The 922,746-nt window shown below is 72.6% G+C and carries 753 protein-coding genes, 8 tRNA genes, 3 rRNA genes, 1 other RNA gene, 4 pseudogenes and 2 riboswitches (1 of these 771 cut by a window edge); of the genes and pseudogenes, 485 read left to right on the top strand and 284 right to left on the bottom strand.

The window, feature by feature from the left end:
- Window positions 1-3 precede the first annotated feature (3 nt).
- From JOD48_RS17625 to JOD48_RS17615, 3 genes are all read right to left on the bottom strand, one after another.
- Window positions 4-1,398 (bottom strand): glycosyltransferase family protein, encoded by a 1,395-nt coding sequence (locus JOD48_RS17625; RefSeq protein ID WP_307824237.1) that lies wholly within the window; start codon window positions 1,396-1,398, stop codon window positions 4-6.
- A 164-nt stretch (window positions 1,399-1,562) separates the two neighbouring features.
- Complete coding sequence (locus JOD48_RS17620; protein WP_204809937.1) at window positions 1,563-2,753, bottom strand: acetyl-CoA C-acyltransferase; 1,191 nt, start codon at window positions 2,751-2,753, stop codon at window positions 1,563-1,565.
- Window positions 2,754-2,905: 152 nt separating this feature from the next.
- Entirely contained in the window at window positions 2,906-4,150 is a 1,245-nt protein-coding gene (locus JOD48_RS17615; RefSeq protein WP_191789679.1) for an acyl-CoA dehydrogenase family protein, read from the bottom strand.
- 205 nt (window positions 4,151-4,355) lie between these two features.
- Between JOD48_RS17615 and JOD48_RS17610 the strand changes: the two genes are divergently transcribed.
- From JOD48_RS17610 to JOD48_RS17595, 4 genes are all read left to right on the top strand, one after another.
- A complete protein-coding gene (locus JOD48_RS17610; RefSeq protein ID WP_307824236.1) occupies window positions 4,356-5,795 on the top strand; it encodes an MFS transporter in 1,440 nt (479 codons plus the stop codon).
- Between the two features lie 58 nt (window positions 5,796-5,853).
- A complete protein-coding gene (locus tag JOD48_RS17605) occupies window positions 5,854-6,828 on the top strand; it encodes a nucleoside hydrolase (RefSeq protein WP_204809935.1) in 975 nt (324 codons plus the stop codon).
- Window positions 6,829-6,942: 114 nt separating this feature from the next.
- On the top strand, window positions 6,943-7,734 hold the full coding sequence (locus tag JOD48_RS17600; RefSeq protein WP_191789676.1) for a GntR family transcriptional regulator: 792 nt from the start codon (window positions 6,943-6,945) through the stop codon (window positions 7,732-7,734).
- Window positions 7,735-7,756: 22 nt separating this feature from the next.
- Window positions 7,757-8,617 carry a ribokinase gene (locus tag JOD48_RS17595; protein ID WP_204809934.1) on the top strand — a complete coding sequence of 287 codons (861 nt, stop codon included), beginning with the start codon at window positions 7,757-7,759 and terminating at the stop codon, window positions 8,615-8,617.
- A gap of 55 nt (window positions 8,618-8,672) precedes the next feature.
- On the opposite strand, the gene JOD48_RS17590 is transcribed toward JOD48_RS17595, so the two are convergent.
- The 3 genes from JOD48_RS17590 to JOD48_RS17580 all read right to left on the bottom strand — a co-directional run bounded on the left by JOD48_RS17590 (window position 8,673) and on the right by JOD48_RS17580 (window position 11,081).
- Window positions 8,673-9,095 (bottom strand): VOC family protein, encoded by a 423-nt coding sequence (locus JOD48_RS17590; protein WP_204809933.1) that lies wholly within the window; start codon window positions 9,093-9,095, stop codon window positions 8,673-8,675.
- 100 nt (window positions 9,096-9,195) lie between these two features.
- Window positions 9,196-9,915 (bottom strand): nicotinamide riboside transporter PnuC, encoded by a 720-nt coding sequence (gene pnuC / locus JOD48_RS17585; RefSeq protein ID WP_204809932.1) that lies wholly within the window; start codon window positions 9,913-9,915, stop codon window positions 9,196-9,198.
- A gap of 174 nt (window positions 9,916-10,089) precedes the next feature.
- A riboswitch (FMN riboswitch) is annotated at window positions 10,090-10,215 on the bottom strand.
- 89 nt (window positions 10,216-10,304) lie between these two features.
- The gene (locus JOD48_RS17580; RefSeq protein WP_191789672.1) at window positions 10,305-11,081 is read right to left on the bottom strand and encodes a TetR/AcrR family transcriptional regulator; all 777 of its coding nucleotides are present in this window, start codon (window positions 11,079-11,081) and stop codon (window positions 10,305-10,307) included.
- A 168-nt stretch (window positions 11,082-11,249) separates the two neighbouring features.
- Here JOD48_RS17580 and JOD48_RS17575 point away from each other — a divergent pair, with 168 nt between their 5' ends.
- Complete coding sequence (locus JOD48_RS17575; RefSeq protein ID WP_191789671.1) at window positions 11,250-11,837, top strand: hypothetical protein; 588 nt, start codon at window positions 11,250-11,252, stop codon at window positions 11,835-11,837.
- Here JOD48_RS17575 and JOD48_RS17570 read toward each other — a convergent pair.
- The 4 genes from JOD48_RS17570 to JOD48_RS17555 form a co-directional block, all read right to left on the bottom strand.
- Complete coding sequence (locus JOD48_RS17570) at window positions 11,809-12,465, bottom strand: hypothetical protein (RefSeq protein ID WP_204809931.1); 657 nt, start codon at window positions 12,463-12,465, stop codon at window positions 11,809-11,811. The two genes, JOD48_RS17575 and JOD48_RS17570, sit on opposite strands and share 29 nt — an antisense overlap.
- Before the next feature lie 66 nt (window positions 12,466-12,531).
- On the bottom strand, window positions 12,532-13,179 hold the full coding sequence (locus tag JOD48_RS17565) for a DUF1684 domain-containing protein (protein WP_191789669.1): 648 nt from the start codon (window positions 13,177-13,179) through the stop codon (window positions 12,532-12,534).
- Window positions 13,180-13,218: 39 nt separating this feature from the next.
- Window positions 13,219-13,770, bottom strand: coding sequence for a GNAT family N-acetyltransferase (locus JOD48_RS17560; RefSeq protein WP_204809930.1), 552 nt, complete (start codon window positions 13,768-13,770; stop codon window positions 13,219-13,221).
- A 71-nt stretch (window positions 13,771-13,841) separates the two neighbouring features.
- The gene (locus tag JOD48_RS17555; RefSeq protein WP_204809929.1) at window positions 13,842-15,023 is read right to left on the bottom strand and encodes a class I SAM-dependent methyltransferase; all 1,182 of its coding nucleotides are present in this window, start codon (window positions 15,021-15,023) and stop codon (window positions 13,842-13,844) included.
- A gap of 108 nt (window positions 15,024-15,131) precedes the next feature.
- Between JOD48_RS17555 and JOD48_RS17550 the strand changes: the two genes are divergently transcribed.
- Together JOD48_RS17550 and JOD48_RS17545 are read left to right on the top strand one after the other, a co-directional pair.
- Window positions 15,132-16,625: a 3' terminal RNA ribose 2'-O-methyltransferase Hen1 gene (locus tag JOD48_RS17550; RefSeq protein ID WP_204809928.1), complete on the top strand. Its 1,494-nt coding sequence runs from the start codon at window positions 15,132-15,134 to the stop codon at window positions 16,623-16,625.
- The gene (locus tag JOD48_RS17545) at window positions 16,622-19,258 is read left to right on the top strand and encodes a polynucleotide kinase-phosphatase (RefSeq protein WP_204809927.1); all 2,637 of its coding nucleotides are present in this window, start codon (window positions 16,622-16,624) and stop codon (window positions 19,256-19,258) included. The genes JOD48_RS17550 and JOD48_RS17545 overlap by 4 nt, the downstream gene beginning before the upstream one ends.
- 54 nt (window positions 19,259-19,312) lie before the next feature.
- Here the strand turns inward: JOD48_RS17545 and JOD48_RS17540 are convergent, their stop codons facing one another.
- The 3 genes from JOD48_RS17540 to JOD48_RS17530 form a co-directional block, all read right to left on the bottom strand.
- Window positions 19,313-19,585, bottom strand: a complete 273-nt coding sequence (locus JOD48_RS17540; protein ID WP_191789665.1) for a hypothetical protein — start codon at window positions 19,583-19,585, stop codon at window positions 19,313-19,315.
- A gap of 191 nt (window positions 19,586-19,776) precedes the next feature.
- Complete coding sequence (locus JOD48_RS17535) at window positions 19,777-19,965, bottom strand: hypothetical protein (RefSeq protein ID WP_191789664.1); 189 nt, start codon at window positions 19,963-19,965, stop codon at window positions 19,777-19,779.
- The gene (locus JOD48_RS17530; protein WP_204809926.1) at window positions 19,962-20,645 is read right to left on the bottom strand and encodes a TetR/AcrR family transcriptional regulator; all 684 of its coding nucleotides are present in this window, start codon (window positions 20,643-20,645) and stop codon (window positions 19,962-19,964) included. Before JOD48_RS17530 ends, JOD48_RS17535 begins: the two co-directional genes overlap by 4 nt.
- 55 nt (window positions 20,646-20,700) lie before the next feature.
- Between JOD48_RS17530 and JOD48_RS17525 the strand changes: the two genes are divergently transcribed.
- Entirely contained in the window at window positions 20,701-22,650 is a 1,950-nt protein-coding gene (locus tag JOD48_RS17525; protein ID WP_307824234.1) for an ABC transporter ATP-binding protein, read from the top strand.
- A gap of 12 nt (window positions 22,651-22,662) precedes the next feature.
- Here JOD48_RS17525 and JOD48_RS17520 read toward each other — a convergent pair whose 3' ends face one another.
- On the bottom strand, window positions 22,663-23,550 hold the full coding sequence (locus JOD48_RS17520) for an LLM class flavin-dependent oxidoreductase (protein ID WP_191789663.1): 888 nt from the start codon (window positions 23,548-23,550) through the stop codon (window positions 22,663-22,665).
- A 115-nt stretch (window positions 23,551-23,665) separates the two neighbouring features.
- Between JOD48_RS17520 and JOD48_RS17515 the strand changes: the two genes are divergently transcribed.
- From JOD48_RS17515 to JOD48_RS17505, 3 genes are all read left to right on the top strand, one after another.
- Window positions 23,666-24,247, top strand: coding sequence for a hypothetical protein (locus JOD48_RS17515; protein WP_204809925.1), 582 nt, complete (start codon window positions 23,666-23,668; stop codon window positions 24,245-24,247).
- Between the two features lie 64 nt (window positions 24,248-24,311).
- Window positions 24,312-25,235 carry an LLM class F420-dependent oxidoreductase gene (locus JOD48_RS17510; protein ID WP_204810667.1) on the top strand — a complete coding sequence of 308 codons (924 nt, stop codon included), beginning with the start codon at window positions 24,312-24,314 and terminating at the stop codon, window positions 25,233-25,235.
- A gap of 186 nt (window positions 25,236-25,421) precedes the next feature.
- Entirely contained in the window at window positions 25,422-26,735 is a 1,314-nt protein-coding gene (locus JOD48_RS17505; protein ID WP_204809924.1) for a uracil-xanthine permease family protein, read from the top strand.
- A 69-nt stretch (window positions 26,736-26,804) separates the two neighbouring features.
- Here JOD48_RS17505 and JOD48_RS17500 read toward each other — a convergent pair whose 3' ends face one another.
- From JOD48_RS17500 to JOD48_RS17475, 6 genes are all read right to left on the bottom strand, one after another.
- Window positions 26,805-27,413, bottom strand: coding sequence for a GNAT family N-acetyltransferase (locus JOD48_RS17500; protein ID WP_204809923.1), 609 nt, complete (start codon window positions 27,411-27,413; stop codon window positions 26,805-26,807).
- Window positions 27,414-27,520: 107 nt separating this feature from the next.
- Window positions 27,521-28,225 (bottom strand): LytR C-terminal domain-containing protein, encoded by a 705-nt coding sequence (locus JOD48_RS17495; protein WP_191789659.1) that lies wholly within the window; start codon window positions 28,223-28,225, stop codon window positions 27,521-27,523.
- Window positions 28,226-28,234: 9 nt separating this feature from the next.
- Complete coding sequence (locus JOD48_RS17490) at window positions 28,235-28,546, bottom strand: type II toxin-antitoxin system VapB family antitoxin (protein ID WP_138822644.1); 312 nt, start codon at window positions 28,544-28,546, stop codon at window positions 28,235-28,237.
- A gap of 117 nt (window positions 28,547-28,663) precedes the next feature.
- Window positions 28,664-30,328, bottom strand: coding sequence for an ABC transporter permease (locus JOD48_RS17485; protein ID WP_204809922.1), 1,665 nt, complete (start codon window positions 30,326-30,328; stop codon window positions 28,664-28,666).
- Complete coding sequence (locus tag JOD48_RS17480; protein WP_204809921.1) at window positions 30,325-31,317, bottom strand: ABC transporter ATP-binding protein; 993 nt, start codon at window positions 31,315-31,317, stop codon at window positions 30,325-30,327. The genes JOD48_RS17485 and JOD48_RS17480 overlap by 4 nt, the downstream gene beginning before the upstream one ends.
- Before the next feature lie 139 nt (window positions 31,318-31,456).
- Entirely contained in the window at window positions 31,457-32,206 is a 750-nt protein-coding gene (locus tag JOD48_RS17475; protein WP_204809920.1) for a TetR/AcrR family transcriptional regulator, read from the bottom strand.
- A gap of 210 nt (window positions 32,207-32,416) precedes the next feature.
- On the opposite strand from JOD48_RS17475, the gene JOD48_RS17470 reads away from it, so the two are divergent.
- Window positions 32,417-32,605 carry a PspC domain-containing protein gene (locus JOD48_RS17470; protein ID WP_191789655.1) on the top strand — a complete coding sequence of 63 codons (189 nt, stop codon included), beginning with the start codon at window positions 32,417-32,419 and terminating at the stop codon, window positions 32,603-32,605.
- A gap of 25 nt (window positions 32,606-32,630) precedes the next feature.
- Here the strand turns inward: JOD48_RS17470 and JOD48_RS17465 are convergent, their stop codons facing one another.
- Window positions 32,631-33,167 (bottom strand): GNAT family N-acetyltransferase, encoded by a 537-nt coding sequence (locus JOD48_RS17465; protein ID WP_307824233.1) that lies wholly within the window; start codon window positions 33,165-33,167, stop codon window positions 32,631-32,633.
- 163 nt (window positions 33,168-33,330) lie between these two features.
- Between JOD48_RS17465 and JOD48_RS17460 the strand changes: the two genes are divergently transcribed.
- Complete coding sequence (locus JOD48_RS17460; protein ID WP_204809919.1) at window positions 33,331-33,819, top strand: hypothetical protein; 489 nt, start codon at window positions 33,331-33,333, stop codon at window positions 33,817-33,819.
- A 67-nt stretch (window positions 33,820-33,886) separates the two neighbouring features.
- On the opposite strand, the gene JOD48_RS17455 is transcribed toward JOD48_RS17460, so the two are convergent.
- Window positions 33,887-33,972: transfer RNA gene (locus tag JOD48_RS17455), tRNA-Ser, on the bottom strand.
- A 195-nt stretch (window positions 33,973-34,167) separates the two neighbouring features.
- Between JOD48_RS17455 and ffs the strand changes: the two genes are divergently transcribed.
- The 8 genes from ffs to JOD48_RS17415 all read left to right on the top strand — a co-directional run bounded on the left by ffs (window position 34,168) and on the right by JOD48_RS17415 (window position 42,338).
- Window positions 34,168-34,264: signal recognition particle sRNA small type (gene ffs, locus JOD48_RS17450), an RNA gene on the top strand.
- Window positions 34,265-34,778: 514 nt separating this feature from the next.
- Window positions 34,779-35,672, top strand: a complete 894-nt coding sequence (locus JOD48_RS17445; protein WP_204809918.1) for a MetQ/NlpA family ABC transporter substrate-binding protein — start codon at window positions 34,779-34,781, stop codon at window positions 35,670-35,672.
- Window positions 35,673-35,856: 184 nt separating this feature from the next.
- Window positions 35,857-37,140, top strand: a complete 1,284-nt coding sequence (locus tag JOD48_RS17440) for a methionine ABC transporter ATP-binding protein (RefSeq protein ID WP_372440781.1) — start codon at window positions 35,857-35,859, stop codon at window positions 37,138-37,140.
- A complete protein-coding gene (locus JOD48_RS17435) occupies window positions 37,137-37,799 on the top strand; it encodes a methionine ABC transporter permease (protein ID WP_191796336.1) in 663 nt (220 codons plus the stop codon). Before JOD48_RS17440 ends, JOD48_RS17435 begins: the two co-directional genes overlap by 4 nt.
- A gap of 79 nt (window positions 37,800-37,878) precedes the next feature.
- The gene (locus JOD48_RS17430; protein WP_204809917.1) at window positions 37,879-40,689 is read left to right on the top strand and encodes a DNA polymerase III subunit gamma and tau; all 2,811 of its coding nucleotides are present in this window, start codon (window positions 37,879-37,881) and stop codon (window positions 40,687-40,689) included.
- A gap of 2 nt (window positions 40,690-40,691) precedes the next feature.
- The gene (locus JOD48_RS17425; RefSeq protein ID WP_204809916.1) at window positions 40,692-41,093 is read left to right on the top strand and encodes a VOC family protein; all 402 of its coding nucleotides are present in this window, start codon (window positions 40,692-40,694) and stop codon (window positions 41,091-41,093) included.
- A gap of 77 nt (window positions 41,094-41,170) precedes the next feature.
- Complete coding sequence (gene recR / locus JOD48_RS17420; protein ID WP_138822666.1) at window positions 41,171-41,770, top strand: recombination mediator RecR; 600 nt, start codon at window positions 41,171-41,173, stop codon at window positions 41,768-41,770.
- Window positions 41,763-42,338: a DUF5063 domain-containing protein gene (locus JOD48_RS17415; RefSeq protein WP_191789650.1), complete on the top strand. Its 576-nt coding sequence runs from the start codon at window positions 41,763-41,765 to the stop codon at window positions 42,336-42,338. The genes recR and JOD48_RS17415 overlap by 8 nt, the downstream gene beginning before the upstream one ends.
- An 87-nt stretch (window positions 42,339-42,425) precedes the next feature.
- Here JOD48_RS17415 and JOD48_RS17410 read toward each other — a convergent pair whose 3' ends face one another.
- Both JOD48_RS17410 and JOD48_RS17405 read right to left on the bottom strand, forming a co-directional pair.
- A complete protein-coding gene (locus tag JOD48_RS17410) occupies window positions 42,426-43,589 on the bottom strand; it encodes an ABC transporter permease (protein WP_204809915.1) in 1,164 nt (387 codons plus the stop codon).
- Window positions 43,586-44,446: pseudogene (locus JOD48_RS17405) on the bottom strand (ABC transporter ATP-binding protein); the annotation flags it as partial. The gene JOD48_RS17410 and the pseudogene JOD48_RS17405, both read right to left, overlap by 4 nt.
- A 441-nt stretch (window positions 44,447-44,887) precedes the next feature.
- Here JOD48_RS17405 and JOD48_RS17400 point away from each other — a divergent pair.
- The 10 genes from JOD48_RS17400 to JOD48_RS17355 all read left to right on the top strand — a co-directional run bounded on the left by JOD48_RS17400 (window position 44,888) and on the right by JOD48_RS17355 (window position 54,036).
- Window positions 44,888-45,685, top strand: a complete 798-nt coding sequence (locus tag JOD48_RS17400; protein WP_191789764.1) for a TSUP family transporter — start codon at window positions 44,888-44,890, stop codon at window positions 45,683-45,685.
- Window positions 45,682-46,416 (top strand): HAD family hydrolase, encoded by a 735-nt coding sequence (locus JOD48_RS17395; RefSeq protein WP_307824232.1) that lies wholly within the window; start codon window positions 45,682-45,684, stop codon window positions 46,414-46,416. The genes JOD48_RS17400 and JOD48_RS17395 overlap by 4 nt, the downstream gene beginning before the upstream one ends.
- 38 nt (window positions 46,417-46,454) lie before the next feature.
- Window positions 46,455-46,946 (top strand): hypothetical protein, encoded by a 492-nt coding sequence (locus tag JOD48_RS17390; RefSeq protein WP_204809913.1) that lies wholly within the window; start codon window positions 46,455-46,457, stop codon window positions 46,944-46,946.
- Between the two features lie 244 nt (window positions 46,947-47,190).
- Window positions 47,191-48,510, top strand: coding sequence for an aspartate kinase (locus JOD48_RS17385; RefSeq protein ID WP_138822672.1), 1,320 nt, complete (start codon window positions 47,191-47,193; stop codon window positions 48,508-48,510).
- Window positions 48,511-48,524: 14 nt separating this feature from the next.
- The gene (locus JOD48_RS17380; RefSeq protein WP_204809912.1) at window positions 48,525-49,604 is read left to right on the top strand and encodes an aspartate-semialdehyde dehydrogenase; all 1,080 of its coding nucleotides are present in this window, start codon (window positions 48,525-48,527) and stop codon (window positions 49,602-49,604) included.
- A 274-nt stretch (window positions 49,605-49,878) separates the two neighbouring features.
- On the top strand, window positions 49,879-50,286 hold the full coding sequence (locus JOD48_RS17375) for a GntR family transcriptional regulator (protein WP_204809911.1): 408 nt from the start codon (window positions 49,879-49,881) through the stop codon (window positions 50,284-50,286).
- Entirely contained in the window at window positions 50,283-51,188 is a 906-nt protein-coding gene (locus tag JOD48_RS17370) for an ATP-binding cassette domain-containing protein (protein ID WP_204809910.1), read from the top strand. Before JOD48_RS17375 ends, JOD48_RS17370 begins: the two co-directional genes overlap by 4 nt.
- Window positions 51,185-51,982, top strand: a complete 798-nt coding sequence (locus tag JOD48_RS17365; protein ID WP_204809909.1) for a hypothetical protein — start codon at window positions 51,185-51,187, stop codon at window positions 51,980-51,982. The genes JOD48_RS17370 and JOD48_RS17365 overlap by 4 nt, the downstream gene beginning before the upstream one ends.
- Window positions 51,983-52,138: 156 nt before the next feature.
- The gene (locus tag JOD48_RS17360) at window positions 52,139-53,200 is read left to right on the top strand and encodes an ABC transporter ATP-binding protein (RefSeq protein ID WP_204809908.1); all 1,062 of its coding nucleotides are present in this window, start codon (window positions 52,139-52,141) and stop codon (window positions 53,198-53,200) included.
- Window positions 53,197-54,036 (top strand): ABC transporter permease, encoded by an 840-nt coding sequence (locus tag JOD48_RS17355; RefSeq protein ID WP_204809907.1) that lies wholly within the window; start codon window positions 53,197-53,199, stop codon window positions 54,034-54,036. The genes JOD48_RS17360 and JOD48_RS17355 overlap by 4 nt, the downstream gene beginning before the upstream one ends.
- 7 nt (window positions 54,037-54,043) lie before the next feature.
- Here the strand turns inward: JOD48_RS17355 and JOD48_RS17350 are convergent, their stop codons facing one another.
- A complete protein-coding gene (locus JOD48_RS17350) occupies window positions 54,044-54,541 on the bottom strand; it encodes an NUDIX hydrolase (RefSeq protein ID WP_191789640.1) in 498 nt (165 codons plus the stop codon).
- Between the two features lie 395 nt (window positions 54,542-54,936).
- Between JOD48_RS17350 and JOD48_RS17345 the strand changes: the two genes are divergently transcribed.
- Window positions 54,937-56,037, top strand: coding sequence for a 3-deoxy-7-phosphoheptulonate synthase (locus tag JOD48_RS17345; protein WP_204810663.1), 1,101 nt, complete (start codon window positions 54,937-54,939; stop codon window positions 56,035-56,037).
- Window positions 56,038-56,106: 69 nt separating this feature from the next.
- Here the strand turns inward: JOD48_RS17345 and JOD48_RS17340 are convergent, their stop codons facing one another.
- Window positions 56,107-57,522 (bottom strand): DUF4232 domain-containing protein, encoded by a 1,416-nt coding sequence (locus JOD48_RS17340; RefSeq protein ID WP_204809906.1) that lies wholly within the window; start codon window positions 57,520-57,522, stop codon window positions 56,107-56,109.
- 155 nt (window positions 57,523-57,677) lie between these two features.
- Between JOD48_RS17340 and sigK the strand changes: the two genes are divergently transcribed.
- From sigK to JOD48_RS17325, 3 genes are all read left to right on the top strand, one after another.
- The gene (gene sigK, locus JOD48_RS17335) at window positions 57,678-58,253 is read left to right on the top strand and encodes an ECF RNA polymerase sigma factor SigK (RefSeq protein ID WP_204809905.1); all 576 of its coding nucleotides are present in this window, start codon (window positions 57,678-57,680) and stop codon (window positions 58,251-58,253) included.
- Complete coding sequence (locus JOD48_RS17330; RefSeq protein WP_204809904.1) at window positions 58,246-59,034, top strand: anti-sigma factor; 789 nt, start codon at window positions 58,246-58,248, stop codon at window positions 59,032-59,034. The genes sigK and JOD48_RS17330 overlap by 8 nt, the downstream gene beginning before the upstream one ends.
- A gap of 192 nt (window positions 59,035-59,226) precedes the next feature.
- A complete protein-coding gene (locus JOD48_RS17325) occupies window positions 59,227-60,720 on the top strand; it encodes a hypothetical protein (RefSeq protein WP_204809903.1) in 1,494 nt (497 codons plus the stop codon).
- Between the two features lie 174 nt (window positions 60,721-60,894).
- Here the strand turns inward: JOD48_RS17325 and JOD48_RS17320 are convergent, their stop codons facing one another.
- Window positions 60,895-61,569, bottom strand: a complete 675-nt coding sequence (locus JOD48_RS17320) for a fasciclin domain-containing protein (protein WP_191789635.1) — start codon at window positions 61,567-61,569, stop codon at window positions 60,895-60,897.
- A 139-nt stretch (window positions 61,570-61,708) separates the two neighbouring features.
- Here JOD48_RS17320 and JOD48_RS17315 point away from each other — a divergent pair, with 139 nt between their 5' ends.
- The 3 genes from JOD48_RS17315 to JOD48_RS17305 all read left to right on the top strand — a co-directional run bounded on the left by JOD48_RS17315 (window position 61,709) and on the right by JOD48_RS17305 (window position 65,513).
- Window positions 61,709-63,688 (top strand): cytochrome c biogenesis protein DipZ, encoded by a 1,980-nt coding sequence (locus tag JOD48_RS17315; RefSeq protein WP_204809902.1) that lies wholly within the window; start codon window positions 61,709-61,711, stop codon window positions 63,686-63,688.
- Window positions 63,689-63,778: 90 nt separating this feature from the next.
- Complete coding sequence (locus JOD48_RS17310; RefSeq protein WP_204809901.1) at window positions 63,779-64,651, top strand: formate/nitrite transporter family protein; 873 nt, start codon at window positions 63,779-63,781, stop codon at window positions 64,649-64,651.
- 157 nt (window positions 64,652-64,808) lie between these two features.
- The gene (locus JOD48_RS17305; RefSeq protein WP_204809900.1) at window positions 64,809-65,513 is read left to right on the top strand and encodes a DUF2625 family protein; all 705 of its coding nucleotides are present in this window, start codon (window positions 64,809-64,811) and stop codon (window positions 65,511-65,513) included.
- A gap of 45 nt (window positions 65,514-65,558) precedes the next feature.
- Here the strand turns inward: JOD48_RS17305 and JOD48_RS17300 are convergent, their stop codons facing one another.
- The 5 genes from JOD48_RS17300 to JOD48_RS17280 are packed head-to-tail and all read right to left on the bottom strand — an operon-like array spanning window position 65,559 to window position 70,661.
- Window positions 65,559-66,638, bottom strand: coding sequence for a sulfite oxidase (locus JOD48_RS17300; RefSeq protein WP_191789630.1), 1,080 nt, complete (start codon window positions 66,636-66,638; stop codon window positions 65,559-65,561).
- Window positions 66,639-66,663: 25 nt separating this feature from the next.
- Window positions 66,664-67,530 carry an enoyl-CoA hydratase/isomerase family protein gene (locus tag JOD48_RS17295; protein ID WP_191789629.1) on the bottom strand — a complete coding sequence of 289 codons (867 nt, stop codon included), beginning with the start codon at window positions 67,528-67,530 and terminating at the stop codon, window positions 66,664-66,666.
- Entirely contained in the window at window positions 67,527-68,897 is a 1,371-nt protein-coding gene (locus JOD48_RS17290; RefSeq protein WP_191789628.1) for a Dyp-type peroxidase, read from the bottom strand. Before JOD48_RS17290 ends, JOD48_RS17295 begins: the two co-directional genes overlap by 4 nt.
- A gap of 2 nt (window positions 68,898-68,899) precedes the next feature.
- Window positions 68,900-70,039, bottom strand: a complete 1,140-nt coding sequence (locus tag JOD48_RS17285; RefSeq protein WP_204809899.1) for a DUF4331 family protein — start codon at window positions 70,037-70,039, stop codon at window positions 68,900-68,902.
- A gap of 1 nt (window position 70,040) precedes the next feature.
- Window positions 70,041-70,661, bottom strand: coding sequence for a hypothetical protein (locus JOD48_RS17280; protein WP_204809898.1), 621 nt, complete (start codon window positions 70,659-70,661; stop codon window positions 70,041-70,043).
- Window positions 70,662-70,713: 52 nt separating this feature from the next.
- On the opposite strand from JOD48_RS17280, the gene JOD48_RS17275 reads away from it, so the two are divergent.
- From JOD48_RS17275 to JOD48_RS17260, 4 genes and pseudogenes are all read left to right on the top strand, one after another.
- Window positions 70,714-71,424 (top strand): GntR family transcriptional regulator, encoded by a 711-nt coding sequence (locus JOD48_RS17275; protein ID WP_191789625.1) that lies wholly within the window; start codon window positions 70,714-70,716, stop codon window positions 71,422-71,424.
- Window positions 71,425-71,545: 121 nt separating this feature from the next.
- Window positions 71,546-73,060, top strand: a pseudogene (locus JOD48_RS17270) (MmgE/PrpD family protein); the annotation flags it as partial.
- Between the two features lie 203 nt (window positions 73,061-73,263).
- Entirely contained in the window at window positions 73,264-74,169 is a 906-nt protein-coding gene (gene prpB, locus JOD48_RS17265; protein WP_191789624.1) for a methylisocitrate lyase, read from the top strand.
- A 50-nt stretch (window positions 74,170-74,219) separates the two neighbouring features.
- Window positions 74,220-75,416, top strand: a complete 1,197-nt coding sequence (locus tag JOD48_RS17260; protein WP_191789623.1) for a bifunctional 2-methylcitrate synthase/citrate synthase — start codon at window positions 74,220-74,222, stop codon at window positions 75,414-75,416.
- Between the two features lie 48 nt (window positions 75,417-75,464).
- Here JOD48_RS17260 and JOD48_RS17255 read toward each other — a convergent pair whose 3' ends face one another.
- The 4 genes from JOD48_RS17255 to JOD48_RS17240 form a co-directional block, all read right to left on the bottom strand.
- A complete protein-coding gene (locus JOD48_RS17255; protein WP_191789622.1) occupies window positions 75,465-76,703 on the bottom strand; it encodes an NAD(P)/FAD-dependent oxidoreductase in 1,239 nt (412 codons plus the stop codon).
- Between the two features lie 210 nt (window positions 76,704-76,913).
- A tRNA-Pro gene (locus JOD48_RS17250) sits at window positions 76,914-76,990 on the bottom strand.
- A 123-nt stretch (window positions 76,991-77,113) separates the two neighbouring features.
- Window positions 77,114-78,049, bottom strand: a complete 936-nt coding sequence (locus JOD48_RS17245) for a metallophosphoesterase (RefSeq protein ID WP_307824230.1) — start codon at window positions 78,047-78,049, stop codon at window positions 77,114-77,116.
- Between the two features lie 20 nt (window positions 78,050-78,069).
- Window positions 78,070-80,433 (bottom strand): transglycosylase domain-containing protein, encoded by a 2,364-nt coding sequence (locus tag JOD48_RS17240; protein WP_204809896.1) that lies wholly within the window; start codon window positions 80,431-80,433, stop codon window positions 78,070-78,072.
- Window positions 80,434-80,576: 143 nt separating this feature from the next.
- On the opposite strand from JOD48_RS17240, the gene sp36 reads away from it, so the two are divergent.
- Complete coding sequence (gene sp36, locus JOD48_RS17235) at window positions 80,577-80,741, top strand: Sp36 family protein (RefSeq protein ID WP_021481786.1); 165 nt, start codon at window positions 80,577-80,579, stop codon at window positions 80,739-80,741.
- Complete coding sequence (locus tag JOD48_RS17230) at window positions 80,741-81,229, top strand: RidA family protein (RefSeq protein WP_191789619.1); 489 nt, start codon at window positions 80,741-80,743, stop codon at window positions 81,227-81,229. The genes sp36 and JOD48_RS17230 overlap by 1 nt, the downstream gene beginning before the upstream one ends.
- 91 nt (window positions 81,230-81,320) lie before the next feature.
- Here the strand turns inward: JOD48_RS17230 and JOD48_RS17225 are convergent, their stop codons facing one another.
- On the bottom strand, window positions 81,321-81,998 hold the full coding sequence (locus tag JOD48_RS17225; protein ID WP_030143997.1) for a Crp/Fnr family transcriptional regulator: 678 nt from the start codon (window positions 81,996-81,998) through the stop codon (window positions 81,321-81,323).
- A gap of 195 nt (window positions 81,999-82,193) precedes the next feature.
- Between JOD48_RS17225 and nth the strand changes: the two genes are divergently transcribed.
- Window positions 82,194-82,925 carry an endonuclease III gene (gene nth, locus JOD48_RS17220; protein WP_307824229.1) on the top strand — a complete coding sequence of 244 codons (732 nt, stop codon included), beginning with the start codon at window positions 82,194-82,196 and terminating at the stop codon, window positions 82,923-82,925.
- A gap of 30 nt (window positions 82,926-82,955) precedes the next feature.
- On the opposite strand, the gene JOD48_RS17215 is transcribed toward nth, so the two are convergent.
- Window positions 82,956-83,888, bottom strand: coding sequence for an alpha/beta fold hydrolase (locus JOD48_RS17215; RefSeq protein ID WP_204809895.1), 933 nt, complete (start codon window positions 83,886-83,888; stop codon window positions 82,956-82,958).
- Entirely contained in the window at window positions 83,885-84,673 is a 789-nt protein-coding gene (locus tag JOD48_RS17210; RefSeq protein WP_307824228.1) for a winged helix-turn-helix transcriptional regulator, read from the bottom strand. The genes JOD48_RS17215 and JOD48_RS17210 overlap by 4 nt, the downstream gene beginning before the upstream one ends.
- A gap of 218 nt (window positions 84,674-84,891) precedes the next feature.
- Between JOD48_RS17210 and JOD48_RS17205 the strand changes: the two genes are divergently transcribed.
- The 4 genes from JOD48_RS17205 to JOD48_RS17190 all read left to right on the top strand — a co-directional run bounded on the left by JOD48_RS17205 (window position 84,892) and on the right by JOD48_RS17190 (window position 87,354).
- Window positions 84,892-85,626, top strand: a complete 735-nt coding sequence (locus JOD48_RS17205) for a hypothetical protein (RefSeq protein ID WP_204809894.1) — start codon at window positions 84,892-84,894, stop codon at window positions 85,624-85,626.
- Window positions 85,627-85,688: 62 nt separating this feature from the next.
- Entirely contained in the window at window positions 85,689-86,120 is a 432-nt protein-coding gene (locus JOD48_RS17200) for a thioredoxin family protein (RefSeq protein ID WP_191789617.1), read from the top strand.
- A 39-nt stretch (window positions 86,121-86,159) separates the two neighbouring features.
- Window positions 86,160-86,621, top strand: coding sequence for a DUF4395 domain-containing protein (locus JOD48_RS17195; protein WP_191789616.1), 462 nt, complete (start codon window positions 86,160-86,162; stop codon window positions 86,619-86,621).
- A 61-nt stretch (window positions 86,622-86,682) separates the two neighbouring features.
- The gene (locus tag JOD48_RS17190; protein ID WP_204809893.1) at window positions 86,683-87,354 is read left to right on the top strand and encodes a pentapeptide repeat-containing protein; all 672 of its coding nucleotides are present in this window, start codon (window positions 86,683-86,685) and stop codon (window positions 87,352-87,354) included.
- A 28-nt stretch (window positions 87,355-87,382) separates the two neighbouring features.
- On the opposite strand, the gene JOD48_RS17185 is transcribed toward JOD48_RS17190, so the two are convergent.
- A complete protein-coding gene (locus tag JOD48_RS17185; protein WP_191789614.1) occupies window positions 87,383-87,793 on the bottom strand; it encodes a DsrE family protein in 411 nt (136 codons plus the stop codon).
- A gap of 250 nt (window positions 87,794-88,043) precedes the next feature.
- On the opposite strand from JOD48_RS17185, the gene JOD48_RS17180 reads away from it, so the two are divergent.
- The 9 genes from JOD48_RS17180 (at window position 88,044) to JOD48_RS17140 (ending at window position 95,639) form a co-directional block, all read left to right on the top strand.
- A complete protein-coding gene (locus JOD48_RS17180; RefSeq protein ID WP_191789613.1) occupies window positions 88,044-88,664 on the top strand; it encodes a heme-binding beta-barrel domain-containing protein in 621 nt (206 codons plus the stop codon).
- A 165-nt stretch (window positions 88,665-88,829) separates the two neighbouring features.
- Window positions 88,830-89,984 carry a CAF17-like 4Fe-4S cluster assembly/insertion protein YgfZ gene (gene ygfZ / locus JOD48_RS17175; RefSeq protein WP_239528168.1) on the top strand — a complete coding sequence of 385 codons (1,155 nt, stop codon included), beginning with the start codon at window positions 88,830-88,832 and terminating at the stop codon, window positions 89,982-89,984.
- Window positions 89,985-90,044: 60 nt separating this feature from the next.
- Complete coding sequence (locus JOD48_RS17170; protein ID WP_191789611.1) at window positions 90,045-91,196, top strand: FUSC family protein; 1,152 nt, start codon at window positions 90,045-90,047, stop codon at window positions 91,194-91,196.
- 122 nt (window positions 91,197-91,318) lie between these two features.
- Window positions 91,319-91,582 (top strand): type II toxin-antitoxin system Phd/YefM family antitoxin, encoded by a 264-nt coding sequence (locus tag JOD48_RS17165; RefSeq protein WP_191789610.1) that lies wholly within the window; start codon window positions 91,319-91,321, stop codon window positions 91,580-91,582.
- Between the two features lie 13 nt (window positions 91,583-91,595).
- Window positions 91,596-92,021: a type II toxin-antitoxin system VapC family toxin gene (locus JOD48_RS17160; protein ID WP_191789609.1), complete on the top strand. Its 426-nt coding sequence runs from the start codon at window positions 91,596-91,598 to the stop codon at window positions 92,019-92,021.
- 9 nt (window positions 92,022-92,030) lie between these two features.
- Window positions 92,031-92,375 carry a DUF2516 family protein gene (locus JOD48_RS17155; protein ID WP_307824225.1) on the top strand — a complete coding sequence of 115 codons (345 nt, stop codon included), beginning with the start codon at window positions 92,031-92,033 and terminating at the stop codon, window positions 92,373-92,375.
- Between the two features lie 5 nt (window positions 92,376-92,380).
- Entirely contained in the window at window positions 92,381-93,379 is a 999-nt protein-coding gene (locus tag JOD48_RS17150) for an asparaginase (protein WP_204809891.1), read from the top strand.
- Window positions 93,376-93,801, top strand: a complete 426-nt coding sequence (gene dtd / locus JOD48_RS17145) for a D-aminoacyl-tRNA deacylase (RefSeq protein ID WP_204809890.1) — start codon at window positions 93,376-93,378, stop codon at window positions 93,799-93,801. Before JOD48_RS17150 ends, dtd begins: the two co-directional genes overlap by 4 nt.
- 272 nt (window positions 93,802-94,073) lie before the next feature.
- A complete protein-coding gene (locus JOD48_RS17140) occupies window positions 94,074-95,639 on the top strand; it encodes a glycosyl hydrolase family 18 protein (protein ID WP_204809889.1) in 1,566 nt (521 codons plus the stop codon).
- A 115-nt stretch (window positions 95,640-95,754) separates the two neighbouring features.
- Here JOD48_RS17140 and JOD48_RS17135 read toward each other — a convergent pair whose 3' ends face one another.
- Together JOD48_RS17135 and JOD48_RS17130 are read right to left on the bottom strand one after the other, a co-directional pair.
- Window positions 95,755-96,756 carry a CorA family divalent cation transporter gene (locus JOD48_RS17135; RefSeq protein ID WP_204809888.1) on the bottom strand — a complete coding sequence of 334 codons (1,002 nt, stop codon included), beginning with the start codon at window positions 96,754-96,756 and terminating at the stop codon, window positions 95,755-95,757.
- Entirely contained in the window at window positions 96,753-97,058 is a 306-nt protein-coding gene (locus tag JOD48_RS17130; RefSeq protein WP_204809887.1) for a hypothetical protein, read from the bottom strand. Before JOD48_RS17130 ends, JOD48_RS17135 begins: the two co-directional genes overlap by 4 nt.
- A 469-nt stretch (window positions 97,059-97,527) precedes the next feature.
- On the opposite strand from JOD48_RS17130, the gene JOD48_RS17125 reads away from it, so the two are divergent.
- The 4 genes from JOD48_RS17125 to JOD48_RS17110 all read left to right on the top strand — a co-directional run bounded on the left by JOD48_RS17125 (window position 97,528) and on the right by JOD48_RS17110 (window position 106,710).
- On the top strand, window positions 97,528-100,545 hold the full coding sequence (locus JOD48_RS17125) for a helix-turn-helix transcriptional regulator (RefSeq protein WP_204809886.1): 3,018 nt from the start codon (window positions 97,528-97,530) through the stop codon (window positions 100,543-100,545).
- 248 nt (window positions 100,546-100,793) lie between these two features.
- On the top strand, window positions 100,794-102,770 hold the full coding sequence (locus JOD48_RS19970; RefSeq protein WP_275581477.1) for a glycosyl hydrolase family 18 protein: 1,977 nt from the start codon (window positions 100,794-100,796) through the stop codon (window positions 102,768-102,770).
- Window positions 102,771-103,068: 298 nt separating this feature from the next.
- Window positions 103,069-105,774, top strand: coding sequence for a glycosyl hydrolase family 18 protein (locus JOD48_RS17115; protein WP_204809885.1), 2,706 nt, complete (start codon window positions 103,069-103,071; stop codon window positions 105,772-105,774).
- Between the two features lie 234 nt (window positions 105,775-106,008).
- The gene (locus JOD48_RS17110; RefSeq protein ID WP_191789602.1) at window positions 106,009-106,710 is read left to right on the top strand and encodes a hypothetical protein; all 702 of its coding nucleotides are present in this window, start codon (window positions 106,009-106,011) and stop codon (window positions 106,708-106,710) included.
- 119 nt (window positions 106,711-106,829) lie between these two features.
- On the opposite strand, the gene JOD48_RS17105 is transcribed toward JOD48_RS17110, so the two are convergent.
- The gene (locus JOD48_RS17105; protein ID WP_191789601.1) at window positions 106,830-107,540 is read right to left on the bottom strand and encodes a peptidase; all 711 of its coding nucleotides are present in this window, start codon (window positions 107,538-107,540) and stop codon (window positions 106,830-106,832) included.
- 184 nt (window positions 107,541-107,724) lie between these two features.
- The gene (locus tag JOD48_RS17100; RefSeq protein WP_204809884.1) at window positions 107,725-109,554 is read right to left on the bottom strand and encodes a DUF4012 domain-containing protein; all 1,830 of its coding nucleotides are present in this window, start codon (window positions 109,552-109,554) and stop codon (window positions 107,725-107,727) included.
- 131 nt (window positions 109,555-109,685) lie between these two features.
- On the opposite strand from JOD48_RS17100, the gene JOD48_RS17095 reads away from it, so the two are divergent.
- The 9 genes from JOD48_RS17095 (at window position 109,686) to JOD48_RS17055 (ending at window position 119,628) form a co-directional block, all read left to right on the top strand.
- On the top strand, window positions 109,686-110,291 hold the full coding sequence (locus JOD48_RS17095) for an RNA polymerase sigma factor (protein ID WP_307824224.1): 606 nt from the start codon (window positions 109,686-109,688) through the stop codon (window positions 110,289-110,291).
- Window positions 110,292-110,347: 56 nt separating this feature from the next.
- Window positions 110,348-111,844 (top strand): hypothetical protein, encoded by a 1,497-nt coding sequence (locus JOD48_RS17090; RefSeq protein ID WP_204809883.1) that lies wholly within the window; start codon window positions 110,348-110,350, stop codon window positions 111,842-111,844.
- 317 nt (window positions 111,845-112,161) lie between these two features.
- Window positions 112,162-113,382, top strand: coding sequence for an inositol-3-phosphate synthase (locus JOD48_RS17085; protein WP_191789597.1), 1,221 nt, complete (start codon window positions 112,162-112,164; stop codon window positions 113,380-113,382).
- Window positions 113,379-114,401, top strand: coding sequence for an SCO3242 family prenyltransferase (locus tag JOD48_RS17080; RefSeq protein ID WP_204809882.1), 1,023 nt, complete (start codon window positions 113,379-113,381; stop codon window positions 114,399-114,401). Before JOD48_RS17085 ends, JOD48_RS17080 begins: the two co-directional genes overlap by 4 nt.
- A gap of 44 nt (window positions 114,402-114,445) precedes the next feature.
- A complete protein-coding gene (locus tag JOD48_RS17075) occupies window positions 114,446-115,339 on the top strand; it encodes a sugar phosphate isomerase/epimerase family protein (RefSeq protein ID WP_204809881.1) in 894 nt (297 codons plus the stop codon).
- Window positions 115,336-116,088 (top strand): EboA domain-containing protein, encoded by a 753-nt coding sequence (locus tag JOD48_RS17070; protein WP_204809880.1) that lies wholly within the window; start codon window positions 115,336-115,338, stop codon window positions 116,086-116,088. The genes JOD48_RS17075 and JOD48_RS17070 overlap by 4 nt, the downstream gene beginning before the upstream one ends.
- Window positions 116,088-116,966 (top strand): TatD family hydrolase, encoded by an 879-nt coding sequence (locus JOD48_RS17065; RefSeq protein ID WP_191789594.1) that lies wholly within the window; start codon window positions 116,088-116,090, stop codon window positions 116,964-116,966. The genes JOD48_RS17070 and JOD48_RS17065 overlap by 1 nt, the downstream gene beginning before the upstream one ends.
- Entirely contained in the window at window positions 116,966-118,225 is a 1,260-nt protein-coding gene (gene eboE, locus JOD48_RS17060) for a metabolite traffic protein EboE (RefSeq protein ID WP_204809879.1), read from the top strand. The genes JOD48_RS17065 and eboE overlap by 1 nt, the downstream gene beginning before the upstream one ends.
- Entirely contained in the window at window positions 118,222-119,628 is a 1,407-nt protein-coding gene (locus JOD48_RS17055; RefSeq protein WP_204809878.1) for an alkaline phosphatase family protein, read from the top strand. The genes eboE and JOD48_RS17055 overlap by 4 nt, the downstream gene beginning before the upstream one ends.
- A 222-nt stretch (window positions 119,629-119,850) precedes the next feature.
- On the opposite strand, the gene JOD48_RS17050 is transcribed toward JOD48_RS17055, so the two are convergent.
- Window positions 119,851-123,480 carry a S8 family peptidase gene (locus JOD48_RS17050; protein ID WP_191789591.1) on the bottom strand — a complete coding sequence of 1,210 codons (3,630 nt, stop codon included), beginning with the start codon at window positions 123,478-123,480 and terminating at the stop codon, window positions 119,851-119,853.
- Between the two features lie 296 nt (window positions 123,481-123,776).
- Here JOD48_RS17050 and JOD48_RS17045 point away from each other — a divergent pair, with 296 nt between their 5' ends.
- Complete coding sequence (locus JOD48_RS17045) at window positions 123,777-124,463, top strand: beta/gamma crystallin family protein (protein ID WP_191789590.1); 687 nt, start codon at window positions 123,777-123,779, stop codon at window positions 124,461-124,463.
- A 67-nt stretch (window positions 124,464-124,530) separates the two neighbouring features.
- Here JOD48_RS17045 and JOD48_RS17040 read toward each other — a convergent pair whose 3' ends face one another.
- Window positions 124,531-127,296 carry a cation-translocating P-type ATPase gene (locus JOD48_RS17040; protein ID WP_204809877.1) on the bottom strand — a complete coding sequence of 922 codons (2,766 nt, stop codon included), beginning with the start codon at window positions 127,294-127,296 and terminating at the stop codon, window positions 124,531-124,533.
- 167 nt (window positions 127,297-127,463) lie between these two features.
- On the opposite strand from JOD48_RS17040, the gene JOD48_RS17035 reads away from it, so the two are divergent.
- From JOD48_RS17035 to JOD48_RS17025, 3 genes are all read left to right on the top strand, one after another.
- Window positions 127,464-127,781 (top strand): YbjQ family protein, encoded by a 318-nt coding sequence (locus JOD48_RS17035; RefSeq protein WP_030144034.1) that lies wholly within the window; start codon window positions 127,464-127,466, stop codon window positions 127,779-127,781.
- Between the two features lie 126 nt (window positions 127,782-127,907).
- A complete protein-coding gene (locus JOD48_RS17030) occupies window positions 127,908-128,519 on the top strand; it encodes a hypothetical protein (protein ID WP_191789588.1) in 612 nt (203 codons plus the stop codon).
- Window positions 128,520-128,626: 107 nt separating this feature from the next.
- Window positions 128,627-129,067, top strand: coding sequence for an OsmC family peroxiredoxin (locus JOD48_RS17025; protein ID WP_191789587.1), 441 nt, complete (start codon window positions 128,627-128,629; stop codon window positions 129,065-129,067).
- A 14-nt stretch (window positions 129,068-129,081) separates the two neighbouring features.
- Here the strand turns inward: JOD48_RS17025 and JOD48_RS17020 are convergent, their stop codons facing one another.
- The gene (locus JOD48_RS17020; protein ID WP_204809876.1) at window positions 129,082-130,122 is read right to left on the bottom strand and encodes an NAD-dependent epimerase/dehydratase family protein; all 1,041 of its coding nucleotides are present in this window, start codon (window positions 130,120-130,122) and stop codon (window positions 129,082-129,084) included.
- Between the two features lie 229 nt (window positions 130,123-130,351).
- Between JOD48_RS17020 and JOD48_RS17015 the strand changes: the two genes are divergently transcribed.
- The 5 genes from JOD48_RS17015 to JOD48_RS16995 all read left to right on the top strand — a co-directional run bounded on the left by JOD48_RS17015 (window position 130,352) and on the right by JOD48_RS16995 (window position 137,987).
- Window positions 130,352-131,233: an ATP-binding cassette domain-containing protein gene (locus tag JOD48_RS17015; protein ID WP_191789585.1), complete on the top strand. Its 882-nt coding sequence runs from the start codon at window positions 130,352-130,354 to the stop codon at window positions 131,231-131,233.
- Entirely contained in the window at window positions 131,230-133,335 is a 2,106-nt protein-coding gene (locus tag JOD48_RS17010; RefSeq protein ID WP_191789584.1) for a YhgE/Pip domain-containing protein, read from the top strand. Before JOD48_RS17015 ends, JOD48_RS17010 begins: the two co-directional genes overlap by 4 nt.
- Window positions 133,336-133,426: 91 nt before the next feature.
- Window positions 133,427-133,897: a DIP1984 family protein gene (locus JOD48_RS17005; RefSeq protein WP_191789583.1), complete on the top strand. Its 471-nt coding sequence runs from the start codon at window positions 133,427-133,429 to the stop codon at window positions 133,895-133,897.
- Between the two features lie 98 nt (window positions 133,898-133,995).
- Entirely contained in the window at window positions 133,996-134,559 is a 564-nt protein-coding gene (locus JOD48_RS17000; protein WP_204809875.1) for a dihydrofolate reductase family protein, read from the top strand.
- A gap of 587 nt (window positions 134,560-135,146) precedes the next feature.
- Entirely contained in the window at window positions 135,147-137,987 is a 2,841-nt protein-coding gene (locus JOD48_RS16995; protein WP_191789756.1) for an FAD-binding and (Fe-S)-binding domain-containing protein, read from the top strand.
- Here the strand turns inward: JOD48_RS16995 and gadC are convergent.
- Window positions 137,984-139,501 (bottom strand): glutamine/gamma-aminobutyrate antiporter GadC, encoded by a 1,518-nt coding sequence (gene gadC / locus JOD48_RS16990; protein ID WP_204809873.1) that lies wholly within the window; start codon window positions 139,499-139,501, stop codon window positions 137,984-137,986. The two genes, JOD48_RS16995 and gadC, sit on opposite strands and share 4 nt — an antisense overlap.
- Window positions 139,502-139,655: 154 nt before the next feature.
- On the opposite strand from gadC, the gene JOD48_RS16985 reads away from it, so the two are divergent.
- Window positions 139,656-140,384, top strand: coding sequence for a nitroreductase family protein (locus JOD48_RS16985; protein WP_204809872.1), 729 nt, complete (start codon window positions 139,656-139,658; stop codon window positions 140,382-140,384).
- A gap of 17 nt (window positions 140,385-140,401) precedes the next feature.
- Here JOD48_RS16985 and JOD48_RS16980 read toward each other — a convergent pair whose 3' ends face one another.
- The 6 genes from JOD48_RS16980 to JOD48_RS16955 all read right to left on the bottom strand — a co-directional run bounded on the left by JOD48_RS16980 (window position 140,402) and on the right by JOD48_RS16955 (window position 146,456).
- Window positions 140,402-140,974, bottom strand: a complete 573-nt coding sequence (locus JOD48_RS16980) for a GNAT family N-acetyltransferase (RefSeq protein ID WP_204809871.1) — start codon at window positions 140,972-140,974, stop codon at window positions 140,402-140,404.
- Window positions 140,975-141,064: 90 nt separating this feature from the next.
- Entirely contained in the window at window positions 141,065-141,916 is an 852-nt protein-coding gene (gene cofC, locus JOD48_RS16975; protein WP_204809870.1) for a 2-phospho-L-lactate guanylyltransferase, read from the bottom strand.
- Window positions 141,913-142,845, bottom strand: coding sequence for a 2-phospho-L-lactate transferase (cofD, locus tag JOD48_RS16970; protein WP_307824223.1), 933 nt, complete (start codon window positions 142,843-142,845; stop codon window positions 141,913-141,915). Before cofD ends, cofC begins: the two co-directional genes overlap by 4 nt.
- A gap of 151 nt (window positions 142,846-142,996) precedes the next feature.
- Complete coding sequence (locus JOD48_RS16965) at window positions 142,997-143,710, bottom strand: maleylpyruvate isomerase N-terminal domain-containing protein (protein ID WP_191789578.1); 714 nt, start codon at window positions 143,708-143,710, stop codon at window positions 142,997-142,999.
- 96 nt (window positions 143,711-143,806) lie between these two features.
- Complete coding sequence (gene metX / locus JOD48_RS16960; protein ID WP_225226726.1) at window positions 143,807-145,018, bottom strand: homoserine O-acetyltransferase MetX; 1,212 nt, start codon at window positions 145,016-145,018, stop codon at window positions 143,807-143,809.
- A gap of 73 nt (window positions 145,019-145,091) precedes the next feature.
- Complete coding sequence (locus JOD48_RS16955) at window positions 145,092-146,456, bottom strand: bifunctional o-acetylhomoserine/o-acetylserine sulfhydrylase (RefSeq protein ID WP_204809869.1); 1,365 nt, start codon at window positions 146,454-146,456, stop codon at window positions 145,092-145,094.
- Window positions 146,457-146,906: 450 nt separating this feature from the next.
- Between JOD48_RS16955 and JOD48_RS16950 the strand changes: the two genes are divergently transcribed.
- On the top strand, window positions 146,907-148,328 hold the full coding sequence (locus JOD48_RS16950; RefSeq protein WP_204809868.1) for a C40 family peptidase: 1,422 nt from the start codon (window positions 146,907-146,909) through the stop codon (window positions 148,326-148,328).
- A gap of 155 nt (window positions 148,329-148,483) precedes the next feature.
- Here JOD48_RS16950 and JOD48_RS16945 read toward each other — a convergent pair whose 3' ends face one another.
- Window positions 148,484-148,987: an inorganic diphosphatase gene (locus JOD48_RS16945; protein WP_056645206.1), complete on the bottom strand. Its 504-nt coding sequence runs from the start codon at window positions 148,985-148,987 to the stop codon at window positions 148,484-148,486.
- A 225-nt stretch (window positions 148,988-149,212) separates the two neighbouring features.
- On the opposite strand from JOD48_RS16945, the gene dacB reads away from it, so the two are divergent.
- From dacB to mshA, 21 genes are all read left to right on the top strand, one after another.
- Window positions 149,213-150,667, top strand: a complete 1,455-nt coding sequence (dacB, locus tag JOD48_RS16940; protein WP_307824222.1) for a D-alanyl-D-alanine carboxypeptidase/D-alanyl-D-alanine endopeptidase — start codon at window positions 149,213-149,215, stop codon at window positions 150,665-150,667.
- Between the two features lie 80 nt (window positions 150,668-150,747).
- On the top strand, window positions 150,748-151,860 hold the full coding sequence (locus tag JOD48_RS16935; RefSeq protein WP_204809867.1) for an Rv3626c family coenzyme F420 biosynthesis-associated protein: 1,113 nt from the start codon (window positions 150,748-150,750) through the stop codon (window positions 151,858-151,860).
- A gap of 49 nt (window positions 151,861-151,909) precedes the next feature.
- Window positions 151,910-153,004 (top strand): tRNA lysidine(34) synthetase TilS, encoded by a 1,095-nt coding sequence (gene tilS / locus JOD48_RS16930; RefSeq protein ID WP_307824221.1) that lies wholly within the window; start codon window positions 151,910-151,912, stop codon window positions 153,002-153,004.
- A gap of 5 nt (window positions 153,005-153,009) precedes the next feature.
- The gene (gene hpt / locus JOD48_RS16925; protein ID WP_030144051.1) at window positions 153,010-153,564 is read left to right on the top strand and encodes a hypoxanthine phosphoribosyltransferase; all 555 of its coding nucleotides are present in this window, start codon (window positions 153,010-153,012) and stop codon (window positions 153,562-153,564) included.
- Between the two features lie 234 nt (window positions 153,565-153,798).
- Window positions 153,799-155,853 (top strand): ATP-dependent zinc metalloprotease FtsH, encoded by a 2,055-nt coding sequence (gene ftsH, locus JOD48_RS16920; RefSeq protein ID WP_191789572.1) that lies wholly within the window; start codon window positions 153,799-153,801, stop codon window positions 155,851-155,853.
- A gap of 1 nt (window position 155,854) precedes the next feature.
- Window positions 155,855-156,466: a GTP cyclohydrolase I FolE gene (folE, locus tag JOD48_RS16915; RefSeq protein WP_425564139.1), complete on the top strand. Its 612-nt coding sequence runs from the start codon at window positions 155,855-155,857 to the stop codon at window positions 156,464-156,466.
- A 79-nt stretch (window positions 156,467-156,545) separates the two neighbouring features.
- Entirely contained in the window at window positions 156,546-157,430 is an 885-nt protein-coding gene (gene folP, locus JOD48_RS16910) for a dihydropteroate synthase (protein WP_204810659.1), read from the top strand.
- Window positions 157,427-160,060, top strand: a complete 2,634-nt coding sequence (folK, locus tag JOD48_RS16900; RefSeq protein WP_307824220.1) for a 2-amino-4-hydroxy-6-hydroxymethyldihydropteridine diphosphokinase — start codon at window positions 157,427-157,429, stop codon at window positions 160,058-160,060. Before folP (JOD48_RS16910) ends, folK begins: the two co-directional genes overlap by 4 nt.
- Window positions 160,060-160,569 carry a DUF3180 domain-containing protein gene (locus JOD48_RS16895; protein WP_191789571.1) on the top strand — a complete coding sequence of 170 codons (510 nt, stop codon included), beginning with the start codon at window positions 160,060-160,062 and terminating at the stop codon, window positions 160,567-160,569. Before folK ends, JOD48_RS16895 begins: the two co-directional genes overlap by 1 nt.
- 57 nt (window positions 160,570-160,626) lie before the next feature.
- Window positions 160,627-161,166 (top strand): PH domain-containing protein, encoded by a 540-nt coding sequence (locus tag JOD48_RS16890; protein WP_191789570.1) that lies wholly within the window; start codon window positions 160,627-160,629, stop codon window positions 161,164-161,166.
- Window positions 161,163-162,806 (top strand): PH domain-containing protein, encoded by a 1,644-nt coding sequence (locus JOD48_RS16885; protein WP_204809865.1) that lies wholly within the window; start codon window positions 161,163-161,165, stop codon window positions 162,804-162,806. The genes JOD48_RS16890 and JOD48_RS16885 overlap by 4 nt, the downstream gene beginning before the upstream one ends.
- Complete coding sequence (locus tag JOD48_RS16880) at window positions 162,799-163,758, top strand: Rossmann-like and DUF2520 domain-containing protein (RefSeq protein ID WP_191789568.1); 960 nt, start codon at window positions 162,799-162,801, stop codon at window positions 163,756-163,758. The genes JOD48_RS16885 and JOD48_RS16880 overlap by 8 nt, the downstream gene beginning before the upstream one ends.
- Window positions 163,758-164,777, top strand: a complete 1,020-nt coding sequence (gene panC / locus JOD48_RS16875) for a pantoate--beta-alanine ligase (protein WP_204809864.1) — start codon at window positions 163,758-163,760, stop codon at window positions 164,775-164,777. Before JOD48_RS16880 ends, panC begins: the two co-directional genes overlap by 1 nt.
- Window positions 164,778-164,830: 53 nt before the next feature.
- A complete protein-coding gene (panD, locus tag JOD48_RS16870; RefSeq protein ID WP_239526437.1) occupies window positions 164,831-165,259 on the top strand; it encodes an aspartate 1-decarboxylase in 429 nt (142 codons plus the stop codon).
- Window positions 165,256-167,019, top strand: a complete 1,764-nt coding sequence (locus JOD48_RS16865; RefSeq protein ID WP_204809863.1) for an L-aspartate oxidase — start codon at window positions 165,256-165,258, stop codon at window positions 167,017-167,019. The genes panD and JOD48_RS16865 overlap by 4 nt, the downstream gene beginning before the upstream one ends.
- Window positions 167,020-167,075: 56 nt before the next feature.
- Window positions 167,076-167,996 carry a carboxylating nicotinate-nucleotide diphosphorylase gene (gene nadC / locus JOD48_RS16860; RefSeq protein ID WP_372440770.1) on the top strand — a complete coding sequence of 307 codons (921 nt, stop codon included), beginning with the start codon at window positions 167,076-167,078 and terminating at the stop codon, window positions 167,994-167,996.
- A gap of 145 nt (window positions 167,997-168,141) precedes the next feature.
- Window positions 168,142-169,653, top strand: coding sequence for a lysine--tRNA ligase (gene lysS / locus JOD48_RS16855; protein WP_191789748.1), 1,512 nt, complete (start codon window positions 168,142-168,144; stop codon window positions 169,651-169,653).
- A gap of 126 nt (window positions 169,654-169,779) precedes the next feature.
- A complete protein-coding gene (locus JOD48_RS16850; RefSeq protein ID WP_191789565.1) occupies window positions 169,780-169,959 on the top strand; it encodes a hypothetical protein in 180 nt (59 codons plus the stop codon).
- A gap of 106 nt (window positions 169,960-170,065) precedes the next feature.
- Window positions 170,066-170,401 carry a histone-like nucleoid-structuring protein Lsr2 gene (locus tag JOD48_RS16845; protein ID WP_191789564.1) on the top strand — a complete coding sequence of 112 codons (336 nt, stop codon included), beginning with the start codon at window positions 170,066-170,068 and terminating at the stop codon, window positions 170,399-170,401.
- A 106-nt stretch (window positions 170,402-170,507) separates the two neighbouring features.
- Window positions 170,508-171,662: a lactonase family protein gene (locus JOD48_RS16840; RefSeq protein WP_204809862.1), complete on the top strand. Its 1,155-nt coding sequence runs from the start codon at window positions 170,508-170,510 to the stop codon at window positions 171,660-171,662.
- 29 nt (window positions 171,663-171,691) lie between these two features.
- Complete coding sequence (gene mshA / locus JOD48_RS16835) at window positions 171,692-172,927, top strand: D-inositol-3-phosphate glycosyltransferase (RefSeq protein ID WP_204810656.1); 1,236 nt, start codon at window positions 171,692-171,694, stop codon at window positions 172,925-172,927.
- Window positions 172,928-172,973: 46 nt separating this feature from the next.
- Here the strand turns inward: mshA and JOD48_RS16830 are convergent, their stop codons facing one another.
- A complete protein-coding gene (locus tag JOD48_RS16830) occupies window positions 172,974-173,411 on the bottom strand; it encodes a nitroreductase family deazaflavin-dependent oxidoreductase (protein WP_191789562.1) in 438 nt (145 codons plus the stop codon).
- Between the two features lie 135 nt (window positions 173,412-173,546).
- On the opposite strand from JOD48_RS16830, the gene JOD48_RS16825 reads away from it, so the two are divergent.
- Window positions 173,547-174,284: a phosphoglyceromutase gene (locus JOD48_RS16825; protein WP_030144068.1), complete on the top strand. Its 738-nt coding sequence runs from the start codon at window positions 173,547-173,549 to the stop codon at window positions 174,282-174,284.
- A 100-nt stretch (window positions 174,285-174,384) separates the two neighbouring features.
- Here the strand turns inward: JOD48_RS16825 and phoU are convergent, their stop codons facing one another.
- Window positions 174,385-175,053 carry a phosphate signaling complex protein PhoU gene (gene phoU, locus JOD48_RS16820; RefSeq protein ID WP_191789746.1) on the bottom strand — a complete coding sequence of 223 codons (669 nt, stop codon included), beginning with the start codon at window positions 175,051-175,053 and terminating at the stop codon, window positions 174,385-174,387.
- 169 nt (window positions 175,054-175,222) lie between these two features.
- Between phoU and JOD48_RS16815 the strand changes: the two genes are divergently transcribed.
- Together JOD48_RS16815 and JOD48_RS16810 are read left to right on the top strand one after the other, a co-directional pair.
- Entirely contained in the window at window positions 175,223-176,662 is a 1,440-nt protein-coding gene (locus tag JOD48_RS16815; RefSeq protein ID WP_204809861.1) for a sensor histidine kinase, read from the top strand.
- Complete coding sequence (locus tag JOD48_RS16810) at window positions 176,659-177,360, top strand: response regulator transcription factor (protein ID WP_191789560.1); 702 nt, start codon at window positions 176,659-176,661, stop codon at window positions 177,358-177,360. The genes JOD48_RS16815 and JOD48_RS16810 overlap by 4 nt, the downstream gene beginning before the upstream one ends.
- 83 nt (window positions 177,361-177,443) lie before the next feature.
- Here the strand turns inward: JOD48_RS16810 and JOD48_RS16805 are convergent, their stop codons facing one another.
- Complete coding sequence (locus JOD48_RS16805; RefSeq protein ID WP_307824218.1) at window positions 177,444-179,327, bottom strand: BCCT family transporter; 1,884 nt, start codon at window positions 179,325-179,327, stop codon at window positions 177,444-177,446.
- Between the two features lie 326 nt (window positions 179,328-179,653).
- Here JOD48_RS16805 and pstS point away from each other — a divergent pair, with 326 nt between their 5' ends.
- From pstS to pstB, 4 genes are all read left to right on the top strand, one after another.
- Entirely contained in the window at window positions 179,654-180,790 is a 1,137-nt protein-coding gene (gene pstS / locus JOD48_RS16800) for a phosphate ABC transporter substrate-binding protein PstS (protein WP_204809860.1), read from the top strand.
- A 133-nt stretch (window positions 180,791-180,923) separates the two neighbouring features.
- Window positions 180,924-181,907 carry a phosphate ABC transporter permease subunit PstC gene (gene pstC / locus JOD48_RS16795; protein WP_204809859.1) on the top strand — a complete coding sequence of 328 codons (984 nt, stop codon included), beginning with the start codon at window positions 180,924-180,926 and terminating at the stop codon, window positions 181,905-181,907.
- The gene (gene pstA / locus JOD48_RS16790; protein WP_191789558.1) at window positions 181,907-182,995 is read left to right on the top strand and encodes a phosphate ABC transporter permease PstA; all 1,089 of its coding nucleotides are present in this window, start codon (window positions 181,907-181,909) and stop codon (window positions 182,993-182,995) included. Before pstC ends, pstA begins: the two co-directional genes overlap by 1 nt.
- 65 nt (window positions 182,996-183,060) lie before the next feature.
- Window positions 183,061-183,840, top strand: a complete 780-nt coding sequence (gene pstB, locus JOD48_RS16785) for a phosphate ABC transporter ATP-binding protein PstB (RefSeq protein ID WP_191789557.1) — start codon at window positions 183,061-183,063, stop codon at window positions 183,838-183,840.
- A gap of 79 nt (window positions 183,841-183,919) precedes the next feature.
- Here pstB and JOD48_RS16780 read toward each other — a convergent pair whose 3' ends face one another.
- Both JOD48_RS16780 and JOD48_RS16775 read right to left on the bottom strand, forming a co-directional pair.
- Window positions 183,920-184,459 carry a septum formation family protein gene (locus JOD48_RS16780; RefSeq protein ID WP_204809858.1) on the bottom strand — a complete coding sequence of 180 codons (540 nt, stop codon included), beginning with the start codon at window positions 184,457-184,459 and terminating at the stop codon, window positions 183,920-183,922.
- A 212-nt stretch (window positions 184,460-184,671) separates the two neighbouring features.
- Entirely contained in the window at window positions 184,672-185,157 is a 486-nt protein-coding gene (locus JOD48_RS16775) for a hypothetical protein (RefSeq protein WP_191789555.1), read from the bottom strand.
- Between the two features lie 351 nt (window positions 185,158-185,508).
- Here JOD48_RS16775 and JOD48_RS16770 point away from each other — a divergent pair, with 351 nt between their 5' ends.
- From JOD48_RS16770 to ispF, 3 genes are all read left to right on the top strand, one after another.
- Window positions 185,509-185,991, top strand: coding sequence for a CarD family transcriptional regulator (locus tag JOD48_RS16770; protein WP_030144079.1), 483 nt, complete (start codon window positions 185,509-185,511; stop codon window positions 185,989-185,991).
- Between the two features lie 171 nt (window positions 185,992-186,162).
- Window positions 186,163-186,912, top strand: a complete 750-nt coding sequence (gene ispD / locus JOD48_RS16765; RefSeq protein WP_204809857.1) for a 2-C-methyl-D-erythritol 4-phosphate cytidylyltransferase — start codon at window positions 186,163-186,165, stop codon at window positions 186,910-186,912.
- Window positions 186,909-187,394, top strand: a complete 486-nt coding sequence (gene ispF / locus JOD48_RS16760) for a 2-C-methyl-D-erythritol 2,4-cyclodiphosphate synthase (RefSeq protein WP_204809856.1) — start codon at window positions 186,909-186,911, stop codon at window positions 187,392-187,394. Before ispD ends, ispF begins: the two co-directional genes overlap by 4 nt.
- Window positions 187,395-187,449: 55 nt before the next feature.
- Here ispF and JOD48_RS16755 read toward each other — a convergent pair whose 3' ends face one another.
- Window positions 187,450-188,019, bottom strand: a complete 570-nt coding sequence (locus JOD48_RS16755; RefSeq protein WP_204809855.1) for a hypothetical protein — start codon at window positions 188,017-188,019, stop codon at window positions 187,450-187,452.
- A gap of 203 nt (window positions 188,020-188,222) precedes the next feature.
- On the opposite strand from JOD48_RS16755, the gene JOD48_RS16750 reads away from it, so the two are divergent.
- The gene (locus JOD48_RS16750) at window positions 188,223-188,906 is read left to right on the top strand and encodes a TetR/AcrR family transcriptional regulator (RefSeq protein WP_191789551.1); all 684 of its coding nucleotides are present in this window, start codon (window positions 188,223-188,225) and stop codon (window positions 188,904-188,906) included.
- A 7-nt stretch (window positions 188,907-188,913) separates the two neighbouring features.
- Here the strand turns inward: JOD48_RS16750 and JOD48_RS16745 are convergent, their stop codons facing one another.
- The gene (locus JOD48_RS16745) at window positions 188,914-190,317 is read right to left on the bottom strand and encodes a D-arabinono-1,4-lactone oxidase (RefSeq protein ID WP_204809854.1); all 1,404 of its coding nucleotides are present in this window, start codon (window positions 190,315-190,317) and stop codon (window positions 188,914-188,916) included.
- Window positions 190,318-190,353: 36 nt separating this feature from the next.
- Here JOD48_RS16745 and JOD48_RS16740 point away from each other — a divergent pair, with 36 nt between their 5' ends.
- The 5 genes from JOD48_RS16740 to JOD48_RS16720 all read left to right on the top strand — a co-directional run bounded on the left by JOD48_RS16740 (window position 190,354) and on the right by JOD48_RS16720 (window position 195,682).
- Window positions 190,354-191,682, top strand: a complete 1,329-nt coding sequence (locus tag JOD48_RS16740) for an alanine racemase (RefSeq protein WP_191789549.1) — start codon at window positions 190,354-190,356, stop codon at window positions 191,680-191,682.
- Between the two features lie 87 nt (window positions 191,683-191,769).
- Window positions 191,770-192,165, top strand: a complete 396-nt coding sequence (locus JOD48_RS16735) for a PPOX class F420-dependent oxidoreductase (protein ID WP_204809853.1) — start codon at window positions 191,770-191,772, stop codon at window positions 192,163-192,165.
- Window positions 192,166-192,269: 104 nt separating this feature from the next.
- Entirely contained in the window at window positions 192,270-193,709 is a 1,440-nt protein-coding gene (gene cysS / locus JOD48_RS16730) for a cysteine--tRNA ligase (RefSeq protein ID WP_204809852.1), read from the top strand.
- Between the two features lie 95 nt (window positions 193,710-193,804).
- Window positions 193,805-194,827: a 23S rRNA (guanosine(2251)-2'-O)-methyltransferase RlmB gene (gene rlmB, locus JOD48_RS16725; RefSeq protein WP_191789546.1), complete on the top strand. Its 1,023-nt coding sequence runs from the start codon at window positions 193,805-193,807 to the stop codon at window positions 194,825-194,827.
- Between the two features lie 138 nt (window positions 194,828-194,965).
- A complete protein-coding gene (locus JOD48_RS16720; protein WP_191789545.1) occupies window positions 194,966-195,682 on the top strand; it encodes a DUF1275 family protein in 717 nt (238 codons plus the stop codon).
- A gap of 33 nt (window positions 195,683-195,715) precedes the next feature.
- Here the strand turns inward: JOD48_RS16720 and JOD48_RS16715 are convergent, their stop codons facing one another.
- The 4 genes from JOD48_RS16715 to otsA all read right to left on the bottom strand — a co-directional run bounded on the left by JOD48_RS16715 (window position 195,716) and on the right by otsA (window position 200,843).
- Window positions 195,716-196,957 (bottom strand): DUF4032 domain-containing protein, encoded by a 1,242-nt coding sequence (locus JOD48_RS16715; protein ID WP_204809851.1) that lies wholly within the window; start codon window positions 196,955-196,957, stop codon window positions 195,716-195,718.
- Window positions 196,958-197,087: 130 nt separating this feature from the next.
- Window positions 197,088-198,212, bottom strand: coding sequence for an ABC transporter ATP-binding protein (locus JOD48_RS16710; protein ID WP_191789543.1), 1,125 nt, complete (start codon window positions 198,210-198,212; stop codon window positions 197,088-197,090).
- 247 nt (window positions 198,213-198,459) lie between these two features.
- Window positions 198,460-199,356: a trehalose-phosphatase gene (otsB, locus tag JOD48_RS16705; RefSeq protein ID WP_204809850.1), complete on the bottom strand. Its 897-nt coding sequence runs from the start codon at window positions 199,354-199,356 to the stop codon at window positions 198,460-198,462.
- Entirely contained in the window at window positions 199,353-200,843 is a 1,491-nt protein-coding gene (gene otsA / locus JOD48_RS16700; protein WP_225226723.1) for an alpha,alpha-trehalose-phosphate synthase (UDP-forming), read from the bottom strand. Before otsA ends, otsB begins: the two co-directional genes overlap by 4 nt.
- Before the next feature lie 120 nt (window positions 200,844-200,963).
- On the opposite strand from otsA, the gene JOD48_RS19710 reads away from it, so the two are divergent.
- From JOD48_RS19710 to JOD48_RS16680, 4 genes are all read left to right on the top strand, one after another.
- A complete protein-coding gene (locus JOD48_RS19710; protein WP_239527464.1) occupies window positions 200,964-203,174 on the top strand; it encodes a serine/threonine-protein kinase in 2,211 nt (736 codons plus the stop codon).
- A gap of 50 nt (window positions 203,175-203,224) precedes the next feature.
- Window positions 203,225-203,839 (top strand): hypothetical protein, encoded by a 615-nt coding sequence (locus JOD48_RS16690; RefSeq protein WP_204809849.1) that lies wholly within the window; start codon window positions 203,225-203,227, stop codon window positions 203,837-203,839.
- Between the two features lie 134 nt (window positions 203,840-203,973).
- On the top strand, window positions 203,974-204,816 hold the full coding sequence (locus JOD48_RS16685) for a DsbA family protein (protein WP_204809848.1): 843 nt from the start codon (window positions 203,974-203,976) through the stop codon (window positions 204,814-204,816).
- Window positions 204,817-204,945: 129 nt separating this feature from the next.
- Window positions 204,946-205,018 (top strand) — tRNA-Thr (locus JOD48_RS16680).
- A 121-nt stretch (window positions 205,019-205,139) separates the two neighbouring features.
- Here the strand turns inward: JOD48_RS16680 and JOD48_RS16675 are convergent.
- Both JOD48_RS16675 and JOD48_RS16670 read right to left on the bottom strand, forming a co-directional pair.
- Window positions 205,140-205,961, bottom strand: a complete 822-nt coding sequence (locus JOD48_RS16675) for an SGNH/GDSL hydrolase family protein (protein WP_307824216.1) — start codon at window positions 205,959-205,961, stop codon at window positions 205,140-205,142.
- Between the two features lie 102 nt (window positions 205,962-206,063).
- Window positions 206,064-206,720, bottom strand: a complete 657-nt coding sequence (locus tag JOD48_RS16670) for a uracil-DNA glycosylase (protein WP_225226752.1) — start codon at window positions 206,718-206,720, stop codon at window positions 206,064-206,066.
- Window positions 206,721-206,982: 262 nt separating this feature from the next.
- On the opposite strand from JOD48_RS16670, the gene JOD48_RS16665 reads away from it, so the two are divergent.
- The 4 genes from JOD48_RS16665 (at window position 206,983) to JOD48_RS16650 (ending at window position 209,825) form a co-directional block, all read left to right on the top strand.
- Window positions 206,983-207,303 (top strand): DUF3263 domain-containing protein, encoded by a 321-nt coding sequence (locus JOD48_RS16665; RefSeq protein WP_191789537.1) that lies wholly within the window; start codon window positions 206,983-206,985, stop codon window positions 207,301-207,303.
- Window positions 207,304-207,334: 31 nt separating this feature from the next.
- Window positions 207,335-208,003: a LytR C-terminal domain-containing protein gene (locus JOD48_RS20255; protein ID WP_204809846.1), complete on the top strand. Its 669-nt coding sequence runs from the start codon at window positions 207,335-207,337 to the stop codon at window positions 208,001-208,003.
- 122 nt (window positions 208,004-208,125) lie between these two features.
- Window positions 208,126-208,329: a cold-shock protein gene (locus JOD48_RS16655; RefSeq protein WP_191789535.1), complete on the top strand. Its 204-nt coding sequence runs from the start codon at window positions 208,126-208,128 to the stop codon at window positions 208,327-208,329.
- 5 nt (window positions 208,330-208,334) lie between these two features.
- Window positions 208,335-209,825 carry a phytoene desaturase family protein gene (locus tag JOD48_RS16650; protein WP_307824214.1) on the top strand — a complete coding sequence of 497 codons (1,491 nt, stop codon included), beginning with the start codon at window positions 208,335-208,337 and terminating at the stop codon, window positions 209,823-209,825.
- A gap of 10 nt (window positions 209,826-209,835) precedes the next feature.
- Here the strand turns inward: JOD48_RS16650 and JOD48_RS16645 are convergent, their stop codons facing one another.
- Complete coding sequence (locus JOD48_RS16645; RefSeq protein ID WP_204809845.1) at window positions 209,836-211,290, bottom strand: glycoside hydrolase family 15 protein; 1,455 nt, start codon at window positions 211,288-211,290, stop codon at window positions 209,836-209,838.
- A gap of 236 nt (window positions 211,291-211,526) precedes the next feature.
- Here JOD48_RS16645 and groL point away from each other — a divergent pair, with 236 nt between their 5' ends.
- From groL to JOD48_RS16555, 18 genes are all read left to right on the top strand, one after another.
- Window positions 211,527-213,161, top strand: coding sequence for a chaperonin GroEL (groL, locus tag JOD48_RS16640; RefSeq protein ID WP_056645303.1), 1,635 nt, complete (start codon window positions 211,527-211,529; stop codon window positions 213,159-213,161).
- A gap of 272 nt (window positions 213,162-213,433) precedes the next feature.
- Entirely contained in the window at window positions 213,434-214,093 is a 660-nt protein-coding gene (locus JOD48_RS16635) for an isochorismatase family protein (RefSeq protein ID WP_204809844.1), read from the top strand.
- The gene (locus tag JOD48_RS16630; protein WP_204809843.1) at window positions 214,090-214,884 is read left to right on the top strand and encodes a 2,3-dihydro-2,3-dihydroxybenzoate dehydrogenase; all 795 of its coding nucleotides are present in this window, start codon (window positions 214,090-214,092) and stop codon (window positions 214,882-214,884) included. The genes JOD48_RS16635 and JOD48_RS16630 overlap by 4 nt, the downstream gene beginning before the upstream one ends.
- A gap of 98 nt (window positions 214,885-214,982) precedes the next feature.
- A complete protein-coding gene (locus JOD48_RS16625; protein WP_204809842.1) occupies window positions 214,983-216,266 on the top strand; it encodes an isochorismate synthase in 1,284 nt (427 codons plus the stop codon).
- Window positions 216,263-217,996, top strand: a complete 1,734-nt coding sequence (locus JOD48_RS16620) for a (2,3-dihydroxybenzoyl)adenylate synthase (RefSeq protein ID WP_204809841.1) — start codon at window positions 216,263-216,265, stop codon at window positions 217,994-217,996. The genes JOD48_RS16625 and JOD48_RS16620 overlap by 4 nt, the downstream gene beginning before the upstream one ends.
- Entirely contained in the window at window positions 217,993-219,339 is a 1,347-nt protein-coding gene (locus JOD48_RS16615) for a lysine N(6)-hydroxylase/L-ornithine N(5)-oxygenase family protein (protein WP_204809840.1), read from the top strand. The genes JOD48_RS16620 and JOD48_RS16615 overlap by 4 nt, the downstream gene beginning before the upstream one ends.
- The gene (locus JOD48_RS16610) at window positions 219,336-220,169 is read left to right on the top strand and encodes an ABC transporter ATP-binding protein (protein ID WP_204809839.1); all 834 of its coding nucleotides are present in this window, start codon (window positions 219,336-219,338) and stop codon (window positions 220,167-220,169) included. The genes JOD48_RS16615 and JOD48_RS16610 overlap by 4 nt, the downstream gene beginning before the upstream one ends.
- Complete coding sequence (locus tag JOD48_RS16605; protein WP_191789528.1) at window positions 220,166-220,420, top strand: phosphopantetheine-binding protein; 255 nt, start codon at window positions 220,166-220,168, stop codon at window positions 220,418-220,420. The genes JOD48_RS16610 and JOD48_RS16605 overlap by 4 nt, the downstream gene beginning before the upstream one ends.
- 91 nt (window positions 220,421-220,511) lie before the next feature.
- A complete protein-coding gene (locus JOD48_RS16600; RefSeq protein WP_204809838.1) occupies window positions 220,512-221,540 on the top strand; it encodes an ABC transporter substrate-binding protein in 1,029 nt (342 codons plus the stop codon).
- The gene (locus JOD48_RS16595; protein ID WP_204809837.1) at window positions 221,540-224,962 is read left to right on the top strand and encodes a non-ribosomal peptide synthetase; all 3,423 of its coding nucleotides are present in this window, start codon (window positions 221,540-221,542) and stop codon (window positions 224,960-224,962) included. The genes JOD48_RS16600 and JOD48_RS16595 overlap by 1 nt, the downstream gene beginning before the upstream one ends.
- The gene (locus JOD48_RS16590) at window positions 224,959-233,307 is read left to right on the top strand and encodes a condensation domain-containing protein (RefSeq protein WP_204809836.1); all 8,349 of its coding nucleotides are present in this window, start codon (window positions 224,959-224,961) and stop codon (window positions 233,305-233,307) included. The genes JOD48_RS16595 and JOD48_RS16590 overlap by 4 nt, the downstream gene beginning before the upstream one ends.
- A complete protein-coding gene (locus JOD48_RS16585; RefSeq protein WP_204809835.1) occupies window positions 233,304-237,380 on the top strand; it encodes a non-ribosomal peptide synthetase in 4,077 nt (1,358 codons plus the stop codon). Before JOD48_RS16590 ends, JOD48_RS16585 begins: the two co-directional genes overlap by 4 nt.
- 3 nt (window positions 237,381-237,383) lie before the next feature.
- On the top strand, window positions 237,384-237,629 hold the full coding sequence (locus JOD48_RS16580) for an MbtH family protein (protein WP_191789523.1): 246 nt from the start codon (window positions 237,384-237,386) through the stop codon (window positions 237,627-237,629).
- Window positions 237,626-238,981: an enterobactin transporter EntS gene (entS, locus tag JOD48_RS16575; protein WP_204809834.1), complete on the top strand. Its 1,356-nt coding sequence runs from the start codon at window positions 237,626-237,628 to the stop codon at window positions 238,979-238,981. Before JOD48_RS16580 ends, entS begins: the two co-directional genes overlap by 4 nt.
- Entirely contained in the window at window positions 238,978-239,874 is an 897-nt protein-coding gene (locus JOD48_RS16570) for a siderophore-interacting protein (protein WP_204809833.1), read from the top strand. The genes entS and JOD48_RS16570 overlap by 4 nt, the downstream gene beginning before the upstream one ends.
- Window positions 239,867-240,862, top strand: coding sequence for a thioesterase II family protein (locus JOD48_RS16565; protein WP_204809832.1), 996 nt, complete (start codon window positions 239,867-239,869; stop codon window positions 240,860-240,862). The genes JOD48_RS16570 and JOD48_RS16565 overlap by 8 nt, the downstream gene beginning before the upstream one ends.
- Window positions 240,859-241,899, top strand: coding sequence for a FecCD family ABC transporter permease (locus JOD48_RS16560; RefSeq protein ID WP_204809831.1), 1,041 nt, complete (start codon window positions 240,859-240,861; stop codon window positions 241,897-241,899). The genes JOD48_RS16565 and JOD48_RS16560 overlap by 4 nt, the downstream gene beginning before the upstream one ends.
- Window positions 241,896-243,053 (top strand): FecCD family ABC transporter permease, encoded by a 1,158-nt coding sequence (locus JOD48_RS16555; protein WP_204809830.1) that lies wholly within the window; start codon window positions 241,896-241,898, stop codon window positions 243,051-243,053. The genes JOD48_RS16560 and JOD48_RS16555 overlap by 4 nt, the downstream gene beginning before the upstream one ends.
- Before the next feature lie 16 nt (window positions 243,054-243,069).
- Here the strand turns inward: JOD48_RS16555 and JOD48_RS16550 are convergent, their stop codons facing one another.
- The 6 genes from JOD48_RS16550 to JOD48_RS16525 form a co-directional block, all read right to left on the bottom strand.
- Window positions 243,070-244,047: a 4'-phosphopantetheinyl transferase family protein gene (locus JOD48_RS16550; RefSeq protein WP_204809829.1), complete on the bottom strand. Its 978-nt coding sequence runs from the start codon at window positions 244,045-244,047 to the stop codon at window positions 243,070-243,072.
- 20 nt (window positions 244,048-244,067) lie between these two features.
- Window positions 244,068-245,669: an outer membrane protein assembly factor BamB family protein gene (locus JOD48_RS16545; protein ID WP_204809828.1), complete on the bottom strand. Its 1,602-nt coding sequence runs from the start codon at window positions 245,667-245,669 to the stop codon at window positions 244,068-244,070.
- Window positions 245,670-245,741: 72 nt separating this feature from the next.
- Window positions 245,742-246,032, bottom strand: a complete 291-nt coding sequence (locus tag JOD48_RS16540) for a WXG100 family type VII secretion target (RefSeq protein WP_191789516.1) — start codon at window positions 246,030-246,032, stop codon at window positions 245,742-245,744.
- A gap of 209 nt (window positions 246,033-246,241) precedes the next feature.
- Complete coding sequence (locus JOD48_RS16535; protein ID WP_204809827.1) at window positions 246,242-246,979, bottom strand: HD domain-containing protein; 738 nt, start codon at window positions 246,977-246,979, stop codon at window positions 246,242-246,244.
- Between the two features lie 62 nt (window positions 246,980-247,041).
- Window positions 247,042-248,772 carry a sensor histidine kinase gene (locus JOD48_RS16530; protein WP_239527462.1) on the bottom strand — a complete coding sequence of 577 codons (1,731 nt, stop codon included), beginning with the start codon at window positions 248,770-248,772 and terminating at the stop codon, window positions 247,042-247,044.
- The gene (locus JOD48_RS16525; protein ID WP_204809826.1) at window positions 248,769-249,518 is read right to left on the bottom strand and encodes a response regulator transcription factor; all 750 of its coding nucleotides are present in this window, start codon (window positions 249,516-249,518) and stop codon (window positions 248,769-248,771) included. The genes JOD48_RS16530 and JOD48_RS16525 overlap by 4 nt, the downstream gene beginning before the upstream one ends.
- Window positions 249,519-249,686: 168 nt before the next feature.
- On the opposite strand from JOD48_RS16525, the gene JOD48_RS16520 reads away from it, so the two are divergent.
- Entirely contained in the window at window positions 249,687-250,886 is a 1,200-nt protein-coding gene (locus JOD48_RS16520; protein ID WP_204809825.1) for a winged helix DNA-binding domain-containing protein, read from the top strand.
- Between the two features lie 81 nt (window positions 250,887-250,967).
- Here JOD48_RS16520 and JOD48_RS16515 read toward each other — a convergent pair whose 3' ends face one another.
- Window positions 250,968-251,576, bottom strand: coding sequence for an NYN domain-containing protein (locus JOD48_RS16515; protein WP_204809824.1), 609 nt, complete (start codon window positions 251,574-251,576; stop codon window positions 250,968-250,970).
- A 147-nt stretch (window positions 251,577-251,723) separates the two neighbouring features.
- Between JOD48_RS16515 and JOD48_RS16510 the strand changes: the two genes are divergently transcribed.
- Window positions 251,724-252,482, top strand: coding sequence for a type 1 glutamine amidotransferase (locus tag JOD48_RS16510; protein WP_307824213.1), 759 nt, complete (start codon window positions 251,724-251,726; stop codon window positions 252,480-252,482).
- 87 nt (window positions 252,483-252,569) lie between these two features.
- Window positions 252,570-252,866, top strand: a complete 297-nt coding sequence (locus tag JOD48_RS16505; protein ID WP_191789511.1) for a Dabb family protein — start codon at window positions 252,570-252,572, stop codon at window positions 252,864-252,866.
- Window positions 252,867-252,940: 74 nt separating this feature from the next.
- Here JOD48_RS16505 and JOD48_RS16500 read toward each other — a convergent pair whose 3' ends face one another.
- Both JOD48_RS16500 and JOD48_RS19965 read right to left on the bottom strand, forming a co-directional pair.
- Entirely contained in the window at window positions 252,941-253,738 is a 798-nt protein-coding gene (locus JOD48_RS16500) for a PspA/IM30 family protein (protein ID WP_191789510.1), read from the bottom strand.
- An 85-nt stretch (window positions 253,739-253,823) separates the two neighbouring features.
- Window positions 253,824-255,947: a TPM domain-containing protein gene (locus tag JOD48_RS19965; RefSeq protein WP_307824211.1), complete on the bottom strand. Its 2,124-nt coding sequence runs from the start codon at window positions 255,945-255,947 to the stop codon at window positions 253,824-253,826.
- 169 nt (window positions 255,948-256,116) lie between these two features.
- Here JOD48_RS19965 and JOD48_RS16490 point away from each other — a divergent pair, with 169 nt between their 5' ends.
- Complete coding sequence (locus JOD48_RS16490) at window positions 256,117-256,821, top strand: DUF5701 family protein (protein WP_239527460.1); 705 nt, start codon at window positions 256,117-256,119, stop codon at window positions 256,819-256,821.
- Between the two features lie 76 nt (window positions 256,822-256,897).
- Here the strand turns inward: JOD48_RS16490 and JOD48_RS20310 are convergent.
- Window positions 256,898-256,981 (bottom strand): annotated as a pseudogene (locus tag JOD48_RS20310) (hypothetical protein); the annotation flags it as partial.
- Window positions 256,982-256,994: 13 nt separating this feature from the next.
- Window positions 256,995-257,402, bottom strand: a complete 408-nt coding sequence (locus JOD48_RS16480; protein WP_191789508.1) for a winged helix-turn-helix transcriptional regulator — start codon at window positions 257,400-257,402, stop codon at window positions 256,995-256,997.
- Window positions 257,403-257,510: 108 nt separating this feature from the next.
- Here JOD48_RS16480 and JOD48_RS16475 point away from each other — a divergent pair, with 108 nt between their 5' ends.
- From JOD48_RS16475 to JOD48_RS16460, 4 genes are all read left to right on the top strand, one after another.
- Window positions 257,511-258,536, top strand: coding sequence for an NADP-dependent oxidoreductase (locus JOD48_RS16475; protein ID WP_204809823.1), 1,026 nt, complete (start codon window positions 257,511-257,513; stop codon window positions 258,534-258,536).
- Window positions 258,529-259,434, top strand: a complete 906-nt coding sequence (locus tag JOD48_RS16470; protein ID WP_239527459.1) for an alpha/beta fold hydrolase — start codon at window positions 258,529-258,531, stop codon at window positions 259,432-259,434. Before JOD48_RS16475 ends, JOD48_RS16470 begins: the two co-directional genes overlap by 8 nt.
- 452 nt (window positions 259,435-259,886) lie before the next feature.
- The gene (locus tag JOD48_RS16465; RefSeq protein ID WP_307824209.1) at window positions 259,887-260,453 is read left to right on the top strand and encodes a SigE family RNA polymerase sigma factor; all 567 of its coding nucleotides are present in this window, start codon (window positions 259,887-259,889) and stop codon (window positions 260,451-260,453) included.
- A 215-nt stretch (window positions 260,454-260,668) separates the two neighbouring features.
- Entirely contained in the window at window positions 260,669-261,475 is an 807-nt protein-coding gene (locus JOD48_RS16460; RefSeq protein ID WP_204809822.1) for a hypothetical protein, read from the top strand.
- 556 nt (window positions 261,476-262,031) lie between these two features.
- Here JOD48_RS16460 and JOD48_RS16455 read toward each other — a convergent pair.
- Entirely contained in the window at window positions 262,032-262,985 is a 954-nt protein-coding gene (locus JOD48_RS16455) for an alpha/beta hydrolase family protein (RefSeq protein WP_204809821.1), read from the bottom strand.
- A 119-nt stretch (window positions 262,986-263,104) separates the two neighbouring features.
- On the opposite strand from JOD48_RS16455, the gene JOD48_RS16450 reads away from it, so the two are divergent.
- Complete coding sequence (locus JOD48_RS16450; RefSeq protein WP_307824208.1) at window positions 263,105-263,704, top strand: TetR/AcrR family transcriptional regulator; 600 nt, start codon at window positions 263,105-263,107, stop codon at window positions 263,702-263,704.
- Window positions 263,705-263,822: 118 nt separating this feature from the next.
- Here JOD48_RS16450 and JOD48_RS16445 read toward each other — a convergent pair whose 3' ends face one another.
- On the bottom strand, window positions 263,823-264,605 hold the full coding sequence (locus tag JOD48_RS16445) for an SAM-dependent methyltransferase (protein ID WP_204809820.1): 783 nt from the start codon (window positions 264,603-264,605) through the stop codon (window positions 263,823-263,825).
- A gap of 39 nt (window positions 264,606-264,644) precedes the next feature.
- On the opposite strand from JOD48_RS16445, the gene JOD48_RS19960 reads away from it, so the two are divergent.
- Window positions 264,645-264,776: a hypothetical protein gene (locus JOD48_RS19960; protein ID WP_275581473.1), complete on the top strand. Its 132-nt coding sequence runs from the start codon at window positions 264,645-264,647 to the stop codon at window positions 264,774-264,776.
- Window positions 264,777-264,939: 163 nt separating this feature from the next.
- Here JOD48_RS19960 and JOD48_RS16440 read toward each other — a convergent pair whose 3' ends face one another.
- Together JOD48_RS16440 and JOD48_RS16435 are read right to left on the bottom strand one after the other, a co-directional pair.
- Window positions 264,940-266,607, bottom strand: a complete 1,668-nt coding sequence (locus tag JOD48_RS16440) for a DNA repair helicase XPB (protein ID WP_191789502.1) — start codon at window positions 266,605-266,607, stop codon at window positions 264,940-264,942.
- A gap of 48 nt (window positions 266,608-266,655) precedes the next feature.
- On the bottom strand, window positions 266,656-269,238 hold the full coding sequence (locus JOD48_RS16435) for a helicase-associated domain-containing protein (RefSeq protein WP_204809819.1): 2,583 nt from the start codon (window positions 269,236-269,238) through the stop codon (window positions 266,656-266,658).
- Between the two features lie 81 nt (window positions 269,239-269,319).
- On the opposite strand from JOD48_RS16435, the gene JOD48_RS16430 reads away from it, so the two are divergent.
- A complete protein-coding gene (locus JOD48_RS16430) occupies window positions 269,320-270,126 on the top strand; it encodes an alpha/beta fold hydrolase (RefSeq protein ID WP_204809818.1) in 807 nt (268 codons plus the stop codon).
- Window positions 270,123-270,605 (top strand): GbsR/MarR family transcriptional regulator, encoded by a 483-nt coding sequence (locus JOD48_RS16425; RefSeq protein WP_204809817.1) that lies wholly within the window; start codon window positions 270,123-270,125, stop codon window positions 270,603-270,605. Before JOD48_RS16430 ends, JOD48_RS16425 begins: the two co-directional genes overlap by 4 nt.
- Window positions 270,606-270,641: 36 nt before the next feature.
- Here JOD48_RS16425 and JOD48_RS16420 read toward each other — a convergent pair whose 3' ends face one another.
- Window positions 270,642-272,618 (bottom strand): DUF3352 domain-containing protein, encoded by a 1,977-nt coding sequence (locus tag JOD48_RS16420; protein ID WP_204809816.1) that lies wholly within the window; start codon window positions 272,616-272,618, stop codon window positions 270,642-270,644.
- 268 nt (window positions 272,619-272,886) lie between these two features.
- On the opposite strand from JOD48_RS16420, the gene JOD48_RS19955 reads away from it, so the two are divergent.
- From JOD48_RS19955 to JOD48_RS16400, 4 genes are read left to right on the top strand one after another with little or no spacing between them, the layout of a single operon-like run.
- Window positions 272,887-273,267: a cold-shock protein gene (locus JOD48_RS19955; protein WP_030144143.1), complete on the top strand. Its 381-nt coding sequence runs from the start codon at window positions 272,887-272,889 to the stop codon at window positions 273,265-273,267.
- A gap of 1 nt (window position 273,268) precedes the next feature.
- Window positions 273,269-274,276, top strand: coding sequence for a DUF3027 domain-containing protein (locus JOD48_RS16410; RefSeq protein WP_204809815.1), 1,008 nt, complete (start codon window positions 273,269-273,271; stop codon window positions 274,274-274,276).
- Window positions 274,273-277,650, top strand: a complete 3,378-nt coding sequence (locus JOD48_RS20250; RefSeq protein ID WP_204809814.1) for an ATP-binding protein — start codon at window positions 274,273-274,275, stop codon at window positions 277,648-277,650. The genes JOD48_RS16410 and JOD48_RS20250 overlap by 4 nt, the downstream gene beginning before the upstream one ends.
- Entirely contained in the window at window positions 277,647-278,891 is a 1,245-nt protein-coding gene (locus tag JOD48_RS16400; RefSeq protein WP_307824206.1) for an MFS transporter, read from the top strand. The genes JOD48_RS20250 and JOD48_RS16400 overlap by 4 nt, the downstream gene beginning before the upstream one ends.
- Here the strand turns inward: JOD48_RS16400 and JOD48_RS16395 are convergent.
- Window positions 278,888-279,172 (bottom strand): DUF2530 domain-containing protein, encoded by a 285-nt coding sequence (locus JOD48_RS16395; protein WP_225226740.1) that lies wholly within the window; start codon window positions 279,170-279,172, stop codon window positions 278,888-278,890. The genes JOD48_RS16400 and JOD48_RS16395 overlap by 4 nt on opposite strands.
- 639 nt (window positions 279,173-279,811) lie before the next feature.
- Between JOD48_RS16395 and JOD48_RS16390 the strand changes: the two genes are divergently transcribed.
- The 5 genes from JOD48_RS16390 to JOD48_RS16370 all read left to right on the top strand — a co-directional run bounded on the left by JOD48_RS16390 (window position 279,812) and on the right by JOD48_RS16370 (window position 286,065).
- Window positions 279,812-281,329, top strand: coding sequence for a sugar transferase (locus JOD48_RS16390; protein ID WP_204809813.1), 1,518 nt, complete (start codon window positions 279,812-279,814; stop codon window positions 281,327-281,329).
- Window positions 281,330-281,427: 98 nt separating this feature from the next.
- A complete protein-coding gene (locus JOD48_RS16385) occupies window positions 281,428-282,900 on the top strand; it encodes an NCS2 family permease (protein ID WP_191789493.1) in 1,473 nt (490 codons plus the stop codon).
- A gap of 16 nt (window positions 282,901-282,916) precedes the next feature.
- Entirely contained in the window at window positions 282,917-284,203 is a 1,287-nt protein-coding gene (gene manA, locus JOD48_RS16380) for a mannose-6-phosphate isomerase, class I (RefSeq protein ID WP_204809812.1), read from the top strand.
- 51 nt (window positions 284,204-284,254) lie between these two features.
- Window positions 284,255-284,722: a MarR family winged helix-turn-helix transcriptional regulator gene (locus JOD48_RS16375; RefSeq protein ID WP_204809811.1), complete on the top strand. Its 468-nt coding sequence runs from the start codon at window positions 284,255-284,257 to the stop codon at window positions 284,720-284,722.
- The gene (locus JOD48_RS16370; RefSeq protein ID WP_191789490.1) at window positions 284,719-286,065 is read left to right on the top strand and encodes an MFS transporter; all 1,347 of its coding nucleotides are present in this window, start codon (window positions 284,719-284,721) and stop codon (window positions 286,063-286,065) included. Before JOD48_RS16375 ends, JOD48_RS16370 begins: the two co-directional genes overlap by 4 nt.
- A 123-nt stretch (window positions 286,066-286,188) precedes the next feature.
- Here the strand turns inward: JOD48_RS16370 and serC are convergent, their stop codons facing one another.
- Complete coding sequence (serC, locus tag JOD48_RS16365) at window positions 286,189-287,322, bottom strand: phosphoserine transaminase (RefSeq protein ID WP_307824205.1); 1,134 nt, start codon at window positions 287,320-287,322, stop codon at window positions 286,189-286,191.
- Window positions 287,323-287,455: 133 nt separating this feature from the next.
- Here serC and JOD48_RS16360 point away from each other — a divergent pair, with 133 nt between their 5' ends.
- From JOD48_RS16360 to JOD48_RS16350, 3 genes are all read left to right on the top strand, one after another.
- A complete protein-coding gene (locus JOD48_RS16360) occupies window positions 287,456-288,172 on the top strand; it encodes an iron-dependent transcriptional repressor DtxR (protein WP_204809810.1) in 717 nt (238 codons plus the stop codon).
- Between the two features lie 260 nt (window positions 288,173-288,432).
- A riboswitch (cyclic di-AMP (ydaO/yuaA leader) is annotated at window positions 288,433-288,595 on the top strand.
- 2 nt (window positions 288,596-288,597) lie between these two features.
- Entirely contained in the window at window positions 288,598-289,383 is a 786-nt protein-coding gene (locus JOD48_RS16355; protein ID WP_191791076.1) for a C40 family peptidase, read from the top strand.
- 188 nt (window positions 289,384-289,571) lie between these two features.
- A complete protein-coding gene (locus tag JOD48_RS16350; protein WP_191791075.1) occupies window positions 289,572-290,516 on the top strand; it encodes a universal stress protein in 945 nt (314 codons plus the stop codon).
- A gap of 74 nt (window positions 290,517-290,590) precedes the next feature.
- Here the strand turns inward: JOD48_RS16350 and JOD48_RS16345 are convergent, their stop codons facing one another.
- From JOD48_RS16345 to JOD48_RS16325, 5 genes are all read right to left on the bottom strand, one after another.
- A complete protein-coding gene (locus JOD48_RS16345; RefSeq protein ID WP_191791074.1) occupies window positions 290,591-291,433 on the bottom strand; it encodes an ABC transporter permease in 843 nt (280 codons plus the stop codon).
- Window positions 291,433-292,500, bottom strand: coding sequence for an ATP-binding cassette domain-containing protein (locus JOD48_RS16340; protein WP_204809809.1), 1,068 nt, complete (start codon window positions 292,498-292,500; stop codon window positions 291,433-291,435). Before JOD48_RS16340 ends, JOD48_RS16345 begins: the two co-directional genes overlap by 1 nt.
- A gap of 181 nt (window positions 292,501-292,681) precedes the next feature.
- Window positions 292,682-293,947, bottom strand: coding sequence for an aspartate aminotransferase type Ic (locus JOD48_RS16335; protein WP_307824204.1), 1,266 nt, complete (start codon window positions 293,945-293,947; stop codon window positions 292,682-292,684).
- Window positions 293,948-293,957: 10 nt separating this feature from the next.
- Window positions 293,958-295,220: an ornithine--oxo-acid transaminase gene (gene rocD / locus JOD48_RS16330; protein WP_204809808.1), complete on the bottom strand. Its 1,263-nt coding sequence runs from the start codon at window positions 295,218-295,220 to the stop codon at window positions 293,958-293,960.
- Window positions 295,217-296,167: a dimethylarginine dimethylaminohydrolase family protein gene (locus JOD48_RS16325; RefSeq protein WP_204809807.1), complete on the bottom strand. Its 951-nt coding sequence runs from the start codon at window positions 296,165-296,167 to the stop codon at window positions 295,217-295,219. The genes rocD and JOD48_RS16325 overlap by 4 nt, the downstream gene beginning before the upstream one ends.
- Window positions 296,168-296,556: 389 nt before the next feature.
- On the opposite strand from JOD48_RS16325, the gene JOD48_RS16320 reads away from it, so the two are divergent.
- Window positions 296,557-297,477: a PadR family transcriptional regulator gene (locus JOD48_RS16320; RefSeq protein WP_204809806.1), complete on the top strand. Its 921-nt coding sequence runs from the start codon at window positions 296,557-296,559 to the stop codon at window positions 297,475-297,477.
- Between the two features lie 141 nt (window positions 297,478-297,618).
- Here the strand turns inward: JOD48_RS16320 and JOD48_RS16315 are convergent, their stop codons facing one another.
- The 3 genes from JOD48_RS16315 to JOD48_RS16305 all read right to left on the bottom strand — a co-directional run bounded on the left by JOD48_RS16315 (window position 297,619) and on the right by JOD48_RS16305 (window position 299,745).
- Window positions 297,619-298,185, bottom strand: a complete 567-nt coding sequence (locus JOD48_RS16315) for an SRPBCC family protein (RefSeq protein ID WP_204809805.1) — start codon at window positions 298,183-298,185, stop codon at window positions 297,619-297,621.
- Window positions 298,182-299,204 carry a hypothetical protein gene (locus tag JOD48_RS16310; RefSeq protein WP_191791067.1) on the bottom strand — a complete coding sequence of 341 codons (1,023 nt, stop codon included), beginning with the start codon at window positions 299,202-299,204 and terminating at the stop codon, window positions 298,182-298,184. Before JOD48_RS16310 ends, JOD48_RS16315 begins: the two co-directional genes overlap by 4 nt.
- Window positions 299,205-299,268: 64 nt before the next feature.
- Window positions 299,269-299,745, bottom strand: a complete 477-nt coding sequence (locus JOD48_RS16305) for an OsmC family protein (RefSeq protein ID WP_191791066.1) — start codon at window positions 299,743-299,745, stop codon at window positions 299,269-299,271.
- 108 nt (window positions 299,746-299,853) lie between these two features.
- On the opposite strand from JOD48_RS16305, the gene JOD48_RS16300 reads away from it, so the two are divergent.
- From JOD48_RS16300 to JOD48_RS16290, 3 genes are all read left to right on the top strand, one after another.
- Window positions 299,854-300,666: a thymidylate synthase gene (locus JOD48_RS16300; protein ID WP_204809804.1), complete on the top strand. Its 813-nt coding sequence runs from the start codon at window positions 299,854-299,856 to the stop codon at window positions 300,664-300,666.
- Window positions 300,663-301,262: a dihydrofolate reductase gene (locus tag JOD48_RS16295; protein ID WP_204809803.1), complete on the top strand. Its 600-nt coding sequence runs from the start codon at window positions 300,663-300,665 to the stop codon at window positions 301,260-301,262. Before JOD48_RS16300 ends, JOD48_RS16295 begins: the two co-directional genes overlap by 4 nt.
- A gap of 108 nt (window positions 301,263-301,370) precedes the next feature.
- A complete protein-coding gene (locus JOD48_RS16290) occupies window positions 301,371-302,849 on the top strand; it encodes an ATP-binding protein (RefSeq protein WP_239527457.1) in 1,479 nt (492 codons plus the stop codon).
- Here the strand turns inward: JOD48_RS16290 and JOD48_RS16285 are convergent.
- Window positions 302,782-304,152, bottom strand: coding sequence for a sensor histidine kinase (locus JOD48_RS16285; RefSeq protein ID WP_204809802.1), 1,371 nt, complete (start codon window positions 304,150-304,152; stop codon window positions 302,782-302,784). The two genes, JOD48_RS16290 and JOD48_RS16285, sit on opposite strands and share 68 nt — an antisense overlap.
- On the bottom strand, window positions 304,149-304,805 hold the full coding sequence (locus JOD48_RS16280; protein WP_204809801.1) for a response regulator transcription factor: 657 nt from the start codon (window positions 304,803-304,805) through the stop codon (window positions 304,149-304,151). Before JOD48_RS16280 ends, JOD48_RS16285 begins: the two co-directional genes overlap by 4 nt.
- Window positions 304,806-304,918: 113 nt before the next feature.
- Here JOD48_RS16280 and JOD48_RS16275 point away from each other — a divergent pair, with 113 nt between their 5' ends.
- From JOD48_RS16275 to JOD48_RS16250, 6 genes are all read left to right on the top strand, one after another.
- Entirely contained in the window at window positions 304,919-305,533 is a 615-nt protein-coding gene (locus JOD48_RS16275) for a hypothetical protein (protein WP_204809800.1), read from the top strand.
- On the top strand, window positions 305,530-306,636 hold the full coding sequence (locus JOD48_RS20245; protein ID WP_204809799.1) for a peptidoglycan-binding protein: 1,107 nt from the start codon (window positions 305,530-305,532) through the stop codon (window positions 306,634-306,636). Before JOD48_RS16275 ends, JOD48_RS20245 begins: the two co-directional genes overlap by 4 nt.
- Entirely contained in the window at window positions 306,633-307,475 is an 843-nt protein-coding gene (locus tag JOD48_RS16265; protein ID WP_372440766.1) for an ABC transporter ATP-binding protein, read from the top strand. Before JOD48_RS20245 ends, JOD48_RS16265 begins: the two co-directional genes overlap by 4 nt.
- The gene (locus JOD48_RS16260; RefSeq protein ID WP_307824203.1) at window positions 307,469-308,668 is read left to right on the top strand and encodes an ABC transporter permease; all 1,200 of its coding nucleotides are present in this window, start codon (window positions 307,469-307,471) and stop codon (window positions 308,666-308,668) included. Before JOD48_RS16265 ends, JOD48_RS16260 begins: the two co-directional genes overlap by 7 nt.
- Window positions 308,669-308,874: 206 nt before the next feature.
- Complete coding sequence (locus JOD48_RS16255; RefSeq protein WP_204809798.1) at window positions 308,875-309,945, top strand: glycoside hydrolase family 6 protein; 1,071 nt, start codon at window positions 308,875-308,877, stop codon at window positions 309,943-309,945.
- Between the two features lie 46 nt (window positions 309,946-309,991).
- Window positions 309,992-310,067 (top strand) — tRNA-Arg (locus tag JOD48_RS16250).
- A gap of 35 nt (window positions 310,068-310,102) precedes the next feature.
- Here the strand turns inward: JOD48_RS16250 and JOD48_RS16245 are convergent.
- Window positions 310,103-311,338: an alpha/beta hydrolase gene (locus JOD48_RS16245; protein ID WP_204809797.1), complete on the bottom strand. Its 1,236-nt coding sequence runs from the start codon at window positions 311,336-311,338 to the stop codon at window positions 310,103-310,105.
- Window positions 311,339-312,047: 709 nt separating this feature from the next.
- On the opposite strand from JOD48_RS16245, the gene JOD48_RS16240 reads away from it, so the two are divergent.
- The 3 genes from JOD48_RS16240 to JOD48_RS16230 all read left to right on the top strand — a co-directional run bounded on the left by JOD48_RS16240 (window position 312,048) and on the right by JOD48_RS16230 (window position 317,493).
- The gene (locus tag JOD48_RS16240) at window positions 312,048-312,692 is read left to right on the top strand and encodes a vitamin K epoxide reductase family protein (protein WP_204809796.1); all 645 of its coding nucleotides are present in this window, start codon (window positions 312,048-312,050) and stop codon (window positions 312,690-312,692) included.
- 371 nt (window positions 312,693-313,063) lie between these two features.
- Window positions 313,064-317,173 carry a PDDEXK-like endonuclease domain-containing protein gene (locus JOD48_RS16235; protein WP_307824202.1) on the top strand — a complete coding sequence of 1,370 codons (4,110 nt, stop codon included), beginning with the start codon at window positions 313,064-313,066 and terminating at the stop codon, window positions 317,171-317,173.
- 89 nt (window positions 317,174-317,262) lie between these two features.
- Window positions 317,263-317,493 (top strand): hypothetical protein, encoded by a 231-nt coding sequence (locus JOD48_RS16230; RefSeq protein WP_191791056.1) that lies wholly within the window; start codon window positions 317,263-317,265, stop codon window positions 317,491-317,493.
- Between the two features lie 126 nt (window positions 317,494-317,619).
- On the opposite strand, the gene mscL is transcribed toward JOD48_RS16230, so the two are convergent.
- The 3 genes from mscL to JOD48_RS16215 form a co-directional block, all read right to left on the bottom strand.
- A complete protein-coding gene (mscL, locus tag JOD48_RS16225) occupies window positions 317,620-318,093 on the bottom strand; it encodes a large conductance mechanosensitive channel protein MscL (protein WP_204809795.1) in 474 nt (157 codons plus the stop codon).
- Between the two features lie 141 nt (window positions 318,094-318,234).
- A complete protein-coding gene (locus JOD48_RS16220) occupies window positions 318,235-318,921 on the bottom strand; it encodes an SAF domain-containing protein (RefSeq protein WP_204809794.1) in 687 nt (228 codons plus the stop codon).
- A gap of 99 nt (window positions 318,922-319,020) precedes the next feature.
- Window positions 319,021-319,353 carry an FmdB family zinc ribbon protein gene (locus tag JOD48_RS16215; protein WP_191791053.1) on the bottom strand — a complete coding sequence of 111 codons (333 nt, stop codon included), beginning with the start codon at window positions 319,351-319,353 and terminating at the stop codon, window positions 319,021-319,023.
- Window positions 319,354-319,524: 171 nt separating this feature from the next.
- Here JOD48_RS16215 and JOD48_RS16210 point away from each other — a divergent pair, with 171 nt between their 5' ends.
- Entirely contained in the window at window positions 319,525-322,221 is a 2,697-nt protein-coding gene (locus JOD48_RS16210) for a penicillin acylase family protein (protein WP_191791052.1), read from the top strand.
- A 157-nt stretch (window positions 322,222-322,378) separates the two neighbouring features.
- Here JOD48_RS16210 and JOD48_RS16205 read toward each other — a convergent pair whose 3' ends face one another.
- Complete coding sequence (locus tag JOD48_RS16205; RefSeq protein ID WP_138823037.1) at window positions 322,379-323,017, bottom strand: 5-formyltetrahydrofolate cyclo-ligase; 639 nt, start codon at window positions 323,015-323,017, stop codon at window positions 322,379-322,381.
- Between the two features lie 240 nt (window positions 323,018-323,257).
- Between JOD48_RS16205 and JOD48_RS16200 the strand changes: the two genes are divergently transcribed.
- The 5 genes from JOD48_RS16200 to JOD48_RS16180 all read left to right on the top strand — a co-directional run bounded on the left by JOD48_RS16200 (window position 323,258) and on the right by JOD48_RS16180 (window position 327,586).
- On the top strand, window positions 323,258-323,923 hold the full coding sequence (locus JOD48_RS16200; protein WP_225227134.1) for a GNAT family N-acetyltransferase: 666 nt from the start codon (window positions 323,258-323,260) through the stop codon (window positions 323,921-323,923).
- An 81-nt stretch (window positions 323,924-324,004) separates the two neighbouring features.
- Window positions 324,005-325,411, top strand: coding sequence for a SepX/GlpR family protein (locus tag JOD48_RS16195; RefSeq protein WP_204809793.1), 1,407 nt, complete (start codon window positions 324,005-324,007; stop codon window positions 325,409-325,411).
- A gap of 85 nt (window positions 325,412-325,496) precedes the next feature.
- Window positions 325,497-325,572 (top strand) — tRNA-Ala (locus JOD48_RS16190).
- Window positions 325,573-325,891: 319 nt separating this feature from the next.
- On the top strand, window positions 325,892-326,692 hold the full coding sequence (locus tag JOD48_RS16185) for a carbon-nitrogen hydrolase family protein (protein WP_307824200.1): 801 nt from the start codon (window positions 325,892-325,894) through the stop codon (window positions 326,690-326,692).
- Window positions 326,693-326,725: 33 nt separating this feature from the next.
- Window positions 326,726-327,586, top strand: coding sequence for a carbohydrate kinase family protein (locus JOD48_RS16180; protein WP_204809791.1), 861 nt, complete (start codon window positions 326,726-326,728; stop codon window positions 327,584-327,586).
- 67 nt (window positions 327,587-327,653) lie between these two features.
- Here JOD48_RS16180 and JOD48_RS16175 read toward each other — a convergent pair whose 3' ends face one another.
- Both JOD48_RS16175 and JOD48_RS16170 read right to left on the bottom strand, forming a co-directional pair.
- Window positions 327,654-327,956, bottom strand: a complete 303-nt coding sequence (locus tag JOD48_RS16175; RefSeq protein ID WP_204809790.1) for a hypothetical protein — start codon at window positions 327,954-327,956, stop codon at window positions 327,654-327,656.
- A gap of 151 nt (window positions 327,957-328,107) precedes the next feature.
- Window positions 328,108-328,608 (bottom strand): DUF4190 domain-containing protein, encoded by a 501-nt coding sequence (locus JOD48_RS16170; RefSeq protein WP_204809789.1) that lies wholly within the window; start codon window positions 328,606-328,608, stop codon window positions 328,108-328,110.
- Window positions 328,609-328,879: 271 nt separating this feature from the next.
- Here JOD48_RS16170 and JOD48_RS16165 point away from each other — a divergent pair, with 271 nt between their 5' ends.
- From JOD48_RS16165 to JOD48_RS16155, 3 genes are all read left to right on the top strand, one after another.
- Entirely contained in the window at window positions 328,880-329,968 is a 1,089-nt protein-coding gene (locus tag JOD48_RS16165; RefSeq protein ID WP_239527455.1) for a fatty acid desaturase family protein, read from the top strand.
- Between the two features lie 107 nt (window positions 329,969-330,075).
- Window positions 330,076-331,737, top strand: a complete 1,662-nt coding sequence (locus JOD48_RS16160) for a hypothetical protein (RefSeq protein WP_204809788.1) — start codon at window positions 330,076-330,078, stop codon at window positions 331,735-331,737.
- Between the two features lie 124 nt (window positions 331,738-331,861).
- Window positions 331,862-333,325 (top strand): beta-N-acetylhexosaminidase, encoded by a 1,464-nt coding sequence (locus tag JOD48_RS16155; protein WP_239527453.1) that lies wholly within the window; start codon window positions 331,862-331,864, stop codon window positions 333,323-333,325.
- Window positions 333,326-333,403: 78 nt separating this feature from the next.
- On the opposite strand, the gene JOD48_RS16150 is transcribed toward JOD48_RS16155, so the two are convergent.
- Window positions 333,404-335,101: a dolichyl-phosphate-mannose--protein mannosyltransferase gene (locus JOD48_RS16150; protein WP_372440764.1), complete on the bottom strand. Its 1,698-nt coding sequence runs from the start codon at window positions 335,099-335,101 to the stop codon at window positions 333,404-333,406.
- 25 nt (window positions 335,102-335,126) lie between these two features.
- Between JOD48_RS16150 and rsmI the strand changes: the two genes are divergently transcribed.
- Entirely contained in the window at window positions 335,127-336,191 is a 1,065-nt protein-coding gene (rsmI, locus tag JOD48_RS16145; RefSeq protein ID WP_239527450.1) for a 16S rRNA (cytidine(1402)-2'-O)-methyltransferase, read from the top strand.
- A 57-nt stretch (window positions 336,192-336,248) separates the two neighbouring features.
- Here the strand turns inward: rsmI and JOD48_RS16140 are convergent, their stop codons facing one another.
- Complete coding sequence (locus tag JOD48_RS16140; protein WP_204809786.1) at window positions 336,249-336,854, bottom strand: isochorismatase family protein; 606 nt, start codon at window positions 336,852-336,854, stop codon at window positions 336,249-336,251.
- Between the two features lie 109 nt (window positions 336,855-336,963).
- Here JOD48_RS16140 and JOD48_RS16135 point away from each other — a divergent pair, with 109 nt between their 5' ends.
- The 14 genes from JOD48_RS16135 (at window position 336,964) to JOD48_RS16070 (ending at window position 355,682) form a co-directional block, all read left to right on the top strand.
- The gene (locus JOD48_RS16135; protein ID WP_191791042.1) at window positions 336,964-337,491 is read left to right on the top strand and encodes a winged helix DNA-binding protein; all 528 of its coding nucleotides are present in this window, start codon (window positions 336,964-336,966) and stop codon (window positions 337,489-337,491) included.
- Window positions 337,492-337,692: 201 nt separating this feature from the next.
- Window positions 337,693-338,859, top strand: a complete 1,167-nt coding sequence (locus tag JOD48_RS16130) for a variant leucine-rich repeat-containing protein (RefSeq protein ID WP_204809785.1) — start codon at window positions 337,693-337,695, stop codon at window positions 338,857-338,859.
- 64 nt (window positions 338,860-338,923) lie between these two features.
- Complete coding sequence (locus JOD48_RS16125; RefSeq protein ID WP_204809784.1) at window positions 338,924-340,120, top strand: aminotransferase class I/II-fold pyridoxal phosphate-dependent enzyme; 1,197 nt, start codon at window positions 338,924-338,926, stop codon at window positions 340,118-340,120.
- A 126-nt stretch (window positions 340,121-340,246) separates the two neighbouring features.
- Window positions 340,247-341,479 (top strand): PQQ-dependent sugar dehydrogenase, encoded by a 1,233-nt coding sequence (locus tag JOD48_RS16120; protein ID WP_307824197.1) that lies wholly within the window; start codon window positions 340,247-340,249, stop codon window positions 341,477-341,479.
- Window positions 341,480-341,575: 96 nt separating this feature from the next.
- Window positions 341,576-343,213 (top strand): methionine--tRNA ligase, encoded by a 1,638-nt coding sequence (metG, locus tag JOD48_RS16115; RefSeq protein ID WP_204809782.1) that lies wholly within the window; start codon window positions 341,576-341,578, stop codon window positions 343,211-343,213.
- A 2-nt stretch (window positions 343,214-343,215) separates the two neighbouring features.
- Entirely contained in the window at window positions 343,216-344,145 is a 930-nt protein-coding gene (locus JOD48_RS16110; RefSeq protein WP_204809781.1) for a TatD family hydrolase, read from the top strand.
- A gap of 136 nt (window positions 344,146-344,281) precedes the next feature.
- Window positions 344,282-345,469: a resuscitation-promoting factor gene (locus JOD48_RS16105; RefSeq protein WP_225227129.1), complete on the top strand. Its 1,188-nt coding sequence runs from the start codon at window positions 344,282-344,284 to the stop codon at window positions 345,467-345,469.
- Window positions 345,470-345,870: 401 nt separating this feature from the next.
- Window positions 345,871-347,178: a resuscitation-promoting factor gene (locus tag JOD48_RS19950; protein WP_372440804.1), complete on the top strand. Its 1,308-nt coding sequence runs from the start codon at window positions 345,871-345,873 to the stop codon at window positions 347,176-347,178.
- Between the two features lie 409 nt (window positions 347,179-347,587).
- Entirely contained in the window at window positions 347,588-348,886 is a 1,299-nt protein-coding gene (locus JOD48_RS16095; RefSeq protein ID WP_372440763.1) for a resuscitation-promoting factor, read from the top strand.
- Between the two features lie 67 nt (window positions 348,887-348,953).
- A complete protein-coding gene (gene rsmA, locus JOD48_RS16090; protein WP_191791036.1) occupies window positions 348,954-349,874 on the top strand; it encodes a 16S rRNA (adenine(1518)-N(6)/adenine(1519)-N(6))-dimethyltransferase RsmA in 921 nt (306 codons plus the stop codon).
- Complete coding sequence (locus tag JOD48_RS16085) at window positions 349,871-350,809, top strand: 4-(cytidine 5'-diphospho)-2-C-methyl-D-erythritol kinase (RefSeq protein WP_191791035.1); 939 nt, start codon at window positions 349,871-349,873, stop codon at window positions 350,807-350,809. Before rsmA ends, JOD48_RS16085 begins: the two co-directional genes overlap by 4 nt.
- Window positions 350,810-351,022: 213 nt before the next feature.
- Window positions 351,023-352,324: a non-hydrolyzing UDP-N-acetylglucosamine 2-epimerase gene (wecB, locus tag JOD48_RS16080; protein WP_372440803.1), complete on the top strand. Its 1,302-nt coding sequence runs from the start codon at window positions 351,023-351,025 to the stop codon at window positions 352,322-352,324.
- On the top strand, window positions 352,321-353,703 hold the full coding sequence (locus JOD48_RS16075) for a glycosyltransferase family 2 protein (RefSeq protein ID WP_191791033.1): 1,383 nt from the start codon (window positions 352,321-352,323) through the stop codon (window positions 353,701-353,703). The genes wecB and JOD48_RS16075 overlap by 4 nt, the downstream gene beginning before the upstream one ends.
- Before the next feature lie 95 nt (window positions 353,704-353,798).
- Window positions 353,799-355,682 carry an ABC-F family ATP-binding cassette domain-containing protein gene (locus tag JOD48_RS16070; protein WP_191791032.1) on the top strand — a complete coding sequence of 628 codons (1,884 nt, stop codon included), beginning with the start codon at window positions 353,799-353,801 and terminating at the stop codon, window positions 355,680-355,682.
- 50 nt (window positions 355,683-355,732) lie between these two features.
- Here JOD48_RS16070 and JOD48_RS16065 read toward each other — a convergent pair whose 3' ends face one another.
- The 4 genes from JOD48_RS16065 to JOD48_RS16050 all read right to left on the bottom strand — a co-directional run bounded on the left by JOD48_RS16065 (window position 355,733) and on the right by JOD48_RS16050 (window position 359,185).
- Window positions 355,733-356,233: a MarR family winged helix-turn-helix transcriptional regulator gene (locus JOD48_RS16065; protein ID WP_191791031.1), complete on the bottom strand. Its 501-nt coding sequence runs from the start codon at window positions 356,231-356,233 to the stop codon at window positions 355,733-355,735.
- Between the two features lie 81 nt (window positions 356,234-356,314).
- The gene (locus JOD48_RS16060; protein WP_191791030.1) at window positions 356,315-357,541 is read right to left on the bottom strand and encodes an ABC transporter permease; all 1,227 of its coding nucleotides are present in this window, start codon (window positions 357,539-357,541) and stop codon (window positions 356,315-356,317) included.
- Complete coding sequence (locus JOD48_RS16055) at window positions 357,538-358,473, bottom strand: ABC transporter ATP-binding protein (protein ID WP_204809779.1); 936 nt, start codon at window positions 358,471-358,473, stop codon at window positions 357,538-357,540. The genes JOD48_RS16060 and JOD48_RS16055 overlap by 4 nt, the downstream gene beginning before the upstream one ends.
- 100 nt (window positions 358,474-358,573) lie before the next feature.
- Entirely contained in the window at window positions 358,574-359,185 is a 612-nt protein-coding gene (locus JOD48_RS16050) for a TetR/AcrR family transcriptional regulator (RefSeq protein ID WP_191791028.1), read from the bottom strand.
- A gap of 245 nt (window positions 359,186-359,430) precedes the next feature.
- On the opposite strand from JOD48_RS16050, the gene JOD48_RS16045 reads away from it, so the two are divergent.
- From JOD48_RS16045 to JOD48_RS16000, 10 genes are all read left to right on the top strand, one after another.
- Window positions 359,431-359,502 (top strand) — tRNA-Gln (locus JOD48_RS16045).
- Between the two features lie 17 nt (window positions 359,503-359,519).
- Window positions 359,520-361,220: a bifunctional UDP-N-acetylglucosamine diphosphorylase/glucosamine-1-phosphate N-acetyltransferase GlmU gene (gene glmU, locus JOD48_RS16040; RefSeq protein WP_204809778.1), complete on the top strand. Its 1,701-nt coding sequence runs from the start codon at window positions 359,520-359,522 to the stop codon at window positions 361,218-361,220.
- The gene (locus JOD48_RS16035) at window positions 361,217-362,200 is read left to right on the top strand and encodes a ribose-phosphate diphosphokinase (RefSeq protein WP_138823089.1); all 984 of its coding nucleotides are present in this window, start codon (window positions 361,217-361,219) and stop codon (window positions 362,198-362,200) included. Before glmU ends, JOD48_RS16035 begins: the two co-directional genes overlap by 4 nt.
- A gap of 165 nt (window positions 362,201-362,365) precedes the next feature.
- Entirely contained in the window at window positions 362,366-363,040 is a 675-nt protein-coding gene (locus JOD48_RS16030; RefSeq protein WP_204809777.1) for an SIMPL domain-containing protein, read from the top strand.
- A 62-nt stretch (window positions 363,041-363,102) separates the two neighbouring features.
- Window positions 363,103-363,798 (top strand): GOLPH3/VPS74 family protein, encoded by a 696-nt coding sequence (locus tag JOD48_RS16025; protein ID WP_204809776.1) that lies wholly within the window; start codon window positions 363,103-363,105, stop codon window positions 363,796-363,798.
- A gap of 289 nt (window positions 363,799-364,087) precedes the next feature.
- Window positions 364,088-364,690 (top strand): 50S ribosomal protein L25/general stress protein Ctc, encoded by a 603-nt coding sequence (locus JOD48_RS16020; protein ID WP_204809775.1) that lies wholly within the window; start codon window positions 364,088-364,090, stop codon window positions 364,688-364,690.
- 141 nt (window positions 364,691-364,831) lie between these two features.
- A complete protein-coding gene (gene pth / locus JOD48_RS16015; RefSeq protein ID WP_138823097.1) occupies window positions 364,832-365,431 on the top strand; it encodes an aminoacyl-tRNA hydrolase in 600 nt (199 codons plus the stop codon).
- A 184-nt stretch (window positions 365,432-365,615) separates the two neighbouring features.
- Window positions 365,616-366,818, top strand: a complete 1,203-nt coding sequence (locus tag JOD48_RS16010; RefSeq protein ID WP_204809774.1) for a glycosyltransferase — start codon at window positions 365,616-365,618, stop codon at window positions 366,816-366,818.
- The gene (locus JOD48_RS16005; protein ID WP_204809773.1) at window positions 366,815-368,653 is read left to right on the top strand and encodes a polysaccharide biosynthesis tyrosine autokinase; all 1,839 of its coding nucleotides are present in this window, start codon (window positions 366,815-366,817) and stop codon (window positions 368,651-368,653) included. Before JOD48_RS16010 ends, JOD48_RS16005 begins: the two co-directional genes overlap by 4 nt.
- Window positions 368,650-369,858 carry a glycosyltransferase gene (locus JOD48_RS16000; protein WP_204809772.1) on the top strand — a complete coding sequence of 403 codons (1,209 nt, stop codon included), beginning with the start codon at window positions 368,650-368,652 and terminating at the stop codon, window positions 369,856-369,858. Before JOD48_RS16005 ends, JOD48_RS16000 begins: the two co-directional genes overlap by 4 nt.
- Here the strand turns inward: JOD48_RS16000 and JOD48_RS20240 are convergent.
- From JOD48_RS20240 to JOD48_RS15980, 4 genes are read right to left on the bottom strand one after another with little or no spacing between them, the layout of a single operon-like run.
- The gene (locus tag JOD48_RS20240) at window positions 369,818-370,987 is read right to left on the bottom strand and encodes a glycosyltransferase (protein WP_307824194.1); all 1,170 of its coding nucleotides are present in this window, start codon (window positions 370,985-370,987) and stop codon (window positions 369,818-369,820) included. The genes JOD48_RS16000 and JOD48_RS20240 overlap by 41 nt on opposite strands.
- Window positions 370,984-372,057, bottom strand: coding sequence for a glycosyltransferase family 4 protein (locus tag JOD48_RS15990; RefSeq protein ID WP_204809771.1), 1,074 nt, complete (start codon window positions 372,055-372,057; stop codon window positions 370,984-370,986). Before JOD48_RS15990 ends, JOD48_RS20240 begins: the two co-directional genes overlap by 4 nt.
- The gene (locus tag JOD48_RS20235) at window positions 372,054-373,478 is read right to left on the bottom strand and encodes an O-antigen ligase family protein (RefSeq protein WP_204809770.1); all 1,425 of its coding nucleotides are present in this window, start codon (window positions 373,476-373,478) and stop codon (window positions 372,054-372,056) included. The genes JOD48_RS15990 and JOD48_RS20235 overlap by 4 nt, the downstream gene beginning before the upstream one ends.
- Window positions 373,475-375,622: a glycosyltransferase gene (locus JOD48_RS15980; protein WP_204809769.1), complete on the bottom strand. Its 2,148-nt coding sequence runs from the start codon at window positions 375,620-375,622 to the stop codon at window positions 373,475-373,477. Before JOD48_RS15980 ends, JOD48_RS20235 begins: the two co-directional genes overlap by 4 nt.
- A 78-nt stretch (window positions 375,623-375,700) precedes the next feature.
- Between JOD48_RS15980 and JOD48_RS15975 the strand changes: the two genes are divergently transcribed.
- Window positions 375,701-376,651 (top strand): glycosyltransferase family 2 protein, encoded by a 951-nt coding sequence (locus JOD48_RS15975; RefSeq protein WP_204809768.1) that lies wholly within the window; start codon window positions 375,701-375,703, stop codon window positions 376,649-376,651.
- A 40-nt stretch (window positions 376,652-376,691) separates the two neighbouring features.
- Here the strand turns inward: JOD48_RS15975 and JOD48_RS15970 are convergent, their stop codons facing one another.
- The 4 genes from JOD48_RS15970 to JOD48_RS15955 all read right to left on the bottom strand — a co-directional run bounded on the left by JOD48_RS15970 (window position 376,692) and on the right by JOD48_RS15955 (window position 380,909).
- Entirely contained in the window at window positions 376,692-377,738 is a 1,047-nt protein-coding gene (locus JOD48_RS15970; protein ID WP_191791016.1) for a glycosyltransferase family 2 protein, read from the bottom strand.
- Window positions 377,735-378,577, bottom strand: a complete 843-nt coding sequence (locus JOD48_RS15965; RefSeq protein ID WP_204809767.1) for a polysaccharide deacetylase family protein — start codon at window positions 378,575-378,577, stop codon at window positions 377,735-377,737. The genes JOD48_RS15970 and JOD48_RS15965 overlap by 4 nt, the downstream gene beginning before the upstream one ends.
- Window positions 378,578-378,682: 105 nt before the next feature.
- Window positions 378,683-379,420, bottom strand: a complete 738-nt coding sequence (locus JOD48_RS15960; RefSeq protein ID WP_191791014.1) for a protein kinase family protein — start codon at window positions 379,418-379,420, stop codon at window positions 378,683-378,685.
- A gap of 130 nt (window positions 379,421-379,550) precedes the next feature.
- Window positions 379,551-380,909 (bottom strand): hypothetical protein, encoded by a 1,359-nt coding sequence (locus tag JOD48_RS15955; RefSeq protein WP_204809766.1) that lies wholly within the window; start codon window positions 380,907-380,909, stop codon window positions 379,551-379,553.
- 208 nt (window positions 380,910-381,117) lie between these two features.
- Between JOD48_RS15955 and JOD48_RS15950 the strand changes: the two genes are divergently transcribed.
- Window positions 381,118-385,551, top strand: a complete 4,434-nt coding sequence (locus JOD48_RS15950) for a LamG-like jellyroll fold domain-containing protein (RefSeq protein WP_204809765.1) — start codon at window positions 381,118-381,120, stop codon at window positions 385,549-385,551.
- On the opposite strand, the gene JOD48_RS15945 is transcribed toward JOD48_RS15950, so the two are convergent.
- From JOD48_RS15945 to JOD48_RS15915, 7 genes are all read right to left on the bottom strand, one after another.
- The gene (locus JOD48_RS15945; RefSeq protein ID WP_204809764.1) at window positions 385,523-386,755 is read right to left on the bottom strand and encodes a GNAT family N-acetyltransferase; all 1,233 of its coding nucleotides are present in this window, start codon (window positions 386,753-386,755) and stop codon (window positions 385,523-385,525) included. The genes JOD48_RS15950 and JOD48_RS15945 overlap by 29 nt on opposite strands.
- Before the next feature lie 127 nt (window positions 386,756-386,882).
- Window positions 386,883-387,071, bottom strand: a complete 189-nt coding sequence (locus JOD48_RS15940; RefSeq protein ID WP_138823125.1) for a hypothetical protein — start codon at window positions 387,069-387,071, stop codon at window positions 386,883-386,885.
- 29 nt (window positions 387,072-387,100) lie between these two features.
- A complete protein-coding gene (locus JOD48_RS15935) occupies window positions 387,101-388,261 on the bottom strand; it encodes a GNAT family N-acetyltransferase (RefSeq protein ID WP_204809763.1) in 1,161 nt (386 codons plus the stop codon).
- Window positions 388,258-389,460, bottom strand: a complete 1,203-nt coding sequence (locus tag JOD48_RS15930) for a glycosyltransferase family 4 protein (RefSeq protein ID WP_204809762.1) — start codon at window positions 389,458-389,460, stop codon at window positions 388,258-388,260. The genes JOD48_RS15935 and JOD48_RS15930 overlap by 4 nt, the downstream gene beginning before the upstream one ends.
- A 20-nt stretch (window positions 389,461-389,480) precedes the next feature.
- Window positions 389,481-390,299: an ABC transporter permease gene (locus JOD48_RS15925; RefSeq protein ID WP_204809761.1), complete on the bottom strand. Its 819-nt coding sequence runs from the start codon at window positions 390,297-390,299 to the stop codon at window positions 389,481-389,483.
- A gap of 2 nt (window positions 390,300-390,301) precedes the next feature.
- On the bottom strand, window positions 390,302-391,510 hold the full coding sequence (locus JOD48_RS15920) for an ABC transporter ATP-binding protein (RefSeq protein WP_191791006.1): 1,209 nt from the start codon (window positions 391,508-391,510) through the stop codon (window positions 390,302-390,304).
- 119 nt (window positions 391,511-391,629) lie between these two features.
- On the bottom strand, window positions 391,630-392,754 hold the full coding sequence (locus JOD48_RS15915) for a glycosyltransferase family 4 protein (RefSeq protein WP_204809760.1): 1,125 nt from the start codon (window positions 392,752-392,754) through the stop codon (window positions 391,630-391,632).
- A 106-nt stretch (window positions 392,755-392,860) separates the two neighbouring features.
- Between JOD48_RS15915 and JOD48_RS15910 the strand changes: the two genes are divergently transcribed.
- Window positions 392,861-396,235: a hypothetical protein gene (locus JOD48_RS15910; protein WP_204809759.1), complete on the top strand. Its 3,375-nt coding sequence runs from the start codon at window positions 392,861-392,863 to the stop codon at window positions 396,233-396,235.
- 6 nt (window positions 396,236-396,241) lie between these two features.
- Here the strand turns inward: JOD48_RS15910 and JOD48_RS15905 are convergent, their stop codons facing one another.
- Complete coding sequence (locus JOD48_RS15905; RefSeq protein ID WP_204809758.1) at window positions 396,242-397,345, bottom strand: glycosyltransferase family 4 protein; 1,104 nt, start codon at window positions 397,343-397,345, stop codon at window positions 396,242-396,244.
- 84 nt (window positions 397,346-397,429) lie between these two features.
- Between JOD48_RS15905 and JOD48_RS15900 the strand changes: the two genes are divergently transcribed.
- Window positions 397,430-398,602 carry a glycosyltransferase family 4 protein gene (locus JOD48_RS15900; protein ID WP_204809757.1) on the top strand — a complete coding sequence of 391 codons (1,173 nt, stop codon included), beginning with the start codon at window positions 397,430-397,432 and terminating at the stop codon, window positions 398,600-398,602.
- 101 nt (window positions 398,603-398,703) lie between these two features.
- Window positions 398,704-399,519, top strand: a complete 816-nt coding sequence (locus JOD48_RS20230; RefSeq protein WP_204809756.1) for a CPBP family intramembrane glutamic endopeptidase — start codon at window positions 398,704-398,706, stop codon at window positions 399,517-399,519.
- Between the two features lie 55 nt (window positions 399,520-399,574).
- Here the strand turns inward: JOD48_RS20230 and JOD48_RS20225 are convergent, their stop codons facing one another.
- Entirely contained in the window at window positions 399,575-400,228 is a 654-nt protein-coding gene (locus JOD48_RS20225; RefSeq protein WP_204809755.1) for a phosphatase PAP2 family protein, read from the bottom strand.
- A gap of 227 nt (window positions 400,229-400,455) precedes the next feature.
- On the opposite strand from JOD48_RS20225, the gene JOD48_RS15885 reads away from it, so the two are divergent.
- The 6 genes from JOD48_RS15885 (at window position 400,456) to mfd (ending at window position 416,075) form a co-directional block, all read left to right on the top strand.
- Window positions 400,456-401,619: a GNAT family N-acetyltransferase gene (locus JOD48_RS15885; RefSeq protein WP_191790999.1), complete on the top strand. Its 1,164-nt coding sequence runs from the start codon at window positions 400,456-400,458 to the stop codon at window positions 401,617-401,619.
- The gene (locus JOD48_RS15880) at window positions 401,616-402,818 is read left to right on the top strand and encodes a GNAT family N-acetyltransferase (RefSeq protein ID WP_204809754.1); all 1,203 of its coding nucleotides are present in this window, start codon (window positions 401,616-401,618) and stop codon (window positions 402,816-402,818) included. The genes JOD48_RS15885 and JOD48_RS15880 overlap by 4 nt, the downstream gene beginning before the upstream one ends.
- A 230-nt stretch (window positions 402,819-403,048) precedes the next feature.
- On the top strand, window positions 403,049-410,881 hold the full coding sequence (locus tag JOD48_RS15875; protein ID WP_204809753.1) for a DNRLRE domain-containing protein: 7,833 nt from the start codon (window positions 403,049-403,051) through the stop codon (window positions 410,879-410,881).
- Window positions 410,882-410,991: 110 nt separating this feature from the next.
- Window positions 410,992-411,297, top strand: a complete 306-nt coding sequence (locus JOD48_RS15870) for a hypothetical protein (RefSeq protein WP_204809752.1) — start codon at window positions 410,992-410,994, stop codon at window positions 411,295-411,297.
- A gap of 298 nt (window positions 411,298-411,595) precedes the next feature.
- The gene (locus JOD48_RS15865) at window positions 411,596-412,093 is read left to right on the top strand and encodes a hypothetical protein (RefSeq protein ID WP_204809751.1); all 498 of its coding nucleotides are present in this window, start codon (window positions 411,596-411,598) and stop codon (window positions 412,091-412,093) included.
- A 283-nt stretch (window positions 412,094-412,376) separates the two neighbouring features.
- The gene (gene mfd, locus JOD48_RS15860; RefSeq protein ID WP_204809750.1) at window positions 412,377-416,075 is read left to right on the top strand and encodes a transcription-repair coupling factor; all 3,699 of its coding nucleotides are present in this window, start codon (window positions 412,377-412,379) and stop codon (window positions 416,073-416,075) included.
- On the opposite strand, the gene JOD48_RS15855 is transcribed toward mfd, so the two are convergent.
- Both JOD48_RS15855 and JOD48_RS15850 read right to left on the bottom strand, forming a co-directional pair.
- Window positions 416,038-417,129 carry an acyltransferase family protein gene (locus tag JOD48_RS15855; protein ID WP_204809749.1) on the bottom strand — a complete coding sequence of 364 codons (1,092 nt, stop codon included), beginning with the start codon at window positions 417,127-417,129 and terminating at the stop codon, window positions 416,038-416,040. The genes mfd and JOD48_RS15855 overlap by 38 nt on opposite strands.
- A gap of 75 nt (window positions 417,130-417,204) precedes the next feature.
- The gene (locus tag JOD48_RS15850) at window positions 417,205-417,951 is read right to left on the bottom strand and encodes a DUF8692 domain-containing protein (RefSeq protein ID WP_204809748.1); all 747 of its coding nucleotides are present in this window, start codon (window positions 417,949-417,951) and stop codon (window positions 417,205-417,207) included.
- A gap of 523 nt (window positions 417,952-418,474) precedes the next feature.
- Between JOD48_RS15850 and JOD48_RS15845 the strand changes: the two genes are divergently transcribed.
- From JOD48_RS15845 to JOD48_RS15795, 11 genes are all read left to right on the top strand, one after another.
- Complete coding sequence (locus tag JOD48_RS15845; RefSeq protein ID WP_204809747.1) at window positions 418,475-419,977, top strand: ABC transporter substrate-binding protein; 1,503 nt, start codon at window positions 418,475-418,477, stop codon at window positions 419,975-419,977.
- 10 nt (window positions 419,978-419,987) lie between these two features.
- Window positions 419,988-420,956 (top strand): ABC transporter permease, encoded by a 969-nt coding sequence (locus tag JOD48_RS15840; RefSeq protein WP_204809746.1) that lies wholly within the window; start codon window positions 419,988-419,990, stop codon window positions 420,954-420,956.
- Window positions 420,953-421,894 carry an ABC transporter permease gene (locus tag JOD48_RS15835; protein WP_239527441.1) on the top strand — a complete coding sequence of 314 codons (942 nt, stop codon included), beginning with the start codon at window positions 420,953-420,955 and terminating at the stop codon, window positions 421,892-421,894. The genes JOD48_RS15840 and JOD48_RS15835 overlap by 4 nt, the downstream gene beginning before the upstream one ends.
- On the top strand, window positions 421,891-422,748 hold the full coding sequence (locus JOD48_RS15830; protein WP_204809745.1) for an ATP-binding cassette domain-containing protein: 858 nt from the start codon (window positions 421,891-421,893) through the stop codon (window positions 422,746-422,748). The genes JOD48_RS15835 and JOD48_RS15830 overlap by 4 nt, the downstream gene beginning before the upstream one ends.
- Window positions 422,745-423,578 (top strand): ABC transporter ATP-binding protein, encoded by an 834-nt coding sequence (locus JOD48_RS15825; RefSeq protein ID WP_204809744.1) that lies wholly within the window; start codon window positions 422,745-422,747, stop codon window positions 423,576-423,578. The genes JOD48_RS15830 and JOD48_RS15825 overlap by 4 nt, the downstream gene beginning before the upstream one ends.
- Window positions 423,579-423,817: 239 nt before the next feature.
- Window positions 423,818-425,920, top strand: a complete 2,103-nt coding sequence (locus tag JOD48_RS15820; RefSeq protein WP_239527440.1) for a carbohydrate-binding module family 20 domain-containing protein — start codon at window positions 423,818-423,820, stop codon at window positions 425,918-425,920.
- A 111-nt stretch (window positions 425,921-426,031) separates the two neighbouring features.
- Entirely contained in the window at window positions 426,032-426,805 is a 774-nt protein-coding gene (locus JOD48_RS15815; RefSeq protein WP_191790983.1) for a nucleoside triphosphate pyrophosphohydrolase, read from the top strand.
- A gap of 280 nt (window positions 426,806-427,085) precedes the next feature.
- Window positions 427,086-428,366 carry a phosphopyruvate hydratase gene (gene eno, locus JOD48_RS15810; RefSeq protein WP_191790982.1) on the top strand — a complete coding sequence of 427 codons (1,281 nt, stop codon included), beginning with the start codon at window positions 427,086-427,088 and terminating at the stop codon, window positions 428,364-428,366.
- Window positions 428,367-428,587: 221 nt separating this feature from the next.
- On the top strand, window positions 428,588-429,526 hold the full coding sequence (locus JOD48_RS19655; RefSeq protein ID WP_239527435.1) for an FtsB family cell division protein: 939 nt from the start codon (window positions 428,588-428,590) through the stop codon (window positions 429,524-429,526).
- 369 nt (window positions 429,527-429,895) lie between these two features.
- On the top strand, window positions 429,896-430,360 hold the full coding sequence (locus JOD48_RS15800; RefSeq protein WP_225227157.1) for a DUF501 domain-containing protein: 465 nt from the start codon (window positions 429,896-429,898) through the stop codon (window positions 430,358-430,360).
- 114 nt (window positions 430,361-430,474) lie between these two features.
- Window positions 430,475-431,428: a Ppx/GppA phosphatase family protein gene (locus JOD48_RS15795; RefSeq protein WP_191790981.1), complete on the top strand. Its 954-nt coding sequence runs from the start codon at window positions 430,475-430,477 to the stop codon at window positions 431,426-431,428.
- Between the two features lie 58 nt (window positions 431,429-431,486).
- Here JOD48_RS15795 and JOD48_RS15790 read toward each other — a convergent pair whose 3' ends face one another.
- Entirely contained in the window at window positions 431,487-432,389 is a 903-nt protein-coding gene (locus tag JOD48_RS15790; protein WP_204809743.1) for an endonuclease domain-containing protein, read from the bottom strand.
- A 302-nt stretch (window positions 432,390-432,691) separates the two neighbouring features.
- On the opposite strand from JOD48_RS15790, the gene JOD48_RS15785 reads away from it, so the two are divergent.
- The 5 genes from JOD48_RS15785 (at window position 432,692) to JOD48_RS15765 (ending at window position 437,405) form a co-directional block, all read left to right on the top strand.
- A complete protein-coding gene (locus JOD48_RS15785; RefSeq protein ID WP_191790979.1) occupies window positions 432,692-433,024 on the top strand; it encodes a PadR family transcriptional regulator in 333 nt (110 codons plus the stop codon).
- Window positions 433,021-434,433 (top strand): hypothetical protein, encoded by a 1,413-nt coding sequence (locus tag JOD48_RS15780; protein WP_204809742.1) that lies wholly within the window; start codon window positions 433,021-433,023, stop codon window positions 434,431-434,433. The genes JOD48_RS15785 and JOD48_RS15780 overlap by 4 nt, the downstream gene beginning before the upstream one ends.
- Before the next feature lie 188 nt (window positions 434,434-434,621).
- A complete protein-coding gene (locus JOD48_RS15775; RefSeq protein WP_191790977.1) occupies window positions 434,622-436,178 on the top strand; it encodes an NAD(P)/FAD-dependent oxidoreductase in 1,557 nt (518 codons plus the stop codon).
- 202 nt (window positions 436,179-436,380) lie between these two features.
- Window positions 436,381-437,238, top strand: a complete 858-nt coding sequence (locus tag JOD48_RS15770; protein ID WP_191790975.1) for an oxygenase MpaB family protein — start codon at window positions 436,381-436,383, stop codon at window positions 437,236-437,238.
- 93 nt (window positions 437,239-437,331) lie between these two features.
- Window positions 437,332-437,405, top strand: a tRNA-Leu gene (locus JOD48_RS15765).
- Window positions 437,406-437,421: 16 nt separating this feature from the next.
- Here JOD48_RS15765 and JOD48_RS15760 read toward each other — a convergent pair.
- Window positions 437,422-437,817 carry a VOC family protein gene (locus JOD48_RS15760; protein WP_191790974.1) on the bottom strand — a complete coding sequence of 132 codons (396 nt, stop codon included), beginning with the start codon at window positions 437,815-437,817 and terminating at the stop codon, window positions 437,422-437,424.
- A gap of 155 nt (window positions 437,818-437,972) precedes the next feature.
- Between JOD48_RS15760 and JOD48_RS19940 the strand changes: the two genes are divergently transcribed.
- Together JOD48_RS19940 and JOD48_RS15750 are read left to right on the top strand one after the other, a co-directional pair.
- A complete protein-coding gene (locus JOD48_RS19940; RefSeq protein WP_191790973.1) occupies window positions 437,973-438,410 on the top strand; it encodes a helix-turn-helix domain-containing protein in 438 nt (145 codons plus the stop codon).
- A 107-nt stretch (window positions 438,411-438,517) separates the two neighbouring features.
- A complete protein-coding gene (locus JOD48_RS15750) occupies window positions 438,518-439,282 on the top strand; it encodes a DUF6882 domain-containing protein (protein WP_204809741.1) in 765 nt (254 codons plus the stop codon).
- 65 nt (window positions 439,283-439,347) lie between these two features.
- On the opposite strand, the gene JOD48_RS15745 is transcribed toward JOD48_RS15750, so the two are convergent.
- The 5 genes from JOD48_RS15745 to JOD48_RS15725 all read right to left on the bottom strand — a co-directional run bounded on the left by JOD48_RS15745 (window position 439,348) and on the right by JOD48_RS15725 (window position 442,124).
- Entirely contained in the window at window positions 439,348-439,953 is a 606-nt protein-coding gene (locus JOD48_RS15745) for an ATP-dependent Clp protease proteolytic subunit (RefSeq protein ID WP_204809740.1), read from the bottom strand.
- Window positions 439,953-440,585 carry a ClpP family protease gene (locus JOD48_RS15740; protein ID WP_204809739.1) on the bottom strand — a complete coding sequence of 211 codons (633 nt, stop codon included), beginning with the start codon at window positions 440,583-440,585 and terminating at the stop codon, window positions 439,953-439,955. The genes JOD48_RS15745 and JOD48_RS15740 overlap by 1 nt, the downstream gene beginning before the upstream one ends.
- Before the next feature lie 127 nt (window positions 440,586-440,712).
- Window positions 440,713-440,940, bottom strand: coding sequence for a hypothetical protein (locus JOD48_RS15735; protein WP_204809738.1), 228 nt, complete (start codon window positions 440,938-440,940; stop codon window positions 440,713-440,715).
- Window positions 440,937-441,566, bottom strand: a complete 630-nt coding sequence (locus JOD48_RS15730) for an ArsR/SmtB family transcription factor (protein ID WP_204809737.1) — start codon at window positions 441,564-441,566, stop codon at window positions 440,937-440,939. Before JOD48_RS15730 ends, JOD48_RS15735 begins: the two co-directional genes overlap by 4 nt.
- 87 nt (window positions 441,567-441,653) lie before the next feature.
- Window positions 441,654-442,124: a MarR family winged helix-turn-helix transcriptional regulator gene (locus JOD48_RS15725; protein WP_239527432.1), complete on the bottom strand. Its 471-nt coding sequence runs from the start codon at window positions 442,122-442,124 to the stop codon at window positions 441,654-441,656.
- Window positions 442,125-442,336: 212 nt separating this feature from the next.
- Here JOD48_RS15725 and JOD48_RS15720 point away from each other — a divergent pair, with 212 nt between their 5' ends.
- Window positions 442,337-443,575, top strand: coding sequence for an MFS transporter (locus tag JOD48_RS15720; RefSeq protein WP_204809736.1), 1,239 nt, complete (start codon window positions 442,337-442,339; stop codon window positions 443,573-443,575).
- Between the two features lie 66 nt (window positions 443,576-443,641).
- Here the strand turns inward: JOD48_RS15720 and JOD48_RS15715 are convergent, their stop codons facing one another.
- Window positions 443,642-444,160 (bottom strand): MarR family winged helix-turn-helix transcriptional regulator, encoded by a 519-nt coding sequence (locus JOD48_RS15715; RefSeq protein ID WP_191790964.1) that lies wholly within the window; start codon window positions 444,158-444,160, stop codon window positions 443,642-443,644.
- A gap of 157 nt (window positions 444,161-444,317) precedes the next feature.
- On the opposite strand from JOD48_RS15715, the gene JOD48_RS15710 reads away from it, so the two are divergent.
- Window positions 444,318-447,536, top strand: coding sequence for an efflux RND transporter permease subunit (locus JOD48_RS15710; protein ID WP_204809735.1), 3,219 nt, complete (start codon window positions 444,318-444,320; stop codon window positions 447,534-447,536).
- A gap of 72 nt (window positions 447,537-447,608) precedes the next feature.
- Here the strand turns inward: JOD48_RS15710 and JOD48_RS15705 are convergent, their stop codons facing one another.
- The 5 genes from JOD48_RS15705 to JOD48_RS15685 all read right to left on the bottom strand — a co-directional run bounded on the left by JOD48_RS15705 (window position 447,609) and on the right by JOD48_RS15685 (window position 453,082).
- Window positions 447,609-448,886, bottom strand: coding sequence for an alpha/beta hydrolase family protein (locus tag JOD48_RS15705; protein ID WP_204809734.1), 1,278 nt, complete (start codon window positions 448,884-448,886; stop codon window positions 447,609-447,611).
- Window positions 448,887-448,987: 101 nt separating this feature from the next.
- Complete coding sequence (locus tag JOD48_RS15700; protein WP_191791084.1) at window positions 448,988-449,632, bottom strand: response regulator; 645 nt, start codon at window positions 449,630-449,632, stop codon at window positions 448,988-448,990.
- Between the two features lie 113 nt (window positions 449,633-449,745).
- The gene (locus JOD48_RS19645; RefSeq protein WP_204809733.1) at window positions 449,746-451,197 is read right to left on the bottom strand and encodes a sensor histidine kinase; all 1,452 of its coding nucleotides are present in this window, start codon (window positions 451,195-451,197) and stop codon (window positions 449,746-449,748) included.
- A 65-nt stretch (window positions 451,198-451,262) separates the two neighbouring features.
- Entirely contained in the window at window positions 451,263-452,111 is an 849-nt protein-coding gene (locus JOD48_RS15690; protein ID WP_191790959.1) for an ABC transporter permease, read from the bottom strand.
- A complete protein-coding gene (locus JOD48_RS15685) occupies window positions 452,108-453,082 on the bottom strand; it encodes an ABC transporter ATP-binding protein (RefSeq protein WP_204809732.1) in 975 nt (324 codons plus the stop codon). The genes JOD48_RS15690 and JOD48_RS15685 overlap by 4 nt, the downstream gene beginning before the upstream one ends.
- Before the next feature lie 287 nt (window positions 453,083-453,369).
- Here JOD48_RS15685 and JOD48_RS15680 point away from each other — a divergent pair, with 287 nt between their 5' ends.
- The 3 genes from JOD48_RS15680 to JOD48_RS15670 are packed head-to-tail and all read left to right on the top strand — an operon-like array spanning window position 453,370 to window position 456,216.
- The gene (locus tag JOD48_RS15680) at window positions 453,370-454,257 is read left to right on the top strand and encodes a Bax inhibitor-1/YccA family protein (RefSeq protein ID WP_204809731.1); all 888 of its coding nucleotides are present in this window, start codon (window positions 453,370-453,372) and stop codon (window positions 454,255-454,257) included.
- A gap of 59 nt (window positions 454,258-454,316) precedes the next feature.
- Entirely contained in the window at window positions 454,317-454,808 is a 492-nt protein-coding gene (locus tag JOD48_RS15675; protein WP_204809730.1) for a hypothetical protein, read from the top strand.
- A gap of 7 nt (window positions 454,809-454,815) precedes the next feature.
- Window positions 454,816-456,216, top strand: coding sequence for a cystathionine beta-synthase (locus JOD48_RS15670; protein ID WP_191790955.1), 1,401 nt, complete (start codon window positions 454,816-454,818; stop codon window positions 456,214-456,216).
- A gap of 81 nt (window positions 456,217-456,297) precedes the next feature.
- Here JOD48_RS15670 and JOD48_RS15665 read toward each other — a convergent pair whose 3' ends face one another.
- From JOD48_RS15665 to JOD48_RS15650, 4 genes are all read right to left on the bottom strand, one after another.
- Window positions 456,298-456,996, bottom strand: coding sequence for a hypothetical protein (locus tag JOD48_RS15665; RefSeq protein WP_204809729.1), 699 nt, complete (start codon window positions 456,994-456,996; stop codon window positions 456,298-456,300).
- Window positions 456,997-457,055: 59 nt separating this feature from the next.
- Window positions 457,056-457,655 carry a TetR/AcrR family transcriptional regulator gene (locus JOD48_RS15660; protein WP_204809728.1) on the bottom strand — a complete coding sequence of 200 codons (600 nt, stop codon included), beginning with the start codon at window positions 457,653-457,655 and terminating at the stop codon, window positions 457,056-457,058.
- Window positions 457,648-458,502 (bottom strand): alpha/beta fold hydrolase, encoded by an 855-nt coding sequence (locus tag JOD48_RS15655; RefSeq protein WP_204809727.1) that lies wholly within the window; start codon window positions 458,500-458,502, stop codon window positions 457,648-457,650. The genes JOD48_RS15660 and JOD48_RS15655 overlap by 8 nt, the downstream gene beginning before the upstream one ends.
- Window positions 458,503-458,583: 81 nt before the next feature.
- Window positions 458,584-460,569, bottom strand: a complete 1,986-nt coding sequence (locus JOD48_RS15650) for a glycoside hydrolase family 15 protein (RefSeq protein WP_204809726.1) — start codon at window positions 460,567-460,569, stop codon at window positions 458,584-458,586.
- Between the two features lie 105 nt (window positions 460,570-460,674).
- On the opposite strand from JOD48_RS15650, the gene JOD48_RS15645 reads away from it, so the two are divergent.
- Window positions 460,675-461,079, top strand: a complete 405-nt coding sequence (locus JOD48_RS15645) for an FKBP-type peptidyl-prolyl cis-trans isomerase (protein ID WP_191790950.1) — start codon at window positions 460,675-460,677, stop codon at window positions 461,077-461,079.
- A 40-nt stretch (window positions 461,080-461,119) separates the two neighbouring features.
- Here the strand turns inward: JOD48_RS15645 and JOD48_RS15640 are convergent, their stop codons facing one another.
- Complete coding sequence (locus JOD48_RS15640) at window positions 461,120-462,295, bottom strand: class I SAM-dependent methyltransferase (protein WP_204810634.1); 1,176 nt, start codon at window positions 462,293-462,295, stop codon at window positions 461,120-461,122.
- 135 nt (window positions 462,296-462,430) lie between these two features.
- Complete coding sequence (locus JOD48_RS15635; protein WP_204809725.1) at window positions 462,431-463,300, bottom strand: LysR family transcriptional regulator ArgP; 870 nt, start codon at window positions 463,298-463,300, stop codon at window positions 462,431-462,433.
- Window positions 463,301-463,369: 69 nt separating this feature from the next.
- Between JOD48_RS15635 and JOD48_RS15630 the strand changes: the two genes are divergently transcribed.
- Entirely contained in the window at window positions 463,370-463,981 is a 612-nt protein-coding gene (locus JOD48_RS15630; protein ID WP_204809724.1) for a LysE/ArgO family amino acid transporter, read from the top strand.
- Window positions 463,982-464,016: 35 nt separating this feature from the next.
- The gene (locus JOD48_RS15625) at window positions 464,017-464,322 is read left to right on the top strand and encodes an Rdx family protein (RefSeq protein WP_307824192.1); all 306 of its coding nucleotides are present in this window, start codon (window positions 464,017-464,019) and stop codon (window positions 464,320-464,322) included.
- Between the two features lie 130 nt (window positions 464,323-464,452).
- On the opposite strand, the gene JOD48_RS15620 is transcribed toward JOD48_RS15625, so the two are convergent.
- Window positions 464,453-464,896 (bottom strand): DUF5997 family protein, encoded by a 444-nt coding sequence (locus JOD48_RS15620; protein ID WP_204809723.1) that lies wholly within the window; start codon window positions 464,894-464,896, stop codon window positions 464,453-464,455.
- Between the two features lie 59 nt (window positions 464,897-464,955).
- Between JOD48_RS15620 and JOD48_RS15615 the strand changes: the two genes are divergently transcribed.
- Genes JOD48_RS15615 through JOD48_RS15605 form a run of 3 tightly spaced genes read left to right on the top strand, consistent with a single transcriptional unit; the run spans window position 464,956 to window position 466,983 of the window.
- A complete protein-coding gene (locus JOD48_RS15615; protein WP_204809722.1) occupies window positions 464,956-465,897 on the top strand; it encodes a LysR family substrate-binding domain-containing protein in 942 nt (313 codons plus the stop codon).
- A gap of 46 nt (window positions 465,898-465,943) precedes the next feature.
- Window positions 465,944-466,351 carry an ArsR/SmtB family transcription factor gene (locus JOD48_RS15610; protein ID WP_204809721.1) on the top strand — a complete coding sequence of 136 codons (408 nt, stop codon included), beginning with the start codon at window positions 465,944-465,946 and terminating at the stop codon, window positions 466,349-466,351.
- Window positions 466,348-466,983, top strand: coding sequence for an SRPBCC family protein (locus JOD48_RS15605; protein ID WP_204809720.1), 636 nt, complete (start codon window positions 466,348-466,350; stop codon window positions 466,981-466,983). The genes JOD48_RS15610 and JOD48_RS15605 overlap by 4 nt, the downstream gene beginning before the upstream one ends.
- 31 nt (window positions 466,984-467,014) lie before the next feature.
- Here the strand turns inward: JOD48_RS15605 and JOD48_RS15600 are convergent, their stop codons facing one another.
- Window positions 467,015-467,800, bottom strand: coding sequence for a CPBP family intramembrane glutamic endopeptidase (locus JOD48_RS15600; RefSeq protein ID WP_225227146.1), 786 nt, complete (start codon window positions 467,798-467,800; stop codon window positions 467,015-467,017).
- 189 nt (window positions 467,801-467,989) lie between these two features.
- Between JOD48_RS15600 and JOD48_RS15595 the strand changes: the two genes are divergently transcribed.
- Window positions 467,990-468,763: a phosphatase PAP2 family protein gene (locus tag JOD48_RS15595; RefSeq protein WP_204809719.1), complete on the top strand. Its 774-nt coding sequence runs from the start codon at window positions 467,990-467,992 to the stop codon at window positions 468,761-468,763.
- 238 nt (window positions 468,764-469,001) lie between these two features.
- Window positions 469,002-469,913 carry a glycoside hydrolase family 19 protein gene (locus JOD48_RS15590; protein WP_239527430.1) on the top strand — a complete coding sequence of 304 codons (912 nt, stop codon included), beginning with the start codon at window positions 469,002-469,004 and terminating at the stop codon, window positions 469,911-469,913.
- A 223-nt stretch (window positions 469,914-470,136) separates the two neighbouring features.
- Here the strand turns inward: JOD48_RS15590 and msrA are convergent, their stop codons facing one another.
- On the bottom strand, window positions 470,137-470,799 hold the full coding sequence (gene msrA, locus JOD48_RS15585; protein ID WP_138823262.1) for a peptide-methionine (S)-S-oxide reductase MsrA: 663 nt from the start codon (window positions 470,797-470,799) through the stop codon (window positions 470,137-470,139).
- 174 nt (window positions 470,800-470,973) lie between these two features.
- Between msrA and JOD48_RS15580 the strand changes: the two genes are divergently transcribed.
- The 3 genes from JOD48_RS15580 to ilvA are packed head-to-tail and all read left to right on the top strand — an operon-like array spanning window position 470,974 to window position 474,811.
- Window positions 470,974-472,206, top strand: coding sequence for a cystathionine gamma-synthase (locus JOD48_RS15580; RefSeq protein ID WP_204809718.1), 1,233 nt, complete (start codon window positions 470,974-470,976; stop codon window positions 472,204-472,206).
- The gene (locus tag JOD48_RS15575; RefSeq protein WP_307824191.1) at window positions 472,203-473,594 is read left to right on the top strand and encodes an AI-2E family transporter; all 1,392 of its coding nucleotides are present in this window, start codon (window positions 472,203-472,205) and stop codon (window positions 473,592-473,594) included. The genes JOD48_RS15580 and JOD48_RS15575 overlap by 4 nt, the downstream gene beginning before the upstream one ends.
- 50 nt (window positions 473,595-473,644) lie before the next feature.
- On the top strand, window positions 473,645-474,811 hold the full coding sequence (ilvA, locus tag JOD48_RS15570) for a threonine ammonia-lyase (RefSeq protein ID WP_239528080.1): 1,167 nt from the start codon (window positions 473,645-473,647) through the stop codon (window positions 474,809-474,811).
- Between the two features lie 165 nt (window positions 474,812-474,976).
- On the opposite strand, the gene JOD48_RS20220 is transcribed toward ilvA, so the two are convergent.
- The 3 genes from JOD48_RS20220 to JOD48_RS15555 form a co-directional block, all read right to left on the bottom strand.
- Entirely contained in the window at window positions 474,977-475,960 is a 984-nt protein-coding gene (locus JOD48_RS20220; protein WP_204809716.1) for a DUF559 domain-containing protein, read from the bottom strand.
- Window positions 475,961-476,297: 337 nt separating this feature from the next.
- Complete coding sequence (gene greA, locus JOD48_RS15560; protein ID WP_191790938.1) at window positions 476,298-476,780, bottom strand: transcription elongation factor GreA; 483 nt, start codon at window positions 476,778-476,780, stop codon at window positions 476,298-476,300.
- Window positions 476,781-477,056: 276 nt separating this feature from the next.
- On the bottom strand, window positions 477,057-477,548 hold the full coding sequence (locus JOD48_RS15555; RefSeq protein WP_204809715.1) for a DUF4307 domain-containing protein: 492 nt from the start codon (window positions 477,546-477,548) through the stop codon (window positions 477,057-477,059).
- A 166-nt stretch (window positions 477,549-477,714) separates the two neighbouring features.
- Between JOD48_RS15555 and mca the strand changes: the two genes are divergently transcribed.
- The 3 genes from mca to JOD48_RS15540 are packed head-to-tail and all read left to right on the top strand — an operon-like array spanning window position 477,715 to window position 479,838.
- The gene (mca, locus tag JOD48_RS15550; RefSeq protein ID WP_191791079.1) at window positions 477,715-478,584 is read left to right on the top strand and encodes a mycothiol conjugate amidase Mca; all 870 of its coding nucleotides are present in this window, start codon (window positions 477,715-477,717) and stop codon (window positions 478,582-478,584) included.
- Window positions 478,581-478,988 (top strand): hypothetical protein, encoded by a 408-nt coding sequence (locus tag JOD48_RS15545; RefSeq protein ID WP_204809714.1) that lies wholly within the window; start codon window positions 478,581-478,583, stop codon window positions 478,986-478,988. The genes mca and JOD48_RS15545 overlap by 4 nt, the downstream gene beginning before the upstream one ends.
- Before the next feature lies 1 nt (window position 478,989).
- Entirely contained in the window at window positions 478,990-479,838 is an 849-nt protein-coding gene (locus tag JOD48_RS15540) for a carbon-nitrogen hydrolase family protein (protein ID WP_307824190.1), read from the top strand.
- 71 nt (window positions 479,839-479,909) lie between these two features.
- On the opposite strand, the gene trhA is transcribed toward JOD48_RS15540, so the two are convergent.
- Entirely contained in the window at window positions 479,910-480,647 is a 738-nt protein-coding gene (trhA, locus tag JOD48_RS15535; protein ID WP_204809713.1) for a PAQR family membrane homeostasis protein TrhA, read from the bottom strand.
- Window positions 480,648-480,984: 337 nt separating this feature from the next.
- Here trhA and JOD48_RS15530 point away from each other — a divergent pair, with 337 nt between their 5' ends.
- The 6 genes from JOD48_RS15530 (at window position 480,985) to JOD48_RS15505 (ending at window position 487,674) form a co-directional block, all read left to right on the top strand.
- On the top strand, window positions 480,985-481,746 hold the full coding sequence (locus JOD48_RS15530) for an isoprenyl transferase (protein ID WP_191790934.1): 762 nt from the start codon (window positions 480,985-480,987) through the stop codon (window positions 481,744-481,746).
- A 153-nt stretch (window positions 481,747-481,899) separates the two neighbouring features.
- A complete protein-coding gene (locus JOD48_RS15525; protein ID WP_204809712.1) occupies window positions 481,900-482,406 on the top strand; it encodes a MarR family winged helix-turn-helix transcriptional regulator in 507 nt (168 codons plus the stop codon).
- Window positions 482,403-483,002, top strand: a complete 600-nt coding sequence (locus JOD48_RS15520; protein ID WP_204809711.1) for a CE1759 family FMN reductase — start codon at window positions 482,403-482,405, stop codon at window positions 483,000-483,002. The genes JOD48_RS15525 and JOD48_RS15520 overlap by 4 nt, the downstream gene beginning before the upstream one ends.
- A 194-nt stretch (window positions 483,003-483,196) precedes the next feature.
- A complete protein-coding gene (locus tag JOD48_RS15515) occupies window positions 483,197-485,095 on the top strand; it encodes an alkaline phosphatase (protein ID WP_204809710.1) in 1,899 nt (632 codons plus the stop codon).
- 187 nt (window positions 485,096-485,282) lie between these two features.
- Window positions 485,283-486,380 carry a WxL protein peptidoglycan domain-containing protein gene (locus JOD48_RS19935; RefSeq protein WP_204809709.1) on the top strand — a complete coding sequence of 366 codons (1,098 nt, stop codon included), beginning with the start codon at window positions 485,283-485,285 and terminating at the stop codon, window positions 486,378-486,380.
- Window positions 486,381-486,441: 61 nt separating this feature from the next.
- Window positions 486,442-487,674: a glycerate kinase gene (locus JOD48_RS15505; protein ID WP_191791077.1), complete on the top strand. Its 1,233-nt coding sequence runs from the start codon at window positions 486,442-486,444 to the stop codon at window positions 487,672-487,674.
- A 15-nt stretch (window positions 487,675-487,689) separates the two neighbouring features.
- Here the strand turns inward: JOD48_RS15505 and JOD48_RS15500 are convergent, their stop codons facing one another.
- From JOD48_RS15500 to JOD48_RS15475, 6 genes are all read right to left on the bottom strand, one after another.
- Window positions 487,690-488,928 carry an AAA family ATPase gene (locus JOD48_RS15500; RefSeq protein WP_204809708.1) on the bottom strand — a complete coding sequence of 413 codons (1,239 nt, stop codon included), beginning with the start codon at window positions 488,926-488,928 and terminating at the stop codon, window positions 487,690-487,692.
- Between the two features lie 104 nt (window positions 488,929-489,032).
- On the bottom strand, window positions 489,033-489,440 hold the full coding sequence (locus JOD48_RS15495) for a RidA family protein (protein WP_138823291.1): 408 nt from the start codon (window positions 489,438-489,440) through the stop codon (window positions 489,033-489,035).
- Between the two features lie 46 nt (window positions 489,441-489,486).
- The gene (locus JOD48_RS15490) at window positions 489,487-490,887 is read right to left on the bottom strand and encodes a type III PLP-dependent enzyme domain-containing protein (protein ID WP_204809707.1); all 1,401 of its coding nucleotides are present in this window, start codon (window positions 490,885-490,887) and stop codon (window positions 489,487-489,489) included.
- Window positions 490,884-491,729, bottom strand: coding sequence for an IclR family transcriptional regulator (locus tag JOD48_RS15485; protein ID WP_191790927.1), 846 nt, complete (start codon window positions 491,727-491,729; stop codon window positions 490,884-490,886). Before JOD48_RS15485 ends, JOD48_RS15490 begins: the two co-directional genes overlap by 4 nt.
- Window positions 491,726-493,339, bottom strand: coding sequence for an N-acyl-D-amino-acid deacylase family protein (locus JOD48_RS15480; RefSeq protein ID WP_204809706.1), 1,614 nt, complete (start codon window positions 493,337-493,339; stop codon window positions 491,726-491,728). Before JOD48_RS15480 ends, JOD48_RS15485 begins: the two co-directional genes overlap by 4 nt.
- The gene (locus tag JOD48_RS15475) at window positions 493,336-495,093 is read right to left on the bottom strand and encodes a beta-N-acetylhexosaminidase (protein WP_204809705.1); all 1,758 of its coding nucleotides are present in this window, start codon (window positions 495,091-495,093) and stop codon (window positions 493,336-493,338) included. Before JOD48_RS15475 ends, JOD48_RS15480 begins: the two co-directional genes overlap by 4 nt.
- A gap of 119 nt (window positions 495,094-495,212) precedes the next feature.
- Here JOD48_RS15475 and JOD48_RS15470 point away from each other — a divergent pair, with 119 nt between their 5' ends.
- The 8 genes from JOD48_RS15470 to hemQ all read left to right on the top strand — a co-directional run bounded on the left by JOD48_RS15470 (window position 495,213) and on the right by hemQ (window position 504,686).
- Window positions 495,213-495,578, top strand: coding sequence for an ACT domain-containing protein (locus JOD48_RS15470; protein WP_204809704.1), 366 nt, complete (start codon window positions 495,213-495,215; stop codon window positions 495,576-495,578).
- A 137-nt stretch (window positions 495,579-495,715) separates the two neighbouring features.
- Window positions 495,716-496,735 (top strand): LacI family DNA-binding transcriptional regulator, encoded by a 1,020-nt coding sequence (locus tag JOD48_RS15465; RefSeq protein WP_239527429.1) that lies wholly within the window; start codon window positions 495,716-495,718, stop codon window positions 496,733-496,735.
- A 360-nt stretch (window positions 496,736-497,095) separates the two neighbouring features.
- A complete protein-coding gene (locus tag JOD48_RS15460; RefSeq protein WP_204809703.1) occupies window positions 497,096-498,808 on the top strand; it encodes a glycoside hydrolase family 13 protein in 1,713 nt (570 codons plus the stop codon).
- A gap of 43 nt (window positions 498,809-498,851) precedes the next feature.
- A complete protein-coding gene (locus JOD48_RS15455) occupies window positions 498,852-500,237 on the top strand; it encodes an ABC transporter substrate-binding protein (RefSeq protein WP_204809702.1) in 1,386 nt (461 codons plus the stop codon).
- A 379-nt stretch (window positions 500,238-500,616) separates the two neighbouring features.
- Entirely contained in the window at window positions 500,617-501,465 is an 849-nt protein-coding gene (locus JOD48_RS15450) for a carbohydrate ABC transporter permease (RefSeq protein ID WP_204810628.1), read from the top strand.
- Between the two features lie 206 nt (window positions 501,466-501,671).
- The gene (locus tag JOD48_RS15445; protein WP_239528069.1) at window positions 501,672-502,559 is read left to right on the top strand and encodes a carbohydrate ABC transporter permease; all 888 of its coding nucleotides are present in this window, start codon (window positions 501,672-501,674) and stop codon (window positions 502,557-502,559) included.
- Window positions 502,560-502,687: 128 nt separating this feature from the next.
- Entirely contained in the window at window positions 502,688-503,884 is a 1,197-nt protein-coding gene (locus JOD48_RS15440; RefSeq protein WP_191790900.1) for a ferrochelatase, read from the top strand.
- Window positions 503,885-503,951: 67 nt separating this feature from the next.
- Window positions 503,952-504,686 carry a hydrogen peroxide-dependent heme synthase gene (gene hemQ, locus JOD48_RS15435; RefSeq protein WP_191790899.1) on the top strand — a complete coding sequence of 245 codons (735 nt, stop codon included), beginning with the start codon at window positions 503,952-503,954 and terminating at the stop codon, window positions 504,684-504,686.
- Window positions 504,687-504,781: 95 nt separating this feature from the next.
- Here the strand turns inward: hemQ and JOD48_RS15430 are convergent, their stop codons facing one another.
- A complete protein-coding gene (locus JOD48_RS15430; protein ID WP_204809701.1) occupies window positions 504,782-506,644 on the bottom strand; it encodes a M48 family metallopeptidase in 1,863 nt (620 codons plus the stop codon).
- A 187-nt stretch (window positions 506,645-506,831) separates the two neighbouring features.
- Here JOD48_RS15430 and JOD48_RS15425 point away from each other — a divergent pair, with 187 nt between their 5' ends.
- Entirely contained in the window at window positions 506,832-507,668 is an 837-nt protein-coding gene (locus tag JOD48_RS15425) for a TspO-related membrane protein (protein WP_204809700.1), read from the top strand.
- 118 nt (window positions 507,669-507,786) lie between these two features.
- On the opposite strand, the gene JOD48_RS15420 is transcribed toward JOD48_RS15425, so the two are convergent.
- Together JOD48_RS15420 and JOD48_RS15415 are read right to left on the bottom strand one after the other, a co-directional pair.
- A complete protein-coding gene (locus JOD48_RS15420) occupies window positions 507,787-509,100 on the bottom strand; it encodes a Glu/Leu/Phe/Val family dehydrogenase (protein ID WP_191790896.1) in 1,314 nt (437 codons plus the stop codon).
- A 102-nt stretch (window positions 509,101-509,202) separates the two neighbouring features.
- Window positions 509,203-509,973, bottom strand: coding sequence for an aldo/keto reductase (locus tag JOD48_RS15415; RefSeq protein ID WP_191790895.1), 771 nt, complete (start codon window positions 509,971-509,973; stop codon window positions 509,203-509,205).
- A gap of 72 nt (window positions 509,974-510,045) precedes the next feature.
- Between JOD48_RS15415 and JOD48_RS15410 the strand changes: the two genes are divergently transcribed.
- A complete protein-coding gene (locus JOD48_RS15410) occupies window positions 510,046-510,561 on the top strand; it encodes a hypothetical protein (RefSeq protein ID WP_239527427.1) in 516 nt (171 codons plus the stop codon).
- Window positions 510,562-510,627: 66 nt separating this feature from the next.
- Here JOD48_RS15410 and JOD48_RS15405 read toward each other — a convergent pair whose 3' ends face one another.
- On the bottom strand, window positions 510,628-511,395 hold the full coding sequence (locus tag JOD48_RS15405; RefSeq protein ID WP_191790894.1) for an AraC family transcriptional regulator: 768 nt from the start codon (window positions 511,393-511,395) through the stop codon (window positions 510,628-510,630).
- 53 nt (window positions 511,396-511,448) lie between these two features.
- Between JOD48_RS15405 and JOD48_RS15400 the strand changes: the two genes are divergently transcribed.
- Window positions 511,449-514,985 (top strand): proline dehydrogenase family protein, encoded by a 3,537-nt coding sequence (locus JOD48_RS15400; protein WP_204809699.1) that lies wholly within the window; start codon window positions 511,449-511,451, stop codon window positions 514,983-514,985.
- Window positions 514,986-515,053: 68 nt separating this feature from the next.
- On the opposite strand, the gene JOD48_RS15395 is transcribed toward JOD48_RS15400, so the two are convergent.
- Window positions 515,054-515,782, bottom strand: coding sequence for an anaerobic ribonucleoside-triphosphate reductase activating protein (locus JOD48_RS15395; protein WP_204809698.1), 729 nt, complete (start codon window positions 515,780-515,782; stop codon window positions 515,054-515,056).
- Between the two features lie 277 nt (window positions 515,783-516,059).
- Between JOD48_RS15395 and JOD48_RS15390 the strand changes: the two genes are divergently transcribed.
- Window positions 516,060-516,434, top strand: coding sequence for an SdpI family protein (locus tag JOD48_RS15390; protein ID WP_204809697.1), 375 nt, complete (start codon window positions 516,060-516,062; stop codon window positions 516,432-516,434).
- Between the two features lie 10 nt (window positions 516,435-516,444).
- On the opposite strand, the gene JOD48_RS15385 is transcribed toward JOD48_RS15390, so the two are convergent.
- The 6 genes from JOD48_RS15385 to JOD48_RS15360 form a co-directional block, all read right to left on the bottom strand.
- A complete protein-coding gene (locus JOD48_RS15385; protein WP_204809696.1) occupies window positions 516,445-517,461 on the bottom strand; it encodes a LacI family DNA-binding transcriptional regulator in 1,017 nt (338 codons plus the stop codon).
- A 57-nt stretch (window positions 517,462-517,518) separates the two neighbouring features.
- Window positions 517,519-518,970: a GH1 family beta-glucosidase gene (locus JOD48_RS15380; protein ID WP_191790889.1), complete on the bottom strand. Its 1,452-nt coding sequence runs from the start codon at window positions 518,968-518,970 to the stop codon at window positions 517,519-517,521.
- Window positions 518,967-519,896, bottom strand: a complete 930-nt coding sequence (locus JOD48_RS15375) for a carbohydrate ABC transporter permease (protein WP_191790888.1) — start codon at window positions 519,894-519,896, stop codon at window positions 518,967-518,969. Before JOD48_RS15375 ends, JOD48_RS15380 begins: the two co-directional genes overlap by 4 nt.
- Window positions 519,893-521,023 (bottom strand): carbohydrate ABC transporter permease, encoded by a 1,131-nt coding sequence (locus tag JOD48_RS15370; protein WP_191790887.1) that lies wholly within the window; start codon window positions 521,021-521,023, stop codon window positions 519,893-519,895. The genes JOD48_RS15375 and JOD48_RS15370 overlap by 4 nt, the downstream gene beginning before the upstream one ends.
- A gap of 103 nt (window positions 521,024-521,126) precedes the next feature.
- Window positions 521,127-522,458: an ABC transporter substrate-binding protein gene (locus JOD48_RS15365; protein ID WP_191790886.1), complete on the bottom strand. Its 1,332-nt coding sequence runs from the start codon at window positions 522,456-522,458 to the stop codon at window positions 521,127-521,129.
- Between the two features lie 310 nt (window positions 522,459-522,768).
- Complete coding sequence (locus JOD48_RS15360) at window positions 522,769-523,275, bottom strand: DUF2505 domain-containing protein (protein ID WP_191790885.1); 507 nt, start codon at window positions 523,273-523,275, stop codon at window positions 522,769-522,771.
- A 123-nt stretch (window positions 523,276-523,398) separates the two neighbouring features.
- On the opposite strand from JOD48_RS15360, the gene JOD48_RS15355 reads away from it, so the two are divergent.
- Window positions 523,399-524,886 (top strand): sensor histidine kinase, encoded by a 1,488-nt coding sequence (locus tag JOD48_RS15355; protein WP_191790917.1) that lies wholly within the window; start codon window positions 523,399-523,401, stop codon window positions 524,884-524,886.
- A 109-nt stretch (window positions 524,887-524,995) separates the two neighbouring features.
- On the opposite strand, the gene JOD48_RS15350 is transcribed toward JOD48_RS15355, so the two are convergent.
- Window positions 524,996-525,244 (bottom strand): WhiB family transcriptional regulator, encoded by a 249-nt coding sequence (locus tag JOD48_RS15350; protein WP_030150075.1) that lies wholly within the window; start codon window positions 525,242-525,244, stop codon window positions 524,996-524,998.
- A gap of 221 nt (window positions 525,245-525,465) precedes the next feature.
- Between JOD48_RS15350 and JOD48_RS15345 the strand changes: the two genes are divergently transcribed.
- A complete protein-coding gene (locus JOD48_RS15345; protein ID WP_191790884.1) occupies window positions 525,466-525,939 on the top strand; it encodes a hypothetical protein in 474 nt (157 codons plus the stop codon).
- A 2-nt stretch (window positions 525,940-525,941) separates the two neighbouring features.
- Here the strand turns inward: JOD48_RS15345 and JOD48_RS20215 are convergent, their stop codons facing one another.
- The 5 genes from JOD48_RS20215 to JOD48_RS15320 all read right to left on the bottom strand — a co-directional run bounded on the left by JOD48_RS20215 (window position 525,942) and on the right by JOD48_RS15320 (window position 536,476).
- Window positions 525,942-530,264, bottom strand: coding sequence for an FtsK/SpoIIIE domain-containing protein (locus JOD48_RS20215; protein WP_204809694.1), 4,323 nt, complete (start codon window positions 530,262-530,264; stop codon window positions 525,942-525,944).
- A gap of 110 nt (window positions 530,265-530,374) precedes the next feature.
- Window positions 530,375-533,047, bottom strand: coding sequence for an FtsX-like permease family protein (locus JOD48_RS15335; RefSeq protein WP_239527426.1), 2,673 nt, complete (start codon window positions 533,045-533,047; stop codon window positions 530,375-530,377).
- A gap of 23 nt (window positions 533,048-533,070) precedes the next feature.
- Window positions 533,071-533,907, bottom strand: coding sequence for an ABC transporter ATP-binding protein (locus tag JOD48_RS15330; RefSeq protein ID WP_191790881.1), 837 nt, complete (start codon window positions 533,905-533,907; stop codon window positions 533,071-533,073).
- 287 nt (window positions 533,908-534,194) lie between these two features.
- A complete protein-coding gene (locus JOD48_RS15325; protein WP_204809692.1) occupies window positions 534,195-534,917 on the bottom strand; it encodes a response regulator in 723 nt (240 codons plus the stop codon).
- Entirely contained in the window at window positions 534,914-536,476 is a 1,563-nt protein-coding gene (locus tag JOD48_RS15320) for a sensor histidine kinase (RefSeq protein ID WP_239527424.1), read from the bottom strand. Before JOD48_RS15320 ends, JOD48_RS15325 begins: the two co-directional genes overlap by 4 nt.
- A gap of 330 nt (window positions 536,477-536,806) precedes the next feature.
- Between JOD48_RS15320 and JOD48_RS15315 the strand changes: the two genes are divergently transcribed.
- Together JOD48_RS15315 and JOD48_RS15310 are read left to right on the top strand one after the other, a co-directional pair.
- On the top strand, window positions 536,807-537,490 hold the full coding sequence (locus JOD48_RS15315) for a response regulator transcription factor (RefSeq protein ID WP_191790878.1): 684 nt from the start codon (window positions 536,807-536,809) through the stop codon (window positions 537,488-537,490).
- Between the two features lie 32 nt (window positions 537,491-537,522).
- Entirely contained in the window at window positions 537,523-538,875 is a 1,353-nt protein-coding gene (locus tag JOD48_RS15310) for a sensor histidine kinase (protein WP_191790877.1), read from the top strand.
- Here the strand turns inward: JOD48_RS15310 and JOD48_RS15305 are convergent.
- Window positions 538,872-539,486: a GtrA family protein gene (locus JOD48_RS15305; protein ID WP_204809688.1), complete on the bottom strand. Its 615-nt coding sequence runs from the start codon at window positions 539,484-539,486 to the stop codon at window positions 538,872-538,874. The two genes, JOD48_RS15310 and JOD48_RS15305, sit on opposite strands and share 4 nt — an antisense overlap.
- Window positions 539,487-539,587: 101 nt before the next feature.
- Here JOD48_RS15305 and JOD48_RS15300 point away from each other — a divergent pair, with 101 nt between their 5' ends.
- Window positions 539,588-540,868 (top strand): 5-(carboxyamino)imidazole ribonucleotide synthase, encoded by a 1,281-nt coding sequence (locus JOD48_RS15300; RefSeq protein WP_204809687.1) that lies wholly within the window; start codon window positions 539,588-539,590, stop codon window positions 540,866-540,868.
- Between the two features lie 3 nt (window positions 540,869-540,871).
- Complete coding sequence (purE, locus tag JOD48_RS15295) at window positions 540,872-541,414, top strand: 5-(carboxyamino)imidazole ribonucleotide mutase (RefSeq protein WP_191790874.1); 543 nt, start codon at window positions 540,872-540,874, stop codon at window positions 541,412-541,414.
- Between the two features lie 89 nt (window positions 541,415-541,503).
- On the opposite strand, the gene JOD48_RS19625 is transcribed toward purE, so the two are convergent.
- The 7 genes from JOD48_RS19625 to JOD48_RS15260 all read right to left on the bottom strand — a co-directional run bounded on the left by JOD48_RS19625 (window position 541,504) and on the right by JOD48_RS15260 (window position 550,850).
- Entirely contained in the window at window positions 541,504-542,619 is a 1,116-nt protein-coding gene (locus tag JOD48_RS19625) for an LCP family protein (RefSeq protein ID WP_307824187.1), read from the bottom strand.
- A gap of 857 nt (window positions 542,620-543,476) precedes the next feature.
- Window positions 543,477-544,472: a dTDP-glucose 4,6-dehydratase gene (gene rfbB, locus JOD48_RS15285; protein ID WP_191790872.1), complete on the bottom strand. Its 996-nt coding sequence runs from the start codon at window positions 544,470-544,472 to the stop codon at window positions 543,477-543,479.
- Window positions 544,473-544,607: 135 nt separating this feature from the next.
- Window positions 544,608-545,867, bottom strand: coding sequence for an ABC transporter ATP-binding protein (locus tag JOD48_RS15280; protein ID WP_191790871.1), 1,260 nt, complete (start codon window positions 545,865-545,867; stop codon window positions 544,608-544,610).
- The gene (locus JOD48_RS15275) at window positions 545,867-546,724 is read right to left on the bottom strand and encodes an ABC transporter permease (protein ID WP_225227074.1); all 858 of its coding nucleotides are present in this window, start codon (window positions 546,722-546,724) and stop codon (window positions 545,867-545,869) included. The genes JOD48_RS15280 and JOD48_RS15275 overlap by 1 nt, the downstream gene beginning before the upstream one ends.
- 117 nt (window positions 546,725-546,841) lie before the next feature.
- Complete coding sequence (locus JOD48_RS20210; protein WP_191790869.1) at window positions 546,842-548,356, bottom strand: glycosyltransferase family 4 protein; 1,515 nt, start codon at window positions 548,354-548,356, stop codon at window positions 546,842-546,844.
- Window positions 548,353-549,891 (bottom strand): glycosyltransferase, encoded by a 1,539-nt coding sequence (locus tag JOD48_RS15265; protein WP_191790868.1) that lies wholly within the window; start codon window positions 549,889-549,891, stop codon window positions 548,353-548,355. Before JOD48_RS15265 ends, JOD48_RS20210 begins: the two co-directional genes overlap by 4 nt.
- Complete coding sequence (locus tag JOD48_RS15260) at window positions 549,888-550,850, bottom strand: FkbM family methyltransferase (RefSeq protein ID WP_191790867.1); 963 nt, start codon at window positions 550,848-550,850, stop codon at window positions 549,888-549,890. Before JOD48_RS15260 ends, JOD48_RS15265 begins: the two co-directional genes overlap by 4 nt.
- Before the next feature lie 106 nt (window positions 550,851-550,956).
- Here JOD48_RS15260 and JOD48_RS15255 point away from each other — a divergent pair, with 106 nt between their 5' ends.
- The 3 genes from JOD48_RS15255 to JOD48_RS15245 are packed head-to-tail and all read left to right on the top strand — an operon-like array spanning window position 550,957 to window position 555,405.
- Window positions 550,957-551,943 carry a GDP-mannose 4,6-dehydratase gene (locus JOD48_RS15255; protein WP_191790866.1) on the top strand — a complete coding sequence of 329 codons (987 nt, stop codon included), beginning with the start codon at window positions 550,957-550,959 and terminating at the stop codon, window positions 551,941-551,943.
- 4 nt (window positions 551,944-551,947) lie between these two features.
- Entirely contained in the window at window positions 551,948-552,922 is a 975-nt protein-coding gene (locus JOD48_RS15250; protein WP_191790865.1) for a GDP-mannose 4,6-dehydratase, read from the top strand.
- Between the two features lie 26 nt (window positions 552,923-552,948).
- Window positions 552,949-555,405 (top strand): glycosyltransferase, encoded by a 2,457-nt coding sequence (locus JOD48_RS15245; protein ID WP_307824185.1) that lies wholly within the window; start codon window positions 552,949-552,951, stop codon window positions 555,403-555,405.
- Window positions 555,406-555,482: 77 nt separating this feature from the next.
- Here the strand turns inward: JOD48_RS15245 and JOD48_RS20205 are convergent, their stop codons facing one another.
- The 5 genes from JOD48_RS20205 to JOD48_RS15220 all read right to left on the bottom strand — a co-directional run bounded on the left by JOD48_RS20205 (window position 555,483) and on the right by JOD48_RS15220 (window position 562,504).
- Window positions 555,483-557,876 (bottom strand): glycosyltransferase, encoded by a 2,394-nt coding sequence (locus JOD48_RS20205; protein WP_204809685.1) that lies wholly within the window; start codon window positions 557,874-557,876, stop codon window positions 555,483-555,485.
- Between the two features lie 93 nt (window positions 557,877-557,969).
- The gene (locus tag JOD48_RS15235; protein ID WP_204809684.1) at window positions 557,970-558,944 is read right to left on the bottom strand and encodes a glycosyltransferase family 2 protein; all 975 of its coding nucleotides are present in this window, start codon (window positions 558,942-558,944) and stop codon (window positions 557,970-557,972) included.
- Window positions 558,941-560,068 carry a glycosyltransferase family 4 protein gene (locus JOD48_RS15230; RefSeq protein WP_307824183.1) on the bottom strand — a complete coding sequence of 376 codons (1,128 nt, stop codon included), beginning with the start codon at window positions 560,066-560,068 and terminating at the stop codon, window positions 558,941-558,943. The genes JOD48_RS15235 and JOD48_RS15230 overlap by 4 nt, the downstream gene beginning before the upstream one ends.
- Window positions 560,069-560,174: 106 nt before the next feature.
- Complete coding sequence (locus JOD48_RS15225) at window positions 560,175-561,449, bottom strand: lipopolysaccharide biosynthesis protein (RefSeq protein WP_204809683.1); 1,275 nt, start codon at window positions 561,447-561,449, stop codon at window positions 560,175-560,177.
- Entirely contained in the window at window positions 561,446-562,504 is a 1,059-nt protein-coding gene (locus tag JOD48_RS15220; protein ID WP_204809682.1) for a glycosyltransferase family 2 protein, read from the bottom strand. Before JOD48_RS15220 ends, JOD48_RS15225 begins: the two co-directional genes overlap by 4 nt.
- Window positions 562,505-562,570: 66 nt before the next feature.
- Between JOD48_RS15220 and JOD48_RS15215 the strand changes: the two genes are divergently transcribed.
- From JOD48_RS15215 to JOD48_RS15195, 5 genes are all read left to right on the top strand, one after another.
- A complete protein-coding gene (locus tag JOD48_RS15215) occupies window positions 562,571-563,662 on the top strand; it encodes a UDP-N-acetylglucosamine 2-epimerase (protein WP_204809681.1) in 1,092 nt (363 codons plus the stop codon).
- A 61-nt stretch (window positions 563,663-563,723) separates the two neighbouring features.
- A complete protein-coding gene (locus JOD48_RS15210) occupies window positions 563,724-564,461 on the top strand; it encodes a glycosyltransferase family 2 protein (protein WP_307824182.1) in 738 nt (245 codons plus the stop codon).
- On the top strand, window positions 564,458-564,853 hold the full coding sequence (locus JOD48_RS15205; RefSeq protein ID WP_204809679.1) for a DUF2304 domain-containing protein: 396 nt from the start codon (window positions 564,458-564,460) through the stop codon (window positions 564,851-564,853). Before JOD48_RS15210 ends, JOD48_RS15205 begins: the two co-directional genes overlap by 4 nt.
- A complete protein-coding gene (locus tag JOD48_RS15200) occupies window positions 564,850-566,448 on the top strand; it encodes a DUF2142 domain-containing protein (protein ID WP_204809678.1) in 1,599 nt (532 codons plus the stop codon). Before JOD48_RS15205 ends, JOD48_RS15200 begins: the two co-directional genes overlap by 4 nt.
- Before the next feature lie 25 nt (window positions 566,449-566,473).
- Window positions 566,474-567,604, top strand: coding sequence for a glycosyltransferase family 4 protein (locus tag JOD48_RS15195; RefSeq protein ID WP_204809677.1), 1,131 nt, complete (start codon window positions 566,474-566,476; stop codon window positions 567,602-567,604).
- Here JOD48_RS15195 and JOD48_RS15190 read toward each other — a convergent pair.
- Entirely contained in the window at window positions 567,585-568,202 is a 618-nt protein-coding gene (locus tag JOD48_RS15190) for a dTDP-4-dehydrorhamnose 3,5-epimerase family protein (protein WP_191790854.1), read from the bottom strand. The genes JOD48_RS15195 and JOD48_RS15190 overlap by 20 nt on opposite strands.
- 115 nt (window positions 568,203-568,317) lie before the next feature.
- Here JOD48_RS15190 and rfbD point away from each other — a divergent pair, with 115 nt between their 5' ends.
- Complete coding sequence (gene rfbD / locus JOD48_RS15185; protein ID WP_275581465.1) at window positions 568,318-569,205, top strand: dTDP-4-dehydrorhamnose reductase; 888 nt, start codon at window positions 568,318-568,320, stop codon at window positions 569,203-569,205.
- A 72-nt stretch (window positions 569,206-569,277) separates the two neighbouring features.
- Here rfbD and rfbA read toward each other — a convergent pair whose 3' ends face one another.
- The 3 genes from rfbA to JOD48_RS15170 form a co-directional block, all read right to left on the bottom strand.
- Window positions 569,278-570,144: a glucose-1-phosphate thymidylyltransferase RfbA gene (rfbA, locus tag JOD48_RS15180; protein ID WP_204809676.1), complete on the bottom strand. Its 867-nt coding sequence runs from the start codon at window positions 570,142-570,144 to the stop codon at window positions 569,278-569,280.
- Window positions 570,145-570,171: 27 nt separating this feature from the next.
- Complete coding sequence (locus JOD48_RS15175; RefSeq protein ID WP_204809675.1) at window positions 570,172-571,044, bottom strand: glycosyltransferase family 2 protein; 873 nt, start codon at window positions 571,042-571,044, stop codon at window positions 570,172-570,174.
- A 75-nt stretch (window positions 571,045-571,119) separates the two neighbouring features.
- Window positions 571,120-571,890, bottom strand: coding sequence for a TIGR03089 family protein (locus JOD48_RS15170; protein WP_239527420.1), 771 nt, complete (start codon window positions 571,888-571,890; stop codon window positions 571,120-571,122).
- Between the two features lie 150 nt (window positions 571,891-572,040).
- On the opposite strand from JOD48_RS15170, the gene JOD48_RS15165 reads away from it, so the two are divergent.
- The 3 genes from JOD48_RS15165 to JOD48_RS15155 all read left to right on the top strand — a co-directional run bounded on the left by JOD48_RS15165 (window position 572,041) and on the right by JOD48_RS15155 (window position 577,715).
- Window positions 572,041-572,370: a WhiB family transcriptional regulator gene (locus JOD48_RS15165; protein ID WP_036570549.1), complete on the top strand. Its 330-nt coding sequence runs from the start codon at window positions 572,041-572,043 to the stop codon at window positions 572,368-572,370.
- Window positions 572,371-572,478: 108 nt separating this feature from the next.
- Window positions 572,479-575,997, top strand: coding sequence for a glycosyltransferase (locus JOD48_RS15160; protein ID WP_204809674.1), 3,519 nt, complete (start codon window positions 572,479-572,481; stop codon window positions 575,995-575,997).
- 5 nt (window positions 575,998-576,002) lie between these two features.
- Window positions 576,003-577,715, top strand: a complete 1,713-nt coding sequence (locus tag JOD48_RS15155; protein ID WP_204809673.1) for a DUF5719 family protein — start codon at window positions 576,003-576,005, stop codon at window positions 577,713-577,715.
- Window position 577,716: 1 nt separating this feature from the next.
- Here the strand turns inward: JOD48_RS15155 and JOD48_RS15150 are convergent, their stop codons facing one another.
- A complete protein-coding gene (locus tag JOD48_RS15150; protein ID WP_307824181.1) occupies window positions 577,717-578,268 on the bottom strand; it encodes a metallopeptidase family protein in 552 nt (183 codons plus the stop codon).
- Window positions 578,269-578,377: 109 nt separating this feature from the next.
- Between JOD48_RS15150 and JOD48_RS15145 the strand changes: the two genes are divergently transcribed.
- Window positions 578,378-578,731, top strand: a complete 354-nt coding sequence (locus tag JOD48_RS15145; RefSeq protein WP_030150032.1) for a DUF3499 domain-containing protein — start codon at window positions 578,378-578,380, stop codon at window positions 578,729-578,731.
- Between the two features lie 21 nt (window positions 578,732-578,752).
- Here JOD48_RS15145 and manA (JOD48_RS15140) read toward each other — a convergent pair whose 3' ends face one another.
- Window positions 578,753-579,961 (bottom strand): mannose-6-phosphate isomerase, class I, encoded by a 1,209-nt coding sequence (gene manA, locus JOD48_RS15140; RefSeq protein ID WP_191790849.1) that lies wholly within the window; start codon window positions 579,959-579,961, stop codon window positions 578,753-578,755.
- Window positions 579,962-580,241: 280 nt separating this feature from the next.
- Here manA (JOD48_RS15140) and JOD48_RS15135 point away from each other — a divergent pair, with 280 nt between their 5' ends.
- The 3 genes from JOD48_RS15135 to JOD48_RS15125 all read left to right on the top strand — a co-directional run bounded on the left by JOD48_RS15135 (window position 580,242) and on the right by JOD48_RS15125 (window position 583,068).
- On the top strand, window positions 580,242-581,723 hold the full coding sequence (locus JOD48_RS15135) for a phosphomannomutase/phosphoglucomutase (protein ID WP_307824180.1): 1,482 nt from the start codon (window positions 580,242-580,244) through the stop codon (window positions 581,721-581,723).
- A 9-nt stretch (window positions 581,724-581,732) separates the two neighbouring features.
- Window positions 581,733-581,951, top strand: a complete 219-nt coding sequence (locus JOD48_RS15130; RefSeq protein WP_204809672.1) for a Trm112 family protein — start codon at window positions 581,733-581,735, stop codon at window positions 581,949-581,951.
- A gap of 172 nt (window positions 581,952-582,123) precedes the next feature.
- Window positions 582,124-583,068, top strand: coding sequence for a cation diffusion facilitator family transporter (locus tag JOD48_RS15125; protein WP_204809671.1), 945 nt, complete (start codon window positions 582,124-582,126; stop codon window positions 583,066-583,068).
- A gap of 132 nt (window positions 583,069-583,200) precedes the next feature.
- On the opposite strand, the gene JOD48_RS15120 is transcribed toward JOD48_RS15125, so the two are convergent.
- From JOD48_RS15120 to JOD48_RS15110, 3 genes are all read right to left on the bottom strand, one after another.
- On the bottom strand, window positions 583,201-584,118 hold the full coding sequence (locus JOD48_RS15120; RefSeq protein WP_204809670.1) for a glycine betaine ABC transporter substrate-binding protein: 918 nt from the start codon (window positions 584,116-584,118) through the stop codon (window positions 583,201-583,203).
- Between the two features lie 127 nt (window positions 584,119-584,245).
- Window positions 584,246-585,121 (bottom strand): ABC transporter permease, encoded by an 876-nt coding sequence (locus tag JOD48_RS15115; protein WP_191790844.1) that lies wholly within the window; start codon window positions 585,119-585,121, stop codon window positions 584,246-584,248.
- Window positions 585,118-586,539: a quaternary amine ABC transporter ATP-binding protein gene (locus tag JOD48_RS15110; RefSeq protein ID WP_204809669.1), complete on the bottom strand. Its 1,422-nt coding sequence runs from the start codon at window positions 586,537-586,539 to the stop codon at window positions 585,118-585,120. The genes JOD48_RS15115 and JOD48_RS15110 overlap by 4 nt, the downstream gene beginning before the upstream one ends.
- A 627-nt stretch (window positions 586,540-587,166) precedes the next feature.
- Between JOD48_RS15110 and ahcY the strand changes: the two genes are divergently transcribed.
- The 5 genes from ahcY to JOD48_RS15085 all read left to right on the top strand — a co-directional run bounded on the left by ahcY (window position 587,167) and on the right by JOD48_RS15085 (window position 594,223).
- Entirely contained in the window at window positions 587,167-588,699 is a 1,533-nt protein-coding gene (ahcY, locus tag JOD48_RS15105; protein WP_204809668.1) for an adenosylhomocysteinase, read from the top strand.
- 211 nt (window positions 588,700-588,910) lie between these two features.
- Entirely contained in the window at window positions 588,911-590,344 is a 1,434-nt protein-coding gene (locus JOD48_RS15100) for a hypothetical protein (protein WP_204809667.1), read from the top strand.
- A gap of 128 nt (window positions 590,345-590,472) precedes the next feature.
- The gene (locus JOD48_RS15095; RefSeq protein WP_307824179.1) at window positions 590,473-591,948 is read left to right on the top strand and encodes a sensor histidine kinase; all 1,476 of its coding nucleotides are present in this window, start codon (window positions 590,473-590,475) and stop codon (window positions 591,946-591,948) included.
- 79 nt (window positions 591,949-592,027) lie between these two features.
- Window positions 592,028-592,687, top strand: a complete 660-nt coding sequence (locus JOD48_RS15090) for a response regulator transcription factor (RefSeq protein WP_191790839.1) — start codon at window positions 592,028-592,030, stop codon at window positions 592,685-592,687.
- A gap of 147 nt (window positions 592,688-592,834) precedes the next feature.
- Window positions 592,835-594,223 carry an acyltransferase family protein gene (locus tag JOD48_RS15085; protein WP_204809665.1) on the top strand — a complete coding sequence of 463 codons (1,389 nt, stop codon included), beginning with the start codon at window positions 592,835-592,837 and terminating at the stop codon, window positions 594,221-594,223.
- On the opposite strand, the gene JOD48_RS15080 is transcribed toward JOD48_RS15085, so the two are convergent.
- Complete coding sequence (locus JOD48_RS15080; RefSeq protein WP_191790837.1) at window positions 594,135-594,956, bottom strand: RDD family protein; 822 nt, start codon at window positions 594,954-594,956, stop codon at window positions 594,135-594,137. The two genes, JOD48_RS15085 and JOD48_RS15080, sit on opposite strands and share 89 nt — an antisense overlap.
- 118 nt (window positions 594,957-595,074) lie before the next feature.
- Here JOD48_RS15080 and JOD48_RS15075 point away from each other — a divergent pair, with 118 nt between their 5' ends.
- Window positions 595,075-596,064, top strand: a complete 990-nt coding sequence (locus JOD48_RS15075; protein ID WP_204809664.1) for a stage II sporulation protein M — start codon at window positions 595,075-595,077, stop codon at window positions 596,062-596,064.
- 25 nt (window positions 596,065-596,089) lie between these two features.
- On the opposite strand, the gene JOD48_RS15070 is transcribed toward JOD48_RS15075, so the two are convergent.
- From JOD48_RS15070 to JOD48_RS15045, 6 genes are all read right to left on the bottom strand, one after another.
- The gene (locus tag JOD48_RS15070; protein WP_204809663.1) at window positions 596,090-597,271 is read right to left on the bottom strand and encodes a winged helix DNA-binding domain-containing protein; all 1,182 of its coding nucleotides are present in this window, start codon (window positions 597,269-597,271) and stop codon (window positions 596,090-596,092) included.
- Window positions 597,272-597,546: 275 nt separating this feature from the next.
- Entirely contained in the window at window positions 597,547-598,839 is a 1,293-nt protein-coding gene (locus JOD48_RS15065; protein WP_204809662.1) for a DUF58 domain-containing protein, read from the bottom strand.
- A gap of 24 nt (window positions 598,840-598,863) precedes the next feature.
- Window positions 598,864-599,967 (bottom strand): AAA family ATPase, encoded by a 1,104-nt coding sequence (locus tag JOD48_RS15060; protein WP_372440801.1) that lies wholly within the window; start codon window positions 599,965-599,967, stop codon window positions 598,864-598,866.
- Between the two features lie 83 nt (window positions 599,968-600,050).
- Entirely contained in the window at window positions 600,051-601,310 is a 1,260-nt protein-coding gene (locus tag JOD48_RS15055; protein WP_307824177.1) for a DUF4350 domain-containing protein, read from the bottom strand.
- Window positions 601,307-602,056 carry a DUF4129 domain-containing protein gene (locus JOD48_RS15050; RefSeq protein WP_307824176.1) on the bottom strand — a complete coding sequence of 250 codons (750 nt, stop codon included), beginning with the start codon at window positions 602,054-602,056 and terminating at the stop codon, window positions 601,307-601,309. Before JOD48_RS15050 ends, JOD48_RS15055 begins: the two co-directional genes overlap by 4 nt.
- Entirely contained in the window at window positions 602,053-603,384 is a 1,332-nt protein-coding gene (locus JOD48_RS15045; protein WP_204809661.1) for a DUF7847 domain-containing protein, read from the bottom strand. The genes JOD48_RS15050 and JOD48_RS15045 overlap by 4 nt, the downstream gene beginning before the upstream one ends.
- Window positions 603,385-603,591: 207 nt before the next feature.
- Between JOD48_RS15045 and mtrA the strand changes: the two genes are divergently transcribed.
- The 7 genes from mtrA to secA all read left to right on the top strand — a co-directional run bounded on the left by mtrA (window position 603,592) and on the right by secA (window position 614,288).
- Window positions 603,592-604,275 (top strand): MtrAB system response regulator MtrA, encoded by a 684-nt coding sequence (gene mtrA / locus JOD48_RS15040; RefSeq protein WP_030150009.1) that lies wholly within the window; start codon window positions 603,592-603,594, stop codon window positions 604,273-604,275.
- Between the two features lie 101 nt (window positions 604,276-604,376).
- Complete coding sequence (gene mtrB, locus JOD48_RS15035; protein ID WP_191790910.1) at window positions 604,377-606,065, top strand: MtrAB system histidine kinase MtrB; 1,689 nt, start codon at window positions 604,377-604,379, stop codon at window positions 606,063-606,065.
- Entirely contained in the window at window positions 606,062-607,792 is a 1,731-nt protein-coding gene (locus JOD48_RS15030) for an LpqB family beta-propeller domain-containing protein (RefSeq protein WP_204809660.1), read from the top strand. The genes mtrB and JOD48_RS15030 overlap by 4 nt, the downstream gene beginning before the upstream one ends.
- 424 nt (window positions 607,793-608,216) lie before the next feature.
- Entirely contained in the window at window positions 608,217-608,969 is a 753-nt protein-coding gene (locus JOD48_RS15025; protein WP_239528046.1) for a ComF family protein, read from the top strand.
- A gap of 97 nt (window positions 608,970-609,066) precedes the next feature.
- On the top strand, window positions 609,067-609,714 hold the full coding sequence (gene hpf, locus JOD48_RS15020; RefSeq protein ID WP_204809659.1) for a ribosome hibernation-promoting factor, HPF/YfiA family: 648 nt from the start codon (window positions 609,067-609,069) through the stop codon (window positions 609,712-609,714).
- A gap of 95 nt (window positions 609,715-609,809) precedes the next feature.
- The gene (locus JOD48_RS15015; RefSeq protein ID WP_204809658.1) at window positions 609,810-611,081 is read left to right on the top strand and encodes a winged helix-turn-helix domain-containing protein; all 1,272 of its coding nucleotides are present in this window, start codon (window positions 609,810-609,812) and stop codon (window positions 611,079-611,081) included.
- A gap of 186 nt (window positions 611,082-611,267) precedes the next feature.
- The gene (gene secA / locus JOD48_RS15010; protein ID WP_204809657.1) at window positions 611,268-614,288 is read left to right on the top strand and encodes a preprotein translocase subunit SecA; all 3,021 of its coding nucleotides are present in this window, start codon (window positions 611,268-611,270) and stop codon (window positions 614,286-614,288) included.
- A 31-nt stretch (window positions 614,289-614,319) separates the two neighbouring features.
- On the opposite strand, the gene JOD48_RS15005 is transcribed toward secA, so the two are convergent.
- Both JOD48_RS15005 and JOD48_RS15000 read right to left on the bottom strand, forming a co-directional pair.
- A complete protein-coding gene (locus JOD48_RS15005; RefSeq protein WP_191790828.1) occupies window positions 614,320-614,847 on the bottom strand; it encodes an Rv3235 family protein in 528 nt (175 codons plus the stop codon).
- Window positions 614,848-614,954: 107 nt separating this feature from the next.
- Complete coding sequence (locus JOD48_RS15000) at window positions 614,955-616,076, bottom strand: LysM peptidoglycan-binding domain-containing protein (RefSeq protein WP_204809656.1); 1,122 nt, start codon at window positions 616,074-616,076, stop codon at window positions 614,955-614,957.
- 172 nt (window positions 616,077-616,248) lie between these two features.
- On the opposite strand from JOD48_RS15000, the gene JOD48_RS14995 reads away from it, so the two are divergent.
- Window positions 616,249-616,773 carry a hypothetical protein gene (locus JOD48_RS14995; protein WP_191790827.1) on the top strand — a complete coding sequence of 175 codons (525 nt, stop codon included), beginning with the start codon at window positions 616,249-616,251 and terminating at the stop codon, window positions 616,771-616,773.
- A 106-nt stretch (window positions 616,774-616,879) separates the two neighbouring features.
- Here the strand turns inward: JOD48_RS14995 and JOD48_RS14990 are convergent, their stop codons facing one another.
- Entirely contained in the window at window positions 616,880-617,095 is a 216-nt protein-coding gene (locus tag JOD48_RS14990) for a helix-turn-helix domain-containing protein (protein WP_191790826.1), read from the bottom strand.
- A 177-nt stretch (window positions 617,096-617,272) separates the two neighbouring features.
- Between JOD48_RS14990 and JOD48_RS14985 the strand changes: the two genes are divergently transcribed.
- The 3 genes from JOD48_RS14985 to JOD48_RS14975 are packed head-to-tail and all read left to right on the top strand — an operon-like array spanning window position 617,273 to window position 619,894.
- A complete protein-coding gene (locus JOD48_RS14985; RefSeq protein ID WP_204809655.1) occupies window positions 617,273-617,962 on the top strand; it encodes a hypothetical protein in 690 nt (229 codons plus the stop codon).
- The gene (locus JOD48_RS14980; RefSeq protein WP_239527418.1) at window positions 617,959-619,365 is read left to right on the top strand and encodes a CpaE/TadZ family protein; all 1,407 of its coding nucleotides are present in this window, start codon (window positions 617,959-617,961) and stop codon (window positions 619,363-619,365) included. Before JOD48_RS14985 ends, JOD48_RS14980 begins: the two co-directional genes overlap by 4 nt.
- 4 nt (window positions 619,366-619,369) lie before the next feature.
- On the top strand, window positions 619,370-619,894 hold the full coding sequence (locus JOD48_RS14975; RefSeq protein ID WP_204809654.1) for a DUF6912 family protein: 525 nt from the start codon (window positions 619,370-619,372) through the stop codon (window positions 619,892-619,894).
- A gap of 155 nt (window positions 619,895-620,049) precedes the next feature.
- Here the strand turns inward: JOD48_RS14975 and hisN are convergent, their stop codons facing one another.
- The 5 genes from hisN to JOD48_RS14950 form a co-directional block, all read right to left on the bottom strand.
- Complete coding sequence (hisN, locus tag JOD48_RS14970) at window positions 620,050-620,829, bottom strand: histidinol-phosphatase (protein ID WP_204809653.1); 780 nt, start codon at window positions 620,827-620,829, stop codon at window positions 620,050-620,052.
- A 3-nt stretch (window positions 620,830-620,832) separates the two neighbouring features.
- Entirely contained in the window at window positions 620,833-622,008 is a 1,176-nt protein-coding gene (rsgA, locus tag JOD48_RS14965; RefSeq protein ID WP_204809652.1) for a ribosome small subunit-dependent GTPase A, read from the bottom strand.
- Window positions 622,008-623,351 carry a 3-phosphoshikimate 1-carboxyvinyltransferase gene (gene aroA, locus JOD48_RS14960; protein WP_191790821.1) on the bottom strand — a complete coding sequence of 448 codons (1,344 nt, stop codon included), beginning with the start codon at window positions 623,349-623,351 and terminating at the stop codon, window positions 622,008-622,010. The genes rsgA and aroA overlap by 1 nt, the downstream gene beginning before the upstream one ends.
- Before the next feature lie 167 nt (window positions 623,352-623,518).
- Window positions 623,519-624,133 carry a DoxX family membrane protein gene (locus tag JOD48_RS14955; protein ID WP_191790820.1) on the bottom strand — a complete coding sequence of 205 codons (615 nt, stop codon included), beginning with the start codon at window positions 624,131-624,133 and terminating at the stop codon, window positions 623,519-623,521.
- 200 nt (window positions 624,134-624,333) lie between these two features.
- The gene (locus JOD48_RS14950) at window positions 624,334-624,879 is read right to left on the bottom strand and encodes a ferritin (protein ID WP_191790819.1); all 546 of its coding nucleotides are present in this window, start codon (window positions 624,877-624,879) and stop codon (window positions 624,334-624,336) included.
- A 161-nt stretch (window positions 624,880-625,040) separates the two neighbouring features.
- Between JOD48_RS14950 and JOD48_RS14945 the strand changes: the two genes are divergently transcribed.
- Together JOD48_RS14945 and rsrA are read left to right on the top strand one after the other, a co-directional pair.
- Entirely contained in the window at window positions 625,041-625,847 is an 807-nt protein-coding gene (locus JOD48_RS14945) for a sigma-70 family RNA polymerase sigma factor (RefSeq protein WP_372440752.1), read from the top strand.
- Window positions 625,844-626,167, top strand: coding sequence for a mycothiol system anti-sigma-R factor (gene rsrA, locus JOD48_RS19610; protein WP_191790818.1), 324 nt, complete (start codon window positions 625,844-625,846; stop codon window positions 626,165-626,167). Before JOD48_RS14945 ends, rsrA begins: the two co-directional genes overlap by 4 nt.
- Before the next feature lie 190 nt (window positions 626,168-626,357).
- Here the strand turns inward: rsrA and JOD48_RS20305 are convergent, their stop codons facing one another.
- Window positions 626,358-626,432: a 50S ribosomal protein bL37 gene (locus JOD48_RS20305; protein WP_156968370.1), complete on the bottom strand. Its 75-nt coding sequence runs from the start codon at window positions 626,430-626,432 to the stop codon at window positions 626,358-626,360.
- Window positions 626,433-626,580: 148 nt separating this feature from the next.
- On the opposite strand from JOD48_RS20305, the gene JOD48_RS14935 reads away from it, so the two are divergent.
- Genes JOD48_RS14935 through JOD48_RS14925 form a run of 3 tightly spaced genes read left to right on the top strand, consistent with a single transcriptional unit; the run spans window position 626,581 to window position 629,077 of the window.
- Entirely contained in the window at window positions 626,581-627,558 is a 978-nt protein-coding gene (locus JOD48_RS14935; protein ID WP_204809651.1) for a DUF4097 family beta strand repeat-containing protein, read from the top strand.
- On the top strand, window positions 627,558-628,160 hold the full coding sequence (locus tag JOD48_RS14930) for a PadR family transcriptional regulator (protein WP_191790816.1): 603 nt from the start codon (window positions 627,558-627,560) through the stop codon (window positions 628,158-628,160). Before JOD48_RS14935 ends, JOD48_RS14930 begins: the two co-directional genes overlap by 1 nt.
- Complete coding sequence (locus JOD48_RS14925) at window positions 628,157-629,077, top strand: DUF4097 family beta strand repeat-containing protein (protein WP_204809650.1); 921 nt, start codon at window positions 628,157-628,159, stop codon at window positions 629,075-629,077. The genes JOD48_RS14930 and JOD48_RS14925 overlap by 4 nt, the downstream gene beginning before the upstream one ends.
- Before the next feature lie 148 nt (window positions 629,078-629,225).
- Here JOD48_RS14925 and JOD48_RS14920 read toward each other — a convergent pair whose 3' ends face one another.
- Window positions 629,226-629,831, bottom strand: a complete 606-nt coding sequence (locus JOD48_RS14920) for a GDSL-type esterase/lipase family protein (RefSeq protein WP_307824175.1) — start codon at window positions 629,829-629,831, stop codon at window positions 629,226-629,228.
- An 88-nt stretch (window positions 629,832-629,919) separates the two neighbouring features.
- Window positions 629,920-630,834: an aldose 1-epimerase family protein gene (locus tag JOD48_RS14915; protein WP_307824174.1), complete on the bottom strand. Its 915-nt coding sequence runs from the start codon at window positions 630,832-630,834 to the stop codon at window positions 629,920-629,922.
- Between the two features lie 148 nt (window positions 630,835-630,982).
- Between JOD48_RS14915 and JOD48_RS14910 the strand changes: the two genes are divergently transcribed.
- Window positions 630,983-631,978: an aldo/keto reductase gene (locus JOD48_RS14910; RefSeq protein WP_204809648.1), complete on the top strand. Its 996-nt coding sequence runs from the start codon at window positions 630,983-630,985 to the stop codon at window positions 631,976-631,978.
- An 87-nt stretch (window positions 631,979-632,065) separates the two neighbouring features.
- On the opposite strand, the gene JOD48_RS14905 is transcribed toward JOD48_RS14910, so the two are convergent.
- The 3 genes from JOD48_RS14905 to JOD48_RS14895 all read right to left on the bottom strand — a co-directional run bounded on the left by JOD48_RS14905 (window position 632,066) and on the right by JOD48_RS14895 (window position 638,094).
- Window positions 632,066-635,926, bottom strand: a complete 3,861-nt coding sequence (locus JOD48_RS14905; protein WP_191790811.1) for a multifunctional oxoglutarate decarboxylase/oxoglutarate dehydrogenase thiamine pyrophosphate-binding subunit/dihydrolipoyllysine-residue succinyltransferase subunit — start codon at window positions 635,924-635,926, stop codon at window positions 632,066-632,068.
- A 255-nt stretch (window positions 635,927-636,181) separates the two neighbouring features.
- A complete protein-coding gene (locus JOD48_RS14900) occupies window positions 636,182-637,336 on the bottom strand; it encodes a sensor histidine kinase (protein WP_204809647.1) in 1,155 nt (384 codons plus the stop codon).
- A complete protein-coding gene (locus tag JOD48_RS14895; protein ID WP_225227495.1) occupies window positions 637,333-638,094 on the bottom strand; it encodes a response regulator transcription factor in 762 nt (253 codons plus the stop codon). Before JOD48_RS14895 ends, JOD48_RS14900 begins: the two co-directional genes overlap by 4 nt.
- A gap of 221 nt (window positions 638,095-638,315) precedes the next feature.
- Here JOD48_RS14895 and JOD48_RS14890 point away from each other — a divergent pair, with 221 nt between their 5' ends.
- The 3 genes from JOD48_RS14890 (at window position 638,316) to JOD48_RS14880 (ending at window position 641,900) form a co-directional block, all read left to right on the top strand.
- Complete coding sequence (locus JOD48_RS14890) at window positions 638,316-639,779, top strand: hemolysin family protein (protein WP_204809646.1); 1,464 nt, start codon at window positions 638,316-638,318, stop codon at window positions 639,777-639,779.
- Window positions 639,776-640,897, top strand: a complete 1,122-nt coding sequence (locus JOD48_RS14885; RefSeq protein WP_191790809.1) for a hemolysin family protein — start codon at window positions 639,776-639,778, stop codon at window positions 640,895-640,897. Before JOD48_RS14890 ends, JOD48_RS14885 begins: the two co-directional genes overlap by 4 nt.
- A 211-nt stretch (window positions 640,898-641,108) precedes the next feature.
- Complete coding sequence (locus JOD48_RS14880; RefSeq protein ID WP_204809645.1) at window positions 641,109-641,900, top strand: M15 family metallopeptidase; 792 nt, start codon at window positions 641,109-641,111, stop codon at window positions 641,898-641,900.
- 9 nt (window positions 641,901-641,909) lie between these two features.
- Here JOD48_RS14880 and JOD48_RS14875 read toward each other — a convergent pair whose 3' ends face one another.
- On the bottom strand, window positions 641,910-643,610 hold the full coding sequence (locus JOD48_RS14875; RefSeq protein ID WP_204809644.1) for a cation:proton antiporter: 1,701 nt from the start codon (window positions 643,608-643,610) through the stop codon (window positions 641,910-641,912).
- Window positions 643,611-643,831: 221 nt separating this feature from the next.
- Between JOD48_RS14875 and JOD48_RS14870 the strand changes: the two genes are divergently transcribed.
- Complete coding sequence (locus tag JOD48_RS14870) at window positions 643,832-644,491, top strand: hypothetical protein (RefSeq protein ID WP_204809643.1); 660 nt, start codon at window positions 643,832-643,834, stop codon at window positions 644,489-644,491.
- A 41-nt stretch (window positions 644,492-644,532) separates the two neighbouring features.
- Here JOD48_RS14870 and JOD48_RS14865 read toward each other — a convergent pair whose 3' ends face one another.
- From JOD48_RS14865 to JOD48_RS14855, 3 genes are all read right to left on the bottom strand, one after another.
- Complete coding sequence (locus tag JOD48_RS14865; RefSeq protein ID WP_138823500.1) at window positions 644,533-645,159, bottom strand: CYTH domain-containing protein; 627 nt, start codon at window positions 645,157-645,159, stop codon at window positions 644,533-644,535.
- A 22-nt stretch (window positions 645,160-645,181) separates the two neighbouring features.
- Entirely contained in the window at window positions 645,182-646,345 is a 1,164-nt protein-coding gene (locus JOD48_RS14860; protein ID WP_204809642.1) for a N(5)-(carboxyethyl)ornithine synthase, read from the bottom strand.
- A 136-nt stretch (window positions 646,346-646,481) separates the two neighbouring features.
- Window positions 646,482-646,554, bottom strand: a tRNA-Arg gene (locus tag JOD48_RS14855).
- A 189-nt stretch (window positions 646,555-646,743) separates the two neighbouring features.
- Between JOD48_RS14855 and JOD48_RS14850 the strand changes: the two genes are divergently transcribed.
- The 37 genes from JOD48_RS14850 (at window position 646,744) to nrdF (ending at window position 688,295) form a co-directional block, all read left to right on the top strand.
- A complete protein-coding gene (locus JOD48_RS14850; protein ID WP_191790805.1) occupies window positions 646,744-648,078 on the top strand; it encodes a CynX/NimT family MFS transporter in 1,335 nt (444 codons plus the stop codon).
- A gap of 22 nt (window positions 648,079-648,100) precedes the next feature.
- Window positions 648,101-649,795, top strand: a complete 1,695-nt coding sequence (gene argS, locus JOD48_RS14845) for an arginine--tRNA ligase (protein WP_191790804.1) — start codon at window positions 648,101-648,103, stop codon at window positions 649,793-649,795.
- Window positions 649,792-651,225: a diaminopimelate decarboxylase gene (gene lysA, locus JOD48_RS14840; RefSeq protein WP_372440751.1), complete on the top strand. Its 1,434-nt coding sequence runs from the start codon at window positions 649,792-649,794 to the stop codon at window positions 651,223-651,225. Before argS ends, lysA begins: the two co-directional genes overlap by 4 nt.
- 279 nt (window positions 651,226-651,504) lie before the next feature.
- Window positions 651,505-652,869, top strand: a complete 1,365-nt coding sequence (locus JOD48_RS14835; protein ID WP_191790803.1) for a homoserine dehydrogenase — start codon at window positions 651,505-651,507, stop codon at window positions 652,867-652,869.
- Entirely contained in the window at window positions 652,869-653,972 is a 1,104-nt protein-coding gene (thrC, locus tag JOD48_RS14830) for a threonine synthase (RefSeq protein ID WP_204809641.1), read from the top strand. The genes JOD48_RS14835 and thrC overlap by 1 nt, the downstream gene beginning before the upstream one ends.
- A 139-nt stretch (window positions 653,973-654,111) precedes the next feature.
- The gene (gene thrB / locus JOD48_RS14825; RefSeq protein ID WP_191790801.1) at window positions 654,112-655,089 is read left to right on the top strand and encodes a homoserine kinase; all 978 of its coding nucleotides are present in this window, start codon (window positions 654,112-654,114) and stop codon (window positions 655,087-655,089) included.
- A 326-nt stretch (window positions 655,090-655,415) separates the two neighbouring features.
- Window positions 655,416-657,473, top strand: a complete 2,058-nt coding sequence (gene rho / locus JOD48_RS14820) for a transcription termination factor Rho (RefSeq protein ID WP_191790800.1) — start codon at window positions 655,416-655,418, stop codon at window positions 657,471-657,473.
- Between the two features lie 150 nt (window positions 657,474-657,623).
- Window positions 657,624-657,842 (top strand): 50S ribosomal protein L31, encoded by a 219-nt coding sequence (gene rpmE / locus JOD48_RS14815; RefSeq protein WP_191790799.1) that lies wholly within the window; start codon window positions 657,624-657,626, stop codon window positions 657,840-657,842.
- Window positions 657,843-657,998: 156 nt separating this feature from the next.
- Window positions 657,999-659,099: a peptide chain release factor 1 gene (gene prfA / locus JOD48_RS14810; protein ID WP_191790798.1), complete on the top strand. Its 1,101-nt coding sequence runs from the start codon at window positions 657,999-658,001 to the stop codon at window positions 659,097-659,099.
- A gap of 50 nt (window positions 659,100-659,149) precedes the next feature.
- Window positions 659,150-660,121: a peptide chain release factor N(5)-glutamine methyltransferase gene (gene prmC, locus JOD48_RS14805; protein WP_191790904.1), complete on the top strand. Its 972-nt coding sequence runs from the start codon at window positions 659,150-659,152 to the stop codon at window positions 660,119-660,121.
- Between the two features lie 5 nt (window positions 660,122-660,126).
- The gene (locus tag JOD48_RS14800) at window positions 660,127-660,882 is read left to right on the top strand and encodes an L-threonylcarbamoyladenylate synthase (RefSeq protein WP_372440750.1); all 756 of its coding nucleotides are present in this window, start codon (window positions 660,127-660,129) and stop codon (window positions 660,880-660,882) included.
- Entirely contained in the window at window positions 660,879-662,135 is a 1,257-nt protein-coding gene (locus tag JOD48_RS14795; protein WP_204809640.1) for an MraY family glycosyltransferase, read from the top strand. The genes JOD48_RS14800 and JOD48_RS14795 overlap by 4 nt, the downstream gene beginning before the upstream one ends.
- Window positions 662,135-662,650, top strand: coding sequence for a Cg1360 family ATP-synthase-associated protein (locus JOD48_RS14790; RefSeq protein WP_204809639.1), 516 nt, complete (start codon window positions 662,135-662,137; stop codon window positions 662,648-662,650). Before JOD48_RS14795 ends, JOD48_RS14790 begins: the two co-directional genes overlap by 1 nt.
- Window positions 662,651-662,837: 187 nt before the next feature.
- Entirely contained in the window at window positions 662,838-663,728 is an 891-nt protein-coding gene (gene atpB, locus JOD48_RS14785) for a F0F1 ATP synthase subunit A (protein WP_191790795.1), read from the top strand.
- A 116-nt stretch (window positions 663,729-663,844) separates the two neighbouring features.
- Window positions 663,845-664,072, top strand: a complete 228-nt coding sequence (gene atpE / locus JOD48_RS14780; RefSeq protein WP_030149959.1) for an ATP synthase F0 subunit C — start codon at window positions 663,845-663,847, stop codon at window positions 664,070-664,072.
- The gene (locus tag JOD48_RS14775; protein WP_191790794.1) at window positions 664,072-664,665 is read left to right on the top strand and encodes a F0F1 ATP synthase subunit B; all 594 of its coding nucleotides are present in this window, start codon (window positions 664,072-664,074) and stop codon (window positions 664,663-664,665) included. Before atpE ends, JOD48_RS14775 begins: the two co-directional genes overlap by 1 nt.
- Window positions 664,665-665,480 carry a F0F1 ATP synthase subunit delta gene (locus JOD48_RS14770; RefSeq protein WP_191790793.1) on the top strand — a complete coding sequence of 272 codons (816 nt, stop codon included), beginning with the start codon at window positions 664,665-664,667 and terminating at the stop codon, window positions 665,478-665,480. Before JOD48_RS14775 ends, JOD48_RS14770 begins: the two co-directional genes overlap by 1 nt.
- 134 nt (window positions 665,481-665,614) lie before the next feature.
- Window positions 665,615-667,246 carry a F0F1 ATP synthase subunit alpha gene (atpA, locus tag JOD48_RS14765; protein WP_191790792.1) on the top strand — a complete coding sequence of 544 codons (1,632 nt, stop codon included), beginning with the start codon at window positions 665,615-665,617 and terminating at the stop codon, window positions 667,244-667,246.
- A 1-nt stretch (window position 667,247) separates the two neighbouring features.
- Window positions 667,248-668,144: a F0F1 ATP synthase subunit gamma gene (locus JOD48_RS14760; protein ID WP_204809638.1), complete on the top strand. Its 897-nt coding sequence runs from the start codon at window positions 667,248-667,250 to the stop codon at window positions 668,142-668,144.
- Between the two features lie 85 nt (window positions 668,145-668,229).
- On the top strand, window positions 668,230-669,711 hold the full coding sequence (atpD, locus tag JOD48_RS14755; RefSeq protein ID WP_138823534.1) for a F0F1 ATP synthase subunit beta: 1,482 nt from the start codon (window positions 668,230-668,232) through the stop codon (window positions 669,709-669,711).
- An 88-nt stretch (window positions 669,712-669,799) separates the two neighbouring features.
- Window positions 669,800-670,084, top strand: a complete 285-nt coding sequence (locus tag JOD48_RS14750) for a F0F1 ATP synthase subunit epsilon (RefSeq protein ID WP_030149953.1) — start codon at window positions 669,800-669,802, stop codon at window positions 670,082-670,084.
- Window positions 670,085-670,102: 18 nt separating this feature from the next.
- Window positions 670,103-670,516, top strand: a complete 414-nt coding sequence (locus tag JOD48_RS14745) for a DUF2550 domain-containing protein (RefSeq protein WP_204809637.1) — start codon at window positions 670,103-670,105, stop codon at window positions 670,514-670,516.
- Window positions 670,517-670,582: 66 nt separating this feature from the next.
- Window positions 670,583-671,278, top strand: coding sequence for an endonuclease NucS (gene nucS / locus JOD48_RS14740; protein ID WP_191790789.1), 696 nt, complete (start codon window positions 670,583-670,585; stop codon window positions 671,276-671,278).
- A gap of 180 nt (window positions 671,279-671,458) precedes the next feature.
- Window positions 671,459-672,151, top strand: a complete 693-nt coding sequence (locus tag JOD48_RS14735) for a TetR/AcrR family transcriptional regulator (RefSeq protein ID WP_307824173.1) — start codon at window positions 671,459-671,461, stop codon at window positions 672,149-672,151.
- Window position 672,152: 1 nt separating this feature from the next.
- Window positions 672,153-673,085: a YndJ family protein gene (locus JOD48_RS14730; protein ID WP_204809636.1), complete on the top strand. Its 933-nt coding sequence runs from the start codon at window positions 672,153-672,155 to the stop codon at window positions 673,083-673,085.
- A complete protein-coding gene (locus JOD48_RS14725; protein WP_191790787.1) occupies window positions 673,082-673,606 on the top strand; it encodes a DUF1990 domain-containing protein in 525 nt (174 codons plus the stop codon). The genes JOD48_RS14730 and JOD48_RS14725 overlap by 4 nt, the downstream gene beginning before the upstream one ends.
- Before the next feature lie 85 nt (window positions 673,607-673,691).
- Entirely contained in the window at window positions 673,692-675,014 is a 1,323-nt protein-coding gene (locus JOD48_RS14720; protein WP_204809635.1) for an N-acetylglucosamine-6-phosphate deacetylase, read from the top strand.
- Window positions 675,015-675,233: 219 nt separating this feature from the next.
- The gene (locus JOD48_RS14715; protein WP_191790785.1) at window positions 675,234-676,259 is read left to right on the top strand and encodes a LacI family DNA-binding transcriptional regulator; all 1,026 of its coding nucleotides are present in this window, start codon (window positions 675,234-675,236) and stop codon (window positions 676,257-676,259) included.
- Window positions 676,260-676,406: 147 nt separating this feature from the next.
- Complete coding sequence (locus JOD48_RS14710) at window positions 676,407-677,708, top strand: ABC transporter substrate-binding protein (RefSeq protein ID WP_239527417.1); 1,302 nt, start codon at window positions 676,407-676,409, stop codon at window positions 677,706-677,708.
- 77 nt (window positions 677,709-677,785) lie between these two features.
- Window positions 677,786-678,751: a carbohydrate ABC transporter permease gene (locus JOD48_RS14705; RefSeq protein ID WP_191790783.1), complete on the top strand. Its 966-nt coding sequence runs from the start codon at window positions 677,786-677,788 to the stop codon at window positions 678,749-678,751.
- Window positions 678,751-679,656 carry a carbohydrate ABC transporter permease gene (locus JOD48_RS14700; protein WP_204809634.1) on the top strand — a complete coding sequence of 302 codons (906 nt, stop codon included), beginning with the start codon at window positions 678,751-678,753 and terminating at the stop codon, window positions 679,654-679,656. Before JOD48_RS14705 ends, JOD48_RS14700 begins: the two co-directional genes overlap by 1 nt.
- Before the next feature lie 30 nt (window positions 679,657-679,686).
- Window positions 679,687-681,966, top strand: a complete 2,280-nt coding sequence (gene yicI, locus JOD48_RS14695; RefSeq protein WP_191790781.1) for an alpha-xylosidase — start codon at window positions 679,687-679,689, stop codon at window positions 681,964-681,966.
- A gap of 203 nt (window positions 681,967-682,169) precedes the next feature.
- Entirely contained in the window at window positions 682,170-683,657 is a 1,488-nt protein-coding gene (locus JOD48_RS14690) for a GH1 family beta-glucosidase (RefSeq protein ID WP_191790780.1), read from the top strand.
- Window positions 683,658-684,300: 643 nt separating this feature from the next.
- Window positions 684,301-684,543, top strand: coding sequence for a glutaredoxin-like protein NrdH (nrdH, locus tag JOD48_RS14685; protein ID WP_030149940.1), 243 nt, complete (start codon window positions 684,301-684,303; stop codon window positions 684,541-684,543).
- 37 nt (window positions 684,544-684,580) lie between these two features.
- Window positions 684,581-685,012, top strand: coding sequence for a class Ib ribonucleoside-diphosphate reductase assembly flavoprotein NrdI (gene nrdI / locus JOD48_RS14680; protein ID WP_138823559.1), 432 nt, complete (start codon window positions 684,581-684,583; stop codon window positions 685,010-685,012).
- The gene (nrdE, locus tag JOD48_RS14675; protein WP_225227068.1) at window positions 684,982-687,141 is read left to right on the top strand and encodes a class 1b ribonucleoside-diphosphate reductase subunit alpha; all 2,160 of its coding nucleotides are present in this window, start codon (window positions 684,982-684,984) and stop codon (window positions 687,139-687,141) included. The genes nrdI and nrdE overlap by 31 nt, the downstream gene beginning before the upstream one ends.
- A 173-nt stretch (window positions 687,142-687,314) precedes the next feature.
- Window positions 687,315-688,295 (top strand): class 1b ribonucleoside-diphosphate reductase subunit beta, encoded by a 981-nt coding sequence (gene nrdF, locus JOD48_RS14670; protein WP_030149937.1) that lies wholly within the window; start codon window positions 687,315-687,317, stop codon window positions 688,293-688,295.
- 268 nt (window positions 688,296-688,563) lie between these two features.
- Here nrdF and JOD48_RS14665 read toward each other — a convergent pair whose 3' ends face one another.
- From JOD48_RS14665 to JOD48_RS14650, 4 genes are all read right to left on the bottom strand, one after another.
- Window positions 688,564-690,429 carry an anthranilate synthase family protein gene (locus JOD48_RS14665; protein WP_204809633.1) on the bottom strand — a complete coding sequence of 622 codons (1,866 nt, stop codon included), beginning with the start codon at window positions 690,427-690,429 and terminating at the stop codon, window positions 688,564-688,566.
- Window positions 690,419-691,087: an isochorismatase family protein gene (locus tag JOD48_RS14660; RefSeq protein WP_204809632.1), complete on the bottom strand. Its 669-nt coding sequence runs from the start codon at window positions 691,085-691,087 to the stop codon at window positions 690,419-690,421. The genes JOD48_RS14665 and JOD48_RS14660 overlap by 11 nt, the downstream gene beginning before the upstream one ends.
- Window positions 691,084-692,274: a 3-deoxy-7-phosphoheptulonate synthase gene (locus JOD48_RS14655; protein WP_204809631.1), complete on the bottom strand. Its 1,191-nt coding sequence runs from the start codon at window positions 692,272-692,274 to the stop codon at window positions 691,084-691,086. Before JOD48_RS14655 ends, JOD48_RS14660 begins: the two co-directional genes overlap by 4 nt.
- Before the next feature lie 184 nt (window positions 692,275-692,458).
- Window positions 692,459-693,928 (bottom strand): MFS transporter, encoded by a 1,470-nt coding sequence (locus JOD48_RS14650; protein ID WP_204809630.1) that lies wholly within the window; start codon window positions 693,926-693,928, stop codon window positions 692,459-692,461.
- 235 nt (window positions 693,929-694,163) lie between these two features.
- On the opposite strand from JOD48_RS14650, the gene JOD48_RS14645 reads away from it, so the two are divergent.
- Both JOD48_RS14645 and JOD48_RS14640 read left to right on the top strand, forming a co-directional pair.
- Entirely contained in the window at window positions 694,164-695,108 is a 945-nt protein-coding gene (locus JOD48_RS14645) for a helix-turn-helix transcriptional regulator (protein ID WP_191790775.1), read from the top strand.
- 84 nt (window positions 695,109-695,192) lie between these two features.
- The gene (locus tag JOD48_RS14640; RefSeq protein WP_204809629.1) at window positions 695,193-698,519 is read left to right on the top strand and encodes a thioester reductase domain-containing protein; all 3,327 of its coding nucleotides are present in this window, start codon (window positions 695,193-695,195) and stop codon (window positions 698,517-698,519) included.
- 105 nt (window positions 698,520-698,624) lie between these two features.
- Here the strand turns inward: JOD48_RS14640 and JOD48_RS14635 are convergent, their stop codons facing one another.
- On the bottom strand, window positions 698,625-699,119 hold the full coding sequence (locus JOD48_RS14635; protein WP_191790773.1) for a phosphoribosyltransferase: 495 nt from the start codon (window positions 699,117-699,119) through the stop codon (window positions 698,625-698,627).
- Window positions 699,120-699,269: 150 nt separating this feature from the next.
- The gene (locus JOD48_RS14630; RefSeq protein ID WP_191790772.1) at window positions 699,270-700,220 is read right to left on the bottom strand and encodes an FKBP-type peptidyl-prolyl cis-trans isomerase; all 951 of its coding nucleotides are present in this window, start codon (window positions 700,218-700,220) and stop codon (window positions 699,270-699,272) included.
- Between the two features lie 136 nt (window positions 700,221-700,356).
- Between JOD48_RS14630 and JOD48_RS14625 the strand changes: the two genes are divergently transcribed.
- From JOD48_RS14625 to JOD48_RS14615, 3 genes are all read left to right on the top strand, one after another.
- Window positions 700,357-700,656: an Rv1322 family protein gene (locus JOD48_RS14625; protein WP_191790771.1), complete on the top strand. Its 300-nt coding sequence runs from the start codon at window positions 700,357-700,359 to the stop codon at window positions 700,654-700,656.
- Window positions 700,657-700,813: 157 nt separating this feature from the next.
- Window positions 700,814-701,662: an alpha/beta hydrolase gene (locus tag JOD48_RS14620; protein ID WP_191790901.1), complete on the top strand. Its 849-nt coding sequence runs from the start codon at window positions 700,814-700,816 to the stop codon at window positions 701,660-701,662.
- Window positions 701,659-702,453, top strand: coding sequence for an alpha/beta fold hydrolase (locus JOD48_RS14615; RefSeq protein ID WP_191790770.1), 795 nt, complete (start codon window positions 701,659-701,661; stop codon window positions 702,451-702,453). Before JOD48_RS14620 ends, JOD48_RS14615 begins: the two co-directional genes overlap by 4 nt.
- A gap of 42 nt (window positions 702,454-702,495) precedes the next feature.
- Here the strand turns inward: JOD48_RS14615 and JOD48_RS14610 are convergent, their stop codons facing one another.
- Both JOD48_RS14610 and JOD48_RS14605 read right to left on the bottom strand, forming a co-directional pair.
- The gene (locus JOD48_RS14610; RefSeq protein WP_204809628.1) at window positions 702,496-703,032 is read right to left on the bottom strand and encodes a hypothetical protein; all 537 of its coding nucleotides are present in this window, start codon (window positions 703,030-703,032) and stop codon (window positions 702,496-702,498) included.
- 4 nt (window positions 703,033-703,036) lie between these two features.
- Window positions 703,037-704,434: a coiled-coil domain-containing protein gene (locus tag JOD48_RS14605; RefSeq protein WP_191790768.1), complete on the bottom strand. Its 1,398-nt coding sequence runs from the start codon at window positions 704,432-704,434 to the stop codon at window positions 703,037-703,039.
- A gap of 261 nt (window positions 704,435-704,695) precedes the next feature.
- On the opposite strand from JOD48_RS14605, the gene JOD48_RS14600 reads away from it, so the two are divergent.
- The 3 genes from JOD48_RS14600 (at window position 704,696) to JOD48_RS14590 (ending at window position 707,994) form a co-directional block, all read left to right on the top strand.
- A complete protein-coding gene (locus JOD48_RS14600) occupies window positions 704,696-705,910 on the top strand; it encodes a hypothetical protein (protein WP_191790767.1) in 1,215 nt (404 codons plus the stop codon).
- The gene (locus JOD48_RS14595; RefSeq protein WP_191790766.1) at window positions 705,907-706,926 is read left to right on the top strand and encodes a DUF8094 domain-containing protein; all 1,020 of its coding nucleotides are present in this window, start codon (window positions 705,907-705,909) and stop codon (window positions 706,924-706,926) included. Before JOD48_RS14600 ends, JOD48_RS14595 begins: the two co-directional genes overlap by 4 nt.
- Window positions 706,927-707,043: 117 nt before the next feature.
- Entirely contained in the window at window positions 707,044-707,994 is a 951-nt protein-coding gene (locus JOD48_RS14590) for a tetratricopeptide repeat protein (RefSeq protein WP_204809627.1), read from the top strand.
- Between the two features lie 84 nt (window positions 707,995-708,078).
- On the opposite strand, the gene glgB is transcribed toward JOD48_RS14590, so the two are convergent.
- The 5 genes from glgB to JOD48_RS14565 form a co-directional block, all read right to left on the bottom strand.
- Window positions 708,079-710,373 (bottom strand): 1,4-alpha-glucan branching protein GlgB, encoded by a 2,295-nt coding sequence (gene glgB, locus JOD48_RS14585; RefSeq protein ID WP_204809626.1) that lies wholly within the window; start codon window positions 710,371-710,373, stop codon window positions 708,079-708,081.
- A gap of 72 nt (window positions 710,374-710,445) precedes the next feature.
- Window positions 710,446-713,289, bottom strand: a complete 2,844-nt coding sequence (locus tag JOD48_RS14580; RefSeq protein WP_239527416.1) for a glycoside hydrolase family 2 protein — start codon at window positions 713,287-713,289, stop codon at window positions 710,446-710,448.
- A 67-nt stretch (window positions 713,290-713,356) separates the two neighbouring features.
- Entirely contained in the window at window positions 713,357-714,901 is a 1,545-nt protein-coding gene (locus JOD48_RS14575) for a phosphotransferase (RefSeq protein WP_204809625.1), read from the bottom strand.
- Window positions 714,902-714,934: 33 nt separating this feature from the next.
- Window positions 714,935-716,734 carry a maltose alpha-D-glucosyltransferase gene (gene treS / locus JOD48_RS14570; RefSeq protein ID WP_191792220.1) on the bottom strand — a complete coding sequence of 600 codons (1,800 nt, stop codon included), beginning with the start codon at window positions 716,732-716,734 and terminating at the stop codon, window positions 714,935-714,937.
- Window positions 716,731-718,842: an alpha-1,4-glucan--maltose-1-phosphate maltosyltransferase gene (locus JOD48_RS14565; RefSeq protein ID WP_372440748.1), complete on the bottom strand. Its 2,112-nt coding sequence runs from the start codon at window positions 718,840-718,842 to the stop codon at window positions 716,731-716,733. Before JOD48_RS14565 ends, treS begins: the two co-directional genes overlap by 4 nt.
- A 212-nt stretch (window positions 718,843-719,054) precedes the next feature.
- Between JOD48_RS14565 and glgP the strand changes: the two genes are divergently transcribed.
- Window positions 719,055-721,640, top strand: a complete 2,586-nt coding sequence (gene glgP, locus JOD48_RS14560; protein ID WP_191792218.1) for an alpha-glucan family phosphorylase — start codon at window positions 719,055-719,057, stop codon at window positions 721,638-721,640.
- Window positions 721,641-721,711: 71 nt separating this feature from the next.
- Here the strand turns inward: glgP and JOD48_RS14555 are convergent, their stop codons facing one another.
- The 4 genes from JOD48_RS14555 to JOD48_RS14540 all read right to left on the bottom strand — a co-directional run bounded on the left by JOD48_RS14555 (window position 721,712) and on the right by JOD48_RS14540 (window position 725,993).
- Complete coding sequence (locus tag JOD48_RS14555; protein ID WP_204809624.1) at window positions 721,712-722,542, bottom strand: hypothetical protein; 831 nt, start codon at window positions 722,540-722,542, stop codon at window positions 721,712-721,714.
- 224 nt (window positions 722,543-722,766) lie between these two features.
- A complete protein-coding gene (locus JOD48_RS14550; protein WP_204809623.1) occupies window positions 722,767-723,933 on the bottom strand; it encodes a hypothetical protein in 1,167 nt (388 codons plus the stop codon).
- 311 nt (window positions 723,934-724,244) lie between these two features.
- The gene (locus tag JOD48_RS14545) at window positions 724,245-725,372 is read right to left on the bottom strand and encodes an MFS transporter (RefSeq protein ID WP_204809622.1); all 1,128 of its coding nucleotides are present in this window, start codon (window positions 725,370-725,372) and stop codon (window positions 724,245-724,247) included.
- A 147-nt stretch (window positions 725,373-725,519) separates the two neighbouring features.
- A complete protein-coding gene (locus JOD48_RS14540) occupies window positions 725,520-725,993 on the bottom strand; it encodes an RrF2 family transcriptional regulator (RefSeq protein WP_204809621.1) in 474 nt (157 codons plus the stop codon).
- Between JOD48_RS14540 and JOD48_RS14535 the strand changes: the two genes are divergently transcribed.
- Window positions 725,953-726,333: a hypothetical protein gene (locus JOD48_RS14535; protein WP_204809620.1), complete on the top strand. Its 381-nt coding sequence runs from the start codon at window positions 725,953-725,955 to the stop codon at window positions 726,331-726,333. The two genes, JOD48_RS14540 and JOD48_RS14535, sit on opposite strands and share 41 nt — an antisense overlap.
- Window positions 726,334-726,375: 42 nt before the next feature.
- Here JOD48_RS14535 and JOD48_RS14530 read toward each other — a convergent pair whose 3' ends face one another.
- Window positions 726,376-728,148, bottom strand: coding sequence for an FAD-binding dehydrogenase (locus JOD48_RS14530; RefSeq protein WP_204809619.1), 1,773 nt, complete (start codon window positions 728,146-728,148; stop codon window positions 726,376-726,378).
- A gap of 86 nt (window positions 728,149-728,234) precedes the next feature.
- Window positions 728,235-730,553 carry a glycogen debranching protein GlgX gene (gene glgX / locus JOD48_RS14525; RefSeq protein ID WP_307824171.1) on the bottom strand — a complete coding sequence of 773 codons (2,319 nt, stop codon included), beginning with the start codon at window positions 730,551-730,553 and terminating at the stop codon, window positions 728,235-728,237.
- A 181-nt stretch (window positions 730,554-730,734) separates the two neighbouring features.
- On the opposite strand from glgX, the gene JOD48_RS14520 reads away from it, so the two are divergent.
- Window positions 730,735-731,544, top strand: a complete 810-nt coding sequence (locus JOD48_RS14520; protein WP_191792213.1) for an electron transfer flavoprotein subunit beta/FixA family protein — start codon at window positions 730,735-730,737, stop codon at window positions 731,542-731,544.
- An 11-nt stretch (window positions 731,545-731,555) separates the two neighbouring features.
- Complete coding sequence (locus tag JOD48_RS14515) at window positions 731,556-732,533, top strand: electron transfer flavoprotein subunit alpha/FixB family protein (protein WP_191792212.1); 978 nt, start codon at window positions 731,556-731,558, stop codon at window positions 732,531-732,533.
- Between the two features lie 88 nt (window positions 732,534-732,621).
- Here JOD48_RS14515 and JOD48_RS14510 read toward each other — a convergent pair whose 3' ends face one another.
- Window positions 732,622-733,695, bottom strand: coding sequence for a phosphotransferase family protein (locus tag JOD48_RS14510; protein ID WP_204809617.1), 1,074 nt, complete (start codon window positions 733,693-733,695; stop codon window positions 732,622-732,624).
- Window positions 733,696-733,952: 257 nt separating this feature from the next.
- Between JOD48_RS14510 and JOD48_RS14505 the strand changes: the two genes are divergently transcribed.
- On the top strand, window positions 733,953-735,221 hold the full coding sequence (locus tag JOD48_RS14505) for a cysteine desulfurase family protein (RefSeq protein WP_191792210.1): 1,269 nt from the start codon (window positions 733,953-733,955) through the stop codon (window positions 735,219-735,221).
- The gene (gene mnmA / locus JOD48_RS14500) at window positions 735,218-736,474 is read left to right on the top strand and encodes a tRNA 2-thiouridine(34) synthase MnmA (protein ID WP_191792209.1); all 1,257 of its coding nucleotides are present in this window, start codon (window positions 735,218-735,220) and stop codon (window positions 736,472-736,474) included. The genes JOD48_RS14505 and mnmA overlap by 4 nt, the downstream gene beginning before the upstream one ends.
- 22 nt (window positions 736,475-736,496) lie before the next feature.
- Here the strand turns inward: mnmA and JOD48_RS14495 are convergent, their stop codons facing one another.
- Window positions 736,497-737,054 carry an ester cyclase gene (locus tag JOD48_RS14495; RefSeq protein ID WP_191792208.1) on the bottom strand — a complete coding sequence of 186 codons (558 nt, stop codon included), beginning with the start codon at window positions 737,052-737,054 and terminating at the stop codon, window positions 736,497-736,499.
- Between the two features lie 244 nt (window positions 737,055-737,298).
- Here JOD48_RS14495 and JOD48_RS14490 point away from each other — a divergent pair, with 244 nt between their 5' ends.
- Window positions 737,299-738,363 (top strand): uroporphyrinogen decarboxylase/cobalamine-independent methonine synthase family protein, encoded by a 1,065-nt coding sequence (locus tag JOD48_RS14490; RefSeq protein WP_191792207.1) that lies wholly within the window; start codon window positions 737,299-737,301, stop codon window positions 738,361-738,363.
- A 98-nt stretch (window positions 738,364-738,461) separates the two neighbouring features.
- Here JOD48_RS14490 and JOD48_RS14485 read toward each other — a convergent pair whose 3' ends face one another.
- Together JOD48_RS14485 and JOD48_RS14480 are read right to left on the bottom strand one after the other, a co-directional pair.
- On the bottom strand, window positions 738,462-739,730 hold the full coding sequence (locus JOD48_RS14485) for a sensor histidine kinase (protein ID WP_204809616.1): 1,269 nt from the start codon (window positions 739,728-739,730) through the stop codon (window positions 738,462-738,464).
- Entirely contained in the window at window positions 739,723-740,385 is a 663-nt protein-coding gene (locus JOD48_RS14480) for a response regulator transcription factor (RefSeq protein WP_191792205.1), read from the bottom strand. The genes JOD48_RS14485 and JOD48_RS14480 overlap by 8 nt, the downstream gene beginning before the upstream one ends.
- 189 nt (window positions 740,386-740,574) lie before the next feature.
- On the opposite strand from JOD48_RS14480, the gene JOD48_RS14475 reads away from it, so the two are divergent.
- The 6 genes from JOD48_RS14475 to JOD48_RS14450 all read left to right on the top strand — a co-directional run bounded on the left by JOD48_RS14475 (window position 740,575) and on the right by JOD48_RS14450 (window position 747,443).
- Entirely contained in the window at window positions 740,575-741,057 is a 483-nt protein-coding gene (locus JOD48_RS14475; protein WP_204809615.1) for a hypothetical protein, read from the top strand.
- A complete protein-coding gene (locus tag JOD48_RS20200; protein WP_204809614.1) occupies window positions 741,054-742,157 on the top strand; it encodes an efflux RND transporter periplasmic adaptor subunit in 1,104 nt (367 codons plus the stop codon). Before JOD48_RS14475 ends, JOD48_RS20200 begins: the two co-directional genes overlap by 4 nt.
- Complete coding sequence (locus JOD48_RS14465) at window positions 742,154-742,843, top strand: ABC transporter ATP-binding protein (protein ID WP_204809613.1); 690 nt, start codon at window positions 742,154-742,156, stop codon at window positions 742,841-742,843. The genes JOD48_RS20200 and JOD48_RS14465 overlap by 4 nt, the downstream gene beginning before the upstream one ends.
- The gene (locus JOD48_RS14460) at window positions 742,840-744,030 is read left to right on the top strand and encodes an ABC transporter permease (RefSeq protein ID WP_204809612.1); all 1,191 of its coding nucleotides are present in this window, start codon (window positions 742,840-742,842) and stop codon (window positions 744,028-744,030) included. Before JOD48_RS14465 ends, JOD48_RS14460 begins: the two co-directional genes overlap by 4 nt.
- Window positions 744,031-744,225: 195 nt before the next feature.
- Entirely contained in the window at window positions 744,226-744,966 is a 741-nt protein-coding gene (locus JOD48_RS14455) for an HAD family hydrolase (RefSeq protein ID WP_204809611.1), read from the top strand.
- On the top strand, window positions 744,966-747,443 hold the full coding sequence (locus tag JOD48_RS14450; protein WP_191792200.1) for a glycoside hydrolase family 65 protein: 2,478 nt from the start codon (window positions 744,966-744,968) through the stop codon (window positions 747,441-747,443). The genes JOD48_RS14455 and JOD48_RS14450 overlap by 1 nt, the downstream gene beginning before the upstream one ends.
- A 107-nt stretch (window positions 747,444-747,550) precedes the next feature.
- Here JOD48_RS14450 and JOD48_RS14445 read toward each other — a convergent pair whose 3' ends face one another.
- Complete coding sequence (locus JOD48_RS14445) at window positions 747,551-749,722, bottom strand: prolyl oligopeptidase family serine peptidase (RefSeq protein WP_204809610.1); 2,172 nt, start codon at window positions 749,720-749,722, stop codon at window positions 747,551-747,553.
- A 189-nt stretch (window positions 749,723-749,911) separates the two neighbouring features.
- On the opposite strand from JOD48_RS14445, the gene adhE reads away from it, so the two are divergent.
- Together adhE and ligA are read left to right on the top strand one after the other, a co-directional pair.
- A complete protein-coding gene (gene adhE / locus JOD48_RS14440) occupies window positions 749,912-752,641 on the top strand; it encodes a bifunctional acetaldehyde-CoA/alcohol dehydrogenase (protein WP_204809609.1) in 2,730 nt (909 codons plus the stop codon).
- Window positions 752,642-752,984: 343 nt separating this feature from the next.
- Complete coding sequence (gene ligA, locus JOD48_RS14435; RefSeq protein ID WP_372440745.1) at window positions 752,985-755,480, top strand: NAD-dependent DNA ligase LigA; 2,496 nt, start codon at window positions 752,985-752,987, stop codon at window positions 755,478-755,480.
- A 25-nt stretch (window positions 755,481-755,505) separates the two neighbouring features.
- On the opposite strand, the gene JOD48_RS14430 is transcribed toward ligA, so the two are convergent.
- Window positions 755,506-756,495, bottom strand: a complete 990-nt coding sequence (locus JOD48_RS14430) for a dihydrodipicolinate synthase family protein (RefSeq protein ID WP_204809608.1) — start codon at window positions 756,493-756,495, stop codon at window positions 755,506-755,508.
- Between the two features lie 81 nt (window positions 756,496-756,576).
- Between JOD48_RS14430 and JOD48_RS14425 the strand changes: the two genes are divergently transcribed.
- Complete coding sequence (locus JOD48_RS14425; RefSeq protein WP_239527415.1) at window positions 756,577-757,698, top strand: hypothetical protein; 1,122 nt, start codon at window positions 756,577-756,579, stop codon at window positions 757,696-757,698.
- A 141-nt stretch (window positions 757,699-757,839) separates the two neighbouring features.
- On the opposite strand, the gene JOD48_RS14420 is transcribed toward JOD48_RS14425, so the two are convergent.
- Together JOD48_RS14420 and JOD48_RS14415 are read right to left on the bottom strand one after the other, a co-directional pair.
- Window positions 757,840-758,505: a ThuA domain-containing protein gene (locus JOD48_RS14420; RefSeq protein ID WP_204810606.1), complete on the bottom strand. Its 666-nt coding sequence runs from the start codon at window positions 758,503-758,505 to the stop codon at window positions 757,840-757,842.
- A gap of 17 nt (window positions 758,506-758,522) precedes the next feature.
- Window positions 758,523-759,656 carry an ROK family protein gene (locus JOD48_RS14415; protein ID WP_191792225.1) on the bottom strand — a complete coding sequence of 378 codons (1,134 nt, stop codon included), beginning with the start codon at window positions 759,654-759,656 and terminating at the stop codon, window positions 758,523-758,525.
- 429 nt (window positions 759,657-760,085) lie between these two features.
- Here JOD48_RS14415 and JOD48_RS14410 point away from each other — a divergent pair, with 429 nt between their 5' ends.
- The 15 genes from JOD48_RS14410 (at window position 760,086) to JOD48_RS14340 (ending at window position 787,882) form a co-directional block, all read left to right on the top strand.
- Window positions 760,086-761,612, top strand: coding sequence for a sugar ABC transporter ATP-binding protein (locus JOD48_RS14410; RefSeq protein WP_204809607.1), 1,527 nt, complete (start codon window positions 760,086-760,088; stop codon window positions 761,610-761,612).
- A complete protein-coding gene (locus tag JOD48_RS14405; protein WP_204809606.1) occupies window positions 761,609-762,664 on the top strand; it encodes an ABC transporter permease in 1,056 nt (351 codons plus the stop codon). Before JOD48_RS14410 ends, JOD48_RS14405 begins: the two co-directional genes overlap by 4 nt.
- Before the next feature lie 140 nt (window positions 762,665-762,804).
- Window positions 762,805-763,866: a substrate-binding domain-containing protein gene (locus JOD48_RS14400; RefSeq protein ID WP_191792194.1), complete on the top strand. Its 1,062-nt coding sequence runs from the start codon at window positions 762,805-762,807 to the stop codon at window positions 763,864-763,866.
- 90 nt (window positions 763,867-763,956) lie between these two features.
- Window positions 763,957-765,132 carry a Gfo/Idh/MocA family protein gene (locus JOD48_RS14395; protein WP_191792193.1) on the top strand — a complete coding sequence of 392 codons (1,176 nt, stop codon included), beginning with the start codon at window positions 763,957-763,959 and terminating at the stop codon, window positions 765,130-765,132.
- A gap of 161 nt (window positions 765,133-765,293) precedes the next feature.
- Window positions 765,294-770,822, top strand: a complete 5,529-nt coding sequence (locus JOD48_RS14390; RefSeq protein ID WP_307824170.1) for a ThuA domain-containing protein — start codon at window positions 765,294-765,296, stop codon at window positions 770,820-770,822.
- A gap of 396 nt (window positions 770,823-771,218) precedes the next feature.
- On the top strand, window positions 771,219-771,908 hold the full coding sequence (locus JOD48_RS14385; RefSeq protein ID WP_191792192.1) for a hypothetical protein: 690 nt from the start codon (window positions 771,219-771,221) through the stop codon (window positions 771,906-771,908).
- A gap of 77 nt (window positions 771,909-771,985) precedes the next feature.
- Window positions 771,986-772,990: a sugar phosphate isomerase/epimerase family protein gene (locus JOD48_RS14380; protein ID WP_191792191.1), complete on the top strand. Its 1,005-nt coding sequence runs from the start codon at window positions 771,986-771,988 to the stop codon at window positions 772,988-772,990.
- A gap of 186 nt (window positions 772,991-773,176) precedes the next feature.
- Complete coding sequence (locus JOD48_RS14375; protein WP_204809605.1) at window positions 773,177-774,439, top strand: Gfo/Idh/MocA family protein; 1,263 nt, start codon at window positions 773,177-773,179, stop codon at window positions 774,437-774,439.
- Entirely contained in the window at window positions 774,436-776,049 is a 1,614-nt protein-coding gene (locus JOD48_RS14370) for a sugar ABC transporter ATP-binding protein (RefSeq protein WP_204809604.1), read from the top strand. The genes JOD48_RS14375 and JOD48_RS14370 overlap by 4 nt, the downstream gene beginning before the upstream one ends.
- A complete protein-coding gene (locus JOD48_RS14365) occupies window positions 776,046-777,179 on the top strand; it encodes an ABC transporter permease (protein ID WP_191792188.1) in 1,134 nt (377 codons plus the stop codon). Before JOD48_RS14370 ends, JOD48_RS14365 begins: the two co-directional genes overlap by 4 nt.
- Window positions 777,176-778,294 (top strand): ABC transporter permease, encoded by a 1,119-nt coding sequence (locus JOD48_RS14360; RefSeq protein ID WP_204809603.1) that lies wholly within the window; start codon window positions 777,176-777,178, stop codon window positions 778,292-778,294. The genes JOD48_RS14365 and JOD48_RS14360 overlap by 4 nt, the downstream gene beginning before the upstream one ends.
- Before the next feature lie 105 nt (window positions 778,295-778,399).
- Window positions 778,400-779,620 carry a substrate-binding domain-containing protein gene (locus JOD48_RS14355; RefSeq protein WP_191792186.1) on the top strand — a complete coding sequence of 407 codons (1,221 nt, stop codon included), beginning with the start codon at window positions 778,400-778,402 and terminating at the stop codon, window positions 779,618-779,620.
- Between the two features lie 233 nt (window positions 779,621-779,853).
- A complete protein-coding gene (locus tag JOD48_RS14350; protein WP_204809602.1) occupies window positions 779,854-780,717 on the top strand; it encodes a sugar phosphate isomerase/epimerase family protein in 864 nt (287 codons plus the stop codon).
- A gap of 223 nt (window positions 780,718-780,940) precedes the next feature.
- Window positions 780,941-786,922, top strand: coding sequence for a ThuA domain-containing protein (locus JOD48_RS14345; protein ID WP_204809601.1), 5,982 nt, complete (start codon window positions 780,941-780,943; stop codon window positions 786,920-786,922).
- 153 nt (window positions 786,923-787,075) lie between these two features.
- A complete protein-coding gene (locus JOD48_RS14340) occupies window positions 787,076-787,882 on the top strand; it encodes a hypothetical protein (RefSeq protein WP_204809600.1) in 807 nt (268 codons plus the stop codon).
- A 113-nt stretch (window positions 787,883-787,995) separates the two neighbouring features.
- On the opposite strand, the gene JOD48_RS14335 is transcribed toward JOD48_RS14340, so the two are convergent.
- Window positions 787,996-788,544: a GNAT family N-acetyltransferase gene (locus JOD48_RS14335; RefSeq protein ID WP_204809599.1), complete on the bottom strand. Its 549-nt coding sequence runs from the start codon at window positions 788,542-788,544 to the stop codon at window positions 787,996-787,998.
- A 179-nt stretch (window positions 788,545-788,723) separates the two neighbouring features.
- Between JOD48_RS14335 and JOD48_RS14330 the strand changes: the two genes are divergently transcribed.
- The 12 genes from JOD48_RS14330 to JOD48_RS14275 all read left to right on the top strand — a co-directional run bounded on the left by JOD48_RS14330 (window position 788,724) and on the right by JOD48_RS14275 (window position 802,653).
- A complete protein-coding gene (locus tag JOD48_RS14330; RefSeq protein WP_030149881.1) occupies window positions 788,724-788,915 on the top strand; it encodes a DUF1059 domain-containing protein in 192 nt (63 codons plus the stop codon).
- Window positions 788,916-789,038: 123 nt separating this feature from the next.
- Window positions 789,039-789,824 carry a LamB/YcsF family protein gene (locus JOD48_RS14325; protein ID WP_191792181.1) on the top strand — a complete coding sequence of 262 codons (786 nt, stop codon included), beginning with the start codon at window positions 789,039-789,041 and terminating at the stop codon, window positions 789,822-789,824.
- Window positions 789,821-791,497 carry a 5-oxoprolinase subunit PxpB gene (gene pxpB / locus JOD48_RS14320; protein WP_204809598.1) on the top strand — a complete coding sequence of 559 codons (1,677 nt, stop codon included), beginning with the start codon at window positions 789,821-789,823 and terminating at the stop codon, window positions 791,495-791,497. The genes JOD48_RS14325 and pxpB overlap by 4 nt, the downstream gene beginning before the upstream one ends.
- A gap of 500 nt (window positions 791,498-791,997) precedes the next feature.
- A 16S ribosomal RNA gene (locus JOD48_RS14315) occupies window positions 791,998-793,518 on the top strand.
- A gap of 399 nt (window positions 793,519-793,917) precedes the next feature.
- A 23S ribosomal RNA gene (locus JOD48_RS14310) occupies window positions 793,918-797,025 on the top strand.
- A 91-nt stretch (window positions 797,026-797,116) separates the two neighbouring features.
- Window positions 797,117-797,233: ribosomal RNA gene (gene rrf, locus JOD48_RS14305) — 5S ribosomal RNA — on the top strand.
- The 16S, 23S and 5S rRNA genes sit together here, the layout of an rRNA operon.
- Before the next feature lie 135 nt (window positions 797,234-797,368).
- Window positions 797,369-797,992 (top strand): SRPBCC family protein, encoded by a 624-nt coding sequence (locus JOD48_RS14300; protein ID WP_204809597.1) that lies wholly within the window; start codon window positions 797,369-797,371, stop codon window positions 797,990-797,992.
- Window positions 797,989-798,657: a DUF4166 domain-containing protein gene (locus JOD48_RS14295; protein ID WP_204809596.1), complete on the top strand. Its 669-nt coding sequence runs from the start codon at window positions 797,989-797,991 to the stop codon at window positions 798,655-798,657. The genes JOD48_RS14300 and JOD48_RS14295 overlap by 4 nt, the downstream gene beginning before the upstream one ends.
- A 72-nt stretch (window positions 798,658-798,729) precedes the next feature.
- Entirely contained in the window at window positions 798,730-799,026 is a 297-nt protein-coding gene (gatC, locus tag JOD48_RS14290; protein ID WP_030152198.1) for an Asp-tRNA(Asn)/Glu-tRNA(Gln) amidotransferase subunit GatC, read from the top strand.
- Window positions 799,026-800,543: an Asp-tRNA(Asn)/Glu-tRNA(Gln) amidotransferase subunit GatA gene (gatA, locus tag JOD48_RS14285; RefSeq protein ID WP_191788718.1), complete on the top strand. Its 1,518-nt coding sequence runs from the start codon at window positions 799,026-799,028 to the stop codon at window positions 800,541-800,543. Before gatC ends, gatA begins: the two co-directional genes overlap by 1 nt.
- A complete protein-coding gene (gene gatB, locus JOD48_RS14280) occupies window positions 800,540-802,048 on the top strand; it encodes an Asp-tRNA(Asn)/Glu-tRNA(Gln) amidotransferase subunit GatB (protein WP_138823671.1) in 1,509 nt (502 codons plus the stop codon). Before gatA ends, gatB begins: the two co-directional genes overlap by 4 nt.
- Window positions 802,049-802,080: 32 nt before the next feature.
- The gene (locus JOD48_RS14275) at window positions 802,081-802,653 is read left to right on the top strand and encodes a GNAT family N-acetyltransferase (RefSeq protein WP_307824168.1); all 573 of its coding nucleotides are present in this window, start codon (window positions 802,081-802,083) and stop codon (window positions 802,651-802,653) included.
- 69 nt (window positions 802,654-802,722) lie between these two features.
- Here JOD48_RS14275 and JOD48_RS14270 read toward each other — a convergent pair whose 3' ends face one another.
- Window positions 802,723-804,180 carry a cryptochrome/photolyase family protein gene (locus tag JOD48_RS14270; RefSeq protein WP_204809595.1) on the bottom strand — a complete coding sequence of 486 codons (1,458 nt, stop codon included), beginning with the start codon at window positions 804,178-804,180 and terminating at the stop codon, window positions 802,723-802,725.
- A 97-nt stretch (window positions 804,181-804,277) separates the two neighbouring features.
- Between JOD48_RS14270 and JOD48_RS14265 the strand changes: the two genes are divergently transcribed.
- A complete protein-coding gene (locus JOD48_RS14265; RefSeq protein ID WP_191788720.1) occupies window positions 804,278-805,840 on the top strand; it encodes a peptide MFS transporter in 1,563 nt (520 codons plus the stop codon).
- A gap of 91 nt (window positions 805,841-805,931) precedes the next feature.
- On the opposite strand, the gene JOD48_RS14260 is transcribed toward JOD48_RS14265, so the two are convergent.
- Window positions 805,932-806,537 (bottom strand): DoxX family protein, encoded by a 606-nt coding sequence (locus JOD48_RS14260; RefSeq protein WP_225226503.1) that lies wholly within the window; start codon window positions 806,535-806,537, stop codon window positions 805,932-805,934.
- A gap of 408 nt (window positions 806,538-806,945) precedes the next feature.
- On the opposite strand from JOD48_RS14260, the gene ilvD (JOD48_RS14255) reads away from it, so the two are divergent.
- From ilvD (JOD48_RS14255) to JOD48_RS14245, 3 genes are all read left to right on the top strand, one after another.
- The gene (gene ilvD / locus JOD48_RS14255; protein WP_204809594.1) at window positions 806,946-808,808 is read left to right on the top strand and encodes a dihydroxy-acid dehydratase; all 1,863 of its coding nucleotides are present in this window, start codon (window positions 806,946-806,948) and stop codon (window positions 808,806-808,808) included.
- Between the two features lie 222 nt (window positions 808,809-809,030).
- Window positions 809,031-810,731, top strand: a complete 1,701-nt coding sequence (gene ilvD, locus JOD48_RS14250; protein WP_204809593.1) for a dihydroxy-acid dehydratase — start codon at window positions 809,031-809,033, stop codon at window positions 810,729-810,731.
- Window positions 810,732-810,899: 168 nt separating this feature from the next.
- On the top strand, window positions 810,900-811,562 hold the full coding sequence (locus JOD48_RS14245; RefSeq protein ID WP_191788723.1) for a 4a-hydroxytetrahydrobiopterin dehydratase: 663 nt from the start codon (window positions 810,900-810,902) through the stop codon (window positions 811,560-811,562).
- Window positions 811,563-811,650: 88 nt separating this feature from the next.
- Here JOD48_RS14245 and JOD48_RS14240 read toward each other — a convergent pair whose 3' ends face one another.
- On the bottom strand, window positions 811,651-812,946 hold the full coding sequence (locus tag JOD48_RS14240) for a cytochrome P450 (protein WP_307824165.1): 1,296 nt from the start codon (window positions 812,944-812,946) through the stop codon (window positions 811,651-811,653).
- Window positions 812,947-813,107: 161 nt separating this feature from the next.
- On the opposite strand from JOD48_RS14240, the gene JOD48_RS14235 reads away from it, so the two are divergent.
- The 5 genes from JOD48_RS14235 to JOD48_RS14215 are packed head-to-tail and all read left to right on the top strand — an operon-like array spanning window position 813,108 to window position 819,106.
- Window positions 813,108-814,235 carry a 3-oxoacyl-ACP synthase III family protein gene (locus tag JOD48_RS14235; RefSeq protein WP_307824164.1) on the top strand — a complete coding sequence of 376 codons (1,128 nt, stop codon included), beginning with the start codon at window positions 813,108-813,110 and terminating at the stop codon, window positions 814,233-814,235.
- Window positions 814,232-815,053, top strand: a complete 822-nt coding sequence (locus JOD48_RS14230; protein ID WP_191788724.1) for a glycosyltransferase family 2 protein — start codon at window positions 814,232-814,234, stop codon at window positions 815,051-815,053. Before JOD48_RS14235 ends, JOD48_RS14230 begins: the two co-directional genes overlap by 4 nt.
- A complete protein-coding gene (locus tag JOD48_RS14225; RefSeq protein ID WP_204809592.1) occupies window positions 815,050-816,330 on the top strand; it encodes a cytochrome P450 in 1,281 nt (426 codons plus the stop codon). Before JOD48_RS14230 ends, JOD48_RS14225 begins: the two co-directional genes overlap by 4 nt.
- Entirely contained in the window at window positions 816,327-818,156 is a 1,830-nt protein-coding gene (locus JOD48_RS14220) for a class I adenylate-forming enzyme family protein (RefSeq protein WP_204809591.1), read from the top strand. Before JOD48_RS14225 ends, JOD48_RS14220 begins: the two co-directional genes overlap by 4 nt.
- The gene (locus JOD48_RS14215; protein ID WP_204809590.1) at window positions 818,153-819,106 is read left to right on the top strand and encodes an NAD-dependent epimerase/dehydratase family protein; all 954 of its coding nucleotides are present in this window, start codon (window positions 818,153-818,155) and stop codon (window positions 819,104-819,106) included. Before JOD48_RS14220 ends, JOD48_RS14215 begins: the two co-directional genes overlap by 4 nt.
- A gap of 27 nt (window positions 819,107-819,133) precedes the next feature.
- Here the strand turns inward: JOD48_RS14215 and JOD48_RS14210 are convergent, their stop codons facing one another.
- A complete protein-coding gene (locus JOD48_RS14210) occupies window positions 819,134-819,598 on the bottom strand; it encodes a GatB/YqeY domain-containing protein (RefSeq protein ID WP_191788727.1) in 465 nt (154 codons plus the stop codon).
- A gap of 491 nt (window positions 819,599-820,089) precedes the next feature.
- Here JOD48_RS14210 and JOD48_RS14205 point away from each other — a divergent pair, with 491 nt between their 5' ends.
- The 4 genes from JOD48_RS14205 to JOD48_RS14190 all read left to right on the top strand — a co-directional run bounded on the left by JOD48_RS14205 (window position 820,090) and on the right by JOD48_RS14190 (window position 824,614).
- Entirely contained in the window at window positions 820,090-822,009 is a 1,920-nt protein-coding gene (locus JOD48_RS14205; RefSeq protein ID WP_191788728.1) for an acetolactate synthase large subunit, read from the top strand.
- 20 nt (window positions 822,010-822,029) lie between these two features.
- Window positions 822,030-822,554: an acetolactate synthase small subunit gene (gene ilvN, locus JOD48_RS14200; RefSeq protein ID WP_191788729.1), complete on the top strand. Its 525-nt coding sequence runs from the start codon at window positions 822,030-822,032 to the stop codon at window positions 822,552-822,554.
- A gap of 90 nt (window positions 822,555-822,644) precedes the next feature.
- Entirely contained in the window at window positions 822,645-823,673 is a 1,029-nt protein-coding gene (gene ilvC, locus JOD48_RS14195; RefSeq protein ID WP_191788730.1) for a ketol-acid reductoisomerase, read from the top strand.
- A gap of 335 nt (window positions 823,674-824,008) precedes the next feature.
- Window positions 824,009-824,614 (top strand): ASCH domain-containing protein, encoded by a 606-nt coding sequence (locus JOD48_RS14190; RefSeq protein ID WP_191788731.1) that lies wholly within the window; start codon window positions 824,009-824,011, stop codon window positions 824,612-824,614.
- Between the two features lie 167 nt (window positions 824,615-824,781).
- Here the strand turns inward: JOD48_RS14190 and JOD48_RS14185 are convergent, their stop codons facing one another.
- Window positions 824,782-826,047 (bottom strand): ROK family transcriptional regulator, encoded by a 1,266-nt coding sequence (locus JOD48_RS14185; RefSeq protein WP_191788732.1) that lies wholly within the window; start codon window positions 826,045-826,047, stop codon window positions 824,782-824,784.
- 256 nt (window positions 826,048-826,303) lie between these two features.
- Between JOD48_RS14185 and JOD48_RS14180 the strand changes: the two genes are divergently transcribed.
- Window positions 826,304-827,347 (top strand): 3-isopropylmalate dehydrogenase, encoded by a 1,044-nt coding sequence (locus JOD48_RS14180; RefSeq protein ID WP_204809589.1) that lies wholly within the window; start codon window positions 826,304-826,306, stop codon window positions 827,345-827,347.
- Between the two features lie 206 nt (window positions 827,348-827,553).
- Window positions 827,554-828,684 (top strand): branched-chain amino acid aminotransferase, encoded by a 1,131-nt coding sequence (locus tag JOD48_RS14175; RefSeq protein WP_191788734.1) that lies wholly within the window; start codon window positions 827,554-827,556, stop codon window positions 828,682-828,684.
- Between the two features lie 91 nt (window positions 828,685-828,775).
- On the opposite strand, the gene JOD48_RS14170 is transcribed toward JOD48_RS14175, so the two are convergent.
- The gene (locus JOD48_RS14170) at window positions 828,776-829,357 is read right to left on the bottom strand and encodes a DUF6069 family protein (protein ID WP_191788735.1); all 582 of its coding nucleotides are present in this window, start codon (window positions 829,355-829,357) and stop codon (window positions 828,776-828,778) included.
- A 385-nt stretch (window positions 829,358-829,742) separates the two neighbouring features.
- Here JOD48_RS14170 and cimA point away from each other — a divergent pair, with 385 nt between their 5' ends.
- Window positions 829,743-831,407: a citramalate synthase gene (gene cimA, locus JOD48_RS14165; RefSeq protein WP_191788736.1), complete on the top strand. Its 1,665-nt coding sequence runs from the start codon at window positions 829,743-829,745 to the stop codon at window positions 831,405-831,407.
- 89 nt (window positions 831,408-831,496) lie between these two features.
- On the opposite strand, the gene JOD48_RS14160 is transcribed toward cimA, so the two are convergent.
- Genes JOD48_RS14160 through JOD48_RS14150 form a run of 3 tightly spaced genes read right to left on the bottom strand, consistent with a single transcriptional unit; the run spans window position 831,497 to window position 836,408 of the window.
- Window positions 831,497-834,364: an FAD-binding and (Fe-S)-binding domain-containing protein gene (locus JOD48_RS14160; RefSeq protein WP_204809588.1), complete on the bottom strand. Its 2,868-nt coding sequence runs from the start codon at window positions 834,362-834,364 to the stop codon at window positions 831,497-831,499.
- Complete coding sequence (locus JOD48_RS19930; RefSeq protein ID WP_204809587.1) at window positions 834,361-835,248, bottom strand: MurR/RpiR family transcriptional regulator; 888 nt, start codon at window positions 835,246-835,248, stop codon at window positions 834,361-834,363. The genes JOD48_RS14160 and JOD48_RS19930 overlap by 4 nt, the downstream gene beginning before the upstream one ends.
- Window positions 835,245-836,408 (bottom strand): N-acetylglucosamine kinase, encoded by a 1,164-nt coding sequence (locus JOD48_RS14150; RefSeq protein ID WP_204809586.1) that lies wholly within the window; start codon window positions 836,406-836,408, stop codon window positions 835,245-835,247. Before JOD48_RS14150 ends, JOD48_RS19930 begins: the two co-directional genes overlap by 4 nt.
- A gap of 249 nt (window positions 836,409-836,657) precedes the next feature.
- Between JOD48_RS14150 and lplAB the strand changes: the two genes are divergently transcribed.
- From lplAB to JOD48_RS14115, 7 genes are all read left to right on the top strand, one after another.
- A complete protein-coding gene (gene lplAB, locus JOD48_RS14145; protein ID WP_191788741.1) occupies window positions 836,658-837,707 on the top strand; it encodes a lipoate-protein ligase LplAB in 1,050 nt (349 codons plus the stop codon).
- 241 nt (window positions 837,708-837,948) lie between these two features.
- Window positions 837,949-839,256 carry a sugar ABC transporter substrate-binding protein gene (locus JOD48_RS14140; protein WP_204809585.1) on the top strand — a complete coding sequence of 436 codons (1,308 nt, stop codon included), beginning with the start codon at window positions 837,949-837,951 and terminating at the stop codon, window positions 839,254-839,256.
- 7 nt (window positions 839,257-839,263) lie between these two features.
- Entirely contained in the window at window positions 839,264-840,280 is a 1,017-nt protein-coding gene (locus JOD48_RS14135) for a carbohydrate ABC transporter permease (RefSeq protein WP_372440744.1), read from the top strand.
- Between the two features lie 140 nt (window positions 840,281-840,420).
- Window positions 840,421-841,230: a carbohydrate ABC transporter permease gene (locus JOD48_RS14130; RefSeq protein WP_225226517.1), complete on the top strand. Its 810-nt coding sequence runs from the start codon at window positions 840,421-840,423 to the stop codon at window positions 841,228-841,230.
- Complete coding sequence (locus JOD48_RS14125) at window positions 841,227-842,789, top strand: glycoside hydrolase family 3 N-terminal domain-containing protein (protein WP_191788743.1); 1,563 nt, start codon at window positions 841,227-841,229, stop codon at window positions 842,787-842,789. Before JOD48_RS14130 ends, JOD48_RS14125 begins: the two co-directional genes overlap by 4 nt.
- Entirely contained in the window at window positions 842,786-844,096 is a 1,311-nt protein-coding gene (locus tag JOD48_RS14120) for an anhydro-N-acetylmuramic acid kinase (RefSeq protein ID WP_191788744.1), read from the top strand. The genes JOD48_RS14125 and JOD48_RS14120 overlap by 4 nt, the downstream gene beginning before the upstream one ends.
- Window positions 844,093-845,067 (top strand): N-acetylmuramic acid 6-phosphate etherase, encoded by a 975-nt coding sequence (locus JOD48_RS14115; RefSeq protein ID WP_191788745.1) that lies wholly within the window; start codon window positions 844,093-844,095, stop codon window positions 845,065-845,067. Before JOD48_RS14120 ends, JOD48_RS14115 begins: the two co-directional genes overlap by 4 nt.
- A gap of 41 nt (window positions 845,068-845,108) precedes the next feature.
- Here the strand turns inward: JOD48_RS14115 and JOD48_RS14110 are convergent, their stop codons facing one another.
- Window positions 845,109-845,495 carry a hypothetical protein gene (locus JOD48_RS14110; RefSeq protein ID WP_204809584.1) on the bottom strand — a complete coding sequence of 129 codons (387 nt, stop codon included), beginning with the start codon at window positions 845,493-845,495 and terminating at the stop codon, window positions 845,109-845,111.
- A 121-nt stretch (window positions 845,496-845,616) separates the two neighbouring features.
- On the bottom strand, window positions 845,617-846,366 hold the full coding sequence (locus JOD48_RS14105) for a YggS family pyridoxal phosphate-dependent enzyme (protein WP_204809583.1): 750 nt from the start codon (window positions 846,364-846,366) through the stop codon (window positions 845,617-845,619).
- Window positions 846,367-846,503: 137 nt separating this feature from the next.
- Here JOD48_RS14105 and JOD48_RS14100 point away from each other — a divergent pair, with 137 nt between their 5' ends.
- Window positions 846,504-846,893 (top strand): YccF domain-containing protein, encoded by a 390-nt coding sequence (locus tag JOD48_RS14100; protein ID WP_191788748.1) that lies wholly within the window; start codon window positions 846,504-846,506, stop codon window positions 846,891-846,893.
- Between the two features lie 104 nt (window positions 846,894-846,997).
- Window positions 846,998-847,720, top strand: coding sequence for an alpha/beta hydrolase family protein (locus tag JOD48_RS14095; protein ID WP_191788749.1), 723 nt, complete (start codon window positions 846,998-847,000; stop codon window positions 847,718-847,720).
- Window positions 847,721-847,777: 57 nt separating this feature from the next.
- Here the strand turns inward: JOD48_RS14095 and JOD48_RS14090 are convergent, their stop codons facing one another.
- Window positions 847,778-848,605, bottom strand: a complete 828-nt coding sequence (locus JOD48_RS14090; RefSeq protein WP_204809582.1) for an alpha/beta fold hydrolase — start codon at window positions 848,603-848,605, stop codon at window positions 847,778-847,780.
- A gap of 261 nt (window positions 848,606-848,866) precedes the next feature.
- Between JOD48_RS14090 and JOD48_RS14085 the strand changes: the two genes are divergently transcribed.
- The 4 genes from JOD48_RS14085 (at window position 848,867) to JOD48_RS14070 (ending at window position 853,476) form a co-directional block, all read left to right on the top strand.
- A complete protein-coding gene (locus JOD48_RS14085) occupies window positions 848,867-849,394 on the top strand; it encodes a hypothetical protein (RefSeq protein WP_204809581.1) in 528 nt (175 codons plus the stop codon).
- A gap of 49 nt (window positions 849,395-849,443) precedes the next feature.
- Window positions 849,444-850,559, top strand: a complete 1,116-nt coding sequence (locus JOD48_RS14080) for a 5'-nucleotidase (protein WP_204809580.1) — start codon at window positions 849,444-849,446, stop codon at window positions 850,557-850,559.
- 11 nt (window positions 850,560-850,570) lie between these two features.
- Entirely contained in the window at window positions 850,571-851,452 is an 882-nt protein-coding gene (locus tag JOD48_RS14075; RefSeq protein ID WP_204809579.1) for a DUF1353 domain-containing protein, read from the top strand.
- Between the two features lie 71 nt (window positions 851,453-851,523).
- Window positions 851,524-853,476, top strand: coding sequence for a glycerophosphodiester phosphodiesterase (locus JOD48_RS14070; protein WP_204809578.1), 1,953 nt, complete (start codon window positions 851,524-851,526; stop codon window positions 853,474-853,476).
- A 23-nt stretch (window positions 853,477-853,499) separates the two neighbouring features.
- Here the strand turns inward: JOD48_RS14070 and JOD48_RS14065 are convergent, their stop codons facing one another.
- The 3 genes from JOD48_RS14065 to aceA all read right to left on the bottom strand — a co-directional run bounded on the left by JOD48_RS14065 (window position 853,500) and on the right by aceA (window position 857,902).
- A complete protein-coding gene (locus JOD48_RS14065; RefSeq protein ID WP_204809577.1) occupies window positions 853,500-854,492 on the bottom strand; it encodes a hypothetical protein in 993 nt (330 codons plus the stop codon).
- Window positions 854,493-854,748: 256 nt separating this feature from the next.
- Window positions 854,749-856,533, bottom strand: a complete 1,785-nt coding sequence (gene aceB, locus JOD48_RS14060; RefSeq protein WP_204809576.1) for a malate synthase A — start codon at window positions 856,531-856,533, stop codon at window positions 854,749-854,751.
- Window positions 856,534-856,639: 106 nt separating this feature from the next.
- A complete protein-coding gene (gene aceA / locus JOD48_RS14055) occupies window positions 856,640-857,902 on the bottom strand; it encodes an isocitrate lyase (protein ID WP_225226523.1) in 1,263 nt (420 codons plus the stop codon).
- Between the two features lie 420 nt (window positions 857,903-858,322).
- Between aceA and JOD48_RS14050 the strand changes: the two genes are divergently transcribed.
- Window positions 858,323-859,774 (top strand): helix-turn-helix domain-containing protein, encoded by a 1,452-nt coding sequence (locus tag JOD48_RS14050; RefSeq protein ID WP_239528002.1) that lies wholly within the window; start codon window positions 858,323-858,325, stop codon window positions 859,772-859,774.
- Here the strand turns inward: JOD48_RS14050 and JOD48_RS14045 are convergent.
- Entirely contained in the window at window positions 859,771-861,366 is a 1,596-nt protein-coding gene (locus JOD48_RS14045) for a methionine--tRNA ligase (RefSeq protein WP_204809574.1), read from the bottom strand. The genes JOD48_RS14050 and JOD48_RS14045 overlap by 4 nt on opposite strands.
- 392 nt (window positions 861,367-861,758) lie before the next feature.
- Here JOD48_RS14045 and JOD48_RS14040 point away from each other — a divergent pair, with 392 nt between their 5' ends.
- Window positions 861,759-863,918, top strand: a complete 2,160-nt coding sequence (locus JOD48_RS14040) for a catalase (RefSeq protein WP_191788773.1) — start codon at window positions 861,759-861,761, stop codon at window positions 863,916-863,918.
- Window positions 863,919-863,999: 81 nt separating this feature from the next.
- On the opposite strand, the gene JOD48_RS14035 is transcribed toward JOD48_RS14040, so the two are convergent.
- From JOD48_RS14035 to nhaA, 3 genes are all read right to left on the bottom strand, one after another.
- Entirely contained in the window at window positions 864,000-865,883 is a 1,884-nt protein-coding gene (locus tag JOD48_RS14035) for an alpha/beta hydrolase (RefSeq protein WP_204809573.1), read from the bottom strand.
- 64 nt (window positions 865,884-865,947) lie between these two features.
- Window positions 865,948-867,093: a hypothetical protein gene (locus tag JOD48_RS14030; RefSeq protein WP_204809572.1), complete on the bottom strand. Its 1,146-nt coding sequence runs from the start codon at window positions 867,091-867,093 to the stop codon at window positions 865,948-865,950.
- A 71-nt stretch (window positions 867,094-867,164) separates the two neighbouring features.
- On the bottom strand, window positions 867,165-868,532 hold the full coding sequence (gene nhaA / locus JOD48_RS14025; RefSeq protein WP_307824162.1) for a Na+/H+ antiporter NhaA: 1,368 nt from the start codon (window positions 868,530-868,532) through the stop codon (window positions 867,165-867,167).
- Between the two features lie 196 nt (window positions 868,533-868,728).
- Between nhaA and JOD48_RS14020 the strand changes: the two genes are divergently transcribed.
- On the top strand, window positions 868,729-869,502 hold the full coding sequence (locus JOD48_RS14020; RefSeq protein WP_204809571.1) for a YqeB family protein: 774 nt from the start codon (window positions 868,729-868,731) through the stop codon (window positions 869,500-869,502).
- Window positions 869,503-869,511: 9 nt separating this feature from the next.
- Here the strand turns inward: JOD48_RS14020 and JOD48_RS14015 are convergent, their stop codons facing one another.
- Complete coding sequence (locus JOD48_RS14015; RefSeq protein ID WP_204809570.1) at window positions 869,512-870,072, bottom strand: DUF1697 domain-containing protein; 561 nt, start codon at window positions 870,070-870,072, stop codon at window positions 869,512-869,514.
- Window positions 870,073-870,075: 3 nt separating this feature from the next.
- Window positions 870,076-871,266, bottom strand: coding sequence for a formylglycine-generating enzyme family protein (locus JOD48_RS14010; protein ID WP_204809569.1), 1,191 nt, complete (start codon window positions 871,264-871,266; stop codon window positions 870,076-870,078).
- A 350-nt stretch (window positions 871,267-871,616) separates the two neighbouring features.
- On the opposite strand from JOD48_RS14010, the gene JOD48_RS14005 reads away from it, so the two are divergent.
- From JOD48_RS14005 to phoH2, 3 genes are all read left to right on the top strand, one after another.
- Window positions 871,617-872,252 (top strand): PadR family transcriptional regulator, encoded by a 636-nt coding sequence (locus JOD48_RS14005; protein WP_204809568.1) that lies wholly within the window; start codon window positions 871,617-871,619, stop codon window positions 872,250-872,252.
- 82 nt (window positions 872,253-872,334) lie between these two features.
- Entirely contained in the window at window positions 872,335-874,020 is a 1,686-nt protein-coding gene (locus JOD48_RS14000) for a DHA2 family efflux MFS transporter permease subunit (RefSeq protein ID WP_191788780.1), read from the top strand.
- 417 nt (window positions 874,021-874,437) lie between these two features.
- Window positions 874,438-875,697, top strand: a complete 1,260-nt coding sequence (gene phoH2, locus JOD48_RS13995; protein WP_239527992.1) for an RNA 5'-3' helicase PhoH2 — start codon at window positions 874,438-874,440, stop codon at window positions 875,695-875,697.
- 73 nt (window positions 875,698-875,770) lie between these two features.
- On the opposite strand, the gene JOD48_RS13990 is transcribed toward phoH2, so the two are convergent.
- Complete coding sequence (locus JOD48_RS13990; RefSeq protein WP_204809566.1) at window positions 875,771-877,147, bottom strand: FUSC family protein; 1,377 nt, start codon at window positions 877,145-877,147, stop codon at window positions 875,771-875,773.
- A gap of 73 nt (window positions 877,148-877,220) precedes the next feature.
- On the opposite strand from JOD48_RS13990, the gene JOD48_RS19590 reads away from it, so the two are divergent.
- Together JOD48_RS19590 and JOD48_RS20195 are read left to right on the top strand one after the other, a co-directional pair.
- On the top strand, window positions 877,221-877,709 hold the full coding sequence (locus tag JOD48_RS19590; RefSeq protein WP_191788783.1) for a MarR family winged helix-turn-helix transcriptional regulator: 489 nt from the start codon (window positions 877,221-877,223) through the stop codon (window positions 877,707-877,709).
- Between the two features lie 102 nt (window positions 877,710-877,811).
- Entirely contained in the window at window positions 877,812-878,321 is a 510-nt protein-coding gene (locus JOD48_RS20195) for a VanZ family protein (RefSeq protein ID WP_191788784.1), read from the top strand.
- 114 nt (window positions 878,322-878,435) lie between these two features.
- On the opposite strand, the gene JOD48_RS13975 is transcribed toward JOD48_RS20195, so the two are convergent.
- The gene (locus JOD48_RS13975; protein ID WP_204809565.1) at window positions 878,436-879,845 is read right to left on the bottom strand and encodes a class II fumarate hydratase; all 1,410 of its coding nucleotides are present in this window, start codon (window positions 879,843-879,845) and stop codon (window positions 878,436-878,438) included.
- Window positions 879,846-879,948: 103 nt separating this feature from the next.
- The gene (locus JOD48_RS13970) at window positions 879,949-880,626 is read right to left on the bottom strand and encodes a carbonic anhydrase (protein ID WP_275581462.1); all 678 of its coding nucleotides are present in this window, start codon (window positions 880,624-880,626) and stop codon (window positions 879,949-879,951) included.
- A 209-nt stretch (window positions 880,627-880,835) separates the two neighbouring features.
- Here JOD48_RS13970 and JOD48_RS13965 point away from each other — a divergent pair, with 209 nt between their 5' ends.
- The 4 genes from JOD48_RS13965 (at window position 880,836) to JOD48_RS13950 (ending at window position 885,388) form a co-directional block, all read left to right on the top strand.
- On the top strand, window positions 880,836-882,131 hold the full coding sequence (locus JOD48_RS13965) for an extracellular solute-binding protein (RefSeq protein WP_307824160.1): 1,296 nt from the start codon (window positions 880,836-880,838) through the stop codon (window positions 882,129-882,131).
- A gap of 65 nt (window positions 882,132-882,196) precedes the next feature.
- Entirely contained in the window at window positions 882,197-883,126 is a 930-nt protein-coding gene (locus JOD48_RS13960) for a carbohydrate ABC transporter permease (protein ID WP_225226531.1), read from the top strand.
- Window positions 883,123-883,977 carry a carbohydrate ABC transporter permease gene (locus tag JOD48_RS13955; protein ID WP_191788787.1) on the top strand — a complete coding sequence of 285 codons (855 nt, stop codon included), beginning with the start codon at window positions 883,123-883,125 and terminating at the stop codon, window positions 883,975-883,977. Before JOD48_RS13960 ends, JOD48_RS13955 begins: the two co-directional genes overlap by 4 nt.
- Window positions 883,978-884,119: 142 nt before the next feature.
- Window positions 884,120-885,388: an ABC transporter ATP-binding protein gene (locus JOD48_RS13950; RefSeq protein ID WP_191788788.1), complete on the top strand. Its 1,269-nt coding sequence runs from the start codon at window positions 884,120-884,122 to the stop codon at window positions 885,386-885,388.
- Between the two features lie 16 nt (window positions 885,389-885,404).
- Here JOD48_RS13950 and JOD48_RS13945 read toward each other — a convergent pair whose 3' ends face one another.
- A complete protein-coding gene (locus JOD48_RS13945; protein WP_191788789.1) occupies window positions 885,405-885,674 on the bottom strand; it encodes an exodeoxyribonuclease VII small subunit in 270 nt (89 codons plus the stop codon).
- Window positions 885,675-885,767: 93 nt separating this feature from the next.
- Window positions 885,768-887,054: an exodeoxyribonuclease VII large subunit gene (xseA, locus tag JOD48_RS13940; protein ID WP_204809563.1), complete on the bottom strand. Its 1,287-nt coding sequence runs from the start codon at window positions 887,052-887,054 to the stop codon at window positions 885,768-885,770.
- A 171-nt stretch (window positions 887,055-887,225) separates the two neighbouring features.
- Between xseA and JOD48_RS13935 the strand changes: the two genes are divergently transcribed.
- On the top strand, window positions 887,226-888,245 hold the full coding sequence (locus JOD48_RS13935; protein WP_204809562.1) for a 4-hydroxy-3-methylbut-2-enyl diphosphate reductase: 1,020 nt from the start codon (window positions 887,226-887,228) through the stop codon (window positions 888,243-888,245).
- Window positions 888,246-888,312: 67 nt separating this feature from the next.
- On the opposite strand, the gene JOD48_RS13930 is transcribed toward JOD48_RS13935, so the two are convergent.
- Window positions 888,313-889,914 (bottom strand): DNA recombination protein RmuC, encoded by a 1,602-nt coding sequence (locus tag JOD48_RS13930; RefSeq protein WP_191788792.1) that lies wholly within the window; start codon window positions 889,912-889,914, stop codon window positions 888,313-888,315.
- Window positions 889,915-890,078: 164 nt separating this feature from the next.
- Here JOD48_RS13930 and JOD48_RS13925 point away from each other — a divergent pair, with 164 nt between their 5' ends.
- The 6 genes from JOD48_RS13925 (at window position 890,079) to JOD48_RS13900 (ending at window position 898,824) form a co-directional block, all read left to right on the top strand.
- Window positions 890,079-890,975 carry an ABC transporter ATP-binding protein gene (locus tag JOD48_RS13925; RefSeq protein WP_191788793.1) on the top strand — a complete coding sequence of 299 codons (897 nt, stop codon included), beginning with the start codon at window positions 890,079-890,081 and terminating at the stop codon, window positions 890,973-890,975.
- A complete protein-coding gene (locus tag JOD48_RS13920; RefSeq protein WP_204809561.1) occupies window positions 890,957-892,543 on the top strand; it encodes a hypothetical protein in 1,587 nt (528 codons plus the stop codon). Before JOD48_RS13925 ends, JOD48_RS13920 begins: the two co-directional genes overlap by 19 nt.
- 162 nt (window positions 892,544-892,705) lie before the next feature.
- The gene (gene ychF, locus JOD48_RS13915) at window positions 892,706-893,791 is read left to right on the top strand and encodes a redox-regulated ATPase YchF (RefSeq protein ID WP_191788795.1); all 1,086 of its coding nucleotides are present in this window, start codon (window positions 892,706-892,708) and stop codon (window positions 893,789-893,791) included.
- Window positions 893,792-894,123: 332 nt separating this feature from the next.
- Window positions 894,124-895,971, top strand: a complete 1,848-nt coding sequence (locus tag JOD48_RS13910) for an ABC transporter family substrate-binding protein (protein ID WP_204809560.1) — start codon at window positions 894,124-894,126, stop codon at window positions 895,969-895,971.
- Between the two features lie 289 nt (window positions 895,972-896,260).
- The gene (locus JOD48_RS13905; RefSeq protein WP_307824159.1) at window positions 896,261-897,736 is read left to right on the top strand and encodes an ABC transporter permease; all 1,476 of its coding nucleotides are present in this window, start codon (window positions 896,261-896,263) and stop codon (window positions 897,734-897,736) included.
- On the top strand, window positions 897,733-898,824 hold the full coding sequence (locus JOD48_RS13900; RefSeq protein WP_191788798.1) for an ABC transporter permease: 1,092 nt from the start codon (window positions 897,733-897,735) through the stop codon (window positions 898,822-898,824). The genes JOD48_RS13905 and JOD48_RS13900 overlap by 4 nt, the downstream gene beginning before the upstream one ends.
- Window positions 898,825-898,891: 67 nt before the next feature.
- Here JOD48_RS13900 and JOD48_RS13895 read toward each other — a convergent pair whose 3' ends face one another.
- Window positions 898,892-899,482 carry a PH domain-containing protein gene (locus JOD48_RS13895; protein WP_191788799.1) on the bottom strand — a complete coding sequence of 197 codons (591 nt, stop codon included), beginning with the start codon at window positions 899,480-899,482 and terminating at the stop codon, window positions 898,892-898,894.
- Between the two features lie 86 nt (window positions 899,483-899,568).
- On the opposite strand from JOD48_RS13895, the gene JOD48_RS13890 reads away from it, so the two are divergent.
- The 9 genes from JOD48_RS13890 to JOD48_RS13850 all read left to right on the top strand — a co-directional run bounded on the left by JOD48_RS13890 (window position 899,569) and on the right by JOD48_RS13850 (window position 911,546).
- Window positions 899,569-901,374, top strand: a complete 1,806-nt coding sequence (locus JOD48_RS13890; protein ID WP_204809558.1) for an ABC transporter ATP-binding protein — start codon at window positions 899,569-899,571, stop codon at window positions 901,372-901,374.
- Window positions 901,375-901,614: 240 nt separating this feature from the next.
- On the top strand, window positions 901,615-903,525 hold the full coding sequence (gene typA / locus JOD48_RS13885) for a translational GTPase TypA (protein ID WP_191788801.1): 1,911 nt from the start codon (window positions 901,615-901,617) through the stop codon (window positions 903,523-903,525).
- 100 nt (window positions 903,526-903,625) lie between these two features.
- Window positions 903,626-904,726, top strand: a complete 1,101-nt coding sequence (locus JOD48_RS13880) for a PIG-L family deacetylase (protein WP_204809557.1) — start codon at window positions 903,626-903,628, stop codon at window positions 904,724-904,726.
- Window positions 904,723-905,184 (top strand): DUF6113 family protein, encoded by a 462-nt coding sequence (locus JOD48_RS13875; protein WP_191788803.1) that lies wholly within the window; start codon window positions 904,723-904,725, stop codon window positions 905,182-905,184. The genes JOD48_RS13880 and JOD48_RS13875 overlap by 4 nt, the downstream gene beginning before the upstream one ends.
- An 81-nt stretch (window positions 905,185-905,265) precedes the next feature.
- Window positions 905,266-907,866 (top strand): VanW family protein, encoded by a 2,601-nt coding sequence (locus tag JOD48_RS13870; protein ID WP_204809556.1) that lies wholly within the window; start codon window positions 905,266-905,268, stop codon window positions 907,864-907,866.
- 279 nt (window positions 907,867-908,145) lie between these two features.
- On the top strand, window positions 908,146-909,033 hold the full coding sequence (locus tag JOD48_RS13865) for an ACT domain-containing protein (RefSeq protein ID WP_191788804.1): 888 nt from the start codon (window positions 908,146-908,148) through the stop codon (window positions 909,031-909,033).
- Window positions 909,030-910,052 (top strand): prephenate dehydratase, encoded by a 1,023-nt coding sequence (locus tag JOD48_RS20190; RefSeq protein WP_204809555.1) that lies wholly within the window; start codon window positions 909,030-909,032, stop codon window positions 910,050-910,052. The genes JOD48_RS13865 and JOD48_RS20190 overlap by 4 nt, the downstream gene beginning before the upstream one ends.
- Complete coding sequence (locus JOD48_RS13855) at window positions 910,049-911,083, top strand: prephenate dehydrogenase (RefSeq protein WP_204809554.1); 1,035 nt, start codon at window positions 910,049-910,051, stop codon at window positions 911,081-911,083. Before JOD48_RS20190 ends, JOD48_RS13855 begins: the two co-directional genes overlap by 4 nt.
- Window positions 911,084-911,144: 61 nt before the next feature.
- The gene (locus JOD48_RS13850) at window positions 911,145-911,546 is read left to right on the top strand and encodes a RidA family protein (RefSeq protein WP_204809553.1); all 402 of its coding nucleotides are present in this window, start codon (window positions 911,145-911,147) and stop codon (window positions 911,544-911,546) included.
- 5 nt (window positions 911,547-911,551) lie between these two features.
- Here JOD48_RS13850 and JOD48_RS13845 read toward each other — a convergent pair whose 3' ends face one another.
- Entirely contained in the window at window positions 911,552-911,881 is a 330-nt protein-coding gene (locus JOD48_RS13845; RefSeq protein ID WP_307824158.1) for a hypothetical protein, read from the bottom strand.
- A 92-nt stretch (window positions 911,882-911,973) separates the two neighbouring features.
- Between JOD48_RS13845 and fdxA the strand changes: the two genes are divergently transcribed.
- From fdxA to JOD48_RS13830, 3 genes are all read left to right on the top strand, one after another.
- Window positions 911,974-912,291: a ferredoxin gene (gene fdxA / locus JOD48_RS13840; protein ID WP_056764260.1), complete on the top strand. Its 318-nt coding sequence runs from the start codon at window positions 911,974-911,976 to the stop codon at window positions 912,289-912,291.
- 17 nt (window positions 912,292-912,308) lie between these two features.
- Window positions 912,309-913,445 carry a succinyldiaminopimelate transaminase gene (dapC, locus tag JOD48_RS13835; protein WP_204809552.1) on the top strand — a complete coding sequence of 379 codons (1,137 nt, stop codon included), beginning with the start codon at window positions 912,309-912,311 and terminating at the stop codon, window positions 913,443-913,445.
- 296 nt (window positions 913,446-913,741) lie between these two features.
- Window positions 913,742-915,040 (top strand): citrate synthase, encoded by a 1,299-nt coding sequence (locus tag JOD48_RS13830; protein WP_191788809.1) that lies wholly within the window; start codon window positions 913,742-913,744, stop codon window positions 915,038-915,040.
- Between the two features lie 84 nt (window positions 915,041-915,124).
- On the opposite strand, the gene JOD48_RS13825 is transcribed toward JOD48_RS13830, so the two are convergent.
- Complete coding sequence (locus JOD48_RS13825) at window positions 915,125-915,985, bottom strand: hypothetical protein (protein WP_343903212.1); 861 nt, start codon at window positions 915,983-915,985, stop codon at window positions 915,125-915,127.
- Between the two features lie 139 nt (window positions 915,986-916,124).
- Window positions 916,125-917,108, bottom strand: a complete 984-nt coding sequence (gene dapD / locus JOD48_RS13820) for a 2,3,4,5-tetrahydropyridine-2,6-dicarboxylate N-succinyltransferase (RefSeq protein ID WP_191788811.1) — start codon at window positions 917,106-917,108, stop codon at window positions 916,125-916,127.
- A 122-nt stretch (window positions 917,109-917,230) separates the two neighbouring features.
- Between dapD and dapE the strand changes: the two genes are divergently transcribed.
- The 6 genes and pseudogenes from dapE to JOD48_RS13790 form a co-directional block, all read left to right on the top strand.
- Window positions 917,231-918,337 carry a succinyl-diaminopimelate desuccinylase gene (gene dapE / locus JOD48_RS13815; RefSeq protein WP_372440800.1) on the top strand — a complete coding sequence of 369 codons (1,107 nt, stop codon included), beginning with the start codon at window positions 917,231-917,233 and terminating at the stop codon, window positions 918,335-918,337.
- Window positions 918,338-918,379: 42 nt separating this feature from the next.
- The gene (locus JOD48_RS13810; RefSeq protein WP_191788812.1) at window positions 918,380-919,198 is read left to right on the top strand and encodes an LOG family protein; all 819 of its coding nucleotides are present in this window, start codon (window positions 918,380-918,382) and stop codon (window positions 919,196-919,198) included.
- A gap of 47 nt (window positions 919,199-919,245) precedes the next feature.
- Window positions 919,246-920,214 (top strand): annotated as a pseudogene (gene folP / locus JOD48_RS13805) (dihydropteroate synthase); the annotation flags it as partial.
- Window positions 920,214-921,560, top strand: coding sequence for a putative hexosyltransferase (locus JOD48_RS13800; RefSeq protein ID WP_204809550.1), 1,347 nt, complete (start codon window positions 920,214-920,216; stop codon window positions 921,558-921,560). The pseudogene folP (JOD48_RS13805) and the gene JOD48_RS13800, both read left to right, overlap by 1 nt.
- Before the next feature lie 202 nt (window positions 921,561-921,762).
- Window positions 921,763-921,930, top strand: coding sequence for a DUF3117 domain-containing protein (locus tag JOD48_RS13795; RefSeq protein ID WP_064506638.1), 168 nt, complete (start codon window positions 921,763-921,765; stop codon window positions 921,928-921,930).
- Between the two features lie 6 nt (window positions 921,931-921,936).
- Window positions 921,937-922,746, top strand: the start of a protein-coding gene (locus tag JOD48_RS13790; protein ID WP_239527413.1) for a leucyl aminopeptidase family protein. The gene runs 819 nt beyond the window's last position; the window shows 810 of its 1,629 coding nt (coding positions 1-810); the start codon lies at window positions 921,937-921,939; its stop codon lies off the right edge, out of view.

The raw sequence follows: 922,746 nt of genomic DNA, 5'->3' as shown, positions 1-922,746 counted from the left end.
TGGTCAGGGGCTCGCGACCGGGCCCGGGTCCGGACGGGACACGGGTGGCTCGGCCTGCGCGGGCGCTGCGGGCTCAATGGGCCCGGTGGGGCCAGCGGGCTCAGCGGGGTCGGTGGCCGCCCGCGCGCGGGCCGTCCCCGCGGGCATCCTGCGTCCCAGCCGGACGAGCTGGACCACGGCCCCGACGAACAGCACCACGAGCGCGACGTTGCGGACGGCCGCGAGCAGGACGATCCACGGCGTGCCGATCATGAACTCCCAGTACGCGACCGGGTAGAGCACCTGGGTCAGCGCCGCGGTGCCCAGGACAGCGAGCGCGGGCGGGGACCACACCGATCGTGCGCCGGGTCCTGCGAGCGCGATCGCCACGGCGACCGGCGGCCCGATCCACGCGACGAACTGCGGCGACCCCACCTTGTTGAACACGATGAGGCTCAGGAGCAGCGCCGTCACCGCGAGGAGGAACACGTCGGTGCGGACCTCGGGTCGGCGGCGGACGGCCCACCACGAGATCGCGGCGATCGACAGGACCGCCAGGGGCAGCAGCACGTCGAGGAGCCGCCCGGTGGTGCGGGCGCCCGGGCCGAGGATCTCGAGCGTGCGGATGTCCGGGTTCATCCAGACCCGCCACTGCGGGTCGATCAGCCGCAGGAGGCTGAACGGCGTCGCGAACACCGACTCCGACTGGAGGCCGCGCGCGTCCTGGGTGCCGAACACCCCGAGGACGCGTGACCCCGCGCCCCCGGCGAGCGCGAGCGCGACGACCACGAGGCTCACGACCGCGCCGGGCAGGATCACGGTGCGCCACGGGCGCTTCGCGGTCGTCAGGAGCGCCACGACCACGGCCCCGGGCGCGATCTTGACCCAGGCGCCGAACGTCGCGATCGCGGTCGCGACGGCGGGGCGCCGGATGGCGACCGCGAGTGCGACGACCAGCAGCGCCCCGGCCACGCCGTCGAGGCGCCCCAGGAAGATGGGGCCGAGGGCGACGAGGAACGCCAGCCACCACCAGGCCGCGATGCGGCCGCGGCCCGGCAGCCGGGCGAGGAACCAGAGCGCGACCGCGTCGAGCACGACGACCAGGGCCAGGAACTGCGCGTAGTACGCCTCGAACGACGTCCCGACGAACGCGGGGGCGGCCACCGGCAGCAGGGCCCCCACGGGGTAGACCCAGTCGTAGTCGAGCACGGGCCAGATCCCGCGGTCCCAGCCTGCGCGGGCCCAGTACCAGTAGAGCTGCACGTCGCCCGAGATCCGGTATCCCCAGGTCAGCGCGTCGACGACCAGCCAGGCGTGCACGAGCACGAAGCCCGCGACCAGGGCCCAGGGGGAGCGCAGCGTCCAGGCGAGGAACCGGCGTCCGGTCGACGTGGGCCGGGCGGCGGTGGTCTCGGGCACGGGCTCATCGTCGCACGACGGCGCCACGCACGGCGGGCGAACGACGCCCGGTGGACGCGTGCGCCGTCGGGCACGAAGAAGCGGCCCGCCCGGGCGGAGAGGAGGCCCGGGCGGGCCGCTGGTCGCGCGGTGAGGCAGCACCGCGCGACGCGAGGAGGAACGACTCAGGCGCGCAGGATCAGCGCGTCCCCCTGACCGCCGCCGCCGCACAGCGCGGCGGCGCCCACGCCGCCTCCGCGGCGCTGGAGGGCGAGGGCCAGGTGCAGGGCAAGGCGGGCGCCCGAGGCGCCGACGGGGTGGCCCAGGGCGATCGCGCCGCCGTCGGCGTTGACGACCGCAGGGTCGATCCCCAGGTCCTCGACCGACTGGAGCGCGACGGCCGCGAAGGCCTCGTTGATCTCGACGAGGTCGAGCTCGTCGGCCTTCATGCCCTCGCGCTCGAGCGCACGGGTGATCGCGCGGGCGGGCTGGGAGTGCAGCGAGTTGTCGGGGCCCGCGACCTGCCCGGCCGACCGGATCTCGGCGAGCCAGGTGAGGCCGCGGGAGGCCGCGAAGGCCTTGCTGACGACCACGACGGCCGCGGCGCCGTCGGACAGCGGGGACGACGAGCCCGCCGTGATGGTGCCGTCCCGCACGAACGCGGGACGCAGCCCGGCGAGCGCCTCGACCGTGGTGCCGGGGCGGATGCCCTCGTCCTCGGCGACGACGACCGGCTCGCCCTTGCGCTGCGGGACCGTGACGGGCGCGATCTCCTCGGCCAGCCGCCCCTCGGCGCGGGCCGCGGCGGCGAGGGCGTGAGAGCGGGCCGCGTACTCGTCCTGGACCTCGCGGCCGATGCCGCGCGTCGTGCAGCCGCGGTCGGTGGCCTCGCCCATGATCTGGCCGTCGAACGGGTCGCGCAGGCCGTCGTGCGTGAGCGAGTCCGCCATGGTCACGTCGCCGAACGCGAAGCCCTTGCGCGAGCCCAGCACGAGGTGCGGCGCGTTCGTCATGGACTCCTGGCCGCCCGCGACGACGACCGACGCCTCGCCCGTGCGGATCAGGCGCGCCGCGTCGATGATCGCGGTCAGGCCCGACAGGCACAGCTTGTTGATCGTGACCGTCGGGACGTCCCACCCGATGCCTGCCGCGATCGCGGCCTGGCGGGCCGGGCCCTGACCTCCGCCTGCCTGGATGACCTGGCCCATGATCACGGCGTCGACGTCGGTGGCCTCGACCCCGGCGGCGTCGAGCGCGCCGCGGATCGCGTGCGCGCCCAGCTCGTTCGCCGACAGGGACGCGAGCGCGCCCTGGAAGCGCGTGAAGGGCGTGCGCGCGCCGTGCAGGAGGACGGGGACGTGGGCGTCGTTGCTCATGGGGTGCTCCGAGGGGGAAGGGGACCCGGCGCCGTGCTTGTCAGGTGAACGAGGAGGTCCGGTACGGCGCCGGGTGGACGGTGGTGCCGGCCGACGACCGGCCGACGGAGGGTGCGGCGCTCCCGGTACGGGGGAGCGCCGCCGGTGAGGGGCTACACGAACGCGGAGACGCCCGTGATGTCGCGGCCCACGATGAGGGCCTGGACGCTCTCCGTGCCCTCGTACGTGTGCAGGGCCTCGACGTCCGCGAAGTGCCGCGCGACGCGGTTCGCGAGCAGGATGCCGTTGCCGCCGAGCATGTCGCGTGCGCTCGCGGCGATCTCGCGGGCACCGCGCGTGCACGTGTACTTGGCGATCGACGCCTGGGGGCCGCTCAGCGTGCCTGCCTCGTCGAGGCGCGTCATCTGCGCCACGAGGAGCTGCATCTGGGTGAGGGTCGAGAGCATGCGGGTCAGGCGCTCCTGGACCATCTGGTTCGCGGCGAGCGGGCGCCCGAACTGCACACGCTGCTTGGCGTAGGCGACGGCCGTCTCGTAGCAGGCGGTCGCGTGCCCGACGGCGGACCATGCCACCCCGAGGCGCGTCGCCTGGAGCACGCGGCCGGTGTCCTTGAACGACCGCCCGCCCGGGAGCACGGCCGAGGCCGGGACGAACACGTCGGTCAGGACGATGTGGGCCTGCCAGATCGCGCGCAGCGAGACCTTGCCCTCGATGGTCGTGGCCGCGTACCCCGGGGTGTCCTGGGGGACGAGGAAGCCGTGCACCTGGTTGTCGCCGTCGTCGCCGACCAGTCGCGCCCACAGCACCGTGATGTCACCGCACGACCCGAAGCCGATCCACTTCTTCTCGCCGTCGATCACGTAGCCCTCGACGCCGTCGCGGGTCTCGCGGCGGGCCGTGGTCTCGAGCGAGACGGAGTCCGAGCCGTGCGTGGGCTCGGTCAGCGCGAACGCGCCGAGCTTCTCACCGCGTGCGAGCGGGCCGAGCCACTGCGCCTTCTGCTCGTCCGACCCGAGGAGCTGGATCGAGCGCAGGGCGAGCCCGCCCTGGACGCCGCAGATGGTCGCGACCGACCCGTCGCCGCGCGACATCTCCATCTCGGCGAGGCCTGCGCCCATGAGGCTGATCGAGGGGGAGCCGGGGACGTCGACGCCGTCGCGCAGGAAGTCGAGCTCGCCCATGCGCTTGGCCAGGCCGAACGGCACCTCGGCGCGCTCCCAGTACCCGTCGATCACGGGCAGGACCTCGTCCTGGACGAACGCGCGGACCCGCTGCTGCAGCTCGCGGTCGGCGGGCGTCGCGTCCGCGAACGCGTCGGCGTAGTCGATGTCGAGGGGCTGCGAGAGGTCGTAGTCCGGCTCGGTCACGTTGCGGCGGACGGGGTTCTCGATCGTCATGGGTGTGCTCCCGGGCTCGGGCCGGACGTCGGTGTCGGGCGATGGTCCCATGGTGCGTGATATTGCGTCTCAGGTCAAGAGACGGGGTATCAGCACCGTGTTCTTGACCCGTCCAGCAGAGAGGTATAACGTCGGCGGCACTTGTTATACAACCTCTCGTCGTCGGCTACGGTGCCGACGACCGGTCGCAGACGAAGGAGTTCTCGTGACTGAAGTACGCACGGCCGGCGCGCAACGCAGCGCCCAGGACCTGACCCCCTCCGGGGGAGTCCCTATCACCGGACGCAAGGCGGTGGCGCTCGTGGCGGTCCTGCTGCTGGGCGTCCTGGCCTTCCAGCTCAACGCGAGCATGGTGACCCCGGCGCTCCCGCACATGGCGGTCGAGCTCGGTGTCTCGGCGAGCCAGATCGCCCAGGTGTCCTCGCTCTTCTTCCTCGCCGGCTCGGTCGCCGGGATGGTCCTCGCACGATGGGCCGACTTCATCGGTCGGCGACGGGTGCTCGTCATCGTCCTGTGTGTCCTGGCCCTGGGCACGCTGCTGTGCCTGTTCGCCTCGAGCCTTCCCGTCCTCCTCGTCGGACGCGTGCTCCAGGGCGCCTCGGCCGCCACGTTCCAGCTCGCCTACGTGATCCTCAGCGAGGCGATGGCCGTGAAGGTCTTCGGCGTCACCCTCGGCATCATCACGGCGGTCAACGGCGGCGTCGGAGGCATCGACGGCTGGGTCGGCGGGCTGCTCACCGACGCCTACGGCTACCGGTCGATCTTCCTCGTGGTGCTCGTCGTCGGACTCTTCGGCCTGGTCGGAGTCCTGGCCGTGGTGCCCAAGGTCGACCCACCCCGCTCCGAGAAGGGGTCGATGGACTGGGCCGGCGCCGCGGCGCTGTCCGTCGGCCTGATCGGCATGACGTACTTCGTCTCGCAGGGGTCGGCGCTCGGCTGGCTGTCACCCGTGGCGCTCACGTTCCTGGTCGTCACCGCGGTCGCGCTCGTCGTCTTCTGGCGTCTCGAGAAGCGCCATGCCTCTCCGCTCATCGCGGTCCAGCACCTGCGCTCGCGCCAGGTCTGGCCGCTGATCGCGACGACGACGCTCGCGCTCGCCGGGATCTTCGCGGTGATCAACTTCAGCGTCGTCCTCCTGAGCCAGGGTGGGGCGCCCGGCTTCGAGATGACCGCTTCCCGCTCGGCCCTCGTCTACCTCATGCCGGCAGCGCTCATCGGGGTCGTGACCGCGCCCTTGGCGGGCTGGCTCGCGGGCCGCTTCGGGTGGATCAAGGTGCTGCGCGTCGGGATGACCATCAGTCTCGTGGTGCTCGCGGTCGTCGCGACCCTGACCTTCAACCCGTGGGTCGTCGCCGCGATGGTGGCCATCCTGGGCGTCAGCTACAACGGCCTGGTCCTGACGACCGTCAACGGTCTGGGCGTCCTCCTCTCGCCGCGGGAGGCCCCGTCCGCGCTCCCCGGGCTGAACGGCGCCTCGTTCGGGCTCGGTGCGAGCATCGGCATCGGCGTCGTCGCCCCCTTCATCGCACGTGGCACCAGCGCCGGCTACACGACCGGCCTGTGGATCTCGGTCGGCATCACGGCTCTCGCGCTGGTGGCTTCGTGGTTCATCGCCCCGCGCCCCGAGGCGGACGCCCCCGCATGATCGTCCCCACCGCGTCCCGCCGCGTCCCCGCCCCATCGATCCCCCGACCGGAGAACTCATGAACCCCCCTCGCCACCCCCTCTACCTGGACTGCGACACGGGCGTCGACGACACTCTCGCCCTGGCCTACCTGCTGGCCTCGCCGGAGATCGACCTCGTCGGCGTCGGCACCGTGAGCGGGAACGTCGCCGCGGCCCAGGCCGCCCGCAACACGCTCGACCTCCTGGACCTCGCCGGTCGTCCGGACGTCCCCGTCGCGCTCGGCGCCCACGACCGGCTGACGAGCACCTACGGCGGAGGGGTCCCGCACATCCACGGGCACAACGGGGTCGGCGACGTCGAGCTCCCGCGAGCGCGGCGCCAGGTCGAGGAGCAGGACGCTGCCGCCTTCCTCGTGGAGCTGGCCCGGGCGCACGAGGGCCGTCTCCGGATCGTCGCCGTCGGCCCGCTGACCAACCTGGCGAAGGCGCTCGAGCTCGAGCCGGCGCTGCCCGCCATGGTGCGCGAGGTGACGATCATGGGCGGGGCCGCACTGGTCCCTGGAAACGTCAGTGCGGTGGCCGAGGCGAACGTCGCGGGGGACCCCGAGGCCGCGGCCCTCGTGCTCGCTGCCCTGTGGGACGTCACGCTCGTGCCGCTGGACGTCACCATGGAGAACACGTTCGAGGAGGAGCACCGGCAGGCTCTGCTCACGTCGGGGGACCCGTTCGTGGAGACCGTCGGACGCATCCTCGACGTCTACTTCGACTTCCACGTCCCCGAGCTCGGTCGGCGCGCGTCCGCCCTGCACGACCCGCTCGCGGCGGCCGTCGCCGTCGGGGGCGTCCTCCCGTCGTCGGCCCCTCGCGTGCCGGTCGTGGTCGACACGACCGCCGGGCCCGGGCGCGGGCAGACGCTCTGCGACCTGCGCGGACAGAGGCTCGGCCAGGTCGACCACCCGGGAGCACGGGTCCGCGTCGTGCTCTCGACGAGCGAGCCGCTCGCCCCGCACCTCGTCGACCGCCTGCTCCAGCACGCGAGCGTGTCCGCCTGAGCGCACGCCACCTGCGTGCGTGGCCCTGCAGGGCCACGCACGCACGAGCCCGTCGGCACGTCCGTGCACCACTAACCTGGCGAGGACGCCGACTCCTGCCGCTGGAAGGACACCATGACCACGACCGACACCCCCGAGGCCTTCGCGCGACCGGTCACGGCGGCTCCCGGACAACCTCTTCGCGTCGCGGTCTACTCACGGCTCGCGGACGCCATCCGGTCCTCCGAGTTCACGCTCGGCTCGCTGCTCCCGAGCGAGACCGAGCTCGGGACGATGCTCGGCGTGAGCCGGACCGTCGTCCGGGAGGCCCTCATGCTCCTCGAGGAGGACGGCCTGATCGTGACGCGCCGAGGTGTCGGACGGACGGTCGTCAACAGGTTGCCGAGCGTCGGCCTGGAGCGGCTGCGGACCTTCGAGCAGGTCCTGTCGACGGTCGACGAGCCCGTGCGCATCGCGACCCACGAGTTCGGCCTGCAGCCCACGACCGACTTCACGTCGAGAAAGCTGGACGTGGACGCCGCCGCGAACATGTGGTTCCGGGAGTCGGTCGCCTATCGAGGAACCGACCCGGTCGCGATCATCCAGGAGCACCTTCCTGCGGGCCGCTACCTCTCCGACGTGTCCAGAGAGCTCGCGGCGCGTGTCCAGGGCTACGCCGAGCAGGAGGGGACGTTGCTGCGGCTCATGGTCTCGGACCTCGGCCCCGTCTTCGAGGCCGCCGAGTGCGACGTCGCCGTCGGGACGGTCGGGGCCACCCGAGGGCAGCTCCTCGGACTCAAGGCCAAGGACCCCGTGCTCGTCCTGACCCAGACCGCCCAGCTCTCGGGCACCCCCGCCTACCTCGCCAAGGTCGTCGTGTCGCCGGCGGCGGGTCCGCTCGCGATCGTCCAGTCGTCCTCAGCCTGACCCACCCCTCGAAGGAGCTCTCGTGCCGACCCCACCCCCGTTGCCCAGGATCCTCGTCCTCGGCAGCATCAACCACGACGTCACGGCGCGGACCGCACGTCTCCCCGGGCCCGGAGAGACGGTCGGTGGCGGCGTGCTGTCCGCGCAGCCGGGAGGCAAGGGCGCGAACCAGGCCGTCGCGGCTGCCCGGCTCGGGGCGGACACCCGCATGGTCGGGGCGGTCGGCACGGACGAGGCCGGGCACGGACTCGTCGCGGCCCTCGCGGAGGCCGGGGTGGGGACCGACGCGGTCGCGCGCGTGAGCGCCCCCACGGGGACGGCGCTCATCGTGGTCGATGCCGCGGGCGAGAACCAGATCGCGGTCTGCGCGGGCGCCAACGACGACGTCCGGCTGCCGTCGGCGGGGTCCGGCGACTCCGACGTGCTCCTCGCTCAGCTCGAGATCCCGCTCGACGTCGTCGTCGCAGCGGCTCTGGCCTTCCCCGGTTACGTCGCGCTCAACGCCGCGCCTGCGCGCGCCCTGCCCCGTGAGCTGGTCGACCGTGCCGACCTCGTCGTCGTCAACGAGACCGAGTACGCGGCGATGCCTGAGGTGGCGTCGGCGCGGCGGGTCGTGGTCACCTACGGCGGCGACGGGGCGGCCCTGGTCGAGCACGGGGTGGAGACGCTCCGTGTGCCGGCCTACCGCACCGAGGTCGTGAACAGCGTCGGGGCGGGAGACGCCTTCTGCGCCGCCCTGACGCTCTCTCTCGCTGCCGGCCTGCCCGCGGACCACTCGTTGCGCCTCGCGTCGGCCGTCGGGTCCGACGCCGTCTCGCACGAGGCGTCGCAGCCGCCGTTGCGGTCGTGGGACCACTACCGCCGGCGCACGTCCGAGGAGTGAGTCGTCCGGTCGGCGACGGGCACCGGTGCTGGCTCAGCCCCGCACGGGCAGCACGTCAGCCCTGCGCGGCCGCGATGTTGACGAGCCAGCTCACACCGAACCGGTCGACGCACATGCCGAACGCGTCGCCCCACGGTGCGACCTCGAGCGGCACGGTCACGGTGCCGCTCGACGACAGCTTGGCCCAGTAGCCGCGGAGCTCGGCGTCGTCGGCCTGCTCGCCGCTGAGCGAGATCGCGACGCCGCCGCCGGGCGAGTACTCCATCGAGCTCGGGGTGTCGGCGGCCATGAGGACCAGGCCGTTCGGCGCCTCGAGCTGGGAGTGCATGACCTTGTCGGCGTCGGCGGGGTCGTCGGCCGCCTGGAAGTCGGCGAACGTGCTGATGGTCAGCTCGCCGCCGAACACGTCTCGGTAGAACTCGATCGCCGCACGGGCGTCGTCCCGGAAGTTCAGGTACGGGTTGAGTCGAGTCGTCATGGTGTCGCCTTCTCCGTCGCGGTCGGACGTGGTGCGCCCCGCGCGAGCAGGGGCGCACCTTCGAGTATCCGCCCGGCCCACCGGGGCGCAAGAGGTGGCGTCAGGCCTGCCCGGTGGTGGGCGCGGCGGGGGAGGCGCCCGCGAGGATCAGGGCCTTCGAGCGCCGGTCGATGCGCCACCACACGAAGAAGCCCACGAGCGTGAACGCCCCGTAGAACACGTACATGAACGCCGACGCGTAGAAGCCCGCGTCGACCAGCAGGGGCACGCCAACGATGTCCACGGCGACCCAGATCAGCCAGAACTCGACCCAGCCCTTGGCCATGCCGTACGTCGCGAGCAGCGAGCCCATGAAGATCCACGCGTCGGCCCACACGGGCTCGTACGACTCCAGCGCGCGGAAGATCGGGGTCAGGAGCGCTGTCCCGGCCACGAGCGCGACGACCAGGAAGGCGCGCTGCCGCCACGAGGCCCAGCGCGGCACGACCGCCACGCCGTGGCTGTCGGCGTCCGCCTCCCCGAGACGGTCGCGCGTCCGGCGCCACTGCACCCACCCGTACACCGACACGACGACGAACATGACCTGGCGCCCGGCCTGGCCGAGCAGGTTGACGGGGTTGGGCGTCGCGAACACGGCCCCGAGGAACACCGTGAGCAGCAGGAGGTTCCCGACGATCCCCACGGGCCACGCCCAGATCTTGCGGCGCATGCCGCCGAGCGCGGACGCGAGCCCGAACCCGTTGCCCACGATCTCGCGCCACAGCAGGTGCTGGTCGCCGATCGTGAGCTGCGCGTCGAAGAGCGCGTGGATCAGGTCCATGGGGTGTTTCCTCGTCGTCCCGGGCACGTCGGCTCCGGGGTGAGGGCGGGCGGCGGGTCGGTCCGCCCGTTCCCGGGCTGCCCGACGGCGTCGCTCACCACGGCCAGGCCGGTCCCGCTGGTCGGGGGCGGGCTCGACGGATCGTCTGCCCGGCCCGGCCGGGACGGCCGTGCCGCACGTGCTTCCTCCCATCCGGACTTTCACCGTCGGTCCTGGAGTTCCACCAGGTCAACCGCGCGTGGGCGCGGGTCGCGGACTGTCACCGCCGGCTCGGAATTGCACCGACCCCGGAGCACGTTCGTGCGTACTGCTTGCTGTGTGCTGCAACCTCTGATGCTACTCGCGCATTCCCGGGCCCGTCAGGGCGCCCAGGGCTCGTCCCGACGTGTTCAGGCGAGCGCGTCGCGGACCGCGCGGGCGACCTCGTCGGGGTCGGCGTCGCCGTCGAGCACGGTCACGACGACTCTGCGGCCCGATGCGTCACCCGACCGCGCGAGGGCGTCCCCCGAGCCGCGCGCAGGCGACGTGGGTGCGGGGGTGGGCTCCGTCGTCGGGCCGGCGGGGTTGCGGGCCGCGCGGCGCAGGTCCGCGAACGCCTCCTCGAGCTCGGGGCGCAGGTCCTGGTCCGGGTCGCGCAGCCAGCGCCGCAGGATCGCGTTGTGCACCGCGACGACCGACGCCGCGAACGCGACCGACGCGGTCGAGTTGCGGGTGTCCGCGGGCAGCGAGTCGCGCAGGTAGGACGTGAACGCGCGCTCGTAGCGGTGCGTCGTCACGAGCTCGCGGTCGCGCAGCGCGGGCACGTCCTGCAGCAGGCGGTGCCGCGCGACCGACGTCTCGCGCTGGCCCACGTGGTGGTCGAACACGAGCCGCGCGGCCTTGCACACCTCGACGTACGGGTCGACGTTCTCGAGCTCCTCGGGGGTCACCCCGCGCGCCGCGGGACGGGTCTCGCCGAGCAGGACCACGACGGCGTCGAGCAGCAGCTCGTGGTCCGCGAAGACCACGTCCTCCTTGGATCGGAAACGGCGGAAGAACGTGGCCCGGCTGATCTGTGCGGCGTCGGCGATGTCCTCGACGGTCGTCTGCTCGTAGCCCTTGCGGGTGAACAGCTCGATCGCCGCGTCCACCGCCTGCGCGTGCGTGTTGCTTCGTGCGGCACTCATGGACGGGACGCTACACGGCGTGCGCGGCCGGGGAGGAGCGACGAGGGACGGTGGGCGCGCTGCGTTCGTCAGGTGGTCCCCGGTCGGTCGCCGCGCGGGGGGCCCGACGGCGTCGCTACAGTGACGAGAGAGGCGGCGGCAGGCGGGGACGACCGGGAGGCGACGCGGATGACGGACGGCGACGAGGCCGGGACGGGCGACGAGGGACGCGCCCCGGGCGGAGACAGCGCGGCGCGCTCGTGGAAGAGCGTCGACCACCACGCCCAGCGGGACGCGTGGAGCGAGCGGTTCTCGCGCGGTGGCCCGGCGGACTTCCTCTACGGGGCCATCGTCGCGGGGTTCATGCTCGCGGTGTCGAGCACGCACGACGCATCGAGCGACTTCGTGGTCCTCGCGGTCGCGGGCGTCCTGATCATCTACTGGGCGGCGCACGTCTACGTGTCGGCGCTGGGGGGCCGGTTCCGCGACGCTGACCACTCGATCATTCAGCGTCTGAGGCTGGCGTCGTCGGAGGAGGTGTGGGTCCTGATCGGCGGGGTCCCGGCGCTCGTGGTCTTCCTCGTCGGGCGCGTGCTCCGGCTGGGGGTGGCCGACGCCGCCCTGGTCGCACTGTGGTTCACGGTGCTGATGCTGGGGGTGGTCGGGCACCTCGCGTCGCACCGGGCCGGTGTGCGGGGGTGGGCGTTGACGCTCGAGACGGTGATCGCGGGTGCGTTCGGGCTGCTGATCATCGGGTTGAAGTCGCTGCTCCACTGACGGTGACCGGGCCCGCGTGTCTCGAGGGGCCGACAGGGTGGTACGCCGTCTGATCCTCCACCGGTGCGCGGCGGAAGTCGCCCGCGCCGTTGACGACCTGACCTCGGCGCAGCGTGATGCCCGCCGCGCGCCCGGCCCCCTTGAGCAGGGCGCCGCGCGAGGCGACGTCGGGGGCGTCGCCCGGCTGACCGCCCTCGAGCGTGCAGGCGCGGGCCTCGATCGGTCCGAGGACCTGGCAGCCGTCGCCGTACGTGCCCGGCCCGAGCAGGAGCGCCATGCGGTACCGGCCGTCGGCACCGACGTGCAGCTCCTCGCCGTCGGCCACGAGGGTGCAGCCGCCCGGGCCGAGCGTCGTGCGGGCCCCGACCCGGACCGAGGCGCCGTTCGTCGCGCTGATCCGGGTGCCGGGGTGGAGCACGGCTCCCTCGCTCACGGTCACGCTCGACGTGCCGTCGCACTCCACGACGACCGTCGGGTGGAGCACGACCCCGGGAGCGAAACGGGCTCGCCCCGAGACCCACACGGCGTCCGGGGCGGGGACGACGACCCCGATCGCGGCGAGAGCCTCGACCCCCGCGCGGTCGAGGAAGGGGACACGGAGCGGACGCTCGTCCGGGATGCTGGTCACGACGAGGACCTTTCCACAGGTCGCGCCGTGGGTGTGCGTGACCCCGTCGAGCAGACAGGGTGGCAGCTAGCCCTTGGCCCGCACCAGCTCCCCGCACGCCAGCTCGACCGCGAGCGTGTTCCCGGGCGGCGCGAGCGGGCACGCCCAGGCCGGGTCGTACGCGCACGACGGGTTGTACGCGAAGTTGAGGTCGACGACCAGGGGAGCGTCGCCGTCGGGCCCCGGACGGGACGACGCGGACCCGAGGTCCGCGCCCTTGATCGTGTCCAGCAGGTAGCGACCGCCGCCGTACGTCGCGGTCGACCGGTCCTTGACCGGCACGAACAGCCCGCCGCCGTACGAGCGCAGCGCCCACACGTCGAGCGACCCCAGGCCCGGGAGGTCGAGGCGCCCGACGCGCTCGAACGGCACCACGCCGTCGGTGCCCGTGGGGACGTCGAGGCGGGCGGCGTCGGGGGTGCCGCGCGCGGGGTCGGGCACGAGCGGCACCTCGAAGCGCATCGCGGCGTCGTACGGGCCGACCGGAACCCCGGTGAAGGCGGGCCGGTCCGCGGGCAGGATCGGCGACGCCGGGTGCTCGGCCAGCAGGGCGTCGCGCGACGCGACCCAGTACTCGTGCGCCGCTGCGGGGTCCTCGACGGCCAGGTCGCGGACGTGCGCGTACAGGTGCTGGACGCGGCGGCGCCAGTCGACGACGTGCAGCTCGGTGATCATCTGGCCAGGGTGCCAGCCGGGACGTCCACCAGCACCTCGTCAGGCGCGGGGGCCTGTCGGGGTCGAGGCGTCCGCCCCGTCGTGATGGTCCGCTCGCGTCAGGTCACGCACGTAGGTCTGCGAGTCGCGTCGTAGCAGGGCGTGCTCGACCGGGTCTCCCCGAGGAACCCAGCCGTGCCGCTCGTAGAGGCTGACCGCGCCGACGTTGTCCGTCAGGACGTGAAGCACGGCGCGAGAGTAGCCCTGTCGAGCGAGCAGACCGGTGACGTCCCGGAGAAGCCGGCGGCCGAGGCCCGCACCCTGGGCGCGGGGATCGACCGCGAGCAGGCCGAGCACCGCGGACCCGGGTGGGTCGCTCGCCAGTCCGCTGCCCGGACGCGTCCCCACGGCGAACCCGACGACGTCGCCCACGCCGTCCGTCGCGACCGTCCACGCGACGCTCTGGTCGAACTTCCCGCGGGCGCGAGCACCGACGCCCTCGACACGGCGTCCGTCGCGGGCGGCACTCGCCTCGATCCACACCCCCAGGCACTGCTCGACGTCGTCCTGGCGCCCAGGACGCAGCTCGAAGAGGTCGGGTGCGGTGGTCACGGAACGAACATACTGGAGCCCGAGCGGACGAGCGCCGAGCCTGCGCCAGGGGGCGTGCTCTCGGTGGCCGCTCAGTGGTGCAGCCGGTAGAACCGGAAGAAGCTGAACCCCTCGACCGGCAGCACCTCGACGCGCTCGAACCCCGCGTCGAGCGCATACCGCTCGAGCGTCGCGGGTCGCATGACCGTGCCCGTGCCGACCGACGGGGACGACGACAGGCCGTCCGGCAGGCACACGAACTGGCTGAACCCGTACATGAGCCGTTCGACCTCGTCGCCCGGCGCGACGAACTCGTCGGCGACGGCCTCGTCCATGACCACCACGGCGCCGTCGGGCAGGACGGCCCGCCGGACCGCCGACAGGACCTCGACGGGGCGCGGCATGTCGTGCGTGCACTCGAACGCGAACGCCGCGTCGAGCAGCACGTCCGCGGGCAGGGTCGCCGCGTCCGCGACGTGGAAAGCCACCCGGTCCGCGACGCCCGCGGCCTGCGCGTTCGCGCGAGCCATGTCGACCGACGGGGCGTCGAGGTCGTACCCGTCGAGCCGCGCCTGCGGGTAGGCGCGGGCGAGCGCGACCGTCGACCACCCCGCCCCGCACCCCACGTCCGCGACCCGGGCATCCGGTCGGGACAGGATCGCGTGCAGGTCCGGGACGCGGCCGAGCGCGCCCGCGAGCTCGCGCTCGAACCACGGGCGGTTCAGGTCGGCCTGCGCCTCGCGCGCGTCGGCGCCGAGCCGACCCCACGACACCCCGCCGCCGTCGCGGTACGCGTCGAGGAGCTCGTCGAACGTGCGCCCCACGGCCGCGAACAGGCGGGGCAGCGGCGCCAGGTACGCGAGGCTGTGCTCGTCCGTCAGCACCTCGGCGGGCCCCGCCTGCAGGGCGTAGCGCCGTGCGGCGCCGTCCGGCGTGCCCGACGCCGGAGCGTCGTCCCCGGGTCCACGTGCGTCGGGCGCCGCGACCGTGAGGATCCCCGCGACCGCCTGTCCCTCCAGCCACTCGCGCGCGTAGCGCTCCTGCGTGCCCGTCCTGGCGGCCAGCTCGGCCGAGGTCGCGGGGCCGTCGGCCGCGAGCGCCCGGTACCAGCCCAGCCGGTCGCCGAGGTACACCGAGAAGACGTCGAGGGCGCCGAGGGACGACGCGAACAACCGCTCGGCAAACTCCTCGGCTCCCGGACCCTCGCCCGTCGGGCCACCGGGGCCACCGGGGCTGCCGGGACCGCCGACCGGGACCTGCGGTGTCGTGGACATGGATGCTCCGTCCGTCGAGGACGCGGCGCTCGCGGTCGTCGTCGACGCGCGGACGCACGGACCACCTCCAGCGTAAATCCGTTGTGCCCCCGTGGGACCATGCACAGCATGCTGGTCACCCTCACGACGACCGCCGGTGCACCGGCCGGGTCCGTCGAGCACGGAGCCCTTCTGGACGCGACCGACCTCGGGTACCTGCTGCACAAACACCCTGCGCGAGCCCAGTCGTTCGACCTCCCCGTCGGCACGGCGCACGTCTTCTACCCCGAGGCCGACGCCGCCCGCTGCACGGTCGCGCTGCTGCTCGAGGTCGACCCCGTGGGGATCGTGCGCAACAAGCGCTTCGGCGGCCGCGACGCCTTCTCCCTGGCCCAGTACGTCAACGACCGCCCCTACGCCGCGTCCTCGATGCTCGCGGTCGCGCTCGGTGCCGTGTTCCGTACCGCGATGACCGGACGCTGCGACTCGCGGCAGGCGCTCGCAGACGGCCCGATCCCGCTCGAGATCCACGTCCCCGCGCTGCCCTGCCGGGGCGGTGCGGGGCTCGCCGAGCGCCTGTTCGAACCCCTGGGCTGGACCGTCGAGGCGATGCCCGAGCCGCTCGACCCGACCGTGCCCGAGTGGGGCGACTCGCGCTACGTCGACCTGCGCCTGAGCGGCACGGTCCGCCTCGCCGACGCCCTGCACCACCTGTACGTCCTGCTGCCCGTGCTCGACGACGCCAAGCACTACTGGGTCACGGGCGACGAGGTCGACAAGCTGCTGCGCGCGGGCGAGGGATGGCTCGCCGAGCACCCCGAGCGGGACCAGATCATGCGCCGCTACCTCGCGCACCAGCGCCGGTACGTCGAGGACGCGACCGACCGGCTCGTGACGCTCGACGGCGGCCCGCTGCCCGCCGACGCCGAGGCCGTGGGGACCCCCGCCGAGGGCGACGTCCCCGCCGCGGGGAGCGACGCCGTCGGGACCACGACGCCCACGCTCGCCCGGCAGCGCGCCGAGGCCGTGGTCGCGGCCCTGCACGAGGTCGGGGCGCGCAGCGTCGTCGACCTCGGGTGCGGCGAGGGCGCCCTCCTGCGGCTGCTCGCCGCCGACCGCCGCTTCACGCGTGTGCTCGGCACCGACGTCGCCGCGCGCGAGCTCGAGAAGGCCGCGACCCGGCTGCGCCTGGAGGACGCGAGCGACGCCGAGCGTGAGCGCGTGCGGCTCGTGCAGTCCTCGCTCACGTACCGCGACGAGCGGATCGCGGGCTTCGACGCCGCGGTGCTCATGGAGGTGATCGAGCACGTCGACCCGCCGCGCCTGGGCGCGCTCGAACGGGTCGTGTTCGCCGAGGCGCGTCCAGGGGCGGTCGTCGTGACGACGCCCAACGTCGAGTACAACGCGCTGTACCCGTCCCTGGGGGAGCACGGGCACCGGCACGCGGACCACCGCTTCGAGTGGACGCGCGCCGAGCTCGGGGCGTGGGCCGACGGCGTCGCGCACCGCCACGGGTACGCCGTGACGTTCCGCGACGTCGGGCCGCAGGACGTGGGGCCGAGCGCGTTGGGCGCACCGACGCAGATGGCGCTGTTCGTACGATCGACGGAGGCACGGGCATGACCACCGAGCAGCACGTGACCAGCGGGGAACCCCGCGTCCTGACCGTGCCCGAGCTCTCGCTCGTGGTGCTCGTCGGCGTGTCCGGGTCCGGCAAGTCGACGTTCGCGCGCGAGCGCTTCGCGCCGTTCGAGGCCGTCTCGTCGGACTTCTGCCGGGGACTCGTCTCGGGGGACGTCAACGACCAGTCGGCCACGGCCGCGGCGTTCGAGGTGCTCGGGACGATCGTGAGCAAGCGCCTGGAGGCCGGGCACCTGACCGTCGTCGACGCGACCAACGTGCAGTCCGCAGCGCGCAAGAGCCTCGTCGCGCTCGCGCGGGCGCACGACGTCCTGCCCGTCGCGATCGTGCTTGACGTGCCCGAGTCCGTCGCGATCGAGCGCAACCGGTCCCGCCCCGACCGCGACTTCGGCGACCACGTCGTCAAGCGTCAGCGCCAGGCGCTGCGGTCGTCACTCAAGTCCTTGAGCCGCGAGGGCTTCCGCAAGGTCCACGTGCTGCGCGGCGTCGACGAGATCGCCCGCGCCACGATCTCCCGCGAGCCCCTGCTGAACGACCTCCGCGACCAGACCGGGCCGTTCGACGCGATCGGCGACGTGCACGGCTGCCGCGCCGAGCTCGAGACCCTGCTGGGCGAGCTCGGCTACGTGATCGGGCGCGACGACGCCGGCCGCCCGGTCGACGCCGCCCACCCCGAGGGTCGCCGTGCGCTGTTCCTGGGCGACCTCGTCGACCGCGGGCCCGACTCGCCGGGCGTGCTGCGCCTCGTGATGGGCATGGTTCGGGCGGGGCACGCGCTCGCCGTCCCCGGCAACCACGAGCACAAGCTCGTGCGCGCGCTCTCGGGGCGCAACGTGACCGTCAGCCACGGGCTGGAGACGACGCTCGCGCAGCTCGCCGACGAGCCCGAGGAGTTCCGCCAGGACGTCGAGACGTTCTGCCGCGAGCTCGTCTCGCACCTGGTGCTGGACGGCGGGCGGCTCGTGGTCGCGCACGCCGGGCTCAAGGAGTCGTACCACGGGCGCGCGTCGGGCCGGGTGCGCAGCTTCGCGCTCTACGGGGACACGACGGGGGAGACCGACGAGTTCGGGCTGCCCGTGCGCTACCCGTGGGCGAACGAGTACCGCGGCCGGGCGACGGTGCTCTACGGGCACACGCCCACGCCCGAGGCCGAGTGGGTCAACAACACGATGTGCCTCGACACGGGGTGCGTCTTCGGTGGGAAGCTCTCCGCGCTGCGGTACCCGGAGAAGGAGCTCGTGTCGGTGCCCGCGGCCCAGGTCTACTACGAGCCGGCGCGGCCGTTCCTGCCGGCGGAGGGCTCGGGGGAGGCCGAGGGGGCCGCTCGCCCGCAGCGCGACCCCGACGTCCTCGACGTGACCGACGTGCTCGGCCGCCGGTCGGTCGTCACGGGCACGCGGGGGCGCATCACGATCCCCGAGGAGAACGCAGCCGGGGCCCTGGAGGTCATGAGCAGGTTCGCGACCGACCCGCGCGCGCTGCTGTACCTGCCGCCGACCATGAGCCCCGTCGCGACGTCGCAGCGCCCCGGCTACCTCGAGCACCCCGAGGACGCGTTCGCGGCGTACGCGGGCGACGCCGTCGGGCAGGTCGTGTGCGAGGAGAAGCACATGGGCTCGCGCGCCGTGGTGCTCGTGTGCCGCGAGGCGTACGGGGCGTCGGCCCGGCGCTTCGGGGTCGACGTGCAGCCGGGCGGGCGCGGGGTCGCGCACACGCGCACGGGCCGTCCGCTCTTCTCCGGCCCGACGGCGGAGGCTCTTCTCGAGCACGTCGCGAAGGCCCTCGACGGGGCCGGGGTGTGGGACGAGCTGGGTGCCGACTGGCTCCTGCTCGACGCCGAGGTCCTGCCCTGGTCCGCGAAGGCCGACCAGCTCATCCGCGACCAGTACGCGAGCGTCGGGGCCGCGGCCCGGGCCGTCATGCCCGCGGCGCTCGCGGCGCTCGACGCGGCCGTGGCCCGCGGCGTGGACGTCGGGGACCTGCGGGCGCGCACGGCCTCGCGGGCCGAGGACACCGAGCGGTACACGCAGGCGTACCGGCGCTACCGCTGGCCCGTCGACGGCCTCGACGGCGTGCAGCTCGCGCCGTTCCAGGTGCTCGCGAGCGGGTCGGGCGTGGCGGGCGAGCCGACCGGTGCGACCTACGCGACCCGCGACCACCTGTGGCACCTGGGGATCGCCGACCGGCTCGTCGAGGCCGACCCCGTGCTCTTCCGCACGACGCGACGCCTCGTGGTCGACCCCGCGGACGACGCATCGCGTGCCGAGGGTGTCCGCTGGTGGGAGGAGTTGACCGGGGCCGGCGGGGAGGGGATGGTCGTCAAGCCGCTCGCGAACCTGGTGCGCGGGCCCAGGGGGCTCGTCCAGCCGGGGCTCAAGGTCCGCGGCCGCGAGTACCTGCGGATCATCTACGGCCCCGAGTACACCCGGGAGCAGCACCTGGAGCGGTTGCGCGTCCGTTCGCTGGGGCGCAAGCAGTCGCTCGCGCTGCGCGAGTACGCGCTGGGGCTCGAGGCGGTCGAGCGTGTGGTCGCGGGCGAGCCGCTGTGGCGCGTGCACGAGGCCGTCTTCGCGGTCCTCGCGCTCGAGTCGGAGCCGGTCGACCCACGGCTCTAGCGTCAGGACGGGCGTGACCTCGAGGTCACGCCCGTCCTGACGGGGTGTCGCCGGTCAGCCCAGCGTCGAGAACGAGCTCAGCGCGAGCGCCGAGAACAGCGCGATGGCCACGAGGACCGAGCCGGCGACGAGCCAGCCGTTCGCCCGCTCGGACGGGTCCGACGACGCACCGGGGCGACGTTCCTGCGGGCGGGGCGCTCCGCCGTCGGGCCGTGAGGTGGGGGAGGAGCCCGCAGGGCGAGCCGACGAGCGCGCGCGGCGGGCCGTCGTGTCGTGGCCGCGGAGTGCGACGCGGATCGGCGTCGAGGTCGTGACCTGTGTGGTCATGGCTTCCTCCCCAGGAAAAGTTGGCCGCCCTCGCTGTCGCGGGGCGTGCTACCAGTCTCTTCGGGGAGGAGGTGCGGGCACATCGGCCCTCCGACCCATCCTCGGCGGGGGCCTCGTCCTCCCGGAGGATGACGGGCGCCCGTCGGATGGGGGACATCCCTTCCGGGAGGCCCCTGAGCCGGGGCGCAGGGTCAGCGCGGGGCGTTGCGCTGGTGGTCGATGCGCTGCAGGTAGCGGATCTCGCGGAAGCCTACCGCGACGGCGACGAGCAGCGGGAACCAGGCCCACGTGCGGCCGCGGAGCAGCGAGAACAGGCTCACGAGCCCCACGACGACGCAACCGAGCACGGTCAGCAGGCTCGCCCAGCGGATGGTCTTCATGCGGTCCTCGGCTTCTCGGTGCGGCTCGCTGGGGCGGGGGGTGGGGCAGGGGAGGGCGAGGAGGGCGCGAGCACGACGCCCTCGATGCTGCGGACCGCCATGCGCAGCGCGTCGCTGCGCGACGTGCAGTCCTCGGTCATGACCGACCAGGCATTGAACAGGGTCCACCACAGCGTGCGCTGGTCCCACGAGATCGTGAGGGTCGGGTCGAACACGCCGTCTCGTTGCCCGCGCTCGAACAGGTCGCGGACGGGTGCCTCGGCGGTGTCGCTCTTGCGCCAGAACTCTGCGTCGTCGGCGAGCAGCGGGTCGGCGAACAGCAGCATGTACCAGGGACCGAGGTCGAAGTACTCGACGACGAGGCGGCGCAGGGCGGCTGCGGGGCCTCCGTCGTCGAGCCGCGCGGCGCGGATCGCGGCGCGTGTGCGGTCGAGGGCCTCGTCGCCGACGGCGCGCATGAGGTCGGCGCGCTCGGGGAAGTAGCGGTGCAGCGTGCTGCGACCGACCTGCGCGGCCTGGGCGACCTCCCCGAGGGAAGCCGCCGGGTTCGCGCTGACCACGGAGACCGCGGCGTCGAGGATCGCGCGCCGCGTCCGGGCGCGCGCGCCCGTGGCGGGGGCGTCGGGCGCAGCGCCGGTGCTCGCCTCGCCCCGTACGGCGGCGGTGTCGCTTGCTGTCACGTGCTCAGCGTAGCCGTGACCCGATGGGACGGCTCTTGTCTAAAATGGGACACCCGTGTTCCACTGGATCATGGCCGACACCGACCCCGCGCCGACGACCCCGCCGCACCCCCCGACAGCCCAGGCGACCGAACCCACGCACGACGAGCCGACGGAACCCAAGGGCCCGCTCCTGCCGCGTCTCAAGATCCTCTGGACGTTCGTCACCCCTCACCGCAGGACGCTCGCGGCGGGACTCGCGCTGGGGCTCGGCACCACGGCCGCGAGCCTCGCGACCCCCATGGTCACCAAGTCGGTCCTCGACACCCTGGGCACCGGCGCCTCGCTCGTCCCCGCGGTGAGCCTGCTGGTCGGTCTGCTCGTCGTGGGCCTGGTCCTGGGCATGTGGCAGTGGATCCTGCTGGGCGCGCTCGCCGAGCGCGTCGTGCTCGACGCCCGCACCTCGATGGTCCGCCGCTTCTTCCGGGCCAAGGTCGGTGCGCTCGGGTCACGGCCCACGGGCGAGCTCGTCACACGGGTCACGTCGGACACGGTCCTGCTGCGCGAGGCCGCGTCGTCGAGCATCGTGAGCCTCGTCAACGGTGTCGTGAGCCTGGTCGGCACGGTCGTCCTCATGGCCGTGCTCGACATGGTCCTCCTCGGGACGACGCTCGCCGCGATCGTCGTCATCGGCGTCCTCGTCGGGGTCCTCATGCCCCGGATCGCCAAGGCCCAGGAGCAGGCGCAGGAGTCGCTCGGCAGGCTCGGCGGCGTCCTCGAGGGTGGCCTGCGGGCCCTGCGGACCATCAAGGCGAGCCGCGCCGAGGAGCGGCAGATCGACCGCGTCGTGGCCGACGCCCAGGACTCCGCGCGCTACAACCTCAAGGCGGTGCGCACCGGGGCCGTCGCGTGGACCATCGCGGGCGGCGGCATCCAGCTCGCGATCATCGTGATCCTCGCGCTCGGGGCGTGGCGCGTCGACCAGGGGCTCCTCGCGGTCTCGAGCCTCGTCGCGTTCCTGCTCTACGCGTTCCAGATCGTCGACCCCGTCACGACCCTCACGCAGAACGTCACCGAGCTCCAGGCCGGCATCGCGGCCGCGGGCCGCATCCGCGAGGTCGAGGCCATCGAGACGGAGGAGCCCGAGCGCACCTCCGGTGCACCCGGGCGAGACGCCGCGGGGAGCCGCGCGCCGTCGTCGGGCACCGTGATCTCGCTGCCCGACGACGCCGCGCACCATCCCGCGCGCCTCGCCGACGCGGAGGGCGAGCCGCCCGTGCTCGCGTTCCGCGACGTCGCCGCGCGCTACCTGCCGGGCGGCGAGCCCGTCGTGCGCGACCTGACGTTCGAGGTGCCGCGACGGGGGCAGGTCGCGATCGTCGGGCCGTCGGGTGCCGGGAAGACCACGACCTTCTCGCTGCTCCTGCGCTTCCTCCAGCCCGAGTCCGGGGCCCTGCTGCTCGACGGCCGCCCGTACTCGGACTACACGTTCGACGAGGTGCGCTCGCGCATCGCGTACGTCGAGCAGGAGACGCCCGTCGTGCCCGGCACGATCCGCGAGAACCTCCGGCTCTCCGACCCCGACGCGACCGAGGACGCCATGTGGGACGCGCTCGCCAAGGTGCGCCTCGACGCCAAGGTGCGCTCGCTCGCCGACGGGCTCGACACGTCGCTCGTCGGGACCACGGTGTCCGGCGGGGAGCGACAGCGCGTCGCCCTCGCCCGGGCGGTGCTGCACGCGCCCGAGGTCCTGCTGCTCGACGAGGCCACGGCCCAGGTCGACGGTCTCACCGAGGCCGCGGTCCACGCCGTGATCGAGGACCTGTCGCGCGACCGAGCCGTCGTGACGATCGCGCACCGGCTCTCGACCGTGATCGACGCCGACCAGATCCTCGTCATGGAGGACGGGCGCGTGCGAGCGCGCGGCACGCACGCCGAGCTCCTCGCGGCGGACGACCTGTACCGCGACCTCGTGGCCGCGCTGCGGATCTCGACCGAGGCACCCGCGGGGGTCGAGGTGCGCTGAGGCCCGTCGCGCTCAGCCGAGCTGCGCGAGGCCCTCGGTCGCGATCTTCTCGAACGTCGCCTGGTCGGCCGCGAACTGCGAGTCGGCGATGGGCCAGTGCAGGACGACCTCCGTGATCCCCTGCTCACGGTAGGCGGCCGCGGTCTCGACGAACGCGTCGACCGAGTCGAGCGGCCGGTCCGGGGTGAAGCCCGTCAGGAGGATGCGCTCGATGCTGCGGGGGTCGCGCCCGGCCTCCGTGCACGTCGCCTCGAGGCGGGCCACCTGGGTACCTACGGCGGCGCGCGACGCGGCCGGCGTCCCGTCCTCGCCGACGGACGCGTCGCCCGTCGTGACCCACGCCTGCCCGTAGCGGGCGGCCAGCCGCAGCCCGCGGGGCCCGGTCGCGGCGATCGCGAACGGGATGCGCGGCTCCTGGACGGGGCCGGGGATCGTGCGCGCCTCGTGCGCGCGGTAGTGGCCCTCGTCGTGCGTGACGACGGGCTCGGTCAGCAGGCGGTCGAGCAGCGCGGTGAAGTCCCGCAGCCGGTCCGCCCGCTCGCGCGCCGACCATCCCTCGCCCCCCAGGACGGTCGCGTCGAAGCCCGTGGTCCCCGCGCCGAGCCCGAGCGTGACACGCCCGTCCGACAGGTCGTCGAGAGTCATGAGGTCCTTGGCGAGCGTCACGGGCTCGCGGAAGTTCGGCGAGGTGACGAGGGTCCCGAGCCGCAGGCGCTCGGTGACCCCGGCGGCCGCCGCGAGCGTGGGCAGCGCACCGAACCACGGGCCGTCGCGGAAGGTGCGCCACGACAGGTGGTCGTACGTGTAGGCCGCGTGGAACCCCAGGTCCTCCGCGCGGCGCCAGACGTCACGCCCCTCGGACCAGCGGTAGATCGGCAGGATCACGGTGCTCAGTCGCATGGTCCGACCCTACGTGCCCGTGGTCCGCCCGGCCCGGCCCGGCCCGGCTCGAACCGGACCGCGGACCTGTGATGTGCTGGTGGCAGTCCCGCTCACGCACCACCGGAGGTCCCCCATGGCTGTCGTCGTCAACGTCTCGCACCGCTACCCGCGCACCGGCTCGCGCGCCGAACAGCTCGCCGTCGTCCGGGGCGACTGGCCCGTGCCCGAGGTCGACAACCCGGAGGCGTTCGCCGACTCCGACGACGCGCAGGAGCTCCTGGACGCGGCGGACGTGCTGGTCGCCGCGGCGGGCAACGAGGTCGTCGACGTCCAGCGCATCACCGGGCTGCAGGTCGACGAGGGTGGGCACGTGCGGTTCGAGACGGTCGACGAGCCGGTGCTCGTGGGGATGATCGGGCAGCGCCTGCGGGCGGGGGCGGCGTGGGAGCCGGGAGAGAGCTGGCCCGTGAAGCTCGCCGACGCCGCAGGGGCCGTGAGCGAGTACCTCGAGCTCGTCGGCGAGCCGGCTCCGGGGGAGGGGGAACCACTGCCTGCCGACGCACCGGAGGTCGTCGGTGCGGGGGCTCCCGCGGGCGAGGTCTCCGCCGAGCTCGAGCTCGGCGGGTTCCGCCTGGCCCTGGGCGCCGACGGACACCTGGTCGTCACGGCTCCGGCGGGTCGTTCGGTGACCGTGCTCGCCGCGCACGAGGGCTGAGCCGGGGCGTGCGGGAGCGCGACCACGGCACCCCGGGGGACGTGGCAAGGTGGAGGCCATGACGATCGACCTCCGCATCTTCACCGAGCCCCAGCAGGGCGCCACCTATGACGACATCCTCGCGGTCGCGCGAGCGACGGAAGAGCTCGACTTCGACGCGTTCTTCCGCTCGGACCACTACCTCGTCATGGGGGACGGCGACGGGCTGCCCGGCCCGACCGACGCCTGGACCACGCTCGCAGGCCTGGCCCGCGAGACGAGCCGCATCAGGCTGGGCACGCTCGTGTCCTCGGCGACGTTCCGGCACCCGGGCGTCCTCGCGATCCAGGTCGCGCAGGTCGACCAGATGTCGGGCGGCCGCGTCGAGCTGGGCCTGGGCGCAGGCTGGTTCCCGCAGGAGCACTCGGCGTACGGCATCCCGTTCCCGGCCAAGCGGTTCGGGATCCTCGAGGAGCAGCTCGCCGTGATCACCGGGCTCTGGGAGACGCCCGTGGGGTCCACGTTCGACTTCGCGGGCGAGCACTACACGCTCACGGACTCCCCGGCGCTGCCCAAGCCCGCGCAGTCCCGCGTCCCGGTCATCGTGGGCGGTCACGGTCCCCGCCGCACCCCGGCGCTCGCTGCGCGCTACGCGACCGAGTTCAACGTCGCGTTCCCCGACCCGGGCGTGCTGGGCGACCGCATCGAGAACGTCCGCGTGGTCTGCCAGGACGCGGGCCGCGACCCCGACGACCTGATCTACTCGGCGGCGTTCGTGGTGTGCGTGGGCAAGGACGAGGCCGAGTTCCGGCGTCGCGCCGAGGCGATCGGCCGTGATCCCGAGGAGCTGCGCACGAACGGCATCGCGGGCACGCCGGCCGAGGCCGCGGACAAGCTCGCGGCCGCGAGCGAGCAGGGCGCGACGCGCTTCTACCTGCAGGTCCTGGACCTCGCGGACCTGGATCACCTCGAGCTGATCGCGCGCGAGGTCAAGCCGCAGCTGAGCTGACCCAGCCCTCCCGCCCGACGGCGGAGCGCATCTTCCTCCCGAGGGTGTGCTCCGCCGTCGGGCGTCCTGGGGGGCGGGGACGTGGGACGGGGGTGTCCACGACGTACCGGCCGGTAACGGGGGCTGCTTGCTCGGCAGTACCCTTCCCTTCGGCACTTCACCAAAACTTCACGAACGGAGCCCCCCATGGCAGCACTCGGCTGGAAGATCCACGGAGACGGGAAGCGCGTCGAACCCGGCGCCGTGGTCAGCACCGACGAGCGCCTGAGCTGGCCCCGCACGATCGGGATCGGCATGCAGCACGTCGTCGCGATGTTCGGCGCGACGTTCCTCGTCCCGCTCCTGACCGGCTTCTCGCCCGCGACGACGCTGTTCTTCTCCGCGATCGGGACCATCGGGTTCCTGCTCATCACGCGCAACCGGCTCCCCAGCTACCTCGGGTCGAGCTTCGCGTTCATCGCTCCCATCACCGCGGCGACCGCTTCCGGGGGGCAGTCGGTCGCCGTCGGCGGGATCCTGGTGACCGGCGTCGTGCTCGCGCTCATCGGCGTCGTCGTGCACTTCGCCGGGCCGCGCTGGATCGACCTCACGATGCCGCCCATCGTGACCGGCACGATCGTCGCGCTCATCGGCCTGAACCTCGCGCCCGCGGCGTGGAACAACTTCCAGCAGTTCCCCGTCACGGCCGTCATCACGCTGGCCTCGATCATCCTCATCACGGTCCTCTTCAAGGGCATCGTCGGGCGCCTCGCGATCCTGCTCGGCGTGATCGTCGGGTACGTCGTCGCGACGATCCGCAGCGAGGTCGACTTCGCACCCGTCGCCAAGGCGGCCTGGCTCGGCCTGCCCGAGTTCGTGACCCCCACGTTCGACGTCGCGGTGCTCGGCCTGTTCGTCCCGGTCGTGCTCGTGCTCGTCGCGGAGAACGTGGGCCACGTGAAGTCCGTCGCGGCCATGACGGGCAAGAACCTCGACGACCTCACGGGCCGCGCCCTGTTCGCCGACGGCCTCGCGACGACGTTCGCGGGCATCGGCGGTGGCTCGGGCACCACGACGTACGCCGAGAACATCGGCGTCATGGCCGCCACGCGCGTCTACTCGACCGCGGCCTACTGGGTCGCGGGCGCCACGGCCCTGGTGCTGAGCATGTCGCCCAAGTTCGGGGCGCTCATCGCGACCATCCCCGCGGGCGTCCTGGGCGGCGCGACGACCATGCTCTACGGCATGATCGGCATCCTCGGTGCGCGCATCTGGGTGCAGAACAAGGTCGACTTCTCCGACCCGGTCAACCTCACCACGGCCGCTGTCCCGCTCGTCGTCGGCATCGCGAACTTCACGTGGGTCATCGGCGACGTGACGTTCGAGGGCATCGCCCTGGGCACGGCGTCGGCGCTCGTGATCTACCACGTCATGCGCAACATCGCCCGGTGGCGCGGGACCTCGCAGGAGCCCGCGAGCCCGGCGTCGGTGCCGGGCGGCACGGAGATGGCGGAGCGCTGACCGTGCTGTCGGACCCGGGGTCGGTCAGGCAACCCCTGACCGGCCTCGGGTTCGGCCCGCGGGCCGGGTCTAGAGCTTGAGCCCCAGCACGTAGCCCTCGTCGGTCGGGACGCGTTCGAGGCCCAGGTGCTCGTAGAAGCCGATCGCCGCGGTGTTCGTCTCCGAGACACCCAGGTGGACCCCCTGGACACCGCGCTCCCGCAGGGCGTCGAAGAGCGCCTCGAGCAGGCGCCGCCCGTTGCCGCCGCCCTGGGCTGCGGGCAGCAGGTCGATGTGGAGATGTGCGGGGAAGAGGTCGACCACCGCACGGTCCGCCGTCGACGGGGCGTGCATGGCGCGCACCAGGCCGGCGTCGTCCGTGTCCGGGACAAGGGTGTCCAGCGGATAGCGGGCCCGCAGGGCCGGCCACCAGTCGCGCTCGCAGCGTTCCTCGAACGCCGCCGTGTCCCTGGTACCGACGACGTATCCGAGCGCGCCGGACCCGTCGTCGACCACGAACGCGAGGTCCGGCTCGAACGCCAGGTAGGCCCCGAGGTAGATCTCGCCGAGCAACCGGGGGTCGCGATACCTCTCCGTGGCGTCGCCGCCGTCGGCACCCGTCCGCAGGCAGATGTCGTACAGACGCTCGACCTCGCGAGGATCGGTGGTGCGAGCAGGGCGGATCGGGAGGGAGACCATCGTGTGCCGGACCGTTCGAGAGCAGGGAGGAGGAGACGCCGCGCCCAGACAGTAGCCGCGAACCCGGCTCAGGGCCACCGGGATGTGCGTGCTGTCGGGGGAGTGCGTCAGCCTCCTACGGCCGGCTCCCCCTCGGCGGGCACCTCGTCGGCCGGCGGCTCCTCTGCGGGTGGCGCCGGCGGGACGTAGGCCTCCCGCGGGGTGATGGTCTCGACCGCGACGCACTTCGCCGGGTTGGCCAGGGGCACCGCGGGGTCGATCTCCACGAGCTCCTCGTCCACCAGGTTCACGAAGTTCTCGCCGAGCACCAGGTCGACGCTCGCGTCCGCACGGTTGTCGAGCACCAGGACCGGGTCCTGGTAGTGCGCCGCGAGCGTGTACGCCTGCGCGACCCCGTTCACGCCGAACGAGATCTGCGTGCTGTGCTGGGTCGTGCCCTTGCCGGCGGGGGTCTGGAGATTGCCGACCAGGGCGATCGTGAAGCCGCGGTTGCGGAGGACCTGCTCGTTGGCGGCGCCCAGACCGCCCTTGCCCGTGGCGTTGAAGATCCGGACCTGGACGTCGCCGTAGGGGACCGGCAGGGTGCCCTCGGCGAGGCACGGGGTCTTCGCGTCGGCGATGACACCGTCCACCTTGGGAGAGCTGAACTGGCGGTCGAAGGGAGGCTCGACGGCACCCGTGTAGACCGCCAGGGCGCCGATGCCGGTGATCGCCAGGAACGCGACGAGCAGCCCGAAGACCACGGCCTGCCGCTCGTGCATGCGCCGTCGGCGGACGGTTCGAGAGGGATCGGAGCCAGGCTGCGTGGTCACGCCAGAAACCTACCCGACCGAGGGGGCGTTGAGCATGAGCACACGGGCGTGCAGGATGGCGCGCTGCTGCAGGGCTGCGCGGACCGCCCTGTGGAGGCCGTCCTCGAGGTAGAGGACCCCCTGGTACTCCACGACGTGCGCGAACAGGTCACCATAGAACGTCGAGTCCTCCGAGAGCAGGTTGTCGAGGTTCAAGGTCCGCTTGGTCGTCACGAGCTCGTCGAGCCGGACCTGACGGGGCGGGACGCTCGACCAGTCCTTGGGCGTGACCAACCCGTGATCCGGGTACGGGCGCCCGTCACCGACGGCCTTGAAGATCATGCGGGCCAGTCTAGGGGGAGCCCTCGGCGCGTTGCCGCGGATCGCGCCCCGTCGCCCCACAACTCCACAGGCCCCGCACATCCGGCCCTCACCGCCCGCTCGGGGACCGGGGGCACGTCACGCACCTCCCACGTCCCGGCGCCGGAACCCGGCGTAGGCGACCGCGACGAGGGCTCCGGCGATCGCGGTCAGCACGAGCACGGGGCCGAGCGAGAACGGGTCGAGCGGCACCTGGGGCACGTGCGTGAAGGGCGACAGGTCGCGGACCCACTGCGGCAGCCCGAACAGCTCGCCGAGCTGACCGACGACCAGGAAGACGGTGACGACGCCCCAGCCCAGGGCCACGAGCCGAGGCCGCCACGCGTACAGCACCAGGACGAGCCCGGCGACGACCAGGGCGGCCGGGACCTGCACGAGCCCGGCCCCGACGGCGTCGCCGAGGGCGTCGGCCCAGCCACCCGACACGAGCGCGTGCCCCAGACCCATCATGATCCCGGCCCACAGCGGGACGGCGACGACGCCCGCGACCAGCAGCACGACCGAGGCCGTCAGGTACCGCGTCCGGGAGGAGCCCGTCGCGAGCACCAGCTCGGCCCGACCAGAGGTCTCCTCGGCGTGGACCCGGGACACGAGCGTCACGGCGAACGCCGCCGCGGCGATCCCGACGAAGCCCATGATCGCGACCTGGAAGACCTGTGCGAGCGCCCCGGCCCCGCCGAGCTGCGCGATGATCTGCTGCATCTGCGGGGACGACCCGGCGATGTCGTCGACCGAGTCCAGCAGGAAACCGACGAGCAGGCAGTACGCCCCGACTCCCAGCGTCCACGACACGATGCCGGGGAGCTGGAGCCGCGTCGCGAGCGCGAGCGGGCTCACGAGCGACGCGGAACCGGCCGGCCCGGGGCGCGGCTGGACGAGGCCCGCGCCGAGGTCCCGCCCGAGCGAGAGCCGGGCTGCGACCGCCACGCACGCGATGAACAGTGCGAGGCACAGCAGTGCGGGACCCCAGGCGTTCGCGCCGAACGGGTCGATCTCCTGGACCCACCCGACGGGCGAGACCCAGTGCAGCCAGTCCGCGGAGTCGATGTCGGCCACGCCGCGCAGCGCATACCCCGCGACGAGCAGCAGGACGCCGATCGTGTTGGCGGTCCGCGACGACGTCGCGACCTGGGCGCACACGCCCCCGATGCCGGTCGCGGCCAGGCCGAGCGCCGCGAACTGGAGGCCGAACGCGACGGACGAGGCGCCGTCGGCCCCCTGCGCCACGAACATCGCGGCCATGGACGCGCCCGTGACCACGGACATCCCGGCCGCGACGAGGACCCCCGTCGCGAGCGGTGCGAGCGACCCCACGCGGGCCGCGCGCACGAGCTCGAGCCGGCCCGTCTCCTCCTCCTTGCGCGTGTGGCGCACCACGGTGAGCACGGCGAGGACGCCCAGCACCAGGATCATGAACAGGCCCACGCGCCAGGTGGCCGTCGAGGCGACGGACCCCGTGTGCTCGAGCGGCCCGAGCAGCGCGAGGAACGCGCTGTTGGTGCCCATGCTCGCGGCGAGCTCGTCGCGCTCGGCCTGCGTCCCGTAGACGGTGGCGACCGACGAGTACGTGACCACGACCATGAGCAGCACCACGACGACGTACACGGGCAGGACGATGCGGTCGCGGCGCAGCGCGAGGCGGGTCAGGGCGCCCGTGCCCGCGAACGCTCCGCGCAGGGACAGGGGAGGGGCCGACACCCGCGACGGGGCCGGGGCCGTCGCCGACGAGGCGAGCGTGGTCATCTCAGCGCCTCGCCGTCGAGCAGGGCGAGCTCGTCGCCGTACTGCCGCAGGAACAGCTCTTCGAGCGAGGGAGACTCGATCGTCAGGCCGTGGGGTTCGAGGTCGGCGAGCGCACGCGTGACCTGGGGCAGGGCGTCGTCGTCGACGTGGAAGGTCACGTGCGATCCGTCGACGACGAGGTCGTGGACCCCGGCCAGGCCCGCGAGACTGCCCGTGACGTCGGGGGAACCATCCGCGCCGGCTCTGCGCCCGGCCCCCGGCCCGACGGTCACGACGACCTTGGACCGCGTCAGGTGCCGCAGCTCGCGCAGGGTCCCGGACTGCACGGCGCGGCCGCCCCGGATGATCGTGACGGTGTCGCACAGCGCCTCGACCTCGGCGAGGATGTGGCTCGACAGCAGGACCGACGTGCCGCGCGAGGTCGCCTCGCGCACGCAGTCCTGGAACACGGCCTCCATGATCGGGTCGAGGCCCGACGTCGGTTCGTCCAGCACGAGCAGCTCGGCGTCGGCGCTCAGCGCGGCGACGAGCGCGACCTTCTGCCGGTTCCCCTTGGAGTAGGTGCCGGTCTTCTTGGTCGGGTCGAGCTCGAAGCGTTCGAGCATGCGGGCCTTGCGGCGCTCGTCGACGGCCGCGCCGCGCAGGCGCAGCAGCAGGTCGATCGTCTCGCCGCCCGAGAGCTGGGGCCAGAGCGTGACGTCGCCCGGGACGTAGGCGAGGCGCCGGTGCAGCGACACGGCGTCGCGGAACGGGTCGCCGCCCAGCAGGGTCGCGGTGCCGGCGTCGGGGCGCAGGAGGCCCAGCAGGACCCGGATGGTGGTGGACTTCCCGGCACCGTTGGGTCCGAGGAAGCCCGCGACCTCTCCGGCACGGACCGTGAGGTCGAGCCCGTCGAGGGCCTTGGTGGTGCCGAACGACTTGTGCAGGTCGTGGATCTCGACGGCGGGCCCGCGGGTGGTGGCGGGGTTCGTGCGTGCGGTCGTGGTCATGGTTCCTCGTCAGGGAGGCAGGGTGTGAAGGGGAGGGGGACGGTCGTGGGCCAGGGTCGGGCGGGAGCGGCGCCAAGGTGCCCGACGGCGCCGCTCGCCCCGGAGGGACCGGCTGCGGACCGCGTCCGCCGTGCTGGGGCTACCGGGCCGGCGCTGCGGCCTGTCCGCGGGGTGGCGGCTCGGCGTACCGGAGGTATGCGTCGAGGAGCGTGCGGTCGGTGAGGAACCCGTCGGTGAAGAGCTCGATCGACGGCAGGCCGTGCCGGTCGACGTACCCGCGGACGACGGCCCCGGTGTCGCCCGGGTCGGCGGGCGGGTTCAGCGTGAGGTCGAGGAGGATCGTGCCGAGAGACTGCGTCACGAGGTAGCGGGCGCGCGCCCTCTCGTCGAGCGAGGGCTTGATGGTCCCGGTGGCGACCCCGTCCGCGACGTAGGCCACGGCGTCGTCGATCATGCTCTCGACGAAGGAGCGGGCGAGGTCGCCGCCCTCCTGGAGGCTGCGGAGGACGTAGCCGAGCACGGGACCGTACTCCTCGATCGACGAGAGCTGCGCGAGGACGTCCATGGGGCTGCCCCGGGAGCCGTGCTCGTCGCCCAGGACGTTGCGCTTGTTCTCGCGGACGAGGACGAGGACGTGCTCGTCGCACGCACGGCGCAGCCCCTCCTTGGACCCGAAGTGGTGGATGACGAGTCCCGGGCTGACCCCGGCGTCGGCCGCGATGGTGCGGACCGGGACCCGGAATCCCTCGGACGCGAACCGGAGCAGGGCGGCGTCGCGGATCCGGGCGCGCCCGGTGAGGTCCGGGACGTCGGGCGTCTCCGGGACGTCCGACGTCTGCGGGCCCGTGCCGGTCGGGGCGTGACCGGCAGCCGGGGGTGCTGAACGCATGTTCAACACGCTAAACACTTGTTCAGCAGGGCACAAGGGGCTGCGCGTCAAGAAGGCGTCAAGGTTCGGGGCCGTCGCCGACGCGGCCGGAGTGGCCGAGAGTCCGCCGCGAGGATGACGGCCGACCCTCTCCGGACGGACCGGCGAATCAGGGACGGACCAGGGGAGTCCCCGATGTGCGCGCACCGGGCCCCGGCGTACCGTCGAAGCATGAGCCACATCCTCGCCAGACCGCGCCACGGCGCCGTGATCGCCGGTGTCTGCGCGGGCCTCGCCCGCCGCTTCGACATCAGCCCGACGCTCGTCCGCGTCATCGCGGTCGCCTCGTGCATCCTGCCGGGACCGCAGGTCCTGGCCTACGTCGTCCTGTGGATCATGCTGCCCCGCGACCCCGAGTGAGCCCTTGCCGCGCGGCTCGTGGCCGTCAGAGCCGCAGAGCGAGCCAGCGCTGCGCGTACCGGTCGTCGTTGAACGCCGGGACGTCCACGTACCCGCGTCCCGCGTAGAGCGCCAGGGCCTCGACCAGGTCGTGCCGGGTGTCGAGCCGCACCACCTCGGCGCCGAGGTCCCGTGCCGCGGACTCGGCCGCGTCGAGCAGAGCCGTGGCGATGCCGCGTCCGCGGAACGCAGGGTCGACGAAGACGCGCTTGAGCTCAGCGGTCGGCGCGGAGGCGTCGCGTGCGAGCACGACGCCCGCGCACCCCACGGCCACGGGGCCCTCGCGGCCGTCCGCCCAGGCGAGGTGGAACGAGCCTCCGGGAGCAGCCAGCCCCGAGGAGTCCTGGGCGGCGAAGCCCGAGACGAGGTCCTCCTGCGGGGTCGCGTGGCCGAAGAACCGGTCGCTCACCTCGGTGTAGTACCGGAACAGGATCGCCTGCGACTCCGGAGCGCGGACCGGGTGCTCCGCGACGCGCCAGGTCACCGCGAGGTCCGTGCGGAGGGGGCGGTCTGCAGGGGGCACGTCCGCCAGTATGCCTCGGGCGCACCGCGTTCCTGCACGGTCGCCCGGGGCTTTTGTCCGGCAAGGGTCGGCATGGCACCATCCGAGGGTGCGCTCCCACCCCACCCGAACCGCCCTGCTGCCACTCTGCCTCGCCGTCGCCGCCATGACGCTCGCAGGATGCGTGTCCACCGCCTCTCCCATGGCGACCGCGGAGCAGACCCCCGCCGCAGCGCCTCCCGCGACGCCGATCTCGCCGTTCGACGGGGCGACCAGGGCGGGCGCGCTCCTGCTGGCCGCGGCAGGCGAGCTCGACCCGGCGATCCTCCCGGCGGGCTTCCACTACGTCGAGACCGTCGACCTCGACCTCTCGGAGTCGACGAGCTCGGTCTACGCCCAGGGGCAGCCCGGGGAGCAGGGGCCGGGGCTGTACGTCCACGCGGTGCACGCGGGCGTCACGGTCGAGAGCCTCGGCGACGACTGGACCCCCGAAGCCGTGCCCGAGCTCTCGGGCGAGGAGACGGTGACCGTGGCCTCGGACCCGGTCGGGCAGGACCGGTCGGTCGTCACGATCGACGCGCCCCCCGCGGGCGTGGTGCGGCTCATCGGAGACGGCGTCTCGCGCGACGAGCTTCTCGCGACGGCAGAGCGTCTGCTCGACTCGGTGGGCTGACGTCTCGCCCACAGGTGCCCGCGAACGACGAAGGGCCCGCAGCGCACGCTGCGGGCCCTTCGGTCTGCGGAGGATGGGGGATTCGAACCCCCGAGGGCTTTTAACCCAACACGCTTTCCAAGCGTGCGCCATAGGCCACTAGGCGAATCCTCCGTGCTGCAGCGTCGACCCACGCGGGGCGTCAGGCAGCGTGTCGAGAATACCGGACGCCGGGCCTGCGACCGAATCGGCCCGTCCCGGGCGGTGTCCGGCACCGTCTTCCGGGACCGCGTCGGCTCGGGGGGACCGGTTTCGACCGGGGTCCGGGGGCCGGTTTCGGACGACCGGCCCTCCTGGGCTAGGCTGGGTCCAGACCCCTCGTGCGGCGCTATCTCACTGAACTCCCCCAGGGCCGGAAGGCAGCAAGGGCAGGTGGGCTCTGGTGGGTGCACGGGGGGTCCTTTCATGCCCCGGCCAGATGTGGCCTGCGTCATAGGCGACGCGGCGATATCGCCCTAAACCCGTACGTATCGCCCGCGACCGGCCACGATGTGGACGAAATTCCGTCCAGCATCTGGAATATCGACCATCGCAGTGGTTTTGAGGCGACGAGCGTGCGCATCATGGAGCCATGACCCGCCCCACGAGCACCGAGCTCACGACGCACCGCGCAGCCACCGGCTGCCGAATGTCGTGTCGCTCCGTCCTGCGTGGCGCCGGTCGAATGTGCTGTCAGCTCTGACCTGACCCCAGCACCGCACCGCCCGCTCCGCGAGCGCAGCCCGGAGACGACCGGAGCCCGCGCCGCAGCGCCCGCCTCATCCCTTCCTGAACCACCGACCACCGGTGACGTGTCCTCGCGACGCGCGCTCCGTCGTCGGGCAGGAGGACGTTCCACCTCCCACCCCCGTCACCACCGTGACGCTCCCTCACGGACGCCCTGCGACAACCGCCGGCGCCCGTCACCGGAAGGACAGACCATGCTCCGCAAGAACCTCACCCTCGCTGCGATCGCGGCCACCGCAGCCCTCACGCTCGGAGCGTGCGCCACGACCCCCACCGACAGCGGTGCCTCGGCAGGCAGCGCCGACGACGTCGTCAAGATCGGCGTGGTCGGCGCAGCCGACGACAAGTGGGCCGTGTTCGAGAAGGTCGCCAAGGAAGAGGGCCTCAACATCGAGATCGTCGACTTCGGCGACTACCAGCAGGCCAACCCGGCGCTCGCGCAGGACCAGATCGACCTCAACCAGTTCCAGCACCTGCAGTTCCTCGCGGGCTACAACGTCGAGGCCGGGGACGACCTCCAGCCCATCGGCGCCACCGCGGTCTACCCGCTCGCGCTCTACTCGACCAAGCACACGGCGCTCGAGGACATCCCCGCGGGCGGCGAGATCGCGGTCCCCAACGACGCGACCAACCTTGCCCGCGCGCTCCTGGTCCTCCAGGAGGCGGGGCTCATCGAGCTCAAGGACGGCGGCAGCTCGCTGTCGACCGAGGCCGACGTGCTCCCGTCCTCCAAGGTCAAGGTCACCCCCGTCGACGCCGCGCAGACCGCGATCTCGCTCCAGTCCGTCGACGGCGCGATCATCAACAACGACTTCCTCGAGGACGCCGGTCTCGCCCCCGAGGACGCCCTGTTCCAGGACGACCCCGACTCCTCGGCCTCCGAGCCCTACATCAACGTGTGGGTCGCCCGCGCCGCGGACAAGGACGACGAGACGCTCCTGAAGATCGCCGCCCTCTCGCAGAACGAAGAGGTCGTCGCCGCCGAGAAGAAGGCCTCGGGCGGCACCGCGGTCATCAAGGACAACTCCGCGGCCGACCTCCAGGAGATCCTCGCGGGGATCGAGGAGAACTACCGCGCCCAGGGCTGAGCCCTCGGCGTGAGCCACCGGTGCCCGACGACGTCACCCACCGTCGTCGGGCACCGGCGTCCCCTCGCCCGACGCACCACCAGCGTGTTCGACTGTCCGTACACGCGTCCCCCGCACACGGTGCGAGGTCACGCGGCCCTCACGAGGGGCCCGGCCACCGCACCCCCGCACGAGAGGTTCCTCCGTGAGCACCACCTCGGACACGATGGTCCGATTCCGCGACGTGACGAAGGTCTTCGGGACCGGCCCGTCCGCCGTGGCGGCCGTCGACGGCGTCACCCTGGACATCCGGGCAGGTGAGATCTTCGGCGTCATCGGCTACTCGGGCGCGGGCAAGAGCACGCTCGTCCGGCTCATCAACGCGCTCGAGCCCGTCACCACCGGGAGCGTCGTCGTCGACGGGGACGAGGTGAGCGCACTCTCCGAGCGCGAGCTGCGGCCCGTGCGCGCGAGCATCGGCATGATCTTCCAGCAGTTCAACCTGCTGTCCTCACGGACCGTCGCCGGGAACGTGGCCTACGCGCTCAAGGTCGCGGGCTGGGACAAGCCGCGCCGTGAGGCCCGCGTCGCCGAGCTCCTCGAGTTCGTGGGGCTCTCCGACAAGGCCAAGGCCTACCCGTCGCAGCTCTCGGGCGGGCAGAAGCAGCGCGTCGGGATCGCCCGTGCGCTCGCCACGTCGCCCAAGCTCCTGCTCGCCGACGAGGCGACGAGCGCCCTGGACCCCGAGACGACGCGCGACGTGCTCGCGCTCCTGCGCCGCGTCAACGCCGAGCTCGGTGTGACGATCGTCGTCATCACGCACGAGATGGACGTCGTGCGCTCGACCTGCCACCGGGTCGCGGTCATGGAGCACGGCAAGGTCGTCGAGGTCGGCGAGGTCTACGACGTGTTCTCCTCGCCGCAGGCCACCGCGACCAAGAAGTTCGTCGGGACGGCCCTGCGCGACCGGCCCGGCCCCGACGCCCTCGAACGCCTGCGCCGTCGGCACCCCGGACGGCTCGTGACCGTCGGGGTCCACGAGGACGGGACCTCGGGCGCGAGCCTGACCCGGCTCCTGCGCGAGCACGGGCTCGACGGCTCCGTGGTGTTCGGTGGGATCTCCGAGATCGGGGAGCGGCCCTTCGGCTCGCTCACGCTCGAGCTCGCAGGGGACGACGCGACCATCGCGAGCTTCCTCACCGAGCTGTCCGCGACCACCGACGTCGTGGACCTCGGGACCGCCGCCGACCCCCGCGACGACCCGCGCGTCGTGGCCGGGGCGAGCGACGAGTCGGGCGAGGCCGACGACGCGACCGGGGCTCCGCCGTCGGGCCGGGTCGACGAACCCGACCCGCGCGACGCGTGGCAGAGCGAGAGATGGCCCGGGACGGGCAGCACCGGCACCTCGGGACTCGGTCGCCCCGGCACGCAGGGCACCCAGCCCGGTGACTTCGGCACCGAGCCCGGCACGTTCGGAGGCAAGCGATGAACCGCGACTGGTCCACCCTGTGGCCGATCCTGCTGTCCTCGCTGGGCGAGACGCTCTACATGGTCTCGATAGCGCTCCTCGCGGGCGGCCTCGGCGGCCTGGTCCTGGGGCTCGCGCTCTACTGCACGCGCAAGGGCAACCTGCTGGCGAACAGCGTGGTGTTCAACGTCCTCAACGTGCTCGTCAACATCGTCCGACCCATCCCGTTCATCATCTTCCTGACGATGATCTACCCCGTGACGCTCGCGGTCGTCGGGACGACGATCGGCACCGAGGCGTTCATCCTGCCGCTGTCCGTCATGACCGCGTTCGGGACCTCGCGCATCGTCGAGCAGAACCTCGTGAGCATCGACCCGGGCGTGGTCGAGGCCGCGCGCGCCATGGGCGCCTCGCCCTGGCGGATCATCCGGACGGTCCTCATCCCCGAGGCGCTCGCGCCGCTCATCCTGGGCTACACGTTCATCTTCGTGGCCGTGATCGACATGTCCGCGATGGCCGGGTACATCGGCGGCGGCGGCCTGGGCGACTTCGCGATCCGGTACGGGTACCAGCGGTACAACTGGGCCGTCACGGCCGTGACGGTCGTGGTCATCATCGTGATCGTGCAGGTCGTCCAGTTCTTCGGCAACTGGCTCGCGCGCAAGGTCCTGCGGCGCTGAGGCGCGGCCGACGGCCCCGGGCAGCGCGGCCGTCGGCCCGCTGTGCGCGCTGTCAGCCACGCCGTCTAGAGTTGCCGGGGTGAGCACCGCCCTGTACCGCCGCTACCGGCCAGAGACCTTCGCCGAGGTCATCGGGCAGGACCACGTCACCGGACCACTGCGGCAGGCGCTGCGCAGCGGACGAGTGAACCACGCCTACCTCTTCTCCGGCCCTCGCGGCTGCGGCAAGACGACCTCGGCGCGCATCCTCGCGCGCACCCTGAACTGCGCACGCAACACCGAGGAGACGCCCATCGACACCCCCTGCGGGGAGTGCTCGTCGTGCGTCGAGCTCGCGCGCGGCGGATCCGGCAGCCTCGACGTCATCGAGATCGACGCGGCCTCGCACAACGGTGTCGACGACGCCCGCGAGCTGCGCGAGCGCGCGACCTTCGCGCCCGCCCGCGACCGGTACAAGATCTTCATCCTCGACGAGGCCCACATGGTCACGCCGCAGGGCTTCAACGCGCTCCTCAAGCTCGTCGAGGAGCCCCCGCCGCACGTGAAGTTCATCTTCGCGACGACCGAGCCGGACAAGGTCATCGGGACCATCCGCTCGCGCACGCACCACTACCCGTTCCGCCTCGTCCCTCCGGACGTCCTGGGTCCCTACCTCGAGCAGCTCTGCGCCGCGGAGGGCGTGACCATCGGCACCGGCGTCGTGCCGCTCGTCGTGCGCTCGGGCGGCGGCTCGGTGCGTGACTCGCTGTCCGTCATGGACCAGCTCATCGCGGGCGCCGAGGCCGGGAGCGTCGACTACGAGCGCGCCGTGGACCTGCTGGGTTTCACGCACGCCTCGCTGCTCGACGACGTCGTGGAGGCCCTCGCGGCCCGCGACGGCGCGAGCATCTTCCGGGTCGTCGAGCAGATCATCACCACGGGCCACGAGCCTCGCCGCTTCGTCGAGGACCTCCTCGAACGCCTGCGCGACCTCATCGTCATCTCCGTCTCGGGCGGCGCTGCGGACGCCGTGCTGCGCGACGTCCCGTCCGACCAGCTCGACCGCATGAAGACCCAGGCGCAGAACCTCGGCGCGGCCGAGCTCTCGCGCGCGGCGGACCTCGTCAACGCGGCGCTCACCGAGATGAGCGGCGCCACGTCGCCCCGCCTGCACCTCGAGCTCCTGTGCGCGCGCCTCCTGCTCCCCGGCGTGGACGACGGCGCCGCGGGGCTCGCGGCGCGCATCGACCGGCTGGAGCGAGGCGGCCTCGGCGTCGCGGGCATCGCGCCCGTCGCGGCCGCGCCGCGCCCGGGAGGACCCGAGGGCCTCGTCGCCCCCGCGCCGCGTGGCCCGCGGGTCGAGGACGACGCACCCGCAGCCCCCGTGAGCGGGCTCAGCGGGGCTGCTGCCGCCCGGGCGGCGCTCCAGGCCCGCAAGGCAGGGGAGGGGCCGGCTCCTGCGGCCGCCGAGCCGCAGGCCGCTGCGCTCACGAGCGACGTCGCCTCCGCGGGCGAGACCTCGGGCGCCGCGGGCGAGAGCGAGGGCTGGCCCGTCGTCGTGCCGGTCGGCACGGGCGAGCCCGCGACGAGCGAGGTGGCGACGGACGCACCCGTCGGGACGCCGGTCGTCGCCTCCCCGGTCGAGGGTGGTGCTGCCGCGTCCGTCGTGCCGGACGACGACGCCGCCCCTGCCGCGCACCTCGGTTCGGTGACGGCTCCCGAGGCCGCGCGGGTCGAGCCGGCTCCCGCACCTGCTGCGGCCACCCAGGCGCCCGTCGCGCCGGTGGCCGTGGTCCAGCCCCCGGCCGCCCCGGCGCCCGCGTCGAGCGATGTCGACGCACTCAGCACCGACGTCCTGCGTCGACGCTGGCCCGAGGTCCTCCAGACCCTGAGCTCGAGCCGCGTCACGTGGTCGCTCGTGAGCGGCAACGCGCAGGTCGGGGAGCTCACGCCGGACACCCTGTACCTCGCGTTCCAGACGCCGGCGCTCGCGCGGACCTTCTCCACGTCCCGGCACACGGGGGCCGTCCAGGAGGCCGTCTACCAGACCCTCGGCTTCCAGGTCCGGGTCGAGGCCCGCCTCGACGAGGGCGGCGGCTCGGCCCCGAGCGCTCCCGTCCCGGACGCGCCGCCCGCGCCGCGCCGGGACGAGCCGTCCGACGACGGCGCACCGGGCGCCCCTGCTGGTCCGGCCGCGGGAGGCCCAGCGCCGACCGCACCGCCGACCGCACCGCCGAGCGGCCCCGGCGGTTCCGGACCTGAGGCCGTCGTGCCGGTCGGCGAGCCCGTCGGCGTGGTCTCGGCACCCGGGGGACCTGGGATGCAGTCGGCCTCGTCAGCCCCGAACGGTCCGGGTACTGTCCGGCCCTCGGGCCCCGGTGCGCAGGGAACGGCCCCCGTGCAGCAGGGCGGCGTCGCGCTCCAGGAGCGCCCGGCAGCCCGGCCCGCCTCCGCTCCCCGCACCGCGCCGGAGGCCGAGCCGGTCGTCAACGCGGCCGACGAGGCCTGGCTCGCGGGTCTGCCCGTGACCGAGCCCCCCGTCGACTACGACGAGGGCCACGAACCGCCGCCCGCGGACCAGGGGCGAGCGGCGTCGTCGGGCAGCAGGCCTGCTCCCCGTCCCACCGCGCCTTCCCATGCCTCCGCGCCGTCGGCGCCCAGCGCCCCGACGCCCGCCGTCCCCACCGGGCCCGCGCCCGGCGTGCGCGAGTCGCGCCGTCAGACCCTCGAACGGCAGGCCGCCGAGCAGAGGGCCCGACAGTCGTCGGCGCGCGTCGCGGTCTCGATGGACGACGACTCGCCGTCCGACGACGACCCGGACCTCGCGTCGTCGGGCCTGGTCGGCGCGCCGCTCGTGGCTCAGCTGCTGGGCGGCGTCGTGATCGACGAGACCATCGACACCGGGCTCTGACCGTGAGCCCGCGCGGCGAGCTCCACCACGTCGAGCTGTGGGTCGAGGACCTCGACACCGCGGAGAGCTCGTGGGCGTGGCTGCTCGACGAGCTCGGCTACACGCGCTTCCAGACGTGGGCCTCGGGCCAGAGCTGGCTGCGCGGGGCGACGTACATCGTGCTCGAGGCGAGCCCCGCCGTCCGCGCCGAGAAGCACGACCGCCTGCGCCCCGGCCTCAACCACCTGGCGTTCTCGGGCGGTCGCCCGAGCGAGGTGGACGACCTGGCGGCGCGCGCGGCCGAGCACGGGTGGAGCTTGATGTTCGCGGACGCCCACCCCTACGCGGGCGGCCCCCAGCACTACGCGGCCTACCTCGAGAACGCCGACGGCTTCGAGGTGGAGATCGTCGCGGCGGACGACTGACACGACGCCTGACACACGGCCCGCGACGCCTGCGCGCGGCGGACTTCGGAGTCGGTGGCGCCACGTAGGCTGGGGGAGTGTATGAAGGCGCGGTCCAGGACCTGATCGACGAGCTCGGCCGACTCCCCGGAGTCGGCCCCAAGAGTGCCCAACGCATCGCGTTCCACCTCCTCGCGGCCGACGCCGCGGACGTGCGGCGGCTCGCCGACGCGCTCACCGAGGTCAAGCTGCGCGTGCGGTTCTGCGAGATCTGCGGCAACGTCGCGGAGTCGGAGCAGTGCCGCATCTGCCGTGACCCCCGACGCTCCGCAGAGGTGATCTGCGTCGTCGAGGAGCCCAAGGACGTCGTCGCGATCGAGCGCACGCGCGAGTTCCGCGGCAAGTACCACGTGCTCGGTGGGGCCATCAACCCCATCGACAACGTCGGCCCCGACGACCTGCGCATCCGCGAGCTCCTGACCCGGCTGGCCGACGGCGCGGTCCAGGAGGTCATCCTCGCGATGGACCCCAACGTCGAGGGCGAGGCCACGGCCACCTACCTCACGCGCATGCTCTCGCCCATGGGGTTGCGCGTGTCCCGCCTGGCGTCCGGGCTGCCGGTGGGTGGAGACTTGGAGTACGCCGACGAGGTGACGCTCGGGCGGGCGTTCGAGGGACGGAGGGTCGTCAGTGGTTGAGACCGAAGAGGCCGTGGGGTCGGACCTGAGGTCCGTCGCCGCCTCGGTGTCCGCGCAGGCGCGCACCTTCCTCACGACGACCGCCGAGGTCGCCTCGGGCGCCGCCCCGGAGGCCGCGATCCCGCTGCTGCTCCTGGCCACGTCGGACCTGCTGGCGGTCGGCGCACGGCTCGGCGCCATGATGGACGTCGTCCCGGACCAGCGCTTCGAGCCCGACGCCGGGCCCGAGACCGACCTCGACCCGTTGCGCGAAGGCCTGGCCCGGCTACTCGACGGCCTCGACGACTACCCGGAGATCGAGGACCCCGTGCTGGGCGCGGTCGTCGGGCAGGCGTCGGTGTCCGGGGACATCGCGTGCATCGCCGAGGCCCTGGCCAAGGGGCTCCAGCACTACGACTCGGGCCAGGAGCTCGAGGCCCTGTGGTGGTGGCAGTTCTCCTACCTGTCGTTGTGGGGCGAGCGGGCCGCGAGCGCGCTGCGCGTCCTGCAGCTCGTGCTCGCGCACCTGCGGCTCGACGTCGAGGACGACGTCGCCGCCGAGGCGGAGTACGACGCGCTGCACGCCTGATCCACGACCGCCCGCGTCAGCGGCGCAGTCTGAGAGACGCCGGACGGGCGCGACCACGCGGTCGCGCCCGTCCTGGTACGAGTCCGCTCAGGCCACGCGCGTACCGCGCGGCAGCTTCGCGGTCGGGATGCGCAGGCGCCGCACGGCCAGGACCACGCCGCCCGCGCCGAGGAGCAGGTTCGCGCCCAGCCCCCACGGCCAGACGGGGGAGTCGTCCGCCTCCGGGGCGTCGACCGGCGACTCGTAGTCGGCGCCGTTGCCGTAGCACCAGTCCTGGACGGGGGAGGGCCCGGTCCGGGCGGCGCGCACACCTGCTCGGATCAGCGACAGCGGGTCGGACGTCGAGAAGTACGCCTCGTCGCTGTCCGCGTACGTGGGTTGCGGCGCGGCGTCCGCGACGATGACGAACGGGTTCACCGCGAGGAGCCACCAGGTGAGCTCGGTGTGGCTCTGCGTGAGCTCGCGCGCCTGCCACTCGCACTCGGGGGCCGTCCCGTACTCCCCGTCGTAGTCGTCAGGGACGCTCCAGACCTGGGCCTCGCTCTCGTACGTCACCAGGGGGACCGTGAGCCCGAACGCGATGAGGCTGACCACCGTGAGCCCCGCGACGGTCAGGTAGGTCAGGACCGCGGAGCCCGACGTCTTGGTCGTGAGCGCCGAGAACCCGAGCCCGATCGCGCACACGACCGCGAGGAGCACCGCGAGCAGCAGGACCGTCGTGACCAGCGACAGGAACGAGACCCCGCCCGCGACGAGCGCCCACGCGATGAACGGGATGCTCACGACGAGGAACGCGAGCGCCGCGCTCCACGCCGCGACGAGCTTCCCGACGACGATCTCCGCCGCGGTCAGCAGCGTCACCTGGAGAGTCGCGAGGGTCCCGGCGTTCCGGTCGCCGTTGATCGCGGAGGCGCTGAGCGTCGGGGCCACGAGCAGGCCGAGGAAGAGGACGAAGAAGACCACGGCGCCGAAGATGATCGGGCCGTACTGCACGTCGGAGCCGTTGTCGTATCCCGTCGTGAAGGAGAGGGCACCCGACGTCAGGAGCGTGATGCCGCCGACGACCACGAACCACACGACGAGCGCGATCTTCCACCGGGTCGAGCGCACGCGCTGACGCAGCTCGAGGGTTGCGACGGTCCTGACGCCGTGCCACGACAGCGACCAGTCGCCGCGCTTGTCCGGCGTGCTCGCGCTGCCCGTCGGGGCCGTCCCGGTCGGCTGGGGGGAGAGGAACTGCTGGGTGCTCATCGACGCTCCTCCTCGAGGGCGAGGTAGGCCTGTTCGAGGATGCCCCCGGCGGGGGCGCTCGCGACGACGGGGACCCCGGCGACGACCGCGTCGCGCAGGAGCGCTGCGGCCGAGGCGTCGCTGTCCAGGTCGACCAGCGCGGCGCCGTCGGGCTCGGTGCCGAACACGACCCCCGCCCCGGTGAGCCAGGTGTGCAGCGCGACCGGGTCGAGCGCGCGCACGCGCCACGTGCGCCGCGTCGTCGCGGCCTCGCCCACCGTCTCCGACGCGACGGTACGCCCGCGCGAGAGGAAGACGGCGTCGTCGGCCATCTCGTCGAGCTCGGTCAGCACGTGGCTCGAGATGAGGACGGTCTTGCCACGGGCCGCGAGCTCGCGCACGAGGATGCGCAGGTCGACGCGCGAGCGCGGGTCGAGGCCGCTCGCGGGCTCGTCGAGCAGCAGGACGTCCGGGTCGTGGACCAGCGCGCGAGCCAGGCCCAGGCGCTGCTTCTGCCCGCGCGACAGGACGCTCGCGGGGCGGTCGGCGTACTCCTGGAGGTGCACCAGGGCCAGCAGCTCGGCCGCGCGCGCGGCTCCCACCGCGGCAGGGAGCCGGTAGGCGGCGGCGAACGTCGTGAGGACCTCGCGGGCCGTCAAGGAGTCCCAGGTGCCGAACGCGTCGGGCATCCACCCGGTGCGGGCGCGCGCCGCGAAGCTCTGCGTGACCGGGTCGAAGCCCGCGACGCGCACCGTGCCCGCGTCGGGGGTGAGGAGGCCCGCGAGGACGAGCAGGAGCGTCGTCTTGCCCGAGCCGTTGGGCCCCACCAGCGCCGTGACCCGGCCGGGGCGCGCCACGAGGTCCACACCGTCGACCGCGTGCACGGTCCCGAAGGCGCGCCGCACGCCCTGGGCGACGATCCCGCCGGGGACGGCGACGCCGTCGGGCGCGTGGTCCGGGCCGGGTGCCGCGGGCGCCTCGGGTGCCACGGGCACCTCCGGCCCGACGGCGTCGCTCCCCGACGGTGCGGTGGCGTCCGGGGCGGGTCGTGGTGCGGGAGGCGTCGCGGGCGGGTCGGCCTGTCCGGGTGGTCGGTGCTCTGCTGGATCCCCCTGGGGAGCCCCTGTGCTCGTCATGGCGCCGAGCGTAGCGGTGCACGCGCCGGCGCGGTGCAGCCAGGCCGGGTGACGTCCGGGCGGCTCGTGCGCCTCCTGAGTGACCTGTCCGCCGTCGTGCAAGACTTCCGTGTGACCTGGGACCTCGCCGCGACGCTTCCTCTCGTGGCGCACGCGCCTCTCGCTGCTGGCGACGGGATCGTGCTGCCCGGCTCGGGCGGGCTCGAGCTCGACCTCCTGACGATCGCTCTGCTGGTCCTCGCAGGCCTGACCGCGGGCTGGATCGACGCCGTGGTCGGTGGGGGAGGGCTCGTCCAGCTCCCTGCGCTGCTGCTCGTCCCCGGTATCAGCCCGGTCCAGGCCCTCGCGACGAACAAGCTCGCGAGCATCATGGGCACGTCCGTGAGCGCGACGACGTACTACCGGCGCGTGGGGCCGGACCTTCGGACCGCGGGCCCCATGGCGCTCGCGGCGCTCGTGGGGGCGGTGGGCGGTGCGGCGCTCGCGTCGAAGATCCCCGCCGAGCTGTTCAAGCCCATCATCCTGGTGGTCCTGATCGCCGTGGCGGCGTACACGATCGCCAGGCCGAAGCTCGGCCACACGACGAACCTGCGCTGGGAGGGCAACGGCCACCGGTGGGCCGCCGCGGGGATCGGGCTCGCGATCGGGTTCTACGACGGGCTGCTGGGCCCCGGGACGGGGACGTTCTTCGTGATCTCGCTCGTCAGCATCCTGGGGTACGCGTTCCTGCCCGCCTCGGCGCTCGCGAAGATCGCGAACTTCGCGACCAACGCCGGGGCGCTCATCTTCTTCGTCCCCTACGGCGCGGTGCTGTGGGGTCTGGGGCTCGCGATCGGGGCCGCGAACCTGCTCGGCGCGTACATCGGGGCGCGCATGGCCGTGGCCAAGGGCAGCGGGTTCGTGCGGGTCGTGTTCGTGGTCGTGGTGGGGGTGCTCATCTGCAAGCTGGGGTACGACGTCGTCACGAGCCTGGGGGAGTGACCGTGCGCGAGGAGGGGGTGCCGGGCGTGGCGGCGGTCGTCCTCGATCTCGACGGGACGCTCCTCGACCACGACGGGTCCGCGCGGGCGGCGCTCGCGGCCTGGCTGCCGAGCCTCGGCGTCGAGGCGACCGACGAGCTGGTCGCGGCGTGGTTCGCGGCCGAGGAGAGACATTTCTCCGCCTGGCGCTCGCGCGAGATCACCTTCGCGGAGCAGCGTCGGCGGCGCCTGCGCGACGTCCTGCCGCTCGCGGGCCTCGACCTGGACGTCGACCTGGGGAGCGAGGCCGAGCTCGACGAGGTCTTCGCCGGGTACGCCGCGCACTACGAGGCGTCGTGGACCGCGTACGACGACGTGGAGCCGATGCTCGCGGTGCTCCAGGACCTGCCCGTGCGGCTGGCCGTCCTGACGAACGGGACCGACGAGCAGCAGCACGCCAAGCTCGGCGCCGTGGGACTCGTGGGTCGCCTGGGGCCCGTGTTCACGGCCGAAGTGCTGGGCGTCGCCAAGCCGGACCCGCAGAGCTACCTGCTGGTCTGCGCCGCGCTGGGGGTCGATCCGCGCGACGTGCTGCACGTCGGGGACCGGTACGACCTCGACGTCGTCGCCGCTCGGGCTGCAGGGCTCCGGGCCGTGCACCTGGACCGCACCGGACAGGGGCCGTTCGAGGAGCCCGCGCGCATCACGTCGCTGGCCGGGCTGACCGAGCTGGTCTTGCGGGGAGGGGCGTGACGGCGCCGGAGGGCACCGGTCGCCCGGGGCCGAGACGGGTGGTCCGGTCCGAGACGGGTGGCTACGCACCTGACGGCGAGACCCGTCTCGTGCGCGAGCACCCGTCTCGCGGGCGGTCGCAGGTACGGCAGCCTGGTGCGACGAACCGTGACGGCGACCTCGTGCACGACCTGCGCGCGCGGCCCCGTTCGCGGGGGCCGGGGTGGGGGCAGTGGCGTCCTCTCGTCGGGGTGCTCGTCGCTGTCGTGGGGTACGTCCTGGTGGCGATCCCCGCTCTCATCGCCTACGACGTCGGGGTCGAGGGTTTCGGGTGCGACCCGAGCCCGCACGCCGAGGCCGACTTCGGGTGCTTCGGCGAACCGCGACCCGCCTCGGGGTTCTTCGCCTTCTTCACCGTGCTCGTCACCGTGCCTGCCGCGCTCGGTATCCTCGTCGCCCGGCCCCGCCGGCGGGGTCTCGTGCTCCTGGTCCTCGCATGCGTGGCGCTCGGGCTCTACACCTACCTGGTGCTGACCAACCCGCACACCTGACCGGCTGACCGGCTGCCCGCCCGCCGCCGAGAACGGGATGGAGGCCGCCAACGGCCCGGAAACGGCCCGAACCCCGTTCTCGGCACCCGCCGAGCACGGCGTCGGCGCTGGTCAGCGGTCGACCCCGGCCGCATCCTGAGCCCCCTCCCGGCGACCCCGGGCCCCGGGCTATCATCGACCGACTCGTAAAGCACCCGGCGGGCCGTTGAGAGAGACGGAGGCCGGCGACGTAACGGAGCAGCAAGTGGCACTTGTCGTGCAGAAATATGGTGGCTCGTCGGTAGCTGATGCGGAGAGCATCAAGCGGGTGGCGAAGCGCATCGCAGAGACCAAGCGGGCCGGACATGACGTGGTCGTCGTGGTCTCGGCCATGGGTGACACGACGGACGAGCTCATCGATCTCGCCCAGCAGGTCACCCCCCTCCCTCCCCAGCGCGAGATGGACATCCTGCTCACGGCAGGCGAGCGCATCTCGATGTCGCTGCTGGCGATGGCGATCAACAACCTCGGTGTGAAGGCGAAGTCGTTCACGGGCCAGCAGGCCGGCGTGATCACGGACGCCGTGCACGGCAAGGCGCACATCGTCGACGTCGTCCCGCACCGCATCCGCGAGACCGTCGAGAAGGGCTCGGTCGCGATCGTCGCCGGGTTCCAGGGCGTCACGCAGAGCACCAACGACGTCACGACGCTCGGCCGCGGCGGCTCGGACACCACGGCCGTGGCGCTCGCGGCGGGCCTGAGCGCCGACGTGTGCGAGATCTACACCGACGTCGACGGCGTGTTCACCGCGGACCCGCGCATCGTGCCGACGGCCCGCAAGATCGACCACATCTCCTACGAGGAGATGCTCGACATGGCGGCGAGCGGGGCCAAGGTCCTGGTGCTGCGCTGCGTCGAGTACGCGCGCCGCTACGGCGTGCCCATCCACGTCCGTTCGTCGTTCTCGACCAAGGCCGGGACGATCGTGTCGAACGACGCGCGCTCCGTGCCGAACGTCCCCCAGCAGGCTCCCGGCTCCCCGGCCGGCAACGAGGCAGAGGTCATCATGGAAGCTCCGATCATCTCCGGCGTCGCGCACGACCGCAGCGAGGCCAAGATCACCGTCGTCGGCGTCCCGGACGTGCCGGGCACGGCCGCACGCATCTTCGAGGTCGTGGCCGGTGCGGGCGCGAACATCGACATGATCGTCCAGAACGTCTCGGTCGCGGCCACGGGCCTGACGGACATCTCGTTCACGCTGCCCATGGACGACGGCGCCCTCGCGACCACGGCCCTGGACGCCGTGCGCGAGGAGATCGGCTTCGCGTCGCTCCAGTACGACGACCAGATCGGCAAGGTCTCGCTCATCGGGGCGGGCATGAAGTCGAGCCCGGGCGTCTCGGCGCAGCTCTTCGGTGCGCTGCGCGACGCGGGCATCAACATCGAGATGATCTCGACGTCGGAGATCCGTATCTCGGTCGTGACCCGCGCCGACAGCCTCGACGACGCGGTGCGGGCCATCCACACCGCGTTCGAGCTGGACGGCGAGAGCGAAGCAGTCGTCTACGCCGGCACCGGCCGTTGAGCGAGGAGAGAACCATGAGCAACCAGAACTCTGCAGGCCTCGTCGTCGGCGTCGTCGGGGCGACCGGTCAGGTCGGCGCCGTCATGCGTCGTCTGCTCGAGGAGCGCGACTTCCCGGTCGCGCAGATCCGCTACTTCGCGTCGGCGCGCTCCGCGGGCAGCACGCTGCCGTGGAAGGGCGAGGACGTCGTCGTGGAGGACGCGGCCACGGCCGACGTCTCGGGCCTCGACATCGCCCTGTTCTCCGCGGGCGGCGCGACCTCGAAGGCGCAGGCCGAGCGGTACGCCGCTGCGGGCGTCGTCGTGATCGACAACTCGTCCGCGTGGCGCATGGACCCGGACGTCCCGCTGGTCGTCTCGGAGGTCAACCCGGAGGCCATCCACGAGGCGCGCAAGGGCATCATCGCGAACCCGAACTGCACCACCATGGCGGCGATGCCGGTCCTCAAGCCGCTCGCGGACGAGGCCGGTCTGGAGCGCCTGATCGTGGCGACGTACCAGGCGGTCTCGGGTGCGGGGCTGGCCGGTGCGGCCGAGCTGCGCGACCAGGCGGTCGCCGGGGCAGAGCAGGACCTCACGGGTCTGGTGCACTCGGGCAGCGCGGTCTCGTTCCCCGCGCCGGACAAGTTCCCGCGCAACATCGCGTTCAACGTGGTGCCGCTCGCCGGTTCGATCGTGGACGACGGCGAGGAGGAGACCGACGAGGAGAAGAAGCTCCGCAACGAGTCGCGCAAGATCCTCGGCCTCCCGGACCTGCTGGTCGCGGGCACGTGCGTGCGCGTCCCGGTGTTCACGGGTCACTCGCTCGCGATCCACGCCGAGTTCGGGCAGGCCATCTCGCCGGACCGTGCGCGCGAGCTGCTCGCGGCGGCTCCGGGGGTCGCGCTCTCGGACGTCCCGAACCCGCTCGAGGCCGCAGGCGCCGACCCGTCGTTCGTGGGCCGCATCCGTACCGACCAGAGCGTGCCGGGCGGTCGCGGCCTGGTGCTGTTCGTGTCGAACGACAACCTCCGCAAGGGTGCCGCGCTCAACGCGGTGCAGGTCGCGGAGCTGGTCGCGGCGGACCTCGCGAGCAAGGCGTCGACCCCGGTGTGACCCGGCTGTCAGAACCAGCGTGACCCCGAGGTCGCGCTGGTTCTGACACGGACGACGCATCGCAGTGCCCGACGGCGCCCCTCACCTTCTGGTGGGCGGGCGCCGTCGTGCTGTGTGCCGTCCCCGAGAAGTGAGCTGTGGCCCCTGATCCGACGGGATCAGGGGCCACAGCTCACTTCTCGGCGAGGAAGACCCTTGCGCGCAGGCAGGGTTCTGTGGTTCATTACTCATGTAATGAACCACAGAACGTGCGATCGACGAGAGGATGGGCCCCATGTTCGACGGACCTGAACCCATCTACCTGCAGATCGCCCAGCAGATCCGCGCCCAGATCCTGAGCGGCGACCTCGCCGAGGAGGAGCAGGTCATGTCCACGACCCAGTACGCCACGACCTTCCGCATCAACCCCGCGACCGCCGCCAAGGCCTTCGCCGGGCTGGTCGACGAGGGAGTCCTCTACAAGCGGCGCGGGGTCGGCATGTTCGTCGCGACCGGAGCCCGCGAGAAGCTGCTCGCCGAGCACCGCGACCGCTACTTCGCCGAGGTCCTGCGCCCCGCCCTGGTCCAGGCCGACCTGCTGGGCATCACCCCCGCCGAGATCGTGGACCACGTCCTCGGTCGTGGCGCCGCGAGCTCCGCGGGCCCCGCCCCCACGCACCCCCCGACGGGAGAGACCTCATGACCGCCCCCACCCGCCCCGAGCCGTTCGGCGTCGAGCTGCGGGACGTGACCCTGAGCTTCGGCAAGGACGAGAAGCACCCTGCGCTCGACGGCCTGAGCCTCCAGGTCCGCCCTGGCACCATCACGGGCCTGCTCGGCCGCAACGGAGCGGGCAAGACCACCGCCCTCTCGCTGATCGCGGCCATGCGCCGCCCCGACGCCGGGACCGTGCTGGTCGACGGCGAGGACCCGTTCGAGAACGCCTGGGCCATGGCCGGCACCCAGCTCGTCCGCGAGAGCGGCGACACCATCGCCGCGACCAAGGTCAAGGACACCCTGGGGTACTACGCGGAGCTGCGCGAGCACTGGGACGCCGACCTCGCGACCGGCCTGGTCGACCTGTTCGAGATCGACCTGCGCAAGCCTCCCGAGAGCCTCTCGCGCGGCAAGCGCTCGGCGCTCGGCGCGGCCATCGGGCTCGCGTCGCGGGCACCGCTGACGATCTTCGACGAGGTGTACCTCGGGATGGACGCGCCCAGCCGGTACGCGTTCTACGACGCGCTCGTCGAGGACTACACCGAGCACCCGCGCACGATCGTCCTGTCGAGCCACCTGATCGACGAGGTCGAGCGGATCTTCGAGGACGTCGTGATCGTGGACAAGGGGCGTGTGCTCCTCGCGGAGAGCGTCGAGTCGGTCCGCGGCAGGGGAGTGAGCCTCACGGGGGCGGCTGCCGTGGTCGAGCAGTTCGTCGACGGTCGACGTGTCCTGGCCCGCCAGCGCCTGGGCGGCACCGCCCAGGTCACGCTCTTCGGCACGCTCGACGACGCCGAGCGCACCGCGGCGACCGAGGCGGGCCTCGAGCTCGGCGCGGTGCCCCTGCAGGACCTGTTCGTGCACCTGACCCGGGAGGAGCGGTCATGACCGAGAACCTGGCGGGCCCCACGGCCCTCACCGACCGCGAGGCACAGCGTGCCACGGTGCGTCGCGCGGCCGAGACGAGGTCGCTGCGTACCTCGGCGTGGTCGATGTGCGCCGGGACGTGGCAGATCGGCGTGTGGTTCTGGGCGATCGTGCTGATCATCGCGGGCATCATCGGCTACGTCGAGGTGCGCACCGACATCCTCGACGGCAGCGTGATCGACGGCGTCGTGAGCGGGTCGGCGAAGTTCTTCCTGTTCGTCATGGGCATCATCACGCCCCTCGCCATGATCGCGATGCACGTCGCGGCGGGAGGCACCCGGCGGTCGTTCATCCGTTCGGCCTGGTTCACGGCGGTCTTCCTCGGGCTCACGTTCGCGGTCGTGGCGGCGGTGCTCGGCTACGTGGAGTGGCTCGTCTTCCGGGCGCAGGGCTGGTCGCCCGAGCTCGACCGGGCCCAGCTCTACGTCGACGGCGGGCAGGTCGGCACGGCGTTCCTGGTGCAGCTCTTCTTCTGCAGCGTGTACTGGCTCGTGGGCGCCTCGGTCGGCATGGGCTACTACGCCTTCGGCGTGTGGCGCGGAACGTTCGCCATCGTGCCGTTCCTGGTCCCCCTGGTCCTCGTCGAGCTCGCGTTCCAGAGCGGGTACTTCGGCAAGCCGTTCGCGCAGGCGGTCGGTCTGGCCGACGCCCAGGTGCTCACCGCGGTGGCGGGCGGCCTCCTGAGCCTCGCCGCAGCGGCGTTCGCGTTCCACCTGGTCACGAGGTCGGTGGCCATCGCTCCCGTCACGACCTGACGGTCCTGACGGCACTGGCGTCCCCGACGCCTTAGCGCGGCGCGCCCCCTCCCCGGGGCCGGCGCACCCACCACGAACGTCCATCCCGTCCAGCGGACGGCGCCCGGTCCACCGGTTCGCCGCCCGGCGGACGAGCACACCCTCGAGGAGGTCACCATGACCACCGCACATCCTGCCCCGTCCGTCCCCCCGTCGTCGTCGGCCGTGCCGTCGCTCTCGGCACGCACCGTGCCCGACGGCGCCGCACCGGCCATCGAGGTCGTCGCCCTGCGCAAGGCGTACGGGAGCACCGTCGCCGTGCGCGACGTGAGCTTCGCCGTCGGGCCGGGGGAGATCTTCGGCATCCTCGGCCCCAACGGGGCCGGCAAGACGACCACGGTCGAGTGCCTCGCCGGGCTCCGGCAGGCCGATGCCGGGACCGTCCGGATCCTGGGCCGGGACCCGCAGTCGGACCCGGCCTCGGTGCGCGAGCTCCTGGGCGTCCAGCTCCAGGAGGCCGAGCTCAACGAGCGCATGACCGTGGCCGAGGCGCTGCGGCTCTACGCCTCGTTCTACGAGGACCCGGCCGACACGGCCGAGCTCATGGACCTGCTGGACCTCGCCCCGCACCGCGACCAGCAGTTCGCGAAGCTCTCGGGCGGGCAGAAGCAGCGGCTCTCGATCGCGCTCGCGCTCGTCGGGAACCCGCAGGTCGCGATCCTCGACGAGCTGACCACCGGGCTCGACCCGCAGGCCCGCCGAGCGACGTGGGAGCTCGTCGAACGCGTGCGGGACCGGGGCGTGACGATCCTGCTCGTGACGCACTTCATGGACGAGGCCGAGCGCCTGTGCGACCGCCTCGTCATCATCGACCAGGGCGTCGTCGTCGCGGCGGGGTCCCCGGCCGAGCTCATCGAGTCGGTCGACTCCTCGCGCGTCCTGCGGCTACGGGTCGAGCCCCACGAGGAGCCCGGCGTGCTCGAGGTCCTCGACGACCTCGCGGACGTCCGGGCCGTGGCACGAGCGGGCCGCGAGATCGAGGTGACGGGGACGCGGAGGGTGCTGCCCGCCGTCGTGCTGGCCCTCGCGGAGCGCGACGTGGTGCCCGACGTCCGGACCATGACCAGATCGCTCGAGGACGTGTTCGTGCACGTCACGGGCAGGACGTACGACCACACGGGGGAGAGTGCCGCCGCATCGACCGGCGACCGGTCCGACACCGAAGGAGCAGCGCGATGACCACGCAGACGGCACGGACGACGACACGGGGTGCCCGGCGCACGCCCGGCCCCCGACGCCGCAGGATCGCCGGCACCGGCTGGCACGGCCTGCGGACGCTGACCCTGACCGAGGCCCGCCTGCTGCTCCGCGACCCGGGCACGGTCTTCTTCGCGCTCTTCTTCCCGACGGTCCTGCTCGTGGGCGTGGGCTTCGCGTTCCCCGGCATGCGGGACGTCATCACCGACGCGCCGCCGCCGTGGGAGGGGCTGACGGCGGTCGCGGTCTACGTGCCCGTGGCGCTCGCGACCGCGGTCGCGACGGTCGCGCTCACGACCCTGCCCGTGTACTTCGCGACGTTCCGCGAGAAGGGCGTGCTGCGCCGGCTCTCGACGACCCCCATGAAGCCGCAGGGGCTCATCGGGGCACACCTGTTCATCAACCTGGTGATGGTCTGCGTCGCGGCGCTGCTCGCGGTGGTCGTGGGGAGCCAGGTGTTCGACCTCGCGGGCCCCACGAACCTCACGATCGTCCTGGCGAGCTTCCTGCTGGGGATCCTGTCGATGTTCTCGATCGGGATGCTCATCGCGTCGCGTGCCGGGAAGGCGAGCACGGCGTCGGCGGTCGGGATGACGCTGTACTTCCCGATGCTGTTCCTCGCGGGCATGTGGACGCCCGGGCCGGTCATGCCCGAGGTCGTGCGGACCATCGCCGGGTACACGCCGCTCGGCGCGGCGACGCAGGCCATGACGACGGGCTGGTTCGGGACCGGCGTCCCGGTGTCGCAGCTCGTGGTCATGGTGGTGTGGACCGTGGTGCTGCTGCCGCTCGCGGCGAGGCTGTTCCGCTGGTCGTGAGGACGGGCTACCGGACGAAGTGCGGGCCCGCGCTCGGGTCCGCGAGGTAGCCCAGCGTGTGGCCGAGGCGCTCGCTCGTCGACGCGGCCAGGTCGGCCGGCAGGTCGTCGGGCGCGAACCACGCGACGGCGAGCGACTCGTCGTCCGCGACGTGGGCCGCGGCCGCCGCGGCGGGGGAGACCGGTCGGCACAGGAAGCACAGGTCGAGGTACTGCGACCGGTCGCCGTTCGGGTACTCGACGGGCGGCGTCACGGTGACCCCTGTCAGGGCGTCGACGTAGACCGCGACGCCGGTCTCCTCCAGGACCTCGCGGGCGAGGCCCACGGCCGGGTCCTCGCCCGGTTCGAGGATGCCGCTGACGACCGCCCACTGTCCGGTGTCGGCGCGCCGGCCCAGGAGGAGGCGGCCCGCGTCGTCGATCACGACGCCCGACACCCCCGGCATCCACAGGAGGTCGGTCCCGACGCGGGACCGGAGAGCGGCGACGAACTCGGGGATCGGCATGAGGTCGAGCCTAGACCTGCGGTCCCGGGGCGTGTCAGACGTCGACCGCCCGGGGAGTGAGACAACCCGCTGGTGCCCCGAAACCCCTGTGCTACGGTCGTCGCGTGAACACGGTTCGTTGGTATCGGCGCTTTACGCTGGCTCCTGGAGGGGCCGAGCGGGCGTTCGCCTGACCAACCTTCCCCCCGGAGCCAGCACAGGGCCTTGGACGCAGACCGCGTCCGGGCCCTTCGTCATTCAGACGGGCCGACTCCGGACACAGAGCAGGCCGCGCGGCTCCGTCTGAGTCACCTTCAGATCAGGAGCCCCGCATGACCGCCACGACCTCGACCGCCGTCTCGCCGGACGAACGTCACCACGAGACGACCACGTCGCCCGCCGGTGCAGGTGACACCATGGAACGCGTGACCTCCCACCCCGAGTACGAGCTGCAGGCGCCCACGAGCGACCTGCGCATCCGCGCCCTCGACCCGCTGCCCGCTCCCGTCGACATGCTCGCCGAGCTTCCCCTCGGCACGGCCCGCGGCGACCTGGTCACCCAGTCGCGCCGCGAGATCCGGGACGTCCTGGCGGGGGAGGACGACCGACTGCTGGTCATCGTCGGCCCGTGCTCGGTCCACGACCCCGAGGCCGCGCTCGACTACGCGCACCGCCTCGCGGCCGTCGCGAAGGACCTGTCCGAGGACCTCGCGATCGTCATGCGCGTGTACTTCGAGAAGCCGCGCACGACGGTCGGCTGGAAGGGGCTCATCAACGACCCCGACCTCGACGGGTCCCACGACGTCAACCGTGGCCTGCACCTGGCGCGCGAGGTCCTGCTCGGCGTCCTCGACGCGGGCGTCCCCGCGGCGACCGAGTTCCTCGAGCCGACGAGCCCGCAGTACATCGCCGACACCGTGTCGTGGGGTGCGATCGGCGCGCGCAACGTCGAGAGCCAGGTGCACCGCCAGCTCGCGTCGGGCCTGTCGATGCCGGTCGGCTTCAAGAACGCGACCGACGGCGACATCCAGATCGCGGTCGACGGCTGCATCACCGCGGCGAGCGAGCACACCTTCTTCGGCACGGACGGTGCGGGCCGGGCGGCCGCGGTGGAGACCGCGGGCAACCCGGACTGCCACATCATCCTGCGCGGCGGCCGCAGCGGCCCCAACTACAGCCCCGACGACGTCGCGTCCGCCCTGCGCGTCGCCGCGTCCTCGGGCCTGGGCGGGGCCGTCGAGCACGGCCTGGTCATCGACGCGAGCCACGGCAACTCGGGCAAGGACCACGTGCGCCAGGCCGAGGTCGTGCGCGAGGTCGCGGCCAGGATCGCCGAGGGCGAGGCCGGCATCACGGGTCTCATGATGGAGAGCTTCCTCGTGGCGGGGGCGCAGGCGCCCGCTCCGAGCGGGCTCGTGTACGGGCAGTCCGTGACGGACAAGTGCATCGACTGGGACACGACGGCCGAGCTGCTCGGCGAGCTCGCCGAGTCGGTGCGGGCGCGCCGGGCGCTCTGAGCCCCCTCGCTCCAGGACGGCGGCCGCTCTCCCACGGGGAGGACGGCCGTCGTCGTCCTGGGACGGGGGTCAGGGGGCCGTGCTGCTCGGGGTGGCCCAGGAGCCGACCTCCACGGTCGCCCCGTCGAGGATGTCGACGCCCCCCTCCCCGCCCATGTGGGAGGTCACGGGCAGGCGGACGGCGTCTGCGCCGATCACGGTCTTGACGAGGAAGCTCGTGGTCACGTCCGGGTCGTTGGTCGTGGACATCGCACCCCACCGGACCAGCGACTCGACGGTCTGGCCGGGGAGGACGACGAGCCGGACGGAGCTGCCGCCGTCCATGTACGGCTCGAGGGTGACCTCGGGCTCGGTGCCCGAGGCGCGCAGGAAGGCCAGCTCGGGGCGACCGTCCACCGCGCACGCTGCGCCCGAGTCGTTCGTGGCGCGCAGGATCGCGAAGCGCGACCCCGCGGCGGCGTCGAACCCGGCGAGCTCCGGGGTGAGGTCCGTGCCGGTGCAGGCAGGGATCCCGTCGGCTGCGGCGGCCGCGGTGTCCACCGCGTCCTGCTCGGCGATCGCCGGGTCAGGTCCGGCCGGTTCGAGGTCGCTCACCCAGCCCGTCTGGGACGCCCCCTCGCCGTCGACCACGAACTGGACCGGGCGTCCGAGCAGCTCGGCCTGGCCCGAGGCGCGCAGCCATGCGGCCGTGGGGGCGGGGTCCCCGTCGACGCGGACCGTCAGGAGGGGCGCGTCGCCGGCGTCCGGGGAGGTCTCCTCGATCGCGGGTCCGGCGTCGTACGAGACCTCGGTGACCTCGTCGCGCGCGGAGGCCTCGGCGAGGAGTGCGACGGCGGGCAGGGGTGGGGGCGTGAGGTAGTGGCCGCCGAAGTACCGGGCGCGGGAGTCGTCGGTCGACAGCGAGACGATCCCGTGGCCGAGGTCCTGGGCCACCTGGGCGATCGTGGGGAGGTTCTCCGGGGCGCGGACGGTCACGGCCGTGGTCGTCGCGTCGGACAGGACCGAGGTGGCCCCGGCGTCGAGGAACCCGACGCCGGCGGCGACCGAGTACATCCCGGTGCCGTCCATCCCGACGCGCAGCGTCGCGTCGGTCCCGGGGATCTCGTCGACGACCCACGTCTCGTGGAAGCCCCGTATCCCCGCCTCGAGGAGAGCGGTGCGCGCCTTGTCCGCGGTGTCCTGCGAGGCCTGGGGGCCGGCGAAGCTCTCGAGGTCGATCGTCATGACGAGCCGCAGGACCGGGACGTCCATGCCCGGCTCGTCCGTCTCGGTCTTCTCGATCTCGACCGACTCGACACCGTCGAGCGCCCCGACCTCCTTCTCGAGGGCGGTGACGGCCTCCTCGTCGGAGAGCGGGGCGGGGGTGGTGGCGGCGTTGCCGGGACGGCTCACGGCCCAGACGGCGAGGGCGACCAGGACGACGAAGAGTCCTGCCACCACCAGGTACACGGGCTGGATCCGGGGGCTGCGCTGCGTCTCGGTCACCCCGCGAGGGTAGCGGCTCGCGAGCGACGACCGCCGGGACCCATCCGCCGGCTCGTCGGCGACGAACCACAGGTGCCTCGGTCGTCGCGGGAGGCCACGTGCCGCGGGTGGTCCGCCGGTGCGCCGCGTCGGCAGGCCTGGGGCAGACTGGGCGGGTGCCACCTGTGAGGACGAGCGAGCCCGACGCTCTCGATGCCGCGCTGGCCGCGTGCGCCGGGGGTGACCCGGACGCGTTCGCGCCGGTGTACGACGCGTTGGCCCCGGCAGTCTTCGGCACGGCTCTCGGCGTGCTGCGCGACGACGACCATGCGGCGGAAGTGACCCAGGAGGTGATGATCGAGGTGTGGCAGACGGCAGTGCGCTTCGACGCCTCCCGGGGGTCGGCGCGCACGTGGGTGGTCACGATGGCCCGACGGCGGGCGGTGGACCGGGTGCGGTCCGAGCAGTCGCGCCGGGTCCGGGACCAGAAGGACGTCGACGGCAGGTTCGCCGGGGGCGTGCGCGACGTCGTGGCGGAGGAGGTCGAGCAGCTGCTCGAGTCGGCAGCGGTGAGGCAGTGCCTGGGGAGCTTGACGCAGACCCAGCGCGACGCCGTCGTGCGGGCGTACTTCGGCGGGCTGACGTACCGGGAGGTGGCGGTGGAGCTGGGGGCGGCCGTGCCGACCGTGAAGTCGAGGATCCGTGACGGCCTCGTGCGGCTGCGTGACTGCCTGGGGGTGAGCCGTGGTTGACGACGGCCGCGTGCCCGCCGGTCCTGCGGGGCCGGACAGGTCTGACGCGCAGGGCGGGCCGGGAGACCCCCGTGACCTGCTCGCGGCCTACGCGCTCGACGCGGTCGACGACCTGGACCGGCGCGCCGTGGAGCGGCTGCTCTCGGCCGACCCGGATGCGCGTCGTGAGCTCGACGAGCACCGTGCGGTGGTCGCGGCGTTCACCGTGGACACCGCGCCGCCCGCCGCGCTGCGCGAGCGCGTGCTCGGGAGCATCGCCTCCGTGCCGCAGGTCGCCCAGACCCCCCGGGGTGCGGGCTCGGCCGGAGCGGCCGACGGTGCCCGCCAGGGGGCGGTGCGGCGCAGGCGGTGGGCGGTCGTCGCGGTGGCCGCGGCGGCGGTCGTGGCCGTCGCGGTCCCGACGACGATCGCGATCCAGGCGCGGCAGGAGCAGGTCCGGCTCCAGACGCAGGCCGACGCGGTCGCCTCGATGCTCGCCGACCCGGCCGCGGAGATCGTCCGGGGCGAGATGGTGGGCGGCGGGGACGCGAGCGCCCTCGTCTCGGGGGACCGCGTGCTCTTCTCCGTCACGGACCTGCCGCAGGCGGGCTCGGCGGAGGACTATCAGCTCTGGCTCGTCGAGGGGGAGGAGATGGTGTCCGCCGGGGTCTTCGACGCGCGCGACGGGTCGGCGGCCCTGCTCGTCGAGGCGTCGGGGAGCGCGGGGGTCGCCGTGACGCTCGAGCCCGCGGGTGGCTCTCCGCAGCCCACGAGCGACCCGCTCGTCGTGCTCGAGACGTGATACCCGACCTCGGATAGAGATTCCGCAGAAAAGGCCTGAGAAATACCCGCTCTCGGGTAATCCCTTGGTCCGATTCCGAGTATATGCCAGGGTTTGTAAAACTCTGGGTATTGGTGATGCAATACGACACGTTCCCACCTGTGTCGTCGTGCGAAGGCGCTCCGACATCACCCCGGAAGGAATCCACCACCCGTGAAGAAGCTCCTGGCGAGCGGCGCTGCCGCGCTGCTCGCACTCGGCGGACTGGTCGCCACCGCGGCCCCCGCCTCCGCCCACACCCCCCGCGTCACCGCGGACTGCGCCGGCCTCGAGGTCAGGCTCACCCAGTACTCCGACAAGGCCAACTCCGTCGTCGTGAAGGTCGACGGAAAGGTCGTGAAGGACGAGTCCTTCAAGCGTTCCTGGTCGACGTCCTACGCGTTCCCCGACACCTCGGTCGGTCACTCGTGGGAGCTCTCCGTCAAGGCCTCGGACGGTAAGCAGTTCGACTTCAGCGACGACGGGGCGACTCCGCCCTGCGCCGGCGCACCGACGCCGAAGCCCGGCAAGGAGGTCGGCCTCTACGTCTACAAGAAGAACGACGCCGCGAAGCCGGCCTCCTGGACGAACTCGGGGACGCAGACGCTCGTCGCCTCCAAGCCGGGGACCGAGTGGTACACGACCTTCCCGACGGTCCTGCCCGCAGAGGTCTGCGGCGAGGGCTGGGCGGTCCAGCAGGACAGGGTCAAGCAGAACGGCTCGTTCGAATGGCCCGCGACCATCACCCCGCCCACGTCGGCCCTGGGTGGCGTCCTGATCGACTCGAAGCACCACGACCTCGGCGACCTGATCGAGGTACCGGCATGTGCCGTGGAGCCCGCCCCGCTGACCCCGTCCCGCCCGACGAAGCCTGCCCCCGAGACGCCGGCGAAGCCCGTGACCCCGGTCGTGCCGACCGTCGGTGACGTGTGCACGCCGGCCGGGCGCACGGTCGACGCTCCGCAGGACACCTCGGAGATCACTTACGAGCGCGCGGGCGACACGATCGTCGCGCGCCCGGCGGCAGGGTACGAGCTCGCCGCGGCCGAGGGGTACGTCCTCGCCGAGGACGGCACGTCCGCGACCTTCGCGATCGACCAGGACGCCGCTGAGTGTGCCCTGATCCCGGGCGACATCGGCGCGGTCTGCGAGGCCGACACGCCCTACCTCGGCTACGAGGTCTTCCTGCCCGAGGGCTACGTCGCGGACAGCGACCGCCCGTTGACCATCACGTTCCTCCACCCCGGCGACGGTGAGGACTACACGGTCGAGGGCCTGCCGCTCGACGGCACGCTCCTGTGGCCGGGCGCCTCTGCGGGCGAGCCCCGGGCGTGGCCGGGCTGGGAGCGTCAGGCCGACGGTACGTACACCGAGACCGACGGCAACTACGCATGGACGCGAGCGGGCGTCGAGGTCCACTTCGAGGTCAACCCCGGCTACTCGACGACCGTGAGCTACCCCGCGGCGACGGCGGCGTGCGCGAACCCGCGCATCCTCGCCGCGACCGGTCCGCTGGACGGACCCGCGACCCCGGTCAGCGCCGAGGCGCAGGGCGGTCCGTCCCTCGCGGCGACCGGCGCGACCGCAGGCGCTGCCGCCTTCCTGGCAGTCCTGCTCGTCGGCGGCGGTGCGGGCATCGTCTGGGCTCGTCGTCGGGCGAACGCCTGACCGCTGAGGTGGTCCGCGCTCACCGTTGACCGGTGGGCGCGAAGAGGAGCCGGTCGCTCCGGGCATCCCGTCCGGTGCGACCGGCTCCTCGTCCGTCGTCCCCGTGGGCGGCCCGCAGACCGCTGAGGGCCGACCGCCGCGGCACGGGGACAACCGCGACGGCCGGCGTTCGGGTCACATGGTCGGCATGAGGACCGTGTCGACGAGGTAGACCGTGGCGTTCTGCGTCATGACGCCGCCGCAGATCACCTTGGCGTCGTTGACCATGAGGTCGTCGCCCGAGCCCGTGACGGTCACGGTCCCGCCCTCGACGGTCTCGTGCTCACCGACGACCTGGTCCGGGGTGAGCTGGCCGGGCACCACGTGGTAGGTGAGGATCTTGGTCAGCGTGTCGGAGTCGGTCTTGAGGCTCTCGATGGTCGCCGGGTCGATCTTGGCGAACGCGTCGTCGACCGGCGCGAACACCGTGAACTCGCCGCCGTTGAGCGTGTCGACCAGGTTCACGTCGGGGTTGAGCTGTCCGCTCACCGCGGCGGTGAGGGTCGTGAGCAGCGGGTTGTTGGAGGCGGCGACGGCGACCGGGTCGGTCGACATGCCGGTCACGGAGCCGGCGCCGTCGGGGACCTGCTCGGCGTAGGCGGCACAGCCGGGGCCGACGAGGTTCGCCGCGGGGTCGACCTCGGGGGTCATGGCCTCCTGCGACATGTCGTCGGAGGGCGTCGTCATCTCCGACGCGCTCGACGAGTCGCTCCCGGAGCCGGAGTCCGAGTCGGAGCTGCAGGCGGTCAGGCCCAGGATCGCCAGGGCGGCGACGCCGGCCACGGCGTACGAACGGGTTCGAACGTTCATCGGTCTCTCCTCGTTGTCGTCGCCCCGCCAGGTGCGGGACGTCTCGCAGGAGGTTCGGAGCGGGGGCCGGGGTGGATGGGTCGGACGTCCTGGAAGATCCGCGACCCATCCGCCGGGGCCGTCGCGCCGAACCTCGGCCATGGAAACCCTCGTGCTCATCGGCCTGCTCGGTGGCCTCATCACCGGCATCTCGCCGTGCATCCTCCCGATGCTCCCCGTGATCTTCTTCGCGGGCGGTGTGCAGGGTGCCCGCGACGGCGCGGTCGCCGCCCCGTCGCCCGTCTCCGTGCCCGACGGCGCACCGGCCACCGCGGACCCGTCGCCCTCGGCGGGGGCCGGCTCGGGTGCCCCGACCGCCTCGCTGTTCGCGGGCGTCCCCGGCGCGGTCCAGGTCGGTGCGCGTGGTCAGGTCGTCACGGCGGTCCGGCCGGCCGGCGAGGGCAGCGCCAGCGGGACGGGCACGGGCACGGGCAGCGGCACCGCGAGCGGCAAGCGCGAGGGCGCGCGCCGGTCGTGGCGGCCGTACCTCGTGATCGCCGGGCTCGTCGTGAGCTTCAGCGTGTTCACGCTGCTCGGCTCGTTGCTCCTCGGGGCGCTCGGGCTCCCGCAGGACCTGCTGCGCTGGGTGGGGCTGACGCTGCTCGCGGTCATCGGCGTGGGCATGATCGTGCCCCGGTTCGAGGAGGTGCTCGAGCGGCCGTTCCAGAGGATCGCGGCCCTGGGTTCACGTCGCGGGGCGCGCAGCCAGGACCGCGGGGCATTCGTGCTGGGCCTGGGCCTGGGGGTCCTGTACGTGCCGTGCGCGGGGCCGGTCCTCGCGGCGATCACGGTCGCAGGGGCGACGGGGAACATCGGGCCGGAGACGGTCGCGCTCACGGTGTCGTTCGCGGTCGGGGCCGCGGTCCCGCTGCTGGTCTTCGCGCTCGCGGGACGTCGGGTGGCCGAGCGGGTCAAGGCCTTCCAGCGTCACACGCGCGGGATCCGCGTGGCCGGTGGTGTGGTCATGATCGCGCTCGCCGTCGGGCTCGCGTTCAACCTGCCCGCGTACCTCCAGCGCGCGCTGCCCGACTACACGGGCAGCCTCCAGGAGCGCGTCGACGCGTCCGGGACGGTGCGCGAGGCGCTCGACCTCGGCGGGATCGTCACGGACGAGAACCGTGAGCTGTCGAACTGCTCGAACGGTGCGCCCGAGCTCGAGGACTGCGGGCCCGCTCCCGCGCTGCGCGGGATCGACACGTGGTTCAACACCCCTGGCGACCAGCCGCTCGCGCTCGACGGCCTGCGGGGCAAGGTCGTCCTCGTCGACTTCTGGGCCTACTCCTGCATCAACTGCCAGCGCGCGATCCCGCACGTGAACGCCTGGTACGAGCAGTACGAGGACGTGGGCGAGGGCTTCGAGGTGATCGGGGTGCACACGCCCGAGTTCGCGTTCGAGCGCGAGACGCGCAACGTCGTGGCGGGGGCCGACGACCTGGGCGTCACGTACCCGGTCGCGCAGGACAACTCCTACGCGACCTGGACCGCGTACCGGAACCGCTACTGGCCCGCGCAGTACCTGATCGACGCCGAGGGGACCGTGCGGCACATCCGTTTCGGCGAGGGCGGGTACGAGGCCACCGAGGGGCTGATCCGCGAGCTCCTCGCGGACGCGAACCCGGGCGTGAGCCTGCCGGGCGCGACCTCGGTCGAGGACGGGACGCCTGACGGGTCGACGACCCCCGAGACGTACCTCTCGGTGGGCAAGGTGGGCAACTACGCGGGCGAGCCGCGCTACGCCGCGGGCGAGCAGGCGTTCACGCTCACCCAGGAGCAGGCCACCGACACGTTCTCGCTGGGCGGGACGTGGGACGTCGACTTCCAGGGAGCCACCGCGGTGTCCGACGGCGCCCGCGTGCGACTCGCGTACCGCGGTACGGACGTGTTCAGCGTCCTGGGTGGCGAGGGGACGGTCACCGCGACGGTCCGGGACGCGGCGGGGAAGGTCGTCGAACGGCGCGAGATCGACGTCTCGGGGAACCCGACGCTCTACCCGGTGCTGGAGGGCGACGGGCCGAGCGAGGGGACCGTCGAGCTCGACGTGCCCGCGGGGATGCAGGTCTTCACGTTCACGTTCGGGTGACGGGGTCCTGACGGGGCACGGACTGAGACCCCGCGTTCCACCTGACGACCCCCTTCCATCCCTTAGATGGAAGGGGGTCATCATGAGAGGGTGCTGAGCCTCTCCGAGAACCTGACCGAGCAGTCCCGTGCGGCTCGCACCAAGGTGGCGGGCACCCGGCACCCGTGGCGCTATCTCGTGGCCGCGATGCTCGCAGGCGCGTACATCGGCGTCGGCGTGGTCCTCATGGTCACCACGGCCGGACCCTTCCTCGCGGCCGGGGCGCCCGCGGAACGGCTCGTGGCAGGCGGGGTGTTCGCCGTCGCCCTGACGCTCGTCGTGTTCGCCGGGGCCGAGCTCAGCACGTCGGCCATGATGATCCTGACCCAGGGAGCGGTGACCCGGACGATCCCGGTGCGCTCCGCCGTCGGGACGCTGCTGTTCTGCTTCGGCGGGAACCTGCTCGGCTCCATGCTGTTCGGCTGGATGGTCGTGCAGTCCGGCATCCTGCACACCAACGCCGCTGCGGGCGAGATGATCGCGTCGATGCTCGCGGGCAAGGGCCACGAGTCCGGCGGCCAGCTCTTCTTCCGCGGCGTCCTGTGCAACATCCTGGTGTGCGCCGCGATCTGGGCGTGCGGACGCCTGCGCTCGGAGGCGGGCAAGGCGATCATCATCTTCTGGGCGATCTTCGCGTTCATCTCCTCGGGGTTCGAGCACGTCGTCGCGAACATGACGACGTTCAGCATCGGCCTCTTCAGCCCCGAGGCCCTCACCACCTGGGGCGAGTTCGGGCGCAACCTGCTGTTCGTCGGGCTGGGCAACCTGGTGGGCGGAGCAGTCGTGGTGGGGCTGGGCTACGCGGTCGTCTCGGGGCGGCAGCGTGCCGGGACCTACGGCACCGCGGCAGCCGTCGACGGTGGGGCCACGCCCCGGGTGGACGTCGGAGCAGTGGTCGCGCAGGCAGGGAACGCCGAGCGCTAGTCTCGCCAGGCGGACCGTCCCGCGGGTGGTTTTCGGCGGAATTCCGGAGTTTGCACGCCAGGAAAGTCGGGAAAAGATGCACACATGGGGCGGATCAGGTAACGGATCCGCCGGAAGGTGTCGGAATTCACTGCCCGACGTGGCATGATCCCCGATCATGGGCATCAAGTCGGTCGCGGATCTCACGCAGGTCGCCGAACCTGCCTGGCCAACGCTCGCCCGGATGTTCCAACGGCCGGGAGTCGAGGTCCTTGCCCCCCCTGAGTGGGCCCCCGAGGTCCTCTACCGCCTCCAGATCACGACGCGCTCGACCCTGGGAGCCCTTGCGCTCCACACGGGCGGCGTGCTCGTCGACCACGGGTGGCTCCGACTCCTCGGTGGGGGCGCGTACGGACTCCCGGACCTCGCCACGATCAACGGGCTCGGCGACCCGGAGGAGGGGGCCGTCGCGCCCCAGAGGCTCGTCGTCGCGTTCGACGTGCTCGGCGGGACGTTCGCGGTCAACGGTGGCGGCCTGCCCGGCCCGCTCGGGGACGTGCACTACTTCGCGCCCGACACGCTCGAGTGGCACGTCCTGGGCTTCGGCCTCGGGGCCTTCGCGGAGTGGGCCGTGAGCGGCGGGCTGGCCGAGTACGTGGCCGACCTGCGCTGGCCAGGTTGGGTCGACGACCTGGAAGCGCTCCCGCCGAGCCAGGGTCTCAGCGTCTATCCGCCGTTGTGGTCGGACCAGGGGCGCGGATCGACCAAGCGCAGCCCGGTCCCGCTCGACGGCCTCGCCGCTTGGCACCAGGAGCTGGGAGAACGGATGACCCCCTTCGCCGACGCGGCGACCGAGGGCGAGACGGGCCCCGGATTCCGCTGACGGCAGTGGACGCCACCGTTGCGGCAGACACGTCGCTCGCCCTGGTCAGACCACGTCGACGTAGATGACCTCGATGGCGTTGTTGCCGTAGCCGAGTCGGTTCCACTGCGGCACCTCCGGTTGCACGTTCCCCGCCGCATCGGTCGCCCTGACACGGAGCGTGTGGCGCCCGACCGCGGCGTCCTCCCAGTCGAACGACCACGCCTGCCAGTGGTACGGGCCCGTCGGCGGAGCGAGGTGGGCCTCGCGCCACTCGCCGGCGCCCGTGAGGCTCACGTCGACACGTGCGATGGGGCCGGTACCCGACCAGGCCTTCCCGCGCACCTCGACGGTGCCCGCGGGCACGGTCGAGCCAGCAGCGGGAGCGGTGACGCGCGCCCTGACGCGCATGAGGTCGACGGGCTCCGGGGCCCGATCGGCCCACTCGTAGATGTAGTGCCCCGTCTGGAACTCGCCGACGTACGGCTCGGTCAAGACGTCGATGCGCTGGAGCCACTTGACCGACGCCACGGCATACCAGTGCGGCACGATGATCCGGAACGGCGCACCGTGGTCCTGGCCGAGGGGCTTGCCGTTCATCTCGTACGCGATGAGGATCTCGGAAGCGGGATCGGCGACGTGGTCCAGCGGCAGGGAGCGGACGAAGTGCATGTCCTCGGTGTCGGTGTCGGCGAGCACCGCGGCCAGGTGGTACGCGCCGTGATCGGCGCCCTCGAACCGCACGTCGACGCCGTCGTCGTGCGGCCGCGCCTGTGCCAGCACCTCGTGCAGCAGAGCGCCCTTCCAGCGGGCGGTCGAGACGGCGTAGTCGCCCCATGGCTCACCGGTGGGCAGTGGACGCATCTCGAGGCGTCCGTTGCCGGCGCACTCGAGCGTGACAGCGCGTTCGTGCGCAGGGAAGGCACGAAGGTCCTCGAGCGTGAGGGTCAGCGGGTGCTCCACCGCGCCGCCGATCTCGAGCGTGCCGTCGTGCTCGGGCAGCGGGAAGTTGCTGCGCACGTAGTGGAGCTCGGTCGGGGTGATCTCCTCGGTGAGCGCCGCGGGCGGCGCCTCCGCGTTGTACGGGGCTGGGTTGATCATCTGCAGCGCAGCGCGCGCACGGATGACCTCGTCGGGAATCGTCATCGCTCTGCCTCCTCGTAGGCCGGGTTCAGTAGTCGGCATCGCGGAAGACCGGGTCCCGGCCCTCGTTGAAGGCTCCGATGCCCTCGATGCGGTCCGGGTGCACGGCCGAGCGCCAGTGCGCCTCCATCATGATGGCGATGGCCTGCTCCACGGGCTGCCCCTCGCCGAGCTGCACGGCCCGCTTGACGGCCTGGACCGCCGTCGGGGAGTTGCCGGCGATCTTCTCCGCGATCCGAGCGGCCGCGGCCGCCAGGTCGTCCTGGTCGTGGACTTCGTTGACCATGCCGAGCCGGTGGGCTTCGGCCGCGGAGATCGGGTCGCCGGTCATGAGCATCTGCAGTGCTCTGCCCGGACCGAGCAGGCGTGGCAGGAACACCGGGGAGCCACCACCGGCGGAGAGGCCGAGCATCGCCTCCGGCTGCCCGAACGTGGCGTTCTCGGAGGCGATGATGAAGTCGCAGCTCTGGGCGAGCTCGCACCCGCCGCCATAGGCGATGCCGTTCACGGCGGCGAAGAGCGGCTTGCGCAGCTGCCGCACGGTGTACAGCGTTCGATCGAAGGCCTGGCGCTGGCGAAGCCAGTCCTCCTTCGTCATGCTCCTGCGCTGTCGGAGGTCGCTGCCGACGGAGAACGCGCGCTTGCCGGCGCCCGTGAGCACGACGACGCGGACGGCGGTGCGCACGGCGATCGTCTCGACGATCTCGGTCAGTCGAGCACCCATCTCGGTCGTGATCGCGTTGTCGGCGTGCGGCCGGTTGAGCGTGACCACGGCGATCTGGTCGTCGTGCTGGTACTCGACGAGGACGGAGGACTCGGGTTCGGGGGCGTCTGCGGCCGGCGGGGCGAAATCGAGCGCCTTCCAGCGGTCGGTGCCCTCGGGGGGCGTGCTCATGGCGTGCTCTCCTCGGTCGAGACGGAATGCGGCAGCTCCGCCAGCCAACGCATGGCCGAGAGGCTCGGGGCGAAGCAGTACTCGCCCCCACGCGTGATCACGAACGGCGGAAGGTCCTGCAGGCGGCGTCGGATCGGTCGCCGGGGGATCGTGAAGCTGTTCGTGTGGTGGGGGGAGCCGACGATCGGGTCTGCTTCGTCAGGGGCGCCGATGAAGATCCCGTCGTTGAGCCACTGGGTCTTGACGAACTCGAACTGCCGCTTGATGTGGGCGCCGGCGAACACGAAGATGATGCCGCGGTCCGCTCCGTCGTCCTCCAGCTCGCCGTCGGGGAGCATCGGGCCGTAGCTCGTACCGCGCCGGATCATGCGGTGCAGGCGGACGTCCGTGCTGCCGTCGTCGGCCAGCGCGTCGCGCGGGTTGGCACGTCGTGCGTGGGCGCCGACCGGGCACTTGAAGCCACGAGGGTCGTCGCCGTAGAGAAAGGCGTTGTTCCGCTGCGGATCGCCGCCGAGCTGGGCGTCGTCGACGTCGGGCGCCACGGCCAGCGGGGCTCCGCTCTGCCAGCGTCCGACCATCTTCGCCCCCAGCAGCGCCTCCTCTTCACGGTTCGCCGCTCGCGCGCGGAGGTACTGCCGGTAGGCCGCAACCTTGGTGTGCAGCTTCCGGAAGACGACGTAGGTGCCGTTGCGGCCCAGGATGTCGGGGCTCGGCATCGGCGGCAGCCCGCCGGTCTCGTCGGGATAGCCGAGGATGATCTCGCCGGCCTTGAGCGGCGGTTCGTGCGGGTTCGACGGCGCCCTGCCGCTGCCCTCGACGGCCGGCTGGCCGATGCCGTCCTTGAAGCCGAACGACGTGCGCCCGGTCGGGAGCTGGTAGCAGTCCTGACGCCAGACGACCGAGATGCCCGCCAGCTCCTGGTGGGCGAGGCGAGCCTTCTCGGTGACGGCCTCGAGACGGGCGATGTCGGGGGAGATGACCGCGATGGCGATGTGGACGTCGGGAGTGCCGAGCGGCTTCTCCCAGTTCTCAGGACTGCTCTCGCCGACGTCTCCCAGGTGCTCCGCCCGCGCGGCCATCCCTTCCCGGAACTCCGGCGTGAAGCTGTCCAGGGATTCCTGAGGAACTCCGAGCGCCTTCAGCCCGTGGTAGGTGAACGCGACGGTGAACCAGGCGTCGTTGGCGGGATCGAGCGACTGCGTCCCCGAGCTCACGAGGGCTGTCAGCCGCCGGACGAGCTCATGGCCGTCGGCGCGCTCGTCGATGCGCAGCATCAGGTAGGTGCCGACATAGGGGGAGGGGCGCTCGTGCAGGGCGCCACTCTGGATGTCATCGAGCTCGAGCGTGACGCTCCCCGTCTCAGCCATGCTCAGTGGTGCTCCGGCTTCTCTGGTGGACGGGGGTTGGGAGCCGAGAGGTACGGGAAGGTCTGCGAGGCCGGCCGGGACGAGCCGTCCACCCCGTCGCGGATGATCGGTCCGTTGCCGGCGTTGATCAGCGTCGTGAAGAACACGTCCATCACGTCGTCGTTGATCGTGCGCCCCCCGCAGGTCGCGTGGGCTCGTCCCCTGCGGGAAGCGAGTTCGATCTCGAGGAACGAACCCTTCTCCTGGTAGGGCTTGGAGAGATCGACGACCAGGTAGTCGGCAAGCACGAGCTCGGTCAGCGGATGGACGCCGTCGATCGTCGGCCAGTCGGTCTTGCCGTCGAGGCTGTCCCAGAACGCAAGGTTGGCGTCGAGCCGTGCCCGGTAGGCGCCCTCGTAGCCGTGCTGGATGTGGAACGCGTCCTCCATGTTGTAGAGGTCGCGGATCTCGAGGTCCTGGTTGACCCGATCGAACTGCATCGGCCCGAGCATCAGGTTCTTCACCTCGGGTCGCCCGACGCGCTCGATCCGGACGTTGAACACGCCGCGCGTCAGTGTCTCGGCGACGACGCCGACCAACGTGGCGCCGCCCAACAGCGCAGGGTCGATCTCGACGACCAGTCCCAGGACGTTCTTGCCATCCATGTAGATCGAGCCGCGTTCCGCGAAGGCGAGCTCGCCGATCGCGACGGTCTTCAGGGCGGCGGGGGCATCGAGGATGAACGGATCCCAGCGCGCACCGGCGAAGACCCGCACGCCGTGCGCGGAACCGCCGTCCTCGTCGTTGACGCGGAACGACACGGTCTCTCCGGAGGGGGTGGTGCAGGTGCCCTCCTGCTCGAACGGCTGGCCGTCGGCGCTGGTCGGCGGAGAGAAGACGCAGTCGAACACGAACTCCTCGGCGCCGTGCTCCGGGCCGGCGGAGAACGGGGCGTGGTCGCCGGGCACAGCTGCCGTGAGGGGCCGCACCCGGAACCGGTAGATCAGGCCTTCCGAGAGGGCGTCGGAGACCTTGGCGAACGGCAGGGTGTTCATCACGAGAACGAGGTGCTGCGGCCGGTCGGGGCTCGGGAACGCGAAGACGTCGGTGATGTCGGCGATCGAGTTGGCCAACGCCCGCGGGCCCGAGATGTGATCCGACACCTCAGTCCCCGGCCTCGTCGAGGAGCGGCTGGAGCGCCGGATGCTGCAGGGCGGCCGCGGCGTCGGGGTGATCGAGCACTTTCTGGAAGGCCGCGTTCACGCGCTGCGCCTTCAGGATCTCCTTCACCGTGCCGGGGTAGTTGCGTGCGTAGGCGGCGGCGCGCTCCTGCGCCCCGAGGATGAACGCCTTCTCGGTGGCGAGGTCCGGCAGGCCGACGTAGCCCTCGGTGTGCCTGAAGATCAGGTCGAAGAGCGCGAGCGTCGGGCCGGAGTTGAAGAAGTCGTCCATGTAGGCGTCCCACGGACCGTCGAAGCTCGTGATGAAGGCGAGTCGCGTGTCGTCGTCGAAGAGCACGAATCGTGCCTCGTGAATCGTCGTGATCGCCATGCCGTAGTCGCCGGGAAGATACCCCGGGGTGTGTTGCAGGTCGTCGAGCGCTGCCCGGAGCGACTCGCTCTGGCCGGGCTTGACGTGGAAGAACAGGCTGAACTCACTCGTGGGTCCGACGCTGCGGCCAGTAGTTGTACTCACCTCGAGCTCCTCCTTCGCTGAGACTTCTTCAGCGTTCCACGACTTCCTGGTGCCCACATCACGCAGATGGGGTGAGGCGACCTGAGGCACGCGGGCAGCAGTGTTGTATACAAGTACGCAGGTGCTGTGGCACGATGGTCGCATGGTCAGCGCCCCGACGACGTCGTCCCCGCCCCGCGACGAACCCCTTGCGGCCGTCCGCCGCCAGTCCGGGGCTCGCGCGGTCTACGACCTCCTGCGTCAGCGCATCATCGACGGCACGCTCGCGGCCGACGCCCGGCTCACCGAACCCGTCCTCTCGGCCCAGCTCGGCGTGAGCCGCACCCCCGTCCGCGAAGCCCTGCGCCTCCTGCAGGCCGAAGCCCTCGTGGTCGAGCAGCCGACCGGGGGAGTGCGCGTCGCGCCCCTGGCGGTCACCGACCTGCACCGCGTGTACGACGTCCGGGCACGCCTCGAAGGACTGCTCGCCCGGGACGCGTGCGAACGTGCGCGGCCTGCCGACGTCGAGCGCCTCTCCCGCCTCGTCGACCTCATGGACGCCGTGCGCGACCACGAGGACGAGGTCCTGCGCATCGGCGCCCAGTTCCACGGCGAGATCGCGGCCCTCGCCGACAACCGGTGGTGCTCCGAGCTGCTGCGTCAGATCCGCGGGCACGTCGACCGCTACCGTTCGCTGTCCGCGCGTGAGCGCGTCGGGACCACCGACCACGTCGACGAGCACCGTGAGGTCGCGTCCGCCATCGCGAGCGGCGACCCGGACGCGGCCGAGCGTGCCATGCGCGAGCACATCGAACGCAGCGGCGCCATGGCAGCCAAGGCCCTCGGCGAGCAGGAGAACCCGCCGCCCGGCTGACGACGCGCACCCCACCTGGCCCCCGCCGACCGCAACCGTCCCCTCGGCCCACGCGACGCCGTCGGGCAGGGAGCACGCCCGACGCACCCCGACGTACCGCACCCGACCACCGGAGGCACCGATGCCCACGACCCACCACCTGCGGACCCACCGTTCCGCGGAGAACCTCGCCCGCACCGACCAGCTCGCGTGGAAGCTCGCCGAGCTCGCGACCGACCCGGTCGAGGTGCCGGACGAGGTCGTCGAGATGATCGTCAACCGCGTGATCGACAACGCGGCCGTCGCGGCCGCGAGCCTCACGCGAGCCCCGGCCGTCGCTGCCCGGGGGCAGGCCCTCGCGCACCCGTACGAGCCGGGCGCGGCGGTCTTCGGGACGCCGCTGGCGACCCGCACGAGCCCCGAGTGGGCCGCCTGGGCCAACGGCGTCGCGGTCCGCGAGCTCGACTACCACGACACGTTCCTCGCGGCCGAGTACTCGCACCCGGGGGACAACATCCCGCCGATCCTCGCGGTCGCCCAGCACGCGGGCTGCGACGGGGCGGCGCTCGTGCGGGGCATCGCGACGGGCTACGAGATCCAGGTGGACCTGGTCCGGGCCGTCAGCCTGCACGCGCACAAGATCGACCACGTCGCGCACCTCGGCCCGTCGGCAGCGGCCGGGATCGGGACCCTGCTCGGGCTCGACACCACGACGATCTTCCAGGCGATCGGTCAGGCCTTGCACACCACGACCGCGACGCGGCAGTCCCGCAAGGGCCAGATCTCGACGTGGAAGGCGTACGCGCCCGCCCTCGCGGGCAAGGTCGCGGTCGAGGCCGTGGACCGGGCGATGCGCGGGCAGACGTCGCCCGAGCCGATCTACGAGGGCGAGGACGGCGTGATCGCGTGGCTGCTCGACGGGCCCGAGGGGCGCTACGACGTCGTGCTGCCGTCGCCCGGCGAGCCCAAGACCGCGATCCTCGACACGTACACCAAGGAGCACTCGGCGGAGTACCAGTCGCAGGCGCTCATCGACCTGGCGCGCGCGCTGCACGCCGAGCACCCGTGGCTCGCCGACCCTGACAACATCGCGAGCATCGTGATCCACACGAGCCACCACACGCACTACGTGATCGGCTCGGGCGCGAACGACCCGCAGAAGTACGACCCGACCGCCTCGCGCGAGACCCTCGACCACTCCATCCCGTACATCTTCGCGGTGGCGCTCCAGGACGGCGGGTGGCACCACGTCGACTCGTACACGCCCGGCCGCGCCGGGCGCGCCGACACGGTCGCGCTGTGGGGCAAGGTCACCACGGCCGAGGACCCCGAGTGGACGCGCCGCTACCACTCGGTCGACCCGGCCGAGAAGGCGTTCGGCGGTCGCGTCGAGATCGAGCTGGCCGACGGCGGGCGGATCGTCCGCGAGATCGCCGTCGCCGACGCGCACCCGCTCGGCGCGCGCCCGTTCGCCCGTGCGCAGTACGTCGCCAAGTTCCGGCTCCTCGCCGAGGGCGTGCTCGAGCCCGCCGAGATCGAGCGCTTCCTCGACCTCGCGCAGCGCCTCCCGTCGCTCACGCCCGCCGAGGTGCGCGAGCTCTCGATCGTCGCGCGGCCCGGGCTGCTGGACGCGGTCCCGGTACCCACGGGCATCTTCGAGCTGGGCCGCCCCTCCCAGGGCGCCACGAGCAGCACGCCCGACGACGCAGCGCACCCGGCGGCGTCCGGTGCCTCGGAGGGCCCGGACGAGGCGCACGCCGGGGCACCCGGCGAGACCGGTCCCGGCGAGGGAGCCGCAGGCTGGACCATGCACGAGGCGACCGACGACCCCACCGGCCCGACCACCGCAGGAGGCAACTGATGCTGTACTCGCACGCGACGCCGTCGGACAAGCGGGCCACGCTGCGCGCCCGGCTCGCGGCCGGCGAGCTGCTCCAGCTCCCCGGCGCGTTCAACCCGCTCTCCGCCCGCCTGATCGAGGACAAGGGCTTCGACGGGGTGTACATCTCGGGGGCCGTCGTCTCGGCGGACCTGGGCCTGCCGGACATCGGCCTCACGACCCTCACCGAGGTCGCAACCCGTGCGGGGCAGATCGCGCGCATGACGAACCTGCCCGCGATCGTCGATGCCGACACGGGCTTCGGTGAACCCATGAACGTCGCGCGCACCATCCAGACCCTCGAGGACGCGGGCGTCGCGGGCTGCCACATCGAGGACCAGGTCAACCCCAAGCGGTGCGGCCACCTCGACGGCAAGGCGACCGTCGACCTCGAGACCGCGACCAAGCGCATCCGTGCCGCGGTCGACGCCCGTCGCGACCCGAACTTCCTCGTCATGGCCCGCACCGACGTCCGGGCGAGCCTCGACGGCCCTGCGGGGCTGGCGACCGCGATCGACCGTGCGAAGGCGCTCGTCGACGCGGGCGCCGACGCGATCTTCCCCGAGGCCATGCGCGACCTCGCGGAGTTCGAGGCCGTGGCAGCCGCGGTCGACGTGCCGGTGCTCGCCAACATGACGGAGTTCGGCAAGTCCGAGCTGTTCACCCGTGACCAGCTCGCGGCGGCAGGCGTGCAGATCGTCATCTACCCCGTGACCCTCCTGCGTAGCGCGATGGGGGCCGCGGAGCGCACGCTGGACATGATCCGGGAGACCGGTACGCAGGACGGGGTGGTCGGCGAGATGCAGACGCGAGCGCGGCTGTACGAGCTGGTGGACTACGCCGGCTACAACCACTTCGACACCGAGATCTTCACCTACCGGCCGTAGGGCGCCCAGCACTGCCGCAGCACGACCCCGCATCACGAAGGAGTGAGCACATGACCACCAGCACCCCCAGCGTCGGGACACCCGCGACCACCCCGGGAGCCGCGGCCCCGGTCCCGGGCCCGGCCGCTCCCGCTCCCGAGATCCGCAAGGGCCTCGCGGGCGTCGTCGTCGACACGACGTCGGTCTCCAAGGTCAACCCGGACACGAACTCGCTGCTCTACCGGGGCTACCCCGTGCAGGAGCTCGCCGCGCGCAAGAGCTTCGAGGAGGTCGCCTACCTCCTGTGGCACGGCGAGCTGCCGACCCCCGAGCAGCTCGCCGAGCAGACCGCGGTCGAGCGCGCCCACCGCGCGCTGCCGGGCGCCGTGCGCAACGCGATCCTCGAGCTCCCCACGACCTGCCACCCCATGGACGTGTGCCGCACCGCGGTCTCGGTCATCGGCGCGCACGACCCCACGGCCGAGGACTCGTCCCCCGAGGCCGAGCACGCCAAGGCCCTGCGGCTGTGGGCCATGCTGCCCGCCGTGGTCGCCCTCGACCAGCGCCGACGCCGTGGTCAGCAGATCGTCGACCCCGACGAGGACCTGGGCTACGCCGAGAACTTCCTCCACATGACCTTCGGCGAGGTGCCCGACGAGTGCGTCGTGCGGGCCTTCGAGGTCTCGATGATCCTGTACGCCGAGCACTCGTTCAACGCCTCGACGTTCACGGCCCGCGTCATCACCTCGACGCTGTCCGACCTGCACTCGGCCGTCACGGGCGCGATCGGCGCCCTCAAGGGTGCCCTGCACGGCGGCGCGAACGAGGCCGTCATGGCGACCTTCGCGGAGATCGGGACGGCCGACCGGGCCGCAGCCTGGCTCGACGAGGCGCTGGTCGACAAGCGCAAGATCATGGGCTTCGGCCACCGCGTCTACAAGCACGGCGACTCGCGCGTCCCGACCATGAAGAAGACGCTCGACGACCTCGTCGCGCACCTGGGGACCGACGAGGCGACCGCGCTCGACGACCTGTACGACGCGCTCGAAGCGGCCATGACCGAGCGCAAGGGCATCCTGCCGAACCTCGACTACCCGACCGGCCCCGCCTACCACCTCATGGGCTTCGACACCCCGACGTTCACGCCCCTGTTCGTCGCGGCGCGCGTCGTGGGCTGGACCGCGCACGTCGTCGAGCAGCGGTCCGCGAACGCTCTCATCCGCCCCCTCAGCCAGTACGTGGGGCAGGCGCAGCGCGAGGTGCCGTAGGGGGCGGAGCGGGGCCGGCCGGGCCGGTCCCGGGCCTTGCCGGGCCGGTCAGGCGCGGAACGCCTCCAGGGCGTCCCGGTCGACCGGCCCGGTGGACCGGACGATCTCCTCGACGCGCTCCATCTGCTCCCACGTGTCGACCGCCATGCCCGCCTGGACCCGGTCGTCCGCGACCCAGAACGCGACCAGGGCGTGGTCCTCGAGGGACCCGCTCACGACCACCTCGGTCGCGGCCGGGTCCTCGACGAACCCCAGGTACTCCATGCCCACGTCGTACTGGTCGGAGAAGAAGTAGGGCAGCTTGTCGTACGGCTCGCGCGAGCCCAGCATGGCGCGCGCGGCGTGCGGGCCGGTCTCCAGGGCGACGGCCCAGTGCTCGACGCGCAGCGGGCGACCGTAGCGCGGGGAGGGCACGCTCGCGATGTCCCCTGCGGCCCAGACGTCGGGCGCCGAGGTCGCGAGCGTCGCGTCGACCGCGAGCCCGCCGCCCAGGCGGGCGTCCCGCAGCTCGATCCCCGCGGCCTCCGCGAAACCGACGTTGGGCGTCACGCCCACACCGACCACGACGACGTCGGCGGCCACGTGCGTCCCGTCCGCGACGTCGAGTCCCGTGACCCGCCCCTCGCTGCCCGTGATCCCCACGACCTGGGCGTTGCGGTGCAGGTGCACGTCGTGGTCCGCGTGGACCTTGCCGTACATCTCCCCGAGCAGGGGTCCGAGCACGCGGCCCAGCGGGTGGACAGCACGCCCGACGACGGTCACGTCCAGGCCGAGGCTGCGCGCCGAGGCCGCGACCTCCATCCCGATCCACCCGTCGCCCACGACGGCGAGCCGACCCGCGCCCTCGCGGGCCGAGGCCTCGAGCGTCGCGGCGAGCAGGTCGGCGTGCTCGATCGTGCGCAGGTAGTGCACGCCCTGGAGGTCCGCGCCGGGCACCGCGAACGAGCGCGGCGTCGATCCGGTCGCGAGGAGCAGGCGCGCGTACGGCAGCGACGTCCCGTCGATCAGCGTGAGGGAGTGTGCGGCGACGTCGATCCCCGCGGCCCGCGTCGCGGTGCGCAGGTCGACGTGGTGGTCGGCGTACCACTCCTCGGACAGGGGGAACAGGACGTCGCGCTCGGCCTCGCCGCGCAGGTAGTCCTTCGAGAGCGGCGGACGTTCGTAGGGGCGGTGCGGCTCGCTCGAGACGACCACGAGGTCGCCGTCGTACCCCTCGGTGCGCAGGGACTCGGCGGCCTTCGCGGCGGCCAGGCCGCCTCCGACGATGACGATCGGCTCCTCGGCCATGACGACGACCTCCGACGCTGGGGGTGCAGGACCCTCATCGTGACACCGGAAGGGGGGACCCGCATAGGGCGGTCGCGGTCGGGAGAGCTACGCCGTCACCCTCGGCGCCGCGGGGGTCGCCGTCGGTGGGCGGGGGCCTCGCCCTCGGCGAGCGCCGCGGGAGCGGGAACGACGAAGGCCCGGAGTCCAGTGGACTCCGGGCCTTCGTGCTGGTCGGGGTGACAGGATTTGAACCTGCGACCTCGTCGTCCCGAACGACGCGCGCTACCAAGCTGCGCCACACCCCGATTGCTCTCGTCGCTGCCGGTCTGCGGAGGGTCCTCGAGAGGTCCCGCCAAACCTGCGCGCTGGAGCCTGCCTAGAATAGCCGACGTTTGCCCCTGCGACGAAACCGGCCCCTCAGTGCGTGCTCACGGTGCCGTGAGCGTCACGATCGTGGCCTCTGGTCGGCACGCGAACCGGAAGGGTGCGTAGGGCGAGGTGCCCGCCCCGGCCGACACGTTGAGCCAGGTCGAGGCCTCGCCGCCGGGGGCGTCGGGGCGTGCGCCCGGCCAGCCGTGCAGACCCTTGGCCCGTCCGCGGTCCAGGTCGCAGTTGGTCACGAGCGCCCCGTAGAACGGGACGCAGAGCTGCCCGCCGTGGGTGTGGCCGGCGAGGATGACGTCGGCGCCGTCGTCGTGCATCTGGTCGAGCACGCGCGTGTAGGGCGCGTGCACCACGCCCATCCGCAGGCCCGACGGCGTCGCGTCGGTCCCGGCGTCCCGCACCGTGCGTGGTTGCGCGGGCGGGAAGACGTCCCGGTCGAGGTGCGGGTCGTCGACGCCCACCAGGTCGATGTGCACGCCGCCGACGTCGATCGCGTCGCGGCGGTTGGTGAGGTCGATCCACCCGGCGGCGCTGAACGCGGCGGCCAGCTTGTCCGCGGGGAGCCTCGGCGGGTCGACCGTGTGGGCGGTCCGCGCGTCGGGCAGCAGGTACCGGGCGGGGTTCTTGGGCGAGGGGGCGAAGTAGTCGTTCGACCCCATGACGAACGTCCCGGGCGTGCTGCTCAGGAGCGGCTCGAGGGCGTACAGGAGCGGCTCCAGCGAGTCCACGTGGGCCAGGTTGTCGCCCGTGTCGACCACGAAGTCCGGGCGCAGGGCCGCGAGGGACCTGATCCACTCGATCTTGCGCTCCTGCGTGGGGGTCAGGTGCAGGTCAGAGAAGTGCAGCACACGCACGTCGGCCGCCCCTCGGGGCAGCACCGGGACCGTGACCTCACGCAGCGTGAACAGCTTGGTCTCCAGGTGGGCGTAGGCGAGCGCCCCCGCTCCGGCGGCGGCGAGGACGCCGGCGCCGACGAGCACGGGGTGCACGCGGGCCCCGGTCAGTCCTGCTCCCCGCCCGGCGTGCCGGTCTCGCCGCCGCCGTTCCCGTTGCCGCCGCCGGTCTCGCCGCCGCCGCCGTTCCCGTTGCCGCCGCTCCCGTTGCCGTTGCCGTTGCCGCCGCCACCGTTGCCGTTGTTGCTGCCGCCACCGTTGCCGTTGCCGCCACCGGTCTCGCCGCCGCCGTCGTTGCCGCCACCCGGGGTCGTCGGGGTGGTGGTCGGAGGAGCCTGGACCTGGCCGAGCATCTTGGGGTCGGGCTCGGGGAAGCTCACCACGGGCATGCCCTCGAGGGCCGTGGTCATGTAGTTCTTCCACATGGGGGCCGCGAGGTCGGAGCCGAACCACCACTGCCTGCTCACACCGTTGATGGTGAACCGGCCGCGGCCGTTGCTGCGCATCTGGACGTCCGACTCGGCGTTCCCGATCCAGACCGCCGTCGCGAGCTGGGGCGTGTAGCCGACGAACCAGTTGTGGGTGTTGAGCTGGGCCGTGCCCGTCTTCCCGGCGCTCTCGCGCCCCTCGAGCTGCGACCTCTTGCCCGATCCATCCGTCATGACGTTCTTGAGGGCGTAGGTCACGGTGTTCGCCACCGCCGGGTCCAGGGCGTTCGGGTTGCAGTTGGCCGACGGCACCTCGAGCTCCTTGCCGTTCGGGTCGACGATGCGCGTGATGGCGATGGGCTCGCAGTAGGTGCCGCCGCTCGCGAAGGTCGCGAACGCTGCGGCCATCTGCAGCGGCGAGGAGTTCTGGGTACCGATGATCATGGAGGGGCGGATGTCCACCTCGCCCTTGTCCTTCGTGAGCGACGGCGCGAACCCGACGGACTTCGCGGTGCTGGCCACGGAGCAGAGGTCGAGCTTGCTCGCCATGTCGGCGTACGCGGTGTTGACCGAGTTGGTCGTCGCGGCCAGGGCCGTCATGCTGCCCTTGCCCTGGCCGTCGGAGTTGTTGGGGTTCCACTTCTCGCCGACGTTGAGCTTGGTGCAGGACGAGGTGAAGTCGCGCCCGACGTTCCACTCGCGACGGTTCGCGTTGACCGACTCGTTGAGCGTGTGCCCGGCCCGCAGCCACTCGGCGAGCAGGAAGGGCTTCCAGGTGGATCCCGGGGAGAACCCGCGGGACGAGCCGTGCGCCTGGTCCGCGCTGTAGTTCTGTGCCGTGGTCCCGGGGGCGGCCTCGAGCGAGGCGTCGTAGGGACGGTTCTGGGCCATCGCGAGGATCTTGCCCGTGCCGGGCTCGACGGTCACGAGGGCGTTCTCGATCCCGCTGGGGTCGGAGGCGGGGATCGCCGACGTGACCTCGGTCTCGGCGGCGGTCTGCATCCGGGGGTCGAGCGTCGTGGTGATGTCGAGGCCGCCGCGGTAGAGCAGACCCTGGCGGTCCTTGGGCGTCTCGCCGAAGATCGGGTTCGAGGTGATGACCTTGGTGACGTAGTCGCAGAAGAACGCCGCGCCGTTCGCGGCCTGGCAGCCCACGGACACGGGCTGGACGTCGAGAGTCTCGGCCAGCGGGGTCGCGACGGCCTCGTCGTGCTCCTGCTGCGTGATGTACCCCTGCTCGAGCATGCGACCGAGCACGAGGTTGCGGCGCTTCTCCGAGCTGGCCGGGTTGGACACGGGGTCGTACGCGCTCGGGGCGTTGGTCACGCCGGCGATCGTCGCGGCCTGGACGATGCTCAGGTCGGACGCCTTCGTGTTGAAGTAGTGGCGCGCCGCGGTCTCGACGCCGTAGACCCGGATACCGAACTGCGCGATGTTGAGGTATCCCTCGAGGATCTCGTCCTTGGTCATGCGCTGCTCGAGCGAGATCGCGAGCTTGGCCTCGCGAGCCTTGCGCTCGATGGTGCTCTCCTTGACCGCCTCGACGGCGATCGGGTCCTCGGCACGCACGGCCTGCTCGATCAGCACGTTCTTGACGTACTGCTGCGTCAGGCTCGAGCCGCCCTGCTTCGCGCCGCCCGAGGCGTTGTTGAACGCCGCGCGGAGGGTGCCCTCCGGGTCGATCCCGCCGTGCTCGTAGAAGCGCTTGTCCTCGGTCGCGACCACGGCGTTCTTCATGTGGTCCGAGACCTCGCCCAGGGGGACCACGATGCGGTTCTCCTGGTAGAAGGTCGCGAGCAGCGTGGTCCCGTCGTTCGCGTAGACGCGCGACTGCTCGGCCAGAGGTCCTGGCTCGAGCTCGTCCGGCAGCTCCTCGAAGATCTGGACGCTGCTGTCGGTGGCCTGGCTGGCGCCGGCGGCGAGGGGGATCAGGAGACCCGCACCGAGCACGCCGCCGACCCCGGAGACCAGGACGAACGCCAGCAGCAGGGCGATGAGCTGATAGGCGTTGACTTGTCGACGGGGACGCGCAGGGGAAGCCATAGGCGCAAGCCTACGGGAGGGCGCCCCTGCCCCTCCGGGGATTGCACCCCCCACCGGTGTGCGGGTTCTGTGAGCGTTCGAGGGCCGGTCCGAGGAGTCCGCGTGACCTGTGCGCCGGCTGGATGACGACTACGCTCGGGCGCATGGCAACCACCTGGGAGTACGCGACCATCCCCCTCATCATCCACAACACCAAGGCAGTCCTCGACCAGTGGGGCTCGGACGGCTGGGAGCTCGTCCAGGTCGTCACGGGACCGGACGGGAACGGCCTCGTGGCCTACCTCAAGCGCCCGACCGGCGAGAAGTAGTGGCAGGCGTCGTCGACGCCCGGCTCGCCGAGCTGGGCATCACCCTGCCCGACGTCGCAGCGCCCGTGGCGGCGTACGTCCCCGCGGTGCGCACGGGCCGGTACGTGTACACGTCGGGCCAGCTCCCGTTCGTGGCGGGGGCACTGTCGGCGACCGGCAAGGTCGGTGACGGCGAGGGGCTCGTCGCCCCGGCCGAGGCGGCGGGCCACGCCCGCACGAGCGCGCTCAACGCGCTCGCGGCGATCAAGGCGCTCGTGGGGGACCTCGACCAGGTCTCCCGGGTCGTCAAGGTCGTCGGGTTCGTGGCGAGCGACCCCTCGTTCACGGGTCAGCCGGCCGTGATCAACGGCGCCAGCACGGTCCTGGGCGAGATCTTCGGCGAGGCGGGCATCCATGCGCGCAGCGCGGTGGGCGTCTCGGTGCTCCCGCTCGACTCCCCGGTCGAGGTGGAGCTCGTCGTCGAGCTCGCCGAGCCGTCGGACGCCTGAGCGAGCGGATCGCTCCCCGAGACGGCGAGAGGCCGGTCGCGCGACCCTCGGGTCGTGCGACCGGCCTCTCGCCGATCTGGTGCGTCCGCGGTCAGCGCGCGCGGCGCTCGAGCCGGTCCACGTCGAGCAGGACGACGGCGCGTCCCTCGCGGCGGACCCACCCGCGGGTGGCGAAGTCGGCGAGGGCCTTGTTGACCGTCTCGCGCGAGGCGCCGACGAGCTGGGCGAGCTCCTCCTGCGTGAGGTCGTGCGCGACGCGCACACCCTCGTCCGTCTCCTCCCCGAAGCGGGTCGACAGGTCGAGGAGCGCCTTGGCGACACGGCCGGGGACGTCGGAGAACACGAGGTCCGCGAGCGTCTCGTTGGTGCGGCGCAGGCGGCGCGCCAACGCGTTGAGCAGGTGCTTCGCGACGCTGGGGTGCTTCTCGATCCACTCGATGAGCTGCTCGTGCCGCAGCTCGTAGAGCAGGGCGTCCGACACCGAGCTGGCGGTGGCCGTGCGGGGCCCCGGGTCGAAGAGCGAGAGCTCGCCGAACATCTCGCCCGGTCCGAGGATGGACAGGAGGTTCTCGCGGCCGTCGTTCGAGCGGCGGCCGAGCTTGATCTTGCCCTGTGCGATCACGTACAGCCGGTCACCGGGCTCACCCTCGCGGAAGAGCACGTCTCCACGGGTGAGCTCGATCTGCTGCATCGAGTCGAACAGCGTCCGGGTCTCTTCGCGGTCCATGGTGGCGAAGAGGGGGGCCGAGAGCACTACGTCGTCGTCCACGCGATGTCCTTCGAGTGTTGAGCGGACTTTCCCGGCATGAGCCCGTCTGCATCGGCGGAGTTCGAGCGAACCGGTACTCGTGATTCCTCCCACAAGTCTGCCTCATGTGCGCAACTCGGGTCGCCACCGCCCCGCGGGGGCCCGCACGGATCGCGGGGGAGAGGCGTGTGGGCGGGGCCGAGTAGGCTGCCGGACGTGACCACTTCGGGCGGTACCTCGAGTCCTGCACCAGCCCCGCACGTCGAGTCACGGCTCGCCCTGGTGCGGCGTGCACGGCGCACCAACCGTGAGCTGGCGCTGACCTATCCGGACGCGCACTGCGAGCTGGACTTCACCACGCCGCTCGAGCTGCTGATCGCGACGGTCCTGTCGGCGCAGACCACGGACAAGCGCGTCAACCTCACCACTCCGGAGCTCTTCGCCCGGTACCCGGACGCGGCGGCCTACGCGGCCGCGGACCGCGAGGACCTCGAGGACATCCTGCGTCCCACCGGGTTCTTCCGGGCCAAGGCGCAGTCGGTGATCGGGATCGGGCAGGCCCTCGTCGAGCGCTACGACGGACAGGTCCCCCGGAAGCTCGACGACCTGGTGACGCTGCCCGGGGTCGGTCGCAAGACCGCGAACGTCGTCCTGGGCAACGCGTTCGGCGTCCCCGGCCTGACGGTCGACACCCACTTCGGGCGCCTCGTGCGCCGCCTCGGGTGGACCGCCGAGGAGGATCCGGTCAAGGTCGAGACGGAGGTCGGGGAGCTCATCGAGAAGCGCGAGTGGACCATGCTCTCGCACCGGCTGATCTTCCACGGCCGCAGGGTCTGCTTCGCGCGCAAGCCTGCGTGCGGGGCATGCACCATCGCGCACCTGTGCCCGTCGTTCGGGGTCGGCGAGACGGACCCGGCGGTCGCTGCGGGCATGGTCAAGACGGACTGACGCGCGGAGCGCGGGAGGCCGGAGGCCCGCTCAGCCCTTCGTGGTGGGCAACCACTCCAGCAGGAGGCGCGTGACGTCGTCGGGCGCCTCCTCCGGGAGGAAGTGCCCCACCCCGTCGAGGACCTCGAACCGCAACGCGCGGGAGACCGCTGCCGCGTCCGCGTCGGTGAGGTCGCGGCGCAGGAATCCGTCGGACCCGCCGTGGACCTGGAGGGTCGGGACGGTGATCGGGCGGCGCAGCGCGCTGCGGAAGCGCCGGCCGTCGGGCCGGGGCGCCGAGCGCACGGACCAGCGGATGGCCTCCATCGCGGAGTGCGCCGCGAACGGGATGCGCATGACTGTGCGGTAGGTGTCCACGACCTCGGGGGCGAACGGCGTCGCCGCCCCGTCGGCGAGGACCCGACCGACCAGGTCGTCCTGCGTCAGGGCCCGCTCGGGGAACGTCGGGAGCTGGGCGAACGCGAGGTGGCGCTGCGCGAGCGGCGTGAGGAGCCTGCGCCCCGAGGTGTGGACGTGCGACGGGTGGGGTGCGGCGAACGCCGCGACGCCCGCGGTCACGGCGGGCTGGAGCGCGGCCATGGCCCATGCGAGCGCGCCGCCGGTCCCGTGCCCGACGAGGACGGCGCGGTCGGCGCCCAGCGACCGGACCACGCCCGCGACGTCGCGCGTGCGGGTCGGGGCGTCGTAGCCGATCGGTGGCTTGTCGGACGCGCCGGTGCCCCGGAGGTCCATCGCGGCGACGCGGTAGCCCGCCTCGGCGAGCGCCTCGAGCTGGTACCGCCAGGCCCACCAGAACTGCGGGAACGAGTGCAGCAGGAGCACGAGCGGTGCGCTCGAACCACCCCCGCGCGACTCGGGGCCCGCCAGGGCGAGGTGGAAGCGGGCGCCGTTGGCGGGCACGAACTCGTGCCGCCAGGGGCCGTCGACGAGGGCTGCGGAGAAGTCGCTCGAGTCGGTCGTCACCCGGACGAACCTACCTGCTCGCTCGAGGCCGTGGGCTCGGTCGCCTCGGTCCCCGGCGCGTCGTGCGCGCTCTGGCCCGTGCCGTCGTCCGTGGGGGCTGCGGCCCGCCGGTCCTTGGGCGGGTCGAACCGGTAGCCGACGTTGCGCACGGTCCCGATGAGCTGCTCGTGCTCGGGGCCCAGCTTGGCACGCAGGCGCCGCACGTGGACGTCGACCGTGCGGGTGCCCCCGTAGTAGTCGTAGCCCCAGACCTCCTGCAGGAGCTGTGCCCGCGTGAAGACACGGCCCGGGTGCTGCACCAGGTACTTGAGGAGCTCGAACTCCTTGTACGTCAGGTCGAGCGGGCGGCCACGCAGGCGGGCCGTGTACCCGCCCGCGTCGATCGCGAGCTCGCCCGCCGAGATCTCCTGCGGGGCGTCGTCGGCGCGACCGTGCGACGAGCGTTCGATCACGAGGCGCAACCGGGCCTCGACCTCGGCAGGGCTCGCATGCTCCAGGAGCAGGTCGTCCGCCCCCCACTCGGCGGTGACGACGGTCAGCCCGCCCTCGGTCAGGACGAGCACGAGCGGGACCGTCAGACCTGTCGCGTGGAGCAGGCGGCAGGTCGTGCGGGCGGCCGCGAGGTCGCGGCGCGCGTCGAGCAGCACGACGTCCGAGTCGGGCGCGTCGACCAGGGCCGACGGCTCCATGGGCAGCACCCGCAGACGGTGCGACAGCAGTCCCAGCGCAGGCAGGATCTCGACGGACCCACCTGTCGCCGGTGTCAGGATCAACAGCTCTGCCACCGACGCACCTCCTCCCAGTGACCCCCGAGGAGGCCGGAATCATTACCGTAGCGCGTGGAACAGGGGTCGACGGGGTGACCAAGGCCTTTGCGCTGTTACAACCTTGTTTCGTGTTCGCGTGCGGCGTCATCTGGGAGACTCATGTTCGTGCTCAGCCTCTCCGGACCCGGTGCCGTCCCCGTCCTCATGTCGTCCGTGTCGTCGGGGGAGTGTGCCTAGTGGGTCTCTCCTCCCGCGCCGTCGCCACGTCGGTGGTGGCCGTGGTGGTCGCCGCGGCCGCGTTCTTCGGCCTCCTTCCCCTGACGGTCGCCGCCGCCGCGCTCGCTGTCCTGGTCGCGGTCGGGTGGCCGGCGCTGCTGGGCCAGCCGGCCCCGGGTGGCTCCGGACTCGTGATCGGCCTCACCGGGGTCGGTGCGGTCGCGGCCGTGGCCGCGACCGACGGCGAGCCCGCGCTGCGCAACCTGCCGCTCGTGCTCGCGATGGGCATCGTGCTGGCGTTCGTCGCCGAGATGCTGCGCCGGGACGGGCGTCCGAGGCTCGTCGAGTCGCTCCTGGGCACGGTGAGCGGACTGGTCGTCGCGGTGTCGGCGGCGGGCTGGATCGCGACCGAGCGCACGGACGCAGGGGCGGAGCTCGTGGTGACGTGCGCCGCGGCGATCGCCGTGGCGTCCGCGGTCTCCGCGCTCCCGCTCGCAGGGTGGTGGAGCTCGGTCCTGACGGTCGTCGCCGCGGCTGCGGCCGGAGGGGGGCTCGGGTACGTGCTCCCCGAGGTCGCGATCAGCAACGGGCTGTGGACGGGCGTCGTCTCGGGGATGCTGGTCGCGGGGCTGCGCGCGTTGTTCGACCAGCTGCCGGCCCTCGAGCGCAGGCAGGCGGCCGTTGCTGCGATAGTGCTGCCCGTGACGGTCGGGGGGATCCTGGTCTTCGTGGTCGGGCGCGTGGTGGTGGGCTGAGCCCTCCCCGCGACACCCCGGCCGTGCTGCTGCACCGCCGTACGAGGGAGAGGTCGAGGCACATGGTCTGGCGCATCGTGGTCCTGGTCGTGCTGCTCGCCGCGAGCGTGCTGCTCGGGGTGTGGTGGCAACGCCGCCAGGGAGTGGTCCGTGCGGGTCGCCCACCTGCCGAGGACGCCGCGGTCGACTGGCCCGCCCTCGGCATCGTGCTGGGGGAGCACCGGACGTTCGTCCAGTTCTCGAGCGAGTTCTGCTCGCCCTGCCGGCACACGGCGCGCGTGCTCGACGAGCTCGTCGCGGCGCGGACCGACGTGACACATCGCGAGATGGACGTCGACGAGCACCACGATCTCGTGCGAACCTTCGGCATACTGCGCACTCCGACGGTGCTCGTCCTGGACCCGTCCGGCCGAGAGGTCGCTCGGATGAGCGGCAGCGTGAACCGGACCCAGGCGATCGAGGCGCTCGCCGTGCCTGCCGCGTCCGTCGCCTGACACCGCTCGCCCACCGGGCGGGCCGACCGAGGAGCCGCCATGTCGCACGAACCGCACCCTTCTCCGAGCTCGGCCCAGGGCATCGACCCGCGCGGCCCGCGCGTCGGTGCCGGGATCACCGCCCTCCTGCTCGCCGTGACGCTGCTCCTGGGGTCGTCCCAGGCGGCGTTGTGGTTGCTCACGTTCATCGCGCTGAGCTTCCTGCTGGGGGCGCTCCGCGGTGCCCAGGGCACGTGGCAGGGGTGGGTCTTCAAGACTCTCGTCCGGCCCAGGCTCGGCCCGACGGCGGAGCGCGAGGACCCGCGTCCGCCTCGCTTCGCGCAGGGGGTCGGGTTCGTCATCACCGGGGTCGGCGCGCTCCTGGGCTTCACCGTCTCGCTCGTGGCCGTACCGGTCGCGGCGGGCCTGGCCCTGGTCGCGGCCGTGCTCAACGCGGCGTTCGGGCTGTGCCTGGGGTGCGAGATGTACCTGCTGGTCCGGCGGTTCGCCCCGGCCCGCTGAGGTCCCGCATCGGGGCCGAGGTGCTGCGGGTGCCGTGGCAGGGAAGGCGTAGGGTCGTGCGGTGCCCGCGCAGACCGACTCCTCGACCACCCTCCCGCCTCGGTTCAAGCGCCTGCGCCCAGGGGTCCGGACAGCGGGGGACGCAGCGGACGTCGGTCCGGAGGACCGCCGCCACGACGAACGGTTCGAGGGTGGCGACCTGTCCCACGCGGACCTGTCCGACGTCACGTTCGAGCGGTGCGACCTCGTGGGCATCTCGTTGCACCAGGCCGACCTGCGGGCCGCGACGTTCAGCGAGGCCCGGCTCGAGCGGATCGACGCGCCCGTCCTGAGCGCCCCGCGGTCGGTGTGGCACGACGTGGTGCTGGCCGGTTCACGGATCGGCTCGGCGGAGCTCTACGAGTCCGCGTGGCGTTCGGTCGAGCTGGTCGACTGCAAGCTCGGGTACGTCAACCTCCGCGCTGCGACGGTGCGCGACCTGCGGCTCACGCGGTGCACCGTGGACGAGCTCGACCTGACGAACGCCCAGGCCACGCGCGTCGCGTTCGAGGAGACGTCGGTCGACCACCTCGTCCTGGCGGGCGCCCGTCTGGTGCACACCGACCTGCGCGGGGCCACGCTGCGACGGATCACGAGCATCGAGAGGCTCGCGGGGGCCACGCTCAGCCCGTCCCAGCTCGTCGCGATGGCGCCGCTGTTCGCGGCCGAGCTCGGTATCCGCGTCGAGGACTGAGGGCGAGGCCCGGCGCGCCCGGCCCGCGTCAGTAGACGAGGGCCTGGGCCCCCGGGCGCAGCGCCTCCTCGACGAACACCGACGCCCCCGCGATGCGCACTCCCGGCAGCAGGTCGGCCTCGGTGATGCCGCGGCGCACGGCGCACTGGGTGCAGACCGTGACGGTCCCGGCGGACAGGATCACGTCGAGCAGGTCCGGCAGGGCCGTCGCGTGCTCGAGCTCGAGCTCGCGCGCACGCCCGGGAAGCCCGAACCACGCCGACTCCCCGGTCAGCCACACGCTGACCTCGACCCCGGCGGCGACCGCGGCGGCAGCGACCGTGAAGGCCTGGTTGGTCGCCTCGGGGCGTTCGAGACCCGCGGTCGACTTGACCACGAGCGAGCGGGCGACGGCGGCCGGGGCGGCCGAGGACGGCGACGGAGCGGGCTGGGAGGTCACGTGCGCGAGCCTAGAGGCCGGAAGGTAGGATCGGCGACATGTCCACGCATGCACTCGAGCTCATCTTCCTGGGACTGCTGATCGCCGCGACCGTGACCATCACGTGGTTCGCCGGGTTCGTCGTCTACAAGCTGTACAAGGGTCAGCGCTGACCTGAGCGTCGCCCCGGGCGTCCGCGCCCGGTGGGACCACGGTCCCGCTCTCCCTTGTCGTCGTCACGGTCCGCTGGGACCGCCGGAGGTACCACCAGATGGCTTTCGCGTTCCCTGAGGGGCTCGCCCCCGAGGCCTACCCGCTCGCGTGGCTCGTGGGCTCCTGGCGAGGTGAAGGTGTCATCGCCTACCCCGGGATCCCCGAGACCCCGTTCGTCCAGGACGTCGTGTTCGACCACGACGGCGGCCCGTACCTGCGGTACGAGTCGACCATCCGCGTCCTCGAGGCCGAGGTCCCGGAAACCGTGCCGGAGGCCTGGACCGCTGACGACGCTGCCGAGCCGTCCGCTCGCCCGTCGAGCGACCAGGCCGAGCCGGGCACCGAGGGGCACCTCGCGCCGGGACGCATCTGGTCCACCGAGACGGGCTACTGGCGCGTCTCGCCCGAGCGTCCCGAGGGGCTGCCGGAGGACAGGTCGGCGATCGAGGTCATGATCGCGGACCCGTCGGGCCGCATGACCCTGTACCTGGGGGTCGTCGGCAACGGTCGGGTGGACCTGTCGAGCGACGCCGTGGTGCGCACCGCCACCTCGTCCGAGGTCACGGCGTCGAACCGGCTCTACGGCAACGTCCAGGGCCAGCTCCTGTGGGTCTGGGAATTGGCGGCCTTCGGTCAGCCGTTGCAGTCGTATGCGTCGGCGAAGCTGGACCGCCTCTAGCCCCTTCGACGTGCGAGGCACGGCCGACGCCACCGCGCGGCCGGACGGACGTGCGCCCACCGGCGCCGAGGAGGTTGTTGCACCGTGACCGCTGGACCTGACGACGCCACCCAGACCGAGCGTGCGGCCCGGACGGAGCCCGATTCCCCGGTCCGGACGAGCCCGCTGCTGTCGCGCCCCGGCGCGGTCGCGGGCTCCGGACCCGACGCGGGCGTGGCCTGGCACTACGGCGACCCGACGGGCGAGCAGCGCGCGCTCGAGTCGGGCGGCGCGGTCGTCGACCTCTCGCACCACGGCGTCGTGCGGGTCACCGGCCCCGACCGTCTGACGTGGCTCAACTCGATCACCTCGCAGAGCCTCCTGGGCCTGGTCCCCCGGACCTCGACCGAGCTGCTCGTCCTGAGCCCGCAGGGCCACGTCGAGCACGCGGCCGGGGTCGTCGACGACGGCGAGTCCACGTGGCTCGTGACCGAGGGCTCGCACGCTCCGACGCTCGCTGCCTGGCTCGACCGCATGAAGTTCTCGCTGCGCGTCGAGATCACCGACATGAGCGACGAGATCGCGGTCCTGGGCGAGCCTCGGGACGCCGAGGGCGCCGAGGGCGAGCCCGTCACGTGGCGCGACCCCTGGCCGCGCACCGCGCCCGGCGGCACCCGCTACGGCCCCGCGGACGACGAGCACCCGGGCGCCCACCGCCCGTGGCGCCTGGTCCTGGTCCCGCGCGCCGAGCTGTCCGACGCCGTCGCCGCCCGCGAGGCGGCCGGGTGGCGGCTCGCAGGGACCTGGGCGAGCGAGGCGCTGCGCGTCGAGGCCTGGCGCCCCCGCCTCGCGACGGAGGTCGACCACCGCTCGATCCCGCACGAGCTCGACTGGCTCCGGACCGCCGTCCACCTGCACAAGGGCTGCTACCGCGGCCAGGAGACCATCGCGCGCGTGCACAACATGGGCCGTCCGCCGCGCCGCCTCGTGATGCTCCACCTCGACGGCTCGGGGCACCTGCTCCCGGTCGCCGGGGCCGAGGTGCGCCTGCAGGGCGGGGAGACCGGTCCGGACGGGGTGGCTGCGCCGGGACGTGCGGTCGGCGTCGTGACGTCGGTCGCCCGGCACCACGAGCTGGGCCCCGTGGCGCTCGCGATCCTCAAGCGCAGCGCGCCCGAGGACGTCGAGCTGGTCGTCGACTGCGACGGGGGCGCCGTGGCCGCGGCCCAGGAGGTCGTGGTCCCGGGTGAGGGCGTGTCGGTCGACCGGCCCGCACCGCGCGGTCCGGTCGCACGAGGCGTCACCCCCAAGGGCGCGGGCGCACCCCAGAGCATGATCTAGAGCGGTATCCGAGGACCGTGCCGGGACCCCGGCACGGTGGGACGCGGTGAGCAGGAGCACATGACGCAGGCGCGGGAGTCGGCCGGAGGAGCCGCGACGCCGGAACCCGGGGCGGTCGAGTCGGCCCGCAAGGCGTTCCGTCGGTTGCTGCTCAGGGCACGCCTGCGACAGGGCAGCTCCCGGGTCCGGGTCGCGTTCTGGCCCGTCGTCCAGGCCTCGCTCGCGGCGGGCGTCGCGTACGGGATCGCGCACTACGTGCTCGGCCACCCGTACCCGTTCTTCGCACCGGTCTCCGTGTGGATCTGCCTCGGGTTCAGCCAGGACCGGCAGGTGCGCAAGGTCGGCGAGCTCGCGATCGGGGTCGCGGTGGGCGTGGGCCTCGGTGACCTGATCGTCCACTTCATCGGGTCGGGCTGGTGGCAGGTCGCCGTCGTGCTCGCGACGTCCGCCCTCGTGGCGCGCTTCATCGACCGCGGCGCGCTCCTGGCGACCCAGGCCGGGGTCCAGGCCATCGTCATCGTGGGTCTGCCCGCGACCCAGACGGGCGGCCCGGGCGGTCGCCTGGTCGACGCCCTGGTCGGTGGCGCGCTCGCGCTGCTCGTCGCGACCCTCACACCGGGCGACCCGCGCCGTCGGCCACGGATCCTGGGCGACGAGGCGACGACCGAGCTCGCCGAGACGCTCGAGCTGCTCGCCCGCGGCTTCCGCTCGGGGGACGTCGACGACCTGGACGCCGCGCTCGTGCGGGGGCGGGCGTCCGAGCCCGCCCTCGAGGAGTGGCAGGCGACCGCGACGAGCGCCCAGGAGCTGTCCCGGGTGAGCCCCGTGGGGCGCAAGCACCGCACCGAGCTGGGCGACATCGAGCGCAAGGCGGTCCTGGTGGACCGCGCCATGCGCAGCGTCCGTGTCCTGGCCCGGCGTGCCCGACCGGTCGCGGGGCCCGACCACGACCTCCTGCCCGTCGCGGCGATCGTCGACCGGTTCGCGGCCGGCACCCGGGTGCTGGCCGAGGCGATCGGGGCGGGACGCGACCCGTCGACCGCGCGCGAGATCCTGGCCGACACCGCGGCCGCGGCCGACCCACGGACCGTGGGCGCGGGGGACTGGCAGGTCCAGTCGCTCGTGATGCTGCTGCGCTCCCCGATCGTGGACACGCTCGAGGCCGCAGGGATGTCCCCGCAGGACGCACGGGCGGCTCTGCACGAGCTCTGAACCGGCCGCGCGGCCCGTGGCGAGCACGTCGCCCGCAGGACGGGGCGCATGTCCGGCGAACCCGCAGGATTGCCGCGCGTGGAGGTCTACGCAATCCGGGCGTTGGCCGGTACCTTCAGGGGATGGAGGTTTCCGTCAGCGCCCTGCGGGCCGAGCTGAAGTCGTGGATCGAGCGGGCGCGTGACGGGGAGGACGTGGTGATCACCGAGCGCGGCATCCCGGTCGCCCGCCTGAGCGCGATCGGCAGCGCGGACCTGATCACGTCGCTGACCCGGGACGGCCTGCTCACGCCGGCCACCGAGGAGCGGCCCGTGCACTCGCCGCCCGCACGCCCGGCTGCCAAGCAGTCGGCGATGTCGGGCCTCGTGCGCCGCATCCGACGCTGAGCCGGCGCGCCCCATGGCCCTGGTCTACTTCGACGCGAGCGCCCTCGTGAAGCTGTGCGTCGCCGAGCCTGGCTCGGAGCTCGCGAGCGCCCTGTGGAACCGGGCGGACGTGGTCACGACGAGCCGCCTGTCGGACACCGAGGTCCGTGCGGCGCTCGCCGCGGGCGAGCGTACGGGCGTCCTCGACGCCGCCGAGCGTGCGCAGGCGCTCGCCGCGTGGGAGCGGCTGTGGCCCGCGCTGCACCTGGTGGAGGTCTCGCCCGAGGTCCTGGACAGGGCGAGCGACCTCGCAGGGTCCGACGGTCACTCCTTGCGGGGCGCGGACGCCGTGCACCTCGCCTCCGCGCTGGTGCTGCGGCACGAGGACGCGATCTTCGCGGTGTGGGACGAGCGGGTCGCGAGCGCGGCGCGCGCGGAGGCGCTGCGCGTCCTGCCGTAGGCTCGACACGTGATCAGCTTCGGTGGAGCCCAGTGGCTCGTTCTCGTCATCCTCGCGGTCGTGGTGTTCGCCGCGCAGGCCTTCGCTCTCATCGATGCGCTGCGGCGTCCCGCGAACGGGTTCACCGCCGAGGGGAAGCTCACCAAGCCGATCTGGTCGGCGATCCTGGGGGTCGCCGCGGCGATCGGGTTCCTCGGCCTGCCGCCGTTGATGCTGACGAGCTCCAGCTTCTTGAACCTCCTGGCCCTCGTCCCGGCCTTCATCTACCTGGTCGACGTGCGTCCTCGGCTCAAGTCGTACGGGTTCGGTCGCGGGTCGGGCGGCAACCGTGGTGGCCGTCCGGGCGGGTGGTGAACCCCGTGCTGCGCTCCGCCGCTCCGCTCGCGGAGGTCGTCCGGGGCGACCTGGTCGAGTCCGTGCACCTGGGGCACCTGGTGACGCTCAACGCCTCGGGTGAGGCCGATCTGGTGGTGGGCGACGCGTCGACCGTGATCTGGCCTCGTTCGTCGGTCAAGCCGTTCCAGGCGGTCGCGATGCTCCGCAACGGCCTGACCCTGCCGCCTCGTCTGCTGGCGCTCGGTGCCGCGAGCCACAACGCCGAGGACTTCCACCTCGCGGGCGCGCGCGAGATCCTCGCGGGGGTCGGGCTCGACGAGTCGGCGCTGCGCAACACCCCGGACATGCCGGTCTACCCGCCGGCGGCGTTCGCGTGGCAGGAGCTCGGCAACGGCCCGGCGTCGATCACGCAGAACTGCTCGGGCAAGCATGCCGCGATGCTCGCGACGTGCGTCGTGGCCGGCTGGGACACCGCGACGTACCTGGATCCCGCGCACCCGCTCCAGGTCGCGATCCGCGAGACCCTGCTCGAGCTCACGGGCGACGACGCGGCGGACCTCCACGTGACGGTCGACGGCTGCGGTGCGCCGCTCTTCTCGACGACGCTGGTCGGCATGGCGCGGGGCTTCGGCCGGCTGGCCGGTGCGCCGGCGGCGGCGCCCGGGTCGCCCGAGGCCCTGGTGGCAGGCGCGATGTCCTCGTTCCCCGAGATGGTCGGCGGGACCGGTCGCGACGCGACCGAGGTCATGCAGGCGGTCCCGGGCCTCGTCGCCAAGGACGGCGCGGACGGCGTGTACGGCGCGGGCCTGCCGGACGGCCGCGCGCTCGCGTTCAAGGTCCTCGACGGCTCGCCGCGCCCGCGTCCCGCGGTGCTGGTCTCCGCGCTGGCGGCCTTGGGGGCGCGCGACCTGCCGGGGGCCGACGGCGCCGCGCTCGACCGTGTCTCCCGCACCCCGGTCCTGGGTGGGGGAGAGCCCGTGGGCGAGGTGCGGGCCGCGTTCGGACCGGGCTTCGCCGCATGAGGGCGGTCTTGCAGCGCGTGACGCGCGCGAGCGTGAGCGTGGGCGGCGAGGTCGTGGGGCGCGTCGACCGGCCGGGCCTGGTCGCGCTCGTGGGCGTGACGCACGACGACGGTCCCGCGCAGGTCGAGCTCGTCGCGCGCAAGATCGCCGAGCTGCGGATCCTGCGCGACGAGCGGTCGGTGCTCGACGAGGGCGCGCCCGTCCTGGTCGTCAGCCAGTTCACGCTCTACGCGGACACCAAGAAGGGGCGGCGCCCGTCGTGGAACGGTGCGGCGAAGGGGGACGTGGCGGAGCCGCTCGTCGCCGAGGTGGTCGCCGCGCTGCGTGCGAGGGGGGTCGAGGTCGCGACCGGCGTGTTCGGTGCGGACATGCAGGTCGAGCTCGTCAACGACGGCCCGGTGACGATCCTCGTCGAGGCATAGCGGCCCGTCGAGGCTCGAAAGGCTACCGTTCGTAACGTTTCGAGCGATTCGACGCGTTGGTAAGGGAAATCCCTTATGTGACCGCTGTGAACCATGTGGAAGCCCCGTACATCATTCGCGCGCGCGCCTGGTTAGGTTCGAGAGTGCCCAGCATCTGGGGCTCCGGAACGGACCGGAGTCAGCAGCACGGAAGACGAAGAGGCCTCCCTTTGCACGCATCTCGCAACACTCCCTCGCTACCACGCCGCACCCGCCGCGCTGCCGGTGCCGTGGTGACGGCGACGACCCTGGCCCTCGTGGCGTCCGGCCTGGTCGCGGCAGGCACGGCGACGGCCGCGCCGGCCACGCCCGCCGCGCCCGCCGCGGTCAGCCCCAACGGTGACAACGACATCAACGGGTACCGCAACGTCGGCTACTTCATGTCGTGGGCCCCGGAGAACTACGGCTACACGGTCAAGGACTTCCAGGAGTCCGGCCAGGCCGACCAGATCACGCACGTCAACTACGCGTTCGCGAACATCCACCCGACCGACCTGACGTGCTTCATCTCCGACAAGGACGGCTCGCCCGCACCCGGCGGCAACGACGGGGCAGGTGTCGCCGGCGCCGACTTCGTCGACGGTGTCAGTGCGGCGGACTCGATCGACGGGGTCGCGGACACGGCAGACCAGGCGCTCGCCGGGAACTTCAACCAGGTCCTCAAGCTCAAGGAGACGAACCCCGACACCAAGGTGCTGGTGTCGATCGGTGGGTGGACCTGGTCCAAGTTCTTCTCGAAGGCCGCCGCGACGCCCGAGTCCCGCGAGAAGTTCGTCTCGTCGTGCATCGACCTCTACCTCGAGGGCAACCTGCCGGAGATCGACGGCCGCGGTGGCCCGGGCGCAGCAGCCGGCCTCTTCGACGGCATCGACATCGACTGGGAGTGGCCTGGCGCGCCGGGCTGGTCGCAGCACCCCGAGAACTTCGTCGACCCCGTGAACGACAAGGCGAACTTCACGGCGCTGCTCGCGGAGTTCCGTGAGCAGCTCGACGAGTACGGCGCCTCGCAGGGCAAGGAGTACCTCCTGTCCTCGTACATCCCGGTGAACCCGACGGTCATCAACGCGGGCTGGGACGCGCCGAAGATCTTCGACTACCTCGACTACGGCAACATCCAGGGCTACGACCTGCACGGTGGTTGGTCGCCGAACCTGGCCGGGCACCAGTCCAACCTGCACGACGACCCGACCTACACGGGCGAGATCTCGGTCGAGCAGGGGATCGACCTGTACCTGAGCCGCGGCGTCGACCCGCAACAGATCACGCTGGGCATCCCCGCGTTCGGCCGCGGCTGGACCGGTGTCGAGGCAGGCGACTCGAACGGGGCGTGGCAGTCGGCCGCAGGCGTGGCCGAGGGCACGCACGAGCCCGGCTACAAGCAGTACTTCGAGCTGCGCGACCTGGGCACCGAGTACTTCGACGAGACGACCGGGTCGTCCTGGCGCTACGACGGCAACGAGTGGTGGACGGTCGACACCCCGCGCGCCGTCGAGTACAAGGCGAAGTGGGTCGCGGAGAAGGGCCTGGGCGGCTCGATGTGGTGGGACCTCGCGGGTGACTACGAGGACGAGCTGGTCGGTGCGGCCGCTGACGTCTACCGCGCGTCGCAGGCGGGTCCGGTCGACTCGGACGCTCCCGGTGGATGCTACGGCGACTGGACCAAGGCGGGCATCTACACTGCTGGCCAGGTGGCGTCCCACCAGGGCGTCAACTACCAGGCCAACTGGTGGGTCCACACCAACGCACCGGGCACCGAGAAGTACTGGAGCCCGTGGCGCGTGGTCGGTTCCTGCGTCTGACCTGACGCGGTAGCGGCCGCAGCCCTGCGCAACCCGACGCCGCCGGGACCACGACCTGCCTGTCGTGGCCCCGGCGGCGTCCGCGTGTCCAGGGTCCGCCCGGGGGGAGCGGGCCTCAGCGCAGCCAGCCGCGCCGCTTGATGTACACGAGCGGGATGACGGCGGCGACGAGCGTCACGAGCACGACCCACGGGAACCCGAGCTCCCACTCGAGCTCGGGCATGCGCGTGAAGTTCATGCCGTAGAACGACGTGATGAGCGTCGGGGGCAGGAACACCGCGGTGATGATCGTGAACACCTTGACGATCTGGTTCTGCTTGACGTCGAGCGAGGTCATGATGGCCTGCTGGAGGTAGCGGACCTTGTCGTGCTCGAAGCTCGCGTGCTCCTTGACTCCGTCGACGTCCGCGATGAGGGTCTCGACGAGTCCCGCGAGCACGGGGTCGGTGTCGGCGATCTCGCTGCGCAGGTGCCGGGCGGCGCGCGCGAGCGAGAGCTGGGACTCCTGGGTGCTCGAGACGATCTCCTCGGCCCGGTTCATGCGGGAGATGGTGCCCTGCATGTCGGTCACGCCGATCTCACGACCGCGCCGGTCGTAGCCGAGCGTGGCCTCCTCGATCTGGTCGGACATGTCCTCGAGCAGGTCGCTCGCGTGGTGGATGACGCGCTCGGCGGCCTCGTTGAGCGCGTACAGCAGCGCGTACATGACGCCGTACGACGTCTGGGTCAGGCGCGGGGTGCGCCGCATGCGGGCTATGGCCTTGTCGAAGATCGGGTAGTGCCGGGACGGCTGGAGGGTCACGACGCGGTCGGGGGACAGCGCGAACATCAGGACCTCGCGCTCGATCCGCTCGCCGCGCCGGTAGGTCGCCACGACGGGCAGGTAGACGTGCTCGTCGGTCTCCCAGACGCGCCCGGAGGCCAGGGAGAAGTCGACGCCCGCGTCCCGCGCGCGCTCGAGCGCGGCTGCGTCCTCGGAGGCGACCTGGAGCCAGCGGACACGCAGGGCCTGGGGGTCGAACCGTGGGGCGCCCGCCGGGGTCGCCGACGCGGGGCGGTGACCGTACGTCGTCGCGGGCCGGGTCGCCTCGACGACCGCGGGCGTCGTCGCGCTCACGGGTTCACCGCTGGCGCGCCGACCTGCGGGGAGCCCGTGCCCGACGGCGTCGCACCGGTCGGGGCGCTCGTCGTCACCCCGGTCGCCGGGACGTTGTCGTGCCCTGCGGCCAGCAGGTGCGTCCCGAGCAGGGCCGTGCAGATGAACAGGTACAGGCCGATCGTGAACGTGATCGACTGGCGCTCGAGGTCGGGGCGGCGGGGACCGGGCGTGGGGGTGGTGGCCCGATTCGTTCGGAGTGGTGCGGAGCCCTTGCGAGTGGGCGCGGGGCAGGGTGCACTGAGGTAGGTGCTCGTCGACATGGTGGTCCTTCCCGGCGCCGTGCTCTCGACGGTGCCGACCGGACGCCGGGCGATCCGCCTGCGTGCGGACACGGGGGCAGGACCTGGCGAGGGAGGTGACGGTGCATGGAGCGCACTGGCGACCGCCCCGAGGGCCGTGCCGGGAGGGCTGACCCGAGGGTCAGCGGGCAGGACGGAGGGGAGCGAGCGCGCAGTGCGGGGATCTATGACTGCTGCCGTCCGGCATCGCTCTCACCTCCTTCTCATCTGCTTCTGGTTCCGTGCTCGTCTGAGGTACCGAGATCTCTCGGCAGAACAGACGGAGGGACGAGGTCACCCTAGACCTGGTCGAAGGCCCCGGCAACCCGCCCCCAGCGGAAGCCGCCGAAGACACTGACGGGTAACAGAACAGGATGCCCGCTTTTACGTCGGGTTGTTAACATTCCTGAGAGTCGTCCGGCCATCGTTGCCCCGGACGGGAGGGTCTGACATGCCAGCCAGCCAGCAAGACGTCCTGACCTCAGATCAGGTGCGCACGTCCCGCACGTCCACCGAGCACCGGCCTGAGCGGCTCTCGTCCAGGCGGGCGGAGATCGACCTCGCTCTCTCGGCGGTCGCCGACGGGCGGGGCGCCTTCGTCTGGACCGGTGAGCCGGGCATGGGAGCGAGCACCACGCTCGAGCTCGTCCACGAGGCGCTGCACGGGGCGAGCGGTCCGCACCCGCCCCTGGTCCTGCGGGTCGCCCAGGCGATGGGACCGCAGCGGTCCGGCGGGGCGGTGCGCTCCCTCGTGTCCCAGGTCGCCCAGGTCACCGGGTGCGCGGTGCCGGACCGGCTCGTGCGCCCGCTCGACGTCGCCGACCCGGAGTACGGCTACCTGCCGGAGGTCGGCGCGGTCGCGCTCGCCGAGTACCTCGAGGAGGCGGTGCCCGACCGGACGGTCGTGCTGCTCGCCGACGACCTCCACCTGGTCGACGAGATCAGCCGCGCCGTGGTGGTCGGGCTCGTCGCCCAGCGGCGCGCGGCGCTCGTGCTCCTCGCGACCGCGGTCCCCGGTGGCTTCGACCGTCCGCTCCCGTACCCGATCGAGGTGCGGGAGCTCGCGCCCCTCGGTCCGTCGGAGGCGCTGCACCTGCTGCTCGTCGAGGAGCGCCTGGCCGTGGCCCCCCACGTCGCGGCGCGGCTCGCCCAGAACCTCGCGGGCAACGCGGCGGCGATCTCCCAGACGGCCCGGCTGCTGTCGACCGAACAGCTCGCGGGCACCGCGATCCTCCCGGACCCCCTCCCCCCGGTGCAGGCGGTCCGCACGCTGCTCGGCGACCGGCTCGACGAGCTCGCCCCCGAGGAGCGGCGGGCCCTGCTCGTCGCGGCGGTCGCGGTCGTCGAGCGCACGGACGTGCTGCTCGCGGCGTCGGGGCTGAGCATCGAGGAGGTGCTCGACGGTCCTCTCTCGGGGCAGCTCTCCCTGGTCTCGGGCCGTTTCGCGTTCACCGACCCGAGGGTGCGCTCGCTGGTCCACGGCGACGCCCGGCTCGCGGACCGCACGGCCGCGCACCTGCGGCTGGCGACGGTCCACACGGCGGCCGGCGAGGAGGACATCGCGACCTGGCACACGGCGCTCGCGACGCTCGCGGGGGACCCTGCGCTCGCGCCCGGGCTCGTGTCCCTGGCCCAGCGGCTCCTCGAGCGCGGGGACGTGGTGTGGGCTCACGAGGTCGCGCGAGAGGCCGCGAGCCAGGCGGCCGCGTCCGAGCGCGGAGAGGCGTACGTGGTCGCGGGGACGGCCGCGCTGCAGTCCGGTCACGTCCACGACGCGGCCGACTGGCTGCGCCGCGCCGCACGCTGCGAGGGCGGCGTGAGCTCGGCCCGCATCCTGGGCCCGCTCGTCACCGCGCTCACGCACGTCCAGGGCCAGGTGCCCGACGACGTGATCGCCCCGTTCATCGCGCTCGCGGACAACGACGACGCCTGCACCTGTTGCGTCGACCACGAGGGTCGCCCCCGGGACGCGGCCGGGGGGTGCGAGATCGGCGACGTGGTGAAGGGGCTCACGAGCGCCGCGACCCTTCACGCCGAGCGGGGTGACGGCGTCGCCGCGTCCCAGGCGTTCGACGCGGCGAAGCGTCTCGCTCGGCGATGCACCCAGGGCGTGGGAGGGCTCGACGTCGTCAGGTCGTGGCTCGCCAACTACGGCGTGGGGGAGCGCGGGAAGAGAGCGGACCTGCCCGGGTCGCGGCTCTCGCCCGAGCAGGAGGCGTACGCCCAGGTCAGCCGGGCGATCGCCCTGGCCGACGAGGACGCCCTCGACGTCGCGGGCCAGGCGCTCGCGAGCGCGGTCGCGAACCTCGCACCGGTCAGGAACGGCGGCCGGTGGTTCGACGCACCGTCAGGTGCCGTGACCCCGTACGTCGAGGCGCACCTTCGCCTGGCCCAGGTGCTGGTGCACTTCTGGTCGGGAAACATCACCAAGGCGCGCCGCGAGCTCGAGGAGGCGGCCTTCCGCCTGCCCGTCGGGCTGCCGTTCGCCGGGACGGGGGTCGCGGTCGCGCGGCGCCTCGACATGGCGGTCGACGGCAGCGTGGGGACGCTCGCCACCGCCCTCGAGGAGACGTGCTCGTGCCCGACGTCGCGGCCGGTCCGGCTCGGCCTCCTCGTGGACCGGGCCATCGGGGCGTCGTTCGCCCGCCACCACACCCAGGCGGCCACCCTGCTCGAGCTGGCAGCCGAGACCGACCGGCGCGACTGCGCCCACATGCTGCACCTGCCCGGGATGGACGACGTCGAGGCGTGGGTGCTCGCCGGCCGTCCCGACGCGGCGGAGAAGGCGCTCGCGCGGCGGCGGGTCGAGGCCAAGGACCTGTCCCCGGCGAACCGGGTCGCGACGCTCGCACGAGCAGAGATCGCACTCGCGAGGCCCGAGGACGCGGTCGCGCTGCGCGACGCGGTCGCCTCGGCGGGTCGCGGGATCGCGTCGCCCTTCGAGCACGGGCGCACCGAGCTCTGTCTCGGCCGGGCCCTGACGCGCTGGGGCGACCTCCCCGCGGCCCACGAGCACCTCCTCTCGGCGGTCGAGCTCCTGACCCAGTCCGGGGCGTGGGCGTGGGCCCGGCAGGCGCAGGGTGAGCTCGCGGGCGTCGTCGAGCACCTCGGCGCCCTGCAGGTCGCCGCGCGTCGCACCGAGACGTCGCCCGTCCCGACCACGACCCCTGGGGGAGGCGTCCCGCACGCCGTCGTCGCGTCGTCGGGCAGGGCGCGTCTCGCCGCACGCGAGAGCGACGTGTCCGACGACGCCCTCGACGAGCTGCGCGCCCGCTGGGCGGACGAGCTCACCGATCGAGAGCTCGACGTCGCGCTCCTGGTCGTCCAGGGGGGATCCAACCGCGAGGCCGCGGACCAGCTCTACCTCTCGGTCCGCACCGTCGAGGTCCACCTGGGGCGCGTCTTCCGCAAGCTCGGCGTGCGCTCGCGGGTCGAGCTCGCGGTCCTCGCGCACCGGGTCGGACGGTGACCGGTCGAGCGGTGCCGCGACGGGGGACCCGTAGGGCCTGACGGGGTACGTAGGGGGGAACACCTACACGCTCCCGTGTATGTACGCGAGGTGAACAATGTGGGAAACGCTGATTCCCGAGGGCGTGCTCGCTCCCTAGTGTCGGGGTGTTCCTGGGCAACGACGTCCGGGTGACCGGGCCCCCCCAGCCCCCAGCCAAGTGAGGCAGACACATGCGACTGAGAACTCCACGAGGACGCGCGAGGAAGATGGCCGCGGGACTGACCGCCGCGGCCATGCTCGCGACGTCCCTGGTCGCCGGCACCGTCGCCGCGACCGCTAGCCCCCTCCCCGCAGCCACGGCGACCGCCGCGACCGGCGACAGCGCGATCAACGGCTACCGCAACGTCGCCTACTTCACCCAGTGGGGTGTCTACGGGCGCGACTTCAAGATGAAGGAGCTCCAGGACTCCGGCGCCGCTGCCGACCTGACGCACCTCAACTACGCGTTCGGCAACATCCACCACCAGACGCTCACGTGCTTCGAGGCCAACAAGGCCCAGGGCACGGGCCCCAACGGGTCCGACGGCGCGGGCGACGCGTGGGCCGACTACGGCATGGGATACACCGCCGCCAACTCGGTCGCGGGCGTGGCCGACGCCTGGGACCAGCCGCTCGCCGGCTCGTTCAACCAGATCAAGCAGCTCAAGGCCAAGAACCCCCAGATCAAGGCCATGCTGTCGATCGGCGGCTGGACCTGGTCGAAGAACTTCTCCAAGGCCGCCGCGACCGACGCGAGCCGCAAGAAGCTCGTGTCGTCCTGCATCGACCTCTACCTCAAGGGCAACCTCCCCGTGGTCGACGGCCGCGGCGGGCCCGGCTCGGCGGCCGGCGTGTTCGACGGCTTCGACATCGACTGGGAGTGGCCCGGCTCTCTCAACGGCGAGGTCGGCAACATCGTCGACGTCGCGAACGACAAGGCGAACTTCAAGGCCCTCCTCAAGGAGTTCCGCACCCAGCTCGACGCCTACGGCGCGACCACGGGCAAGAAGTACCAGCTCAGCGCGTTCCTCCCCGCCAACCCGGACGACATCGCGTCGGGCGGCTGGAACGACCCCGAGAACTACCAGTACCTCGACTTCGGGAACATCCAGGGCTACGACCTGCACGGCGCCTGGAACAAGACCCTCACGGGGCACCAGGGCAACCTGTACGACGACCCCACCGACACCCGCCCCGCGAACCGCCGGTACAGCGTCGACAAGGCCGTCAAGGCCTATCTCGACGCCGGCGTGCCCGCGAAGCAGCTCACCCTGGGCCTCGCGATGTACGGCCGCGGCTGGAAGGGCGCGACGTCGTCGGCCCCCTGGGGCGTGGCGACGGACGCCGGACCCGGTACCTGGGAAGCCGGCAACGAGGACTACGACAAGCTCAAGAACCTCGGCACGGGGTACTTCGACCCGGTATCCGTGGCCTCGTGGCGTCACGACGGCAACCAGTGGTGGAGCTTCGACGACCCGAAGTCCGTCGCCGTCAAGGGCGACTACATCGCCGCCAAGAAGCTCGGCGGGGCCATGTGGTGGGACCTCACGGGCAACCAGGACGGCTCGCTCCTCAAGGGCCTCGCGACGAAGTTCCGCGCGGCACCGGCCGGGCCCGTGATCGGTGACCCGACGGGTGGCGGTGGCACGACCGGTGGGACGACTGGTGGGACAACTGGTGGGACGACTGGTGAGACGACTGGTGGGACGACCGGTGGGACGACCGGTGGGACCACGGGTGGGACCACGGGTGGGACCGGCACGGAGTGCGCCGCCGCCTGGACCGCGACGGGGACCTACAGCGGCGGCGCGACGGTTTCCTACAGCGGCAAGAACTACAAGGCCAAGTGGTGGACCCAGAACGAGACCCCCGGCACGGCTGGCGGCCCCTGGGAGCTCGTCGGCACGTGCGGCACCTCCGGTGGCACGACCGGCGGCACGACCGGTGGGACGACCGGCGGCACGACCGGTGGGACGACGGGTGGCACGACCGGCGGCACGACCGGTGGGACGACGGGTGGCACGACCGGTGGGACGACGGGCACCGGGACCTGCACCGCCCCCGCCTGGTCCGCCACGGCCGTGTACAACGGCGGGGCCCAGGTCTCGCACAACGGTCAGAAGTACACCGCCAAGTGGTGGACGCAGAACAACGTCCCCGGGGCCGAGCAGTACGGCCCGTGGCAGGCGCTCGGCGCCTGCTGAGAGTCGAGCCGGGGGGCGGGATCCCCGCCCCGTCCCCCGGCTCCCTCCCCACGACCCCCGCCGAGGACCGACGCCGAACGAGGCTCCGTCACCGGTGGGTACCACGTAGCGGTTCGCCGCTGCCGAACCCGAGGTTCCATCCGACCGGCCAGAGGGCCGGGCCGACCGGACCTCGGGTTCGGCGACCGTCCCCTGGGCTCGCCACGAGCCCTCCCAGATCTCCGCCGGGCCCCGCCCTGCGGTCCTTGGCGCTGCGCGCGCACCGCGCGTCGCGCTCCGCACAACGAAGGCAGATTCGATGCACGTGAAACTCTCCGGGCACCGCGCCCGGGTCGGCGCGGCCCTCGCGACCACGACGGCGCTGTTCGCGACGATGCTCGTCGCGGCCGCCAGCTCGTCGGCGGTGGCCGCCGACTGCGCCCCGGCCTGGTCGGCGACGGCGACCTACACCAACGGTGCGGCCGTCTCGAAGGACGGCGTGAACTACTCCGCGAAGTGGTGGACCCAGAACAACGTCCCCGGCGCCGAGGCGTCCGGCCCCTGGGCCTCCCAGGGAGCGTGCGGTGCGACCGGTGGCACCACGGGTGGCACGACCGGTGGCACGACGGGTGGCACGACGGGTGGCACGACGGGTGGCACGACCGGTGGCACGACCGGTGGCGCCACGGGTGGCACGACGGGTGGCACGACGGGTGGGACGACCGGTGGCACGACCGGTGGCACCACGGGTGGGACGACCGGCGGGACGACCGGCGGCACGACCACCCCTGGGACCCCTGCGACAGGCCACGAGGCGTGCCGTCCGGACGGCATGTACAAGACCCCGGGCGTTGACGTCCCGTACTGCGACGTCTACGACACCGCGGGCCGCGAGAAGCTGCCCAACGGGCTCGACCGCCGCGTGATCGGCTACTTCTCGAACTGGCGCACGGGGGCCAACGGCCAGCCGCGCTACCTCGCGAGCGACATCCCCTGGAACAAGCTGTCGCACATCAACTACGCGTTCGCGCACGTCGGTGCCGACAACAAGATCTCCGTCAACGCGCAGGCCGCGGGCAACGCGTCGACCGACATGACGTGGCCGGGCGTCGCGGGGGCCGAGATGGACCCCGCGCTGTCCTACAAGGGGCACTTCAACCTGCTCGCGAAGTACAAGAAGGCGAACCCGGGCGTGAAGGTGATCCCCGCCGTCGGGGGATGGGCCGAGACCGGTGGCTACTTCGACGCGAACGGCAACCGTGTCGCGTCCGGTGGGTTCTACACGATGACCGAGTCGCAGGCGAAGATCGACACGTTCGCCGACTCGACGGTCGCGTTCATCCGGCAGTACGGGTTCGACGGCATCGACATCGACTACGAGTACCCCACGTCCAACAAGGGGGCCGGGAACCCGGACGACTTCGCGTTCTCGGACGCCAAGCGTGACAAGCACTTCCAGGGGTACGTGAACCTCCTCAAGACGCTCCGCGAGAAGCTCGACAAGGCCGGGGCGGAGGACGGCGAGTACTACATGCTGACGACCGCGACGCCGTCGTCCGGGTGGCTGCTGCGTGGCATGGAGGCCTTCCAGGTCGTCCAGTACCTCGACTACGTCAACCTCATGTCGTACGACCTGCACGGCGCGTGGAACGAGCACGTCGGCGGCAACTCGCCCCTGTTCGACGACGGCAAGGACCCCGAGCTCACCGCTGCGGGCGTGTACACGGCGTACAAGGGCATGGGCTACCTCAACGGTGACTGGGCCGCGCACTACTTCCGCGGCGCCATGCCGGCGGGCCGCGTGAACCTCGGCGTCGGCTTCTACACGCGCGGTTTCCAGGGCGTCCAGGGTGGCACCGACGGCATGGGCGGCAAGGCCGTCCCGCCCGCGGGCTTCACGTGCCCGGCGGGCACCAACGGCAAGTGCGGCTACGGCGCCGAGGGCGTCGACAACCTCTGGTTCGACTCCGACCCCATGGGCAACGCGGTGCCGGCCGGCGTCAACCCGATCTGGCACGCGCTGAACCTGCAGAAGGGGATCGCGGGCGACTACGCGGCCTCCTACAAGGTCCCGACGGCCGTCACGGGTTCGTACGTGCACCACTTCGACCCGGTCACCAAGAACGAGTGGTGGTGGAACGCGAGCAAGAAGGTCTTCCTGTCCGGTGACACGACGCAGGCGATCGGCGCGAAGACGGACTACGTGGCCGACACGGGCCTCGGCGGCGTCATGATCTGGGAGCTCGCGGGCGACTACGGCTACAACCAGACCAAGGGCCAGTACGAGATCGGCCAGACCATGGTCGACCTCATGCACTCGAAGCTCAGCACGACGACGGCCTACGGGGCCACCAAGGCGAACGCGGACCGGGTCATGCCCAAGCAGGCGATCGACCTGGGCATCGACTACACGCAGTTCGCGCTCGGTGACAGCAACTACCCGATCAACCCCAAGGTCGTGTTCACCAACAGGTCGAAGACCGCCATCCCGGCGGGCGCGACCATCTCGTTCCAGTACGGCACCACGGACACGGGCGAGATGAGCGACTGGTCGGGCATGAAGACGACGACGACCAAGCAGGGCCACGTGGGCCCGAACGTCGGCGGACTCAAGGGCGACTTCCACACGGCCGAGTTCACGGTCCCCCTCGGCGGCATCCCCGCGGGCGGGAGCATCACGAACCAGCTCAAGTGGACCATGCCGATCGCGCAGTTCTCCAACGTGATCGTGACGATCGCCGGTACGTCCTACTCGACGACCTACGACTACCCGCGGGGCGTCACGGTCGTCGAGCCCACGGGCGGGACCGGCGGCACCACGGGCGGCACCACGGGCGGCACGACGGGTGGGACGACCGGCGGTACGGGCGTCTGCACCGCCGTCGCCTGGTCCGCCACGGCGACGTACGCGGGCGGTGTGCAGGTCAGCCACGGCGGCCGCACGTGGACCGCGAAGTACTGGAACCAGGGGGACACCCCGGGGGCCCAGCAGTGGGGGGCGTGGGCCGACGGCGGCTCCTGCTGACGTCCTCCCTCGACGAGTGACCTCCGTGGGGTGGGTGCGTGGGCGCCTCGGCCCGCCCGCCCGCCTCACGGACGTCGTCGCGTACGGGGTTTCCCGTACCTCACCGGCAAGGATGTGGGAACCCCTCATCACCCTTTCCGGCAGCCATCAGTAGCGTGAAATCGTCCGAGGCCCCGACGTGACTCTCCCCAGTGGGTCACGCCGGGGCCGACCTACATGAGTGAGGCAGTACCCGTGCACCAGGACCGTGTGATCCGTACTTCGGCCGCAGAAGCGGCAGCTTCCCCCCAGGCCCGACGGCGCGGCGGCGCCCGTGCGCACCTGCTCCCGTTCGTCGGGGTCGTCCTGGGAGCGGGACTCCTGGTCTCGGCGTGCTCCGGTGGCGGGGCGACGGACAAGGGCACCGCGAGCACCGACCCGTCCGGCTCCGGGCCGGCGGCAGCCGACACCCACGACGAGCACGAGGGCCAGCACACCAACACCGTCGACGTCGGGCCCCTCGCCCTCTTCGCGGCCGACTACTGGTCTGTCGTGCAGCCCTCCGAGGGACTGACCCAGGTGCGCGCGGGCGGGTGCCCCGAGTCCGAGGCGTGCCCGAGCTTCGACGTGCTCAACGGCGACCCGGTCGCCGACGTCGACACGGCCCAGGCCTACGTCCCGGAGGGCGCGTTCTGCCCCGGCACCGGGAAGCTCACGGTGGCCTCGTCCAAGGAGACGAGCAAGCTGGACGTCGAGATCGACGGCCAGCCCGCGACGCTCACGCGCTTCGAGCTGAGCTGCGTGGACGCCTCGGGGGCTGAGCAGATGACGGTCGAGCAGATGCAGTGGTTCGTGCCGGACTCGCCCAACGGGCCGACGCTCATCGCGGACCGCTGGTCGTTCGAGGGGCTCGAGCAGCGCCTCTACGCCGCGACATGGGCGACCGCACCGGCCTGACCCTTCCTTGGACGCGGCGCGGCTGCTGCGCCAGGAGCTCGACGCACATCGACGCACAGCACGAAGGCCCCCGGTGATCATCACCGGGGGCCTTCGTGCTGTGACGTGAGCGTCGGTCGTCAGGCGTTGCCCTTGCGGCCGCGCCGTGCGACCAGCACCAGACCGCCACCGACCAGCAGGAGCGCTGCCCCGACGCCGACGAACTTGCCGACCGTCGCGCCCGTCGCGGCGAGCCCGCTCTCCTGGGCGCCTGCCTTGTTGGAGACGGTCGTGACCTTGCCGCCGACGGTCGTCGTCCCCGGGGGAGTCGTCTTGCCCGGAGGGTTCGTGTTGCAGTTGGGGCTCGACGGCGGGTAGGCCACGGAGACCGTGGTCTCGGGGTTGACCTGGAAGAGGACGTTCACGGTCGGGCGCACCCAGCCGAACGTTCCACCTTCGACCCACTCGCCGTTCTCGAACACCCAGCCCGGCCAGCCCGTGGGGTTGCCGGCGGCGTCCACCGTGGCTCCGGGCCACAGGACGCGGCCGGAGAGGGGCAGCCCGGCCTGGACGACGTTCGCGCCCGAGGGGTTGAGCCACGTGATGGTCACGGTGTCGTTCGGGGTCCCGGTCACGTCGACGTCGTACTCGAGGTAGGGCACGTCGCCGTCGCACACGGGCTGGAGCACCGTGAGCTCGATCGTGGGTGGCGGCGTCGTCTCGACGTAGCCACCGGTCGGTTCGGGGTTCTCGACGGAGGCGTTCGCCGCAGGGCCGACGAGAGCCGTCGCACCCACGAGCCCTGCGACGAGGAGGCCCCGCGCCCAGAGTGTGGTCCTTGAAGTGCTCATGGCGTCTTCACCAGTCTTGGTCGTGGCGGTCGATGAATAGGAGGGGTCGAAGCCTCGGCGCGCCTTCCTACCGTCACTGGACCCTGAACTTTTGAGGGTAGCGACTATCGGTCACGAAGTGGACGGTTGTCCGGGTGAAAAGCAATTCCTGGGGAATCGTTGTCTCGCCGTGATTTTCCGGAGGTCACCCGCAGGCGGGGACCTCGATCGTCGCGAGCCCCGGCTGATCGACCGTCGGGGTCGACCAGAGGTCGAGCGACCGGGTGTCCGAGGAGCCGCCGCCGTCGGTGGTCGCGACCGTGAAGGTCACGCTCGTGCTCTGCCCGGGGGCGATCTCTCGCGGGAGCGTCGCGACGGCACGGCCCTGGTTCTCGACGACCGCGCTGCCGACCAGCGTCCCGTCGGCGGTCACGTTCAGGATGCTCCCCCCGCGCGGCGGGTAGAGGAACAGGTCGGTGCGGACGTTGCCCGGCGGGGTCCCGGAGATCCCACCACCGGTCACGTACCACGGCAGGTCGGTCGCGGCGTCGGCCGGGGCGGTGCTCGTGAGGTCCACGCGGAACGTGTCCGCGCGGCCGGACGCCGTGCACTCGCTCGTCACGTGCTGCACGCTCGAGTCGAGGTAATAGCTCATCTTCCCCGCGGTCGCGTCGTTGAAGAAGACGCCGACGGCGTCCGCCGCGCGCTCGGACGACGAGATGTCCCCCGAGACCACGGTGTCGGCGATCCGGGCCTGCTCGTCCTCGTGGCTCGACCACACGAGCGCCCGGTGCTCGCTCGTCGCGCGCTGGACCGCGCCGAGCAGGCTCTGCGGGTCCGTGTCGCCCGAGAGCGCCGTGGTGAGGACCTGCGCGGCCACCGCGGCGAAGAACATGTCCGTCTCGGGGCCGGGCTCGAGCTCCGCGTACGCGTCGGAGAGCAGGACGTCCACGGCGTTCCCGGCGTCGATGGTGGCGCCCGCGACGTCGATCGGACCGGTGGCCTCCAGCAGGTAGGAGAGCGCGACGGGGTCGAGGGTCAGGACCCCGTCGACGGTCTGCCCCTTCGAGGCCTCCCACATCGCTGCGGCCAGCGGGGCCGCCGTGGGGAAGTCGGGCGTGTAGACCGTGTCCTGGACGTAGACGGCCATGTTCGGTCCGAAGAGCTCCTCGTCGGCCGGGTCCAGGGGGCTGATGCCCTCCGGGAACGGGCCCACGTCCTGCGTCGAGGCCTGGTCGAGCAGCGTGATGCGCCCGGCGTCCGTGCCGATCACGGCGAACGACCCGGGGATGCCGCCGGGAGAGCGGAGCTCGGCGCTGTTGAGCGCCATGACCAGGTACGTCCGAGGCCCGTCGGCCCCGAGCATCGCGGGCAGGAGCGTCGTCGCGCGGTCCGCGGTCGCCACGAGCCCGTCGAGCGTCCAGACCTTGTCCTGGAGGTCGGCGACCGGACCCGCGAGCACGTCCTGCAGCGCGGACACGTCGATGTCGCCGACCCGCCCGACGACGGTCGACATGGTGTCGGCGGCCTCGGCGACCGCGGGGGCGGCAGCGGTGAGGGGGGCGAGGTCGACCACCCCGCCCTGGACCTGGATCCCGCCCTCCGAGACGAGCGCCGCGGCCTGCGTGAGGGGCGGCAGGACGTCCTGCGTGATCTCGTCGACCGCCCACGCCGCGGTCGAGAACGCGCTCACGTCGGCACCGACGAACGGCAGCCGGCCGGCGACCCACCACAGGGGGCCGTCGGTGTGGCTGCGGGCGTCGGCCGTGAGGGGCTGGACCTCGGCCAACGCGGCCTCTGCGGCGGCCCCGTCCCCCGCGCGCAGCGCCTCCTCGACCGCGGGCAGCCGGTCGATCGCGTCGGTCAACGACGAACGGGCGGCGAGCGCGTCGCGCACCAGGAGACCCGCGCACACGAGCAGCGCGACCAGGAGCAGGAACAGCACCAGGACGACCCACCCGGCCCGGCGCCCCTTGCGACGCGGGCGGCGAGAGGTCGTGGGCGTCGTCGGGCCTGCGTCGTCGGTGGCGCTCATGGCATCAGGGTAGAGGCATGATCGGAGCCGTACCCGCGGGCGACGAGAGCCGACCGTGGCGATGCTGCAAGGATCAGGACCGCCGCGACACAGGGAGGTTGACGATGCCGGCCATCCCACCTGGAGCCTCAGTGACGCCCCCGACTCGCGACGACGCCTGGTTCGAGGCGCTCTTCACCGCGCACACGACTGCCGTCTACCGCTACTTCCGGCGCAGGCTCCCCGCGGGCGCGGGAGGCGCGGCCCCCGACACCGAGGACCTCACCGCGGAGGTCTTCGCGACGGCCTGGCGGCGCCGGGAGGACGTCCCCGAGGGGGCCGAGCTGCCCTGGCTCTACCGCACGGCCGGCTTCGTCCTCGCCAACCACCGCCGCAAGATGCGCCCGGTCCTCGTGGCCGACGTCCCCGAGGAGGCCGACGACGTCGACCCGCAGTCGCTCGCGCTGAGCGACGACCACGTGCGCCGCGTGCTCGGGGTGCTCGCCCCGCGCGACCGGCGCATCCTGCTCCTCAACGCCTGGGACGGTGTCACGGGGGACCAGCTCGCACAGGTGCTGGGCGTGAGCCGCGGTGGCGCGGACGCGGCGCTGTCGCGTGCCCGCTCCCGACTGCGGGACGCCTGGGCCGCCCAGGCGCGTGCCGGCGACACGGGCGAGGTGCCCGTCGCCCAGGTCCGGGCCCGCGCCGCCGCACAGCCCGCACAGCCGTCGCGTCCCGTGCAAGACAGCGAGCGGTGACGACACAGACGGGGTAGAGGATCCGGGCCCCCGGATCGACGAGCTGGAGACTCACCATGAGCACCGACGACCAGGTCCCAGGAACTGCCCCAGGAGACGCGACAGGATCCCCCGACGGGCACCTGACGCCCGACGAGGCGTACGAGCGCGTCCGCGACGCGGACCCGGCAGCGGACGTGACGCCCGACCTCGCGGCGATCGCTGCCAAGGACGCGACCGTCCGCGCGCACCTCGGCGAGTCGTTCGGGCCGGTTCAGGCCGACGCCCCGGGTGAGCCGGACGGCCCGGCGGGAGCGACGCCGTCGGGCGGGGAGAGCGACGGGATCGACGAGCTGGCCGTCCACCGCGAGAAGAAGCGGCGCCGTGTGCCGCTGGTGGGCGCTGTCGCGGCAGGTGTCGCGGGCGTGCTCGCTTTCGGCGTCGGTGGGTATGCGCTCGGGAGCACAGGGAGCACGGGCGGCGGGGCGTCGGTCGCGACCGCGGACGCACCCATCACCCTCCAGGACCTCTCGGCGGGCAGCCGGGGGGCCGCGCCCGAGGCGGCGGCCATGGGCGCCGCCGACGCGAAGATGTCGAGCATGCCCGGCTTCGGGGGGCGGACCGTGTTCACGTCCGCCGGGCTCGGGACCGAGGGCACGTCGGCCCCGGCGTGGGCGTACGACGCCGCGGGCACCTTCTCGGCCGAGACCGCAGCGAAGGTCGCCGCTGCGCTGGGCGTCGCGGGCGAGCCGCGGCAGGAGTACGGGGCGTGGACGGTCGGACCGACGGACGGTCAGGGACCGGTCGTGAGCCTCCAGCCCGACGGGACCACGAGCGTCTCGTTCAACGATCCCGGCAAGGATCCGTGGGCGTGCGCGTTCGTCGCGATCCCCGGGAGCGGCGCGGCGACCACCGAGGAGAAGGAGGCCGACCCCCAGGCCGGGTGCGGTCAGCAGGACCTCGGCCCGGCGCCGTCGCCCGACGCTGCGATCTCGACGAGCAAGGACGTGCTCGGCTCGCTCGGTCTCGATCCGGCGGGCTACGAGTACGCGACCGAGTCGTACGACGCCGACGGCAAGATCCTTGCCGTGATCGCGTCCCAGGTGGTCGACGACCAGCGGACCGGGGTCGCGTGGAACCTGACGTACTCCGGTGCGGGGCTCTCCTCGCTCTACGGGTCGCTCGCACCCACCGTGTCGATCGGCGAGTACGCCGTGGTGAGTCCCACCGAGGCGGTCGAACGCCTCGGGGACCCCCGGTTCGGGAGCCCGGGGATCATCGCGTACGCGCGGCAGGGCGGCCCTCAGGGCGCACCCCACGCCGCCACGACGGACGTCGCTCCGGTCGAGCCCGAGGTGCCGACGGTCCCCCCGACGGCGGGCGAGGGGGCAGCCGTGTCGTGGCCCGTGGACGAGGTGACCATCACGTCGGCGCGCCTGGGCTGGGCCGTGCACTACCAGGCCGACGGTGGAGCGGTCCTGGTGCCGTCGTACGAGCTGAGCGATGCCGACGGCAGCACGTGGTCGGTCGTCGCGGTGGCGGACGACGAGCTGGACTTCTCCCCGGCCGGCTGACCGAGGCCCGACGAGGCTGACGGTCCCGGCCGCCCAGGGTGACGTACCGGGGGTGCCGAGGGTGACGCGTGAGCGTTGCCCTCGGCACCTTTCTTTTGTCGCCGATTCCGAGAGTCGACGACAGAGCCCTCCGGCTTTTGATTGACCATCGACAAAAGGGGGGTTAGGGTCGCTGCACGGCCACCGCCCCGGCAGGTCCGGGCACGCCTCGCTCGCGCGAACGTGCCCACCACGGGACGGAGCCCGTCGAGGGCGACGAGGCCCTCGACTCCGCACTTCGGTCCTGCCAGCGAGGACCGACGGGACCAGGAGCGACGATGCACCTTTCACCCCACCAGCCCACCTGGAACCACGGCCGCACCGGCATCTGGTTCGTCGGGGCACGAGGATCCGTCGCGACGACCGCCACGCTCGGCCTGGCCGCGATCGCCTCGGGGCTGAGCACCCCCACCGGGTGCGTCACCGCGCAGCCCCCGCTCGACGCCGTCGCCCTCCCGGCGTTCACGGACCTCGTCGTCGGCGGGCACGACATCAGCGACACCCCGCTCGGCAAGCGCGCCGAGATGCTCGTCGAGGCAGGCATGATCCCGTACCGCCTCCTGGAGGCGGTACGCCCCCAGCTCGACGCGGCCGACGCGGAGATCCGGCCCGGCTACGACCCCGCGCACCGCACGGGCTCCCAGGCGTCGGCGGCCGAGGGCCTCGCGGCGGACCTCACGTCCTTCCGCGAGCGCCACGGCCTGGCCCGCGTCGTCGTGATCGACCTCGCCTCGACCGAGCCCCTGCCCGCCCCGGCCCCCGAGCTCGACGACCTGGACCTGCTGCGCGCGGCGCTCGAGGACCCCGAGCGCGACGTCCTGCCCGCGAGCTCGGTCACCGCGTACGCGGCGCTCCTCGCCGGGGCGCCGTACGCGGGCTTCACGCCGTCGGCGAGCATGAACCTGCCCGCGCTGCACGCGCTCGCGGCCGAGCGCGGCGTCCCGTTCGCCGGGCAGGACGGCAAGACCGGCCAGACGTGGTTGCGCTCGGTCCTGGCGCCCGCGCTGGCGTCGCGCGGGCTGCGCGTCCTGTCCTGGGCCGGCTCGAACCTCCTGGGTGGCGGAGACGGTGCGACGCTCGCGGACCCCCATGCGGTCCAGAGCAAGCTCGTCTCGAAGAACCGCGGCCTGCAGGACCTGACAGGGACCACGGTGACCCCGCTCCACATCGACAACGTCCCCGACCTGGGCGACATCAAGGTCGCGTGGGACCACGTCCACGTCGAGGGATTCCTGGGGTCCCGCCTGACGCTGCAGACCACGTGGAGCGCGTACGACTCGATGCTCGCCGCCCCGCTCGTGCTGGACCTGGCCCGTCTGCTGGCGCTCGCGGACGCCGCTGGCCTGTCCGGGCCGGTCCCGGAGATGGGTTTCTTCTTCAAGGACCCGTGGGGTTCGGACGTGCACGCGTTCGCGGAGCAGTCGCGCGAGCTGGGGGTGTGGGCGCACCGGACGAGCGCTCAGGCGGACCAGGCGCGCGCGGAGGTCGGCGAGCCGTGACGTTGCGCGACTACCTCGACCTGGTCAGGGCGCCGGCGGTCCTGTCGGTCGTGGGGGACACCCTTGCGGGCGCGGCCGCGGGCGGCCGGCTCGGCTCGGCGCGCAGCTCCGCCGGGGCCGGGGCCGACGTGCGCCCGTGGCGCCTCGCGCTCCTGCCGCTCTCGTCGGCGTGCCTGTACGCGGGCGGCATGGCCCTCAACGACTACGCGGACCGTGAGCTCGACGCGGTCGAGCGGCCCGAGCGACCGCTGCCCTCGGGCCGGGTCTCGCCCGAGCGGGCCCTGGGTGTGGCGTCGGGCCTCACGGTCGCGGGTCTCGCGCTCGCGGGTGCTGGGGGAGGGCGACGCTCGTTCGTCCTCGCGGTGCCGCTCGCGGCGAGCGTGTGGACGTACGACCTGGTCGCGAAGAACCACGTGACCGGGCCCGTCGTCATGGCGGCGTGCCGCGGCCTCGACGTGCTCATGGGCGCGGGCCGGGGTCGCGTGCGTGCGGCGCTCCCGGCCGCGGCGGCCCTCACCGTGCACACGGCCGGGGTCACCGTGCTCTCGCGGGGCGAGGTCCACGGCACGACGCCGCTCGTCGCGGCCGCGGTCGCGACGGGCACGACGGGCGTCGCGGGGGCCGTGGCCGTGGGTGCGCTGCGCTCGCTGCGCAGTGGCCCGACGGCGCCGCTCACCTCTGCGCCGCCGTCGGTCCGGTCGTCGGGCGGGCAGGTCGACGCGCTCGGCCGGGCACGCGCCGTCGTCCCCGCGCTGGCCGCGCTCGCCTCTGCGGGGGTGTACGTGGCCTCGTGCCTGCCGCAGCAGGCCGCCACGGTCGGCTCTCCCGACGCGACGAACGCGTTCGCGGCGACCAAGGCCGGCATCCGGTCGATGGTCCCGCTCCAGGCCTCGCTCGCGGCACGCGGCGGGAGCCTGGGCTCGGTCGCGGTCCTCGCGGGAGTCGAGCTCGCCGGGCGCGTGCTGCGCGCCCGGGGGCGGCGTCGCGTGAGCCCGCACCCCGGTCTGAGCGAGTCATGAGCGTGCCCCCGGCACCGTCGCGGCCCGTGCCCCCCGTCCCTCGCATGCCGTTCACCCTCGGCTACGGCACCAACGGCTTCACCGACCACCCGCTCGACGTGACCCTCGACGTCCTCGCGCACGAGGGGTACGGCGCCGTGGCCCTGACGCTCGGGCACCCGCACCTGGACCCCTTCGCCGACGACACCGACGCGCAGGTCGCCCGCCTGCGCGGTCGTCTCGACGACCTGGGGATGCGCGTGGTCGTCGAGACGGGCACGCGCTTCCTGCTCGACCCGTTCCGCAAGCACCACCCGACGTTCCTCGACCCCGACGAGGCGCTCGCCGACCTGCGGGTCCGCTTCCTGTGCCGCGCGGTCGAGGTCGCGGCGGGCCTGCGTGCCGAGTGCGTGTCCTTCTTCTCAGGCGTCCTGCCCGCGGGCACGACGGCGGAGCAGGGGTGGGACCGTCTGCTCGCCCGGGTGCCGCGCGTCGTGGCTCACGCCCGGGACCACGGGGTCCGGCTCGCGCTCGAGCCCGAGCCGGGGATGCTCGTCGAGACGGTCGCCGACGCACTGCGGCTGCGTGCGGACGCCGGGTCGCCCGACGAGCTGGGTCTGACGGTGGACCTGGGGCACTGCGTGGTCGTCGAGCCCGGCGGGGTGCGCGGCGCGCTGCTCGCCGCGGCGCCGCACCTGCTGAACGTGCAGGTCGACGACATGCGGCACACCGCGCACGAGCACCTGCCGTTCGGGGAGGGCGAGCTCGACCTTCCCCTGGCCCTGGGCACGCTCGGCGAGATCGGCTACACGGGCGTCGCGGCGGTCGAGCTGCCCCGCCACTCGTACGACGCCCCCGGGCTCGCGCACCGCAGCATGGCCGCGATGACCGACGCCTGGGTCGTCCGGCACCACACCACGACAGGTTCCGCATCCACACCCCAGGAGGCACTCCGATGACCGTCCCCGACCTGACCGACGCACCGGGCCGCCCGACCACCGCGGGCGACCCCGACGCCCTCGTGGGCCTGCTCTCCGACGAGCAGGCCGCCTGGCTGGCCGCGGCGTGCGGCGAGGTGGCCGCGGACCCGGGCTCCGCCGTCGGGCACCTGGCGCGGGCCGGGCGGGCCGTGGGACGCACGCCCCTGGACCCGGGCGCGGACCCCGCCGGGGTCCTGCACGGGACGCTCGACGACGCCGCGCGCGCCCGCCTCGTCGTGGCGCTCGCGGGCGCCCTGCCCGCCGACGGCGAGTCCCTCGCGACGCGCCTGACCGAGACCTACCAGCGCGGGGACACGCCCGAGCGGCGGGGCGTACTGCGCGGGCTCGACGCGCTGACGCTCGCCGGGAAGCCCAGCGGCACCCTGCCGCCCGCCGTGGTCCGTGCCGGGACCACGCTCGCGGCCGACGCGCTGCGGGCCAACGACCAGAGCCTCGTGGCGGCGGCCGTCGGACCCTTCGCGGCTGCGCACCTCGACGACCACGCGTGGCGCCACGCCGTCCTCAAGCTCGTGTTCATGGGCGTGAGCCTCGACGCGGTCGCCGGGCTCGACGAGCGCGCCGACGACGAGCTCGCGCGCATGGCCCGCGACTTCGCGGCCGAGCGCCGGGCGGCGGGGCGCGTCGTGCCCGACGACGTCGCGCGCATCGTGCCCGAGCTCACCCCCGCACCCCCGACCTCTCTCGCGAACCACAGCAAGGACGCCTGATGCGCATCTTCGACCCCCACATCCACATGACCTCCCGCACGACCGACGACTACGAGGCCATGTACGCCGCGGGCGTGCGTGCGCTCGTGGAGCCCGCGTTCTGGCTCGGGCAGCCCCGCACGACCGTCGGGTCGTTCCTCGACTACTTCGACTCCCTGCTGGGCTGGGAGCGGTTCCGGGCCACGCAGTTCGGCATCCGTCACCACGCGACGATCGCTCTCAACCCCAAGGAGGCGAACGACCCGCGCTGCACCGAGGTGCTCGACGAGATCCCGCGCTACCTCGCCAAGGACGGCGTGGTCGCGGTCGGCGAGGTCGGCTACGACTCCATGACGCCCGCCGAGGACGAGGCGTTCACGCGCCAGCTCGCGATGGCGGTCGACGCGGCCCTCCCCGTCATGGTCCACACCCCGCACCGCGACAAGCTCGTCGGGACCCACCGCACGCTCGACGTGGTGCGCGAGTCGGGGATCGCCCCCGGGATGGTCGTGGTCGACCACCTCAACGAGACCAACGTCGCGCTCGTCAAGGACGCCGGGGCCTGGATGGGGTTCTCGGTCTACCCCGACACCAAGATGGACGAGCACCGCATGGTCGCGATCCTGCTCGAGCACGGCACCGAGCGCGTGCTCGTGAACTCGGCCGCGGACTGGGGACGCTCGGACCCGCTCAAGACGCTCAAGACCGGGCGGGCGATGCTCGCGGCCGGGTTCAGCGACGACGAGGTCGACAAGGTCCTGTGGCGCAACCCCGTCGAGTTCTACGGGCAGTCGGGGAACCTGCTGCTCGACCCCGTGCCCGGGTTCGTCGAGGGCGAGGCCCCCGCCGCGACCGCGAGCTACGAGGGCAGCTCGGTGCTGCGCGGGGCCCGGGTCTGATGCAGCTCTCGTACTGCACCAACGTCCACCCCGCCGAGGACCTCGACGGCGTGGTCGACCAGCTCGCGCGGTACGCCGGGCCCGTGCGCGAGGCCGCGGGGCTCGACGTGCTCGGGGTCGGGCTGTGGTTGCCGGCCGCGCTCGCGCACCGGCTCTCGGCGTCGCCGCGCGCGGCCGAGGACATGGCCCGGCTGCGGGCCGCGCTCGACGAGCACGGGCTGCAGGTGCACACGCTCAACGCGTTCCCCTACGGCGGGTTCCACGACGACGTCGTCAAGCTCGCGGTCTACTCGCCCACCTGGGCCGACGCCGAGCGGCTCGCGTACACGCTCGAGTGCGCCGAGGTCCTCGCGGCCCTCCTGCCCGACGGCGTGGACGGGTCGATCTCGACGCTCCCGCTCGCGTGGCGCGAGCCGGACGGGGTCGCGTGGTCGCCCGCCCAGGACGCCGCGGCGACGCGCGCGTTCGAGGACCTCTCGGCCGGGCTGCGCGACCTCGCCGCCCGCACGGGCAAGGTCGTGCGCGTCGCCGTCGAGCCCGAGCCCGGGTGCGTGCTCGACACGGTCGAGGACGTCGTGACGTGGCTCGAGGCGCGGCTCGCACCCGGCCCGGCAGGTCGGGCTCGTGAGCAGGCGGGAGGCATCGACCCCGCGTTCGTGGGCGTCTGCCTCGACACGTGCCACCTCGCGGTCTCGTTCGCCGCCCCGGCCGCGGCCGTCGAGCGCATCACGGGGGCCGGCCTGCGCGTGGTCAAGGTGCAGGCCTCGGCCGCGCTGCACCTCGCCGAGCCGTCCGCGCCGGGGGCTCGCGACGCCGTCGGGCAGTTCGTCGAGAAGCGCTACATCCACCAGGTGCGCGAGCTCGCCCCGGGCGGCGACGTGCTGCCCGTCGACGACCTGCCCGACGCCCTGGGCACCGGTGCGGCGCCCGGGCTGCCGGGGGAGGGGCCGTGGCGCGTGCACTTCCACGTGCCCCTGCACCACCAGCCCGCCCCGCCCCTGGCCGCGACGACCGACGTGCTGCGCGACGCCGTCGCTGCCGTGCGCGCCGCGCCGCACGGCCACGAGGCCCACCTCGACGTCGAGACGTACACGTGGGCCGTGCTGCCGCCCGGCTCGCCCGCGTTCCCGTCACCGTCGGCGGTCGAACCGCTCGTCGCCGGGATCGCCGCCGAGCTGCGGTGGGCCACCGAGCACCTGCTCGGGCCCGGGCCCGCGTCCTCCACCACCACCCCTCAGACCTCAGGAGTCCTCGCATGAAGCCCGTGCTGCTGCTCGACGTCGTCGGGCTCACCGAGAAGGCCCTCGCCCACATGCCGCGCCTGCGGCAGCTCGCCGCGGGCGGCTGGCAGACCCAGCTCGCGACCGTGCTCCCCGCCGTCACCTGCACCGTCCAGGCGACCATGACGACCGGCCTCGCCCCCGCCCAGCACGGCGCCGTGGGCAACGGCTGGTACTTCCGCGAGCTCGGCGAGGTGTTCCTCTGGCGCCAGCACAACAAGCTCGTCTCGGGCGAGAAGATCTGGGAGGCCGCCCGGGCCGCGAACCCCGACCACCGCACCGCGAACGTCTGCTGGTGGTACGCCATGGGCGCCACGACCGACGTCACCGTCACGCCCCGGCCGATCTACCACGCCGACGGGCGCAAGTCGCCCGACGCGTACATCCGCCCGCCCGCGCTGCACGACGAGCTCACCGGGCGGTTCGGCGAGTTCCCCCTGTTCACCTACTGGGGCCCGACCGCCGCGATCGCGTCCTCGGCCTGGATCGTCGACGCGACCCGGCACGTCCTGCGCACCCACTCGCCCGAGCTCACCATGGCCTACGTGCCGCACCTCGACTACGACCTCCAGCGGTTCGGCCCCGACGCCCCCGAGGCCGACGCCGCCGCGGCCGAGCTCGACGCGGTCCTCGCCCCGCTGCTCGACGACGCGGCCAACAACGGCGTCGCGGTCGTCGTGGTCTCCGAGTACGGCATCGCCGAGGCGAACCGTCCCGTGCACCTCAACCGCATCCTGCGCCGCGAGGGGCTGCTCGAGGTCTACGTGCAGGACGGCAAGGAACAGCTCGACCCGTGGACGTCCAAGGCGTTCGCGGTCGCCGACCACCAGGTCGCGCACGTGTACGTCGACGACCCGTCGCGCCTCGCGCGCGTGCAGGACCTGCTGCGCGCCGTGCCCGGCGTCGACGAGGTCCTCGACCGGGAGGCGCAGGCCCGCTACGGCCTCGACCACCAGCGCTCGGGCGACCTCGTCGTGGTCGCCGAGCCCGGCGCCTGGTTCACGTACTACTACTGGCTCGACGACGCCCGTGCCCCCGAGTACGCACGCGGCGTCGACATCCACCGCAAGCCCGGCTACGACCCCGCCGAGCTCTTCTTCGACCCGGCCGACCCGCTCGCCAAGGCCAAGGCCGGCATGAACCTCGTCAAGAAGAAGCTCGGGCTGCGCTACGCCATGAGCACCGTCCCGCTCGACGCCTCCTACGTGCGCGGCACGCACGGACGACTGCCCGACTCCGCGGCCGACACGCCCCTGATCCTGTGCTCGGAGGCCGAGATCCCGGCGTCGGTCGCCGCGCTCGTCGAGCGCGGGGGACAGGTGCCCGCCGCGGCGATCAAGGGCCTGGTGCTCGAGATGCAGAACCTCGGCGTGAAGGTCTGAGGAGCCGCGGCACGGACTTGTCAGGACGAGCGTGAGCATGGGGCCACGCTCGCTCTGACACGGTTCCCCGGCGCCCCTCGGGCACCCGGGGAAACCAGAAGGGCGCGACCCGTGGGTCGCGCCCTTCGTCGTCCCGTTCACCGGGTGCTGTCGCGTCCCCGGTCAGGACGGGAGCGGCCCCATGCACGCTCCCGTCCTGACGAGGCCCGGCTGGTCGAGGCGTCAGCCGCAGCTGATCGCCTCGTACCCGGCTTCGTAGGGCGTCGTCACCGTGACGCCCTCGACGACCGCGGTGCCCGTGACCGTCGCCGTACCGGCGTCGATCGCGGTCGACCGCGAGCTGAACGACTGCGAGGCCGACTTGCCCGGCGCGACGTCCTTGAACGTCTTGGTCCCGAACGGCGTCTCGACCACGACGTCGGCCTTCGCGGCGCCGTCGTTGACCGCCCGGACCGCGACCTGCGCCTTGCCCGCGACGCAGCGCGACTGCGCCGTGACCGTGAGCTCGACCGACGCGTCGAGGTTCCGGACCCCGACCGTCTGCCAGCGCTTGCCCGCACTCGCGTTGTGCAGGTGCAGCAGGAGCAGCTCGCCCGTCCCGGCCTCGGTGGCCGCCGCCGACCGGTTGACCGTGAGCGGTGCGTCGTCGGCGCCCACGAACAGGAGCTGGCCACCGCCGCTGAACCAGTACGCGGGGTCGTACGGGTCGCCCGTGAACGGACCGACCCGGTCGATCGACTGGTCGGGCTGCGTGCCGTAGTACGAGTACGTCGCGACCGTGAACGACGGCACCGTGCCCGGCTCGATGCCGAGCTCGGCGATCGCGATCGGCACCACGAGCACGTTGCTGTCGAAGACCGACGTGTCGACGTCCGCCCAGACCGAGTTGACCGGCTCGAGCAGCACGCCCTCGCCCGCCCCGTACTCCTCGCCGTCGGGACCGGTCCAGTCCTTGAGCGTGTACGTGGTCGCCAGGGTCAGGTCCGACTCGTTGTACTTGCGGACCACGGTCTCGAACTCGGCCGATCCGTCGCCGTCCACGTCGGTCTCGACCGACGGGAACATGACCGCGCCGAGCGAGGCCCAGTCGCCGTCCATGGCCACGCCGATGCCGATCCGGCCGTCGCCAGGCTCGGCGCCCGCGGCCGCGTACTGCGGTGCGCTCGACGTGAAGCCGACCGCGCGGATGTCGCCCGACGCGACCGCCGAGGCCGACGAGCCCTCGGCGGCGTCCGCCTCGAGCCGCGGGCTCGTCGCCTTGAGCTCGAACGGCGCCACGAGAGACGTCCAGCCGCCCGAGGCCACGCCGCGTCCGTCGAGGTCGAGCTCGGCCGACGTGTCCTGGTTCAGGAACGTGACGTCCTTGCCCGTCAGGTCGCTCACGAGCTTCGGCGCGGCCTGGACCGGGACGCGCAGCTCGCTGCCCGACTCCGGCGTCAGGACCAGGCGACCCGTGAGCATGCCGACGAAGTCGCGCGGCACGCCCGAGGTGGTCTCGGCCGACGTCGGGTCGAGCTGCTTCGCGAGCGTCGCCGGGTCGGCCGTCAGGGTCAGCGTGACCGTCCGGGTCTGCCCCGCGGGGATCGTGAGGTTCGCGGGCGAGACCGTGACGGTCGCGCCCCCCGCGGTGCTCGACGTCGTGAACGCCGCCGCGTACTTCACGGCCTGCGAACCCGTGTTCTGCACGTCGACCGTGCGTCGCTCCGTGACGGTCTTGTCAGCCACGGGCACGAGCCCGTACGACACCGAGACGAGCTCCTTGTCCTGCGCCGAGAACGCGAGGGTCGAGTTCTTCACCGCGTCGACCGCGTCCACGCGACCGGACCCGACCCGCTCGGGGCCGTACGCCGTGCCCGTGCCGCCCTGGCCCGTCCACACGTCGTGCGAGGCCGTGTTCATGACGGCCGTCTTGACCTGCTGCGCGCTCCAGCCCGGGTGGGCCTCCTTGACGAGCGCCGCGATGCCCGCGACGTGGGGGGTGGCCATGGACGTGCCCGACTTGATGCCGGGCTGCGTGAGACGACCCGAGGCCACGGAGGAGATCCCCGTGCCGGGTGCGGCGACGTCGGGCTTCACGACGCCCAGCGAGCCGTGCACCCCGCGCGACGACCCCGCGTTGAGCGTGTCCCCGATCGCGGGGATCTCGACGAACGACGAGTTCGCGAGCGACGGGCCGAGCGTCAGGACGACCCCGCCCGCCTCGATCGCCGGACGCAGCGCGTCGTGGCTCGGACCCGTGAGCTGCGCGCCCGGGATGCCGGCGTTGCCCGCGATCCCGGCCGCGAAGACCTCGAGCTCGGACGACAGCAGGACGCCGACCGCGCCCGCGGCCTGCGCGTTGTTGAACCGCGTCGCGCTCCCGCAGGCCCGGGTGGCGTCGTCGTCGTCCCAGTAGAGGAACGCGATCTTGCCCGCCGTGGCGGCGGCCTGGGCCGGCGTCAGGGGCGTGCACCCGCTGACCGTGGCGCCCAGGAACGCGACCTCCGCGGTCACGTCGACCGAACCCGTGTAGCTCTGCGAGTTCTGCGCGGGGTAGGAGCCCGCGACGCCCGCAGGGGCCGTGACCTCGACGCCGTCGAACGTCTGGGTGTTGCCCACCGAGTTCGCGACCGTGAGGGAGGTGCGGGCGTTGCCCGGCGAGCCGCCCACGTCGGTCACGTCGCCCGCGTTGCCCGACGCGACCACCGCGAGCGTGCCCAGGCGTGAGAGCTGGTCGATGAACAGGTTCTCCGGGTCGTCGGCCGGGCTGTTGTCCGAGCCGAGCGAGAGGTTGACGATGTCGAGCCGGTCGGACAGGTCACCGTCACCGTCGGGGTCGGCCGCGAACTCGAGCGCGTCGACCACGACGTTCGTCGAGCCGCCCAGGTCGCCGAAGACCTTGAGCGCGTACAGGCCCGACTCGGGGGCCGAGCCCGGCCCGACCGTCCAGTCGGAGATGTCCGTGAGGGTCGTGTAGTCGCCGTCGAACGTCGTCCCGTCGGCCAGGACGCCGTAGCCGCCCGTCGTGCCCGCGACGTGCGAGCCGTGACCCGAGCCGATCGAGTCGAGCGAGTCGATCGGGTTCTCGTCCGGCGTCGGGATCAGCGACGTGCCCGGCACGGTGCCCGACGCGTCGTAGTCGTACCCCGCGAAGTCGTACCCGCCGAGGTACTTGGCGTCGTCGAACGTCCCCGCGGGGACGGGGCCCTGCCCCTTGACGCCGTACGCCTCGTCGTACGCGGCCTGCGTGCCCGGGCCGCCGAAGCCCGCGTGCGTGTAGTCGATGCCCGTGTCGATGATCCCGATCCGGACGCCCTGCCCCGTGTAGCCCGTGCTCTGCCAGGCCTCGAGGGCGCGCGTGAACGCGTCGGTGCCCTTGTTCGAGGGCGTCTTGGGGATGATGCGGTAGACCGTGACGACCTTGTCGTCGGCGGCCAGTGCCCGGACCTGCTCGGCGTCACCCGTCACGACGACGCCGGGGACGAGCCTGCTCGTGACGGACACCTGCTGGGGTGCACCCGCGGCGCGGGCACTGCGGGCGTTCGTCTGCGCGGGGACGACGGTGTCCGCGAGGCGCTCGACGACGGCCTGGTTGTCCTCGACCTGCGCCGGGCTCGCGCCCTGGTCAGCGAGGTCCACACCGGACGGGGTGTCGAGCTGGACGAACGCGGTCACGGTCCCGGAGGAGTCGGCGAGCGAGGGGGCGACCTTGCCCGCCTCGCTCTCCGTGGGGGACAGCGAGCTCGCGGACTTCGACGTGAGGTCGGGGCCGGAGGGCCCGGCGGGATCGGACGGTAAGGACGCGGCGGGCAGCGTCGATGCTGCGACCACCGCCAGTCCTGAGAGAGCAGCTAACAACGAACGGTGCTTCATCGACACTCATTTCCCCGGTACGGACCGGTGGCGTTGAAGGTGCGTGGTGGTTCCCCCGTGGTGGTCGCCGACGGCTGTGTGCAGACGACCGTGCCTGCACGCTATAGGTGAAGTCCCGCTCCCGCGCGCCACGCGAACGTCGGGGCAGCTGGGACAAACCAGGACAGGACGCAGGGGACCCCCTACGATCGGTCCGGGGGCGCGGAACACCAAGGTTTCGCAGTCGGTCCTCACCCACGTGTCGACGTCGTCCGCGGGCAGCGGCCGGCTCGGCCCACGCTGTGAAGGAGCACACCATGTCACGTCGTTCGACCCGCATCGCAGCCGTCTCCGCGGCTCTCCTGGTCGTCGGGGCGCTGAGCGCGACCCCCGCGCTCGCCGACGGACCCGACCTCACGTCGAAGTCGTTCGCTGCCGAGGAGGACGTCTGCTCGGTCATCGCCCAGCCCACCCCGGCGGGGCAGGACATCGCCTTCACGCCCGCACCCACGGTCGAGTGCTTCGACTCGTTCGGCGAGGCCATCGAGGCCGCGACGGGCGTGCCCGTGACCGACCCCGCGATCGAGGCCGGCGAGCCCGCGGCCCTGCAGGCCTTCGCCCAGGAGCAGTCGGCCCAGGCGGCGCAGGCACAGTCCCGCGCCGCCGGCCCGAGCGCGACCGCCGCGGCACCGGGGGCGACCATGATGCTGGGCGTCGCGTACAAGGGGGCCAACCACACCGGGGGCAACAAGGTCTTCTGGAGCAACGGCGGCACCGGGTGCAGGACCGGCAACACGTACGGCTTCCCCCGGCTGTCGGACTACCTGTTCAACAACAACATCAGCTCGCTGAACGCGTACGCCGAGTGCTGGGCGACCCTCTACGACCTCGAGAACTACGTCAAGGGCACCTCGACGAACTGCGTCCCCTTCTGCGCCACGCTCGGGTCGATGAACGACCGCGCCTCGTCGATCGTCTTCCGTCCCGCGGGCAGCATCGACTGACGCCTGCTCGCTCGCGGCCGTCGGGCACGTCGCTCCTCGAGCGGCGTGCCCGACGGCGTGGGGGGCCTCAGCGCTGTCGGGCCCGGCCGAGCGCCTTGGCCGCCTCGACGAGCAGGAAGACCACGACCGCGAGCCCGAGCGTGATGCCCCACTCGCGCAGCCCGATGGGCGCGGAGCCGAACCACGAGTGCATGAACGGCGCGTAGACGAACACGGCCTGGAGCGCGAGCAGCGAGCCCGCCGAGTACCAGACCGCCCGGTTGCCCTTCAGGACCGCGGGCGTGATCGACGAGCGGTCCAGGAAGCGGCAGTTGAACAGGTAGGCGAGCTGGCCGAGCGCGAGCATCGTCACGGCCGTCGTCTGGGCCTCGGCCACGCCCATGCCCTGGTCGCGCTCGATGAAGTAGACGGCCATGGTCGCTCCACCGATGAGGACCGAGACGAGCAGGACGCGACGCAGGTAGGCAGCGGTGAGGATCGAGGCCTTGGCGTCGCGAGGCTTGCGCGACATGATGTCGGGCTCGGCGCGTTCGTTGGCCAGCGCGAGCGAGAGCGTCACGGCCGTGACCATGTTGATCCACAGCACCTGCACGGGCTGGAGCGGCAGAGCCCACCCCAGGAGCACCGCGACCAGGATCACGAGCGACTGCGCGCCGTTCGTCGGCAGCAGGAACAGGACGGACTTGCGCAGGTTGTCGTAGATGCGCCGGCCCTCCTCGACCGCGCGCTCGATGGTCGCGAAGTTGTCGTCCGCGAGGACGACCTCGGCGGCCTCCTTGGTCGCCTCGGTGCCTTTGATGCCCATCGCGACGCCCACGTCGGCCTGCGTCAGCGCGGGGGCGTCGTTGACGCCGTCGCCCGTCATCGCCACGACCTGCCCGTGCGACTGCAGCGCCGAGACGATCCGGATCTTGTGCTCGGGGCTGGTGCGCGCGTAGACGTCGACGTCCTGGACGACCGCGCGCAGCTCCTCGGTGCTCATGGCCTCGAGCTCGGCCCCCGTGAGGACCTTGGTGGCCGCGGCTGCGACTCCGGCGGCCCCGATCTGTCCGGGCCCGGCCCCGTCGCGGACGATCCCCATCTCCCGGGCGATCGCGAGCGCGGTGCCCGAGTGGTCGCCCGTGATCATCTTGACCGTGATCCCGGCGTCCTGGCACTGCGCTATGGCCTCGACGGCCTCGGGGCGCGGCGGGTCGACGATCCCGACCAGGCCGACCAGCTCGAGGCCCGCGTCGACGTCCTGCGGGTCCAGGGTCGAGCGTCCCGGGTCCGCCGCCGTGCGGGCCGCGGCCAGCACGCGCAGGCCCTGCGCGCCGATCTCGTCGATCTGGGCCGACCAGAAGTCGTGGTCGAGCGGCTCGGGACGCCCGTCGGGCCCGGTCTGGGTCGAGCAGCGGTCGAGCACCCGGTCCGGGGCTCCCTTGACGAGCACGTGGAGGCCACCGTCGGGGTCCTCGCTGAGCGTCGCCATGTACTTGTTCTCGGACTCGAACGGGACGAGCGCGACGCGCCGCCACCCGGCCGGGTCCAGGCCCGCCTTGAGGCCCAGGGTCCGCAGCGCGCCCTCGGTCGGCTCGCCCACGAGGCGCCAGCCGTCGCCCTCGCCGGTGGGCTCGTGGACGATGCGCGCGTCGTTGCACAGCGTCATCACCTCGGCAAGACGCCGCAGGTCGGGGTGCTCGGCGAGGGGGGCGGGCGCCCCGCCGAGGCTGACCTCGCCGTCGGGCGCGTAGCCGATCCCCGTCACCGCGTACTCGTGACCCGCCGTGCGGACCGTGCGGGCCGTCATCTCGTTCTTGGTCAGCGTCCCGGTCTTGTCCGAGCAGATCGTGGTCACCGAGCCGAGCGTCTCGACGGCGGGCAGGCGGCGCGTGATCGCCCGCCGTCGGGCCATCTGCTGCACGCCCAGGGCGAGCGTGATCGTCACGAGGGCCGGCAGACCCTCGGGGACGGCCGCGACCGCGAAGCCGATCGCCGCCGACACGAGCTCGGGGGTCTCGAACCCGTGGAACACGCGGCCGATCACGACCATGACCACGGCCATGACGAGGATGAGGACCGCGAGCTTCTTCCCGAACGCGTCGAGCGTGCGCGACAGCGGGGTCTCGAGCGAGGGGACCTCGGAGATGAGGGTCTGGATGCGGCCGATCTCGGTCGTCTCGCCCGTCTCGACCACGACGCCCGTCCCCGTGCCGGCGGAGATCAGGGTGCCCGAGAACAGCATGCTCGATCGGTCGCCGACCCCCGACTCGGCGGGCACCTCGTCGACCGACTTGGCCGCGGGCACGGACTCGCCCGTGAGAGCCGACTCGTCGACGCGCAGGTTGACCCCCGAGAGCAGGCGCAGGTCCGCGGGGACGCGGTCGCCCGAACGCACCCGCACGACGTCGCCCGGCACCAGGTCGTCGGCGTCGACCTGGGCCCACGCGCCGTCGCGGCGCACCTGCGCGTGGACCGAGAGCATGCCCCGGATCCCGTCGAGGGCCTTCTCGGCACGCCCCTCCTGGATCAGCCCGATCGCCGCGTTGATGACCGCGACCGCGAGGATCACGGTGAAGTCGATCCAGTCGCCCACGATCGCCTTGAGCACCGCGGACACGAGCAGGATGTAGATGAGGACGTCGTCGAACTGGGAGAGCACGCGACGCCACCACGGTGTGCGCGCGGGCGGGGCCAACCGGTTGGGGCCGACCTCGGCGAGCCGGGTCCGCGCCTGCTCGGCCGTGAGGCCCGCCTCGCTCGACCCCACCTCGGCGAGCACGGCCTGCGGCGGGAGCGCCCAGGGCGTCGGGTCGGCAGTCGCGGGGACCAGAGGGGTGTCCGAGGCTGTCATGCCTCCCATTCAACGCCCGCTCGCTGCCGAGCACCCGAGGAGCAGCCGGGATGGGACGAACCGTTCCATCCCGCCGGGTCGGCGCGTGCACGCCGGGCGCCGTCCCCCAGGTCCTCCTACCGTGAGGAGTGGCCGCGCACGGTGCGCTGCCGTGAGGAGGACGTACCGTGCTGGTCTCCACCATGAACGATGTCCCGGGCCGGACCGTGCAGCAGGTCGTCGGCGAGGTGACCGGCCTGACCGTCCGGTCGCGCAACGTCGGCGCGCAGATCGGCGCGGGGCTCAAGTCGATCGTCGGCGGCGAGCTCAAGGGGCTCACCAAGCAGCTCCAGCAGTCGCGCGACGAGGCCGTCGCCCGCATGGTCGAGGAGGCCACCGCGCAGGGAGCCAACGCGATCCTCGCGATGCGCTACGACAGCGACGAGGTCGGGAACGGTTACCAGGAGATCGTGGCGTACGGGACGGCCGTGGTGCTCGCACCCTGACGGGCACGCCGCTTCGGCGGGCACGCGCCCCGGCGGGCGGCCGGCACCCGGTGCGCGACGGCACCCGGACGCCCTCCCACCGGGCCCGGGGTCTTCGCTAGGGTGCGCGGCGAGGGGGGATGCGTGATGAGACGAGGATTCGCGGGCCTGGTGGCCGCCGGTGCGCTCGTGGCCGGGTGCACGGCGACGCCCGCGCCGCAGGAGACGCCGCTCGTGGAGGCGACCTTGACGATCGTCGGGCCCGAGGAAGGCGTCCCCCGGGCGCTGGACCCGCTCCGACCCGCCGGCCCGAGGGAGCCCGGAGTCCCGGTGGTTCCGCTCCCCGAGGCGTCGGTGGTCGCCGAGCGGCTCCCGGGGCCCGAGGGCGCGATGTCCTTGCTCGGCGGGCGCCTGGCGGACGACGAGCGTCTCGGCACGGTCCGGCTCGAGGGCAGCGGGACGGTCGTCCTCGCGTGGCACGGCGACCCGCCCCAGGAGGCGCTGGCCGCGGTCGCCGAGGCCTACCCCGACGTCGCGGTCCGGGTCGATCCGCTCCCCGTGCTGCCGGGAGAGCTCCAGGCGCTCGCGGAGTCGCTCCTCGGGAACGACCGCTGGCCACAGGTCCGCGCGGTCTACGTGCGCGACGACCTCTCGTCGATCGTCGTCCAGGTCGGCGCGGTGTCCAACCCGCTCACGCTCGCCGAGCGGCTGGCGACCGAGGTCGGGTTCCCGGTCGTGGTGGAGGTCGGCGCGTCCTAGCGCCGAGCGCCGTGGGACGCCGCTGCGGGCGCACGACCTCGGGGTTACGGTCGACGGGTAGTGAACGGCAATGGGTCTCGTACCCGCAACCCCGAAGGAGCCACATCATGGCAGTCCGCACCGCCCGCACCGCGTGGAACGGCACGCTCATGGAAGGCACCGGTCAGGTCGAGCTCACGAGCTCGGGGACCGGCACGTTCGACGTCAGCTTTCCGCGCCGCACGGCCGACGAGGCCGAGGGGATCACGAGCCCCGAGGAGCTCATCGGCGCAGCGCACTCCTCCTGCTACGCGATGCAGCTCTCGGGGGTGATCGGCGAGGCGGGTGGCACGCCGATCGCGCTCGAGGTCAAGGCCGACGTCACGCTGTCGCCGGACCCGGCAGGCGGCCTGCGCATCTCGGCGGTCGCGCTCACGGTCCGCGGCGAGGTCGACGGGCTCGACGAGGCCGGGTTCCTCGCGGCGGCCGAGAACGCCAAGGCCACGTGCCCGGTGTCCAAGGCCCTGACCGGCGCGACGATCACGCTGGACGCGGCCCTGGAGTCGTAGGAGTCCCGGCGACCCTAGGACGGCAGCAGCGGTGGGCTCTGCGTGCCCGCGCCCTCGACCAGGCCACCGACGACCTCGGTGACCGTGGCGTGGGCGTCGTGCACCGGCGCCCACCGCAGCAACCGTCGAGCGCGCGCCGTGTCGAGCACCGGTACGGCGAGCGCGACGTCGAACCAGCCCGGGTCGAGCGGGACCAACCGGGCCGTCCAGGCGACCGCGACCGCCCGCCGCAGGGACCCCGGCGACACCTCCCGGAGCCGTCCCTGCGCGACGATCGCGGCGACGTCGGGGCCCGTGAGGACGTCCTGCGAGGCGATGTTGAACGTCCCCGGGTGCCGACCCACGAGGATCTCGCGGTAGGCGTCCGCGAGGTCGTCGGCGTGGACCACCTGCAGGCGCATGCCGCGCGGCCACACGAGCGTGGGCAGGTGACCCTTGCGGCGCAGCGGCGCCGGCAGGAGCTTGCCGAAGAACAGGCGCGAGACCTCGCTCGCGGCGTCGCGCTGGAACGTGAAGGGCGCGCGCACGCGCGTCACCACGATCCCGGGGTGCTCGGCGTCGAAGCGGTCCAGGAACCCCTCGACCTCGGCCTTCTGCGCGCTCGAGACCGACCCGGCGATCCCCGCCGTGGGCCAGTACTCGTCGCGGGGCGCGTCGTCGAAGGCGGGCGAGTACGCGCTCGCGCACGACGCGACCACGAGGTGCCCCACGCCCGCCCGCGCCGCCGCGGCGGCGACCCGCCTCGTCCCCTCGACGTTGACGCGCGCGAGCTCGTCGCGGTCGTGCGCGGGGTCGATCGCCCACGCGAGGTGGACCACGGCGTCGGCACCGACGAACGCGCCCGCGAGACGCGAGGCCACGACCTGCTCCGGGTCCGTGAGGTCGCAGCGGACCCACTCGGCGGCGTCGAACGGCGGCACGACGGTGCTCGAACCGTCGGCGCGAGGCACCCGGCTCGCGACCCCGACGACCGAGGTGACCACCGGGTCACCCACGAGCCTGCGCAGCAGGGCCGAGCCGACGTTTCCGCTCGCCCCGACGATCACGACACGCATGAAATCTCCTCTCGACGCCCGTTTCCCCAGGCTACCGACCCGACGCTGACCCGGCCGGGGCAGCGAAGGACCTTCACCCTCCGGCCGAGCAGAACGAGCGGCCGGACGAGCGGGGCGCCGGGCTGCGCCCGACCCGGACAAGGTGCGCTCCTGCGGGGTCCAACGGAAGATCGACGGAGGCTCCGTCGCGGCCCATCCGCGCGGAGGCCCGCCACGAGAGGACACGACGGTGCAGATCGCGTTGGACGACGTCCAGGTCGAGGGTCGGCGGGCGCCGATGCTCGAAGCCACCACCCTGACCCTCGCCGCGGGGGAGTGCGTCCTCCTCGCGGGCGAGCCGGGCCACGGGCACACCGCGCTCGCGCTCGTCGCGACCGGTCGCCTCGCCCCGTACACCGGGACCGTCACGCTCGTGGGCGACGACGGCACCACCACGACCGCGACCGCGGACCTGCGCCGTGTCACGGCCGTGGTCGACGTCCCGGGGATCTCCGAGCCCGACGAGGCGCTCACGGTCGGGGACGTCGTCGCCGAGGAGCTCTCGCTCGCGGGCCAGTGGTCCCTGCCCGGTCGCGCCGCGAAGTGGCTCGACGCGCACGACCTGCTGGACCGCCGCGGCGACCGCGTCGACGAGCTGCACGGCACGCTGCGCACCGCCCTCCTGTCGTCCCTCGCGTCCGAGCGCAAGGACGTGCGGTTCCTCGTCCTGACCCTGCCCGACCGGCACCGGGGGGAACCCTCGGGCTGGTGGGCCGTCGCGGAGTCCCTCGCGGCGCTCGGCTACGGCGTGCTCGTCCAGTGCACGCGCTCCTCGGCCCGCGACCTCGGTGCCGACCTGCCGCCAGCGCGCGGCGACGACGCGCTCCGTGCGGCGCCGGTCGAGGCCCTGCGGACGCGGCCCGAGCCGGCGGCGGTACCGGACGCGCGGCAGGGCGACCAGGACGGGACCGTCGGACCGCCGGAGCCCGTCGAGACGACCGACCCGACCACGCTCTTCGACCGGGCAGAGCCGGGACGCCACCAGGCTGTGGCTCCCGAACCGGTCCCCGAACCACCTGACGCCCCACCCGCCGCACCGGACCCCGACACCGACGAGGAGGCCGACCGATGACCGCGATCCGCCTCGGGATCTCCGAGCTCCGGCGCATCAGCGCCGGGACCCTGCCCAAGCTCGCGATCCTCGCGATGATCGTGATCCCCACGCTGTACTCGGGGCTGTACCTGTTCGCGAACGAGAACCCCTACGACAAGCTCGCCGAGGTCCCGGCGGCGCTCGTCGTCCAGGACCGCGGCACGACCGTCGAGGACGCGGTCGACGGCACCTCGACCGAGAAGAACTTCGGCGACGAGGTCGCGAAGCAGCTCGTCGACGGTGACGGCGGGTTCGGCTGGGTCGAGACGACACAGGCGGACGCCGAGGCCGGGGTGCGGTCGGGACGCTTCGACGCCGCCCTCGTCATCGGTCCGACGTTCTCGGAGGACCTGGCTTCGTCGGGAAGGTTCGAGCCGCAGCAGGCGAGCCTGGTGCTCATCACCAACGACGCCAACAACTACCTCGCCGCGACCATCGCGGACACGATCGTGGGCAAGGTCCGTGACGCGATCGCCGAGCAGGTGGGCACCGAGGCCGCCGACACGTTCCTCAAGGGGTTCGCCTCGATCCACACCAACCTCGCGAGCGGGGTCGAGGGTGCGCAGAAGCTGGTCGACGGCGCCACGCAGCTCTCCGACGGGACCGGGCAGCTCGTGGACGGCACGGCCCGGCTCGCGGCGGGGGCGAGCGAGGCCGCGAGCGGTGCGGCCCGCCTCGCCGACGGGGCCGACGAGCTGTCGACCGCGAGCGGCACGCTCGCCTCGGGCGCGGGCACCCTGTCGGACGGCCTCGACACGCTGCGCAGCAGGACTGCGAACCTCCCGGCGCAGACCCAGGAGCTGGCCGACGGTGCGCAGCAGGTCGCGGACGGCAACGCCCAGGTCGCGGGCTACGGGCAGCAGGCGGCAACGGCGGCGAGAGACGTCGTCGGGCAGCTCGCGAACGCCGACGCCGACGTCCAGGCGCTGCTCGACCAGCTCGTCGCGGACGGGACGCTCACGCAGGCCCAGGCCGACCAGATCCAGCCCGTCGTCAGCCAGGCCATCACCGACATCACGCCCGCGGTCGAGGACGCCGCCGCCACCGTCGAGGGGGCCGCCGGGAAGCTGGGCGAGCTCAGCGCGGGCTCGGCGCAGGTCGCGGCCGGGGCGGCGACGCTCGCGGGAGCCACACCCGCCCTCACGCAGGGCATCGCGACCGCGGCGTCGGGCGGGGACCGGCTCGCGTCGGGCGCGGCAGAGCTCGAGGACGGGGCGGGCACGCTCGCGAGCGGCGCGGGCGCGCTCGCCTCGGGCACGGCGCAGGTGTCCGACGGCGCAGCCGAGCTCGCGTCGTCGAGCGTGACCCTGCGCGACGGGACGGCCCAGCTCCAGTCCGGCACGACCGAGCTCTACGACGGCCTCGCGGCGGGACTGGGGCGCATCCCCGACGTCGACGAGCAGACGCAGGAGGAGACGGCGAAGACGCTCGGCAACCCGGTCGCGGTGAAGAAGGACACGATCGCGAACGCGGGCACGTACGGGGCCGGGCTCGCGCCGTTCTTCATGTCGCTCGCGGCGTGGATCGGCGCGTACGTGCTGTTCCTGCTCGTGCGGCCCCTGTCGAACCGGTCGCTCGCGGCAGGGCGACCCGCGTGGCAGACCGCGCTCGGCGGCTGGCTCCCGCCGGCCGTGATCGGCGTGGCCCAGGTCGCGCTCATGTTCACGGTCGTGAAGTTCGCGCTCGACATCGACCCCGTGTACGCCGTGGGGACCGCGGTCCTGCTCGTGCTCGCGTCGGCGACGTTCGTCGCGATCCTCCAGGCGCTCAACGTGTACCTCGGGGCGGTGGGGCAGTTCCTGGGGCTCGTGCTCATGCTCGTCCAGCTCGTGACCGCGGGCGGGACGTTCCCGTGGCAGACGATCCCCGAGCCGTTGCGCGCGCTGCACCGCTTCCTGCCCATGTCCTACACGGTCGAGGGGCTCCGGCAGCTCCTCTACGGCGGGGACCTCGCGACCGTCGCGCGGGACGTGGGGGTGCTCCTCGTGGTCCTCGCGGTCGCGCTCGCGGCCACGACGTTCGCCGCGTACCGGCAGCGGGTGTGGAGCCCGACGAGGCTGCAGCCGGAGCTGGTGCTCTAGGCAGGTGCGGCGATCCTGCGACGGGTTCGTCGGACCGAGATAGGTTCGGACCGGAAGTCCGTCCCGTCCCAGCACCAGGAGTCGATCAACGATGAAGCTCGCCGAGGCCCTCGCGCAGCGCGCCGACCTCCAGCGCCGGCTCGCCCAGCTGGCGAGCAGGGCGATCGCGAACGCCCGCCACCAGGAGGGCGACCTCCCGGCCGAGGACCCGGTCGCGCTGCTCGCCGAGCACGAGCGCACCGCGGCGCAGCTCGAGTCCTTGATCGGGCGCATCAACGCGGCGAACCTCGCGACCGAGGTCGAGCCTGGCCTGACCATGACGGCCGCGCTCGCGCGTCGCGACGTGCTGCGCCTGCGGCACCGTCTGCGGAGCGACCTCGCCGACGCCGCATCGGCCTCCCAGGACCGTTTCACGCGCACCGAGCTGCGGTACGTGTCGGGTGTGGACGTGCCCGCGACGCGGGCCGAGGCCGACGACCTGGCGCGTGCGCTGCGTGAGCTCGACACCCGCATCCAGCAGGTCAACTGGACGGCTGACGTCGAGGGTGACGGCGTGGGCTGAGGCCCCGCGCGCGGGGTCGCACAGGTCCTCGTCGATGACTTCGCGCCACTGCGGCCGTCTGTAGTACACCGAACACCGGCAGCCGGGAGGACGACACCATGGGGAAGCTGACGTTTGCCATGAGCATGAGCCTGGACGGATACGTCGCCGCGCCCGGCGACGACCTCGGCTGGAGCGTGCCGAGCGACGAGCTGTTCCAGTGGTGGTCCGACCGGGTGGGGGCGACGGGCACGGCGTTGTACGGGCGCGGCCTGTGGGAGGCGATGAGCCCCCACTGGTCGACCGCCGACCAAGAGCCCGGCGTCACACCGGCGCACGCCGAGTTCGCCCGCCGCTGGCGGGACATGCCGAAGGTGGTGTTCTCCTCGACGATCAGCGCGGTCGACTGGAACGCCCGCCTGGTCACCGGCGACGCCGTCGCCGAGATCGCCCGGCTCAAGGCCGAGGACGACGGCCCGCTGGACGTCGGCGGCGCCGCCCTCGCCGCGTCGGTGATGCGGGCCGGGCTGATCGACGAGTACGTGATCGTCACCCACCCGGTCCTGGTGGGCGGCGGCACGCCGTTCTTCCCGTCCCTGGACACCTGGGTGAAGCTGGACCTGGTGGAGACCCGGACGTTCCCCGGCGGTGTGCTCCAGACCAGGTACGAGACGAGGCGCTAGGTCCCGCCGGTCGCCCGTGCTCCGCCCTCGGGCTCGGTGCGCGGGCCGACCCGCAGTACCGTTGCGACCGGAGCGGACGGAAGTCGGTAGCCACGAGCGGGAGCGAGCACGACCCGGCCCGGGCAGGGCAACTCCAGGAGCCGGTGGGCAGGCTCGTACAGGGTCACCCCTGGCACGGTGCAGCCCAGCACGGCGCACATGTGCACCGCGCACCCGGCACAGCGCACCACCGAGTGCTGGCCCGCACGTGGCGAGGGTGGGTCCGGGGACCTTCCGTCCGCTCCGCCGCCCGGCGCCGGGCAGTGAACCGCGCGCCGCCGTCGGGCACGGTGCCGACCCGTCCCCCGCGCAACCCCCGATCCGGGACACTCCCCGGACGCGCGTCCGCGGCCCCGGGGAGTGGTGGGAGAATCGCCGACGTGACTGCTGAACTCGACGCCGCAGGAGCCCCCGTCCCGCCCGAGCGCACGGAGGCGGACGCCCAGCACGCCGCGAAGGCGGCCGCCGCCGAGGAGGCCACGCGGTCCGCGGCCCTCAGCGAGGCCGAGCGTGCCGCGGACGCGGCGCGCGAGGCCGTCGCGGCCGCGCTGCGCACCACGACGCGCGGCATCGTCGACTCCTCGACGCGTCGCCGGGCCGAGTACTCGACCGACGCGTCGAACTATCGCGTCGTCCCCGAGATGGTGGTCTTCCCGGTCTCGACCGAGGACGTCGTGGCGACGCTCGAGGTGACGCGCGAGCTCGGCGTGCCGCTCACGGCGCGCGGCGCGGGCACGTCGGTCGCGGGCAACTCGATCGGCCCGGGCGTCGTGATCGACTTCTCGCGGCACGTCAACCGGGTCCTGTCGGTCGACCCGGCGGCGCGCACGGCCCGCATCGAGCCGGGTGTCGTCATGTCGACGCTGCAGAAGGCCGCGGCCTCGCACGGCCTGCGCTTCGGCCCCGACCCCTCGACGCAGAACCGCGCGACGCTCGGCGGCATGATCGGCAACAACGCGTGCGGTCCGCACGCGGTCGCCTACGGGCGCACCGCGGACAACGTGGTCGAGCTCGACGTGGTCGACGGCACGGGCCGGCGATTCACCGCGGGCAAGGGCGACCCGACGTTCGCGGCGGTCCCCGGCCTCGCGCAGCTCGTCAAGGACAACCTGGCGCTCATCCGCACCGAGTTCGGGCGGTTCGGGCGGCAGGTCTCCGGGTACTCGGTCGAGCACCTGCTGCCGGAGAACGGCTCGGACCTCGCGAAGTTCCTCGTGGGCTCCGAGGGCACCCTCGTCACGATCCTCGAGGCCACGGTCGCCCTGGTCCCGATGCCGAGCGCGCCCACGCTCGTCGTCCTCGCCTACGAGGACATGCCCACCGCGGCCGACGACGTCCCCGCCCTCCTCTCGCTGAGCCCGCTCGCGGTCGAGGGCCTCGACGCCCGCCTCGTCGACGTGGTGCGCCGCGCCAAGGGTGCGGGCTCGGTCCCCGAGCTGCCGCCGGGCGGTGGCTGGATGATGGTCGAGGTCGGGGGAGCGACTCCCGAGGAGGCGTACGCGAACGCCGAGGCGATCGTCGCGGCCTCCGCGTCGACGTCCACACGCATCCTGCCCGCAGGTCCTGACGCCACGGCCATGTGGCAGATCCGGGCCGACGGCGCCGGGCTGGCCGGGCGCACGCCGGCGGGGGAGCAGGCGTGGCCGGGCTGGGAGGACTCCGCCGTCCCGCCCGAGAAGCTGGGCGCCTACCTGCGCGACCTCGACGCGCTCATGGCGCGCTACGGCGTCGACGGCCTGCCGTACGGGCACTTCGGCGACGGGTGCGTGCACCTGCGCATCGACATCCCGCTCGAGACGTCGGGCTCGGTGCTGCGGACCTTCATGACCGAGGCCGCCGAGCTCGTGGCCAAGTACGGCGGCTCGCTGTCCGGTGAGCACGGCGACGGCCGCGCACGCTCGGAGCTGCTGCCCGTCATGTACTCGCCCGAGGCCATCTCGCTGTTCGAGCAGGTCAAGGCGCTGTTCGACCCGCAGGACGTCCTCAACCCCGGGGTGATCGTGCGACCCAACGCGGTCGACGCAGACCTGCGCCGGCCCAAGGCGCTGCCCGTGCTGCCGACCAAGGGCGGCTTCTCGTTCGGCCACGACCACGGTGACATGACCCAGGCCGTGCACCGCTGCGTCGGCGTCGGCAAGTGCCGCGCGGACTCGTCGGCGTCGGGCGGGTTCATGTGCCCGTCCTACCAGGCGACCAAGGACGAGAAGGACGTCACGCGCGGACGGGCGCGCGTGCTCCAGGACGCGATCAACGGCACGCTCGTGGGCGGCCTCACGTCGCCCGAGGTGCGCGACTCGCTCGACCTGTGCCTGTCGTGCAAGGCGTGCTCGGCCGACTGCCCGGCGGGCGTCGACATGGCCCAGTACAAGGCCGAGGTCCTGCACCGCACCTACCAGGGCAAGCTGCGCCCCATGAACCACTACGCGCTCGGCTGGCTGCCGCGCTGGTCGCGCCTCGCGGGCATGATGCCGCGGTTCATCAACACGGTCCTCGGCATCCGGCCGCTCGCGAAGCTCGTGCTCTCGCTCGGCGGCATGGACCCGCGCCGCGAGGTGCCGAAGTTCGCCGAGGTCCCGTTCCGCACCTGGTGGAAGCGCGGAGGTGCGACGAACGGGGTGCCAGGGCTCGCCGTCGGGCAGACGCCCGGTCGGCCCAAGGCGGGCAAGCGGCCGCAGGTCGTGCTGTGGACCGACTCGTTCAGCGACGCGCTCGCGCCCTCGGTGCCGCAGTCCGCGGTCACGGTGCTCGACGCCGCGGGCTACGACGTGATCGTGCCCGACCAGCAGGCCTGCTGCGGCCTGACCTGGATCAGCACGGGCCAGCTCGACGGGGCCCGCAAGCGGCTCGAGAACCTGCTCCAGGTCCTGGGACCGTTCGCGGTCAACGGGATCCCGATCGTCGGGCTCGAGCCCTCGTGCACCGCGGTGCTGCGCTCCGACCTGCTCGACCTCTTCCCCGACGACCCGCGCGCCAAGGCCGTCGCGGGCGCGACCCACACGGTCGCCGAGCTCCTCACGCGCCCCGAGACGCGCCCCGCACCCGAGACCTGGCAGGTGCCCGACCTGTCCGACGTCACGGCCGTCGTCCAGCCGCACTGCCACCAGCACTCCGTCATGGGCTTCGCGGCCGACGAGAAGCTGCTGCGCGGGGCCGGCGCCACGATCGACACGCTCGCCGGATGCTGCGGCCTCGCCGGGAACTTCGGCATGGAGAAGGGCCACTACGACGTGTCGGTGGCGGTCGCGGAGAACGCACTCCTGCCCGCGCTGCGCAAGGCCGGCCCGAACGACATCTTCCTCGCCGACGGGTTCTCGTGCCGCACCCAGGCCGACCAGCTCGGCGGCGTGCAGGGCAAGGCGCTCGTCGAGCTGCTCGCCGAGCGGCTCTAGGCCGGCGCCTCGGGGGGCGCGGCCTGCGCCCCCGCGCCCCGGATCTCCGACTCCTGGGCGCCGACCTGCCACGTGAACGGTGCGAAGTCGAGCGTCTCGTCGCGCCACGACGCCCGGCGCGCGGCGTACGCCCAGAACGGCAGCGCCACGAAGACCACGCTGAGGCCGACGAGCAGACCCACGTACGTCGTCGGGCTACCCACCTCGACCTGCGCGGGCGGCACGAAGCTCACCACGAGCGCGAGAGCCGCCGCGAGCAGGCCGCACCCGCCGATGACCCACACGCCCACGATGCCGCCGGGCACGTGGTAGCGGCGCGGTCGGGCGGGCTGGGAGTACCGCAGGGCGATGACCGCCGCGAACATGAGCACGTACGCGACCAGGTACAGGATCACCGTGAGCTGGCTCAGGAGCTGGTACGCGGCCTGGACCGACGGCAGGACCACGAACAGGACCGACAGGACCGTGACGACCGCGGCCTGGACCAGCAGGATGCGCGAGGGCATGCCCGCCCGGTTCGTCCGGTGCAACCAGCGTGGCAGGTAGCCCGCGCGCGCCACGGACAGCAGACCCGTCGCCGGGCCCGCGACCCAGGTCACGATGCCCGCGAGCACGCCCACGGCCAGCATCGCGGCCAGGTACGGCGCCGCCCACCCGACCCCCGCCCAGGAGAGCAGCAGGTGGTAGGCCGTGAGCAGGCTCTGCGTCAGGTCGATCTGCCCCGTCGGGATGACCACGGCGATGGCGAGCGTCCCCAGGACGAGCACGACGACGGCCCCCAGCGCGGCCACGAGGATCGCGATCGGGTAGTTGCGGATCGGGTTCTTGATCGACCGCACGTGCACCGCGTTCATCTCCATGCCCGCGTAGAACAGGAAGATGCTCGCCGCGAGCACGATGTTCGACACCTTCGACAGGTCCGGCACGAACGCGCCCCACGAGAGCTCGACCTGCGACGGGTTGCCCGCCGCGAGGTATGCGGCGGCCAGCCCGATGAGGATCGCGGCCGGCACGAGCGTCCCCACGATCCCACCCCACTTCGCGACCTGGGAGAACGACTTCACGCCCCGCAGCGCGATGAGCGTCGCGAGCCAGAACACCGCGAGCACGACCGCGAGCACGAACACCTTGTCGCCCGACAGCCGCGGGGCGCTCGCTGCGTCCCCCGTGTACGCGAGCGTCACGGCGGCGAACGTGAGGATCGTGGGGAACCAGATGCAGCCCTCGATGAACACCATGAAGATCGCGAGGAACCCCCACCGGCTGCCGAACGCCTCGCCGACCCAGCGGAACATGCCGCCCTCCTCGGGCCAGCCCGTCGCGAGCTCGGCAGCCACGAGCCCCACCGGGGCGAGGAAGAACAGCGCCGCGAACAGGTAGTAGAACGTCGAGGCGAGCCCGTACTCGGCCTCTGCGGGGAGCCCGCGCAGGCTCACGACCGCGACGATGTTCATGACGGCGAGCGCGGCGACCGTGATGGTCCCCGCGCCGGGCGTCCTGCGTTCTTCGCTCACGTGCGTGGCCTTCCTGCGACGGGGGGTGCCGGGTCGTGGCCGACGGCGCGACTCACGCATCGTGGCACCGGGCGAGCGGCGGCGCGCGGGGAGCGGGTGGTCCGGACGCTCGGCCGCGTGCTCGGTGTGGCCGCGGGCTGGCAGCATGGTCGGCATGGAGTTCCAGGACGTCGTCCGCCGCCGCCGCATGGTCCGACGCTTCACGGACGAGCCCGTCGATCCCCGGTCCGTGGACCGCCTGCTGCGCAACGCGGTCCGCGCACCCAACGCCGGCTTCACGCAGGGGTGGGCGTTCGTCGTCCTCGACACGCCCGACGGCGTCGCGCGCTTCTGGTCCGCGACCTCGCCCCGCGCGGTGGGGGAGCCGGGCGGGGGCGGTTCCGCCGGGGGTGCGGGCGGCGAGGGGGACGCGGCCCCTGGCGGCGCCGCGAAGGAGAGCCGGTGGCTCGCCGGGATGCGGACGGCCCCCGTGGTCGTCGTGGTCCTGACGTCGCGCGAGGCGTACCTACGGCGGTACGCCGAGGACGACAAGGCCCGTGCGGCGGCGCAGGCCACGGGCGAGGGCGACTCCCCGTGGGACGTCCCGTACTGGCACGTCGACGCGGGCATGGCGTCGCTGCTCATGCTCCAGACCGCGGTCGACGAGGGACTCGGCGCGTGCTTCTTCGGGGTGCCGCCGGGGCAGGTCGAGGCATTGCGGGAGGGGTTCGGGGTGCCGGACGAGTTCCTGGTGACCGGGGTGGTCGCCGTCGGGCATGCGGCGGACCCGGCCCCTCGGGAAGGCGCGAGGGGACCTGGGGTCGGCGCTACGGCGTCGGGGGGTTCCCCGACGCGACGCCCGCGCCGACCGCTCGAGGACGTGGTGCACCGCGGCGGGTGGTGAGACCGTGCCCCGCGGGGTCAGCGCAGGTCGAGCCGCATGAGCACGCGAGGGAACCCGTTGAGCACCGAGCCGGTCGTCGCGGCCTGCGTGAACCCGGCGTCCTCGAAGAGCTTCTTGGTGCCCGCGTAGGCCATGGTCAGGTCGATCTTCTTCCCCTGGTTGTCGAGCGGGTACCCCTCGACGGCCGGTGCGCCGTGCTCGCGGGCGAAGGCGACCGCGCCCTGCAGCAGGTGGTGCGAGACGCCCGCCCCGCGGTGGCCCGGGCGCACCCGCACGCACCACACCGACCACACGTCGAGGTCGTCGACGTGCGGGATCTTGCGGTTGCGGGCGAAGGCCGTGTCGGCGCGCGGGTGCACGGCAACCCAGCCGACGACCTCGTCCCCGTCGTACGCGAGCACGCCGGGGGGCGGGTCCTGGCGGCACAGCTCCTCGACGAGCGCGCCGCGGTCGGGACCGACGAGCGCGACGTTCTCCTTCGAGGGCAGGCGGTAGCTCAGGCACCAGCACACGTTCGCGTCGGGCCGCTTGGGCCCCACCATCGTGCGCACGTCGGCGAACTCCGTCGCGGGCCGCACCTCGATCACCATGCCGTCACGATGCCACCGGCCGCTCCCGCGTGCTCGTCAGAGCGAGCGTGACCTCCGGTGCTCGCGGGTTCTGACAGCCTGGCGGCGGTGTCAGCCCCGGCGGGCCCGGTCCATGGCGGCGTGCAGGTCCGCGAGGTCGTCGCGGGCTCGGACGTCGCTCGGCAGCTCGGACCAGTCGTCGAGCGTGTCGAGGTCCACCGCGGTCCCGGTCCGCTGCACGACGACGGCGCGCACGCCCCGCAGCTCGGCTTCGGCCAGGTGCGCCTCGAGGCTCCCGACGCCGAAGCGGAACGTGAACGGTGCCTCGGCGTCGAGCGCCAGGAGGTTGGTGCCCGAGCGCGTCCGGTCGGTCGCGACGACGACGGGCGCGTCCTCGGCGAGCAGGGCCTCGACGTCGTCGGTCGTGAGCGCCGGGAGGTCGGCGTGGGCGACGAGGAGCCGGACGGATCGCACGGCCGTGCCACCTGCGCCCTGGCCCGCCGGGTCGGCGAGGCTCGCGACGATCTCCCGGCCGACGTCGAGCGCGGCGTTCAGCCCCGGGCGGCTCGCGGGCTGCAGGACGATCTGGAGGCGGCCGGGGCCGTCGCCCTCGGCGCTGTCGCCGTCCCCCCCGGCGGGAGTGCCGGTCACCGTCGGCGGGGCGTCGTCCATCGGTGGCGGCACCGGCTCGACCAGGCTCCCCAGCGCACGCCACGTGAAACGAGGGTCCGACGTCACCACGAGCACCCGCTCCACGGACCCGCTCGCGAGCAGCGTGCGCACCACGTGCCGCGCGAGCGTCGCGATCAGGCGGCTGCGCTCGGCCGGGTCGAGCACGGTCGCGAGCCGCGACTTGCCCGACGAGCCGTCGCGCAGCGGCACCACGGCGACGACACGCTGCCGGCCCGGGGACGCTCCCGCCGCACCCGTGACCGCGGGGTGAGCGGCGCCGTCGGGCGTCATGCCGATGCCGCGAGCAACTCGCGCGCCAGGCGCTCGCGGCCCTGCGCCCCGCCCATGACCGTGTCCGTCACGAGGACCTCGAGGCCCAAGGCCTCGATCGCGGGCGCGAGGTCGCGGTCGGCCTCGTCGATGCACATGACGTCGACCAGCCCCACGTACAGGCGCGCGACGCCGAGCGCCGAGACGTCGTGCCCCAGGCTTGCGAGGACCGACGCCGCAGGGCCCTTGAGCGCGCGGCCGCCGACGATCGGGCTCACCGCGACGCGGCGGGCCGACGAGGACGCGAGGGTGTCACGCACGCCCGGCACGCTGAGGATCGGCTCGATCGACAGGAACGGGTTCGACGGGGCGACGACCAGCAGGTCGGCCCCCGAGACCGCGTCGAGCACGCCCGGGGCCGGGGACGCCTGCTCGGCGCCCACGAACGTCAGCCCCAGGACCTCGTCGCGGTGCTGGCGGGCGACGAAGTACTCCTGGAAGCCCAGCGGCCCGTCGGCGGTCTCGACGACGGTCGCCACGAGGTCGTCCGTCATGGGCAGCAGGCGCGAGCGGACCCCGAGCGAGCCGGTGATCTGCGCCGTGACCTCGGTCAGCGTGGCCCCCGCGCGCAGGCGGGCCGTGCGCGCGACGTGCGTCGCGAGGTCCTTGTCGCCCAGCGTGAACCACGTGTCCTCGCCCAGGCGGCGCAGGGCGTCGAGCGTCGCGTAGGTCTCCCCGGCGAGGCCCCAGCCGCGCACGTCGTCGGCGAGGCCCGCGAGCGTGTACGTCACGGTGTCCAGGTCCGGGCTGATCGCGAGGCCGTGCAGCTCGACGTCGTCGGCCGTGTTGACCACGACCGTGAGGTCGGCTCCCGCGAGCTCCATACCGTGGGCGAGCTTCGCGCCACCCACTCCGCCTGCCAGGACCGTCACCCGCACGTCGTTCACCACCGGTCGAGCATAGTTGGGTCGCCTGGGGCGGCGGACCCGCCCGTGTCCGGTGAGATGGGTCCTTCTGCGCGAGACGGGTGGTTGCGCGCCGGTCCCCGGGACCCGTCTCGCGCACGACCACCCGTCTCGCGCACGTGGCGCGGCGGCGTGCTCAGAGCAGCGGCAGCATGCGCCCCAGGTCCGGCACCGAGTCCGAGGTGTGGAGCGGCGCGAGCGCGCGGGCCAGGTCGTCGACGTCGTAGGGGATGCGGCCCGTCGCGAGGCGGACCCACAGGCGAGGGTCGACGACCTCGAGGCTCCAGCCGCCGCGCGTCACGACGATGCGCAGCAGCTCGGCCGCGACGAGGTCCAGAGCGCCCCGGTCGACGGCCTTCTCGGCGACGCCCGGCAGGCTGCGCTCCAGGTCGTCGGCGTGCACGACGAGCTCGATGAGGCGCGAGACCACCATGTCGCGCAGCGTGATGGGGCCGCGGCGGGCCTGGACCACGGTCTCGGTGGGGGCGAGCTCGTCGAGCCGTGCGAACGCGCGCCGGGCGTACCCGGAGACGGCCGCCAGGCGGTCCGCCGCGATCTCCTCGTCGAGGGCGCGGGTCACCTGGGCGATCTGCTCGGCGCGCTCGGGGTAGGTGCCGAGGTACTCGGCGAGCGTGAGCGGGTTGGTGCCGGGGGCGACCGGGCCTGCGGCCACGAGCGCGTCCATGGCCCGGCCCAGGTGGGACACGAGCTCACCCACGGTCCAGCCGTCCAGGACGCTGGGCTGGTCGACCGCGTCGTCCAGGGTGTCGTCGAGCGACCCGAGCCACCTCTCGAGGCGGTCCCACTGGGTACGGAGGGCTGCGGTGGCCTCGGCCAGGTCTGCGGTCATGGTGACATCGTGCCGGGTGCGGGCCGCGGCGTCACGCACGGCGCAAGGGATGGGACGGGTGTGGGCCCGGCGAACCAGCGACTGAGCTCCAGAGGCTCAGACCTGCGCGCGCTCCCCGAGGAACTGCGTGACCATGGGCCCGAGCTGGTCGAACTCGATGAGGAACCCGTCGTGCCCGAACTCCGAGTGCAGGAGCCGCAGCGGCTGCGCGCCCGGGATGCCCTGGGCGATCCGTGCCGAGTGCTCGGGGAGGAACAGGCGGTCGGTGTCGACGGCCACGACGAGCGCGCGGGCCGTGATCTGGCCCAGGGCCGCATCGACGCCGCCGCGGTCGCGGCCCAGGTCGTGCGTCAGCATGGACTCGGTGAGCACGACGTAGGAGTTCGCGTCGAAGCGGCGCGAGAGCTTGTCGCCGTGGTGGTCCAGGTAGGACTGGACGGCGTAGCGCCCGTCGGTGAACGGGTCCTCGCCGCCCTGCGGCAGGCGGCCGAAGCGTTCGTCGAGCTCGCGTGCGCTGCGGTAGGTCGCGTGCGCGATCTGCCGCGCGATGCCGAGGCCCACGTGCGGACCCTGGTCGTCGGGGACGTCGTAGTAGTCGCCGCCGCGGTACTGCGGGTCGGCGCGGATCGCACCGAGCTGCGGGTGCGCCCACGCGATCTGGTCGCCCGACGTCTGGGCACCGGACGCGATGACCGCGACCGACTCGACCGTGATGCCCGCCTCGGGGCCGAGGATCGCCCACTCGAGGACGCGTAGCCCGCCCATGGACGCGCCGATCACGAGCTCCCACGACGTGATGCCCAGGGCGCGCGCGAGCTCGATCTCGACGGCGACCTGGTCGCGGGTCGTCACGCGGGGGAAGCGCCCGCCCCACGGGCGGCCGTCCGGCGCGTCGGACGCGGGGCCCGTGGTGCCCTGGCAGCCGCCGAGCACGTTGGGCGCGACGACGAAGTACCGGTCGGTGTCGATGGGGGCGCCCGGCCCGACCATCGCCTCCCACCAGCCCGCGGACAGGTGACCGGGTCCGGTCGGACCGACGACGTGCGAGTCCCCGGTCAGCGCGTGCAGCACGAGCACGGCGTTGGAGCCGTCGGGCGCGAGCGTTCCCCAGGTCTCGTACGCCACGCGCACGTCCGGGAGCCTGCCCCCGGCCTCGAGGTCGAACGTGCCGACGTCGGCGAAGAGGCGGTCCCCGGCGTCGTCCCCCTCGCGCCACGCGGCCGAGGCCGGGACGGGCGCCTTGGCCCGTGCACGCGAGTCCGACCCGCGCAGCGGGCGCGGGGACGCGGAGGGAGCCGGAGAGGTCATCGCCGTCCACTGTACGGCCGGGGCACCGGGCGCGCCCCGGCCGTCCAGAATCGTCATCGCGTGTCCCGGCGCCCTACTCCGCCGCGACCGAGGCAGCGGCCGCGGCGTCGGACCCCAGTGCGGCCTTCGCGGCGGTGAACCCCGCCTCGAGGTCCGCGAGGATGTCGTCGACGTGCTCGATCCCGACGGACAGGCGGACGAGGCCCGGCGTGACGCCGGCCTTGACCTGCTCCTCGGGGCTGAGCTGGGCATGCGTCGTGGACGCCGGGTGGATGACGAGCGAGCGGACGTCGCCGATGTTGGCGACGTTCGAGTGGAGCGTGAGCGCGGACACGAACGCCTGCCCGGCGTCGGCGCCGCCGTCGAGCTCGAACGTGACGATCGCGCCCGCACCGCGCGGCGTGTACTTCTGCGCGTTGGCGTACCAGGGGCTCGACGGGAGGCCCGCGTACCCCACGGACACGACGTCGTCGCGCGACTCGAGCCAGGCCGCGACGGTCTTGGCGTTCTCGACGTGGCGCTCGACGCGCAGCGACAGGGTCTCGATGCCCTGGGCGATGAGGAACGCGTTGAACGGCGAGATGGCCGAGCCGAGGTCCCGCAGGAGCTGCACGCGCGCCTTGAGGATGTAGGCGAGGTTCGCGCCGAGGATGCCGTCCACGCCCAGGTCGCGGGCGTACACGATCCCGTTGTAGCTGGGGTCGGGGGTGTTGAAGCTCGCGAACCGCTCGGGGTCCTTGGAGAAGTCGAAGTTCCCGGAGTCGACGATCACGCCGCCGATCGCGGAGCCGTGCCCGCCGAGGTACTTGGTCGCGGAGTGGATGACGATGTCCGCGCCGAACTCGATGGGGCGCAGCAGGTAGGGCGTCGCGACCGTGTTGTCGACGATGAGCGGGACGCCGACCTCGTGCGCGGCGGCGGCCACGGCCTCGATGTCGAGGATGTCGGCCTTCGGGTTGGGGATGGTCTCGGCGAAGAACGCCTTGGTGTTCGGGCGGGCCGCGTCGCGCCAGGCCTGCGGGTCGTGCGGGTCGGTGACCCACGTGGTCTCGATGCCGAGCTTGGCGAGCGAGTACTGGAGCAGGTTGTACGTGCCGCCGTACAGCGACGGGCTGGCCACGATGTGGTCGCCTGCCTCGGCGACGTTGAGGATCGCGAAGGTGGTCGCGGCCTGGCCGGACGCGAGGAGGAGTGCGCCGACGCCGCCCTCGAGGTTGGCGATGCGGTTCTCGACGACCTCGGCGGTCGGGTTGCCGATGCGCGTGTAGATGGGGCCGAGGTCCTTGAGGGCGAATCGGTCGGCGGCGACGCCCGCGTCGGGGAAGACGAACGACGTGGTCTGGTAGATCGGCAGCGCGCGGGCCCCGGTGGTGGGGTCGGGCGTCTGGCCGGCGTGGATCTGGCGGGTCTCGAAGGACCAGCGGGGCTCGGTGCTCATGGTGGCTCCTTGGGGTGCGGGGGAGGGAGCCGCAGGTGCGTCCGGTGGCCTAGTTCCGGGGCGGTCCGCGGCGGGGCAGTGAGGGGACTGGTGCGCACGCGGTGGGCGGGTCCGGCCGGACGTCGGGGCTGCGGCTGACGGTCGTCGTCTAGGTCGCCGGTCCGAGGTGCGTCCGGGTGCCGCCCGCAGGGCAGGCGAACGTGCGCTGGGGGTCAGCTACACATTCGACGGCAGGTCATGTCCCGAGACTAGGTCGGCATCTCATCCGGCGATACCCCCGTCTCGCGATGCGAGACCCGTGGGGGTGATGTTCACCCCGGGGCGGGCCCCGTTCACCCGTGTGCCGGGTCGCCGCCCGGCGGACCGCCGGAGAGACTGGACGTCCGCCGCCCTCGCGGCGCGCGGCCGCAGGTGCGCGGCCGACCCGTCCCGACGACGCATAGGAGGAGCGTGACGATCTCGCAGCCTTCCCCCCAGCAGGCCACCCCCGCCCGACGACGTCGCGCGCCCCAGGACCCCGGGACGCCGCGCGGGGCGGGCCGGCTCGCGATCGTGGCCGCGCTGGCCGTGACTCTCACCGGCGGTGTCGTACCCGCCGCGGAGGCCGACCCCCCGAGCGACGACGACCTCCGCTCGGCGCAGCAGGACGAACGCGCGGTGGCCCAGCGCGTCGCCGACATCGAGGCGGACCTCGCCACCCTCGCGGACCAGCAGGACGACGCCTGGACGCGTGCGGGCCTCGCCGCCGAGGAGGCCGGTGAGGCGCAGAGCGCCCTCGAGGCCGCCGCAGCCGAGGTCGAGGCGGCGAAGGCCGCGCTCACCACGGCCGAGGCCGGTGAGGCGGCGGCTCGTTCCGCGATGGGCGCGACCTACCGTGCGTCCCGCCAGTCCGGCGGGTCGCTCGACACGCTCCGCGTCGTGCTCGACGCCGACGAGCTCGACCAGATCGTCCAGTCCGAGCAGGCGCAGCGGCTCACGGGTCGCAAGGTCCAGACGGTGGCCGACGGGCACCGCACCGCGCGGGCCCTGGCCGACTCGGCGCGCGCCCGGTCCGTCGCGGCCCAGGAGGCGCGGGCCGCGGCGAGCGAGCGGGCCGAGCAGGCCTACACGACCGCGCTCGAGGCGCAGCAGAACATCGACGGCGCCGTCAGCGCCGCCGCCGCCCGTCGCGACGAGCTCCTGGTGGACCTCGCCGCAGCCCGGTCCACGACCGTCGAGGTCGAGCGGCAGCGTCAGGACGCGATCGACGCCGAACGGCGGCGTGCAGCCGAGGAGCGGGCGCAGGCCGACCGTGGGGGCCAGAGCGTGCCCTCGCCCGGCGCGGGCAGCGGCTCGACGACCACGCCGCCACCCGTCACGCCGCCTGTCGCCCCGCCCGTGGCTCCGCCCGTGACCCCGCCGGTGACACCCCCGGTCACCCCTCCCGTGACGCCGCCGGTCACGCCCCCCGTGACCCCGCCCGTCACTCCTCCCGTGACGCCTCCGGTCACGCCTCCCGACTCCGGGGCGGCCAAGGGCGAGGCTGCCGTCGCCTGGGCACGCACGAAGATCGGCGCGCCCTACCTCTGGGGCGGCACCGGCCCTGCCTACGACTGCTCGGGCCTGACCTCGCAGGCCTGGGCCAGCGTCGGCGTGAACATCACCCGGACCTCACGCTCGCAGTACGCGCGGGTCGCCAAGATCGCCTACAGCCAGCTCCGCCCGGGCGACCTCATCTTCTACGGCACGAACCCGAACGACCCGAGCACCATCTGGCACGTGGCCATGTACATCGGTAACGGGCAGATGATCGAGGCCATCTACGAGGGGAAGCCGGTGCAGATCAGCTCCGTCCGCTGGTCGAGCACGATGCCCTACGCCGGACGCCCCTGACACGGCGCCTCTGGCGCGGCGGCCCGGGCGAGGCGCCCCGTCAGCCGGTAGGGGCACCCGCGCACGAAGGCCCGGCCTCCCTCAGGGGAGACCGGGCCTTCGTGGCGTCGGAGACCGGGCCTTCGTGGCGTCCGGGGCGTGCCGGCAGCGCAGGATCAGTGACCGGGGGTGTGGTACCCGCTGTCGATCGCGCGCTGGATGGAGCGCTCGATCTCGGCCTCGGCCTCGGTGCGTCCGGTCCAGTGGGCGCCCTCGACGGACTTGCCCGGCTCGAGGTCCTTGTAGACCTCGAAGAAGTGCTGGATCTCGAGACGGTGGAAGTCCGACACGTCGTCGATGTCCTGGCGCCATGCGGCGCGCTGGTCCCCCGTGGGCACGCACAGGACCTTGTCGTCGCCGCCGGCCTCGTCGCGCATGCGGAACATGCCGAGCGCGCGGCAACGGATCAGGCAGCCGGGGAACGTGGGCTCCTCGAGCAGGACGAGGGCGTCCAGCGGGTCGCCGTCCTCACCGAGGGTGCCCTCGATGAAGCCGTAGTCGTCCGGGTAGCGCGTCGAGGTGAACAGCATGCGGTCAAGGCGGATGCGACCGGTCGCGTGGTCGACCTCGTACTTGTTGCGCTGGCCCTTCGGGATCTCGATCGTGACGTCGAACTCCACTGTTCTCCTCCAGTTGAACCGGCTCACCCGCTCGGTCGCGGTGTGGCGGTCGTGAATCGGCTGTCGTGCGCACGCGGCCCCGGCCGTTCCGACCGGTGAACCCGGCCGGGTGGTGTGGACCACGAGGTATCAGGCCAGCATGCGCCCTCTAGTGTGACACGAACGGTCTGGGTCGGCGGTGGCCGGACCCCGGGGACTCCGCGGTTCCTGGGTGATAATGCGCACGTGAGCGGCGCGCTCCTGGGCGCCGACGGCAGGAGGGAAGAGGACGACATGGGTTGGGTGGCACGTACCGGGATCACTGCCGGGATCGTGGTGGTCCTCGCGGGCGGCTACCTGACGGCCGACGCGTACGACGTGGTTCCCGGCGTCCTGACGACCGCTCCCGCGGTGGCTCCTGCGGCCCCCTTCCCGACGCCTCCCGGTGCGGTGGACTCCGCCTCACCTGCGCAGACGCTGCCGGTCCTCGACGAGTCGGCGCCGTTGCCCGACGCCACGGCGATCGCCGCCTCGCTCGACGCGCTGGTCCAGGACGCGCGTCTGGGCGGCAGGGTGGGCGGCGTCGTGATGGACCGGATGACGGGCGAGGTGCTCGCGCAGAGCGGGGCGCAGACGCCCATGGTCCCGGCCTCGACCCAGAAGGTCCTCACCGCCGCCGCGGCCCTCGCGTCCCCGGGACCCGAGGTGACGCTCACCACGAAGGTCGTCGAGGTCGACGCCGGCACGATCGCCCTCGTCGGCGGCGGCGACATGATGCTCGCGGCCGAGGAGGGCGACCCGTTGGCCGTCAACGGTCGGGCAGGGATGGCCGACCTGGCGACGCAGGTTGCGGGCGAGCTCAAGCTCACCGGTCGTACGACGGTGCGCCTCGTGGTCGACGACCGCTACTTCTCCGGCCCCACGGTCAGCCCCGCGGTGTTCGCCGGGAACGTGACGGCGGGTTTCATCGCCCCCGTGACCTCGGTCGCGGTCGACATCGCCCGCCTGAGCGACGCCGAGTACGCCAAGCGCAGCGCCGACCCGTCGCTCGCGGCTGCCGAGATTCTCGCGACGCGCCTCACCGAGCTGGGCATCACGGTGGAGGGCCCTCCCGCACGGGGCGAGTCCGCCTCGACGGCCAAGGTTCTCGGGTCGGTCGAGTCAGCTCCGCTGAGCGAGGTCGTCGCGTACTTCCTCCAGCACTCGGACAACACCATCACCGAGGTCGTGGGACGTCTGGTCGCGATCGACGCAGGGCTGCCCGCGACGTTCGACGGAGCGAGGCAGGCCGTCACCGCGAGCGTCTCGCGCCTCGGGGTGGACCTGACGGGGGCCGTCCTCGCCGACTGCTCCGGCCTGGGCGACGGGTCGGCGCTGTCGGCGGCCCAGCTGGCCGCCGTCGTCGACCTCCTGGCGGACCCGGCGCAGCCCGGCCTGCGCGCAGGGGCCGTCGGGCTGCCCGTCGCCGGGCTGTCCGGCACGCTCGACGACCGCTTCCTCGCGTCGCCCGGCAGGGGAGTGGTCCGGGCCAAGACGGGGAGCCTGCCGAACGTGACGTCGCTCGCGGGTACGGTCGTCACCGCGCAGGACCGCCAGCTCGTGTTCGTCCTCCTCGCGGACGCCCTGCCCGACGGCGGCGCGTACGGTGCGCGTCTGCTGATGGACGGTTTCGTCGGGGGCCTGGTGGGTTCGGCGGACTGACGCCCCGCCCGCCGACGGCGACGGTGCTGCCCGCCGACGGTGACGGTCGCCCGGCCCCGCGTACCGGCTACGGTGGGGCGATGACGTCTTCCGTGGTCGGCGCGCCGCTCGTCGACTGGACCTCCGCCGCGCAGATCGCCGCCCGCGTCGCACCTCCGGGTCCGACGGCCTCGCGCGACGAGCTCGCGGCGCTCGTGGAAGGGCTGCGCGAGGCGGCGTCCGCAGCGGTGCCGCACGTCCTGCGCGTCACGCGCATGTCGCCGGCCGACCCGGGGCGACCCGGTGACGCGGGGGCGCCGGCGCTCTCGCAGGTGTACGTCGTCGACCGGTCGCGCTGGGCCCGGGCCAACACCGAGGTCATGGCGAGCCTGACCGACGGCGTCGCGGACTCCCTCACGGGCGCGGGGGACAAGCCGGTGTCGGCGACCACGGCGCTCGTCGGGGCGGCGCAGGTCGGGGCCGTCCTGGCCGCGCTCTCGAGCCGTGTGCTGGGCCAGTTCGACCCCTACAGCGCGCACGGCACGCCGGTCCCCGGACGTCTGCTCCTCGTCGCCCCGAACGTCCTGCAGCTCGAGCGCGACCTCGACCTGGTGCCGGCGGACTTCCGCCTGTGGGTGTGCCTGCACGAGCAGACCCACGCGCTCCAGTTCGCCGCGGCCCCGTGGCTCGCGGAGCATCTGCGGGCTTCGGCCCGCGAGCTCCTCGCGGGCCTCTCGGAGTCCTCCCGCCAGCTCGCCGAGGCGCGTCTGCGCGACAAGCTCGCGACCGCGGGCAAGGTGGTCCTGCGGGCCGTGCGCGGGCAGGAGGGCGGGGTCGCCCACGGGCTCCTCACGCCCGACCAGCGGCGCTCGCTCGAGGAGGTGTCGGCCGTCATGGCGCTCCTGGAGGGGCACGCCGACGTCATGATGGACGCGGTCGGGCGCGCGACGGTCCCCACGATCCGGCGCATCCGGGCGCAGTTCGAGGCGCGCCGCGACGGGCAGGGCAGCAGCACGCTCGACACGGTCCTGCGCAGGTTCCTGGGCATGGACGCCAAGCTCGCCCAGTACCGGGACGGCGCCGCGTTCGTGCGCGGGGTCGAGAAGCAGGTGGGGCGCGACGGGCTCAACGCGGTCTGGTCGAGCCCCGAGCACCTGCCCTCGGCCCACGAGATCGCCGACCCCGGTGCCTGGGTGCGCCGGGTCCACGGCTGACGCGCGCGTGGTAGGTCCGCGTCCCGCGGAGGCGGCGGCACGGCGCGCCGTGCGCAGCGTGGTCCGCGACCTCGCGCCCGGCTCGCTCGTGCTCGTGGCGTGCTCGGGCGGTGCGGACTCGCTCGCGCTCGCGGCTGCGACGGCCTTCGTCGCCTCGCGCGACGGGCTGCGGGCCGGGGCGGTCGTGGTCGACCACGGGCTCCAGGACGGCAGCTCCGAGGTGGCGGCCGTCGCGGCGGACCGGTGCCGTGCGCTCGGCCTCGACCCGGTCGAGGTCCGGCGGGTCGAGGTCGCGGGCCGGGGTGGTCTCGAGGCGGCGGCGCGCCACGCGCGCTACGCGGTGCTCGACGACGTCGCACACGTCGCGGGGGCGTCGGCAGTGCTCCTGGGGCACACCCTCGACGACCAGGCCGAGTCGGTGCTGCTGGGGCTCGCCCGTGGTTCGGGGGCACGGTCCCTCGCGGGCATGGCCGCCGTGCGGGGCGTCTATCGTCGCCCGTTCCTGGGTCTGCGGCGGAGCGACACCGAGGACGTGTGCACCGCGAACGGACTGGCCTGGTGGACCGACCCCACCAACGGGGTGCCCGGTACCGGACCGGGGGGGCCCGGGCAGGGCGCGACCGAACCGGACGTGCGGCTCGGCGCGCCCTTGCCCCTGCGCTCGCAGGTGCGTGCACGGGTGCTTCCCGTCCTCGAGGACGTGCTCGGTCCGGGCGTCGCGGAGGCTCTGGCCCGCACCGCAGACCTGCTCCGCGAGGACGCGGACCTGCTCGACGAGCTCGCGGACCGGCTGCTCGACGAGGCCCGTGTCGCGGAACCGGGCGGCGGCGAGGACCGTCGCACGGGCGGCGCCCCTGTGGTGCTCGACACCCAGGTGCTGTCGTCGGCCCCGGCCGCGCTGCGCCGTCGGGCGCTGCGACGCGCCGCGACCGAGGCCGGGAGTCCCGCCGGATCCCTCTTCGCGAGCCACGTCGCGACTCTCGACGCGATGATCACCGACTGGCGTGGTCAGGGGCCCGCGCACCTGCCGGGCGACCTCCGGGCACTGCGGACCCGTGGGAGACTCTTCCTACGGCCCGCGCGTCCCCCCTCGCCCGAGCGAACCGTGCCCGCCGAGACCCCAGCAGAACCAGCACAGGAGTGAAACCCGTGGACTCATCCGACGTCGGCAACGACCTCGAGAACATCCTCCTCACCGAGGACCAGCTCCGCGGGAGGCTGGTGGAGCTCGCCGAGCAGATCGACCGCGACTACGCGGGCAAGGACCTCCTGCTCGTCGGCGTGCTCAAGGGCGCCGTCATGGTCATGGCGGACCTCGCCCGCCTGCTGCACCACGACGTCGAGATGGACTGGATGGCCGTCTCGTCGTACGGGTCGGGCACCAAGTCGTCGGGCGTCGTGCGCATCCTCAAGGACCTCGACGCCGACCTCACGGGCCGCCACGTGCTCATCGTCGAGGACATCATCGACTCGGGCCTGACGCTGTCGTGGCTGCTGTCGAACCTGCGCAGCCGCGGCCCGGCCTCCGTCGAGGTCGCCGCGATGCTCCGCAAGCCCGACGCCGCGAAGACCGAGGTCGACGTGCGCTACATCGGCTTCGACATCCCCAACGAGTTCGTCGTGGGCTACGGCCTGGACTATGCGGAGAAGTACCGCAACCTGCCGTTCGTGGGCACGCTCGCCCCGCACGTCTACTCGTCCTGACGCGCTTCCCCGTGCCCGCGCGCTGACGGGAGGCAGGGCCGCGACCGAGCGTCGCGCGCCCTCCTCCCGTCACCCGCGGGCCGCCCGCGGCCCCGGCCGCCACCCGTTGCGGACGTCGCTCGTCGAAGCAACGCCCTGGGCGAACAGACCAGCCAACTGCCAGGTTGTGCGTGTAACTTCACTGGCGGAACCATTGCGCGAGTGGAGGGATACGGGGAATCGTCCCCGTCGCCGATGAACATCAAGAAGATTCTCAGCGGACCGATCATCTGGATCGTCGTGGGCCTGGCGATCCTCGGGATCGCCTTCATGGCGCTGTCCGGGCCCAGCGTCCACCGTGTCGACACCTCGACGGGGCTCGAGCTCCTCCAGGACGGCAAGGTCGAGCAGGCCCTCATCGTCGACGGCGACCAGCGGGTCCAGCTGACCCTCAAGGAGGACTACGAGGTCGACGGCAAGTCCCAGGGCAAGAGCGTGGAGTTCTTCTACGTCCAGCCCCAGGGTGAGGCCGTCGTGAACGCCGTCACGGAGGCGGACCCCCCGAAGGGCTACAACTCCGAGATCGCGCGTCCCTCGTTCCTCGCGTCGGCGCTCTCGCTCATCCTGCCGTTCCTCATCATCGGCCTCGTCTTCTGGTTCCTGCTGTCCCGCATGCAGGGCGGCGGCTCCAAGGTCATGGGCTTCGGCAAGTCCAAGGCGAAGCTCGCGTCCAAGGACACCCCGCAGGTGACGTTCGCCGACGTCGCCGGGGCGGACGAGGCCGTCGAGGAGCTCCACGAGATCAAGGAGTTCCTCGCCGAGCCCGACAAGTTCCAGGCCGTGGGCGCCAAGATCCCCAAGGGCGTGCTGCTGTACGGACCTCCCGGCACCGGCAAGACGCTCCTGGCCCGCGCCGTCGCGGGCGAGGCGGGCGTGCCGTTCTACACGATCTCCGGCTCGGACTTCGTCGAGATGTTCGTCGGCGTCGGCGCGAGCCGCGTGCGTGACCTGTTCCAGCAGGCCAAGGAGAACTCCCCGGCCATCATCTTCGTGGACGAGATCGACGCGGTGGGCCGTCACCGTGGTGCCGGCATGGGCGGCGGGCACGACGAGCGCGAGCAGACCCTGAACCAGCTCCTCGTCGAGATGGACGGGTTCGACGTCAAGACCAACGTCATCCTCATCGCGGCGACGAACCGTCCCGACATCCTGGACCCCGCGCTCCTGCGTCCGGGCCGTTTCGACCGGCAGATCGCGGTCGAGGCCCCCGACCTCAAGGGCCGCGAGGCGATCCTCGCGGTGCACGCGCAGGGCAAGCCGATCGTCCCCGAGATCGACCTGGCCGCTGTCGCGCGCCGGACCCCCGGCTTCACGGGTGCGGACCTCGCGAACGTCCTGAACGAGGCCGCGCTGCTCACCGCGCGCTCGGGCGCCCAGCTCATCGACGACCGGGCCCTCGACGAGGCCATCGACCGCGTCATCGCCGGGCCGCAGAAGCGGACCCGCGTGATGAACGTCAAGGAGCAGAAGATCACGGCGTACCACGAGGGCGGCCACGCCCTGGTCGCCGCGGCGATGCGCTACACGGACCCCGTCACCAAGGTGACGATCCTGCCGCGCGGACGTGCCCTGGGCTACACCATGGTCATGCCGCTCGAGGACAAGTACTCCACGACGCGCAACGAGCTGCTCGACCAGCTCGCCTACGCGATGGGTGGTCGTGTCGCCGAGGAGCTCGTGTTCCACGACCCGACCACGGGAGCCTCGAACGACATCGAGAAGGCGACCGCGATCGCCAAGAAGATGGTCACCGAGTACGGCATGAGCGAGCGCGTAGGGGCGATCAAGCTCGGCACGGGCTCTGGCGAGCCCTTCATGGGGCGCGACATGGGCCACACGCGTGACTACTCCGAGTCGGTCGCGGGCACCGTGGACCACGAGGTGCGCCGCTTCGTCGAGGCCGCGCACGACGAGGCGTGGGAGGTGCTCGTCCAGTACCGCGACGTGCTCGACCACCTGGTCCTGGAGCTCCTCGAGAAGGAGACCCTGAACCAGGCCGAGCTCGCGCAGATCTTCGCCCCGGTCGTCAAGCGCGACCCCCGCGAGGTCTGGCTCTCGAGCGAGCAGCGCGCCGTCTCGCACCGTCCTCCCGTGCTGACCGACGCAGAGAAGGCCACCATGCCCAAGGACCCGTTGGGCGAGCCCATCGTCGTCCCGCAGGACGAGGCCGCTGCCGCGAGCGACGAGCTCCCGCCCGAGCGCATCGGCGAGGTCCCTGCGGACCGCGTGGTCGACGACGGGCAGGTCTGACGTGACCGCACGGGCCGAGCAGGGCCTGCGCGCCGCTGCCGACGTCCCCGCGTACGACGAGGAGCGGGCGCGCGCCGCAGTGCGTGAGCTCCTCCTCGCCGTGGGGGAGGACCCGGACCGCGAGGGGCTCCAGGAGACCCCCGCCCGCGTGGCCCGCGCGTACCGCGAGATCTTCGCGGGCCTGCGCCAGGAGCCGGGCGACGTCCTGACCACCATGTTCGACCTCGGTCACGAGGAGATGGTGCTGGTCAAGGACATCGAGGTCTACTCGACGTGCGAGCACCACCTCGTGCCGTTCCACGGCGTCGCGCACGTGGGGTACATCCCCAACGCCGACGGCCGCATCACGGGCCTGTCCAAGCTGGCCCGGCTGGTCGACGTGTACGCGCGTCGCCCCCAGGTCCAGGAGCGGCTCACGACGCAGATCGCCGACGCCCTGGTCGAGCACCTCGAGCCGCGCGGCGCGATCGTCGTCGTCGAGTGCGAGCACCTGTGCATGTCCATGCGGGGCGTCCGCAAGCCGGGCTCGCGGACGGTGACGTCGGCGGTGCGCGGACAGATGCGCGACGGCGCCACGCGCGCCGAGGCCATGAGCCTGATCCTGGGACGGTAGGCACGCAGCAGTGCGGTACACACAGCACGACGGCGCGCTCCCCGCCCTGCCCTTCGACGGGATCGGCCGGACGCTCGTCATGGGAGTCGTCAACGTCACGCCCGACTCCTTCTCCGACGGCGGCGAGTGGTTCGAGCCGCGCGCGGCGATCGAGCACGGCCTGGAGCTCCTGGCCGAGGGCGCGGACGTCCTCGACGTCGGGGGCGAGTCCACGCGACCGGGGGCCGGACGCGTGCCCGTCGAGGAGGAGCTCGCGCGCGTCCTGCCCGTGATCTCGGCCCTCGCGGACCGCGGCGCCGTGGTGAGCGTCGACACGACGCGGGCCACGGTCGCCGAGCAGGCGGTCGCGGCGGGGGCGCAGATCATCAACGACGTCTCGGGGGGCCTCGCCGACCCGGAGATGGCCGCGGTCGCCGCCCGGACCGGAGCGGTCTTCGTCGCCATGCACTGGCGCGGTCACGCGGACGTCATGGACGACCTCGAGGTGTACGACGACGTCGTGACCGACGTGCGGGACGAGCTGGCCGCGCGCGTCGAGGCCTTGCGTGCCGCAGGCGTGCGCGACGAGCGGATCGTCCTGGACCCCGGGCTGGGCTTCTCCAAGGCGGGCTCCACGAACTGGCCTCTCCTGACGCACCTGGGCACGCTGCGCGAGCTCGGGTTCCCGGTGCTCGTGGGGGCGTCGCGCAAGCGCTTCCTCGGGCACCTGCTCGCCGGTCGGGACGGCACGCCCGCCCCGCCGCTCGAGCGGGACGCGGCGACCGCAGCGATCACGGCTCTCGCCGCGGCGGAGGGCGCCTGGTGCGTGCGCGTGCACGCCGTCCGAGCCTCGGCCGACGCGGTACGGGTCGCCGCCGCATGGACTCGGGCAGGTCGGACGGGGGAGGATGCCAGCGTGGGGCAGACGGGGCAGAGCACGGACGACCACGGAACGAACGACAGCGACGACAGGAGTACGACGTGAGCACAGCGTTCGCAGGGGCGGTGCAGGGGACCGACGGGCGCCCGTTCGACCAGATCCGGCTCACGGGGCTCAGTGCGACGGGCCACCACGGGGTGTTCGAGCACGAGCGCCTCGAGGGTCAGCTCTTCCGCGCCGACGTGGTGCTGCACCTCGACACGCGTCCGGCCGCGGCCGGTGACGACCTCGCGGACACCGTGAGCTACGCGGTCGTCGCGGAGGACGTCGTCGCGGTGCTCGCGGGCTCGCCCGCCGACCTCATCGAGACGGTCGCCGAGCGCGTCGCGGCGGTCGCGCTGCGCCACCCCGCCGTCGTCGCGGTCGACGTCGCGGTCCACAAGCCGCAGGCGCCCATCACCGTGCCCTTCGACGACGTCCAGGTCGTCGTCCGTCGCGACCGCGTCAAGGTGCCGGTCGTGGCCGACGAGGCCCCGCGCGTCGTGCCCATCCCGGTCGGGTCGATCACCCCGGCCGTGCTCGGGAACGTCGCGGTCACGGAGCCTGCCGCCCCGCAGGACCAGCACGTCGTCATGCCGCCGTCGATCCCGCCGGTGGCTCCCGCACCCGCGCCGGACCGATCGCCCGACCAGGGCGTCTTCGCGGACACGGCCGAGGACCTCGGTCCGGCCGCCGTCGACGCTCCGCACGCGGGCGGGGTGTCCGACCAGGAGTTCGTCGACGCCCTCGACTCGTTCTACAGCGCCCCCCAGGACGCCCTGAGCGCCCCTGCCGAGACCTTCGAGCCCGCCGCGGAGCACGAGCCGGTTCCTCAGCCCGACCGGTCGGCCCCCGAGGTCGGCGCCGAACCGACGCCCGTCGCGGCCGAGCCCTTCCGCGAGGCGGCTGCGGCGCCGTCGGAGGTCGCGGAGCCCGCCGAGGCCCCCGCAGCGGCGCTCCCCGTGCCCGCAGCCCAGCCCGCCGTGCCGGACGGGTCCACCGACCCGGCCGTGCTCGCGGTGCGCGAGGTCCCCGTGGCACCCGAGACCACTGCGGCTGACGGACCGGACCTGTCCGGCGGGCACGTCCTGCCCGACGACGTCGCCCCCGTGGCGTACCAGGTCGCCGCCGAGCCCTCGCCCGTCGAGCCCTCGCCCGCCGAGCACGTCCCCGCCGACGAGGCGGTGCTGCCGGTCGCCGCGCAGGCCCCGGCCGAGAGCCCTGCGGTGCCCGGGCCCGTGGTCGAGGCCCCCTCGACGGCCCCCTTCGCTGCCGAGGCCTCGAGCGTCGAGACGGGGCCCGTGGCACCGGCGCTCCCCGAGCACGAGCCGGTCGCCGCCCCCGTCCCGTTGCCCGTCCGTCCCGCTCCCGAGGACGCCGAGGCTCCGGTCGGGCAGACTGCCGCCGAGGCGCCGGTCGTGCCTGAGGCGGTGCCGGTGCCGGCCGTCGCGACCGATCGGCTCGACGAAGCCCCTGCGGGCTTCGTCCCCGTCGTGCTCGCGCTCGGCGCCAACCTGGGCGACGCCCAGCAGACGTTGCGCGACGCCGTGACGGACCTCGACCGGATCTCCGGGCTCGAGATCACCGACGTCTCGCCGCTCGCGCGGACCGCGGCGGTCGGTGGCCCCGAGCAGCCGGACTACCTCAACGCGATCCTGCTGGCCCGGACGACGCTCGCGCCGCGTGCGCTCCTTCGCGCGGTCCAGGCCGTGGAGAACGCCCACGGGCGGGTCCGTGCCGAGCGCAACGGCCCGCGCACCCTCGACGTGGACCTGGTCGTCTTCGGCACGGTCACCGAGTTCACCGAGGACCTCGAGCTGCCTCATCCGCGGGCGCACGAGCGTGCCTTCGTCCTGGAGCCGTGGGCGCAGATCGCGCCGGACGCCGTGCTGCCCGGCCTGGGTGGCGGTCCCGTCGCCGCCCTGGCGGCGACGGCGCCCGACCGTGGCGGCATCCGTTGGCTCGCGCTCGACTGGCTGACCGACGCCGAGCCCGAGGCGGCTCCGGCCGCGGCCCCCGTCGACGAGGCTCCCGCGACCGCCGGGCCCGCTCGACAGGTCCAGGCGGAGCCTGAGCCGGTGCCCCCGTCGGTCGAGGTGGCGGCTCCCGAGCCGACCACGGCGCCCACGACCCCGGCACGCCCCGGGGGAGAGCTCACCGCGACCCCGCAGGAGCAGCTCGACCCGGTCGGACACGCACCCGTCACGGCCGCGCCGCCGTTCGTCCAGGACCAGCCGACCGCGCCCTCCGCCCCCGGCCAGCCGTCGGCCCAGACGCCAGCCCAGACGCCTTCCCAGGCTGCGGGGGCGCAGGCCGCACCGGCTCAGCAGGGCTCGCCCGAGCGCGCCGTGGAGCAGCCCGGACCCTTCGTCCCGGCGTTCCACCCCGTGCACCCGCAGGACGGGCAGGAACCTCCGCACGCCCAGGTCCCGCCGTTGTGGGCGGACGTCTCGCAGGCCGCGTCGGCGACCGAGCCGCGGGCCCAGGTGCCACCGACGCCGGCCGGCCACGCGCAGGTCGCGCCCGAGGAACCGGTGACCCCGCAGTTCCACCCCGTGCACCAGGCGCCCGCCAACCCGTTCGAGCCGCAGCAGCCCGCGCCGGCCGTCGAGCAGCAGGGCGGGCCGTCGGCCCAGCCCCCCATCACGGGGGTGCCCATGTCGTTCCCGGCCGACCTGCGCGGCCCGTCGAGCTGATGCAGCGCACCAGGGTCACGACCCTCCTGCTCGTCACGGTCACCACGACCCTGGTGGGGTGGCTCGTCGTCGTCGGCCTGGAGCGTCGGGGTACGTACCTGCCGCACGTGCCGTGGATCGTGGACGCGGCCCTGGTCGCGCTCGCCGGAGCCGTCTTCTGGGCAGGCTGGGCCGTGCGGTCCTACCTCAAGGGTCGGCGCCCCTCGCTGGATCCCCTGCGGGCGGCGCGCACGCTCGTGCTCGCCAAGGCGGCGGCCCTCACCGGGTCGCTGCTCGCGGGTTGGTACCTCGCGCAGGTCGTCGCGGTGCTGGGCGACCTCGCGATCGAGGCCCGGCGCGACCGTGCGATCGCGGCGGGGGTCGCGGCGCTGTGCGCCGTGGTGCTCGCCGTGGTCGGGCTCGTGGTGGAGAAGTTCTGCCAGGTCCCGCCCGAGGACACCGACCCCGCGAACGGCGGACGGTCGCGAGCCGGCGGCGAGGCCGATCCCGAGGCCGGAGCCACGGCCTGACGCAGGTCGGTCTTCCGGCGGACGCGCAAGCCCGTGCCCTGATGGGAAGATGGGGACATGACGGACCACGCCTTCGACCTGGCCTCCGCACCGGACCAGGTCCCCACGGACCCCAGCGGCCCCTTCGACCCTCCGGGCGTGCAGTGGCAGGGCGTCTCGGCCCGGCTGATCACCGCGCGGCTGCTCACGGTGGGCATCTTCCTGCTCGTGCCGTTCGTGCTCGGGGCGGTGTTCGCGCTCGTGTTCAGCCTGGTCTGGTTGTGGATCGTCCCTGCCGTCGTGCTCGTGATCGGGATCTGGTGCGTCGTGGTGGTGCCGCGCCAGGTCCGGGCCATCGGCTACGCCGAGCGTGACGACGACCTGCTGATCCGCAAGGGCGTGATGTTCCGTTCGCTCGTCGTCGTGCCGTACGGCCGCATGCAGTACGTGGACGTGCAGGCGGGCCCGCTCGCCCGCAAGTTCCGCATCGCCCAGGTCCAGCTCCACACGGCGTCGCCCGCGACGGACGCGTCGATCGACGGCCTGGAGCCCGCCGAGGCCGAGCGCCTGCGCGACCGTCTCGCGTCGCGCGGAGAGGCACGGTTGGCCGGGCTATGAGCGAGAGCACCACGCAGCCCGACGCCCCACCGACAGACCTCATCTGGCACCGCGTCCACCCCGTGACCCCGGTGGTCCGGGGCTGGTCCGTCATCGCGGTCCTCCTCGTGATCGTCGGCAACCAGACCCTCGACGGCCTGCCCGCGGGGCAGAACATGCTGGCCGGGAACGGCTGGTGGCAGATCCTGGGCGGGATCGTCGTCGTCGGTCTCATCGGCCTCGGCTACTCCGCGCTCGCCTGGCGCATGACGACGTACGCGATCGACGACGAGTCGGTCCGCCTCCACACGGGGGTCCTGTTCCGTCAGCAGCGCAAGGCGCGGCTCGACCGGCTCCAGGCCGTGGACATCGTCCAGCCGCTCGTCGCCCGCCTGTTCGGGCTGGCCGAGCTCAAGCTCGAGGTCGCGGGCGGCTCGGACTCGGGCATCAAGCTGGGCTTCCTCAAGCTCGACGACGCCAACCACCTGCGTGCCGAGCTCCTGGCACGCGCGGCGGGGCTGCGCGTGGGCAGTGCCCCTGCTCGCGCGGCAGTCGCGGGTGCCGGACCTGTCGGTGCACCGGCGGGCCCGGGCGAGGCCCCCGCCGGCGAGGTGCCGGGAGACGGGGGCGCCGTCGTCGGGCAGGTCGCCCTGGACGCGCCCGAGGCACCCGAGCAGCCCGTCATGGAGGTCCCCCCGGGCCGCCTCGTCTGGTCGTTGATCCGCACGGCCGCGACGATCGTCCTGGTCCTCGCGGTGCTCGGCCTCGTCGGCGTCGCGGTCGGCACCCGCGAGATCGGCACGCTGTTCACGGCCCTGCCGCTGGTCCTGGGCGTCGGCGGCTACCTGTTCGGCCGGTTCACGCGCGAGTTCAACTTCCGCAGCGCGATCTCGCCCGACGGCATCCGGCTGCGCCACGGCCTGCTCGAGACGCGTTCGCAGACCATCCCACCGGGCCGCGTCCAGGCCATCCGGCTCACGCAGGGGCTCCTGTGGCGCAGCGCGGACTGGTGGCGCGTCGAGGTCAACGTCGCGGGCTACGGCCTGAGCGCGGACGGCACGACCAACAACAGCGTCCTGCTGCCCGTGGGGACGCGCGACGAGGCCCTGGGCGCGGTGTGGCTCGTGCTGCCGGACCTCGGCACGGACGACCCTCGCGCGCTGCTCGACGAGGCGCTGTCCGGGATCGACGCGGGGAACCACTTCACGACGGCACCGCGACGCGCCCGCATCCTCGACCCGATCGCGTGGCGCCGCAACGGCTTCACGGTCACGGGTCGTGCGCTGGTCCTGCGGCGCGGACGCCTCGTGCGCCGTGTCGAGATCGTGCCGCACGAGCGCACGCAGTCGCTCGGCGTCCAGCAGGGCCCGTGGCAGCGGCGCCTGGGCGTCGCGACGTTCGCCGCGCACTCGGTCCCCGGCCCCGTCACGCCGACCGTGCCGCACCTCGACCAGCACGTCGCGGGCGCGCTCATGGACGAGCAGGCGCGCAGGGCCCGCGAGGCCCGCGCGCACGCCGGGCCCGAGCTGTGGATGCGGCGGGACGAGGTGGCGGCCGTCGTCGAGACGATCGAGGACGACGACGCGCAGACCGCGCCGTACGTGGAGACCTCGTCCGCCGGGACGGCTGCCGACCAGAGGATCGAGGACGCACGTGAGTGACGGACGCCGGCGCCCGGGGCGCCTGGGCGTGGGCGTGGTCGGCGCGGGCCGCGTCGGCGCCGTCCTCGGCAGCGCGCTGCGCGCCACGGGCCACGCGGTCGTCGGCGCGAGCGGTATCTCCGAGGCGTCGCGCGAGCGGATCGAGACGCTCCTGCCCGGCATCCCCGTGCTCGAGGTCGAGGAGGTCGTGCGGCGTTCGGAGCTGGTCCTGCTCGCCGTGCCCGACGACGCCCTCCCGGGCCTGGTCTCGGGTCTCGCCGAGATCGGGGCGTGGCAGGGCGGGCAGATCGTCGTGCACACCTCGGGCCGCTACGGCGCGGGCGTGCTCGACCCGGCGCGCGCCCAGGGGGCGATCCCGCTCGCGATCCACCCCGCCATGACGTTCTCCGGCACGTCGCTCGACCTGTCACGCCTCGTGGGCACGACCTTCGCGGTCACCGCGCCGGGGCCCGTCCAGCCCATCGGGCAGGCGCTCGTCGTCGAGCTCGGGGGCGAACCTGTCATCGTCGAGGAAGAGGCCCGCGGGCTCTACCACGCGGCCCTCGCGCACGGCGCGAACCACCTCGTGGTGCTCGTCGCCCAGGCGGCGCAGGCCCTCGAGGCAGCGGGCGTCGAGCAGCCGGGGCGCGTGCTGGCCCCGCTGCTCTCGGCGGCGCTGGACGGGGCGACCCGGTCCGCCGACGCCGGGGACGGCGGCGGTCCCGGAGCGATCTCGGCCCTGACGGGCCCCGTGTCGCGCGGGGACGTCGGGACCGTCGCGGAGCACCTCGAGGTGCTGCAGGCCCTGGCCGTGACCTCGGCGCACGAGACCGCCCCGCGCGTCGCCGCGACCGACGTCCCCGCGTCGTACCGCGAGCTCAGCCGCGGAGCCACCAGCCGTGCCCTGGCCGCCGGGCGCATCGACGCCCGCCAGGCCCAGGAGCTGCTCGACGTCCTCGAGGAAGGTCAGTGATGTCCGTGCCCACGCCCCCCGCCGGTGCGCTCCCGCGCGTCGTGCGCACGCGCGACGCGCTGCGCGAGGCCCTGGCCGCCCCCGCCGGCGCGGCCGTCGACGCGCCTGCCGGTGCGGCGCCGTCGGGCAGCGAGCGCTCCGCCGCGGCGGGCAGCGCGGCGACCCGCGCCGTCGTCATGACCATGGGCGCGCTCCACGACGGCCACCTGCAGCTCGTGCGTGCGGCGCGCGAGCGCGTCGGCCCCACGGGGCAGGTCGTCGTGACCGTGTTCGTGAACCCCCTGCAGTTCGGGCCGGGCGAGGACCTCGACCGGTACCCGCGCGACCTCGACGCCGACCTGGCGCTCCTCGCAGGGCTCCCCGAGCCCGTGCCGGGGCGGTCGGCCGTGGACCTCGTGTTCGCCCCGTCGGTCGAGGAGATGTACCCCGGCGGCGACCCGATCGTACGCGTCACGTCCGGACGCATCGGCACCGTGCTCGAAGGTGCGTTCCGGCCCGGCCACTTCGACGGCGTCCTGACCGTCGTGCTCAAGCTCTTGCACCTCACCAGGCCCGACGTCGCGTTCTACGGCGAGAAGGACGCGCAGCAGCTCCTCGCGATCCGTCGCATGGTCGCCGACCTGGACGTCGACGTCGAGGTCGTCGGCGTCCCGATCGTGCGCGACGACGACGGGCTCGCGCTGTCCTCGCGCAACGCCTACCTCTCCGAGACCGAGCGGTCCGACGCGCTGACCCTGAGCCGCGCGCTGCGCGCCGGGGCGGCCGCCGCCGCGGCCGGACGGGGGGCCGCAGCGGCCATCGAGGTGGCCTCGGGAATGCTCAACGAGCACCCCGGCGTTGTGGTCGATTACCTCGCACTGGTCGACCCGACTACCGTGGACGACCTGGAACCGGAGTACGTGGGACCGGCGCTGCTGCTCGTGGCGGCACGCGTGGGCACCACCCGACTGATCGACAACCTGGCCGTGGACGTGGCAGACCCCGCCGCGAGCACGGCCCGCCCAGGAGGCACGCAGTGACCCAGACGGGACCGCAGGCCGGCACGCGCCGCCCCGCTTCCTTGCAACGACCCATGATGATCGGGAAGATCCACCGCGCCACCGTGACGCAGGCGGACCTCCACTACGTCGGGTCCGTGACCGTGGACGTGGACCTCCTCGAGGCCGCCGACATCATCTCCGGCCAGCAGGTCGACATCGTCGACGTCACCAACGGCTCACGCCTGACGACCTACGCGATCCCCGGCGAGCGCGGCTCGGGCAAGGTCTGCATCAACGGTGCCGCCGCGCACCTCGTGCACCCCGGCGACACCGTGATCCTCATCGCCTACGGCATGATCGCCGACCACGAGGCGCGCCACTTCCTGCCGAACGTCGTGTTCGTCGACGGGGACAACCGCATCGTCGAGGTCAGCGAGGAGCCCGGACTCGTCCCCGAAGGCTACGACCTCGAGCCGAGCGGCCTGCCCATCGCACCGTTCCAGTCCGCCACGGCCGAATGACCCAGGCCGCGGGGACGCGCGTCTCCACCGACGGGGCGCCCGCCGCGGCCCCCGGCACCGCTCCCGTCGAGGCAGGCGGCGGCTCGCGCGCGCGCCGCCGCCTGGCCCGACGCCTCGCCGCCCCGGCCCCCGGCTGGACGACCACGGTCGACGCGATCGTCGTCGGCTCCGGCATCGCCGGCCTGACAGCCGCGCTCGAGCTGCGCACCCAGGTGCCGCGCGTCCTGCTCGTGACCAAGGGCGAGCTGTCGTCCGGGTCCACGGTCTGGGCGCAGGGCGGCATCGCCGCGGCGCTCGACCCCTCCGACTCCCCGGCCGCGCACCTCGAGGACACGCTCGCCGCAGGCGGCGGGCTGTGCGACCCGGCCGCGGTCGAGGTCCTCGTGACCGAGGGACCCGAGCGGGTGCGAGAGCTCGTCTCGCGCGGCGCGAACTTCGACCTGGCCCCCGGCGGCGACATCGCCCTGACGCGCGAGGGCGGGCACCACGCCGACCGCATCGCGCACGCGGGCGGCGACGCCACGGGCGCCGAGATCTCCCGGGCGCTCGTCGCCCAGCTCGAGGCCGTCCTCGCCGACCCTGGTATCGAGGTCATCGAGAACGCGCTCGTGCTCGACGTGCTCACCACGTCCCCCGCCGAGCCCGGCGGTCCGCGGGCCTGCGGCGTGACGCTGCACGTGCGCGGCCAAGGGTCGCGAGACGGCGTCGGAGCCGTCCTCGGTCGGGCGGTCGTCCTCGCGACGGGCGGGATCGGGCAGGTCTTCCGGTCCTCGACCAACCCGCCCCAGGCCACGGGCGACGGCATGGCCGCCGCGCTGCGTGCCGGGGCGACGCTCGGGGACGTCGAGTTCGTCCAGTTCCACCCCACCGTGCTGTGGCTCGGCCTGGGCGCCAAGGGGCAGCTCCCGCTCATCTCCGAGGCGCTGCGCGGTGAGGGCGCGATCCTCCTCGACACCGACGGTCACCGCTTCATGCCCGCGGTCCACCCCATGGCCGAGCTCGCACCGCGCGACGTCGTCGCGCACGCGATCGTGCGGCAGATGGCCGCGACCGGCTCGGACCACGTGCTGCTCGACGCCCGCCACCTCGGCGCCGAGTTCCTGCGCAAGCGCTTCCCGACCATCACCCAACGGCTGCTCGACCAGGGGATCGACCTCACCGAGGAGCCGGTCCCCGTCGCGCCCGCCCAGCACTACCACTCGGGTGGCGTCGTGACCGACCTGCACGGCCGCTCGACGCTCGACGGCCTGTACGCCGTGGGGGAGGTCGCGTGCACGGGCGTGCACGGGGCGAACCGGCTCGCGTCGAACTCGCTCCTGGAGGGGCTGGTCTTCGCGTACCGGGCCGCTCAGGAGATCACGGCTCGGGTTGCTGCGGGCGAGCTCCCGCTCGGGACACCCGTCGAGCGCGACGGCGAGGCGGCCCTCGTGCCGGCTGCCGCACGGTCCCGGGTGCAGTCGGTCTCGTCGGCCGGACCGGGCGTGATCCGCAGCGGCGAAGGCCTGCGGGTCGCTGCCGACAAGCTCGCGGCGGTACGCACCGACGCGCACCGGTCCACGGACGTGGTCGCGGCCCCGCAGACCGCGGAGTGGGAGACGACCAACGTGCACCAGGTCGCCACGGTGCTCACCGAGGCCGCGCTCCTGCGCGAGGAGAGCCGCGGTGGCCACTTCCGCACGGACTTCCCCGAGGTCGAGCCCGCGTGGGCGCGGCGGATCGAGATCACGCTGGGGGCTGACGGCGAGCTGCGGGTCGTCTGAGGCGCTCGCCCCCGTCACCGTCGGCCGCCAGCACGGTCACCCTCGGCGGCGGTAGCGTGAGCGCCGTGAACTCTCCCTCTCTCATCGAGCCCGGTCTCGACCCTCGGTGGGTCGCCGACATCGTCACGCGCGCCCTCGACGAGGACCTCGGCCCCACGCCCGGTCGGGACGTGACCACCCAGGCCACCGTGGCGCCGTCGGGCACGGGGACGGCCCACCTCGTGGCACGCGCCGACGGCGTCGTGGCGGGTCTCGTCGTCGTCGAGGAGGTGACCCGGCAGGTGGCCGAGCGCTTCGGGCTGCCGCCCGTGACCGTGACGTTCACCGCGCAGGACGGTGACGCCGTGACCCGCGGGCGCGTCCTCGCGGCCCTCACGGGCCCCGTCCAGGTGCTCCTGACGGCCGAGCGCACCCTTCTCAACCTCGCGAGCCGTGCGAGCGGCGTCGCGACCGCGACGAGGGCCTGGGCACGCGAGCTCGACGGCACGGGCGCGCAGGTCCTCGACACCCGCAAGACCACCCCGGGCCTGCGCGCCCTGGAGAAGTACGCGGTCCGTGCGGGCGGCGGCACGAACAAGCGCATGGGGCTGTACGACGTGGCCATGGTCAAGGACAACCACGTCGTCGCCGCCGGGTCGGTGAGCGGCGCGATCGACGCCGTGCGCGCGATGTTCCCCGACGTCCTGATCCAGGTCGAGGCCGACACGACCGACCAGGCCCTGGAAGCCCTCGACGCGGGCGCGGACTTCCTCCTGCTCGACAACATGCCGACCCCGGTGCTGGCCGAGACGGTCCGGCTCGTGCGCGAGCGGGAGGGTGCCCCGGGCGGCCCGGCGAAGATCGAGCTCGAGGCGACGGGCAACCTGACCCTCGACCGTGCGCGGGAGGTCGCAGGGACCGGGGTGGACTACCTGTCGGTGGGGGCGCTCACGCACTCGGCGCCGATCCTCGACCTCGCGCTCGACCTGATCGGCTGAGGCGCCGGGCCGGGGGCCCGCAGCCCGGTCCGGCCCGGCCCAGGACGGGGCCGGAACCTGCCCTGCTCGGCCCCGGTAGAATCGTCGCGTGACTTCCCCCGATCCTGCTGCTGCCGCCGTGCCCGCCGCCGATGCCGCTCCCGTCGTGAACCCCGCCCCGGTCGAGGTCGACGAGACCGACGACCTTCCCGAGCAGCTCCGGGTCCGGCGCGAGAAGCGCGAGCGGCTGCTGGCGCAGGGTGAGGAGGCGTACCCGGTCTCGGTGCCTCGCACGCACACGATCGCCCAGGTCCGTGAGGCCTACGACCACCTGGAGAGCGGCCAGGAGACGGACGACGTCGTGGGCGTGGCGGGCCGTGTCGTGTACCTGCGCAACACGGGCAAGCTCTGCTTCGTGACGTTGCAGGACGGCGAGGGCAACCGCCTCCAGGTCATGCTGAGCCAGGCCGTGGTGGGCGAGGAGTCGCTCGCGGCGTTCAAGGCGGACGTGGACCTGGGGGACCACCTGTTCGCGCACGGCCGGGTCATCAGCTCGCGTCGTGGTGAGCTGAGCATCTTCGCGGACGAGTGGAAGATCGCGGCGAAGTCGCTGCGCCCGCTGCCCGTGCTGCACAAGGAGCTCTCGGAGGAGAGCCGCGTCCGTCAGCGCTACGTCGACCTGATCGCCCGCCCTGCGGCGCGCGACATGGTGCGGCTGCGCGCGGCCGTGGTGCGGTCGCTGCGCGAGAACTTCCACGAGCGTGGCTACCTCGAGGTCGAGACCCCGATGCTCCAGACCATTCATGGTGGTGCGGCGGCGCGTCCGTTCACGACGCACATGAATGCGTTCGACATGGAGCTGTACCTGCGGATCGCACCCGAGCTGTTCCTCAAGCGCGCGGTGGTCGGTGGCGTGGAGCGGGTGTTCGAGATCAACCGGAACTTCCGCAACGAGGGCGCCGACTCGACGCACTCGCCGGAATTCGCGATGCTCGAGGCGTACGAGGCCTACGGTGATTACAACACCATGGCCGAGCTGACCCAGAACCTCGTCCAGCGTGCCGCCCAGGATGCGCTGGGAACCACGACGATCGAGCTTCCGGACGGAGAGCAGTACGAGCTCGGCGGCGAATGGGCGCAGCTCAAGATGTACGACTCCTTGTCGGCGGCGCTGGGTGAGGAGATCACCCCGGAAACGTCTGTGGAACACCTGTCCAAGATCGCGGACCGCCTCGATATTTCCTACGACACGAAGCGTGCGGGGCACGGCAAGCTCGTCGAGGAGATCTGGGAGCACCAGGTGGGTGACCACCTGTATGCGCCGACATTCGTCCGCGACTTCCCGGTCGAGACCTCGCCGTTGACGCGTGACCACCGCACGGTCAAGGGGCAGGTCGAGAAGTGGGACCTCTACGTCCGAGGATTCGAGCTCGCGACTGCCTATTCCGAGCTCGTCGACCCCGTGATCCAGCGTCAGCGTTTCGAGGCCCAGGCGATCCTGGCAGCCGCGGGCGACGACGAGGCCATGCGTCTCGACGAGGACTTCCTCACAGCCATGGAGTATGCGATGCCTCCCTCCGGGGGCATGGGGATGGGCCTCGACCGCCTGCTCATGGCGCTGACGGGCCACGGGATCCGCGAGACCATCCTCTTCCCGCTGGTCAAGCCCGCGCAGTGATTCCCGCAGCGCCTCGGGGACGGGCAGCCGTCCGGGGTGCAGCGACGCGGACCGTCAGGGCCGCGTGCGGGGTGCCACCGACCGGTCGGCACCCCGCGCGCGTCCGGCGGTCGTAGACTTGCCCGCATGAGCGATTTCTGGCCGGCCGTCTATGCCTTGATCCCCTCGATCGGGGTCGGCATCCTCTTCTATTTCGCGATGCGCGCCATCATCCGCGCTGACCGCAACGAACGCCTCGCCATGGCCGAGCTGGACGCCCAGGCGGAGCAGGCGCAGGTGCGTGCGCGGGCGTCGGAGAATTCTTAGGTTCCTTACGAGTCGCCGCGACACGCGCTTTGACTTTGACGTCATTCCCTCGTAATGGCACACTTCGAGATACCAGCATCAATTCTCGAAGACGCGAGGTAGCACAGTGGCACAGAAGGTCCAGGTAATTCTCGTCGACGACGTCGACGGTGGAGTGGCGGACGAGTCCGTGACGTTCGCCCTCGACGGCGTCTCCTACGAGATCGACCTCAGCTCGGCTCACGCCCAGGAATTGCGTGACGCCTTTGCGTCATGGGTCGGTCACGCACGCAAGGTCACGCGCGGCGGCGCTCGCCCCGCAGCACGCAAGACGCGTTCTTCCGCAGCGGGTCCGTCGCGGGCGACGGAGATCCGTGAATGGGCTCGTTCGAACGGTTACACGGTCAGCGAGCGCGGCCGTATCTCTGCCGACGTCCAGCAGGCCTACGACGCGGCGCACTGATTTCTTTTCGCTGCTTCTCGCCAGGGGCGTCCTGACCGGTTCTCCGCACCCCGGAGGGCTGGTCTGGACGCCCCTGACGTATGCCCGGTGCTACTAGGCTCTGGTCATGACTTCTACCTCGTCGCCCGGGGCCGCAGGTGCGGACTCGCGGACCCTCTGGCTCGGCACGTACCCCGACGGCGCGGAGCCCGGGAGCGGTGAGGGGATCTGGCGGCTGTCGGTCGACGGGTCGACGGGTGAGCTCGGGGAGCCGGTGCTCGCGGCCGTGACGCCGTCGCCCTCGTTCGTCGCGCTCGCCCCGGGCGGCACGCGCCTGTATGCGGTGTCGGAGACCGAGCCGGGTGCGGTCAGCGGCTTCGAGATCGCACCGGACGGGGCCCTCGCGCCGTCGGGCACGGTCCCGAGCGGGGGCACGTTCCCGTGCCACCTGGTCGCGACGGACGACGCCGTGCAGGTCGCGAACTACGGCGACGGCACGTTCGCGGTCCTCCCGCTCGACGCGTCGGGCGCGCTGACAACCCCGCTGCGCCTGGGGCACCGGGGGACCGGGCCGGACACCGAGCGTCAGGAGGGGCCGCACGCCCACTTCGTGGCGGAGGTCGCGGGGGAGGCGGTCGTGGTGGACCTGGGTACGGACGAGCTGCGTGCGTACCCGCGTTCTGTCGCCGAGCTTCGCTCCCTCGCCGAGGGGCCCGACGGCGCAGGTCCGGCCCGGGTCGCCGCCACCTTCCCGGGTGGGGCAGGGCCGCGGCACCTCGCGGTCCTCGACGGCGAGCACGGCGCACCCGCCGCACTCTTCGTGGCGACCGAGCTCGACGCGCGCGTCTACGTCCTGGTCCCGGCGGGCGACGGTGCCTTCGAGGTGGCCTCGTCGGTCGAGGCCACGGCCGCCCCGCTTCCCGAGGGCGGTCGCAACTACCCGTCGCACGTCGCGCTGAGCGCGGACGGTACGCGCCTGTTCGTCGCGATCCGTGGTGCGGGCGTTCTGTCGACGTTCGCGGTCACCCGTGCGGTCTCGGGGCCCGACGACGCCGCTCCCGTCCTCGAGCACCTCGCCGACACCCCGCTCGGCGGTGCGTGGCCGCGTCACTTCGCGGTGCTGGCGCCTGCGGGCGAAGGCACCCCCGACGCCGACCTGGTCGTGGTGGCGAACCAGAACTCGTCGAACCTCACGGTCCTGCGGATCGACCGAGCCGACGGTGCGGGCACGCTCGTCGACGAGCTCGCGATCCCCGTCCCGGCCTGTGTCGTGGAGGCCTGAGCGCCGTGAAGGACTCGCCGCGCATCGCGATGCTCTCGGTGCACACCTCCCCGCTCGACCAGCCCGGCACGGGCGACGCGGGCGGCATGAACGTGTACATCACCGAGCTGTCGCGGGCGCTCGCGCGGCGCGGGGCGAAGGTCGAGATCTTCACGCGCGCGACGTCGTCGGCCCAGCCTCCCGTGGTCGAGGCCGAGGACGGCGTCCTGGTGCGCCACGTCGTCGCCGGTCCGTTCGAAGGGCTCGACAAGAACGACCTGCCCGGCCAGCTCTGCGCCTTCACAGCCGGGGTCCTGCGGGCCGAGGCACGGCGGGACGCGGGCTGGTACGACGTGGTGCACACGCACTACTGGTTGTCCGGCCAGGCGGGCTGGCTCGCGGCCGACCGGTGGGACGTGCCGCTCGTGAACTCGATGCACACCATGGCCCGCGTGAAGAACGCGGCACTCGCCCCGGGGGACGCCCCGGAGCCGCTCGGGCGGATCATCGGCGAGGAGCAGGTCGTCGCGGAGGCCGACGCGCTCGTGGCGAGCACGCCCGAGGAGTTCAAGGACCTCGTCGAGGAGTACGGGGCGGACCCCGCGAAGGTGCACGTCGTGCCGCCGGGTGTCGACCTGGAGCTGTTCTCGCCGCCCGCCCCGGGTGAGACCAAGGAGTCGCTGCGGGCTGCGCTCGGGCTGCCCACGAGCGGTCGGCTCGTGCTGTTCGCGGGGCGGGTCCAGCCGCTCAAGGCGCCTGACGTGCTGGTCCGGGCGCTGGGCGTCCTCGCGGACCACGACGAGCCGCTGCCGACGCTCGTGGTCCTCGGCGGTCCGAGCGGGCGCATGACGGCCGTGCGCGAGCTCGAGGCGCTGGCCTACCAGATGGGGGTCTCCGACCAGGTGATCGTGCGGCCTCCGGTGCCGCGCGACGAGCTCGTGCGCTACTACCGCGCGGCGGACCTCGTCGCGGTGCCGTCGCACAACGAGTCGTTCGGGCTGGTCGCGGCCGAGGCGCAGGCGTCCGGTACGCCCGTGGTCGCGGCGGCCGTGGGCGGCCTGCGGACGGTCGTCGAGGACGGCGTCTCCGGGATCCTGGTCCCCGACCACAACCCGTGGACCTGGTCGCGGACGCTGAGCGACCTCCTCGCCGACGACGCGCGCCGCGCGGCGCTGGCCTCGGGTGCCCGGCGGGTGAGCGAGCGCTACGGCTGGGACGCGACGGCAGAGGCCATGCTCGCGGTGTACGAGCAGGCGGCCGAGGTGCGGGCGCGCAGGCCGCGCTGAGCAGGGCGACGGTGCTGGGCCCGGCCCCGGCCTGGTCGGCCTGCGGTCAGTCCCGCCGCTCCAGCACGAACACCGGGATCTCGCGGTCGGTGCGTTCCTGGTAGCTCGCGTAGTCGGGGTAGGCCGCGACGGCGCGCTCCCACCACAGGGCCTTCTCCTCGCCCGTGACCTCGCGGGCCGTGTAGTCGTGGCGCTCGGGCCCGTCCTGGAGCTCGACGTGCGGGTTCGCGACGATGTTGTGGTACCAGACGGGGTGCTGCGGGGCCCCTCCGAGCGAGGCGACCACGGCGTACGCGCCGTCGTGCTCGACGCGCATGAGGGGTGTCTTGCGGATCTTGCCGCTCTTCGCGCCGAGGGTCCACAGGATCACGACGGGCATGCCGCGCAGGGTGGTGCCCTTCGTCCCTCCTGACGACTCGTACAGCTCGGCCTGCTTGCGTGCCCAGTCGCTCGTGCTGGGTGCGTACTCTCCGGTGATCGGCATACCTGGTGCAACGCGTGGCGCGCGTCACCATTCCCGGGCCGCGTGCCGACGAGAGATTCCCGTTCCGTAGATGTTCGGTGACCATTTCCCGGGACAGCGCGGTCGCCGGGTCCCTCGTGCGGCAGGATGGTCACCATGACCTACACCCTCGTGCTGCTCCGCCACGGCGAGAGCGAATGGAATGCCAAGAACCTGTTCACCGGCTGGGTGGACGTCGCACTCTCGGAGAAGGGCGTCGAGGAGGCGAAGCGCGGCGGGAGCCTGCTGACGGACGCGGGCGTGCTCCCGGACGTCGTGCACACGTCGCTGCTGCGTCGCGCGATCACCACGGCGAACCTCGCCCTGGACTCCGCGGACCGTCACTGGATCCCCGTGAAGCGCTCGTGGCGTCTCAACGAGCGCCACTACGGTGCGCTCCAGGGCAAGGACAAGAAGCAGACGCTCGCCGAGTTCGGCGAGGAGCAGTTCATGCTGTGGCGTCGTTCGTACGACGTGCCGCCGCCCGCGATCGAGCTGGGCTCGGAGTTCTCGCAGGACACGGACCCGCGCTACGCGGACGCCCCGGTCGTGCAGACCGAGTGCCTCAAGGACGTGCTCGAGCGCGCTCTTCCCTACTGGGAGGGTGAGGTCGTCCCCGACCTCAAGGCCGGCAAGACGGTCCTCGTCGCGGCGCACGGCAACTCGCTGCGCGCGATCATCAAGCACCTCGACGGCATCTCGGACGAGGACATCGCGGGCCTGAACGTGCCCACGGGCATCCCGCTCGTCTACGAGCTGGACGAGAACCTGGTCCCCGTCGTCAAGGGCGGCAAGTACCTCGACCCGGCTGCTGCGGCGGACGCGATCGCCGCGGTCGCGAACCAGGGTCGCTGATCGTCTCGTCGCTCTGACGCGAACGCCCGACGGCGCCGCTCCCCTCGCGAGGGGAGCGGCGCCGTCGGGCGTTGGTGGAGCGGGAGGGCTCGCGGGACGGCTACGCGCGCATGGCCTGGCCGCGACCGTCCACGAAGTCACCCGTGACGAGGAACGTCACGCGCTTGGCGATCGAGACCCCGTGGTCGCCGAACCGCTCGTAGTAGCGACCCACGAGGGTCACGTCGATCGTCTCCTGGGCGGTGCCGGTCCAGTCCGGTCCCAGGAGCGCGGCGAACGTGTCCTGGTGGAGGTGGTCCAGCAGGTCGTCGTCGCGCTCGACGTTGGCCGCGACCGTCAGGTCCCGCGTCGTGAGCAGCGTCGTGGTGCGGCGCGCGACCCGGGTCGCGGCGTCGTGCATCTGGGAGAACGTCCCCTCCAGCAGGGGGTGGATCGCGTGCGCCGGGTAGCGGCCCCGTGCGACCTGGGCGACGTGCCGGGCGAGGTCGCCCATGCGTTCCAGGGTCGCGCTCATGCGCAGGGCGCTCACGACGACGCGCAGGTCCGTCGCGACGGGCTGCTGCTGCGCGAGCAGCAGCACGCACCGCTCGTCGAGCTCACGCTCCAGGGCGTCGATCGCGTGGTCCGACGCGATGACGGACTGCGCGAGCTGGAGGTCCGCGGTGAGCAGCGCCGTCCCGGCTCGACTGATGGCCGATTCGACCAGCCGACTCATCTCGGCGAGGTCGTCGCCGACCTGCTTGAGCTCGGCCTCGAAGATTTCCCGCATCGCTTCCCTTTCCTGGTGACCAGCAGAGTCCACCATGACAGGCGCGGTGAACGGGAAGGTGAACGGCCAGGTGAACGGCTGGACGACGCCGCGTGAACTCTTGGACACGCGTCGTGCGAACCGCCCCGCGTGGTCGGGCGGCCTCATGGGTCGACCGTACGCTGGTGAGGTGGAAGGAATCCAGGAGGGCGTCGGGTTGCTCGTCGCAGGGGTCATCGGGCTCCTCGTCGGCGTCTTCGCGACGCTCGCGTTCCGGTTCAGCGAGCGGACCCTGCGGCGCATGCCGGACGAGGAGGCGCCCGAGCTCGACGAGGGGCTGGTCCGTGTCCTCGCGGTGCTGCGCTCCGCGGCCGTGGTGCTCGACGCCGAGGGCGAGGTCGTGCGGGCGAGCCCGCCGGCGTACGCGCTGGGCGTGGTCCGCGGTGACGCGATCGTGCACACCCCGATCCTCGACATGATCGAGGAGGTCCAGCGCGACGGCGTGATCCGCGACGAGGAGCTCGAGCTCCCGCGCGGACCGGTCGGGCGGGGCATGGTCATGCTGCAGGTCCGGGTCGCCCAGGTCGGCCCCCACCACATCCTGGTCCTCGCCGAGGACCGGACCGAGGCGCGTCGCGTCGACGCGATCCGCCGCGACTTCGTGGTCAACGTGTCCCATGAGCTCAAGACACCCGTGGGCGCGCTCGCCCTGCTGGCCGAGACGGTGCAGGACGCCGCGGACGACCCGGTCGCGGTCCGCCGCTTCACGGGCCGCATGCAGCAGGAGGCCACGCGCCTGTCCGCCCTGGTCCAGGAGATCATCGAGCTCTCGCGGCTGCAGGTGGCCGGAGCCCTCCAGGCCGTCACGACCGTGCCGGTGCGCGGTGTCGTGGAGGAAGCGGTCGACCGGGCACGCACCACCGCTCAGGGCAAGGGCATCGTGCTGACCGTCGGCGGCGACCTCGACGCCGTGGTCTACGGGGACCACGCGCTGCTCGTGACCGCGGTGCGCAACCTGCTCGACAACGCGGTCGCCTACTCGGGCGACAACACCCGTGTCGGGGTCGGCGTGAGCGTGGTCGGCGACCTCGTCGAGATCGCGGTCGTGGACCAGGGCATCGGCATCTCCGAGGGGCAGCAGCAGCGTGTGTTCGAGCGCTTCTACCGCGTGGACCCCGCGCGCTCGCGCGACACGGGCGGGACGGGCCTCGGGCTCAGCATCGTCAAGCACATCGCGGCCGACCACGGCGGCGAGGTGACCATGTGGTCCGAGCCGGGTCGGGGCTCGACGTTCACGCTGCGCATCCCGGCGGCGAACCTGACCGCCGAGGGGTTCGAGAGCAGCGCGGACCCCTCAGGCGACGGCGCGGCCGAGTCCTCCGACGCCTCCGACCCCTCCGAACCTTCCGACGTGGCCGCGACGACCACCTCGGGCGACTCAAGCGACTCGGGCGACTCGGGCGACGACCAGGCCGCCCAGGCCGCACTGCTCGACCCGGGCGCCGCAGCCGACGCAGCCGACGCCCCCACCGATCCCCCGCAGTCCGGCCGGACGCCCACCCGGGCGCAGGCCTCCCAGACAGCTCCCCATCAGGGCACGTCCCCCAGAACCAAGGAGGTGGGTGCGTGACGCGCATCCTGGTCGTCGAGGACGAGGAGTCGTACCGCGACCCTCTGACCTATCAGCTGGCCCGCGAGGGCTTCGACGTCGTCGAGGCGGCGACGGGGCCCGAGGCCCTGGCCGCGTACGACGCCGGGGGAGCGGACCTGGTGCTCCTCGACCTCATGCTCCCGGGCCTGAGCGGCACGGAGGTGTGCCGGGAGCTGCGACAGCGCGGCAACGTGCCCGTCATCATGCTCACGGCCAAGGACTCGGAGATCGACAAGGTCGTGGGCCTCGAGCTCGGGGCCGACGACTACGTGACCAAGCCCTACTCGTTCCGCGAGCTCCTCGCGCGGGTGCGTGCGGTGCTGCGGCGCCAGGGCGGCGCCGAGTCCCCTGCCGAACCCGAGGTCGACGGGGCGCTCGAGGTCGGGCCCGTGCGGATGGACGTCGACCGGCACGTCGTCACGGTGCACGGCGAGCTCGTGTCGTTCCCGCTCAAGGAGTTCGAGCTGCTCGAGCTCCTGCTGCGCAACGCCGGACGCGTGCTCACGCGTGGACAGCTCATCGACCGGGTCTGGGGCGCCGACTACGTGGGCGACACCAAGACGCTCGACGTGCACGTCAAGCGCATCCGCTCCAAGATCGAGCCCGACCCCGCGACCCCGCGGTACCTGCTCACGGTCCGCGGCCTGGGCTACAAGGTGGCCGACGGCGCCGCGTAGGCCGGGTGCGCGGGGTCGCCCCAGGGGGCGCCCCCGCGCCGCGTGCTCGGCCGGCCCGTGACCGCGTGCGGCGCGCGCCCTCGTCAGGCGGGCGGCTGCCCGCCGGGCGGTGCGTCCTCGTCCGCGCGGCGCCGGGGCCGTCCGATGAGCGCGGCTCGCCGCTCGGCAGGCGACCTCTGAGGCTTTGCGGGCTTGGGCGGCTTGCGCCCGTCGCTGCCGTACAGCTCGTCCCACTGCTCGGAGATGGACTCGGTGACGCGGCGCGTGACGTGCTGGGTGAGGGCCAGCCGGGCCTGTGCCCGTTCGGCGCGCAGGATCGCGCTGTGCTCCTCGCGCAGCGCGATCACGGTGGACAGAGCCATCCCGATCATGACGACCGAGAACGGCAGGGCGATGAGGATCGCAGCCGTCTGCAGCGCGGTGAGCCCACCCGAGATCAGGAGGGCGATCGCGAGGAGGCCGGACAGGACGGCCCACAGGATGCGGTTCCAGACCGCGGGGTGCGGGTCGCCACCCGAGGTCAGCATCCCCACGACGAACGAGCCCGAGTCGGCGGACGTCACGAAGAACACCCCGATGAGCACGATCGCGAGCACCGTGAGGACCGGGCCTCCCGGCAGGTCGCCCAGGAGCTGGAAGAGCACGGTGTCGGTGTCGACGCTCCCGTCGGCGCCTATGAGCCCGCCGTCGCCGAAGATCTGCCGGTACAGCGCGGAGCCGCCGAAGACCGAGAACCACAGGAACGTCACGAGCGTGGGGACCAGGAGCGTACCCATCACGAACTCGCGGATGGTGCGGCCCCGGGAGATGCGTGCGATGAAGACGCCCACGAACGGCGCCCAGGAGATCCACCAGCCCCAGTAGAAGATGGTCCACGACGACTGCCACTCGAGTCCCGCGTCGCCCTGGAAGGCCGTGGTGTCGAACGTGAGGCGGATGACGTTCTGCAGGTAGTACCCCATGGACTGCACGTAGTCGCGCAGGAGGAACAGGGTGGGTCCGACGACGAGCACGGTGAGGGCGAGGACGCCCGCGAGGACCATGTTCCCGTTGGAGAGCCACTTCATGCCGCGCCCCAGGCCCGAGGCGACCGAGAGGGTCGCGACGGCCGTGATCCCGATGATGAGCCCGATCTGGAGTCCGAGGCCCGGCTCGGCGACGTCCAGGAAGCCGAGCCCGGCCCCGATCTGCAGCACACCGAAGCCCAGCGAGGTCGCGACGCCGAACACGGTGCCGAGCACCGCGACCACGTCGACCACGTCGCCCAGGCGGCCCTTGACCCGGTCGCCGAGCAGGGGTTCGAGAGCCCACCGGATCGAGACGGGCCGCCCCTTGCGGTGGATCGCGTAGGCGAGAGCGAGGCCCGCGACGACGTAGATCGCCCAGGCGTGCACGCCCCAGTGGAGGTAGCTCTGCCCCATCGCGGCCTGCGCGAGCGCCGCCGGGTCGCCCGTGACGCCGGGCTTGGGCGACGCGAAGTGCGTCAGCGGCTCGGCCGCTCCCCAGTACACGAGCCCGATCCCCATGCCGGTCGCGAACAGCATCGCGAACCACACGGGCAGCCGGAACAGGGGGGTCTCGTCGTCCTTGCCGAGCACGATGTCGCCGAACCGGCTCAGCCCCATCCACAGCGCGAAGATGACGAACCCGGCCACGATCAGCACGTAGTACCAGCCGAACGCTCCGATGACGTCGGCCTGGAGCGTGCTCAGGACAGCGGTGGTCCCGTCGGTGAAGACCATCGCGAGGAGCACGAACAGCAGGATGAGCCCCGCGGCGGGGTAGAAGACACGGGGGTACATGCGTCCGGGCGGGGCAGGCAGGGCCGCCGTGCCCGACGCCGTCGCGTCCTCGGGCGGGGGAACGGTGCCGTCGGCGGCCCCGGCCTGGTCTGCGACCGGGGTCGCCGCCCGTTCCTCCGGCTCGCCCTCGGCCGGGTACGGACGGCTCGTGCCGTCGTCTGTCACAGGGGGTCCTCCTGACGTCCGTCGTGGTGCGGTCGTCGATCGACCTCGGATCACCGGGCCGTGGGTGACGGCAGGGTGACCTGTTCTCACCAGACTTCCCGACCCGTCCGGGCTGGGCAACCGGTGGGGCCCGTGGTGAGCGTGTTCTCGCTCACCGGGCCCTCGTAGGGCGCGCCGGCCCGGCTCTGTCCACAGGCCGCAAGAGTCTGTGCACTGTTCATCCGTCGTTCACCCGGAGCACCGGAGCGCGTCACCCGGGCTGCTTAGCGTCGTTGTTGTCACCGGCGCTCGCTGGTGCCTCCGCGTTGACAGGATGGAAGAAGAGAGTGAAGCTCAGCCGATTCACCCGCGCAGGTTCCGCAGCAGCCATCGGCGTGCTCGCGTTGACGTTGGCAGCGTGCGGCTCGAACAGCACCGACTCCGGTGGTGGCGCTGCCACCGACGGCGCAGAGAACGGCTCGACCGAGGACCTCACGGGAACGCTTGCCGGCGCGGGCGCCTCGTCGCAGGAGAAGGCCGTGGCCGGCTGGATCGCCGGCTTCGGCGACATCGCCCCCGGCGTGACCCTCAGCTACGACGCGGTGGGCTCTGGCGGTGGCCGCGAGCAGTTCCTCTCCGGCGCGACGCAGTTCGCCGGCTCCGACGCCGCCCTCAAGGACGACGAGCTCGCGACCGCGACCGACCGCTGCTTCGGCGGCGAGGCCATCGAGGTGCCGCTGTACATCAGCCCCATCGCCGTGATCTACAACCTGCCCGGCCTCGACGCCGAGCACCTCAACCTCTCGGCCGAGACCCTCGCGAAGATCTTCAACCGCGAGATCACGGCCTGGAACGACCCGGCCATCGCTGCGGAGAACGAGGGCGTCACGCTCCCCAGCACCGCGATCATCCCCGTCAACCGCTCGGACGAGTCGGGCACGACGGAGAACTTCACCGAGTACCTCGCGGACGCCTCGAACGGCGCCTGGCCGCACGAGGCCAGCGGTGACTGGCCGCTGTCGGGCGGACAGTCCGGCCAGGGCACCCAGGGCGTCGTCGACACGGTCACGGGCGCCGAGGGTGCCATCGGGTACGCCGACGCCTCGCGCGCAGGCGACCTGGGCACCGCCGCGATCAAGGTCGGCGAGGAGTACGTGCCGTTCTCGCCCGAGGCCGCGGCCAAGGTCGTCGACGCCTCGCCGCGCGCCGCGGACGCGACCGACAAGCGCCTGGTCGTCGAGATCGACCGCACCACGACCGAGGCCGGCGCCTACCCGCTGGTCCTCATCTCCTACTCGATCGCGTGCGACACCTACGACAAGGCGGAGGACGCCGCCAACGTCAAGGCGTACCTGACCTACGTCGCCAGCGAGGAGGGCCAGGCTCGCGCCGCCGAGTCGTCCGTCGCCGGCTCCGCCCCGATCTCGGACGCGCTGCGCACCGAGGTCCAGGCAGCGCTCGACTCGATCAGCGTCAAGAGCTGACCGAACAGCTGAACACGGTCACTCACCCAGGGGCGGGTCACGTCGAGGCACTGCGCCCGACGCGGCCCGCCACGGGTGCGTGACCACCGCAAGCCCGTCCCACCACCGCCGCACCTCAGTCATCGGAGCATCAGTGGCCGTCACCTCTCCTCCCTCCACCCGAGCCGGGCTCGGGTCCGAACCCACGGTCCCCGTGACCAAGGGCGGCCTGGCGGGCCGCCTGTTCGCGGGCCTGTCGACGGGCGCCGGGATCCTCATCCTGCTCGTCCTCGCCGCGGTGGCCGTGTTCCTCGTCATCGAGGCCTGGCCGGCCCTGACGGCGAGCCCTGAGGAGCTCCAGGAGATCTCCTGGTTCAAGGCGGACTCGCTGCTCGCCTACATCGGCCCGCTGGTGTTCGGCACGCTCCTGGCCTCGATCCTGGCGCTGCTGATCGCCGTGCCGGTCTCGGTGGGCATCGCGCTGTTCATCTCGCACTACGCGCCGCGGCGCCTGGCGCAGGGCCTCGGCTACCTGATCGACCTCCTCGCGGCCATCCCGAGCGTCGTGTACGGCCTGTGGGGCGCGCTGTGGCTGCTCCCGATCCTCAACCCGTTCTTCACGTGGCTGAGCGGCACGCTCGGTTTCGTCCCCTTGTTCGAGGGCTACCAGGCCCCCGCGAAGAACATCATGTCGGCCTCGATCGTCCTGGCCGTCATGATCCTGCCGATCATCACGGCGGTCTCGCGCGAGGTGTTCCTCCAGACCCCGGTCCTGCACGAGGAGGCCTCGCTCGCGCTGGGCGCGACGCGCTGGGAGATGGTGCGCATGGCGGTCCTGCCGTTCGGCCGCTCTGGCGTGATCAGCGCGTCGATGCTGGGCCTGGGCCGCGCGCTCGGCGAGACCATGGCCGTGCTCATGGTCATCTCGCCCGGGTTCCTCTACTCGCTGTTCCTGCTCAAGCCGGGGCAGCAGCAGACGATCGCCGCGAACATCGCCTCGAAGTTCCCTGAGGCGAGCGGCCTCGCGGTGAGCACCCTCATCGCGACGGGGCTCGCGCTGTTCGTCATCACGTTCGTCGTCAACATGATCGCGCGCTGGATCATCGCGCGCCGCAAGGACTTCTCGGGAGCGAACTGATGACGGCCACCGACCTCACCCCCACCACGCCCGCCGCCCCCGACGGCTCGGGCTCCCTCCAGCTCGTCCCGACGCAGAAGCGCCTGCCCCGCTGGGCCCCCTGGGCCTTCGCCCTGGGTGGTGTCCTCGTCGCGTTCGCGATCCTCGCGGTCGCCGGGAAGCCGACCGTCGCGGGGGTGCTGGGCCTCGGCGCGGTGCTCTACGCCGTCGGGCTGACGGTGACCTCGCGGTTCGTCGAGGGCGCCCGTTGGGCGACCGACCGCCTCGCGACCACGCTCGTGACGTTCGCGTTCCTGCTCGCCCTGATCCCGCTCGTCTCGCTCCTGTGGATCGTGGTCACGCGCGGAGCCAAGCTCTTCGGGGCGACGTTCCTGTCGACCGACATGGTCGGCGTCTACGGCGACATGACGAGCGGCGGGATCTGGCACGCGATCGTCGGCACGCTCCTCATCACGGGGGCCGCGACGCTCATCTCGGTGCCGATCGGCCTGCTCACCGCGATCTACCTCGTCGAGTACGGGCGCGGCGCCCTCGCCCGCTGGATCACGTTCCTCGTGGACGTCATGACGGGCATCCCGTCGATCGTCGCGGGCCTGTTCGCCTTCTCGCTGTTCACGCTCGTCTTCGGCCCCGCGTACCGGGCCGGGATCATGGGCGCGGTCGCGCTGTCGCTGCTCATGACCCCGGTCGTGATCCGCTCGGTCGAGGAGATGCTGCGCCTGGTCCCCAACGAGCTGCGCGAGGCGTCGCTCGCGCTGGGCGTGCCCAAGTGGCTGACGATCGTCAAGGTCGTGCTGCGCACGTCGATCGCCGGCATCGTCACGGGCGTCATGCTCTCGATCGCCCGCGTGATCGGTGAGACCGCACCCCTGCTGCTCACGGTCGGCCTCATCACACAGGTCAACTGGGACCTGTTCGACGGACGTATGGCGACCCTCCCGGTCTTCGCCTACCGCCAGTACGAGCAGGGCGGCGTCGGGATCGACCGGGCCTGGGCCGCGGCCCTGACCCTGATCCTCATCGTCATGCTGCTCAACCTGATCGCCCGGCTCATCAGCCGCCTGTTCTCGCCCAAGACCGCTCGCTGAGCCGAGCCCACCAGCCCGGCCGGGCAGCGCACCCCGCGCGACCGGCCGCCGGAAGGAAGCACATCATGTCGAAGCGAATCGACGTCTCCGACCTCAACGTCTACTACGGCGACTTCCTCGCCGTGGAAGGCGTGACCATGGCGATCGAGCCGCGCTCGGTCACGGCGCTGATCGGCCCGTCGGGCTGCGGCAAGTCGACGTTCCTGCGCACGCTCAACCGCATGCACGAGGTCATCCCGGGCGCGCACGTCCAGGGCAAGGCCGTCATGGACGGCCAGGACCTCTACGCGCCCGACGTCGACCCGGTCGCCGTCCGTCGCCAGGTGGGCATGGTCTTCCAGCGGCCCAACCCGTTCCCGACCATGTCGATCAAGGAGAACGTCCTCGCGGGCGTGCGCCTCAACAACAAGCGCATCTCCAAGTCCGACGCCGAGGAGCTGGTCGAGACCTCGCTCCAGGGCGCGAACCTGTGGAACGAGGTCAAGGACCGCCTCGACCGCCCCGGGTCGGGCCTGTCCGGCGGGCAGCAGCAGCGCCTGTGCATCGCGCGCGCGATCGCGGTGCGCCCGCAGGTGCTCCTCATGGACGAGCCGTGCTCGGCGCTCGACCCGATCTCGACGCTCGCGATCGAGGACCTCATGGCCGAGCTCAAGGACGAGTACACGATCGTGATCGTCACGCACAACATGCAGCAGGCAGCCCGCGTGAGCGACCGCACGGCGTTCTTCAACATCGCGGGCACGGGCAAGCCGGGCCGCCTGATCGAGATGGGGGACACGGCGACGATGTTCTCGTCGCCGTCGGAGCAGGCCACGGAGGACTACATCTCGGGCCGCTTCGGGTGACCTGACCACGACGAAGAACGACGCCCGACGGCGAGGCTCCCTCCCGGAGGGGCCTCGCCGTCGGACGTCACGGGGAGTGCTAGACGGCAGCGCCCTCGAGCGTGCCCGTCACGGTGTCCTCGACCGGACCCACGAAGCACTGGATCGTGCGGTCGTCCGCCATGTCCCAGCTCTCCTGCGAGGGGAACATGGCCCAGAAGTCGAGCGTCGACTCCTCGTAGCTGAGGCCGACGAACTCCTCGAAGACCGAGTAGCAGTGCTCCATGCCGGTGTCGGAGACGGCCTGGTCGCCGGGGAACTCGCCGGCCGGGAGCTCGTGCTCGGCGTAGACCTCGCCCGTGTGGGGGTCGGCGCACGGCACGACGGGGAGCGACTCGTACTCGACGGTCTCCTCCGTCTCCGCGGGGGCGGACTCGTTGATGCAGTCGCCGAGCTGGAGCGAGAAGACGTCGGCGTCGGACGCCGCGGTGACCTCACCGCCCGGCTCGTCGCGCTGGGCCTCGGACGGGCCGGTGATCGAGTCGATGATCGCGCCGCACCCGGAGAGCAGGAGAGCGGAGGTCAGGAGGCCTGCGGCGACCGCGACGGTGCGGACGGAGCGAGGACGGGCTGTTGCCATGGAAGGCCGCTTCTACGAAGGGGAGGCCACGTCGGCCGATCCCGATGACCGGGATGTTACTGGCAGTAGCCGACAGTCGTCGTCGTGTACGGCGCACGAGCCCTGGAAGCACGACGGCGAGGCTCCCTCCAGGAGGGAGCCTCGCCGTCGGGCACGGCTCGTCGTCCCTCGCAGCGCCGGTGCCGGCAGGGGGACGAACCGTCAGCCGCCGATCAGGGCAGGTAGTCCTTGTACTCCTCGAGGGCGCCGTTGACGACCGGGACCTGAGCGGTCTCGGACTCGCCCGTGCTCGCGGTGACCGTGACGGAGATCGTCGCACCGGGCGCGGCGTCGATGTTCCCGAACTGCGCCTCGAAGCCGTCGTCGACGCTGAAGTAGACCGTCTCGCCGGCCTCGAGGGGGACGTCGACCGGGTCGGTGCCCTCGGGGGCGATGGTGATCTCGACGGGCTCGTCGGAGTCGTTCGCGGCGCCGCCCAGCAGCGTCCCCGGCTCGCCCTCGGCCTCCGAGACGATGAGCAGGTTCAGCGCCCGGACCTCGTCGGTCAGGTTGACGCGGATGCCGTCGGACGGCGAGTAGGCGATGTCCGTCGTGATGGGTGAGCAGGCCGACACGGCGACGGCGCTCGCCACGATCACGGGGATCGCGAGCATGAGCGACCGGCGCGGCGTGGTCGGGCGGGACGGGGTGCGGGTCACGTGCGCTCCAATGTGCTGCGGTCAGTCTCGGTGGGCCCAGGAGGCGTTGCCGGGCGGGCTCGTGCGCCGCCGGCGCCCCCCGGGCGCAGATGACCACAGCCTAGTCGCTCGCCGGGGGATCCGGCTCGGCGGTCTGCGGAGGGTCTCTCGAGGGCGGCAGGGGGCCCCGCTCGCGCGCTGCGGGCGGTCCGCAGGCATGGCGGGCGGTAGGTATTCGTGCCGGGCTGCTGGCCGGACCGTGGCGTGACCAGGAAAAACGCTGGCACGGTGCGCCTGCGGGCCGGGGCAGGGGCTCGGAACGGAGGTACCCCCCGTGGTAAGATCGACCTCCGCGAAAGGGGACATCTGCAGATGACGTTCACAGTAGGCGAGACCGTTGTCTACCCACATCACGGTGCCGCAAAGATCGAAGAGATCAAGACCCGCACCATCCGCGGGGAGGACAAGATCTACCTGAAGCTCAAGGTGGCTCAGGGCGACCTGACGATCGAGGTCCCGGCGGACAACGTCGACCTGGTGGGCGTCCGCGACGTCGTCGGCCAGGAAGGCCTCGACAAGGTCTTCGAAGTTCTTCGCGCACCATACACCGAAGAGCCGACCAACTGGTCGCGCCGCTACAAGGCCAACCTCGAGAAGCTGGCCTCGGGCGACGTGATCAAGGTGGCGGAGGTCGTCCGCGACCTCTCCCGGCGTGACGCGGACCGCGGCCTCTCGGCCGGGGAGAAGCGCATGCTGGCGAAGGCTCGACAGATCCTGGTCTCGGAGCTGGCCCTGGCCGAGCACACCGAGGAGGACAAGGCCGAGGCCATCCTCGACGAGGTCCTGGCTTCCTGAGCAGAGCCTCACCCACGCACCACCGACGACGCACGGACCTACCCGGTCCGTGCGTCGTCGTCGTTCACGGACGCCCCGCGCGAGGGTGCGCGAGAGCGGCTCCGCGCGACCGGTCGTCTCGTCAGCGGGCCGAGGACGGTCCGCAGGCCGAGATCGTCTACCGTGATCGGTGTGACGACCCTCGCCATCCTGACCGCCGCCGGATCCGGCACCCGCCTCGGTTTCGACCTTCCCAAGGCTCTCGTCCCGCTGCGCGGCCTCCCGCTCGTCCTGCACGCGGCCCGACGCCTGACCGCCTCGGGAGTGGTCGACGCTCTCGTCGTCACGGCACCGAACGGGCTCGTCTCGGTCATGTCGGACGTCCTGGAGCACGACCCGCACGTGAGCGTGCCCGTGGTCGTCGTCGCCGGCGGGACCACACGCCAGTCCTCGGTCGCGGCCGGGCTGACGCGGGCACGCGCGGACATCGACACGGTCGTGGTGCACGATGCCGCGCGCCCCCTCGCGCCGGCCGCGATGATCCGTCGGGTCGTCGAGACCGTCAAGGCCGGCCACCAGGCCGTCATCCCCGGGCTCCCCGTGATGGACACCGTCAAGATCCTGGCCCCGCGCGGCCCGGTGGAGGACGCCCGCGGCGCGCTGCCCGCAGGGGTCGAGCGGGTCGCCTCGACCCCGGCCCGGACGCTGCTGCGCGCGGTCCAGACCCCCCAGGCGTTCGACCGGGCGCTCCTGGTGCGCGCGCACTCCGCAGGCGCCGCGCGCGCCCGTACGGAGGCCACGGCGGCGACGGACGACGCCTCGCTCGTCGAGGCCCTGGGTGAGGACGTGTTCGTGGTCGACGGCGACGAGCTCGCGATGAAGGTCACGACCGCGCGCGACTTCTACTACATCGAGAAGCTGCTGACGGAGGACGGGCGATGAACCTCCCGCGGACCGGCATCGGGACCGACGTCCACGCGTACGCCCCTGTGGGCGAGGAACGCGACCTCTGGCTGGCGGGACTCCACTGGCCCGGAGAACGGGGCCTGGCAGGCCACTCGGACGCCGACGTGGCCGCGCACGCGGCCGCCGACGCCCTCTTCTCCGCAGCAGGGCTCGGGGACCTCGGCTCGAACTTCGGCACGAGCGCCCCCGAGTGGTCCGGAGCCAGCGGTGCGTCGTTGCTCGCCGAGGCCGCCCGACGGGTGCGCGCGGCGGGGTACGAGATCGGCAACGTGGCGGTCCAGGTCGTCGGCAACCGGCCCCGGCTCGGGCCGCGCCGTGCCGAGGGCGAGGCGGCGCTGAGTGCTGCCGCCGGCGCCCCCGTGACCCTCACGGCGACCACGACGGACGGGCTGGGGCTGACGGGGCGCGGTGAGGGCGTCGCGGCGCTCGCGACCGCCCTGGTCGTGCGCGCCGACTGACCGACCGGCCGGACGGCCCACCCGTCCCGGCCGCACCGGGGGGCGGACCAGGACATCAGCCCGCGGGCGTGACGACCAGGCTGTCGGTGACCGCGCGGGCCTGGGCCGCGCCCTCGGCGTCGCCCGTCGCGTAGGTCTCGGTGACGTAGACGAACGCCGACCCTGCGGGCGTCGGGACCTCGACGACCGTCTCGACCTGGGTCACGGGGATGCCGTCGACCGTGCGCGTGGCCCCGAGCCGGTAGGCGGGCAGACCCACGACCGTGACCGGGCCCGGCTGGGTCGGGTCCATCTGCACGTCGTCGGACGTCTGGAGAGCCTCGGCCGCCTCGGCGGTCCGCTCCGCGAGCGTCGCGGTGCCGGGCTCGCTCGTCGTGACGACGACGTTGGCCGTGAAGCCGGGGTCCCCGAAGGGGGTCGTCGACCGGACGACGAGCGGGGCGCTCTGCCCGGCGCGGTCCCAGGTCTCGGGGGTCGTCACGCTCGCGCCCACCGCGCTGTCGGGGACCTCGAAGGTCTGGGCGGTCGGGGCGGCGGGGGGAGCGCTCGTCCCGCACGCGGTGAGCAGTGCGCTCACGGTGGCGACGACCACGGCGACGGCGAGCGGGCGGCTCGGGTGGTGCACGGGGATCCTCTCGGCGACGGTCGGGCCCCTTCAGGGCCCCGGTCACAGCCTGCCACGTCCCGTCCACCAGCTGGACGCGAGATGGCCGGGGAAACGTCCCCCACGTGCGAAAATACGACATTGAAGGCATGGTGGACAGCGACGACGACGGCGCGTTCCTGCACCGTCGTGCTGCCGCTGCGTGGTCATGAGGGAGGTCGACGATGAACCGCATGTCGATCGAGGAACGTCGGGCGCAGATCGTCGACGCCGCGATGTCCATCGCCGTCCGGGACGGCGTCGAGGCCGTGACGGTCCGAGGCGTCGCGGCCGAGGCCGGGATCTCGTTGGGCACGGTGCACTACTGCTTCGAGGACAAGGACGCGATGCTCCGCGCCATGGGGCACAGCCTCGCGGTCGTCGCCTCGGAACCGGTCCGCATGGCGATGGACCCCACGAAGGACGTGTACGAGATCGCCCACGCGGCGGCCGACGGGCTGTGGGAGGGCCTGACACCGCGACGGCACATGCGCCTGCTGACGTTCGAGTTCGCGACCGCGGGCTCGCGCAACCGCGCGCTGCGCCCCGTGGCGAAGGCGCACCTCGAGCAGACCTGGGCCATGACGCAGGGCATCCTCGACCAGCTCTCGCGGATCGCGGGGATCACCTACTCGATCGACACGCCCTTCCTGTCGCGCATCGTCGCGGGCTACATCGACGGCATCGAGATCGCCTGGCTCGTCCAGCAGGACGACGACGCCGCGATCCGCAGCTTCCACGCGCTCGCGGACTACGTCCTGTCGCTCGTGGTGCACCCCGACGGGGCGGCTCCCGGCGCACGCCCGGTCGCTGGGCCTGGAGCACCGCCTGACGCAGGGCCCGACGCCGCCGCTCCCGCCGCGCGGTAGGCGCGCCTCAGCGCGGCCCGAAGACCTGGTCCGTGTACGGGTTGGCGAAGACGCCCGCAGGGTCGGCCTGCGCGCGGACCCGACGGAAGTCCTCGAAGCGCGGGTAGCGCTCGGCGAGGTCCGCGGCGCCGAGCGTGTGGAGCTTGCCCCAGTGCGGCCGACCGCCGACGCCCGCGACGATCTTCTCGACGCCCTCGAAGTAGCGTTCGTGCGGGAGCCGTGCGTACTGGTGGACCGCGACGTAGGCGCTGTCGCGGCCGTTGGCCGTGGAGAGCCACACGTCGTCAGCGGCCGCGAAGCGGACCTCGACCGGGAACGGGACGTTCTCGCCCGACGCCCGGACCCAGGCGTCGATCTCCTCGAGCACGTTCACGAGCTCGGCACGCGGCACCGCGTACTCCATCTCGCGGAAGCGCACGCGGCGCGGCGACACGAACACCTCGTGCGAGGGCGCGACGTACGTGCGCGGGGCGAGCGCTCGCGCCGACAGGGCGTTGATCCGCGGGGTCGCCCGGGGCGCCACGGTCGCCACGCGGTTGACGACCTCGAACAGCCCGTTGGACAGCAGCTCCTCGTCGACCCACGAGCGGGCGCGCGTCACGGCGCCGGGCCGCTCGCCGCGGGCCGTGCGCAGGACGGCAGCGGCCTCGTCGTCGGGTGCGAGGCGGTCGTTGCGCTTGGTGAGCGCTCGGCGCGTGTGCGGGAACCAGTAGAACTCGAAGTGGTCGTGCGCGTTCTCGAGGCCCTCGGCGTCCGTCCCGCCGCCGCGCCCGCCCGACGCCGTGCTGAGCTCCTCGAGGACCCGGTCGAGCGGCCAGGGCTCCTCCTGGGCGCGCAGGTGGAACGCGGGCACCACGTCGAGCGTCACCGCGGCCAGCACGCCCGTGCTGCCGAGGCCCAGGCGGCTCGCCTCGAACAGGTCGGGGTCCTGCTCGGGCGTCGCCTCGGTCACCGAGCCGTCGGCACCGACCACGCGCACGCCGCGCACCTGCGTCGCGAGCCCGCCGAGCGAGGCGCCCGTGCCGTGCGTGCCGGTCGAGATCGCGCCCGCGACCGACTGCCGGTCGATGTCCCCGAGGTTGCGCATCGCGAGGCCCGCGGACGCGAGCACCGCGTTGAGGCGGTGCAGGCGGATGCCGGCCCCCACGGTCACGCGCGCGCCGGTATCGGTCCGGGTCACGTCCTCGACGGTCCCGAGCGCGTCGAGGCTCACGAGCACTCCGTCGGTCACGGCGGCGCCCGTGAACGAGTGCCCCGCGCCGACGGCCCGTACCCGGTGGCCGTCGGCCGCGGCTCGTCGCACGACCTGGGAGAGCTCGTCGGTGTCGCGCGGGGCGGCACGGTGCAGGGGAACGGCGGTCTGGTTTCGCGCCCAGTTCGTCCATGAACCGGGAGCCTGCTGGCTCGTCACACCACGCACTGTCTCACGAGGGGTAGGTTTCTTTCCATGACGACGACGCCCGTGCAGCGCAGCGCGCAGGACCCGTCCACCCCGTCCTGGTCCCGGGGGCGGTCGAGCCCCGGGGGACAGGGAGCGCACGACGCGTCGGCCGCGGCCGAGGCCCGAACGCTCGGCGACCGGCTGTCGGCCGCGACCGAGCGCGTCCCGGGCCCCGTCGCGGTCGTCGACCTCGACGTGTTCGACGCCAACGCGCGTGACCTCCTGGCCCGTGCGGGCGGCGTGCCCGTGCGGCTCGCGTCCAAGTCGGTGCGCGTGCGCTCGCTCGTCCGGCGCGCGGGCGAGCTGGGCTTCGCGGGGATCATGGCGTACTCGCTCGCGGAGGCCCTGTGGCTCGTCGAGGAGGGCGCGCGCGACGTCCTGGTCGCGTACCCGACGGTCGACCGCCGGGCGCTCGCCGAGCTCGCCGCGGACCCGGCGGCACGCCGCGAGATCACCCTCATGGTCGACGACGTCGCGCAGGTCGCGCTCGTCGCCGCCGCGCTCGCGGGCCACCACCCGGGCGAGGACCGCGGCGGGGCGCCGGACGGGCCGCCCGTCCTGCTCTGCCTCGACGTCGACGCGTCGCTGCGCCTGGGCATCGGTCCGTTCACCGTCCACCTCGGGACCCGCCGCTCGCCCGTCCACACGGCCGCCGAGGCGCGGGCCCTCGCGCGGGTCGTCGCCGACACCCCCGGCCTGCGCGTGCGTGGCCTGATGTTCTACGAGGCGCAGGTCGCGGGCCTGCCCGACACGAGCCCCGCGGTACGGCTCGTCAAGAAGGCCTCGGTCGCGGACCTGGCCACGCGCCGGGCCGATGTGCTCGCGGCCGTGAGCGACGCCGTCGGGTACGAGCTGGACCTCGTGAACTCGGGCGGCACGGGGTCGCTCGAGACGTCCGCCTCGGACCCGGTCGTGACCGAGGTGACCTCTGGCTCGGGGCTGTACGTCCCCGGGCTGTTCGACGGCTACCGGTCGTTCGCCCCGCACCCGTCCGCGTACTTCGGGCTCGACGTGGTGCGCGTGCCCGCGCCCGGCTACGCGACCGCGTTCGCGGGCGGCTACGTGGCCTCGGGCCCCGCCGGGGCGCTGCGTGTGCCGCGCGTCGTCGAGCCCGGGTGGCGGCTCACGTCCTCGGAGGGCGTGGGCGAGGTCCAGACCCCGCTGCGGGCCACGCGCGGGGCCGAGCGACGGCTCGCCGTGGGCGACCGGGTCTGGTTCCGGCACGCCAAGGCCGGCGAGCTCATGGAGCGCTTCGACCGCGTGCACCTCGTGCGCGGCGACCAGGTGGTCGAGGAGGTCCCCACCTACCGGGGCGAGGGCAGGAACTTCGGCTAGCGGCGCCGTCGGGCACGGTGCGTGTCCAGGTGGTGAGAAGTCCGGTGTTTCGGGAATAGGCGTGCGGGCCGGGCGATTGAGCACGTCATGACGAGCCTTCCCGACGCCGCCAAGGCGCTCCTCGACGCCCCCGAGTTCGCGACCGTGGCCACGATCGAGGCCGACGGCAGCCCGCAGACCTCGGTCGTGTGGGTCGCGCGCGACGGCGACGACGTCCTCTTCTCGACGATCCACGGCCGCCGCAAGACCGACAACCTGCAGCGCGACCCGCGCCTGAGCGTGCTCGTCTACCCCCGCGAAGCGCCCTACCGGTACCTCGAGGTCCGCGGCGAGGCCGCGATCGAGGAAGACCCGTCCGCCTCGCTCATCCACGCCCTCGCCCAGAAGTACACGGGCGCCGAGCGCTACACGGGCGACGACGGCACCGACAACCGCCGCGTGGTCGTGCGCGTGCGCCCGACGAAGGTCCACTGGCGCGACTGACAGGGCTGCCCGACCCGCTCCGTCGGGTGAGGACGCGCACCCGGACGCCGCCCACGGGAGGGCGGGTTCTGCCGGGAGGGGTGCGCCCCGGTAACCTTGCGGGCGTGAGCCTTCGACTGTTCGACACCGCGACGCGGGACGTGCGCGCCTTCATCCCTCAGACCCAGGGTGAGGTCGGCATCTACCTGTGCGGGGCGACGGTCCAGTCGGCGCCGCACATCGGGCACATGCGCTCGGCCGTGGCCTTCGACGTGCTCGTGCGCTGGCTGCGCCGCACGGGCTCGCGCGTGACCCTCATCCGCAACGTCACCGACATCGACGACAAGATCCTCGCCAAGTCCGCCGACGCCGGCGAGCCCTGGTGGGCGTGGGCCGCGACCTACGAGCGCGAGTTCACCGCGGCCTACGACGCCCTGGGCGTCGCGCCGCCCACCTACGAGCCGCGCGCCACGGGGCACGTCACGGACATGGTCGAGCTCATGCAGCGGCTCGTCGACTCCGGTCACGCCTACACGACCGGACCCGGCGACGTGTGGTTCGACGTGCGCTCGTGGGCCGACTACGGCTCGCTCACCAACCAGCGGCTCGAGGACCTCACGCCTGCTCCCGCGGACTCGGCCGAGGAGTCCCTCAAGCGCGACCCCCGCGACTTCGCGCTCTGGAAGGCCCCCAAGCCCGGTGAGCCGGCCACGGCCTCGTGGGACACCCCGTTCGGGCGCGGACGCCCCGGCTGGCACCTCGAGTGCTCGGCCATGGCCCACCGCTACCTCGGCAGCACGTTCGACATCCACGGGGGCGGCCTCGACCTGCGGTTCCCGCACCACGAGAACGAGCAGGCCCAGTCCCGTGCCGCCGGCGACGGGTTCGCCCAGTACTGGCTCCACTCCGCGTGGGTCACGCAGGGCGGCGCCAAGATGAGCAAGTCCCTCGGCAACGGGCTGCTCGTGCGCGAGGTGCTCAGCACGACCACCCCGGCCGTGCTGCGCTACGCGCTCGCCGCGGTCCAGTACCGCTCGATGCTCGAGTGGACCCAGGACACCGTGACCGAGGCCGAGGCCACGTGGGAGCGGCTCAGCGGGTTCGTGCAGCGCGCGGGCGAGCGCGTCGGGACGATCGACGCGGTCGACGTGCGCCAGGCCGAGCTCCCGGCGGCCTTCGTGTCCGCGATGGACGACGACCTCAACGTGCCCGCGGCCCTCGCGGTCGTGCACGAGCACCTGCGCGCCGGGAACTCGGCGCTCGCCGACCGCTCGCCGGCCGCGGACGCCGTCGCGCGGCACCACCTCGTCGCCCTCCGGGCGATGCTCGACGTCCTGGGGCTCGACCCCGCGGGCGAGCAGTGGGCCGACGCCGGGGACACCCGGTACCGGCAGGCGCTCGACGCGGTCGTCACCGCCGAGCTCGACGCCCGCGCGCAGGCACGGGCCGCGCGCGACTTCGCCACCTCCGACGCGATCCGGGACCGCCTCGCGGTCGCCGGGGTCGTCGTCGAGGACTCCAGCGACGGGGCCCGCTGGTCCCTCGCTGCACGCCAGGGCACCTGACCCGGAACCCTGGCCCCACGGCAGGACGGGCCCACCCGGGCCCAGGGTCCGCCACCACAACTTCACTCGCACACATCGACCGACGGGGCAGACCCATGGCTGGAAACTCACAACGACGCGGCGCGACCCGCAGCAGCAACAAGAAGGGCGCCGTCGCCGGCACGGGCGGCAAGAACCGCCGCTCCCTCGAGGGCCGCGGCCCGACGCCCAAGGCCGAGGACCGCACCTACCACAAGGCCCACAAGGCCAAGGTCGCCGCCGAACGCCGCGACGCCACCTCGACGGGGCCGCGCGCGCACGACGCCAAGAGCGCGGCTCGTGGCGGGCGCCCGAGCGGGCGCACGCCGTCGCGCACGACGCGATCGAGCAGCGCGAACGAGGTCGTCAACGGCCGCAACGCCGTGCTCGAGGCCCTCCGGGCGTACATCCCCGTCTCCGCGGTGTACATCGCCACGCGCCTCGAGGCCGACGACCGCACCAAGGAGATCCTGAACATCGCCTCCGGGCGCGGGTACAACCTCCTCGAGGTCACCAAGGCCGAGCTCGACCGCATGACCGACGGCTCGGTCCACCAGGGCGTCGCGATCCAGGTCCCGCCCTACGACTACGCCGACCCCGAGGACCTCCTCGACCGTGCGCACGAGGCCGGCGAGCCCCCGCTCATCGTCGCCCTCGACGGCGTGACCGACCCGCGCAACCTCGGCGCCGTGCTGCGCTCCGCGGGCGCGTTCGGGGCGCACGGCGTCCTGGTGCCCGAGCGTCGCGCGGCCGGCGTCACGGCGTCCGCGTGGAAGGTCTCCGCGGGAGCCGCGGCGCGCGTGCCCGTGGCCCGCGCGACCAACCTCGTGCGCACGCTCACCGAGTACAAGGCCGCGGGCTGCTTCATCGTGGGGCTCGACGGCGGCGGCCCGGTCGCCGTGGGCGAGCTCGCGTTCGGCAAGGACCCGCTCGTGCTCGTCGTCGGGTCCGAGGGCAAGGGCCTCTCGCGCCTCGTGCGCGAGACGTGCGACGTCGTCGCCTCGATCCCGATCCTCTCGGACGTCGAGTCGCTCAACGCCGGCGTCGCCGCCGGGATCTCGCTGTACGAGGTCGCGCGCCTGCGCTCCGCGGAGGACTGAGACACCGCGCCTCGTTCGTCCAGGGCGCCCCGTCGCACCACCATCCCGGTGGGGCGACGGGGCGCCCTGCGTCGTCGGGAGCCGGGCGGTGCCGGGCGTGCGGGTGCGCCCTGGGACGGCCCGGGGGATGCTCGCGGGATGGACCCTCAGCCCGTGCACCGGCACTACAGGGTGCTGCTCCTGGTGCTGACGTTCTCGACGGGCATCATCGACGGCATCTGCTACCTGGCCCTCGACCAGGTCTTCACGGCCAACATGACCGGCAACGTGCTGATCCTCGGGATGGGGCTCGCGGGCGGCCCGGACGTGCCCACCGCCGGGCCGCTCGTCGCGCTCGCGGCGTACGTCGCGGGGGCGGCAGTCGCGGGGTTCGCGTTCAGGAACCAGAGGGCAGGCTGGCACCGGACGACGACGGGCCTGTTCGCGGGCGTCGGCGTCGGGGTGCTCGCGGCATCCGCCGTGGCCGCGGCGGTGGGCACCCCGAGGGGCTGGCACCTGCTCGTGGTCGTGGCCGTGCTGGGAGTCTCGATGGGGGTCCAGGCGGCGACCGCCCGACACCTGTCCGTCAAGGACCTGACGACCACCGTGGTCACCTCGACGCTCACGGGACTGGCCGCGGACTCCTTCCAGGGCAGCCACGGGCGCGAGGCCTGGGTCAGGCGGGTCTCGGCGGTCGTCGCGCTCGGGAGCGGCGCCGCCGTGGGGGCGCTCGTGCTGCGCGCGGGAACCGGGGCAGCGCTGGTGGTGCCGGGCGCGATCGCGCTGGGCACGGCGATCGTGGGCGAGACCTACCGGCGCCGGGACCTCGCGGGGATGCGTTCGGCGCCCTCGCCAGGGCCGTCAGGACAGGAGTGAGGGGGCTGCCTGCCTCCCGACGCCCCGCCCCGATCACTCCTGGCGGTCGACCTCGCCCGGCGCGAGGCCCAGGATCGCCTTCTCGTCGGGTCGGTGCCGGAGCACGTTCTCGACGTAGGACGCCGTGGCCTCGGGCATGGGGATGTCCCGGCCGGCCTTCTCCGAGATGAACCAGCGGTGGTCGAGGATCTCGTGGAAGAGCTGGGCGGGCTGCAGCTTGCGCCGCAGGTCGCGCGGGACAGCCTGGATCGTGGGCTCGAAGACCCCGCTGAGCCAGTCGTGCGCGACGAACTCCTCGTCGTCGTTCTGGCGCTCGGCGGCCGCACGGTAGGAGTCGAGGTCGTTGAGCAGGCGGCGGGCCTGGTTCTCCTGGACGTCCAGGCCGGTGAGGCGCAGCAGGCGGCGCGCGTGGTGGCCCGCGTCGACGACCTTGGGCTGGATCTGGACGGTCGTGCCGTCGATGTCGGTCGTGATGGCGAGCTCGCCCACGTCGAAGCCCAGGTTGTTGAGCCGGTCGATGCGCGCGGCGACGCGCCAGCGCTCGTCCGAGGCGAAGGTCTCGGCGTTGGTCAGGGCGTCCCAGAGCTCGTTGTAGCGTGCGACGAGCGCGTCGCCCACGAGGATCTCGTCGATGTCCTCGTCGAGCAGCTCGCCCGCGGACAGGTCCATGAGCTCGCCGATGATGTTCGTCCGCGCGAGGTCCACGTCGTAGTTGCGCTGGCCGGGGCTCAGCTCGCGGTGCAGGTCACCCGTCTCGGCGTCCACGAGGTACGCGGCGAAGGTCTCGGCGTCGCGGCGGAAGAGCGTGTTGGACAGCGACACGTCGCCCCAGTAGAAGCCGACGAGGTGCAGCCGCACGAGCAGCACCGCGAGGGCGTCGATGAGGCGCGTCGCGGTGTCGGGCTGCAGGGCCTGGCTGAACAGCGCGCGGTAGGGCAGCGAGAACTGCAGGTGCTCGGTGATGAGCACGGCCTCGAGGCGTTCGCCGTGCGCGTCGCTCCGGCCTGTGATGACTCCCACGGGCACGACGCTGGGGACGTCGAGACGGCTGAGCTGGCGCAGCAGCTCGTACTCGCGGTACGCGACGGACTCGCCGATCTCCTTGATCGCGATGACGCGGCCCGACAGGCGCACGAAGCGCACGATGTGGCGCGAGATCCCGCGGGGGAGGGCGGCGAGGACGCTGTCCGGCCACTCCTCCAGGGGGATGTCCCAGGGGAGGTCGAGCAGTGCTGGGTCGGGGGCTGACGCGGTGATCTGCAGGTTCTGCACCATGACAGGTCCTTTCTCCGCGGTGGCCGTTCGCGTGCGGGGGCGTGGTGGCGCGGACGTTCCGCACCACCGGGAAGGATATGCGAAAGGGGCGGACCCGGCTGTCGCCGAGCCCGCCCCGTGTCGCTGTGGGTCAGCTGAGACGCAGGCCCGTCGCGGTCGAGAAGATGTGCGTGTTGCCCGGGCGGATCGCCACGTAGATGCGCTCGCCCTTGGCGGGCACGTTGCGCGGGTCGACGCGGACGATGATCTGGTTGTCGCCGGCACCCGAGTGGATGTCCGCGTTGGTCGCCAGGTCGCCCTTGAGGGTGCCGTAGACGAACGCGTCGGAGCCGAGCTCCTCGACGATGTTGACCTCGACCGGGAAGGCGCTCTCGTTGGCCTGCGAGGTGACCTCGAGCGCCTCGGGGCGGAAGCCGAGCGTGATCTTGCCCTTGTCGGCGTCGGTGAGCTTGGCGGCGACCTCGCGCTCGAGCGGGATGCGGGCCGGGCCGACCTCGGCCAGGCCGTTGTTCACGGCGAACGTGCCGAGGTTCATCGCGGGCGAGCCGATGAAGCCGGCGACGAAGACGTTGGCGGGGGTGTCGTACATGTCGCGCGGCGTGCCGACCTGCTGCAGGAGACCGTCCTTGAGGACCGCGATGCGGTCGCCCATGGTGAGGGCCTCGGTCTGGTCGTGCGTGACGTAGACGGTCGTGACACCGAGGCGACGCTGGAGCGACGCGATCTGCGTACGGGTCTGGACGCGGAGCTTGGCGTCGAGGTTCGACAGCGGCTCGTCCATGAGGAACACCTGGGGCTGACGGACGATCGCGCGGCCCATGGCGACACGCTGACGCTGACCACCGGAGAGAGCCTTGGGCTTGCGGTCCAGGTACTCGGTGAGGTCGAGGATCTTCGCGGCCTCCTCGACACGCTGGCGGATGTCCGCCTTGGGCGTGCCGGCGATCTTCAGCGCGAAGCCCATGTTGTCCGCGACGGACATGTGGGGGTACAGCGCGTAGTTCTGGAACACCATCGCGATGTCGCGGTCCTTGGGCTGCACGTCGGTGACGTCGCGGTCACCGATGAAGATGTGCCCGCCGTTGACGTCCTCGAGGCCCGCGAGCATGCGGAGCGACGTCGACTTGCCACAACCCGAGGGGCCGACGAGGACGAGGAACTCGCCGTCCTCGATGTGCAGGTTGAGCTGGTCCACCGCAGGGCGCTCGGTCCCCGGGTAGAGCCGCGTTGCGTGGTCGAAAGTGACCGTAGCCATGATGGGTACATCCCTCCACCGGCAGGTACGTGCCGGACGATCCGTTGTGTAGTGACGTGCCGCGCTTTCACGTGGTGCGTGTCTGCTGTGACACAGAAGAAGTCGAACCTCCAGGGCTTCCGGTCTCCCGGGGACCCGGTGGTCCGACGTCATCGTTGCTCGGCATCCTACCCCCGGTTCCTGAGTCCTCCGTCACACCCAGGTCACGTCCTGGTCACGGTCCTCGGGCGCCGGGGGAGGCGGATGCTCAGACGTCCAGCAGGTCGGCGAGCGTCGTCAGGACGGCCGCGGCCTCGGCGGGGTCGGCGACGCGGTACGCGGCGAGGGTCTCGCCCTCTCCCACCTTGACGCCCACGTCGGCCGGGCCGAGCACCGCGAAGGCTCGTTCGTCGGTCACGTCGTCGCCCAGGTAGAGCACCGCCGGGGAACCGAGCCGCTCGCGCAGCGCGTCGAGCGCGATGCCCTTGGAGGTGCTCGTGACCGCCATCTCGACGACGTTCTTCCCGGCCATGACGTGCGCGCCCAGTCGTTCGCCGAGCTCGACCGCCGCGGCCGTCGCGGCCTGGGCCGCGTCGGCGGGGGACAGCCGGGTGTGGAGCACCGCGGCCGAGGGCTTGTGCTCGACCCAGGCGCCCTCGACGGGGGACGCGATCTCCTCGAGGCCGGCGGTGACGTGGGCCAGGAGCTCGCTCTGCGCGTCGTCGAGGGTCACGGGGATGAGGCGGACCCGGGCCGCGGTGCCGTCGGCGCGCACGCGGCGCTCGTCGTCGGCCCCGTCGCGGAGCGGTGCGAGCACCTCGCCCGTCTCCGCGCCGTGGCTGCCGACGAGCAGCGCACCGGGCGGCGGCGAGGCGAGGTGCGCGAGGTCCTCGATCCGCCGTCCCGACACGAGCGCGACGCGCACCCGGTCGGGTCCGCACGCCGCGAGCCGGGCGAGCGCGAGGGCGGAGCCCGGGGTGGGACGGGACGCGAGGGGGTCGTCCCCGAGCGGGGCGAGGACCCCGTCGAAGTCGCTCGCCACGAGGACGGGGCCGGGCCGTGCGCCCGTGCGCGCCGTCCCGGCCGCGCTCGCGAAGGCCGCGAGGGCCGCGGTGAGGTCGGCGGCCCCGCCGGTCGTGGTGTGCTCGGTGCCCGACGGCGTCACGCGCCCTCCCCCTCGACGGGCACCTCGTCCGCGGCGCGGGACGGGGCGTGGGTGCGCGGCGTGTCGCGCGAGGGCATGGCCTGGAGCACGCCGAGGAACGACTCGGACCACTTCGAGACGTCGTCGGCCAGGACACGGCGACGCAGGCGGCGCATGCGCTTGCGCTGCTCGCGCACGTCCATGTTCGCGGCCGCGACGATGATGTCCTTCATGCCGTCGATGTCGTGGGGGTTGACGAGCAGGGCTCCGCCCGCGAGCTCGTCGGCGGCCCCGGTGAACTCGGAGAGGACCAGGACGCCGCGGTCGTCGGAGCGGGCCGCGATGTACTCCTTGGCGACGAGGTTCATGCCGTCGCGCAGCGACGTGACGAGCATGACGTCTGCTGCGAGGTAGAGCGCGGCCATCTCCTCGGGCGGGTAGGAGTGGTGCAGGTAGTGGATCGCGGCGTGACCGATCTCGGCGTACTCGCCGTTGATGCGGCCCACGAGGCCCTCGACCTGCTCGCGCAGCTCCTGGTACGCGCCGACGTTCTCGCGGCTCGGGCTCGCGACCTGGACGAGCGTGACGTGCTCGACGTCGATGCGCCCGTCCTGCAGGATCTCGCCGTAGGCCTTGATGCGGTGGCGGATGCCCTTGGTGTAGTCGAGGCGGTCGACGCCCAGCATCATGCACTCGGGGTCGCCCAGGTCGGCGCGGATCTCGCGCGAGCGGGCCTGGACCTCGGGGGTCCGGGCGAGCTCGTCGAAGGTCCGGGAGTCGATCGAGATGGGGAACGCGGCGGCGCGCACGTTGCGCGACGGGCGGTCCTCGGCACCGGGCACGGTCACGATGGGGCCGCGGGTCGTGTAGCCCGTGAGGCGCCGCACGGCGCGGATGAAGTTCGACGCGTCCCCGGCCCGCTGGAAGCCGATGAGGTCGGCGCCCAGGAGGCCGTCGATCACCTGGCGCCGCCACGGGAGCTGCTGGAAGAGCTCGAGCGGGGGGAAGGGGATGTGGTTGAAGAAGCCGATCTTCAGGTCGGGACGCTGTTCGCGCAGCATGCGCGGCACGAGCTGGAGCTGGTAGTCGTGGACCCAGACGGTCGCGCCCTGCTCGGCCTGCGCGGCGGCGGCGTCGGCGAAGCGCTGGTTGACGCGGCGGTACGCGTCCCACCACTGCCGGTGGAACGCCGGGGGCGCGATGACGTCGTGGTAGAGCGGCCAGAGCGTGTCGTTGGAGAAGCCCTCGTAGTAGCGCTCGATCTCGGTCGCGGACAGCGTCACGGGTACCAGGCGCATGTCGTCGGCGTCGAAGGGGTCGACCTCGAGGTCAGGGGCGCCCGACCAGCCGACCCAGGCACCGTCCGACTTCTGCATGACGGGTTCCAGCGCGGTGACGAGCCCCCCGGGGGAGCGCTTCCAGTCGACGTGGCCCTCGTCGTCGACCGTGAAGTCGACGGGAAGCCGGTTGGACACCACGACGAGGTCGTAGCCGTCTTTGCCAGTCAATGGAGATCTCCTTGGTATTCGGTTGAACTTTGGTGAAACTCCACCCAGGTTATCGGTGTCGCGTCCTGCTTGCTCCCGGGAGCGCAGGGCACGGCCTCGATTTGTCGATACCTTGACACCATGGAGGAGGCCAGCAGCAGACCAGCCGACCCGGCGCGGAGCAACGGGGCCGCGCGGCGTGGGGGGCTGCCCACGGGCAGCGAGGTCGGCGGCTACCGCATCCTCGCCCGCCTCGGTGCCGGTGCCATGGGAGCCGTCTACGAGGCCGAGGACGGCGGCGGAAACCTCGTCGCGATCAAGTTCCTGCACGCACACCTCGACGTCGACGCGCAGGGGCGCGAGCGCCTTCGCCGCGAGGCCGTCGCGCTCCAACGGCTGCGGCACCCCGCGGTCGCGCAGATCCTCGACGTCGAGCTCGACGGCTCCGAGGCCTTCATCGTGACCGAGCTCGTCGACGGCCCGAACCTCGAGGAGGAGATCGCGACGGGCGGCCCGCTCGACGCACGCGACCTCTTCGAGCTCGCGGACCAGCTCGCCGAGGCGCTCGAGGCGGTCCACGCGGCCGGGGTCGTCCACCGCGACCTCAAGCCCAGCAACGTCCTGGTGACCCAGAACGGCCCGGTCCTCATCGACTTCGGCATCGCGCACGGGCTCGACGAGGCGCGCGCCACGTCGACCGGTCTCGTCATGGGCACGCCCGGGTACCTGGCCCCCGAGCTGCTCGAGGGTGCGGCGCCGAGCGCCAACAGCGACTGGTGGGGCTGGGCCGCGCTGCTCGCGTTCGCCGCGACCGGGCGGCCGCCGTTCGGCATGCGCCCCGTCGAGGCCGTGCTCGCCCGGGCCCGGACAGGGGAGGCGGACCTCGACGGCCTGGGCCCCCGCACGGCCGAGGCGCTCGCGGCGGCGCTGCGGGCGGACCCGGCGACCCGCCTCGGCCCCTCGGAGGTCGCGGCGGTCCTGCACCGCGCGGCGCAGGGCGGCGACGGCCCGACGGCGTCGCTCGCCACGGGCGCGACGGCGGTCGTCCCGCAGCAGTTCGGCGGAGGCGGGACAGCCCGTGGTGGGGGCGGCGCGGCCGGTGGTGCGGCGCTCGCCGGTGCCGCCGCCGTGGCGGCCGTCGGCGGGACGCTCGCGGCGGCCGAGCGGGCTGCCGCCGTGGGGCCCGCGGGCGCTGCTGCCTCGAACGGGGCCGGCGGCGCGGCCGGGGCCGCGGCGACTGTCGTCCTGCCCGCCTCGGCCGGTGACGTCCAGCCGACGAGCGTCGTCCCGACCGTCCGCTCGGCCGTGCCCGTGCCGCGGCCGACCCCGCCTGCGCCGTCGATCCCGCCCCTCGCCGCGACCCAGGTCATCGCGAACGACGGCCGGACCTTCGCGGTGCCCACCGTGCCACCGGCACCACCCGTACCTCCTGCCGCGAAGCCCGCTGGCCTGCAGCCGACCGCGGTGCAGCCCGCCGTCCAGCAGCCCACCCTGCGGCAGCCTGCCGTACCTGTAGCGCCGCCCGGGGCGTACCCGCCGGCGCAGGGCCCGTACCCTCCGCCGACCCAGAACCCGTACGCGCCGCAGCCCGCGCCGCCCGCGAACGCTCCGCCGTCGGGCGGGAAGAAGGGGCGCGGCGCGCAGGCGGCCGAGCGCGAGGGCGGGGACCCGCTCGACGCGTTCGGCCGCCCCCTCGGCGTGATCTCCGCCCCCGGCTACGCGCGCCCCGCCCACCGCCGCCGGGCCGGGACCGTGGCTGCGCTCGGGCTGCCGCTCGTGCTGCTCGCGGGGTCGCACCCGGGCCTCGCGTTCGTGCTGCTCGCGCTGGTCGTGGTCGTGCTGCGCGTCGTCGGCGTGGGCGCGGACTCGCTCCACGGCCGCCGCGAGCGCAAGGGCGTGCAGCGCGGCGACGGGGCACGCACCGCGATCGCCGCGCCCTGGTACGCGCTGCGCGCCGTCGTGGGCGCGGTGCCGTCCCTGCTCGTGGCGCTGTGCGGGGGAGTGCTGCTCGTCGTGGGCTCGTGGTGGCTGCTCGCGCCGGGGATGCTCGTCCTCGCGCCCCAGCAGACGGTCGAGGCCCGCTCGGTCGGCGGTGCCAACGAGTCCTGGGTCTTCACCGTCGTGCTGTGCGCCGCGATGGCGGTCACGGTGCTGCTCGCCTGGTTCGGGCCGCTGTCCGGCCTCACCCGGTACGGGGCGCGCACCACGCTCGCGCACGTCGCGCCCGGTCGCGTCGGGGCGATCTTCCTGGTGCTCGCCGGGCTCGTGCTCGCGGCGATCGTGCTCTTCTCGCTCGGCGACGGCACGCCGATCGACTGGGCGCCCTTCCCCGGTCCGCCGCCGAGCCTGTGAGTCCACGTGCCTCACCGGAAACTCTCAGACAGCGCGGGTACCCTGACCCCGTGACCAGGACGTCCGCCCCGGGAGCGCCGACCGGCGCGACCTCCGGGACAGCCCCGAACGAGGCCGCGACCGCGGCCCGCTCGCGCGTGCGCACGGACGGCCCCGAGCGTCTGCTGACGCGGTCGCTGACCGCCGCGACCTCGCTCGTCGTCGCCGGCTTCCTCCTGGTCGTCGGGACCCTGACGCTCCTCGCGGACCGTGGTTTCAGCCTCGTCCACCAGTGCGTGCCCGCTCCGGGCGGCTGGGGCGTCGCGGGCGTGCACCTGGCCCTCCTGCGGGAGACCGCCGACTGCCCCGCCGGGACCGCCGCGCTCGGGGGAGACCCCGCCCGCGTCGTCACCGTCGTCGGCGTGCTCGCGCTGCCCGTGCTGCTCGCCCACCTCGCGCTGCTGCTCGCCGGGTGCGGGCTGGCCGCCGTGGCCCTGCGCGTGCGTGACCGCCTCACCGCGGTCCTGAGCCCGCGCCGCGCGGTCGCCCTGCTGCGGGCGCCGCTCGCACCCGTCGCCTTCTCCTGCCGGCAGGTCGTGCGGTCCGCGACCAAGGTGCTGCCCCATCTCGCGCTCGCCGCGGTGCGCTCGCTGCGCGGGCCACCTGCCGCGCTCGCGGCCGCCTGACGACTCGATCCCGACTCGTCGCCGCCACGCGACCCGGTGCCCCGCACCCTGGGCTCGCGTGGCACGGACCGCTACCCTCGCGACCAGTGCGGCCCTGAGCGGGACCGCGCCACCACACGACTCCAAGGACTCCCATGTCGAACGAACCCCGTCAGACCAAGGCCGACCGCCGCGACGCGGCCCGTGCCGAAGCCCTCGCGCTGCGCGAGGCGCAGGCCAAGCGCGACAAGCGCAACCGTGCGATCACCATCGGCGCCCTCGTCGGTGGCCTGGCCGTGCTCATCGGCGCCTTCCTCTGGGTCTTCATCCCCGCGATGAACCAGAAGGACGCCCAGAAGACCGAGCCGCTCACGGGCGTCACGGCGCCCGCCGCGGCCAACGACACGGGCGGCATCCCGGTCGGTACGGACGGCGTCGCGGGGACCAGCACCGAGGGTGCCGTCGAGCTCGGCGTGTACTTCGACTACATGTGCCCCATCTGCGGTGACTTCGAGTCCGTCAACGCCGCCTCGATCGACGAGATGCGCACGGCCGGGGACATCACCCTGGTGCAGCACCCGGTCGCGATCCTCGACCGCTTCTCGTCCGGCAGCCAGTTCTCGACGCGCTCCGCCTCCGCGGCCGCGTACGTCGCCGAGCACGCCCCGGAGCAGTTCAACGCGTTCAACGAGGCGATGTTCGCCAACCAGCCCGAGGAAAACACGGCCGGCCTGACCGACGCGCAGATCGCCGAGATCGCCACGACCGCAGGCGTCCCGGCCGACGTGGCGGACAAGATCGCCGCGGGCGACGCGACCAAGGAGTTCGGCAAGTGGGCCGAGGGGGCGACCAACCTCGCCACGCAGAACCCCGACCTCGCCAACCCGCAGACCGGTGGCTTCGGCACGCCGACCATCACGATCAACGGGGAGCGCTGGGACGGCAACTGGACCGACCCGGCCGAGCTCAAGAAGGCCGTCGAGGCAGCCAAGGGCTGACCCGCCCGGTCGGCGTCCGTCCCAGGTGAGGGACGGACGCCGACCGCCTGCTCGCCGCGCGTCCACCGCGCGCGCAGCACCCGGTAGGCTGTTCGCGCACCTCACGGTGCCGCTGCCCTCGGGTGGCGTGCCGCCTTAGCTCAGCTGGTAGAGCACTCGCCTTGTAAGCGAAAGGTCGTCGGTTCGAACCCGACAGGCGGCTCCGGTCCCACCACGAAGGCCGGCGTCGCGCAGCACGAGCTGCGCGACGCCGGCCTTCGTCGTCCGGGGACGTCGGCGGCCCGAGCCCGCAGGCCGGGCGCCGCGCTGTCCTGTCGGGCTGCCTACTGCGACTGCACCGGCGTCAGCACGGGGGCCTTGGGCTCGCGCAGGTCGCCCGACGAGTGGCCCCGCAGGCGCCGCGTCGCCCACGGGTACACGTGCACGCGCACCCACTCGGCGTTCTGCCGGGCACGGTCGAGGAGCGGGACGGGCGGCAGGGGAGACAACGGGTCGTCCCACGCGACGTCGTCGGGCGCCTGGCCCAGGCCCACGAGCGCGGCCTGCGCGACGCGCCGGTGCCCGTCAGGCGTGAGGTGGATCCGGTCGTCGGACCACATGCGCCAGTCGTGCAGCGACGCCATGCCCCACAGGTCCAGGACGTGGGCGCCGTGGCGGCGCGCGATCGACCAGATGTGGGCGTTGAACACGCCCACCCGTCCGCGCGTGAGGCCCACGAGGGGCGAGCCCGACGTGTCGAAGCCCGTGCCCAGCAGGACGTCGATGCCCTCGGCGCGCAGGCGTCCGACGGCGTGGTCCAGGTTGCGGGCCAGGCGGTCGATGTCGGCGGCGGGGCGCAGGATGTCGTTGCCCCCGCCGATGAGGCTCACCAGGTCGGGCTTGAGCGCGAGTGCGGCCGGTACCTGCTCCGAGAGGATCGAGCGCAGGAGCCGGCCGCGGATCGCGAGGTTGGCGTACTCGAGCGGGGCGTGGCCTGCGGCGCTGCGTCGCGTCGACAGGTGCCCTGCGAGGAGGTCGGCCCAGCCGCGCTGGCGGTCCGGGTCGTTCGGGTAGGGGTCCCAGAGACCTTCCGTGAACGAGTCGCCGATCGCGACGTAGCTGGCCCAGCGGGGCGCGTTGTCTCTGTCCGGGTGCGAGGTGGTCACCGTTCCATTGTGTGACACGGGCCGCGCTGCGTCCCGGGGATTCCCGACGGCGCAACGCGGCCGGTCCGACGACGTAGCGCTGCCGTGGCCCGGCGGGGTGCGTCAGGCCGTCGGCAGCGTCCAGTCGACGGGCGCCGACCCCTGGGCCACGAGCAGCTCGTTGACGCGCGAGAAGGGCCGCGACCCGAAGAACCCGCGCCGCGCGGACAGCGGGCTGGGGTGCGCGCTCTCGACGACCGGGGTGTCGCCCAGGAGGGGCTTGAGCGTCGCGGCGTCGCGGCCCCAGAGGATCGCGACGAGCGGCTGGTCGCGGGCCACGAGGGCGCGGATCGCGGCCTCGGTGACGACCTCCCAGCCCTTGCGGCGGTGCGAGCCGGTGTCGCCCGCGCCGACCGTCAGGACCCTGTTGAGCAGCATGACGCCCTGGTCGCTCCACGCGGACAGGTCGCCGTGCACGGGCGTGGGGGTGCCGAGGTCGGTCGCCATCTCGGCGTAGATGTTCTGGAGCGAGCGTGGGACCGGTCGCACGTGCGGTTGGACCGAGAAGGACAGTCCCATGGCGTGCCCGGGCGTCGGGTACGGGTCCTGGCCCACGATCAGGACGCGCACGTCGGCGAGCGGTCGCTGGAAGGCGCGCAGGATGTCCGACGGCGCCGGCTCGTACGGGCGTCCGGCCGCCGCTTCCGCGCGCAGGAAGTCGCCCACGGCCCGGAGCTGGGGCTCGACGGGGGCGAGCGCCTCGGCCCAGTCGGGGGCCATGATCTCGGCGAGCGGACGGTGGGGGGCGCCGGCACCGGCCGCGCCGAGCGGCGGGCCGGCCGGGTCGGCCTGGTCGGCCTGGTCAGAGGTGACGGACGGGGCCTGCTCGAGGGACCCCGAGGACGGTGGCGTCGCGAAGCTGTTCACGCGGCGAGGGTACGCGAGCGGGTGAATGACACGGGTGTCGTTCGCGCGTAGGCTGGTGCGGTCCAGGTATCCGCTCCGTGAGCGGGTCGCGTCCCGACGAGTGAGGATCCCGCCCATGAGCGAAGCGTTCGCCGCGACCGAGCACCTCGTCGCGCCCGCCGAGGCGGACGACGCGCCGGCCACGGACTCGGGGCTCTCGGCCCGCGACCAGGAGATCCTGGCCTTCGAGCGGCAGTGGTGGAAGTACGCCGGGGCCAAGGAGCAGGCGGTCCGTGAGCTCTTCGACATGACCGCGACGCGCTACTACCAGGCGCTCAACTCCCTGATCGACTCGCCGGCGGCCCTCGCGCACGACCCGATGCTCGTCAAGCGGCTGCGTCGGATGCGGTCCACCCGGCAGCGCGCACGCTCCGCACGTCGCCTCGGCGACATTTAGTCGCTGGGCCAAGTCGGGCTAACCTGTCGCCGTGAGCAAGAGCGATTACCCCTACGCGCCTGACGAGTTCGACGTCCCCGCGCCCGAGGGCGCGCCCGTGGGGGTCTATCGCGCTCCACGCAGCGGCTGGAGCAAGACCTGGCCCTTCCTCCTCGTCGCGGTGATCTTCGCTGGTCTCGCGGTCGGCGGGGTCGCTGCCATCTCCGGTGGGTTCAGCCAGAAGCCTTCGGCCGAGGCGGAGCAGCCCGCCGCGCAGCCCCCGGCCGACGACGCGGGTGCCGAGGAGCCTCCGACGGACGACGGAGCGGCCGAGGAGCCTCCGGCGGACGGCGAGGGTGCCGAGGAGCCCCCCACCACGGAGGAGACGCCGGCACCTCCCGCCACGGACGTCACGGCCCTGCTCGCGGCCGCGGACAAGGGCGCGTACGTCCGCGTCCTGAACGACGACGGTCCCGAGGGCGAGTCCCGCGTCGGCAAGGACGCGCTCCAGGCGAAGGGTTTCACCAAGGTCGAGTTCGCGCCCTACCCCGGTGACTCCGGGCTCGCGGCCAACACCGTCTGGTACACCGCGAACCGCAAGGAGACGGCGACGGCCGTCGCCGCGGTCCTCGGCATCCCCGCGGAGCAGATGACCCAGACGCAGGTGCGCGAGGGCGACGTGGTCGTGGTCGTGAAGACGGCGCTCACGCCCGCTCCCTGATCAGCCGCTCCAGGTCCTTCACGCTCGGCGGTCTGCTTTCCTCGTGTGACCCGGGCCACTAGGCTCGGTCTCGTCCCGGGGCACGACGTGTCTCGACGTCAGCACCGCACGAGGAGACGCAGATGGCACAGGGCACCGTCAAGTGGTTCAACGCCGAGAAGGGCTTCGGGTTCATCACGCCGGACTCGGGCGGGCAGGACCTCTTCGTCCACTACAGCTCGATCCAGAGCGACGGCTACCGCTCGCTCGACGAGGGTCAGCAGGTCGAGTACGAGCAGGGGCAGGGTCAGAAGGGCCCCCAGGCCGAGCAGGTGCGCGCGCTCTGAGTGCCGTGACCCCCGCCCGGCACCTGACCGAGGTGGACGTCGTCGTCGTGGGTTCGGGTCCCAACGGGCTCGCGGCGGCCGTGACGTGCGCCCGGGCCGGACTGTCCGTGCGCGTCCTGGAGGCGCAGCCCACGGTCGGCGGGGGCTCCCGCACGCTGGACCTCGGGCTGGCCGAGGGCATGGTCCACGACATCTGCTCGGCCGTGCACCCCATGGCGTGGGCGTCGCCGTTCTTCCGGGCGTTCGACCTGCCGTCGCGTGGCGTCGAGCTGCTCGTCCCGGAGGTCTCGTACGCCCAGCCGCTGCCGGGCGGCCGCGCGGGGATCGCCTACCGCGACCTCGACCGGACGGTCGACGGCCTGGGGCCCGACGGCGCCGCGTGGCGCTCGCTCCTCGGCTCGCTGTCCCGGAACCCCGGGCACGCGGTCGCGACGGCGCTCGGTGACAAGCGCAGCGTCCCCGCGGGCCTCGTTCCTCGTGGGATCCCGACCGCGGCGCGTTTCGGCCTCGGGGTCCTCGAGCAGGGCACGGGGCTGTGGGACCGGCGCTTCGTGGGCGACGTCGCACCGGCGCTCCTCACGGGGGTCGCCGCGCACGGGATCGCCCCCGTGCCGTCGCTCGCCTCGGCCGGGGTCGCGATGCTCCTCGCCTCGCTCGCGCACTCCGAGGGCGGCTGGCCGATCCCGCGCGGTGGTTCGGGAGCGATCGTGACCGCGCTCGTCGCGGACCTCGAGGCGCACGGTGGCCAGGTCGTGACCGACCACCCGGTCCGCTCGGAGTCGGACCTCCCGCCCGCGCGCGCGATCATCTTCGACACGACACCGCGCACGGTCGTCGAGGTCTTCGGGTCCCGCCTGACCGGCCGGGCCGCGCGCGCGCTCACGGCGTTCCCGTACGGCAACGCGGCGGCCAAGGTCGACTTCGTCCTGCGCGGCCCCGTGCCGTGGAAGCACGCCGACGTCGGACGGGCGGGCACCGTCCACGTCGGCGGCACGCGCGCCGAGATGGCCGCGGCAGAGGGCGCTGTCGCCGAGGGCAGGCACGCCGAGCGTCCCATGGTGCTCGTGAGCGACCCCAGCGTCGTCGACCCGTCGCGCAGGGCGGGAGACCTCCGCCCCCTGTGGGCCTACGCGCACGTCCCCGCCGGCTCGACCCTCGACGTCACCGAGGCGATCACCGCACAGATCGAGCGCTTCGCACCCGGCTTCCGCGACGTCGTCGTGACCTCGCGCTGCGTACCCGCAGCGCGCATGAGCGAGCACAACGCCAACTACGTGGGCGGGGACATCGCGGCGGGGGCCGTCAACCTGTGGAGGGTGATCGCCCGCCCGACGGCACGGCTCGACCCGTACGCGACCGGCCTCGACGGGGTCTACCTGTGCTCGGCCTCCACACCACCGGGACCGGGGGTGCACGGGCTCGGCGGCTGGTACGCGGCCCAGCGCGTGCTGCGGCGAGAGTTCGACGTGCCGCACCTGCCTCGCCTGGCTCCCTGAGGCTCCGGACTCAGGGCAGCGTCGCTGCTGCGGCGCGCTGGTCCTCGAGCTCGACCAGGGTCAGCACCACGAGCGCCGAGCTCCACGTGAGCGGGGCGACCGCCGCGGGCGAGCCGTCCGCGAGGACCTTCTCCGGGATCGCACCCGAGGCCGTCCGGTGGGTGGCGAGCCAGTCGAGCCAGCTCTCGGCGGCCTCGACCTCCCCGGTCGAGGCCCCGGCCAGCGCGAAGAGGGCCGTCTGGGGCGTCCACGAGATGCCGTCGGTGCGCCAGCCCGCCCCCGGTGCGACCCCGCCCGCGGGCCGGAGCATGGACATGACCGACGACCGCCACGCGTCCTGCGCCCCGGCAAGGGCCGTGGGCTGGAAGGGCGGCAGGGTGAACGTCGTCGCCGCGTCCTGCGGACCTCCCGACGCGTGGCGCGGGTATCCCTGGGGCCCGAACCGTTCCTCGACCGCCGTCCGCAGGCGGGCGGCGGCACGAGCGGCGTCGGCGGCCGGTGCCCACTGCTCGCCGTCGGCGTAGATCGAGCGAGCGGCCTCAAGGCCGGCGAGCAGGGGGGCCGCGGTGCCGAGCGTCAGCTCGGTCGGGTGGACCTCCCAGTAGTCGCTCGACGGCGGAGGGAGCGCCGTGTCCTCGTCGAGGACGCCCAGGACGTAGTCCGTCGACGCGTCGACGAGAGGTGCGAGCCGAACGCGCGCCGCCGCACGGTCCTGGGGGTCCTCGATCGCGTCGACCACGGTCCAGGCGGACCACAGGGCCCACCCGTTGCCGTCGGACTGGCTGCCGCGGTCGTCGGGCACGCCCGCGGCGTCGGGCCGGTAGCGCGCCTGGAACGACCCGTCGGCCTCCTGGACCGAGCGCAGGAAGTCGAGCACCCGCAGGGCGTCGTCGACGTGCCCGGTCCGCGCGTAGGCGGCCGCCGTGAAGGACGCGTCCCGCGGCCACACGAAGCGCCACCTCGGGGAGGGGGCGGCGAGCGAGGCGCCGTTCTCGAGCGTGAGGGCGTGCAGGTCGAGCAGCGCGTCCTGGCCGAGGGCCGCGAACCGGGTGCCTTCCCCGGGGACGTCGCCCGCGGCGAGCCACGCGCGCGAGGCCTCCGCGGCGCGGGTCGCGGCCTCGGCGTCCCGGAGCTGGTCCGTCGCGAGCGGAGGGCCGGCGATCACGGTCAGCCGGTCGACCTCGCCGTCGCGGGGGTCGAGACCGCCTGCGAGCCACCCAGGGTCGAGAGCGGCAGGGTCGAGGACCCTGCTGCCGTCGAGGTAGGTGGCCGCCATCCCGTCCGGGAGGCGCAGCAGCGAACCGTCCCCGGCCGTCGCGACACCGTCCTGGTAGAGGTCGACGTGCACGTCGGTCGGGCGGTGAGGCGGGGTCGCGCCCGCGGTCACGAGCACCACGACAGGGGCGATCGCTGCACCCAGCACCGCCAGTCGCCACCGCGTCGTCGCGAACCTCACAGTGCGCATCCTAGGACGAGCCGGACGCTCGTCGTTCCGCTACGGGCGATAGGGGGTGCCTGGTCTTGCACTCGCACCGGCCGAGTGCCAATAATGGCGTTAGCACTCTCGTCATGAGAGTGACAGTTTTCTCTGGTCGTCAGGTGAGGCCCGCGAGTCGGCGTGACATGAACGTCGGCGTGCGCGAGCCGTCCGTCGCGGGCGCCGACCGACCGTCACACGCCACCAGCGGAGGATCAATCCCCATGGCAAAGATCATCGCCTTCAACGAGGAGGCTCGTCGCGGGATGGAGCGCGGGCTCAACGTCCTCGCCGACACCGTGAAGGTCACGCTCGGCCCCAAGGGCCGCAACGTCGTCCTCGACAAGAAGTGGGGCGCGCCCACCATCACCAACGATGGTGTGAGCATCGCCAAGGAGATCGAGCTCGACGACCCGTACGAGAAGATCGGTGCGGAGCTCGTCAAGGAGGTCGCCAAGAAGACCGACGACGTCGCGGGTGACGGCACCACCACCGCGACCGTGCTCGCCCAGGCGCTCGTGCGCGAGGGCCTGCGCAACGTCGCGGCCGGGTCCAACCCGATCGCCCTCAAGCGCGGCATCGAGAAGGCTGTCGAGGCCGTGACGGCCCAGCTGCTCGTCGCCGCCAAGGACATCGAGACCAAGGAAGAGATCGCCGCCACGGCCGCGATCTCGGCCGGTGACCCCGCGATCGGCGAGCTCATCGCCGAGGCCCTCGACAAGGTGGGCAAGGAAGGCGTCATCACCGTCGAGGAGTCGAACACGTTCGGCCTCGAGCTCGAGCTCACCGAGGGCATGCGCTTCGACAAGGGCTTCCTGGCCCGCTACTTCGAGACCGACCCCGAGCGTCAGGAAGCGGTCCTCGAGGACCCGTACGTCCTGATCGTCGAGTCGAAGATCTCGAACGTCAAGGACCTGCTGCCGCTGCTCGACCAGGTCATGAAGGCCGGCCGCAGCCTCCTCATCATCGCCGAGGACGTCGAGGGCGAGGCCCTGGCCACCCTCGTGCTGAACAAGATCCGTGGCACCTTCAAGTCCGTCGCCGTCAAGGCTCCGGGCTTCGGCGACCGCCGCAAGGCCATGCTGCAGGACATCGCGATCCTGACCGGTGGCCAGGTCATCTCCGAGACGGTCGGCCTCAAGCTGGAGACCGCGACCCTCGACCTGCTCGGCCAGGCTCGCAAGGTCGTCGTCACCAAGGACGAGACCACGATCGTCGAGGGTGCCGGCGACGCCGACCTCATCGCGGGTCGCGTGAACCAGATCCGTTCCGAGATCGAGAAGTCGGACTCCGACTACGACCGCGAGAAGCTCCAGGAGCGCCTCGCCAAGCTCGCCGGCGGTGTCGCTGTCATCAAGGCCGGCGCCGCGACCGAGGTGGAGCTCAAGGAGCGCAAGCACCGCATCGAGGACGCCGTCCGCAACGCGAAGGCTGCCGTCGAGGAGGGCATCGTCGCCGGTGGTGGCGTGGCCCTCATCCAGGCCGGCGCCGTCGCGTTCGAGACCGCTGCGATCACCGACCTGGTCGGCGACGAGGCGACCGGCGCGCAGATCGTGCGTGCCGCGATCGACGCTCCGCTCAAGCAGATCGCGATCAACGCCGGTCTCGAGGGTGGCGTCGTGGCCGAGAAGGTCCGCAACCTCCCCTCGGGCCACGGCCTGAACGCCGCGACCGGCGTCTACGAGGACCTGCTCGCCGCAGGCGTCAACGACCCGGTCAAGGTCACGCGCTCCGCGCTGCAGAACGCTGCGTCCATCGCAGCGCTCTTCCTGACGACCGAGGCCGTCGTCGCGGACAAGCCGGAGAAGAACCAGCCGATGCCGGGTGGCGACGGCGGCATGGGCGGCATGGACTTCTGATCCGTCCGCTCACGCGGCCGGGCTCCTAGGAGCCCGCGCAGCTGACACGAAGGGCCGTCCGGCCAGGGAGACCTGGCCGGACGGCCTTTCGGCGTTCTCGGGGGGACGTCCACGTCAACCCGTGAACGAGATGGCAGATTGTCGGCATCTGTCCGTTCCGTGGACGGGTCTTCCCAGGCGGGTGAAGTCTGTGCTTAGGTCTACCTCAGTGAGGAAAGGTTTACCTAACCCACTCAACTAACCTGCTCGATACGCCCGGCTCTGGGGGGACCATGGGACTGCCGACGATCGCCGCCTACGACGGCCCGGCACCGCACGAGTACCCGAGCAACCGTGTGGCGTGGCAGGTCGACCCTGCCCGCGCGGTGCTCCTCGTGCACGACATGCAGCAGTACTTCGTGAACGCGTTCGACCCGGCGTCGCCCGTCCTGCGGGACGCCGTCCGCAACATCTCGCGCCTCGCCACGACGGCGCGCGAGCTCGGCGTACCGGTCGTCCTGACCGCCCAGCCGCCCGCGCAGCGCCCCGCCGACCGCGGCCTGCTCACCGACTTCTGGGGACCCGGCATCCCGGACGACGGCTCGGCCCTCGTGATCGACGAGCTCGCCCCGCAGCCGGGGGACGCCGTGCTGACCAAGTGGCGCTACGACGCGTTCGTCCGCACGGGCCTGCGCGACCTCCTGCGCGAGCAGGGGCGCGACCAGCTCGTCGTGACGGGCGTCTACGCCCACATCGGCTGCCTCGTCACGGCGTGCGACGCGTTCATGCACGACGTCCAGCCCTTCCTCGTCGGTGACGCCGTCGCGGACTTCTCGCTCGCCCACCACCGCCAGGCCCTCGCCTGGGCGGCGGACCGGTGCGCCGTCGTCGGGACGACGGACGACGTGCTGACCCACCTCGGGGCGCGCGTCCCCGCGGCGGCGGGGGCATGAGCGCTCGCGTCGCCCTCGTGACCGGCGCCGCGGGCGGCATCGGGACCGCGGTCGTGCAGGCGCTGGCGGCACAGGGGTACGTGGTCGTCGCGGGAGACCTCGACGGCACGGTCCCGACGGCGCCGCTCGGGAAGGCAGCGGCGGCCGGTCACGTCGTCCCGGTGCGCCTCGACGTGACCGACGAGGCGGACGTCGTGCGCCTCGTCGCCCGGGTCGAGGCCGAGATCGGTCCGCTCGAGGTGCTCGTGAACGCCGCGGGCGTCCTGAGTCCCGGTGTCGTGACCGAGTCCTCGCTCGCGGACTGGGAGCGCATGCTCGCGGTCAACGCGACGGGCGTCTACCTCGTCTCTCGCGAGGTCGCGCGATGTCTGTCCTCCCGTCGGCGGGGCGCGATCGTCACGGTCGCGTCGAACGCCGCGGGCGTCCCGCGCGTCGGGATGGCGGCGTACGCGGCCTCGAAGGCCGCGGCGTCGAGCCTGACCCGGTCGCTCGGTCTCGAGCTCGCGCCCTACGGGGTGCGCTGCAACGTGGTCTCGCCGGGCTCGACCCGCACGCCCATGCTCGCGGCGCTCGCCGGGTCGGGAGGCCCGGACGACCTGCGGGTCCTCGACGAGTCGGCCGAGGCGCGGGTCGTGGCCGGGGTGCCGGAGGACTTCCGGCTCGGCATCCCGCTGGGCCGCCTCGCCGAGGCCCGCGACGTGGCCGACGCGGTCGCCTTCCTCGCCTCCGACGCGGCCCGGCACATCACGGTGCACGAGCTCGTGGTCGACGGCGGCGCCACGCTCCGCTGACGGCGGGCACCCCCACCCTCCCCCCGCACGACCTCTCGCCCGTCCTCCTGCGGACGACCGCGCAGGCTCACGCACCCCATCGACACCGAGGACGCCTCATGACCGGCTTCACCGTGCTCGACGACCCGGCAGGTTCCGCGGTCGCGCTCGACCCGGCGCACGCGCGCCGCCACCACGTCTCGACCGCCTCGACCCGCAGCACCCTGCCCGACGACGGCGGTCCCCTCGGGCACGCCGAGTTCCGGCTCGCGTCGCCCGACGTGGGCCTCGTCGCGCACGGTGTGCGCGACCGTCTCGACGTGCGGTCGTGGGACGGCCCGACCGTCGCGGCCGCGGCACGGGACCTCCTCGCGCGGGCGGCCTCGGCCCGCTGGGCCGGAGAGCCCGCCCCTGTCCTCGTGGGCACCATCCCGTTCGACTCCTCGCGTCCCGCGCACCTCGTCGTCCCGGCGCACCAGTCGTGGCAGTCACGGCAGCCCGCCGGGGGCGGACGAAGCGCCCACGGCACCGAGGGCGAGCACGGCACCCCCGCGACCCGACCCGTGCCCGCGCTGCTCGGACGCGACGACGCGGTCTTCCGTGCCGCCGTCGGGCGGGCGGTGGCCCAGCTCGAGGACGGCGTCGCCGAGAAGGTCGTCCTGGCGCGCACCCTCGACGTGTCCGCGCAGGGGCCGCTCGACCGTGGCGCGGTGCGGGCGGCGATGCGGCGCGCGAACCCGGACGCGTACGTGTTCGACGTCGAGCTGCCGGGCGACCAGGGGCACCTGGTCGGGGCGAGCCCCGAGCTCCTGGTCTCGGTACGCGACGGCGTGCTGCACAGCCACCCGCTCGCGGGGTCGGCGCCGCGCTCTGCCGACCCCGCGGAGGACCGTGCGACGGCCCAGCGGCTCCTGACCTCGGAGAAGGACCTGCGCGAGCACGCGTTCGTGACCGACGCGATCCGCGACGTGCTGCGCGGGTTCGTCGCCCACGAGGACGACCTGGACGTGCCGGCGACCCCGGAGCTCGTCGCGACGTCGCACCTGTGGCACCTCGGCACGCCCGTCAGCGCTCGCCTGAAGCCGGGGGTCTCGGTGCTCGACGTCGTCTACGCGCTGCACCCCACGCCCGCGGTCTGCGGGCACCCGCAGGCCGCGGCGCGCGAGCTCATCGGCTCGCTCGAACCGTTCGACCGCGGCTTCTACACGGGCCTCGTCGGCTGGGCGGACCAGGCCGGGAACGGCGAGTGGGCGATCGTGCTGCGCTGCGGTCTGGTGCGCGGCGCGGACGTGCGGCTGTTCGCGGGGGCGGGCGTCGTCGTCGGGTCCACGCCCGAGGGCGAGCACGCCGAGACCGCCGTGAAGTTCTCGACGCTGCTGTCCGCGCTGGGGAGCGTGTCGTGACGGCCGCCCCACGGGTGCGTCCCGCGCCCCACGTGCTCGACGGCGCCGTCCCCTACCCGGCCGAGACCGCCGACCGCTACCGTGCGGCCGGGTTCTGGACCGACCAGACGCTCGGCTCGCTCGTGCGCGACGCCGCGGCCGCACGGCCCGACGCGACCGCGCTCGTCGACGCGGCCCGCAGCCTGACCTACGCGGACCTGGACCGCGCGGCCGACGACCTCGCGCACGGCTTCGCGGCCCTCGGGCTGCGCAGGGGAGACCGTGTCGTCGTGCAGCTCCCGAGCGCGAGCGAGCTGGTCGAGGTGCTGGTCGCGCTCGGCCGGTCGGGCGTCGTGCCGGTCCTCGCGCTGCCCGCGCACCGGCGCACCGAGGTCGAGTACTTCGCGGCGCACACGGGCGCCGTCGCGCTCGTGACGAGCGGTGTCGAGGTGGGCTTCGACCACGCGGCCCTCGCACGCGAGGTCGCCGGGGCCGTGGCCTCGGTGCGGCACGTCGTGGTCGTGGGGGTCGCTCCGGCAGGTCCCGACGGGCGGCCGGACCCGTCCGGCGCGTTCTCCGCGCATGCGCTCGACGACCTGCGCCGATCGGACCTGACCACGGTCCGTGGGCCCTTCGAGGACGCCGCGCACCCGTCCGACGTCGTGCTCCTGCAGCTCTCGGGTGGGACCACCGGCACGCCCAAGCTCATCCCGCGCACCCACGCCGACTACCTGTACTCGGTGCGCGAGAGCGCACGGATCTGCGGCCTGGGCCCCGGCTCCACCTACCTCGCGACGCTGCCGGTCGCGCACAACTACGCCCTGACGTCTCCCGGCGTGCTCGGGGTCCTGCACGCGGGCGGGACCGTGGTCCTGTCCCCGCACGGCGCCCCGGACACGGCGTTCGCGCTCGTCGAGCGGCACCGCGTCACGCACGTGGCCCTCGTGCCGCCGCTCGCACACGTCTGGGCCGCCTCGCCGCTCGTCGCCACGCACGACCTCTCCTCGCTCCAGGTCCTCCAGGTCGGGGGAGCCAAGCTCGGGACGAGTGCCGCCGAACGGCTGCTCGCGGTCTTCGGGGACACGCTCCAGCAGGTCTTCGGCATGGCCGAGGGGCTCGTCTGCTACACCCGGGCGGGCGATGCGCGTGAGGTCGTCGTCAGGACCCAGGGGCGCCCGATCTCGCCCGCCGACGAGGTCCGGGTCGTGGACGACCACGACGAGCCGGTCGCCGACGGGCAGCCGGGGCACCTGCTGACCCGCGGTCCCTACACGATCCGCGGCTACTACCGGGCGCCCGAGCACGACGCCCGCTCGTTCACGGCCGACGGCTTCTACCGCACGGGCGACCTCGTGACGCGCGACGCCGACGGCTACCTCACGGTCGTCGGGCGCGCCAAGGAGCAGATCAACCGCGGGGGAGAGAAGGTCGCCCCCGCCGAGGTCGAGAACCACCTGCGCGCGCACCCCGACGTGCTCGACGTGAGCGTCGTCGGCGAGCCCGACGAGTACCTGGGCGAGCGTGCGGTCGCGCGCGTCGTGGTGCGCCCCGGGGCGGTCGCGCCGACCGGCCCCGTGCTGCGCAGGTTCCTGCGCGAGCGCGGCATCGCCGCCTACAAGATCCCCGACCGGTTCGAGTCCGTCGAGGCGCTCGCCACCACCGCGGTCGGCAAGGTCGACCGTGCCCACCCGGCCCCCGCTCCCGCGGCCGCCGGCACCGAACCCCGCACCCAGCCGTGGAGCCCGCGATGAGCAACCCGTCCCGCACGCAGGACCCCCGCCGCCCCGGGCACGACGTCGACGTCGACCTCCTGGGACTCGGCTTCGGGCCGTCCAACATGGCGCTCGCGATCGCGATCGAGGAGCACAACGCGAGCGGCCGTGCACCGCTGCGCGCGGTCTTCCACGAGCGCCAGGCCACGTCGCGCTGGCACCACGGGATGCTCTTCGAGGACGCCCACATGCAGGTCGCGTTCGCCAAGGACCTCGTGACGCTGCGCAACCCCACGAGCGACTACTCGTTCCTCGCGTTCCTGCACGAGCAGGGCCGCCTCGTCGACTTTCTCAACCGGGGCAGCTTCGCGCCGTTGCGCGTCGAGTTCGCGGCGTACCTGCGCTGGGCAGCGGCCCGCCTGGCGGGGTTCACGCGCTACGGCTCGTCGGTCGAGTCCGTGACGCCCGTGCGCGACGGCGGGCGGGTCGTCGCGTTCGACGTCACGGTCGCGGGCGAGCACGGCCAGAGCAGGACCAGGGCCCGCGACGTCGTCGTGGCCGCGGGCCTGCAGCCCCGTCTCCCGGCGGGCGTCGTCGAGTCCGGTCGGGTCTGGCACAACCAGCGCTACCTCGACCGCATCGCGCTCGTCGACCACGACGTGCGGCGCGCCGTGGTCGTGGGCGCGGGGCAGAGCGCGGCCGAGATCATGCTCGACCTCTACGACCGGTTCCCCGGCGCCGAGGTCCGCTCGGTGGCGCGCCGCTACGGCTTCTCGCCCTCGGACTCGACGCCCTACGCCAACTCGGTGTTCGACCCGGGCACGGTCGACGTCTTCTACGACGCCCCGCCCGCCGGGCGCGCGCAGCTCATGGCGCACCACCGCAACACCAACTACTCGGTCGTCGCCGAGGACACCATCCGCGCGCTGCACGAGCACGAGTACCGCGACCGGTGGCTCGGCCGGGAGCGCCTGCACTGGCACCGGTGCGCCGAGGTGCTCGACGTGCGGGACGCATCGGACGGCCCGGTGGCCCTGACGCTCGCCGAGAACCTCACGGGGACGACGACCGTCCTCGACGCGGACCTGGTCGTGCTCGCCACGGGCTACCGGCCCCTGGACCCGGCGACCCTGCTCGGCGGCACGACCGACCTGCTCGGTCGCGACGCCGACGGGGCCCTGGACCTGCACCGCGACCACCGTGCACGGCTCACCGAGCCCGCTGACGCCGGGCTCTACCTCGTGGGGCAGTCCGAGCACTCGCACGGTCTCAGCTCGACCCTGCTGTCCACGCTGGGCGTCCGCGCCGGAGAGGTGCTCGCGTCGGTCCTGGCCCGCCGAGCTGCGCCCGCCGTCCGTGCCGACGCGGTGGCCGTCCGATGAGCCTCACGACGACCGACCTGCGCGTCGGCTACGGCAAGCGCGACGTGCTCCAGGGCGTCGACCTCGAGATCCTCCAGGGCGAGCTCACGGTCGTCGTCGGGCCCAACGGCTGCGGCAAGTCGACCCTGCTGCTGTCCCTCGCCCGCATCCTGCGCCCCACGGCCGGGACCGTCGAGCTCGACGGGCTGGCCGTGACGTCGATGCCCCCGCGCGAGGTCGCCAGGCGGCTCGCCTTCCTGCCGCAGTCGCCGATCGGCCCCGACGGCATCCGGGTGCGCGACCTCGTGGCCCGTGGCCGCCACCCGCATCAGGGCTTCCTGCGCGCGCTGTCCGCCGAGGACCACCGGGTGATCGACGAGGTGCTCCTCGCGACCGACACGCTCGACCTGTCGACCCGGCGCGTGAGCGAGCTGTCGGGCGGGCAGCGTCAGCGCGTGTGGATCGCCATGGCCCTCGCCCAGGAGACCTCGCTGCTGCTGCTCGACGAGCCCACGACGTTCCTCGACATCGCGCACCAGATCGACGTCCTCGACACGTGCGCGCGCCTGCACGACGAGGGCCGCACGGTCGTCGCGGTCCTGCACGACCTCAACCTCGCCGTCCGGTACGCGACCCAGCTCGTCCTCATGAAGGACGGCGCGGTCGTGGCCCAGGGACGCCCCGCGGAGGTCCTGGACGCCGACGTCGTCCGGCACGTGTTCGGGATCCGCGCCCACGTCATGACCGACCCCGAGGGCTGGCCGCTCGTGGTCCCCGTCCGCTCCGACGTCCTGGCCAGGCGTCCGCCCGCGCGCACCGGCGCGCTCCGCGCCACCGGAGGAACCGCATGACGCACCCGACCCCGACACCCATCACGCGCGAGCAGGCCCTCGCGGACGTCGTCGACGTCCTGGGCGCGGGCGGCTCGGCCGCCCACGAGATCGGGCTCGACGACGACCTGACCGACCACGGGCTGGACTCGGTGCGGCTCATGGCCCTGCTCGAGCGCTGGCGCGCCGCGGGGCGGCCCGTCGAGTTCGCCCAGGTCGCGGTCGAGCCCACGCTGCGCGGCTGCCTGCGCGCGCTGGGCGTCGCCGCCTGAGGCGGGCCGCCCACACTGCCCCCGCACCACGTCCGCACCACGGACGAACACCGCACGACCCCGCCAGACCCATCCCAAGGAGAACCCCAGCATGTCCAGCACCCGAACCCTCACCACCGCGCGTGGCACCCGGACCTCCCGCGCCACCGCCTGGCTGCTCGTCCCGGCCCTCGCCGCGGTCCTCGCCGTGGGCGGGTGCGCGGGCGGCACGTCGGTGGCCGACGAGCCGCCCGGGTCCTCGGCCGAGGCCGGCACCCGCACGGTCGAGACCGCGTTCGGGAAGGTCGACGTCCCCGCGGACCCGCAGCGCGTCGTCGCGCTCGAGGGCGGCACGGGGCCGCTCCTCGAGGCGGGCATCGTGCCCGTCGCGACCGCGGACGGCGACTACGCCGACTCGTACCTGCCCGAGGAGTTCGAGCAGGTCGCGGACCTGCCGATCGTCATGGGCGCGGACGGCTGGGACTACGAGAAGATCGCTTCGCTGAGACCCGACCTCATCGTCGGGTTCGTGCGCGGCGGCAAGGAGGAAGAGCTCAGCGCCGAGAAGAAGGCCGACTTCGACAAGCTCTCCCAGATCGCCCCGACGGTCCTCATCCGTGCGACGGGCTCGGCGACCGTCAAGGACGCGTCGGTCGAGATCGCGTCGGCGCTCGGCGCCGGTACGGAGGCCGAGGCGACCAAGGCCGAGTACGAGGCCCGCGTCGCGGAGATCAAGGAGACCTACGGCGACGTCATCGCCGCCAACACGTTCGCGGGGCTCGACTCGTTCGAGGAGATCACGGTCTACTCGCAGATCTCGTGGATCGGCGGCATCCTCACCGACATCGGTGCGCCGCTGCCGGAGGTCGTGGCCGAGGAGAAGACCGAGAACGGCGCGTTCCTGTCCTACGAGCAGCTCGGCCAGGTCGCGGACGCGACCGTCGTGCTGACCGAGCAGACGGTCGACGGCCAGCCCGGACCCGGCGCCGAGGAGCTCGCGGCCGCCTCGACCTACCAGTCGCTGCCGGCAGTGACCGCAGGGCACGCGTACGGCATCCGCTACTTCTTCGCGGACCGCTACAGCCTGGCGCTCGACGTCCTCGACCAGCTCGAGGTCGTGCTCAAGGACCTCCAGGGCTGATGACGACGTCCTCCGCCCCCGACCTCGCGCCCCTCGACGTGGCCCCCGCCGTGCTCGCCGTGCCCGCAGGCCTTCCGCTCACGACCGCGCAGCTCGGCGTGATCGGCGCGCAGCTCGTGCGTCCCGACACGTCCGCGTTCGCGGTGGGTGAGGTCGTCGAGATCACGGGCGAGCTCGACACGGGTGTGCTGGCCCTCGCGGTCGAGCTGGTGGTCGGGGAGACGGAGGCGTTGCGGACGGCGTTCGTGGTGTCCGACGACGTCGCGCAGGTCGTCCATCCGGCCGGCGGGCCAGCGCTCACGAGCGCGCGCGCGGACGCCGCGACGGGGGGCCTGCGGGTCCTGGACCTGTCGGGGGTGCCCGGCGCCCGGGCCCGTGCGGCCGCTCTCGTCGAGACGGACCGCGCGCTGCCCTTCACGCTCGACGTCCCGGGCCTGGCCCGCCAGGCGGTCGTGCGCCTCGACGCCACGACCGTGTGGTGGTCCCTCGTGGTGCACCACGCGATCCTCGACGCGTACGGGATCACGCTCGTCGTGCGCCGCGTCGCGGAGGTCTTCACCGCGCTCACGTCGGGGCGTGAGGTGGGCCCGAGCCCGTTCGGGAAGGTCGCGGACGTGGTGGCCGAGGAGGCCCGGTACGCGGCGTCCCCCGAGCGGGAGCGGGACAGGGAGCACTGGGCCTCCCGGGTGGCTGACCTCGACGGCGGGCCGGGCAGCTTCAGCGAGGGGCCCGTGGGCACGGTCGGTCCGGAACCCGTCCCGGCCGACGCCGTGGTCCGCGTCGCGCACGACGTGGGCTGCGCCGTCGGGCCGCTCGAGGAGGTCGCCGCGCGCTCCGGTGCCGGCTGGCCCGACGTCGTCGCGGCCACCTTCGCGGTGCACCTCGCCCTCGTCGCGGGGCGCCGCCGCGTGGCCGTCGCGATGCCCGCGATGAACCGCATGCGGTCGGTCGCGGCGGTCGTGCCGACCGTGCGCGTCAACGTCCTGCCGGTCGTGGTCGACGTCGCGCCCGGGCAGCGCGTCGACGAGCTCGTGACGCAGGTGCGCGACCGCGTGGGCGAGCTGCGCCGCCACGGGCGCTACCCCGCCGAGCAGATCGCGCGCGACGCGGGCTCGGCCGTGACCGCGGCCGAGCTCAACGTCAAGCTCTTCGACCACGACCTGCGCTTCGGGGCCGCCGTCGGCCGCCTGCGCAACGTGGCCGAGGGACCGGTCGACGACCTCGCGGTCTCGGTCGTGCGCGTCCCCGGGCCGGACGGCGACGAGCTGCGCCTGGCGGGCACCGCGCCCGCCCGGCTCTTCACCGCGCCCGACGTCGCCGCGCGCCTGCGCGAGCTGGCCCATCTCCTGGAGAGCGTGGGGCGGGTCGCGCCCGGCGCGCGCGTGGGGGCCCTCGGCCTCGCGCCCGCGGCGGACGAGGACGCGATCGTGACCGGCTCGACCGGCCCCGCACTGCCCGGGGACCCGCCGCCGACCGCCGGCGCGCTGTTCGACCAGGCCGTGGCCGCACGCGGCGACGCCGTGGCGCTCGTCGCGCGCGAGACCTCGACGTTCAGCGCGCTCGACGAGGCCGTCGCGCACCTCGCCGGACGCCTGGTCGCCGCCGGCGCCCGCTCCGACACGCTCGTCGCGATCGACCTGCCGCGCGGCACCGACTACGTCGTGACGCTGCTCGCGCTGCACCGCTGCGGGGCCGCCGCACTGCTGCTCGACGACCGGAACCCGCCCGCGCGACGCCTCGCCCTCGTCGACCGGCACGAGGCGCGGATCGTCGTCGCCGACGTCACGGCCGCCGCCCCGTCCCTCCACGGCGGCGACGGCTCCCTGTGGACGGGGCGCGTCGTCGTCGGGCCGCGCGGGGACGCGTCCGCCCACGGGGCCGCGCCGCTGTGGCACGCGCTCGACGTGCCCCGCGACGCGCTCGCCTACGTCCTGCACACCTCCGGCTCCACGGGCGAGCCCAAGGCTGTCGGGATCAGTCACGGCGCGCTCGCGCAGTTCCTCGCCCACCACCAGGAGCACGTCGTGCCGCGTGCGGGACGTCGCCCGGCCCCGGCGCAGCGCGTCGCGCAGACCATGCCGCTCGTGTTCGACGGCTCGTGGGACACCCTGCTCACGCTGCTGCTGGGGCACGAGCTGCACCTGCTCGACGTCGAGCAGTACCGCGACCCCGGGACCCTCGCGGACCTCGTGGTCGAGCGCGGCATCCACCGTATCGACCTCACGCCCACCGTCATGTCGGCCGTCGTCGAGGCCGGGCTGTTCGAGCGCGACCACGTGCTGCGGACGGTGTCCGTGGGCGGCGAGGCCTGCCCGCCCGCGCTGTGGACCACGCTGCGCGCGCAGCCGGGCCTCGACGTCCTCAACCTCTACGGACCCACCGAGTACACGGTCGACGCCGTGGGCGCGACGGGTGACGACGCGGACCGGCCCGTGATCGGGCGCCCGCTCAGCGCCACGGCCGCCCTGGTGCTCGACCAGCACCTGCGCCCCGTGCCCGACGGCGTGGTCGGCGAGCTCTACCTCGCCGGCCCCCAGCTCGCGCGCGGCTACCTGCGCCGCCCCGACCTCACGGCCGAACGGTTCGTCGCGAACCCCTTCGGGGCGCCCGGGACGCGCATGTACCGGACGGGCGACCTCGCGCGCCGCGACGACGACGGCTTGCTGCACTACGTCGGCCGACGCGACCACCAGGTCAAGATCCGTGGGTTCCGCGTCGAGCCCGGCGAGACCGAGGCCGCGCTGCTCGCGCTGCCCGGCGTCGCTCAGGCGACCGTGCAGGCGCGCAGGTCCACGCTCGGGGCGCGCCTGGTCGCGTACGTCGTGGCCCCTGGGCTGGCAGGGGACGCGCTGCGCGCGGCGCTCGCGGACGCGCTGCCCGAGCACCTGGTGCCGTCGGTGGTCGTGGTGCTCGACGCGCTGCCGCTGACGACCAACGGCAAGCTCGACGTCGCGGCCCTCCCCGAGCACGCGACTCTCCGGCCGAGGGCGACGGACCCGCCCGCCGACGGTGACGGGAGCCCCCGCCGAGGGCGACCGGACCTCCCGCCGAGGGCGACCGACGTGTCCCTCGCGTTCGCCTCGGCCCTCGACAGCGGCCCCGTCCCGCCCGACGCCGACTTCTTCGCGCTCGGCGGCGACAGCATCCGCGCGATCCACGTCGTGGCACGCCTGCGCGACCAGGGGTGGCGGTCGAGCGTGCAGGACGTGTTCGAGCAGCGCACCGTCGCGGGCGTCGCGGCCCGGCTGCGGCCCCTCGAACCGGTCGCGCCGCCCCCCGCCCAGCCCGCACGGACGGCGCACGCCGCGAGCACCACCCCCTCGGACGCGGCAACCCCGCTCCTCGACCTCGCACCCGGCGACCTCGACCGCCTCGGCGCACTCCTCGGCGACCGCCGACGCACACGGAAGGCACGACCATGAGCTCGACCGAGGCCATCGAGGCCGTCTGGCCCCTCACCGCGCTGCAGCGTGCGCTGACCGCGCACGCGGGGCTCACCGACGGGACGGACCCGTACGTGGGTCAGACCCTCGTCGAGCTGCGGGGCCCGCTCGACGGCCCCGCCCTCGAACGCAGCCTCGACGCGCTCCTCGTGGCCCACCCGAACCTGCGCGCGGGCTTCGCGGTCGACGACGACCTGGACCCGGTCCAGTTCGTCCCCAGCCAGGCCACGGCCGAGGTCGTCTGGTACGACGCGGACGTCCCGGGCTCCGCCGGGGCCGGCGCGGCGGGCGGTGCCGGTGCGGCTCGCGGAGCCGACCGGGCCTTGCAGGACGCGACCCGTGCCGCGGCCGCGTCCGAGCGGTCGCTGCCGTTCGACCCGGCCGACCCGCCGCTGGTGCGGTTCGGGGTCGTGGTGCTGGGTGCCGAGCACCACGTGCTGGTCGTCACGAGCCACCACCTGGTGCTCGACGGCTGGTCCATGCCGTTGCTCGTGCGCGAGGTCGCGCGGCTCTACGGGGCCGAGCTCTCCGCCGAGGGCGACGCCCTCGCCCCCGCCCGAGGCCGGTTCGTCGACCACCTCGTGTGGTTGGGACGGCAGGACGCCGAGGCAGCACGTGCCCACTGGCGCGATGCCCTCGCCGACGTGGAACCCTCCGGGTGGCCCGTGGCCGCCGCGTGGACGACGACGGACCGAACCCCCGTGGACGCGTCCACGACCCACCGGACCCTCGACCCGACCACCGTCGAGGCGATCCGCGCGGGAGCCCGCGCCCAGGGCGTCACCTCGGCCACGCTCGTGCGCACCGCCTGGGGCCTGACCGTCGCGGCCCACGCCGGGTCGACCTGCGCGACCTTCGCCGTCCCGGTCGCCCTGCGCAGCCCCGAGGTCTCGCACGCCGACGAGATCGTCGGGATGCTCACCGAGTCGGTCGTGGCCCGGGTCGACGCCGACGCCGCCGCGACCCTCGGTGAGGCCGTCGCCGACCACGCCCGCCGGTGGAACGCCTCGTGGGACCACCAGCACGTCGGGCTGCGCGGCATCCAGACGGCGGCCGGGACCGAGACGCCCGTCGCGACGACGCTCGTGTCGTTCGAGCAGGCGCCCGGCGCAGGAGTGGTCGCGCCGACGGTCGTCGGCCTCGCCCCCGTGCACCTGCGCGTGCTCGCGACCCACGACGCCACCCACTTCCCCCTCGCGCTCGCGGTCGACGCCGGACCCGACACATGGGACCTCGCGCTCGACGCGCACACGGCCGCCTTCACGACGTCGGCCGCCGACGCTCTCCTCGCGACGTTCGAGCGGATCCTGCTCGCGATCGCCACGAACCCGGGGGCACGGGTCGCGAGCCTCGACCTGGTCCCGCGGCGTGCCGACGCCGCGGGCACGGCGGGGACGGCCCCCGCGTCGACCCGCCGCCCCGCCCTCGTGACCGAGGTCCTCGCCGGCTCGATCGCCCGTCACCCGGACGCGGGCGCGCTCGTCGTCGGGGACCGACGGTGGACGTTCGCCGAGCTCGACCTGGCGGTCACGCGCGCCGAGCGTCGCCTCACGGCGTGCGGGGCCCGGCCGGGCGACGCGCTCGCGATCGACCTGCCGCGCGACGAACGGATCGTGCACGTGATCCTCGCGGCCCTCCGCCGCGGCCTGGCCGTGACCCCCTTGCCGCACGGGGCCCCCGAGCGCCGGGCGCACGTCCTGCGGATCAGCGGCGCACGGCTCCTGTGGGACGAGGCCGGCCCGCGCCCCCTCGACGACGCGCACGTTCCCGTGCCCGCCCGCAGCGCGGCGGACGCAGCCGGGGCGAGCGCCGCCGTCGGGCCCGAGCTGCCGCCCGCCCCCGACGACGCCACCCTGCGCGCGTGCGTCGGCAGCATCATCTTCACGTCGGGCTCGACGGGCGAGCCCAAGGGGGTGGCCGTGGGGCAGGACGCGCTCGCGCACCTGCTCGAGCGGCACCGCACCGAGCTCTACCCGCCGGGCGAGCGCCTGCGCGTCGCGCACACCGCGGCGTTCTCGTTCGACGCGCACTACGACGCGTTCCTCGCGCTCGCCGCGGGGCACGAGCTGCACGTGCTCGACGAGGACGTGTTCCTCGACCCGGTCGCGCTGCGCGACTACGCGACCGAGCACGGGATCGACTACCTCGACTTCACGCCGACGGTCTGGGGTGCGCTGCTCGCGGGCGCCGAGTGGGCGCGCCTGCCGAGGATATGCGTCGTGGGCGGCGAGGCGTTCGGACCGGCGCTGTGGACGCGGATGCGCGCGCTCGCGGCGCCCACGGGCGCGCGCGTCGTCAACCTGTACGGGCCGACTGAGGCGACCGTCGACGCCCTCGCGGCGGACGTCGCGGACACGGTCGAGCCGGTCGTCGGGCGGCCCGTGGGACGCACGCAGGCCGTGGTGCTCGACGCCGCGCTGCGCGAGGTCCCCGCAGGCACCGTGGGCGAGCTGTATCTCGCGGGGCCGCAGCTCGCCGAGGCGTACCTGGGGCGCGCCGGGCTGACCGCGAGCCGCTTCGTCGCCCGTCCCGGCGGGGACCCGGGGGAGCGCATGTACCGCACGGGCGACCTCGCGCGCCGCGCCGAGGACGGCACCCTGAGCCTGCTGGGGCGCAACGACGACCAGATCTCGCTGCACGGGTTCCGGATCGAGCCGGGCGAGGTGGAGCAGGCGCTCGTCGCGCTCGAGGGTGTGGCGGAGGCCGCGGTCGTGCTCGCCGAGCACCCGCGCTGGGGTGCTCGGCTGGTGGCGTACGTGACGGGAGCCGGGCTCGACCCGGACGTTCTGCGGGCCGCGGCGGCCGAGCGTCTCGCGCGGCACCTCGTCCCGACCGCGTTCGTCGTGCTCGACGCCCTTCCGCTGACGCGTCACGGCAAGCTCGACCGCCGTGCGCTGCCCGCGCCCGAGTGGCACGGGTCGCGGACGTCCGGTGGTGGGACCGGCGGCCCCGCGCCCGCCGGGCGCCCCGCTGCCGAGCCGACGCCCCTGGAGGCCCAGGTCCACGCGGCCGCCGCGCGCGTCCTGGGCGGGGACGGTGTGGGCCTCGACGAGAGCTTCTTCGCCGCGGGCGGCGACAGCATCGACGCGCTCCAGCTCATCGCCGCGCTGCGCCGCGAGCGGCTCGTCCTCTCGCCCGCGGACCTGTTCGCGGCGCGCACGCCGCGCGAGATGGCGCGGCGCGCCCGGCCCGACGACGCCGCGAGCGCGGGAGGGTCCGTCGCCTCGGGCGCCGGGGCGGGTGCGGGTGGCGCCGCCGACGTGCTCGTGGCACTGACCCGCGTGCAGTCCGCCGCGTTCGACGAGCACGTGCGCGCGGGGGTACCGGGCGCGACGCGCGTCGTCGACGTGCTGCCCCTGACCCCGACCCAGCTCGGCATGGTCGCCGAAGGCGCGCGCGACGCGGCCGACGCCTACCGCACCACGACCCGGTTCACCGTGACCGGGCTCGGCGACGACGGGACCGCGCGGGTCGCGGACGCCGTGCAGGCGCTCGTGCGCCGCCACCCGAACCTGCGCGGCGGGGTGCTCCAGCTCGACCTGCCCGCGCCGGTGTTCTTCGTGCCCGACGTCGTCGTGGTGCCGGTCTCCGCGCGCGACGCGCGGGGGCTCGACCGTGCGGCGCTGGCCGCACTGCTCGACGAGGTGGACCTCACCGAGCGTTCGCGGCTGGGCGACCTGTCGTCGGCACCGCTCGTGTCGGGCGCGGTCGTGCGGACGGGCGAGGACGAGCACGTGCTCGTCCTCGCGATGCACCACCTGCTGACCGACGGCTGGTCGGTGCCGCTCCTGGCGGCCGATCTGCGGAAGGCTCTCACGTCGGACGCTGCGTCGGACGGGACGGCGGCCGCCCGGGCGGGCCGCGCGGAGACGAGCGAGCCGACCTTCCGTGACTACCTGACGTGGCTGCGCGACGCGGAGTCCACCCGTGCCGAGGTCGAGGCCCTGTGGCGGGCGGAGCTCGACGGGTTCGAGGAGCCGTCGCTGCTGGGTGTGCTGCCCGCCCCCGCGCCGACGGCGACTGTCTCGCCCGCCGACGGTGACGCACGCGTCGTCACGACGCTCCCCACGGGAGGCGACGGACTGCGGGAGGCTGCTCGTCGCGCCGAGGTCACGCCCGCGACCGTCGTCCAGACGGCATGGGGCCTCGTCGTCGCAGCACTGACGGGGCGTTCCGAGGCCGTCGTGGGCTCGACGGTCGCCGGACGCCCGACCGCCCTGGACGGAGCGGACCGCATCATCGGGATGTTCGTGAGCTCGTCGCCCGTCCGTGTCCCGGCGGGGACGCACCTCACCGCCGACGCGCTGCTCCAGGACGTCCAGGCGCGTCAGGCTCGGCTGCTCGACGCCCATCACGTGGGCCTGCCGTCGATCGCGCGGATCGCCGGTCATGCGCTGTTCGACTCCCTCGTGGTCGTCGAGAGCTACCCGCGCGGGACCGCTGCGGTCACCGTCGGCGGGCAAGGGCGTCACCCTCGGCCCGTCGACCGGCCCGTCGACGTCGTCCCCACCGGTGGTCACGACGCGACGCACTACCCCGTGACCGTCACGGTCCTGCCCTCCGCGGACGGTGGTCTCGCGATCGAGATCGAGGAGCGTCCCGGCACGCTCGACCCGGCCGTGAGCGCCGTCCTTCCGGCGGCGCTCACCGCAGCGGTCGAGCACCTGGCCCGCGGCGGCACCCTCCCGAGCGCCCACGCCCTCGTCGGCGAGGTGCGGGTCCCGCGGCCGGCCCCCGCCGAGGCCCGCGCCGGGTCGCGTCCCGCACCCCGGGCCGAGCCCCGCACCCACGCCCAGTGGGACGCGAGCGCGCGGGTGAGCACCGCCGTCTGGCCGGGCGACCCCCTGGCGGACGAGCGCACCGAGCGTGTCCGTGCCGAGATCGCCCGCGTCCTGGGCCTCGACGTCGGACCGGCGACCGACTTCTTCGCCGCGGGCGGCGACAGCATCAGCGCGATGCAGCTCGTCGGGGCGCTGCGTGGTCGGGGGCTGGTCGTGACGGTCGGGGCGGTCTTCGCGGGCCGCGACGCGGCGGGGATCGCAGGCGCAGCGACCGAGGTCGCACCCGCGCCCGCGCGACCGACGGCCCGCACCGCAGCGGTCACCGAGTCGGGCGACCTGTCTCTCACCCCCGCGCTCGCGTGGCTCCTGGAGACCGGGGGCGATCACGGCGGGTTCGTCCAGGTGCGTGTCCTGCGGACTCCTCCAGACCTCACCGAGGGCGTGCTGCGGGCGGCGCTCGCGGCCCTGGTGGAGGCCCACGGCGCACTGCGACTCGTGGTGCACGACGGCGCCGCGCACGTCCTCGACGCGACCGCGCCCGCCGTCGTGGCCGGGACGGGCGACGTGCTGCGCGTGACCGACGACGGGCTCGACGAGGCGTTGCGCGCCGCAGCCGCCGAGATCGACCCGGCGACGGGCCGCGTGCTCCGCGCGGTCTGGGAGCGGGGGGCGCGCGAGCTCGCGCTCGTGGCGCACCACGTCGCGGTCGACGCGGTGTCGTGGCGCATCCTCGTGGACGACCTGCGGACGCTTGCGGCGGGCGGTGTCCTTCCTCCCGCGTCGGCGAGCCTGCGCGCCGCGGCGACGGCCATGCAGCACGAGGCCGCGGACCGTGCGGGCGAGCTGCCCGCGTGGGTCGACGTGCACTCGGGCGAGGCCGTCTTGCTGACGGCTCGACCGCTCGACCGGGCGCGCGACACGGTGTCCAGCGCTCGTGAGGTCGTCGTACGTCTCGGTGCGGACGACACCCGGCTCCTGCTCGGCCTGGCCCCCGAGCACCGCACGGACCACGTGCTGCTCGCGGCGCTGTCGCTCGCGGCGGCGGACGTGTCGGCTGTCGACGCGGCAGCCGCCGACGCGGCGGCGGGTTCGGCGCGAGGCGGCCGGGACCTCGTGGTCGAGACCGAGGGGCACGGGCGACGCCTCGACGGCGAGGGCCCGGACCTGTCGCGCACGCTCGGCTGGTTCACGACGACCTGGCCGCTGCGCCTGCACGCCGCGCCGGGCGTCACGCCGACCGCGCACCTGCGGGCCACGGCCCGTCAGGCCGCGGCGATCCCGGGAGACGGGCGGGCGTACGGCCTGCTGCGACACCTGGCGCCGGGCACGTCGGCGGCGTTGCGCGACGCGGCGGCGGCCTGCCCGCCGCAGGTCCTCGTGAACTACCTGGGGCGTGAGACGGAGAGCGCCGACGACTGGGGCGGTGCGGCCGACGCCGCGCACGTCGAGTCCGCGCTCGACCTGCACGCCGACCTGCCGCTGTCGCACCCGGTCGAGCTCAACGCGTACGTGGCCGACGGCGCTGACGGGCCCGAGCTCGTGGCGCGCTGGCTCCTGGCCCCCGCGGTGTCCGGGCGCGGTGCGGCGTCACCGTCGGCGGGCACGCCGGTCACCGTCGGCGAGAGCGCAGGCCCGGTGGGCGAGGTGCTGGTCGAGGCGTGGCTCGGGCGGCTGCGCGGGCTCGTCCGCGGGGCCGTCGCCGAGGCCGACCCCGCAGAGGGCGCGGCGACGACGCTCCCGACGGGGGCTCCCTGGCCGCTCACGCCCGTGCAGCGCGGCATGGTCCTGCACGCCCTGGAAGCACCGGTCGACCGGTACTCGAGCGCGATCGACGTGGGCCTCGACGGCCCGCTCGACGTCGCCGCGCTGCGCGTCGCCGCGGCCGACGTCCTCGCGGCCCACCCGCAGCTCCGCCTCGCGGTCGCGGCCCGCGGCCCGCAGGACGTGGGCCTGGTCGTCACGGACGTCACCGAGGTCCCGCTGCGCGAGGTCACGCTGCCCGACGACGTCGCTCACCCCGACGCCGTGCGCCGCGCGCTCGACGAGATCGTGGCCGACGAGCTCGACCGGCCCTTCGACCTCGCGCGCCCGCCGCTGCTGCGGCTCGTCGTCGTCCGGGTCGGTTCCCACGAGGGTGCCCGGCACCGGCTCGTCGTGACCAACCACCACGTGCTGCTCGACGGCTGGTCGGTGCCGTTCCTCGTCGACCTCCTGCTGGGGGCGTACGTGCGGCGCGTCGGTGCACCCGCGGGAGCGACGCCGTCGGGCAGCGGACCGACGACGCGCCCGACCGGGCTCGTCCCGCCGACGCCGAGCACCGCGTGGCAGCTCTCGCGGCGCCTCGCGCGGCGCGACGCCGGCGCGGTCGCGGTGTGGCGAGACGCCCTCGCCGGGGCACGGCCCGTCCGGGTGGCCGAGCCCGAGGACACGGGCGAGCGGCCGGCCGTGCTGCACGCGGCCCCCGAGGGCCTGGGCGCGCGGCTCGTCGCCGCCGCACGCGCCGCGCAGGTCACGACGGCCGACGTCGTGACCTCGGCCTGGGGGCTCGTGCTCGCGGCCCTCACGGGGGAGCGCGACGTCCTCACGGGGACGACCGTCGCCGGGCGGCCCGCGGAGATCGAGGGCGCGCACGAGGTGCTCGGGATGTTCGTCAACACGGTGCCCGTGCGGATCGCGGTCGGGGGGCCGGAGGACAGCACGACCGGGACCCTCGCGGACCTGGTCCGCTCGGTCCACGAGCGGCAGGCGCGCCTGCGCGACGTCGACCACGTCGCGCTCGCGGACGTGCAGCGCGCGCTCGCGGTCGGCGAGCTGTTCGACACGCTGCTCGTGGTCGAGAACTACCCGCGCGACGCCGACGCCCAGCCGGGCGCCGGGGCCGGGCTGCGGATCACCGACGTCCAGGGCGACGACCGCACGCAGTACCCGCTCGCGCTGACCGTCGACGCGTCCGAGGGGCTGGTCGTGCAGCTCGACCACCTGGCGTCGGTGCCCGCCGAGCGGGCGGGCGCGGCGCTCGCGGCCGTCGTCGAGGTGCTCGGGCTGCTGGCCGACGCCCCGTCGACGCCGGTCGAGGACGTGCTGGCCGGGCTCGCGGAGCGGTACCCGGCGTTGCGCGAGCGCGCGTCGGCGGGGCCGCTCGGGGCCGAGGGCTCCACGGTGGACGCGCCGGAGGGCGCGCCCGTCGCCCCACCGGTCCTCGTCGTGCGCGAGATCTTCGCCGAGGCCCTGGGCGTGCGGCGGGTGGCCGACGACGACAACTTCTTCGCGCTGGGCGGCGACTCGATCGTCGCGATGAAGGTCACGACGATGCTCCGCGCGCGGGGCTGGACGGTCGACCCGCGGTCGGTGTTCGCGGCGCCGACCCCGGCCGCGCTCGCGCTGCGGGCCCGCCCCGCCGCCGTCCCCACCGCCGACGTGTCAGGACCAGCGAGCCCTCGGGACCTCGCTGGTCCTGACAGCTCCCCGCACGTCTCCCCGCTCCTCGCGCTGTCCGCGGGCGAGCTCGGCGACCTCGACGACCTGATGAGGAACCTGACATGACCACGACCGACGAGCGCACGGCCCCCGCTCCCACGATCGCCGAGGTGCTGCCCCTGGCCCCGCTCCAGGAGGGCCTGCTCTTCCACGCGGTCTCGGAGGACACGGGCCTCGACGTCTACACCATGCAGTCGACCTACCGGTTCCCGGGCGGCGTCGACGAGCAGGCCATGCAGCGGGCGTGCGAGTCGCTCCTGCGGCGCCACGCGGTCCTGCGAGCGGGCTTCGCGCACGAGCGCTTCGCGCGCCCGGTGCAGTTCGTGCCGACCGCGGTCACGGTCCCGTGGCGTGTCCAGGACCTCTCCGACCTCGGGGTCGCCGCGCGCGCCGACGCCCTCGACCGGCTCCAGTACGACGAGCGCCAGCGCCGCTTCACGATGGACCGCCCGCCGCTCATCCGCTTCGTGCTCGTGCGGCTCGGCGAGCAGGGGGCCGCGCTCGTCGTGACGAACCATCACATCCTGCTCGACGGCTGGTCCGACGCGCTGCTCGTGACCGAGCTCCTGCGGCACTACGCCGCGGGCGGTGAGGACACGAGCCTGCCGCCCGCCCCGCAGTTCCGCGACTACCTCGCGTGGGTCGCGGCGCAGGACGACGACGCGGCGGCGGGCGCGTGGGACGTCTCGCTGTCGGGCCTCGCGGAGGGGACGCTCGTCGCGCCGCCGGACCCGCGCCGTCGGGCGTCGATGCCCGACGTCGTCGAACGGGACCTCGACCCGACCCTCTCCCTCGCCGTGCTCGCCCTCGCGCGCACGTGCGCGGTGTCGGTCAGCACGGTCTACTCGGCCGCGTGGGCGCTCGCGCTGCGATCGGTCACGGGGCGCGACGACATCGTGTTCGGCAGCACCGTCTCGGGTCGCCCGCCTGCGCTCGCGGGGGTCGAGGACATGGTCGGGCTGTTCCTCAACACCGTGCCCGTGCGCCTCGCGACGCGCCCCGGCGAGCCGTTCCGCGACCTGGTGCGCCGCTTCCAGTCCGAGCAGGCCGAGCTCATGGACCACCACCACGTGAGCCTGGGCGAGCTCCAGCGCCGGGCGGGCGTCGGGACGCTGTTCGACACGCTCTACGTCATGCGCAACACGCCCGAGGACGACGCCGAGCTCGACCGCCTCAGCGCGTCCGTGGGCCTCGAGGACGTCGAGGGCGGCGACGCCACGCACTACCCGCTGACGTTCGTGGTGCACCCCGGGCAGCCGTACCGGCTGATCCTGTCGCACCGTTCCGACGTCGTGGACGCCACCCGGGCGAGCGCCCTGCTCGACCAGGTCGAGGCGGTCCTGCGCCGCGCGGTGGGGGAGCCGGGCGCGCCGGTCGCCCGGGTCGCCGCGGTGCCCGACGACGTCGCGCCCCTCCTCCTGTCACGCGGGGTCCGCGCAGCGCAGGACGTGGGCGACGACTCGCTCCTCGACCTGCTCTACCGGGCCGTCGCGGCCCACCCGCGGCGCACCGCGCTTGTCCACGGCACCGACTCGGTGACGTTCGCCGCTCTGGGGTCGCGTGTCGACACGCTCGCGCGCGCGCTGGTCGCGGCCGGTACCGGGCCGGAGGACGTCGTGGCGCTCGCGGTGCCGCGCGGGATCGACTTCGTCGTCGCCCTGTTCGCGACGCTGCGGGCCGGGGCGGCGTACGTGCCGCTCGACGCCGCGCACCCGGCCGAGAGGTTGTGCGCGATCGTCGAGGCGGCCGGTGCCCGCGCCGTGGTGCTGGACGAGTCGTTCGGTGGGCTCGTGGGGCCGGCGCTCGCTGGCCGCGCGGTCGTGCCGACGGTGACGCACGCGTCCCCCGAGGGTGACGCGACCCCGGCCCGCGGTGACGACCCGTGGCCCGCCTACCGCCACGACCGCCTCGCGTACGTCATGTACACGTCCGGCTCGACGGGCGCGCCCAAGGGGGTGGCGATCGAGCACGGCGGGCTGGTCAACATGCTGCGCAACCACCGGGCGGAGATCTTCGAGCCGCTCGTCGCCTCCCGCCCGGCCGCGCTCCGCGAAGAGCCGGTCCGGGTCGCGCACACGGTCTCGTTCGCGTTCGACATGTCGTGGGAGGAGCTGCTGTGGCTCGTCGACGGCCACGAGGTGCACCTGCTCGACGAGGCCGTGCGACGCGACCCGCACGCCATGGCGACGTACTGCGCGGCGGAACGGATCGACGTCGTCAACGTGACGCCCTCGGTGTGCTCGGCGCTCCTCGCGGAGGGGCTGCTCGACGAGGGCCGGTACCGCCCGAGCCTCGTGCTGCTGGGAGGCGAGGCGGTGGGCGCGGAGGTGTGGGACGCGATCGTCGCCACCCCGGGGACGCGCGGCTACAACCTGTACGGCCCCACCGAGTACACGATCAACACGCTCGGCGGCGGCACCGACGAGAGCCGGCGCCCGACCGTCGGGCGTCCCATCGCCAACACGTCGGTGTACGTCCTGGACTCGGGGCTCGCGCCCGTGCCGGACGGCACGCCGGGCGAGCTGTACGTGAGCGGGATCGGGCTGGCCCGCGGGTACCACGGGGAGCCCGGTCTGAGCGCCGAGCGGTTCGTCGCGGACCCCTTCGGTACGCCGGGCGCGCGCATGTACCGCACGGGCGACGTGGTGCGCCGCAGGCCCGACGGGCAGCTCGACTTCCTGGGCCGCAGCGACGGCCAGGTCAAGATCCGCGGCTACCGCGTCGAGCCGGGGGAGTCGCAGGCCGTGCTGGCACGCGACCCGCGCGTCGCGCAGTGCGCGGTGGTCGCGCGCCGGGGCGCCGGGGGCGGGCACGTCCTCGTGGGCTACGTGGTGCTCGCCGCCGGTGCCGAGACCTCTGCCGGTGACACGATCCTGGCGGACGTCCTGCGGACCGTGCGCCGAACGGTTCCCGACCACCTGGTCCCCTCGGCCCTCGTCCCGCTCGACGAGCTGCCGCTGACGCCGCACGCCAAGCTCGACGTCCGGCGCCTGCCCGCTCCCGACCTCACGCGCGCGGGCGGGCGCGAGCCCCGGACCGACCTCGAGCGCGAGCTGTGCGCGATCTTCGCCGAGGTCCTGGGTGTGACGACCTTCGGCGCCGACGACGACTTCTACGCCGCGGGGGGCCACTCGCTCCTGGCGATGCGTGCGGTCTCGATGGTCCGCACGCGACTGGGGCGCCCGCTCGGCGTCGGCGTCCTCGTCACCGCCCCGACGGTCGAGGCGATCGTCGCGCACTGGGACGCCCCGGAGACCGCCCCGTTCGCCGGCACGCTCACGCTGCGCGCCCCCTCACCCGGCAGCGAGGCGGCACCCCTCTTCTGCCTCGCCCCGGCGGGCGGCCTCGGGTGGTCCTTCGCCTCGCTCGTCCCGCACGTCCCGGCCGGGACGGCGGTGCACGCGCTCCAGTCGCCGCGTCTCGCCGGGCCCGACGGTGCCCCCTCCTCGCTCGTCGACCTCGCCGAGCAGACGGTCCGGGCGGTGCGCGAGGTGGCGCCGCGCGGGCCTTACCACCTGCTCGGCTACTCGTTCGGTGCCCACCTGGCTCACCTCGTGGCGACCCGCCTGCAGGAGGCCGGGGACGTGGTCGAGAGCCTGACGATGCTCGACGCCGAGGCCGTCGGGCCGGGGGTGGGCGGCGCCGTCGGGCCGGACGGGGACCCTCGGCCGGGGAGCTCGTCGCCGTCGGCGGGGGACGCCGAGGTCGACGCCCTGCGGTCGCTGCTCGCCGCGGGCGGCGCCGACCCCGACCTGTTCTCCGCGCCCACGCGAGACGACGTCCTCGACGTCCTGGCCGACGCGCCCGGCGCGTGGGGCGACCTCGACGAGGACGGGCTCGCCGCCGTCGTCGACACGTACCTGTACTCGTGCGACCTCATGGTCCAGGCCCGCTACACGCCGTTCCGCGGAGACCTGCTGCTGTTCACGGCGCAGGAGGGTGCCGACCGCCACGACCTCACGGCCCAGCGCGACGCCTGGGCCCCGCACGTGACCGGCACCGTGACCCAGCACGCGGTCCTCGCGGGCCACCACGACATGGTGTCGCCCGCGGCGATCGGCCAGCTCGGCCCGGTCCTCGCCCGCCACCTCACCCAGGCCCCTGCGGCCACCCGACCCAGCACCGACGAGAGGCACTGACCCATGAACCCCTTCGACGACTCCGAGGGCACCTTCCTGGTGCTCGTCAACGACGAGCAGCAGCACTCCCTGTGGCCCGAGTTCGCGGCCGTGCCGCCCGGGTGGGACGTCGTGCTGGGAGCGTCGACGCGGGCGGTCGCGCTCGCGTACGTCGACGCGCACTGGACGGACCTGCGCCCCGCGAGCCTGCGTCGCGCGCTCGACGCCTCCGCTCCCTCGGGGCCCCGGACCTCGACGACGGCGACGTGAGCGCCCCGGCCTTCCTCTCCGCGCTCGCCCTGGACCTGACCCCGCTGCGCGCGAGCCGTAGCTTCCGCCTGCTCTTCGCCGGGCGCGTCGTGTCCCTGCTGGGGCTCGGCATGCTCGTCGTGGCGCTGCCTGTGCAGGTCTACGCCCTCACGGGTACGTCCCTGCACGTCGCGGGCGTCAACACGACCCTGGGCGTCGCGGCGTTCGCGGGGACCCTCGTCGCGGGCGTCGTCGCCGACCGCATTGACCGGCGCCGCGTCATCCTGTGGTCGCGCTCGGCCGCGATCGTGGGCTTCGTCGCGCTGCTCGTGAACTCGCTCGCGGAGTCGCCCTCGCTCACGGCGATCTACGTCGTCGCGGCGTGGGACGGCCTGGCGGGCGGCTTCAGCGTGGTCGCGCTCGCGGCCGCGGTGCCGTCGCTCGTGCCGCGCGGCCAGCTTCCCGCGGTCGCGGCGCTCCAGGCGATCTCGCTCGACCTGGGCGCGGTGGTGTCCCCGCTCGTCGCGGGGATCGCGATCGCGCACGGCGGGTCGAGCCTCGTGTTCGGGGTCGTGGTCGTGGCGAGCGTCGTGAGCCTGGGCTTCCTGGTGCGCCTCCCGTCCTTGCCGCCGGGCGGCGGGGAGGCAGAGCCCGGCGTGCCCGGCGTGCCCGACGGCCGAGCGCCGCGGCCGTGGGACGACCTGGTCGAGGGGCTGCGCTTCGTCGCGACCGACCGCGTGATCGGCGGCATCATCCTGCTGGGCTTCGTCCAGATCCTGTTCGCGTCCCCGCACGTCCTGATCCCCGAGCTGGTCGACAAGCAGCTCGGCGCCGGGTCGGAGGTCGTGGGACTGCTCTTCAGCGCGCCGGCCGTCGGCGCGCTCGTCGCGACGCTCACGAGCGGGTGGACCGGGCGCGTCCGGCGCACGGGCCGCGTCCTGCTGATCGTGTTCGCGGCCTCGGGTGCCGGGGTCGCGATGCTCGGCCTGTCGCAGTCGGTCGTGCTCGCGGTCGTCGCCATGACCCTGGTCGGCGCGGGCGACGTCCTGGGCGAGATCCTGCGGTTCACGCTGCTCTACGAGCGCACACCCGACCACCTGCGGGGCCGCGTGAGCGCGCTGTGGACCGCGCAGGGCACCGCGGGCGACGCGCTCGGCGGCCCGCTGCTGACCCTCGTCGCACGGGCCCTCGGCGCGGGCGGTGCGATCGCCGTGGGCGGGGCGCTCGCGGCCGTCGCCACGGGCCTCGTCGCGCTCGCGGTCCCCGGGCTGCGCCGCGCGGTCACCGAGCCCGACCCGGTCCTCGACCACCCCGAACCTTCCCCCCAGCCTGTCGACGCGATCGTCGGCACCACCCGAGGAGAGAACGCATGACCAGCACCACGAACAGGCTCGACACGACCGAGCAGGCCACGGCGGACCCCGTCGAGCAGGTGACCCTCCTGACCCACCCGCTCCGCCCCCGGCTGCTGACGGTCTCGGCCGTCGAGCAGATCGCGGCACGCATGGTCCGGGTTCGCCTCACGGGCGAGGACCTCGCGGACTTCGTGACCGCGGCCCCCGAGGACCACGTCAAGATCTTCCTGCCGACCGAGCCCGGCGGCACCCCGGAGATGCCGCAGGTGGTCGACGACCGCTGGGTCGGCGGCCGCCACCTCACGAGCCGCGACTACACGGTGCGGTCCTTCGACCGGGAGGCCCGCACGCTCGACATCGACCTCGTGGTGCACGAGCACGGGATCGCCGGGAGGTGGGCGGGGCGGGCCCAGGTCGGCGACCTGGTCGGTGTCCTGGGCCCGCGCGGCTCGTTCCTGGTGAACGACGTGTTCGACTGGTACGTCTTCGCGATCGACGAGACGGCCCTGCCCGCGGCTGCGCGCTGGCTCGAAGAGCTGCGCCCCGAGGTTCCCGTCACGGTCTTCGTCGAGGTCCAGGACGAGGGCGACGTGCTGCCGCTCGCGTCGGCCGCGGCCGTCGACGTCACGTGGCTCTTCCGCGAGGACCGCGCACCGGGCACGACGGCGCTGCTCGCCGACGCGGTGCGCGGCACCGAGCTGCCGCCCGGCAACGGGTTCGTGTGGGTCGCGGGGGAGTCGCTCTCGATCAAGCCGCTGCGCCGCTACCTCAAGAACGAGGTGGGGCTGGGCCGCGACAACTTCGACGTCGACGGGTACTGGCGCAAGGGCGTCGCGGACCACGACCACCACGACGACGACACCGACGAGACCGGCCCCGCGTCCGAGGTCGACGAGTCCCCTCGTGACTGACGTGGCGAATCCCGCACCGCGCCGCGACCACCCGGCGCTGCGCGTCCTGGCCTCGCCCCCGGGGGCGACGTGGCGCGTCGTGGTGTGCCCGCACGCGGGCGGTGCCGCGAGCTACTACCGGCGGCTCGTCCTCACCCTCGACCGGGTGGTCGGCGGGGACCCTGGGAGCCCCAGGGGGTCGTCGGCGCCGTTCGCCTCGGCCCCCGAGGTCGTCGCCGTGCAGTACCCGGGCCGCGAGACCCGGTTCGCAGAGCCTCCCGTGCAGACCATGACCGACCTCCTCGCGGACGTCGCAGGTCCCGTGCGGGCGCTCCTCGCCGACGACGTCCCGACGGTCCTGCTCGGGCACAGCCTCGGAGCGTCGGTCGCCGTACGCGTCGCGGCCGGCCTCGGGCCGGGGCGGGCCCCGGACCTGCTCGTGGTCTCGGGTCGCGCGGCACGTGCCGACCTGCCGCGGTCCGGCGGCCGGGACGGGGACGGGAGCGACGTCGTCGGGCCGGGGCGGCTCACCGCGCGCGACGACTCCGCGCTGCGGGCGTGGATCACCGCGCTGGGCGGCACGCCGCCCGAGCTGCTCGCCGACGCCGAGTTCTTCGCGCTGCACGCGCGGGTCCTGCGCGCGGACCTCGCGGTCCACGACTCGCTCGGGACCGCCGGGGCGGGGGAACCCGTGGAGATCACGGTGCCGCTCCTGCTGCTCGCCGGGTCCGACGACGTCGCGTCGCCCCCCGAGGCCGTCGCGCCGTGGGCGGAGCGCGCCCGGGCGGGCGTCCGACGGCGGGTCGTCGAGGGCGGGCACTTCTTCGTGGGCGACCGCGCCCCGGAGGTCGTCGAGGCGCTGCGGGTCGCGCTGACGGCCGTCGCGGCGGGCACGTACGCCGACCAGGTCGCACGTCCCACCGCCGAGGAACGGTGGGTGTGGTCGCGCGAGATCGTCGCCGCGGACCTGCGGCGGCTCGAGGGCGTCACGGCAGGAACCGCGTCGTGAGCGGCACGGACACCCCGGTCGTCGCGGTCCGCACGGTGCGACGGCTTGGGAGCCGGGTGCCCCTGGGGGGCGCCGCGCTCGCGCTCGCGCTGCTGGTCGCGGTGGCCGCGAGCATCGCGTTCGGGTCGCAGCCCGTGCCGTTGCCCGACGTGCTCGCGGTGCTGCGCGAGCCGGGCACGAGCGAGGCCTCGGCCGTCGTGTGGGACATGCGCGTGCCGCGCACGATCCTGGGGCTGCTCGTCGGGGTCGCGCTCGGCGTGGCCGGTGCGCTCACGCAGGCGCACACCCGCAACCCGCTGGCCGACCCCGGACTGCTCGGGGTGACGTCGGGCGCGGCGTGCGCCGTGGTGCTCGCGATCCACGCGGGTGTCACGAGCCCGTCGGGGGCAGTCGGCTTCGCGCTCGTCGGCGCGCTGTGCGCCGGGGGGATCGTCGTGGTGCTCTCGCAGCGCATCCGCGTGCTCGCGCCGGGCGTCACGCTCGTCCTGACGGGGTCGGTCGTCACGGCGCTGCTCGCGTCGATCACGTCGGGCGTCCTGCTGCTCGACCGCACGACCATGGACGTCTTCCGGTTCTGGAGCATCGGGTCGCTCGTGGGCCGCGGGCCCGAGGTCATCTGGACCGTCGCCCCGTTCCTCCTGCTCGGGCTGCTGCTCGCGGTCGTCAACGCGCCGACCCTCGGGGCGCTCGAGATGGGCGACCAGCTCGGTGTGGCCCTCGGACGGCACGTCGTGCGAGACCGGGCCGTGGGGCTGCTGGCCGTCACGCTGCTGGCCGGGGCCGCGACGGCCGCGTGCGGGTCGATCGCGTTCGTCGGCCTCGCGGCCGCGCACGCCGCGACGCGGCTCGGCCTCGGGGGACCCGCGTGGCGCGTCCCGGTCGCCGGGCTGTGCGGGGCCGTCCTGGTCCTGGGAGCCGACGTCGTCGGGCGCCTCGCCCCCGCGACCTCGGAGATCCAGGTCGGCATCGTCATCGCGCTCGTCGGTGCGCCGTTGTTCGTCGTCCTCGCCCGTGGCTACCTGGGAGACCGATCGTGACCACCACCCTGCCGGGGAACGCCCCGGGGAGCAGGCCGACCGACGAGCCGACAGAGCCGGCCCGGGGAGGCCACCGGCCCGGCACCGACGACCCGGCCCCCACGGGACGGCGCCTCACGCTCCGACGCGCCCTCCGGCCGCTGCGCCGCCACCCTGGCAGCCGTCGACAGGTGCTGGTCGGGGCAGGGCTCGTGGTCCTGCTGCTCGTCCTGCTCGTCGCGTCGATCATGGTCGGCGAGTACGTGCTGCCCGCGGGGGACGTGGTGCGGACCCTGCTCGGCGCCGGGGACCCGGCCGACAGGTTCGTGATCCTGGGCCTGCGTGCGCCACGGGCCGCGACCGCGATCGTCGTGGGCTTCGCGCTGGGCGCAGCCGGGGCGATCACGCAGTCCGTGGCCCGCAACCCGCTCGCGAGCCCCGACATCCTGGGGGTCACGGCGGGTGCGACGGCCGCAGCCGTCGCGGCGATCGTGCTGGCGGGCACCGGGACCGTGAGCGGCCTCCTCGTCACGGCCGGTCTGCCGGTCGTCGCGGTCGTCGGAGGGCTCGTCGCGACGTCTCTCGTGTGCCTGCTCGCGTGGCGCGGCGGGATCGAGGGGTACCGTCTGGTGCTCGTCGGGCTCGGGGTCAACGCCGGGGCGTCGGCGATCACGTCGTGGATGCTGGTGCGCGCCGAGCTGCCCGACCTCAACGCGGCCCTCATCTGGATGACCGGGAGCCTCAACCGCGCGAGCTTCGAGGTCGTGGGGCCCGTCGCGGCGGTCGTCGCGGTCACCGTCGTGGTCAGCGCGCTCTCGACCCGGTGGCTCGCGATCCTGCGCTTCGACTCGCGCGTGATCGTGGGGCTGGGCGTCCGGCGCGCGGCGGCTCAGCTGCTCCAGATCGCCCTGGCCGTGGTCCTGGCGGCTGCGGCGACGGCGGCGGCCGGGCCCGTCCCGTTCGTCGCGTTCGTCGCGCCCCAGATCGCGTGGCGGGCGCTCGCGGCACAGGGACCGCCGCCTCTCGGTGCAGGGCTCGTGGGGGCGTGCGTGGTGCTCGCTGCGGATCTCGGAGCACGTTCGCTGCCCGTCGACCTGCCGGTGGGGGTCGTGACCTCGGCGATCGGTGCGCCGTTCCTGCTGTGGCTGCTCGTGCGCGAGAGCAAGGAGCGCTGAGCGCTGAGCGCAGGGTTCAGGGCAGGTCGAGCACGGTCCGCGCGGTGACGCCGTGCCGGGCGAGGAGCGTGGCCCCGTCGGCCACCCGGACGCTCCCGAGCGCGGCGGGGCCACGCTCCGAGCGGAGCGCGACGGCGGCGAGGTAGGTCGCGCCCTCGCCGGCGCCTGCGCCCCGGTCCGCACCCGCACCTGCGCCCCGGTTCCCGTCCGCCGACGGTGACGTCCCGGACCGCCGAGGGTGACGCTCCCGACCGCCGAGGGTGACGTCCTGGTCTGCCGAGGGGGACGGCCTCGCCACCGGGAGCTCGAGGTCCTGCACGACGAGAAGGCCGGGAGCGGGGAGAAGCCCTCCGCTGCGCACGACTCCGGCCGGCCGGTCCGCGCGGGACAGGAGGAGGTCGTCGCGCGGTGCGAGGAGCCCTGTGCCGACCGCCTTGAGGACGGCCTCGCGGCGGACCCAGGACCGGGTGAACGACTCGGCGTCCCATCCGTGGGCCGGGCGCTCGCCCGGGGGGACGGCGTCGAGCAGCTCGGTGAGGTGGGCGCGCGCAGGGGCTGTGGACTCGACGTCCACGCCGACGTCCACCCCCGCCCCGACGTCCCGCCCGGCCCCCGGAACCGCCGTGGCAGCGGTCCCGGGCAGAGACGGCCCCGCCGCCGGATCGACGACGGCGACGAGCACCCAAGGTCCGGCGTGCGCGATCGAGAACGACGGCCCTGGGTCGACGTAAGGTCGGCCGGGCGTCGCGCCCTTGCGCGCCCCGAGCCGGATGTCGACGTCCTCGGGAGCCCGGTGGAGTCGCTCCCCGAGGACGGCCCGGATCAGGAGCCGTCCCGTGACGAACCGGTCGCGATCGACCGCCCGGCGGAACCTCGACGCCTTGGACGCCTCGTCGGCCGACAGCCAGGCCTCCTGGCCCGGCAGGCTCGAGGTCGGAGGGGCGCACCAGACCGTGACGCTCGCGGTGAGGTGGGACGTCGGCAGACCTGGCACCCCAGGTCGTCGGGGCGGGGTCACCCGACCCTGCCCACGGAGTCCTCGGAGAGGCGGAGCAGCGCACCGTGGTAGCCGATCAGGCCCTGGCCCGGCGATTCCTCGAGAGTCCACAGCACGTCACCCGTCGCCAGGTCGTGTCCCGAGGTCCGGGGCGCCCCTTCGGAACCGTGGGCGACGACGACCAGCTGGGACCCGTCGGTCGCGACACCGAACGGGTAGATCGAGTCCTCTCCGGGCACGGTCCACAGCCTGCGGCCCGTGCTCGGGTCGAGCGCGGTCAGGCCGTTCGCGCCGTCGTCGACGACGATGACGGCGTTCGTGTGCACGTACATCCTGCTCGCGTACGCCGAGACGTCCCAGAGCTCCTTGCCCTCGGGCGTGAAGGCCGCCAGGCCGCCCAGGACGTCGACGAAGACCGTGCTCTCACCTGTCCCGTCGGTCGTGGACGGGCGAAGGATCTGCCCGGTGACGTCCCACGCCGGGGAGCCCGTTCGGTCCAGCACGGTCGTGTGCGTGGTCGTCTGGTCGAACCTGTTCACGGCTGTCGCCGTCAACGGCTCGACCTGGTCTTCCGGGGCTGCCGGGTCGTCCAGGCGGGCACCGCCGGCGTCGAACGAGGCACTGATACCGCAGCCGTCGACCTGGACGACGTAGCCGGTCGTCCAGGTGGTCACCTGGTCGAGCGCCAGCACGGGCTCGGTCCCGCGCCCCTGGCACTCCCAGACCTCGTCCGGCGCGACGAACGGGACCCGGTTCTCCCAGAGCACGTCCCCGGAGAGCGCGTCCTCCAGGGTCACGACGACGCCTCGCCCTCCGGGCACGTCGACGAACGTCGGGGACCCGTTCTCGGTCCAGACCTCGCGCCGGCCGACCGGCGGGCCGACGGGGCCGTCGCGACGGACCGTCACGACCGTGCTGCCAGGCCCGACGGCGTAGCCCGACGCCTCGTCGACCGTGCCGAGGTCCCTGCGCCCCGTGACCCGCCCGTCCGGGTCCAGGGCCGTGACGGTCATGGCCTCCAGTGCGCCGGACAGGCACAGGAGGGGACCGTCGTCCACGGCGAACGGCTGCCAGAAGCTGCTCCGACCGCAGATCGCCTGGGGCCCGACCGTCGCCTCCCACACGTCCTGCCCGGTCAGGACGTCGACGGCGGTGACGGTCTCGTCGCTACCGCTGGCGTCGCGGCCGAGGAGCAGCCCGCCCCAGGGCGTCCAGACCTGATCGGCCACGTCCCTCGACCAGATCTCCTGCGGCGGTCCCGTGAAGGGCAGCACTCCGCCCTCGCTCACGACGAGGCGCGACTGCGTGCGCCGCTCCTCGATCTGGCCGCCGACCGCGAGCCCGCCGGCCACGAGGGCAAGGACACCGGCAGCAGCGGCCCACGGTCTCCAACGCTTCCTGCCCGACGGCGCGCCGCCCCCTGCCCCGGGGTCCCCGTCGCCCAGGTCGTCACGGGAGCCGTCAGCACCGGACGCGCCGCCCGTGGCGACGGCCGACTCGTCGGACCCGGCAGCCTCCGCACTCTCGGCCGGACCTGGCGGCGCCGAGAGAACGTCGTCCAGGTCCTCGACGACCTCGAAGGACACCGTGCGAGAGGCGGCGGACTGGCGGCGGCGCATGGAGCGGAGCCTAGCGGCCCCGGCAGCGCGCCACGAGCACCACCGCGGCCCGCCACCGAAGGAAGAGGCTCGTCAGCGCAGGAACAGCCGGGCGGCCTGGGCCTCGGCGTCCGCGTACGTCTGGGCCGCGGAGCCCAGCGCGGTCGTGATCGAGTCGAGCGCGGTCTCGACGTGCACCTGGGCGCCCTGCCACTCGGCCATGACGCCCGCGAACGCGGTCGCGGCACCGCCCTGCCAGCTCGCCTGGAGGTCCTGGAGGTTGCGCAGCATGGCCCCGACCTCGGCACGGATGGCCGTCACCGACCCTCCGACCGCGGCGCTCGCCTGCGCGACCCGCGCACTGTCGACCTCGTACCTGCTCATGCCGTCCTGCCTCTCACCGAGCCTGCGGGGCACCGGTCGCGCCCCGCCCCGGGCGCAGTGCGCGACCGGGTGAGCAGGACGCTAGAGCTGAACGGCGCCGTCGGGCAGGGGACGTCCCGTGGCCTGTGGGAGCGGAGTCAGGACGCGTGCCTGTGCACGGCTCGCCGCCCAGCAGCAGCGCGCGACCGCCGCTGACACCTCAGGGCAGCTCAGGACGGAGAGGGTGCGACCAGCGCGGGAGGGGCCGATGCCTCGAGCTTCTTCTGCTCCTTGCGCAGGCGCTGCAGCTCGGCGTCCAGGTTCTGGCGCGCGGGCTCCTCCCACGCGGCACCGAGCGGGCTCGAGAACAGCGAACGACGCTCGAGCAGCTTGGTGATGATCGCGGTGCGTGCCCGCAGGTAGTCCGCGAGCGGGATGTGCGCGTACTCGTCGCGCACGTCCTTCAGGTACTCCTTGTACCGCTGGGGCTCGGCCGCGAGCATCGCGAGGTCCGCGTCGCACAGCACGGCACAGTCGAAGTCCGCGGGGTCCGGCGCGTGGCGCACGAGGGCGTTGACGAGGAACTCGACGCGTCGGCACGCCTTCTCCGGCACGCCCAGGCCCGAGAGCTGCTCGAACGCGAGCGCCGCGCTCGCGCTCGTGTCCTCGCCCCCCTTGTTGGCGTAAGCGGCCTTGCGGGCCGCGTCGAAGATCGCGCCGTGGTACCAGGCCGCGAGGCGGACCACGTCGGCGTCGTGCGTCTCCTCCGCGAGCTCGTCGACACGTCCGAGGACGTCGGCGAGGTGACGCAGGTTGTGGAAGTGGCGGTCGGGCTGGTTCCAGCGCTCGAGGAGCCCTTCGCCGACGGCGAGGATCTCCTCGGTGGGGGCTGTCGCCCCGGCGCCCTTGCAGCTACGGGTCCAGGAGGTGAGCAACCACTGCGGTGCGTCAGAGGTGGTGACGCCCATGAGATCAGCCTTCTTCGATGCGGGAACAGGATGCGTCGTCGAGCGCGGATGCTCCTTCGAGCCTACGTCCGATCCGCCGACGACCCGCCATCGTAGCCCTGTGTCGGGAGTTCCACATGAACCGTGAGGCCACCGCCCTGCGTGGGGGCCACGGAGATGTGCCCGTGGTGCGCCCCGACGATGGCCGCGACGATCGCCATGCCCAGCCCGGAGCCCCCCGACGCACGGTTGCGCGACGAGTCGGCGCGGTAGAACCGCTCGAACACGTGGGCCGCCTGCTCGGGCGTGATGCCCGGCCCGTGGTCGCGGACCTCGAGGACGCCCACGGGAGCCCCACCCGCCGAGACCTGCGTCCCGAGCGCGATCTCCACGGGGGTGCCTGCCGGGGTGTGCTGCGAGACGTTCCCGATGAGGTTGGCGAGGACCTGCCGCAGCCGGTCCTCGTCGCCGATCACGGTGACGTCCGCGGGGGCGTCCACGGGCGCTCCGCCCAGCCCCACGAGGCGCACCTCGCGCGTGGGGTCCAGCGCGTGCAGGTCGCCCGCGGAGTCGCGGGCCAGGGCCGCGAGGTTCACGGGCTCGTGGCGGATGGGCCTGCCCTCGTCGAGGCGCGCGAGCGCGAGGAGGTCGTTCACGAGGGTGCCCATGCGGGTCGCGGAGTCCTCGATGCGGCGCATGGTGTCGTCCATCTGCTCGGGCGTCGTCAGGGCGCCCATGCGGTAGAGCTCGCCGTAGCCGCGCACGGTCGCGAGCGGGGTCCGCAGCTCGTGGCTCGCGTCCGAGACGAAGCGTCGCATGCGCGCCTCCGAGGCCTCGGAGGCCGCGAACGCCCGTTCGATGTGGTTGAGCATCGTGTTGAGCGAGTCCGCGAGCGAGCCGACCTCGGTCGTCGGCGGGGCGGGGCGCACACGGCGCGTCAGGTCGCCACCGGCGATGTCGGCGGCAGCCTCCTCGATCTCGCGCAGCGGGCGCAGCGCACGCTGGACCGCGAGGAACGCGAACGCGCCGCCGACCAAGGCGATCACGACCGCACTGATCGCCAGGGTCCACCCGAGGAACTTGACGGTCTCGTGGATCCCGCTCAGCGGGAGGGCGACGAACGCCGTCGACCCGTCGGGGCCGATGAGCGGCATGACGCGCCACTGCGTCGGCTCGGTCGGGGTGAGGACACCGCCCTGCTTGGGCGGTACCGTGAACGGGCCGTCGATCCGTCGCACCTCGTCGAGCGACAACGCCGGGATGTCCGGCACCCCGTACCTCAGGACGGTCTTCGCGAAGTACCGCGGCTCGTTCCGCCCGCTCGACCACCGGTAGAGGATGTAGTAGTCGCTGGGGAGGCCGACCGTGTTCTGGTTGAACTGGCTCTCCGGGTCGGCCGCGACGTCCACCGAGGTCGCCTTGAGCTGGTCGTCGACCTGCGTCACCAGGAAGTTCGACACGAACGCGCTGGTCGCGACCGCCGCGATCCCCAGCCCCGCTGCGAGCAGCAGCATGATGATCGCGACGAGCCGTGTGCGCAGCGGGATGCGTGCGAACCAGCCCCAGTTCTCGGTGGGCACGGACTTGCCGTAGGGGCGCGGCTCGTCGGGCGCGGGCAGCGGAGGAGCGGGCGGCGTCGCGCCGTCCCTCGCGCCCGACGCCGGATCCTGTGTCCCAGGACGTGCCTCGCCCGGGGCGGGGCGTGCCGAGGAAGGTCGCGACGTCGTCGGGCCGGGCGGCGGGGGGACCGGGGGCAGCGCGCCCGAGCGGCCCGGCGCTCCGGCCGGACCGCCGGGCGAGGAGGGCGTGCTCATGACCGGCGGGTGCCCCCGGACTCCGGGGGCGTGCGCAGCAGGTACCCGACGCCACGCTTGGTGTGGATGAGCGGCTGGACGGGCTGCTCGGTGCCGTCGGGGCCGGTCACCGTGAGGTTGTCGATCTTGCGGCGCAGGTACGAGATGTAGGACTCGACGATGTTCGCGTCGCCGCCCCAGTCGTACTGCCAGACGTGGTCGAGGATCTGCGCCTTCGACAGCACGCGGCCGGCGTTGAGCATGAGGTAGCGCAGGAGCTTGAACTCGGTGGGGGACAGGTCCACGACCTGGCCCGCGCGGCGCACCTCGTGCGAGTCCTCGTCGAGCTCGAGGTCCGCGAAGCGCAGCACCGCGGTGTCATCGGGCTCGGCGTGCGTACGGCGCAGCACCGCACGGATGCGGGCCACGACCTCCTCGAGGCTGAACGGCTTGGTCACGTAGTCGTCCCCGCCGACCGTGAGGCCCGTGACCTTGTCCTGCGTGTCGTCGCGTGCCGTGAGGAACAGCACGGGCGTGTGCTGGCCCGTGGCGCGCATGCGGCGCGTCACGGTGAACCCGTCCATGTCCGGGAGCATGACGTCGAGCACCACGAGGTCCGGCTCGACCTCGCGCACGAGCTTGAGCGCGCTCGTGCCGTCCGCGGCCGCGTAGACCTCGAATCCGGCGAAACGCAGGGACGTGGACAGCAGCTCGCGGATGTTGGGCTCGTCGTCGACCACGACCAGCCGTGCCTCGGGTTCGCTCATGGTTCCAGTGTGCGACCGAACCCTGGGAGTCGCCTGGGCGGCAGCGGTGCGACGCATGGCGCGCAGCATCGGCCACGTGGCGCGCGGCCCGTGTCGGCGGACGGTGGTTGCATGGGCCTGCACGCCCCGGGCCCGGGACGGGCGCGGACGACCAGGACGAGGACCAGGATGCGCATCAGCGACCACGACCGCAGGGCGCGCCTCGTCGCGCACCAGCTCGACCTCGGGGCTGCGGGCCCGCGACCCGAGACCACGGTCGAGGGCGTCGTCGACCGCCTCGTCGCGCTCCACGCGACGGATGCCCCCAGCGTCTACCTCTCGGTCCTCGCGCGCGTCCCCGCGCTGCGCGTCGAGGACGTGCAGGCCGCCCTGTACGAGCGGCGCTCCCTCGTGCGCGTCCTCGCGATGCGCCGCACCCTGTTCGTCGTGGCGCGCGACCTGGTGCCCGTCGTCCACGCGGGGGCGAGCGCCGCCGTGGGGCGACGGCTGCGGGCCAGACTCCTCAAGGAGCTCGCGACGATCCCCACCGACCCGCCCGTCGAGGACGCCGAGGCGTTCCTCGCGGGTGCCGAGGAGCAGGTCCACGACGCCCTCGCGCAGCACGGGCCCCTCACGGGCGCACAGCTCTCGGCGCGGGCCCCCGTGCTGCGGACCGCGTTCCTGCCGACCACCACCAAGTCGTGGGACGTGCGGCGCTCGCTGACGTCACCGCTGCTGTCGATGCTGTCGGCGGAGGGTCGCGTCGTCCGGGGCGAACCGACCGGCGGGTGGTCCTCCAACCGCTTCCTGTGGCGCCCCGTCGAGGACTGGCTGCCCGGTGGCATCCCCGAGATCGACGAGGCCGAGGCGCGGGTGCGGATCGCGTCCGCGTGGCTCGAGTCCTTCGGCCCCGCGACCGTCGCGGACCTCCAGTGGTGGACCGGCTGGAACCTGGGGCAGGCGCGGGCCGCGCTCGCGGCGCTCGACGTGCGTGAGGTCGAGCTCGACGGGCTCGGCGCCGGGGTGGCGCTCCGGACCACGGACCTGGCGCCCGCACCGGACGCCGCCGCCGGTCACGTGGCCCTGCTGCCCTCGCTCGACCCCACGGCCATGGGCTGGAAGCACCGCGACTGGTACCTCGGGCCGCACCGCGAACAGCTCTTCGACACGGCGGGGAACATCGGGGCGACCGTCTGGTGGGAGGGGCGCATCGTCGGGGCGTGGGCCGTGCGGGCCGACGGCTCGCCCGCGGTGCGCCTGCTCGAGGACGTCGGGACGGACGCTGCGGCGGCCGTCGACGCCGAGGCGGCGCGCATCACCGGGCTGCTCGACGGCGGGGGCGTGACGGCGTCGTTCCCCACACCGCTGTACCGCGAGCTGCGGGGCTGAGCGCTTCCCGCCGCCCGGGGACACGACGAGGGCGGGACCGCGCGACGTGCGCGGCCCCGCCCTCCCGGGCTCCGAGGAGGCTCAGAGGTAGCGCAGCGGGTCGAACTCGTCGAGCGGGATGATCCGGACGCGCGGCAGGACCGTGGTGAACGCGCCCACGTTGTCCTCGAGGTCGTGGAAGCTCAGGCCGCGCGACGCGAGCTCGGAGAAGCGCGAGTTGACGAACTCGCGGAAGCACAGCAGCCCGACGCGGCGGTCGCCGTCCTCGAGGAGGTCCTCGACCTGGGGGATGAAGTCGCCGTCGTGGCTCGCGAGGAGCACGTCGCCGGGGCGGCCCTGGAGCGCCTCGAGCGTGCGCTGGATACCGATGTCGACGACCTTCTCGGAGCTCGACCCGGCCAGCGGGATGGGGCGGTAGCCCATCGCGAGCAGCGCCTGGACGAACGCCATGGGCATCTGGCCGGACGACGCGTTCAGGAAGAACAGGGGCGTGACGTCCTGGCCCCACAGGTTCGCCGCGAAGTCGACGATGCGGTCCCAGCGGGGGCGCTCCTCGGGGTTGGGGCGGTGGCCCAGGACGCTCATGCCGAGCGTCGCGTCGATGTTCTCCCCGTCGACGATCAGGTAGGTGCGCCGCCTGGCCTCACCCTGCGTGCTGACGAGGCCGTTCGACGTGCTGGAGTCCGACATGGGGTCCAGCCTATCCGTCACGGCAGGTCGGGCCGGCCGTCCGGTCGCAGCCCGCGGCTCGCTGGGCGACCCGTCCTCTGACACGGATCCCGCCGAGGCGTGGGCACGGTTTGCATGTGAACCCCAGGTTACGAGTACCTTTCAGCGGTGAACCTCCAGCTTCTCGACCCGGTCCGGATCACGGTCGTCCAGAACTCCCCGGACGTCACCCTGGACACCTTCGCGGACCGGCTCGGGCCGGACGTCCGCCTCGTGCGCCCCTTCGCGGGGGACGCCCTGCCGGACGTCGCCGACCTCGGCGGCGGCCTCGTGGTCCTGGGCGGACGGATGTCCGCCTACGACGACGACGTGGCCCCTTGGCTCCCCGCGCTGCGCGACCTGCTGAGCGCCGCGGTGCTCGCCGCGGTGCCGACGCTCGGCGTGTGCCTCGGCGCCCAGCTCCTCGCGGTCGCGGGTGGCGGTCACGTGCAGGTCGCGGCCCCTCCCGGGCGCGAGGTCGGCCTGACGCGCGTGTTCTGGAGGTCGGGGGCGGAGGCGGACCCGGTGCTCGGGGCGTTGGCTCGGGCCGCGGCAGGGACCGGCAAGCGGGCCCGCTCGCTCACGCTCAGCATGCACGCCGACGCGATCATCGACCTGCCCGAGGACGCGACCTGGCTCGGCATGTCCGACATGTACCCGTACCAGGCGTTCCGCCACGGTTCCGCGCTGGGCGTCCAGTTCCACCCCGAGGCGACGCTCGACACGGTCCGCCGCTGGGCCGCGGACCACGGCGACGTGGACACCGAGAACGTCCTCGCCGAGGCCGCTCCGTTCGAGGGCGAGGTCCTGGAGACGGGACGTCTGCTCGCGGAGTCGTTCCTCGCCGTCGTGCACGACGACGTCGCTCGCCGGGGCGTGCGGGCGTAGGTCCTGCGGCGGGAGGCCGCACCGGGCTGCCCGCGCCTGCTGCGTGTCCGGCGATCGCCACCGGGTGGTCGGTGGCAGGGTGTCGGCATGATCCGACACACCGTCGCCTTCCGCCTGCGCCACCCCGAGGGGTCCGCCGCCGAAGCCGCCTTCCTGACCGACGCGCGCGTCCTGGCGCAGATCCCCGGCGTCGAGAGGTTCGAGCAGCTGCGCCAGACGAGCGCCAAGAACGCCTTCACGTTCGGCTTCTCGATGGAGTTCGCCGACGCCGACGCCTACGCGGCCTACGACCGGCACCCGGACCACCGGGCGTTCGTCGCGGACCGCTGGGTCCCCGAGGTCGAGGACTTCCTGGAGATCGACTACGAGCCGCTGCCGACCTGAGCGGCTGCTCGTGACACGACGGCGGCCGGCGCCCCACCAGGGCACCGGCCGCCGTCGTCCGTCGAGCGACGGGCCTACCAGCCCCCGGACGGCGCGTCCTCGGTACCGGCCTCGATCGACGTCACGGTCGTGGGCGTGATCTGCGGGGCGGGGGAGGACCCGCCGCTCTTGAGCGCCGCGAGCCGTGCCTCGACCTCGATGTTCGCTCCTGACGCCTCGAGCTCCTCGAACTGCGCGTCGAGCGAGGACGCGGCGACCTCGGCCTGCCCGAGCGCCTTGGCCTCCTCGCGGCGGACCTTCTCCTCGAAGCGTGAGACCTCGCTCGTGGGGTCGAGGACGTTGATCGAGCTGATCGCGCCCTGGACGGTCTGCTGCGCCTCGGCGGACTTCTGACGGGCGACGAGGGAGTCGCGCTTGGACTTGAGCTCGCCCAGCTTGCCCTTCATCTGCGCGAGGCCGGTCTTGAGCTTCTCGACGGTCTCGCGCTGGGACGCGATGAGCGGCTCGGCCTGACGGACCTCGCCCTCGGCGGAGATCTGTCGCTGGAGCGCGACCTTGGCGAGGTTGTCGAACTTGTCGGCGTTGGCGGCGTTCCCCTCGGCGCGGAACCGGTCGGCCTGTGCTGACGCGGCGGCGGCCTTGTCGCCCCACTCGCGCACGGCCGCGACGTCCTCGTTGTAGTCCTGCTCGGCGAGCCGGAGGTTGCCGATGGTCTGCGCGACGGCCTGCTCGGCGTCGGCGATGCTGTTCGTGTAGTCGCGGACGAGCTGGTCCAGCATCTTCTGCGGGTCCTCGGCGCCGTCGAGCAGCGAGTTGATGTTCGCCTTGGCCAGCTGGGTGATGCGTCCGAAGATGCTCTGCTTCTCTGCCATGGGTCGTGCCTTCCTGCTCGTGGATGCGGGTACGCGGTGCTGTCGTGCGTGGTTGCCGTTCGACCTGGGGACCGCGGTTCGGTCCCTAGAACCGTCCTCCTCTGCTGGACCGGCCGCCCGACGAACCCCGGGAGGACCGGCCGCCCGACGAGCCTCTCGACGACCCGCCGAAGCCGCCGCCGCCGAAACCTCCGCCGCCGTAGCCTCCGCCGAACCCGCCTCCGGAGCGGCGTCCGCCGCCACCGCCGCGCAGGATCTGGTCGAGGAGGATGCCGCCGAGGACCATGCCGCCGACGTTGTTCCCGCCGCCTCCCGTGCCGCCGCCGAACATCCCGGCGTCGTTCTGCTGGGACTCCCACGCGGACGCGTCGCGCTGGGCGAGCTGCGCCGCGGTCTGGGCGAGCGTGTCGGCCTGCTGGGCGGTGGCGAGCGCGCGCACGGGGTCGGAGGGCTGGAGGGCGCGGGCCTCGCCGAGGTAGCGGATCGCCTCGGAGAGCCGGGTGCGGGCTTCCGGCCCGACGGCGCCGCGTCGGGTCTCGATGAAGTCGTTCGTCGCGCGGATCTGGGAGTCGACGCGCCCGATCGTGTCGCGCAGGAGCGCCGCGGCGCGTGCTGCCTGCTCGGCGCTCTCGCGGAACGGAGCCAGTGCGGCGTCGATCGCGGCCTCGGCGTCGGTGAGCCGGCGCAGCGCCGCGATGGGGTCGCCGCCGTCGCGAGCGGTCCCGGCCTCGGCCACGGCGGCCTGGGCCTCGGCGGCGCGGGCCGTCACGGTCGGGTCGGCCGGTGCCAGGCGGGCTGCGTCGGCGAGGTCGGCGGTGATCGACGCGACCGCGACGTCGAGTCGCTGGCCGGCCTGCGCGAGGACGTCGCCGGCCGAGTCGATCGCGTCGAGGAGGGTCACGGCCTGGCCCACGGCGTTCTCCGCCGCGCGGGCGTGCGCGACGGCGGACGCCCGGTCCTTGCCCTCGAGAGCCGCACGGCCTGCGGCGACGGCCTCGCGTGCGCCTGCGACGAGCCGGAGGGCCTGGTCGGGGTTCGCGGACACCGACGCGAGCGCCGCCGCAGGGTAGGTCGTGGACAGGGCCGCGAGGGTGCTGCGGGCCGGGGCGACGCGAGCCTCGACCTCGCCCGCGCGGCGCTCGACCGTGTCGAGGACCTCCGGGGCGCGGGCCTGGAGGTCGCGCAGCTCGTCGAACTGGTCGGACTCGGCGTCGAGGGACTGGCTGACCTCGGTGCACAGCGCGATGATCTGCGCCATCATCGTGCGGGCCTGGGGCTCGGCCTCCGGGGTGTCGTCGTCGAGCTGCTGACGCAGCGCGAACGCCTGGGACACCTTCTGCTTGCCCGTCTCGAGCGCCACCTGGAACTCCTGCGTCGCTTCGAGGCCGAACTGGGCCTGTGCGAAGCCGAGCTCCTGCTCGGAGGTCTTGATGGCGTCGTCGATCGCGACGAGAGCCGAGCTCGCCCGGCGGTTCAGCTCGTCGGTGGGGAGCTGGGCGAGCTCGTCGGCCTCGTCCGCGCCGCCCGGCTTCGCGGCTGTCCCACGGCGCTTGTTCAGGATCGCGCGGACCACGAAGAAGCCCGCGATGGCGAGCAGGCCGACCACGAGCGCCACGAGCCAGCCCGAGCCGCCCGACGACGACGAGCCGGTCGCCTCGGCGCGCAGGGTGTCGGCCGCGGCGACCGCGGCACCTGCCCACTCGTCCTGGCTGAGCTGGTCCTCGATCGCTTCCTGCACCGTGTCGAGCGACGCCTCGGACAGCCCGATGTTGTGGTCGGCCGACAGGTCGTAGCGCCGGTCCTGGGTCGCGACGGCCAGCAGGACGTCGTCCCTGCCCATGCCCGACAGGTTGGCCGTCGCAGCGGCCCAGGACTGCGCGTCCTGCCCGTCGAAGGTGTCGACGTAGACGACGAAGAGCTGGTACGGGGTGTCCTCCTCCAGGCGGTCCATCGCGGCCTCGACCTCGTCGGTCTGGTCGCCGAGCACCCCCGCCGGGTCGGTGATGCGGCCCGGGAGGTCGAGGGGCTGCTCGGCGGGGAGCGAGGCAGTGGCCGGGGAGGCCACGGCCGGTGCGGTGAGCGAGGCGGCACCGAGGCCGGTGAGGGTCAGCGCAGCAGCGATGCCGAGCGACAGACCGCGTCGCAGGACGGGCCGGCGCCCAGGGCGGGACGGGCGATGGAGCGCGGGGGAGACGGACGACGAGGCCACTTCGTGATCCTTTCCCACCGGTGCGGGGGCCGCAATCGCGAAACGGGACAGCGGGGGGCATTTCACCCGACCTGGTCGCCCGACGTGCGCGGCAGGCGTCGAGAAGCCCGCGTGGGGAATGTTCGTACGGCGTACTGTGTTGCGGAGAGGACGTCGACGAGAGGAACCCATGACGACCACGACCACGACGACCACGACGACCACGCCCGCGCACCCGACGAGCCCGGGCGCGGCACTGCCGCCGCTGGCCGACCAGGCCGAGCGCCTGATCGCCCTCGGTGTCCACACCCTCGCCGGACTGGCCGTGGACGAGGTGCGTGACGCCGTCGGGCACCTTGCGCACGGCGCACCCGACGGCGGGCTGCTCACCGTGCACCCCCGCCTCGCCCCGCCGTCCGCCCTCGCACCCCTGCTGAGGCTCGGCGACAAGGAGGGGTTCGTGGTCGTCGACATGGACGACGTCGACCGCTTCGACCCCCTCGAGGGGCTCACCCTGCCGGGCGGTCCGCTGTACGTCGTGACCGACGTCGACCGCGGCGACGACATGGCGAACTGGTCGCCCGACGAGGCGCTGCCCGAGATCACCCGACGCGGCCGCACGCCGCTCGTCCTCAGCGAAGGGATCCACTGGGCGCTCCAGGCACCCGACGTCGTCGAGCGCAACCACTGCTACATGACGATCGGGTCGCGGCTCCGCAAGGACAAGGGACGCCTCGACTCCCGCACGCCCGCCGTATGGATCTCGAACGGCACCGGCCGCGACGGCAAGGAACGCCGCGGTGCGCCCAAGGTCGGCTGGTGCTGGGCCGGCAACCGGCACACGTGGCTCGGCTTCGCGTCGGGCGCGGGTCGTGTCGGGACGCCGCAGGGGTAGCTCGGGCGCCGCGCGCGAGCTCGACAACGAGGGTGTCTCCTTCGCGCAGGCCGGCGAGCACTCGGGTGAGCCCGGGGCGGTCCTCGCAGGTGCCGGACGCCTTCTCCGCGACGGCGTCGCGCTCGTCGAGGTTCTGCTGGTGCCTGCATGGCCGGCGCAGGCGCTGGCGCGCGTCAGGGGCCGATGTGCGCTGCGCGCAGGGCGGAGACGGCTGCTTCGATCGCGTCGGGGCCGTCGCCGATGTCGGGCGCGTAGGCGCGGGTGGAGGGGTCGAGCCGCCCTCCCAGGTGCGCGAGCTCGACCAGGAGCGGCATCGTCGCCAGTCCGAGTTCGGTGAGCGAGTACCTGCCCTGCTTGCCGCGGGCGGTCTCGGCCTTCGTCAGGAGGCCCTGATCGACGAGGTCGGCCAGGCGGCGCGACAAGACAGGCGCGCTGATGCCCTCCTGACTGCCGGTGAGCAGCTCGCGGAAGGACCGCCGGTCGTGCAAGGCAATATCACGCAGGATCAGCAGGCTCCACCGATCACCGAGCAGCTCCAGGCTGCGATTGATCGGGCACGACGATCGCGGTTCGGAGATCATCGCCCTCCATCCAGGTAGTTGCACTTCGTGATCACTCACTCTACGCTGAAACCAAGCAGTAACACAATGCAACTACTTGGCTGGTTTCGGCCGGCCCGAGGAGACACGATGAAGGCCTTCGTCCTGGAGACGTACGGAAAGCCGCTCCGGGCGGTCGAGATGCCCGAGCCGATGCCGGCCCCGCACGAGGTTCTCGTGCGGATGGTCGCGGCCGGGGTCAATCACGCCGACGAGCGCACCCGCATCGGCGAGTTCAAGGCCGTCTTCCACCTCGACCTGCCCAAGGTCATGGGTGGCGAGCTCTCCGGCGAGGTCATCGCCGTCGGTGAGGACGTGACCGGCTTCGGCCCCGGTGACCGGGTCTACGGCTACACGGGCGTCGTCGGCATGGGCTCCTGGGCCGAGGTCGTCGCCGTCGACGCCGCCGCCCTGGCACCCGCCCCGTCGAGCATCCCTCTCGTCGACGCTGCCGCCCTGCCCGTCGTCGCCCTGACCGCATGGCAGGCGCTCGTCACCCTCGGTCAGGTCCGGCCGGGGCAGACCGTCCTCGTGCACGGCGGGGCCGGCGGAGTCGGCTCGGCCGTGATCCAGCTCGCCAAGCACCTGGGTGCCACCGTCGCCACGACGGCATCGGCCGACAGCGCCGACCTCGTCAGAGCCTTGGGCGCCGATGTCGTCATCGACTACCGCAGCGAGGACTTCGTCGAGCGGCTCGCCGACGTCCCCGTCGACATCGTCGTCGACACCCAGGGCGGCGACATCACCACCCGCTCCCTCCGTGTCCTGCGTCGCGGCGGCCTCGTCGTCGGGATCGCCGGGACACCCGACCCGCACCTGGCCGACCAAGCCGGCGCGGGACGCGTCGTCAAGGCCGCGCTCGCCGTCCTCAGCCTCCGCCTGCGGCGGCAGGCCCGGCGCCTCGGCGTGCGCTACCGGTTCCTGTTCATCCAGCCCGACGGCGAAGCCCTGGCCGCGGCTGCCGGGCTCGTCGACGACGGTGTCCTGCGCCCGGTCGTCGACCGCGTCCTGCCGTTCGACGACACCCTGGTCGCACTCGATCAGCTCCTCGCTGGTCGAGCTCGCGGCAAGATCCTCGTCACCACGACCCCCGAGGAGGGCGTCAACCATGCCTGACGCACCCGCCACCCCGGCGAGCCATCGCATCCGCGAGACCGTCAGCGGCGCAGCACGAGCGATGACCTGGGTCACCGCCCCCACCCTCCATCTGGACGTCGCCGGTGACACCCTCGCCTACCGCGAGCTCGGCGCCGACGCAGGGACGCCGGTCCTGCTCCTCACCCACCTGGGCGCCACCCTCGACGAGTGGGACCCGCGCGTCGTCGACGCCCTGGCCGCCGGTCGTCGCGTCATCGCCCTAGACCTACCCGGAGTGGGCAGATCGACCGGCACCGTCCCCCTGGCCGTCGAGGGCATGGCCGACGCCGCGCGTGCGTTCGTCGCCGCGCTCGGCCTCACCAGGATCGACCTGCTCGGCTTCTCCCTCGGCGGGTTCGTCGCGCAGCAGGTCGCCCTCGATGATCCCGGACTCGTGCGGAGGCTCGTCCTCACCGGCACCGGGCCCGCGGGCGGCACCGGGATCGACCACCCCACCGGCGGCGCCTACATCTACGTCGACATGGTCCGCGCCGCGCTCGCCCGCACCGACGTCAAGGGGTTCCTCTTCTTCCCCCGCACGCCCGCAGGCAAGGCCGCTGCGAAGGACTACCTCATAAGGATCCGCGAACGCGTGATGGACCGCGACGACCCCATCACTCTGACCGCATTCCGGCGCCAGATCACCGGCATCAAGGCCTGGGGCCGCCAGCGGCAGCAGGACCTTACGGCGATCACGGCGCCGACGCTGATCGCCAACGGTGACCACGACCGCATGGTCCCCACCGCACTGTCCCGCGACATGCATGCCCGCATCCCCGACAGCACCCTCACCATCTACCCGGGATCAGGCCACGGCGGCGTCTTCCACCACCATCGCGACTTCATCCCCACGCTCCTGGCACACCTCGACGCCTGACCCCGGGCCCCTTACAGCAGGAGAACGTCTACGATCAGCCGCCGAGCGCCACCGTCGATCGGTCGAGACATCCTGGACCGCCAAGAGGCCGCGGGCTGGTCCCGGCGGACCTGCTCGACATGCGCTCGGTCGCTCAGATTCTCGTGGTGACGAGACCACTGGCTCGCCCAAGATGCTGGCGCGAGATCAGGGGTCTCCTCGTCGCCCACGCAGCGAAAGCCCGGGGTTCTACGACGTCGCAGAACCCATTCGTGCGACGCCTGCCAAACGGTCGGTTCTGCCTCGTCGAACAACTCGCACCCGTCAGTCATGCTCTGGAGAGTCCGAGGTATCGGGTTCGCTTTCATGACGCAGATCCCGATCGTGCGAACTCAGATGGCGTGGGTGGAACCGGATGGCCTGGTGCTGCGTGATGGGGGGTATGAAGGTGTGGCGTGATGGTCGGCGTTGAGGTGGACGTCGAGGAGGACTGGCAGGCCGAGAGTGCCGTCGTCGACGTGGTCGTCTCCGGACGGTCGCGCGACGCCGAGTTCGTGGCCTTCGTGGCTGAGCACGGTGCGACGCTGCGACGGATCGCGACGCTCCTCAGTGGCGATCCGCATCGCGCGGAGGAACTGCTCCAGGCGACGCTCGAGCGGACCTACCGCGCGTGGGGCCGCGCACGTGACGGCGACCCGATGGCCTACTCCCGGCGCATCCTGGCGAACCTGCGCATCGACACCTGGCGCCGCACCCGCCGTGAGCTGTTGCTCACCCAGGACCAACTGCCCGACCACGGCGAGAGCGACCGCAGCACCGAGATCGTCCTGCGCGACGAGCTCACCCGGGCGCTTCGCGCACTTCCGGTCAAGCAGCGGCGCGTGGTCGTGCTGCGCCACCTGCTCGACATGTCAGAGGCCGAGGTCGCCGCCGAGCTCGGGATCGCCCGCGGCACGGTGAAGTCCGCCGGCGCACGCGGGCTCACCGCACTACGCCGGGCCCTGTCAGACCCCATCGATGGAGCGGAGAGCACGCCGTGACCGACGACTTCTCAACACGTCTGCGGGAGCTCGTGGACGAGGCGCTGCCAGAAGCGCCGATCGATCCGCACCTCGCCCTCGACGTCGCACGCCGCCGGGCAGGCCGGACCCGGAGCCGCCGTGTCGCGGCGTCCTTGGCTGTCGCCGCCGTCGTGGCCGCGGCTGCGGTCACTGTCCCGGACCTCGTGGCACCACGACCCCGTGAGACTCTGCTCATGCCCGCAACGAGCATCGCGACGACGAGCCCGGAACCTGCGGAGAGCGCGACCGAGGAACCGGTTCGGGCGATCGTCGACGAGGACGCGGGGACGATCACGACTCCGCTCGACGGTTGGTTCGTCAGCGCCGAGGAGCGCGCCGAGATGGACACCGCACGGGACGTCTTCGTCGCGCGGTGCATGACCGCAGCGGGCTACGAGGATCTCGTGCAGCTCGTGGGCCCTGTCCCCGCAGAGAAGACCTTCGACGGAGCCGGCTTCGGCCTGTGGCGTCACGGCTTGCTCGCGACGGACGGCTACACCCAAGAACCCGTCGAGAGTCCCAACCGGTTTCGCGCTCGGGTCGAGGACGAGGCCGCCATCGAGCAGCAGCGCTCGTGCTTCGGTCAGGTCAACGAAGCGGGGCTCTCCTACGACCCAGGTCAGTTCGAGGCGGTGGCTCCGACCGGTGTCACCCCGGCGACTTCCACGCCGGAGGGGATCGGTGTCGTCGACGAGTGGAAGCAGTGTCTGGCAGGGCGAGGGGTCGAACCCCCTGGGCCAGACGAGGGAATGGTTCCTCCCGGGGTGCGTGACGCGTCCCCTGACGAGGTGATCCGGATCGGTGAGCTCGACCTTGCGTGCAAGGACGAGCTCGGTACCGTCCAGCGGCTCGCCGACATCCAGGCTGCCCGGGAGAGCGAGTACATCACCCGCGCCAGGGACTACCTCGAGCTGCGACGTCCCGTCGAGCAGGCTGCGCTCGAGGCCTCGCGGGCATACCTCCAGGAGCAAGGCCTGTCGATGGACCCGGCCACATGGTGAGCGACCCCACCATGAACCGGGCCCCTGCCGACTGGTACGCCGACGCCCAGCGCGACGGCCACGAACGGTGTTCTGTGCGGCGGGACGCTCGGCGTCGCCAACCTCGTCGCGTGAGCCAACCGCTGGTGCGTCACCACACATTTCGCCGCTCTCTCTCACCAGCGAAGACGCCGACTTTGTCCGAGGGGTCTACGAGCGCCTGGAGTACGTGCACGAGACACTGCTCACAGCTGCACTGTTGCTTCTCGCCACTGGCGCCGCCGCGACCCTCGGCTCATGCTTGGCGAACCGCACACGCCGCAGCGATGCGGCCGTGGCGGACACGACTGTGTGAGGACCGGCGTTTCTCCGACGTCGCACCACCTTCTTCCATGACGCCCGACTAGCGGTCGTCAATGACACGACCGCCGCACTCTCTGCCGACTCGACGACCCGCTCCGCCGCCGTCGACGCCGTGCTCGCGTCGAGCGTGCGGATTCGCCCGCAGGCGCGGTGCCGATCACGTGCTGCCGTCGGGCGCTCGCAGACGACCGCTGATGCGTGGCGACAGGCCCGACTACGCCTGTCGTTTGCTGTCGGCGCGTCCGATCGGATCGGTGCTGGTCGTGAGGGCGGCACGGGCGGCCGGCCAGCTGTTCTCGTCGACGTGCAGAGCGGTCCGAAGGTAGGCGGTGCTCATCCGCTGGACGACTGCGACCCGTTCCGGATTCTCGTCGGTGGTCTCGGCGACTTCGTATCCGACGATTCCACCGAGCGCGTGCTCTGCGCCGTAGAGGGTGAGGAGGTCTGTCGCGCCGGGGCTGTAGGTGTAGGCGTCGGTGAACCAGTCAGGTCCACGGCTGGACATCTTCGACTGGTCGTGGTCGCCCGCGACCACGAGGGTCGGAGTCGTCAGCTCCTGGAACGAGGGGCGCATGAAGGGGAAGTTCGCCTGCGCGAACGGGTGCAGGTCATCCCCGCCGACTCCGGTTGCGGCGAACAGGATGCCAGCGGTGACGCGCCCGTCGGTCATGTCCGCCCCGACGTGACCCGCTTCGTCGAAGACTCGGGCGCCGAGAAGCGACTGCGCCGTCTGGCCGCCCCAGGAGTGACCGGTCGCGGCGATGCGGCTGCGGTCGATGCGCCCGGCCAGTCCGGGGACCGCTGCCTCGACGGCGTCGAGCTGGTCGAGGATGCGGACGAGATCCGTGATTCGCTCCGTCCAGATCGTCGGGAAGACCGGGTGGTCAAACCCGAATCCGTTGCGGCGTGAGTCCAAGTGGGTGGGCTGGATCACGACGAACCCGCGGGAGGCCCAGAACGCTGTGAGCGGCGCGTACCCATCCAAGTTCCATCCGTTGCCATGGGAGAACACCACGACAGGGAGATTCGCGCCTGTGGCAGGGGCAGACACGCGCACTTCCAGCGGGACCGGTCGATCCGGGGCGAACAGCTGAATCGGAGCGACGGAGACGACCGGTGCGCCGGCACCGATGGTGCGGTCCAGGGAGTCGAGGAGTGATGAGGCCATGACGAGGTCCTTCCGAAGGGCGCGCTCTGCAGTACCCTCGAACGGAGCACCGTTCCGAAACTTTACGGAACGTTGCTCCGTAATGCAATCCACGGACGAAGAATTCGGTGAGGACAGGCGTGGCTGAGACCCAGGGCGACGAGTTGCGCAGTGCGGGGGCACCCCGAGCGGGCCGTCCGCGCCGGAGCGAGCAGGCGCTCCTCGACGCAGCGGCAGCGGTGTTCGTGACGTCCGGGGTCGATGCTCCAGTGCGGGAGATCGCAGCGAAGGCCGGCGTCGGCGTGGGGACGATCTACCGTCACTTCCCGACGCGCGCAGAGCTCGTGGTGGCGGTGTACCGGCACCAGGTCGAGGCATGTGCAGACGCCGGCCCGCGGCTGCTCGCGGAGAGCGAGACGCCCGAGGCAGCCCTGCGGGCATGGGTGGCACTGTTCGTGGAGTTCCTCGTCACCAAGCACGGGCTCGCTGCCGCACTGCAAGGAGACAGCGCAGGGTCCGACGCGTTGCACACCTACTTCGTCGGCCGTCTCGTGCCGGTAGCTGGCGCCCTCCTCGAGGCAGCGCTGGAGCCCATGGATACAGCTCCGCCGGTGGATGCGTACAACGTGCTCAAGGGCATCGGAAACCTCTGCATCGGTGCAGCGGTCGATGACCGGTACGACGCCGCCGTTCTCGTACAACTACTCGTCTCGGGCGTGCTGAGCCGACGAGTTCACTGACTCAGGCCCATCGCCTCCTCGCGCGGAGCACGACAGGATGCGCTGCGAGAATCACGCGACCTGCTGCTGCGATGCACGACGCCCGACGACCGGTCGGTCCAGCGGCGTCCAGACACCGCTACCGGTGGGCCGTTCCTCGAGGACTCGTGACGGACGCCCGGCCCGGGTGCAGGACCAGCGTGACGAACCCGAGACCACCGCGGTATCCCTGGAGCCAGCCGTCGCGGTGCTTCTCGACCGCGGCGAGCACCTCACGCGCCTCGGGGTGGTCCGGGTTCTCGACCGCCCAGCGAGCGGGTGCCCCCGTCCACGCCCACTCGTAGTCGTCCCACTCCTCCTGCGTGCTGACGTGCCCGTGCACCGTCGCCCACCCGTGCCGCGTCACGAGGTCGACGGTGCCGGGCAGGTCGAGGTACTCGTCCGCCGAGAGGCCGCCGAGGCCGTCGAGGACGGCCGCCGTCGGAGGCGCAGGCCAGAAGCAGTCACCGAGCAGGAGCAGGCCGTCGGCGGCGAGGTGGCCGCGCGCAGCCTCGAGCGTGGGTTCCAGGCCCCCGAACGCGTACGCCGCGCCCACGCTGAGCACCGCATCGAACGGCGCCTGGCTCACGTACTCCCGGACGTCGCCCTGAACCAGCGTCAGCCGGTCCACCACGCCCGCGGCAGCAGCCTTGGCCAGCGTCTCCTCGAACCCGACGTCGGACATGTCCACCCCCACCGCGGTGAGGCCCGGTTCGCGGCCCAACGCCCGCAGCAGCCATGTGCCGTCACCGCACCCGAGGTCCAGGACGCTCCGTCGGCCGCCCGTCGTCCGGTCGAGCAGGCCTTCGACGCGGGCATCGCTCAGCGGCGACGCGATCGGGTGCTCGGAGTGCGCCAGGCGAAAGAGGGTGGATCGTTCCATCCCCGGACCCTATGCGAGGAGCAACGGTCGGGACACGGGATGCGCGAGGCCGGGTGCGCCTACGCGAGCGTCTGGACCGGAGGCGACGACGGGCACGGGCCCGCCCGCGCGATGTACGAGGCGTGCGGGTTCACCGCGCTGCCGCTCGTGCACTACTACCGCGAGCTCTGAGACGCGGCACCCCGAGCGGCGCGGGCTTGACCGGCGGTCGGGGCGCAGGGGCGGGGGTGTCCTGCTGCGGAGCGGCAACAATTGTTGCCGCTCCGCCGCGAACACACCCACCACCCCGCGAGCCTCGCGCCCCTCTGCTGGACGACGCCCGGGGCCCCGCCGGTCACTGCACGACGCCCAGGTCCTCGGCGTCGACGATGCGGTAGGCGTAGCCCTGCTCCGCGAGGAAGCGCTGGCGGTGCGCAGCGAAGTCCTGGTCCACGGTGTCGCGCGAGACCACGGCGTAGAAGTGCGCGGTGCGGCCGTCCTGCTTGGGGCGCATGATGCGTCCCAGGCGCTGGGCCTCCTCCTGGCGCGACCCGAACGACCCGGACACCTGGATCGCGACCGACGCCTCGGGCAGGTCGATCGAGAAGTTCGCGACCTTGCTCACGACGAGCCGGGAGATCTCCCCGGACCGGAACGCCTCGAACAGCCGCTGGCGCTCGCGCACGGTCGTGGCCCCTGTGATGACGGGCGCGTCGAGGTGGTCGCCGAGCTCCTCGAGCTGGTCGAGGTACTGGCCGATCACGAGGACCTGGTCGTCGGGGTGCGCGGCCGCGATCTGCTCGACGACGCGGTTCTTGCCCGCTGCGGTGGCCGCGAGCCGGTACTTGTCCTCGGGCTCGGCGGTCGCGTACGCCATGCGGTCGCGGTCGGACAGGGTGAGGCGCACCTCGACGCAGTCCGCGGGCGCGATGTACCCCTGGGCCTCGATGTCCTTCCAGGGGGCGTCGTACCGCTTGGGCCCGATGAGGCTGAAGACCTCGTCCTCGCGTCCGTCCTCGCGCACGAGCGTCGCGGTCAGGCCCAGGCGGCGGCGCGCCTGGAGGTCGGCGGTCATGCGGAAGATCGGGGCGGGCAGCAGGTGGACCTCGTCGTAGACCACGAGTCCCCAGTCGCGGGCGTCGAGCAGCTCGAGGTGCGTGTAGACACCCTTCCGCTTGGTCGTGAGCACCTGGTAGGTGGCGATGGTGACGGGCTTGATCTCCTTGCGGGCGCCCGAGTACTCGCCGATCTCGTCCTCGGTGAGCGTGGTGCGTCGCACGAGCTCGTCGCGCCACTGGCGCGCGCTCACGGTGTTCGTCACGAGGATCAGGGTCGTCGTGCCGGACTTGGCCATGGCCCCGGCGCCGACGATCGTCTTGCCCGCGCCGCAGGGGAGCACGACGACGCCGCTGCCCCCGTGCCAGAAGCCCTCGACGGCCTGCTGCTGGTAGGGCCGCATGGCCCAGGGCTTGTCCTCGTGCGCCGGGTCGGTCGGGGAGAGGTCGATCGGGTGCTTCTCGCCGTCGACGTATCCCGCGAGGTCCTCGGCGGGCCAGCCGAGCTTGAGCAGGACCTGCTTGAGGTGGCCGCGCTCGGACGGGTGCACGATCACCGAGTCGTCCCCGAGCCGGTCGCCCACGAGGCCCGCGGTCCGCTTGGACTTCAGGACCTCGGCGAGCACGGCCTTGTCGGTCGCCTGGAGCACGAGCCCGTGCGTGGGGTGCGCGACGAGCTGGAGCCGCCCGTAGCGTGCCATGGTCTCCGCGACGTCGACCAGCAGCGCGTGCGGCACGGGGTAGCGGCTGTACTCGAGCAGCACGTTGACGACCTGCTCGGCGTCGTGCCCCGCGGCGCGCGCGTTCCACAGCCCGAGCGGCGTGAGCCGGTAGGTGTGGACGTGCTCGGGGGCGCGTTCGAGCTCGGCGAAGGGGGCGATCGCCCGTCGGGCGTCGCCCGAGCGCGGGTGGTCGACCTCGAGCAGCAAGGTCTTGTCGCTCTGCACGATCAGGGGGCCGTCGGCCATGGGCGTCCTTCCGGGTGGTGCGCCGTGTCGTGACGCGGGTGGTGCGGGCTAGTCGTTCGGCGCCCCCGCCGACGCGTTCGTGGTCGTGTCGGTCGACGCGTCCTGGGTGGGGGCGGGGGCGTCGGTGAAGACGCCCGCGATGCGGTGGACGGCGACGGTCAGCTCGGCGTCGCGCGCCGGGTCCAGGGCGCGCAGGCGGCCGCCTTCGAGGACGAGGGGCTTGACGCGGCGCCGGGTCGGCTGACCGGTGGGGTCGATCGTCTCGAGGACCACGTGGTCGCCCGCGTCGATCGCGTCGCGCAGGAGTCCCAACGCCGCGGGGGGTTCGGTTGTTCCGCGAGGTTCGGGCACGACGTCGTCACGGGTCGTCGCCGCAGGTGGTGCGGCGAGGGCCGCGTCGTCGGCCGCGCGCAGGCGCGGGACGAGCTCGGCGTACCGCTCGCGCCGGGCTGCGGCATCTTCCTGGTGCACCGCCGGCCCGACGGCGGAGCGCCCCCGGGTGGCAGTGTCCAGCGGGCGTCGCCCGCCCACGCGGGAACGGGCTGTGGTCCGGAGCCGCTCGGTGCGCACGACCCGCCCGTCAGGTCCTTCGACGGTCGAGGCGAGGCCGCGGTCGCGCAGCGCGGCCTGGAGCGTCGCCGCGGGGACGAGCGAGACCAGGACGGTGGGCGCGATGCGGAACAGCGAGAGGTGTCGCAGCGACGGGTCCTCGACGAGGCCGGTCAGGAGCGCGGCGTCCTCGGCACGCACGTAGCTCGACGCGCTCCCGACCCGCAGCCGCCCGTGGCGCCGGGCCGTGTCGCGGACCAGGTAGTCGAGAGGTTGGGGGAGCGTCGTCCGGGAGTGGCCTGCGAGGTCGGCCAGCAGGTCGTCCGCCGTGCGGCCCGCGTCGAACGCCCGGGTCAGGGACTCGGGCGTGAAGCGGACCGTGATCGCGGCCCCGCGCGACTCGACCTCGGCGGCGTCCTCCAGGAGCCGTTCGAGAGCCGTGCTGGGACGCCCCGGGACGATGCCCGTGAGGTCGCCCTGGAGCAGGAGCTCGTCGACCTCGGGCGGCAGGACCGACTCGAGGGCGGTCGCGAGCGTCGTCTCCGCGGACGTGAGCGCGGGCGCTCCCGACCTGCTCGCCGCCGCGGGTGCGCCGGGTTGCACGGCGGGCGTGGCGCCGTCGGGCAGCAGGAGCGCACGGCCCGTGGGGGCGAGCGCCCCGACCCCCGTGACCCCCAGGAGGTGGGCCTCGTGGAGCAGCCCCTCGATGGCCTGGACCGGTGGGACGGACCGGGGCGAACCCCAGCGCAGGACGGCCAGGAGGTCGGCCGAGGTCAGCGCCGTCCCGGGACGGTCGGCGAGCGCGGACAGCAGGTCGAAGCGCAGGCGCGGGACCCACGGGCGGCTGAGGTCGGGTTCGAGCGCCGCGCGCAGCGTGCCGCGCTCGTCGCGGCTGCCGACGGTCCACGGCGTGCGGCCAGAGCCTGCCCAGGCTGCGGCGAGCAGCGCCCAGCGTGGCGCGAGGGGGAGGTCGAGCCAGTCCTCGCCCGCGACCGTGACGGTGAACGTGGGAGGGTCCTCGCCGTCGTCGACCACGAGTCCCGCGGCGAGCGCGAGCTCGGCGACGAACGCGGCCGTCGGCTCCTCGACCTCGAGCGTCGTCGCGAGACGGCGCAGGTCGCGCACCCCGAGCCCGCCCGCGCGCAGGACGCTCGGCGGCGAGGCCTGCCACAGCGCGAGGAGGTGGGCGACGAGCCGGACCGCGTCCTGCGCCGCGCGCGCGGCCTCTGCGGCGATGGTGTCCTCGGCGAAGTGCGGGGCCTCGGGCTCGGGCGGGTGCGCGAGGGGCCGGGCGTGCGTGCGGCCCCCGCGCAGGGCGAGGCCGACCTCGCGGGGCAGGACGACGTGCCGCTCGTCCGAGGCGAGCAGGAGGCGCCGACGCAGGAGCCAGGTCGTCGCCTCACGGCCCGCCGGGTCGGCGCGCGGCGCGACGCCCACGGGCGGCCCCCACGTGAGGGCGTCGAGGATGTTGCGGGCTCCGGGCGGCGCGTCCGCGAGGAGGTCGCCGAGGGGCGTCGTCCCGGGCGGGCCGAACGCCGGGGCGCCGGTGGGTGGAGCGGCGAGCGGCGACGACGGGTCGGCGGGGCCGAGGCCCGCGGGGTAGGGGCCGAGCACCTCGGACAGGCCCGGCGCGACCGCGAGGTCGGTGCGCGGCGACGGGTCACGGTCCCACAGCAGCGCGGCCTCCTCGAGGTGCGCGACCGCGGCCCGGACGACCGGTGCGTCCCCGTCGCTCGCACCGAGCGCCGCGAGGACGCGGTCGACCGTCACGGCCGTGTCCTCGCCCGCGGGACGGGTGGCGGGGCGGGAGGGGGCGGGCCGGGACGTCGGCGTCCGCGGAGCGTGCTGGTCCCCGAGGACGAGGACGGACTCGAGGACCTGGAGCTCGAGGGCGTCGAGCCGGGCGATCGCCCGGTCCAGGCTGGTACGGCTGGTGGCACGTGCTGCGAGCGAGCGCAGCGTCGACGGCGAAGGAGTGGCCAGGTCAGGGCGCTGCAGCAGCAGCGCGACGAGGTGCTCGTCGCTGCGGGAGCGAAGAGCCTCGGGGAAGGTCCGGCGCGGAGCCGGAGGCGTTGAGGCCATCCGTCCGATGTTACGCGGGTCGGGGGTTCTCCCGTCTCGGGCACCCTTCGCGCGGACGGGAGCATGATCTATATTCGGAATATGCTGAATCTAGAGGGACGTCTGCGGCTCGACGGGGCCACCCTGGCGTTCCACGACTCCGGCGGGCCCGGTCCCGCCGTCGTGCTCTTCCACGGCGCGGGCGCGGACCACCAGACGTTCGCCGACCAGGCGACGGCGCTCGCCGCCCACGGCTGCCGAGTCGTCCTGCCGGACCTGCGCGGGCACGGTGCCTCCCGTCCGACCAGCACCCCGCTCACGGCCCCCCTGCTCGTCGCCGACGTCGAGGCCCTCGTCGCGGCGCTCGGGCTGGACAGGCCGGTGCTGGTCGGGCACTCGCTCGGAGGGAACCTGGCCCAGGAGCTCGTCCGGCGCACCCCCGAGAGGTACGCCGGGCTGGTCGTGCTGGGAGCGACCTGGAACACGGGGCCGCTGAGCCGGTGGGAGCGTCAGCTCCTGAGGCTCGCCGCGCCCGGCCTGTCCCTCGTCCCCGCGCGGCGGCTCCCGCGGCTCATGGCCACCGCGTCGGCGACGACCGAGGCCGCCCGCCGGGACGCGGAACGCGCGTTCGGCCAGGTGTCGAAGGCGCAGTTCCTGCAGATCTGGCGGGCGACGACGGCGTTCGTCGCTCCCGACCCGTCGTACCGGACCCCCGTGCCGTTGGCCCTGGTCCGCGGCGAGGAGGACCGCACCGGGAACATCAGGACGGCGATGCCCGCGTGGGCCCGGCACGAGAACGTGAGCGACGTCGTCGTGCCGCAGGCGGGTCACCTCGTGAGCCAGGACGCCCCCGAGGCCGTGACCGAGGAGCTCGTGCGCTTCCTCGACCTCCTCGGGGAGGCGCGATGACGACGTCCGACCAGCACGCGTTCCTGCACGCGGTGGGGGACCTGCTGGCGTCGTGGAACCTGTCGCGCGCGACCGGGCGCGTCTACGGCGCGCTCCTCCTGGAGGACCGACCCGTCTCGCTCGACCACCTCGGCGAGGTCGTGGGGCTCAGCAAGGGGCAGGTCAGCACGTCGACGCGCGAGCTCGCGGCCTGGGGGCTGGCCCGCACCCTCCCTCAGCCGGGCAGCCGTCGCCTTCTCGTGGAGGCGACGCAGGGCCTCGACACCCTGCTCGAGGCGTCGCACCGCCGGGTGCGGACGTTCGTCGACGCCCTCGAGGCGGGCCGGACGCTCGTCGACGGGCTGCCGGTCGCCCAGCAGCGGCTCGCGGACGTCATCGACCTGTTCGACGGCTACGTCGCCGCGGGCGAGCAGATCCTGCGACGCGGGGGCGGTGCTCGCTCCGCGCCGGGAAGGTCGGCGACCGGTCGCCCCGAGTGATCGCGACCGGCCGCCGGCTACCCGGACGGGCGGGTCTCAGTCGAAGCTGACGCGCAGGCTCGTGAGGCTGTGCCCGCCGTCGACACGGCTGGAGAGCCCGAGGGCGCGCAAGGGCTCGACGTACGCGATCCACGAGTCGTCGCCGCCCGTCGCGTCGATGTTCGCGCGGGCGGCCGACTCGAGCGCGTCGATGTCGAGGTACGCCGCGTTCGCCGCGCCCTTCGCGTCGGGCACGACGGTCCGGAAGGCGCCCACGGTGCCGAGCGTCCCGTCCTGGGCGAGGCGCGCGGCGTACGCCTCGTTCGAGGCGACGACGAGCCCGTCCTTCGTGGTCGCGCTCGTGAGCCTCTCCGCACCGGCGTCCACGAGGATCGCGTCGATCCGGCCGAGCAGGTCCTCGAGCGCGGCCTTGTCCCCGATCGTGCGAGCGCCGAGGTCGAGGTCGGCCAGGCCGGTCACGGCCGAGACGTCGTCGAGACCGGCGGAGTCGAGCGCGACGACGACCTGCTCGCCCAGGAGGGTCTTGAGGTCCTCGGGCAGCCGCAGGTCGTAGGTCTTCTCGAGCTCGTCCACCGTCTCCTGGAAGCCGAGGTCGCTCGACAGGAGGTCGTCGGTCGTCGTGCCCGCCTGCGGGTCGTCCCCGAAGAGGTCAGCCTCCTCGGTGCCCGGGGCGGTGTCGAGGCCCTGGTCGAGCGACGAGTAGTCCCCCGTGCAGCCCGCCATGAACGACTCGTCGTAGCTCTGGGTGACCTCGGCGAGCTCCTCGGGCGTCAAGCCCCAGCTCGACGCGTCCAACGCGTTCTCCGGCAGCGCGAGCAGCGCCGCGCACTCGGCCTCCGTGGCGGTGGGCAGCGTCCCTGCCGTGCGGACCTCGTGCGAGGACAGGGTCCAGTCGTCGCCGAGCAGGTCCTCTCCGGAGCCCAGGCTCCCCAGGCCGCTCGACCCGAACGTGTCGGCGAGGGTGCTCAGCTGCTCCCAGAGCTGGTCGACCGACGCGGGGTCGATCGTCGCGGACGACGCGAACAGGGTGCTGTCCGGCAGGCCGGTGAGGAGCGACGTCCCCGAGCCCTTCAAGGGTGCGAGGACCTTCTCGTCGGCGCCGACGGCGATCGCGATCTCCAGGTGGTCGGTGCCTGCCCGTGCCGCTCCGGAGACGGTGCGCAGACCGTCGCCGACGGCTGCGCCCAGCTCCTCGGCCCCCTCCTGTCCTTCGAGCGCGGTGATCGCGCCCTCGACGTCCGCCCAGTAGGAGACGAGCCCTGGGTCGCCCAGGGCCTTCATGTCCGCGGTGAACCGCAGGGCGTCGGCCAGCGGTGCCTTCTTCGCGGCTGCCGCCACGTCGGCGGCCGCGACCCGCTCGGAGGTGATCAGGGCGTACCCGCCCGTGAACGCGACCTGTGCGGCCTTCGCGCCGTCGCCGCAGCCCAGGCCCGACTCGATGGCGGTCCGGGCGGCGGCCTCGTCGGTCACCTGGAGGACGAGCACCGGTTCGGGTTCGGGTGCGGCTCCTGCGTCCCCGGTCGCTGCGCCCTCGACGGGCGGCAGCGCGGCGAGGGCCGCGCGCTGGCCGATCCACGGTTCGACGTCGGCGGCGTAGTCGATCTCGCACGTGCCGCTCTTCGAGATCGCGTCGACGACGAGCCGGCGCAGGTCGGCGTCCTCGCCGAGGTCCACGTCGAGGTCCGTGGCGAGATCGGGGAACCTGTTCGCGAGGCGCAGCAGGTTGACCTTCTGCGTGGCCGACGGGTCGAGGTCCACGCGCACGTAGGCGAACGCGGTGTCCGGGAGGGCGGCCTCGGGCTGCGCTCCGCCGCCGTCGAGCGCGCTGTAGGCGAAGACACCCCCGCCGACCAGGACGAGGGCCGCGGTCGCCGCGCCGCCGAGCACCAGGCCGGTGCGCAGCCGGGAGGGCCGGACGGTCACGACCGTGACCGGGGCGGGAGGCGTGTCACCGGCGGGTGGTCGCCACGCCCCCGAGGGATCGGCAGGAGGGAAGGTGGGCGGCGTGGTCATGGGGAACCCTCTGGGTCGGCGTCGGCTCGACCGGCGCGGTGCGTCGGCGGTCGAGCCGAAGGCTAGTGGAGGCCGCCGACGGCTCGCAGCCCCCATCCATGGGGAGAACTCCCCGCCGCGGGAACTCACCCGGACCATGGGGAGAACTCCCCGCCGCGGGAACTCACCCGGACGTGCTCGGCGGGGTGCGGCCCGGCGGATGCGACTGTGAGGGCTCTGTCCCGGTAACCTGGGAGTTCTGATTCCCACGAGCACAAACGAGGTTCACGTGCCCACCGGCAAGGTCAAGTGGTTCGACACCGAACGAGGGTTCGGCTTCATCGCGAGCGATGAGGGCGACGAGGTCTTCCTGCACGCTTCCGCCCTGCCTGACGGCGCGGCGCCCAAGCCCGGTGCCAGGGTGGAGTTCGGCGTGGCCGACGGGCGGCGCGGCCCGCAGGCGCTCGCGATCAAGCTGCTCGACCCGGCGCCCTCCGTGGCCAAGGCCCAGCGTCGCCCGGCCGAGGACCTGGGGGTCGTGATCGAGGACCTCATCAAGGTCATGGACAAGGTCGGGGGCTCGTTGCGCCGTGGCCGGTACCCGGATGCCGCGCAGGGAGCCCAGCTCGCCAAGGTGCTGCGCGCCGTCGCCGACGACCTGGAGGCATGACATGGCTGCCGTAGCCGCCGCTGAAGGATCGACCCGTCGTGTGAGCGCGCGCGCCGCCAAGGACGCCGTGCTCACGGGCGCGGTGGACCTCGCGCGTGCTGCGGCGGAACAGGTCGCCGAGCACGTGGGGGACGTGGGTGAGCACCTCGGGACGGTCGTCGAGGAGGACCGCCTGATCTCGCACCAGTTCGCGTGCACCATGCTCGGCTACCGGGGGTGGCGCTGGACCGTGACGGTGGCCCGCGTCCCGCGCGGTCGCACCGCGACGGTGTGCGAGGTCGAGCTCCTGCCGGGCGAGGGCTCCATCCTGGCGCCCGAGTGGTTGCCGTGGTCGGAGCGTCTGCAGCCGGGCGACATCGGTGTGGGCGACGTCCTGCCGTTCCAGGCGGACGACCCGCGCCTCGAGCCGGGCTACGTGCCCACGGGCGACGAGGAGCAGGACGCCGTCGCGATCGAGGAGCTCGCGCTCGCCCGGGTCCGGGTGCTGTCCCCCGAGGGCCGCGACGAGGCGGCCGAGCGCTGGTACCGCGGTACGCGCGGTCCTACGGCGCCGGGCGCGGTCGCCTCGGGCGCGGAGTGCGGGTCGTGCGGGTTCCTGGTGCCCCTGCAGGGGGCGCTCGGGCAGGTCTTCGGCGTGTGCGCGAACGCGTGGTCGCCCGACGACGGCAAGGTCGTGAGCCTCGACCACGGGTGCGGTGCGCACTCCGAGACGGACGTCGAGCCGCACCCGACGGACTGGCCGGCCGCCGACCCGTTGATCGACGAGATGGACGTCGAGATCGTCCAGCTCCTGGACGCCGCCCGTGATGCGGCGAGCGCCACGGCCGCCACGGCCGTGGCTCCCGCGAGCCCGGCGACCGAGCGGTCCGCGGAGGCTGCGGCGAGCATCGAGCTGGCGCTGTCGCGGATCGCCCTCCCGGAGCCCGGGAGGTCGTCGTCCGCGACGGACGCCTCGGAGACCGGACCGGACGCCTCGCCGGACGCGGACCCGGACGAGCCGGCACGGTGACGACGGACGCCTTCGGGACCTCGGCTCTTCGCCGGGCCGTCACGGAGGCGTGGCTCGCGTCCCCGACGCGCTTCCGGGAGGACGCGAACACCGAGGAGGACCACGCCCGCGGCTACTACCGCGACCGGGTGGTGGTGGAGCTCGCGCAGAACGCGGCCGACGCCGCGGCGCACGCAGGCTCCTCGGGCCACCTGGTGCTGCGTCTTGCCCGGGACGTGGGCGGCGCGTGGTGGCTGACGGCGGAGAACTCGGGCGCACCGCTGGACGCGGGGGGCGTCGCGTCGCTGGCGTCGATGCGCGCGTCGGCCAAGGTCGCGCGCCCGTCCGGCCCGACGGCGGAGCCTGGGTCCATAGACGGCCCACCCGGGCGGGTGGGCAGGTTCGGGGTGGGCTTCGCGGCCGTGCGCTCGGTCGCGGACGAGATCTCGGTGCGCTCGACGCTCGGGGGAGTGACGTTCTCCCTGGACCGGACGGTCGCAGCACTGTCCGACGCGGTCGCAGGTGCGCGGGAGGACGGGGGAGCGGCGGCGGCCGACCGGCTCGAGGCCGCGGTCCGCGAGCGGGGCGACGCCCTGCCCGTGCTGCGGCTCCCGTTCGCGGCGGACGCCCTGCCCGGCGACATCGCCACGGGTCTCGCGACGCCGGCCACGGTCGTGGCCCTGCGCCTGCGGGACCGGGTCGCGGTCGAGGCCGTCCGTGCCCAGCTCGACGAGGTGGACGACGCGCTGCTCCTGGCGCTGCCCGCCCTGGCGGAGGTCGGGGTCGAGATCGAGGACGACGCCGGGAACCGGCGGTCGCGTCGCCTGCACGACGTGGCCGCCCGCTGGACGGTCGTGCGCGAGCGCGGGGTTCTCGACGCGCTCGTCCTGGACTCGCTCCCGGTCGAGCAGCGCCACGGGGGCTGGAGCCTGCTGTGGGCGCTGCCGCGGTCGGCTGCCGCACCGAGCGAGGCCGTCGCGGGCGTGGTGCACGCTCCCACGCCGACCGACGAGCCGACGACCTTCCCGGCGCTGCTCGTCGCGTCGTTCCCCTTGGACCCGAGCCGTCGGCACGTCCTGCCCGGGCCTGTGACGGACGCGCTCGCCGCGTCTGCGGGGGAGGCCTTCGCCCGGCTCCTCGGTCTGGTCGCCGCTGAGCGGGGGGCCTCGGTCCTCGCTCTCGTGCCCACCGGGTTGCCGTCCGGGGCGCTCGACGCGCAGGTCCGGGACGCGGCGCTCGCCGCGTTGCGCGGCACGCCGCTGCTGTCGCCACCGCCTCCGGTGGCCGTCCCCACCGGCGATCACGACGCGCAGGACGCACCCGGCGGGCCCGCCGGCCCCGTCGACCTCGACGGTCCAGGACTCGACGAGGAACCCGTGCGCCCCGGCGGACGGCACCTGGTCGCGCCCCGCGACGCCCAGGTCCTCGCGGGCGAGGTCGGTCGTGACCCGGCCGTGGTGGCGGTGCTCGGTCGGGCGGTACCGGACCTGGTCGACGTGCCGTCGTCGCTGCACGCGGTCGCACGGTCGCTCGGGGTGCGGTCCCGCGAGCTCGCGGACCTGCTCGACGAGCTGCCCGCGGGGATGGGTCCTGCGGCGTGGCGCGAGGTCTACGCGACCCTCGCCCCGCACGTGGGGCAGCCGGGGGTGCGCGACGCGCTCGGTGCGGTGACGGTCCCGCTCGCCGACGGGCGGACCGCGCGGGGAGCCCGCGGGGTCCTGCTCCTGGGTGCCGAACCCGCAGCCGAGGAGGCGACGGCAGGTTCCGGCTTCCTCACCCTCGCGCGCTCGCTGGGCCTGCGCCTGGTGCACCCGGACGCCGTGCACCCGCTCCTGGAGCGTCTGGGCGCGACGCCGTCCTCGTTCCGGGGGCTGCTGACCGAGCCTGCGGTGAGGGAGCACGTGCTGCACCTCGCGGACCTGGCCGCGGACGACGACCTGCTCGACGGGACGGACCCCGGCCGGGACGACGGCGAGCCGTTCGACGACGGGGCGCACCCAGGGGCCTCCGCGCCCGGCACCACCGACTCGGACGGGGGCGTGACGGACCCGGTGCCCGCCGCCGTCGGGCAGGTGCTGGCCCTCGTGCGCTCCGCGCTCGCCGAGGGCGCGCAGCCCGAGGACGTGCCCTTCTGGTGGGGCGAGCTCCCGCTGCCCACGGCCGAGGGCGACCTGTCGGCGGCACGTGAGTGCGTCGTGCCGGGGTCGTGGGCGGACGGGGTCCTGGACGGTCTCGTGCCGCTCGCGGACGGCGTGGCCGAGCGCTGGGGCGAGGACGTCCTGCGTGCGGTCGGGGTCCCCGCGGACGTGACGGTCCACCGGGTCCGCGACGTCCTGACGCCGTGGGACGCCGACGCGGACCTGCCCGACGACCCGGACGACCCGCAGTCGTGGCTCGACGGGTGGGCCGACTACCTCGCCTTCCTGGGCGGCCACGTCGGGGGAGGCGCGTTCGTGGGCGACCTCGACGCGGTCGCGGACCTGGACGCCGTCGCCGGCGACGCGTGGCCCGTGTTCCTCGCACGGCTCGCCGGCGACCCCGACGCCCGCGCGGCCCTGCTCGCCCCGGTCCGGAGCCAGGGCGGCGCCCGGGCGGGGGACGCGCCGTCGTACACCGCCTGGTGGCTGCGCCGGCACCTGGGCGCGCCCTTCGCGGCCGTGCCGGGCGGCGCGCCCTTCCTGCCCGACCCGCCCGACGAGGCCCACGGCCTGGACGCGGAGGTCGTGCGCGCGCTGGGCGGGGTCGCGGACCTGGGAGACCTCGCCCCGGCGGACTGGCCGGACTACCTGGCCGCGCTGCCCGACGTCGGCACGCCCCTCGACCTGCCCGCCGCGCTCGCGGTCTGGCGCGGGTTGGGCGCGCTCGCGCGCACGGCGAACGGTCACGCGCTCGACGAGCTGCCCGACCGCCTGCCGGGCCTGCGCGGGTCGACCACGACGTGCGTCCCGGCCGAGGACCTGGCCGTGGCGACGAGCGCGATGTGGGCGCAGGTACGGACCGTGCTCCCGGTCGCGTCGGTCGCGGACGGGGGAGCCGTCCTGGCGGACCTCCTCGACCTGCCGTTGCTGCCGCCCCCGGGTGCGCCGGAGGTCCCCCTGCCCGACGACGCCGGCTCGCCCCAGGTGCTCGACGCCCGGGTCGCGCGGCTCGTCCCGGGCGTGCCCGGCAGCTGGTTCGAGCACGAGGCGCTGTCGGTGGACGGGGTCGAGGTCGACTGGTGGGTGAGCTCGGGCGGCGCAGGACCCGAGGTCCACGCCTCGACGACCGCCGGCCTGGCCCGCGGGCTGGCCGCGGCGGCCGGCCGGCCCGCGGCGCGGCACCTGCTGGAGTCCGCGTTGCTCGACCCGGCCTCCGCCGACGACCTGCTCGCCGAGACGGCGTGGGACGAGGCGTGAGCCGGGCGGCGGGACCCGCGCCCGGACCGCCCGGCATCTTCGACCGTCGCCTCGTGGGCGGCGTCTACGTCCCGACCTTCGTGTTCGAGGCCGGGGTGAGCGCGATCGTGCCCGTGGTCGCGCTGAGCGCGATCTCGATGGGGGCCGGGATCGCGCTGGCGGGGTTCGTCGTCGCGCTGCTGGGGCTCGGGCAGATCGCCGGGGACGTCCCGGCCGGGGCGTTCGCTGCGCGGTTCGGTGACAGGCGGGCCATGATGACGGCCGCGGCCGCCTCGATCGTCGGCCTCGTGGCGTGCGCGCTCGCCCCCAACCTGTGGGTGCTGGGCGCCGGGGTCTTCTGCGTCGGTATGACCAACGCCGTGTTCATGCTCGCCCGGCAGGCCTATCTGACCGAGGTCACGCCCGTCCTCAAACGGGCCAGGGCGCTGTCGACGCTCGCGGGCACGCACCGGATCGGTGCCTTCGTGGGGCCGTTCGCCGCGGCCGCGGTCCTGTGGCTCTGGGACCTGCCCGCGGTGTACTGGCTGGCCGTCTGCACGAGCGTCGTCGCCGGGCTGGTGACGGCCCTCGTGCCTGACGTCGCGGCGGGTTCGACGGCCCACCGGCGGTCCGTGGTGCCCGTCAGCTTCCGTACGGTGCTGGCCGCGAACTGGCGGGTGTTCGCGACGCTCGGGATCGCGGTCGTGATGGTCGGGGCCACGCGGGCCGCCCGGCAGGTGGTGCTGCCGCTGTGGTCCGAGCACCTGGGCTTCAGCCCCGCCACGACGAGCGTGATCTTCGGGCTCTCGGGAGCCGTCGACATGCTGCTGTTCTACCCCGCGGGCAAGGTCATGGACCGGTGGGGCAGGCTGTGGGTCGCGATCCCGTGCATGGTCGTGCTGGGCGGGGCGATCGTCGTGCTGCCGCTCACGAGCACCGTCGCCGGGGTGGCCGTGGTGGCGATGGTCATGGGCTTCGGCAACGGGATCGGGTCGGGCATCCTCATGACTCTCGGCGCCGACGTCGCGCCCCCGGACGTCCGCGCGCAGTTCCTCGGGATCTGGCGGCTCTTCCAGGACTCCGGGACCGCGCTCGGTCCGCTGGTGGTCTCGGCCGGTGCCGCGCTGGGAAGCCTCGCGGGCGGGATCGTCGCGTCCGGCACGGTCGGCCTGCTCGGTGCGGTCGCGCTCGCGCGGTGGGTCCCGCGGTGGTCGGTGCACGCGAACCGGACCACGCGCCGTCGGGCGGGGATCGAGAGCTAGGCGGGGGTCCCCTGGGCGTCGTCGCCCGACTCGTCGGGGTGCGTCCGGTACTCGCTCCGGTTGCGGCGTTCCCAACCGAGCCCGATGATGCCGAGCACGATCCCGGCCGCGCAGCTCGCGGGAAGCTCGAACGTCGCCCTGTCGAGGAGCAGCAGGACGACCGAGACCACGAGGGCGACGGCCCACAGGCTCATCCCGACCAGGATCACCGGCCGCAGGTCGACGCGCAGCGCCGGCGGGTTGGGGCGGCGCCGCTCCGGGTGGATCAGCAGGGAGAGCATCGAGGGCACGCTCGCAGTCTACGTCTCGTGAAGGTTCCGTCGGGTGAAAAAAACTGGTGGCGCTGCCCGGCGTGTCCGGGCCCTCACCCGAGGGGCTCCCGTGTTATCAGGCCTAGGTGCGGCAACGAGGGCATCGCGCGAACCTCGCTTATCGGGGTGAACCAGGCGCAACCGGCCTCGGCGACCCCGACCGGGACCGCGACCCGCTAGGAAGACTTGCCCCTTTTCACCCGTGACCGCTGTCACAGGACGGCCGAGGAGCTGTCTCTCCTGGGTGAGACGTGCAGCGGACAGGGTTCCGAGGCCGTATCGCCAGCCGCTACGATCCGAACTTCGCCTCCCCTGCTTCGTTGGACAGGTGTGCAAGAAGTTGGGGACGGTACTTGCTCGTCGCTCCGAGGAATGCGGTGCATTTCTCGTTCTGGACATGTGTCCATCTCTATTGTCTGACCACACCAGTCTCCAGGTAGGGGCTCAAGATCCGCAGGATCCAGGGCTCGGACTCGCCGAGAGGCGGGGTCTTCTCACCCGGGTGAAAAGGTTGGTCGTTCGTTCATTTCTTTGTGTGCCGACTCTTACGATGAGGCGTTCCGGCGGTCCAGAAGCGGCTGACGGATTGATCGAGAGGTAGCCGGGCCCATGGCCGGAAGCGTCATTCACGATTCGCGTCGTGGACTCCGCCACATCCTGACAGCAGCGCCGCCCGGTCCACTCCGGGCGGTCCGTGCAGCGTTCGCGTCGGTCACGTGGGAGCGGTCGTACAAGGTCCGCCTCGTCGCCACGGACACGCTGGCCATCACCATCGGTGTCACGGCCGCGTACTTCCTGCGATGGGACCAGTTCATCAGCCAGCCCGTCCGGGAGAACCTGTTCCTCCCGTACCTCGCGCTCAGCATCCTGATCGGGCTCGCCTGGGCGGGTTCCCTGGCGTTCGCCAAGACGCGGGACGTGCGGGTCGTGGGCAGCGGGCCCACCGAGTACCAGCGGGTCTTCGACGCGTCCTGGCGGCTCTTCGGGATCCTGGCGATCCTCGCCTTCCTGCTGCGCTTCCAGGAGGCCCGCGGCTACCTGATCTTCGCCTTCCCTCTCGGCCTCGCCGGGCTGCTCCTGGGACGCTACTTCTGGCGGCAGTGGCTGCACCGCAAGCGGGCCGCCGGTTCTCACCGGACCGCCGTCCTCGCGATCGGGCACCGCGACCAGGCCGAGCGCCTGATCCGCGACCTGAACGACCGGGACAGCTCCGGCTACCGGGTCGTCGCCGTGTGCACCCCGAGCGGGCGGGCCGGCGAGGGGGACGCCATCCTGGGCGTGCCCGTCCTCGGAGACCTCCGTTCGGCGGGCGAGATCGCAGCACGCGTCGGCGCAGGCTGCGTCGCGGTGAGCGGGTCGGACGCCGTGACGGCCGATGTGGTGCGCCACCTCAGCTGGGAGCTCGAGCCCTTCGGCGTCGACCTCATGCTGACGACCGAGCTGGTCGACGTCGCCGGTCCGCGCATCACGATCACCCCGGCCGAGTCGGTGTCGCTCCTGCACGTCGACGCGCCCCGGTTCAGCGGTCCCAAGTTCGTCGTCAAGTCGATCTCCGACTGGTTCGGCGCGGCGATCCTGACGTTCCTCCTGCTGCCCGTCCTGATCGCGGTCGGCCTCGCGGTGCGGCTCACGAGCCGTGGACCGGTCTTCTACTCCCAGCAGCGCGTGGGACGCAACGGCGAGACCTTCTCGATGCTCAAGTTCCGGTCCATGCGCGTCGGGTCCGACATCGACCTCACCGCGCTCGCCGCGGACAACGAGGGGTCCGGGCCGCTCTTCAAGATCCGCAACGACCCGCGCGTCACGACCGTGGGCCGCTTCATCCGTCGCTACTCGCTCGACGAGCTGCCGCAGATCTTCAACGTCCTGCGAGGCGACATGAGCCTCGTGGGGCCTCGTCCGCCGCTGCCGCGCGAGGTCAGCACGTACGAGAAGAAGGTGCGCAGGCGCCTGCTGGTCAAGCCCGGCCTGACGGGCCTGTGGCAGGTCGGGGGACGGTCCGACCTGTCGTGGGAGGAGAGCGTGCGGCTCGACGTCTACTACGTCGAGAACTGGACGCTGTTCGGCGACATCCTGATCCTGGCGCGCACGGCCAGGGCCGTGGTCTCCGGGCACGGGGCGTACTGAGCGTCGTCGGCCGGACGGGCGTGACGGGGGACACGTCCTCCTAGCACGTAACGTGGACGATTCTGAAGCGCAACACGGGATCTGGCACCATTCTCCCCATGACCACCACGACTGACGAGCGCGAAGCCCCCCCGCGTTCCAGCGGCATCGACCGCTTCTTCAAGATCACCGAGCGCGGCTCGACCATCGGCGCCGAGATCCGTGGCGGTCTCGTCACGTTCTTCGCGATGTCCTACATCATCATCCTCAACCCGATCATCCTGGGGACGGCTCCTGACGGCACGGGGCAGTTCTTGGGCGGCGGCACGGACGGCGCGAACTTCCCGATGATCGCCGCGACCACGGCGCTCGTCGCGGGCATCATGACGATCGCGATGGGCGTCTTCGCGAACTACCCGATGGCTCTCGCGGCCGGTCTGGGCCTGAACGCGGTCGTGGCCTTCACGATCGCCTCGATCCCCGAGGTCACGTGGGCCGACGCGATGGGCATCGTCGTGATCGAGGGCCTCATCATCCTCGTGCTCGTCCTCACGGGCTTCCGGGAGGCGGTCTTCCGCGCGGTCCCGGTCGAGCTCAAGACGGCGATCAGCGTCGGCATCGGCCTGTTCATCGCGCTCGTCGGTCTGGTCAACGCCGGGTTCGTCGCCGCGGGCGGTGGCACGCCGCTCCAGCTCGGCGCGACCGGCTCGCTCGCGGGCTGGCCCATCCTCGTCTTCGTGGTGGGCCTGGTCCTCATGATCGTCCTGTGGGTCCGCAAGGTCCGTGGAGCGATCCTCATCTCGATCCTCGCCGCGACCGTCGTCGCGGTGGTGATCCAGGCGATCGCCGGGGTCGCCACCAAGGGCAGCGGTGCGACGAACGGCTGGAGCCTGAACGCGCCCGAGCTCGACGGCAGCCCGGTCGCGGTACCGGACTTCGGCCTGCTCGGTCAGTTCTCCCTCCTGGGGTCGATCGAGAAGGTCGGCATCGTCACGGTCGTCCTGCTCGTCTTCTCGCTGCTGCTCGCGGACTTCTTCGACACCATGGGCACCATGGTCGCGGTCGGCGCCGAGGGCAAGCTGCTCGACGAGACGGGCAACCCGCCGAAGTCGCGCGCGATCCTCATCGTCGACTCGGTCGCCGCGGCCGCCGGTGGCGCCGCGAGCGTCTCCTCCAACACGAGCTACGTCGAGTCCACGACCGGCGTGGGCGAAGGGGCGCGCACTGGTCTCGCGGCGGTCGTGACGGGCATCGCGTTCCTGCTGGCGACGTTCCTGTCTCCCCTCGTCGCCCTGGTCCCGAGCGAGGCCGCCGCGCCCGCCCTGGTCCTGGTCGGCTTCCTCATGATGACGCAGATCACGGGCATCAAGTGGACCAACGTCGAGGTCGCGATCCCCGCGTTCCTCACGATCGCCCTCATGCCGTTCACGTACTCGATCACGGCCGGCATCGGCGCGGGCTTCCTGGCCTTCGTGGTCATCAAGCTGGCGCTCGGCAAGGTCAAGGCGATCCACCCGCTCATGTGGGTCTCGGCCGTCGCGTTCATCATCTACTTCACCCTCGACCCGATCAGCGACGCCCTGGGCGTCTGACGTACGCTCACAGGCGATGAGCACCCCGATCCTGCGCCTGACGCCGACGCTCCAGTCCTACGACTGGGGATCGAGGAGCGCGCTGCACGCGCTCCTCGGGCTGGCGCAGGACGGGGAGCCCCTCGCCGAGCTGTGGATGGGGGCGCACCCGAAGGGCCCGTCGTCGGCATCGGCCGACGGCGGGCCCTCGGCGTCTCTGGCGGACCTGATTCACGCGGACCCGCTCGCGATGCTCGGCCGACGTGTGCTCGACGACTACGGCCCGCGGCTGCCCTACCTGCTCAAGGTGCTCGCCGCGGACCGCGCGCTGTCGCTGCAGGTGCACCCGCAGCCGCACCGTGCGCGCGCAGGGTTCAACCGGGAGAACCGGCAGGGCGTCCCGCGGGAGTCGCCGGAGCGCAGCTTCCACGACGACCAGCACAAGCCCGAGATGGTCGTCGCGGTCTCGCGGTTCGAGGGCCTCTCCGGCTTCCGGCGACCGGAGCGGATCCTGGAGCTGCTGGACGGGCTGCGCGGGGACCTGGTGACCAGCATGAGAGCGGCGCTCGAGGCCCAGCCCGCCGCGGCCGGTCTGCGCGAGGCGTTCACGCTCGCACTGCGCGCGCGGACCTCTCCCGACGTCGCCGCGGACCTGGCGACGACCGTCGCCGACGTCGGGGCTCGCCTGGAGTCGGGAACGACGTCGCCCCGTGCCGACGCCACCGTGGTCTCGCTCGCGGAACAGCACCCCGGTGATCCCGGCGCCCTGGTGTCGATGATGCTCAACCGGGTCACGCTCGAGCCAGGGGAGTCGATGTTCGTCCCGGCCGGGCACGTGCACGCCTACCTGTCGGGGTGCGCGGTCGAGGTCATGTCGAGCTCGGACAACGTGCTGCGCGCCGGACTGACCACCAAGCACGTGGACGTCGAGTCGTTGCTGGCGTGCGTGAGCTATGCCCCGGGGCCTGCGGCTCGACCGCGGATCCGGCGGCTGGCCGACGCTGCGTCGAGGAGCCACGACCTGCCGGCGGTGGACGGCGGGCTGCGCGAGTACCGGGCGTCGATCGCGGAGTTCGCGCTGGTCATGGGGGCGGTGAGCACGGTGGACGCCGAGGCCGTGGCTCTGCCGACCGAGGGGCCGCGGATCGTCCTCGCCCTGGACGGTCTCCTCGAGCTGGGGCGGGCAGAGGCGGACGGAGGTTCGCCCCGTGGCGCGGACGGGCGGGTGTCCCTGAGGCCGGGCGAGTCGGTCTTCGTCCCGCACGACGCCGGTGCGCTGGACGTGCGAGGAGTGGGCGACCTGGTGGTCGCCTACGTGCCGTGATCTCGCTCACTCCCCATTTCATTACTTAAGGTAATGAGTTAAGGTAAAGAGATGCCTCCCGCGGAACAGACCACGCCCTCGTCCCCCACGAAGGCGCAGTGTCGGCCCGCGACCCTCGGCGGTGACCTCCGCGTGGCCCTCACGCGCGTCTCGCGCGCCCTGCGTTCCCAGCGCGGTGGTGCCGACCTGCCCGAGGGCCAGTTCGGCGTCCTGACGGTGCTCCACAAGCACGGCGCGATGACCCCCGGCGCACTCGCGACCCACGAGCGCATCCGCCCGCCGTCCATGACCCGCACCGTGAACGCGCTCGTCGAGCTGGGCCTCGTCCACAAGCTCGAGCACGACACCGACAAGCGGCTCGTCATGGTGGCCCTCACCGAGGCCGGCGTCCTCGAGGTCAAGGAGACCCGTCGGCGCCGCGACGCGTGGCTCACCCAGCAGCTGACCGACCTGACCCCCGACGAAAGAGAGACCTTGGCCCGCGCCAGTGACCTGTTGACCCGGATCGCCGCCCGATGAGCGCGACGTTCTCCTCCCTCAAGTACTTCAACTACCGCCTCTGGTTCGGGTCCGCGCTCGTCGCGAACATCGGCACCTGGATGCAGCGCATCGCGCAGGACTGGCTCGTCCTGACCGTCCTGACCGCGAACTCCGGCGTCGCCGTCGGCGTCATCACGGCGCTCCAGTTCGCGCCTGTCCTGGCGCTGTCCGCCTGGGCGGGCGTCCTCGCGGACCGGTTGCCCCGCCGCAAGATGCTCATGGCCACCCAGGGCGCCTCGGGCTTGCTCGCGCTCGGGCTCGGCGCGCTCGTGCTCTCGGGGCACGTCGAGCTGTGGCACGTCTACGGCTTCGCGCTCGCGCTCGGGTGCGTGTCCGCGCTCGACGGCCCGGTGCGCCAGACGTTCGTCGCGGAGATGGTGCCGAGCGACAAGCTGTCGAACGCCGTGGGCCTCAACAGCGCGTCGTTCAACGCGGCCCGGTTGATCGGCCCCGGCGTCGCCGGCCTGCTCATCGCCGCGGTGGGCACGGGCTGGGTCTTCATCATCAACGGCATCAGCTTCGGCGCGACCATCTTCGCGCTGTCGCGCATGCGGACCCGGGAGATGCACAAGCTGCCCAGCGCCTCGCGCGAGAAGGGGCAGATCCGTGAGGGCATCCGGTACGTGCGCGGCCGCTCCGACATCATCGTCATCATGGTCGTCCTGAGCGTCGTGTCGACCTTCGGGCTCAACTTCCAGCTCACGTCCGCGATGATGGCGCGCGTCGAGTTCGGGATGGGCGCGGGGGAGTACGGCATGCTCGGGTCGATCCTCGCGATCGGTTCGCTCACGGGAGCCCTGATGGCTGCCCGCCGGGAGCGGCCGCGCGTGCGGCTCGTGATCGGGTCGGCGTTCGGCTTCGCGATCGCGACCGGGGTCATGGCGCTCATGCCGAGCTATACGACGTTCGCGATCGCCTGCATCCCCGTCGGGTTCATGTCGCTGACCATGATGACCGCGGCCAACACGACCATCCAGATGACGACCGACCCCGTGATGCGCGGACGCGTCATGTCCCTGTACATGATCGTGTTCCTGGGTGCGACGCCCGTCGGTGCACCGATCGTCGGCTGGATCGCCGAGGCCTACGGGCCCCGCTGGGCGATCGGGATCGGCTCCATCACGGCACTGCTCGTCTCCGTGGGGGCCGCGATCTGGGCCATGCGGAACTGGAAGTTCACCGTCAGCTATCGCGTGACCCAGCGCCCGCACCTCCTGGTCACCTATCCCGAGGGCGGTGCGGCCCGCCGGGTGGGGGCTCGCGGCGAGACGCGCAGCCGGCTCGGCGTGGACGACGCGGAGGACGCCGCGACGGCGGCATGACGGCTCCCGGCCCGACGGCGCCGCTCGCCTGCAGACGTCACGTCCCCGACGACGTCGCTCGGCCCGGAACGCACGACGCCCGCCCCGCCGTTCGTCGGCAGGGCGGGCGTCGTGCGTCGACGGTCAGGCCAGGGCGTCGACGACGAAGTCGATGCTTCGGGTGAGCAGCTCGACGTCCGCCGGCTCGATCGCGGGGAACATCCCGATGCGGAGCTGGTTGCGCCCGAGCTTGCGGTAGGGGAACACGTCGAGGATCCCGTTGGCACGCAGGGCGGCGATGACCTGTGTCGCGTCGATCGACTCGTCGAGGTCGATCGTCCCGACGACCGTGGACCGGTCCTCGGGGCGCGTCACGAAGGGGGTGGCCCAGTCGCGGGAGTCGGCCCAGGAGTAGAGGGTCCGGGCCGACGACGCGGACCGGGCGCTCGCCCACGCGAGGCCGCCCTGCTCGTTGAGCCAGTCCACCTGCTCGGCGAACGTCACGAGCGTCGCGACCGCCGGGGTGTTGAGGGTCTGGTCCTGGCGGGAGTTCGTGATCGCCGCGCCGAGCGAGAGGAACTCGGGGACCCAGCGGTCACCGGACTCGATCTCCTGGGCGCGCGCGACGGCGTCGGGCGACATGATCGCGACCCACAGCCCGCCGTCGGACCCGAAGACCTTCTGCGGCGCGAAGTAGTAGACGTCCGTCTCCGCGAGGTCGACCGGGAGGGCGCCCGCGCCCGACGTCGCGTCGACCAGGGTGAGTGCCCCCTGCTCGCGGGAACCCGCGACACGGCGCACGGGGGCCATGGCCCCCGTCGAGGTCTCGTTGTGGGGCCAGGCGTAGACGTCGATCCCGTCCGCGGCCTCGGGGACGGCGACCGACCCCGGGGGAGCGGTGATGACCTGCGAGGCCTCGAGGAAGGGTGCACGCGTGGTCGCGGTCGCGAACTTGGCGCCGAACTCGCCGAACGCCGCGTGCTGGGCGCGCTCGCGCACCAGGCACAGCGTCGCGACGTCCCAGAACGCCGACGACCCGCCGTTGCCCAGGACGACCTCGTAGCCCTCCGGGGCGTCGAACAGGTCGGCGAGGCCCGACCGGATCCGACCGACCAGGGACTTGACCGGTGCCTGACGGTGGGAGGTCCCCAGCAGGGACGTGCCCGCCTTCGTGAGCGCGCGGACCTGCGCCTCGCGAACCTTGGACGGGCCGCAGCCGAAGCGGCCGTCGCTGGGCAGCAGGTGCGGGGGGACGGTGATCTGGGTGGGCTCAGGCACGGGGCAACGATAGTCCGGCCTGGCGCGAACACCGCTCGCCGTCCACAATGTCGGTGGCTCGGACCTAAACTAGTGGTCAGCGGCCCGCCGGTGCGGCAGGTGCCCCCAAGCCCCCAAGCGACAGGAGCGCGACGTGACCGACCTGATCGACACCACCGAGATGTATCTGAAGACGATCTATGAGCTGGACGAGGAGGGGATCGTCCCTCTGCGTGCGCGGATCGCGGAGCGGTTGGGTCATTCGGGTCCGACGGTCTCGCAGACGGTGGCGCGCATGGAGCGTGATGGTCTGGTCGTGGTGACCGGGGACCGTCATCTTGAGCTCACTCCTGAGGGTCATGCGAAGGCGCAGCGGGTGATGCGTAAGCACCGGTTGGCGGAGCGGTTGCTGACGGACGTGATCAAGCTCGACTGGGAGTTCGTGCACGTCGAGGCGTGCCGGTGGGAGCACGTGATGAGCGAGCTCGTGGAGAAGCGGTTGATCGGTCTGCTGGACCACCCGCACCACGACCCGTACGGCAACCCGATCCCGGGCCTGTCGGAGCTGGGCGAGGACATCGTGGAGATCGAGTACCTCGACGGGGTCGTGTCGCTGCCCGCGTACGTGGCCGCGGCCGACCGTGCCGGGCGCGCCCCCGGGGCGCTGCGCGTGGTCGTGCAGCGCATCGCCGAGCCCCTGCAGACCGACACGGACCTGCTCGCGCGCCTGGCGGCCGCGGGCATCCTGCCCCGCCAGGAGGTCACGATCACCCCCGAGGCCGGGTCGTACACGGTTTCCGCGCAGGGCGCCGAGACCGTCCTGGACCTGCCCGACGACGTCGCGCGCCACCTCTTCGTCACCGCACCCTGACCACCACCCACCCCAGCACACCCCCACCGCCCCGCACCCCCTCCCCGGGGCACGGGGCGTCGTGGATTCCGGCCGCATGAGGCGAGGGCGCCGCCGTGCCCGAGGCAACGGTCTTGTGCCGGTTCGTCCCGTCGTCCCGGGGGGCTCCGGGGCGTCGTGATGGGAACGTGACATTCACCCCAGGGTCGTGTACGTTCGGTTCTGCTTCACGGAAGACTCATTCGTCGAAGCCCTCGCGCGGAACGCCTAACCCTGTCACCGCGAGAGGAACACCACGACCCGCTGACAGGGACGGGGGACCCAAATTCGGGTACCGGCAACGGTGCCCTTGGGGTGAAGCCAGAAGGACCTCGGTCCGGACGGCCGGGTGATTCTCCCACCCGAACCCGACAGCTGACCTCGCAGGCGTCCAGGAGAGGTATCCAGTGAACGCAGTGACGAACGGCGCACGCCATCGTGCAGCACGGCGCCCGCTTTCCACCCTTGCTTCGGCGGCGACGGCTTCCTCCGTCGGCCGCCGCACCGCTGTCGTCGCTGCCTCGTCGGGACTCATCGTCTCGATGCTGGGCGGTACGGCTGCCAACGCAGCGCCGGTCGAGCAGGACTCGACCAAGCTCAACACGGTCGACCTGAACGCGCTCACGGCCCAGGCCCGCGCTGCGCTCGAGTCCGCCCCGGCCGTCACGGTCGCCGCCGAGGCCGGCTTCGCGATCGAGAGCGCGGCCGTCGCCGTGACCCCGGCGCCGGAGCCCGTCGTCGAGCGCGTCGTCCAGACGCGCGCCACGCAGACCCCGTCGCGCTCCAACGAGCGCACCTCCGTCGCCGCCACCACGGCGACCACCGAGACGGCTGCGGCCGTCCAGGTCCCCGCCTCGGCAGCCGGCTCGTCGATCGTCTCGATCGCCAGCCGCTACGTGGGCGTCCCCTACGTCTACGGCGGCACGTCGCCCGACGGCTTCGACTGCTCGGGCTTCACCCAGTACGTCTTCGCCCAGGCCGGCATCAGCCTGCCCCGCACCTCGAGCGGCCAGGGCAGTGTCGGCACCAAGGTCTCGCGCGCCGAGGCCCAGCCCGGCGACCTGATCTGGACCCCCGGTCACATCTCGATCTACGCCGGTGACGGCATGCAGATCGACGCGCCGCGCCCCGGCAAGACGATCCAGATCCGTCAGATCTGGCAGTCGAACCCGACGTTCATCCGCGTCGCCTGAGACCACCCTGGACGAGCGGAGAACCTGCCGCCACCCAGCTGAGAACCCCGTCCTTCCGCTTCGTGCGGGAGGGCGGGGTTTCTTGCGTCAGCCGTGCCTCGCGGCGTGCGCGTGCCGGTGTGACTTTGCCAGTTCTTTCGATAGGTTTGTCTCAGGATGGACGTTTGCCCTCGGAAGGAGACGGAACCATGACCCGTGCGGAGATCGTGCTCGTCGGAGTCGACGGATCGACCCCCAGCCTGCACGCGCTGGACTGGGCGGCCGCGTACGCCCGCCAGGTCGGTTGGCCACTGCACGTCGTGTGCTCGTACTCGCTCCCCTCCTTCACCGCGGCCTCGCTCGACGGCGGCTACGCGGCGCTGGACGACACCGCGATCCAGGAGGGGGCCAAGGCCGTCCTCGCCGAGGCCACCCAGCGTGCCGAGGCCGCGGGCGTGAGGACGACCGCCGCGATCGCCACGGGCGACGCCGCCGGGGTGCTCGTCGAGCTCTCGAAGGACTACGGCCTGGTCGTGGTCGGCACGAGGGGACGCGGAGGCTTCACGGAGCGTCTCCTGGGCACCGTGTCCTCGGCGCTCCCCGCCCACTCGAGGTGCCCCACGGTCGTGGTGCCGCTCAAGAACGGACCGGGCGACGACGACACGCTTCCTGCCGTCAATCCGCTCAAGCGGATCGTGGTGGGCGTCGACGGGTCGCCGTCGGCAGACATCGCGCTCCGGCACGCGATCAAGCAGGCCCGGGCATGGGGGGCCGAGCTCGTCGCGGTGGCGGGCGTCCCCGTGGGTGCGGGAGCGGGGCTCCTCGCGTGGCTGCCGGCCTCGATCGACCACCAGCAGGTGCTCGACGACATCACCGAGGGACTCAACGTCATCGTGGACAGGCACGAGGCCGAGAACCCCGACGTCACGATCAAGCGCATCGTGCTCGACGGCACCGGTGCTGAGCTGCTCACGGAGTTCTCGACGGCGTCGGACCTCATCGTGGTCGGCTCGCGCGGGCGCGGCGGCTTCACGGGACTTCTCCTGGGGTCGACGAGTCAGGCGGTGCTGCACCACTCGGCGTGCCCGGTGATGGTCGTGACCAAGCGCTGCGAGGACGACTCGGCACCGACGGTGGACGACCAGGCCCGCTGACCGTCGTCGAAGGACCCGTCCGAGCGGGCGTGACCTCGAGGTCGCGCCCGCTCCGGCACGCCGGGGCTCCTGGGTCAGTTGCGCGTCCGGTACAGGTGCATCGTGATCGGGGCGAAGATCGCCGTGAGCACGACCGAGGCCAGGAGCACCCAGCCGATCTGGTCGAACGTCGCCGTGCCGGCCATCAGGGCCCGCACCGCGGTGGCCAGGTGGCTCACGGGGTTGATCTCCGCCCAGGCCTTGAGCCCCGAGGGCATCGTGTCGGGGTTCACGAAGATGTTCGACGCGAACGTCAAGGGCATGAGGACGAGCATCGAGACGCCCATGACGGCGTTGGGCGTCCGCATGACGAGGCCGAGGATCGTGAAGATCCAGCTGATCGCGAACGCGAACACCAGCAGCAGGGCCACGGCCAGCAGGACGCCGACCACACCGCCGTCGGGCCGGAAACCGATCGCCAGCCCCAGCCCGACCGTGATCGCCGAGGCGATCGTGTAGCGGACCGTGTCGCCCAGGAGCGCCCCGACGATCGGGGCGGGGCGCCAGATGGGCAACGAGCGGAATCTGTCGAAGACGCCCTTGGTGATGTCGGTGTTGAGCGTGAAGCCCGTGTAGACCGTGATGATCAGGACGGTCTGGACCAGGATCCCGGGCAGCAGGTACTGCAGGTACGTCTCGGGGTCACCGGCGATCGCGCCGCCGAACAGGTACGTGAACATGAGCGTGAAGATGATCGGCGTGAGCGTGACGTCGAAGAGCTGCTCCGGTACGTGCTTGATCTTGAGCAGCGCCCGCCACGCGAACGTCAGGGTGTTCGCGAGCGGCGAGGGTCGCGTCGGGTGCTGGTCGATCGCGATCGCCGCGCGCAGGACCTGCGCCTCCGGCGTCGTGATCACCTCGGTCTGAGTCGCGGCCATCAGGCCACCTCCCCGTTGCTGGTGCTGTCGTTGCTGTGACGGAGGCCGTCCCGGGGGCTGCCGTCGGCGCCCGGGCCGTTGCCCTCGGCACCCGGGCGATCGTCGTCGTCCTCGTCGACGGGCTGCCCCGTGAGGGCCAGGAACACCTCGTCGAGGCTCGGCTGCCCCAGCGTGAACTCGGGCACCGCGATCCCGGCGTCCGCGAGCGCGGGCAGGAGCTGCGCCGCGAGGTCCGCGCCGTCGTCGGGCACGCGGGCGGAGAACGCGTACGGGTCCTGGGCGAGCGCGACCTCCGCGCCGAGCACCCGCTCGACGATCTCCGCTGCCCGGCCGCGGTCGCCCGACGAGGCCAGGCGCAGTGTCACCGAGCCCTCGCCGACCGAGCGCTTGAGCTCGGTCGCGGTGCCCTCCGCGATGACCTTGCCGTGGTCGATCACCGCGATCCGGTCCGCGAGCTGGTCGGCCTCCTCGAGGTACTGGGTCGTGAGCAGGACCGTGGCGCCGTCGGCCACGAGGACGCGGACGATGTCCCACACCTGGTTGCGGCTGCGGGGGTCCAGGCCGGTCGTGGGCTCGTCGAGGAACAGCACGCGCGGGCTCATGACGAGGCTCGCGGCGAGGTCGATGCGGCGGCGCATGCCGCCCGAGTACGTCTTGACGGGCCGGTTCGCCGCCTCGGCGATGCCGAAGGCCTCCATGAGGTCCAGGGCCCGGCGCTTCGCGGCGAGCGTCGTGAAGCCGTACAGGCGCGCGATGACGACGAGGTTCTCCGCGCCCGTGAGGTCCTCGTCGACCGAGGCGTACTGGCCGGTGAGCCCGACGAGCGAGCGGACGGCGTCGGGCTGGGCGAGGACGTCGTGGCCCAGGACGTGGGCCGTGCCCGCGTCGGGACGCAGGAGGGTCGTCAGCATGCGGACGGCCGTGGTCTTGCCCGCGCCGTTGGGGCCCAGGACGCCGTAGACGGTGCCGGTCGGGACGGCGAGGTCGATCCCGTCGACGGCCCGGGTCTCCTTGAAGTGCTTGACGAGGCCGCGGGCCTCGATCGCGAGATCTGGTGCGCTGGTCATGCGTGCTCCCTCGGTGGGTGGTGCACGGGTCTGTCCAGTGTTCGACCGCTCGGGGCGTGGGAACTCATCGGTGCCGTGGGCGGCCGGGCGAGACCTCCATCATGCGACGACGGGCGGCCGCGGACCAGGGGTCCGGGGCCGCCCGTCGGGAGCCATGCGGTGAGGACGTGTCAGACGAGCGTCAGGCCGCAGCCTTCTCAGCCGCTGCGAGCAGCACGCACGTCGCCACGCCGTCGATCGCGACCCGGACCTCGTCGAGCGGGGGCAGGGTCGGGGCGAGGCGGATGTTGGCGTCGTGGGGGTCCTTGCCGTACGGGAAGGTCGCGCCCGCGGGGGTCAGGGCGATCCCCGCCTTCTTGGCGAGCTGGACGACGCGCGCCGCGGTCCCGGGCACGACGTCGAGCGACACGAAGTAGCCGCCGAGCGGCGCGGTCCAGGACGCGCCGGAGCTCGTCCCCAGGCGCTCGCGCAGGATCGTGTCGACGGCCTCGAACTTGGGCGCGATCACGTCCCGGTGCTTGCGCATGTGGGCGCGCACGCCCTCGGCGTCGCCGAAGAACTGGGCGTGGCGGAGCTGGTTGATCTTGTCCGGGCCGATCGACTGGGCCGCGAGGTGCTTCTTGTACCAGGTGATGTTGGCCGGGGAGGCGCCCATGAACGCGACGCCCGCTCCGGGGAACGTGATCTTGGAGGTCGAGGCGTAGAGCAGCACGCGGTCCGGGTTCCCGGCCTCGGCGGCCAGGGCCAGGGCGGGCGCGGACTCGGTCTCGACGTCCGTGAGGTGGTGCACCGCGTAGGCGTTGTCCCACATGATGCGGAAGTCGGGGGCTGCGGCGGGCATCGAGACGAGGCGCTCGGCGACCTCGCGCGAGACCACGGACCCGTCCGGGTTCGCGTAGGTCGGCACGACCCACATGCCCTTGATGCTCGGGTCGTCCGCGACGAGCGCGGCGACGGCCTCGGCGTCGGGACCGTCGGCCGTCATGGGGACCGTGACCATCTCGATGCCGAACGCCTCGCACAGCGCGAAGTGGCGGTCGTAGCCCGGCACGGGGCACACGAAACGCACCTTCTCCTCGCGCGACCAGGGACGCGGCGAGCCGGGCAGGCCGAACAGCATCGCGAACGCGAGCGTGTCGTGCATGAGCGTGAGGCTCGCGTTGCCGCCCGCGAGGAGCTGGGCGACGGGCACGTCGAGGAGCTCGGCGAAGATCCGGCGGATCTGCGGCAGGCCGTCGAGCCCGCCGTAGTTGCGCACGTCGGTGCCGTCGGCGTCCGTGACCGTTCCTGCGCCCGGCAGTGCCAGGAGGGCGTCGGAGAGGTCGAGCTGCTCGGCGGAGGGCTTGCCGCGCGTCAGGTCGAGCTTCAGGCCGAGGGACTGCAGGTCGGTGTAGGCCTGCTGCCACTCGGCGAGGCGGGTGGAGGTGTCAGAGGCAGGAGTGGTCACCCTCCGGACTCTACCGATCTGCGGCGAGCTGCGTCAGTGCGTCACGCAGAGCGGCCATCCCGAGGTCGAGGTCTGGACGGTCGATCACGAGCGGGGGTGCGAGGCGGATGGTCGAGCCGTGCGTGTCCTTGGCCAGGACGCCCCGCGCGAGCAGTGCTTCGCACAGGTCCCGGCCCGTCCCACGGGCCGGGTCGAGGTCGATCCCCGCCCACAGCCCGACGCCTCGGACACCGGTCAGCAGCCCGTCGTCGACCAGGCTCGCGAGCCGAACGTGCAGGTGCGCCCCCAGGTCGCGGGCGCGCGCCTGGTGCTCGCCCGTCTCGAGGAGGCCGACGACCGCGAGGCCCACCGCGCACGCGAGCGGGTTGCCGCCGAACGTCGACCCGTGGGTCCCGGGTGTCAGGACGCCCAGGACGTCGCTGCTGCCGACGACCGCCGACACGGGCACGACGCCCCCGCCGAGCGCCTTGCCGAGCGTCACGAGGTCCGGTTTCACGTCCCAGAGCTCGCACGCGAGCGTGGTCCCGGTCCGGCCGAGCCCGGACTGGATCTCGTCCGCGATCAGCAGGACGCCACGCTCGTCGCACACGCGGCGCAGGGTCGGCCAGTAGTCGTCCGGGGGCACGACGACGCCGGACTCTCCCTGGATCGGCTCCATGAGGACGGCCACGGTGGTCTCGTCGATCGCGTCGGCCACGGCTTGCGCGTCGCCGTAGGGCACGAGGCGGAACCCGGGCGTGAACGGGTCGTAGCCGTCCCGCGCGTCGGGGTCGTCGGAGAATGACACGATCGTCGTGGTGCGCCCGTGGAAGTTCCCGTGCCCGACGACGATGCTCGCCCGCCCGGCCGGCACGCCCTTGACCTCGTAGCCCCACTTGCGGGCGATCTTGATCGCGGTCTCGACGGCCTCGGCGCCGGTGTTCATGGGGACCATCATCGGGGTCGCGCCCGGGCCGCCGCCCTTGACCAGCGGACCGACGAGTCGCGTCAGACGGTCCGCGAACGGGTGCAGCAGGTCGTGGTCGAAAGCACGCGAGGTCAGGGTCACGCGTCCGAGCTGCTCGGTCGCCGCCTCGATCAGCGCGGGGTGGCGGTGCCCGAAGTTCAGCGCCGAGTACCCGGCGAGCAGGTCGAGGTAGCGCCGACCGTCGACGTCGGTGACCCAGGCGCCCTCGCCCGTCGCGATCGTCACGGGCAACGGGTGGTAGTTGTGCGCGAGGTGGTCGGTCGCGCGGGACGAGGCCTCCACGTCGATCGGCTGGACCGTGCTCATGAGCGGATCTCCAGCGTGCAGCACTTGGCGCCGCCGCCGCCGCGCAGGAGCTCGGAGGTGTCCACGGCGATCGTCTCGTAGCCGCGCTCCGAGAGCGCTCCGGCGAAGTGGGTCGCGGCGGGGGTGTGGACCACGTGGAGACCGTCGCTCACGGCGTTGAGCCCGAGCACCAGCGCGTCGGCCTCGGTCGCGTGGTGCGCGTCGGGGAACCGCTCGGCCAGGAGCTCCTGGGACGCGGGCGAGAAGGCCGGCGGGTAGTACGCGAGGTCCACGGTCACGTCGGCTGCGGGGCGGGGCGCACCGGGGCGCGGTGGGTCGGCGGGGTGAGCGGCGCCGTCGGGCTGGGGCGCGAGGAACGGCGGCGGCGTACCGCCCGGCGCGACGCGTGGAGCGCCCTCGCTGCCGCGCAGGACGACGAGCGCGGTGTCGAGGTGGTAGAAGCGCGGGTCGACGAGCTCGAGCGTGACGACCTCGCGGTCCCAGAGGCTCGCGGCCTCCTGGTGCGCGCTGCGCTCGGTGCGGAACCCCGTACCGGCCAGGACGACGTCGCCCGCGACGAGGAGGTCGCCCTCGCCCTCGTTGACGTGGTCGGCCGAGTGGGTCACGTACCCGCGGTCGGCGAACCACTTGAGGTAGGCCGGCCCCTCGGGGGCGCGCTCGGGGTGGCGGAACAGCGCCGAGTAGACGAGGCCGTCGACGACGGTCGCGCCGTTGGCCGCGTAGACCATGTCGGGCAGGCCGGGCTCGGGGTCGATCTGCTCGACGCGGTGCCCGAGGTCGAGGAAGACGTCGCGCAGGCGCTCCCACTGGGAGACGGCGAGCGCGGTGTCGACCGGCAGCGCGCGGTCCATCCACGGGTTGATCTCGTAGCTGACCGTGAAGTACGTGGGGCGGCACATCAGGTAGTGCCGGGGGACCTGCGTGGGTCCCGGGGTGCTGGTCGTCATCTGCGCCTCTGTCTGGTCCGGTGCGGGCGTGGGACGTGCGACGGTGCGGGGTGTGCGTCGTTGCACGGTGACTGCTGAGCGACTGCCGGTCCCGGGGTGCGAGCGCCGCCGGGCCTTCCCGTCACTGTACGACCTGGACGGTATCTCGCGCGGGCTCCGCAACCTGATCGAGATCCGGGGTTGACTATCGATACGTCAACGATATATCTTTAACTCATCGACGCGGAGAGTGCGGACAGACCGCACGGCGTCGAGGACCCGGATGCCAGGCCGAGGGCCCGTCGGAGACACCGACGAGAACCCGCCCGCACCCGCCCCCGAGCCATCGCTCGGCACGCCCCTGCGGAGGGGCACCCACAGACACACACGGACTCGTCAGGAGACACCCCATGCGTACCCCCCACCAGCACCCAGATGCTTCCCGCCCGCCCCGCGACCGCTCCGGCCGCGCAGGCACCTTCGACCCCTCCGAGGGCCGACCCCGTCGCCGACGCGACGACTTCCCCCGGCCCGAGGGCTTCGGACCCGACGTCGGGGGCGACTTCCCCGGCGGCCCGCGCGGTCGTCGAGGCGGTCGTCCTGACGGCACCGGTCGTCCCGACGGTTCCGGTCGTCCCGACGGGCACCACGACGGTCATCACGACCACCCAGGTCACCACGGCCACGACGAGCGGTTCGACGACCGCTTCGAGGGCCGCGGCCCCCGCGGGCACCGCGGCGGTCCGGGAGGCGGCCCCGGTGGCGGCCCGCGCGGTCGCGGACACCGTGGCCCCGGCGGTCGTGGACCGGGCGGTCGTGCCGGACGCGGCGACATCCGTGCCGCTGTCCTGCTCCTCCTCGCTGAGCAGCCCATGCACGGCTACCAGGTCATCCAGGAGATCGGCGAGCGCACCTCGGGTGCGTGGCGGCCGAGCCCCGGGGCGATCTACCCGGCGCTGAGCCTGCTCGAGGACGAGGGCCTCGTGACCATCACGGCCGAGGGCGGGCGCAAGCTCGCGAGCCTCACCGACGACGGTCGCACCTACGTCACCGAGCACGCCGACGAGCTCGGCACGCCGTGGCAGGATGCCGCCGACGGCGGCGTCCGCCCGGCCCGTCAGCTCCGCGGCGCGCTCCAGCAGGTCGCCGAGGCGCTCCGGCAGGTCGCGCGGTCCGGTTCGGACGAGCAGACGGCCCAGGCCGTGGCGCTCCTCGAGCGCACGCGCCGCGAGCTCTACCTGATCCTCGCGGGCCCGGCCGAGACGCCCGAGCCGCAGGCACCGGCGGCCGAGACGCCGCCGACCCCGGAGTCCCCGACCCCGGAGGCCTGACCCCCACGGTGCCGAACATGCGGTTGGCGTCGGAATCCAGTCGGATTTCGACGCCAACCGCATGTTCGGCCGACGCCAACCGCATGCTGGGCACCGGCACCGGCACCGGCACCGGCACCGTGGAGGGGCTCGGCCTCAGCCTCAGCCCCGGGCCACGATCCGGTCCAGACGGCGCAGCGACAGCCGGATCATGAGGTCCAGCACGCGCGCGGCGAACGGGGCCGTCACGGCCTTGGGCAGCGGGCCGGCGAGGTACACGTCCTCCCACCAGGTCACGGCGCACCGGGCGACCGGCTCGTGCGGCGACGCGGCGGGCAGGTGATGGCCGGCGAGGGGCACGACGACGATCCCCGCCTCCCCGAGCAGCGCCGGCCCGAGCTTCAGGTAGGTCGCGCGACCTGCCTGTCCCTCGGCCCCTGGCGGCTCCCACCGCGTGATCCGCATCCGGTCGGGGAAGCCCGGCGCACCCTGCGGGGCGAACGGTCCCGAGACCATCGTGAACTCAGCCCCGACCCCGGGCCGCCAGGTCGTCGCAGGCACCGGTGAGCCACCGGCCCCGTGGAACACACCGCGGCTGAGCGGCACCCACCGCGGGTGCGTCCGTACGTCCGCGACGAGCGCGAACGCGCGCTCGGCGCTGATCGGGAGCACGTGCGTGAGCTCGACCCGTCCGGGCGTGCGAACCTCCGCCTGGTCCCCAGGTGTCACGAGGACTTCTTGGGGCGGCGCCACCGCACCGACCGGATGCCCCGTGGCGGGCCGTCCGCCCCGGTCCTGCCACCGGCCCGTCGTGCGGCGGCTCGCTCGGCGGCCTCGTCGACCACTCCCGGTCCCGCACCCGGCACCGGGGCGTCGACGACGCCGAGCCGGTCGGCAGGTGCGGGGACGAGCAGCGGGGGAGCGGAGCCGTCAGGCACCTCGACGACCTCCAGCACGGGCCGGAACCCCAGGGGCGGCGGACCGAAGGCCCGCCTCGTCTGGCTGATCACGGTCTTGCCGAGGGCCCGCGATCCCGCGACCCCCACGACCGCACCCACGCCGAACGGCACGAGCCGCCCGATCGCGAGGCCGCCGTGCTTGACCATCTGCGTGCGCAGGAACTTGTTCGTCAGGGCCTTGTTGACCTGCTTGATCGTGCTCGACGGCATGCTCGTCATGAGGACCTTGCCCCAGGCCATGGCGGACCCGCCCACAGCCTTCTCGACCTGCTGCGACCCCTTGTCCCCGAGGACCGACGCGAGGAGGAGGGCGCGGCGGCGCGCGGCGTCGTCGACCTCGAAGCCGTACACGTCCGCGACCGCGAGCGAGAACGCCGCCGAGGACCCGAAGTACGTCGCGACGTCGCTCGCGGTCAGCGCGATGCCCACGCCCGTGCCGACGGCCGGGAAGGCCGCGGCCGCCCCCACCGCGCCGCCGGCCGTCCCGATGACCATGAGGTACTCGCGCTCGAGGATGCCGATGATCTGCGCGGGGGTCGCGTGCGGGTTGCGGCGGCGCAGGCCGTCGACGTGCGCATGGATGGCCGACGACGGGATGGTGACCGCCTTGTCCAGGGCGGCGTCGAGCAGGGGCGTGCCGCGCAGGTCTCCCCAGTCGTCGGTCGGCGCCCCCTCGGGGACGTCCTGGACGGCCGTCAGGCGCGTGTGCGGCTGCGGCACGGGTCGTACGCTGTCCGACGTTCCCCAGACGGCCATCTGGGCGTCGGTGTCCTTCTTCTTGCGACCCATCGGACGACTCCCTCCTGTGGCTCCTGGTGACCCCACGACCCGTGGCCGCGGGGTCAGGCGGCGATCACTCGCCGACCGCACCCACGACCGGGCCGAAGGTGTGCTCCACTGTCGCACCGTTCTTGACCGTTCGCCCCACGGTGCACGTGGTCTCGATCGCGCGGTCCGCGACCTTGAGGAGACGCTCGCGCGCGTCGTCCTCGAGGCCCGTCAGGTCGATCTCGAAGTGCTCCGTGATGGCCGTGTAGCGGTCCTCGGCCATGTCCTTGGCGCCGTCGACGCGGATCGTCACCTCGTAGTCGTCACCGAGGCGGCGGGCGAAGGGAGCGTCGCTGCTCATGCCCGCACACGCGGCCAGCGCGATCTTGAGGAGCTCGCCCGGGGTGAAGACCGCGCCCGCGCTCGCGGGGCCGATCGACACGCTCGCGCCGCGCGCCGAGAAGCCGGTGTAGGTGCGGGTGCCGGTGCGCTCGACCCACAGGGCGTCCGTCGGTGACGGGGACGACGCGGGGATCTCTTCGGCGGCTGTGGGGTTCGTCATGCTGCTGATCTTCCCATCCTCGGGGCCGTGCCGATCCGGGTGCTCGGACCGCAGGACGCCCGGTGGTCCGGAGCGCGCTGCGGTGATCGGGTTGCCTACACTCGCAACATGCCTGAGCAGCAGCCGATTCCCACGCCCTACGAGGACCTCCTCCGGCTCGTCCTGGAGACCGGGACGCACAAGTCGGACCGCACGGGGACGGGGACGCGCAGCGTCTTCGGCCACCAGATGCGCTTCGACCTGTCGCAGGGCTTCCCGCTCGTGACGACCAAGCGCGTGCACCTGAAGTCGATCGTCTACGAGCTGCTGTGGTTCCTGCGCGGCGACTCGAACGTGCGCTGGCTCCAGGAGAACGGCGTGAAGATCTGGGACGAGTGGGCCGACGAGGACGGCGAGCTCGGCCCCGTCTACGGCGTCCAGTGGCGCTCGTGGCCCACGCCCGACGGCCAGCACGTCGACCAGGTCAGCCAGGTCCTCGAGACCCTGCGCACCAACCCGGACTCGCGCCGCATGATCGTCTCGGCGTGGAACGTGGGCGAGCTCGACAAGATGGCCCTGCCGGCCTGCCATGCGTTCTTCCAGTTCTACGTCGCCGACGGCAGGCTCTCGTGCCAGCTCTACCAGCGCAGCGCGGACCTGTTCCTGGGCGTCCCGTTCAACATCGCCTCCTACGCGCTGCTCACGCACATGGTCGCGGCGCAGTCAGGGCTCGAGGTCGGCGACTTCGTGTGGACGGGCGGCGACTGCCACATCTACGACAACCACGTCGAGCAGGTGCGCGAGCAGCTCAGCCGTGAGGCCTATCCGGCCCCGACGCTGCGCCTGGCTCCGCGCGACTCGTTGTTCGACTACACGTACGAGGACGTCGAGGTCGTGGGCTACCAGCACCACCCGACGATCAAGGCCCCGGTGGCGGTGTGAGCCGTCCGGCGCTCGGGCTGGTCTGGGCCCAGGCGCGCGACGCCGCGGGCCGTCCCGTGATCGGTGCCCGCGGCGGGATGCCGTGGCACCTGCCCGAGGACCTGGCGCACTTCCGCCGCGTCACCACGGGTCACCCGGTGGTCATGGGTCGCGTCACGTGGGACTCGCTCCCGCCGCGCTTCCGTCCCTTGCCGGGACGGCTCAACGTGGTCGTCACGCGCCAGGAGGGCTGGGTGCCCGACGGCGCCGCCCCCCCGGGCGGAACCGGCACCGGCGTCGTGGTCGCCCCGTCCGTCGAGGAGGGGCTGGCGCGCGCGTCGGCCGCCGCCGAGGAGTCGGGCTCGGGACAGGTCTGGGTCATGGGCGGCGCGCAGATCTACGCCGCGACCCTGCCCCTCGCGGACCGCTGCGTGGTCACGGAGATCGACCTCGTGGTGGACGGCGACGCCTTCGCGCCCGCGCTCGGGGCCGGTCCGGACGGTGACTGGGCGCTCGCGGGCGGCGCGGCGGGCGATCCCGGCACGGACGGGGACGGATGGCAGGCCTCGGCCGACGGCGTCAGGTTCCGGTTCCGCACGTACGAGCGACGGCCCTAGCCGGGCAGGGCCGGACCAACCCGGCCGCGTCCTCGTCTGCGGGTGCGCTTCCGGGCGTGCGGGTCGATCCTTGTCGTGCACCGCGACCTGCGACCCCGGAGGCCCCGCATGACGACCGAGACCACGCTCGCCGAGTCCTTCGACGGACGCCGGTTCACGTACCGCCTGCCGAGGGAGTCGAGCATCGGGCCGGGGGACTTCGTGACGATCGGCGTCACGTTCCCGGAGGCGGCCGAGCACCCCGGCGACGCCCTGGTGATGGGGCAGGTCCTGACGCGTGCGACCAAGGCGGGTGACGCCGTCGGGCACGGGCGGGTCCTCGGGGAGCTGCGCCCGGACGGCACGGTGGCCGGGTCCGGGGGCGACCCGTTCACGTCGCACGACCTCGCGCCTGCCGGCGCCGGGGTGCTCGAGGCGCTCCAGGCGCGCGAGCGCGCGACCCTGCGCATCGGCGAGCTGCACCACAGCCGCGGGAACGTCGACGCCCTGCTCCAGCCGCACCGCTTCAACCGGCACACGTTCCTGTGCGGGCAGTCGGGGTCGGGCAAGACGTACGCGCTCGGGGTGCTCCTCGAACAGCTCCTCATCGACACCGACCTGCCCATGGTCATACTCGACCCGAACTCCGACTTCGTGCGGATCGGCGAGCTGCTCGAGTCCGCGTCGCCCGACGACGCCGCGCGTCTTGGCGAGCTCGACGTGCGCGTCCTGCGCAACGACGGCGACCACCACCCCGTGACCGCCCGGCTGACCGCCATGGAGGCCGCGAGCCAGGCCGCCGTCCTGCAGCTCGACCCGCTGACCGACCGCGGCGAGTACAACACGTTCCTGCGGATGCTCGAGAGCGCCGAGGGGCCGGGGGACCTCGCGGGCGCGGTCGGCGCGGCCGCGGCAGGTCACCGGAGCATCGCGGCCGAGGGCATGCTCAACCCCCACTCGATCCCCTCGGCCCTGCGCGCGACGGGGGAGCCCGACGCGCTGCGCCTCGCCCAGCGGGTCGAGAACCTGGGGATCCTGGACTGGGACGTGTGGGCGGGCGTCGGGCAGTCGGTCAGCGAGGTGCTCGACGAGGGGCCGCGCGCGGTGGTGGTCGACCTCGGCAGCCTGCACACGCACGAGGAGCAGCTCGCGGTCTCGCTCGCGCTGCTCGACGACCTGTGGGCGGGCCGGGCCGAGCGCAAGCCGCGCCTCGTCGTGATCGACGAGGCGCACAACGTGGTCTCGGCCGAGCCCGCGACCCAGCTCCAGCGCCTCACGACCGAGCGCGTGATCCAGATCGCGGCCGAGGGGCGCAAGTTCGGGCTGTGGCTGCTGCTCTCGACCCAGCGGCCCTCCAAGATCCACCCCAACGTGCTCTCGCAGTGCGACAACGTGATCGTCATGCGCATGAGCTCGCCCGCCGACCTGGCTGAGCTCGAGGCCGTCTTCGGCTTCGCGCCGCCCGAGCTCCTCGCGGCCACGCCCTTCTTCCGGCAGGGCGAGGCGCTCGTCGCGGGAGGGTTCGTGCCCGCCCCGGCGATCATCCAGATGGGAGCGCGGCGAACGGTCGAGGGCGGCTCGGACGTGCCGGTGCCGATGCCGGGCTGACGGGTCCCCGCGTGCCCGGCAGGCGTGCGACCACCGTGAGGCCGCCACCCTCGCGCGGCTCGGCCGTGACCTGGCCGCCGTGGGCGGCCGCGACCGAGCGGACGATCGACAGCCCCAGCCCGACGCCGCCGCGCACGTAGCCCCCGCGGCGGTCGGCCACGGCGCCGTCGCGGCCGAGCCGCCGGAACGGCTCGAACAGTGCTTCGACCTCGTAGGACGGCACGACGGGGCCCGTGTTGGACACCGCGACCTCGACCGAGCCGGCCGGTCCGGGGCGCGTCGCGACGGCCACGCGGCCGCCCGGCTCGTTGTAGCGCACGGCGTTGTCGACGAGGTTCTGGACGAGGCGTTCGAGCAGGACCGCGTCGCCCTGCGTCGGGGTCGTCTCGGCGTCGAGGTGCAGGTCGACGCCGCCGTCCCGGGCCGCGGTCCCGGCGGTCGCGAGGGCCTGGGCGGCGACCTCGGCGAGGTCGACGGGCTCGGGGACGAGCGGCGCCTGGTCCACGGCGGCGAGCGTCAGGAGGCCTTCGATGAGGCGCTCCTGGCGTGCGTTCACGGCGAGCAGCGTCGTCCCCAGGTGGCGCGCGTCGTCGTGCGTGCCGGGGTCGTCGAGCGCGACCTCGAGGACGGTACGGGTGATCGTCAGCGGGGTGCGCAGCTCGTGCGACGCGTTCGAGACGAACCGTCGCTGGCCGTCGAACGCCCGGTCGAGGCGTTCGAGCATCTGGTCGAACGTGTCCGCGAGGTCCTTGAGCTCGTCGTCGGGGCCCGTGTGCGCGATGCGCTCGTGCAGGTTGTCGTCCGCGACGCGGCGGGCCGTGGCCGTGATCCGGTGCAGCGGGGCGAGCGCGCGCGACGACATGACCCACCCGAAGCCGACCGCGAGGACCCCGATCCCGAGCAGCGCGAGGATCGACCACGTGAGCACGTTGCGCAGCGTGGCGTCGCGGGCCTCCTGGTTGTTGAGCTCGACGACCCGGCGCAGGTCCGCGAACGGGTCGGCCGCGGACGTGAGGGGCATCGCGGGGTCGACCGTCTCCGCGGCGTGCAGCGGGAAGGTCTGCCCCGCGGTCAGCTCGGCAGTCAGCGACGGGTCGAGGGTCGAGTACGTACCGAGGTCGGACGCCTCGACCGCGCCCACCGCGAGGCCGACCGAGTCGACGGGCTGCCGGTCGATCGCCGTCGCGAGCAGGACGTACAGGACCGCGATGAGCACGGCACCCGCGACGACGAACGCCACGGCGTAGACGGCCGTGAGCCGGGCCCGCAGGGTCGGGCGAAGCGCGAGGCGGGGGAGCCTCACGGGACCCGGTACCCGACGCCCGTGACGGTCTCGACGAGCGACGCCTCCCCGAGCTTGCGGCGCAGCTGCTTGATGGTGAAGCGCACGACGCCCGTGAAGGGGTCGATGTTCTCGTCCCACACCTTCTCGAGGAGGTGCTCGGCCGACACCGGCCGTCCGTCGGCGCGCAGCAGCTCCTCGAGGACGCCGAACTCCTTGCGCGACAGGTGCACGAACGTGCCCTCGCGGTAGACCTCGTGCCGGCTCGTGTCGAGGCGCAGTCCCGAGCGTTCGAGCACGGGTGGGGCGGCCGGCCGGGCGCGGCGTCCCAGGGCGCGGACGCGGGCGCTCAGCTCGGCAAACGCGAACGGCTTGACGAGGTAGTCGTCGGCGCCGAGGTCGAGCCCGGTCACCCTGTCCAGCACGCCGCCCGACGCCGTGAGCATGAGGACGCGCGAGTCCCCGTCCGAGGCCACGATCGCCCGGCACACGTCGTCGCCGTGGACGCCCGGCAGGTCCCGGTCGAGCACGACGACGTCGTACGCGTTCGCGTCGATCCGGGCCAGGGCCTCGTGCCCGTCGAGCGCGACGTCGACCGCCATCGCGAGGCGTCGCAGGCCCGTCGCGACGGCCTGCGCGATGAGCTCCTCGTCCTCCACCACCAGTACTCGCACACCAGGAGCATGACGGTGAGCACTGTGAGATCTCTGTGAGGTCGCGGCTCACGAGGGCCTCACAGGGAGTCGGGTGGACTGCTCCTGAACCCGTTCCCGACGTGAGGATCATCATGAACAGCTCCCAGACCCGCCCTGGTGGGACGGCCCGCCCCGTGGCGCGCCGTCGCTCGGCCGCCGCGGCCTTCGTCGTCGCCCTGCTCACGGTCACGCTCTCGGCCTGCGCGCCCGACGACGCCCCGGACGTCGCGAGCGCCGGCGGCGGGAAGGGCGAGACCGGCCAGGCGGAGGACAAGAAGTCGTTCGAGGACATGACCGACGCCGAGCGCGACGACATGGCACGACAGTTCGCGAGCTGCATGCGCGACAACGGCATCGACATGCCCGACCCGGACACCGACGGGGGGCTGTCGGTCACGTCGGGCACCGCCGAGGCGGGCAGCATGGACGAGATGGACGCGGCCTTCGACGCCTGCAGGGAGTTCATGCCGAACGGCGGGGAGCCCCTGAAGATGACCCCCGAGGACCTCGAGGCCCAGCGTGAGTTCGCCAAGTGCATGCGCGAGCACGGCATGGACATGCCCGACCCGGACCCGAACGGCGGGATGACCGCGGCCGGCGAGGTGGGTGACGACATCGCGGCCTTCGAGGCCGCGCTCGAAGCGTGCAACGAGCCTGGGTCCGCCGGGCTCGGTGTCTTCGAGAGCGTGCCCGGAGGTGGCGAGTGAGCCGCCGGAGCGCGGTGCCCGGGGCGCCCGCTCCGAAGCGCCGCCGCGGGCTGGTGGTCGGTGGGATCGTGGGCACCGTGGTGATCGGCGCGGGCATCGTGCTGGCACTGACGGGGTTCGGCCGCGGGGACGTCCCGGCACCCGCCGCGACCGGTCCCGAGGAGACCGCGACCGTGACCCGGCAGACCCTCGTGCAGCGCTCGACGGTCAAGGGCACGCTCGGCCACGGCGAGGCCGTCGCTCGCGGGTACCAGGGGGCCGGCGGAGCCGACGGTGGGGGGACGGTGACGTGGCTGCCGGGCGTGGGCGACGTCGTCGACCGTGGGGGAGTGCTCTTCAAGGTCGACGAACGCCCGACCGTGCTCCTGCTCGGCACGCTGCCCGTGTACCGCGAGCTGGGCACGGGCGCCGAGGGCGAGGACGTGCGCCAGCTCGAGGAGAACCTCAAGGCCCTCGGCTACACGGGCTTCACCGTGGACACGAAGTTCACGGGCTCGACCGCCCAGGCGGTCACGAAGTGGCAGAAGGACCGCGGCGTCGAGAAGACGGGCACGGTCGGTCCGTCCGACGTCCTCGTGGCCGAGGGACCGGTGCGGGTCGACGCCCTGAAGGTGCGCGTCGGGGACGCCGCTGCCGCGGAGATCCTCACGACGACGGGTGTCGACCGGGCGATCTCGGTCGACCTCGACATCAGCGACCGCGACCGGGCCGTCGAGGGCGGCACCGTGACGGTCGAGCTGCCGGGAGGTGCGACGACGGAAGCGGTGGTCTCCGCCGTCGGGAGTCCCGAGGTCGTCGAGGACGAGAGCGGCATGCCCGGCGCCTCCGACAAGACCACGGTCCCCGTGACCGTGACGCTCCCCGACGGGACCGACGCCGACCCCGGCTCGGTCAAGGTCACGTTCGTCGCGGCCGAGCGCCCCGACGTCCTCACCGTGCCCGTCGCGGCGCTCCTCGCGCTCGCCGAGGGCGGGTACGGGGTCGAGGTCGTCGAGGACGGCACGAGCCGGATCGTGGCCGTGGAGACCGGGATGTTCGCCGACGGGAGCGTCGAGATCACGGGCGACGTGGTCGAGGGCGACGTCGTCGGGATGCCGTCGTGAGCGCGCTCGCCGTGGCGCGCGACGCCGTCGCCCACCCGCAGACCTGGGGCACCGCCACGGGCGCGGGCTCGCCGGGCACCGACCCCGGCGCGGGCGGCGGGCCCGTCGTGACCCTGCACGAGGTCTCCCGGGTCTTCCCGGGCGGGGTCGCCGCGCTGCGCGACGTCCACCTGGACGTCCACCGCGGCGAGCTGCTCGCGATCGTGGGGCCGTCGGGCTCGGGGAAGTCGACCATGCTCAACGTCATCGGGACGCTCGACCGGCCCACCTCGGGCCGGGTCCTGATCGACGACTTCCTCGTCGAGGACCTCGACGACCGCGAGGTGTCCGCGCTGCGCGCGAGCCGCATCGGGTTCGTCTTCCAGCAGTTCCACCTGGCGGTCGGGGTCTCGGCCCTCGACAACGTCGCCGACGGGCTGCTGTACCGGGGCGTCGGGCGACGCGAGCGACGCCGTCGGGCCGCCGAGGCGCTCGAGCGCGTGGGGCTCGGACACCGGTCGACGCACCGCCCGCACGAGCTGTCGGGCGGCGAGAAGCAGCGCGTCGCGATCGCGCGCGCCGTCGTCGGGGACCCGCCCCTGCTGCTCGCCGACGAACCCACGGGCGCGCTCGACACGGCCGCCGGGGCCGGCGTCATGGGCGTGCTGCAGGGTCTCAACGCGGCCGGGACGACGGTCGTCATCATCACGCACGACCGCGAGCTCGCAGCCTCCCTGCCCCGGCAGGTCGCGATGCGCGACGGCGAGATCGTCGCGGACGGCACCCTGCCCCCGAGCGGTGCGGGAACCGTCCTCGCGAACGTCCCGGCGACGGCGACCGACGAGGAGGCACCGTGCTGACCACGCTGCGCCCCGCGCGCCTCGGCCCGCCCGACGTCCTGCGCGTCGGCGCGACCGGGCTGCGCACCCGCCCGCTGCGGGCCGTGCTCTCGGCCCTGGGCATCGCGATCGGCATCGCGGCGATGGTCGCGGTCGTCGGGATCTCGAGCTCGTCGAGGGCAGAGCTCGACCGGACGCTCACGGCCCTCGGGACGAACCTCCTGCGCGTCGCGCCCGGGACCGACCTGTTCGGGGAGGCCGCGACCCTGCCGCCCGAGTCCGTCGAGATGGTGCGGCGGATCGCCCCGGTCGAGAACGCGACGTCGGTAGCCCAGCTCGACGCCAAGGCGTACCGCTCGGACCTGGTCCCGACGGGGGAGTCGGGAGGTATCGGCGTCTACGCGGCGGACCTCGACCTGCTCGAGTCCGTCGGTGGCACGGTCGCGGACGGCGCCTGGCTCTCGGAGGCGACGGCGCGGTACCCGGCCGTCGTCCTGGGGCACACGACCGCGAAGCGCCTGGGGATCACGACGCCGGACCCGGCCGTCAAGGTGTGGATCGGCGGCGAGTGGTTCACGGTCGTGGGCATCCTCGACCCCGTGCCGCTCGCCGCGGAGATGGACCTGGGTGCGCTCGTGGGTCGCGAGGCCGCGGTGACCTACCTGGACTGGGACGAGCTGCCGACCATGATCTACACGCGCACCCGCGAGGACGCCGTCGAGCAGGTCCGCGGTGTCCTCGGCGCCACGGCCAACCCGCAGGCGCCCAACGAGGTCGACGTCTCACGCCCGTCCGACGCGCTCGCGGCCCAGCAGGCCACCGACGAGGCGTTCACGGGACTGCTCGTCGGGCTCGGGGCGGTCGCGCTGCTCGTGGGCGGGATCGGGGTCGCGAACACCATGGTCATCTCGGTCCTCGAACGACGCGCCGAGATCGGCCTGCGCCGCTCGCTCGGCGCGACCCGGGGTCAGATCCGCGGGCAGTTCCTCGTGGAGTCGCTGGTGCTCTCGCTCATGGGCGGGGCCGCCGGGGTCCTGATCGGGATCGGTATCACGGCCGGGTACGCCACGTCCCAGGAGTGGCCGGTCTCCGTCCCGCCCGTGGTCGTGGTGGGCGGGCTCGTCGCGACGCTCGGGATCGGCGCGGTCGCGGGCCTCTACCCCGCGGTCAGGGCAGCACGGATGTCCCCCACGGAGGCGCTCACGGCGGTCTGACCCGCCCGGCGGGTCGTCAGAACGAGCGTGAGCCAGGGCTCACGCTCGTTCTGACGACCGGGCACCACGGTGGGACGACGGCGCAGCGTCGCCCCCGACGACGTAGCGTGCCTGCAGCCGGTGGCACCCGAAGGAGCAGGGTCGACCCCACCGACCGCGGCCTGCCTCGCCCGGCATGCCGCGCTCCGCACCACGACAGGGGACACATGCGCGCGCGAGCCGACCGGCACCTGACCGCGACCACGCTCGGGGCGGCGATCCTCGCCGTCGGGCTCGGGGCGTGCTCTCCCGGGGTGTCCGAGCCCGCCGAGACGCAGCCCGAGGCCACCGCGGTCGAGGCCCCCCCGGCGGACCCCGTCGAGCCCGTCGGCGCCGACGCGAACCCCTTCCTGGCAGGCGCGCCCTACGCCCACCCGGACATGCAGTCCGTGCGCGCCGCCGAGGCGCTCCGGACGAGCGACCCCGACGCCGCCGCGGCGCTCGACGTCATCAGCGAGGCGGGCGCGTCCCTGTGGGTCGGGGACTGGTTCGCGCCGGCGGAGGCCGAGACCCTCGTGCGCGACTACGCGACCGCCGCCAACCAGGCCGGACGCACCGGCATCGTCACGCTCTACGCGATCCCGGCCCGCGACTGCGGGTCCTTCTCCGCGGGCGGCCTGACCCCCGAGGAGTACCCGGCGTTCGTCCAGGCGGTCGCCGACGGGCTGCGCGGCACACGCACCGCCGTCGTGCTCGAACCCGACGCCCTGCCCGACCTCGGTGCGTGCCCTGAGCAGGGCGACCGCGCCGGGCTCCTGCGCCAGGCCACCGCCGCGCTCGCGGACGCGGGCGCGAGCGTGTACCTCGACGCCGGGAACTCGGCGTGGGTCGACGCACCGACCATGGCCGACCGGCTGCGGCAGGCCGGGATCGACGACGCCCGCGGCTTCGCGACCAACGTCTCCAACTACCGCACCACGGCCGACGAGCGCGCCTACGCCGACCGGCTCGCCGCGCTCCTCGGGACGCACTACGTCGTCGACACGTCGCGCAACGGGCTCGGGCCCCTGGGCGACGGGCCGCTCGACTGGTGCAACCCCGCAGGTCGGGCGCTCGGAGAGAAGCCCGGTGCGGTCGACGACGGCAGCGCCCTCGACGCGTACCTCTGGATCAAGGTCCCCGGCGAGTCCGACGGCGAGTGCGACCGCGGCGACCCGGCCGCCGGCACGTTCTGGCCCGAGTACGCGATCGGGCTCGTGGAGCGCGCGGGTTGGGACACTGCCGGGCCGGGACGCTAGGCTGTCGGGCGTCCCACCGGGCCCGATCCGCCGTGTTCGCGCCCACGCGCCTGTAGCTCAGGGGATAGAGCACCGCTCTCCTAAAGCGGGTGTCGCCAGTTCGAATCTGGCCAGGCGCACCACCACACCCCGCGGCATCAGGTCGGGATCGCCCGTCTCACCGCTCCTCGTGCCGCTCGACCGGCACCTCGGGCGCCCGGTCCCGCGCCGCCACCACCTGCTCCGCGAACTCCTCGACCGCCGTGACGACCGCGTCGAACCGCATCGAGTGGAACAGGTCGAACCCGTGCTGCGCCCCGGGTAGCTCGGCGTACACGACCGGGCTCGTCGAGGTTCCGCGCAGTCCCGCGACGAAGTGCCGCGCCCCCTCGACGGGGACCAGGGTGTCCTGGTCGCCGTGCACCACGAGGAACGGGGGCGCGTCGGGTCGCAGGTAGTCGCCCGGCGCCGACTCGACACCCGGGTCGCGGCCGCTGCCGTAGTACTCGCCGAAGTAGCCGTAGAGGCACACGGCCCCGACCACGGTGGTGTCGGCATCCTCGAAGCCGGGCTGGAACCGAGGGTCGCGGGGAGTGAGGGCCGCGAGGGACGCGAGGTGCGCGCCCGCGGAGCTGCCCGCGACGAGGACGCGGGAGGTGTCGGCCCCGTGCTCGGCGCCGTGGGCCCGGACCCAGGCGAGCACTCGCTTGGCGTCGATCAGGTGCCCGGGGAAGTTCGTCGTCGGGCGCAGGCCGTAGTTCGCGCTCACGCACACCCACCCGCGGCTCGCGAGCCGCGACAGCATCGCGCGGGCCTCGAGCTCCTTGCGTCCGCTCACGTAGCCGCCGCCGTGGAAGTAGACGAGAGTCGGGCCGTCGGCCGGACGCGACCGGGGGCGGTAGACGTCGAGCCGGCGCTCCCGGCGACCTGGCTCCCCGCCGTCCCCGACGTCGCTGCCCCCGCCGACCCCACCCTCGACTTCCTCGCCATAGGCGAGGTCGGCCAGCCGCTCGACGTCGCGCCGGCGCACCGCGAACGGCGCCAGGAGGATCTGCGTCCAGGGCAGGCGGCGGTTCGTGACCGTGCCCGGCCCCACGTGGAGGTCGTCGACCAGGGCGTGGTCGAGCACGGGTGCCGCCCGCAGGCCGCGTCGGGCGACCAGGAGCAGGCCGAGCGCCGTCAGCACGGCCAGGACGAGCGTGACGCGTCCTCCCGGCGCCCCGAGGTCGCCGTCGGCGACCGCGACCGCCGTGATCGCACCGAGGGCGAGGAGCAGGGCGAACGGCTGCTCGTTGACGAGGACGCTCATCCGGAAGGCGAGGCGTCCCAGCCGAGGAGGTCGGCGGGCGGGGGTGAGCGACGCCGTCGTGCAGCAGGCGACGAGCAGGACGGGCACGAGGTACCCGATGGGCATGGCGGCTCCTTCGCTGCCGGTGGGTGCGGCGCACCCCTGGTTCCCGGTCTACACCGGCGCGCACGGAGGTGCGCGCCGGGCCGTCCGGTCGCAGCGGCGGCCTGGTTTCAGCGCGGCGGGCGAATGCGGCTCGCGCCGCACCGGCTCAAAGTAGTTGAAAGGCGAACCGAATTCCTGGCGGGTGCCGGATCGGTAGGAGATCCGGGACGGCTCGGACCGGGTGCGAGTTTTCGGCAGCGCCCACTTTTGTGGGCGATTCCCCGAGCAGCCCCGGCGGGACGGGCAACGATCACCGGACCTCATGTCCCCGACCTGGGGGCGTGCCCGGGCCGACGTGTCACCAAGGTCGCCAGGGTGAGGCGTGGCTGGGGCGACGGATCCTCCACGATCGCGGGCAGACGATTCGTCGCACCTTTCCGGAATCGATGTCCACGGCGCCGTGCATCGGCCTCGCGGTTCCCCGGGTGCTATTTCTGGCTGTCGCCGCGCGCATTGATGAGCCGTTCTCCATGCACATTTACGGGGCCGATGACAAAGACCCGCTCGGTCGGACCGCACGTCCGCTCTCGGCCTTCGACAAACCTTCGTCCATCTGCTGATCGCGACCCGTCCGCGAGACGCCCCACCAGCGGGTTCAGCGCGGCGGCCCCCTCTAGGCTGGAGGGGCTTCCGGGGATGGCCGGGGGCCATCGCCGGAAGGGCATCACGCATGAGCGACGTTCTGCACGACGACCGTAGGACCGACCCGCCGGGCATCGAGGGGTTCCGGCACAGCAGGCAGTGGGTGTTCGGCACCATGCTGGTCTCCGCGCTGATCAGCCTGACCGCCTCGTTCGTCCTGTCCTACGACGCGGTCCTGCTCGCAGCGAACCCCGCGGCCGAGCTCTCGTGCAACGTCAACGAGGTCCTGTCCTGCGGTGCCGTCGGGGTCGCGTGGCAGTCGTCGCTGTTCGGCTTCCCCAACGCGTTCCTGGGGCTGATCGCGGAGCCCGTGGTGATCACGATCGCGGTCGCGAGCCTGGGAGGGGTGCGGTTCCCGCGCTGGTTCATGTTCTCCGCACAGGTCGTGTACGCGCTGGGCCTGATCTTCGCCTACTGGCTCTTCTACCAGTCGATGTTCGTGATCGGCGCGCTGTGCCCCTGGTGCCTGCTGGTCACGCTCTCGACGACGCTCGTCTTCATGACGCTGCTGCACTGGAACATCATCGAGGGCAACCTGTACCTGCCGGCCAGGGCGCAGGAGCGTGCGCTGTCCTTCGTCCGCTCGGACGCGGACGTGTTCCTGACGGCGACGTGGGTCGTCCTGATGATCGCGGGCGTCCTGCTCAAGCACGGGTCCAAGCTCTTCGGCTGAGCACCGCGAGCGGTCGGGCCGGGGGAGGTCCTCGGCCCGACGGCGCCGCTCGGTCGTCCAGGAACAATCCGCCGCATCTAACTGGACGCTTGTCCATCTCTGCGTCACCGTGGTCGTCCTCACATTTGACGAATGCGCGAAGACCTTGCAGAATCATCTCTGACGGTGCGTATCGCCTGCCCCCTGCGCGGTGCGCACCGTCCTCATACTCTTCCCGGCCCTCCCCCCGTGCGACGACGCACGCGAGGTAGCAGGCGCCGTCCCCCCTCAGAGCTCCCGGTCCGCGGCCCTCGGCCCCGTGACCGACCAGAAGTCACCGCCCACGGCGTGCCGGTCCCCGATCCTGCCGACCGGGCGGTTAGCGTGCGAGAGTGAACGCAGCCGCCCGCAACCCATCAGCCCGCGAGACCGTGGCCGATCCCGCCCGGCCGCTCACCGACCAGGACGCGCACGAGCGTGCCGCCCGCGGTGCGGCCCCGGACGTCGACGGCCCCACCACGCTCGCGAGGCCCACCCTCGTCGAGGCGCCGACCACGGCCGAGCTCGTCGAGGACGCCGTCCGGTCGTGGCGGGCCTCGCTCGTCGAGCTCGCGGGCGGGTCGTCGCTCGCCGACATCGGCCTGCTGGGCGACGCGGTCGTCGACCTCACGGCAGCCCACCCCTCGGGGGTGGCGCAGCTCTTCGCCGGGCGCCCGACCCGTCTGTCCAACCTGTTCCGCGAGGGCGCGTCGTTGCCTGCCGCCCGACGCCGGGCGCGCGCGGTCGTCGTCCGTTCGCAGGAGCACGCCCAGCGGTACGGCGTCGCGCCCACCTACCTCGCGATCGGCGTCACGACCTGGACCGAGGGCGAACCCTCGCGCCTCGCGACCGACGACGTCGCCGCCCTCGCGCACGTCGCGGGCACCACGTACAGCCGGACCATCGACGGCGCGACGGGCCTGCCCGCAGGACCCGCCGCCGAGGACCCGGCCGACCCGGCGCAGACCGCGACCACCCCGCCCACGGGGAGCGGCGCCGTCGGGCAGGGGGAAGGGCCCGCGCGCGACGGCGCCGAAGGACCCGACGCCGAGCCCACCCTCCCGCGGACCGTGCGCGCCCCCGTCCTCCTGCGCCCCCTCACGCTCACCCCGCGCGGCGACAGCGAGACCGACTACGACCTCACGCTCGAGCCGACCGTCGAGATCAACCCCGTCCTGGCCCGCACGCTGCGCGCCCACGGCGGCCTGATCGACCCCGTGACCCTCGCGCGCAGCGCGTTCACGCCCGCAGGCTTCGACCCCTCCGACGCGCTGGCCCGCATCACCGCCGTGGGCAAGGCCGTGCTGGGGGACTTCGAGCTCGCGCAGCGCGTCCTCGTCGGGACCTTCGTCCACCCCGGCCAGGTCCTCGTCGACGACCTCGACGAGCTGGCGTCGGGCCTCGAACGGCACGAGGTCGTCGCGGCCCTCGCCGGCTCCGAGGAGGCCGCGACCGCGCTCGCGCGCGAGCTCCCGGCCCCGCGCGTCGGCGACGCCGACCCGACCCAGGAGCGGGGCGTGGGCGACCTCGACCCCGCGCAGCGGCACGTCATCGACGCGCTCGCGACCGGCAGCCACCTGTTCGTCGACGCGCCCCCCGGGGCCGACACCGCAGGAACCATCGCAGCCGTCGTCGCCGAGGCCGCGGCGAGCGGCCGCAGCATCCTCTACGTCCCGGGCCACCGACGCTCCGCGGAGACCCTCTCGACCCGGCTCGCCGCGCTCGGCCTCGACGGGCTGCTGCTCGACATCGCCCCCGAACCCACGTGGCGGACCACGGCCTCGCAGCGCCTCCTGGGGGCCATGGCCGCCGAGGGGGAGACGGTCGACACCGACGCCGTCGCGCGCGTCCGCGACGGACTGCTGGGTGCGCGCGCACAGCTCTCGGGCTACATCGAGTCCCTGCACCTGGTCCGCGAGCCCTGGGGCGTGTCCGCCTACGCGGCACTGCAGGCCCTCGCCCGGCTCACCGCGCAGCGCCCCGCCCCCGGCACGACCGTCCGCCTGGGCCCCGAGGTCACGGTCCGCATCGGCGCCGAGCGCCGGGCCGAGCTCTCGGCCCGCCTCGTGCGCGCCGCCGAGGTCGGGGCCTTCACGCTCCGCTCGACGTCGACGCCCTGGTTCGGCGCGGACATCACGAGCGCCGAGAACGCGCAGGACGCCCTGCTGCGGGTCCAGCGGCTGTCGGGGCAGACGCTGCCCCAGCTCCGCGAGCAGGTGGCCTCCGTCGCGACGACGACGGGGCTGACCACCGCCACGACCGTCCGGCAGTGGGGCGACCAGCTCCGCATGCTCGGCGGGATGCGCGGGACGCTCGACGCGTTCCAACCCATGATCTTCGAGCGCACCGCGACCGACCTCGTCGAGGCGACGGGCACGCGCGAGTGGCGCGCGGAGAACGGCATCGACATGGGCTGGGGGCTTCGCCGACGCCTGCGCCGGCAGGCCAAGGACATGCTCCGCCCAGGCGTCCGCGTCCCCGACCTGCACGCCGCGCTCATCCAGGTCCAGGCGCAGCGCGCGGTCTGGCAGGCGCAGTGCCCGCGCGGCGGGTGGCCGACCCTCCCCGAGGGGCTCGCCGCGATCGAGGACACGTACGAAGCCGTCCGGATCGACCTCGAGTACCTCGACCCCGTCCTCGCCACGACCCCCGTCGGGTCCGACCTGCTCGACCTGCCCATCAGCGAGCTGGCCGTGCGCCTCGCGAGCCTCGGCGAGGACCAGGAGGCCCTCGACAACCTGCCCGCGCGGACCTCCGCGCTGCGGACCCTGCGCGACGAGGGCCTCGGCGACCTGCTCGACGACCTCTCGGCCCGCCGCGTCGAGCCCGAGCTCGTGGGACCCGAGCTCGACCTCGCCTGGTGGAGCTCGGTGTTCGAGCAGATCCTCGCGCAGGACCCGGCGCTCGCGGGCCAGGACGGCGCGGGCCTCGAAGCGCTGGCACGCCGGTTCCGCGACCTCGACCGCACGCACGTCGCCGCACTGTCCGCTCCGGTCCGGCTCGCGGTGCGCGAGCACCTCGGCGCCGCGATGCGCGACCACCGGGCCGAGGCCGAGGCGCTGTTCACCGAGCTCCTCGAAGGCCGGATGACGAGCCTGCGCGACGCCCACGAGCGCTACCCCGAGGTGCTGCGGCGCCTGCGGCCGTGCGTCGTCGCGTCCCCGACCCTGGTGCCGCACCTGTTCACCCCGACGCGCACCGTCGACCTCGTCATCCTCGACGCCGCGCAGCACATCCCGGTCGAGCTGGTCCTGTCCTCGCTCGCGCGCGGTCGTCAGGTCGTCGTGTTCGGCGACCCGCGGGCCGCCTCGGGCACGACCGTGGGCGAGCTCGCGGAGATCCTGCCGACCGTCGCCCTGTCCGCGGGCGGGACCCGCCGCGACCCCTACCTCACGGCCTTCCTCGCCGCGCACGGCTACGAGGGCGTCCTGCGCCCGAGCCCGCTGCCCCGGGCCGAGCCGCTCGTCCACCTCGACCTGGTCGACGGTGCCGGCATGCCGGACCCGGCGTCCGGGGCGGTCGAGAGCACGCAGGCCGAGGTCGACCGCGTCGTCGAGATCGCGATCGAGCACGCCATGACCCGACCCGAGGAGTCGCTCGCGATCGTCACGGTGAGCTCGGTGCACGCCGACCGGATCCGTGACGCGCTCCTCGGCGAGGTCCGGCAGAACCCGGCCCTGGCCGTGTTCTTCTCGGGCGCTCGCGCCGAGCCCGTCGTGGTCGCCGAGGTCTCGGGCGTCGCGGGGCTCACCCGGGACGCGATCGTCCTGTCCATCGGGTACGGGCGGACCCCGCACGGTCGCGTGCTGCACCGCTTCGGCGTGCTCAACGCACCGGGCGGCGACGCCATGCTCCTCGACACCCTGGGCTCGACCCGTCGGCGCCTGCACGTCGTCACGTGCTTCACGGCGTCCGACCTCGACCCCGAGCGTCTGCGCGGGCGCGGGGCCAAGCTCCTCGCGGAGGTCCTCGACCTCGCCGAGCAGCGCAGCGGCCGCGCCGACCAGGTCACGCTCGGCAACGGCGTGGACGTGGGCGGCAACCCCGACCGGCTCGTGATCGACCTCGCGGAGCGCCTGTGGCGTGCGGGGCTCGTGGTCGAGACGGACTACGGCGTGGTCGGCGGCGACCGGATCCCGCTGGTCGTCGGTCACCCCGACATCCCGGGCGAGCTGCTGGTCGCGGTCCTGACCGACGACGACGCCTACGTCGCCGAACGCAGCGTGCGGGTGCGCGACCGCCAGCTCGCCGAGCGTCTCGAGCGTACGGGCTGGGTCGTCGCGCAGGTGTGGTCCGCTGCGGCGTTCCTCGACCCCGCGAAGGAGGCCGAGCGTATCCGCCGGGTCGTCCAGGCGGTGCGCGACGCGCGGCTGCCGGAGATCGGCGGGATCGCGCAGACGGGTGGGCGCGACCGCATCGTCGTCGTGCCGACGGTCGCGGACGACGAGTTCGGGACGGACTGACGGGTCGGCCGGGGTCGGCCGTTCGCATCGTGGCTGGCGGGGGCCAGGGGACGCGTCGGGGCCGGCCGGGGCGCTGAGACAATGGGGTCGTGACCCCCGTCGATCCTGCCCCTGCCCCCGACGCCCCGGCCGACCCGGCAGCGCCCACCGCGCCGCGCCGTCGGTCGCGCCGCGTCGTGCGCCCGGGCACCGAGCAGGCGGGCGTCGCGGGCCTGGGGTCCGACGACGACGCCGCGGTCTGGGGCGACGTCCGACCGGGCGCGTCGACCGACAGCCACGACGCCGAGCTCTTGCGCGACGTGCCGCCGCACTGGTCCTGAGGGTCGCTCGGCCTGCTCTGCCTGCTCTGCCGGTCCCGCTCGACGCCCGCTGCAGGTGTGGCGTGGCCCGAGTACGAACGCCCCGCCGGAAGACCGGCGGGGCGTTCGTGGACGGCGCGTGAGCGGTCAGCGGCCGCCAGGACCGTCGGTCGGGCCGCCGAACGGGCCGGTGCCCGTCGCAGGACCGGCGGGACCAGCGCCGCGCGCGTTCTGCGCGGCCAGCAGGTCGCGGATCTCCTGGAGCACCAGGACGTCCTCTGCGGGGGCCGCGGGGGCGGCCTCCTCGCCCTTCTTGCGCCGGGCCGCCAGGTGGTTCATGGGCAGCACGATGACGAAGTAGAGCGCCGCTGCCACGCAGAGGAACTTGAAGAGCGCGTCGAGGACGAGGCCGAAGCTGAAGATCGCCTCGTTGACCTCGAACGTCCAGACCTTGCTCAGGTCCTGCTTGCCGAAGATCGCCGCGACGAGCGGGTTGATGAGGCCGTCGACGATCGCCGTGACGACCTGGGTGAAGGCCGCACCGATCACGACACCGACCGCGAGGTCGATCGCGTTGCCGCGGAGCACGAAGTCCTTGAAGCCGTTGAACACGTTCTGCATACGGGGTTCCTTTCGAGAGGGCGCGGACCGGGTGCGCGCGGCGGTCTCGCGGCGGCGCCCGTGGCACGAGCGAGGTCCGGACGTGATCCTTCCATGCTCGTTGCGGCGCGACTCCGCACGTCTCGGAGGGGACGGTCCGGCTCAGGGCACCAGGACCACCGACAGGCCGCCCCAGTCGCCGACCCCGGCGAGCGCGGCGGCCTCCTGCGGGAGCACGGCGACGAGCGTGACGCCGCCCTCGGGCGTCCCGCCACCGAGCAGACCACCGGGCGAGGCTGGCGCCGGGGTCCCCGCCACCACGAGGGCGCGCCGCGCGAGGTGGCTGCCGGTCCCGGTCTCGCCGCTGGCCGTGGCCGCGAGCAGGTCGACCCGGTCGCCGGGATGCAGGAGCGCCGCCACGTCGGGGTCGGAGAGCCGCACGGGCGCCACGACGGTCCCGGTGGGGGCCATGGCGGCGAGGTCGCCCGCGGCGACGAGCGAGGGGGAGAGCGTCTGGCCGGGCGGCAGGGCGACCGAGGTGGTTCGCCCGACGGCGTCGCTCACCCTGGTCAGCGAGGTCTGGGGGGCGAGCGCGGCCGCGACGTGCACGACCGTGACGTCCTCCTCGACGAGCACCGTGCCGGCCTCGACCGCACGTGCCGTCGCGACCACGGGCCGGGTGTCCGGCGGGGGAGGGCTCAGGCGGTCGACCACGACGGCGGCGACCAGTCCGCAGCCCAGGGCGAGCGCCACGAGACGTGCGCGCCAGACGAGGGCGCGCAGGCGCCGTCGGGCAGTGGATGCACGGCGGCCCGACGGGCCGGTCGCGGTCGATGCAGGAGGAGCCATGCGGCGACGCTAGGTGCCCGCCGGGGCGGCCCGCGGCGCGGCGCGGCGGCCTGTGGACAGGCGCCTCGGGGGCCTACCTGTGCACGGTCCGGAGTGCGGTCAGCTCGCGGACGGCGTCGAGGAGCCCGACGAGCTCGACGACGAACCGCTCGACGACGACCCGGTGCTCGACGACCCCGAGGACGAGCTGCTCGACGAGTCGGACGACTTCGCGGGCGTCGCGGGCGTGGTCGAGCCCGTGCTCGACGACTTCGAGGAGCGCGAGTCGGTGCGGTAGAAGCCCGAGCCCTTGAAGGTCACGCCGACCGACGAGAAGACCTTGCGCAGGCGACCGCCGCACTCGGGGCACACGGTGAGCGCGTCGTCGGTGAACGCCTGGTGGATGTCGAAGGCGTGGCCGCAGGCAGTGCACGTGTACGCGTAGGTGGGCACGGTCTCTCCTCAGAGGTCGCGGGGGTGGGTGCGGTCGTCACGGGGCGGGTGCGAGCCTGCTCCGCGGCGTCCGGCGTGCGCGTCGGGTCGACGGCAGGACACAGCCGGACTGGCACTCGGGTCTTCTGAGTGCTAATCATACGCCTGGCCCGCCCGGGGTAGTCTCGCACCGTGTCTGCTGATGTCCCCGCCGGAGTCCACGGCGACCCCCCGCCGCCCGTCCCTGCTGCCCGCCGGGGAGGTTCTCGCGCCCGTCGCGGCATCATCGCGATCGCCGCGCTCGTCGTCGTGCTCCTGGTCGCGGCGTCGGTGTTCACGGTCGTCACCGTCCGCCGACCGCTCCCGCAGACCGACGGCACCCTCACCCTGACGGGCCTCGACGCAGAGGTCAGCGTGCTCCGCGACGCGCAGGGCGTACCGCAGATCTACGCCGACACGCCCGAGGACCTCTTCCGCGCCCAGGGCTACGTCCAGGCGCAGGACCGCTTCTTCGAGATGGACTACCGCCGCCACGTGACCGCGGGTCGTCTGGCCGAGCTCGTGGGCGACTCCCAGGTCGCGATCGACGCGGACAAGGTCACGCGCACGTTCGGCTGGCGCCTGGTCGCCGAGGAGGAGTGGAAGATCCTCGCCCCCGAGACCAAGGCCTACCTCCAGGCCTACGCGGACGGCGTCAACGCCTACCTCGATGACCGCGACCCGAGCGAGATCGCGCTCGAGTACACGGTGCTCGGCACGAGCGTCTCGGTGCCGGACCCCGAGCCCTGGGACCCGATCGACTCGCTCGCGTGGCTCAAGGCCATGGCCTGGGACCTGCGCGGAAACTACGACGACGAGCTCGAGCGCGCCATCGCGTACGGCGGCTTCGCGGGAGCCTCGAGCGGAGCCCAGGACCCCGCCAAGGTCGCGCAGGACGTGGCCCGTGTGGGCACCCTCTTCCCCGCGTACCCGGCCCAGGCGAACCTCCCCATCCTCGACCCGTCCGAGGTGCCGACCACGAGCGAACCCGTCCAGGTCGAGGGCGCGGAACAGACCGCGTACGCGCCGACCCTCGCGGGCAGCGAGCTCCAGTCGGCCGTCGCCGCGGCCGACGCCGCGCTCGCGGCCGTGCCCGTGCTCGTCGGACGCGGCGAGGGCACCGGGTCCAACTCGTGGGTCGTCTCGGGCGAGCACACGGCCAGCGGCAAGCCGCTGCTCGCCAACGACCCCCACCTGTCCCTCCAGGCCCCCAGCGTGTGGGCCCAGGTCGGCCTCCACTGCAACGAGGTGAGCCCGGCCTGCGGGTTCGACGTCTCGGGGTTCTCGTTCGCGGGCTTCCCCGGCGTGATCATCGGGCACAACGCCGACCTGGCCTGGGGCCTGACGAACATGGGCGCCGACGTCACCGACTTCTTCATCGAGCGCGTGCGTGACGACACGTACCTGCGGGGCGACGACTGGGAGCCTCTCGAGACCCGCACCGAGACCATCAAGGTCAACGGCGGCGAGGACGTCGAGCTCAAGGTCGCCTCGACGGTCCACGGACCGATCGTCTCGACGGTCCTGCCCATGGACAAGGTCGCGGCCTCACCGACCGAGGGCACCCCTCTCGGCGACTACGAGGTCTCGCTCCGGTGGACCGCGCTCGAGCCCGGCCGCACCGCCGACGCCGTCTTCGCGTTCAACCTCGCGGCGGACGCCGAGGACATGAAGGCCGCCGCGGCCCTGTTCGAGGTCCCCGCCCAGAACATCGTCTTCGCGACCACGGACGGGCACATCGGCTACCAGGCGCCGGGCCGGATCCCGGTGCGCGCGAACGTCGAGGGGCCCGTGCCGTCGGACGGCACGTGGCCGCGACCCGGGTGGGACGAGCGCTACGACTGGACCGGCTACGTGCCCGCCGCGCAGATGCCGGGCGTGGTCGACCCCGAGGAGGGGTTCGTCGTCGCGGCGAACCAGGCGGTGCTCCCGGCAGGGACCACCCCGTTCCTCACGACGGACTGGGACTACGGCTACCGCTCGCAGCGCATCCGGACCCTCCTGCAGGAGGAGATCGACTCGGGCCGCAAGGTCGACGTCCAGACCATGAACGAGATCCAGAACGACGACTGGAGCCCGTACGCCGCGGCCCTCGTGCCCCTCCTGCTCGAGCAGGACATCGAGAACAGCAAGGGGGTGCGCAACGACTTCGCGGCCGAGGGGCAGGACCTCCTCGCCGACTGGGACCAGCACATGGACAAGGACTCGGCCGCGGCCGCGTACTTCGCCGCGGTGTGGCGCAACCTGCTCGAGATCACGTTCTGGGACGACCTGCCGGAGAGCATCCGTCCCGCGGGCGGCAGCCGCTGGCTCGCCGTCGTGCAGAACATGCTCGCCGACGAGACCAACGCGTTCTGGGACGACCGCCAGACCGTGAGCGTCGTCGAGACCCGCGACGAGGTCCTCAACCGGGCGATCACCTCGGCCCGCCTCGACCTGACGACCGAGCTGTCGAAGAAGACGACCGACTGGGAGTGGGGCAAGCTCCACACGCTCTCGCTCGGTCACGTGGTCCTCGACAACGACGCCGTCCCGGGCTTCGTCCGGGCCTACGTGAACCCCCGCACGGTGGCCATGCCGGGAGGCTCGTCGATCGTCAACGCGACGTCGTGGGACGCGGCCTCGGGCAGCTTCGAGGTCACGTCGGGTCCGTCGATGCGCATGGTCGTCGACCTCGCCGACCTGGACGCCTCGACCTGGGTCACCGTCACGGGCACCTCCGGGCACCCGGCGTCCAAGCACTACGAGGACCAGCTCGGCACGTGGGCCGCGGGCGAGACCTACGCGTGGCCGTTCACGGCCGAGGCCGTGCGCTCCGGCACCAAGGACACGCTCACGCTGGTCCCCTGACGGGTGCGGCGTCGTCGGGCATCGCCTGCCCGACGACGCCGCACACCCCGCCCGACCGGCCCACCCGCCTGGGTGGCCGGGGGAGAGCGACGAAGGGCCCGCCCGGGCGAGCTGCCCGGGCGGGCCCTTCGTCGTGCGCGAGGGACGGCGGAGCCGGTCAGTCCTGACCGATCCAGCGCCACCCGAGGGGCGTCGCGACAGCGTCCACGGTGCGGTCGTGCTTCTCGAGGGGCAGCGGACGGTCGGTCGCGTCGTAGACCTCCTCGGGGAAGACGACCGCGATCACCTTGGTGCCGGGGCGCACGTGCTCGAGAGCGCGGTCGTACCAGCCGCCGCCCTGCCCGAGGCGGACCCCGTTCGAGTCGACCGCGAGCGCGGGCGCGATGACGACGTCGGCGTCGGCGAGCGCGGCCGCCCCGAGCGTGGGGCCGCTCGGCTCGGGCGGCCTGCCCGGGGCGCGGACCTGGAGGTCGTGCGCCCCGTCGAACTCGGCCCAGTCACGCTGGAGGCCGGCGCCCAGGACGGGCAGGAGGACGCGGACGCCCCGGGCGGAGAGCCGCTCGAGCATCGCCGTGGTGCCGGGCTCGGTGGGGCGCGCCGCGTACGTCGCGACGCACCGCGCGGACAGGACTTCGGGGATGGTCTCGATCACGTCGGCGATCGCCTGGGCCGCTTCGTCGCGGCGGCGCTCGGTGCGTGCGGATCGAGCAGTGCGGATGGCTTTTCGGAGGATCTCCTTCGCGTCCTCGGGTTCGATGCTTCCATGCAGGGGATACGGCTGAACCGGGCCACTCATGCGCCTATTGTCGCAAAGGTTCGGGCAAGAAGTGTCCGTGGTGCCGTCGTCGGACGGAAAGGTCCGGATCGCGGAGGGTCGAGGGTGCGCAACGGATGCCGTGCCGTCCGCCCGGGTGCATGCTGCTGCTGGTGTCGGTGTGTCAGGTCGTGATACACCCTGTCCACCAGGCGTCGCGTCGGTGATCCTGGTGCTCGAAGGCACGACGTCTCGGGCTCTGCAGCCGAGGACGGACGATCGATGGGCACGGGAACTATGACGAGCAAGCTCGCGCGGACGTGGAGCGTGTCGAAGCCGTGGCCGGTGACGCTCCGCGAGGACGCCACCGACGGCAGCGTGGTGCTGCGACCGTTGCGCCGCAAGGACGGGCACGCGTGGATGACGTTGCGTGCCCGCAACGCGTCGTGGCTCGAACGCTGGGAGGCGACGTCGCCCCGGCCCGGCGCGGGCGGCGGACCGCCGACCTTCGGGGAGTACGTGCGCATCCTGTCCGCCCAGGCGCGCGCGGGCACGACGTTGCCGTTCGCGGTCGAGCTGGACGGCGAGCTCGTCGGGCAGCTCACGGTGTCGAGCATCACGTACGGGTCGTTGTGCTCGGCGAGCGTCGGGTACTGGGTGGGGGAGCACGTCGCAGGACGCGGTGTGACCCCCACCGCGGTCGCGATGTCGGTCGACTACTGCTTCCAGGTCCTGGGCCTGCACCGCATCGAGATCAACATCCGCCCGGAGAACGGTCCGAGCCTGCGCGTCGTGGAGAAGCTGGGCCTGCGGGACGAGGGCGTGCGCGAGCGCTACCTCCACATCCAGGGCCAGTGGTGCGACCACCGGACCTTCGCGATCACGACCGAGGAGGTCCCTGACGGCCTGCTGACCCGCTGGCAGGAGCGGCGCCGCGACGCCCCATAGTGCATGGTCCGGTCAGGGAAAAGGACCGACACGCCGTGCGGCGTCCGGGAGCCCACCTGGCGGCTCGCCTACGGTCGGCATGTGGAATCGACGACGGGCTCGGCAGGCGTGGCGGTCCTTGCCCTGTTCGTGATCTGGTTCGCCTACTACGTGCCGCACCGTGTCAAGCAGCGCCAGCAGTTCCTGGACTCGCGGGTCGAGGACCGGTTCTCCGGCTCGCTGCGGGTCCTGGGGGTCGCGTCGGGCAAGCGTGAGCGCCGTGCGTCCCCGGGCCACCTGGGGGCTGCCGAGGGGCGATCGCTGCTCCTGGGGCCGGCCCTCGCGACCGAACCCGACGTCGGGCTCCTGCTGCGGGTCTCGGACGCAGGCACGGACGCACCGAGAGAAGTCCAGCAGGTCACGACCGGTGGCACCGGCCACCGGCCGTCGTCGAAGGAGGGGCCGCAGACCATGGAGAACGACGTCCGCACGGGAGACCCTCGCCCGTCCATCGCGCCCGGGCGGCGCGCCGAGGGCGGCACCGCCGACACGTCCGTGCCCCGCAAGGCGCCCTCGTCGTCGCGCATCGCCCTGCTCGAGCGCCGCGCCAAGGCGGCGCGGCGCCGCCTGGCGCTGACGGTCCTGCTGCTGCTCGCGACCGCGGGCGCGTGGGTCGCCGTCGGCTTCGGCCTGGTGTCCTGGTACGCGGCCGCGGGCCCGACGGCGGCGCTGGTCCTGGTCCTCGTCCTGGGGCGTCAGGCGGTGCTCGCCGCGCGCCGGGCCGACGCCGCGTGGCTCGCGGACCGTCGAGCCGCCGCCAGGGAGGCCGCACGCGCCTCGCGAGGGCCCGTGCAGGGCAGCCCGGTGGCTCCGCGCAACGTCCACCCCTCGCGCGTCACGGGGCACGCCGTGCGGCCCTCGCAGACGAGCACCCAGATGATCCCGCGCGTCACGCCCGCCGACCTCGAACGTGGTGCCGCGCGCAGCCGGGACCGGCGTCCGGCGACCGGATCGACCGCACGCGTCGAACCGGAGCCCGACCTACCCCGACCCCGGACCGGGGCCAGCGGCGGCGAGCTGTTCGACGACCGGCAGCGCGAGAAGCCGGTCGTCGTCGTGGTCGAGGCGGAGGTCGCTGAGGTCGCGCCTGCCGAGGCACGCCACCAGGCGCCTCGCCCCGAGCGGACGGCACCGTCGACCGACGGCGAGGCCGGCGACGCCTGGGAGCCCGTGCCGGTCCCACGCCCGACGTACACCATGAAGCCCACGGCCTCCGAGACCGGCGTCGCACCGGTCCAGGTGGCCGTGCCCGTCGCACCGGCTGCCACGCCGCGTCCCGCCCCCGAGGGGCCGGGCGCGGGGGTGACCGGCTCGCCGGTGGTGCCGGCCGTGCCGGTGTCGACCCGTCCTGCCGTCCCCGCGGCGGGCGACGACAAGAAGCCCAAGACCGAGACGCTGGGCCTGGACCTCAACGAGATCCTGGCCCGCAGGCGCGTCTCGGGCGGGTAGGTCCCCCGCGCGGGGGCCTGGCGGGGCCGCGAGGGCGACGGATTGTCGAAGCACTCGAATCAGGTGCTAATGTTGACCTCGCTCTGGGGCTATGGCGCAGTTGGTAGCGCGTCTCGTTCGCAATGAGAAGGTCGGGGGTTCGAATCCCCCTAGCTCCACCAGGCACAAGGCCCGGAACCGTCAGGTTCCGGGCCTTCGTCGTTCCGTCACCCTGTACAGGCTGGGGGCCAAGTGGGGGGATCGTTCGTCATGCCCGGGCCAGGCGTTCAGGCGTGTCGTGAGGCCCTCGAGCACGGCCTGGGCGAAGTCGTCGGCGGCCGAGGGCACGAGGTCGGTGATGCGGTAGGCCATGACGGTGAGCCACTCGGCCGCGGGGTGGGTCTCGCTGGTCGTACCGCCGGCGCGCTGCCGGTCACCGGGGCCGTCCACACGCTGAGTCCGTCACCCGAACCGGCTTCTCGGAACCGCTACCGTGATCCCGTGAAGCTGAGAGTGGCCGCGGTACAGGCGGAGGCGATCCCGGGCGACACGGTCGCCAACGTCGAGAAGGCCGCACGTCTCACGGCCGAGGCGGCCGCGGCGGGTGCGCGCCTCGTCGTCCTCCCCGAGGCGTTCGTGACGGGTTACGACGACGCCGTCTTCGCGCGACCGCTGCCTCGTGCCGACGACCTGTCCTGGGCGTCGCCGCTGCAGCGTACGGTCGACGCCACCGGAGCCGTCGTCGTGCTGAACACGGCGCTCGACCACGGGGACCGTCGCGCGCTGACGAACCTGGTGCTCGCCCCGGGGCGCGCTCCATGGGTCGCCTACGACAAGCAGCACCTGCACGCGAGCGAGCGCGATACCTTCTCCGCGGGGCCCGGCGGCGCGAGCCTGACCGTCGACGGGGTCGAGGTCGCCCTCTCCGTCTGCTACGACGCGAACTTTCCCGAGCACGCCGCCGCCGCCGCAGCCGACGGGGCGAGCGTCTACGTCAACAGCGGCGCGTACTTCTCCGGCGGCGCCCACCGGCGGGACCTGCACTACGCGGCCAGGGCGCTCGACAACGGGATGTACGTCGTCTTCGCCGGTCTCGTCGGGGCCCCGAGCGACTTCATCGGCGGGTCGGCGGTCTTCGACCCGGTCGGGCGTCGTGTCGCGCACGTCGAGTCCCGCGAGGGGCTGGCGATCGCCGACGTCGATCCGGCGGTGCTCGCGGCGGCCCGCGACGCGCAGCGCATGTGGACGGACAGGCGCCCGGCGCTCGGCGAGCGAGCCCGCGAGACGGTCTTGCCGGGCTGACCCGCGCCTGGTGCGCGGGTAGCGTCGGCGTCCATGGACACCTCTGCGCCCGTCTTCGTCGCCGGCCCCGCCTCGTGGAACGAGCTCGTCTACCTCGACGCCCTGCCCGAGCCGCGTTCGCAGACGTTGTTCGCGGAGCGTCACCGGGCCACGGTCGGTGGCACGTCGGCGGGCAAGGCCCTCAACCTGCGCGCTGTGGGCCGCGAGGTCGTGCTGCGCACGGTCCTGGGGTCCGACGACGCCGCTCCCCGCGTGGAGGACGTCCTGCGGCGGGCGGGGGTCACGCTCCTCGTGGAGCCGTCGCCGGACGGCCGGACGGAGCGCCACCTCAACCTCATGGGTGGGGCGGGGGAACGGTTGTCCATCTACCTCCAGGCTCCCGGCGAGGTAGCCCCGGGGTCGACGTGGGACGCCGCCGTCGCGGCGCTGACCGCGGCCCCGGCCGTCGTGGTCGACCTCGCGCTGCCCGCCTTGCCGCTGCTGCGCGAGGCGCGCCGTCTGGGCAAGGACGTGTGGTGCGACGTGCACGACTACGACGGCGAGGCCGAGTTCCACCGCGAGTTCGTCGAGGCGGCGTCGTTCCTGTTCCTCAGCTCGGACCGGCTCCCGGGGTACCGGGCCTTCATGGAGGCCCGGGTGGCAGCCGGTGCGCGGCTCGTGGTGTGCACGCACGGCGCGCGGGGCGCGAGCGCCCTGACCGCCGACGGTGGGTGGGTCGAGGTGCCGGCCGTCGCCGTCGAGCGCGTCGTGGACACCAACGGCGCGGGCGACGCGTTCTTCGCGGGCTACCTCGACGCCCACCTGCGAGGCGCGGGGGTCGCCGAGGCGCTGGGCGAAGGTGCCCGTCGTGGCGCGCTGTGCGTGCAGAGCCCGGACCTGGCGCCGCTCGGCTGAGCGACGGCGCCGCGGGCGGGGCGCCGGGGGCCGGTGACGTCGCGGGCCGCTGCCCGCGAGGAGAAGGTCAGGCGCCGGACACGCACTCGATCGGGCGGCCGTTCACGTCGTGGACTCCCGGGCCGAGCTCGGCGCACTCGCCCATGAGCCACACGAGGGTCGCGGCCCAGATCACGATCGCCACGATCACGAGGAAGGAGATCGTGATCGCGGCCACGGCCCACCAGTTGTTGAGCCTGGCTCGGCGCGACTTCACGAGCCCGACGATGCCGAGGACGAGCCCGACCAGCGACAGGGGGATCGAGAGGACGAGCCCGACGATGCCGAGGGCCTTGCCGGGGTTGTGGACGACGGGCTCGGGGTGGGTCACGGTGCTTCCTCGGTGTCTGCGGTGCGGTTGTGCGGGTGCGGGTGCGGGTGCGGGTGCGGGTGCGGGTGCGGCGGGTGTTCGGCGCACGAGCGGCCGTGGGCCCCGACCGGAGATCGGTCGAGGCCCACGGGGTGCGGTGCGGTGACAGGTGTCACGGGCAGGGGACGGTCTCGCCCTGCCACACGATGGTCTCGCCCGAGGGGACGCCCTCGCAGGCCTCGAGGAGGGCGTTGCCCGCCACGAGGAAGAAGATCCCGACGACGATCGAGGCGATGAGCAGGACCGCGCCGACGATGATCCCGGCGAGGGCGAAGCCGTTCTTGTAGCCGGCCTTCTTCGACTTGACCAGCGCGACGATGCTCAGGACCACACCGATCAGCGACGTGCAGGTGAGGATGGACAGCACGAGGCCCACGATGCCCAGCGTCTTGCCGGGGTCGGTCGCGGGGGCGGTCGCGCCGTACCCCTGGGGGGCGGGTGCCTGCGGTGCACCGTACTGGGGCGCCTGCGGTGCACCGTACTGGGGCGCCTGCGGCGCGCCGGAAGCCGGTGCGCCGTACTGGGGCGCCTGGGGTGCCTGGCCGGCAGCCGGGTCCTGGGGGGCGCCGTAGGGGTCGGGCGTGCCGGACGGGTTCTGCTCGGGGTTGGACATGTCGCTCCTCGTGGTGCGGGCAGGGTTCGCGGCCCAGTATGGCGTGCCCGGTGACCCTGGACAACGGGTGCTCACGCCGTGTCGGGCGTGACGTCGTCGGGCCTGTGACGAGCCGACCGGATGTGAAGGTCTCGTGGCGTCGACGATCTCGTGGCGGACAAACCTACGCTTGCGTAGGTTGTGCGGGTACTGTCGGTCACGTTCGCGACGAAACCACCCGTCGGATGTGCTGCCTCCGGGCGCCGCGTCTGCGACCACGAGAGGCCATCCCTTGACGCTCGACGCCACCGCTCCTGGCCGTACGCAGTCTCCGCGTGAACGCCAGGTCAGCGAGTTCACCGCCCTCACCCGCACCGTCCAGGAGCTCGGCCTCATGCGCCGCCGCTACGGCTACTACTGGACCAAGTTCGCCGTCCTGCTCACGCTGCTCGCCGCGACCGGGGTCGCCTTCGTGCTCATCGGCGAGTCCTGGTGGCAGATGGGTATCGCCGCGCTGCTCGCGGTGCTCCTCACGCAGACCGCCTTCCTCGGCCACGACGCCGCGCACCGCCAGATCTTCCGGTCGGGCGGCTGGAACGACTGGGCGAGCCTGGTCGTCGCCAACCTGCTGGGCGGGCTGTCCTACGGCTGGTGGCAGCACAAGCACTCGCGTCACCACGCCAAGCCCAACACGCGTGGCGGCGACCCGGACATGATCAACGGCGTGCTCGTGTGGGAGACCGAGACGCTCACCGAGACCAAGAGCGGGCTGCGCGCCTGGTTCGCGGCACGCCAGGGGTACCTGTTCTTCCCCCTGCTGCTGCTCGAAGGCCTCAACCTGCACGTCGCGGGGATCAAGACCATCTTCGGCCGCGGGCCCGTCAAGCGCCGCACCGTGGAGATCGTCTTCGTCGTAGCCCGCCTCGGCGGGTACCTCGCGGCGGTGTTCCTGGTCCTGCCGGTGGGGATGGCCTTCGCGTTCCTCGGCGTCCAGCTCGGCCTGTTCGGGGTGCTCATGGGGGCGTCCTTCGCGCCCAATCACAAGGGCATGCCGACCGTCGCACCCGACGTCAAGATCGACTTCCTGCGTCGTCAGGTTCTCATGTCCCGCAACATCACGGGCGGGCGCTGGGTCGACGTCGCGATGGGCGGCCTGAACTTCCAGATCGAGCACCACCTCTTCCCGAGCATGCCGCGTCCCTCGCTGCGCAAGGTCCGTCCGATCGTCAAGGAGTTCTGCGCCGAGCGGGGCATCCTCTACACCGAGACGACCCTCGTGGACTCGTACCGGATCGTCGTCCGGTACCTGAACCGGGTGGGCCTCGCGGCCCGCGACCCGTTCCAGTGCCCCCTCACGGCTCAGTACCGTTCGGTACGCTGAGCCTGCGGGCTGTCGACTCCGGCTGGCTCGCGCGACATCGGGCGACGGAGCCCCACGGCGACGCGCCGCGACTCGGCGCGGCACACGCAGTAGGGGATGATAGAGACGTGAATTCACGGAAGGCCCGATTTGTCCTGGTCGCCTCGACCCTCGCCCTGACCACGTCCCTGCTGGCCGCCTGCGGCGACGGCGACGTGACGGGTGAGCGGCCCGAGGTCCAGACCGAGGACCTGCGTGCCGCGGCGGTCGACCAGATCGCGCCCGTGCTCGTCCTGACCTCGACCGACCCCGCCGAGCTGGCGCTCACGGCGAGCCAGTCGTTCTTCTCGCGGGCCCCCGTCGTGGTCCTGGCCGACGCGGACGACGAGACCGCGCAGGACGCGGCCGCAGCCGCTGCGCTCGAGCTGCACGCTCCGGTCCTGCTCATGGGCGGGGCGATCGCCGACAGCGGGCTCGCGAAGGAGATCGAGCGCCTCGGCGCCGTCACCGCTGTCGTCGTGACGCCGGACCGGGCGCCGAACGTGGATGCGGCCGGGGTCGTGACGGCGGGAGCGGCCGCCGTGCCCGTGGCGTCGAGCGAGGATCTCGAGCAGGACGCGAAGGGCTCGGTCAAGGCCATCGCCCCTTCCCTCGACGCGGTCGCGCTCGACGCAGGTGCTCTCGTCGAGACCGTGGACGGTGGGGCCGAGATCGACGAGAACGACCTGGCAGAGGTGCGCGCCCAGCTCCCCGACACCGCGTCACCCCGCCTCCTGACGGAGGTCCTCGCGCTCGTCGACGAGGCGCCGGGTCAGACGGCGGCCCTCGCGACCGCGCGGGCCGCCGGGGTGGTTCCGTTCGCGGTCGCCGGCGGGGACCCGCGGGCGACGAGCGCATCGGTCCAGGCCATGGCCAAGGCCAAGGCGCTGGCCGTCGTCGGGATCGGTGAGTCGTTCGGCACCGTCGAGGACCTCACGGCGCGCGTGCGCGCCGCGGAGACGGGCGTGGAGCTCGCCGGGGGCGGGCAGCTCGTGTCCGCGGGCAAGCGCTACGTGGTGCTGCCCTCGACCACGGTCCCGTCGACGCCTGCCAGGACCGCGGAGATGGTCGAGAAGGCGGCGGCCCGCGCTGAGCCGTACGTCGCGGTCGCGACCGCGGAGGGTGACCAGACGGTGACGGTCCCGACGGTCGAGCTCGTCGTGACGGAGTCGTCCGGGGCCGCGGGCAAGGACGGCAACTACTCGACCGAGCTCGCGGTCGAGGCGGTCCGTCCTGCGGTGCAGGCCGCGCTGGACGCGGGGCAGCAGGTGCTCCTCGAGATCCAGCCCGGCCGGGCGACGTTCGCCGACCAGGTCGAACGGTACGCCGACCTGCTCGCGCTGCCCGGCGTGGGCGTCTCGCTCGACCTCGACGCACGACGCGCGGGCGGGACCGTGAAGAAGGACGGCGAGGTTCCCGCCGAGGAGATCAACGAGGTCGTCTCCTCCCTGGAGAGCCTCGTGAAGGCCAAGGCGCTGCCGCAGAAGCTGCTGGTCGTGCACGCCTCGACGCCGAGGTCGGTGACGAACATGGGGGCTCTCGTCACGACGAGCGACTCGGTCGTCGTCGTGGTGCACTCCGACGTCGCGGGGTCCTACGCCGCCCGGACCAAGGCCTGGGACACGCTCACGGCCGGGGCGCCGGGAGCGTTGCGCTGGGGTCGGACCGACCTCGTGGGCGAGGTGACGCCCGAGCGGGCCGCGACCACGGAGCCCGTCACGCCGGATCCTCTCGTCGTCGTCGTCGAGTAGGTCGGGCTCGCCGCACCGTCGCGTTCTTGTCTCCCTCAGCCGGGCCGGTTACGGTATGTCGGCCAGTACAGACGAATCGATTCGATTCGGTCGCTTCGAGACAACCACGACGACGAGGTCCCCGATGGTCGCCATCATTCCCCAGCCCCTGCAGGTCGACTCCCGGGCGGGAGACGACGCGCTCCGGCTCGAAGGGGCCGTCGTCGTCGCCGGTCCCTCCGCGGCCGAGCAGCACGTCGCCGCGTACGCGGCCGAGCTCCTGACGCGTGCGGCAGGCACACCGGTCACCGTGGCGGACGCCCTGCCCGACGGCGCCCCCGCCGTCGAGCTGCGTCTCGCCGAGGACGCGGGCCCAGCGGGGTCGGTCAGCCCGGAGCGCCACACGATCGAGGTGAGCGGGTCGAGGGCCGTGCTGACGGCTGCCCTGCCGGTCGGTCTGTTCGACGCCGTGCAGACCCTCCGCCAGCTCGTGACCGAGGGGGAGCACGGCGCCGAGGTGGGCGCCGTCGTCGTGCGGGACGCCCCCCGCTACGCCTGGCGCGGCCTCTCGCTCGACATCGCCCGCAACTTCTTCCCGCTCGAGCAGCTCGAGCTCGTGATCGACGTCCTCGCGTCGTACAAGCTCAACGTCCTGCACCTGCACCTCACGGACGACCAGGGGTGGCGCATCGAGACGCCGTCGCGCCCCGAGCTCGCGAAGCTCTCGTCCGACACCTCGACGAGCGGCAAGGCCGGGGGCCACCTGAGCCTCGCGGACTTCCGCCGCCTGCAGGACTACGCCGCAGACCGCTTCGTGACCGTCGTCCCCGAGATCGACCTGCCCGGGCACACCAACGCCGCGACGGCGGTCTACGGCGAGCTGCGCGCCGACGGGCAGCGCACCGCCAGGTACGAGGGCATCGAGGTCGGGTTCTCGCAGCTCACCTACGACCTGCCCGCGACCGAGCCCTTCCTGCGCGACGTCCTCGGAGACATCGCCGCGATCACGGACGGCGACTACATCCACGTCGGTGGCGACGAGGCCCTGACGCTCGGGGCGGAGGAGTACGCGAAGTTCATCGCGCTGCTCGAGGAGATCGTGCTCGAGACCGGCAAGAAGGTCATCACCTGGCAGGAGGCCGCGCAGGCCGACACCCGGCCCGAGACCCTGGTCCAGTACTGGGACACCCGCACCGACGTCGCCCCCTTCCTGGCCGCTGCCGAGCGTGGCTCGCGCTTCATCATGTCCCCCGGCAACCACGCGTACCTCGACATGAAGTACACCGCCGAGTACCCCCTGGGGCAGGACTGGGCCGGGCTGATCGAGCTGCGCACCGCGTACGACTGGGACCCCGCCGAGATCATCCCGGGGCTGCCCGCCGACCAGGTCGAGGGGGTCGAGGCCGCGATCTGGACCGAGACGCTGTCGACCCAGGACGAGCTGTTCCACATGCTGCTGCCCAGGCTGTCCGCCGCCGCCGAGGTCGCCTGGACCGCTCCCGAGCGCAAGGACTGGGAGGACTACCGTCGCCGCGTCGTGAGCGAGGCCGCGACGTGGCGCCGTGAAGGGCTCCCGTTCCACGAGACCCCGCAGGTCGACTGGTCCTAGCGGACCGCTCGGTGCCGAGCATGCGGTCGACCGCATGCCCGGCCCCGGCCCCGGGTCCGCGTCCGGCCCCGGGGCCGGCTAGATCCAGCTCGGCAGCCACATGTGCAGGCGCCAGAACCACTCGGGGACGTTCATGGCCGTCCAGATCGGGTAGAAGAAGATGCTCATCACCACGATCACGGTCATGAGTGCGGTCACCCCCCAGATCACCCAGCCCCTGGCCGAGGGGAGCCGCTCGGTGCGTTCGAGCAGGACCGTCACGACGTAGACGAGCGCGAGGACCACCCACGGCGTGAACACGATCGCGTAGAACGTGAAGATCGTGCGGTCCGGGTACGCGAACCAGGGGAGCCAGCCCGCGACGAGGCCGCTGAGGACGGCCGTGGCCCGCCAGTCCTTGCGCCACACCAGGAGCACCACGGTCGCGACGACCGCGAGGGCCGCCGACCACCACAGGACCGGGTTCCCGAGCGACGTGACGACGCGCGCGCACTCGTCGTAGCCGCAGCCCGTCACACCGTCGGACCCGTCGCGGTAGTAGAACGACGTCGGGCGCCACTGGACCAGCCAGCCGATGGGCTTGGAGGCGTACGCGTGCTCGGCGCTGAGCCCGGTGTGGAAGTCCATCATCTTCTGGTGGTACGCCCACAGCGACCGCAACGACTCGGGGAGCCACTGCACGCCCTCGCCCGGGTGCTCCGCGGCCCAGTCCCGCAGGTACGCGCTCGGCGAGCGGAACCAGGAGAACCACGTGGCCAGGTAGGTGAGCGCCGCGGTGGGCAGCATGATCAGCGCGGCGGGGACGGCGTCGAGCAGGAGCGCGTCCTCCCACCACCGCTTGATCCCGACGGCGCGGCGCGCGCTCGCGTCCCACAGCACCGACAGCAGGGCGAAGACCGCGAGGAAGTACAGCCCGGACCACTTGACCCCGCACGCGAGGCCGAGCGAGACCGCCGCCGCGAAGCGCCACCACCGCCACCCGAGCCACGGCCCGTAGCGGCCGATCTCCTGGCCCGCATCGAGGATCGCCGCCACCTTGTCGGCGAGCCGCCGCCTCGCCTGCTCGCGGTCCAGCAGCAGGAAGCCGAACGCGACGAGCACCCAGAACATGAGGAAGTTGTCGAGGAGCCCCGTGCGCGAGTGCACGATCGCCATGCCGTCGATCGCGAGCAGCCCACCCGCGAGGATGCCCATCGCGGTCGACGCGAACAGGCGGCGCGCGATCCGGGCCAGGAGGAACACCGCGAGCACGCCGACCAGCGCGGTCGAGATGCGCCACGACCACGGGTTCTCGGCGCCCCCGAAGAGCTGCATGCCGCCTGCGATCATCCACTTGCCCAGGGGAGGGTGGACCACGTAGTCGGGCACGCTCAGGAAGGTGTCGACGTTCCCGGCCTCGAACGCCGGGTTGGGCTCGTCCGGCCACTTTGCCTCGAACCCCACCCGCAGCAGGGTGTACGCCTGCTTGACGTAGTACGTCTCGTCGAAGACGAGGGTGCCGGGGCGCCCCAGGTCCCACAGGCGCAGCACACCGGCGAGCAGCGCGACGAGCCCGGGGCCGAGCCAGCCCCACAGCCGGTCCTTCGACGTCGCCCCGAGCGCGAGGCGGCGCGCGCCGAGCAGCGTGAGCAGCAGGCGGTCGCGGGCGGGCAGGGCCGGGTCCGGTGCGTCGGTCGCCTCGACCGCCTCGGCCCGGGGTGCCGGGAACGGGTCGTCGGTCGCGGGGGCGGGGACGGCCGGCATCGGGTCCGAGGAAGGCTGGGGCACGTCGGCCATCGTAGGACGTGGAACGCTAGGGGGTATGAGCAACGCCCGCCCCACGCCCGCGTCCACCCCCGAGTCGCCCGCCCCCCTGCCCGACGGCGCCGCACCGGTCCGGGCCGCAGCGCACCCCGCCGAGGTGGGCGAGCACGTGGGAGGCGACGCGCCCGAGGCGCGCGACGGCGTCGGGCCGGAGGACGAGACCTCCACGGCGAGGGACGACGAGACCCCGGACGAGCAGGAGCCGGTCGGGCGCGGTGCCAAGGACGACGGGCATCTCGTCCTGGCCGCGACACCCATCGGCAACGTCGAGGACGCGAGCCCGCGGCTGCGACGCCTCCTGGCGGAGTCCGCGGTCGTCGCGGCCGAGGACACGCGCCGGCTGCACGCCCTCGCCACGCGCATGGGCGTGTCGATCGGCGGGCGCGTCGTGAGCTATCACGAGCACAACGAGGTCGAGCGGGCCGACGAGCTGCTCGACGTCGTCGAGGGCGGTGGCACGGTCGTGATCGTGACCGACGCCGGCATGCCCTCCGTCTCGGACCCCGGTTACCGCGTCGTGACGCGGGCCGTCGAACGCGGCCTGCCCATCACCTCGGCCCCCGGCCCCAGCGCGGTCCTCACCGCGCTCGCGCTGTCGGGGCTGCCGACCGACCGCTTCTGCTTCGAGGGCTTCCCGCCGCGCAAGCCCGGCGAGCGGGCGCGCACGTTCGAGGCGCTCGCGCGCGAGCCCCGGACCATGGTCTTCTTCGAGGCCCCGCACCGGATCGACGACACGCTCGCCGCGATGGCCGAGGGCTTCGGCGCAGACCGGCCCGCGGCGGTGTGCCGCGAGCTGACCAAGACGTACGAGGAGGTCCTGCGCGGCACGCTCGGCGAGCTCGCGGCCGAGGCCGCCGACCGCCAGCTCCGTGGAGAGATCTGCGTCGTCGTGGCCGGGGCACCGGCGCGCGAGGCCGTGTCCGTCGAGGAGCTCGTCGCCGAGGTCCTGGCCAGGGTCGCCGCAGGGGAGCGTCTCAAGGAGGCCGTCGCCGAGGTCGCGACCGCCGCGGGAGTGCCCAAGCGCGACCTGTACGCGGCGGCGCTCGCAGCGCGCAAGGCCTGACGGGAGCCGTGTGTCAGAACGAGCGTGACCCCGGGGCCACGCTCGTTCTGACAACCCTCACGCCTCGGTCGAGCGCACCAGCTCGACGCCGGCCGCCGCGAGCTCGACCCGGGCCGCCTCGCCGAGCTCGGCCGACACCGGCACCGTGAGGTCCGTCAGGACCCGGGTCGCGAGCCCCAGCGCGTGCGCGTCGAGCGCGGTCGCCCGGACGCAGTGCGACTCCGCGATCCCGACGACGTCGGCCGACGCGACGCCCGCCTCCTGGAGGATCTGCGCGAGGGAGCGGCCCGCGCCGTCGACCCCCTCGAAGCCCGAGTACGCCGCCTGGTACTCGCCCTTCCTGACGCTCGCATCGGGAGCGAGGTCCGCGAGGGCCGGGTGCAGCTCGGCGTTCGGCGTGCCCGCGAGGCCGTGCGGCGGCCACGTGTCGACGAAGTCGGGAACCTCGGGGGCCGTCGCGAAGTGGTGGCCCGGGTCGACGTGCCAGTCCTGGGTCGTCACCACGAGGTCGTAGCCCGCGCGGTGCTCGGCGGCGAAGACCGCGATGGCCTCGGCGACCGCGTCGCCGCCCTCGACCGCGAGCTCACCACCCTCGCAGAACGTGGGCTGGACGTCGACGACGATCAGGGCGCGGCCCGTGGCCGGGGTGTCGGTGCTGGTCATGGCACCACTCTGCCACCGCCTGGTGGGGCGGGGAACGCTCGTGGTTCGTAGGCTGGGTCGAGATCCGCCGGCGGACCTCGTCGGACGGTCCGAGCGAAGGAGCCCGACGATGAGCACCACAGGCGCGACCGACCGCCCGAGCCCGACCGAGCAGGCGACCGAGCCTGCGCCGGCGCCGTCCGCGGGACCCGCGCCGGGGGAGCGGCCCGTCGGGTACTGGCTCAAGCTCGTCGACCGGCTGATCGACCAGAGCTTCGACGACGTCTTCCTGCGCACCGGCCTCACCCGCCGCCACTGGCAGGTCCTCAACATGATCCGCGACGGCGTCTCGGACGCCACGACGGTCGACAGCGTCCTGTCGCCGTTCGCGACGCCCGGCGGTACCGGGGTGGCCACGGGCCAGGCGGCCGGGGTCACCGCCGAGATCTCCGACCTGCGGACCCGAGGCTGGGTCGCTCAGGGAGGATCGGGTTGGGAGGTGACGGTCGCGGGCCAGCACGCCTACCACGACCTGCTCGACGCCGTCTCGATCTCGCGCGAGCGGCTCGCCGAGGGCATCACGCGCGAGCAGTACGACCAGACGATCGCGACCCTCGAGCAGATGGCCCGCAACCTCGGGTGGGCACCGGGGACCTGAGCCTAAGGACGGCGGGCGCGGGCGCGCGCCTGTGGATCACGCCGCCGAGGGGACCCGGACCGCGTACCCTGACGGCGCGAGCCGCACCGGTCAGGGGAACGGTCCTGCCCGACGGCGCCGCGCACGCCCGCCGTCCACGGTCGCCGCCCGCGCCCGCCGCTCACGAGACACCGCCGCCCGACGAGACACCGAGGACCGACCATGCTTCACGACGAGGCCCTTCGCGCCGTCCAGGACCCGGCAGCCCCGGCGAGCGTGCTCGCCCAGGTCGCGGCCGAGCACCCCGACCTGCGCCCGCGCGTCGCCGCGCACCCCGGCGCCTACCCCGACCTGCTCTCCTGGCTCGCGGCCTGGGGCGACCCGGCCGTCGACGCCGCGCTCGCGGCCCGTGCGCAGGAGGGGGCCGACGCGCCCCGGTTCGCCTCGCCCTACGCACCCCGCCCCGCCGCGACGGCGTACCCGACCGCACCACGTCCCGCTGCGACGTACCCGACGGCGACCCACCCCGCCGCGACGTACCCGGGCGGGGCGCCCTACGCCGTCGGGCCGCAGGTCGCCGCAGCCCACGGGCCGCAGCCCTCGGCCCAGCGGCGGGCCCGCGTCACCCTGCTCGCCGTGCTCGCAGGCCTGGTCCTGGTGCTCCTCGTGGCGCTCGTCGTGTTCCTGGCCACGACCGGCGGAACCCCGTCCGCCGCGCCCGCGGCCCCGGCAGAGCCAGGCCGGAGCGCCTCGCCCGGCACCTCGCCGGCGCCCGATGACCAGGGCTCGGCGTCGGACGCGCCCGCGAACGCGACGCCCGACCACGGCCTCCTCGCCGGGGCCGGCGACCCGGCTGCCCCCGTGACGATCGAGGTCTACGTCGACTACATGTGTCCCATCTGCGGCCAGTTCGAGGAGATCAACGGCCCGGGTCTCACTGCCCTGCGGGAGGGAGGGAGCGCCCGCGTGGTCGTCCATCCCGTCGCGATCCTCGACCGCTACTCGCAGGGCTCGCGGTACTCGACGCGCGCGGCCGCATCGGCCGCCTTGGTCGCCGACCGGGCCCCTGACGCGTTCCAGGACTTCCACGCCGGTCTCCTCGCGGGACAGCCGGAGGAGGGGACGGCAGGACTGAGCGACGGGCAGATCGCGGACGTCGCCCGTGCGGCGGGAGTGCCCGAGGATGTCGTCGCCGAGATCGCCGACGGCAGCGCGTCCCAGTTCGCGAGCTGGGTCGCCGCGGCCACCGGCACCGCGACGGGCGACCCGGCCCTCGCGGGCCCGCGAGGCTTCGGCACGCCGACCATCGTGATCGACGGCGAGCGCTGGGAAGGGGACTGGACCGACCCGCAGGCGCTCACGCAAGCGGTCGAGGGCGAGTCCGTCTGAGCCCGTCGTCCGACCCCGCGGACCGGCCGACGCCCCGGCGCGGGGCAGGCGTACCCTGCCATGCATGCCACGCGAGATGGAGTTCCGCCGGATCCCCGGCCTGCCCCCCTACGTCTTCACGATCATCGACTCGCTCAAGCTCGAGGCACGCCGCGCCGGGCGCGACGTGATCGACCTGGGCTTCGGCAACCCCGACCTGCCGAGCCCGCAGATCGCGGTCGACAAGCTCGCGGAGGCGGTCCACAACACGCGCAACCACCGCTACTCGGCGTCGCGCGGCATCCCCAAGCTGCGCCAGGCGGCGGCGGACATGTACCAGCGCAGGTTCGGCGTGACGCTCGACCCCGACACCGAGATCATCTCGACCATCGGCGCCAAGGAGGGGTTCAGCCACCTCATGTGGGTGCTGCTGCAGCCGGGCGACGCCGCGATCGTGCCGACTCCCAGCTACCCCATCCACATCTGGGGCCCGTACTTCGCGGGGGCCGACGCCCGGCAGGTCGCGATCGGTGACGGCACGGACGCGGCCGGGTACATCGACCGCGTGATGGAGTCGTGGGAGTACGGGTGGCCCAAGGCGCGGGTCGTCGTGCTGTCCTTCCCGCACAACCCGACCACGACGATCGCGACCAAGGAGGACCTGCAGCGCCTGGTCGACTGGGCCCGCGAGCGCGACGTGGTCCTGGTGCACGACCTCGCATACGCCGACATGACGTTCGACGGCTGGCGTCCGCCCTCGATCATGGAGTGCGACGGGGCCAAGGAGGTCGCGGTCGAGCTCTACTCGATGACCAAGTCGTACTCGATGGCGGGCTGGCGCGTGGCGTTCCTCGTGGGCCGCCCGGACGTCGTGGGCGCGCTCGCCAAGCTCAAGTCGTACCTGGACTACGGCACGTTCCAGCCCATCCAGATCGCGGCGACCGTCACCCTCAACGAGGCCCTCGACTTCCCCACGGAGGTCTCGGCGGTCTACGAGTCGCGCCGCAACACGCTGTGCGACGGCCTGGACCGCATCGGGTGGGACATCCACCGGCCGAAGGGCACCATGTTCGCGTGGGCGCGCATCCCCGAGCCGTACCGCGAGATGGGGTCGATCGAGTTCGCGACGCACGTGATCGAGGAGTGCGACGTCGCGGTCTCGCCCGGCGTCGGGTTCGGCCCGGGCGGCGACGGGTTCGTGCGGTTCGCGCTCATCGAGAACGAGCAGCGCACGGCGCAGGCGATCCGGAACCTCAAGAAGGGCCTGACGCGGTTGCAGTAGCGGCCGGTCCGACGGCGGAGCGCACCCGGGTGCGCTCCGTCGTCGGGCGAGGGGCGAGGGCGCCGCGTGCTGCGGCGCACGATCGCTGCGACGATGAGCGAACCCCGTCCCGGAGGTGAGGCGCCCGTGAGGCAGAGACCGTCCGTCGTGCTGCTCGTGGCAGTGCTCGGCCTCGCGGCCGCGTGCTCGGGCGGCCCCGCCCCCGGGCCGAGCGTGGTGACGACGGCCCCGCCGGTCCCGACGCCCACCTCCTCGCCCGCTCCCGGCGGGGGGACGACGGTGGTCCCGACGGTCGGCACGACGGCGATCGCACTGGTCGACGACCTCGCGTCCCCCTGGGGTCTGGCGGCCCTCCCGGACGGGCGGCTGGTCGTGACGTCGCGCGACGAGGGGACCGTGAGCCTCCTGGACCTGGCGGCGGGCACGGTCGCCGTGGTCTCGGGTCCTGGCGCCGAGGCGCTCACGTCCGGGACCGACCACGGAGGCGAGGGGGGACTGCTGGGCGTCGCGGTCTCGCCGACCTTCTCGGCCGACGGCACGGTCGTGGTCTACCGGACCGGCGCGGACGGCAACGAGGTGCTGCGCGGGACCCTCGACCCGGGTGCGGCCGTGCTCGGCGAGCTGACGACCGTCGTGGACGGCATCCCGAAGGCGGGCAACCACAACGGCGGGCAGGTCGCGTTCGGGCCCGACGGGTTCCTGTACGTCGCGACGGGAGACGCGGCCGAGCCGGGGGCCGCGCAGGACCCGGGCTCGCTCGCGGGCAAGATCTTGCGGCTCACGCTCGACGGCGAGGCAGCGCCGGGCAACCCGGACGGCTCGCGCGTGTGGAGCCTGGGCCACCGCAACGTGCAGGGCCTGGGCTGGGACGCGACGGGGCGGATGTTCGCGAGCGAGTTCGGGCAGAGCACGCTCGACGAGGTCAACGTGATCGTCCCGGGCGGCAACTACGGCTGGCCGGACCGCGAGGGGACGCTCGGCGGGACGGCGGCCGCGGACGGCACAGTGTTCGTCGACCCGGTCGCGACCTGGCCCACGACGGAGGCGAGCCCGAGCGGTCTCGCGGTCCTGCCCGACGGCGTGTACGTCGCGGGGCTGCGCGGCGAGCGCCTGTGGCGCCTCCCGTTCGCGTGGGGCGAGGACCAGACACCCGACGGCGCGGCCGCGCCCTCGGCGTTCGGCGCACCGCAGGCCCTGCTCGCGGGGGAGTGGGGGCGGCTGCGGGCCGTGGTCCCGTTCCCCGCCACGGGACCGGGCCGGCCGTGGTCGCTGCTCGTGCTGACGAACGAGACGGACGGGCGCGGGAGCCCGTCCGCGGGCGACGACCACCTGCTGCGGGTCGACCTGACGACCGGCTGAGCGGACGCGTCGCCCTCGGTGGTCCGGGGCGTCGCCCTCGGCATGGTCCTGGGACGGCGGCGCGGCAGCCGGGCCGGGCCAACTACGATGAGGACCATGCCTGACGCAGCCTCGGAGACCTTCTATCTCACGACCCCGATCTACTACGTGAACGACGCCCCGCACATCGGGCACGCGTACACGACGGTCGCGGCCGACGTCGTCACCCGCTGGCACCGCCAGCGCCAGGAGCCCGTGTGGTTCCTGACGGGGACGGACGAGCACGGGCAGAAGGTCATGCGCACGGCCGAGGCCAACGGCGTGACCCCCCAGGAGTGGGCGGACCGCCTGGTCGAGAGCTCGTGGAAGCCGGTCCTGCACACGCTCGACGCGCTCAACGACGACTTCATCCGCACCACCCAGCCGCGCCACACCGAGCGTGTACAGGCGTTCATCCAGGACCTGTACAACAAGGGCGAGATCTACGCGGGCTCGTACGAGGGCCCGTACTGCGTGGGCTGCGAGGAGTACAAGCTCCCGGGCGACCTGGTCGACGGCACGGGCGAGCACGAGGGCCAGAAGCTCTGCCCCATCCACGGCAAGCCCGTGGAGATGCTCTCCGAGCAGAACTACTTCTTCAAGATGAGCGCGTACCAGGACCGCCTGCTCGCGCTCTACGAGGCGCACCCCGAGTTCGTCCAGCCGGCCAGCGCCCGCAACGAGGTGCTCGCGTTCGTCAAGGGCGGGCTCCAGGACCTGTCGATCTCGCGCAACACGTTCGACTGGGGCATCCCCATCCCGTGGGACACCACGCACGTGCTCTACGTGTGGTTCGACGCGCTGCTCAACTACGCGACCGCCGTCGGGCTGGACAGCGACGACCCCGAGCAGCAGGCCAAGTTCGCGGCCACGTGGCCCGCGAGCGTGCACCTCGTCGGCAAGGACATCCTGCGCTTCCACGCGGTGATCTGGCCCGCGATGCTCATGGCCGCAGGCCTGCCCCTGCCCAAGACCGTGTTCGCGCACGGCTGGCTCCTGGTCGGCGGCGAGAAGATGAGCAAGTCGAAGCTCACGGGCATCGCGCCGAGCCAGATCATCGACCACTTCGGGTCCGACGCCTTCCGCTACTACTTCATGCGCGCCATCGCGTTCGGCCAGGACGGGTCGTTCTCGTGGGAGGACCTCGCCGCCCGCTACAACGCGGAGCTCGCGAACGGGTTCGGCAACCTGGCCTCGCGCGTCGCGGCCATGGTCGGCAAGTACTACGGCGGCGTGCTGCCGCTCGCAGGCCCCGCGGGCCCGGCCGAGCAGGCGCTCGAGCAGGTCGCCGCCCAGGCGGTCGCAGCCGCCGAGAAGGCGATCGACGCGCTCGCGATCCACGAGGCCATCAACGCGGTGTGGACGCTGGTCGACGCCACGAACCTGTACCTCACGGAGCAGGAGCCGTGGAAGGTCGCCAAGGCCGACGAGGAGAAGCTGCCCGACGGCGGATCGGCGCAGGAGGGTCGTCTCGCCACGATCCTCGTCACGGCCGCCGAGGCCCTGCGCTCGCTCGCGGTCCTGCTGCACCCGATCACCCCGAAGGCCGCCCAGGCGCTCTGGGCCTCGCTCGGTGCCGAGGCGCCGCTCGGTGCGCTCGCGGTCCAGCCGGTCGACGGCGCCGCCCGCTTCGGTGCGTTCCCCGCGGGGACCACGGTCACCAAGGGCGCGTCGCTGTTCCCGCGGCTCGAGGACCCGGTCGTCGAAGGCGCCTGACCGTGGCCCGCAAGCGCGAGCGCGGGTGGCCGCCCGCCCCCGAGGCGTTGCCGCTGCCCGTGGTCGACGACCACACGCACCTCGAGTCGATCGCGGGCGTCCTGCCCGACGTCGACGAGGAGGGGCGAGCGGTCCCCGTCCCCACGGTCGCGCAGCATCTCGAGGACGCGGCCCGGGTCGGCGTGGACCGCATGGTCCAGGTCGGCTGCGACCTGCCCTCGGCCCGCCTCACGGACACCCTGGTGCGTGAGCACCGGGCGCTGGTCGGGGCGATCGCGATCCACCCGAACGAGGCGACCCTGCACGCAGGCGTCACGGAGGTGGGGCCCGACGGGCTGACGCCGACGCCCGAGGCACGTCACGCCGTCGGGCTCGACGACGCGATCGCGGAGATCGCCGCGATCGCTCGCGGCAACGACCGGATCCGCGCCATCGGCGAGACGGGCATGGACCTGTTCCGCACGGGTGCTCAGGGCGCGGCGGTCCAGCGCGGGTCGTTCCGCGCGCACGTCGCGCTCGCCAAGGAGCTCGGGCTCCCGCTCCAGATCCACGACCGGGACGCGCACGCCGAGGTCATCGAGGTCCTGCTCGCCGACGGTGCGCCCGAGCGGACGGTCTTCCACTGCTTCTCGGGCGACGCCGAGATGGCGCGGCTGTGCGCCGCGCAGGGCTGGTACCTGTCGTTCGCCGGTCCGGTGACCTTCGGGGCCAACGACGAGCTGCGGGCGGCCCTGGCGGCGGTCCCGCTCGGACAGGTCCTCGTCGAGACCGACGCGCCCTACCTCACGCCGCACCCGTACCGCGGGCGGCCCAACGCGCCCTACCTCCTGCCGCACACCGTGCGCACCGTCGCCGCTGTCACGGGGTCGCCCCTCGTCGAGGTCTGCGAACGGCTGAGCGCGACCGCCGAGCAGGTCTACGGACCCTGGTGACCCGGGCCTGACCGACGCGACGGGGCGTCGTCGGCGACGACGCGCCGGACGGGCTTCCCCCGGGGGTCGCGTATCCATTACGGTCTGCATGTCCGTGATGCCCGGTGCATCGCGGGCCGGGATGCGAGAAGAACGGATGGTTCACGTGGTCGGTCGCGCGAGCGCCCTCAGGGACTCCCTGACGGGCAGGCGGCGCCTGGTCGCGCAGGCGGCAGTCCTCGCAACCGTGGTCGGTGCGACCGGGGTCTTCGCGCTCGCCCACAAGTCGGTGACGATCGACCTCGACGGCGAGGTCCGCACCGTGAGCGCCTACGGTTCCACGGTCGGCGAGCTGCTGGCGTTCCAGAAGATCGCGGTCAAGGACGGTGACCTCGTCGAGCCGGCGACCACGGTCGCGGCGAGCGACGGAGGCACGATCGTCGTCCGGACGAGCCGTGAGGTCTCCCTCGAGCTCGACGGGGAGCCACAGACCTTCGTCACGACCGCGAGCACCGTGGGGGAGCTCATCAGCGCCCTCGGCCCGCGAGCCGAAGGTGCCAAGACGTCGGCGTCACGCTCGCAGTCGATCGGGCGTGAGCAGATCCGCGTGTCGACGCTCAAGACGGTCCACGTCGCCGTCGACGGCGGGATCGTCTCGGCCACCACGGCCGAGGCGTCGGTCCAGGGGGTCCTGGACCACGCGGGGATCGTCCTGGCCGCGGGGGATGCGGTGTCGGTGCCCCTCGGTGCCGCGGCGGTCGACGGCATGCTCATCCTGGTCACCCGCGCAGCGCAGGGCGCGGCAACCGTCACGGAATCGCTGCCCTTCGCCACGGAGGAGGTCAAGGACCCCTATCTCCCGCAGGGGCAGCGCAACGTCCGGACCTCCGGCAAGGTCGGCGAGGCGATCACGACCTACGAGATCCAGACGGTCGGAGGGGCCGAGGTCTCGCGGACGGTGCTCGAGCGGACCGTCGTCCGTGAGCCGCGCACCGAGGTCGTCGTGGTCGGCACGCTCGACCCGTCGACGATCAAGGTCGACCCGGGTTCCTCCAAGGCGATCGCCAAGTCGCTCGCCGCCCAGCGCGGCTGGGGCGACGACCAGTTCGCGTGCCTCGACCTGCTCTGGACGAAGGAGAGCAAGTGGAACGCGACCGCGGAGAACCGGTCGAGCGGTGCCTACGGCATCCCGCAGGCTCTCCCGGGGTCCAAGATGGCCAGCGCAGGAGCCGACTGGCGGACCAACCCCGCGACCCAGATCACCTGGGGTCTGGGGTACATCGAGGGGCGGTACGGCACGCCCTGCGGAGCGTGGAGCCACTCGCAGGCCAAGGGGTGGTACTGACCGCTCGCGGAGGCGCCGACGTTCTCGGGAAACTGTGAAGGTTTCACCCACGAGCCGCGTATCACGCCCGTGACATAGGTGGAGGAAAGCGGACAGAACCATCCCGGGACGCGTGTCGCAGGGTTGGCACCGGATAACGGATCGGTTACGGTCAACTGTCGCGCGCTGCTGCCCGTCCTGTCGTCACCCGCTCATCGCCGGGTGCGGAACCCGCCCATCACCGGGGGCCCCAGGACCGGAGGGTGCGCGTCCTGCTGTGGTCCTGAGCACCGGGCCGTCGGCGGAAAACGACAGCCGGATCGGTCGTTTCGGACCCTGCGGTGGGACGCCCTCGGGCGACCCGCCCCGACGCTCCTCGGAGCGGCGGGACCGCCGGTGGCGCACCGCGCCGCCCGAACTCCGTGCCCGGGAGGCTCGACGACTGGACTCGAGTGAAGAACCCCCTAGACCGGACCGCACACGCGGCCAGCGCCACTGCCCCCGTTTCTTCGACTTCTGATGGTGTCGAGGCTGAGGCCTCCGCCACTCCTGCTTCGCGGCGTCGCCGTTGGCCCTTGATCGCCGGTGCGACTGCTGTCGCGCTCGTGGCGACGGGTGCGGTTGCCTATGGTTCCGCGAAGAAGACCGTCGAGCTCGATGTCGATGGTGAGATCACGACGGTGAGCACGTTCGCCGGCTCGGTCGAGGGTCTCCTCGCCGAGGAGGGTGTGCGTGTCACCGACAAGGACCTGATCGCTCCTGCGGGTGATGCGGCGCTGAAGAACGGTGCTGACGTCGTCGTGCGGTACGGGCGTCAGGTGACCGTGCAGACCGATGGTCAGCAGAGCGACGTGTGGGTCACGGCTCTGGACGCGGACGAGGCGCTCGACACGCTCTCTGGTCGTGGCGCGGACGTGCGCCTGGTCGCCTCCCGCTCCGGCGCCGACGGCCGTGCGGCGCTGCCGCTGCGCCTCGACGCGAACGGGCCCGTGACCGTCGTGGCCGACGGCCAGACCACGACGGCCCCTGACGGCAGCATCGGCGTCAACTCGATCCTCGACCAGCAGGGGGTCGTGCTCGGTGAGCAGGACCGCGTCTCGGTCGCCCGCGACGAGGCTGCGGACCCCGCGGTCTCCCTGGTCGTCCAGCGCGTCGCCGTGAGCGACGTCCCGACCGTCACGCCGATCCCCTTCGAGACGGTCACCGAGCAGGACGCGAACCGCTTCGCGGACCTGGACCCGGTCGTCAAGCAGGAGGGTGTCGAGGGCACCTCGACCAAGGTCGAGACCGTCACGACGGTCGACGGCGTCGAGGAGTCCCGCGCCCTGGTCTCCGACGGCGTGACGGCCGAGCCGGTCGCCAAGATCGTGGTGCAGGGCACCAAGGAGCGCCCGAAGCCCGCTCCGGCCCCCAAGACCGCGGCGGCAGCCCCCAAGGCGAGCGCCCCCGCCGCCCCCGCCCCCGCTCCTGCGGCGGCTCCGAGCACGGTCGGCGGCGACGTCTGGGCCGCTCTCGCGAAGTGCGAGTCGGGTGGAAACCCCGCGACGAACACCGGCAACGGGTACTACGGCCTGTACCAGTTCTCGGCCGGCACCTGGAAGTCCATGGGCGGCTCCGGTCTCCCGTCGGACGCGTCCGCCGAGGAGCAGACGATGCGCGCCCAGATGCTCCAGGCGCGCTCGGGCTGGGGCCAGTGGCCCGCTTGCTCCAAGAAGCTGGGCCTGCGCTGAGCAGCAGGACGGCCTGACGGGCCCTGAGCCCGTCGCGCACGAGGGTGCGGTCGGCAGCGAGAGCTGCGGGCCGCACCCTTCGTCGTCCCCGAGGTGCGGCGGGCCGGTCCCGCCCCGAGCGGGCGGGCGGGCGGGCGGTGTGCGAGGTCTGCGGTCAGGTTCCCGCTTCGTCCTGTGACGTGTCCCGCGTGCTACCCGATCGACTTGGTGATCCATAACGAATCGGTTACGGTCGAGTGTCTCGCGTGCAGAGCTCACCAGAGTGTGGCAGCCGCGGGGGGTGTCGACCGGGAAGAAGTCCCGGGACGCCCGGACCGCCGGATCGGCTGGTCGAGAACCCGGAGCGACGTCGTCGCCCTCGCGCCCCGCGCGGACCGGGGAGAGCCCGTCAGGAGCCCATCGACCCCCCGTGCCCGGACAGCACGACGACTGGACCCGAGTGAAGAACCCCTTCCGCGACACCGTGAGCGCCCGGCGCCCGGCGCATCGCTCCGCCCCCGTTTCTTCGACTTCTGATGGTGTCGAGGCTGAGGCCTCCGCCACTCCTGCTTCGCGGCGTCGCCGTTGGCCTTTGATCGCCGGTGCGACTGCTGTCGCGCTCGTGGCGACGGGTGCGGTTGCCTATGGTTCCGCGAAGAAGACCGTCGAGCTCGATGTCGATGGTGAGATCACGACGGTGAGCACGTTCGCCGGCTCGGTCGAGGGTCTCCTCGCCGAGGAGGGTGTGCGTGTCACTGACAAGGACCTGATCGCTCCTGCGGGTGATGCGGCGCTGAAGAACGGTGCTGACGTCGTCGTGCGGTACGGGCGTCAGGTGACCGTGCAGACCGATGGTCAGCAGAGCGACGTGTGGGTCACGGCTCTGGACGCGGACGAGGCGCTCGACACGCTCTCTGGTCGTGGCGCGGACGTGCGCCTCGTCGCCTCCCGCTCCACGGCAGACGGGCGCCCCGAGCTCGGCGTGAAGCTCGACGCGAACGGGCCCGTCAACGTGGTCGTCGACGGCCAGACGGTCGTCGCGCCGGACGGGTCCATCGGCATCGACGCCCTGCTCGAGCAGCAGGGCATCACGCTCGGTGAGCAGGACCGCGTCTCGGTCGCCCGCGACGAGGCTGCGGACCCCGCGGTCTCGGTCGTCGTCCACAGGGTCACCGTGACCGACGTCCCCACCGTGACCGCCCTCCCGTTCGAGACGACGGTCCAGGAGGACGCGAACGTCTACAAGGACGAGGCGCAGACCGTCGCCCAGGAGGGCGTCGAGGGCACGCACACCGTCGTCGAGCGGGTCACCGTGGTCGACGGGGTCGAGGAGTCCCGCGAGGTCGTCTCCGACGGAGTCACTGCCGAGCCGGTCGCCAAGATCGTGGTGCAGGGCACCAAGGAGCGCCCGAGCGGCCCGGCCGCCGCCGGGTCCGCTCGCGAGATCGGACGCCAGCTCGTCGCCGCCCGCGGCTGGGGCGGCGACCAGTTCCAGTGCCTCGACCGGCTCTGGACCAAGGAGAGCAACTGGAACTCCTCGGCGACGAACTCGTCGTCGGGCGCGTACGGGATCCCGCAGTCCCTGCCGGCCTCCAAGATGGCGAGCGCGGGAGCCGACTGGAAGACCAACCCGGCGACCCAGATCACCTGGGGCCTGAACTACATCGCGGGCAGCTACGGCACCCCGTGCGCCGCGTGGGGCCACTCCCAGGCGAAGAACTGGTACTGACCCACGGACGTCGTGACGCCCTCTCGGCGGAGGGTTCCGCACCAGGTCACCCGGTAGGCTTCCCTGCATGAACGCCACCCCCAACGCCCTGCTCGGTCCGGCACAGATCCGCGACCTGGCAGGGCGTCTGGGCGTGCGGCCCACCAAGACCCTCGGCCAGAACTTCGTGCACGACGGCGGGACCGTCCGCAAGATCGTCCGGACGGCCGGGATCGGGGCGGGGGACCGTGTGGTCGAGGTCGGTCCCGGGCTCGGTTCGCTGACCCTGGGGCTGCTCGAGGTCGGGGCGAGCGTGGTCGCGGTCGAGATCGACCCACCGCTCGCGCAGCAGCTCGCTGCGACCGTCGCCGTGCACCAGCCCGACGCCGCCGACCGGCTGACCGTCGTGGCCGCCGACGCGCTCGACGTGACCGAGCTCCCGGGCGAGGCGCCGACGGCGCTCGTCGCCAACCTGCCGTACAACGTCGCCGTCCCCGTCCTCCTGACGTTCCTCGAGCGGTTCGACTCGTTGCAGCGGGTCCTGGTCATGGTCCAGGCCGAGGTCGCGGACCGCCTCGCGGCGCCGCCCGGCAGCCGGACCTACGGCGTGCCGTCGGTCAAGGCCGCCTGGTACGCCTCGGCCTCGCGGGCCGGGACGGTGGGGCGCAGCGTGTTCTGGCCGGTGCCCAACGTCGACTCGGCGCTCGTCGCGCTCGACCGCCGCGAGCCACCGGCGACGACGGCCACGCGCGAGGAGGTCTTCGCGGTCGTGGACGCGGCCTTCGCCCAGCGCCGCAAGATGCTCCGCTCGGCCCTCGCCGGGATCGCGGGCTCGTCGGCGGCCGCGGTCGAGGCGCTCGAGCGCGCGGGCGTCGACCCGACCGCGCGCGGCGAGAGGCTCACGGTCGAGGAGTTCGCCCGCATCGCCGAGCAGCTCCCGCTCGTCCGGGCCGAGGCGGCCGCTTCCGCAGGCGAGCACCCGGACCGACCTGGCACAGTGGACGCGTGAGCTCCCACCTGTCCGCTGCTCCGCCGGTGGCCGTGCGGGTGCGGGCCCCGGGGAAGGTCAACCTGTCGCTCCGCGTCGGCGCGTGCCAGGACGACGGCTACCACCCGCTCGTCACCATCTTCCAGGCCGTCTCGCTGGCCGAGGAGGTCGAGGCCACCCTCGCGACGCCTGGCGCCGGCATCTCCTTGACCGTGTCGGGTGCCCAGGCCGACCGGGTCCCGGTCGACGAGAGCAACCTCGCGTGGCGCGCCGCGGAGTCGTTGGCCCGCTACACGGGGGTGGACCCCGACGTCCGTCTGCACCTCCACAAGGGGGTGCCCGTCGCGGGCGGCATGGCCGGCGGGTCGGCCGACGCCGCGGCGGCTCTCGTGGCGTGCGACCTGCTGTGGGAGACCGGTCTCTCGCGGGCCGAGCTGTCGGACCTGGCGGCGGGGCTCGGCTCGGACGTGCCGTTCGGGCTCGTCGGGCACACCGCCGTGGGTACCGGGAGGGGGCACCTGCTGACGCCCGCGATGTCTCGTGGCGAGTTCCACTGGGCGTTCGCGGTGCGCGACGAGGGCCTGTCGACCGCCCAGGTCTTCCGGACGTTCGACGAGGTCGTGGGCGGGAGCGCGGACGTCGAGCTGTCCGACGACACCGAGCTCATGCAGGCGCTGCGTGCCGGCGATCCCGTGGGCCTCGGCCGCGCGCTGCACAACGACCTCCAGGCCGCGACGCTCGCCCTGGCCCCCGAGCTGGGCCGGACCCTCGAGGTCGCGCGCGACGCCGGTGCGCTCGGTGCGATCGTCTCCGGCTCGGGCCCGACGATCGCGGCCCTCGCCCGCAGCAGGCAGCACGCGCTCGCGATCGCGGCCTCGTGGACCGCGGCGGGCGTCGCGGACTCGGTGCACTGCGCCACGGGCCCGGCGTCGGGGGCGCGCGTGCTGTCCTCCTGACCCCGGGTGCTGGTGGCGCTCGTGCCCGCGTGCGGGCCTCGCGCCGCGAACCACTGCGCTCCTCCTCCACGATCCTGTCGTTCGGCGCGCTGGATCGACGGGTACTTCCTAGTCTCGAGGCATGACGCTCTCCCGCCACGGCGTCCCGCCGGTCGTCGACGATCCGCTCAGCACCCCACGCGTCCTGGTGGTCGTCGGGACGCGCCCGAGGCCATCAAGATGCTCCCTGTCGTCCAGGCGCTGCGCGAGCACGAACGGATCGAGCAGGTCGTCGTCGCCACCGGGCAGCATCCGGGGCTCGTCGCCGACGTCCTGCGGCTGGCCGGTGTCGAGGTCGACGCGGACCTGGCGATCGGTCGCCCGGGCATCACGCTCAACGAGCTGTTCGCCGAGGTCCTCGAACGGCTCGAACGGTTCTGCGCGGAGCGCTTCGGTCCGCCCTCGTCGAGCGTCGTCGGACGCGACATCGACCGCTACCCGTTCGCGTGCCTGGTCCACGGGGACACGACGACCGCCGCGGCGGCCGCGCTCGCGGCGTTCCACCTGCGGATCCCCGTCGGGCACGTCGAAGCCGGTATGCGGACGTCGTCCACCCTCTCGCCGTTCCCCGAGGAGCTCAACCGACAGCTCATCGCCAGGATCGCGTCGTTCCACCTCGCGCCGACCGACGTGGCCAAGGGCAACCTGGTCGCGGAGGGGATCGACATCCAGCGGGTCTTCGTCACGGGCAACACCGCGATCGACGCCCTCCAGCTCGCGGCGGGCCTCTGCCCGCCCTACGGCGTGCCCCAGCTCGCGGACCTCGAGGACGACTCGACCACTCGCGTGGTCGTCGTCACGGCCCACCGGCGCGAGAGCTGGGGCGAGGGCCTCGAGCGCGTCGGCCTGGCGATCGCGCGGCTGGCCGGGGAGTATCCGGACGTGCGGTTCGTCCTCCCGCTCCATCCGAACCCTGCGGTCGCCGGGACCTTGCGGCCCCTTCTCGAGGACGTCCCGAACGTCGACCTCGTGGCGCCGATGGGCTACTCCGCGTTCGCCCGCCTGCTGGGCAGGGCAGACATCGCGATCACGGACTCGGGAGGTATCCAGGAGGAGGCACCGGCGCTGGGGACCGCCGTCCTCGTGACGCGCGAGAGCACCGAGCGGACCGAGGGGGTCGACGCAGGGACGCTCGAGCTCGTCGGGACGGACCCGGACCGCATCGTGGCCGCCGCGCGTCGCCTCCTCGACGACCGGGCCTACTTCCTGGAGGTGACGCACCGGACGAACCCCTACGGGGACGGTCACGCGGCCCGACGGATCGTCGAGGCGATGGACCACCTGCTCTTCGACGACCCGGCGCCCGTCCCGTACGGTGCGGGCTTCTCCCGTGGCGTCGTCCTCGACTGGGCGGGGTACGAGCGGGAGCCGACGGCCCAGGAGGCGTCGCGTCCGGGCCGTGGGCTCGTCGACCCGTCGCCGGGCTCGCCCATCCCGGACGTCGACACCCCGCTCCCCGAGGACGTGGTCAGGTGACCGACGACCTCCGTTGGTGGGACCCGTACGCGGGACTGCCGGCGGTCGTCCAGGTCGTGTTCTGGGTGCTCCTCGTCGTCACGGTGTCCTCGTTCGTGTGGGTCCTGGTCCTCGCGGTGACTGCCTGGGCCCAGGAGCGTGCGCTGGCCAGGCGTGCGAGGGTGGCCGGTCGGCGGCAGGACGCCGGAGAGTCTGACTTCCTGTGGGTCTTCGTCGTGCCGGCGCTCGACGAGGAGGTCACGATCCGGGACAGCGTGACCCGGCTCGCGGCGGTCACCGCGACGCACCGGGTGATCGTGGTCGTGGACGACGGCTCGACCGACCGGACCGCGGAGATCCTCTCCGACCTCGCGATCGAGGACCTGCGCGTGCTGCGCCGGGTGCCGCCGAACGCGCGCCGGGGCAAGTCCGCGGTGCTCGACGACGCGTGGTCGTACCTCCACCGCGACCTGCTCGCTCCGGGCCGCCCGTTCGACGGCTGGGACTCCTCGAGGGTCGTCGTCGGGATCGTGGATGCGGACGGTCGTCTTGCCGCCACGGCCCCGGCGGTCCTGGCCGGGCACTTCGCCGACGAACGGGTGGGCGGGGTCCAGGTGCTGGTGCGCATCTACAACCGGCGGTCGGTGCTCACCTGGGCCCAGGACGTCGAGTTCGGAGTCTTCGGGCTCGTGTACCAGCTCGCGAGGGGGCGCTGGGGGACCGCGAACATGGGCGGGAACGGCCAGTTCAACCGTCTCTCGGCCCTCGACGACGTCGTGACCGACGACGGGATGCCGCCCGGTGTGGTGCGCGGTCCGTGGCGGGACCGCCTGACGGAGGACCAGGACCTGGGGGTGCGTCTGGTCCACGCGGGATGGCGCGGCGAGCAGACGGTCGAGACGCAGATCGAGCAGCAGGGGGTGTCGGGGCTCCATCGCCTGGTCCGACAGCGGACCCGCTGGGCACAGGGCGGCTGGCAGGCGCTCGACCTGCTCGGTTCGGCGCTGACCGCCCCGGTGTCGGTCTGGGCGCGGCTGGATCAGCTCTACTACCTCTTGACGCCGGTCCTGCAGACAGCGATGGGCTTCGGGCTCCTCCTGTCCCTGCTCCTGCTGGGGGTCGAGCACGTGCCGTTCTACTCGCTCTTCTGGCCGGTCGTCGTGTTCTTCCTCGGGCTCTCGTTCGGGCCGGGGTTCGTCGGGCTCGCGAGGCGGGGGAACGGCGTGGTCGGCCTCCTGGTGGCGGTCGTGGCGGTCGTGCCCTACGTGCTGTACTCGTGGATCCTGTTCCCGGTGGTCCTGCGTGCGCTGTTCCGTCAGGTCGCGGGCCGCACGGGCTGGGCCAAGACGGCGCGCGAGCCCCTGGCGACCGTCGAGGACGACGGTCCGTCCGCCCGCTGACCTCGGCCCGGCGCGTATCCTCGCTGGAGCACCGTGCGTCGGCGGAGCCGCGTGAGCGCGGCGGGCCGACGCCCCCGAGCAACTCGAAGGACTTCATGGCACACCTCCTCGGCGCCGACGACATCCGCCTCGTCGTCGGCACCCGCACCCTCCTCGACGGCGTCAGCCTGGGCCTCGACGACGGCGACCGCGTGGGCGTCGTCGGCCCCAACGGTGCGGGCAAGTCCACGCTGCTGCGCCTTCTCGCGGGGACCGCGACGCCCGACGCCGGACGCGTCACCCGGGTGGGCGGGCTGCGGATCGGGATGCTCGACCAGCGCGACGAGTCGCCCGAGGGCACGTCGATCCGCGACCTGGTCCACGGCGAGTCGGCCGAGCACACGTGGGCCGGCGACGCGGGCATCCGTGCGGTCCACGCGGGGCTCCTCGCCGACCTGGACCTGGACGCACCGGCGTCGACCCTGTCGGGTGGCCAGCGCCGCCGGGTGGCGCTCGCGGCCCTGCTGGTCGCGGAGCACGACGTGCTGTTCCTCGACGAGCCCACCAACCACCTCGACGTCGAGGGCGTCGCGTGGCTCGCCGAGCACCTCCAGGCGCGCTACGACCGTCCGGGGGCCAGGGGGGCGCTCGTCGTCGTGACGCACGACCGCTGGTTCCTCGACGCGGTCTGCACGCGCATGTGGGAGGTCACGGGCGACGGCTCGGGCGCGGTCGAGGGGTACGAGGGCGGGTACGCCGCGTACGTCCTGGCCCGTGCGGAGCGGGCGCGCACCGCGGCCGTCACGGCCGAGAAGCGCAACAACCTGCTCCGCAAGGAGCTCGCGTGGCTGCGCCGCGGAGCCCCGGCGCGGACGTCCAAGCCCAAGTTCCGCCTCGACGCCGCGGCCGCGCTCATCGCCGACGAGCCGGACCCCCGTGACACGCTCGAGCTCACGCGCATGGCCACGCGCCGTCTGGGCAAAGACGTGCTGGACCTCGAGGGCGTCACGGTGCGCATGCCGGCGCGCGACGGGGATCCTGATTCCGCGGAAAAGGTCCTGTTCGACGACGTCACCTGGCGCCTCGGTCCGGGCGACCGTTACGGCGTGGTCGGGGTCAACGGTGCGGGCAAGACGACGCTCCTGCGCCTGCTGGCCGGCCGGCTCGCCCCCACGCAGGGCACGGTCAAGCGGGGCAAGACGATCCACGTCGCCGAGCTGACGCAGGACGTCGAGGAGCTCGACCAGATCGGCGGCCTGCGCGTCGTGGAGGTCATCGAGCAGGAGAAGCGCACGGTCGCGGTCGACGGCAAGGAGCTCACGGCGGCCCAGCTCGTCGAGCGCCTCGGGTTCACCCGCGAGCGCTCGCAGACGCTCGTCCGCGACCTGTCGGGTGGCGAGCGTCGCCGGCTCCAGCTCCTGCGCCTGCTGGTCGGCGAGCCCAACGTGCTGCTGCTCGACGAGCCCACCAACGACCTCGACACCGACACGCTCGCGGCCATCGAGGACCTGCTCGACGGATGGCCCGGCACGCTCGTCGTGGTCTCGCACGACCGCTATCTGCTCGAGCGGGTCTGCGACCGAGAGGTCGCGCTGCTCGGGGACGGGACCATCCGCGACCTGCCGGGCGGGGTCGAGGAGTACCTCGCGCTGCGCAAGGCCGCGATGGCGGCGGCCGTCGCCGGGACGCGTGCCGGCGCGACGGGCTCCGGGGCCGGTGCGGCGTCGTCGGGCACGGGGAGCACCGGTGCCGCGGGTGACGCGACCGCTCAGGCGGCCCCGTCCGGGGCGGACGTGCGGGCCGCGAAGAAGGAGATCGGGCGCATCGAGCGGCGCCTGTCGAAGATCGCCGAGCTCGAGGCGCGCCTGCACGACAAGATGGCCGCCCAGGCGACGGACCACGCCGCGGTCACCGACCTCGACAAGCAGCTCCGCGAGCTCGCTGCCGAGAAGGACACGCTCGAGGCCGAGTGGATGGAAGCGGCCGAGCTGCTCGACTGACGGACCGCACGGGCAGGGCTCGCACGAGCCCTGCCCGTGCGGTCGCGCGATCAGGCCTCGAACTGCCCGATGACCGTGCGGAGCAGGTTCGCGAGGTGGAGCCGGTCAGCGGGGTCGAGCGCTGCGAGGACCTCGCGCTCGACGGCCAGGAGGTCGCTCATGGCGGCGTCGACGCGTTCCAGGCCCTCGGGGGTGAGCTCGACGAGCACTCCTCGCCGGTCGTCGGGCGAGCGGTGCCGCTGCACCAGGCCGCGGGCCTCGAGGCGGTCGATCCGGTTCGTCATGGTGCCGCTCGTGACGAGCGTCTGCGTGATGAGCGCTCCGGGGGACAGGCGGTACGGCTCGCCCGCGCGGCGCAGCGCCGACAGGACGTCGAACTCCCACGTCTCCAGGTGCCCGCGCGCGAACGCGCTGCGGCGCGCGAGGTCCAGGTGCCGGGCCAGCCGGCTGACGCGCGAGAACACGGTGAGCGGCTCGACGTCCAGGTCCGGACGCTCGCGCTGCCAGGCGTCGACGATGCGGTCGACCTCGTCCGGGTGCGGGTGCTGCATGACGTGAGGCTACTCGATGTTCCTCGACATCAAGAGTCTTGACGGCCGAGGCGTGCCCTCCGTGGCCCGGAGAACCCGCCGTCAGCTCGCGCGCAGGGCGTCCTTGAGCCTGACCCGACCGCCCGTGCGGAGCACCGCGTTCGAGTAGATCTTGCCCGCGAGCCACACCAGGACCGGCACGAGCGCGAGCGAGAGCCCGACGGCGAGGAGGATCTCCCACGTCTCGACCGTGCCCAGCGCGATGCGGATCGGCATGAGCAGCGGCGAGCAGAACGGGATGTACGACAGCCACACGACCAGCGGGTTCTCGGGGTCCCACGGGCCGATCGAGATCCCGATGATGTACGGGATCATCATGAGCATCAGGACCGGTGTGATGACCGAGCCCACGTCCTCCTGGCGCGAGACCAGGGCGGCGAGCGCGGCCAGCGCGAGCGAGTACATGACGAACCCGATCACGAACCACACGAGCACCCAGGCCGCGGTCGCCCCGAGGTTCACGCTGCTCGCGTCGACCAGCCCCAGGGCGAACGCCGTCCCGACACCGCCCCCGACCACGACCACGAGCTGGATCAGACCGATCGCGCCGATGCCCAGGACCTTGCCCGCCATGAGCTGCCAGGGCCGGATCGTCGCGAGCAGCAGCTCGACCACACGGCTCGTCTTCTCCTCCACGACGCCCTGAGCCACGAGCTGCCCGCACGTCATGAGCGCGATGAAGATGAGGATGCCGCCCACCATGCCCGTGACGATCTGGGCGGGGTCGCGCACCTCGGTGGGTTCGAGCGTCTCGACCGTGGGTGCGGCAGAGGCGATCTCCTGCGCGACGGCGGACGGGTCGCCGCCCAGGTCGCTGATCGCCCCCGCCAGGGCCGCCTGCTGCGCGAGGCCCGTGAAGACGGGCGTCAAGGTGGTGCCCAGCTCCTCCTTCACGACGACCGTGAACGACTCGGGGGTACCGGTGACCAGGGCGTCGAGGTCGCCGTCGGCGAGCTGCGTCCGTCCCTCGGGCTCCGAGACCTCGCTGACCTGGATCTCGGTCCCGACGGCCTCGCCCGCTGCCGTGAGCTGGGACCCCAGGGCCTCGACCTCCGACGTGACGCCGACCTTCTGGACGGCGGGGCCCTGGTCGCCCACGAGGCTCAGCAGGAACCCGCCGAGCACCACGCCCACGAGCAGCGCCACGGTGGTCCAGACGAACGCCTTCGACCGGATGCGGGTCGAGATCTCACGGCCTGCCACGAGGGACACCGCGCCCCACGTGCTCACGGGGGAGTGGGGCGTCGTCGGCTGTCGCAGGGTGCTCATGCCGAGACCTCCTGTCGGGTGGCGGCGGCGTCGTCGCTGCTGACGACGTGCCGGAAGAGCTCGGTCAGGGAGGGGCGCTGCGGCGTGAACTCGCGCACCGGCCCCGTGGCCAGGGCCGCGCGCAGGACAGCCTGCTCGGCCCCGTCCTGGGGCGAGTCGACCTCGAGGAAGGTCCTGGCGCCGTCGTACCGCACGACGTGGACGCCCGGGATCTCGGACGCCCAGCCGGGCGGCGCCGCCGAGGCGTCGACGACCCACTGCGGGCGCTGCGTCGCGCGCAGCTCCTCGATCCCGCCGACCTCGACCATCTCGCCCGCCTTGACGATCCCCACGCGGTCGCACAGCCGCTCGACCAGGTCGAGCTGGTGCGACGAGAAGACGACGGGTACGCCCGCGGCGGCGCGGTCGCGCAGCACGCCGCTCATGACGTCGACCGCGACGGGGTCCAGCCCGGAGAACGGCTCGTCGAGCACCAGGATGTCCGGGTCGTGCACGAGCGCGGCGGCGAGCTGCACGCGCTGCTGGTTGCCGAGCGAGAGCTTCTGGACCTCGTCGCCCCGGCGGGAGTCGATCCCGAGGACCTGCGTCCAGTGCTCCATCGCCGTGCGCGCCGCGGCGGGGCTCAGCCCGTGCAGGCGGGCCAGGTAGACGAGCTGGTCACCGACCTTCATCCGCGGGTAGAGCCCGCGCTCCTCGGGCATGTAGCCGATCCGACGACGCATGGCCAGGTCGAGCGGCCGTCCGTCCCACCGCACCTCGCCCGAGTCGGGGGCGAGCACCCCGAGCGCGATGCGCATCGTGGTCGTCTTGCCGGCCCCGTTCGAGCCGACGAAGCCGAAGATCTCGCCCGCACCGACCGTGAAGGACATGTCGCGCAGCGCGCGCACCGTCCCGTACGTCTTGTTCAGCCTGTCGATCTCGAGAGTCGCCATGTGACAACGAAACCATGGGCGGGGCGCGCCGTCACGGGCGGAATGTCACGGGTTCGGGAGGCGGTACGGCTCCGCACGAGCCCCAGGGTGCCGGTCCGGGTCAGCCGTCCGTGCGGTCCTTGGCCGTGAGCGACGGCTTCTTCTCCATGCCGGACAGGCCGTTCCACGCGAGGTTGACCAGGTGCGCCGCGACGTCGGTCTTCTTGGGGCTGCGCACGTCGAGCCAGTACTGCCCCGTGAGCGCGACCATGCCGACGAGCATCTGCGCGTAGATGGGCGAGACCCGCGGGTCCAGGCCCCGCCGCTTGAACTGGTCCGCGAGCAGGTGCTCGACCTGCGTCGCGACGTCTCCGATGAGGCTCGAGAACGTCCCCGTCGCCTGGGCCACCGGGGAGTCGCGCACGAGGATCCGGAACCCGTCCTCGGAGGTCTCGATGTACGTCAGCAGCGCGAGCGCCGTGCGCTCGAGCAGCACCTTGGGGTGGCCGCCCGAGGAGAGCGCCCCGGTGAGCGCGCTGGTCAGGCCCTGGATCTCGCGGTCGACGATGACGGCGTAGATGCCCTCCTTGCCCCCGAAGTGCTCGTACACCACGGGCTTGGAGACCTCGGCGCGGGCCGCGATCTCCTCGACGCTCGTCCCCTCGAAGCCCTTCTCGGCGAACAGGACGCGGCTCACCGCGAGGAGCTGTTCACGGCGCTGGCTCGCGGTCATACGGGATCTGGGAGGACGTCTGGAGTCTGCGGGCACGGCACCATCATGCCGTGCCCTGTCGCCCCGAGGGCCGGGATGAGATGTCGTGCGGCGCCCTGTGACTCTCTCCTCACACGTTTTCTCCACGTCCAGAGCCGGTTCGGGCGTGGAGCACCGTGCGAGACCTGGCAGACTGTTCTCCGGACGAGCGATGGTGCGCACGAGAGGGAGGTTCACCCTCCGACCGTGCGCCGTGTCCAGTCCGTTCCGCCTTGGTGTAATCGGCAGCACAAGGGTTTTTGGTGCCTTTAGTCCAGGTTCGAGTCCTGGGGGCGGAGCACGTGCAACCAACCCGATGGGAGCCCCAGTGACCGACGCTGTGCCCGACGCACCGCCAGTGCCCGCCGCAGTCATCGTCCTCGCCGCTGGTGCGGGGACGCGGATGAGGTCCGCGACCCCGAAGGTCCTCCACACGCTCGCCGGTCGCAGCATGCTCGGCCACGCGATGGTCGCGGCCCGCGACCTGTCCCCTCGGCGCATCGCGGTCGTGGTCCGCCACGAGCGCGAGCTCGTGGCGTCCGCAGCGCTCGAGGTCGTCCCGACGGCGCTCGTGGTCGACCAGGACGAGGTGCCGGGCACCGGGCGAGCCGTGCAGTGCGCGGTCGAGGCCCTCGACGTCAGGGCGCAGGCCGAGGCGGCCGCGCACGGTGTGCCGATCGGGCACGAGGGACGTGGTCCCGTCGAAGGCCTCGACGGGTCGGTCGTGGTCCTCGCGGGCGACATCCCGCTCCTGGACGCAGCGACGCTCACCCGGCTGCTCGACGTGCACCACTCGGACGGCAACGCCGTGACCGTCCTGACGACGGAGGTCGACGACGCGACGGGGTACGGACGGATCGTCCGTGACGACGCCGGGGGAGTCCTGGCCATCGTCGAGCACAAGGACGCGACGGACGAGCAGCGCGCGATCCGGGAGATCAACTCCTCGGTCTACGTCTTCGACGCGGGAATCCTGCGCGGTGCGCTGCGTCAGGTCACCCAGGAGAACTCGCAGGGCGAGGTCTACCTGACCGACGTCCTGCAGATCGCCCGTGAGGGCGGCGGCCGCGTGGGGGCGCTCAAGGTCGCCGACCCGCTGCTCGTCGAGGGAGCCAACGACCGCGCCCAGCTCGCGACGTTGCGCGCCGAGCTCAACCGCCGCCTCCTCACGCGCTGGATGCTCGAGGGCGTGACCGTGATCGACCCGGCGACGACGTGGGTCGACGTGGACGTCGACCTGGGTCACGACGTCACGCTGCTGCCGGGCACCCAGCTCCACGGCGCGACGTCGATCGGGGCGGGCTCGACGATCGGCCCCGACACGACGCTCACCGACATGGAGGTCGGTGTGGGGGCGACCGTGACCCGCACGCACGGCAGCCTGTCGGTCGTCGGTGACGGCGCGAGCGTCGGACCGTTCGCCTACCTGCGCCCCGGCACGGACCTCGGGGCCAAGGGCAAGATCGGCACGTTCGTCGAGACCAAGAACGCGACGATCGGCACCGGCTCCAAGGTGCCGCACCTGTCCTACGTGGGGGACGCGACCATCGGCGAGCACACCAACATCGGTGCCGCGAGCGTCACGGTCAACTACGACGGCGTCTCCAAGCACCGCACGGTCATCGGCTCGCACGCGCGGACCGGCGCGGACAACATGTTCGTCGCCCCCGTCACGGTGGGCGACGGCGCGTACACGGCCGCTGGTTCCGTGATCCGCCGCGACGTGCCGGCCGGTGCGCTCGGCGTGAGCGGCGCCCCGCAGCGCAACGTCGACGGCTGGGTCGCCCGCCGTCGCCCCGGCACCGCCGCCGCGGACGCCGCGGCGCGGGCGCACGAGAACGACGGCGAGACGCCCCCTCCGCTGGGAGCCCAGGCCCAGGCGCAGCTCGCCGAGGCCACCGCGGCGACCCCGGCCCCCCGACCGACCCCGGCGCCCGCGAGCCCCGGTGTCCCCACGGTCCCCGACGGACCCAGCACCACGACCAGCAGCACGAACGAAGGGCCTTCCCCACGATGAGCAGCACGATCGCCGGCAACGGGGACAAGTCCCTCGTCCTCGCGTCCGGACGCGCGCACCCCGAGCTCGCCAAGGACGTCGCGCGGGAGCTGGGCATCGACCTGCTTCCCACGACCGCGTACGACTTCGCCAACGGCGAGATCTACGTCCGTTTCGGGGAGAGCGTCCGCGGTGCGGACATCTTCCTCCTGCAGAGCCACACGGCGCCGATCAACCAGTGGATCATGGAGCAGCTGCTCATGGTCGACGCGGCCAAGCGTGCCTCGGCCAAGACCATCACGGTCGTCCAGCCCTTCTACGGCTACGGCCGCCAGGACAAGAAGCACCGCGGTCGCGAGCCGATCTCGGCGCGCCTCATCGCGGACCTGTTCCGCACGGCCGGTGCCGACCGCCTCATGAGCGTCGACCTGCACGCCGCGCAGACCCAGGGCTTCTTCGACGGGCCCGTGGACCACCTGTGGGCCATGCCTATCCTCACGGACTACGTCCGCTCGCGGGTCGACACGTCGAACGTCACGGTCGTCTCGCCCGACGCCGGCCGCATCCGCGTGGCCGAGCAGTGGGCCGCGAAGCTCGGCGGCGGGCCGCTCGCGTTCGTCCACAAGACCCGCGACATCACGCGCCCCAACCAGGCCGTCGCGAACCGCGTCGTGGGTGACGTCGAGGGGCGCGACTGCGTCCTGGTCGACGACCTGATCGACACGGGCGGCACCATCGCGGAGGCCGTCAAGGTCTGCCTCGCGGCGGGCGCCAAGTCGGTCATCGTCGCGGCGACGCACGGTGTCCTGTCCGACCCGGCGGCCCAGCGCCTGTCCGAGTGCGGCGCGAGCGAGGTCGTCGTGACCGACACGCTGCCGATCTCGGCGGAGAAGCACTTCCCGCAGCTCACGGTCCTGTCGATCGCGCCGCTCCTGGCGCGCGCGATCCGCGAGGTCTTCGACGACGGCTCGGTCACGTCGCTGTTCGACGGCAACAGCTGAGCCCTCGGCCCACGCCGCGCGACGGCCCGCCCCACCGACCTGGTCGGACGGGGCGGGCCGTCGCCGTTCCCGGGCCCTGCGCGGGGTCGCTCGCGGCGGAGGCCCGTCGCTCGGGGGCGCGCTGTGCCTGGGCGGCGGCGGCGTCGGGCTGGCAGCATGTCAGCTGTGACCCAGCCGACCCAGCCGACCCAGCCGACCCAGCCCGCCCTCGACCCGCTCGCCGGGGTCACCACCACGGGGCGGGGGGCCGCGTCCGCCGTGCCCGACGTCGTGGTGGTCGAGCTCGGCGCCGAGGCGTCCGGCGCCGACGTCCAGGTGGCCCTCGACGCCGCGAACGCGGGGGTGCGCGCGGCGCGCGAGGCGCTGCTGGCGGGCGGCGTGGCGGCGCAGGACCTGCGCACCGCACAGACGTCCACCTGGACGCAGTCCTCGCAGCAGCCCGACGGCGCCACGACGCTCGCGGTCACGGCTCGCCTGACGCTGCGGGTCACCGTGCGGGACGTCCTGGCGTCGGGGGAGCTCGTGCGGGCCGCGCTCGGGGCGGCGGGCCCGGTCGCCCGGCTCGACTCGATGCGGTTCGCGGTGAGCGAGCCCGGGCCGCTCGCGGTCGCGGCTCGCGAGGAGGCGTTCGCGGACGCCCGCGCGAGGGCCGAGCAGTACGCGGCGCTCGCGGGGCGCGCGCTCGGGCCCGTCGTCGAGGTCAGCGAGCAGGGCGGCGGGTTCGCGCCGATGCCCCGCGCGATGTCCGCCAAGGTCGGGTCCTTCGACGCGATGGCGGTCGACCCGGGGAGCGAGCAGGTCGACGCGAGCGTGACCGTGCGGTGGGCGTGGGCGGACTGATCGCCGCAGGATCGTGACATTTCTCAGGGCGGTCGGCGACGTGGCCCCACTAGGTTGGATTCATGCTCATCATCGAGGACTACCTCCTGCTCGTGCTGGACGACGTCACGGGCCGGCCCGTCGGTGACGCCTCGTACCTCCAGCAGGTGGCGGCCGGTGCGCTGCTCGTCGAGCTCGCGCTGAAGGGACGCGTCGACCTCGCGGGGGACGCCTCGGGATGGCGGTCGGGGCGGGTCGTGGTCCGCGACCAGTCGCCGACCGGGAGCCCGTTGCTCGACGACGCGCTCGCGACGGTCAAGTCGAAGGAGGGCTCCAAGCCCAAGAGCCTGGTCGAGGTGCTGTCGCGGTCCAGGCCCGCGGACGCCGCCCTCGACGGCCTCGTGGCGCGCGGTCTGCTGCGCCGCGAGGAGGGCCGCATCCTGGGCATCTTCCCCACGACCCGCTGGCCCGCCGCGGACTCGCGCCACGAGGGCGAGGTGCGGCGCACCCTCGCCCGCGTCCTGCGCGACGGCGGCGCTCCCGACGAGCGCACGGGGGCGCTCGTCGCGATCCTCGCGGCCACGAAGCAGGCCGGCCGGGTCATGGCCGCGGGCGCGGAGCTGACCGCGTCGGACCGTCGGGAGATCGACCGCCGCGCGAAGGAGCTCGCCGAGGGGAGCTGGGCCGCGGGAGCCACCCGGCGCTACGTCGAGGAGATCACGACGGCCACGACCGCGGCGCTCACGACGACCGTGGTCATCGCGGGCGCCCAGTCCTGACAGTGCACGTCCAGCCGCGAGCCGCGACACTCGCGGGTTTCCCTTGACGTGGCGCGCCCGGGTACAGTAGTTCGGTTGCCTCGGCGAGGGACGTCTGACGGCCGGTGAGACACCGGAAGGTCAGCAGGATCCTGATGGGTCCCCGTAATCGACTGGGCGGTCGTCCTCGTGCGCCCGTCATGTGTCCCGCGCCGACGCAGCCGCCCCGTCCTCCGGTGCCAACCAGCCGGCCGGACAGCCGATCGCTTCCCACTGGTGGTCGGCCCGCAACCGTTCTTCAGGAGTTCACGTGTCCGAGATCAAGCTTGTCGCAGAGGCCCGCACCGAGTTCGGCAAGGGTGCCGCCCGCCGCATCCGCCGCGCTTCCCAGATTCCTGCCGTCCTGTACGGGCACGGCACGGACCCCGTCCACATCGCGCTCCCCGGTCACGTGACGACGCTGGCCCTCAAGCAGGCCAACGCCCTCTTCTCGATCGAGCTCGACGGCAAGCCCGTCCTCGCGATCGCCAAGGACGTCCAGCGCGACCCGGTCAAGGACGTCGTCGAGCACATCGACCTCCTCATCGTGAAGAAGGGCGAGAAGGTCGAGGTCGAGGTCAACGTGCACGTCGTCGGCGAGTCCGCTCCCGGCACGATCCACGTCGTCGAGTCGCAGACGCTGCTCCTCGAGGCCGAGGCCACGCACCTGCCGGAGGCCGTCGAGGTCTCGATCGAGGGCCTCGAGGCCGGGCACATCGTCCGCGCCGGCGAGATCACGCTGCCCAAGGGCTCCGTGTTCCACGGCGACGCCGAGCTCGCGGTCGTCGCGATCACCGAGCCGCGCAGCGAGGTCGCTGCCGAGGCAGAGGCCGAGGCCGCCGAGGCAGGCGACGAGGCTCCCGCCGAGGCCTGAGCCTCACCGTCCCCCGGCTCGGACCCGCCTCGGCGGACCTGAGCCGGTGGACCGCAGGACACGTACGTTCGAGGCGTCCGGTGCCGTACGGCGCCGGACGCCTCGAACGTTCCCCCAGACGTCGATGAAGGACCAGGTGACATGACCGACCAGCCGTGGCTCGTCGTCGGGCTCGGGAATCCCGGACCGACCTACGCCGGCAACCGTCACAACGTCGGCCACATGGTGCTCGACGTCCTGGCCGGTCGTGCCGGTGCGACGTTCAGCGCCCACAAGGCGCGCGCCGCGGTGGCCGAGGCGCGACTCGGCGTGCTGCCGGGCGGGGCCCCCGGGCCCCGGGTGCTCCTGGCCAAGCCCTCGACGTACATGAACACGTCGGGCGGACCGGTCGCGGGCCTCGCCCAGTACTTCGGGATCGACCCCGACCACGTGATCGTCGTCCACGACGAGGTGGACATCCCGTTCGGGGACATCAAGCTCAAGTCCGGTGGCGGCGAGGGCGGTCACAACGGCCTGCGCGACATCACCAAGGCGCTCGGGACCCGTGACTACGTGCGCGTCCGCGCGGGCGTCGGACGCCCCCCGGGCCGCATGGACACCGCGGACTACGTGCTCAAGAACTTCTCGGGCGCGGAGGCCAAGGAGCTGCCGTTCCTGCTCGACGACGCCGCGGACGCCGTCGAGATGGTCCTCACCGAGGGGCTCCTCGCGGCCCAGGGGAAGTTCCACACCAAGGCCTGACGTCCGGGGCGCCGTGACCTGGTCGACGCCCGGTCGGTCGCAGCCCGGCGGACGTGGTCCGCGAGAGCGGACTTCACCCGGGTGACGTGTCCTCTTCGTCCGTTCTGGCCTGTTCGCTCGCCCTAGGCTGGATCGATATCCAACCTGGGCGGGCAGCCGTCTCCTGCCCCACGACGGAGGCACGATGACCGAGGGTGTGGCGCTCGCGCACGACTACGCGACGCAACGCGGGGGCGCCGAACGGGTGGCCCTGTGGCTGGCCGAGGCCTTCCCCGGGTCGCCGATGTACACGACCCTCTACGACCAGGCGGGCACGTTCCCCGAGTTCTCCCGGCTCGACCTGCGGACGTCCGCGCTCGACCGGGTCGGTGCGCTGCGCCGCCACCACCGGCTCGCGCTGCCTCTCCTCGCACCCGCGGTCTCGGCCCAGCGCGTCGACGCCGACGTCCTGCTCGCGAGCTCCACGGGCTGGGCCCACGGGTACCGCGGCGCGGGTCGAACGGTCGTCTACTGCCACGCGCCCGCCCGGTGGCTCTACCAGCGCGACCGCTACCTCGGCGGCAGGGACGGCGCGAGCAGGACCGACCGCCTCCGGGGCGGTGTCGCCTCCGCCGCCCTCGCCGCGCTGAGCCCCGCGCTGCGCGGCTGGGACCGGCGGGCCGCCGGGCGCGCCGACGTCTACCTCGCCAACTCGACCGTGACCCAGCGTGCGGTCCGCGAGGCCTACGGCATCGAGGCCGAGATCCTGCCGCCGCCCCCCGCGATGCTGCCCGCCGGCCCCGAGCGCGAGGTCCCCGGGGTCGAACCCGGCTTCCTGCTGTGCGTCGCACGGCTCCTGCCGTACAAGAACGTCGACGTCCTGGTCGAGGCGGCCCGCCTCGCGGGACGCCACCTGGTGATCGTCGGCGACGGACCGGACCGGGCGCGCCTCGAAGGCCTCGCCGCGCGCGGGCGCCCCGTCTCCGGGAGGTGGGGCGCGTCGTCGGGCACCCGCGGGATGACGCTGCTGGGCCGGGTCGACGACCCCGAGCTGCGCTGGCTCTACCGGAGCTGCTCGATGCTCGTCGCCGCCTCGTACGAGGACTACGGCCTGTCGCCGCTCGAGGCCGGTGCCTTCGGACGGCCCTCCGTCGTCCTGCGGGACGGCGGGTATCTCGACACCGTGGTCGAGGGGGTGACGGGTGCCTTCTTCGACGCCCCCGAGCCCGATCTCGTCGCGCGGGCAGTCCAGGACGCGTCGGCCGTCCCGTGGGAGGATGACGTCCTGACCTCGCACGTCGAGACCTTCGCGCTCCCGCGCTTCGTCGCGCGCCTGCGCGAGGTGGTCGACGAGCAACGAGGCCTCGTGCACGCCGGTGCCAGCACCTCAGGGGAGAGGAACTCATGACAGTCCGGGAGTTCGTCCGTACGGTATGGGCCGGCAAGTACTACGTGCTGGCGGCGGTGCTCGTGGTCGTGGCCGCGGCGTTCGTCTACCTCAACCAGCAGGAGACCGTCTACAAGGCGACCGCGAGCGTACGGCTCGTCGGCGTGCAGTCGGCGCAGGGCGGGGAGCAGGTCGTCGAGGTCACGGTCGACACCGACCTGGGGGACGTCACGTCCGACCCCGTCGTGGAGGCCGCCGCGACCACGCTCGGCTACACCGGCGACCCCGCGGCGCTCGCCGCGCAGGTCTCGGCCGACTACCCCACCGAGAGCCAGAGCCTCATCGCCATCAGCGCGAAGACCCTCGACCCCCAGGAGTCGCAGGACGTCGCGAACGCGTTCGCCGACGCGTACGTCGCCCAGCTCACGGTCCTGCGCGACGCACAGGTGGCGGCGCTCGACGCGAGGAGGCAGTCGCTCGCCGAGCAGCTCGCGGGCGTCACGGCCCGCCTCTCGGTGGCGTCGGACGACCCGCTCGCGCTCGCCGAGAAGGAGACCATCGTCACCGACTACACCTCGCTCACGGTCCAGGCGAACACCCTCCGGGCGATCACCGTCCCCGCTGAGGTCGAGACGCCCGCCACCAGCGCCGAGGCGCTGGGCCTGGGACGGAGCACGGTGCTCGCCCTCGCGGCCCTGGCCGGGCTCGTCGCGGGCATCGGGCTGGCCTTCGCCCGTCGCGGCCTCGACGTCCGGGTGCGTGGTGCGGCCGACGCTGCCCGCCTCGCGCAGACGCCCGTGCTGGCCGAGCTCTACGGCGTGCGCACGTCGGACCGTGACTACAGCCACTCGCACACGCTGCCCGTCTCGCGCAAGGTCGCCACCCCCTTCACCGAGTCGATCCGCGAGCTCAGGACCGCCGTCCAGGTCTCCCTCGCAGAGGCGGACCGGGTCGTCGTGGTCGTCACGGCCGCAGACCCGCACGCGCCCCGCACGTTCATCGCGGCCAACCTTGCGGCCTCGTTCGCGCTGAGCGGTCGCCGCACGATCGCGGTCTCGGGCGACCTGCGCCGCCCTCAGCTCGACCGGGTCCTGCCGCCGCCCGAGGGTTGGTCGGGCGACCCGCACACTCTGCGCCCCACCAGCATCCCCAACCTGGGTGTGTTCCCCGTCCCCGAGGAGGAGATGGACCCGGCGGACTTCCTCGCGACGACCCGCGCGGGAAAGCTCATCGCCGACCTGAGCGACGACGCCGAGGTGGTCGTGATCGACGCCCCGCCCGTGCTCGCGGCCGCGGACGCGACGATCCTCGGACGCTACGCGACCGGCGTGGTGCTCATCGCCTCCGCGGGGAAGACCGACCGGGCAGTGCTCGCCGAGGCCTCCGAGCGCCTGCGCATCAACAACGTGCCCCTCGTCGGCATCGCGCTCGCGGGAGTCAAGAGCGACCGGCGCATGCTCTACGCCTCGACCTACGGTGACCCGGAACGTCAGGAGGACGGGCACCCCACCCGGTCGACGGGAGGCGACGCGGTCGCACAGGCGCCCGCGCTCGCGGCCGAGCGACCAGACAGGGGAGCCCCGGGCGTCGAGCAGGTCGACGAGCCGCGGCGCGCAGCCCGTGAGCGGGCGGCGGCCGTCGTCGCCGGTCCCGCCGCCGAGCCCGCGGCGACCGCTGCGGCCCGGCGGGACGCCGGAGGCCGCCAAGGCCCCCTGCTGTCGCCGGAGTGGGGCAAGATCACGACCGTGCCCGGGGGGCAGGGCGAGGCACGTCCCCGCACGGCCCCGGCCCGCACGAACGACGAGCCGGAGCAGGGCGGCAGCGGTACAGGGCGCAAGCTGCCGTTCCGTTGGTGACGACGCGGCGCGCGGGGGGATCGCCGCCCGGCCGACCGGTGCGGGTCCTCGTCCTCGACCACACGGGTGAGCTCGGCGGTGCCGAGCTGGCCCTCGTCCGGCTCGTCGAGGTGCTGGGCCCGGACGTCGACGTGCGCGTGCTGCTGTTCTCCCACGGCCCGCTGGTCGCTCGGCTGCGGGCAGCGGGGGCTGTCGTCGAGGTCCTGCCGCTCGACCCGGGGACGGCGTCCACGTCGCGGAGCGCGGTGGGGCGCGCGGGCCTCGGCCAGCTCGTCACGGCGGCGCGGCTCGTGCCGTTCACGTGGCGGCTCTCGCGCCGGGTTCGCGCGCTGCGGCCGGACGTCGTCCACACGACCTCGCTCAAGGCGGACGTGCTGGGTGTCGTGCCGGCGCGGGCCGCGCGGGCCGCGCTCGTCTGGCACGTCCACGACCGGATCGCCGACGACTACCTCCCGGCGCGGGTCGCGCGCGTCTTCCGCTGGGCCTCGACGCGGTTTCCCCGGGAGGTGGTCGTGAACTCGCAGGCCACGGCCTCGACCCTGCCCGGCCGCTCGACCGTGGCCTACCCGGGGTTCGCGGCCGGTCAGGTGCGCACGGACGGGCGCCCGACGCGTGCGGACGGTCGCTCGCCGGTCGTGGGCATGGTCGGCAGGATCAGCCCGACGAAGGGGCAGCTCGAGCTCGTGCGCGCCGCGCGCCAGGTCCTCGACGAGCACCCCGAGGTGACCTTCCGGGTCGTGGGCGAGCCGAGCTTCGGCGCCGAGGACTACGCCGAGGAGGTGCGTGCCGAGGCGGTGCGGCTCGGTGTCGCCGAGCGCTTCGTCTGGACGGGCTTCGCGGCGGACCCGTCGGCCGAGCTCGACGGGTTCGACGTGTGCGTGCACGCGTCTCCCGTCCCGGAGCCGTTCGGCCAGGTCGTGGTCGAGGCGATGGTCCGTGAGGTCCCGGTCGTCGCGACCAGGGCGGGGGGCGTCGTGGAGATCCTCGCGGGGCCGCCGGAGGACCCCGCACCGCTGGGCGAGCTCGTCGAGCCGGGCGACGTCAAGTCGTTGGCCCGGGGGATCTCGGCCGTGCTCGTCGACCCGGGGTCCGCAGCGGACAGGGCCCGGCGCGCCGCCGGCGTCGCGCAGCGCCGGTTCGCGGCGACGCGGACCGCGGAGGTCGTCAGCGAGGTGTGGGGGCGAGCCGCCAGGTCCGCTCGATGACGTCGCGCATCGCGCGGCCCTGCGCCTCCCACGTGGGGATGTCGTCGTCCTGGTGGGTGTCGGTCGCTGCCGGCGCGGTGAGCGCGGCGCGCACGGCCTCCGGGTAGTCCGCGGGAGGGGCGACCGTGACCCGTGGGTCGTCGGCGTCGCGGAAGCCGGCGACCGGGGTCGCGACGACCGGTCGCCCCACGGCCCGGTACTCGTAGAGCTTGAGCGGGTCGAGGCTGTCCGTGAAGTCGTCGACGAGGTGGGGCACGAGGAGCGCGGTCGCGTGCTGGAGGTAGGCGGGGACCTCGGTCCAGGGCCGTGCGCCCAGCAGCCGCACGCCGGCCGCCGTGAGGTCGTCGTACTCCTGGCTCGTCAGGTCGAGCACGGGGCCGACGACCACGACCGTGCCGGCCACGGCCGTGGTCGTGGCGGTCCGGGCGACCAGGTCGAGGTCGAAGCGGTCGCGGTGGACGGTGCCCAGGTAGAGGGCCACGGGTCCGTCGGGCAGGTCCGCGGGGCGTTCCCTGGGCTGCCGGTAGCGCTCGACGTCGACGCCGTTGGTGAGGAGCGTGACGGCCCTCTCGGCGCCCTTGCTCTGGGCGAGGTGGGGCGAGCACACGGTCACCTCCTCGCAGGCCTGCAGCAGGAGCGCCTCGTCCGCGAGGAGCCGACGGCGGATCTCGGGCGGGCGGTCGGCCGCGACCCAGTCGTCGGTCACGTCGTAGAGCGACGGCCAGTCGGTGTCCCGGACCAGGGTCGCGGCCGCGGGGTCGTTGACCCACAGCACGGGACGCGTGAGCCCGACGCGGCGTGCGGCCCGGCGCACGAGCGACGCGAGGCGGGCGTCGACCCGGGGGTCGACGCGGCGCGGCAGGATCTTGGTGGGCTGGTAGAGCCACAGCTGGTCGGGTCCGACCCCCTCGACCGGGTCCGCGCGCCGGAGCCCGTGCCCGGCCCGGGGGCGGAAGCCACGACGGACCTCGTGCAGCGGGTCCGCGGCAGGTTCGACGAACAGGACCACGAGCGACGGGTCGGCCCGCAGGAGCTCGGTCACGAGGTACTGGTTGCGTCGCCACACGAGGTCCCAGGACTCGAGCGAGACGACCACGAGCTCGTGCACCGCAGGGGGAAGGTCGCTCACGGCGTGGGGCTCCGATGCTCGTCGTGCGGGTGGCCCCCCGGGCGGACGACGCCGCGGTACACCGCTGCCGTCCCCTGGACCTGGGCCTCGGGGGTGAAACGGGTCCGCTGGACCGTGCGCGCGGCCTCGCCGAACGCGTCGCGCCGGGACGCGGACCGGGCCAGGGCCGCGAGGTTCTCGCCCGCCCGGTCGACGTCGGTCGACGGGTACAGGGCGAGCGGGTCGAGCCCGGCGAGCGTCTCCAGGTGCCCACCGGCCCCGGCGGCCACGACGGGCAGCGCGTTGGACATGGCTTCCAGGACGCTGAGCCCGAGCCCCTCGACCGGGCAGGGTGCCAGGAGGACCGCCGCGCGCTGCATGAGGTCGTCGACGTCGGAGCGGGCGCCGAGGAACCGGACGTGCCCCGCGAGACCCTCACGGGCGACGAGGGTCTCGAGGGCGGCACGCTGCGACCCGTCGCCCGCGACGAGGAGCTGCCAGCCGTCGTCGTGCAGGCGTGACGCCGCGAAGGCGAGCACGCCCAGGTCGGTGCGCTTCTCCGGCTCGAGCCGCTGGACGAGCAGGACGCTGCGGTCGCGCCCGGCCGCGGGCGGGGCGGTGGGGCGGTCGTCGATCCCGGGGTGGACGACGACGCTGTCGCCGTCGACGTGGTCGGCGACGTACCGGCTGATGGAGATCTGCGCGCGCACCGGTCGGCGGGCGACCGAAGCGCTCAGGCCGGCGGCCGGGCCGCTGCCCCGGGTCCGTGCGAAGTGGCGCGTGGCGACGACGGGCGGCATGCGCCGGAGCGTCACGCCCGCGAGCGAGGCCGCGATCTCGGCCGACGTCATGTGAGCGTGCAGGACGTCGGCCCCCCGCGCCGTCGTGCGGATCGTGCGCACGACCTGCGCGAGGGACCCTGCGGGCAGGACCCGCACGGTCGGGTCGTCGACGGTGGCCCGCATGCGGGGCACGTCGCCGCCGACCACGACGACCTGGTCCCCGTGGGCGGCCTGCGCGCGTGCCAGTCGGGCGACGTGCCGTTCGACGCCCGCGAAGGCGTCGGAGTGCACGACGTGGAGCACTCTCACGTGGTCGGGTCCTTCCGGTGGCGGCCCGTCGGCTCGGGCTGGGGGGCGGGGATCACGGACGGGGTGAGCACCAGGTGCTTCGTGGGGCCCGTGGCGTCGAGCATCTCCTCGACCGACCGGAGGTCGTCGACGGGCAGCGTGTCGCCGGTCTCCTCGCGCGCGGCGCGCCGGGACTCGGCGTAGGCGTCCGCGCCCACGCAGACACCGACGATGAGGAACGGCACGGACACCTGGACCGAGACCCAGAAGAGGTCGAACTGGCCCTGGATGAAGCGCATGAGGAGCACCGAGAACGCCAGCGTCCCGAAGCGCGGGTTGAGGCGCCACAGCACGACGAGCGACCCGAAGAAGAGCACGAGGAACGCGACGAGCCCGACGATCCCGGCCGACGTGAGCACCTCGAGCTCGGCGTTGGGCGGCTGGAAGGTGTACTCGGTGCGGTTCGCGACCCACCAGCGCAGCCCGACCCCGACCCACGGGCTGCGCTCCCAGACGTCGATGGCCTGCTCGTACCAGGTGAGCCGCTGGTAGGCGGAGTTGAACTGGTCGTTGGTCGCGAGCTGCTCCTGGACGGCGGCCCACACGAAGTAGACGGCGGGGATCGCGGCGAGCAGGATGAGCTTGGAGCGCTTGCGGTCCGGGTCCGCGCGCAGGGTGATGAGGACGACGCCGATCGCGAGGCCGATCAGGGCCTGGCGCGACTGCGACGCGAGGACCGCGAGGCCGAACAGCCAGAACGCGGGGTAGGTGAACGCCTTGGGCCACCCCACCCACCACGGCCGGGCGTAGGCCAGCAGCGCCGCGCTCCCCAGGACGCACCCGACGAAGTTCTTGTGCATCGGGAACGGGATCTGCAGGTACACGGGACCGGTGTTGCCCGCGGCGAGCTGCTGCAGGGCCGTGAAGCACGTCAGGGCCGCGATGATCAGGCACGGGATCATGAACAGCGTGAGCCCGAGCCGCGCGCGTCCCGCCCGGCCCACGGCCCACCCGACGAGCAGGGCGCCGCCGACCGAGAGCCAGGCGTGGAACCACTCGACGGTGTTCGCGGTGTACGGGTTGGCGATGACCGTGAAGAGCGTGGCGACCTGGTAGAACGCCGAGAGCCACAGGAGCGAGCGCATGGGGCGCGAGAGGGGCCGCTGCGTGAAGAAGAGCGCGAACCAGAACGCCCCGAAGAGCGCGAAGTCGCTCAGCGACAGGTTGACGGCGTCGCCGCCGACCCGCTGGACGACCACCATCGCGGGCATCGCGAGGATCGGCATGGCGGCCGGCTCGTAGATCGTCATCCCGACGACGAGGACCAGCGCGGCGACCGCGACCGAGATCGCGGTGTACTCGGGCACCAGGAGGCCGATCCCGACCAGGACCACGGCGACCGCGACAGATCCCGCGGCCCAGGCGAGGGACCGGCGGATCACGTCGTGGGGTCCGGGGTCGCGGGGCGGGCGAGCATCGCCGCCTCGGCCGAGAGGGGGCCGCGGGCGTAGAGCCGGAGCCGCAGCCGCGCCAGGTCGCGACCGGCGCCCCGGAGCGCGACGGCTCGTGCGGCCGAGCCGGCGAGGACCCCGGCTCGTGCTGCGTGCCAGCCCGTCGCGCCGAAGTGCTTGCGCAGGTACCTCTCCTGGGAGGCGTGGAAGTGCGTCTCGCGGCGGGTCGGGTCACCGCTCGTGGCACCACCGAGGTGCAGCGCCTGGACCTCGGGTACGGCCAGGTGTCGCCTGCCGAGGAGGGTCGCCCGGTAGGCCCAGTCGGTCTCCTCGGCGTACAGGAAGAAGCTCTCGTCGAACGGCCCGACCTGTTCGAGCGCGTCGGCCCGCAGCATCAGCACGGACCCGATGACGAACGACCGGTCGGCCGGGGTCCGGCGCAGCGAGCCGAGACCGACGGCCTCGATCCAGGTACCGGCCGGGGACGGGTACGGCCAGACGACGCGCGCCGCCCCGCCGTCGCCGTCGACCTGCGCCGGGCCGACGCTCGCGAGGTCCGGCGCCTCGTGGAGCCGGGTCTGGAGGGTCAGGACGTCCTCGGGGCTCACGACGGCGTCCGGGTTGAGCAGGAGGACGTCCGACCCGGGGGTCTGGCGGTGGCGCAGCGCGTGGTTGACGCCCGCGGCGAAGCCGCCGTTGCGCCCGGGGTCGAGGTAGCGGGCGCCCGCGAGCTCGGCGACCTCGCGGATCTCCGGCAGTGACGAGTTGTCGACGACGGTCAGGGGGAGCTTGCCGACGAGCGGTCCCAGCGCGTCGCGCACCAGGTCGGGGGAGCCGTACGCGACGAGGACCACCTCGGGCGGAAGCAGCCCGCTGCCCGACGGCGGAGCACCCGTTCCCGGGGTGTGCTCGCCGCCCGCACGGGTCGGGGTCCCGGCGGGGGACGCGGGCGAGGGGTGCGCCGCCGCGGTCTCGTAGAGGGCGAGGTAGCGGCGGGCGACCTCGGGCCAGGCGCACGACGCGGCGCGCGTCAGTCCCTGCCCGCGCAGCGTCTCGGCCAGGCCGGGCTCGTCGACGACCCGGACGAGCGCCTCGCGCAGCGCCCCGGCGTCACCGGGGGGCACGAGCAGGCCCGCGCCGCCCACGACGTCGGGCAGGGCCCCCGAGTCGCTCGCCACCACGGGCGTGCCGCACGCCATGGCCTCGACCGCGACCCGACCGAACTGCTCGATCCAGCCGGGGGTGTCGAGGGACGGGACGGCCAGGACGTCGAGCGAACGGTAGAACGCGACCAGGTCGTCGCCCGCGAGCGGTCCGACGAACCGGACCCGGTCGCCCAGCGGCCGTGCCCGGTCGCGGAGCGTACGGGCCGACGGGCCGTCGCCCGCGAGCGTCACGTGCAGGCGGTCGTCGTCGCGGGCCGCGGCGAGCAGGACGTCCACGCCCTTGTGCGGGGCGAGACGCCCCGCGTAGCCCACGTGCACCGGCCCCCCGGCCGGCCCCGTCCCGGGGCGACCCGGACCGGGGACGGGCGCGACGCCGTCGGGCCGGAGGGTCGACGGGCCGGGGGTGACGGCCCCGCCCGGGGAGAAGACCGACAGGTCCACGCCCAGCGGGACCACCTCGACCGCCCCGCGCGCGCCCTTGGCGCGGACGATGCGCGCCGCGGCCTCGTTGCAGACCGACACCGCGGCCGCGCCACGCAGGGCCGCGGCCTCGAACGCGCGGAACGGCCAGGGGTAGCGCTTGGGGATGTTCTGCGCCGAGTACAGGACGTAGGGCGGCGCTGGGCGACGACGCCGGGCCGGGACGAGGGCTCGGAGCCGTCGCAGCGCCAGGATCTCGGCCGTCGCGAGCGCGAACGGCTCCTCGTGCAGGTCGAGGACGTCCCACTCCTGCCCCAGGGCGCGCCAGAGCGGGCCAGGGGCGTAGACGAACAGCGCGGGGTGCGACCCGAACGTCCGGACGCCCTCGACGGGCTCGCCCGGTCGGGGCGTCAGCGGGACCGTCGTGCCGCCCTCGTCCCACGCCCGCGCCGACAGGAGCCCGACGTCGAGCCCGGCCGCCCGGAGCTCCCGCTCCCGCTCGCGCCACGCGTCGACCACGGCGCTGTGCGAGACGCGGAGGATCCTCATGTGGGAGATTGTCCACCAGCGAGGGGTCTCGGCCCCTGCGATCTCACCGAATTCACCCCGACCGAACCGAGGAGCGCCGTGCCCGACGAAGGTCCCGACGCCGCAGGCGCTGCCGTCGCCGCACCGCTCGTGAGCGTCGTCGTCGCCACCAACCGGGGCGGGCCGTTCCTGGCCGAGGCGCTGGCCTCGGTCGCCGCGCAGACCTACCCCCACGTCGAGCTCGTCGTGGTCGACGACGGATCGCCCGACCCGGCCGTGATCCGCGGCCTCGTCGAGGAAGCGGGGGTCGGGACGGTCCTGCGCCTGGACCCGTCGGGCGTCTCCACGGCGCGCAACACGGGCGTCCGGCACACCCGGGGCGAACTGCTCGCATTCCTCGACGACGACGACCGCTGGCACCCCGACAGGCTGCGCCTCGCGGTCGATGCGCTGACCGCCCGACCCGACGCCGTGATCTCCTACTGCGCGATGCGCACGGTCGACCCGGCGGGCGAGCAGCTCGTGGGCGCCGACCAGCGCCCGGCCCGCGACGCACGGGACGTCGTCCGCGGCCGGACCGGGATCATGCTGCCCAACCTCGTGATCCGCCGCGGTGCCTTCGACGCCCTGGGCGGGTTCGACCCCGCGTACCGGCAGGGCGAGGACCTCGACCTGGTCCTCGCGGCCGCGACGCTCGGGCCGTTCGTCTTCGTCGACGAGGTCCTCGTCGACTACCGGTACCACCCGGGCAACACCACGCGGGCCTACCGCGACCTCGCCGCGGGCATCCGGGTGATCCTGCGCGAGCGGCGCTCGCAGGCACGCGCGGCCGAGCGCGGCGGCCCTGCCGGACTTGACGCCGCCTACCGCGACCGGCTCCGCGCGAACGACCGCTTCGCGGCGTGGAGCGCCGCGCGGGCCGCGCGGGCCGAGATCTCGGCCCGCCGGTTCCGCGCCGCGCTCGGCCACGTCACCTGGGCCGCGCGGTTCGCGCCGCTCGCGCCCCTGGACTGGGTCCGGGAGCGGGTGCGGCGGGCCGTCGGCAGGTGACGGGCAGGGCGACGGGTGCCGGCGCCGGCGAGACGAAGGACTAGGACGCGTCCTGCCGCCAGGTCGGCGGCGGGACGATCGGCGGTGCCGCAGGGACCCGCCCGAACCTCCACCCGGCGCTCCAGGCCAGCCGCCACACCAGGTCGGAGAGGTCCCCCGGGCGCCGGATGGTGGACGCCTTGCGCAGCGCCTTCCGGACGAACGAACCACCACGGACGGCGAACACCCGGCCGCGCCGGGCGACCGCCGCGAGGCTGCCTGTGACGCCCGCCCGCTGCGCGCTCTCCGCCGGGGCGGAGCCCGCGACGACGGCCGTGACAGGGGGCTCGGAGGTGCCCGTCGTGCGCGGAGCCTGCGCGTACAGCAGCGCGTAGCGGTGGCTCAGCCAGCGCTCGCCCGCGCCGTACGCGAAGGACTGCCGGGCGATGTTCCGCAGACCGTCGCGGCGCCGGACGTGCAGCACGATGTCCGGGTCGAACACCAGGTCGTGGCCCGCGAGCTGGACCCGGATGCAGAAGTCGTCGTCCTCCGCGGTCCGGGCCCCCTCGTAGAAGCCCCCGACCTCGTCGAAGACCGCTGTGCGCACGCCCATGTTGCCCGAGCCCGCCGTGACGAACTGCTCCAGCCCGGGCTTGACCGTCAACCGGTCCGTCTGGGCCGTCCACGTGACCGACGACGTCAGGCCGGCGTTGAGCCGGGAGCCCTCGAACGGGCCCGCGACGAACTCGTGCTCGGCCAGCGCGCGGTGCATCGCCTCGACCCAGCCGTCCGCGACCATGTCGTCGGCGTCGCAGAACGCCAGGGCCTGCGCCCTCGCCTGCGCGACGGCGATGTTGCGGGCCGCGCTGGGACCGCGGCGGGCCGAGGCGTCGACGAGCCGGAGCTCGGGCATGCGCTCGGTCCACTCCCCGACGAGCCGACGGGTCCCGTCGCTCGACCCGTTGTCGCTCACGATCACCTCCCAGGGCCACGCGGGACGCTGCGCGAGCAGCGCGCCGAGCTGCACCCCGAGCGTCTCCTGCGCGTCGTACGCCGGGATGATCACCGAGAGCTCCGGGCGGGCCTGCGCGCCGGTGGGTGTGCTCATGTCTGACGCATCCTCTCGCGGGCCATGCTCATGACAGGCTGGTAGGTGGTCACCAGGTCGTGGGCGGTCACGGTCCGGTAGCCGTCGGCCGCGAGACGGTCGAGCAGCAGGTCCAGGACCCGGGCACGGTCGAAGGCCGGGAACACGTCGTCGTCCCCGAGCGTCTCCGGGTCGCCCCGGTCGTCGTGGAGCAGCAGCATGCTCCCGGGGAAGATCGTCGACAGGGCGCGCTCGGCGATCCGCTCCTCCTCGTCGTCGACCCAGTCGAACGCGTCGCCCGACCAGATGAGCACGTCCATGCCCAGGCCCGCGATGCCGTGCGCCTGGCGGACCGTGTGCGCGCCGTACGGGGGCCGGAACGAGACGAGCGGCGCCGAGACGATCGACTCGACCTCGTCCCTCGCGTCCCGCACGTACCGGACCGCCTCGGCGTCCCCCATCGTCAGCAGCGACCGGTGGTCCTGCCCGTGGAGCGCGAGCTCGTGGCCGTCGGCGAGGATGCGGCGGGCGATCTCCGGGTGCGCCCGCACCTGCCGGGCGAGCGCGAAGAACGTCGCGGTCTCGCCGCGCGCGGCGAGCAGGTCGAGCAGGCGAGGCGTGTGCTCGGGGTGCGGGCCGTCGTCGTACGTGATCGACACGACCCGGTCTGACGTGTTGACGCAGAACGTGCCCAGCGCGCGCGTCAGGGCGCGAGGGAGCGGGAGGCGCGTGTACGCGACCTCCGCGAACCCGCCCCCCACGGGCGCGGGCCTGCTCTCGATGTCGCGGCGACGGACCACGATCCCGCGGGGAGCGCGACGGGCCGCGGTACGGGATCCGCCGGGCAGGGACTCGGACATCGGCTGACCCTCTCTGGTCGTCCGGGACGGGGACCGCGCCGGACGGGCCGGGCGGGGTGGTGCAGATGCTACGGGTGCCACGGGGCGGGCGCGTGCGCGTCCCGCCTAGGTGCGGACCCCGTCGAGCGCCTCGAGCTTCGCGAGGGCCGCAGGGTCCTCGGCGCTCGCGGCGACGAGCCGGGGCCGGAGGGCGTCGAGCGCGTCCTGGAGGCTCACGCCGAGCATGTGGTGGAACGACCAGTCGTCCTCGGGGTCGAAGGCCGGGTCGAGGCTCCGGTCGCGCGGGCGCGGGTCGTTGCCCGTGATGTCCCCCGAGTCGAGGAACGGGATGCCCCGCGTCCGCGGCCCGAAGGTCTCGAAGTCGGTCACGACGGGCCTGCCGTCGAGCATCCAGATGTTGTGCGGCTGCAGGTCGCCGTGCAGGTTGCCCGTGAGGTAGATCTCGAGCAGGACGTCTAGGGTCCACGCCCCCAGGTCGACCCGGTCCTCGCGCGAGAGCTGCTGCCCGGCGACGTCGAGCCGGGACTCGTCCGGCAGGCGCGGGACCGTGAACCCGCGACGGTGCCACCGGACCACGGGCATGCGCCACGGCCGGTCGCCGAAGAGGTCTCCCGTGGCCTTCTCCGCGAGGAACGCGTCCTTGCCGACGCGGGTGCGGGCGAAGTACTTCGAGACCGTGGGTCGCCCGCCGGTCGTGGTGTAGACGGTCACCGAGCGGTCGGTGGCCTTGACGAAGGTCGCACCGACAGGGCTGCCGAAGATGTAGACCATCCGCGCCCGGTCCACGACCCTGCGGACCAGCGAGCGGGGCGGCCCCTCCGCCTGGACGGCAGGCATGCTCATGACGACTCCTCGACTGGTGGTGTGCGGTCGCGGACCCCCACGATCGATCCGGCAACGGTAGCGGTGAGCGCTGCGGGCGGTCCATGGCAGGACGCCGCGAGAGCGGGCGAAATCCGCGGGGAGACGCCCGTCAGGCCCCGCGGTCCTTGAGGGCGTGGAACGCGGAACGCAGCCGGTGGTACGCGCCCCGGACCGCGCGGGACCTGCCCAGGGCGCGGGCCACGGGGCTGCGCTTCGCGGACTGCCAGAGCTCGGCCGTCGCGACCTTGAGCGGCGGGTCGGCGAGCGGCGTGAGCCGGAAGAGCGCGAGGAACTCGGCGTTGCGGTGCACCGCGGGGTCGACGGGCAGCGGCACCGTGAACCCGTGCCCCGCGAGGTATCCGTCGAGCTGGGAGGCCGCGACCGCGTCGTGCGTCACGGTGCGCGCGACCTGCTCGGGCAGCCCGACGTCGAGGGCGAGCTGCGTGAGGCGTTCGACGTAGGCGGGCTTGACGGCGGGCTTCTGCACCTTGGCGTGGTAGAGCAGGGAGAAGAGGTGGTCGTCGTGCCGGGGCACCGCGACCTGGCCGTCCCGCCACTCGCGGCGCGCGAGGATCTCGCGCTGCCACTCGGTGTCGAGGTAGCCGTCGCCCACGTACCGGGTGTCGAAGAAGACCTCCTCGCCCCCGACCAGGGTGCGGAACTGCGCCCCCTCGGGACCGGGATAGACCTCGGTCGCGTTGAGGACGGCCGCGAGGTCCGTCTGGTCGTCGCACAGCACGTCGATCTCGTGGTCGTCCTCGAGGGCGCCGGGGAGGTCGTCGAAGTTGCGCAGCACGACGTACCGGGACGTCCAGCGCAGGGTGCGGAACACCTGGTCGAGGCTGTCCCACCCGTGGCTGCCCACGACGTCCTCCGCGAGCACCGTGGTGCCGCTCGAGGGGCCGTCCTGCGCGATGATCTCGTGCAGGCGCTCGGGGCCCAGGACCAGGGTCGCGTCGCGGAAGAACTCGCGGATGTTGTTGCTCGAGTGGATGCGGTACCCGCCGGTGAGCGCGCGGGCCGCGGCCTTGACGCGTGCGACGTTGACGTTGGTGAGCTCGACGTAGCCCGTGACGTTCTGCCGGTAGGAGTAGGCCGGGGCGTGGTCCTCCAGGATCAGCAGGAGGAACGGGCCGTCGCCCACCTCCTCGTGCTTGGGCGAGGTGCCCCACAGCGTCTGACCGTAGAGCCGCTCGAAGTCGTTGACCATCTTCTCGGCGCTCCACCGGACCTCGACCTGCGCGAGGATCGTGAAGTCGGCCGCGACGCGCTCGAGGATCTCCGCCTCGTGGGTGCGCCCCCCGGACCACACGACCAGGAGCTGGAGGTCGCGGTCGTACTGGTGGGCGAACGCCCCGACCTCGGGCGACCACCGGTACGTCAGGTCCGCGGGGTCGTAGGAGGAGACGGGCGTCCGGGCAGGAGGCTCGGTCCGCGCAGGGTCGAGGTCGCTGCCGGGACGGTTCATGGCGCGACAGTAACGCACACCTCGTTCGTCGTGCGGGGCTGCGACGCGCTGGGAGGGGCCTCTCGCCCGGGTGAACTTTGACCGCCGACCTTCCGCAGGATTCCGCGCCGATGGTTCGATGGGACCTGGTGGCCGCTCCGGGGGTACGTCGCGAGCCGTCGCTCGCCGCGTACGGATCCACCACCAGGGACTCCGGACAGGATCGATCATGACGGCACGCCCCGACGGCCCGCCCCGTCGACCGCCGACCGCCCGCCGCAGGATCGCGCGCGTCGTGGCGCCCCTCGTGGTCGCCGGGCTCGTCCTCGCCACGGCCGGGTCGGTCGTGACGGTGGATGGAGGGCCCGCCTCGGCGTCATCGCCCACGCCCGTCCCCGTGACCGCCGTCGAGGGCGACAGCCGGTCGGAGAGCCGTGCCATCGGCGGGGCGGTCGGGCAGGACGTCGCGCCCAACTTCTCGGCCGACGGCGCCGGCCCCGAGACGCCGTCGACCGTCGCGAAGTCGCTGTGGTGGCGGTGGACGGCTCCGACGTCGGGCCCCATCAGCTTCTCGACGAGCGGCAGCGAGCTCGACACGACGGTCGCGGTGCGCCGCGCGTCCGCACCGAAGACCGTCGTCGCGACCAACGACGACGACGGCGACGTCTCGACCTCCCGGGTCACGTTCGACGCGGTCGAGGGTGAGGAGTACCTCGTCGAGGTCGGTACCAAGGCCGGCGAGCCGGGCCTCGTGACGCTGGCCTGGCAGGAGCCCGCGTCGTCGCTCGACGCTGTGCCCAGCATGCCGAGCATGCCGAGCGGGCCGAGCGCCCTGGCCGCCGAGACCGCCCTGACCACGACGGCGGTCCCGCTGAGCGGCAACACGGGGGAGAAGCCGCAGTCCAAGCTGTGGTTCGCGCACGACACCTGGTGGGCCGCGCTCGCGTCGACGAGCACGACCCCCGCGGGGACGTGGGTCTGGCGCTACGACCAGGCTGCGGGGACCTGGACGAACGTCGTGCGGATCTCGGACCGCACCGACGTGCGCGCGGACGTCAAGGTCGTGGGCGAGGTCGCGCACGTCCTGCTCCACGGCCCGACGACGTCGCTCGTCTCGGTCGAGTACGTCGCCTCCTCGAGCTCCTACCAGCCGTGGTCCCAGCGGCAGACCGCGACCCCGGTCTCGTTGCCGGGCAGCGAGACGGGCACGATCGACGTCGACTCGACGGGCCGGCTGTGGCTGGTCTCGGACACGAGCACGAGCATCCAGGCGCGCTACGCCGACTCCCCGTACACGTCGTTCTCGGCCCCCGTCACGGTGGCCTCGGGTGTCCTGGACGACGACATCGGCATGGTCACGGCTCTGCCGGGCGGGAAGATCGGGGTGCTTTGGTCCAACCAGAGCACCGAGCGTTTCGGCTTCCGCACGCACGTCGACGGCGCTGCTCCGGCGACGTGGACGGCCGACGAGAAGCCCGCGCAGTCCTCGGCCCTGGACCTCGGCGACGGCATGGCCGACGACCACATGAACGTGGCGGTCGCGTCCGACGGGACCCTGTACGCCGCGGTCAAGACGTCGTACGACTCCCAGGGCGCCACGGTCATCGGGCTCCTCGTCCGCCGCCCGAACGGCACGTGGGACCCGTTCTACGAGGTCGACCGGCTGGGCACTCGCCCGATCGTCGAGATCGACGAGGTCACGGGGCTCCTGCGCGTCGTCTACACGCACAGCGAGGTCCTCGACGACATCATCGAGAAGGTGACGCCGCTCGCGTCGATCAGCTTCTCCCAGAGCGCCACGACCGTTCTCGACGGGACGTACAACAACGTCACGGGCGCCAAGCAGAACGTACCGGGCGCGACGCTCGTCATGGCCGCCTCGAGCTCGACCGCGGGCACGGCGCGGTTGCCGTGGGTTGACCCGCGCGGGCCGGTCGCCACGGCGGGACTCACGGCGACGTCCGTCGGGGTCGCCGCGACCGGGACCCTCAAGGGGTCGTCGCCGGTGGGTGGTGCGCTGACGTTCGAGGTGGTCGCCGCTCCGTCGTCGGGCACGGTGACCGTGACGAACCCGGCCACGGGCGCGTTCACGTACACGCCTGCCGCGGGCTTCGTGGGGGCCACGAGCTTCACGTTCCGCGTCAAGGCGGGCACGACGTGGTCGAACGTCGCGACCCAGAGCGTGCGGGTCACGGCGGTGGCCGGTGCCCGGGGCACGTGGGAGCTCGACGAGGGCGCGAGCGTGCTCACGGCGGACTCCTCGGGCTGGGGGTTCCAGGGCACGCTGACCGGGGGGACGAGCTGGGTCACGGGCAAGGCGGGCAAGGCCGTGCGTCTCGACGGGTCGACGGGCCGGGTCTCGGTGCCGGACGCTGACGGGCTGGACGTGTCGTCGGCGTTGACGGTGTCGGCGTGGGTGCGTCCGGAGCGGTCGGCGACGCAGTACGTGGTGAAGAAGGCGGTGTCGGGTTCTGCGGACGGGTACGAGTTGGGGATCTCGAGCGCCGGGAAGCCGTTCCTGCGGGTCAACCAGAAGACGTCGGGGGATGCGTTCCGGGTCAACGCGACGTCGGTGCTCCCGACGAACGGGACCACGTGGGTGCATCTGGCGGGGACCTATGACGGGCAACGTCTGCGGATCTACGTCGACGGTGTCGAGCAGGGGTCGATCGCCGGTCCCGCGTCGGTGGGCGTCAACACGCTGCCGCTGACGATCGGCGCCCAGCCCGACGGCCTGTACCCCTTCCAGGGCGCGGTCGACTCGGTGCGCCTGTCCGACCGGGCGCTCACCGCGGCCCAGGTCGCCGAGCTCGTCCAGGGCGGCGGCCCCGTGCCCACGACCCCGGTCGCGACCGACGGGGCCTCCACCACGACGACCGGTACCGCGGTCACGGGCACGCTCGCGGGCAGCTCGCCGAGCGGCGGTGCGCTGACGTTCGAGGTGGTGGCCGCTCCGTCGTCGGGCACGGTGACCGTGACGAACCCGGCCGCGGGCGCGTTCACCTACACGCCCCCCGCGGGCTTCGTCGGGGCCACGAGCTTCACGTTCCGCGTCAAGGCGGGCACGACGTGGTCGAACGTCGCGACGCAGAGCGTGCGCGTGACCTCGGTCGCGGGGATCCGCGGCCTGTGGGGCCTCGACGAGGGGACCGGGACCACGGCCGCCGACTCGTCGGGCTGGGGCCAGACCGGGACCCTGTCGGGCGGCGCCGCCTGGGTGACCGGGGTCGACGGCAAGGCCGTGCGCCTCGACGGCACCGCGGGCAAGGTCGCGGTGCCGGACGCGGACGGGCTGGACGTGTCAGCGGCGTTGACCGTGTCGGCGTGGGTGCGCCCCGAGCGCCACGCGACGCAGTACGTCGTGAAGAAGGCGGTGTCGGGTTCTGCGGACGGGTACGAGCTGGGGATCTCGAGCGCCGGGAAGCCGTTCCTGCGGGTCAACCAGAAGACGTCGGGGGATGCGTTCCGGGTCAACGCGACGTCGGTGCTCCCGACGAACGGGACCACGTGGGTGCATCTGGCGGGGACCTATGACGGGCAACGTCTGCGGATCTACGTCGACGGTGTCGAGCAGGGGTCGATCGCCGGTCCCGCGTCGGTGGGCGTCAACACGCTGCCGCTGACGATCGGCGCCCAGCCCGACGGCCTGTACCCCTTCCAGGGCGCGGTCGACCAGGCCCGGCTGTACGACCGGGCGCTGTCCGGGGCGGAGGTCCAGGCACTCCGCCAGGCCGTCCAGCCGCCGGCCGCACCGCCCGTCGCGCAGGACGTGTCCGCGTCGACCGTGAGCGGGACGCCCGTCACGGGCACGCTCACCGGCAGCTCACCGAGCGGGGGGACGTTGACGTTCGAGGTGGTGGCCGCTCCGTCGTCGGGCACGGTGGCTCTGACGAACCCGGCCACGGGCGCGTTCACCTACACGCCCCCCGCGGGCTTCGTCGGGACGACGAGCTTCACGTTCCGCGTGGGTGCGAACGGGCTCTGGTCGAACGTCGCGACGGCGACCGTCCAGGTGGCACCCGCCGACGGTCTCCGCGGCGCGTGGGACCTCGACGAGGGCACCGGCCTCGCCACGGCCGACTCGTCGGGCTGGGGCAACGCGGGCGCCCTCTCGGGCGGGACGACATGGGTCACGGCCGGGGGCCGGTCTGCCGTGCGGTTCGACGGCGCGACGGGCAAGGTCACGATCCCCGACGCGAACGCCCTCGACGTCTCGACCGCGCTGACGGTCGCCGCCTGGGTGCGGCCCGAGCAGGTCGCGACCCAGTACGTCGTCAAGAAGGCCGCACCGAGCGCGACCGACGGGTTCGAGCTCGGCCTGTCGAGCGCGGGCAAGGCGTTCCTGCGGCTCAACCAGGCGACGTCGGGCGACACGTTCCGCGTCAACGCCACGTCGACCTACCCGTCCGACGGCACCACGTGGGTGCACCTCGTGGGCACGTACGACGGGCAGCGGATGCGCCTGTACGTCGACGGCGTCGAGCAGGGGAACGTCGCGGGTCCCGCGGCGGCCGGGGTCAACACGCTCCCGCTCCTCCTGGGCGGGCAGCCCGGCGGCACGCTCCCGCTCAAGGGAGCCGTCGACGGCGTGCGGCTCTACGACCGCGCGCTGAGCGCGACCGAGGTCGCCACGCTCAGGACGCAGACTCCGCCGCCTGCCTGACGTCCCGGGACGCAGGACGCTCGATGCGGGAGCGACGCTCGTCCCGGGCCGCGCGGACCCGGCCCGCGAGCACCCGTCGGCCGTGCCCCAGGGCCACGATCTCCCGGAGCAGCAGCTGGCCCGGCCAGCGACCCAGTGCGGCCGTGAAGGACACCGTGCGCAGCCGTGAGGGGTAGAGCTCGTTCTGGTCGGGGTACAGCGACGGGTGCATGCACGAGTCGAGCAGGTCGAGGTCGCCCTGGGCGGCGAACCGCTTGACGGTCAGCAGGCGACCCAGGACGCCGGGCGCGTGCTGTGCCCACTTCTCGGCGTACTCGTCGTACCAGGCGAACAGCGTGCCTCCGGACCGCAGGAATGCGGCCATGTAGAGGGTCTCGCCCGCGGGTCGCAGGGCCAGGAGGGTCGCGCGCCCCGCGGCGGCGTGGGCCTGGAAGACGTCCACGAACCACTCGGGTCCCTCGCGCAGCCGGGAGAAGCCGACCCCGTTGCGGTCGGGGTCCGCCTTCCAGGTCTCGAGCTCGAACCGGAGGAACTCGGCGGGGTCCTCGACGACCTCGAGCGTCAGCGTGTCGAGCTCGGAAGGGACGCCTGCGGCCTCCGTGAGGCGACGGGCCCGACGGCGGACGGCCTTGGCGCGCGACCTCGGGAGGTAGCCGAAGCTCCCCGGGGCCTCGACCTCGGCGAAGCGGACCGCGGCGCGCTCGTCGCCGCCCCAGACGTGGAGCGTCGAGCCCTCGTCCGCGAAGGCCCGCTGGAGCGCGGCTCCGCCCGGCCCGTCGCCCGAGACGAACGCCATCTCGATGCTCCCGCCCAGCTCGTGCGAGAACCGCCGGAACGCTCGCACGAGGCCGGTCGCTGCGCGCCGGGGGTCGCCCTCGCGCAGGAGCGGGACGCCGAGCGAGGTGAACTGGTTGAGGATCGGCCCGTCGTTCGACGCGTGCCGGTGCGGCCAGCGGCGGTTCGCCGGGACCATCTCGTAGGGCATGAGTGCGAGCCACGTGCCGTCCGACTCGACGACCACCAGGCGCAGGGTGCGGTCCGGGTCGAAGTGCGCGGCGGTCGGGACCAGGAAGTCCGGCCCGTAGAACACGTTGGGCTCGGCGGCGTGGTCGGCGAGGTCTCTCCAGCGGGAGACGTCCTCGGGCCCGAGGGTGGAGACCGCGGCGAGGCGGACGGACAGGCGGGGCGAGTCGTTCGAAGGCATGGGGTCCCGTTCGAGGGGAGGCGGCACGAGGGGCCGCACGGCGGAGCGAGCCCTTGCGGGCTGCACGGGGGAGCGGCGGGGGCGAGAGAAGATCCTCGATCGACCCGGTCAGGGAGGAGAGGAGGTGTCAGCGAACCGTCGGGAGGCCCGACGGCGGGCCCTCACCGGGGTGCAGGAGGCCGAGCTCCGGGCCACGGTAGGCCGTGCGACGCAGGTACACGGGGGCAGCCGGGGCGGGGTCCGAGGACGCGTCGGTCCATGCCCGCCCCGTGTGCCCGAGCGTCGCGGCGAGGATGCCGCGGTCGTTCCATGCCATCGCTCGCCCCCCACCAGGTGTCGTCCCGATCATGACGCGTCCTCGACCGTCTCGCGCGGTGTGCCCACGACGCGAGCACGCAGCCGGCGCAGGGTCGGCACCGAGCGCACGAGGAGGCGCGGGAGGAGGCCCCGCGTTGCGAGCACGACGCCGACCAGCGTCCGGCGGTCCCGGTAGAGGCCGCTCGGGCCGACGTTCTTGGGGTGCAGGCACGGGTCGAACCGGTCCGCGGTCGTGCTCCCCAGGACGAACTCCTGCTCCATGACGCGTCCGATCACGCCCGGACTGAACTTCGCGAAGCGTTCGTCGTACGTGTCCATGAGCGAGTACAGCGTCCCGCCGGCGCCCAGGAGCATCGACATGTAGACCACGTCGTCGCCCGCGACGAGCGTGAGCAGGTGGAGGTTCTTGCGGTCGCGCAGGCCGTCGGTCACGTCGGTGAACCACTCGACGGCTCCCGGCGTCACGTCGAGCGCCCCGCCGTCCTGGTCGACGTCGCCCTTCCAGCCGGAGGCCTCGAGAGCGACGAAGTCCTCGAAGGCCCGGGGGTCCGCCCCGCGGTCCTCCATGACGAGCGGCCGTCCGGTCGACTCCTCGAGGCGTCGGGTCAGGCGCTCGACCTGCTTGCGCTTGGAGCGGCTCAGGGCGTCCCGAGGGGCGGGCGCGTCGCTCGCGCGGTCGAGGAACGCCCGCTCGAACCGGGACCGTTCGAGCAGCGGGACACCGGCGCGGCGGCACGCGTCGTGGAGGGCGTCGCTCAACGCTCCCTCGCCGGGCAGCAGGGTGAGCTCGACGAGGGGAGGGAAGCCGTTGCGCCGGTCCGCGAGGAAGCCGAGCAGGTGGTCGAGCGCGGTCGCCGCGTGCTCGGTGTCGACGAGGGGCGCGCACAGCGGCGCGTCGTCCTTGAGGAAGGCGCCCGCGGTCGTCGCGTACCGCAGCGGGGTGCCGTGGAACCGCTCGTCGCGGCTCAGGGGCAGGAGCGCGATCATGCGGTCGTCGCGCTCGACGACGAGGAGCACGATCCCCGCGGTCCGTGCGAGCCACCGGGAGGCCGAGAGCAGGTAGGCGGGGGACAGGAAGGGGTTGGGCTCGAGCGCGCGGTCCACGAGGTCGGCCCAGCGCTCGGCCTCGACGGGCGTCACGTCGCCCAGCCGGAGCGTCCGGGCGCTCACGACGCCCGCCGGGTTCACGCCGGTCTCCCGGGGCTGTGGGCCAGGGTGCCGGCGAGGACCTGGTCCAGCCGTGCGCGGGCGTGGGACCAGTCCATCTCGGCCGCGTGCGCGTGCCCCGCCTCCTGGGTGCGGTCGAGCAGGGACTCGTCGTCGGCGAGCGCGGCGAGGGTCTCGGCGAGGGCGGCGACGTCGCCGGGGGGCACGAGGATCCCGGCGGTCCCGACGGCTTCGGGGATCCCGCCGATGTCGGAGGCCACGACGGCGGCCCCTGCGGCCATGCCCTCGAGCGCGGTCAGGGCGAACGGCTCGGCCCAGCGTGAGGGGACCACGACCACGTCGGCCGTGCGCAGGACCTCGCGCACCTCGCCGCGGGGGAGGAAGCCCGTGAAGGTCGTCGGCACGGTCGTCCCCGCGGCGCGTCGGCGCAGGTCGCGCTCGTAGGGCGTCAGGGGGTCCGCGGCGTCGAAGCCCGCGGCACCGACCACGGTGAGCCGCACGTCGGAGCGCGCGAGGCGCCGGACGGCGTCCACGACGAGGTCCACGCCCTTGTCCGGGATGGTGCGACCGACGAAGACCACGTGCAGGGCGTCGCCGCGCGCGGGGCGGCCCGTCGTGGGTGCCCCGCCGCTCGTCGTCGGGGCGTCGACCCCGTTGTGGACCACGACCACGCGGTCCCGGAGACCGGGCGGGAGCAGCGCCGTCGTCTCGTCGGCCAGGAACGCGCTCACGCACACGATGCGGTGCACCGGCCCGAGCGTGCGGGCCAGCTCGCGGTGGCCGTAGGTGCGCAGGAGCTGGTTGTGCGCGTAGAGCACGGGCAGGTGCTGCTCGGCGTCGACGAGCGGGACGAGCTGGGGGGCGTTGTGCGCGAACACGTACGACGGCGCCCAGGCGCCCTGGTCGCGGACGGTCGCCGCGAACGCGCGGCGGGCGCCGTGACGGGGAAGCCTCACGCGTGAGGCGGCCGCGTCGGTGTATCGCTCCCAACCTCGTGCCGAGGCCTGCGGGTACTCGATGACGTGCGCGCCGTCGTAGCGGTCGGGGTAGGTGCCGCGCGCCACGACGACCGACGACGGCGCGGACCCTGCGGACGCGCCGCGCACCAGGCCGTCCACGACGGTCGGCACGGCGCTCCCCGTGCGCGGGGAGTAGTGGTCGCCGGGGGTCAGGACGTGGACGTGCTCGCGTGCGGGCAGAGTCTGGTCGGACCGCTTCATCGGGACCCCTCCTGACCGGGTCAGATCACGTCGGCGAAGCCACGCTCGAGCTTCTGGAAGATCAGTGCGCCACCCGTGAAGGCGAGCCCCGACACCACGACCAGGGCGACGACCTGCCACGCCTCGGGGGCCGCCTGCCCGAGCAGCGACCAGCGGAAGCCCTCGAGCAGCCACGTGAGCGGGTTGATGTTGAAGATCCACAGCAGGTTCGCCGGGACGGCCTCCAACGAGTAGGCGACGGGGGTCGCGTACATGAGGATCTGGACGACCCAGGGCAGGGCGTACCCGACGTCGCGGTACTTGACCATGACGGCCGAGCTCGCGACCCCGATCGCAGCGCCCAGCAGCACGGCCAGCAGCGTCCAGAACGGCAGGAGCAGGATGGGCCACCCGGGGTTGATCCCGTAGACGAACAGCAGGATCACGAACAGCCCGAACGCGACGGCGTAGTCGACGAGGACCGCGAGGATCGTCGAGAGCGGCACGAGCATGCGCGGGAAGAAGACCTTCGACACGAGCGACTGGTTCGCCACGAGCGACGACGACGAGCGGCTCGCGACGCCGCTGAACACGTTCCACGCGAGCTGGCCCGCGAAGGCGAAGATGAAGTACGGGACGCCGTTGCTCGGCAGGTCCGCGACCTGACCGAACACGATCGCGAAGATCCCGGCCGCGGCGAGCGGCTGCAGGATGACCCAGCCGACACCGATCACGGTCTGCCGGTAGCGCAGCAGGACGTCGCGCCGACCGAAGCTGATCAGGACCTCGCGGGCCTCCCACAGCTCCTTGACCGACGGCAGGTCCCACCGCCCGGGCGGGGTGATCACGGTCTTGCTCATCGTCACCACCTCTCGTACTGGAAGTCGGCCAGGACCATGCCGTGGGTCAGCGCCTCGTCGGACGTGACCTCGGGGTACGGCGGGTTGGGCAGGATCTCGAAGGCTCCTGCGCCCTCCCAGGCGTCGAGGATGCCGGTCTTGCAGACGTACAGGTCGTACGTGTACTTGCCCGGCTTGAGCCACAGGTCCTTGATGGTCAGCGCGCCGCGCTGGGGGACGGTCGGGTCGAGCCACAGTCCGACGAGGCGGGAGTCGCACTGGACGACGATGTTCCCGTTCATGTCGTTGACGTGGCACGAGACGAAGTAGCTGCCGACCAGGTCCGGGTTGGCGTTCACCGCGAACTCGATGACCTTGTCCTCGGTGGGCTCCATGGTCTCCTCGGCGATCGTCGCCTCGGTGAAGCGGAGCTCGCCGGTGCCGGCGCGCCGGGACGCGTCCTGCTGGGCGACGTGGAAGCTCGTGAAGCTGTTGCGGTACTCCGCGAGCGCGTCCTCGACGTTGCCCGCGTAGGTGAGCTTGCCCTGGTCGAGGTAGATCGCCCGGGTGCACAACGCGGAGACGGTCTGCGCCTGGTGGCTCACGTACAGCACCGTGCGACCGTCGCGCGCGACGTCGCGCATCTTGGCGAGCGACTTGGCCTGGAACTCGGCGTCGCCGACCGCGAGGACCTCGTCGATCGCGAGGATCTCGGTCTCGAGGTGCGCGGCGACCGCGAACGCGAGGCGCACGTACATGCCCGACGAGTAGCGCTTGACCGGGGTCTCGAGGAACTTCTCGACGCCCGAGAAGTCCACGATCTCGTCGAAGCGACGCTGGATCTCCTTGCGCCGCATGCCCAGGAGCGTGCCGTTGAGGTAGACGTTCTCCCGACCCGTGAGCTCGGGGTGGAAGCCGGTGCCGACCTCGAGCAGGCTGCCCACGCGGCCGCCCAGCTCGATGCGACCCGCCGACGGTGCGGTGATCCGGGTCAGGAGCTTGAGGAGCGTGCTCTTGCCCGCACCGTTGCGCCCGATGATGCCCAGCGCCTCGCCCCACGGGACCTCGAAGTCGACGTCCTTGAGCGCCTCGAAGTCCTCGAACTCGGGCTTGTGCAGCGGGTGCTTGACCCGGTTGATCACTGCCTCGGCAGCGGTCGTCGGCCGGAAGCCGCTCTTCGCGATGCGGTAGGACTTGCCCAGGCCCTTCACGGCAACAGCGGGATCCGCCACGGTGTCCCCTTCGGCATGGTGTCCGCGCGATGCGGATCGAGTGGTGGTCGGAGGCGTCTCGACCGGTGAGAACCGGGCCGTCTGCGACACGGGCACACTATCAGCGGGCGCGCGCCGTATCAGGGCCTGGAGCGGGTGGAATTCTCCGACAGCCACGCGACGATCGGTGCGGTCGTGCGTTCCCACGGCAGCTCGTCCATCGCCCAGCGGTAGGTCCGTCGTCCCTCGTCGTCGGCGAGCGCCCGGTCTGGCCCCAGCCGCTCGACGAGCCAGGCGACCCACTCGTCGGTGTCGTTCGTGACGCGCGCGGGGGAGCCCGGGTGCGCGCTCGCACCGTCGGTCGTGGCGATCACGGGGCGCCCGGTCGCGAGGGCCTCGCCGAACTTGACGGGGGCGCCGACCCCCGCGCGCACGGGGACCCCGACCACGCGCGAGACCGCCGTGAGGTCGGACAGCGCGGGGACGCGTCCGAGCGCGCGGAAGCCCTCGATCTCGGCGAACCGCGCGGGGGTGCCGTTCCCCGCCACGTGCCACTCGGCGTCGGGCACGGCCTCGCGCACCCGAGGCCACACGTCCTTGGCGAACCACGCGATCCCGGCGGTGTTCGGTGTCCAGGACCAGTTGCCGAACATGCCGACCACGGGCGGCGGCGCGGCGGCAGGGGGCGGCGGCCACTCGGACTCGTCGATCCCGTGCGGGGCGACGATCCGCCGCGCGGTCCCGCCGTCCGGCAGGCGGTCGAGCTCGGCGGGGGAGCACACCGAGACGGCCGACGCGTCGCGCAGGACGCGGTCCTCGATCTGGCGGAACGTGGCGGCCTCACGCGTCCTGCCATACCGGGACAGCCAGGGGCTCATGACGTTGTGGACGTCGACCAGGACGGGGACGCCGAGCCTGCGCCCTGCTCCGCGCAGCAGCGCCCAGGACTCGAGGTGGGCCACGATCACGTGGTCGTACCGACCCGAGCGCGCGCGACGGCGCGCGAGGAAGTAGCGGGTCGGGTGGGGGAGGCGCTTGTGGAGGAACGGCGCGAAGCGCTCGACGGTCGCGATCTCCCGCAGGGTCGTGTCGTCCTGGTCCCCGGCGAGCGTCATGACGTGCACCGACCAGCCCGCGCGGACCAGGGCACGGATCTGGAAGTACTGGCGTCGTTGGCCGCCCTGACCGTCGCGGTCGGGGGTCTCGTTGCTGAGCCAGAGGACCGAGCCCCGGGCACGGGCGGCGTCGGGCGGGTCCGTGTCCATGCGGTCAGCGTAGGGGATGGCCCCCTGCCCGGACGGCCCCGCCGTGAGGGTGAAATCCGCGGGCGGTCGCCCCGCCTGACGGGGGTGCCGGACGTACGATCGACCCTTGGCCCACCCTTCCGGGCCCGACGGGAGCACCGACGTGACCGACCCGCCAGCGCCGAGCGAGCGCCCCACGCCCTGGTACCGACGACGCCGGGCCTGGGTGGTCGGCGTCGCGGGGACGGTCGTGGTCGCCACGGCGGCGGTGCTCGTCGTCCGCGCGGTCGGTGACGGAGCGGCCGCCGACCCCGGGGCGTCCGGGGCGCCCATGCCCTCGGTCGTCAGCGTGAGCGAGCCCGGGGCGGCCCCGGTGTGCGGGTTCCCAGTGGTCGACAAGATCACGCACGACGGCGTCGACGCGGCGGACCTGGGCGGTCGCCGGGACGTCGTCGACGACGTCGCGACCCTGACGGACGGCACCGTCCTCTCGATGCGGGTCCGGGACGGGCTCGCGTACGTCCTGGAGTGGGACCGGTCGAGCGCCTACCGCGTGACCCGCTACGACGTGGCGACGGGCGAGGCGAAGGGCACGACGGACTTCGAGCTGCAGCTCGACGAGGGCAACGAGGCGTTCAGCCCCGAGCAGTTCGAGGTCGACGCCGACGGCGGGATCTACTTCCTCGACACGCTCATGCAGCGCCGCGACCTGGTCCGCTTCGAGCCCGACGGCACCCGGTCCTGGACGACGCACCTGCCCGAGGGCGACCAGACCGAGGGCGGGGTCCTCGACCTGTACGGCATGGCGATGTGGGACGACCTCGACGGGCGGCCCGTGATCGGGGTGCACGAGACCGAGCGCACCCTGCACCTCGTGGGGACCGACGGGAAGATCGTCGGCACGCGGGACGACTTCCCGGGCCAGGTGCTGGGGCAGCTCCCGGACGGCGGGCTGGTGCTCGAGTCGTCGGGGACGTCGGACGCGGGGGCCACCGACGACCTGACGGTCCTCGACCAGGACGGGGCCGAGGAGCTGCACCTCGGTGCGACCGCGAACCGCAAGTGGGCGTTCGCCAAGCCGTCGCAGCACTGGTTCGACTCCGTGGTCGGCGTCGCGCCGGCCCCCGACGGCGACGGGCTCGTGGTGATCGAGGACGGTCTCGGGTTCGAGCACGTGGGCGCAGACGGCGTCCGCCGCGGCGTCTGGCCCGACGCGCGCGCCGACCTCGACGCGGACTTCACGCTCCTCGACGGGTCGCCCCTCGTGCTCGACGACGGCACGTACTACGCGCTGACCACGAGCGAGGGGGCCGTCGCGCTCACCGCCGTCACGGCCGACCGCATGGCCTACCAGCTCGGCGCGCCCGTGAAGTACAACGCGATCAACGACGGGTTCCTCTCCGTCATGGGCGCGGGGGCCGGGCTCGTCACGGACGAGGTCTACAACTACTTCCCGCCGGGCGAGGAGCCCGCGGTCCGCCTGAGCCTCGACGACTCGTGGGGACGCTGGGCCGACCGGTACGAGCTGCGCTTCCAGGTGCGGGGCGACCCGCGGGTGCTTGACCCGGTCGTGGGTGACGAGCAGGTCGTCGACCTCCCTGCCGACGGCGGGGACGTGCCCGTGACGCTGCCCGCCGCACGGCCCGGGGTCTACGAGGTCGACGCGGCGCTGGTCGACCGCGAGAGCGGCGACCCGGTCTCGGGGACGTGCCTGCGCTACACGGTCGGGGCCCCGGGTGCCCCGCTCGACCTCGCCGGGCTGGCCGACGGCGCCGACTGGGGCGGGGCCTCCGTCCTGCGCGGGGTGCAGCTCGCCGACCAGCTCGGCGTGGGCAGCTTCCGCTGGCAGCTCGACTTCGGGGCGATCGTGCCCGACCCGACCGGCACCCCGAGCGCCGACGGGCTCGTCTGGGACTCGCTCCCGAGCGCCGGCGTGCCCGAGCCCGAGGAAGGCGCCGAGGCCGACCCGTTCGCCGAGCTCCAGGCTGCTGCGGCGCTCGCGGACGCCAGCGGGGTCGCGCTGACGCTGCAGCTCGGGTCCGGCGGCGAGGCCGAGCGGGCCGCGGTCGACGCTGGCACCTGGGAGGGCTGGTCGCGCGAGATCGTCGCGGCGATCGCTCAGGAGGCGCCGGGGATCGTGGCCTGGCAGCCGTGGAACGAGCCCAACAACACGGGCTTCGACGACGGCGCGCAGTACGAGGAGCAGATCGGTGCGCCGTTCGCGGCCGGGGCGCGCGCCGCGTTCCCGGGCGTCCGGATCGTCGGCGGGAACACCCTGGGCATCGTGCCCGAGTGGTGGGCCGCGCTCGTCGAGGCCGGCGGGTGCGCCTCGATGGACGTCGTCGGGATCCACCCCTACACGGGCCTCAACCGCTCGTGGGAGGAGCAGGGGTTCTCGCAGCCGGGCGACGACCTGGACGCGCTGCGCGAGGCCCTCGCCCCGTGCGGGGACCTGCCCGTCTGGGACACCGAGTCCGGCTGGTGGTCCGACGGCGTCGCGAACTTCTGGGCGGGCGGCTCGGACGTCGCGCGCAAGCTCCTCTGGTACGGGTCCGAGGGGATCGACGAGTGGACGTACTTCTTCTCCGAGGGGGGATTCGGGGAGTCGGGCAACTCGTGGTCGCTCGTCCAGTACGGCAGCTACGTCAAGCCGTCCGGGGCGGCGTTCGCCGCGACGTCGGCCCTGCTCGCCCCCTACGGGGCGCCCACTTTCGTCGAGACGGGCGCGCCCGGCACGTTCGCGGCCTCGGCCGAGGGGCCGGCGGGCGAGCAGCTGCTCGCGGTCTGGGGCGACGACCTGACGACCACGCTGCGCGTCACGGCCGACGGCGGCCCGGGCACGCTGCGGGTGGTCGACCAGTACGGGGCCGAGACGAGCCTCGAGGTCGGCCCGGACGGTGCCGACCTCCCGGTCACGGGAGCGCCCGTCTTCCTCGTGGGTGCGCCGGGCCAGGCGCTCGCGGTCGAGGCCACCCGGCCGTTCGGCCCGGACCTCCTGGCCGGGCGGCCCGTCACGGCCACCTCGACCCACGAGGAGGCCGACGCCCAGGTCGTGACGTCCGGGACGTTCGACGTGCGCGACCCGTGGCGGTCCGGTCGGCTCGCGGACGACGTCGTCGACGAGAACCCGTCGGTGACCGTGACGACCGACGGGCCGCAGACGATCGACCGGATCGGTGTCGCGACGGCCGGGATCCGGTGCTGCAGCATGGGGCTGCGGGACTACACCGTCTCGGTCCAGCTCCCCGACGGCACCTGGCAGGACGTGGTCCAGCGCAAGGACCAGTTCTCCGACCGGGTCGCCGTGTTCGAGATCGACCCGGTCGAGGTCACCGCGGTGCGTGTCTCGGTGCCCATGACGACCGAGCGAGGAGTGCCCGTGCTCGCGGCGAACTACTCGGGCGTCGTGGGCGGGCTGCACCCGTCCTTCCTGCCGCTCAGCACCGAGAGCGCGTACGTCGCGACCGTGAGCGCGCTCCAGGCCTGGGGGCCCGGGGCCTGACCCGCGTCAGCGCGCGGCCACGGCCCGCCACACGGCCGCGTGCTGCGCCGCGCTGCGCTCCCACGTGAAGTCGGCCGAGCGGGCCCGGCCGCGCTCGACCATGGCCGCGACCTCCGGGTCGTCGGAGAGCGCGAACAGGGTCGCCTGGGCGATCTCGTCGGGCGTCGGGTCCACGAGCAGCCCGCCGTCGCCCACGACCTCGGGCAGCGAGCTCGTGCGTGCCGCGACCACGGGCACCCCTGCGGCCATGCCCTCGAGCGCGGGCAGGCCGAAGCCCTCGTAGTGCGAGGGGACCACGACGACGGCGGCGCCCGCGACCAGACCCGGCATGACGTCGTCGGGCAGGCGGCCCACGAGGCGCGTGCCCGCGAGCGCGCCGAACAGCGCGTCGCGCCGGGCGTTGCGCGGACCGCTCATGACGAGCGTCAGGTCCGGGCGCGCGCTGTGGATCAGGGGCCACGCCGCGGCGAGGCTCTCGAGGTTCTTGCGCCGCGACGCGCCGCCCGCGTGCAGCACGTACGGGCCGGTGATGCCCAGCGCGTCGAGCGCCGCGGCGTCGAGGGGCGGCGTGCGGAAGTAGCGCTCGTCGACCCCGTTGTAGGCGACGTGCGGGCGCTCGACGCCGAGCAGCTCGGCGATCTCGTCGGCGCTGAACTCGGAGACCGTGACGACGGCCGCCGCGCGCCGGGCCTCCTCGGCGGCTGCGCGCACCGGGCGGGACTCGTCGTCGAACCGCCAGGACACCACGTCCTGGATGGTCACGACGTCGCGCGTCGGGTGCGGGGGCAGCTCGAGCCCGACGCGGTGCACGACGGCGCCGCGCGGGTACACGACCCGGCCTGCGGCCCGGCGCAGCGCGGGCGAGGCCGTGCCGAGGCGGGAGAGCGGGAGGCGGAGCGTGCCCGGCAGGGGCGAGCGCAGGGAGCGGGCGACGGTGCGCTTCACGGTCCAGTCCTCGGCCCGTGCGGGAGCCTGCGACGCGGTGGGTGAAACCGCGCCTCCGGGCGGTGCGGAGAGGGCTCGGGCCGCCCGGGTGGCGACCTCCTCCTGATAAACTTGCGCGCCCATGGGCACCTCAACCGCGACGGTCGCGATCACCAGCTGCGGCATGCGGGGAGTCCGTTCTCTCGCGGCACGGGAAGTGCCCCACTCTAGCGGCGCGCGGCGCCCCGACCACGGTCTCCAGGGGGCGAAATGAGTCCCCGCACCGCGCTCGTCACCAGCTCCTACGCGCCCCGCACGGGCGGCGTCGAGACCCACGTCCAGCACGTCGCGCGCGTGCTCGCCGCGCGCGGCGAGACGGTCGAGGTGTGGGCCGTCGACCAGGGCGAGCACCTCGGGACCCGCGTGCTCGACGGCGTCACGGTCCGCTACCTCCCGACCCCCCAGCCCTCGCGCGGCGCTCGCGGCGTCCTGTCCTTCGCGCTGCGGTGGCCCGCCGCTGCCTGGCGCTGGTCCCGCGCGTACCGCTCGCTGCGCCCCGACGTCCTGCACGTGCAGTGCTTCGGCCCCAACGGCGTCTACGCCACGGCACTGGGGGGCGTCACCCGCACGCCGCTCGTCGTCAGCTCGCACGGAGAGACGTTCGCCGACGACCACGACGCGCTCGGCACGTCCTGGTGGATGCGCACCTGGTTCGGTACGGCCCTCACCCGCGCGGACGCCGTGACGGGTTGCTCGACCATCGTCACCGACGACCTGGCCGAGCGTTTCGGGTACGGGGGCGCCGTCGTCGTGCCGAACGGGGTCGAGCTGGGTGCGGGCGCCGCCGACCCTGTGGCCGCCGCCGGCGCGACCGAACCCGTACTGCTGGCGGTCGGCCGCGTCGAGCACGTCAAGGGCTTCGACCTGCTGCTCGAAGCCTTCGCGGCGTCACCTCTCGCCGAGCGGGCCCGGCTCACGATCGTGGGCGACGGGTCGGAGCTCGCGGAGCTGCGGCGTCGGGCCCGGGCGCTCGGGGTCGAGGACCGCGTGTCCTTCCCCGGGATGCTGGGGCCGGACGCCGTCGCCGAGGCGCTCGCGGCGGCCACGGTCGTGGTCGTGCCGAGCCGCAAGGAGGCCGCGTCGATCGTGGTGCTCGAGGCCTGGCGGGCCGGGCGCCCCGTGGTGGGCACCGTGCTCGGGGGGCCCCGCACGCTCCTCACCGACGGCGTCGACGGCCTGCTCGTCGACCCCCGGGACGCCGGGGCGCTCGCGGACGCGATCGGGTCGCTGCTCGACGCGCCGGACCTCGCGGCCGCGCTCGGGGCCGCGGGCCGCCGCGAGGTCGAGCGCTACACGTGGGAGGCCGTCGTGGACCGGTACGACGACCTCTACGAGCGCGTCCTGAGATCCCGGTCCGCCCGGCGAGCGCGCGCGCCGAGGTAGTACCTCCTGCGCGAGGTAGAACTCAGCGGGCACTACCTCGACGCAGGAGGTTCTACCTCGCGAGCGGCGTCCCGCTTCGGCTCCGGCCATATCGTTGCGGGGTGACGGACGCACGGATCGCTCGGCAGTTCATGGCGCTCACTTTTCTGATCGCCTATGGGCTCTCCGGTGGGCTGATCGTGGCGGCCCGCTTCGGCTACGAGGTGAACAACGTTGTCACCACGGTTCCCGAGCTCCTGGCGAACGTGCCGTTCGCGATCTACATCCTCTCGCCCGCGATCGCCTCCTACGTCGTCCTGCGAGCGAACCGCAAGGTCTCGGGTCTCTGGGAGTGGCTGAGGGTCGTGTTCGCAGCCCGGGGCCGCCCCGCGGGGTATCTGTTCGCCTTCTTCGCGCTCGCGGTGTACTTCTCGCTCCACCTGCTGGTCTCCGGTCCCTCCGCGCACGCGGTTCCGTGGTTCATGTTCTTCCTGTCGTTGCCGGGCAATCTCGTCATCGGCGGCATGGAGGAGGCCGGCTGGATGACCGCGCTGCAGCCCGGGCTCGATCGGCGGTGGGGATTCGTCACGTCCTCACTGGTGGTCGGGGTCGTCTGGCTCCTCTGGCACGTGCCGCTCTTCTTCATTCCTGGCACGAACCACGAGTCTGGTCTGATCGACTTCTGGATGTTCGCGGTCCAGATCATGGCGTTCCGCTTCCTCTACGGCGCGGTCTTCAGGGTGTCGGGTACGAACGGGGTGTTCCTGTGCATCCTCAGCCACACGGTGTTCAACGCCGCCAGCTTCACTCTCGGCATCCCGCCGACGACCTGGACGGGCACCCTCACTGCCAACGCGGCGGTGGTGATCCTTGCCCTCGCGTCGGTGACGCTCTCCCACAGGTCTCGGGCGAGTCGTCGATGGCGCGTCGCGCACTGAGGATCACTCAGGGGCGGCCCGGCGAGAGGCACGGCATGGCAGCGAACCGACCTCGTCAGCCCGACGAGGCCACCGGCAGCGTCCGGCGCTGCGTGAGCGCGAGCACCAGGCACGTGAGCGCCCCCACGAGCGCGAGGGAGGCGACGACGTCGCTCGGGCGGTGCGCGTGCTCGAGCAGCGACGCGACGCACGCCACGAGGCTCACGACCACGGCCCACGCCACGAGCGCTCCCGAGCGGCGCGGCCACAGGAACAGGACCGCGACGCACAGCGCGGCCGTCACCGCGACGTGCCCCGAGGGCAGGGTGTTCTGGGGGTAGGCGAGGTCGGCGAGGTCCGGCCGGTCGAGCGCCCCGTCGCGGAGCCAGCGGGCGAGCGGGACCGTGACGACCACGACGGCCACGGCGCGCGCGACGGCCCGCCACCGGCGGGCCCGCAGCGCGAGCACCCCGAGGACCGCGCACACGACCCCGAGCGCCACGGGCAGGGCCGGTCGCAGGACCTGCGCGAACGACCCGAGGAACGGGTTGAGCTGCTGCCACGAGACGAACGCGCCGTTGTCGAGCTGCTGCCCCGTGAGCGTGCGGACGGTCACGACGTACGTCGCGGCGAACACCGCGCCCAGCAGGATCGCTCCGGCGAGCAGGAGCGGGACGCGTGCCGACCGCCCGCGGCGGGTGCCGACGTCGTGCAGCTCGTCCGTGGTCACGGGCAGCCTTCCTGGGAGTGCGTCGGGCGGCGCCTGGGGGGCGGCTGCGGGCAGCGGCGATCACTGTCGGACGACGACGGCGCGGCGTGGGGAATCCGGTCGGGTGAAATCAGTGCTCCCACTGTGGCCCCGGCGTCGTTCGGTGTCTACCGTCGTACTGCAGATGCCCCGGGCACCGATCTCGCGAGGTCCAGGGAAAGCGATCGCCGGACGACAGAGGGTCCTTCATGGCACGTAGTCGTGTGCTGAGCATCATCGACCTGACGGATCAGGAGATCGAGGCGTGGCGGGCGCTCGCAGCCCGCGCCGCCGAGCCCAACCCGTACTTCGAGCCCGAGATGCTGGTGCCCGCGGTGCGCGAGCTCAGCGGTGGGTCCGGGCTGCGGCTCCTGGTCGTCGACGAGGTCCCGGGCGGGGCCGCGGGCCCGGGTGTCGGGGACCTCAGTGGGGCCCAGCCAGGCGGCTGGTGGGCCGCGCTCCCGTTCGAGATGGTCCCGGGCGACAAGCACTGGCCGTGGCGGCACGCCTCGACCGGGTCGGACTTCCTGGCGCTGTACTGCCCGCTGGGCACGCCGCTGGTCGACGGAGCGCGCGTCGACGAGGCCGTCGAGGCGCTGGTGGACGCGTTCCACGAGCGACGCCGCGAGCTCGGGCAGGCGATCGACCTGCACCTGCTGGTGCAGGACGGGCGGGTCGGCCGGCGGCTCGAAGAGGTGTGCCGGGAGCGAGGCGTCCCCGTGCACACGTGGGGTGGCGACCCCCGCGGAGCGGTCCGGTTCGACGAGGGGGAGTCCGGGAGCTGGGCCGAGCGTATGCCTCGCGGCAAGTCGCTCGCGCGCGGCCGCCGGCGCCTCGAGCGCGCGGTGGGCGAGACGCTGGTCCTGGAGGACCGGGGGGACGACCCCGAGATCGCGAAGGCGTTCCTCGACTTCGAGCAGCAGGGGTGGAAGGGCGACGCGTCGCGCGGCGGCATGGGGTTCCGGAGCCGCCGGGGTGGGCAGGAGTGGTTCACGCAGATGCTCGCGGGCTTCGCCGAGACCGGGCGGGCGCACGTGTTCGCTCTCGTCGCCGGAGGGGTCCTGCTGCACATGGCGGTGATCGTGTGCACGGGGTCCACGGCGTTCGGCTACTTCGACGTGTACAGCGAGGAGTGGGCCCGGTACGGACCGGGCGCGATCGGGCGCATGATGGCGTTGTCGTGGCTCGACGAGAACTCGGACGTCGAGGTGTTCGACAGCTCGATGAACCCCTCGCTGTACAAGGACGCGACGGACCTGTTCCCCGACCGGCTCACGATGGTCTCGTCGACCGTCGTCACGGGGGGCGTCGTCGCGCGCCTGACCATGCGGGTCATGCGCGCCGCGGCGCGCGTGGTGCGGCGCTTCCGGTGACGACCTTTGCGGGTGCCCCGGGCCGGGCCAGGGCGGCGGGGGCCGACGTCGCGAGCCGGATCGTGCGCGTGGCTGACCTGGGCGCCGACGACCTCGCGGCCTGGCAGCGCCTCGCGGACTCCTCGCTCGAGCCCAACCCGTACTTCGAGCCCGCCGTCCTGGGTGCGGCCGCGCGCGGGCTGGGGGGCGGGCGTGCGGTCACGGCGCTCGTCGTGGCCGACGGGTCGGGCTGGCTCGCGTTCCTCCCGTTCGAGACGGTGGGCCGGAACCGGTTGTGGCCCGCGCGGCACGCGAGCCTCGACGGGCCGTTCGTCGAGCGGTTCGCGGCGCTGCGCGCGCCCCTCGTGGACGCGGCCCGCCCGCGGCTCGCGGTCGAGGCGCTGGTCGAGGCCCTCCATGCCCGACGGCGAGCGCTCGGCCAGGCGGTCGACCTGCCGTTGCTGAGGGCGTCCGGGGAGACGACGACGCTGCTGCTGGACGCCTTCGCCCGTGCCGGGATGCCGGTGCGCGAGTGGGACCGGATCTCGCGCGGGGCGCTCGTGCCGGGGCAGGGGCCGGGCTCAGGGGCAGGCCAGGAGGCGGGCGACGTGCTCGGTCCGCACCTGTCGGCCTCGCGGCGCAAGAACCTCCGGCGCGGGCGGCGACACCTCGTCGAGGAGCTCGGGCAGGAGCTGCGGATCGTCGACGCGACGGACGAGCCGGACGTCGTCGAACACTTCCTCGACCTGGAGGCCGCAGGCTGGAAGGGCGACCGGGCCAAGGGAGGGGAGGCCCGGCGCGTGGTGCCAGGCGCCGCGGCGTGGTTCACGGGCCTGGTCGAGGCGTACCGCGAGCGCGGTGAGGCGCACGTGCTGCGGGTCGGCCCGGCCGGGGCGCCCGTGTACCTCGCGGTGCGCGTCCGGCGCGACGGTGTGGTCTTCTCGATCTCCGACGCCTACGACCCGGCCTGGTCGGCGCACTCACCCGGGGCGTGGGGGCGGCTGCTCGGCATGCGCCTGCTGGCCGGGATGCCGGGGACGGTTCTGGTCGACAGCTGCATCGACCCGCGCCGGTACCCCGACGAGACGCTGCTCTACCCCGAGCGCGTGGACCTGGTCTCGGTCACGTGCGCCGTGGGGAGCTGGCCGTCGCGGGTGCTGCTGTCGGCGATCGTGGCGGCGGGGCGGGTGCGCAGGTGGGTGCGGGAGCGGCGGCGCTGAGGAGCTGCTGGAGCGCGTTGGTGCTCCGACGAGCGAGTGAGCGGAGAAGGCGCGGGTGAAGTTCCTGCCGGCCGTGCGTCGCGCATCGGACGACTCTGGGACTTCGGTGCTACCTTCGTGCCACCATCGTGGGCTGTGAGCATGCTGTGAGCCAGGTTGGGGCCTGCCCGTAGGGGGTGTGGGTTCTGATTCGCCGCCGCAGTGTTGCGGGCGGCCGCACAGTAGGGGCGATGGCCGTGGCCATTCTTGTCTCGTTCTCCGGTGTTCCTGGTGCTTGGCGGGCCGGTGTCGCCACCGTTGCCGCGACGGTCGCGTTGGCGGTGGGAACGGTCGGGCTGACGGCGATACCCGCCCAGGCCGCCGACGTCCCTGCCGCTCCCGCAGCACCTGCTGCCACTGCTCCTGAGCCGGAGCGGACGTCCGACGGGTACCTCTGGGCTCCGGATGCGGTCAGTGCGCGAGCGATCGCCCGCTTGGAGGACGAACCCGTCGAGGTAGTCGGGGAGCGCACCGAGCTGTCGTCAACCTTCGTCCTTCCCAATGGTCTGACGGTGCTCGGCGCCGGTTCGGGACCGGTGTGGGTCCGGAGTGGGGGCGATGGCACCAGCGATAAGGACTGGAGCGCGGTCGACCTCACGTTGCACGCTGGAGCCGATGGCATAGTGCGTCCCGTTGCACACGTCGGTGACCTCCAGTTCTCCGGGGGTGGCGGGGTCGGTGGTGCCGACGTCCTGGCGACAGTGACCGATGCTGAGACCGGCGTCGCTACCTCGCTCGCGCTTGCAGGAGTCGTGCAGGAGCCGAAGCTTGAGGGGCGCCAGGCGATCTACGAGTCGGTCGCGCCGGGAGTCGATCTCATCCTCGAAGCGACAGGCACCGGCTACGAGCAGTTCTATGTCGCGAACGACGAGGCGTCCGCGCAGCGAGCGATAGACCTTCCGCTCGAGGTGCGAGCCGAGGGTGGCTCGTTGCGCGAGACGGAATCAGGCGGTCTGGAGATCCTCTCCGACGCGGGCGAGGTCGTCGCGTCATCCGGCACTCCGCTCGTCTGGGACGCGGCCTCGGACAGCGGACGAATCAACCCCGTGATCGATCGGCCCGAGGACCAGAAGGGGACCGCCCCTCGACTGTCGCCCATGCCGAGCATCGATGTGCTGATGGGGAAGGCCAAGCGGGAGGTGACGTCGCCCCTGCCCGACGAGGCGCAAAGTCGCGTCGCCGAGCCGACCATCGATCCTCTGGAGCGGGCGGTGGTGCTGGACGAGAGTGTCGCGCTGATCGACCGGTCGACCGCGGAGGTGACTTTCGACGGGGTGCAAGAACTCCTGGACGCCCCCGAGGTGACGTATCCCGTGGTCATCGACCCAGACATCAACCTTCGGACGGGCTTCGACACATACGTTCAGACGAACTCCTCGGTGGATCAAAGTGGTTCTACGGAGATCCGGTTGGGGTCGTACAACGGTGGCGCTGTCGTGGCACGGTCATTCATCGACTTCTCGACGCCCGACCTGCCCGGAAGGGACGTGGTCAGCGCCTATATGGAGCTTCTCAACTTCCATCCCTACTCGTGCCAGGCGCGACCGTGGCAGGTCTACCACATGGGGACCGCCGTGGGCCCGGGCACGCGTTGGGGCTCTCAGCCCGCGTGGAACTCCTATCAGACGACATCGTGGGACACGGCGGGATTCTCGAGTGCCTGCGGTCCCGGTTGGGTGCACGCGGACGTCACCGGCGCAATGGCGTGGACGGCGAACCAGGGCTACGGAGGCATCACTCTCGGTCTGAGGGCGGAGAACGAGGGCGACTCGTACGGATGGAAGAGGTTCTACTCCTCGAACAACGGCAGCTACGTCCCGTCAGTGTGGGTCACCTACAACAGCATCCCGAACGTCCCGACGAACCTGAAGGTCTCGCCGGGTCCGGGTACGAGCGGATCGTGGACGGCGACGACCGAGCCGACGCTCTCCGCGACCATCACTGACCCGGATACGCCCGTCGTGCACGGGAAGTTCGAGCTCTCCAAGCCCGACGGCACGATGTGGGCGGCCGATGTCAATTACCTGGCGAACGGATCGGTCGCGAGCATCAAGGTGCCGCCCGGGGTCCTTTCGGAGGGGCAGTCGTACGCGTTCCGAGTTCGGGGCAGCGATGACCGTCGTGAGGGCCCGCGTTCGGACTGGCACTGGTTCGGTGTCGACACGGTCGCGCCGGGCGCGCCGGTCGTCGCTTCGACGGACTACCCGGCGGACAACAAGTGGCACAAGGACGCGAACGTCGCAGGGACTTTCGCCCTGTCGATGAAGTCCGCGGACCCGACCGTCACGGAGTACCGCTGGGAGCTGGACAAGGCGCCCACGGGCGAGAACAAGGTCGCCGTCGTGAACGGCGCGGCGGCGACGGTGAACGTCACGCCCACGACCGTCGGCAAGCACACGTTGCAGGTGCAGGCGGTCGATCGGGCCGGCAACGTCTCGGGACAGATCACGAAGTACAACTTTTTCGTGGGCAAGGCGGGGATCCTGACCCCAGAGGATGGTGCTCGGGTCGTGCGTCGGGCGCGGATCGAGGTCGGGTGGAATGCCGGTCCGCTCGATACTCCGTACACGCACGTGAAGTACGAGTGGCGTCGTGGGCCGGACGCCGGGGACGGTGTCGCGATTGACCCAGGTGCTTTGACCGCCTCGACTGGGGACCCGCTGGCGTTCGCGTCGGGTTGGGCTCCGCTGCCTGCCGCGGGCAAGTACGTGAACTGGGACGCGATGACGAGCGCCGGGTTCGACGGCGGTCCGGTGCAGGTGCGCGCGATTCTTGCGAAGAGCGGGACAGGTGCCAACCCTGCTCAGACGCAGTGGGTCACCATGACGATCGACAAGGACGCCGACGGCGCCGCGGCTGACACGATCGGCCCTGGTTCGGTCAACCTGCTCACGGGCGACTACTCGTTGTCGGTCACCGACGCCGAGGAGTTCGGGCTGTCGATGGTGCGTACCACGAGCTCTCGGGACACCGATTCGGGATACCAGCTGCAGACCGAACGACTGACCAAGACCCAGATGGAAGCGACGACCATGGACGGAGTGACGAGCGATACCGCAACCGTCACGATCGACACGGGTCGGTTCCACAGTGGCACGACCTCGTTCAGGGTCATGCCGACGGCGGCGACGTTCGACACCGCCGCGAGCATTGCTGGCGACATTGGCGGCATGCGCCTGGGCTTCGCGCCGGGCGGCACCTACCGTGTCTCGGCTTGGGTCTACGTCCCTGCGAGCAGCGGGCTGACGCCCGAGAGCGCGCGAGGGTACTCGTTGGCCTTCTTCTCTCGATCGGGATCGGGACCGTACTCCGAGCCGGGCGCCATCAATCAGCTGACGCCGAAGCCGACCAAGGTCGACACCTGGCAGCAGGTCTCGGTGGACATCACGGTGCCGGGCGACGCGACCGAGGCATTCCTGCGGATGTACAACGGCAACACCGGCGGGTCTGGCAAGGCCGTCTATTTCGACGACCTGTCGGTCCGCCAGATCTGGGCTCCGTTCGGCAAGGAGTGGGCGACCGGGACGGTCGACGGGTACGCGGGGACGGCGTACACCAAGATCGCCACGCCGTACGACGACGTCGCCGCAGTGCATCTGACGGGTGGGGGAGAGGTCTGGTTCACCACGGGCAACGGCTCCCAGTGGTTCCCTGAGCCGGGGGCCGAGGACCTCAAGCTCGAGAAGGTCTCGGCCAACGAGTGGAAGCTCACCGAGATCGACGGCACGGTCACGTTGTTCACACGGCCCGGGGCGTCGGGAGACTTCCCGGTGCTGACGTCGGCACCGCCCGCTGCGGCAGGGCAGTCGCGGCACGTGTACACGCCGGTCAACGGGGTGCAGCGGCTTACAAGGATCATCGCGCCCATCGAACCGGGCGTGGACGGTTGGCAGAATCTCACGACGGGGAACCTGCAGGCCTGCACGAGCGCGACCCCGGCGCGGGGGTGCGAGGTCATGGACCTCGATTACGCCTCCTCGACGACCGCCACGGCGAGCGCGCCGGGCAACTTTGCCGGGCAGGTCATGAGCGCGTCGGTCTGGACGTGGAACGGCACTGCCGTCGTCAAGATCCCGATCGCCGCGTACAAGTACAACGCGAAGGGGCAGCTCGTCGAGGCGCGCGACCCGCGCATCGAAGCGGCGGGCGCCCCGGCGCTGGTCACCAGGTACGCCTACGACGCCGCCGGTCGCCTGACGACGGTCACGGCGCCGGGTGAGGAGCCCTACACGTTCGGCTACGGGCCGGGTGGTGCGTCCCGGACGGGCTCCGGCGACCTCATCGACGCCGGTCCTGGCCGGTTGCTGACCGTCAAGCGTGCGTCGCTCACGCCGGGCACCAAGGACCAGCTCGGCCCCGACAACACGACCACGGTCGTATACAACGTGCCGCTGACCCGGGCCAAGGGCGGCCCCTACGACCTCAACGCGGCTGCGCTGGCGACGTGGGCGCAGTCCGACGGGCCTACTGATGCCACCGCGATCTTCGGCCCTCAGGACGTCCCGGCGGTCACGACCGCGACGGAGACCGCGCCGGGCAAGGACGGGTACAAGCCCGCGACGGTGCACTACCTGAACTCCTCGGGGCGCGAGGTCAACACCGCGAGCCCTGCGGGCAAGGACGCGCCGATCGAGGGCTTCATCGACACGGCGGAGTACGACCGCTTTGGCAACACCGTGCGCACCCTGGACGCGACCAACCGCCTCCTGGCGCTGCGCAAGCTCCCGAACGCGGCGACCATGCTCACGGACTGGGGGTTGGACAACAAGACGGGACTCGAGCTGTCGGTCTTGCTGGACTCCCGCTCGACGTACAGCCCGGACGGGCTCGACGTCCTCACCGAGACCGGTCCGGTCCAGCGGCTCGCGGTCGCGAACGACCCGAACGACGTTCGCCTGCTGCGCCCCCGCACCCTCAACGTCTACGACGAGGGCAACCCGGAGGGGGCTGCCGCGCACCTGCTCACTAGGAGCACCAGCGCGGGCATCGACCCGTTCACCGCCGGGGCTGATCCGCTCGCCGACCCGTTGATCGACCCGATCATCACCACGAACGAGTACACGCCGGTCGACGGCAAGCCTGCGCTGGACCCGACGTCGGGGTGGGTGCACAAGCAAGCAACCAAGATCACGGTCGACGCCGGACAACCCATGGCCCTCTCCTCGGTCGTCCTCTACGACGCTCGCGGCCGTGCGATCGAGTCCCGCAAGCCCGGCTCGACGGGCACCGACGCGGCGACGGTGAAGTCGGTCTTCTACTCCGCAGGCACCGAGGCTTCGGACGCTCGCTGCCAGAACAAGCCCGAGTGGGCCGGGCAACCGTGCTTGACCTTCGCTGGGGGACCGGTTACGGGGCACGACCCGGCCCGCATGAGCAGCGACCTGACGGTCAAGCGCACCGAGGCGTACAACGGGTTCGGTTCGCCGACCGTCATCAGTGAGAGCGTGGGTGCCGGCGTGAGCCTGGTCACCCGGACCACGACCACCACTTACGACGCCGCCGACCGCGTCACCGGCGTGCAGATCGCGGGCGGCTCCGCAGCTGCTGGCGCCACGATCGCGAAGACCACGACGACGTACGACGGCCCGACCGGTGACATCGTCAAGAACGCCTCGGTCAACGCCTCGGGGGCTGAGACCGCGAGCGTGGTCAAGGAGTACGACCGTCTTGGTCGCCTCATCAAGTACACCGACGCGAACGGAGGCTGGACGAAGTCCGAGTACGACCGGTACGGGCAACCGACCAAGGTCACCGACTCGATCGGCACGACCCGGTCCTACGAGTACGACCGGGCCGCAGACCCGCGCGGGTACGTCACCAAGCTCGCCGACTCCGTCGCGGGAACGATCATCCCGACGTGGGGAGCCGACGGTCAGCTCGAGTCCCAGACCCTGCCCGGTGGAGTCACCCTCACCATGACCTACGACACCGCCCGCGTCCCGGTCGCCCGCAGCTACACGCGGACAAGCGACGGAACGGTGATCGCGGCGGACTCGGTGGTCGAGAACCACCGGGGCCAGTGGATCCGGCACACCACTCCCGCCAACGTGCGCGACTACTCCTACGACCGCCTCGGACGCCTGACCTCGGTCAACGACAAGTCCGGCGCGACCAACCAGTGCACGAGTCGTACCTATGGGTTCGACAACCACACCAACCGCACGTCGTTCACCACCGCGACCAGCGCGGCGGCCGCTGCGTGCCCCGGCACTACGGGGGCGACCACCGTCACCTCGACCTACGACACTGCCGACCGACTGGTCTCCACGTCGGAGCCTGGCGGGAACACGTGGGCGTATGACCAGCTGGGGCGCATCACCTCGATGCCGACCGAGAACGGCACCAAGACTGCCTCGACGTCCTACTTCGTCAACGACCTCGTCGCGACGCAGGAAGTCCCCGGGACCAAGCGCACCCAGTGGGGCCTGGACCCCCTGATGCGCTTCGACACCCAGGACACGTTCGAATGGGTCAACAACGCATGGGCCAACTCGACCGAGACCATCAACCACTACGACGGCGACGGCGACGAGCCCTCGTGGATCGTCAACGACGCGACCCTGCCGGACAACCTCACCCGGTACGTCGAGGGCATGGACGGAGCACTGGCCGTCCAGACCGGCAAAAGCGGGGAGCGCGTCCTCCAGCTCGTGGACCTCCACGGCGACATCACCGCCACCCTGCCCATCGCCGACGGCGCCACGACGGCCACGTTCACCGAGCTGCGGTTCACGTCCTTCGACGAGTTCGGCATCCCTCAACCCATGACCAGCGGGGCGACGAGCAACGCCCCACCCGCCCGCTACGGATGGCTCGGCGCCGCACAACGTAATGCCGACACCCCCGCCGGCGTCATCCTCATGGGCGTCCGCCTCTACCACCCCGCCACCGGCCGCTTCCTGTCCGTCGACCCCGTCGCCGGTGGTTCCGCCAACAACTACGACTACTGCAACGCCGACCCCGTCAACTGCACCGACCTCGGCGGGACGTTCACTTGGAAGGGCCTCGTCAAGGGCATCGCCAAGGTTGGCGAAGTCGCCTCCTGGATTCCTGGCCCGATCGGCGCCGCAGCTGGTGGCATCTCAGCCGTCGCCTACGCTGCGTCGGGCAATAAGGGCAAGGCCCTTGAGATGGCCGTCAGCGCGGCCGCGCAGATGGTTGGTGCTGGTGCGGGAGTGCGCGCAGGATTCAAGGTTGCCTCTGTCGCGGCCAAGGCCGGACAGAAGGCGCGATCGGCAACAAAGACGGCTCGTTCCGCAATAGCGAAGCCGCGAAAGCCTCCGCAGTGCAGTTTTGTCGCCGGAACGCTTGTTCTGATGGCAGGCGGAGTGCAGTTGCCCATCGAGATGATCGAGGCCGGAGATGTGATCCTTTCGAGAGACCCGATTACCGGAGTCTCCTCAGAAGAGACCGTTATCGCACCGATCGACGACACTGGTACAAAACGGTTGGTTGCAATCTTGGTGCAGGGTGCAAGCGATCCGGTAATCGCGACAGATAACCATCCCTACTGGGTTGAAGGTCGCGGGTGGACGGAGGCTCTTGATCTAAGCGTCGGTGACTTGCTCCTGGATTCCGAAGGGGGCGATTGGGCGATCGAGTCAGTCGAGGACCTCGGGAAGTTCGACGATCAACAAGTCTTCAACCTCCATGTGTCAGGCCCGCACACCTTCTTTGTATCCGCTCGCGCGGGCGAGCCCGAGCAGCTTGTCCACAACACGGCATGTCCTACTGGGCTGAAGGACGCGTCCGCAGGTCTGAGAAAGTTGTATGCTAACGGTGATGTTAGCAAGCGGAATCTGATTTCCGTGCGTACCATCCTTCGAGAAGATGGGTTCAAGAGTGGCCTTGCGAGGAACAAGAAGGGTTACCTGTTTACGAACGGCAAGGAGACGGTGAGGATCATGAGGCGCAACGGGCAATGGGATCTTCGAGTAAACAACCGGCATGGTGCAGAACTAGACCGACACGGCAACGTTGGCAGTAGGTCAACGTCACACGGGATTCGGATGTTCTCGAGATGACGGCTAGTGACCCTCTGGGCCTGGACGCGATCCTTGCGCACTGGACGTCCTTCCAGGAGTGCTATATCGTCGGGATTGATTTCCCCAACTTTGGATACGCAATGCGATTGATGTTTGACTACATCTGGGACGGTGCTGGTCGAGTTAGGTCCGATCTGGATGCGCCAAAACTGGTTTCGGTAGAATTTTCACCAGTATACTTGGTTGAGTACTCTGCAGATATTCGATCGCTGGAACTCGGTGAGGATCAGTCGCTTTCACCCGGAGCTACGGAGATTTCGCAAATTCAACAATCGAATCCAAGCTCGAATGCGCGTCTTGCGGTTGACGTTGAATGGGATTGGGGTGGGCGCTTTGTTCATGTTGAGTTTGACTCGCTCTCGATCTCCCCTTGGACTGAACCTCAGTCTTCTTGAATCGTGATCAGGTGAAGTGACGGCGGTCGGATGACCGCGGATGCGCTTCTCCTGCAAAGCCGCTGTCCGTGTGTCCCCCATTTTCTGGCGAATTGTATCTGATCGCGGATCGTCAACTATCGCGTACTCGGGGCGCAATGGCTCTGCTGGCCCCACGGCGAAACGGCTCGGTCCCGATAGGTAGCAGGCGGAAGGTCAAGGGCAGGTGGATCTCGAAGCGCTATGGAGCCCCGAGAGTGTTGGTAGGGCACTGATGGCGTCACAACTACTCAGTCGCGCGGCGGCGAGAACTGCGGTGATGCGTCGACTCGACGGTCAGTTCAAGGCGCTGGGGATGAAGCGGTTGAGCGGCGCGCCTTCGGGGTGGGTGAGGTCGAACGACCAGGGCAAGGGTGCCGCCGTGTGGCTGCGATTTGAGACCGTTGGTCGGATGTTCTCGTTGATCGATGGTGGCGAAATGAGAGAGATGGCCTGCGTCGGTGCCGAGGGGGGCTACGGGCCGGTGGGATGGGAGATGTACAACATCGCGACGACCGTCTACAAGACGACGATGCTGCTCGATGTTCTCTCTGCGCCTGACCGCGAGCTGCTGCGGGAGAGTGCGGCTCGGGTTGTCCTGCCGCTGGCGAACCGTTCAGAGGATCCGTATCTAGATGATTCCAGGTATCTAGAGTGGCGACTGACGAACCGTGATGCCTTCTTTCCATTGCCTGACCTGGACTACGTGGAGCGGTGGTGCGAGATGGCCGCGCCGGGGCTGCTCGACATTGCTCGGGAGCAGATTTCTAGGCTCTAGCACTGTGCGCCTTGACAACGCACGCGGGGGCCTCGCCCGTCGCGGCCGCGCGCAGATCTGATCCCACCCCGCCATCTCACGAACCACCGCGCCCCCTGTCACCCCCTCGGCGTAACCTGGTGCTCGCACCCTCAGCCCGGACCGTCTTCACCTCGGTCCGGGCCGCTCGTGCTGTTCCGGCGCGCCCGTGCCTCGCTGCGGGTCGTGTCGAACGACGTCCACACCTGCCCGGGCCTGCGCCCGTGGACGCCCACGCCGTCGGTGACCCTGCTCGAAGGAACTCATGAACCTCACCGGAATCCTGCCCGCCCTCCTGGCCGACCCGACCGCGCGCGCGGTCGTCGAGCACGTGCGCCTGCGGGGCGCGGTCGACGTCGTCGGCCCGGTGGGCGTGCGCCCGCCGTTGCTCGCCGCGATGGCGGGGGCGACCGCGACCGGGGAGACCACCGGGGCAGAGAAGGGCGCCCCCGCCCAGGGCTCCCGCCCCCTCGTCGTCGTGACCGCGACGGGACGCGAGGCCGACGAGCTCGCCGCGAGCGTGCGCGCGTACCTGCCCGACGAGCTGGGCGACCTGGTCGCGGTCCTGCCCGCCTGGGAGACGCTGCCGCACGAGCGCCTGTCGCCGCGCAGCGACACGGTCGCCAAGCGGCTCGCGGTGTTCCGCCGCCTCGCGCACCCGACCAGCGAGGTCAGCCAGTCCGGCCCCGTGCGCGTCCTGGTCATGCCGGTGCGCGCTCTGCTCCAGCCCGTCGTCGAGGGCCTCGGCGACCTGGAGCCTGTCGAGCTCAGCACGGGCGAGACGGCCGACCTCACCGACGTCGCCGAGCGCCTGAGCGCGGCCGCCTACCAGCGTGTGGACATGGTCGAGCGGCGCGGCGAGTTCGCGGTGCGCGGCGGCATCCTCGACGTCTTCCCCCCGACCGAGGACCACCCGCTGCGCGTCGAGTTCTGGGGCGACGAGGTCACCGAGATCCGCTGGTTCGCGGTTGCGGACCAGCGCAGCCTCGAGATCGCGGACCACGGCGTGTGGGCGCCGCCGTGCCGCGAGATCCTCCTGACGGACGCGGTGCGCGCCCGCGCGGCGGAGCTGATCGAGACGCTGCCCGGCGCGACCGACATGCTCGACAAGCTCGCCGCCGGCATCGCCGTGGAGGGCATGGAGTCCCTCGCCCCGGTCCTCGTCGACCGCATGCTGCCCGTCCTGGACCTCGTCCCCGACGACGCCCTGCTGATCATCAACGACCCCGAGCGCGTGCGCCGCCGCGCGCACGACCTCGTCGCGACGACCGAGGAGTTCCTCGCCGCCGCCTGGACCGGTGCGGCCGCAGGCGGCTCGACCCCGATCAACCTCTCGGCCGCGTCGTTCGAGACGTTCGCCGACGTCCACGACGTCGCCGAGCGTCGCGGCCTCGGGTGGTGGACGCTCAGCCCGTTCGGCCTCGACGAGGGCGCCACCCCCGACGGCGAGGCGCACCCGGGCGAGGCGCTCCCGGGAGGCGAGGGTCCGACGTCGGGCATGGGCACGGACGGCGTGACCACCTTCACCGTGCCGGCGCGCAACGTCGAGTCCTACCGCGGCGACGTCGAGCGGGCGCTCGACGACCTGCGCTCTCTCCAGCACGCGGGCTGGCGCCTGGTCCTGACGACCGAGGGTCACGGCCCCGCACGCCGCATGACCGAGCAGCTGTCCGCGGTCGACACCGCAGCGCGCCTGGTCGCGTCGATCGACACCGAGCCCGAGGGCGGCGTCGTGCTCGTGACGCCCGCGCCCGTGGGGCCGGGCTTCGTCGCGCCCGACCTGAAGCTCGCGGTGTTCAGCGAGTCGGACCTCACGGGGCGCCAGGGGTCGAGCACGCGCGACATGCGCAAGATGCCCTCGCGGCGGCGCAACGTCGTCGACCCCCTCGCACTGCGCGCGGGCGACTACGTGGTGCACGAGCAGCACGGCGTGGGGAAGTTCGTCGAGCTCGTGCAGCGCACGCTCGGCACGGGCGGCAACGCCGCGACGCGCGAGTACCTCGTCATCGAGTACGCCAGCAGCAAGCGCGGCCAGCCGGGCGACCGCCTGTTCGTGCCCTCCGACCAGCTCGACCAGGTCACCAAGTACACGGGCGGCGAGTCGCCCAGCCTGAACAAGATGGGCGGCTCGGACTGGGCCAAGACCAAGAGCCAGGCGCGCAAGCACGTCAAGGAGATCGCGGGCGAGCTCATCCGCCTCTACAGCGCCCGCATGGCCACGCAGGGGCACGCGTTCGGCCCCGACACCCCGTGGCAGCGCGAGCTCGAGGACGCGTTCGCGTACGTCGAGACGCCCGACCAGCTCGTCACGATCGACGAGGTCAAGGCCGACATGGAGAAGCCGGTCCCCATGGACCGGCTCGTGTGTGGCGACGTCGGGTACGGCAAGACCGAGATCGCGGTCCGCGCGGCGTTCAAGGCCGTGCAGGACGGCAAGCAGGTCGCGGTCCTCGTGCCCACGACGCTCCTGGTCCAGCAGCACTTCCAGACGTTCGCCGAGCGCTACTCGGCGTTCCCCGTGACGGTCAAGGCGCTCTCGCGCTTCCAGACCGAGGCCGAGTCCAAGGAAACGGTCGAGGGGCTCAAGGACGGGTCGGTCGACGTCGTGATCGGCACGCACCGCATCATCTCGGGGTCCATCAAGTTCAAGGACCTGGGCCTGGTCATCATCGACGAGGAGCAGCGGTTCGGCGTCGAGCACAAGGAGACGCTCAAGCAGCTCCGGACCAACGTCGACGTGCTCGCGATGAGCGCGACCCCCATCCCGCGCACGCTCGAGATGGCCGTCACGGGCATCCGCGAGATGTCGACGCTCGCGACCCCGCCCGAGGAGCGCCACCCCGTGCTCACGTACGTGGGCGCGTACGAGGAGAAGCAGATCTCTGCGTCGATCCGCCGCGAGCTGCTGCGCGAGGGCCAGGTGTTCTACGTGCACAACAAGGTCGAGACGATCGACCGCACGGCCCAGCGCCTGCGCGAGCTCGTCCCCGAGGCCCGCATCGGCGTCGCGCACGGCAAGATGAGCGAGGCCCAGCTCGACCAGACGATCACGGCGTTCTGGGAGAAGGAGCTCGACGTCCTGGTCTGCACCACGATCATCGAGACCGGCCTCGACATCTCCAACGCCAACACGCTCATCCTGGAGCGCGCCGACATGCTGGGCCTGTCCCAGCTCCACCAGCTCCGCGGTCGTGTGGGTCGTGGGCGCGAGCGCGCGTACGCGTACTTCCTGTACCCGCCCGAGCGCCCGCTGACCGACACCGCGCACGACCGCCTCGCGACCATGGCCGCCAACACGGACCTCGGCGCGGGCATGCAGATCGCCATGAAGGACCTCGAGATCCGCGGTGCGGGCAACCTGCTGGGCGGCGAGCAGTCGGGGCACATCGCAGGCGTCGGGTTCGACCTGTACGTGCGCATGGTCGGCGAGGCCGTGGCGTCGTTCAAGGGCGAGGTCGAGGAGGAAGCGCCCGAGGTCTCGATCGAGCTGCCCGTGGACGCGCACATCCCGCACGACTACATCGCGCACGAGCGCCTGCGCCTCGAGGCGTACCGCAAGATCGCGGCGGCCCAGGACGAGCCCGCGCTCGCCGAGGTGCGGGCCGAGCTCGTCGACCGCTACGGCGCGCTCCCGGAGGTCGTCGAGGCCCTGTTCGCCGTCGCGGACTTCCGCAACCATGCGCGCCGCGCAGGGCTCGCCGACGTCACGGCGCAGGGCAAGTTCGTGCGCTTCGCGCCCGTCGACCTCCCGGAGTCCGCCGAGCTGCGCCTCAAGCGCCTCTACCCGGGCACCATGCTCAAGCCCGCGATCCGCGCGTTCCTCGTCCCCTTCCCGACGACGGCGCGCATCGGAGGTCGTCCGCTGCGGGGCATGGAGGTGCTCGCCTGGGCGCGCCAGCTCATCGACGCGGTCATCACGGGAGACGTCAGCGCGGCGGCGACGGTGGGGACGTCGAAGCGGTAGCCGTCTCCGGTGCGGCCGCCGGGGCCGGGACGCGCCGCCGCCCCCAGCGGTTCACGATCAGGTGGCGGGCGGGCTCCTCGACGAACCGGTAGAGCGCGTAGGCCAGCACCGCGGCGGCGACCGTGATGACGACCGCGGCGAGCACCCCCGTCAGGGGGGTGTCGAGCACGCGACGGATCACGAGCTCGTGCACCAGGTAGAACGCGTACGACGCCGAGCCCGCGACGATCAGGACGCGGTGCGTCAGCACCGACCGCCGGCCCCGCAGGTCGCGCTCGGCGCAGAGCATGAGGAACAGCGCGAACGGCAGGACGAGTGCGACCCGGGCCACGGCCTCGGTCGCGTGCGTGAGCTCGGCCGCGACGAGCACCGCGGCGAGGATCCCGAGCACCCCGGCCCACGGGACCCGTGACCGGTGGCCCTCGACGAACGCGAGCCCCGCGACGACGCCCAGCACGAACTCGGGGAACCGGGCGAGGGGGAAGTGGTAGAGCACCTGGTACGTCGTGGGGGCCGCGACCGTCGCGACGAGCGGGATCGCGAGCGCCACGAGGGTCACCACGAGCCGGGTCCGTGGCGACCAGCGCCGCAGCAGCGGCAGGAGGAACGGGAAGGCGAGGTAGAACGCGAGCTCGCACGACAGCGACCACGCGACGCCGTTGAGCCCGTACACGACCGTGGGGTCCAGGGACCAGGCCTGGAGCAGCAGGACGTTGGCGCCGATGATGCGCCCGGTCACGGGCGGGCTGCCCAGGACCAGGGCGATGACGAGGGCCGCGACCAGCGTCACGAGGTGGTCGGGGTAGATCCGCGCGACGCGGCGCAGGTAGAAGCCGCTGCGGGGGAGCGCGGGGTTGGCGGTCCACGTGAGGATGAAGCCCGAGAGCACGAAGAACAGCGCGACCCCGGTGCTGCCGTAGTACGCCCCGGGGATGTCGAGCACCTGCCAGTAGTCCAGGTGGAACACCAGGACCGCCGCGGCGGCGACCGCGCGGATCGCCGTGAGGGAGGGGAGCTGGCGCGGGGCGCTGCTCGTCTCCGCCGGAGTCGTCATCGAGGTCCCCTGCCGCTGGTGCGCGGCCCCGTCGAGAGGCCGCTCTTGCATCGTGGGCGCCTGGGCGGGAGAGGGTCAAGGATGAAGTGTGGTCCCGTCGTCGGGCGCCCCCGCCGAGGACGAGCGCCCCTCGACGGCGGCGACGCCCCCGTCGAGGGCGTCGCGGTAGCGCACCACGGCCACGAGGAACACGAGCACCGCGACCATCTCGAGGCTCTCCTCGCCGAGCACCGCGAGCTGCCCGACGAACGTCGCCCGGTCGAAGCCCTGGTCCTCCAGCAGCCCCGCGATCGCCTCGAAGCCGACGGCACCGGCCACGTAGAGGACCCCGGCGAGCGCCATGGGGCGCAGGAACCTGCTCGGCAGTCCCCACAGGAGCGGGACGACGATCGCGGCCACGACGAGCGCGAGCGGGCCGTAGAACGCGATCCAGCCGTTGAAGGGCAGGTCCGCGATGCTACGGAAATGTTCTTCGAGCGAGGTGCCCAGGTGCTCGTGGAAGCTCGTCATCTCGTCGATCGACAGGTACAGGAGCACGAACGCGATGAGCCCCCAGGCCCACCGTCGCGCCGGGACGGGCTCGACGTGCAGCAGGTCCCCCGTCACGAGTCCCGTCGAGGCCAGCAGGACCACGGTGAACCAGGTGGGGACGTTGACCTCCTCGTCCATGCTGAAGTAGTGGACGAGCGGCTCGATCACGCCGCCGTGCAGGTCGGCGCCCTTCTCGAGGAAGTTGGCCAGGAGGTGCAGGACGGCCAGGATCGCGATCGCCAGCGCGAGGCGGCGGACGAGGACCCGGACAGGCACGGTGACACGCAGCATGAGTGCTCCATCGACGACCCAGGCGAGCTCACGCTCGGCTCGGCGACCCTAGCAGCGGGACCGGGGACGTGACGACCGCCACACCGTTCGTGCGCATCCATACCGCATGGTCGGTGAGATAGTTGTCGCATCATGTTTCTCGACCTGAGCGCTTCCACGCGCACCCCCAGCACCGGACGGCACGGCTCGACGAGCGCCGCCCGCTGTTGTCGCTGTCTCTGAACAGCCGCTGACAGGCGGCGTCCGTCGCGGGTGCTCCCCGACGTGACCGCCCCTGACGCACAGGTCTGATCCTCCGGCTCTCCCGTCGCACGCGTCGTCGTGCCCCGTGATCGCAGCGCCCCGCACCGTCGGCCGCGCTCGTGACGCCCGAGCCCTCCCGGTCTCCGCCGCCCCGGCCCCCGCCACGGGTCGGACGACCGCGCTCCACGAACCCCTCACCACCTCGTCCCGTGACCCAGGTCGCGGGAGCGGGGTGGTCCCCGTGCAGCCCCGCTGCACCTCCTGGAACGGAAGAACCCCCATGAGAACCCTCAAGGCAGCCGCCGCGGTCCTGGCGACGACCCTCCTGCTCGCCGCGTGCGGCTCGGGCGGGTCCGGCAGCGCGAGCAGCAGCGCCGCGGCAGGCGCTGACGCCGAGATCGTCATCGGCTCGACCAACGAGCCCACCGGACTGGTCCGCAACGTCGGCGGCAGCTCGGGCGTCTCGCAGACCATGACGCGCAACGTCTTCGAGGGCCTGACCTCGGTCGACGTCGCCGGCGAGGTGGTCCCGACGCTCGCGAAGGACTGGGACGTGTCCGAGGACGGCCTCGTCTACACGTTCCACCTGCAGCCGGGCGTGACGTTCCACGACGGGTCCGCGCTGAGCGCGCAGGACGTCGTGTGGAGCATCTCGCAGACCATCGCGCCCGAGTCCAAGAGCGCGCGCAAGAACGACCTGTCGGTCATCTCCGCGATCACGGCCCCCGACGACGCCACGGTCCAGCTCGACCTGTCGCGCCGCAGCCAGTCGCTGCCGTTCTACCTCGCGTCGGTCACGATCGTGCGGGACGGCGACACCGAGCTGACGAGTGACAACGGCACGGGCCCGTATCGCTTCGTCGAGTGGACGCAGGGCGACCACCTCACGATCGAGCGCAACGACGCCTACTGGGGCGAGCCCGCCAAGAACTCGGGCGTCACGTTCCGCTTCTTCCAGGACACGACCGCGCTCAACAACGCGCTCCTGACCGGCGACCTCGACCTGGTCATCGCGGAGGACTCCCCGGACCAGCTCCTGCAGTTCGAGGGGAACGACGAGTTCACCATCACCGAGGGCACCTCGACGACCAAGCAGATCTGGGCGTTCAACGACCGCGTCGCCCCGTTCGACGACGTCCGTGTCCGCCAGGCGCTCTACCAGGCGATCGACCGCGAGAAGATCCTCGACGCCGTGTGGGACGGGCGCGGTCAGGTCATCGGCTCGATGGTCCCGCCGACCGACCCGTGGTTCGTCGACCAGGCCGACGTGCACGCGTACGACCCGCAGGTCGCGAAGGACCTGCTCGCGCAGGCCGGCGTGAGCGGCCTGAGCATCGCGGTCGACTACGTCGCGGGCGACCCGTCCGAGACCATCGCCCAGCTCCTCCAGGCGGACCTGAAGGCCGTGGGCGTCACGCTCACGCTCAACCCGGTCGACGACGCGACCTGGTACCAGAAGATCTACACGGACCACGACTTCCAGACCACGCTCATGGGCCACGTGAACCCGCGCGACGTCGTCTGGTACGCCAACCCGGACTTCTACTGGGGCTACGACAACAAGGACGTCCAGCAGTGGGTCGCGGACGCCGACCAGGCGGCCACGACCGACGAGCAGACGGCCCTGCTGACCCAGGTCAACGAGACCATCGGGCAGGAAGCGGCGAGCGCCTGGCTGTACCTCGACCCGCAGATCCGGGTCGCGCGCGCCGAGATCACGGGCTTCCCGGTGAACCAGGTGACGGAGAGCTTCTACGTCGCCGACATCGTGCGGGAAGGCTGACCGAGCACCCATGTCCCGCTACCTCCTGACGCGCGTCGGCACGCTGCTGCTGTCGTTGGTCCTCGCGAGCGTCGTGGTCTTCGCCGTCCTCCGGTTCCTGCCGGGGGACAGCGCGGGCACGTCGCTCGGCGTGGGCACCACGAGCGACCAGCTCGACCAGCTGCGTGCCGACCTCGGCACCGACCAGCCCCTGTGGACGCAGTACGGGCAGTGGGTCGCGGGACTGTTCTCGGGCAGCGCCGGGACGTCGTTCGTCTCGCGCCTGCCCGTGGGGGAGCTGATCGCGAGCAAGCTCCCGATCACGCTGCCGCTGAGCCTCGCGGCGTTCGCGGTCTCGGTGCTCGTGTCAGTGCCGCTCGGCGTGGTCGCGGCGGTCAAGCGCCGCGGCGTCGTGGGGGTCGCGGTCTCGGCCGTGTCCCAGCTCGGCGTCGCGGTGCCGGTCTTCTGGGTCGGCGTCATCCTGGTGTGGGTCTTCGCGCTCGAGGCGGGGGTCCTGCCGCCCGGCGGGTTCCCGCGCCAGGGCTGGGAGGACCCCGCGGCGGCCGTGCGGTCGCTCGTCCTGCCGGTGGCGACCGTGGCGATCGCCATGTCGTCGGTCATGGTCCGCTACGTGCGGTCGGCGACGCTCGACGTCCTGGACCAGGACTACGTCCGCACCGCCCGATCCCTCGGCTACGGCCGGTGGCACGCCCTGGCGCGCCACGGTCTGCGCAACGGCGCGGTCCCGGTCGTCGCGATCCTCGGCATCGAGCTCGCGACGTCGTTGCTGGGGGCCGTGGTCGTGGAGAACGTCTTCGCGCTGCCGGGCCTCGGCACGCTCCTGGTGTCGTCGGTCGCGGGGCGCGACCTGCCTGTCGTGCAGGCCCTCGTCCTGGGCCTGACGGTCCTGGTCCTCGTCACGAACTTCCTGGTCGACCTCGCCCAGCGCGGCATCGACCCCCGGCTGCGTGCCGGTTCTGCCCTCGGAGGCGCACGATGAGCATCGACCTGGGCGGGGAGATCCCCGTCGTCGAAGGATCCGGGCGCATGGCCCCGGCGCGGGAGGAGGGCGTGCTCGTGCCGTCGCCCGGGGACGGTGGTGCCAAGCGTGCCCGACGGCGGAGCGTCAGCCCGTCGTTCGTCGCGGGTCTGGTCATGGTCGGGTTGGTCGTCGTGGTCGGTGTCGTCGCGGTCTTCTGGACGCCGTACGACGTGGGCGTGGGCGCGGCCGGCACGGGCGGGCGGCTCGAGGGACCGAGCGCCCAGTTCTGGGCGGGCACCGACCGCCTCGGACGCGACCTGCTGAGCCAGCTCATGGGCGGGGCCACGGTCGCGATGACCGTGGCGATCGCGTCGGTCGTCATCGCGGGCGTGCTGGGCATCGCGATCGGCGTGGTCGCCGCGGCGACCACCCGGTGGGCCGACGTCGCGCTCCTCAACGTCATCGACCTGATGATCGCCTTCCCGACCCTGCTGCTGGCCATGCTCATCGTGACCGTCCGCGGTGCGTCGCTGACCTCGGCCGTCGTCGCGATCGGCATCTCGGGGGCCGCGGTGATCGCGCGCGTCACGCGGGTCAACGCCGCGCGCGTGCTGCGCGAGGACTACGTGACGGCAGCGACGGCGTCGGGCACCGGATGGTGGGGGACGATCCTGCGCCACGTGCTGCCCAACGTGGCCCCCACCCTGCTGGTGCAGCTCATGCTGCTCGCGGGCGGCGCGATCCTCGCCGAGGCGTCGCTGTCCTACCTGGGGCTCGGCTCGCCGACCGCCCTGTCCTGGGGGCGGCTGCTCAGCGCCGCCCAGAAGTCCGTCGCGGTCCAGCCGCTCGGCGCGATCCTGCCCGGGCTGCTCATCGCGTGGACCGTGCTCGGCCTGAACCTCCTGGGTGACGGCATCCGCGAACGGACCGACCCGAGCCTGCGAGGCGACCGATGACGCGCACGACCGCTCCCGCGACGAGCACCACCGGGCTCGAGGTGCGCGACCTGACGGTACGGACGTCGTCGGGCCGGGTGCTGCTCGACCACGTGAGCTGGCACGTCGCCCCCGGCGAGCGGCTCGGCGTGATCGGCGAGTCCGGCTCGGGCAAGTCGCTCACCGCGGCCGCGATCCTCGGGCTGCTGCCCGACGGCATGACCGCGACCGGGCAGGTCCTGCTCGACGGGACCGACCTGCTGCCCCTCGGGGAGAAGGCCATGCGCCGCGTGCGCGGGGCCCGCATCGCGATGGTCTTCCAGGAGCCCCTCACGGCGCTCGACCCCCTCATGACGATAGGCCGGCAGATCGCCGGGCCGCTGCGCCTGCACCGCAAGGTCTCGCGCGCACGGGCCGCCGAGCTCGCCGCCGACCTGTGCCGCCTCGTGCGCCTCGACGACACCGAACGCATCCTCGGGTCCTACCCCTGGCAGCTCTCCGGTGGCCAGCGCCAGCGCGCGTGCCTCGCCATGGCGCTCGCGTGCGAGCCCGACGTGCTCATCGCCGACGAGCCCACCACGGCCCTCGACGTGACCGTCCAGGCCGAGATCCTCGACCTGCTCGACGACCTCATCGAGCGCACCGGGACCGCCCTGGTGTTCGTGTCGCACGACCTGCCGGTCGTCGCCCGCGTCGCGCGCGACCTCGTCGTCATGCGGCACGGGCAGGTCGTCGAGGCCACGACCGTGGCCCGCGCCCTCGACTCGCCCGAGGACCCCTACACGCGCTCGCTGCTCGCCGCCGCGCGCGCCGTGACCCACCTGCCGACCCTGCACCCGACCACCCTGCACCCGACCACCCAGGAGGACCGATGAGCGACCAGCCCGCCGAGGGTGACGCCCTGCTTGCCGGGGGTGACCGGAACCCCGGGAGTGACGCCCCACCGTTCGTCGCGCTCGACGGGGTGTGGCGCGAGTTCGGGGGATCGCGCCGCACGCCTCCGACGGCGGCGCTCGCGGGCGTCGACCTCGCGGTCCGTGCGGGGCGCAGCGTGGGGATCGTGGGGGAGTCGGGCGCGGGGAAGTCGACGCTCCTGCGCCTGCTGCTCGGGCTCGACAGCCCCACGAGCGGCACGGTCTCCTACCGCGGCGCGCCCCTGGACCGCCGGGACCGAGCGCTCATGCGGCGGTACCGGCGCGAGGTCCAGGTCGTCCTCCAGGACCCGCGCACGTCGCTCGACCCGCGCATGACGGTCGCCCGGATCGTCGCCGAGCCGCTGCGCTCGCTCAAGATCGGCGGCGACGTGTCGGCGCGCGTCGACGAGGTGCTGGGGTGGGTGGGCCTCGACCCCGACGCCCGGACCAAGTACCCGGCCCAGTTCTCGGGCGGCCAGCGTCAGCGCATCGCGATCGCCCGAGCCCTCGCGCCCTCGCCGTCGGTCCTGGTGGGCGACGAGCCCGTGAGTGCGCTCGACGTGTCGGTCCGCGAGCAGGTCATGGACCTGCTCCGCCGGCTCCAGAGCGAGCTGGGGCTCACGCTCGTCCTGGTCAGCCACGACATGGCGATCGTCGGGCAGCTGTGCGAGGAGACCGTGGTGCTGCGCGGGGGAGAGGTCGTCGAGGCCGGCCCCACGCGCCAGGTGCTGACCCGTCCGGCCGCCGCGTACACGCGCGAGCTGCTCGCGGCGGTGCCGACGCTGCCGTGAGCGACCTGCAACCTTCTTGCGTGTCCGAAAGGGCTGACACGTCCCATCCGTCTGTGTAATCTTTCAGCAAGAACCCGCAAATCTCTGCAAAGTGGCAGGGGAGTGGGCTCGGCCGGTCGATCGGACCGGAGCGATGGCAGGGGAAGCGGTAGACGTGCCGGCGCCGACGCCGGGGCGAAGGACGGGCAGCCACGCGCCGATGCGGGGCTGTGCGCAGCACCGAAACGGAGAACGCAGCAATGATGCTCAGCCGAACAACCAGACCGGTCCGCACGAAGCCGCGGCGCAGACTTCTCGCCGGGCTCACGGCGCTCGCCGTGGTCACGTCGGGGCTCGTCGCCGGGGCCGTGCCCGCCGCGGCCAAGGCGCCCACGCCCTCCCCCGTGGTCGCGTCCGAGAACGGCCGCGGGAACGTCGTCCTCAACATGTTCCAGTGGACCTGGGACGCTGTCGCCGCCGAGTGCACGAGCACGATCGGGCCCGCCGGGTTCGGCTACGTCCAGGTCTCCCCGCCCCAGGAGCACATCCAGGGCACCGCCTGGTGGACCTCCTACCAGCCCGTGAGCTACAAGATCGAGTCCAAGCTCGGCAACCGTGCCGAGTTCCAGAACATGGTCAACACCTGCAGGACGGCGGGCGTCGGCATCGTGGTGGACGCGGTCGTCAACCACACGGCAGGTGCCGACACCGGGTCCGGCACGGGAACCGGCGGGACCGGCTACTCGGTCGACAGCTTCCCCGGGGTCCCGTACGGGGCGAACGACTTCAACGACTGCCGCGCCGACATCACCAACTACGGCGACCGGTACAACGTCCAGAACTGCCGCCTCGTCTCGCTCCAGGACCTGCGGACGTCCTCCGACTACGTGCGCGGCAAGATCGCGGGCTACATGAACGACCTGCTCGGCCTGGGCGTCGCGGGCTTCCGCATCGACGCGGCCAAGCACATCCCCGCCGCCGACCTCGAGGCCATCAAGGCCAAGCTGACCAACCCGAGCGTCTACTGGGTCCACGAGGTCATCGGGGCCGGGGGAGAGCCCGTCCAGCCCGCCGAGTACCTGGGCAGCGGCGACTCGCACGAGTTCAACTACGCCCGCACCCTCAAGAGCCGCTTCGATGGCAGCATCGCGAGCCTCGACGAGATCGGCAACGGGCTGCTCACCTCCGACCGTGCCGGGGTCTTCGTCGACAACCACGACACCGAGCGCAACGGCGAGACCATGAGCTACAAGTGGGGCGCCAAGTACAAGCTCGCCAACGCGTTCATGCTCTCCTGGCCCTACGGCTCGCCCGCGGTCTACACCGGCTACACGTGGACCGACAAGGACGCCGGCGCTCCCGGCGCCACCAGCGCCTCGGTCCCCGACGCGAGCTGCTCGAACAGCGCCTGGACCTGCACGCAGCGCTGGACCGAGATCGCCGGCATGGTCGGCTTCCACAACACGGTCGAGGGCACGTCCGTGACGAAATGGTGGGACGACGGCAACAACAACATCGCGTTCGGCCGCGGGGCCAAGGGCTACGTGGCGATCAACAACACGGCCTCCGCCGTGACGCGTACCTACCAGTCGTCGCTGCCCGCGGGCACCTACTGCGACGTCGTGGCCGCCAAGGACTGCTCCGTGACCCGAACCGTGAGCGCGTCGGGCACGTTCAGCGCGACGGTCCCCGCGTACGGCGCGCTCGCGCTGCACGTCGGCAAGACCGGTGGCACGCCGTGCACGGTCGACTGCCCGACCACCACCGCCACCACGGTCTACTACTCGACCTCGAAGGGGTGGAACGCGTACAAGGTCCACTACAAGGTCGGTGCGGGCGCCTGGACCACGGCCCCCGGGGTCGACATGACCACAGCCTGCACGGGCTGGGTCTCGCGCCAGGTCCCCGCGAACGGGGCGACCATCACCGCCGCGTTCACCAACGGCTCGGGCACCTGGGACAACAACGACGGCAAGGACTTCAGCCTCACGGGGCAGCACGTCCAGGTCTCGGGCGGCGTCGTCACCTCGGGCGACCCGTGCGCGGGGACCGGGGGCAGCCCCGGGGAGACCGACGGCGACGCGAGCTTCTCGGTCGACGCCACCACGGTCCTGGGGCAGAACGTCTACGTCGTGGGCAGCATCCCCGCCCTCGGCTCGTGGGCTCCCGCCGCGGCCAAGCCCCTGTCCTCCGCGACGTACCCCGTGTGGAAGGTCGTGCTCGACCTGCCCGCCGGCACCACCTTCGAGTACAAGTACGTCAAGAAGGACGGCGCGGGCACCGTGGTCTGGGAGAGCGGCGCCAACCGCACGGCGACCGTCGGACCGAACGGGGCCGTGACCCTCACCGACACCTGGAGGTAGCCGGCCCTCCGGCGCCGCTGGCCCCCGCACTGCCGGGCAGCAGACCGCCAGGCAACAGACCGGAGGGCTCCCGTCCAGGGGCCCTCCGGTCCGCCTCCCTACGATGGGCGCATGACCACGAGCGAGCCGAACCACCCCGGTCCCGTCGACCCCCTGCGCGAGTCCGTCGCCGTCATGGACAGGCTCTACTCGGCCGGCGGGTGCCCGTGGGACCGCGAGCAGACGCACGAGACCCTGGTCCGCTACCTGCTCGAGGAGGCGCACGAGCTCGCCGAGGCCATCGAGACGGGCGACCGTGCGGGCATGCGCGAGGAGCTGGGGGACCTGCTGCTCCAGGTCCTGTTCCACGCGCGCATCGCGAGCGAGGACCCGGTCGCCCCGTTCACGGTCGACGACGTCGCGGCCGACCTCGTCGCCAAGCTCGTCAGGCGTCACCCGCACGTGTTCGCGGACACCGCGGTCACCACGGGTGACGGCCACGCGGCCCTGTATGCGCAGTGGGACGAGATCAAGCAGCAGGAGAAGCAGCGCGATTCCGTCCTCGAGGGCATCCCGCTCGCGCAGGGTGCGCTCGCCCGCGCCCAGAAGGTCCTGTCCCGCGCGCAGCGCGCCGGGCTGGGGGAGGTCGTCGCGGGTACCGGCCCGACGGCGGTCGTCGCGTCGGTCCCTCCCGTCGCCCCGGGCGAGGCGGAGGACCGGAGGGGAGCGGCGCCGTCGGGCACGCCGGGCGACGCGGAACGGGCGTACGGGCACGAGCTGCTCGAGGTCGTGCGCCGCGCCCAGGCCGACGGGGTGGACGCCGAGACGGCGCTGCGGGTCGCGCTGCGCGAGGTCGAGCGGGCGATCGTCTCCGCCGAGGGTGACGGGCACGCCCGCCGGGGGTGACCCGAGCGTCACCCTCGGCCTCACCCTCGGCCTCACCCTCGGCACCGCGTCGGGTCACCGTCGGCGTCCCGACCTGTCACCCCCGGCGGGTGCACACGTCACCCTCGGCGAGCCCGGCGCCCACGTACGGCCGACATGCGGGCGATCGTGTCCACGAGGCGACGCCCGAAGCACTATGTGTTCCCGACCACTAGGCTGGGTTGCGACAACCCCGGACGCGCCCGACCGCCATCGTCGCCTGCCCTGCGCTCCGGACCTGGAAGCAGCTGAAGGAGCAACCGTGGCAAGCATCGAAGCCGTTGGAGCACGCGAGATTCTCGACTCGCGCGGAAACCCCACCGTCGAGGTCGAGGTCGTGCTCGACGACGGTACCTTTGCCCGCGCAGGCGTCCCCTCGGGCGCCTCGACCGGCGCTTTCGAGGCCGTCGAGCGTCGTGACGGCGACAAGTCCCGCTACCTGGGCAAGGGTGTCGAGGGCGCGGTCAACGCCGTCATCGACGAGATCGCCCCCGAGCTGCTCGGCTTCGAGGCCGAGGACCAGCGCCTCATCGACCAGGCGCTGATCGAGCTCGACGGCACGCCGAACAAGGGCAAGCTCGGCGCGAACGCCATCCTCGGTGTCTCGCTCGCGGTCGCGAAGGCCGCCGCGAAGAGCTCGGGCCTGGACCTGTACCGCTACGTCGGTGGCCCGAACGCGCACGTCCTGCCCGTCCCGATGATGAACATCCTCAACGGTGGGTCGCACGCCGACTCCAACGTCGACATCCAGGAGTTCATGGTCGCCCCGATCGGCGCCACGTCCTTCCGTGAGGCGCTGCGCACCGGTGCAGAGGTCTACCACTCCCTGAAGTCCGTGCTCAAGAGCAAGGGCCTCGCGACGGGCCTCGGCGACGAGGGCGGCTTCGCCCCCAACCTGCCGAGCAACCGCGACGCGCTCGACCTGATCCTCGTCGCGATCGAGCAGGCCGGCTTCAAGCCGGGCGTCGACGTGGGCCTCGCGCTCGACGTCGCCGCGACCGAGTTCTTCAAGGACGGCGCGTACCAGTTCGAGGGCAAGGCGACGAGCTCGGACGAGATCATCGCCTACTACAAGCAGCTCGTGGCGGACTACCCGCTGGTCTCGATCGAGGACCCGCTGTCCGAGGACGAGTGGAGCGCCTGGTCGCAGCTCGTGTCCGAGGTCGGCGACAAGGTGCAGATCGTCGGCGACGACCTGTTCGTCACCAACCCGGAGCGTCTCGCCAAGGGCATCGAGCTCAAGTCGGCGAACTCGCTGCTCGTGAAGCTGAACCAGATCGGCACGCTCTCGGAGACGCTCGACGCCGTCGAGCTCGCCCAGCGCAACGGCTTCACCGCGATGGTCTCGCACCGTTCGGGCGAGACCGAGGACACGACGATCGCGGACCTGTCCGTCGCCGTCAACGCCGGCCAGATCAAGACCGGTGCTCCCGCCCGTGGCGAGCGCATCAACAAGTACAACCAGCTCCTGCGCATCGAGGAGGCCCTGGACGACGCGGGCCGCTACGCCGGCGCCTCGGCGTTCCCGCGCTGGAAGGCGTGAGCTGACGCTCTCCCGCTGAGCACGGCCTGACCCCGGTCCGGCCGTCGCGCGGCACCCGGACGCCCGGTGGTTCCTCGGAACCACCGGGCGTCCGTGCTGTGCCGTCGAGGCCGTCGAGGACGGCTCTGGTTGTGAACGCTTGGTGTGGATCCGGCCACGTTGCCCCGGCACGCCGTGGACCCTGCGCCCGAGCGGCTGCGGGGGACGGCACAATCGGCTCCATGCCCACGAACCGTCGTCCGTCCACGCCCGGCGCGTCGCCGCGCCCGGGCGGCGGGCGCGGAGGCGGAGGCGCACGCGGCGACGGTCGTTCGTCGACGGGCCGCGCACGGGGCACCTCCGGCCCGACGACGTCGCGCTCCGACGCGGGCACGTCCAGCAGGTCCGGGGCCGGCACGGGTGCCCCGAAGGCCGGTCCCGCGAAGGGGGCGAGCAAGGACGCGAGCACTGCCAAGGGCTCGGGGCCCGCGACCGGCGCGGGACGCAAGCCCGCAGCGCCGCGCAAGCCGTCGGCCACCTCGGGAGGCTCAGGCACGGGCGGCCGGTCGGGTGGTTCCTCGAAGTCCTCGACCTCCACGACGACGCGCGCGGCACGCACGGCGCGGACCCCGCGGACCCCGCGACCGACCGCCTCGACACGGGCCCCGGCGCTCGCGGACCGTCGACGCAGCCGCAACGGCCTCCTGCTGCCCGAGGTCGTGACGGTCCGTTCGCTCGTGATCGCCGTCGTCGTGCTCCTCGCGGTCGTCCTGCTCCTGCCGACCTTGCGCGCCTACGTGAACCAGACGGGCGAGCTGCGCGCGCTGCGGGCCGAGGTCGCGGCCGCGGAGGCCGAGCGCGACGACCTCCAGGTCCAGCTCGGCCGCTGGGACGACGAGGCGTACGTGATCGCCCAGGCGCGCGACCGGTTGAGCTATGTGATGCCGGGCGAGCGTGCGTGGCGGGTCATCGACCCGGACACGGTGGTCGACGACCTCGATCCCGAGACGGGACGGAAGATCACGGACGGTCCTGTCGGGGTCGAGGGGAACGACGGCGCGCCCTGGTACACCTCGCTGTGGCGGTCCGTGCAGCTCGCGGGGGAGCAGCCGGCTCCCGGCGACTCGCCGGTCGAGCAGGGGAGCGACGGGCCTCCGGCCACGGACGCCCCGACACCGTAGGCGCCGTGCCGCACCCGCTCGGCGAGCGTGCCGGCAGCCATGGTCCGCGCGACGGGCTCGGCCAGGTCCGCCACGCCCTCAGGTCCTTCGAGCGTCCCGGTGAGGGCCGATTGCCGATCCGGCCGCTCGACCGGGGACAATGGGAGGGCGTCGGCTCCCGACGCCGGACCAGCACCGCACGCCGCAGATCGGAAACTTCTCGTGAACGACTCGACCTCCTCCGCCCCGGACTCCGTGGACCACGGTGGCGCAGCCGACGCCGTAGCCCGTGACGCGGCACCGGTGACCGATCGCGGTCCCGCGCGCAGCGCCGACGCCCCGGCCGTCCCCGAGGCGGACCGCTCGCGCCCCGAGGTCACACCCGAGGACCTGGAGGTCCTGCAGGAGCAGCTCGGCCGCCCGGCGCGCGGCGTCGTGGGGATCGCCGCGCGCTGCGTGTGCGGTCGCCCGCTCGTCGTGCACACCGCGCCGCGCCTGCCCGACGGCACCCCGTTCCCCACGACGTACTACCTGACGGGCCCCGGCGCGGTCGCGGGCGCCTCGACGCTCGAGGCGAACGGCGTGATGAAGGAGATGTCGGAGCGCCTGACGCAGGACGGGGAGCTCGCAGCCGCCTACGTCCGCGCGCACGAGCACTACCTCGCGGCGCGCGAGTCGCTCGGGCACGTCGAGGAGATCGCGGGCATCTCGGCGGGCGGCATGCCCGTGCGGGTCAAGTGTCTGCACGTGCTCGTGGGCCACGCGCTCGCGGCCGGGCCCGGCGTGAACCCGCTGGGTGACGAGGCACTCGTCATGATCTCGGGCACCTGGCGCGCGGACCGCTGCACCTGCTGAGCGGGCGGCCCGCGGGCGGGCTCGCGGCCGTCGCGGTGTGACGCTCGCGACGCCGACCGTCCACGGGCGGCGTCCGAGACCGCCGCGGGTCCGGCGGGTGGCACCCTTGATGTCATGACTTCTTCTCGCGTCGCCGCGATCGACTGCGGCACCAACTCGATCCGCCTCCTCGTCGCCGACGTCGACCCCGAGACGGGCGTGCTCACCGAGCTCGACCGTCGCATGGAGGTCGTGCGCCTCGGTCAGGGCGTCGACCGGACGGGCCGACTGGCCCCGGAGGCCTTGGCCCGCACGCTCGACCAGGCGGCCGAGTACGCCCGGGTGATCGAGGATCTCGGTGCGACGCGCACCCGGTTCGTGGCGACGTCGGCTACCCGTGACGCGGAGAACCGTGGCGAGTTCGTCGAGGGCGTCCTGGCCCGCCTGGGCGTCGAGCCCGAGGTCGTGTCCGGGACGGAGGAGGCCGAGCTGTCCTTCCGTGGCGCGACGGGCGTGGTCGCGGCGAACCACCCCGGCCCGTTCGTGGTCGTGGACCTCGGGGGAGGGTCGACCGAGCTCGTGCTCGGCACCGACGCACCGGAGGCGGCGTGGTCCATGGACGTGGGCTGCGTGCGCATGACCGAGCGTCACCTGCGCTCGGACCCGCCGACGGCCGAGGAGATCGCGGCGGCGCGGGCCGACGTGCGGGTCGCGCTCGACACGGCGTCGCTCACCGTCCCGCTCGGCAAGGCCGCGACGCTCGTGGGGCTCGCGGGCTCCGTCACGACCGTGACCGCGCACGCGCTCGGGCTCGAGCGGTACGACCGCGACCGGATCGACGGTGCGGTGCTGACGGTCGACCAGACGCTCGCCGCGTGCGAGGACCTGCTGGGCCGCACGCGCGCCGAGCGCGAGGCGCTGGGCTTCATGCACCCGGGCCGTATCGACGTGATCGGTGCGGGCGCGCTCGTGTGGGCCGAGGTCGTGCGCCGGGTGCGTGACGACGTCGCGGCCGCGGGCGGCGAGCTCACGTCGGTCGTGACGAGCGAGCACGACATCCTGGACGGGATCGCGCTGTCGATCGCGTGATCTCCTCCGCCGAGAAGTGAGTTGGCGCCCCTGGATCGCACGATCCAGGGGCGCCAACTCACTTCTCGGCGGGGCCAGGGACTGTGCGAGACCGGAGCAGCGCGGCAACGCGCGCCACGAGGCGCGCCGGGTGGCGGTAGACGTCGTCGGCCGTGGCGACCACGGTCCGCCACCCGAGGTCCTCGAGCCACTGCCTCTTCGCGACGTCCCGGCGCCAGGTCCGGGCGTCGGTGCGGTGCACGTCGCCGTCGTACTCGATCGCGACCCTCTCGGCGACGTAGACCATGTCAGGCAGGGCGACGAAACGGCCGTCCTCGTCGAGGACCGGGACGTTGACCTGCGGGCACGGCAGGCCCGCGCGGACGAGCACGAGTCGGGTTCGCGTCTCCATGGGCGAGTCGGTCCCGGTGCGGAGGTCGTCGAGGGCGGTCCGCATCCGTGCGACTCCGCGTGCACCAGCCGGCGTGCCGCGCACGGTCTCCCGCAGCTGCCCGAGCGTCGAGGCCGGGGACTTGCGGCGCAGCAGCGAGTCCCCGAGAACCACGAGCTCGTCGAGAGGCAGGGTTCCGGCGAGCTGTCGCCACGCGTGCTCGGGGGTGACGACCAGCAGCCCGTCCAGGTGCCGCACCGGCAGCAGGTCGGCGTCGTGCGTGTGGGCCACGTATCCGGTGCGACGCGGGACGACGGCTCTGCTGGGGACGCTCAGGTGCACACGGTCGTCGCGTGCGACCTGCCAGGGGAGGTCGACGCCGTGAAGGCGGAGTGCGCTGCCGTGACTGATCGCCGAGCCCACGGGCGCGGATCGCATCACGGCGGCGGCCCGGACGGAGAGCACGTCGGCATGCTCTGCCGCGACGCGCAGGCCTCGGGTGGGGATCGCGAGGCGTGGGTGGCGCAGCATCTTCGGGGAGAGTCCGGAGGCCCGGCCCTCGGCCACGGTGAACGGTTCGTCGGTGCGCATGCGGGCACTGTGCCGCGCTGCGGGCGGGTGAGGGGGCTGGAGCGGGCGATCTGTGGACACGGGTGTCCGGGGCGCACTCTGTGGACGCGCACCCTGTCCCGCCGAGAAGTGAGTAGACGCCCCTGGATCGAGCTATCCAGGGGCGTCTACTCACTTCTCGGCGGCCGCGGCCGCGGATGGGCGGGAGCGGCTCGGCGGATGCGGGTCGGTAGGTGTGCGACACGCGGTAGTTCACTCTGTCCGGTAGTGCGGGTTGCGTAGTAGTGTCTGCCGCACAGGAGTCGGGCGAGCAGGGAGTCAGGGTGGACACCACACAGCTGTTGAAAGGCGTCCTCGACGCGGCGGTCCTCGCCGTCGTCGCGGACGAGGACGGGTACGGGTACGACGTCGTGAGGCGCCTGCGGGCCGCAGGTCTCGAGGAGGTGGGGGACGCGTCGGTCTACGGCACGCTACGCCGCCTGTACGCGGGCGGGATGCTCACGAGCTACGTCGTCCCCTCGGACGAGGGCCCGCACCGCAAGTACTACGGCATCAACGCGCAGGGCCGGGCCATGCTCGACACCCAGCGCAAGGAGTGGCAGGAGTTCTCCGGCACGCTGACCGGCCTCCTCAAGACCTCGGAAGGAGCCGCATGATGTCCATGACCCTGAGCCCCGAGGCCGTGATCCTCGACCAGGTCCGCCGCTACGCCGCGGACGTCCGCGTGCACCTCGCCGACCTGTCGCCCGAGCAGGTCGACGACCTCACCGACGGCCTCGAGGCGGACCTCGCGGAGGCGCTCGCCGACATGCCGGGCGCGCTGCGTCCGCTCCCGGAGGGAGGCGACCTGCCCGACGGCGGAGCGACCACCCTCCTCGACGTCGCCGCGCGCTTCGGTCCGGCCGCCGGGTACGCGGCCGAGCTCCGTTCCGCCGCGGGCCTGGATCCTGCCGCTCCGGGACCTCGGCCGCGGCGCAGCCCGGGGGACCGCCTGGCCGCGGACGGCAGGCGGTTCATGTCGGAGTGGAGGTCCCTGTGGGCCCCCCTGACCTCCTCCGCGCAGTGGTCTGCGTTCCTCGAGTTCGCCGCGGTGCTGCGGCCCGCGTGGTGGGTGCTGCGGCCGTGGGTCGTGGTGCTCGTCGCCTACTCCGGGTTCCACCGGCCGCAGAGCTTCGAGCTCGTGCCGCAGGCGACCTACTGGCGGATCCTGCTGGTGCTCGCGATCGTCGTGAGCGTGCAGTGGGGCCGTGGCCGGTGGCTGCGCTGGCGCGGCATGCGCCCCTTGCGCAGGGCGGTCGACGTCCTCGCGGTCCTCGTGGCCGTGCCGTTCTTCGTGAGTGCGGCCTTCGGGACCAACGCCGAGCTCAACGGGCTGCCGGCGGGCTCCTCGGCGTCGTACCAGCTGGGCTACGACGACGGCGTCCGGGACAGCTCGTCCGGCATCTTCGGTGCGAGCGGCGTACGCGCCGGGTACGGCGACAGCGGGGTCTTCGTCGACGGCTCGCCCGTGAGCAACCTGTTCGTGTACGACGCGAGCGGGCGCGCCCTCGAGGACGTCCAGATCTTCGACGACCAGGGCCGGGCCGTGCGGACGATCACTGCCGAGGACGCCACCCAGCCGTGGACGCTCCCCGACTTCGAGCAGGGGTGGTACTTCCAGCCGTCGTTCTCGACCGACGGTCGTGAGCGCTGGAACGTCTACCCGTTGCGCGGTCTGCCCGAGGACGCGGTCGAGTGGGACGGCTCCGAGCGGCCGGTCCCGCTCGAGGGTGAGCAGCCCCGGTCCATGCCGTCACCGTTCCTCCAGGCGCAGCCGCTCCTGGTGCCCTCGACGAGCGGCAGCGCGTCGGCCCCCGCTCCCGGCACCGCCCCTGATGCCGGAACGTCCCCGGCCGACCCAGGGGCGCCCGCCACCCCGCAGGCTCCGACGGGCGGCGAGGGGCCCGCGGACCAGTCGGTCGACGGGACCACCGCACCCTCCGCCCGCGTGCCGGGGACGCGCTCCCCGGCCACCGGAGCGCCGGTGCTCGAAGCCTCGACGGGAGCTGCGCCGTCGGGCGGATGACTCCCCGTACCTCACCCGAGGCCGGTCAGGCAACCTTCGCCGCTTGCCTGGCCGACCTCGGGCCAGCACCTTCCGAAACCGCAGCAACACCCCAAAAGGGCGGCCTCCCGGGCGCTTGTGAAGGTTGTCACGCTCACCAATCGGACAGATGTTCACCAAGAAGTTGAAGACAGTAATACTCTGGTTTCATGCCTCAGAATGACCTGACCTCGGTCACCCCTGCCCAGAACGCGGACGTCGCTGCCTCGCCGCGTCCCCGCAAGGTCCCTCGCATCATCGTCCTGGGTGGCGGCTCTGTCGGTCTGTACTCGGCGCGCCGTCTCCGCAAGAAGCTCGGCAAGCGCGAGGCGGCCATCGTGGTCGTCGACCCGCGCCCGTACATGACGTACGCGCCCTTCCTGCCGGAGGCCGCCGCGGGCTCGATCGACGCGCGCGACGTCGTCGCCCCTCACCGCCGCGCCCTCAAGGGCGTCGACGTGCTGCAGGGCAAGGTCGTGGAGATCAACCACGCCGGCCGCAGCATCACGATCCACCCGGAGGAGGGCGACGACTACTCGGTCTCCTACGACCACCTGATCGTCGGCCTCGGCTCCGTCTCGCGCACGCTGCCCATCCCGGGCCTCGCGGAGAACGCGATCGGCTTCAAGAACGTCGAAGAGGCCATCGCGGTCCGCAACCACGTCATCAACCGGATGGACGTCGCGTCGTCCACCTGGGACCAGGAGCTGCGCAAGCGCATGCTCACGTTCGCGTTCATCGGTGGCGGGTTCGCGGGCATGGAGGCGATCGCCGAGATCGAGGACATGGCGCGCTACGCGACCCGCAACTACCCGACGATCGAGCCCGAGGACCTGCGCTTCGTGATGATCGAGGGCTCGGGTCGCATCCTGCCCGAGGTCTCCGAGCCCATGGGTCTGTACGCGCTCGAGGAGCTCAAGAAGCGCGGCATCGAGTTCCACCTCAACACGTTCCTGTCGTCGTGCGTCGACGGCCACGTCGTGACCTCGACGGGCGTCGAGTTCGACACCGACACCATCGTGTGGACCGCGGGCGTCAAGGCGAACCCGGTCCTCAAGGAGAGCTCGGACCTGCCCGTCGACAAGCTCGGCCGCGTGATCGTGCTCCCGACGCTCCAGGTCGCGGACGAGGACGGCAACGTCATCCCCGACGCCTGGGCCGCAGGCGACTGCGCCGCCGTCCCGGACCTGCTGAACCCCGGCAAGTTCTGCCCGCCGAACGCGCAGCACGCGATCCGCGAGGCCACGCGCCTCGCCGACAACCTGGTCGCGATCCTGCACAGCGACGAGCCCGTCGAGTACAAGCACAAGAGCGTCGGTACGGTCGCCTCGCTCGGCCTGTACAAGGGCGTCGCGGAGCTGTTCGGCATCTTCAAGCTCAAGGGCTTCCTGGCCTGGGCCATGCACCGCAGCTACCACGTGATGGCGATGCCCACGGGCAACCGCAAGATCCGCATCGCGATCGGCTGGATGGGCCAGTTCCTCATGGGCCGCGAGCTCGTCTCGCTCGGTTCGCTGCACGACCCGCGCGCGGAGTTCCGCCAGGCGTCCGTGCCGCCCAAGGGTGCGGGCGAGCCCGTGAAGCAGCAGGCCGTGTCGTCGGCCGCCGAGGCCGAGAACGGCGGGGCAGAGGCCGGCGCCAAGGCGGCTCCGGCCGAGGCCGCCGCTGCCGGTGAGGGTCACGGGCCCGCGAAGAAGGCGACCAAGAAGGCCGCGACCAAGGCCTGAGCCTGCTCGCAGCTCTGCACACGCCGTGAGGGCGGTCCCTGGTGGGACCGCCCTCACGGCTTTCTGCTGCGCCCCCGGGGCGGCCGGTAGCCGCGAGACGGGTGGTTCGGGCCGAGACGGGTGCTCCGGCCGCTGTCCTGGGCACCCGTCTCGGACCGGGCCACCCGTTTCACGTGAATCCATCGCGGCGCACAATGGTCGGGTGAGCACTCGCGTGGTCGACGACCTGAGGTCCCGTGCAGGCCGAGTCCTGTTCGAACGTGTGGCGGGCCCGGACGGCCCGGCCGAGCGCTCCCGCATCCACGACACCCCGGGCCCGCGCTGGTTCCCGCCCGACTCGGCGATCGCGCGCGTGCACGGCGACGCGTCGATGTTCGTGGGCGGCCTGCGTGCGCTGCTTCTCCAGTCGTTGCACCCGCTCGCGATGGCCGCGGTCGCGGCGCACTCCGGGTACCGGGGCGACCCGTGGGGGCGTCTGGCCCGCACGAGCACGTTCCTCGCGGTCACGACGTTCGGGACGGTCGAGCACGCTCAGCAGGCGATCGACGTCGTCCGTTCGGTGCATGTCCGCGTGCGCGGCACGGCCTCCGACGGGCGCCCGTACGCGGCCGACGACCCGTGGCTGCTGCGCTGGGTCCACGTCGCCGAGGCCGACAGCTTCCTCGCCGCGCACCAGCGCTACGGCGAGCGCCCGCTCGATGCCGCGGGCTGCGACGAGTACCTGGCCCAGGCCGCGACGATCGCGGACCGGCTCGGGGCCGTGGACCCGCCGCGCTCGCGTGCCGAGCTGGCGAGGGCCTTCGAGGAGTTCCGCCCGCAGCTCGCGAGGACCTCCGAGTCCGACGACGTCGCTCGCTTCCTCCTGTCCGAGCCCCCTCTGCCATTCCTCGCCCGGGGCCCGTACGCGGCGCTGGGGGCGGCCTCGGTCGCGTCGCTGCCCCCGTGGTCGCGGCGCATGATCCCGGTGCGATGGCCGGTGCGGGGTGAGTCGGTGCTGGTGCGGTCCGGCGGCCGCACGGTCACGAAGGCGATCCGCTGGGCGCTGGCCGGGTCGCGGTAGCGGCCCGGGTCACCGTCCCGAGCGTCGAAGACGGGGACCGGCATCCTGGTCCCGCCTGTCCGCCCGACCTCCGCCGGGATATCCTCACCCCCGGCCCCCATAGCCCAATCGGCAGAGGCATCCGACTTAAAATCGGCGCAGTCTGGGTTCGAGTCCCAGTGGGGGCACCGCGACGCGGGGGCGCTACGACAACCCCGTCGGCCCGTCCGGCTCGGGGTCCTCGGCGGCCTCCTGCCCGAGCGACACCTGGTTCCCGTCGGGGTCCAGCACGCGGGCGACGCGTTCGCCCCACGGCTGGTCCGCGGGCGGGGACACCACGACGACCCCCGCCGCGGCCAGGTGGGAGACGGCCTGGTCGCAGTCGTCGACCGTGACCCACAGGTGCGCGTGGCCGACGTCGGTGCTCTCGCGGTCGACCCCGATCCCCAGCGACGCGTCGCCCACGGCGACCGAGACGTACACGGGTGGTCCGTCGTCGGGGAACTGGTAGGTGACCGTGCCGCGAAGCAGGTCGCGGTAGAAGACGAGCGACCGGTCGAGGTCGGTCGTGGTGAGGATGGGGAAGAGCGTGCGGAACATCGGTGGGCCGCCTCTCGCGAAGGTCTCCTCGGAGCCGTTCCCACGTTACGCCAGCAGCAGACGGGCCACTTCTGCGGGCGTTGTCCGCCCGGGGCGGCGCTAGGTTGAGGGGACGGCGCACCCGCGCCCCACGACCCGCGACGAGGGAGCACGCGATGGCAGCCGCAGGCCAGGTGGTGCTCTTCGAGCGCCGGACCGCCGAGCCGTTGCTGCGGCACGTCGTCGGTGGGATCCTGCGTGCCGAGCGCACCGAGCAGGCGCGCACGCTCCTCGACGTCGCCCTCGCGGCGCAGGTCTCGACGGCGTACCTGTCGGAGGTCGAGCGCGGTCGCAAGGAGGCGTCGTCCGAGGTCCTGGCCGCGATCTGCCGCGCTCTGGGCCTGCGTGTGGTGGACCTCCTGGCGCGCAGCCAGGACGAGTTCGACGCCGAGGCGAGCCGCCGGGCGGGCGCCGAGCGCCGCAGCCTCTCCTCGCAGCCGCGGGCCGTGCGCGAGCTGCATGCGCTCGCCGCGTCGCCGCGGCGGTCCGCGCCACCGGCCCGTTCGGTGACGAGCGGCACGCCCACGACGACGGTCCTGCTGCTCGCCGCCTGAGGGTTCGGAGCGCCGTCGGTTTCCGCCCAGGGTGAATCCCGCCGCGAGCGGCGGCGATCTGTCCGTTTCGCCGCGCGCTGCGCGCCCGTCGGTGGTGTGCTGTCAGGATGTCGCAGACGAACCCGGCGCCCACCCTCCAGGACCTCGTCGACCGCGCCGTGATCCTGTCCGCCGAGCACCAGGCGCACTTCGCCGACCTGGGCGGTGAGTCCGCGTGGGACGCGGACCTGGAGGCCGGCACGCTCACGTTCCACAGCGAGGTCCCGCTCGTGTGCGGGGCGCACTTCCTGGGCACGGCGGCACCCGCGACGCAGAGCTGGTTGTGGGGCTGGCACAACGTGAACCACTTCCCGGAGGGCGTCGTCGCGGCGGCCGAGCACGTGCACCAGCGCGGGGTCACGGGCGGCATCTTCGAGCTGAGCACGCCGGAGATCCTCCTGACGGACGCCGTCCCGTACCGGCTCGCGCTCGCGGCCAAGGCCGTGACCGGTCACTTCACGCACTTCGCCGGGCCGACGGGAGGCGGCACGTGCGCGTGGTTCCTCGTGACGCACCCGCGGTTCGAGCTGCCGCCCGCGACGGTCGCGCGGGTCGCGCGCGTGGTCCCGGAGGGGATCGGCAGCACGGCCGTGGCCGACCACCGCCGGGCCGTGCGGGCCTACGCGGTCCTGCGCGGGCTCGACATCCGCTGGCAGGACGAGCAGACCGCGCTCGTGGGGGCGAGCGACGGCGAGGTGACCGTGTCGTTCGACGAGCGCGGTCGCCTGAGCGGCCTGTCCGCGTCGCTCGCGGCCGCACCCGAGCCGGTCCCTGCGCCGCCGCCCGCACCCGCGCAGCCCGAGCGCCGCGGCTGGTTCGGCCGCAAGAAGTAGGGCGCACCCGGGCGCTTGGGTGAGCGCCGCCGTCGGGCAGGAGAAGGCCCGACGGCGCCGCTCACCTACGCGGCCACGGCCAGCTTGCGGGAGGTCACGACCGCGTCGGCGAGCCCGTACTCCACAGCCTGGTGCGCGGTGAAGATGCGGTCGCGGTCGGTGTCGGCGCGCAGCCGCTCGACGGACTGACCCGTGTGCCGCGCGAGGACGAGCTCGGTCTCCTCGCGCAGGCGCAGGATCTCCTGGGCCTGGAGGGACAGGTCGGAGATGGTGCCCTCGGCGCCGCCCGAGGGCTGGTGCAGCAGGACGCGCGAGTGCTCGAGCACGAAGCGCTTGCCGGGCGTGCCCGCGGCGAGCAGCACCGCGGCGGCCGACGCGGCCTGCCCCATGCAGATCGTCGAGACGTCGCAGCGGATGAACTGGAGCGTGTCGTAGATGGCCATGAGGGCGGTGATCGAGCCGCCGGGGGAGTTGATGTAGAGCCCGATCTCCTGGTCGGGGGCATCCGACTCGAGGTGCAGGAGCTGGGCCATGACGACGTTCGCGACGCCGTCGTCGATCTCGGTGCCGAGGAAGACGATGCGCTCCGACAGGAGGCGGCTGAAGACGTCGAACGCGCGCTCGCCGAGCGGGGTGCGCTCGACGACCGTGGGGATCGTGTAGCTGGACATCAGAGGCCGACCTTCCGGGAGTGTGCGGTGGGGCGGACGTCGTCGACCGACGTGACGACGTGGTCGACCATGCCGTAGGCGAGGGCCTGGGAGGCCGTGAACCAGCGGTCGCGGTCGCTGTCCGCGGTCACGGTCTCGGTGGTCTGGCCCGTGTGCTCGGCCGTGAGCCGGTGCATGAGGCCCTTGGTGTACTCGAGGTTCTCGGCCTGGATCGCGATGTCCACGGCCGTGCCCCCGATCCCGGCGGACGGCTGGTGCATCATGATGCGCGCGTGGGGGAGCGCGTAGCGCTTGCCCGCGGTGCCCGTGCACAGCAGGAACTGCCCCATGCTCGCGGCGAAGCCCATCGCGAGCGTGCTGACGTCGTTGGGGACGAGCTGGATCGTGTCGTAGATCGCGAGGCCCGCGCTCACCGAGCCGCCGGGCGAGTTGATGTAGAGGGCGATGTCTGTGCGCGGGTCCTCGGCCGAGAGCAGCAGGAGCTGGGCGCAGACGCGGTTCGCGACGGCGTCGTCGACGGCGGTGCCGAGGACGACGATGCGCTGGTGCAGCAGGCGCGAGGCGAGCTGGTCGTCGAACGGGGTGGGCGGCGGGGCCGCCTCGGACCGCAGGAGCGGTGGCTGGTTCGTCATGCCTCGACCCTGCCTCCGGGGAGGGGGCCGGGGCTCGGGTATCTGCCCGGGGCGGATCTGCCGAGGGCAGACGGCTGCTCGGTCGTCCGGGCCGCGGTCGGGTGCGGCGACGGACGACGGGAGACGGTCAGGCGATCGGGCGGCCCGAGTGCTGGCGGGCGGCGAGGCGGGCGCGGTCCTCGGCGGCGGCGTCGAGGACCGCGTGCCGGGCTGTCCGCTGCGCGTGCGAGGCGGCCCGGCGCTCACCCCATGTCGTGAGCCGGGTACCGGCGGCGACGAGGAACCGGTCGCTCGGGCGCAGGGCGCGCAGCGACGGTGAACGAAGGTCTGAACGGGTCGGGGCGTAGGTGCTCATGAGGGGTTCTCCTTGCCGTTGATCAGGGGGAACGCGTTGAAGTGGACCTGGACGGGGCGGGCCCCGGGCGTGTCCTGCTGGCCGGCGAACCGGTCGAGGACCGTGTCGCTGAAGCGCTGCCACTCGGCCTGCACCTCCGCGAGCTGCTCCTTGGTGAGCCACATGTTGATCGTGGCGAGCGTCGCGCCGGACTCGAGCCAGGCGCGGTCGAGGGTGCGGGCGTTGTCGAGGAAGTCCATGATCTTGCGCTGGCGCATGGCCTCGAACTCGCGGTTGACGGTGATCGTCGCGGTGAGGGTGCCGTCGCCGGTCCCGGCCTCCTCGTCGGGCAGCTCGATCGTGAAGCCGCCGGGCGCACGTTCCCACCAGCGCTCGCGCGCGGTGCCGCGGCCGGGGACCTCCTGGACGAACCCGTGGCGCTCGAGCTGGCGGAGGTGGTAGCTCGTCGCACCGCTCGACTCGCCGAGCAGCTCGGCGAGTCCGCTCGCGGTCAGTGCGCTGTGGTGGCCGAGCAGATCGAGGATCTGGATCCGCAACGGGTGCGACAGCGCCTTGAGGGCGTCAGGGCCGACGGCCCGCTGGGTGGGGGGCTCGGCTGCCTGCTCGGGGTCGTGGTTCGTGGGCATGGCACCACCGTAGCGATGCAAAGCTCTCTTTGCAAGAGTTTCTTTGCAACTGGTTCTTTGGAAGCGGTGCCCGCTCCAGGACGTGCCTCAGTCCACCGATCCGCGCCCCCTGCGCTTGTAGGTGTCCAGGTCGTCGTTGAGTCGTTCGAGCAGCTCGCCCAGCAGGGCGCGGTCGAGCCGGGACCAGTCGGCCAGGACCTCGGCGTAGAGCTCGCTGCGCATCTCGCGGTGCCGGGCCAGCTCCTCGATCCCTCGTGGCGTGGCCTCGACCAGGACGGCGCGCCCGTCGGCGGGGTCGCGCGTGCGGCGTGCGTGCCCGGCCTTCTCCAGGGCCACGACCTGACGGGTCACGGTCGAGGCGTCGAGGCCCAGGTGGTCGGCGAGGGTGTTGACGTTCTGGGCCCCGCCGACGAGCAGGTCGTGGAGCAGGAGGTAGGCCGAGCGGTCGAGCGTGCCGCTCGGCGGGCCGCCTGCGCGGACGGCCTTGGCCCGCCCGGCGGCCGTGGTGCGCTCGGCTCGTCGCAGGAGCTGGGCGAGCTCGAGCTCGATGGTCGACAAGACCTCCTGTGAGGCGAGATCCGGCCCGTCGCCTGGCCTCTCGGTCGGCCCGTCCCCAGAACTGTTACCCCGAGCAACTGTCATAGGTGTATTCTACAGGGAGTTGCCTGCATGATGCAGATAAATCTCGACCGGCTTCGCCGCGGGCCCGCAGACCAGCGCGTCCTCGCCGACCGCACCCACCAAGCACCCACCAGACCCTCGGGGGACGTGTGTCCAGAACCACCACCAGGAACGAGCCCAACAAGACCGCGATCTACGCGACCGCCCTCACCGCCTTCTTCGCGATCGCCGGCATCGCGGTGGTCGACCCGATCCTGCCGATCATCGGCCAGGAGATCGGCGCGAGCACGTGGCAGATCGAGCTCCTGTTCACGGCGTACATCGCGGTCATGGCGATCGGCATGATCCCGGCCGTCCTGGCGACGGGCAGGTTCGGCTACAAGAAGATCCTCGGCGCGGGTGTGAGCCTCGTTGCCGTCGCGGCGATCCTCGCGGCGCTCTCGCAGAACATCGGGCAGCTCGCCGCGCTGCGCGGCCTGTGGGGGCTGGGCAACGCGATGTTCTTCGCGACCGCGATGGTCCTGCTCGTCTCGCTCGCCAACGACCGCGAGTGGGTCGTGGGGCTGTTCGAGACGTGCGTGGGCCTGGGCTTCGCGGTCGGCCCGCTCATCGGTGGCCTGCTGGGCCAGTTCTCGTGGCGCATCCCGTTCCTCGCGTGCGGCCTGTTCATGATCATGGCGCTCGCGCTGTCGATCACGCGCCTCAAGGACCCCGCCGAGAAGCCCGTGCCGCTCCACGTGGGCCAGGTCTTCGCGCTCTTCCGCAAGCCGGGCTTCCGGGCGCTGTGCATCGTGACCGCGGCCTACAACTTCGTCTTCTTCATCATCCTGGGCTACACCCCGGTGTTCCTGGGGCTCGACGTCATCCCGCTCGGACTCGTCTTCACGGCATGGGGCATCGGTCTCGCGTTCGGCATCCTGGTCGTGGGGCACAAGCTCGCGCACACGGTCGGCGCGGTGCAGACCATGGGGATCGCGGTCGTCGGGGTGCTCCTGGCCACGGTCGCGCTCGCGCTCGACCTCGGCACGGCCGGCTCGATCGTCGTCCTGGTCGTCGCGGGCGTGTTCATGGGCATCGCCAACGCGAACCTCACGGACCTCTCGCTCGCGCTCGGCAGCCCGGACCGTCGCGTCACGACCGGTGCGTTCAACCTGGTCCGGTGGGGCTTCGCGGCCCCGGCGCCCGTGATCGCCGGCCTGCTCCACCCGGTCGGCCTGTCGGTCCCGTACTGGGTCGGCGCGGGGGTGCTGCTCGTCGGGGTCGTCGCGTTCCTCGCGACCGCGCACCGGATGGCGGGCGAGCTGGGGGAGTCGGTCCTGTGGTCGCGCTGGAACCGGCGGGCCCGAGCCGTCGAGGGCGCCCCCGAGGAGGCGCTGGGCGAGATCTGAGCGGGAGGCGCGGCGTCGTCGGGCAGGGGTGTGCAGGCCGGCCCGACGGCGCCGCTCGCCTCCCGCCTACGCCTCGCCCGAGGCCGCTGCGGCCGGGCCGCCCCCGGTGCTCGTGCTGCCCTCGACCTCGTCGCCGCTCTCGCGGACGACGCGCAGCAGCCCCGCGAGCCCGAGCCGGAGACCTTCGAGCTCGTCGAGCGTGAGGCGTTCGAGCGTCTCGGGCCCAGCGGGCGCGTCGCTCGCGACGATGCTGCGCACGGCCTCCGCCCCGCGCTCGGTCGCGGCGACGAGCCGGACCCGGCCGTCCTCGGGGTCGGGGCGCCGGGAGGCCATGCCCGCGGCCTCCAGCCGGTCGACGATCCCGGAGATCGTGGCGGGGCTGACGCCCAGGACGTCGCCCAGGTGGGCCGTGCTGCGCTCTCCGTCGATGAGCAGGATCCCCAGGGCGCGCATCTGCTGAGCGGTCAGGCGGGTGCGCATGAGCGGTTCGAGGCGGCGTGCGAGCACGAGCTCCTGGAGGGTGTGCTGCGCGTCGATCAGCTCGCGCTGGAGCCGGGCGCGATCGCCAGGGGGGTCCGAGGTCACGGCGAGACTCTATCGGAGGCGTTCCCGGCGGCGGTCGAGCAGTCGGAGCGGGCCGGGCCGGTCCGCGAGACGAGGGAACTCTCCCGTTTTGCTTAGCGTTAGGCTAACGACTCTGCGACGACGACGTCGTGACCATCCACCGCGCCCTGGAGGCCCCGTGTTCCGTCTCGCCCGAACGTCGTTGGCGAACCGCGCCGTCGTCGCGCTCGCCACGATCGCGATAGCCGTGTTCGGCGTCGTCAGCATGGGATCGCTCAAGCAGGAGCTCATCCCGAGCCTGCAGATCCCCACCGCCGCCGTCGTCGCCGTGTACCCCGGGTCCGCCCCCGCGATCGTCGAGCAGCAGGTCACCGCACCGCTCGAGACCGCCGCCCGGGGGGTCGACGGCGTCGAGGACGTCACGTCGAGCTCCTCGACCGGCATGTCCGTGACGACCGTGCAGTTCACGTACGGCACCGACATGGACCTCGCCGCGCAGCAGCTGCAGACCGCGGTCACGCGCGTGAGCAGCCAGCTCCCCGCCGACGTCGACCCGACCGTGGTGACCGGTTCGGTCGACGACCTCCCCGTCGTCCAGCTCGCGGTCTCGGGCGGCGCCGACGAGACCGCGCTGGCGGACACCGTCAACAGCGTCGTCGTACCCGCCCTCGAAGAGGTCACCGACGTGCGCAGCGTCGCGGTCAGCGGCATCGCCGACCAGCAGGTCACGATCGACCTCGACGTCGCGGCCCTCGCTGCGGCCGGGCTCAGCCCGGCCCAGGTCACCACGATCCTCCAGGACAACGGCGTCGTGGTCCCCGCCGGCACGGTCGCCGCCGGCGACCGCACGCTGTCCGTCCAGGTCGGCACGGCCGTCACGAGCACCGACGACCTGATCGACCTCCCGCTCGTCGCGTCGCCGTCGGCCTCGACCGCAACAGGCCCGACGGCGCCCGGCGCGCCGAGCGCACCGGTGACCCTCGGCGACGTCGCCACGGTCACCGTGGCCCCGCAGCCCGCGACCTCCTACTCGCGCCTGGACGGCGAGCCCGCGCTCGCCGTCGCGATCACCAAGACGCCGGCGGGCAACACGGTCGAGGTCTCGCACGCCGTCCAGAGCGCGATCGAGGACATGAACGGTGCGCTCGAGGCCAAGGACGTGCGCGTCGAGGTCGTGTTCGACCAGGCGCCCTTCATCGAGGAGTCCATCGAGGGACTCGCGACCGAGGGCCTGCTCGGCCTGGTCTTCGCGGTCGTCGTGATCCTGCTGTTCCTCACGTCGCTGCGCTCGACGCTCGTCTCGGCCGTCTCGATCCCGCTCTCGCTGTTCGTGACGTTCATCGTGATGAACGCGACCGGCTACACCCTGAACATCCTCACGCTCGGTGCCATGACGGTCGCGATCGGGCGCGTGGTCGACGACTCGATCGTCGTCATCGAGAACATCAAGCGGCACCTGTCCTACGGCGAGCAGAAGACCGCCGCGATCCTCAAGGCGGTCAAGGAGGTCGGCGGCGCGATCACGGCCTCGACCGTCTGCACCGTCGCGGTCTTCCTGCCCATCGCGCTGGTCGGCGGCATGGTCGGCGAGCTGTTCCGCCCGTTCGCCATGACCGTCGCGATCGCCATGGCCGCGTCGCTGTTCGTCGCCCTGACGATCGTGCCGGTGCTGGCCTACTGGTTCATCAAGGCTCCTGTCGTCCCCGCCGACCCCGAGCAGGCCAAGGTCCTCGCGGACCAGGCGCGCGAGGTCGCCGAGGCCAAGGAGCGTCGCGGGCTGTGGCAGCGGGGCTACCTGCCGACGCTGCGCGCCGCGCTGCGCCACCCCGCGATCACCCTGACCATCGCGGTCGCGGTGCTCGCGGGCACGGTCGCGCTCGTGCCGCGCCTCGAGACCAACTTCCTGGGGGACTCGGGCCAGGACACCCTGACGGTCACCGAGACCTTCGCCCCGGGCACGTCGCTCGCGACGCAGGACGCCGCGGCGCGTGAGGTCGAGGACGTGCTCCTGGGCCTCGACGTGGTCGACACGGTCCAGACGACCGTGGGCTCGGCGGGCGGCCCCGAGGCCGCGTTCTTCGGCGGGGGCGGCTCGCCCCAGGCGACGTTCTCGCTCACGCTCGACGCGGACGCCGACGGCGTGGCGGCGCAGCAGGAGGTCCGGGACGCGGTCGCTGACCTCGGTGGCGAGGACTCCGAGGGCATCACGGTCGCCGGGGCCGACGCCGCGTTCGGCAGCTCGACGGTCGACCTCGTCGTCCGCGCGCCCGACACCGAGACGCTCGCCGCCGCGGCCGACCAGGTCCAGCAGGTCGCCGAGGACACCGAGGGTGCGTCCGAGGTCACCAACAACCTCGCGAGCGCCCAGTCCACGATCCAGGTGACGGTCGACCGGGACGCGGCAGCCGCCGTCGGGCTGACCGAGACCCAGGTCGCGGGGACCGTCGCGAGCCTCATGTCGCCCTCGCCCGTGGGGACCGTGAACCTCGGGGACGGGCCCGTGCAGGTGCGCGTCGCCGTCGGGCAGGCTCCCGCCACGGTCGACGAGCTCCAGGCGCTCGTCGTGCCCACGGCCGCGGGCGTCGTCCCGCTCACGCAGATCGCGAGCATCGAGGAGGTCGACGTGCCCACCTCGATCTCGCGGGTCAACGGCGAGCGCAGCGCGACCATCGCGGTCACGCCCGCAGGCCAGGACCTCGGCACGCTCACGACGGCGCTCACGGCCGCGATCGACGACCTCGACCTGCCGGGCGGCGCCACGGTCGAGCTCGGCGGCGTCGCGACCCAGCAGGCCGACGCGTTCGCCGACCTGGGCCTCGCGCTCCTGGTCGCGATCGCGATCGTCTACCTCGTCATGGTCGCGACGTTCCGCAGCCTGCTGCAGCCGTTCATCCTGCTCGTGTCGATCCCGTTCGCCGCGACCGGTGCGCTGCTCCTGCTGCTCGCGACCGGCACGCCGCTCGGGGTGCCCGCCCTGATCGGCATGCTCATGCTCGTCGGGATCGTGGTCTCGAACGCGATCGTCCTGATCGACCTCATCAACCAGTACCGTGCGCAGGGGCGCGGCCTGGACGACGCCGTGATGGAGGGCTCGCGCAAGCGGCTGCGACCCATCGTCATGACGGCCGCGGCGACGATCTTCGCGCTCACGCCCATGGCGATCGGGATCACGGGCGGCGGCTCGTTCATCTCGCAGCCGCTCGCGCTCGTCGTGATCGGCGGGCTCCTGTCCTCGACGCTGCTCACGCTCGTCGTGGTGCCCGTGCTCTACACGCTCGCCGAGCGTGCGGGCGAGAAGCGGGCGGCCCGCCGCGAGGCGAAGCACGAGGCGAAGGCCGCCGAGCTCGTGGGCCGACACGCCGCGGAGACCTCGGCGGAACCTGCCGCGCGCAGCTGACCCGACCCGCTCCGGGACGAGAGAGGCCCGCCCGTTCGACGAACGGGCGGGCCTCCCGCGTCCGGGGCAGGCTCAGTCGTCGTCCCCGACGAGCCGGGGTGCGAGCGTCTCGTCGAGCCAGTCGAACACCCGCTGCTCGGTCAGTGCGCGCCCGAGCGGCTGGCAGTGCAGGTTCGCGCCCTCGGCGGCGGTGAACCGCACCAGGGTCGACACGCCGGGCGTGAGCCGCACGAGCTCTTCGGACTGGCCGGGCCAGAACTGCTCGCCCTCGGGCGACGTGACGAGCAGGGGAGTGGTGACCTGCCCGACGACGTCCCGCGCGTCGTACCTCTGGACCTCGCGGAGCGTCGCGGCGTAGCCGTCGGTCCCGTACGGGCGGGCACGGAAGCGCCACGTGGCCGCGGTGGCCTTCGACAGGCGCAGGCCCAGCTCCATGTCGCGGTCGAACGCGTGGTCCTTGCCCTCCTGCAGCAGCTTGAGCAGGCTCTTGGGCATCGAGCCCGTCCATGACGCCGAGACGTCGACGACCCCCGGGTCGACGACGGCCGCAGCCGGCCGGTGCTCGAACGCGAGCGCGCGGGACACCCAGTACCCGGCCTGGCTCGACCCGTACACCGCGATGCGTCCCTCGTCCACGTCGCCGCGGCTGACGAGCGTGTCGAGCACAGGGGTCAGGACGGCCTCGAAGTCGTGCCGGAACGGTGTGCCCTGGTCGAACAGCATCGACTGCTGCCCGGGGCCGTCGAACACGAACGCGTGATACCCCCGGCGCAGCGCGCCCGCGACGCACGCGGTCCACATCGACGTCAGCGAGCCGTCCGAGCCGTTCACGGCGACGAGCGTCGACCGCGGTCGGACCTGTCCGGGGTCCGCCGCGATCGCGGCGGTCGACGCCGCGTCGGACGCGCTGAAGAAGTACCCCGGCAGGGTCGTCCCCTCGTACGGGACCGCGAGGCGCTCGACGACGAGCCCGCTCGCGTCGACCCACCGGTCCCACGCGGCGCGGTGCTCGTGGAACGTGGGCACGAGCCGGCTCTCGTCCTCGAGCGCGGCGACCGCGTTGACCGCGGCCGCGTAGTAGGCGGACGCCCGCAGGTAGGCGGCCGCGGCGCTCGTCCCGTGCCCGGCCGCCGCGGCGTCGGAAGCGAGCCGCGCCACCCGGTCGCCGAGCGAGTGCCACGCGTCGAACCACCCTTGATGGTCCTTGTCGCGCACGTGCGCGACGGCCGCGAGGACCTCGCCCACGTCCGCCGCGCCGCTGTACGCGCCGCCCAGGACGCTGCGGATCTCGAAGTCTCGCCCGTGGTCGCCGGAGAAGCCGGTCGAGAACGGGTCGTGGTGGTCGGGCATGGTGGCTGCCTCCCGCGTCGTGGACGACGGAGCCGAACGCTCCCCTCCACGACCATGCCCGCAGGCGGCGGCCCGCACCACTCGGGGCCCGACGGCGCCGCTCAGGACGGGCGCGCCACGCCCGTCTCGTAGGCCAGCACCACGGCCTGGACCCGGTCCCGGAGGCCGAGCTTGCCGAGCACGCGCCCGACGTGCGTCTTGACCGTGGCCTCGGAGACCACGAAGCGTGCCGCGATCTCGGCGTTGGACAGTCCCTCGCCGAGCGCCGCGAAGACCTCGAGCTCGCGGGCCGTGAGCTCGCGCAGCCGCGGGTCGTCGACCCCGTGGCCCGGAGCCGCGGCGCCCTGGCTCTGCGAGTTCTCCGGCAGGTAGCCCGCGAACATCTCGAGCATGCGGCGCGTGATGCGCGGGGAGACGGCCGCGTCGCCGCTCGCCACGTTGCGGATCGCGCCGACGAGGTCGGCCGGCCGCGCGTCCTTGAGGAGGAACCCGCTCGCGCCCACGCGCAGCGCCGCGAACGCGTACTCGTCGAGGTCGAACGTCGTGAGGATGATGACCCGGCTCTCGGGCAGCGCGGACACGATCCGCTCGGTCGCGTCGATCCCGTTGACGCCCGGCATGCGCACGTCCATGAGGATCACGTCGGGACGCAGCGCCGTGGCCTGCGCGAACGCGGTCTCGCCGTCGCTCGCCTCGCCCACGACCTCGATGTCGTCCTCGGCCGCCAGGATCATGCGGAAGCCCATGCGCAGCAGCGACTGGTCGTCGACGAGCAGGACCCGGATCGGGTGGGCGGCGTCGTGGGGCGAGCCGTCATGACCGGTCGCGCCGCCCGCCGCGTCGCCCGGGTAGGGGAGGGTCACAGCGCGACCCCGGCTCCGCCGTCGGGCCGGGGCTGCGTGGCGCCGTCGAGGCGCAGCCGAGCGACGACCTCCCACCCCGAGGCCGTGGGCCCGGCCGTGACCGTGCCCCCGTAGACGGCCGCACGTTCGCGCATCCCGATGATCCCTCTTCCTGTGCCGATGGGCTGGTCGCCCGTGATGCCCGGGGGCAGCGGGCGGGCGTCCGCCCCGTCGCGGGCCGTGCCGCCCGGGGCGCGCCCCGCCTTGTTCGTGACCGTGATCTCGAGCCAGTCTCCACCGTCGGGCGCGCCCGCGTCACGCCGGGCGATCTCGACCACGACCACGGGGGTCAGCGGCGCGTACCGCAGGACGTTCGTCAACGACTCCTGCACGATCCGGTGCGCCGCCTGGCGCAGCCCCGGGTCCGGGTCGGGCTGGACGCCCACGCGCACCAGGCGCACCGGCAGGCCCGCGTGCCGGAACCGCTCGGCGATGTCCTCCATGCTCGGCACGTCCGCGGTCGGGGTCAGGGGGGCGACCGTGCCGTCGGGGTCGCGCAGGACCCCCAGGACGCGGCGCATGTCGGCGAGGGCCGCGCGCCCGGTCTCGGTGAGCTCGTCGAGGGCCTGCCCCGCGAGCTCGGGGTCCTTCGTGCCGAGCGCCTTGGCCCCGTCCGCGAGCGCGACCATGACGGTGAGGGAGTGCGCGACGACGTCGTGCATCTCGCGCGAGATGCGCGCGCGCTCGGCCGCGGCCGCGAGCTGCGCCTGCTGGTCGCGGTCGCGTGCGATCGCGTTCGCGCGGCCCACGAGGTCGGCGACGTGCAGGCGACGACCTCGCACGCTCGACCCGATCGCGATGCCCAGCAGGGCGAACGTGATCGTGATCGCGATCGTGGCGACGCGCTGCCCCGTGAGCTCGCCGCTGCCGACCTCGGCGCGGACCACGGCGCCCGTCTCGCTCACCGTGAAGTCGTACCAGAGCATCTCCGCGGTGCAGACCGTCAGGACCAGGACGCCCAGCACGCTCCACGCCACGGCCGGCCGGTAGGTCGTCGCGACCGCGTAGACGGCGAACGCGGTGGCGAGCTCGAAGCCTGCGGAGTCTCCCGTCAGCGCGAGCGTCAGGATCGCGAGGGCACCGATGGCTGCAGCGGTCCACAGCGGGTAGCGGCGGCGCCACAGCAGTGCCGCGCCGCCCGCGAGCGTCGCGACCGCGACGCCGTAGCGCGGCTCCGGGTACAGCAGGGCGACCAGCAGGCCCGGGACCGCGAACCAGGCCGCGACGAACCAGTCCATGACGACCGGGTGGCGCACGAAGTACCGGCGTACCGGCCCGAGCTTGCGGGCGTCGAGCTCGGTGAACACCGCGGCGCTGCCGGGCCGGGGCCGGAGGGGAGCCCGGGGAGAGGGGGCAGCGGCCGGGGTGCCGCCGACGGCACCCGGGACGTCGTCCCCCTCAGGACGCACAGCGCCCGACGCCGGACCACGGGTCTCGTGGTCCGGCGCCGGGCTGTGCGCGGTGCGAGGGATGGTCAGGCGTCCCGACGCTTGAGGACGACGGCGGCCGCGACGAGCGAGACCGCAGCCCACGCCGCCATGGCGATCGTCGCCCCGCCCGGGGTGAGGACGTCGACGCCACCGGCGTCGGCCTCCGTGATCGCCATCATGGCGGTGCCGAGGTTCATCGGCAGGAACCTCGCGATGTCCTGGACCCAGTCCTGCGAGAGGAAGGCCGTCACGAGCGGCAGCACGAAGAGCAGGGCGACGAGCGTGAAGATGCTCCCCGCCGAGTGCCGCATGATCGTGCCGACGCCGACCGCGAGGATCGCGACGAGCGTGAGGTACGCGGCGCACGCGAGGACGACGCGCTGCGCCACCGGGTCGCCCAGGTCCGGCACGAGGTCGTTGCCCGACAGGATGGGAGCCGTCACCACGTACGACAGGGCGACACCGACGAGCCCGACGACGAACGTCACGACGCCGATGATCGCGACCTTGGCCCACAGCGCGGGCAGGCGGGTCGGGACGGCGCTCAGGGTCGAACGGATCATGCCCGTCGAGTACTCACCCGTGATGATCAGCGCACCCAGGACCGCGACCGCGAGCTGGGCGAACACGTAGCCCGACACCAGCGCCTGCACGGTCGAGATGTTGCCCATCTGCTCCGCCATGCCCGGCTGGCTCGCCGCGAAGTTCAGCGACGCGGCCGTCGCCAGGTTGATGAGCACCATGACGACCACGGTCGAGCCCACGGTCCACCAGGTCGAGCGCAACGAACGGAACTTGATCCACTCGGACTTCAGGACCCCGCCCACGCTGAGGCGGGCGGACGTGGTGCGCTTCGCCGTCGGCTGGGCGGCGGAGACGGTGGCGGCGGTCATCGCTTGGCTCCTTCGGAGATCTGGGCGCCGGCCGCGACGTCCACGCCGTGGCCGATGTGCTGGGCGGCGGACTCGGTCTGGTACTCGACCGCGTCGGCCGTGAGGAGCATGTACGCCTCCTCCAGGGTGGAGGTGACGGGCGTGAGCTCGTGCAGGACGATGCCCGAGGCGGCGGCGAGCTCGCCGATCCCGGCGGCCTCGGCCCCCGTGATCTGGAGCAGGCTCGGCTCGTCGGACGTGACGGTCGCTCCGTCGCGGGTCAGCAGCTCGGCGAGCTGCGTGGCCTGCGGGGTCCGGACGCGCACGGTGTGCTGAGCGCCGCCGTCGACGATGTCCTTGACCGGGGCGTCCGCGATGATCCGGCCCTTGCCGATCACGACGATGTGGTCCGCGGTCAGCGCGACCTCGCTCATGAGGTGGCTCGACAGGAAGACCGTGCGGCCCTCCGAGGCGAGGTAGCGCGCCAGGTTGCGGACCCACAGGACGCCCTCGGGGTCGAGTCCGTTGACCGGCTCGTCGAGGATCAGCGTCTTGGGGTCGCCCAGCAGCGCGGACGCGATGCCCAGGCGCTGGCCCATGCCGAGCGAGAAGCCGCCGACGCGCTTCTTCGCGACCGACTGCAGGCCGGTCATCTCGATGACCTCCTGCACGCGGGTCCTGGGGATGTTGTGCGTGGCCGCCATCGCGAGAAGGTGGTTGTAGGCGCTGCGGCCCGTGTGCACGGCCTTCGCGTCCAGGAGCGCCCCGACCTCGGTCAGGGGTGAACGGTGCGCGACGTACGGCTTGCCGTTGACGGTCACGGAACCGGCCGTGGGACGGTCCAGCCCCATGATCATGCGCATCGTGGTCGACTTGCCGGCGCCGTTCGGGCCCAGGAAGCCCGTCACCTGGCCGGGCTGGACGGTGAAGGAGATCCCGTCGACAGCGGTCTTGGGCCCGTACCGCTTGGTCAGGCCTCGTGCTTCGATCATGCTCGCCCCTCGGGGTGGGTTGCGGATGGTGGCTGGGTACCTCCCCAGCCTAGAGAGCCAGGCCCTGCCCGCGATGCCCCCTCACGGTCGATCTTCTCGGCGTGGCTCCGTACGCCGCAAGGATGACGCCCGTCGGCCGGTCGAGCGATCTTGGCCCGCGAGGGCCGGAAAAGTCGGATGAAACCCCCGGGAACACCGGCGCGAACCCGCTCGTTGCATAGGATGGAAACACGGCCAGCGACACCCGCCTCGCCAGAGGGCACTGGACGCCGCGACCAGGAGGAAGCATGAGCAACCCCGTCTTCAACAACAGCGCCATCTTCGGCGAGCCGAAGCGCGCGCGCACCGGCCAGGGGGCTGCGGGCACCGTCCAGCAGAACCCCGCGTACGGCACCCCGCCCCAGCAGGCGCAGTACGGCAGCTACGGCGCGCAGACCGCCGACGCCGCGACGCTCGACGCCATGTACAACGCGCCGACCGCTACCACCGCGGACACCAAGCGCCTCACGTACGACGACGTCATCATCAAGACCGGTGGGCTGCTCGCCCTGCTCGTCGTCGTCGCGGCCGGCAGCTGGCAGCTCGTCGACACCATGCCGTTCATCTGGATCGGCGGCGCGATCATCGGCCTCGTCCTGGGTCTGGTCAACGCGTTCAAGCGGAACCCGAGCCCCGCGCTCATCGTGGCGTACACGATCGCGCAGGGTGCGTTCCTCGGCGGCATCAGCAAGTACTACGACTCCATGGTCATCAACGGCGTCCAGCTCAACGGCGTGGTCCTGCAGGCCGTGCTCGCGACCGTCGTGACCTTCGCCGCGGCGCTGTTCCTCTTCAAGTCCGGCAAGGTGCGGGTCACGCCCAAGTTCACGCGCTGGCTGCTCATCGCGATGGTCGGCTACCTGGCCTTCTCGCTCGTCAACATGCTCCTCATCATGACGGGCGTGCTGGACGGCTGGGGCGCCCGTGGGGGTGGCTGGGGCATCGCGATCGGCCTGATCGCCGTCGGTCTCGCGGCTGCGTCGCTCATCGTCGACTTCGACTCGATCAAGCGTGGCGTCGAGGCGGGCGTGCCCGCCAAGTTCGCCTGGTCGGCTGCGTTCGGGCTCATGGTCACGCTCATCTGGCTGTACCTCGAGTTCCTGCGCCTGTTCGCGATCCTGCAGAGCAGCGACTGACCTTGGCCGACTCCCGGAAGAAGTCCCCGGCACCCGCATCGGAACCCGTTCCGACGCGGGTGCCGGTCTTTGCCGCCGGCCTCGCCCTGGCCGCCTTCACGCTGCTCGTCCTCCAGGTCCCCTACGGTCTCCTGGTCGGTGGCAGCGCCCCCAACGCCGTCGCCTGGGTCACGGTCTCCGCCGTCGTCATCCTGCTCGTGACCCTCACGGCCGGGGCGGTGCTCGCCTGGCTCGGGCACCGCATCTCGCGCGAGTGGGACGACCGCAAGGCGACCACGCTCTTCTTCGCCCTCGGGTTCCTGGGGGTCGGGATCTGGAGCTTCATGGTGCTGGGCTCGCTGCTCGGCGCGGCCACCGGCGACCCGACCACCGCGACGAGCGGGATCGCCCTGGCGTCGGTGCTCTACCTGGCCGTCGCGGGCGGGCTGAGCGCCGCCGTCGGGCGGTACTTCGCACGCGACGCCGCGGACCGTCCGTTGCTCGTCGTGATCCTCGGCGTGAGCGTCGCGTTGTGCGCCGTGCTCGGCGGAATGGCCCTCGGCAGCGCATGATCGGTGCATGAAGTTCGCACACCACATCTCTGACCTCGTCGGCGGGACACCCCTGGTCCGGCTCGGATCGGTGACCGACGGCCTCTCCGCGACGATCCTCGCCAAGGTCGAGTACCTCAACCCTGGCGGGTCCGTGAAGGACCGCATCGCGCTCAAGATGATCGAGGCGGCCGAAGCCTCCGGGGAGCTCGCGCCCGGCGGCACGATCGTCGAGCCGACCTCGGGGAACACCGGGGTCGGCCTCGCGCTCGTGGCGCAGCGCAAGGGATACGACTGCGTGTTCGTCTGCCCCGACAAGGTGAGCCAGGACAAGCGCGACGTCCTGACCGCCTACGGCGCGCGCGTCGTCGTCACCCCTACCGCCGTGGCTCCCGACCACCCCGACTCCTACTACTCGGTCTCGGACCGGCTCGTCGCCGAGATCCCCGGGGCCTGGAAGCCCAACCAGTACGCCAACCCGAACGGCCCTGCGTCCCACTACGAGAGCACCGGCCCCGAGATCTGGACCGACACCGACGGCCGCGTCACGCACCTCGTCGCAGGGGTCGGGACGGGCGGCACCATCACCGGGACCGGCCGGTACCTCAAGGACGTGTCGGCGTCGCGTCCGGCCGGTGGGCGGGTGCACGTCGTGGGCGCCGACCCCGCCGGGTCCGTCTACTCGGGCGGCGACGGTCGTCCGTACCTCGTCGAGGGCGTGGGCGAGGACTTCTGGCCTGCCGCGTACGACCCGACCGTGCCCGACGAGATCATCGCCGTGAGCGACGCCGACTCGTTCGAGATGACCCGCCGGCTCGCCCGCGAGGAGGGCCTGCTCGTCGGCGGCTCGTGCGGCATGGCTGTCGTCGCGGCGCTGCGACTGGCCCGCCGCCTCCAGGACGAGGACCCCGAGGCCGCGGCGCGCGCCGTGATCGTCGTGATCCTGCCCGACGGCGGACGTGGCTACCTGTCCAAGATCTTCAACGACTCCTGGATGCGGTCCTACGGGTTCCTCGACGCCGAGGAGGGCGTGACCGCGGGCGACATGCTGCGCTCCAAGAGCGGGCAGCTCCCCAGCCTCGTCCACACCCACCCGGGCGAGACCGTGCGCGACGCGATCGAGATCCTGCGCGAGTACGGCGTCTCGCAGATGCCCGTCGTCGGGGCCGAGCCGCCCGTCAAGATCGGCGAGGTCGCCGGGGCCGTGAGCGAGCGGACGCTGCTCGACGCCGTGTTCTCCGGGCGGGCATCTCTCGCCGACCGCGTGGACAAGCACATGGAGCCGCGGTTCCCGCTCATCGGGGCAGGTGAGGGTGTCGCTGCCATCCGGGCCGCGTTGCACGACGCCGACGCGCTGCTCGTGATCGACGACGGCGACCCGGTCGGGGTGCTCACGCGCCACGACCTGCTGGGCTTCCTGGCGCACTGACGCCCCCTCGGGTGCCTCGGTCCGACGGTCCGCCGGTCCGCCGAGGGTGACGTGCCCGGCCGCCGAGGGTGACATCAGATGTCACCCTCGGCGTCGGTGGCGGTCGCCCTCGGCGTTCGAGGGCAGGGACCACGCCACGAGCCAGCACCCCACGGCCAGCAGCACCCCGTGCGCGATCCGCCCCGCCGGGGGCGTGAAGAACTGCGGCAGGTACAGCACCAGGCCCGCGGCGAGCGGGATCCCCACCCATCGTGGGGCGAGTCCGCCACGCCACGCCGCCACGGCGGCGAGCACCCCGCTCGCCCCCACGAGGAGCAACCCCGCGCCGAACAGGGTCATCGCTACGGGCTGCGTCCGGACCGCGTCGATCGCCGGCAGGAAGTCGAGGGCGCCCGTCGTGACGGCGCCGCGCGCGATCGCGTGGACACCGAAGATCTCCGCTCCGAAGTAGGGCAGGACGAGCCCGGCGCCGAGCCAGCTCGTGACGACCGCGCCCGACGACGGAGCCCGGCCCCGCGTCCCGGCGAGCCGTCCGCGCAGCGCGAGGAATGCGGCCGGGAGCAGCCAGAACCCGGCCGCGCCGCACAGGTGCGCCGCGATCCACCGTCCCGAGGCGAACGCCGCCGCGAGCTCCGGGGTGGCGACGTCCTCGGGGACCCACGGGCGCAGGAGAGGGAACGCGAGGAAGAGGGCTCCCGCGACCGCGAGCAGGACGGCTCCGGTACGGGGACGGACGAGGCCCAGGTCGGGGTGCGTCCGGTCGATCGACGGTGCGGTCATGGCGGCTCTCCTTCGGTGGGTGCGGCCCGCTCGTCGTCAGGACGAGCGAGGCCTGGGGGTCATGCTGGTTCTGACACGTCGGCGAGGTCCTCGATCCCGGCCACGAGCAGACGGACGAGGACCTCGAAGCTGTGGTCGACGTCGTCGGGCAGGCCGAAGCCGCCCTGGAGCTCGAGCGAGACGAACCCGTGGACCGCGGACCGCACGGCGCGGATCGCGTCGATCGTGCGGTCCTCCGGGAGGTCGAAGCCGCGCAGCACGGCGACGATCACGGCGATCGTCTCGGCGCCCGCGAGCGAGAGCGGGTCGTCGTCGGCGGCGCCGAGGTCGGGCGAGAGCTGGATCGCGGCGTAGCGGCCCGGGTGCTCGCGCGCGAAGTCGCGGACGGCCCGCGCGAGCGCGGACAGCGCGTCCGGGCCCGAGCGCCCGATCGTCGCCGCGGCGGTCGCGCGCGTCAGGTCGTTCACCGCGACGAGCGCGACGGACCGGCGCAGGTCGGCGAGCGAGCCGACGTGCTTGTAGAGGCTCGGCGTCGCGACCCCTGCGGCGGCCGCGACCTTCGCGAGGGTGAGGTCGGCGAACCCTTGCGCTCCGCCGTCGTCCACGACGCGCAGCGCGAGGGCCGTGACGCCCTCGCGGCTCAACCCGGCCCTAGCCACGGGCGTTCCAGCCCTGGGCCTCGTCGCGCAGGCCGGCGAGGAACGCGAGCGTCGCGGGCAGGACGACGTCGGGCGCCTGGTGCTGCGGGTAGTGCCCGACCCCGGGGACCAGGTGTCCCTGGGCGCCGACGGCCTCCTGGATCCAGGCGAGCTCCGCGCCCTGGTCGGCGAAGTCGGGGTCGAGCGCACCCAGGAAGGCGACGGCCGGGGCGTGGACCTCGGGGAGGCGCGCCTCGACGGGCGCGTGCGTCAGGGCCAGGGCCAGGTCGCGGAAGCTCCGCAGACGGCCCGGCTCGCGCATCGAGGAACGGATCGCGGCGACGTGCTCGGCATGCCAGGGCGCCTTGCGGCCCTTGGTCAGGGTCGAGTAGAAGCCCGCCCACACGGCGGCCCCCCACGGACGGGCGAGCGCGACGCGGTAGAGCAGCCTGCTCGCGGCGGCCTTCGCGGCCCCCGTGGCGGGGTCTCGCAGGAAGGGGCCGAGGAGGACGAGGCCCGCGACGGCGTCGGGCGCCTCGGCGGCCGCCCACGCAGCGGCGCCGGCCCCCATCGAGTTCCCGACCAGCACGGCCGGACCGCCCAGGTGCTCGACGAGGGCCAGGAGGTCCTGGCCGGTCGCGACGTCGCCGTGCGTGCGGAAGGTCGTGTCGCTGTCGCCGTGCCCGCGCAGGTCCATGACGGCCACGCGGTAGCCGGCCTCGACGAGCGGGGGGACGAGGTCGCGGTAGGTCGAGCGCAGGTCGCCCATACCGGGGACGGCGACGACGAGAGGGCCGGTGCCGGTCACGGTGTAGGCGAGGCGGCCCTCGGGACGGGGGAGGAGCTCCACGGTCTGGCGAGTGTTCATAGCCCAAAGGCTAATACCATTAGCCAGGGTGTGCAAGGGGGACGGAGCACGGGTTCTCGTCGTCCTCGGCGGGCGGGTCGGTCAACCTCGGTGGGCGGCCTCGAAGTGACCCGTCCCGTCCCGCCGCTCCTCGGCCCGCACCACGTGCACCACCGCGTTGATGAGCGCCAGGTGCGTGAACGCCTGCGGGAAGTTCCCCAGGTGCCGCCCCGAGTGCGGGTCGATCTCCTCGGCGTACAGGTTGAGCTCGCTCGCGAAGGAGAGAAGCCGCTCGCACAGCGCCCGCGCCCGGTCGAGCTCCCCGACCTCGACGAGCGCGGACACGAGCCAGAACGAGCAGATCGTGAACGTCCCCTCCTCGCCCGAGAGACCGTCGTCGGTCTCGTCGGTGCGATAGCGCAGCACGAGGCCGTTGACCGTGAGCTCGTGCGCGATCGCGTCGACCGTCGCGGCGACGCGCGGGTCGTCGGCGGGCAGGAACCGCAGGAGCGGCACGAGCAGGAGCGAGGCGTCGAGCGCGTCGGAGCCGTAGCGCTGCACGAAGACGCCTCGGGAGTCGACGCCGTGCTCCAGCACGTCGGCACGGATCTCGTCGGCGATCTTCTGCCACTGGTCGGCGTAGTCCTGCTCGTCGTACATGCGGGCCAGGCGGGCACCGCGGTCGAGCGCGACCCAGCACATGACCTTCGACGACGTGAAGTGCTGGGGTTCCCCGCGGACCTCCCACAAGCCCCGGTCGGGCTCGTGCCAGTGCCTCGCGGCCTCCTCGACCTGCGCCTTGAGGACGGGCCACAGGGACTCGGGGAGCTGTTCGCGGGACCGGGCGTGCAGGTACACCGAGTCGAGGACCGCGCCCCACATGTCGTGCTGCTTCTGGTCGTACGCGGCGTTGCCGATGCGCACGGGCCGGGCGCCCTCGTGCCCCGACAGGTGGTCGAGCGTGCTCTCCTCGAGCCGGTCCTCGCCGCCGACGCCGTACATGATCTGCAGCTCGCGGTCGTCACGGCACACGTCGTGCACGAACGCGAAGAAGTCGTTCGCCTCGCGGTCGAGGCCCAGGGTGTAGAGCCCCCAGAGGGCGAACGTCGAGTCGCGCACCCACGCGTACCGGTAGTCCCAGTTGCGCTCGCCGTGCGGGGTCTCGGGCAGCGAGGTGGTCGCGGCGGCGAGCAGCGCTCCCGTGGGGGCGTAGGTCAGGCCCTTGAGGGTGAGGGCGCTGCGCTGGAGGTACGAGCGCCACGGGTGGTCGGGGAAGACGCCCTGGGTGATCCAGTCGCGCCAGTACTGCTCGGTGCGTCCCATGGCGTCGGCGGCGTCGGGCCACGTGGTGGGCGCGGGGCGGTCGGACCACGACAGCGCGACGAACGCCTTGTCGCCCGCGGCCATGCGCGTGCGCCCCTGCGCGCGGCGGTCCTCGACGCCGAGGCGCAGGCTGCTGCTCAGGCGCAGGTCGGGCGTCGAGGCGTGCGCGACGCGCGTCACGAGGCTCTGGTACGTCTGCCCGTCGTACTCCCACCGCGCGGCCTCGCGCCCGTAGTCGGGCAGCGGCTCGCACACGACCTCGACGTCGACCGTCCCGTTGACGCACAGGATCGTGCGCAGCAGCATGTGCTCGGCGTCGAAGTCCGTGGGGGTGCGGCGGTGCGTCTGGGAGCGCTCGTCGACGTTGTGCCACGGCCCCATCAGCATCGCGTCGCGCACCACGAGCCAGCCCGTGGGTGTCTGCCACGTGGTCTCGAGCACGAGCGTGCCGGGGATGTAGCGCCGCGCCACGGGCACGCGCGCCCCGTACGGCCCGACGCGGAACGAACCCGCGCCACGGTCGAGGACGGCCGCGAAGATGCTGGGCGAGTCGGGCCGCGGGACGCACATCCACTCGATCGCGCCGCTCGGCGCGACGAGCGCGTTGCACTCGCAGTCCGACAGGAACGCGTACTCCGCGATCCCGGGGAACGCCGAGCGCCTGCCCGTGGGGACCTGCGCCCCGCCCGCGTGCGTCACGGGTGCGTCGAGGTCGGTCGTGTCGACGGGGCGGGCGGTGTCGACCTCGTCGTCCAAGGAGTCCATCCGTCCAGCGTGCGCCCGCGCGCTGCGGTTGTCAGGCGGGGCCGGCCGCACGGCTCGCGCTTAGGCTTGTCCCCGACCCCCGACACTCCACCGAGAGGTAGCACCATGAGCACGCAGCTCCCCACCGCGTCCGGCTCGTTCGGCGACAAGCCGGTCCTGACGTTCCCCGAGGGCGGCGCTCCCGCCGGCCTCCAGGTCCAGGTCCTCGAGGAGGGCAGCGGCCCGGTCGTGATGGCCGGCCGCACGATCGTCGTGCACTACCTGGGCCAGGTCTGGGACGGCGGCATCTTCGACACGTCGTACGACCGCGGCGAGACGATCAGCTTCCCCATCGGGACCGGTGCGGTCATCGGTGGCTGGGACAAGGGCCTCGTGGGCCAGAACGTCGGCTCGCGCATCCTGCTCTCGGTCCCGCCGGAGCACGGCTACGGCATGCGCGGCGTCCCGCAGGCGGGCATCGGCGGCACGGACACGCTGGTCTTCGTGGTGGACGTCGTCGGGGTCGAGTGACCTCGATCCCTCGCGCCTGACGGGCCGGGGCCCTGGGTTCTCAGCGGGCGACGCTGCGCGTCACCGTGAACCTCGGGTCCCGGCCCTCCTGCGTCGTGGGCCCGACCGCGCGCTCGAGCGCGGGCCGGTAGCGCAGGTGCGAGTTGTACACGGTCCACAGCTCGCCGCCGGGCCGCAGCACGCGGCCCGCGGTCGCGAACATGCGGTGCGCCGCGTCGGTGCTCAGGGCGGCGCCCTGGTGGAAGGGCGGGTTGCACAGCACGACGTCGGCGCTGCGGTCCGCGAGCGAGGACCCGACGTCGTCGCGCACCACCCGGACCCGCTCACCCACACCGGCTGCGATCGCCGTGGCACGGGCCGAGCGGACCGCCGCCTCGGACTGGTCGGTCGCGACGACCACGGCGTCCGGACGCGCACGGGCGAAGGACACGGCGAGGATGCCCGTGCCGCAGCCCAGGTCCACGGCCTCGCGCGCCCCCGGTGGGACCCGGTCCAGGAACCCCAGCAGGAAACGTGTCCCGAGGTCGAGGCTCGCACCTGCGAACGCCGCACCGTACGCGACGACGTCGAGGTCCAGCTCGGTCAGGTGCTCCGTGACCGGGTAGGTGAGGTCGACGCCGGGGCGGGGACCGCGGGCCACGAGCACGCGGGACTTCTGCCGTGCCAGGCTCGCCCGCACGTCCGTGAAGGACTCCGCCAGGACGTCGTTCATGGCCGTCGTCATGTGCTTGATCCGGCCCCCCGCGAGCAGGACCACGTCAGGGTCCGCGAAGCGCGCGACGTGCTCCGCGACGTCCCGCAGCGCCGCGAGCGAGCGCGGGAGCTGGAGCAGCACGACGCGCGCGCCGCGCAGCAGGTCCTCGCCCAGCGGCAGGTGCGTGAACGTGGCGTCCAGCCCCTGGAAGGCACGGCGTGCGGCCTCCCGGGCGTTCCGGTCGAGCGCGACCTCGCCCGTGACGGCGTCCTGGTGCACGCGGACGCCCGTCAGGCCATGTGCCACCGCGGCGCCCAGCGTCAGCGCCCCGAACCGGTCGTCGATCACGACGACCTCGCCCGTCCCGGCGGATGCGAGGGCGCTCGCGCCCTCGTCGAGCAGCAGGCGGTCGGTCGCGTCGACCGCGACGAGCGTCGGGTCGGGGTCACGCGTGGCGCCGTCGGTGCGGTGCTCGGGGCCGGGCTGCGCGTCGGGCGAGAAGCGCTCGAGCCCGGCGAGCAGGACGTCCCGGGCGGCGAGCGAAGGGTCGGCCGACGCGTCGGGGTAGGCGGCGTCGTCGGGCAGGGAGGCGTCGCTGGGGAGAGGGGGCACGGGACAAGTCTGCCCTGCGCGGGGGGCCCGGGTGGGGGCCCGAGGTCACCGCAGGTGGATGGCCGCCGCCTCACGGACGGCGGCGGCCACCCGGTCGAGCGTGGGGGAGTGCAGGCGCCACTGCTGCCAGTACTGCGGGACGGTCAGGCTCGCGGCGTCGTCGAACCCGACGAGACGCCCGGCGACCTCGGCGTCGTGGCTCTGGAGGTCGGGCAGCATGCCCCAGCCCATACCGAGCTCGACCGCGCGCAGGAACTCGTGCGAGGCCGGGACGTGGTGTCGGGGGCCTCCCGGGCGGCGACCCAGGTACCGGTCCTGGAGGTCGTCCTTGCGGTCGAAGACGAGCACGGGCGCGACGGCGAGGGCAGCCGTCGTGGGGCCGTCCGGGAACCACCGTTCGACGAACGCGGGGCTCGCCGTCGGGCGGTAGCGCATGCGGCCGAGGGGGGGCGAACGGCAGCCCGGCACGGCGGTCGGGACCGACGTGATCGCCGCGACGGCCGTCCCGTCGCGCAGCAGGTCGATCGAGTGGTCCTGGTCCTCGCGCAGGATCTCCAGCCGCGCCCACGCGGACGCCTCGGCGAGCACGGGCAGCGCCCACGTCGTCAGGGCGTCGCCCGTGATGACCAGCGTGAGCTCGGGGGTGCTGCCCGAGGTCAGGTCGAGCTCGGCCAGGACCTCGGCGTGCTGGAGCGCGAGGTGGCGCGCGTGCCGGACGAGCACCTCACCGGGCGCGGTGAGCGTCGCGGGCCGGCCCCGACGGACGAGCACCTGGCCCACGGCCGTCTCGAGCGCGCGCATGCGCTGGCTGACCGCCGAAGGGGTCACGCCGAGGTGCTGAGCGGCGGCGTCGAAGGTGCCCGTGGTCGCGATCGCGTCGAGCGCGCGGAGCTGGTCGGGCTGGAGGTCCACCATGAGCAGATCTTAAGGTTCGACAGAAACATTCGCTGTACTGAACACCAGGCCGTGCCTACCGTGGAGGACGTGCTCTCCTTCGCTCCTCTTCTCGCCGGCCTCGGCACCGGACTGTCCCTCATCGTCGCGATCGGCTCGCAGAACGCGTTCGTGCTGCGCCAGGGCCTCCGCCGCGAGCACGTCCTGCCCGTGGTGCTGGTGTGCGCGCTCTCCGACCTCGTGCTCATCGCGGCCGGGGTCGCGGGCCTGGGGGTGCTGGTCTCGCGCGCCCCCGTGCTGCTCGCGGTCGTGCGCTGGGGCGGGGCCCTGTTCCTGCTGGTCCTGGCGGTGCAGGCGGCCCGGCGCGCGGTGCGCCCCGCGACCCTCGAAGCGGCCGAGGGGGGCTTGCGGATGTCGGCGGGCGCCGCCGTCGGGACAGCCCTCGCCCTGACCTGGCTCAACCCGCACGTCTACCTCGACACGGTCCTGCTGCTCGGCTCGGTCGCGGCCGGGTACGGCCACGACGGGCGCTGGGTCTTCGGCGTCGGGGCGGGGATCGCGAGCATCGTGTGGTTCACGGCGCTCGGCTTCGGGGCGCGCGTGCTCGCACCCGTCTTCGCGCGACCCGTCGCGTGGCGCGTGCTCGACGGCGTGATCGCGCTCGTCATGGCCGTCCTCGCGGTGATGCTCGTGGTCGGGTGACGCGAGGTCGGCGCCGCCTCTGGCACGCTGGGCCCGTGGACGAACAGACCGACGTGACCCCGGCCCGCGTGACCGTCACCTACTGCACCCAGTGCAACTGGATGCTGCGTGCCGCCTGGCTCGCGCAGGAGCTCCTGACGACCTTCGGCACGAGGCTGACCGAGGTCGCCCTGGTGCCCGGCACGGGCGGGATCTTCCAGGTCCACGTGGGCGACGAGCTCGTGTGGGACCGCAAGGAGAAGAAGGGCTTCCCCGAGGTGCCGGTCCTCAAGCGGATCGTGCGTGACCGCGTCGCCCCCGGGCTCTCGCTCGGTCACACCGACCGTGTCGGTGGCGCCTAGCGTCGGCTGCGCGGGCGGCTTCGTCGGACGAGCTCTCGCGGGGTGCCCGGGCGCCACGGTGCGCCGGGGGAGCGCCGGGACGCCAGGTGGCCCGGCGGTTGCGTGGCGCCCCACCGGGCGCCACGCGGCGTCACTCGGCCGACGGCGCCTTCTGCTCGGCCTGCTCGGCCTCGCGGTTCGCACGGGCGACCTTCTTGGCCTTCTTGAGGTCGCGCGCCTTGATGCGCTCTTCCTCGGCGCGGACCTCTGCCTGGATCTCGCGCTCGCGCACGAGCCACGCCGGCGGGTCCTCGCGCAGCTCGTTGATCTGCTCGGTGGTCAGCGCTTCCTCGACGCCGCCGCGGGCGAGGCCCGCGATCGAGACGTTGAGGCGGCCGGCCACGACGGGGCGCGGGTGGGGACCGTTGCGGCGCAGGTCGACGAGCCACTCGGGCGGGTTGGTCTCGAGCTCCTCGAGCCGGCCGCGCGTGATGGTCCCCTCCTGGAACTCCGGGGGAGTGGCGGGAAGGTACACCCCGAGCTTCTTCGCCGCGGTCGCGGGCTTCATGGTCTGGGAGGAGTGCGGGGTGCTCATGGTCCCAGGGTATCGGTCCCGGCCCCGTTTCCTTGTCCTGGGGCGGCTAGGGTTGTGGGGTGGAAGAGACTGCGCGCAGCGCCGAGCACGACGCCGACCGACCGGCCGAGGACGTCACCGACGCGCAGACCCCCGGGTTCCGCCTCGCGTACGTCCCGGGCGTGACGCCCTCGAAGTGGGTGCGGACGTGGATCGACCGGGTCCCCGACGTGCGCCTGGAGGCGCTCGCCGTCCCGGCTTCGCAGGTGGAGGCCCTCCTGCACGACGGCGGAGCGGACGTCGCGATCCTGCGTCGCCCCGTGCGCAGCGAGGGGCTGAGCCACATCGCGATGTACACCGAGGTGCCGGTCGTCGTGGTCCCGCGCGACCACGTGTTCGCGGCCCTCGAGAGTGACGAAGCGCTCACCGTGGCGGACCTCGCGGACGAGGTCGTGCTGCACCCGCTCGACGACGTGCTGGGCTGGGCGGACCCTGCCGCGGGCTCGGCTGCCGACGACGAGGCGGCCCCTGTCCTGCCCGGCAAGCCTGCCCTGGAGCGCCCCGCGACGACGGCCGACGCGATCGAGCTCGTCGCGGCGGGGATCGGGCTGCTGGTCGTGCCGCAGTCCCTCGCACGCCTGCACCACCGCAAGGACCTGACGTACCGGACCCTCGACGGGGGACCCGAGGCGCCCGTCGCGCTCGGATGGGTGACCGAGGAGAAGTCGGACCTCGTCGAGGAGTTCATCGGGATCGTGCGCGGCCGCACGGCCAACAGCTCGCGCGGCGTCGCGGGCCCCACCCCTCCCGCGCCCGAGGCGAGCAGGAAGGCGGACGGGCGTTCGCCGTCGGGCGCCACGAGCGGCGGGAAGGCCGGGCAGGCCACGAAGGGGACGAGGACCGCGAGCGCGGCGCGCAGCGGCGCGAAGCAGGCACCCAAGGGCGGCAAGAAGTCGGGCAAGTCCGTCGCGAAGCGGCTCGGCAAGTCGCAGTCGATGAAGGGCCGCAAGAAGGGGCGCTAGTTCCTTCACTCTTGACTTATATAAGCCGCAGGTGAAAGATCGACGGATGGAAGCGTTCGACGTCCTCGGCGACCCCGTCCGGCGACGGATCCTCGAGCTGCTGTCCGGCGGCGAGACGTTCGCCGGAGACCTCGCAGCCGTGATCCGCGACGAGTTCGGGATCAGCCAGCCCGCAGTCTCCCAGCACCTGAAGGTCCTGCGCGAGAACGGCTTCGCGACCGTCCAGGCAGCCGGCACCCGCAGGCTCTACGCCCTGGACCCCGGCGCGCTCGACGAGGTCGACGACTGGCTCGACGACCTCCGGCGGTTCTGGGACCAGCGCCTCGACGCGCTGGGCACCGAGCTCGCCCGCGGGCGCCGCACCCGCCGTCGGGCCGCCTCGTCCCCGGACGTTTCCCGCACCGCCCCGGCCGCAGACCCGCGACCGGTCCCCGCGAAGGAGGCCACGAGATGACGTTCGACCTGAGCTCCGAGATCGACAAGGCCCGCCGCACCGTCGGCGGGCGCGACGACGCCCGCGTCGTGCTGCTGAGCCGCACCTACGACGCCCCGGTCGAGGACGTCTGGGACGCGTGCACCGACGCCGAGCGCATCGCCCGCTGGTTCCTGCCCGTGACCGGCGAGCTGCGCCTCGGAGGGCGCTACCAGCTCCAGGGCAACGCGGGCGGCGAGGTGCGCGAGTGCGAACCGCCGCACCGGTTCCTCGTGACCTGGGGCATGAGCGAGGACGACCGGAGCACGGTCGAGCTCCGCCTGGCGCCCGCCGACGGCGGGGCCACCGAGCTCACGCTCGAGCACGTCGCGGTCGTGCCGCCCGAGTTCTGGGACCAGTTCGGCCCCGGGGCCGTCGGCGTCGGCTGGGACCTCGCGCTCGTCGGGCTCGCCGCGCACCTCGCGGGCGTCGACCTGGGCGACCCGGCCACGCTCGAGACGAGCCCCGAGATGCGTGCGCTCCAGACCGCCAGCGCCCAGCTCTGGCGCGGCGCGCACGAGGCGTCGGGCGCGGACCCGTCGGCGGCCGAGGCCGCCGCCGCCGCGACCACCGCGTTCTACGTCCCGCCGCTCGACCAGGACGCGACACCCTGACCCGCGCTGGGCATGACCTCGGGCGGGCGCCTCAGCGCCCGCCCGTGACGAACACGTCGAACAGCTCCGGATGGTGCGCGTGCACCAGGACCGCGAACACGATCGCGTCGAACAGCAGGTGCACGCACACCACGTACGTGAGCGACTTGGTGCGCGCGAAGATCCAGCCCTGGACCAGCGCGAACGGGATCGTCAGGAGCGGCCCCCAGCTGCGGTAGCCCAGCTCCCACAGGAACGACACGAACACGGCGGCCTGCAGGAGGTTCGCAGGCCACAGCGCGAAGTGGCGGCGCAGCAGCGCGAACACGACGCACACGAAGAACAGCTCGTCCCAGATCCCCACGGCATTGACGCCTACGAACAGTCGCGCGATCTCCTGCGGCGTCTCGATCGCGGGCCAGTTCTGGTACGAGCCGGACCCGATGAAGTACGCGGGCAGGATCAGGTAGCCCGCGACGAGCACGACCAGCAGGTACACGATCTGGGTGCGGTTCCAGCGCCTGCCCGTGCGGACCGGGAACCGGATCGCGTCGTCGCGATAGACGTAGCGCGAGACGGCCCACGGGACCAGCACCGCGAGCGAGAGCACGACGGCGAAGCGCGCGATCCCGGCGTCGCTCAGGTCCGCCGCGAGCGGGATGGTGCTGATGATGCCCATGCCGAGCGCGATCAGCAGCAGGTCGCGCCCGAGCCGCCGGTCGACCAGGAGCCCCAGCAGGACACCGCCGACGAGCGGCACGTACCCGAGCGGTCGGACGTGCACCGCGAACAGCAGGACCGCCGAACCGCACACCAGCGCCGCGGCCAGCAGGCGCAGGGTGGTCGTGCGGGCGGGCGCGCGGGGGGCGTCGGGCGTCGCGGCGGTGCGGGCGTCGGTCACGCGCCCCACCCTGCCACGGGGACGGACGTGAAGGCGGGGTGTGGGCCGCGAGGGGGACGCCGGGAGGTGTCGGGGTCCGACCGCGGTCTGATGTTCATCGGCCGTTCACCTCCGTACCATTCCGGGGTGAAGTCCCCCAGATCGTCCCTGCTCCTGGCCCTGCTCTGGCTGCTCGCGGCCGCCGTCGTCGTGCCGGCCCTGCTGCTCCTGCGCGGGCCCAGCACCGAGCTCTACCTCGCCGTGACGGCCCGGACCGCGGACCTTCCCGGGGTCGAGCTGGTCGCCGAGGCCGGCGTGATCGTGCTCGCGCTGCTGTGGCTGCTCGCGGCCTGGCAGGCGCGCGGGGCGGGGCTCGTCGCGGTCGCGACGGCGCTCGTCGGAGGTGCCGGGGCCGTGGTCGCGTACGCGACGTCCGAGGTCGCCAAGACGATCGTCCAGCAGCCCCGCGGGTGCTGGGACCTCATCGAGATCGCGCACTGTCCTGCCGCGGGGGACTGGTCGTTCCCGAGCAACCACACGACCATCGCGTTCGCGCTCGCGACGTCCGTGGTGCTCACGGCGCTCGCCACGGGCCGCCCGCGGGACTCGCTCGGCACGACGACGGCGCTCCGGTTCCCGCATGCCCGTCGCCTCCCGCCGCACCGGGTCATGGTCGTCGCGCCCGTGGTCCTCGCGGTCGTCACGGGGGCGGCGCGTCTGGTGCAGGGGGTCCACTTCCCGCACGACGTCGTCGCCGGTGCGACGGTCGGGGTGTGCGTCGTCGTGGCGCTCGTCCTGGCGCTGCGCGGGCCGGCTGCCGCAGGGCTGGCGGTGCTGTGCCGCAACGAGGCCCTGGGCCGGTTGCTGCTCGCGCCGGAGGTGCGGGCAGGGGCGGACGAGCGGGCCCTGGCCCACCGCTGAGGGTGACTCACCCCCGAAGGGGGCGCAGGCACCTGCCGACGGAGCCACCCTCGGCGGACCCGCGTCGCCGCGGAGTGCCCGGACGTGCACGGGCACTGCGCGAGCAGGCAGTTTGTTCGAGTTGCTGACATTTGTGCGCATCGCTACTTTGTCACCCGCGGCGCCAGCCGTTCACAAGGATTGTTCAACGATGAGCAAAATGGGGGCTCACATGTTTGGCAAGAGAACTGTCTCCGGCATGCGCCGTGGAGCCGCGATGATCGCGGCCGGGCTCGTGGGCGCGGTCGTCGCGACCGCAGCCGCCGTGCCGGCGAGCGCCGTCGCGCTGCCCGCCGCAGCACCGCTCACGGTCGCCACCGCAGCGCCCGCGAACCCGTGCGCCGCGACGTGGAGCGAGACCAGCTCGTACCAGGGCGGGGCCACGGTCTCCCACCACGGCCGCAACTTCACGGCGAAGTGGTGGACGCAGCGCGAGAACCCCGGCGCCACGACCGTCTGGGCGGACAAGGGTGCCTGTCAGGGGGGAACGTCCGACTTCGTGATCAGCGAGGCCGAGTTCGACGCGATCTTCCCGAAGCGCAACGCGTTCTACACCTACCAGGGCCTCGTCGACGCCCTGGCGGCGTACCCGAGGTTCGCCAACACGGGCACCGAGACGACCCGGACCCAGGAGGCGGCGGCGTTCCTGACGCACGCCGACTTCGAGTCGGTCGGCCTGCGGTACGTCAAGGAGATCAACGAGGCGAACTACTGGATCAAGTGCGACTACTCGCAGCCGTTCGGCTGCCCGGCCGGGCAGAAGGCCTACTACGGCCGTGGTCCGATCATGTTCAGCTGGAACTTCAACTACAAGGCGGCCGGTGACGCGCTCGGCATCGACCTGCTCAACAACCCGTGGCTCGTCGAGCAGGACCCGTCGATCGCCTGGCAGACGGCCCTCTGGTATTGGAACACGCAGAACGGTCCGGGCGTCATGACGTCGCACGAGGCGATGATCGGTAGCGCAGGGTTCGGCCAGACGATCAACTCGCTCAACGGGGCGCTCGAGTGCAACGGCGGCAACCCGGCGTCGGTCCAGAGCCGGGTCGACCGCTATCAGAAGATCACGGCGATCCTGGGCGTCGCGCCGGGCTCGGGCCTGACGTGCTGACCCGCTGACCCGCTGACGGGGGCCTCGCGCCTCGTCTGCGGAGCGCCGACCCGCCGAGAAGTGAGTAGGTGCCCCTGATCCGGCCGGATCAGGGGCACCTACTCACTTCTCGGCGGGGCCGCTCAGCCTGGCGGGGCCGCTCAGCCTGGCGGGGCCGCTCAGCCTGGCGGGGCCGCTCAGCCTGGCGGGGCCGCTCAGCCTGGCGGGGCCGCTCAGGCCAGCGTCACGCCGCGTCGGGGAACGGGATGCCCGTCGTCGCGTGGCAGCGGTACCCGTTGGGGTTCTTGTCGAGGTACTGCTGGTGGTAGTCCTCGGCGTAGTAGAACGTGCGGCCCTCGGCCGGCGCGACCTCGGTGGTGATGGGGTCGAGCCCGCGTGCGGTCAGGACCTTCTGGTACCGCTCCTCGGTCTCGCGGACCGCGGCCTCCTGCTCGGGCGTCGTCCAGTAGACCGCCGAGCGGTACTGGGTGCCGACGTCGTTGCCCTGCCGGTAGCCCTGCGTGGGGTCGTGGCGCTCCCAGAAGATCTTGAGCAGCTCCTCCTCGCTCACGACCGACGGGTCGTACGCGACGAGCGCGGTCTCGGTGTGCCCGGTCCGCGCGGTGCAGACCTCCTCGTACGTGGGGTTGGGGGTGGTGCCGCCCATGTAGCCGACGGCGGTCGAGATCACTCCCGGCACCTGCCAGAAGATCTCCTCGGCCCCCCAGAAACAGCCCATCGCGAGGTACAGCACGCGGGTCCCCTCGGGCCAGGGCCCGGTGATCGACGTCCCGAGCACGGTGTGCGGGCGGGCGGTGGGGAGCACGGGCTGGTCCCGCCCGGCGAGCGCTTTCTCGGGCGCGACCATCTGGGTCTTCATCGAGGACCCGAACAACGACTCGAACATCTTTACCTCCACCTGTAGCCGACACCTGGGCAACACCTCGCCGTCGTCGCCTGTTCCCCGGGCGCCCCAGGAACCGTCCCCTCCCGACGGTCCGCGCGAAATGTCCACATCCGCTCTGCGAGAACCGTCGTGTTCCGCAGGAACGCGCGGCCCGTGGGCACGTAGGCTCACAGGATGAGCAGCGCGAGCACTCCCTCCCACCCTGACTGGTCGAGCACCGGCTTCGCGACCCGCGCCATCCACGCGGGACAGGACCCGGACGCGACGACGGGGGCCGTCGTGCCCCCGATCTACCAGGTCTCCACCTACAAGCAGGACGGCGTCGGCGGTCTGCGCGGGGGGTACGAGTACTCCCGGTCCGCGAACCCCACCCGTACCGCGCTCGAGGAGGCGCTCGGCGCCGTCGAGACGCCCGCGGGCGCCGAGCCGGCGCGCGGGTTCGCGTTCTCATCGGGCCTCGCGGCGGAGGACACGCTCCTGCGGGCGACGCTGCGCCCGGGCGACCACGTCCTGGTGCCCGACGACGCGTACGGCGGCACGTACCGCCTGGTCGCACGGGTCTTCGGTCCGTGGGGCATCGAGCACACGGCCGTGGACCTGACGGACCTCGACGCAGTGCGGGCCGCGGTCCAGCCCGGCCGCACGAAGGTCCTGTGGGTCGAGACGCCCACCAACCCGCTGCTGGGCGTGAGCGACATCGCCGCCCTCGCGCAGGTCGCGCACGAGCACGGCGCGACGCTCGTGGTCGACAACACGTTCGCGACGCCCTACCTCCAGCAGCCGATCGGCCTGGGCGCCGACGTCGTCGTGCACTCGACGACCAAGTACATCGGCGGGCACAGCGACGTCGTCGGGGGAGCGCTCGTCGTGGCCGACGGCGCCGAGCTCCCGGGGGACCTCGTGTCACCTGCGGGGACGCGGGGCCTGGCCGACGCCGTCGGGTTCCACCAGAACTCCTCGGGCGCGGTCGCCGGGCCGTTCGACGCGTGGCTCACGCTGCGCGGTCTCAAGACGCTCGCGGTGCGCATGGACCGGCACTCTGCCAACGCGGCCGCGGTCGCGGAGTTCCTCGCGTCGCACCCCGCGGTGACGGAGGTCGTCTACCCCGGCCTCGCGTCGCACCCCGGCCACGAGCTCGCCACGCGGCAGATGCGCGGCTTCGGGGGCATGGTGTCCTTCCGCGTGGGGAGCGAGGAGAAGGCGCTCGCGGTCTGCGCCCGGACCCAGGTGTTCACCCTCGCGGAGTCCCTCGGCGGGGTCGAGTCGTTGATCGAGCACCCGGGGCGCATGACGCACGCGTCGGTCGCGGGCTCGGCGCTCGAGGTACCTGACGACCTCGTGCGGCTGTCGGTCGGCATCGAGGACGCGGCGGACCTGATCGCGGACCTCACGCGGGCTCTCGCGTGAGCGCGGCTGCGCGCAAGGGCCGCGCCGCGGGCGTACCTGCCGACGCCCCGCGCCCGACGACGTCGCCCACCTCGGCAGGAGCGGTCGCCACCGCCGGGGCCGGGAAGGCCGCGGTCGGCGCAGGCCTGCGTGATGGCACGCCGCACGGTGCCGCTGCGGTGCCGCCGTCGATCCAGACCGCAGCGGCCTGGTCGTGGCGCCTGCTCCTGATCGGGGCGCTCGTCACGGCGAGCCTGTACGTCACGGGGCTGTTCAAGGTCATCGTCGTTCCGGTCGCGATCGCGCTGCTGCTCACGGTCCTGCTCACGCCGGTGCGTCGGTTCCTGGAGAAGCACCTGCGGTTCTCGCGCGGGCTGTCGTCGATCTCGGCGCTGCTCGGGCTCCTCCTGGTCGTCGGCGGCCTCGTCACGGTCGCGGGCAGCACGATCGTGAGCGGGATCTCGGAGCTGCGGGAGCAGGCGATCGACGGCTTCAACGAGTTCATGGACTGGCTGCAGGCGGGGCCGTTCGGGATCGGCGTGGAGCAGGTCGACGGCTACCTCAAGGAGCTCGAGAAGTTCATCAGCTCGAGCCAGGACAGCATCGTGTCCGGGGCGCTGGGCGCGGCGACGACCGTGGGCCACGTGGCCGCGGGCGCCGTGATCGCGCTGTTCTGCACGTTCTTCTTCCTGCTCGACGGCCGGACGATCTGGTCCTGGTGCGTGGGCCTGTTCCCGGCGCGTTCGCGTGACGCGATCCACCAGGCGGGGCGTCGCGGCATCGTCACGCTGTCCGCCTACACGCGCACCCAGATCCTCGTGGCGCTCGTCGACGCGGTCGGTATCGGTGTCGGTGCGGCGTTCTTCGTGCCGTCGCTCGCGCTGCCCCTGGGCATCCTGGTGTTCGTGGGCTCGTTCATCCCGATCGTGGGTGCCGTCGTCACGGGCGCGGTCGCGGTGCTCGTCGTGCTCGTCGCGAACGGGTGGGTCGCGGCGCTCATCATGCTGGGCATCGTGCTCGCGGTCCAGCAGATCGAGAGCCACGCGCTCCAGCCGTTCCTCATGGGGCACGCGGTCTCGCTGCACCCCGTCGCGGTGCTGCTCGTGGTCGCGGCCGGAGGGTTCGCCGCCGGGATCGTCGGCGCCCTGTTCGCGGTGCCGCTCGCGGCCCTGATCAACACCGTGGTCCTGTACCTCAACGGGCACGACAAGTTCCCCGACCTCGGCACCGACGACACCCTCGTGATACGCGGCAAGCCCGTGCTGCCGGTCATGGTCCGGCGTGCCGAGGACGACCTCGCCGACGACGAGAAGGTGCCCGCCTCGGCGCGCACCACCGGGCGCAGGGCCACGCGCCGTGGGGGAGCGCCGTCGTCGGGCAGCGCGGCGAGCACGGGCGAGGACGCGTGACCCTCCCTCAGCCCGCCGTGACGCTCGACAGCATCCGCGACGCCGCCCACATGCTCGACGGCGTCGCGTACCGCACCCCCGTCCAGACGAGCCGCGCGATCAGCCAGGTCGCGGGCGTGCCCGTGGTGCTCAAGTGCGAGAACCTCCAGCGCGCGGGGTCGTTCAAGATCCGGGGGGCGTACATCCGCATGGCCCGGCTCTCGGCCGAGGAGAAGGCGCGGGGCGTCGTCGCGGCGAGCGCCGGGAACCACGCGCAGGGCGTCGCGTTCGCGGCGGGTCTGCTCGGTATCCAGGCCGTCGTCTACATGCCGGTCGACGCCGCGCTGCCCAAGGTCGCCGCCACGCGCGAGTACGGGGCCGAGGTGCGCCTGGTGGGTGTCGACGTCGACGAGACCCTCGCTGCCGCCAAGGCCGAGGCCGAGCGCACGGGGGCGGTGTTCATCCACCCGTTCGACCACCCCGACGTCGTCGCGGGCCAGGGCACCATCGCGCTCGAGATCCTCGAGCAGGTGCCCGACGTCCGCACCGTCGTCATGCCGCTCGGCGGTGGCGGGCTGGTCGCGGGGGTCGCGGCGGCCCTGGCCGGGGTCGCGCCGCACGTCAAGGTCGTGGGGGTCCAGGCCGCGCGTGCGGCCGCGTACCCGGGCTCGCTCGCCGCAGGAGTCCCGACGACGTCGCTCGCCCGCTCGACCATGGCCGACGGCATCGCGGTGGGCACCCCGGGCCCCGTGCCGTTCTCGATCGTGTCCGAGCTGGGCGCCGAGGTGCGGACCGTGACCGAGGACGAGCTGTCCCGTGCGCTGCTGATGATCACCGAGCGGGCCAAGCTCGTCGTCGAGCCTGCGGGGGCAGCGGGCGTCGCGGCGCTGCTCGCGGACCCGAGCGGGCTCGACGGCCCGGTGGTCGCGATCCTGTCCGGGGGGAACATCGACCCCCTGGTCCTGCTGCGCGTGCTGCGCCACGGGCTCGCGGCCGCGGGGCGGTACATGCAGATGCAGGTCCTGCTCGACGACCGCCCCGGGGCGCTGGCCCAGATGCTCGACGTGATCGCAGGCGTCGGCGGCTCGATCATGCACATCGACCACGACCGCACCGACGTGCACCTGGCGATCGGCGAGGCGTGGGTGCGCATGCAGGTCGAGACGAAGGGCCAGGAGCACTGCGAGGCGCTCGTCGCGCAGCTCCGGGGTGCGGGGTACCGGGTCCTGACGGGCTGACGGGCTGCCGCTCGGCGGGCCCGCCGTCCACCGTCTCGACGAGCTGTCGTCGAGGTGAGGCCAACTGGGGTTCGAGCACCGTCTCGACCCCGGTTGGCCTCATCTCGGCGTGCTCGGACACTGGACAGGAGGCGACGGCTGCCGGAGTGCGCGGTCGTCGGGCAATCAGTGCCGGGCAACGACGATGCGGGGGCGCACCGAGGTGTCAGGTGCGTCCGTGAGACGGCGCGGGTCCACCCCCTGGTCCCCGAACGCGGTGAGCAGCCGTCCACAGGTTGCTTCCCATGCTGTCAGCACGTCCTGGGAGTAGAGCACGATCACCCGCCACCCCAGCCGCTCCATGTTCTCCCGTCGTGCGACGTCGCTGCGCATCTGGTGCTGGGACGAGTAGTGGTGAGCGCCGTCGTACTCGATCGCGATGCGTGCCTGGGGCCAGCACATGTCCGGTCGCGCGACCCACTGGTCCTCCGCGAACAGGTCAGCGCCGACCACCGGGCACGGAAATCCCGACCGGACAAGCAGGAGCCGGACTCGCGTCTCCATGCGAGAGTCGACGAAAGCCCGTGCGGCGGCGAGCGCGGTGCGCAGAGCCCGTGTGCCCCGTCCGCCGACGAACCATGCCAGTGCACGCTCCAGCTCGAGCCGCGAGGTGGCCGGGTGACGCAGGGACAGGACCGCGTCGGTCAGGACGACGAGGTCCTCGGCGGTCAGGACGGCCCTTGCTCCGGTACCCGTCGCGCTCCCCAGGTCCAACCAGGTGCGGGCAGGGATGGTGACCGGGAGCTGGCGGTACTGGAACACGTGCCGAAGAAGCGCCCCGGAGTGCCCGACGAGCAGTGACGCCTCCCGGGCGCGGACCCCGTGGGTGCTGGAGACGTGCAGCCTTTCGAGCGGTCGATGGTCGGCCGGCAGGGGAAGCCCGAGGAGTGCGGCGGCCGTGAGGTGAGAGAACGTGTCGCCGGGCCGGAACGTCAGGGCGACGGCCCGGCAGAGCGCCTCGAGGTCGTGAGCTGATGCGGCCGCCATGCGGACCCCACGTACCGGCGCGTGCAGCACCGGACTACGGAGCTGGTCCGCCGTGCTGCCTGCCGCGAGGGCGTCGGCCACACGAAACGGGGTGGGTGGGAGCGGGACGAGGGCGCTGGGCACGAGGTGAGGGTCGCAGATCCGTGCGTCCCCGTGGGGCCCTGGGGTGGTACCTGTGGACGACGGACGCCCAGGTGTCTCCTGGGTGTCGTTGCGACGCCAGCGAGAGGCGGCCATCTGGGGTCGATCCGCCCGCAGGACCCCAGTTGACCGCATCTCGCCGATTGGCATCAGCAGGCGGCTGCCGAGCAGGTGGGTGGGACCGGCCCCCGGGCCTGCGGGCGCACCCGGACGCACGCAGGCCCGGGAACCCTGAGGTTCCCGGGCCTGCGTGCGTCCGACGCGTGTTCCCCGTGCGGAGCGGCCACCGTCGGTGGTGGCCCGGTGCGTCAGCGGTGGGTCACGCCTCGAACGGCTTGGCCGCGAGGATCTCCACCTGGATCTGGTTCCCGTTGGGGGCGGCGTACGAGACCTTGTCGCCGATCGAGGTGCCGTTGATGGCCTCGCCGAGCGGGGACGTCGGGGAGTAGACGCGGATGTCCGTGCCGCCCGCGATCTCGCGCGAGCCGAGCAGGAACGACATCTCCTCGCCGGCCACGAGCGCGGTGACGACCATGCCGGGCTCGACCTTGCCGTCGTCCGGCGGCGTGCCGATCTGCACGTTGCGGAGCTTCGCGGTCAGCTCGCGGATGCGCGCCTCGTTCTTGGCCTGCTCCTCGCGGGCGGCGTGGTAGCCGCCGTTCTCCTTGAGGTCACCCTCGTCGCGGGCGGCAGCGATGCGCTCGGCGATGTCGGTGCGGCCGGCACCGGACAGGTGAGCCAACTCGGCCTGAAGCCTGTCGTGTGCCTCCTGGGTCAGCCAGGTGACGCTGGTCTCGGTCACGGTTCGCTCCTTCCTTTCCTTGCGTTCCTGCGGTCGACGTCGGTGGACGTGACCGCACAGGGTGAGGCAGTGGGTGCGGGTGAGAGCGACTCCGCTGCCTGCCCGGGGTGGTGACGTCGGCCGGTCGCCGACGCCGCGTGGCGGGTTTCGCTGGACCTGATGCTTCTGGGGCAGCGTGAATCCCTCAGGATACCAAATGTCCGCTGCATCACACCGCTCCTCACCCCTGGGGCTGCCCCGGACGAGCCCGGGGGAGCCGCAGCGTGCGTCGCCCCGTCAGGGTAGTGCGCGGCAGCTCTCGACGATGCCGGTCGTGGCGAGCTCGGACGTCGCGACGCTCACGGTGTAGCGCCCCTCGAGCTGGTCGCTCGGGCCGACGACGACGTCGACCGTCCCGACCTGCGCGTAGCTCTCGGCGAGTGCGTCGATCGTGCACTCGGCCTGGGTGCCGGGCTTCATCGAGACCTGGAACGTCACGTCGATCTGCTCGGAGCTGACGACCTTGAACCCGAAGTCGTCGTAGCGCACGGGCGTCGAGGCCTGCCCGAGCCCGATCCAGACCGTGATCGCGACGCCGACGACCGCTGCGGCGACGATGCCCGCGATCGTGAGGCGACGGCGGGCGGGCGTCGGCGCGGGTCCGTAGCGGCCCGCGGGCGGCTGCGGTGCGGGGGTCTGCGGCGCGAGCCCGATCGGGTTCTCGTGCTCGTCGAGCGCGTCAGGGCCGACCTGCGGGGTTGTTCCCGACGGGGGAGTGCTGTTCGTCATGGTGAATCGAGGTCCAGGGGTTGGGTGGACTACCTGCTCATGAGACATCATTGTCTCTGAACTTCTTCGCCCCGGAGTACCCCCTGGAGGACCTGTGACCGAATCGACGGCGCGCCCGCGTACTGCATCGGCGGCCGGGACGGTCGACGGCGCACCGCTGCGCCTCATGGCCGTCCACGCGCACCCTGACGACGAGTCGAGCAAGGGCGCCGCGACGTCGGCCCGCTACGCCGCGGAGGGCGTCGAGGTGCTCGTCGTGAGCTGCACGGGCGGTGAGCGCGGCGACGTGCTCAACCCGAGCTTCGGTGAGGTTCCCTCGACCCCCGAGGGCATGGCCGAGCTGCGCCGCGCGGAGATGGCGGCGGCGGCCAGGGCGCTCGGTGTGAGCCACCGCTGGCTGGGGTTCGTCGACTCGGGGCTGCCGGAGGGCGACCCGCTGCCTCCGCTGCCGGAGGGCTGCTTCGCGCTCGTCCCGCTCGAGGAGGCGGCGGCGCCGCTCGTCGAGCTGGTGCGTGAGTTCCGCCCGCACGTCATCACGACGTACGACCCGAGCGGCGGCTACCCGCACCCGGACCACATCATGTGCCACAAGGTCGCGTTCGAGGCGTTCCACGCCGCGGGCGACCCGGAGCGCTACCAGGTCGAGGGCGGCGCGCCCGTGTGGGAGCCGCTCAAGCTGTACTACAACCACGACTTCTCGATGAACCGCATCCGCACGATCCACGAGGCCGTCGTGGACGCCGGTCTCGAGTCGCCGTTCAGCGACTGGGTCGAGTCGCGGGCGGCGCGCGAGATCCCCGAGCGCGAGGTCACGACGCGCGTCGAGGTCGCCCCGTACTTCCCGCAGCGCGACGCGGCGCTCATCGCGCACGCGACGCAGATCGACCCGGACGGCTTCTTCTTCGCGATCCCGCGGGACCTCGAGGTCGCGGTGTGGCCGATCGAGGAGTTCGAGCTCGCCGAGTCACGCGTCCCGACCACGCTTCCGGAGGACGACCTGTTCGCCGGTATCCGCACCGAGGAAGGCCACGCATGAGCCCGACGCCGCAGCTCACGGTCGACCTGTCGTCCCACCTCGCGGGAGGGCCCGGTTGGGCCGCCGGCGTGACGGCCGAGACGACACCGTCCCCTGCTCCGACGGGTGGTGAGCTGCGCCCGGGCCTCGAGCCGACCGACGTCTCTCCCGGCCTGCCGGGGTTCCTCACGATCTTCGCGGTCGCGCTCGCGTGCGTCGCGCTGTTCCTGTCGATGAACAAGCAGCTCCGCAAGGTCCGTCACGACGAGCGGTCGGCCCACCCCGGCGGCGGAGCGGGGGGCTCGTCGGACGGCGGCCCCTCGGACCGCGGCTCGCGCTCCAACGACGGCCCGAGCGACGGCTCGAGCGACAGCTCGAGCGACTCGAGCAGCTCGGGCGGCGACTCCGGCGGCGGCGGCGACTGACGTGACGCGTTCGCCGCGTGGTCCGGTGCGGGTCACGATCGCCCAGATCGAGGTCTCGAACGACCACGCGGCGAACCTGCTCGTGGTGCGCTCGGCCTTCACCGAGGCTCAGCGCCTCCAGGCCGACCTGCTGGTGCTTCCCGAGTACGCCTCGGGCTTCGACCCGCGGGGCGTGGGGATCGAGCACGCCGAGCCGCTCGACGGCCCGTTCGTCACGACCCTCCAGCGCTGGGCCGCGGAGACGGGGGTCGCGGTGATCGCGGGCACGACGCTCACCGGCACCGGCACCGGCGCCGGCACCGGCGCCACCCGTGCCGTCAACGCGGTCGTCGCGATCGACGCGGGTGGTCACCTGGTCGGGGTGTACCGCAAGGTGCACCTCTACGACGCGTTCGGCCACCGCGAGTCGGACCGGCTCGAGCCGGGCCCGGTCGACGCGCCTCCCACCACGATGTCCGTGGGCGGCCTGACGTTCGGCGTCATGACCTGCTACGACCTGCGGTTCCCCGAGTCGGCACGCCGGCTGGTCGACGCCGGTGCGGACGTCCTCGTGGTGCCCGCTGCCTGGGCCGCCGGCGACCTCAAGGCCGACCACTGGCGCACCCTGGCCCGCGCCCGGGCGATCGAGAACACGTCGGTGGTGCTCGCCGTCGGGCAGGCGGGGAAGGGCGTGACCGGGAGGTCGCTGCTCGTGGGACCGGACGGGCAGGTCGGGCTCGAGCTCGACGAGCGGGCGGGGCTGCGGACCGCCGACGTCGACCCCGACGCCCTGGGTGCGGTGCGCGAGGCGAACCCGTCCCTCGCGAACCGTCGCTACGTCGTCGTGCCTCGGGAGCAGCCAGAACGTTGAGTGCGGAGCAGCCGTCGCAGGTCGAGCCGATCCGCGACAGCTGCTCCGCGCTCAGCGGACGACAGCCAGGCTCAGGCGTTGAGCGCCGCGATCATGATCGCGGCGTAGTGGCACCCGAACCCCACGACGGTCAGCACGTGGAAGATCTCGTGGAAGCCGAACCAGCGCGGGCTCGGGTTGGGGCGCTTGAGGCCGTAGACCACCGCCCCCAGCGTGTAGGCGAGGCCGCCGATCGCGACGAGCCACACGATCGCCGGGCCGGACGGCGTGGTCCAGAACTGCGGCATGTATCCGACCGCGACCCAGCCGAGCGCGACGTAGATCGGTACGTAGACCCACCGCGGGGCGCCCAGCCAGATGATGCGCGCGGCGAGCCCCAGCAGGGCGCCGCCCCAGACGACGAGCAGCAGGATCGTCGCGGTCCGCTGCGGCAGGAGCAGCACCGCGAGCGGGGTGTAGGTGCCCGCGATGATGAGGAAGATGTTCGAGTGGTCGGCCCGGCGCAGGATCCCCGCGACCTTCGGCGACCAGGTGCCGCGGTGGTAGACCGCGCTCGTGCCGAACAGCAGGCACGCGCTCAGGCCGAAGACGGCGCACGCGACCTTGCCCGCGACCGGGGGGGCCAGGATCACCAGGACGATGCTCGCGACGAGCGCGACGGGGAACGTGCCGGCGTGGATCCAGCCGCGCAGCCGAGGCTTGATCGCCTCCGCGACCTTCTCGGCGGCGCTCGACACGGCGCCTGCGGCAGAGTCCAGCGAGTTCTCGACGGTGTCGCCGGAGGTCGGGCGGTCGGAGGGTCGTGCCACGAAGAGACTCCTGTTCGTGTCGGCGGTTCGGGCGTGCGGACGGGATGTCCCTGACCCGGGGGGTGCGCGTGAGTCGACGTGCGTGGCTCAGGAACAACTTACGCCATCGTAAGTTACGTCACCGTAGGTTGTTGCGCGGGACTGTGAAGATCCTGCGCAAAGCCATCTTCAGGACCGGACCTCGGGGCATCTGGACTGTTGCCTCCGGTACCGTTTGGCGAGCGACGACGATCGTCACCGACGACCGTCCTGCGACGTCCGCGTCGCTCGCGCGACGCTCCCGGGCCCCGCCCGGCCCCGTCGCCGCTCATCCATTACACACCGCGAAGGACCCCACGTGCGCATGCCCCACCTGCTCTACGGGCTGTACGAACGACGCCTCGCGGCCTCGCTGCCGCGCGAGGCCATGCCGCGCCACGTCGGCGTCATCCTCGACGGGAACCGTCGCTGGGCCAAGTCCTTCGGCGAGACCGCCGCGACCGGCCACCGTCGCGGCGCCGACAAGATCGCCGAGTTCCTCACCTGGAGCGAGGACCTCGGGATCGAGGTCGTCACGCTCTGGATGCTCTCGACGGACAACCTCTCGCGCTCGCGCGAGGAGCTCAGCGCGCTGCTCGACATCATCGAGGACGCCGTGTGCGACCTCGCCGAGACCGGCCGCTGGCGCCTGCGCGTCATGGGCCGCCTCGACCTCCTGCCCGAGCGCCTCGCCAAGGCGCTGCGTGACGCGGAGGAGCGGACGGCCGGGGTCGACGGGCTGCAGGTCAACGTCGCGATCGGGTACGGCGGTCGGCACGAGATCGCGGACGCCGTGCGGTCCTACCTGAGCGAGCAGGCCGCGAGCGGCGCCTCGCTCCAGGACCTCGCCGAGAACCTCGACGTCGAGCACATCGAGGAGCACCTCTACACCAAGGGTCAGCCGGACCCCGAGCTCGTGATCCGTACGTCGGGGGAGCAGCGCCTGGGCGGGTTCCTGCTGTGGCAGAGCGCGCACGCCGAGTTCTACTTCTGCGAGGCGTACTGGCCGAGCTTCCGCCGGGTCGACTACCTGCGCGCCCTGCGGTCGTACTCGCAGCGCGAGCGTCGGCTCGGCAGGTAGGTCGCGCTCCGAGGTCCGGGGGCGCCCGGAATACACCTCTCGCCCCGTCGGTTGTACCGCTCGAGTTCATACGAACGCATCTACCCGGGTGACGTGTGCCGACGAGGCCAGCGGCGCCGTCGGGCCGGTGCACCCCGCAGGATCGAGAGACACATGACCAGCAGCACCGCCGCACCCCCCACCGTCCACGAGCGCGCCACCACGCGCGAGGCCGCCGAGACCTGGGAGTCGCTCTTCCGCACCCAGGTCGCGCTCATGCGCCGGTTCCAGGCCGACGACATCTGGGAAGAGCTGACGATGCGCGAGTACGACGTGCTCTTCACGCTCGCCGGCTGCCCCGAGGGCGGCACCCGCCTGCGCGACCTCAACGAGTACGTCCTCATCAGCCAGCCCTCGCTCAGCCGCATGGCCGAGCGCCTCGAGCAGCGCGGCCTCGTGGAACGCGTCCCCGCGCCCGACGACGCACGCGGCACGATCGTCCGCCTCACCCCCGAGGGCGCACGGCTCCAGAAGGAGATCGGGCGCAAGCACGTCCGCACCATCGGCGCCTACGTGGGCGCGGCCCTCGACGCCGACGAGCTCGCGACCCTCAAGGGCCTGCTCGACAAGCTCCGTGACGCCCAGGGCGACATCCCCGCGCGCGACGGGAGCAAGGCGTGAGCGTCGGCCCCCCGGCCGCTGGAGCGGCCGCCACCCCCCGCTCGCTGAGCGTCGTCGCCGTGACCGGCGGGGTCAGCTTCCCCTCGACCACGCGCGCCCTGACCGACCTGCTGCTCGACAAGACCGTGGCCCGGCTGACCGCCGCAGGCGTCCAGGTCGACGCCCGCACGATCGAGGTCCGCGACCACGCGCAGGACGTCGCGACCGCGACCGTGATCGGGATGCGCAGCGAGGAGCTCGAGCTCGCGCTCAAGACCGCCGAGCAGGCCGACCTGCTGATCGTCGCGACCCCCGTGTTCCGTGGCTCCTACTCGGGGATCTTCAAGTCCTTCTTCGACCTCGTCGACTCGCTCTCGATGGTCGACAAGCCCGTGCTGCTCGCCGCGACCGGCGGCACCGCCCGCCACACCCTCGTGATCGACCAGGCGCTGCGCCCCCTGTTCGCGTTCATGGGCGACCTGATCGTGCCCACGGGCGTGTTCGCGTCCAAGGAGGACTGGACGATCGAGCTCTTCCCCATGCCGTGGCTCGACGAGCGCGCCGAGCGGGCCGTGGGCCAGCTCGTGCGGTTCGCCGACCTGCCCGCGCCGGGCTGAGGCAGCGCGCCCGCCCGCGACACGCTCTGCCCCGGCGCCTGCCGGCGACCCGCCGGGCTGAGACGGACATTTACCCCATCCGTCCCCCCGTGGCCCTGCGCCGTTCACCCCCTCGCCACCTCTGACCGCTTGGCTCTGACGTGCCGGCCGGAACTCGACTCCGGACCGGACCAGACCTCGACAGGGAAGAGACCATGACTTCACGTGTACCGATGAAGTGGCTGCGGATCGCCGGGACCGGCGTCCTCGCGGCGGGTATCGCGATCTCCTCGACCACGCCGGCGCTCGCCGCGCCGTCCGCCGACCCCGGGGCGCCGGGACCGAAGAACATCATCCACCTCATCGGTGACGGGATGGGGTTCAACCAGGTCGACCTCGGCAGCCAGTTCGAGCACGGCCGCACGGCCTACCAGACCACCGTGAAGCCCGGCGGCGTCTCGACCCCGGTCCCCGGCCAGGCAGGCACGCAGGTGTACCAGGAGTTCCCGGTCGCCCTCGCGATGTCCACCTACCAGTTCGGCAACACGTACGACCCGGCCCAGAACTGGAGCAGCTTCTCCGCGCCGCTCAAGAGCTCGACCGACTCGGCCGCGGCCGCCACGACGCTCGCGACGGGCGTCAAGACGCTCAACAACGTGATCGGCCAGGACGAGAACCACGAGGACCTCAAGACCGTCGCCGAGCGCGCGCTCGAGCTGGGCAAGGCCACGGGCGTCGTCACCTCGGTGCCGTGGACCCACGCGACGCCCGCGTCCTACCTGGCGCACAACGAGCACCGCAACAACTACCACGACATCGCCGCCGACATGATGGACTCGGGCGCCAACGTGATCTTCGGTGCGGGCAACCCCTGGTACGACGACAACGGCGACAAGCGCGCGACCCCGAAGTACGACTACGTCGGCGAGACCGAGTGGACCAAGCTGGTCGACGGCCAGTCGGCGTTCGACCTGGTCGAGTCGAAGGACGACTTCCTCGCGCTCGCCGAGGGCGACACGCCCACGCACGTCCTGGGCACCGCGCAGGTCGCGGGCACGCTCCAGGCCGACCGCACGGCCCTGAAGCCGGGCGACGTGCCCTTCACCGCCCCCCAGAACGACAACGTCCCCTCGCTCCCGCAGATGACGGACGCCGCGCTCAACGTGCTGTCCAACGCCTCGGACGAGGGCTTCTTCGTGATGATCGAGGGCGGCGCGATCGACTGGGCCTCGCACGACAACAACACCGCGGGCGCGGTCGAGGAGCAGGTCGACTTCAACCGGACCATCGAGACGGTCGTGGACTGGGTCGAGGAGAACTCGAGCTGGGACGAGACCCTCGTCGTCATCACGGCCGACCACGAGTGCGGCTACCTCTCCGGCCCCGCCGCGAACCCGGCCTGGACCCCGGTCCAGGGCGTGCAGGGCGGCGCCCCGCAGGTCAGCTGGAACAGCGGCGGCCACACCAACCACCTCGTGCCCGTGTACGCCAAGGGCCCGGGCTCCGAGCTGCTCGCGGCCACTGCGACGGGCACCGACCCGGTGCGGGGCGCGTACCTCGACAACGCCGACGTGGGCCGCGTCTCGAACGAGCTGTGGGCCGCGAACGCCGCGGACGGCATCCCGTTGCTCGCGACCGTGCCCGAGGCGGGCGAGGTGGGCGGCAAGCTCACGCTGTCGGTCGCGGACGCCGGTGCGGGCGTCGCGCTCACGGGTGGCGAGAACGTGGGCGACCGACTGCGCTTCGCGGGACGGCTCCCCGAGGTCTCGGTGACCGACTCGCGTGCGGCCGCCACGGTCGGCGCAGGCGGCTGGACCGTCTCGGGCCAGTCGAGCGACCTGACGTCGGGCCCGCGCACGCTGCGCGCCCAGAACCTCGGCTGGACCCCGGGCCTGGTCTCGGCCAAGGACGGCGTGAGCGCAGGCTCGCCCGTCGCGTCGCTCCTGGGCGGCGGCACGGGCCTCGCGGCACCGGCCACGCTCGCGACCGCGACGGCGGGAGGGCGTCTGGGCACCACGACGGTCTCGGCCGACCTGGCGCTCGAGGTCCCCGTCGACACCCGCGCGGGCGACTACGCGGGCGCCCTGACGGTCTCGCTCTTCCCGGTCGACTGACCGTCGACTCATGAACCGTCGGGCCCCGGTGCGCTCTCGTGGCGCACCGGGGTCCGACGGGCCGTCTCCCGGCGGCGCACCCGTCCGCCCTCCCGTCCGTCCGCCCGCCCGACGGCGTCGCGCGCCACGTGCGCGCAGGTCGCCGACCGGAGCGGGTCGTGCACCTTCCCCCGCTCGGAGCCCATCGATGAACGTCCTCTCTCGCGCCGTCCGGCCCGCAGCCGTCCTCGCGCTCGCTCTTGCGTCACTGTCCGGACTCCCCGGCCCGTCCGCGACCGCGGCGTCCGACACGGGTCCCGCGAAGACCACGTGGGCCGTCGAGCCCGCGACGGCCGACGGGCCCGACGGGCGCGTGTCGTTCCGCCTGACGGTCGACCCCGGCGGGCAGGCGGGCGACCACGTAACCGTGACCAACTTCAGCGACCACCCCGCGACGTTCGACGTGTACGCGAGCGACGGCGTCGTGACCGCGGACGGGCAGTTCGACCTGCTCCCCGCGGGCACGACCCCGGTCGACGGCGGCGCGTGGATCACGCTCGGCGAGGGACAGGCCGCCGGGCCGACCCAGCGCGTCGAGGTCGCCGCCGAGTCGTCGGTGACCGTACCGTTCACGGTCGCGGTCCCCGCCGACGCGACGCCCGGGGACCACCCGGCCGGGGTCGTCGCGGCCCTGGCCCGCCCCGAGGGTGACGGACGGGCCGTCACGTTCGACACGCGCGTGGGGGCGCGCCTGCACCTGCGGGTGGCGGGCGACCTGGTCCCGGTGCTCGCGCTCACGGACGTCCGCGCGACGTACGAGCCGAGCTGGAACCCGTTCGCGCCCGGTGCGGTGCGCGTGGACTACACGGTCGCGAACGAGGGCAACGTGCGCCTCGGTGCGGACACCCAGGTCGCGGGAGCCGGCCTCTTCGGCTGGAACGCTCGCGACGTCGTCGCGCCCGCCCAGCGCGAGGTGCTGCCCGGTCAGGAGACGAGGGGGAGCGTCGTGCTCGACGGCGTCTGGCCGCTGGGCAAGGCCTCGGGCGACCTGACCACGACCCCGCTCGTCGTGGGCGACGACGTGGTCGAGGTCGCGCTGGCCCAGGCGACCGGGAGCTATGCGGCGTGGACGCTGCCGTGGGTCCAGCTCGGGACGCTCCTCGTCCTGGTCGGGGTGGCGCTCGCGGTGCTGCGCGCGCGCCGGCGCCGCGAGGCACGCACGCAGGCCCGGATCGACGCGGCGGTCGCGGCGCGGACGGGCACCGCGGGTGCCGCGGATCCCACGAGCGCGGCGGCGTCGTCCTGACCAGGCTCTCCACCCGGCGCGGGCCGGACCCGCTGGCTACGATCGGGGCGTGCCTCCGACGATGAACGCTCCCACGACCGGGGACCCCTCGCGCACCGGTCCACGGCCGTTGCGCGTCGTGGTCGCGCCCGACTCGTTCAAGGGCTCCGCGACCGCCGCGGAGGTGGCCCGCCACCTCGCGGACGGGGTCCTGGTGGCGGCGCCGGACGCCGAGGTCAGGCTCCTGCCCATGGCCGACGGAGGCGAAGGCACTCTCGACGCGCTCCTGTCCGTGTGGGGGGTCGAGGCGCGCGAGGTCGGGACGGTCGACGCGATCGGGCGCCCTCGCCCGGCACGCTACGGGGTGTCCGCCGACGGCCGCATCGGCGTGGTCGAGCTCGCCGCGGCGAGCGGCCTGCCCGCGGTCAGCGACGTCGTCCTCCAGCCGCTCCACGCGCACACGCGCGGCACGGGAGCGGCGTGCGCGGCGGTCCTGGACGCCGGGGTCGAGGAGGTCGTCCTGTGCCTCGGCGGGTCCGCCTCGACGGACGGCGGCGCGGGCGTCCTCACGGGGCTCGGTGCCCGGCTCCTCGCGCACTCGCCGGCGACGGTCCCCTCGTCGACGGACGGGGAGCTCGCCGGGACGCTCGTGCCCGACGGCGGCGAGGGGCTCGCGCGCGTCGTCGGCCTCGACCTGGGGGGACTGCACCCGCGGGCCCGCGCGGTGCGATGGCGGCTGGCCGTCGACGTGACGAACCCGCTCGTGGGTGAGCGCGGGGCGGCGGCCGTGTTCGGGCCGCAGAAGGGGGCGAGCGACGCGGACGTCGCGTTCCTCGACGCCGCGCTCGAGCGCTGGGCCGACCTGCTCGAGCGCGAGACCGGGGTCCGCACGCACGACCTGTCGGGGGCGGGAGCCGCCGGTGGGGTACCCGCGGCCCTCGTCGCGGTGCTCGGCGCCGAGCTCGAGCACGGCGCGACCCTGGTCGCGCAGGCCGTCGGGCTGCCCGCGGCCGTCGCGGACGCGGACCTGGTGCTCACGGGCGAGGGTTCGTTCGACTCGCAGTCGGTCAACGGCAAGGTCGCCGACCGGATCGGGGCGCTCGCCGCCGCCGCGCCGGGCCACCCGCCCGTCGTGGTGATCGCCGGGCAGGTCCTGCTGCCCGCGCGTCAGGCGCGCGCCGCAGGGATCACGGCCGCGTTCTCGATCGCGCCCGGACCGATCGACCTCGAGGAGCTCGTGGGGCGCACCGCGAGCCGGCTGACCGAGGTCGCGGCGTCGGTCACGAGCCTGTACCTGGGGTCCGTGCGCCGCTGAGCCCGGATCATGCACTCAGCGCTTGGGCCAGTGCCACTGCGGCTGGTCGAGCGGTCCCTCACGGCCCGCGACGGTCGTCTCGCCGAGCTCCTTGACGAGCTCGACGTGCTCGAGCGCCGGGGAGGCGGCACGCGAACGGCCCGCCGCATCCTCCATGGCCCGGACCAGCGCGTGCGAGTGCGTCACGACCACGACCTGCGTGCGTCGCGCGGCTCCGGCGACCAGGGCCCCGAGCGCGGGCAGCAGCTCGGGGTGCAGGCTCGTCTCGGGCTCGTTGAGCACGAGCAGCTCGGGCGGGCGGGGCGTGAGCAGCGCCGCGACCCAGAGCAGGTACCGCAGCGTGCCGTCGGACAGCTCCGCGCTGCCGAGCGGACGCAGCAGACCGTGCTGGCGCAGCTCGAGCGAGAACCGGCCGTCGTCCGTCACACGCACGCGCACGCTCGACCCGGGGAACGCGTCCTCGACCGCGGCGTCCAGGTCGTCGGCCAGGCCCAGCTCGCGGATCGTCTCGAGGGCCGCGGCCAGGTCGGCGCCGTCGTGCGCGAGGACGGGGGTTCGGGTGCCGACGTGCGACGCACGGGCCGGGGCAAGGGCGTCGGTGCGGAACTGGTCGTAGAAGCGCCAGGACCGCAGGCGCTCGCGCACCAGCACGAGCTCGGGGGCGCCCACGGGGTCCACGACCTCCGAGAGCATGCTGTCGAACGACCTCAGCCGACGCCCCGACACCTGCCACGAGCCGTCGTCGTCGCGCAGCCGGACCGAGGGGCCGTGCCGGTCGGCGACGAGCGTCGCGGGACGCAGCACAGGTCCCGACCAGACGACCTCGGTCTTGATCTCCGGATCCAGGCCGAACGACGCGCCGCCGTCCTGCGGCAGCCCCAGGTCGATCGCGTAGCCGAGGGCGCCGGACGCACCCGCTGACGCGGCGCCGTCGGGCAGGGGGTCCGGGCCGCTCGCGAAGCCCAGCCGCAGCGCGACCGGGCCACCGCGCACCGTGCCCTGGACGGGGTGCACGCCCTCGCGCACCGAGCGCCCGATGACCGCCGGACCGGCCCACAGCGTCGAGGGCAGGCCGCCCTCGCGGGCCAGGGCCCCGACCGCGCCGCCCAGCGCGCACTCGGCGAGCAGGCGCAGCGAGCGGTACAGGCTCGACTTGCCCACGCCGTTGGCGCCCGTCACGACCGTGAGACGGCCGAGCGGCAGGACGAGGTGCCGCAGCGAGCGGTAGCCCTCGATGGCGAGCGTCTCGATCATCCCGCCAGGCTAGGCGAGGCCACCCACGGCGTGCGCCGAGTGCGGAGTAGTCGTTCCAGGACGTCCCGGACGACAACTGCTCCGCACTCAGCGGCAGGGGACCGTCAGTCCGTGATCGCGAGCCCGTCGATCTCGACCAGCATCTCCTCGCGGGGCAGGCCCGTGAAGACCGTCGTGCGGGCCGGCAGCACGCCACCCGGGCAGTTGGCCTCGACGAACGCGCCGTACGCGTCGTTCATGATCGGGAAGTCCTCGCGCTTGGTGAGGTAGACGCGCAGCATCACGACGTCGTCGAACGTGGCGCCCGCCCCCTCGACGATGGCCTTGACGTTCTCCAGGGTGCGCGTGGTCTGCGCCGCGACGTCCCCGGGGTACAGGTACTCGCTCGTCGCGGGGTCGACCGGGCCCTGACCCGAGACCTGGACGAACGGGCCCTTGCGCACACCCTGGTGGAAGGTGTGGGCCGGCGCCGGTGCGTGCGGGGTGCTGATCGGGGTCTTGGGGGTGCTCATCGTGTCTCTTTCTCTCGGGATGGTGCAGGTGGTCCGGGGACCGGTGTCAGAACTCGGTGCCGACGACGTCGACGACCTGGTCGTCGTCGCCCACGACGGCCGCCACGCGCCACTTGTCGAACAGCGTGCACGGGTGCGAGATCCCGAACCCGACGACGTCGCCGGGCCGGATCTGCGTCGTGACGGGGGCGCTGCCCGCGGGCGTGGGGTCGATGGCGAGGTACAGGTGCTGGTCGTTGAGCCCGGTGACGCGGGCCCCCGCGAGGTCGTGCGCGGGGCGCAGGTCCCCGTTCTCGTCGAGCGTGCGCAGCCACAGGGCCGTGGGCAGGTCGATGTCGTAGGACACGTCGCGCCGCCCGACGCCGCACAGCACGAGGCCGGGCTCGGGGACCGAGAGCACCTGCCCCCACACGACGGCGGCCGCGTGCATGGGCTCGCCGCCCGGGATGCGGTCCCAGGGGTCCATGCGTGCGCAGAAGCCGTGGTCGTGCGTGACGTACGCGCCCGAGCGCACGACGACCCGCACGTCGCGCGTGGCCGAGGAGCCGTCCGGTCCGTCGGTCCCGGCGCTGCCCGGGATCGTGAGCGGGCCGGGGAGCTCGGCCAGCACGACGTCGAGGAACGAGCTGCCGCCCGCGGTCACGACCACGGGCTCGTCGTCGGGCACGAGTCCCTCGCGGACGAACGCGGCAGCGACGTCGCGCAGGCCCCGGCAGTAGGCCGTGACCTTGGCGAGGTCCTCGGGCGTGGTGCCGCCCGCGGCCGACCCCTCGTACCCGGCGACGCCCGGCACGCGCAGGCCTACGGCGCGCACGGCGCGGGCCAGGCCCAGCGCGTCCGCCGTGCTGCGCACGCCCGTGCGACCGCCCGGGACGCCGACCTCGACGAGCACGCCGAGCCCCGCGACGACCTCGGCGGGCGCCCCCGCGAAGCCGCGCGTGAGGAGCCCGACGCCCTCGATCGAGTCGACGTAGACCCACGCCTCGAACGGCGTGCCGCCCGGTGCGACGGAGGCCTCGAGCTCGCGGCGCAGCCACGCGATGTCGCGCGGGTCCATGAGCTCGTTCGCGAGGAACACGCGCTCGACCCCCCACGTGCGCACGACGCGGAGCTGGGCGGGGTTCGCGACGGTCGCGCCCCACGCCCCGGCGCGCGCCTGGCGCGCGTAGAGCGAGCGGGACATCGCGGTCTTGACGTGCGGCGCGTGCTCGACGCCGTGCTCGGCGCACAGTCGCGCCATGAGCGCGACGTTGTGGTCGAGCGCCGCGTCGTCGAGCGTCAGCAGCGGCCAGGAGAAGGCGTCGTCGGTGATGCGCGGGGAGTCCGCGAGGACGTCGGCGACGGTCCGTTCGGCGTCGAGCCGCAGGCCCTTGGTCGCGGGTCCGACGACGAGGCTCGGGTCCCCCGGCACGCTCGCGCGGCCGGACGGCTGGGTGGGGTGGGTCATGCGTTCCTCCCGGTGGGTTCGTAGCCGCAGCGCACGGAGCCCATCCCGGCGGAGACCGCGCGGGCGGCCTGCACGACGAGGGGGCCCAGCTCGCGCACCCTTGCGGGCGGCATGTGCGAGGCGAGGGCGGAGACGGAGAGCGCGCCGATCGCGGTCTCCGTGTGGTCGACGACGGCGGCCGCGACGCAGCGCACCTCGGCCTCGTTCTCGCGGTCGTCGATCGCGTAGCCGCGCTGGGCGACCGTGCGGATCTCGGCCCGCAGGTGGTCGGGGTCGGTGACGGTACGGGACGTGACGGCGGGCATGGGGTGCTCGAGGACGGCGTCGAGGAGGTCGGCGTCGCTCGCCGCGAGGATCGCCTTGCCGACGCCCGTGCAGTACAGCGGCATGCGCCGTCCGATGCGCGAGGCCATCCGCACGACCGCGGTGTTCTCCTTCTTGTCGATGTAGACGACGTCGAGGCCGTCGTGCACGACGAGGTGGCACGTGGCCCCCGAGGCGCGCATGAGCGCCGCGAGGTGCGGTTCGGCGACCGTGCGCAGGTCGAGCCCTTCGAGGTATGCCTGGCCGAGCCGGAGCGTCCCGGCGCCGAGCACGAAGCGCCCGGTCGGGGTGCGCCGGACGAGATGGACCTCGACGAGCGGGGCGAGCAGGCGCGAGACCGTGCTCTTGTGCGTCCCGAGGACGTCCGCGAGCTCGACGAGGCTCAGGCCGCGCGCCGCGTCGTGACGCAGCGCGTCGAGGATCCCGAGCGCTCGCCGCAGCGACTGGGACGAGTTCCTGCTCGCGGTGTCGGCGGTCGCGGCGGCGGTGGTCGCGGTGGCCCGCGGGCCGGCCGTCACGCGCGGTCCGCCGTGACGGCCGGTCGCAGCGCGCGCCCGGGGGTGGCCCCGGTGGGCAGGCCGCCCGCGAGCACGGGGACGCCGGCGACGAGCACGTCGTCGATCCCGGTCGCGGGACGGCGCGGGTCCTCGTAGGTCGCGACGTCCTGCACGGTCTCGGGGTCGAGCAGCACGACGTCGGCGCGCGCGCCGGGCACCAGGCGGCCCCGGTCGGTGAACCCGAAGCGCTCGGCGGCGGCCGTCGACAGGTGCCGCTCGGCGTCGTGCCACGTCCAGTCGCCCAGCGTGCGCACGTGCTCGGCGAGGAAGCGCGCGAACGCGCCCCAGCCGCGCGGGTGGGGCCGTCCGCCCTGGTAGATGGCGTCGGACCCGCCCATCTGGGCGGGGTGGCGCAGCAGGGTGCGGACGGACTCGGGGGAGTTGGTCGGCGGCTGGGCGAACACGCAGCCCGCGCGCAGGTGCGTCGAGACGAGGATGCGCAGCGTCGTCTCGACGGGGTCGAGGCCGAGCCGGTCGGCGACGTCGAGCAGGGCCATGCCCTCGCTCCACCGCAGCTCGCCGGGGACGGCGGCCATGGTCACGCGCTCCCAGAGGTCGGCGAGCCCGGGGAAGTGCTCGGCCTGGAGGCGAGCGACGACGTCGGGGTCCTGGAGCATCGCGACCGTGGCGTCCGGGTCCGCGATGGGCAGCCACGTGGGCAGCGAGACCATCGACAGGATCGAGGCGCCGCGCAGGTACGGGTAGGAGTCGAACGTGACGTCGAGACCGGCCGCGTGCGCGTCCTCGACGTAGCCCACGAGCTCGGCCGCGGGGCCGTGGTAGTGCGAGACGTGGGTCGCGACGCCCGACGCCCGGGCGACCCTGACGAGCTCGGCCATCGCGGTCCCGGCCTTGTCCTCGTAGCCGCGCATGTGGCTCACGTGCGGCAGGTCGCGCTCGGCGAGGACGCGGGCCAGGGCGACGAGCTCGTCGTCGGTCGCGTTCGAGGCCGGGGCGTACTCGAGGCCCGTGGACATGCCGCACGCACCGTCGTCGAGCGCCTCGCGCAGGAGCGCGACCATGCGATCGGTCTCCTCGGGCGTCGCGGGGCGGGCCGCGCCACCCAGCACGCCGTAGCGCAGCGTGCCGTGCGGCACGAGGTAGGCGACGTTGAGCGGCGTGGTGCCGTCGTAGGTCGCGAGCAGGTCCGCGACCGAGCCGCCCCGGAACGTGGGGTGCTCGCCGTTGATCGCGCTGAAGTAGCCCGTGGCCCAGGTGTGCGCGTCGGGGGCCCCGTCCGGGACGGGCAGCGGCGCGGAGGGGGCGTAGGAGACGCCGTCCTGCCCGACGACGATGCTCGTGACGCCCTGGCGCAGCATCGCGAGCTGCACGTCAGGGTCCAGGACCGCGGCCTCGCCGTGCACGTGGGAGTCGATGAAGCCGGGGAACGCGATGCGCCCCGCCGCCTCGACCACGTGCGCCCCCGCGGGGACGGGCACGGTGCTCGCGGGGACGACGTCGTCGATCGTGTCGCCCGCGACCAGCAGGTCGACGGGCTCCGACAACCCCTCCGGGGTGGTGAGCCGTGCGCCGCGGACGACGAGCGTCACCGGCTGCTCCGTGGTGCTCATGCCTGTCCCTCCGAGTGCTCGTCGCGTCCCTCGACCCAGCCGCCGACGCCCGCCCAGCCGCCCGCCGCCATCTCCTGGTCGAGGTGGCGCAGGAAGCCGTGCACGCCCGGACGCTGCTGCCAGGGCCTCGGCCCGTCGAGCGGGCGGTACTCGACCCCTGCCGCGTCGAGGCGCGGCAGGTGGTCGTGCTCGAGCCGCGCGAGGAACTCGGCCGAGGACGACCCGCCCGGGGTGCGCTCCGCCGTCGGGCTCCAGACGACCTCCGCGAACGCCGCGAGGCGCGGGAACGCCGCGTAGTCGACGCGGCGCGGGGAGTCGAGGTGCTCGGACCAGACCTCGGCCTGCGCGCCCAGCAGGCGGCCGGGCGCGGAGTCGAGGCCCGGGTACTGCGCGAGGACCTCGGGCGGGAACGGGTCGAACGCGTACACGTCCTCGACCGTGCGCAGGAAGCCGACGGGCACGGGCTCGTCCTCGCCGTCGCCCGCACGGTGGTCCAGGTAGACGACCTGCTCGGGGGCCATGACGACGTCGTTGCCCGCCTCGAGGGCGTCTGCGCCGACCGTGAAGCCGCGCCACGCGGTCACGACGACGTCGCGCGGGAGCTGCGCGCCGAAGCCCTCGTCCCACACGACCGCACGACGGCCCCGGGCCGTGACGTGCTCGCTCAGGCGGGCCAGGAACCAGCCCGCGAGGTCGGCGACGTCCGCGAGGCCGCGCTCCTCGGCGAGGGTCACGATCGCGGGGTTCTCGCGCCACAGCGTCGTGGGGACCTCGTCGCCGCCGATCGCGACCCAGGGGGAGTCGAAGACGTCGAGGACCTCGTCCAGCACGTGCTTGAAGAACTCGAGCGCCTCGTCCGAGGGATCGAGGACCTCGGTGCTCACGCCCCACGTGGTGCGCACCGTGTGCGGCGCCTTGCGGGTCCCGAGGAACGGGTAGGCCGCGACGGCCGCCTCGACGTGCCCGGGCGCGTCGATCTCCGGCACGACGACGACGCCCCGCTCGCGCGCGTAGGCGACGATCTCGCGCAGGTCGTCCTGGGAGTAGAAGCCGCCGTGCGGGCGACCGTCGAAGACGCCCGTACGCCACGTCCCGACGTTCGACTCGGTGCGCCAGCCGCCCACCTCGGTGAGGAGCGGGTAGCGGTGGACCTGCATGCGCCAGCCCTGGTCGTCCGTGAGGTGGAGCTGGAGGACGTTGAGCTTGTGCGCCGCCGCGAGGTCGACGAACCGCAGCACCTCGCGCTTGGGTAGGAAGTGCCGGGCGACGTCGAGCAGCACGCCTCGCCAGCCGAAGCGCGGGTGGTCCTCGATCGTGAGGGCGGGCAGCCGGACGGCGTCCGCGGGGACACCGGGGACCGGCGCGGCGACCGGCGCCGTGCGGTACGCCTGCGGTCCCGCGAGCTGGCGCAGCGTCTGGACGCCCGCGTGGGCGCCGGCCGCGTCGGCGGCCGTGAGCAGCACGGCCTGCGGGGTGATCTCGAGGCGGTAGCCGCCCGCGGGCCGCGACGCGTCGAGGGCGAGGGTCACGCCCGTGGGAGCGATGCCGTCGGGCTGGTCCTCGGCCGTGACGGGACCGAACGGCAGCTCGAGGCCGAACGCGTCCTCGGTGACCCGGCGCCACCAGCGCGCGGCGGCGGCCAGGGCGGGGTCCGTGCGGACCGGCGTGCCGTCCGTCAGCGGGAAAGAGCCGGCGGCAGGCTGCAGGCTCACGGGTGCGGGCAGGAGCCCGGGTGTGGGGGTGGGGGCGCTCACGCGTCGAGCCTAACCACGGCTCGGCGCTCGAGGTGTGCCGCGCACTGGGGTTGTTGTGCACTGCACGACACTTCTCGGGGGCGATCCAGGTGTCGGTGGCGCGGCCTAGGCTCGCGGGCATGTCCGCGCAGAAGCTCCGCCTCCTCGACTCGTTCTTCACGCTCGCGCACGAGCCCCACTCGTCCTTCCCCGACGACGACGAGTGGGTCGCGCTCGTCCGCGCACCCGAGGGACTGACCGTCCTGCGCGAGGCCTCGCCCTTCGGCGGGGGCGGCGACCGGTGGGCCGGGTTCTACGGCGACCCCCACGGACTCGGCAAGCCCGGCATGCTCGCGGCGATCGTGGGCCCGCTCGCCGAGGCGGGGATCGCGGTCTTCGTCGCGTCGACGTTCCACGCGGACCTGGTGCTGGTCCCCGAGGACTCGGTCGAGTCCGCCGCGGACGTGCTCACCGACGCGGGGCACACCGTCACGCGGGGACGCTGACGGGCCGCCGGTGCTGACGGGCCGCCGGTGCTGACGGTCTGCCGACGGGGCGGGCGGGAGCCTGACGAGCGCCGACGGGCCGCTCAAGGTTGCGCAAGCGAACGCAAGCCGCTTGCGCTCTGCGTATAGTCAGCAGCATGTCCAGACGACTTGCCGAGGTGGCCAAGAAGGTCGGTGTCAGCGAGGCCACGGTCAGCCGCGTGCTCAACGGCAAGCCCGGGGTCTCCCAGGCGACGCGCGACTCCGTCCTCACGGCCCTCGACGTGCTCGGGTACGAGCGCCCCACCAAGCTGCGCGGTGAGCGCGGACGGCTCGTCGGCCTCGTGCTCCCCGAGCTCGCCAACCCCATCTTCCCGGCGTTCGCCGAGGTCATCGGCGGGGCGCTCGCGCAGCAGGGGTTCACGCCCGTGCTCTGCACACGCACCGCGGGCGGCATCACCGAGTCCGAGTACATCGACCTGCTCCTCGGCCAGCAGGTCTCGGGCGTGCTCTTCGCGGGCGGGTTCTACGCCCAGCGCGAGGCGGACCACGAGCCGTACCGGCGCCTCGCCGAGCGCAACCTGCCCGTGGTCCTCATGAACGCCTCGATCGAGTCGCTCGACTTCCCGCGGGTCTCGTGCGACGACGTCGTCGCCATGAACCAGGCGCTCGGGCACCTGCTGTCGCTGGGGCACCGCCGGATCGGGCTGCTGCTCGGTCCCACGGACCACATCCCGTCCGAGCGCAAGCTCGCCGCGGCCCACGCGCTCGCGGCCCGCCACGGCGTGACCATCGACCCCGCGCTCGTCCAGCACAGCCAGTACTCGCTCGAGAGCGGCCAGGCCGCCTCGGTAAGGCTCCTCGACGCCGGGGCCACGGCGATCGTGTGCGCGAGCGACCCCCTTGCGCTCGGCGCGATCCGGGCCGTGCGCCGGGCCGGCAAGCAGGTGCCGACCGACGTCTCGGTCGTGGGCTACGACGACTCGGCGCTCATGAACTCGACCGATCCCGCGCTCACGACCGTCCGCCAGCCCATCGAGCCCATGGGGCGTGCGGCCGTCGACCTGCTCGCGAGCATGATCGCGGGAGCCGACGTGTCGCGCGACGAGCTGCTGTTCGAGCCCGAGCTCGTGGTGCGCGGCTCGACCGCGCCGTTGCGGAGCGCCGCGACCGACTAGCCACGCGCCGCCGCCGACGAGGGCGCCGTCCCGGGGGATCCCGGGGCGGCGCCCTCCGTGCTGCCCGCGTCTGCCCCCGTCCGCCCCGGCCCCCGCCAGCCGTCGAGTGCGGACTAGTTGCACCGCCCGCGCCTTCACGGGAGCAACTACTCCGCACACAGCGAGGGGTCCACCGGCGAAGGTCGCGTTTTCATAACGCTCCTGTCGAGTTCTTGCGTGATTGCTGTCGAGTGATTACGTTGATCCCCAGACGCCGGATCCCACGGATCGGGAGTCCAGCGGCACACCCACCCGGGTCGCCGCGCTCGACGAGGAGCACCCGTTCACGGCTGAACGGGACGGACGGAAGACGAGGACACGGTGCGCGAGGACGACTCGACCCGAGGGACCGACCCCACCTGGTGGCGGGACGCGGTCATCTACCAGGTGTACGTGCGCAGCTTCGCGGACGGCGACGGCGACGGCACGGGCGACCTGGCCGGCGTGCGGCAGCACCTGCCGTACCTGCGGGACCTGGGTGTCGACGCCATCTGGTTCACCCCCTGGTACCTGTCCCCGCTCGCCGACGGCGGCTACGACGTCGCGGACTACCGCGAGATCGACCCCCAGTTCGGCACGCTCACCGAGGCCGAGCAGCTCATCGCCGCGGCGCGCGAGCTGGGCATCCGCACCATCGTCGACGTCGTGCCCAACCACGTCTCGGCCGCGCACCGCTGGTTCCAGGCCGCGCTCGCCGCCGGCCCCGGCTCGCCCGAGCGCGAGCGCTTCTGGTTCCACCCCGGCAAGGGCCCGGGTGGCGACGAGATGCCCACGCACTGGGTCTCCGACTTCCAGGGCACCACCTGGACCCGCACCACGAACCCCGACGGCACGCCCGGCGAGTGGTACCTGCACCTGTTCACGCCCGAGCAGCCCGACCTCAACTGGAACCATCCCGACGTCCGGCGTGAGCACGAGGACATCCTGCGGTTCTGGTTCGACCGCGGCGCCGCGGGCATCCGGATCGACTCCGCGGCCCTGCTCGTCAAGGACGCCACGCTGCCCGAGGTCCCTGCCCACCCCGGCCCCGGCGAGCACCCGCACGTCGACCGCGACGAGATCCACGACGTCTACCGCGGCTGGCGCGCCGTCGCCGAGTCCTACGACGAGCCGCGCGTCCTCGTCGGGGAGGTCTGGCTCGCCGACCGCGCCCGGTTCGCGCAGTACCTGCGCCCCGACGAGATGCACACCGCGTTCAACTTCGACTTCATGGCGCGCCCCTGGGACGCCAAGGCCCTGCGCGAGTCCGTCCAGACCACGCTCGACGCGCACGCCCCCGTGGGCGCCCCCGCCACGTGGGTCCTGTCCAACCACGACGTGACCCGCCCTGTGACGCGCTACGGCCGCGAGGACAGCGCGTTCGCTTTCGGGGCCAAGCGCTTCGGGACGCCGACCGACCTGGCCGCGGGCCGCCGTCGGGCACGGGCGGCCGCCCTGCTGTCCGCCGCGCTCCCCGGCTCGCTGTACGTCTACCAGGGCGACGAGCTCGGCCTGCCCGAGGTCGAGGACCTCCCGCTCGACGTCATCAACGACCCCATGCACTTCCGGTCCGGGGGAGTGGACCCCGGCCGCGACGGCTGCCGCGTCCCCCTGCCGTGGACGCGCGGCGGCACCAGCCACGGGTTCGGGCCCGACGGCGGAGCCCACCCCTGGCTGCCCCAGCCCGCGGGGTGGGGCGACCTGTCGGTCGAGGCGCAGGTCGGCGACGACGCCTCGATGCTCAGCCTCTACCGCCAGGTCCTCGCTCTGCGCCGCACCGAGCCCGCGTTCCGCGGCGACTTCGCGTGGGCCGACGACGTCCTCGTGGGCAACGGCACGGCCGACGCGACCGGCGACCTCCTCGCGTTCACGCGCGGCGACGTGCTGTGCGTCGTCAACCTCGGACCCGCCGTCCCGCTGCCCGCCGGGTACGACGTCCTCCTGACGAGCGCCGACCTCGAGCAGGGCGCCGCAGGCGCTCTGCTCCCCACCGACACGGCCGCATGGCTCCGGCGCACCCCGCCCGGCCACGCGACCGGCACCACCCCCGCCTGACACCCGCCCGACCCGCACACCCGCCCGACAAGGAGCAGAGACAATGAAGTCCACACGCCGCGCGATCGCCCTCACCCTCGTGGGGGCCCTCACCGCCACCGCCCTCGCCGCCTGCTCGAGCTCCGGCTCGGGCGACGACGAGTCCGCCGACGGGAAGACCACCCTCAAGGTCGTCTCCCTCCTGCCCGGCTCCGAGCCCGAAGCCATCGACGCCTTCAACGAGCAGGTCAAGCAGTTCGAGGACGCCAACCCCGACATCGACGTCGTGCCCGAGGAGTACGAGTGGAAGGCGACCACGTTCGCCGCCCAGCTCGCCGGCGGCACCCTGCCCGACGTGTTCGAGATCCCGTTCACCGACGCCAAGACCCTCGTCGAGAACAAGCAGATCGCGGACCTCGACACCCAGTTCCGCACCCTGCCCTACGCCGACAAGTTCAACCCCGCCATCATCGACGCCGGCACCGGACCCGACGGCCACGTCTACGCCATCCCTGCCAAGAACGTCTACGGCGTCGGCCTCCACTACAACCGCGCCCTGTTCGAGTCCGCAGGCCTCGACCCCGACTCGCCGCCCACCTCCTGGGACCAGGTCCGCGAGTACGCCAAGAAGATCGCCGACGCCAACCCCGGCGTCGCGGGCTACGCCCAGATGACGCAGAACAACACCGGCGGCTGGCAGCTCACCGTCAACACCTACTCGCGCGGCGGCCGCGTCCAGGACGTCGCCGACGACGGCACGGCCACCGAGTCGCTCGACAACGACGGCACCAAGGAAGCCCTCGAGTTCCTCAAGACGCTGCGCTGGGAGGACAACTCCATGGGCAGCAACTTCCTCCTCGACTGGGGCACCATGAACGAGGCCTTCGCCGCCGGACAGGTCGGCATGTACACGTCGGGCTCCGACGTCTACACCTCGATGGTCCAGTCCAACGGGCTCGACCCCGCGACCTACGGGCTCACCGCGCTGCCCCTCGACGGCGGCGACGCCGGCGTCCTCACGGGCGGCACCCTCGCCGCGATGCCCGCCAAGGCCACCGACGAGAAGAAGGCCGCCGCCGTCAAGTGGATCGACTTCTTCTACCTCAACAAGCTCGTCGACCAGGACGCCGCCGTCAAGGACGCCCAGACGCTCGTCGCGAGCGACCAGCCCGTCGGCACGCCCGTGCTCCCCATGTTCAGCAAGGAGCAGTACCTCGAGAACCAGGAATGGATCAAGGACTACATCAACGTCCCGCTGAACCAGATGACCGGGTACACCGACACCATGTTCGACCTGCCCCTCGTCGGTGAGCCGTCGCAGAAGACGCAGGAGATCTACGCGCTCATGGACCCCGTCGTGCAGGCCGTGCTGACGGACCAGAACGCCGACATCGACAAGCTGCTGGCGGACGCGAACAAGCAGGCCCAGGCGCTGCTCGACCAGGGGTGATTCCCTCCGTGGGGTGAGGCGGAGGACGGGGCCGGGCCTACCATCCGGCCTCGTCCCTCGGCCTCCCGCCAGGCCCCACCACGGCCCGGCCCCGTCCCCCGCCCCACCCCGGGACCTCACCGCTGCTCTCGCCGGAGGCTCACCCGGTGCTCGTGAGAGCGGGCGGGCGGCCCGGCTCCTCGTCCTCCCGGTCGGTCGCGAGCTCCCGCTGGCGACCGACCGGTGATCCTCCTCTTCTCCTCGACTTCTCCTCGACCCCGAAGGACCTTCCGTGACCGCCACCAGTGCATCGGCGCGCAGACGCCACGAAGCGCCGGCCGACAAGCCCGCCCGACGACGGTCGCCCGCGACCTGGGTGCGCGGCGGCGGGCTCAGCAACATGGTCTTCATGCTGCCCGTGATCGTGATCTTCGGGGTCTTCTCCTGGTTCCCGATCGTGCGCGCGCTCCTCATGAGCGTGCAGGAGACGAACCTCGTCGACACCCAGTTCGTGGGGCTCGACAACTTCCGGTACGTGCTCGCCGACCCGCTGCTGTGGACCGCGGTCAAGAACACGGCGTACTTCGCGTTCCTCGCGCTGCTCTTCGGGTACCCGATCCCGCTCGTGGCTGCCGTGCTCATGAGCGAGGTGCGGCGGTACAAGGGCCTGTACTCGGCCCTCGCGTACCTGCCGGTCGTCGTGCCGCCCGTCGTGGCCGTGCTGCTGTGGAAGTTCTTCTACGACGCCGGCCCCCACGGCGTGTTCAACACGATCCTCGGCTGGGTGGGACTCGGCCCCTACCCCTGGCTCCAGGACGCGACCACGGCCATGCCGTCGCTCGTCCTCGCGGCCACGTGGGCCGGGGCCGGCGGCACGATCATCATCTACCTCGCGGCCCTGACGAGCGTCCCGCCCGAGCTCTACGACGCCGCCGAGGTCGACGGCGCGGGCGTGTGGCGCAAGGTGTGGCACGTGACCATGCCCCAGCTCCGCGGGGTCCTGTTCATCACGCTGATCCTGCAGATCATCGGGACCGCGCAGGTGTTCCTCGAGCCGTACCTGTTCACGGGGGGCGGCCCCGCGAACTCGACCATCACGATCCTGCTGCTCATCTACAACTACGCGTTCGCGAACAGCCTGGGCGGCAACTACGGCGCGGCGACGGCCCTGTCGCTCATGCTCGCGCTCGCCCTCGCGGCCTTCTCCGCCCTGTACTTCCGCCTGACCCGGTCCTGGAGCACCTCATGACGACCCCGCGCACCGACCGTCCCGCAGCCGTCCCGCCCGGAGCGTCCGGCAGCACGCCCGACGGCGCCGCCCGGCCCGGTGAGTACCCCTCGCCCGTGGAGATCTCGGCCCAGGGCGGCGGCTCCATGGCAGGGCTCGCCGAGAGGGCCTACCTGACCCGCCGCGAGGGCGACGCGGCGCGCGAGCGCAAGCGGCGCCGTCGGGCCATGGACGGCGTGGCCGACCGCGGCGCCGTGTCCGTCGCGGACTGGCGCCGCCCCTCGGTGCGGTTCGGGATGGGCGGGACGCACGTCCTGCTGCTCGTCCTGCTCGTGGTCGCGGGGCTCGGGCCCATGCTGCTGCTCGCGAAGTTCGCGGTCACGCCCACGCAGGACATCCTGCGCACGCCCATGGCGGTCTTCCCGAACGGCATCGCGTGGGACAACCTCGACAAGGCGTGGAACGAGGTGCAGATCAGCAAGTACTTCTTCAACACGATCTGGCTCGCGCTGGGGTCGTGGGCCGTGCAGATGGTCGTCGCGACGACGGCCGGGTACGCGTTGTCCGTGCTGCGCCCGCGCTACGGCAAGGTGGTCCAGGCCGCGGTGCTGTCGACCATGTTCATCCCGGCCGTGGTGCTGCTCGTCCCGCTCTACCTGACGATCCTGGACCCGCCGCTGCTGGGTACCTCGCTCATCAACAGCTTCTGGGCCGTGTGGCTGCCCGCGGGCGCGAGCGCGTTCAACGTGCTGCTCGTGCAGCGGTTCTTCGACAACCTGCCGCGCGAGGTCTTCGAGGCCGCGCGGGTCGACGGGGCAGGGCCCTACCGGTTGTTCTGGTCGATCGTGCTGCCCATGTCCAAGCCCATCCTGGGCGTGGTGTCGGTGTTCGCGATCATCGCGAGCTGGAAGGACTTCCTGTGGCCGCTCCTGGTCCTCAAGGACCCCCTGATCCAGCCGCTGTCGGTGCGCCTGCCCGCGATCGCGGCCACGACCGACAAGGGGGTGTTCCTCGCGGCGCTCGCGATCTCGACGATCATCCCGGTGCTGCTGTTCCTCGTGTTCCAGCGCACGTTCCTGCAGGGCGCGGGCCTCGGGGGAGCGGTCAAGGGGTAGGCGCGGGGCAGCGGTCCCACGCCCCGGGCGAGGTCGAGAGACGTTCTGACGAACTGTCCCGTCAATGTCACGTCGGCGTCGCACTCCTCGGGCGGAGAACCCCCAGGTACGCCTGAGAGGATGCGGACATGCCCTCGTACTCGCCCCAGACGACGGCCGCCGGACCCGGTGCACGGACCAGCACCGCTCCTGCCGCTGCCGCAGAAGTCCGCCCCTACGACGCCCTCCTCCTCTACTCGTTCGGAGGACCCAACAAGCCCGAGGACGTCGTGCCGTTCCTGCGCAACGTCACGGTCGGCAAGGGGATCCCCGACGAACGTCTCGAGGAGGTCGGCGAGCACTACTACGGGTTCGGCGGCAAGAGCCCCATCAACGAGCAGAACCTCGCCCTCAAGGCCGCGCTCGAGGAAGAGCTCGCGGACCGCGGGATCGACCTGCCCGTCGTGTGGGGCAACCGCAACTGGGAGCCCTACACGCGCGACGCCGTCGAGCAGCTCGCCGAGGTCGGCGCGAAGCGCGCCGTTGCCCTCGTGACCTCGGCCTTCTCGTCCTACTCGGGCTGCCGTCAGTACCGCGAGGACCTCGCGCTCACGCTCGACGCCCGCGGCGAGCTCGGCCCCGACGGCTCGACCGGCATCCAGTTCGACAAGGTGCGCTCGTACTTCAACCACCCCGGCTTCGCGCAGGCGAACGTCGACGCCGTGCTCGAGGCGTACGAGGCGCTCGCGGCCAAGGGCGGCGACGTGCGCGAGGCCCGGCTCGTGTTCGTCACGCACTCGATCCCGCTGACCATGGAGGCCGCGTCGCGCATCTCGCACGCGACCTACTCGCGCCAGCACCTCGACCTGGCCCGCGTCGTCGCCGAGGAGGTCTCGGCCCGCCTCGGTCACGAGGTCGAGTGGAACCTCACGTTCTGCTCGCGCTCTGGCCCGCCCGCTCAGCCGTGGCTCGAGCCGGACGTCAACGACCACCTGGAGTCGCTGGCCGCCGACGACGTCACGAACGTCGTGCTCTCGCCGATCGGCTTCGTGTCGGACCACATGGAGGTCGCGTACGACCTCGACACCGAGGCCATGGAGACCGCGACGCGCCTCGGGATCACCGCGGTGCGCGCCGGGACCGTCGGCACCCGGGCGCCCTTCGTCAAGGGCCTCGTGGACCTGGTCCTCGAGCGGGCGGCCATCGCGCGCGACGAGAAGTTCACGGAGGCCGTGGTCGGCGAGCTCGGGCCGTTCCGCTCGGTCTGCGCACCGGACTGCTGCCTGCGCCGCGACGGCGAGCCCAGCGGCATCCCCGCGCTGTGCAGCACCGACCTGCACCGCTGACCCGACGACCCGCACGACTCCCGGGACGGCGACGTACCGGGAGCACGCACTCCAGAGAGGCACGACGATGAACGACGCGCACCGCGTCCCCGTGGACCACGAGCAGATCAACGACTCGATCCGCTACACGATGTGGTCGGTCTTCGCGCTGGCCGAGTCCCTGCCGGCCGACGCCGCCGAGCGCACCGAGATGGTCGAGGCCGCTCTCGCCGCGGTCGGTGGCGGCGACGACCCGGCGGCCGTCGAGGGCGACCTCGTGGTCCGCGGCTGGTACGACCTGGGGGGCCTGCGCTCCGACGCCGACCTCATGGTCTGGTGGCACGGTCCGACCGTCGAGTCGGTCCAGGGCGCCTACCAGCGCCTGCGGGCGAGCGAGCTCGGCCGTCACCTCGAGCCGGTCTGGTCGAATGCGGCCCTGCACCGCCCGGCCGAGTTCAACCGTGGCCACGTCCCGGCGTTCCTCATGCACGAGGAGCCGGGGGCGTACCTGTGCGTGTACCCGTTCGTGCGGTCGTACGACTGGTACCTCCTACCCGATGCCGAGCGCCGCACCATGCTGCGCGACCACGGGCTCGCGGCCCGCGACTACGCGGACGTGCGGGCCAACACGGTCGCTTCCTTCGCCCTCGGCGACTACGAGTGGCTGCTGGCCTTCGAGGCCCAGGAGCTGCACCGCATCGTCGACCTCATGCGCGACCTGCGGGCCACCGAGGCGCGCCGCCACGTGCGCGAGGAGACGCCGTTCTTCACGGGTCCCCGGACCACGCTGATCGAGTGGGCGGGGCGTCAGCCGCTGTCCTGAGCTCGTGTCCTGCCGCTGAGTGCGGAGTAGTTGTCGCCCATCTGCCCGATCCGCGACAACTGCTCCGCACTCAACGTCTCTGCGGGCGCAGGGCGTCAACCTGCCGGGACCTCGTCCTTGACGTAGGGGTAGATGCCCGCCAGGAACGCCTGGTCGCTGTCCTTGGTGAGGCGCTCGCCGGACCAGGTCTCCTGCACCCGCACGACCGTGCCGTCGTGGAGCGTGAGGTCCGCTCGGACCGGCCCGGCCCTGACGACCGTGGCCTCGCGGATGTCCTCGAAGGCGAGGTACCTGTTGGACGCGGCGACGTCCGCGACCTCTCCGGACTGCAGCAGGGCGATGAGCCGGTTCTTGCCACCGTCCGACTTCTTGGGGCAGGGGCGCAGGACGAGCCCGGTGTCGAGGACGAGCACGTCGTGCTGGGCCCCGTCGACCTTGACGTTCGCCAGGCCGCCGAGGATCTCGGCCCCGTGTGCCGTCGCCGTCGTGCTGACCTGGACGGCCCGCGCGGTGTCGATCCCGAGCGCCGAGAGGCGCGAGACGGCGTCGTCGACCGTCGCCGGGTCGAGGGCCAGGCGGCCGATCTCCTCGAGCGGGAGCGGTTCACCGTCCGGTCCGACGAGCTGGGCAGGTCCGGACCAGGACAAGCGCCAGGTCCCCACGCCGCTGTGGACGGCGGCCGTCCCGAGCAGGGTCTCGATCGAGGGGGTGAACGCCTCGACGGCGTCCGGCTCCGCGACCTCGGGGACGAACTCCCGGACGAGCGGGACGAGGCGCCCGGTCCGCACGAGCTCGAGCACCGTCGTGAGGTCCGCCGACGACTGGCCCGCGACCCGCGCCGCGCCGCGGTACACGAGGTCGGCATGGCGCTGCTCGGTCTGGGGCATGGAGCGCTCGGTGAGCGTCTGCCAGTCGACGGCCGTGCGGGTGCCGATGTTGAGTGCCCGCCCGGCAACCTGTGCGCTGCGCTCCTCGAAGCCCGGCACCAGAACGCTGGCCGGCCGCTCGTCGACCGTGACAGAGCCCTCGGGCATCTTCTCCATGGCGGCGATGCGCAGACCGATCGCCGGGTGCGTGTCCCAGCGCGAGTGCTGCTCGTCGGGGGTCTCTTCGCGCATCGACGCGAGCTCGGCGTCCCGTGCCTCGAGGATGCGTGCGAAGCCTCCGAACACGTCGGCCGACGTGGGCGCGTACCCGTTCTCCCAACCGAGGCCGATGTACTGGCGCTCGTAGAACGTCCAGGCGGTGTCGACGAGCGGCACCTCGCGAAGCGCCGACTGCGCGGTCGAGCGTCCGGCCACACGTACCGAGATCTGGTCGGCCTCGAGCTCCTGCCGGCGGCTCACGGCGGCCGAGACCAGGACGTAGAGCTTGGCGTACTGCTTGAGGAACCATCCCACGAGGTTCCCCGAGAGCTCCTGGACGGTCGCCATGATCGCGGAGCGCCCCCGGTAGGTCACGGCGCCGAGACGGGTGTGCTGCTGGGAGTAGTGGCCCAGCTCGTGCCCGAGGATCGATCGCATCTGCGCGACGCTCATCGCCTGGAGCAGCGGGACACCGATGTACAGGTGACGCTTGCCGCCGACCAGGCCGAGGAGGCGGGTCTCCTCGGAGACGGCCGCGTTGACGTCGGCGACCAGGCGGATCTCGTCGGGCACGCGGGTCTGTGCGACGTCGGCCAGCTCGCGGACCGTCGACCACAGCTCGGGGGCGTCGGAGGGGGACAGGACGACGCCCGGCTCGGGCGACGGCTTGGCGCGGGCGACCTTCCACAGGGCGACCACGAGGCCGACTGCGACGACCACGGTGAGGAACCCGAGCTTGGCGGCTCCGGGTCCGGCGTGCTCCGAGAACGCCCACACGGTGGCTGCCCCGAGCCCGACGACCATCGCGAGGGCGACGACGTAGAAGCCGACGAGCATGAGGACTGAGAGCGCTGCTCGCAGGGTGGTGGACATGGTGTTCTCCGACGACGGGGACCGCTCCGATGCGATCCGCTGGCGCCGGAGCCTAGCGGCTCGGGGGCGCGCGGCACCAGCGGATCCAGGGGTGACTGGTCGCTCGTCGTCCGTAGGCGGTGGTCTCGCACGCGCAGGGCCATGCCTACAAGATGCTCAGCATGCTGAGTGTTGGCATGCTGGGAGCATGAGCGCGACCCGAGAAACCACGTCAGCCCAGCCCGCCGCGGCCCCCACGACCGCCGACCGGGTCCGCCAGGTCACCGTCCTCGTCGGAGCCGTGATCGCGATCGTCGGCGCGGCCTTCGGCTCCGGAGCGTTCGGCGGACAAGCCGTCCAGAACGCGTCGGGGGGAGCCCTCGCCGCCGACGCGACCCCCGTCGCGCCGGACGGTCCGGCTTTCTCGATCTGGTCGGTGATCTACCTGGGGCTCGCGGTCTTCGCGGTCTACCAGGCGATCCCGCGCCAGGCCACCGATCCCCGCCTGCGGTCCGTGTCGTGGTGGGTCCTGGTCTCGATGCTCCTCAACGCCGCCTGGATCGGCGTGGTCCAGACGGGCGTCCTGCCGCTCAGCGTCGTCGTGATCGGCCTGCTCGTCGCGGTGCTCGCCGTGATCCTCGTGCGGCTCGTGCGCACCCCGCCCGCGAGCACGGTCCAGGCCGTCGTCCTGGACGGCACGGTCGGCCTCTACCTGGGCTGGGCCAGCGTCGCGACGCTCGCCAACGTCGCCGCCGCGCTCACCGACGCGGGCGTGGGCGAGATGGGTCTCGGCGCGACCACCTGGGGCGTGCTCGTCGTCGCGGCCGGCGCGGTCCTGGCCGTCGCCTACGCCCTCTTCGCGGCGCGCAGGCCGGTGGTCGCGATCGCGATCGGCCTGGCCATGGCCTGGGGGCTCGGCTGGATCGCCTACGGTCGCGCCAACGGTCCCCTCGTCGACGGCACCGTCGCGGTGGCGGCGGGCGTCGCCGCAGCCGTCGCGCTCCTGGCCCCCGTCGTGACCACGCTGCGCGCACGACGCGGCTGACGCGGCGTCGTCGGGCAGGGAGGTCCTGCCGGGGACGTGCGGGGCCGCCCGGCCAGGACGTGCGACAGGGCGGCCCTCGCCTCGCGAGGACCGCCCTGCCCGGGGCGACGGACGATCGCTACGGGTAGAGCCCGCGGATCTGGTGCGCCTCGGCCGTGCGCTGGATGCCGATGACGAGCGCGGCGTCGCGCAGGCTCAGCTCCTCGCGACGAGCCAGCGACGACACGCCCTGGTAGGCCACGTGCATGCGGTGCTCGAGCTTCTCGCCGATCTCCTGCTCGGTCCACCAGTACGCCTGGTTCGCCTGGACCCACTCGAAGTAGGACACGACGACGCCACCCGCGTTCGCGAGGATGTCGGGCACCACGGTCACGCCGTTCTTGGCGAGGATGCGGTCGCCCGCGGCGGTCGTCGGACCGTTCGCTCCCTCGACGACCCAGCGGGCCTTGACGGTGTGCGCGGTCTCGTCGTCGAGCACGCCCTCCACGGCCGCCGGGATGAGGACGTCCACGGGCAGCGCGAGCAGCGCGTGGTTGTCGATCGGCTCGGCGTCCTCGAAGCCGACCACGGTCCCGGTCTCGGCGACGTGCCGGAACAGCGCCGCGACGTCGAGCCCGTCCTCGTCGTGGATGCCGCCGTACTGGTCGCTCACCGCGACCACCCGGGCACCCTGGCCCGCGAGGATCGCGGCGGCGTGCGAGCCGACCTTGCCGAACCCCTGCACAGCGATCGACGCGTCCGAGAGCTCGAGCCCCGCCTCGGCGAGCGCTGCCTTGGTCGTGTGGACCACGCCCTGCGACGTCGCCGTGGTGCGCCCGAGCGAGCCGCCCACGGGGATCGGCTTGCCTGTCACGACGCCCGGGATCGTGTATCCCTGGTTGACCGAGTAGGTGTCCATGACCCACGCCATGGTCTGCTCGTTGGTCCCCATGTCGGGGGCCATGATGTCCCGCTCGGGGCCGATCACCGGCATGATCTCGCTCGTGTACCGGCGGGTCACGCGCTCGAGCTCGGCCTGCGAGTACTGGCGCGGGTCGATCGACACGCCGCCCTTGGCCCCGCCGTACGGCAGGTCCACGACGGCGCACTTCCAGGTCATCCACATGGCGAGCGCACGCACCTCGTCGATGTCGACGCTCGGGTGGTAGCGCAGCCCGCCCTTGCCGGGGCCGCGCGACACGTTGTGCTGGACGCGGTAGCCGCGGAACAGCACGATCTCTCCGCTGTCGCGACGCAGCGGGACCGAGACGTTGACCTCGCGGCGTGGTGTCGCGAGCATCTCGTGCAGGCCCGGGTCGTAGCCGAGGATCTCCACCGCGCTCGCGAGCTGGCTGTGGGCCGTCGCGAGCGCCGAGGCCTTCTGGTGGGGCGACTCGGTGGTGGATCCGGCCTGGGTGGCACCGCTGGTGGGCGGCGTTGACGTCGTCGTCACTCTTCCTCCGGGTGATGAGGGTTTTCCGGTCCCGAGGTGAGGGACCGTGCCCGTCCAACGTACCGCCAGGTCGTGGCCCGTTTCACGTCGCCGACCGGATCGTCACCCCAGCGTGTCGATGCTCGCGAGCTCGTCGGGGCTCAGCGAGAAGCCCGTGACGTCGAAGTTCGCCTCGATCCGGGCCGGGGTCACCGACTTGGGGATCACGACGAAACCGTGGTCCAGGTGCCAGCGCACGACGACCTGCGCGGTGCTGACCCCGTGCGCGTTCGCGACTGCCTGGAGTGCGGGCGAGTCGAGGTTGGTGCGCTTGAACGGGCTGTACCCCTCGAGCACCACGCCGCGCTGGGCGTGCTGCTCGACGACGCGTGCGTCGTAGTCGTCGGGGCCCCACGGGATCTGGTTGACCGCAGGGGTCTCGCCGGTCTGCTCGGACAGGACGTCGAGCTGGTCCACCGAGTAGTTCGACACCCCGACCGACCGCACGAGGCCCACGTTGCGCGCCGCGAGCAGCTCGGCCCACACCCAGGGCGAGGCGTCGCCGGACGGCGGCCAGTGGATCAGCCACAGGTCCAGGTAGTCGGTGCCGAGCAGGCGCAGCGACCGTGCCAGGGTCTCGTGCTCGCGGCCCACGTCGGCGGGGCGCAGCTTGGTCGTGAGGAACACGTCCTCGCGCGGCACACCGGAGGCGGCGAGCGCGCGACCCACCTGCTCCTCGTTGCCGTACATGGTCGCGGTGTCGATGTGCCGGTACCCGACGTCGAGCGCGTGGCGCACCGCGCGGTAGCAGTCGTCGCCCTCCGACTGCCACGTGCCGAGGCCGAGCAGGGGGATGTCTCCGCCGGGCAGGGCGGCGGTGGGGATCGAGGTCATGGTTCCCAGTCTTGGCACGGGACGCGCGGGGGCGCGAGCCGGGAGGGCCGACGGGTGAGTATCCTGCGTGCCATGTCCTCGCGTCCTGTCGTCCGCGCGGCCCGCCGCCACCTGCCCGACGACGTCGCTCGCCTCGCGCTCGTCGCTCTCCTGGGGACGGTGCCGCTGCTGGTAGCGGGGTGCTCCGCCCCGACCGAGCAGGCGCCGCCGGCCAAGGACGGGGTCGGTGGGTTGCGCAGCGACCTCTCTCCGCTGACCGACCGGTTCGACGCGTTGGGCGAGCCGGTCGCCGCGACGTGGGCGTCCGGGACCCTCGGGGACGGGCGTGCGCCCGGACCGTCGACGTACTGGGTCGACGCGGTCGTCGAGCTCGAGCCCGCGCAGGCGGCGGCGCTGGTCGCGCAGTACGCACCGGCTCCCACCGAGGACCGTCCCCAGGTCGTCGCGGACCTGGACGCGTCGCTCCCCGCAGGGGACCTGCTCGGTGGGGACGCGCTCGACGCGGCGTTCACCCAGGACGGCTTCAGGGCCGACGCCTACCTCGACGCCGCGGCGGGGGTGCTGGTGCTGGTGGCCGTCGGGCAGTAGGTCGGTCGGGGCCGACGACACGCCCTGCGCACCCCGGCGCGCGGGTGCGCGAGCCGGGAGGGCGACCTACCGCCGCGCCCGCCGCCGGAAGGACGACGGAGTCTCGCCCGTCAGCCGCGCGAACGTCCGGGTGAACGCCGGCTGGTCGTAGAAGCCCGTGACGACCGCGATCTCGGCGATGGGGGCGTCGGAGCCCGCGAGCAGCTCGGCCGCCCGGTCGACCCGGGAGCGGAGCACGAGCTGGCGCGGGCTGAGCGAGAACACGCGCCGCACGCGGCGGTCGAGCACCGCGGGCGTGCACCCGGCCAGTGCCGCGAGGTCCGCGACCGTGAGCGCCTGCCCCAGACGCTCCTCGATGCCCGCGACGAGCCGCGCCATCGAGTCCATCGAGGCGTCGTCGGCGTCGTCCTCGCGCAGGTCCTGCGAGACCGAGACGAGCCCGACGAGGTGCCCTGCGCCGTCGTGCACCGGGAGCTTGGACGTGAGGAACCAGCCGGGCGTGCCGCCCAGGCGGCGGATGAGCTCGAGCTCGTTGCGCAGCGGGCGGCCCGTGCGCAGGACCTCGGCGTCCTGCTGGTCGTAGCGCTCGGCGAGCTGGGGGACGAACAGGTCGGTGGCGCGCTTGCCGAGGACCGCGCGGCGGGAGCGCTCGTGCGTGCGAGCGACGAAGACCCGGTTGACCAGCACGTACCGACCCGTGACGTCCTTGGCGCAGAACATGGTCGACGAGAGCTCGTCCATGAGGTCGACCATCGCGGGGCTCAGGGCAGCCAGCAGCGCCTCGCCGCCTGGCCAGGTGCGTGGTGGGGTGGACTTGTCCGGAAGCGATGCCATGACAGCCCGGATCGTACAAGACGAAGCGTCAGCAACGGAGGCACGCTAGGAGGATGAGCAGCCACGACTCGAGCGCCCCCGCCGGTGCTCCACACGCGGACGACCGATCACGAGCCGGCGACTCCGCGCCCCTGACCAGCGTCGACGTCCAGACCGACACCCCGGTCGAGACCCTGACCGACGACGCCGCGCGCCTCGCCCGCAGCTGGATCGCCGCCGCGGCCGCGGCCTCCGAGGGCGCGCGCGAGCGCAGGACCGCCGAGCGCCTCGGCGCCCTCGTGTCCGACCCCGCGGGCCTCGAGCTCGCGGTGCGGTTCGTCGACAACGTCGCCCGCCCCCAGGACGTCCAGGTCGCCGCGCACGAGCTCGGCCTCCTGGGCGACCTCGCGGGTGGTGCGAAGGGCTTCCTCGGCCCCGTCGACACCGCGTTGCTGCGCCTCGGCGCCCGCATGGCCCCCGTGCTGCCGAGGGTCGTCGTGCCCGCCGCACGGATCCGCCTGCGCCAGCTCGTCGGTCACCTCGTGGCCGACGCCGGCCCGGGGCTCGGCAAGCACCTCGCACGCACGCGCGCCGAGGGGTACGCGCTCAACATCAACCTCCTCGGCGAGGCCGTGCTCGGCGAGGACGAGGCCCAGGCCAGGCTCGCGCGGACCATCGCGCTCGTCGAGCGTCCCGACGTCGACTACGTCTCGGTCAAGGTGTCCTCGGTGGCCTCCCAGCTCGTCACGTGGGACCTCGAGGGCTCGCGCGACCGCGTCGTCGAGCGCCTCCTGCCGCTGTACCGCGCCGCGCGCGACCACGGGGTGTTCCTCAACCTCGACATGGAGGAGTACCGCGACCTGGCCCTGACGACCGAGGTCTTCCAGGCGATCCTGGGGCGTGAGGAGTTCCGCGGCCTCGAGGCCGGGATCGTGCTCCAGGCGTACCTGCCCGACGCGCTCGGCGCGCTCGACGGCATCACCGCGTTCGCGACCGAGCGCGTCGCGGCGGGCGGCGCCCCCGTCAAGGTGCGCCTCGTCAAGGGCGCGAACCTCGCGATGGAGAAGGTCGAGGCCGAGCTCCACGGCTGGGCCCAGGCCCCCTACCCGACCAAGCCCGACGTCGACGCGAACTACGTGCGTCTCGTCGACCACGCGCTGCGCGCCCCCCGCACCGACGCCGTGCGCATCGGCGTCGCGAGCCACAACCTGTTCCACGTCGCGCTCGCGATCCTCACCGCACGAGCGCGCGGGGTCGCCCACGCGCTCGACGTCGAGATGCTGCAGGGCATGGCGCCGGGCGAGGCGCGGGCGGTGCGGGACGAGGTCGCTCGGGACGCGGGCCGCGTCGTCCTGTACACCCCGGTCGTGGCCCGCGAGGACTTCGACGTCGCGATCTCCTACCTCGTGCGCCGCCTCGAGGAGAACGCGGCCGAGCAGAACTTCCTGCACGCCATGTTCGCTCCCTCGGACCACCCGTCGGACCACCCCTCGGGCACCGCGATGGACCGCCAGGAGGCCGCCTACCGCGCCTCGGTCGAGCTCGGCACCCGCTACTCCGACGCGGACGTGACGCCGCGTCGCCAGGCGCGCGACGCCGTCGGGCACGTGGCCGCCGGGGAGCGGTTCACCAACGCCGCCGACACCGACCCGGCCGTCGCGGCGAACCGCGTCTGGGCCGCGCGGATCGTCGGACTGGACTCCGGGTTCGTCCCCGCGCAGTCGCCCGAGGTGACCAGCACGGACCAGGTGGACGACGTCGTCGCGCGCGCCGGCAGGGCCACCGCGGCCTGGGCGCAGGTCGCCCCCGCGGACCGCGCCCGCGCCCTGCGCGCCGTGGCCGCCCGGCTCGAGGAGGCCCGCACCGACCTCGTCACCGCCATGGTGCACGAGCCCGGCAAGACCGTCGCCGAGGCCGACCCCGAGGTCAGCGAGGCCGTCGACTTCGCGAGCTACTACGCGCAGTCGGCCGAGGCGCTCGACCAGGTCCCCGGCGCGACGTTCACCCCTGACGGCGTGACCCTCGTGACCCCGCCGTGGAACTTCCCCGTCGCGATCCCCGTGGGCGGGATCGTCGCGGCACTCGCGGCCGGCTCGGCCGTGATCGCGAAGCCGGCCCCGGCGACGCCCCGCTGCCTCGAGGTTGCGGTCGCCGCGATCCACGCGGGGCTCGCGGACGCCGTGGCGGACGCACCCGCCGGGAGCACCCTGACGGCGGACGCCGTGCGCGACGTCGTGCAGCTCTCGCGCGTGCCCGACGGTGACCTCGGTCGCCATCTCGTGACGCACGAGGGCGTGGCCCGCGTCATCCTCACCGGGGCCATCGAGACCGCGCAGATGTTCGCGTCGTGGCGTCCCGGCCTGGACGTGCTCGCCGAGACGTCGGGCAAGAACGCGATCGTCGTGACGCCCTCGGCGGACCTCGACCTCGCGGCGGCCGACGTCGTGCGCTCGGCGTTCGGGCACGCGGGGCAGAAGTGCTCGGCGGCCTCGCTCGTGATCCTCGTGGGCTCGGTCGGTGACCAGCGGACCGAGACGGGTCGCCGGTTCTCTGTGCAGCTCGTCGACGCGGTCCGTTCGCTCGCGGTCGGCCCGGCCACCGAGGTCTCGACGACCATGGGGCCGCTCACCGAGGCGCCCGGCGACAAGCTGCTGCGCGCCCTGACGACGCTCGAGCCCGGCGAGCAGTGGCTCGTCGCGCCTCGCCGCCTCGACGCCGCTGGTCGTCTCTGGACCCCGGGCCTGCGCTCGGGCGTCGCGCCGGGCTCGTTCTTCCACCTCACCGAGGCGTTCGGCCCGGTGCTCGGGATCATGACGGCCGCGACGCTCGACGAGGCCATCGAGCTGCAGAACGCGGTCTCGTTCGGCCTCACGGGCGGCATCCACAGCCTCGACGACACCGAGGTCGACACCTGGCTCGACCGCGTCCAGGTCGGCAACGCCTACGTCAACCGCGTCATCACGGGCGCGATCGTCCAGCGCCAGTCGTTCGGCGGCTGGAAGCGCTCGGCCGTGGGCCCGGGCGCGAAGGCGGGCGGCCCCAACTACGTGGCCGAGCTGGGCACGTGGAGCGACGCCGTCACCGCGGGCTCGGCGAGCGCGGTGCCCGACGCCGGAGCCGTCCCCGCGCGGGAGACCTCGCCCGAGGCGTGGCTCGCGTGGGCCCGGGCCGACGACGCCCGCTGGTGGGCGCACGAGTTCGCGGTCGAGCACGACCCGTCGGCGCTGCACGTCGAGTCGAACGTGTTCCGGTACCGGCCGATCGACGTCCTGACGGTCCGCGTCGGGGACGGGGCTGCGCCCGTCGAGGTCGAGCGCGTGCTGTCCGCGGCGCGCACGGCCGGGGTGCCGGTCGTCGTGAGCCGCGCCGACGGGCCGTCGGCCGTGAGCCACGAGGCGTTCGCCGCGTCGGTCGAGCGCGGCGAGGTCACGGGGCGGGTGCGCGTCGTGGGCTCGGCGCCCGGGCTGCGCGAGGCCGCGGCGGGCCACGTGGGCGATGTGACGGTGCTGGACCACCCGGTGCTCGCGAGCGGTCGGCGCGAGCTGCTGACGGTCCTGCGCGAGCAGGCGATCAGCCGGACGATGCACCGGTTCGGGCACGTGACGCGCTGACCCGACGTGTCAGGACCAGCGTGGCCCAGGGGCACGCTGGTCCTTGCACGAGGTCGCCCGAGGCTCGGTCAGGTGCGCCGCCGGGTCAGGGGCAGGTCGTCGTCGCGCAGCACGTCGGACAGTCGTCGACCGGCGAGCGCGGCCGCGTACGCGGGGTCCGTCCCGAGGTCGCGTGCCTCCTGGAGCACGTGGCCCCGGACCCCCATCGCGGAGAGCTGCCCGCAGAGCTCGAGGACGTCGTGGCGCGAGTGCACGGTCGGGTCGACCGTGGTCCGCACCTCGTGCGGGACGCCCGAGCGTTGCAGGGTCGCGAGCGACCGGTACGCGGCCTCTCCCGAGGGCCCGGCCCCCGTGATCCGTGCGTACTGGTCGGGCAGGTCCTTGATGTCGAGGCCGACCCAGTCGACGAGAGGCAGGACGTGCTCGAGGCGTACGGGCCACGCGCCCCCGGTGTGCAGCCCGACGCCGAAGCCCAGGTCGCGCACGTCGGCGATCGCCGCCGGGAGCGCGGCCTGGAGGGTCGGTTCACCGCCCGAGAAGACGACGCCGTCGAGCAGCCCCTGCCGCTGCGCGAGGAACGCCAGGACGTCGGTCCAGGGGATCGCGCGCTGCGCGTTGCGGGGTGCGGCGGTGACGAGGTCCGGGTTGTGGCAGTAGGTGCAGCGCCACGGGCAGCCCTGGAGGAAGACCGTGGCGACGAGCCGGCCCGGCCAGTCGACGGTCGAGAGCGTGGTCAGGCCCGCGACCACGAGGGGCGGGAGCGCACGGGGCTCGGACGTGCCTGCGGTGGCGGTCAATGTCGTGTCCTTCCGGCCGGTCGTCAGGGGTCGTGAAGCGGTCCCGGGCAGGATCGGGTCAGCGTCGGCACGACGTGCCTCGACGGTACGGCGAGGGGACGTGCGACTCACCGACACCCTTTGTGAGAACTTTCACAAGGGGTTGTCAGCATGATCCGGAGCGCGGCAGGGCCGGTCGCACCCGTGGTTCGTGCGCTGGGGCCTAGGCTCGTGCCGTGCTCCCGCGGAACGGGCCCCGCCGACCGCGGCACACGTCCGACCTCGTCGAGGAGGCCCCGTGCTCGCTGTCTGGATCATCGTCGTCGTGGCGCTCCTCGTCGTGTGGCTCGCCTGGCTCGGCGCGACCGACCGGATGACGCGCAACGGCCTGATCGGGATCCGGACCCCCGCGACCCAGCGCAGCGACGCGGGGTGGATCGCCGGGCACCGCGCGGCGCTCAAGGTGGTGCTGCCGGGGGCGGCGCTCGTCGTGGCGCTCGCGGTCGTCGGGAGCGTCATGGGGCCAGACGGCGCCACGGACGTCGTGTTCTTCGTCGTCGCCGGAGCGCTCCTCACCGAGGGGATCACGGCGGCGGCCGTCGCCGAGGTCGCGGCGCGCGGCGCGGACGCGGGACAGGGCGCCGAGCGCGCCGAGCAGTGGGACGTCGACTAGCGCGCCACGGTCAGTCCGACGCCCCGCGGATGAGCTCGGGGGAGAAGACGCGCGGGGACCGCGCGACGGGGTGGCCCGCGATGAGGTCGAGCAGCATCCCGGTCGCGGCCTTGACCATCTCCACGACGGGGTTCTGCACGGTCGTCAGAGCCGGGCTGGTCGCCCCGGCGACGCCGAGGTTGTCGAAACCGACGACGGCCACGTCACCAGGCACGGACTTGCCCCGTGCACGGAGCACGCGCAGCGCGCCCTCGGCCATGAGGTCCGAGGCGGCGAAGACCGCGTCGATGTCGGGGTGGCGGTCCAGGAGCTCCTCCATGGCCGCCGCCCCGCCGGCCGCGGCGAAGTCCCCCGAGGCGATCGCGTCGTCGGGCAGGCCCGCCGCGCGCAGCGCCTCGCGCCAGCCGGCGAGGCGGTCCACGCCCGCCGTCATGTCCTGGGGGCCGGTGATCGTCGCGATGCGGCGGTAGCCGCCGTCGATCAGGCGCTGGGTCGCGATGCGCCCGCCCTCGACGTTGTCCACGTCGACGTAGACCAGGTCGTCCATGGCCGTGAAGGGTCGCCCGACGAACACCGCGGGGAGCGGGGAGGCGAGCACGGCGCCCTCGAGGTCGTCCTCGCGGTGGTGCGACGTGATGATCGCGCCGTCCACGTGACCGCTGCGCAGGTAGCGCACGATGCGGCCCGCGTGCTCGTCGGGCCGAGCGATGAGCAGCACGAGCTGCAGGTCCGTGGGGGCGAGCGCCGCGCTGACCCCGCGCAGGGTCCCCGACAGGAACGGGTCCGTGAGGATGCGCTCGTCGGGCTCGGGGACCACGAGCGCGATCGAGTCGGTGCGCCGTGTCACGAGGGACCGTGCCGCCCTGTTCGGGGTGTACCCGAGCTGGGCGACGGCCGCGTCCACGGCGGCCTGCGCCTCGGGGGAGACGCGCAGGCCGCCGTTGATGGCACGGGACGCGGTCGAGCGGGACACGCCGGCCGTCTGTGCGACCTCGTCCAGGGTCGGCGCGGAACTCAGGGTGCTCATGGTCTCAGTATCCTGCCAGGCCTGGATGAGAGAACTGCCACGTTTCCGCTCGCGCCCTCAGGGGCGGGCGGGAACCGCGTTCTGGGACGCGACCTGGGCGAACCAGTGCCCGCTCGCCTTGACGGTGCGCTCCTGGGTCTCGTAGTCGACCCGGACGATCCCGAAGCGCTTGGAGTAGCCCCAGGACCACTCGAAGTTGTCCAGGAGCGACCACGCGAAGTAGCCGCGGACGTCGGCGCCGTCGTCGATCGCGTCCTTGACGGCCCGCAGGTGGGCGTCGAAGAACTCGAGGCGGTTCTGGTCGTCGACCGACCCGTCGGCCTCCACGACGTCGTCGTAGGCGCAGCCGTTCTCGGTGATGTAGAGCGGCACCCCCGCGGGACCCGTGTAGTCCGCCTGGAGGCGGTTGAGCAGGCGCGTGAGCCCCTCCGGCTGGACCTCCCAGCTCTGGTCCGTGACGGGCAGCCCGCGCGGGTGGTTGAACACGCCGTCGGCCGCGGGGTACGGGCTCGACGTCGGACGCTCGACCGGCGCGGAGCCGTCCAGCGTGGTCGACGCGGGCCGTGAGGAGACCAGCTCACCGTGGTAGTAGTTCACGCCGAGCGCGTCGATGGGCGACGAGATGATCTCGAGGTCGCCGTCCTGGACGTGCTGCGCGAAGCCGTACTCCTCGACGTCCGCGAGGACGTCGGCCGGGTACTCGCCCTTGATGACCGGGTCGAGGAAGATCCGGTTGAACTGACCGTCGATGCGGCGGGCCGCGTCGACGTCGCCCGGGTCGGTCGGGTCGAGGGGGTCGGCGACCGTGAAGTTGAGCGTGATCCCGAGGTTCGCCTCGGGGGCCCGCTCACGCAGCGCCTGGACCGCGAGGCCGTGGCCGAGCAGGAGGTGGTGCGCCGCGGCCAGCCCGTCGGGGCGGCTCTGGCGCCCGGGGGCGTGGACGCCACCCGTGTACCCGAGGAAGGCCGAGCACCACGGCTCGTTGAGCGTCGTCCAGACCCCGACACGGTCGCCGAGCGCCTCGTGCATCGTCACGGCGTAGTCCGCGAAGCGGTAGGCCGTGTCGCGGTTGGTCCATCCGCCCTGGTCCTCGATCGCCTGCGGCAGGTCCCAGTGGTAGAGCGTGATCCAGGGCAGCAGGTCCTTGGCGAGGAGCTCGTCGACGAGGCGGGAGTAGAAGTCCAGCCCCTTCTGGTTGACCGCGCCGCCGCCCGGCTGGACGCGGGCCCACGACGACGAGAACCGGTAGGTGCCCAGGTTCAGGTCGGACAGGAGCGCGACGTCCTCGCGGTAGCGGTGGTAGTGGTCGCACGCGACCTCGCCGTCGTCGCCGCCCAGGACGGCCCCCGGGACGCGGCAGAACGTGTCCCAGACGGAGTCCTCGCGGCCGTCGGTGTGCGCAGCCCCCTCGATCTGGAACGCGGCGGTCGCGGCGCCCCAGAGGAATCCCTGGGGGAACTCGACGCGGTCGGTGGCGCCCAGGTGGCGGGGGGTGATGATCTCGGTCATCCCTTGACAGCTCCTTGCATGATGCCGGCGACCAGCTGGCGACCGGTGAAGATGAACAGCACGATCAGCGGCAGCGTCACGAGGAACACGCCCGCCATGACGAGCGAGTAGTCCACGAAGTAGTTCGCCTGCAGCGACCGCACCACGAGCGGCAGCGTCGGGTTCTCCTGGTTCAACACGATGGACGGCCAGAAGAAGTTCGTCCACTGCTGGACGAACGTGAAGAGGCCGAGCATCGCGGCTGCGGGCCGGGCTGCGGGCAGGGCGATCGACCAGAAGGTCCGGAACATCGAGGCGCCGTCGACGCGTGCGGCCTCGATGAGCTCGAAGGGCAGCGACTCGGACAGGTACTGCGTCATCCAGAACACGCCGAACGCGGTGACGAGCGACGGCACGATCACGGCCTGCAGCTTGCCGATCCACCCGAGGTCGGACATGAGGATGAACATGGGGATCACGCCGAGCTGGGTGGGCACGGCCATGGTGGCGATGACGAAGACCAGCAGGGGGCCGCGGCCACGGAACCGGAGCTTGGCGAACGAGTAGCCCGCGAGCGTGGAGAACAGGACCACGGACAGCGACGTGATGACCGCGATGATCACCGAGTTGGTGAACGCCTTCCAGAAGTTGATCGCGCTCGACCCGATGACCTCCGCGAACTGCGTGAACAGGCTCATGTCGGGCAGGAGCTGCGGCAGCGCGTCCTTGGAGATCGCCTCGGGAGTCGACGAGCCCAGGATGAGCGTGAAGTACAGGGGGAAGACCGAGACCAGCAGCACGAGGCCGAGGATCGCGTAGGTGATCCAGCCCGGTCGGCGGGTGTAGCCTCCGGTGCCCTTGCGGACCGGGCGGCGGTTCGGGCGCCGGGCGGCCGCGCGGGCGGCGCCCGCTCCGGCGGTCTGCGCGACGACGGGGATCGAGCTCATCGCTTCTTCCGTTCGTTCGGTGCGCTCGTGGGCGCGCTGCTGGGACGGCGTGCGGGAGTGCCTCCGCGCGGGCTGGACGCGTTCTGGGCGCGGACCGCGGCGGCGGCTGCCTTGCGCCGGGCGCGCTGGACCGATCGTGGCGCCTTCTTGCTGGGTCCCGACGTCGAGATGCTGCGCGTGATCGCGAAGTTCACGAGGCCGATGAGCAGGATGACGATGAACAGGATCCAGGCGATCGCTGCGGCGCGGCCGAAGTTCTTCTGGTTGCCCCACGCGACGTCGTACAGGTAGAGGACCGTCGTCATCCACTGGCGGTCCGCTCCGCCGAGGCCCTGCGCGTCGAACGCACGGACCTCGTCGAAGATCTGCAGGCCACCGATCGTCGACGTGATGATGACGAAGATGATGGTGGCGCGGATCTGCGGGACGGTCACGGAGAAGAACTGCCGCAGGCGGCCTGCACCGTCGATGATCGCGGCTTCGTAGAGCTCGCGCGGGACGGCCTGCATCGCCGCGAGGAAGATGAGCGCGTTGTAGCCGGTCCAGCGGAAGTTGACCATCGAGGCGATCGCGACGTGGCTCGCGAACGCGTCGGCGTGCCAGCGGATCGGTTCGATCCCGATCACTCCGAGCAACCCGTTGATGAGACCGTACTGGTCGGCGAAGAGGCGGCCGAAGATGAGGCTGACGGCGATGGGGGCGACGACGTAGGGAAGCAGGACGCCCATGCGCCAGAAGGTCGCGGCCCGCAGGTTCTGGTCGAGCAGGGCGGCGATGATGATCGCGCAGATCACCTGCGGGACCGAGGAGAGCACGAAGATCGAGAACGTGTTGCGCAGCGACTTCCAGAACGTGGGCTGTGCGAGCACGTCGGTGAAGTTCTGGAGGCCGACGAAGTCTCCCTGCCCGCCCAGCAGGTTCCACTCGTGGACGGACACGAACGCGGTGTACGCCAGGGGGAACAAGCCGGTGATGGCGAAGAGGACGAAGAACGGGGAGATGTAGAGGTAGGGGGAGAGCTTGACGTCCCAGCGGCCGAGGCGCTGGGAGAAGCCGACGCGCCGCTGAGGGCGTGGTGCCGGCCCGTCGAGGCCCTGGTTGGGCTGGGTGGGAGTGAGGACGCTCATCCGACTTTCCTGTGCTGGGTCGAGCGGGGACGCGATGCCCGACGGCGGGCTGGGACGTGGGAGCGCGGGGTGACCACCCTCGGTGGTCACCCCGCGCGCCGGATCAGCTCAGGCCCAGGTCCTTGAAGGACTGGACGGCCTTGTCCCACGAGGACGAGGCGTCGTCGGTCTTCTCGACGTCGACGCGCTTGATGGCGTCCTGGACGGTCTGGTGGATCGAGAAGTAGTTGGCGCCCTTGAAGGGTGCGCCGTCGATCGCGAGGGCGCGGTTGACGAAGATGCTGCCCACGGGTGCGGCGTTGAAGAAGTCGTTGGTGAACGTCTGCACGGCCTCGGACTCCTGCGCCTCGATCTGCGAGGGGAAGGTGCCGGCGTTCTCGAAGGCCTTGGTCTGCTGGGCCGGGTCGGTCAGCCAGGCGGCGAGCTCCTTGGCGGCTTCGGCGTTCTTGCCGGAGGCCGGCACCGTGAGGAAGGACCCGCCCCAGTTGAGGCCGCCCCCGGGGAAGACGTCGGCGACGTTCCAGCCGGTCACACCGCCCGAGCGCTCCTCGACCGGGCCCGTCATCCAGGCCGGGCAGATCATCGTGGCGAAGCCGTTGTTCTGGAACGCGGCGTCCCAGTCGGCGCTCCACTGCTCGAGGCCGGCGGACAGGCCGTTCGTGGTGGACTGCTCCACGACGGTGGTGTAGATGTCCTGGATCTCGGTGTTGGTCGCGAGGTCCTTGGGCGTGCCGTCGGACTCCTCGTACGCGTTGTCGATCTGGTTGACCATGCCCTGGGAGATCGACATCGCGCTGTCGTACCAGGCGGAGTCGCTCGCGGCGGTGAAGGTGGCACCTGCGGCGAAGTAGTCGTCCCAGGTGGCGTCCGCGCCGCCGAGGAGCTCGGCGACCGCAGCGGGGTCGGTGGGCAGGCCCGCCGCTCCGAACAGGTCCTGGCGGTAGCAGATCGCGCTCGGCCCGATGTCGGTGCCGTAGCCGATGACCTTGCCGTCGGTGGTCGTGGCCTGCTGGACCTTCCAGTCGACCCACCGCCCGTCGAGGGACGCGTCGGTCAGGTCGGTGAAGAGATCGGGGTACTGCATGAGCTCGGGGAGCCAGTCCACCTCGATGGCTTCGATGTCGGCCAGGCCGTCGCCGCCTGCGGCGAGCTTGGTCGTCATGTTGGTGCGCGCGTCCTCGGCCTTGGCAGCCTTGGTCTGCTTGACGGTGACGTCGGGGTGCTCCGCGGTGTAGGCGTCGAGGAGCTCCTGGGTGTAACCGAAGTCGTTGAACGTCGCGACGGTGAGCGTGATCTTGCCGTCGGCCGAACCACTGCCCTCGTCCGACGAGCCGGAGCCCGAGGAGCAGGCGGTCAGGGTGAGGGCGAGGGTCGCGAGGCCTGCCACGGCGACGGTCGCTGTGCGGGTGCGGGTCGAACGGGTGCTGCTCAGCACGGTGACTCCCTTGTCGATGATCGGCGTGGCAGCGCTCCCATCCTCCTTTGAGTGGTAGCGCTCCCACGAAGTGCCATGATGGTGGCTGCTGACTTCTCGGGATGTCAACCTCGGGAGGTGACAGAACGTGGTGGAAACGCTCCCACGGTGGCATCCGTGCAGGTCAGGACGTTTTCCTGCGGAATCCCGTACCCGAATCGTTATCGGTTACCGACCGCCTGTATGGGATTCGCCGCGTGCGCTGGGCGCTCGCGCGGACCCGTCGTCCGGCACTCGGCACAGGCCCGTCCGGAGCCCGCCGACGTCACCGTCAGGGGGCCGTGAGCCACTCCACGCCGGCCTGCTCCTCGGACGCCAGCGTGGCCCGGACGGCACCTGCTGCGGCGTCTTCGACGGCCGCCGCGAACAAGGGGACCGTCGCCTTGAGCTCGCCCTCGTACGACTGGCGGGTCCCGCCGTCGGGCAGGGCCTCGAGCGAGACCGTGCCGGTCATGCGCACGGGCGCGCCCGTGATCTCGAGCGAGACGGTTCCCCGCCGCACCCCGTCCACCGCAGGCTCCCAGACCTCGGCCTGGCGGATCTCGAGCGCGTTCCCCACGAAGGCGCGCAGGTGGCCGGGGATCTGGTCCGTGGGCAGCGTGCGCCGCACGACCACCGAGAAGCCCTCCGCGAGCGACCCCGTCACGTCCGCGAGGTCCACGAGGCTCTGCGGGCCACCCGTGCGCTGCGCGCGCCACCGGACGAATGCCTCGCTCGCGAGCATCGCGGTGACGTCGTCCAGACCGGCGGGGTAGTGCAGATCGACGCTCAGGTGCACAGGATCTCCTCGGGACGTGCTGACCGGCGCGCAAGGTGCGCCGGGGAGACCGACTCTACCCAAGGAAGAGCCCCGATCCCGTGAAGACGGCAGGGCATGCGTACGCTGGAGCCCGTGTCTGCCATGAGTGACTTGATCTCCCGCCACGCCGAGCTGTCGCCTGCCGACAACGAGTGGCTGCACCTTCTCGTCGGGGACTGGCAGGTCATCTCCGACCTGGCGTTCGCCGACCTCGTCCTGTGGCTGCCCACGGGCGACGGGAACTTCGTCGCCGTGTCCCAGTGCCGACCGAGCACCGGGGCCACCGTCCACTACGACGACATCGTCGGTTCGATGGCTCCCGACGGCCAGCGTCCCCAGCTCGAGCGCGCCCTCTCGGAGGCCCGCTCGCAGCGATCGCGCGAGCCCCGCTGGTTCGGTGCGTACGCGGTGCGCGAGGAGGCCATCCCCGTCGTGCACGAGGGGCACGCGATCGCGGTCGTCGCGCGGCAGACGAACCTCGGCAGCGGGCGCACGCCCAGCCGGCTCGAGCTCAACTACGTCGAGGCCGCCGACGACCTCATCGCGATGATCTCCCGCGGCGAGTTCCCCGCGCCCAACGCGGCGACCGGCCCGCGGCGTGGCGCCCCCCGTGTCGGGGACGGGCTGATCAGGCTCAACTCCGAGGGTGAGGTCCTCTACGCGAGCCCCAACGCCCTGAGCTGCTTCCACCGCCTCGGTGTGATCGGACCCCTCGTCGGACGTTCGCTCATCGAGGTCACGACCGACCTGATCGAGCACCAGAGCCCGGTCGACGAGTCCCTGCCGCTCGTGGTCATGGGACGTGCGCCGTGGCGCACGGACATCGAGGCCCGTGGGGTCGCCCTGTCCCTGCGCGCCCTGCCGCTCACCGAGTCGGGGCAGCGCATCGGTGCGGTGCTGCTGTGCCGCGACGTCTCCGAGCTGCGTCGTCGCGAGCGCGAGCTCATCACCAAGGACGCGACGATCCGCGAGATCCATCACCGCGTCAAGAACAACCTGCAGACGGTCGCCGCGCTGCTGCGGCTCCAGGCACGACGCATGGACGTGCCCGAGGCGCGAGCCGCGCTCGAGGAGGCCATGCGCCGCGTCGCCACGATCGCCCTGGTGCACGAGAGCCTGTCCCAGACTCTCGACGAGGAGGTCGAGTTCGACGACATGGGCGGCAGGGCCCTGCGCCTGGCCGCCGACGTCGCCTCGGCCGACACCAAGGTCCGCACGGTGCAGACCGGGAGCTTCGGCCTGGTCCCGGCCGAGGACGCGACCCCCCTCGCGCTCGTGCTGACCGAGCTGGTGACGAACGCGGTCGAGCACGGCTTCTCGGGCCGCAAGGACGGGACCGTCGAGATCGACGCCCGGCGCAACGGCTCCGCCCTGCGGATCGTGGTCGCGGACGACGGCGTGGGCATGCCGGCACCGGGCACCGAGCCTGCGGTCAAGCCCAAGAAGAGCGGCCTCGGGTCGCAGATCGTCGCGACGCTCGTCACGAACGAGCTGGGCGGGACGATCGAGTGGTCGGCCCGTCCGGAGGGTGGGACGCAGGTCGTCCTCCAGCTCGTCCTGCGCGACGGCGGGGGCTCGCGGCAGGGCTGAGCAGAGGGTTCACGGACAGGATCGGATCGGTCGAGAATTCTCTTCCGTGGGCAACATAAAGGGCCGCCACCAGGTGGTGACGGCCCTTTATGAGAAAAGTATGTGAAGCTCAGCCTGCGCGACGGGCGCGAGCGGTGCGGCGCTTGAGAGCGCGGCGCTCGTCCTCGGACAGCCCGCCCCAGACGCCTGCGTCCTGACCGGACTCGAGCGCCCACTTGAGGCACGTGTCGACGACGTCGCAGCGACGGCACACGGCCTTCGCCTCTTCGATCTGCAGGAGGGCAGGGCCGGTGTTCCCGATCGGGAAGAACAGCTCAGGGTCTTCTTCCAGGCAGGCTGCGCGGTGGCGCCAGTCCATGTGAGGTCTCCTTGGCATGGCGAGCAAGGCCGCTTCGTGAATGTGTCGGACGCACGTCCACAATGGGCTTCAGGCTCAGGTGGGGGGTAATTGATGCTTGAACTAGGTTCACACCTCGTGAAGCCCAGCACAAGGGGTTACCGGAAAGTTTCTGCGGGGTGAACCGTGAGGTCTTGGTCACACTTCGGTGAAGGTGCAGGTCACGCGTAGTCTGGGTTGTCGTGGCACCAGTGAGCACCCCGAATCAATCCACCCCCGAGCCTCCCGAGGAGGGCAAGGCCCGCTCGTCGAGCCTCCCGGCAGGGGCGCGACCGCCCGCACTGTGGGTCGTGATCGCCGGGATCGTCCTCGAGGCGCTGGCCCTCGCGGCGGCCGCGGTGCTCGTCCTGTTCGAGCTTCTCACGGGAGGCTCCTTCTCGGCCGGGGTCTCGATCTTCCTCGCCCTGTTCTGCGCCGGCGTCGCGGTCGTCCTCGGTGCCAGCGCGCGCGGCCTGCTGCGCGGGCAGCGGTGGGCGCGCTCGCCCGTGGCCACCTGGCAGCTGCTCCAGATCGTGGTCGCCTTCAGCTGGCTGCAGTACGAGGTCACGTCCGGGGGGATCCTCACCATGGCGCTCGCACTGGTCGTGCTCGTCGGACTCATGCTGCGCCCCGTCGTCGTCGCGACGACCCGCGACGTTGCCCGCACCGAGGGCTGACGTCACGACCGGTCCGTGACGCCGAGCGCCGCGGTCCGGGCGACCACCGGTGGCACCCGGCTCGTCCCGGGAGCCGTGACCTGGACAGGGACGAGGTCGTTCCCGCAGACGGCGACGGCCCGACCGACCGGTCCGCCCTCGGGGTCGACCGAACCGCCCAGCGGTCTCCCGAACACCTCACCCGAGCCACGCTCCTCGGGGGCCAGGACGAGGCCGCTGCGCGCGCCCCGCAGCTCGGCGACCGGCCCCCGGTGGGCCATCGCCGCCGCCGCGGTCGTGCAGGACGCAAGGACCACGACGCCTGTGCGCACCAGGTCCGTGAGGACGTCCGCCTCGAGCGGGAACGTCTGGACGAGCAGGTCCAGGTCGTCGACGACCACCACGTCGCCCGCGCCGAGCCCGACGCTCGGCAGGGTGCCGAGCAGGGCCCGCACCTGCGCCGACGCGCGAGGACCGGTGGCCGCGAACGGCTCGGTTGCACCGGGCCCGCCCGCGGACGCGCCGAGCGGTTCGAGCTCCGTGAAGCGCTCGTCGGGCGAGACGATCGCCCGGAGCCTGCCCGTGGCGTGGGCCTGACGCGCCAGGACCAGCAGGGCGCTGCTGCGCCCGCTGCCGGGGGGCCCCACGACGAGCGCCCCGCGCGAGACGTCGAGGAGGACACGGTCCGCGTGGTCGCCGCCCCGTCCGACGACGAGACGTCCCGCTGCAGCGCCGGCGCCAGCACCGACTCCGTCCGCCGCGTCGTCCGTGACGTCCGGCTCGGTCACGATCCGGGGAAGCGGGAGCAACCGCACCGGCCGATCACGCCTCGTGTCGCGCAGACCGGCAGGGCCGCCCGTCGGGTCACCGGGCTCGGAGTCGACGACCACCTGGCACTCGACGGCGTCGCCCGCCCCGAGCCACACGGCACGGCCCGGACGGCCGCCGTGCCCGGCGAGCCGTGAGGGGACGCCGAGCGCGACGTCGTCGGGCACGGTGCCCGAGGCCAGCACGAGGCGCGGCCCCACGCGCGAGGACAGGCCCGCCAGCCCCGGGGAGCCACCCGCGAGCGCGACGTGCACGCCTCTTGCGGGACCCTCGGAGAGCAGCCGGGCGAGCTGGTCCGCCCCGGCGCCCGACGCGAGCCGGGCGAGGGAGACGCGCAGGTCCTCGACGTCGTCGAGCAGGACGAGGGTCGGGCGGTCCTGCGGGCGGCCCAGCAGGAGGTCGACGAGGCGTGCGACCCGCCGCGCGTCGTGGCGAGGCGCGACGGTCCCGCACGACGGGTGACCCGGCAGCCCGTGCGTGAGCGTCGGCGCGTCGCCGACGAGGTGGACGTCCCAGCCGCGGTCGAGAGCGGCGACCGCGAGGGCGCGCAGCGTCGTCGAGCGCCCGGACCGTGGTCGCCCGACGACCGCCAGGTGCCCGCGGTCGGGCTGCCAGGAGACGAGCCCGCGCCGCTGCTGGTCCGGCAGGTCGGACAGGGCGAGGGGCAGGCCGTCGGGGACGTCGCCAGGAAGCGCGACGTCCTGCAGGTCCGACGGCGTCACGCGCGCAGGGAGCGCGGGGAGCCACGGCGGGGCGAGGGCCGGGAGACGGGCGGCGCGCGCCGCGAGGACGGCGGCCGCGACCAGCCGGGCGACCAGGTCGGGCGTGAGGTCGACGGCGGTGGTCGTGCCACGAGCCGCTCCCCAACGTCGGGCGGCCAGCACCTGGGCCCCGGGACGCGGCGCGGCCGTCCCCGCGTGCGCGCACTGGACCACGAGCGGCGGTTCGGTGCCTCGTCGCAGCACGGCTCGGCCGGGCCGACCGGCAGGGATGAGCGCGGCATGGGGCGCGTCGATCACGTCTCGCGAGTCGCCGGGGTCGATCTGCCGCAGGGCCAGGCGCAGCGAGATGTTCGCTCGCATGTCAGCGGTCACGGCACCCGCGGGGCGCTGGGTGGCCAGGACGAGATGCACCCCGAGGGACCGGCCCTGCGAGGCGAGCCGCAGGAGGCCGGGGAGGAAGTCCGGCAGGTCGTCGGCGAGCGCCCGGAACTCGTCGATGACCACGAGGAGCCGGGGGAGCGTCCCGACGGGCAGGCCGTCGATGTCGGCCGCCCCTGCCTCTGCCACGGCCTGCTCACGCCGGCGCAGCTCGGCGCGCAGGCCGGCCAGGGCTCGGCCGGCGAGCCCTGGCTCGAGGTCCGTGACGCGTCCGACGACGTGCGGGAGGTCCACGCAGTCGCCGAAGCCCGCCCCGCCCTTGAAGTCGACGAGCGCGATCGCGAGGTCGCGCGGGCTGTGGGTGAGGGCGAGCCCGAGCACGAGCGACTGCAGCAGCTCGGACTTGCCGGCTCCCGTGGTCCCGGCGACGAGGGCGTGCGGCCCGTCGCGGACCAGGTCGACGTGGACGGTGCTGCCCTGCGCGTCGGTGCCGAGCGGGACGACCAGGCCCGGGCGAGATCCGTCCGCGGGCACCGACCACCGGGCGTCGACCCACGACGTCATCGAGGCAGGCTCGTGGGGGACGGGGGCCAGCAGCAGCCCCGCCAGCGAGACGCTCGCCGCGAGGTCGGGGTGGACGGGGTCCGTGCGGTCGACCGGCCCCCCGGGCGCGGTGCCCGCGGGCCAGCGGCCGAGGCGTGCCGCGGCGGCGACGTGCCGTGCGTACCGCTCGGCCCACGGGGCGGACACCCCGAGCTCCGGGGCGGGTTCGGACGCACCGTCGGCGAGGTGCCACGTGCCCCGGCTCGTGTCCAGGACCGTGCGGCACCAGGCCGGCACGGACCTGCGGTCGGGGGCGAGGAGGATCAGCCGCTCCGCCCCGGTACGCCGCGCCCACCACGACTCGAGGGGCTCGACCGTCCCGGTGCCTGCGGTGGAGCGGTCGACGTCCACCAGCACGACGCGGTCGGTCGGCGGGCTCGTCCCGCCCTCCCTCCCCGCACCTGGCACGAGGTCGCTCCGGCGCGAGCCGGGCAGCCAGCGCAACCAGGACCAGTCCGGCGCGAGGTCGTCCTGGTGCACGGCGTCGACCTCGGCGCCCGAGGCGACCTGGGCGAGGAGCAGCGCGCGACCGGCTGCCAGACGGGACTCGCGCGGTCCGACCACCGCCACGCACCCGTCGGGCAGGTACGTGCCTTGAGCGCTCGGCGTCTCCGGGCGGGGTGCCGGCTCTCCCAGCGCGCGTGCACCGCTGGTCGGGTGGTCGGTGTTCGGCGCAGGGTCGGCCGCATGGTGGGCGGCGAACGCCGCGGTCATGAGGTCCGCAGGGTGCGGCGCGGGGTACCCGGTCCGGTCGAGCAGGCCGCCCGGGACAGGGGACCGGTCGTCGCGCAGCGACCCCCGCGGGGCCGAGGAGGCGTGATCGCGGGTACCGGGGCGGCTCGCGGGCCGCGCCCGGTCGCCGCCCGCTCCGGGGGCCGCGCCGGGCCGCCCGACGTGCCCCTCGCCCGTGCCCGAGCGTGCGAGCGAGGACGAGCGGCGCCGTCGGGCGAGGAGGGGGACCACGAGCGTGAGCGGACCGATCAGCGCAAGGAGCGCGAACAGGGGCTGGCGCGTGCTCGCCGCGAGCGCGAGCGACCCGACGGCCGGGGTCACGGCCATCAGGAGCGCGGCCGGACCGAGAGCCTCGCGGGGCGCGGCAGTGACCGGACGGGCGAGCCCGCTCGTGACGTCCCACTCCTCGAGGCGGGGCCGTGGGCGCAGGTCGTAGGTCGTGGGCCCGACCCGCAGGACGTGACCGGGGCGCCAGCGTCGCCACGCTCCGCGCCGCACGCGCCGCGACCTGCCCTCGGGGGGCTCCCGGCGGACCGGCACGGCCCGCTCCCCGCGCCGGGCACCCCGCACCCGCACCTCGAACCCGACGTCCGTCCCGTCCGCTCCTGCCGCGGCCCCCGCGTGGTCTGTGGCGCGGCCCCCCGCCCCCGGGAACCACCTCCGACGGCCCGCCGCGCGCAGCGTGACGACGACGCACGGACCGGTCCCGTGCTCCAGGCGGAGCGCAGAGCCCGGCCGCACCGGCAGCAGGCCCCCGCATCCCGGCCCGCTCAGGACCGCGACGTGCCAGGGGGCACGGAGCGCGGCGACGTCCTGGTCCCGCTCGGCGCTCGCGGACCGGGACCCGTCCGCGCGTCCCGCAGGGGTGCGTCTCGCGTGCCCCGTCACGCGGAGGATGGCCCCGGGAAGCAGGGGACGCGTCCCGACCCGGTGGTCCTCGCCGAGGACGACCCCGTCGACCTCGAGCGGGGCGCCGGCAAGCTCGGGGCGGCACGCGACGCGCGCCAGGTCCGGACGGAGGTCTCCCAGGCGCGAGCCGGGGGTCACGTCGAGGTCGACGCCGGGATGGAGGGTGATGAGCACGCGCCGATCCTGTCGTCCCCCGAAGGGCTCCGCAGACGCCGACGGCGCGCCTGTGGACGAGGAGATCGTCCACAGGCGCGCCGTCGGGCACGGTGCCGCTGGATGGCGGGTCAGTCGACCGCGAGCGCCTCCACGGGGGAGGTACGGGCCGCCGAGCGGCCCGGGATCACCGAGGCGAGCAGACCGGCGACGAGCGCCACGACCAGCACCAGGGCGACGTCGCGCCACGGGACGGCCAGGGTCACGTCACCCATCACGGCGAGTGCCGCGGAGGCCCCGGCCCAGCCGTACAGGACGCCCAGCACGATGCCGAGCACCGCGCCGACCCCCGCGATGAGCATGCCCTCGATGGCCAGCATCCAGCGCAGCTGGGACCGGCTCAGGCCGATGGCCCGCAGGGTCGCGGACTCGCGGCGGCGCTCGATGACCGAGAGCGACAGGGTGTTCGCGACGCCGATCAGGGCGATGACGACCGCGACTGCGAGGAGCCCGACGACGATGCCGAGGACCGTGTCGACGACCTTCTGGTAGAGGGCGCGCTCGACGGCGGCACCGGTCACGTCGATCGGGATGCTGCTCTCGGCGAGCGCGTCCTGGAGCGCGGGGACCACGGACCCCGCGTCGGTCACGTCGGTCAGCCCCACCCAGGCGGTCGTGACCGGCGCGCCGGGGGCGATGCCGTCGAGCGTGTCGGGGGTGACCAGGAGGGCGCGTCCGCCCATCGGGGTGACCAGCGCCTCGAGGGTGGCGGGGGATCCCGTGCCCTCCGGGGCCGTCGCGGCCAGCGACAGCTCGTCGCCCGTGGCGATCTTCCAGTCCTTGGCGACCATCTCGGGGACGACGACCGTGCCGGGCACCAGCCCCTCGACGGCCTTCGCGTTGCGCACGAGCCCCACGGCGTCGGCGGGGTCGACGCCGCGCGCGAGGAACGTGATGGACTGTCCGTCCAGGTCGACCGAGACGGTCGCCGCGGTGAGCGGGACGACGCTCGCGATGCCCTCGGTGCTCTCGGCGGTGCTCATCGTCGTCTGCGGCAGCTCGATGGGGTCGTTGCCCCCGTTGTCGTCGTAGCCGTCCGTCGCGAGCGAGACGTCCACGGGGTAGCGGCTGTCGAGCTCGTTGTTCATGCTCATCCGTGCGCTGACCGCGCCGGTCGACATCATGGCCACGAGCGTCACACCGATGAGGAGCGCCGTGCTGGTGGCAGCGGTGCGGCGCGGGTTGCGCAGGGTGTTGGCCGCCGCGAGCTTGGCCGTGCTGCCGGAGCCCGTCAGGGCCTTGCCGACGACGCTGACCACCCGGGGGAGCCAGAAGATCGCGCCGATCAGCACCCCGACGAACGAGGCGGCGCCACCGGCCGTCGCCGCGAGCAGCCCCATCTCGGCGCTGCCCTGCTGCCCCAGGACGATGCCCAGGGCGAGGAGGCTCGCGCCACCGACGACCAGGAGGATCGAGGCGACCAGACGGACTCGCCCGGCTCCGGTCGAGACGGTCGGCGCGTCCGACGGGCGCAGCGCGGCGAGCGGCGCGACCCGGGTCGCTGCGCGGGCGGGGGAGAAGGACGCGACGAGCGTGACGACGGTGCCGACCAGCAGAGGTACCAGGACGACCGGGACGGTGATCTGGACCAGCTCCGGGAGCGGGACGCCGAGGTCCATGCCGCCGGCCACGGTGAGCGCGAGCTGGACGAGCCCCGTGCCGACCAGGATCCCGGCGACCGAGGCGATGATCCCGAGCATCGTGGCCTCCAGCAGCACCGATCGTGCGAGCTGCTTGCGGTCGGCGCCCACGCAGCGCAGGAGCGCGAGGGTCCGGGTGCGCTGGGCGACGAGCACCTGGAAGGTGTTCGCGATGACCAGGGCCGCGACGAGCAGGGCGATCGCGGCGAACGTGAGGATCATGTAGGTGAAGACGTCCTCGCCGCCGGTCATCTCGGCAGCGACCTTCTTCGCGTACTCGTCGGTCGTCATGACCGTGGTGCCGTCCCCCTGCGAGTCGGCGATCTGGGTGCGGACGGTCTCGACGTCGGCGCCCGGGGCGAGAGCCACGAGGACGTCGTTCGTGACGTCGGCCGAGGCGCCGGGCTCTGCGGCCGAGTCGTCCCAGGTTGTCAGCTCCGCCGCGTCCACCAGGCCCGCGCCGCCGTACTGCGAGTGGGCGCCCATCGGGTCGTCGAGGAGGCCGACGAGGGTCAGCTTCTCGTCGACGTCGGTGTACTCGCCGAGCGGGGCCTCGTCGGGCGACGTCGTGCCGCCGTCCGCTGCCTCGCCGGCCGTCGCGCTGCTGTCCGCGCTGTCCGTGCCGTCCGTGCCGTCCGGCGCGGTCGCGCCCTCGGCAACAGGCTGCCAGACGGAGCGTACGAGCGTCACGGTGTCGCCGAGCTCGAGGCCCAGGCGGTCCGCGGTCTCCTCGGGGAGGGCGATCTCGCCCGCGGCCGACGGCTGGGCGCCCGCAGTGACCTCCTGCGGCTCGAACCGCGGGTCGGTCATGACCGGGCTGACGATCTGGAAGGTGCGCTTGCCGCCCGAGACCAGCTGGAAGGCTCGGAGCTTGCGCGCGTCGGCGGCCTCGACCCCGGGGGTCGATCCGACCGCGGCGATCTCCGCAGCGTCGAGGCCCTGGTCGTTCGCGACGACCAGGTCGGAGTCGGCGTAGCGCGCGGCGATCGAGCCGTTGGTGACCTGGGTCATGACGTTCCCGGCGAGGAGCGTCGCGGTCAGGAAGGCGGTCCCGATGAGGATCGCGATGCCGGCGGCGCTGAGCCGCCCGATGCTTCGGCGCATCTGCGCCAGGGTGAGCCGGACCATCAGGCGCGCACCGCCGTCGAACCGGTCGAGCCGCCCGCGAGCGCGTCGGCGGGGTCGCCCTCGAGCGTGCGCAGCGCGTCGAGGCCGGCGAGGACGGACTCGGGCGTCGGGTCGTCGATGTCGCCCGCGATGCGGCCGTCCGCGATGAGGATGACGCGGTCGGCGTACGCGGCAGCCGTCGGGTCGTGCGTGACCATGATGATGGTGCGCCCGAGCTCGCGGACCGAGCGGCGCAGGAAGCTCAGGACCTCGGCGCCGGAGCGCGAGTCCAGGTTTCCGGTGGGCTCGTCGGCGAACACGACCTCGGGCTTGGCGATGAGGGCGCGGGCGATCGCGACGCGCTGCTGCTGCCCGCCCGAGAGCTCGCTGGGGCGGTGGGTGAGGCGAGCGCCCAGGCCGAGGGTCTGGACGAGCGTCGCGAGCCACTCCTTGTCGACCGTCCCCGAGGCGAGCTCGATCGGGAGCGTGATGTTCTGCTCGGCCGTGAACATGGGCAGCAGGTTGAACGACTGGAAGACGAAGCCGACGCGGTCGCGGCGCAGCCTGGTCAGCTCGTTGTCACCGAGCGCGGTGATCTCGGTGTCGCCGATGAAGCCCTGGCCGCTCGAGGCGGTGTCGAGCCCGGCGAGCAGGTGCATGAGCGTGGACTTTCCCGAGCCCGAGGGGCCCATGATCGCGGTGAACGCGCCCTTCTCGAAGTCCACGTCGACGCCGTCGAGCGCGCGCACGGTCGCCTCGCCCTTGCCGTACAGCTTGGTCAGGGACCGGGCGCGCACCGCGGGGGTGCCCGGTGAGGCGGCGGTGCCGGGGATGGGCTGGTACACGGTGGTGTCCACGTCTGCTCCAGGTAGTTCGTCGTCGGTAGGTCCGGTCCCGGGGCGGGGCGCGTGGTGCGCCCGGCGCCGGGACCGAGGGGGTGCGGGGGAGAGCCGAGGCCCTCGTTCCCACCTGATGACGACACTAGGAGCCGGGGGGTGGCGGCCGCGTCCGGCGACGGGCTGGTCCTGGCCGCAGGGGGAGTCATCCCGTGGTCGTACGCGCCCGGTCGGGCGGTACGCCGCACGTCGAGCGGTCCCGCAGCCAGGGTCCGTCCGGCCCCCGGCGAAGCCCCTGCCCGACGGCGTCACGCGCCCGGGCGCACCAGCCCGGTCTCGTAGGCCGTCACCACGGCCTGTACGCGGTCGCGCGCCTCGAGCTTGGCGAGGATGCGCCCGACGTGGGTCTTGACCGTGGCCTCGGCGACGAACAGGTCGCCCGCGATCTCGGTGTTCGACCGGCCCTTCGCCATGAGAACGAGCACCTCGCGCTCGCGCTCGGTGAGCGAGGAGACCTGCTGCTGGGCGCCCGTGTCGACGAGCTGCTCGGCGGGCAGGGCCACGACCAGGTGCTCGAGGAGCCGGCGGGTCGAGGACGGGGCGATCACCGCGTCCCCCGAGTGCACGGTGCGGATCGCCGCGAGCATCTCCTCGGGGGGAGCGTCCTTGAGGAGGAAGCCGCTGGCCCCGGAGCGGATCGCCTCGAGGACGTACTCGTCGAGGTCGAACGTCGTGAGCACGATGACGCGCGGCACGTGCTGCCCCTCGGCGGCCGCGGCCGTGAGCTGCGCCGTCGCGGCGAGCCCGTCGAGGTGGGGCATGCGCACGTCCATGAGCACGACGTCGACGGGGTGGTCCGCGAGCAGCCGGAGCGCCTGGAGCCCGTCACCGGCCTCGACCGTGACCTGGAGGTCGGGCTGCGAGTCGATCACCATCCGGAAGCCGGCCCGCACGAGCTGCTGGTCGTCGACGAGCGCGACCCGGATCGGGGCGCGCTCGGGCGGGTCGGAGGCGAAGAAGGTGGAGGTCATGGGTCCTGACGATCGTCGGGTGCGGGTGCGGGTGCGGGTGCGGGTGCGGGCCGGGTGCCGCGAGGGTCCATCCTGCCCGACAGGTGGTCCGGCGGGGGTGGCACGGGGGCAGGACCCGCCGACCGACCCGCCGCCGGACCGGCCGCCGGACCCGCCGTCGGGCCGTGCGGTGGCGACTGCGGACCGGGAGCCGACGGGAGGAGGGGAGCGACGCCGTCGAGCCGGGGGATGGGCATGGTGAACCGGACGCGGAAGCCGCCCCCGGGGCGGGGGCCCGTCGTCACGGAGCCGCCGAAGATCACGGCGCGCTCGCGCATGCCGAGCAGACCGTAGCCGGGCGAGTGCGAGCCGTCCGCGGAGGCGCCCCTCCCGTCGTCGTCGACCGCGAGCTGGAGCGTGTCGACGCCCCAGGTCACGACCACCGTGACGGTCGGGTCCGGGCCTGCGTGCTTGAGGATGTTGGTCAGCGCCTCCTGGCAGACCCGGTACACGGTCAGCCCCGCCCCCGGAGGCAGGGCGCGCGGCGTGCCCATGCGGACGAGCGAGACCCGCATGCCGCTCTCGCGCACCTGGGCGACGAGGGTCTCCAGGTCGGCCGAGTCGGGCTGCGGGTTGAGCTCGATGCGGCGGGTCGCGCCCGTGACGGGGGTGGGGTCCGTGCGGGGGGAGCCGGTGGGCGCGACGGCGCTCGCGGGACCTCCTGGGGGGAGGGGCCGGGGACGGTTGTTGAGGCCGGGGGCGTGCGTGAGCTGGGCAGGCCCGGCGACGGCGTCGCGGTCGTCCGTGCGCAGGACCCCGAGGAGCCGGCGCATGTCGGCCAGCGCGGCACGACCTGTCTCCGAGACCGTCGTCAGTGCGCGCGTGGCCGCGGCCGGGTCCGTGGCACCGGCGTAACGTCCACCGTCGGCCTGGGCGATGATGACGGACAGCGAGTGGGCGACGATGTCGTGCATCTCGCGGGCGATGCGCGAACGTTCGGCGGCCGTCGCGATCTGCGCCTGCTGGTCGCGCTCGACCTCGAGGCGCTCGGCGCGGTCGACCAACGCGTTGATGGTCTCGCGCCGCGAACGGCGGACCAGCCCGAACGCCCAGACCGCGAGGAACATCATGGTCGTGAACATCGTGGTGAACACGAGGACCCCGGCCGCCTCGCCCGGGCCGCTCGCCTGCATGGCGAGCGAGAGCCCGAGCACCAGGGAACCGGCGGCCGAGGAGATCATCGCGGTGCGGTGCGCCCACCGGGGGCCGTAGACCGTGACGGAGAAGAGGGAGATCAGCAGGAGGAAGTCGGCCGGGAGGAAGACGATCCCGAACAGCAGGTGGAGCAGCGCGACCGAGTAGACCGTGATGGCCGACGCCACGGGGCGGACCCGGCGCCACGGCAGCGGGGCGATCATGCCGATCGTGAAGAGGGTCGAGAGCGTCGAACCGCCCGTGGCGGACGTCCCGAGCGCCCAGGCCGCAGGCACGAAGGCGAGCGCGACGACGAGCGTCGTGGTCATGTCGACACCGAACCGGTGCCGCTCCCACCACTTGCCCATGTTCTCGTACCAGCCCATGCCTGCCAGCCTAGGTGGGGCCCGCCGTCGGAGGGTCCACCCGTGGACGGACCGGGGGCGTGCCCCGGCCCGACCAGGGCATGATCCGGGGTCGCGGGAGCGGCCGGCCGGGTCGCGGCCCGTCGGGGCGCGGGCGCCGGACACGGGTCGTGCGAACGCCTTCCCGTGACGTCCCGACGGCGTCCGCATGGCCGGGCCTACCGGGTGCAACCGGGCAGACCCGGGCAGAGCAGAACACCCGGGCCATCGGTGTCCATCAGGTGTGCCATGGGTGTCCCACAACGCCTGCCGGATAACGCCAAAGTTCTACGAATGCCCTAGCATGATCGAATGACCCACGTACTGCTAGCGGAGGACGACCCGGCGATTGCCGAACCTTTGGCGCGTGCGCTGACGCGTGAGGGTTACAACGTGGTCGTGCAAGGAACTGGTCAAGGAGCGATCGACGCCGCGAACGGCGTCGACATCGTCGTCCTCGACCTGGGCCTCCCGGACATGGACGGCCTGGACGTCGCACGTGAGATCCGCAACAAGGGTCTGACGACGCCGGTCCTGGTCCTGACGGCACGTGCCGACGAGGTCGACCTCGTGGTCGGCCTCGACGCCGGCGCCGACGACTACGTGACCAAGCCCTTCCGCCTGGCCGAGCTCCTCGCCCGCGTGCGGGCGCTCCTGCGACGCACCCACGGCGACACCACGGACGAGGAGGAGCTGGTCGCGCAGGACGTCCGCATCGACGTCTCCGCCCACCGCGCCTTCCAGGGCGAGCGCGAGCTGCACCTGACCACCAAGGAGTTCGAGCTCCTGCGCGTGCTCATCGCGAGCGCGGGATCCGTCGTCGTGCGTGACACCCTCATGCGCGACGTGTGGGGCTCGGAGCCCGTGGGCTCCACCAAGACGCTGGACATGCACGTGTCCTGGCTGCGCCGCAAGCTCGGCGACGACGCCAACTCGCCGCGCTACGTCTCGACGGTCCGGGGCCTCGGCTTCCGGTTCGAGACCGGCGAGGGCTGATCAGCCCACAGGGCTGAGCGAAGGAGTAGGGCGTGCGTCGACGCGTGCTGCAGGCGACGGTCGCGGCCGTCGCCGTCGCCGTCCTGCTCCTGGGGTTCCCCCTGGCCTTCCTCGGCGCGCAGTTCGTGCTCGCCAACGAGAAGGCCCAGCTCCAGGGACGGGTGGACACGCTCGCCCGGAACATCGACGCCCGGCTCTCGCAGAACGAGCCGATCCCGCAGTCGGTCCTCGACAACGCGTCCGAGGGGCGCCCGGGCGAGCTGCCCGCGTACGTCTTCGTCAACCTGCCCGACGGCGAGCACATGACTGCGGGCGAGGTCATCTCCGGACGGGTCAACGAGGCCGCGGACCGGACGGACCAGAACGCGACCGTGGCCCTGACCACGTCGTTCGCCGACAGCTACTGGAACGCCGCGAAGATCGTCCTGCTCGTCGTCGCGGCCTCGGTCGTCGCCTTCGCGGCAGGCATCGCGATGGCCGTGTGGCAGGCCAACCGGCTGTCGGCGCCGCTGGTGTACCTCGCCGCCTCGGCCGAGCAGCTCGGGTCCGGCCAGGTCCGACCCCGGCTCGAGCTCTCCGGGGTCGAGGAGATCGATCTCGTGGCCGCCGAGCTCGCGCGCAGCTCCGACCGCCTCGCCGGACGTCTGGCCGCCGAGCGCCAGTTCGCCTCCGACGCCTCGCACCAGCTCCGGACGCCCTTGACCGCGCTGAGCATGCGGCTCGAGGAGATCTCGATGGCCTCCGACGACCCGGAGATCCAGGAGGAGGCGCGCATCTCGCTCGAGCAGGTCGAGCGCCTCGTCACGGTCGTCGACGACCTGCTCACGCAGTCGCGTCGCGCACAGGGCGGCACGACCGAGGCCGTCCGCCTGATCGACGTGGTGCACCAGCAGGAGGAGGAGTGGGTCCCCACGTTCGCCAAGGCCGGTCGCCGGCTCGTGGTCGACGTGCCCGACGGCTACCAGGTCCTCGCGACCCCCGGCGCTCTCGCGCAGGTGCTGGCCACCCTCATCGAGAACTCGCTCAAGCACGGTGCGGGCACCACGACCGTGCGTGCCCGACCGAGCGGGACCAGCGGCGCCGTCGCGATCGAGGTCGGTGACGAGGGCGAGGGGGTCTCCGACGAGATGGCCTCGCGCGTCTTCGAGCGCGGCGCGACCTCGGGAGCGGGGACGGGGCTCGGGCTGGCCCTCGCCCGTGACCTCGCCGCGGCCGACGGGGGCCGGCTCGAGCTGGCCCAGCGTCGCCCGCCGATCTTCGCGCTCTTCCTCGCGGGCGTGCCCCGCACGCTCGACCCGCGGATCGTGCTGCCCACCGGGACCACGATCTCGGCGTCCGGGGCGCGCAAGCGGCGACGCAGGCGCGGGCGGGACGCCGAGAGCTAGGCCTTGTCGGAAGGGTTGCCCGTCGCGACCGGGTCAGGGACAGGGGTGGCGGCGAGCGTGGCGGCCCCGTCGAGCGGACGGGGCCCGACCCCCGCGCCCGTGAACACGACACGTCGGTAGGCGACGTAGCGGAACACGTTCGCCAGTGCGAGACCGACCCCGTTCGCCGCGACGTTCTCCGCGAGGGGGGACGTCAGCCCGAGGACGTCGGTCGTGAACGCGAGCACGCCGAGCGAGATGGCCATGCCCGCGGCGTTGACCAGCAGGAAGGTCAGCAGCTCGCGGCCGTGGCGGCTCGTGCGGCGGTCGGAGAAGGTCCAGTAGCGGCTGCCGAGCCACGACACGACCGTCGCGACGCCCACGGCGATCGCCTTGGCCTCGAGCGGGCTCGCGCTCAACGCTTCCCAGGGGCCGAAGCGCAGCAGGTTGAACAGCCCGAGATCCACGAAGAAGGCGACGGTACCCACGAAGCTGAACCGGCCCAGCTCTGCCAGGCGCGCGACGACGCGCGTCCGACGTCGGGCGGCGTCGGACGCGAGGCGGGCGGCGGCCCCGACGGGTACGGGCGCCCGGACGGGGCTGAGCGAGAGCTCGTCGACCTGGCTGGACATGGTCGGCAGGGTACGCCGTGGACCTGGGAAAGATTGCCAGGAGCAACCGCCGGGTGGGACGGGTCGTCCGACGGTCGGTCGAGCGACTACCCTCGGTACACGTGTCAGCACCAGTGATCGCCGTTGTCGGAGGCGGGCAGCTCGCCCGCATGATGGCCCCTGCGGCCGGTGAGCTCGGGGTGCACCTACGGGTGCTCGTCGAGGCTCCCGGGACGTCGGCGGCCCAGGTGGTGACCGACGCCCCGGTGGGATCGGCCACCGACGAGGTCGCGATCCGAGACCTCATCGCACCGACGGACGGCAGGGCCCCGGCCGACGTCCTCACGTTCGAGCACGAGCACGTGCCCAACGACCTGCTGACCGACCTCATCGAGCACGGCACCCCCGTGCGGCCCGCGCCGCACGCCCTGGTCCAGGCGCAGGACAAGATCGTGATGCGCCGCCGGCTCACCGAGCTCGGCGCGCCGTGCCCACGCTGGGCCCCGCTGCCCGTCGACCCCGAGCAGGGGCACGCGACGCTCGCCGGCTTCCTCGCCGAGGTCGGCGGCGAGGCTGTGGTCAAGACGTCGCGCGGCGGCTACGACGGCAAGGGCGTGCGCGTCGTGACCTCGGCCGACGAGGCCGCCGACTGGCTCGCCGCCGCGGCAGCGGGCGGCCCACAGCTCCTCGTCGAGGAGAAGGTCCCGTTCACGCGTGAGCTCGCGGTCCTGGTCGCGCGGCGCCCGAGCGGCGAGGTCCGCACGTGGCCCGTCGTCGAGTCGATCCAGCGCGACGGCGTCTGCGCCGAGGTGATCGCCCCCGCCCCCGACCTGACGGACGCCGAGGCCCGCGAGGCGCGCCAGGTGGCCGTCGCGATCGCCGAGGGGCTCGACGTCACCGGCGTCCTCGCGGTCGAGATGTTCGAGGTCGCTGATGGCGCTGTCGGCGCTGGCGGCCCCGTCGACGCCCTGGGCGCCGCCGGCTCGGCGGACGGTCGCCCCGCCCGCCGCGTCCTGGTCAACGAGCTCGCGATGCGCCCGCACAACTCCGGTCACTGGACCATCGACGGCGCGGTCACGAGCCAGTTCGAGCAGCACCTGCGCGCCGTCCTCGACCTGCCGCTCGGCGACACGTCGCCCACGGCCCCGTGGACGGTCATGGCCAACGTGCTCGGGTCGAGCCTGCCCGCCCTCACCGACGCGCTGCCCGGGGTCCTGGGCGCGTTCCCCGACGCGCGCGTCAACCTGTACGGCAAGGACGTGCGCCCGGGCCGCAAGCTCGCCCACGTGAACGTGAGCGGCCACGACCTGGGCGAGGTCCGCCGTCGGGCGCTGGGCGCGGCCGCGCTGCTGCGCGGCGAACCCCTCCCCGAGAACCACACCACCGACGAGACGAAGGCCTGAGACATGACCGAGAGCACGCCCACGGTGGGCATCGTGATGGGATCCGACTCCGACTGGCCCGTGATGCAGGAGGCCGCGGCCGCGCTGCGCGAGTTCGGCGTGGCGATCGAGGTCGACGTCGTCTCGGCCCACCGCATGCCCACCGAGATGATCGACTACGGGCGCAGCGCCGCCGAGCGCGGGCTGCGCGTGATCGTCGCGGGCGCCGGGGGAGCCGCGCACCTGCCGGGCATGCTCGCGGCCGTCACACCCCTGCCGGTCATCGGCGTGCCCGTGCCGCTGCGCCACCTCGACGGCATGGACTCGCTCCTGTCGATCGTGCAGATGCCCGCGGGCGTGCCCGTCGCGACCGTCTCGATCGGGGGCGCGCGCAACGCAGGCCTGCTCGCCGTGCGCATCCTCGCCTCGGGCACGGACGACGCCGCAGCGCGCCTGCGCGAGAAGATGGTCGCCTTCCAGGAGGCCCTGAGCGAGCAGGCGCACGCCAAGGGGGCCGCACTGCGCGCCACGGTCGCCGGAGAGCGCCGCACGGGCTTCGGGGCGTAAGCGCCCCAGCACCACGAGAAGGGCCCGCACCGAGGAACGGTGCGGGCCCTTCTCGCTGCCGTGCGGGACGGCGCCGACGACGACTACGGCTACGACTGGGGCAGGCCGCCCACGACGCCCGCGGGCAGCTTCCCGTCGCGCAGGTCCGCCCAGAACGCCGGGCTCAGGTCGGGATCGAGACGCACCGTCGAGCCGACCCCGCCAGGACGGTAGTCCGGGTCGGAGATCGGTGGCGTGCCGGTGACGCCGTCAGGGCCGTTCGCGGCCCGGAAGGCCAGCGCGAGCTTCCCGAGGTCGACGATGCCCGTCTTCTCGTCGACCTCGAGAGCACCGATACCGGCACCGAGCAGCGAGACCTGGTCCCCGGGGCGCACGAGCAGGCTCGCGTCGACGGCCTTCTGGCTCACCGCCCCGATGACCTGCCGCTGGCGCTCCCCACGGCCGATGTCGCCCTTGGGGTCGGAGTAGCGCATGCGGGCGAACGCCAGGGCCGTCGTGCCGTCCGCGTCGTGACACCCGGCAGTCCAGACGAGCCCGCTGTTGGGATCGTTGACGTCGTAGTCGAGGCACAGCTCGACGCCGCCCACGGCGTTGACCACGTTCGAGACGCCGCCCAGGCCGATCTCGACGAAGTGGTCCACCGTCAACCCGGTCAGCCCTTCGACGGTCTGGACGAGGAGCGGTGCCCCGCCCCACGAGTACGCCGCGTTGAGCTTGGCGGGCCCCCTGCCGGGAACCTCGACGAACGAGTCGCGCGGGAGGCTGATGAGGGCGGCGGGGCCGCTCGCCGGCTTGTGCAGGATCATGATCGTGTCGGTCCTGGCGCCCTCCGTGCCGTCCTCGGCGATGCCGTCACCGCCGCGCGCGTCGGAACCCGCGAGGAGGTAGGTGGTTCCCGCGGTCCCCGAAGCACCCGAGAGAGCATCGACGTGCTGGATCTTGCCGTTGGCCCACACGAGCAGGCCGACCGGCCAGGCGATGAGCAGGACGAGGGCCAGGACGCCAACCGTCGTGGCGAGGCGTCGCCCCCGCCGGCGGCCCCGCGGGCCGCCGGCCGTGACCGGTGGGCGGGTGGACGGCGGGCGCGTCCCGGGCGGCGAGCCGGTGGGGCGCGTCGACGGTCGGGCACCGCGAGGCGCCGACGGCCGCGAGGCCGCGGCGGCCGGCCGAGAGGCCGACCCGGGCTGCTGCTGTGCGCCCCCCACTGCCTGCGCCGGTGACCGGGGGCGGGTGGTCCTGCCGTGAGCCGGGGGGACCGACGGGGGCGCGGCGCTCTCGGTGGACGTCTGCGCCCGGGCACTCGCGCCGCGGCGGGCGTCCGAGGAACCCACAGGGCGCGCCGGAGGGGCAGGAGGCGGAGTCCCCGGCCGTGACGGCGGGGCGGCGGCGGTGCGCGACGACTGGCGCTTGATCCGCGGCTCCGAGGTGAGCGGGACGTCCGGAGCGAGCGGCTCGACAGGGCGACCGGCCGACCGGGGTGTGCCGTCGGACCCGACCGCGATCGCGTCGTTGGCGCTGGGGGGCCTGCCTGCACGCCCTGTCTGGGGCGTGAAGCTCGGGGGCCTGGTCCGGCCCGAGGGAGACTCGTCGTGGGACATGGCGGCCTCAACCACCCACGTGAGCGACGACGTCGAGCAGGACGGACCGGGGGAGCCGGTGGGCGTCCGGACGCGAGACGGACATGGGGACGATGATGCCACTCGTGCCACGGGTCGGGCGGCAGGAGAGGCGGACACGCCCGGACCGGGTGAGATCGCGCCCTCGACGGTTCGTGCCCACCCGCCGCGACGGCGCGACGACCGGGACCGCGCACGTGGGGGTCCTTGCCGTCGAGCCGGGCGAGAGACAGCTACGAGAGGTCACGGTTCAAGAGCATAGGACGAAGCCCGGCCCGCGCGGAGGGGTCCGGGAGGTTGCCGCGTGGAGGTCTCGTAGAGACACCCGTCGAACCGTGCCGCTCCGGCGCGGAGCGGGCTCCACGAGGGCTGGCGAGAGAGGCCGCGGCTGGCGGGGCGGGCCGACGGGCGGTACGCCGACGTGGCGCCCGCCAGCCCGCTCCTCGCTACTGACCGACCTTCGCGTACTTCGCCTCGGTCTCGGCCTTGGCAGCGCGCCACCAGGACTCGTTCGCCCGGTACCAGTCCACCGTGGCCTCGAGGCCCTGACGGAAGTCCGTGTAGCGAGGGGTCCAGCCCAGCTCGTCACGCAGCTTGGAGGAGTCGATCGCGTAGCGCAGGTCGTGGCCAGGACGGTCCGCGACGTGGTCGAAGTCGTCGGGGGTGCGCCCGAAGATCTCGAGGAGGGTCTGGACGACCTCGAGGTTGTTCTTCTCGCCGTCGGCACCGATCAGGTAGGTCTCACCGGCTCGCCCGGCGTCGATGATGGCCCAGACGGCCGAGTTGTGGTCCTCGACGTGGATCCAGTCGCGGACGTTCTGGCCGGCGCCGTACAGGCGCGGGCGGATGCCGTCGATCAGGTTCGTGACCTGGCGCGGGATGAACTTCTCGATGTGCTGGTACGGGCCGTAGTTGTTCGAGCAGTTCGAGATGGTCGCCTGGATCCCGAAGGACCGCGCCCAGGCACGGACGAGCAGGTCGCTCGACGCCTTGGTCGACGAGTACGGGCTCGACGGGTTGTACGGCGTCGAGGCCGTGAACCGCTCCGGGTCGTCCAGCTCGAGGTCGCCGTACACCTCGTCCGTCGAGATGTGGTGGTACCGGGTGCCGTGCTTGCGCACGGCCTCCAGGAGAGTGAAGGTCCCGATCACGTTCGTCTGCACGAACGGCGACGGGTCGTCCAGCGAGTTGTCGTTGTGCGACTCGGCCGCGAAGTGGACGACGAGGTCGCTCGCACCGACGAGACGGTCGACGAGCTCGGCGTCCGAGACGTCCCCCTTGACGAAGGTGATCCGGTCGGCGACGGGCGCGAGCGACGAGAGGTCACCTGCGTAGGTGAGCGCATCGAGCACCGTCACCTCGACGTCAGGACGCTCGCGGACGGTCTGGTGGACGAAGTTGGAGCCGATGAAACCGGCTCCGCCGGTGACGAGAAGACGCATGGGTGATTCCTCCTGGCGGGTGCAATGCCCTCATACCCTAGCCGTTGGTGCTCGCCGGAGGTTCCGGCGGGCGCGACGCACGACGCCCCGGTGCCCGCTCCGAAGAGCGGGCACCGGGGCGTCGACGACGTGGGGTCAGACCGTGGACGCCCCGACCGTGCTGTCCTGCCCGGAGAGGACCTGGGCGTTCGTCCAGGTGACGCCGACGGACCGCCCGTCGGCCACGACCGAGAGCTGGACCGCGTCGCGCAGCCGGTGGAGCTCGGAGCCGGCAGCGTTCGTCACGGCGCCGTGCAGCGCATAGCTTCCCTCACCGATGTGGAGGTCGGGCAGCAGGAACTCCACCCGGTGCGTGCCCTCGAGACGCGGCAGCGGGACACCCAGCAGCTTGGTGTTGGTCCCGTACACGTTGACCCCGAGCGCCGTGTCGATACCGATCCCGACGATCGCTCCCGAGATCGGGGTGCTCGCCTCGACCGTGACGGCCACCACGACGTCGGTCGCGGGGGAGATCTCGGAGACGGGGCTCCCGTCGGGCGAGAAGAGCCCGACCGACTGGACGACGGCGCGCTCGACAGCGTGCGCCGGCTCGTCCTCGACCTTGGTGGACTGCTCCGCCTCCTGGATCCTGATCTGCTCGCGCTCGATGTCCTCCTGGCGGATCTGGTCGAACTCGCTGCGCAGCGTCCGCAGGGCCTCCCGGGGAGCCCCGTCCGCGATGACCGCCCCGCTCTCGAGCACCACGGCGCGGTCGCACAGGTCGGCGACCTGGTCGAGCGAGTGGCTCACGAAGATGATCGTGCGCCCGTCGTGCTGGAACTGACGGATGCGGTCCATGCACTTGCGCTGGAACGGCTCGTCACCGACGGCCAGGACCTCGTCCACGAGGAGGATGTCCGGGTCGACGTGCACGGCCACGGCGAAGGCGAGCCGGACGTACATTCCCGAGGAGTAGAACTTCACCTGGGTGTCGATGAACTTCTCGATGCCGGAGAAGTCGACGATCGCGTCGAAGTAGCTGTCCGTCTGCTCCCTGGACAGCCCGAGGATCGAGGCGTTGAGATAGACGTTCTCCCGCCCCGTCAGGTCCGGGTGGAAACCCGCACCCAGCTCGAGCAGGGCAGCGAGACGTCCGCGGATGCTGACCGTGCCCGACGTCGGCTGGAGGATCCCGCCGATCATCTTGAGCAACGTGCTCTTGCCCGAACCGTTCGGCCCGACGAGTCCGACCGTGGAACCGGACGTGATGTCGAGGTCGACGTCACGCAGGGCCCAGAAGTCGTCCTTGTGCTTGTTGGAACGGCCGAAGTTGACGAGTCGCTCCTTGAGCGACTTCTCCTTGCGGATGACGAATCTCTTCGAGATGTTGTCGACCCGGACGACGGTGGTGCTCATCACAGCTCCTGTGCGAAGTTGCTCTGCAAACGGGAGAAGACGCGCTGCCCGATCCAGAGGAGGACGATCGAGATCCCGAGCGTGATGAGCAGGCGCACACCGAGGTCGTCGGGCATCGGCTGTCCGTCGCCAGCCACCCAGAAGGCGCGCTGGAAGGCGAAGATCACCTGGGTCATCGGGTTCGACGCATAGATGTTCTGCACGAGCTCCGACGAGACCTGGGACGTGATCTGGCTCCACGAGTAGACGATCGGCGACGCCCAGAAGGCGAGCATCAGCACGATCTCCACGAGGTACTGGACGTCACGAAGATAGACGTTGACCGCGGACAGGATGAGGGCGAGCGCGCTCGCGAAGGTCACGAGGACCGAGAACCCCAGGATGAAGTAGAGCCAGCGCTCGCCCGTCGGGAACTGACCGCGGATCGCGGTGAACCCCAGGAGGATGACCAGCTGGATCCCGAAGTTGAAGAGTGCCGAGCCGACGACGCTGAGGGGGAAGACCTCGCGCGGGACGTAGACCTTCTTGATCAGGCCCGAGTTGACGACGATCGAGCCCGTGCCGGTCGAGACGATGTCCGAGAACAGCTGCCACGCCGTCAGGCCGGTGAAGATGTAGATCGCGAACTCGGGGATGTTCCGCTCGGCTCCGAGGAACTTGCCGATGGCGACCCAGTACACGAGCAGGAGCGCGATCGGACGTGCCAGGCTCCAGAAGAAGCCCAGGATGCTGTCCTTGTAGCGAGCCTTGATCTCTCGGCGGACGAGGAGCCCCACGAGCTCACGGTGCGAGAAGATGTCCCGGAGGGACTGCAGGGTTCCACCGAAGATGCCCGAACGCGGGCCAGCGGGACGCATCGGTTGGGTTGCAAGAGCGGACGCTCTAGCGTCACGCAGGTCGTCCATCGTTCTCCTGATCATGGTGGTCTAGGCATGAGGGCCTGAGGGGCAACAATACCCGCCAGGCGTAGCGCCCTAGGCCGTCGGGGGACGGCCCTCGATGAGATAGGCCCAGAGCTCCGCGGCGTAGTCGTCCCACGTGCGCCGAGGGCGTGCGAGTGCCGCGACGCTCAGCTCGCCCAGCTGCTCGTCGTCCAGGAGGAGCGTGCGCATCGCGTCGGCGATCGCCCGGTCGTCGTGCGGGTCGACGACGAGCGCACCCCCGTCGGCGGCGATCTCGGCCATGCTCCCGAAGTCCGACGTGATGGCCGGGGTCCCCACCGCGAGGGACTCGGCGACAGGCAGCCCGAACCCTTCGTTGAGCGAGGGGAAGACGGAGAACCGGGCGAGACGGTAGGCCGCCCAGAGCTGGTCGTCGGAGATCTTGCTGGCCGCCTCGACCGGTCGACCGATCGAGCGGAGCTCGTGAAGACGACGCTGGAAGCTCTCGCCGTTCCACGAGTTCCCGCCGATGAACGTGAGGCTGAAGGCATGGCCCTCGCGCCACAGCAGCTCGGCGGCGTGCAGGATCGCGAGGTGGTTCTTCCGCGGCTCGTGGCTGCCGACGACCAGGACCAGCGGCCAGGTGCCGACCGTGAACCGCAACCGGGCGGCCTCGATGTCGGCCGGCGTGGACTCGACCGCCTCGACCGGCAGCACGACCGGCGTGATCTCCGGACCGGCGATACCGGTCGCGGCGAGCATCATGCGCCAGCCCTCGTACTCGGTCGCAGCGGCACCGGAGATCGGCGCGAGCCGCACCCCGTGCCGGAGCGCGGCCAGGCTGCGGGCGAATGCGTCGCTCATGCCCGGGCTGGTCGTGTCGCCGGACGTGACGGGGATGAGGTCGAACCCGACCGCGCTCAGAGGGCTCCGCGAGTAGAGCGCCAGCGCACGAAGGCGGCCGGTCCGCTCCTCCTCCGCCGCGAGCTCCGGCACGACGTAGCGAGCGTTCCACGGCACGACCACCGACGGCTCTGCCGTCGACGGGAGGTCCTCGTCCGCCGCCTCGGCCCGGAGGATCCGGTCGAGCTCTACGGGGGTCAGGTCGCGGACCGCGTCGAAGTCCTGCGTCCACGACACCGGCAGGACGTCGTGCTCGCGCAGCCACCGCCGGGTGGTCTCCCGCACGACGCGCTGGATCCCGGTCATGAGCGTCGTCGACGCGGTGTGCGCGACGTCCACGACGACCGTGCCGGTCACGACCCGCACGGCCCACCCGGCGCTCTCGTCGGTCGTCTCCTCGACGATCGTGCGCACGACGACATGGCTGTCGAACTCGGCCTCGCGTGCTGTCTCGACGACCGTGTGCACCTCGGGAAGGCGTCCTGTGAGGACCGTGATCGCCAGCCACACCTGAGCGTGGTCACGGATGTCGACGAGCTCGCCGAGCACCCGCTCGAAGGACTCGAGAGACCAGGGGGCCACCGAGGGAGCCGGTCGCTCGAGCGCCGTCGCGAGCAGCGGCAGGCGCGAGCGCCAGGCGTCGACGTGGGTCTGCGGGGCGGCCGACGACCTCGTGGCGCCCGACGGGCGTCGGAAGATGGTCACGTGGGGTCCTCAGCTGTCTCGTCGGTCATGAAGTACTGCCAGAGCTCGCGGGCGTAGTCGTCCCAGGTACGGCGCGGGCGCCGGCGGGCCTCGAGGGCGAGCCGTTCGCGCAGGTTGGCGTCCGTGACGAGCGCGCGGAGCTTCTCGGTCACGTCGTCGTCGTCCCGGGGATCCACGAGCAGGCAACCACCGTGCTGGGCGATCTCGGCCTGGCTCCCGAACGACGAGGTCAGGACGGGGGTACCGACCGACAGCGCCTCGGAGACGGGCAGGCCGTAGCCCTCGTGGAGCGAGATGAAGGCGACGACGTCGGCCGACGAGAGCTCTTCCCAGAGTTCCTCCTCCGAGACCCGGCCGAGCGGCGTGAACGGGTGACCGTGCTCCGTCAACCGGTCCATCGCGGCACTGACGACGTCGTCGGACCAGCCTGCGGAGCCCATCATCCGCAGCTCGAAGTCCAGGCCGGAGTGCCACAGCCGCTCGGCGGCGTGGAGCAGGGTCCGCTGGTTCTTGTGCAGCTCGCGCGTGCCGGGTACCAGGACGACCGGTCGGGAGTTCCCGGGTCGCGGCTCGGTCGAGTGCGTCGACGGCGGCGACGACTCCGGCAGGAGCACCTCGCGAACCTCTGGGCCGGCGATGCCCTGAGCCCCCAGCGCGTGGACGAATCCGCCGTACTCGGTCGCGGCGGAGGCGCTGATGCCCGCGACGCGAGCGGAATGCTTGACCACCGTGAGCTGCGCCGCGGCGACGGTCGCGTCGGAGAAGGGACGCATGTCGGCGCTCGTGATGGGGATGAGGTCGTAGCCGATCAGCATGACGCGGTTGCCCGACCAGCGGGCGAGAGCGGTCATGACCGACGAGGCCCCGGGGCTGGGGACGTCGGGGAGGACCACGGCCGTCCGCCACGGCACGACGAGACGATGGCGGAAGGCCAGCTCCTCGGCGAGATCGGTCACGGAGTCCTTGCCGAAGCGCAGCACCCGAGCTCGCTCACGCGGGGCGAGGGCACGGAACGCCGTGGACTCGTCGATCCACGCGACCGGGGTGATCCGGTGGGACTCGTCCCACCTCGGGAGCGTCTCGCGGACCACCCGGTGGATGCCGGTGTGGAGGTCGTTCCGGGCCGAGTAGTCCACCTCGACGACCGGGTGGTCGGTGACCACGGTCATCTCGAGGTCCGGTCGCGCCTCGGCGTCGTCGAGCGCAAGGGTCAGGAGGGTCGTCTCGACCGTGGCGCTCGCGCCCGGGTCGAGGTCCAGGAGCCGGGCCAGCGCGAGGAACTCGTCGGGTGACGGGAACCGTCCGCGGACCGCCGTCAGGAGCAGCCAGGCGACCTCATCACCCCCGGGGCCGCGGCACGCCGTGACCAGCGCGGGCAGGATCTCGGCGCTCGCCTGGCCCGGGCGAGCGGGCGTCCCGTCGAGCACGGGCACCTCCGGGCCCAGGACCGCGTGCGCTGCGGCGAGGAGCCGCTGGTCGAGGGCTTCCAGACGCTCCCGGGCGGCGGGGGGCAACGAGTACTGCTGGTCCCTCATCGGGCCGTCTTGAGTCGGGAGCCGATACGCCGGACGAGCCGGAGCGGCCTGGTGACCCGCCACGAGAGGGTGTGTCGCATCGCCTCCATCTCCGCGAGCACCGCCTGGTCCGCAGACCTGTCGGCGTCGCGGCTCGCCTGGGCGGCCGCGACGGCCGCCCACTGGTCGAGGGCGGTCTGTCGCCAGTGGAGCAGCTGACGCGTGAGGTCGTCGAGCTCGGCGGTCCGCTCGTTGATCTCGATGCGGGCGTCGATCAGGATGTGGTTGACGAAGCGGTCGAGCGCGCACGCCGGGTACTGGAGCTTCGCCTTGAGCTCGGCGGCGTGCTCCTGCGCGACGTAGAAGCGGGAGACCCCGTCGAAGAGGCAGAACTCGTACCCTGCGGCCAGGAGGTTCGGCTCCCACTCCGTGTGGGAGGGCGTCGTGGAGTTCGGCAGGGTCGCCTCGACGACCACGACCCACGGTCGCCAGACCGTGAGGTCGATGCTCCGCAGCGCGTCGGCCTCGGCCCCCTCCACGTCGATCAGGAGGAAGTGCACGTCCTTCTCGGCGTATCCGTGCGCGGCAAGGAGGTCGTCGAGCCGGGTGGTCTTCACGACGATGTCCACGTGCTCGATGCCAGCGGCCTCGTGCTGCTCGCTGATGCTGTCGTCGAGCGTCGACAGCCCCGTGTCGGGGATGACGTGGAGAGTGATCTCCTCGACGTCCTCCGAGGTGATGGCCGCCTGGACCTGGATGTCGCGCGGGCGGCTCTCGCGATGGAGCTCCGCGAAGTACTCGACGGGTTCGACGGTGATCCCCGACCAGCCGCGATCGTAGAACGCGCGCGTGACCGAGTCGTGCGTGGGGTGGTTGGCTCCGACCTCGACGTAGCGTCCGTCGGTGACCGACTGGAGCGCTCGCCACAGGACGACGTCCTCGCCGTTCTGGGCATAGGAGATGAAGGGTGCGTCCGGCATGGCGCCATGGTAGCGGTCGGGTGGAGAGACCGGACACATCGCCTGTGAGCGGCCGTCTCCGGGTAGGGTGACCTGGTCCTATTCTGTCGACTCTCTTCGAGGAAATATGCCACGCGCGCTGATCACCGGTATCACCGGCCAGGATGGCCTGTACTTGTCCGAGCTCCTGCTCAGCAAGGGCTACGAGGTCTACGGCCTCATCCGCGGCCAGAACAACCCCAAGCTGGATCTCGTGCGTGAGACGGTCCCCGACGTCAAGCTCATCACGGGTGACCTCACGGACCTGTCCTCGCTCATCCGTGCGCTCGAGGTGTCCAAGCCTGACGAGGTCTACAACCTCGGGGCCATCTCGTTCGTCGCGTACTCGTGGGAGAACGCGATGCTGACGAGCGAGGTGACCGGCAAGGCGGTCCTGAACATCCTCGAGGCCGTGCGCCTGTACTCGCACGACGACCCGAGCCGCGTGCGCTTCTACCAGGCCTCCAGCTCGGAGATGTTCGGCAAGGTCCAGCAGGTGCCTCAGCGTGAGTCGACGCTCCTGTGGCCTCGCTCGCCGTACGGTGTCGCCAAGGTCTTCGGGCACTACATGACGATCAACTACCGCGAGTCCTACGGGATGCACGCGTCGAGCGGCATCCTGTTCAACCACGAGTCGCCGCGCCGTGGACCCGAGTTCGTGACGCGCAAGATCTCGCAGGCCGTCGCCCGGATCAAGCTCGGTCTGCAGGACGAGCTGGTGCTGGGCAACCTCGACGCCAAGCGCGACTGGGGCTTCGCCGGTGACTACGTCGAGGCGATGTGGCTCATGCTCCAGCAGCCGGAGGCCGACGACTACGTCATCGCGACCGGCGAGACGCACTCGATCAGCGAGTTCCTGGACTCCGCCTTCGCGCACGTGGGCATCGAGGACTGGTCGGGCTACGTCAAGCAGGACCCCCGCTTCATGCGTCCCGCAGAGGTGGACCTGCTCATCGGTGACCCCGCCAAGGCGCAGGAGACCCTGGGGTGGGAGCGCAAGGTCGACTTCCCCGGGCTCGTGTCCATGATGGTGGAGAACGACCTGCGCGAGCAGTCCGTCCTGGTCGGTCGGTGAGCCGATGACCGTCGCTCTCGTCACAGGACTCACCGGGCAGGACGGCTCGTACCTCGCTGACCGGTTGGTGCGCGAGGGGGCCGAGGTCCACGGGTTCGTCCGGCCGGGAGCGGCGGTCACGGAGCGCGCGCCGTCAGCAGGCGTGCAGGTTCATGAGATCGACCTTCGTGAGCACGCCCGCATGCAGGACCTGCTGTCCGAGATCGCACCGGACGAGGTGTACAACCTCGGTGGCATCAGCTCGGTCGCCTACTCGTGGGACCACCCGGTCGACACGGGTCTGGTCAGCGGGATCGGCGCCGTCACGCTCTTCGAGGCGGCCCATCGGTCCCAGGAGCGTTCGGGGCGCACCGTCCGCGTCGTGCAGGCCTCGAGCGCGGAGATCTTCGGGACTCCGGACCGCACACCTCAGGACGAGGGCACGACGATCCGTCCTGTCTCGCCCTACGGTGCCGCGAAGGCCTACGCGCACCAGATGGCCGCCGTGTTCCGGTCCAGGGGCCTGGGTGTCTCGAGCTGCGTCCTGTACAACCACGAGTCCCCTCGGCGTCCGGAGACCTTCGTCACCCGGAAGATCACCGCGGGCGCAGCTCGTATCGCGGCGGCGGGTGGAGGGGTCCTGGCCCTGGGCAACCTCGACGCACGACGTGACTGGGGATGGGCGCCCGACTACGTCGACGCCCTCGTGCGGGCCGCCCGGCACCATGAGGCCGACGACTTCGTCGTGGCGACCGGTGAGGCGCACTCCGTCGAGGAGTTCGTCCGTCTCGCGTTCGCCGCCGCGGGCGTCGAGGACTGGGAGTCGCACGTCGAGATCGACCCGCGCTTCGTGCGCCCGGTCGACACCGCCGTCCAGGTGGGTGACGCGTCGAAGGCCCGTGAGGTGCTGGGCTGGAGCCCGACGACCAGCTTCAGGGAGATCATCGAGAAGATGGTCGAGAACGATCTAGCAGAGATTCACGGAGAGGCCGCACGATGAGAGAACCGACTGTCCACGAGGGGGTCGTGTCAGTCGTCCTTGTCAACTACAAGGGTGCCGAGGACACGATCACGTGCTTGAAGTCCTTCGACGACGTCGACTGGCCGGCTGAGCGCCTCGAGCTCATCGTCATCGACAACGACTCGCAGGACGGGAGCGCGGAACGGATCGCTGCCGCGGTTCCCCGTGCCAAGGTGATCGAGTCGGGGGGGAACCTCGGGTTCGCCGGTGGGTGCAACCTCGGCGTGGAGCACGCGACCGGCGAGTATGTCGGCTTCATCAACAACGACGCCCGCCCTGGGCCGCAGTGGATCTCCGCCGCGGTCGAGGCGATGTCAGCCGACGACACGATCGGGGCGGTCGCCTCGAAGGTGCTGGACTGGGACGGCAACCTGATCGACTACGTCGACGGGTCGCTCACCTGGTACGGGATGGGCTACAAGCGCGAGGCGGAGTGGCCCGACTCGCCCGACTACGACACCCCCAAGGACGTTCTCTTCGGGACCGGCGCGGCGATGTTCGTGCCGACGCGGCTCTACCGCGAGATCGGCGGGTTCGACGAGCGCTTCTTCATGTTCTACGAGGACGTCGACCTCGGCTGGCGCCTCAACCTGCTCGGGTACCGGGTGCGCTACGTGCCCGAGTCGCTCGCGTACCACCGTCACCACGTGACGATGAAGAAGTTCGGCAACTACCGCGAGTCGTACCTGCTCGAGCGCAACGCGCTGCTCTCGATGTACAAGAACCTCGACGACGAGTCGCTCGCCCGTGCGCTCCCTGCCGCGATGGCGCTGTCCGTGCGGCGCTCGCTCGCACGGACCGGGACGGACGCGTCGTCGCTCGACCTCCAGCGGTCGCCCGGCGGTGACGACGTGCCGACGATCGAGATCGAGAAGATGGCCCTGACCGGGCCCTACGCGATCGACTACTTCGTCGACCAGCTCCCGAGCCTGGCCGAGAGCCGCAAGGAGCTCCAGGCGATGCGTCGTCGCTCGGACCGCGAGCTCTTCCCGCTGTTCAGGCACGCCATCGAGCCTGCCTACGCGATCGAGAGCTATCTCACGGCGCACAAGGACCTGGTCGAGGCCTTCGGCATCGATACCCACTTCGTGTCCCGGCAGCGCATCCTCGTCGTCACGGGCGAGCCGCTCCTGGAGCGGATGGCGGGCCCCGCGATCCGGGCGTGGGAGATCGCGAAGGCGCTCGCCCCGACCGGTGAGGTCCGGCTCCTGTCGACCGCCGGAGCCCGCGTCACCTCGGACGCCTTCGAGGTCGTCCACGCGTCGGGTCGCGCGCTGCGTGCCCAGACCGACTGGGCAGACGTGATCGTCTTCCAGGGCTTCCTCCTGGAAGGGGCGCCGTGGCTCAAGGAGAGCTCGAAGATCCTCGTGGCGGACGTCTACGACCCCATGCACCTCGAGCAGCTCGAGCAGGCTCGCGACCTGGGACCTGCGGGGCGTGCGACCTCCATCCGCGACACCACGCGGGTCCTCAACGAGCAGCTGCGCCGGGCCGACTACGTGCTGTGCGCCTCGACCAAGCAGCGTGACTTCTGGCTCGGGCAGCTCGCCGGCCAGGGGCGCATCAACGCGGCCGTCTACGACGAGGACGAGAGCCTCGACTCGCTCATCGGGGTGGTCCCGTTCGGGATCGCCGACGAGAAGCCCGTCCAGCACAAGCACGCGATCAAGGGCACCGTCCCGGGGATCGGGCCGGACGACAAGGTCATCCTCTGGGGTGGCGGCGTGTACAACTGGTTCGACCCGCTGACCCTGGTCCGTGCGGTGGACCGCCTCCGGGTGGCCCACCCCGAGGTCCGGCTCTACTTCCTGGGGCTCAAGCACCCGAACCCCGGGGTGCCGGACATGAGGATCGCGTGGGAGCTCAAGCAGCTCTCCGACGAGCTCGGCCTGACCGGCACGCACGTCTTCTTCAACGAGGGGTGGGTGCCCTACAACGAGCGGGCGGACTACCTGCTCGACGCCGACCTGGGCGTCTCGACGCACTTCCACCACGTGGAAACGGCCTACAGCTTCAGGACCCGCATCCTCGACTACCTCTGGGCGTCCTTGCCCATCGTGGCGACGAGCGGGGACACGTTCGGGTCGTTGATCACGGAGAACGGTCTGGGAGCGGTCGTCCCGCCGGAGGACCCCGAGGCGCTCGAAGCAGCGCTCGAGAAGTACCTCTACGACGACGCGGCGATCGCCGCGGCCCGGGCCAACGTCGTCGAGTTCGCCGAGGGATACCGGTGGTCCTCGGTGCTGGCACCCCTGGTCGACTTCTGCAGGTTCCCCCGACGGGCCGCCGACCTCGCGGTCGAGCTCGACGAGCCGGTGTCGGTGGCCGAGCAGTTCCGTCGCCCGGGGGGGATCAAGGCGGACATCGGTCTCGCACGCGACTACCTGCGGGCGGGAGGCTTCGGCGAGGTCGCTCGCCGTGCGCGTGGTCGGGTGCGGCGGGTCATCGGGTCCGGGGCCTGACGGTCCCTGCCCCTGACGGTTCCTGCCCCTGAGGGCGCCGGCACACCTGTGCCGGCGCCCTCAGCCGTCCGGAGGAGTCAGCCTCGCCCGATCACGGGCAGACGACGCTTGACCTGGCGCCAGACCTTGCCTGCCTGCGCGGCCTGCGCTCGGGAGGCATCGACCGCTGCGACCTGTGCGAGCCGTTCGGCGATCAGGCGGCCCGCGGCCGCGGGGGAGTGCCGCGTCCGGATGTCGCGTGCGGCCGCCCTGCCCTTCGCGGCTGCCTGCTCGGGTGAGTCGACGACGGTCCTCATCCATCGCGCCGCGACCGCCAGGTCCGGGTCCGCCCAGGTGCTGCCGGCCGGGTAGGGCTCGTTGCCCGGAGGGATCGGCACAGGGGTCCACGGGACCAGGAAGGAGTTGTCGTCCGTCATGAACTGCATGTTCCCGGAGTAGGCCGTGGCGATGACGGGTTTGCCCCACGCCATGGCCTCGGCAAGTGTCAGTCCCAGGCCCTCGGCGCGGTGCAGCGACACGTAGCAGGTGCACGAGGCGACGAGAGCGTCGCGCTCGTCGCCGCTGAGATACCGCTCGACGAGGAAGACGTCCGGCTCGTCGGCCACCAGCAGCCTCAGACGCTCGGCCTCCGCCTCGCGTCGGTCGCCGTTGATCGACTTGATCACCAGGATCGGTCCTTCGTCGGGCGCGAACGCCGCCCGGAACGCCGCGACCACGCCCCAGGGATTCTTGCGCTCGGCGGTGCTGAGATAGTCGAACGCGAAGAGGAACACGGGGCGGCCCTCGGGAAGCCCCAGGCCGACGGGTGCCTCGAGGGCGCGGTCGCTGCGTTGCGGGAGAGGCGGCGGGACGGTGAGGACAGGGACCGGGGAGTGAGGCTCGATCGCTTCGCGGACGAAGTCCGTCGCGACCCAGACCTCGTCGACCGCGTCGAACCCTGCGTGCTGCGACGGGGGGAAGTCCTCGACCTCCCAGTACCACATGCCGATCCGGTAGGTCTTCGCGGCGAGGTCCCCTAGCGCGGCCACGATCTCCGGTGTCTGGTCCGCGTTCACGCACAGCAGGGTCGTGCTCAGCGCATGAGCGGAGGTCGAGGCCTGGTAGGTCGCGCTGGTGCGGCTCTGGAGCCGGTTGACGACCGGGACCGTGATGTACGGGACGTCGGCCGCGGCCAGTGCGCCCGTCATGAGCCGGGCGGACTCGCCGACCCCCAGCTCGCCGCTCAGATAGCCCACCACGTTGACCCCGCGCCGCGGGGAGTCGGCCACGACCGGTCCTGCCCCCGTGGCTGCTCGTCGCGAGGCGGCGACCGCGTCGCGCAGGAGGTCGGGGTCGTAGCGTTCCTCGTGCGTGCCGTGGGCCTCGGCCCAGTCGAGGAATGCGCGGGTGTGCTGACCGGGGACCAGGGGGAACGCGTCGCGCAGGTCGCTGCGGTGCTCGTAGACCGAGGCCAGGTAGCGGGCGACGGGTGCGGTGTGCCCGGTGGGGACCGGTTCGAGCAACCAGGCCGTCAGTGATGCGGCGTCCGAAGGGGCGAACGGGTCGGGTGGTGCGACGGGGTCGTCGGCGTGGTCGCGGTAGAGGGCACGCAGCTCGGCATGGACGGGGACACCGGTGGACGTCTCCTGCCAGGCCTCGAGGGGGTCGGAGGAGGCCGACCCGGCCTCCGAGGCGCGCTCGGCGGCCTCATGAGCGACGAGGGCCGCGAGGGCGGGATGCTCGCTCAGAAGGGTGCGTGAGCGCCGGTCGTCGCGGGTGTCGAAGATCCACGGGCGGGCGGGATCCATGGCCGAGAGGTCGACCGCGACGACCTCGTCGCCGTCGAGCGTCATCCGGCGAGGGCCTTCGGTACGCAGGAGCGCCGACGCTCCGGTGCTCCACCGGGAGACGAGCACAGCGTCGTCCTGGAGCAGCGAGTGCGGTACGAGTCCGGCCACGAGGTCGAGCCAGCTCGGTCCGACGGTCCAGTCGTGCGCCACGGCGAGCCACCTCGTGAGGTGCTCGACGCCCGCCGGCGCCAGACCGACGAGGTCCGTCGAGAGCACTCCCTGCACGGAGAGCGCCTCGAGGTCCGGAAGCCGTCCGTCCGTCAGGGGGCTGGAGGTGCGGGGAACGAAGCAGGCCCCGGTCGCGCGCGCGGCGTCGACGACTCGCCTCGGTGACGACGTGAACACGACGCCGGGCGAGGTGAGCAGCACGCTCGCCCCGTCCCTGAGCGAGCGGGCCGCCAGGTGCACCTGGAGGAGACGGACGAGCTGCTCGTCGTCGAGCAGGATCGCGGACCGGTGGAGGGTGCCGGCGTCGACGTCGAGGGCGGCGGGGCGGAGGACCTCTTCGCCACCGGTGACGGTGTACGTCCCGCCGACGTCCAGGACGATCGGTGTGGCCGACGGCTCGACCGCCTGGAGAGACCGGACGGTGGCGCGGGCGGCCGCAGCCTGCCCGGCGGTGACGACGATCGCGATGTGCACTCGTGCTCCACGGTGTGCGATGAGACGGGGGAACGCGAGCCTACCTCGCGAGGAGTGGCTCGCTGTCGACCCCCGAGGGACTGTCGGCAGGGTTCAGCGTCGGGTGCCGAGGGCGAACACGTCCGCTCGACGGGCTCGCGCCCCCCGCCACGTACGGCGACGCTCGTCGAGCGCCCCGGGCAGCAGCCTGAGGGCGTCGCGGAGAGCCCTCCAGCGCGCTCGGACCAGGTCGGCCGGCTCGGTGCGGAGGGCGGAGTGCCGCACGGCTCCGGCGAGCTGGCGCACGAACGAGGCGACCACGACAGCCGCCGGGGCGTGCCGGGAGAAGACCACGAGGGAGTTGCGGGTGTTGTAGTAGCGGAACAGCGGGCTCGAGGATCCCGAGCTTGCGGAGTGCTGGTGGTGGGCGACGGCCCGCGGCTCGTACACGACTCGCCAGCCGCGGGCACGCATGCGCCACGACAGGTCGGTGTCCTCGTAGTAGAGGAACAGGCGGTCGTCGAAGCCGCCGACGTCCGCGAGCGTGGCCGTGCGCAGGAGAGCCGCACCGCCGCAGAACCCGAAGACGTCACGATCAGGGGTGACCGTGCCGTCGACCGCCAGCCAGTCACGGTCCCCGGCGCTGCCCGTCCGGGTCAGGACGTTGCCCGTCGAGTTCACGAGCACCCGGCCCGCCGGGTCCGGGTCGACGAGCACCATGTGCGCCGTCACCGCCCCGACGTCCTCGTTGCCCGGGCCGTCGAGGTCCTCGATCATGCGGCGCAGGGCGTCCGGGGCGAAGGTGGCGTCGTTGTTCAGCAGAGCGACGTAGCGTGCCGTGACGTCGAGCAGGCCCGAGTCGACCCCACCGGCGAAGCCGCGGTTGGTGGAGTTCACGACGACGCGGACGTCCGGGTAGCGCTCCTCGAGGAGGGCTACCGACCCGTCGGTGGAGGCGTTGTCGACGACGACGACCTCGAGCTCACCGGGCGCGAGGTCCTGCTCCAGCAGCGAACGCAGGCAGTCGTCGAGCAGATGGGCACCGTTCCAGTTGACGACGACGGCCCGGATCAGCGGCGAGGGCGTCATGCGGTCACCCCCAGGGCGTCACGGTAGGCCTGGACGGTGAGGTCTGCCGCTCTCCGCCAGGTGTACGCCTCGGCGTTGCGGAGCGCGGCGGAGGCGAGCTCGTCGTGCTGCGGACCGGCTGCCAGGGTGAGGGCGTGGGCGATCGCGTCGGCGTCGAGCGGGTCGACGAGGAGCGCTCCGTCGCCGACCACCTCGGCCATCGATGTCCCGGCTGACGTGACGACCGGCGTCCCGTGGGCCTGGGCCTCGAGCACGGGCATGCCGAACCCCTCCCAGAGGGACGGGAAGCAGAACACGCGGGCCGCGGAGTAGGCGACCTGCAGGTCGTGCCACGTCACGTGACCCAGCACGTGGACCCGGCCCGAGGGCAGGTTCGTGAGAGCGGTGCGGACCTCTGACGACGTGCTTCCCCAACCGGTCGGTCCGATCAGCACCAGGTCGAGGTCGTGGTCGTCGACGCTGCGCTCGAAGGCCGCCAGCAGGCGCCCGACGTTCTTGCGGGGTTCCAGGGTCCCGCACCACAGGACGAAGTCGCGTGCGAGCCCGTGCCGCGCCCTGAAGTCGGCCACCGCTGCGTCGGTCACGTCGGCCGCGGACGTCCCGTGGGGCACGACGTGGATCCTCTCTTCCTCGATGCCGGCCTCGACGCAGTCCAGCATCGTGGCGCGCGAGGGCACCACGACGACGTCCGCCTCGTCGCGCGTGATCTCGAGAGCCCGCTCGAAGAAGCGCACCCCCCGAGGCGTGAAGTGCTGCGGGCTACGCTCGAAGGCGAGGTCGTGGACCGTCACGACGAGCGGCGCCGAGCGCGGAGGGATCGCCCACGTCGTCGCGTGCACGACGTCGACGGGGCCGTCCGACGGGACCGAGGGCCTTCTGAGCCTGGACCATGCCTCGTACAGAGCGGGGCGGGGCAGCCGCGAGGCGAGGACCGGGAGGGTAGGGGGCAGGCCCTTCGTGTCTCCGGCGGCGCCTCGGGCACGGATGCCCGTCGGTGCCACGTCGGCACGCCCCACGAGCTGCGCCGCGAGCTCCTTGATGTACGTGCCGGACCCGCCCGGGACGTCCTGCCAGAGCTGCTCGACGGTCATCGAGACGTTGATGCGTGGCGCCTGTTCGTTCACCCAGACAGACTAGTTCGTCCGCTGGTCCCGTCCGTGACGGCGGACGTGCTTCGACGCGCGGGCGGACGACTGCCGCACCGCAACGCGCGAGGTGGTCTCCCGCGGTTCAGGCGACCCGGCCTGCGACCGTCGCGTCGACGCCGGTGAGCCTCCAGAGCGTGGTGAGCGCGAGGACGCTGCCCGCGACGGGGCCCAGGACGGCTCCCACGACGGTCGAGGCGACGATGTCCAGCGGGCTCAGGAGCAGCCACACCGCGGTCGTCGCGACGGACACGCCCCACACCACGATCATCCAGCGATAGCTCCCGAACGCGACCAGTGCTGCCGACATGAGCTGCAGCAGGCCCAGGACGCAGGCGGAGAAGACGAGCCCGGCCACGGCCTCCGGTGCCACGACGTAGTTCGCGCCGTAGGCGAGCTGCACCCCCCACGGGCCGACGAACCATGCCGCGACCGCCCCCACCAGGGCGATCCCGAGAACACCGAGCGCCCCGAGGACGAGAAGCCGGCGCGAGTCGTGGGTCGTCTTCGTCGGGTCCTGCCGCCACGCCACGATCGTGGGGACGGCGAGGGCCTGGAGCGGCGCGACGAACAGGAGGGGTACGCGGGACACCGTGAGCGCCGCGAAGACGATCCCGCCCTCCACTCCCAGCGTGCCCCCGGAGAACGCGGTCACCATCGTCGGGTAGCCCGTGATCATGCAGGCCATGAGCGCGGCGGCGAGCATGAGCGAGCCGGCCCGGGCGAACGGAGCGCGCCAACCCGTCGACGTCGCGGCGGGCCCCGCCTCGCGGCGGTCGACACGACGGGCCTGGCGGATCCAACCGATCCAGGCGTACGAACCGACCGCGACCGCGGCGGCGGCGGTGCCGAGCGTGACGCCGACCGTGACCCACACCGCGAGGAGCACGAGGAGCCGAACCGCTGCCTCGGCGATCACGATCCCGCTGTAGGCCGGGATGCGGTCGTTGCCCATCAGCAGACCACGGACCATGAACTGGACGGCGAACCCGAGCGTGGCGAGCACCACGAGCACCCCGAGCCGGCTGTCGGCCTCGCCGTAGAGGCGCTCGGCGACCGGGGGCAGGAGCGTGAGTGCTGCCGCCGCGGTCGCGATGACCGCGGCGGAGATCGCGACCCTGTGGATCGGGGCGCGCCCGGCGGTCGCGCCCTCGGCGGACTGCTTGGCGGCCTCCTGCTCGATCGTGGAGAGCGAGCTCGCCAGACCGAAGAGCACTCCCCAGTAGGAGACGAAGAGCCCGAAGTCCTCGGGGGAGAGGGCGCGACCGATCAGTGCGAGCAGCAGGTAGCCGACGACGCTCGAGACGGCGATCGCCAGCCCTACCCCGAGCACCCGCGAACCTGCGCGACGCTCGCTCACGAGGTGCGCGTTCTTCCACGGACCGCCGAGCGTGCGGCCAGGAAGTAGCCCCGGAGGACCCCTGCGCCGAACAGGACGACGAAGGCCGGAGTGAGCGCGGCGGCCGCGCCGACCTCGCGTCTGTTGCCACCGGCCACGCCGACCGCCACCGGCACGAGCAGCCATGCGGCGCCCAGGGCAGGAAGCCCCACCTTGGGCTCGAGCACGGCCAGCACGGCGAGGCCCACCCCCACGACGCTCGCCCCGACGAGGGCGCCACCCAGCAGGGCCGACTGCCCCAGGTAGCTGTCGACGAACGTGGTGCCCCGGAAGTACGCCTGCCGACGGAAGCCCTTCGCCCCGGCCTTCCCGTGGTAGGTGAACGCGAACTGCGGGGAGAGCCAGATCCGACGCTCGGTGGCGGCCCTGCGCAGCAGCCTCGTGTCGTCGCTCGCGAGCGCCTGCGTGTCGAAGAGCGAGTCGAACCCTGCGGCCAGCTCGAGGAAGTAGTCGCGCTCGAGGAACAGTGCGGTCGTGCCCTTCGGGTACTGGTCGAAGTCCTCGGCCCCGAACGAGACCAGGCGGGGATTCTTCGTGTACCTGCGCCAGCCGATCTTGGTCAGCCCGGACCAGAAGGCGGCGGTCGGGCTGCCCTTGGCCGCGACGTCCACGTGCCCGCACCAGACCCGCGCGGAGGGATGCTGCGGGAGGTTCGCGACCAGCCACCCGAACGCCTGCGGCGTCACGACGACGCGCGCGTCGAGGAGCAGTACCCAGGGGTTCGTCGCCGCGCGGACCCCGGCGACGCGAGCCGCCATCCTGCCGGCGTTGGCCTGGTGGACGACCCTGACCCGAGGGGACGCCGCGAGGTCGTCGACCACGGCGGGCGTGCCGTCGCTGCTGCCGTCGTCGACCACGACGACCTCCAGCTCGAGGCCCGCGCTCTCGCCCGCCTCGAGGACGGCCGTGACCGACCGACGGATCCAGGTCTCCTCGTTGTACACGGGGATGACCACGCTGAGGGCCGTCAGGGTGACGCTCGTCGGGGGTGCGGCGTCGGGGAGTGAGGTGAGCACGGCCCCAGGATAGCGGTCCAGATCTGCCTGTAGGCTTGCCCGCAAACCACGGAGGAAGCAGCAACCTTGATCGCCTTCATCGTCGGCACCACGGCCGAGCTCATCAAGATCGCCCCTGTCCATCACGAGCTCGCGAGCCGCGGGCGAACGTCGGAGATCTGGTACACCGGGCAGCACGTCAAGGAGCTCCCGGGAGTCCTCGCCGACCTCGACCTCCCCGCCCCCACGGTGTGGCTCGTGCCGGAGCAGGGTGCGCAGAACCTCGCCAAGACCTCGCAGGTCCCCGGGTGGATGTTCCGCATCCTGCGGACCGTCACCTCTCGGCGCAAGGAGCTGCGTGCTCGCCTGCGTGCGGACGGCACGACGGCGATCGTGCTCGTCCACGGCGACACCTTCACGACGCTCATCGGCGCGATGATCGGACGCTCGCTCGGCGCGAAGGTCGGTCACGTCGAGGCCGGTCTGCGCAGCGGGCACCTGATGCACCCGTTCCCGGAGGAGATCAACCGCAAGGTCACGGCGCGGCTCGCTCACCTCCACTTCGCGCCGAGCGACGTCGAGGCGAAGAACCTCGCCGGGCGCAAGGGTGTCGTGGTGACAGGGGGCAACACCGTGATCGACTCGGTGCGCCAGGCGCTCGCCAAGAGCAGCGGTGACCTCAGGTCGGAGCTTCCCGACGGCTACGCGGTCGCCACGCTCCACCGCTTCGAGCTCGTCCGGGACCAGGAGGCCTACGCCGCCGCCCTCGCGGTCCTCAAGGAGCACTCGGCGCGCGTGCCGATCGTGTACTTCGCGGGCGAGTCCGAGAAGGAGCGGCTCCGCGAGTACGGGCTGCTGGCCGTGTTCGACGACCGCTTCGTGCTGCGGGACAAGCTCCGCTACGTCGAGTTCCTGCCCGTGCTCTCGGGGGCGGACTTCGTCGTCACCGACAGCGGAGGCATGCAGGAGGAGTGCGCGCACCTCGGGATCCCGTGCGCCGTGCACCGCGTCAAGACGGAGCGGCACCAGGGGCTCGGCCAGAACGTGGTCCTGACCGGGATGGAGACCGGTCGGCTCGCGCACTTCCTCGCTCACGTGGACGACTACCGGACGAGTGACCGTACCGATGACGCCCGTCCGAGCGCGGTGGTCGTCGAGACCATCGGGCGGCTCGGCTGACGCTCGGCCGTCTGCCCATCGCACACCTGCACCCGTCCCGCAACCGGTAGGATTCCCTCACGTGACCGACCACTTCCCCCAGCAGGTTCTCGTCATCCTGCCTGCCTGGAACGAGCAGGAGGCACTGCCCGGCGTGCTCGACGACGTCCTGGCGACCCTGCCGACAGCGGACGTGCTGGTCGTCAACGACGGATCGACGGACCGCACGAGCGAGGTCGCGCGCCGAGGTCGGACGATGGTCCTGGACCTGCCGCTCAACCTCGGGGTGGGCGGTGCGATGCGCGCGGGCTACAAGTTCGCGCGGAACGAGGGCTACCAGTACGCGGTCCAGCTCGACGCCGACGGGCAGCACGACCCGCACGAGGTCGGGCGCCTTCTCGCGACGATGGCGGCCGAGGACGCGGACGTCGTGATCGGAGCCCGCTTCGCGGGCGAGGGGACGTACTCGGTGCGCGGTCCGCGTCGCTGGGCGATGAGCCTGCTGTCCGGAGTGCTCTCTCGTGTGGCGGGGACCCGGCTCACCGACACGACCTCCGGCTTCAAGGCCTCCAACCGGCGGGCGATCGAGCTCTTCGCGCGGGAGTACCCTGCCGAGTACCTCGGCGACACGGTCGAGTCGCTCGTGATCTCGGCGCGGTCCGGCCTGCGGGTCCGACAGGTGGGTGTGTCGATGCGCCCCCGTGCGGCGGGCACCCCGTCGCACAACCCCATCAAGGCGGCCTTCTTCCTCCTGCGGGCGATCCTCGCCCTCGTGATCGCCCTGACCCGACCCGTGACGAACGAGCGTGAGCAACGATGAAGCTCTACTTCCTGGCCCTCGCCGTCTGCGTCGTGGCAGTCCTCTTCCTGGTCGCGATGCTCCGGACGCGCCGTCTCAAGGAGAAGTACGCCGCGGCATGGCTCGTGCTCGCGCTGGCCGTCTGCGTCGTGGGTGCCTTTCCTGCGGTGGTCGAGTCGATCGCGCGCCTCGTGGGCGTCGCTACGCCCAGCAACCTTCTCTTCGCAGCGGCGCTGGCGGTGCTGCTCGGGGTCTGCATCCAGATGAGCGTCGAACTGACGACGCTGGAGGAGGAGACGCGAACCCTCGCCGAGGAGGTGGCGATGCTGCGGCTGGACCTCGAGCGACGGCTCCCGTCGGAGACCGTCACGGGAGCAGCACCGGGCCGGGACGTCGAGGTCGACGAGCGATGAGCGAGGACACCCGGGTGAGTGCCGACCGCGTCGAGGACCCGGCCAAGGTCGTCGGAGCGGCCGAGCCCGCCCGACCCCGCGACCGCTGGTCGCGGGCTGCGGGTACCCGGCGCCCCGCGCTGCTCGTCGGTGCCGCGATCGTGCTGCTCCTGACCTACTTCGGTGCGTGGGCGCTCTCCTCGCCCGTCGGCTCGAGCCCGGACGAGGACTATCACCTCGCGAGCATCTGGTGCGCGCAAGGTGACCGTGAGGGCGCCTGCGAGGTTCCCGCCGACGGCCAGTCCGTCATGATCCCGCCGCAGGTACGCAACGCTCCGTGCTTCGCCTTCGACAGCGCCGTCTCGGGGGCGTGCCAGAGCCCCGACCACGTCTTCGACGACGAGGAGCTCGTCGAGACCGAACGCGGGAACTTCGGCGCGCACGCGGGCTCGTACCCTCCGGGGTTCTACAACGTGATGAGCCTGTTCGTCGGGCCGGACGTCGAACGCTCCGTGCTGGTGATGCGCCTCGTGAACGCCGTCCTGGCCGTCGCCATGATCGGCCTCACGTTCGTCGCGTCGCAGGGTAGGGCCCGACGCGGTCTCGTCGCGACCGCGGTCGTCACCCTGGTCCCGCTGGGAGCGTTCATCATCCCGTCCGTGAACCCCAGCAGCTGGGCCGTCGTCTCGGCGCTGACCCTCTTCTTCGGGGTCTTCGGCTTCCTGAGCTCGACGCGGCGCTGGAGGACGGTGCTGCTCGGCCTGGTCTCGGTGGCCGCGGTGGCCATGGCCTCGAGCGCCCGGGCCGACGCATCCGCCTACGCGATCATCGCGATCGGCGCGGCGTCGGTCGTGGCCCTGGCAGCCGGTCGCCTCTCGCGGACCTTCCTCGTCCGGCTGGTGCTGCCCGTGCTCCTTGCGGTCGTCTCGGCGGTGAGCTACCTGACGGCCGGTCAGGCCGGCGCGGCAGGCCAGGCCGCGGGCCGCGGGCCGAGCAACTTCGTCTTCGTCGCCTGGGAGGCTCTGCACTACTGGGTCGGCGCTCTGGGGCTGAGCCCGCTCGGTTGGCTCGACACCCCGATGTCGGGGATCGTGTGGGTCTCGACGACCGGCGCCTTCTTCGCGGTCCTCTTCGTCGCGATCGGCTACGTCGGCCGGTGGCGCGGCATCATGGTGGCTCTCGTGGCTCTTGCGGCGGTCCTCCTGCCGACCTACATCGAGGCGACGGCGGAGCAGCCCCTGGGCAGCGTCCAGGCTCGTTACATCTACCCGTTGCTCATCGTCCTCGCGGCCGTCGCGGCGCTCAGCACGGAGCGACGGGCGTTCGCGCTGACACCGGTCCAGAGGTGGGTCGTCGTGTGCGCGATCGGCGCCGCGAGCATCGTGTCGTTGTACGAGAACATCCGCCGCTACGTGACGGGCAACGACATCACAGGTGCACGGCTGGTGCCGGGGGAGTGGTGGTGGAGCGATCTTCCCGTCTCTGCCGAGGTGGTCTGGCTGGTCGGTTCGTTCGTCGCGGTCGCCACGTTGGTGATCGCGTCTGCTCAGCTCGTCGACCGTCGTGCCGACCTCGCACCGCACGCGGGCGAGCGACCGGGCGACCCTCGGCCGTAGCCCCCCACCCGATCGGAGCCTCTCTGTGCACGTCCTGCTCGACGCCACCGCAGTCCCCGCCGACCGGGGCGGTGTAGGGCGTTACGTCGACGACCTGGTCCCCGAGCTGATCGCGGCAGGGGTCGACCTGACGCTCGCGGTACAGCCACGAGACCTCGAGGCCTACGGGCAGGTCGCCCCCGAGGCCAGGTTGGTCTCCGCCCCGCCGTCTGCCGGTCGCCGTGCGGTGCGCATGGCGTGGGAGCAGACGGGCCTGCCGGCTCTGATCCGCAAGGTGCGCCCCGACGTCGTCCACAGCCCGCACTACACGTTGCCGCTCGCGGCGGGCGTCCCCGTCGTCGTGACGCTCCACGACGCGACCTTCTTCACGACGCCTGAGCTGCACCTGCGCTCGAAGGCCGTGTTCTTCCGGAACGCGATCCGGCTGGCGTCCCGGCGGGCGGATGCCCTCGTGGTCCCCTCGCGAGCGACGAGGGACGAGGTGCTGCGTCTCGTCGGTGGCCAGCAGGACAAGTTCTTCGTGGCGTACCACGGCGTCGACCACGCCAGGTTCCACGCGACGAGCCCGTCCGAGCAGGAGCGGGTCCGCAGCACCCTCGACATCGGGAACCTGCCGTACGTGGGGTTCCTCGGGACGCTCGAGCCTCGCAAGAACGTGCCCGCGCTCGTCCGCGGGTGGGTGCGGGCCTGCGAGGGTCTCACCACGCCACCTGCTCTGGTCCTCGCGGGCGGTCGTGGGTGGGACGACGCGATCGACGTGGAGATCGCCAAGGTGCCCGACCGTCTGACGGTCCGTCGGCCCGGATACCTGCCGCTCGACGACCTGCCCGCCTTCCTCGGCGGCGCGACCGTCCTCGCCTACCCGAGCCTCGGTGAGGGCTTCGGGCTACCGGTGCTCGAGGCGATGGCGTGCGGGGCGACCGTCCTCACGACCCGAGAGCTCTCGTTGCCCGAGGTCGGTGGAGACGCGGTGGCGTACTGCGGGACGGCCGACGAGGACATCGCCGTGGCGCTCCGAGGCCTGCTCGAGGACCCTGCACGCCGAGAGCTGCTGAGCGGGGCCGCCGTGGCCCGGGCGCAGGACTTCACCTGGGCCCGGGCGGCGCAGACCCACGTCGAGGCCTACGAGTCGGCGGTCAGGCGCGCAGGGAGGTGACGTACGCCTCGACCGCGTCCGCGGTGGGGAGGAGTCCCTGCGCGGCGGCCTCGCTCAGGCTCGGCGCCGCGAGGTCCTTCTCCGACAGGAGCGGCGTCAGGGAGGTCCCGTCGCGACCGACGGTCGGCCACTCGATGCCGACCTCGGGGTCGAGCGGGTGGATGCCGTGCTCGCGCCCGGGCGAGTACCCCGTGGAGCAGAGGTAGAGGACGGTCGAGTCGTCCTCGAGCGACATGAACGCGTGGCCCAGACCCTCGCCGAGGTAGATGGCGCGGCGGTCCACGTCGTCGAGGAGGACCGAGTCCCACCGGCCGAACGTCGGCGAGCCGACACGGATGTCGACCACGACGTCGAGGACCGCTCCCTTGGCGCACGTCACGTACTTGGCCTGGCCCGGCGGCACGTCGGCGAAGTGGATCCCCCGGAGCACACCGGCGGCCGAGACCGAGCAGTTGGCCTGCTGGAGGTCGAGGGGGTGCCCGAGGGCCTCCGCGAAGGCGTCGGCCTTGAACCACTCGAGGAAGACGCCGCGAGGATCGCCGAAGGTCTTCGGGGTGATCTCCCAGGCGCCGGGAACTGCGAGCTCTCTGTACTGCAACGTTTCTCCTCGACTGGTGGGGCCCGCGGGGGTGGCGCCGCAGGCCCTAAGATCATACGTGGCCGTCGGCCGAGGCATCCGGCCCGGCGGGCGAGCGGAGATCGATGGAGGACCCTTGACGGAGACGTACCAGGCCGAGCCCGACCTTCGAGCCGACGGGCGGCGATGGCTCGTCGTCGGGGCTCGGGGAATGCTCGGCCAGGACATGATGTCGCGGCTCACGGGCGCGGGTGTCGACGTGACGCCCGCGGACAGGTCCACGATCGACATCACGGACCCGGTCTCCGTCACGTCGAGCGTCGAGGGGTTCGACGTCGTGGTCAACTGTGCCGCCTGGACCGCGGTCGACGACGCGGAGGAGCAGGAGGCCGGGGCGTTCTCGGTCAACGGGGTGGGGGCCGCGAACCTGGCCCGGGCAACGGCCGGGACCGGCGCCCGTCTCGTCCAGGTGTCGACCGACTACGTGTTCGACGGGCATGCGGACATCCCGTACCCCGAGGACGCCCCGATCGCGCCCCGCTCGGCCTACGGCCGGACCAAGGCCGCCGGCGAGTGGGCGGTCCGGGCGGAGAACCCGGACCACCTGATCGTGCGCACCGCGTGGCTCTACGGCGCACGGGGTGCGTGCTTCCCGAAGACCATGGCACGCCTCGCGGGGGAGCGGGACTCGCTCTCGGTCGTCGACGACCAGGTCGGGCAGCCCACCTGGACGGTCGACCTGGCCGACCTGATCGTGCGCCTGGTCCAGGCCGGTGCACCGAGCGGCACCTACCACGGCACCTCGAGCGGCAGCACCTCGTGGTTCGGGTTCACGGAGGCGGTCGTCGCGTCGTCGGGGGCCGAGGTCGACCTTCAGCGCACCACGAGCGCGGCCTTCGCCAGCAAGGCTCCCCGGCCCGCCTACTCGGTGCTGGGGCACGAGGCGCTCGAGCGCATCGGTGTCGAGCCGATCGGTCCGTGGCGCGAGCGGTGGCAGCTCGCCGCGGCCTCCGTGCTCGCCTGACCACCCGCTCGGCCGTGCGACGAAGGGCCCGACGACACGAGTCGTCGGGCCCTTCGTCGCACGGCCGGTGCGTCAGTCGCGCTCGAGCAGACCGAGCAGGTAGGTGCCGTAGCCGGACTTGACGAGCTTCTCCGCACGTTCGCGCAGCTCGTCGTCGGACATGAACCCTCGGCGCCAGGCGACCTCCTCGGGAGCGCCGACCTTGAGCCCCTGGCGGTGCTCGATCGTCTTCACGAAGTCGGACGCCTCGACGAGCGAGTCGAACGTCCCGGTGTCGAGCCAGGCGGTGCCGCGCGGGAGGACCTCGACCTGCAGACGTCCTTGCTCGAGGTAGGTCCGGTTCACGTCCGTGATCTCGTACTCCCCTCGGGCGGACGGGGCGAGGTCACGGGCGATCGCGACGACGTCGTTGTCGTAGAAGTACAGGCCGGGGACCGCGTAGTTCGACTTGGGCTCGGCCGGCTTCTCCTCGAGCGAGAGCGCCTTGCCGTCGGCGTCGAACTCGACGACCCCGTAGGACGTCGGGTCGGCGACGCGGTAGGCGAAGACGGCGCCGCCGTCGAGGTCGGCGTACCGGGAGAGCGTCGAGCCCATCCCGGGGCCGTAGAAGATGTTGTCGCCCAGGACGAGCGCGGCGGCGTCGTTGCCGATGAAGTCCGCCCCCAGGACGAACGCCTGGGCGAGGCCGTTCGGCTCGGCCTGGACGGTGTACTCGATCGAGACGCCGAACTGCGAGCCGTCGCCCAGCAGCCGTCGGAACTGGTCGGCGTCGTGCGGCGTCGTGATGATCAGGATGTCCTTGATACCCGCGAGGATCAGTGTGGAGAGCGGGTAGTAGATCATCGGCTTGTCGTAGACGGGGACGAGCTGCTTGCTGATGCCGAGGGTGATCGGGTGCAGACGAGTGCCGGATCCGCCGGCCAGGATGATTCCACGCATGCGGGCCATTGTGCCGCATGCTGCGGATCAGCCGCGCCGTGCGGTCCTGATCTCGATCCGCTCGCGCGCGGCCAGCCCGAGCGAGAGCAACCAGCGCAGCGGTGCCTGGTACCAGGCACCGTAGCGTCCCGTCAGGTAGCGGCGGGCGCTGACGTGGTGCGCACGGATCATGGGCGCCGGGTCCTTCTTCCACGACACGCCCTGGACGTGGGTCACGACCGCTGCCGGGACGAACACGTTCGCCCAGCCGGCCTGCCCGAGGCGGTCTCCCAGGTCGAGGTCCTCGAAGAACATGAAGTAGCCCTCGTCGAACCCTCCGACCTGCTCGAAGGCCTCGCGCCGGAGCAGGAGGCACGCCCCGGACAGCCAGCCCGCGGCCCGCTCGGTGTCGCTCCTCGAGGTGTTCGCGCTCCGGTAGGCGGTCGACCACGGGTTGCTCGGCCAGACCTTGCCCAGCACCGCGTGCCCGGCACCGAGCCGGAGGGAGGGGATCGCGCGCGCTGACGGGTACTCGGTCCCGTCGGTGTTGAGGATCCGAGGGCCGAGCGAGCCTGCCTCCTCGTGGCGGGTGCCCGCCTCGAGGAGGACGTCGAGGGAGCCTGGTGCCCAGACGAGGTCGGGATTGGCGACGACGACCCAGTCGCCTCCCGCTCCGCGGGCCCCGAGGTTCGCCGCGCGGCCGTAGCCCAGGTTGCCGCCGGACTCGACGAGGCGGGTCCCTTCCTCCTGGGCGAGCCGTCGCGCGATGTCGCTCGGCCCACCGTTGTTCACGAGGACGAGCTCTGTCGTGCGGGTGGTCGCCGTCCGGAGCGAGGTCGCGAAGTCGACGAGCTCCGTCCCGGGGTTGTAGACGACGCAGATGACACGGAGGGCGTTGGGTGCGCCGGCGGGGCTGCTCATGATGTCGCACAGCCTATCGACCGGAACGGCCCGCTCGAACCACTCCTGGCGGGGGGTGGGAAGCGTTCCCGCACGTCAGTCGGTGATTCTCTCGGTCTCTCGGAGGCGCGCGAGGCGTGCGGGGTCGTTCACGAGCGCGCCGGTGGTCGTGGACGAGGTCACGACCACCGATCCGTCGAGCGCCAGAGCCCCCAGCGTCCGGCGCAGCAGCGGGAGCGCGTGCTCCTCGCCGACGAGGGTCCGGGGCGCGGACGCCGACGGGACCGGTGCGCCGGCGAGGGCCCAGGCGACGAGCCCGTCGTGGGAGACGTCGGGCTCGATCGCGACGGCGTCGGGGTCGGCCTCCTCGACCCAGCCGATCTGGTCGCCGTAGGTCATGACGGCCGAGCCTGCGTCGATCGCGCCGGCGGGCAGGTCGCCGTCGAACCGGCGGGCGAGCGCAGGCAGCGGGACCGCGACGAGCTGTGCGCCGGTCCCCGCCCAGGAGGCGGGGCGCGAGGTCACGACGACGTCGATGCGGCGGGCCTCCTCCTGCCGGACGGCGTCTCCACTCGGCGAGGGCTGAGCCAGCACGAGCGTGGCACCTGTTCGCCACGTGGCGAGCGCCCAGACGATCGAACGCCAGTGCGGTGGAAGGTCGAGCAGCACACGGGTTCCGGGGGCGGCGTCGAATTCCTCGACGAGCAGGTTGACGGTTTTGTTGACCCAGTTGTGCAGGACCGCGCCCGACAGCTCGACGCGCTCGCCGTCCTCTCCGTACCAGGTGAGACGTGGTCGACCGGGGTCTCGGGTGATGAGACGCTGCAGGTCAGCGATGTGCATAGGAGGGGTCGAGGATGCGGCCATGCGGCCCAGCCTAGGACGCGCCGAGACGTCCGACGTCGTGATTTCACCCACCGAATCGCCCGGATAGCACATTTCGGCTTGACGGACGTGGATGACACGCGTGTAATTTCTCTAATGCAGTTTTCATATAACGGCATGAAGGGGCGCATCATGTGGAACGTGCTGGGCGATGATCTGGGGGCCTTTCCCTCGGACGCAGGTCAGCCGGTAGAGACGGTGGCTCCTGTGCTGCCTCTCTTCGGCGAGGTCGTGGACGACGGGCTCATGGGTTGGCAGGAGCGCGCGCTGTGCGCTCAGACCGACCCCGAGGCGTTCTTCCCCGAGAAGGGGGGATCGACGCGCGAGGCCAAGAAGGTCTGCACGGGCTGCGAGGTCCGGGCCGAGTGCCTCGAGTACGCGCTCGAGCACGACGAGCGCTTCGGCATCTGGGGCGGGCTCTCCGAGCGCGAGCGTCGCAAGCTCAAGCGCCGGGTGGTCTGAGCACTCTCCGGCCATCAGGTCGGAGCGGGCGAACTGTCGCTCGGGTCGACGACCTGCCGTGTCGAGGTCCCACGATCTGCGCAGAGCGCGGGTCATGATGTGGCCAGGATGACTTCTTCAGACACGACCACGGTGACCGGTCCCTTCCAGCAGCCAGGTGCGGCGCAGCAGCGCGCACGTGGTGCGTCGCCCCACGCCGCTGCGGCGGTGACCGGCTCGGTGCCCGCCGTCGTCTCCGTGACCGCGGTGGTCGTCACCCAGGGCCACACCCGCTACCTGCCGCACACGCTCGACGCCGTCCGGTCGCAGTCGGTCGTCCCGGACGCCGTGATCGTGGTGGACGTCGCCGCGTCCCAGGCGATGAGCGAGTACCAGGAGCTCCAGCTCGGTGGCGCGCGGTTCCTCGCGGCCCCTCACGCACGCACCTTCGGGCAGGCCGTGGACATCGCGCTCGCGTCTCGCGGCGCGCAGGACCCGCCGACCTGGCTCTGGCTCCTGCACGACGACTCCACCCCCGAGCCCGGCGCCTTGGCGGAGCAGCTCCGGGCGGTCGAGCACTCGAACGCCGTGGCGGTCGCGGGCGCGAAGCAGCGCCGCTGGGACCTGGACGGCGACTCCGACGGGGTGCTCCTCGAGGTCGGGTTCACGGTCTCCCCGCTCGGTCGCCGGATGACCGGGATCGACGAGCACGAGATCGACCAGGGCCAGCACGACGCCCGCGAGGACGTCTTCGCGGTGGGCCTCGCCGGGGCGCTGGTGCGCACGTCGGTCTGGCAGGCGCTGGAGGGTACCGACCCCGAGTACGGGGTGTTCGGTGACGGGCTCGACTTCTGCCGCCGCGCGCGCCTCGCGGGGCACCGTGTCGTGGTCGTGCCGCGTGCCGTGGTCCGGCACGCGCAGGCGTCGCTCCTCGACCTGCGCGACGAGGGGCGCCACGAGGACGAGGACGAGTCCCGGGCGCCGGACGTCGAGGCGTCGTACGGACCTCGGCGGCGCAGCCACCTTCACTACCGGCTCGTGAGCGTCGCGTGGCCGATGCTCGTGCCGGCCGTGCTCGCCATGATCCTGTGGGCGCCGTTCCAGGCGATGTACCGTCTCGCGATCAAGCGACCGGCACAGGCGCGGGACGAGCTCCTGGCGCCGCTCTGGGCCGTCGTGCGGCTCCCCGCGCTCGCCAGGTCTCGCCGGGCGGTCCGCCGCACGAGCGTCCTTCCCCGACGCGCGCTGACACCTCTCCAGGGCTCCTGGCGCGACGTCCTCGGGGAGCGCCGGGACCACCGGCTGGCGAACGCCGAGGAGCACCGGGTCTCGACGGCTCCCACGGATCTCGAGCGGGCCGAGCTCCGCGCGATCGGTCGTCGGCGTCGGGCCATGCTCGGGCTGCTGACGCTCGGCCTCCTCGCACTGACCGCGACCGTCTTCGGGTCCGTGCTGGGGGCTCTTGCCGCGGGTGGACGCTTCGTCGGTGGCGAGCTCCTCCCGGCGGACGGCAGCCTCGCGGCCATCTGGCAGGCGGCGACCGGTGGCTGGGTCGCGGACGGGCTGGGAGCGCCCGCACCTGCGGACCCCTTCACGACGTTCCTCCTCCCGTTGGCGCTGCTCGGCGGCGGGTCGCTGCAGCCGGCGGTCGGCGTCATGGTGGTGCTGTCGTTCGTGGTGGCGGGGCTGGGCGCCTGGTTCGCCGCGGGCGGCGTGACCCGCTCGGTCTCGCTGCGCGCCTGGGCGGCGATCGTGTGGGTGGCGGCCCCCTCCTTCGTCCTCGCGCTCGGCGACGGGCGGCTCGGTGCCCTCGTCGCGCACGCCGCCCTTCCCTGGGCCGCGCTGGGGATCCTGCGTGCCCTCGGGGTGCAGGCGTACGACGAGCTCAGCCCCGCCCTGGGGGCACCCGGCCGTGTCCACCCGTCGGGGCGCCGTGCGCTTCGACGCCAGCGGCCAGGATCGGTCGGCGCGGCGGCAGCCGCCGGGCTCGCCCTGCTCGTCGCGGTGTGCGGAGCCCCGATCCTCCTCCCGGTGTTCGTCCTGGCGTTGGGCGTGGTCGCGGTGGCGGCCCGTCAGCACCGCCGGTACCTGCTCCTGGTGCTGCTTCCCTCGCTCGTGCTCCTCGCTCCCTTCTGGTACCGCATCGGCACCACCTGGACGGACGGTGGGTGGCGCCTCCTGGCGACCGGGCCCGGAGTGCCCGTCGGTTCCGACGCGGCACCGGCCTGGCAGCAGCTGCTCGGCCTCCCGGTGACGGGTGCCCCGTGGTTCGGTCTGGACGGCGGTGTGCTCGGTGAGGTCGCACGTCTCGCGCCGATGGCGACGGGAGCCCTGGTGGCCGTGCTGGCCGTGCTCGCCCTCTTCCGCGCACGGGTGGCGGGTGTGGCCTGTGCATGGTTCATCGCCGCGCTGGGCCTCGCGGCCGCCGTGGTCACCGGGGCGATCGAGGTCGCCGGCTCGGCCGAGGGGCCCGTCCACGGCTGGCCCGGGGCCGGGGTCTCGGTCGTCCTGCTGGGGCTGCTGGGCGCTGCTCTGCTCGGTGCTCCCGGGCTGCGGACCGCTCGGCGGCCTGCCCCGGAGGGCGACCCGGTCGCGATCCCGGAGGCGGAGGTCGCGCAGACGTCCGGAGAGTCGTCCGCAGGCACGGTCGGCCTGCAGTCTCCCTCCGAGGAGGGCCCGCGTGGCGAGCGACGGGAGCGCACGCTCGCCGGGTGGCGGGCAGGCAGCGTCGCTCTGCTCGCGCTGGTCGCGGTCGTGGTCCCTGTCGCATCGGTGGCGTCGTGGACCATGGCGGCCACCGATCGCGACGGGGCCGTCGGAGACCTGGTCGTCGCCACCGAGCCGGTGGTCCCCAAGGTCGGCCAGCAGATGCAGGACTCCGAACGCGAGGTGCGCGTCCTGTCGCTCGAGCTCGCCCCCGGCGGCGTCCTCGAGTACGCGCTCCTGCGAGGGGACGGCCCGCAGATGATCGACGCGTCGAGCGTCGTGCAGGCGCGGGCCATGACCGACCCGGCGTACGCGCAGGGAGACCTGCCCGCGGTCGTGGCAGGCATGGCGACGGGGAGTGCTGCCGGTGCGGCGCGCGAGCTCGGCGACCTGGGCGTCGGGGCCGTCGTGCTGCCGACCTCGACGACCGAGGACGCCGTCGCCGAGCGTGAGCGCGCCGAGCTCGTGGCCCGTCTCGACATGGTGCCGGGGCTCGAGCGCGTGACGGAGGGCCAGACGTCGGTCCTGTGGCGCGTCGCTCCCGGTCCGCTGGAGACGGACGCGCCGGCGTGGGCGCGGGTGGTCGCTGCCGTGCCGACCTCCGGCCAGGAGGACGAGGCCGGGCCCGTCGTGGTCGAGCGGCTCCTTCCCGCCGACGACAAGTCGGTCGAGACGCGTGTCGAGACGGGCGGTGCCGAGCGCGCGATCGTGCTCGCCGAGACCGCGGACCCTGGGTGGGTCGCGACGCTCGACGGGCGCGTCCTCGAGCGCGCCGAGGTCGACGGACGCCAGGCCTTCCTCCTCGGCTCCGAGGCGGGTTCCCTGTCGATCGACTTCGTCCCCGCGCACCGGCCGCCCTGGCTCGCCGTGGCGGGGCTGACCCTGCTGATCTTCGTGCTCCTCGCCGTACCGGTGGGACGTCGTCGGACCGGAACGAGGTAGTGCCCGTGACCACCAGATCTTCCAGACCTCGTCCCGTGCTCCGCCGGGTCGCGACGATCGGCACCGGCCTGCTGGCCGTCGCCCTCACGGGGGCCGTGGCCGCCGTCGGGCTGCCGGGGGACTTCGGGTCCGTCGCCGGGGCCGTGCCTGACGTCGAGCGGATCGAGGCGTCGACGCCCGAGCGGACGCTCGTGTGCCCCGCCCCCGTCCGCCTGGCGGACTCGACCCAGGTGGGCGACGCCCAGTTCGGCGCCGCGCCCGTCGAGACGACGACCGTGCTCCGCGCCGGGGTGGTCGGTGCGGGGGCGACGGGGGGACCAGGCGAGACGCCCGTGACGCTCACGGGGCTCGAGGCGCTCGACTCGGCACCGCTCGAGCAGGACGACTCCGGGGCCACGGTGGTCTCGCTGGCCGACGTGTCCGACGGGCAGGCTCTGCGGGTGGGTGCCGGGATGCCGGTGGACACCCGGGTCGCCGCCGCCGTGGCGTCGACGACGACTGCGGGCGACCTGCGCGGGCTCGCGGCCGCGAGCTGCGCGACCCCGGACATCGACCACTGGCTGGTCGGGGGGAGCACCGAGGTCGGCAGCAGTGCTCAGCTCGTGCTCCAGAACCCCGGCCGCACCCCCGCGACCGTGCGGATCGAGGTGTGGGGTCCTGGCGGTCCGGTCGTCCTGAGCGGTGGTGGCCAGTACCTGGTCCCGCCCGGCGGCGAGGTCATGACGCTGGTCGAGGCGGCCGCGCCCGAGCAGCGGCGGCTCGCGGTCCGCGTCGAGTCGACCGGCGGGACGGTCGCGGCCTACCTGCAGCACAGCACGCTGGCCGGCCTCGTGCCGCTGGGCGTCGACTACGTCGTCCCCGGGGCCGCGCCGTCACTCGGCACGGCCGTCTCCTTCACGAGCTCGGGCGAGGCCGTCGACGACGTGCTGGCGCCCCAGGTCAGGCTTCTCGCGCCGGGTGCCGAGTCGGGGACGGCGACGCTGACGGTCTACGGCGCCGACGGTCGGGTGCGGGTACGTGGTGGCGAGCAGGTCGAGCTCGCGCCGGGGGTCGTGACGGACCAGTCCCTGGGCGGTCTGCCCGCCGGGTCCTACACCGTCGTCGTGGACTCGACGGTGCCCGTCGTGGCGGGCGCGGTCGAGGCCCGGGCGGGCGACGCCGCCGAGGACTCGCCCTCGGGCGCGGCGCAGGTCGACCGTGCGTGGATCGCGTCGACCGCGGTCGCCGCAGCCGCCTCCGAGGAGGACGCCGCGCCCGCCCGCCCCCACCGGACGCGCGACCGTGGCACCGTCACGCTCGTGCCCGGAACGTCGAGCGTGGTCCGCGTGGGTGCGGTCCCTCGGGAGCGGTCCGAGGACTCCGAGCCGACCGGTGCCTTCCGGGGCACGTTGCGCGCCTACGGGCCGGACGGCGTCCTGCTCGGGGAGAGGGCGCTCGACGTGCCCGCGGGGTCGACCGTCACGTTCGGCGCCGTCGAGTTGGGTGGAGGCGTCGACCCCGCCGTCCTGACGCTCGATGCGCGCGAGGACGAGGCGGGTACCGACCAGGGTGGGTCGGAGCCGGTCTGGTCGGTCCTGGCGACGGCTGGAGCCCCGCTCACCGGGGCGCCGGAGGGCGCGCCGGGCACCCTGGTGTCCGTGCTCCTGCCGGTCCCTGCGGCCGAGAGCCAGGGGAGCGTGGACGTCCGTGCCACGCGTACCGCGGGGCTGCCCGACTGACTCAGCGACCGCGCTGGTAGCGGGGGTCGATCTCCTCCGGCGTGCGCGCGAGCATGTGCGCGACCTGTTCGACGACGACGTCGCGCACCAGGTCGGCCAGGTCGTCGTCGTCGAACGCCCGGGACTCGACGGGGCGGCGGTAGACGACGATGCGGGCCGGCTGTCCCGCGTCGGCGGGAAAGTAGCGCCCGAGGGGGACCCCTGCGTCCTCCCAGGGGGCCGGGTCCGAGGGCGGCACGTCCTCGACCGCGAACTCGGTGCCGTGGAGCTGCCGCGACCATCCTCGCTCGATCAGGCCGATGGTCGCGATCACCTGCTCGTCGAACCTCTCTCCGCGGGTGCGGTTCGCCGGAGCCGAGGGCGGCAGGAGCGGTCCGCGGATTCCTCGACCTCGGCGGTCCCGGCGGCGTGGGTGCGGCCCGACGTCGTTGAGGTCCGGGCCGCGGGCGGGGATGCGCAGCGAGGCGACGAGCGGCGCCGGGGCGTCGGTCGACGTCTTCTCGGGGCGACGGCGCGAGCCGTGCGGGGCGGGGGAGGGCGAATGACCGGGCACGCCTCCGAGCCTAGACGAACCGCGGTCCCGGCGCCCTGAGCACGACGTGCGAACCTGCCGCACGGCGTGTATGGCACCGCGACCACCGCTCAGGGCGTAGTGTCAGCGCGTGAGATCCGTCAGACAGTGTTCGCGTACCGCATGCACCCGTGCTTCGGTGGCGACCCTCACCTACGTCTACGCGGACTCGACCGCCGTGCTCGGGCCCCTGGCCCACCTGGCCGAGCCCCACAGCTACGACCTGTGCGCCGAGCACGCCGAGCGCCTGACCGCGCCCCGCGGCTGGGAGGTCGTGCGCCTCGCGCAGCACTTCGTCGAGACCGGCCCGAGCGCCGACGACCTCTCGGCGCTCGCCGAGGCCGTCCGGGAGGCCGGCCGTCCGCGCCCCGGCCCCGAGCCCGACGACGTCACCGAGGTCGGGCGGCGCGGTCACCTGCGGGTGCTGCGTGCCGAGGGTGACTGAGGCTCCCACGGGCGTTCGTCGTCAGGGGACGTAGGCGCAGACGATCTGGCCGTCTCCCCGGACCGTCGTCCTGCCCGAGACGTGGGGCACGAACACGGACTGCCCCTGCTCCAGCGTGAAGTCCTCGCCGCCGGTCGAGAGCGCCACGGCGCCGTCGAGGCAGAGCACGATGCGCGGTCCCTCGGACGGGAGGGCGATGTCGTCGTCCACCGAGGACTCGGCCACCACGAGCGCGAACTCGGCGACGGGCGCGCGGTAGTGACGAACCTCGTGGTGCTCGCCGGAAGCGGTGCACGTGGGGGCGACGGGCGGGCGGGCCGTGAAGGACGCGCACGCGAGGAGCGCTCCCGTGTCGACGAGCTTGGTGGTGAGTCCCGCGCGCAGCACGTTGTCCGAGCTCGCCATGATCTCGACCCCTGTGCCGGAGAGGTACGCGTGGATCTCCCCGGACGGGATGAAGAGCGCCTCTCCCGGCTCGAGCGTGAAGCGGTTGAGCATCAACGAGGCGAGGGCCCCGGGGTCGCCCGGGTGCTGCTTCGCGAGCATCGCCACGGTCGCGTCGGCGCGCGTCGACGGTGACGTCGCGACGCGCCCGCGGATGCCCTCGAGCGTGGTCTCGATGTCGGCGCCGACGTCGAGCGATCCTCGTGCGTCCAGCAGGCAGGAGAAGGCGCGCCGCATGCCCTCCGCCGTCGAGTCCTCCTCGAGGCTCGACCGCATGGTCGCGACCAGCCGGCCAGGGAGCCCTGCGAGCAGCCGCAGGATGGCTCGGGGCTGACGAAAGCCCGCAAGCCCGTCGAACTGGCTCAGCGCCACGATCATCTCGGGCTTGTGCTGGTCGTCGTGGAAGCTGCGGCGGGTGTCCCCGGGCGGCAGGCCGAGCACGTTCTCGCTGTTGTATCCCGCACGGGCGTCGTGCGGTCGCGGGTGGACCTGGATCGACAGGGCGCTCTCCGCGGACAGGACCTTCATCAGGTACGGGAGGCGGGGGCCGAACTCGTCGATCACCCGAGCGCCCAGCGTCCGCTCGGGAGCGGAGAGGATCGCCGTCTGCAGAGGCGTCAGGTCCTCACCGACGAGACGGGACGAGCCGCTGGGGTGGGCGCCGAGCCACAGCTCCGCGTGCGGCCGCCCGTCGGGCTGGTCGCCCAGCATCTCGGGGATGGCGGTGCGCGAGCCCCAGTCGTAGTGCTGGACGGTGTTCTGAAGGTGCCTCGGACGATCGATCATGTACTTCTGCGCTGCCGTTCGTTCTGGGGAGAGCCCCGGAGGGTGTGGTGCCCGCTGTCGGCGACGGCCGTGGTGAGAGGGCGTCGAGCCAGGATAGGGGGTCCGTCGCAGTATCTCCACGGGCCCGATGGTGTGTTGCCGAGGCCACGCCGTCAGGCGGCGCCGCGTGACGGCGTGGCCCCCCGACCGGAGTGCTCGGCCGAGCGGGCGGGTCCGGGCACTCCTCAGCAGGCGGTGCGTGGTTCGGTCGGTCGGTCGCCCGCACCGATACGCTGTCTCCGTGACGAGCATCGACCTGACCCAGCTGATCAAGGCCTACGACGTCCGCGGCACCGTCCCGGACCAGTTCAACCCGCAGGTTGCCCGAGCGATCGGCGCAGCCTTCGCACGCGTCGTCGTGCTCCCCGAGGTGAGCGGGGCCGAGGGATCGCCCGCCCGCCCGCGCGTCGCCGTCGGGCGGGACATGCGCGACAGCGGGCCCGAGCTGGTCGACGCGTTCGCCCAGGGGCTCGCGGAGGCCGGGGTGGACGTCGTCCGGATCGGTCTGTGCTCGACCGACGGCCTCTACTACGCCTCGGGCGCGCTGGACGTCCCCGGGGCGATGTTCACGGCCTCGCACAACCCCGCTGTCTACAACGGCATCAAGCTGTGCCGTGCCGGCGCGCGCCCCGTGGGGCAGGACTCGGGCCTGGTCGCGGTGCGCGAGCTGGCCCAGGAGTACCTCGACGGCGAGCTGCCCGCCCCCGTCGAGGACCGCGGCGAGATCACCGACCGGGACATGCTCGCGGACTACGCGGCATTCCTGCGCTCGCTCGTGGACCTGCGGGGCATCCGCCCGCTCAAGGTCGTCATCGACGCGGGCAACGGCATGGGCGGCCTGACGGCGCCGGCCGTCCTGGGGACCGCGGCAGGTCTCGAGGCGCTGCCGCTCGACGTCGTGCCCTTGTACTTCGAGCTCGACGGGACCTTCCCCAACCACGAGGCCAACCCGCTCGACCCGAAGAACCTCGTGGACCTGCAGGCCGCGGTCGTCGAGCACGACGCCGACCTGGGCCTGGCGTTCGACGGCGACGCCGACCGCTGCTTCGTGATCGACGAGCACGGCGACCCGGTCTCCCCGTCCGCGATCACGGCCCTCGTGGGGCTGCGCGAGGTCGAGCGCGAGAAGGCCGCGGGCCGTGTCCCGACGATCATCCACAACCTCATCACGTCGCGCGCCGTCCCGGACTTCATGACCGCAGCGGGCGCGGAGGTCGTCCGTACCCGCGTCGGCCACTCGTTCATCAAGGCGCAGATGGCCGACAACGACGCCGTGTTCGGCGGCGAGCACAGCGCCCACTACTACTTCCGCGACTTCTTCTTCGCGGACACGGGCATGCTCGCGGCCATGCACGTGCTCGCGGCCCTGGGCGGGCAGGAGCACCCGCTGTCCGCGCTCGGCGAGGTCTACGAGCCCTACACCGCGAGCGGCGAGATCAACTCCCAGGTCGACGACGTCCCTGCGGCGCGGGCCCGCGTGGTCCAGGCGTACGTGACCGAGGAGGGGGCCGGACCGGTCGAGGTCGACGAGCTCGACGGGCTCACGGTCTCCCACTGGGGATCGCACCCGCAGTGGTGGTTCAACCTGCGCGCGTCCAACACCGAGCCGCTCCTGCGGCTCAACGTCGAGGCGGCCGACGTGGACATCATGGAGAAGGTGCGGGACGACGTCCTGTCGCTCGTGCGCTCCGCCGAGAACCGCGCCACCGACACCGAGAGCTGAGGCGAGCACATGAGCGACGACACGACATCGGGCACTCCCGGGCCGGTCACCCTCGACCCGTGGGTCCGCGAGGCGCTGAGGTGCCCCGTGACCGGAGCCACCCTCGTGGACGGCACGGCCCCGGACAGCAGCCCCGAGCTCCGCTCGACGGACCCGGAGCGCCCGCTCGCCTACCCGGTGCGCGACGGCATCCCCGTCCTGCTCGAGGGCGACGCGCGGGCCCTCTAGTCCCCGCAGCTGGTCCCCGGACGACGACCGCGAGCCCGGTACCCCTGACGGGTACCGGGCTCGCGGCGTGTCCCACGCTCCGCGTCCCTCCCCGGAGCGTGCGGTGCGATGCTGGACCGAGCACGCGTCACGGGCCGGACCAGGGCCGGCCGAGTCGAAGGAGAGCCACGCCATGTCAGCTCACGGAGGCAACCGGGCGGTGATCGCGGCCCTGCTCGCGAACATGGGCATCGCGGTCACCAAGTTCGTCGCCTGGGGACTCACGGGAGCGTCGTCGATGCTCGCCGAGGGCGTCCACTCGCTCGCCGACTCGGGGAACCAGGCGCTGCTGCTGCTCGGCGGCAAGAAGTCTCGGCGGGCCGCCGACGAGGAGCACCCGTTCGGCTACGGCCGCGAGCGCTACGTCTACGCGTTCATCGTCTCGATCGTGCTGTTCACGGTCGGTGGCCTGTTCGCGCTGTACGAGGCCTGGCACAAGTGGGAGGACCCGCACCCCATCACCGAGTGGCAGTGGGTGCCCATCGCGGTGCTGCTGGTCGCGATCGGCATGGAGGGGTTCTCGTTCCGCACCGCGATCCGCGAGTCGAACACCGTGCGCGGCGAGCAGTCCTGGCCCTCGTTCGTCCGCAACGCCAAGGCTCCCGAGCTCCCCGTGGTGCTGCTCGAGGACTTCGGTGCGTTGATCGGCCTGGTCCTGGCGCTCGGAGGGGTGGGACTGACCCTGGTCACGGACGACGGCCGGTACGACGCAGCGGGGACCGCGTGCATCGGCATCCTGCTGGTCCTCATCGCGATCGTGCTGGCCGTGGAGACCAAGTCGCTCCTGCTCGGCGAGGCCGCGAGCCGTGACGACGTCGCCGCGATCCGCAGCGCCCTGGTGGGCGAGGGCGTCGCGTCGGTCATCCACCTCAAGACGCTGCACCTCGGACCCGAGGAGCTGCTCGTCGCGGCCAAGATCGAGGTCACCGCGACTGCCGACGGGGCGTCGATCGCCCACGCGATCGACGCCGCCGAGGAACGCGTCCGTGCGGCCGTCCCCATCGCGCGCGCCATCTACCTCGAGCCGGACCTGCGCCGGGCGGAGCCCGCAGCCTCGGGTGGGGCGACCCCGGGCTGAGGTGCGGACGCCAGGCGCCCGACGACGGAGGTGGGCGCCGTGCGCGGGCCCACCTCCGCCGTCGGGCCTGGGACGCACCACAGGCCGGCACCCGCACGGGATGCCGGCCTGTCGTGTTCGTCCCGAGGAGGCTCAGGCCTGCGCAGCGGCCTTGAGGTCGTCGACGAACGTCGGGTTGGCCTCGAGCCACTCGCGTACCGAGGCGTCGTTGTCGGTACCGTCGTTCTCGTTGAACATGATGTTCTCGAGCGAGAAGAGCTGCTCGTCGCTCAGCGTGAGCGCGGAGATCCAGGACGCGACGTCAGGGTGGTCCTCGGTGAAGCCGGTGCGGGCGACCGAGTGGATCTTCTCGGCCTCGCCCATGGCGCCGTCGGGGTCCTCGAGGTCCTTGACGGGGAACGCGTCGTAGGCCCAGTGGGGGCGCCACAGCGTGACGGCGACGTTCTCGCCCGCGTCGGTCTTGCTCTTGAGCTCGGCGAGCATGGCCGGGGTCGAGGAGATGACGAAGTCCATGTCGTCCAGGCCGTAGGTCGGGATGGCCTCGTCCTGCGTGATGCGGGTCAGGCCCGCACCGGACTCGATGCCGACGATGCGGTTGCCGAACAGGTCGGCGTTCGCCGCGAGCTCGGCGAGGCTGTCGACGGGGGCGTCCTCGTTGACCGCCACGGTCAGCTTGGCGTCGTCGTACCAGTAGCCGAGGTCCTCGAGGTCGTCGCCGTACTGCTCCTTGTAGTCGGCGTGCGTGAGGGGCAGCCACATGTCGAAGTTGACGTCGAAGTCGCCCCCGGCCATGCCCGTGTAGACGACACCGGGGTCGGCCGTCTCGGTGCGGACCGTGTACCCCTCGTCCTCGAGGATGGCCTTGAACAGGTGCGACACCGCGATGCCCTCGTCCCAGCCCGAGTGGATCGCGATCGTGATGTCCTTGTCGGCCCCTCCGGAGCCGGCGTCGGTGCCCGAGGCGCAGGCCGAGAGCCCGAGCCCGAGAGCGAGCGAGGAGGCGACGATCGCGGTGCGACGACGAGCCTGGTGGTGACGTGCGGGAGACATGGTGTCCTTCCTTCGGCGGACCGACCGCGGGTGCGGCGGGTCGAGCCGGGGTTGGTGGTGGTGCGGAGGAGTGCGGGTGCGCTGGACGGCGTGGGCCGGGCGGCAGGTGCCGCCCGGCAGCAGAGCCTCAGACCGCGGTGGCCGCGAGGGCCTTGGCGACGGGAGAACGGGTGCTGAGCGCCGAGGTCACGCGGTCGAGGAAGACCGCGAGGATCACCACGGACAGGCCGGCCTCGAAGCCGAGCGAGATGTTGATGCGCTGGAGGGCCGCGACGACGTCGCCTCCGAGCCCGCCTGCTCCGACCAGGCCGGCGAGCACGACCATCGAGAGCGAGAGCATGATGACCTGGTTGACGCCGGCCATGATGGTCGGCATGGCGAGCGGCAGCTGGATCTGGCGCAGGATGCGCCCGGGCGTGGAACCGAACGCGTGGCCGGCCTCGACGACCTCCGAGTCCACCTGGCGGATGCCCAGCTCGGTGAAGCGGACGCCAGGGGCGAGGGCGAACACCACGGTCGCGACGATGCCGGGGACCGCGCCCGTGAGGAAGATCATGACCATGGGGATGAGGTAGACGAAGCCTGGCATGGTCTGCATGAAGTCGAGCACGGGGCGCACGACGCGTGAGACCTTGTCGTTCCGGGCGGCCCAGATGCCCAGCGGGATGCCGATGGCGAGGGCGATCACGCTGGCGACGAGCACCAGGGCGAGGGTCGCCATCGCGTTGTCCCACTGGTCGACGCTCGCGATGACGACGAAGCCGACGAGGGTCGTGACGGCGAGCTTCCAGCCCTTGGCGAAGAACGCCAGGGCGGCCAGGACGAGCGCGACGACGACGAAGGGCGGGCCCTGGAGGACCAGCGCGAGCGCGTCGTAGCAGGACAGCAGGACGTCCTTGACGACCGCGAAGAACGGCTTGAACGAGGCGATGAGCCAGGCGACGAAGAGGTCGACCCAGTCACCGAGGGGCAGGCGGGGGACGAACGTGTCGGTGGTGCTCATGCGTCCGCTCCTTCCGTCGTGGCGGCGTCGTGCGGGGCGGTCGCGCCCTCGGCTGCGCCGGTGGGCGGGTCGTCCGTGTCCTCGTCGGGCCCGACGGCGTCGGGGTCGTCGAGCGTGGGCGGCACCATGGCCTCGAGGAGGGTCACGCGCGGGATGACGCCGACCAGGCGGTTCTTGTCGTCCGTCACGGCGACGGGCAGGGGGGACTCGGCCGCGGGCGCGAAGAGCTCGGCGAGGGGGGTGTCGACGCTCACGGGAGCGACGCCGTCGTGCACGATCGACTCGATGCTCGTCGTGTGGTCACCGCTCGACTTGAGCAGGGCGACCGCGTCGTCGTCCCGCACGACGCCGCGCAGGACGCGCTGCCGGTCGACGACGTAGGCCGCCGACACCTGCGCCTCGCGCATGGTGCGGCTCGCGACACGGGGGCCGCCGCCGAGCGGCACGACGGCCGTGGGGCGGACCATGACCGAGGCGGCCGTCAGGACGCGCGTGCGGTCGACGTCGGCGACGAACTGCGCGACGTAGTCGTTCGCGGGGTCCGACAGGATCTCCTCGGCCGTGCCGATCTGGACCGTGCGACCGTCGCGCATGACGGCGATGCGGTCGCCCAGGTGCATGGCTTCGTTGAGGTCGTGCGTGATGAAGATGATGGTCTTGCCCAGGGTCTGCTGGAGATCGAGGAGCTGCTCCTGCATCTCGCGGCGGATGAGCGGGTCGAGCGCGGAGAACGCCTCGTCCATGAGCAGCACGTCGGTGTCGGCGGCGAGTGCCCGGGCGAGTCCCACGCGCTGGCGCATGCCGCCGGAGAGCTGCGACGGCAGCGAGTCCTGCCAGCCGCCCAGGCCGACGAGGTCGAGGGCCTGCTGCGCCTTCTCGCGGCGCTCGGCCTTGCCCATGCCCTGGATCTCGAGCGGGTACGCCGCGTTGTCCAGGACCGTGCGGTGGGGCAGGAGCGCGAAGTGCTGGAAGACCATGCTCACGCGGCTGCGGCGCAGGGCGCGCAGCTCCTTGGCGTTCACGGTCGCGAGGTCGTCGTCGCCCAGCAGGACATGGCCCGCCGTGGGCTTCCACAGGCCGTTGAGCATGCGGATGAGCGTCGACTTGCCCGAGCCGGACAGGCCCATGACGACGAAGATCTCGCCCTGCTTGACGTCGAAGCTCGCGTCGATGACAGCGGCCGTGCCCAGGGGCTTGACGTCGGCGCGGCTCGCGCCGTCCTTGAGGCGGCGGACCGCCTCCTGCGGGCGGCGGCCGAAGACCTTGTAGACGCCCCGGACGCTCACGGCCACGGGCCGGTCGTCGGGCAGGGGGTCGGCGCCGTGGGCGCCGGGGAAGGGCTCGGTCTCGACCGGGATGAGGACGGGGGTGGTGCTCGTGGGTGGCTCGGTGCTCGTGCTGGTGCTGCTGGCGGTCATGCTGGCGGGTCTCGCCACCTTCCAGGTGTCGTGGCGGGTCCGGAACGCTCCGCGGAGGGCGCCAGGGTGACCTGGCAGCGACCTCCCGGTGCGCTCAGCGCCGCGAGGCGCGTCACGGTCCACCGGATCGAGGCCCGCCGCCGGGGGCCACCCGGGAGGGTGGCCGCCGCAAGTCGCGACGGGCGCTGACCTGTCGTGGGCCGGCGTGGTGCCGAGCCCGGACAGGTCGATCTGTCTCCAGCACCCTGCCCGATCCCAGGACGAATTGCTACCGAGTGGCCGGTGTGCATGGCGGTTTCGAGGGAGATGCTTGACCGTGCAATCGTTGAAAGCGCGCGGTTTTGACCATTCACGGGATCGTTATCGCTTCGTGATCTTGAAGTGGTCAGGGAGTTTTGCTATCGCGCGCGGGCGCGAACTGCCGGCGGGGACGAGGGCCCACGGGCGACGCTCCCGCCTGCCGAGAGCGACGGCACCGCCTGCCGAGGGTGATGCTCCGGTGCGCCGACGGCGACGGCGAGCGACGCCGTCGGGCCCCCTCGGCCTCCACGATGGGCACCCTCGGCGCTGCGAGAGTCACCCCCGGTAGTCTGGAACGACACCGTCAGAACCGTCGTTCGGAGCACCATGTCTTCTGCCACGCCCACCGCCCAGGCCTCCTTCGACGAGGTCCCCGGCCGTTACAAGGTCCGTGACCTGTCCCTCGCGGAAGCGGGACGCCACCAGATCCGCCTCGCCGAGCACGAGATGCCCGGACTCATGGCGCTGCGTGCCGAGTTCGGCGCGTCGCAGCCGCTCGCGGGCGCGCGCATCGCCGGCTCGCTCCACATGACCGTCCAGACGGCCGTCCTCATCGAGACGCTCGTCGCGCTCGGTGCGCAGGTGCGCTGGGCGAGCTGCAACATCTTCTCGACGCAGGACGAGGCCGCCGCGGCGATCGTCGTCGGCCCCCACGGCACGCCCGAGGACCCGCAGGGCGTCCCGGTGTTCGCCTGGAAGGGCGAGAGCCTCGAGGAGTACTGGGACTGCACCGAGCAGATCCTGCTGTGGCCGGGGAGCAACGGCGCCGAGGGCGCGAACCTCATCCTCGACGACGGCGGCGACGCGACGATGCTCGTCCACCTGGGGCTGCAGTACGAGCGCCTCGGCACGGTCCCCCCGGACACGCTCCCGGGCGAGCCCGACCACACGCACGAGATGAACGTCGTGCGCTCGGTCCTGCGTCGGGCGCTCGCGGCCGACCCGCTGCGCTGGACGGGCATCGCGGAGCAGCTGCTCGGCGTGACCGAGGAGACGACCACGGGCGTGCACCGCCTGTACCAGCTCGCCGAGTCGGGCGAGCTGCTCTTCCCGGCCATCAACGTCAACGACTCGGTCACCAAGTCGAAGTTCGACAACAAGTACGGCATCCGCCACTCGCTGCCCGACGGCATCAACCGTGCGACGGACGTCCTCATGGGCGGCAAGGTCGCGTTCGTCGCCGGCTACGGCGACGTGGGCAAGGGGGCGGCCGAGGCGTTCCGCGGCCAGGGCGCACGCGTCATCGTCTCGGAGGTGGACCCGATCTGCGCGCTGCAGGCCGCGATGGACGGCTACCAGGTCGCGCGCATCGAGGACGTCCTGGGCGAGGCCGACTTCTTCATCACGACCACGGGCAACAAGGACGTGGTCACGGCCGAGCACATGGCCGCGATGAAGAACAAGGCGATCGTGGGCAACATCGGCCACTTCGACAACGAGATCGACATGGCGGGGCTCGCGCAGATCCCGGGCGTCACGCGCACCGAGATCAAGCCGCAGGTCCACGAGTGGACGTTCCCCACGGGCGACGGCGAGGAGGCGCGCTCGATCATCGTCCTGTCCGAGGGGCGCCTGCTGAACCTGGGCAACGCGACGGGCCACCCGTCGTTCGTCATGAGCAACTCGTTCTCGAACCAGGTCATCGGCCAGATCGAGCTCTTCGAGGATGCCCAGCGCCCGGAGGACGAGCGCACGTACGAGCGTCAGGTCTACCGCCTGCCCAAGGTCCTCGACGAGAAGGTCGCGCGCCTGCACCTCGACGCGCTGGGCGTTCGCCTGACCGAGCTCTCGAAGAACCAGGCGGACTACCTCGGCATCCCGGTCGAGGGGCCGTACAAGCCGGAGCACTACCGCTACTGAGCGGACGCGTGAGCCCCTGAGCAAGGGGTCCGACGGCGGAGGGCCGGGTTCCGGGAGGAGCCCGGCCTCTCGCGTGCGGTCACCCGGGGTCGTCGGCCCGTCGTGCGCGGCGGGCGGGTGCGTCACCGTCGGCGGTCCGGCCCGTCACCCTGAGCGCTTCCGGCACTCCTGCGCAAGGATGGTCCCAGCAGCGCGCTGACAGGAGAAGACGATGGCGACGATCCCGAGCGAGCCCACGATCAGCGAGTCCGAACGAGCGGAGCTCGAGGCGCTGCGTGCGGAGGTCCAGCGCCTGCGCGCCGAGCGTGCCGCACCGCCCGCCGGGGCGGTCGTCGCCGCACCGGCACACCGCGGCGGGTGGCTCCGCTGGACGGCCGTCGCGGTGCTCCTGGTCCTCGCGGGCGTCCTGATGCTCGGCTCGGTCCTCGCGCGGTACGTGCGTGCCGAGATCCTCGACACCGACAAGTACGTCGCGACCGTCACGCCGCTGGGGTCCGACCCGGCGATCCAGGCGGAGATCAGCACCCAGGTCTCCGACGCGATCCTCGAACGGATCGACCTCGAGACCGTCACCGCGCAGGCCCTCGCGACGCTCACGCAGAACGTCGAGCAGGTCCCTGCCCAGGTGCAGGCCCTGGCCCCGCTCCTCGCGAGCCAGGGCGAGTCGTTCGTGCGCTCGACCGTCGACCGCATGGTCACGTCGCCGACGTTCGAGGAGCTGTGGATCGTCGCGAACCGCCAGGCGCACAAGAACCTGGTCGCCGTCCTCACGGGGGAGGGGGACACCGCGATCACCGCCGACGCGAACGGGCAGGTCACGCTCTCGCTCGGTCCCATGATCGACGAGGTCAGCAAGCGGCTCTCCGCGCGAGGATTCACGTTCGTCGAGAGCCTGCCCTCGATCGACCCGCAGTTCGTGCTGTTCACGTCGCAGGACGTGGTCAAGGCCCAGCGGGCCGTGGCGTTCCTCAACACGGCCGCGAACGTCCTGCCGTGGCTCTCGCTGCTGGTCGCGGCCGGTGCGGTGTGGGCGGCCCCGCGCGGGCGGCGCCGCCGGGCCGTGGTCCTCGCGGGCGTCGCGTACGTCGTCGCCATGGCGATCCTCGCGGTCGGGATCACGGTCGGCCGCTCGCTGTACCTGAGCGCGGTGCCGTCGGACGTCCTGTCACCCTCGGCCGCGACGGCCCTGATCGACGCCGTCCTGGTCCCGTTGCGCACGTCGCTGCGGGCGGTGTTCGCGTTCGGCGTGGTCGTCGTGCTCGCCGCCTACCTCACGGGCCCCAGCCGGTCTGCGGTCGCGGTGCGGGGCGGGTTCAACTGGCTGGTCCGCGCCGCCAGCCGTGGCCACGCGGGCGACAGCGGGCGCGCTCCGCACCCGTTCGAGATCTGGGTCGCGAGGTTGCGCTGGCCGCTGATCGCGCTCGTCCTGGCGGGGGCGCTGGCCGTCCTGGTGTTCTCGCGCTACCCGAGCGGGACCACGATCCTGGTCATCGCGCTGGTCGCGGCCGTCCTGGTGATCGCGATCCAGGTGGTGTCCGCGCCCGCGCGCGGCGCGGCGACGGTGAGCGGGCCGGGGGAGCCGGGCGGCGCCGTCGGGCAGCAGGGGGCCGCCGAGGAGGAGGCCGGGACCCCCGTCGCGCGCTGAGCACGCCACGAGACGGGGGACATCCCCCCTGCACGACGGCGGAGCGCACCCTGGGCGTGCGGGCGCCGGTCGGGAAGACTGGTGGTACCGCTCGAACCAGACCCAGGAGTCCTGCCACCATGTCTGCTGTGACATCCCCCCAGCCGCCGCTCGGCGACGCCGCACCCGACGGCGTGCCCTCGCCCGGGTACGCGCCGTCCGCCGAGCCGGTCGTGTCCGTCGAGACCCCGTCGGCCGCGCCCACCGGCGACCTGTCCCACCTCGGGCACGTCCCCGGCGGGCTCGACCCCCGCTACGTGGACCTGCGCGAGCCGGTCGGCTTCCTGGCAGCGCCGTTCTCGCGCCAGACCTGGCGCGAGTTCGGCTACCTGTGGCTGTCGCTGCTCGTCGCGCCCTTCGCGTTCACGTACGTGATGTTCACCGTGAGCTTCACCGCGGGGATCCTCGTGACGGTCGTGGGCCTCGTGGTCTCGGGCGCCCTGGTCCTCGGGGCGCGCGGCTGGGGCGGCATGTACCGCTCGATGGCGCGGTCGATGCTGTCGGTCGACGTGCTGGCCCCCGCACCGCACACGCAGCGCCGCGGGTTCTGGCGCATGCTCTGGTCGAACCTCTCGGACGGCCCCGGGTGGCGGGCCATGACGTTCATGTTCGTGAGCTTCTTCCTGGCGCTCGTCGCCTTCGTCACGTCGGTGACCTTCTTCTTCGTCTCGCTGGGTGCCGCGACGCACTGGTTCTGGTCGCAGTTCCTGCCCGCGCAGATGGCTGCCGACGGCTCGTGGCACCGCGGCGCGCAGATGGGGCCCGACTGGTACGTCGACACCCCGCTGCGCCAGTCGGCGCTCGCGGCCGTGGGCGTCGCGCTGTGGTGGCTGTGGCCGCAGATCGTGCGCGGGTTCGCCCAGCTCTTCCGTCTCCTGACGGTCAACCTGCTGGGCCCCACCCGGGCGAGCCTGCGCGTGGCCGACCTCGAGAAGTCCCGTGGCAAGACCGTCGAGGACGCGGACGCCAAGCTGCGCCGCATCGAGCGGGACCTGCACGACGGCACCCAGGCTCGGCTCGTCGCGGTCGCGATGCAGCTCGGCGAGGCCAAGGAGCAGCTCGCCGCGGGCGGTGACGCGTCCGAGGCGCTCGAGCTCGTCGACAACGCGCACGCGTCGACCAAGGAGGCGCTCGTCGAGCTGCGCGAGCTGGCCCGGGGCATCCACCCGCCCGCGCTCGACAACGGCCTCGCGGTCGCTCTCGAGACGCTCGCGGCCCGGTCCCCGCTGCCCGTGACGGTCGACGTGGACCCGGGCATCGCGCCGTCGCCGGCCGTCGAGACCATCGCGTACTTCTGCGTCGCCGAGCTCGTGACGAACGCCGCCAAGCACGCGCGCGCCACGGGCGTGTACGTGCTCGTCGAGGAGCAGGGGTCGCGGCTGCGCCTGCGCGTGCGCGACGACGGGCAGGGCGGCGCGCGCATCTCGACGCCCGACGCGCGCGGCCACCGGTCGGGGCTCGCGGGCCTCGAGGAGCGGGTTCGTTCGGTCGACGGCACGTTGGACCTCGTGAGCCCGGTCGGTGGGCCTACCGTGGTCACGGTCGTCCTGCCGAGCAGGGTGTAGCCGGCCCCACCCGCGGAGCGGCCCGGACGCCTCGACCGAGGCGCCCGGGCCGACCCATCGACACAGAAGAGGTACCACCGTGCGGCTCGTGATCGCCGAGGACTCCGTCATCCTGCGCGACGGGCTCGTCGCCCTGCTCACCCGTCGAGGCCACGAGGTCGTCGCGGCCGTGGGCGACGGCGACGCGCTCGTCGCGGAGGTGGCTCGCCTCGCCGCCCTCGGCGACCTGCCCGACGTCGTCATCATCGACATCCGCATGCCCCCGTCGTTCACGGACGAGGGCCTGCGTGCTGCGCTCGCGCTGCGCGCGGCGTCGCCGGGGCTGGGGGTCCTGCTGTTCTCGCAGTACGTCGAGACGCGGTTCGTGAGCGAGCTGCTCACCGGCGGCGCCGAGGGCGTGGGCTACCTCCTCAAGGACCGGGTCGCGGACGTGAGCGAGTTCCTCGACGCCCTGACGCGCATCGCCGCGGGGCAGACGGTGCTCGACCCCGAGGTCGTGAGCCAGCTCATGGGCGCCTCACGCTCGGACGACGGCCTGGCGCGCCTCACGCCGCGCGAGCGCGAGGTGCTCGAGCTCATGGCGCAGGGCCGCTCGAACACCGCGATCGCGGAGAACCTGTTCCTGTCCTACGGGGCCGTGGAGAAGAACGTCACGGCGATCTTCGGCAAGCTCGGCCTGCCGCAGGACGCGGGGGACCACCGCCGGGTGCTCGCGGTGCTCAGGTACCTGCGGGACTGAGCGAGTCGCGGTGGTGCCTGCGGGGGACATCCCCCGCGCGGGTGACCGGACCGCCGCCGGGGCCTCGGGGGAGGCTCCCATTCCGGGACGTACCGGGATTTTCGAGACTGGTGGGGAACCACTTCCCTTCGTCCCGAGGAGCATCCCGTGGCCGTCGTCGACGTCCCTCGTCTTCCCGCTCGCCCCACCCGGGCGGTCCGTCCGTCGCGGCCCGCGGGCCCGCCCTCCGTCGTCGCGGCCTCCGCGGCCCGGCGCCGGGAGCCCGCGCCGCGCCGTCGGGAAGGTGCCGGCGCACCCGCGCGTCGAGACGTGTTCGTCGACGCCGTGCGCGCGCTCGCGACCCTCGCGGTCCTGAGCGTCCACTGGCTCATGCCCGAGGTCACGTGGGACGGCGCACGCCTCGGGATCGGCAACGCCCTGTCGCACGGCGGCGCGTGGACCCTCACGTGGGTCCTGCAGGTCCTGCCCCTGTTGTTCTTCGCGGCCGGGGCGTCGGCCGCGTACCAGCTCTGGCGCCCGGGCCCCGCCGCACCGGGCCTCGCCGCACCGGGCCTCGTGGCGGCGGGGTGGGACGTCGTGCGGCGCCGGATGCCGCGCATCTGGAAGCCGGTCGCGGCGTTCGTCGGTGCGTGGGCCGTGGCGGCGGTCGTGCTCGTCGTCGCAGGGGTGCCGGAGACGGCCGTGCTGCAGGTCGCCCGGATCGCGCCGCAGCTCCTGTGGTTCCTCGGGGTGTACCTGCTGCTGCTCGCCGTCACCCCGGCCCTGCTGCGGGCCTACCGGGCGTGGGGCTGGCGCACGGTCGCCGTCGTCGTCGCCGCACCCTTCGTCGTCGACGTGCTGCGCTTCGCGGCGGGCGTCGAGCAGGTGGCCGTCGCGAACGTGCTGCTCGGCTGGGCCGTGCCCTACGTCCTGGGGATCGTCTACGTCGACCTCGTGCGGCGCGACGCGCTGCCCTCCCGCCGCACGCTCGCCGTCGTGGCCGCGGGCGCCCTCGCGGCCATGGCGGGCCTCGTCGTCGCCGGTCCCTACCCGCTGAGCCTCATCGGGATGCCGGGGGACGCGATCTCCAACCTCGGGCCGCCCACGGCGCTCGCCGTGACCCACGCGGTCCTCCAGGTGAGCGTGGCGCTCGCGGTGCGCGACGTCATGGTGCGCTGGGCGCAGGGGCGCGGCGCGGTCCTCGTGGCGTGGGTCGCGGGGCGGTCCATGACGCTGTACCTGTGGCACCTGACCGCGATGTTCGTCGTGCTCGGCGTGGTCCTGCTGGGGCTCGGCACGCCCCTGCCCGCGTCGTGGAGCGCCGACTGGTGGGCGAGCCGGCCCCTGTGGTTCGGTGCGGCCGCGCTCGTGCTCGGCGCGCTCGTGCTGGCCTTCGGGCGGTTCGAGGCGGGGACTCCTGGCAGGGCGGGCGGGTCGCCGCGCAGGGCGGGAGCGCGGAACGTGCCCGTCAGGTCCGGGGGTCGGGCACCGAGTACGGCAGGCGGTGGAGCATCTCGCCCTGCTCCTGAGCGAGCACCCGTCCCCGCTGGGCGCTGACCCAGTCCCGGCTGCGCCGCTCGGCGAGGACAGCGCACAGGAAGTCCTCGGCGGGGGTCCCGGGCGGCGGGCCGGGGGCCACGTACTGCTCGATCCGCCCGGCGAGCTCCTGGCCGATCCGCACGCGCGAGGCGGGGTTGAGCTGGGTGGCGCGGCCCAGGAACTGGCGGACCGCGAGGGCCAGCCCGTCCGGGAGCCGGCGCATGTCGGCGTGCGCGGCCCAGCCGGCGAGGTAGGGCGGCATCGCGATGGCGGCGTACGTCGGCTTCCCGCCGCGCACGCGGATCGCGTAGGTACCGGCCAGCATGTCGCCGACCCGCTTGCCCTTGTCGTTCGACAGCGACGCGACGATGGCGACCGAGCCGAACGTCATCCACAGCTCGCCCACGCCCACGAGCGCACGGATGAAGGCGTGCCGGAAACGGACCGGGCCGCCGTCGTCGCGCACGACGCGGATGCCCGTCGCGAGCTTGCCCAGCGACCGGCCGCGCGAGAGGGTCTCGACCGTCGTGGGGATGCCGACCATGATCAGGACCACGAGGACGATCCACACGGCCGGGGCGAAGTCGATGCTGACCGCGTTGAGCGCGGCCCCCGCCACGGCGAACAGGACGACCAGGATCACGATCCCGAGCGCGACCAGGTCGATCACGGCTCCCAGGGCGCGCGTCACGAACGACGCGGGCCGCGCGTCGAGGACCACTCCCTCGCCGGTCAGGATGCCGTCTCGCACGCGTGCTCCTCCAGGGTCGTCGACACAGGTCGCGGGGTCGTCGCCGCGCCCGGAGGGGGGACCAGGACGCGACGAGGGGTCCGGCCCACTGTAGGGCAAGGTGTGGCAGGGTAGCCGCGTGGACCTCGATGCCTTCAACGCCGTGCACAGCGACGAGTGGTCGCGGCTCGCCGAGCTGACCAAGAAGCGCTCGCTCGACGGCGCCGAGGCGGACGAGCTCGTCCGCCTCTACCAGTCGGTCGCGACGCACCTGTCGACGATCCGCTCGTCGGCCCCCGACCCGGTCCTCGTCACGCGGCTCTCCGACCTCCTGGCACGCGCGAGGGGCCGTATCGCGGGCGCGCACGAGCCCGCGTGGCGCGACGTGACGCGCCTGGCCACCGTCTCGGTGCCTGCCGCGCTCTACCGGATCCGCTGGTGGACCGTGACGGTCATGACCCTGTTCCTGCTCGTCGCCGTGGTCTCGGGCTGGTGGGTCGCCACCAACCCCGACGCGCTCGCCTCGATGGGCACGCCCAGCCAGCGCGAGGCCTACGTCGACGAGGCGTTCGCGAGCTACTACGACCCCGGGGTGGACTTCGCCGCCGTGGTCTGGACCAACAACGCGTGGCTCGCCGCGCTGTGCGTCGCGTTCGGGATCACGGGGGTCTTCACGGCGTACCTGCTGTTCTCGAACGCCGTGGCGGTCGGCTCGACGGGCGGCATGATGGCGTCCTACGGCGAGCTCGACACCTTCCTCACGCTCATCGCCCCGCACGGCCTGCTCGAGCTCACCGCGATCTTCGTGGCCGGGGCAGCAGGGCTGCGTCTGTTCTGGACCATGGTCGACCCGGGGCCCCGCCCTCGCCTGCGCGCCCTCGCGGAAGAGGGGCGCTCGCTCTTCACGGTCGTGATCGGGCTCGTGGTGGTGCTGGCCGTCTCGGGGCTGATCGAGGGGTTCGTCACCGGGTCGGGCATGGCGTGGTGGCTCAAGATCGTCATCGGGGCGATCGCGCTCGCGGCGTTCTGGGCGTACACGATCGTGCTCGGGCGCCGGGCCGTGCTGGCGGGGGAGACGGGCGACCTCTCGGCCGACCTTGCGGGGGACGTCGCGCCGGTCGCGGCCTGAGCCGTCCGGGTCCGCCGAGGCCGCGCTACGTGCCCGCGACGGTGACGACGTGCTCGGACGCCTCGGGTGCGACGAACCGCAGCAGCTCACCGCCGCGTGCGTCGAGCGCGGCCCGCTGCGCGCGCGTGAACGTGTGCCCGAGCGGGACGACGTCGAGGTGCGCGACGGCGTCGGGCGTCGTGGCCGAGCGCGTCCCGGTGCGGCGCACCTTCCACGTCGCGGCCACGTAGCCGTCCACGAGGACCGTCCCGGGCACCTGACCGTTGACGGTCGTGATGGCCTTGCGGCGGACGTCGTCCACGACGCGCGTGCGGTCCGCGTGACCCAGCACCAGGTTGTCGAACTCGGCCACGAGCACCAGGGGAGCGGGGGCCTGCGCACCGGGGCGCGGGGCGTCGGGCAGGTCGAGGTACTCCTTCCCGTCGGGCCCGGTGAAGGTCACGAGCTCGGGCCGCAGCCGCCCGACGGCGTCGCGCAGGCCCGTCAGCCCGGCCCACCGCTGGGCGTCCATGACGGTCGCGGGGCCGAACGCCGCGAGATAGCGGCGGACGAGGCGCACGAGCGCAGCGGCGCGTTCGTCGGGGTCGAGGAGCGTGCGGCTCGGCCGTCCGAACCAGGCGTCGGCCGTGGTCCAGGTCGTCGTCGTGCCAGGGCCGTTCGCGCCCCACAGCCCGCGGGGCGTGACCTGGACGAGGGGGAGGAAGCAGCGGGCCGTGTAGGCCAGGTGCTGAGGGTGGACGTCGGGCCAGCGCTCGCCGAGCAGTCGCCCCAGGTCGCCCGAGGTCAGGGGGGACCCGGTCAGGAGGTCCCGCGCGGCCGAGGCGACGTCGTCGAGGTTCGTGCCCACGAGCGCCTTGGCGTGCGCGCTGCCCGTGCGCACCCCGGACTCGAGCAGAGGGCGCAGGGCACCGGGGAGCTCGAGGGCGTCGTCGGCGGTGACGAGGTGGACCGTGCCGCGCATGACCGCGATGCGGGTCACCGACCGGTCCAGGAACCTGTCCGCGAGGTCGTCGGTCCGGAAGCCGTCGAGGCGTGACCACAACCCCGGGTAGGGGCTCGTCGGAGCCTGCGACTGGAGTCCCACGAGGTGGTCCACCTCGGCGACGGGGGCCCACGGCGCGGGGGCGAGCAGGTGCTGACGGGCCAGGAGCGCCCGGTTGAGGTCGTCGAGGCTGAGGGTGGGCCCGTGGCGGCCGTCGGCGGTCATGGGACCATCCTGCCGCGCGGCGCCCCTTCAGCGCGGCGTCGCGGGCCGGTCGGGTCAGAAGATCAGGAAGCCGAGCGCCGGGATGACGAAGGTCGCGGACAGCGCGAAGATCACGATGATCGCGACCCGTCGGTTGCGGGCTTCACGGTCGCGCGGGGTGGCCGGTCGGGTCACGGTGGTGCTCCTCGGGAGATGGGGGTTTCCACCTCCAGCCTAGGCGGTGGGGTGGGAGCATCTCGACGGGCCGTGTGACGGTGCGGTGAGGGCGCCCGGCGTCAGAGGCGTCCGGCCGCCTTGAGCGCGAGGTAGGTGTCCGCGAGCCGGGGCGCGAGCTCCTCGGGCAGCCCTTCGACGACCTCGACGCCCTTGCGGGACAGCACGGTGCGGACCGCGGTGCGCTCGAGCTCGACGCGCGCCGCGGCGGCGGCGTCGTAGACCTCGGCGCTCGAGTCCCGGGCCGCGCGCAGGGCAGCGACCTCGGGGTCCGCGACCGAGGCGACGACCACCTGGTGCGTGGACGTCAGCTGCCCGACCACGGGGAGCAGGCCGGTCTCGACCGCGGCCGGGTCGAGGGTCGTGAGCAGCACGACGAGCGCGCGCTGCGAGAGCCGCTGGTGGACCGAACCCACGAGCCCTGGCCAGTCGGTCTCGAGCAGCGCGGGCTGGACCGGCGCGAGCGCGTCCGCGAGCGCGGGCATGAGCCGGGGGCCGGCCGCCCCCGCGACCCTGGCGCGCACGCCGCGGTCGTACGCGAACAGCTCGACGCGGTCGCCCGCGCGTCCCGCGAGGGCCGAGAGCAGCAGGGCCGCCTCGATGCTCGCGTCGAGCCGCGGCTCGTCACCGATGCGCGCGGCGGACGTCCGGGACGTGTCGAGCACGATCAGGACGCGGCGGTCGCGCTCGGGGCGCCAGGTCCGCACGACCATGTCCGCGCGGCGGGCCGAGGCCCGCCAGTCGATCGAGCGGACGTCGTCGCCGATCACGTACTCGCGCAGCGAGTCGAACTCCGTCCCCTCGCCCCGCACCTGGACGGCCGAGCGGCCGTCCATCTCGCGCAGCCGTGCGAGCCTGCTCGGCAGGTGGCGGCGCGAGGCGAACTCGGGGAGCACTCGCAGCCGTCCGGGGACGTCGAGCGAGACCTGGCGGGCGGCGAGCCCGAGCGGGCCCGCCGAGCGGATCGTGACCGCGCCCGCGGCGCGGTCACCGCGCCGCGTCGGGACGAGCGTGGTCACCAGGCGTGCCGACTCCCCGGCGGGCAGGTCCACGGCGTGACGGTTGCGCTGGGCGCCCGCGGAAGGAGCCCACGCGTCGCGCACCACGGCCCGCAGGCGCCGTCCGCTCAGGTTCGTCACGACGAGCTGCGACGTCGTGCGCCCCGTGAGGCGCACCGATCCGGGCACGCGCCGTTCGACCGCTACCTGGCGCGGCGAGGCCGCGAGCATCACGTCGAGCGCGCACAGCGCCCCCACGACGAGCGCCCAGAGCAGCACGGTGCCGTACGAGGGCACCACGAGGACGGCGACCACGCCCAGGGCCGCCAGCGCGACCGCGCGCCACGTCAGAGCCATGTCATCCCTTCAGGCTGCCGGCGCTCAGCGCGGTACCGGCACGGAGGCCAGCACCGTGTCGAGCACGCTCTCGGCGGTCACGCCCTCGAGCTCGGCCTCGGGCCGGAGCTGGACGCGGTGGCGCAGCGTCGGGTGGGCCAGGGCCTTGACGTCGTCGGGCGTGACGTACCCACGACCCGACAGCCACGCCCACGCGCGCGAGGTCGCGAGGAGCGCCGTGGCACCACGGGGCGAGACACCGAGCGACAGCGAGGGCGAGTGGCGGGTGGCGCGGCACAGGTCCACGGCGTAGCCGAGGACCTCGCGCGAGACCTGGACCTGGGCGACCTCGGCGCGCGCGCGGTCCAGGACCTCGCGGCCCGCGACGGGGCGCACGCCCGCGGCGGCGAGGTCACGCGGGTTGAAGCCCGCGGCGTGCCGCGCGAGGACCTCGATCTCCTGGTCGCGCTCGGGCAGCGGCAGGACGAGCTTGAGCAGGAAGCGGTCGAGCTGGGCCTCGGGCAGCGGGTAGGTGCCCTCGTACTCGACGGGGTTCTGCGTCGCGATGACGAGGAACGGGTCCGGCAGCATCCGCGGCGTCCCGTCGACCGAGACCTGGCGCTCCTCCATGGCCTCGAGCAGCGAGGCCTGGGTCTTGGGGGGCGTGCGGTTGATCTCGTCGGCGAGCAGCAGGTTCGTGAAGACGGGGCCCTCGCGGAACGAGAACTCGGCCGTGCGTGCGTCGTACACGAGCGAGCCCGTGACGTCGCCCGGCATGAGGTCCGGCGTGAACTGGACGCGCTTGGTGTCCAGGTCGAGCGAGGCCGCGAGCGTGCGCACGAGCAGCGTCTTGGCGACACCGGGCACGCCCTCGAGCAGCACGTGGCCCTTGCAGAGCATCGCGATGAGCAGGCTCGTCACAGCGGCGTCCTGGCCCACGACGGCCTTGCCGACCTCCGTCCGCACGGCCGCGAGGGCCGCGCGGAGCTCGTGCGAGGGACCCGACGGCGCAGCCTGGGTGGGTGCGTCGGCGACGGCGTGCGCGACGGGGGCGGCGGGCGCCTGCGGGACGGGGGCGCCGTAGGCGGGCGGCTGCGCCGGGGGCTCGGCCTGGCCGTGGGGGTGGGCGGAGGACGGCGCCGTCTGCACGGGCTGCTCCGGCTGTGCAGGCTGCGGCGGCGCGTAGCGGTCCGCGGGCTGCTGATAGGGGTTCGACCCCTCGGGGTGGTGCGTCACGGGTGGAAGACCTCGCTCTCCAACTGGTCAAGGTGACGCGCGAGCTCGAGCAGCGCTGCGTCGTCGGCGGGTGGTGGGCCGTACAAGAGGTGCGCGACCTGCTCGGCCGGGCGGTGCGTGGCGCGGACGATCGCGTCGATCAGCACGGGCGCGGCTGCCGACCGCGGCAGGCCCAGCCGCGAGGCCATGCGGTCGGCGCCGTGGGCGCGCAGGCCGGCCGCGGCGTGCCCGCGGGAGCGGGACCGGCGGTACAGGCGGCCGCGGCCACGCGTCGTCTCGGACGCGCGGACGACGACCGGGAGGTCCTCGGTCACGAGCGGTCCGAGGCGGCGGCCGCGCCAGAGGGCCGCGAACAGGGCGACGACCAGGAGCTGGACGAGCACGATCGTGACCCAGGGAGGCAGGGCAGCCGCCCCGACCGAGGAGTCGCCGGTCGACGAGGTGTCCAGCAGGTCGGGCACGAACCACGTCAGGGTCTCGTGGCGACCGAGCGCACGCAGGGCGAGGGCGGCGTTGCCGTCCTGGTCGACGCGGGCGTTCGTGAGCAGCGTCGCGTCGTCGAACGCGACGACGCGACGCTGACCCTCGTGGACCAGGTACGCGCCCGTGTCCGGCGGGCTGTCGTCACCGGGGAAGCAGACGACCGAGCCTGGTCCGGACGCGGTCAGGCCGAAGCCCGTGCTGCGGATCTCCTCGGCGGCGACCGCGTCGGGGTCCGTGCACTGCGGGCTGCGCAGGGAGTCGGGCGACGACCAGTCGTCGCCCAGGGACGCGGTCCCGTCGGTCGCGCCCTCGAGCAGGTCGTAGCCGGGCTCCAGGAGCACCAGGTCGGCCTCGGTCGCGAGGAGTGCGTCGACCTGCTCGGGCAGCAGGTTGAGGTCGGACGTCACGAGGAGCGTCGTCCCGGCGTCGGCGCGCGAGGCGGCGTCCGCCGTCGTGGTCACGTACGCGACCTCGACGCCCTGGTCACCGAGCACCTGGGCGAGGGCCCGGGCTCCGTTCGGACCGGCGTTGTCCGGGGCGAGCGGGGTGCTCGAGACGGCGGGCCGCGACAGCGCGGCGAGTCCCGCCACGATCGCCACCAGGAGGAGCACGGCGAGCGGCCAGCGGGCCGCACGCCACCGGCGCGCCGCCCGGGACCTGGCCGTGGTGCCGTCGCCCGTCACCCGCACCGGGACGTAGGCGGTCGTGACGGCCGGGGCGGACGTGTCGGGGGCGGAGACCGGGGGCGGCGGTGCGTCGAGTCCAGTGGTCACCGGGAGCCTCCGGAGGGGGTGGGCACCTGGGCGGGGGAGTCCGGCTCCGGGGCCCCGAGCAGGTGGGCGGGCGGGGTCGGCGTCGTGGCGAGCGTCGCCGCGTCGAGCTCGCGCAGCGCCTGGTCGGCCGCAGGCCCGACCGACACCTTCCCGTAGCGGACGTCGTCGAACAGGCGTGCACCGGCCGCGAGCCGCTCCGCGAGCGCAGGGAGGCGCACGGCGGCGTCGTCCGCGGCCTCGTGGGCCGTGCGCCCGGGGCGCGGGTCCAGGATCACGCGCTCCTCGAGCGAACGCACGACGGCGCGGTAGCGCTCGACGACGGCGGTCGGCCAGTCGCCCGTCGAGGCGGCGGCGTCGGCCGCGGCCCGGAGCTCCTTGGCGGAGCGCTCGTCGTCGTCGAACACCGCGACCGACGAACGGGCCTTGCGGGACAGGCGGACCGGGCCCGTGACCACGTAGGCGACAACCGCCACGACGAGGACCAGCCCGACGATCACGAGCGAGGCCACCACGGGGTTCACGTCGAGGACCCGGACGTCGGTGAACAGGCCGGTCAGCCAGTCGACGAAGCGCGACAGGAGCGAGGGCTGGTCCACGTACACGGGGTCGAGGAGCTCTTCCTTCAACCACTGTCGTGCGGTGTCGGCGTCGGGCACGACCGGGACGTCGGCACCGACCCCCAGGCCGAGGCGCGCCGGAGCAGCCGCCTGCCAGGCGGCGAGCGACGCAGGGAGCGCGCCGGTCACGCCGGGCCGTGGCCCGCGTGGTCTTCGGCCGCGGCCGTGAGCTCGACGTCCAACCCCTCACGGCGCATGCGGACGTCGATGTAGAGCAGCGAGACGACGCCCGCGAGGAACACCGCGCTGATGACGCCCGTGACGATCGACCCCACGGCCACGACCGCGTACATCGCGAACATGCTCCAGATCGAGAGCATGCCGCCGATGATCCCGAACGGCTGCGAGACGAGCCAGGTGATCGTGCCGACCGCGATCGAGGCCAGGAGGTAGATCCCGAGCAGCCGCCAGAACGAGCCGCGAGAGACCGTCCAGCCGCGCTTCACGCCGCTCGCGAAGCCCTGGCCCTCGAGGACCATGGCGGGCGGGACGAGGAGCGTGCGGACGAGGAACCAGCCGCCGAACACGGCGAGACCCAGCAGCCCGAGGAGCGCGACGGCGATGCCGAGGCCGACGTCCGCCGTGAACGCGAGGACCGTGAGGAGCAGGTAGACGAACCAGACGGCCCCGAGAGCGATCGACCAGAGGATCGAGAAGCCCAGCAGGGGCCAGATCTTCGACTTCGCCTGGGCCCAGACCTCGCTCGCGCTCGCCTTGCGACCGATCACGGACTGGCCCACCGAGGTGATGAGCAGGCCGTTGACGACGGGCATCGCGAGGGCCAGCACGACCGATGACACCATCGAGGCGCCGAGCAGGGGGAACATCTCCGTGAGGCCCGTGGCGTCGGCGCCCATCTCGACGCTCAGCTCCGCCTCGATCTGGGCGAGCTGGGGCGAGAAGATCCCGCTGATCAGCACGCCCAGCCCGAGCCCGAGGACCGTCGCGATCGCGATCACGGTCGCGCTCATCCCGAGCATCACCTTGGGGTTGGCGCGGATCGCGCCGAACGCGCCGTCGAAGATCTCGCCGAGGCTCAGCGGGCGCAGCGGGATGATGCCGGGCTTGTTCGCGGGGGGCGCGTAGGGCTTGCCCGCGAACGACGGCGGACCGTAGCCGGGCTGCTGAGGCCCGCCGTACTGCGGGGCGCCGTACTGACCGGGCTGACCGGGCTGACCGGGCTGGCCGTGCTGGCCGTACTGGGGGGCGCCGTACTGACCGGGCTGGCCGGAGGGCTGGCCGTACCGGCCGGGCTGGCCGTACTGCGGCTGCCCCCACGCGTTCGACGCGGGCTGGGTCGGGGCGGGCTGACCGGGCTGCGCCGGAGGACCGTACTGACCGCCCTGAGGGGGCGGCCCGCCGGCGGGCGGCGTCGATCCCGGCGGCTGCGGGGCGCGCTGGCCGTAGCGCGGGGTGTCGTCCGGTGCTGGCGTGCCGGCGTCGTCGGGCGTCGTCATCTGCTCTGCTGTCCCCGCTCGGTTCTGTCGGGCCCGTGGGCTCGTCCTGGTGAGGCCGTGCAGGACGCCGCGAGGGTGTCCGGCCCGGTAGCGGACCACCCTAGTACGGGGGACCGGCGGACGCGGTGGCCGGGCCGCTCGGGTGAACACTGGACGCCGTACGGTGGGTCGGACCGACGACCCCGCGGTCGATGGCAAAATGGGGCCATGAAGGTACGTGTGCTTGTGGTCGACGACGACACCGCTCTCGCCGAGATGATCGGCATCGTGCTGCGGTCCGAGGGGTTCGACCCGGTGTTCTGTGCGGACGGAGACCTCGCCCTGGCGACGTTCCGCAGCACGCAGCCGGACCTCGTCCTGCTCGACCTCATGCTGCCGGGCAAGGACGGCACCGAGGTGTGCCGCCTGATCCGTGCGGAGTCGGGGGTGCCCATCATCATGCTCACGGCCAAGAGCGACACGGTCGACGTCGTCCTGGGCCTGGAGTCCGGCGCCGACGACTACATCTCCAAGCCGTTCAAGCCCAAGGAGCTCGTGGCGCGCATCCGGGCGCGCCTGCGCCGCTCGGACGAGCCCGCCCCCGAGCACCTGGCGATCGGCGACGTCGAGATCGACGTGACCGGGCACCGGGTCACGCGCGACGGCCGCCCCATCGCGCTGACGCCCCTCGAGTTCGACCTCCTGGTCGCGCTCGCCCGCAAGCCGTGGCAGGTCTTCACGCGCGAGGTCCTCCTCGAGAAGGTCTGGGGCTACCGTCACGCGGCGGACACGCGCCTGGTCAACGTCCACGTGCAGCGCCTGCGCTCGAAGGTCGAGCACGACCCGGAGAACCCGGAGATCGTCCTGACCGTCCGCGGCGTCGGGTACAAGGCGGGCGCGGCGCGCGGGTGAGCGCTCCGTCGCTGCGCGCTCGGGTGGGGCGGTCGTTCCGTCGTGCCCGACGACGGGTGCGCGCCGCGGTCGGCCGGCTCACCTGGCGGGCACGGTCGTCGATGCAGCTGCGCGTGGTCGGGACGGCGCTCGTCGTCGGGGTCATCACGGTCGCGGCGCTCGGGGCGTACCTGTCGAGCACGATGCGGGACGGGCTGTTCGACCAGCGGCTCGAGCAGATCAACGTCGAGAGCGCCAACTCGATCCAGCAGGCGCAGAGCCTGTTCACGGCCTCGGTGTCCAAGACCAAGGACTCCGAGATCCAGACGCTCCTGCTCGACGTGCACAACACGCTGCGCACGAGCGGAAGCCCCGACCGCAAGATCTTCCTCATGCGGCCCGAGGGAGCACCGTCGCGCCTCAACGACGTGAGCACCGACAACCAGCTCGCGAGCCTCGTCTCGGACGAGCTGCGCGACGCCGTCATGGAGAGCGACGGCCGCGAGCTCCAGTCGGTCGCGATCCCGCGCGACCCGTCGGACCCGAGCTCTCCCGTCGATCCCGGGGTGCTCGTGGGGTCGAAGGTCCAGGTGCCCACGGTCGGCACCTACGAGCTGTACTTCCTCTACACGCTCGCGCCCGAGCAGGAGACCCTCTCGTTCCTGCAGCGCACGCTGGTCGTCGGTGCCGTGTTCGTCGTGGGCATCCTGGGGCTCATCACGTGGGTCGTGACCCGTCAGGCCGTCCAGCCCGTCCGTAACGCCGCGGGGGTCGCCGAGCGTCTCGCGGACGGGCACCTGAACGAGCGGCTTCCCGTCAAGGGCCACGACGAGCTCGCGACGCTCGCCCGCTCGTTCAACGAGATGGCGGAGAGCCTGCAGCTCCAGATCGGTCGGATGGAGGAGCTCTCGCTCCTGCAGCGCCGCTTCGTGTCGGACGTGTCGCACGAGCTGCGCACCCCGCTCACGACGATCCGGATGGCGGGGGAGGTCCTGCACGCGTCGCGCGACGACTTCGACCCTGCGTCCAAGCGGTCGGCCGAGCTGCTCCAGACCCAGCTCGACAGGTTCGAGGACCTCCTGGCCGACCTGCTGGAGATCAGCCGGTTCGACGCGGGGGCCGCCCAGCTCGACGCCGAGCGGCGCGACGTGCGCGACGTCGTCAACGCCGCGGTCGAGCTCGCCGCTCCGCTCGCGGAGCGCAAGGGCGTGTGGATGTCGGTGCACCTCCCGGACGGGGCCGTCACCGCGGACGTGGACCCGCGCCGCGTCGAACGCATCGTGCGCAACCTCGTGGTCAACGCGATCGAGCACGCCGAGGAGAAGCCCGTCGAGATCACGGTCGCCCACGACCGCTATGCGGTCGCGATCGTGGTCCGTGACCACGGTGTGGGCATGACGCAGGAGGAGGCGCTGCACGTGTTCGACCGCTTCTGGCGGGCCGACCCGGCACGTGCTCGCACCACCGGCGGGACAGGGCTCGGCCTCGCGATCTCGCTCGAGGACGCGCACCTGCACGGCGGGTGGCTCGAGGTCTGGGGTCGTCCGGGGCAGGGAGCCGCCTTCCGGCTCACGCTCCCGCTGCGCGCGGGGATCCGGCTCGAGGCGTCGCCCCTGCCGTTGGTCCCGCAGGACCCGACCCGCGGACGTGGCTTCCGCCCGCCGACCGGGCAGATCGAGCGGGTCGAGGACCCGACGGAGGGGACCACGAGCCCTTCGGCCCTGCCCGTTCTGCCCGACGAGAACCTCACGTTCGTCCGTCACGGCGTCGCGGACCGGCCCGGCGCGACCGTCGACGAGGAGGAACGATGACCGACCGACGACCCGGCAGGACCCGGGGTGCTCTCGGGGCGGGTCTGGTCGCGGCGGCCCTGGCGCTGTCCGGCTGCGCGTCGATCCCCACCTCGGGCCCGGTGATCCGCGGCAGCGACGTGGTGCAGGGGTACAACGCGCCGGGGCTGCGCGCACGGGGACCTGTCGCGGGGGACGACCCGGTGCGGATCGTGTCGGGCTTCCTGACCGCGCAGGCGGCCGGCCCGGCGGGCGACTTCGACGTCGCCCAGGAGTTCCTCACCGACGCAGGCGCCTGGAGCTGGGAGTCCCAGGTCCTGGTGTTCGACGGCGACCTCGACCTGACCGTCGACAAGGAGGCCATGAAGTCCGGGCAGGTCACGGTCACGGGCAGCGCCACCGTCGTCGGGGCCCTGGACAAGCGCGGCGTCTACACCGAGGACGTCCCCGGCGTGGCGGGTGCCGTGCCGGTGTCCTTCGGGCTGGTGCGTCAGGGCGACGGGCAGTGGCGCATCGAGACGGCCGAGGACGGGCTGCTGCTCTCCGAGAGCAGCTTCCAGGCCGCCTTCCGGCAGACCCGCCTGTACTTCCCGTCGGCCGACCGCGAGGTGCTGGTCCCCGACGACCGCTGGTTCCCCAACCGGGGGTGGCAGACGAGCGCCGTCACGGAGATCCTGGTGGGGCCCGTCGAGTGGCTCCGGGGGGCGACCGCGCCCGTGGTCCCCGAGGGGACGCGCCTGAGCATCGACGCGGTACCGAGCGAGGGCGGAGTCTCCGAGGTCCGGCTGACGGACACCATCTCGCTCGCGCCCCCCGAGGACCGTGCGCTGCTCAAGGCACAGCTCGAGGCGACGCTCTTCGACGCGTTGCCGCTCACCGTCAACCTCTATCGCGGGGAGGACCTGCTGAGCACCCCGACAGGCGGGGCCGTGCCCATCAAGGCCGTGACGGAGGGGAGCGAGGTCGTCGCAGCTCAGGGCGAGGTCAAGGTGCTCGACAGCGGAGCGGACGAGGCGGTGTCGTTGTCCCCTGCCGTCTCGCTCGCCGGGACCACGGCGACCGCCCTGGCGCAGGGCAGCGACGCGCGTCCGCTCGTGGTCCGCGACGGGACGGGCAGCCTCGTGCGGCTCGCGACGAAGAACCTGCCCGAGGTCCCGCTCCTGACCGGGGAGGACCTCCTGGCCCCGACCGTCGACCGGTTCGGTGGGGTGTGGTCGGGGCCCACGGCGCAGCAGGGCGCGCTGCAGGTCGTCCGGGGGGACCTCGCGGAGGCGGGTGACCCCGTCACGGTCGCCGCGCCGTGGTTGGCCGGACGCACCGTGCAGTCGATCCGGGTCGCGCACGACGGAGCCCGGATCGCGGTGGTCAGCTCGGACGGCCTGGTCACCCGGGTGGACGTCGCCGGCATCGTGCGCGACGAGAAGGACGTCCCGACGGGGCTCTCGGAACCCTTCCGCGTAGGCGCCCCGATCACCTCGGCCTCGCAGGTCGTGTGGGCCGACGAGACGACGCTCGCGGTCCTGGGCACCGACGAGACGGAGGCCGCGCCGACGGTCCATCTCGTCCTGGTCGGAGGGGAGACCACGCGACTCTCGCCGGTCGCAGGTGCGACGGCGATCAGCGCGGGCGACGGCGACCGGACGGTCCAGGTCCTCACGCAGGACGGGACGCTGTTCGGGCGCAGCCGGTCGGGCGCGGTCTGGGAGAAGCGGATCGAGAACGTCGCGCTGCCGACGTTCCCGGGCTGAGGCCGGAACGGCTCGCCGCCCGGTGGTCTGACGACCCCCTGGCCCTGCTGGTGCGGACCGGCCAGGCTGTGGGCCCTGCCCGGCCCTGCCCGGCCGTGCCCGGCCGTGCACAGGCCGTGCGTGCCGCTCCCCGTCCACAGGGCGCGTCCTGCACCCCGCGCGGTGCGCGGCGACCTGGCACCCTCGGGCCGTGCGCGACCGCCCCCAGCAGCCCGACCTCCTCCGCCGCGACGGCCCGCTAGCCGGCTGTCCCACCGGCCCGCTCGCCGCCGTGCGCGGCTGGGCGCGGACGCTCGCGCGCCTGCTCGTCCCGGTCGAGTGCCCGGGCTGCGGCACCCCGGACGTCGCGCTCTGCCCGGCCTGCGCCGGGGTGCTGCGGACGGCCCCGGCGCGCAGGGAGGCCGACGCCCCGCGGCTCGACCGCATGGACGGGACCTCCCCCCTGCCGGTGTGGGCGCTCGCGCCGTACGCCGGCCCGCTGCGAGGGATCGTGGTCGCGTGGAAGGACAAGGGGCGACACGACCTCTCGAGGGACCTGGAGGCGGCCGCGTACCGCGCGGGACGGGCCGTCGCGCCCTGGGTGCGCGACGTCGTCGGGCAGGTGGGCGGACCGTGGGCAGGTGCGCCGTCACGCGTCCTGGTCGTGCCCGCACCGTCGTCCGCCGCGGCGCGCCGCGCGCGGGGTGCCGAACCGGTCCGGAGGCTCGCCCGCGCCGTCGCCCGGGGCCTCGTGGACGCGGGGATCGACGCGGTCGCCACCCCCGTCCTGGCGCAGCGCGGGCGGCGGGGACGGGACCAGGTGGGCCTGGGGTCGAGGAGCCGTGGCGCGCGCCTCCAGGGCGTCCGCGTCACCCGCGGAACGGCGCGGCAGGGCCTCCTGCGGCCTGGCGCGACCTGCCTCCTGGTGGACGACGTGCTCACCACGGGGGCCACGCTCGCGGCGTGCGAGCAGGCGCTGGAAGGCGCCGGTGCCGACGTCCTCGGTGCGGTCGTGCTCGCCGCGACGCCCCCTCCGCGGCGGGGTGACACGCCACCTGAAGTTCATCTTCCGCAGATGCTGCCTTTACCTACCGGGAGGGTTAACCTGGGGACCAGTCGTCACGGGGAACGATTGGTAGGGGACCCGTGCGGCCACAGAGCGATCGACCCGAGGCAAGGTCCTCGGGCAGGGAGGTGATAGGTACTCCGGATCCCCCTCGGGGGAACCAGACCCAGGACCACACGGGACGCTCTGGAAGCATCGAGAGCGTCCGAGACCCTTTGCGGAGGCTCACATGGAGATCGTTGTCGTCGGCAGGCACACGGAAGTGGCTGACCGCTTCCGCCGACACGTGGAAGAAAAGCTCGCGAAGTTCGAGCAGCTCGCACCGACCGCCCAGCGGATCGACGTCGAGGTCACCCACGAGAACAACCCCCGACTGTCCGAGGTGCGTGAGAGGGTCGAGCTGACCGTCCGCGCCAAGGGACCCGTCGTCCGCGCCGAGGCGGCAGCAGACGACCGGTTCGGGGCACTCGACCTGGCCATGAACAAGCTCCAGGAGAGGCTGCGACGAGTCAGCGACCGTCGCAAGGACCACCGCAACAACAACCCCGCACCGCCCGTCGACGTCCGGCCGTTCATCCCGGAGGACAAGACCCCCGGGCCCGCGCCGGAGCACCCGGCGGCTCCGGGAGACGCGGTCGAGACCCAGCTCGGCGACTCGCCCGTCGTCATCCGTCAGAAGCTCCACTCCGCAGAGCCCATGACGATCGACGACGCCCTCTACGAGATGGAGATGGTGGGCCACGACTTCTACCTCTTCGTCGACGTCGAGACGGCGCGCCCCTCGGTCGCCTACCGGCGCCGCGGCTGGAGCTACGGGGTCATCGCGCTCGACACCTCGTGCGCCGGCGGCCTGAAGACCGCGTCCGACGCGGGCTGACCGCCGCACCCAGCCGACCCGACGGGGTGGCGCCGCCGACCAGGCGGCGCCGCCCCGTCGGCGCGTCCGGGCGGGTGTCAGGGGCGCGCGGCAGGATGGGTCGGGTGAAGACCGAGTCGATGTCGCTCGCCCAGGCCCGCCGGGTCGCCCTCGCCGCGCAGGGCCTGCACGCCCCACGGCCCGACGACGCCGCGCCCCGGCAGGTCACGCTGCGTCAGGTGCAGCGCACCGTGGACCGGTTGGGGCTCCTGCAGATCGACTCGGTCAACGTCCTGGCCCGGGCCCACCTCGTCCCGCTGTACTCGCGGCTCGGCCCGTACGACGTGTCGCTGCTCGACCGCGCGGCGGGTCGCGCACCGCGACGGCTCGTCGAGTACTGGGCGCACGTCGCGTCCTACGTCCCGCCCGAGACCTACCGGCTCCTCGAGTGGCGCCAGCGCGCGTACCGTACCGAGGCCTGGGGGACGATCAGCGGGGTCGAGGCCTCGCACTCGGCCGTCGTGGAGCACGTCCGCCAGATCGTGGCCGAGCGCGGGCCGGTCACGGCGAGCGAGGTCCACGAGATCCTCGAGGCCCAGGGCATGGGCGAGGCGCGCGGCACCGTGGAGTGGGGCTGGAACTGGTCGCTCGCCAAGCGGGCCCTCGAGCTCCTCTTCTTCACGGGCGAGATCACGGCAGCGCGCCGCAACGCGGCGTTCGAGCGCTGCTACGACCTCACCGAGCGGGTCCTGCCGCCCGCGGTCCTCGCCGCACCGGCCGTGAGCGACGAGGACGCGGTCCGCCGCCTGCTGGAGATCGGGGCACGGGCGCACGGCGTCGGGACGCTGCGCTGCTTCCAGGACTACTTCCGGCTCAAGGGACCGGCCCCGCGCCGCGCGCTGGCCGAGCTCGTCGAGGACGGCGTGCTCCGTCCCGTCGAGGTCCGCGGCTGGGACGAGGCCACCTATCTGCACCGCGACGCCGCCCTCCCGCGCCGCGCCCAGGGGCGCGCTCTGCTCAGCCCCTTCGACCCTCTCGTCTTCGAGCGCACGCGCCTCGAACGGCTCTTCGGCACGTACTACCGCATCGAGATCTACGTGCCTGCGGCCAAGCGGGTCCACGGCTACTACGTGCTGCCGTTCCTCCAGGGGGACCGCATCACCGCGAAGGTCGACCTCAAGGCGGACCGTCGCGCCGGGCTGCTCCGCGTGCTGTCGGCGCACCGTGAGGAGCACGCCGACGCCGACACCGCGCCGGCTCTCGCGGCCGAGCTCCGCCTCATGGCGACCTGGCTCGGGATGGCGGACGTCGTCGTCGGGCCGTCGGGGGACCTGGCGCCGGCGCTCGCGGCCGAGGTCGGGCGGGTCGACGCCGGGGCGGCCGGGTAGGCCACGCGGGGCGTACGGCCACTTTCGCCGCAGAGCGAAACCACAGGTACCGGACAGAAGCCCACCCACCTGCCGGACTCGCCTACGATGGTCTGTGGTGTGATCCAGCCGACTGCCGCCAGGTGGTCGCCTCGCATTCGCCCCGGACCGTCCGGCCCGGGGGCGCGATCGATACGGGAGTACTGCGTGCCTGCGATCCTCGAGAAGGTCCTGCGCTTCGGCGAGGGCCGGATCCTGAAGAAGTTGTCCGGCCTGGCAGAGCAGGTCAACAAGCTGGAGCCCAGCTTCGAGGACCTGACCGACGAGGAGCTGCGCGAGGAGACCGACCGGTTCAAGGAACGGCTCGAGAACGGCGCGACGCTCGACGAGATCCTCCCCGAGGCGTTCGCCGCGGTCCGTGAGGCCGCCCGCCGCACCCTCGGGCAGCGCGCCTACGACGTGCAGCTCATGGGCGGCGCGGCCCTGCACCTGGGGAACATCGCCGAGATGAAGACCGGTGAGGGCAAGACCCTCGTCGGCACCTTCCCCGCGTACCTCAACGCGCTCACGGGCAAGGGCGTGCACGTCGTCACGGTCAACGACTACCTGGCCAAGTACCAGAGCGACCTGATGGGCCGCGTCTTCCGCGCCCTCGGCCTCACGACCGGCTGCATCATCTCCGGTCAGACGCCCGCTGTGCGTCGCGAGCAGTACGCCGCGGACATCACGTACGGCACGAACAACGAGTTCGGGTTCGACTACCTGCGCGACAACATGGCGTGGAGCACCGACGACCTGGTGCAGCGCGGCCACAACTTCGCGATCGTCGACGAGGTCGACTCGATCCTCATCGACGAGGCACGTACCCCGCTCATCATCTCGGGCCCCGCGTCGGGCGACGCGAACCGCTGGTACGGCGAGTTCGCCAAGGTGGTCCGCCGCCTGAGCCCGGAGACCGACTACGAGGTCGACGAGAAGAAGCGCACCATCGGCGTGCTCGAGCCCGGCATCGCGAAGGTCGAGGACTACCTCGGCATCGAGAACCTGTACGAGTCGCTCAACACGCCGCTCATCGGGTTCCTCAACAACGCGATCAAGGCCAAGGAGCTCTTCAAGCGCGACAAGGACTACGTCGTGCTCAACGGCGAGGTCATGATCGTCGACGAGCACACGGGCCGTATCCTCGCGGGCCGCCGCTACAACGAGGGCATGCACCAGGCGATCGAGGCCAAGGAGGGCGTGCAGATCAAAGCGGAGAACCAGACACTCGCCACGATCACGCTCCAGAACTACTTCCGCCTGTACGACAAGATCTCCGGGATGACCGGTACGGCCGACACCGAGGCCGCCGAGTTCCAGGGCACGTACAAGCTGGGCGTCGTGCCCATCCCCACGAACCGCAAGATGCAGCGCGTGGACCAGCCCGACCTCGTGTACAAGAACGAGGAGGGCAAGTTCGACGCCGTGGTCGCGGACATCGTCGAGCGCCACGCCGAGGGGCAGCCGGTCCTGGTCGGCACCACGAGCGTCGAGAAGTCCGAGCTCCTGTCCTCGAAGCTCAAGAAGCAGGGCGTCCCGCACGAGGTCCTCAACGCCAAGCAGCACGAGCGCGAGGCCGCGATCGTCGCGCAGGCGGGCCGCAAGGGCTCGGTCACTGTCGCGACCAACATGGCCGGCCGTGGTACCGACATCATGCTCGGTGGCAACGCCGAGTTCATGGCGGTCGCCGACCTCGCCGCGCGCGGGCTCGACGCCGCGGAGAACCCTGAGGAGTACGAGGCCGCGTGGCCCGAGGCCGTCGAGCGCGCCAAGGCCGCCGTGGCCGCGGAGCACGACGAGGTCACCGAGCTCGGCGGGCTCTACGTCCTGGGCACCGAGCGCCACGAGTCGCGCCGTATCGACAACCAGCTCCGTGGCCGTTCCGGCCGTCAGGGCGACCCGGGCGAGTCCCGCTTCTACCTGTCGATGCAGGACGACCTGATGCGCCTGTTCAACTCGGGTCTCGCCGAGTCCATGATGAACCGCGCGGGCTTCCCCGACGACGTGCCCCTCGAGTCGAAGATCGTCACGCGCGGCATCGCGAGCGCGCAGGGACAGGTCGAGGCGCGCAACTTCGAGATCCGCAAGAACGTCCTCAAGTACGACGACGTCCTCTCGCGCCAGCGCACCGTCATCTACGACGAGCGTCGCCGCGTGCTCCAGGGCGAGGACATGCAGGAGCAGGTCCAGCACTTCATCACGGACGTCGTCACGGCCTACGTCGACGGCGCCACGTCCGAGGGCAACCCGGAGCACTGGGACCTCGAGGCGCTGTGGACGGCGCTGCGCGCGGTGTACCCGGTCTCGATCGAGGTCGACGAGGTGCTCGAGCAGGCCGGGGGAGCCACGCGTCTGACGCGTGAGCTGATCCTCGAGGAGATCCTGTCCGACGCCCGCGTGGCCTACCAGGACCGCGAGGCGTCGCTGGGCAGCTCGAACATGCGTCAGCTCGAGCGCCGCGTGGTGCTCTCGGTGCTGGACCGCAAGTGGCGCGAGCACCTCTACGAGATGGACTACCTCAAGGAGGACATCGGCCTGCGCGCCATGGCGCAGCGCGACCCGCTGGTCGAGTACCAGCGCGAGGGCTTCCAGCTCTTCCAGGCCATGACCGAGGCCATCAAGGAGGAGTCGGTCGGCTTCCTGTTCAACCTCGAGGTCAAGGTCGCCGAGCCCGACGCGTCGCCGGTCAACCCGGTGTCGGCCGCGGCTGCCGCGCAGTCGGTGGCCGGTCAGGCGTTCGGCGGCACGGCCGGGGCCGCGGGGGCTGCTGCGGCGGCCGGAGCCGCGGCGAAGGCTGCGGCGGACGCCAAGGCGGCCGAGGCGGCACGGGTCCAGGCGGCGGCGCAGGCCGACGCAGACCGGCCTGTCGAGGACGCACCCGTCGACGACGAGATCGTGGACGCGCCGGTCGCTCCGGCCCCCAAGGCCGAGCCGACGCTCATCGCGAAGGGTCTCGACGGCCCGACCGAGCAGGTGCCGCTGCAGTACTCGGCTCCGTCCGACGACGGTTCGGGTCAGGCCGTGGTCTCAGGAGACGGCTCGCGCCGCGCCCGCCGCGCCCTGCACGGCGAGGCCACCGCGGTCGAGGGGGACGGGCGCACGTTCCCCGGCACGCCCCGCAACGCCAAGTGCCCCTGCGGCTCGGGCAAGAAGTACAAGCTCTGCCACGGTCTGAACGAAGAGGAGTAGCCCTCTCCACGAGGACACCCGCGAGCGGCGGTCAGCCGATCTCGAGGACCACGACGCGCCACACGCCGCGTCGGGCCTCGAGTCGGAGGGCCGCCGCTCGCACTCTGTCCATGTCCTCCAGGACGACCGTGGCCTCCGCCGTCGTGTCGCCGAGACGCACGAGCCGCGCACGACGGATCGCGACGGGCCGCGCGGCGGCGTCCACGCCGGCCGCTCCCTGCATCAGCAGTGCGCGTCGCCCCAGGGCGTCGAACACGTCCGGGGCGAGCCACCGCTGCAGCTGGGCCACGGGACGCTCACCGCGCAGGACCTCGACCGCGGCCCGGACGACCGAGCAGCAGATCGACGTCGGGTCCGGCAACGGGAGGTCCGGCGTCGACGTCACGGGTCGACCGTTGTCGCCGAGGTCTTCGGCGACCGGGAACTGCGGAGCGCCGCCGAAGGTCAGGACGCGCGGCGTCCGCGGTACCGCGCGAGGCAGGGTGGCCGGGCCGGCGAGTCGCGGCGTCGCACCGGAACGGAGCGTGCGGGGGTGCTGGCGGACGGTGGTGGTCGACATGGCGTTCTCCTGGGGTCGGCGAGGGCCGGCGCGTCGAGAGACGCCCGGTGGGACGGTGTACGGGGTTCTTGGCGTGGAGCGGAGGGCCGTGCGTGCCTGCGCTGAGGTCAGGCGGTGAGAGGGGCCTGCAGCACCTGTCCTGGTCGGATGAGGTCCGGATCCTGACCGATGACGTCCAGGTTCGCCGCGTACCAGCGCTGCCACTCGACGGTGATCTGGGCGTCGGTCGCGCCTTGTCCGAGGGCTCGTTCGGCGAGGGACCAGAGGGTGTCGCCGCGCAGGACCACGACCGAGACGCTCGAGGCGTCGGTCTGCGCGACGGACGACGGGACGGCGGCCAGGGAGCCGCCCGGGGTTGCGCCTCCGGGCGGGGGCGAGGCCAGCGGAGCGACCCCGGCGGACTGGGCGGGTGCGGCGCGCTGCGTGCCGCCCATCAGGCCACTGAGCGGGACATGGCCAGGGTTCGGCCCACCCGGCTCTGCCCCTGCGGGCGACGGGGTCGGGGCGGAGGCGCCCGTGTCGTGGGTGCGCGGTGCCTCGCTCACCGAGGCCGCCTCGGGCGCGCCGTCCGTGACGGAGGGGACGGGGGGCGCGTGGTCGATCGCCGCGGCCTCGGTCGCGGCGTCGGTGGTGCCCCCGTCCCGAGACTCGTCGGGTGAGCGCAGCGCCTCGGGCTTCTCGTCTGCGGCGGGGGCGAGCGGAACGACCGACGGTCCGGCACCGTGGCTCGCAGGGTCAGCGGTGCCGGTGGCCGCGGGAGCGGTGCTCTGCCATCCCAGATCGACGACGGCGGTGCTCGTCGCGGGCTCCGCGGGCTCGGTCTCCACAGCCTGGGCGCTCCCTGCCCCCAGGACGAGCCCGGCTCCGATCGACACCGCGACTCCGGAGCCGGCGAGCCGGCGGACGAGGACCGGGGCATGCAGCAGCACGAGTCGTTCTCCTGCTGCCCACCGGCGGCCCACGCCTCGCACGAGGACGCACGACGCGGCGAGGGCGGAGCTGAGCGACACCCAGGCCGCGAGCAGGCTTCCCGCGCCGACGAGCGGGATCTCCAGATAGGTCTCGAAGCGAGGGCTGGGGAGGTCGCCTGCGACGGACAGGGCTCGCAGGGCCAGCAGGACGCCGACGAGGCCCGCGGCGGTCGCGAGGGCGAGCAGAGCGGCCAGCCGTCGCCCCTGTCGTGGCACGACCCGCGCGCTCGCGCGGCCGGATCCGGGATGGTGCGCCATGCTTCCCCCTGGAGATGGACGACGACGTCGGGTCCGTGCTCGGAGCGATCATCGCGTTTGATGCAGTTTGATAGTGCTACATCAAACTAGATCGCACTTCTGTTGTCCACAGGAGGTTCGTAGTTCGGACACCCCTGGACGAAACCCCCGGGCCTGCCGCTACGGTGTGGGCGTGCGCTGGGACCTGCTGTTCGCCGACCTCGTGGCACAGCTCGACGCCGGCGACGCCCAGGCCGACGCCCACGTGCTCGCGGACCTCACGCGTGCCGAGCAGGCCACGATCACGCTCGGGGACCGACTCCGCGCGAGCGTGCTCGGCCCGCCGCTCGGTGTGCGGCTCACCGACGGGTCGCGGCTGACCGGACAGGTCAGAGCGGTCGCGTCCGACTGGTTCCTGCTCGAGGACGGGAACCGGCGGCACGTCGTACCCCTGCTCGCGGCCACGGTGATCGACGGGCTCGCCACGCACGCCGTCCGCGGCCCTTCGGGCACGGGAGCCGGGCGCGGGCTTCCTGCCCTGCTGAGGACGCTCATGCGAGACCGTGCCGTCGTCCACGTGCGGACGCTCGCCGGCGAGCTCGACGGTCGTGTCGCGCGGGTCGGCAAGGACCACCTGGACCTCTTGGCCACCTCGGGCGGCGCCCGGGCGAGTCACGTCGTCCCGTTCGTCGCGCTCGTGTGCGTGAGCGAGACCTAGGCGAGACCAGGGGCGGACCGGATGCAGGGGGAGCAGGGGGAGCAGGGGAGCGCGTCGCGTGACGTGCATGCCGCGCCGACGGCGGGCAGCGGCACGCGGCGGGGGGTCAGGACTCGAAGTCGCCCGCGTCGATGCGGGTACGCGTCTGGGCGTACATGCGCTGGATGTAGCCCTCGAGCTCGCTGGCCTCGACCCTCCACTGGCCTCGTCCGCCGACCTGGATCGCGGGGAGCTCACCGCTGCGGACCAGGGCGTACGCCTGGGCCGCCGAGATGTTGAGCTCCTCCGTGACGTCCGCGAGGGTGAGGAAGCGCTGTGACATGGCCACAGTCTTTCACGGCACCGATACCGGTCCTGGTTGTCCACAGGCGATGCCCTGCTCGCCCCATCCCCACGCTCCGCTCGGCATGATGGCTCCCAGTCCCCGGGGTGCCCGCGGCTCCGGGGCGTGGCGCCCGACCCAGACCGCCCGATCCGCCCGACGACGAAACGGACCCTCATGACGAGCACCCTCGACCCGCTGCCGACCCCCACCGTCGCCCGGCTGCGGCGCCCCGGTTGGCGGGACCCTCGCCTCCTCCTCGGTCTCGTGCTCGTCGCCGCCTCGGTCGCCCTCGGCTCGTGGGCCGTGTCCTCGGCCGGTCGGACCGTCGCCGTCTACGCCGCAGCCGGACCGCTCACGCCGGGTGAGCCGGTCGACGCGAGCAGCCTCCGGACCGTCGAGGTGCGCCTCGGGGCTGGGGACGAGAAGTACTTCCCCGCGGGGCAGGCGCTCCCCGACGACCTGGTGGCGTTGCGGGTCGTGGGCGACGGTGAGCTCGTGGCCCGCACCGCGGTGGGCGGGGCGGCAGAGCTGGCCGTTCGCGCCGTGGCGGTCCCGGTCACCGCCGCGCTGTCGGACAGGGTCACGGACGGCACGCTCGTGGACGTCTGGTTCATCCCGGCAGTCGAGGACGGGAGCGTGGCCGGCGCGGGCGAGAAGGGTGTCGGGGAGGGCGCGCGCGAGCCGTACGCGCTCGCCTCGCAGGTCGTGGTCGCTCAGGTCGCGGAGACCTCGGGGACGCTCGTGACGGGAGGGCCGACCACGCTCCACGTGCTGGTGCCCACGGACGACCTCCCCGGAGTCCTGGCCGCGCTCGCGGCCGAGGGCGAGATCGCGGTCGTGCCCGTCCCCGGGGGTGGAGCATGACCGCGGATGCGACCCTCCCGGTCGCCGCCGTGCTGTGCGCGGTGCGCGGCAGCGGTGAGACCGCGGTCGTCACGGCGCTCACGGCGCCCGGGTCCGGAGTCTCCGTGGCCCGTCGGTGCGCGGACCTCACGGAGCTCCTCGCCGCAGCCGGGGCCGGCGCGGGCACGGCCGCGATCATCTCGGCCGACCTCCCCGGGATCAACCGCGAGACGGTCGCGCACCTGCACGCGTGCGGCGTGCGGGTCGTCGCGCTCGCAGGGGACCAGGACTGGGTCGCGGACCGACTCCGCGCCGTGGGCGTCGACGTCGTTCTCGACGAAGACACCCCGAGCACGGTCCTCGTCGCGACGGTCCGTGACGAGGCGCACGGACGCGGACGCCACGACGACGGGGGAGGACCGCCACCGGGAGACGTCCCCGGTGGGCAGGGCGGGACGGGCGACGGCCGGGTCCGGCGGCGGGGCAAGGTCGTCGCGGTCTGGGGTCCGACCGGGGCCCCCGGGCGGACGACGCTCGCGGTGCACCTCGCGGCCGAGCTGGCCGGTGCGGGCGACCGGCGGGCGCACAGCGGCGGGCGACGTCGACGCCGAGGGCGAGGCGCGCCGTCGGGCACGGACGGGAGCCGGACCGACGAGGTCCTCCTGGTCGACGCAGACACCTACGCAGGGTCCGTCGCCCAGCACCTCGGTCTGCTCGACGAGTCACCAGGGCTCGCGGCGGCGGCCCGCAGCGCGGGGCAGGGCACCCTCGAGCTCGCGGGCCTGGCACGCCTGGCCCCGCTCGTCGTGCCGCGACTGCGCGTCCTGACCGGCATCTCGCGCGCCGCGCGCTGGCCCGAGCTCCCGCCGACCTCGCTCGACGTCGTCTGGGAGCTGTCCCGGGCGCTGGCCGACTGGACCGTGATCGACTGCGGGTTCGGGCTCGAGCAGGACGAGCTGCTGTCCTACGACACGCGCGCCCCGCAGCGCAACGGGGCGACGCTCAGCGCGCTCGCGGCGGCAGACGTCGTGCTGGTCGTCGGCGGCTCGGACGCGGTGGGGATCCAACGGCTCGTCCGCGGACTGGGAGACCTCGCCGACAGCGGCGCGACGAGCGGGGCGCTGCGGATCGTGGTCGCGAACCGGGTCCGGTCCTCGGCGGCCGGCCCCCGGCCCGATGCTGCGGTGAGGGAGGCGCTCGGCCGGTACGGCGGGGTCACGGACCTGCACGTCGTCCCGGACGACCGGGTGACCCTCGACGCGGCGCTGCTCGCGGGCAGGACGCTCGCCGAGCACGCACCCGAGACCCTGGTCCGTCGGGCCGTCGCGGAGCTCGCGCAGCGCGTCCGGACGGACGTCGGTGCCGTTCCGGGCACGGCCCCGCCGGGCGGACCACGCGAACGCGTCCCGGAACCGGCACACTGATCCCATGCGCATCTACGTTCCCGCCACCGTCGACGAGCTCGACGCCGTCACCGTGACCGGCGACGAGGCCGTCTGGTCCCTCGCTCCGCGAGCCGCCCACGCCGTCACGTCCGCCCTCTCCCGCGAGCTGCCCGACGAGGACGAGGAGGGGCTGGAGTTCGCCGCGGCCCTCGAGGCCGCCGACGACTCCCTCGCGCTCATCGCCGGTCGCGTCGGCGCCCCGCGTCAGCGTCTCGTCGTCACGGTCGAGGTGCCCGACGAGATGGTCGCGCTGACCCAGCCCGGCGACGACGAGTCTGCCGACGACCTCGCGCCCAGCGCGGTCGACGTCACGGCGTCCATCCCCGAGGTGCGCATCGTGTGCGTCCACGTCGACGAGCCCGAGGCCGCGAGGGACATCGCCGAGGTCTTCGCGGCCGCCGACGAGGACCGCGACGAGGACCTCGACGCCGCGCTCGACCGCGTGAGCGAGCGCGACCTGCTCTGGTACGACTGGTCGGAGCTCAAGAGCGTCCCCCGCGCCAAGTAACCTGTCGCGCAGCGTCAGGGTGTCGAGAACGGACCTGAGGCCGCCATCCACCGGATGACGACCTCAGGTCCGTTCTCGTCCGCCGGGCGCCCGGCGAGTCGGGCGAGCGGGCAGCAGGGCGAGCAGGCAGCGGGGCAGCCGCCCGGCCGGCCCTGTCAGGAGAGGCGGCCCAGGATCTCGTCGTGGAGCAGGCCGTTCGTGGCGACCGCGTTGCCGCCCCACGGCCCGGGAGAGCCGTCGAGGGACGTGAACGTCCCGCCGGCCTCGGTGACGATGGGGACCAGTGCCGCCATGTCGTAGAGCTCGAGCTCGGGCTCCGCGGCCGCGTCCACGGCCCCCTCGGCCACGAGCATGTAGGACCAGAAGTCGCCGTAGGCCCGCGTCCGCCAGGTCTCGCGGGTCAGGTCGAGGAACGCGTCGAGCTTGCCGCGCTCCTCCCACCCGGACAGCGACGAGTACGACAGCGAGGCGTCGCCGAGCTTGCCGACCTGCGAGACGCGCAGCCTGCTCGCTGCCGCGAGCGAGCGCCCGCTCCACGCGCCCGTGCCCTTGGCGGCCCACCAGCGGCGGCCCAGGGCAGGAGCGGACACGAGCCCGACGACGATCTCGTCGCCGTCGGCCAGCGCGATGAGCGTGGCCCACACCGGGACCCCGCGCACGAAGTTCTTGGTCCCGTCGATCGGGTCGATGATCCAGCGGCGGGCGCCGTGCCCGGTCTCGCCGAACTCCTCACCGACGATCGCGTCGCGCCCGCGGGCCCGCGAGAGGTGGCTGCGGATGATCTCCTCCGCGGCGCGGTCGGCGTCGCTGACCGGGGTGTTGTCCGGCTTGGACTCCACGGACAGGTCGAGGGCCTTGAAGCGGGACATGGTGTGCGAGTCGACCTGGTCGGCGATCACGTGAGCCAGGCGCAGGTCGTCGTCGTAGGTCGGCATGGCTCACACCGTACCGGTGCGCGCCGCCAGCAGACGTCGGAACGACTCGACACGCGCGGTACGCGCCGCCTTCTCGTCCTCGGGGGACGCCTCGAGCCAGTCGTCGAGCGCGCAGTCGGGTGCCCCGTCGAGGTGCGTGCAGCCGCGCGGGCAGTCCTCGGCGACCACGTCGAGATCGTCGAACGCCTTGAGGAGGTTCTCGACGTCGACGTGGGCGAGCCCGAACGACCGCACGCCGGGCGTGTCGATGACCCACCCCGCGGGGTTGCCGTCGGCGTCGGGCAGGCGCAGCGCGACGGCCGACGTCGACGTGTGCCGCCCGCGGCCCGTGACGTCGTTGACGACGCCCGTGGCCCGGTACGCGTCCGGCACCAGGGCGTTGACGAGCGTCGACTTGCCGACGCCCGAGTGGCCCACGAGGACCGACGTGCGGCCCTCGAGCTCGGCGCGCACGGCCTCGAGCGGCTCGATGCGCCACGCGTCCTCGGCCGCGTCGGAGGCGTTGTGGCCGGGCTCGTCGCCGTGCCCGCCGTGCCCGCCGTGCCCGCCGTGCCCGCCGTGCTCGCCGTGCCCAGCCCCGTCGCCGGTGCCGGCCCCGGCGAGAGCATCATCGTGCACCCGCCGCGTGACGACGACCTTGACCCCGATGGGCTCGTAGAGCTCGCGCAGCGGCGCCGCGTCGGCGAGGTCCGCCTTGGTGAGGCACAGCAGGACGTCCATGCCCGCGTCGTAGGCGGCCACGACGCAGCGGTCGATCATGCGGGTGCGGGGCTCGGGCTGGGCCAGGGCCGTGACGATCACGAGCTGGTCGGCGTTGGCGACGATGATGCGCTCGTACGGGTCGGTGTCGTCGGCCGTGCGCCGCAGGGTCGAGGTGCGTTCCTGGATACGGACGATGCGCGCGAGCGTGCCGTCCTCGCCCGTGGTGTCGCCCACGATGTCCACGCGGTCGCCGCACACCACGCGGTTGCGGGTCAGCTCGCGCGCCTTCATCGCGAGGATGGTGCGCTCGGTCGGCAGGTCCTCGTCGAGCAGGAGCGTGTAGCGCCCGCGGTCGACGCCCGTGACGAGACCGGTCTCGGCGTCCTCGTGCTGTGGACGCTGCTTGGTCCGCGGGCGGGAGTTCTTGTTGCTCGCCCGGTCGTGGAAGTCGGACTCGTCGCGGACGCGCCGCGCCATCAGCTCGCCGATCCCGTGGCGCTCAGCATGCGGTCCCACATGGCGGTGAACCCGGGCAGGGTCTTGGCGGTCGTCTCGACGTCCTCCACGAGCACGCCGGGCACGCGCAGCCCGATCAGCGCGCCCGAGGTCGCCATGCGGTGGTCGTGGTAGGTGCGGAACGTGGCGCCGCGCAGCGGGCGCGGCGTGATGACGAGCCCGTCGTGCGTCTGCTCGGCCTGCCCGCCGAGGCGCGTGATCTCGGTCGCGAGCGCGGCCAGGCGGTCGGTCTCGTGCCCGCGCAGGTGCGCGATGCCGCGCAGGCGGCTGGGGGAGTCGGCGATCGCGGCGAGGGCCGCGATGGTCGGGGCGAGCTCGCCCGCCTCGTGGAGGTCGACGTCGATCCCGCGGACCTCGCCCGTCCCGGTCACGGCCATGACCCCGTCCGCCAGCTCGGCGCGGCCGCCCATCGCGGTGAGGAGCTCGGCCATCATGGCGCCCGGCTGGGTCGTGACGGCGGGCCAGCCGGGGACGCGCACGGTCCCGCCGACCACGAGGGCCGCGGCGAGGAACGGCCCGGCGTTCGAGAGGTCGGGCTCGACGTACACGTCGCGCGCGGCGATCGGCCCGGGGGAGACGGTCCAGATCGTGGGGCGCGAGTCGTCGACCTCGACGCCGACCTCGCGCAGGACCTCCACGGTCATGTCGATGTGGGGCACGCTCGGCAGCGTCGGGCCGGTGTGGCGCAGCGTGACGCCCTCCTCGAAGCGCGCGGCGGCGAGCAGCAGGCCCGAGACGAACTGGCTCGACCCCGACGCGTCGACGTCGACGTGCCCGCCGCGCACCGCGCCGCGTCCCGTGATGGTGAACGGCAGCGTGTCCTTGCCCTCGACCGGCACACCCAGGTCGCGCAGCGCGTCGAGCACAGGCCCCATGGGGCGCACGCGTGCACCCTCGTCGCCGTCGAACCGCACGGTGCCGTCGGCGAGGGCCGCGACCGCGGGGACGAAGCGCATGACCGTGCCGGCGAGGCCGCAGTCGATCTCGGCGGGGCCGTGCAGCGCGCCGGGCGTCACGTGCAGCTCGCTCGGGTCGTCGCCCTCGGTGATGCCCACGCCCAGGTCGCGCAGCGCCGCGGCCATGAGGTCGGTGTCGCGGCTGCGGAGCGCGCCGCGCAGCACGCCGGGCCCGTCGGCGAGGGCCGCGAGCACGAGGAGGCGGTTGGTGAGCGACTTGGAGCCCGGGACCGCGACGGTCGCGTCGAGCGGGGCACCGGCGGTCGTGCCCGTCCGGCTGGGCGCGGGCCACGCCGGTAGCGCGGGGGTCGTCTCGGCGGGGCGGGCGGCAGGAAGGTCGCTGGTCACATGCCCCAGGTTATGGCACCGGGACTCGGGAAGGGCCTTCCGTCCGGTCCTCGGCCGGGCCCGTCCGCGGCCCGACGGCGTCGCTCACCTGTCGTGGTCGGGCTGCGGTGAGCGACGCGTCGGCCGCGCCGGGCGTGCCGGGCGCGCCGTCCGTGCCGTTAGTGCCGTCAGTGCGAGACGGCGCCCTTGACGGCACCGGTCGCCGAGCTCGCGGCGCGTCGCGCCGTCCTGCCCGCCTTCCGGGTGCTCGCCGTCACGGCGTGCGTGGCCTTGTCCGTCACGGACTCGACCTTGTGCTTGGCCGCGTCGACCTGGTGCTTGGCGTTCTTGGCGAGGTCGATGTCCTTGCGGGCGCGGTCGACGCGCCAGCGGACGCCGGGGCGACCCTCGTAGTCGGCCCCGGCGATGAGAGCCGCGCCGATCGCGCCCAGGTTGGCCACGAACTTGCGGGTGCGCACGTCGCGAGGCACGTCGCTCGGGGTGAAGGGCTGGTTGACGACCGCGAGGGGGACGCTCAGGGCCGCGAGCGTGAGGGCCGCGGTCCGTGGGGCCTTGCCGACCGCGAGGAACAGCCCGGCCACGGCGGTCGCGGCGCCGTGCGCGCGGACGAGCGCCGAGACCTGCTTCTCGCTGAGGGGCTCCTCGACGCCGAGCTGCTGGCCGACGAGGCTCACGCCCCGCCGGGCGGCGCGCACGTGCTCCGCGGGCTTGAGGGCGGCCTGCACGCCGTCGTAGATGAACCAGGAGGCCAGCATGGGCCTCGCGACGTGACGCAGCAGCATCGGTGGGTCTCCTTCGTCGAGCGGGTGCCGGTGAGAGCGGCGGACACCGGGACGCTGGTGCCGTCCCCGGTCGACCCAGCCTGTCCCATCGCTGCTCAGCATGCCACCGGGCGTGCACCCTCGGGGTCGCACGCGCCGGCGAGCGGGGTGTTCGAGGGCGGAGCCGGGACCGGCCCGGCTCCGCCCGTGAGCTCGTCAGGTCAGAGCGCTCCGCCGGCCGCCTCGGGGGCGTCCGCGGACTCTCCGCCGTCCCCGATGGTCTCGCGGGCCACGTAGTTCTCGAGGTCGAACAGGTTCTCGCCGGCGCGGCGGGCGACCGTCAGGAGCGTCGTGGCGGACGCGACCTCCTCGACCTGCTCCTTGAGGAACCACAGCAGGAACTGCTCGCCCAGGGCGTCGCCCTCCTCGCGGGCCGCGCGGAAGATGGCCTCGATCTGGTCGGTGACCTGCTTCTCCTGGTCGAGCGCGAGCTGGAGAGGCTCGAGCACCGAGTCGAAGTCGTTGCGCACCGCGCCCGTGCCGGGGATCGAGATCTCCAGGTCACGGTCGAGGTGGTACTGGACGATCATCATGGCGTGGTTGCGCTCCTCGACCGACTGGCGGTAGAAGTGCGCGGCGAGCTGGGGCAGGTCGTGCGCGTCGAACCACACGGCGATCGCGATGTACTGCTGATGGGCGTCGAGCTCGTGGCCGACCTGCTCGCGCAGGAGGGTGCGGAACCGGGAGTCGGGAGTCGTGGTCGTCATGCGGTCACGCTAGCGAGGATCGCGCCCGAGTACACCCGATGGTTGCCTCCCCTCACTGAGCACAGGCTCGCCTGACCCTCCGCCCGCCCCGCGGAGGCGCGGGACCCGCGGCATCAGGCGGCTGCGGGAATGCCAGGGGGCACCCGGCGGTTGTGCTGAGCGTGACATGTGTACTGGAAGCGGAAGCGGCCGTCAGCGCCCCCGCCGCACCGAGCCTCGAGGTCGTGCCGTTCGGCGCGGTCGCACCTTCTGCGCTCTCGGCGGACACCCGACCGGCAGGAGGACTAGGCTCGTTGTCGATGACGGACCAGATCAGCAGCAGCGCAGGCGACCTCTCGGGCGCCGATGACGCCGAGGACACCCACCGGGCCCCCTCCACGGAGGACGACGCGGCCCGTTCGGCGCGCTTCGAGCGCGACGCGCTGGTGTACCTCGACCAGCTCTACTCGGCGGCGCTGCGCCTGACGCGCAACCCGACCGACGCGGAGGACCTGGTCCAGGAGACGTTCACCAAGGCGTTCGCGGCGTTCCACCAGTACCGCCCGGACACCAACCTCAAGGCGTGGCTCTACCGGATCCTCACCAACACGTTCATCAACAACTACCGCAAGAAGCAGCGCGAGCCGCTGCAGTCCGCGGCAGAGGACGTCGAGGACTGGCAGATCCACCGCGCGGCGTCGCACACGTCGCAGGGGTTGCGCTCGGCCGAGGCCGAGGCGTTGGACCGGCTCCCGGACTCCGACGTGAAGAAGGCTCTCCAGGAGCTGCCGGAGGACCGCCGGATGGCCGTGTACTACGCGGACGTCGAGGGCTTCCCGTACAAGGAGATCGCCGAGATCATGGGCACGCCGATCGGGACCGTGATGTCGCGGCTCCACCGTGGTCGGCACCAGCTGCGTGATCTCCTGAGCGACTACGCAAAGGACCGAGGACTGGTGGGGGCCAAGACCCCCGGAGGTGAGTCGTGAGTCAGCAGAACGTGGGCACGGAGGCGCAGGACGAGGTCATCGTGCCGATCCCCCACTCGACCGAGGGTGAGACCGAGTGCGAGCACGCGCTCAAGCACCTCTACGAGTACCTCGACTCGGAGATGACCTCCGACGACGAGGTGCGCATGCGTGCGCACGTCGCGCACTGCTCGCCGTGCCTGGCCGAGCTGAGCGCCGAGGAGCTGGTCAAGCAGCTCGTGCGCCGCTCGTGCCACGAGCAGGCTCCCGTCGAGCTTCGGCTGCGCATCCAGGCGCAGTTCACCGTACTGCGTACGACGACGGTCGTCGAGGGCATCTGACGCGCCGTCCGGGGGAGTGGCGCCGTCGGGCACCTCTCCGCTCCTGCGCGGGCCGGCGTCCCGTCGGCTGCGGCCGTGGCGGGCCGCCTCCCGAGAACGTCGAAAGGGCCCGTCCTCACCGAGGTGAGGACGGGCCCTTTCGTCGCACTCGCCCGCAGGGCGCGTGATCGCGGCCCTGGCGGGCTCGTGATCAGGCGTTGGGGCGCTTGCCGTGGTTCGCTGCGCTGCCCTTGCGGCTGCGACGCTTGCGTCCGCGCTTGCTCATGATTGCTCCTCACGCCGGATTCTGTCTGCTCCATGTTCCCACATCTGGGGCTTGTCCTGGTCCAAGACGCGATATATCGTGTGACCAGAAACGCGATACATCGCGTTCATGGGACCGGGTGGGACACCGCAGGAACGCGAGGAGAGACATGGCGACCGAGAACTGGACCGTGACCGGTCCGCAGACGATCGACGTCGGGCCCGTGGCCCGCCTCGACGCGAACCTGCTCAACGGACGCATCGACGTCGTGGTGCACGACGAGCCCGGCGTCCGCGTCGAGGTCCACTCGATCGAGGGGCGCCCGCTCGAGGTGCGTCTCGACGGCGACCGCCTCACGGTCGGGTACTCGCCCACGGGCGGCTGGCAGGGCTTCCTCGACTCGTTCCGCAACTACCGCGGCAAGGACCGCGCGGACGTCTACGTCGGCGTGCCCGCACACGTGCGGGTCAAGCTCGCGACCGTGCGCGGCGACGGCCTCGTCGCCGGCACCCAGGCGAAGGTCTCGGTCGCCACGGTCGGCGGTTCGGTCATGACGACGCAGACGACAGGCGCGGTCCGCGTCGACACGGTCTCGGGCGAGGTCACGGTCCGCGACCACGTGGGCACCCTCGTCATGGACTCCGTCTCGGGCGACCTCACGGCCTCCGGGGCGCTGACCGACGTCAAGCTCAACACCGTCTCCGGGAACGTCACGCTCGACTCGAGCGCCACGCCCGACGTGATGAACGTCAACGCGGTCTCGGCCGACGTCCTGGTGCGCGTCCCCGAGCCCGACGGCCTCGACTACACGCTGCGCTGCGTGAGCGGTCGTCTCGTGGTCGACGGCGTCGAGCACCGCGGCACGCCCGGCGGCGCCTACCGCCAGGCCGGCCCGTCCGGGACCCCGGGAAAGAAGCTCCAGGTCAACTCGGTCTCGGGGAACGTCACGGTGCTGCGCGGCGAGCCCGCGGACGCCGCCGCGTGGGACGGTCCCGCCGGTCAGGCCACCGGCACGGGCGCCCACCCGTGGTCGTACGACGACGCCCCGACCGACGCGTACCCGGGCTACGGCGCCCCGTGGGGCACGGCGGACAGCCGGGCGACGTGGACCGGCGGCGGGCCCGCGGACGGACCGGCGGACCGCTGATGGCCTCCGTCTTCGCCCACGGAGAGCTCCGGCTCTACCTCCTCGCGCTGCTCGAGTCCGGGCCCAAGCACGGCTACGAGCTCATGACCGAGCTGAGCGACCGCTTCGGGGGGACCTACCGCCCCAGCGCCGGCACCATCTACCCGCGCCTCGCCCGGCTCGAGGGGGAGGGCCTCGTGCGGCGCAGCGACAGCGCCCGCAAGTCCACGTACGAGCTCACGCCCGCCGGGAGGGCCGAGGTCGCGGCCCGCCGGGCGGACGTCGCGGCGCTCGAGGACGGGATCGCCCAGACCGTGCGCACCCGGGCGCACGCCCTGCGCGCCGACATCGAGGGCTCGATGCAGGGGCTGCGCGCCGAGCTCGCGGCCGCGGCCCAGGAGGCGCGTGTCCGCCCGCGACCCGCCGCCACCCCGGACCCTCGCCGCGGCGAGTCCTACGCCCGCCGTGTCGAGGCCGAGGCCATGGTGCAGCGGTTCCGCGACGACGTCCGCGCCGACCTCCGGCGAGCCGACGCGAGCAGCGCGGTCACCGAGCTGACGCTCGAGACGCTGCGGACGGTCCTGGACTCCGCCCGGCGGGCGGTCCGGGGGACGCTGCCGTGACCGGCGGCCCCGCGGCGGAGGGCCCGGCCGACCGGTACTGCCCGCACGACACGAACCAGCACGACACGAACCAGCACGACACGAACCAGCACCACACGCAGACGACGAAGGAGAACGACATGGGAACCGAGTCCTGGGTCATCGCAGCACCGCAGCAGATCGAGGTCGCCGACGTGGCGTCGCTCGTCGTGGGCCTGAACAACGGGGCGGTCGAGGTCGTGAGCGACCCGAGCCGCGAGTCCGGCGCGACCGTCGACGTGACCGACGTGAGCCCCCGGCCCCTGCGGGTCACCACGCACGCGGGCGAGCTGAAGATCGCGTACGACTTCGACGGCGTCGAGGGCGTCGTGGACCGGGTGCGCGGACTGAAGGACAAGGACACCGCGACACTGCGGGTCGTGCTCCCGGCGCACCTGCCCGTCAAGATCGCGACCGCGCGTGCGGCGGCGACCGTCAGCGGGACGCGCGCCCCCGTGTCGGTCACGACTGCCGACGGGGCGGTCACCGTGACCGACACCGTGGGTCCGCTCTCGGTCAAGACCGTCGCGGGCCGCGTCGCCGTCACCACGCACGACGGGGACGTCAAGGTCGGCACCGCCTCGGGCCGCGTCGAGGCCGAGGGCGCGCTCGGACGGGTCACGATCAGCACGGTCACCGGGGACGTGGTCGTGGAGGCCCGCGAGACGACACCTCTCGTGACCGCTAAGACCGTCTCGGGCGACGTCACGCTGCGACTGAGCGAGGGCGCGGGGGTCAACCTCAAGGCGCGCGCGGTCACGGGCAAGGTCGTGCTCGACGGCGCCCCCGTCCCCAGCGCGCAGTCCCGCACCACGTCCGTGGACCACTCCGAGGGCACGAGCGGCGCCTACGTGTCGGTCAGCACGGTCTCGGGCAACCTCACGGTCTCGCGGGGCTGACGACACCGGGCGGCCTGCGCCCGGAGACGTGACAGCGGCCTGCGGTCGCCCCTGCACGGGGCGGCCGCAGGCCGCTGTCGTCGCATCAGCCCGGTCCGGTCACCCTCGGCGGGCGGGAGCGTCGCCCTCGGCGGGCCGGACGCCCGGCCTACGTGACGTCGTCGGGCAGGCCGAGCCACGCGTGCCAGCCCGTGTGCAGGACGAGCCAGGCCATGAGGCCGTAACCCGCCTGGCCCGGGTACCCGCCGCCGCTCGTCGCGAGGTCCGCGAGCCACTGCTCGTGCGTGACCAGGGGCGTGAACGTGTCGACGTACGGGACGCGCCGCCGGTTGGCCACGTCCGCGAAGGCCGCCGAGAGCTCGGCGACCCGGTCGTTGTCCTCGGGACGGCCCGGCGGCGGGCCGACGACGAACGTCGGCAGACGACGGTGCTCGGCCACGTCCAGGACGTTCGCCAGGTTCAGGCGCGACCGCGCGACCGACAGGCCCGCGTCGAGGTCGTGACGGCCCAGGGCGAGGACGAGCCGGTTGTCGGCCTCGGGGTCGTGGTCGAAACGCCTGGTCGTCTCGGCGTCCCAGCGCTGGCTCATCGCCGTCGTCGTCTCGCCCGGGATCGCGAGAGGAAAGATCATCGCCGTCCCCGGGAAACGGGTGCGCGCGACCACGCGCCCGGCCCAGCCGAGGCCCTTGGCGTCGCCGACGCCCGCGCTCAGCTCGTCGCCGACCACGCAGATCCGTACTTCAGGTTCTCCCACGGTGATGTGCTCCTCGTTCGCTCGCGCACCATTGTCTGTCACGACCGGGCTCCCGTGCGGGATGTCCGGCCGGTCGGGCGGCATCGCGTCAGAGGAGCGTCGCACCCCACACGGCCTCGTGCGAGGCCCCGGGGGCGAGCCGGACGAGGCGCTCGCCCGTCCGGAACGCGTCCGCGACGCAGCTCATGGGCTCGGCCGCGACCCCCGTGCGCCGGTACCCGGCCGCCGAGACGTGGTCGCCGGTGCACACCTGCCACGTGCCCATCGAGGGGTCCATCCACACCGCTGCCGTGCGGCCGTCGGGAGCGGCCAGGCGCATCCAGGACAGGTCGTCCTCGTCCCGCAGGACGTCGACGTACGCGTCGTCGAGGTCGATGCCCGCGAGCAGGCGGGGCTCACGCAGGTCGTAGTCGCCCGCCGCGGGCTCGGTGCCCGTCGGCAGCAGCCGTTCGTCCGTGGTGACGCGCGTGCGCGCGTCGAGGCGCAGCGTGCACTCGTCGACCGATGCGTCGCCCGGGGACAGCCACGGGTGGAACCCGACGCCGTAGGGTGCGTCGGTCGTGCCCACGTTCGTCGTGCGGGCCGTGACGCGCAGCCCCGCGTCGCTCAGCGCGTACGTGACGCGGGCCACGAGGGCGAACGGGTAGCCGGGCGTGGGGACGAGGTGCAGCTCGAAGGTCACGGCCGAGGGGGACTGCTCGACGACGTCCCAGCGCTCCCAGCACACCAGGCCGTGGATGGCAGTGCTCCGCGGCACCTCGGTGACCGGGAGCTGGTGCTCGATCCCGTCGAACGTGTACTGCCCGTCGCGCAGGCGGTTGGGCCAGGGCAGCAGCACGGCCCCGTGCGACGCGGGGGCGATCTCGTCCTCGCCGAAAGGGGTGAAGACGTCCCGCCCGGCGACCGAGTACGTCCGGACGGTCGCACCGACCTCCGTGAGCGTGGCACGGTGGTCACCGTGCTCGATGTGGATCTGGGAACCGGAGGGCGGGTGGATGTTCACGATCACACACGTTACTGGGTGCGGAACGCCCGTCGAGCAGGGACAGTAGAACCCGGTTGCGCCACCCTCTCGGGGGCACGGCCCAGCGACGCACCGTACCCGGTCCTTCCGGGAGCGGGAGCACCACCCGCAGGACGAGGAGGAACACATGGAACGACGAGTGCTCGGACGCACCGGACGACTGGTCTCGGTCGTCGGGCTCGGCACCTGGCAGCTCGGGGCGGACTGGGGTGAGGTCAGCGAGGCCGACGCCCGCGCCGTGCTCGACGCCTCGGCCGAGTCGGGCGTGACGTTCTTCGACACCGCCGACGTCTACGGCGACGGCCGCAGCGAGGAGATCATCGGGTCCTACCTCGCGGACAACCCCGGCGCAGGCATCACGGTCGCGACCAAGATGGGCCGACGAGCCCCGCAGGAGCCCGCGAGCTACACGCTCGCGAACTTCCGCGAGTGGACGGACCGTTCGCGCCGCAACCTCCGCACCGACCGGCTCGACCTCGTCCAGCTCCACTGCCCGCCGTCGTCGGTCGTCGACGACGACGAGGTGTACGACGCGCTCGACACGCTCGTGGCCGAGGGGGCCGTCGCGGCCTACGGCGTGAGCGTCGAGACCGTCGACGAGGCGCTCGCGGCCATCGCGCGCCCCGGCGTCGCGACGGTCCAGATCATCCTCAACGCGTTCCGGCTCAAGCCCCTCGACGAGGTGCTCCCCGCGGCCTCCGAGGCAGGGGTGGGGATCATCGCCCGCGTCCCGCTGGCGTCGGGCCTGCTGTCCGGGAAGTACACGCGCGAGACGACGTTCGCCGAGAACGACCACCGGAGCTTCAACCGCGACGGCTCCGCGTTCGACGTCGGCGAGACCTTCTCCGGGGTCGACTTCGCGACCGGCCTCACCGCGGCGGGGGAGTTCACCGCGCTCGTGCACGACGTGCTCGGACCCGACGTGACCCCGGCCCAGGCCGCGATCGCCTGGATCTGGCAGCAGCCCGGTGTCTCGACCGTGATCCCGGGGGCCCGCAACGTCGACCAGGCCCGCGCCAACGCCGAGGCCGGCTCCGCGGAGGTGCTCGGCCCCCTCTTCGCGTCGGGCGTCCGGGAGATCTACGACCGCTACCTGCGCGAGCAGGTCCACGGCCGCTGGTAGACCTCCCGCGCGCACGACGAAGGCCGCCTCCCGTCTAGGGAGGCGGCCTTCGTCGTAGCCCTCAGGGGCTCAGCGTGCGGGTCCTGCTCAGCGGGCGAACGCCTGCTCGAGGAGGACGGCCTGCTGTGCCTGGTGCTTCTTGGCCGTACCGGCAGCGGTCGAGGCCGACGCGGGGCGTGAGACGACCCGGACGCGAGGCAGGTCCTCGGGCAGGTTCACGTGGACGAACGACCACGCACCCTGGTTCTCCGGCTCGTCCTGGACCCACACGACCTCGGCGCCCGCGTACTTGGCGAGCTCCCGGCGGATGCCGTCCACGTCGAGCGGGTAGAGCTGCTCGAGGCGGACGATGGCCGTCTTGTCGTCCCCACGCTTGGCGCGCTCGGCGACCAGGTCGTAGTAGACGCGGCCCGTGCAGAGCAGGACGCGGTCCACGGACGCGGGGTTCGCCGTCGGGTCCCCGAGCACCGGCTGGAACGTGCCGGTCGTGAAGTCCTCGACCCCGGACGCGGCCGCCTTGAGACGCAGCAGCTGCTTGGGCGTGAACACCACGAGCGGACGACGCGGGCGGGCGTACGCCTGCTGACGCAGCAGGTGGAAGTACGACGCCGGCGTGGAGGGCTGCGCGACCGTGAGGTTGTTCTCGGCGCACATCTGCAGGAAGCGCTCGATACGCGCCGACGAGTGGTCCGGCCCCTGCCCCTCGTAGCCGTGCGGCAGCAGCATGACGACCGAGGAGTTCTGGCCCCACTTCTGCTCGGCCGAGGAGATGAACTCGTCGATGACGGTCTGTGCGCCGTTGACGAAGTCGCCGAACTGCGCCTCCCACAGCACCAGGGCGTCAGGACGCTCGACCGAGTAGCCGTACTCGAAGCCGAGGGCCGCGTACTCGCTCAGCGAGGAGTCGTAGACCCAGAACTTCGCCTGGTCCGCCGACAGGTACAGCAGCGGGGTCCACTCGGCACCCGTCTCGCGGTCGTGCAGGACGGCGTGGCGCTGCACGAACGTGCCGCGACGCGAGTCCTGCCCGGCGAGGCGCACGGGCGTGCCCTCCACGAGCAGCGAGCCGAAGGCGAGCAGCTCGCCGTAGCCCCAGTCGATGCCGCCGTTGGCGGACATCTGGTTGCGCTTCTCGAGGAGCTGAGCCAGCTTGGGGTGGACCGTGAAGCCCTCGGGCGGCGAGACGTGCACCTGACCCACGCGCTCGATGATCGACTGGTCGATCGCGGTCTTCCACCCGACCATCGTGCCGGCGTCCTCACGCTGGGACTCAGGACGCTCCAGGCCCGCGACGGGCTCGGTCGCGGGCGACGGGGTGAAGCCGCCCTCCTTGGTCTCGGTGAAGACGCGCTCGAGCTGGGCCTGGTAGTCCTGCAGGACGTGCTCGGCCTCCTCGAGCGTGATGTCGCCGCGTGCGACGAGGTTCTCGGTGTAGAGCTTGCGCACCGAGCGCTTGGCCTCGATCAGGTTGTACATGAGCGGCTGCGTCATCGAGGGGTCGTCGCCCTCGTTGTGCCCGCGGCGGCGGTAGCAGATCATGTCGATGATCACGTCGCGGTCGAACTGCTCGCGGAACGCGAAGGCGAGCTCGGCGACGCGCACGCACGCCTCCGGGTCGTCACCGTTCACGTGGAAGATCGGGACCTGGTAGCCCTTGGCGACGTCGGTCGAGTAGAGCGTCGAGCGCGACGAGGACGGGCCCGTGGTGAAGCCGACCTGGTTGTTGATGATGACGTGGATCGTTCCGCCCGTGCGGTACCCGCGCAGCTGCGCGAGGTTCAGGACCTCGGGGACCACGCCCTGGCCCGCGAAGGCCGCGTCGCCGTGGATGAGGATCGGCAGGACGGAGAACCCGTCGCCGCCCAGGTCGATGCGGTCCTGCTTGGCGCGCACGATGCCCTCGAGCACCGGGTCGACCGCCTCGAGGTGCGAGGGGTTGGCCGCGAGGTAGACGCGCGTCTGCGCACCCGACTCGGCCGAGAACGTGCCCTCGGTGCCGAGGTGGTACTTGACGTCGCCCGAGCCCTGGACGCTCTTGGGGTCCTGGTTGCCCTCGAACTCCGCGAAGATCTGCGCGTAGCTCTTGCCCGCGATGTTCGCGAGGACGTTGAGGCGGCCACGGTGCGCCATGCCGATGCAGACCTCGTCGAGGCCGCCGTCGGCCGCCTTGGACAGCACCGCGTCGAGCAGCGGGATGACGGACTCGCCACCCTCGAGCGAGAAGCGCTTCTGGCCGACGAACTTGGTCTGCAGGAAGGTCTCGAAGGCCTCTGCGGAGTTCAGGCGGCGCAGGATCCGCAGCTGGTCCTCGCGCGGGGTGCGGGCGTACCCGGACTCGAGGCGTTCCTGGAGCCAGCGGCGCTGGGCGCGGTCCGCGAGGTGCATGTACTCGATGCCGATCGAGCGGCAGTACGAGTCGCGCAGCAGGCCGAGGATGTCGCGCAGCGTCGACTTGGTCTTGCCGCCGAACCCGCCCGTGGGGAAGGTGCGGTCCAGGTCCCACAGCGTGAGGTCGTGGGTCTGGACGTCGAGGTCCGGGTGCTTGCGCTGGCGGTAGGCGAGCGGGTCGGTGTCCGCCATGAGGTGGCCGCGCGAGCGGAACGAGTGGATGAGCTCGGCGATCTTGGCGGGCTTGGCGGCCTCGATCTCGGCGTCCGTCGTGTTGTCGCGGGTCCAGCGGACCGGCTCGTAGGGGATGCGCAGCGCAGCGAAGACGCGGTCGTAGAACCCGTCCTCACCGATCAGCTTGGTGCCGAGGATGCGCAGGAACTCGCCGGACTGGGCGCCCTGGATGATGCGGTGGTCGTAGGTCGACGTGATCGTCAGGACCTTCGAGACGCCGAGGCGCGCGAGCTGCTCGACCGAGGCGCCCGCGAACTCCGCGGGGTAGTCCATGGCGCCGACGCCGATGATCGTGCCCTGGCCCTGCATGAGGCGCGGGACCGAGTGCACGGTGCCGATGCCACCGGGGTTGGTGAGCGAGATCGTGGTGCCGGCGAAGTCGTCGACCGTGAGCTTGTTGCCACGAGCCCGGCGGACCAGGTCCTCGTAGGCCGCCCAGAACTGGGCGAAGTCCATCTGCTCGGCCTTCTTGACGCTCGGCACGAGGAGCTGGCGGGTGCCGTCCGGCTTGGCGAGGTCGATCGCGAGACCGAAGTTGACGTGCGCCGGGTTGTTCACCGCAGGCTTGCCGTCGAGCTGCGTGTAGCTCGCGTTCATGGCCGGCATCTCGCCGAGGGCCTCGACGAGCGCGTACCCGATGAGGTGCGTGAACGAGATCTTGCCGCCGCGCCCACGGGCGAGGTGGTTGTTGATCACGATGCGGTTGTCGACCATGAGCTTGGCCGGCACGGCGCGCACGGAGGTCGCCGTGGGGACCTCGAGGCTCGCCTCCATGTTCACGACGACGCGCGCGGCGGGGCCGCGCAGCTTCTGGACGTCGTCCGCGGCGTCGGGCGTGTCGGACTTCGACTTCGCTGCGGCGACCGCGGCGTACGGGGCCGTCGCCGGCTGTGCGGTCGCGACCGGGCGGTTGGCCTTCACGGCCGCGATCGCGGCGTTGACGGTCGGGTCGGCGGGGACCACGGGGGACTTGGGGCGCTGCGCCGACTCGCCGGCGGCCGAGCCGTCGGTCGCGGGGACGGCGGCCGTACGGGCCGGCGGCGTTGCCGGTGCGTTCGCCGGGATCTGGACCGCGGGGGCCGGGGTCGCGACGGGCTGCGTCGTGGTCCCGGCGACGGGGGCGGCGGGGGCGGCAGGCGTGCTGCTCCCGTTCACCTCGCTCGCCTTGTCCCCGGGACGGTAGTCCGCGAAGAACTCCCACCACGCGGGGTCGACCGCGTTCTTGTCCTTGAGGTATTGCTCGTAGAGCTCGTCGACGAGCCATTCGTTGGCGCCGAACACAGAACTTGCTGCGCTGATCGACTCTGACTCAGCCTTCGGGGACACGCGAGGATCGCCCACTTTCACCACTGATCGTCACTGGATATCGGGTACCTAGTCCGGAACCGGACCCGTCAAGCCTAGGCCCTCCCACCCGCTCGCCGAGGCCCTGGTCGGCGGAAATGTGCAGGGTGTCGGCCGGTTCTTCACGGGACGTCTGCCAGAGGCAAACAGGGGGGCAACAGCGACCTGTTCGCTGACCAAAGGTCAGGTCGTTTAGACCATCCCCGGGTATGGGCGCCACCGAGTGTGACGAAGATCTCACTCTGAGTCGTCCGCAGAGCGCCCTTCCTGGCCGGTCGGCCGAGGTGTCCCGGGATGTCCCAGGATCTCCGGAAGGTCGTCCGGCAGCCCCGTCGTGTGGGGCTGAGGACGGGCCGGGAAGGTCAGTCGCATGGTCGCGCCCTGCAGGGAGTCCGCGACCTCGATGCGGCCGCCGTGCAGGTCGACCGCCCAGCGGACGATCGCGAGCCCGATCCCGGTCCCCCCGGTCGACGAGTGGCCCTGCGAGGGGGCGTTGCCCCGCGCGAAGCGCTCGAAGATCCGCTCGCGGTCCTTCTTCGCGATGCCCGGTCCCTGGTCGATGACCTCGATCACCACGTCGTCGTCCACGGGGTAGGCCTCGAGGCGGATCTCGCCGTTCTGGGGCGAGTGCCGGATCGCGTTCTGGAGCAGGTTGGTGATGATCTGGCGCAACCGCTCGGGGTCCGCGGGCAGCGTCAGGTCCTCGGGGGTCACGTCGACCACGTACTGGAGCTGCTTGCCGGCCTCGACCATCGAGACGGCGTCGGCGTTCTCCTCCAGGAAGTCACCGAGCGGGATGTCCTGGAAGTTGAGGGCCGCGGCACCCGCCTCGATCCGGGACAGGTCCAGGAGGTACGTCACGAGGCGGGTCAGGCGCTCGGTCTGGGCGAGCGCCATCTCCATGGTCGCCGGGTTCGCCTCGCTCACGCCGTCGACGACGTTCTCGAGCTGGGCCTGGAGCGCCGCGATGGGGGTGCGCAGCTCGTGCGACACGTTCGCGATGAGCTCTCGCCGCATCTGGTCCGAGGACGCCAGGTCCTCGGCCATGATGTTGAACGCGACCGCGAGCTGGCCGACCTCGTCGCGGCTCGTCGCGCGCACGCGGCGGGTGTAGTCGCCGTCGGCCATGGACTGCGCGGCCGCCGTCATCTCGCGCAGGGGCGAGGTCATGCCGCGCGCCAGGATCTGCGTGAGCAGGAGCGAGAGCACGATCGCGAGGGGGAACGTGCGGGTCGGGCCGAGCTTGTTCTGCTGCCCGAGCCACGTGATGAGGACCGCGAGCGTGACGGTCGCGAAGACCAGCACGCCGAGCTTGATCTTGAGCGACCGGAACGAGTCGAGGGGCCGGACGTCCGGGAGGTGGGGGCGGATGGTCCGGGGGCCGGAGGTCACGCGACCGGGGGCTCGAACGCGTACCCGACCCCGTGGACCGTGCGGATCAGGTCCGGTCCGAGCTTGCGGCGCAGCGCCTTGATGTGGGAGTCGACCGTGCGGGTCCCGCTCGCGTCGGCCCAGTCCCAGACCTCGGCGAGGAGACGCTCGCGCGTGAGGACGGTCTTGGGCGAGCTGGCCAGCATGACGAGCAGCTCGAACTCGGTGGGGGTCAGGTGGACCTCCTCGCCCGCGCGGTGCACGCGCCGCTGGGCGCGGTCGATCACGACGTCGCCCACGACCATGGGCGGGTCCGTGGGGGTCGACGTCGCCGCCTGGGCCGCGCGGTCGACGCGCCGCAGGAGCGCCTTGACCCGGGCGACCAGCTCGCGCATCGAGAACGGCTTGGTCATGTAGTCGTCGGCGCCGACCCCGAGCCCGATGAGCATGTCCGTCTCGTCGTCGCGCGCCGTCAGCATGAGGATGGGGACGGGCTGCTCGGCCTGGATGCGGCGCGTGACCTCGAGGCCGTCGATGCCCGGCAGCATCACGTCGAGCACGATCACGTCGGGTCGCAGGCGGGTCGCGGCCTCGACGCCCGAGAGCCCGTCGCGTGCGACCTCGACGCGCCAGCCCTCGGCGCTCAGGCGCTGGGCGATGGCCGTGGCGATCGCCGGCTCGTCCTCGACGACGAGGATGTTCGCGGACTGCGCGGGTGTGCCTGCGGGACCACCAGCGCTCGTCGCGCCGGTGCCGGTGGGGAATGCGCTGGCTGTCATGGCACCAGCGTGGCACAAAGGGGGCGACGATGGTCGCACGACGGACGGAAGATCGGCCGGTGTCCGTGGTGTTCCGGTGGGCGTTCGGTGCTGGTCAGGTGCTCGTCCGGTGCTGGCCAGGAGCCGGGAGCCGCGTCCCCGCTCCGGATGGACGCCGCGCCTTGGCCCGATAACATCGTCTCCACGATGAAGAGCGCACCCCGATATCCGTGGAGCACCCCGTGGTAGGCGACTGGTTGATGGTCGCGCTGGGGGTGCTCCTGACCGCAGGTACCGCAGTCTTCGTGGCGAGCGAGTTCTCCCTCGTGACCCTCGACCCCGCCGTCCTGGCCAGGCCGGGGAGCGATGAGGACGACGACGCCGACGTCGCCGGGCATGGCACGGCGCGAGGTGCAGCGCCGGACGGCGTGCGCGAGGCGGACGTCCCCGGGACGCAGGCGCGCAGCAGCCGCCGCGACCGCAGCGTCCGGGCCGGTCTCAAGCACCTGTCGACCGAGCTCTCCTCGGCGCAGGTCGGCATCACCATCACGACCATCCTGCTCGGCTACACGGCCCAGCCGGCCCTCCAGAACCTCATCGGCGACGCCCTCGGGAGCACGGCCCTCGGCGCGAGCGCGGCCACGGTCCTGGCGGTGGTCCTGGCGCTCGTCGTCGTGAACCTCTTCTCGATGCTCTTCGGCGAGCTCATCCCCAAGAACTTCGCGCTGTCGACCCCGTACGCGACGGCCCGCCAGGTCGTCCCGGTCCAGCGGCAGTTCACCAAGCTCTTCCGCCCGGTCATCTCGGTGCTCAACGGTTCGGCGAACGCGATCCTGCGCCGCATGGGCGTCGAGCCGCGCGAGGAGCTGTCGGGCGCGCGCTCCGCGTCCGAGCTCGCGGCCCTCGTCAAGCGGTCGGCCCAGGAGGGCACCCTGAACACCTCGGTGGCCACGCTCCTGACCAACTCGATCGAGCTCGACGAGCTCAGCGCGGTCGACGTCATGACGGACCGCATGCGCATGGTGGTCCTGCGTCGCGACGACACGGCGGAGGACGTCGTGGCGCTCGCCCGTACCTCGGGGCACTCCCGTTTCCCCGTGATCGGTGAGGACCGCGACGACGTGCTCGGCCTGGTCCACCTGCGCCGTGCCGTGGGGGTGCCGCACGAGCGTCGCGCCGAGGTGCCCGCAGCCGCGCTCATGGTCGACGCCCCGCGCGTCCCGGAGACGGTCGCGCTGGGGCCGCTTCTCGTCGAGCTGCGCGGGTTCGGCCTGCAGATGGCCGTGGTCGTCGACGAGTACGGCGGGACGTCGGGGGTCGTGACCCTCGAGGACGTGGTCGAGGAGCTCGTGGGGGACGTCGCGGACGAGCACGACCCCCGACGGGCCGGGGTGGCCCGCGGGACCGACGGCTCGTGGATCGTGCCGGGGGTCATCCGGCCGGACGAGCTCCGCGAGTCGACGGCGCTCGAGGTCCCCGAGGACGGTGCGTACGAGACCTTGGGCGGGCTCGTCATGGCCGACCTGGGCCGGGTGCCCGAGGTCGGTGACGAGGTCCGCGCCGGCGACGTCGTGCTGCGGGTCGAGGCCATGGAGGGGCGCCGCGTCGAGCGTCTGCGGGTGCGAGTGCTCGCGCCGCCCGGACCCCCGCCGGGCGCGGCCCCGCGCGCGGGCGGCTCCCCCCGGACGCCTGGAGGTGCGCGATGAGCTCGACCGCAGCCCTTCTCCTGGGCCTGTTCCTCCTGGCCGCGAACGCGTTCTTCGTGGGCGCGGAGTTCGCGATCATCTCCGCCCGGCGCAGCGCGATCGAACCGCTCGCGGCGCAGGGCAACCGCCGGGCGCAGACGGTCCTGTGGGCCATGGAGCACGTCTCGCTCATGCTCGCGTGCGCCCAGCTCGGCGTCACGGTGTGCTCGGTGGGGCTGGGTGTCGTCGCGGAGCCGGCCGTCGCGCACCTCATCGAGGTGCCCTTGCACGCCCTGGGTGTGAGCCCGTCGCTGACGCACCCGATCGCCTTCGTGATCGCGCTGGCGATCGTGGTCTACCTGCACGTCGTGCTCGGCGAGATGGTCCCCAAGAACCTCGCGGTGTCGGGACCGGAGAAGGCCGTCATGTGGTTCGGTCCGCCGCTCGTCGTGCTGGGCCGCATCCTCAGGCCGATCATCGTCTCGCTCAACTGGCTCGCGAACCACGTGGTGCGCTGGACCGGGGTGGAGCCCAAGGACGAGGTCGCGTCGGTCTTCACGGCCGAGCAGGTGCAGTCGATCGTGGAGCACTCGCAGGCCGAGGGGCTCCTGCAGGACGAGCAGGGCCTGCTCTCGGGGGCCATCGAGTTCTCGGAGCGCACGGCGGCCGAGGTCATGGTGCCGGTCGACCGTCTCGTGACGGTGGTCGAGGGGTGCACGCCCGACGAGATCGAGCGCCTGGTCGCCAAGACGGGGTTCAGCCGTTTCCCGGTGGCCGACGTGCACGGCGAGCTCGTGGGGTACCTGCACCTCAAGGACGTGCTGTACGCGAGCGGTGAGGACCGCTTCCGGCCGGTGCCGTCGTGGCGGGTGCGCGCGCTCGCGACGGCCGAGCCGGGCGACGAGATCGAGGACACCCTGCGCGCCATGCAGCGCTCGGGCGCGCACCTGGCGCGCGTGGACGAGGGGACCTCGGAGCGCGAGGGCGGCGTCTCGGACGGCTCGGTCGTCGTGACCGCGCTGCCCGACGGCGCCGCACCGGACCGCGGTCCGGGCGCTCTGGGCGTCGTCTTCCTCGAGGACATCCTGGAGGAGCTCGTCGGCGAGGTGCGGGACGCGATGCAGCGGCGCGTGCACTGAGCGGGTCGCCTCGGGCCGCCCGCAGCTCGTTGAGCAGGGGACTTGGCTTCCCACGCGCCCACGGATATCGTGTCCGATGCTTCGTCTCGCACGGTTCCTCCGGTACAGGAGGCTCATCCCTTCTGCGAGGTGCGGCGTTCATGTCGTCAGTGCCGCCCTGGCCACCGTGAGGTGTCCGGGTGGTTCTTCGAGCGGAGGTCCGGTGGAGTCGATGTCGACGTCCCAGTCCTCCGACTCCCGGCGCGCTCGGCGCGAGGCGGAGACCGGGCACAGGGGACGTCGTCGGGCGGAGATCCCCTCTCATCAGCGCTGGGCCCCTCGCATGGCGGTCCTCGGGACGCTCGCGGTCGCTACCATCGCCATGCCGCTCTCGGCCGGTGCGCAGGACGGCCCGGCGGCCCCCTTCGGGCCGGACGGCAGGCCGACCGGCCCGAGCGCGCTTGACCTCGTGAACAACCCGACCGCGGCCGAGGCCACGTCGGAGTACGTCGCGTCGGCTCCGAAGATCGACGGCCGGACCCAGGCCGCGAGCCGTTCGGTCGAACGTGCCCCGCTGCCCGACTGCGACCCGACGGTCAAGGTCACGAGCGCCAACGGCAAGCTCACGGGCCACGAGCTGTGCGACCTGTGGCAGCCGGGCGAGTCGTTGCGTCCGGACGCGGCGGTGGCGCTGTCGGCCATGAACGAGGCCTTCCGGTCGACGTTCGGCCGTGACATGTGCCTGGTCTCGAGCTACCGGACGATCGCCTCGCAGGTCTCCCTCAAGGGGTCGCGCGGGGCGTTCGCCGCCAAGCCGGGGACCTCGTTCCACGGCTGGGGCCTCGCGATCGACCTGTGCTCGAGCGAGACGGGGAACCGCGAGGTCTACTCGTGGATCAACAAGAACGGCGGTCTGTACGGCTGGGCCAACCCGTCGTGGGCCAAGCGTGGCGGTGGCGGCGCCTACGAACCGTGGCACTTCGAGTTCACCGAGGGTGTCGTCGAGCACGGTGGCCTTCTCTGACGGGTCCCGTCAGATCCGGTTGACCCAGGACTCGGCCAGCGCCTCGGCCTCGATGTCCAGCTCGCGCAGGATCCTGCGCATCACGGCCTCGTTGAGGCGTCCCGCGTCGCGCTCGTCGACCAGCACCTGTCGCTGAGCCCTGTTCATGTCGGCGCGCAGCGCGTTGAGCCGCCGAAGGTCCTCCGACCGGTCGCCGGGCCGGGCGACGGGGAAGGCGCGTCCGCCCGTGGGGCGCGCCCGGACGGGGGCCTGCTCGACCGGTTCCTCGGCCTCGGACTCGGGGGACAGGAGACGGGCCGCGGCCTGGGCGCGACCGACGATCGCGGCGGACATCGCCGCTCGGGTGGCCTCGGCCTTCTCCTCCCCGATCACGGGTGCCCACTCCTTCGTGGCGTGCGCGATGGCCTCGGCCTGCGCCTCGGCCATGAGCCGGCGGACCCGTGCCTCCTCGGCGGCGTCGCTCGCGGCCTCGTCCTCTCCGCCGACGCCGAGCGCCCGGATGACCCAGGGCAGCGTCACGCCCTGCAGGAGGAGCGTGCCGATCGCGACCGTGAAGGCCGCGAGCTGGATCGTGGCCCGGCCGGGGAACTCTGCGCCGCCGAGCGTCGCGGGGATCGCGGCCGCGGCGGCGAGCGTGACGACACCGCGCATGCCTGCGGACGAGACGACGAGGGACTCGCGCCAGTCGAGCCGGTCGCCGCGCGCGCGTCTCGACCCGGGCAGGTGCACACGGTCGAGCCAGGAGGTCGCGAAGACGTAGACGGGCCTGATCGCCATGGTCGTGGCGAGGGCTGCGAGCGACACCCAGACCGCCGTCCTGAGCCCTTCGTCGGAGTCCACGACGGTCTCGACGACGGACTTGAGCTGGAGCCCGATGAGCGCGAACGTGATGGCCTCGAGCAGCAGGTCGAGGCTGTCCCACAGCGGTTCCTCGACGAGTCGTGTCTCGTAGCCCGCGGTCGGGGCCGTGTGGCCCAGGTAGAGGCCTGCGGCGACCACGGCCAGCACCCCCGACCCGCTGAGCTCCTCGGCGATCCAGTAGGCCGCGAAGGGGAGGATGATCCCGGCGACGCTCGTCAGGAGGGGGTCGGCGAGCCGCAGGCGGGCGGCATGCATCCCGATGCCCATGACGAGCCCGACGCCCACGCCGACCACGACGGCGAGCGTGAAGACCCCGATGCCCTCGGTCCACACCCAGGCACCCGTCGCGACGCCGGCGAGGGCGACCTTGTACAGCGTGAGGGAGGTCGCGTCGTTGATGAGGCTCTCGCCTCCGAGCAGGGTCATGACCCGGCGGGGCAGCCCGAGCCGTCGGCCGACCGCGGCCGCGGAGACCGCGTCGGGTGGAGCGACGACGGCGCCCAGCACGAGCGCCGCGGCGAACGGCAGGTCGGGGAGCAGGAGCGTCGCGACCCAGGCGACCGCCAGGGCGGTGACGATCACGAGCCCGACCCCGAGGCGCACGATCGCATGGAGAGACGTGCGGAAGTCCTGGTAGGAGCTGCCGGTGGCGGCCGAGAAGAGCAGCGGCGGCAGGATGATGCCCAGCAGGACCTCGGGGCTCAGCTCGATGTGCGGGACGACGGGGATCAGCGAGACGCCCAGGCCCACGGTGACGAGCAGGAGGGGAGCGGGCAGGTCCCAGTGCCGGGCGACGGCCGTGACGGCCAGCGCACCGGTGATGAACAGGAGTACGACGGCCTCGTCCATGCCCTGCATTCTCCGTCGGGTCGGTCGGGACGGCGCGGGAGGGACGTCCGACGGCGTGTTGCCCCCCGGATACGCACCGCACCGGGTCGTCAACCACCTCTTGACAGAGCACCCGTGTCAAGCCAGGGTTGACGCATGGCTACCCGAAGATCTCCCTTCACCGACCAGCCCGCCGTCGCGACCGTCGCTCCGGCGTCGGTCATCGACGAGAGTCGCGAACCGTGAGCGGGGCACCCGTCTGGGGCAGCCTCGAACCCCGCGACGACGACCGGACGCTCGACGACCTGCTCGCCGAGGCCGTGACCGCTGCGGACCCGGGCATCGGCGACCGCATCACGACGGACCCCGGTGCGCACCTCGAGCTCGTCGCCCTCACGGCGCGCGCGAGCACCTCGGCCGAGTCGCTCCTCGCGACGGCCGTGTCGTCGGCGCGCTCGGCAGGGCACAGCTGGGAGGCGATCGGCACGACCCTGGGGATCTCGCGGCAGGCCGCGCAGCAGCGCTTCGGGCGACCCGTCGGGGCGGCCGCGCCGGGGACAATCCAGGACCTCGTCGGGGGCGCGGAGGTCGGCGACACCCGGATCCTGGCGCCCGTCACGGCCGTGACCGAGATGGCGGCGCTCGAGGCCTACGGGCGCGAGGGGTGGCGCTCGACGGGGTTCGGAGCGGGCTTCCACCGGCTCGTGCGCACCACGACGCAGTGGGAGCACGCGCGCGTGTACGTCCTGGGGGCGAGCCGGTTCGGGCTCGAGGCCGACGGGTGGGAGCGGATCGGGACATGGTTCCCGTGGGTCTACTACGCGCGCAGCCTGGGGATCGCCCCCGTCGGAGGAGACCGTGACGTCGTGGACGGCCCGCGCCTCGTGGGCGACGGGGCCTGAGCGGGGCGCGCCCGGTCCCGCCGGGCGCGCCCCTGCCCGGGCTACTCCCCGGGCAGGTGGGCGTTGTGCCCGAAGTCCTGCCGGAACCGTGGCCCGGAGACCGCGAGCTCGGCGGCGAACGACCCCGCCCACGCCGAGTACGGGGTGTGCGAGAGCGAGTCGTTGGAGAACCGGCGGTCGTCGGTGATCTCGGTGACGCAGAACGCCGGGATCTGGAGGTCCACGACGGGGCCCGAGCGTTCGCACTCCGCGACGACGAGCGGGTGGTTGGCGCCGCCGAACACGTCGATGACCCAGCCGTCCGCCCCGAGCCATGCCGAGTAGCGGGTCTTGACGATGCGCCCGCCACCACGACGGATCATCTCGACCCCGACGTTGACGTCGATCTCCCGCTCGGCCTCGTACCGGGTGCCCCCGACCGTGGGTCCCTTGACCGTGAGCGCGCAGAAGTCGAACGCGTACCGGTCCAGGACGCTCAGTGGAGAGGTGCTGCCGCTGAGCGCGGCGGCCGTCGCGCTCGCCTGGGCGCGCAGCCGCAGCGCGTAGCCGTCCTCGGCCAGGTAGTAGCTCTGCACGATGAGCGCGGGCGCGTCGAGCAGGTCGACCGGGACGTCCTTCACGAGGAAGCGACGCTCGAACTCGAAGTCTCCGTTACCACCGTCCGTCATAGGACATACCGTACGCGGTCGCTCACGGCTGGGCCGGGAGCGGGAGGTGCGGGTACGTGGCCTCGCGGTGCTGGAACTCGAGCACGGCAGGGTTGAGGACGACGCCGTCGCGCACCTCGATCGCGCGGCGGACCGTCTCGTTCGCCTCCCAGCCCGTCGGGCCGGCCATGACCGCGGGGAGGAACGGCAGGACTGCCGAGCTGATCTCCCACGTCGCCGAGTTCCACAGGTACGAGGGGCTGTGGTCGACCGCGTAGTAGTTGATGTTCTCCCCGACCGTGACCAGAGGGTCGGCGAACGTGGTCGATCGCGCCCAGTCGAACGCCATGCCGTCGTCGCACGACACGTCGACGATCAGGCTGCCCGGCCGGAACGCCCCCAGGTCGGAGGTGCGCAGGTAGAGCAGGGGCGCGTTGGGGTCCTGGAGGGTGCAGTTGACGACGATGTCGCTCTCGGCGAGGAACGGGGCGAGCGGCAGACGGCCCTCGTCGGTGATGACCTCGCTGAGGTACGGCGCGTCGTCGTGGTCGAACTGCACGATCTGCGCCGAGTGGATCGGTGCCGCGACCGCCGCGACCCGGCGGTTGGTGAGCACGCGGACGTCGTGGACCCCGTGCGCGTTGAGGGCCGTGACCGCCCCGCGCGCCGTGGCGCCGAAGCCGATGACCACGGCGGTCAGACGCCTGCCGTAGTCGCCCGTCGACCCGCACAGCGCGAGCGCGTGCAGCACCGAGCAGTAGCCCGCCATCTCGTTGTTCTTGTGGAAGACGTGCAGGCCGAACCCGCCGTCGGACGCCCAGTGGTGCATGGCCTCGAAGGCCACGAGCGTGAGCCGCTTGTCGATCGCGAGCTGGGTCAGCTCGCGGTCCTGGACGCAGTGCGGCCAGCCCCACAGGGTCTGGCCGGGGCGCAGGTCGTGCAGGTCCTCGAGCTGGGGCTTGGGCAGCAGGATCACGTCGGCGGCCGCGATGACCTCGGTGCGGGTGCCCAGGGAGCGGACCCACGGCGCGATCTGCTCGTCGCTCACCCCGAAGCGGTCGCCGTAGCCGTGCTCGACGACGATCCGCGACCGGAGCTCGGGGGCGATGCGCTCGAGGTGGTCGGGGTGGAGGGGGAGCCGGCGCTCGTCGGGCTTCCGCGACGTCCCGAGGAGGCCGAGGATGGTGTCGTTCGATGCTGTTGTCACGCTTGTCCCGTCAACGAGACCACGGTGGCCCAGTAGTGCGGACGCTACACGGGTGCGGGGGAGGCGCCGACCACACGGACAGGTCGCGGGCACGACGAAGCCCCTGGACCGAGGGGTCCAGGGGCTTGGTCTGCGGTGCCCTCGATAGGACTCGAACCTACGACCTTCTGCTCCGGAGGCAGACGCTCTATCCACTGAGCTACGAGGGCAACATGCGTTCGCTCTGACGAGCATCCGGCACGGTGCACGAGACTACCAGTCTCCGGCGGGTTCGTGCTCCCACCTGCCGAGAGCCGTCCCGGACGACCGGCCCGCGCGGTAGCGGGGTGACCGGACTCACCAGCCCGGAACGCCCTCCGGGACGGGTGCCTCGGGAGACGGATGCGTACCCTCCTGGAGTGGATCGCCAGGACTCGAGCTCGACCCCCGACAGCACCCCCGACAACGCCCTCCGCCCGTGGCACGGGCGGTTCGTCGTCCTTGCCGGGATCGTCCTCGCGGCGTTCAACCTGCGGATCGCGGTCGCCTCGGTCTCCCCGATCCTGGACGTGGTCCGGACCGACATCGACCTGAGCGACCAGCTCGCGGGACTCCTGGGGACCGTCCCGGTGATCGCGTTCGCGGTCTTCGGATCGCTCGTCCCCGTCCTCTCGCGCAGGTTCGGGCTCGAACCGACGCTCGTCGCCGCGCTGCTCGTCAGCTCGGTCGGCGAGATCCTGCGGTCGCTGTCGAGCACGGCCCCGTCCTTCCTGCTGTGGACCGCGGTGGCGCTCGCGGGCATGGGCATGGGCAACGTCCTGCTCCCGCCGCTCGTCAAGCGGTACTTCCCCGACCGGATCGGCGCCGTGACCGCGGCGTACACCGTGACGCTCTCGCTGAGCACCGCGATCCCGCCGCTGCTCGTGGTGGGTATCGCCTCGTCGCTGGGCTGGCGGCCCGCCCTGGGCGGCTGGGCGCTCGTGGGGCTGCTCGCGGCCGTGCCGTGGACCGTGGTGATCGCGCGCTCGGCCCGAGCCCGCGCCGAGCTCGCGTCGGTGCTCGAGCACTCGCCCGAGCACACCGCAGGCCTCGACGGGCGGCACCGCCACGAGGGGCGTGCGTGGCGCAGCCCGCTCGCGTGGGGCATCGCGGGGATGTTCGGCCTCAACTCGCTCAACACGTACGTCATGTTCGCGTGGTTGCCGCACGTCCTGATCGACGCCGGGATGTCCGAGCCGACCGCGGCGAGCGCCCTCGCGCTGTACGCGTTCGTCGGCATGCCCATGTCGATCGTCACACCGCTGCTCGCGGCCCGGATGCGCAACCCGTACCCCCTCGTGGTGGTCTTCGTCGCGATGCTCGCGGTCGGGTACGGCGGGCTGATGGGTGGCCAGGCGGGTCCCGCGATCTGGGTGTGGGTCGTGCTCGCGGGGCTGGGGGCCTCGACGTTCCCGCTCGGGCTGGCACTCATCAACCTGCGCAGCCGCACGTCGGCCGGGGCCGTCGCGCTGTCCGGGTTCGTGCAGGGCGTGGGGTACCTCGTCGCGGGGGCGGGGCCCCTGACCGCGGGCATCCTGTACGCCCGCAGCGGCACGTGGACCAGCACGTTCGTCTTCCTGTTCGTGACGCTCGTGGTGATCCTGCTGGCCGCCGTCGCGGGCTGCCGCCCCGTCATGATCGAGGACACGTGGGGTCCGCGTGCTCGTCGGGGACGCCCCTCGGCGCCCCCGACGGACGGCGACGCAAAGCGCTAGCGTCGCTCGCTAGAATCGTCGGGTGACCCCGAACGAGCTCTCCGAAGCGCTCAGCGCTGCCCTGGCCTCCGCCGTCGCCGACGGCACCCTCGCCCTGCCCGCCGACGCGGTCCCCACGTCGGTCCACGTCGAGCGACCCCGCCAGCGCGAGCACGGCGACTGGGCCACGAACGTCGCCCTGCAGCTCGCGAAGAAGGCCGGCGTCGCCCCGCGCGTCCTGGCCGAGGACCTCGCGCAGCGCCTGGCCGCGCACCCGGGCGTCAAGTCGGTGGACATCGCCGGGCCGGGCTTCCTGAACATCACCCTCGACGCGGCGGCCGCGGGCGAGCTCGCGCGCACGATCATCACGCAGGGCGCGACCTACGGGAACAACGACTCCGAGGCCGGCACGCGCATCAACCTCGAGTTCGTCTCGGCGAACCCCACGGGCCCCATCCACATCGGTGGGGTGCGCTGGGCCGCGGTCGGCGACTCGCTGGCCCGTGTGCTCCAGGCCTCGGGGGCCGTGGTCGAGCGCGAGTACTACTTCAACGACCACGGCGCGCAGATCGACCGCTTCGCGCGCTCGCTGCTCGCACGCGCCAAGGGCCAGGACGCCCCCGAGGACGGCTACGGCGGCCAGTACATCTCGGACATCGCGGAGGCCGTCATCGCCGACGCGGTCGCCGCGGGCGACCCGGACCCGCGCACGCTGCCCGACGACGAGGCCCAGGAGGTCTTCCGGGCGCGCGGCGTCGAGCGCATGTTCGACGAGATCCGCGCCGCGCTGCACGACTTCGGCGTCGACTTCGACGTCTACTTCCACGAGGACTCGCTGCACGAGTCCGGCGCGGTCGAGCGCGCGGTCCAGCGCCTGCGCGAGGGCGGCCACGTGTTCGAGGCCGACGGCGCGACGTGGCTGCGCACGACCGACTTCGGTGACGACAAGGACCGCGTCATCATCAAGTCGGACGGCGAGGCCGCGTACATCGCGGGCGACATCGCGTACTACCTCGACAAGCGCGAGCGCGGGTTCGACGACGTCATCATCATGCTCGGCGCGGACCACCACGGGTACGTGAGCCGCATGATGGCCGTGTGCGCGGCGTTCGGCGACGAGCCGGGCAAGAACCTGCAGATCCTCATCGGGCAGATGGTCAACCTCGTCAAGGACGGCCAGCCGGTCCGCATGTCCAAGCGCGCCGGGACGGTCGTGACGCTCGAGGACCTGGTCGACGCCGTGGGCGTGGACGCCGCGCGCTACTCGCTCGCGCGTTCCTCGACCGACTCGAGCATCGACCTGGACCTCGACCTGCTGTCCAGGGCGACCAACGAGAACCCGGTCTTCTACGTGCAGTACGCGCACGCCCGCACGGCGAACGTCGCGCGTAACGCGGAGGCGCACGGTGTCTCGCGGTTCCGTGAGGACGGGAGCGAGGCGTTCGACCCGTCGCTCCTGACGCACGAGACCGAGTCGATCCTGCTCGGTGCGCTCACCGAGTTCCCCCGCGTCGTGGGCCAGGCGGCCGAGCTGCGCGAGCCGCACCGCGTCGCGCGCTACCTCGAGGCGCTCGCGGGCGACTACCACTCCTGGTACCACGAGTGCCGCGTGACGCCGCTGGGCGACGAGGAGGTCACGGACGTGCACCGCACGCGCCTGTGGCTCAACGACGCCACGCGTCAGGTGCTCGCCAACGGCCTCGGTCTGCTGGGTGTGTCCGCGCCGGAGCGCATGTGAGCGCGTCGGCAGGCCCGACGACGCCGCCCGCCTTCTCGCCGACCGGCACCTTCGTGCCGGGCGAGCCGTGGTCGAGCGGCGTGCGCCGTGGGCCTGACGGCGCGGTGACGGTCGGCGGCGTCGACGTGCGCGAGCTCGCGGACGCCCAGGGCACGCCGGCCTACGTCCTGGACGAGGCCGACCTGCGCGAGCGTGCGCGGTCCTACCGTCGTGCGTTCGAGGCGGCGTTCGCCGAGGTCGGTGCGGGCGTCGACGTCTACTACGCGGGCAAGGCGTTCCTGTCGGTCGCGGTCGCGCGCTGGCTCCACGACGAGGGCCTGCGGATCGACACCGCGACGGGCGGCGAGCTCGCGGTCGCGCTGCGCGCGGGCGTCCCCGGCGAGCACATCGGCCTGCACGGCAACAACAAGTCGGACCGGGAGATCGCGCGCGCGCTCGAGGCGGGCGTGGGCCGGGTCATCGTGGACTCGCTCGTCGAGGTCGAGCGCGTGGCCGCGGCGGCCCGGGCACGCGGTGGGGCTCCGGCCCCGGTCATGATCCGTGTGACCACGGGTGTGCACGCGGGCGGGCACGAGTACATCTCGACCGCGCACGAGGACCAGAAGTTCGGTCTGTCGCTCGCGACGCCCACGGAGGGTGAGGACAGCCCCGCCATGGTCGCGCTCCTCACGGTGCTCTCGCACCCCGAGCTCGAGCTGCTGGGCATCCACTCGCACATCGGTTCGCAGATCCTCGACCCGTCGGGGTTCGAGGTCGCGGCGCGCAAGGTCCTCGAGCTGCGGGCCGCCCTGGCGCGGCGCACGGGCTTCCTCGTGCCCGAGGTGGACCTGGGCGGCGGGTACGGCATCGCGTACCTGCCGGGCGAGGTCGCGCTCGACCCGGACCGCATCGCGAAGGACGTCGCGGCGTCGGTGGCCGCCTCGTCGGCGGACCTCGGGACGCCCCTGCCGCGCTTCTCGATCGAGCCGGGCCGCGCGATCGTCGGGCCCGCGGGCCTGACGCTCTACACGGTCGGCACGGTCAAGCCCGTGCGGGTCAGCGGGCCGGGCGGCGAGGCGGAGAGCACGATCGTGCGCACGTACGTCTCGATCGACGGCGGCATGAGCGACAACATCCGCCCGGCGCTGTACGGCGCGGACTACCACGCCGAGCTCGCGAACCGGTTGTCGGACGCCGAGCCCGTGCTCGCGCGGGTGGTCGGCAAGCACTGCGAGAGCGGCGACATCGTGGTCCACGACGTGCTGCTGCCGGGCGACGTGCGGGCGGGCGACCTGCTGGCCGTCGCGGCGACGGGCGCCTACGGGCGCTCGATGGCCTCGAACTACAACCACGTGCCCCGACCCCCGGTCGTGGCCGTGGCCGACGGCGAGACCAGGGTCCTGGTCCGTCGTGAGACGGAGGACGACCTGCTCGCGCTCGACCTGGGCTGACATCGCCGGGGCCGGGGCCGGGGCCGGGGCCGGGGCCGGGCCGGTGCGGCGCGGCGCCTCGTGGCCCGGCACCGGCCCACCCGTATCCTGAGACGAGCGCCCAGGATCCGGGCGACCGGGCGAGGATCGACATGCTCGGACCGACTGGTCGGGATGCGGGGCACGGGGTGCCGCGGTCCGCCAGGGTCAGGGGAAGCCTCCGACGCGACCGCGTCCGGCAGGGACCCGAGAACGACGGCACCGCTGACCGTGCGGGCCGGGTGATGGAGGAGGAGCTTCGTGGGAGCCAGCCAGCAGGAGCAAGGTCCGCTGCGCGTCGCGCTGCTCGGGTGCGGCGTCGTCGGGTCCGAGGTGGCCCGGCTGCTGACGCAGCAGAGTGCGGACCTCGCCTCGCGCGTCGGGGCGCCGCTCGAGCTCGTGGGGATCGCCGTGCGGGACGCGTCGGCCCCGCGGCCGCTCGCCGAGTCGGTCGACCGCTCGCTCCTGACGGAGGACGCCGAGGCGCTCGTGTCGCGCGCCGACATCGTCATCGAGGTCATGGGCGGCATCGAGCCGGCCCGCGCGCTGCTGCTGCGCGCGATCGAGGCGGGCGCCGCCGTCGTGACCGCGAACAAGGCGCTCCTCGCGGAGGACGGCCCCACGCTCTACAAGGCCGCGGACACCGCGGGCGTGGACATCTACTTCGAGGCCGCGGTCGCGGGCGCGATCCCGATCGTGCGCCCGGTCCGCGAGTCGCTCGCGGGCGACAGCGTGCGCCGGATCCTGGGCATCGTCAACGGCACCACGAACTACGTGCTGGACCAGATGGCGAGCACGGGCATGTCGTTCGACGACGCCGTGCGCCAGGCCCAGGACCTGGGCTACGCCGAGGCCGATCCCACGGCCGACGTCGAGGGCTTCGACGCCGCGGCCAAGGCCGCGATCCTCGCGAGCCTCGCGTTCCACACACGCGTCTCGCTCGAGGACGTCGCACGCGAGGGCATCACGAGGATCACCGCCGACGACGTCGCGTGGGCCGCGCAGACCGGTCACGTCATCAAGCTGCTCGCGATCGCGGAGTCCGTGACGGGCGACGACGGATCGCACGGGGTCTCGGTGCGTGTGCACCCCGCTCTCGTGCCGCTCGCGCACCCGCTGGCCGGTGTGCGCGGGGCCTTCAACGCGGTCTTCGTCGAGGCCGACGCGGCGGGCGAGCTCATGTTCTACGGCCGCGGCGCCGGCGGCGCACCGACCGCGTCCGCCGTGCTCGGCGACGTCGTGTCCGCCGCCCGCCACCGCGTGCTCGGCGGCAAGGGCCCCGAGGAGTCCACCTACGCGGCCTTGCCGATCCTGCCTGCCAGCACCGCGGTCACGCGCTACCAGGTGCGCCTCGCGGTCGACGACCGCCCCGGCGTCCTGGCCCAGGTCGCCCAGGTCCTGGCGTCGAAGGGCGTCTCGATCGAGGCCGTGCGCCAGCCCTCGGAAGCCGCCGCGCCCGGGGCCGACGACACGCACGGCGCCGACGACGGGTCGACCGGCGTCGCGCACCTCGTCATCACGACCCACGCCGCAGCGGAGGCCGCGCTCGCCGCGACGGTCGACGCGATCGCGGTGCTCGAACCCGTCCGAGAGATCACGTCCGTCCTGAGAGTCGAGGGAGCCTGATGGCCCACCAGTGGCGAGGCATCATCGCCGAGTACGCCGACCGCCTGCCCGCCCACGTGCAGGAGCGCATCGTGACGCTCGGCGAGGGCGGCACGCCCCTCGTCGAGGCGCCCGCGCTCTCGGCCCGCACCGGGGCGCAGGTCTTCCTCAAGGTCGAGGGCATGAACCCGACCGCGTCCTTCAAGGACCGCGGTATGACCGCGGCGATCTCGTCGGCCGCGGGCCGGGGGGCGCAGGCCGTGGTGTGCGCCTCGACGGGCAACACGTCGGCCTCGGCCGCCGCGTACGCGACCAAGGCCGGCATGGTCTGCGCCGTCCTGGTCCCGGACGGCAAGATCGCGATGGGCAAGCTGAGCCAGGCGATCGCGCACGGCGCCAAGCTGCTCCAGGTCGACGGCAACTTCGACGACTGCCTGGTCGCGGCGCGCAAGCTCGCCGAGGCCTACCCGGTCGAGCTCGTGAACTCGGTCAACCCGGACCGCATCGAGGGGCAGAAGACCGGTGCGTTCGAGATCGTCGACGCGCTGGGCGACGCCCCGGACATCCACGCCCTGCCCGTCGGCAACGCGGGCAACATCACGGCGTACTGGAAGGGCTTCCGCGAGTACGCCGGCCTCGGCGACCCCGGCTCCCCGGGGGCGCACCTGCCCGCGGTCTCCACGAGGACCCCGATCATGTGGGGCTTCCAGGCCGCCGGTTCGGCCCCGATCGTCGCGGGCCACCCCATCACGCACCCCGAGACGATCGCGACCGCGATCCGGATCGGCAACCCCGCGTCGTGGGCGCAGGCCGAGGCCGCGCGCGACGAGTCGGGTGGCGTCATCGAGGCCGTGACCGACGAGCAGATCCTCGCGGCGCACCGCATCCTGTCGGCCGAGGCCGGCGTGTTCGTCGAGCCGGGCTCGGCGGCCGGTGTCGCGGGCATCCTCTCGCGCGCCGAGCGTGGTCTGGTGCCCGCAGGTGCGCGCATCGTCGTCACGGTCACGGGCCACGGCCTCAAGGACCCGCAGTGGGCGCTCAAGACCCTGGACGGCGCCGACGTGACGCCGATCCGGGTGAGCGCCGACGTCGTCTCGATCGCCGACGCGCTCCAGCTCGGCTGACGCGGCGTCGTCCGTCCTCCCTCTCCTCCGGACGTTGGAGGGGGCGGGCGCGCCGCCCGTCCCGCCGCCGTAGATCCGCCGCAGGCTCCCCGTGGGTCTGCCCCAGCCCCCGTAGCTCCCCGAAGAGAGGTCCCGCGAGATGCAGCTCGGAGCCGACCATGTGCGCGTGCGCGTGCCCGCGACGAGCGCGAACCTCGGCCCTGGCTTCGACGCCATGGGGCTGGCCCTCGCGCGCTACGACGTTCTCGAGGTGCGTGCGCTCGGCAACGGCGACGTGGTCGTCGACGTCGAGGGGGAGGGGGCGGGCGAGGTCCCCGGTGACGAGCGGCACCTGGTCGTGCGCGCGCTGCGTGCCGCCCTCGACCTGGTCGGCGCACCGCAGACGGGGCTGCACCTGACGGCCACGAACGCGATCCCGCACGGTCGGGGCCTCGGATCCTCGGCCGCTGCGGTCGTGGCCGGGATCGTCGCCGCGCGCGCCCTGGTCGCGGACCCCGCGGCCCTCGACGACGCGACGGTCCTGCAGCTCGCGACCGAGTTCGAGGGGCATCCGGACAACGCCGCGCCCGCGATCTACGGGGGAGCGACGATCGCGTGGACGAGCACGGTCGAGGGGGACGAGGGGGCGCACGCGGTGCGCCTCGACGTCCACCCGGACATCGAGGCGACCGTCCTGGTCCCCACGATCCGGCTCGCCACGAGCCGTGCTCGCGGTGTCCTGCCGGAGACCGTGCCGCACGCCGACGCCGCGCTCAACGCAGGGCGCGCGGCCCTGCTCGTCGAGGCGCTCACCCGTTCGCCGCACCACCTGTTCGACGCGACCGAGGACCGGCTCCACCAGGAGTATCGCGCGGGCGTCATGTCCGCGTCGTGGGAGCTCGTGCGCGCGCTGCGGGCCGACGGCCTGGCCGCGACGATCTCGGGAGCCGGGCCCACCGTCCTGCTGCTGGGGGACGCCTCGGACCGTGACCGGGCGGACGCGGTGCTGCGCGACCTGCTGCACGGGTCGGACCAGTGGCGTGCCTACCGTCCGGGCATCGACCTGGCAGGGGTGCGGTCCGAGCGTGTCCTGGGGTCGGCGGGTCTGGCCGACCCGTCCTCCCGACAGTCGCACTGACCGTCCGGCGATCGCTGGTGCAGCCCTTGGGGGGACTGGTCTTCCGGGGGGCTACGGATGGTATAATCCATTGAGCCTTCGCAGGTTCGTGATGATGCCTCGGTGATTCCTCGACGATTCTCCGCCGAGTCCCCGGGCATCGGCAGAGCATCCACTGACTGCGACTCATACCCCGCGAGAAGGCAATCCAGCCCACGTCAGCTGACGTCGTCGTACCACTGACGCGTGGTTCCACTGCGTTCCGGCCGTCACGTGCCGAGCGTCGATCACCCGCGGCCCACCCCTCGCACAGAGCAAGTGGGCGCAAACGAGGGGAAGGGTCCTTCGTGACAGACACCACCGACACCGCCCGTGCAGGCGCGCTCTCGACGCTGCGCCTCCCCGAGCTGCAGGCACTCGCCTCGCAGCTCGGTGTGAAGGGCACGTCCAAGATGCGCAAGAGCGATCTTGTCGACGTCATCCGTTCCACCTCCGGCGAGAAGAGCGCTCCCGAGCGCACCGCCGGAGCGTCCGCCGCCGCGCGTCGCGCGCCGGAGAAGGACACCCAGACCGAGAAGGTCGTCGTGCAGCCGGCCGTCGAGGTCCCCGTCCGCGCGGCGACCGAGAACGTCGAGCGCGCCGAGCGGCCCCGTCGCGAGCGCGGCCAGCGTTCTGCGCGGGCCGACCAGGCTGCCGACATCGTCGCGCCGCTCCTGGAGCAGGGCACCCGGGCAGCCCGCACCGACGCCGACCGTGCCGCCGGGGGAGAGACCCCGGACGAGCGCGCCGCACGCGCGGCCGCTGCCGTGGGCCTGGTGACGGGCGCCGCCCCCGAGCGTGGTTCGCGTCGCGCCGGACGGGGCGCCGGTGCCCCGCGCGGCGGCGAGGGCGAGACCGCTCGCGAGTCGGCCCCGGAGGCCGGTGCCAACGGTCGCCAGGAGCGCCAGCGCGACCAGCAGCGTGAGCAGGGACAGGGCGAGCGCCAGAACGGCCAGCAGGAGCGCCAGGGCGGCCAGCGTCAGCAGAGCCAGGGCGGCCAGCAGGGCGGTCAGCGCGACCAGCAGGGCCAGGGCAACCGTCAGAGCGACGAGTACGACGAGCGCGGCGGACGCCGCCGCCGCGGGCGTGACCGCAACCGCGACCGCGACCGCAAGCGCGGCCGCACCCGTGGCGGGAACATCGACGTGTCGGGCCTCGACGACATCGAGGTGACCGAGGACGACGTGCTGCTGCCCGTGGCCGGCATCCTGGACGTGCTCGACCAGTACGCGTTCGTGCGGACGAGCGGCTACCTGCCCGGTCCGAACGACGTCTACGTCTCTCTCGGCCAGGTCAAGAAGTCGGGCCTGCGTCGCGGTGACGCGATCGTCGGTGCGGTGCGACAGCCCCGCGACGGCGAGTCGTTCCAGCAGACCGGGCCGCGCAACCAGAAGTTCAACGCGCTGGTCCGGCTCGACTCGGTCAACGGCATGTCTCCCGAGGCCGCTCGCAACCGTGCCGAGTTCAACAAGCTGACGCCGCTCTACCCGCAGGAGCGTCTGCGGCTGGAGACGGGCGAGGTCGGTCGTCTCACGCCGCGCGTGATCGACATCGTCGCCCCCATCGGCAAGGGCCAGCGTGGTCTGATCGTGGCTCCGCCCAAGGCGGGCAAGACGATCATCATGCAGCAGATCGCCAACGCGATCACGACGAACAACCCTGAGGTCCACCTCATGGTCGTGCTCGTGGACGAGCGACCCGAAGAGGTCACGGACATGGAGCGCACCGTCAAGGGCGAGGTCATCGCCTCGACGTTCGACCGTCCGGCCTCCGACCACACGATCGTCGCCGAGCTCGCGATCGAGCGCGCCAAGCGCCTCGTGGAGCTGGGGCAGGACGTCGTGGTGCTGCTCGACTCGCTCACGCGTCTGTCGCGCGCCTACAACCTGGCGGCCCCCGCCTCCGGGCGCATCCTGTCCGGTGGTGTCGACGCCTCGGCGCTCTACCCGCCCAAGCGCTTCTTCGGCGCGGCGCGCAACATCGAGAACGGCGGGTCGCTCACGATCCTCGCCTCGGCGCTCGTCGAGACCGGGTCCAAGATGGACGAGGTCATCTTCGAGGAGTTCAAGGGCACCGGGAACATGGAGCTCCGGCTCTCCCGCTCGCTCGCGGACAAGCGCATCTTCCCGGCCGTGGACGTCAACGCGTCCGGTACGCGCCGCGAGGAGATCCTCATGCCGCAGGACGAGCTCCGCATCGTCTACAAGCTGCGCCGTGTGATGGGTGCGCTCGACCAGCAGCAGGCCATCGAGCTGCTGCTCGGCAAGCTCAAGGAGACGAAGTCCAACGTCGAGTTCCTGCTCCAGGTGCAGAAGACCACACCTGGTGGCATCAACAACGACGAAGAGGTCGGCCGCGCCGTCTGATGCGCCCGTGGGCCGCTCGCCCCGAGAGAGCGGCCCACGGATTTTCCGTGTGCCGGACGCGTCTGGCACAATGTCCTGTTGGTTTCCCCGTCCCCGGTTCACGGCTGCTGTCCGCAGGCGACCCGGGGGCAACCCACTGAGGAGAGTCCTGTGAAGGCTGAGATCCACCCCGAGTACGTCCTGACCGAGGTGACCTGCACCTGCGGTTCCACGTTCGTCACGCGCAGCACCGAGAAGTCCGGACGCATCTCGTCCGACGTCTGCTCGGCCTGCCACCCGTTCTACACGGGCAAGCAGAAGATCCTCGACACCGGTGGCCGCGTGGCCCGCTTCGAGGCTCGTTACGGCAAGAAGGCCGCCGACAAGTAGCGACTCTCCAGCGCCGGTGGTCCGGGCGTCCGTCAACCTCTCCAGGGGCAGGCGGCGTGCCCGTTCCACCGGCGCTGTCGTCTTTCCCGGCGCGAGCGCGCCGGACCGAGCGCCCGACCACACAGCCCTAACCACCCCTCTCGTCAGGACACCCTCGTGACCGAGTCCTTCGCCGCCGTCGAACACCTGCTCGCCGAGCACGCCGAGATCGAGACGCTGCTCGCCGACCCCGCGGTCCACGCGGACGCCGGCCGGGCGCGCACGCTCGGGCGCCGCTACGCCGAGCTGGGCCAGGTCGTCGCGGCCTATCGCGCGTGGCGCGACGCGACCGACGACGTCGAGGCCGCGACAGAGCTCATCGAGGGCTCAGGGGAGGACACCGCAGAATTCGCCGCCGAGCTCCCCGCGCTCCAGGAGGCGGCCGCGGCCGCGACCGAGAAGCTGCGCCGGGTCCTCGTGCCGCGCGACCCCGACGACGGGCGCGACGTGATCCTCGAGATCAAGGCGGGCGAGGGCGGCGAGGAGTCCGCGCTGTTCGCGGGCGACCTGCTGCGCATGTACCTGCGCTACGCCGAGCGCCGCGGCTGGAAGACCGAGGTCATCGAGGCCACGGACTCGGACCTCGGCGGCTACAAGGACGTCCAGGTCGCGGTGAAGGCTCGATCCGGCCCCTCGGACCCTGCTGACGGGGTATGGGCCAACCTCAAGTACGAGGGCGGCGTGCACCGTGTCCAGCGCGTGCCCGTGACCGAGTCGCAGGGCCGTATCCACACCTCGGCCGCGGGCGTGCTCGTGTTCCCCGAGGTCGAGGACGCGGGAGAGATCGAGATCGACCAGAACGACCTGCGCATCGACGTCTACCGGTCCTCGGGCCCGGGCGGCCAGTCGGTCAACACGACGGACTCGGCGGTGCGCATCACGCACCTGCCCACGGGGATCACGGTCTCGATGCAGAACGAGAAGTCCCAGCTCCAGAACCGCGAGCAGGCCATGCGCGTGCTGCGCGCCCGGCTCCTGGCCGCGCGCCAGGAGGAGGAGGCGGCGGCCGCGAACGACCTGCGCCGCTCGCAGGTGCGCACCGTGGACCGTTCCGAGCGCATCCGGACGTACAACTACCCGGAGAACCGGATCGCGGACCACCGCACGGGCTACAAGGCGTACAACCTGGACCAGGTCCTCGACGGTGACCTCGAGCCGGTCATCCGCTCGGCGATCGACGCCGACGAGGCGGCGCGCCTCGCCGCCGCGGCGTCGTGACGTCGCCGCAGGTCCCGGCGGTGCGGCCGGGGCAGGACCCCACGTCGTCCCTGCCCGACGACGTCTCTCGCCTCGTGCGCGAGGCGGCGGCCCGCCTCGCACGGGCCGGGATCGACACGCCCCGCGTCGACGCCGAGCTGCTGCTCGCGCACGCCGCGGGCGTGCCGCGCGAGCGGGTCGTCTCGGCGGCCGTCCTGGGACGTCCCGTGTCTTCCCTGCTGCCCGACGGGACGCCCACCACCGAGGACGTGCTCGACGGCCTCGCCGGGCTGCTCGACGCCCGTGCCCGTCGCGTGCCGCTCCAGCACCTCACGGGGACGGCCCCCTTCAGGCACCTGGACCTGGTCGTGGGGCCAGGGGTGTTCGTGCCGCGTCCCGAGACCGAGCAGGTCGCGCAGGTCGCGATCGACGAGTCGCTCGGTGTCGTCGCCCGGGGCTCGCAGGCGCCCCTCGTCGTCGACCTGTGCACGGGGTCGGGCGCGATCGCCCTGGCCGTCGCGACCGAGGTCCCGGGTGCCCGTGTGCACGCGGTCGAGCTGGACCGCGACGCGCACGCGTGGGCCGAGCGCAACGTCGCCCGGACGCACGAGGCGAGCGGCGCCGTCGTGCACCTGGTCCGGGGGGACGCGCGGACCGCGCTCGCCGAGCTCGACGGGACGTGCGACGTCGTCGTCTCGAACCCGCCCTACGTGCCGCCCGACGCGGTCCCGCGCGACCCCGAGGTCGCGCTGCACGACCCGCAGGTCGCGCTCTACGGGCTCGGCGAAGACGGCCTCGAGGTGCCGCGCGGCGTGACCCGCGCCGCGGCCCGGCTCCTGGCCCCCGGCGGCCTCTACGTCATGGAGCACGCAGAGGTCCAGGCGCGGCCCGCGCGCGACATGGTGGCCGCGGTCGGCGGTTTCGAGGACGTCCGGACCGTCGAGGACCTCACGGGCCGACCGCGTATGGTCGTGGCCCGGCGCTCGCGGGCGACGAGCGAGCCAGACCCCGCACCAGGGGACCCTTCGGACATGGAAGACTGAGAAGCGTGAGCTCTGTGCACCCCGTCACCGACCCGAACACCTGGGGACCGTCGATCGACGAGGCGGTGAACGCCGTCTCGCGAGGCGGCCTCGTGGTCCTGCCGACCGACACGGTCTACGGGATCGGGGCCGACGCGTTCGACGCCGAGGCCGTCACAGCCCTCCTGGCCGCGAAGGGACGCGGTCGGCAGATGCCGCCGCCCGTCCTGGTCCCCGACCTGCGGACCCTCGACGGGCTCGCGACCGACGTGCCCGACGACGCGCGCGCGCTCGTCGAGGCGTTCTGGCCCGGCGGGTTCACCATCATCCTGACCGCCCAGCCCTCGCTCGCGTGGGACCTCGGCGAGACGCACGGGACCGTCGCGCTGCGCATGCCCGACCACCCGGCCGCGCTCGCCCTGCTGCGCCGCACGGGACCGCTCGCGGTCTCGAGCGCCAACTCCACCGGTCTGCCCGCCGCGCTCGAGGTCGCCGACGCCCAGGTACAGCTCAGGGAGTCGGTCGCGGTGTACCTGGACGGCGGCACCGCGCCCGGGGGAGTGGCCTCGACCATCGTCGACGCGACCGGGCCGCACCTGCGGGTCGTACGCGAGGGCGCCGTCTCGCTCGAGCGCCTGCGTGAGGTCGCGCCGGTCCTGGGGATCGGGGAGGAGCCGGCCGAGAACGTGGACGACCCGTCCGAGGAGACCGTGCCGTCCGAGGAGACCGTGCCGTCCGAGGAGACCGTGACGACGAGCGGCCCGGAGGCGAACGACGGGTGAGGGTCTATCTGCTCGTCCTGCTGATCGCAGCGGCGGTCACCTACCTCCTCACCCCGCTCGCGTACTGGGTGGCGGCGAGGACCGGAGCGATCACCGCGGTCCGTGACCGTGACGTGCACACCATCCCCACGGCCCGCCTGGGCGGGCTCGCGATGACCGCGGGCCTGGTCGTGGCGGTGACGTTCGCGTCGCAGATGCCCTTCCTCGACGGGGTCTTCCAGATCGACGACCGGGCGTGGGCGATCGTCGGGGGCGCGCTCATCGTCTGCTTCCTGGGCGTCGCGGACGACATCTGGGACCTCGACTGGATGACGAAGCTCGCCGGTCAGGTCCTCGCGGCCCTGTTCGTCGCCTGGCAGGGCGTGCAGCTCGTGACCTTCCCCATCAACGGGCTCGTGATCGGCTCGTCGCGTCTCTCGCTCATCGTCACCGTGCTCGTCATCGTGGTCGCGATGAACGCCGTGAACTTCGTCGACGGCCTCGACGGGCTCGCCGCGGGCCTCATCGCGATCGGCGGCGGCGCCTACTTCGTCTACACGTACAGCCTGACGACCGTGGCGAGCCCTACGGACTACTCGAGCCTGGCGACCATGATCATGGCGGCCCTCGTCGGCATCTGTCTGGGGTTCCTGCCGCACAACTTCCACCCCGCCCGGATCTTCATGGGCGACTCGGGCTCGATGGTGCTCGGTCTCGTGCTCGGCTCCGCGGTGATCGTGGTCACCGGGAGCATCGACACCGGCATGGCCTCGGACCCGAGCCGCCAGCGCGAGCTCATCCCCATCCTGCTGCCGCTCGCGGTGATCCTGCTCCCGCTGCTCGACATGGTCCTCGCGGTGGTTCGCAGGGTCGGTACGGGCAAGTCGCCCTTCCACCCGGACCGGCTCCACCTGCACCACCGGCTCCTGACGCTCGGCCACTCGCACCGCCGCGCCGTGATCATCATGTACGTGTGGACCGCGGTCTTCGCGTTCGGCGCGGTCGCGCTCGTGCGATGGCCCGCGGAGAACGTCGCGATCGGGCTCGTCGTGGCCGTCGTCGTGGCGGCGATCCTCACGCTCGGCCCGCTGCGCACCCGCAGCAGGTTCCTCGACGACGACGCCGTCACCGCGCCCGAGGGCATCCCGTCCGCGCTGCCGCCCCGACGCGTCGCGGCGGCGAGCGGGGCCTCGCAGGTCGTCCCCGCCCCGGCGCCGACCACCCCCGAAGCACCCACCGATGCGCACCGCGCCCACCCCGAAGGACACTCCTGATGACGACCCCCGCACCGCAGACTCCCGACGAGCCGACGCGCGAGCCGGTCTCCAGCGCGTCGGTGCCGCCCACGGCGGACAGCTCCCCGGTCTCGGCGGACGCCGTCGGGGACGCGGTCAGTGCAGTGTTCCGGACCGCGCTGCGCGACACCCTGCTGCTGCTCGGCGGACTCCTGGTCCTGGGTGTGGGGCTGGGGGCGCTCCTGGCAGGCACCGCGGGGGTCTGGGGCGCCCTCATGGGCGTCGGGATCGCCCTCGTGTTCTCCGGCACGACGATCGTCGCGATGGCGCGCACCGCGCGCTCGACGCCGACCACCACGGCGGCTGTCGTGCTGGGGAGCTGGCTCGTCAAGATCGTCCTGCTCGGGATCGTGCTGGCCGTGCTGCGCAACTACGAGTTCTACGACCGGATCGTCTTCGCCGTGGTCCTGCTCGTCGGGGTCATCGGCTCGGCGCTCCTCGACTACCGGGCGGTCGACCGCGGCCGCATCCCGTACGTCACGCCGAAGGCCTGACCCCCGCGTCCTGGCGGGCCCGCCAAGGGCGCACCGCAGCCGGCGGTCCGGCGGTCGCGGCGCCCACGTGCGCGCCGGTGCACGGTGGCCCGACGGCGAGCCGGGGCATCATATCCCTCGACCTCGCCGTCGGCGCGGACCCGTGACCTGTGAAGGTCTGAACATGCGTTAGGCTATCGGCGAATCCATGAAGGCCTGGTCCGACGGCGTGCCCATCGAGCGCACGGCCTCGGCGACCGACGACCACCGGGAGTCCACCCTGTTCACGCTCGCGACCCCCTCTCCCTTCGTTGCCGCAGCAGAAGGCGAAGGCGGCTTTCACGCGCCGACGATCGGTGAGTTCTTCCCCGACGCCATCTTCTTCGCCGGCACCCCGTTCGAGTTCAACCGGCTGCAGCTCATCCGAGTGATCGCCACGATCGTGATCCTGACGATCTTCGTGATCGCGGCGCGGCGAGCCAAGCTCGTCCCCGGCCGGTTCCAGAACGGCGTCGAGATGGTCCTCGACTTCGCTCGGGTGAACATCGTCGAGGAGATCATGGGGACCGAGCGGGCTCGCCGCTACGTGCCCATGATCACGACGATCTTCGTGACGATCCTCGCCTTCAACCTGACCGGCGTGGTGCCGGGGCTCAACCTCGCGGGCACCTCGGTCGCCGGTGTGGCGATCCTCCTGGCGCTGTGGGTCTTCGTGGCCTACTGGGCCGCGGGCATCCGGCAGCACGGCCTCTGGGGCTACATCCGGGCGAACCTGTTCCCCCCGGGAGTGCCGTTCCCGATCTACTTCATCCTGGCGCCGATCGAGCTGCTCCAGCTCCTGATCATCCGCCCGGCCTCGCTGGTCATCCGACTCACGGCGAACATGGTCGCGGGCCACATCATGCTGGTCCTGTGCTTCGCCGCCACGAACTTCCTGCTCCTCGAGGCAGCGCCGGCCCTCAAGGCGATCAGCGCGCTGACTCTCGCAGGCGGCATCGCGATCACCCTCTTCGAGGTGTTCGTCGCGGGCCTGCAGGCGTACATCTTCGCGCTCCTCGCCACGGTCTACATCAACATGTCGATCGAGGAAGAGCACTGACCCGCACCACGTACCTGGTCCCGGGCCCTCGGTCCCGGAACCGACCCTGAGCTCCACCTGACGCATCGCACCTGACGCCCGTTCGCACGACCGGGCGCCCAACGGAAGGAAACACCGTGGACGTCACCACCCTCGCCGCTGTCGAAGGCAGCATCAACACCATCGGCTACGGCATCGCCGCGATCGGCCCGGGCATCGGCCTCGGCATCCTGATCGGCAAGACGGTCGAGGGCATGGCCCGCCAGCCCGAGGTCGCCGGCCAGCTCCGCGGCACCATGTTCATCGGTCTTGCCTTCGTCGAGATCCTCGCGCTGCTCGGCTTCGTCGCTGGCTTCATCTTCTGATGTCGACCATCGGCCCCCAGGCGGTCCTCGCCGCAGAGTCTGGCGAGGTCGACCCCATCAAGCTGTTCCTCCCGCCGTTCTACGACCTCTTCTGGTCGGCGATCGTCCTGATCATCATCGCGGTCGTCTTCTACAAGATGGTCCTCCCCAAGTTCCAGGCGGTGCTCGACGAGCGCACGGCCAAGATCGAGGGTGGCCTGGCCAAGGCGGAGTCCGCTCAGGCCGAGGCCGCTGCGGCACTCGCGGAGTACCACCAGCAGCTGCAGGAGGCACGCACCGAGGCCGCGAAGATCCGTGAGGACGCGCGCGCCGAGGGAACGGCCATCGTCGCCGACCAGAAGGTCAAGGCCGGCGAGGAGGCCGCTCGTATCGTCGAGACGGCACACCGCCAGATCGAGGCCGAGCGTCAGCAGGCGTCAGTCTCGCTGCGCAACGACGTCGGGACGCTCGCGACCCAGCTCGCCTCGAAGATCGTCGGCGAGTCCCTCGAGGACTCCGCACGCCAGTCGCGTGTCGTGGACCGTTTCCTCGACGAGCTCGAGGCAGCGGGAGCCGGGGCTGCCAGCGCGGCGGCCAACGGCAAGGAGGGCTGATGCGCGGGACGAGCGGAGCCTCTCTCGAGCAGGCACAGGAGCGCTTCGAGCCGGTGCTGCGTGCGGCCGGTGAAGGAGCTTTCGCCCTGGGCGAGCAGCTCCTCACGGTGGCAGCGGCGCTCGACGGCTCCGTGCCCCTGCGCCGTGCTCTCGCGGACCCGTCGCGGTCCGGCGAGGACAAGGCGGCCCTCGCGGCCGACCTGCTGCGCGAGGGCTTCGACGGTCGTGTCGTCGACCTGGTCTCCGGGCTCGCCCGGGACCGCTGGGCGCACGACGGCGACATCGCCGACGCCGTCGAGCACCTCGGCGTCGACGCGGTCCTGGCCTCGGCCGAGGCCCGCGGCGCGCTCGTGCGCGTCGAGGACGAGCTGTTCCGCATCACGCGGTCTCTCGTCGGAGAGCGTGAGGCTCGCCGCGTGCTGACGGAGACCTCGACCGACCCCGCTCGTCGCAAGGCGTTCGTCGACGCGCTGCTCGCGGGCAAGGTCGACCCGGTCACCCAGTTCCTCGCGGAGCGGGCGACCGTGGCACCTCGTGGTCGTCGTTTCGTCGCCACCCTCGTGTGGCTCGGGGACGTCGCCGCACGGCGTCGCCGCCGCCTCGTCGCCTCGGTGACGTCGGGCACGGTGCTCAGCCAGGCACAGCAGGACCGTCTGTCCGCGCTCCTCGAGCGCGCGTACGGCCGGGCAGTCCAGCTCAACGTCACCGTGGACCCCGAGGTCCTCGGCGGCTTGCGCGTCCAGGTCGGAGCGGACGTCGTCGACTCGACGGTCCTCTCGCGCCTGGTCGACGCACGCAGACGACTGGTCAGCTGACCTGTTCGCCCGAACACTGAGGTCCTCGCGGTCCCCGGTGTCGTCGACACCCCGCCGGCTCCCGAGCCGGCGAACTGACAAGAACGTTCGACCGCTCCCGCACACCGCGGGGTGGCCACGACAGGAGAAGAGCAATGGCTGAGCTGACGATCCGGCCCGACGAGATTCGGGCCGCGCTGGACAGCTTCGTGAAGTCCTACGAGCCCGGGGGCGCGGTGACCGAGGAAGTCGGTCGCGTCACCCTCGCCGCTGACGGCATCGCCCAGGTGGAAGGCCTTCCGGGCGCAATGGCCAACGAGCTGCTGCGCTTCGAGGACGGCACCCTCGGCCTTGCCCTGAACTTGGACGTTCGCCAGATCGGTGTCGTCGTCCTGGGTGAGTTCACCGGTATCGAGGAGGGCCAGGAGGTCCGCCGTACGGGCGAGGTCCTCTCGGTCCCCGTCGGTGACGGCTACCTGGGTCGCGTCGTCGACCCGCTGGGTCAGCCGATCGACGGCCTCGGCGAGATCGAGACCGAGGGCCGTCGTGCCCTCGAGCTGCAGGCCCCCGGCGTCATGGACCGCAAGTCGGTCCACGAGCCGCTGCAGACCGGCCTCAAGGCGATCGACTCGATGATCCCCGTGGGCCGTGGTCAGCGCCAGCTGATCATCGGTGACCGCCAGACCGGCAAGACGGCGATCGCGACCGACACGATCATCAACCAGAAGGCGAACTGGGAGACCGGCGACCCGACCAAGCAGGTCCGCTGCATCTACGTCGCGATCGGCCAGAAGGGCTCGACCATCGCCGCCGTCCGCGGCGCGCTGGAAGAGGCCGGCGCCCTGGAGTACACGACGATCGTCGCGGCTCCCGCGTCCGACCCGGCAGGCTTCAAGTACCTCGCCCCCTACACCGGTTCGGCCATCGGCCAGCACTGGATGTACGGCGGCAAGCACGTCCTGATCGTCTTCGACGACCTGTCGAAGCAGGCCGAGGCCTACCGTGCCGTGTCGCTGCTGCTCCGCCGCCCGCCGGGCCGCGAGGCGTACCCCGGTGACGTCTTCTACCTGCACTCCCGTCTGCTCGAGCGTTGTGCGAAGCTCTCGGACGAGCTGGGCGCGGGCTCGATGACCGGTCTGCCGGTCATCGAGACCAAGGCGAACGACGTGTCGGCGTACATCCCGACCAACGTCATCTCGATCACCGACGGTCAGATCTTCCTCCAGTCGGACCTCTTCAACGCCGACCAGCGCCCCGCGGTGGACGTCGGTATCTCCGTGTCCCGTGTCGGCGGCGCCGCGCAGGTCAAGGCGATGAAGCAGGTCTCGGGCACGCTCAAGCTCGAGCTCGCGCAGTACCGTTCGCTCGAGGCCTTCGCGATGTTCGCGTCGGACCTCGACGCGGCCTCGCGCGGCCAGCTGACCCGTGGCGCTCGCCTCATGGAGCTGCTCAAGCAGGGCCAGTACTCGCCGTACCCGGTCGAGGACCAGGTCGCCTCGATCTGGGCCGGCACCAAGGGCAAGCTCGACGACGTGCCCCTCGAGGACGTGCGCCGCTTCGAGAGCGAGCTGCTCGACCACCTGCGCCGCAACACCGAGGTGCTCAGCACGATCGCCTCGACCGGCAAGCTCTCGGACGAGACCGAGGCTGCGCTGGCTCAGGGCGTCGACGACTTCCGCAACGGCTTCCTCACGGGCGACGGCACCCCCCTCGTCGGTGGCGAGTCGGACGAGGAAGAGGCTGTCGTGGTCGAGCAGGAGCAGATCGTCCGGCAGAAGAAGGCCTGACATGGCCGGATCCCAGCGCGTCTACAAGCAGCGGATCAAGTCGACGCAGTCCCTCAAGAAGATGTTCCGCGCGCAGGAGCTCATCGCTGCCTCTCGGATCGGCCGGGCTCGCGCCCGGTCGTCCGAGGCGGGCCCCTACGCCCAGGCGATCACCACCGCGGTGTCGGCCGTCGCGACGCACTCCACGACCCGGCACCCGCTGACGTCGGAGCGTACCAACACCAACCGTGTCGCGGTGCTCGTCGTCGCCTCGGACCGTGGCATGGCCGGCGCCTACTCGGCGTCGATCATCCGCGAGACGGAGCGTCTGGTCGAGCGCCTCACGCACGAGGGCAAGGAGGTCGCGCTCTACGCCGCAGGGCGTCGCGCGGTGACCTACTACACCTTCCGTCACCGTGAGCTCGCCGGTTCGTGGACCGGTGGCTCGGACTCGCCGTCGGCGGACGTCGCCGGCGAGATCGCCGACACGCTGCTGAACGCCTTCCTCGCCCCCGCGGACGAGGGCGGCGTCGGTGAGCTGCACATCGTGTACACGCAGTTCGTGAACATGGTCACGCAGCGTCCCCGCGTCGTCCGGATGCTTCCCCTCGAGGTCGTCGAAGGGGTCGCGCCGGTCGGGCAGAACGACGTCCTGCCGCTGTACGACTTCGAGCCGTCGCCCGAGGCCGTCCTCGACGCACTGCTGCCGCGCTACGTGCGCAGCCGCATCTACAGCTGCCTCCTGCAGGCGGCTGCGTCGGAGCTGGCTGCCCGCCAGCGCGCGATGCACACCGCGACGGACAACGCCGAGGACCTGATCCGCATGTACACGCGACTTGCGAACCAGGCACGACAGGCCGACATCACCCAGGAGATCAGCGAGATCGTCTCCGGTGCCGACGCCCTCGCGGCATCGTGAGGCACCGCATGACGAACCTGACGATCTCCATCACCTGCACCGAACCTGCCGGAGCTGTCTCCGGCCCTGCGAAGCGAGGCCAGTAATGACCGCCACCACCGTGGAAGCCCAGGTCGAGCACCAGAGCGGACCCGGCGTGGGCCGTGTCGCCCGCGTGATCGGCCCCGTCGTCGACATCGAGTTCCCGTCGGACGCGATCCCCGAGATCTACAACGCGCTGACCGTCGACATCGACCTGTCCGGACAGGGCGAGGGCGAGAAGTCCTTCCGCCTGACCCTCGAGGTCGCGCAGCACCTGGGCGACTCGCTCATCCGTGCGATCGCCCTCAAGCCGACCGACGGCCTGGTCCGCGGCGCCGTCGTCACCGACACCGGCTCGCCGATCAGCGTCCCCGTGGGTGACGTGACCAAGGGCCACGTGTTCAACGTGACCGGTGACGTCCTCAACCTCCAGGAGGGCGAGAAGCTCGAGATCACCGAGCGCTGGCCCATCCACCGCAAGCCCCCGGCGTTCGACCAGCTCGAGTCGAAGACCACCATGTTCGAGACCGGCATCAAGTCGATCGACCTCCTGACGCCGTACGTGCTCGGTGGGAAGATCGGCCTCTTCGGTGGTGCGGGCGTCGGCAAGACGGTCCTCATCCAGGAGATGATCCAGCGCGTCGCCCAGAACCACGGTGGTGTCTCGGTGTTCGCCGGTGTCGGCGAGCGCACCCGTGAGGGCAACGACCTGATCGTCGAGATGGAGGAGGCGGGTGTCTTCGACAAGACGGCCCTCGTCTTCGGCCAGATGGACGAGCCGCCGGGCACGCGTCTTCGCGTCGCGCTCTCCGCGCTCACCATGGCGGAGTACTTCCGTGACGTGCAGAAGCAGGACGTGCTCCTCTTCATCGACAACATCTTCCGCTTCACGCAGGCCGGTTCCGAGGTCTCCACGCTGCTCGGGCGCATGCCCTCCGCGGTGGGCTACCAGCCGAACCTGGCCGACGAGATGGGTCTGCTGCAGGAGCGCATCACCTCGACGCGTGGTCACTCGATCACGTCGCTCCAGGCGATCTACGTCCCTGCGGACGACTACACCGACCCGGCGCCGGCGACGACGTTCGCCCACCTGGACGCGACCACGGAGCTCTCGCGTGAGATCGCCTCGAAGGGTCTGTACCCGGCGATCGACCCGCTGACGTCGTCCTCGCGCATCCTCGACCCGCGCTACGTGGGCCAGGAGCACTACGACGTCGCGACGCGCGTGAAGTCCATCCTCCAGCGCAACAAGGAGCTGCAGGACATCATCGCGATCCTCGGCGTCGACGAGCTCTCGGAGGAGGACAAGACGGTCGTGGCGCGTGCGCGTCGCATCCAGCAGTTCCTCTCGCAGAACACGTACATGGCCGAGAAGTTCACGGGTGTCGTCGGTTCGACGGTTCCGCTCACGGAGACCATCGAGGCCTTCAAGAAGATCGCGGACGGCGAGTTCGACCACGTCGCCGAGCAGGCGTTCTTCAACATCGGTGGCCTCGAGGACCTCGAGCGCAACTGGGCCCGTATCCAGAAGGAGTACGGCGTCTGACACGACGTGAGCGCGCCGCGCGCCGGGCCTTCGGGTCGGGCACGCGGCGCGCTTCGTCAGACCCGTGCACCGACATGAAGGAGTTGAAGTGGCACAGCTGAACGTCGACCTCGTGGCGGCGGACCGCAAGATCTGGTCCGGGGACGCGCGCGCCGTGAGCGCGCCGGCCGCCGACGGTGAGATCGGTATCCTCGTGAACCACTCGCCCCTCCTGTCCGTCCTCGGCGAGGGCACCGTCCGGATCACCGGCTCGAACGGCGAGAAGGTCGCCGTGAAGGTCACCGGTGGGTTCCTCTCGGTGGACTCCAACCAGGTCATGCTCGTGGTGGACGACGCAGAGGTGCTCGACGGCGCCGGCGTCTCCGGCCACTGACGGGCTCAGGTAGCACACGTGCCGCTCCCCGCCTGGATCGCGATCGGACTGCTTCTCGCAGTCGCGCTCGTGGTCGGGCTGGGAGCGTTGCGTCTTCGGGCCATCGCCCACCGGGTGGGGTCCTTCGAGTGCAGCGCCCGCCCCGCCGGGGACGCTCAGGCGTCCTGGTCGCTGGGGATCGCGCACTACGGTGTGGGTCGCATCGACTGGTGGCGCTGCTGGTCGCTCTCGCTGCGCCCGGCGCGCACGTGGCGGCGGCAGGATCTGGTGATCCTGTCCCGACGCCCCCTCGACGAGGACCGTGACCTCTTCCTCGTGGAGTGCTCGTACGAGGACGTCCGGTTCGAGCTGACGATGTCGAGCGGCGCGTACGCCGGTCTGGCGTCCTGGCTCGAGGCGGCTCGGCCCGGTCGCCGCGGCGTGGTGGTCTGAGCGCTCGTCGAGCGCTCGCCGTCGGCGTCCCCGCCGCCGTCTTCGTCCCCGTCTGAGGAGTTCTTCGTGCGTCTCGTGGTTGCCCAGTGCTCGGCTCACTACACGGGCCGGCTCTCGGCCCACCTCCCGCTCGCGACCCGCGTGCTGCTCGTCAAGGCTGACGGCAGCGTGCTGCTCCACTCGGACGGCGGTTCGTACAAGCCGCTCAACTGGATGAGCCCGCCCTGCTCGATGGCGGTCTCGGAGCCCGACGAGTCGGCCCGCGAGCGTGGCGTGACCCAGGTGTGGGCGGTCCAGCACGCGAAGAGCGACGACCGCCTCGAGATCGAGCTGTACGAGGTCCTGCACGACTCGGCGCACGACCTCGGCGTCGACCCGGGCCTGATCAAGGACGGGGTCGAGGCGCACCTGCAGGAGATGCTCGCCGCCCAGATCCAGCTGCTGGGGACGGGGCACACGTTGATCCGCCGCGAGTACCCCACGGCGATCGGCCCGGTGGACATCCTGGCCCGGGACAAGGACGGGGCGACGGTCGCGGTCGAGATCAAGCGTCGGGGCGACATCGACGGGGTCGAGCAGCTCACTCGCTACCTGGACCTGCTGAACCGTGACCCGCTCCTGTCCCCGGTGCGCGGGGTGTTCGCGGCGCAGGAGATCAAGCCGCAGGCACGGGTCCTGGCGACCGACCGGGGCATCGGGTGCCTGGTCCTGGACTACGACGCGATGCGTGGCGTCGACGACGTCGACTCGCGCCTGTTCTAGCTCGCGCCTCTGCACTCTGGCTCGCACCCCGGCACGTGATCTTCGGGCCGTGCCCGCCGGTGACGCAGCGGTACCTCGTCGTGAGGAGCGCCCGTCCGGCCCTGGTGGTCGGACGGGCTCTCCTCGTGCTAGGTTTTTGAACATGTTCAAAAATGATCCCTCCGGCGCGGAGCAGGGGGCGTGACGGTACCGGCGACGCCAGAGCGCCCGCAGTCCGCCACCGCCAAGTCCGCGCAGACCCGCGCGAAGGTCCTGGAGGCTGCTCTCTCGTTGCTGCGCGAGCAGGGCTACGAGGCCACGACCATGCGGGCCATCGCCGCCGCGGCAGGCGTGAGCACGGGCAACGCCTACTACTACTTCCCGTCCAAGGACCACCTGGTCCAGGAGCTGTACGTCGAGGTGCAGCGGGCGCACCGCCGCGCAGCGGACGAGGTCCTCGCGCAGGGCGGGACGCTCGCCGAGCGGTTGCGCCGAGTGCTCGACGCGGCGATCGACGTCTTCACGCCGTACCACTCGTTCGGCGCCGAGTTCGTCTCGGTCGCGATCCGGCCGGGTGCCGCGGCCAACCCGTTCAGCGAGGCCTCGCGCGAGTCCCGGGAGCTCTCGCTCGCGATCTTCGAGGACGTCGTCGCCGGCGCCTCGCCCGCGGTGCCCGCCGCGCTGCGTGCCCGGCTCCCCGAGCTGCTGTGGCTCGCGCACCTCGGGGTGACCCTCTTCTGGGTCCAGGACTCGTCGTCGGGCACGGCGCGGACGCGACGCCTCGTCGCGGGGGCGAGCCCGATCGTCGGGACGCTCGTCCGGCTCTCTCGCCTCCCGGTGGCGCGCACCGTCGTCGACGACGTCCTGCGCCTGACCGCCTCGCTGAAGGCCTGACGTGAGCCCCGCGACCGCGGTCCTCGTGGACCTCGTGGTGGCCTTCGGGCTCGTGGTGATCCTCCCGCTGGGGCTGTCCCTGCTCGGGTCGCGCACGGTGCCGGGGGCGGGCAGCGCGTGGTGGCCCGCTGCGGGTGCGGTCACGGCCGCGGGAGCCTGGCTCCCGGGGGGTCCGCTCGCGCAGGCGTCGACCGTCCCGTTCCTCGGCGGATCGGCGGTCCTGCTCGTCGCTGCGGTGCGCGTCCTCCTCGGCCCGACGGCGCCTCGACGGCCCGAGGTGCGGCTCGCCGTCGGCGTCGCTCTCGTCATGCCGGGGGTCGGTGCCGCCGCGATGCTGGCCGACCGCGGGGGATGGGGGCTCCTCGGGTTCTCGGGGACCTACCTGACGCTGACCGTGCCGCACATGCTCTTCGCGGGTTTCGCGGCGGCGCTCGTCGCGGGCCTGACGGTCACGCTCGACGACCCCGTCGACGGACCACGTGGCAGGCCGGCCGCCGCGCGCCTCGGGGCGGTCGGGGTGCCGACGGGTACCGCGGCGGTCCTCGTCGGGTACTTCGTCGGCAACACGGTCGAGCTGCTCGGCGCGCTCGTGCTCACCGCTGCGCTCTGGAGCACCGCGTGGGCCGTGGTGGGCGTCCCGGCCGGGCGAGGCGCAAGGATGCTTCTCACCGCAGGGTCGCTCGCCGTCGGAGCCTCGATGCTGCTCGCGGTCTGGTGGGCGGTCGGTGAGCTCACGGGCGTGCCGCACCCGAGCATCGGGCAGATGGCCGCGACGCACGGTGTCGCGAACGCGCTCGGGTTCTCGCTGTGCACCATGCTCGGACTGCGGCTCGCCCGGGCGGGGGCGGATCCGGGGCGTCGCGCTCCGGCGATGCAAGAAGACGACCGCACGACACACAGACCTAGCAGGAGCCCAGGACGGAGACAGGCATGACGCAGTCCCGCACGACCTACCCCGAGGTGGGAGCCACCCGCTCCGCCGAGCTGCCGGCGGGGTACGCCCACCTGCGCCTGCGACACCGGATCTCGGAGAGGCCCTACTCGGTCGCCGAGCTCGGTCGCCTCGGCGAGCTGCTCCTGACCTGGCAGGTGCACGCTCGGGCGCGCGTGCAGATCGTGACCTCGGCGCCCGTCGCCGAGGTCGGCGGGCTCGTGACGACGCGGCTGGGCCTGGGGCCCGTCCGGCTGAGCGAACCGTGCGAGATCGTGTGGGTCGAGCGGGAGGAGCAGCGGATCGGCTTCGGGTACGGGACCCTGCCGGGGCACGTGTTCGTGGGGGAGGAGTCGTTCGTGCTCGAACGTGACGCGGCGGGAGACGTCTGGTTCGTCGTCGACGTCTTCAGCAATCCGGCGGCCCGGTGGGTCCGGGCGTTGCGCCCGCTCGTCCCGATCTTCCAACGCCTGTACATCGCGCATCTCGCACGGGCTGCGCGTCGGCTGGCGCGAGACCTCTGACGAGCCCGTCTCAGCACTCGACCCGTCGCCGCTGCCCTCACGACCATTCGTGCGTCGTCCGAACGAAGTGCGCAAGAATGTGGCCATGACGTCGAACCCCGCCCCGCTGTCGTCCGCCTCCACGCCTGCGTCCTCGTCGGGGGAGGCGCCGCCCGCCGGACGGACCGCCCTGAGGGGCCGGGTCGTGACCCCGCAGGAGGTCCTCGAGGACGGCGTGGTGGTCCTCGACGGTCCGGTGATCGCGTGGGTCGGTGAGCGCAGGGACGCCGCAGCGGCCGGGTACGCGGCCGAGGTCGAGGCGGCGGCCGAGCCCGCCGAGGGGCAGGTCGTCCTGCCGGGCCTCGTCGAGCTGCACAACCACGGCGGTGGCGGCGCGAGCTTCCCCGACGCGCAGGACGCGCAGGAGGCCCTCGTCGCGGTCCGCGAGCACCGCCGCCACGGGACCACGAGCCTGGTCGCGTCGCTCGTGACCGCCGAGCGCGAGACCCTGCTGCGCCGGGTCGCGACGCTCGCGGACCTCGGGGACGCGGGCGAGATCGCGGGCATCCACCTGGAGGGACCGTTCCTGTCCGAGGTGCGCTGCGGCGCGCAGAACCCCCACGACATGCTCGCGGGAGACCCCGAGCTGGTCCGGGCGATCGCCGAGGCCGGGCGCGGGCACGTCCGCACCATGACCTTCGCTCCCGAGGTGCCGGGCAACACGGGGCCCGGCGGCGTCGTGGAGGCCCTGGTCGAGGTCGGGGCGGTTCCCTCGGTCGGGCACACCGACGCGTCGTCGGAGCAGACCGACGCCGCGATCGCCGAGGGGGTCACGGCGCTCGCTGCGCGTCGGGCCGCCCTCGTCGCGGCGGGGGAGCCGGTGGGTCCTGCGCCCCGCGTGACCGCGACGCATCTCTTCAACGGCATGCGCCCGCTGCACCACCGCGCCCCCGGACCCATCGCCTCGTGCCTCGCGGCCGCGGCGCGGGGCGACCTCGTGGTCGAGCTCGTCGCGGACGGCACCCACCTCGCGGCCGGGACGGTCCGCAGCGTGTTCGAGCTCGTCGGGCCGGACGCGATCGTGCTCGTCACGGACGCGATGGCAGCGGCGGGCATGGCCGACGGCACGTATCAGCTCGGTCCCATGGCGGTCACGGTCGCCGACGGCGTCGCGCGCCTCGACGACGGGACGCCCGAGGGGTCGATCGCCGGGGGGACGTTCCACCTGCTCGACGTGGTGCGCACCACGGTCGGCTTCGGCATCCCGCTGGTCGACGCGATCAAGGCGGCGTCGCTGACGCCGGCCGGTGTGCTCGGGCGAGCGGACATCGGCGCGCTGGAGGCGGGGCGACGTGCCGACGTCCTCGTGGCGGACGCGGGCCTGCACCCGGTCGTCGTGTGGCGCGGGGGAGCGCTGGTCACCGACTGACCCCGAGCGACCATGGCGCACGTCGCCTGACCTGCGACGACACCCGAACAGCGGCCCGGCCCCGAGCGAGAGCTCGGCGCCGGGCCGTCGTCGTCCGGGCGAGAGGGGTTGACGGATCGCAATAGTTCAGTCAATACTCGTATTCATTCGAAGCGCTTCGACGAAGCGCTTCGACGATTCGGTCCCCGAGGCTGGGGCCGACCACGAGGAGGTGGCGAGATGGTGACCATGCAGGACGTGGCCGCACGGGCGAACGTGTCGCTCAGCACGGTGTCGTACGCGCTCAACGGGACGCGCAAGATCTCCGACGAGACGCGTGCCCGGATCGAGGCGGCCATGACGGACCTCGGGTATCACCGCAACGCCATGGCTCGGGGGCTCGCCTCACGTCGGAGCCACGTCCTCGCCCTGATCTTCCCCGCGACCGAGACCGGCATCGGCGGGACCGTCTCGGAGTTCGTCACGAGCGCGGCGGCCGCCGCCCGCGAGGCGGGGTACCACCTGGTGCTCTGGCCGTTCGCGGCGCACGAGGCCACCGAGATCCGCGACCTGACCCAGCAGGGCATGGCCGACGGCGTCCTGCTCATGGAGGTCCGGCTCGACGACCCCCGCGTCGAGGTGCTCCACGAGGCAGGCGTGCCCTACACGATGATCGGTCGCACCCGGGAGCTCGAGGGGCGTCCGTACGTCGACATCGACTTCGCCGCGACGACCGAGGCGGCCGTCGACCACCTGTTCGCGCTGGGCCACCGCCGGATCGCTTTCATCAACCACTCGGCCGAGAGCGCCGCGGCGGGCTACGGCCCGACCCTGCGTGCGGACGAGGGGTTCGCCGCGGCCATGGCGCGCCGCGGGCTCGCGGGGCGCAGCCTCCTGTGCGACGAGACGGCCGAGGCCGGACGCGCCGCGGTCGGCGAGCTGCTCGAGCAGGACCCGTCGCTCACCGCGCTCGTCACGATGAACGAGATCGCGACGTTCGGGGTCATGTCGGGCCTGCAGGCGCGTGGGCTCGCGGTCCCCGCCGACGTCTCGGTGCTCGGCATCGTCAGCTCGCCCGGTGTCGGCGCGATGAGCACGCCCCCCTTGACCACCATGCACGCACCGGGCGCAGCGCTCGGGCGGCTCGGTGTGCAGTCCCTGGTCGCACGGATCGACGACGCGGGCAGGTCGCACGCGCCCGTCCTCGTCACGTGCGACCTCGAGGCCGGCGCGAGCGTCGGCCCCGCCCCTGTCCGGGGGACCTGACCCCGGGTGCTCGACCCCCGACCCCGGCTTCGATCCCGAGGTGCCGGGGTCACGACCGGCGGTCCGCCGGTGCACGTCCGCCGGCCTGGCCGGTGCAGGACCAGACGATCGGCGCTGACGCCGACGCTCAATGATGAGGAGAGAGTCATGTTGCGTACACGGAAGCCTCTTGTCGCTGCCCTGGTAGCGCTCCCACTCGCCCTGGCGGGCTGCGCGGGAGGAGGGAGCGGCGGAGGGGACTCCGACGACAAGACCCTCACGATCTGGCACTACGAGTCGGAGACGTCGGCCATGGGCCAGGCATGGGCCAAGGCGATCGAGATCTTCGAGGACGAGAACCCCGACGTCACGGTCGACGTCCAGAAGCAGACGTTCGAGCAGATCCAGAAGAACGCGAAGATCGTGCTGACCGGCGACGACGTTCCCGACGTCATGGAGTACAACAAGGGGAACGCGACCGCAGGCCAGCTCGCGTCGCAGGGCCTGCTGACGCCCCTGACCGACGCGGCCGAGGAGCGTGGCTGGGACACCACCCTCAGCGGGTCGCTCCAGACCACCGCGACCTACGACGAGAACGGCCTCATGGGGTCGGGCGACTGGTACGGGGTGCCGAACTACGGCGAGTTCGTGGGCGTCTACTACAACAAGGACATGTTCGCGCAGTACGGCGTCCAGGTCCCGACCACGCTCGCCGAGCTCGAGACCGCGATGGCGACCTTCCAGGCCGCCGGGGTCACGCCGCTCGCCGAGGCCGGCGCCGAGTACCCGCTCGGCCAGCTCTGGTACGAGCTCGTCCTCGCGAACGCCGACCAGGACTTCGTCGACGCCTACCAGCTGTTCGACGGTGACGTCGACTTCCAGGGCCCGGAGATGACCAAGGCCACCGAGACCCTCGCCGACTGGATCGACAAGGGCTACATCGCCTCCGACTCCGCCGCTCTCACGGCCGAGGACATGGGCGTCTCGTTCATCAACGGCACCTACCCGATGATGGTCTCCGGCTCGTGGTGGTTCGGGCGCATCGTCGACGAGATGGACGCCGACTGGGGCCAGTTCAACTTCCCGGGCAACACGCTGCAGGTGGGCTCGTCGGGCAACCTGTGGGTCGTCCCGACCAACGCCGACTCGAAGTCCCTCGCCGAGGAGTTCATCGACATCACGCTGCGTCCCGAGGTGCAGAACATCCTGGGCGAGGCGGGCGGGCTCCCCGTCGCGGGTGACGTCTCGGCCATCACGGACGAGCGCACCCAGGCCCTCACCCAGAACTTCAACGACATCCTGGCCGCCGACGGCCTCGCGTTCTACCCCGACTGGCCCGTCGCGGGCTACTACGACGTGCTCGTGAGCCAGCTCCAGTCGCTCGTCAACAAGTCCAAGACTCCTGCCGAGGTCCTCGACGGCCTGTCCGGCCCGTACGAGGAGGGCAAGGCGGACCTGCTCGAGGGCTGATCCGCAGCGCAGGGAACCCGGTGGGCGGGCGACCGTCCGCCCACCGGGGCCGAGGACTCCGACGACGAGGAAAGACCATGAGCACTGTCAAGACGCCGACCCCGACGGTCGAGCGAGCACGGGCCGCGCGCTCGCGGCGCAGCAGACCCCGCTGGGTGGGTTACCTGCCCTACCTGATCCCGGGAGCGGTCGCCTTCACGGTGGTCATCCTGATCCCGTTCGCCACGAACGTGTACTACAGCCTCTTCAAGTGGAAGGGCGGCATGGCCCCGAAGAAGTTCGTGGGGCTCGACAACTACGCCGCCCTGATGGCCGACGAGCAGTTCTGGACCTCGTTCCGGAACTCGGTCGCGATGATCCTCGCGATGGTCGTGGTCCCGACGATCATCGGGCTCGTGCTGGCGGCCGTCCTGTTCGACTACCTCGGCCGCCGGTTCGGCGGCGGCGTCGCGGCCTTCCTGCGCGCCACCTACTACCTGCCGCAGATCCTGCCGGTCGCGGTCGCGGGCGTGCTGTGGAACTGGATCCTCAACTCCCAGACCGGCGCGCTCAACGTGGTCCTGCGCTCGATCGGGTTCGAGAACCCGCCCAACTGGCTCGGGTCCACGACCACGGCGCTGCCCACGGTCATGGCCGTCCTGGTCTGGGTCCAGATCGGCTACCCGGTCGTGATCTTCATGTCGGCGCTCCAGCGGGTCGACCCCGAGCTGTACGAGGCGGCCGAGCTCGACGGCGCAGGGTGGTGGCGCCGGTTCGGCGCGATCACGATGCCGCAGATCCGCCCCGAGACGTTCGTGGTGGTCCTGACCTGCACGGTCGCGGCGCTCAAGGTCTTCGGCCCGATCTACGTGCTGACCCGTGGCGGCCCCGAGAGCTCGACGCTCGTGCCCAGCTACTACTCGTACCTCAACTTCTTCGACAAGTCGAAGGTCGGCTACGGCGCTGCCGTGGCCACCGTCCTGACCCTGGTGATCGTCGTGGTCGCCCTCGTCATCCTCGCCCTGCAGTCCCGCGCCGAGCGCCGTGAAGAAGGAGGCCGCTGATGGCCACCGACACGTTGTCCCCGTCCGTCGAGAAGTCCACCGGGGACCAGGTCCTGCGGGCCACCCGGCCCGACCAGCGGCACCGGCGGGGGATCGGGCGATGGTTCGTGCTCGCCGCGGCCGCCCTGTTCGCGCTCCTGATGCTCGCCCCGTTCGTCATCATGCTCCTCAACGCGTTCAAGTCGCCCGCGGAGTACTCGCAGGACGGGCCGCTGAGCTGGCCGACGCACCTGTACTTCGACGGCGTGGTGGCGTTCTGGGAGCGGGTCGACTTCCCGCAGAAGCTGCTCAACTCGATCTGGATCTCGGCCGCCGTGGCGATCGGGGGCACGCTGCTCTCGCTGCTCAACGCCTACGCGATCGGCGTCGGGAGGGTCAAGGGTCGCCTGTGGATCATCATGCTGTTCCTGCTCGCGAACATGCTGCCGCAAGAGGCCCTGGTCTACCCGCTGTTCACCATGGCGCAGCAGGTCGGCCTGTCGAACTCCCAGTGGTCCGTGATCATCATCTTCACGGTCATCCAGTCGGCGTTCGGCACGTACCTCCTGTCGTCGGTGCTGGGCACGTTCCCGCCCGCGCTGCTCGAGGCCGCGGCGCTCGACGGCGCCACGCGCTGGCAGATCCTGTGGAAGATCGTCTTCCCGGTCGTGCGCCCGACGCTCTCGGTCCTGATGATCTTCTTCTTCATCTGGACCTGGAACGAGTTCTTCATCCCGCTGGTCATGCTGACGACCAACGCGACGCAGACGATCCCGATCGCGCTGGCCTCGCTCCAGGGCGACCGGATGATGGACGCCACGACGACCAACGCGGGCGCGCTGGTCTCGCTCGTCCCCGCCGTCATCTTCTTCCTGATCTTCCAGCGCACCCTGACGCGAGGCGTCACGGCCGGCGCCGTGAAGTGACCGCACCTACCCCGAAGGAACCGAGCACCCATGAAGTTCACCGACGGCTACTGGCAGGTCCGTGACGGCTTCTCGCCGCTCCACCCGGCCCAGGTCGACGACGTCCGCGCCGACCCTGCGGCGGGCACCATGACGGTATACGCCCCGACGGCCGTGATCCGGCGGCGCGGCGACACGCTCAACCGGCCGCTCCTGACGGTCACCTACTCGTCGCCTGCGCCGGGGGTGATCGGCGTGCGGATCGAGCACCTGAGCGGCGGGGCGCGGCGCGGTCCGCACTTCGAGCTCCGCCGCGAGGAGGGCTTCCGGCCCGAGATCTCGGTCGACGCCGCCGCGGGCGTGCTGCGCTCGGGGCCGCTCGCGGTGCGGGTGCACCGCGACGGTGGCTGGCGCGTCGACGTCGAGCAGGACGGGCAGGTCGTGACGTCGAGCCTGCACAAGGCCGTGGGCGCGGTCCAGGCCGATGCCGTGCACGGGGGTTCGCACTTCGTGCACGAGCAGCTGAGCCTCGCGCCGGGCGAGCAGCTGTACGGGCTGGGGGAGCGGTTCGGGCCGTTCGTCAAGAACGGGCAGGCGGTCGACGTCTGGAACGCCGACGGCGGGACGTCGAGCGAGCAGGCGTACAAGAACGTGCCGTTCTACGTGAGCAGCCGCGGGTACGGCGTGTTCGTCGACCACCCGGAGCTCGTGTCGTTCGAGGTGGCCTCGGAGATCAACACGCGTGCCCAGTTCTCGGTCGAGGGGCAGGCGCTCCAGTACTACCTGGTCGCGGGGCCCACGCCCAAGGAGGTCCTGACGCGGTACACCGCGCTGACGGGGCGCCCCGCGCGGGTCCCGGGCTGGTCGTTCGGGCTGTGGCTTACGACGTCCTTCACGACGAGCTACGACGAGCAGACCGTGAGCGGGTTCATCGACGGGATGGCCGAGCGGGACCTGCCGCTGTCCGTCTTCCACTTCGACTGCTTCTGGATGCGCGAGTACCAGTGGGTCGACTTCGAGTGGGACCCCCGCACGTTCCCCGACCCCGAGGGCATGCTGAGCCGGCTCAAGGACAAGGGCCTCAAGATCTGCGTGTGGATCAACCCGTACGTCGCGCAGCGCTCGCCGCTTTTCGAGGAGGCGCGCGAGGCCGGGTTCCTGCTGCGCACGACCGACGGCGGCGTGTGGCAGTGGGACAAGTGGCAGGCGGGCATGGGTCTGGTCGACTTCACGAACCCCGAGGCGACCGAGTGGTACCTGGGCAAGCTCAAGGGCCTGCTGGACCAGGGGGTCGACTGCTTCAAGACCGACTTCGGGGAGCGCATCCCGGTCGACGACGTGGTGTGGTCGGACGGGTCGGACCCGGCCAAGATGCACAACTACTACGCGCAGCTCTACAACGAGGCGGTCTTCCGGCTCCTCGAGCGCGAGCGCGGCGAGGGGGACGCGGTCCTGTTCGCGCGGTCGGCGACCGCGGGCGGTCAGCAGCTCCCGGTGCACTGGGGCGGTGACTGCGACTCGACGTACGCGTCGATGGCCGAGTCGCTGCGCGGCGGGCTGTCGCTCGCGATGTCCGGCTTCGGGTACTGGAGCCACGACATCGGGGGCTTCGAAGGGGTCCCGGACCCGGGGGTCTTCAAGCGGTGGCTCGCGTTCGGGCTCCTGTCCTCGCACAGCCGGCTGCACGGCTCGGACTCGGTCCGCGTGCCGTGGGCGTTCGACGAGGAGGCGGTCGACGTCACCCGGCGGTTCACGCGGCTCAAGCTCTCGCTCATGCCGTACCTGGCGGGGGTCGCGGAGGAGGCGCACCGGGACGGGATCTCGATGATGCGGCCCATGGTGCTCGAGTTCCCGGGTGACCGCGGGGGCTTCGGGGTCGACACCCAGTACATGCTGGGCGGCTCGCTGCTCGTGGCGCCGGTCTTCACGGCCGAGGGCGACGTCGAGTACTACGTCCCGGAGGGTCGCTGGACGAACCTGCTCGACGGGACCACGGTCTCGGGACCGCGGTGGGTGTCGGAGCGGCACGGCTTCGACTCGCTGCCGCTCCTGGTCCGCCCGGGCACGGTGCTGCCGGTCGGCGCGCGCACCGACCGGCCCGACTACGAGTGGGCCGACGGCGTGACCCTGCGCCTGTTCGAGCTGCCCGACGGTCATGACTCGACGACCACGGTCCCGTCCGAGACGGGCACGGCCACGACCTTCCGCACCGTGCGCGAGGGGTCGCGGATCACGGTCACCTCCGACGACGCCCGCGCGCCGTGGGCCGTGCAGCTCGGCGACCGGGTGGTCCGGGCGCAGGGCGTGGGCAGCGTCGAACTGTCCGTCTGACGCTCGCCCCACGCCACGCGGCGGGGGAACGCAAGGGGGGGTGAGCGGCGTCGTCGGGCGGGGGAGTCCTCCTGCCCGACGGCGCCGCTCGCGGCCCGCCCTCGACGTCGCCCGGCCGCGTGGGTACGCTGATCGAATCGATACGTGAGAGCGCTTCCACGCCTGAGTCAGACCATCCACCGACGACCGACCGAAGGAACACCGTGAGCACCGTCGCCACCCGGCAGGACGCCGACCCCGCACCGTCCGCAGCGCAGCCCCCCGCAGCGCGCACCTTCCCGACCGACTTCCTCTGGGGATCGGCCACCGCCGCCTACCAGATCGAGGGCGCCGCCGCCGAGGGCGGCCGCGGCCCCTCCATCTGGGACACCTACTCCCACACGCCCGGCCGTACCCTCAACGGCGACACGGGCGACGTGGCCGACGACCACTACCACCGGTGGGCCGAGGACGTGCAGCACATCAAGGACCTCGGGCTCGGCGCCTACCGCTTCTCCATCTCCTGGTCGCGCGTCCAGCCCGGCGGCACGGGCGAGTTCAACCCCGAGGGCATCGCGTTCTACTCGCGGCTCGTCGACGCGCTGCTCGAGGCGGGCGTCAAGCCCGTCGTCACGCTCTACCACTGGGACCTCCCGCAGGAGCTCGAGGACCGTGGCGGCTGGGCGAACCGGGAGACCGCCTCTGCGTTCGCGGAGTACGCGCGCCGCATGGCCCGCGAGCTCGGGGACCGCATCGACGTGTGGACCACGCTCAACGAGCCCTGGTGCTCGGCCTACCTCGGGTACGGCTCGGGCGTGCACGCCCCCGGCCGCACCGAGCCCGTCGCGGCGCTCGCGGCCGTGCACCACCTCAACCTCGCCCACGGGCTCGCGTGCCGCGCGATCCGCGACGAGCTGGGCGAGGACGCCAAGACCTCGGTGACCCTCAACCTGCACGTCATCCGTCCCGACGACCCCACCTCGGACGCCGACCTCGACGCCGTGCGGAAGATCGACGCGCTCGCCAACCGGGCGTTCCTCGGCCCGCTGCTCGACGGCGCCTACCCTGCCGACCTGCTCGCCGACACCGCGCACGTGAGCGACTGGTCGTTCGTCCACGACGGCGACCTCGATCTCGTACGGCAGCCGCTGTCGATCCTCGGCGTCAACTACTACTCGACCGTGCGCGTCCGGCACTTCTCCGGCGACGGCGAGCGCTCGGAGAGCGACGGCCACGGCGCGTCGAGCCACAGCCCGTGGATCGGGGTCGACGACGTCGAGTTCGTCCAGCAGCCCGGCCCCTACACCGCGATGGGCTGGAACATCGAGCCCGCAGGCATGACCGAGCTGCTGGTCTCGGTGCACCGGACCTACCCCGACCAGCCGCTCATGGTCACCGAGAACGGCGCGGCCTTCGACGACGAGGTGAGCGTCGACGCGGACGGGACCGCCCGGGTCCACGACGACCTCCGGGTCGCATACCTGCACGACCACGTCGACGCCGTCGGGGCCGCGATCGACGCCGGCGCCGACGTGCGCGGGTACTTCGCGTGGTCGCTGCTCGACAACTTCGAGTGGGGCTACGGCTACGACCGTCGGTTCGGGATCATCCGTGTCGACTACGACACGCTCGAGCGGACCTGGAAGGACTCGGCCCACTGGTACCGCCGGCTCGCGTCGTCCTCGGTGCTGCCCGCGGTCGACGAGGTCTGACTCGGCGGCACGTGCTGACCGCGACGTCCGGGCCTTCCTGGGAAGAGGAGGCCCGGACGTCGTGCGCGGTGCCCCGGAGGCGGCGCCGGTGGGGTAGCGGTGATCTTTGTCGCAGCCCGACCGGAACCGCGCGACACGCCGAGCCGACACGACACGCCTGAGAAATTTCTGCCCGGCTTGTCCGCTTCGCGACGTCCTCGTCCGCGCTCGACGCTGTCCTTCGTCGGGTCTCGTGACCCGTCGACGAGGGCGGGTCGACTCCCCACAGCGTGTGGACGACGATCCTCCACAGCCTGTGGAGAAGTCACCGGGGCCGCAAGAGGCTGCGGATCGACGTGCGGACGAGCGGTGGACGACGGCGCCCGGCAGGTCTTGTCAGTGCCTCCTGGGAGGATGGATCCGTGCTTGTAGCACACTCCAAGAGGCCCCGAGGATGAGGCGACCAGGATCACCCGACCACGACATCTAGTGCCGAGCGCGGAGCCCGCCCACTAGGTATAGTGGTCAGCACCAGGGAGCGCACCATCTCCTCGGGCACATCACACGATCGTAGTTCCACCAGTGTTCTTCGAGGTCAGGACCCTTCGCGGAGTCGGCCCGAGACCCGTGGAAGACCGATCCCCTACACGAGGAGACTGACCAGATGAGCATCACGGTCTACAGCAAGCCGGCTTGCGTTCAGTGCGACGCGACCTACCGCGCCCTCGACAAGAAGGGCATCGAGTACTCGGTCGTGGATATCAGCCAGGACGCCGAGGCGCTCGAGCTGGTTCGCGGCCTCGGCTACCTGCAGGCACCCGTCGTCATCGCGGGCGACGACCACTGGTCGGGCTTCCGCCCCGACCAGATCAACGCTCTTGCGGCGAAGGTCGCTCCCGTCGCCTGAGCAGCTCGTCCCTCCGGTCCCCGCTGCGAGGTGTGACATGGGATCGCTCGTCTACTTCTCCAGCGTCTCGGACACCACGCACCGGTTCGTCCAGAGGCTGGGCCTCGAGGACCGCGGCCAGTCGGTCCACCGCATCCCGCTGCGACCCAAGGACGAGTTCCTGCGGGTCGACGAGCCGTACGTCCTGATGATCCCGACGTACGGCGGCGGCAACGAGGGCGGGGCAGTGCCCCGCCAGGTCATCAAGTTCTTGAACGACGCACACAACCGGTCGTTGATCCGCGGCGTGATCGCTGCGGGCAACACCAACTTCGGCGCTGCCTACTGCATCGCCGGCGACATCATCTCCTCGAAGTGCCAGGTGCCCTACCTGTACGCCTTCGAGCTTCTTGGAACAGCCGAGGACGTCGAGCGCGTCCGCGACGGATTGGGACGATTTTGGCAACGACAGTCACGGATTCCAGCGTGAGCACGGTGGCTGCGGGAGTCGAGCTCGACTACCACGCACTCAACGCGATGCTCAACCTGTACGGCCCCGACGGCGAGATCCAGTTCGACAAGGACCGCCAGGCTGCGCGCCAGTACTTCCTGCAGCACGTGAACCAGAACACGGTCTTCTTCCACAGCCTCGAGGAGAAGCTCGACTACCTGGTCGAGAACAAGTACTACGACCCCGCTGTCCTCGCGAAGTACGACCGCGCCTTCGTCAAGTCGCTCTTCGAGTTCGCGTACTCCAAGAAGTTCCGCTTCGACACGTTCCTCGGTGCGTTCAAGTACTACACCTCGTACACGCTCAAGACGTTCGACGGGAAGCGGTACCTCGAGCGCTTCGAGGACCGCGTGTCCATGGTCGCGCTCGGCCTCGCGGACGGCAACGAGCAGACGGCGCTCGACATCGTCGAGGAGATCGTCGCCGGCCGCTTCCAGCCCGCGACCCCGACGTTCCTCAACATCGGCAAGGCGCAGCGCGGCGAGCCCGTCTCCTGCTTCCTGCTGCGCATCGAGGACAACATGGAGTCCATCGCGCGCGGCATCAACTCCGCGCTCCAGCTCTCCAAGCGTGGCGGCGGCGTCGCCCTGCTCCTGAGCAACATCCGTGAGCACGGCGCCCCGATCAAGCACATCGAGAACCAGTCCTCGGGCGTCATCCCCGTGATGAAGCTCCTCGAGGACTCCTTCTCCTACGCGAACCAGCTCGGGGCCCGCCAGGGTGCCGGTGCCGTCTACCTGCACGCGCACCACCCCGACATCATGCGCTTCCTCGACACCAAGCGTGAGAACGCCGACGAGAAGATCCGCATCAAGACGCTCTCGCTCGGTGTGGTCATCCCCGACATCACGTTCGACCTGGCGAAGAAGAACGAGGACATGTACCTCTTCTCGCCGTACGACGTCGAGCGCGTCTACGGCAAGCCCTTCGCGGACATCTCGGTCACCGAGAAGTACGACGAGATGGTCGACGACGCACGCATCCGCAAGACCAAGATCAAGGCGCGCGAGTTCTTCCAGACCCTCGCCGAACTCCAGTTCGAGTCCGGCTACCCGTACGTCATGTTCGAGGACACGGTGAACAAGGCGAACCCGATCAAGGGCCGCATCACCCACTCGAACCTGTGCTCGGAGATCCTCCAGGTCTCGACGCCCTCGACGTACAACGAGGACCTGTCGTACGACCACGTCGGCCGCGACATCTCCTGCAACCTGGGCTCGCTCAACATCGCCAAGACGATGGACTCGCCGGACTTCGCCAAGACCATCGACACCGCGATCCGTGCCCTGACGGCCGTGTCCGACCAGACGAGCATCGAGTCCGTCCCGTCGATCAAGCGCGCCAACGAGTCGGGCCACGCGATCGGCCTCGGGCAGATGAACCTGCACGGCTACCTCGCTCGTGAGCGCGTGTTCTACGGCTCCGAAGAGGGCATCGACTTCACGAACATCTACTTCTACACCGTGGCCTACCACGCGATCGCCGCGAGCAACCGTCTCGCGATCGAGCGGGGTCGCGCGTTCGGCGGGTTCGAGGACTCGACGTACGCCTCGGGCGAGTACTTCGAGAAGTACACGACCCAGGTGTGGGAGCCCGCGACGCCGCGCGTCAAGGAGCTCTTCGAGAACGCCGGCGTGCACATCCCCACGCAGGAGGACTGGAAGGCGCTCGCCGCGTCCGTCAAGGAGCACGGCATCTACAACCAGAACCTCCAGGCCGTCCCGCCGACCGGTTCGATCTCCTACATCAACAACTCGACGTCGTCGATCCACCCGGTCGCCTCGAAGATCGAGATCCGCAAGGAGGGCAAGATCGGGCGCGTCTACTACCCGGCGCCCTACCTCACGAACGACAACCTGGAGTACTACCAGGACGCGTACGAGATCGGCTACGAGAAGATCATCGACACGTATGCCGCGGCGACGCAGCACGTGGACCAGGGCCTGAGCCTCACGCTGTTCTTCAAGGACACCGCGACCACGCGCGACGTCAACCGTGCGCAGATCTACGCCTGGCGCAAGGGCATCAAGACCCTGTACTACATCCGCCTGCGTCAGCTCGCGCTCGAGGGCACCGAGGTCGAGGGTTGCGTCTCCTGCATGCTGTGATCGTCCTCGTCGCCTGAGGGCGACGCCCACGGGAGGGGTGCCGGTCTGCCCGGGCCGCTCGTGCCTCGCGGCCCCCGCCAGGCCCGACCACGACCGGCGCCCCTCCCGCTCCCGCCGCCCGCAGGACCTCTCGTCTCGTCGCTGGCACCGTGCTGAGAAAGAAGAAGAACGACATGTCACCCACTGGGAAGCTCAAGCTCATCGATCGCGTGTCCGCGATCAACTGGAACCGTCTCGAGGACGACAAGGACGCCGAGGTCTGGGACCGGCTCGTCGGGAACTTCTGGCTCCCCGAGAAGGTGCCGGTCTCGAACGACATCCAGAGCTGGGCCACGCTCACCGAGGAGGAGAAGACGCTCACCATGCGTGTCTTCACCGGCCTCACGCTCCTGGACACCATCCAGGGCACCGTGGGTGCCGTGTCGCTCATCCCCGACGCGATCACCCCGCACGAGGAGGCCGTGTACACCAACATCGCCTTCATGGAGTCCGTGCACGCCAAGAGCTACTCGTCGATCTTCTCGACGCTGTGCTCGACGCGCGAGATCGACGAGGCGTTCCGGTGGTCGGAGGAGAACCCCAACCTCCAGCGCAAGGCCGAGATCGTCATGGAGTACTACAAGGGCGACTCGCCGCTCAAGCGCAAGGTCGCGAGCACGCTCCTCGAGTCCTTCCTGTTCTACTCGGGCTTCTACCTCCCGATGTACTGGTCGAGCCGGGCCAAGCTCACGAACACCGCTGACCTGATCCGCCTCATCATCCGCGACGAGGCCGTGCACGGGTACTACATCGGCTACAAGTTCCAGAAGGGGCTCGAGAAGCTCAGCCCCGAGGAGCGCGACGAGATGAAGGCCTACACGTACGAGCTGCTCTTCGAGCTCTACGAGAACGAGGTCCAGTACACCGCCGACCTCTACGACGGCGTCGGCCTGACCGAGGACGTCAAGAAGTTCCTGCGCTACAACGCGAACAAGGCCCTCATGAACCTGGGCTACGAGGCGCTGTTCCCCAAGGACGAGACCGACGTCAACCCGGCGATCCTGTCCGCGCTGTCCCCGAACGCCGACGAGAACCACGACTTCTTCTCCGGCTCGGGCTCGTCCTACGTGATCGGCAAGGCCGTCAACACCGAGGACGACGACTGGGACTTCTGAGTCCCACGTCTCGAAGCGTGAAGCGTCGACGAGAGGTCCGGGCCCTTGGGCCCGGACCTCTCGTCGTTCGTCGGCCTGACCGACCGTGGGACCGTCGAGCCAGCCCGTCCGGATCGCGGAGGGAACGACGCGATCCCGCACCACGGCGACACCAGGGCCCGCCTTCGGGGAGGCGTATGCCCGCTCGGATCACCGTTCCGTGCTCCCGTGCTCCCGTGCTCCCGTGCTCCCGTGCTCCCGTGCTCCCGTGCTCCCGTGGTCACACCGGTCAGATGACGGCAGGCCTCATGGGCGTCTGAAGATCCAGGTCGAGCCCAGCAGCTGTCTGCCAGAGCGGGGACGACGTCGGAGCCAGGAGGGATGCGACGGACCGTCGTAGCACCTTGGCTCCGTCGACGCTCAGGATGGACTCCGGGTGAAACTGCAGTCCGATGAGGCCGTCGGCTCTGATCGCGTGGACCTCGCCGGTCGTCGCGTCCGCGGCGACCTCGAGATCGTGAGCGGAGCCCGGTTCTGCGTAGGCACTGAAGGAGTTGTAGAAGCCGAGGCGCACACGCTCGCCGAAGAAGTTGATCTCCCGTTGGCTCCCCTGATTCGGCTGCGGCAGTCTTCTGACGGCGAGGCCGAGCTCCCGGCAGACGAGCTGGTGAGAGAGGCAGACGGCGAGGGTCGGGATCCGGCGTGTGACGACGGCCCATCGGGCAAGCTCGCGTGCCGCTGCGATCCGGGCATCGGCTTCGTCGTTCGGATCGCCCGGCCCAGGTCCGAGCACGAGCAGATCAGCATCGTCCAGCTGGGCCTCGGTCGGGGGGCCGGCGATCACCGACACCTGGAGCCCCATGGATCGAAGGTGGGCGGCGAGCATGCCCGTGAAGCGGTCCTCGTGGTCGATGACGACAGCCTTGGTCATCCGCAGACTCGACGACGCTCCTGCGGTGTGATTCCAGAAGTCCGCCACCTCGTCGGTCCTCTGCTCCAGGAACTCCTGCGCCAGGGCTTCGAGTGCCGTTCCGTCCAGGCGAGAGAAGGCGGCAAGCACTCCTGAGGCTTTCGCTGTGGTCTCGGCCGCCTCAAGGGTCGGATCGGAGTCTCGGACGATGGTGGATCCGATGGGGATCGAGACCTCCCCGGACTCCTCGAGGCAGGCGGTGCGGATCAGGATCGCGGAATCGAAGCTCTCGTCCCCCTGTCCGGAGACGTGGGCGAGGACGCCGCCCAGGTAGTTCCGGGCGCTGAGGTCGTTGCGTGCGGCCATACGAAACGCGGACTCCAGCGGGCTCCCCAGGATGGTCGGAGCGACGAGCGACCGGCGAATCGCTGAGGACCAGGGCAGCGAGCTGTGGCCGTGGACGAAGTACTCGGTGTGAGCGAGGCTCGACATGAAGCGCAGCCGGGGGCCGGAGATCCACGGTCGCTCGTCGCAGAGGTCCGACATGATCTTGAGCTCCTCGTCGACGACCATGTAGAGCTCGTTGCGCTCCTTCGGGTCCTGGAGGAACGCTCGCAGAGATCGCTCGTCCGGGCCTCCTCGTGGATATCGATAGGTGCCCGAGATCGGGTTCATGGTGGTGAGCCGGTCAGGGTCCCGGCGAAGGTGCATCTCCGGACTCGCGCCGATCAGGCTGTGATCGGGAAAGTGCACCAGGAAAGTCCAGTAGGCGCCGGACTCGGCCTGAAGGAGCGAGCGGTAGATCGACATCTCCGTCTCCACGCTGCGGAGCGCGACCCGTCCCCGATAGGTCCGGTGCAGCACAAAGTTCGAGCCGTGTCCGGCGCGGATCTCGTTCTCCACCACGGACCGCACCCGCTGAGCGAATTCCACGTCGTCCACCTCGAAATGGCCATCGAGAAGCTCGATCGCCGACGACGTGCCCGCCTGCAGGAAGTTCTCGACCGACATCTCCTCGTGGCCCCGCACGCGAATGGCGGACACATGCTCGCGTGCGGAACGTTCCACGGGAGATGTTGGCCGACCGCCTCGGAGCGCCTGACGGAACGGGATGGCCAGGAGCAGCTCGCCGGTCTCGGACTGGGCCTGCTCGATGTCGTCGAACAGCACGGAATCGCCGGTGTAGTGATGCACCACGCCGTCCTTCATGATCAATGCGAACGAATCGCTGGTGCTAGTTCTCATCGGTTCGTTCCCATTCGTCGAGGGCCGTGGCGGTGGGGATCACCCGAGCGGAGGTGCGTGCGGTGTAGTCCAACGCGTTCAGATGTTGTGTCCGGTCGAAATCCGCTACGGCATCGGCGAGCACGAACGTCTCGATGTCCCTGGTGTACGCGTCCAGCGCCGTAGCGAGGACGCCGACATGCGCGTAGATGCCGCAGATCACCAGCTGATCGCGTCGCATCCCACGGATGTGCTCGTCGAGGGACGACCGCGCGAACGCCGAGTAGCGCCACTTGTCCAGGACGAGATCCTCGGGTAGCGGGGCGAGGCGGTCGATCACACGACGGTGCTCGGGCGACACCGTCATGCCTGGACCCCAGAAGTCCCTCAACAGTCCACGCTCTTCCGTCGTCATGCTCCCCGGCTGTGCGGTGTAGACGACCGGGACACCCACCCGCCGGGCCGTGGCGAGCGCGCGTTCGATGTTCTCGACGAGCCCCTTGGCCGGTTGCTGGGTGACGTCGAACCGGTCCAGGAAGTAGCGCTGCATGTCGTGCACGAGGAGCACCGACCGCGCCGCCGAGGCCCGCCATCGGACGATGGGCTCGGGGTACTCCTCGGGCCGCGGTGTCGCGTAGCGGATCGCCTGAGCCGCGTCCCAGTGGGTGTTCGTCGTCATGACCGATCTCCGATCTGCCAGTGGCCCAAGACCTCGATGGCTTGCGCCACGGTCAGTCGCGGGTCGCACAACGTGGTGTACGGGGCATGGCCGTCACGAAGATCGTGCTTGTTGGCAAGGCATTCCCGGACGTCGTCGATGGTCGTCTCCAGGTGCACGCCGCCCGCCCTCGAGTCGCTCGCTCGGGCGACGTCCTGAAACCGCCTGAGCTCCTCGGTGATCGACTCGATGTACCGCGTCTTGCGGCCGTCGGCAGCCGTCGTCGTGTTTCCGTGCATCGGATCGCTCATCCAGATCGGCTGGTGCCCTTCGCGACGGACCGCTTCCATCAGCGCCGGGAGCCGGTCGATTCCTGAACCCATTCGCGCGATCAGCATCAGCTTTCCGCTCTCGCGGTGGGGATTGAGCTTCTCCACGAGACTCAGCAGCTCGCTAGGGGAGATACCGGCGGAAACCTTGCATCCGACAGGGTTGATGATTCGCGAGGCGAGCGCGACGTGTGCGTGGTCGAGCTGATTCGTCCGCGCGCCGATCCAGATCGTGTGGGCGGACGTCAACATCACCTCGTCATGAGAAGTCAGTCTCAATTGCGGCAGCTCGTAGTCCAGCACGAGAGCCTCGTGGCTCGTCCAGACGGTGTTTCCGGCGCGGCGACGAAGCGCCATTGTGACAGTATGAGCGGATTCGCGCGCGCGTAGCAGCCGCTGCGGCTCGTGCTCGCGCGCCCGCGCAGAGGGAAAGGGATCGTTGACCAGGGGGCCGCGATAGGTCGGGACCAAGGCCCCACCGATCATCTCGTGCGTCTGTGATCGCGGTTTGCCGAATTGGCCGCCGATGCGCCCGATGCGAATGACGGGCCGTGAGCCCGCCGCGGCCAGGGCTGCGCTCATGTCGTCGATCGCTCGCGCCTTCGCTTCCACCACGACGGTGGAGGTGTCCGTCATCGGCTCGGCGCAGTCGCCGGCCTGGAGCACGACCGCCCTGCCGTCGGCGACCGCTCGGAGTCTCGCGCGAAGGTCCGTGACCTCCGACTCGGACACGATCTGGTGGCCGGCCCCGAGCGCGACGAGCGCTTGCGCGCGCGCGGGCTCGTCGCGCCAGGTCGGCTGCTGCGCCGCAGGGAGCGCGGCGACGGTGCGTCGTGCTTCGGTCGCGGCGTCGTGGACGGCGGTTGTGACAGTGGTCATTCGCGTGTCCTTCTTCTGAGGGCCGGGCAGGGCAGGGTCGGGTGGGGCGGAGTCGGGCGCGGCGGAGAACAGCAAGGCCGGCCCCAGCAACGCAGGGCAGAGGGAGCAGAGCGGGGCGGGGCAGTATCTCGACGCGCCCGAGGTGCTCGCGCGGTGGTGTCGAGGGATCTCCGGGCCGACCGCGCTACGGGGTCTGACAGACGGAGGCGTCGACGCTCTCCTGGGGAATCCAGCGGAGGGCGAGCAGTCCAAGTCCGCAACAGATCACGGCGGCGACGACGGCGACCGTGTGATAGCCGGTCAGGAAGGCGGCTTGCGCCTGCTCGTAGGCGGGCGACGCGATGCCGGGACCGTCCGCGACTTCGGCGATGCCGGTCTCGTCGCCCGGGTACGTGGCGCGGAAGACCACGGTCAGCAGCGAGCCCAGGAGGGCGATGCCCAGAGCGTTGCCGATCTCGTTGCTCGTCTCGGCGATCGCGCCAGCTGCTCCCGCTCGTGACTCGGGAACGGCGCCCACCGCGGTGTCGGCGACCAGGCTGAACGAGATGCCGAAGCCGACCCCTGCCACGATCGTCGAGGCGATGTAGAAGGTCGAGCCCGTCCCAGGGCTGGTGAAGAGGAGGAGGAACATGCCCGCCGCCATGGAGAAGTGGCAGACGGTCAGGGCGTTCCGGGCGCCGATGCGCTCGACCAGACGCGGGGTCAGCACGCTCGACAGCGTGAGGATGACCGCGCCGGGGACCGCGAGGACTGCCGCCTGCAGAACTGAGAGTCCGAGCACGGACTGCAGATAGGTCATGCTCGAGAACGCAGCGGCTGACCACACGAACAGTGAGAGGAGCCCTGTGAGGATCGCGACCGCGAAGACATGCTCCTTGAACAGGCTGACGTCGAGCAACGGCATCTCCAACCGCTTCTGGCGTCGGACGAAGACGATCAGGACGGCCGTGCCGAGGACGACCAGACCGGCGGCGGGCCAGTCGATGCCGTAGGTGGCGGCATGCTTCACCCCGTAGATCGCCAGGAGCAGTCCGGACGCCGACATGACGACGCTCGGGAGATCGATCTTCCCCGGACGTGCTCCGTGGACCTCGCGCAGGAGGACCGGGGCGGCGAGGAGGAACACGACGATGACGGGGATGTTGACCAGGAAGACCGAGCCCCACCAGAAGTGGTTGAGCAAGATGCCGCCGATGATGGGGCCGATGACGAACCCTGCGGCGAAGGTCGCCGCGAAGATGCCGATGGCTCGTGCGCGTTGCGTCGGGTTGCTGAACAGCTCACTGATCACGGCGAGACAGGAGGGCAGAAGAGTCGCTCCGCCCAGGCCCATCAGCGCCCGCGAGGCGATGAGGGCCTCGGGGGTGGGGGAGAACGCGCCGCACAGGGAGCCGACCCCGAACACGACCGCTCCGAGGACGAGCAGCTTCTTTCGGCCGAACCTGTCGCCGAGATTTCCGAAGGTGATGAGCAACGAGCCGACGGCGAATCCGTAGATGTCGAGAATCCACAAGCTCTGGTCAGACGTCGGCTGGATCGCCTCGTTGATGCTGGGCATCGCGAGGAACAGGATCGAGCCGTCCATGGCCACCACGAGGACCGGGCCCAGCGTCGCGATGAGTCCCCACCACGAACTGGCCGGCGCGGTCGTCACGTGTCTCTTCGCTGTCTGCTGATTGACGTCCATGGTCCCCATGCTTGGGGGGAATTGGTGGGGCGACAATGTCACGGTCGTGGGTACTCGCCACCGTGGTACTCCTCACGAAGGTATCCCTCGCACGTGCACCCACCAGGCCTTTCGAGCGGACGCCCCCGGCGCGCCTGGGTGCACCAGAGAGGGGTACCTTCCAGCCTGTGTGACGACCCCGCGGCGAGCTAGCCTGAGAAACATGAAAGGCGAGACGCTCGGTAGCTTTCTGAAGACGCGACGCGACAAGACCGACCCTGGTTCCATCGGCTTGGAGCCAGGGGCCGCGCCCCGCCGCGTGCCGGGGCTTCGGCGGGAGGAGCTCGCTCGCCTCGCGGGCGTCAGCGTCGGCTACTACACACGGATCGAGCAGGATCAGACGGGCACCGCGTCGTGGCAGGTCCTGGACGCGCTCGCATCTGTGATGCGGCTCGATCACGCGGAGCGCACGCACCTGCACAACCTCGCACACTCGCCCGTCCGTTCGCGAATGGTACGTGACGCTCCGGAGAAGCCCCATCAACGGGTGCTCTCGTTGTTCGAGTCACTCGACGAGACGATGCCCGCAGTGGTGCTGGGGCGCCGTGGCGACGTTCTCGCCTGGAACCACTCCGGTCATGAGCTGCTTTTCGAGCACCTTCCTTTCGAGGCGCCGCTTGATATCCACCGCAGACCGTCCGTCCCCTGGTCCTTCTTCTTGGACTCGTTGACGCGCGATCTCTACAGCAATTGGAATGACCTCGCCCGCATCCATGTGGCGTACCTGCGTCTCACCTCCGGCAGATATCCCAGTGACGCCCGACTGGCGGAGCTGATCGGTGAGCTGTCGATGAAGAGCGATCATTTCGCCAGCCTCTGGGCCGAAGGCGACGTCGCTGACTGCACCGTCGGCACCATGGTCCTCTCTCACCCGACGCTGGGGGCGATGGATGTCGAGTACCAGGTGTGGCTGCAACCGGAGTCTCCGGACCACCGCCTCGAGGTCTATACACCGAACGACCCCGCAACCAAAGACGCCCTGAGCCTCCTGCCCAGTCGTCTGCAGGTCACAGGCGCGCAGGACTCAGGACAGCCGGTGCGCGGCCACGACGAGAGCGACGCGTCGGACGACAGGCGTGCATCGCCTCAGACACCCGTGGAGCAATGATCTATGCGACTCGCAGCCTTGATGACTTCCGCGTTCGAGCGTTTCGCCCAGCGTCCAGCGTTGGCGGACCGCCGGCAGATACCCATGACGAACAAGCAGATCGACCATCTGGATCACCGGCTGCTCGACTCGTACGAGACACTGACCTACGGTGAGCTCGAACGGCGAGTCCGGTCGGTCGTCGTGCAGCTCCGCACTCCGGTCGCGACCACCGCGGCGGTCGTCGGCGTTCGCGAGGGCGACCGTGTCGCGCTGCTCGGACACGCGGGCATCGACCTCACCACCGTCGACTTCGCCTGCAACCTCGCGGGCATCACCACGGTGCCGCTCCAGACCAGTGGTTCGCTGGCGCAGCACTCCGCCATCCTCGAGGAGTCGACGCCTCGACTGCTGGCGGTCTCCGTCTCGCTCCTTGATCGGGCCGCCGATCTGATCGCCGATCATCCCAGCCTGGAGCGGGTGATCGTCCTCGACTACCGTGGCGGCCAGGCGGAGCACCGCCAAGCCGTCGACGACCTGACCCGGACCGGGCGCATCGTCCCGGAGACCCTCGACCTCGACGCCATCGGAGCGGACGATGCCGCGTCGGCGCAGCGCTCCGAGGACCACCTCGCGATGCTCCTCTACACGTCCGGAAGCACCGGGGCCCCCAAGGGGGCCATGTACACGGACCGGCTCGTCGCGGAGATGTGGGGCGGAGAAGGGTGGTCGGCGTTCTTCGCCGGAGAGGTCGACATCGCGAGCTTCCACTACATGCCGATGAGTCATGTCGCCGGCCACTCCTCCGTCCGCAGCACCTTGGCGCGTGGCGGCGTGACGTACTTCGCGTCGACGACCAACCTGTCGAGCTTCTTCGACGACCTCAGCCTTGCCCGGCCCACAGAGCTGTCTCTGGTGCCACGCGTCTGTGAGCTGCTTCATCAGGAGTATCAGCGTCGTCTCCACGGCTCGAGCCCTTCTGACGATCTGGACGAGGTCGGCGTCCTCGGGGAGATGCGCGAGCGGCTCCTCGGAGGTCGTGTGCGCTGGGCAAGCTGCACGTCTGCGCCGGTCTCTGCTGAGCTCAAGAGCTTCATGGAGTCGCTGCTCCGGATCGAGCTGCACGAGCTCTACGGCACGACGGAGATCGGCGGGGTCCTGGCAGACGCGCGCTTCCTCCGTCCGCCGGTGATCGACTATCGCCTCGACGACGTCCCGGAGCTCGGGTACTTCACGTCGGATCGCCCGGATGCCCGTGGTGAGCTGCTGATCAAGAGCACCTCGACGGTGCCCGGGTACTTCAACCGCCCTGATCTCGACCGGGAGATCTTCACGGTCGACGGCTACTACCGGACCGGTGACATCGCCGCCGTCGACGCCGACGGCAACATCCGCATCATCGACCGCAAGAACGCCATCATCAAGCTCGCTCAAGGGGAGTTCGTGGCGCTGCCGTCGCTGGAGGCCACGTATGTCGCCGGGAGCCCCGCCATCCACCAGGCGTTCCTCTACGGCCGAAGCGATCAGTCGTCGACCCTCGCGGTCATCGTGCCGTCGGAGGCCACCAGGGCCGAAGCCGGGGCTGAGGGCGGCCCGACGATCCGCGCGCGAATGCTCCAGGAGCTGAGGAGGGTCGCCGCCGAGGCTCGCCTGAACTCCTACGAGATCCCCTCTGCGGTCCTGATCGAGCACGAGCCGTTCTCCGAGAGCAACGGACTCCTCTCGGACCATCGCAAGCCGATCCGACCGCGGCTGACCGAGAAGTACGAAGCCCGGCTGTCAGGGCTGTACGAGGAGTTGCGATCCGGCCGGGACGAGCTTCTTGAGTGGCTGTACGCCCACGGGGCCGAGGGGGACACCGTCACGACCGTACGCCGTGCCGTCGCCGTGTCGCTGCAGGCCGATCCCGATGACATCGACGAGACGTCGAGGTTCCGGAGCCTCGGTGGCGACTCGCTCACAGCTGTCCATCTGGCCCGGGTCCTGGAGCAGGTCTTCGGTGTCCGCGTCTCTGTCGACATGGTGGTCAGCGACTCCTACTCGCTGCGTGAGCTAGCCGACCACATCGACGTCAAGCGGGCGTCGGACCAACGTTCGGTGTCGTTCGACGAGATCCATGGCGCGGAAGCCGGACGTCTGCGAGCCACGGATCTCACGGCTCCCCGGTTCGCGTCGAGCTCGGAGAGCTCTCTCGCGGTTTCGGTGAACCCCCAGCCCCGATCGATCCTTGTCACCGGCGCGAGCGGCTACCTCGGACGCTTCCTCTGCCTCGACCTGCTGCACCGGTTCGCAGACACGGGCAGTCGTGTCGTGTGCCTCGTGCGCGCACGTGACGACGCGTCCGCCCGTGAGCGACTACGGGGCGCATTCTCCACGTCGACCGACCTGTTGGCGGAGTTCGACAGTGTCGCGACGCATCTCGACGTGATCGCGGGGGACCTCGCGGAGCCGCGACTGGGCCTCGACGAGGCCGTCTGGGGCCGGCTCGTGCGTGAGGTCGGCGATATCGTGCACGCCGGGGCGATGGTCAACCATGCGCTGCCCTACCGTGAGCTCTTCGCCGCCAACGTCAACGGCACGGCGGAGATCATCCGTTTGGCCACCACGGGCGCGCTCAAGCCCGTCACGTTCATGTCGAGCATCGCCACCGCGCTCCTGCGCGGACGCTCGTCGCCGCTGGACGAGTTCGTAGACATCCGCGAGGAGCTCCCCGAGGTCCGATCGACCGAGGGGATCGTCGACGGTTATGCGACGTCGAAGTGGGCCGGCGAGGTGCTTCTTCGTGACGCTCACGAGCGCTACGGGCTACCGGTGACCGTGTTCCGATCCAGCATGATCTTGGCGCACTCCCAGCACGGCGGACAGATCAACGTCACCGACACGTTCACGCGGCTCCTCTTCAGCGTGACTCGCACAGGTCTGGTCCCGGCCTCGTTCTACCGCCACGACGGCGGGCGCGCGCACTACGACGGCCTGCCCGTCGACTCCGTCGCGAGCGCTGTGACGACGCTGGTCCAGCGTCGCGCCTCGCGGGGCTACACGACCTACCATCTGGTGAATCCGTTCGACGACGGTATCTCGCTCGACAGGATGGTCGACTGGCTGATGGATGCCGGCGTGCCGTTGACCCGGGTCGACTCCTACGACGACTGGATGCAGCGGTTCCGGTCGGCGTTGAGCGCGCTCGACGAGGACGACAGACGCGCGTCGTTGGTGCCCCTCCTGGAGGGGCTACGGGAGCCGGACGAGCCCGCCTTCGGATCGCTCATCGCGTCGCCTCGACTCTCCAGGGCCCTCCGTGAGGCTGGCGCAGGAGAGCTCGTGGCGCCCTTGACGTTCGAGTTCCTCATGAAGTGTCTTCGAGACGTCGAGCAGGTCCTCGAACAGTCGATCCTCCCGACGACGCTCCCGACGACGCTCGCGGCGTCGTAGCGCCTCGGTGCGCGCTGCCACGTCAACGCGGGGTCGTCTCCTGTGACGGCGCGTGGCCGAGGACTGGGAGCCGGCCGGGACCGCGGTCGCCGGCCCCGGTACGGGTCAGTCGTTCGGCCTCGACATCGCACCCTCCACAGGAGGCTCGGCCGACCACGGGAACGTGATCCACAGGTCGGTCTCCTTCCAGGCGAAGTCCGGCTGGATGATCGTGCGCGGCTTGGTGTAGAGCACCGCGGAGCGGGCCTCGGTGCCGTGCTCGGCGAGCATGTCCATGACCAGGGCGAGCGTGCGGCCCGAGTCCGCGACGTCGTCGACCACGAGGACCTTGGACCCCGGGAGCTCGGACGTGTCCATGAGCGGGGGCAGGACGCGCGGGTCGGCGAGCGTCTGGCCGATGTCCGTGTAGAACTCGACGTTGAGCGTCCCCACACCCTTGGTCCCCAGCGCGTAGGCCACGGCCCCACCGGGCAGGAGCCCGCCGCGGGCGATCGCGACGACGACGTCGGGCAGGAAGCCGCCGGCCACCACCTGCTCGGCCAGCTGCCTGGACGCGGTGCCGAACAGCTCCCACGTCATGACTTCGCGCTCTGTGCTCATGGGCAGAGCCTAGGTGCTGTTCCTGGGGGGCGGCCTGCCGAGGGCCGCGCGCAGGACGGCGCGGTCCAGCACACGAGAAGGGCCGCCTCCCGCGGACGGGAGGCGGCCCTTCGGTGCTCCGACGGCTGGGCCGTCAGGAGGGCGTCCTGGTCAGGAGGCGTCGAGGACGTCGAGCACGAAGACCAGCGTCTGGCCACCCAGCGGGTTGCTGTCGCTCGCCGCCTCGCCGTAGGCGAGCGACGCGGGGACGACCAGGAGCACCTGGCTGCCGACGGTCTGTCCGGTGAGCCCCTGCTTCCAGCCCTCGATGAGGTTCGAGAGCGGGATCGTCATGGGTGTGCCGTTCTCCCACGAGGAGTCGAAGACCTTGCCGTCGAGCGTCCAGCCCGTGTAGTGCGCCGTGATCGTGCTGTCGGCCGTGACCTCGGGGCCGTCGCCCTTGATCAGGGTCTGGGTGACCAGCTCGGTCGGGGCCGCGTAACCCTCGGGGATGTCGATGCTCGGCTTGCCCGAGTCGTCGAGCGTGACGACGGGCAGGCCCTCGGCCGGGGTCACGGCCTCGCCCTCGGCCCGGGTCGGCACGTCCTTCGTGTCGACGATCTCACCGACGGTCAGGAGCGTCTGCGAACCGTCGCCGGTCGGGCCGGCGAAGAGGAAGCGGGTGCCGACCTTCTTGCCCACGACGACGTCGAGGAGCTGCGGGTAGATGTCGTCCGACAGCAGGAGCGGCTCAGGGCTGCCCTTCTCCCACGTGGACCCCGCCTTGCTGCCGTCGGTACCCAGGAAGGCGACCGACTGCATGGAGATCTGCTGGCCCTTGGTGATCGTGTCACCGTCTCCGTCGCTCAGGGAGCGGGCGACCGCGGCCGAGACCGTGAACGGCTTCTCGAACTCCACGGTGGGCTCGGCGCCGGCCTCGCCCGTGACCGTCACGGCCTCGAGCGCCGCGACGTCCTCCGCGGAGGGCGTCGGGACGTCGCTGGCGGCCGACTCGCTGGGCGAGGGGCTGGCGCCACCGTCGTTGCCGCTGGCGCAGCCGGAGAGGACCAGGGCGGTCCCCAGGGCGATCGCGACGAGGCCGCGAGAGGTACGGAGCTTCACAAGGATCCTTCGGTCGGGGGTCTCCGCGCACGACCGGGAGTGAACACGGTGCCGGGCACGGGTTGCAGGCCAGGTCACTCTAGCCGCACTCTCTGGGAGGCCGCTGGGAGAGGGCCGCAGCAGGGACAATGGACGGATGCCGTCGAAGCGTCCCTCCCGTCGTCGCCCCTGGGGAGCAGAGCCCGCGCCCCTCGACCTGGGGCGTGCCCTCGGCGGGCTGCGTTCCGAGTCGGGGTCCGACGGCGAGTGGTCGGTCCGCACCGTGCGCTCGGGGGACAAGTCCTACGTGTGCCCCGGCTGCCGTCAGACCATCCCGGCGGGCACGAGCCACGTGGTCGCGTGGGCCAACGACTCGATGTTCGGCGCGGCCTCGGCCCTCGAGGACCGCCGGCACTGGCACTCGGGATGCTGGGCGGCGCGCGAACGACGGCGCTGACCTGCGCTCGCGGAACCGCGGGCTAGGCTCGGTCGTGATGAACGCGCACCGTCCCGACCCCGCGTCCGACCGCCCCGACGAGCCCGCCGCACAGGCCGCAGACCGGTCCGCGGCTCCGGTCGCCGCCGTGCAGCCCGAGCAGCAGGCGCCCCCCGCGGTGCCCACGGCCCCCGAGGGAAAGCCGGCCGAGCACGGCGCCCCGATCCGTTCGCTCACGGTCCTGCCGGCCCGCCGTGAGGACGTCGAGCTGCACACCGCGGACGGCCTGACCCTCGTGGGCGAGCTCGCGCTCCCGGCGCACGCGGCGCCGTCGGGCACGCTGATCACGCTGCACCCGCTGCCCACGCACGGCGGCTACATGGACTCCCACGTCTACCGCAAGGCGGCGTGGCGCCTGCCGGCGCTCGCGGACCTCGCGGTGCTGCGGTTCAACACGCGCGGCACGTCGTCGCCGCGAGGGACGAGCGAGGGCACGTTCGACGGCGGCGAGGCCGAGCGCTTCGACGTCGCCGCCGCGATCGAGCTCGCCGAGTTCCACGACCTGCCGAACCGGTGGCTCGTGGGGTGGTCGTTCGGGACCGAGATCGCGCTCAAGCACGGCACCGACCCGGGCATCGAGGGCGCGATCCTGCTCTCCCCGCCCCTGCACCGTGCGACCGACGAGGACCTGGACCGGTGGGCCGCGTTCGGCAAGCCGCTCGTGGTCCTGGTCCCCGAGCTCGACGACTACCTGCGTCCCGACGAGGCCCGCCGGCGGTTCGCACGCGTGCCCCAGGCCGAGGTCATCGCCGTCGAGGGAGCCAAGCACCTGTGGGTCGGGGAGCCGTCGGTCCGTCGCGTGCTCGACGAGATCGTCGCGCACGTGCTGCCCGGGTTCCCCGTGCCGCTGCCCACGACGTGGGACGCGGCGACCGAGACCGGGACGGACACCGAGACCACCGACCAGGCCTCCTACGACGCCAGCCGTACGCACGTCCAGCCACCGACGACGGGACAGGAACCATGACCACGACCGACCGACGCCTCGCTCTCCACACCCTGCGCCACGGGCACGGCCTGCCTCTGCTCCTCGTGCACGGCTTCCCGTTCGACCACCGCATGTGGCTCGACGTCGCCGCCGCCCTGCCGGACGGTGCCACCGTCCTCGCGGTCGACCTCCCGGGCGCGGGCCAGAGCCCGCTCGGCGCCGAGCCCGCCTCGATCGAGACCGCCGCGGACGGCGTGGTCGCTGCGGCGCGAGCCGCGGGCGTCGAGCGCGCGGTCGTCGTCGGCATGTCGATGGGCGGGTACGTCGCGCTCGCGGCCGCCGAGAGGCACCCGGACTTCACGGTCGCGCTGGGCCTCGTGGACACCAAGTCCACCGCGGACACCGACGAGGCGCGCGCCAACCGCCTGCGCATCGCCGAGGCCGTCACGAGCAGCGCCACCGTCGACGCCGTGCTCGGCATGCCGGGCGCGCTCCTCGGGGCGACGAGCAAGGTCGCGCGCCCCGCGCTGACGGCTCGCCTCGAGGAGTGGATCCGTTCCCAGCGGCCCGACGGCGTCGCGTGGGCCCAGCGCGCCATGGCCGCCCGCCCGGACCGCACCGAGGTCCTGGCCCGCTTCGCGGGCCCGATCACGGTGGTCGTGGGCGAGGAGGACACCCTGACGCCCGTCGAGGCGGCCGAGCACATGGTCGACGCCGCGCGCGGCACCTCGCTCGTCCTGGTGCAGTCCGCCGGTCACATGAGCGCGGTCGAGGAACCGGCAGCGGTCGCGAACGCGCTCGGGGACCTCTGGGCGACTGCCAAGGGGTGACGTCGGGGGAGCCGGGCGGCGTCGGTCGGCCGCGGCCGCCGGTCAGCCGCGCTCGAGGACCAGCGCGACGGCGTCGGCGAGCGAGATCGACTCGCCGTCGCGGCCGCCCTTGCCGAGCACGAGCGGGGGGTCCGAGGGCGTGAGGACCGCGCCGCGCAGCCGGGCCGAGAGACCGCCGGGAACGCTGAGGACGTAGAACGCGCCGTCGGTGCCGACCGCGAGCGTCCGGTTCTTGCGCAGGTACCAGCCGAGGGTGCGGGTCCGGTACGTCGCGTCGCCCGCGTACGACCGGGCCTGGAGCGGCACGGGCGCGATGCCGCGACGCCCGGCCTCGGCGACGAACTCGCGCAGGAGGACCGCCGCCTCGACGGACTCCTGCGCGCGGCGCCGTTCGAGCTCGGCCGCCTGGTGTGCCGCGGCCTCGGTGCGCTGGGCACGCCAGGCGGCGACGTCGTCGGGCCGGCCGGTACCGGCGGGCGGCGCGCCGGAACCGCTGCCCGTGCCCGCGACCCCCTCCGGGTGCGACGACGGCGACGACCCGGGAGCCGTGCGTCCCGTGCCGTCGCCGTCGGTCGTCATCTCGTCAGCCCTTGGTCCGCGCGGGAGCCTCGGGCTCGTCGGCCGTGCGAGCCGACTCGGCCTCGGGCTCCGCGGCCTCGACCTGCGGGAACTCCGCGGTCATGAGGTTCGCGGCACGAGCCCGCTGGGCGGGCGTGCCCGCGATCGCGGCGGGAGGGGCGGCCTTCGCCTTGGCCGCCCCGGCGTCGCTGTCGCCCAGGAGACCGCGCAGCTCGTCGAGGTACGTGTTGATCGACTCGTGCTGACGCGTGAGGTCCTCGAGCTGTCGCTGAGCGGCGGCGCGCTGCTGCTCAGCCTCCGCCTTGGCGTCCCCGACGGTCTGCTCGGCGAACTCGCGGGCCTCGGCGACCACGCGGTCGGCGTTGTGGCGCGCGGTCGCGATGACCTCCTTGACGTACTCGTCGGACTCGGTGCGGACCTTCTCGGCCTGCTCGAGCGCGGCGACCACGCGGGCCTCGGCGTCCGAGGCGTGCGCCTCGGCGGTCGCGACGAGCTTCTCGGTCTCCTCCTTGGCGACCTGGTGGCGCTGTGCGCTCTCCAGCTCGGCCTCCTCGCGCCGGCGGGCGATGTCGAGCTCGGCCTCGGCGAGGGTGGTCCGCGCCTTCTCGCGCAGCTCCTCCATCTCCGACGTCACGGCGTTCGCGGCCTCGGACGCCGCGCGCTTGGCCTCGGCGACCTGACGCTCGGCCTCGCGGCGCGTCGTCTCGCGCAGCTCGGTCGTCTCACGCTCGGCGGCCTCGCGCATCGCGGCGGTCTCGGCCGACACCCGGGCACGCAGCTCCGCGGTCTCGCGCTCGGTCGCCACACGCAGCTCGGTCGTCTCGCGCTCCGTCTGGGCGCGCAACGTGCCCAGCTCGCGCTCGAGGCTCGAGCGACGCTCGCTCTCCTCGGTGTTCAGCGCGCTCTGGATGCGGGCGGCCTCGCGCTCGGCCGAGCCCACGAACTCCTCGGCACGGCGCTGGGCGCCCACCAGCGTGCTCTCGGTCTCCGCGGCGGCCGTCGACCGGATCTCCTCGGCCTCGCGGCGCGCGTTCGACAGGAGCTCGGCGACCTCGTTCTCGGCGCGCGAGCGGATCTGGCCGCCTGCGACCTTGGCGCGGGACATGATGTCGACCGCCTGTGCGTTCGCCTGGGCCAGGATGTCCGCGGACTGCTCCTCGGCCGAGCGGAGGAGCTGCTCGATGCGGGACCCCAGGCCGGCGTACGACGGGCGGTCGGTCTCGCGGAGCTGGCGCTGGGCGTCCTGGAGGTCCGACGTGAGCTGCACGGCCCGTGCGTCAGCGGCCTCCGCTCGGTGTCGGGATTCCTCGAGGTCCTTCTCGAGCTTGGCCAGCTGGCCTTCCACCATGATGCGGTCGTAGCCGCGCATGGTGATGGGGAACAGTGTGCGTTCGTCGGACACGGGTCGACCTTCCGCCTTGGGCTGGTCCACGCCAGCATGGGTGTCGGGGGATGAGTGCCGGCGCGTCACCGGCAGCCCGACCTGTGGATCGTCCACCAGGATACGTGGCCCGGCTGTGTCCTGAATACCCGGAATGGGTACCGTCAGGGTGTCGCGAGGAGTTCGTGAAGAGTCTGCGGCGATCGTCGCCATCCGGCGAACTTTCGAATCCGGCCCACGTTCGCCTCTATTGTGGATTGTCCATGACGAAGGGAAAACTCGGTGCTTCAACGAATCCTGGCCGCCGGCCTGATCGTGCTCGGCCTGGTGGGGATCGGCACGGGGGTCGCCTCGGCGACGGTCTGGCGTGAGAGCGAGACGGTGGTCGCCTCGACCCCCGCCGACGGCTCGTCGCCGCTCGTCGTGTCCGAGCCCGGCGTCCTCGACATGGTCGCCGGCGACGTGACCGTCACCGCGAAGACCTCGGCCGACAAGCCTGTCACCCTCGTGATCGGCCGTGAGGTCGACGTCGAGGGATGGGTCGGCACGGACGCGCACACGGTCGTCACGGGCCTTGCCGACTGGGACACGCTCTCGACCCGGTCGGTCGCCGCGCCGCCCCCCGCCGAGGAGACCCCCGCGGAAGGTGAGGTCCCCGCGGAGGGTGAGGTCCCGGCGGAGGGTGAGACCGCGACGGACGAGGCGGCCGCCGCCACCCCCGTGGTCGGTGCGGACCCGGCCGGTTCTGACATGTGGTTCGCCGAGTCGGCGGGCGCGGGCGAGGTCAGCCTGCGCTGGTCCGACCGTCCGGGCCGCTGGAGCCTGCTCGCCGCCGGCACGGGTGAGGACCCTGCCGCTCCCGTCGTGACCCTGACCTGGACCCGTGAGGTCTCGACCCCGTGGCAGTGGCCGGGGATCGCCGGCGGCACGCTGCTGCTGCTGGCCGGGCTCGCGATCGGCGTCATCTCGTTCCTGAGCGGCAGGAAGGGCGGCAAGCCGTCCGGGCGCACCGCGAAGGACGAGAACGGCAAGAACGGCACGAGGACGGACGGTCGCGCCGCTCCGGCGGCGACGCCGACGAGCCCTGCCGCGAACGACCCCGCGCCGGGAGACGGCACGAGCACCGCTCGGCGCGAACCCCTGGCACAGACCGGCGCAACCGCCTCGCTCACGCGCCGCGAGCTGAGGGAGAGGGCCGAGCGGGAACGCCTCGAGGCCGAGAACGCCGCCCAGGAGGAGGCCCGTACGCGCCCCCGCAACCGTTGGCTGACCGGGCAGATCCCGATCGTGCCCGGCCGACAGAAGAACGCCACCGCAGCCCAGCCCGTCGTGCCCGCCCCGACGACCGAGCCGCAGGCCGGTGCAGACGGCGGCTCGGCCGCCCGGGCCGACGCCTGGCGCCAGGCCTGGGGCTTCAACCAGACGAAGGCCGCCCCGCCCACCTCGGGCGAGGACGACCAGACCCAGACCCCCGACTCGACCGGAGGAGACCGATGAGCAAGCGCACGACTCGCCGCTCAGCGACCCGTACGGCCGCCGTGGCAGGTGCCCTCGCCGGAGCGATCCTGCTCGCCGGCTGCGCCTCGCCCCTGCCCACCGCCAGCCCCGACCCGACACCCACCGAGGCGGTCCCCGCACTGACGGCCGACCAGATGGCCGAGGTGCGCACCGCCGTCGGGGCCACGCTCGACGAGGCCGGCGCGGCCAACGACGTGGCCCCCCTCGCGAACCGGCTCGCCGGTCCGGCGCTCTCGTTGCGCACGAGCCAGCTCGCCGTCGCCGCGGTGCGCGGGAACCAGGACCTGATCACGGTCCTGCCGACCGACGTCCAGCAGGACATCATCACCACGACGGACTCCTGGCCCCGCCAGGCCTACGCCGTGACGGTCCAGCCCGAGGACCTCCAGTCGCCGCGGCTGCTCGCGTACGATCAGGCGACGGCCCGCGACCCGTACAAGCTGTGGGCCTGGGTCCGGCTGTTCCCGAGCGCGACCCTGCCCACGTTCGCGGGACCCGCGGTCGGCAGCGAGTCCGTCCCCCTGGACGACGCGTCGCTCCTCGTGACCCCGGCGGACGCGGTGGCCCAGTACGCGGACGTCCTGAACCTGGGTGCCGGCTCCGCCTACGCCGGGTCGTTCGCCGACGACCCGCTGCGCGCATGGGTCGCGAACAACGCGACCGTGCAGATGGCAGAGCTGAGCAAGGCCGCAGGGACGATGACCATGACGTTCACCCCGACGCCCGACGAGGTCCGCGCGGTACGCACGGCCGACGGCGGTGCGATGGTCATGGCCGGGCTGAGCGCTCTCGAGACACGGACCATCGAGGAGGGTGGCAAGATCGCTCCCGGTTCGGAGACCGAGAAGGCGCTCTTCGGCGCGAACGAGACGACGAACAAGCTCAACGTCGGGTACACGACCATGGTCGCGATGTACATCCCGCCCGCCGGGGCGACCACCGGCGTCCAGGTGCTCGGCATGGAGAACGTCGCCACGTCCGTCGCGACCTCCTAGCGATCCCGCCCCCGGGGCCGGCCGCGCCCGCGGTCCCCGCCCCGCCCGTCGTCCCGGCCGTGCGCCGCCCGTCGCGAGACGAGCGGCGCACGGCCGGATTCTTCATAGGATGTAGCCATGAGCCAACCGAGCCAGCAGCCGAACTTCGACGTGCGCGGTGCCGTCGACCTGTCGTCCTTGAACCGTCCGTCGGCCCCGCCGCCCGGCGCGCCCGGTGGAGCGCCCGAGGCCGGCGGGTACGTCGTCGACGTGACCGAGGAGTCGTTCCCGCAGCTCGTGCAGGACTCGACGCAGTACCCGGTCGTGGTCCTGCTCTGGATCCCGACCGACCAGGCGAACGCGCAGCTCGGCACCGAGCTCGGCGCGATCGCGGAGGAGTTCGCCGGGCGATTCCTCCTGGGCCGGGTCGACGCGCAGACCTATCCGCAGATCGCCGCCGCCTTCCAGGTCGAGAGCGTCCCGACGGTCGTGGCGATCGTCGGCGGCCAGCCGGTCCCGCTGTTCCAGGGCGCCGCCGCCGGGGACCAGATCCGCGCCGTCCTGCAGCAGGTGCTCCAGATCGCCGAGGGCAACGGGGTCACGGGCCGGGCGCCCGCGCAGGGAGCCCCGGCGGGTGACGACGCGCCGACCGAGCAGGCGGCTCCCGAGCCCGAGCTGCCGCCCCTGCACCAGGAGGCGTACGACGCGATCGAGCGTGACGACTTCGACGCGGCCGTCGCCGCGTACGAGAAGGCCATCAAGCAGGACCCCCGCGACCACCTCGCCACGGCGGGGCTCGCACAGGTGGGGCTGCTGCGGCGCACGCGCGACCTCGACCTGCAGGCCGCGCGCGAGGCCGCCGCGGCTCGGCCCGCCGACCTCCAGGCGCAGCTCGACGTCGCGGACCTCGACATCCTCGGCGGCAAGGTCGAGGACGCCTTCGGGCGTCTGCTCGACCTGCTCGTCGGGTCGAGCGCCGAGGACAAGGAGACGCTGCGCCGTCGGCTCGTCGACTACTTCGAGATCCTCGGCCCGGCCGACCCCCGGGTCGGCAAGGCCCGCCAGCTCCTGGCGATCAACCTGTACTGACGCCAGCGCCCGCGCACGACGACGGCCGGTCTCCTCCCGCGAGGTGACCGGCCGTCGTCGTCGTGGGCGCGGAGCCCGGCGCGGTCAGGCAGGCGCCAGGTAGAGCACCCCGAGCGGCGGGACGCGCAGCGTCACGGAGTGCGCCCGCCCCTTCCAGGGCCGTGCCTCGGCCAGCACCTCACCGAGGTTCCCGACCCCGGACCCGCCGTAGACCTCGGCATCGGTGTTGAGGATCTCGCGCCACGCGCCGCCCTGGGGCAGGGCGAGGCGGTAGCCCTCGTGCGGGGTGCCCGCGAAGTTCACGACGACGGCGACCTGGTTCCCGCCCGCGTCGCGCCGCAGGTATGCGACGACGTTGTGGTCGGCGTCCTCGGCGTCGAGCCACTCGAAGCCCGCAGGGTCGTGGTCGAGCGCCCACAGGGCGGGGGTGCGCCGGTAGAGCTCGTTGAGGTCGCGCACCTGGCGCTGGACGCCCGCCTTGCCGGGGTCGCCCAGCCCGGCCCAGTCGAGGCTCGCGGCCTCGTTCCACTCGGCGTGCTGGGCGATCTCGCAGCCCATGAACAGCAGCTGCTTGCCGGGGTGCGACCACTGGTAGGCCAGGAACGAGCGGACCCCCGCGCGCTTCTGCCAGTCGTCGCCGGGCATCTTGCCGTAGAGCGACCCCTTGCCGTGCACGACCTCGTCGTGGCTGATGGGCAGGACGAACTGCTCGGAGTACGCGTAGACCATCGAGAACGTGATCTCGTGGTGGTGGTAGCGCCGGTTGATGGGCTCCTCGGCGATGTAGCGCAGCGAGTCGTTCATCCAGCCCATGTTCCACTTGAGGCCGAACCCGAGGCCGCCCGCGTCGGTGGGGCGTGTGACGCCGGGCCAGGCCGTGGACTCCTCGGCGATCATCATGACGCCGGGCGTGCGCCGGTAGGCGGTCGCGTTGGTCTCCTGGAGGAACGCGATGGCCTCGAGGTTCTCGCGCCCGCCGTGGACGTTGGGGTGCCACTGGCCAGGGCCCCGCGAGTAGTCGAGGTAGAGCATCGAGGCCACGGCGTCGACGCGCAGGGCGTCGACGTGGAACTCCTCGAACCAGTACGTCGCGTTGGCGACGAGGAAGTTGCGCACCTCGTTGCGCCCGAAGTCGAACACGTAGGTGCCCCAGTCGGGCTGCTCGCCCCGCAGCGGGTCGGGGTGCTCGTAGAGCGGGGTCCCGTCGAAGCGCGCGAGCGCCCACTCGTCCTTGGGGAAGTGCGCAGGGACCCAGTCGAGGATCACGCCGATCCCGGCCCGGTGCAGGGTGTCGACGAGGTACCGGAAGTCGTCGGGGTGGCCGAAGCGCGCGGTCGGGGCGTAGTAGCTCGTGACCTGGTAGCCCCACGAGCCGCCGTAGGGGTGCTCGGCCACGGGCATGAGCTCGACGTGCGTGAAGCCGGTCTCCAGGACGTAGGACGTGAGCTGGTCGGCGAGCTCGCGGTAGCTCAGGCCCTGGCGCCACGAGCCCAGGTGCACCTCGTAGACGCTCACGGGGCCCGTGTGCGGGTCGCGGGCCGCGCGCTCGGCGAGCCAGGCGTCGTCGGTCCACTCGTGCCCGGACGCGACGACGACGCTCGCGTTGGCGGGCGGCACCTGCGTGCCCTTGGCCAGGGGGTCGGCCTTCTGGAGCCAGGCCCCGCCCGCCGTCAGGATCTCGTACTTGTAGAGCGTGCCGGGCCCGACGCCGGGCACGAACAGCTCCCACACCCCCGTGTCGCCCAGCGAGCGCATGGCGTGCGTGCTGCCCTGCCAGTGGTTGAAGTCGCCGATGACCCGCACCGCGCGGGCGTTGGGCGCCCAGACCGCGAACGCCGTGCCGCTCGTGGTCCCGGCCGCCCCGGGCTCGCCGAGCACGCTCGGGTAGACCTTCGGGTTGGCGCCCAGGACGGTCCACAGCTCCTCGTGGCGCCCCTCGCGGACCAGGTGCTGGTCCATCTCGCCGAGCGTCGGCAGGAAGCGGTACGGGTCGTCCAGGAGGGTCGTGGTCTCGCCGTAGCGTGCGCGGACGCGGTAGTCGGGGGCGTGCAGCACGGGCGGGGTCGGGGCGCCGTGCGCGGGCTCGTCGACCGCCGCGGGCACGACCGCGACCCAGATCCCGTCCTGCTCGTGCGTCGCGGCGAACTCGCCGTCGAGGGTGATGATCGCGACCTCGTCCGCGAGCGGACGCAGGACGCGCACCGTGGCGGCGCCCCCGGTCCGGCCGCCCGGGAGGGGCACCGCGGTCAGGTGCGGACCCAGCACCGCGTGGGGGTCGACTGCCCGGCCCTGGGCGACGGCCGCGAGCGCGACCGGATCGGCCGGCACCACGGGGAGCGGTGGGAGGGAGCTGCTCGGAGGTGTCGATGACCCGGTCATGGCCCAACCTTTCCACGTCGCCGGGGTGCGTGCGTACTCCCCGCGCCGCACGGGCACGCGCTCACCCCGCCCTCACCGGTCCGCGCCCGGTGTCGACGGTCCCGCGACGAGCTGGTTCGCCGTGCGCAGGACCCGGCGGGCGGTCAGCGCGGACTCCCCGGTCCGCCCGAGCGGTTCGGGAACCGACACCGTGAACGTCACAGACTCGCCGGGCAGGAGCGTCACGAGCTGGTCGTCGACGCTCGCCTCCGGGTGCACCTTGTCGACCAGGAGGGCCACGTCGCGCACGAGCTCCCGGGCCGTGACGACGACCTCGTACCGGCGACCTCCTCCGGGCCCGCCGACCGCAGCGGGCGTGCGGATCGAGCCCGGCACGGGCGTCGGCACCGGGGCGTCGGGGGCGACCTCCCGCACGGAGGCGTCCAGCCCGTCGTCGACCAGGGCGCTGTCTCGCGGTTCCGCGAAGAACCACAGCCCGCGCTCGTCGCCCAGGCTCACGACGACCAGCTCGTCGCGGGCGCTCGCGGCCGTCGCGACGGCGTCCGGCAGCAGGAGCGTGCGCGTCTCGCGCGGCGCCAGCCCGACGGCGGTGCTCACCTCGGCGAGGACCGTCCCGTCGTAGCGCACACGCCGCTGGACGAGCGTCCCGCTCCACGGGTCGGGCGAGTCGTTGACGACGACCACCGCGAGGGCCGAGGGGCCGCCGGAGACGGGCGCGCCGCCGTCGGGCCTGCGGGGCTGGACCGTGACCAGGCGGTCGCGGTACGCGTGGGCGAGGGCGAAGAGCGTGGGCTTGGCGCGACCGGCGCCGTCGACAGCGGCCCACGACGTGACGGGCCAGCAGTCGTTGAGCTGCCACACGATCGCGCCCGCGCAGCGCGGGCTCCACGAGCGCATGTGCTCGATCCCGACCGTCATGGCGTTCGCCTGGTTGAGGGACATGGCCCAGTGCCAGTCGTCCATGTCGTCGGGCAGCGGGAAGTGGGGGAGGAGGCCGTCGGTCAGCTTGTCGTTGCCCTGCGCGGCCTTCTGGTGCACGAGCATCCCGGGGGACTCGGGCGTGAGCGGTTCGTCGGACAGGGCGTCGCGCAGGGTCGACCACGTGGGCGGGCCCTGCCAGCCGAACTCGGCGACGAAGCGCGCGACGTGGTCGCGGTACACCTCGTACCCCTGGCGGTTCCACGCGTCCCAGACGTGCACCGAGCCGTGCGCGTCGAGGTTGGGGTGCAGGTCGAGCGTGCCCGACCACGGGCTGCCCGGCGTGTACGGGCGGCCCGGGTCGAGCTCGGCGAGCAGCGCGGGCAGCAGCTCGGTGTAGTACCCCAGGCCCCACGTGCGGCCCTGGAGGCGCGGCTGCCAGTCCCAGTCGTGGAAGCCCCACAGGTTCTCGTTGTTGCCGTTCCACAGCACGAGGCTCGGGTGCGGGGCCAGGCGGGTCACGTTGTCGCGCACCTCGGCCTCGACCTCGCTGCGCAGCGGCTCCTCCTCGGCGTACGTCGAGCACGCGAAGAGGAAGTCCTGCCACGTGAGGATGCCGCGCTCGTCGCACAGGTCGTAGAAGTCGTCGGCCTCGAAGATCCCGCCGCCCCACACGCGCAGCAGGTTGACGTTCGCCTGCTCGGCCTGGGCGATGCGCGCGGCGTACCGCTCGCGCGTCACGCGGTGCGGGAAGGCGTCGTCGGGGATCCAGTTGGCGCCGCGCACGAACACGGGCTGGTCGTTGACGACGATCACGAACGACGTGCCGGGCTCGCCGTCGTGCTCGTCGGGGAGCATGTCGAGACGCACGGTGCGGAAGCCCACGCGGTGGCGCCGCACGTCGAGCGGCCCGACGGCGGCGCGCGGCTCGTGCTCCTGGCGGTCGTCGCGCTCCTCGGCCGACGGCGCGGCGAGGAGCTCGACCGCGACCTCGTAGAGCGGCTGCTCGCCGAACCCGCGGGGCCACCAGCGCCGGACGGCAGGGAGGTCGACGTCGACGACCGCGGAGGCCTGTCCTGCCGGGACCCGGGCGCTCGTGACGAGCCCGTCGACGTGGACCGCGACGTCCAGCGGGCCGTCGACGTCGGGGGAGCGCTCGAGCTCGACGTGGACCGTGAGGCGGCCGGGGACGCCGGCGTCGGGCGAGTCCAGGGCGTGCCCGTCGCCGGTGACCGACGCCACGGGCCGCACGGCCGCGAGCCGCGCGCCCGTCCACCCCTCGAGCGCGAGCGGGCGCCAGATGCCCGACGTCGCGGTCTCCAGTCCCCAGTCCCAGCCGAAGCTGCACGCCATCTTGCGGATCGCGTTGAACGGGTGGGGGTTGGTGTGCGGGCGATAGCCCATGGCCACGTTCTGCGCGGCGGCGTACGCGAGCGGCGAGGAGAAGCGCACGACGAGCTCGTTGGTACCGGGTCGCAGGTGTTCGTCGACGGGCAGGCGGTAGGTGCGGTGCTGGTTCGCGGTCTCGGCGAGCAGGTGCCCGTTGAGGGTCACGGCCGCGACCGTGTCGAGTCCGTCGGCGACGAGGTCGTGGCGCTCGTGCCCGTCGGCGGCCCACTCGAACGTGGTGCGGTACTCCCAGTCGCAGCGGCCGATCCACGCGAGGACGTGCTCGTTGTCGTCGAGGTAGGGGTCGGGGACGATCCCGGCCGCGAGGAGGTCGGTGTGGACCGTCCCCGGCACGGACGCGGGCACGGGCGCGTGCACCTGCTCGGCGAGGTGCGCGGGGACGGGGCCGCCGACGGCGCGCACGGTCCAGCCCGTGTGCAGCTCACGGCGGGTCGTGCTCGGCGCGCCGGTCTCGGTGCCAGGGGTCTGGGCGGGCGGGGATGTCAGCGCTGTCATCGTCGAGGGCGCGAGGTCTGCAGAGGCCGGGGCCGAGGTCACGGGGAAGCTCCAGAGAGGTGAGGGGTCGTCGTCGAACCGCGTCACCATCATGCCTGGTGACGGTGGGTTTCCTGCGCAGCGGTCGGCGACGGCACGTCGCCCACGGCCGGCCGCGGGGCTACCGTCCGCCCAGCAGCCGGTCCACCGCGGTGAGCGGGATCGGCTCCCACGCCGGGCGGTTGCGCGACTCGTACACGACCTCGTACAGCGCCTTGTCGAGGACCAGGGCGCGCAGCAGCGCCTCGGTCGTCGCGTCCGAGAGCCCGGCGGTCCCGTCGTCGTCGCCGATCGCGCGCCGGTACGCCTCGACGAACGCGGTGCGCGCCGTCGTCGTCCACCGGGGTGAGCGCGCCCCGCCGACCGCCGCCGCGTAGTCGAGCGAGCGCACGATCCCCGCGACGTCGCGCAGCGGCAGGTCCGGGCGCGTGCGCTCGGCCACGGGCCGCAGCGGCTCGCCCTCGAAGTCGAGGATCTTCCAGCCGTCGCCGAGCGCGTGCAGGGCCTGCCCCAGGTGCATGTCGCCGTGGATCGCCTGGAGCACGGGAGGCGGCGCCTCCTCGCGGGCGAGTCGCTCGGCCACGCCGTCGAGGAACACCTCGACTTGCGCGGCGCGTCGCCCGAGAGGGGCGGACGAGGCACAGGCCTCGCGTGCCCGACGGCGCAGGTCGCCCAGCAGCCAGCCCGCCTCGAGCGGTGGCCCGGTCGGCAGCGCCTCGCGCAGCGCCCGGTGCATGGTCGCGAGCGTCCGGCCGAGGTCGGCCGCGAGGTCGGCGAACGAGGTGTCCTGGGCCGCGTAGGCGCACGCGAGCTCGAACCCGTCGCGCGCGTCCGTGACGAGCTCGCTCAGCACCGCGAGGTGCGCGGTCCTCGCCGGGCCCAGGGCCAGAGCGCCCGCCGGCACGTCGAGCGGCTCCCACGTCGCCTCGACCCAGCCGAGCGGGCGCGGCACACCGGTCCACCCCACGCGGGCGAGCGCGTCGGGGACCACGACGTCCGGGTTGGGGCCGATCGCGATCGTCCGCAGGATCTTGAGGATCGAACCGCCCGCGACCCCCGGCAGGATCACCGAGGAGTTCGACTGCTCGCCGCCGACCATCCGGGCACCCGTCAGGTCGACCGGACGGTCGCGACCGTCCTGGCGCGCGTCGCCCGCTTGCTCGAGCGCGCCCAGGAGGGCCACCCACAGGTCGGGGTGCGTGGCGCCGTCGTGCACCGCGAGCGGTGCCGCGGAACCCTCGGGGTCGCTCGCCCCGCTCCCACCCCGTACCCCGTCCGGTCGCCGGTCCGGCTCCGGGACGAAGCCCACCAGACCCGGGAGAGGCGCGCCGGCCGTGCCCGCAGCACCTGACCCGCGGGCGTCAGCAGGCCGCGGGTCCGGGGCGAGCCCGCCCGCGGGCGTCAGGACCAACGGGACCTGGATCACCAGGTCCACCCCGTCGCCCACGATCCGCAGGAGGTGCAGCGTGCAGCGCTCGGTGAGCGCGAAGCTCATCCACGGCACGTGTCGCACCGCGAGGCCCTTGACGGGGTACCAGCGCTGCGCGGGCAGCCACGCGTCGAGGAGCCCGAGCAGGCGGGCGTCCGGGACGGGGACGCGCTGCGCCGACCCGAGCGGCCCGGGGCGCGACACGACGGGCGAGGACGAGACGGTCTTCGGCACCACGTCAGCTCCTTCTGCCGGGCAGGTCAGGGCGTCCTACGACACCGTGAGCCAGTAGAAGTCCCTCGAACCCCATGTCATCACGACGTCGCCGTCCTCGCCCACCGAGGGGAACGTCGCCCCGCCGAACACGTCGGTCAGGGTCGCGCCCGCGTGCTCGGGCAGGTGGATCGTGGCAGTGCGCGCGGTCGCCGAGAGGTTCGCGACGCACAGGATGGTCTCGGCCTCGTTGCGGCGCAGGAACGCGAGGACCGACTCGTTGTCCGTGCTGAGCGTGACCTGCTCGCCCGCCCCGAAGGCCGGGTGCAGCCTGCGCACCGCGAGCATGCCGTGGACCCAGTGCAGCAGCGACGTCGGCTGCGCGAGCTGGTTCTCCACGTTGACGTACCCGTAGTTGTGCACGAGCGACTGGATGGGTGGCAGGTACAGCTTGCCCGGGTCGGCGGTCGAGAAGCCCGCGTTGCGGTCCGGGGTCCACTGCATGGGCGTGCGGACCGCGTCCCGGTCCGGCAGCCAGATGTTGTCACCCATCCCGATCTCGTCGCCGTAGTACAGGCACGGGCTGCCCGGCAGCGACAGGAGCAGCGCGTGCGCGAGCTCGACCTCCTTGCGCGAGTTGTCGAGCAGCGGCGCCAGGCGGCGGCGGATGCCGACGTTCGCGCGCATGCGCGGGTCCTGCGCGTACCACCCGTACATCGACGCGCGCTCCTCGGTCGAGACCATCTCGAGCGTCAGCTCGTCGTGGTTGCGCAAGAACGTGCTCCACTGCGCGCCCGCAGGGATGGGCGGGGTGTCGCGCAGGATGTCGACGATCTGGTTGGCCCGCTGGTCGCGGATCGCGTAGAAGATGCGCGGCATGACCGGGAAGTGGAAGCACATGTGGCACTCCGGCTCCTCCTCGGTGCCGAAGTAGTCCACGACCTCCGCGGGCCACTGGTTCGCCTCCGCGAGGATGATCCGTCCCGGGAACTCGGCGTCGACCATCTCGCGCACGCGCCGCAGGAACCGGTGCGTCTCGGGAAGGTTCTCGCAGTTCGTGCCCTCGGCCTCGAACAGGTACGGGACCGCGTCGAGGCGGAACCCGTCCACACCCACCTGGAGCCAGAACCTCGTCACGTCGAGCATCGCGTCCGCGACGCGCGGGTTCTCGAAGTTGAGGTCCGGCTGGTGCGAGAAGAACCGGTGCCAGAAGTACTGGCGCCGGACCGGGTCGAACGTCCAGTTGCTCGTCTCGGTGTCGACGAAGATGATCCGCGCGTCCTGGTAGCGCGTGTTGTCGTCGCTCCACACGTAGAAGTCGCCGTACGGGCCCTCGGGGTCGGCGCGCGACGCCTGGAACCACGGGTGCTGGTCGCTCGTGTGGTTCATGACCAGGTCGATCACGATCCGGATGCCGCGCGAGTGCGCCTCGGCGATGAGCTCGGTGAAGTCGGCCATCGACCCGTACTGGCCCGCGATGGCCGTGTAGTCGGCGACGTCGTACCCGCCGTCCCGCAGCGGCGACGGGTAGAACGGGGGCAGCCACAAGGCGTCGATCCCCAGCCACTGGAGGTAGTCGAGGCGTTCGATCAACCCGCGCAGGTCGCCCGAGCCGTCCCCCGAGGAGTCCGAGAACGCGCGGACCAGGACCTCGTAGAACACGGCCGTCTTGTACCAGGCGGGGTCCGCCGAGAGCCCCGAGCGCTGCGCCGACGGAGCCTCTGGCTGGCGGCGTACCGGCAGGGCGCCGACGGGCAGGGGCGCGGTCGTCGGGGCGACGGGGGCAGGCCCCGCGGCGGGCCCCGCGGCGCGGGCGGCCGGCCCTGCGGCGCGGGCCGAGAACGGCGAGCTGCTCATGGCGTCCTCACGTGGATGACGTGCGCCACCTGCTCCTGGGGGACCAGCCTGACGTAGACGTCCTGGCCCCACCCGTACGAGGCGCCGGAGAGCAGGTCGTGCGCGACGAACTGCTGGTCGGGCGCCAGGCCCAGCGCGGAGAGGTCGAGGTGGACCATCGACTCCTGCGTGCCCCACGGGTCGAGGTTCACGACCACGATCACGGTGTCGGCCGGCACGACCGTCCCGTCCGGCGACACGCGCTCGGGCAGGTGCCGCGAGAACGCGAGGACGTGGTCGTTGGTCGTGGGGTGGACCGTGAGGTTGCGCAGCTGGCGCAGCGCAGGGTGCTCGCGGCGCACGTCGTTGAGGGTCGTCAGGAGCGTCGAGATGCCGATCTCCTCGGCGAGCGCCCAGTCGCGCGGCTTGTACTCGTACTTCTCGTTGTCGATCTGCTCCTCGACCCCGGGGCGGGGCACGTTCTCGACGAGCTCGTAGCCCGAGTAGACGCCCCACGTCGGGGACCCGAGCGCCGCGAGCACGGCCCGCACCGCGAACCCGGCGACACCGCCGTGCTGGAGGTAGGGCGGCAGGATGTCGTGCGTCGTGGGCCAGAAGCTCGGGCGCATGTAGGACCCCGCGGGCCCCGAGACCTCGGTCAGGTACTCCGCGAGCTCTGTCTTCTCGTTGCGCCACGTGAAGTACGTGTACGACTGGTGGAACCCGATGCGTGCGAGCGTGTGCATCATCGCGGGCTTGGTGAACGCCTCCGACAGGAAGATCACCTCGGGGTTCGTCGCGCGGACCTCCGCGAGCAGCCACTCCCAGAACGGCAAGGGCTTGGTGTGCGGGTTGTCGACGCGGAACGCCGTGACGCCGCGCCCGATCCACACCCGCACGACGCGCAGCACCTCGGCGTAGATGCCCGCCGGGTCGTTGTCGAAGTTGAGCGGGTAGATGTCCTGGTACTTCTTGGGCGGGTTCTCGGCGTACGCGATCGAGCCGTCGACGCGCGTCGTGAACCACTCGGGGTGCTCGGTGACCCACGGGTGGTCGGGCGAGCACTGGAGCGCGAGGTCGAGAGCGACCTCCATGCCCAGGCGCCGGGCCTCCTTCACGAACGCCTTGAACGAGCGCTCGGTGCCCAGCTCGGGATGGATCGCGTCGTGCCCGCCGTCCTTCGAGCCGATCGCGTACGGCGAGCCCGGGTCTCCTGGCAGTGCGGTGAGCGAGTTGTTGCGGCCCTTGCGGTGCGTGGTCCCGATGGGGTGCACGGGCGTCAGGTAGACCATGTCGAAGCCCATCGCGGCGATCGCGGGCAGTCGCCTGGCCGCGGTCGTGAACGTCCCGGAACGCCACGTCCCGTCCTTGAGGCGCCGCGCGCCCTCGGAGCGGGGGAACATCTCGTACCAGGCACCGGCGAGCGCGAGCGGCCGGTCCACCCGCAGGGGATACGTGCCCGACGGCGTCACGTGGTCCCGCAGGGGAGTGCGGCCCAGGGCGTCGCGCACCTCGGGCGACAGGGCTGCCGCGAGCCGCGCCGGGGAAGGGCGCGACGGGTCCGCGAGGGCAGCGGCGCCGTCGTGCAGGGTCTTCGCGTCCCGCGGGCTCAGGCCCTCCAGGGCGGTGATGCGCTCGAAGAGCGCGACGCCCTCGGCGAGCATCAGCTCGACGTCGATGCCCGCCGCGACCTTGATCGCCGCGTCGTGCGCCCACGTGCCGTACGGGTCGGACCACGCCTCGACGCGGAACGACCACTCACCCGGGGCGTCGGGGGAGACCGTCGCCCGGAACCGGTCGAGGCCCGGAGCGACGTCGACCATGCGCGCCCACGAGTGGTCCGAACCGTCCGGGGCGACGAGCACCGCGGTCGCCGCGACGGCGTCGTGCCCCTCGCGGAAGACCGTGGCCTCGACCGGGACGACCTCGCCCACCACGGCCTTCGCGGGCCAACGGCCCCCCTCGACCACGGGCGACACCTCGACGACGGGGATGCGCCCGATCGGGGCGGCGGGGGCGATCGGAGGAGCGAGCGGGACCGTCGCCGGGGCGACGGAGGACACGATCGAGGGGGCGGTCGGTCGGGGCGCCGGCGCGGGGGTCACGGGGCTCGTGGAGTTCTCAGGCACGAGCACAAGGTATCGAGCGCGGGCGAGGTGCGGCACCCGCTGGGCGGGCGTGGCGCGCAACCCGTGGCGCGCGGCTGCCCGGCCGACCGCTCGCGGACGGGAAGCCGACAGGTTGCCGACGGGTTGCCGGCGGGTGAAACGGCCTGAGCCCGTCGCGAGCACACGGCAGGTAGAGGGTGTACAGCGGCCCACAGTTGCGTACTGTCGGACCCGTGAGAGCGATCAGACGTTTCACCGTCCGCACCGTCCTGCCCGCCGAGCTGCACGACCTCGACGAGCTGTCCCTCAACCTGCGTTGGTCCTGGCACACCGCCACGCGCGAGCTCTTCTCCGGGATCGACCCGCAGCTGTGGGAGTCCGTGAAGCGCGACCCCGTGGCGCTCCTCGGCGCTCTGGGGCCCGACCGCCTCGCGGCGCTCGCGGCCGACCAGGAGTTCGTGGGCCGCGTCCGCGCGGCCGCAGCCGACCTGCACCGCTACCTCCAGGACCCGCTCTGGTACCAGGAGCAGGCCGCGGGCGGCGAGGAGCTCCCGCAGGCGATCGCCTACTTCTCCCCGGAGTACGGCATCACCTCGGTCCTGCCGCAGTACTCGGGCGGCCTCGGCATCCTCGCGGGCGACCACCTCAAGAGCGCGTCCGACCTGGGCGTGCCCATCGTCGGCGTCGGGCTGCTCTACGGCGCGGGCTACTTCCGCCAGTCCCTCACGCGTGACGGCTGGCAGGTCGAGACCTACCCGCTGCTCGACCCCGACGGACTGCCCCTGACGATCCTGCGCGAGGACGACGGCACGCCCGCGCGCGTCTCGATCGACCTGCCCGGGGGGCGCGTCCTGCACGCGCACGTGTGGGTCGCGGCCGTCGGGCGCGTCCCGCTGCTGCTGCTCGACTCCAACGTCCCCGGCAACGACGAGGCCGCGCGCAAGGTCACCGACCGCCTCTACGGCGGCGGCGGCGAGCACCGGCTCCAGCAGGAGCTGCTGCTCGGCGTCGGCGGCGTGCGCGCGCTGCGCCTGTGGTCGCACCTGACCGGCGCCCCCGAGCCCGAGGTCTACCACACCAACGAGGGGCACGCCGGGTTCCTCGGCGTCGAGCGCATCCGTGAGCTCGTGACCGGCGCGGGGCTGACGTTCGACGCAGCCCTCGAGGCCGTGCGCGCCGCGACCGTGTTCACGACCCACACGCCCGTCCCCGCGGGCATCGACCGCTTCGGCCGCGACCTCATCGGCCAGTACTTCGGCGGCGACAACCAGATCCCCGGGATCGACGTCGACCAGGTCCTCGCGCTGGGCGCCGAGGACTACGACGGCGGCGACCCCACCGTCTTCAACATGGCCGTCATGGGACTGCGCCTGGGCGGCCGCGCCAACGGCGTGTCCCTCCTGCACGGCGAGGTCTCGCGCGGCATGTTCAACGGCCTGTGGCCGGGCTTCGACTCGCGCGAGGTCCCCATCACGTCCGTGACCAACGGCGTGCACTCGCCCACGTGGGTCGACCCGCGCCTGGCGACCCTCGAGGCCGAGCGCCTCGGGCTCGACGAGCTCACGGCCGACGCTGCGTCGTCGGGCTGGCTCGACCCCGCCGGGGTGAGCGACGAGGAGCTGTGGGGCATGCGCCGCGAGCTGCGCGGACAGCTCGTCGACGAGGCCCGCAACCGGCTGCGCAGGTCCTGGCGCGAGCGCGGGGCCAGCCCCGCCGAGCTCGGCTGGGTCGACGACGCGCTCTCGCCCGACGTCCTGACCATCGGGTTCGCGCGCCGCGTGCCCACGTACAAGCGCCTGACGCTCATGCTGCGCGACCCCGACCGGCTGCGTTCGCTGCTGCTCGACCCCGAGCGGCCCGTCCAGCTCATCGTCGCCGGCAAGTCGCACCCCGCCGACGACCAGGGCAAGCGGCTCATCCAGCAGCTCGTCCGGTTCACCGACGAGCACGACGTGCGCGGGCGCATCGTGTTCCTGCCGAACTACGACATCGGCATGGCGCAGTCGCTCTACCCGGGCTGCGACGTGTGGCTCAACAACCCGTTGCGCCCGCTCGAGGCCAGCGGCACGTCGGGCATGAAGTCCGCGCTCAACGGCGGCCTCAACCTGTCGATCCTCGACGGGTGGTGGGACGAGTGGTACGACGGCGAGAACGGCTGGGCCATCCCCACGGCCGACGGCGTCGAGGACACCGACCGCCGCGACGACCTCGAGGCAGCGGCACTGTACGACCTCATCGAGACCCAGGTCGCGGCACGGTTCTACGACCGGGACGAGCGGGGTGTGCCCGTCCGGTGGCTCCAGATGGTGCGGCACACGCTTGCGACCCTCGGCCCCAAGGTCCAGGCCACGCGCATGGTCGCCGACTACGTGCACCGCCTCTACGGGCCCGCCGCGGTCGCTGGTCGCACGCTCAACGCCCCGGGCTTCGAGCCCGCACGCGAGCTCGCGGCATGGAAGGCGCACGTGCGCGGGGACTGGTCGCACGTGCGCGTCGACCACGTCGAGTCGAGCGGGATCCGCGAGGTGCCGCAGGTCGGGGACCTCCTGACCGTCAAGGCCTACGTGTCGCTCGGAGACCTGGCACCCGGCGACGTCGAGGTGCAGGTGGTCCACGGCCGCGTGACCGAGGCCGACGTGATCGAGTCGTTCACGGCCGAGCCGCTCGCACTCGCCGAGACGTACGAGGCGGGCCGGGCGGCGTTCGCCGGGTCGGTGCGCCTCGAGGCGTCGGGACCGTTCGGGTACACCATCCGGATCGTGCCCAAGCACGAGGGGCTGGCGAGCGTCGCGGAGCTGGGGCTGGTGGCGAACGCCTGACCGCCTCGGCGCCGAAGTAGTACGCGCCGCGTGAGGTAGAACCCCCTACGTTCTACTTCACGCGGCGCGTACTACGTCGAGCGTTCGCGAGCCAGCCGTCTGGCCGCGCGGAGGCGACCCGCGAGGCGCTCGGGATCCTTCAGGTCCTCCCAGGTCACGCGAAGGATGGTCCACCCCGACTCCCGGAGGGCGTCCTCGCGTCTCTTCTCGGTAAGCAGCCGTTCTCGGGGATCGCCCATGCCTCCGGCGTACTTGACCGCGCCGTCGAACTCGAGCCCGATGCGAAGCTCAGGCCAGGCGAGGTCGAGCCGGAACTCGCCGCGCCAGGTGATGACGGGGAACTGAGGGACGAGGGGCGGCAGGCCGACGTCGAGGGCGGCCCAACGCACCAGGGTCTCGCCGGGGGACTCGGACCGAGCGTCGGCGAGCTGGAGGATCTGCCTCGCCTGGACCACTCCGCGCTTTCCCGCCGACTCGTCGAGGATCTGGTCGAGCAGCCGGACCTCGGCACCGAGACGCAGGGCAGAGTCGGCGACGACCAGGGCGCTGGGGGCCGGCAGCGAACGAGCGCAGTCGACGACGGTCCGCTCCAGGGAGGTGACCGGGACACCGTCCAGGTCGCTCCGGTCCCGTTCCGGCAAGGCAGTCCAGTGTCGTCGGATGGTCGGGTCGGCGTCGCGGCGCACGCTGGGATTCGCGAGCTGCGTCACATGGACCAGCCGCCCGAGCCTCCAGGTCCAGCACCCCCACAGGAGCGCTGCGGTCTCGTGGCTCAGCCAGTAGGAGGTGGTGAGCCTCTCCACGACCCCTCGGACGCTCGCGAGCACCTCGGCCTCGCGTCGGAGCGCGTGCCCCTCTCCGGTGGGGAGCGGCAGGTAGACCCCCGGTCGGACACGGACCACGTGTCCGTCGCGTCGGCTCTTCTCGAGCCGGGCCCGGGTCGCTGGTTCGTACCGCAATGCGGGTGGGACCCGACGAGCAGCCTCTGTTCTTCCCATGCCGCTCAGCGTGCCGGTGATCGACGGGAACAGGGTGGGGCGACTGGGTATCTGTGGACAACCCGCGGGCGAGGTAGAACGTCCCGGTCGAGGTAGTACGCAGCGCGTCCTATCTCACGCAGTAGGTTCTACCTCGCGGGGGTCCCACTGGGTGCGGCCGCAAGCAGCCCCACGTACCGCACCCTCGTCGCGAGCACCTCACGCAGCTGCTCCCCGATCCCCTCGACGAACTCCTCGCGGTACACCGCGTCGACCTGGACCGAGATCGCGTAGTACAGACCGGTGAACGTCGCGATCGCGACCGAAACCCGCACCAGCGTCTGCGTGACCACGAGCGTCGTCCCGGAGAGGTCGAACGTCAGGAGCACGCGCTGCCCGTCGATGCCCCACAGGTCCATGACCTCGGGTGTCACGGTCAGGGTCCCGAGCGCGACGAAGAAGATCCCCATCCCGGCGCTGACGACGAGCACCTGCAGGAGCTGGGAGACACCGATCATCGCGGCCACGTTGAACCGTTGGCTGCGGGTCAGGGGCGGCAGGTCCGAGGCCCCCGGCACGCCCTCGGCCGCCGTGCGCAGCGCGTTGCGCGCCTCGGTCGGCAGGCGGAGCCCCACGAACAGCACGATGAGCAGGGCGAAGAACGTCCCGAGGATCACGCCCGCGGCCCCGCCGGTCCGGCTGAAGACCTGCCACACCTCGGCGTTGTAGAACAGCACGAGCGAGAACACCATGAGCAGCGGCAGGAGCCGCACGAGCCGCATCAGCGAGGCCCCGAGCTCGTCGGCGATGCGTGCGAGCCCCCACCACAGCGACGATCCCAGGCCGTACGCGACCACGACCCACACGAGCCCCAGGAGCAGCAGGTTGCCACCGGCGGTGACGAGCGCGGCCCGCCACTCGCCCCCGAACACGACGGGCAGCACCGCGGGCACGAGCACGAAGAACGCGAGCTCGGGCCCGCCGACGTCCTGCGGCAGCGTCGACCAGTTCCGCCCGCGCACCGCGTTGAGCCCCGCGTACGCCGCGGCGAGGAGGACCGCCCCGCCCGCGACCGCGAGCAGGTTGCCCCACCAGGGCCACCCCTCGTCGAGAGCCCCGGTCAGCTCGAGCAACAGCACGACCACGAGGAACGGCGCCGACCGCCCGAACACGTCGCGCCGCGCCGAGTGGTCCTCGATCAGCAGGGGCAGGCCGTTGCGTCGCAGCACGCGTTCGCACCCGGCGACGTCGAGGTGGGCCACGTCCGGCCCGGCGGCCGGAGGACCGGGGGGAGGGGCGTCGTCGGGCGGGGTCATGCGGGGAGCGTACCGACGTGGGCGTGCGCTGGCCGGGCGGCCTCGCCGGGGCTACGTTCGCCTCATGCCCGACGACGCCGCTCACCTTCCCGGCCCCGTGCGGATGCCAGCCGGCCGGTGATGGGCCGCATCCAGGCCAGAGCCTGCCGCCGGGACGAGGGCATGTCTCCACATGGGTCTTCGAGTGGGGTAGGCCATGGAGGTTGCCGACGAACCGCTCGGTGGTCTTCCATGCCGATCACCTCGTCGAGTGGCTGGTCGAACCACTTGAGCCAGATCGAACCGACCTGCGAGGGGTGGGGTGACGCGCCCTAGCTCGTGCCCCTGGCCGTGCGCAGGGTGATCAGGAGGAACAGGAGCGCTGCGATCGCGAGGCCCGCCCCGAGGACGTACACGCTCGCCATCCCGGACGGGAGGGCGATGCCTCCGAGCACCGTACCGAGGCCGATGCCCAGATAGATCGACGAGGAGTTCAGCGAGACCACCAGCGGGGCCTCCTGCGGCGCGACCGTTATCAGCCGGTGCTGCTGCGGCGGCGTCTGGCACCAGCTGGTCGCTCCCCAGAGGACGACCAGCAGCCCGACCAGAGCCACCTTCGAGACGTGGCCGGCGGCGACCCAGGCCAGCAGGCCGAGTGAGAGCGCCATGCCGAGGTACCCGATGATCAGCACCGGTGCGGAACCCCACCGGTCGGTCGCGTAGCCCGCTGCCACGTTGCCCAGGACGGCGCCCACCCCGTACAGGAAGAGCATCAGCAGGACGGCGCTCTCCGGGACGTGCGCCGCGGTCAGCGCGGGGACGCTGTAGGCGTACGCGGTGTAGCAGGCCCCCATGCCGAGCACGGTCAGCGGCAGGACCGCGAGCACGGCCGGGCGGCGAAGCACGGAGAGCCGCTGACGCAGTGGCACCCGGACGTTGCCGGGCAAAGGCGGCATGGTCAGCCGCACTCCGACGGCGACGAGGAGGCAGAGGGCGGCGACCAGACCCAGTGCGGTCCGCCAGCCGAGATGCTGGCTGGCCAGGTTGCCGAGGGGTACTCCCAGGGCGGTCGCGACGGTCAGGCCGCCGATCACGACAGCCAGTGCCCTGGCACGTAGCTCGGGGCGGACCAGCGACGCGCTCACCGCCCCCGCGCTGGGCGTGTAGGCCGCGGCGCCGAGGGCCGCGACGACGCGGGTGACGAGCAGCAGCGCCATGTTCGGGGCCAGCGCGGAGCCGAGGTTGGCCAGTGCGAGCGTGAGCAGCGCGGCGACCAGCAGGGCGCGACGCGGCACGCGGGCGGTCACGGTGGCGAGCACCGGCGACAGCAGGGCGTAGGCCGCCGCGAAGACCGTGACCGACAGCCCGGCGGTCGCCTCCGAGACGCGCAGCGTGCTCGCCATTGACGGCAGGAACCCCGCGACCACGAAGGCGTCCGTCCCGACGGCGAACGTCCCCATGGCCAGGACGAAGGTCGACGACAGTCCGCGCTGCCCAGGCAGTGCGGGACCCGCGCCCTGTGATCGACCCGGTGACACCGAGACGCTAGACATCCAGATTCCCCCTGTGTTTCGTCAGGACCGGCAGGTACCGCCGGTCCGGCTCGCTCAGTCGTGCAGCCGTGCGTACTGGTGCCGGGTGCGTTCCCTGGCGTCCGGAGGCGCGGCCGCCATCAGGTCCGACAGGGTCTGCGCCGCGAGCGCCCCGCGCCAGGCCAGCTCGGCCTTGCGCATGGCAGCGGCGACGCCGCAGGGGGTGGCGAACTCCCGGTTCTCACCGAGGGAGCCCTGGCCCTGCTGGCGGATCTCGGTGCAGCGGAAGACGTCGTCCCTGCCCTCGATGGCGGCGACCACGTCCATCAGGGTGACCTGCTCCGGCGCCAGGGCGAGCCGGAAGCCGCCGCGAACCCCCGGCGTCGAGCTGAGGATCCCTGCCCGGACGAGTGCCTGCAGGCGCTTGTTCAGATAGGCGGGCGGCAGGTCGAACCACGACGCCAGCCGGGCCGTCGACACGGGCTGCTCGGGCCCGATCCAGGCCAGCGTGAGGCAGCAGTGCAGGCCCCACTCGACCCCCTCGGTCATTCTCATAACCTGGACACTACACATCCAGATTGCCTGGCGCAGCAGGCGGGCAGCGCACCAGGTCGAGCGGCCGGCGGCACCGACGCTCGCGCTGCCGCACCGCGACTACCACCTGTGGCACGGCCCGCTCGCGGCTGCGGCGGCGTTCGCGTCGCTCGACCAGTCGCCCACGCTGTGGTGGCCGGACGACCGGTCGTGGTTCGTGTGCACCGAGCTCGACACCGTGGCCACCGATCTCGGGGCCAGCGAGGAGATCGTCGCCGCCCTGCTCGGGGTGCCCGGGCTGCGCGCGTCGCGCGTGAGCCCGGACGACCCGGTGCAGATGCCCGCGGACTGGTGACGGGCGCGGTCCTCCTGCCCCGGAACCGGGCCGTCCCGCCGGCTAGAGGCTCCGAGCGAGCGCGCGCCCCACGGTCCGACCCGAGAACAGGCACCCGCCGAGGAACGTCCCCTCGAGCGCCCGGTGGCCGTGCACGCCGCCGCCCCCGAACCCGGCGGCCTCGCCCGCCGCGTACAGGCCCTCGAACACCGAGCCGTCGGGGCGCAGCACGCGACCGTCGGTGTCGGTGTGCAGGCCGCCGAGCGTCTTGCGGGTCAGGACCGAGAGCCGCACGGCGAGCATCGGGCCGTCCTTGGGTGTCGTGAGCGGGCGCGGCGGGGACACCCGGATGACGCGGTCCACGAAGAACTTGCGGGCCATGGCCGTCGCGACGACCTGGTGGTCCTTGCCGAGCCCCGAGCGCACCTGGTCGTCGCGCAGCCGCACGAGCCGTTCGAGCTCTCCCGCGTCGATGTGGCCGCGGGCCCCGGGGGTCGCGTCGGTCAGGGCGTTCATGCCGGCCGCGAGCTCGGTCGGGTTCGCACCCCACACGAACTCGGGGGACTCGGCGGCGAACCGCGCCACGGGCCCGACCGCCCCCGGCAGCACGCGCTGCGCCAGCAGGCGCACGCTCCGGCCGGTCAGGTCAGGGTTCTGTTCCGAGCCCGACAGCGCGAACTCGCTCTCCATGATCGCCTTGTTGAGCACGAACCAGGAGTGGTCGTCGCCGCGCGCCGTGACGTGCTGGAGCGATCCCAGGGCGTCGAAGCCGGGGAACAGGGGCGAGGGCAGTCGGTGCCCGTGCGCGTCGACCCACAGCGACGACGGGCCGGGCAGGATGCGGATGCCGTGGTCGGTCCACACGGGGGAGTGGTTCGCGATGCCCTCGGGGTAGTGCCACATGCGGTCCTCGTGCACCAGGGCCGCACCCGCGTCGCGCGTGATGCCGAGCAGCAGCCCGTCGGTCGAGTCCGGCACTCCTGAGAGCATGCGCGCGGGCAGCACGCCCGCAGACGCGGGCCAGTGCGCACGGACCAGGTCGTGGTTCGCGCCGATCCCCCCGGAGGAGACGACGACGGCGCTCGCCGAGAGCTCGACCTCGCCCACGACGTCGCGCACCGAGGGGGCGCCGCGCTCGGCCGGGTCGTCGGCCAGGATCTCGGCCCGCACGCCGGTGACGGCGCCGTCGGTCACGACGAGGTCGGTCACGCGGTGACGGAACCGGATGTCGAGCAGACCGGCTGCCCGGGCGTCGAGGGCCGCGCGGACGAAGGGTTCGAGGACGCCGGGGCCGGTGCCCCAGGTCACGTGAAAACGGGGCACGCTGTTGCCGTGGCCGCCCGCGGGGTAGCCGCCGCGCTCTGCCCACTGGACGAGCGGGAACCAGCGCACCCCCTTGGCGTGCAGCCACGAGCGCATGTCGCCCGCCGCGAAGTCGACGAAGCCGCGCGCCCAGGCGTAGCCCCAGCGGTCGGGACCCTCGCCGTCGGCGGCGCCGGGGGCGAAGTCCGCCGACCCGAGCCAGTCGTCGAGCGCGAGCTCGGGCGTGTCCTTGACGCCCATGCGGCGCTGCTCGGGGGAGTCGACCAGGAAGAGGCCGCCGAAGGACCAGTAGGCCTGGCCGCCCAGGCTCGCGGCAGGTTCCTGGTCGAGCAGGATCACGTGGCGCCCCGCGGCCGTGAGCTCGGTCGCGGCGACGAGGCCCGAGAGTCCCGCGCCGACCACGATCACCTCGGCACGATCAGGGCCGGACCGGCTGGGAGCGCTCCCGTGGGCGGGCGTGCCCGACGGGACGGCGTTGCTCGCGGAAGGGATGCTGACGTCGTTGTCACTCATGCGCAGAGACTAGACCCCGCGCCCCGCCGCGAGGTAGGGGGCAGTCGTCGGGAGAGAGGCCCAGCCCTACCCCCGACGCGAACCCTCTACCTCGGCGAGAGATAGACCTGCAGGCTGAGCGGCTCCAGGAGGGCCGTCCCGGGCGCTCCTCCGGCCTCGTGCGGGCCGGGGGGCGCGGCGTCGCCGCCCTCGGTCGGGTGCTCCCAGTCGGAGTCCCACGCAAGCACCCACGCGGTGGCACCGTCCCCCTCGGCCGCCCCGGGGGCGGAGCGCCCCGGCACGTCCGCGAGCGTCACCTCGACCGTGTCGAGCGCTCCGTTGAGCACCAGGAGCACGTCGCGGTCGCCCGCACTCGGCCCGGTGCGCAGCATCTGCAGCACGCGGAACCCGGGGTCGTGCCAGGCCGCGTGGTCGAGGGTGCAGCCCGCGGCGTCGAACCACGCGAGGTCCGGCACCGCGTCCTGCGCCGAGTGCCGGGGCCGGCCGTGGAAGAACGTCTCGCTGCGCAGCGCCGCGTGCTCGCGGCGCAGCTCCAGGAGGTAGGCCGTGGTCGCGAGCAGGTCCTTGCGCCAGGGCGACAGGTCCCAGCTCACCCACGACACCGGCCCGTCCTGGCAGTACGCGTTGTTGTTGCCGCGCTGGGTGCGTCCCATCTCGTCGCCGGCCGTGAGCATGGGCGTCCCCGCCGCCAGGACCTGGGTCGCCATGAGGTTGCGGATCGAGCGGCGGCGCAGCGGGGCGATCACGAGCCCTGGCTCGAAGCCTGCGTGCTCCGTCCCCTCGCCCCCCTCGATCATCGTGTCCTCGTCCGCCAGACGACCTTCGACGCCGTGGTTCCAGGACCGGTTGTCGTCGCTGCCGTCGCGGTTGCCCTCGCCGTTGGCCTCGTTGTGCTTGTGCTCGTAGGCGACGAGGTCCGCGAGCGTGAACCCGTCGTGCGCCGTCACGAAGTTGACCGACACCACCGGCCCGCGCATGAGCGGCGGGTCGCTGTGCCCGAAGAGGTCCGCCGACCCGGCCAGGCGGGTCGCGAGCTCGCGCACGCCCTGCCCCGGGCGCCCGTGCGAGGCCTCGCGCGGGTCGGCGAGCCAGAACTGCCGCACCGCGCCCCGGAAGCGGTCGTTCCACTCGGCCAACGGCGCGGGGAACTGCCCTGTGCGCCACCCGCCCGGACCGACGTCCCACGGCTCCGCGACGAGCTTGAGGCCGTTGAGGACCGGGTCGGTCTGGAGCGCGACGAGGAACGGGTGGTCGGGGTCGAACCCGGCGGGTCCGCGGCCCAGGGTCACGGCGAGGTCGAAGCGGAAGCCGTCGACGCCGACCTCCTGCGCCCACCAGCGCAACGAGTCGAGCGTCATCTGCACCACGCGCGCGCGCCGGAAGTCGAGGCTGTTCCCCGTCCCGGTGACGTCCGCCAGCTCGGCCGGGGACGCGCCGTCGTGCAGGTAGTAGACGGGGTTGTCGAGGCCGCGCCACGACAGGTGCGGGCCGTCCGCGCCGCCCTCGCACGTGTGGTTGTGCACGACGTCGAGGAGGACCTCGAGCCCGGCCTCGTGCAGCAGGTGCACCATGCCACGGACCTCGTCGAGGACCGCGCCGGGCCCGGCCTCCTGCGCGGCGCGCGTCGCGTACGGGGCGTGGGGGGCGAAGAAGCCCGCGGTCGAGTAGCCCCAGTAGTTGGTCTGGCCCCGGGCCACGAGGTGCGGCTCGGTGAGGAACGCGTGGATCGGCAGCAGCTCGACCGTCGTGACGCCCAGCGACTTCAGGTGCGCGATCGTCGCGGGGTGCGCGAGCCCCGCATAGGTGCCGCGCAGGTGCTCGGGCACGGCGTCGAGCTGCATGGTCAGGCCGCGGACGTGGGCCTCGTAGACGACGGTGTCGACCCACGGCACGTGCGGACGGCGCACGGGCTCGTGCCCCGTGCGGGGCGCGACGACGACCGCGTGCGGCACGTGCGGCGCCGAGTCGCGGGGGTCGGCCGGACCGCGGACGTCACCGACGAGCGCGCCCGCGGCGTCCCGCTCGGCGACGTGACCGCGCGTGGACGGGTCGTCGTCGAGCACGCCCACGATCCCGTGCGCGTACGGGTCGAGGAGCAGCTTCGCGGGGTTGTACCGGAGGCCGGCCGCAGGGTCCCACGGGCCCTCGGCCCGGAAGCCGTAGCGCTGCCCCTCGCGCACCCCGGGCACGTGCCCGTGCCAGACGCCGTGGACCGGCCCGCCGAGAGCCACGCGCCGTTCGTGGATCTCGCCGTCGGCCGAGACGTCGAGCAGGCACAGGTGCACAGCGCTCGCGTGCGAGGCGAGCACGGCGACGTCGACGCCGTCACCGGCGAGATGGACACCGAGCCGGGGGACCGGGCCGTGCGAGGGACGGGGGCGGGGGGAGGGGGCAAGCGCTTGCACCTCTCCATTGTGCGGCCCGCATGTGGACGGCTCGTGCTCACCAGGTGGTCGTGCGCGAGATCTCACCCGGTTGCGCGGCGCTGCCCGGTAGGGTTTCGCCTGTGCCACACCTTCCACGGAGGGCTGTGGCGTGCGGGTACCACCCGGGTCCACCGTCGTCCCAACCACGGAGCACATCACGATGAGGATCGTCGTCGCCGTCAAGTACGTTCCCGATATCCACGCCGACCGGCGGTTCGACGCCGGACGAGTGGTGCGATCGTCCGAGGAGGGGACCCTCAACGAGCTCGACGAGAACGCGATCGAGGCCGCGCTGCGCATCGTCGAGTCGCTGCCGGAGGCCGAGCAGGAGACCTCCGAGGTCGTCGTCCTGACCATGGCCGGCCCAGAGGCCGACACCGCGATCCGCAAGGCCTACCAGATGGGCGTCGGACGCGGCGTGCGCGTGAGCGACGAGGCGCTCGCGGGCTCGGACTACTTCGGGACCGTCGCCACGCTCGCCGCGGCGATCCGCAAGCTCGAGGAAGAGGGGCCGGTCGACCTCGTCCTGACGGGGATGGCAGCCCTCGACGGGCTGGGGTCCGTGGTCCCCGTGCTGCTCGCGGCCGAGCTCGACCTGCCGCAGCTCACGCTCGCGGGCAAGCTCGAGGTCGACACCGCTGCCCGCACGGCCCAGGTCACGCGCGAGCTGGACGACGCGCTCGAGGTGCTCTCGGCACCGCTGCCCGCCGTGGTCAGCGTGACCGACCACGCCAACTGGCCGCGCTTCCCCAACTTCAAGCTCATCATGGCCGCGCGGACGCAGCCGATCGAGGTCTGGGACCTCGCTGAGCTGGGGCTCGACCCCGCGACCGTGGGTGACGCCGGAGCCCGCACCCGCGTCCTCGCCGCCACGCCGCGCCCGCCGCGTCCCGAGGTCGAGGTCGTCGTCGACAAGGGCGAGGGCGGCCGCGCGCTGGCCGAGTTCCTCATCCGTAACGACCTGGTCTGAGAGGGAACACCGTGACCACCAACGTCCTCGTCCTGCTCGACTCCCCGGAGACGCAGCTGCGTTCCGCGGCCCTCGAGCTCCTGACCATCGCGCGCAGCCTCGGCCGCCCCAAGGCCGTGACGCTCGGCAGCCCGAGCGTCACGACGCTCGCCCAGCTCGGCGCCTACGGTGTCGACACGGTCCTCCAGGCCGAGCTGCCCACGTCCGTGAGCGCGGACGCCGCGCACCTCACGGCGGTCGTCTCGGCGACCCTCGAGACCGCCGTGCGCCGCGCGAACGCGGACATCGTGCTGCTCTCGGCGACGTTCCCCAACAAGGAGGCCGCCGCCCGGCTCGCCTACGCGCTGGGCGCCGGCCTCGTGATCGACGCGGCCGCGGTCCGCGCCGAGGACGGCAAGGCCGTCGGCTACAAGCGGGTCTTCGCGGGCTCGTGGGACACCTCGTGCGAGGTCGTCACCGAGCAGGCCGTGTTCACGGTGCGCGCCAACTCCGTCGTCCCGGAGCCTGCCGAGTCCTCGGTCCAGACCGAGGTCATCGGGTTCCCCGTCGACGTACCGGCGTCGGCGACGAACGTCACGGTCGTGTCCCGTGAGGAGAAGCCGGTCGTCGAGGGTGGGCGCCCCACGCTCGCCGAGGCCGCGACGGTCGTCGCGGGCGGTCGCGGCACCGACGGCGACTTCGGGCCGATCGAGGAGCTCGCCGACGTGCTCGGCGCGGCCGTCGGCGCGACGCGCGACGCGGTCTACGAGGGCTGGTTCGACACCTTCATCGGCCAGACGGGAGTGACGATCGCGCCGCGCCTGTACATCGGCGCCGGAATCTCGGGGGCCCCGCACCACCGTGGCGGCATGCAGGCCTCGCAGGTGATCGTGGCCGTCAACAACGACTCCGACAGCCCGCTGTTCGAGATCGCGGACTTCGCGGTCGTGGGCGACCTCGCCGAGGTCCTGCCGCAGGCAGCGCAGGTCCTGCGGGAGCACAAGGGCTGACCCCCTGACCCTGACGGACGCCCCGGCGGGCTCGGCCCGCCGGGGCGTCCGTGCGTCCGGGGACGAGGTCGCGAGCGACCGAGGCGGGTCACAGACCCAGGTGCTCCAGCCAGGCGAGGGCCGAGACCGACTGCCCGAGGGCCACCGTGGGGCGGCACGGGTCGGACCGCGGGGCGGGTCTGCGCGCGGCGTCCATGCTGAAGCCCGCGAACCCGCCGACGATCGACCGGAGGTCTCCGGGGTGCACCTCGGCGCCGAGGGGGTGGTCGTCGAACACCGCGGTGAGCCAGGCCCCCGCACGCTCGGCGTCGTCCCAGGTCACGAGAGGTGGGGAGCCGTCGGTCGGCACGCACACCTCTGGCGGGTCGAAGACGCCGTCGACGCCCTGCGAGCCGACCGTGACGAGCAGGTGCGCGAGGTCCAGCCACCCGGCCCCACGCATCGCGTAGGGCCAGTCGAGGACGTACACCCTGTCGTCCGTGACGGTCAGGTTCCGCGCGCGCATGTCGCCGTGGACGATCGACTCCCCCTCGCACGCTACGAGGACGCCCAGCTCGAGCTCGGCGAGCGACGCGAGCCGACGGGCTGCCCACGGCGCGAGCGCCCCCAGGGGCTCCCAGGGCTCGCGCAGCATCCGACCCCACCCGATCGCGGTGGACGCGAGCTGTGGTCCGGCCGGTGGGAGCGGGATCTGCCGGGCCCCGGGGACACGTGCCAGGTCGTCGAGGGTGTCGAGGACCCTCGCGAGCACCGCGGGCTCCCACGGGACCTGCGGCGGGTAGCCGTCGATCGCCTCGTAGGCGAGCACGATCCAGTCGCCGTCGCCGTGGCCCCACAGGAAGCGCGGCGTCGGGACCGTCGAGGGCAGGCGGGTCGCGATGCGTGCCTCGGCGCGGTGCAGGTCGGCGCACTCGCGTTCGTCGCGCGTGCGCGCCGCCTTGAGGAAGACCTGCCCGCCCGTCGACAGCCGGAGCAACGACCCCATGCCAGGGCTGAAGCCGCTCACGACGCTGATCTCCTCGACCACGTGCGCCTCCATCGTGGCCTCGATCTCGTCGCGGAGCTCACGGGGCAGCATGGCCCACCGCAGGCGGTCGCTCGCGTGGGCTCGCGGATCCTGCGGTGAGAGGACCACGCGGGAGGTCGCGACGTCGTCGGGCATGGGGCAGAACGCTCGCACGGGGTGAGGAGGGACGGGAGGCGGGGCGGTCGAGGTGTCGCCGTTCATGAGCGGACCCCGGCCGTGCGACGAGGCGCGACGGTCAGTCTGCGGGGTTCCAGGAGGCGAACGAGCATCTGTCAAGATATCGGTTTTTCCTGTGCTGTCCAGCAATGCTCCACAGAACTCACGGACCTCGTGCGCACCGTGGCGGCGGCGGCCGCGAATACCTTCGTAGACTGGACGACTGTGATCGCCTCATGACCGCCACGCCCGCCGAGCCCTCGCACGGCGCCTACCTCGACCACGCCGCCACGACCCCCATGTCGCCGGCCGCGCTCGAGGCCTTCGTCGCGGAGCTCGCCCAGACCGGCAACCCGTCCTCGCTGCACGCGGCGGGCCGGGCCGCTCGCCGCGTCGTCGAGGAGTCGCGCGAGGCCGTCGCCGCTGCGCTCGGCGCGCGACCGAGCGAGGTGATCTTCACGGCCGGGGGGACGGAGTCGGACAACCTCGCGATCAAGGGCCTGTTCTGGGGTCGACGGACCACCGAGCCGCACCGTCGCCGCATCCTGGTCTCGGCCGTCGAGCACCACGCGGTGCTCGACCCGGCCTTCTGGATGGCCGAGCACACGGGCGCGGAGATCGTCCTGCTACCCGTCGACGTCGACGGCAGGCTCGACCTCGACGCCCTGCGCGCCGAGCTCGCGGCCAAGGGGGACGAGGTCGCGCTCATCTCGGTCATGTGGGCGAACAACGAGGTCGGGACGATCCAGCCTGTCCACGAGGTCGTGCAGATCGCCCGTCCCTACGGCATCCCCGTGCACTCCGACGCGGTGCAGGCCGTCGGGCAGGTGCCGGTCGACTTCGCTGAGAGCGGCCTCGACGCCCTGACGCTCACGGGCCACAAGCTCGGCGGACCCATGGGTGTCGGTGCGCTGATCGCCAAGCGCGGGCTGCCCCTGACCCCGGTGCTGCACGGCGGTGGGCAGGAGCGTGGCGTGCGCTCGGGCACGCTCGACACCCCCGCGATCCGGTCGTTCGCGGTCGCGGTGACCGAGGCCGTCGGTGCTCGCGCCGAGCGGTCCGAGCATCTCGCGTCGTTGCGCGACGACCTGGTCCGGGGTGTGCGGGCGGCCGTGCCGGACGCGGTGCTGCGCGGCCCCGACCCGCTGGTCGACCCGTCCCTGCGGCTCCCTGGCAACGCGCACTTCACGTTCCCCGGCTCCGAGGGCGACTCGTTGCTGTACCTGCTCGACTCGGCGGGCGTGCAGACGTCCACCGGGTCGGCGTGCCAGGCGGGTGTGCCGCAGCCCTCGCACGTCCTGCTCGCGATGGGGGTCTCGGAGGAGGACGCGCGCGGCGCGCTGCGGTTCTCGCTCGGGGCGACCTCGACGCACGACGACGTCGCGCGACTTCTCGACGCGCTGCCGCAGGTGGTGGCGCGCGCCCAGGCCGCCGGGCTGGCGTCGTCGGCCCGGTCCGGGCCCCCGAGGACGCGCCCGGCCGCCACGACAGGGAGGTCCGCATGAGAGTCCTGGCAGCGATGTCCGGCGGTGTCGACTCGGCCGTCGCGGCGGCCCTGGCCGTCGAGGCCGGCCACGAGGTGGTCGGCGTGCACATGGCCCTGTCGCGCAACCGCGAGCAGTTCCGGGCGGGTTCGCGCGGCTGCTGCTCGATCGAGGACGCGGGCGACGCGCGCCGCGCCGCCGACGTGCTGGGCATCCCGTACTACGTGTGGGACCTGTCGGAGCGCTTCGAGGACACGGTCGTCGCGGACTTCCTGTCCGAGTACGAGGCCGGGCGCACGCCCAACCCGTGCGTGCGCTGCAACGAGCACATCAAGTTCGAGGCGCTGCTCGACAAGGCCACGGCGCTCGGTTTCGACGCGGTCGCCACGGGCCACTACGCACAGGTCCTCACGCGCGAGGTCACGGTCCCGGGGACGGACGGTGAGCCCGTGACCCGTACCGTCCGCGAGCTGCACCGCTCGCCCAACGAGGCCAAGGACCAGTCGTACGTGCTCGCCGTGATGGGCCAGGAACGGCTGGCCCGGTCGATCTTCCCGCTCGGCGGCTTCGCGTCCAAGGACGAGGTCCGTGCCGAGGCCGAGCGGCGAGGCCTGTCGGTCTCGAACAAGCCCGACTCCTACGACATCTGCTTCGTGTCCGACGGCGACACGCAGGGCTTCCTCAAGGCGCGCCTGGGCGCGCGCACGGGCGAGATCGTCGACACCTCGGGCGAGGTCCTCGGGGAGCACGAGGGGGCCTACGCGTTCACGGTCGGCCAGCGCAAGGGCCTGTCCCTGGGGCGACCGGCCGCGGACGGCAAGCCGCGCTACGTGCTCGAGGTCGAGCCGGTCTCCAACCGGGTCGTCGTGGGTCCGGCAGAGCTGCTCACGGTCGACCGCATCGAGGGGGACCGCTCGGTGTGGCTCGCGGACGACGTCCTCGCGGCCGCCGGGTGGGAGCAGGCCCCTGCCGGGCCCGGGCCCGACGGTGCGGGAGCCGGCCAGGTGTCCGGCTGGTTCGACGCGTCGGTCCAGGTGCGTGCCCACGGGGTGCCGGTCCCTGCGCGGGTGCGCGCCGTCGTCGGGCAGGCGGACGGTCGTGAGGCGCCCGGTGCCGCCGACGGAGCGCGCACGGAGGTCGAGCTCACGGGTGAGACGCTGCGCGGCGTGGCCGCAGGGCAGTCGCTCGTCGTGTACCAGGGGACGCGCGTGATCGGGCAGTCGACCGTGCAGCGCGCCTACCGGGCGCAGCGCGCGGCGAGCGCCGCCCGCTGAATGACCGGCCGTGCGCCACTCGTCACACCGCGACCGGGACGCTGCTCCCCACCGCGGCACCGGGCTGCGTCGCGGCGAGCACCGCGCTCGTCGGGACGACGGGGTGCTCGCTGAGCTCGCGCACGAGCCACGCGTCGTCGCGCACCGCCCAGTGCTCGGCCTCGCGCCCGTCCACGAAGCGCAGCATGTGCATCTCGCGGACCGTGAAGTGACGGCCCGTCGGGGCCAGGCCCCGGAAGTAGCCCGTGTGCCGGGCGCTGAACGCGACGTGCAGCGCCACCAGGTCGCCCTCGGCGACCGCGTGCAGCACCTCGACGCGCTGGTCCGAGAACGCGTCCGAGAACCAGTGCATGGTCGCGACGAGCCCCTCGATGCCGCCCGAGCAGCCGGGGGCCGGGTCGTGGTTGTGGAAGTCGGCGGCGACGAGCGCCGCGAGCGCCTCGGCGTGGTTCCCAGGGATGGCCTGCGTGTGGACCGCGATCGCGGCCGCCTTGTTGGTCGTGTGGGCGGCGGTCGTGTCCGCCTCGTCCCGGTCGCCGGGAAGGGTGGTCCCGGTCGCCTCGTGCCTGCTGCTGCTCATGTCCGCCTCGCTCGTCCGGCGGGGTCGGTCCAGCGGCCACCGCGTCGTCACGGTCTGTGGTGCATACTCATCAGCCTTCACTCGGAGAGAGGGACACCGCAAGAGTTCGTGCGGGTGATGCCCGGGTGAGTTATCCGGCGAGCGTCCGAGGAACGGACGCCGTCGGTGCAGTCGAGGCAGTTGATGGACCGGCCGGGCCGTGGGGCCGGTCGTCGAGCACGTCGAACAGCAAGGAGACCTGGACATGACGTCAGTCAGCGGCCACGGGCCGTGGCCCGGCGGCGAGGGCACCGACGTCCTCGAGGCGCAGCAGATGATCTTCGGGGACCTCGCCGAGGTCCCCACGGGCGTCACGCCCGTCCCGTTCCTCGTGCGTCTGCCCCAGCGGGGACCAGGGTCCGACGGCGTGGGCCGCACCGCGACCCTGCTCGCGGACCTGCCCGTCGAGGTCGGGCCGCACGGGTGGAAGCTCGCGGACCGGCCCGGCATGGACGAGCGCCGGGCCAGGGCCTTCCTCCGGGACGACCTCGGGGCGCTCGCGATCGCCGGGCACGGGTACGTCGGGCCGCTCGCGGTGTCGGTCGTGGGGCCGTGGACGCTCGCGGCCGAGCTGTACCTCGCGCGCGGGGACAGGGTGCTCGCCGACCTGGGCGCGCGGGCCGACCTGGCCGCGTCGCTCGCCGTCGGGGTGCGGGCGCACCTCGACGAGGTGCGACGACAGGTCCCCGGCGCCGAGCTCGTGGTGCAGGTCTCCGAGCCGCTGCTGGGTCAGATCAACGCGGGCGTGCTGCCCACGTTCTCCGGGTTCTCCCGCCTGCGGCCGGTCGAGGGGCCCGCGATCGTGGAGGGCCTCGAGACGGTCCTGGGGGCGGTGCGGGACGGGGGTGCGCGCAGCGTCGTGCACGTGGGGCCCGCGTGGGTCGGGATCGCTCCCGTCGTCCTCGCCGGTGCCGACGCCGTGGGCCTGGACCTCGCGGCCCGGGCCGACGGCTGGGACGAGAAGGGCTGGGAGCTGGCCGCGCGCGCGGTCGAGCGCGGCGTCGGGGTCTGGGCCGGGCTGCCGCCCGCGAAGGTCTCGCAGTGCTCGGGGCCGAACCTCGGTGAGCTCGCGTCGCTCGTGACGGTGCCGTGGCGCCGGATCGGCCTCCCGGCGTCGGGGCTCGACGACGTCACGCTCCTCGCCGCACCGCGTGCGGGGGGAGTGGGGCTGGGGTCGGGGCAACGGCTCGGGAGCATCGACGAGAACCGCGCGATGCTGGGCAACCTCGGCCGGGTCGCGGAGATGCTCGCGGAGCGGGCGCAGGACTGAGGGTCGGGCGCAGGACCGGGGTCGCGCGCGGGCGGCGGAGGACTCCACCTTCGAGGGCGTGACCCGCCAGGCCGGCGCCGGCAGGAGAAGCGGGCGGATCAGGACCCGGTGGCGTCGGGTTGCGACCTGGCGCGCACCGGGGGCGGGAGCAGGACGACAGCCCGCAGTCCTCCTTCCGGGCGCGGTGCGAGCCGGAGCTCACCACGGAAACGCTCGACGATCGCCGCGACGATCGACAGCCCCAGGCCCTGCCCCGTCGCCGTCGTGGCCCTCGTGCGCCCCGCTCCTCGGGTGAAAGGGTCGGTGAAGCCCTCGACCGCCGCGGGGTCGAGGACCGGACCGGAGCTGACGACCTCGATCGCCCACCCCCCGGGAGGGTCGCAGGGCCCGGCATCGACCGCGAGAAAGCCACCGGGCACGTTGTGCCGGATGCCGTTCTGCACCAGGTTGGTGACGAGCTGGCGCAGCAGGACGGGTTCGCCGTCGAGCGTCGTGCCGGTCAGGCTCTGCTCGATCCGGACGTCGTGGGCCGCCGCCTCCTCGGCGCACGACTCGATCACCTGAGCGACGACCCGTGCCGGGTCGAACCGTTCGAGGTGCGGGGGCGAGGAGTCGATCCTGGCCAGGTCCAGGAGAGCCGTCACGGTCTCGATGTTCCGCTCGTTCATGACCCGGAGACGGTCGAACACGATCCTCTCCTCCGGGTCGTCGTGCTGGGCCAGGGCGACGTCCAGCATGGCCCGGGTCGTCGCGAGCGGGGTCCGCAGCTCGTGCGAGGCGTTGGCCGCGAAGCGGCGCGTGGCCGTGAAGGACCGGTCGAGGCGATCGAGCATCTCGTCGAAGCTCTCGGCGAGCTCCGAGATCTCGTCCCGGGGTCCGGACAACCGGATCCGCTGCGCCAGGTCGCCCTCGCTCGCCCGGTGCACGGCCGAGTTGATGTCCTGCAACGGCCGGAGCATCCGGCCCGCCACCGCCCAGCCCACCGCGGTGCCCACCACCGCCAGGACGACGAGCACGACGATCGAGGTCACGAGCAGGAGGTTGAGGAGCTGCTCGCTCGACGTCACGAGGAGCTCGGACGCGGGGACGACCACCGCTGCCGGTGCCGTCGGGTCTCCGGTGGGGAGCGGCGAGCCCCCGGGGGCGACCGAGGCCGCGTCGGTGGACGCCGTCGTCGCCGTGGCAAAGTCGTAGGTGGGGACATAGCGCATGAAGACGTAGACGATCGCGAGCAGGACGATGCCCGCCCCCGTAAGGAGCGCCGAGTAGGTCAGTGCGAGCCGCGCGCGCACCGTCAGACGGTAGCGCTTCGTCTCCGGCTCCCTGCCGTCGAGGTCCGGCGGCGGGGTGGGCCGCGGGCTAGTCATCGCTGATCACGTACCCCGCACCGGGCACCGTGGCGATGACTCCCGGGTCGCCGAGCTTGCGCCGCAGCGTGCTGAGGGTCACCTTGACGGCGTGCGTGAAGGGGTTGGCGTTCTCGTCCCAGGCCTTCTCCAGGAGCGTCTCCGCGCTGACCACGGCTCCGTCGGCCGCCAGGAGCAGCTCCAGTACCGCGAACTCCTTCCGGGTCAGGGTGACGCGCCGACCCCTGACCGTGACCTCGCGGCGGAACGGGTCCAGGCGGACTCCGCGTCGCTCGAGCACCGGAGGCCGGGACGTGAAGCTGCGCCGGTTGAGGGCGCGGAGCCGGGCGATGAGCTCGGGGAACTCGAACGGCTTGGACAGGTAGTCGTCGGCGCCGAGGCCGAGCCCGTCCACACGGTCGTCGAGGGTCCCCGCTGCCGTGAGCATCAGCACCGCGGGCGCGGCAGGGTCGGCCGCCAGGCGCCGACAGACCTCGTCCCCGTGCACACCGGGGATGTCCCGGTCGAGCAGCACCACGTCGTAGTCGCACAGCTCGACGGCGAGGAGCGCCGCGTCGCCGTCCGGGGCCACGTCGGCCGCGATCGCCTCCATGGCCAGACGCGCCCGGACGGCGTCGGCCAGGTACTCCTCGTCCTCCACGATCAGCACTCGCACGTGCGTGTCCACCTTCCTTCGCTCGGGAAGCCCGTTCGCGGCGCCCCGCCGATCCATCTCCCCCAGGAGACCACGGAGAAGGTTGCGTCGAGGTAAGGCGCGGACCTTACTTTTCCGCAACCAGGGGCTTGATGAGATCGGCGCAGCACGTCAGGTCGCCCGACCTCGACGCGACGAAAGGACACCACTGTGCGCACGACGACCATCCGTTCCCTCACCGCAGTCCTCGGGACGGGCCTGCTCCTCGCGGTCTCCGCCTGCTCCCCCGCTGCGGACTCCGACCCGGAGCTCGACACGGGAGCCCCCAAGATGACCATCGAGGAGTGGCGGCAGGACGTCGACGACTGCATGCTCGACGCCGGCTACGACCTCGTCGCCATGAGCGAGGGGGGTGGCACCACGCCGTCGATGACGAGCGAGGAGTCGGCGGCTTTCGACACCGCGTACACGGCCTGCATCGACGACATCGGCGAGGCCCCTGTCGACGAGAACATGCCGTCCGAGGACGAGATGTTCGAGGCCCAGCTGGCCTTCGCCGCGTGCATGCGCGAGGCCGGCTACGACTACCCCGACCCCGTCAAGGGATCGGGCATGAGCGAGGCGCTCGGTCCTGAGATCGACCCCGACGTCGTCGACACCTGCTACGCCAAGAGCCAGGAAGCCGTCCAGTGAGCGCTCCCACCACCACTGACCAGTCCTCGGCGACCACCACCGCCCGCCCTCATCGAGCACGACGCTGGATCCTGACGACCCTCGGCGCCCTCGCGGCCGTCGCGGCCGTCGTCGGCGTGGTCGCTCTCACGCGTCCGCCCGCGGCCCCCGACCCCACGAGCACCCGGCTCGAGCTCGAGACCGTGACCGTGACCCGCGGTGACCTCACGGAGCAGGTCCGGACCCAGGGCACCTTGGCCCACAACGCGCAACGCGACCTGGGGACCGAGCTCACCGGGGTGATCACCGGGCTTCCCGCACCGGGCACGGTGGTCACCGTGGGCCAGGAGCTGTTCCGGATCGACGACCTCCCCGTGACCCTGCTGCGAGGGACCCTGCCCGCCTGGCGCACGTTCACCGCCGGGATGTCCCCGGGGAACGACGTCCTCCAGCTCGAGCAGAACCTCGCCCAGCTGGGCTTCTTCGTCGCGAAGCCCGACTCCACGTTCAGCGAGAGCACGACGGCCGCGATCAAGAAGTGGCAGAAGTCGCTGAAGGTCGAGCAGACCGGCACGATCGATCTGGGCCGGGTCGTCTTCTCGCTCGTCGACGTCCGCGTGCAGTCGCACAAGGCGCAGGTGGGCGACACCGCCGGTCCCGAGATCCTCTCCGTCACGGGACCGGACAAGCAGGTCCAGGCCTTCCTCGACCAGGCACAGGCCCCCGTCGCCCCCGTCGGCACCAACGTGGCGATCACCCTCCCGGGAGGCGTCTCCACGACGGGAACGGTCGCCGAGGTGGGGGCACCGGTCGAGCAGGAGGGCGGCGACGGCAAGACGCTCAAGGTGCCGGTGACCCTCACGCTCGACGACCCGGCTGCGGCCGAGTCTCTCGACAACGTCGCCGTCACGCTCCTGCTCACCCGGACCCGCGCGACCGACGTGCTGACCGTGCCCGTCCTGGCCCTGCTCGCGCAGCCGGGGGGCGGCTTCGCCGTCGAGACCTCGGCCGGCGACAGCACCCAGCTCGTGCCTGTCGAGCTCGGGACGTTCGCCAACGGCCTGGTCGAGGTGACCGGGGGCGACCTCGAGGTGGGCGACACGATCGTGGTGGCCAAGTGAGCACAGCGATCATCGACCTGGAGGACGTGACCCGCACCTACGGGTCACCACCGACGGTCGCGCTCGGTGGGGTCACCCTGAGGATCGACGAGGGTGAGATGGTCGCGATCGTCGGCCCGAGCGGGTCCGGCAAGTCGACCATGCTCAACATCATCGGGTCCCTGGACCGCGCGTCCTCGGGCGCGACCAGGATCGCCGGGAACGACGTGACCGCCATGAGCGACGCGAGCCTCTCGGCCTTGCGGGCCTACACGATCGGGTTCATCTTCCAGCAGTTCCACCTGTCCGACGGCGTCACGGCCCTCGACAACGTCGCCACCGGTCTGCTGTACACCGGCCTGGCGCCCCGCGAGCGCCGTCGCCGGGCGCGCACTGCTCTCGAACGCGTGGGCCTCGGCGCACGGTTGCACCACCACCCGCGGCAGATGTCGGGCGGAGAGCGCCAGCGCGTCGCGATCGCGCGCGCCGTCGTCGGCGAACCTCGCCTGCTCCTGGCGGACGAGCCGACCGGCAGCCTCGACACCGCCTCCGGCGAGGGCGTCGTCGAGATCCTCCACGACCTGAACAGGTCCGGGACCACGGTCGTGGTCATCACCCACGACCAGGAGCTGGCCGACCGCCTGCCCCGGCAGGTCCGCATCCGCGACGGCAGGATCCTCTCCGACGACCGGGAGGACAGCCGATGAGCCTCGACCGCCGTTCCAGGCTCCGGCCCGGCGACCTCTTCAGCCTCGGCCTGCACGGGCTGCGCGCCCGCCCCATGCGCGCGATCCTCTCGTCCTTGGGCATCGCGATCGGTATCGCCGCCATGATCTCCGTGATCGGCATCTCGACCTCGAGCCAGGCGCTCATCAAGGACAAGCTGTCCGCGCTGGGCACCAACCTGCTCACGGTCACGGCCGGCACGGACGTCCTCGGCCAGGACGCGCCCCTCCCGCCGGACGCCGTCGCGCTCGTGCGGCGCATCCCGGACGTCCTGCACGTGAGCTCGATCGGTACGCTCGACACGATCACGATCTTCCGCAGCTCCGAGGTCGATCCGGGCCGCACCGGAGGGTTGACCGTGGCGGCCGCCGACCTCGACCTGCTCGAGGCGACCGGTGCCCGGATCATGCACGGGTCGTGGCTCAACGAGTCGACCGCGCAGTACCCGGCGGTCGTCCTCGGCCGCGGGACGGCCGAGCGCCTCGGGATCGGCACGGTGGGCAGCCTCGTGTGGGTGGGCGGTCACCCGTTCACCGTCGTGGGCATCCTCGAGTCGTCGCCCCTCGCCCCGGAGCTCGACTCGACGGCACTCGTCGGCGAACCGATCGCCGCTGGCCAGTTCGAGCACGACGGCGCGCCGACGACGATCTACGAACGGTCCACCGAGGCGAGCGTCGCCCAGGTGCGCAAGCTCCTGCCGCCGACGATCCACCCCGAGTCGCCGAGCCAGGTGCAGGTCAGCCGCCCCTCGGACGCCCTCGCCGCGAAGAACACGGTCGATCAGGCCTTCACCGGGCTCCTGGTCGGGGTGGGCTCGATCGCCCTGCTCGTCGGTGGGATCGGGGTGGCCAACACCATGGTCATCTCGGTTCTGGAACGTCGTCAGGAGATCGGTCTGCGGCGCTCCCTGGGCGCCACGCGCGAGCACATCCGGGTGCAGTTCCTCTTCGAGGCGATGCTGCTCTCGGCCCTCGGTGGGGTCGCGGGCGCCGTCCTCGGGTGGGTCATCACGGCCGTCGTCGCCAGGACGAACGGGTGGAGTCTCGCGATCCCCCCCGAGGTCCCCGTGCTGGGGGTCGTCGTCACGATCCTCGTGGGGGCGGTCGCGGGCGTCCTGCCCGCCGTGCGCGCGTCCCGCACCTCGCCGACCGCGGCACTGAGCAGCTGAGGTCTGCCGACGTGCCCCCCGCGTGCAGAGCTTCCGGCGCGCGCAGGGGGCACGTCTCGTCCTCGCGGCAGGCAGGGGGCCGGGGACACGCCTCCCGTCGCCGTTTTCGCCCAGGCGCCCCCTGGTGCGTAGGCTCGGAGCGAGGTGCCGAACTCGCGGCGCTCCCTCGTCCGTCCACTCTCCCGAAGGAGCGCGATGCCCGCTCTGCACGCCGTCCTCTTCGACCTCGACGGTGTCCTCACACCGACCGCCGAGGTCCACATGCGCGCCTGGGAACGCCTGTTCGCGCCGTTGTGCGACGAGCGCGGGGTCGCGCCGTACGCCTCGGCGGACTACTTCGCGCACATCGACGGCAAGCCCCGCTTCGACGGGGTCGCCACGATGCTCGCCTCGCGCGGGATCGAGCTGCCGTGGGGAACGATCGACGACGCCCCCGGGGAGGGCACGGTCTGCGCGCTGGGCAACAAGAAGAACGAGATCGTCAACGCGATGTTCGCCCGGGAGGGCATCGACCCGTACCCGGGCTCGATCGCGTTCCTCGACGCCGTGACCGCGGCCGGGGCGCTCGTCGCGGTCGTCTCGTCGTCGCGCAACGCCCCGTCGGTCCTGGCGGCCGCGGGGATCGCGGACCGTTTCGAGGTCGTCGTCGACGGTGCTGTCGCGGCCGCGGAGGGACTCGACGGCAAGCCCTCGCCCGCGACCTACGAGTACGCGGCCCAGCTCCTGGGCGTCCCGACGACCGCCGCGATCGTGGTCGAGGACGCGATCTCGGGTGTCCAGGCGGGTGCAGCCGGTGACTTCGGGCTCGTCGTCGGGGTGGACCGCGGGGTCGGGGCCGACGCCCTGACCGAGCACGGCGCCGACGTGGTCGTGTCCGACCTGGGCGAGCTCGACGCGACGGTCCTGGACCGCCCCGCGCACGAGGAGGCCCGCTGATGGCCGGGTTCGAGCACGGCTTCGACGGCACCGTCGACCGCAGCCGCTTCCCGGCGGACCCGTGGCGGCTCACCGAGAACCGCTACTCGGCGCACGACCTCGGGGTCACCGAGACCCTCTTCTCGGTCGGCAACGGGTACCTCGGCATGCGGGGGAACGTCGAGGAGGGGCGCGAGTCCCACACGCAGGGCACGTTCATCAACGGCTTCCACGAGACGTGGCGCATCCACCACGCCGAGGAGGCGTACGGGTTCGCCGAGGTCGGGCAGACCATCGTCAACGTCCCGGACGTCAAGATCATCCGGCTCTACGTCGACGACGAGCCGCTCCTGCTGCCCGTCGCGGACCTCGTCTCCTACGAGCGGTCGCTCGACATGGCCGACGGCGTGCTGCGGCGCGAGCTGTTGTGGCGCACGCCGTCGGGCAAGCGCGTCCTGGTGAAGTCCGAGCGCATGGTCTCGTTCGTCGAGCGGCACCTGGCCGTCATCACGTTCGAGGTCACGATGCTGGACGACCCGGCCCCCATCGCGATCTCGTCCCAGATCCTCAACCGGCAGGACGGGCAGGACGAGTACCACGTCCCGTCGGCCGCCATGGGCCAGGGCTTCGACCCCCGCAAGGCGAACCAGTTCACCGAGCGCGTCCTGCAGCCGCAGGCCCAGTGGGGGGACGACGAGCGCCTCGTGCTGTCCTACCGCTGCACCAACTCGGGCATGACGATCGCGGTCGCCGCGGACGACGACCTGGTCACGGAGAACACGTACGACGTGCGCACCCAGGTGGACGAGGACCTGGCCAAGCACGTCTACCGGGTCCAGGCCGAACCGGGGAAGCCGGTCCGTCTCACCAAGACCGTGGCCTACCACACGTCCCGCGGGGTGCCCGCGCGCGAGCTCATCGACCGGTGCCGCCGCACGCTCGACCGCGTGCGCGACGAGGGCATCGCGTTCCAGCACGCCGAGCAGCGCGAGTTCCTCGACGAGTTCTGGGCGCGCTCCGACGTCGAGATCCCGGGTCAGCCCGAGATCCAGCAGGCCGTGCGGTGGAACATCTACCAGCTCGCGCAGGCCACGGCCCGCGCCGAGGGCAACGGTGTCCCCGCCAAGGGCCTCACGGGCACGGGGTACGGCGGCCACTACTTCTGGGACACCGAGATCTACGTGCTCCCGTTCCTGACGTACACGAGCCCGCGGTACGCGCGCAACGCGCTGCGCTTCCGCTACCAGATGCTCGACGCCGCCCGCCGCCGCGCCGGTCAGCTCTCGCAGGAGGGTGCGCTGTTCCCGTGGCGGACGATCAACGGCGAGGAGGCCTCGGCCTACTACGCCGCGGGCACCGCGCAGTACCACATCGACGCCGACGTGACCTATGCCCTCATGCAGTACGTGCGGGCGACGGGGGACCAGGACTTCCTGGAGCGCGAGGGTGTCGACATCCTCGTGGAGACCGCGCGCATGTGGGCCGACCTCGGCTTCTGGCGGGCCAACGGGGACGACCACTTCCACATCCACGGCGTCACGGGCCCCGACGAGTACACGACGGTCGTGAACGACAACCTCTTCACCAACGTCATGGCGCGCTTCAACCTGCGCGTCGCGGCCGAGACGCTCCAGATCATGCGACGCGACGCGCCGCACGAGTACGAGCGGCTCGCGATCCGGCTCGGGGTCTCGCAGGAGGAGACGGCGGAGTGGGAGCACGCGGCCGAGCGCATGTCGATCCCGTACGCCGAGCACCTGGGCATCCACCCGCAGGACTCGCACTTCCTCGAGCGCGAGATCTGGAACCTCGCGGCGACACCTGCGGACAAGCGGCCCCTGCTGCTGCACTACCACCCGCTCGTCATCTACCGCTACCAGGTGCTCAAGCAGGCGGACGTCGTCCTCGCGCTGTTCCTCCAGGGGGCCGAGTTCACGCCCGAGGAGAAGCTGGCCGACTTCGAGTACTACGACCCGCTGACCACGGGGGACTCGACGCTCTCGGGCGTGGTCCAGTCGATCATCGCGGCCGAGGTCGGCTACCACGAGCTCGCGCTCGAGTACTTCACGTCGTCGCTGCTGGTCGACCTGGAGAACCGTCACGCCAACGCGTCCGACGGCGTGCACGTCGCCTCGGCCGGCGGGACCTGGTCGGCGCTCGCGTTCGGGTTCGGCGGCATGCGTGACGACTGCGGTCGCATCAGCTTCGACCCGCGCCTGCCGCAGTCGTGGGAGTCGCTGACGTTCCGCGTCACGCTGCGCGGGGCGCGGCTGAAGGTCACGGTCACGTCCGACGCGATCACGCTCGTGTGCGAGACGGGCGAGAGCGCCGAGGTGCTGGTGCGCGGCGAGACCGTGCGGGTCGCCGCGGGCGAGCCCGTGACGGTGGCCCTCGACGGGCAGGGGCCCGTCCGTCAGGGAGTGCCGAGCCTGCGGGACCTGACCGGCAACCGTCGCGAGGACGGCACGCTCATCACGGCCACGGTGCCTCACTCGTAGGTCGCGGGTGGGTCGTCCGCAGACACGCCAGAGGGCGGGGTCCCCCCGGGGGAGCCCGCCCTCCGTGCGTCTGCGCGTGCGTCGTGCGGACGAACGGTCGCCCGGTGTCAGCCGAGCTGCTCGCGCAGGAAGCGGTAGTGGATCGCGGACATGTGCGCGGCCTGGGCGTTGTTCGCGGCGCCGCCGTGCCCGCCCTCGACGTTCTCGTAGTACGTCACGTCCTTGCCGGCCGCGAGCATCTTCGCGGCGAGCTTGCGGGCGTGCCCGGGGTGGACCCGGTCGTCCTTGGTCGACGTCGTGAAGAGCACCGGCGGGTACTCGCGCTCGGCGTCGAACAGGTGGTACGGCGAGAACGTCTTGATGAACTCCCACTGCTCGGGGTCGTCCGGGTCGCCGTACTCGGCGGCCCACGACGCCCCCGCGAGCAGGTGGGTGTAGCGCAGCATGTCGAGCAGCGGGACTCCCACGATCACGGCGCCGAAGAGCTCGGGGTACTGGGTGAGCATGTTGCCCGCGAGGAGGCCACCGTTGGAGCGTCCCTCCATGCCGAGGTGCTCGGGGGTCGTGATGCCGCGGGCGACGAGGTCGCGCGCGACGGCCGCGAAGTCCTCGTAGGCCTTGTGCCGCTTGGCCTTGAGGGCGGCCTGGTGCCACGACGGGCCGTACTCGCCGCCGCCGCGGATGTTCGCGACGACGTACACGCCGCCGTCGGCGAGCCAGGCCCGTCCGAGCCCGCCCGAGTAGCCAGGGGTGAGCGAGACCTCGAAGCCGCCGTAGCCGTAGAGCAGCGTGGGTGCGGCGCCCACGGGAGCGGAGCCGGCGCCCGCCTCGGCGGCGGCACCGGCGGCCTCCGGGCGGACGAGCTCCTCACGCCCGACGACGAAGTACGGGACGCGCGTGCCGTCGTCGGACACGGCGAAGTGCTGGTCGATGACCAGGCCCGCGGCGTCGAAGAAGGTGGGGCTCGACTTGAGCACCTCGGGCTCGGTGCCCGCGCCGACCGTCAGGAGCGAGAGCGTCGAGGGCGTGAGGTAGTCGGTCGTCACGAGCCAGACGTCGTCGCTCTCCTCGGAGTCGACCGCACCCACGACGACCGTGCCGATGGTCGGCAGACCGGGCAGCTCGCTGCGGGTCCACGGTGCGGACAGGTCCTCGGCGCGCGGAGGCGGCGTCAGCACGTGGAGGCGGTTCTTGACGTCCTCCAGGACGTTGACCACGAGATGGTGCGCGGTCCACGTGGCCCCGGCGAGCGACGTCGTGGGCGTGGGCTCGAACAGGACCGTGAAGCCGCGCGCCCCGGCGAGGAAGTCCTCGAAGCGGGTCGCGAGCACCGACCCCGCGAGGTAGGTGGCGCCGCCGACCGTCCAGTCGTCGCGCAGCTCGACGAGCATCCACTCGCGCTTGACGCCGACCTCGGCCGAGCGCGGGACGTCGATCTTGACGAGGTGCTCGTCGGGCGTGCCCGCGTCCTGGACGATGTAGGTCTCGCTGTCGTAGAACGCGATCGAGCGGCCGACGAAGTCGCGCTCGAACCCGGGCGAGTGGGTGCGCCAGCCGAAGATGTACATGTCCTCGGGCTCGCCCTCGTACACGACCGTCGCCTCGGTGACCGGGGTGCCGCGGCGCCAGCGCTTGACGATCCGGGGGTATCCCGAGGGGGTCATCGAGCCCGGCCCGAAGTCCGTGAAGACGTACACCGTGTCGGCGTCGATCCACCCGAGCCCGCCCTTGGACTCCTCGCGGAAGAACCCGCCGTCCTCGGGGGCGACGAACTGCTTGGTGACGAGGTCGAACTCGCGGGTCACGTCGGCGTCGGAGCCGCCGGGCGACAGGTCGACCAGGGCGTGGCGCCACTCGCCGCCGGGGGCGGGACGCAGGACGCTCGCACCGTGCCAGACCCAGCTCTGCCCCTCGGCCTCGCCCAGCGCGTCGAGGTCGAGCACGAGCTCCCACTCGGGGTGCTGGGTGCGGTACGAGTCGAGCGTCGTGCGGCGCCAGACGCCGCGCTCGTGCTGCGCGTCGCGCCAGAAGTTGTAGTAGTGCTCGCCGATCTTCGAGACGTCCGGGATCTTGTCGTCCGAGTCGAGGACCTCGCGGATCGACTGCTCGGTCGCGGCGAACTCGCTCGTGGCCTCGATCGTCGCGGCGGTCTCGGCGTTGCGGCCCTGGACCCAGGTGAGCGCCTCGCGGCCCTCGACCTCCTCGAGCCACAGGTACGGGTCGTGCGGCGTGGTCGGCTGTCCGGTGGGTGGGTCGGTCACGACGTTCTCAGCACTCATGCCAACACACTAGGCGACCGATCCGCGGGACCGGGCATGCATAGATGCCAGGGGAGAGCGGGGGCGGGGGAGGCTCGTCCGAGATCACCATCGAACATCACTTGCATCTATCCGTACCTTGTGAAAGTATTCACAAGCAAGGGAAAGACACCACGCAGACCCGGCCGCTCGGGTCACTGGAGGAGCAACGTGAGCAGCACGAGCAAGGCCCCCGTGAAGGCCCCCGCCGGAGTCACCGAGATCGACGCCCTCGTCGACCGTGGCCTCAAGGCGCTCAAGCAGTACGACGCCTTCACCCAGGAGGACATCGACCGCATCGTGAAGAAGGCGTCCGTCGCGGCGCTCCACGAGCACGGCCGCCTCGCGCAGCTCGCGGTCTCCGAGACCGGGCGCGGCGTCTTCGAGGACAAGGCCACCAAGAACATCTTCGCGTGCGAGCACGTGCCGAACTCGATGGCCAACCTCAAGACGGTCGGCGTCATCGGGCGCGACGAGCTCACGGGCATCGTCGAGATCGCCGAGCCGGTCGGCGTGGTCGCGGGCATCACCCCCGTCACCAACCCGACCTCGACCGCGATCTTCAAGTCGCTCATCGCGCTCAAGACGCGCAACCCCATCATCTTCGCGTTCCACCCCAGCGCCCAGAAGTGCTCGGTCGCCGCAGCCCGCATCGTGCGGGACGCCGCCGTGGCCGAAGGCGCCCCCGAGGACTGCATCCAGTGGGTCGAGCAGCCCTCGCTCGAGGCCACGTCGGCACTCATGAACAACGACGGCGTCTCGCTGATCCTCGCCACGGGCGGCAACGCCATGGTCCGTGCCGCCTACTCGGCGGGCAAGCCGGCCCTCGGCGTCGGTGCGGGCAACGTCCCCGCCTACATCGAGAAGACCGCCAAGCTCGGCCGCGCCGTCAACGACGTGGTCCTGTCCAAGGGCTTCGACAACGGCATGGTGTGCGCCTCGGAGCAGGCCGTCATCCTCGACGCCGAGATCTACGACGCGGCTCTCGCCGAGTTCGCCCACATGCACGCCTACCTCGCGAACCCCGAGGAGAAGGCGATGCTCGAGCGCTTCATCTTCGGCGTCGAGGCAGGCGGGGCGAACTGCGCCGGTGCCAAGCTCAACGCCACGATCGTCGGCAAGAGCCCCCAGTGGATCGCGGAGCAGGCAGGATTCTCGGTCCCCGACGACACCTCGATCATCCTCGCGGAGTGCAGCCAGGTCGGCCCCGCCGAGCCCCTGACGCGCGAGAAGCTCAGCCCCGTCCTCGCGGTGCTGCGCGCCGAGTCGACCGACCACGGCATCTCGCTCGCCGAGCAGATGGTCGAGTTCGACGGCCTGGGCCACTCGGGCGCGATCCACACCGAGGACAAGGACATCGCGGAGGAGTTCGGCCAGCGCGTCAAGGCCGTCCGCATCCTGTGGAACCAGCCCTCCGCGCTGGGCGGCATCGGCGACATCTACAACGCGCTGATCCCGTCGCTGACCCTCGGGTGCGGCTCGTACGGGCACAACTCGGTGTCGAACAACGTGTCGGCCGTCAACCTCGTCAACGTCAAGCGGATCGGACGTCGTAACAACAACATGCAGTGGTTCAAGATCCCGCCGAAGACGTACTTCGAGCCGAACTCGATCCAGTACCTGACCCAGATGCCCGACGTCGAGCGCGTCACCATCGTCACGGACAAGGTCATGAGCCAGATCGGGATCGTCGACAAGGTCCTCGACGTCCTGAACCGCCGGCCCAACAAGGTCTCGATCCAGATCATGGACCAGGTCGAGCCCGAGCCCAGCGTCGAGACGGTCGAGAAGGGCGCGGAGATGATGCGCGACTTCAAGCCCGACACGATCGTCGCGATCGGCGGCGGGTCGCCCATGGACGCCGCGAAGGTCATGTGGCTCAAGTACGAGCACCCGGAGATGGCGTTCTCGGACCTGCGCGAGAAGTTCTTCGACGTCCGCAAGCGCGCGTTCAAGTTCCCGACCCTGGGCGACCTCGCCAAGCTGGTCTGCATCCCGACGTCGTCGGGCACGGGCTCGGAGGTCACGCCGTTCGCGGTCATCACCGACCACGCGACCGGGTACAAGTACCCCCTCGCCGACTACGCGCTGACCCCGTCGGTCGCGATCATCGACCCGGTCCTGACCGCGACGATGCCCGCGAAGCTCGCGGCGGACTCGGGCTTCGACGCCCTGACGCACGCGACCGAGGCCTACGTGTCGGTCTACGCGAACGACTTCACCGACGGTCTGGCGCTGCACGCGATCAAGCTGGTCTTCGAGCACATCGAGGACTCCGTCACGCAGGGGGCGGCAGCCCCCGAGGCCCGCGAGAAGATGCACAACGCGGCCACGATCGCCGGCATGGCGTTCGGCAGCGCGTTCCTCGGGATCGTCCACGCGATGGCCCACACGGTCGGCTCGACGTTCGGCCTGGTCCACGGCCGCACGAACGCGATCTTCCTGCCGCACGCGATCCGCTACAACGGGCAGATCCCGACCAAGGTCACGGGCTGGCCCAAGGCCGAGAAGTACATCGCGCACGAGCGCTACCAGCAGATCGCCAAGCACCTTGGCCTGCCGGCCTCGACGCCCGAGCAGGCCGTCGAGTCCTACGCCCGGGCCGTCGAGGAGCTGCGCGCCAAGGTCGGGATCGAGCGCTCGTTCAAGGAGCAGGGCGTCTCGGAGCGCGAGTTCATCGGAGGCCTCGACGCCCTGTCGATGCGGGCCTACGAGGACCAGTGCGCCCCCGCGAACCCGCGTCTGCCGATGCTCGAGGACATGAAGGACATCATGGTCGCGGCGTACTACGGCACGACCCGCGAAGAGGTCCGCGCCGAGCGCAAGGCCACCGAGGAGGCAGCCCGCAGGACTGCCGAGAAGAAGGCCGCGGCCCCCGCCGCGGACGAGCCCTCGAAGTGATCCAGGCACCGGCGTCCGGGAAGCAGCCCGGACGCCGGTAGCCCGCACGACGACCCGAGCGGTACGGGTCACGGTCGGGTGGCGCGTCCTGCCGGGTGGCGCCACTCACCACGGGCCCGAGGCATCCCCCTTGGCCTCGGTCCCGCTCGCAGCGCCCCCGCGTCCTCCAGCGCGGGGGCGCTGCTCGGCGTCCGGGCACGCGAAGGTCCGACGGCGGAGCGCGCCTGGTGCGTCCGGCCCGAGCTCCCGGGTGCGCCGGTGGGCAGGGGCGAGCGCCGCCGTCGGGCGGGACGCGCCGCCACCGGGGCAGGCGGCTGTGGGTGGGGCGAGCGATGATGGGCACGTGAACGACGCCACCCCGCCGCACCCCGCAGCCAGCCCCGACAGCACGAGCACGGCCCTCGCGACCGCCGCCTCCGACACCGCTGTCGCCCCCGATGCCGCCCCGGCGCTGGACGAGGCCGGTGCCCAGCGCCGCTGGGCCGAGCTGGTCGCCCAGGTCGAGGCCGACCAGCGGGCCTACTACGAGGCCGACGCCCCCGTGTCGTCGGACGCCGAGTACGACGCGCGCATGCGCGAGCTCGAGGCGCTCGAGGCGGCGCACCCCGCGCTCCAGACCCCCGAGTCGCCCACGCAGCGGGTCGGCGGGCGCGCCGCGACAGGTTTCGCGACGGTCGAGCACCTCGAGCGCATGCTCTCGCTCGACAACGCGTTCTCCGAGGAGGACCTCGCCGCGTGGGCCGCGCGCGTGCACCGGGACCTGGGCGTCTCGCCGGAGGCCCCCGTGGAGTACCTGTGCGAGGTCAAGATCGACGGCCTCGCGATCGCGCTGCTGTACGAGCGGGGGCGGCTCGTGCGGGCCGCGACGCGCGGCGACGGGCGCACGGGCGAGGACGTCACGGCCAACGTCCGCACCATCACGAGCATCCCCCAGCAGCTTGCCGGTGACCCGGCCTCGCATCCCGCGGTGATCGAGGTACGGGGCGAGGTCTTCCTCGGGGTCGAGGATTTCGCGGCCCTCAACGAGGCGCTCGTCGCGGCCGGGCAGGCGCCGTACGCGAACCCGCGCAACACCGCGGCAGGCTCCCTGCGTCAGAAGGACCCGGCCGTGACCGCGAGCCGCAACCTGCGCATGTACGCGCACGGCGTCGGGGCGCTCCAGTGGGACGAGGGGGAGCACGCCGAGCTCGCGCGCCAGTCGGACGCCTACGCGCTGTTCGAGCAGTGGGGCATCCCCGTCTCGCCGCACAACCGCGTCGTCGACGGGCTCGCGGGCGTGCAGGAGATGATCGCGTACTTCGGCGAGCACCGGCACGACATCGAGCACGAGCTCGACGGGATCGTCGTCAAGGTCGACGAGCTGGCGCTCCAGCGCCGCCTCGGGGCCACGAGCCGCGCGCCCCGGTGGGCCATCGCGTACAAGTACCCGCCCGAGGAGGTCAACACGCGCCTGCTCGCGATCCAGGTCGGGGTCGGGCGGACCGGCCGAGCAACCCCGTACGCCGTCATGGAGCCCGTGCTCGTCGCGGGGAGCACGGTGCGTCAGGCGACGTTGCACAACCAGGACGTCGTGCGCGCCAAGGGCGTGCTGATCGGGGACGTCGTGGTGCTGCGCAAGGCGGGGGACGTCATCCCGGAGATCCTCGGGCCGGTCGTCGCGCTGCGCGAGGACGGCGTGCAGCGTACGGAGTTCGTCATGCCGGCCGAGTGCCCCGAGTGCGGGACACCGCTGCGCCCCATGAAGGAGGGGGACGTCGACCTGCGCTGCCCCAACGCGGAGAGCTGCCCGGCGCAGGTCCGCGGGAGGGTCGAGCACATCGGCTCGCGCGGCGGCCTCGACATCGAGGCGCTGGGCGAGGTCACCGCGGCCGCGCTCACGCAGCCCTACGAGCCCGCCGAGCCGCCGCTGCGCACCGAGAAGAACCTGTTCGGTCTCACGGTCGACCAGCTCGCCCCGATCCGCGTCGTCGTCCGCGACCCGGAGACCGGGCTGCCCCGGCCGTTCGAAGGGGTGGGCGAGTCGGGCGAGGTGGAGATGTCCGACGGCTCGGTGCTGCTGGCCAAGGTCGTCCGACCGTTCCAGAAGGTCGCCGCCCGCACCTACCCGCCGGGGTTCGAGGACGCGACCCCCGCCGAGCGCCGGGCCGCAGGAGTCCGCAAGGACTTCCCGGTGTACGGCCCGTCGACCACGGCGCAGACGCTCGTGGACGAGCTGCGGATCGCGAAGACCAAGGACCTGTGGCGCATCCTCGTGAGCCTCAACATCCGGCACGTCGGGCCGGTCGCCGCCCGGGCCCTCGCGGAGTGGTTCGGGTCGCTCGACGCGGTCCGGGCCGCGAGCCGCGACGAGCTCGCCGCGGTCGAGGGCGTCGGACCGGTCATCGCCGACGAGGTGCTCGCCTGGTTCGAGGTGGGCTGGCACCGGGAGATCGTCGAGACCTGGCAGCGGGACGGGGTCCGGTTCGAGACCCCGGGGCACCCCGGCCCCGGTGCGCGCCAGCAGCCGACCGGCCCGCTCGCTGGCCTGACGGTCGTGGTCACGGGAGGCCTCGAAGGGTTCTCGCGCGACGGCGCCAAGGAGGCGATCCTCACCGCGGGCGGCAAGGCCTCGGGGTCGGTCTCCAAGAAGACCGACTACGTCGTCGTGGGGGAGAACGCGGGCTCGAAGGAGACCAAGGCCAGGGACCTGGGCCTGCGCATCCTCGACGAGGCCGGGTTCGTGGCGCTCCTCGCGGGCGGACCGGCGGCGGTCGGGGACGCGCCGGAGCCCGAGGACTCGGAGCCGGAGGGCTCGGACGCCGAGGACACCGAGGACACAGTGGGGCCGACGGCCGACTGACGGCCCGCACGGGGCTGGCAGGGGTCTACCTCGCGGTGCCGGTCCCGGTGTCCGCGGGACTCGGCACCCGGGAACCCGGCACCGCAGCCGGCCGGCGGGCCAGCACGGCCCGCAGCCCTGCGGTCTGCTCGGGCGGTGTCGCCAGGACGGGCCCCCGCGGCGGACCGGTCGGCACGCCGAGCAGCCCGGCGAGCGCGTGGAGTCCTGCGACGGGCCGCAGCCGTCCGAGCTCGCGGACGAGGGCCAGGAGCCAGGACCGCTCCACGACCGCGTCGAGGGGCCGGCGGTCGACGTGCGCGCGGCGCATCACGACGTACTCTTCGGGCACGAGGGCCGCGACCCCGGTGTGCCAGGCGTCGCTCGCAGGCAGGGTCGTGAAGGCCCCCTCGGTCATCGCGAGGTCGCCGCTCAGGCCTACGGCGAACGGTTCGCGCGCGACCGCGGCACGGACGGCGTCCAGCCGGGCGCCCACGTCCGTCCGCCCGGCCGGGTCCTTGAGCCCCCGGAGCCTGGTGGTGCGGGCGAGGTGGGCCAGCACCTCGGGCGTCACGTCGTACCCGTTCTGGACGGGCCGGTTGTAGAAGCACACGGGGAGGTCGGTCTCGGCGGCCACGGCCTCGAACAGGGCCACGACCTCGGCGTCGACGAGCGGGGTGTAGGCGAACGGGGTCAGGACCAGCCCGTGGGCGCCGCCGGCCTGCGCCGCGACCGCGTGCCGCACGACCTCGGTGGTCGAGGGGGCCGCGACCGCGACGTGCACCGGGACGTGCTGCCCCGAGGGACCGGGGCCGGCGTCGTGCGCCGCCCGGACCGCGGCGCCCACCACGGCAGCGCGCTCCTCGGGTGCGAACGACGTGCCCGCACCCGACGACGCGAGGACCGTGACGCCGTCGGCCCCGGCGCGGACCGCGTCCTGGACGACGCGCGTCAGCGTGCCCAGTGCGGGAAGTCCGTCGGCGCCCAGCGGCGTGATCGGGTAGGCGAGCAGCCCGGTGAAGGGCGTCGGGGAGGTCATCCCCGAGATGGTGCCACAGGCCGTCTGCCGAGGGATGAACAGCCCGGCCCGTGAAGTGGTACCCACGTCTACGATGCGGTCATGACTCAGGCGACCTCCGCGACCCGGCCCTCCCCGCACGACGACGACCCGCAGGCAGCCGCCCAGGTGCGCGGCGCGCACCTCGTCGGCTCCGTGAACCTCCCCACGGCCGAGGACACGTTCCGCACGGTCGCTGCCCACGCGGGTACCCACCTCCGGCGCATCCCCGACGGCGAGGTGGGCGAGCGCTTCCACTGGATCCTCTTCCAGGGCGCGCGCTTCGACGCCGTACCCGGGCTGGCACGGTTGCCGATCGAGCCCGTGATCGTCGCCGGGTTCGACGTCCGTCCCCACGTGCTCGACGGCTCGGTCCCGGCGGACGAGCTGGTCTTCGGCGAGCTGGGCTACGCGGCCGCCGCGACGGCGTCGTACGCGGACTTCGTGCGGCTGCGCGCGCAGGGCGTGATCCCCGCGACCACGCGCTTCCAGGTGTGCCTGCCCACTCCGCTCGCCCCTGTCGTGGCGTTCGTGGTCCCCGAGGCGCGCGAGGTCGTGTACCCCGCCTACGAGGCCGCGATGCTGCGCGAGATCGAGGCGATCGTCGCCGCGGTCCCTGCGGGCGACCTCGCGATCCAGCTCGACCTCGCGACCGAGTTCGCGCTGGTCGAGGGCGCGAACCTCGGGGCCGGACCGGCCCAGGCGTGGTTCGCGATCGACTCCGACGAGGTGCTCTCGGGCTGTGTCGCGCGCGCCGCACGCGTGGCCTCCACGGTGCCCGCGGACGTCGAGCTCGGTTTCCACCTCTGCTACGGGGACGTCGCCGAGAAGCACTTCGTGGAGCCGTCCGACACGCGCCGCCTGGTCGAGGTCGCGAACGGCCTGGCCGCGACGGTGACGCGCGAGATCGCGTGGTTCCACCTGCCCGTGCCGATCGAGCGCGACGACGTGGAGTACGTCGCGCCGCTCGCGGACCTCACGATCGATCCTGCGACCGAGCTCTACCTCGGCGTGGTGCACCACGAGGACGGCGTCGAGGGCGCGCAGCGTCGCCTCGCGGCCGCGGCCCAGGTGCTGGGGGAGCGGGAGATCGGCGTCGGCACCGAGTGCGGGTTCGGTCGTGGCCCGAGCGAGCGCACGGGCCCGCTGCTCGACGTCCACACGGCGGTCGCGCGCGCCTGGTAGGAGCGCTCGGCGCATGCCCGACGTCGCAGCGCACGTCGGTGACCGGCTCGCTCCGGTGCGTGGCGCCGTCGGGAGCATGAACGGTCGACGACCCGGGTCGTCGACCGTTCGTCGTCCGCGCCCGCTAGGCGCGGGGGAGCGTCACCGGGCGGCCCACAGCAGGCCGCGCTCGATCACGGTGCGCAGCCCGGGGGTCTCGAGGTCCGCGAGCTGGTGCCCCGGTGCGCACACGAAGATGCGCCCCTGACCCCACCGGCGGGTCCAGATCGAGGGCGAGACCACGGGCGAGCGCCACGGCGAGTCGGCCGTGGGCTCGATGGTCGTGGTCGCGAGGACCTCGTTGAGCGAGTCCGCGAGCACCCAGTACTGCTCGGAGCGCAGCGCGATGGGGCCGAGGCCGGCCACGATGGGGTGCTCGGCGTGCTCGGGCACGATCTCGACGGTGTGGTCGACCAGGTCGCCCGGGTGCGCGGCGAACTGGCCGCCGAGCATCTGCAGGTAGTCGGTCGCCATGCGGTACGAGTCGATGATCCCGCCGTGCCAGCCCGCGAGACCCGTCCCGTTCGTCACGGCCTGGCGCAGGCCGCGCATCTCGTCGGGCAGGATCTCGCCCATGGTCCAGGACTGGACGATCAGGTCGACGCCGACCATGTACTCGGCGTCGGCGTACACCTCGAGCGAGGACTCGACGACGACGTCGAAGCCCGACTCCTTGAGGAAGGGGACGAAGAGGTCGGTGCTCTCCTCGGGGGAGTGGCCTGGCCATCCTCCCCGGACGATCAGGGCCCGACGGTCCGGCACGCTCATGAGTCCTCCGTTGGCGCTCACGCGATCAGGGCATCGATCGCTGCGGGAGAGAGTACGTGATCGATCGCCATGGCGCTCGCACCGAGCACGCCGGCCTGCCCCCGGGCCTGGGACGTGACGATGCGCAGGTGCTGCGTGGCCAGCGGCAGCGAGCGCTGGTAGACGATCTCGCGGATGCCCGCGATCAGGTGCTCTCCCGCGTCGGCGATGACGCCGCCGACCACGATCATGGAGGGGTTGAGCAGGCTCACGCACGCGGCGAGGACGGCCCCGATGTCGCGGCCGGCCTGGCGCACGGCGTGGCTCGCCATGAGGTCGCCGCCGCGCACGAGGGACACGACGTCGCCGCTGTTGGCGGCCTCGAGCCCTTCCTTCTTGAGGGCGCCGGCGATGGCCTGGCCGCTCGCGACGGCCTCGAGGCAGCCGATGTTCCCGCAGCGGCACGGGGTGTCCGTCGCGTTGGGCACGGCGATGTGGCCGATGTCGCCGGCCGCACCCTGGGCGCCGCGGCGCAGCTCGCCGTCCGAGATGACTCCCGCGCCGATACCCGTCGCGACCTTGACGAAGAGCAGGTCGCTCACGCCGGGCCATGCGGTGCGGTGCTCGCCGAGGGCCATGATGTTGACGTCGTTGTCCACGAGGACCGAGGCGTCGAACGTGCGCTTGAGGATCGCGGGCACGTCGACGTCGTCCCACGCGGGCATGATGGGCGGGTTGATGGGTCGTCCGGTCGAGTGCTCGACGGGGCCCGGGAGCCCGACGCCGACGCTCACCAGGTCCTTGAGGTCGCGCCCGGTCGTCGCGATGAGCTTCTCGCCGGTCTCGGCGACCCAGGCGAGGACGTTCTCCGGACCGTCGGAGATGGCGAGCGGTGCGTCGACCTCTGCGAGGACGTTCGACGCGAGGTCCGTGACCGCGAGGCGCGCGTGCGTCGCGCCCAGGTCCACGGCGAGCACGATGCGTGCACCGGGGCTGAAGGCGAACGTCACGGGCGGTCTGCCGCCGGTCGAGCTCGCCTCGCCCGCGGGCGCGATGAGCCCGGAGGCCATGAGCAGGTCGATGCGGGCGGCGATCGTGGACCGCGCCTGCCCGGTGATCGCGGCGAGGTCAGCCCGCGTGCGGGGTTGGCCGTCGCGGAGCAGCTGGAACATGTCCCCGGCGCCGGTCGGGCGGGGGGCGAACTTCAGCAGTTCCTCGGTGGGCACGATGTATCACGGAGCCTCTCGTTGCTACGCAGTGGTGACAATCCGTCTAGCGTACTGCGATCTTCGGCTTTTGCTTGACGATCGACAAAAGCCGACCTAGCGTGTGGTTTGCTGCGGCAAGGTCGCCGGAGCCCTGCGGGAGCTCGCGCCTCGCCGGTCGAGACCCTGGAACCCCTGTCGTTCGACCGTTTCCTCCTCTATGCACCGCTCGGCACGCAGTGTCGCAGCGGCCCATGAGTGACGTGGGTCACCCGCCGGTCGTCCTCGGCGGTTCGGACGGTCATGCCCACTTTTGTCGGTCACGGTGGGGTAACGAAGCGAAAGATCAGGACCTTCTGCTTGACCGCCGTCAAAAGGTCGGTTAGTTTCTCCCACATGGTCAACGCAGACCCTCAGCCCACCCGGCCGCTCCTGCAGATGCAGAGCATCGTCAAGCAGTTTCCCGGCGCCCGAGCACTCGACGGCGTCGATCTCGACATCCTCCCCGGAGAGGTCCACTGCCTCCTCGGTCAGAACGGGGCCGGCAAGTCCACCCTCATCAAGGTGCTAGCCGGCGCGCACCAGCCCAACGAGGGGCAGATCCTCATCGACGGCGAGGTGGTCACCATCCCGCACCCCGTGGCCGCGCTCAAGCTCGGGGTCGCCACGATGTACCAGGAGCTCGACGTCGTCGACGGTCTGACGGTCGCCGAGAACATCTACCTCGGGCACGAGCTGTCCACCGCGGGCTTCTCCAGCCGACGGACGGCGGCCAGGAACACGCGTGAGCTCATGAAGCGCCTGGGGCACCCCGAGATCTCGCCCCACCGCGAGGTGGGCGAGCTGTCCGCCGCGGGCAAGCAGATCGTGTCCATGGCCCGCGCCCTCTCGCACGACGCACGGGTGATCGTCATGGACGAGCCGTCCGCCGTGCTCGACAGCGAAGAGGTCGAGAACCTGTTCCGCGTCGTGCGCCAGCTCACCGAGAGCGGGGTCGCGATCGTCTACATCTCGCACCGTCTCGAGGAGATCCGGGCGATCGGCGACAGGATCACGGTCCTCAAGGACGGGCGCACGGTCGCGCAGAACCTCGCGGTCTCGCAGACACCGACCGCCGAGCTCATCAAGCTCATGACGGGTCGCGCGGTCGACAACGTCTTCCCGGGGCGCGAGCCGGTCGCCGAGGAGGCGGACGTGCTGCTCGCGGTCGAGTCGCTCGGGCTCGAGGGGAAGTTCGCGGACGTCTCGTTCGAGGTCCGTGCCGGTGAGGTCCTCGGCTTCGCCGGGCTCGTCGGCTCGGGCCGGTCCGAGATCCTCGAGACCGTCTACGGGGCGCGTCGCGCGACCCAGGGGACCGTCGCGGTCGGCGGCAAGAAGCTCCGCGGCGGCTCGGTCGCCGCCGCGGTCGACGCGGGCATCGGCCTGTGCCCCGAGGAGCGCAAGAGCCAGGGCCTGCTGCTCGACGAACCCGTCTACCGCAACATCACGCTCTCGACGTTCGGTCGCTTCGCGAAGGCGGGCTTCCTCGACGAGAGGGCGGAGCGGGCCGCGGCGAAGGAGCAGGCGGTCTCGCTCGACCTGCGCCCCGCCGGGGTCGAGCGGAACGCCCGGACGCTGTCCGGCGGCAACCAGCAGAAGGCGCTCCTGGCGCGCTGGCTCGTGCACGGGTGCCGGGTCCTCCTGCTCGACGAGCCCACCCGGGGCGTCGACGTCGGGGCGCGCGCCGAGATCTACGCACTGATCCGCGACCTCGCGGCGTCCGGTGCGGCCGTGCTCGTGGTCTCGAGCGAGATCGACGAGGTGCTCGGTCTCTCCGACCGCGTCCTCGTGATCTCGGAGGGACGCGTCGTGCACGAAGGCCCAGCAGATTCGATCGACGAGCACGGCGTGCTCGACCTCGTCATGGAAGGAAGTGCCGCATGAGCGAGCAGGAGGTGGCTCGCGCCGCCGTCGTGGACGGACCGGGGCACGCCCCGAGCTCCGAGGTGCCCGACGGCAGACGGTCGCGCCACAATTTGTTCAGTGGATCGGTGGGGCGGAACATCGGCCTCGTCGTGGCGCTCGTCGCGCTGTGCATCGTCGGGTACGCGACCGCGGGGGAGAACTTCGCGAACGTCAACAACCTGCTGACGATCCTGCGCCTTGCCGCCGTCCTGGGCGTCCTGAGCATCGGGATGACCTTCGTCATCACGGGCGGCGGGATCGACCTGTCCGTCGGGTCCGTCATGGGACTGGCCACGGTCTGGGCGAGCACGCTCGCGACCCAGACCATGGCCGCCGACACCCACTGGATCGTCATGGTCGGCGTGGCCCTCGCGGTCGGCACGGCGTGCGGCCTGATCAACGGCGTCCTCGTCGCCTACGGCAAGGTCGTCGCGTTCATGGCGACCCTCGCCATGATGGTGGGCGCCCGCGGTCTCGCCGAGATGATCTCCAACCGGCAGACGCAGCGCGTCACCGAGGTCGACGCGTTCCTCGACTTCTTCCGCGCGGACCTGCTCGGCGTCCCCGTGCTCGTGTGGATGTTCGCGGTCGTGGCCGTCGCCGGCTGGTTCCTCCTCAACCGCACGACGTTCGGCCGCCGCACGGTCGCCGTCGGTGGCAACCCCGAGGCGGCGCGGCTCGCAGGCATCAAGGTCAAGCGCCACACGATGTACCTCTACGGCCTGGTCGGTCTCACGACCGGCATCGCGGCCGTCATGATGCTCGCCCGCACCACGGCCGGGTCCTCGACGAACGGCCTGTTCTACGAGCTCGACGTCATCGCGGCGGTCGTCGTCGGCGGGACGCTCCTCGTGGGCGGTCGCGGGACGATCGTCGGCACCGTGCTCGGCGTCCTCATCTTCACCACGCTGACCAACGTCTTCACGCAGAACAACATGTCGACCTCGGCCCAGGCCGTCGCCAAGGGCGTGATCATCGTGGTCGCCGTGCTCCTCCAGCAGCGATTCGCCTCGCGCGCCAGATCCGCCTGACGCCCCGCCGTCGGGGCCTCTCGCAACCGCACCACCGCACCGCACCGCACCGCACCACCGCACCACGGCCCCGCCCCCCGGGGCCGGACCCCAGCACGTCCCAACCAGCACCAGCAGGACCAGAATCAAGGGAGATCCTCATGTCCGCTCGTACCCGCACCTCGGTGCGTCGCCGCCTGACCCTCGCCACCGTGGCTCTGACCTCGGTCGCGCTGTTCGCGTCGGCCTGCACGTCGAACACCCCGGAGGCCGAGGAGACCGGCGCGGCCGCCGCCCCCGTCGCGTCGTCCGACAACGACGCGTCGGGCGACAAGGTCGTCATCGGGTTCTCGGCCCCGGCCGCCGACCACGGCTGGATGGGAGCCATCACCAAGGCCGCCCAGGCCGAGGCCGCCAAGTACGACGACGTCGAGCTCAAGGTCGCCGAGGGCACCAACGACGTCAACCTCCAGATCAGCCAGATCGAGACCTTCATCAACGACGGTGTCGACGCGATCGTCATCCTGCCGTTCGACGGCGCCGCGCTGACCGAGGTCGCGACCGACGCCATGGAGGCGGGGATCACGGTCATCAACGTCGACCGCGAGTTCTCCAGCCCGTTCGCCGCACGGGCCACCGTGCTCGGCGACAACTACGGCATGGGCGTGAGCGCCGGCACGTACATCTGCGAGCAGCTCGGGGACAACAAGGACGCGGTCATCGCCGAGATCGCGGGCATCGACTCGCTGCCCCTGACGCAGGACCGCAGCCAGGGCTTCGCCGACGCGCTCGAGGGCTGCGGGCTCGACGTGAGCAACCGCGTCGCTGCCGACTTCACTGTCCAGGGCGGCGAGCAGGCCGCGTCGAACCTCCTGCAGGCCGCGCCCAAGATCGACGCGATCTGGAACCACGACGACGACCAGGGCATCGGCGTGCTCTCCGCGATCGACGCGGCAGGCCGTGACGAGTTCTTCATGGTCGGCGGCGCCGGGTCGAAGGACGTCATGGAGGACATCAAGGCGGGCGACACGGTCCTGCAGGCCACGGTCGTCTACCCGTCCACGCAGGCCGCCGACGGCATCAAGCTCGCCCGCCTCGCAGTCCAGGGCAAGTCGATGAGCGACCTCGCCTCGATGGGCGTCCCGCGCCAGATCCAGCTCTACGCGCCGGTCGTGACCAAGGACAACGTCGACGAGTACCTGCCGTCGGCCTTCCAGTCCTGAGCACGTCCCACCCCGTCGTCGTCACGGGCGGGCCGGTCGCCCCGGCTTCCCGCCCGCCCGTGACGTCCACCACGAAAGGAAGTGCCTGAGATGGCGCAAGACGGTCACCCGGCCCTCGGGATCGGCATGGTCGGGTACTCGTTCATGGGGGCTGCCCACTCGCAGGGATGGCGCACCGCACCGCGGTTCTTCGACCTGCCGCTCGCACCCGAGATGCGCGTGCTGGCCGGCCGGAACGCGGACGCGGTCACCGCGGCCGCGCACAAGCTCGGCTGGCGCGACGTCGAGACCGACTGGCGCAAGCTCGTGGCGCGCGACGACGTCGACCTGGTCGACATCTGCACCCCGGGCGACACGCACGCGGAGATCGCGATCGCGGCGCTCGAGGCGGGCAAGCACGTGCTGTGCGAGAAGCCGCTGGCCAACACGGTGGCCGAGGCCGAGCTCATGGTCGCCGCCGCCGAGGCGGCCGCGGAGCGCGGTGTGCTCTCCACGGTGGGCTTCACCTACCGTCGGGTCCCCGCGGTCCAGCTCGCACGCCAGCTCGTCGTCGACGGCAGGATCGGCACGGTCCGCCACGTGCGCGCCCAGTACCTCCAGGACTGGATCGCCGACGAGAACGTGCCGCTCTCGTGGCGCCTCGACAAGACCAAGGCGGGGTCCGGGGCGCTCGGCGACATCGGGGCGCACATCATCGACCTCGCGCAGTTCATCACGGGCGAGTCGATCACCGGGGTCTCGGGGGTCCTCGAGACGTTCGTCGACGAGCGCCCGATCGCGACCGGCTTCTCGGGCCTGTCCGGCACCGCCGGCACCGAGAAGGGCCCGGTCACGGTCGACGACGCCGCGGTCTTCCTCGCGCGGCTCACGGGCGGGGGGCTGGGGGTCTTCGAGGCCACCCGTTTCGCCTACGGTCGAAAGAACGCGATCCGGCTCGAGATCAACGGCTCGCGCGGCTCCGTGGCGTTCGACTTCGAGGACATGAACGTCCTGCACTTCTTCGACGCGTCCGACGACCCGCAGGTCGCGGGATTCCGGCGGATCGTCGTGACCGAGCCTCAGCACGCGTACATCGCGAGCTGGTGGCCGGCCGGCCACGGGCTCGGCTACGAGCACGCGTTCACGCACCAGGCCGTCGACCTCGTGCGCGACGTCGCGGCCGGCACCCAGCCCACCCCGTCCTTCGCCGACGGCCTGGCCGTCCAGCGAATCCTCGAAGCCGTCGAGCGCAGCGCTGCGTCCGACAGCGACTGGCAGCAGATCTGAGAGGAGGTCCACCGTCCCGCCGGACCGGCGGGGGAGCCACGTGGAACGTGGTGCGAGATGCCCGGCGGAGCAGGTCCGTCACCGGCGACGACGGGTCATGGCCGATGCCGTCGTCGCCCCGGAGCGCAGCACCCTTGTCCCATCATCACGAGGAGTCCTTGGTGAGAAACGTGCTCTGGAGAGCACCGCGCGCAACGATGCGCACGGTCGCGGCCGTCGCCGCTACCGCGGTGGCCCTCCCACTGTCCATGGCGACCGGGGCGGCGGCATTCGCCGCTGCACCCGGATCCCTCAGCTCCGTCCAGCCCGCCGCGTCCGTCGCGGCAGCCCCGGAGGCCGCCGCGGCGCCCTTCGACGCCCTGATCTTCTCCAAGACCGCCGGGTTCCGGCACGACGCGATCCCCGCCGGGATCGCGGCGATCGAGAAGCTCGGCACCGAGAACGGCTTCACGGTCGACGTCACGGAGGACGCGGCCGACTTCAACGACGCGAACCTCGCGCAGTACGAGGTCGTGATCTGGCTCTCGACGACCGGCGACGTGCTCAACACCGAGCAGCAGGCCTCGTTCGAGCGGTACATCGCCAACGGCGGCGGGTACGCCGGCGTGCACGCGGCGTCCGACACCGAGTACGACTGGCCCTGGTACGGCAACCTCGTGGGCGCCTACTTCTCCGGTCACCCGCAGAACCAGGACGCCACGATCAAGGTGGAGGACGGGGCCCACCCCTCGACCGCGCACCTGCCGTCCCGGTGGGACAGGTTCGACGAGTGGTACAACTTCCGCACGAGCCCGCGCGACAAGGTGCACGTGCTCGCGAGCCTCGACGAGACGTCCTACGACGCGGGCAGCGCCAAGATGGGCTCCGACCACCCGATCGCCTGGTGCCAGACCTACGAGGGCGGGCGCTCCTGGTACACCGGTGGCGGCCACACGCAGGCCAGCTACACCGAGCCGAACTTCGTCGAGCACCTGCTGGGCGGCATCCAGACCGCCGCGGGCGTCGTCGACTCGGACTGCAACGCGACGCAGAGCGCGAGCTTCGAGCGCGTCGCGCTCGACGAGGACACGAGCAACCCGATGATGCTCGACGTCGCCCCCGACGGCACGGTGTTCTACGCCGAGCGTGACGGCCGCGTCCGCCGCATCGACCACGACGCCAACGTCACCTCGACGGCGCTCACGCTGAACGTGACGCAGGCGAACGAGGACGGGCTGCTGGGCCTGGTGCTCGACCCCGACTTCGCCGGGAACGGCTGGCTCTACGCCTACTGGTCGCCAGCGAACGTCGGGTCGGACGGCCCGCACAACCGGATCTCGCGCTTCACCTACGACGCGGCGTCCAAGACGTTCGACCTCGCGAGCGAGAAGAAGCTCCTGACCGTGACGACGCAGCGCGACACGTGCTGCCACGCGGGCGGGGACATGATCTTCGACGACGACGGCAACCTGATCCTCGCCACGGGGGACAACACCAACCCGTTCGAGTCGGGCGGCTTCACGCCGACCGACGAGCGCCCCGGTCGCAAGAACTTCGACGCCCAGGGCTCGTCGGCGAACTCGAACGACCTGCGCGGCAAGGTGCTGCGCATCACGCCGCAGGACGACGGGACGTACACGGTCCCCGAGGGCAACATGTTCGCCCCGGGCACCGACAAGACGCGCCCCGAGATCTACGCCATGGGCTTCCGCAACCCGTTCCGGATCGGTCTCGACCCGGCCTCGGGCAACGTCCTCGTCGGCGACTACGGTCCCGACTCGGGGGCGGCCGACCCGGCCCGCGGTCCTCGTGGCGCGGTCGAGTGGAACGTCGTGAGCGAGCCGGGCTTCTACGGCTGGCCGTACTGCACGGGCGCCAACACGTCCTACGTCGACTACAACTTCGCGACCGGCCAGTCCGGTGCGTCGTTCGACTGCGCGGCGGGGACGACCAACGACTCGCCGAACAACACGGGTATCCAGAAGCTCCCGGCCGCCACGGCCGCCGAGATCTGGTACACCGGCGCGGCCAACCCGCAGTTCCCCGAGATCGGTGGCGGCGGCGCGCCCATGGGCGGCCCCGTGTACGAGTTCGACCCCGAGCTCGACTCCGACGTGAAGTGGCCCGCCTACTGGGACGGCAAGGCGCTGTTCGGCGAGTGGAACCACGGCACGATGTTCTCGATCCAGCTCGACGGCGACAAGCGTGACCAGATCGTCGACATCAACCGGGTGCTGCCGGGCGTGCTCGACCCGTCCAACGGGTTCGACCGGCCGATGGACTTCGACTTCGGTCCCGACGGCGCCCTGTACGTGATCGACTGGGGCTCGGGCTTCGGCGGAAACAACGACTCGAGCGCGGTCTACAAGGTCAACTACGTCCAGGGTGACCCGTCGCCCATCGCGCACGCCCAGGCGGACGTGACGAGCGGCTCCGCGCCCCTGACGGTCCAGTTCTCCTCGGAGGGCTCGCGTCACCCGGCGGGCGAGCCCATCTCGCTCCAGTGGACCTTCGGCGACGGCTCCGCGCCCTCGACCGAGGCCAACCCGACCCACACCTACACCGCGAACGGCTCCTACACGGCGCAGCTCACGGTGAGCGACCCCGACGGCAAGCTCGCGGTCGCGAACGTCACGATCGTCGTCGGCAACCAGGCGCCCGTGGTGAAGATCGAGTTCCCGGACAACGGCGGGTTCTTCGAGTGGGGTGACCAGGTCCGCTACCGGATCACGGTCGACGACCCCGACGGTGAGGTGGACTGCTCCACGGTGGCGCTGCGCACCTCGCTCGGCCACGACTCGCACGCGCACCCCATGGAGGAGCTGTACGGCTGCGAGGGCGTGCTCCAGACCGCTCGCGACGAGGGGCACGGCATCGAGTCGAACATCTTCTGGGTCATCGAGGGCTCGTACACGGACGACGGCGGCGACGCCGGCGTCCCGCTCACGGGCAACGCGCTGCAGGTGCTCCAGCCCAAGCGCGTCCAGTCGGAGTTCTACACCTCGACGGGTCGTGAGACCTCGATCGGCACGAGCGGCACCCCCGGCGTCCAGAAGGAGACCACCTCGGACTCCGCGGGCGGCGGCCAGAACCTGGGTTACATCGAGCCCGGTGACTGGTGGGCGCACGAGCCCGTGAGCCTGGCCAACGTCGAGGCGATCAGCCTGCGCGTGGCCTCGCCCAACGCGAACGGCGTGGTCTCGCTGCGCTGGGACGCGGCGGACGGCCCCGAGATCGGCCGGATCACCGTGCCGAACACGGGGGACTGGCAGGTCTACCGCGACGTGTCGACACAGCTGACGAACGTGCCGGAAGGCAGCGGGACGCTCTACTTCGTCCTGCTCTCGGGCGGCATCAACGTCAACTGGATGGACATCGAGGGCCGTGGCGTGACGGACAACGTCCGTCCCGACGTCGAGCTCGACGTGCCCACGCTCGCCGGTCCGGCCCCGCTGACGGTCACGGCGACCGCGACGGGCTCCGACCCCGACGGCGAGGCGTCCGACCTGGTGTACGCGTGGGACGACGGGCTGGGCGGCGGGTTCGTCGACGGCGGTCCCGAGTTCTCGCACACGTACACCGCGGCGGGCACCTACCGGCTCCAGGTCCGCGTGACCGACGCCGGTGGTGCGTACACGGTCAAGTACGTGAACATCAAGGTCAACGAGGCCGGTCCGGTCATGTGCTTCTCGGGCCGCTCGGACGACTTCACGGGCACCGCGGTGGACGAGGACCGCTGGTCCACGATCATCCGCCGGGACCAGAAGCTCGCGGTCTCCGACGGTCACCTGGTGATCCCCGCGAGCAAGGCGGACTTCTACGGCCAGGGCGAGGGACCGGTGTCCAACATCGTCCTGCAGGACCTGCCCTCGGGTCCGTGGACGGCGACCACCAAGGTCACCTTCCCGGCACGCGCGCAGTACCAGCAGGCCGGTCTGCTCCTGTGGGGCGACGGTGACAACTACGCCAAGATGGTCATCCAGGGCCGCGGGACCGGGGCCGACCCGAACTCGCGCGTCTTCCAGTTCATCCGTGAGGAGAACGGCGCGCCGAACGAGGTGGCCGCGTCCAACGTGAACATCACGACGGACTTCCCGGACACGTTCTACGTGCGCTACACGAGCGACGGGTCGAACCTGCGGGCGTACTACTCGGCCGACGGTCTGGACTTCACGGCCATGTCCGAGACCAAGTCGCTGCACGGGCTCGTGAACCCGAAGATCGGGCTCGTCGCGTTCGCGAACGACGGTTCCGTCCCCGACGTGGTCGACGCGAAGTTCGACTGGTTCCACATCACGCCGGACGACACGGCCACCGCGGCCGGGCCGGACGACGAGTTCGAGGGGACGTCGCTCGACGGCTGCCGCTGGAACAGCGTGGTCCGTCCTGACGCGTCGGGCCTCCGGGTGGCCGGTGGCAAGCTCGAGATCGACACGACGCCCACGGACATCTACGGCACGGGCAACACCGACGTGCCGAACATCGTCCTGCAGGACCAGCCTGCCGGTGACTGGACCGTCGAGACCAAGGTCGACGGCTCGACGTTCGACCAGCAGTACCAGCAGGGTGGTCTGATCCTGTACGGCGACGACGACAACTACGTCAAGCTGGACTTCATCACGAAGAACCAGCCGGGCGCGGCGGTCGACCGTGGGCTCGAGATGCGCAGCGAGGCCGGTGCGACCGTCCTCAACCCGCAGCCCAACGTCAACAGCCTGACGCAGGGCGTCTGGTGGCTGCGTCTGGCCAAGGTGGGTACGACCTACACGGGTTCGTACAGCGCCGACGGCGTGACGTGGACCGAGATGGCGGAGAAGGTCACCAACCCGGGTCTGGCGGACGCGAAGATCGGTCTGTACGCCCTGGGCGCGGGCCAGCAGGCCTCCGCGACCGCGACCTTCGAGCACTTCAAGGTCGTGGGCCCGGCAGCCGAGCCGCTCACGGTGAGCGGGTCGCTCGACCCGGCCTCGCCGTCGGGCGCGAACGGCTGGTGGACCGGTCCGGTGACCGTCACGGTCGCCACCACGGGCGGTGCGGCCGGCCAGCAGGTCTACCGCGAGTACCAGCTCGACGGCGGCGCGTGGGCCGAGTACACGGCCCCCGTGGTCGTGTCGGGCCCGGGCGAGCACACGCTCAAGGTGCGGGCCTCGGCCGGCACCGAGAACGCGACGGGCGCCGACGTGGTGGTCAAGATCGACGCCGACGGCCCGAGCGTGGCGGCGACGCTGCGCGAGGACCGCACGGTCGAGGTCGTCGCCACGGACGCCGTCTCGGGCGTCGCCTCGGTCGAGTACTCGCTCGACGGGACGACCTGGGCCGCGTACGACGCCCCGGTCGCCGTCGGTGACGAGGCCGTGACGTTCGCGTACCGGGCGACCGACCTGGCCGGGAACGTCTCGACGCAGTCGGTCGACGTGCCCGCCGGCGAGACCGTCCCCGTGACGGTCTCGGCGGCCCCCAAGTGCGTCGCGAACCGCGTGACGCTCGCGGTCACGGCCGTGAACTCGGGCGACGCCCCGGTCACGATCGTGGTCCGCTCGGCCTACGGCACCAAGACCTTCACGGGCGTCGCGGCGGGCAAGTCGGCCCACCAGTCCTTCGCGACCCGTGCGGCGTCGATCGACGCCGGACAGGTCACGGTCACCGCGACGGACGCCGAGGGGAGGACCACCACCTTCACGGTCGACCACGCCGCGGCGAGCTGCGGCTGACCGGCCCCGGTGAGGTCGTGGCGGTGACGCCGCGACCTCACCGGCAACGACCGGTGTGCCGTGGAGCGTCGACCGACGTGTGCTGACGGGGGCCCTTCGGCCGGGACCTCGCCAGCACGGTCGAAGGCCGCGCACACCCGGGTGCTCCCCGGACGACGACGTGAGTCGGCGACCGGGGAGCACCGGCCCCCGGCACCGGAACCCCGGTGCTCCGGCCGGTGCCGGGAGCCACCCCCTCCGAGACCGGAGGGGGCACCTGCGGGACCTGCGTCCCGCGGGCGAGCACCACCGGCTGCACCGCCGCGCGAGGCGCGGTCGTGCACCGCACGTCCAGCAGTACCGTTCGGTCCACCGGGCCGCACAGCCCGACGCACGACCCTTCTTCACGACGAGGTGATGAGCGACATGACTCAGCAGCAGAACCGGCACACCGGTCCCGACCGGGCGCGCACCCCGCGCCCTCGCGCCCGCTCCGGCCCCCTGACCCGCGCCCTTGGGCGCGTGCGCGCGGCCGCGGCCGCCGGCATGGCCCTGCTGCTCGGGACGCTGCTCGCGACCGTGCTCGGCGCGGTGCCCGCGAGCGCGCACGGAGGCGACATCATCCTGTCGATCGGCGGCGACGGCGCCGGCGGCATCTCGGTCAACGTGACCTACAAGACGGACGGGCACCCGGTCGAGGAGATCGTCGACGTCATGGTGACGGCGGTGTCCGACGCCGGGACGGAGATCGGCCCCCTCCAGCTCTCGTCGGCCTCCGAGGGCGTGGGGTGGTACACGTCCGCTCCCGACGTCCTGACCGACGGCCACTGGACCGTGACCGCGACGACGACCACCCCGGTCGCCACGACCGCGACCTCGCAGATCGACGTGGTCCCGCCGCCCGCCGCGCCCGCGCCCGCGGAGGACGGTGCGCAGGACGGTGCCGAGGGCGACGCCTCGGGAGAGGGGGCCTCGGCAGCGGCCGCGAGCGACGAGGGGTCGGGCGTCCCGACGACGGCGCTCGTCGTGGGGGGCGTGGTCCTGCTGCTCGCAGCGGGGGCCGTGCTCGTGCTCCGTCGCCGCGCGACGGCCACGAAGCGCCCCTGAGCCGGCACGCCCACCGAGCCCCAGAAACCACCCAGACATCCCGAACCACCGGGCGTCGGAACGAAGGAGACATCGACATGGCACGACCCATCACCCTGTTCACCGGCCAGTGGGCCGACCTGCCCTTCGAGGAGGTCGTGCGCCTCGCGTCGGGCTGGGGCTACGACGGCCTGGAGATCGCCTGCTGGGGCGACCACCTGGACCCGTGGCGCTGGGACGACGAGGAGTACGTCGCGGGCAAGCTCGCGCTGCTCGAGGCGCACGGGCTGAAGGTCTACGCGATCTCGAACCACCTCAAGGGGCAGGCGGTGTGCGACGACCCGATCGACCAGCGGCACCGCGACATCCTGTCGGACCGCGTGTGGGGCGACGGTGATCCTGAGGGTGTGCGGCAGCGCGCGGCCGAGGAGATGAAGAACACCGCCCGGCTCGCGGCGAGGCTGGGCGTCAAGACCGTCGTGGGCTTCACCGGCTCGTCGATCTGGAAGTACGTCGCGATGTTCCCGCCGGCGTCGCAGGACATGATCGACGCGGGCTACCAGGACTTCGCCGACCGGTGGAACCCGATCCTGGACGTCTTCGACGAGGTCGGGGTCCGCTTCGCCCACGAGGTGCACCCGAGCGAGATCGCGTACGACTACTGGACCACGGTCCGCACGCTCGAGGCGATCGGTCATCGCAAGGCGTTCGGCCTCAACTGGGACCCGAGCCACATGGTGTGGCAGGACCTGGACCCGGTCGGGTTCCTCTGGGACTTCCAGGACCGGATCTACCACGTGGACTGCAAGGACACGAAGAAGCGCATGCACAACGGCCGCAACGGTCGTCTGGGTTCGCACCTGGCCTGGGCCGACCCCCGCCGCGGCTGGGACTTCATCTCGACCGGCCACGGCGACGTGCCCTGGGAGGATGCCTTCCGGATGCTCAACAGCATCGGCTACGAGGGGCCCATCTCGGTCGAGTGGGAGGACGCGGGCATGGACCGCCTGGTGGGCGCGCCCGAGGCGCTCGCGTTCGTGAAGCAGTACGCGTTCGAGGCTCCCGAGGCCGCGTTCGACGCGGCGTTCTCGACCAAGGAGTAGGCCAGGAGCTCACCATGAGGGCGCCCTCCCACCCGGGAGGGCGCCCTTCGGCGTGCGCGGGGGACAGCGGTCTGCCGGGGAACGGTAGGCCTCGGCAATTGTTTAACCGATGGAGTTACCAAACGGTGACATCTAACATTCGGCTTTTGCTTGACGCTCGTCAGAAGTCGCCCTACGGTGTGGGACATGCGAGCCGAAGAAGTCGCGCGAGACCACGGGGCCATCGACGCCCCCGCCGCCAGGACGGAGCTGTCCGTCCTGGACGGACACGCCGCCGTGGGCGCTGCGACCATCCCCGTCCCTGACCGTTCCGCGACCGACCTGCTGCCGAGCCGCCTGCCCGCCGCGGGATACCGCGCCGGCCTCATCGGCACCGGCTTCATCGGCGAGGTCCACGCCCGTGCGATCCGCACGGCCGGGGGCGACCTCGTCTCCGTCGCCGGGATCGACCTCGACGGTGCCCGCGAGGCAGCAGCCGACCTCGGTGCGCAGAGCTACGCGGCCACAGCGCAGGAGCTCATCGACGACCCCGACGTCGACGTCGTGCACGTGTGCACCCCCAACTTCCTGCACGTCCCCCTGGCCACCGCGGCGCTCGCGGCAGGCAAGCACGTGGTGTGCGAGAAGCCCCTCGCCACCGACCTCGCCGGCGCCGTAGCGCTGGCCGACCTCGCCGCGCGGGCCTCCGCCACGGACGGCCGCGTCACCGTCGTGCCCTTCGCCTACCGCTTCCACCCGATGGTGCGCGAGGCGCGCGAGCGGGTGCGCAGCGGCGCCGTCGGCACGATCAGCCTGGTCCACGGGTCCTACCTCCAGGACTGGCTGCTGCGCGCGAGCGACGACAACTGGCGCGTCGACCCCGCGCTCGGCGGGGCGAGCCGCGCGTTCGGCGACATCGGGTCGCACTTCTGCGACCTCCTCGAGTTCACGACGGGCCAGCGCATCGTGCGGCTCGTCGCGCAGACTGCGACCGTCAACGCCGAGCGGCTCGGTGCCGACGGACGACCGACCGCGGTGCGCACCGAGGACGCCGTGACCCTCCAGTACGAGACCGACGGCGGGGCGCTCGGCTCCGCGGTCATCAGCCAGGTCTCGGCCGGCCGCAAGAACCGCCTCTTCCTCGAGATCTCCGGCTCCGAGTCGACGCTCGCGTTCGACCAGGAGGCCCCCGAGAGCCTCTGGGAGGGCCGCCGTGACACGAGCCGCCTGCTCGTGCGCGACCCCGAGGCGCTCTCGCCCGCGGCCGCCCGCTACTCCCGGCTCCCCGCGGGTCACCCCCAGGGGTACCAGGACTGCTTCAACGCTCTCGTCGGCGACACCGCCGCGGCCATCGCCGGGCGCACGCCCGACGGGCTGCCCACGTTCGCCGACGGGCTCCGGGCCGCGCACCTCGCGGAGGCCGTGGCCCGTTCCGCACGCACCGGCACCTGGGTGGAGGTAGAGGCATGACAGCACCGACGGCGGGCGAGGGCGCGAGCGCGCCCCTCCTGCAGCTGCGGGGCATCGGCAAGGTCTTCTTCGGCAACTCGGTCCTGCGCGGCATCGACCTCGACGTGCGACCCGGCGAGGTCCACGCGCTCGTCGGGGAGAACGGCGCCGGCAAGTCCACGCTCATGAAGATCATCGCCGGGGTCCACCAGCCCGACGCGGGGACCATGGAGCTCGACGGCGCGCCCGCCACGTTCGCGTCCCCGCTCGCCGCGCAGGCGGCCGGGGTCTCGACCGTCTTCCAGGAGTTCAACCTCCTGCCCGAGCGCACGGTCGCGGAGAACGTCTACCTCGGTCGCGAGCCGCGCCGGTTCGGGATCGTCGACGCCCGGCGCATGGCCCGCGACACCGACGCGCTGCTCGCCGACCTCGGCCTCCACGGCCTCGCGTCGTGGATGCGTGTCGGGTCGCTGTCGGTGGCCGAGCAGCAGATCGTCGAGATCGTCAAGGCCGTCTCCTACGACGCACGCATCATCTCGATGGACGAGCCCACCGCGGCCCTCGCCGACCAGGAGGTCGAGCTGCTGTACGCGCTCGTCCAGCAGCTGCGCTCCCGCGGGGTCGCGATCCTCTACGTCTCGCACCGCCTGAAGGAGATCTTCGACCTCTGCGACACCATCACGGTCCTCAAGGACGGCGACTTCGTCCTGACGACCGCGACGGCCGACATCTCCCCGGACCAGCTCGTGCGGACCATGGTCGGGCGCGAGTTCGCGGGCTACTACCCGGACAAGGACCCGGGCACGGTGCCCGGAGCCGTCAAGCTCGCCCTCGCGGGTGCGGGCAACACCCAGGTCGACGCGATCGACCTCGAGGTCCGCGCAGGGGAGATCGTGGCGCTCGCGGGGCTCCAGGGCAGCGGGCGCACCGAGATCGCGCACGGCGTGTTCGGTGTCGCCCCCTTCACGCGGGGGACGGTCCTGCTCGACGGCAAGCCCGTCACGGTCGGCTCGGCCCGCGAGGCGGTCCGCCTCGGGCTCGCGCTCGTGACCGAGGACCGCAAGGCCGAGGGCCTCGCGCTCGAGCAGTCGATCTCCGCGAACGCGCGGCTCGTGCTCGACGCCGTGACCCCCGGTTCGTCCGACCGCCGCGCCAAGGCGATCCCCGGCATCCTGTCGTCGCTCGACCTGGTCTCGCGCTCCGAGGACGCAGAGGTCCAGTACCTCTCGGGCGGGAACCAGCAGAAGGTCGTCCTGGCCAAGTGGCTCGTGACGGACCCGTCGGTCATCGTGCTCGACGAACCCACGCGAGGCATCGACGTCGGCGCCAAGCGCGCGGTCTACGACCTCATGCGCACCCTCACGGCGCGCGGGGTCGCGATCCTGCTCATCTCGTCCGAGCTCCCCGAGGTCGTCGCCATGGCCGACCGCATCCTCGTGATGCGCGACGGCCGCCTGGCCGGCGAGCTCCCCGCGGGCAGCGACGAGGAGACCATCATGGCGCTCGCGACCGGGGCGGGGGACACGTCGGAGCACGTCGAGGTCGACCTCTCCGCGCTCGACGTCCCCGTCGGGTCCACCGTCCGACCACCCCGTCCCGCGCACAGCGACACCCTCCAGGAGGAGAAATGAGCACCGCGGTGAGCACCGCTTCGCCCAGGGCGGGGAGCGCGACGTCCGGCCCCCGACGGCGCCGGCTCGGCTCGACGGGCATCGTCTACCTCGCGCTCGTCGGCATCCTCGTGATCTCGGCCGGTCTCGTCGCAGCACAGGGCGGCAGCTTCTTCAGCCAGGGGAACCTGTTCTACCTGCTGTCCCAGACGAGCCTGCTGGGCTTCGTCGCGATCGGCCAGACGTTCGTCATCCTCTGCAAGTCGCTCGACCTGTCGGTCGGGTACGTCGTGGCCTGGTCCTCGTTGGTGGCCGCGACGACCATGGCCGGTGACCCGTCGCGCATCTGGCTCGGTGTGGTGGCGGCGCTCGCGGTCGCCGCGGGCGTCGGGCTGGTCAACGGGCTCGTCATCTCGAAGCTCCGCGTGAACTCGTTCATCGCGACGCTCGGTGTCGGTCTCATCATCAAGGGCTACCTCGACACGCAGTTCAAGGGCCCGTCGGGCGAGGTCCCCAAGGCGTTCCAGTCCTTCGGGTACACACGCATCGGCCCGGTGCCGGTCTCGGTCGTCGTGCTCGCGGTGGTCATGGTGCTCGGCGTCGTGCTCCTGACCCGCACCCGCCCGGGCTATCACATGTTCGCGGTCGGGGGGAACATCGACGTCGCCCGCCTCTCGGGGATCCGCACGGACCGGTCGATCATCTTGGCCCACGTCCTGTGCTCGCTGTGCGCGGGCGTGGCCGGTCTCCTCATCGCGGCGCGGTTCGGCACGGGCAACGCCCTGGTCTACACCTACGGCTACGACCTCAACTCGATCGCCGCCGTGGTGCTCGGCGGGACCCTGCTCATGGGAGGCCGTGGCTCGATCCTCGGCACCATCGCCGGCGTCCTGATCCTCGCCTCGCTCGACACCGTGTTCAACGTGCTCGACGTCAGCCCGTTCTTCAAGGACGTCCTGCGCGGCGCGATCATCATCGCCGCTGTCGCCATGTACGCCCGCCGCCAGATCGACCCCGCCAGCAGCAGAGCGAGGTTCCGGGCCCTGGCCCAGTCCGTCCGACCGGGCTCCCGCAGCGGACCGGGCGGCCCAGGGGCGCCCGCGAACCCCGAGAACCCGTCCGCCACGACCGGCAAGGAGGCCACCCGATGAGCGCGAGCAGCCCCGCGACCCGCCCGAGCACCCCGGGCGCCACGCCGACCGAGACCCGGGGCGGCTTCTCCCGCTGGGTCCAGCGCGTCACGTCCGGCAGCACCTGGACGGTCTACGCCCTGCTGATCGTGGTGTTCGTCGCGATCCTCGTGATGAACCCCTCGTTCGGCGAGCCCATGTCGCTCATGGCCTTCCTCAAGAAGGCGGCGCCGCTCATCGTGCTCGCGATCGGGCAGTACTTCGTCATCGTGTCGGGGGAGTTCGACCTCTCGGTCGGCTCGCTCGTCGGGGCGCAGGTCGTCATCGCGGCCAAGCTCATCGACGGCGAGGACTCCATGACCTGGCCCGTGATCGGTCTCATGGTCCTGTTCGGCCTGGCGGTGGGGCTCGTCAACGGCCTGATCGTCACGCTCCTGAAGGTCCCGTCGTTCATCACGACGCTCGGCATGATGCTCGTGCTCTACGGCGCGATCCGCCTCTGGACCGGCGGGGCGCCCACGGGGTCGCTCACGGACGGCTTCCGCCAGTGGGGTCGCGGGGGACTGCCCGACACCCCGGGACAGTTCCAGGTCCCCTACGCGGTGCTCATCACGCTCGTGCTCGGCGTGATCGCGGTGGTCCTCATGCGGCGCCCGTTCGGCCGCACGCTCGTCGCGACCGGCGACAACGACGTGGCCGCGGCGTTCTCGGGCGCCTCGGTCTGGTGGGTGCGCACGCGGGCCTTCCTGTTCTCGGGCTTCATGGCCACGGTCGCGGGCATCCTCATCGGTGGCTACGCCGGCGTGACGGCCCAGGTGGGCGAGGGACTGGAGTTCATGGCGATCACCGCGGTCGTCCTGGGCGGCGTCGTCCTGGGCGGCGGCCGGGGGTCGGTGGTCGCGGCCATGGCCGGTGCGCTGACGCTCGAGGCCCTGTTCACGCTGTTCAACCAGCTCAGCCTGCCGTCCACCATCCGCCCCGCGGTCCAGGGCGTGATCATCATCGTCGCGGTGGCCTACGCCGCGATGCCGCGCCGCTCCAAGGCTGCTCCCACGAGCAGCCCGAGCCCTCCCACCACCCCGGCAGGGGTCACCGAACCCACCGTCCCGAAGGAGCCCCAGCCAGCAGCGCCCTAGTCCTCCGGTCACCACCCGGAACGCCACACAGATCCGTCCCCGACAGACCGTCGCGCAGCTGCGACGGGCAGGACAACGAAGTCTTCCGATCACAGGAGAAGGAACATGCGACGCTCTCGAGTTCTCATGGCAGGGGCCGCGACCGCGGCACTGCTGTTCACCGCTGCGTGCAGCACCGACGTGCCCGACGCCCCCGCCGGGGGCGAGACCGCGACCGAGGCGGGGGAGGAGTCGAACGAGTCGGGTGCGAACAGCCAGTGGTTCGTGCAGGCCGACTACGACCGTCAGCTCGCCCAGCGCACCGCGGTGCCCGAGGGACCGGCCGAGCAGCCGTGGCTGCAGGCGATCGACCCCGAGTACGTGGACACCGCGCAGTACGCCAAGGAGGGCGGCAAGAAGCTCTGCTTCTCCAACGCCTCGGTCTCCAACCCGTGGCGCGTGACGGGCTTCATCACGATGCAGCAGCAGGTCGAGGTCCTCAAGGCCTCGGGCGAGATCTCGGAGTTCCGCGTCTCGGACGCCGCGGACGACGACAACAAGCAGATCTCGGACATCCAGGCGTTCGTCGAGGCCGGTGACTGCGACGCGATCATCATCTCGCCGTCGACCACCGCGACGCTGACCCCTGCGGTCGAGGCGGCGTGCGAGTCCGGCAAGCCCGTCATCGTGTTCGACCGCGGCGTCAACTCCGACTGCATGGTGACCTACATCCACCCGATCGGCGGCTACGCCTACGGCGCCGACGGCGCCGAGTTCCTGGTCGAGAACCTCGAGCCCGGCTCGAAGGTCCTGGCCCTGCGCATCCTGCCCGGCGTCGACGTCCTGGAGAACCGCTGGGCCGCCGCGGACAAGATCTTCTCCGAGAGCGACATCGAGGTCGTGGGCCAGGAGTTCACCGGTGGTGACGGCGCGAAGATCAAGGACATCGTGACGCAGTACCTGCAGCGCGGTGACGTGGACGGCATCTGGATGGACGCCGGTGACGGCGCCGTCGCGGCGGTCGAGGCGTTCGAGGACGCCGGCAAGCCCTACCCGGTCTTCATGGGCGAGGACGAGCTGAGCTTCATGCGCAAGTGGAAGGAGACGGACATGACCGCCCTGGGCGCCGTGTACTCCAACTTCCAGTGGCGCACCCCGATCCTCGCGGCCCAGATGATCTGGAACGGCGAGCAGGTCCCGGCCGAGTGGGTCCTGCCGCAGTCGCCCATCACGGGCGAGGACCTGGACGCCTACCTCGAGGCCAACAAGGACATGCCCTCGCTGCACTACGCCAAGTTCGGCGGCGAGGACCTGCCCGGCTACCCCGAGGCATGGACGAACCGCTGACCCGGTCCGCGGTCGCGTCAGACCCCGGTCGGTGACCGAGGCCCGGTGCACACGCCGGGCACCGCACGACCGGTAGCCGCCCCGCCGGTCCCTCGCTCTCCTCGGGGGACCGGCCGGGAGCCGGCACGCACAGCACCGTCCCGGGCGCCCGACGACGGAGCGCACCTTCCCCGCGAAGGTGGGCTCCGGCGTCGGGCGCCCGGGCAACGCACCCACCGACGAAAGAGAGCACCGTGGCTCGCACGCGCCCCCTGGGGGTCAACACCTGGGTGTGGACCTCGCCCCTGACCGACGCCTCCCTGCGCGAGATCGCCCCGCGAGTCGCCGGGTGGGGCTTCGACGTCCTCGAGCTGCCCGTCGAGGACGTGACGGACTGGAACCCGCAGCTCGCCGCGGACGTCCTCGCCGAGCACGGGCTCGGGGCATCGGTCTCGCTCGTCATGGGACCGGGACGCGAGCTCGTCTCGGCCGACGCCGGCACGATCCGCCGGACCCAGGACTACCTGCGCCAGGTCGTCGACATGGCGCACGTGGTCGGTTCCCGCGTCATCGGCGGACCTGCGTACGCGTCCGTGGGGCGCACCTGGCGGATGACCGCAGGCCAGCGCGAGGCCGCGAACGCCGAGCTGGTCGACCACCTGGCCCCCGTCGTCGAGCACGCGATGGCCGCGGGCGTGCGGATCGGCCTCGAACCGCTCAACCGCTACGAGACGAGCCTGGTCAACACGGTCGACCAGGGCCTCGCCGTCGTCGCGCCCCTCCCGTCCGAGGGGATCGGGCTCATGCTCGACATCTACCACATGAACATCGAGGAGACGGACCTGGCGGCCGCGGTGACGCGCGCCGGGGACCGCATCGCGCACGTGCAGGTCTGCGGCAACGACCGCGGGGCCCCCGGCAGCGATCACCTCGACTGGCACGCGTTCCTCGGCGCGCTCGACCGGGTGGGCTACGACGGCTCGCTGTGCATCGAGTCGTTCACCGCCGACAACGCGACCATCGCGACGGCCGCCTCGATCTGGCGACCGCTCGCCCCCACCCAGGACGCCATCGCTGTCGATGGCCTGGCCTTCCTGAAAGGACTGATGCGCGGCTGACCGATCGGTAGGTGCAGGACCGACGGCGCCGGCACGCCGTGGGACGACGTAACTCTTCACAGCACGTGCGGCCCCGTTCACCGACGAGCGGGGCACGGACTCTCGCCACGTGCCGACTGCCCTGGAGGCAAGACACATGAAGGCTGCGCGACTTCCCCTGCGGGGAAGAGCCGTCGCGGCGCTGACCATCGGAGCTCTGGCGTTCACCCTCGCGCCAGCGACCATGGCTGCCGCCCACGACGGACCACATGCTCCCGGTGACGACCGCAAGGTCCTCATCTTCACCAAGACGACCCAGTTCCGGCACTCCGAGGCGATCACGCAGGGCACCCCGGTGCTCGAGGCGGCGTTCGCCGACGTGGGCATCGCGTCCGACCACACCGAGGACTCCTCGGTCTTCACCGACGCGGGACTGGCCGAGTACGACGCCCTGGTGATGTTCCAGACGTCGGGCGACCCGTGGAACGCCGACCAGAAGGCCGCGCTCGAGCGCTACCAGCAGGCTGGCGGCGGCATCGTCGCGATCCACAACGCGACCGACATGCGCGGGAACTACGGCTGGTGGGACGACATGATCGGGGCGCTCATGCCCGGTCACGCCGCGACCGGCAACAGCCCCGGCCTGCCCGGGACGGTGCGGGTCGAGGACCGCGTGCACCCCTCGACGAGCCACCTCGACCAGCGCTGGAACCGCGCCGACGAGTGGTACAACTACTCGGCCAACGTCCGCGGCAGCGCGCACGTGCTCGCCACGATGGACGAGTCGACGTACGACGCGGGCGGCAACAAGATGGGCGCCGACCACCCGATCTCGTGGTGCAAGCCCTACGACGGCGGCCGCGCCTGGATGACCGGCATGGGCCACTTCGGCGCGCACTTCACCGGTGAGCCGGACCTGGTCCAGCACATCGTGGGCGGTGTCCAGTGGGCGTCCGGCCAGGTGGCCGGCGACTGCGGCGGCACCGACTGGGGCCAGTTCGAGAAGGTCGCGCTCGACACCAACACGAGCGCACCCTTCGGCATGGACGTCGCGCCCGACGGCCGCGTGTTCTTCACCGAGCTCGTGCGCGGACAGATCCGCGTCTACGACCCGCGCACCCAGAACACCACGACCGCGATCACCATCCCCGTGTACTCGGGCGGCGAGGACGGCCTGCTGGGCATCGCGCTCGACAAGGACTTCGCGACCAACGGGTACCTGTACCAGTACTACTCGCCGGCCTCGGCCGACGACACGAACCCGGAGAACTTCTTCAACCGGATCTCGCGCTTCACCGTGACCGACGGCGGTCCGGGCGGCACCGTGATCGACCCGGCCTCGGAGAAGGTCCTCATCGAGGTCCCGGCCGGGCGCCTGCCCGACGAGCCGGGCCACACGGGCGGCAGCCTGATCTTCGACGACCGCACCGGTGACCTGTACATCGGCGTGGGCGACGACGTGAACCCGCACTCGGAGCCCTCGGGCGGCTACGCCCCGCTCTCGGAGCGCGACGGCCGCCTGCACGACGCGCGCGCGACGTCGGCCAACACCAACGACCTGCGCGGCAAGGTGCTCCGCATCCACCCCGAGGCCGACGGCACGTACACGATCCCCGAGGGCAACCTGTTCGCCCCGGGCACCGACAAGACGCTGCCCGAGATCTACGCCATGGGCTTCCGCAACCCGTTCCGGTTCACGATCGACCCCGCCACGGGCAACCTCGGCGTGGCCGACTACTCGCCGGACAACGGTTCCGACAACCTCGCGAACCGCGGTCCCGCGGGCATCGCCGAGTGGAACCTCATCCAGGAGCCGGGCTTCTTCGGCTGGCCCCTGTGCATGGGCAAGAACGAGCCCTTCCGTGACGTCGACTACCGCACCAACCCGGTCACGGTGGGCGCCAACTTCGACTGCGCCGCCCCGGTCAACGACTCGATCCTGAACACGGGTCTGACGCAGCTCCCCGCGGCCCAGCCCGCGGACATGTACTACGGCTACCAGCGCACCTCGGCCCCCGGCGTCATCAACGCCGGCGGCGGGCTCGCACCCATGGGTGGCCCGTTCTACAGCTACGACGCCGACCTCGTGTCGGACACCAAGTTCCCCGAGTACTACGACGGCAAGCCCTTCTTCTACGAGTGGGCGCGCAACAAGATGTACTCGATCGACCTCAAGGACGCCACACCGAAGGGCGCTGCTGTCGAGAAGGTCAACCCGTTCCTGTCGAACGAGCAGTTCCTCGCCCCGATCGACTCGACGTTCGGCCCCGAGGGCGCGCTCTACGTGCTCGACTGGGGCGGCGGCTTCGGGCGTGACAACCCGAACTCGGGCCTGCACCGCATCGACTACATCTCCGGTTCGCGCTCCCCGGTCGCCAAGCCGGCCGCCACGCCTGACTCGGGCACGGCCCCGCTCACCGTCACGTTCGACGGCGCCGCGAGCACGGACCCCGAGAACGAGGCGCTCACGTACGCGTGGGACTTCGACGGTGACGGCACGACCGACTCGACCGAGGCGGCCCCGAGCCACACCTACACCGCGAACGGCGTCTACGACGCCCGCCTCACGGTGAGCGACCCGTCGGGCAAGGTCGGTACCGCCACGGTCCCGATCACGGTCGGCAACACGCGCCCCGAGGTCGACTTCAACCTGCCGCCGACCGGGTCGTTCTTCGACTTCGGCGACCGGATCGACTGGGACGTCGAGGTCAGCGACGCCGAGGACTCCTCGATTGTCGACGAGAACGTCATCATCCAGCCGGCGCTCGGGCACGACGCCCACGCGCACCCCTCCGAGCCGCTCCACGGCACGACGGGCTCGGTCGAGACCGGCCTGGGCGGTGGCCACGGCGAGGACATGAACGTCTTCTACGTGCTCGACGCCCGGTACACGGACGGCGGCGGCGAGGGCGACGTGCCCGCGCTGACCGGCTCCGACACGACGCTGGTGTTCGGCAAGAAGCGTGAGGCCGAGTTCCAGACCGCTACCCAGGGCACGACCCAGGTCCCCAGCCGGGACGTCGAGGGCGGCGGGTCCGTCATCACGGGCAAGGACGGGGCCTGGTCCTCGTACGACCCCTTCAACCTCCACCAGATCAGCGCCCTGTCGCTGCGCGTCTCGGCAGCCCAGGCGGGCACCGTCGAGCTGCGTCGTGACGCTCCCGACGGCGAGCTCCTCGCCACGGCCTCCGTCCCGGAGACCGGGCTGGGCACCTTCACGGACGTGCGCGTCGACGTGGCGGACCCGGGCGAGAGCTTCACGCTGTACGTCGTGTTCCCCGGTGCGGGCGAGCGTCGCCTGAACTTCATCGAGGCGCACGGCAAGGGCATCTCGGCCACGACCCGTCCCGAGGTCGTCGTGACCGCTCCCGAGGCGGGCGTCCAGCTCGAGCAGGGCGCGATCACGGTCACCGCGGACGCGACCGACGCCGAGAACACGGTCACGCAGGTCGAGTTCTTCGTGAACGGCCAGTCGATCGGCACGGACACGTCCGCGCCGTACACGACGACGTGGAACGCCACGGCGGACAACTACTACAAGCTGACCGCGGTCGCCACGAACGACAAGGGGCTCACCACGAAGTCCCGCATCGTCATGGCTCAGGTCGGTGACCTGTTCGCCGGCATGAAGACCTTCACCAACGCGAACGGCACGTTCGAGCAGCTCTCCGAGGGCAAGTACCTCGTGACCTCCGCGGGTGCCAACATGTGGCAGGGCACCGACGAGTACTCGGCCATCTACAAGGAGGCCGGCGCGGACGAGAAGTGGTCCGCGACGGTCAAGGTCAACAGCCAGGGCAACTCGAACGGGTCCGCCAAGGCGGGTCTCATCGTCCGCAACGACGTGACGCAGCCGGGCAAGTCGCCGGGCTACGCGGCCCTGGGCATCCGCCCGAGCGGCGGCTTCGAGTGGCTGCGCGGCAACGCCGCGGGGCAGCTCCTGACCTCCTCGGCGGCCAGCTCGACGAGCTACCCCGCGTGGGTGCGGATCGAGCGCGACGGTGACCTGTACACCGCGTCGTGGAGCAAGGACGGCGAGAACTTCACCCAGATCGGCGACCCGGTGTCCCTGCCGGGAGCGGCGTCGGTCCAGGACGTCGGTCTCTTCGTGACGGCGCACAGCTCCGCCACGAGCGCGGTCGAGTTCCAGGACTTCTCGTTCGACGACGATCCTGTCGACCCGACCGAGCCCGGGACGGACACCCCGCCGCAGTGCGCTGCGCAGAAGTCGGACGACTTCGACGCCGCGGACATCAACACCGGTCGCTGGACCGTGGTGCGCACCGCACCCGGGAAGTCGATCACCGTCACGGACGGCAAGGCGGTCCTGCCCGTCGTCCAGGGCGACATCAACGAGGCGGTCCCGGGCCCGATCAGCTACCTGGGCCAGCCGGCACCTGCCGGGGCGTGGGAGATCCAGACCAAGGTCGAGGTCCCGCTCGCACGGCACTGGCAGCACGCGGGTCTCCTCGTGCACGTGAACGACGACGAGTACACCAAGTTCGCGTTCACGAAGAACCAGAACGGCAACCGCTTCCTGGAGTTCCAGACGGAGACCGGCGGTGCGCGCACGTGGCACGGCCAGACGAACGTCGCGGCGGACTTCCCGTCGTCGGTCTACCTCAAGCTGACCTCCACGGGCACGGCCATCACGGCCGCGTACTCCGCGGACGGCCAGACGTGGACCGCGATCCCGGGCTCTGCACCGGTCAAGGCGAACGCCACCTTCGGCGTCATCGCCGCAGGGGACACGGGGACGGCCGACTCGGTCGCCCTGGTCGACTGGTTCAAGGTCACGCCGGACTCCGAGGACGACGGTACCCGTGAGCCGTCCGACGAGTTCGACGGCACCGCTCTCGACGGCTGCCGCTGGAACAACGTGGTCCGCTACGACGCCTCGAAGGTCGAGGTCGCCGGTGGCGAGCTGCGCATCACCACGCAGCCGGGCGACATCAACAACACGAACCCGATCAGCCCGCGCAACTTCGTGCTCCAGGCAGCCCCCGAGGGCGACTGGGTCGCGGAGACGCGCTTCAAGGCACCGCTGATGCACCGCTGGCAGTACGCCGGTCTGATGGCCTACGGCGACGACGACAACTACGTCAAGCTCGACGTGGTCGCCAAGAACCAGCCGGGCACCCCGCTCAACCTGGGTGCCGAGCTCGCGTCGGAGAAGAACGCGGCCTCGAGCGGCGGCAACCGTCAGCTCGAGATCGCGGACACGACCGAGTCGGGCTACTGGTACCTGCGCATGGAGAAGGTGGGCAACACCTACCAGGGCTGGGTCAGCGACGGCGGGGTCAACTGGACGTCTCTCGGGGCGCCCGTCACCAACGACGCCGCACTGACGTCCTTCGGTCTCGTGGCCATCGGCCCCGAGCAGGAGGTCCCGGTCACGGTGGCGTTCGACTGGTTCCACGTCACCACGGGTGACGAGGACACGCAGGCGCCGGTCGTGGCCGTCGCACAGGACCCGGCGGCCGGCGCGTCCGGCTGGAACACCGGGGCCGTGACGGTCTCCGCGACGGCGACCGACGACGTCTCGCAGGCGCCGTCGATCGAGGTCAAGGTCGGGAACGCCGACTGGGCCCCGTACACGGACGGCATCGCGCTCACGGCGGGCGGAGAGCACTCGCTCACCTTCCGCGCGAGCGACGAGGCCGGCAACGTGTCGCAGGAGGTCGTGCACGTGGTGAAGATCGACGCCACGGCACCGACCGCCACGGCCGAGCTGTCCAAGCGCACGGTCACCCTGGCCGGCGCGGACACCGGCTCGGGCCTCGCCCGGGTCGAGTACCGCCTCGCCGACACCCCCGCGGACGAGTGGCTCGAGTACACCGAGCCCGTCGTCGTCGGGGACGGGGCCGTCGAGGTCTCGTACCGCGCGGTCGACGTCGCCGGGAACGTGAGCGAGCCGCTCACCCTCTCGGTGCCGCCGGTCGAGGGCGGGGTCACGGCCGAGGTCGTGGCCAAGACCCAGTGCACGGCGGGCAAGGTGCTCGTCAACGTGCGGGTCGTCAACACCGACGACGCGCCGGCGACGATCAAGGTGAGCACGCCGTTCGGGACGAAGACCTTCACGGGTGTCGCTCCGGGCAAGTCCGCGTCGCAGTCGTTCGCCTCGCGCGCCACGTCGGTCGAGGCGGGCTCCGCCACGGTCGTCGCGACGATCGGGGACCGGACGTCGACGTACACGGTCGACTACGCGGCCGCGTCCTGCGGCTGATGCACGAACGGTAGGCGCCGCCCCCTCGGGGCGGCGCCTACCGCGTACGTCGTGTCGAGTGCGTGGTTCGGCCGCGACACGCCCGGCGAGTCGCAGCAGGACCACGCACTCGACGTCACACCCTCCCGCACCGCAGACGACAGGAGTCCTCCCGTGGCACAGACCACGTCCGCGCAGCGCAGCAAGGAGCAGCGCGCCGCCCGCTCCGCGACAGCCCGGGGTGCGGGTCACCAGACCGGGGACGGTGCCGGTCGTCCCCGCCCGCGGCCGCCGGAGCGCGAACGCGCCCGGTGGCCGCGGGACCTCTCGCGCGGGCGCCGTGCCCTGCTCGCGCTCGCTGCGGTGCTCGTCCTCGGCGCGGTCGTCGCGGCGGTCGTCTGGGCGCTCACGCGAGGGCCCGACGACGGCGCGTCCGGCGCGTATGCCGTCGACCCTGCGCGCGTGGCCGAGCTCGAGGCCGCCGAGGCCGCGCGCGACGCGGAGAACCTGGGCGTCGTGACCGACTTCGCGCTCTCCGCGCAGGAGCGCCTCGTCCCGACCATGAACGACCTGTCCGTGGCGCTGCCGCTCGACGGCTCGCCCGGCGCCCCCGCGACGCCCGAGCAGGTCGCCACCTGGCGCGAGGCGCTCGCGACCCTGACGACCGAGGCCGAGGCGCTGCCCGCCGGCGCGTCGGGGTACAACGTCACGCGCAACGGCCTGGGTGTCTCGATCGCGCTGCTGGGCGACACGGTCGACACGCTCGTCCTGGCCGAGGGCACGGCCGAGCCTGCCCGCGCCGAGCTCCTGGCGCTCGCGGCCGACCTGCGGCTGCGCGCCGCCGACACGTGGGCCATGGCCGCGACCCAGCTCGACGAGCTGAGCGTCGGCGCCGACCAGGGGCACGTCCACGTGTTCCTCCCGCTCCACCCGGACGACGCGGGCGACGGCGCCGCGAGCCTGGGCGAGGGCGACCACTAGGCCGGTGCCAAGGACCTAGCCGGAGCCGGGCCGGAGCGCGTGCCCGCGCGGTGGTCGCAGGGGTGCGGCGTGGCCCCGGCGGGCGACCCAGGCGGGCGACCCAGGCGTGAGGATCAGTCGAGAGGGCGCACCATCACGACGTCGTCGTGTGCCTCGCCGCCCACGACGTACGTGCGCGTGCCCGCGAACGTGAACCCGTGCTTGCGGTAGAACGCCTGGGCCCGCGCGTTCTCCCCGTTGGTGCCGAGCCACACGGCCTTGTCCGGGACGAGGGCCGGTGCCGCATCGAGCGCTGCCCGCATGAGGTCGCTCGCGACCCCTGTGCCCTGGGATGCGGGGTGCACGTAGATCTTCGAGAGCTCGACCGTCGGCTCGTCGCCCACGACGGCCACGATGTCCGCGTCGTCGGGCACGCCGCGCACGAGCAGCGCGTAGCCGACCAGGTCTCCGGCGGCGCCGTCGGGACCTTCGGCCACGAGCAGCGCGTGCTCGGCGCTCGCGGTCCACGCGACGAACTTCTCCGGGGAGAGCTGCGTGCGGATGTGCTCGGCGACCGCTGCCGGGTCGGAGCCCGGCGGGCACGCGAGGGGGAACGTGACAGCGGCCAGCGCCGCGAGGCGGTCGGCGTCGGCAGGGGTCGCGGGGCGCAGGGAGGTGGTCACCCGCGGAAATCTACCCGGCTGCACCGACGAGCGGGAGGGGCGTCTCGCCGTCGGGCCGTTGACACCCCACCCCGTGCGGAGGACGGTGGAAGGACCGGAGACGTCGCCCGCCCAGCCCACGGACGCCGCCCCCGCCGGAGCCCCGACGACGGGGTCCGCGTGAGGGGAGGTGAGAACACATGAGGAAGATGGTCGACTGTCGGACCACGCCCAGCGTCATCAACTGCACGCTGACGATCGCCGGCGAGGAGGAGGAAGTCCTCGACGCCGCGTACGACCACATGATCAGCAAGCACGGCCACGAGCCCACGGCCCAGCTGCGGGAGGACATCCGTGCCGACCTGGTCGACGCCGAGCCGTCGATGGCCTGACGTGCCCGGCAGCACCTGACAGCACCTGACAGCACCTGACAGCACCTGACAGCACCTGACAGCACAGCCGGTCGTGACCCGTGGGTCACGACCGACGCGCGTGCTCTCGGCGATGATGGGGACATGACGCACCTCCCGGCGCCCGACGCGCGCCGCATCGACCTCAACGCGGACCTGGGCGAGGGGTTCGGGCCGTGGGCGCTCGCGGACGACGACGCCCTGCTCGACCTCGTGACCAGCGCGAACGTCGCGTGCGGTTTCCACGCGGGGGACCCGACGATCATGCGCGCCACGACGCGCGCGGCCGTCGAGCGGGGAGTGAGCATCGGTGCGCACGTCGCGTACCGCGACCTCGCGGGCTTCGGTCGGCGCTTCCTCGCCGTGGCGCCGGCGGAGCTGAGTGCCGACGTCGTCTACCAGCTCGGTGCCCTCGACGCGTTCGCGCGCCTGGCCGGGGACCGGGTCCGGTACGTCAAGCCGCACGGCGCGCTCTACAACGCGATCGTCCGGCACGAGGAGCAGGCGCGCGCCGTCGTGGACGCGGTCGTGGGCTACGACCCGACGCTCCCGGTCGTCGGGATGGCCGGCTCGGCCGTGCTGCGGCTCGCCCGCGAGGCGGGGCTGCCCGTGGTGCACGAGGTCTTCGCCGACCGCGGCTACGCGCCCGACGGGTCGCTCGTGCCGCGCGGGACGCCGGGTGCGGTCCTGCACGACCCGGTCGAGGTCGCCGAGCGTGCGCTGCGCCTCGTGACCGAGGGCGTCGTGGTCGCCTCGGACGGCAGCGAGGTCACGGTCGCGGCCGACTCGGTCTGCGTCCACTCCGACACCCCTGGTGCGGTCGCGCTCCTCACGGAGGTGCGTCGGGCGCTCGAGGCGAGCGGCGTCGTCGTGCAGGCGATCGGACGGTGACCGTGTCGCCCGGGGACGGGCCGCCGACCACGACCGTACCTGCGGCATGTGCGCCGAACCTGCCCCGCGTCCAGGTCTACGGCGACCACGCCCTCATGGTCGACGTCGCGGGGATCGAGGACGTGCACGCGCTCGCGGCCGCACTGCGCGCCACGGACGTGCCGGGGCTCGTGGACGTCGTGCCTGCGGCACGCACCGTGCTCGTCGTCCTCGACGACGAGGCGCCCGATCTCGCGGGCGCCGAGACCGCGGTGCGGGCGGCGTGGGAGTCGCGGTCGACGGTGGCGAGCCAGGGGGAGGGGCGCCTCGTGGAGATCCCGGTCGTCTACGACGGCGAGGACCTGCCCGACGTCGCCGCGTGGGCCGGGCTGTCCGTCGCCGAGGTCGTGGCGCGCCACGGCGGACGCGAGTACGTGGTCGCGTTCGGGGGCTTCATGCCGGGCTTCGGGTACCTGACCGAGGTCGACCCGACGATCGCCGCACCGCGGCTCCCGACTCCGCGGACCAGGGTGCCCGCGGGGTCGGTCGCGCTCGCGGGCGACCTCACGGCCGTGTACCCCCGTGCTACGCCCGGAGGCTGGCGGCTCCTGGGGCGCACCGACGTCGACCTGTTCGACGTCGACCGGGATCCGCCGGCGTTGCTGACTGCGGGGACGCGGGTGCGTTTTCGTGCGGTCGACCGACTACCGGGCGATGCCGAGGGCGACGGCCCTCTCGCCGAGGGTGACGCGCACTCCGCCGAGGGCGACCAGAAGTCCGCCGCAGGTGACGAGATGCGCGTCGGGAGTGATCGAGGGCCTGCCGAGCGTGACCGTGCAGGTGGCGTCGAGGTTCTCGCGACCGGGCCGCTGACGCTCGTGGAGGACGAGGGGCGGCCGGGCTGGGCGTCGTCGGGCGTCGGGAGGTCGGGTGCTGCCGACAGACGGGCGCTGCGCCTGCTGAACCGCCTGCTCGCCAACGACGACTCCGCCGCAGCGCTCGAGGTGACCCTCGGAGGGCTGGCCCTGAGGTTCCACGAGCGGGCGACGATCGCGCTCGCGGGTGCGCCGACGCCCGCGACGATCGACGGTACGCCGGTCGGCATGCAGGCCCTCCTCGAGGTGCGCCGGGGATCCGCGCTGCGCCTCGGGTTCGCCGCGCAGGGGACGCGGACGTATCTGGGGGTTCGCGGCGGGTTCGACGTGAGGCCCGTGCTCGGGTCGCGGTCGTTCGACGTCCTCGCCGGCCTGGGGCCCGCGCCGTTGAGTGCGGGGGACCGGTTGGTGATCGGGCCGCGACCCACGGGTCTGCCCGTGGTCGGCCTGGTCCCGTCCCGCACCACGGTGACCGGGGTCGTCGAGCTCGTGGTGCGTCGCGGGGTGCGGAGCGAGTGGTTCGACGACGCGGGCTGGCGCGACCTCCTGGGCGGGACGTTCGAGGTGTCGGACGCCAGCAACCGGGTCGGGCTCAGGCTGTCGGGTCCGTCGATCGCCAGGCGGGACGGCGAGCTGCCGAGCGAGGGCCTCGTGGCCGGGGCGGTCCAGGTCCCTCCCGACGGACGACCCGTCCTGTTCCTGCGCGACCACCCGGTCACGGGCGGCTACCCGGTGATCGGGGTCGTCTCGGCAGGGGCTCTCGACGTCGCGGCGCAGCTCCGACCGGGGGACCGGCTGCGCTTCCGGGAGGCGAGTTGACGCAGCGGCGGAGCGCCGCGTAATGTTCTCGAAGTCAGCCCGGCAGGGAGGAACAGACACCACTGCGAAGCTCTTCGGAGCCGCCGCGAAGTGGCTGGATCCCCCGGGTGGCCACCCCTCAGATCTTCTCAGGACACCTCTGTGTGCCGTGTGAGTCGTGCGGGGCGGTCGGCTCAGGCGGCTCTCCTTCACCAGGAACGGCGAAGTTGAGACGCGGGAATGAGTCTGGTAGGTTAGAGAAGTTGCCCCGAGTGAAGGCCCCTGGTGGGTTGGAGTCGGTGCGTGTCGGTTGCTTGAGAACTCAACAGTGTGCTTGATAGTTAATGCCAATTGTCCTGCATGGGCGTGTGGCGCGCATCGTTTGGTGTGTGTTGTGTGTTCGTGTTGAGACTTCTATTTGGTATGAATTGAAAACGTCATGTTTTCGGTTTGTAGCCATGATTATGGACCTTCGGGTCCGCTTCGTATGGTTGTTAATCCTTCGGGGTTGATAGCAAACATTTACGGAGAGTTTGATCCTGGCTCAGGACGAACGCTGGCGGCGTGCTTAACACATGCAAGTCGAACGGTGATGCCCAGCTTGCTGGGCGGATCAGTGGCGAACGGGTGAGTAACACGTGAGTAACCTGCCCCAGACTCCGGGATAAGCCTTGGAAACGAGGTCTAATACTGGATACGAGATGCCCCTGCATGGGGAGTGTCTGGAAAGATTTATCGGTCTGGGATGGACTCGCGGCCTATCAGCTTGTTGGTGGGGTAATGGCCTACCAAGGCGACGACGGGTAGCCGGCCTGAGAGGGCGACCGGCCACACTGGGACTGAGACACGGCCCAGACTCCTACGGGAGGCAGCAGTGGGGAATATTGCACAATGGGCGAAAGCCTGATGCAGCGACGCCGCGTGAGGGATGAAGGCCTTCGGGTTGTAAACCTCTTTCAGCAGGGAAGAAGCGCAAGTGACGGTACCTGCAGAAGAAGCGCCGGCTAACTACGTGCCAGCAGCCGCGGTAATACGTAGGGCGCAAGCGTTGTCCGGAATTATTGGGCGTAAAGAGCTCGTAGGCGGTTTGTCGCGTCTGGTGTGAAAACTCAAGGCTCAACCTTGAGCTTGCATCGGGTACGGGCAGACTAGAGTGCGGTAGGGGTGACTGGAATTCCTGGTGTAGCGGTGGAATGCGCAGATATCAGGAGGAACACCGATGGCGAAGGCAGGTCACTGGGCCGCAACTGACGCTGAGGAGCGAAAGCATGGGGAGCGAACAGGATTAGATACCCTGGTAGTCCATGCCGTAAACGTTGGGCACTAGGTGTGGGGCTCATTCCACGAGTTCCGTGCCGCAGCAAACGCATTAAGTGCCCCGCCTGGGGAGTACGGCCGCAAGGCTAAAACTCAAAGGAATTGACGGGGGCCCGCACAAGCGGCGGAGCATGCGGATTAATTCGATGCAACGCGAAGAACCTTACCAAGGCTTGACATACACCGGAAACTTCCAGAGATGGTTGCCCCGCAAGGTCGGTGTACAGGTGGTGCATGGTTGTCGTCAGCTCGTGTCGTGAGATGTTGGGTTAAGTCCCGCAACGAGCGCAACCCTCGTCTTATGTTGCCAGCACGTTATGGTGGGGACTCATAAGAGACTGCCGGGGTCAACTCGGAGGAAGGTGGGGATGACGTCAAATCATCATGCCCCTTATGTCTTGGGCTTCACGCATGCTACAATGGCCGGTACAAAGGGCTGCGATACCGCGAGGTGGAGCGAATCCCAAAAAGCCGGTCTCAGTTCGGATTGGGGTCTGCAACTCGACCCCATGAAGTCGGAGTCGCTAGTAATCGCAGATCAGCAACGCTGCGGTGAATACGTTCCCGGGCCTTGTACACACCGCCCGTCAAGTCACGAAAGTCGGTAACACCCGAAGCCGGTGGCCCAACCCTTGTGGAGGGAGCTGTCGAAGGTGGGACTGGCGATTGGGACTAAGTCGTAACAAGGTAGCCGTACCGGAAGGTGCGGCTGGATCACCTCCTTTCTAAGGAGCATCACTCACAGTCGGCGCCCTTGTGGTGCTGGTTGTGCAGAGGCCATGGCACTCGCCGAACGCGTGGGTGGATGGTTGCTCAAGGGTGGAACATTAACGAAGAGCTCGGCCATGACGGTTCGTGTCAGTACCTGCCCACCTTGTGTGGGTGGTGGAACATCACGGGTACGGGGGAAGGGTTTGCCAAGCACACTGTTGGGTCCTGAGGGAACCGCCCGCATGGGTGGGGTCGCTCTGAACGGGCCATCGCGTCTCCTGGGTGAACCGCCAACCGGTTGTGTTGGTAGGCCGTGGGAGCGGGTGGGATCGTCCGTAGCTTGAGAACTGCACAGTGGACGCGAGCATCTTTGTAAGATCAAAGATTTATCTTTGTTCTCTGCAATTTTTTGTTGTCAAGTTTTTAAGGGCACAGGGTGGATGCCTTGGCACTAGGAGCCGATGAAGGACGTTGTAGCCTGCGATAAGCCTCGGGGAGTTGGCAAACGAACCGTGATCCGAGGATCTCCGAATGGGGAAACCCCGCTGGAGTCATGTCCAGTGACCCGCACCTGAATATATAGGGTGTGTGGAGGGAACGTCGGGAAGTGAAACATCTCAGTACCGACAGGAAGAGATATTCCGTGAGTAGTGGCGAGCGAAAGCGGAACAGGCCAAACCGTTCATGTGTGATAGCTACCAGGCGTTGCATGGGCGGGGTTGTGGGACCTTTCAGACCGGGCTGGTACCCGGTCAGGGAGTCAGAAAGCCGCGTTATAGTCGAAGGGCATTGAAAGGCCCGGCACAGAGGGTGCGACCCCCGTAGACGAAATGACGCGGCCTCCCGAAGGGGATCCCAAGTAGCACGGGGCCCGAGAAATCCCGTGTGAATCCGGCAAGACCACTTGCTAAGCCTAAATACTACCTAGTGACCGATAGCGGACCAGTACCGTGAGGGAAAGGTGAAAAGTACCCCGGGAGGGGAGTGAAATAGTACCTGAAACCGTGTGCCTACAATCCGTTGGAGCCTCCCTAGCAGGGGTGACAGCGTGCCTTTTGAAGAATGAGCCTGCGAGTTAGTGCTCAGTGGCAAGGTTAACCCGTGTGGGGAAGCCGTAGCGAAAGCGAGTCTGAATAGGGCGAATGAGTCGCTGGGTCTAGACCCGAAGCGAAGTGATCTAGCCATGGGCAGGTTGAAGCGTGGGTAAGACTACGTGGAGGACCGAACCCACCAGGGTTGAAAACCTGGGGGATGACCTGTGGTTAGGGGTGAAAGGCCAATCAAACTTCGTGATAGCTGGTTCTCCCCGAAATGCATTTAGGTGCAGCCTCGCGTGTTTCTTGCCGGAGGTAGAGCTACTGGATGGCCGATGGGCCCTACAAGGTTACTGACGTCAGCCAAACTCCGAATGCCGGTAAGTGAGAGCGCGGGAGTGAGACTGCGGGGGATAAGCTCCGTAGTCGAGAGGGAAACAGCCCAGACCACCAGCTAAGGCCCCTAAGCGTGTGCTAAGTGGGAAAGGATGTGGAGTTGCACAGACAACCAGGAGGTTGGCTTAGAAGCAGCCACCCTTGAAAGAGTGCGTAATAGCTCACTGGTCAAGTGATTCCGCGCCGACAATGTAGCGGGGCTCAAGTACACCGCCGAAGCTGTGGCATTCACACAAACGCTAGGCCTTCGTGGTCCAGGCGTGTGGATGGGTAGGGGAGCGTCGTGTGGGCAGTGAAGTCGCGGGGTAACCCAGCGGTGGAGCCTACACGAGTGAGAATGCAGGCATGAGTAGCGAAAGACGGGTGAGAAACCCGTCCGCCGAATGACCAAGGGTTCCAGGGCCAGGCTAATCCGCCCTGGGTAAGTCGGGACCTAAGGCGAGGCCGACAGGCGTAGTCGATGGACAAGGAGTTGATATTCTCCTACCGGCGAAGAACCGCCCATACCGAACCCGGTGATGCTAAGCGCCCTTAACCAGCATCGTCTCCTTCGGGAGACACCGCTGGAGCGGCGCGCGACCCGAACCGGTACTAGGTAAGCGTATTAACAGGGGTGACGCAGGAAGGTAGCCCAGCACGGCGATGGTTGACCGTGTCCAAGGTTGTAGGGCGAACAGTAGGCAAATCCGCTGTTCACATAGCCTGAGAACTGATAGATAGCGCGTATGCGCGAATTGGGTGATCCTATGCTGCCAAGAAAAGCCTCGGCGCGAGGTTCTAGCCGCCCGTACCCTAAACCGACTCAGGTGGTCAGGTAGAGAATACTAAGGCGATCGAGAGAATCGTGGTTAAGGAACTCGGCAAAATGCCCCCGTAACTTCGGGAGAAGGGGGGCCCGATGCGTGACGGAACTAGCTTCCCGAGCGTTGACGGCCGCAGAGACCAGGGAGAAGCGACTGTTTACTAAAAACACAGGTCCGTGCGAAGTCGCAAGACGATGTATACGGACTGACGCCTGCCCGGTGCTGGAAGGTTAAGAGGACGGGTCAGCTCTTCGGAGCGAAGCTCAGAATTTAAGCCCCAGTAAACGGCGGTGGTAACTATAACCATCCTAAGGTAGCGAAATTCCTTGTCGGGTAAGTTCCGACCTGCACGAATGGCGTAACGACTTCTCCGCTGTCTCAACCGCGAACTCGGCGAAATTGCACTACGAGTAAAGATGCTCGTTACGCGCAGCAGGACGGAAAGACCCCGGGACCTTTACTATAGCTTGGTATTGGTGTTCGGTGCGGCTTGTGTAGGATAGGTGGGAGACTGTGAAGCATGCACGCCAGTGTGTGTGGAGTCAACGTTGAAATACCACTCTGGTCGCTCTGGATATCTAACCTCGGTCCGTAATCCGGATCAGGGACAGTGCCTGGTGGGTAGTTTAACTGGGGCGGTTGCCTCCTAAAATGTAACGGAGGCGCTCAAAGGTTCCCTCAGCCTGGTTGGCAATCAGGTGTCGAGTGCAAGTGCACAAGGGAGCTTGACTGTGAGACTGACAGGTCGAGCAGGGACGAAAGTCGGAACTAGTGATCCGGCGGTGGCTTGTGGAAGCGCCGTCGCTCAACGGATAAAAGGTACCCCGGGGATAACAGGCTGATCTTGCCCAAGAGTCCATATCGACGGCATGGTTTGGCACCTCGATGTCGGCTCGTCGCATCCTGGGGCTGGAGTAGGTCCCAAGGGTTGGGCTGTTCGCCCATTAAAGCGGTACGCGAGCTGGGTTTAGAACGTCGTGAGACAGTTCGGTCCCTATCCGCTGCGCGCGCAGGAAACTTGAGAAGGGCTGTCCCTAGTACGAGAGGACCGGGACGGACGAACCTCTGGTGTGCCAGTTGTTCCGCCAGGAGCACGGCTGGTTAGCTACGTTCGGAAGGGATAACCGCTGAAAGCATCTAAGCGGGAAGCCTGCTTCAAGATGAGGTTTCCATCCCCGCAAGGGGGAGAGGCTCCCAGCTAGACCACTGGGTAGATAGGCCGGATGTGTAAGGCAGGACTAAAGACTGCTGAAGCTGACCGGTACTAATAAGCCGACAACTTGATAACACACAAACTTATTGCTACGCGTCCACTGTGCGGTTCCCGAGATACGGGCACACCCCCACGTAACCGGGGGCCCCGAACATCTCCATAGAGTTACGGCGGTCATAGCGAGAGGGAAACGCCCGGTCCCATTCCGAACCCGGAAGCTAAGCCTCTCAGCGCCGATGGTACTGCCCTGGAGACGGGGTGGGAGAGTAGGTCGCCGCCGGACAACCATTCACCAAAGGCCCACCCCTCACGGGGTGGGCCTTTGGCATACCCGGACACACCACCCGTCGACCGGCCTCACCCTCGGACACGCCCTGGCGTGCGGCGTCGACGACGGCTCGACCGTTAGCCTGCACGCATGACCGGGATCTACGTCGAGGTGCGCATCGCTGCTCCTCTGGCCACGGTCTGGGAGCTCACGCAGGACCCCGTGCAGCACGTCCGCTGGGACGTCCGGTTCTCGGAGATCGTGCCGACCTCCCCGACCGACGCCGGGGCCATGCGTTTCACCTATACCCGGCGGGTCCCCTTCCGTACCGTGGCCGGGGACGGCGTGAGCATCGGCGAGACGAGCGGCCGGGACGGTTCGCGCACCTCCGCGCTGCGTTTCGCGACGACGGACCTGTGGTCCCCCATCCGGTCGGGGCGTGGCTACTGGCGCTACGTGCCGGACGGCGACGGCGTCCGTTTCATCACGGGCTACGACTACGCCCCAGGCTGGGGCAGGCTCCTGGACCACGTCGCCCGACCCGTCCTCGGGTGGGCCACCGCGTGGAGCTTCGACCGCCTGCGTGTCTGGGCCGAGCGCGGTGAGTCGCCCGAGAGGTGGCCGCTCGTCAGCGTCCTGTGGTTCTGGCGTCCCGAGCGGCCTCGTGCCGCCCGCTGCCGCCGTGCGCCCGCCCACGGCAGGCGACGGGACGACCACCTGCGCGACGCGCCGTCCGCCCTGGCCTCGCTCCCCGCGCCGAGAGGGACCCCATGACGTCCATGTTCCAGAAGGCCATGGGCCCAGACTTCGCCCGTCTGCACCCCATGCTGCAGCGCAGGTTCGCGGTCGGGCTCGACAGCGGCGAGGCGTGCACCGGCCGCGGGGTGATGTCGGAGGTCCGGCGTGGTCCCTGGTGGACCGTGCCGTTCCTCCAGCTCGGTCGGCTCCGCAACATCCTGGTCCCCGACACGGGTCTGGACGTGCCGTTCACGATCGAGAACTACCCGTACCGCGACCCGCTCGGCCGGGAGACCGTGACGTTCGTCCGGGAGTACGTGATCCGCGGTCGTCGGCGCCGGTTCGACGCCACCATGGTCCTCGCGGGGGACACGGTGGTCGACTACCTGGGGACGCACCAGCATCTCGCGGTCGACCTCGACCTGCGCGCCGACGACCGGGGTGGCCTGCTCCTCACGTCCGGCGCGCAGCGATTCTACGAAGGCCCCCTGGGGTTCCGGTTCCCTCTGCTGCTGAGCGGCCGCGCCCACCTCCACGAGTGGTACGACGAGACCGACGAGGTGTTCCGGGTCGACCTCGAGGTGACGAACGACCGGTTCGGGTTCCTCTTCGGGTATCGCGGGTCGTTCACGTGCGAGTGGACCTCGGCGCACGACGCGCCCGACCGCCTCAAGCCCCGCCGGCACGAGTCGCGGACCTGACCCGCGGGACCCGCCGCGCGGCGGGCCGGGACGCCCCGGTGAGCGCCGTCGTCGGGCACTAGACTGGCCCCCATGTCCACCATCTCCCGTGATGAGGTCGCGCGCGTCGCCGTGCTGGCCCGCATCGACCTCCGGCCCGAGGAGCTCGACCGCCTCGCCGGCGAGCTCGACGTCATCGTCGATGCGATCGCCCAGGTGAGCGAGGTCGCCACTCCCGACGTCCCCGCCACGAGCCACCCGCTGCCGCTGACCAACGTCTTCCGTGACGACGTCCCCGTGCCGCCCCTGCCCGTCGAGGACGTCCTCGCCGCAGCACCGGCCAGCGAAGACGGACGCTTCAGCGTCCCGCAGATCCTCGGGGAGGAATGATGAGCAACGACCTGACGCGGCTGAGCGCCGCGGACCTCGCCGCGCACCTGGTCTCGGGCGAGGTGAGCAGCGTCGAGGCGACGCAGGCGCACCTCGACCGCATCGGCGACGTCGACCCCGCGGTCCACGCGTTCCTGCACGTGAGCACCGAGGACGCCCTCGCGACCGCTCGTGACGTCGACGCGCGCCGCGCCGCGGGCGAGGACCTGCACCCGCTCGCGGGCGTGCCGATCGCCGTCAAGGACGTCGTCGTCACCAAGGGCCTCCCGACGACGGCCGGTTCCAAGATCCTCGACGGCTGGATCCCTCCGTACGACGCGACGCTCGTCGAGCGCATCCGTGCCGCGGGCCTGCCGATCCTCGGCAAGACGAACATGGACGAGTTCGCCATGGGCTCCTCGACCGAGCACTCGGCCTACGGGAACACGCACAACCCCTGGGACCTCGACCGCATCCCCGGCGGCTCGGGCGGTGGTTCGGCAGCGGCCGTCGCCGCGTACGAGGCCCCCCTCGCGATCGGCACCGACACGGGCGGCTCGATCCGTCAGCCCGGCGCCGTGACCGGCACGGTCGGCGTCAAGCCCACCTACGGCGGCGTCTCCCGCTACGGCCTCATCGCCATGGCGTCCTCGCTCGACCAGGCGGGTCCCGTCACGCGCACCGTCCTCGACTCGGCGCTCCTGCACGAGCTCATCGGCGGCCACGACCCCCGCGACTCGACCTCGATCAACGAGGACCTCCCGCTGCTCGTCGACGCGGCCCGCCAGGGTGCGATCGGCGACCTGCGCGGCCTGCGCGTCGGCGTCGTCTCCGAGCTCTCGGGCGAGGGCTACCAGGAGGGCGTGAGCGCGCGCTTCGCGGAGTCGCTCGACCTGCTGCGCTCGCTCGGCGCCGAGATCATCGAGGTCTCGTGCCCGCACTTCAAGTACGCGCTCGGCGCCTACTACCTGATCATGCCGAGCGAGGCGTCGAGCAACCTCGCCAAGTTCGACGGCATGCGCTTCGGCCTGCGCGTCGAGCCCGAGGACGGCCCCGTCACCGCAGAGCGTGTCATGTCCGCGACCCGCGGCCAGGGCTTCGGGGACGAGGTCAAGCGCCGCATCATCCTGGGCACGTACGCCCTCTCGGCGGGCTACTACGACGCCTACTACGGCAGCGCGCAGAAGGTCCGCACGCTCATCCAGCGGGACTTCGACGCGGCGTTCGCGCAGGCGGACGTCCTGGTCTCCCCGACGGCCCCGACCACGGCCTTCAAGTTCGGCGAGAAGCTCGACGACCCGCTCGCGATGTACCTCAACGACGTCGCGACGATCCCCGCGAACCTCGCGGGCGTCCCCGGCATGTCGCTGCCGAACGGACTCTCGGACGACGGCCTGCCCGTCGGCTTCCAGATCCTCGCGCCGGCCAAGGCCGACGACCGTCTGTACCGCGTGGGTGCCGCCCTCGAGGCCGCCCTGGAGAACACGTGGGGCGGGCCGCTGCTGGCCAAGGCCCCGGAGCTGGAGGTCGCGCGATGAGCGCACACGCAACCGTGGACCTGGTCGACTACGACGAGGCCGTCCGCCGCTACGACCCGGTCATCGGGATCGAGGTGCACGTCGAGCTCGGCACCAAGACCAAGATGTTCTGCGCGGCCGAGGTCGAGTTCGGCGGCGAGCCCAACACGCAGGTGACCCCGGTGAGCCTCGGCCTGCCCGGTGCGCTGCCCGTGGTCAACGGCAAGGCCGTCGAGTACGCGATCAAGATCGGGCTCGCGCTCAACTGCCAGATCGCCGAGTCGTGCCGCTTCGCCCGGAAGAACTACTTCTACCCGGACGTGCCGAAGAACTTCCAGACGTCGCAGTACGACGAGCCCATCGCGTTCGACGGCTACCTGGACGTCGAGCTCGAGGACGGCACGATCTTCCGTGTCGACATCGAGCGCGCGCACATGGAGGAGGACGCCGGCAAGAACACCCACGTGGGTGGCTCGACCGGTCGTATCCATGGCGCCGAGTACTCGCTCGTCGACTACAACCGTGCGGGCATCCCGCTCGTGGAGATCGTCACGCGCCCCATCACGGGTGCGGGCGAGCGCGCCCCGGAGGTCGCTCGCGCGTACGTCCAGACGCTGCGCGACATCTTCCGTGCGCTCGACGTCTCGGAGGCGCGCATGGAGCGCGGCAACGTCCGCGCGGACGTGAACCTGTCGCTGCGCGCGACCCCCGAGTCGCCCCTCGGTACGCGTACCGAGACCAAGAACGTGAACTCGTTCCGCTCGATCGAGCGCGCCGTCCGCTACGAGGTCTCCCGCCAGGCCGCGGTCCTCGACGAGGGCGGCACGGTCATCCAGGAGACGCGCCACTGGCACGAGGACACGTCGATCACGACCGCGGGTCGCGTGAAGTCCGACGCCGAGGACTACCGCTACTTCCCGGAGCCGGACCTGGTCCCGGTCGCCCCGAGCCGTGACTGGGTCGAGCAGATCCGCGCCACGCTGCCCGAGCTGCCCGTGGCCCGCCGCAACCGTCTCCAGGGCGAGTGGGGCTACGCCGACGCCGAGATGCGCGACGTCGTGAACGCGGGCGCGCTCGACCTCATCGAGGCGACCGTCGCGGCCGGTGCGAGCCCCGCGGCCGCGCGCAAGTGGTGGATGGGCGAGCTCGCCCGGTACGCCAAGACGAGCGAGACCGAGCTCGCGGAGATCGCGGTCACGCCCGCGCAGATCGCGCAGCTCCAGGCCCTCGTGGACTCGGGGCGCATCAACGACAAGCTGGCCCGCCAGGTCCTCGAAGGCGTCCTCGCGGGCGAGGGAGACCCGGAGGCGGTCGTGGTCGCACGCGGCCTCGAGGTCGTGTCGGACGACGGCGCGCTCCTCACCGCGATCGACGCAGCCCTCGCGGCGCAGCCCGACATCGTCGAGAAGGTGCGCTCGGGCAACATGGGGCCGATCGGTGCGATCATCGGTGCGGTCATGAAGGCCACCAAGGGCCAGGCCGACGCCGGGCGTGTCCGCGAGCTGGTCATCGAGCGGATCGGCTGATCCGTGCACCCGAGGACGACGGAGGTGGTCGCGTGACGCGCGGACCGGAGCTCTACGGCGAGATGATGCGCCTGCGACCCATCGAGGCTCGCGACGCCGAGCGCATGTGGGAGTCCGTGCAGGACCCGGAGTCGAACCGGCTCACGGGGACCACGGCGGAGTTCACGCGCGAGCAGATCGACCAGTGGGCGGCCACGGTCAGCGACCGTGAGGGCCGCTACGACTGGGCCATCACCTCGGCGGCCCAGCGCGACGGCCAGCTCGTGAGCGACGAGATGATCGGCGAGATCGTCCTCAACGACATCGACGAGCACGCGCTCTCGGCCAACCTCCGCCTGGTCCTGCTCACCAACTACCGCGGGCGCGGGTACGGGCGCGAGGCGATCTTCGAGGTGCTGCGCTTCGCGTTCGACCACCCCGAGGGGCCGCACCTGCACCGGGTGAGCCTCGACGTGCTCAGCATCAACCCGCGGGCGCGCATGCTCTACGAGTCGTTGGGCTTCCGCGAGGAGGGCCGGCTCCGGGACGCGTTCCGGGACGGCGACGGCTGGGCGGACGCGGTCGTCATGAGCATCCTCGAGGACGAGTTCCGCGCGGGGCTCTGAGGAACCTCCTCACCGTCTGTCAGGACGGGCGTGACCTTCGGGTCGCGCCCGTCCTGCCATGTCCAGGCCTCATCCCCGGCCGCGCTCGAAGTCCTCGAGCGACACCTTGCGCTCGACCGCGTGGTCGACGACCCGCTCGGGATACCCGGGCGCGGCACCGGCCAGCTTCCAGGGCTCGTGCACGGCCTTGCCGGCGATGCCGCGCTCGGGATACCCGGGCGCGGCACCGGCCAGCTTCCAGGGCTCGTGCACGGCCTTGCCGGCGATGCCGCGCAGCTCGGGGACCCACTCGCGCACGTACGCGCCGTCGGGGTCGAACTTCTGGCCCTGCGTGACGGGGTTGAAGATCCGGAAGTAGGGCGCGGCGTCGCGCCCGGTCCCGGCGACCCACTGCCAGTTGAGCTGGTTCTGCGACACGTCGCCGTCGACGAGGTGCGCCATGAAGTGCTCGGCGCCGCGCTGCCAGCGCACGTGCAGGTCCTTGACGAGGAACGACGCGACGATCATGCGCACGCGGTTGTGCATCCACCCGGTGCCGAGCAGCTGGCGCATCCCGGCGTCGACCACGGGGTAGCCCGTGCGCCCCTCGCGCCAGACGTCGAGCAGCGCGTCCTCGGCGGCGCCGGTCACCCACGCGTCCTCGGGGACCACCGTGCGCAGCGACCGCTTCGCGGCGCCCGGGTGGTGGAACAGGACGTCGGCGTGGAACTCGCGCCACGCGAGCTCGGAACGGTAGGTCGCGGCGGCCTCGCCGGGCACCGCACCCGAGCGCACGGCCGAGGCGAGGTCGGCGAGCAGGGTGCGCGGGTGGACCTCGCCCCACTTGAGCGCGGGGGACAGGTACGAGGTCCCGGCGAGGTCCGGGCGGTCGCGGTCCGTCGGGTAGTCCGCGAGGCCGTCGGCCAGGAACGCGTGCCAGCGGTCGAGGGCCGCGGCCTCGCCCGCCTCGGGCAGCCGCGCCCCCGGCTCGGGGGCGTCCGGGAGACCGTCGGACGCGAGCGCGGCCCACGCGACGTCGTCGGGCAGGGGAGCGGGCGCGCGCCACCCGTGCTCGAGCCACGCCGTGCGGAACGGCGTGAAGACCTGGAACGGCGTCCCGCCCTGCGTGCGGACGCGGCCCGGTGCGACCGCGTAGGGCGACCCCGTGCGACGCAGCCGCACGCCGGTGGCTGCGAGCGCCTCCTCGACCTCGTCGTCGCGGCGGCGACCGTAGGGCTCGTAGCTCGCCGCGGCGTGGACGCTCCGGGCGCCGACCTCGGCGCAGACCGCAGGCACGACCGCGCGCGGGTCGCCGTGGCGCACCACGAGCCGACCGCCCGTCGCGGTGTGCAGCGCACGCAGGCTGCGGGCCAGGTACGCCTGCCGCACGGGTCCGGCGCTCGCCCAGAGGACGGGGTCCAGCACGTACAGCCCGACGACGTCGCTCCCCTCCGCGCGCGCCTCGCCCACGGCCTCGCCGAGGGCCGGGTTGTCGGCCAGGCGCAGGTCGCGACGGAACCACAGGACGGTCGGTGCGGGGGAGGGCATCCGCCCACGCTAGCCGGTGTCCCACGGCCCCGCGCAGATGCATCTCGTCGGGCACCCAGCAGTCGCCGGTGGGCACGGCCGGTGGCAGCATCGATCCATGAGCGGTAACGACGAGAGGCCCGTCCAGCCCGACCTCCCGGATCCCCGGCTCGAGGCCGAGACGGCCGCCGCAGCGGGGCGGATCCCGCGCGACCACGCCTTCTTCGGGCACCCGATCGGGCTGATGACCCTGTTCACCACCGAGCTGTGGGAACGGTTCAGCTACTACGGGATGCGGGCCATCCTCCTCTTCTACCTGACGGACTCCATCGCGAACGGTGGCCTCGCGCTCGACGAGGTCACGGGACTCGCCCTGGTCTCGATCTACGGCACGGGCGTGTACCTGCTGTCGGTCGTCGGCGGCTGGCTCGCGGACCGGGTCATCGGCTCGCGGCGCTCGGTCCTGTACGGCGGCATCGTCATCGCGGCGGGGCACGTCTCGCTGACGATCCCGGGGGCCGGCTTCTCGATGCTGGGCATCGCGCTCGTCGCGCTCGGCACCGGTCTGCTCAAGCCCAACGTGTCGTCCATGGTGGGCGAGCTGTACGCGCGCAACGACCCGCGCCGCGACTCGGCCTTCTCGATCTTCTACATGGGCATCAACCTGGGCTCGCTCGTCTCCCCGATCATCGTCGGGTTCGTGAACCGGCAGTGGGGGTACCACGCGGGCTTCGCGGTCGCTGCGGTCGGCATGGCCATCGCCCTCGTGTTCTTCGTCGCGGGGCGCAAGTACCTGGGCGGCGCGGGCGACTCGGTGCCGAACCCGATCCACCCCGAGGAGTACCCCAAGCTCGTGCGGATCGGGCTCGTCATCCTCGCGGGGCTCGTCGTCGCGACGCTCGTCGCGTGGGCGGTCTCGGGGGCGTTCGGGATCTCGACGTTCATCGACACGCTGTCCTACGTCGCGTTCGCGGCCCCCATCGCCTACTTCATCGTGATGTTCCGCTCGCCCAAGGTCACGGCCCCCGAACGCTCGCGCCTCACCGCCTACATCCCGCTGTTCGTCGCCGCGATGCTGTTCTTCATGATCTTCGAGCAGGCGGCCACGACGCTCTCGAGCTTCGCGAAGAACCGCACCGAGCTCTCGTTCTTCGGCGTCCCGATCGAGCCGGCCTTCTTCCAGTCCGTGAACCCGTTCTCGATCGTGGTCCTGGCGCCGGTGTTCGCGTGGATCTGGGTCAAGACCAAGGACCGTCCGCCGACGGCCGTGAAGTTCGCGATGGGCCTGACCCTGGCGGCGCTGTCGTTCGTGTGGCTCGCGGGAGCGTCGGCGATCTTCGCCGACGAGAAGGCGCCCGCGTGGGTGCTCGTGTCCGTGTACGTCATCCAGACGCTCGGCGAGCTGTGCCTGTCGCCCGTGGGGCTCGCCGCGACGACCCTGCTCGCCCCCCGGGCCTTCCGGAGCCAGGCCATGGCGCTGTGGTTCCTCGCGCCGGCTGCGGGGCAGGCCATCACGGCCCAGATCGTGCAGGTGACCGAGGGCGCCTCGGACACCGCGTACTTCGGTGCCGTGGGCGGCATCACCATGGTGTTCGCGCTGATCCTGTTCGCGATCGCCCCGTGGGTCACGCGCCACATCCGCCACGCGGACGAGCAGGAGGAGGCTGCGGCGGTCGCGTGACGCTCGCCCTGCGGCGACGCACGCGTCCCGACGACGCAGCGCGCCCGGGTGCACCGACGCACCCGGGCGCGCTCCGCCGTCGGGCAGGGGCTCAGCGCATCCAGGCCGGCACGCCCACTCGCGCCGCGACCCGGCCCAGGCCGAACGTCTCGCCCGCGCGGGTCGCAGCCACGACGATCACGACGAGAGCCGTCACGACGTGGTCGTCGACGACCGGGTTGTTCGAGCCCGCGGCCACGGGCCACGTCGTGACCCACAGCAGCGCCATGAGGAGCGTGCCCGAGACCGCGGCGATCCGCGTCCCCACACCCAGCAGCAGGGCGAGACCGGTCAGACCCATACCCAGCATGAAGAGCCAGTCGGTGGCCGGGCCCGCCATCTCGACGAAGGGCCCGGACAGCGGGCCCTCGAGCGAGGACAGGTAGCCCGTGGTCGGCGAGCCGCCGTTGAGCCAGGCCCGCTCGGACGGCGTCGCGTAGCCCAGGCCCAGCGTCTTGTCGAGCACGGGCCACAGGAAGACGAACGAGATCGCGACGCGCAGGACCGCGAGGGCACCGCGCGCGGCGGGGCTCGTCACGACGCGCTCGTCCCCGGCGCGTGCTGCCGAGGTGGTCGTCAGGGCGTCGGTGTCGGACGGGTCGGGGTCGGTCGCGGTGGAGCGGGCGCTCCGGTTCGTCGCGGCGGTGGCCTGGCTCATGTGGTCGGGTCTCCCTGGTCGATGGGGCTGTTCCGGTGGGGCGCGGGGCGCCGGAGGCACCGGGGTCGCCGGAGGATGGTGAGGAGGTCTGGCTGCGAGGGCCGCGGTCCGGCACGACCGTCGGAGCGACGGCACGCGACGGCGGGTGGACGGCGTGCGGTGCACTACCGGGGCAGCCCTGCCAACCTCCCACCCGGGTGAAGTCGGCTGCAACCTTTTGGGCAGATTGACGGGTTTTCCCGTATGGGTGGTGCTACGTAGGGGGATCGCACATCCCGGTCCCGGTGGGAGCGCTGCCCCTCCGTGGACCACGAGCCGGACGACCGACGACGTCTCCCCGACGCGGGCGTAGTGTGTCCGGGCGGTCACCTCCCAGGCCGCAGCACCACGTGAAGGAGCTGAACCGCCATGAGTCGCCCCCTGCGCTCTCGGACGTCCACCCACGGCCGCAACATGTCCGGTGCCCGCGCGCTCTGGCGCGCCACCGGCATGGGCTCGGAGGACTTCGGCAAGCCGATCATCGCGATCGCGAACTCGTACACGCAGTTCGTACCCGGCCACGTCCACCTCAAGGACATGGGCGACCTCGTCGCGTCGGCGATCCGCGAGGCCGGCGGCGTCTCCAAGGAGTTCAACACCATCGCGGTCGACGACGGCATCGCGATGGGCCACGCGGGCATGCTCTACTCGCTGCCCAGCCGCGACCTCATCGCCGACTCGGTCGAGTACATGGTCAACGCGCACTGCGCCGACGCGCTCGTGTGCATCTCCAACTGCGACAAGATCACGCCCGGCATGCTCAACGCCGCGCTGCGCCTCAACATCCCGGTCATCTTCGTCTCGGGCGGCCCCATGGAGGCAGGCAAGGCCGTCGTGGCCGACGGCATCGTCAAGACCCCCCTCAACCTCGTCAACGCGATCAACTACGCCGCCGACGACAACGTGAGCGACGCGGCCCTCGCCCAGGTCGAGGAGAACGCCTGCCCGACGTGCGGCTCGTGCTCGGGCATGTTCACCGCCAACTCGATGAACTGCCTGACCGAGGCCCTGGGGCTCTCGCTGCCCGGCAACGGCTCGACGCTCGCGACGCACTCCGCACGCCGTGAGCTGTTCCTCGAGGCCGGCCGCACCATCGTCGACCTCGCGCGCCGCTACTACGACGACGAGGACGACTCGGCCGCGCCGCGCAGCATCGCGACCAAGGCCGCTTTCGCCAACGCCATGACGCTCGACGTCGCCATGGGCGGCTCGACCAACACGGTCCTGCACATCCTCGCCGCCGCCCAGGAGGGCGAGGTCGACTTCGACCTGACCGACATCGAGCGCATCAGCCGCCAGGTCCCGTGCCTGTCCAAGGTCGCGCCCAACCACCCGAGCTTCCACATGGAGGACGTCCACCGCGCGGGCGGCATCCCGGCCCTGCTGGGCGAGCTCGACCGTGCCGGGCTCCTGGACCACGACGTGACCTCGGTGCACACCCCGACCCTGCGCGCGTGGCTCGACGACTGGGACATCCGTGGTGGCCAGGCCACCGAACGGGCCGTCGAGCTGTTCCACGCGGCCCCCGGCGGGGTGCGCACGACGCAGGCGTTCTCCACGTCGAACCGGTGGGAGACCCTCGACACCGACGCCGAGAACGGGTGCATCCGCGACCTCGCCAACGCCTACACGGTCGAGGGTGGCCTGGCCGTGCTGCGCGGCAACCTCGCCGAGGACGGCGCGGTCTTCAAGACCGCGGGCGTCGACCCCGACGTGTTCCACTTCGTCGGCACGGCGCTGGTCTGCGAGTCGCAGGACGAGGCCGTCGAGAAGATCCTCACCAAGCAGGTCCAGCCCGGCCACGTCGTCGTCGTGCGGTACGAGGGTCCCGCAGGCGGACCCGGGATGCAGGAGATGCTCTACCCGACCTCGTTCATCAAGGGCCGCGGCCTCGGCAAGGTGACCGCGCTCATCACCGACGGGCGGTTCTCCGGTGGTTCGAGCGGCATCTCGGTGGGGCACGTGTCTCCCGAGGCCGCGGCCGGCGGCGTGATCGGCCTGGTCGAGGACGGCGACGAGATCGAGATCGACGTCGACACGCGCCTCATCCGCCTCAACGTCGCCGACGAAGTCCTCGCCGAGCGCCGCGCCAAGATGGAGGCGCGCGAGAACCCGTGGCAGCCGGTCGACCGCGACCGCTACGTGTCCCCGGCGCTCCAGGCCTACGCCGCGATGGCGACCTCGGCGGACCGCGGGGCCGTGCGCGACGTGTCGCTCCTCAAGCGGCGCTGACCCGACCCCGGTAGGACGACGGGCCCGCACCCCTGCTGGGTGCGGGCCCGTCGTCGTGCGCGGGGCGGTGCGGGCCGGGGCGGACCCGAGGCGCGCGGTCAGGGCCGGACGCGCGTCAGCACTGTTCCTCGGACTGCTCCGTGACGACCCACGTGGCCCCCGACGGCGCCATGACTGCCGTGCCTTGTGGCCCGCCGCCCCCCCGTGAGGAGATACTCGGGTATGGCCAGCGACGACATCGACATCAAGCCCCGTTCCCGCACCGTGACCGACGGCATCGAGGCCACGGCCTCGCGCGGCATGCTCCGCGCCGTCGGCATGGGAGACGAGGACTGGGTCAAGCCCCAGATCGGCATCGCGAGCTCGTGGAACGAGATCACGCCGTGCAACCTGTCGCTCGACCGGCTCGCGCAGGGAGCCAAGGAAGGTGTGCACGCGGGCGGCGGGTACCCGCTGCAGTTCGGCACCATCTCGGTGTCCGACGGCATCTCGATGGGTCACGAGGGCATGCACTTCTCGCTCGTGTCGCGCGACGTCATCGCGGACTCGGTCGAGACCGTCATGCAGGCCGAGCGTCTCGACGGGTCGGTGCTGCTCGCCGGGTGCGACAAGTCGCTCCCGGGCATGCTCATGGCAGCCGCCCGCCTCGACCTCGCGAGCGTGTTCCTCTACGCGGGCTCGATCATGCCGGGCTGGGTCAAGCTCTCCGACGGCACCGAGAAGGACGTCACGCTCATCGACGCGTTCGAGGCCGTCGGTGCGTGCTCGCGCGGGCTCATGAGCCGGGAGGACCTCGACCGCATCGAGCGCGCGATCTGCCCGGGCGAGGGCGCGTGCGGGGGCATGTACACCGCGAACACCATGGCGTCGGTCGCCGAGGCCATGGGCATGTCGCTCCCCGGCTCAGCCGCCCCGCCCTCGGCGGACCGCCGCCGCGACAACTTCGCGCACCGCTCGGGCGAGGCCGTCGTCGAGCTGCTGCGCCGCGGCATCACGGCGCGCGACATCATGACCAAGAAGGCGTTCGAGAACGCGATCGCGGTCGTCATGGCGTTCGGTGGCTCGACCAACGCGGTGCTCCACCTGCTCGCGATCGCGCACGAGGCCGAGGTCGAGCTGACCCTCGCCGACTTCGACCGGGTCGCCGCGAAGGTCCCGCACCTGGGTGACCTCAAGCCCTTCGGCCGGTACGTCATGAACGACGTCGACCGCATCGGCGGCGTGCCCGTGGTGATGAAGGCGCTGCTCGACGCGGGGCTGATCCACGGCGACGCGCTCACGGTCACGGGACGGACGGTGAGTGAGAACCTCGCGGACCTGGCGCCCCCCGACCCCGACGGCAAGATCCTGCGGGCCCTCGACAACCCCATCCACCGCACGGGAGGCATCACGATCCTCGGTGGCTCGCTCGCGCCCGAGGGAGCCGTGGTCAAGTCGGCCGGCTTCGACTCCGACGTGTTCGAGGGCACGGCCCGCGTGTTCGAGCGCGAGCGTGCGGCGCTCGACGCCCTCGAGGACGGGACCATCACGGACGGCGACGTCGTCGTCATCCGGTACGAGGGGCCCAAGGGAGGGCCGGGCATGCGCGAGATGCTCGCGATCACGGGAGCCATCAAGGGCGCGGGGCTCGGCAAGACCGTGCTGCTCCTGACCGACGGCCGCTTCTCGGGCGGGACGACCGGGCTGTGCGTGGGGCACGTGGCCCCCGAGGCCGTCGACGCCGGGCCCATCGCGTTCGTGCGCGACGGCGACCGTATCCGCCTCGACGTCGCCCGCAAGACGCTCGACCTGCTGGTCGACCCGGCCGAGCTCGAGGCCCGCAAGGACGGGTGGGAGCCCCTCGCCCCGACGTTCACGCGGGGAGTGCTCGCCAAGTACGCCAAGCTCGTCCAGTCGGCCTCGCGCGGGGCGATCCTCGAGTAGGGCGCTGCGCGCGGTCGAGCACGGGGTGGGGGCCGCTCTGCCGGTCGGAACGACCGCGACCCCGTGCTCGGCCCCCGCGGTCGCGAGTGCTGGCGGCGTGGTCCGGGCTGCGGGATAGTGGACGAGGAACGCCCACCGTCCGCGCCGAACCGCACCGGAGCAGCAGCCATGAGCGACGCGATCACCGCCCGACAGTTCCACGACAGCGACGGGGTGGAGGACTGGCGCGTCGTCCTGGGCACCGCGCAGACCCGCTTCCGCACGGGTTCGTTCACGGCCGGGGTCGAGCTCGTCGACGCGATCGGCGAGCTGGCCGAGGGCATGAACCACCACCCCGACGTCGACCTGCGCTACGCGACCGTCACGGTGCGGGTCTCCTCGCACGACGTGGGCGGGCTGAGCCGGCGCGACGTGACCCTGGCCCGCCGGATCTCCCTCGTGGCCAAGGAGCTCGAGCACCCGGCCGAGACCGACGGGCTGCTCGAGGTCGAGATCGCGGTCGACGCCCTCGACCGGCCCGCCGTCCGGCCGTTCTGGCGCGCGGTGCTCGGCTACGCCGAGGCGCCGCCCGAGGACGAGGGCCTGGGCCTCACGGACCCTGCGGGGTACGGCCCGCCGGTCTGGTTCCAGCAGATGGATGCGCCGCGCCCCCAGCGCAACCGTATCCACCTCGACGTCTCCGTCCCGCACGACCAGGCCGAAGCCCGTGTCACGGCGGCCATCGCGGCGGGCGGCCACCTCGTCTCCGACTCCCGGGCACCGGCCTTCTGGGTGCTCGCGGACGTCGAGGGCAACGAGGCCTGCATCTGCACGTGGCAGGCGCGCGACTGAGCCCGTGACCGGCAAGGTCTCACGACCGAGCAACCTGTCGGACGAGGGTGACGCCGAGGCCGCGCTCGTGCCGACACGCTGCGGGGCCTCAGGCGCGCGCCACGACCAGCGTCCGGTAGCCCGGGATCAGCACCCCGCGCTGCGCGCTGCGCGACACGACCCGCAGCGGTGCGCCGTCGTCCCAGAGCGTGTGCAGGAGCGCGCTGATCTCCGCGCGGGCCAGCGCCGCCCCGAGGCACAGGTGACGCCCCGCACCGAACCAGAGCTGACGGCTCTCGCGGACGTAGGGACGGTCGGCACGGAACGGTCCGGCACCGATGTTCGCGCTCCACACGAGCATCATGATGCGCTCGCCCTCGGCGAGGTGGCGACCTGCGACCTCGACGTCGGCCGCGACTCCCCGGCCGATGACCGAGGCGGGGCTCGTGACACGCAGCCCCTCGCGTACGGCGTTCTCGACGGCGTCGGGCTCGCCCGGGGCGCGGACCTCTCCCGCCGCCGTCCGGTCGGCGTCCGCGCGCATCCGGTCCAGCAGGCGGTGCTGCTCGCCCGTGTCGACGAGCAGGGCGGTCGTCCGTGCCATGGCGGAGGCCGAGGTCTCCGTGCCCGCGACCATGAGGAGGCACGCGAGCCCCGTCGTCTCCTCGAGGCCGAGCCCCAGCTCCCGGCAGCGGCCGAGCAGAGTGTCGGCGGGCGCGTCGCGCCAGCCCGCCGGGACGCCTCGGGTGAGCTCGGCGACGATCTCGCGGGCCGCGGCGACCTGGGCGGGGGACAGGTGCGTCGACCCTGCGCTCCCCAGGGCGATCGTCGCGAGACGCTCGCCGGTCTCGAAGACCGCCAGGGCGTCGTCGTCGGCGGGCCAGGTACCTGGCGCCCGCCGAGACCCTCGTGACGGGTCGCCGTCGTCGCTGACGTCCGGCCCCGGCACGCCCAGGAGCGAGATCATCATGCGGCCCACGAGCACTCGCGCCAGGCGGGCGACGTCGACCGTCCCGCCCGACCGCAGCGCCTCACGGGCCGTGGCGAGAGGACCGGACCACGCGCCCTCGACGAGCTCGGCCGAGCTGCCCTCGGTGAACAGCTCGCGCGACCGCGAGCGCAGGTCGTGGTGCCCCGGGCCGTCGAACAGGTCGAGCACCCAGTCGCCCAGGATCTGCGCCCACAGGTGCCCGACCCCGCCCTCGCCCACGATCGTGAACGACCGGTGGTCGCCCAGGACGGTGCGGGCGACCACGGGGTCGGCCGTGACCCAGCCCAGGCCGGGTACCTTGCGCAGGGGTGGTCCGGGCAGGCGACGCGAGAGATGGCCGCCGAGCAGCACGGCGGCCATGCCGGGGCGGGCGCGGCGCAGGAGGTCCACCTCGTGGCGGGTCGTGGGGAGCACGACGGACAGTCTGGCGCATCCGGCGGCCGGTCGTGGTCGTCCGGGGTCGTCCTGTGGACGAGGACGGACGAGGGCGGACGACGGCGTGAGGACGGACGGGCACCGACTCTCACCCGTGGACAACCTCGGTGGGGCTCGAGTTCGTGGCTACGCTGTCGCGGGTGCCGATCATCGCCCGCCCTCCAGCGCACCCTTCGGGGACCCGCGCGACGCTCGCCCCGGTCCGGGGCCAGGCTCCTGCCGCCGTGATCGCGGGGGTGGGCGTCCACCTGCCCGAGCGCACCGTGCGGGTCGCCGACGCCGAGCGGGACCTGGCCCGCACGAGCGCTCCCGGTGCCGTGCCGCGCCTGCCCATGGTCTCGCGCCTGACCGGGGTCCAGCAGGTCCACGTCCTGCCCGACGACTGGAACGCCTCGGACCTCGCGGCCGCCGCCGCGGCCAAGCTCCTCGCCGCCCAGGGGCTCGACGCCCGGGACGTCGACCTGCTGATCTTCGCCTCGGCCAGCCAGGACATGGTCGAGCCGGCGACGAGCCACATCGTCGCGGCCAGGCTGGGCGTGCGCGCCCCGGTCATGGACGTCAAGAACGCGTGCAACTCGGTCCTCAACGCGATCGAGGTCGCCGAGGCGCTCGTCGCCACGGGCCGGTACGGGACGGTCCTCATCGCGTGCGGCGAGGCGCCGTCGCGCGCGGTCCGGTGGGACGTCCCGGACCGGGCGACGTACCTGCTGTCCGCGCCGGGCTACACCATGTCCGACGCCGGAGCGGCGGTCCTGGTGCGACGCGCCCCCCAGCCGGTGGTCGGCACGAGCGGCGACGGCGCGAGCGACGACGCGCCCCCGGCGGGAATCCTCGCGAGCGCGTTCGGCGCCGAGTCCACGCACTGGGACGTCGGCATGCTCCCGGGCGGGGGGACGGCCTTCCCCCGGGACCTCGACCGCACGTACTTCGAGATCGACGGGTCGCGGCTGCGCGACGCGTTCCTGGCGCTGGGGCCGGGCGTGATCCTGGAGGCGCTCGACCGCGCGGGACTGACGTGGGACGACGTGGCCCTGGTCGCGGTGCACCAGGTCGCGGTCGCGTACCTGGCGGACGTCCACGAGGCCCTGGGCCTGCCCGAGGGGCGCACGATCGTGACGGTCGCCGAGCACGGGAACGTCGCGTCGGCGACGCTGCCGCTCCAGCTCGCGACCGCGTGGCAGAGCGGTCGCGTGGGGCCGGGGGACGTGGTGCTGCTCGTCGGCCTGGCAGGCGGCATCAGCATCGGTGCCATGGCGGTGCGGCTGTGACCCCGGCGGGCCCCGCAGGGCCGGGTACGGCCCCCGGGCAGCGGACGCCGCCGCCCCCGGTCCGTCTCGCGGTCGTCGTCCCGGCCCTGAACGAGGCGCGCGAGCACGGCATCCTCGCGACGCTGCGTGCGCTGCGGGTCCAGGAGGACCGCGACTTCGACCTGGTCGTGGTGGACAACGGCTCGACCGACGGCACCCCGGACCTCGTGCGGGCGACCGTCGCGGACTGGGACGAGCCGCGCTGGCGGCTCGTGACCGAGGACCAGAAGGGCACGGGCGCCGCGGCGGACACGGGGATGCGCGCGGCGATCGCCGCGGGCGCGACCCACCTCGCGCGCACCGACGCGGACTGCGTGCCCCCGCCGGACTGGACGGTCCGCGTGAAGGAGGCGTTCGCCGTCGGGCACGACCTCGTGGCCGGGCGCATCGTCGCGCGCACCGACGACCTGCCGGTGTCCCGTGTGCGCCAGGCGATCCTGTCGGGGGCCGTGAGCATCGCGAGCACGTTCGGGAGGTTCCGCCCCGGCAACCAGGACCCGTCCTACCTGGGCCCGTACGTCATGGCCCCCGGGTGCAACATGGCGATCACCGCGGACCTGTACGAGCGTGCGGGCGGCTTCCCCCGCACCGCGATCGAGGACCTGCACGAGGACCGCGCCCTGGTCAACGCCGTACGTCGCCTGACGTCGGCATACGGGGCGCACCCCGAGGTCGTGGTGCGGGCCTCGACGCGGCGCGCGCACGCCTGGGGGCTCGTGCGGACCCTGGGCTGGTACGCCGACCACCGCTACAGGCCCGAGGTCGTGGACATCCGATGACGGTCACCCCGCCCCGAGCGCCGCGCGCCCGGCCGCACCCGGCCCCGGGCGGCGACGCCGTGCGCGACGCGCACCGCTGGGAGGAGCGCGTCCAGCGCGGTGCCCACCCGCTCGTCTACCCGGCGTTCCGCGCGCTCGCGCGGCGCGGCCCGGTCGTGCGGGTGCCAGGGCTCGGGGTCGTGGTGAACGACGCCGCGACGGCCCGCGAGGTCCTGCTCGACACCGAGCACTTCTCCAAGGTCGGCCCGGGGGCGCCGTCGGACCTGTGGACGCCCGTGCTGGGGCCGTCGGTCCTGCTCAACATGGAGGGCGAGGACCACGCGACGCTGCGGCGCGCGCTGTCGGGGCTGTTCACCCCGCGCTCGGTCGCGCAGCTCACCGCGACCGAGGCCGGGGCTTCGCTCGGGACGCTGGCCCCCCGCCTGCTCGAGGGCGAGACCGTGGACCTGGTGAGCGAGGTCGGGGCGCTCGCGGGCACGGTCATCTGCCGCATGACGGGGCTGCCCCCCACCGACGCGGCGGTGCGCGACGCCATGGTCGCGGCACAGTCCGTCGTGGGCCTCGTGAGACTGCACCGGCGCAGCCTCACGCCCTCCCAGGTGCGTCACGCCCGCGAGGTGCTCGGGGCCTTGAGCGAGCCGGCGCGTGCGGCGTACCGCGACGGCGACCCGACGACGGTCCCGGGGCGCATGCGCGGCCTCGGCCTGAGCGAGCGCGAGGCGCTGGGCGCTGTCGGGGCGTTCGTCATGACGGGCACCGAGACCATCCAGTCGTTCACGCCGCGCCTGGTCGCGCTCGCGGTCGACACCGGATGGGTTGATCGTCTGCTGCTCGCCGGACCCGACGACGCGCTGCGCGGGCGCGTGGTCGAGGAGGCGCTGCGCGTCACGGTCCCGACTCCCGCGATGCTCCGGTCCGTGCGCTCGGCGCACCGCGTGGGGGCTGTCCCGGTGCGGGCGGGGGAGCGGGTGGTCGTCGCGACCGTCACGTGCTGCCGGGCGGGCGGACCGTTCGACCCTGCCCGCGACGCCGACCCGGCGCTGCGCAACCTGTGGTTCGGCGCGGGTCCGCACTTCTGCCTGGGCATGCCGCTCGCGATGGCGCAGGTGGGTGCCGTCCTCGACGCGCTGCACCCGGTCGTGGCCGCGGGGCGCACGTTGCGGGTCGTGGGGCGGGAGGTCGCGCGGGGCGTCCTCATCCCGTCCTACCGGCGCCTGCGGGTCGCGGTCGACCACAGCCGCGGGACGGCCACGCGTCCCGGGCGGGACACGCGATGACCGGCCCGACGACGGAGCACCTGCTCGCGACCATCGGCCGCCACGCACGGGGAGCGCGCGGCGACGAGGTGGCGCTGCGCTGGTGGGCGCGCCCGCCGCGCGGTGCACGCCGGGGCACGGAGAGCGCGGTCCGGGCGACCGTGCCGCGGGCGGACCGCGAGACGCCCGACCGGGTCCGCGAGGAGGTCACGTACCGCGAGCTGTCCCGCCGCGTCGAGGCCACGGCCGACGCACTGCACCACGAGGGCGTGCGACCGGGGGACCGCGTGCTGTTCTCGGTGCGTCCCCGCCCCGAGGGGATCGTGCTGGTGCTCGCGGTCGTGCGGCTCGGAGCCGTGATCGTGTTCGTCGACCCGGGCTCGACGCCTGAGCTCTTCGCCGCGCGCGTCGCCGCCGCGCGGCCCCGCTGGGCCATGACCGAGTCGTTGCTCTACGCGATCTCGCGCGGTCCGCTGCGGCGCCTGGCCCGCTCGCGCGGCCTCCTGCTGCCCGACTACGCGAGCCTGCCGCTGCGGCACGTCCGGTCCGGCCCGTGGCTGCCCGGGGTGCCTCGTCGGTCGCTGTCGGCTCGCGCGCTCGCCTCGGGGGCCGACGGGGGCGCTGGGCAGACGGTCGGCCCGTCGCCCGTGACGGGTCTGCCGCTCGGCGCCGAGGCGCTCGTGGTCTTCACGTCGGGCACGACGTCGGACCCGAAGGCCGTCGTCCACTCCGCGGGCTCGCTCGGCGCGGGCTGTGCGCTGCTGGGCGGGGCCTTCGAGCTCGCGCCGGGCGACGTCGTGCACACCGACCAGATGCTCCTGGGCATCCCGGCCCTGCTCGCGGGCGGGACCTGGTCCATCCCGCCGGGAACCCCCGCGCAGGACGTCGTGGCGTTCGCCCGGCACGCGGCCGGGCAGGCCGGGACCTACCTCGTGCCGGCGGACCTCACGCTCCTGCTCGACGCCGTCGAGTCCGGCCGGGCTCCCGCGCAGGGCCCGCGGGTCGGGCTCGTCGGAGGCGCGCCCGTGACCCGGTCGATCCTCGACCGTGCCTGCCGGCTGCTGCCCGGCACGCGGTGGATCGGGGTCTACGGCATGACCGAGATCCTGCCCGTCGCGGTGGTCGAGGCGAGCGACAAGCTCGCGCACGCCGGGGACGGCGACCTGGTCGGGCGTCCGCTGCCGGGCGTCGAGGCCTGGGTCGACGCGTCGGCCGTGACGGCCGACTCTCTCGATCCCGCCGGCGACGCTCCCACGCCGGGCGGCCCCACGGTCGGCGAGCTCGTCCTGCGCGGGCCGTCCCTCATGACGGGGTACCTCGCCCACCTCGACGGCGGACGGACACCCGTGACCGAGCACCGCACGGGCGACCTCGCGCATCTCGACGACCAGGGTCGGATCGTGCTCGTGGGCCGCACGCGAGACATGATCATCCGCGGGACGGTCAACATCTACCCCGGTCTGTTCGAGCCGCGGCTCGCCGCGCTGCCCGGCGTCGGCGAGGCGGCTCTCGTGGGCGTCCTGCAGGAGGACGGCGACGAGAAGGTCGTGCTCGTCGTCACCTCGGACCACGCCGCCGCACGCGCCGGGACCCTCGCGCCGGGGGCGAGCGACGCCGTCGGGCAGGAGGGACCGGGAACGAGCGACCCGGTCCTGACCGACGACCACCCGCTGCTCGCAGGCGTCCGGTCCGCGCTGCCGGACGTGCTGGACCACGGCGCGCTCCCGGACCTCGTGCTGCACGCCGACCGTCTGCCGCTCGCGGGGCGCAGCCGCAAGCCCGACCGTGCGGCGCTCTCCCGCGCCGCCGCTCGCCACCTCGCGACGACCGGGGCGAGGACCGCATGAGCCGACGGATCGGGGTCACCGGGGCGTCGGGGTTCGTCGGGGGAGCGGTCGCCCGACGCGCGGTGGCCGACGGGCACCGGGTGTGGACCTTCTCGCGCCGCGACGCGCGCGTCCCGGGCGCCGAGCACCGGACGTGGGACCTCGCCGTCGGGCCGCTCGCCGAACCGCCCGCCCTGGACGTCGTCGTGCACGCGGGGGCCGCGGTCTCCGACTGGGCACGCCACGACGTCGCGTGGGCGACCAACGTCGAGGGCACGCGCGCCGTGCGGGACACGTTCCCGGCGGCGCGGTTCGTGCACGTGTCCTCGGGCAGCGTCTACGACCCGTACTCGCCCACGGTCCGCGGACTCGAGACCGAGGCACCCGTCCAGCGGTACCTCAACGCCTACGGCGCGACCAAGGCCGCCGCCGAGCGGGTCCTCGTCACCGACGCCCGCACGCCCGGGCGCGGACCCGTCGTCGTGCTGCGCCCCCACGCCGTGTACGGCCCGGGGGACACGACGCTCCTGCCGCGCATCGAGGGCGCGATCCGGGGCAGGCGGCTCGTGCTCGTCGGGGACGGGTCGGCGTTGCAGTCCCTCACGCACGTGGACACGCTCGTCGAGGCGGCGCTCGCGGCCGCGACGGTCGACCTGCCGCACGGTCGGCCCCTCGTGGTCAACGTCGCGGACGCCGAGCCCGTGGTCCTGGGCGAGGTCGTCGTCGAGCTCCTGCGCCGCAGGGGGCACGACGGCGTCACGCTCGCCGGGATCCCGGCCCGCCCCGCGTGGGTGCTCGCCGCGTGCGCCGAGGCGTTCGCGCGCTGGGCGCGGCGGCCCGAGCCGCCGCGCCTGACCCGGTACGCGATCAGCCACCTCGCGGCCGAGCGCACCTACGACCTGACGGTGCTGCGCGAGGTCCTGGGGGTCGAGCCCCGCGCGACGTCGCTCGCGGGGGCCGAGGACTGGTGACGTGCGGGCCGGTCGCCCCGTGCCGGGTCAGAGGGCGCCGAGCGCCTGACGGACGGCCTGCGAGAGCGCCTTGCCGTCGACGCGGCCGATCCCGGCCGCGGCGGCCGTGGCCGTCTTCATGACCGTGCCCATGTCCTTCATGGACGAGGCGCCGGTCGAGACGACCGCGGCGGCGACGAGCGCGTCGAGCTCGGCGGGCGTGAGGCTCGCGGGCAGGTACTTCTCGATGAAGTCGGCCTCGTGGGTCTCGTTGTCGGCGCGCTCGGTCGCGCCGGCGTCGGTGTAGATCTGCGCGCTCTCGCGACGCTTCTTGACCTCGGCGGCCAGGACGGTCTGCACCTCGGCGTCGGTCATCTCGCGCGCGGTCGAGCCGGACTTCTCCGCGGTGCGGACGGCGCCGATGACCTGGCGCAGGGTGTTCTTGGCGAACTCGTCGCGGGCCTTCATGGCGGTGGTGAGGTCGGCTGTCATTCGCTCGATCGTGGTGGTCATGGGTCCATGGTGCCTGGTCCCACGGCTCCGGCCCTACTGCATTGCCCGGCAGCACGGGGCAGGGACTCGGACAGCCCCCGTCCTCGGTGTCCTGCGCACCCGGCCGGACCACCGTCGTCGAGCCGGACGTCCCATTCCCTGAGACGTCCGGCTCGACGCATGACATCGCCGGATCGAGGGCGTAGTGTGCACAACGTGCAGACGATCCTTCTCGTAGTACTTCCTGAGCGCGCCGGCTGAGGCCAAGCAACCAGGTCTCGTCAGCGCGCTCACCCCTCGAAGAGCCCTCACCGGGTACGAGGGGTTTTTTCATGTCACGACCACGACCGTCATGACCACCCCCTCCGGGCACACCCCGCTCCGGAGCCGGTCACCGGACCGCACCACCCCGCGGCAGAACAGCACGGAGAGCACCAGAAGTACCAGCACCACCACGGTGAGCTCGATCCAGCCGGTGGCAGCCAGTCGCCACCGAGAAACAGGAGATACCGATGGTCCAGGGTCCCCACCCGGCCCCGCCGACGCCGAGCGCCCCCGCGCCCGCCGGCGAGGCCGTGGCGCCGAAGCCAGCCCCGTCCCCCGCGAGCCTCGCCGCCCGCCCCGAGAGCCGAGCACGCGCCTCGGTCACCGGCGAGCGCACCCCGAGCCTCGTCGTCGGGCCAGAGGAGGTGACGGGCGCGCAGTCGATCGTCCGCTCGCTCGAGGAAGCCGGTGTGGACGTCGTCTTCGGCATCCCCGGCGGTGCGATCCTGCCGACGTACGACCCGCTCATGGACTCCAAGAAGCTCCGCCACATCCTCGTGCGCCACGAGCAGGGTGGCGGCCACGCGGCCTCGGGCTACGCCCACGCGACCGGTCGCGTCGGCGTGACCATGGCGACGTCCGGCCCCGGCGCGACGAACCTCGTCACGCCCATCGCCGACGCCAACATGGACTCGATCCCGCTCGTGGCCATCACGGGCCAGGTCGGCGCGTCCCTCATCGGGACCGACGCCTTCCAGGAGGCGGACATCGTCGGCATCACCCTGCCGATCACCAAGCACAACTTCCTCGTCACCGACCCCGACGAGATCCCGCGCGTCATCGCCGAGGCCTTCCACATCGCCCAGACCGGGCGCCCCGGGCCCGTCCTCGTCGACATCGCCAAGTCCGCGATGCAGGCACGCACCACGTTCTCGTGGCCGCAGGAGCTGCAGCTGCCCGGCTACCACCCGGTGACCAAGCCGCACTCCAAGCAGATCCGCGAGGCCGCCCGCCTGCTCGCGACCGCCAAGCGCCCCGTGCTGTACGTGGGGGGCGGCGCGATCCGCGCGAACGCCTCGGCCGAGCTGCGCAAGCTCGTCGACCTGTCGGGCGCTCCCGCCGTGACCACGCTCATGGCCCGCGGTGCGCTGCCGGACTCGCACCCGCAGAACCTCGGCATGCCCGGCATGCACGGCACGGTCCCCGCGGTCGCCGCGCTCCAGAAGGCCGACCTCGTGGTGGCCCTCGGGGCCCGCTTCGACGACCGCGTCACGGGTACGCTCTCGAGCTTCGCGCCGCACGCCACGATCGTGCACGCCGACATCGACCCCGCCGAGATCGGCAAGAACCGCGAGGTCGACGTCCCGATCGTGGGCGACCTGCGCGAGGTCATCTCCGACCTGCTGCCCGAGCTCGAGCGCGAGCACGCCGCCAAGGGGCAGCCGGACCTCGGCGCCTGGTGGCGCCAGATCGACGACTGGCGCGAGACCTACCCCCTCGGCTACTCCGAGCCCGAGGACGGTCACCTCGCCCCGCAGCACGTCATCCAGCGCCTCGGCGAGATCTCCGGCCCCGACTCGATCTACGTCGCGGGCGTCGGCCAGCACCAGATGTGGGCCGCGCAGTTCATCCGCTACGAGCACCCCAAGACGTGGCTCAACTCGGGCGGCCTCGGCACCATGGGCTACTCGATCCCGGCCGCGATGGGCGCCAAGGTCGGCCAGCCCGACAAGACCGTCTGGGCGATCGACGGCGACGGCTGCTTCCAGATGACCAACCAGGAGCTCGCGACCTGCACGATCAACGAGATCCCCATCAAGGTCGCGCTGATCAACAACTCCTCGCTCGGCATGGTCCGCCAGTGGCAGACCCTGTTCTACGAGTCCCGCTACTCCAACACGGACCTGCACACGGGCCGCGGCACGCAGCGCGTGCCGGACTTCGTCAAGCTCGCCGACGCGTACGGGTGCGAGGGCATCCGGGTCGAGTCCAAGAGCGAGGTCGACGCCGCGATCAAGCGCGCCATGGAGATCGACGACCGGCCCGTCGTCGTCGACTTCAACGTGTCGCGCGACGCGATGGTGTGGCCCATGGTCGCCTCGGGCGTGAGCAACGACAACATCCAGTACGCACGCGGCATCTCGCCCGCGTGGGACCGCGAAGACTGAGACCGGGGAGAGCCGCAACCATGTCCCGACACACCCTCTCCGTGCTCGTGGAGAACAAGCCCGGCGTGCTCACGCGCGTCGCGGGCCTGTTCGCCCGCCGCGCGTTCAACATCCACTCGCTCGCCGTGGGGCCCACGGAGCACGAGGAGATCTCGCGCATCACCGTGGTCGTCGACGTCGACCAGAACCCGCTCGAGCAGGTCACCAAGCAGCTCAACAAGCTCGTCAACGTGATCAAGATCGTCGAGCTCGACCAGGCGTCCTCGGTCCAGCGCGAGCTCCTGCTCGTCAAGGTCCGCGCCGACGGCGCGAACCGCACGGGCGTCCTCGAGGTCGTCGAGCTGTTCCGCGCCAAGGTCGTCGACGTCGTCCCCGACGCCGTGACGATCGAGGCCACGGGCACCCCGGAGAAGCTGAGCGCCCTCCTGGGCGCGCTCGACCCCTACGGCGTCCGTGAGATCGTCAAGTCCGGCACCGTGGCCGTCGGCCGTGGCGCCCGCTCCATCACCGACCGGGCGCTCGACCGCGCTCACCGGTCCGCCTGACCCAGTCCATCCCGGTGGACACCCCCACGTCGCCCACCGACGTCGAACTATCGTGTTCGGCATCACCTCAAGAACCCAAGGAGTAACACCGTGGCAGAGCTCTTCTACGACGACGACGCCGACCTCTCGATCATCCAGCAGAAGAAGGTCGCGGTCGTCGGGTACGGCAGCCAGGGGCACGCGCACGCGCAGAACCTCCGCGACTCTGGCGTCCAGGTCGTCATCGCCCTCAAGGAAGGCTCCAAGTCGATCGCCAAGGCGACCGACGAGGGCTTCGAGGTCAAGACCGTCGCCGAGGCCGCCCAGTGGGCCGACCTCATCATGATCCTCGCGCCGGACCAGCACCAGCGCTCGATCTACAACGACGAGATCAAGCCGCACCTGGCCGCCGGCAAGACGCTCGCGTTCGCGCACGGCTTCAACATCCGCTTCGGCTACATCGAGGCCCCCGAGGGCGTCGACGTCATCCTCGTCGCCCCCAAGGCGCCGGGTCACACGGTGCGTCGCGAGTTCGTCGCGGGCCGCGGCATCCCCGACATCATCGCCGTCGAGAAGGACGCGTCGGGCCACGCGTGGGACATCGCGCTCTCGTACGCGAAGGCGATCGGCGGCACGCGCGCCGGCGTCATCAAGACGACGTTCACCGAGGAGACCGAGACGGACCTGTTCGGCGAGCAGGCCGTCCTGTGCGGTGGCGTGTCGCAGCTCGTCCAGTACGGTTTCGAGACCCTGACCGAGGCCGGCTACCAGCCGGAGATCGCCTACTTCGAGGTCCTGCACGAGCTCAAGCTCATCGTGGACCTCATGTGGGAGGGCGGCATCGCCAAGCAGCGCTGGTCGGTGTCCGACACCGCCGAGTACGGCGACTACGTCTCGGGCCCCCGCGTCATCGACCCGCGGGTCAAGGAGAACATGAAGGCCGTCCTCGGGGACATCCAGAACGGCGCGTTCGCGAAGCGCTTCATCGACGACCAGGACGCGGGCGCCCCCGAGTTCAAGGAGCTCCGCGCCAAGGGCGAGGCGCACCCGATCGAGGCCACGGGCCGCGAGCTGCGCGGGATGTTCGCGTGGGCGAAGTCGGGCGACGACGACTACACCGAGGGTTCTGTCGGTCGCTGACCCTCGCCGTTCGGCGGGTGAGTGACTCACCTTCGAGGCGGGCGGCACCTACCGCGCGATCTTCCGTCCGGCCTGGCGGCCTCCCGCCAGACCCGACCACGATCGCGAGGCAGGCGCCGCCCGCCTCTGTGCGTCCGGCTCGCCCGCGTGCTGCTCCGATGCCCGACGGCGGAGCCTCCCCGGGCGCTCGTGTCGCGTCGGGTGGGTGCTGCTGCCGAGGGTGACGGCCGCACCCGCCGACGGTGACCGTGGGGACAGGGTGGAATCGCCGACACCCCGTCGGTCAAAGCACGACAAGACGGGCACTTCGGGGGTCCGTGGTCCACCATGGACGTATGAGCCACCACGACGATCGCGGACCGGACAGCACGAGCGAGGGCACCGAGCGGGTGCCTCAGGCAGCGCCGGGCGTTCCCCCGGTCGAGAACCCCGCCCCGGGCGAGGACGATCCGCGCGGCGAGGAGATCCTCGAGTTCTGGGAGACCGCACGCGTCCGTGCGGGGGAGGGCAAGGTGGGCGTCGTGACCGGCTTCGGGATCTCGGCGACCGTGCCACCGCCCGCGTGGTCCTTCGGGGACAACCCCGCGCTCGCCGACGGACTGCTCGCGGCGGTGCTGTCGGGCGACAAGACCGCGACGTCGTCGTCGCACTGGGAGTACGGCGACGACGTGCCGCTGCCGCAGGTCGGCGAGCTCTCGATCATCCTCGACGGCGACGGGCACCCGCGGGCCCTCATCCGCACGACGTCGGTCGAGGTCGTCCCGTTCGACCAGGTCTCGGCGGACTTCGCGGCGGCCGAGGGCGAGGACGACCGGACGCTCGAGTCCTGGCGCGCCGGTCACAAGAGGTACTTCACACGGGTCCTGGTGGACCACGAGTTCCGCGAGGACATGCCCGTGGTCTGCGAACGGTTCGAGCTGCGGTTCCCGCGCCAGCGGTGAGCCGCGGCGCGGCGCCGTCCGACTCGCCCGGGGGCGGCGTGCCCGGAGCCCCTCACGGGTGAGGTGCTCCGGAGCGACGTCGTCGGGCGCCGTGCTCGACGGCCGAGGGGTGAGCGGTGGTCGCCGTCCCAGGCCGCGACCACCGCCCGTCGGGGCAGTGAGAGGAACTACCCCGAGTGTGTGGGCGCCGGGGCGCCGAGGTGTGCCGCGGCCGCGCGCACCGTCTGGACCGGCACGCCATGAGTGCCCTGGTCCGTGAGGTGGGTCGAGACGCGGTCGAGCAGGAGGGTGCGCACGTCGGCCGCGACGACCGCCTGTGCGCCGCGCAGGACGGGGTCCGAGGGGGCCAGGGTCGGGACGATCGACGCCACGCCCTGCTCGGTGTCCGTGAGGTGGCTGCGTGTCACGTCGGCGAGGCGTTGACCGCCCGCGATGCACGTCGGGCCGCTGAGCACGACGACGTGGGGTTCGACGACCGCGACGACCGGCTGGACGACAGCGGCGAGGCGGCGTCCGAAGTCCTCGACGAGCGCGACGACCGCGGGGCTGTCCGGGTCGGCGATCATGGCCGCGAGGTAGTCGGTGTAGCCGTCGCCGGGCACACCGTGCCGCTCGGCGAGCTCCTCGAACCGCCGGCCACCGACGAGGTCCTGGAGGTTGACCGAGTGGTCGTCGTACTCGCGGACGGTCACGGGCACGGGGAGATAGCCGAGCTCACCGGCGGCGCCCGTCGCGCCGTGGTGGAGCCGCCCGTCGATGAGCGTCCCGAGGCCGATGCCTCCGCCGATCCAGAGCAGCGAGAAGCTCGCGTCGTCGCACCGGCCTGCGTCGTGCTCGGCGATCGTCGCGAGGTTGACGTCGTTCTCGATGTGGACGGGGACGCCGAACTCCTCCTCGAGGAGGGATCGGACGGCGAGGCGAGGCCATCCCGGCAGGTCGCCGACGAGCCAGAGGTCTCCGGTCGTCGGGTCGGCCGCGGCCTGCACCCCGACGACGACCGCGCCCACCCGTTCGACGGGAACCCGTGCGTCGGCACAGGCGGCGTCCCACGCCGCGCGGACGTCGCTCACGGCCGTGCGGTCGTCCGAGGTGGGGACCTCGGCGCCGCCGAGGACGGTGCCGTGGGCGTCGACGATGCGGGCCTGCACCCCTCCGGGAAGGACGTCGAGCGCCAGCCCGACGACGACGTCGGTGCGCGCCGCGTACGTGACCGCCTGCGGGCCGCGGGCTCCCTGGACGGCCCCCGTGGGCTCGATGAGACCCGCGGACTCCAGGCGTGCCACGATCTGGGAGGATGTCGGACGGGAGACGCCGGTGAGGTCTCCGATCTGCGACCGGGTCATGGGGCCGGTGTCGAGCAGCAGCTCGAGCGCGGCGCGGTCGTTGATCGTGCGGAGCAACCCGGGGGTCCCCGGGACGTGCGTGCGGGACACGGCGTGGTGGCCTCTCTGCCAGCATCTTAGGAAAGTTTCCTAAGAGTTGCGTACTCTGGCGGATTGCGCAAGTCGACAGGCGCGGCGCGTCCTTTACACCATCGAGCGTCGCGCAGTCGGTCGAGTTTGCCATGGGAGCGCGACCAGGCGAGGCGGCGGCGCTCGATCCGCGGGATCGTGCGATTCTCTCCCTCGGACTCGCTCAAGGCGTGAGATGGGCGTCCCGAGGGCTGGCCCGGGGCGTAGCGTTCGGGGCATGACGCGCAACATCGACTTGGCAGTGGTCGCCGGAGACGGCATCGGTATCGAGGTCGTCGAGCAGGGCCTCGCGGTCCTCGAGGCGGCGCTCTCAGGCTCGGACGTCAAGGTCTCCACGACGCCCTTCGATCTCGGCGCGCGCCGCTGGCACGCGACCGGCGAGACCCTCACCGACGAGGACCTCGCCGCGATCCGCACGCACGACGCGATCCTTCTCGGTGCGATCGGCGACCCGACGGTCCCGTCGGGCGTCCTCGAGCGCGGGCTCCTCCTCAAGCTGCGCTTCGCGCTGGACCACTACGTGAACCTGCGCCCCGGCAAGCTCTACCCCGGTGTGACGTCCCCGCTGGCGGACCCGGGCGAGATCGACTTCGTCGTCGTCCGCGAGGGCACCGAGGGGCCCTACGTCGGCAACGGCGGGGCGCTGCGCGTCGGCACGCCCCACGAGATCGCGACCGAGGTCTCCGTGAACACGGCCTTCGGCGTCGAGCGCGTCGTGCGTGACGCGTTCGCCCGCGCCCAGGCGCGCCCCCGCAAGCACCTGACGCTCGTGCACAAGCACAACGTCCTGGTCCACGCCGGTCACCTGTGGCGCCGCACGGTCGAGGCCGTCAACGCCGAGTTCCCGGACGTCACCACGGACTACCTGCACGTGGACGCCGCCACGATCTTCCTCACGACGAACCCGTCGCGATTCGACGTCATCGTCACCGACAACCTGTTCGGCGACATCCTGACGGACCAGGCCGCCGCGATCACCGGCGGCATCGGCCTCGCGGCCTCGGCCAACATCAACCCCGACCGCACGGCCCCCTCCATGTTCGAGCCGGTGCACGGCTCGGCCCCCGACATCGCGGGCCAGGGCAAGGCGGACCCCACCGCCACGGTCCTGTCCGTCGCCATGCTGCTCGACCACCTCGGCCTCGCCGAGGAGTCGCAGCGCGTCGAGGCCGCGGTCGCCGGGGACCTCGCCGAGCGGGGGACCCGAGTACGGTCGACGGCCGAGGTGGGGCGCGAGCTCGCCGCCCGCGTCGCCGGCTGATCGGTCCTTCCGACCTGCCGTCGCGCCGCCGTCGGGCTCCCGCTCAGGGTCCCGACGGCGGCGCGCACCCTCTGCCGTCCTCACCGCTCCCACGTCCTCGTCGAAGGCCCGGGAGTTCTCGCCCGCCCTGCGGGCGCCGAACGGCGCTCGGTCATGGAAAACTAGGCGAGGAACCCACCCGGGTCGCCAGGTGAAAGGCCCATGACATGACTTCCCCCCTCACAGCGCAGCCCGCTTCCTCGGCCGAGGATCTCGTCGCGCTCTTCGACATCCGCACCTCGGACACCCCGACCTCCCCCGAGGCCAGGGCGGCCGCGATCTCCGCCCCGAAGTTCGGCACCGTGTTCTCGGACCACATGGCCCGGATCAGCTGGAACTCGACCGACGGCTGGATCGACCGCCGCATCGAGAAGTACGGCCCCCTCCAGCTCGACCCCGCGACCGCGGTGCTGCACTACGCCCAGGAGATCTTCGAGGGACTCAAGGCGTACCGGCACCAGGACGGGTCCGTGTGGACGTTCCGGCCGGAGGCCAACGCGGCCCGGTTCGCCCGGTCGGCCCACCGTCTGGCGCTGCCGGCGCTCTCGGTCGACGACTTCATCGGCTCGATCACGGCGCTCGTGCGCACGGACATCGAGTGGGTCCCGAGCGGCGAGGAGGCGAGCCTGTACCTGCGTCCGTTCATGTACGCCTCGGAGTCGTTCCTCGGTGTGCGTGCCTCGCTCGAGGCCGAGTACCTCGTGATCGCCTCGCCCGTGGGCCCGTACTTCTCGGGCGGCGTCAAGCCCGTGTCGATCTGGGTCGACCGCGAGTTCAGCCGTGCCGGCGCCGGTGGCACGGGGGACGCCAAGTGCGGCGGCAACTACGCGTCGAGCCTGCTGCCGCAGACCCTCGCGCAGGAGAAGGGCTTCGAGCAGGTCTGCTTCCTCGACTCGTCGACGGGCACGTTCCTCGAGGAGCTCGGCGGCATGAACGTGTTCGTCGTCAAGGCCGACGGGTCGGTCGAGACGCCCGAGCTCACGGGGTCGATCCTCGAGGGCGTGACGCGTTCGTCGATCATCCAGCTCCTCAACGACCGCGGCCACGAGGTCACGGAGCGGCGCATCCCGCTCGAGGAGCTCCTCGCCGACATCCGGTCCGGAGCGGTGACCGAGGTGTTCGCGTGCGGCACGGCCGCGGTCGTCACGCCGATCGGCCGCCTGGGCGGCTCGAACTTCGACCACACGATCGCCGACGGCGGCGCGGGGGAGCTGACTCTCGCGATCCGCGGTGAGCTCACCGACATCCAGAACGGCCGGGCGGCGGACCGCCACGGCTGGATGACGCGCCTGGCCTGATCCGCCCGTTCACCGACCCTTGAGTGCGGAGCAGCTGTCGCCGATCGACTCGATCTGCGACAGCTGCTCCGCACTCAGCGTCTCGGCCTGCTCAGGCCGGTCGGCGCACGATCGTGCGGCCCGCGACTCCCGCGAGCAGCGACCAGACCGCGACCCCGATCAGCAGGTTCACGAGCCCCGACAGCACGGCTGACGTCGTGTCCGTGGTCCACGCGAACGGCAGGGCCGTGATGACGACGATCACGAGCGCCATGATCCAGCCGAAGAACGCCCGTGGGCGCGGGGTCGTGAGGATCAGCACGTGCAGCAGCCCGGCCGCGAGCAGAGCCAGGATCGCGCCGTCGATCGCGAACGCAGCCTGGTGCGAGCCGGTCGAGAAGATGTCCGGCGGGGGGACGAGCGTGAACGAGAAGATCCGTTCGAGGATGATCACGGCGACGAGGCCGATGAGCGCGGCGACCAGGGCCGTGGCGGCGGCCCCGGCCCAGAACCTGCCGACCTCGACCGCGAGGCGTGGGTCTGCGGGATTGACGGGCTCGTGGGGCGCCGGGAAGTCGACGTGCGGGTCGGGCGGCACCGTGGGCGGGATCGCGGGCGGGACCGCCTGGGGGTGGTAGCCGGGGGATCCGGGCGGCGGGACGTTGCCGCGGGGCGGGAAGTTCGGGTCGCTCATGATGCGTCTCCTGTCGTTGCAGGCTGTCGTTCCGGGCGCTCGCTGGGTGGCATGCTCAGTCCGTGGACACCGTTCCATCCTGGCGTCTGCTGTGGCAGCATGTGTCCTGTGACACACCTCGTCTCCCACCTCATTATCGAGTAGCGCGCCCGGCCATCACACCGGACGCGCAAACCTCCCGCACCCTCGGGGGGTTTTTTTGTTGCCTGACACCACCCCCGTCGGGCTTCGAAGCGCCGGGCACGAGCTTCACGAGAGCGACCGCCCGGCGCGTGGGACCGAGGAGGAACCGGTGGTGCGCGGAAGCGTCCCGCCCGATCCACCTAGAGTGGTCTCGCCCAGGCGGCACCGCTGGACCCCGAGATTCTCCCCAGAGAGCGGCACGATGACTTCCCAGGTGAACCCCGTAGCTCCTGCCACAGCGAGCGCATCCTCGACCTTCCACGTCTACGACACGACCCTGCGCGACGGCGCGCAGCAGGAGGGCATGAACCTCTCGGTCGCCGACAAGCTGGCGATCGCCCCGCTCCTGGACGAGCTGGGCGTCGGGTTCATCGAGGGCGGCTGGCCCGGGGCCATCCCCAAGGACACCGACTTCTTCGCGCGCGCCGCGAAGGAGCTCACGCTCAAGAACGCGGTGCTGGCCGCGTTCGGCGCGACCCGCAAGGCCGGGATCAGGGCCGCCGACGACCAGCAGGTCCGGGCGCTCGTCGCATCGCAGGCGCCCGTGGTCACGCTCGTCGCCAAGTCCGACCTCCGCCACGCCGAGCGTGCGCTGCGGACCACGGGCGCCGAGAACCTCGCCATGATCACCGACACCGTCACGTTCCTCGTGGCCGAGGGGCGCCGCGTCGTCCTGGACGCCGAGCACTTCTTCGACGGCTACCGGTTCGACCCCGCCTACTCGCGTGCGGCGGTCGAGGCCGCGTTCGCGGCAGGGGCCGAGGTCGTCGCGCTCTGCGACACCAACGGCGGCATGCTGCCCGAGTGGGTAGGTGAGATCGTCACGGAGCTGCGCGACGCCGTCGGGATCCCGCACGGGCTGCACGCCGGTGCCGGCGACCCGCTGCTCGGGATGCACGCGCACAACGACTCGGGCTGCGCGGTCGCGAACTCGCTCGCGGCCGTGGCCGCGGGCGCCGCGCACGTCCAGGGGACCGTCAACGGCTACGGCGAGCGCACGGGGAACGCCGACCTCATCACGGTCGTCGCGAACCTCGAGCTCAAGCACGGCCGGAGCCTTCTCGTCGACGGCGGCCTGCAGGAGACCACGCGCATCGCGCACGCCATCAGCGAGATCACCAACATCTCCCCGTACGCGCGCCAGCCGTACGTCGGGGCGAGCGCGTTCGCGCACAAGGCCGGGCTGCACGCCTCGGCGATCAAGGTCGACCCGGACCTCTACCAGCACATCGAGCCCACGCTCGTCGGCAACGACATGCGCATGCTCATCTCGGACATGGCGGGCCGCGCCTCGATCGAGCTCAAGGGCCGCGAGATGGGCTTCGACCTGTCGGACCAGGGCGACGTCCTCTCGCGCGTGACGCACCGGGTCAAGGAGGCCGAGGCCCGCGGGTACACCTACGACGCGGCCGACGCCTCGTTCGAGCTGCTGCTGCGCGAGGAGATCGCGGGCGAGCGGCCGCAGTTCTTCCGGGTCGAGAGCTGGCGCACGATCGTCGAACGGGCCGGGGGACGTGGCACCGAGGCGACGGCGGAGGCGACCGTCAAGCTGCACGCCGGCGGCAAGCGCATCGTCAAGACGGGTGAGGGCAACGGGCCCGTGAACGCTCTCGACCATGCGCTGCGGCTCGCGCTGCGGCGTGTGTACCCGGAGATCGAGGCGTTCGAGCTGATCGACTTCAAGGTCCGCATCCTCGATACCGAGCAGGGCACGGACGCCATCACGCGCGTCCTCATCGAGATGACCGACGGGGCGACGTCCTGGTCGACGGTGGGCGTCGGGCCGAACCTCATCGAGGCGGCCTGGGAGGCGCTGACGGACTCCGCGATCTACGGGCTGATCCACGCGGACGTGCAGCCGCGCTGAGCCTGCGCCCCTTCCGCCGGGCGCTGACGTGCCAGAGGAGCGTGACCTCCGGGTCACGCTCCTTCCGACACGTCGGGGTGCGGGACCCGTCAGGGACGGGTGGCCGCCTCGAGCAGCTCGACGACGTGCACGTAGTCCTGCCCCGTCGCCCGGCTCAGGCCCATCTCGCACGTCCGGTTGCTCGACGCGTACGCGTCCGCACGGCCGTGCTCGCGAGCGTGGGCCGCGACCTCGGCGGCCTCGGCGCGCGTCGCCGCCGCCGTGAGCTCGGGGTGGAGCATGCCGCGGTCGCCGGCGAACCCGCAGCATCCCGCGTCGAGGGGGAGCACGACGTCGTCGGCCACCGCGCACGCGACCGCCTCGAGGTCGCCGACGACCCCCAGGTGGATCGACGAGCACGTCGGGTGCAGGACGAGCGAGCCCAGCGTGGTTCCCACGGCCCGGGGGGAGCGACCGCTCGCCTCGAGCGCGGGCAGGACGTCGCTGCGCACGAACGTCACGGCGTCCACGACGCGCAGCCGCTCGAACCGCTCGCGCGCCTCGCCGGCCAGGTGGGACCCGACCCCTTCGAGGCCGTGCGTGCAACTCGACGCGTCCGAGACGACCGGCAGGCGGCCGCCGTCGGTCGCGGCCCAGAGCGCGTCGAAGGTCCGCTCGGCCATCGCTGCGGCGCCGTCGGTCAGACCCTTGGAGACCCAGGGCGTGCCGCAGCACAGGCCCTCGATCCCCTCAGGGATCGCGACCGTGATCCCGGCGCGCTCGCACAGCGCGAGGAACGCCGGGCCCACGCCGCCCGGGCTGGGAGAGGCCTCGGCGGGGGAGAAGAGCGAGCCCATGCAGGACTGGAAGAAGACGACGGACGCGTCGGTGACGGCCCCGGCCGACGCCACGCGACGCGGTCCAGGCCCGGGCAGGTCCGCCCCGACGAGCGGCACGACGTCCGCACCCAGCACCGAGCGCCCGACCTTCGAGGCCGCGGTCACGAGCGGGGTGGGCAGGTGGTCGACGACGCCGAGCGCCCCGCGCAGGCCCGTGACCGCGCCGCCCCAGTGCTCGGCCGCGACCCGCCCTGCGTGCTGGACGACGGCACCGTGCCGTTGTGCTCGGCGGACCTTCATGACCTTGCCCGTGTCGATCCCGACCGGGCACGCGGTCACGCACAGCGAGTCCACGGCGCACGTGTCGACGGCCGAGTACTCGTAGGCGCGCTCGAGCTCCGCGCGCTCGGACGGGGGAGCCGTGACCATCTCGCGCAGCAGGGCGATGCGCTGGCGCGGGGTCGTCGTGACCGTCCGTGAGGGGCACGCGGGTTCGCAGTAGCCGCACTCGACGCACCGGTCGACGACCTCGGCCAGGTCTCCTGCCGCGGACGTCCCGACGGGCGGCACGAGCTTGAGGTCCGCCAGGTGCGCCTCGTCGTCGTCCGTGAGGAGGACGCCCGGGTTGAGCAGTCCGGTCGGGTCGCACAGCGCCTTGACCTCGCGCATCACGGCGTAGAGGTCGTCCCCGAACTGCCGCCGGACGAACGGCGCCATGATGCGGCCCGTGCCGTGCTCGGCCTTGAGCGAGCCGCCGCGGTCGAGCACCAGGGTCACCATGTCCTCGGTGAAGGCCGCGAACCGGTCGAGCTCGCCGTCGTCGGACAGGCGCGGGGTGATCATGAAGTGCAGGTTGCCGTCCTTGGCGTGCCCGAACGTCACGGCGTCGTCGTAGCCGTGCCGCTCGAAGAGCCCGCCCAGGTCACCGACCGTCGCGGTGAGGTCGGGGACCGGGACGACCAGGTCCTCCAGCAAGGCCGTGCTGCCCGGCGCGCGGGCGCCGGCCACCGCGGTGTACAGGCCCTTGCGCACACGCCACAGGCGCCCGCGAGCCGCGGGGTCGCGCGTGAGCTCGGCAGGCGTCACGAGGGCGAGGTCGCCGATGACACGGCGCGCGGCCTCCTCGAACGGTTCGAGGCCGTCGGCGGTGGTGGCCTGGTACTCGACGAGCAGGGCCGTCTGGGTCGTCGCGGCCGCGAAGGCCCGCATCGACGCGTCGGCGAGCGGGTCGGCGGCGGCGACGCGGAGCGAGGCCGCGTCGAGGAGCTCGATCGCCCGCGCACCCGAGTCGGTGATGGTCGCCAGGGCGTCGGTCGCGTGCTCGAGCGCGTCGAAGACCAGGAGGGTGGTCGAGGCGGCGGGCAGCAGCGGCACGGTCCGGAAGGTCACGTCCGCCACGAACGCGAGCGTCCCCTCCGACCCGACGACCAGGTGCTCGAGGATCTTGGCGGGGGAGTCGTGGTCCACGAACGCGTTGACGCCGTAGCCCATGGTGTTCTTCATGGAGTACTGGTGCGCGATCGTGGCGCGCATCGACGCGCTCGCGCGCACCCGGTCGCGCAGCTCGGCCAGGCCACGGTGCAGCGCGGGCTCGAGGACCCGCAGCCGCTCGTCCGCGTCCGGGGCGCCCGTGTCGAGCACGGTCCCGCTGGGCAGGACCAGGGTCATCGACTCGATCGTGCGGTACGCGGTGTCGACCGTCCCGCAGGCCATGCCCGAGGAGTTGTTGGCGACGACCCCACCGATCGTGCACGCGATCTCGCTCGCCGGGTCGGGGCCGAGCCGCCGCCCGTGACGCAGGAGCCGCCCGTTGACCGAGCGCAGCGTCACGCCGGGCTGGCAGCGCACGCGGGCGCCGTCGTCGAGCACGTCGACGCGCGTGAAGCGCGTGCGCGTGTCGAGGAGCAGGCCCGCGCCCGAGGCCTGTCCCGACAGGCTCGTCCCGCCCGAGCGGAACGTGACCGGGAGCCCCCGGCGACGGGCCTCGGCGAAGGCGGCGACGACGTCGGGCACGTCGTGGGCGCGGGCCACCGCCTCGGGGCGCAGCAGGTAGTGCGAGGCGTCGTGCGCCTGGGCGACCCGGGTCAGGAGGTCGGTCCGGATCTCGAGGGCCCGCGTCGTCGCGGCGGAGACGCTCATGCTCGGGCCTTGCGCTCCCCGTCGAGCCGGTGGGGCTGGACCGCGTCGTAGGTCGCCTTGAGGTTGGCGCTGGTCTGCTCGTACAGGCGCTGGGCGACGCGCACGAACAGGAAGTCGACGACCGCGAGCTGCGCGATGCGGCTCGACAGGGCACCCGAGCGGAACTGCGTCTCGCGCGCCGTGGTACCTAGGACGATGCCGGCCTCCTGCCCCAGGGGGGACTCGGGGAAGTTGGTGATCGCGACGGTCGTCGCGCCGCGCGCCTGCGCGATGGCGAGCGCGTGGTTCGTCTCGACCGTCTGCCCGCTGTGGGAGATCCCGATCGCGACCGCGCCCGGGCGCAGGAGTGCCGCGGACTGGAGCTGGAGGTGCGGGTCCGGCGCGGCGAAGCACACGAGCCCGATGCGCTGCAGCTTCTGCGCGAGGTCCTGCCCGGTGAGCTGGCTCGACCCGACGCCGAACACGTCGACCCTGGGCGCGGCCGCGACCGCCGCGGCGACCTGCTCGAGCGCGCCGAGGTCGAGCATGCGCGCGGTCTCCTCAATCGTCCGCGCCTCGTGGAACGCGATCTTCGCGACGACGTCCTCGGCCGTGTCGGTCTCGTTGATCTCGCCGTGCGCGACGTTCGAGCGCTCGAGCTCGATCTCGCGGCGCGACGTGGCCTGGGCGAGGTCGATCCGGAACTCGGGGTAGCCCGCGTAGCCGATCGCCCGGCAGAACCGCACGACCGTCGCCTGCGAGGCGCCTGCCCGCGCGGCGAGCTCGTTGATCGTGGACCCGACGACGGCGGTCGGGTCCGCGAGCACGGCCTCCGCGATCCGGGCCTCGGCCGGGCGGAGGGTCGGCAGGGCCTGCCGGATGCGGACGAGTCCATCGCCTGTCATGTCGGATCTCCTGTGATCGGTGCGGGGTGGCCGGCGGTGCGGCTGTCGGTTCGGGGGCCAGGGGCGGATGCGGGTTCCGGGGGGTGGCCCGCGAGGCTCAGCCACGGTTCGTGCGCGACGATCGCACCGGTGCTGCCGGGGCCCTCGGCCAGCAGCCGGGCCAGGTGCAGCGCGCCGTCGAGCGGGGTGCCCGCGGAAGGGACGAGCTCGGCGTCGGGACGCAGCGCGGCGAAGCGGCGCGCGAGCGCGCCCGTCAGGGCGGGACCGGCGTTGAGCACCCCGCCCGTGGCCGCGGCGAGCGGCGGCAGCCCGGGAACGAGGGCTGCCGCGAGCGACTCGGCCAGGTGCCGGCCGGCCTCGGTGAGGATCTGCACGGACGCCGGGTCGCCCGCGGCGGCGGCTGCCGCGACGTCGGGAGTGAACGACCCGAGGACCTGGGCGCGATCGGGGCGGGTGTAGAGCTGTGCGGGCCAGGTCGGGGCGGGGCCGAACCGCGTCGTGGCGGCCGCGAGCAGCGGGCGCGAGCCACCCGTGGAGCGCCCGTCGTGCGCGCCGAGCGCCGCCCGCAGCCCGTGCGCGCCGATCCACGACGCCGAGCCGAGGTCGCCGAGGAGGTGTCCCCAGCCGTCGACGCGCCGCCAGGTGCCCGCGAGGTCCGTGCCCAGGGCGATCGTGCCCGTGCCGACCGCGACGACCGCCCCGGCACGGCCGCCGAGCGCTCCGAGGTGGGCGGTCACGGCGTCGGCGGCGACCGCGGTGCGCTCGGCGCCGAGGCTCGCGCGGAGCGCGTCGTGCACGACGGTCGGGTCCGGGACGAGGGTCGCGACGCCCGTCGCGCCGACCGCGGCGGCCGCGACCACGGGGGGCTCGCCGTGGGCCTCGGCCCAGGCGGCGACGAACGCCGCGCCGAGGTCGTGCACGACCTCGGCGACGTCGCTGCCGCCGGGGCCGATCGCGACCGGGCGTCCGGTGAGGCTCGTGCGGTGCGCGTCGGGGCCGACGTCGGCTGCGGTGTCGTCACCGAGCCTGGCCGCGAGGAGGCGGCTGCCGCTCCCGCCGACGTCGATCGCGACGATCCAGCGGGAGGGGCCCGTCGGCGCCGTCCGGGCGTCTGCACGGGCCTCCGGGAGGGCGGGGTCGTGGTCCTGCGCGCTGGTCACGCCTCATTGTGGCATGAAGTTTCACGGTGGCGCCACGGGGCGGAGAAAAGTGCCAACGGGTTCACCCGGCCTCGCGCACGGAGGTCCTGCGGTGCCCTTGGCCGGCCCGTCGACCCGGCCCTCGGCCCTCGGCCGGCGGCCTGCTGCTTGGAGGCTACTCCTCCCTGTGGGCCAGGTCACCAGGTGTCCCGGCGCCCGGGCGACTCGTGGAGCGCCGGGTCGCGCCCCGCGGCACGTACCGTGGAGCCCATGAGAGGCGAGTACAAGGTTCCCGGTGGCAAGCTCGTGGCGGTCGACGTCGAGACCGACGAAGGGAGGCTGTCCCGCGTCGCGCTGAGCGGAGACTTCTTCCTCGAGCCCGACGACGCGCTCGACGACATCAACGCCGCCCTGACCGGGCTGCCCGAGACGTCGACCGTCGCAGACCTGACGCGTGCGATCGAGGCCGTGCTGACCGACGACATCACCATGGTCGGGTTCTCGCCCGAGGCCGTCGCGATCGCCGTGCGTCGCGCGCTCGGTCACGCGACCGGCTGGGACGACCACGTCTTCGAGATCATCCACGAGGGGCCCGAGCAGCCCGCGATGCACCTCGCGCTCGACCAGGTCCTCACCGAGGAGCTCGACGCCGGCCGGCGTGGCCCCACACTGCGCATCTGGGAGTGGGGGGCGCCCGCCGTCATCATCGGGTCCTTCCAGTCGCTCAAGAACGAGGTCGACCCCGAGGGGGCCGCGAAGCACGGCATCACCGTGGTGCGCCGGATCTCGGGCGGCGGGGCGATGTTCGTCGAGCCCGGCAACACCATCACGTACTCGTTGACCGTCCCGGCCTCGCTCGTCGAAGGCCTGAGCTTCGAGCGCTCGTACGCGTTCCTCGACGACTGGGTGCTGGGGGCGCTCGCCGACGTCGGCGTGCACGCCACCTACAAGCCGCTCAACGACATCGCGTCCCCGGCCGGCAAGATCGCGGGCGCCGCGCAGAAGCGCCTGCGCGGGGGAGCGGTGTTGCACCACGTGACCATGGCGTACGACATCGACGCCGACAAGATGCTCGAGGTCCTGCGCATCGGCCGCGAGAAGATGAGCGACAAGGGCACCAAGAGCGCCAACAAGCGCGTCGACCCGGTGCGCTCGCAGACCGGCATGGCGCGCGAGGAGGTCATCGAGGCCTTCAAGGCGCACTTCCGGTCGCGCTACCGCACGGTCGAGGGCGCGGTGACGTCCGACGAGCGCGCGCAGGCCGAGGAGCTCGTGCGCACGAAGTTCGGGACCGAGGAGTGGACCGCGCGCGTGCCGTGACGCGGTAGCCGCTGGGCGGCGGAGGGTGGTGCCGGGTCGCCGAGGTTACCAACAGGTCACAACTTCGCGACCGGCTTCCCTCTGTCCGTGGTTGGCGGTAATCTTCACGAACACCCAACCTGATGTAAGTTTGTTTCAGAGTCGAAGGGCGTCGACGATCCGACGCCCCCACGAACGATCAGGTCCGCAGGGACGAACGGCTGGCCGCGACGCGGCAGCCGACCAGAAAGGAAGTCACGGCATGCAGCGACGCAGCACGGTGGCCGTCACGGGCACCCTCCTCCTGGCGCTCGGCCTCACCGCATGTGGCGGTGGGGACAACGGCGGCGGCGAGGCCACGGGGGACGCAGCCTCCGCCGACCACACCGGCGAGACCCTCACCGTCTGGATCATGGAAGGCACCAACCCCGACGGGGACGCCTTCTTCGACGAGGTCACCACCGCGTTCAAGGAAGAGACGGGCGCCGACCTCCAGATCGAGTTCCAGCCCTGGGCCAGCGCCCACGACAAGTTCACGACCTCCATCGCGGGCAACACCACGCCGGACGTCGCCGAGCTCGGCACCACCTGGACCGGTGAGTTCGCCGACGTCGGCGCGCTGTCCGACCTGACCGACAGGATCAAGGACGCGGGCCTCGAGGAGGACCTCGTGCCCGGTCTCGTCGAGTCCGCGACGCTCGACGGCGCGCAGTACGGCATGCCCTGGTACGCCGGCGTGCGCTCGGTCATCTACCGCAAGGACCTCTTCGACGCGGCCGGCATCGCGGTCCCGACGACGTGGGCAGAGCTCCAGGCCGCGGCCGAGACGCTCAAGGCCGCCAACCCCGGCCTCATCCCCTTCCCGATCGCCGGTGACTCCCAGTACGGCGCCATGCCCTTCATCTGGGGTGCGGGCGGCGACCTGGCCGTCAAGGACGGCGACACCTGGAAGTCCGAGATCAACTCCGCAGACTCCGTCAAGGGCCTCGAGTTCTACACGGGCCTCGCGACCGACGCGGGTCTGTCGACCGCGGCCGCGACGACCTGGAAGGAGACCGACCTCCTGTCGAACTTCGAGCAGGGCAACGTCGGCATGATGATCTCCGGCAGCTGGACGCCGGGCAAGATCCTCACGGACGTCCCGGACATGGCCGACAAGATCGGCGCGTTCCCCATCCCGGGTGAGACCGACGGCCTGTCGGACTCGTTCCTCGGCGGTTCGCACCTGGGCGTCTTCGCGGCCAGCGAGAAGCAGGACCTCGCGTGGGAGTTCGTCGAGATGATGACGACCGGCAAGTTCGCGCAGGAGTGGGGCAACCAGTCCGGCTACTTCCCCGGCCAGACCTCGCTCCTGGAGAAGGTCATCGAGGAGAACGACCCGCTCGTCGCGCCGTTCGCCCAGCAGATGGTCGAGGCCGGCGCCTCGGTCCCGGTGACGCCGCTCTACGGCCAGATCCAGGGCAAGAAGACGGTCGAGACGATGCTGCAGTCGATCCTCTCGGGCAGCGCCACGGTGCAGGAGGCCGCCGACACCGCGGCCGCCGACATGAACGAGACCTTCGGGTCCTGACGAGCCCATGGCAGATCTGCACTCGGTTCCCGGCGCGTCGGCCGACCAGCTGACGCGCCGGGCTCCGGCCCCGGCCCCTTCCTCCAGCCCGCGCCGCAGCGCCGGCCGACGTGGCATGCACGGTGTGCTCGGCCACAAGTCGCCGCTGCGCCCGTGGCTGCTCCTGGCCCCCGCGCTCGGCGTCCTCGGCGTCCTGCTCCTGTGGCCTCTGGCACGCGTCGTGATGATCTCGCTGCAGGACTACGGCCTGCGGCAGATCGCCTCGGGCGAGTCGAACTACATCGGTTTCGACAACTACGCCGCGATCTTCGGCGACTCGTTCCTGTGGACCGTCGTCCTGCCCAACACGATCGGCTTCGCGGTCGCGTGCGTCGTCCTCACGGTGGTCCTGGGCACGGCCGTCGCGCTGTTCCTCAACAACCTCGGCACGTTCTGGCGCACCATCTGCTCGACGGCCATCATGGTCGCCTGGGCGGTACCCGCCATCACCGGCACGTACGTGTGGATCTGGATCTTCGACCCCCTCAACGGCCTGGTCTCCTCGGTGCTCGACTCGGTCGGTCTCATCGACCCGGCGACCACGAACTGGTTCACCGAGCGCCTGAGCTTCTACGCGATCGCGACCCTCAACGTCGTGCACCACGGGTTCCCCTTCGTGGCGATCACGGTCCTCGCGGGCCTGCTGACGATCCCCAAGGAGCTGCACGAGGCCGCGATGATGGACGGCGCCACGCCCTGGCGCCGGTTCTGGACCATCACCGCACCGATCCTGCGCCCCGTCTTCGCGGTCGTCACGATCCTGTCGACCATCTGGGACTTCAAGGTCTTCACGCAGATCTACCTGATGCCCGGCGGCAACGGCGGCAACAAGGAGGTCTTCAACCTCGGCGTGTGGTCGTACATCCAGTCCTTCGCGCAGGGCAAGTACGGGATGGGCTCGGCGATCGCCGTGCTGCTCACCCTGATCCTGCTCGGGATCACCGTCGTGTACATGCGCACCCTGTTCAAGGAGGAGGAGCTGTGAGCGCCCTGACCGGTACCCCGTCCAGCACCCCGCCCACGGCCGACCGCGCGGGTCGCACGGGTCGCACGGCGGCCGCATCGATCGACGGAAACGCCCCGCGCCCCCCGCAGGTCCTGCGGGTCAAGGCACGCAAGCGCCCGCTGCCCACCGCGGGCAAGGTCGTGGGCATCGTCGCGCTGCTCGCCTTCGCGCTGTTCCCGGCGTACTGGATGTTCTCCTCGGCGATCGACCCCGAGGCCGCGACCCGTGGCGCACGGCTCCTGCCCGCAGGCGTCACGTGGGACAACTTCGTGACCGTGATCGACGACGGAGGGTTCGGCAACTACCTGCGCAACTCGATCGTCGTCGCGATCGGCGCGGTCGTGTTCTCGTCGGTGCTCGCGCTGCTCGCGGCCGTCGCGGTGAGCCGGTTCAGGTTCCGCTTCCGCAAGTCGATCCTCGTGCTCGTCCTCATGGTGCAGATGGTGCCCCTCGAGGCGCTCGTCATCCCGCTGTTCCTCCAGATGCGCACCCTCGGCATGCTCAACTCGCTCCTGGGTCTGACGATCGTCTACATCGCCTTCTCGCTGTCGTTCGCGATCTGGATGCTGCGCGGGTTCGTCGCGGCGGTCCCGGTCGAGCTCGAGGAGGCCGCGTACCTCGACGGCGCCTCGTGGGGCCGCATGTTCTGGAAGATCCTGCTGCCGCTCGTCGCCCCCGGCGTCGTCGCCACGAGCGTCTTCTCGTTCATCACCGCCTGGAACGAGTTCATCTTCGCCCTGACCTTCCTCCAGCAGTCGGCCAAGTACACCGTGCCGATCGGCCTGCAGAAGTTCTTCGGCGAGAACACGACCGACTGGGGCGCCGTCATGGCCGCCTCGACCCTCATCACGCTGCCCGTGATCGTCTTCTTCGTCCTCGTGCAGCGCAACCTGTCCTCCGGCCTGACCGCTGGGTCGGTGAAGGGATGACCACCGTGCACCACGACGCGCTGCGCGCCGTCAACGGCGTCCTGCTCCCCGGTTTCACGGGGACCGACGCCCCGGGCTGGCTCCTCGAGGCCTGCGAGGAGGGGCTCGCGGGAGTCATCTACTTCGCGTACAACACGCCCGACGTCGCCACGACCGCCCGGCTCTCGGCCCACCTCCACGAGGTGTCGCCCGACCTGCTGATCGCGATCGACGAGGAGGGCGGGGACGTCAGCCGGCTCGAGGCCGCGACCGGGTCGAGCATCCCGGGGGCGGCGGCCCTCGGGACGATCGACGACGAGGACCTGACCGAGCGGGTCGCGCTCGCGCTCGGGCGGCTGCTCGCCGCGACCGGCGTCGACCTCGACCTCGCGCCCGTGCTCGACGTCAACTCCCGGACGGAGAACCCCGTCGTGGGCGTCCGTGCGTTCGGCGCGACGCCTGCGCTCGCGTCCCGGCACGGCGCCGCGTTCGTCCAGGGACTGCACCGCGCGGGAGTCGGGGCGTGCGGCAAGCACTTCCCGGGGCACGGCGCGACCGACGTGGACTCGCACCTGTCGCTGCCCGTGGTCGACGACTCGCTCGCCACGATCCGTGAGCGCGACCTGCCGCCGTTCGTGCGGGCCTTCGAGCCCGACGTCGACCTCGACTCGATCATGACCGCGCACCTGCTGGTGCCCGCGATCGGTCCTCGACCCGTGTCGCTCGAGCCCGCTGCCGCCCTCGTGGCGCGCGAGCTCGGCTTCGACGGCCCCATCATCACCGACGCCCTCGACATGGGCGCGGTCACGGGCGGCGACGGGATCGGCGAGGTCGCGGTCCAGGCGATCGAGGGCGGCGCGGACCTGCTGTGCCTGGGCACGACGGTCGGTCGCGACGACGAGGCGCTGTTCCGTCAGGCGCAGACCGCGCTCCTCGCCGCGGTCGAGGAGGGCAGGGTCACGGTCGAGCGCCTCCGTGAGTCCGCAGCCCGCACCGCACGCACGGTCCGCCGGGTGCGCGAGCTCCAGGCTGCTGCCGGCACGACCTGCGGTCCCGTGGAGGCGACGGCCGCGCTCGAGGCGCTCGCCGTCGTCGGGCAGGAGGCCGCCGAGCGTGCCGTGCACGTCCACGGTCCCGCCACGCACCTCGACCCGTCCGGCCCCGCGCCCGAGGTCGTCGACCTGCGCCAGCGGTTCGACCACGCCGCCGGGCGCACCGCCCAGCACGTCCAGACCGCGATCCTCGGGGCCTTCCCTGACACGACCCTCCACGCCTTCTCCGACCAGGCCGGGTGGGAGGACGCGCTCGCCGCGGTCTCGGCACGGCAGGCGGACGGCCCGACCCGCCCGCTGGTCGTCGTCACGCGCGAGCCCGTCCCGGGCAGCCGCGAGGCAGGCATGCTCGACGCCCTGCGCGCCGCCCGGCCCGACCTCGTCGCGGTCCACACCGGCTTCCCCGACGCCGTCCCCGCCTGGTTCGGGGACCAGACCACCGTGGTCGTCGCCTGCGGCACCGGACGCGCGAACGCGCGCGCCGCCGTCGGGCAGCTGACCGCGCTCACCTCGGAGGTGACCCGATGATCGTCCTCGGCCTGTCCTCCGGCACGTCGGTCGACGCGATCGACGCGGCCGCCGCCGACTTCCATCTCGGCCCCGACGGGGTCCTGCGCATGCGCCCCCTCGGGCACACCGAGTACGAGTGGCCCGCCGCGCTGCGCGAACGCATCCTCAAGGCGCTGCCGCCCGCCGCCGTCGACATGGGCGAGGTCACGCAGCTCGACACGCTCATCGGGCAGGAGTTCGGCCGCGCCGGACGCCAGGCCATCGACGACGTCGCCGGTGGCGACGTCGACCTCGTCGCCTCGCACGGGCAGACGCTCTACCACTGGGTCGTCGGCGCCCGCGCGCACGGCAGCCTCCAGCTTGGCAACGCCGCCTGGATCGCCGAGCGCACCAAGCGACCCGTCATCAGCGACTTCCGCGTCGCCGACATCGCCGCAGGCGGCCAGGGCGCGCCCCTCGTGAGCGTCCTCGACGCCCTGTGGCTCGGCCGCGACCCGCAGTCGCCCGACGGCGCGCCGGCCGGGCTGAGCGCAGCGCTCAACATCGGCGGGATCGCTAACGTCACCCTCGTCGGCGAGGTCGAGGCGCCCGTGACCGGGTGGGACACCGGACCCGGCAACTGCCTCATCGACCTGGCGGCCCGCGAGCTCACGGGCGAACCGTTCGACCGCGACGGCGCCCTGGGCGCCGCCGGGACCGTCGACCAGGCCGCGCTGCGCGCCCTGCTCGACGACCCCTACTTCGCGGCCAAGGCCCCCAAGTCGACCGGCCGCGAGCTGTTCGACGCGACCTACGTGCCGCGCAAGCTCGCGTCCGTGCGCCCCGACCTCACGGGCCCCGACCTCGTCGCGACCCTCACCGAGCTCACCGCGGTCACCATCGCGGAAGGGCTGCTCACCGTGGCCCAGTCGATCCCCACCGACCGACGCAGCGCAGGCGACACCGCCTCGGCACCCCAGCGCGAGGTGCGTCGCGTCGTCGTCTCGGGCGGCGGCGCGCACAACCCGACGCTGCTCGCGCGGCTCCGCGCCTACCTGCCAGGCGGCTGCGAGCTCCTCACGGCCGACCAGCTCGGGATGCCCATCGACGCCAAGGAGGCGTACCTCTTCGCGCTCCTCGGCTTCCTGTCGGCGCACGGGGTCGCCGGCACCGCCAAGGGAGTCCAGCGCCGCCGCTCGACCGGGGCGCGCCGCGCCGCGGTCCTCGGCTCGCTCACCCCACCCACCCCGCTCGTCTGGCCCGCGTTCACCGGGCCCATCCGCCGGCTCGTGCTGGCCAACACCCCGTTCGGGCTCGCCCCGATGCCGAAGGGAACACACCGATGACCGACACCCGCCCCGCCAGCCGCGCGGAACTCTCGGCCGGGCAGGCCTCCGCCGCCGAGGACTGGCAGGAGGTGCTCCGTCTCGCGTCGCCGACCGAGGAGCGCAACCCGCGCACCACGGACATCGACCTGCTGCCCACGGCCGAGGTCGTGCGCCGCATCACCGACGAGGACGCGGGAGTCGCCGACGCCGTGCGCGCCCAGTCGGACCACATCACCGCGGCCGTCGACCTGGCGGTGGCGGCGCTGCGCGGCGGGGGCAAGGTCCACTACTTCGGGTCCGGCACGTCAGGACGCCTCGGCGTCCTCGACGCGGTCGAGCTCCTGCCCACCTACGGCGTGGGGGACGAGTGGTTCGAGGCGCACCTCGCCGGTGGGGCCGGCGCCATGATGCTCGCGGTCGAGGGAGCCGAGGACGACGTCGAGCTCGGACGGCGCGACGCCGACGAGGTCCGGGCCGGGGACCTGGTCGTGGGCCTCGCGGCCAGCGGCCGCACCCCCTACGTGGGCGGTGCGTTCGACGTCGCCGCCGAGCGAGGCGCCGCGACCGTGCTCGTGAGCGCCAACCCCCAGGCACGCCTGGCCTCGCGCGTCGACGTCGCGATCCTCCTCGACACGGGCCCCGAGGTCGTCACGGGCTCGACCCGCATGAAGGCCGCCACCGCGCAGAAGCTCGTGCTCAACACCTTCTCGACCGCGACCATGATCCGGCTCGGCAAGACGTACTCGAACCTCATGATCGACGTCCGCCCGACCAACCAGAAGCTCCGCGCCCGCATCGTGCGCATGCTCGTGCAGGCCACGGGCCTCGACACCGACGAGTGCGAGCAAGTCCTCGCACGGGCGGGCGGCGAGATCCACGTCGCGCTCGTGATGCTGCTCGCGGGCGTCGGCGTCGACGAGGCCCGCGAGGCGTTGCGCGGGGCCGGGGCGCCCGGCGTGCGTCGCGCGCTCGAGCTGCTGGGGGCCTGAGCGCGCGGTGGGCCGAGCGTCGCGGCCACCGCGCGGCGTCCCTACCGGTCGCTCGTGCCGGCGCCCGAAACAGGCGCCGCCGGAGCGGGCAGCGCCGCTGCGACCAGCGACTGCAGCTCGGCCACGATTCTGTCGGCGGGTGAGACGCCGAGCTCGATAGAGACGATGTCGGCGCGCACACGAGACACCCGTACGACCGCCCCGGCGTCGCCCAGCGCGAACGTGTTGATCTGGACACGTACGAGCTGGCTGGCCCGGTCCGTGAGGTAACCGAAGGTCGAGGTGATCAACGACGACCCCCGCTGGCCGACAGCCGAGTACTCGCCGATCGGACTCACCTGGAACCCCTCCCGAGCCACGGTCGCGTAGGCGATGTCCCGGGCCGTGACGGGGTGGGCGGAGGTCGGGATGTCGAGAGGGGGAAGCATCGTGCTCCGTTCGTGGGGTCGCGTGCCCCGTCGCGGGCGAAAGGGCCGGGCTCGAGCACGACGAGTATGGCGGCCCGCCACCTTCCGCCGGCGCGGTGCCCGACGGGCGGGCAGGCGCGCCTCAGCCGACCGGGGGGCGCGCCCCGAACACCGCGGTCCCCACGCGCACGATCGTCGCTCCCTCGGCGATCGCCGCCTCGAGGTCTCCGCTCATACCCATCGACAGCTCGCGCGCCTCTCCCGTCCCCGGGGCGCCGCTCGCGAGCACCTCGTCACGTATCCGGCGCAGCCGCTCGAACCCGGCGCGCACCAGCGCGGTGTCGGGAGAGTTCGCCCCGATCGTCATGAACCCCGTGAGGCGAAGACCCTCCAGGGCGGCGACCTGACGGGAGAGGAGCGCGGCGTCGTCGGGCCCCACCCCCGCCTTGGACGCCTCTCCCGACACGTTGACCTGGACCATGACGTCGAGCGTGCGGCCCTCGCGCGCGCAGCGGCTCGCGAGCGCCTCCGCGAGCGCGAGCGAGTCGACCGACTCGACACCCGTGGCCGTCGCGAGGACCTGGTTGACCTTGTTGCGCTGCAGGTGCCCGATCATGTGGACCCGCACCGAGCCGTCCGCGACCAGGTCGGCGAGGTCGGGTGCCTTGGCGACGAGCTCCTGGACGCGGTTCTCGCCGATCAGCGTCGCGCCCGCGGCGACGACCGCGCGCACCGCCGCGGGGCCTTGCGTCTTGGTCGCCACGAGCAGCTGCACCTCGTCGGGTGCCCGGCCGGCGGCGAGCGCCGCCGCGTCGATGCGGGCGTGGACCGCGGCGTAGCGGTCGGCGACGGTGCGGAGCGTGTCGAGGGGGGCGTCGTGGGGGGAAGGCACGGGAGCAGTCTAGTTTCGGGGCCCGTCGCCCGGGCCGCGGCGTCCGCTGCCCGACGGCGTCGCGCACCAGCGGCGCACGGCCGGCCGGCGGGGGACCGGGTTGGGCTGCGGCGTCGACCGTGGGGGAGAATCGGGGCATGAACACGATCCTGAACGTCATCTGGCTGATCTTCGCGGGCCTGTGGCTCGCGATCGGGTACGTCGTGGCGGGGATCGTCTGCTGCGTCCTCATCGTCACCATCCCGTTCGGGATCGCGAGCTTCCGCATTGCGGGCTACGCGCTGTGGCCCTTCGGGCGCACGGTCGTCGACAAGCCCACGGCCGGGGCGTTCTCCACGATCGGCAACGTGATCTGGGTGATCGTCGCGGGGATCTGGCTCGCGATCGGGCACGTGGTCACCTCGATCCCGCTGTTCGTCTCGATCATCGGCATCCCGCTGGGCATCGCGAACCTCAAGATGATCCCGATCTCGCTGCTGCCGCTCGGCAAGCAGATCGTGCCGACGAACGCGCGCTTCGGCGCCTGACGCGTCAGGATCGGGTGGGGACCGCCGAGGGCGACCCTGACGGATGCCGAGGGTGACCGCAACCGACGCCGACGGCGACCGCACGTGACGACGACAGGGGAGCCATGCGCGACGGGATCCGGGACGTGGGCCCGCGTCTGGGGCTGAGCCTGCGACGGACCTGGTGGCGCGTCCGCGACTACGCCTGCGTGCTGCGCTGGCAGGCGACCGGTCTCGTGTCCCGGGTGGGTCCCGACGACCTCCGCCACCCCGACCGGCCTGTCGGGCCACCCGTCGTCCTCGTGCCCGGGGTGTACGAGTCCTGGCACTTCCTCCTGCCGCTGGCCACCCTGCTGCACGACCACGGGGTCGCAGTCCACGTCCTCCCAGAGCTCCGGGACAACCGGCGCCCCGTCGCGGACGGAGCCGTCCTCCTCGCGCGGTACCTCCGGGAGCAGGACCTGCACGACGTCGTCGTCGTCGCGCACAGCAAGGGCGGGCTCATCGGCAAGCTCGCCATGGTGCGCGAGAGCCCGGGCCGGATCGCGTCGATGATCGCGATCAACACGCCGTTCGCGGGCTCCGTCTACGCGCGCTGGTTCGTCGCGCCGGCCGTCCGGGCGTTCATCCCGAGCGACGCGACGATCGTGGCCCTGGCGGCCGAGCGCGCCGTCAACGCACGCATCACCTCGGTGCACAGCCGCTGGGACCCGCACATCCCCGCCGGCAGCACGCTCGACGGCGCGCACGACGTCGTCCTCGACACCCCCGGGCACTTCCGGCCGCTCGCCGACCCACGACTCCACGCGCTCCTGGTCGAGCAGATCGTCGGACCGCGTCCGACCTGACGTCCTGATGTGCTGGCCGCCGACGTCGACGTCGACGTGCCGACGGTGTCAGCCTGGCTAGCTGCGCGGCAGCTGCAGGACGCGCGTCAGGCCGGGGGAGTCCGGGTCGTCGACGATCTCTACCCCGTCCAGCCAGGACCCGATCACGTGCGCGAGCTCGCCGGGATGGCTGAAGTTGATCGCGTGCGCGGCGCCCTCGATGAGGGCGACCGTGGTCAGGTCCCCCGCCAGTCGGCCGACCTCCCGGACCCGGGCAGGTGGTGGCATGAGCGGGTCTCTGCTCCCGACGACGGCGAGCGTCGGCACCGTCGAGGTGATGATGCGCTCCAGCGAGGGGAAGCGGGTGAGCTCGCTGAACAGGTTGAACGTGTTGACGGGCCCGAACCGCAGGTAGTCCGGGACCGCGAGCCGTGCCATCCTCGGGCTCTCGCGGGGACCGTCGAGCGCGAGCTGGCCGACGGCGCGTGCGAGCCCCTGGTTGTGGCGGCCCCCGGCGGGCGACACGAGCACCAAGCGGTCCACCCGTTCCGGCGCGCTGTGCGCGATCTCGAGGCTGACCGGGCAGCCCATCGAGTTGCCCACCAGCACGACCTTCTCGAGTCCCAGGGCGTCGAGGATGCGGATCAGGGCGTGCGCGAGCCCAGGGATGCCGAGGGTGTAGTCCCACCGTTCGCTCCGGCCGTGCCCCGGCAGGTCGGGGACGAGGTTCGTGGCCCGTGCGGCCAAGACCTCGGCCGTGGGCAGGAGGGACGAGCCGGAGATCCCGAAGCCGTGCACGTGGACGATCGGCAGGGCGTCGGGGACCTCGGGACTGCGCCGGTAGAACACGCGGTGCCCGTCGATCTCCGCCGTGTCCTCGGTCCATCCGGCGGTGTTCGCGGCCATGAGCCGATCGTGGCACTGCGGGTCCGGTGGGGCCACCGGTGCGGTGATCCGCTTGCTGGGTGCGCTGGTCGCGTCTCAGGGCAGCATCTCGGCAGGCCCGGTGGTTCCGGCGGGGCGTTCTGGGCCGAGACCACTGCGTGGGTCACGGCACGTACAGTGGCTTCGGCCGTTCCCGCCCCCTACCTGTCGGAGGTCCCTGTTGCCCGTCCACGTGCCAGCAGCACCGGTGGCACCCACCGACGACGCGTCGGCGGACCCCGCATGAGCGAGGTCCGCATCGGCCGCTGCGAGCAGTGCGGCGGCGACGTGCAGTGGCTGCCGTGCTATGACGGACGCCGTCGGGCCTTCGCGCTCGACGAGGTCCGCAGCGTGCACGCGGGGGACGAGGTGCGCTGGTTCCTGACGTCGAACCGGGGGGCGGTGCCGGGTACGCAGCTCGCGTACAAGGCGACGATGCCGTTCCGGGTCCGGCACGTGTGCCAGCGCCAGCCCCTGGGGTACGGCACGGGGGGCGAGGACGGTATCGACAAGGCCAAGGCGTTGCGCTCGGCGCCGCAGGTGCGCGAGTTCCAGGTCCGTCCGCCGTACCGGTTCGGGTACCGCTGGGAGTCGGAGTGGGGGCACATCGTGCACCCGGACCGGGCTCTGTGCGGCGCCAAGGTGATCGGCGAGATGACGCCGCGCGAGTCCGCGCGCCTGCCGACCATGCCCATGTGCAAGGAGTGCGTCGTGCGGTACCGTCGCCGCCACCCGCAGGACCAGGTCCGCCGCTCGACCGACCAGTCCTGAGGCGCCGAGCCGTTCCCGACGAACCCGCCAGTCCCGACGAAGGAGCCCCGTGCCGCCCTACGACCTCGATCACCGGCTCGTCGTCGGTGTCTCCTCGAGCGCCTTGTTCGACCTGTCCGACTCGCAGCGCGTCTTCGACGAGCAGGGGATCGACGCGTACCGCGCGTACCAGGACGAGCACCTGGACCGGACGCTGCGCCCCGGGGTCGCGTTCGAGTTCGTCCAGCGCCTCCTGAGCCTCAACGACCTGTCGCCCAGCGCGCAGGACCCGCTCGTCGAGGTCTTCGTCCTGTCGAAGAACGACCCGACGACGGGCCTGCGCGTCATGAGCTCGGTCGCGGCGCACGGGTTGCCGATCAGCCGGTCGATCTTCACGCAGGGCCTCGCGCCGTACGCGTACATCCCGGCGCTCAACATCTCGCTCTTCCTGTCGGGGGACGCGCGCGACGTCCGGACGGCGACCCTGCTGGGTCACCCGGCCGGGCAGGTCCTGGGGAGCGCCGCCGTCGGGCACGTCGCCGCAGCGGGCCCGACGGCGGAGCGCACGCCCGGTGTGCCCGTCGCCTCGGGTGAGAGCCCGGGCGAGGACTCGGACGGCGCGGCCGACGACGGCGCCCTGCGCGTGGCCTTCGACTTCGACGGCGTGCTCGCCGACGACAGCGCCGAGCGCATCTTCCAGTCGGACGGTCTCGAGCAGTTCCACCGGTACGAGAGCGCGCGCAAGGTCACCGAGCACCACGCGGGGCCGATCCTGCCCTTCCTGCGGGCGCTGAGCACGATCCAGCGCCGCGAGGAGGAGCGGGTGGTCGAGGACCCGACGTACCGCCCCCGGGTGCGCGTCTCGATCGTCACGGCGCGCAGCGCGCCCTCGCACGAGCGGGCCGTGAACACGCTGCGCTCGTGGGGCGTCACGGTCAACGACGCGTTCTTCATGGGCGGCGCCGACAAGGGGCGCGTGCTGCGGGTCCTGCGCCCGCACATCTTCTTCGACGACCAGCGCGGGCACCTCGACCCGGTGGCGCGCGAGGTCGCGAGCGTCCTGGTGCCGTACGGCGTGACGAACGAGGAGGTGCCGGTGGCGGCCGTTCCGGTCGAGCCGGGCCCCGACGGCGGAGCTCCCGCGCCCGCGCCCGCGCCGGCCCCGGTTCCTGCCCCGGCCGGCTGAGGCGGGTCGCCGTGCCGTTCGTCGCGCCGCTGCCCGGGGACCGGGACCGTTGGGTCCCCGCCGCGACGGTCGACCTGCGCCAGCTGCCGGTGTCCGGTCGGTGGAAGGTCTGGTTCGAGGTCCTCACCCCGTTCGGGTACACCTCTCGTCGCGCCGACGAGCAGAGCCCGACCGGCCCTGTGTGGCGCAGGGCGTCGATCGAGCAGACCGTCCCGGCGGGCCTCGTGACCGACCTCGCGTCGGTGCCCATGCCGCTGTGGGGCGTGATCGCGAGCTACGGGCGTCAGACGCTGCCCGCGATCCTGCACGATGCGACGTCGCGGGCGCTCGCGGACTCCGACGTACCGCCGAGCGGTCGGCGGGCCGCGCGACGCGATGCCGACCGTCTCTTCCGGGAGACCCTGCGCGAGACCGGCACGGGCCCGGTCCGGCGGTGGCTCATGTGGGCTGCGGTCCGGATCTTCGGGAGCCTGCCGGTCGCGGTCGTGTTCCTGCTCGCGGTCGTCGCCGGGCTCGTCGCGCTCGGCCTGGTGGTCGCGGGCGCGCTGACCGGGGGGACGGCCGGGCCCTGGCTCGTGGGTGCACTGGTCGTGACCGCGGTCGCGCTGGTCGTGCTGCTCGCCCAGGCGACGTGGGCCGGGGTCGAGAGTCGCCAGGGCGGTGCCGAGCGCTGGGTGCCTGCGGCGGTCGGCAGCATGCTCGGCGCGGTCGGGACCGGTCTCGTCGCGTTGCCGCTCCTGCTCCCGCTGATCGTGCTCACGTTCGTGACCGAGCTCGTCGTGGGGTTGGGGGAGGGCGGCCGTGCGGGTGTCCGGGCGCAGGACGCCCCGGCCGGCGGGGGTGCGGCGGAGCACCTCCCGACCACCCGCATCACGTACCCGGCGACCGGGTGAAGTCTCGCCCGGCGGGCTCTCGGGGGCACCGCACCCACCGGCCCCGCGCGCCACGCCCGTAGGCTGCGCTCGTGCCCTCCGCCGCCCGACCCGCCGTGCGCCCCCTCGACGACGGAGCGAGGTCCAGCCTGGTGCTCCCCGCGGCCCGCACGGTCCGCACGCACCTGCCCACCTACCTCCTGACCGTCGTCCTCCTCCAGGTCGTCACGGGCCTGGTCGTCGTCCCGCTCCTGGTGTGGCTGTTCGACCAGGCGCTGGCGGTCGCGGGCGTCCCCTCGTTCACGCACCTCGACGTGGTGCGGGTCCTGTCGAGCCCGGGCGCGGTGCTCCTGCTGGTGCTGCTGGCTCTGGTCGCCTCGGTCGTGGTCCTCGTCCAGCAGGGGGCCTTCCTCGCGATCGGCGTGCGCGTACGGGCGGGGGAGCCGGTCTCGGCGCGCGCCGTCGCGCACGACCTCGCCCGCGCGAGCCGCCGGCTCCTCGGGCCTCAGCTCGTGCTGTTCGTCGGGTACTTCTTCGTGCTCGTCCCGGTGGGCGGGTTCGGCATGGCGGCGTTCCTCGTGCGGGGCATCGCGATCCCGGACTTCGTCGTGGGGGAGCTCCTCAAGTTCGAGGGTGGCCTGTACGTCTACCTCGCGTTCCTCGCGGGAGTCCTGTTCCTCAACCTGCGCCTGGTGCTGACGCTCGCGATCCTGCTGACCTCGGACGTGTCCGTCGCCGGGGCCATGGGCGAGAGCTGGCGCGCGACCCGGCGGTCGTGGCCGCGCCTCCTCGGCGTCTTCGCCGTCGTGGGTCTCGCGGTGCTCGTGGTCGCCGCGGGGGTCGTGACGCTCGCGCTGGTCCCCACGCGGGTCGCGGACCTCCACACCCCGGGCCTCGCGCCCGTCGTCGCGGGGGCGACGCTCACGGTCGTGCAGGTGGCCGGGTTCGTGCTCGCGGGGTTCGTCACGGCGCTCCTCACACAGGTCGTGGTCGCGGTCGCGGCGGAGCACCGGGCGCCGCTGCCCGACGGCGCCGCTCGGGCCGGGACCGTCGCGCCCGCGACGGAGGTGGTCGTCCCGTCCGCCGGGGCAGGACCAGGGGGGCCCGCAGGAGACACCGCAGGGGCGGTGCGCGGGTCGGCGAGCGTTCCGCCGGTCCTGCGCCGCGGCCGGGCGGGCCGGCCGCGCGCGGTGGGTGCCGTCGTCGGGCTGGCTGCCGTGCTGGCGCTCCTGGCCGTCACGGTGGCCAACACCCGGGCCATGACCACGCTCGCGCGGGAGGAGCCCGGTGCGGTGGTCGCGCACCGGGGCGACCCGGGCGGCGGCGTCGAGAACTCGATCGCGTCGCTCGAGTCGGCCGCGGCGCTCGGCGCGGACTACGTCGAGCTCGACGTGCTCCAGGCTGCCGATGGCGGGCTAGTCGTCTTCCACGACCTGACCCTGCGGCGGCTCGCGGGCTCCGACCGTGCCGTGCACACCATGACGCTCGACGAGCTGACCGCGACCACGATCCGCCAGGGCGGGTTCGAGGCGAGGATCCCGTCGCTCGAAGAGTTCGTCGAGCGGGCCCGCGAGCTCGACGTGCCGCTCCTGGTCGAGCTCAAGGCGCACGGCCACGAGACCCCGACGTTCGTCGCGGACGTCGTCTCGCTCCTCCGGGCGCAGGGCGTCGCCGACGAGTACCTGGTCCAGTCGATCTACCCCGAGCAGGCCGCCGAGGTGCGGGCGCTCGGCCCCGAGATCACCGTCGGCCACGTCGTCCCGTTCCTGCGCGGAGCGCTCGGCGGCCTGCCGGTCGACTTCGTCGCGATCGAGCAGTCCTCCGACTCCGACCGCGTGCGCGCCGAGGCTCGCGCGGCCGGGATCGACGTCTACGTCTGGACCGTCAACGACCCCGCCGCGATGCGCGCCCAGCTGCGCAGCGGCGTCGACGGCATCATCACGAGCAGCCCGCGCCGTGCCGTAGCCGAGCGCGCCGTGGTGCGCGACGACACGGCGCTGTCCACGCGGCTCGAGGACGAGCTGCGCGACGCGCTCGCGTGGTGACGGTCGGCCTCCGCGGACAGGTCTCAGGACTCGGTGGTCGATGGGTCGGTGGTCAGGTAGACCGGCATGTAGTCGTCGATCGTGAGCCGCCACAGGCCTGGTGCGCCCGCGGGCACGGGGAGGCAGACATTGCCCGAGACGGACTCGTCCGTGGACATGAACCCCTTGCCCGTCAGGCCGTCGGGCACGACGCCGCACCGGCCGTCGAAGACCGCCCCCGTTCCGTCGACCAGCTCCAGGGTGATGGACTGCGGCGCGCTCGCCTCGAGCGAGGGGCCGAAGTACGTCGCGTGGACGGGGACGATCCAGTACTCCATGCCGTCGGCGGGCGGCACGTTGACATCGTCGTGCGCGAGGACCTCGGCCGTCGCCTCGTAGGGTGCGTCGAGCAGGACCGACCACTCCTCGGTGTAGACCTCGTCCGAGAGGAGCCAGGGGTCCTCGACCGTGCCACCGTCGCGGCCCGCGACGTCTTGGTCGCCGTAGGTGTCCCACGACTCCTCGTCGGGTGCCGGTCCCAGGGGCCACGGGTCGGCCGCCGCTTCCGCGCCCGCGAAGAGCTCGTTGCCCGCCACCACGGCCAGGGTCACGCCGGTCGCGCCGACGCCCCCGATCACCAGGCCCGCGACCCCCGCGAGCACGCCGACCAGGACGCGTGAGGGCCCCGTCCTCCCACCGGGGGCGGGAGCTCCTGGGACGGCCGGGGGGTTCGCGTACGGAGACGCGGCCGGCGCAGGGTGCGAGGCACCGTGACCCGGGCCGTACGCGCCGCCGTCCCCGTGCTGCGGGGCTGGTGGGTACGCGGCGTACGGGTTGCGTGCCGCAGCCCCGGCCGGGGCGGCCGTCCCGGGGCCGGGGTACGCCGTCGCCACGGGGTACCCCGCGGCTGGTGGAGCCGTCGTGGCGGGGCTCGCCGGCGGGACGGGCGACGGGGCCGTCGGGGAGGCGGGACCGGGTGCTCCCGCGCCGGAGTGCTGGTTCGGCGACGACGAGGGCGGGGCGAAGAGGTCACTCACGAAGGCTCCACGGGGCGACGGGACCGGACGGTCCAGGAAGGGTGTCGCTCGGCAGCTCGCGCGCCGTGCGGGTGGATCATCGCACCCGCCGGACCGGGCGCGCCAGTGGCATCTGCGCAGTTCAGCCGGTGTTCTGTGCGCTCGAGAACGGGGTTGAGGTCGTCATCCCCTCGATGACGACCTCAACCCCGTTCTCGACCTCCGCCGGCAGCGGGCGGTGGTCGACCTCCGCCGGCAGCGGCCGGCGCTCAGGTGGTCAGCCCTCGCGCGGCCCGTCCACGGGCGACCCGACCAGGAACTGCGAGTACGCCCCGATGGTCAGGAACGTCGGGAAGTCCTCGGCGAGGGCGACGGCGCGGAACACGTGCGCGGCGTCGTCGACCCGGTTGCCCTCGCCGCGCGGCAGGTCGTCGACGACCTCGGCGAGCAGCGCCTCGACGCGGGCCCGCGTGATGGGCACGCCGTTGTCGGTGCGCGTCCCGGACGCGATCCACTGCCACACCTGCGAGCGGGAGATCTCGGCCGTCGCGGCGTCCTCCATGAGGTGGTCGATCGCCGCGGCGCCCACGCCGCGCAGCCACGACTCGATGTACCGGACGCCGACCGAGACGTTGGACCGCAGCCCGGCCGCGGTGACCGTCGCGCCCGCACGGCGCACCGACCCGATGTCGAGCAGCTCGTGCTGCCCCACGCTCACGTCGTCGCGCCGGCGCGAGACCTGGTGCGGCCGGTCGCCCAGCACGGCGTCGAACTCGGCGCGCGCCGCGGGGATGAGGTCGGGGTGCGCGACCCAGGTGCCGTCGAACCCGTCGCCGGCCTCGCGACGCTTGTCCGCACGCACCTGCTCGAACGCCTTCTCGGTCACGTCCGGGCGGCGGCGGTCGGGGATGAACGCGCTCATGCCGCCGATCGCGTGCGCCCCGCGCCGGTGGCACGTCGCGACGAGGAGCTCGGTGTAGGCCCGCATGAACGGGGCGGTCATGGGCACCTGCGAGCGGTCGGGCAGGACGTACTGGTCGCCGCGCGTGCGGAACGACTTGATGACGGAGAACAGGTAGTCCCAGCGGCCCGCGTTGAGCCCCGCGCAGTGGTCGCGCAGCTCGTGCAGGATCTCCTCCATCTCGAACGCGGCGGGCAGGGTCTCGACGAGCACGGTCGCGCGGATCGTGCCCTGCTCGATCCCCAGGTACTCCTGCGCGAACACGAACACGTCGTTCCAGACGCGCGCCTCGCGGTAGCCCTCGAGCTTGGGCAGGTAGAAGTAGGGTCCGCGGCCACGCTCGACGAGCTCGCGCGCGTTGTGGAAGAAGTACAGCCCGAAGTCCACGAGCGACGCCGACGCCGAGACCGCCACGCCCGCGCGGTCGACGTAGCGCAGGTGCTTCTCGATCAGGTGCCACCCGCGGGGCCGGAACACGATGGTCGGCAGGTCGGTCAGCTCGGTCGAGCGCAGCGCGTACTCCTTGCCCTCGGGAGAGGTGAACGCGAGCGTGCCGCGGATCGCGTCGTGGAGCGCGAGCTGGCCCTCGATCACGTTGCGCCACGTGGGCGACGACGCGTCCTCCTGGTCGGCGAGCCACACCTTGGCGCCCGAGTTGAGGGCGTTGATCGCCATCTTGGGGTCGGTGGGTCCGGTGATCTCGACGCGGCGGTCCTCGAGCCCGGGGGCGCCGTGCGAGCCGGCGACCTGCCACGACGGGTCGTCGCGCACGGGCCGGGTGGCGGCGCGGAAGTCCGGGTCGATCCCGTCGGCCACGTCCTGGCGGCGCTGCTGGCGGTCCATGAGCAGCCCGTGGCGGGCGGCCAGGAAGCGGTCGTGCAGCGCGGTGAGGAAGTCGAGGGCGCCCGGGGTCAGGATCTCGCGGTAGCGCTCGCCGAGGGGCCCGGTGACGTCCAGGGTGCCCGACGGCGTCGCGCGGGTAGGGCTGTCGACTCGCCCGTCGTGGTGGCCCGGCTGGGGGCCGGGGTGCTGACCGGACGAGGTGCGTGACGTCGTCGGGCCGGAGGAGTGGGTGCTGAGCGTGCTGGCGGTGCTGGGCATGGCATGGCTCCGATGGTCTGTGCCGCGAGGCGGAGGGGAGTCGTCGGGGTAGAGGGAGCCCTCTACCCCGACGCGGGACCTCCACCTCGGCGAGGCGGGGCGGGGCTTAGTGGAACTGGGCGGTCTCGGTGGACCCGGCGAGCGCGAGGGTGGCGCTGTCGGGGTTGAGAGCCGTGGCGACGCGGTCGAAGTAGCCGGTGCCGACCTCCCGCTGGTGGCGGGTGGCCGTGTAGCCGTCGGACTCGGAGGCGAACTCGGCCTCCTGGAGCTCGACGTAGGCGCTCATCGCGCGGTCGTTGTAGCCGCGGGCGAGCTCGAACATGGAGTGGGACACGGCGTGGAAGCCGGCCAGGGTGATGAACTGGAACGCGTAGCCCATCGCGGCGAGCTCCTTCTGGAAGCTCGCGATCTGGGCGTCGTCGAGGTGCTTCTTCCAGTTGAACGACGGCGAGCAGTTGTACGCGAGCTTCTTGTCGGGGTACTGCGCGTGGACGACCTCGGCGAACCGGCGGGCCAGCTCGAGGTCGGGCTCTCCCGTCTCGACCCAGATGAGGTCGGCGTAGGGGGCGTAGGCCAGGCCGCGCGAGATGACCGTGTCGATGCCAGGACGCGTCCGGTAGAAGCCCTCGGCCGTGCGCTCGCCCGTGAGGAACTCCTGGTCGCGCGGGTCGACGTCGGACGTGATGAGGTCGGCGGCGAGCGCGTCGGTGCGGGCGATGATGACGGTCGGGACCCCGGCGACATCCGCGGCGAGGCGGGCCGCGTTGAGGGTGCGGATGTGCTGCGCGGTCGGGACGAGGACCTTGCCGCCCAGGTGGCCGCACTTCTTCTCGGACGCGAGCTGGTCCTCCCAGTGCACGCCTGCGGCCCCTGCCTCGATCATCGAGTGCATGAGCTCGTAGGCGTTGAGGGGACCGCCGAAGCCGGCCTCGGCGTCGGCGACGATGGGGGCGATCCAGTCGCGCTCGGGCGTCTGCCCGGCGGGCGATCCGGACCGCTCTGAGGTCTCGATCTGGTCGGCGCGCAGCAGCGCGTTGTTGATGCGGCGCACGACGGCCGGCACCGAGTTCGCGGGGTAGAGCGACTGGTCGGGGTACGTCTGGCCCGACAGGTTGGCGTCGGCCGCGACCTGCCAGCCCGACAGGTAGATGGCCTTGAGGCCCGCGCGGACCTGCTGCACGGCCTGGTTGCCGGTCATGGCGCCGAGCGCGGCGACCCACTCCTCGGTGTGGATGAGGTCCCACAGCTTCTCGGCGCCGCGGCGGGCCAGGGTCCGCTCCTCGCGCACCGAGCCGCGCAGGGCGACGACGTCCTCGGCCGTGTAGTCGCGCTGCACGTCGGACCAGCGGGGGTCGGTCGCCCAGGACAGGGCGAGGTCGGCGGCGGTCTGGCGCTGGTCGCCGGGCCGTGAAGGCGTGTGCCCGGTGGTGTGGCCGGACGGTGCGACGGAGGCCGTGACGTCCTCGGTCCGGGAGGTCGCGGACGCCCGGGGCGTGGCGTACTCGTTCTCGGAGCGGCGGCTGATGATGGGCGGGGTGGTCACGGGGTGCCTCCAGAGCTTCGTTGCGTGCGGTGGTACTCGTTCCGGCTCGCCGCCCGGATGAGCGGTGGCCGTGGAACGACCTTCCTTCGCCGCGCAAGGGGTCCACAAGGACTTCTTCGGTAGAAGAAATGCACTTCTTCTGTTGTGCGCAAGGAGTGGCGTGTGTCACCCTCAGTCATGGCATCTGACGCGCAGTCAGCACAGAAGTTCCTCGGACGCCACGGCGGGGCGCCGCCGGGCGCCGCGATGCCCGTCGAGGACGAGGCCGACGCCCTGACGATCGGCCGTCGCGTCCGGCACCTGCGGACCGAGCGGGGCATGACGCTCGACGAGCTCGGGGCCGCGATAGGCCGGGCGCCCTCGCAGGTCTCCGTGATCGAGAACGGGCGCCGCGAGCCCAAGTTCTCCCAGCTCCAGGCCATCGCCCGGGCGCTCGGGGCGAGCGTCGAGGACCTGCTCTCGGCCGAGCCGCCCACGCGCCGCGCAGCCCTCGAGATCGAGCTCGAACGTGCCCAGCGCGGCCCTCTGTTCGCCTCGCTCGGGCTCGGCGCGGTGCGGGTCGGCAAGTCGCTCCCGAGCGACGCCCTCGAGGCGATCGTCGGCCTCCAGCGCGAGCTCGAGCGCCTGCACACCGAGCGGGCCGCGACCCCCGAGGAGGCCCGCCGCGCGAACACCGAGCTCCGCGCGACCATGCGCGCCCAGGACAACCACTTCCCCGAGCTCGAGACGACCGCGCGCGAGCTGCTCGACGGCGTCGGGCACGCGCGCGGTCCCATGTCGCAGCGCGTGGCCGCTGACCTCGCGACGCACCTGGGGTTCTCGCTGCACTACGTGCACGACCTGCCGCACTCGACCCGCTCGGTCATCGACCTGCGGCACCACCGCGTGTACCTGCCGAGCACGGGCACGCGCGCGTCGAGCGACCCGCGCTCGGCCCTGCTCCAGGCGCTCGCGTCGCACGTGCTGGGCCACCACGAGCCGCGCGACTACGGCGAGTTCCTGCGCCAGCGCGTCGAGGCCAACTACCTGTCGGCCGCGCTCCTGCTGCCCGAGCGCGACGCCGTCAAGCTCCTCAAGGAGGCCAAGGACGCACGCGAGATCTCGGTCGAGGACCTCCGCGACGCGTTCTCGGTGTCGTACGAGACCGCGGCCCACCGGTTCACGAACCTCGCCACGACCCACCTCGGCGTGCCCGTGCACTTCATGAAGATCCACGAGTCGGGGATCATCCACAAGGCGTACGAGAACGACGGCGTGCGCTTCCCCGCGGACCCCCTCGGGGCCGTCGAGGGGCAGTACGTGTGCCGCAACTGGACCGCGCGCACGGTGTTCGCGGTCGAGGACCGGCTGAGCCCGTTCAGCCAGTACACCGACACCCCGACGGGCACCTACTGGTGCACGTCGCGGGTCCAGGACTCCGACGACGGCCAGTTCTCGGTGAGCGTGGGCGTGCCGTTCGGGCACGTCAAGTGGTTCCGCGGGCGCGAGACGACCGAGCGCACGGTCTCGCGCTGCCCCGACGAGTCGTGCTGCCGTCGCCCGCCCGAAGCCCTGACCGAGCGCTGGGCGGACCGGTCGTGGCCGAGCGCGCGCCCGCACGCGAGCATGCTCGCCGCGATGCCGGTCGGGGCGTTCCCGGGCGTGGACCAGACCGAGGTGTTCCGCTTCCTGGAGTCTCACGCCCCGGCGCTGCGCTAGCGGTCAGTTCCCAGGCGGGGGAAGACCGGTGTCGGGTGGCCCACGCGGTCAGGTCCGGAGGCCTCGGCGACCTGCGGGGAGCCGAGCTGCTCGCGCAGGCGCGCGGCGCCGTCGGGCACGAACGGCGAGAGCTCGACCGCGACGACCCGGCACGCCTCGACGAGCCGTGCGAGGACCTGGTCGAGGCGCCCGCCCGCGTCCTGGTTCCCGGTGCGCTCGCGGGCCGCGAGCTCCCACGGCTTCTCCGCGTTCACGTACCGGTTGGCCGCGTCGACGACGCGCCGGACGGCCCCGGTCGCGGCTCGCAGGTCGGCGTCGGCGAGGGCCGCGTCCACGGCCGTCCCCACCTGCCCGACGGCGGCGCTCAGCTCGTCGGGGTCCGTCGCCCGGGCGCGCGGGATCGCGGGCACGGCGCCGCCGCGGAACCGGTGCACGAGCGTGAGCGTGCGGTTGACCAGGTTCCCCACGCCGTGCGCGAGCTCGTCGTCGTGCCGCGCGACGAGTCGCTCGGTCGTGAACTCGGCGTCGCCCAGGAGCGGGACCTCGCGCGCGAACCACCACCGCAGGGCGTCGGTGCCGAACGCGTCCACGAGCCCGACGGGGTGCACCGCGGTGCCCGCCGACTTGGCGAGCTTGGCGCCACCGGCCGTGACGTAGTCGTGCACGTGGATCGTGGTGGGCAGCGGCTCGCCCGCCGAGAGCAGGAGCCCGAGCCAGTAGACCGCGTGGAAGCGCGTGATGCCCTTGCCGATCACGTGCACGCGCTCGTCGCCGCCGGACCACCAGGTGCGGTAGTCGTCCGCTGCTCCCGGGGCGGCGGGGCCCGCACCGTAGCCCAGCGCCGTGACGTAGTTGGTCAGCGCGTCCCACCACACGTAGACGACCTGCGACGGGTCCCCGGGGACCGGGATGCCCCAGCCGTCCGAGCGGGTCGCGGGACGCGAGACGCTGAAGTCCTCGAGCCCCGCGTCGAGGAACGCGAGCACCTCGTTGCGCTTGGCGGCCGGGTTGATGCGCACGCGCCCCGACGTGATCACCTCGCAGATCGCGTCGGTGTGGCGCGACAGCCGGAAGAACCAGTTCTCCTCGACCACCCGCTCGGGCAGCGGCAGGTGCTCGGGGCAGCGGCCCGACGCGTCGAGCTCGTCGGGGGAGTAGAACTGCTCGCAGCCCGCGCAGTACAGGCCCTCGTAGGAACGCCGGTAGAAGTCCCCCGCCTCGGCGCAGCGCCGCCACAGCGCCTCGACGCCGGGGCGGTGCCGGGGGTCGGTCGACGTCGACAGGAAGTCGTCCGTGGACAGGGACAGCGCCGGGCGCAGCGCGCGGAAGTCCTCGACGTGCTCGGCGACGAACGCCCCGACCTCGCGACCCGCGGCGCGGGCGGCGCTGACGTTCTTGAGGGCGTGGTCGTCGGTGCCCGTGAGGAAGCGTGTCGGGCGTCCGCGCAGGCGAGCGTGCCGGGCCAGGACGTCGGTCTGGACGAGCTCGAGCGCGTGGCCGAGGTGCGGGTCGCCGTTGACGTAGGGGATGGCGGTCGTGACGTAGAAGGTGGGCCGGGCGGGCGTGCCGGCGGGGGAGGTCTGGGCGGTCATGGCGGGAGTCCTCTCAGGGACGCACCCTCGACGGGTGCGGTGGCGCCTCGACCGCACCAGGCCCGGACACACGAAAGGCCTCGCTGCGGCGAGGCCTTGGGTGGTGGAGCGCGTCAGCGCATCACGAAGGGCCCCGGGTGGGGCGCATCATGACGGTCGACGAGCTACTCATGCGTCGACCCTAGCAGCGGCGGAGGACGGGCCCGCAACCCGGTGAACCCGGACTCCGGCAGGTGCTCCTGCCGCCGTCGAGCGTCGGCACCGGGCGGGGCGAGCGCGTGCGAGCCGTCCCGGGCCGTGCCTACGGTGGCGGGTCCGCAGGCTCCGGACGCCACGAGCGACCGGAGGCGCCACCGGACCGACCACCGACACCCCGACCGAAGGGATCACCCATGAGCGCGCGACGAACCCCCGACCAGGAGCCCCCGGCGGACGTGAGCCCCACGGGCGTGCCCGCCGACCAGAAGGACCCGGACCCCCGCGCCCAGCAGGGCGACCGGCTGACGACGGCCCAGGGGCTGCGGGTCCACGACACCGACCATTCGCTCAAGGCCGGACCGCGCGGCCCGGTCCTGCTCGAGGACCACCACCTGCGCGAGAAGATCACGCACTTCGACCACGAGCGGATCCCGGAGCGGGTCGTGCACGCGCGGGGCGCGGCCGCCCACGGTGTCTTCACCTCGTACGGCAACGCGTCCGCGATCACCAAGGCGGGCTTCCTGTCGCAGGAGGGCAAGGAGACCGAGGTCTTCGTCCGCTTCTCGACCGTCGCGGGGTCGAGGGGCTCGGCGGACACCGTGCGCGACGTCCGGGGCTTCTCGACCAAGTTCTACACCGACGAGGGTGTGTACGACCTGGTCGGCAACGTGATCCCGGTGTTCTTCGTCCAGGACGCGATCAAGTTCCCGGACCTGATTCATGCGGTCAAGCCGCACCCGGACCGTGAGATCCCGCAGGCGCAGAGCGCGCACGACACGTTCTGGGACTTCGTGTCCCGGCACACCGAGGCCCAGCACACGACCATGTGGGTCATGTCGCCGCGCGGGCTCGCGGCGTCCTACCGGACGACCGAGGGGTTCGGCGTCCACACCTTCCGCATGGAGAACGCGGCGGGCGAGACCTCGCTGGTCAAGCTCCACTGGAAGCCCGTGGCGGGAGTGCACAACATGGTCTGGGAGGAGGCGCAGCTCGCGGCGGGCTTCGACCCCGACTTCCACCGTCGTGACCTGGCCGACGCGATCGAGGCGGGCGCGTTCCCCGAGTGGGAGCTGGGGCTGCAGGTCATGCCGGACACCCCGGACGAGATGTTCATGGGCATCGACCTCCTCGACCCGACGAAGATCGTGCCCGAGGAGCTGTGCCCGGTGCAGAAGGTGGGCCGGCTGCGGCTCACGGCGAACCCGTCGAACTACTTCGCCGAGACCGAGCAGGTGGCGTTCCACCCGGGCCACCTGGTGCCCGGGATCCAGATCACGAACGACCCTCTGCTCCAGGGGCGCCTGTTCTCCTACCTGGACACGCAGCTCAGCCGCCTGGGCGGACCGAACTTCGCGCAGCTCCCGATCAACCGCCCGCACGCCCCGGTCGACGACATGCTGCGCGACGGGATGCACCAGACGGCGGTGCACGAGGGGTTGGGGACGTACCAGCCGAACACGATGGCGGACGGCCTCCCGGCCGTGTGTCCCGTGAGCGACCCGGGCGTCTACGTGACGCTGCCGACCCCGGTGTCGGGCGAGAAGGTCCGGGAGAACCCGGTGTCGTTCGCCGACCACTTCACGCAGCCCCGGATGTTCTGGAACTCGCTCACGCCCATCGAGCAGACCCAGACCGTGGCGGCCTACACCTTCGAGCTCGGCAAGTGCCAGGACGAGCAGGTGCGCGTGCACCAGCTGCGCGCCCTGGCGAAGATCGACGCCGACCTGGTCGCGCGTGTCGCGGCGGGCCTGGGCCTGCCGGTCCCCGAGGGCGAGCCTGGCGACGGTCGTGACGGCGCGGGAGAAGGGCCGGGGGCGGGGGAGTCCGACGGCATCACGCGGTCTGCCGCGATCTCGGAGGTCAGCGACGTCCCCGGCCCGATCGCGGGGAGGAACGTCGGCGTGTTCGTCGGCGAGGACCTGGTCGACGGCCTTCGTGCGGTCCGGGAGCGGATCGGCGCCGAGCAGGCGCTCGTCAAGGTCGTCGCCGCACGCGGTGGCGTGGTGGGCTCGGGGGCCGACGAGCAGAAGGTCGACCGCACCGCGGCGACCGTCCGCTCGATCGAGCTCGACGCGGTCGTGGTCGCGGACGGCATGGCCGGGTCTGCGCTCGGGACCCACCCGCGGACGCGGACCGTGCTGGAGGAGGCCTTCCGCCACGGCAAGGCGATCGCGGCCTGGGGCGACGGCGTCGACGTCCTGGTCGCGGCCGGGATCGACACCGAGGCCGAAGGAGTTCTCACGGCCGACGAGCTGTCGGACGGCCTGCTCGACGACCTCGTCGACGCCGTCGGCCTGCACCGTGCGTGGGGCCGGCTCTCGGCGTTGGACGCCGCGGGCACCCAGGCCTGGTAGCCGTCCCGCTCGTCCGCCCGACGGCGGGGCGCGCCTTCACGCGGAAGGCGCGCCCCGCCGTCGGGCAGCAGGGAGGGCGGCTCAGCCCGTCGAGCTCGACGCCGCGGGCTGCTTGGTGAGCATCTGTTCCTTGAGCCGTGCGGTGTCGGCCTCGTCCCAGCCGCCGGGCGCGTTGAGCGCCGACCAGCCGTCGGCGTACTCGAGGTAGTACACGTGCCCGTGACCTGCGGGGATGTCGGAGGCAGCCGCGACGAACAGGTCGCCCGTGAGCTGCCAGAACGTGACGAAGGGTCGCCACTGCACGGCGTCGAGCACGTCGGGGCCGCGGGGCTCGCGCATCCAGTCGGGCTCGGACCACAGGGTCGTGGGCGACCACCACGTGACGCCGTCGGACGCGTGCTGGACGTAGACGACGCGCGGGGTCTCCCACGTGCCGGGCACGGACCAGACGTTCGCGGCGCTCGAGACCTCGGTGCCCCAGCGGATCTGACGCCCGTCCCCGTACACGGGCGAGTACTCGAGCGAGCCCGGGTCGCGGTTCGTCGTGAAGTACGTCCAGTTGGGCGTGAAGTTGGGCGTGCCCACGAACATGGCGCCGTCGGTGCGGGTCGTCATGTCCTGGAGGCCGCTGAACGCCCCCTGCGCGCCGAACGAGCCGAGCGAGATCCCGAACGCCATGAGCTTCGGCCGCGAGTCCTCGGGCTGCTGCGACCAGGCCTCGTACACGGCCTCGTAGAGGGACTTGCCCGCGTCCGGCGGGGTGCTGCGGTCACCCACGAAGCTGATCCAGCTCGGCAGGTAGGAGTACTGCATCGAGGCGATCGCGGTGTCGCCGCCGTGCATGAGCTCGAGCGAGTTGCTCATGCCCGGGTCCACCCAGCCCGTTCCCGTCGTGGTGGCGACGACCAGGACGGACCGGTCCCACGCGTTCGTGCGGTCGAGCTCGTCGACCACGCGCTGCGCGGTCGCGTCGAGGTCTCCCGCAGGGTCGAGACCCGCATAGACGCGGATCGGCACCTGGACGTCCGCCGGGTCGACCACGTCTCCACCTGCTGCGAACTCGGTGAGCTCGGCCTGGGTCGGGCCGAGCGCCACGAAGCGTCGTCCCTCGGCGCCGAGCGACTCCCACGACGAGCCGGACTCCACCGAGCCCGACCGCTCGGGCTCGGTGGGCGGGGAGAGCTTGGGGTCGATCTGCTCGTTGGCGCTCGCGTAGACGTTGTTGAGCATGTGCAGCACGCCGGCCCAGATCACGCCGTTGAACAGCAGGACCACGACGACCGCGACGATCACGCCGCTCAGGAAGCGCGCGACCGGCTTCGGCATGATGTTGTCGACGAGCAGGCTCACCCACTGGGCGACGCGGCGCAGCGCTCGGCCGAGCTGCAGGACCGCGATCGCGATGAGCAGGGCCACGAACACGGTCGCGACGTCGTTGGCGGGTGCCTGCTCGGGCATGCCGAACAGGGCGCGCAGCTCGTGCTGCCACCGGGCGCCCAGGACGAGGAAGAGGGGCACCAGGACGAGTGTCGCGGCGCCGAGCACCCACCACGCGATGCGGCTCACGCGTGGGCTCCAGCGGATCCGCAGCCCGACCTTGAGGGCGAACCACTCGACGAACGCTCCGATCCCGTACCCGCCGACCATGCTCATGCCCGTGATGAGCGCCTGGTAGTACCAGGCACGGGGGATGAGCGAGGGCGTGAGCGAGTAGCAGAAGAACAGGAGGGCGAGGACGAGGCCGGTCGTCGAGAAGCGGCGCGCGTAGTGCTGGAGCCATGCCCACGCCCGACGGCGCAGCGGTGGGCGCGCAGGTCGGTCACCGTTTCGGGGCGCGTCAGCACGGGTCACCGTGTCGGGGGTCTCCGGCGCGGCCTGCGCACCGCGTCGGGGCAGGTGCTCCGCAGCCGTCGCGGTCCCGGTGGTCGGGGCGGTCTCTGACTGGCGCGGGGCGTCTGGCGTCACGGGTGCGATCGTACGGGGCTGGCAGGATCGCGCCACCGAGAGCGCGGTGGGTCGCTCGTGACGCTCAGGGCAGGTAGCCCCCGATGAACGCGTCGACCCACGCCTGCTTGTCCGCTCCCGAGCAGTCGCTCGTGTAGTTGACCCAGGACGCGCCGAAGCGGATCGCGACGCAGTCCGCGACCTTCTCGCTCGCGTTGGAGCCGTAGGCGCCCGCGAGCAGACCGTCGATCTGCGACCACGACAAGCCGTGCGCGGCCATGAGGCGCCCCTGGTAGATGTGGGCCATCTCGTGCCGGATGACGTCCTTCGTCTTGGCCGGTTGCCCGGCCAGGCGCGAGGCGTTGACGAGGATCGTCGAGGTGTTGCCCTTCCACACGCCACCGAGGTGGCCGGACAGGCCCGGGTCGTCCCACGAGAGGGAGACGCCGCCGTTGCCGGGGAGGCTGCGCAGGGTCGATTCGCCGACCTCCTGGATCGACTGCGCGGGGGCCGCCTGCGACGGCGAGGAGGTGGCAGCCTGCGGGGCTGCGGCCGCCTTGTCCGCGGCCGCTCGGTCTGCTGCTGCCTTCTCGGTGGCGGCCCGCTCGGCGGCGGCCTGTTCCGCAGCGGCCTGCTCTGCCGCCGCTTGTTCTGCGGCCGCCTGCTCCGCTGCGGCCTGTTCCGCTGCCGCCTGCTCGGCGGCCGCCTTCTGCGCCGCGGCAGCCCGTGACTGCTCGAACTCGTAGCTCGCGGTCGCCAGACGCACCTGGGCGTCGAGGCCCTCGGCATGCTCGACGGCGTTGCGAAGACGCGCGAGACCCCGGGCGAGGAGGGGGCTCGGCGTACGAGAGGTGCTCTCGGCCTGCACGCCGACCTCGTCGATCGCGCGGCGCAGCGCGCTGCGCAGACCCTCGTCGACCTTTCCCGCGGCCCGTTCGACCGTGCGGGTCGCGCGCTCGACGAACCGGGCCGCCTTCTCCTGGGCGCTCGCGCGCTCGGTGTCGCCGGTCGCGGCGGCCGAGGCGCCGGCCACGGGGTTCGGTGCGTCGCCGGGGATCGCGGCCGTCCCGCTCGCCAGGGCCGCGACGAGCGCTACGCCGAGGAGCCGGGTCCCGACGGTCCGCCGACCTCGGGGGCGCCGGACGTCAGGCGGTGTCTCGCACCGGCACCGGTTCTCGTCGCACCCGGCTACGCAGGTGCGGTCGTCGGTCGAGGTCAGAGAGTCGCGCATGCTCTCTCAATGCAGTTGCCCCGGGCGTCAGCAGGTCTCCGCCGGGCGGGTGCCGGTGCAGAGCTGCCGGGTCAACGCTCGTCGTCCGCGGCGTCGCCGATGTACGTCGAGATCCCGTCGGGCAGGCCGTCCTCGTTCATGTCGTCGGAGCGCTTGCGCCGGGCGTCCCAGCGCAGCGCGGCGGCCGCGAGGAGCGCCGAGGCGACCGAGGCGAGGAGCACCGCGGCCTTGGCCGACTCGGTGTGCTCGGAGTCGGGGAAGGACAGCTCGGCGATGAGCAGCGAGACCGTGAAGCCGATGCCCGCGAGCAGGCCCACGGGCAGCAGGTCGCGGACGCCGATGCCGGGCGCGAGGCGCAGCGGCGTGAGCTTCGTGACGAGCGCCGTGACGCCCAGGACGCCGATCCCCTTGCCGACCACGAGCCCGACGATGATGCCGATCGCGACCGGCTGGCCGATCATCTCGCCGACCCCGCCGCCGTCGACGAGCGAGACACCTGCGGCGAAGAACGCGAAGATCGGCAGCGCGATCCCTGCGGAGATCGGCCTGATGCGGTGCTCGTACTGGTGGGTCCGGGAGGTCTTCTCGCCGTGGATCGCGAGGGCGGGGACCATGAAGCCGAGCAGGACGCCCGCGACGGTCGCGTGGATGCCGGACGCGTGGACGAGCGCCCACACGACGAGGGCGAGCGGCAGCAGGAGCCACCAGTGCGTGCGGCGGCGGCGCACGAGGAACGCGAACAGCGCGACGCCCACGAGGGCGAGGCCGAGCGGCGCCCAGTGCAGGGTCTCGGTGTAGAAGACGGCGATGACGACGATCGCGAGCAGGTCGTCGACCACGGCGAGCGTCAGCAGGAAGGTGCGGATCGCCGTCGGTAGGCCGCGGCCGAAGACCGCGAGGACCGCGAGCGCGAACGCGATGTCGGTCGCGGTCGGGATGGCCCAGCCGTGCACGGCGTCCGCACCGCCGCCCCACAGGGCGACCGTGACGTAGAGGATCGCGGGCACGACCATGCCACCCACGGCCGCGAGCATCGGCACCCCGGCCTCGCGCGGGTTGCGCAGCGATCCGGCGACGAACTCCTGCTTGAGCTCGACGCCCACGACGAAGAAGAAGATCGCGAGCAGGCCGTCGGCGGCCCACGTCGACAGCGACAGGTCCAGGTGCAACGTCTCGGGACCGACCGTGAAGGCCGCGAGGTCGAAGTACGCCGCGCGCCAGGGCGAGTTGGCCCACAGCAGCGCGAGGATCGCGGCACCGATGAGGAGCGCACCGCCCGTGGTCTCCCGGGTGACCCAGCGCTTCCAGCGGCGCCCGGCGCTCGGCCGCTGGGTCGTCACGAGGGGCAGGGCGCCCGACGGCGTCGCTCCCGTGGGGAGGGCCGGGTCTCCCCGGGGGGTCTCGTCCGGGGTGGGGGTGTGCTGCTCGTGCGTGCTCACAGGTCTCCTGTGGTTGAGGGGTCGTCGACGTCACGCCGACCAGACTTCCCGGCACACCAGCCTGCCATCCTACCGGGCGGTCGGCCCGGCAGGCGGAGCCCTGGGTCGGCGGCACGCCGGAAGGAGGACCTCGACGGGCCGGAAGTCCGCCGAAAGGGGGATGTCTCGGGCACTCGGTGCACGGGAGCATGACGGGGTGCACGAGAAGATCCACGAATCCTTGACCACGGACGCCGGCTCCCACGACCTCACGGAGACGGTCGTCGGGGCCTCCTCCGGCGAGACCCGTTTCCTCCGGCTCGTCCTGCCGGTCCTCGGCGCTGCGGCTGGCGTCGGCCTGCGCTGGCTCGCCGCCTGGATGGCGGGCCTGCCGTGGGTCCCGTGGCAGGGACTGGCTCGCTCCGTCGACGCCCTGGCCGACGTGTGGGGCGCATGGACCCTCGTGGGCCTCGGTGCCGCGGGCGCGGTCGTCGGGGCGTGCTTCGCGCAGCACCTGGTGGAGAACATGGGCCGGATCGCGGTCACGGTCACGGGGGCGGGGTTCAAGAACAAGGACACGCTCGAGACGGTCGGCCGCACCGAGGTGACCGACGTGTTCGTCGAGGGTGCGGTGATCGTGCTGCTGCGTGGTGGCAGCGAGCTCCACCGGTGGCCTGCGGACCTGCCGACCCGGCACGTCGCGGCGGCGTTCACGGGCCACGGCTGGCCCTGGCGTGAGGGCGGGGACCCCTTCCGTTCCGCGTACCGCCGCTGGGAGACCGGCGACGAGACGCTGCCCGCCGGGGCGGACGCGCTGCTCCGTGCGCGGGCGGGGCTCCTCGAGGCCGGCAAGGAGGCGCACGCCCGGGACGTGCGGGAGGATCTCGCCGCGATCGGCGTCGTCGTGCGCGACGAGGGCGCCGTCCAGCACTGGCGCCTCGTGGCCGACGGTGTCGGGGCCGGGGCGATCGGCGTCGGGCGTCGCGCCTGAGAGCCGCGGTCAGCCCGTCTCGTCCACGAGCGCGGCCAGCCTGGTCACGGTGTTCCAGTTCCTCGCCGTGCCCCACACGCCGAGGGTCCTGAGCAGGACGGCGGGCGTGAGCTTCGACGTGCCGACCCCGCCCTGGAACCACGTGTAGCTCACGGGGCCAGACCATGCCAAGTGCGTGATGCCGTAGCGGGCGGGGTCGAAGGCCTCGATCCGGTCGGGAGCGGGCGCGTGCGGATGGAACGTCAGGAGCAGGTGGGACGGGTCCTCGCGCGCGGCGTCGTCGAACGGGTTCGCGGCGATCGCGGCCGCCAGGTCCGCGCCGGTCAGCGTGAGCACGTCGACGTCCAGGCCCAGGCGGTCGGCGAGGCCGCTGCGCACGAGGCGGGTGACGTCGTCGGGCCCCGTGGCGCCGGACGCGCCCGGCGCCACGACCAGGTTCCCGCTCGCGAGGAGCGTGCGTGCCCCCGCGAAGCCGGCGTCCTGCGCGATCTCGCGCAGGTCCGCCGACGGGACCTTGCGGCCGCCGCCCACGTTGACGCCGCGCAGCAGCACCGCGAACCCTGACGTCACGGCTCAGCCCAGCAGGTTGCGTGCGGAGCCGGGCATCGCCGGAGCGGTCGACGTGACGGGCACCGGGGGGCGCACCACGCAGCGGAACCCGATGTGGCTCGTCGCCGTGTCGACCGCCTGGGGCGAGCGGGCCGCGGGCCGGTAGCGCAGGCAGTACTCCGGGGCGCACAGGTGCGAGCCGCCCTTGAGGGCCTTGCGGGGGATCGTCGAGCCGGGCTCGGCGCTCGCGGCGGCGCGCGGGTCGACGTCGGGTGTGCCAGGCCTGCCGACCGAGCCGGCGGGGGAGTGCGCGGCCGCCGCGTCGTGGCGCGCACCCCGTGCCTGCCCGGCGCTCGGCGAGCAGCACGCGGGCATCTCGACCGTGAGCGCGGACCTGGCCGCCTCGACCTCGGCCGCGGACCGGGCCTCGGCCGCATGGTTCGGGGTGTAGAACGACGTGGTCCACTCCCAGACGTTGCCGATCATGTCGACCAGGCCGAAGCCGTTCGCCGGGAACGCCCCGACGGGGCTCGTCCCGACCCATCCCGCCGCTCCCGTGTTGCGGTACGGGAACGACCCCTGCCAGTGGTTGGCGAGCAGCTCGCCGTCGGGCCGGTACTCGTCGCCCCACGCGAACCGCGCACCGTCGAGCCCTCCCCGGGCCGCGTACTCCCACTCGACCTCGGTCGGCAGCGACCGACCGGCCCACGCCGCGTACGCCTGAGCGTCCTCGAACGACACCTGCACGACGGGGTGGTCCTCGCGGCCCTCGGTCGAGCTCCCGGGGCCGTGCGGGGCGCTCCATCGGGCACCCGGCTGCCAGCGCCACCACTGCCGCCAGTCCGAGAGGTTCACCGGGCCCGCGGTCGGGGTGAACACGAGCGCGCCCGGCACGAGGTCCTCGGTCGCCACGCCGGGGTAGTCGGCCGGGTCGAGCGGGCGCTCGGCCACGGTGACGTAGCCCGTCGCGGCGACGAACGCGGCGAACTGCGCGTTGGTCACGGGGTGCTGCTCGATCTCGAAGGGGGCCACGGTGGCCTCGTGGACAGGCTGCTCGTCGGGGTAGAACTCGGTCGAGCCCCGGCGGAAGGACCCGCCGGGCAGCGGGACCACCGGCGTGAGCGCCGCGTCGGCGCTCCCGGGGGCGCGGGGCGTCTCACGTGCTGGTCCTCCTGCCGAGGACGCTGCCGGTGACGTGCCCGTGGTGGTGTCCATGCGTCTCCTCGTGTCGAGCTCGTCCTCGATGCTGCCCCGGTGCCGTCGGCGGGCGGGAGCCGGGCCCTCGCGGGGCCGCCCGTCTCGCTGCCCGGAGGGCGCGCTGACCTGCGGCGACGCTCTGCCTTCCGGGTGCGGGTCCTGCTTCCCCGACCTGCTTCCCCCGACCCTAGCGCCGGGGACCGTCACCCGTCTGCCCCTCGCCGCGGCAGGTCGGTTCGACGCGCCGTGTCCCGGCATCGCCCGTGATGCCGCTCACGACGCGCACACACCCCTCGACCTGACGGTTGCCCGAGGCGTATATTCCAGCCGGAGTATTCCACCCGGGAGCGACCACGAGGAGGCGACGCATGGCACGCAAGGAGCTCTCCGCCGCTGCCCTGCTCCTCCTCGGGCTGCTCCACGAGCGCCCCATGCACCCGTACCAGGTCCACCAGACCCTCAAGCAGCGCGGCGACGACCGGCTCGCGAGCATCACGCCGGGCTCGGTCTACCACTCCATGGACCGGCTCGCGTCCGACGGCCTCGTCGAGGCCGTCGGCACCGACCGCGAGGGGAACCGCCCCCAGCGCACCACCTATCGGCTGACCGATGCGGGGCGCGAGGCGTTCGCGGCTCGCACGGCCCTGCTGCTCGGCGAACCCCGGCAGGAGCACCCCTGCTTCCCGCTCGCGCTGTCGCAGGCGCACGCGATCGACCGGTCGGGTGCGGTCACCGCGCTGCGGGCCCGGCGCGCGGCGACGGCCGAGGAGCTCGCTGCCTGGTCCCGCAGGTACGACGTCGTGCGGAGCCACGGTCTGCCCCGTCGCCTCCTGCTCGACGTCGAGTACGACCTCCACCGGATCGAGTCCGAGCTCGCGTGGCTCGACGGCCTGCTCGCCGACCTCGACTCCGGCGCCCTGGACTGGGACGAGTCCGTCCCGCAGTCCTTCCGCGACTTCGTCGCCGCCCGCTCGCGGTCGCAGGCCACGGACCACGTGCCCTGACCTGCCGCCGGGATCGCGCCCGGCCGCGGCTGCTCGCGCAGCCTCCTGAACACCCTGCCCTCCTTCGACCTCAGAGGACCTCATGACCACGACCCCTCCCTCAGGGAGCCTGCCCGCGACCGGTGCTGCGTCGTCCACCACGGCCACCGCGCCCGCCGGTCCGCCTGCCGGCGCACCCGCCGGCCCCCCGCTCGTCGACCTCGGCGGGCGCAGCCCGTGGAGCATCCTCCCGGCCCTGTGCCTGGGCTTCTTCATGATCATGGTCGACACCACGATCGTGAACATCGCCGTCCCGACGCTCGTCGACACGTTCGACACGACCCTGACCGCGGTGGGCTGGGTCAACAGCGCCTATCTGCTCACGTACGCGGTGCTGCTCCTGCTCGCCGGTCGCCTGGGTGACCGCTTCGGCCCCAAGCCCGTGTTCGTGCTCGGCCTGGTGGTCTTCACGCTCGCCTCGCTGTGGTGCGGGCTGTCCGGCTCGGTCGAGATGCTCATCGTGGCGCGCGCCGTCCAGGGCGTGGGTGCCGCGCTCATGACCCCGCAGACCATGTCGATGATCACGCGCGTCTTCCCGCCGCGTCAGCGCGGTTCCGCGATGGGGCTGTGGGGAGCCGTCGCAGGCGTCGCGACCATCGCGGGCCCGCTGCTCGGCGGCGTGTTCGTCGAGACCTGGGGCTGGGAGTGGATCTTCTTCGTCAACATCCCCGTGGGGGTCGTTGCCCTCGTCCTGGCGCTGCGGAGCCTGCCGTCGCTGCCGACCAACAAGCGCAGCTTCGACATGGTCGGGGTCGCGCTGTCGATCGTGGGCCTGTTCCTGTTCGTGTTCGGCCTGCAGGAGGGCGAGACGTACCACTGGGGCACGGTCGTGGGGCCGCTGAACATCTGGACGATCATCGGCCTCGGCGTCCTGGTCCTCGCGGCCTTCGTGCTGTGGCAGCGTCACCTCGGTGAGCGCGCGCTCCTGCCGCTCACGCTGTTCCACTCGCGCAACTTCTCGCTCGCGAACGTGTCGGGCATGGCGGTGTCGTTCGGCATGATCGGCATCTTCTTCCCGCTGACGATCTTCCTGCAGTCGATCCTGGGCCTCTCGCCCCTGGAGGCGGCGCTCATCAACCTGCCCGGCTCGCTCGTGTCCGGTGTCGTGGCGCCGTTCGCGGGTCGGCTCTCGGACCGGATCCCGGGCAAGTGGGTCGTCGCGACGGGGTTCGCGCTCCTCACGGCCTCGGTCGTGTGGCTGAGCGTCGCGGCCACGCCCGACGCGAGCGCCTGGTCGATCGTCGCGCCCATGACGCTGTTCGGGATCGGGACGGGCGCACTCTTCTCGCCGCTCGCGAACCTCGCGACGTCAGGGCTCGACCACCGCACGGCCGGCGCGGGCGCCGGAGCGTTCAACACGTTCCGCCAGGTGGGCGGCGTGATCGGCTCGGCCGCGATCGTGGCGACGCTCACGAGCCGGCTCTCGGCGACCCTGCCGGCCGCTGCGCGCGACGCCTCGGCGGGGCTCCCCGCCGAGCTCCGTCAGCAGTTCGTCGACGGCTTCGCCGCTGCCGGTGGCTCGTTCACCGGGGGAGCGCAGCACATGGAGCTCCCCGCGGGCATCCCGCCCGAGGCCGCCGCGCAGATCCGCGACGCCGCGACGACGGCCCTGCACCAGGGGTTCTCGCTCGCGGTCGGGCAGACGCTGCTCGTCACGGCGGGTGTCCTGGTGATCGGGCTCGTCGCGGCACTCTCGATGCGTGCCACGCACGTCGCGCACGCGGACTGAGGGCCTCCCGTCCCGCCCACCCCGTCCCAGGGGGTGGGCGGGACGTCCTCGTGTGAACGGCAGGTGACATCTCGGACGTGCGGCGTGTTGCCTCGACACGGGAGAACGACACGGGCGTAGTTTCGAACGTGACGGACGACACACGTCGTCCTCCGGGAGGCCATCCGATGGAGTTTCTGCTCCGCGCAGGAGGGCCGGCACCGGCCTTTCGTCGGCCGGTCGCCCGCCCCACCCAGCGAGAACGGCGCCGTGCGCCGGAGGGAGCCTGCTGTGGTCCGAACCGCCTCTGCTTCTGGAGCTGCACCCGACGTCACGGGCGTCGCGTCCCCTGACCCGACGAGCCCCGACCCCGCGAGCTGTGCGGGTCGTCGCACCTTCGTCATCGACACGTCCGTGCTCCTGTCCGACCCGCGAGCGATGCTCCGCTTCGCCGAGCACGACGTCGTCCTCCCCGTCGTCGTCATCACCGAGCTCGAGGCCAAGCGCCACCACGCCGAGCTCGGGTACTTCGCCCGCAGCGCGCTGCGCATGCTCGACGACCTGCGGGTCAAGCACGGTCGCCTCGACGCCCCGCTGCCCGTCGGCGCGGTCGGCGGGACGCTGCGCGTCGAGCTCAACCACACGGACCCGGCGGTGCTCCCCGCCGGGTTCCGCCTGGGCGACAACGACACACGCATCCTGTCGGTCGCGGCCAACCTCGCGAGCGAGGGCTGCGACGTGACCGTGGTGTCCAAGGACCTGCCCATGCGGGTCAAGGCCTCCGCGGTGGGGTTGCGCGCCGAGGAGTACCGGGCCGAGCTCGCGATCGACTCGGGCTGGACGGGCATGGGCGAGATCGATGTGAGCGACGAGCAGATGGCCGACCTGTGGGAGCACGAGTCGGTCGAGCTCTCGGGCCTCGACCCGGCCGCTGTCGCGGCCGCCGAGCCGCTCCTGGTCCACTCGGGGCTCGTGATCCACTCGCCACGGGGCTCGGCGCTCGGACGGGTCACGGCCGACAAGCACGTGCAGCTCGTCCGGGGGGACCAGGACGTGTTCGGCGTGCACGGCCGCTCGGCCGAGCAGCGCATCGCGATCGACCTGCTGCTCGACGAGGAGATCGGGATCGTGTCGCTCGGTGGCCGGGCCGGGACGGGCAAGTCGGCGCTCGCGCTGTGCGCGGGCCTCGAAGCGGTGCTGGAGAAGCGGCAGCACCGCAAGATCATGGTCTTCCGCCCCCTGTACGCCGTGGGCGGCCAGGAGCTCGGTTACCTGCCCGGCTCCGAGGCCGAGAAGATGAACCCGTGGGCGCAGGCGGTGTTCGACACCCTGGGCGCGCTCGTGTCCAAGGACGTCATGGACGAGGTCGTGGACCGCGACGTCCTGGAGGTCCTGCCCCTGACCCACATCCGCGGGCGCTCGCTCCACGACGCGTTCGTCATCGTCGACGAGGCCCAGTCCCTCGAGCGGAACGTCCTGCTCACGGTGCTCTCGCGCATCGGCCAGTCCTCCCGCGTGGTCCTCACGCACGACGTCGCCCAGCGCGACAACCTGCGCGTGGGGCGCCACGACGGTGTCGCGGCCGTGATCGAGGCGCTCAAGGGGCACCCGCTGTTCGCGCACGTGACCCTGACGCGGTCCGAGCGCTCGCCCGTCGCGGCGCTCGTGACCGAGATGCTGGAGAGCATCGAGGTCTGAGGACCGGGCGCTCCGGGCCCGTGTCGTGGCCCCGGCCCTCGGGGACCGGGGTCACGAGCGGTCGCCCTGCCGCTCAGGCCGCGGCCGACGCGGCGTCCCGTCGCGCTGGGCGGCGCCGGGCGTGGACCAGCACGACCGCGAGGACGCCGACGACCGCGCCCACCGCCGTGTCGAGGGCCCGGTCGAGCGCGATGCCCTCGCTCGACCCGCCGAGCGAGGTCATGAGCAGGGCCATGGGCGTGATGGTCAGCATCGCGAGGCCGTAGTGGCGCCCGACGACGATCTCGGTGACGACCTGCAGTCCCACGACGAGGGCTGCGGTCGCCCAGAAGCCGAGGTGCAGGTCGAGCAGCGGCCACGCGATCAGGGCGCCCGCGACCGTGCCGAGGGCCCGCTGGAGCGCACGGACCACGGCGTGCTGCGTCGTCGTGCCCTGGAGCGTCGCGGTCGCACCCATCGCGGCCCAGGCCGGGTGCCCGAACCCTGCGACGTGCGCGACCACCGCCGCGGCGGCGGCCGCGAGCGTCACGCGCACCGAGCGCAGCCGCCAGCCCGCTCCCGCGAGGGACTCGCGCGCGGTCGCGCGCAGGCTCAGGCGAGGTGGCAGGTCGGCGGGCGTCCCGGCGGCCCCCGAGAGTTCGTCGGCGAGGCGCAGCGCGGTCGCGCGCGTGCGGCGGTGCGACGCGTCGTCGGCGAGGACGGTCCGCGCGAGGGCCACGGCGTCGCGCGCCCGCCCGACGGCGCTGCGGTCGTCGGGCGCGAGGGCTGCGGCCTCGGCGGCGAGGGTCGCGCGACGCACGGCGAGCCGCGCCGGGCCGCTCGGCCGGAGCACGAATCCCGCGACGCACACGACCCAGGCGACGCCGACGCCCAGGAGCCCGGCGAGCCCCCGGGGTGCGAGGTCGGCGAACGTGGGCGCTCCTGCCAGACCCGCACCGGCCGCGAAGACGACGATCGTGGCGCCCGGCGGGCCCGTGCGCAGCAGCTGGCACAGCGCGGTCATGCCGCCCGCGAGCAGCGCGACGACCGCGAGCGCGACCCAGGTCGGGGCGCCGGCCGCGGCGACCGCCGTCGTGAGCAGGATCGAGCCGACCATGATCGCGCCGACCGACGCGAGCAGCGCGGCGCGGCGCCGGTACGGGTCGAAGCGCCCGTACAGCGAGGTCAGGGCGCCGAGGGCGGCGAAGCCTGCGAGGTCCTGATGGCCGCTCGTCGCGGCGATCACGAGCGTGATCGCCACGCTCGCCCCGCACAGCAGGGCGGCGACGAGCGTCGCGTCGACCGAGGTGAGCCGCAGGGCGGCGCGCAGGTGCGCGGGGTCGAGGACCTCGCGCGCGGCGGTGCGGACCTGCGAGCGGTGGGCGGTCGTCGTCGGCCGGGTCGTCGGTGCCTGCTGGGGCGCCGTGGTCGTGGGTGTGGACGGGGGAGCGAGGGGCGGGGAGGGTGGCATCCCGTCCAGGATACGCCTCGTTCGTAGATGTTTCACATGTGAACTATTTGGAGCGAGGCCCTAGGCTGGCCCCGTGGACTACGTGGAGCGCCTGCGGGCGCAGTGGGTCGAGCGGCTGCCCGACGTCGACTTCTCGCCCGTCGACTCGATCGGCAGGATCACGCGCATCGCGGCGCTCCTGGCCGAGTCGAGCGACGCGGCCCTCGCGCAACGCTCCCTGACCCGGCCCGAGTTCGAGGTCCTCGCCGCGCTCCGTCGCGCGGGACGCCCCCTGCGGGCCCGCGAGGTCACGACCATCACGCGCGCGCCCGGCGCCTCGATCACCAAGCGGCTCGACCACCTCCAGCGCGAGGGGCTGGTCGAGCGGACCGTGGTCGAGCGCGACCGGCGCGGGGTGCTGCTCTCGCTGACCGAGGAGGGCGAACGGCTCGTCGACGAGCTCTTCCCCGCCCAGCTCGACCGCGAACGTGCGGCGCTCGACGGGCTCACCGACGACCAGCGGGAACGCCTCGGCGAGCTGCTCGCGATCGTGCTGAGACGAGTGGACCCGGTCGACTACTGAGCCGGTGGGGCCCCGAAGGACGGAGCGCGTCGCCGGTGGCATCGCGGTGGCGGGCTACGGTGGGGCGCTCGTACCCGACTCGGCTGAAAGCGTCCTCGCACCGTGATCTCCACCCTCCTGGTCCAGTACCCGTGGTTCTCCCCGGCGGTCCTCGCTCTGCTCGTGATCGCCGGCCCGGTCGCAGGCAGGTGGCTGTACGGGCGCCCACACGTCGCGTGGGTCCTGTTCGGGATCTCGCTCGTGCCGATCGTGCTGCTCACGCTCGTCCCGTCCGGTCGGGAGATCGTCGAACGGTGCGCCGTCGCCTGGGCGCTGCCCACGTTCGGCCGCGTCGAGCTCATGGCCAACGTCATCCTCTTCGTGCCGCCCGTCCTGCTCGCTGCGATCGCGAGCCGCCGCCCGCTGGTCGCGTTCCTCGGCGGCGTCGCGGGCTCCGCCGCGGTCGAGCTGGTGCAGGCGCTGGCCCCCGCGCTCGGTCGCTCGTGCGACACGAACGACTGGCTCACCAACTCGATCGGTGCCGCGATCGGTACCGTCCTGGCCGGTGCCGCGATCTGGGCCGCCCGACGTTCGCCCGCGCAGGAGCTCGTCGCGAACCACGGGGCCGAGTAGCGCTCAGCTGCCCGGAACGACGAACGGCGTGGGCCGGGTGACAAGCACCCGGCCCACGCCGTTCGTCGTTCCTCCTGAGGCGCCGCCCTCTGGGGCAGGAGCCTCAGCGAACGGTCACGCCTGCGGCGGGCGCGTCATCGACAGGACGTCGAGCGCCGTGTCGAGCTGCTCCTCGGTGACCTCGCCGCGCTCGACGAAGCCCAGGTCGATCACGGCCTCGCGGACCGTGAGGCCCTGCTTGACCGAGTGCTTGGCGACCTTGGCCGCCGCCTCGTAGCCGATCACGCGGTTGAGCGGCGTGACGATCGACGGCGAGGACTCCGCGAGCGCACGCGCACGCTCGACGTTGGCCGTGATGCCCACGACCGTCTTGTCCGCGAGGACGACCGACGCGTTCGAGAGCAGGCGGATCGACTCGAGCACACCGAGGGCGATGACGGGGATCTGCACGTTGAGCTCGAAGCTCCCCGACGCGCCGGCCCAGGCCACGGTCGCGTCGTTGCCGATCACGCGCGCGGCGATCATGAGGACGGCCTCGGGCACGACCGGGTTGACCTTGCCCGGCATGATCGACGAACCGGGCTGCAGGTCGGGGATGAAGATCTCGCCCAGGCCCGTGTTGGGGCCAGAGCCCATCCAGCGCAGGTCGTTGCAGATCTTCGTGATCGAGACCGCGATGGTGCGCAGCGCGCCCGAGAGCTCGACGAGCCCGTCACGCGAGCTCTGCGCCTCGAAGTGGTCGCGCGCCTCGGTCAGCGGCAGGCCCGTGTCCTCGACCAGCAGCGCGATGACCCGCTGCGGGAAGCCGGCCGGGGTGTTGATGCCCGTGCCGACGGCCGTCCCGCCCAGGGGCACCTCGGCCGCGCGGGGGAGCGCCGACTGCAGACGCTCGATCCCGTAGCGCATGGCCGCGGCGTACCCGCCGAACTCCTGGCCGAGCGTGACGGGGGTCGCGTCCATGAGGTGCGTGCGACCCGACTTCACGACCGTCGCGAACTCGGCCGCCTTGGCCTCGAGGGCCTCCGCGAGGTGCGTCAGGGCCGGGACCAGGTCGTGCACGACGCCCGCGGTCGCGGCCAGGTGCACCGACGTCGGGAAGACGTCGTTCGACGACTGCGAGGCGTTGACGTGGTCGTTCGGGTGGACCTCGCGGCCCAGCGAGCGCGTCGCGAGCGTCGCGAGGACCTCGTTGGTGTTCATGTTCGACGACGTGCCGGAGCCCGTCTGGAAGATGTCGATCGGGAAGTGGGCGTCGTGGGCGCCCGAGGCGACCTCGTCGGCGGCGGCCACGATGGCGGCCGCGACGTCCTCGTCGAGCACCCCCAGCTCGGCGTTCGCGCGCGCGGCGGCCTTCTTGACGCGAGCGAGGGCCTCGATGTGGCTGCGCTCGAGAGGAGTGCCCGACAGCGGGAAGTTCTCCACGGCGCGCTGCGTCTGCGCGCGGTAGAGGGCGGCCGCGGGGACGCGGACCTCACCCATGGTGTCGTGCTCGATGCGGTAGTCGGAAGCTTCGGCAGAAGTCATGGGCCTAATGGTGCCGCACCGGGACGGGTGTTCTCGAACCGGTCCGTCCACGACCCGCGAGCGGAGCGTCGGGCAGGTCCCGCCCGCAGGCGGGACCCGGGACTCACACGTCCGGGGTGTCGCCGACCTCGCCCACGACCTCGACCAGCCGGGCACGGCCGTCCGCGAGCGTGTACTCGACGCCGACGATCGCGAGCCGTCCCTCGGCGACCGCGTCGGCGAGCGCCGCGGAGTAGCCGTGCAGCATGTCCACGGTGTGGCGCACGTGCTCACGACGCAGCGTGTCGGGGTCGACGGCGGACACGCCACCCTTGCTGCTCGTGATGTTGACGATCGAGGGGATGACCCGGTCGACGACCGCGCGGACGAACCCGTCTGCCTGCTCGCCCGTCGCCAGCGTGTGGGCGGCCGCCGCGATCGCACCGCAGCTGTCGTGGCCGAGCACGACCACGAGCGGCGTGCCGAGGATGTTGACCCCGTACTCGATCGACCCGATCACCGTGGTGTCCAGGACGTGACCCGCGGTCCGCACGACGAACACGTCACCGAGCCCCTGGTCGAAGATGATCTCGGCCGCGACGCGCGAGTCCGCGCAGCCGAAGATCACCGTGTGGGGGTGCTGGGCCACGCTCACCTCGGCGCGACGCGCGGCGCCCTGCGACGGGTGCTCCATCTCGTCCCGCACGAAGCGCCCGTTGCCGTCGCGGAGCTGGGCCCAGGCCTCGGCAGGGGTCATGGAGGTGGTCTCGGGGGTGCTGCTCGTCGTCGTCACAACCTCCATGTTCGCTCACCTCGGACCGTGCCGTGCGCAGCGTTCACGATCTGACCACCTCCCTGGACACCCGCACGTGCGCACCCGGGCGAGCGGCGCCGTCGGGCACGGTGGAAATGTCGCTCGCGTGGCGAGACGTCCCGGAACCGGGTACCCCTAGAAGGAGGAACCAACCGAGGACGGGCGCAGCGATGCGCTCGTTGGAAGAAGGGGAGACCGTGCACCGACGCACCCGGGCACTCGCCGCGGCGCTGGCCGTCGCGACGATCGTGCCGCTCGCCGCGTGCAGCACCGGGGAGGGCTCCGGCCCACCCGTGCTCACCTGGTACATCAACCCGGACAACGGGGGGCAGGCCGAGATCGCAGCGTCCTGCAGCGACGCCTCGGGCGGCGCGTACAGCATCGAGACCTCGCTGCTGCCGCGCGACGCCGCGGCCCAGCGCGAACAGCTCGCGCGCCGCCTCGCGGCCAAGGACTCGTCGATCGACCTCATGAGCCTCGACCCGCCGTTCATCCCCGAGCTCGCCGAGGCGGGCTTCCTCGCCCCCGTGCCCGACGACGTCGCGACCGCGACGACCCAGGACGTCGTGCAGGGCGCGATCGACGGCTCGACGTGGAAGGACGAGCTCGTCGCGATCCCGTTCTGGGCCAACACGCAGCTCCTCTGGTACCGCAAGTCCGTCGCCGAGGCGGCGGGGCTCGACCTCACGCAGCCCGTGACGTGGGACCAGATCATGACCGCGGCGCAGGACCAGGACAAGTACCTCGCGGTGCAGGGTGCCAAGGCCGAGTCGCTGACCGTGTGGATCAACGCGCTCGTCGAGTCCGCCGGCGGGCAGATCCTCGAGAACCCCGAGGCCCCCGCCGACGAGCTCACGCTCGGCCTGGAGACCGACGCAGGCCGCGCCGCCGCGCGGATCATCGGCGAGATCGGGAGCTCGGGCCTCGGCGGCCCGGGCCTGCCGAGCGAGGACGAGTCCGCGTCGCTGACCCTCTTCCAGGGGGACAAGGGCTCGTTCATGGTCAACTGGCCGTTCGTGTGGTCCTCGACCCTGAGCGGCGTCGAGGCGGGCTCGCTCGAGCAGTCCCTGCTCGACGACATCGGCTGGACGACGTACCCGCAGGTGGTCGAAGGGCAGGACACGCGCCCGCCCTACGGCGGCATCAGCCTCGGCGTCGGGGCGTTCAGCGAGCACACCGACCTGTCCTACGAGGCCGCGCAGTGCATCGTGAGCGCCGAGAACCAGGCCGCCTACTTCGTGTCCGACGGGAACCCCGCGGCGAACACCGCGGCCTACGACGACCCCGCCGTGCAGGAGGCCTACCCCATGTACGACGTGATCCGGCAGTCGCTCGAACAGGCCGCGCCCCGGCCGCAGACGCCGTTCTACAACGAGGTCTCCACGGGCCTCCAGCAGACGTGGTACCCGCCCGCGAGCGTGACCGAGGACGGCACGCCCGTGAAGTCGACCGACTTCATCACCGCCGTCCTGCGAGGGGAGCGACTGCTGTGAGCACCGACACCCGGGGCGCCCACCCCGCCCAGCCGTCCAGGCCCGAGCCGGACCCCGCGCCCGACCTGACTCCCGACAAGAAGGCCAAGGCCGCGCGCAGCGACCGGGCCCGGGCCGAGGCGCGGCTCGGCTGGTACCTCGCGGGACCCGCGTTCGTCGTCATGCTGGCCGTGACGCTCTACCCGATCCTCCAGGCCGTCTACGACTCGCTGTTCAACTACAAGCTCACGGCCCCCGACGACCGCTCGTTCGTGGGCCTCGGCAACTACGTCGTGATCCTCACCGACCCCGTCTGGTGGCGCGACTTCGCCGTGACGTTCTTCATCATGGTCGTGTCCGTGGTCGTCGAGCTCGTCCTGGGCTTCGCGCTCGCGCTCGTCATGCACCGCGCGATCAAGCGCCTGCGCGGGCTCCTGCGCACCGCGATCCTCGTGCCCTACGGCATCATCACCGTGGTCTCGGCGTTCGCGTGGTTCTACGCGTTCGACATCACCTCCGGGTACGTCAACAGCTGGTTCGACTGGGTCCCCGGGATCGGGCCGGACCTCAACTGGTTCGCCCACCAGGGCACGAGCCTGTTCGTCATCATCGCGTCCGAGGTGTGGAAGACCACGCCGTTCATCTCGCTCCTGCTGCTCGCGGGCCTCGCTCAGGTCCCGGGCGAGCTCGAGGAGGCCGCGAAGGTCGACGGCGCCACGGCCTGGCAGCGCTTCTCGCGCGTGATCGTGCCCAACATGAAGGCCGCGATCATGGTCGCCGTCCTGTTCCGCGCGCTCGACGCGTTCCGCATCTTCGACAACGTCTTCATCATGACCAACGGCGCGAACAACACGGAGGTGCTGTCCTTGCTGGCCTACCGGACCTCGATCGGGCAGCTCCAGATCGGCATGGGCTCGGCGATCTCCGTGCTGCTGTTCCTGTGCGTGATCGGGATCTGCTTCGTCGCGATCAAGCTGTTCAAGGTGGATCTGGCCGGCGCGAGAGGGGAGCGATGATGGGTAGCGTCCTGAGCACCCGGGCCCGCGTGTGGTGGGCCGTCATCACGGTCGTCGTCCTCGTGGGGGCGCTGTTCCCGGTCCTGTCGATCCTCATGACGAGCTTCAAGGGACCGAGCGACCTCAACTCCGGCACGTTCCTGCCGCCGCAGTGGAGCACCGACAACTACGAGCAGATCCTGTCCTCGGGCGGCTCGGCGCAGGAGCTGTTCCTGTCGGCGCTGCGCAACTCGGTCGGCATCTCGCTCATCGCGACCGCGATCGCGGTCGTCCTCGCGACGCTCGCCGCGTACGCGATCGCGCGCCTGAACTTCCCGGGCAAGCGCCTGATCCTCACGACCGCGCTGGGCGTCTCGATCTTCCCCGTGGTCTCGATCGTCACGCCCCTGTTCAACCTGTGGCGCAACATCGGCCTGTACGACACGTGGCTCGGCCTGATCATCCCGTACCTGTCGCTGACGCTCCCGATCTCCATCTGGACCCTCGCGGCGTTCTTCCGCCAGATCCCGTGGGAGCTCGAGCAGGCCGCGCAGGTCGACGGCGCCACGCCGTGGCAGGCGTTCCGCAAGGTCATCGTGCCGCTCGCCGCGCCGGGCGTGTTCACCACGGCGCTCATCGCGTTCTTCATCGCGTGGAACGACTTCATCTACGGCATCTCGCTCACGTCCACGAGCGCGGCCCGGCCCGTGCCGGCGGCCCTGGCGTTCTTCACGGGCGCGTCGTACTTCGAGGAGCCCACCGGTGCCATCTCGGCTGCGGCCGTGGTCGTGACCATCCCCGTGGTGATCCTCGTGGTGCTGTTCCAGCGCCAGATCGTCTCCGGCCTGACGCAGGGGGCGGTCAAGGGATGAGCGCCACGTTCCGCCCGACGGCGCCGCCCACCCCGTGCGGGCAGGGCGCCCGCGCGTACGGGCCCGGGCCCGCACCTTGGCCTGGGCTCCGGCCCCGCCCCCGAAACCTTCGCCGCCCGTCCCCCGACCGAGGAGAGAGCTGATGGCCTCCATCACCCTCAAGAACATCGTCAAGAAGTACGGCGACGGGTTCCCCGCCGTCAAAGGCGTCAGCATCGACATCGCGGACGGCGAGTTCGTGATCCTCGTCGGCCCCTCGGGCTGCGGGAAGTCGACGCTGCTGCGCATGATCGTCGGCCTCGAGGACATCACCTCGGGCGACCTGCTGATCGACGGCGAGCGTGTCAACGAGAAGGCCCCGCGCGACCGCGACCTCGCGATGGTCTTCCAGAACTACGCGCTCTACCCGCACCTGACGGTCGCCGAGAACATCGCGTTCCCGCTGCGCCTGACCAAGGGCAAGTTCACCGACGCCGAGATCCGCGAGAAGGTCGAGCACGCGGCCGACCTCCTCGACCTGAACGAGCACCTCGACCGCAAGCCCGCCAACCTGTCCGGCGGGCAGCGCCAGCGCGTCGCGATGGGTCGGGCGATCGTGCGCGACGCCAAGGCGTTCCTGTTCGACGAGCCCCTGTCCAACCTCGACGCCAAGCTGCGCGGGCAGATGCGCACCGAGATCGCGCGCCTCCAGCGACGCCTCGCGACCACGACGGTCTACGTGACGCACGACCAGACCGAGGCCATGACGCTCGGCGACCGCGTCGCCGTCCTGCGCAAGGGCGAGCTCCAGCAGATCGCGAGCCCGCGCGCGCTGTACGAGCAGCCCGTCAACCTGTTCGTCGCGGGGTTCATCGGGTCCCCGCCCATGAACTTCCTGCCGGGCGAGGTCTCCGGGAGCAGCATGGAGCTGCCCTTCGGCACGTTCGAGCTGCCCGAGCGGATCGTCTCGGCGATCGGGGGGCGCGAGCTCGTGATCGTGGGGCTGCGCCCCGAGCACTTCGAGGACGCGCGCCTCGTCGACCCGACCAAGAAGGACCGGGGGCGGACGTTCGACGCGCAGATCGACGTGACCGAGTGGCTCGGCGCCGAGCTCTACGCCTACGTGCCGTTCGAGATGCACGCCTCGGTCGCGGCCCAGCTCGAGGAGCTCGACCGTGAGCTCGACGGCGAAGGACTGCGCACCCAGTTCGTCGTCGCGCTCAACTCGGCGTCCCGCGTGCGCGACGGCGACACGACCGAGCTCTGGTTCGACCCGGACAAGATGATGGTCTTCGACCCCGAGACGGGCGAGAACCTCACGCACGACCAGGACGAGGTGGACCGGCTCGACAAGGAGAACGAGGAGGACCGGCGCGCCTCGCTCGAACGGGCTCAGGCGCAGTCCGAGGGTCAGGCGCGCAAGAGCGCGTGACCCCCGGGCGTCCCGGTCAGTCGTCCTCGGTGCCGGCGTCCTGCGCGTCGACCGAGGTGGTCGGGGCGCCGTCTGCCGCCCGGGCCGACGCAAGACGTTCACGTGCGCCGTCGAGCCACTGCTGGCACCGGGCCGCGAGGGCCTCGCCGCGCTCCCACAGGGCGAGCGAGGCCTCGAGCGGTTCGCCGCCGGCCTCGAGGCGGGACACGACCTGGACCAGCTCGTCGCGCGCCTGCTCGTACGTGAGCGCTGCGACGTCGGCGGGGGGCGGGGTGGTGCTGCTCATGGTGCAGGGCCTTCCTGGGCTGAGGGTCTGGGGCGTCGGAGAGTGGGACGGTGGGCTGGGAGCGCTGGGCCCGGCCCGGCCGGAGGGATCGGGTCAGCGCACGGTCGCGTCGATCGCGCCGCTCGCGAGGCGCACGTGCAGGGCGTCGCCGGGGCTCACGTCCTCGGGGGACCGGACGATCCCGCCGTCGGGTCCGTGCACGACGGCGTAGCCCCGTTCGAGCGTCGACGCGGGGGACAGCGCGCGCACCTGGGCCGCGAGGCGGTCGACCTCGCCGTGCGCGCGGAGCAGGATCGCGTCGAGCGAGCGGCGGGCCCGGTCCCGGGCCGCGAGCACCTGCTGCTCGCGTGTGGAGATCATGGTCTCGGGGGCCGCGAGGACCGGACGAGAGCGCGCGCTGTCGAGACGCGACTGCTCACGCTGGAGCTGGTGCGTGATCGCGGCCCGGATCCGTGACCGGGCCTGCAGCACGCGCGCACGCTCCTCGCCCACGTCGGGCACGATGCGCTTGGCCGCGTCCGTGGGCGTCGAGGCGCGGTAGTCCGCGACCAGGTCGAGGAGCGGGGTGTCGGTCTCGTGGCCGATCGCGCTGACCAGGGGAGTGCGGCACGCAGCCGCCGCCCGGACGAGCGCCTCGTTGCTGAACGGCAGGAGGTCCTCGACCGCGCCACCGCCGCGCGCGACCACGATCACGTCGACGTCGGGTCGCGCGTCGAGCTCGGCGATCGCGGCGCTCACCTGCGAGACCGCGCTCGCGCCCTGCACCGCGACCTCGCGGATCTCGAAGCGCACCTGGGGCCAGCGCGCGCGGGCGTTGACGACGACGTCGTGCTCGGCCTTGGACTCGCGGCCGCACACGAGGCCCACGACAGCGGGCAGGAACGGGAGCGGGACCTTGCGGTCCGCGTCGAACAGGCCCTCGGCCGCGAGGATGCGCTTGAGGTGCTCGATCCGGGCCAGGAGCTCGCCGATCCCGACCGTGCGGACCTCGCTCGCCTGGAGCTGGAACGAACCGCGCTTGGGCCAGAACACGGGCTTGGCGTGGACGACGACGTGCGCTCCCTCGGCGAGCGGCGTGCTCGCTGCGTCGAAGACCCGGGCCATCGCGGCGACCGGGAGGGACATGTCGGCGTCCGTGTCACGGAGCGTGAGGAAGGCCATCGAGGCGCCGGGACGACGGTTGAGCTGCACGACCTGCCCCTCGACCCAGACCGGCGACATCTTGTCGATGTACGCGGTGATCTTGCTCGACAGGAGCCGGACGGGCCAGGGGTGCTCGGCGCTCGTGTCGAGGGCCCGGACGGGGAGCGCGGTCGGCTGTGCGGGCGGCTGTACCGGGGAGGCCGGGGGGCCGGTGGGGTCGGCGGGTCGGTCGGTCACGGGTCAAGCCTGCCTCATGGGTGTGACAGGCGCCGATCCCGCACGCACCCGCCGGTCTTGGCCGGCGGACCCGTGGGGATCCTGTGGAGTTGCTGCCAGGACATGGCCCGGAGCCTGCCCGGACCCGGCCGCCAGGCCGAGCGCCGCAGACCCGTCACCTAGACTTGTGGCGTGACTTCCCCGACTGGTAAGCGTGTCCTCCTCGCCGCCCCCCGCGGCTACTGCGCGGGCGTCGACCGTGCGGTGATCGCGGTCGAGAAGGCGCTCGAGCACTACGGTGCCCCCGTGTACGTCCGCAAGGAGATCGTGCACAACAAGTACGTCGTCGAGTCGCTGAGCGACAAGGGCGCGATCTTCGTCGACGAGACCGACGAGGTGCCCGAGGGCGCGCGCGTCGTGTTCTCGGCGCACGGCGTCTCGCCCGCGGTCCACGAGGCGGCCGCCCAGCGCAACCTCCAGACGATCGACGCGACGTGCCCCCTGGTCACCAAGGTGCACAAGGAGGCCGTGCGCTTCGCGGCGGACGACTACGACATCCTGCTGATCGGCCACGAGGGCCACGAGGAGGTCGAGGGCACCGCAGGCGAGGCCCCGGACCACGTCCAGATCGTCAACTCGCCCGACGACGCCGCGAACGTCACGGTCCGCGACCCGGAGAAGGTCGTGTGGATCTCGCAGACGACGCTGTCGGTCGACGAGACCATGGAGACGGTCGACCGCCTGCGCGAACGGTTCCCGACGCTGCAGAACCCGCCGTCGGACGACATCTGCTACGCGACGCAGAACCGTCAGGTCGCGGTGAAGAAGCTCGCGCCCGCGTGCGAGCTCGTGATCGTGGTCGGGTCGGCGAACTCGTCGAACTCGGTGCGTCTCGTCGAGGTCGCCCTGGGCGCCGGCGCGGACGCGTCGTACCGCATCGACCGCGCACAGGAGATGGACGAGTCGTGGCTCGAGGGCGTGACGACCGTCGGTGTGACCTCGGGGGCCTCGGTCCCGGAGATCCTCGTGAACGACGTCCTGGCGTACCTGGCCGAGCGCGGCTACGGCGACGTGCAGGAGGTGCGCACCGCGACCGAGGACCTCATGTTCTCGCTCCCCAAGGAGCTGCGCGCGGACCTCAAGGCCGCGGGCAACGCGCCTGCGCGCCCGCGTCGCGAGAACCGCACGGCGCTCTCGGTCGAGCCCGTCTGACGCCGGCTCGCTGACGTGCACGAGGCCCGTCCCGGATGCTCCGGGACGGGCCTCGTCCGTCGTCACGTCAGGACGCGTCCGCTCCCCGGTCGCGTTCGTGCCGCCCGGGGGCGTTGATGGTCCCGAGCATCCCGGCGTCGAGCGGGCCCTGCTCGTCGTCATCCGCCGGAGCGGCGCCTGCGCGCGACCCCGGGATCTCGTCGATCGCGACGAAGCTCTCGTGGACCGAGGCGAGGAGCTCGGGGGCGCTCACCGCGCTGAGCTGCGGGTTGGCCGCGGCGGGGGTCTCGAGGTCCTCGTCGACGACGTTGAGGTCGGCGAACCGGCGCGCGCTCACGAGCACGCGCGTCTCGAGGGACGCGACGGTCTTGTTGTACGACTCGGCGGCTCCCTGGATCGACCGGCCGAGCTTGGCGAGGTGGGTGCCCATGACGGCGAGGCGCCCGTGGAGCTCCTTGCCGAGCGTGAGGACCTGCTGGGCGTTCGCGGCGAGCGCGTCCTGCCGCCAGGCGTAGGCGACGGTCCGCAGCAGAGCGATCATGGTCATGGGGGCCGCGATGATGACGTTCTTCGCGACCGCGTACTCCAGGATCGAGGGGTCCTGCTCGATCGCGGCCGACAGGAACGACTCGGCGGGGACGAACATGACGACGAACTCCGGCGCGGGGCTGAACTGGTCCCAGTACCGCTTGCCCGCGAGGTCGTCGATGTGCTTGCGGAAGTGGCGTGCGTGCGCGGCGAGCCGTTCCTCCCGGACACGGGGGTCGGTGGTCTGCTGCGCGTCGAGGTAGCCGAGGAAGGCGACCTTGGCGTCGACCACGATGTTCTTGCCGCCTGCGAGCTTGATGACCATGTCGGGGCGCAGCGCACCGTCGTCGGTGCTGACCTGGTCCTGCTCCATGAAGTCGACGTGGGGGATCATGCCCGCGGCCTCGACGACGCGGCGCAGCTGGAGCTCGCCCCAGGCGCCGCGGACCTGCGAGGAGCGCAGCGCGGTCACGAGCTGGGCGGTCTCGGCGCGCAGTGCCTCGGAGTCGTGGCGCATGCCGCGGACCTGCTCGGCGAGCGTGCCGTGGGCCTCGCGGCGCGCCTGCTCTGCGGCGGAGACCTCGGCCTTGACCTGGTCGAGGGCCTTGCTGAGGGGCTCGACGAGCTGCTGCACGGCCTGCTCGCGCTTGGCGAGCTCGGCCTCCCCGACCTGCTGGCTGCGCTTGAAGCGCTCCTCGGCCTGCGTGAGGAACTGCTCGGAGCTGTTCGCGAGCGCCTTGCGCGCGAGGGCCTCGAACTGGGCCTCGAGCCGGGCCTGGTCGCCGCGGATCTCTGCGAGCCGCTTCTCGGAACCGGCGCGCAGCTCCTCGATCGCCCGCTCGTGGTTGGCGCGCTCGATGTCGAAGCGCTCGTCCGCGGCGCGCTCGGTGCCCGCGAGCTGGCGACCGAACGCCTCGCGCTCGGTCCGGAGCTGACGCTCGAACCCTTCACGCTCTGCGGCGAGGCGCTCGGCGAGGCCCGCGCCGCGCGCGGCCTCCTGCTGGGCCTGGGTCAGGAGCCCGGTGAGCCGGCCGATCTCGGCGCGCCCGGAGTCGGGGGAGGTGCGGCGCGCGAGCCAGCCCAGGAGGGCTCCCACGAGGAGTCCGACGACGAGCATGAGCCACGGCAGGGCGTTGTCCATGCCCGCACTCTGCCAGGTGGTACCCACACGGGACGGGGAGCTGCGTCGTCGGGCGCGTCGGAGGTCCTCGCGCGACCGCCCGCACGGGTGAATCCGGCTCCCACCTGGAAAGACGTGACATATCTCCTGGGGAGAGGCCGTCCGGCTCCACTAGGTTTGTCCGTATGGCCCACGATCCTGAGCCCCGCGACCAGTTCCCACCCGTCGACGACACCGCCCCGGCAGCACCCGCAGCGCCTGGCCTGCAGACCGCCGCGCCCGTGCTCGCCCCTGCGACGCCCACGCCCCCGACCGACGCGGCGGGCACGGCCCCCGCGCTGTCGGTGCGCGGGCTGTGGAAGAAGTTCGGCGAGAAGATCGCCGTGGCGGGCATCGACCTCGACGTCCCCGCCGGCTCGTTCTACGGGCTCGTCGGCCCCAACGGCGCGGGCAAGACGACCGCGCTGTCGATGGCCACGGGTCTGCTGCGCCCGGACTTCGGCTCGGTCCACGTGCACGGCCTGGACCTGTGGGCGAACCCGCTCGAGGGCAAGCGTCTGCTGGGCATCCTCCCGGACGGCGTGCGCCTGTTCGACCGGCTCACGGGCGCGCAGCTCATCACGTACGCGGGCCTGCTGCGCGGCATGGACCGCGAGACGGTCGCCGAGCGCACCGCGGACCTGCTCGAGGCCCTGGGCCTGGCGGCCGACGCGAACACGTTCGTGGTCGACTACTCGGCGGGCATGACCAAGAAGATCGCACTGGCCTCGGCGCTGATCCACGCCCCGAACCTGCTCGTGCTCGACGAGCCGTTCGAGGCCGTCGACCCGGTCTCCGCGGCCAACATCCGCGAGATCCTCAACGGCTACGTCGCGAGCGGCGGCACGGTCATCGTGTCCTCGCACGTCATGGACCTGGTCCAGCGCATGTGCGACCACGTCGCGGTCATCGCGGGCGGGCACGTGCTCGCGGCCGGCACCGTGGACGAGGTCCGCGCGGGCCAGAGCCTGGAGGACCGTTTCGTGGACCTCGTGGGCGGGCGTCACACGACGGAGGGGCTGTCGTGGTTGCGCACCTCGTAAGGCTCAAGCTCACCCTCCTGCGCAACACGCTCAAGAAGAGCGTGTGGCAGACGGTGGGGCTGGTCCTCGGCATCCTCTACGGGCTGGGCGTCATCTCGATGGCCCTGGTCGGCCTGACGGTCCTGGGCACCACGGCCCCCGAGGTGGCGGGCCAGATCATCACGATCGTCGGCTCGGTCGTCGTGCTCGCGTGGTGGATCGTGCCGCTGTTCGCGTTCGGCGTGGACGCGACGCTCGACCCGCAGCGCTTCGTGACGTTCGCGGTGCCGCAGCGTCAGCTCCTCGCGGGGCTCGCGGTCGCGGGTCTCGTGGGCATCCCGGGGATCGTGACGCTCGTCGCCTCGGCCGGGACGGCGCTCGCGTGGTGGCGTTCGCCGCTCGCGGCCGTGGCCGCGCTCGTGGGCGCGCTGCTCGCGGTCGCGCTGTGCGTCGTCGGGTCCCGTGCGACGACGACCGCGCTCGCCCCGCTGCTCGACTCGCGGCGCTACCGCGAGGTCCTGTCGATCGCGGCGTTCGTGCCGCTCATGCTCGCCGGGCCGATCATCGGCTGGGCGACGTCGGCGATCGCTCGCGGCCAGGAGGTGCTGCCGGTCATCGCGGACGTCCTGGGGTGGACGCCGTTCGGTGCGCCGTGGGCGGTCGCGTCCGCGGTGTCCGACGGCGCCTGGGGCCTCGCGCTCGTGCGGCTCGCCATCGCGGTGGTCGTCCTGGTCGCGGCGTGGGTCGTGTGGGACCGCGCGCTCGCCAAGGCCCTGGTCGCGCCGCACGGCGGCGCCTCGGCCGGCAAGTCCAAGGGGCTCGGCTGGTTCGACCGTTTCCCCGCGACGCCCGTGGGAGCCGTGGCGGCACGCTGCCTGACGTACTGGTTCCGGGACCCGCGCTACTCGGGTTCGATCGCCGTGGTCCCGCTGCTCCCGGTCCTGCTGTGGTTCGTCGGGTCGAGCATGCGGGCCGACGGCGGCGACGGGTTCGTCGAGCTCATGCTCGTGCTGGGCCCGGTCACGGCCTTCACGTTCGGGTTCGCGATCTCGGCGGACGTCGCGTACGACCACACGGCGTTCTGGACCCAGGTGTCGTCGGGCGTGAGCGGGTTCGCGGACCGCGCGGGCCGTGTGGTCGCGGCCGCGGTCATCGGGGTGCCGGTCGTGCTGGTCTTCGCGGTGGGCTCGGTCGCGTTCACGGGGCGCTGGGACCTCCTGGTCGCCACGATCGGGCTGAGCCTGGGTGTGCTCGGTGCGGGGCTGGGCGTGTCGAGCGTGGTCTCGGCGCGCCTGCTCTACCCGGTACCGAAGCCGGGGGACAGCCCGTTCAAGTCTCCCCAGGGCGCCGCGATGGCGACGCTGGTCGCCCAGATGATCACGATGCTGGTCCTCACGGCGCTGTGCCTGCCGGCCGCGGGGCTGGCGCTCACGAACGTCCTGACGGGGGCGGCGGTCTGGGGCTGGCTCGCGCTGGTCGTGGGCGTCGGCCTCGGGGTGGTCTTCCTCGTGGTGGGCATGCGCTGGGGCGGCCGCCTGGTCGACCAGCGCGGCCCGGAGCTCCTCCAGCAGGTCATGAGCTACAAGTAGGCGGTCCCCGCAGCGGCCCGACGGCGCCGCTCGCCCAGGTGCGCCCGTGCAGCAGTGCACGTGGTCGCCCGGCGCGAGCGGCGCCGTCGGGCCGTCCGGCCGTTCGGCCGCCTGCTCCGGCGCGAGCGGCGCGCACGGTCGCTCGGCGTAGACTCAGGCCCCGTGGCTCTAACTATCGGCATCGTCGGCCTGCCCAACGTCGGCAAGTCCACCCTCTTCAACGCCCTGACGCGCAACCAGGTCCTCGCGGCGAACTACCCGTTCGCGACGATCGAGCCGAACGTCGGCGTCGTGTCCCTCCCGGACCCGCGGCTGAACAAGCTCGCGGAGATCTTCGGCAGTGAGCGCATCCTGCCCGCGACCGTGTCCTTCGTGGACATCGCGGGCATCGTCAAGGGTGCGAGCGAGGGGGAGGGGCTCGGCAACAAGTTCCTCGCGAACATCCGTGAGGCGGACGCGATCTGCCAGGTGACCCGCGCGTTCGACGACCCCGACGTGATCCGCGTCGAGGGGTCGACGGACTCGGCGGACGACATCGAGACCATCAGCACCGAGCTGATCCTCGCGGACCTCCAGACCCTCGAGAAGGCGCTCCCGCGCCTCGAGAAGGAGGTCAAGATCAAGAAGGGCGACCCCGTCCTGCTCGCCGCGGCCCAGAAGGCGCAGACCCTGCTCGAGCAGGGCATCACCCTGTTCCAGGGCGCGAAGGCCGCCGGGCTGGACCTGGCCGAGATCGCGAGCCTTCAGCTCATGACGGCCAAGCCGTTCATCTACGTCTTCAACACCGACGACGCGGGCCTCGTGGACGAGGAGCGCAAGGCCGAGCTGCGCGCGCTCGTCGCGCCCGCGCAGGCGATCTTCCTCGACGCCAAGTTCGAGTCCGAGCTCGTCGAGCTCGAGCCCGAGGAGGCGGCCGAGATGCTCGCGGAGACGGGCCAGGAGGAGTCCGGTCTCGACCAGCTCGCGCGCGTCGGGTTCGACACGCTCGGCCTGCAGACCTATCTCACGGCCGGGCCCAAGGAGTCGCGCGCCTGGACCATCCGCAAGGGGTGGACCGCGCCGCAGGCGGCCGGGGTCATCCACACCGACTTCGAGCGTGGCTTCATCAAGGCCGAGGTGATCTCGTTCGACGACCTCGTCGAGACGGGCTCCGTGGCGGCGGCCCGGGCGGCCGGCAAGGCCCGCATCGAGGGCAAGGACTACGTGATGGTCGACGGCGACGTGGTGGAGTTCCGCTTCAACGTCTGACCCCTGGCGGGCCGCTATGAGGTCTGCCACATTCGCCGGTTATGGGACGGGCGCCGCCGCATCGTGAGACGCAGGGGGCGCCCGTCCTGTGTTTCCGGTCCGTTACGTACCGGTTTCTCCGGGTATCGAATGGGAAACAGCACCGTACCGGCCAGTATCAACTCGGTAACGATCGGCCGCTCGAAAGGTGCAACCGGGTGAAGTCGCCCATCTTGGTCGGTACCGTTGCCCCAAACCAATGGTGGGTCTCCCGCGAGTGTCGCCGAGCTCCGCGCGCAGTGCTGCTGCGGGGCACGTCGACGGGGAACCCACCATCCCCTTGAGGAGGAACATTGAAGATCTCACGGAAGTCTGCGGCTGTCGCAGCCGTGGCGGCGAGCGCACTGGCGCTCTCCGCGTGCGCCGGTGGGTCCGGCGACGGCAACAGCGAAGACGGCGCAGGCATCAACGACAGCGAGAGCGTCAACATCGCGTGGAACCAGCCGTTCTACTCGTACAACGGCAACTCCATGACCGGTAACGCCACGGCGAACAACGTCGTGCTCTACCTCATGCGCGCCGGCTTCAACTACTACGACGAGGACCTGAACCTGGTTCCGGACGAGTCGTACGGCACGTACGAGAAGGTCTCCGACGACCCGCTGACGATCAAGTACACCTACGCGGACACCGCCGGCTGGTCCGACGGCGTCGCGGCCGGCCCCGCCGACCTCCTCCTCGAGTGGGTCGCCCAGACCGGTAAGTACAACAACGTCGAGCCGGAGTACGACGAGGAGACCGGCGAGGTCACGAACCAGGAGGCCGTCGACGCCGGCGTCTACTTCGACGCCTCGTCCCCGGGCATCTCGCTCGTGACCGACGTCCCCGTCATCGAGGACGACTCGATCACGTTCACCTACTCCAAGCCCTTCGCGGACTGGGAGACGGCGATCGCCCCGAACCTCCCGGCACACGTCGTGGGCCAGCGCGCGCTCGGCATCGAGGACGCTGCCGAGGCGAGCGACGCCGTCGTGAAGGCCATCCAGGACGGTGACATCGCGAGCCTGCAGAAGATCGCGAACGTCTGGAACAAGGACTTCAACTACACCGAGCTCCCCGACGACGAGAACCTCTACCTCTCGAGCGGCGCGTACGTCATGACGGACTTCGTCAAGGACCAGTACGTCACGCTGAAGGCCAACGAGTCGTACAAGGGCGAGCACAAGGCCGGCATCGACCAGGTCACCATCCGCTACAACGGCGACCCGATGGGCCAGGTCCAGGCACTGCAGAACGGTGAGGTCGACCTCATCAACCCGCAGTCCACGGCTGACATCCTCTCCGCGGTCGGTGCTCTCGACGGCGTCCAGGTCGAGTCCGCGACCGAGGGCACGTACGAGCACGTCGACCTGCAGTTCTCCAACGGTGGACCCTTCGACCCGGTCACCTACGGTGGCGACGCCGAGAAGGCCAAGAAGGTCCGCCAGGCGTTCCTCAAGACGGTCCCGCGCCAGCAGATCATCGACAACCTGATCAAGCCGCTGAACCCGGACGCCGAGATCCGCAACTCGTACACCACGGTCCCCGGCTCGCCCGCCTACGACGACATCGTCGCGGCGAACGGCCAGTCGCAGTACGACCAGGTCGACATCGAGGGCGCCAAGGCGCTCCTGGCCGAGGCCGGCGTCACCTCGCCCGTCTCCGTCCGCCTGCTGTTCGACCCCAACAACACGCGTCGTGTCAACCAGTCGCAGCTCATCACCGAGTCGGCCGCGCTGGCCGGCTTCACGGTCACGCCGTACCAGGTCCAGACCGACTGGGGCACGGACCTGAGCAGCGCGAAGTCGTTCTACGACGCGGCGCTCTTCGGCTGGCAGTCGACCTCGACCGCCGTGACCGAGTCGGACGCGAACTACCGCACCGGCGCGACGAACAACCACTACGGGTACTCCAACCCTGAGGTCGACGCGCTGTTCGACGAGCTGCAGACCGAGACCGACCCGGCCGAGCAGACCCGCATCCTCGGCGACGTCGAGAAGCACCTCGTCGACGACGCGTTCGGCGTGACCATCTTCCAGTTCCCGGGCGTCACCGCCTGGAACGAGTCCAAGATCTCGGGCGTCAAGCCGCTCACGATCGCCCCGGGCATCTTCTACGGGTTCTGGGACTGGACGACCGGCAACGCCGAGGCCAGCAAGTAGTACCGACTCCGTCAGGTGAGACGAGTCGCTCGCGGGGAGGGTGTGATCCCCTCCCCGCGAGCGCGTAAGATCTCCTCGGTCGGAGACGACGAGAGGGCGCCGGAAGCACCCATCCGGCGCCCTCGCGCGTGCCTGCACACGCCGGCCAGCAGTATCCGCCGTGCATCATCTGCCAGGCCGCGGAATAGAATGACTCGCTGATCGCGAGTCCTCAGTCGTCTGCGAGGTTTATCCCAACGTGTTGACGTTCATTACGCGCCGCCTTCTGGCCGGCATAGCCACTCTGTTCGTGGCCATCTTCTTGATGTACCTCCTGGTCGATCTGGCGATCGACCCCTTGGCCGACCTCCGGGAGTACCGCGGAGCGGACAAGGCGGCCCGCATCGCCGCACGCGAGGACATGCTCAACCTCGACACCAACGTCGTGGTGCGCTTCTTCCAGTGGCTCGGCCACGCCTTCCAGGGAGACTTCGGCATCGCCTGGCGCTCCGGGCAGGACGTCGGCACGATGGTCTCGCACGCGATCGGCTCGACCCTCCAGCTCGTGACGGCCGCCACGGTCCTGTCGCTGATCCTCGGTGTCTCGGTCGGTATCGTCAGCGCCCTGCGCCAGTACGCGACGTTCGACTACCTGATCATCTTCCTGTCCTTCCTGCTCTACTCGCTGCCCTCGTTCTGGGTCGCCGTCCTCCTCAAGCAGTGGGGGGCCATCGGGTTCAACGACTTCCTCGCGGACCCGGCCCTGTCGATACCGGTCCTGATCGTCGTCGCGGCGCTCATGGGCCTGCTGTGGGTGCTCGCGATCGGCGGTTCGGTCACGCGCAGGCTGCAGACCTTCGGCCTGGCCTTCGCGGCCACGCTCGGCGTCATGCTCTACGTCCAGCTCACCGACTGGTGGTCCAGGCCGCAGCTGGGCCCCGTGCTGATCGCCATCACCGGTGTCGGCTTCGCGTTCGCGCTGACCGCGCTCTCCGCGGGCCTGCGCAACCGCCGCGCCCTCTACACGGCGCTCGCGACCGTGGCCATCGGCGTGGCCCTCTACTACCCGCTCCAAGGCTTCTTCAGCGCGGTCACCCCGTCGCACCTCATGATGTTCGGCCTCGCGCTCGTCGCGATCGGCGTGGGCGTCCTGGTCGGCTTCCTGTTCCGCGGACCCGACTGGGGTGTCTCCGCGCGGACCGGCGGGATCACGGCGTTCGTGGTCGCGGCCATGATCTACGTCGACCGTGTCATGCAGGTCTGGCCCGCGTACGTGAACTCGAACGCGATCAACGGCCGTCCCATCGCGACGTTCGGTGACCGGACCCCGAACCTCGGCGGCAACTACTGGGTCCAGGTCCTCGACCAGTACACGCACCTGCTGCTGCCGACCCTGACGCTGATCCTGGTCGCCTTCGCGGGGTACACGCGCTACTCGCGCTCGAGCATGCTCGAGGTCATGAGCCAGGACTACATCCGCACGGCCCGCGCCAAGGGGCTGAGCGAGCGCACCGTCATCATGCGCCACGGCTTCCGCAACTCGTTGATCCCGCTCGCGACGATCGTCCCGATCGACGTCATCACGCTCATCGGTGGTGCGGTCGTCACGGAGCGGATCTTCAACAGGCCCGGCATGGGCGCGCTCTTCCTCAACTCGCTCCAGGAGGCTGAGATCGAGCCGGTCATGGCCTACCTCCTGATCACCGCCGCGCTCGCGATCATCGCCAACATCGTGGCGGACCTGATCTACGCTGCCCTCGACCCACGAATTCGGGTGAACGCATGAGTACCCCTCAGAACCCCCAGAACGGCGACGACTCGGTCACCATCGAGAACGCGATCGAGCTCAAGGACGTCGAAGGCCTGTCCCAGGGGCAGATCGTCCGCAGCCGGTTCTTCCGGCACAAGGGCGCCATGGTCGGGCTCGCCGTCCTCATCCTCGTCGTGCTGCTCGCCTTCACCTCGGTGGGCTTCGGCCCGGTGCCGGGATGGTGGCCGCAGGGCGCAGGGTCGGGCAAGGTCATCAACTCGGGCGGAGCGCCCACGTTGAGCATGCCCACCTGGCTCGGCGGGTCCGGCTTCGCCATCGGCGAGCACCCGTTCGGCCAGGACGAGAACGGGCACGACATGTTCTACTACGTCATGAAGGGCACCCAGACCTCGCTCGGGGTCATGTTCATCATCGGCACGATCGCCTGCGTGCTCGGTGTCCTGATCGGCTCGCTCTCGGGCTTCTTCCGTGGTCGCACGGACGGCGTCCTCATGCGTTTCACCGACCTCGTCATCACGGTCCCGACCATCGTGATCGGTGCCGTCATCGGCAAGATGGCGGGCTCCCTCAGCGCGGCGATCTTCGGTGCCGCGCTCGGCCTGATCCTCTGGCCGAGCCTGGCCCGTCTGGTGCGCGGTGAGTTCCTCAGCCTGCGCGAGCGGGAGTTCGTCGACGCGGCACGCGTCGCGGGCGCGTCCAACTCGCGCATCATCTTCAAGCACATCCTGCCGAACGCGATCGGCGTCATCATCGTCGCGACGACGCTGCTCATGAGCTCGGCGATCCTCCTCGAGACCGCGCTGAGCTACCTGGGCTTCGGGATCGTGGCGCCGGACATCTCGCTCGGCCAGCTCATCAGCCAGTACCAGTCGTCGTTCGCGACGCGGCCCTGGCTGTTCTGGTGGCCCGGTCTGTTCATCGTCGTGATCGCGCTGTGCATCAACTTCATCGGCGACGGTCTGCGCGACGCGTTCGACCCGCGCCAGAAGCGCATCCCCTCGCAGCGCAAGATGGACCGCGCGGCCGGCAGGGCGCACGAGACCACGATCCCGTTGCAGGCCCAGGGCGGCCAGACGGGCATGGCCATGGGTGGCGGGAACTGACATGACCGGCCTCACGCCACCGGTGCCGACGGCCCCCCTCGGGGTGCCGCCGGTACCGGTGGCGTGCTCAGCCGAGCTGCGGCGCGAGCACCCCGAGGACCGTGAGCGCCACGAGGCCGGCGACGGTCGCGAGGTGCCACGTCGTACGGGGCGCGAGACCGTGGTCGTCGCCGTCCAGGTAGCCGGCCGATCGGAGCGCCTCGTAGCGTTCGCCGATCACCAGGGCCACCGCGTCGGCGTTGGCGCCGCTGACCAGCCGGTCGCCGACCATGCCCTTGGTGGGGTCGACCGTGCGGGGGTTGCGCAGCCTCGCCACGGAGCCGCTGCTCGCGGGTGCGGCCCACGCCGTGAAGGTGCCTCTCGTCGTCGTCACCTTGAGCGCGAGGTGCGAGTCCACGCTCCGGAAGGTGGGCCACGGGACGTGCACCGTGCGCAGCACGTTGCGCAGCACGATCTCGCCGTCGCTCACCTGGACCTCGGGGTACCAGAAGAGCGCCCAGACGACCAGCACCGCCAGCAGCGGCCACGCGCCGTAGCGCAGTACTTCTTCGACGCCCCCCGACGTCGCGAGGCTGACCAGGGTGACGAGCGCGACCAGCGCCGCGGCACCGGTCAGTATCCGGCCGTACGTCGACCTGAAAACGTGTGTGGGTCCCATGGGCCCATACTCCCAGAGATGCAGACATCGACCGGAGCGCTGACCAGCGCCGACGTCCGTCGCATACAGGAAGGATCCTGATACCTGTGGCAATCGAGACAGCACCCCAGGCGGCACCGGCGCCCACCGGCGAACCCGTGCTGACCGTCCGTGACCTCGGCGTCGACTTCTACGTCGACGGCGAGTGGTTCCCCGCTGCGTCCGGCGTCAGCTACGACGTCCACCCGGGCGAGGTGCTCGCGATCGTGGGCGAGTCCGGCTCGGGCAAGACGCAGTCGTCGATGTCCCTCATCGGTCTGCTCCCGCCGAACGGCCGGGCGACCGGTAGCGCGAAGCTCGGCGACCGTGAGCTCATCGGGATGTCCACGAGCAAGCTCCGCCACATCCGTGGCAAGGAGATCTCGGTGATCTTCCAGGAGCCCATGACGGCGCTCAACCCGGTGTACACCGTCGGGTTCCAGATCGTCGAGACGCTCCGCACGCACTTCGACATCGGTCCCAAGGACGCCAAGAAGCGCGCGATCGAGCTGCTCACGCTCGTGGAGATCCCCGAGCCCGAGCGCCGGTTCGACTCCTACCCGCACCAGCTCTCGGGCGGTCAGCGCCAGCGCGCCATGATCGCGCAGGCGCTGGCGTGCGACCCGCGCCTGCTCATCGCCGACGAGCCGACCACGGCCCTCGACGTGACGGTCCAGGCCGAGATCCTCAAGCTCATGCGCGACCTGCGTCACCGCATCGACTCGGGCATCATCCTCATCACCCACGACATGGGTGTCGTCGCCGACATGGCGGACCGCATCCTCGTCATGAAGAACGGCCTGGTCGTGGAGGAGGGGACTGCGGCGCAGATCTTCTCCTCGCCCCAGCACCCCTACACGCAGCGGCTGCTCGACGCGGTCCCGCACCTCGGCACCGCGCGTGCCGAGGTCGTCGAGCCGGCGCAGGCCGTCGTCGACGAGCGTCCGGTCGTGCTCGAGGCCAAGGACATGGTCATCGAGTACCCGGGCCGTGGCCGTGCACCGGGCTTCCGCGCGGTGGACCAGGTCAACCTGACGATCCGCCAGGGCGAGGTCGTCGGGCTCGTGGGCGAGTCGGGCTCGGGCAAGACGACGATCGGTCGTGCCGCGGTGGGCCTCCTGCCCGTCACGGGCGGCGAGCTGACGATCGTCGGCCAGAACATGGTGGGGGCGCGCGCTCGCGACCTGCGTCCGCTGCGCAACCAGGTCGGGATCGTCTTCCAGGACCCGGGGTCGTCGCTCAACCCGCGCCTGCCGATCGGTGAGTCGATCGGCGAGCCCCTCATGCTCCACAAGGGCATCAAGGGCAAGGCGCTGAGCACCGAGGTCGAGCGCCTGCTCGACCAGGTCGAGCTGCCGCGGGCCATGCGCAACCGCTACCCGCACGAGCTCTCCGGTGGTCAGCGTCAGCGCGTGGGCATCGCCCGTGCACTCTCGCTCGAGCCCAAGCTGCTGGTCGCGGACGAGCCCACGTCGGCGCTCGACGTGTCGGTCCAGGCCAAGGTCCTCGACCTGTTCCAGGACCTGCAGCGCGAGCACGGCTTCGCGTGCCTGTTCATCTCGCACGACCTCGCGGTAGTCGAGATCCTGTCCGACCGGATCGCGGTGATGCACCACGGCAAGCTGGTCGAGGTCGGGGACACGGCGCAGGTCGTGAACTCCCCGCGGGACGACTACACGCGTCGTCTGCTCGCCGCGGTGCCCGTCCCGGACCCGGAGCAGCAGCGCGTGCGTCGCGAGGCTCGCGACCTCCTGCTCGTCAACGAGGCGAAGGACATCGCCAGGGACGAGGCGAACGAGGTCGACGCGCTCCTGCGCTCGCAGGCGGACCGCCGCGAGAACATCGAGGGCGACCGCATCCCGCAGCAGCCCTGACGTCCGCAGCACGGGTGAGATGCCCGACGACGGCACCCGCCGTCGTCGGGCATCTCGCGTCTGGGGAGCGTGACGAGCGGGTGTGACGGAGCACCCTCTCCACGCACTGGCTGCCACCCGGTAAGATAGCCGTGCCCGGACGACGGCGCGCGCGTGCTCTGCGCGGGCGGCGCCCGTCCGCCGGCCACCAACTCGGGCGGAATCCTCCGTCGCTCGCTCCTCTCCCGAAATGAGTTCTGTATGTCTGTGCGCTCTGACCTGCGCAACGTGGCGATCGTCGCCCACGTCGACCACGGCAAGACGACCCTCGTCGACGCGATGCTGCACCAGTCCGGCGCCTTCGGCGCTCACGCGCACGTCGACGAGCGGGCCATGGACTCCGGTGACCTGGAGCGCGAGAAGGGCATCACGATCCTCGCGAAGAACACCGCCGTGCACTACGCCGGTCCCGCAGCGATCGCCGCCGGTCAGCCCGACGGCATCACGATCAACGTGATCGACACCCCGGGCCACGCCGACTTCGGTGGCGAGGTCGAGCGCGGCCTGTCGATGGTCGACGGTGTCGTGCTCCTGGTCGACGCGTCGGAGGGCCCGCTGCCCCAGACGCGCTTCGTGCTGCGCAAGGCGCTCGTCGCCAAGCTGCCCGTGATCCTCGTGGTCAACAAGACGGACCGCCCCGACTCCCGTATCGAGGAGGTCGTCGCCGAGGCGACCGACCTGCTGCTCGGACTCGCGAGCGACCTCGCCGACGAGGTCCCCGACCTCGACCTCGACGCGATCCTCGACATGCCCGTCGTCTACGCCGCGGCCAAGGTCGGGCGCGCCTCGACGGAGCAGCCCGCAGACGGCTCGGTCCCCGACAGCGAGAACCTCGAGCCCCTGTTCAAGGTCATCCTCGACAAGATCCCGGCCCCCACGTACGAGGAGGGCGCGCCGCTCCAGGCTCACGTCACCAACCTCGACGCGTCGCCGTTCCTCGGCCGCCTCGCGCTGCTGCGCATCTTCAACGGCACCATCCACAAGGGCCAGACCGTGGCGTGGGCCCGTGCCGACGGCACGATGCAGAACGTCAAGATCACCGAGCTGCTCGAGACCAAGGCGCTCACCCGCGTGCCCACCGACTCGGCGGGCCCCGGCGAGATCGTCGCGGTCGCCGGCATCGAGGACATCACCATCGGTGAGACCCTCACGGACCCCGACGACCCGCGTCCGCTGCCGCTCATCACGGTCGACGACCCGGCCATCTCGATGACGATCGGTATCAACACCTCGCCGCTCGCGGGCAAGGGTGGCAAGGGCCACAAGGTCACGGCCCGCCAGGTCAAGGACCGCCTCGACAAGGAGCTCATCGGCAACGTGTCGCTGCGCGTCCTGCCGACCGAGCGTCCCGACGCGTGGGAGGTCCAGGGCCGTGGTGAGCTGGCGCTCGCCATCCTCGTCGAGCAGATGCGTCGTGAGGGCTTCGAGCTGACCGTGGGCAAGCCCCAGGTCGTCACCAAGCAGGTCGACGGCAAGCGCCACGAGCCCATGGAGCGCATGACGATCGACGTCCCCGAGGAGTACCTGGGGAACGTCACGCAGCTCCTCGCGCAGCGCAAGGGCCGCATGGAGACCATGTCGAACCACGGCACGGGCTGGGTCCGCATGGAGTTCGTCGTCCCGGCGCGTGGCCTGATCGGCTTCCGCACCCGCTTCCTCACGGACACGCGCGGTACCGGCATCGCTTCCTCGATCGCCGAGGGCTACGAGCCCTGGGCCGGCCCGATCGAGACCCGTGTGAACGGTTCGCTCGTCGCCGACCGTGCGGGCGTCGTGACGCCGTTCGCGATGATCAACCTGCAGGAGCGCGGCTCGTTCTTCGTCGACCCCACCCAGGAGGTCTACGAGGGCATGATCGTCGGCGAGAACTCGCGCAACGAGGACATGGACGTCAACATCACGAAGGAGAAGAAGCTCACCAACATGCGTGCGGCGTCTTCCGACACCTTCGAGAACCTGACGCCCCCGAAGCACCTGACGCTCGAGGAGTCGCTCGAGTTCGCCCGCGAGGACGAGTGCGTCGAGGTCACTCCCGAGGTCGTGCGCATCCGCAAGGTCATCCTCGACCAGACCGAGCGCGCCCGCGCGTTCTCCCGCGCGAAGAAGTCCTGACCTCGTCAGGACGGCGCAACCCCTGAGTACGCAGCCCGTGCCGCCGGTCCTCGTGACCGGCGGCGCGGGCTCCGCACTACCCGCCCCCTCTGGAGGACGCATGAGGTCCGAACCGGTCCAGCCCCGTGGTGGGCTGCTCGCCGTGCACGCGCACCCCGACGACGAGACCCTCGCGACCGGGGCCCTGCTCGCGACGTGGGCCGCGGCGGGCGAGCCGGTCACGCTCGTGACCTGCACCCGTGGTGAGCAGGGCGAGGTCATCGGCGCCGACCTCGCGCACCTCGAAGGGGACGGCCCCGCTCTGGCGGCACATCGTGAGGGCGAGCTCGCCGCCGCGCTGGCCGCCCTGGGGGTGCGGGACCACGTGTTCCTGGACCAGGTCCCGCCGAGCGGTTCCACCGGCACCGCAGAGCGCGGGGCGGCAGTGGCCTACCGCGACTCGGGCATGGCCTGGGCCGCTCCCGGGATCGCCCGCGCGGCGGCCGAGGCCGACCTCCCGGACGGCGCGCTCGTCGGCGTCCCGCTCGACGAGGCGGCGGTCCGGTTGGCCCGCGTCCTGCGCGAGCACCGGCCCCGCGTCGTCGTGACGTACGAGCCGTCGGGCGGCTACGGGCACCCGGACCACGTCCGGGCGCACGAGGTCACGGTCCGGGCGATCGAGCTCGCCGCGCGTGACGAGCACGCCCCCGGGCCCGACGACGGCGCACCGGCCCGTGCGGGGGTGCTCGCGGTCGACCGCGAGGGGGAGCGAGGGCCGGAGCTGTGGCAGTCGGTCGTGCCCACCGGGGTGGCCCGCGCCGCCCGACGGGAGCTGGCCGACCTCGCGGGGGTGCGCGCCCTGCTCGCCGAGCACCCGGAGCTCACCCTGCCGGACCCCGACGAGGAGCTGCCCCCTGTGGCGAAGGACGACCTCGAGGACGTCGTGGTCGTCGAGGTGGCGCCCGTGCTCGATGCCGTGACCGGCGCCTTGCGCGCCCACGCGACGCAGGTCCAGCACGTCGGGACCGTGCCCGTCGACGACGTGCGGGACGCGGGCGCGCACGAGCGGTCCGCAGGTGTGCTCGGGTGGTACGCGCTGAGCAACGACGTCCTTGCCGCCCTTCCTTCACGCGAGTTCTACACCGTGACCCCGGAGTCTGCGGGACCTCCCCGCAGGTTCACGGGAAATGACCAGACAGGACCAGTAGCGTGGACCCAGTGAAGAAGACCGGAGCCCGCACGATCGGGCGCGCGCTGCTGTGCGTCGTGCTCGGCCTCGTCGTGGGCGCCGTGGGCACGGTGATGCACCGTGTCGTGGTGACGGACCACCTGCTGCCCGTCGGGATCGTCGTGGCGCTGCTCGCGGTCCTCTCCGGGGGAGTCCTCGCGAGGGCGTGGACCTCCTGGGGCGGAGTCGTCGGCTACGGGATCGGCTGGGTCGTCGCGGTGCAGGTCCTCGCGTCCAAGGGACCGGGTGGAGACCTGCTGGTGCCGAACCAGACCGTCGGGCTCGTATGGGTCTACGGCGGCATGGCCGTCATCGCGATCGCCGCCTTCCTGCCGTGGTCCTGGTTCAGCGACCGACCGCTGCGACCGGCGGGCGCCGGCCCGTCCGCAGGGCAGATCGTCACCGGATCTTCACGCCGGACACCGACCGGACAGATCGGTACGGACGCATAGAATTGCCCCCCGCGGGCAGTCCGCACCACCCTCCTTCGTCGCGGCCTTCGCCGCGCGCCAGAACCGTCACGGAGACAGTCGATGGGCCACCCGACCGAGCGTGAGAACGCGCAGGAACCGAGCACGACCGACGAGGTGTCGACCCCGGAGCAGCCGACCGCGGTGACTCCTCCTGAGACCACCGAGCCTGAGGAGGCGCAGGAGGCCGCAGCACAGCCGGTCGCCGAGACGACGCCCACCCTCGGCGCGTCCGCGTCGGGCCCGGGGGCGACTTCGCAGGAGCCCGGCGGACAGGCCCCGGCAGCTCCTGCGCCCGCTGCTTCGGAGGCTCCCACGACGGAGCACGTGGCCGGGACCTCGACGGTCCCGGCGGCGGAGCCGCGTCTGCCTTCCTTCGACGACGACGACGTGCCGTACTCGCCTCGGGTGTTCGCGTTCGAGGAGCCGGTCGCGGTCCCGGTCGTGGCCGCGGCGCCCCGGTCGCCGCAGGCACCTGACGCGCCGGCCGCGCGACCTGCAGCGACCGAGCCTGCCCCTGCCGAGCCTGCCCCTGCCGATCCTGCGTCTGCTGAGCCTGCCCCTGCTGATCGTGCGTCTGCTGAGCCCGTGGCGGTTCAGCCGCCGAGCGTGCAGACGCCCCCGGCGACGCCCGAGGCTCCGGTCGTGCCGAGCGCCGATGCCCGGTCCACGCAGGTCATGCCGCCCGTCGCCGCGGACGCCGAGGCGCCCGTGCCCACCCGACCCGGGGCGCAGCCGGACACGACCGCCCCGTTCGCGCCGGTGACGTCGGCGTGGACGAGCGCTGCGACGTCGGGCGCGGCGAGCACCGCAGCCCAGGAGGCGCCTGCCCAGGAGACCCAGGAGACGCCTGCTCAGGAGACCCCTGCACCGCCCGCGCGCACGTCGATCGCGTCGGCGTTCTCCCCGGTGGGTGCACCCGAGGTGACGCCCGACGGTCCGGTGGACGGTGGGCCGACGGACGGCGGTTCGCCGCTCGACGGCATCTCGGGCGACAAGGCACCCAGCCGTCTGCCCAAGGTGGCGCTGTGGGCGGGGATCGGGGTCGTGGTCCTCGGTGGCCTCTACACGGGGGCCCAGTGGTTCTACTCCGACAAGGTCCCGACCGAGACCACCGTGGCCGGGGTGGCCGTGGGAGGCCTCGACACGAAGAGCGCTGCCGCGGCCCTCGAGAAGGGCATCGGTCCGCGCGCCGCAGAGCCGATCACGCTCCAGGCCGGGGCCTCCACGACGACGCTCGACCCGGCGGCTGCCGGGCTCGCGTTCGACGCACAGGCGACCGCTGACGAGCTCACGTCGTTCTCGATGAGTCCGGTGCGACTCTGGAAGCACGTCTTCGGCGGCGCGGACGAGGAACCCGTCACGACGGTCGACAGCGCCAAGCTGGAGGCCCAGGTCACCGAGCTCAAGGCGCGCCTCGCGCTCGAGCCGGTCGACGGAAGCGTGGTCTTCACCGACGGCCAGGCCGTGGCGACGCCCGCGCAGGACGGTTCGGAGATCGTCGAGGACGAGGCGATCGAGATCATCGGCTCGTCGTGGCTGACGGGTCCTGACCCGCTCGACCTCCCGACGACGTCGGAGGCGCCGGCGGTCACGCAGGAGGAGACGGACGCGGCTCTCGCCCAGGCGCAGAGCGTCGTCTCCGCCCCTGTCACCGTCGCGGTGGGGGGTCAGGAGGCGGAGCTCACGCCTGAGGTGCTCGCGTCCGCGGCGGCCTTCAACGCGGTCGAAGGAGCCCTTCAGCTCACGTTCGACGGCCCCACGCTGCTCGAGGCGGTCGTCGCGGGGACCGACGACCTGCTCGACGAGGCGGCTGACGCGAAGTTCGTCTTCGTCAACGGTGCCCCCGTCATCGAGGGCGGGTCCCCGGGCACCACGATCGACCCGGCCGCCCTGAGCTCCGCGGTCGCGACGGCAGCCCTCGGCACCGAGCGGACGGCGACCGTCGAGCTCACGCAGTCGGACCCCGCCCAGTCGGTCGCCGCGCTCGAGGCGCTCGGTGTCAAGGAGAAGATCTCCGAGTTCTCGACCCCCCTGACGAACGACTCGCTGCGCACCGAGAACCTGCGCGTCGGGGCGAGCAAGGTCAACGGCACCCTGGTCAAGCCCGGCGAGACGTTCTCGCTGGTCGAGACGCTGTCCCCGATCACGACGGCGGGCGGCTACCACTCCTCGGGCATCGTGCAGGACGGCAAGCACGTGGAGGGGATCGGCGGCGGTCTCTCGCAGATGGCGACCACGACCTACAACGCGGGCTTCTTCGCCGGGCTCGACGACGTCGAGCACCGCCAGCACAGCTACTGGTTCACCCGGTACCCGGCGGGCCGTGAAGCCACGATCTTCGTCGGGTCGATCGACATGAAGTTCAAGAACGACACGCCCTACGGTGTCCTCATGCAGTCGTGGGTGGCCGGCGGCCAGCTGCACGTGGCGGTCTGGAGCACCAAGCACTACGAGGTGCAGACGTCGTCGAGCGGGCAGCAGAACATCGTCCAGCCGACCACGGTCACGCACACCGGCGCGGACTGCGTGCCCCAGCCCATGGGCAACCCGGGCTTCTCGGTCACGACCTACCGCAAGGTGCTGCTCAACGGGCAGGTCGTGAAGGACGAGAAGGACACCTGGCGCTACAAGCCGGACAACCAGGTGGTCTGCGCGCCCTGAGGTCGCGTCGTCGCGGGACGTGCGGCTCGTGGCTCCGCCTCCACGCGGGGCCCCGCGACCACCTCAAGACCACGAGCGGGTCGGGACCGAGAGGTCCCGGCCCGCTCCGTCGTCGGTACGGCGGGCGCCGGGTCAGGGCGGCGCCCCGACGCCTCGACGACCTGCGTCTCAGCGGCGCGCACGCCCCCCGTCCGCGCCGGGCCGCGCGGCTAGACTGCTCGTCGGACGCTGACAGGCGCCGCGCACGCGCGGCCACCGTGAGAGGGGCGAGGACACTCGATGCTCGGACGTAGTGAACGCGAGTCGGGGGCCCACGCACGGCTCGCCGCGCAGATCGCGAAGTGGCACGGAGCGGACGGTTGGCCCGCGGGCACGGGGGCCGACGACCTGCTGGACCTGGGGTCCACCTCGACGACGCTCGCGACGGTGGCGAGCATCGACGACCTGGCCGCGGTCGTGCACATCGGGCACCCGGCGCAGCCGTCCCACGACCTCGAGCGCGCGCTGCTCGCCGCGGCGCCGTCCTTGGTCATCACGTCCGCCGTCGCCGTGCCCGCGCAGTGGGTGTGGGCCGGCCGACCGGGCCAGTCCACCGGGAGCGTCGTCGTCGACGAGGCGGGCATGCGCGACTGCCGCCACGTCCTGCGCACGCTGGGGGCCAACCCTCGCCTCGTCCCGTCGCGGACGGCGCTCGACGAGCGGATCGCCCTGGCGGGGCCCAGCGGGACTCTCGTCGTGGAGCGCTCGGAGATCCCCGCGGGGTGGGAGGAGATCCCCGGCAGCGAGCGGCTGAGCGAGGGGGCGCCGATCTGGTACGGCCTGGTCGAGGCCCGCCGTCCCGCACCGGAGTTCGCGGGAGAGGCGCAGGTGTGGTTCGCGTTCGGCCCGCGCGACGACCACCGTGGCTCGCTCCAGCAGACCCTGGCGGTCATCGCGGAGAGCGGCATCGACATGCAGCACCTGCGCAGCCACCGTTCGTCGGCGGGCCCGCACATCTTCTTCTCCTCGTTCTCGTGCCCCGACGCCTCGGTGCTGACGGGCCTCATCGCGGAGCTCGCGTCGCGCGACGTCGCCCACCGGGTGCTCGCGGTCCTCCCGGGCCGCGAGTTCGTCCCCGGCCCCGACGCCCTGGCGCCGCAGTGGGCACCGGAGCGCGTGGGCTCGTGACCAGGGTCGCCTACCTCGGGCCGGAGGGGACGTTCACGCACCAGGCGGCGGTCCGGTGGGCGCGCGCGCAGGCGTCGGCGGGCCCGACGGCGTCGTCCGCCTCTGGCTCGGCGCGCACCGGCGAGCCCGTGGTCGCCGGCGACGCCGGTGGCGCTGCAGGGTTCGAGCTCGTCGCGGCCCTGACCGTGACGGACGTCTACGCGGGTGTCGCGGCGGGCGAGTTCGACCACGGGATCGTCGCGATCGAGAACTCGGTCGAGGGCTACGTGGTGCCCTCGCTCGACGCGATCGTGGGCAGCGAGGACGTCGCGGCGATCGACGAGGTGGTCCTGGAGATCACGTTCGACGCGTTCGTCCGGCCGGGGCACGGCGAGCTGACCGAGGTCACGGCTCACCCTCACGGCCTGGCCCAGTGCCAGGGCTTCGTGGTGCGCTCTGGCGCCGTGCCCGTCCCGTCGTCGTCCAACGCGGCGGCGTGCCGGGACGCGACCGAGCACCAGATCGCGATCGGCCCCGCCATCTGCGGCGAGCTGTACGGTCTCGACCTGCTCGAGGCAGGTGTCGAGGACTTCCGCGGCGCGCGCACCCGGTTCCTCGCGATCGTCCGGCGCGACCGGGCGCGGGCGACGCTCGCCGCCGCGCGGGCGGGCGAGGGGGCGGCGCAGTGGCGCACCATGCTCGCGCTGACGCCGCACGTCACGGGACCGGGCGTGCTGGCGAGGATCACGCAGGCGTTCGGCGAGGGGGGAGTGAACCTGTCGAGCCTCATCACGCGTCCGCTCAAGGCGCTCGAGGGCAGGTACGTGTTCGTCCTGACGGTCGACGCGGCCCCCTGGGAGCCGGCCGTGCGCAAGGTCCTCGACGGGCTGCTCCGGGCGGGGGACTCGGTCAAGACGCTCGGGGTCTTCCCGGCGCGCGGGGAGCTCGACGAGGCGTTGTCCTCCGACCACGTCCCGGTGGGCTCGGTCCGGGCCGGCGCCTTGGCCGACGATCTCGACCGAGGTCTGCTGTGGGCGTGAGGCAGGACGGGGGAGCGCACCGCGCCGGCCCTCGGACGGTCGCGGTCCTGGGGCTGGGGCTCATCGGGGGTTCCCTGGCGCGGCGCCTGGCGCGCGAGGGCGTGACGGTCACGGGGTACGACGCCTCTCCGGAGACCCGCGCGCAGGCCGAGGAAGCGGGTATCGCGGTGGTGCAGGACGTCGAGTCGCTGTGCGGCTCGGCGGCGGAGATCCTGGTCCTCGCGGTACCGCTGCGGGCCATGCGCCCCGTGGCCACCGAGGTCGCCCGGCACCTGGCCCCGACCACCGTCGTCACGGACGTCGGGTCGGTCAAGGGGCCCGTGCGCGACGTCCTGGAGGGATGCGGCCTGGGGGAGCGGTACGTCGGTGCGCACCCCATGGCAGGGACCGAGGAGTCGGGCTTCGCCGCCTCGTCGGCCGAGCTGCTGGACGGTGCCCGGTGGGCCGTGACGGTCACCGGCGCGACCCGACCCGACCGGCTCGCGAGCGTGCTCGCGCTCGTGACGGGCGACGCGGGCGGCTGCGCCTTCGTGCTGACCGACGACGTGCACGACGAGGCCGCGGCCCTCGTCAGCCACGTCCCGCACGCGTTCGCGATCGAGCTGCTCAACCTCGTGTCGGCCGCCCCCGTCCGGGAGGTGGCGCTCGCGCTGGCTGCGGGGAGCTTCCGGGACGGGACCCGCGTGGGCCGGACCGACCCGCGCCGGACCGAGGCCATGCTCACGGAGAACGCCGGCTGGGTCGCCCCGGCGCTCCGGCTCGCGGCGCGCGACCTCGAGGCGCTCGCGACCGCGCTCGAGGCCAACGCCGCCACGGCCGAGTTCTTCGACCGGGCCGACGACGTCCGGGCGACGTGGCGGCCGCAGGGCGCTGCCGCCGTCGGGCCTGCCGCCCTGCCCGTCGTGCCCGCCGTCGAGAAGCTGTCGGTCGACCTCGGGGACCCCGACTGGTTCTCCGAGCTCGTCGAGCTCTGCCTCGCAGGCTGGGTCGTCGTCGCGGTGCACGGCACCCTGCTGGAGCTGGGCCGCTAGTCCCGCGGTACGGCGTGCGCGCGGCGTGCGGGTGTGGGTGGGCAGTGGAACCGTGGAGGTCATGGAGATCACACGGATTCAGCCGGCCGGCCTCGTCGTGAGCCCGGCGTTCAGCCATGTCGCGATCGTCCCACCGGGCGCCACGACGATCTACGTCGGCGGCCAGAACGGCGTCGACGACACGGGGGCGGTCGTCTCGGACGACGTCGCCGAGCAGTCTGTCCGGACCATCGACAACGTGACCGTCGCCCTCGAGGCGGCGGGGGCCACGCTCGCCGACGTCGTGCAGTGGACCGTGCTGCTGGTCGAGGACGCGGACCTGGGCGCGGCCTACGGCGCGATCGCGCCACGGCTCGCCGGGCCGGGGGTGCCGCCGCTCGTCACGGCCGCGCGCGTCGCGGGCCTGGGCGTGCCGGGTGCGCTGGTCGAGGTGAGCGCGATCGCGGCGGTCGTCCCCGCCTGAGACGGTCAGTCGACCGGCTGGCGCGGCAGCCTGCGCGGGGGCCGGGGCGGGATCCGCTTGGCGGCGACGAGCTGCTCGGCGGGGATCGTTACCTCGACCGACCCGGAGGATCCGCCCGCGTCCGTGCGCAGGGTGATCGAGGCGCCGGGAGACACGGAGACGACGATCCCGATCACGTCGGTCACCGACTGCCCCTCACCGGTCGCGGGGTCCTGGGTGGCGCGCGCCTCGTCCGGCGTGAGTCGTCGCCGGACCACGACGCGGGCGCCCGGGGGCCATGCGGCCCACTGCGGGTCGAGCGCCGGGCGCGGGGTGGAGTTCATGGTCGTGGTCACGCTCTCTTCGTCCGCCGATGGCCGGGATGCCCCGTTCCTGAGCGATACTAGGGGGAAGTGCTCGGTGCAGCAGGTGAAAGGGAACCTCCGACGTGACGTACGTGATTGCTCAGCCTTGTGTGGACGTGAAGGACAAGGCGTGCATCGAGGAGTGTCCGGTGGACTGCATCTACGAGGGCAAGCGGTCGTTGTACATCCATCCGGACGAGTGCGTGGACTGTGGTGCGTGCGAGCCGGTGTGTCCGGTGGAGGCGATCTACTACGAGGACGACGTGCCCTCGGAGTGGAGCGACTACTACCGGGCGAACGTGGAGTTCTTCGATGATCTGGGGTCGCCGGGTGGTGCGGCGAAGATGGGCATGATCGAGAAGGACGACCCGATGATCGCGGCCCTGGCCCCGCAGGCCTGAGGACGGGGCAGCGGAGCATGGGATTCGCCGACCTGGGAGGCCTCGCCTACCCGTGGGACTCGCTCACGCCCTACGCGCAGCGCGCACGCGCGCACCCGCGGGGCATCGTCGACCTGTCGATCGGCACGCCGGTCGACCCGACTCCTGCCGTCGTCCGTGACGCTCTCGCCGCAGCCGGCGACGCGCACGGCTACCCGACCACGCACGGGACCCTTACGCTGCGCGAGGCCGTCGTCGGGTGGTTCGACCGCCGTCGCGGCGTGCCCGGCCTCGACCCGGACGCGGTCCTGCCCACGGTCGGTTCGAAGGAGCTCGTGGGCCTGCTGCCCTCGCTGCTGAGGCTGGGCCCGGGGGACGTCGTCGTGCATCCCGCCACGGCGTACCCCACCTACGACGTGGGCGCGCGCCTCGCCGGGGCCACGCCGCTCGCGACCGACCGCGTCGAGGACTGGGCCGGCCGCAGCGACGTGCGGCTCGTCTGGGTCAACTCGCCGGGGAACCCGACAGGGCAGGTCCTGGACGTCGAGGAGCTCGCGCGCGTCGTCGCCGCAGCCCGGGAGATCGGCGCGCTCGTCGTGAGCGACGAGTGCTACGCCGAGCTGGCCTGGGAGGAGCCGTTCGCGAGCCAGGGGGTGCCGAGCATCCTCGACCCGCGCGTGAGCGGGGGCTCGGCGGACGGCCTGCTCGCGGCGTACTCGTTGTCCAAGCAGTCGAACCTCGCCGGGTACCGGGCCGCGTTCGTCGCGGGTGACCCCGCGGTCGTCGCGGACCTGCTCACGACGCGCAAGCACCTGGGCATGATCGTGCCCGCGCCGGTCCAGGCGGCCATGGTCGCGGCTCTCACGGACGACGCGCACGTCGCGGCGCAGCGCGAGGTCTACCGGCGCCGTCGGGACGTGCTGCTGCCCGCGCTCGGCGAGGTCGGCCTCCAGGTCGACGGCTCCCAGGCGGGGCTCTACCTGTGGTCGCGCCCCGCGGGCGCGGTCGATGCGCAGCAGGACTGCTGGTCGGTCGTCGGGGACCTCGCGGACCTCGGGATCCTGGTCGGCCCGGGGGCGTTCTACGGCCCGACGGCCGCAGGGCACGTGCGGGTCGCGCTCACCGCGAGCGACGAGCGGGTGCACGAGGCCGCGTCCAGGCTCTCCGCGCGGTGACCACGAGGTGACCACGCCGTGACCGTGCGGTGGCCCGCACGGTCACGGGGAGATTGTTGGTGCAATCCCTCCCCGTTCTCGCCTGTGACTCGCGTCACAGCCGCGTGACGGTTTCGTGACCGTTCCAGATTGGTCACGTGTGGGTGAAGCGAGTACCGTCGACCCAGGCCAATGCTGTCCGACGCTCTCGGCCATCGAATGACCCAGGCCGGACAGGTGACGATCTCGCAGCGACACCTCGGAAAGACACGCGCAGCCACCCGCAGGGGGTGCGGCAGCGCGCAAGGAAGGAAGACATGACCACCACCCAGCAGGCGACAGTTCGGCTCGTCGTCAACGAATCGAGCCAGGACCTGCCCGTGGTCGCAGCGACCGAGGGCAACGACGGCATCGTCGTCTCCTCGTTGCTGAAGTCGACCGGGCTCGTCACCGTGGACCCCGGGTTCATGAACACCGCCTCGTGCGAGTCGGAGATCACGTACATCGACGGTGACGCGGGCATCCTGCGCTACCGCGGGTACCCGATCGACCAGCTCGCCGAGAAGTCGACGTTCCTCGAGGTCGCGTACCTCCTGATCCACGGCGAGCTGCCGGACGCTCCGACGCTCGACGCGTTCGTCGAGCGCGTCAACCGCCACACCATGGTGCACGAGGACTTCCGGACGTTCATGGGGACCTTCCCCCGCAACGCGCACCCCATGGCCGTGCTCTCCTCGGCCATCAACGCGTTGTCGACGTTCTACCCCGACTCCCTCGATCCTTTCGACGACGACACGGTCGAGCTCGCGACGGTCCTGCTGCTCGCCAAGACGCGGACCATCACGTCGTACCTGCACCGGCGCCGGGTCGGCGAGCCGCTGCTCTACCCGGACTACTCGCGCGGGTACGTCGACGACTTCCTGCGCATGACCTTCGCGACGCCGTACGAGAAGTACGAGTCGGACCCCACGGTGGTCGACGCCCTCGACAAGCTCCTCATCCTTCACGCGGACCACGAGCAGAACTGCTCGACCTCGACGGTCCGCGTCGTGGGCTCGAGCCACGCCAACCTCTACGCCTCGGTCGCGGCCGGGGTCAACGCCCTCTCGGGACCGCTGCACGGCGGCGCGAACGAGTCCGTCCTGTCGATGCTGGACAAGATCCAGAACAGCGACTTCGACGTCGACACCTTCATGAAGAAGGTCAAGGACAAGGAGGACGGCGTCCGGCTCATGGGCTTCGGGCACCGGGTCTACAAGAACTACGACCCGCGCGCCGCGATCGTCAAGGCCAAGGCCGACGCGGTCCTGTCGACCCTCGGCAAGAAGGACGAGCTCCTCGACATCGCACTGCGCCTCGAGGAGATCGCGCTCAACGACGACTACTTCATCGAGCGCAAGCTCTACCCGAACGTCGACTTCTACACCGGCCTGATCTACAAGGCCATGGGCTTCTCGCCGGCCATGTTCACGCCGCTGTTCGCGCTGGGACGCATGCCCGGCTGGATCGCGCAGTGGCGCGAGATGATGAAGGACCCGCAGACCAAGATCGGGCGCCCGCGCCAGGTCTACACCGGCGCGACCGAGCGTCCGTACGTGCCGGTCGACGGTCGCTGACCTCACCCCGCCCGCGCCCGACGGCGCCTCGCACCTCCCGGTGCGGGGCGCCGTCGGCGCGTCTGGGCCTGGGCGAGGTGGGGCTCAGGGCTCGTCGGTCGTCGCGACCGTGATCCGGACCTGTCCCGTACCGGGGTGCGGCGCCTCGTCGGTCGGCTCGCTGACGGTCCACTCCGGGGACTCGCGGGACCAGGTCCTGTCCCCGACGTCGACCTGCACGACGTCGGTCGCGTCCGCGCTCGCCACGGCCCACTGGGCGACGGCCCACCCGGCCCGCCCCGTCTCCGGCGGGTTTCCCGCGAGCGGCAGGGAGTCGACCGTCACGGCCGCTCCGTCGACGCTGGTCGGCAGGTCGCCCAGGTCGCGCTGCACGCGTGCCTCGAGCCCCGCGACGGACTCCTCGGTGCTCGTGAGCGTCGAGGGGTCGACGGGGGCCAGGTCGCAGGTCAGCGTGCCGTGGGAGTTGCCCGTGAGGGCGGAGGCCCAGGCACGCGACCGGGACTCGTGCTGGGCGTACGCGTCGGGGAACCCCGAGCGCTGCACGGCCTGGGCGGCGACGGTGACGGGCAGCTCGGTGTAGCCGTCGACCTTGTCCAGGCCGTCGTAGAACGCCGTCGTCGAGTAGACCGGGTCCATGATCTGCTCGATCGTCCCCCAGCCCTGCGAGGGGCGCTGCTGGAACAGGCCGATCGAGTCGCGGTCGCCGTAGTCGATGTTGAGCAGTCTCGACTCCTGCAGGGCGGTCGCGAGGCCGATCGTCGCCGCCCGGGCGGGCATCCCGCGCCGCACGGTCGTGACCGCGATGAGGGCCGCGTTGTCCGACTGCGCGGGGGACAGGTGCCAGGCCTGCCCGTCGGCCGTCGCGGCGCACCTCTCGGCGACCGGGCTGTGGTCGTCGAGCCGGTTGAGGGCCAGGACGACTCCCGTCGTGGCGACCGCGAGCACGGTGACGACCGTGACAGCGAGACGGAGGGGGCGTCGTCGCCGCCGGACACGGGGCGTGCGCGGCCCCGCCCCCGGGCCCTCCGGTCCGAAGAAGGGCGCGCCGCCCTGCGGACCGGAGGGACCCTTGGAGGTGGTCACGTCAGTTGGCGTGCAGCGCGGCGTTGAGCTCGATCCCGACGCCTGTGCGCGAGACCGCCTCGACACCGCCCGTGAGCGAGTTGCGACGGAAGAGCAGGTTGGCCTGTCCCGAGAGCTCGCGCGCCTTGACGACGACCGGGGCGCCGTCGGGTCCGCTGCGGCCGACGAGGGTCACCTTGGTCCCCGCCGTCACGTAGAGGCCGGACTCGACGACGCAGTCGTCCCCGAGCGGGATGCCGAGCCCGGCGTTGGCGCCGAGCAGCGAGCGCTGGCCGATCGAGATGACCTCGCGGCCGCCGCCGGACAGCGTGCCCATGATGGAGGCGCCACCGCCGATGTCCGAGCCGTCGCCCACGACCACGCCGGCCGAGATGCGGCCCTCGACCATGGAGGTGCCGAGGGTGCCCGCGTTGAAGTTGACGAAGCCCTCGTGCATGACGGTCGTGCCCGCAGCGAGGTGCGCGCCGAGGCGGACCCGGTCGGCGTCGGCGATGCGGACGCCCGAGGGGACGACGTAGTCGACCATGCGGGGGAACTTGTCGACCCCGAGGACCTGCACCGGCTGGCCCGTCGCGGCGCGCAGGCGCAGACGGGTCTCCTCGAAGCCCTCGACCGCGCACGGGCCGTGGTTGGTCCAGACGACGTTGGCGAGCGCGCCGAAGACGCCGTCGAGGTTGAGGCCGTGCGGTGCGACGAGGCGGTGCGAGAGGAGGTGCAGGCGCAGGTAGGCGTCCGCCGCGCCCGCCGGGGCCGCGTCGAGGTCGATCTCGGTGCGCACGACCACGACGTCGACGCGGCGCGCGTCGTCGCGCTCCGTGAGGACGTCGAGGGAGGCGGGCGCGGTCTCGTCCGCCGGGGCCTGCCCGAGGGCGGGTGACGGGTACCAGACGTCGAGGACGGTGCCCTCGTCGGTCACGGTGGCGAGGCCGAAGGCCCAGGCGGTGCGGGGGCCGGGTGCGGCGCCGGTGGGAGTCGCTGAAGTCATGCCTTCACCCTATCCGTCACTCCCGGCCGGACGGTGAAACGTCCGGGTAGGGTCTGCGTGTGACCAGCGACGAGACTCCCGACCAGACCTCCGACCAGACCGCGGGCCAGACTGCGCCGCCTGTGCCGTCGGTGCCGGCGATCCGGCTCGACGTCGACGGCGACCTCACCGCGCTCTTCCGCGCGGTGTGCGACGTGCCGTCCGTGAGCGGGGACGAGAGGGCCCTGGCCGACGCGATCGAGGCCGCGCTACGACCGCTCGCGCACCTCGACGTCGTGCGCGACGGCAACGCGATCGTCGCGCGTACGCACCTGGGGCGCTCGCGCCGCGTGGTCATCGCGGGGCACATCGACACCGTGCCGCTCACCGACCCGCCGAACCTGCCCACCCGGGTGGTCGGCGAGGGCGCCCAGGCCGAGGTCTGGGGGCGTGGGACGGTCGACATGAAGGGCGGCCTCACGGTCCAGCTCGCGCTCGCGGCCTCGCTCACCGCCCCCACCCAGGACGTCACCTGGGTCTTCTACGACCTCGAGGAGGTCGCGTCCGACCTCAACGGCCTGGGGCGCCTCGCGCGCAACCACCCCGAGCTCCTGCAGGGCGACTTCGCGATCCTCGGCGAGGCCACGGCTGCGGGCATCGAGGGCGGCTGCAACGGCACGCTGCGGGTCGAGGTCCGCGTCCCCGGGGTCACGGCGCACTCGGCGCGCGCGTGGATGGGCTCCAACGCGATCCACTCGGCGTCGGTCGTGCTCGACCGTCTCGCGGCCTACGAGCCCGCGTCGATCGAGGTCGAGGGCCTCGTCTACCGGGAGGGCATGAACGCGGTCGGCATCCGCGGCGGCATCGCGGGCAACGTCATCCCGGACGAGTGCGTGGTCACGGTCAACTACCGCTTCGCGCCCTCGCGCTCGCTGCCCGACGCCGAGGCGCACGTCCGCGACCTCTTCTCCGGTTTCGAGGTGGTCGTCACCGATGCCGCTCCTGGTGCGCGGCCCGGGCTCGACGACCCGCTCGCCGCCGACTTCGCGGCCACCGTGCTCGAGATCACGGGGGGCGCCCCGGCACCCAAGTACGGCTGGACCGACGTCGCGCGCTTCGCCGAGATGGGGATCCCGGCGGTGAACTTCGGCCCCGGCGACCCCGTGCTCGCGCACAAGGACGACGAGCGCTGCCCGGTCGGGCACCTCGCGCTGTGCCACGACGCGCTGCGCGCGTGGCTCACCCGCTGATCGTCCCCGCCACGGGTCCCGGGAACGCTTAGGCTCGAGAGCATGAGCGACGACGGAGTTCCCCAGGCAGGCACCGGCTATCGCAAGGGACCGGTGCTGCTGCGGGGCGAGCAGATCCCCCAGCAGACGACCGACCAGCGGCTGCTCGACACCGCGGGCAGCGCGGACTGGGTGCACAGCGACCCGTGGCGGGTCATGAGGATCCAGAGCGAGTTCGTCGAGGGCTTCGGAGCCCTCGCCGAGGTCGGGCCGGCGGTGTCGGTCTTCGGGTCGGCGCGCACGAGTCCCGACCACCCGGACTACGCGCTGGCCGAGCAGGTCGGCCGCCTCCTGGCCGAGCGCGACCTCGCGGTCATCACGGGTGGTGGCCCCGGGATCATGGAGGCCGCGAACAAGGGCGCCAACGAGGCGGGCGGCCTGTCGATCGGCCTCGGGATCGAGCTCCCGTTCGAGCAGGGCATGAACAAGTACGTCAACCTCGGCGTGAACTTCCGGTACTTCTTCGCCCGCAAGACCATGTTCGTCAAGTACGCGCAGGGGTTCGTCGTCCTGCCGGGCGGGTTCGGCACGTTCGACGAGCTCTTCGAGGCGCTGACCCTGGTCCAGACGCACAAGGTCACCGAGTTCCCCATCGCGCTCGTGGACACCGAGTACTGGCAGGGCCTGCTCGACTGGGCGCGCACGACGGTCGCCGGGCGCGGCATGATCAGCGCGCACGACCTCGACCTGCTGTACCTGTGCGACGACCCGGCCGAGGCCGTCGAGTACGTGTGCGAGCGGGGGGCGGAGCTGCGTGCTGAAGAGCTCGAGGCCGTGGCCGACACGGCGGCCGCCCAGCAGCGGGCGTCCGGCGACCGGTGACCGGTGCTTCGCCCCCGGTGCAGGGAGACCGGGCGTCAGGACGACACGTGTCGTCGCAAGCCCCCTCGCCGGTCCCTCCGCAGTGCGCACCGCTCGTCCTGCGGGGGCGGGAGGTCGGCGTCGACGAGTCGGCGCCCGGTCGCCCGGAACGCCCCGTCGTCATGGCGATCGTCAACCGCACGACCGACTCGTTCTACGCCCCTGCGCGCCAGCTCGACGACGGCGCGGCTCTCGAGGCGGTCGCGCGGGCGTGGTCCGAGGGGGCTGCGATCGTCGACGTCGGGGGAGTGCGTGCCGGGACCGGGCCCGAGGTCACCCCGGCCGAGGAGATCCGTCGCGTCGTCCCCTTCGTCGAGCGGGTGCGCGCGGAGTTCCCCGACCTGCTCGTGAGCGTCGACACCTGGCGGGCCGAGGTCGCCCGCGAGGCGGCCCTGGCCGGGGCCGACCTGATCAACGACACCTGGGCAGGGCACGACCCGGCCCTCGTCGAGGTCGCGGGTGAGCTCGGCGTGGGCGTCGTGTGCTCGCACACGGGGGGCGCCGTGCCGCGGACCGACCCGTTCCGCGTCGCGTACCCGACCGTGGAGCAGGACGGGGCGACCCGGCAGCACGACCCTCGCGACGCCGTCGTGCAGGACGTCGTGGCGACCCTGACGGCTGCCGCCGCGCGCGCGGTCGCGTGCGGCGTGCCCCCAGCGTCGGTCCTCGTCGACCCGACCCACGACTTCGGCAAGAACACCTGGCACTCGCTCCACCTGGTGCGCAGGACGCAGGCGCTCGCGGGCCTCGGCCACCCGCTGCTCATGGCGCTCTCGCGCAAGGACTTCGTGGGCGAGACGCTCGACCTGCCCGCCGATGAGCGGCTCGAGGGGACGCTCGCGGCGACCGCGGTCGCTGCGTGGCTCGGTGCCCGCGTGTTCCGCGCCCACGACGTCGCCGCGACCCGTCGGGTCCTGGAGACCGTCGCCGCGATCCGCGGTGACGCCCCACCGGCGCGCGCGCTGCGCGGTCTGGCATGAGTCGGCGCGACGTGGCCACGGGCGGCACGCGCGGCGCGGACGCACCCGCCCCGTCGCGGTCCCAGCCCTCCCGCTCCCTGGCCGCCGTGCTCACCCCCGCACGGTGGCCCTGGTGGGCCAGGGTGCTCGCCGTGTACGCCGTGGCCCGGCTCGTGACCGCCGTGATCCTCCTGGTCGTCTCGCGCTGGCAGGAGGCCAACCTCTGGACCGACGCCGCGCCGTCGTACAGCGCGTGGACGGGGCGGATGTGGGACGCCTCGTGGTACCAGCAGATCGCCGAGAACGGGTACCCGGCAGAGCTGCCCGTGGGGCCCGACGGTGCGGTGCAGCAGAACGTCTGGGCCTTCTACCCCCTGTTCCCGTTCCTGGTCCGCGCGGTCCAGCAGGTGACCGGGCTCGGCTGGGACGTCGTGGCACCCACGATCGCCCTGCTCTGCGGTGCGGGGGCCGTGCTCGTCATCCATCGCCTCGTCGAACGGGCCGGGCACCGGGCCGTCGAGCGACGGCCCGGCCTGCCGCTCGCCACGGTCGCGCTCGTGAGCGTCTTCCCGTCCTCGGTCGTCCTCCAGGTCGCCTACACCGAGGCGCTCGCGCTGCTGCTGGTCGCCTCGGCCCTGTACCTGCTCTGGGCACGGCGCTACGAGTGGGCCGGGCTCGTGATCGTGCTCCTCGGCTTCACGCGCGCGGTCGCGCTGCCGCTCGCGCTGGTCGTGGCATGGCACGCGGTCGTGCGGTACCAGGAGTGGCGGCGGACCCGCTCGGCGGGCACGACGCGGACGGGCGCGGCAGCCACGGGTGCGGTGGCCCTCGCCGACCCCCGCGCCCGCGTGCCCTTCCCGTGGGGGGACGGCGCACGGATCGCCGTCCTCCTCGTCGTCACCGTGGTCAGCGGGCTCCTCTGGCAGCTCGTGTGCGGGATCGTCACGGGGCGCTCGGACGCGTACTTCCTGACGCAGGGCGCCTGGCGCGGGACCGGTCCCGTGGTGCCGTTCCAGCCCTGGCTGGACGTGTCGCACGCGCTCTTCGGCGGAGCCGGCCCGTGGGTGCTGGCGGCCGTGCTGGCAGGCGTGGCGGCCCTCGGGCTGAGCCCGGTCGCGCGCCGGCTGGGCCCGGAGCTCCAGGCCTGGCCGCTGGCCTACCTGGGATACCTGGTCGCGGTGATCGAACCGTGGACGAGCCTCGTCAGGTTCCTGCTGCTGGCGTTCCCCCTGGGTGCGGTCACGCTCGGGTGGACCCGCGCACGCTGGTGGCTCTGGGCATGCCTGGCCGCAGGAGTGGCCGGGCAGGTGTGGTGGGTGTGGTCCCTGTGGCGTCTCACACCGCCGAGCGGCTGGCCGCCGTAGGACCCGAGGTGCCTCCTGACGTCACGGAAGGGGCCCCTAGCGCGACACAGGTCACGATCTGGGCATTTGCGGCCACGGCGTGTCGTATCGGTGAACTAGAATGGTACCTGGACGTCCTCTGGACGGTCGGCGCGGAGACGCGCCGCCGACCTGCCGGGACGTCGACCACAGCAGTACTGGACTACGGAATGGAGAGCCCACAATGGCTGCGATGAAGCCGCGTACGGGGGATGGCCCGCTCGAGGTCACCAAGGAAGGTCGCGGCATCGTCATGCGCGTCCCGCTCGAGGGTGGCGGTCGACTCGTGGTGGAGCTCAACGCGACCGAGGCCAGCGAGCTGGGCGAGGCCCTCCAAGCCGTCGTGGGCTGAGACGTCTTGACCGCGCGCGCAGCCCAGGCTCCACAGCCAGTCCCGGACCTCCCGCCCGTCGGGGGCGTTCCCCGGCACCTGCCCGAGGTGGTCGAGGCGCCAGGCACGGTCCTGGACTGCCCGTTCCTCACCGATGACGCGGTCGCCGCGCTCGTGGTCGCCGTCGCTCCTCCGCTCGAGGAGGAGGACGGCCTCCAGCCGCGTGCGGGGACCGTGGACGCGACCGCACGCTATGGCATCGACCTGGCCGAGCTCGCGGACCGTTCCGGGGGCGCTTCCTTCCGCGGCGCGGCCGGTCAGGTCGCCACGGTCGACCTCCCGCGCACCCACACCGGTTCCACGCACCGCCTGCCCTGGGCGGGGCTGCCGTCGACGATCGTGCTGCTCGGGATCGGTGGCGGGACGGACCTGGAGCTGCGCCGCGCCGGCGCGGCACTGGCCGGTGCCACCCGGGGCCTCGAACGCGTCGTGAGCGCGGCCACCGGGGACGCGACCGCGACCGGCGTGCAGGCCTTCGTCGAGGGCTACCTCCTCGCGGCCTACCGCATCCCGCGCTTCGGCCGCCCGGCCGCCGCCCGGACAGGAGAGGGCGCCGCGCAGGACGGTCCTGCCGAACAGCTCGTGCTCCTCGGCGAGAGCCGGGAGCCGCAGCTCGAGGCGGCCCGCGTCGCCGCGACCGCGACGTGGCTCGTGCGAGACCTGGCCAACACCCCCTCCAACGTCAAGGACCCTGCGTGGGTCGCCGAGCAGGCCACGACCCTGGCCGGCGCTGCCGGTCTGGCCGTCGAGGTGCTCGGGCCGAAGGAGCTCGCGGCG

Origin of the sequence: Oerskovia paurometabola (assembly GCF_016907365.1) — a bacterium.
GTDB lineage: Bacteria > Actinomycetota > Actinomycetes > Actinomycetales > Cellulomonadaceae > Oerskovia > Oerskovia paurometabola.
Note: the sequence above shows the minus strand (reverse complement) of the source record. Positions and strands in the feature narration are given on the sequence as shown.

Coding starts and splice junctions, on each gene's coding strand:
- JOD48_RS17620 (WP_204809937.1), bottom strand. CDS start 2,753: ATGAGCAACGACGCCCACGTCCCCGTCCTCCTGCACGGCGCGCGCACG.
- JOD48_RS17615 (WP_191789679.1), bottom strand. CDS start 4,150: ATGACGATCGAGAACCCCGTCCGCCGCAACGTGACCGAGCCGGACTAC.
- JOD48_RS17605 (WP_204809935.1), top strand. CDS start 5,854: ATGAACCCCCCTCGCCACCCCCTCTACCTGGACTGCGACACGGGCGTC.
- JOD48_RS17600 (WP_191789676.1), top strand. CDS start 6,943: ATGACCACGACCGACACCCCCGAGGCCTTCGCGCGACCGGTCACGGCG.
- JOD48_RS17590 (WP_204809933.1), bottom strand. CDS start 9,095: ATGACGACTCGACTCAACCCGTACCTGAACTTCCGGGACGACGCCCGT.
- pnuC (WP_204809932.1), bottom strand. CDS start 9,915: ATGGACCTGATCCACGCGCTCTTCGACGCGCAGCTCACGATCGGCGAC.
- JOD48_RS17580 (WP_191789672.1), bottom strand. CDS start 11,081: ATGAGTGCCGCACGAAGCAACACGCACGCGCAGGCGGTGGACGCGGCG.
- JOD48_RS17575 (WP_191789671.1), top strand. CDS start 11,250: ATGACGGACGGCGACGAGGCCGGGACGGGCGACGAGGGACGCGCCCCG.
- JOD48_RS17565 (WP_191789669.1), bottom strand. CDS start 13,179: ATGATCACCGAGCTGCACGTCGTCGACTGGCGCCGCCGCGTCCAGCAC.
- JOD48_RS17555 (WP_204809929.1), bottom strand. CDS start 15,023: ATGTCCACGACACCGCAGGTCCCGGTCGGCGGTCCCGGCAGCCCCGGT.
- JOD48_RS17550 (WP_204809928.1), top strand. CDS start 15,132: ATGCTGGTCACCCTCACGACGACCGCCGGTGCACCGGCCGGGTCCGTC.
- JOD48_RS17545 (WP_204809927.1), top strand. CDS start 16,622: ATGACCACCGAGCAGCACGTGACCAGCGGGGAACCCCGCGTCCTGACC.
- JOD48_RS17540 (WP_191789665.1), bottom strand. CDS start 19,585: ATGACCACACAGGTCACGACCTCGACGCCGATCCGCGTCGCACTCCGC.
- JOD48_RS17535 (WP_191789664.1), bottom strand. CDS start 19,965: ATGAAGACCATCCGCTGGGCGAGCCTGCTGACCGTGCTCGGTTGCGTC.
- JOD48_RS17520 (WP_191789663.1), bottom strand. CDS start 23,550: ATGCGACTGAGCACCGTGATCCTGCCGATCTACCGCTGGTCCGAGGGG.
- JOD48_RS17515 (WP_204809925.1), top strand. CDS start 23,666: ATGGCTGTCGTCGTCAACGTCTCGCACCGCTACCCGCGCACCGGCTCG.
- JOD48_RS17505 (WP_204809924.1), top strand. CDS start 25,422: ATGGCAGCACTCGGCTGGAAGATCCACGGAGACGGGAAGCGCGTCGAA.
- JOD48_RS17500 (WP_204809923.1), bottom strand. CDS start 27,413: ATGGTCTCCCTCCCGATCCGCCCTGCTCGCACCACCGATCCTCGCGAG.
- JOD48_RS17490 (WP_138822644.1), bottom strand. CDS start 28,546: ATGATCTTCAAGGCCGTCGGTGACGGGCGCCCGTACCCGGATCACGGG.
- JOD48_RS17485 (WP_204809922.1), bottom strand. CDS start 30,328: ATGACCACGCTCGCCTCGTCGGCGACGGCCCCGGCCCCGTCGCGGGTG.
- JOD48_RS17480 (WP_204809921.1), bottom strand. CDS start 31,317: ATGACCACGACCGCACGCACGAACCCCGCCACCACCCGCGGGCCCGCC.
- JOD48_RS17475 (WP_204809920.1), bottom strand. CDS start 32,206: ATGCGTTCAGCACCCCCGGCTGCCGGTCACGCCCCGACCGGCACGGGC.
- JOD48_RS17470 (WP_191789655.1), top strand. CDS start 32,417: ATGAGCCACATCCTCGCCAGACCGCGCCACGGCGCCGTGATCGCCGGT.
- JOD48_RS17445 (WP_204809918.1), top strand. CDS start 34,779: ATGCTCCGCAAGAACCTCACCCTCGCTGCGATCGCGGCCACCGCAGCC.
- JOD48_RS17435 (WP_191796336.1), top strand. CDS start 37,137: ATGAACCGCGACTGGTCCACCCTGTGGCCGATCCTGCTGTCCTCGCTG.
- JOD48_RS17410 (WP_204809915.1), bottom strand. CDS start 43,589: ATGAGCACCCAGCAGTTCCTCTCCCCCCAGCCGACCGGGACGGCCCCG.
- JOD48_RS17380 (WP_204809912.1), top strand. CDS start 48,525: ATGAGCAACCAGAACTCTGCAGGCCTCGTCGTCGGCGTCGTCGGGGCG.
- JOD48_RS17375 (WP_204809911.1), top strand. CDS start 49,879: ATGTTCGACGGACCTGAACCCATCTACCTGCAGATCGCCCAGCAGATC.
- JOD48_RS17370 (WP_204809910.1), top strand. CDS start 50,283: ATGACCGCCCCCACCCGCCCCGAGCCGTTCGGCGTCGAGCTGCGGGAC.
- JOD48_RS17365 (WP_204809909.1), top strand. CDS start 51,185: ATGACCGAGAACCTGGCGGGCCCCACGGCCCTCACCGACCGCGAGGCA.
- JOD48_RS17360 (WP_204809908.1), top strand. CDS start 52,139: ATGACCACCGCACATCCTGCCCCGTCCGTCCCCCCGTCGTCGTCGGCC.
- JOD48_RS17355 (WP_204809907.1), top strand. CDS start 53,197: ATGACCACGCAGACGGCACGGACGACGACACGGGGTGCCCGGCGCACG.
- JOD48_RS17350 (WP_191789640.1), bottom strand. CDS start 54,541: ATGCCGATCCCCGAGTTCGTCGCCGCTCTCCGGTCCCGCGTCGGGACC.
- JOD48_RS17345 (WP_204810663.1), top strand. CDS start 54,937: ATGGAACGCGTGACCTCCCACCCCGAGTACGAGCTGCAGGCGCCCACG.
- JOD48_RS17320 (WP_191789635.1), bottom strand. CDS start 61,569: ATGAACGTTCGAACCCGTTCGTACGCCGTGGCCGGCGTCGCCGCCCTG.
- JOD48_RS17315 (WP_204809902.1), top strand. CDS start 61,709: ATGGAAACCCTCGTGCTCATCGGCCTGCTCGGTGGCCTCATCACCGGC.
- JOD48_RS17305 (WP_204809900.1), top strand. CDS start 64,809: ATGGGCATCAAGTCGGTCGCGGATCTCACGCAGGTCGCCGAACCTGCC.
- JOD48_RS17300 (WP_191789630.1), bottom strand. CDS start 66,638: ATGACGATTCCCGACGAGGTCATCCGTGCGCGCGCTGCGCTGCAGATG.
- JOD48_RS17295 (WP_191789629.1), bottom strand. CDS start 67,530: ATGAGCACGCCCCCCGAGGGCACCGACCGCTGGAAGGCGCTCGATTTC.
- JOD48_RS17290 (WP_191789628.1), bottom strand. CDS start 68,897: ATGGCTGAGACGGGGAGCGTCACGCTCGAGCTCGATGACATCCAGAGT.
- JOD48_RS17275 (WP_191789625.1), top strand. CDS start 70,714: ATGGTCAGCGCCCCGACGACGTCGTCCCCGCCCCGCGACGAACCCCTT.
- prpB (WP_191789624.1), top strand. CDS start 73,264: ATGCTGTACTCGCACGCGACGCCGTCGGACAAGCGGGCCACGCTGCGC.
- JOD48_RS17260 (WP_191789623.1), top strand. CDS start 74,220: ATGACCACCAGCACCCCCAGCGTCGGGACACCCGCGACCACCCCGGGA.
- JOD48_RS17255 (WP_191789622.1), bottom strand. CDS start 76,703: ATGGCCGAGGAGCCGATCGTCATCGTCGGAGGCGGCCTGGCCGCCGCG.
- JOD48_RS17240 (WP_204809896.1), bottom strand. CDS start 80,433: ATGGCTTCCCCTGCGCGTCCCCGTCGACAAGTCAACGCCTATCAGCTC.
- sp36 (WP_021481786.1), top strand. CDS start 80,577: ATGGCAACCACCTGGGAGTACGCGACCATCCCCCTCATCATCCACAAC.
- JOD48_RS17200 (WP_191789617.1), top strand. CDS start 85,689: ATGGTCTGGCGCATCGTGGTCCTGGTCGTGCTGCTCGCCGCGAGCGTG.
- JOD48_RS17195 (WP_191789616.1), top strand. CDS start 86,160: ATGTCGCACGAACCGCACCCTTCTCCGAGCTCGGCCCAGGGCATCGAC.
- JOD48_RS17180 (WP_191789613.1), top strand. CDS start 88,044: ATGGCTTTCGCGTTCCCTGAGGGGCTCGCCCCCGAGGCCTACCCGCTC.
- JOD48_RS17170 (WP_191789611.1), top strand. CDS start 90,045: ATGACGCAGGCGCGGGAGTCGGCCGGAGGAGCCGCGACGCCGGAACCC.
- JOD48_RS17165 (WP_191789610.1), top strand. CDS start 91,319: ATGGAGGTTTCCGTCAGCGCCCTGCGGGCCGAGCTGAAGTCGTGGATC.
- JOD48_RS17160 (WP_191789609.1), top strand. CDS start 91,596: ATGGCCCTGGTCTACTTCGACGCGAGCGCCCTCGTGAAGCTGTGCGTC.
- dtd (WP_204809890.1), top strand. CDS start 93,376: ATGAGGGCGGTCTTGCAGCGCGTGACGCGCGCGAGCGTGAGCGTGGGC.
- JOD48_RS17130 (WP_204809887.1), bottom strand. CDS start 97,058: ATGTCGACGAGCACCTACCTCAGTGCACCCTGCCCCGCGCCCACTCGC.
- JOD48_RS17125 (WP_204809886.1), top strand. CDS start 97,528: ATGCCAGCCAGCCAGCAAGACGTCCTGACCTCAGATCAGGTGCGCACG.
- JOD48_RS19970 (WP_275581477.1), top strand. CDS start 100,794: ATGGCCGCGGGACTGACCGCCGCGGCCATGCTCGCGACGTCCCTGGTC.
- JOD48_RS17115 (WP_204809885.1), top strand. CDS start 103,069: ATGCACGTGAAACTCTCCGGGCACCGCGCCCGGGTCGGCGCGGCCCTC.
- JOD48_RS17105 (WP_191789601.1), bottom strand. CDS start 107,540: ATGAGCACTTCAAGGACCACACTCTGGGCGCGGGGCCTCCTCGTCGCA.
- JOD48_RS17100 (WP_204809884.1), bottom strand. CDS start 109,554: ATGAGCGCCACCGACGACGCAGGCCCGACGACGCCCACGACCTCTCGC.
- JOD48_RS17090 (WP_204809883.1), top strand. CDS start 110,348: ATGAGCACCGACGACCAGGTCCCAGGAACTGCCCCAGGAGACGCGACA.
- JOD48_RS17085 (WP_191789597.1), top strand. CDS start 112,162: ATGCACCTTTCACCCCACCAGCCCACCTGGAACCACGGCCGCACCGGC.
- JOD48_RS17075 (WP_204809881.1), top strand. CDS start 114,446: ATGCCGTTCACCCTCGGCTACGGCACCAACGGCTTCACCGACCACCCG.
- JOD48_RS17070 (WP_204809880.1), top strand. CDS start 115,336: ATGACCGTCCCCGACCTGACCGACGCACCGGGCCGCCCGACCACCGCG.
- JOD48_RS17065 (WP_191789594.1), top strand. CDS start 116,088: ATGCGCATCTTCGACCCCCACATCCACATGACCTCCCGCACGACCGAC.
- eboE (WP_204809879.1), top strand. CDS start 116,966: ATGCAGCTCTCGTACTGCACCAACGTCCACCCCGCCGAGGACCTCGAC.
- JOD48_RS17055 (WP_204809878.1), top strand. CDS start 118,222: ATGAAGCCCGTGCTGCTGCTCGACGTCGTCGGGCTCACCGAGAAGGCC.
- JOD48_RS17050 (WP_191789591.1), bottom strand. CDS start 123,480: ATGAAGCACCGTTCGTTGTTAGCTGCTCTCTCAGGACTGGCGGTGGTC.
- JOD48_RS17045 (WP_191789590.1), top strand. CDS start 123,777: ATGTCACGTCGTTCGACCCGCATCGCAGCCGTCTCCGCGGCTCTCCTG.
- JOD48_RS17040 (WP_204809877.1), bottom strand. CDS start 127,296: ATGACAGCCTCGGACACCCCTCTGGTCCCCGCGACTGCCGACCCGACG.
- JOD48_RS17030 (WP_191789588.1), top strand. CDS start 127,908: ATGAGACGAGGATTCGCGGGCCTGGTGGCCGCCGGTGCGCTCGTGGCC.
- JOD48_RS17025 (WP_191789587.1), top strand. CDS start 128,627: ATGGCAGTCCGCACCGCCCGCACCGCGTGGAACGGCACGCTCATGGAA.
- JOD48_RS17020 (WP_204809876.1), bottom strand. CDS start 130,122: ATGCGTGTCGTGATCGTCGGGGCGAGCGGAAACGTCGGCTCGGCCCTG.
- JOD48_RS17010 (WP_191789584.1), top strand. CDS start 131,230: ATGACCGCGATCCGCCTCGGGATCTCCGAGCTCCGGCGCATCAGCGCC.
- JOD48_RS17005 (WP_191789583.1), top strand. CDS start 133,427: ATGAAGCTCGCCGAGGCCCTCGCGCAGCGCGCCGACCTCCAGCGCCGG.
- JOD48_RS17000 (WP_204809875.1), top strand. CDS start 133,996: ATGGGGAAGCTGACGTTTGCCATGAGCATGAGCCTGGACGGATACGTC.
- JOD48_RS16985 (WP_204809872.1), top strand. CDS start 139,656: ATGGAGTTCCAGGACGTCGTCCGCCGCCGCCGCATGGTCCGACGCTTC.
- JOD48_RS16980 (WP_204809871.1), bottom strand. CDS start 140,974: ATGGTGATCGAGGTGCGGCCCGCGACGGAGTTCGCCGACGTGCGCACG.
- cofC (WP_204809870.1), bottom strand. CDS start 141,916: ATGACGCCCGACGGCGCCGCTCACCCCGCGGTCACGGGTGCGGCGGGA.
- JOD48_RS16965 (WP_191789578.1), bottom strand. CDS start 143,710: ATGACCGCAGACCTGGCCGAGGCCACCGCAGCCCTCCGTACCCAGTGG.
- metX (WP_225226726.1), bottom strand. CDS start 145,018: ATGACCTCTCCGGCTCCCTCCGCGTCCCCGCGCCCGCTGCGCGGGTCG.
- JOD48_RS16955 (WP_204809869.1), bottom strand. CDS start 146,456: ATGAGCACCGAGCCCCGCTGGTCCTTCGAGACCCGCCAGATCCACGCC.
- JOD48_RS16935 (WP_204809867.1), top strand. CDS start 150,748: ATGACGTCTTCCGTGGTCGGCGCGCCGCTCGTCGACTGGACCTCCGCC.
- ftsH (WP_191789572.1), top strand. CDS start 153,799: ATGAACATCAAGAAGATTCTCAGCGGACCGATCATCTGGATCGTCGTG.
- folP (WP_204810659.1), top strand. CDS start 156,546: ATGGGAGTCGTCAACGTCACGCCCGACTCCTTCTCCGACGGCGGCGAG.
- JOD48_RS16895 (WP_191789571.1), top strand. CDS start 160,060: ATGCAGCGCACCAGGGTCACGACCCTCCTGCTCGTCACGGTCACCACG.
- JOD48_RS16890 (WP_191789570.1), top strand. CDS start 160,627: ATGACGGACCACGCCTTCGACCTGGCCTCCGCACCGGACCAGGTCCCC.
- JOD48_RS16885 (WP_204809865.1), top strand. CDS start 161,163: ATGAGCGAGAGCACCACGCAGCCCGACGCCCCACCGACAGACCTCATC.
- panC (WP_204809864.1), top strand. CDS start 163,758: ATGTCCGTGCCCACGCCCCCCGCCGGTGCGCTCCCGCGCGTCGTGCGC.
- panD (WP_239526437.1), top strand. CDS start 164,831: ATGATGATCGGGAAGATCCACCGCGCCACCGTGACGCAGGCGGACCTC.
- JOD48_RS16865 (WP_204809863.1), top strand. CDS start 165,256: ATGACCCAGGCCGCGGGGACGCGCGTCTCCACCGACGGGGCGCCCGCC.
- JOD48_RS16850 (WP_191789565.1), top strand. CDS start 169,780: ATGAGCGATTTCTGGCCGGCCGTCTATGCCTTGATCCCCTCGATCGGG.
- JOD48_RS16840 (WP_204809862.1), top strand. CDS start 170,508: ATGACTTCTACCTCGTCGCCCGGGGCCGCAGGTGCGGACTCGCGGACC.
- mshA (WP_204810656.1), top strand. CDS start 171,692: ATGCTCTCGGTGCACACCTCCCCGCTCGACCAGCCCGGCACGGGCGAC.
- JOD48_RS16830 (WP_191789562.1), bottom strand. CDS start 173,411: ATGCCGATCACCGGAGAGTACGCACCCAGCACGAGCGACTGGGCACGC.
- JOD48_RS16825 (WP_030144068.1), top strand. CDS start 173,547: ATGACCTACACCCTCGTGCTGCTCCGCCACGGCGAGAGCGAATGGAAT.
- phoU (WP_191789746.1), bottom strand. CDS start 175,053: ATGCGGGAAATCTTCGAGGCCGAGCTCAAGCAGGTCGGCGACGACCTC.
- pstA (WP_191789558.1), top strand. CDS start 181,907: ATGACGGCCACCGACCTCACCCCCACCACGCCCGCCGCCCCCGACGGC.
- pstB (WP_191789557.1), top strand. CDS start 183,061: ATGTCGAAGCGAATCGACGTCTCCGACCTCAACGTCTACTACGGCGAC.
- JOD48_RS16780 (WP_204809858.1), bottom strand. CDS start 184,459: ATGGCAACAGCCCGTCCTCGCTCCGTCCGCACCGTCGCGGTCGCCGCA.
- JOD48_RS16770 (WP_030144079.1), top strand. CDS start 185,509: ATGACGTTCACAGTAGGCGAGACCGTTGTCTACCCACATCACGGTGCC.
- ispF (WP_204809856.1), top strand. CDS start 186,909: ATGAACCTCCCGCGGACCGGCATCGGGACCGACGTCCACGCGTACGCC.
- JOD48_RS16750 (WP_191789551.1), top strand. CDS start 188,223: ATGAACCGCATGTCGATCGAGGAACGTCGGGCGCAGATCGTCGACGCC.
- JOD48_RS16740 (WP_191789549.1), top strand. CDS start 190,354: ATGACGACGACGCCCGTGCAGCGCAGCGCGCAGGACCCGTCCACCCCG.
- JOD48_RS16735 (WP_204809853.1), top strand. CDS start 191,770: ATGACGAGCCTTCCCGACGCCGCCAAGGCGCTCCTCGACGCCCCCGAG.
- rlmB (WP_191789546.1), top strand. CDS start 193,805: ATGGCTGGAAACTCACAACGACGCGGCGCGACCCGCAGCAGCAACAAG.
- JOD48_RS16720 (WP_191789545.1), top strand. CDS start 194,966: ATGGACCCTCAGCCCGTGCACCGGCACTACAGGGTGCTGCTCCTGGTG.
- JOD48_RS16715 (WP_204809851.1), bottom strand. CDS start 196,957: ATGGTGCAGAACCTGCAGATCACCGCGTCAGCCCCCGACCCAGCACTG.
- JOD48_RS16710 (WP_191789543.1), bottom strand. CDS start 198,212: ATGGCTACGGTCACTTTCGACCACGCAACGCGGCTCTACCCGGGGACC.
- JOD48_RS19710 (WP_239527464.1), top strand. CDS start 200,964: ATGGAGGAGGCCAGCAGCAGACCAGCCGACCCGGCGCGGAGCAACGGG.
- JOD48_RS16685 (WP_204809848.1), top strand. CDS start 203,974: ATGTCGAACGAACCCCGTCAGACCAAGGCCGACCGCCGCGACGCGGCC.
- JOD48_RS16670 (WP_225226752.1), bottom strand. CDS start 206,720: ATGGCCCCCGACTGGGCCGAGGCGCTCGCCCCCGTCGAGCCCCAGCTC.
- JOD48_RS16665 (WP_191789537.1), top strand. CDS start 206,983: ATGAGCGAAGCGTTCGCCGCGACCGAGCACCTCGTCGCGCCCGCCGAG.
- JOD48_RS16655 (WP_191789535.1), top strand. CDS start 208,126: ATGGCACAGGGCACCGTCAAGTGGTTCAACGCCGAGAAGGGCTTCGGG.
- JOD48_RS16645 (WP_204809845.1), bottom strand. CDS start 211,290: ATGCGCACTGTGAGGTTCGCGACGACGCGGTGGCGACTGGCGGTGCTG.
- groL (WP_056645303.1), top strand. CDS start 211,527: ATGGCAAAGATCATCGCCTTCAACGAGGAGGCTCGTCGCGGGATGGAG.
- JOD48_RS16635 (WP_204809844.1), top strand. CDS start 213,434: ATGGGACTGCCGACGATCGCCGCCTACGACGGCCCGGCACCGCACGAG.
- JOD48_RS16630 (WP_204809843.1), top strand. CDS start 214,090: ATGAGCGCTCGCGTCGCCCTCGTGACCGGCGCCGCGGGCGGCATCGGG.
- JOD48_RS16625 (WP_204809842.1), top strand. CDS start 214,983: ATGACCGGCTTCACCGTGCTCGACGACCCGGCAGGTTCCGCGGTCGCG.
- JOD48_RS16615 (WP_204809840.1), top strand. CDS start 217,993: ATGAGCAACCCGTCCCGCACGCAGGACCCCCGCCGCCCCGGGCACGAC.
- JOD48_RS16610 (WP_204809839.1), top strand. CDS start 219,336: ATGAGCCTCACGACGACCGACCTGCGCGTCGGCTACGGCAAGCGCGAC.
- JOD48_RS16605 (WP_191789528.1), top strand. CDS start 220,166: ATGACGCACCCGACCCCGACACCCATCACGCGCGAGCAGGCCCTCGCG.
- JOD48_RS16600 (WP_204809838.1), top strand. CDS start 220,512: ATGTCCAGCACCCGAACCCTCACCACCGCGCGTGGCACCCGGACCTCC.
- JOD48_RS16595 (WP_204809837.1), top strand. CDS start 221,540: ATGACGACGTCCTCCGCCCCCGACCTCGCGCCCCTCGACGTGGCCCCC.
- JOD48_RS16590 (WP_204809836.1), top strand. CDS start 224,959: ATGAGCTCGACCGAGGCCATCGAGGCCGTCTGGCCCCTCACCGCGCTG.
- JOD48_RS16585 (WP_204809835.1), top strand. CDS start 233,304: ATGACCACGACCGACGAGCGCACGGCCCCCGCTCCCACGATCGCCGAG.
- JOD48_RS16580 (WP_191789523.1), top strand. CDS start 237,384: ATGAACCCCTTCGACGACTCCGAGGGCACCTTCCTGGTGCTCGTCAAC.
- JOD48_RS16570 (WP_204809833.1), top strand. CDS start 238,978: ATGACCAGCACCACGAACAGGCTCGACACGACCGAGCAGGCCACGGCG.
- JOD48_RS16545 (WP_204809828.1), bottom strand. CDS start 245,669: ATGCGCCGCCGCCAGTCCGCCGCCTCTCGCACGGTGTCCTTCGAGGTC.
- JOD48_RS16540 (WP_191789516.1), bottom strand. CDS start 246,032: ATGAGCAGGTACGAGGTCGACAGTGCGCGGGTCGCGCAGGCGAGCGCC.
- JOD48_RS16535 (WP_204809827.1), bottom strand. CDS start 246,979: ATGGGCGTCACCACCTCTGACGCACCGCAGTGGTTGCTCACCTCCTGG.
- JOD48_RS16530 (WP_239527462.1), bottom strand. CDS start 248,772: ATGAGCACGCCCTCCTCGCCCGGCGGTCCGGCCGGAGCGCCGGGCCGC.
- JOD48_RS16525 (WP_204809826.1), bottom strand. CDS start 249,518: ATGAGCGAACCCGAGGCACGGCTGGTCGTGGTCGACGACGAGCCCAAC.
- JOD48_RS16520 (WP_204809825.1), top strand. CDS start 249,687: ATGCGCATCAGCGACCACGACCGCAGGGCGCGCCTCGTCGCGCACCAG.
- JOD48_RS16515 (WP_204809824.1), bottom strand. CDS start 251,576: ATGTCGGACTCCAGCACGTCGAACGGCCTCGTCAGCACGCAGGGTGAG.
- JOD48_RS16505 (WP_191789511.1), top strand. CDS start 252,570: ATGATCCGACACACCGTCGCCTTCCGCCTGCGCCACCCCGAGGGGTCC.
- JOD48_RS16500 (WP_191789510.1), bottom strand. CDS start 253,738: ATGGCAGAGAAGCAGAGCATCTTCGGACGCATCACCCAGCTGGCCAAG.
- JOD48_RS16490 (WP_239527460.1), top strand. CDS start 256,117: ATGACGACCACGACCACGACGACCACGACGACCACGCCCGCGCACCCG.
- JOD48_RS16480 (WP_191789508.1), bottom strand. CDS start 257,402: ATGATCTCCGAACCGCGATCGTCGTGCCCGATCAATCGCAGCCTGGAG.
- JOD48_RS16475 (WP_204809823.1), top strand. CDS start 257,511: ATGAAGGCCTTCGTCCTGGAGACGTACGGAAAGCCGCTCCGGGCGGTC.
- JOD48_RS16470 (WP_239527459.1), top strand. CDS start 258,529: ATGCCTGACGCACCCGCCACCCCGGCGAGCCATCGCATCCGCGAGACC.
- JOD48_RS16460 (WP_204809822.1), top strand. CDS start 260,669: ATGCCCGCAACGAGCATCGCGACGACGAGCCCGGAACCTGCGGAGAGC.
- JOD48_RS16455 (WP_204809821.1), bottom strand. CDS start 262,985: ATGGCCTCATCACTCCTCGACTCCCTGGACCGCACCATCGGTGCCGGC.
- JOD48_RS16445 (WP_204809820.1), bottom strand. CDS start 264,605: ATGGAACGATCCACCCTCTTTCGCCTGGCGCACTCCGAGCACCCGATC.
- JOD48_RS19960 (WP_275581473.1), top strand. CDS start 264,645: ATGCGCGAGGCCGGGTGCGCCTACGCGAGCGTCTGGACCGGAGGCGAC.
- JOD48_RS16440 (WP_191789502.1), bottom strand. CDS start 266,607: ATGGCCGACGGCCCCCTGATCGTGCAGAGCGACAAGACCTTGCTGCTC.
- JOD48_RS16435 (WP_204809819.1), bottom strand. CDS start 269,238: ATGGCCTCAACGCCTCCGGCTCCGCGCCGGACCTTCCCCGAGGCTCTT.
- JOD48_RS16430 (WP_204809818.1), top strand. CDS start 269,320: ATGCTGAATCTAGAGGGACGTCTGCGGCTCGACGGGGCCACCCTGGCG.
- JOD48_RS16425 (WP_204809817.1), top strand. CDS start 270,123: ATGACGACGTCCGACCAGCACGCGTTCCTGCACGCGGTGGGGGACCTG.
- JOD48_RS16420 (WP_204809816.1), bottom strand. CDS start 272,618: ATGACCACGCCGCCCACCTTCCCTCCTGCCGATCCCTCGGGGGCGTGG.
- JOD48_RS16410 (WP_204809815.1), top strand. CDS start 273,269: ATGGCTGCCGTAGCCGCCGCTGAAGGATCGACCCGTCGTGTGAGCGCG.
- JOD48_RS16395 (WP_225226740.1), bottom strand. CDS start 279,172: ATGCTCTCCCTGCTGATCCACCCGGAGCGGCGCCGCCCCAACCCGCCG.
- JOD48_RS16390 (WP_204809813.1), top strand. CDS start 279,812: ATGGCCGGAAGCGTCATTCACGATTCGCGTCGTGGACTCCGCCACATC.
- JOD48_RS16385 (WP_191789493.1), top strand. CDS start 281,428: ATGACCACCACGACTGACGAGCGCGAAGCCCCCCCGCGTTCCAGCGGC.
- manA (WP_204809812.1), top strand. CDS start 282,917: ATGAGCACCCCGATCCTGCGCCTGACGCCGACGCTCCAGTCCTACGAC.
- JOD48_RS16375 (WP_204809811.1), top strand. CDS start 284,255: ATGCCTCCCGCGGAACAGACCACGCCCTCGTCCCCCACGAAGGCGCAG.
- JOD48_RS16370 (WP_191789490.1), top strand. CDS start 284,719: ATGAGCGCGACGTTCTCCTCCCTCAAGTACTTCAACTACCGCCTCTGG.
- JOD48_RS16350 (WP_191791075.1), top strand. CDS start 289,572: ATGACCCGTGCGGAGATCGTGCTCGTCGGAGTCGACGGATCGACCCCC.
- JOD48_RS16345 (WP_191791074.1), bottom strand. CDS start 291,433: ATGGCCGCGACTCAGACCGAGGTGATCACGACGCCGGAGGCGCAGGTC.
- JOD48_RS16340 (WP_204809809.1), bottom strand. CDS start 292,500: ATGACCAGCGCACCAGATCTCGCGATCGAGGCCCGCGGCCTCGTCAAG.
- rocD (WP_204809808.1), bottom strand. CDS start 295,220: ATGAGCACGGTCCAGCCGATCGACGTGGAGGCCTCGTCCCGCGCGACC.
- JOD48_RS16325 (WP_204809807.1), bottom strand. CDS start 296,167: ATGACGACCAGCACCCCGGGACCCACGCAGGTCCCCCGGCACTACCTG.
- JOD48_RS16320 (WP_204809806.1), top strand. CDS start 296,557: ATGCGTACCCCCCACCAGCACCCAGATGCTTCCCGCCCGCCCCGCGAC.
- JOD48_RS16310 (WP_191791067.1), bottom strand. CDS start 299,204: ATGGGTCGCAAGAAGAAGGACACCGACGCCCAGATGGCCGTCTGGGGA.
- JOD48_RS16305 (WP_191791066.1), bottom strand. CDS start 299,745: ATGACGAACCCCACAGCCGCCGAAGAGATCCCCGCGTCGTCCCCGTCA.
- JOD48_RS16300 (WP_204809804.1), top strand. CDS start 299,854: ATGCCTGAGCAGCAGCCGATTCCCACGCCCTACGAGGACCTCCTCCGG.
- JOD48_RS16290 (WP_239527457.1), top strand. CDS start 301,371: ATGACGACCGAGACCACGCTCGCCGAGTCCTTCGACGGACGCCGGTTC.
- JOD48_RS16275 (WP_204809800.1), top strand. CDS start 304,919: ATGAACAGCTCCCAGACCCGCCCTGGTGGGACGGCCCGCCCCGTGGCG.
- JOD48_RS16255 (WP_204809798.1), top strand. CDS start 308,875: ATGCGCGCGCGAGCCGACCGGCACCTGACCGCGACCACGCTCGGGGCG.
- JOD48_RS16245 (WP_204809797.1), bottom strand. CDS start 311,338: ATGCCCATCGGGTACCTCGTGCCCGTCCTGCTCGTCGCCTGCTGCACG.
- JOD48_RS16240 (WP_204809796.1), top strand. CDS start 312,048: ATGAGCGACGTTCTGCACGACGACCGTAGGACCGACCCGCCGGGCATC.
- mscL (WP_204809795.1), bottom strand. CDS start 318,093: ATGCAGAACGTGTTCAACGGCTTCAAGGACTTCGTGCTCCGCGGCAAC.
- JOD48_RS16220 (WP_204809794.1), bottom strand. CDS start 318,921: ATGGCTCCTCCTGCATCGACCGCGACCGGCCCGTCGGGCCGCCGTGCA.
- JOD48_RS16205 (WP_138823037.1), bottom strand. CDS start 323,017: ATGAGTGGCCCGGTTCAGCCGTATCCCCTGCATGGAAGCATCGAACCC.
- JOD48_RS16200 (WP_225227134.1), top strand. CDS start 323,258: ATGGGCACGGGAACTATGACGAGCAAGCTCGCGCGGACGTGGAGCGTG.
- JOD48_RS16180 (WP_204809791.1), top strand. CDS start 326,726: ATGGACACCTCTGCGCCCGTCTTCGTCGCCGGCCCCGCCTCGTGGAAC.
- JOD48_RS16170 (WP_204809789.1), bottom strand. CDS start 328,608: ATGTCCAACCCCGAGCAGAACCCGTCCGGCACGCCCGACCCCTACGGC.
- JOD48_RS16155 (WP_239527453.1), top strand. CDS start 331,862: ATGGTCGCCATCATTCCCCAGCCCCTGCAGGTCGACTCCCGGGCGGGA.
- JOD48_RS16150 (WP_372440764.1), bottom strand. CDS start 335,101: ATGGCCGACGTGCCCCAGCCTTCCTCGGACCCGATGCCGGCCGTCCCC.
- rsmI (WP_239527450.1), top strand. CDS start 335,127: ATGAGCAACGCCCGCCCCACGCCCGCGTCCACCCCCGAGTCGCCCGCC.
- JOD48_RS16140 (WP_204809786.1), bottom strand. CDS start 336,854: ATGACCAGCACCGACACCCCGGCCACGGGCCGCGCCCTGATCGTCGTC.
- JOD48_RS16135 (WP_191791042.1), top strand. CDS start 336,964: ATGAGCACCACAGGCGCGACCGACCGCCCGAGCCCGACCGAGCAGGCG.
- JOD48_RS16130 (WP_204809785.1), top strand. CDS start 337,693: ATGCTTCACGACGAGGCCCTTCGCGCCGTCCAGGACCCGGCAGCCCCG.
- JOD48_RS16125 (WP_204809784.1), top strand. CDS start 338,924: ATGCCACGCGAGATGGAGTTCCGCCGGATCCCCGGCCTGCCCCCCTAC.
- metG (WP_204809782.1), top strand. CDS start 341,576: ATGCCTGACGCAGCCTCGGAGACCTTCTATCTCACGACCCCGATCTAC.
- JOD48_RS16105 (WP_225227129.1), top strand. CDS start 344,282: ATGGTTCACGTGGTCGGTCGCGCGAGCGCCCTCAGGGACTCCCTGACG.
- rsmA (WP_191791036.1), top strand. CDS start 348,954: ATGAACGCCACCCCCAACGCCCTGCTCGGTCCGGCACAGATCCGCGAC.
- JOD48_RS16070 (WP_191791032.1), top strand. CDS start 353,799: ATGGCACACCTCCTCGGCGCCGACGACATCCGCCTCGTCGTCGGCACC.
- JOD48_RS16065 (WP_191791031.1), bottom strand. CDS start 356,233: ATGCAGCACCCGCACCCGGACGAGGTCGACCGCATCGTCGACGCCTGG.
- JOD48_RS16060 (WP_191791030.1), bottom strand. CDS start 357,541: ATGAGCACCCTGCGACAGCCGACGACGCCCCACTCCCCCGTGAGCACG.
- JOD48_RS16055 (WP_204809779.1), bottom strand. CDS start 358,473: ATGGCGACTCTCGAGATCGACAGGCTGAACAAGACGTACGGGACGGTG.
- JOD48_RS16050 (WP_191791028.1), bottom strand. CDS start 359,185: ATGACCGCGAGCCAGCGCCGTGAACAGCTCCTCGCGGTGAGCCGCGTC.
- glmU (WP_204809778.1), top strand. CDS start 359,520: ATGGGAGCCCCAGTGACCGACGCTGTGCCCGACGCACCGCCAGTGCCC.
- JOD48_RS16035 (WP_138823089.1), top strand. CDS start 361,217: ATGAGCAGCACGATCGCCGGCAACGGGGACAAGTCCCTCGTCCTCGCG.
- JOD48_RS16025 (WP_204809776.1), top strand. CDS start 363,103: ATGCTCATCATCGAGGACTACCTCCTGCTCGTGCTGGACGACGTCACG.
- pth (WP_138823097.1), top strand. CDS start 364,832: ATGACCGACCAGCCGTGGCTCGTCGTCGGGCTCGGGAATCCCGGACCG.
- JOD48_RS16010 (WP_204809774.1), top strand. CDS start 365,616: ATGACCGAGGGTGTGGCGCTCGCGCACGACTACGCGACGCAACGCGGG.
- JOD48_RS16005 (WP_204809773.1), top strand. CDS start 366,815: ATGACAGTCCGGGAGTTCGTCCGTACGGTATGGGCCGGCAAGTACTAC.
- JOD48_RS15980 (WP_204809769.1), bottom strand. CDS start 375,622: ATGAGGATCCTCCGCGTCTCGCACAGCGCCGTGGTCGACGCGTGGCGC.
- JOD48_RS15970 (WP_191791016.1), bottom strand. CDS start 377,738: ATGAGCACACCCACCGGCGCGCAGGCCCGCCCGGAGCTCTCGGTGATC.
- JOD48_RS15965 (WP_204809767.1), bottom strand. CDS start 378,577: ATGTCCGAGTCCCTGCCCGGCGGATCCCGTACCGCGGCCCGTCGCGCT.
- JOD48_RS15960 (WP_191791014.1), bottom strand. CDS start 379,420: ATGAGCATGCCTGCCGTCCAGGCGGAGGGGCCGCCCCGCTCGCTGGTC.
- JOD48_RS15955 (WP_204809766.1), bottom strand. CDS start 380,909: ATGAACCGTCCCGGCAGCGACCTCGACCCTGCGCGGACCGAGCCTCCT.
- JOD48_RS15950 (WP_204809765.1), top strand. CDS start 381,118: ATGACGGCACGCCCCGACGGCCCGCCCCGTCGACCGCCGACCGCCCGC.
- JOD48_RS15945 (WP_204809764.1), bottom strand. CDS start 386,755: ATGCCTTCGAACGACTCGCCCCGCCTGTCCGTCCGCCTCGCCGCGGTC.
- JOD48_RS15940 (WP_138823125.1), bottom strand. CDS start 387,071: ATGGCATGGAACGACCGCGGCATCCTCGCCGCGACGCTCGGGCACACG.
- JOD48_RS15930 (WP_204809762.1), bottom strand. CDS start 389,460: ATGAAGCGGTCCGACCAGACTCTGCCCGCACGCGAGCACGTCCACGTC.
- JOD48_RS15925 (WP_204809761.1), bottom strand. CDS start 390,299: ATGAGCAAGACCGTGATCACCCCGCCCGGGCGGTGGGACCTGCCGTCG.
- JOD48_RS15915 (WP_204809760.1), bottom strand. CDS start 392,754: ATGGACACGGACCCGCCCGACGCCGCCCGTGCCCGGGGCTCGGTCCTC.
- JOD48_RS15905 (WP_204809758.1), bottom strand. CDS start 397,345: ATGCCGCAGCTGGTGATCGCGACCGTCGCGGTTGAGGTGCCCATGGGC.
- JOD48_RS15900 (WP_204809757.1), top strand. CDS start 397,430: ATGAGTCCCCGCACCGCGCTCGTCACCAGCTCCTACGCGCCCCGCACG.
- JOD48_RS15885 (WP_191790999.1), top strand. CDS start 400,456: ATGGCACGTAGTCGTGTGCTGAGCATCATCGACCTGACGGATCAGGAG.
- JOD48_RS15875 (WP_204809753.1), top strand. CDS start 403,049: ATGGCCGTGGCCATTCTTGTCTCGTTCTCCGGTGTTCCTGGTGCTTGG.
- JOD48_RS15870 (WP_204809752.1), top strand. CDS start 410,992: ATGTTTGACTACATCTGGGACGGTGCTGGTCGAGTTAGGTCCGATCTG.
- JOD48_RS15865 (WP_204809751.1), top strand. CDS start 411,596: ATGCGTCGACTCGACGGTCAGTTCAAGGCGCTGGGGATGAAGCGGTTG.
- mfd (WP_204809750.1), top strand. CDS start 412,377: ATGAACCTCACCGGAATCCTGCCCGCCCTCCTGGCCGACCCGACCGCG.
- JOD48_RS15855 (WP_204809749.1), bottom strand. CDS start 417,129: ATGACGACTCCGGCGGAGACGAGCAGCGCCCCGCGCCAGCTCCCCTCC.
- JOD48_RS15850 (WP_204809748.1), bottom strand. CDS start 417,951: ATGCTGCGTGTCACCGTGCCTGTCCGGGTCCTCGTCCGCCGCCTCGCG.
- JOD48_RS15845 (WP_204809747.1), top strand. CDS start 418,475: ATGAGAACCCTCAAGGCAGCCGCCGCGGTCCTGGCGACGACCCTCCTG.
- JOD48_RS15840 (WP_204809746.1), top strand. CDS start 419,988: ATGTCCCGCTACCTCCTGACGCGCGTCGGCACGCTGCTGCTGTCGTTG.
- JOD48_RS15835 (WP_239527441.1), top strand. CDS start 420,953: ATGAGCATCGACCTGGGCGGGGAGATCCCCGTCGTCGAAGGATCCGGG.
- JOD48_RS15830 (WP_204809745.1), top strand. CDS start 421,891: ATGACGCGCACGACCGCTCCCGCGACGAGCACCACCGGGCTCGAGGTG.
- JOD48_RS15825 (WP_204809744.1), top strand. CDS start 422,745: ATGAGCGACCAGCCCGCCGAGGGTGACGCCCTGCTTGCCGGGGGTGAC.
- JOD48_RS15820 (WP_239527440.1), top strand. CDS start 423,818: ATGATGCTCAGCCGAACAACCAGACCGGTCCGCACGAAGCCGCGGCGC.
- JOD48_RS15815 (WP_191790983.1), top strand. CDS start 426,032: ATGACCACGAGCGAGCCGAACCACCCCGGTCCCGTCGACCCCCTGCGC.
- JOD48_RS19655 (WP_239527435.1), top strand. CDS start 428,588: ATGCCCACGAACCGTCGTCCGTCCACGCCCGGCGCGTCGCCGCGCCCG.
- JOD48_RS15795 (WP_191790981.1), top strand. CDS start 430,475: ATGACTTCTTCTCGCGTCGCCGCGATCGACTGCGGCACCAACTCGATC.
- JOD48_RS15790 (WP_204809743.1), bottom strand. CDS start 432,389: ATGCGCACCGACGAACCGTTCACCGTGGCCGAGGGCCGGGCCTCCGGA.
- JOD48_RS15780 (WP_204809742.1), top strand. CDS start 433,021: ATGATGTCCATGACCCTGAGCCCCGAGGCCGTGATCCTCGACCAGGTC.
- JOD48_RS15775 (WP_191790977.1), top strand. CDS start 434,622: ATGCCTCAGAATGACCTGACCTCGGTCACCCCTGCCCAGAACGCGGAC.
- JOD48_RS15760 (WP_191790974.1), bottom strand. CDS start 437,817: ATGTTCCGCACGCTCTTCCCCATCCTCACCACGACCGACCTCGACCGG.
- JOD48_RS19940 (WP_191790973.1), top strand. CDS start 437,973: ATGGCAGCCGCAGGCCAGGTGGTGCTCTTCGAGCGCCGGACCGCCGAG.
- JOD48_RS15750 (WP_204809741.1), top strand. CDS start 438,518: ATGTCGCAGACGAACCCGGCGCCCACCCTCCAGGACCTCGTCGACCGC.
- JOD48_RS15745 (WP_204809740.1), bottom strand. CDS start 439,953: ATGTCCAGCTACACGATCCCCACGGTCGTCGAGCGCACCCCGCTCGGC.
- JOD48_RS15740 (WP_204809739.1), bottom strand. CDS start 440,585: ATGACGAACCAGCCACCGCTCCTGCGGTCCGAGGCGGCCCCGCCGCCC.
- JOD48_RS15735 (WP_204809738.1), bottom strand. CDS start 440,940: ATGAGCACCTACGCCCCGACCCGTTCAGACCTTCGTTCACCGTCGCTG.
- JOD48_RS15730 (WP_204809737.1), bottom strand. CDS start 441,566: ATGCCCACGAACCACGACCCCGAGCAGGCAGCCGAGCCCCCCACCCAG.
- JOD48_RS15705 (WP_204809734.1), bottom strand. CDS start 448,886: ATGCCCGACCACCACGACCCGTTCTCGACCGGCTTCTCCGGCGACCAC.
- JOD48_RS15700 (WP_191791084.1), bottom strand. CDS start 449,632: ATGGGCTTCCGCATGATCCTGGCGGCCGAGGACGACATCGAGGTCGTG.
- JOD48_RS15690 (WP_191790959.1), bottom strand. CDS start 452,111: ATGACCGCCGCCACCGTCTCCGCCGCCCAGCCGACGGCGAAGCGCACC.
- JOD48_RS15685 (WP_204809732.1), bottom strand. CDS start 453,082: ATGATCGAAGCACGAGGCCTGACCAAGCGGTACGGGCCCAAGACCGCT.
- JOD48_RS15680 (WP_204809731.1), top strand. CDS start 453,370: ATGAGCAACCCCGTCTTCAACAACAGCGCCATCTTCGGCGAGCCGAAG.
- JOD48_RS15670 (WP_191790955.1), top strand. CDS start 454,816: ATGAAGTTCGCACACCACATCTCTGACCTCGTCGGCGGGACACCCCTG.
- JOD48_RS15665 (WP_204809729.1), bottom strand. CDS start 456,996: ATGACCGCACCGTCGATCGACCGGACGCACCCCGACCTGGGCCTCGTC.
- JOD48_RS15655 (WP_204809727.1), bottom strand. CDS start 458,502: ATGAACACTCGCCAGACCGTGGAGCTCCTCCCCCGTCCCGAGGGCCGC.
- JOD48_RS15650 (WP_204809726.1), bottom strand. CDS start 460,569: ATGGACTCCTTGGACGACGAGGTCGACACCGCCCGCCCCGTCGACACG.
- JOD48_RS15645 (WP_191790950.1), top strand. CDS start 460,675: ATGAGCACGCAGCTCCCCACCGCGTCCGGCTCGTTCGGCGACAAGCCG.
- JOD48_RS15635 (WP_204809725.1), bottom strand. CDS start 463,300: ATGGTGGACCTCCAGCCCGACCAGCTCCGCGCGCTCGACGCGATCGCG.
- JOD48_RS15620 (WP_204809723.1), bottom strand. CDS start 464,896: ATGAGCACCCCGCACTCCTCCCAGACCATGAAGCCCGCGACCGCGGCG.
- JOD48_RS15610 (WP_204809721.1), top strand. CDS start 465,944: ATGGAAGCGTTCGACGTCCTCGGCGACCCCGTCCGGCGACGGATCCTC.
- JOD48_RS15605 (WP_204809720.1), top strand. CDS start 466,348: ATGACGTTCGACCTGAGCTCCGAGATCGACAAGGCCCGCCGCACCGTC.
- JOD48_RS15590 (WP_239527430.1), top strand. CDS start 469,002: ATGCGCCGTGGAGCCGCGATGATCGCGGCCGGGCTCGTGGGCGCGGTC.
- msrA (WP_138823262.1), bottom strand. CDS start 470,799: ATGTTCGAGTCGTTGTTCGGGTCCTCGATGAAGACCCAGATGGTCGCG.
- JOD48_RS15580 (WP_204809718.1), top strand. CDS start 470,974: ATGAGCAGCGCGAGCACTCCCTCCCACCCTGACTGGTCGAGCACCGGC.
- ilvA (WP_239528080.1), top strand. CDS start 473,645: ATGCTCGACGGCGTCGCGTACCGCACCCCCGTCCAGACGAGCCGCGCG.
- JOD48_RS15555 (WP_204809715.1), bottom strand. CDS start 477,548: ATGACGAACAGCACTCCCCCGTCGGGAACAACCCCGCAGGTCGGCCCT.
- mca (WP_191791079.1), top strand. CDS start 477,715: ATGGCCGTCCACGCGCACCCTGACGACGAGTCGAGCAAGGGCGCCGCG.
- JOD48_RS15545 (WP_204809714.1), top strand. CDS start 478,581: ATGAGCCCGACGCCGCAGCTCACGGTCGACCTGTCGTCCCACCTCGCG.
- JOD48_RS15525 (WP_204809712.1), top strand. CDS start 481,900: ATGACCAGCAGCACCGCCGCACCCCCCACCGTCCACGAGCGCGCCACC.
- JOD48_RS15515 (WP_204809710.1), top strand. CDS start 483,197: ATGACTTCACGTGTACCGATGAAGTGGCTGCGGATCGCCGGGACCGGC.
- JOD48_RS19935 (WP_204809709.1), top strand. CDS start 485,283: ATGAACGTCCTCTCTCGCGCCGTCCGGCCCGCAGCCGTCCTCGCGCTC.
- JOD48_RS15505 (WP_191791077.1), top strand. CDS start 486,442: ATGAACGCTCCCACGACCGGGGACCCCTCGCGCACCGGTCCACGGCCG.
- JOD48_RS15500 (WP_204809708.1), bottom strand. CDS start 488,928: ATGATCGAGACGCTCGCCATCGAGGGCTACCGCTCGCTGCGGCACCTC.
- JOD48_RS15495 (WP_138823291.1), bottom strand. CDS start 489,440: ATGAGCACCCCCAAGACCCCGATCAGCACCCCGCACGCACCGGCGCCG.
- JOD48_RS15490 (WP_204809707.1), bottom strand. CDS start 490,887: ATGACCCACCCCACCCAGCCGTCCGGCCGCGCGAGCGTGCCGGGGGAC.
- JOD48_RS15480 (WP_204809706.1), bottom strand. CDS start 493,339: ATGAGCACCACGGAGCAGCCGGTGACGCTCGTCGTCCGCGGCGCACGG.
- JOD48_RS15470 (WP_204809704.1), top strand. CDS start 495,213: ATGTCCGCGCAGAAGCTCCGCCTCCTCGACTCGTTCTTCACGCTCGCG.
- JOD48_RS15465 (WP_239527429.1), top strand. CDS start 495,716: ATGTCCAGACGACTTGCCGAGGTGGCCAAGAAGGTCGGTGTCAGCGAG.
- JOD48_RS15455 (WP_204809702.1), top strand. CDS start 498,852: ATGAAGTCCACACGCCGCGCGATCGCCCTCACCCTCGTGGGGGCCCTC.
- JOD48_RS15450 (WP_204810628.1), top strand. CDS start 500,617: ATGGTCTTCATGCTGCCCGTGATCGTGATCTTCGGGGTCTTCTCCTGG.
- JOD48_RS15445 (WP_239528069.1), top strand. CDS start 501,672: ATGGACGGCGTGGCCGACCGCGGCGCCGTGTCCGTCGCGGACTGGCGC.
- JOD48_RS15440 (WP_191790900.1), top strand. CDS start 502,688: ATGCCCTCGTACTCGCCCCAGACGACGGCCGCCGGACCCGGTGCACGG.
- hemQ (WP_191790899.1), top strand. CDS start 503,952: ATGAACGACGCGCACCGCGTCCCCGTGGACCACGAGCAGATCAACGAC.
- JOD48_RS15430 (WP_204809701.1), bottom strand. CDS start 506,644: ATGTCCACCACCCTGCGAGCAGCGCTCTCAGTCCTCATGCTCGTCGGC.
- JOD48_RS15425 (WP_204809700.1), top strand. CDS start 506,832: ATGAGCGCGACCCGAGAAACCACGTCAGCCCAGCCCGCCGCGGCCCCC.
- JOD48_RS15415 (WP_191790895.1), bottom strand. CDS start 509,973: ATGACCTCGATCCCCACCGCCGCCCTGCCCGGCGGAGACATCCCCCTG.
- JOD48_RS15410 (WP_239527427.1), top strand. CDS start 510,046: ATGTCCTCGCGTCCTGTCGTCCGCGCGGCCCGCCGCCACCTGCCCGAC.
- JOD48_RS15405 (WP_191790894.1), bottom strand. CDS start 511,395: ATGGCATCGCTTCCGGACAAGTCCACCCCACCACGCACCTGGCCAGGC.
- JOD48_RS15400 (WP_204809699.1), top strand. CDS start 511,449: ATGAGCAGCCACGACTCGAGCGCCCCCGCCGGTGCTCCACACGCGGAC.
- JOD48_RS15385 (WP_204809696.1), bottom strand. CDS start 517,461: ATGAGCACCCTGAGTTCCGCGCCGACCCTGGACGAGGTCGCACAGACG.
- JOD48_RS15380 (WP_191790889.1), bottom strand. CDS start 518,970: ATGACCGAGATCATCACCCCCCGCCACCTGGGCGCCACCGACCGCGTC.
- JOD48_RS15375 (WP_191790888.1), bottom strand. CDS start 519,896: ATGAGCTCGATCCCCGTCGTCGCGCAGACCGCCGGAGCGGGCGCCGCC.
- JOD48_RS15370 (WP_191790887.1), bottom strand. CDS start 521,023: ATGAGCGTCCTCACTCCCACCCAGCCCAACCAGGGCCTCGACGGGCCG.
- JOD48_RS15355 (WP_191790917.1), top strand. CDS start 523,399: ATGAGTGACTTGATCTCCCGCCACGCCGAGCTGTCGCCTGCCGACAAC.
- JOD48_RS15350 (WP_030150075.1), bottom strand. CDS start 525,244: ATGGACTGGCGCCACCGCGCAGCCTGCCTGGAAGAAGACCCTGAGCTG.
- JOD48_RS15335 (WP_239527426.1), bottom strand. CDS start 533,047: ATGCGCCGAAGCATCGGGCGGCTCAGCGCCGCCGGCATCGCGATCCTC.
- JOD48_RS15325 (WP_204809692.1), bottom strand. CDS start 534,917: ATGACCTCCACCTTCTTCGCCTCCGACCCGCCCGAGCGCGCCCCGATC.
- JOD48_RS15320 (WP_239527424.1), bottom strand. CDS start 536,476: ATGGGCTGGTACGAGAACATGGGCAAGTGGTGGGAGCGGCACCGGTTC.
- JOD48_RS15315 (WP_191790878.1), top strand. CDS start 536,807: ATGACCCACGTACTGCTAGCGGAGGACGACCCGGCGATTGCCGAACCT.
- JOD48_RS15305 (WP_204809688.1), bottom strand. CDS start 539,486: ATGTCCAGCCAGGTCGACGAGCTCTCGCTCAGCCCCGTCCGGGCGCCC.
- purE (WP_191790874.1), top strand. CDS start 540,872: ATGACCGAGAGCACGCCCACGGTGGGCATCGTGATGGGATCCGACTCC.
- rfbB (WP_191790872.1), bottom strand. CDS start 544,472: ATGCGTCTTCTCGTCACCGGCGGAGCCGGTTTCATCGGCTCCAACTTC.
- JOD48_RS15280 (WP_191790871.1), bottom strand. CDS start 545,867: ATGAGCACCACCGTCGTCCGGGTCGACAACATCTCGAAGAGATTCGTC.
- JOD48_RS15275 (WP_225227074.1), bottom strand. CDS start 546,724: ATGCGTCCCGCTGGCCCGCGTTCGGGCATCTTCGGTGGAACCCTGCAG.
- JOD48_RS15265 (WP_191790868.1), bottom strand. CDS start 549,891: ATGAGGGACCAGCAGTACTCGTTGCCCCCCGCCGCCCGGGAGCGTCTG.
- JOD48_RS15260 (WP_191790867.1), bottom strand. CDS start 550,850: ATGCCGGACGCACCCTTCATCTCCTATGCCCAGAACGGCGAGGACGTC.
- JOD48_RS15255 (WP_191790866.1), top strand. CDS start 550,957: ATGCCACGCGCGCTGATCACCGGTATCACCGGCCAGGATGGCCTGTAC.
- JOD48_RS15250 (WP_191790865.1), top strand. CDS start 551,948: ATGACCGTCGCTCTCGTCACAGGACTCACCGGGCAGGACGGCTCGTAC.
- JOD48_RS15235 (WP_204809684.1), bottom strand. CDS start 558,944: ATGACGCCCTCGCCGCTGATCCGGGCCGTCGTCGTCAACTGGAACGGT.
- JOD48_RS15205 (WP_204809679.1), top strand. CDS start 564,458: ATGAAGCTCTACTTCCTGGCCCTCGCCGTCTGCGTCGTGGCAGTCCTC.
- JOD48_RS15200 (WP_204809678.1), top strand. CDS start 564,850: ATGAGCGAGGACACCCGGGTGAGTGCCGACCGCGTCGAGGACCCGGCC.
- rfbA (WP_204809676.1), bottom strand. CDS start 570,144: ATGCGTGGAATCATCCTGGCCGGCGGATCCGGCACTCGTCTGCACCCG.
- JOD48_RS15175 (WP_204809675.1), bottom strand. CDS start 571,044: ATGAGCAGCCCCGCCGGCGCACCCAACGCCCTCCGTGTCATCTGCGTC.
- JOD48_RS15170 (WP_239527420.1), bottom strand. CDS start 571,890: ATGGCCGCATCCTCGACCCCTCCTATGCACATCGCTGACCTGCAGCGT.
- JOD48_RS15165 (WP_036570549.1), top strand. CDS start 572,041: ATGTGGAACGTGCTGGGCGATGATCTGGGGGCCTTTCCCTCGGACGCA.
- JOD48_RS15160 (WP_204809674.1), top strand. CDS start 572,479: ATGACTTCTTCAGACACGACCACGGTGACCGGTCCCTTCCAGCAGCCA.
- manA (WP_191790849.1), bottom strand. CDS start 579,961: ATGATCGATCGTCCGAGGCACCTTCAGAACACCGTCCAGCACTACGAC.
- JOD48_RS15130 (WP_204809672.1), top strand. CDS start 581,733: ATGAGCGACGACACGACATCGGGCACTCCCGGGCCGGTCACCCTCGAC.
- JOD48_RS15125 (WP_204809671.1), top strand. CDS start 582,124: ATGTCAGCTCACGGAGGCAACCGGGCGGTGATCGCGGCCCTGCTCGCG.
- JOD48_RS15120 (WP_204809670.1), bottom strand. CDS start 584,118: ATGTCTCCCGCACGTCACCACCAGGCTCGTCGTCGCACCGCGATCGTC.
- JOD48_RS15115 (WP_191790844.1), bottom strand. CDS start 585,121: ATGAGCACCACCGACACGTTCGTCCCCCGCCTGCCCCTCGGTGACTGG.
- JOD48_RS15110 (WP_204809669.1), bottom strand. CDS start 586,539: ATGACCGCCAGCAGCACCAGCACGAGCACCGAGCCACCCACGAGCACC.
- ahcY (WP_204809668.1), top strand. CDS start 587,167: ATGTCTTCTGCCACGCCCACCGCCCAGGCCTCCTTCGACGAGGTCCCC.
- JOD48_RS15100 (WP_204809667.1), top strand. CDS start 588,911: ATGGCGACGATCCCGAGCGAGCCCACGATCAGCGAGTCCGAACGAGCG.
- JOD48_RS15070 (WP_204809663.1), bottom strand. CDS start 597,271: ATGACCGCCGACGGCCGCCACGGGCCCACCCTCAGCCTCGACGACCTC.
- JOD48_RS15065 (WP_204809662.1), bottom strand. CDS start 598,839: ATGGCTCTGACGTGGCGCGCGGTCGCGCTGGCGGCCCTGGGCGTGGTC.
- JOD48_RS15045 (WP_204809661.1), bottom strand. CDS start 603,384: ATGACGACGCCCGACGACGCCGGCACGCCAGCACCGGACGACACCCCG.
- mtrA (WP_030150009.1), top strand. CDS start 603,592: ATGAAGGTACGTGTGCTTGTGGTCGACGACGACACCGCTCTCGCCGAG.
- mtrB (WP_191790910.1), top strand. CDS start 604,377: ATGCAGCTGCGCGTGGTCGGGACGGCGCTCGTCGTCGGGGTCATCACG.
- JOD48_RS15030 (WP_204809660.1), top strand. CDS start 606,062: ATGACCGACCGACGACCCGGCAGGACCCGGGGTGCTCTCGGGGCGGGT.
- JOD48_RS15025 (WP_239528046.1), top strand. CDS start 608,217: ATGGACGGGACCTCCCCCCTGCCGGTGTGGGCGCTCGCGCCGTACGCC.
- hpf (WP_204809659.1), top strand. CDS start 609,067: ATGGAGATCGTTGTCGTCGGCAGGCACACGGAAGTGGCTGACCGCTTC.
- JOD48_RS15015 (WP_204809658.1), top strand. CDS start 609,810: ATGGGTCGGGTGAAGACCGAGTCGATGTCGCTCGCCCAGGCCCGCCGG.
- JOD48_RS15005 (WP_191790828.1), bottom strand. CDS start 614,847: ATGTCGACCACCACCGTCCGCCAGCACCCCCGCACGCTCCGTTCCGGT.
- JOD48_RS15000 (WP_204809656.1), bottom strand. CDS start 616,076: ATGGCGCACCATCCCGGATCCGGCCGCGCGAGCGCGCGGGTCGTGCCA.
- JOD48_RS14990 (WP_191790826.1), bottom strand. CDS start 617,095: ATGTCACAGCGCTTCCTCACCCTCGCGGACGTCACGGAGGAGCTCAAC.
- JOD48_RS14985 (WP_204809655.1), top strand. CDS start 617,273: ATGACGAGCACCCTCGACCCGCTGCCGACCCCCACCGTCGCCCGGCTG.
- JOD48_RS14980 (WP_239527418.1), top strand. CDS start 617,959: ATGACCGCGGATGCGACCCTCCCGGTCGCCGCCGTGCTGTGCGCGGTG.
- JOD48_RS14975 (WP_204809654.1), top strand. CDS start 619,370: ATGCGCATCTACGTTCCCGCCACCGTCGACGAGCTCGACGCCGTCACC.
- hisN (WP_204809653.1), bottom strand. CDS start 620,829: ATGCCGACCTACGACGACGACCTGCGCCTGGCTCACGTGATCGCCGAC.
- rsgA (WP_204809652.1), bottom strand. CDS start 622,008: ATGGCGCGGCGCGTCCGCGACGAGTCCGACTTCCACGACCGGGCGAGC.
- JOD48_RS14955 (WP_191790820.1), bottom strand. CDS start 624,133: ATGCTGCTGCGTCACGTCGCGAGGCCCATGCTGGCCTCCTGGTTCATC.
- JOD48_RS14950 (WP_191790819.1), bottom strand. CDS start 624,879: ATGACGACCACGACTCCCGACTCCCGGTTCCGCACCCTCCTGCGCGAG.
- JOD48_RS14935 (WP_204809651.1), top strand. CDS start 626,581: ATGGCGACCGAGAACTGGACCGTGACCGGTCCGCAGACGATCGACGTC.
- JOD48_RS14930 (WP_191790816.1), top strand. CDS start 627,558: ATGGCCTCCGTCTTCGCCCACGGAGAGCTCCGGCTCTACCTCCTCGCG.
- JOD48_RS14910 (WP_204809648.1), top strand. CDS start 630,983: ATGGAACGACGAGTGCTCGGACGCACCGGACGACTGGTCTCGGTCGTC.
- JOD48_RS14895 (WP_225227495.1), bottom strand. CDS start 638,094: ATGACAGCCAGCGCATTCCCCACCGGCACCGGCGCGACGAGCGCTGGT.
- JOD48_RS14885 (WP_191790809.1), top strand. CDS start 639,776: ATGAGCTCGACCGCAGCCCTTCTCCTGGGCCTGTTCCTCCTGGCCGCG.
- JOD48_RS14880 (WP_204809645.1), top strand. CDS start 641,109: ATGTCGACGTCCCAGTCCTCCGACTCCCGGCGCGCTCGGCGCGAGGCG.
- JOD48_RS14875 (WP_204809644.1), bottom strand. CDS start 643,610: ATGGACGAGGCCGTCGTACTCCTGTTCATCACCGGTGCGCTGGCCGTC.
- JOD48_RS14865 (WP_138823500.1), bottom strand. CDS start 645,159: ATGACGGACGGTGGTAACGGAGACTTCGAGTTCGAGCGTCGCTTCCTC.
- thrC (WP_204809641.1), top strand. CDS start 652,869: ATGGCCCACCAGTGGCGAGGCATCATCGCCGAGTACGCCGACCGCCTG.
- thrB (WP_191790801.1), top strand. CDS start 654,112: ATGCAGCTCGGAGCCGACCATGTGCGCGTGCGCGTGCCCGCGACGAGC.
- JOD48_RS14790 (WP_204809639.1), top strand. CDS start 662,135: ATGACGACCCCCGCACCGCAGACTCCCGACGAGCCGACGCGCGAGCCG.
- atpB (WP_191790795.1), top strand. CDS start 662,838: ATGAAGGCCTGGTCCGACGGCGTGCCCATCGAGCGCACGGCCTCGGCG.
- JOD48_RS14775 (WP_191790794.1), top strand. CDS start 664,072: ATGTCGACCATCGGCCCCCAGGCGGTCCTCGCCGCAGAGTCTGGCGAG.
- JOD48_RS14770 (WP_191790793.1), top strand. CDS start 664,665: ATGCGCGGGACGAGCGGAGCCTCTCTCGAGCAGGCACAGGAGCGCTTC.
- atpA (WP_191790792.1), top strand. CDS start 665,615: ATGGCTGAGCTGACGATCCGGCCCGACGAGATTCGGGCCGCGCTGGAC.
- JOD48_RS14760 (WP_204809638.1), top strand. CDS start 667,248: ATGGCCGGATCCCAGCGCGTCTACAAGCAGCGGATCAAGTCGACGCAG.
- atpD (WP_138823534.1), top strand. CDS start 668,230: ATGACCGCCACCACCGTGGAAGCCCAGGTCGAGCACCAGAGCGGACCC.
- JOD48_RS14725 (WP_191790787.1), top strand. CDS start 673,082: ATGACGCAGTCCCGCACGACCTACCCCGAGGTGGGAGCCACCCGCTCC.
- JOD48_RS14720 (WP_204809635.1), top strand. CDS start 673,692: ATGACGTCGAACCCCGCCCCGCTGTCGTCCGCCTCCACGCCTGCGTCC.
- JOD48_RS14715 (WP_191790785.1), top strand. CDS start 675,234: ATGGTGACCATGCAGGACGTGGCCGCACGGGCGAACGTGTCGCTCAGC.
- JOD48_RS14710 (WP_239527417.1), top strand. CDS start 676,407: ATGTTGCGTACACGGAAGCCTCTTGTCGCTGCCCTGGTAGCGCTCCCA.
- JOD48_RS14705 (WP_191790783.1), top strand. CDS start 677,786: ATGAGCACTGTCAAGACGCCGACCCCGACGGTCGAGCGAGCACGGGCC.
- JOD48_RS14700 (WP_204809634.1), top strand. CDS start 678,751: ATGGCCACCGACACGTTGTCCCCGTCCGTCGAGAAGTCCACCGGGGAC.
- yicI (WP_191790781.1), top strand. CDS start 679,687: ATGAAGTTCACCGACGGCTACTGGCAGGTCCGTGACGGCTTCTCGCCG.
- nrdH (WP_030149940.1), top strand. CDS start 684,301: ATGAGCATCACGGTCTACAGCAAGCCGGCTTGCGTTCAGTGCGACGCG.
- nrdI (WP_138823559.1), top strand. CDS start 684,581: ATGGGATCGCTCGTCTACTTCTCCAGCGTCTCGGACACCACGCACCGG.
- nrdF (WP_030149937.1), top strand. CDS start 687,315: ATGTCACCCACTGGGAAGCTCAAGCTCATCGATCGCGTGTCCGCGATC.
- JOD48_RS14665 (WP_204809633.1), bottom strand. CDS start 690,429: ATGAGAACTAGCACCAGCGATTCGTTCGCATTGATCATGAAGGACGGC.
- JOD48_RS14660 (WP_204809632.1), bottom strand. CDS start 691,087: ATGACGACGAACACCCACTGGGACGCGGCTCAGGCGATCCGCTACGCG.
- JOD48_RS14655 (WP_204809631.1), bottom strand. CDS start 692,274: ATGACCACTGTCACAACCGCCGTCCACGACGCCGCGACCGAAGCACGA.
- JOD48_RS14645 (WP_191790775.1), top strand. CDS start 694,164: ATGAAAGGCGAGACGCTCGGTAGCTTTCTGAAGACGCGACGCGACAAG.
- JOD48_RS14640 (WP_204809629.1), top strand. CDS start 695,193: ATGACGAACAAGCAGATCGACCATCTGGATCACCGGCTGCTCGACTCG.
- JOD48_RS14635 (WP_191790773.1), bottom strand. CDS start 699,119: ATGAGCACAGAGCGCGAAGTCATGACGTGGGAGCTGTTCGGCACCGCG.
- JOD48_RS14625 (WP_191790771.1), top strand. CDS start 700,357: ATGCCGTCGAAGCGTCCCTCCCGTCGTCGCCCCTGGGGAGCAGAGCCC.
- JOD48_RS14615 (WP_191790770.1), top strand. CDS start 701,659: ATGACCACGACCGACCGACGCCTCGCTCTCCACACCCTGCGCCACGGG.
- JOD48_RS14610 (WP_204809628.1), bottom strand. CDS start 703,032: ATGACGACCGACGGCGACGGCACGGGACGCACGGCTCCCGGGTCGTCG.
- JOD48_RS14595 (WP_191790766.1), top strand. CDS start 705,907: ATGAGCAAGCGCACGACTCGCCGCTCAGCGACCCGTACGGCCGCCGTG.
- JOD48_RS14590 (WP_204809627.1), top strand. CDS start 707,044: ATGAGCCAACCGAGCCAGCAGCCGAACTTCGACGTGCGCGGTGCCGTC.
- glgB (WP_204809626.1), bottom strand. CDS start 710,373: ATGACCGGGTCATCGACACCTCCGAGCAGCTCCCTCCCACCGCTCCCC.
- JOD48_RS14580 (WP_239527416.1), bottom strand. CDS start 713,289: ATGATGGTGACGCGGTTCGACGACGACCCCTCACCTCTCTGGAGCTTC.
- treS (WP_191792220.1), bottom strand. CDS start 716,734: ATGAGCAGCTCGCCGTTCTCGGCCCGCGCCGCAGGGCCGGCCGCCCGC.
- JOD48_RS14550 (WP_204809623.1), bottom strand. CDS start 723,933: ATGACCCCGCCCGACGACGCCCCTCCCCCCGGTCCTCCGGCCGCCGGG.
- JOD48_RS14545 (WP_204809622.1), bottom strand. CDS start 725,372: ATGGGGACGTTCGCCGTCGGGACGGACGCCTTCGTGGTCGCGGGGTTC.
- JOD48_RS14540 (WP_204809621.1), bottom strand. CDS start 725,993: ATGACCGAGGGGGTCGAGTGGGGCCTGCACTGCTGCCTCACGCTGGCC.
- JOD48_RS14530 (WP_204809619.1), bottom strand. CDS start 728,148: ATGAGTGACAACGACGTCAGCATCCCTTCCGCGAGCAACGCCGTCCCG.
- JOD48_RS14520 (WP_191792213.1), top strand. CDS start 730,735: ATGAGGATCGTCGTCGCCGTCAAGTACGTTCCCGATATCCACGCCGAC.
- JOD48_RS14510 (WP_204809617.1), bottom strand. CDS start 733,695: ATGCCCGACGACGTCGCGACCTCCCGCGTGGTCCTCTCACCGCAGGAT.
- JOD48_RS14505 (WP_191792210.1), top strand. CDS start 733,953: ATGACCGCCACGCCCGCCGAGCCCTCGCACGGCGCCTACCTCGACCAC.
- mnmA (WP_191792209.1), top strand. CDS start 735,218: ATGAGAGTCCTGGCAGCGATGTCCGGCGGTGTCGACTCGGCCGTCGCG.
- JOD48_RS14495 (WP_191792208.1), bottom strand. CDS start 737,054: ATGAGCAGCAGCAGGCACGAGGCGACCGGGACCACCCTTCCCGGCGAC.
- JOD48_RS14490 (WP_191792207.1), top strand. CDS start 737,299: ATGACGTCAGTCAGCGGCCACGGGCCGTGGCCCGGCGGCGAGGGCACC.
- JOD48_RS14485 (WP_204809616.1), bottom strand. CDS start 739,730: ATGACTAGCCCGCGGCCCACCCCGCCGCCGGACCTCGACGGCAGGGAG.
- JOD48_RS14460 (WP_204809612.1), top strand. CDS start 742,840: ATGAGCCTCGACCGCCGTTCCAGGCTCCGGCCCGGCGACCTCTTCAGC.
- JOD48_RS14455 (WP_204809611.1), top strand. CDS start 744,226: ATGCCCGCTCTGCACGCCGTCCTCTTCGACCTCGACGGTGTCCTCACA.
- JOD48_RS14450 (WP_191792200.1), top strand. CDS start 744,966: ATGGCCGGGTTCGAGCACGGCTTCGACGGCACCGTCGACCGCAGCCGC.
- JOD48_RS14445 (WP_204809610.1), bottom strand. CDS start 749,722: ATGAGTGCTGAGAACGTCGTGACCGACCCACCCACCGGACAGCCGACC.
- JOD48_RS14430 (WP_204809608.1), bottom strand. CDS start 756,495: ATGACCTCCCCGACGCCCTTCACCGGGCTGCTCGCCTACCCGATCACG.
- JOD48_RS14425 (WP_239527415.1), top strand. CDS start 756,577: ATGACTCAGGCGACCTCCGCGACCCGGCCCTCCCCGCACGACGACGAC.
- JOD48_RS14420 (WP_204810606.1), bottom strand. CDS start 758,505: ATGAGCGTGCCGGACCGTCGGGCCCTGATCGTCCGGGGAGGATGGCCA.
- JOD48_RS14415 (WP_191792225.1), bottom strand. CDS start 759,656: ATGTTCCAGCTGCTCCGCGACGGCCAACCCCGCACGCGGGCTGACCTC.
- JOD48_RS14410 (WP_204809607.1), top strand. CDS start 760,086: ATGGTCAACGCAGACCCTCAGCCCACCCGGCCGCTCCTGCAGATGCAG.
- JOD48_RS14405 (WP_204809606.1), top strand. CDS start 761,609: ATGAGCGAGCAGGAGGTGGCTCGCGCCGCCGTCGTGGACGGACCGGGG.
- JOD48_RS14400 (WP_191792194.1), top strand. CDS start 762,805: ATGTCCGCTCGTACCCGCACCTCGGTGCGTCGCCGCCTGACCCTCGCC.
- JOD48_RS14395 (WP_191792193.1), top strand. CDS start 763,957: ATGGCGCAAGACGGTCACCCGGCCCTCGGGATCGGCATGGTCGGGTAC.
- JOD48_RS14385 (WP_191792192.1), top strand. CDS start 771,219: ATGAGCGACATGACTCAGCAGCAGAACCGGCACACCGGTCCCGACCGG.
- JOD48_RS14380 (WP_191792191.1), top strand. CDS start 771,986: ATGGCACGACCCATCACCCTGTTCACCGGCCAGTGGGCCGACCTGCCC.
- JOD48_RS14375 (WP_204809605.1), top strand. CDS start 773,177: ATGCGAGCCGAAGAAGTCGCGCGAGACCACGGGGCCATCGACGCCCCC.
- JOD48_RS14370 (WP_204809604.1), top strand. CDS start 774,436: ATGACAGCACCGACGGCGGGCGAGGGCGCGAGCGCGCCCCTCCTGCAG.
- JOD48_RS14365 (WP_191792188.1), top strand. CDS start 776,046: ATGAGCACCGCGGTGAGCACCGCTTCGCCCAGGGCGGGGAGCGCGACG.
- JOD48_RS14360 (WP_204809603.1), top strand. CDS start 777,176: ATGAGCGCGAGCAGCCCCGCGACCCGCCCGAGCACCCCGGGCGCCACG.
- JOD48_RS14355 (WP_191792186.1), top strand. CDS start 778,400: ATGCGACGCTCTCGAGTTCTCATGGCAGGGGCCGCGACCGCGGCACTG.
- JOD48_RS14345 (WP_204809601.1), top strand. CDS start 780,941: ATGGCTGCCGCCCACGACGGACCACATGCTCCCGGTGACGACCGCAAG.
- JOD48_RS14330 (WP_030149881.1), top strand. CDS start 788,724: ATGAGGAAGATGGTCGACTGTCGGACCACGCCCAGCGTCATCAACTGC.
- JOD48_RS14325 (WP_191792181.1), top strand. CDS start 789,039: ATGACGCACCTCCCGGCGCCCGACGCGCGCCGCATCGACCTCAACGCG.
- JOD48_RS14300 (WP_204809597.1), top strand. CDS start 797,369: ATGACCGGGATCTACGTCGAGGTGCGCATCGCTGCTCCTCTGGCCACG.
- JOD48_RS14295 (WP_204809596.1), top strand. CDS start 797,989: ATGACGTCCATGTTCCAGAAGGCCATGGGCCCAGACTTCGCCCGTCTG.
- gatC (WP_030152198.1), top strand. CDS start 798,730: ATGTCCACCATCTCCCGTGATGAGGTCGCGCGCGTCGCCGTGCTGGCC.
- gatA (WP_191788718.1), top strand. CDS start 799,026: ATGAGCAACGACCTGACGCGGCTGAGCGCCGCGGACCTCGCCGCGCAC.
- gatB (WP_138823671.1), top strand. CDS start 800,540: ATGAGCGCACACGCAACCGTGGACCTGGTCGACTACGACGAGGCCGTC.
- JOD48_RS14270 (WP_204809595.1), bottom strand. CDS start 804,180: ATGCCCTCCCCCGCACCGACCGTCCTGTGGTTCCGTCGCGACCTGCGC.
- JOD48_RS14265 (WP_191788720.1), top strand. CDS start 804,278: ATGAGCGGTAACGACGAGAGGCCCGTCCAGCCCGACCTCCCGGATCCC.
- JOD48_RS14260 (WP_225226503.1), bottom strand. CDS start 806,537: ATGAGCCAGGCCACCGCCGCGACGAACCGGAGCGCCCGCTCCACCGCG.
- ilvD (WP_204809594.1), top strand. CDS start 806,946: ATGAGTCGCCCCCTGCGCTCTCGGACGTCCACCCACGGCCGCAACATG.
- ilvD (WP_204809593.1), top strand. CDS start 809,031: ATGGCCAGCGACGACATCGACATCAAGCCCCGTTCCCGCACCGTGACC.
- JOD48_RS14245 (WP_191788723.1), top strand. CDS start 810,900: ATGAGCGACGCGATCACCGCCCGACAGTTCCACGACAGCGACGGGGTG.
- JOD48_RS14225 (WP_204809592.1), top strand. CDS start 815,050: ATGACGGTCACCCCGCCCCGAGCGCCGCGCGCCCGGCCGCACCCGGCC.
- JOD48_RS14220 (WP_204809591.1), top strand. CDS start 816,327: ATGACCGGCCCGACGACGGAGCACCTGCTCGCGACCATCGGCCGCCAC.
- JOD48_RS14215 (WP_204809590.1), top strand. CDS start 818,153: ATGAGCCGACGGATCGGGGTCACCGGGGCGTCGGGGTTCGTCGGGGGA.
- JOD48_RS14210 (WP_191788727.1), bottom strand. CDS start 819,598: ATGACCACCACGATCGAGCGAATGACAGCCGACCTCACCACCGCCATG.
- JOD48_RS14205 (WP_191788728.1), top strand. CDS start 820,090: ATGGTCCAGGGTCCCCACCCGGCCCCGCCGACGCCGAGCGCCCCCGCG.
- ilvN (WP_191788729.1), top strand. CDS start 822,030: ATGTCCCGACACACCCTCTCCGTGCTCGTGGAGAACAAGCCCGGCGTG.
- JOD48_RS14190 (WP_191788731.1), top strand. CDS start 824,009: ATGAGCCACCACGACGATCGCGGACCGGACAGCACGAGCGAGGGCACC.
- JOD48_RS14180 (WP_204809589.1), top strand. CDS start 826,304: ATGACGCGCAACATCGACTTGGCAGTGGTCGCCGGAGACGGCATCGGT.
- JOD48_RS14175 (WP_191788734.1), top strand. CDS start 827,554: ATGACTTCCCCCCTCACAGCGCAGCCCGCTTCCTCGGCCGAGGATCTC.
- JOD48_RS14170 (WP_191788735.1), bottom strand. CDS start 829,357: ATGAGCGACCCGAACTTCCCGCCCCGCGGCAACGTCCCGCCGCCCGGA.
- cimA (WP_191788736.1), top strand. CDS start 829,743: ATGACTTCCCAGGTGAACCCCGTAGCTCCTGCCACAGCGAGCGCATCC.
- JOD48_RS14160 (WP_204809588.1), bottom strand. CDS start 834,364: ATGAGCGTCTCCGCCGCGACGACGCGGGCCCTCGAGATCCGGACCGAC.
- JOD48_RS19930 (WP_204809587.1), bottom strand. CDS start 835,248: ATGACAGGCGATGGACTCGTCCGCATCCGGCAGGCCCTGCCGACCCTC.
- lplAB (WP_191788741.1), top strand. CDS start 836,658: ATGAGAGGCGAGTACAAGGTTCCCGGTGGCAAGCTCGTGGCGGTCGAC.
- JOD48_RS14140 (WP_204809585.1), top strand. CDS start 837,949: ATGCAGCGACGCAGCACGGTGGCCGTCACGGGCACCCTCCTCCTGGCG.
- JOD48_RS14135 (WP_372440744.1), top strand. CDS start 839,264: ATGGCAGATCTGCACTCGGTTCCCGGCGCGTCGGCCGACCAGCTGACG.
- JOD48_RS14125 (WP_191788743.1), top strand. CDS start 841,227: ATGACCACCGTGCACCACGACGCGCTGCGCGCCGTCAACGGCGTCCTG.
- JOD48_RS14120 (WP_191788744.1), top strand. CDS start 842,786: ATGATCGTCCTCGGCCTGTCCTCCGGCACGTCGGTCGACGCGATCGAC.
- JOD48_RS14115 (WP_191788745.1), top strand. CDS start 844,093: ATGACCGACACCCGCCCCGCCAGCCGCGCGGAACTCTCGGCCGGGCAG.
- JOD48_RS14110 (WP_204809584.1), bottom strand. CDS start 845,495: ATGCTTCCCCCTCTCGACATCCCGACCTCCGCCCACCCCGTCACGGCC.
- JOD48_RS14100 (WP_191788748.1), top strand. CDS start 846,504: ATGAACACGATCCTGAACGTCATCTGGCTGATCTTCGCGGGCCTGTGG.
- JOD48_RS14095 (WP_191788749.1), top strand. CDS start 846,998: ATGCGCGACGGGATCCGGGACGTGGGCCCGCGTCTGGGGCTGAGCCTG.
- JOD48_RS14090 (WP_204809582.1), bottom strand. CDS start 848,605: ATGGCCGCGAACACCGCCGGATGGACCGAGGACACGGCGGAGATCGAC.
- JOD48_RS14085 (WP_204809581.1), top strand. CDS start 848,867: ATGAGCGAGGTCCGCATCGGCCGCTGCGAGCAGTGCGGCGGCGACGTG.
- aceB (WP_204809576.1), bottom strand. CDS start 856,533: ATGCCCAGCACCGCCAGCACGCTCAGCACCCACTCCTCCGGCCCGACG.
- JOD48_RS14050 (WP_239528002.1), top strand. CDS start 858,323: ATGCCCGTCGAGGACGAGGCCGACGCCCTGACGATCGGCCGTCGCGTC.
- JOD48_RS14045 (WP_204809574.1), bottom strand. CDS start 861,366: ATGACCGCCCAGACCTCCCCCGCCGGCACGCCCGCCCGGCCCACCTTC.
- JOD48_RS14040 (WP_191788773.1), top strand. CDS start 861,759: ATGAGCGCGCGACGAACCCCCGACCAGGAGCCCCCGGCGGACGTGAGC.
- JOD48_RS14030 (WP_204809572.1), bottom strand. CDS start 867,093: ATGCGCGACTCTCTGACCTCGACCGACGACCGCACCTGCGTAGCCGGG.
- JOD48_RS14010 (WP_204809569.1), bottom strand. CDS start 871,266: ATGGACACCACCACGGGCACGTCACCGGCAGCGTCCTCGGCAGGAGGA.
- JOD48_RS14005 (WP_204809568.1), top strand. CDS start 871,617: ATGGCACGCAAGGAGCTCTCCGCCGCTGCCCTGCTCCTCCTCGGGCTG.
- JOD48_RS14000 (WP_191788780.1), top strand. CDS start 872,335: ATGACCACGACCCCTCCCTCAGGGAGCCTGCCCGCGACCGGTGCTGCG.
- phoH2 (WP_239527992.1), top strand. CDS start 874,438: ATGCTCCGCTTCGCCGAGCACGACGTCGTCCTCCCCGTCGTCGTCATC.
- JOD48_RS13990 (WP_204809566.1), bottom strand. CDS start 877,147: ATGCCACCCTCCCCGCCCCTCGCTCCCCCGTCCACACCCACGACCACG.
- JOD48_RS13975 (WP_204809565.1), bottom strand. CDS start 879,845: ATGACTTCTGCCGAAGCTTCCGACTACCGCATCGAGCACGACACCATG.
- JOD48_RS13970 (WP_275581462.1), bottom strand. CDS start 880,626: ATGGAGGTTGTGACGACGACGAGCAGCACCCCCGAGACCACCTCCATG.
- JOD48_RS13955 (WP_191788787.1), top strand. CDS start 883,123: ATGATGGGTAGCGTCCTGAGCACCCGGGCCCGCGTGTGGTGGGCCGTC.
- JOD48_RS13950 (WP_191788788.1), top strand. CDS start 884,120: ATGGCCTCCATCACCCTCAAGAACATCGTCAAGAAGTACGGCGACGGG.
- JOD48_RS13945 (WP_191788789.1), bottom strand. CDS start 885,674: ATGAGCAGCACCACCCCGCCCCCCGCCGACGTCGCAGCGCTCACGTAC.
- JOD48_RS13930 (WP_191788792.1), bottom strand. CDS start 889,914: ATGGACAACGCCCTGCCGTGGCTCATGCTCGTCGTCGGACTCCTCGTG.
- JOD48_RS13925 (WP_191788793.1), top strand. CDS start 890,079: ATGGCCCACGATCCTGAGCCCCGCGACCAGTTCCCACCCGTCGACGAC.
- JOD48_RS13900 (WP_191788798.1), top strand. CDS start 897,733: ATGAGTACCCCTCAGAACCCCCAGAACGGCGACGACTCGGTCACCATC.
- JOD48_RS13895 (WP_191788799.1), bottom strand. CDS start 899,482: ATGGGACCCACACACGTTTTCAGGTCGACGTACGGCCGGATACTGACC.
- typA (WP_191788801.1), top strand. CDS start 901,615: ATGTCTGTGCGCTCTGACCTGCGCAACGTGGCGATCGTCGCCCACGTC.
- JOD48_RS13880 (WP_204809557.1), top strand. CDS start 903,626: ATGAGGTCCGAACCGGTCCAGCCCCGTGGTGGGCTGCTCGCCGTGCAC.
- JOD48_RS13870 (WP_204809556.1), top strand. CDS start 905,266: ATGGGCCACCCGACCGAGCGTGAGAACGCGCAGGAACCGAGCACGACC.
- JOD48_RS13865 (WP_191788804.1), top strand. CDS start 908,146: ATGCTCGGACGTAGTGAACGCGAGTCGGGGGCCCACGCACGGCTCGCC.
- JOD48_RS13850 (WP_204809553.1), top strand. CDS start 911,145: ATGGAGATCACACGGATTCAGCCGGCCGGCCTCGTCGTGAGCCCGGCG.
- dapC (WP_204809552.1), top strand. CDS start 912,309: ATGGGATTCGCCGACCTGGGAGGCCTCGCCTACCCGTGGGACTCGCTC.
- JOD48_RS13830 (WP_191788809.1), top strand. CDS start 913,742: ATGACCACCACCCAGCAGGCGACAGTTCGGCTCGTCGTCAACGAATCG.
- dapD (WP_191788811.1), bottom strand. CDS start 917,108: ATGACTTCAGCGACTCCCACCGGCGCCGCACCCGGCCCCCGCACCGCC.
- JOD48_RS13810 (WP_191788812.1), top strand. CDS start 918,380: ATGAGCGACGACGGAGTTCCCCAGGCAGGCACCGGCTATCGCAAGGGA.
- JOD48_RS13800 (WP_204809550.1), top strand. CDS start 920,214: ATGAGTCGGCGCGACGTGGCCACGGGCGGCACGCGCGGCGCGGACGCA.
- JOD48_RS13795 (WP_064506638.1), top strand. CDS start 921,763: ATGGCTGCGATGAAGCCGCGTACGGGGGATGGCCCGCTCGAGGTCACC.